Raw genomic sequence first — 728,364 nt, 5'->3', positions numbered from 1 at the left:
CCTTCAGCGCCATGGCCATCGCCTTGATCACCATGTCGTTGACCGACAGCTTGTAGGCGGGCGCCTCACCCTTGTCGGTCTTCTTCACCGGTGCCGCCGCATTGAGCTGCGTGCGCAGCGAAAGCAGCGCGTCGAGCTCGCAGTCGAGCGTCAGGTAGAAATGCGGGATGGTGGTCTTGGCCTCGACCAGGCGCCGCGCGATGGTCTTGCGCATATTGTCGTGCGGGACGAGTTCGTAAGAGCCTTGCTCGAACAGCTTCAGCACCTGATCGTCCGACATTGCCTTTACAGCCGGAGCAGCGGAAGGCGCACCAGCCGGAGCCTTGGCTGCCGGTGCTGCCTTGGCGCCGCCACCGGCGATCGCGGCGTCGACATCGGCCTTCACCACCCGGCCATGCGGACCGGTGCCGGTCACGGCCGACACATCGACCCCCGCCTCCTTGGCGATGCGGCGCGCGAGCGGCGACGCAAAGGTGCGCTCGGCCGATTGGCTGATCTCCCCCCTTGTGGGGGAGATGGCCGGCAGGCCAGAGGGGGGCGCCTCGCTCTTGGCTGCTGGAGGAACAGCGCCCCCCTCTGTCGACTTCGTCGACATCTCCCCCACGGGTGGGGAGATTGGCGCCCTGTCCTGCTTGGCCTCGGCTTTCGCCGGTGCGCCACCGCTTTTCGCGGCAGCGCCCGCATCTTCGCCTTCGGCGGCAAGCACGGCGATCAGCGCGTTGACCTTGACCCCTTCGGTTCCGGCCGGCACGACCAGCTTGGCGACAGTGCCCTCATCGACGGCTTCAACTTCCATCGTCGCCTTGTCGGTCTCGATCTCGGCAATGACATCGCCCGGCGAAACCTTGTCACCTTCCTTGACCAGCCATTTTGACAGATTGCCTTCTTCCATCGTGGGCGACAGGGCCGGCATGGTGATGTTGATAGGCATCGCTCACTCCTGGATGAATTTGAAAAGGCCGCGCATGACGGTCAGCGTGGCGACGATGAACACAGGTGGCAAGACACCGAAATGGTAGCTACCCTTGCCCATCTCGAGCGTCATCATGCTGCCGGTCTGGTCGACCTTTGCGGAAGCAGTTGCCACAATAGCAAGAACCAGCGACGCGGCACCGCTGAGCATCAACAGAACCGCATCGAACTTCCCCGTCATCGATCGCACGAGAAAGGCGACCACGACAGTGGGAACAATGATGGCTGCCAACGTCCAGAAAGACAGCATCCGCATTGCTCCCTAGCGATATGCGACGGCTTTGACGGCCTCGATGACCTCGCCGACATTCGGCAATGCCAGCCTTTCGAGGTTGGCCGCATAGGGCATCGGCACGTCCTTGCCGGCAATGGTGATGACCGGCGCGTCGAGGAAATCGAAGGCGCGTTGCGACACCTGGTTGGCGATATGGTCGCCGACCGAATTCTGCGGGTAGCCTTCTTCGACCACGACCAGCCGGTTGGTCTTCTTGACCGAGGCGATGACGGTGTCGAGATCGAGCGGACGGATGGTCCTGAGGTCGATGATCTCGGCGTCGATGCCCATGCCGCGCAGCTCGGCTTCCGCCTTGACCGCATAGGTCATGCCGATACCGAAGGAGACGATGGTGACATCCTTGCCCGTCTTGTGGATGCGCGCCTTGCCGATCGGCAGCACGAAGTCGTCCAGCTTCGGCACGTCGAAGGACTGGCCGTAGAGGATTTCGTTCTCGAGGAAGATGGTCGGGTTCGGATCGCGGATCGCCGCCTTGAGCAAGCCCTTGGCGTCGGCGGCCGTATACGGCATCACGACTTTCAGGCCTGGAATGTGGCTGTACCAGGCGGCATAGCACTGCGAGTGCTGTGCGGCGACACGGGCGGCCGCGCCGTTCGGCCCACGGAACACGATTGGCGCGCCCATCTGGCCGCCGGACATATAGAGCGTCTTGGCGGCCGAGTTGATGATCTGGTCGATCGCCTGCATGGCGAAGTTGAAGGTCATGAACTCGACGATCGGCTTGAGGCCCGCCATCGCAGCACCGACGCCGACGCCGGCAAAACCATGTTCGGTGATCGGCGTGTCGACGACGCGACGCGGCCCGAATTCCTGCAGCAGGCCCTGCGTGATCTTGTAGGCGCCCTGGTATTCGGCAACTTCCTCGCCCATGACGAAGACATCGCCGTCGCGGCGCATTTCCTCGGCCATGGCGTCGCGTAACGCTTCGCGCACTGTGGTTGAGACCATTTCGGTACCGGCGGGAATATCCGGATCGGCGGCGATTTCCGTTTTCGGTGCGGCCGCGACTGGTGCAGAGGCCGGCTTTGCCACCTCCGCCTTGTCCTCGGCCGGCGCTTCCGCCTTTGCCGGTACTTCCGCCTTGGCGGGAGCCGCCGCGGACTTGCCGACGTCGGCGGCGCTCTCGCCGTCCTGGAGCAGAACGGCGATCGGCGTGTTGACCTTGACGCCTTCGGTGCCGGCGGCGATCAGGATCTTGCCCAGCGTACCTTCGTCGACGGCTTCGACTTCCATCGTCGCCTTGTCGGTCTCGATCTCGGCGATGACGTCACCGGCGACGACCTTGTCGCCCTCGTTCTTCAACCACTTGGAAAGATTGCCCTCTTCCATGGTCGGCGAGAGAGCGGGCATGAGAATTTCGATCGGCATGTCCTGGCCCTCCCTTACAATACGATATCGGTCCAGAGCTCGGACGGATCCGGCTCGGCATCGTTCTGGGCAAATTCGGCGGCGTCGGCGACGATGTCGCGAACCTCCTTGTCGATGGTCTTGAGCTCGTCCTCGGTCGCCCACTTCTTCTCGATCAGCCGCGCCTTGACCTGCTCGATCGGGTCATGCTCGGAGCGCATCTTCTGCACTTCTTCCTTCGACCGGTATTTCGCAGGATCGGACATCGAGTGGCCGCGATAGCGGTAGGTCTGCATTTCGAGGATCAGCGGGCCATTGCCGGCGCGGCACCATTCGGTGGCGAGATCGCCGGCGGCCTTGACCGCGCGCACATCCATGCCGTCGACCTGGATGCCGGGAATCTTGAAGGAAGCGCCACGGTGCGAGAAGTCAGTCTCCGCTGAAGAGCGCGACACCGAGGTGCCCATGGCGTAGCGGTTGTTCTCGATGATGTAGATCACCGGCAGCTTCCACAGCGAGGCCATGTTGAAGCTCTCATAGACCTGGCCCTGGTTGGCTGCGCCGTCGCCGAAATAGGTCAGCGAGACATTGTTGTTGTCGCGGTAGCGGTTGGCGAAGGCCAGACCGGTGCCGAGCGACACCTGCGCGCCGACGATGCCGTGACCGCCATAGAAATGCTTCTCCTTGGAGAACATGTGCATGGAGCCGCCCTTGCCCCTGGACAAGCCGCCGCGGCGTCCGGTCAGCTCAGCCATCACGCCACGCGGCGAAAGCTCCATCGCCAGCATGTGGCCGTGATCGCGATAGGCCGTGATCATCTGGTCGCCGTCGATCAGCGCCATCTTCATGCCGGTGACGACCGCCTCCTGGCCAATGTAGAGGTGGCAGAAGCCGCCGATGAAGCCCATGCCATAGAGCTGGCCGGCCTTTTCCTCAAACCGGCGGATGAGCAGCATGTGCCGGTAGGCGGCAAGCTCTTCGTCCTTGGTGAAGTCAGCAGGCTTGGGTGCTGACAGGCCGGATTTGCCGTCGGATTTCGATTTGGCAGGCGCTTTTCTGGCTGCGGTGGCCATGCATCACTCCCTGTTGGCGTCTCTTTGCGGACACTGGAGCAAGATCAACCTGCTCCGGGGAGATCGCCCTCCCCTTCGATTTATGGGAGGCTAACACGTAGAAAGGCGTTCCGCCATGTCGAAATTGCATAGCTGGCATGCGCCTAAGCGATTAAAATCATTGAAAATATTGCTGATTAACCGAAAACCGGTTACTTCTCCGAAACCGGCAGCATGATGGTGATCTCGTCGGCCTGGGACAGATTAAGCGCTTTACGCGCCTGCTCATCGAGCATGTCCCTCTCCAGCGTGCCATCATGCATGAGCTTGACCCGCCGTTCGAGTTCCATCCTGCGCGCCCTGATCGCCTCGAGCTGACCCTGCAGCGCGACCGTTTCGGCCTCCAGCTTGTATTTGGAATTGATACCGAATTCGCCGTGATAAGCGTGAAAGCCGAAATAGGCCAGGAACACCACGCACAGCGAAGGAATGATCAGCCGCCCGGTATTTCTCTGCTTGTGCTGACGCGTCCACATGACCGATTCCCCGTGGCCGCGAACTCAAACGGCTCGACGCCTTTTTCGCCTGATTGTGCTTAACGGACGGTTACGGGCGGCGGCCCAGCCCAGCCTGAAATGAAAAAGGGCGGGATGTCCCGCCCTTTCGATACCAAAGATGCGCGGCCGGATCAGCTCTTGATCACCGACTTGCCGGCGTAGCGCGCTTGCTTGCCGAGTTCTTCCTCGATGCGGATCAGTTGGTTGTATTTGGCCATGCGGTCGGAGCGCGACAGCGAGCCGGTCTTGATCTGCCCGCAATTGGTGGCGACGGCGAGATCGGCGATGGTCGAATCCTCGGTCTCGCCCGAACGGTGCGACATGACGGCGGTGTAGGCTGCCTTGTGCGCGGTCTCGACCGCGTCGAGCGTCTCGGTCAGCGAGCCGATCTGGTTGACCTTGACCAGGATCGAATTGGCAACGCCCATGCGGATGCCGTCGCGCAACCGCGCCGTGTTGGTGACGAAAAGATCGTCGCCGACAAGCTGCGTCTTCTTGCCGATCAGGTCGGTCAGGTATTTCCAGCCTTCCCAGTCATCTTCGGCAAGGCCGTCCTCGATCGAGATGATCGGGTAATCGGCGGCGAGCTTGGCGAGGTACTTGGCCTGCGCCTTGGGATCGCGTGTCTTCTTCTCACCCTCATAGACGTAGTTGCCGTCCTTGAAGAATTCGGTCGCGGCGCAATCGAGGCCGAGCGCGATCTCTTCGCCCGGCTTGAAACCGGCCTTCTCGATCGATTCCATGATGAAATCGAGCGCCACCGGCGCGCTCTTCAGGTTCGGCGCGAAGCCGCCCTCGTCGCCGACATTGGTGTTGTGGCCGGCATCCTTCAGCTTCTTGCGCAGCGTGTGGAAGACTTCCGAACCCCAGCGCACGCCTTCACGCAGCGTCGGCGCGCCGACCGGCAGGATCATGAATTCCTGGAAGTCGATCGGATTGTCGGCATGCGCGCCACCATTGATGATGTTCATCATCGGCACGGGCAGGATATGCGCCTTTGTGCCGCCGACATAGCGATAGAGCGGCAGGCCGGCGGCATCGGCCGCGGCTTTCGCCACCGCCAGCGAAACGCCCAGAATGGCGTTGGCGCCGAGCCGGCTCTTGTTAGGCGTGCCGTCAAGCTCGATCATGATCTGATCGATATGGATCTGGTTTTCGGCTTCCATGCCGCCGATCGCCTCGAACAGTTCGCCGTTGACCGCTTCGACGGCCTTGAGCACGCCCTTACCGAGGTAGCGGGCGCCGCCGTCGCGCAGTTCGACGGCCTCATGGGCGCCGGTCGAGGCGCCCGACGGTACCGCGGCGCGGCCCATTGAACCGTCTTCGAGAACGACATCGACCTCGACGGTCGGGTTTCCGCGGCTGTCCAGGATTTCACGCCCGACAATATCGATGATGGCGGTCATTGCGATGTCCTCGATTTGATCTGGAGAAAACGTCGCGCCCGTCTTAGCCAAAGCGACGCAAAAGGCAATCGGGCCCTGGCCGAATATTGCCGCCCGCGCGATTCACGAAGCGCAAGTTTCTGTCATCATAAGTCATGCCACAAGGGGCGCATTCCGGGTTAAGGCTGTTGTCGCGCGGGGCGAAACAGGAGGAGTTTCGCCATGTCCGAGTTGAGCGGTATCGTCAGTCTGTTCCTGATCGCGGCGGCGTTCCTGACGTCGTGCGACAATCAGCAGCCACCGCCAAAGGCCATTGCGCCTTTGCCGGCCTTGCACATTAGCGAGTAGCGTTGCCTCGAATCGAAAAGGGGGCCGTCGAAACGGCCCCCTTTTCGGTTGTGGCGTCAGTGCCAGTAGGGCGTAACCTTATAATATTCGTAGGACTCGTCGCGCACGCTCTCGCCATCGGCGCCGGCCAACTCGTTGATCGAATGGGCGGGCGCTGCCTTCAGCTGTTCCTTGGTGAAGGGTACGACATAGCCGCCCTTGTCCTCGTCGTAGTCGAGGCTCGCCCAGGGAATGGCATGGTACTTCTCGGCAATACCGAGAAAGCCGCCAAATCCGATCACCGCGAACATGATGCCGTTCGACGTCTTATCGAGCATGACGTCCTCGATGCTGCCGATGCCGTCGCCTTGGGTATTGTAGACGGTAGTGCCGATCACTCGCGAAGCGGCAATGGCTTCGGTGTGGCCTGTTTGCGTTGTCATTGTTTGCTCCTCGTTGTCGTTAATCTGCACTTTGACAATGAGGCGCGCGGGCGAAAGTTCCCGACTTTTTGGCGGCTGCCCGATCACTCCGCGAGGATGAAAGTCACCTTCATGTTGACGCGATAGGCCGCGATCTTGCCGTCCACGACAACGATCTTCTGATCCTGGATCCAGGCCCCTTCGACATTCTTCAGGGTTTTGGCGGCGCGGGCGATTCCTTGCTCGATGGCGTCCTGAAAGCTCTTCTTCGACGATGAGGTGATTTCGGTGACGCGGGCGACGGACATGGCTTCCTCCTGCCAAAACGCTCATTTGCCTGCCGAGCGTACAACTGGCCCCTGGCAACCACAAGCACGGGCAGAAAGCCTAGGATTAGTGGCCCTTCGCTACCCGGTCCAACGCCATCAGCTTTTCGAGCAGCGCCGGCATATCTTTCAGCGGCACCATGTTCGGACCGTCGGAGGAGGTCGAATTGTCGGGGTCCTGATGAGTCTCGATAAAGACGCCGGCAACGCCGACGGCAACGGCCGCGCGGGCCAGCGTCTCGACAAAGCGGCGCTCCCCGCCAGACGACCCGCCCTGCCCGCCCGGCTGCTGCACCGAATGGGTGGCGTCGAAGATCACCGGCGCGCCGATCTCGGCCATGATAGGCAGAGCGCGCATATCCGACACCAGTGTATTGTAGCCGAAAGAAGCACCGCGCTCGGTGGTCAGCACATTGGCATTGCCGGAACCGGTGATCTTGGCGACCACGTTCTTCATGTCCCAGGGGGCGAGGAACTGTCCTTTCTTCACATTGATGACCTTGCCCGTCCTCGCGGCGGCGACCAGCATGTCGGTCTGGCGCGACAGGAAGGCCGGTATCTGCAGCACATCGACATGCGGTGCAACGATGGCGCACTGCTCCTCCGTGTGAACGTCGGTCAGCACCGGCAGCGAGAATTCCTTTCGCAACTCGTCGAACACGGGAAGTGCGGCGTCCATGCCGGCACCGCGCGTCGCCGACAGCGAGGTGCGGTTGGCCTTGTCGTAGCTGGTCTTGTAGACGAGGCCGATGCCGAGCCTGCCGGTCAGCTCCTTCAGCGCACCGGCCATGTCGAAGGCGTGTTGGCGCGATTCGAACTGGCACGGGCCAGCGATCAGCGCCAAGGGTGCCGCATTGTCGAAGATGACATTGCCGACCGTTACCGAAGAATTGGGCGCCGTCGAATTTGGTGCTTGGGACTTGCTCATTTGGTCTCCCGGAAGATGAAAGCCGCGCCTTGGCCGGCTGCCGGCGGCACGACAATGTCGGTGCCCGCTATATCGTGCTGGATTGAGTTGGCTGCAAGCAGCCTCGCAGCGGCATCGGCGCTTCGGATCGCAAATACCACGGCGGCGAAACGAAGCTCCGTCGCCGGGCCGGTCGGGATGCCAAAGCGCGCGGCGTAAGACGCGGGATCGAGCACACGCAATGTTGCGTTCGGCAAGGCGAACGCGCCGTCCGGACCGCCGGCGGACGGTTCATTGACCGCCACCGCGATCAGCCTGTGCTGTTCGGAGGGCGCACTGCTGATTGCAATCACCTCGACGACCCCATCGACGCCGTTGGGATGAGCCTGCAAGGCCGCGCGGTCCACTTTCGGCGCGTTGATGCGCTGGCAGGCAAAAAGAAAAGCGTCCCTGGCATGATTGGCCGAAGCAAAAGCGAGCTTGAACGAGGCGGTATCGCTTTTGCCAGCCGTGTCGGTGAAGGCTCGCGAGAAGCTCAGCGTGTCTCCCGCCGACAGGCCGGCTTCGACATAGCGTTCATGGTCGTCATCGGCATTGTCAGTGCCAAGAACCACCGCGGAAAATCCCTCGTTACCAAGGCTTTCGCGATAGAGGCGATCGCGCGCAACGAAGACGTTGCCCTCGGCGGCAGCCTCCGTCGCAGCCTGTTCGCTGCCAATCACGAGCGGCTCCAGATAGGTGCCGTCGGCAAGGAACACGCAGCAGTTTTCCGTGCCAAAGGGATGGATGCCGGTCGGAGCGACGACGAAGCCCAGCGCGGTGAGCCGGATCCGCGCGGTGTCGACGGTCTGCGTCGGCAGAACCAGATGATCGAGCGGATGAATGGCTGATGTGGTTGGGGTCATGCAGGCGCGATGTGCATCATTCCGAAGGTCGGTTCAAGACTTGATCGCAATGCCGCCGGCGGCGGCGCATGGTTCGCACAGCACGCTCTATCGGGAAAGTCGCCGCTGCAAACGGCACCTTCTGGAGCAGGCGCCGGATCAGCGTCCGGCCACGACATCGGCCGAATAACGCAGCTCGCGCAATGGTTTGACCTTGCTGGTGGTCCGCGCATAGAGCGGGTGCGCCTTGTAGGCTGCCAGCGCCGCGTCATCGGCGAATTCCGCGTAAACGACGACATCGACTTCATCCGACAGCGGGTCGACCTTGGTGTTCAGCGTGACCTCGAAGAGGCTGCAATGAGGAATGTCGCCGAGCGCCAGCAGCCCGGTACGAACAGCTTCCACATCTTCCTTGCGCCGCGCGCTGAAGAAAACGATATGCCGGATCAATCCCGCCTCCTCGATCTGAATGTCGGGGTCTTTTGTGACGGCGGTCCCTTTGCGTCAACCGGTCATGGCGCCACGCGTCCTTGCGACGCGCCTCGATCGGTGCTGGACCTCGGTTCGCGCGGATCAGGGATGAAGCGCCGGCCTGCCCAGGGACGTCTAGGCCTTGCCGGTGACGTAGCGCACCGCATGGGAAACTTCCCTGACCGCGACGTCGAGATACCGGCCTTGATTGTAGAGACCGTCCCAGATCAGGAAGAACGCGATGGCGGCAATCACGATTACATAACGCATGGCTAAAGCTATCGCACAAGCGATGCGGCTGCCATAGGCGTTTTTGATTTCGGGCCGCAGCGGCCTGACGCAGGGCGGCAGATGCCGGGCGCCGCGTGGCACAGTCCAGCTCTCGGCATGCCTCTTGAAGTTCCCCCTCATGGCGTGGAAGATTGTGGCAGGCATTCACTGGGAAGCGCTGAAGCTCTGCTAAGGGGCGCGCGCTTTCGTTCGAGCCCGCCTGCCGTCGAACCCGCAGCTGCCGGGACCAGGCAACGGTGTTTGAACCCGGCGGATGATCCAAGAGAACCGTGGCTTGGCAATTGCGCCGACAGCACGGAGATCCAGGGGCATGGAATGGCACACGGGGAACATCATGGCATAGCGCCGGGCGACGCGGTCAGGCTCGACGAATTCAATTTCGCCGAGATCGTCAAGGGCCTGCCGGCCAAGGCGCGCATGGTGCTGTCGGCGGCCATGAACCTGCCGCGTGGTTCGCTGAAAGTCAGGATGCCGGACGGCCGTGCCGTCCTCGTCGGCGGCAAGGCGCCAGGCCCCGACGCCGAACTTGTGCTCAAGAACTGGCGTCTGCCGGGCCGCGCCTTTTCCGGCGGCACGATCGGCGTTGCCGAATCCTATATGGACGGCGATTGGGAAAGCCCTGACGTCACCAGCTTCCTCGAACTGTTCGTGGTCAATTCGGCGATCGGCGAACGCGTCGCGGGCGGCGCCAGTTGGCTCATCAACACGGCCCAGCGCATCCGCCACTGGTTCAACGAGAACACACGCAAAGGGTCAAAGCGCAATATCTCGGCGCATTACGATCTCGGCAACGCCTTCTACAAGGAATGGCTCGACCCGAGCATGACCTATTCCTCGGCGCTTTACGCCAATGGCGCCAATGATCTCGAGAGCGCCCAGGCCGCCAAATACCGGGCGCTGGCCAGGGATACGGGCATCGGCGGAAAGGATCACGTGCTGGAGATAGGTTGCGGCTGGGGCGGCTTTGCCGAGTTCGCGGCACGCGAAATCGGCTGCCGGGTTACCGGATTGACCATCAGCCGCGAGCAGCACGATTTCGCCAAGGCACGCATCGCCAAGGCCGGGCTTGCCGACAAGGTCGACATCAAGTTGCAGGATTACCGTGATGAAACCGGGACCTACGATCGCATCGCCTCGATCGAGATGTTCGAGGCGGTCGGCGAGAAATACTGGCCGGTATTCTTCTCCAAGATGAAGGCCTGCCTGAAGCCCGGCGGCACCGCGGGCCTGCAGATCATCACCATCAACGAAGCCGCCTACGACACCTATCGCGCCAGGCCGGATTTCATCCAGCGCTACGTCTTCCCGGGCGGCATGCTGCCGACGCCGTCCATCCTGAAGTCGCTTGGCGCCGCGCACGGCCTTGCCCATTTACGCGAACACGTTTTCCCCGAGGACTATGCCCGCACGCTTGCCGAATGGCGCCAGCGTTTCCGGGGGTCGTGGGAGAAGATCGTGCCGCTCGGCTTCGACGACCGTTTCAAGAAGCTCTGGGAATTCTACCTGCATTATTGCGAGGCCGGTTTCCGCACCAGCTATATCGACGTGCGCCAGGTGGTCTACAAGGCGTAGGCTGGGGACAGCGATCTCATCGACAACACCCGGACATCGACCATCCACGAGGTCCATGCACCCGCGGGGATGAGGCTCTTGACCGTGCCGAGCGATCCGACTGCTCCTCCCTCGCTATGGCGAGGTCATCTTCCGCACGGGGATGCGGCCAAGACCGGCCGCATCCAGCCCTGATAGTCGATCAGAGAAGGATGCGGTATCGGGCGAAACCAGATTCGCCCTCGCCCACCGGCTCGATCTTGAGCGACTTCACATCGGCGATGAAGTCCTTTGCCTTGACGCCTGTCTCGAAGACGACGCTGCTTCCTGGCAGCGGCGCGAACGACCAGTTGCCATCCGCCGACGGGTTGATGGTGGCTTGGCTGACGACGTAGCGGACGATGACGTCGCGGTTGGTGTCCGGCGCTTCGTAGATGATCTTCGAGGCATTGATGTCGGGAAAGTTGCCACCGCCGCCGGCACGGTAGTTGTTGGTCGCAACGACGAATTTCGCTGCTGGATCAATCGGTTTGCCGTCGAATTTCAGGTCGACAATGCGATTGGAACCGGCATTGGCGACGGCGCCCTTGGCATCGTATTTCGGTGGCTGCGACAAATCTATTTTGTAGGTTACGCCATCTATGACGTCGAAATTATAGGATGGGAATTCGGTGTCGATCAGCGGCTGGTCGGCTTTTCCTGCCTCGATTTTCTTGAAGATGCCGGCCGACATCTCCAGCCATTCCTTGACCTGGGCACCCGTGATCTCAACCGCGCGAACCGTGTTCGGATAGAGATAGAGGTCGGCGACGTTCTTGATTGCGACATCGCCCACCGGCACGTCGGTGTAGTAGTCGGCGCCGTTGCGCCCGCCGGCCTTGAAGGGCGCCGCCGCCGATAACATCGGCACGTCCTTCCACTGGGTGCTCTTCAGGATATCCTTGAGATACCAGCTCTGCGCCTGGTTGACGATCTGCACCGAAGGATCATCGGCCACCAGCGCGAAATAGGAATAGAGCGGCGCCGAGGTCTTGCCGACAGGGCGGCGCACATAGGCGAGCGTCGCCTGGTGGTCCTGCTCGAGAGCAGCGATGATGCGCTTGTCGTCGGCGACAGTCGGCTTGTTCTTGTTGTCGACACGCTCGAAGATCGGCCGCGCCTCCGAGGTCGCCGAGACCACTTTCCACTTCGACCCATCGCGTTCCAGCATCAGGTCGATCAGGCCCATATGCGAGCCCCAGAAACCGCCCATGACGGCGGGCTTGCCCTGCAGCGTACCCTTCTGTGTATCAACGCCCTCGAGCCCCTGGAAATCCTTCTTGCCGGGAAAGACCAGGTGCTGGTGGCCGGTGAAGACCGCGTCGATGCCTTCGACGCCGGCGACGAAGAACGAGGCGTTCTCCATCATGTCACCCTGCTTGACGTCGATGCCGGAATGCGAGAGCGCGATGACGATGTCGGCGCCCTCCTCCTTCATCTGCGGCACCCAGGCCTTCGCCGCTTCGACGATGTCGCGCGTCTTGACGTTGCCTTCGAGATTCTTGAGATCCCAGACCATGACCTGCGGCGGTACGAAGCCGATGATGCCGATTTTGATCGGTTGCTCGGTGCCTGAACCGTCCTTGATCTTCTTGTCCAGGATTATGTAGGGCTTGAGGTAGAGCTTGTCGTCGCGCGGATTGGCGGCAAGCTCGGTGCCCCGGATCAGATTGGCGCAGACGAACGGGAAATTGGCGCCGGCCAGTACCTTGTCCAGGAAGGACAGGCCGTAGTTGAACTCGTGGTTGCCAAGTGTCGAACACTCGTAACCGAGCAGGTTCATGCCTTTCATGATCGGATGGAGATCGCCCTCCTTCAGGCCCTTCTCATAGGCAATGTAGTCGCCCATCGGGTTGCCCTGCAAAAGGTCGCCATTGTCGATCAGCATCGAATTGGCGGCTTCCTTGCGCACCGCGTCGATGAGGGACGCCGTGCGCGACAGGCCCATCGTGTCATTGGCTTTGTCGGCGTAATAATCATAGGGCAGCACGTTCACATGGATATCGGTGGTCTCCATGATCCTCAGATGCGCCTGGTTGGCCTGCGCACGGGCGGAGAAGGGATGAAGCATGATCAGCGCCCCTGTGGCGGCGACCCCCGCAAGGAGACCACGGCGAGAGACGGGATGGAGCAGTTGCGACATGTTTTCTCCTTCTTCGACGACCTGACATGCCCCTGCCCCGAAGCGAACTTCGCGCTGAAATCGGCTCAAGTCCACTCAAGAAGTCGCGCGCATCGGCACGCCAATCCATCAGCAACAGATGACGGCCGGATGAAAGGCTCGGTGAAGAAAGTCAGGTCTTGTCGTCGTCGCCCTGGGTAATCAGCCGGGCGCTGCGCTGGCCCGTGACATAGATCCATAGCCAGCTCAGCGAAACGGCAAGCCGGTTGCGGAAACCGATCAGGAAATAGATATGCGCAATGCCCCACAGCCACCAGGCGAGCCAGCCGGTCAGCTTGATCCAGCCGAAATCGATCGCGGCGGCGCGCTTGCCGATCGTCGCCAGATCACCGGCATGCTTGTAGTGGAAAGGCCGCGGCCCCGTGTCGCCGGCAAGCCTGGCCCTGACGGTCGCGGCAACATGGCGGCCCTCCTGCTTGGCGGAAGGCGCCACGCCGGGCACCGGCCGCCCGTCGGGCCGCAGCACAAGGGCGGCGTCGCCGATGACAAAAATCTCCGGGCTGCCGGGCACGCTGAGATCAGGCTCGACCAATACCCTGCCGGCCCGGTCCGCGTTCGCGCCCAGCCATTCAGCGGCGGGCGAAGCGGCAACGCCGGCTGCCCACAGGATCGTGCGGGCCGGCAGAACGGTATCGCCAAAAACCACGCCTTCGGCATCGCAGCGCGTAACGGCCCGGCCAAGCTCGACCACAACACCAAGCCGCTCCAGCGCCTTCACGGCATAATTGGAGAGCTTCGGCGCGAAATTGGCCAGGATGCTGTCGCCGGCCTCGATCAGCACCACGCGCGTCTGGCGCGTGTCGATGTTGCGGAATTCGCCGCGCAGCGTGTCATGCGCCAGTTCGGCAATGGTTCCGGCAAGTTCGACGCCGGTCGGCCCGCCGCCGACGATGGCAATGGTCAGCAGCGCCTGGCGCCTGGCAGGGTCGGGTTCCCGTTCCGCCTGCTCGAAGGCCAGAAGGATGCGGCGCCGAATGGTGGTGGCGTCCTCCAGCGTCTTCAGGCCCGGCGCGAAAGGCTCCCATTCGTCATGGCCGAAATAGGCGTGCCGCGCGCCGGTGGCGAGCACCAGCGTGTCGTAGGCGACGGCGCTGCCATCATCGAGCACAACACGTTTGCCGGTCCGGTCTACTCCTGTGACATTGGCCAGCAGCGTGGTCACATCCTTGCGCTTGCGCAGGAGATGGCGGATCGGCCAGGCCACCTCCGAGGTCGCCAGCGCCGTGGTTGCCACCTGATAGAGCAGCGGCTGGAACAGATGATGGTTGCGCTTGTCGATCATGGTGATGCGCACCGGCGCGCCAGCCAGCGCGCGGGTGAATTCGAGGCCGCCGAACCCGGCGCCGACGACGACGAGATGATGTCTGGCATCGCTCATTTCATCACCCCTGATGGGCAAGATTGCCTGCCCTGGATGTAGGTGTTTTTGTGCAATGCAACAATGGCAGGACAGTGCCCGAGACTCGTCGTTCCATGTCGTGAACGCACATGTTGTATCGTATCGCGAGGTATAGCGTCATCGAACACGAGATGAGGTGAGGCATGACCAACGATCATGAGGACGAAGGACCGGCGCAGTATTCTTCGCCGCCCTGCTTCATGCATGAACTCGATCCCGCGTTCCAGGCACCACTCAGCGACTGGACCGACGTGAGACGCTGGCGAAAGGCCGAGCGTGAACGCCTGATCGCGGCGCGCCTTGCCGTTTCCGCCGATGCCCGAACCGCAATGTCGCGGCGCATCGCGGAAGGCCTCGACACGATCATCGGTGACATAGCGGGCCGGATGGTCAGCCTTTACTGGCCGTTTCGGGGCGAGCCGGATTTACGGCCATGGATGGCGTCTATCAACGAACGCGATGGCCGCACCGCGCTGCCCATCGTCGTCGAAAAGGGTCAACCGTTGATCTTCCGCGCCTACAAACCGGGCGACCGGTTGGAAAAAGGCGTCTGGAACATCCCGATCCCGGCCGAAGGCGATCCGGTACTGCCGGACATCGTCATCTCGCCCATTGTCGGCATCGATCCGGCAAGCTATCGGCTGGGCTATGGCGGCGGCTTCTTCGACCGCACGCTGGCCGCCATGCCGTTCAAGCCGCTGGTCATCGGCGTTGGCTACGAATTGCAGCGCATCGCGACCATCTATCCGCAACCTCACGACATCCCGATGGATCGGATCGTGACGGAGGCGTAAGAGCCTGTTTGGTCCAATGAGACCGGTCGGATTTCTGGTTACCCCGCGCGGAAGCAGCGCAAATGTCACGTGACAAAAATCCGACTTGGTCGATAAATAATCTGATTTTCAAAGCACGGTGCCGCGGAGGATTGCCTAGACATGCGCCCTGGGGAACCAACACTGTCCGGTCGCTCCTCACAGTGGCTGCTTCACGATGGGTGACAAGATGATCGGGCGTACCATGGCGGCTGCCGTTGCAATCGCTGTTTCCTTTTCGCCCGCGCTCGCGCAACGACATCGTTTGCCGAGCGGTTACAAATGGGGCCGTTGCCTGCTTGTTGTTGACGGTCAGACCCGCATATCCGGAAAATGCTCCTATCAAATCGAGAAGGGCGGCGATTTCAATATCCAGGGACCCCGGCAAGTTTTCGCGGGTATCGACTATCCTGACACGCATAGTGGGGCTGGTGAAATGTCCGAGGATTACTGGGCAGCCGTCTACAAGGACGGCGATATTTGGGACGGCTATGGTAACTCGGATATTCGCGCGACTCACGGTGATGAACGTTGGGAAGACCTTCACCGCGAAGGCGCATGCTATATTGGGAAGGACGTCCGGGTGTGCCTTTGGCGTTAAGCCATTTCCGGCTTTAGCCCCATGGCCGTCCGGTCGACGATTTCACGTAAGGCGAAGGACGAATTGATCTTCGTTACATGCGGCATCGCCGACAGCCATTCCTTGTGGATGCGCTCGTAGTCGACGAGATCCTTGGCCGCGATCCGCAGGATATAGTCGTACTCGCCCGACATCAGGTGGCACGACAGCACGTTCGGACAGCGTTTGATCGCCGCCTCGAAATCCGACAGCGTCTTCTCGAACTGGCCGGAGAGGGATATGTGGACGATCGCCGTCATCTGATGGCCAAGGGCCGCATTGGACAACCGGGCGTGGTAGCCGCGGATGGTTCCGGATTTTTCCAGATTATCAAGCCGGCGCGAACAGGCCGATTGCGACAGGCCGACCTTTTCGGCAAGGGCCGCATTCGGCATCCGGCCATCCTTCTGCAATGTCTCCAGAATGGCGATATCAATCCTGTCGAGCGGCATTCTTCGTGAATCCTGCGAATATACTGCTATTTCGCGCAACGATTATCGAAACCCTCCTGTTCGCGCAAGCGCATTCGCAAACACTTGCGAGCCGATTCATGGTTCACTCCGACAATCAGGGAGTGAGCCCAAAAGGGCCCGGATCAGGAGAAGAAAATGCGCGTCGGCTGCCCCAAGGAAATCAAGAACCACGAATACCGTGTCGGCCTTACGCCGGGTTCGGTCCGCGAATATGTGGCCCACGGCCACGAAGTGCTGGTCGAGGCTGGTGCCGGTGCCGGTATCGGCGCCGACGACAACGCCTATCGTGCTGCAGGCGCCACCATCGCCAAGACCGCCGCCGACGTGTTCGCCAAGTCGGACATGATCGTCAAGGTCAAGGAGCCGCAGCCCAATGAGTGGGTGCAATTGCGCGAAGGCCAGATCCTGTACACCTATCTCCACCTGGCCCCGGATCCGGAGCAGACCAAGGGCCTGCTCGCTTCGGGCGTCACGGCGATCGCCTATGAAACCGTGACCGACGATCGTGGCGGGCTGCCGCTGCTGGCGCCGATGTCGGAAGTCGCGGGTCGCCTGTCGATCCAGGCCGGCGCCACGGCGCTGCAGAAGGCCAATGGCGGCCGCGGCGTGCTGCTTGGCGGCGTGCCCGGCGTGCTGCCAGGCAAGGTCACCGTGCTCGGCGGCGGCGTCGTAGGCCTGCATGCGGCCCGCATGGCCGCCGGCCTTGGCGCCGATGTCACCATCATCGACCGCTCGATCCCGCGTCTGCGCCAGCTCGATGACCTCTTCGCCGGCCGGGTCCACACCCGTTACTCGACCGTCGAGGCGCTCGAGGAAGAATGCTTCTCGGCCGACATCGTCGTCGGCGCCGTGCTCATCCCGGGCGCGGCCGCGCCTAAGCTGGTCACCCGTGAAATGCTGTCCGGCATGAAGAAGGGCTCGGTGCTGGTCGATGTCGCCATCGACCAGGGCGGCTGCTTCGAGACCTCTCATGCGACCACCCACGCCGAGCCGACTTACGAAGTCGACGGCGTTATCCACTACTGCGTCGCCAACATGCCAGGCGCTGTGCCGGTCACTTCGGCCCATGCGCTGAACAACGCAACGCTGCATTACGGCCTGCAGCTCGCCGACAAGGGCCTGAAGGCGCTGGTCGACGACCATCATTTGCGCAACGGCCTCAACGTCCACAAAGGCAAGATCACCAACCGCGCGGTCGCCGAAGCGCTCGGCTACGAACTGGTCGAGCCGAAAGCCGTGCTCGCGGCCTGATACACCCAGAAAAAGTCAACTTACACTTTTGCCCGCCGGTTCGCTCCGGCGGGCTTTTTCTTTTGGCAATGATGCTCCAAACCTGCTTCCCAGGGGATCCATCGAAGCGTGTGCCGTAAGGGCACTTAGCCTCCCGCTGTTGCATTTTTGTCATACCTGTATTGGCCGACTCCCTGCTAGGAACACCCCGGGTTTATTCATTAGGGGTACGGGCTATGTTTGTTCGCATTACTGCGAAATCTATTCTTCTCGGCGCGGTTTCTGTCGTGGCTTTGATGTCGGCGGCTCATGCGGCCGACGTCGTGCAGCCGGTAGAGGCATCCGGTTTTAACTGGAGCGGCGTTTATGTCGGCTTCGGCGTAGGCGCCGGAGCCAACGTCCATAAGTTGAGCAGCGATTTTGCTCCCTTGTCATTGAATGGCATTGGCGGTGAAGGCGTTTACGGCGAACTTACCGCTGGCTACGACTACATGGTCTCGCCCCGCTTCCTGCTCGGCGGATTGCTGGACGTCCATGCCGGCGACATCAAAACCAAGCTCGACGCCGGTGGTTTCAACGCCTCGATCCAGGAGACATACGGTTTCGACGCTGGTCTGCGCGTAGGGTATCTGCTTACCCCGAACACGCTGGGCTACGTGCTGGGCGGCTATTCCTGGCAGAAGTACAAGCTTGATTCCAACGCCGGCTTTGGTTTCGATTGGGACCAGAGCGGATATTTCGTCGGTGGTGGTCTCGAAACGGCCATTAACAGCAATTGGACGATCAAGACCGAGTATCGCTATACACGCTTCGGCACCAAGGACGATCTCCTTTCCGAGGCCGGCCTTATCGGGGCTCCGGATGGCCTTCTCAATCTCGATACGTCGCGGCACACATTCCAGGTTGCCGCCAGCTATCGCTTCGGGGCGCAGAACGGTGCCGCCACTTCGTTTGAAACGCCCGCCTATAACTGGTCCGGCTTCTATATCGGTGGCGGTTTGGGCGCGGGTGCGTCGGTGCACCAGATCGAAATCCCACCGCTTGGCGGCGCGAAGTTCAACGGCCTCGGCGGTGAAGGCGTGCTTGGCGAGCTGAATGTCGGCTATGACCACGACTTCGGCAGCTGGGTCGCTGGCATCATGGTGGACGCCCGCTATTCCGGCATGACCTCGAAGCTGGACCTCGGCGGCGGATCGATCAATGTCGATACCGACTACGGTTTCGATGTGCTTGGCCGCGCCGGCATGAAAATGAATGAATCGACCCTCGCCTACGCGCTGGCTGGCTACAGTTGGCAGCATTTCGACTTGAACGCTTCGGACCCGGTCGGCGACATCCTCGATTGGGGCTCCAGCGGTTTCTCTGTTGGTGGTGGTCTGGAAACGGCAATATCCAGCAATGTTACCTTGGGTGTTGAGTATCGCTACTCGCAATTCGCCAAGAAAGATTTCTCATCCGAGGTGGGGCTGCCTGACGACTCCATTACCTCTACGTCGTCCTTCCATACCGTGCGTATCGGCGCGAAGTACAAGTTCAACTAAGCCCTCCAGGCAAACCTACAAAAAGCCCGCCGGCGTTGCCGGCGGGCTTTTTCGTTGCTTGAGATATGGCGCGGTGAAATCTGGGCAACAAAAAAGCGGAGCCAAAGCCCCGCTTCCTCGATATCGAGATTGCCGCCGGTTCATCCGCGGTCGGCCAATCGATCGACAATGGCTTTCTAGCGCGTTCGTGCGACAGCAGTGCGACAGAAGCTTTCTATCGCCAATCCCTGGCCCTCACGCGCGCTCGATCCGGCATTGGTAGCAATTGTTGCGCGCCGAGCGGACATGCACATAGGCAATGTCTTCACGCTCAAACAGGGTTTCCGCCCGCGCTACTATAGCGTCGGTTGGGATGACGCCGCCGCTGCCATAGACAATGCGGTCGTCCTTGCCGTAGCCGCGCACGATATAGTCGGCGCTTTCCAGTATCTCGGGAATGATCTCCGCCTCAACAGCGCGTTCGCATTCCTGCGCGTGCAGGAAGATGGGGCCCGTCTCGGCATAAGGCTGAAGCTGCGGGAACGGCCGGTAGGCCAGGACGAGGTAGTCATCGCCGGCGGCGATGTTCTTCAAACAATGCCGGCAAGGCATGCCGTCACCGTCGGAAACCTGGCGCTCGGGCGTGTTGCCATAGGCGTCTGGCCCACCCCCCTGCAGCGCTTGCACATCTTCGGTCGGCAGAGCTTTGAACTGGATGGTCATCGCATGATCTCCGGTGTGGTTGAGCGGAAATTATGCTTCCCCTTCGATGCTTCCCACCCGATTCCTGCCAAGAGTCGAGGGCCGACCTGCGGTCGGCAAATCGGGCCCGAGACCAAATGGGATAAGCGCCGATATTGCCAGCCGGGACAATATAAGCCGGCTAATCAGTTTGAATCGGCGCCTGCGTTCAGCGGATGAAATCGTCGAAGCGGCGCAATGTCACCCGGCGATTCTGCCAGTTCTCGCTCTGAGTCGGCACCAGCAGGAATTCCTCGCCGTAACCGACAGTCTCCAATGCATAACCGGGCACGCCGAATTCACGCACCAGCGTGCGCTTCAGCGAAGCGGCGCGCTGTTCGGAAAGAACCTGATTCGACTGAAACGATCCGACAGCGTCGGTATGACCCTCGATGAGCACACGCGCGCCGGGGTCGCGACGCAGGATGCGGCGCAGCGCATCGGCGATGTTATCGATCTTGTTATACTGCGAACTGGAAATCGCCGCGGAGCCAAAGGCGAAATTGATCGACTGGATATCGATCGAGCGCGCCATGCGGCGCAGGTCCGGCCGGCGCTTGAATTCACGGATGGTGACGCGCTCGTTCGGCCGCAGCTTGACCCGGGGTGCCGCCTCGAGCTTTCGCTCGATCGTCGCGGCCGAGGGCGTCGTCGCCTGGGCAGCGGCAAGGCTCGGCATGGCAATCGCCGCAATCAGCGCGGCGGCAAGAGTACGTCGGGTCAGCATGTCTTTCTCCTTCGGCCTCGGCCGCATTGGCAATGCGGGCAACATGCCAAAGACAGGCTGAAGCGCCGATGAACGGAAGGTTCAGATTCCGGCTGGAGTTACGGCCGCATGACGCTTGCCGAGCGCTCGGCGAAAGGCAGGGGATGCACGATTTCCTTCTTCTGCGCGACCGGCTTGAAACCAAGCTTCTGGTAGAGCGGCAGGGCTGCGGGGTGGTCGAGCGTGCAGGTCTGCACCGTCACCCTTTTCGGCCCATGCGACCATGCCGCGGCAATCGCCGAGCCAAGGAACCAGCGGCCGATGCCTTGCCCGGTGGCGTGTTCCATCATGCCGAAATAGGCGAGCTCGACTTCCTCAGGCAGATGCGGCTTGAGGTCGAAGAAGCCTGCCGGCGAGCCGTCGAGATAGAGCACCCTGATGTCGCGATCCTCGCGGTGGATTCCGGCCGACAGCTCATCGTCATTCAGCCTCAGAACATTGACCCAGTGCCATTTGCGCCCCACCCGGTCCATCAGGTAGCGGTAGAAATGCAAGGGGATGTCCCTGGTCTTCAGCAGTGCGACCTGGCGGTTGTAGGGCACCGGTGGCGAGGCGGCCGGAGGTGCATGCATTTCGAGAAAAGTCACCGTGACTTCAATGTCCTGCAGCACTCCGTTTTCCATCAATTCATTCCTTGCCGGTAGTGGCTGGGCCGGTCACGACTGGCGTATCGGGCAATCCGCCCCACTCGGTCCATGAGCCGTCATAAAGCCTGTTGTCGGTGTGGCCAACCGTCTCCAGTGCCAGCGTGACCACCGCGGCCGTGACACCGGAGCCGCAGGATGTGACAACGGGCTTCGACAGGTCGATGCCGGCGTCCTCAATCACCTTGCGCAAACGGTCCTTCGGCAGCAGCCTGCCGTTTTCGGAAAGCGCCGAATAGGGGATATTGCGTGCCCCCGGCATGTGGCCGGAGCGGATGCCAACGCGGGGCTCGGGCTCTGAACCGGTAAAGCGCCCTGCCCCACGCGCGTCGGCAATCTGGCTTGCCCCCGTATCGACGATCCGGCGCATGTCGGCTAGGCCGACGACGCGACCAGCGTCGAAATCGGCATGAAAGACACTTGGCGCGATCTTGGTCGGTTCGGCCGTTATCGGCCGGCCGGACGCCTTCCAGCCATCGAAGCCGCCGTCCAGAATATAGGTCTGGAAGACGCCCATGACGCGGAACATCCACCATGCCCGGGGCGCGGAGAAAAAGCCTGGGCCATCATAGACGACGATGGTGTCATCGGCAGAAACGCCCATCGCGCCGACATACTGAGCAAAATGCTGCGGCGATGCGAGCGTATGCGGCAAGGCGGCGTCGGGGTCCGAAACGGCATCCTGGTCCAGGAAACGGGCGCCTGGAATATGGGCTGCATCATACTCGGCGCGCGCGTCGCGTTTTTGCGCCGGCAGATACCAGGAGGCGTCTACGATCGTCAGGCCCGGCTGGCCCAACCGCTCCTGCAGCCAGTCCGCATCGACGGTGAAAGCGCTGTCTTCGGCCATCTTTTCTCCTGCCGCTCTTTGACGGTGTCTGTCTGTTCAATTTACCGGCATCGGGCCGAAGCGGATGCGGAAGCGCCTGTTTTCCCGGCCCTTCTTCTCGATCTTGCCGATGTGGATTTCGCCGATCTCGCCGGTGCTCTTCACATGGGTACCGCCGCAGGGCTGGCTGTCCACCGAGGCGTTCTCACCGATGCAGACGAGACGGATCTTGCCCGTGCCAACAGGCGGTCTGACATTCTTGGATTTTACCAGGCCGGGATTGGCGCCCAATTCCTCGTCGCTGATCAGCCTGGTAAAGATGGGATGATCAGCCTGCACCAGGTCCATCATGCCGGCAGTCACCTCTTCCTTGGTGAAGCTGGCGTCCGGAATGTCGAAATCGACACGGCTGTCGTCCTCGGAGACCGCCGCCCCGGTGATCGGGAATGGACAGACGACTGTCAGCAGATGGCAGGCAGCGTGCATGCGCATCAGCAGGTGCCGGCGCTCCCAGTCGATCTGCAGGTTCACGCGCTCACCGATCCGCAGCATGGCCTGCTCCGGCGCCGGCACATGGATGATCTCGTCCTTGGTCTCGCCGGTGATCGTGGCGGCGATCGCGATGCGGCTGCCATCGGCACGTTCGATATGACCAGTGTCGCCCGGCTGCCCGCCCGAGGTTGCGTAGAAGATCGTCCGGTCGAGAATGATGCCGCCGCGCTCATTGATGGCGACGACCGTGGCTTCAGCCGTCCTGAGATAGGCATCGTCGCGAAACAGCGCTTCCGTCTTGTGCGCCATCATGCAACCTTTTCGAACGGCACCGAGATCTTGCTCTGCAGTTCCATCCAGCCCGGCACCGGCAGATTCTTGTCGCGCAGGAAGTCAGGGTTGAACAATTTCGACTGGTAGCGGGTGCCGTAGTCGCAAAGGATGGTCACGATGGTGTGCCCCGGGCCCAATTCCCTGGCCAGCCGCATCGCGCCGGCAATGTTGATGCCGGTCGAACCGCCGACGCACAGGCCTTCTTCCTGGATCAGGTCGAAGACGATCGGCAACGCGTCCTCATCCTTGATCTGGTAGGAGAAGTCAGGCGTGAAGCCTTCGAGATTGGCGGTGATGCGTCCCTGCCCGATGCCTTCGGTGATCGAACTGCCTTCGGACTTCAGCTCGCCGTTGGTGTAGAAATTGTAGAGCGCGGCGCCAAGAGGGTCGGCGAGCGCAATCTTGACGTTCTTGCTCTTGGCCTTCAATCCGAGCCCGACACCGGCCAGCGTTCCACCCGACCCCACCGCCGAGACAAAACCGTCGACCTTGCCGCCGGTCTGGGTCCAGATTTCCTCGGCCGTGGTGCGGATATGGCCATCTCGGTTGGCGACATTGTCGAACTGGTTGGCCCAGATGGCGCCGTTCGGCTCGCTCCTCGCCATCTGCTCGGCCAGCCGTCCCGACAGTTTCACGTAATTGTTGGGGTTCTTGTAGGGCACGGCCGGCACTTCGATCAGCTCGGCGCCGAGCAGCCGGATCGTATCCTTCTTTTCCTGGCTTTGCGTATCCGGGATGACGATGACGGTGCGGTAGCCGAGCGCCTTGGCGACGAGCGTCAGCCCGATGCCGGTGTTGCCGGCTGTCCCCTCGACGATGACACCGCCCGGCTTCAACAGGCCACGTTGTTCGGCGTCGCGGATGATGAACAGGCCGGCGCGATCCTTGACCGACTGTCCCGGATTCATGAACTCGGCCTTGCCCAGGATCTCGCAGCCGGTTTCCTCGGAAGCTTTGTTGAGGCGGATCAGAGGCGTGTTGCCGATCGCGTCGATCACAGAACGGGGCATTCAGGATTCCTTGTGTACATGCGCCGAAACCCTAGAAACCCAACGCTGCGGTTTCAAGGCAAGAATTCGTCTGGTCCAGTCGCATTTCCGGCCCTGCGGGTGCCGACCTTGCCGCGACCGGGCTCGGTATCACACAGTTCATTTGCACCTGTGGTGGAAAAGCACTCTTTTCATTCGATTTCTTCACCGCTAGAGCAAAGCACCAACAACTCGGCAGGGCGCAGCATGACACTCTATCGGGCCGATCCGAAACACGGCGTCGCCTGGGTCACGGGCGGCAGCAGCGGCATTGGCCGTTCGCTGGCCAGGGACCTGGCGTCACAAGGCTATGCGGTGGCGGTGACAGCGCTGGACGACGATCCGATCGACACGCTCATCGTCGAGACCGCGCAGATGCCGGGCAAGGTCGTGTCCTTTCCCTGCGACGTCACCGACGAGCCGCGCATGGCAAGAACGGTCGCCGCGATCGAGAAGGACCTCGGACCGATCGTGCTCGCCATATTCAATGCTGGAAATTACATCTCGACACCCGGCGAATCCCTCGTCGTCAAGGACTTCCGCCGCTCCTTCGAGGTCAACTATTTCGGCATCATCAATGGGCTGGTGCCTGTCGTCGAGCATATGCGGGTGCGCGCGCGCGGCCATGTCGTTCTGGTCGGCTCGGTGACCGCCTATTTTGGCTGGCCGACCACGGCCGCCTATGGCGGCACCAAGGCCGCCATCAACATCCTGGCCGAGTCGCTGAAGTATGATTTCGACAAGATGAACATCCGCGTTCAGGTGATAAATCCCGGGTTTGTCGATACGCCATTGACCGAAAAGAACATGCTTCCGATGCCGGGCCTGATGCCGGTCGGCCGCGCGACCCGCCGCATGGTGCGGGGCATCAAGTCCGGTGGCTTCGAAGTGACCTTCCCTTACCGGACGAGCTGGCCGCTGAAAATTCTTGGCATGCTGCCAAGGCCCTTATGCCGATGGGTGATCATCCTGACGACCAGCTGGAAGGCACGGCCGCTGCATTACGAGCGCAAACCGCCCAACGAATAGATGCCCACAGGATTGCTGGCATGGCTGCCTGAACGGCCGTTGCCTGTCCATGGCCACCGCCATAGGTTGAATATTGTTGCGTGGAGTCTGCGATGGGGCGACGGATCGTGCTTGCTGTGCTGGGCCTGGTCGCCATCCTTGCACTGACCTTCGTACTGGGTCCACGCGTAGCGATCGACACCACGATCCGCTTCGATCCTTCCGTCATCGGCGACGACCCACAAGCCTATGTGGCAAAAGTGGAGGCCACCGTACCCAATATCCGAGACGGGTTGGAAAAGGAGATCGTCTGGGCCAACCCGATGGTGCATGCCAAGACCCCGCTGTCGATCGTCTACATCCACGGCTTTTCCGCCTCGAAGGGCGAGGTGCGCCCGCTACCTGACGACGTGGCCGACCAGCTCGACGCCAACCTGTTCTACACCCGCCTCACCGGTCATGGCCAAGACGGCGAAGCGATGACGCAAGGCAGCGTCAATGCCTGGATCAACGACTATGAGGAGGCGATCGCCATCGGCCGGGCAATCGGCGACAAGGTGATCGTCATCTCGACGTCGACCGGCGGCTCGCTGGCGGCCTGGGCGGCGACGCAGCCCGGGGCATCCGAGGGTGTGGCGGCCATTGCATTCATCTCGCCCAATTGCGGCGTGACGGCATCCGGCGCCGAGATCCTGACCATGCCCTGGGGCAAGCAGATCGCCGAACTCGTCGCCGGCAAGGAGCGCAGTTTCGTGCCACGCAATGCGCTGCATGAGAAATTGTGGACCACCAGATATCCGATCGCCGCGACGATGCCGATGCAGGCCCTGACCGAGCTTGCCTATGGCGCGCCTATGGAGAAGGCGACCATCCCCGCCCTGTTCATCTTCTCGGATATCGACAAGGTAGTACGGCCCGACCGCACCCGCGAAATCGCCGCGCGCTGGGGCGGCGCGCATGAGCTGGTGCCCATGGAAAGCACCGGCGATCCCGACAATCATGTCATTGCCGGCGACGCGCTGTCGCCATCCACCACGGCGTTCCTGGCGCAACGGATTGCCGTCTGGATCGAAGCGGTGGCGAAATAGGCTTCAAGAAGAAGAGGGCGGCCGAAGCATTGCCTCGGCCGCCCTCTTCTTTGCTATCCGGTCAACCAGCCAACCCCAGGGATTGGAGGCGTCCGTGAGGCCTATCAAGCAGCCCGCGCTGCCGGACGCTTGCCGCCGAAGCGGCGCTTGTTGTTGCCCTTGAAGGGCTTGGCGCCTTCGGGCTTGCGCTCGCCGGCAAAGGCCGGCTTGTCGCCGAAGCGCTTCTTGCCGAAGCCGTTGTTCTGCTTCTTCTCGCCGCCCGGCCGCCGGCCGTCGCGACGGCCGTTACGGTCGCTGCGATCGTTGGCGGGTTCGAAGCGCTCGTTCTTCTCAGCCGGATTGCGTGCCGGATCGGGGCTGCCGAGATGGTCGGCAACAACAGGCAGCTTGGTGCGGATGATCCGCTCGACCTGGCGCAGCTTGCTGTTCTCCGAAGGATCGCAAAGCGTGATCGCGATGCCATCCATGCCGTTGCGGCCGGTGCGGCCGATACGGTGGACGTAGCTTTCCGCCTCATCCGGCAGGTCGAAATTCACGACATGGCTGATGCCGGGCACGTCGATGCCGCGCGCGGCGATGTCGGTCGCGACCAGAATGCGCACCGAGCCGTCACGGAAGTCATTCAGTGCCTTCTGACGGGCATTCTGCGACTTGTTGCCATGGATGACGGCGGCCTTGAAGCCGTCGCGCTCGAGGTCCTTGGTCACCCGGTCCGCACCATGCTTGGTGCGCGAAAAGATGATGACGGACTTCATCGCCGCGTCGGCGAGCATCGTCGACAGAACCTGGCGCTTCTGCTTGGTGCGGGCGAAGACGACGCCCTGCACGATCTCGGCCGCCGCGGTGCTTTGCGGCGAAACTTCAATGCGGACCGGGTTCTTCAAGAGGCCCTTGGCGAGCTCCGCGATCTCGTCCGGCATGGTGGCCGAGAACAGGGCCGTCTGGCGGTCGGGCGCGGTCGCCTTGGCGATGCGTTTGACGTCATTGATGAAGCCCATGTCGAGCATGCGATCGCCCTCATCCAGCACCAGCCATTTGGTGTCCGAGAGGATGAGGTCGCCCTCGCGCACGAGGTCGGTCAAGCGGCCGGGCGTGGCGATGAGGATATCGACGCCGGGAGCAACCTTCTTCACCTGGCTGAAGCGCGAGACGCCACCCAGTACGAGTGCCGTCGAGACATGCGCGCCCTTGGCGAGGATCTTGATCGTGTCCTCGATCTGCACGGCGAGTTCACGGGTCGGCGCCAGGATCAGCGCACGGGTCGTCTTGGCGCGCCGCTTGGTGCCGAGCGCGATGATCTTCGACAGGATCGGCAGCGCGAAGGCCGCGGTCTTGCCGGAGCCGGTCTGCGCGATGCCGAAAATGTCACGGCCCTGCAGCTGCGGCGGGATCGCCTGCATCTGGATCGGCTTCGGTTCGGCGAAGCCGGCATTGTGGGTTGCCTTGAGCAGCGCACCCGTAATTCCCAGCGCCGCGAAACCGGAGAGTTCCGCGGTTTCATTGCCGGGCAAAGTGTTTTCGTTGGTCAAAATAATCTTCTTTCACGCGGCCTCTGGCCGCAAACATCAATGGCGGCAGGGCGCAACCTGCCGTCGGATAAACTGTCATGGAACGACAAGGCGGCGGACAGGATTGTCCGCGCGGCTGCGCTGTCGTGCCCGCAGGCATCATGCCACGGGGCTTTTTCGCCACTTTGTGATGTACCGGAAAGAGGGGCCGATATACCGGAAAGAGGGAAAACAGACGCAACCAGTCTCATTCGTCGAGAAGGCCGGTGAGTCCGGCCCAAGCGCCTATGCCGCTGCATATGGCTGAGTTCGCCCCGAAATGCAAGGGCTCCATGTTGCAGCGCAACAAAAACGGACCAAAAAGCCGACGCTTGCGCTCCCCGTCGGGCATCGTTACCACAAACGCAGCTTCCGTTTTCTGGGGACCGAGCGATGAAGGACGTGCTGAAGGAACTCGAGCGGCGGCGCGACATCGCCCGCATGGGTGGCGGCCAGGCCCGCATCGACGCCCAGCACAAGAAGGGCAAGCTCACCGCGCGCGAACGCATTGAGGTGTTCCTCGACGAAGGCTCGTTCGAGGAGTTCGACATGTATGTCGAGCATCGCTCGACCGATTTTGGCATGGAGAAGACCAAGATCGCAGGCGATGGCGTCGTCACGGGCTGGGGTACGGTCAATGGCCGCCCGGTCTATCTCTTCGCCAAGGATTTCACAGTGTTCGGCGGCTCGCTGTCGGAAGCCCATGCCGAAAAGGTCATCAAGGTGCAGGAGATGGCGCTGCGCAACCGTGCGCCGATCATCGGCCTCTACGATGCCGGCGGGGCGCGCATCCAGGAAGGCGTGGCGGCACTCGGCGGCTATGCCGAAATCTTCCAGCGCAACGTGCTCGCTTCGGGCGTCATACCGCAGATCTCCGTCATCATGGGCCCTTGTGCCGGCGGTGACGTCTATTCGCCGGCCATGACCGATTTCATCTTCATGGTGCGCGACACTTCCTACATGTTCGTCACCGGGCCGGACGTGGTGAAGACCGTGACCAACGAGACGGTGACAGCCGAGAGCCTCGGCGGTGCTTCCGTTCACACGACGAAATCCTCGATCGCCGATGGCGCCTATGACAATGACGTCGAAGCACTCCTGCAGATGCGCCGGCTGATCGACCTGCTACCGGCTTCCAACACATCAGAGATTCCCGAGATCGAATGCTACCAGTCGGTCACCGATCATGACATGTCGCTCGACCGGCTGATCCCCGACAACGCCAACAAGCCCTATGACATCAGGGAATTGATCCTGAAGGTCGCCGACGAGGGCGATTTCTTCGAGATCCAGCAGAGCTTTGCGAAGAATATCGTCACCGGTTTCGGCCGGGTCGAGGGCCGCACGGTCGGCTTTGTCGCCAACCAGCCAATGGTGCTGGCGGGTGTGCTCGATTCCGACGCCAGCCGCAAGGCGGCACGCTTCGTGCGCTTCTGCGACTGTTTTTCAATCCCAATCGTCACCTTCGTCGATGTTCCCGGCTTTCTGCCGGGTACCGCGCAGGAATATGGCGGCCTGATCAAGCATGGCGCCAAGCTGCTCTTCGCCTATGCCGAGGCGACCGTGCCGAAGATCACCGTCATCACCCGCAAGGCCTATGGCGGCGCCTATGACGTGATGGCGTCAAAACATCTGCGCGGCGACATGAACTATGCCTGGCCGACGGCGCAGATCGCGGTGATGGGCGCCAGAGGCGCGGTCGAGATCATCTACCGCAAGGACATCGGCGATGGCGAAAAGATCGCTGCCCATACAAAGGCTTACGAGGATCGCTTCCTGTCGCCTTTCGTGGCCGCCGAGCGCGGCTATGTCGACGAGGTGATCATGCCGCACTCGACCCGCCGCCGTATCGCCCGGGCGCTTCGCATGCTGCGCAACAAGGACATGCAGAACCCCTGGAAGAAGCACGACAACATTCCGCTGTGAACTGGTGTCGCCGGCATCGCGGTTGATCAGCGCCCGTCTCCTGCAGCCACCAGGTCGCGCAGCACCGGCACCAGCGCCAGCGGCAAGTCCTCGGCGATCAGCCCCGGCCCAAACCGACTGCCCGCCTCGGCATGGATCCAGACCGCCGCGCAGGCCGCTTCGAACGCCGGCATGCCTTGGGCAAGCAGTCCGGCCGCGATGCCGGACAACACATCGCCCGACCCCGCTGTGGCAAGCCAGGCCACGCCGTTGGAATTGATCGCCGCCCTGCCATCCGGAGCGGCGATCACCGTATCGGCGCCCTTGTAGACGATGACGGCATTGGCATTCGCGGCAGCCGAGCGTGCCTTGTCCAGCTTCGAGGAGGCATTGTCGTCGGCGATACCAGGAAACAGCCTGGCGAACTCGCCTTCATGCGGTGTCATCACCAGCGCCGGCGCGTCCGGCCCACGGGCGGCTTCGAACAAAACGTCTGGCGCCTCCCGAAAACTCGTGATCGCGTCGGCGTCGAAGACCAGGCCGTCAATTCCGGTGGAGGCGGCCGCTGGCTTGCCCGACGCGAGCAGCGCGAGCGCGAACGCCTTGGTTTCTTCACCGACGCCAAAGCCGGGTCCGAGAACAAAGGCCGATGGCCGACGTTCCCCGACAAATGCCTCAATGTCGGCAGTGTCGTCGGTCCTGCGCAACATGATCGAGGTCAGGTGCGCGGCATTGACCTGCATGGCGTTGCCCGGCGACAGAAGCGTCACCGCCCCTGCCCCGCTTCGGGCGGCGGCAAGCGCCGAGAGCCGCGCCGCGCCGGTAGCGTTGGGTCCACCGGAAAAGACACCGACATGGCCGCGCTTGTATTTGTGCGCGTCGACGACCGGCACCGGCAAACCGCGCAACCAAAGCTCCGGTCCGTTCTCGAATGTCCGGGGCTGGAGCGTTGCGATGATCTGCGCGCCGATGCCGATATCGGCAAGCACGATCTCGCCGCATCGTTCCCGGCCCGGCAGGAGCAGATGGCCGGGCTTCTTGCGCGCGAAGGTCACGGTGAGGTCGGCTGAAAACGATGTGCCGAGCACCTTGCCGCTGTCACCGGAGACGCCGGAAGGCAGGTCGACCGCGACGACCGGCAGATGCAGGTCGCTCACGAGATCGACCGCCCTGGCGGCCTCGCCGGACAACGGCTTGGACAGCCCTGCCCCGTAAAGCGCATCGACCACGATCGAGCCGGGTCCGGCATCAAAGTCCGATAGCGGCTGGGGCCTGACGGAGCATTCCGCGGCGGCGAGTGCCGCGTCGCTATCCGGCCTTGGCGGACCATGCGCCCAGACCGTGGTGGCGACGCCGCTGCCGGCAAGGACTTGGGCAACGACATAACCGTCGCCGCCATTGTTGCCCGGGCCGCACAACACATGGACGTGGGCCGCTGCGGGATAGCGCCTGAGCACTTGCGCCGCGATGGCTTGCCCGGCACGGCGCATCAAGCCAATGCCGTCGGTTGGACCTGCTGCAATAGTCAGCCGATCCGCTTCGCCCATCTCGGCGGAAGTAAGAAGTTCGTGGCTCATGGATTGCCGATCCGCATTCGATCAAGCATTGTCCAGTTTTCGGCTCGACGCAAACGGGGAGGAGTAGCGCTGTCATGGTCACGTCGATCGGCGCAAGGATCGCGGGCACCAAGCTGCCCGCAAGATGAGCACTTTGCCCAGATATTGGGCAGACACGCACAGTGGCGCCGAATAGGCTGTTGTCCTTCATGCCGCTTCCAATGCAGCGAATGACGCGAATTTGCATCTGGGGGTGACATGGCTTTGGAATCGTATGACACCGCTTCAGTTCCCTTCGACTGGCACAGTTCGTGCTTGATGGAGGCGCAAGCGGGGGCTCACAACCCGTTTTTTTGGCAGTGGAGGCCACTTTTTACATGAAAAAGATCGAAGCGATCATCAAGCCATTCAAGCTGGACGAAGTGAAGGAAGCGCTTCAGGAGGCCGGACTGCAAGGCATTACCGTGACCGAAGCCAAGGGTTTCGGGCGCCAGAAGGGCCACACCGAACTCTACCGCGGCGCCGAATATGTCGTCGACTTCCTGCCCAAGGTGAAGATCGAGGTCGTGCTCGGCGACGATGCCGTGGAAGGCGCGATCGAGGCCATCCGCAAGGCGGCCCAGACCGGCCGTATCGGCGACGGCAAGATCTTCGTCTCCAACATCGAGGAAGTCGTGCGCATCCGCACCGGCGAAACCGGCATGGACGCGGTTTGATCCGACTCGGCCATCCTTTAAGAAACGTCATCCATCAAAAAAACGTCAGCACACAGGGATACATGACATGACGACAGCCAAAGACATCATGAAGCAGATCAAGGACAACGACGTGAAATTCGTCGACCTGCGCTTCACCGACCCGAAGGGCAAGCTGCAGCACGTGACGATGGATGTCGTCGAGGTCGAGGAAGACATGTTCGCCGACGGTGTCATGTTCGACGGCTCCTCGATCGCCGGCTGGAAGGCCATCAACGAGTCCGACATGGTGTTGATGCCCGATCCGGACACGGTCCACATGGACCCGTTCTTCGCGCAGTCGACCATGGTTATCCTGTGCGACATCCTCGACCCGGTCTCGGGCGAATCCTACAACCGCGACCCGCGCGGCACGGCCAAGAAGGCCGAGGCCTACATGAAGGCGGAAGGCATCGGCGACACCATCTACGTCGGCCCGGAAGCCGAGTTCTTCGTGTTCGACGACGTCAAGTACAAGGCCGATCCCTACAACACCGGCTTCAAGCTCGATTCGACCGAACTGCCGTCGAACGACGACACCGACTACGAAACCGGCAACCTCGGTCACCGGCCGCGCATCAAGGGCGGCTATTTTCCGGTGCCGCCGATCGATTCGGCGCAGGACATGCGTTCCGAAATGCTGACGGTGCTGGCCGAAATGGGCGTGCGCGTCGAAAAGCATCACCATGAGGTGGCCGCCGCCCAGCACGAACTGGGCATCAAGTTCGACACGCTGGTCCGCAACGCCGACAAGATGCTGATCTACAAGTATGTCGTGCACCAGGTCGCCAACGCCTATGGCAAGACCGCCACCTTCATGCCGAAGCCGATCTTCGGCGACAACGGCTCGGGCATGCACGTCCACCAGTCGATCTGGAAGGGCGGCAAGCCGACCTTCGCCGGCAATGAATATGCCGGTCTGTCGGAGAGCTGCCTGTTCTACATCGGCGGCATCATCAAGCATGCCAAGGCGATCAATGCCTTCACCAACCCGCTGACCAACTCCTACAAGCGTCTGGTGCCTGGCTACGAAGCGCCGGTGCTGCTCGCCTATTCGGCGCGCAACCGCTCGGCCTCCTGCCGCATCCCATTCGGCTCGTCGCCAAAGGCCAAGCGCGTCGAGGTCCGCTTCCCGGATCCGGGCGCGAACCCCTATCTCGCTTTCGCCGCCATGCTGATGGCCGGCCTCGACGGCATCAAGAACAAGATCCATCCGGGACAGCCGATGGACAAGGATCTCTACGACCTGCCGCCGAAGGAGCTGAAGAAGATCCCGACCGTCTGCGGCTCGCTGCGTGAAGCGCTGCAAAGCCTCGACAAGGATCGCGGCTTCCTGAAGGCCGGCGGCGTCTTCGACGACGACCAGATCGATAGCTACATCGAACTGAAAATGGCGGAAGTCATGCGCTTCGAAATGACCCCGCATCCGGTCGAATACGACATGTACTATTCGGTCTAGGATTCCGTTCGGATAGTTGTTTCAAAGCCCTTGAAGGATTCCCCCCCTTCAAGGGCTTTTTGCTGATCCAAAGGGCTCTGTCGATGGATGGCTTGCGGCCAGCCACGCACGATGGTCAACTTGCTTAGGTTTTGAAGGACGGATCGCAGCTGGAGCTGCCGGGCCTCGCGGCGGCCGCCGGCGAAAGACCTCAGGTCACGGGCGGCAGGACCCAGCCAGTGCCCATTCGAGCAAGTAGCCGTAGCCTTTCGAGCGCAATCGAACGCCAGGAGCGAGCGGCGCACTGCCTCAGGCTGCAATGCCCGCTCGTCCGGCGCCCCCGCCAATGCAGTCGTTCACGAAACCCCCGCCCCGTTCGAACAGCATCGCTTGGCGTAACCCATAGCCGTGAATACGCATGCCGCGGCGTCATATGTCAACGCCACGGAGGTATGGCACCGACTGGCGATTTCCTTGCATGAACAGTGGCTTATACAAGGGTTCGTTGGTGTACGGACGAGCCGGAAACAGGCAGTTTTCCGGGCTTTTTCACCAAATACAGAAACGCAAGCCATCGATGAAGGGTATGGCATGCCGGCCAAAAGCCTCCTCATTCGCTGAAGCTGACCCGACCTTTTCAGCCTGACTTTTTTTGGGTGTATTCAAGTCGCAGCTGTTCGATCGGTTTTGATGGACGTTCAGCACCTGTTCCGCCCACTCGCTGTTAACGTGGCATCCCGGAGCGAGTCTCTCCGGAATGGACGGGCCGCCACAAAAAAGAACTCCGGCGAAGGCCGGGGTTCTCGCAAGGACAGAGCGTCGGAGGGTAACGCCTATCCGGCAAGCTCGTCGGGACCGTGCAGGTTCCAGTCCGTTCGCCTGGCCAGGATCAGCAGATAGTAGATTGCCGCCACTGCCATGATCAGCAGCGTCGCGATCAGGCTCGGGCGCCCGAAAGCGGCATCGAGCAGGTTCTGGTAGGCGACATAGACCAGCGCCACAAAGGCAAGGACGGCCGGCACCGGGAACAGCGGCATGCGGTAGTGTCCGCCAGCCGTGGTGCCATTGCGGCGGCCGGCAAACACCGCCACGCACAGAAGCGCGTAGATCACCACCAGCGACGTGCCGCTGACCACCAGCAGCAGATTGAGATCGATGAAGCAGGCGAGCGCAGCCAGCACCGCCACGACGATGGTGGCGATCCAGGGCGATGCGTAGCTGCCATGGACCGAGGCGACGGCGGCGTTGATTGGGCCGAACCAGGTCTTGTCGCGGCCGGAGCTGAACAGCAGCCTGGCGGCCTGCAGGATGATTGCGATGACGGCGTTGAAGATGGCAACGACGATGGCAAGGCTGATCAGAACCGTCAGCGCATGGCCGCCGCGCGCTTCCAGAAAATACTCGATCTTCTGGGGTGCCGCGAGCAGGCCGGGAAGGTCGGGAGACCCCAGCAACACCGCCGTCAGCGGAATGAGTTCGGCCGCGACGGTAATCACCAATGCCCAGAGAACCACCTTGCCGATGTTGCGCCTGGCATCCTGTGTCTCCTCGCCGAAATAGGCGGCCGCGCCATATCCGTTATAGGCAAACAGCGAGACGGCAGTGGAGGCCAGGATGAGGCCGGCCGAGGCCGGAACAAGCGTGTTCGTGGTGGCGTCGAGCAATTGCGGCGAGGTGAACAGGCTGGAGAGCGGCCGCTCGACATGGGCAAAGCCGAGACCGGTCAGGATCAGCAGCGCCAGCATCTCGATGCCGAGGAAAATGCCGGTGACGAAGGCATTGAGCTTGATGCGCATCGCCGCGACCGTGCCGGCCAGCCCGATCGTCACCACGCCGACCCATTGCGGACTGAGGTTGGGGATGAGCACACCGAGATAGGTGCCGACACCAAGCGCGATGACGGCGACGATCAGCACGATCGAGACGAACACCAGCACCAGCGTGACGAAGCCCCAGAAGCGGCCGAGCGTGCGGCCGATCATGGTGTATTCGCCACCGGCCATCGGATAGGCCGATGAGAGCTCGGCATACACGAAGGCCATGAACAGCCCGATGACCGCGGCAATGACGAAACTGAGGAATGAACCGGTGCCGGCCAGCGCGATGACGCCCGGCACGATGATGAACACCGAGGATGCCGGCGTCACTGCCGACAGCACGATCATCAGTGTGCCGAGCGCATTCAGTGCCCGATCCAGTCCCTTGGCGGCGGGCGCGGCCTTGGCAGTTGCCTCTGTCGTTGCTTCGTTTGTAGACATCTTCCTCCCCTTTTTTTAATAAGATAAAAATATTCCTCCGAGGGGAACGTAGCGATGGAGTCAGATATCGTCAATAAATATGGTGCATTGGTGCTTGCGAAATTTCATGAGGCTGTTTTAAACTGAATCAAATTCAGGAAACGAAGATGGGACGACCCAAAACCCAGGCCGATCGTCGCCTCACGCTCGTCGCGGCAGCGGAATCGATGATCGCCAAGCGCGGCCTTGCCGGCGTCACGTTGCGCGACGTCGCCAATGAAGCAGGGATGAGTTCGAGCGCCCTGCTCTACTATTATCCTGGCCTGAAGGACCTGCTGGACGATGTGCAACGCAAGGCCGTCGAGCGGTTCTGCACCATACGCGCGGCGTCGGTTGCCGAGATCGCCGATCCGCGGCTGCGGCTGAAAACGATGATCGAAAGCGGACTGCCGACGGACGCGGACGACCAGCTCTGCCGGCTGCTGCTCGAACTTGGCGCCTATTCGCGCTCGGATGCGAACTACGCGGCCCGCCACATCACTTTGTTCGAGCGGCAGGTGTCGATCTATGTCGGCATACTGGAGGCGGGCGCCGCCACCGGCATCTTTAAACTACGGGCGACCAGCGAGACGATCGCGCGCAGCCTGGTCGTGCTCGAGGATGGCCTGGGGCTGCATCTCGTCAATGTCGTGCCCGCGGTCGATCAACCTTCGGCGATGGCGATCCTGACCAGCTATGCCGAGCTTGCGACGGGCTGCAGCCTTCGCTGAGCCAGAATATCAATCAACGGAGCGGAACCCCAGCATGGACCAACTGCCGACCGATACCACCACGCCAGCCGGCAAGGCCCGCGCCCGGGCGCTCGCCATTCCCTTGCAGGGCACGCCCGGCCCCGCCAATGCCATCACCGATGTCGGAGGCGTCCTGGTCGGCTACTCCACGATCATCAAGGGCGAAGGCAGGCTCTCACTCGGACAGGGACCGGTGCGCACCGGCGTGACGGCGATACTGCCGTTCGGCCATGACGGCGTCGGTGTGGCCTGCGCCGCCGGCTATCACTCCTTCAACGGCAATGGCGAAATGACCGGCGCCTCGTGGATAGAGGAAGCCGGCAGCATCAGCCTGCCGATCCTGATCACCAACACCCATGCGGTCGGCCCCTGTCATCGCGGCATCATCGACTGGGTCGCGCGCCACAAGCCCGACGTCGCCGATCAGTGGCTGCTGCCGGTGGTGGCCGAAACCTGGGATGGCTATCTCAACGATATCAACGGCTCGCATGTCACGGTCGACCATGCGATCGCGGCGATCGACAATGCGACGAGCGGCCACATCGAGGAAGGCTCGGTCGGCGGCGGCACGGGCATGAACTGCTACGCCTTCAAGGGCGGCTCGGGCACGGCTTCAAGGGTCGTCGACTACGGCCATCGCTCCTACACGGTCGGCGTCTTCCTGCAAGCCAATTTCGGCTCGCGCCGTGAACTCACCATTGCCGGCGCGCCGCTCGGCAACGAACTCGCCGACGACAACCCGATGGAGCACTATTTCAGCGGCGGCCCGACGGGCGCCGGCTCCTGCATCGGCATCGTCGCCACCGATGCGCCGCTGCTGCCTGGCCAGTGCAAGGCGCTGGCCAGGCGCGTGCCGCTCGGCCTCGCACGGACAGGCACCACCGGCTCGCATTTCTCCGGCGATATTTTTCTCGCTTTCTCGACCGCCAACCGCGACGCCCTCAACGGCCGCTTCCCGCGGGGACCGGCGACCGAACACAGCTATGGGCACATGGATTTCATCCCGTGGGGTCGCATGGATGATTTCTACGCAGCCGTCGTGCAAGCAGCCGAAGAGGCGGTGCTCAACGCGCTTGTCGCCAACAGCGACATGATCGGCCGCGACGGCAATCGGACCCCCGCCCTGCCGCATGCCAAGGTGGTGACGGCGCTGAACGCGCGTGGGGTCATGGCTGATCGACAATAACGAAGGCCAATCCGGCAAACTGCTTGACAAAAAAAAGCCCGGGCGTTTTCAGCCCGGGCCTTTTCCATAATGAGCATCCGTTCGCGGCGCCGAGTTGCATGCGCCGCAAAGAGGATCAGGCGGCGGCCGAAACCTCTGCGCTGGCCGGCACCGAAGCGATCGTCTTCAGGATCTGCGAGGCGATCTGGTAGGGGTCGCCCTGCGAGTTCGGACGGCGGTCTTCCAGATAGCCCTTGTAGTCGTTCTTGACGAACGAATGCGGGACGCGGATCGACGCGCCGCGATCGGCGATGCCATAGCTGAACCTGTTCCACGGCGCGGTCTCATGCTTGCCGGTCAAACGCTTGTCGTTGTCCGGGCCGTAGACGGCGATGTGGTCCATCAGATTCTTGTCGAAAGCCGCCATCAGCGCTTCGAAATAGGCCTTGCCGCCGACTTCACGCATATAGGCGGTCGAGAAATTGGCATGCATGCCCGAGCCGTTCCAGTCGGTGTCGCCGAGCGGCTTGCAATGGTATTCGATGTCGATGCCGTACTTCTCGGTCAGGCGCTGCATCAGATAGCGGGCCATCCACATCTGGTCGGCGGCCTTTTTGGAACCCTTGCCGAAAATCTGGAATTCCCACTGGCCCTTGGCCACTTCGGCGTTGATGCCTTCGTGGTTGATGCCGGCCGCGAGGCAGAGATCAAGATGTTCCTCGACGATCTGGCGCGCGACGGAGCCGACATTCGAATAGCCGACGCCGGTATAGTACGGACCCTGCGGTGCGGGATAGCCACTCTCGGGGAAGCCGAGCGGACGGCCGTCCTTGTAGAAGAAATACTCCTGCTCGAAGCCGAACCAGGCGCCTTCGTCGTCGAGGATGGTGGCGCGCTTGTTGGATGCATGCGGCGTCACGCCATCGGGCATCATGACTTCGCACATGACGAGCACGCCGTTGGTGCGGGCCGGATCGGGATAGACCGCGACCGGCTTCAGCACGCAGTCGGAGCTATGCCCTTCGGCCTGCTGCGTCGATGACCCGTCGAAGCCCCACAGCGGCAGCTGCTCGAGCGTCGGGAACTCGGCGAATTCCTTGATCTGTGTCTTGCCGCGAAGATTGGGGACCGGGGTGTATCCATCGAGCCAGATATACTCGAGCTTGTATTTGGTCATTCTAGAGCCTCTCGTTGCTTGGACACCGCAAGCAGGCGATGTCGATGCATGGCCGAAACAGGCCGGCCTGCCGATGATTAAAAAGCAATTCGTATGCCACTCGGCCTCCGGCGGGTGCGGCAAAATGGTCATGCCAAGGCTTTGATTTTGCTGAGCCGTCTTAGCAATGCGTGCAGATCGCCCAAGCGGCAATACTGCTTAAATCATAGGCAAATCATGATCTTTTCGTAGGCATATTGCCTAAATGAATCGCAGAACCTATTTTGATGAGAACTGAATCGACGAGCTTCTGAAAAACAAGGGAGACCGGCAATGCAAGTCACGCAATCGCGTCCGTCGGCGAAAATCCTGATGTTCCCGCTGGCAGCGCGCAGGCCTGCCTTAAATTTAGGCGCCAAGGCCAAATTCGCGGCAGAGCTTGCCGCGCTTCGCGGCGAGCACGCCGATTTCGATGGTTGGTACCACGAGGCCGCCGTCGAGGAAGAAAACCCGCAACGGAAAAGCTGAAGCCGCTCCACGTCGATCTCGCATGAAAAAGCCCGGCGCGATCGCTCGCGCCGGGCTTTTCGTTCGTAAGAGCCTATCGACTACTCCTTGGCGTGCAGGTCGGTTCCCAGCGTATCCTTGACGAAGATCATGCCGATGATCAGCGTCATCGCCGCGATGACCACCGGGTACCAAAGGCCATAGTAGATGTCGCCCTTGTAGGCGCTGAGCGCGAACACCGTCGCCGGCAGCAGGCCGCCGAACCAGCCATTGCCGATGTGGTAGGGCAATGACATGCCGGTGTAGCGGATGCGGGTCGGGAACATCTCGACAAGGATCGCCGCGATCGGCCCGTAAACCATGGTCACGAACAGCACCAGGATGAACAGGATACCGATTGTCATCGGCCAGTTCACCGCCGCCGGATCGGCGAACATGGCAAAGGCACCGCCGTCCGGTATGTTGTAGACGGTGACCTCGGGTGCGCCCGCGGCCTCATCGGTGGTCAAGAGCTTGTCCTTGACCGCCTGATCGGTCGGCACCGCTGCCTTCTCGCCGCCGCGGATCGCGGCTGCGTCGAGCTTGAGTTCAGGATTGGCTGCGATGAAGGCATCGAGTTTCTGGTCCGCAACCTTAATTGCCGCACGCTTCAGCGGATAACCGCTGTCCCGCAGGGACATGTTGACGGCCTTGACGAAGACCGCGTCCTTGGCCTTGGCCTGATCGCCGGCCGCGACCGCATCGTAGGACGGCACCGTCTCTGTACCAATCTTGACTGACGCAGCCGTCCCGGCCGCCGCCGTCGACACCACATCATACGGAACCGAGTTCTTGGTCAGGAACGAAGTCGCGATGTCGCAGGATGTCGTGAATTTCGCCGTGCCGACCGGATTGAACTGGAACCTGCAGTCGCCGGGTGCCGCCGTCACCGTTGCCCGGGTGCTCTGCTGTGCCTTGGCGAGCGCCGGATTGGCGGCCCAGGTCAACGCCTTGAAGAGTGGGAAGGTGCAGACGATGGCCAGCGCAAGGCCAGCCATGATGATCGGCTTGCGGCCGATCTTGTCGGAGAGCCAGCCGAACACGACAAAGAAGATCGAGCCTAGCGCCAGCGCGATGGCGATCATGATGTTGACCGACTGCGCGTCAACCTTCAGCACGTTCTGCAGGAAGAACAGCGCGTAGAACTGGCCGTTGTACCAGACGACGGCCTGACCGGCGGTGAGGCCGAGCAGCGCCAGGAGCGCGATCTTGGCGTTCTTCCACTGACCAAAGGCTTCCGAGAGCGGCGCCTTGGAGCCCTTGCCTTCTTCCTTCATCTTCTGGAAGGTCGGGGACTCCGACAGAGACAACCGGATCCAGATCGAGACGGCGAGCAGCAGGAAAGAGACGATGAAAGGAATGCGCCAGCCCCAGGCGGCGTAAGTCTCCTTGCTCAGCGATCCCTGCACGATAAGGATGATGATCAGCGACAGGAACAGGCCTAGCGTCGCGGTCGTCTGGATCCATGAGGTGTAGAAGCCGCGGCGGTCATCGGGCGCGTGCTCGGCGACGTAGGTGGCCGCACCACCATATTCGCCGCCCAGCGCCAAGCCCTGCAGCATGCGCAGGGCGATCAGGATCACCGGAGCCGCGATGCCCAAGGTCGCATAGCCGGGCAGAAGGCCGACCAGGAAGGTCGAGAGACCCATGATCGTCATGGTGACCAGGAATGTGTATTTGCGGCCGACGAGGTCGCCGATGCGACCGAACAGCAGCGCGCCGAACGGGCGCACCAGGAAGCCAGCGGCAAAGGCAAGCAGCGCGAAGATGTTGCGCGTTGCCTCGGGAATGGTCGGGCTGAAAAAGGTCGAGCCGATGAAAGCCGCCAGCGAGCCGTAGAGATAGAAATCGTACCATTCGAAAACGGTGCCGAGCGAGGAAGCGAAGATGACTTTCTTCTCCTCTCGCGTCATGCCGCGGCTCGTTCCGCCGGCGGTCGATGCCATTGCCATTGAGTTATCCTCCCGTGAGACCCAGTCCTCGATGCTGTGCGCCAACGTCCGCGTTCTCCTCGGAACGCGGACTCACAAGACGCAGCCAACACAGGAAAAATGGCAGAAAGCGCCGGGGAAAGGCACCGCGACGATGGGATTATGACTTTCGTATTAGGTGCAGTGCGAAGGCGGAGCGAAGCGCTCAGGCCTGCAGCGCTTCGAGCAGGCTGACGGCGGCCATCATATCTCGTTTGCGCGCGGTGCGGCGCGCGACGGCTTCGGCGTCCTGTCCCCACTGGGCGATCTGCCAGTCTTCGTCGACATGGCCGGCGGCCCAGGCTTCCTCGCCGTCGAGCTCGCCGAAATCGACCGCCAGCGCCAGCAGTGCCGAGCCGGTCAGCGACGTCATGACATGAATGGCGGCAAGGCGCAGCGGTTGGGCGCGCTGCGCCAGATGGCTGCCCAGCACGGCAATGGTCTCGCGCGGCTGCTCGACATGGATGATGCCCTCGGCAAGGTTGAAGCGAACGCCGAGCGAAGCGCGCGCCCAGTCGATGACGGGATCCCACTGCTCGTTCTGCCGCTCGACCAGCCCTTGTGGAGCGTCGGCGCGATAGCAGAGCAGGTCCGACGAGGCGAAACGCAGAATGTCTTCCAGCACCGCCTGCGGATCGCTGGCCACGCCATCGATGGCGGTGTTGACAAGCCGCATCACCGGCATCGTCACCGGATTGATCGTCTCGCCCTGTTCGGCGAACTCGCCTGCAACCAGCGTCGCGGCCGCCTCGGTCGGCAGCGCCAGCAACGCCTTGCCCGGGGTGCGCACCGGCCTGCCGTCGAGTTGCACGGCAAAGCCAGCTTCCACCGGCACGACCGAAACCTCCTTGTAGAAGCGCTTGGGCAGCGGCGTCTTCATCTGGATCTGGGCGCGACGCACCGGATCCGGATCGGAAAGATACTTGCCCGCTTCGAGGTCGTTGAGGATATCGCGCATGAAAATCTCTTTCACACCGGCGTCAGCTTGCGCGCCGGCCGGTTGACGATGATCAGGCCCGCCGCGATGAGACCAAGTGCCAGGAAGATGCGAATGGTCAGCGGCTCATTCAAGAACATCGAGCCGCATAAAACACCGAAAACCGGCGAGAGGAAGGTGAAGCTCGACAGGCCGGAGGCCGGATAGCGGCGCAGCAGCCAGAACCACAGCACGTAGGTGAAGGCGACGATATAGATCGCCTGGAAAAGCAGCGCCAATGTCGGCAGCAAGGCTGGATCGCGAACCGGCGGGCCTGCGAGAGGCATCACCAACACGCCAACGACCGCCGCGCCGGCGAGTTGATAGAGCAGCAGCTTCTCCGCGGTTGCCTCGACCAGTTTCGATCGCTTGACGAGGATGTTGGTCAGAGCCCAGAAAAACCCGGAACCAAGGCTCAGGAGATCGCCGAACAGCATGTCTCCGCTACCGCCAAGCTTGTCGGAAAAAACGGTGACGAGACCCGCAAAGGCCAACAGCAGGCCAAGGAACTTGCGCGTGGTGATCCGTTCGCCGAGCAGCAAGTGGCCGCCGATCAGCATCCAGAACGGCATCGAGTTGACCAGCAGCGTATTGCGGGCAACGGTCGTATGCTCCAGGCCGACATAGAGGCAAAGGAACTCGACGCCGAAAAGCACGCCGACCGCGATGCCGGCCAGCAATGTCCCATCCCTGGCGAACAGCGCGATGCCGCGCCATCGGCACCAGAGGAAAACGCAGAAACCACCAATGACCGAACGCGCGATCGACAGGAAGACCGGGTCGTAGCCGGCATAGGAGATTTTGGCGGCGACGTAGTTCAGCCCCCAGGAAAAGGTCAGGCCGACCATGATGGCGGCGGCGGCCATATCGACAGCGTGGCGCCGATCGAGCGCGTCGGTGGCGCCGCTCACGGTCAATCCTCCGCGCTGGCGTCGTCGAAGCCGATCAGGTTCCAGCTTTGGCGCATGTGCGGCGGCATCGGCGCGGTGACATCGATGACGCCCTTGTCCGGGTGCGGAATAATGATGCGGCGCGCGTGCAGGTGCAGGCGGTTTTGAATGCCGCCGGGAAAATCCCAGTTGGTGTCGGCTTCGAAGTATTTCGGGTCGCCGATGATCGGACAGCCGATATAGGCGGCGTGGACGCGGAGCTGGTGCGTGCGGCCCGTATGAGGCTCCATCTCCAGCCAGGTCATGGTCTGCGCCGCCTGCTCGATGATGCGGTAATAGGACACGGCGTGGTCGGCGCCCTTTTCGCCATGCGCGGCGATGCGCACGCGGTCGCCGTCCGGCGTCGCCTCCTTGATCAGCCAGGTCGAGATCTTGTCCTCGCGCTTGGGCGGCACGCCCTTGACCAGCGCCCAGTAGGTCTTCTTGGTTTCCCGTGCCCGGAACGCCTCGGAGAGCTTCATGGCGGCCAGCCTGGTACGGGCGACGACCAGCACGCCCGACGTATCGCGGTCGAGCCGATGCACCAGCCGCGGCTTCTCGCCCTTCTGGTTGCGCCAGGCTTCCAGCATGTCGTCGACATTGCGCGTGACGCCGGAGCCGCCCTGAACGGCGAGGCCCGCCGGCTTGTTGAAGACGAAGACCTTCGGATCCTCATGGATCAGCATCTTGGCGAGCACATCGGCGTCACCCTGGTTGCGGATCGAGTGGCCTGTGAGCGCGCTCTCGCCCTTCTTGTCCACCTCGAGCGGCGGCACACGCACCATCTGGCCCGGCTCGACACGGGTGTCGGCCTTGACCCGACCGCCATCGACGCGGATCTGGCCGGAGCGCAGCAGCTTCTGCAGATGGCCGAAGCCAAGACCCGGGAAATGGGTCTTGAACCAGCGATCGAGCCGCATGCCCGCCTCGCCGGCCTCCACCGTGATCAGTTCAACGCCTGCCATGTCTTTTTCGCTTATCCGTTTCCCGAGCAGGGCTCTTGGCCTGCGTTTGGCGCGGCAATAGCACTAATGCACGCCGCCCAAAACCATAAAGCACGCCATGGCATGCTTTATGGCAGGCTTCTTGCAAGCCAAAGTCCCAGAAACAGGGCAATGATCGCGCCAATGACGCTTGCAAGCGCGTAACCAAACGCCGGCAACGTGGCGCCCCGCTCCCACAGCGTCGCGAAATCGAGCGAAAAAGCGGAAAAGGTGGTGAAGCCGCCAAGGATGCCGGTGGCGACGAATAGCCTGAGCTCGTTCGATCCGCCGCGGCGCACCAGAACGGCGATGAACAGCCCCATAGCAAAGGAGCCGATGATGTTGATCGCCATCGTGCCCCAGGGATAGTTGGGGCCGACGAGGCGCAGCGCGCCCATACTGGTCAAATGGCGGATGCCGGCACCGATGCCGCCGCCAACGGCAACAAGAAGCAGATTGAACATAGCCGTTACTGCCCCTGAGAGGGCGCCGGCGTCAATCCCTTGGGCTCGGTCAGCGCCAGATCCGCCTGTCGCGGTTCACCAGACAGGTGTTGTCCAGTCCGGATATCTCTTCTTGAATTCGCCGTACAGCGCATTGAGTTCCTGCTGCGTGACTGGACGCATCTGCTCATAGAGATAGCCGGTAACGCCGCCGGACAATTGGTACCGCGCAATGCGCTTGTACGCGGCACCGATGCCTTGCCCGTCAAGAATATATTGGTTCGGAAGCGTGACGCAAATCTGCGCGCCCGGTTGCAGATGAGTAACCGGCGGGTCGGTCACAATCACAAATCTGGATTTCAATGCGTCCGGCCGAAACCGATCACGACTATCCACCTGGCAAATCCAGCCGATATGGGGAACGAGGTCCGGATCCATCCCGAACAACAGCGCGTCGCTCATGACTGCCCCCGAGGCAAAAACCGAAAAGCGATCCTGTGGCCCCATTCTGCCGGCCAGATCATCGATCATGCGCCTGTATTCGGGGAGATTATCGAGATGGAGCGGGAGCGTGGCCTCCCGCGCAAAAAAGAAATCGACCGGAGACAGGAGCTGACGACCTGTCGGGAAAAATGTGCCCAGGAAAGCGAGCCCAGCGGCAACCGCCATGCCTGCGGTCCACCATCGCGATTTCAGCGCCGGCACGGAAACGATCGCGACGATGGCTTGGGCGTATGCAGGGAAAAGCCAAAGGAACATCGGCAGTGAATGATGGGGTTCCGGATCCTGCGTCCGGGTGAAAATCAAAAATGTCAGCAGCGAGGCGATGGCGCAGAACAGGGAGAACCTGTTGCGGCGGGCAATGGAGATGTAAAGCCCGGCAATGATCAGCAGCCAATTCACATAGCTGAGCCGGCTCCCCATTTCACCAAGTTCAGTGCCAAAGGTCGTCTTGTATCCGCTGTAGAGGTCGCCGTAGCTCGTTCCCAGAATTCTGGCGATCAGCGGCAGCTGGAAGTTCAATGCGGTTGCGGTGACAACGAAGATCGCACACAGGCCACCCCCTGCCGCGGCGCGGAATGCCGGAAGGTCCCGATCCCTTGCGATCTGCAGCAGGCCCAGGAACGCCGCGGAAAGGGTAACCCCGATAGCGGCATAGGCGTACCAGCGACGGAGCATGAATGCCAACCATAGACTGGCGCCTACCGATATTCCGCTCACCACCGGTTCGCGGGTCAGGAATTTTGACTTCCACAGGAAATAGGTTGCCGCGGTGAGAGCGAGACAACCGGCAACATCAGGCATTCCACGCAGTGTCGGCGCCCAAAACGGCGTGTAGAGCAAGGCCGCGATCCAAACGGCTGGCCAGCTGCGAGAAGGTGCCTCGGAGACCGCCTCGAGATAACTTATCCTGCCTATGAAAAGAGCCGCTGGAACCAGGTAGACCGAGACTATTCCAGCGACGAAGGAAAGCCTCGAACCACCGAAGACGATGTGAAAGGGCATCAACGGCACCAGGATAGCCACACCATAGTCCTGCGTGGCAATGGAGGTACCCACCTGGCTCAGCCAGTTGAAGGGGCTCTCGACCAGGAGCGCGCCCTGCTGGTTGAACACATTGAAATAAGCAGCGTAGTCCCAATAGTAGACCGGTTCTTCAAGATTTATGTACGCGGCGCTGATGGCAATGCCTAGCATCACGGTGCATATGTAGGTTCCCGCCCAGACTCCGAAGGCTTTGTGCTTTGACACTTGGATCCGCCAAGGAAGGAAGAGACAGAACTGCCGAGGGCAGAATCGAGATACCCTGACGCAGCCGGAGCCGTGCGGGCAAATGCGAATCCTGCGACATAGGTCATATAATGAATTGGCGACGGCCCAAAGAGGCCGAGGTCTGAACCGACGTAACGCTAAAGCTGCCCGTCTTGTCAGAGCATGGCTTGTCAGAGCATTGCCTGGCGGTGCTCAAACCAATGCAGGAGCGCCGGCAGCGGCTCTTGGTTTGACGCAATTCGCGACGGAAAGCCGTCTGCGTTTCCTGGAACTGCCCTAACGCATTCAGGATGCTGCCGGCAGAGCCGGCAGCATCGATGGATCTTCAACTCAGGTGGTTTCGACCTTCTTCGGCTTTGTGGAGCCAATCATCTTCCAGTTCTTGTAGAACATCGAATTGATGCGCTCGACGCTCACCGAGACGATGGCGAGAAGCCCCGCGATGAGGCCCGGGAATGGCGACGGCCTGACAATGTCCATGAACACGCAGTAGCGGCGGCCGTCATATTCGTTGACCGAACGATGCAGCAGCGTGTCGTCGAAAATGTAGAGCGGATTGTCATGCCAGTAGTTCCTGGCGTTGTTGCACTCGACGAAAACCTCCGCCTTTACCGGCAGCAGATTGTAGAGAATGCGCAGGCTGAGCCGCAGCGGCCCGAAATGCCAGGAGGTCGATTCCTTGCCCCTGAAGACCGAAACGGCAATGGTCTTGATGTATTTGAAATCCTTGTTGAATTCAGCGACGTTGTCGATCCGGTGCTTGCCGTACCATTGATAGACATACATGCCACGCCGGCCGGTGCCGAAATTGGCGTCGATGTCGGCGATGATCTCGTCCTTGCGCGCCTTGAAGACATCAAGGACCTCGTTGACCTCACGCTGATAGTCGGCGGGAAACTGCTCCAGCTTCCACACGCCCGGATTTCTGTAGCACAGAAGATCGACCAGCAGGTTGAAGGGTGAGAGCAACCAGGTGAAGAGCCCGTTGCCAAGGAAGTAGCCGCTGAACAGCGCCAGATCCTTCCTGCTGTTGCGCAGTACGTCGATCAGGCCACAGACGATGAAGATCGTCGTCAGCATCGGGATGAAATAGAAGCCAAGGGCGAGAAGCGGGATGGCAATGGCGAATTTGCGAAGGGATTTGCGAAGGGTTTTTGTCATTTTTCCACGCGCGACGCGCGATCCTGTTGCGAATGAGGTGCCCAAATCATGGCAACGGCCACCGCCCGACCGTGCGCCTTGATAAGGTTTTTTGGGTCACCGCACAACGGCCATGGTATCCGGCCGGGCTGGCTGCCTGGTGGAGCATGCCGGGCTGTCAATGCACCGCCGGCAAGCCAAGCTCGTTCCATCTATCCCTGGCCACGGGATCGCCGACCAGAAACTCAAAGCCGATGACGCTTTCGCCGTCCTGCGCGAGTTGGCATTTGAACTTCAGGCCGTACCAGTTTTTACCGCTGCGAAAAGCCGCACCATCGGCGGCGATCGTCGTGCCGGTGATCTTTTCCTCGGCGGTTGCATAGGGCACCACCCGCTCCGGCTGGAAATCCGCGCGCCATTGGCGGATCTGATCCATGGCCTCCAGATTGCAAAGCTGCACCATGCGCTCGTCGGACGCGAAGGTCTCGAGATCGGCGCGGGCCTGCTTGCTGCGCGGATCGGCGAGCGTCTTGGCCGACAGCATCCGCGTCGGGTGAATCATGGCCGGCGCGACGGGAGACCGGGGAGCGCTTGGCGTCGGCGCAGGGGCCGCGGGTATGGGCGCGCCGGGCGCCTCGGCGGGCGGTGAAGGGGGTCTTGTCGAAGCCTCGAACTGCTGTGGCGTCAGGATGGCGACCGACACGCGCTCCTCCTCCTCACGCCGGTTCGGGGGCTTCTGCAGTGGTATCAACATAACCGTGGCGGCGAGCAGCGCGTGCAGGAGAACCGAAGTGGAAATCCCCCAGGGCGAGGCCTCGTTTCGCACCGCCAAGGCCACCGGACTCCGCAAACCGGCTATTCCCGCTCTTTGCGCAGCTTTGCCCAGTAGTCGAGCCGCTTCCTGATATCGCGCTCGAAACCACGTTCGGGCGGATCGTAGAAGGTCTGTCGACCCATTTTTTCGGGAAAATAGTCCTGGCCTGAAAAGGCGTCCGGCTCATCATGGTCGTAACGGTAGCCGGCGCCGTAATCCTCCTCTTTCATCAGCTTGGTCGGCGCGTTGAGGATATGCTTGGGCGGCAGCAGCGAGCCATGTTCCTTCGCGGCCCGCGTGGCTGCCTTGAAGGCCGTATAGACGGCGTTGGATTTCGGCGCGGTGGCGAGATAGACGGTGGCCTCGGCGAAAGCGAGCTCGCCCTCGGGAGAGCCGAGATAGTCATAGGCATCCTTGGCGGCGTTGGCGACGACCAGTGCCTGCGGATCGGCCAGCCCGATGTCCTCCATCGCCATACGCACCAGCCGGCGGCCAAGATAGAGCGGATCCTCGCCGGCATCGAACATGCGCGCCAGATAGTAGAGCGCGGCATCCGGATCCGAGCCGCGCACCGACTTGTGCAGCGCCGAGATCAGATTGTAATGGCCATCCTGGCCCTTGTCGTAGATTGGCGCACGGCGCTGGACGATGCGCTGCAGCCCTTCGGGATCGAATATCTCGCCAGGCTTGGCTGCACGCCAGACTTCCTCGGCCAATGTCAGCGATGCGCGTCCGTCGCCATCGCTCATGCGGATCAGCATCGCCCGCGCCTCGTCATCGAGCGGCAGCGCCCTACCCTCCGTCTCCTCCGCCCTTATCATCAGCTTGGCGATGCTGTCTTCGCCGAGCGAATGAAAGACCATGACCCGCGCGCGCGACAACAAGGCCGCGTTGAGTTCGAAGGATGGGTTTTCGGTGGTGGCGCCGACCAGGACCACCGTCCCGTCCTCCATGACGGGGAGGAAAGAGTCCTGCTGGGCACGGTTGAAGCGGTGAATCTCGTCGACGAAAAGCAGCGTCTGGCGCCCGTTGGCGCGGCGCAGCTTGGCCGCCTCGAACACTTTCTTCAGATCGGCGACGCCGGAAAACACGGCCGATATCTGCTCGAACGCAAGACTGGTTTCGCCGGCAAGCAGCCTTGCCACCGTGGTCTTGCCGGTGCCGGGCGGACCCCAGAAGATCATCGACCCCAGCGAACCGGAACCGATCAGCCGGGTCAGCGCGCCATCGGGACCCGTCAGATGCTCCTGGCCGACGACCTCGCCAAGGTTTTTCGGCCGCAGCCTGTCGGCCAGCGGCCGCCCGGGCGGCACCTTTTCCGGTTCATCGACACTGAACAGATCGGCCATGCACTTCTTTTAGTTTGGAGCGCGATCCTTCAGATCGAACTCAGTAACGCAACACCTGGCGCAGTATCTGCCCGCCGCGCTCGACGGTAAAGCGCCACCAGCGCGTATCCTGCTGGGCTACCTGCGCCAGCGTTGCGGCGGTGTCGATGCTGGTGCCGTTGACCTCGCGCACGACGTCGCCCGGCTGGAAACCGAAATCGGCGGCCGGCGAATCACGGTTGATGTCGATCACCGTCACGCCCTTGAGGTCCGTGCGCAGGCCGAGCTTCTGGGCAAGCCGCGGCGACAGTTCCGAGACCTTGGCGCCCGAGAACGGGCTGCGGCCATGCAGCGTCACCTCCGAGGCTTTCGCACCCTCCGGCGCCCGCTCCAGCGCGATATCCATCGCTGCCTGCTGGCCCTTGGTCAGGATCGCGAAATTCGCCTTGGTGCCGATCGACAGCGTCGCCATGCGATAGTCGAGCGCCTCGATGCTCTCGACCGGCTTGCCATTGATCTGCAGCACGACATCGCCCGGCTTCAGTCCTGCCTTGCCGGCGGGGCCTGCCGCGTCGACGGACGAGACCAGCGCCCCGGTCGGCTTTTCCATGCCGAGCGATTCCGCGATCTGCGGTGTCACTGCTTCGAACTCGGCGCCGATATAGGGCCGTTCGAAGAAATCGAGGCCGGCCTTGGCGGCGTCGGCGAAAGCCCGCACCATGTTGGCTGGGATCGCAAAGCCGATACCGATCGAGCCGCCGCTGCGGCTGTAGATGGCGGTGTTGATGCCGACCAGTTGGCCGCCCATGTTGATCAGCGCGCCGCCGGAATTACCGGGATTGATGGCGGCGTCGGTCTGGATGAAATAGCCCGAGTCCGAGACGCCTATATGGCTGCGCGCAAGGGCGGAAACGATGCCGCTGGTGGTGGTCTGGCCGACGCCGAAGGGATTGCCGATGGCCAGCACCAGGTCGCCGACTTCGAGCGCGTCGGAATCGCCGATGGCGATCACCGGGAACGGCTTGTCGGACTCAATCTTGAGCACGGCAAGGTCGAGCGTTTCGTCCTTCAGCATCACCTTGCTGGCGAATTCACGGCCATCGGCGGTCGCCACCTTGACCTCGTCGGCGTCCTTGATGACGTGGAAATTGGTGACGATGACACCGCTCGGATCAACGAGCACACCCGAGCCCAGGGAAGACTGAGCACGCGGCTGGGCGCGGCCGAAAAACTCCTCGAAGAACGGATCGCCTTCGAAAGGCGATGTCACCTTGGCTGTCTGCGAGGCATAGACATTGACCACGGCCGGCGCGGTCTGCTTGACCAGAGGCGCGAACGACAATTGCACTTCCTCACGACCGAACGGCACGCGCTTGTCCGGGCCTGAAGTGGCATTCTCGCCTTCAACGCCATGCAGCAGGTCGGTCAGCACATCGGAGAGCCCCGGATCGGCGGGCTTGGCGGCGTCCTCGGCCAGCGCCTGCCGGACTGCCGGTGCGGCTGCGAACACCATGAAGGCGCAAAGCAGAACAAGGGACAGTCTTTTGGCGAGCATTCGCGAATCCTCCAAGGCGAGTTCGGGCGCATTGTCCCGACGAATGTGCAAAATGAAAGGCTAAGCCGCTGAAATCCGATTATTTTCGCGCCAATCAATAGTTTTGGGCACGGCTTGGCGCGCACAGAATATGAAAAAGGGGCCCGCAGGCCCCTTTAATTCAATCTGGAAAGACGAAGCCTTATGCGGCCGCGGCTTCGTCCGTGCCTTCCGCCTCAAGGCGGGCGCGGTCGCCGGCGCCCTTGGCGTCGGTGTCGCGGTCGACGAACTCGATGACGGCCATCGCGGCATTGTCGCCGTGACGGAAGCCTGCCTTCATGATGCGCAGATAGCCGCCGTTGCGGGTGGCGTAGCGCGGGGCGATGGTGTCGAACAGGCGCTTGACGACGCCTTCATTGCCGATCTGCGCGATCACCTGGCGGCGGGCGTGCAGGTCGCCGCGCTTGCCGAGCGTGACCAGCTTCTCGACGATCGGACGCAAGTCCTTCGCCTTCGGCAAGGTGGTGACGATCTGCTCGTGCTCGAGCAGCGACACCGCCAGGTTGGCGAACATCGACTTGCGGTGGCTTATGCTGCGGGCGAAGCGGCGGCCTTTGAAACCGTGGCGCATGGCTCTTTTCCTTCTTCAGTTGTTCAAGAGGCCACGGCCTCTGATGGTTTTCCGCATGACCGTCGGACCGAGCGGCTCACGCCGCCGATCCTTGGAGTTCATGCTCAATATTGGTCTTCGTAACGCTTGGCGAGGTCTTCGATGTTTTCCGGCGGCCAGTCCGGCACTTCCATACCGAGGTGCAGGCCCATAGCCGCCAGCACTTCCTTGATCTCGTTCAGTGACTTGCGGCCGAAGTTCGGGGTGCGCAGCATCTCGGCTTCGGTCTTCTGGATGAGATCGCCGATGTAGACGATGTTGTCGTTCTTCAGGCAGTTGGCCGAACGCACCGAAAGCTCGAGTTCGTCGACCTTCTTGAGCAGCGCCGGGTTGAAGGCGAGCTCGGTGACGGCTTCGGCGGCGACTTCCTTCTGCGGCTCGTCGAAGTTGACGAACAGGCCAAGCTGGTCCTGCAGGATGCGGGCGGCGAAAGCCACCGCGTCCTCGCCCGAGATCGAGCCATCGGTCTCGATGGTCATGGTCAGCTTGTCATAGTCGAGAACCTGCCCCTCACGGGTGTTCTCGACCTTGTAGGAGACCTTCTTGACCGGCGAATAGAGGCTGTCGACCGGGATCAGGCCAATCGGCGCGTCCTCGGCGCGATTGCGCTCGGCCGGCACGTAACCCTTGCCGGTGTCGACGGTGAATTCCATGCGGATTTCAGCGCCTTCGTCCAGCGTGCAGATGACGTGGTCGGGGTTGAGGATCTCGACATCGCCAACCGTCTGGATGTCGCCGGCGAGAACCGCACCCGGGCCCTGCTTGCGCACGACCATGCGCTTGGGGCCGTCGCCTTCCATGCGGATGGCGATTTCCTTGATGTTCAAGACGATATCGGTCACGTCCTCGCGCACACCGGCGATGGACGAGAATTCATGCAATACGCCGTCGATCTGCACGGCGGTGACAGCCGCACCGCGCAGCGAAGACAGAAGCACGCGGCGCAGCGCGTTGCCGAGGGTAAGACCAAAGCCACGCTCGAGCGGTTCGGCGACCAGCGTGGTCAGGGTCTTCTTCTTCGACGAGAACTCGATCTTGTTCGGCTTGATCAGTTCCTGCCAATTTTTCTGGATCATGATGCTTTCCTTCCGTTGACCCGCCACCATCCAATCGTGGCGGGCGACCTGGAATACCGTGGAGGAACGCTTTCGTAAGCGTTCGCGCGGCGTTCAATAATGTTAGACGCGGCGCTTCTTGCGCGGGCGGCAGCCATTGTGCGGGATCGGCGTCACATCACGGATCGAGGTGATGGTGAAACCGGCCGCCTGCAGGGCGCGCAGCGCCGATTCACGACCCGAGCCCGGTCCGCAGACCTCGACTTCGAGCATGCGCATGCCGTGTTCCTGGGCCTTCTTGGCAACGTCCTCGGCAGCCATCTGGGCGGCGAACGGGGTCGACTTGCGCGAACCCTTGAAGCCCTGGGCACCGGCCGACGACCAGGCGATCGAATTGCCCTGCGCGTCGGTGATGGTGATCATCGTGTTGTTGAAGGTCGAATTGACGTGGGCAACGCCCGACGAGATGTTCTTGCGTTCGCGGCGGCGAACACGTGCGGCTTCCTTGGCCATGGTAGTCCTTTCAGTTGATCTCTACACCGCCGTAATGCCAGCGGCTCCACCTTACTAAGGGAGTAGGGGAATAGGGCAGTAAGGGAGTAGGGAAAAATGCGACCCGATCGACGGGCATTCCCTACTGCCTTACTCCCCTACTCCCTTATTCCCCTAAAAATTACTTCTTCTTGCCGGCAATCGACTTGGCCGGGCCCTTGCGGGTACGTGCATTGGTATGGGTGCGCTGACCGCGAACCGGCAGCGAGCGGCGGTGACGCAGGCCGCGGTAGCAGCCGAGGTCCATCAGACGCTTGATGTTCATCGACACTTCGCGACGCAGGTCGCCTTCGACCTGGTAATCGCGGTCGATGGTCTCGCGGATCTGCAGCACTTCCGCGTCGGTCAGCTGGTTGACGCGGCGCTCGGCGGGGATGCCGACTTTGTCGACGATCTCCTGGGCGAACTTCTTGCCAATGCCGTGAATGTACTGAAGCGCGATGACGACGCGCTTGTTGGTCGGAATGTTGACGCCGGCTATACGAGCCATGTTCTTCTCTTCTCCATGTGGACCGGACGACCTTAAACAAGGCAGATCCCGGCGCTGTTCAAATTGCCCCGCGTCCGGTGGAGGCCGGCCCTTGCGGGAGTTTCCAGTTCAAAGCGACTGCCTTGCCCTTGCGGACAAGCAAAGTGCGCACCTGATAGGAAGACGGGCCGCCATACCGCAGCGAACCGTCTCCGTCAAGCTTAATCTTTAAATTCCCTTACCGCGCCTTTGCGGCCGCGGCGAGCACGGTCTCGATCTCGGCGGTCACCGCGTCGATACTGGCCATGCCGTCCACAGTCTTGAGCTTGCCCTTGGCATAGTAGTAGCCGGTCAGCGGAGCGGTCTTCTTGTAGTACTCCCGCAGGCGCTCTTCGAACACAGCGGGATTGTCGTCCTTGCGCACCGGCTGGCCGGCGGCCTTGGCATCATCGGCGCGCTTGACGATGCGGCCGACCAAAGCCCTGTCATCGACGACCAGTTCGATAACCGTATCGAGACCAATGCTGCGCTCCGAGAGCATCGATTCAACCGCATCGGCCTGCACAAGCGTACGCGGGTAGCCGTCGAGGATGAACCCCTTGGCGCAGTCGGCCTGATCGATACGTTCTGCGACGATGGCGTTGACGATGGCGTCGGATACCAGTTCTCCAGCATCCATCACCGCCTTGGCGCGCTTGCCGACCTCGGTACCCGCCTGGACGGCGGCACGCAGCATGTCACCCGTCGAGAGCTGGGGAATGCCGTGTTTTTCTACCAGTCTTTGTGCTTGTGTCCCCTTGCCCGCCCCCGGCGGCCCAAGCAAAATCAACCTCATCTGGCTTTCTTCCCCCCGCGCAGCTTCGACTTCTTGATCAGGCCTTCATACTGGTGCGCGATCAGGTGACCCTGAATCTGCGCAACCGTATCGAGCGTGACACTGACCACGATCAGAAGCGATGTGCCACCAAGGTAGAATGGTACGCCAGTCGCCGAGATCAGGAACTCCGGCAGCAGGCACACCAGCACCAGATAGATGGCGCCGACGACGGTGATGCGGGTGAGAACGTAATCGATGTAATCGGCGGTGCGCTCGCCCGGGCGATAGCCCGGGATGAAGCCCGAATGCTTCTTGAGCTGGTCGGCGGTGTCCTTCGGGTTGAAGACAATCGCAGTGTAGAAGAAGGCGAAGAACACGATCATCGCCGCGTAGAATGCCATGTAGAGCGGCTGGCCGTGGCCGAGCGAGGCCAGGATGGTGCTCGCCCAGGCCGGCATGTTGGTCGTCTGCGAAAAGCCGGCGACGGTGGCCGGCAGCAGCAGCAGCGACGACGCGAAGATCGGCGGGATGACGCCCGACGTGTTGAGCTTGAGCGGCAAATGCGAGGTATCGCCCTGGAACATGCGGTTGCCGACCTGGCGCTTCGGATACTGGATCAGCAGGCGGCGCTGGGCGCGCTCGAAAAAGACGATGAGCGCGATCACGACGATGGCCAGCACGATGATCGCCAGGATCAGGCCGGTCGACAGGGCGCCGGTGCGGCCGAGCTCCAGCGTGCCGGAAATGGCGTGCGGAAGACCAGCGACGATGCCGGAGAAAATGATGAGCGAGATACCGTTACCGATGCCGCGCGCGGTGATCTGCTCGCCGAGCCACATCAGGAACATGGTGCCGCCGACAAGCGTGACGACGGTGGAGATGCGGAAGAACATGCCGGGGTCGCTGACGATGCCGTTGCCGTTCTCCAGCCCCACCGAAATGCCGTAGGCCTGCACCAGCGCCAGCAGCACGGTGCCGTAGCGCGTGTACTGGTTGATGACCTTGCGGCCCTGCTCGCCTTCCTTCTTCAGCGCTTCCAGCGAGGGAATGACCGATGTCATCAACTGCATGATGATGGAGGCGGAGATGTAGGGCATGATGCCAAGCGCAAAGATCGCCATGCGCTGCACGGCGCCGCCGGCGAACATGTTGAACATGCCGAGCACGCCCTTGCTCTGCGAGGAGAAGGCCTGGGCGAAGGCATCGGGATTGATGCCGGGAAGCGGGATGTAGGTGCCGAGGCGATAGACGAGCAACGCGCCGATGGTGAACCAGATGCGTTTCTTCAGGTCCTCCGCCTTGGCGAAGGCCGAGAAATTCAGATTCGAGGCTAGTTGTTCAGCAGCCGAAGCCATGCCTGATTCTCCGCTTGGTAACGCTTGATGGCCCGTGAGGTCAGGCGGTGCGTTTCACCGAAGCTCACGAGATAAGCTCCGGGCTGTAAACATGCAAGCGGCCGCGTTGACGCGGCCGCTAAATTGAGCAGATCAAAGCGCGATCGAAAGCAAAAACGGATGCCACTCTTGCCGACCGCGCTTCAAATTGCCGTTACTCGGCAGCTGCCTTTTCCGGCAGCTTGACCGACCCACCGGCCTTTTCGATCTTCTCGATCGCGGCCTTGGAGGCGCCAGCGACGTCGAAGGCGAGCTTGGCCTTGAGTTCGCCATCGGACAGCACGCGCACGCCATCCTTGACGCGACGGATGACGCCGGCGGCGACAAGCGCCTCGGCCGTCACGGTCGCCTTGGCGTCGAGCTTCTTGGCATCGACGGCTTCCTGGATGCGGGCCAGCGAGACGACAACGAAGCTCTTGGCGAAGATGTTGTTGAAGCCACGCTTCGGCAGGCGCCTGTAAAGCGGCATCTGGCCACCCTCGAAGCCGTTGACGGCAACGCCGGAGCGCGCCTTCTGGCCCTTGACGCCGCGACCGGCGGTCTTGCCCGAACCGGAGCCGATACCGCGGCCGAGACGCTTCTTGGAGTGCGTCGCGCCGTCCTTGTCACGCAGATCGTTGAGTTTCATCTTGCTTCTCCTGCGCTTTGGCTCAGCCCTCGTCCACAACGCGGACGAGATGCTGGACGGCGGCGATCATGCCGCGCACGGAGGGCGTATCTTCCAGCGTGCGCTGCTTGTGCATCTTGTTGAGGCCGAGGCCGACCAGCGTCGCGCGCTGTTCCTTCGGGCGGCGGATCGGCGAACCGATCTGCTCAACGGTGATGGTCTTGGTTGCTTTCTTGGCCATGGTCAAAATCCCTGGTCAGATCGACTATTCTTCAGCCGCAACGGCGGTGCCGCGGCGGGCCTGAAGGGTCGAATACTTGATGCCGCGCGCGGCAGCCACATCCTTGGGATGCATCTGGCTCTTCAGCGCGTCGAAGGTGGCGCGAACCATGTTGTAGGGGTTCGACGACCCCATCGACTTGGCGACCACGTCATGCATGCCGAGCGTCTCGAAGACAGCGCGCATCGGGCCGCCGGCGATGATGCCGGTACCCTGCTTGGCGGCGCGCAGCAGCACGCGGCCCGCACCCCAGCGTCCTTCGACGTCGTGATGCAGCGTGCGGCCCGAGCGCAGCGGCACGAAGATCATGTCGCGCTTGGCCGATTCAGTCGCCTTGCGGATGGCTTCCGGCACTTCGCGCGCCTTGCCATGACCGAAGCCGACGCGGCCCTTCTGGTCGCCGACGACGACGAGCGCGGCGAAGCCGAAGCGGCGGCCACCCTTGACGACCTTGGCGACGCGATTGATGTGGACCAGCTTGTCCACCATGCCGTCATCGCGCTCTTCACGCTCGCGGCCGCGGCCGCCTTCCCTACGTTCCTGTGCCATATCCTGTTCCTTGTTCTTTTCCGGAAGCACGGGTTGCTGATTGCCGGCGCCACTTTGGGTCGCCGACGGTGAAAAATCAGAAGCTGAGACCGCCTTCGCGGGCAGCCTCGGCCAGCGCCTTGACGCGGCCGTGATAGATGTACGGGCCACGGTCGAAAACGACTTCCTTGATGCCGGCCTTGGTGGCGCGCTCGGCGATCAGCTTGCCGATTGCGGCGGCGGCGGCGGTATCGGCGCCGGTCTTGAGCGACCCCTTGAGGTCCTTCTCGAGCGTCGAGGCGGCAGCGATGGTGTGGCCCTTGGCGTCATCGATCACCTGAACGTAGATGTTCTTCGACGTGCGGTGCACCGAAAGACGCGGACGTTCGCCGGCGACTTTCTTGATCTGGCGGCGGACGCGTTGCGCACGGCGCTGGATGGCTTCCTTGGTACCCATGATGTCTTCCTTGCCTTCAAAAAACGGGGGCCGCCATATGCGGTAGGCGAAGCGCCTCCCGCGACCGCTCCCCGCGGCGTTACACTTCCGTGGCTTGGTCCTGTCCGAAAAGTCCGCGACTTTTCCAAGCCAAACCGATTACTTCTTCTTGCCTTCCTTGCGGACGATCTTCTCGCCAGCATAACGGACGCCCTTGCCCTTGTAAGGCTCGGGACCACGGTATTCGCGGATCTCCGCGGCAACCTGGCCGACCTGCTGCTTGTCGATGCCGGCCACGGTGATTTCGGTCGGCTTCGGCACGGTGATCGTGATGCCGGCCGGCGTCTCGTAGACGACATCATGGCTGAAGCCAAGAGCCAGCTGCAGGTTCTTACCCTGCAAAGCGGCGCGATAGCCGACGCCGGTGATCTCGAGCTTCTTCTCGAAGCCGTCCTTCACACCCTGCAGGATGTTGACGATCTGCGTGCGCGACATGCCCCACTTGGACCGGGCGGTCTTGGTCTGGTCGCGCGGCTGGACAGCGATCTCGCTGCCTTCCATCTTGACCAGCACTTCGTCGTTCACCACGAACTTCAGCTCGCCCTTGGGGCCCTTCGCCGTCACGGTCTGGCCGTTGACGGTCGCGGTCACGCCCTGCGGCAGCGAAACGGGTTTCTTTCCAATACGAGACATTTTGTTGTCCTCGTCACTTCTCTTGTTTCAGGTCTCTGTCTTCGGAACGATCCGAAGACCGGATTCCAATTTGCGGTGAGCTGCCAGATCAGAAGATCTGGCAGAGGATCTCGCCGCCGACGTTCTGCTCGCGTGCTTCGTGGTCGGCCATCACGCCCTTCGGTGTCGAAAGGATGGCGATGCCGAGGCCGTTGGCGACGTGCGGGATCGACTTGGCCGAAACGTAAACGCGGCGGCCGGGCTTCGAAACGCGGGCGATTTCACGCACGACCGGAGCACCGTCGAAATACTTCAGCTCGATTTCGATCTCGGACTTGCCGTTGTCGAAGTCGGTCTGGCTGTAATCGCGGATATAGCCTTCAGCCTTCAGCACGTCGAGGACGCGGGTGCGCAGACGCGAGGCCGGCGTCGAGACACTCGACTTCTTGCGGCCATAGGCGTTGCGGATGCGGGTCAGCATATCGCCGAGAGGATCGCTCAATGACATGTTATGTCCTCCTTACCAGCTCGACTTGACCAGGCCCGGGATCTGGCCGTTGTTGCCGAGATCCCGAAGCGCGATGCGCGATACTTTGAGCTTGCGATAATAGGCCCGCGGACGGCCGGTGACTTCGCAGCGGTTGCGGATGCGGATCTTGGCCGAGTTGCGCGGCAGGGCAGCAAGCTTCAGCTGAGCGCGGAAGCGCTCTTCCATCGGCTTGGACTGATCCATGATGATCGCCTTCAGCGCAGCGCGCTTGGGACCGTACTGGTCGGCAAGCTTGCGGCGCCTGTTGTTCTTCTCGACTGAGCTGGTCTTTGCCATTTCAGATTTTTCCTTTTCTCGCTGCCGTTACTGGCGGAAGGGGAAGTTGAAAGCCTTGAGCAAAGCCCTGGCTTCGTCGTCCGTCTTCGCAGTCGTACAAACGATGACGTCCATGCCCCAGATCTGATCAACCTTGTCGTAGTTGATCTCCGGGAACACGATGTGCTCCTTGATGCCCATGGCGTAGTTGCCACGGCCATCGAAGCTCTTGGGGTTCAGTCCGCGGAAGTCGCGGACGCGCGGCAGCGCGATGTTCACGAGGCGGTCGAGGAACTCGTACATACGTTCCTTGCGCAGCGTGACCTTGGCGCCGATCGGCATGTTCTCGCGGACCTTGAAGCCAGCGATCGAATTGCGGGCGCGGGTGACGACGGCCTTCTGGCCGGCGATCATCGCCAGATCTTCGGCCGCGACCGAAGGCTTCTTCGAATCTGCGGTCGCTTCGCCGACACCCATGTTCAGCACGATCTTGTCGAGGCGCGGAACCTGCATGTCGTTGTCGTAGCCGAACTGCTCCTGCAGCGCCTTGCGAATGGTCTCGTTGTAGACCTGCTTGAGGCGCGGCGTGTTGTTGGCGGTCGCCTGCTTGGTTTGAGCCTTAGCCATTGATGACTTCTCCCGAGCGCTTGGCGACGCGCACCTTCTTGCCGTCCTTCTGGAAGATGAAACCGACGCGGGTCGGCTTGCCATCCTTCGGGTCGGCCAGCGCGATGTTCGACAGCTGGATCGGCGCTTCCTTGGTAATGATCCCGCCCTCTTGGGACTGGGACTGCTTCTGGTGACGACGGATCATGTTGACGCCGCGCACCAGCGCGGTGTCATCCTTCGGCTGAACCGAAAGGACTTCGCCCGAACGGCCCTTGTCCTTGCCGGCCAGCACGACGACCTTGTCGCCTTTTCTAATCTTTTGCATTGGTCCGGCTCCTTACAGCACTTCAGGCGCGAGCGAGATGATCTTCATGTGGTTCTTGGCGCGAAGTTCGCGCGGAACCGGTCCGAAGATACGCGTGCCGATCGGCTCTTTCTTGTTGTCGACGAGAACGGCCGCGTTCTTGTCGAAACGGATCACGCTGCCGTCCGGGCGGCGGATGTCCTTGGCCGTGCGAACCACGACCGCCTTCATCACATCGCCCTTCTTAACGCGGCCGCGCGGAATGGCTTCCTTGATCGACACCACGATGATGTCGCCCACGGAAGCGTATTTCCGCTTCGAGCCGCCCAGCACCTTGATGCACATGACACGACGCGCGCCGGAATTATCCGCCACGTCGAGGTTTGTTTGCATCTGAATCATGACTGGCCGCCTTCTTCTTTCCTAACGGGACGGGCTCGAAGCCCCTCCCCGGTCTGTCCAAAATTCGTTTGTTTACGCCTGGTCCGAGGACACGACGATCCAGCGCTTATCCTTGGAAATCGGCTTCGATTCCTGGATGAACACCTGATCGCCGACCTTGTGGGCGTTGTTCTCGTCGTGCGCCTTGTACTTCTTGGTCATGCGCACGGTCTTCTTCATCACGGGATGCGTGAAGCGCCGTTCGACCTTGACGACAACCGTCTTCTCGTTCTTGTCGCTGACGACGGTGCCCTGCAGAATGCGCTTTGGCATGGTTTTCGTCCTTAAGCCTTCTTGGCCGCGGACTTTTCCGCAGCGATGGTCTTGATACGCGCAATGTCCTTACGAACCTGCCTCACGCGCGCGGTCTTCTCGAGCTGGCCGGTGGCCTTCTGGAAGCGCAGGTTGAACTGCTCCTTCTTCAGGCTGGCCAGGTCGTCGGTCAGCTGGTCCTGGGTCTTGGTCCGGATATCTTCGGCTTTCATGATCAGCCCGTCCTTATTCTGCGATGCGCTGTACGAAGCGCGTCCTGACCGAGAGCTTGGCCGCGCCGAGACGCAGCGCCTCACGGGCGGTTTCTTCATTGACGCCGTCGATCTCGAACATGATGCGGCCCGGCTTGACGCGCGCCGCCCAGTAGTCGACCGCGCCCTTGCCCTTGCCCATGCGGACTTCGGTCGGCTTCGACGTGACCGGCACGTCCGGGAAAATACGGATCCAGACGCGGCCAGCGCGCTTCATTTCGCGAGTGATCGCGCGGCGGGCCGCCTCGATCTCACGCGCGGTGACGCGGTTCGGCTCAAGCGCCTTCAGCCCGAAACCACCGAAATCCAGGTTGGTGCCGCCCTTTGCGGTACCATGGATACGGCCCTTGAACTGCTTGCGGAACTTTGTGCGCTTTGGCTGCAGCATCGTTCTAACTCCAAATTCCTAAATGTCTCAGGCGTTTTCGCGACGACGACCGCGTTCGCGATCACCACCACCGCCATGCGCGGCATCGCCCTCGGTCGCACGACGCTCCGAAGCCATCGGATCGTGCTCGAGGATCTCGCCCTTGAATACCCAGACCTTGACGCCACAAATGCCGTAAGCCGTATTCGCCTCGGCCGTGCCGTAGTCGACATCGGCGCGCAGCGTATGCAGCGGCACGCGACCTTCACGGTACCATTCCATGCGCGCGATCTCGGCGCCGCCAAGACGGCCGGCGCAGTTGATGCGGATGCCTTCGGCACCGAGGCGCATGGCCGACTGCACGGCACGCTTCATGGCGCGGCGGAACGCGATGCGGCGCTCGAGCTGCTGGGCGATCGACTGGGCGACCAGGGTCGCGTCGATTTCCGGCTTGCGCACTTCGACGATGTTGAGGTGCGTCTCGGACTTCGTCATCTCCATCAGCTTCTTGCGAAGCTTCTCGATGTCGGCGCCCTTCTTGCCAATGATCAGACCCGGGCGCGCGGCATGGATGGTGACGCGGCACTTCTTGTGCGGACGCTCGATCACGACCTTGGAGATCGCGGCCTGCTTGAGCTCCTTCTCAAGATACTTGCGGATCTTGATGTCCTCATGCAGCAGCTTGCCGTACTCGCCGGTGTTCGCGAACCAGCGCGAATCCCAGGTGCGGTTGATGCCGAGGCGAAGACCGATCGGATTGACTTTCTGGCCCATTATGCGGCCTCCCCTTTTTCTTCGACTTCACGAACGACGATCGTGAGGTGCGAGAACGGCTTCTCGATACGGCTGGCGCGACCGCGGCCACGAGCGTGGAACCGCTTCATGACGATCGACTTGCCGACATAGGCTTCCGCCACGATCAGCGCATCGACGTCGAGGTCGTGGTTGTTTTCCGCGTTGGCGATTGCCGATTCCAGCGTCTTCTTGACCGTGCCGGAAATCCGCTTGGCCGAGAATTCGAGATCGGAAAGCGCTGTCGCGACCTTCTTGCCGCGGATCAGCGCGGCAACCAGGTTCAGCTTCTGCGGGCTGATACGGATCGTGCGCAACACGGCGCGCGCTTCGTTGTCAGCAAGCCTGCGCGGAGCTTTGGCCTTGCCCATGATTATTTCCTCTTCGCCTTCTTATCCGCGCCGTGACCGTAATAGGTCCGCGTCGGAGCGAATTCACCGAACTTGTGACCGACCATGTCCTCGTTCACCGCGACGGGAACGTGCTTCTGGCCGTTGTAGACACCGAAGGTGAAGCCGACGAACTGCGGCAGGATGGTGGAGCGACGGCTCCACATCTTGATCACCTCATTGCGACCACCTTCACGAACCTTATCCACCTTCTTGAGAAGGTAGCCGTCGATGAAGGGGCCTTTCCAAATAGAACGAGTCACTTGGCGTTACCTCTTCTTAGCTCTTGCGCTGATGGCGCGAGCGCAGGATGAACTTGTCGGTCGCCTTGTTGGACCGCGTCTTCTTGCCTTTGGTCGGCTTGCCCCACGGGCTGACCGGATGACGGCCACCGGAGGTGCGGCCTTCGCCGCCGCCGTGCGGATGGTCGACCGGGTTCATGGTCACGCCGCGATTGTGCGGACGCTTGCCGCGCCAAACCGTGCGGCCGGCCTTGCCGTCATTGATGTTGCCGTGGTCCGGATTGGACACGGCACCGACGGTGGCCATGCAGGAGCCGTGAACGACACGCTGCTCACCCGAGTTGAGGCGCAGGATCGCCATGCCCTGGTCACGGCCGACCAGCTGGCCGTAACCACCCGCGGAGCGGGCAACCTGGGCGCCCTTGCCCGGCTTCAGCTCGATGTTGTGGACGATGGTGCCAACCGGCATCGAGGCCAGCGGCATCGCGTTGCCCGGCTTCACGTCGACGGCTTCGCCCGCCACGATCTTGTCGCCGGGAGCCAGGCGCTGCGGAGCAATGATGTAGGACAGCTCACCATCATCATACTTGATCAGCGCGATGAAGGCGGTGCGGTTCGGATCGTATTCGATGCGCTCGACCGTGCCGACGACGTCGAACTTGCGGCGCTTGAAGTCGATGATGCGGTACGAACGCTTGTGACCGCCGCCGATGAAGCGGGCCGTGATGCGGCCGTAATTGTTGCGGCCGCCCGACTTGGTCAGGCCTTCGGTCAGGCCCTTGACGGGCTTGCCCTTGTAGAGGCCCGAGCGGTCGACGATGACCAGCTGGCGGGTGCTCGGCGTTATCGGGTTGAATTTCTTAAGTGCCATTGTCCTGTCCTCGCGGCCTTGCTCAGAGACCCGTCGCGACGTCGATCGACTGGCCGTCGGCCAGCGTCACGATCGCCTTCTTGACGTCGCTCTGGCGGCCGATCGTGCCGCGGAAGCGCTTGATCTTGCCCTTGCGGACAAGCGTGTTCACGGCCATCACCTTGACGCCGAACAGCGCTTCGACGGCGGCCTTGATTTCCGGCTTCGACGCCTTCTTGGCGACGTTGAAGACGACCTGGTTCTGCTCGGAGGCCATGGTCGACTTTTCGGTGATCGCCGGCGAGACGATCACGTCGTAGTGACGAAGGTCGGTCATTTAAAGCGCTCCTCGAGAGCCTCGACGGCGGCCTTCGAAAGGACCAGCGTGCCGCGGCGCAGAATGTCGTAGACGTTGATGCCCTGGATGGGCAGCACGTCGATGTTGGGGATGTTGGTGGCTGCCAGCTTGAAGTTCTTGTCAAGCTCGGCGCCGCCAATCACCAGGGCGTTGGTCAGACCCAGCGTCGCGAAATTCGCGATCAGCGCCTTCGTCTTGGCCTCGGTCAGCTTCAGCTCGTCGATGATGATGATCGACGCGCTCTTGGCCTTGGCCGAGAGAGCATGCTTGAGGCCAAGCGCACGAACCTTCTTGGGCAGTTCATGCTCATGGCTGCGAACGACCGGGCCGTGGGCCTTGCCGCCGCCGCGGAACTGCGGAGCGCGTGCCGAGTGGTGACGGGCGCGGCCCGTACCCTTCTGCTTGTACATCTTGGCGCCGGTGCGCGCGATTTCGGCGCGGCCCTTGGCCTTGTGCGTGCCCTGCTGCTTCTTGGCAAGCTGCCAGCGCACGACGCGCTGCAGGATGTCCTCGCGCGGATCAAGGCCGAAAATTCCGTCGGAAAGTTCCACCTTGCCGGCGTCTTTACCGCCGAGCGTTGTGATCTTGAGATCCATTATTCCGCTCCCTCTGTGGCCGGAGCCTCGTTCTTCGCAGCTGCCGCAACAGCACGGATCGCGGCGGGCTTCGGCGCATTGGCCGGCAGCGCCACCTTGGCCGCGTCGCGGACCAGGATCCAGGCGCCCTTCGATCCGGGAACCGCACCGCGGATCAGGATCAGGCCGCGGTCGGCGTCGGTCGAGACGATCTCCACATTCTGCGTGGTGACCCTGGTGTCGCCCATGTGGCCAGCCATGTGCTTGCCCTTGAACACCTTGCCCGGGTCCTGACGCTGGCCGGTCGAACCGTGTGTACGGTGCGATACCGAGTTACCGTGCGTCGCGCGACCACCACCCATGTGGTGACGCTTGATGACGCCCTGGAAACCCTTGCCGATCGTCGTGCCCGTCACATCGACCTTCTGGCCGGCGACAAAGTGCTCGACGGTGATCTCGGCGCCAACATCGATCATGTTGTCGGCGGAGACGCGGAACTCGGCGACCTTCGCCTTAGGCTCGACGGAAGCGGTCGCGAAATGGCCGCGCATCGCCTTCGACGTGTTCTTCACCTTGGCGAGGCCAACGCCGAGCTGAACGGCGGTGTAGCCATTCTTCTCCTGCGTGCGCTGTGCCACGACCTGGCAGTTCTCCATCTGGAGAACGGTGACGGGAACATGTTCCCCCGCATCATTATAGATGCGGGTCATTCCCACCTTCTTTGCAATCACACCTGAACGCATCGGTTCAATTCCTTTAGAGTTCCGGGCCAGGGACACCGCCCCTTACCGCGCTCTCATTCCCTTAGAGCTTGATCTCGACGTCGACGCCGGCGGCCAGATCGAGCTTCATCAAAGCATCGACGGTCTGCGGGGTCGGATCGACGATGTCGAGCAGACGCTTGTGCGTGCGCATCTCGAACTGCTCGCGGCTCTTCTTGTCGACGTGAGGCGACCGGTTGACCGTGAACTTTTCGATCCGCGTCGGCAGCGGAATGGGGCCGCGGACGTTTGCACCGGTGCGCTTGGCCGTCGACACGATTTCCTTCGTCGAGGCGTCGAGCACGCGGTGATCAAACGCCTTCAGGCGGATGCGGATATTCTGTCCGTTCATGCGTCACTTCCTTGTTCTGGCGCGGCGCGGGCAACTCCGGCGCCCGCGACAGATCGGTTTAAGTCCAAATTACTCTTTGATGGTGACGACGATGCCGGCACCGACGGTGCGGCCGCCTTCACGGATGGCGAAGCGCAGCTTCTCTTCCATGGCGATCGGCACGATCAGCTCGACATCGACCGTGATGTTGTCGCCGGGCATCACCATCTCGGTGCCTTCCGGCAGCGACACGATGCCGGTCACGTCGGTCGTGCGGAAGTAGAACTGCGGACGGTAGTTGGTGAAGAACGGCGTGTGACGGCCACCTTCGTCCTTGGTCAGGATGTAGGCTTCGGCCACGAACTTCTTGTGCGGCTTCACCGTGCCCGGCTTGGCCAGAACCTGGCCGCGCTCGACACCTTCACGATCAACGCCGCGCAGCAGCGCGCCGATGTTGTCGCCAGCCTGGCCCTGATCGAGCAGCTTGCGGAACATTTCCACGCCCGTGCAGGTCGTCTTGGTCGTCGGACGGATGCCGATGATTTCCAGTTCCTCGCCGACCTTGACCACGCCGCGCTCGACGCGGCCGGTCACGACCGTGCCACGGCCCGAGATCGAGAACACGTCTTCGATCGGCATCAGGAACGGCTTGTCGAGCGGACGAACCGGCGTCGGGATGTAGGCGTCGACCTGAGCCATCAGCTCGCGGATCGCGTCCTCGCCGATCGTCTTGTTCGAATCTTCGAGTGCGGCAAGCGCCGAACCCTTGACGATCGGAATGTCGTCGCCGGGGAATTCGTTCTTCGACAGCAACTCGCGAACCTCGAGCTCGACCAGTTCGAGCAGCTCGGCGTCGTCGACCTGGTCGACCTTGTTCAGGAATACCACGATCGACGGCACGCCGACCTGACGGGCAAGCAGGATGTGCTCGCGGGTCTGCGGCATCGGGCCGTCGGCGGCAGACACGACCAGGATCGCGCCGTCCATCTGCGCGGCGCCGGTGATCATGTTCTTCACATAATCGGCGTGGCCGGGGCAGTCGACATGCGCGTAGTGGCGGTTCTCGGTCTCGTATTCGACGTGAGCCGTCGAGATCGTGATGCCGCGCGCCTTCTCTTCCGGCGCCGCGTCGATCTGGTCATAGCGCTTGTATTCGCCAAAATACTTGGTGATCGCAGCCGTCAGCGACGTCTTGCCGTGATCGACGTGACCAATCGTGCCGATGTTCACATGAGGCTTAGTGCGCTCGAATTTACCTTTTGCCATGTGATGTCTCCATTTCCTGCTCGCCCATGCGGGCTTTGAATTGCGTTACCGCGGCAGCTCTTTCGAGTTACGCGTATTTCTTCTGGACTTCCTGAGCGACCGCGGTCGGGACCGGCTCATAGTGATCGAACTGCATCGTGTAAGCCGCGCGGCCCTGGCTCATCGAGCGCAGGTTGTCGACGTACTTGAACATGTTGGCGAGCGGCACCATCGCGTTGATGACGACGGCCACGCCGCGCGCTTCCTGGCCCTGGATCTGGCCGCGACGGCCGTTCAGGTCACCGATGACGCTGCCGACGTAGTCTTCCGGCGTCACCACCTCGACCTTCATGATCGGCTCGAGCAACTGCACGCCAAGCTTGGGAGCAGCTTCACGGAAGCACGCACGGGACGCGATTTCGAAGGCCAGGACCGAGGAGTCGACATCATGGTAGGCACCGTCGATGAGCGTCGCCCTGACGCCGATCATCGGGAAGCCGGCGAACGGACCAGCGCCCATGACGCTCTGGATGCCCTTTTCGACGCCCGGAATGTATTCCTTCGGCACCGCGCCGCCGACGATCTTGGACTCGAACACGAAGTCCTCGCTCTCGGAATTCGGCTCGAACACAACCTTGACGCGCGCGAACTGGCCGGTACCGCCGGTCTGCTTCTTGTGCGTGTAGTCCTGCTCGTGCTTGCGGGTGATCGTCTCGCGATAAGCCACCTGCGGCGCGCCGACATTGGCTTCGACCTTGAACTCGCGACGCATGCGGTCGACGATGATGTCGAGGTGCAGTTCGCCCATGCCGGAGATGATGGTCTGGCCGCTTTCCTCGTCGGTCTTGACGCGGAAGGACGGATCCTCGGCAGCCAGGCGGTGAAGCGCGAGGCCCATCTTTTCCTGGTCGTTCTTGGTCTTCGGCTCGATGGCGATCTGGATGACCGGATCGGGGAATTCCATGCGCTCGAGGATGACCGGGTGCAGCGGATCGCACAGCGTGTCGCCGGTGGTGGTGTCCTTGAGGCCGGCCAAGGCGACAATGTCGCCCGCAAAAGCTTCTTCGACGTCGGCGCGCGAATTCGCATGCATCTGCAGCATGCGGCCGATGCGCTCCTTCTTGCCCTTCACGGTGTTGTCGACAGAGACGCCCTTGGTGAGCTTGCCCGAATAGATGCGGGCAAAGGTCAGCGAACCGACGAACGGGTCGTTCATGATCTTGAAGGCGAGCATCGACAGCGGCTCGTTGTCGTCCGCATGACGCTCGATCTCGGCGTCGGTCTTGGCATCGACACCCTTGATGGCCGGAACATCGGCCGGCGACGGCAGGTATTCGACAACGGCGTCGAGCAACGGCTGCACGCCCTTGTTCTTGAAGGCCGAGCCGCAGAACATCGGGTAGAACTTGACCGCGATCGTACCCTTGCGGATCAACGAACGGATCTCGTCATTCGACGGCATCTTGCCTTCGAGGTAGTTTTCCAGCGCCGTCTCGTCCATTTCGACGGCGGCTTCGATCATCTTCTCGCGGTATTCCTCGGCACGCGCCTTGAGGTCGGCCGGGATCTCGACGACGTCCCAGGCAGCGCCCAGCGTCTCGTCGCGCCAGACCAGCGCATTCATCTCGACGAGGTCGACGACACCCTTGAATTCGGTCTCGGCGCCGATCGGCAGCTGCATGACGACAGCCTGCGCACCGAGGCGCGAGCCGATCATCTCGACCGAGCGGTAGAAGTCGGCGCCGATCTTGTCCATCTTGTTGCAGAAGATCATGCGCGGCACGCGATACTTGTCGGCCTGGCGCCAGACGGTTTCCGTCTGCGGCTCGACACCGGCATTGGCATCGAGCAGCGCGATGGCGCCGTCGAGCACGCGCAGCGAACGCTCGACCTCGATGGTGAAGTCGACGTGTCCGGGGGTGTCGATGATGTTGAAGCGGTGCATCTTGCCGTCACGGCCCTTCCAGAAGGTCGTGGTCGCGGCGGACGTGATGGTGATGCCGCGTTCCTGCTCCTGCTCCATCCAGTCCATGGTGGCAGCGCCGTCGTGCACTTCGCCGATCTTGTGCGACTTGCCCGTGTAATAGAGGACGCGCTCGGTGGTCGTCGTCTTGCCGGCGTCGATATGCGCCATGATACCGAAATTGCGGTAGTCTTCGATTTTGTATTCGCGGGCCATCGTAGCTGCCTCTCAGTCCTGTTCGCGCTTTACCAGCGATAGTGCGCGAAAGCGCGGTTGGCTTCAGCCATCTTGTGGGTGTCTTCCCGCTTCTTCACGGCGGTGCCGCGGTTGTTGGCCGCGTCCATCAGCTCGCCGGAGAGGCGGTCGACCATGGTGGTCTCGTTGCGGTTGCGGGCCGCGGCGATCAGCCAGCGGATCGCCAATGCCTGGCGACGCTCGGGACGAACGTCGACCGGAACCTGGTAGGTGGCGCCGCCGACGCGGCGCGAACGCACTTCCACATGCGGCGCGACATTGTCGAGCGCCTGGTGGAAGACGGTGACCGGCTCCTGCTTGGTCTTCGACTGGACCTGGTCCAGCGCGCCGTAGACGATGGTCTCGGCAACCGACTTCTTGCCGTCATACATGACGGCGTTCATGAACTTGGTGACGATCAGATCGCCGAACTTGGGATCCGGGTTGATCTCACGCTTTTCTGCACTGTGACGACGCGACATGGCTTTTGTCTCTCAATCTCGTAGCCCGGCGCGTTCAAGCAGCGCCAAGGCCGGAAAATCTTACTTCGGACGCTTGGCGCCGTACTTCGAACGGCGCTGCTTGCGGTTCTTCACGCCCTGCGTGTCGAGCACGCCGCGGATGATGTGGTAGCGCACGCCCGGAAGATCCTTGACGCGGCCGCCGCGGATCATGACCACGGAGTGTTCCTGAAGGTTGTGACCTTCGCCGGGAATGTAACCGATCACTTCAAAACCATTGGTCAGGCGGATCTTGGCCACCTTGCGCAGCGCCGAGTTCGGCTTCTTCGGCGTCGTCGTATAGACGCGCGTGCAGACGCCCCGCTTCTGCGGGTTCTGCTGCATGGCCGGGACCTTGTTGCGCTTCACCGGCGCAATGCGCGGCTTGCGGATCAGCTGGTTGACGGTAGGCATTAAACCCTCTTGTCTCTCAATTCCGTGTCTCGTGCCGGTCAAGGCTCGCTCAAAGCGTCATTTCCATACGCAAATTCGGGCCACAAACCGCGCCTCGCGGTCTTGCCCGAACAAATCGCAGAGGAAGCGGAAGCCGCTTCGTGCACGCCGGAAATGTCTTTTCGCTCGTAAAACGAACCCTGTTTGAGGCAAACTCCAAAGCGTGTCGCTTCGGAAGGGAGAGCCTCACATCGGTTCTGACTGGGCGGCTTCTACTCGTAAGCCCGCGAACCGTCAACCCCGCAGCGGCAAATATTGCATTGAAGCCGGGGCTTGGCAGCCATGCGAAAACCGCATGTAATTTTCTTTCGCCGTTTGGCAAGGGCGAGGAAGAAAGTGACCGAGTTTTGGCTGTTGCGGGGCCTTGCTTCATGCGAAAAGGCCGCATGAACACTGACAATCCCTCGCCGCGAAGGAATCGGCCCGTGAACGACAATGAAGAACGCCCGGTCACCATCATCACCGGCCGGGTGTGGAAGAAGAAAGGCGGCAAGCCGGAAGGCGTGCATGTCATGCTGGTGGCGCCCGATGACGATTCGGCGGTGCGCCGTGCGCTCGAATCGCTGGCTGCCGAAGGCTACGCCGAGGCCGAACTCGACCAGATCGGCGACATGGAGGGCGAGCCCGACGATGAGCCGCATCTTTCGGCCTTCCAGGGCGCGCTTGAAGGCGAAGTGTCGATCGTGACCTTCGACGTGCCGATCTGATCGCAGCGTGGCGCCCCTCGCCTGCCCAGCGTCATGATGCCGATTCGTTCGAATAGCTGGCATGGCCGACGCTTGCCCGTCATGGCCGATCTGCTAAGAGACGCGCAGACGTCCCAACCCGGCGGAGCCTCATGTCCTCATCCATCTCGCCCATAAGAATCGGCATTGTCGGTGTCGGCAAGATCGTCCGCGACCAGCACCTTCCGGCACTGGCCAAGGATCGAGACTACCAGCTGATCGCAGCGGCCAGCCGGCACGGCAAGGTCGACGGCATCGCGAATTTCCCCGATATAGAGACGATGCTTGGCGCGGTTGCCGAACTCGACGCGGTGTCGCTGTGCATGCCGCCGCAGTTCCGCTATGACGCCGCGCGCAAGGCGCTCGAGGCCGGGAAGCACGTCTTCCTGGAAAAACCGCCGGGTGCCACGGTCAGCGAAGTCGAGGACCTGAAGGCGTTCGCGGCGAAACAAGGCGTCTCCTTGTTCGCAAGCTGGCACTCGCGCTACGCGCCGGCTGTCGAAGCGGCACGGACATTCCTGGCTTCGACCAAAATCAAATCGGCGGCGATCGTCTGGAAGGAAGATGTGCGCCGCTGGCATCCGAACCAGGACTGGATCTGGCAGCCTGGCGGCTTCGGCGTCTTCGATCCCGGCATCAACGCGCTGTCGATTGCAACCTATATCCTGCCGGCCATGTACATCACTTCGGCCGTACTCGATTTTCCGGAGAATCGCGACGCACCGATCGCGGCCCAGGTCGCGTTCCACGCGGCGAACGGATCCGATGTGACCATGGATCTCGACTGGTTGCAGACCGGACCGCAGAGCTGGGACATTTTGGCCGACACGGATGCCGGGCAGATGGTGCTCTCGGGTGGCGGCTCGAAGCTCGCCGTCGACGGCCGTGTCGTCCATGAGGAACCGGAAGCGGAATATCCGATGCTCTACCGGCGATTTGCCGAGATTGTGCATGCCGGCGTATCCGATGTGGACCTTGCACCGCTGCAGCACGTCGCCGACGCCTTCATGCTCGGCAAGCGCAATGTGGTCGAGGCGTTTTTCGACTGAAGATCGCCAGGTGCGCCCTGACGTCAGTCGACAATCGCGATGGCAAAGCCGTCATAGCCCTTGGCGCCCCCGGTCTGGATGGCTGTGCCGTCCAGCCGTTTTTCGCCGCCGATGAAGGAAAACGCCGCGCGGGCGCCTTCGACATTGGCATCGCGGCCATCCTCATCCAGCACGGCGCCGTCACGGATGACGTTGTCGCAGACGATGACCGTCCCGGAGCGTGACAGCCGCAAGGCCCAGGACAGATAGTTCGGGTTGTTCGGCTTGTCGGCATCAATGAAGATCAGATCGAACGGGCCGGCATTCTCATTGCCGAGTGCGGCAAGCGACTGGAGCGCCGGACCGACGCGCAGTTCCACCCGGTCCGCTACCCCTGCCCGCTCGAAATTCGAGCGTGCGACCTTGGCATGATGCGGATCGAGTTCGAGCGTCACGACTTTGCCGTCGGCGGGCAGTCCCCGCGCCATCCAGATGGTCGAATAGCCGCCCAGCGTGCCGATCTCGAGCGCCTTTTTCGCGCCGCCGATGCGCGCCAGCAGCGAGAGCAGTTTTCCTTGCGCCGCCGAGACATCGATCGCCGGCAGGCCATTGTCGCGGTTGGCCGCCAGAACCGCGTCGAGAACGGGATCCGCCTCGAAGAGCGAGGAGACGATGTAGTCGTCGACAGCCGTCCAGGTCTTCGTGCTCATCTGCTTTCCTCCGATCGTTGAAACGAAAAAGCCGCCGGGTTGCCCCGACGGCTTCTGTTGCCTGAGATTTCTTGCCGTCGCGCTTACTGCGCGGCGGTTGTCATGTCGGCGAGCATCGGCTCGGCCACTTCAACACCGGAGGCCTTGCGGCGCTCGTCGATGATGAGTTCGTCGCGCGAGGTGGCAATGCGCCGGATCTGGCTCATCGTGCCGCCGGTACCGGCCGGGATCAACCGGCCGACGATGACGTTTTCCTTCAAGCCCTGCAGCATGTCGGTCTTGCCGGCAACCGCGGCCTCCGTCAGCACCCTGGTCGTCTCCTGGAAGGAGGCGGCCGAGATGAAGGACGGCGTCTGCAGCGAAGCCTTGGTTATGCCCAAGAGCACCGGCTGGCCTTCAGCCGGCTTCTTGCCGTCCTCGACCAGGCGCTCGTTGACCTCTTCCAGTTCGATCACGTCGACGTGGTCGCCCGGGATGTAGGTCGAGTCGCCCTGCGTGGTGATCTCGACCTTCTGCAGCATCTGGCGAACGATCACCTCGATGTGCTTGTCGTTGATCGACACGCCCTGCAGACGGTAGACTTCCTGGATCTCGTTGACGAGGTAGGACGCAAGCGCCTCCACGCCCTTGATCGCCAGGATGTCGTGCGGCGCCGGATTGCCGTCGAGGATGTAGTCGCCCTTCTCGATGACGTCGCCGTCCTGGAGATGGAACGGCTTGCCCTTCGGGATCAGGTATTCGACCGGCTCGAGCGTCGAGTCATGCGGCTCGATAATGATGCGACGCTTGTTCTTGTAGTCGCGGCCGAAGCGGATCGTGCCGTCGATCTCGGCGATGATGGCGTGATCCTTCGGACGACGTGCCTCGAACAGTTCGGCAACACGCGGCAGACCGCCGGTGATGTCCTTGGTCTTGGCGCTTTCCATCGGGATACGCGCCAGCACGTCGCCGGGGCGAACCTGGGCACCCGGCTCGACCGAGAGAATGGCCTCGACCGAGAGCAGGAAGCGGGCATCGCCGCCCTTCGATAGCTTGCCGACCTTGCCCTTGGTGTCCAGGATGGCAATCGCAGGCTTGAGGTCGTTGCCGCGCGGCGTCGAACGCCAGTCGATGACCTCACGCTTGGTGATGCCGGTCGACTCGTCGGCCGTTTCCTGGACGGAAATACCGTCGACCAGATCCTCATACGACACCTTGCCCTCGATTTCAGTGAGGACAGGACGGGTATAGGGATCCCACTCGGCGATACGCTGGCCACGCTTCACCTTGTCGCCATCGTCCACGAAGATGCGCGAACCATAGGTGACACGGTGCGTTGCACGCTCCTTGCCGGCCTCGTCGAGGATCAGCACCGCCATGTTGCGGCCCATGACCATCTGCTGGCCGTCCGAGTTGCGCACCACGTTGCGGTTGCGGATCTCGACCTTGCCCTCATACGAGGCTTCAAGGAACGAAGAGTCCACCACCTGCGCGGTACCGCCCATGTGGAAGGTACGCATGGTGAGCTGCGTACCCGGCTCGCCGATCGACTGCGCCGCGATGACGCCGACGGCTTCGCCCTGGTTGACCGGGGTGCCACGGGCCAGATCGCGTCCGTAGCAGACCGCGCAGACGCCGATCCTGACTTCGCAGGTCAGGGCCGAGCGGATGCGGACCGACTGCACGCCGGCCTTTTCGATCTGTTCCACGTCCCGCTCGTCCATCAGCGTTCCGGCCTTGACCAGGACTTCGCCCGACACCGGATGGGTGATGTCGTCGAGCGATGTACGGCCCAGCACGCGCTGGCCAACCGAAGCGACGACCTGACCGGCATCGACGATCGGCTGCATGGTGAGGCCCTTGTCGGTGCCGCAATCCACGGAGTTGACGATGCAGTCCTGCGCCACGTCGACCAGACGACGGGTGAGGTAACCCGAGTTCGCCGTCTTCAAGGCGGTGTCGGCCAGACCCTTGCGGGCACCGTGGGTCGAGTTGAAGTACTCGAGCACGGTCAGGCCTTCCTTGAAGTTCGAGATGATCGGCGTCTCGATGATTTCACCCGAGGGCTTGGCCATCAGGCCGCGCATGCCGGCAAGCTGGCGCATCTGGGTGGGCGAGCCGCGCGCACCGGAGTGCGACATCATGTAGATCGAGTTCATGGGCTTCTGACGGCCATTGTCCTCGAACTCGACCGCCTTGATGCGGGCCATCATTTCGTCGGCGACCTTTTCCGAGCACTTGGCCCAGGCGTCGACGACCTTGTTGTACTTCTCGCCCTGCGTGATCAGACCGTCATTGTATTGCTGCTCGTACTCCTTGGCCAAAGCCTCGGTGTCCGACACCAGCTTGATCTTGGTGTCCGGGATCAGCATGTCGTCCTTGCCGAACGAGATGCCGGCACGGCACGCATGAGCAAAGCCGAGCGCCATGATGCGATCGCAGAAAATGACCGTCTCCTTCTGACCGCAATGGCGGTAGACGGTGTCGATCATCTTGGAGATGTTCTTCTTGGTCATCTCCTGGTTGGCGGTCTCGTAGGGCACGTTGACGTTCTTCGGCAGAAGTTCGCCGATGATCATGCGGCCAGGCGTGGTGTCATGGATCTTCGACACGACCTTGCCTTCGGCGTCGACCGTGCGGAAGCGACCCTTGATCTTGGCGTGCAAGGTCACGGCCTTGGTCTCGAGCGCGTGCTGGAGCTCGCCCATATCGGCAAACACCATGCCCTCGCCCGGCTCGTTCTGGTTGACGATCGAGAGGTAGTAGAGACCCAGGACCATGTCCTGGGACGGCACGATGATCGGCGCGCCGGAGGCCGGGTGCAGGATGTTGTTGGTCGACATCATCAGCACGCGGGCTTCCAACTGCGCTTCCAGCGACAGCGGCACGTGAACGGCCATCTGGTCGCCGTCGAAGTCGGCGTTGAAGGCCGTGCAGACCAGCGGGTGAAGCTGGATCGCCTTGCCTTCGATCAGGATCGGCTCGAACGCCTGGATGCCGAGGCGGTGCAGCGTCGGCGCGCGGTTCAACAGGACCGGATGCTCGCGGATGACCTCGTCGAGGATATCCCAGACTTCCGGACGCTCCTTCTCGACAAGCTTCTTCGCCTGCTTGACGGTCGAGGAGTAACCCTTGGCGTCGAGGCGGGCATAGATGAAGGGCTTGAACAGTTCGAGCGCCATCTTCTTCGGCAGGCCGCACTGATGCAGCTTGAGCTCCGGACCGGTGACGATGACCGAACGGCCGGAATAGTCGACGCGCTTGCCGAGCAGGTTCTGACGGAACCGGCCCTGCTTGCCCTTGAGCATGTCGGACAGCGACTTCAGCGGACGCTTGTTGGCACCGGTGATGACGCGGCCTCGACGGCCGTTGTCGAACAGCGCATCGACGGCTTCCTGCAGCATGCGCTTTTCATTGCGCACGATGATGCCGGGGGCGCGCAGTTCGATCAGCCGCTTCAGGCGGTTGTTGCGGTTGATCACGCGGCGATAGAGATCGTTCAGGTCGGACGTGGCGAAGCGGCCGCCGTCCAGGGGAACCAGCGGGCGCAGGTCCGGCGGGATCACCGGAACGACCTTCATGATCATCCATTCCGGACGATTGCCGGACTCCATGAAGTTCTCGACGACCTTGAGACGCTTCAGATACTTCTTCTGCTTCAGCTCGGACGTGGTCGAAGCCAGTTCCGAACGCAGGTCGCCTGCGATCTTCTCCAGATCCATGCCGGCCAGAAGGTCATGAATGGCCTCGGCGCCGATCATGGCGGTGAAGGAATCCTCGCCATATTCGTCGACGGCGATCATGTACTCTTCCTCGCTGAGCAGCTGGTGCTCCTTCAGCGCGGTGAGGCCAGGTTCGGTGACGATGTAGTTCTCGAAGTAGAGGACGCGCTCGATGTCCTTAAGGGTCATGTCGAGCAGCGTGCCGATGCGCGAGGGCAGCGACTTCAGGAACCAGATATGGGCGACCGGTGCCGCCAGCTCGATATGGCCCATGCGCTCGCGGCGGACGCGCGACAGCGTGACTTCGACGCCGCACTTCTCGCAGATGACGCCCTTGTACTTCATGCGCTTGTACTTGCCGCACAGGCACTCATAGTCCTTGATCGGGCCAAAAATGCGCGCGCAGAACAGACCGTCACGCTCCGGCTTGAAGGTGCGGTAGTTGATGGTCTCCGGCTTCTTGATCTCGCCGAACGACCAGGACAGAATCTTCTCAGGGCTGGCGAGCGATATCCGGATGGAATCGAACACCTGCGCCGGCGCCTGCGGATTGAAGAGATTCATGACCTCTTGGTTCATGCCGTTCTCCTTTTCGGGGTCCTCGAAAACCCCTTGCATCTAACGCGGGCCAAACGCCCGCTGAGTGGTCGGCCCACCGGCCGAAGAAATCGAAGCATCCGGTCGCGGGAGCCTCTCTCGCGACCGGATGTCTTGTTTACTCGGCCGCGTCGGGCAGCCGGACAGGGTTGTCGTCGAGCTTGGTGTTCTCCAATTCGACATTGAGGCCGAGAGACCGCATTTCCTTGACGAGCACGTTGAAGCTCTCGGGAATGCCTGCCTCGAACGTGTCGTCGCCACGCACGATCGCCTCGTAGACCTTGGTGCGGCCGGCGACGTCGTCCGACTTCACCGTCAGCATTTCCTGCAGCGTGTAGGCGGCGCCGTAGGCTTCCAGCGCCCAGACCTCCATCTCGCCGAAGCGCTGGCCGCCGAACTGCGCCTTGCCGCCCAGCGGCTGCTGGGTGACGAGCGAGTACGGACCGATCGAACGCGCGTGGATCTTGTCGTCCACCAGGTGGTGAAGCTTGAGCATGTAGATATAGCCCATCGTCACCTTGCGATCGAACGGCTCGCCGGTGCGGCCGTCATAGAGCTGCGACTGACCGCTGGTGTGCAGGCCCGCCTGCTCCAGCATGATGTTGATGTCAGCCTCATGCGCGCCGTCGAACACCGGGGTCGCGATGGAGACGCCGCGGCGCATCTGCTCGCTGAGGCGAACGATGCTCTCGTCGTCATACTCGCGGACCGGTTCGTTGCGGTCGTTGGCGGGCATGAAGCTTTCCAACGTCTTGCGCAGCGGCTTGATGTCGCCGGCAGCCTTATACGTGTCGATCAGCTCGCCGATCTTCCTGCCCATGCCGGCACAAGCCCAGCCCAGATGCGTTTCCAGGATCTGGCCGACATTCATGCGGCTCGGCACACCCAACGGGTTGAGCACGATATCGGCATGCGTGCCGTCCTCGAGGAAAGGCATGTCCTCGACCGGAACGATGCGCGACACGACACCCTTGTTGCCGTGACGGCCGGCCATCTTGTCGCCGGGCTGCATCTTGCGCTTCACCGCCACGAAGACCTTGACCATCTTCATGACGCCCGGAGGCATTTCGTCGCCGCGCTGCACCTTCTCGACCTTGTCCATGAAACGCTGTTCGAGCGCCTTCTTGGAATCGTCGTACTGGCCACGCAGGGCTTCCAGTTCGCTCTGGAGCTTTTCGTTCTCCACCGCAAACTGCCACCACTGCGAACGCGGGTACTCGTCGAGCGTGTCCTTGGACAGCGTCGAGCCCTTCTTGAAGCCTTTCGGTCCAGCAATCGCTTCCTTGCCGACGAGAACGTCGGAAAGACGCGCGTAGACGTTGCGGTCCAGGATCGCCTGTTCGTCGTCACGGTCCTTGGCGAGGCGTTCGATCTCCTCGCGCTCGATCGCCATGGCGCGCTCGTCCTTCTCCACACCGTGGCGATTGAACACGCGCACCTCGACGACGGTGCCGAAGGTGCCCGGAGGCATGCGCATGGAAGTGTCGCGCACGTCGGAAGCCTTTTCGCCGAAGATGGCGCGCAGAAGCTTCTCTTCCGGCGTCATCGGGCTTTCACCCTTCGGCGTGATCTTGCCGACCAGGATGTCGCCCGGCTGAACTTCGGCGCCGATATAGACGATGCCGGCTTCGTCGAGGTTCTTCAGCGCTTCTTCCGAGACGTTGGGAATGTCGCGCGTGATTTCCTCGGGACCGAGCTTGGTATCGCGCGCCATGACCTCGAACTCCTCGATGTGGATCGAGGTGAAGACGTCGTCGGCGACGATGCGCTCGGACAAGAGGATGGAGTCCTCGTAGTTGTAGCCGTTCCAAGGCATGAACGCGACCAGCACGTTGCGGCCGAGCGCCAGATCACCGAGTTCGGTCGACGGACCGTCGGCGATGATGTCGCCCTTGTTGACCCGATCACCCATGCGCACCAGCGGACGCTGATTGATGCAGGTGTTCTGGTTCGAACGCTGGAACTTCATCAGCCGGTAGATGTCGACGCCGGACTTGCCCGGGTCGAGATCCTCGGTGGCGCGGATAACGATACGCGTCGCGTCCACCTGGTCGACGATGCCGCCGCGGCGGGCGCCGATGGCGGCGCCCGAGTCACGGGCGACGATCGGCTCCATGCCGGTGCCGACGAACGGCGCTTCGGCGCGCACCAGCGGCACGGCCTGACGCTGCATGTTCGAGCCCATCAGAGCGCGGTTGGCGTCGTCGTTCTCGAGGAACGGGATGAGCGCCGCGGCAACAGACACCATCTGCTTGGGCGACACGTCCATCAGGTCGACGTTTTCGCGCGGCGCCATCATCACTTCGCCGGCGCTGCGGCAAATGACGAACTCGTCGACGAAGCCGCCGTTCTTGTCGAGCTCGGCATTGGCCTGCGCGACATGGTGCTTGGCCTCTTCCATCGCCGAGAGATAGACGACCTCATTGGTCAGCTTGCCGTCGACGATCTTGCGGTAGGGGCTTTCGATGAAGCCGTACTTGTTGACGCGCGCGAAAGTCGCCAGCGAGTTGATCAGACCGATATTCGGGCCTTCCGGCGTCTCGATCGGGCAGATGCGGCCGTAATGCGTCGGGTGCACGTCGCGCACTTCGAAGCCGGCACGCTCGCGGGTCAGACCGCCCGGTCCAAGCGCCGAGAGACGACGCTTGTGGGTGATCTCCGACAGCGGATTGGTCTGGTCCATGAACTGCGACAGCTGCGAGGAACCGAAGAACTCGCGCACGGCGGCGGCCGCCGGCTTGGCGTTGATCAGGTCCTGCGGCATGACGGTGTCGATCTCGATCGAGGACATGCGTTCCTTGATCGCGCGCTCCATGCGAAGCAGGCCGACGCGGTACTGGTTTTCCATCAGCTCGCCGACCGAACGCACGCGGCGGTTGCCGAGATTGTCGATGTCGTCGATCTCGCCCTTGCCGTCACGCAGTTCGACCAGCGTCCTGACCACGGCCAGGATGTCGTCCTTGCGCAGCACGCGCACGGTGTCCTCGGCCTTGAGCTCCAGGCGCATGTTCATCTTGACGCGGCCAACGGCGGACAGGTCGTAGCGCTCGCTGTCGAAGAACAGCGAGTTGAACATGGCTTCGGCGGTCTCAAGCGTCGGCGGCTCGCCCGGGCGCATGACACGGTAGATGTCGAACAGCGCGTCCTGGCGGCTCTCGTTCTTGTCGACGGCGAGCGTATTGCGGATATAGGCGCCGACATTGACATGGTCGATGTCGAGGACCTGGATCTCCTGCTCGCCGGTGCCGAGCAGCACCTTGAGCGTCTTGTCGTCGATCTCGTCGCCGGCCTCGAGGAAAATCTCACCGGTGGCATAATTGACGATGTCCTCGGCCAGGTAGTTGCCGAGCAGATCCTCGTCGGTCGCCTTGATCGCCTTGAGGCCCTTCTCGCCGAGCTGACGCGCCTGGCGGGCGGTGATCTTCTTGCCCGCCTCGACGACGATCTCGCCGGTGTCGGCATCGACCAGGTCGCCGACGGCCTTGAGGCCGCGGAAACGCTCGACGTTGAACGGAATGCGCCAATGGTCGCCGGCGCGCTTGTAGGTGATCTTGTTGTAGAAGGTCGACAGTATCTCCTCGCCGTCCATGCCGAGCGCCATCAGCAGCGACGTCACGGGGATCTTGCGGCGGCGGTCGATGCGGGCGTGGACGACGTCCTTGGAATCGAACTCGATGTCAAGCCACGAGCCACGATAGGGGATGACACGGGCGGCAAACAGAAGCTTGCCCGACGAGTGCGACTTGCCCTTGTCGTGATCGAAGAAGACGCCCGGCGAGCGATGCATCTGCGAGACGATGACGCGCTCGGTGCCATTGACGATGAAGGTGCCGTTCAAGGTCATGAGCGGCATGTCGCCCATGTAGACGTCCTGCTCCTTGATGTCCTTGATCGACTTGGCACCGGTATCCTCGTCGATATCGAACACGATGAGGCGCAGCGTCACCTTCAGCGGCGCGGCATAGGTCAGGTCGCGCTGACGGCATTCGTCAACGTCGAATTTCGGTCCTTCGAACTCGTACTTCACGAACTCCAGCATGGAAGAGCCGGAAAAATCGGAGATCGGGAAGACCGACTTGAAAACAGCCTGCAGCCCTTCGTCGGGACGTCCGCCCTTGGGCTCGTCCACCATCAGGAACTGGTCATAGGATGCCTTCTGAACCTCGATGAGGTTCGGCATCTCCGCAACTTCCGGGATCTTCCCGAAAAACTTGCGTACGCGTCTGCGGCCATTGAAAGTCTGGGTCTGGGCCATCGTCGCTCCTTAGCTCTAAACTCGGGACGAACCTCGCCGCGGCTCGTCTTGCATACTGAGCCACCTGGCCGGCGGCTCTCTGTCTGTTCTCCGGCCGCCTTTTCCAATCACTTGGCGGCTACCGGCTAAAACGGGAGAAAACCCGTTTCCTGAAGGCCGGTTTACGGCCCTCAGGAAAGAGGTTTTCGTACATCTCGCGTCACGCAGCCTCCCTGGTCACCCAAGGGAGTGGCGGACGGCGCGAGGCCGCCCGCCGCTTTTACGCTTACTTCAGGTCGACCTTGGCGCCGGCTGCTTCCAGCTGCGCCTTGAACTTGTCGGCGTCGGCCTTGGAAACGCCTTCCTTGACCGGCTTCGGAGCCGCTTCGACCAGGTCCTTGGCTTCCTTGAGGCCAAGACCGGTGATGGCGCGGACTTCCTTGATGACGTTGATCTTCTGAGCGCCGGCGTCGGTGAGGACGACGTCGAATTCCGTCTTTTCCTCGACAGGGGCAGCAGCAGCGGCAGCGCCGCCAGCAGCGGCAACCGCGACCGGAGCAGCAGCCGAAACGCCCCACTTTTCTTCCAGAAGCTTCGACAGCTCAGCCGCCTCGAGGACGGTCAGCTTCGAAAGGTCGTCTACGATCTTTGCGAGATCAGCCATTGTTGTATTCCTTCGTTAGGTTCGAACGTGTGTTTTTGATAGCGAGGAACGGCCTCATGCCGCCTCGTCCTTCCGGGCGTAAGCGCCGATGACGCGCGCGACCGAGGCCGCTGGCGCATTGACGATCTGGGCGATCCGGGTTGCCGGCGTGGCGATCATGCCAACCAGCCTGGCGCGCAGCTCATCGAGCGACGGAAGTGTGGCGAGTGCCTTCACACCGTCGGCGTTGAGCGAGGTGGTGCCCATTGCGCCGCCGAGAATGACGAGCTTGTCATTCCCCTTGGCGAAATCGGACGCGACCTTCGGCGCCGCAATCGGATCCTCCGAATAGGCGATCAGCGTCTGTCCCTTGAACAGGTCGATGATCGATGCGGAGTCCGTGCCCTGAAGAGCGATTTTGGCGAGACGGTTCTTCGCGACTTTAACGGTGCCACCGGCGGCGCGCATTTTCGACCGAAGGTCGTTCATTTGCGCGACGGTGATACCGGCATAGTGGGCCACGACGACTGAACCTGCGCCCGAAAACGCATCATTCAGGCCCGTGACGAGTTCGCGTTTTTCCGCTCTGTCCACTGCCTATCTCCAGTTGACCCCTGCCCCGTCAATGGGAACATTCCCATTTGCGAGGACAGGCGTCGGGTTGCCTTTTTGCCGGCCGGGCCATCCAGTAACGGATCTCCCGAACGACGCTCGAGGATCCTGCCCCCTTTCGCCACATCGACGGTCAAGCCGGCGATGCGCAGACAAAAGGCAAACACGGTTCGAACCTTTCATTGGAGCTTGTCGCTCCGTTGTCCGGTTTTCACCCGTCTCATGCAGGCCCACATGAATTAAGGCCCTCCTCTTGAATCAAGACTCGGGCCGCCCGCAATCTCGGACAGGATGTCCGGAAGCCTTCCGGCTTCCGGTACCGGGCCCAGGATAAATCCAAGGCCCGGAATTCAGTCACGGATCAGCCTTCGCGAGGCCGATCCAAATGGTCTAATCAGGACGCGGCGAGCGTCGAGACGTCGAGCTTGAGGCCCGGGCCCATCGTCGAGGTGACAGACACCTTCTTGACGTAGTTGCCCTTGGCGCCAGCCGGCTTTGCCTTGGTCACCGCATCGGCGAAGGCACGGATGTTCTCTTCCAGCGCCTTGACGTCGAACGAGACCTTGCCGACGCCGGCATGAACGATGCCGGCCTTCTCGACGCGGAACTCGACCGCGCCACCCTTGGAGGCCTTGACGGCCGCGGCGACATCGGTGGTGACGGTGCCGACCTTCGGGTTCGGCATCATGCCGCGCGGGCCGAGCACCTTACCGAGGCGGCCGACGAGCGGCATCATGTCCGGCGTGGCGATGCAGCGATCGAAATCGATCGTGCCCTTCTGGACGATGTCGACCAGATCCTCGGCACCGACGATGTCGGCGCCGGCGGCCTTGGCCTCTTCAGCCTTGTCACCACGGGCGAACACGGCGACGCGGACCGAGCGGCCGGTACCGTTCGGCAGGTTGACCACGCCGCGGACCATCTGGTCGGCATGACGCGGGTCGACGCCGAGGTTCATGGCGACTTCGACGGTCTCGTCGAACTTGACCGAGGAACGATCCTTGAGCAGCTTCAGCGCGTCAGCGAGCGCGTAAGCCTTGTTGGGATCGATGCCTTCACGGGTCTTCGAAACTCGCTTTGCAATCTTTGCCATGATCTCAGCCCACCACTTCCAGACCCATCGAGCGGGCGGAGCCCTCGACCATACGCATGGCCGCTTCGACGTCGTTCGCGTTCAGATCCTTCATCTTGGCGGTCGCGATTTCGCGAACCTTGTCGCGCGAAACGGTGCCAGCCTTGACCTTGCCCGGCTCCTTCGAGCCCGACTTCAGGTTCGCGGCCTTCTTCAGGAAGTAGCTCACCGGCGGCGTCTTCATGACGAAGGTGAACGACTTGTCCTGGTAATAGGTGATGACGACCGGAACCGGCGATCCCTTTTCCATTTCCTGGGTCTGCGCGTTGAACGCCTTGCAGAACTCCATGATGTTGATGCCGCGCTGACCAAGCGCCGGGCCGATCGGGGGCGACGGCGTAGCCGATCCCGCGGAGACCTGGAGCTTGAGCTGGCCTGCAATTTTCTTAGCCATCTCTTTTCCTGCCTTAGTCTATGCCGGCCCCACTATGGGAAACACCGGCGGTTGCAGTCTGGTGGTGCGGTTCTTGCGGCCGGCTAAAGCCGCCTTCGCCTCCCACCGTTCTCAGGCCACGCGCTTCCGCGCCGCCTCCCCTGACCGCCGAACCGACGCCAGGGATTTCGGATCAGCCCTTTTCGACCTGTCCGAATTCCAGATCGACAGGCACGGCGCGCCCGAAGATCGAAACTTCCACCTTGAGCCGTGCCCGCTCCTCGTCCACTTCCTGGACGAAACCGTTGAACGACGCGAAGGGACCATCCGAAACGCGGATCGCCTCGCCGATCTCGAAGGTGACCGAGGGCTTCGGCCGCTCGACGCCTTCCTGCACCTGGTTCAGGATGCGCTGCGCTTCCGCCTCGGTGATCGGCACCGGCTTGGAGTCCCCGAGGAACCCGGTGACCTTCGGCGTGTTCTTGACCAGCGAGAACACGGCGTCGGTCAGGTTGGCCTTCAGGAGCACATAGCCCGGGAAGAACTTGCGCTCGGCGTCGACCTTGCGGCCGCGACGAACCTCGACGACCTTCTCGGTCGGCACCACGATCTGCTCGATATCGGCAGACAGGCCCTTCTGCTTGGCCTTGTTCTCGATGTCCTCGGCGACCTTCTTCTCGAAGTTCGAATAGGCGTGGACGATGTACCAGCGCGTAGCCATTTTTACGACTTCTCCGTAATCGCCGGACTTAGCGTCCAATGCCCAGAATCTGCTCGACCGCGAGGCCCATGAGCTGATCGGCGGTGAAGAAGAAGATCATCGCGATCACAGCAAAAGCCAGGACCATGACCGTCGAGATCATCGTCTCGCGACGCGACGGCCAAGTCACCTTGGCTGTCTCCGCGCGCACCTGCTGGAGAAAGACGAAAGGATTTGTGGTTTTCGAAGCCATATGCCGCCTGTCTTCAAGACCCGTTGGCCGGGCCCCCTGGATGATCCCGCTGACCGGGACGTGCCGCCTGAGCCCAACCTCGCGCCGAATCAGCGCAATCATTTCGCCCATGCAAATCAGACGCGTAAAGCCGGCTTCCCAGCTTCACGCGTCGCGTGTCTGTTCCATCTACATAAAACCGATTCTTGATCCACGCAAGTGGCAAGTGTCCGCTTTATGACCAAACGCCGCCTCGGAACCATCCAGTCGTTCCGTCCCGGCTATGGCGCCCTTATGCCCCAATCGGGCTAATATGGCAAGCGGGTCGCCGATTTTCAAAGGCAGCCCGCAAAAATCGTTGTGATGCCATCTTGGAAAATGGCACGGGCAGCAGGGCTCGAACCTGCGGTTTTGGAGACCGAATAGCCTTCACTCATCCGATTGTTTTACCAGCAATTTACGACATATCGGCATTCGATGTGCAAAGATTTGTGTAAGAAATCGTCAATCCAAATGCCTGCTACGCGGCGCGTTCAGTAAATCCTGGCGGCACGATCGGTGGGGCGGGAAGTAGAAGGGACACGGCGGGCGCAAGCTTTCCCGACAGCTTGCCCTCAAAGTCCGGCAATGTCGTTGGCATGCCCGATGTGAGCGCCTTCACCACATCATCCAGCGTGGTGAAGATCGTTTGGTCAATGACAAGGGTTGCCTAGGTAACTATTTGAAGAACTTGGCGCACCGCGCCGGATGATGATGAGAGCTACGTCTACGCTATAGCCCTCCTGTAAGCCGATGCGAATTCCGCATGAACGGCTGCCAAATGGCGCTCGCCGGATAGGCCGGGATTGGAACGTGAACGAAAGCTATGTTCTGAAATCAGAGTGTTGCGTCTACAGGCGCGTTACTGCTCCCAAGTCGGCGGCGTCCCGATCTGTTTGCGCAATGCTGTCATGAACGCACCAAGTTTTGCGGATGGCTTGGCGAGTGCCCGCAGTAGATAAATGCCGGTGGGGCGCCTGTTCCAACTCTCGCCGCCAAGGCCAAGGCGGATCAGCGCTCCGCTTCGCACGTCTGGACCAACAACCCAGTCCGCCAATAGGCCAATACCCATGCCTACGAGTGTGGCCAAGCGCATGGCCTCGAAATCGTCCGAGCGAAAAGCAACTCTGTCCAGCGCATCGCTACCCGCAGGGCGGCCCAGCACATCGCTCCAGCCGAGAAGGTCAGCGCCATGCAGTTTGTCGATGAGCGCATGTTTTGAGAGCGAGGCCACGTCCGCAGGCGTCCCTTTGCTGTCCAAATAAGAAGGACTAGCGACCAGAAGCCGCTTCTGGTCGGCGAGTTTGGTGGCGATCAAGCTGCTGTCGGATAATTCGCCGATGCGGATCACGGCATCGAAACGGTCCGCAACAGGATCGGCGAGTTTTTCAGTGAGATCAATTTCTGCCGTGATAGCGGAGTGCTCTGCCATCAACGATCCAAGGGCCGGAATTACATAGCGCCTCCCGAATGTAGGAAAGCAGGCTATCCGCACCACCCCTGCTATTGCGCCATCAAAGGCAGCGATTTCCGCCCGTGTATCGGCCAGCGCATCCAGAAGATGCTGCGCGCGCTCGAACAGCCTTTGACCGGCATCGGTCAGCGCCAAGGCGCGAGTGGAGCGGATGAGGAGCGGTACGCCCAGGCTCTCCTCCATGGCTCCGATCTGACGCATGATGGCGGATGGGGTCACCGCCCGGCGCCGCGCTGCACTGGAGAAGCTGCCGCCGCGGACGACATCGACAAAAATGGCCATCTGCTCGGCGAAACGAGGATCGGTCATTTGTGCGGCCAGCGCAAAACGGTTTGAAAGACAGCGGACATTATCATCGGCGCACCGGCAGCGCATATTTTCTCGCGTCGGGCGGGATGCTTCCGCCCCCAAAACCGAAGGAAAAACACATGGTTGCCGTTCTCGAAGACCGTATTCTGTCGCAGTCTGCCTATAGCGCCGAGATCGATGTGCCGCTAGAGGCTATCGACATCGCCGATTGGCTGTTCACCCTGCCGGAAGCCGAATACCAGCGCTGCTGCGTTCCTGACCATATCGCGGCCGGTGTTACCACGACGGATGATGGTCGCCGCATGTCCATCAATGTCGAGCAAATCGGCTCGGGCCTGGTCGTCCAGCATTATATCGCCGAGGTTGCCGAGAAGAACTATTGCCGGATGAATTCGATCTCCGATGTCTTCACCGCCAATGGCCGCACCCAGGTCAATGTGGTGTGGGAATTGATCGCTGAAGCCATGGACGACGGGCGCACCCGCTACACCAATCGCGTCACTGCGCATCCCACCGATGTGTTCATGGCTTTCCTCGCTGAACATGGCCTCTCCTATGAAGATGCCGCCAAGGCACGCCAAGACGCGGGTGGCGATCACAACAGCCGCGAAACCCCTATGTTTGCCGCCAGCATTGCCCGGCGCGCGCTTGCCAACCGCAAATAAGGTTCAGAGCCATGCGCGCTATCGTCTATGAAGAGTTCGGTGCGGCAGAGGTTCTGCATGTGGCCGAGGTTCCTGTACCCCACATCCGTCCCACCGATCTTTTGGTCAAGGTTGCTGCGGCGGGTGTCAATCGCGCCGATCTCCTGCAGCGCACCGGCTTTTACGGCGCGCAACACTTCGGCGAGAGTCCGCTTCTCGGGTTGGAAGTGGCGGGCGAGGTGATTGCAGTCGGCGATGCCGTAACAGACGTCGAGATTGGCGCGCGGGTGATGGCGATTGTCGGCGGCGGCGGTTACGGCGAGATTGCCCGCGTCGATCGCGCCATGGCGGCGCCCATTCCAGAGAGTATGCCCTTTCACGAAGCGGCGGCGGTGATGGAATCCTTTGTTACCGCCGTCGAGGCGGTTTCAAATCTGGCTCAAATCAACACCGGCCAAAAGGTGCTTGTCCATAGTGCGGCGGGCGGGATCGGCTCGGCTGCTGTACAGGTTGCCCATAGTTCGGGAGCGGTGGTGTATGCCACCGCATCCGCGTCCCGCCACGATGATGTGCTGAGCATTGGCGCAGATGTCGTCATCGATTACCGGACCGGCGATTTCGAAGCCGAGATTGCCGCGCGCACAGGCGGCACAGGAGTGGATGCGGTGATTGATTTTGTTGGCGGCGACTATCTCGCCAAGAATTTGCGCAGCCTGAGGCCGGGCGGGGTACTGGTGCAGGTAGGCATCTTGAACGGCCAGAATGATGCTGTCATTCCGCTCAATCTTGTTCTGCACAATCATCTGCGTCTCGTCGGCACGGTCATGAAGTCACGCACAGCCGCAGAGAAGCGGGCCATGGTCCAACGCTTCGCGGCGCTCGCCTTGCCGCTATTCGCAGCGGGGAGACTGCGTCCCTTGATTGATCACGTATTCCCGCTCGCCGAAGCCGCAGACGCCCACCGCCGGGTGGAAGCGGGCGGCGGCTTCGGCAAGATTGTGCTGACGCTGTGAGCCCCCACAATCTCGCGGCGGAGACCGTGTTCGCTCAGTGACATGAATGCTTCTAACCAACTGAAAAGATTGGTGGGCGGTACAGGATTCGAACCTGTGACCCTACCGTGTGAACGTCGAGCAGTGCCAAATCGGGCTGTCGTTGCGCCGATAGACGTGAACTTTGCCTTCCAGAATCGAGTGTTTTTCCGCCCACCCGCAAGACACTCCCTGCGCGCGTCCAAGTTTGTGCAAGATGTGTACGGCTAGTTTCGGCTTCCTCGCCCAGCAAGGCGATTTGTAAGTGCCTGATTTCCCTTAGAAAATGGCACGGGCAGCAGGGCTCGAACCTACGACCTGCGGTTTTGGAGACCGCCGCTCTACCAACTGAGCTATGCCCGTACACGTGCGCCTCGGCGCAGGCGCTTCCTAAAAGCTTCCGCACGCTCTGTAAAGAGTGGTTTGCAAGCAAACATGCCTTAACCCCTGCGCCAGAAATCGGGATAGTCGACGACCAGCCCCTCGGCATCGATCTCCAGTTCCCGCCTGAAGTCGCTGGCGCGCGATTCATAGAGGTAGCGCCTGCCCTCTTCGAGGCACGTGTAACGCTGCGGGTTGCGCACGACAGTGAGTGCCGGGAAATCGATGAAGGCAGTGGCGATCTCGGCACTCTGCCCGGCCGAAAGCGCCAGGCGCCGGATCGGCAGCGTGTTGGTAAAGGGCGTGACGGTGAGGTCGGGTTCGAGCACGCCCGCCAGCTCGGGCATCGGCACGCCGTCCCTGGTCCAATGACCATCGCCATCGGAGGCCAGGACAAGCGTCCGGCCATCGCCGATCATATCGACCGTGACACTCTTCGCGTGCCAGCCGGCATCGCAGGTAATGCGGTAGCGGACCGCAAATGGCGTCTCGCCCGAGCAGATGACGACAGAATCGGTCAGGAACCGGCCCGCTTGCTCCCCCAGCACAAGATGTTCGAAGCCGGGTCCATCCCACTCGCGCCAGCGCACGATCTTGGCATCTTGCGGCATCAATCATCGACCTCCCTGGCAAGCGGAAGCTATTTTGCGTCCGGCACCCGGTACGGCCCGCCAGGCACTCCCCAGCCCCAGGCGGGCATCGGTTCGGCCTCGGGATCGCAGGTCTCGCCGAGATTGGAATTCATCTTGGCCAGTCGAGACCCCCATTCGACGTAGCCCATGAAGGCGGAACGGAATTCTGGATCGTCCGGCAGGCCGACCTGATCCGCCGCGTCGGCGAGAAGATTGATCCAGCGGCGGCGCTGCTCCTCGGTCAAATGCTTGCCCAGATGATGCATGACCATTTCGCGGTGGCCGCCGAATTCCTCGCTGTAGGTTTTCGGTCCGCCGAAGACCTCACCGATGAAGGCGGCGACATGGGCCGGGTGATCCGGCGACATGTGTTTGAACACCGGGCCAACGACCGGATCCTTTGCCACCTTGTCGTAGAAGGTTTGCGTCAGCCGGTTCAGCGCCTCGCTGCCGCCGGCCCATTCGTAGAGTGTCGGAACGTCCTGGCTCATTCTCGATCCTTCGCCGGCCCCGCAGCCGCGACGATAGCGGAAATCGAGCATGGCTCAACCTGCCTCGATGGGCAGTTTGCCGACGTCGCCGTGCTCTACAGCTTGGCAGGCGCATCAGCCTGTGCATTGGCGGCTGGCAGGCCTTGGCAATTGTCGGGCTTGGCAATGGCCTTGCAAACCGTGGAGCCGGTCAGCGCGTCGACCGATTGCGGTCCCGTTGTCAGTCCAGCCTTCAGCATCGTGTCCGGGTCAAGTTGCCCCTCGGACGAGCGTCGCTCGATCGCCGCGAACAGAGCTGGACCGATCGCCATCTCGTTGAGATACGCCTTGACCACCAGCTTCTGTCCCATCGGATACAGGCTGAGCCGCGCCCGGGGCCCGACAAGCCGTCTGGCACCGCCGGCGACCATGAGCGCACAGGCAGAATCACACTCCACCCCGGCATCGATGGTCAACCCCGCATAGGCTCCCTCCGTGGCCAGGCAATTCCACGCGCCGGGGTCGCAGTCGACGAAATCGGTCCGGGCAACGGCGATGTCGAGCTTTCTTTCATGGATAAGTCGTCCCATTGCGAGAGCGCTGGGCAGGTCGCCACCGCGTGAACTGATGACGACAGGCAGCCGCCGATGGCCAAGCGTGGCCAGCAACTGCCGCAGTTTCCGCGGCGTCTGGTTCGTTATCGCACCTTCCGCCGATATCCATTCCGGACAGTCGGGATTGCACAGCGGGTTGCTGCCGCGAACCACGATGAAGCGCATGTCCCCGCCGGCCTTCGCGGTGTCCGGTTGAACGGGTCCGGCAGTCATGGATTTGTCCGCGGCCGATGGCGTCGTCTTGTTTGCAGGTCCAGCTACCTCCCGGCAGTTCGTGGCCGGCCGGTCCAGCCTGCACAGGCTTGCGGTGGTCAACAGATCTACCGTGTCCCGGCTGGTGACCAGCTTCATCGTCAACATGGCGTCGAGCGGAATCTGACGAATCTCGCTCGCCGGCGTGGCCTTCATGATTTCCAGCACGCCATCGCCTATACCCATTTCCCTCAGGTACACCGAAAGCGTCTTCTCGACAGTACCGCTCATCTCGTAGGTTTTGTAGCTGCCTGCGTTTTTACGGCTGACCACCTTGGTGCTGATGATCTTCTTCTTGCCGTTCACGATCCGGTACGTGGTCCGGTAGAGCAGCCTCTCGCGGTGGAACGTGGTGGTGATCTGGTGGACGCCGAGATAGCCGTAATCTCCAACCACGCGGCGGACACCGCCGGAAAACATCAATGGACAGGCCGAATTGCACATGGCTCCGTCGTCATAGGCCATCCCGAAATAGTCGGCACCCTTGCCCTTGCTGTCCTCGCAGTCGCCCATTGCCGGCTGGCAACCGGAAAAAACCGTCACGCCGACGGCGATATCGAGCTTGTTCTTGCGGATCATCCGGCCCAGGGCCAGTGCCGCATCGACATTACCGCCGGGCGAATTGACGACCACCGGCAATTGCCTTCCCTTGAGCGCCTTGAGCGTGCGCTTGAGGAGCGACGGCGTGTCCGCCGCGATGGTGCCGTCCGCCGATATCCATTCAGGACAGTTGGGTTCGCATCCCGGAGCGTTGCTGCGCACGACAACGAAGCGCATCGGCGGGATTTCGGGAGGCCCATCTTCCGCTTGCGCTGTCACAATAGGCAGCGCCATGGCGACGACGAGGCAAACCAGTGCCCACAACCGCCATGCCTTCCCATCGAAACGGCGCCTTGGAACCACTGTTGGCAAAGCTCCCTTAGTGCAACCTATACTAGTTGCAGCCATGACGCTTGCAACAGCTTTGAGAGGCCCTCGCAATACTTGCGCTGCCAAGCGCACGAAACGAAAAAAGGGCGGCCCCGAGGCCGCCCTTTCCTTGTCGAACCGGCAGCAGCCGGTCTCGATTATTCTTTGATGGTGACGACGATGCCGGCACCGACGGTGCGGCCGCCTTCACGGATGGCGAAGCGCAGCTTCTCTTCCATGGCGATCGGCACGATCAGCTCGACATCGACCGTGATGTTGTCGCCAGGCATCACCATCTCGGTGCCTTCCGGCAGCGACACGATGCCGGTCACGTCGGTCGTGCGGAAGTAGAACTGCGGACGGTAGTTGGTGAAGAACGGCGTGTGACGGCCACCTTCGTCCTTGGTCAGGATGTAGGCTTCGGCCACGAACTTCTTGTGCGGCTTCACCGTGCCCGGCTTGGCCAGAACCTGGCCGCGCTCGACGCCTTCACGGTCGACGCCGCGCAGCAGCGCGCCGATGTTGTCGCCAGCCTGGCCCTGATCGAGCAGCTTGCGGAACATTTCCACGCCCGTGCAGGTCGTCTTGGTCGTCGGACGGATGCCGATGATCTCCAGTTCCTCGCCGACCTTGACCACGCCGCGCTCGACGCGGCCGGTCACGACCGTGCCACGGCCCGAGATCGAGAACACGTCCTCGATCGGCATCAGGAACGGCTTGTCGAGCGGACGAACCGGCGTCGGGATGTAGGCGTCGACCTGAGCCATCAGCTCGCGGATCGCGTCCTCGCCGATCGTCTTGTTCGAATCCTCGAGTGCGGCAAGCGCCGAACCCTTGACGATCGGAATGTCATCGCCGGGGAATTCGTTCTTCGACAGCAGTTCACGAACCTCGAGCTCGACCAGTTCGAGCAGCTCGGCGTCGTCGACCTGATCGACCTTGTTCAGGAACACCACGATCGACGGCACGCCGACCTGACGGGCAAGCAGGATGTGCTCGCGGGTCTGCGGCATCGGGCCGTCGGCGGCCGACACGACCAGGATCGCGCCGTCCATCTGCGCGGCGCCGGTGATCATGTTCTTCACATAGTCGGCGTGGCCGGGGCAGTCGACATGCGCGTAGTGGCGGTTCTCGGTCTCGTATTCGACGTGAGCCGTCGAGATCGTGATGCCGCGCGCCTTCTCTTCCGGCGCCGCGTCGATCTGGTCATAGCGCTTGTATTCGCCAAAATACTTGGTGATCGCAGCCGTCAGCGACGTCTTGCCGTGATCGACGTGACCAATCGTGCCGATGTTCACATGAGGCTTAGTGCGCTCGAATTTACCTTTTGCCATAGTCTCTTTCCTTGGACGGCCTGGACCTTCAGTTCAGTCGAATGCGGGGCGATTAGCGAGAAAGGCCAAAAAACACAAGCGTCTTTTGCCCGGGCGCCATCTCACTCGGCCAGAACCCATGATCCGATTGCGGGGATATGGCACCGATATAGGGACGCGACATTGAAAATGGAATGGGCGAAGGCCGACGGAGCAATGCGGGGTTTCCTGCGGCTTTACATCCCTCACTGTCGGGTTTGTTGGCGGTCCATAGCCCATTGCGGCGACGATCCGCGTCTGATTTCCTGCGCAGATGCATTTCATCCCGACTGCCATTCGCGGCCCGCTGTTCATGATCGTCTCGACCGGGTCGTATCTGGTCAACGACACGATGATGAAGCTCGCCACTGCCGGCTTGCCGTCCTACGAAGTGCTCTTCCTGCGTGGTGCCGCGGCAACGCTGTGGGGCTTTCCGCTGTTGTTTGCGCTCGGCTACGGCAAGCAAGTCCCTCTGATCTTCGACAAGCGGGTGCTGGGAAGGAACCTGCTCGAGTTGGCGGCGATCCTCTGTTACGTCGTCGCGCTCGCCAACATGCAGATCGCCGATTCCACCGCGCTGGGGCAGATCACGCCGCTCCTGATGCTGGTCGGATCCTCGATCCTGTTTGGCGAGCGTATCGGCGGCCAACGCATGGCGCTGATCGGGCTCGGCTTCATCGGCGCGCTGATGGTGGCGCAGCCGACCATGCAAGGCATTTCGGTCTACGCCTTGCTGGCGCTCGGCAACGCGACATTCGCCGCCGCCCGCGATCTGGCCGGCCGCAAGATCACCGCCGAAGTGCCAGGAATGATCGTGGCGATCTCGGCGGTCGTCGTGGTCCTGATCGGCGCCGGCACCGCGCATCTGGTTTCCGAGCGCTGGGTGGCGCCGGAGGCGCATCACCTGCTGCTGATGGCGGGAGCCGGTTTCTTCCTGATCTTCGGCCACTTCTTCATCTTCATGGCCTACCGCGTCGGACCGACCGGAGCGGTAGCGCCGTTCTACTACTGCTTCACGGTCTGGGCCGTCATTTCCGGCCTGCTGGTGTTTGGGCAATTCCCCAATGCACTGGCGGTCTGCGGCATCCTGCTGGTCGTCTGCAGCGGGCTGACCATCGTGTCGCTGGACCAGCGCAAGCGTCGGCTGGCCGTGGTCGCCTGATCCGCGGCGGCACGCCGGCATATGGCTTCCGATGCCGTGAGCGCAGGCAGCACCGACGGCGGATTATCGCAATTCGGGATTCGGCAGAGCTGGTAGTCTGCCGACGCCTAGATGGTCCGCTTGCCCGAGAACTGATGATAGGCCCACAACACCACGACGGCACCCACGACCGCGACGATCAAGCTGTAGATGTTGAGGCCGGTGACGCCCGAAGCACCGAAGGCACTGAAGATCAGGCCGCCGACAATGGCACCGACAATGCCGAGCACGATATCCATGATCATGCCCTGACCGGTCTTGTTGACGATCTTGCTGCCGATGAAGCCGGCGATGACGCCGAGAATGATCCAGCTGATGATACCCATTTTTTTCCTCTCCATCCCCCGCCAACCCGACATTTTCATATGAATGTCAAAACCACAAGCCAGCTTGAAATTCCGCCCGATTGCGCCAATGTTGACGATGGGCAGGGCTTGGCCAGATGGAGGATCCACTATGGGACTTTTTGACAACGCCGTTCCCGGCGGCAACATCACCAAACCGCTGATGATCGCGCTCGGTGCGCTGCTGGTCGGAAAGATGCTGAGCGGCAGAAGCGCCGAACAGCCGGACCAGCCTCAAGCACCCGTGCCGGCCGATCCCACTGCCACCGGAACCGCATCTGGTGACGGCGGCCTGCTCGGCGGACTGGGCGGCCTGCTCGACAAGCTCAAGAATGCCGGCCATGGCAATGTCGCCGACTCGTGGGTCGGCACCGGGCAGAACCAATCGATCAACCCCAATGAGCTGGGCAACGCGATCGGACCGCAAGTCATTCGCGAGATCGCCCAACGGACGGGGCTCGACGAACAGGAGCTGCTCAAGCAACTATCGGCTGCCTTGCCCGGCATCGTCGACAAGCTGACGCCGAACGGCCAGGTGCCGCAGCAGCACCAGGTCGCGTCCGCGTTCAACGGCTAGCGCGGCGCACGCCAATGCCTGAAGCGCTGCGCGCCTGCCGCGCAGTGTTTCGGCTTGCCGACATGTAGCTGGAAATCTGGAGCGGGTAGCGGGAATCGAACCCGCACCAAGAGCTTGGAAGGCTCATGTGATACCATTTCACCATACCCGCGCACGCACGCCCTAGCTATTCGACAAGGTTGCGAAGGTCAAGAAGCTCTCGCGACCCAATCGACATTGCAGGCAAGGCCCGATGGCTGAGGCAAGTCGTAGGCATCGAATGCCTGGCAGACGACCGGCAAGTCAGACCCAGTTCGAGAGAACCGTCTCCATCTCGACCGTCTCCACCTGCTGTGCGAACCGTTGGTGATAAACGGTCAACAGCGCGTCATGCGTGGCATCGGAAGAACTGCACAGCGCGTCCGTAACGAGAACCACGCGATAGCCGAAATCGATCGCTCCGAGCACCGTAGCCAGAACGCACACGTCGGTTTCGCCGCCGGTGATGACCAGCGTGTCGATGTCGCGTTCGTTCAGAAAGGCCCTGAGGTGACCTTCGAACCAGGGCGAGTATATGTGCTTGTCGATGACGGCCGCCGGCGGGCAGTAAGCGGCCAGTGCCGGCAACAAGTCGACCATTTCGGACCCGATATTTTCGATCGCCATCGAGGCCCAGCGCTCATAATAGCGCTTCCATGTGCCAACGCCCTGCCCGGGCTTTTGTGCGGGCAGGAAGCGCGTGAAGACGGTCTCTGGCGCTCGTCTTTCGACCAGCCTCTCGATTTGAGGAAGGACACGGGTGATCCAGGGGGTCGCCCATTGCGACGGCTCGGCAAACAGCCTTTGCATATCCACGCAGACATGCATGCATCGGCGCCCCAACGGACCATATGCCAAGCCCGGCATCGACATGGAAGATAATCCTATTCCATGACATGGGGGGTGTGCTGTTTGTCCTCCATCGGGTCGACATCGATGCGCGCCTTTCGAGGATCGAAAGCGCCATGACCTGCAATGGCCCGCGCTGCAGTATCGGGCGTCTCGTATGTCCACATGAAGTCGTCGGCCGAGCTACCGACAGCATGGACCCGCCAATAGCTCGCGGTTCCCTTGAGCGGTGAGCTGCTTGTGGTGTTGGTCTTTTCGAAAAGGTCGAAATAGATGTCCTCGAAAGGGACAAAGAATGTCGGCTCCTGTCCCTCTTCCCTGAGAACTTTCGCGTGCTCCGTGGCCGCGACCACGGCGTCGGAAAATCGCACCGTCACCGTTCCGGCAAACGGTTCTATGGTCAGTTCGCGAAAGTCGTGTCCTGAAGTTGCGGCTGAAGTTTGCATCCGAATTCTCCCTGGCTATCGTTTCGATCTACCAATGGAGACGAAATGCGCGGTGATGCATCAGGTTCCAGCTTGTGCGATTGAAGCCGAATGGACCGCTGAGCAGCGATTATCAGCTGCCGAAACTGTTGAGAAAGCACATCAACAGCCGCGAAACCTCTTGTGAGGCCTCACGTGTTGGAAGTGCCCGACAGCGTCCAGGACCAACCGTCTGTAGGACGCACAGTGCCCGTTTGCCGCCGCCGTCGCCGGCGGGACGCAGAAGGAGTAACGTGCAGCCGTTCGGCTATGCCACGAACACAGGGACTGATCGACAAGACGGATCAGGTGGGTCGCACCGTGCGGTCGCGAACAGATGACGGTCCTCACCTGAGCCGCCCGGCACGCATCAGAACATGATCCTTTGCCTCAACCAGGCAAGAAACCTGTTGCCGCCAATTGTCGCGCGGACCCGAGCGGCGGCCCACCCCGCTTTCATGGTGGCGCCTACGTGACAATCGCAAACGATGTCGTGCAGTTGCCAGTCATTCAGTTCGAAGAAGCGCTTGGCCTCGCCATAAGTGTCATCCCTTAGACCCGACGCGCGCAGCACCGGGTCTTCGAAGGCAACAGCGATCGCCGACCCTTCGCCGCGTGCCATGGCGCGTACCTCCGGATGCAGATGTTCGGTCCCTCTAAACGCGCCAAGGCATCGCTCGGGATTCTGATCGAGAAGTTCGGCCCATCGCGCGATCCGCTCTTCTCGGGTCATTTCCGAATGTGGCGCCGAGGATTCAATCCTGGCGACGGCCTGCAGTTGGTCGAGTGTCTGGTGTTTCATGGTCAACTCCTGTCGTGAAGGGAGAAGCGCCCACGCCTTCAAGGAAATTATCGCGCGGCTGTGCTTCGACAAGGCGCGAAACCGGAAGAATTCGGCGCCACCGAACGCGACTGACCGGATCCTAAATGCGCTGACAGCGGTCGCTGAAAGGCGCGCATTCTATGAACCTCTGCGGGCCTCTGCTGATAGAGGGCCGGTCTCCCATAGCGACCTAGCACCCCGGCGGGCAGTCCGGAGGTTGCGTTTATCGCATCCTACTTCTTGATAATGTTCCCGTCGCGCAGGTCGAATGCTTCGGTGCCGCGAGCCTGGCGGTAGAAATCGTCCTGCAATTCACCCCATTCGCCGAGGAAGGCACCGCAATTGCTGCAATAAATTGGCGTCGACTCCTTGGCATCGTCGGGAATGTCCATCTGGATCGTCCCGCAAGCCTTGCAATCGAGTTTGTCGTCCAATTGGCGTCCCATTTTCCAATGATCGCGCATTTGGAACCAATTGTCGATTTCGTAGGGAGGCACGATTCCAAACCAGCCGCTCCGGCGGCAAGCGGGCGACTGAAATTGCGCAGCGGCTGCCGTGGTACGGAACCATCGCCCGGCACAAGGGTTGTCCTCGACGTTTCGAAAAAAGCAGGGAATGACGATGCGGATGTTGATGATAGTTGCCGTGCTTTCCGGAGTGGTCGTCACGCAGCCCCTCCATGGGCAAGCCATCAGCCCGCAGGTTCCTCTGCTGACACCCGTTCCTCAGACGACACCCTTGGAGCCCGAGCCGGACCAGATACCGCTGCCCGAGCAAGGGGCTGCCGACCAGAATTTCACCGGTGTTGCCATTGTCGCCGTCGAGGATCTGCCCGCGGAAATCAAAGCGCAGGCGGAAGCCGTGATTACCCAGACAAGTGCGGAAGATCTGCTGCGGCTGCAGAACTCCATCGACGCATCGCCTCAGGCAACAACGGCGCTGAGGGCGAACGGGCTCAACTCTTCACAGGTCGTGGCCGCCAACATCGATGGTGATGGCACGCTGACATTGATCATCCAGACGACAACGTGATCGGCACCCGGGGTGCCGGATTGACCCGAAAAGCGCGATGCACCTTTTCGATCCGATGTTTTTCACGTTTCAGGGCTTCCGGGCCGGCAGTGGTGGAGAGGGTTGGATTCGAACCAACGTAAGCTAAGCTAACGGATTTACAGTCCGTCCCCTTTAACCACTCGGGCACCTCTCCAGTCTGCCGCCGGAGCCATTCACGCCGATCCGGACCCGAGTTGTCTTCTCCGAAATCAGCGAAGCGCCTTATGGCGGCAAGGCCAGTGGGTGTCAACCGCGCAGGAAGGGTTTTTCGATGTTGTTCGCCGGCTGCGGCGACAGGGCATATCCTTGGCGGGAGGAGACGGCTATAGAAGCCGGCCATGAGCAACAATTCCAACACCCCGAAAGACACCCACTACGCCAAGCTCCGCCGCGCCTTTCGCGACGAGAAAAGCGGCGGCGCGCCGGCGTTCAGGCCTCGCCAACCCGTACCACCGGGCGAAAACGCCGGGGATGGCCTGGTGCGCCTTTATGGCCTGCACACTGTGCGAGCCGCGCTCGACAATCCGCGCCGCCGGATCAAAAAAATGCTGGTGACACGCAATGCCGCCGAACGGCTCGAGATCGGTGATCTTGCCGCCCTGCCCTTCAAGGCGGAACTGGTCGAACCCAGGGACATCGACAAGGTCACCGGGTCGGACGCCGTGCATCAGGGCGTGCTGATAGAGGCCGAGCCGCTGAAGCCCAAGCGCCTCGACGCGCTTGGCGACACCAGGCTGGTGCTGGTGCTCGACCAGGTCACCGATCCGCACAATGTCGGCGCCATCCTGCGTTCGGCGGTCGCCTTCGGCGCCGGCGCGCTGATCACCACGGCGCGCCATAGCCCGCAAGAATCGGGCGTGCTGGCGAAATCCGCCTCCGGCGCGCTGGAGCATATCGACCAGATCGAGGTGAAGAACCTCGCCGACGCGCTCGGCCAACTGCACGAGGCCGGCTTCCAGACCATCGGGCTCGATTCGGACGGGCAGGCGGAACTCGAAACCAGCTTTGCCGGCGACAGGATAGCACTGGTACTCGGCGCCGAGGGCAAGGGCCTACGCCAGAAGACGCGCGAGACGGTGACGACACTGGCCCGCCTCGACATGCCCGGCGCCATCCGCTCGCTCAACGTGTCGAACGCCGCGGCGGTGAGCCTTTATGCGGCGCGGGCATTTCTGAAGCGCGGCTGAGCCGCGGCAAGCCGCCTGCCAAAACATCTCGAAACGAGAAACGGGTTCCAGCGACAGCGCTGGAACCCGTTCTTGTGTAGGACAAGAGCTGGCGGCCTGGGAACATTGTGCCGCCCTCTCCCGCCTATGCCGCTTTGCCCTTCACTTCAGCCGCCTCGCCGCCGACCTCGAAATTGGCCATCCGCTCCAGCGCCCTGACCAGCGCCGAGTGATCCTCCTTCGCCCCGCCATTAGCGGCGCAGGAGTTGAACAACTGCTGGGTGGTCGATGTATTGGGCAGCGACACGCCGAGCGCCTTCGCACCCTCCAGCGCCAGGTTGAGATCCTTCTGGTGCAGTTCGATGCGGAAGCCCGGCGCGAAAGTGCGCTTGACCATGCGCTCGCCATGCACTTCGAGAATGCGCGACGCTGCCAGCCCGCCCATCAGCGCTTGCCTGACCTTGGCCGGGTCTGCGCCGGCTTTCGATGCAAAAACAAGCGCTTCGGCGACGGCTTCAATGGTCAGTGCGACGACGATCTGATTGGCGACCTTGGTCGTCTGTCCGACGCCATTCGGCCCGACCAAAGTGATGTTCTTGCCCATTTTCTCGAACACGGGTTTCGCGCGCTCGAAGGTCTTTTCGTCGCCGCCGACCATGATGGTGAGGGATGCGGCCTTGGCGCCGACTTCGCCGCCCGAAACCGGCGCGTCGAGATAGTCGCAGCCGAGTTCGTTGATCTTCTTTGCGAATTCCTTGGTCTCGATCGGCGAGATCGAACTCATGTCGATGACGAGCTTGCCTTCGGAGAGGCCAACGGCAACGCCGTTGTCGCCGAACAGAACGTCGGCCACCTGCGGTGTGTCGGGAACCATGGTGATGATGATGTCGGCCGCCTTGGCCACGGCGGCATGGCCGGTGACAGTCTTCAGCCCCTTGGCGGCAAGATCGGCTGGTGGCTTCGAGCGATGGTCACTGGCGATGACCCTATAGCCGGCATCGAGCAGGTGCCCCGCCATCGGCGCGCCCATGATGCCGAGGCCGATGAAGCCTATGGTTTCCATTGTGGTTCTCCTGAATATCTCGTTCGACTTCGTCGAAAGGCTGGCGCTGCCCCTCATCCGCCTGCCGGCACCTTCTCCCCGTATAGTGACGGGGAGAAGGGAAGCGCTCCGACGCTGGCGATGCCCTCTCCCCGTTCTTCACGGGGAGAGGGCAAGGGTGAGGGCAGCGCCGACGTTGGTAGTTCCCGACGGCTAAGCCGCCGCGCTGCCCTGCCCGGCTAATTCCCGAAACCAGCCCAGCCCGGCGTCCGTACCCGCCTTTGGCTTGTATTCCGCACCCACCCAGCCGGAATAACCAATCCGGTCGATGTGTTCGTAGAGGAACGGAAAATTGATCTCGCCCGTCCCCGGCTCGTGACGGCCGGGATTGTCCGCAAGCTGGATATGCGCGATGCGGGGAAGGTTCGCTTCGATGGTACGGGCGAGATCCCCCTCCATGATCTGCATGTGGTAGATGTCGTATTGCAGGAACAGGTTCTTGGAGCCGATGCGGTCGATCAGCGCTAGCGCCTGGTCGGAATAATTGAGGAAGAAACCCTCGATATCGCGCGTGTTGATCGGTTCGATCAGCAACTTGATGCCGGCCTGCTCCAGTTTCTCCGCCGCGAAGGCAAGGTTTTCGGCGAAGACATTTTCAAGCGTGTCCCGTGCAATGCCCTGCGGCGCAATGCCGGCCAGGCAGTTGACCTGCTTGCAATCCAGCGCCTGCGCATAGGCGATCGCCTTGGCGATGCCCTGGCGGAACTCCGGCACGCGGTCCGGCAGCACGGCGATGCCGCGCTCGCCCTTGGCCCAGTCGCCCGCAGGCAGGTTGAACAGCACTTGGGTCAGGCCGTTCTTATTCAGGCGGGCGGCGACCACCTCGGGCGCATGATCATAAGGGCCGATATATTCGACACCCTTGAAGCCGGCGCGGGCGGCGGCATCGAAGCGGTCGAGGAAATCGTCCTCGCCAAAGAGCATCGACAGATTGGCTGAAAAACGCGGCATTCTTTTTCTCCCTGGAGTATCGGACCCAAAAGTGGAAACCAGTTTTGGGGCAATCCGATGCTCAAACAAAATCAGTCGAGCATCACGATCGCGGTCGGCGCGTCTTCCTGACGTTCGGCAAGGTCCTCGAATTCGGTGATCTTGTCGATCTCGGTGCCCATCGAGATGTTGGTGACGCGTTCGAGAATGAATTCGAGCACGACCGGAACCTGGTGTTCCTTCATCAACCGCTCCGCTTGCTTGAAGGCGCCGGCGAATTCCTCCGGCTTGCGCACCCTGACCGCCTTGCAGCCCATCGCCTCGGCGACGGCGACATGGTCGACGCCGTAGCCGGCCTCCGGATCGTCAGTCCGGTTGATGTTCTCGAAGGCCAGGCTCACCTCATAGTCCATCGAGAAGCCGCGCTGCGCCTGGCGGATCAGGCCAAGATAGGCGTTGTTCACGACGACATGGATGTAGGGCAGCTTGTGCTGCGCGCCGACGGCCAGTTCCTCGATCATGAACTGGAAATCATAGTCGCCCGACAGCGCCACGATGGTGCGGTCGGGATCGGCGGCGCGCACGCCGAGTGCTGCCGGCAGGGTCCAGCCGAGCGGGCCGGCCTGGCCGCAATTGATCCAGTTGCGCGGCTTGTAGACATGCAGGAACTGCGCGCCGGCAATCTGTGACAGGCCGATCGTGGTGACATAGGTGACGTCGCGGCCAAACGCCTTGTTCATCTCCTCGTAGACACGCTGCGGCTTCAGCGGCACCTGGTCGAAATGGGTCTTGCGTTTCATGGTCTTCTTGCGGTCCTGGCATTCCTTGGCCCAGCCCGACCAGTCGCGCAGCTTGCCCGCCGTCTTCCACTCGGTGGCGACGTCGAGCAGGATCTTCAGCGCCGCACCCGCATCCGAGACAACGCCGAGATCCGGCGCGAAGACACGGCCGATCTGCGTTGGCTCGATGTCGACATGGATGAATTTTTTTCCCCTGGTATAGACGTCCACCGAGCCGGTGTGGCGGTTGGCCCAGCGGTTGCCGATGCCGAAGACGAAGTCGGCTTCCAGCATCGTCGCATTACCGTAACGGTGCGAGGTCTGCAGTCCACACATCCCGGCCATCAGCCGGTGGTCGTCGGGGATGGCGCCCCAGCCCATCAGCGTCGGGATGACCGGAACGCCCGCAATCTCGGCAAATTCGATCAACAGGTCGGACGCGTCGGCATTGATGATGCCGCCGCCGGCGACGATCAGCGGCTTCTCAGCCCCATTGAGCATCGCCAGCGCCTTTTCAGCCTGGGCGCGGGTCATCGCCGGCTTGAACGGCGCCAGCAGCTCATAGGCATCGATGTCGAACTCGATCTCGGCCAGCTGGACGTCGACCGGCAGGTCGATCAGCACCGGACCTGGGCGCGACGAGCGCATCAAGTGGAACGCCTTCTGCAGCGCCATCGGCACCAGATAGGGCTCCATCACCGTCACCGCCCATTTGGCGACGGGCGCAGCGATGGCGGCGATGTCGACGGCCTGGAAATCCTCCTTGTTGAGGCGCGCGCGCGGCGCCTGTCCGGTGATGCACAGGATCGGAATGGAATCGGCCGCGGCCGAATAGAGCCCGGTGATCATGTCGGTGCCGGCCGGCCCCGAAGTGCCGATACAAAGACCGATATTGCCCGCCTTGGCGCGGGTATAGCCTTCGGCCATATGCGAGGCGCCCTCGACGTGACGGGCAAGGACATGGCGGATGGTGCCCCTCGCCTTCATCGCGGAATACAGCGGATTGATCGCCGCGCCCGGCACGCCGAAGGCGCAGGAAATGCCTTCCTTTTCGAGAACGAGAACAGCGGCATCGACAGCGCGCATCCTGGCCATTTCCAGCCTCCACGAGATGATTGTTGGATGGCTAAGGATGTCACCGGGCGGGTAATTTTTCAATTTTTCCAGAATATTTTTTCATTTCTAGAAAACAGCTTCTACCAACTGATTTTGTTTCCTTTTCCCTTTTCCAGGATTTGCACCGAAAATTTCATGAAAAACTTTTTCATTGCATCTTGGCAGAAACGGCCGAGAATGCCGACCATGGAAACCAGCGAAAAACGTCAGCGCGGGCGCCCGCGCTCCTTCAACGGTCCAGCCGAAGCTTCCTCGGTGCAATCGCTCGACCGGGCCTTGCGTATCCTGGCCATTGTCGCGGAAGGCAGCGGCCTGTCGCTGAGCGAGATATCGGCGCAAAGCGGGCTCGCCGCCTCCACCGCCTACCGCATGCTGACGACACTCCAGAACCACGGCATGGTCGAGTTCGATACGTCAGACCAGCTCTGGTCGATCGGTGTCGAGACCTACCGCATGGGCGCGGCGTTCCTGCGCCGCCGCAAGCTGGTCGACCGCGCCCGCATCGTCATGCAGGAATTGATGGAGAATACCGGCGAGACCGCCAATCTCGGCGTCGCCGAAGATGACTGCGTGGTCTTCGTCAGCCAGGTCGAGACGCATCAGGCGATCCGCGCCTTCTTCCGGCCCGGCACGCGCAGCCCCTTCCATGCTTCCGGCATCGGCAAGGCGGTGCTGGCGCATCTCGAACCGGAGCGCGTCGGCACCATCCTGCGCAAGGCGGGCCTGCAGCGCTATACGGACAAGACCCTGTCCGACATCTCCGCCCTCGCCCACGATCTGGCTGTTATCAAGCATCGCGGTTGGTCGGTCGACGACGAGGAGCGCCACCCCGGCATGCGTTGCGTCGCCGCCGCCATCTTCAACGAGTATGGCGAACCGATCGGCGGGGTTTCGGTGTCGGGGCCGACCGTGCGGGTGACGCCGGAGCGGCTGGCCGAGATCGGACCGTTGGTGCGCAATGCGGCAACCGAAGTGACGCGGATGATCGGCGGCGTGCAAGCCGGCTGATCAACCCGCGCCGGGCAGCGCGCTTTTGGCCGCTATGTCGAAGAAATCGAGCAGGATCGCCATGCCGACGCCGCAGGCGGTGAAGACGAGGCCGGCCATGAAGATGCGGTTGGCGCGCTCATAGACCCGCCGCTGCAGGGACCTTGTGTCGAGCAGCAGCGACAGTGCCCGCATCTGCAAGGCGATGCCGACCAGGATCGGCAGAACGGCGACAAGGTGGTAGGTCTGCCACGGGATCGGGTTGGCGGCCCAATGGGTTATGAAGCCCAACGAAAATGCCAGCAGGATGCCGACAGTGGTGACCGTGCCGTTGCGGAAAACCGTTTCGATCAGGTCTTCTTTCGGGTCCTGCTCGTCCAAGCCACCCTCCCCTCAGTTGGCACCGGGATAAGACTAGACGCTCCGAAAATCGCTGTATACCGCCGGCCGCATGGGATTTGACCGTCTTGCCGTGGCGCCTGGATGCATGCGAAAGGGCGCGAATGAGGAAACCGGTTCAGCTTTTGCTTGTGACTTCACTTTACGGGTGCGTGGCGGCGGCACCTCGACCCGATGCCGGCGACCAACGCGTCAATCCCATTCCGATCTCGCTGGCGCTGGAGGAGATCATCACGTCCGGTGTCCGCCAACACCTGCCGGATCCGGCCTCCGCCAAGTTCGGGACGATGCTCGCCGGCGAGCGAACGCTGAACGGCCACCGGGAGATTGTGATCTGCGGCACCGTCAGCGCCAAGGCCTCGTCGGGCGTCCATGGCGACAAGCCATTCATCGCCAAGGTCTATCCGGAAGCCGCAAGCAGCTTTGAACTGGTGGCGATAGGCGACGAGACGGAGGCAGCCCGGCTTCAAATTGGCGGCTCCTGCCGCGCGGCCGGTTTGCCGACCCTCGACACCGACACGAAGACGCACCTCTAGAAAAAGACGGTGTTCAAACGACAAAGAGGGGCTGCCTAGCAACCCCTCTTTCCTGTCGTTGGTCCACCTTCCTGTCGTCTGCCTCCCCTCAGAGCCGGCAATAGTGGCTGTAGCCATCATGGCCGATATAGGTGTCGGAATCCGGATCGTAGCTCGCGTAGCGCTCGAAGCAGCGGCGGACGTGCCAGGAACCGCCATCTTCGTCGACATAGACAGTGCGCGGCTGCTGCTGGGCAAGCAGGCTGCCCAGGACGAAACCGCCGACGCCGGCGGCGATGCCGATGCCGAGGTCGTGGTGATGCGAGTGAGCCGCCGAGGGCTGGACGGTGCCGACCAAAGCGGCGGCGGCGACGGTGGTGGCGATGAGGCCGGAAACGAGTGTGCGCTTGAACATGACGATCTCCTTGCTTCGTTGACCGAGGCGATCCATCCGCCTCTTGATCATCTGTCGCCGCGGCATTGAAAAAGGTTCGACGGGGTTTTGATTTTTTTCGAACAAGCAGGAATCCGCTGCCTGAAAAGGCGGCGGCCCTCGCCGGCGTTGATCATCGAGACCCGTGCGCTTCGGCACATTGCGCCAATCGCGTCATCGCCCGTGGCGGCGACAGGAGGCGCCGTATCCATGCAAAAGGGCGGCCGAAGCCGCCCTTTCCTGCACTGGTGTCTTCAATCACGCCGCGAGACTGCGCTCAGTAGATGATGATGTGGTGGCGATGATGATGGTGATGGTGATGGTGGCCATAGACCCACCAGTAATCCGGGTAGTCCGGGTAATCCTGGTAGTAGAGGTAGTCGTCGTAATGATGATGGCGATGCATGCCATGAGCCGACGAAGACTGAACGGTGCTGGCGAGCGCGCCGGTTGCAACGACGATGGCGAGGAGGCCGGAAACGAAACTGCGCTTGAACATGATGATCTCCTGGATCTCTGATCGAGGCGACCATTCGCCTCTGAGGATCAGTCGGCGTTGGGCAGCGAAAGGTTCGACAGGATCAGGAGATTTTTTGTGGCAGTAGGCAGTAGGCAGTAGGCAGTAGGCAGTAGGCAGTAGGCAGTAGGCAGTAGGCAGTAGCGAAACGGCACCATGCGCATCCGAACGATGCAACCCCCATTCCCTATTCCCTATTTTCTCACCCCATGCCGGTGATATGGCGCAGCCAGAAAGCGAGCGCGATGAAGCCGATGATCGTGGTGACGCCGGTCCAGTCGACATTGGCCTTCTTCACGTCACTGATGAGCTTCACCAGCAGCATCCATGCCACGACAACGATAGGGAGAATGATGACAAGCCGTATCATGCGACACTCCGTTCAGCGCATTTGCACCTGCCCCGTTATGTAGGAAGCGCCTTCGCGGATTTCAGCACGCAGGCTCGGAGCATCATCCACCACGGCTGAGGTCCAAAAACGGAGTTTTGTCTTTACTGGCGCAACAAATATGCTAACCGGAGCGCCGTGCCCTTGTAGCTCAGCTGGTAGAGCAGCGGTTTTGTAAACCGAAGGTCGGCGGTTCGATTCCGTCCGGGGGCACCAAAATCAGCTACTTAGTCGCATTTCCACACTCAAAAGGTGCTGGATCAGGCCGTCTTGGGTAACCTCTGGGGTACAAGTGCAATTGTGCAAAGTCGGGTGCAGCAAGGGATAAATTGGAGTTCAGGTGGCTCTGTCGCCACCCATGCTTTGCGGGTTCTCTGCCACATACGCGTCGATCGCCAACCCCATCTCTTCAATTCGAAACGCCTTGACGCAATAGCCTAAGTGTATTGTCACGTCCGTGCGTGCGACCTGAAAATTCGTAGGGACTGGCGCGGGAACTATCTTACCCTCCGCCGTCATCATTGGCCCCGAGTGGAGGACGCCGATCAGGAAGATTTGTGGCTCGGCAATTAGGGCTACGTTGCCCTGACCATCGGGCATCATGCTTTCAAAAAATGCAAAAATAGGTGAGCCGGATGAACCTCCGAAAGCAGCGATATCAATCACGAAATTAGTTTGCCCGAGGTAGTTGGCTCGATAGTGGGTGGCCAGCGTTCCACGTCGCACCACGGGAAGATTGTTTGCTTCGTCCATAATTCCATTTGGAAAGCCGACCATGAGAACGCTGGTTGCAGCGTGCAGGATCGCCTCGACGTGAGATAATGCGAAGTTGTCTTTGGTAAGTTGCAAAAGATGTGGATTTTTGCCGTCCCCTATCAAGCCTTCGATCATTGGATTGAGCGGGATCGCAGCCAAATCGACGTTTTCATCAGGGTGTTCAAAGATTGGCAACTGTCCAGGTTCGACCCGCACCTTGTTGGAAGGCCCGAAAACACGGTTTCCCTGATGATCGATGGCAGCGAAATCGAATTCGATCCACGTTTTTCCGCTCAACACGTGCTTGTTGGAGACAATCAGTGGAACATCTTTCTCATCGACCTTCAGTCGATAGAAGAATCCCGTCCCGGTGTGGACCGCTCTATTGTTTGCTCTGTCTCCTGCACGAATCCGTACGACGGTGTAAGGCAATCCTGCAAGACCATTCCGATCAGAGAGAGCCATTCTTTACCTTCCTAGCGTTCGCAGTGATGGTCGTAGTGCATAGACCAAGTTGGGACGCCACAGCTCGCAACTAGGGTGGCGCATTCATTTCCGTGGCAGCCTGTGAATTTTGCCCGCCACGGTCGCAAATATTGCAAAATCGCGCACGCTCAACCGTGCTAAAAGCTGAAAGCCCTTTTTGCCGTGGCAATTGATGAGCGCTGCGGGTTTCCCAACAGGATGATGCGAGCAGTTTTTGGACGATCCGCGCAATGTTTGCCATTCGCGCAGATCGCCTACGGCGAGGTCGATCCAAGGGGGCACTCACGCTGCCATCAACGATGGCCGTACGCTGGCCCCTGGAGTGGTCGTCCTCTCTATCAGACTACAATATGCGCCCAATAGAGAGACGCCTGTCCCCAGAGCCGTCGCCTTGCCACAGACATGTACCAAAAAGCGGTACCAGTCGTTACGCAGCTTAAGGCGTCGAGAATTCTATCTGACCTTTAACTTGGCATACGACGTTATTCGTATCATTTGTGCAGCGGACCAAGGCAAGGTTCGCGAAAGGCAGCTGCGTCATAGGCTTAAAACCAGTGTCGGAGGTCAGCGAGTTTTCGCAGTAGTTGTTAGTCGCATCGTTTACGATTGGATTTCCCGAGGGATATTCAACCTGGGTCGTAATGCGACAACCCAATTCTTTTTTCGCACCTGTAATAAAAATCGTTCCGGTAACTTTTATCTCAACCGGCCGATCCTTAGGCATTTCAGAGCAAGCGGCCGAAAATAGGTTTCGGGGCATTGCATCAGTAGGTCCAGCTCCCTCCGTGTAAAATGGAACAACGCACTTTACACATTGCCCATCTTTAACCTCAGCGCAACCGCGAATAAAATCCTTTACAACAGGCAAGAATTGCATTCCGCTGGTACTACCGCAGCTAACCCCCTTTTGGTCTGTCGTAATCACTATACGTCCTCCATCGTGTGTCACCCGATGAAATGATACTATTGATGGATTTGCAGATTCTATGTCCATTCCGACATAGTTACGTAGTGGCTTTATTACCTTGTCGTCATAATCTATCGATTTTACTTTCACAATTGTTCTTCCGCTCGCCGCGTTTGGTATGTATAATATATTTACCTCAAGTCTCTCAGGATCTGATGTCTGAGACACAGAGCAATAAAGTCCAGGATGACCGTGGTCATTACAATTTGACCACGCTGAAACGACACTAGAATTTGCTTCAACAACCTTTTCAAAAAATTTATGGCTTTCCGCTTTATGCTCGGAAAGGTAAGTTGCGAGTGATTTGCTATAACTTTCATTATGAGTCTCGCCCTTCTCCCAAGCGCTTGAAAAATCGACTGGTATATCGTCGACCAAAAATGTCAAACCTGCGTTGGCGCTCTGTTTCGCAACAGATTCTTTCGTAGCCATTTCATTTGAATTTAACCAGTTAATGTAGTCAGACTCAAATCTATCATCATGCATTGTTGTGCGATTGCTTATAAGGCCAGATAATATCGCGTTGCAATCACTTTGCGCTAAGGCGGCCCCCGTCAATGCAAACAGGCACGACAAGACATAGAAAAGCAGACGCATGCAATCCTCCCCTCTTTGCTGCAGGATACACAAACATATTGATCGCTCTATTGCTATACACGAAAGTGCGATAAGGGGTGCGAGGTAGGCCGCTACGGGCCTTCGGAATTAGGCCCGTCCGGGTTCTGAGGGGATGGCGTGGGGCTTCCTCCCCCCAGAATAGGCAAGTTTACCCCACGATTCCCCTAACAACGACCGTTTGCAATGATGGCATCGTTGATTATTGAATTCATTGCGGATTAGTTGTCGGCCTACTGAGCTAGCGCCTGTTTGATACTGCAGAATGCGTGCATTTGCAGGCGACCCTTCTATCTGGTGTTTGTGTGAGGATACCCTTGGCGCCGGACTTCCACGAACACCGTCTTGCGTGCGCGGTTGCCCTGCGTAATGTTCAGCCGGGGTAATGGATTTCACAGGGGCTGGGGACATGGCGAACGCCGACATTACACAGATCGACGCGGCAGGTCTCAACCGGGTCCGGGACTTGGCCCTGGTCATCTGGCCAGCGCACTATGCGCCGCTGATTGGCGCCGAGCTGATCCCGCCAATGGTAGCGGACATGTATTCGCTTGACACGCTTGGTGCGGACATCCGCGATCGAGGCCACCTGTACTGGATCGCCTCGGTTGACGGGAAAGACGTTGGCTATGCGTCGGCCTACTTGAAAGACGGACGCCTGTGGATCAAGAAACTCTATCTGCTGCGGTCCGTTCGGGGCATGGGGCTCGGAAAGCGGTTTATCGCGGCGATCAGGAACCATTACGGGAGGCAGCACCCGCAGGCCCTTTACGTAAGCGAACGCAATGAGACAGCTATCGTATTCTACAAGTCGCAAGGCTTTGCAATTGAGAGTTTGGAACCCGTGCAAATGGGCCCGTATCATTTCGAGGACTATGTGATGGTCAGGGCTGGGCAAGATGCCGCCCCTTGACCCTGCAAACGTGCCTTTCAGGCCGTGATCGGTGAGCGTCGCATGCTGCTCGGTGCGAGTGCAATTCCCTATGAAGCACTCGCTGGCTGGGCAGATACGTTCGTCCTGGTGAACGTATTCCGCACCCTGACGGACCTGTAGACATAAGCGACCCAGATGCCTGTCCCAACAAACGAGGCTATCGGCGCCGCCAGCGCATTGCCTGCGAGCACTTGGTTCACCGCAACGCCGAGAATGGAGGCAATCCAGATCGTGTCCAGGACAAAGACGACAGGGATCGCAAGCCACTGAAGCAGAAACAATTGCGGGAAGCGATGGCTTCGCCGCAGCATCGAAACGAGCACTACCAGCTGAAGCGCCAGGAATGCCAGATTAAGAGCAACCTCGCCATACACGGCCAGGGAGCCATTCGGGAGGATCATGAGTTGCTGGTAGCCGTCGGCCGAGCTGGCGAAGTCGGCGAGTGTGCGCAGCGGTGACAATGTCTGACCGATAGCCAGCAGCATCAGCCAGCCGCCGAAGCCCACAAGAGCCTCAGGATTCTGTGACGGCTTCGCGGCTGATCGAACAGCAAAGAAAACAGGCACGCCGATCAACAGCAGCACGATCACCCAATGCCAGATGGAAAACGCCCCCATTTACCCCTCCCTTTTATGCCCCTCTAAGTTGTATCAGATTTCAAACTCAACTCAAGGGCCAAGCTTTGGGTAAGACGACGTGTGACGCCGAAGCGACGACTTCTCCTGCCTGCTCCTGACTCCCTCACACTCCAATCGCCGCCACCAATATCCTGTTCTGCCTGCGTATCGCTGCCCTCAGCTCCGGTATCCTAGCCTCTTCGCGTTTCACGAATTCGATGAACATCATGTTCATGTTGTTGAAGATCAGTTCGCCAAGCGCCGCGCCGTCGATGTCCTGCCGCACCAGGCCAATCTCCTGCAGCCGGGCGATCAGCGCGCGGATCTGTTCGGTGAGCGAGCGGTCGAGGCCGGTGTAAGCCTGGCCGAACGGGCTGTCGGGCAATTGCGTCGAGATCGCCATTGCCTGCCGCCACATCTCCTTGCTGAGATAGTGCAGCGAGTGCTCGATATAGATGCCGATCAGCGTGTCCAGCGCATCGCCGACATTGGCCGGCGGTCGGGCGACCACGCCGCGCCCGGCATTGAGCACCTCGTTGACCTCCAGCGAGACGATGGCGCCGAGGATGTCGCCCTTGTTCTGGTAGTAATTGTAGATGGTGCCGATCGACACTTCGGCCTGCGCGGCGATCGCCTCGATCTTGGCGCCCTCATAGCCGGCCTCGCGGAAAAGTGCCGCCGCAGCCTCGATGATGCGCCTGTGACGGTCCGCCTTTTGCCGTGCCCGCAATCCGCTCATATCAGCCTCTTGCCACAAAAATCGAATTGACTCAATTTTAGAATTGGTTCAATTTTTTGCAAGAAGCCATAAAGGCAAGGGAGAACACTCGATGTCCATCAAATCCGGAAATCCGCTTTCCGTCCTGAAACGCCAGCTGCACGCAGCGTGCGCCGCCACGGCATTGCTGCTTGCGGCGGGCAGCCTTGCCGAGGCCGCCGATCTCAACGCGTTGATCTGGTGCGATCATTCCGATCCGGCGCTGCTGCAGCCCTTCGAGGCCGCCAACAACGTCAAGGTCAACGTCAAGGAATTCGAAGGCACCGGCGCCGGCCTCGCCATTGTCGAGCAGTCGCAGCCGGGCGATTGGGACGTGATGGTGATCGACAGCATCGACGTGCCGCGCGGCGTCGAAAAGGGCCTGTTCGAGCCGCTGCCGGAAGACAAGCTGCCCTTCGCCGACCTCTTCCCGCAGGTGAAGATGGACGGATCGACCGTCGTCGGCGGCAAGCGCTACGGCATCACCGAAAAGTTCGGCTACAACACGATCGGCTTCAACAAGACCAAGGTCGACCCGGCCGACATGCAGTCCTTGGCGTCGCTGAGCAGCGACAAATACAAGGGCAAGGTCGCCATCTACGACTACTATCTTCCCGTGATCGGCATGGCCGCTCTCGCCATCGGCAAGAAGACGGCCGACCTCGGCGAAGCCGATCTGCCCGCCCTCAAGGCAGAGCTTCTCAAGATGAAGGCCAATGCGAAGCTGGTCGGTGAAGTCACCGCCAGCCAGACGGCGCTAGCGACCGGCGAGGTCGACATATTGGTCGGCGGCGGCGAATGGGTGACGGCAGGCCTTGCGAAGGAAAACCCGGCGCTGGACTTCTCCATTCCGAAAGAGGGTGCGGTGCTGTGGTCGCAGTCGCTCGCCATGTTCAAGGATTCCAAGAACAAGGACATGGCGCTGAAATTCATCCAGTACATCATGAGCCCGGAAGGCCAGGCGCGCCTTGCCACGTCGTCCTGCTACTGGGGCATGCCGTCCAACACCAAGGCCACACTGACCGATGACCAAAAGAAGGTCCTGCGCTTCGACGAGCAGCCTGGCTTCCTCGCCCGTGCGCAGGCCTATCCGGCGCCGAATGCCGATCTCGACAAGAAGATGCAGGATATGTGGACCGAAATGCTGCAGGCCAAGTGAGCGACCGCGGCTCATGAACTCGACAGGAAACAGCGGGCGTGCCCTGCCCTGGGCGCTGGTCACGCCGGCACTGGGCTGGACGCTGCTGTTCTTCGTGCTCCCGTTCGTGGCCATGGGGTTTTCGAGCCTCACGTCGCATGAGAACGGCGGCTTCACGCTTGCCAACTACAGCCAGTTCTTCAGCAATCCCTCCTACTGGCAGGCGATGGTGAACTCGCTGCAGGTCACCGCCATCGTCACCGTGGTCTCCGTGCTGCTCGCCTATCCCTTCGCCTGGATCCTGGCCGAACAGGTGCCGGAGCGCTGGCAGCGGCTGGCGCTGATGCTGGCCGTGCTGCCGTTCTGGACCTCCTATGTCGTGCGCTCCTATTCGTGGCTGCTGGTGCTGGCGCAGAACGGCGTCATCAACCGCGCGTTGACCGGTTCTGGCCTGATCAGCGAGCCGCTGCAGCTCGCCAATACGCGCTTGGCCACCGTCACCGGCTTCGTGCATTTCTTCGTCATGCTTTTGACGCTGACCATCTTCGCCAATCTGAAGCAGCTCAGCCCGAGCTACCGCAAGGCCGCCGCCGATCTCGGCGCCGGGCCGGTGCGCACCTTCCTGCATGTCATCCTGCCGCTGACCTTGCCGGGCATCATGGTGGGCGCGTTCCTCACCTTCGTGCTGTGCATCGGCGACTACATCACACCGCAAATCCTCGGCGGCAACAACGAGCTTCTGATGCCGCAGTTGGTGATGATGCAGATCGGCCGTCGCGGCGACTTTCCGCTGGCCTCGGCGCTGTCGATCATCCTGATGGCGGTCGTCACCATTGCCTACCTCGCCTGCGCCCGCTGGCTGAAGATCGAGCGGGCCTGAGCATGCACAGGATTGTCCGCATCGCTTCGTGGATTTACGCGCTTGCCGTCTATGGCTTCATCTTCCTGCCGGTCGTCGTGCTGGTGCTGTTCTCGCTGCAATCGACCTCCTTCCCGATTCCGCCATTCACCGGCCCGTCGCTGCGCTGGTACGAGGCTGTTCTCTCAGATAGGCGGCTGACGTCGGCACTCGTCAATTCGCTGTCGGTCGCGGTGCTTTCCTCGGCCACCGCCGTCACGCTCAGCTTCCTTTCGGCCTGGGGTTTCGCGCGTTTTGTGCTGCCCGGCTCGGGTCTGCTGCGCGGGCTGATCACACTGCCGTTGACGGTGAGCTACCTCATCATCGGCATGGGGCTTTTGGTGCTGTTCAACTGGGCCGGCGTGCCGAAGTCGCTGCTTGCCGCCGGCATCGGCCATGTCGTGATCAACCTGCCGCTGTGTTTTGCCATCATCTACAGCCAGATGGGCGACCACCAGATCAACATCGAGCGCGCCGCACGCGATCTTGGCGCGCCTGAATGGAAGGTGCTGCTGCTGATCAGCGTGCCGGTGATGGCGCCGGCCATTTTCGCCGGCTTCTTCCTGTCGATGACCTTCTCCTGGGATGAGTTCGTTATCTCCTTCCTGCTCACCCGCTTCGACACCACGCTGCCGGTGGAAATCTGGAACCTGCTGCGCTCCGGCCTCAACCCCAAGACCAATGCCGTCGGGTCGCTCGTCTTTGCCGTCTCGATCGTGCTGGTGGTGTTCTTCGAACTGACCTTGCTGCGGAGAAAGCCGGCATGAACGCGCCCCTGGTCGATATCCGCGACGTCTCGCACCGCTTCGGCCAGCATCCCGTGCTGAAAAGCGTCTCGCTGACGATAGAGACCGGCAGCTATACGATCCTGCTCGGACCCTCGGGCTCCGGCAAGACGACGCTGCTCTCCATTCTCGGGGGCTTCGTCAACCCCAGCGAAGGCAAGGTTCTCATCCGCGGCCAGGACTGCACCTTCGTGCCGCCGGCCAAGCGCCCGACGACGACGGTCTTCCAGGATTATGCGCTGTTCCCGCATATGAGCGTCGGCGGCAATGTCGGCTTCGGCCTGCGCATGCAGGGTGTCGACGGCGCGACGCGGGCGGCAAAAGCACGCGAAGCCCTGGCACTGGTGGGGCTGGCCGCCGCCTTCGACAAGAAGCCGCACCATCTTTCCGGCGGCCAGCGCCAGCGCGTCGCATTGGCGCGCGCGCTGGTCATCGAGCCGGCAGTGCTCCTGCTCGATGAGCCGCTCGGCGCGCTCGACCTCAAACTGCGCCGCCAGATGCAGGACGAATTGAAGGCGATCCAGAAGCGCGTCGGCACCGCCTTCATTCATGTCACCCACGACCAGGAAGAAGCGATGGCGCTGGCCGACCATTGCGTGGTGATGAATGACGGCCGCATCGAGGACGAAGGGCCGCCCGAGCGCGTCTATGCCAGGCCGGCGACGCGCTTTTCCGCGACCTTCATGGGCGAGAGCACGATCCTTGCCGGCACGGTCGTGGAGACCGGGGACCGGACGAGCACCGTCGCGACGCCGGTCGGACCGGTGTTGCTGCCCAGTGCGTTGCCGTTGGGGTCGGCGGCCGCATTGGCCATACGGCCTGAGCACCTCGTGCTGGGCACGACTTCGGGTGGCACGAAGCTCGGCAAGGCGGACGTGAGCGACGTCGTCTTCCAGGGCAGTTTCAAGCGCATGCTTGCGACGTCCGTCGAAGAACCCTCCTTGCAGTTCATCGCCAAGCTGCCCGCTACCGCCACTGTCCGGCCGGGCGACACGGTGGCGATTTCGTGCGATACCGACCAGATCATCCTGCTGGCGGATTGAACATGGGCATGCTCGCGGTCATCGACGCACCGGACTGGTACGAGACCATCCGCATGGCCGACGGCATCACGCTGATCCACGAGCCCTGGATCAAGCCGTTCTTCCGCTGCAACATGTGGCATGTGCGCGGCCGCGACCGCGATCTCCTGTTCGACAGTGGTCTCGGCCATTTCAGCCTGCGCACCCATGTGCCCCTGGTGAGCGAGCGCAAGCTGACCTGCGTCGCCAGCCACACGCATTTCGACCATATCGGCTGCCACCATGAATTCCCCGATCGCTGCGTGCATGGGGCTGAAGCGGCAATCCTGGCCGATCCTCGCAACGAATGGACCGCTGCAGGTACCTATGCGACCGACGACATGTTCGACCGCCAGCCAAAAGGCTGGGAAACAGCACGCTACCGCATCCAGCCCGCGCCGGCCGGCCGTCTGCTCGCGCATGGCGACATCATCGATCTCGGCGACCGCGCCTTCGAGGTCGTCCACACGCCAGGCCATTCGCCCGGCGGCATTGCGCTGTACGAGAAGAAGACCGGCATCCTGCTGTCCGGCGACATCATCTATGACGGCCCGCTGATCGATGATGTCTACCACTCGGATATTTCCGACTACATGGCGACACTGCTCGCCATGCGCGATCTCGACGTCTCAGTCGTGCATGGCGGCCATTTCCCGAGCTTCGGAAAGGTGCGCTACCTCCAGTTGATCGACGAATACCTGGCGCGGAAGCGGCAGGCCGGCTGCCATCTGCGGCAGAGCCCTTGAGGGGCGAGTTTACCGCAGCAAGTCGAAATGCCGTGGAAAGGCCTGATGCAGCAGCAGCAGCATGGTCTTGCGCAGCACGTCGGTGTCGCGGCCGGACGGGTTGAGGTGATCCCAGTACCATGCTCCGTGAACGAGGTAATTCAGGCTCTCCGACAGCGTGTGGATGTCGACGCCGCCGTAACCCCCGTCGCGCGCAATCTCGACCAGCAGTTCCCGCGCTTCGGCGGTGTAGGCGAGATCGCTGGGCAGGCCGATTTCATTGTAAATCTGCATGCTCTTGCGGTCGCTGGAGAACACGACAAAGACCGACACCCATTTCGGATGCTGCCGGGCAAAGCGTTGCGCGCAGTCTACTGCTCCCAGCAGCCTTTCGACCGGCGTCAGGCCGGGCGCCCGCACCAGGGCGAGCCACAGCGCGTCATATTGATCGCTGAGATACTGAAGCACTGCCCTGAACAAATTCTCCTTGCTGCGGAAGTGAAAGACCACCAGGGCGTTGGACGAGCCGACATGCTCGGCGATACGCTGCATGGTGACGCTCGCCAGCCCCTCCTCAGCGATGAGCTCGATTGTGGCGTCGAGAATGCGCTGCACGCTGGCTTCGCCGCGCTCGCGGCGGCGGTCCTTGGGCGCGGCGTCATTGGCCGAAGCCCTGCCCTTGGCTGTCGCGACCGTGCGCTTTGCCGTAGCTTTGCGTTGCACCATCTTCGTCAATTTCCCTTGCATCGCCAGATCAAAGCGATGGGCGCGTTCCGGCGCTTGTGTACCATTGCCCCTGTGCCGTTTCATAGGCCATCGCGGCCCGGAAGACATCGGCATCGCTATAGGTGCGGCCGACGATCTGGAAGCCCGTCGGCACGCCGCTTGCCGCCCGCCCCGACGGCATGGAAAGCACCGGACAGCGGCTCATCATGTTGAACGGCGTCGTCATCACCCAGCCCAGCGAAGGGTTCACCTCTCTACCGTTGATCTCGACGGTTCCCGTGGTCTGGTCGAACTCCGCCGGCACCGCGGGAAGCGCGTTCGTCGGGCAGATCAGCACATTGTAGGTCTCCAGCAGCGGACCCAGCGTCTGATACATCCGTGCTGCCACATCCAGTGTCGCGACGAAGTCGGTGGCCTTGGATTTTTGCCCATCCTCGGCAAACCGCCTGGCATAGCTGGTCATGTCGCTGCCGTGCTCGGCAAGCAGTTGCGACAGCGAAGCGCCGAAAAGATGCTCCAGATAGGCCATTCCTGCCTTGAGCACCCCGTCATCCCAGCCGAGATCGACTTCCTCGACCGTTGCCCCAAGCGAGCGGAACACGTCGCAGGCGGCAAGCATGTTGCCGCGGACGTCGGCGTCGACCTCGAAAGAGCCCAGGTCCATCGAGAAGGCAATCTTCCAGCCCTTGATCGGCTGGTAATCGAGCGGCAGCCGCAGCTTCGGGCGAAGCGTGGCGATGTCGAGTGGACTCGGCCCCGCCATGACATTCTGCAGCAGGATCGCATCCCGGACGTTCCGGGCCAGCGGCCCGGTGTGGCAATAGAAATCGAGGTTGAAGGGCGGCTCGTCCGGGTTGCGCCCATAAGGCGGCTTGTAGCCGACGAGACCGCAGGCCGACGCCGGAATACGGATCGATCCGGCAATGTCGGAGCCGGTGGCGATCGACGACGTGCCCGAAGCCAGCGTTGCCGCCGAACCTCCCGACGAGCCACCTGGCGTGAAGTCGCGGTTCCAGGGGTTGCGGGTGACGCCCCACCGCTTCGACCAGGTATAACCGGCGCAGCTGAATTCGGGCGTAGCCGTGCGCGCATGGACGATGCCACCGGCCTTGATGATGCGCTCATTCATCGTCGAGGTGTGGCCGCTTATGGCATCCCTGGACAGCAGCGAGCCATGCGACGTCGGCTTGCCCTTGATATAGCTCTCGTCCTTGATGCCGATCGGCAGGCCCTCGAGCGCGCCGGTCCTGGCGCCCTTGGCGTATCTCGCCTCCGCTTTCGCGGCCAGCTTCATCGCCTCCTCGAAATGCGTGAAGGTGAAGCAGTTGATCGCCGATTTGGTGGCCTCGGCGCGGCGGATGGTGGCCTGCATCAGTTCGACGGGCGAGAGTTTCCTCGCCTTGAACAGCCGCAACGCCTCGCTGGCGGGCATGTAGCAAAGGTCGAGATCGGACATAGAAAATCTCCCGCGATCACGTGATCGCACCTGGCATGAAGGTGGCCGGACCGCGCATCGCGGCCCGGTGGCTCTTTGTTGGGTTTGGCTGGTGGCGCTACTTCTGGAGGTCGGTCCAGATTTTCGTGTAAAGCGCCTGCACATCCGGCGGGCAGGCCGGCATGAACTGGCCCTTGGCGGCGAACTCCGCCGGGATATTCACCTCAGGCGCGTTCTTCATATCGTCGGGCATGAAGGCGTCCGAGCCCTTGATCCCGTTCGAATAGCGGGCGAAAGCCGAAATCATCGCGGCGTTCTTCGGGTCCATGATGAAATTCTGGAAGAGCTTGGCATTGTCGACGTTCTTGGCGTCCTTGAGGACGGCGACATTGTCCATCCAGATCGGAAAGCCTTCCTTGGGGTAGCCATAGACGATCTTGTCGTTCTGCAGCCGTTCGCGCAGCGATATGCCGTTCCAGTTGACGCCGGCGGCGATATCGCCCCTGCCCAGGCCATCGACCGCCGCATAGTCGAGCGAAAGCCATTTCGCCTTCGCCTCGACCAGCTTGTCGTGCACCTTCTTCAGCACCTGCATGTCGTTGGTGCAGTACTGGCCGCCTTCATAGGCGATGGCGAGGAACATGATGTCCCCCATTTCGGGCACGACATTGATCTTGCCGACGAGCTCGGCCGGCGGGTCGAGGAACAGCGCCGACGTGTTGGGGTCCCCGGCATAGACCGACTTGTTCACCGAAATGCCTGTCGTTCCCCACTGCCAGGGAACGGTGTATTTGCGGCCCGGATCAAAAGGAACGTCGACCCACCTGGGATCGACATTCCTGAAATTCTCCATTGCGTTGGGATCGGTTTCCAGCAGCAGGCCTTCGCTGATCCAGATCGGCACGACGCTGGCCGAGGGCACGACGATGTCATAGCCGGAAGCACCCTGGCGGACCTTGGCCAACGCGGTGTCGTTGGAGTCGTAGTCGGTCACGGTGACCTTGATCTTGTAGGTCTCCTCGAACTTCTTGATGAGGTCCGGGCTGGTGTAATTGCCCCAATTATAGATGTTGAGTTCGCCATCGGCGCGGGCAACGCCGGTTACGGCGAACAGCGACAGCCCGACGGCAGCCGCGGTCAGTTTCCAGTTCATGCGAGTTGCTCCCATTGTTGGGACCGGCGGCGGCGTCGCCTCGGGTCCATTCCTGCTGACGAAAGAAAGCCGTATCCGCCGACCGCAACCTCAAGGGTCTGGCGGAACCATCGGCGCACAGCACCTCGACGCACCGGACCTTGCCGGATGACTGCCAAGACATTCCCCTTTGTTTCGTAGCCATTCACCGGCGCATACCGGCTGGCCAACTCTGTTTTCGTTACAAGCGATAATTATAACTAAACGTACAGTCAATATCTTTGTGACGACTTGGCCAGATAGTACATTTTGCGGCAGCGCCAACGTGCAGGTGATGGTGGACGCGACGCCGGCGGAGGTACGAGGCGAACAATGGGGTACAGCAGCGCCGATCACCCAGCGGGGCGGCCGGGGAGCGAAATAAACCGGTCTTGCGCCAGCCGGTGATCTGCCACCTCAGGATAACGGCAGGTGCCTGTCGAGCTCGGCGATACTCGGATGGTGCCGATCGGTCAGCGTATCTGGCGGCCTACAGGGCCCTTTGCGGGCAAGGCATCCCGGCGGCATCACCGCAGCGTGACGCGGTGGGAACCGGTCTGGCGCTCATTTGTTCCGACTGGCGCACCAGTTCAGCGAAGACAAGCGCGAAACTTCCCAACATGACAAAGACGATGATCAGGCGTGCTACCGGCAATGTGTCGGCCTCGTCTGGCTGGCGCATGTCCCGCTGGCATTAGGATCCGCGGGATCTTGCACACAAATCTACCGTACCGCAGCGTCCTTTGCGTCCCGAAGGATAAGGCGGTGCCGCGGGCGCCCCACGCCACCCATGCCGGCTAACATGATCGATCCGGCTTTACGAGGCCTTAAGCCCGACCTTAACGATCACATTCGATCGCGCCACGACATCAACCGCGACCGCCCCGTGCGGCGGCGCTGCCGCGCGTCGCTGCGCGAACTGGCAGAGGGTCTCTTTGCAGACCCGCCCGCCCCATGCTACCCCGGCGCTGGCGCGGCCAGTACCTGCCGGCGCCAATCGGTCGCGATCGGGAAGCCATGAGCACAGCCGCCAACAGCATCGCTTTCGTCTCGTCCGACACAACGGACGCCAAGGCGGCGCTGGAGAGCCTGTCGGCGCGCTACGGTCAATGTTCTGTCGCCGAAGCGACTGTCGTGGTGGCGCTGGGCGGTGACGGCTTCCTGCTGCAGACCTTGCGCGAAACGATGGGTACGGGAAAGAAAGTCTACGGCATGAACCGTGGCACGATCGGCTTCCTGATGAATGAGTATCGGTCCGGCGGGCTCACCGAGCGCATCGCGGCTGCGGTCGCCGAAACGATCCGACCGCTGGAGATGCTGGCAACCACCTCGGACGGCGAACACCTCACGGCGGTGGCGATCAACGAAGTTGCGCTGTGGCGCCAATCCTATCAGACGGCCAAGATCCGCATCAGCGTCGATGACCAGGTACGGTTGGAGGAACTGAGCTGCGACGGCGTCATGATCGCGACGCCGGCCGGATCGACCGCGTACAATCTTTCCGCGCACGGCCCGATCCTGCCGCTCGATGCGCCACTTCTGGCTCTCACGCCGGTCAGCCCGTTTCGTCCGCGACGCTGGCGCGGCGCATTGCTTTCCAACAAGGCGAGCGTGCGCTTCGACATTCTGGAGCCGGAAAAGCGGCCGGTGAACGCTGCCGCCGACCACACGGAGGTCAAGGCGGTGACCTCGGTTACGGTGCGGGAATCGCCGACGGCCACGGCGACTTTGCTGTTCGATCCCAATCACTCCTGGAACGAGCGCATCCTGGCCGAACAGTTCCGTTACTGAGCCGGCACACAGACAAGCGGCCGGATTAAGCATCGCGATTAAGGTTACAACTTCACAATCGCGCCAACCCTGCCCGTTTCTGTTGACAAATCGCGGGCTTGCGCCTAATCGCAATACCAATCTTGCAGGCGCGTGGCGCTTGCCGCGACGAATGACGTTGCGCTTCCCCGAACCAGCCAAAGACAGCAACACTTGTCCTCAGACACGACGATCGCTCAAGAAGCGTTGACCTTTTCAGACCTCGGCCTGTCGCCGAAGGTGCTTTCCGCAGTCACCGATGCCGGCTATACCCAGCCGACCCCGATCCAGGCTGGTGCGATCCCGCACGCCTTGCTCGGCAAGGACGTGCTGGGTATTGCCCAGACCGGCACCGGCAAGACCGCCTCCTTCGTGCTGCCGATGCTGACCCGGCTGGAAAAGGGCCGCGCCCGCGCCCGCATGCCGCGCACGCTGATCCTCGAGCCGACGCGTGAGCTTGCCGCGCAGGTCGAAGAAAACTTCGTCAAATACGGCAAGAACCACAAGCTCAACATCGCATTGTTGATCGGCGGCGTGTCGTTCGACGAGCAGGACAAGAAGCTGGAGCGCGGCGCCGACGTGCTGATCGCGACGCCGGGTCGTTTGCTCGACCACCGCGAGCGCGGCAAATTGCTGCTCAACGGCGTCGAGATCCTCGTCATCGACGAGGCCGACCGCATGCTCGACATGGGCTTCATTCCCGATATCGAACGCATCTGCGAGATGATTCCGTTCACCCGGCAGACGCTGTTCTTCTCGGCGACCATGCCGCCGGAGATCACCAAGCTGACGGAAAAATTCCTGCACGCGCCGGTTCGCGTCGAGGTCTCCAAGGCCGCGTCGGCGGCCACCAACATCATCCAGCGACTGGTCAAATCGGGCTCGAAGCCTTGGGACAAGCGCGAAACGCTGCGCAACCTGATCAAGGCCGAGGATGCGGAGCTGAAGAACGCAATCATCTTCTGCAATCGCAAGATCGAGGTTTCGGAGCTGTTCCGCTCGCTGCTGAAATATGATTTCGACGCCGGCGCACTGCATGGCGACATGGACCAGCGCGCCCGCATGCAGATGCTGGCCAATTTCCGTGACGGCAAGCTGCGTTATCTCGTCGCCTCCGATGTCGCCGCGCGCGGCCTCGACATTCCCGACGTCAGCCATGTCTTCAACTACGACGTGCCTATCCATGCCGAGGACTATGTCCACCGCATCGGCCGCACCGGCCGCGCCGGCCGCTCAGGCAAGTCCTTCACCATCGCGACCAAGTCCGACACCAAATATATCGACGCCATCGAGCGGCTGATCGGCAACAAGATCGAGTGGCATGACGGCGACCTGTCGACAGTGGTTGCCAGCGAAGGCGAGGACGATGCTCCGCGCCGTGGCAAAGGCGCGCCGCGCCGCGCCGGCCGCAAGGACGAGGACCGCAACGACAGGGGCGCGCGCAACAAGGGCGGCGAGCGTCGCGGCAGACGCAGCGAGGAAGATGCCGCGACCGCGGTTGCTCAACCGCAGCCGGATGTGGCCGAGACGGCCGATATTGTCGAACGGCGCGCGCGCAAGGATGCGATCCGCTCGGAAAACACCGAGCGCAAATCGTCCGACCGCAATGAGCCGCGCGCACCTGAGCGCGGTGACACCAGGCCGCAGCGCAGCAACAGCCGCCCTGCCCGCCACCATCAGGAAGACAATGACACCACCGTCGGCTTCGGCGACGACATGCCGGCCTTCATGCGCATCGTCGCCAAGGTCTGACGCCAGCCAGCAAGCCGCCTAGCCGGCTTGCCTTCCTTTTCGCCCTGCAGCCAAGAGCAATCGAGGAAAAGCCGTATGGTGCTTTCCCGTCGTGAATTGCTTGGAAACGAAGCTTTGGGGGGCCAGCGATTCTTTTGGACGCTGGTCCGCTCCAGGTCACATCGGTCCGGGCATCATCTTGGTCGGTTTCTCCAGCATCGGAAACTCGGCCTTGTTGCATTTCACCTTCGGATTCGTCGGGCTGAACATGCCGTTCGGATTGTCGTCGAGCCAGGCGTGAAGATCGTAGTGGACGAACTCCCTTGGAATAAGCGGATAGTGTCCCTCCATCGGACCCATGAAGGTTTGGCCAAACAGCTTCGGCGGCGCCTTGATGTCCGGGGTTAGCGGCACCAGCCATTCCACGCCAACCAGCTTCAGGCCTTTCTTGGTCGGCTCATAGATCAGGACGTTGGGCTTCATCGGGTCGAGTTTCTGGCCGACGCTCGGGACGTTGACGAAATGGATGCCCATGGCGCCCTTCGGATAGTCCATGGAGCCAGGTATCTTTTCGCCGCTGTAGTAGACGCAGCCGACGGTCGACAGATAGAGATCGCGGACGGCGGCGGTGTAGTCCTGATATTTGACAAGCGATTTCTTCAAGGCCTCGATGTCGGCCTTGTTGGCGTCCTCGGCATGAGCCGCAGCGAGGCCCAACCAGGCACCTACAACACTTGTCAAAGCGAGGACGCCGTAGCGTCCAAGGCTGATTGTTCTTGTCATGCATTCCTCCCAGATTTCATGATCTGGCCGTGCAAGACCGAGGCGGAAAGTGCTGATTTCGCGGCCAGTTGTACCGCCTCATCCCCTCTGGAACAGCATCGATGCTATTCCTTTCCATGACCGCGGGAAAGCTATTATTTAGAATTAGCTAATTTTCCAGTACCACACTGAAGGGGGTCGAGTCCGCGCAACAAAAAACGGCCCCATGTGGGGCCGCTTCGCATTTCTTGCCGAACAATCAGGTGAGCGGCGAAAGCTGGATCTCGACGCGTCGGTTCTGGGCCCGGCCTTCGGCCGTGGCATTGGAGGCGACGGGTCGCGTCTTGCCGAAACCGGTGACGGCGAAGCGACGCTGATCGACGCCCTGACCGGACAGGTAGTTGGCGACCGCCAGTGCGCGGCGCTGCGACAGATCGAAATTGTGCTGGTCGCCACCGGTCGAATCGGTGTGGCCGAAAACATCGACCGTGGTCTGCTTGAACTTCTTCAGCACCAGGGCGACGGAATTAAGCACCTGGTAGAAGCCGGGCTTCACCGCGTCCTGGTCGGTGTTGAAGGTGATATCCGATGGCATGTTGAGGATGATCTGGTCGCCGCTGCGCGTAACGCTGACGCCGGTGCCTTCGAGCTGCCGGCGCAGTTCCGCCTCGTTCTGGTCCATCGTGGCGCCGATCGCACCGCCGGCCAGCGCGCCGATGCCGGCGCCGATCAGCGCATTGCGGCGATCATTGCCGCCGGCAAGCAGACCAAGGCTGGCGCCTGCAAGAGCGCCAAGACCGGCGCCCGCGGCGGTGTTGGAAATCTTCTGGTCGCCCGTATACGGATCGGTGGTGGTGCACGCAGTCACGAGCAGAGCCGTCGCCATAACGACGAGCACGGTCTTTTTCATAGAATGGTCCCTCTCCAAGTCACGCCTTACGATGGCGCCAAATCAGCCCTTGGCGCGACTTGTACCATGAAATGCGGCGAAAAACGGAACGGGAAAAGTGGCCGTTGCAGCTTTTCGCCGGAGCCAGTTGCCTGACGAAGCGCCATCACGGGCTACCAGAGATTCTTGCCGTCGATGACCACCACTTCGACCTGGTCGAGATCGAAATCGTCGAACAGCCGCGAGTTGACGCTGATCTTCGGATTGTCGAAGTCCGGCTCGCCGGTCGACCAGTCCGGCGTTTCGGTGAAGGTGCCGCAGCCGCAGGTGGCGCAAAACCCATGCTTTATGGTCTTTGAACCCCATTGGTAGAAGGAAACGTTCTTCTGCGGTGTGATGAGCTTGAACTGCGATGGCGTATAGTAGGCCCAAAGCGAGCCGCGTTTCGAGCAGAACGAACAGGTGCATTGCGTCACCGTTTGCGGCGCCTCCGAGACCTCGAATATCGTCGCCTTGCAGTGGCAGCTTCCCTTGATGGCCATGAAGTCTTCTCCATTGTCCACCGCCCATGCGGCAGGGCAACATAAAGAAGCGCTCCTGGCAACTGCCTGTCAGCATGCTCCATCGCGACTGAGCATCGTCATCGTTCGAAGCGACGATGCACTTGCTTTGTCAGTACGAGCGTGGCGGCACGAACAGGCAGATGGTCTTGCCCGCGTCGAGACCCGCCTGATGCGCGCACCAGTGGAATTCGCCGTCGGGGCTGTCCTTCACGCGCCTGTCGGTCATCGGGACCACCTCCCCTGTCCCGGCGATCACATAGCCTTCGGGTTTCTCCAGCACCTCGCCCGAATGGGTCGTGCGGCAATCGTAGTTTGCACAGCAAGCAAAGGGATAACTCCAGCCCTGCGGCAGGACCGGGCTGGGCTTGGCATCGTGGGCCAAGGCAGGCGCCGTCAGCGCCGCCATCGCAAACAAGGAAAACAGCAGTCGGCCGGCCGGATGAACGGCTTGGGCCGATCTAGACGAGGCAGCAGACATCGAAACATTCCTTTCGAGCATCAAGCGTTGCGCTTGCCCGTTCCCGGAACGTGTCTTCCCAGTGGCCGTATCGTCAGCTCGCAGATATGCCGCGTCCGGCCATAAATGCTTCTGTTACAGCCCGAATGCTGGGCTGATTCCTTGGTCGGCGCAAGAAATTGCTTCGGCTGCGGTGCAGCCGAGCGCCGATAAGTCAGCTCTAAAGGGTGCGCCGGCTTGGTAAACAGAAGGTTGACATCGCCGGGTCTGCAAGATGGCAGTCAACGAATTCCGGGACTGATTGGTTCCGGCTATGCGTCCGGGACGGCTATTGCGGCGGGTCGTCGGCGATGGTGAACCACGGCGCCTTGGAGCCGACTAGATATGCGCCGTCGGCCGAATCGTTGGATCGTCAGCCAGCGTGCCCATGGCGACGTGGACATCGGCGCCGTCGCAGACGAGCGAATAGAGCAACAAGCCGGAACGGCTGCAATGCGTATCATGGCTGCTCTCGTCGCCGAAATGGATCAGCCTGTGGGGCCCTTCGGCAAGGGTGCACTTATCCCGTTCGATCCCCGCCTCAAGATATGCCGGATTCTAGTCCAGATCCGCCACCGCTTCGCCCGCGCCGCCCTCGATGCGTTGCGAAAGCGAGGCTTCCATGAAGTCGTCGAGATCGCCGTCGAGCACGCTCGACGGGCTGGTGCTTTCGACGCCGGTGCGCAGATCCTTGACCAGCTGATAGGGCTGCAGCACGTAGGAACGGATCTGGTGACCCCAGCCGATATCGCTTTTCGAGGCCTCGGTCGCGTTGGCGACCGCTTCGCGCTTCTTCAGCTCTTCCTCGTAGAGGCGCGAGCGCAGCATCTCCCAGGCCTTGGCCTTGTTCTTGTGCTGCGAGCGTTCGGCCTGGCATGCGACGGCAATGCCGGTGGCGATATGGGTGATGCGCACGGCCGAATCGGTGGTGTTGACGTGCTGGCCGCCCGAGCCGGACGAACGATAGGTATCGATGCGCACGTCGGATTCGGAGACGTCGATCTCTATCCTGTCGTCGACGACAGGATAGACCCAGACGCTGGAGAAGGACGTATGGCGGCGCGCATTGCTGTCATAGGGCGAAATACGCACCAGGCGATGGACACCGGATTCGGTCTTCAACCAGCCATAGGCATTGTGCCCTTTGATCAGCAAGGTGGCGGATTTGATGCCCGCCTCTTCGCCGTCATGCACTTCCAGCACCTCGACCTTGAAGCGGCGGCGCTCGGCCCAGCGCGTATACATGCGCAACAGCATCGAGGCCCAGTCCTGGCTTTCGGTACCGCCGGCGCCGGCATGGATTTCGAGATAGGTGTCGTTGGCGTCGGCCTCGCCCGAGAGCAACGTCTCGACCTGGCGGGCCTTGGCCTCGCCCTGCATCGAACGGATCGCGGCCTCAGCCTCGGCGATGACGCCTTCGTCGCCCTCTTCCTCGCCGAGCTCGATCAGGCCGATATTGTCTTCCAGCGCCTGCGTCAGGCCCTTGACCGCCGCGATGCCTTCCTCGAGGCCCTGGCGTTCGCGCATTAGCTTCTGCGCTTCCAGCGGTTCGTTCCAGAGGCTGGCGTCCTCGGCTCGCACGTTCAGGTATTCAAGCCGCTTTATGGCCTGATCCCAGTCAAAGATGCCTCCTCAGCAGGGTTATCGCCTGCCTGATCTCGTCGACAATATTCTGCGTTTCCGCGCGCATGGCCTGATATTTTGTCCTGTTGCTGAATGACGCTTCGGTCGGCGCGATACATAGGGACGGTGCCGCCATGTGTAAAGCGAAATGGGCCAGCCCGAGGCTGACCCATTTGGACGTTTGAATTCGTCAGTAAAGGCCGCCGCCGCCGTCCTGGATGGCCTGGTTGGCCTGCGGCGACAGGGCGCCGCCGGAAGCGTTGGAGCCATCGGCGCCCATGCCGATCACCCAGTAGCTGTCGGCGGGGCCGGTGCCCGGTTTGAAGGCCTCGATGATGGTGCCGGGATCGCCCGAGGATGCGCGCATGCCGGTCTTGCGGTTGATGGCGATCAGGTTCATGCCGTCAGGCACCTTGAAGTCGACATTGGGCGTGCCGTCCAGCGCCACGCGCATGAAATCCTTGAAGATCGGGGCCGCAAGACCACCGCCGGTGGCGCCATGGCCAAGGCCGCGCGGCGTGTCGTAGCCCATGTAGAGGCCGACCACGAGGTTCGGCGTGAAACCGATGAACCAGGCGTCCTTCTCGTCGTTGGTGGTGCCGGTCTTGCCGGCGATGTGGCGGCCAAGCTCGCCGATGGTGGCGCCGGTGCCGCGCTGGACGACACCTTCCATCATCGAGGTGATCTGGTAGGCGGTCATCGGATCGAGCACCTGCTCGGAATTGTCGACCAGTTCCGGCTCCGGCTGGTTCTTCCATTCAGGCGCGTTGCAGCCTTCGCAGCCACGCTCATCCTGCTTGAACACCGTCTTGCCGTAGCGGTCCTGGATGCGATCGATCAGCGACGGTTTGATCGACTTGCCGCCATTGGCCATGATCGAATAGGCCGAAACCATGCGCATGACGGTCGTCTCGCCCGAACCCAGCGCCATCGGCAGATATGGCGCCAGATGATCATAGACGCCGAAGCGCTCGGCATATTCGACGACCAGCTTCATGCCCATGTCATTGGCAAGGCGCACCGTCATCAGGTTGCGCGACTTCTCGATACCTGAGCGCAGCGTTGCCGGACCGGCGACCGTGCCGTCATAGTTCTTCGGCGTCCAGGTGGTGTTGCCGCTCTGGATGGTGATCGGTCCGTCCATGATCACCGAGGCCGGGGTATAGCCATTGTCGAGCGCGGCCGAATAGACGATCGGCTTGAACGAGGAGCCCGGCTGGCGCATGGCCTGGGTGGCGCGGTTGAATTCGGACTGCGAATAAGAGAAACCTCCGACCATGGCCAGCACGCGGCCGGTGTGCGGATCCATCGCGATCAGGCCGCCTTCCACCTCGGGAACCTGGCGCAAGCTGTAGGCATTGTCGGAACCGTCGTTCTTCTGGACGAAGATGACGTCGCCGGGCCTCAGCACGTCGGCCGGCGACTTTGCCTTGACCGTCTTGCCATCGACCAGATGGCGCATGGCGAAACCCATGTCGTCCTTGCTGACGGTGCCTTCGACGCGGTCCTTGACGATGTCGCCCGACGCCTGGCGCGCGGGCTGGAGGCCGATCGACAGGCCGGATGCCGAACTGTCGAGCACGACGGCAAGCGACCACTCGGGAACGTCTTCCAGCCCCTTGACGGCGCCCAATGGCACACCCCAGTCGCCGGAGACGTCGATCGTCTTCACCGGCCCGCGATAGCCGCGCAGAGTATCGTATTTCATCAATCCGTTCTGCATCGCCTTGCGGGCAATGAGCTGGACCTTCGGGTCAAGGGTGGTGCGAATCGACAGCCCGCCCTCATAAAGGGCGTTCTCGCCGTAGCGGGCGATGATCTGCCGACGAACCTCTTCCGTGAAATACTCGCCGGCGAAAAGGTAGGAGCCGGTGCGGCGCGGAGCAACGCCAAGCGGCTCGGCCTTCGCCTTCGCGCCCTCTTCGGGCGTAACGTAACCGTTTTCGACCATCTGGCCGATCACCCAGTTTCGCCGTTCAATTGCCCGGTCGGCGTGCTTGAAGGGATTATAGTTGGCCGGGCCTTTCGGGAGCGATGCCAGATAGGCGGCCTCGGCCACGGTCAGCTCGTTCACCGATTTATCGAAGTAGGTCAGTGCCGCACCGGCAACGCCATAGGCGTTGAAGCCGAAGAAAATCTCATTGAGATAGAGCTCAAGGATACGATCCTTGGAATAGGCCTGCTCGATGCGAAACGAAAGGATGGCTTCCTTGGCCTTGCGCTCCAGGGAGCGCTCGTTGGTGAGCAGGAAGTTCTTGGCAACCTGTTGGGTGATCGTCGAGCCGCCCTGCATGGGGCCACCCGAAACGTAAGTCATCACCGCTCTGCCCAACCCCGTTATGTCGACACCAGGGTGGCTGTAGAAGTTCTTGTCCTCCGCGGACAGGAAGGCAGCCTTGACGCGATCCGGGATGGCCTGGATTGGCAAATACAGGCGCCTTTCTCGTGCATACTCCGCCATCAGCGCGCCATCCGAGGCATGGATACGGGTGGTCACTGGAGGCTCGTACTTGGCCAGCACTTCGTAGTCGGGCAGATCCTTTGCCACATGGCCGATGTAGAGGGCAACGCCCGCCGCGGCCAGGAGGGCCAGCGTCGTGCCGATGCCGAAGAAATAGCCAATGAGACGAATCATACCCGCTCCAGTCCTTGGTTCGGGAATTTCCTAAACGAAGCCGCCTTCCACGCAAGCTTTCGAGCCGGTCCCAATCCGCAATCGAAAACCCATGTCGCCACCATGTGGACAAAATACGGCAGGGCCGCGTTTCGCGGCCGCAAGCCGGAAATAAAAAGCACCGGGTGTTGTCATCCCGCAACGCCGCCTGGTTGCAGGCGCCGCGGGTATCGTCAACCTCCGGTTCCAGGCCCGGCGCGCGCGGAAGCGAACAATGCGACGGCGTTGGTGATACTTTGCGCTGCCTTGCCGCGCCACTCGGTGTCGAGCAGTTGCGCCTCGTCCTTGGCGTTGGAGAGATAGCCGAGCTCGACCAGCACGGACGGCACGTCCGGGGCCTTCAGCACCTTGAACCCGGCCGAACGCTGCGGATTGTTGATAAGGCCGACGCTTGTCGAGAGCTGACCGACCAAAGTATGGGCAAAACTCATCGAGAAAGTGTGCGTCTCGCGCCGGATCAGGTCGATCAGGATGTCGGTCACTTCCTTGTTGTCGTCCTTGATGACCATGCCGGCGAACTGGTCGGACAGATTTTCACGGTCGGCAAGCGCCTGTGCTTCCGGATCGGAAGCCTTGTCGGAGACCGTATAGACAGTGGCGCCGCGGATACCCTTGACGCTGATCGTGTCGGCATGGATCGAAATCAGCAGATCGGCCTCATGCTGGCGGGCGATGCGCACGCGGTCGTCCAGGCGCAGGTATTCATCGGTATCACGGGTCATGAAGACATCGTATCTGCCGACCGCCGCGAGCTTGTCGCGCAGTTCCGTGGCAAAGGCCAGCGTGACGTTCTTCTCGATGGTGCCGTTCAGGCCTTCGGCACCGCCGTCCACGCCGCCATGGCCGGGGTCGATGACGACGGTGAACCGGTGGCCCGGATTGGAGACAGGTCCGGTGCCGACCCGGCCGCCCTTGTCGGTCGAAACCGTGGAACCGGTGGTCAGCGCCTGGTTGGCAAGGGCGGCATCAAATTCACGTTCGGAGGCCGCCGACATGTCGACGGCAATGCGGTAGCCGGTTCCGTTCTCATTCTTGAGCACATCGAGCTTGTCGACGGCGAATGGTCCCTTGCCGGTCAGAATCAGCCGCGCGACGCCCTCGCCGAGTTCGCCCAGCCGCACACCCTTGACCAGGCCACGCGGCTTCAAATCCTTGGCATCTACGGCAAATCGGGTGTTCGCAAGATCGATGACAAGGCGATTGGGCCCGCGCAGCAGGAACCATTTGACGTCAGGCTCGCGATCGAAATCCATGACGATGCGCATCCTGGTGGCATCGCCGGCCATTTTGTAGCCCCTCGCCACAAGCGTCGTGTCGGCGGCGCTGGCAAGCGTGGAAAAGGCAGACGAAAACACCACCAATAACACGAGGCAGAAGACACGGAGACTCTGGCCGCCAACACGACATCCCTTGTCTGTGAAGTCCGCCAGTCCCATCTCTCTTCCAGTCGCTCCCGGTTTGGCGCCCTGCGCCCGTTCATTTCATCGACACGCCGGTCAGGCCGCGAATTCGATTAACGATTGGTATCCAGAGAAGGTTAACCAAGCCTTTTCATGCAAGGTTCGGACCAGGCTTACGCTACGGAACCACTTTTTGCCGGCATCGGAAATCGGGGTTGCCTTCCAACCCGCCAAATCATAAAAGCGATGGTGGATCACTGCAATCCTGGAACCGCCCTCCTCCGCAGCTTCCTGCTACAGGGTCAGATGAAAGGCGGCTCCTTTCGCTTCACGCGAAAAGGCTTCAGGTGATTGCGACGAATTTCGCAGGTGTGCTCCCGTGGCGGGGGAATCGCCTGCGTGAGGAAAACGGCCGGGTTGTTCCCGCGCCGGCTCTGTATGAGCAAACAAGCTGGTCCGGTTTCCGGGCTTTGGTTCAAAAGGTTCTGCTGGTGACGATGGCTTCAAGCGCAATCATGGAAACGTCCGCATCAAACCGCGCCAATATGGCTGCGGGCGGCACCGCCATGACACGCAGGCACCGTCCGGCGGACGTTCAATTATCCGGCACCCACTCTCATCCAGACACACAGCAGCGGGCTTTGCCCCGCCAGCTGCGGCTGACGGCTGCCGGGGGGAAACGAAATAATGCCCAACAAAATGCTGATAGACGCCTCCCACCCGGAGGAAACACGCGTTGTCGTCGTACGCGGTAACCGTATCGAAGAATTCGACTTTGAATCGCAGGACAAGAAGCAGCTCAAAGGAAATATCTACCTCGCCCGCGTAACGCGCGTCGAACCCTCCCTTCAGGCAGCCTTTGTCGAATATGGCGGCAACCGTCACGGTTTTCTCGCCTTCAGTGAAATACACCCCGACTACTACCAGATTCCGGTCGCCGACCGTCAGGCACTGCTGCGCGCGGAAGCGCAGGAGGCCGAGGACGAAGAGAACGAGGACGGCGAAGGCGACGATCGCCAGAGCCGGGATCGCGGGCGGCGCGGTCGCCGGCGCGGCGGCAAGAGCCGCGACCGTGGTGAAAACAGGCGCGATGCCGGCACGGCCGATTCCGGCGAGGCAAACGAGGCCGCCGGCGAGACAGACGAAAACAACGACAATGGCGCGGATGCCGTCGCCGAGGACATGTCCAACGTTTCGGGAACCATGGAACCCGATGCCTCGGAACACGCCGGTGCATCCGAACGTGACGGTGCATCCGAAGCTAACGGGGCATCCGAAGATAACGGGGGTTCTTCCGAACAGGATGAAGGCGAAACCAGCGACGGTGGCCCCAAGTCGATCGCCGCCTCCGTCGAAGGCGACGTGATTTCCGAACCCGTGCCGCAGGCGGAACAGGGCAGCGAAGCCACTTCCGCCGACAATGACCGCGGGATGCTCGAGGAAGTATCCTCTTCCCATCCGGACGATCATGAGATCGAATCGGTTGGCGCCGAGGATGCGCTCGAGGAAGTGCGCAACCGCCGCAAGCCGGTGCGCCGCCAGTACAAGATCCAGGAAGTGATCAAGCGCCGGCAGATCCTGCTGGTGCAGGTCGTCAAGGAAGAGCGCGGCAACAAGGGTGCAGCGCTCACCACCTATCTGTCGCTTGCGGGCCGCTATTCGGTGTTGATGCCGAACACGGCGCGCGGCGGCGGCATTTCGCGCAAGATCACCAGCGCGGTCGACCGCAAGCGCCTCAAGGAGGTCGTCGCCGATCTCGAAGTGCCGCAAGGCATGGGCGTCATCCTGCGGACCGCCGGCGAGAGCCGCACCAAGGCGGAGATCAAGCGCGATTACGAATATCTGATGCGGCTGTGGGAGAACGTGCGCAATCTCACGCTCCAGTCCACCGCCCCTGCCCTCGTCTATGAGGAAGGCAGCCTGATCAAGCGTTCGGTGCGCGATCTCTACAACAAGGATATCGACGAGATCCTGGTTTCCGGCGACGAGGGCTACCGCGAAGCCAAGGACTTCATGCGCATGCTGATGCCGAGCCACGCTAAGGTGGTTCAGCCGTTCCGCGACACGACGCCGATCTTCGTGCGCAACGGCATCGAGGCGCAGCTCGACCGCATGCTGCAGCCGCAAGTGACGCTGAAGAGCGGCGGCTACATCATCATCAACCAGACCGAAGCGCTGGTCGCCATCGACGTCAATTCGGGACGCTCCACCAAGGAGCACTCGATCGAGGACACCGCGCTCCACACCAATCTGGAAGCGGCCGAGGAAGTCGCCCGCCAGCTCCGGCTGCGCGATCTTGCCGGCCTGATCGTCATCGACTTCATCGACATGGAGGAGAACCGCAACAACCGCTCCGTCGAGAAGCGGCTGAAGGATCACCTCAAGAACGACCGCGCCCGCATCCAGGTCGGCCGCATCTCGCATTTCGGCCTGATGGAGATGTCGCGTCAGCGCATCCGCGCCAGCGTGCTGGAATCGACCATGAAGCCATGCCCGCATTGCGGCGGCACCGGCCATGTGCGCTCCGATTCGTCGGTGGCGCTGATGGTGGTAAGGGCGATCGAGGAGTTCCTGCTCAAGGATTCGCGCAGCCACATCACGGTGCGCACGCCGGCCGCGACCGCGCTCTACGTGCTCAACCACAAGCGCGGCACGCTGGTGGAACTGGAAAGTCGCTTCGGCCTGACCGTCACCATCGAGGCCGACGATACGGTTGGTGCCCAGCACTACGCGATCTTCCGCGGCGCGCTGGCCGAAAAGCCGGAAGGTTTCGTCGAGGCGCGCAGCCTGCCGGCCTATGTCGAGCCGGAAGAGCCCGAGGACGAGATCGTCGTCGCCGAGGAGGAGGACGAAGCGCCGGTACAGGCCGAGCAGCCACGGCACGCCCAGCCGGCGCAGCATCAGCAGCCCAGATCCGGCGAGGAAGGCGAAGGCCGCGACCGCAAGCGCCGCAAGCGTCGCAGGCGGCGCGGCGGCAAGGATCGCGACCGCGAGCATGGAGCCCCGACCGACGGCGCGCCCCATTCCACCTCGGAGGACGGCCTCTCTGCGTCGGAAAGCGCAGCGGACCATGACGATGCCGAGCTGGACAACGAAGCTGCGGTCGCCGCAACGGAGACCGTCGAAACGGCGGAAGCATCCGACGATGGCCAAGGCAAGAAGCGCCGGCGCGGCAAGCGCGGCGGCAAGCGCAACCGTCGCGAAGACGGTGAAGGCGAGACGGAGGCGGCAGCCGGCGAAACGACCGAGCCTGCCGAGGCTGACGCTTCGCTAAGCGAGCCTGTGTCGATCGAGCCGGTGGCTGCGGCGGCCGCCGAAGAGCCGGCGGCTACTGTGAGCGACGAGGTGCCTAGCACCGAAAAGCCAAAGAAGCCGCGGCGCGCAGCCAAGCCCAAGAAGGCAGCCGCCGAGGCTGTGGCCGAGGAGCCGACCGCGGAAGCGGCCGTTCAGGCAGCCGCCGCGACGCCAGCCACGGCATCGGACGAGGCAGCGGTCGCCGGGGAGACACCGAAGGCCCGGCCATCACGCCGCAAGGCGGCAGCCGCCGATACACCTGTCGTACCGGTGGTTTCCTCGACCGTCGCCGATGAGCCGGAAGCCAAAGCCGAATCCGAAGAAAAGCCCAAGCGTGCCGGCTGGTGGCAGCGGAAAGGCTTTTTCTAGGCTTTTCAAATTCTTGAATTGATTTTCTGACAAAAAGAATCCCGCGCCGATCGAAACGAACGGCGCGGGATTTTTCATATCCGGCAGGTCGTGATCGCTATGGCGCGAAGATCGACCAGTTCATCATCCTGGCGAGCTTTTCCAGCGCGATCGAACCCAGCTTGGAATTGCCGTTGGCGTTGAGGCCGGGCGACCAGACGGCAAGCGAGGCGACCCCCGGCACGATACCCAATATACCGCCGCCAACGCCGCTCTTGCCGGGAATACCGACGCGGAAGGCGAAATCGCCGGAGCCGTCATAGTGGCCGCAGGTCAGCATCATGGCGCCGATGCGCCGCGCCCGCTCCGCCGACACCACCTGATACCCGGTCGCCGGGTTCTTGCCGCCATTGGCGAGGAAGCGACCGGCCATTGCCAGTTGCCGGCAGCTCATGGCGATGGCGCAATGATGGAAATAGACGCCCAGCGCCAATTCCGGCGCATGATGGAGATTGCCGAAGGATTTCATGTAATTGGCGAGTGCGAAGTTGCGGTAGCCGGTGGCCCGTTCGGAAGCCGCGACCTCGCGGTCGATGATGATGGTCTCGTCGTCGCAGAGGAACTGGATGAAGCGCAGGATCTCGCCGATCGCCTCGCGCGGCTGGTGGCCGGCAAGGAGGATGTCGGAAATGACGATAGCGCCGGCATTGATGAACGGATTGCGCGGAATGCCGTTCTCATGCTCGAGCTGGACAATCGAGTTGAACGGGTTGCCGGACGGCTCGCGCCCGACCCGCTTCCACAGCGCGTCGCCGACATTGCCGAGCGCCAGCGTCAGGGTAAACACCTTCGAGATGCTCTGGATCGAAAAAGCCTGGTCGGCATCGCCAGCCACCAGCACGCCGCCGTCATTGGTGACGGCCGCGATACCGAATTTCTTCGGATCGACCTTGCCCAGTTGGGGAATGTAGGTCGCGACATCGCCGCGATCGGTGCGTTCAGCCATTTCCGCCGCGACTTCCGCCAGCGCCTGTTCGAGCTCCGGCATGGCGCTACCTCAACCAGCGTTCGATGCGCGCCATCGCCTCGACGATGTCGTCGTGGCTGCCGGCATAGGAAAACCGCATCGTGCGGTGGCCCGCCCGGGTGTCGAAGTCACGGCCGGGCGTCGCCGCCACATGCGCCTCGGCCAGCATCTTGCGGGCAAAGGCCATGCTGTCATTGCTGTGCCGGGTGACATCGCAAAAGGCATAGAAGGCGCCATCCATGGGCGCCGCCAGGGGAAAACCCAGCTCCGGCAGGCGCTTCATCAGAAGCTCGCGATTCCAGGCATAGCGCCGCTTCACCGCTTGCAATTCCTCGGTTGCGGCAAAGGCCTCGATCGCCGCGATCTGCGACAGCTCCGGCGGCGAGATGTAGAGGCTCTGGGCGATGCGCTCTACCGGCCGCACGAGGTCTTCCGGCAACACCATCCAGCCGATGCGCCAGCCGGTCATGCAATAGTATTTCGAGAACGAGTTGATCACCGTCACGCTGTTGCTAAAGGCGAGTGCCGTGGTGTCTGGGGCGCCATAGGCCAGCCGATGATAGATCTCATCGGAAATGACGGCGATGCCGAGGGATTCCGCCATGGTGACCAGGGCCGCCAGTTCATCGGGCGGTATGACGGCGCCGGTCGGATTGGCCGGACTTGCAAACAGCACGCCCTTCAGAGGCTTCTCCCGATGCGCGGCCTGCAGATGGCCGGCATGCAAATAAGCCGCGTCGCCGAGCTCGATTTCGACCACGTCGATGCCAAGGGCTGCCATGATGTTGCGATAGGCGGGATAGCCGGGCGCGGCGATGGCGACCCGGTCGCCGGGATCGAACATCGCCAGGAAAGCGAGATTGAAGGCCGCCGACGATCCGGTGGTCACCGCGATCCGGCCAGGGTCGACATCGAGGCCGTAGTGATCCGCGTAATGCCCCGCGATCGCTTTGCGCAGCGGGGCCAGGCCCAAGGTGTCGGTATAGCCGATGCGTCCAACCTCCAGCGCCTTGGCCGCGGCGGCGCGAACCCCGACAGGCGCCGGATCGGATGGCTGGCCGACCGCCATGGAAATCACCGGCACGCCCTGTGCCTTCAGCCGGTTCGCTTCGGCCAGCACATCCATGGCGTGGAACGGCTCGACATTGCCGCGATGGGAGAGCGAAACGACCATTTTTACCCCTGTTGCGAGGATTGAGCGCGCCAGGTCCTGACGCATGCGCCGCACAAATGCCCGATTGATGTGAGGATCACAAGTTGAGGAAGTTTTTCAGGCGCCGACTTTTCATCTTTCGCCCGCTCGTCTACCAGTGGACACATTATGTTGAGCCGACCCAGATCGACGATTGCCCGGGCAGCGCGTGTCTTCGCGACGATCTCGCTTGCCGCCGCGGTTGCAGTGGCCGGTTCGGTGACCGCCTTCGCCCAGGGCGTGCCAGTGGTACGCGACGCCGAGATCGAAGCTCTGGTACGCGATTATGCACGGCCGATCTTCAAGGCGGCCGGGCTGGCGAATGACGGCATCGACATCGTGCTGGTCAATGATTCCAGCTTCAACGCCTTCGTCACCGGGCGCCGGCTGTTCATCAACACCGGCGCGCTGATGACGGCTGAAACACCGAATGAAATCATTGGTGTCATCGCGCACGAAGCCGGGCATATCGCCGGCGGCCACCAGCAGAAACTGCGCGAGCAACTCGAACGCGCCAAGACCATGGCCATCATCGCCACCTTGCTCGGTGCCGGCGCCATGGTCGCCGGCGCGACGACAAACAGCCGCGGCCTTGCCGGGGCCGGCATGGGCGTGGCGGCTGGCGGCGGCGAGATGGCGCAGCGCAGCATCCTCGCCTATCAGCGCACCGAGGAAATCACGGCCGACCGCTCGGCTATCACCTATCTCAATGCCACCGGCCAGTCCGGCATGGGCATGCTGAAGACCTTCCACCGCTTCCAGACCGCGCTGTCGCTGTCAGGCGCGCAGGTCGATCCCTACCGGATCAGCCATCCGATGCCGCAGGACCGCATCGCCAATCTCGAGGTGCTGGTCAAGCAGAGCCCCAATGTCGACAAGCTCGACGCGCCGACGCTGCAGCAGCGCCATGACATGATGCGGGTGAAGATTGCCGTCTACATGGAAGGCCAGGCCGCCGCGGCGCGGCTGATACAAAAGATGCGCGGCGGCATGGCGGCGCTATACGGCGATGCCCAGTCGACCTATCTCTACGGCAACCTCGACGCGGCGCTCGCCAAGACCAACGCCCTGATCAAGGCGCAGCCCAAGAATGCCTACTTCCAGGAACTGCGCGGCGATATATTGATGAAGGCGAACAAGCCTAGGGATGCGGCCGACGCCTACGCCAAGGCTGTCAGCCTCGATCCGGCACGGTCCGGCCTGCTGCCTGTCTCGCTTGGCCAGGCGCTGATGGCGGTCGGCACGCCCGACTCGCTCAAGAAAGCTGTCGTGCAGATCAACAATGGCCTGGGGCGCGACAAGGAAAACTCCACCGGCTATCGTTATCTGGCGCAGGCTTACGGCGAGCTGGGAGACATACCGGGCGCCGAGCTTGCCACCGCCGAAGGCCATTTCTATTCCGGTAACTACAAGGATGCGAAGATCTTCGCCATGCGGGCGCAACAGCAGATGAAGCGCGGCGAGCCGCGCTGGATACGCGCCCAGGACATCATAAACTACAAATCATCAGGCAAGAGCCAGTAAACTCATGAACCCTCCGGCCGTGTGCTGCGACACAGCCAGACCGGAAAACAGGCAGAAGGAACGAGAACGATGAAGAAGGCACTGCTGCTGTGCACCACGGGGGTTGCGGTCGCCCTTGCCATGCTGGCTTTCGGTTTCGTGGCCGGCAATCCGCAGGTTGCGAAGGCCGGAACGGCGCAGCCTGCCCAGACGGCGCAGCCTGCCCAGTCGGCCGTGGCCGATACCAAAATCGACCGCGCCGAGGTCGAGGGAATCATCCGCGACTATCTCCTGAAGAATCCGGAAGTGCTGCTCGAAGTGCAGGACGCACTCGAGGCCAAGCAGAAGGAGGAGCAGCGGCTCGCGGCGCTCGGCGTCATCAAGAACGCCAAGGACCAGATCTTCAACTCCACCTTCGACGGCGTCGTCGGCAACCCGAACGGCAAGGTAACGATCGTCGAGTTCTACGACTACAATTGCGGCTTCTGCAAACGCGCCATCGAGGATATGCGGGCCCTGACCAAGTCAGATCCGGATCTGCGTTTCGTGCTCAAGGAATTCCCGATCCTCGGCCCGGATTCGCAGAAGGCCAGCGTCGTTTCGATGGCGTTCCACCTGATGATGCCGGAGAAGTACGGCGAGTTCCACAATGCGCTGCTCGGCGGCCAGGGGCGCGCCACCGAGGCAACCGCGATCAAGATCGCACTTTCGCTCGGCGCCGACGAGGCGACGCTGCGCGAGAAGATGAAGGACGCGTCGATCCCCGAGGCCTTCTCCAAGACTTACGATCTTGCCAACAAGCTGCAGATCACCGGAACCCCTTCCTACGTCGTCGGCAACGAGGTCGTGTTCGGGGCGCTCGGGCAGGAAGTGCTTGCCGAAAAGATCGAGGCGGCGAAAGCCGCGCTTTGACCGGCGAGTGGTTTTCTTCACGGGCACGTTTCGGCCTGTTGTGGACAGTGAAAGAACGCACTTGCGCTCTTTCCGCGGGCGACTATGCCCGGTATAGAGGCCCAGCGCGCCGGCTTGACGTCGGCGCCGGAAAAGGTCGACTTTTTTGAAAACGGTTTTCGTCCTGAACGGTCCCAATCTCAACGCGCTCGGCAAGCGCGAGCCGGGCATCTATGGCGGCAAGACGCTCGCGGCCATCGCCGACGACTGCAAGCAGGCAGGCAAAGCGCTCGGGATCGAGATCGATTTCCGCCAGTCGAACCATGAAGGCGATCTTGTCGACTGGATCCAGGAAGCCGGCGACAAGGCCGCCGGCATCGTCATCAATCCAGGCGCCTACAGCCATACCTCGATTGCCATCCACGACGCCATCCGCTCGATCGCGCCGCTGCCGGTCGCCGAAGTTCACCTTTCCAACATCCACGCGCGGGAACCGTTCCGCCACGTCTCCATGGTCGCGCCGGTCGCTGTCGGCATGATCTGTGGCTTTGGGCCGCTCGGCTACACGCTGGCGCTGCAAGCGCTGGCCGCACGCCTATGACCGGCCAACAAACAGAAGGCTCGAAAATGTCGATAAAGAAGACCGGTGTTGACCAGCAACTGATCCGCGATCTGGCGGGCATACTGAACGACACCAACCTGACCGAGATCGAGGTTGAACTCGGCGACCTGAAGGTACGGGTGTCACGGCAGGCGCCTACCGTCCATGCGATCGCCGCACCGCAACCGGCCTATGCGCCGGCAGCGGCATCCCAATCTGCCGCCGTGGCTGCCCCGGCCGCGGTCGACGTGTCCAAGAACGCCGTCCCTTCGCCCATGGTCGGTACTGCCTACCTGGCGCCGTCGCCGGACGCCAAGCCGTTCATCGAGGTCGGCCAGAAGGTCAAGGAAGGACAGACGCTCTTGATCATCGAGGCGATGAAGACGATGAACCAGATTCCCTCGCCGCGCGCCGGCACGGTGACGGCGATCCTGTTCGAGGACGCGACGCCGGTCGAATACGGCATGCCGCTTGTCGTGATCGAGTAGAGCGAGCCGGATGTTCCAGAAGATCCTCATCGCCAATCGCGGCGAAATCGCACTTCGGGTGCTGCGCGCCTGCAAGGAACTCGGCATCCAGACGGTGGTGGTGCATTCGACCGCCGATGCCGACGCCATGCATGTGCGGCTGGCCGACGAAAGCGTGTGCATCGGTCCGCCGCCGTCGCGCGACAGCTATCTCAACATCCACCAGATCGTCGCGGCCTGCGAGATCACCGGCGCCGACGCCGTGCATCCGGGCTACGGTTTCCTGTCGGAGAACGCCAAGTTCGCCGACATCCTGGCGGCGCACAACATCACCTTCATCGGTCCGTCCGGCGACCATATCCGCGTCATGGGCGACAAGATCGAGGCCAAGCGCACCGCAAAGCGCCTTGGCATTCCGGTGGTGCCCGGCTCCGACGGTGCGGTGACCGAGGAAAAGGAAGCCAGGCGGATCGCCGCCGAGATCGGCTATCCCGTCATCATCAAGGCGTCGGCCGGCGGCGGCGGACGCGGCATGAAAGTGGCGCATACCGAGGCGGACCTCGAAATCGCCCTGCAGACGGCGCGCTCGGAGGCCGGCGCGGCCTTTGGCGACGACGCGGTCTACATCGAGAAATACCTGGAGAAGCCGCGCCACATCGAGGTGCAGGTGTTCGGCGACGGCTTCGGCGGCGGCGTGCATTTCGGCGAACGCGACTGCTCGCTGCAGCGGCGCCACCAGAAAGTCTGGGAAGAGGCCAATTCGCCGGCGCTCAACGCCGAGGAACGGTCGCGCATCGGCGGCATCTGCGCCAAGGCGATTGCCGATCTCGGCTATTCGGGCGCCGGAACGATCGAGTTCCTGTACGAGAACGGCGAGTTCTATTTCATCGAGATGAACACGCGTCTCCAGGTCGAGCATCCGGTGACGGAAGCGATCACCGGCATCGATCTGGTCCACGAGCAGATCCGCGTCGCTTCCGGCGGCGGCCTTTCGGTCAAGCAGGAAGACATCAAGTTCAACGGCCACGCCATCGAATGCCGCATCAATGCCGAGGATCCGCGCACCTTCACCCCCTCGCCCGGCACGATCACCCATTTTCATACGCCCGGCGGCCTCGGAATCCGCGTCGATTCCGGTGTCTACTCCGGCTACAAGATCCCGCCCTACTATGACAGCCTGATCGGCAAGCTGATCGTGCATGGGCGCAACCGAGTCGAATGCATGATGCGGCTGCGCCGGGCGCTCGACGAATTCGTCGTCGACGGCATCAAGACGACGTTGCCGCTGTTTCGCGATCTCGTCGGCAATGCCGACATCGCCAACGGCGACTACGACATCCATTGGCTGGAAAAATATCTGGCCAAGGGCGAATAGCGCGGGGACGCGATGACCCGTCCATACGCGCCAGGCTATCGCATCCCCACCGACCTTCTGCTCAAGGCATACGCCTCGGGCGTGTTCCCGATGGCCGAAAGTGCTGGTGACCCGGAAGTGTTCTGGGTGCGCCCGGAAAAGCGCGGCATCATTCCGCTCGAGGGCTTTCACACGCCCAAAAGCCTGCAGAAGACGATCCGCAGGCACCCGTTCGACATCCGTTTCGACTTCGACTTCGAGGCGACGATCGACGGCTGCGCCGAAAAGCGCGAGGAGCGCCGCTCGACCTGGATCAACGCGCCGATCCGCGAAGCCTATGTGCAACTGCACCGGATGGGACACTGCCATTCGGTCGAGGCATGGCGGGGGGGGCGTCTGGTCGGCGGGCTCTATGGGGTCTCGCTCGGGCGGGTGTTTTTCGGGGAAAGCATGTTTTCCAAAGAGACGGACGCGTCGAAGATCTGTCTCGTGCATCTCGTCGAGCGCCTGAAGGCACGCGGCTTCGCGCTCCTCGATACGCAGTTCACCACCGAGCACCTCAAGCGCTTTGGCGCTGTCGACGTGCCGCGCGGCAAGTATGAAAAGATGCTGGCCGACGCGCTCAAGGGTGAAGCGATCTTCTTTCCGTAGGGATCAAGCCCTACTTGGGCGCAGCCTCGATCGGCGTCTGCGCATGGAACATCATCTTCCAACCGTTGACGCGGTGGACATAGCCGGTGCTGACCAGTGCGGCGTAGGGTTCGCCATTCTCGCGCGTCGCATGCGCCTCGTAGGTCAGCATGACGATGTCGCTGCCCGGCTCGATTATGCCCTTGAGCTCAATCTCGAGATCGCGCCAGCGGTTGGGCTTGGTCGCGGTCTCGGCCAGATCGGCATTATCCATCGCCTTGGCCATCCGCGGAAACGCCACCAGGCATTCGGTGTCCGCGTTGGCGGCGTAGTAGGCACTGTCACCCGTCCAGAACCCCTTTTCGAGTTCCAACAACTCGGCCTTGTTGGCCATGATCCGCTTGCTGTCCGACATAGCATATCCTCCGGGCACGTCTTGATGCTCCAACGCGCGCCCGCCATGGCGGTTCCAAGAGATCAGTTGGCGGTGGTCGTGTCCGGTTCCGCGGCGTCGTCCGGCTGTGCCGCGTCCGGAGTGACCGGGGGCTTGGGCCTGGCCGAGGCGGGCTTGGTCGCGGCCGGCTTCGAGGCGTCGGCTTTCGCTCCGTCGGCCTTGCCAGCATCAGGCGCCGGTACATCCGACTTCTGCTTGCATTCCTTCAGCCAGACGTCATAGACGGCGTGCTCGACGGCATTGAGGCCAGGGCTTTCGGCAAACATCCAGCCGGTGAAGATGCGGCGGATCTTGCGGTCGAGCGTGATCTCGTCGACCTCGACGAAGGAATCGGTCTTCGGCTCCTCGTTCTCCGGCCGGGAATAGCAGACGCGTGGCGTCACCTGCAGGGCGCCGAATTGCACCGTCTCGTCGATATAGACATCGAAGGTGATGATGCGGCCGGTGATCTTGTCGATACCGGCGAACTCGGCGACCGGGTTGGCAATGCGATCCGATCCCGCTGCCGCTGGCGGCGCCGGGGCGGCAGGTGTGGGTGAAGCCGCAAAGGCGACGGTGCTGACGGCGAGGCTGGCGGCTAGCGTCAGACCGCCTGTCGATATCAGGTTGAAAAAGCTCATGCAGGGGTACCGGTGGTTCGCGCCCAGGTGATTCCATCGATCGCCAAGGCTAGTCGCCGTTTTCTGATCAGCAAGCAGCTAAACACCAATTGTGGCGATAAAGGACCGGCCTGCACCTTACGGTTACAAACCCGCGCCGTTACGACCCCGGCGTCCAGGCGTCGTAGTCGCCGGTGACCTGCGGGCGATGTTGGTTGGTCAGCACCGAGCCCTTCGGGCGATAGGCCGCGGGCGTGCCGGTCAGATTGGGCAGGTGCGGCTTTTGCCAGTCGCGCGGCCGGTAGTCGTCGCTGGGGGGAGCGACATCGACACGATGGTGAATCCAGCCGTGCCAGCCCGGCGGAATGGCCGACGCTTCCGAATAGTTGCGGTAGATGACCCAACGGCGCGTACGGCCTTCCGAATCGATACCGCCTTCATAGTAGACATTGCCGGCCTCGTCCTGGCCGACCCTCTTGCCGTACCGCCAGGTGTGCAGGCGCGTTCCCAGCGTCTGGCTGTTCCACCAGGTGAAAAACTGCGTCAGGAAAGTCTTCATCTCAGAACCCTCGCGCTGGTGGCGCCCGTTTCCTGCTTATGGCGTCAGGCCCTCGGGAAGGCAAGGGTTTTGCCGCGGGAGCGCGCAAATGGCGCGCCAGGGACCCGACACAAGCCTGTGATCCCTGGGCCTGTGATCCCTGGGGTGGCCGGATGCACGCTTGCCAAGCCTTGCCGCTCTTTCTAAAGCTCTGCGCGCCCAGGCGGAAATCCTCTCCGCCTCGGGGGCTAAAGGAGGCGACGATTGGCCACGCAATTGCCGACCACCGACATTCGCATCGGTGCCGACCTGATTCGCCGCCGCAAGGGCGGCACGCCGATCGTCTGCCTCACCGCCTACACCTACCCGATCGCCCGCCTGCTCGATCCCCATGTCGACCTGCTCCTGGTCGGCGACAGCGTCGCCATGGTCCTGCATGGCCATGAGACGACGCTGGGCGCCTCGCTGGAGATGATGATCGCGCACGGCCAAGCCGTGATGCGGGGCTCGGCCAGGGCCTGCGTCGTCGTCGACATGCCGGCCGGCACCTATGAGGATTCAGCCGCGCAAGCCGTGGCCTCGGCGCGGCGCATCGTTGGCGAGACCGGTTGCCAGGCGGTGAAACTCGAGGGAGGCGTCGACATGGCCGCTCAGATCGCGGCGATCGTGGCCGCCGGTATCCCGGTCATGGGCCATATCGGCCTGCAGCCGCAATCGGTCGAGAAAGACGGCGGCTACAAAATCAAGGGCCGGACGGACGAGAATGTTGCCGCCCTGATCGCCGACGCGCTCGCGGTCGAGAAGGCCGGCGCGTTTTCCCTGGTCATTGAAGGAACGATCGAGACGGTCGCCGCGGACATCACCGGCCGCATCGCCATTCCAACCATCGGCATCGGCGCCAGCAGCGAGTGCGACGGCCAGATCCTGGTCATCGACGACATGGTCGGGCTGACCGTCGACCGGGTGCCTAAATTCGTCAAGCAATACGCCGATCTGCGCAGCGTGATCGCGCATGCCGCCGAGCGCTACGCATCGGAGGTACGGGACCGCGAATTCCCCGGCCGTGCCCATGTCTTTTCAAAAACAAATGGCGGGGATGAAGCATGAGCCGGCCCGACGTCGTCGACAGCGTTGCCGAGCTTCGCGCACGCATCCGCGACTGGCGGCGCGATGGGCAGCGCATCGCCTTGGTGCCAACCATGGGCGCATTGCATGACGGGCATCTTTCGCTGATCAAGATCGCCCTCGAAAGAGCCGATCGATGCGTGGTGTCGATCTTCGTCAATCCGACGCAGTTCGCGCCGAGCGAGGATCTCGACAAATACCCGCGCCAGGTGGCCCGCGACCTCGATATGCTGACGATGGCCAAGGCCGATCTCGCCTTCACGCCTGATGTCAACGAGATGTATCCCCCCGGTTTTGCGACGAAAATCTCGGTCGGCGGCCCGTCAGCCGGGCTCGAAACGGACTTTCGACCCACCTTTTTCGATGGCGTCGCCACAGTGGTGGCCAAGCTTCTCCTGCAGGCCGCACCCGACTTCGCCATCTTTGGCGAAAAGGATTATCAGCAGCTTTGCGTCGTCAAGCAGCTTTGCCGCGACCTCGACCTGCCCGTCGAGATCATCGGCGCACCGACCATTCGCGACGCGCATGGCCTCGCCATGTCGTCACGCAACGCCTATCTCGATGAAGCCGAACTCCAGACCGCCCGCCAGTTCAACCTTATCCTGCGCAAGGCGGCAACGGCGCTGGCGGCGGGCGCAGGTCAGGAAGAAACGATCGCCGAAGCAAGCCGAGCCCTGATCGTCGCCGGCTTCCAGAAAGTCGATTATGTCGAGGCCCGAGAAAGCCTGACACTTGCGCCATGGCGGCACGACCGAATGGGCCGCGTCCTCGCCGCCGCCTGGCTGGGAAAAACCAGGCTGATCGACAATGTGGACGTTTCCACCGCCTGATCGGCGTTCGCGCTATCGATTGCTGTTTGCAGTCTCAACGCTGCCGGCGCCAGGCACACAGCGGAAACTCGAATTGCTGATACGCGAACTGTCGCCACCTGCGACCGCGCCGATCCTGGCCTTCACCCGTCCCGCTTGCGGCTCCCCCAGCCTACTCCTCGGTCGGCATATGCAGGTACATTGACTGGATGCCGACCCTGCCGGGGCCGGTGAAGCGGTTGACGATGAAATTCATGTTGGCACCGAAGAAGCCGCTCGACAGCCGGTCGATCTTGGTTTCCATCCTGACCGAGGCATCCTTGAACAGCCAGCCGCCGGGTTCGATGTCGATGGTTTCGCCCGGAGCGAGCGTCTTTTCAAAAACGTTGCCGTAGCCGTGCAGCCAGACGATGCCGTCCCCAGTATCGCCGCGAAACCGGTCGATGAAGAAGCCGCTCTGGCCGAACAGCATTGTCGCCAGGCCGCGTACACGCTCGAACGTGTAGTCGACATTGCCGGTGGCGGCCAGGAACTGGTGCTCGCGCACCTGGATCTCCTCGCCTTGCCGCAGGTGAATCGGCACGATGTGACCGGGTCCGTCGCGGCTGAAGGCGATGACGCCCGCTCCCGACGCCTCGGTGACGAAGATCTGCATGCCGGCCATCATGCGCTTCAGCGCCCCCTTCAGCGATTTCAGGCCGATGGTGATCGTGGAATTTTTCCACAGCAGGATGTGGTGCTCGAAATAGACAGGCATCCGCGTCACGTCGACGGAAAGCACAGGCACCAGTTCGCCCGCTATGTGATAGGTGACGCCGCCAAAGGTTTCGTCCGACACCTCGGTCGGCATCAGTTCCGGCAGGCTTGGCATGGTTCCCCCCAAGCCGTCCCGCGCGCGTCGGTTTATTCCGGCTTCGAGCGGGTCGGCCTGAGCACCTTTGGTGGCGGACATCAGGGCCGTCAAACGAAAACGGAGCCCGGGGCGGGCGCTCGCGCGAAGGTGATCACGCCGCCACGGTGGTCAGGCAGCAAGTACCCGTTCATAGATCAACGCCGGGATGGCCGAACCGGCGGAGCCGCAATTGTCGGTGCGGCCGGCCTGGACGAAGCCATTGGCCCGATAGAAGGCTACGGCGCGGGTGTTCTTCTCTTCCACTTCGAGCCGAATCCCATGGGCTTCCGGAAAACTCTCGATGATTTCGTCGAGCAGCATGCCGCCGATGCCTCGGCCCTGCAGCGCAGGAAGCACATAGAGCTGCCTGAGCATAACCACACCGCCGTCACCGACGGCTTCGGCAAAGGCCATGCCGCCAATGCGCTTGCCGTCATCGGCAACGAGGAACTCGCTGCTCGGCTTGACCAGCCTGGCCTTCAAAGAAGCGACGGAGTGCCATTCATTGGTGATCTCGGTGACCCGTTCGGCGCCGTAGATCGCGTCATAGGTGGCATGCCATGTTTCGACTAGCAACGCCCGGACGGCTGCGAGGTCGCGATCCCCGGCGGTGCGGACGAACATGCCTTTACTCGATGCCCAGCTTGGCCTTGACGAGATCGTTGACGGCCTGCGGATTGGCCTTGCCGCCGGTCGCCTTCATCACCTGGCCGACGAACCAGCCGGCCATGGTCGGCTTGGCGCGTGCCTGCTCAACCTTGTCGGGATTGGCCGCGATCACCTCGTCGACCGCCTTCTCGATGGCGCCGGTGTCGGTGACCTGCTTCATGCCACGGCTTTCGACCAGTTGGCGAGGATCACCACCCTCGCTCCAGACGATCTCGAACAGGTCCTTGGCGATCTTGCCGGAGATGGTGCCTTCCTTGATCAGGTCGATGACCGCACCGAGTTGGTCGGGCGAAACCGGAGCGGATTCAATGTCCTTGCCGGCTTTGTTGAGAGCGCCCAGCAGATCGTTGATGACCCAGTTCGCGGCGAGCTTGCCATCGCGCCCGGCCGCTACCTTCTCGAAATAATCGGCGATCGGCTTTTCCGACACCAGGATCGCTGCGTCGTAGGTCGAGAGGCCGAGCGAGGAGATCAGCCGCGCCTTCTTGTCGTCGGGCAGTTCCGGCAATGCCTTGGCCAGGGCGTCGACATAGGCCTGGTCGAATTCCAGCGGCAGAAGATCCGGATCGGGGAAGTAGCGGTAGTCGTGCGCCTCTTCCTTGGAGCGCATCGAGCGCGTCTCGCCCTTGACGGCATCGAACAGCCGCGTTTCCTGATCGATCTTGCCGCCGTCCTCGAGGATAGCGATCTGCCGGCGCGCCTCGTAGTCGATGGCCTGGCCGATGAAGCGGATCGAATTCATGTTCTTGATTTCGCAGCGGGTGCCGAATTCGCCCCCTGGCCGGCGCACCGAGACGTTGACGTCGGCACGCAGCGAGCCTTCGTCCATGTTGCCGTCGCAGGTGCCGAGATAGCGCATGATGGTGCGCAGCTTGGTCACATAGGCCTTGGCCTCGTCGCCGGAGCGCAGGTCGGGTTTCGACACGATCTCCATCAGCGCCACGCCGGAGCGGTTGAGGTCGACATAGGACATGGTCGGGTGCTGGTCGTGGATCGACTTGCCGGCATCCTGCTCCAGGTGCAGGCGCTCGATGCCAACCTCGATGTCCTCGAACTCGCCCTGGCGGTCGGGACCGACGGAAACGATCACCGTGCCCTCGCCGACGATCGGCTGTTTGAACTGCGAGATCTGGTAGCCCTGCGGCAGGTCCGGATAGAAATAATTCTTCCGGTCGAAGACCGACTTGTGGTTGATCGCCGCCTTCAGGCCCAGGCCGGTGCGGATCGCCTGCTTGACGCATTCCTCGTTGATGACGGGCAGCATGCCGGGCATTGCCGCATCGACTAGGCTGACATTGGCATTGGGCGCAGCCCCGAATGCGGTCGAGGCGCCGGAGAAGAGCTTTGCCTCCGAGATGACCTGAGCGTGAACCTCAAGGCCGATAATGATCTCCCAGTCGCCGGTGGCACCTGATATCAGGCGTTTTGCGTCGGGTGTACGGGTATCGATGATGCTCATGGCCTGCCGTCAAATTCCGGATGATTGCCGAATGCGCTGCACATTCAGCAGGTACAAATCGTACCCGCTTCGCTAGTGCAAACTGCCAGAAGAGACAAGCGCAAAGCCTCGGTATGGCCTTCCCAGCCATTTTCGCCTATAGGACGCTCATCCCAATGGAGAGTGGATGTCCACTTACGCTCAGTCCCGGTAAGGCCCTGACCTCTCGATGAGGCAGGGCAGAAAACCTGAAACCCCGTGCCGCGAAGCTTCGCGGCGGCGGCATTTTTCGTTTTCCCGGAAACTCTTCACATGGATATTTCGCGTACTGAACAGCGCATCCTGCACCTGCTCGCGCAGGGCGGACGCATTGAAATCGAAAAGAACGACAAGAAAAGGATCGCTTCCGTCAAATGCCTGACCCGCGACGGCTGGCATTATCCTGACGTCGATCTCGACCTGTTTCGAAAATTGAAACGCAAGAAGGCGGTTTCGTCGTCGGGCGGCGGGCCCTACCGCATCACAAGGCGCGGGCTCGCACTCGTCCGCTCCGAACTCGACAACAGATAGACCAGGGTTCCGCCGGTCGGCCCTCCGGCCGGCGGCTTCTTTCACAGTTCAGGCGGTGGCGATGTAGGCGCGTATTTCCTCGGCCTCCCGCTCGACGTCCTCGATGCGGCGCTTGACCACGTCGCCGATGGATACGATGCCATCCAGCAGGCCGTCCTTTTCCACCGGCAGATGGCGGAAGCGGCCCCGGGTCATGATCTCCATCACCTCGTTGACGGTGTGGTTCTCATTGCAGATCTTCACCTTCGGCGTCATGGCCGAGCGCACCGCGATGTCGAGCGCGGCGGCTCCTTCCTTGGCGATCACCCGCACGATGTCGCGCTCGGAGAGGATGCCGACGATCTTGCGATCGCCATTGGTGATGACCAGTGCGCCGATCTTGTGTTCTGTCAGGATGCGAATGGCTTCGCTGAGTTTTTCGTTGGGCCCGAGCGTCAGCACGTCATGGCCCTTGCTCTCGAGAATTGCCTTAACTGTCATGGCGTCCTCCTCTACTTTGCCAACCGGTTCCTGACCTGACCGGTTTTCACATAAGAGTGAACATCGTGCGCCGTGATGGGTTGCATTTCAAGTGTGGTCGGGGGCTTCCCATTCAGGCGCTTGCCATCCCCTGTCGAACCAGCGCAGGCCGAAGAAGCCCGCGACAAAGCCGCCTATATGGGCCTCCCAGGCGATCTGGCCGTCCACGCCCGGCGCGAAACCGAGAAGGCCGGTGGCGAGATTGATGATCATCCACATGGCCAGGAAAATGACGACGCCGCGCGAGCGCAACACGATCGCGACCGGCAGCACCGGGCCGGCGAAAGCAGCCTTGCCGGCCGAGCGGTCGGTGTGGAAGCCAAAGCGCGCCGCGGCCCCCATCATGCCCGATATGGCGCCCGATGCACCGACCAGTGGCGCTTCTCCGTATGGATGCATGGCCCAGAAGAGCGCCACCGAGGCCAGTCCGGTGGCAGCAAAGAACGACGCGAAACGGCGCGCGCCGAGGCGATTGGCCAGCGGCGAGCCAAAGGCGGCGAGCCAGACCATGTTGATGGCGATATGGGCAAAGCCGCCATGCATGAAGGCGTAAGTGAAAGGCCGGGTGAAAAGGAACCAGTCGAAGCCGTATTGGCCGGTATAGAGGACCGGAATGAACGCCCCGTCATAGAGCAGCGTCATTTGCTGGGCGTCGTTCAGCACATATTGCTGCAGCAGATAGACGATCGCGCAGATGCCGATCACCGCCAGCACGATCGGCGGCAGGTTGAACACCGGCTCACGCGCCGGCGGCGGCATGGCTTCGGCCGGTTCGGGCTGGGACGGATTTTGCGGTTCATTCATCTGCAATCGCACTCGATGCTGGTTCAGTCCGGGGCCGGTTCGGTCTGGGGCTGGTTCGGTCTGGCCAGCATCTAGATCACCGCCGATGGAACCGCAAATGGCGAATCGTCCCGCTCCGAATCACAGGTGCGAATCAAAAAAGAAGCCGTCCAAGGTTTCCCTTGAACGGCCGGTCGAGCCCCCTGCTCCCCTAAAACTCTTGACTGAAGTGCTGCCGATCGTCGCGAAACGACCGCTTCTGGAGTGGTTTTGGTGTGCCACGCGGCTCGCCAGGCCGCAACGTAAACCACTTGTTAACCTTAACGGCCCCGACCCGTGAACAAGTGTTAACGACGCTGGCACGCTTCCTGCTCCGGAACGCATGTAGGTCATCGGAGGGCGCCCTTCTGTTCACCGATGGGACATCAGACGACAGAATGCGCGGAGCTTTTTAGTATGAACCAAAACGGATCGATCACGCTGTTCCACTATTGGAACCGCCTGCGTGACGGACGCCCCGCTCCGAAGCGATCGGAAGTCGAGCCGGCCGACATCAAGTCGCTGCTGGCCGATACGTTCATCCTGGAAAGGGACACGCGTGGTCAGCCCGTGTTTCGTCTGGCCGGCACCAGGCTCTGCGCCTGCTACGGCCGCGAACTCAAGGGGTTTTCCTTCCCGTCGCTGTGGCGCGAAAAGGATCAGCGGCTGGTTTCGCGGCTGATCCACGGGGTTTTCGACCAGAAATCGGTCGTGCTGATCATTTTCGAGGGCTTCAGCCGCAACGGCCGCTCCAACAAGTTCGAATTGCTCGCCCTGCCGCTCGATGGCGGCATTGAAAATCCGCGCTGCCTCGGCGTGATCAGCGCCGCGGAGAAGCCGTTCTGGCTAGGCGCGGATCCGATCACGGACGCCTTGATCGATTCAATACGCGTCATCGACCCGGAGAAAGAGCTGCTGAACAACCGTCCGGCGATCGACGTTCCCTCGCTCGTTCCCGACGAGATCGGGGCGCCCGACACGATCTCGGCGCTCGGCCGGGCGCGCCGCATCCGCCACCTCGTCGTCTTCGACGGCGGGCGCGAAGATAGTTGATGATCACACAGTCCCGCGGGCCTGTTTTTCCCCTTTGTTAACCCGCTTTGTTGTACTTCTCTGATGAAGTCCCTCGCATTAAGGCGCGGGATGCCAAACGGGGTGTAGGCAGTCATGAGGTCAGCGGCGGTCGACTATGCGCCGTCCCAAGCTGAAAGGCGTAACTTTCAGCGCGTCCGGGTCAAGATATACGGACGTTTCATGCTGGAGGACCGGACCGAGCACCCCTGCCAGGTCGTGGACATGTCGCCTGGCAACGTCGCGCTTCGCACCGACCGCATCGGCATGCCCGGCGAGAAAGTCATCGCCTATATCGATCATATCGGTCGCATCGAAGGTGTCTTGACGCGCACGTTGCCGGACGGCTTCGCAATGACGGTGATTGCGTCCGACCGCAAGAAGGACAAGCTCGCGGCGCAATTGACATGGCTCGCCAACAAGCACGAGCTCGACCTGCCGGAAGACCGCCGACACGAGCGCGTCTCGCCACGCAACCCGACCAGCGTGCTGCAGCTCACCGACGGCCGTCAGTATCAGTGCCGGATCATCGATCTGTCATTGTCCGGCGCCGCGATCGAGATCGAGGTCAAACCGGCGATCGGCGTCCAGGTCATGCTCGGCACGATGCGCGGCCAGATCGTTCGGCATTTCGAAGATGGCGTCGCCATCGAATTCGCCGTCATCCAGCGCCCCGAAACGCTCGATTCCGAGTTCAACACGCCGCGCGCCTGATCAGGCAGCAAAGTACACCTGTCAGGCCGGCCCTCGCGGCCGGCTTTTTGATTCCGGAGTGCGGGATCGATGCGTCCTCGGGGCGACAGGTCGCCATAGTCAGATAGGGCCCGCGCGAGGCCCAATTCGCCGATAAACCAATCCCGCAATCCGAACAATTCAATACTCAAATGATTCAAATTTTATGTTTATTCTACGGGCGTTTTACTTAAAATCTACTCCGTGCTTTTGCGTCAAATAAATCCACATGTGGCAATGTCTCCTTCGAACGGGGAGACTGAATAATGAAAAGAACGAGGGGCAAGCTGTTGCTGGTGGCAATGGCGATGCAGTTTTCCGCCTGGGGATCAGCATATGCCGCGGGACCGGCCTACATGCATACCGGCGGACGCACCACGCAGCCTGTTGGCCACTATGAATTCTGCCAACGCATCCCGGGCGAATGCAACGAAAAGACCCCCAAGGGAGAACCGGTCGACCTGACCCGCAAGCTCTGGGCGTCGATCGTCAGCATCAACAATTCGGTCAACACCCGCGTCAAGCCGCGCACCGACATGGAAAACTACGGTGTCGAGGAATACTGGGCCTACCCGGACAGTGGCTATGGCGATTGCGAGGACTACGCGCTGGAAAAGCGGCGCGAGCTGATGAATGTGGGCGTGCCCGCCGGCGACCTTTTGATGACGGTTGCGCGCCAGCCGAACGGCGACGGCCATGCGGTTCTGACCGTGCGCACCAGCCTCGGCGAGTTCATCCTCGACAATCTGGAAACCAAGGTGCTGTCCTGGACGGACACCGACTACACCTATCTCAAGCGTCAATCGACGGAAAATTCCGGCGTTTGGGTAACGATCAACGACGGCCGTTCCGACGCGGTCGCCAGCGTCCGCTGAGGACGCCAACAAGGTCAGGCGCGTTGCACGGCTGCGACGCGCTCAACGAGAAACCCGGTCGAGTCCCCACCCTCCCCGTCCCCAACGACCGGGTCAAAGGAGCCGGCCCCGTCCCCGGGCCGGCTCCGCCATTTCTGTAGGGAAGATGCTAAACTGACCCGATGACACGTGGCGCATCGCGCCGCCCCCGCCTTTCCACGCACAACAGATCGATGCACAATCGGGCCGTTGGTTTCGTTTCCTGGGTCACATTGATGCTGGAAATCCCGGAAGATCGATGCGAGCGCCATCGCCTATTCAGGGCGATCGACGACGCCTTCAAGGCCGGTGACTTCGACGAACTCGGCAAAGCCTTGGGCGACTCGCCTCGCTGGTTCGACGAGCGCATGCCGTTCGAACTCGGTCTTGGCAATCCGCTGGAATATGCGATCTACTGGAGCCCTCTCGGCTTCGTCGCAACGCTGATCGAAGCCGGATCGAGCCCGAACTACGAAGATCATGCCGGATTTCCCCCGATCATCGCGGCGCTGTCCACCGAACGCGCGGACAAGCTCGACATCATCCGCATCCTCGTCGATCACGGCGCCGATCCCAACATGCGGGGCGTCAACGACTGGACGCCGCTTCACTATGCGGTGGCCATCCGCAGCGTCGAGGCGATCCGCCTGCTTCTCGCCGCCGGCGCCGACCCGACGCTCGAAACCCGTATCGATGACTACACGACGGCCCTTGAGGAGGCCGACAAAGCCGGCTTTGAAGCCGGAGCTTCGTTGCTGCGCGATGCGACGGCCAAGCGACGCTCCAAGGGACGATGAGTTGCAGCGACGAACCGGGCGACACCCATCGCCAAAGCCGGCTTCAGACCTTTTTCAGCCCCGCCTTGAAGCGCCCGGCGTTGGCGACGTAGTGCGCGGCGGAGCCACGCAGCCGCTCGACCGCCGCGTCGTCCAGCACCCTGATCGCCTTTGCCGGTGAACCGACGATCAGCGAATTGTCCGGGAATTCCTTGCCTTCGGTGACCAGGGCGCCGGCGCCGACCAGTGAATTCTTGCCGATCCTGGCGCCGTTCAGCACGATGGCGCCCATGCCGATCAGGCTGTTGTCACCAATCGTGCAGCCATGCAGCATGGCGCGATGGCCGATGGTGCATCCTTCGCCGATGGTCAGCGGAAAGCCGGGATCGGTGTGCATAACCGTGTGTTCCTGCACATTGGTGCCGGCGCCGATGACGATGGGCTCGTTGTCGCCCCTGATGACGACGCCGAACCAGAAGCCGGCATTGCGGCCGATCCTGACGTCGCCAATCAGCGTGGCGTCGGGCGCGATCCAGTTCGAATCCGCATCGGCGAAGCTGGGCTCGGTTCCATCGATCGCATAAAGCGGCATTGTCGGTCTCCGAATCGTCTCAGGCTGGAAACCCTAGGAGACGGACCGCCCAGGAAGCAATGGCGAGCACGACGTTGCCCAGGGCCAGCGACCAGGCAATAGCGGTGCAGCCACATGACAGGAGCGCCACTGTCGAAATGCGGTCCTGGCGCCGCGCATCGAGGGCTTCGTTGACCAGCATGAACGGCCCGGCACCGGCAGTGACAGCCAGCGAGCGCAGCACATGCGAGGGCGACACATAAGGCTCAGCGAAGGCGACCTTGCGACCCGATACCAGTTTCATTGTCGAGCCCGTCAGGCCGCAAACCGTCAGCCCGACGACAAAAGCGAACAGCAGGAGTTCCATCTGGGCCATATTAACCCTCCATTTACCATGAAATCGCACAGTCGTTTCAGGAAGGCTGCAAGAGCCGTGCCGTGCGATGTGTGCCGCCGCGGGGCACCCGGATGGTGATGGACGAGGACCGAGATGAAGCAGGCAGCGATCGCCGACGGCCCAGAACTCACCGTGGTCGATTCCAAGCTGATGAAGCGGGTGTTCTACGCGTTCGCGGCTCTGGCCTTGCTGTCGATAGCCATCAGCCTTGGCGGTAAATGGTTCGGCCGTTCCATTGCCATGGCCGGATACACCGACGACGCGACCGTGCGCGAGGTGGTGATCGGCCACAACATCATCACCGTGCCGGCCAATTTCATCAGGTTCGAGCCAGCCCGGCGCGACGGCATCGCCTCGCGCCTCGACCTCTATCTGCGCTATCCCCAGATGGACGGCTACAGCGAGGCGTCGCGCGATGATTTCAATCACGCCGGAGCCAACAGGAACATCATCTTCCTGTCCTTCGAGCAGCAGATGATGTCGCGCGACATGAGTGGCCGGTTCGCGCCAATCTACAGCGCGTTGATCGTCCAGCCCGGCATTCCAGGGCTTGGCGGCACGACGGTCTATGGGTTCAATGAAAAATCAGGCTACATGAACGAGGTGCTGGTCGTCGGCAAGCGCGCGGGCAAGGACCCCTTCGTGGCCCGCTGCCTCAGCGGTCCTAGCGCCAGCGAATCGCTGGCTCCCTGCGAGCGGGACATCCATGTCGGGGATGATCTCAGCCTTACCTACCGCTTCCCAAGGGAATTCCTCGGCGACTGGCAGACGCTGGACGCGGCGATCACGGCCGAGGCAGGGCTGCTCCTCAAGGCCAGACATTGACCGGCTGAAAGCGGGCCGGCCGCGCTCGACGCGGCCTGCCGTGGCATTGCGGGCTCAGGCCAGGTCGATGTCCAGGATCGCCATCGAGAAATTATAGTCGCCGTCGTCCTCGTCCTTGAAGACGATGCCGAGGAATTCGTCGCCGACATAGACCTCGGCCGAATCTTCCTTGCGTGGCCTTGCCTTGACCTCAAGCTTGGGGTTCTGGAAGACGCGCTTGAAATAGGCGTCCAGCTTTCTGATTTCGTCCGGCTTCAACAGTCTTCTCCGATCATCGGGCTTGCTCGTTTGAACGGCGCTTCTGGCACGTCGACAATGGCGATGTAAAGGCAAGCCGGTCTTATTGCACCGGAAGCGGCAATGCCGCCGGGCAAATCGCAATCATGCGGGCACTGCCAGCAAATCAGATATCGAAACTGATCACGTGATCCATCTTCTGCGACGGCAGAAGCTGGTCCATCTGGCGCGAAGGCTGGTCGCAGCCGGTCTCACCGACCACGCGGGCCGGCACGCCGGCGACCGTCTTGTTGTGCGGCACAGGCGACAGCACCACCGATCCGGCGGCAATCTTGGAGCAATGGCCGATTTCGATGTTACCGAGAATCTTGGCGCCGGCGCCAATCAGCACGCCGTAGCGGATCTTGGGATGGCGGTCGCCGCCGGCCTTGCCAGTACCGCCCAGCGTCACGCCATGCAGGATCGACACGTCGTCCTCGATGACCGCAGTCTCGCCGACGACGAGGCCGGTGGCGTGATCGATAAAGATGCCCTTGCCGATGCGCGCGGCCGGATTGATATCGGTCTGGAAGACAGCGGACGAACGGCTCTGCAGGTAGAGCGCGAAATCCTTGCGCCCGTGGTTCCACAGCCAATGCGCCAGCCGATGGGTCTGGATGGCGTGAAAGCCCTTGAAGTAGAGCACCGGCATGATGAACCGGTCGCAAGCCGGGTCGCGGTCATAATAGGCCTGGATGTCGACGCGCACCGTGGTTGGCCAGTCCTTGTCGTCGGCAAGCATCGACTTGAAGGTCTGGCGGATGAGATCGGAGCCGATATCCTGATGGGCAAGCCGCTCCGCGATCCTGTGAATGACCGCCTCTTCCAGGCTTTCCTGGTTGAGGATCGTCGAATAGAGGAACGCGGCCAGCAGCGGGTCGCGGTTGACCGCTTCCATCGCTTCGTCGCGGATCGAACGCCAGATCGGATCGACCGGCTGCAACGCGCCGTGGCGGGAAATGCTGATGCTGTTCATCGACGTCTTATCCTGCGTCCTGCTAGTCTGCCTGCTTGTCCGGCCGCACATATAAGCCAGATCATAGCACGATTGAACTCAATTTTCCTTAGTGCTGTGTCAAATGGATTTGGTTCGCAGGAATTCAAGCAGCCATGGAAAACGAACCCTTGATCGACGACGCCCTGAAAACCGAGCTTTCTGTCCTCTACCATGCCGCCGGCCGCCATTACCACAACCTCGCCCATATCGAAGCGATGCTAACGCTGGCCGGCGACTATCGAACGCTTCTGGACGACCCCGAAGCCGTCGAAGCGGCGATCTGGTTCCACGACGTCATCTACGACAGCAGAGCCAAGGACAATGAGGCGCAAAGTGCCGCGCTTGCGGAGCAAAAGCTCGCCGGCCGCACCGATGCCGGGCGCCTGAGCCGCGTCAGCGCGATGATCCTCGCCACCGCCACGCACCAGTTGCCGCTGTTCGACGACGCAGCGGCGACGCGCGACGCCAGCCTGTTCCTCGATATGGACCTGTCGATCCTGGGCGCTGACGCAGTTGCGTTCGATGCCTATGAACGGGCGGTTCGCCGTGAATATGGCTGGGTTGAAGAGCCGATGTGGCGTGCTGGCCGCGGCGCGGTGCTTAAGACCTTCCTTGCCCGACCGCATATCTTCCACACGCAGGAGTTCCAGCAGCGCTTCGAGCCGCAGGCAAGGCTGAACATGGCGCGTTCGCTGCAGGCCTTGACCTAGCTTAGTTTCGGAATCCGAGGCGCTCGTCCCAGGAACCGGCGCCTCAAAGCGGATTTTCGGCGTAGAACTCCAGCACCCGCTGCTTGAAGGTCTTGTCCCCGACGGCCAGCATATGGTCGCGGCTCTCGATGTAGAAGGCCCTGGCGTTGGGCATCAGCGCCGCGAGCTCGTCCGGCGATCCACCAATGTCGTCGATGGTACCGACCGCGATCAGCGTCGGCTGTGCGATGCGGGCGATGTCGTCCTCACCAAGCAATTCCCGCGACGTGGCGATGCAGGCGGCAAGCGCCTGGCGGTCGCTGCGGGTCTGGTCGGCGAAGGCGCGAAAAGCGCGGCCGCGCGGATGGGTGGTCGCGGACGGATCCTCGGCAAGAAGGGCGGCGGCGATCGGATCCCAATCGCCGACCCCATCGATCATGCCGATGCCCAGGCCGCCAAAGACCAGCGTCGCCACCTTGTCCGGATCGGACAGCGCCAGGAAGGCCGCGATGCGCGCGCCCATCGAATAGCCCATGACATGGGCCCGCTCGATACCGAGATGATCGAGCAGGGCTGCCGCGTCCGAAGCCATTTTCGCGGGCGTATAATCGGCCTCGTCGTAACTCTTGGATGACGCGCCGTGGCCGCGATTGTCGAAGGCGATGGCGCGATAACCGGCATCGTTGAGCGTCTTGAACCAGCCGGGCGACACCCAGTTGACATAGTGGCTCGAAGCAAAGCCATGAATCATCAGCACCGGATCGCCCGCGCCCGAGGCCGGCTGGCGGTCGAGGAAGGCAAGATCGAACCCGTCATGGGAAAAAAACTGCATGGGAGGTGATCCCCGGCTCAGTCGGAGTCGACGTTCGGAGAATCGCCCTTGTCGGCGGGCGGCATGCCAGGACCCGATGCCGTGCCGATTGCCGGATGGCGCAGCAGATCGCCGTCCGCGATGCCGTCCCTGGCGGCAGTGCCGGCCTTGAGTTCGAGCACGAAGCGGACCGGCTCGCCCGGCGACACGATCGCCTCGGATTGCGGCTCACCCTGCTTGATCGCGCGGATCCTGCCGTCCTGGCCGACAAAGATCAGATCGAGCGCCATCGGCGTGTTCTTCATCCAGAAACTGACGTCGCGCGTCTCGTCGAAGACGAACAGCATGCCATGATTGGCGGCCATGTCCTCGCGAAACATCAGGCCGGCTTCCCGCTCGGCCTCGGTATCGGCGACTTCGATCGAGAAGGAGCGTTTGCCATTCTTGGTCACGGCAACCAGCGGCGCGGGATCAACTGGAAGGATCATCGCCCGGCCATCGGCCGCGCTGGGTACCTGGAAATAGAAGAATGCGGCGGCGGCGACCATGACGGCAGCCACGGCGCACATCACGCCCGCCGTCAGCCCGTTCCTGTGTGTCATATGAAATCCTCGGCCGGTTCGCCCTAGTGCGAGACCGGCAAGGTGCCCATATCGGGGTGAATTTCGGCGGCCATAAGGCCTTTGTCACCGCGGCCGAAACGGACAAGCACGACCTGCCCCGGCCGAAGCTCGGTGATGCCGTAGCGCCGCAAGGTCTCCATATGGACGAAAATGTCCTCGGTCCCCTCGCCGCGCGTCAGGAAGCCAAACCCCTTGGTGCGGTTGAACCATTTGACCAAAGCGCGTTCGAGCCCGCTCTCCGGCGTCACCGCGACATGGGTGCGCTGTTCCTGCATTTCCGCGGGATGGACGGCGGTGGTGACATCCATGGAAAGCACACGGAAGGCCTGCAGCCCGCGCTCGCCTTGCTTCACAAGACAGACCACGCGTGCGCCTTCCAAGGCTGTCTGGAAGCCGTCCCGTCGAAGACATGTCACGTGGAGGAGGATATCGCCCGAAACACCGTCATCGGGAAGGATGAAGCCATAGCCCTTGGCCACATCGAACCACTTGATGGCACCGGCGATTTCGGCCAAGTCGGCGGCGTCGCCGCCTTCGTCGCGCGTCAAGGCGTCGCCAAGGGTATTGGCCCGCCCGGTCAAAGAGGCCTTTTCCCCCATAAGAATGCCCCCTTTATTCAAGAACACCGCAACTGATTCTTGATACCAGATTAACACCGCGGCTTCCGGTGTGTGCAAGAGCTGACGTGCCTTTTTTCACGGTTCATTGCGGGAATACCGGATTTGTTCTTTGCCGGCGCCGCCTGACGCCGGACGATTGCCCTTTGACCGGGCCGACCCTATGTTGCGCCGCAACCCAACAGATCGAGGAAAACACATGCGCTATCTGCACACCATGGTCCGCGTCGCCGATGTCGATGCCTCGCTCGATTTTTACTGCAACAAGCTCGGGCTGAAGGAAGTTCGCCGCTATGAAAACGAGCAGGGCCGCTTCACGCTGATCTTCCTGGCCGCATCCGAGGACGAGCAGAGCGGCATCGCCGACAAGGCGCCGCTGGTCGAACTCACCTACAACTGGGATCCTGAAGACTACAAGGGCGGGCGCAATTTCGGCCACCTTGCCTACGAGGTAGACGACATCTACGCCACCTGCCAGCGACTGATGGACAATGGCGTCACCATCAACCGGCCGCCGCGCGACGGCAACATGGCCTTTATCAGGTCGCCGGACGGCATCTCCATCGAGCTTCTGCAGAAAGGCCCCGCCAAGGCCAAGGCAGAACCGTGGGCGTCGATGGCGAACACCGGAAGCTGGTAATCGATCACCCTTTTGGAGTGACCGGCGGCCACTCCGTGATGTTTCGCTTGGTGGTGCCTATCTATCCGGCTATGGCGCCTGCCGTGAAAAGCGGCGCTACGTCACGAGATTGAGCTTCGGAGAACCCCCTTCATGCCGACCAGCCATGCCAATGTCACCACGGCGCACGCGAGCCGCTATCTGCAGCAGTTGTGCAAACATTGGGCGCACAAGTTTCCCGTCGAGTTCGACCCCAACCACGGCGTCATCGACCTTTCACTCGGCCGCACGATCATGGACGCCGACGGGGCAGCGCTGCACATCACGGTATCGACCGACGAAGCCGCTTCGATCGAGCGGCTCGAAAGCGTCGTTGCCGACCACATCAAGCGCTTTGCGTTCCGCGAAGAACTGGCCTTCGACTGGAAACGCGCCGAGGCGGCGTAGTTCTTTCTGCGTGTCGCCGCCGCGCATTTCCGGCGAGACGCATGGATCAATCGCTATCGGACTTGCGCGCCATCTCCAGCAGCGCCAGCACCGAGCGCCAATTCCGGGCCGTGCCCGGCACTTTCAACGTGCGTGGAATGAGGTTGGCGAACACCGATTTGCCAAGCCCGTCCGGCGCGCTGAGATAAAGGACGTCGCTCTTGACCTCGAAGCGCTCGGGCCCGATGCATTTTTCGGCCAGCCGCGCCACCTCATCGGCGGTCGGCTCACGCTCCAGCGCGTAGGCATGGAGCTTCGTGTGGTCGGCGGCCGCTTCCGGATAGGGATTTTCGCGCACCAGCCGTTCGAACCATCCGAAATCGCGCACCATGATGCGCGAATGGAAACCCCATTTTGCCTCAAAAGCCGCCTCGATTCGCTTGGTCAGCGCCGCCGCGTCGCCCTTGTCGGACCGGAATACGGCATTGCCGCTCTGCACATAGGTGGAGACGGCGGAAAAGCCGAGATCCTCGAAGAACGACCGCAGCTCGGCCATCTTGACGATGCGGTTGCCGCCGACATTGATGCCGGAAAACAGGGCGATGAAGACCTTTCCGCTCATATGATGAAACCCGCCAGTGTTTCGTTGTCGGTGATGTCCTGATACTGGACGCCCTCGGCCTCGAAATTCGCCTTGAGCAGATCGAAATTGCGGCGATCCTTGGTTTCGATGCCGATCAGAACCGAGCCGAAGTTGCGCGCCGACTTCTTCAGATATTCAAAGCGCGCGATGTCGTCATCCGGACCCAGCATTTCGAGGAAGTCGCGCAAAGCGCCCGGCCGCTGCGGGAAGCGGATGATGAAGTACTTCTTCAGGCCTTCGAAGCGCAGCGCCCGTTCCTTGACATCCGGCAACCGCTCGAAATCGAAATTGCCGCCTGACACCACAGCGACAATGGTCTTGCCCCGGATTTCCTTCCTCGAAAAATCCTTCAGCGCATCGATCGCCAACGCGCCGGCGGGTTCCAGGACAACGCCTTCGATGTTGAGCATCTCGATCATGGTCGCGCAGAGCCGGTTTTCCGGGATCAGCCGCACGCTGTCGGCGGCAAACTCCTTGAGATAGCGCAAAGGTTCGCGGCCGATCTCGGCGACCGCCGCGCCGTCGACGAAGTTGTCGACCTTGGCGAGCCTCAGCCGTTTTCCGGCCGCAAGGCTCTCGCGCAGGCTCGGCGCACCGGCCGGCTCGCAGAAGACGAACCGCGCGTCGCGACCCTGATCGGCGAAATAGTGCGTCACCCCGGCAGCCAGACCGCCGCCACCCACCGGAAGCATGACGATGTCGGGCATGCGCCCGCCCGGCATCTGGTCCGCGATTTCATAGGCGACCGTTGCCTGGCCCTCGATGATGTCCTTGTGGTCGAACGGTGGCACCATATGGGCACCGGAGCTTTCGGTGAATTCGAAGGCGGCGCGGTAGCAATCGTCGAAAAAGTCGCCGACCAGCCTGATCTCGACGAAGTCGCCGCCAAACAGCCTGGTCTTGTCGATCTTCTGCTGCGGGGTGGTCACCGGCATGAACACCACGCCCTTCTTGCCGAAATGGCGGCAGACGAAGGCAAAGCCCTGCGCATGGTTGCCTGCGGATGCACAAACAAACAGCTCGGCTTGGTTGCCTTCGCCAAGCGCCTTGCGGAAGAAATTGAACGCGCCACGGATCTTGTAGGACCGCACGGGGCTCAAATCCTCGCGCTTCAACAGCACCCGCGCGCCAGTCTTTTTCGACAGATAGTCATTTTCCTGCAGCGGTGTCTGCGGGAAGATCTGGCGGATCGCGGAGGCGGCGGTGGCGACGCGCGCGGAAAAGCTGGTCATGGCAAGATCATCCCGGATCGCCCGCGGGCGAGTTAGACAATAACCCTATTACACATCCGGAACCCTATTACACATCCAGCTCCGCAAGACCATTGCCCGGTCGAGCCCGTGCCTGCAACGGCGCCTTCCCGAAATGCTTGCAAGCACTTGCGAATGTTTGTTCACGCTTTTTGATCGAGCCTAGCCGGGCATCGTTGGACGCCCGAAGTCGACATCCGGCGGGATGCAGGCCCCTGCCTTCCGCCACGTTGCGGCCTTCCTGCCGCTTTGGCTTTCGCGCAACACTGCGATGACCGTCACGAGGCGCCGACCGCATTTTGGCTGGACATGACTTACTTCCGCCGCACTTCGCCTGCTGGGGAGATATCGCGGAGGGTGGATGGCCCTTTTTGGGCTCGATCGGAATTTTTGACGTGCATTTGAAGACGATTTGCATTCTAGCGCTCGCCTTGCTGGTGGCAGGCTGCGGCGGCCGCAAAACCGAGGAACTGCTCGGCAGCGCGGTCATGTCCGCGCCGGTGACGGAAATCGCGGGCAACCACTCGATCTTCATCGCCACGACGCGCAAGAAATCCGACGATCCCAACAAGGTTTTCGACGGCGAACGCTCGGCGACGCTGAACTACGCCCGCGTCAACGTCACCGTTCCGGGAGTCCACACGACCGGCCAGATCGAGCGTCGCTCACGCGGCAAGTCGGATGATCCGGCCAAATATTTCATGGCTTCCGAGGTCGTCGGCTACGATACCCAACCGAAATTCTCCAGCGCGCTCAACGCCGACATCGCGGCGCGCGGCGGCCGGGTGATGGTCTTCGTCCATGGCTACAACACCGGTTTCGACGACGCCGTCTATCGCCTGACCCAGATCGTGCATGATTCCGGCTATCCCGGGACACCGGTGTTGTTTTCCTGGGCCTCGGGTGCCAAGACCACCGACTATGTCTATGACAAGGAAAGCGCCAGCGCCGCCCGCGACCAGCTCGAAGTGACCCTGCGAATGCTGCAGCAGTCCGGTGCGCGGCGCATCGACATTGTCGCGCATTCGATGGGAACCTGGGTGACCATGGAAACGCTGCGCCAGATGGCCATCAGCGGCGACCGCGACCTCGGCGGCAAGCTTGGCGATGTGGTGCTGGCCTCTCCCGACATCGATGTCGATGTGTTCAAGAGCCAGATGCGCCGCTACGGCAAGCCCGACAAGCCGTTCATCCTGCTGTTGTCGGACGATGACCGGGCGCTCAGGCTCTCCGGCCTGATCGCCGGTTCGCGGCCGCGCGTCGGCGACTACAAGGATGCCGCCGATCTTGCCACCTATGGCGTGACGGTAGTCGATCTCTCAAAGGTCAAGGGCAGCGACAGCTTCAACCATACGAAATTCGCCGACAATCCGGCCCTGGTGAAGATGATCGGCCAGCGGCTGCGCGAGGACGATGGTTTCGCCAGCGATCGGGACGTGACCGACCGCATCAGCCTGCTTGGGCAATAGATGCGGCGCAGCGGATTTCGCCGTGCACCATTGCCGAGCCATCAATCCACTTTGAACTGGACCGCGCCGGCCTCTGGCCTTATCGGAATAGTCAGTGACGTCATGCGTTTGACGTCCCCGCTGCGGGAGCCGACGTGTGACTGTGCGTTTGAAGGGTTTGCTCGTCCTCGCATTTGCGCTCGCCATCGGCGGCTGCGCCGGCCCTACGCATGACCTCCTCAACAAGACCACCATCGCCGCACCGGCTTCGGACATCGCGGCCACGCATGAGATTTTTGTTGCGACGACGCGCCAGAAGGCAACGAAGGATCCGCGGCAGGTGTTCGATAGCGATCGTTCCCTGACCACCAGCTATGCCCGTGTCGACGTCACCGTTCCGAGGAGCCATCAGGTCGGCGCCATCGAGCGGGCCAAGGGGACCGCCAACAGCAATCCGGCCAAGGACTTCACAGCCAAGGATGTCACCTACTATGAAGGCGCGCCGCAATTCGCCAAGGCGGTCGGCGCCGACATCACCATGCGCGGCGACCGCGCGCTGGTCTTCGTGCATGGCTTCAACAATGGTTTCGACGACGGCATCTACCGGCTGACGCAGATCGCCCACGACACGAAATATCCGGGTACCCCGGTGCTGTTCTCATGGGCCTCGAGCGCCAAGACAACAGGGTATCTCTACGACAGGGACAGTGCCAATGCCGCGCGCGACGACCTCGAGGCAACGCTCAGGATGCTTGCCAAGACTCGGGTCAAGAGCATCGACATCATCGCCCATTCAATGGGCACCTGGTTGACGATGGAGGCGCTGCGCCAACTCGCCATCACCGGCGACCGGGATCTCGGCGGCAAGCTCGGCTATGTCATCTTGGCCTCGCCGGACATCGATGTCGACGTGTTCAAGAAGCAGATGATCCGCTACGGCAAACCTACCAAGCCCTTCGCCATCCTGCTTTCAGGCGACGATCGGGCCCTGAAGCTGTCGTCCCTCATTTCTGGCGACAAGCCGCGAGTCGGCGATTACGGCAATGCGGCGGACCTCGCCTCCTATGGCGTGGCCGTGGTCGACCTGACCAAGACGAAGGGCGGCGACGGCGGCCTCAACCACGCCAAATTCGCCGACAACCCGTTCCTGGTGCAATTGCTCGGGAACAGGCTGCGCACGCCGGCCGGCCTGGCCGCGGACGAGGACCCGGCACAGCTTAGCAATATCGGTCAGGGCCTCGGAAAGGTCGTCGGCTCCGCCGCCGAAGTCATCATCACGACGCCGTTCAAGGTGCTGACCATCGCCACCGGCGGGTAGACAGCCAAGAGCGGACGGCTGGCCTCAGACGAACAGATCGACTTTCTGGAACGTCGTCACGTCGATCAGCCCGACGTCGGAAATCCTGAGCTCGGGAATGACCACCAACGCCAGCAGCGAGTGCTGCATGTAGGCGTTGTTGAGGGAGCAGCCCATCTTGCGCATCGCCTCGGTCAGTTTCTCAGCCTTGGCGGCGACGATCTCGGCGCGCTCGTCCGACATCAGCCCGGCGATCGGCATTTCGACCAGTGCCAGTTCCTTGCCTCTGGAGAACAGCACGACGCCGCCGCCGACTTCCCCCAGCCGGTTCACGGCCAGCGCCATGTCCTGCTTGTTGGTGCCAACGCAGATGATGTGATGGGCGTCATGGGCGACGCTGGAGGCCATGGCGCAGTCGGCCATGTAACCGAAACCGGAGACGAAGGCATTGGTGACGCCACCCGTGCCCCTGTGCCGCTCGACCAGCGCGATCTGGCATATGTCGTTGCGGCGATCCATGGCGACCAGCCCATCCTCGACTGGCAGGTCGGCCTCCAGCGCGCGCGTGGGTGCCTGGTTCTCGATGACGCCGATCACCCGCACCCGCACTTCGTTGGCGCCCTTGGGTGCCGCGACATCGAAATCGCCGGCCTTCAGTTTCTTGCCGAGCTTGACGGTGTTCTTCGCCGTCTTCGGATAATCATAGGCCGGAATATCGATGTCGAGCTTGCCGCCCTTGGCCAGCCTGACGCCGCGCGCATAGACCTCGTCAATGCTCATTGCGGTGAGATCGGAGACGATCAGCAGGTCGGCCAACCGCCCCGGCGCGATCGAACCGATCTCACGTTCCAGCTTGAAATGAAGGGCGGTGTTGAGCGTTGCCATCTGGATCGCGGTCACCGGCTTCAACCCCTGTTGGATGGCGTGGCGCACCACCCGGTCCATGTGGCCTTCATGGACCAGCGTGCCGGAATGGCTATCGTCGGTGCACAGGATGAAATTGCGCGGATCGATGCCGCTCTCCGTCACCGCCTTGATCTGCGAGGCAACATCGTACCAGGCCGAGCCCAGCCTGAGCATCGCCTTCATGCCCTGGCGCACGCGGGCGATGGCGTCCTCGGCGCGCGTGCCCTCGTGGTCATCCTCGGGTCCGCCGGCGACATAGCCGTGGAACGGCAGACCAAGATCGCGCGAGGCATAGTGGCCGCCGACCGTCTTGCCAGCCTTGACCGTCGCGGCGATCTCGCCCGACATCACCGGATCGTTGGCGGCGACGCCAGGGAAATTCATCACCTCTCCAAGTCCGATGATGTTTTCCCAGGTCATCGCTTCAGCGACATCGGCGACCGTCAGCTCGGCGCCGGCATGTTCAAGCCCGGGCGCCGAGGGCACACAGGACGGCATCTGCACATGCACGTTGATGGGCATGGCCACCGCCTCGTCATGCATCAGCCGCACGCCCGGCAGGCCCAGCACATTGGCGATCTCGTGCGGATCGATGAACATCGAGGTGGTGCCGTGCGGGATGACGGCGCGGCAGAATTCGGTGACCGTCACCATGCCGCTCTCGACATGCATGTGCGCGTCGCAAAGGCCGGGCACGAGATAGCGTCCGCCTGCGTCGACCACCTTGGTGCCCTGCCCGATCGTGTGGCTGGCATTCGGCCCGCAATAGGCGAAGCGGCCGCCAGATATGGCGATGTCGGTGCCGGCGATGATCTCGCCCGAATGGACGTTCACCCAGCGCCCGTTGCGGATCACGAGATCGGCGGGTTTGCGGCCCATCGCGACATCGACCAGATCGGTCGCCATTTCGGTCCACGGTTTGGGTTTCGTCGCACGGGCGGGCGGCTTCCTGGCCATCAAAGACTCCTGTTTGCCCGACTGTGCCAAGCCGACGGCGTTTTGGCCAGCGAGGAAGCGTGGATTTGCCCGGAGATCGCCGGATCGGCGCCGAAGCCGACCTCAGCTATTCCTCGATCGACGGCACGGTGGAACTCGGCGGGCCCGGAAATGTCGTAGGCGATTGATCGTGTGCTGGTCTACGGCATAGGCGGCGTCGCCCTCGCCGGCGTCGAGACGTCGCAAGATGCGGGCACCGCCTTCTCAGACGCACGCACCACCGTCGGCTGGACCGTCGGTGTCGGCGTCGATTACGCGCCGACCGACAAGTTCTGAGCGTCGCCACCGGCGTTGCCCAACAAGCTGCGCTCAGACCAGTCTTGGCGGAAGTGGGGGGCGGCCGGCGTCCCCAGTGGGCGGGGGAATGGGTTGGGCCTGAGAGGCGCCGGCCATGGCGGATCAAGTCCGCCGCGCAGATATTTACCGATGCCCACGGCGCGGATAATTCCGTGATCGCGCCAGTATCGTTGCGCGATCTCCTCTGGGTTGCGTGTTCAGGCACCGCAGAACACGACTTGACGGGCTGTGTCTGGCATCTGAAAAGGGCTGGGCTGCGGACGTGGCGGAATTGGTAGACGCAAGGGACTTAAAATACGGCTCCGGCAATCCCGATGTGTCCGTAAAGGTCCCGACCAGCTCGGTTTTCCGGTAATTGTCTAATCTCGATAGCCGCTTGCGTACCTCTACGTCCCTGCCCCTCATCGCCCGTCCGGTGCCAATTGCGGTGCCAATTTTTTCCTGCGAGTATCTGCATGAGGCGCATCAGCGGGTTGCGATAGCACCGATGCCGGTGGCGAGGGAAGGGGTTTGGACAAGCAAAGACATAATCCCCAAAGTCATCGCGACAGGGTTTCAGAATTGGCAGACTGTTGCCTGCGCGGCCATACTTGTTGGGTGTCGCCCAGGCGCCCCGCTCCGCGCCTTTTCCGCAAGCCCGCGCTTCTGTTGCCTGCGGCATATGCGCGGCCTTGTCAGTATTTCGATTGCTCCCGGCGTGGCATTTGTCGCATTCTATTTGTTGCGCCTGGTCGTGAGCGCATCGCCCAGGTCGTGCTTGTCGGGATCCTTCAGGTTTTCGCCCGCTGCGTCACGATCTTCAGCCGGATCATCCTTCGCCGGCAAATAACCGCGAGGACGGTTTTCCGGCGGGCCTTCCCAGCGTGGCTTCTGATCGGTGCTGCCGGGAGGGCCATTGTCGCGTGAGGTCATATAATCTCCCTAGATTGTGGAGATCTGGATTGGTCAACCGTGTTTGACTTGCCTGGTCGACGGCCCGCATCTCCTGGAACGGGATGCTGCCCAACCAGCCACCGAGCGAGTTGTTCCAATCGCAGGCCAGATAATCAGCATCCACATTCCGACAACGAGGTATCGACAGGGGAGACTTGCCGCTGCTAGGCCCAGCCGGTCGCGCTCTTGAAGGAACAAGCTAGCCGACGCTAAACTCGACCTCTCGAAGCATGTCGGAGACGGTGATGAACGGTGGAGCAAAAGAGGGCTTGCCCGCCTGCGCCGAACGCTGGGCGCTCGCCCTGACCGAGCGCAGGAGCGTCACCGGGAGCGAGGATGAAGCATCGTTCGGGCCATGGCTTGCCGGCAAACTTCGCCAAGAGACAGCCTTTCGCCATGCGGAAATCTGGACGATCGAGGTCGAGCCCGGAGACGGCCGACACTGCGTGGCGATGCTGCTGCGCGGAGGTGGCCGGGCCACTGTGGTGCTGACGGGACATTACGACACCGTCACGACGCGCGACTATGGCGAGCTTGAGGATCTCGCGACCCGGCCGGGCCTGCTCACGCCTGCGCTCGGCAAGACCCTGGCCACAGCCGAGACGGCCGCCGCCCGACGCGCACGCGTCGATTTTGCCTCCGGAGAGTTTCTCGCCGGACGCGGTCTGCTCGACATGAAGGCGGGCCTTGCCGCGGGATTGGCCGTCTGCACGCAATTCGCGGAGAGCATCAATCCGGCGGGGAACATCTTCTTCCTCGCCGTACCCGATGAAGAGAACAACTCGGCCGGCGCGCGCAGGGCGGCGCAGGCTCTTCCTACCATCGCCGACGAATGCCAACTGGAATTTGCGGCCGCGATCAATCTCGATGCGATCGCGGACGATGGCGACGGCAGTAAGGGGCGAATCATCGCGCTGGGCACTGTGGGCAAGCTGCTGCCGACGGCTTATGTTGTCGGCGTTCCCGCCCATAGCGGTTTTCCGCTGAATGGCTTGAATGCCGCGACGCTGGCTGCCGCGATAGCCACGCGTGTGGAATGGGCGCCGGAGCTGACCGATCAGTCCCGGTCGGAGCCCGGCACGCCGGCGAGCCTGCTCAGCATTCGCGACGGCAAGGCCGGCTATGACGTGACGACACCGGCAAGCGCCTATGCCAGCTTCAATGTACTGAGCTATCGCAGGACACCCGGCGAGGTGTTCGACCGGTTCGAACAGCTTTGCGCACAAGCGGCTTCGACTTGCCTGGGCGCTCTCAAACAGCGGCTCGGCCCGGGTAACGAGCCGGCCGCTATCGACGTAGTCGACAACATTGCCCTATACCGTTACGAGGCTGTCGCTGACCGCCTCGATGGGAAAGCCATATCCAGGGTTGGCGCACTGGGCGCGTCGCTCGCGGCCAGTGAACTTTCGCTACCTGAACAATGCCGGCTTGTCATCGAAGAGGCATGGCGGCTGAGCCGTTTGTCAGGTCCGGCGGTGGTCATAGGCTTTGGCTCCATACCTTACCTGCCAACGAACCTGTCGCAGACCCCCGCAGCCAGAAGGCTGCGCGCGATTGCCGGCGACATTGCCGCCAACGCAGACGGACTCTACGGCTGTACGATTGCTTGCGCCGATTATTTCGCCGGCATCTCCGATATGAGCTTCTTTGGTGAAGCGGCAGAATCCTCGCTCGATGTGGTCGCCCGCAACACGCCTATGTGGAGCGACGGGGTGCGCTGGCCCGCGCACCGAGGCCTTGCCAGTATCCCGACGATCAATATCGGCCCGTGGGGGCGTGATTATCACACGCCGCTCGAACGGCTGCACACTGGGTATGCGTTCAGCGTCCTGCCACGTGTTCTCAGCCAAACCTGCAGGGCCCTGCTCAACGCGGAGTGACGCAGCCCCGCCTCATATCCCTGCGTGGGCAAGGGCACAGGCCGGTTCCCGCCCGAGTTCAGGGCTTGGCTGGCTGCGTGGGCTGGGTGCCTTGCTGATCCCCGCCGGAGCTCGTCTGAGGCGTCGGATTGCTGTCGACTTTCGGATTTTTGTCGACAGGCTGACTGTTCACCGTATCGGTCTTGGACTTGGCCGGATCCGCGTTGTTCTCATTGCACCCAGCCAACGCGAAGAGCGCCGCAATTAGCAGAATCGTTCTCATTTCAAGTCCTCCTGACCTGCTTTCGGCACCACGTCGGACCAACGTCCCGTGCGGTCGAAGCGAACCGACAGGCCCTGTTTCATTGCCTTCCTGGCCAGCATGAGGTCGAGTTCCGCATCATTGACGGGGCTGCGCATGACCGACCGGATGGCATTGCAAGCCAGTTCCGTCGAGACGAAGTCACAGGTTTTGCTTCTGGCGACGACATACTGCTCGATCAGTATATCAACGCGCCTGAGGGCGATGTCTTGCGCATACTGCATCCGCGGCTCCCTTTGCCGCCGAACTGTCGGCCACGAAGGTTGTTCCACCTTGCCCGAGAAAACTTGTCGACCGGGAGCGCGTCGTCGGACGCGGGCAACCGACCACGGAACAATCCTGGCTTGGGATGGTTGGGGGCGGCGGTCAGGAGCGGAGGATATGATGACGGCAACTAAACTCGCGGTGGTAACCGGGGCCTCAAGCGGCATCGGCAAGGAACTTGCCAAGCTCTGCTCGAAGGCCGGTTATAACCTTGTCATCGCGGCCGATGAGCCGGCGATCAAGCAGGCGGCAGAGGCGCTGTCTTCGCACGACGTGGCGGTCGAGGCGCTTGAGGTCGACCTGGCAACCGTGGAGGGCGCCGACAGATTGGTGTCGCGGATCGGAAATCGGGATATCGACCTGCTCTTTCTGAATGCGGGGCGCGGCCTGGGTCACGGCTTCGTCGACCAGGACTGGAACAAGATCCGTCGCATCGTCGACACCAATATCACCGGAACAATTTATCTGGCCCATCAACTGGCCGCGAGGATGGCCAGGCGCGGACGCGGGCGTATTCTGTTTACCGGATCGATCGCCGGCTTCATGCCGGGCACGTTCCAGGCAGTCTACAACGGCACCAAGGCGTTCATCGATTCTTTCGCCATCGCGCTACGGCACGAATTGAAGGACACCGGCGTCACCGTGACGGTGCTGATGCCCGGTGCGACGCAGACGCGGTTCTTCGAACGTGCCGAAATGATGGACACCAAGGTCGGCACCGACGAGAAGGACAATCCGGCCGACGTCGCGCGCGCCGGCTATGACGCGTTGCTGGCGGGCGAGGAACAGGTCATCAGCGGCTGGAGGAACAAGCTCCAGGTGGCAGCCGCCCATGTCACCCCGGCTGGCACCCTGGCTGAACAGCACCGCAAGATGGCCGAACCGGGATCGGCTCCGAAAGGCTGACTTGTCGACGACACGCCGAGGCCGTCGGCCGACACCCGGGCGGCCCCGCATCTTTCCACATCCACCGGCCGACGCGATCGCATCGGCCCTTCCAGCCCAGGGAGCAACATGATGAAAGCCCTCACATGGCACGGCAAAGGCGATATACGCTGCGAACAGGTAGCCGACCCGGCAATCGAGGACGACCGCGACGTTATCATCAAGGTGACGTGTTGCGCCATATGCGGATCGGACCTGCATCTCATGAACGGCTATATGCCGACCATGAAGTCGGGCGACGTGCTCGGCCATGAAACCATGGGTGAAGTGGTCGAAGTCGGCAAGGGCCATTCGAAGTTCAGGAAAGGCGACCGCATCGTGGTGCCTTTCAACATTTCCTGCGGCGAGTGCTGGTTTTGCAAAAGCGGGCTGTTCTCGCTGTGCGACAACTCCAATCCCAATGCCAAGGAGGCGGCCAAGGTGATGGGACAGTCGCCGGCCGGCCTGTTCGGATACTCGCATCTGGTCGGCGGCTACTGGGGTGGCCAAGCCGAGTATCTGCGCGTTCCGTTCGCCGATGTCGGCCCCATCAAAGTGCCCGACGGGTTGGATGACGAGCAAGTGCTGTTCTTGTCCGACATCTTTCCGACCGGCTATATGGCGGCTGAGAATGCCGGCATCGAGCCGGGCGACACGGTGGCGATCTGGGGCTGCGGTCCAGTCGGCCAATTCGCCATCCAAAGCGCATGGATGCTCGGCGCCGGTCGTGTCATCGCCATCGACAAGGTTCCCGAGCGGCTCGCCATGGCCCGCGACCACGGCAGGGCCGAGACGCTCGATTTCAGCAATTCCGACATCTATGACGCCCTGATGGCGATGACCGGCGGTCGTGGCCCGGACCGCTGCATCGATTGCGTCGGTACCGAATCCGATCCGGGCGCCAGCTTCGACGCCATGGTCGACAAAGTGAAGGCAGCCGTCTATCTCGGCACCGACAGACCGCATGTGCTGCGCGAGGCGATCTACTGCTGCCGCAAGGGCGGTACGGTCTCCGTTCCCGGCGTCTATGTCGGACTTCTCGACCATATCCCGTTTGGCGCCGCCATGAACAAGGGGCTCACCTTCCGGATGGGTCAGACACATACGCAGCGCTACCTGGAACCGCTCCTGGCCGAGGTTCAGGAGGGCGAGATCGATCCCTCCTTCGTCATCACCCACAGGGCGGATCTCGACGCCGGTCCCGACCTCTACAAGACCTTCCGCGACAAGCAGGATGGCTGCATCAAGGTGGTAATGCGGCCTCATGGCTGAGACTGAACCAGCCTTTCCACCCAAGAATGACCTGATGCCGCAAAACCCGCCATCCGGTCGCCAAGTGCCAGCGGCTTTCCATCGCGGAGGGGACGAAACCGATACCGACGCCGGAGCCCGCCGGTGGCCCCAAGACCGTCGGCCCCTACCCTATAGTCAACACCACACGACAATCCCGCTGCCAATCGCAACATCGGCCGAAAGCGTCAGGCCGGCGCCACGCCGCGACCGACGGATGAACCGATTGACTGACACTTCCGGCCCCGAGGATACCGATACCTTGGAAGCCATCCCGGGCAACGCCGCCTAACGGCGACGACCTGAAACCCTCTGCCTCGGCCGCGGCGCCGGGCGACGGAACAAGCTGGGACCAAATCCGTTGTGCCGAGGACGGACGGTGTTCAGTGACCAAGCGTTTGACCGAAAGAAAGCCGGTTACGGCGACAGGTTTGGGCTCGGTGTCGACCAGGCGCCTGCAGGCCGCGCAGGATGAACGGTCTTGCCAAACAGGCAACGTCCGTTCTTGATCAAAGAAAGGATAGTGGGGTGCGCAATCTGCGAGGCGTGCGGCTTCTTATCGTCGAGGATGAATGGTTGCTGGCCGACGACCTTGCACGCTATTTCAGCAATATGGGCGCGGTGATTCTGGGCCCGGCGGCCACGCTCGAACAGGCCGCGATACATACGCAGACGGCCGAGGCGGCGATCCTGGATATCGACATCAACGGCCGCCGGGTATCCCCTATCGCAGACCAATTGCTCCGGCGGGGCGTGCCCTTCGTGTTCTTCAGCGGCGTAGGCGATATCACCATTCCTGAGCATCTGCGTTGTGCCAGCAATCTTTGGAAATCCTCCACCAGCAAGGAAGTCTCCAATGCCTTGTTCCCGCCGTTCTCGCGCGACGACGACAAGCCGACCTCTCCCGACGACGTGTTCGCGCTTCTGCCCAAGCTGAGGCTGGCGGCGCGTTTGCTACTCGCAGACGTCAACGCTTCCGATCGACTGGTCGAGAGGACGCTCGAATTGGCGCTCCGCGATATCGACCAAAGGCAGGCCGGGCTCTCCACCGAGGATTGGCTGAACCGCGTCATGCACAATGTAGTCAGTTCCGGCGGTGCCGGCCTTCTGAACTGAGGCTGCAATGCCGCGACGCGCTACCGATCTATCCGTGCGCCGCGGACCGAGGCTGTCGCTCTAATACGGTCACGCTTGACGAATTTTTTGAAGCGGCTGGTCTTACCGGCGCCGGTCTTGGCCCGATGAAGAAACGCCAGATCATGTCCTCGAAGATACGAAAGAACTCTTCCCATTCGATAGCTACGAATGATTCTTCCGGTTCGCCGAAATCGATGCTTAGAACGCCACCTTCTCGCCGGCCGCGCACCCGGCTGGCCTACCTTTCCGCTCCTCTGCCTATTTGCGGATGTCGTCATGTCGATTGTCGTCTGCGCTTCGGACATAGGAGGTCTCCTGTCGATTTCGGTGCCGCCACGTTCTGCCTTCCCCGTGGCGTCGAGGGTGCCTAACACCATCCCGACGGCGGTGTTCCAGGAACAATTGCGACCGGCATCCGTTGGTGGCCATCAGCGATTGAGAGGTCCCGCATGGTTGCGCCACGAGCCGCTTGGAAAGGTTTTTTGAAGGTCGGATCCGTCACCTGTGGCGTGAAGATAATTGGCGCCACCAGCGAGGCCTCCAGGATCCATTTCAAGATACTCAATCGCAAGGACGGGCTGCCGGTCAAAAGTGCCTATGTCGATGAAGCAACCGGGGAGGCCGTTGATGCCGAGGATCAAGTGAAGGGTTTCGAAATCGACACTGACGACTACGTCCGCATCGAGCCTGACGAGATCAAGAAGCTGAAGCTTACCTCAGCCCATACATTGGAGGTCGGCGAATTTGTCGAGTTGGGCGATATCGACACACGCTACCTTGAAAAGCCCTATTACCTGATCCTGCGGACGGCGCGGCGGCCGAGGCCTTTGAAGTGATCCGCAAGGCCATGGAAAAGAAAAGGGTCGCTGCCCGCTCTTGTGTGGTCCTCTATCAGCGCGGTCGTGAAGTCCTGATCCAGCCCTTCGGCAAAGGCATGCTTCTGACCGAGTTGCGCAGCGACAGCGAAGTAATCTCCGAGCAAAGCGTTTTCAAGGAGATCAAGAAAGTCGAATACGATTCCGACCTTACCGAAATCGCCAGCCTGCTTATCGAAAAGAAAGTGACCAGGTTCGATCCCTCGAAATTTGAAGACACTTACGAAGATGCGCTGATCGCGATGATCGAAGCCAAGCGCAAAGGCGAAGCGCCGCCAAAATCCGCTCCCCGGCCAAAGGAGAACGTCGTCAACCTTGCCGAGATATTGCGCAAGAGCCTAGCGCAGGAGGGCAGCGGGTCGCGGAAGGGCAAAGCTACCGCCTCCAAGAAGAGATCGGCCTAGTTGCCACCATCAATCGTAGCCGCGGATGTAGGTCGTTCGCGCATGCCGGACCTCCTTGCAAAGCGGGACGCGTGCCGTCACACTGGACGCGAAGAGATCGACATTCCTCAGAGGCGACGATGCCCCGCTCGAGCCAGACCACCCCTCCCACTGGTATCTTGGTGGATTTGAAAATCGCTTCACTCCTGACCGCGATCGAACAGGAGAAGGTACCCGATCGGTTGATCCGACTTGCCGTCGAATTGCAGAACGCGCTTGTCGAAAAGCGGCGGCGGGAATTGACAAACTGATCCACGGGGAACTCGGCCCTTGGACAATCGCTGGATAATCCCATCAGGGATGATGGTCGGTGCCGAGATCAAGCTGTCCGTCCGACAAATGTGCTCGCCGTTCCACCAGTGTCTTGAGTGACCTTTCGCCGAGTGATTCCAGCACGCCGGCGCGCGCCCGATTGAGCCGGCTTTTGACCGTCCCGATCGCGCAGCCGCATATATCGGCGGCTTCCTCATAACTAAACCCCAGCACTCCGATCAGCATCAGGATCTCACGCTGATGTTCGGGCAGCTGCTGAATGGCACGGTGAACCTCCCTGCTCTGGACGGACCATTCCTGCGTGGCTTCCGAAATCGGGCGTAAGGACGCGCAATCGAGGAGACCGGGCGCCTCCCGGACGGCGGCTTTTATTCGGGTGTAATACGTGTTGCGCATGATGGTGAAGAGCCACGACTTCATGCGTGTTCCGGGTTCGAATTTGTCGGTATTGGCAAGCCCCTTAGTCAGTGTCTCCTGCAAAAGGTCGTCGGCGTCATCGGGGACACGGCAGAAGGTTCGCGCGAAAGCCCGGAGGGCGGGTATAAGATCGACGATGGAATTCTCTTCGTTCGGCTTGTTGACCAACGCATAGCGTCCGGATGACAACGATCCAACTCCCAAACAGTACGAGTGTGAATGCAGCCTAAGCTTAATGCGCGGCTGTTTGGTTCGTTCCGCCACGCCTTAAGCTCCGGCGAATAATGTCCGGGCCGAAGCGTCGGACGACATGGCGTCGCCAGCAGCGCTTTTGGAACAAGGCTGGGTACGGGGAGTTAGGTGCCGTGACCGGCCAGCCGGGGCACAACATCGAACCGGCGAAATGGGCCGAGGCTCCGGGTCGGCGGAGTGCAAATTGCGGTTCTACTCTCGCAGGCATGTGAATGGAGCGCGCCTAGGCGGATTCCATCCGATCCTGACCTACAGACCGGACCTGACTCCATTGATTTCCGGTATCAAGGAACCAACTCGCCGTTCGCCGGTTCGGTCGCCATCCACCGGAGAGACAATTCGGCATGTCCAACGCAGCAGAGATACTCATCGAGACACTGATCGCATGGAATGTGGAGGTGGTGTTCGGCCTTCCGGGAGATGGCATAAACGGCATCATGGAAGCGCTTCGCACAAGGCGCGGAAAAATAAAGTTCATCCAGGTCAGGCATGAGGAATCGGCTGCGTTCATGGCATGCGCCTATGCAAAATGGACCGGAAAGCTGGGCGTCTGCCTGGCCACATCGGGCCCCGGCGGCACACATCTCTTGACCGGGCTCTACGACGCGAAGCTTGACCAGGCGCCAGTCCTGGCAATCACGGGAATGCAGTTTCACGATCTGATCGAGACGTTCACCCAACAGGATGTCGACCTCACACGCGTGTTCAACGACGTTGCGGTCTACAATGTTCAGGTCTCCGACGCCGCCCATATGGAAAACGTCGCCAGTCTCGCGTGCCGCACCGCTTTGGCACGCAAGGGCGTTGCTCATCTTTCGATTGCCAGCGACACCCAGGAACAGGAGAGCGAGCCGACGAAACGCTCCAAGCGCAATCGTCCCGAGCACACGCCGCAAAATATGTTCACAGGCCATATGGTGGCGCAAGACGTCGAGTTGGACAAGGCAGCAGCCGTTCTCAACGAGGCCCCGCGCGTGGCGATCCTGGCCGGCCGTGGTGCGCTGGGGGCGGCAAGCGAACTGGAGCGAACTGCCCAGCTGCTGCAGGCGCCGGTGGCCAAGGCCCTGCTCGGCAAGGCGGTGCTGCCGGACGATCATCCCTACACGACCGGTGGCATCGGCATTCTGGGAACACTGGCATCGCAGGATATGATGGAGAACTGTGACGCCGTGCTGATCGTCGGTTCGACTTTTCCATATATCGAGTACTACCCCAAACCCGGACAGGCCCGGGGCGTCCAGATTGATTGCGACGCGCAACGGATCGGCCTGCGCTTCCCGGTAGAGGCGGGGCTCGTCGGCGATGCGGCCGAGACATTGCGCGCGCTCAACCGGCGGCTGACGCAGAAGCCTTCCAATGAATTTCTGCTGCGGGCGCAGGACAACATGGGCAAGTGGCGCGAAATGATGCGGCAGTCCGAGGACGCGCAGGCCCATCCCGTAAAACCACAATTGGTCGTCCGCGCATTCGGAGAAAGATTGGCCAGCAATACGGTGCTGGCAACCGATTCAGGCCAGAATACCGAACTGGCGGCACGCCATGTCGACTTGCGCGAGGGCCAGGCATTTGGCCTCTCGGGCGCTTTGGCGTCGATGTCCTGCGGGCTAGCCTACGCAATCGCCGCCGGGATCGCATTCCCTGGCCGACCGGTCGCCGCCATCGTCGGTGACGGTGGCCTCGCCATGCAGCTCGGCGAATTCTCCACCGCGGTGCGTTACGGCGTTCCGCTGAAGCTTCTGGTCCTCAAGAACAATATGCTCAACCAGATCGCGTGGGAGCAGATGATGTTTCTCGGCAACCCGCAATTCGGCTGCGAACTGGCGCCGATCGACTTTGCCAAGGCGGCCGAGGCAATGGGCGCAAAGGGGTTGCGCATCGATCGGGCCGACCAGATCGAGGCTGTTCTGGACGAAGCGTTCGCCGTCGACGGCCCGGTGATAGTCGAGGCGCTTGTCGATGCCTATGAACCGATGATGCCGCCCAAGATGCCGTCCCACTATGCCAGGAATTTCCGGAAGGCCCTGCCGCAGACGCCGGGCCACGAACAGATCGAAGAGAATATCGCCCGGGAGCCCGCCAGATCTATGATGGATGTCTGACGGGTGCGGGTCCAACAAGGAGAATCCGCCATTGCGCTTTTTCGCGGCACTTGTGATTTCAGTTCTGTTTCAGCTGTCGCCCAGCCATGCTCAGACTGCGGGGCCGCGGGCAGCGGGCGACTTGTCCCTGCCCTTGGATCCGTTGGATCAGGATGCGCCAGATCAGGGTCAATTCGATTTCAGCAACGGGTTTACGCGGGTCGCCATCATCTCCATTGACGACCTTCCCCCGGACGTCAAGATGCAGGCCGAGCGTATCGTTGCCCAGACCACCGCGGATGACCTGCGAGCCTTGCAGAACTCGATCGACGGGTCCCAGCAGGCAACGGCGGCGCTAACGCAGAATGGGCTGAACTCCTCCCAGGTCATCGCGGCCAACGTCGATGGAGACGGTACGCTTACGCTGGTCATTCAGACCACGACATAGAGATCATCCGGAGTTCGAGCCATGGTCACTTCCCGATGCTCAACCGGCAGATTGGATGGGCCCATCACGGGCTACATGCCGCGATCTGGAACATATAGGCAGTACGAGCGCTGGGGCTTGGCGTCCCCGCCGGGCTTGCATTCGTGAAAATATTCATCGTGCGAGCGTTTGATGCGGTGATCGCTGTAGGGGATCAATTCTCCGGTCGACAGCTGATATCCGTTCCGGGTTTCCTTCACGTCCGAAGCAGGCGCCTGGTAGCAGTCGACACCCGAACAGCAGGAGCTGTCATATTGCCATCCGGCCGGGGCCTGGTGGGCGGCGGCCGGAACGACGTGGAACGCCAGGGCAAGAACCGTAGCCAGCGTGCGCCGGGAACCCTGGCTCGATGTTCCTTGCAGGGGCACCGGCGTTCCTTGATCCTTGGACCTTCTGCTCATTGCCGTTGACCCCTATTGCGTGAGGCCTGATGCACGTCGATCGACCCAAGCTATCCCGGTGGCTTCCGGAGCCCGCTGCCCGGGGGGAGAGGCAGCGAGCCACTGGGGACTGACCGGAGGGGGGAAGGCATCCGGCCGCGTCCCTAACAGCGATCATGGCACAATGTTCCAGCGGTTTCCGGTTTCGGCGGAACGCATCTCAATGTGCCCACAACTGCCGCCGCAGCCACGCAGCGATCCTGTTGCCGGTCAAGATCCTGCGGACCCGCGCAGAAACCCACCCTGCCTGCATGGTGGAGCCGACATGACAGCTGCACACGATATCGTGCAATTGCCAGTCGGAGAGTTCGAAGAAGCGCTTGGCTTCGCCGTAGCTGTCATTGCTCAGGCCGCATGCACGCAACAGCGAATCTTCGAACGCGACCGTGATCGGCGAGCCTGCGGCGCGCGCTTCCTGCCGCACCGAGGCGCGCATGTGTTCGGTGCCGGTAAGCGCGGCGAGGCATCGCGACGGGTTCTCCCCGAGAAGGTCGGCCCAACGTTGCAACCTCTGCGTCCTGGTCATGCGCGGGGCAGGCACCGAGGCGTTTACCTCAGCGATCGCCTGCAATTGATCGAGTGTCTGGTGTTTCATGGCTGGCTCCTGTTGCTCGCTCCAGCATCCTTCGCCGGAATCTCGCGGTAAGGTGCGGTCGTGGAAGCCCGCGCCGTCCTGAGGGAAAGAGGCGCGGGCCGATCTGGTGTTTCCACCGATCTTCCGCAGACACCACGCGGCGGCATCTGAAGCGATCCAGAACTGCCAGCGTCGACCAATGTTCCACGCCCGCGTGTATTATTTGGATGATCTTGCCAAGGACGGCCGGGCCTCCGAACCAATCACCCGCCGGCTGACCCGTCATTGAATTCTGCGGCTCGGACGGCGCATGTCAGGGACGACGCAAGCCGAGGACGAGGCTGGTCAACGTAGCGGTCGCGCAAGCCACTGCAACCAGCGTCACGATCCCGGCGGAGTTGCCTGTACCAAATGGGTCGACGTCTTTCGATGGCAACTCACCTGTCGCAGGCACGTCCCCGTGCGCCAGCGCGCCCAGATCCGATCTGCTGCCGTGCCGAACCGAGTAGGCGCGCGTGAATTCCGCACCGAGAAGAAAAATTTCCGCTGAATAGTAGACCCACAACAATATGACGAGGAGACCGCCGGCGGCTCCGTAGGACGACGCGATGGCGCTGGAGCCGATATACCAGCCAATAAACGATTTTCCGACAGTGAACAGAAAAGCAGTGACGACAGCACCGATGCCGACATCGCGCCATGTCAAGTTTCGATCGGGCAGGATTTTGTAAATCGCGGCGAACATCATCGAGATCAGCACGAACGACGAGACCAGATTGATGGCGGCGAGGATCAGGGCGCCAAACGGCATGTGAGCGTTGATGATATCGCCTAACACCGCGATCGCCGCGCTGGCCGCGAGCGATACGAGCAGCATGAAACCCAGTGCAGCGACCAGGCCCAGACTTGCCGCCCTTGCACGCATAAGGCGCGACAACGAAACACCCTGCGGTTCAACCTTCCATATCGTGTTCAGCGACTGCTGCATCTCGCCAAAGACACCTGAAGCGGTTACGAGCAAGGTGGCGATGCCGATCAGCGCCGCCAAGGTCCCGGACGATTTTCGGGACGCGCTTGCCAGTACGCTCCGCAGGAGGTCTGCGCTTTCCGGCCCCATCAGACCCGACAGTTGGGCAGACAAGGCCACTTGGGCGGCCTCGTGACCGAAAGCAAGGCCGGCGATCGCGACGACGATGAGCAGTATCGGCGCCAGTGACGTCGTGGCGTAGAACGCAATCGCAGCGCCGTGGCTTAGCGCATTGTCGTTGACAAAGCCCACGGCACTTTCGCGCACCAGGTTCCAGGTGTCCGTGATCAGGGGTCGCATGGTCGAGACCGTAAGCCGTGCCTGCAATGGCGTTCACTAGCAATGCGCGCGGACTGCCTATGTTCCCGTTGCCGGCGATGTGGTCACTTCAAATGCGCCTCGCGGCCGATGCCAACATTGCGCTGCTTTCGCATACGGCCAGGCGACAACCGCGTCATCCTCGTCGCTTTCCCTGAATCCGATGCGGTTCGGCTTCGCCTGTCATCTGGGAGAGTTCGGTCATCGGACACAGCAAACGCGGCCGCTTCGGATCGGAGATATCGAGCATATCCCAAGGGATGCGATAGAAGCCATCGCGCCGCCGCAGCCTGAAAAGATCGAGCAATGCCGAGCCGATAGAGAAAGCAGAAAGCCGCTCCAGCGCGGCATAGATGCCAACGTGAAATTCGGTCACCACGAGATCGCCGCCCACCTGTTCGGCGTGTATCTCCTCTATATGGCCTACGCTTTTGCCGCGTAGCGACAGCACGCGCCTGCCGGCAAGATGTTCGAGGTTGACGGTGGTGGTCATGCCTACGCCCCCGGTATGCGACCGATGAAATGATCGCGCAGCCAATCCTGCCAGTCGAAGATCGACGTCTCGCGCCCGTCGATGTCGAACTCGATATCGAGCCCGATATCGCGCACCTTCTTCCAGGAAATCCGGTGCGGCTCGCTATGGCGGTCTCCCCCAAGCCACGCGGCAAGCCGGGCTGCCCAGCGACCGGGCCGTGCGCCGAGGCGACGCGCAAGGGTGATCGAGCCGAGCTCGGCCGCGACAATCCGGGGCGGCTTTCCGGGCCGCAGCTCGGCAACCAGCCCGTCGACCTTGCCGATCTTCACTCCCTTCCGGTCGAGTACTTGTTTGTCGAGGACATCGCGCAGCAAGTTCATCATACGTCTCCGAATATCTGCAGCGGAATCGTCACCACCGCGAGCACGAAGGCGAGCGTGATGATGAAGATGACGGCGGCGTTTGAGACGATGCCGTTGCGGTGCGCGCCGACATAGCGCTCGTCGTTGAGCAGAAAGAGGAATGGAACCACGGTCAGCGGCAGGCTGGCGGCCGTTAGCGCCATCGAGAATATGGTGAGCTTGAGCGGGTCGAGTCCCAGCATGATGGGAATGGCGGCCAGAAACAATGAAACGGTATAGACGGTGCTGAACCCGGGATCGTCACGCGGTTTGAGATCCTCACCCCAATCCCAGCCGAAACCTTGCGCCACCAGATAGGCCTGTTGCAGCCCGACTTCGACCGCCGCGCCGAAGCAGGCAATGCCGAGCGAAGCGACGAACAGCACAAAGCCCCAAAAGCCGAATATCGGTATCAGCATCAATGGCAACTGATGATAATCATCCACCTGCACGATGCCATTCGTTGAAAGCACGAGCGCGGATACGATCAGCACGCTGACCGAGATCGTGCCGCCGAAGGTCATGCCGAGCCAGGCAATCGCCCTGTTGACCCCAAGATAGCTCTTGTCCCATTTGTCCTCGATCGCTCCCGAGGAATAGAACATGAACAGGTATGGCGATATCGAAGCACCAAGAATGCTGACCGCCATGAACCAGTAGTTTGTCGCGTCGTGCGCCGGCAAAGAGGGCACGGCGCCAGCCGCGACCGCCTTCCAATCCGGCTTCAGCATGACCGCGCCGACGACGAAACACAGCGTCACCAGACCGAGGATCGAGACGCCTTTCTCGATCAGGCCGAACGTGCCTTTCCAAAGCATCAGCCATGCCAGCAGGGCAGCCGGCAGTGCCCACCACTGAAAACCGATGCCGGTGGCCAGTTCCAGCGCGATCGAAACGCCGCCGATCTCTGCCGACATCACCAGGAAGTTGACCAGCAAAGTCGCGAGCAAAGGCCACAGGAAAACTTGAAAGCCAAACCTCTCCCGAATTCCGTCGGCAATCGTGTACTGGCTCACAGCGGCAAACCGCCCGGCCATCTCGACGAGAAAAATGATGCAGAGCGTGCCGAGAACCACTGCCCATATCAGGTGGAAACCGAAGGTCGCGCCGGCCTGGGCGGCAGTCGCCATCGACCCCACTTCGAGAAAGCCGCCAACGCTGGTAACGACGCCGAGCGATATTTCCAGAAGCTTCTTCATGGTTTCGGCGCAAAATATCTGGCGTAAGCGGCAGCCAGGGCGCGGGCAGCCGCCTGAGCGTCGTCCTGTGCGTTTCGCACCTCGGAGCGACTGCCGGTTTGCAGCCCCGCTTCGGCCCGCGCGACCGCTTCAGACATCCGGCCCACGGCGGCGGCCAACGCGGCCTGTTCGGCAGGTTCGGCTGATCCGACGGACCGGAGTTGCGACTGGACGTCGGAAAGCGTCTTGCCGACGGATTGCAACGTGCGGACCGCATATCGGGACGGCGCCTCGCCTGCCGCCCAGACATCGAGCGTCATCGCGACCGTCTGGGCCGCCGATGCGGCGGTTCGCGATTGCTGGTCGATCTGATCGGAAGGCGAACATGCGGTGCAAATCGCAAGCGTCAGCAACCACATGGGGCCAAGAGGGCCAGCTTGGCCTTTGCCGTCGATTGCAAGGCATTGGATGCGCCACACGGTAAGCTCCCCGCGCCAGAGACAAGCATCCGGCGTTTTGCCTTGACCTAGCGCGCCGCGACAGTGCGTCAACGGGACCGAAGTCCTGCAGGCCCTCGTATCGGGCCTTGGCAAGTCGGCCTGTAGCCTGAACACCCGTAGCCAAGTCACATGACGGAGGAACAATCGTCGCTGCGGCAAGTTGGATCGTTGCAATACATCGTCAGGTCGCTTGGGCAGGGAAAGAGACGAAAATGACTTCGGAATCGCGTCGCTCGCCACGCAAACCGTATGGCGGACCGGCCGGCGGCTGGGGCTCCGCAAAATCTGTCACAGCAATCACAGTCCAGGAACACGTGCCTCTCAAAGGGCCGAAGCTGCTGGCGGTGCAGAACAAGCCGGAAGGCTATATGTGCGTCAGCTGTGCCTGGGCGAAGCCGGCCAAGACGCACCCGCTCGAGTTCTGTGAGAACGGCGCGAAGGCGACGGCTTGGGAAGTCACGTCGCGGCGCGCCGGCCCAGATTTTTTCGAGAAGCACACTCTGGGCGAACTGGAACGCTGGGCGGACCATGATCTGGAGGAACAGGGGCGGTTGACCCATCCCATGCGCTGGGATGCAGCCACGGACAGGTACCTACCGGTGGCGTGGAGCGAAGCATTCGCCGAGATCGGACGGGAACTGCGTGCGCTCGATCCGCGGCAGGTCGACCTCTACACCTCAGGGCGCGCCTCGCTCGAGACCAGCTACATGTATCAGCTGTTCGCTCGCATGTATGGCAGCAACAATCTGCCCGACAGTTCGAACATGTGCCACGAAAGCTCGTCGGTGGCTCTTCCCGAAAGCATCGGCGCCTCGGTCGGCACGGCGATCCTGTCGGACTTCGAAAACACCGACTGCATATTCTACATCGCCCAGAATGTCGGAACGTCGTCGCCTCGCCTGCTCCACGACCTTCAGGATGCAGTCAATCGCGGCGTAAAGATCGTCACCTTCAACCTGCTTCACGAGCGTGGCCTGGAGCGCTTCGTCAATCCGCAATCGCCCGTCCAGATGCTGACCGGCAAAGAGACGAAGATTTCGTCGGAATACTACCAGGTCAACAATGGCGGCGATATCGCGGCGCTGTTCGGCGTCTGCAAGGCGCTGATCGAGGCCGACGACATTCTAAAGGCCTCCGGCAAAAGCATCGTTGCGGGGGAGGATGGCAAGCCGAAAGATCCCGGCAATGCGGCAATGGTCGCGTTCGCGGCCTCAATGCGCGCAGCCGACAAGAAACACGTGCTCGACCACGATTTCATCAATCAGCACACGACCGGGTTTGAAGAATTCGCTGAGGCGTGCCGTGGTCATCGCTGGGAGGAGCTGGAGCGTGTCTCCGGCCTCAGTCGCGACCAGATGATGCAGGCCGCTGCGACCTATGCCAACGCCGATGCAGTGCTGTCCGTCTATGGCATGGGGCTGACGCAACATCTGATGGGGGTCCAGAACGTCCATATGGTCTGCAATCTTGCCTTGCTGCGCGGCAATATCGGCAAGCCCGGGGCAAATATCTGCGCCGTGCGCGGGCATTCCAACGTGCAGGGCTAGCGCACCGTCGGGATCACGGAAAAGCCGGGTCTCGTCCCATTGGACAAGCTCGCCGAGCTGTATGGCTTCCAACCGCCGCGCTGGACCGGCCGCTCGACGGTGGAGACATGCGAAGCCATCATGAATGGCCAATCCCGTGCTTTCATCAGCCTCGGCGGCAATTTCCTGAAAGCGGTCCCAGATACCGACGCAATGGAACAGGGATGGCGCAAACTGCGCCTGAGCGTTCAGATCGCGACGAAGCTGAACCGTAGCCATGTCGTGCATGGCGAGATCGCCTACCTGCTCCCCTGTCTGGGGCGTATCGAAGTGGACGAACAGGCGACAGGCCCTCAAGCGGTCTCCATGGAAAGCTCCATCGCCCATTTCCATGGGTCGCGCGGCCAAGCTCAACCCGCGAGCACGGAACTCCTTTCGGAACCGGCCATCGTCGCCGGCATCGCCAAGGCCACGCTCGGTGACACCAAGGTTCCATGGGACGCCTGGGTCGGCAACTATGCCGAAATACGGGACGCCATCGAGCGCACCTACCCGGAAACCTTCAAGGACTTCAACAAGCGGCTTTTCAAACCGGGGGGCTTCGCCAGGCCGTTGCCGGCGCGCGAGCGCAAATGGGTGACACAAAGCGGCAAGGCGAATTTCATCACGCCGGAAAGACTTTTTCCGGAGTTGGGGACTGAGCGGAGCGCCGATGTCCTCCATCTCGCGACGCTTCGCTCCAACGACCAGTTCAACACCACGATCTACGGTTACAGCGACCGTTTCCGCGGCATCAGCGGCACGCGCCGGGTCGTGTTCCTGAACCGAAAGGACATTGCGCGTCTGGGGCTCGCCGAGGGCGAGAACGTCGACCTGACGACAGCAATCGACGCGGCGACCGCTCGCGTCGTGACGAACTTGAAGGTCGTCGCCTATGACATCCCGAAGGGTTGCTGCGCGGCCTATTATCCTGAGACGAACCCGCTGTTCCCGCTGGCGCATCACGACCCGAAGTCGAAGACGCCATCCTACAAACTCTTGCCGGTCCGTCTCAGCCGATCGCGCACCGGTCCTGATGGTTGAATTCCAGAGCGGTATCTTTCCACGAGGATCGCTCTATCTCATTGTTTAACGCAATTCCGGGCCGAAACCATTCTAGTCGCTCCTGGGATTGCTCTCGGGCGGAGGGCCGCTTGGCAGAGAAGGTTTCCAGCTCTTCGAAGGCAGTGTTCGCGCTGGCGGGAGTTCTATTCCTTGCCGCTTCCGGGGCGATCCTGGGATGGTTCCGGCAGCCGAGAGAGCTTCGCCTCGACCCACCCCTCTCGGCCAATCTCGACCGCATCAAGCTGATGCCAAACGGCATCAGCGGATCGCCTCCCGAAAGCTATTTCGCAATCGGCAAACCTTATGAATCCGACGCCTGGAACCTCAGCCAGGGCAAGCGGCTTTATGCGTGGTTCGGTTGCGGCTCCTGCCATGGCGACGGCCGCGGCGGCGTCGGTCCCTCCTTCCTCGATGGCTGGTGGCTTTACGGCCCCGAAATGGTCTCGATCGTCGCCTCCATTCGGGACGGCCGCCCGCATGGCATGCCAGCCTTTCGCGACCGGATGACCTCGGAACAGATCTGGCAGCTTGCCGGGTATGTGCAGACGATCGGGTCCTACAAGCCGAAGGTGGCCGCGCCGAGCCGCAACGACGACAGGCAGACCCGCCCGGCCGAGAATCGCGGGCCGGCGAAGATACTCTTCGACGAAGGGCCGGCGGGCGTTCACCCGGATCAGGGGCCGACACCTTGAAGACGCACCGCGCCCTCCCGCTATCCGTCCTTGTCCTCGCGTCGGGCTGCGGCGGCTATCAGTCGGCGCTCGGCGCCAAGGGCGCACCGGCCATCCATGTCGAGCACCTCATCGTCGGCATCGTCGCGGTATGCACGGTCATCTGGATCCTTGTCATGATGATGCTTGTGCTGGCGCTCGTGCGTGCACGCCGCAGCGTTGCGAGCCAAGCGACCGGATCCGAAAAGCCGCTGACCGTGGCGGTATCGGCGGCGATCGCCGCGACCGTTGTCATCATCGCCGGGATGACCATCGCCAGCTTCTACACCACGCGCAACATCGGTCTTCCCGACAGCACCGCCCTGACCATCACCGTGCGAGGACAGCAATGGTGGTGGCAGGTCTTTTATGCCGATTCCCCGGCAGGCCCTGGCTTTCAGACCGCCAATGAAATCCACATACCCGTCGGCAGGGATGTGCGGCTCCGGCTCGAAAGCCCCGACGTGATTCACTCCTTCTGGGTGCCGAGCCTCGCGGGCAAGCAGGACCTTGTCCCCGGTCGGACCAACAGCCTACTGCTCAGGGCTGAAAAGCCGGGCGTCTATCGCGGGCAATGTGCGGAGTTCTGCGGCCTCCAGCACAGCCACATGGCCATCCTGGTCATCGCCGAAACGCAGGCCGCCTTTGAAGGCTGGGCCGCAACCCAACGCCTGGACGCTGCCGGGTCGGCCGATCCCGACATAGCCGCCGGGCAGGCGTCGTTCATGGCAAAACCCTGTGCTGCCTGCCACACGGTCCGCGGCACGCCTGCCGGCGGCACGACCGGGCCTGACCTCACGCATGTTGGCGGCCGGCGGACGATCGCCGCCGGGCTGCTGGAAACCACCCGCGGCTCGCTGGCGGCCTGGATAGCCGATCCGCAGACGCTCAAACCCGGAAACAACATGCCGATGGTTCCGCTGACGAGCATCGAGCTGCGAAATATCTCCGCCTATATGGAGAGCCTTAAATGACGCAGGATGGCGACGGGCTGCGTGACAGTTCAATGGAAGGGTCCGAACTCCACCGTCGCCTCACGGCGATCTGGTCGACGCCGTCCGGGCTGTGGGGCGCGCTGTCCACGGTCGATCACAAGATCATCGGCCGGCGCTACGTCACCACGGCCTTCGTCTTCCTGGCCCTGGGTGGGGTGCTGTCGCTGTTGATACGGCTGCAACTCGCGCAACCCGAAGCCCGCTTCATCGGCCCGGATCGCTACAATCAGATCTTCACGATGCACGGCACGAACATGATGTTCCTCTTTGCCGTGCCCGTCATGCAGGCAATGGCGATCTATCTAGTGCCGTTGATGGTGGGAACGCGCAACATCGCCTTCCCCAGGCTCAACGCGTTCTCCTACTGGGTGTATCTCGCTGGCGGGCTACTGCTCTGGATCGCTTTCGCTGTCGACACCGGTCCCGATGTCGGGTGGTTCGCCTATGTACCCCTCGCCGGCCCGGAGTACGGCGCCGGAAAGCGGGCCGATATCTGGGCGCAGATGATCACCTTCACCGAGGTATCGGCACTCGCCGTGGCCGTCGAAATCGTCGTCACCGTCTTCAAGCAACGCGCCCCGGGCATGTCACTCGACAGGATTCCGCTGTTTGTCTGGTCGATGCTGGTCACGTCGTTTCTCGTCATCATGGCGATGCCAGCGATCATGGTCGCCAGCTCCTCCCTTATCCTGGATCGCCTGGTAGGTACGCATTTCTTCAACCCCGCCGAAGGTGGCGACGTGCTGTTGTGGCAGCACCTGTTCTGGTTCTTCGGCCACCCGGAGGTCTACATCATCTTCCTGCCGGCGGTGGGGATGGTTTCGACGATCGTGGCGACATTCACGAGGCGGCCCGTGTTCGGTTACCTGGGCATGGTCATGGCCCTGATCGCCACCGGCGTCCTGGCGTTCGGGCTATGGGTTCATCACATGTTCGTCGCTGGGCTGCCGCGCCTCGGGGAGAGTTTCTTCACCGCTTCAAGCATGGCCATCGCCGTTCCGGCGGGGCTGCAGATCTTCTGCTGGCTGGCAACGATGTGGGCCGGCCGGCCCGTGTTCAAGACGCCGTTCCTGTTCGTCATCGGCTTCATGGTCATATTCGTCATCGGCGGCCTGACCGGGGTGATGGTGGCCTCCGTTCCCTTCGACACGCAGGTTCACGACACCTATTTCGTCGTCGCCCATTTCCACTATGTGCTGGTCGGCGGCGCGGTGTTTCCGTTGCTGGGCGCGGTCTATTACTGGTTTCCGAAGTTCACCGGGCGAATGATGAGCGAGACGCTTGGCCGCTGGATATTCGGCCTGATCTTCACGGGGTTCAACCTGACTTTTTTCCCCATGCACATTCTTGGCCTGCAAGGCATGCCGCGCCGCATCTACACCTACCAGCCGGAGATGCCCTGGTCCGGTTTGAACCTGTTCATCAGCCTCAGCGCCGTCATCCTCGCATTGGGTTTCCTGCTGTTTTTCGTCGACGCCATACGCAGCGCCAGATCAGGATCCTTGGCGCCAGCCAATCCTTGGGGCGCCAGGACGCTGGAATGGGCAACCTCGTCGCCACCGCCCCCCTACAATTTCGCGCGGCTGCCGGTAGTGGATCGCCTCGATCCCTTGTCCGATGACATCGAAGCTGTGCCGGTCGCCAGCGGACTGCGGGTCGACCGCCGGGAACTGCTGACCAGCAGCGTCGTTCACGCATCGCCGGAAGCGCGTGAGGCATCGCCCGGAGACTCCATCTGGCCGCTATGGGCGGCGCTGGCAAGCACGCTGATGCTGATCTGGTCGATCTTCAGCCCATGGGCCGTCGTATGGGGCTCGATACCGCTGGCGATCACGCTCATTGGCTGGTTCTGGCCGAAAGGCGTGCCGGAGGATGAAGCATGAAGGACAAAGTCGTCATCGATCTCGCCCACCTTCCTCCGCATGGCCTCGGCACGGCGAGCCAGAGTTGGTGGGGGACCCTGGCCTTCATGCTGATCGAAGGCACCGGCTTTGCCTTGGCGATCGTAGTCTATCTCTATCTGATGAGTCTGGCGCCGCAGTGGCCTCTCGATGCCGCACCGCCTGACCTGGTGGCGGGGACGACGCTTACGGTGTTCCTGGTTCTGAGCGTGCTGCCCAACATCCTCGTCAACCGCTGGGCACGCCAACAGGATCTTCGCAAGGTTCGCATCGGGCTGATTGTCATGTCGCTCGTCGGCATTGTGCCGCTTATCTTGCGCGCTTTCGAATTCCCCGCAATGCACATCAAATGGGACCAGAATGCCTACGGCTCGATCGTGTGGGTCATGCTCGGCCTCCACACCACGCATATCCTGACCGATCTGGTCGAGACCCTGGTGCTGACCTGCCTGATGTTTTCACGACACGCCGACAATCCGCGCCGCTTCGGTGACGTCAACGACAATGCGATGTACTGGAACTTCGTGGTCGCGACGTGGTTGCCGATGTATGCCTGCCTTTATTGGGTCCCACGGCTTTGACCAAAACCTGGCTAAGACACATCGGACTTCTGCTTCCCCTCGCGGCCTGGGGGCTCAGCACCCAGCTTGGGCAGGTCACGCCCTATTTGGATTGCCGGCAGAATGTCTCTTGGACCGCGATCTTCTGCGGCCTTCTGATCGTCTTCGCGATCGCAGGCATCGTCGTGTCGCGAGTTGGATTGCAGGGACTGGGAAAAACCGGGCGATTCGTCGTCGATACCGGCTTCCTTATCGCGCTCGCCTTTTTGTTCGCGCTGGCCCTGCAGGGGACGGCCGCAATGGTGCTGGACCCATGCCAACGCTGATCCGCACGTCAATCCTGTTCATGGTCGCCACTCCGGCCATGGCGCATGGCGACGAGACGCATGGTGCTGGAGGGTCCTGGACGTTCGATCCATGGATCGTCATGCCGCTCGCGGTCCTCGCTATACTGTTTGGACTGGGCGTGACAAGGCTGGCGTGGCGAACCAGACGGCCCGGCGCCACGCTGATCAGTGCGCTGCTTTATGCCGGCGGCTTGCTGACGCTCGCCGGCTCGCTGATGTCCCCACTGCACTGGCTGGGGGAACATCTTTTCACCTTCCACATGATCGAGCATGAGGTCGTCATGGCCGTCTCGGCTCCGCTGATCGTCTTCGCGCGGCCGGCCGGAATCCTGCTATGGGGATTGCCCAGGCGCACGCGCCACATGGCTGCTGCGGCAATGCGCTCGCCCCTGCTGCGACGGCCATGGGATTGGTGCACGAGCGCGGCGAATGCGACGATCCTTCACGGCGTGGCCATCTGGGCGTGGCATGTGCCGATCCTGTTCGACACGGCCGTGACAGATGCGACCCTGCACCGTTTCCAGCATCTCAGCTTCCTCGCCACGGCGATACTGTTCTGGTGGGCGATGGTCTGGAGAAGCGACCATGGGGTCGCCGCGTGGCATCTGTTCGTGACCATGATCCACACCAGCGTGCTCGGGGCGTTGATGGCGTTGGCGCCGCGCGTGCTCTACGTCGCGCAGACGCAGACGGCCATGGCGTGGGGACTGACACCCCTGGAAGACCAGCAACTGGCGGGCATGATCATGTGGGTGCCGGCCGGCACCATCTATGCGGGTGTGGCAATGGTCATGCTGGCGCTCTGGATCCGTGGCTCAGGCGACAGGGGGATGCAAAATGCCTGACCATCCTGCCTTTATCTCCGGCCCGGTCGGCTTCATCGCCGTGACCGTTCTTGCTGCGTCGGCCGCGCTTGTCGCGACGAATGTCGTGCGCGACAACAACACCAAGGCGGCCACCGCCAGGATGATGACCGGCGGCAATGCCGACCATGCTCCAGAGATTTTCCGTCGCTACGGTTGCTCGGGTTGCCACACCATCCCCGGCATAGAAGGTGCCGACGGCCAGACCGGCGCGCCGCTGACAGAACTATCGAAGCGCGTATACATTGCCGGCGTGCTGGAAAACCGTCCCGACAATCTCGTCGCCTGGATCGTCTCGCCGAAAACCTTCTCTCCCCGAACGGCAATGCCCGTAACAGGAATCTCGGAGCGAGAAGCCCGCGACCTGGCCGCGTATCTTTACGCTCAATGACACCTACCCGGCGCGCCGGCCTGGCGGATCCTGGTAGTCGTAGACCGGAAAGCAGATCGACCCGCGACGGTGGGGCCTTACGGATGCGGCGTGGCTACGGCCGACAGGGCTTTGATGTAGCGTGCGATCGCCCGACGGTCGCTGTCGGGCAACATGGCGGTGTTCTTCACGACGTCGGCCATGGACGATCCAACCCGGCCGTGATTGGGCGTCTCGCCGGTTTCGAGCATGGTGGCGATGTCATCCTCGGTCCATTCGCGCAGTCTTGCCTGGGTGATGTTGGGAACGAAGCCGGTTCCTTGCGGGTCGACACCGCCCGCAAACCGCGTATCCGGTTTGATCGCACCGAAAACGTTGCGCGCGGAATGACATTCGGCGCAATGAGAGACCGTTTCAACCAGGTAGGCACCCCGGTCATGCACGGGATCTCCAGTGAGGTGGCTGGCGTTCTGTCCTTGGCGAAAAAACATCAGCTTCCATAGCCCGACGGACCGGCGGATGCGGAAAAGAAGCTTCGGGCGGTGCGGCGGCGCGCGCCCGGCCACTTTGGGGAGGGTCCGTAAATAGACGTACAGATCTTTTACATCCCCCACCTTCATCCCGGTAAAACTCGTATAGGGAAATACCGGATAATAATGCTCCCGCGAAGGCGAGACGCCGCCGATCAACGCGTTCGCAAGATCCGCGACCGTCCACGCCCCAATGCCGTCCACTGGATCGGGGGAGATATTGGGCGGCCGAAATGTGCCAAAGGGCGAGGCGAGCGCCAAGCCGCCTCCGAGTTTCAAATCATCGGGTTGCCCGGGAGTTGTATGACAGGAAGCGCAGCCACCCGCAGCGAAGACAAGCTGGCCGCGCGCTGCATCGCCGGCCTCAGAAAACAACGGATCATCAGGCGAATACGGCGCCTGAACTTCGGTCAGATACCACAAAGTGGCCGAAGCGAGCCCCGTGGCCGCCAGAACCGCCACAGCAAGTGTAGGCCAAGAGGGCAGTCGCATTGGGACTTTTCCGCCGTATCCGCGCACGGCCGGATCTGTGCAGGCCGTCAGCGATCAGCTGAAGGGCTCATCAGGGCCGGACTTGCTGGTTTTTCGTGGATCGACGGCGGCAGCCTCCCGCTGCAGGTCAGCGAAGTCGACCGTCGCCACCACCGTGCCATGTTCGTCGCGCGCACGCACGGCCCATCCGAGCGGCGCTTCGCCCCGTGACAGTGCGTCTTGCCACAGGTCCTCGGCGGAGCGTTTGCATTCCTCAGCAGCTGCCTGAACGCTTGGAAACGACAAGCCGGTTACCGCGCGGATCCGGCCCTTTTCCTGGTATTCGAGGGTGTACAGGGACGCCTCCCGGTTGTTGGGCTCGGAGGGTCCGTTTGGGGCGCCGTCCTCGAATTGGGCCGCATGGAGCAGCATGACCTTGGCCCTCGCAATCAACTCGCCGTCGGACAGGGTCGTCGGGGCGTCCAGGGTCACTGCGATCTGTTCGCCTCCCTCGCCCTGGAACTCCACCACCGGAGTGCCGGCATGGTCGACAGTGGTAGCCACGATTTGCATGCGATCCTCCTGCTACATCTGGTCGTTGTAAAGCGTCTTGGTCTTGCCTACCTGCCGGGCCAACTCGCCGAATGACGGGACTCCGGCTTCGTACTGCCCCCGATTGGCCAACAACAAAAGCCGCAGCGGAAAACAGATCGCGTCCCGGTTGGCGGGTGACATATCTTCGTAAACGCGCTCATCGCTGGTTACGGAGGCTTCGGCCTTGCGCAAAGCCACATCGATGTCATCGACCGACAACATGCCGCGATGGACGAGCGCGTTGTTGATTGCCGCGACCGCCATCATTAGGCCTTCGAGTTGGAGGTTCGCCGCGTTCATGTCCGATCCTTGACGTAGGCGCCGGGCTGACGACCCGATTTCGGCGCCTTGGCGTCTTTCGAATGCTCTGAAATGGCCGGCCCAGCGCCGGAGACTTTCTCCGTTGCCGGAGACGGCGTGGGATGGCGGCTCTGCCTTACCGCCGAGCGAGACCCGGGGACCGGAGCGGCTGGGACCTTGTCTGAGGGCATCACGGGACTCCTTGAATTGGCCTATCGAAACTTCCTATGCGAACGGAGGTTCCACCGTCGAAGCGGCAGCATTCTGCGTGTCGGCCGTTACCAAGGCCCGCTAGCGTAGCACGCCGGCCACGATCCCCAACTCGAGAGCCTCCCTGGCGTGGATGTAACAGTTTTTGGTCGCCCGCCGATAAAGCTCATCGGGGCTGAGCGTGCTTCCGGCGACGAGTTCGGTGAAGCCCTCCTTCTCCAATTGCTCCGCTGTCTCGAGCAAAGCCAGCTGCTCGCGAATGATCTGGATGCAAGACTTCATCGGGCCGTTAAGGGTTATGTTCGTCTCCATGCGCCGTTCATGCACAAGCAGAACCGCGTCCTCGGTAAGGAAGCGGCACGGCTTCGGGAAAGCGGCAAACACAGTCACGCCAGCCGAGTAGACATTCGTCTTGCCGACGCAATAAGCATTGCGGCCGCTGTGGCGACGAAAGAGCCGGATCTCATGAGCTATGCGTCGCGCCGCGTCGGCATCGCCGCCATTGGTGTTCAGTTCCATCAGCATGTCCTGGCCACTATCGCGCACGTCTTGGAGGCGCCCAAGGAAGAAGGGCACCGTGCCCTCGTTGATCAGGCCGTTGATGGAAATGTTGGGCTCGAACAACAGCTGCCGTTGGCTCGGGCCCTGGCCCGACGGCATTGCCTCCTCACGTGCGCCCCGCTCGGGTCGCGCGTCTTCATGGATAGTCATGTAGCGTTCCTCGATCGAGCCAATCAGGCCGCTTCTTGCAGGGCCCTTTGATTGACGCCCGCATCACCGAGCTTCGTCAGCGCTTCATCCGTCGCCTTCTCTTCCTTGAGCGTCTGCTCCAAAAGCGGAACCGCATCCTTCAGGCCAAGCAGGCCCGCCCAGGTCACCAAGGTCCCATAGCGGGCGATCTCGTAGTGTTCGACGGCCTGCGCTGCGGCTGTGAGCCCGGCATCGAGGGCCGGCGCATTCTCGAACTCCTCCAGGATCTCCTGCCCTTCCTCAAGAATGCCGTCGATCGCGGGGCAGACCTTGCCTTGGGGTCGCTTGCCGAAAATGTCGAAGACCTGCTGCAGGCGTTCAACCTGGGCCTCGGTTTCATCCCGATGCTTCTCGAAAGCGGCGGTCAGTTCGGCGGACTCCGCGCCCTTTGCCATCTTTTTGAGGGCGGCGAGTATCTTGCGCTCAGCGTAGTAAATGTCCTTCAGGCCGTCGTAAAACAGGTCTTCCAAGCCTTTTCTTTCTGCCATCTCTCTCTCCTGCTCCATTGGGCGTGCCAGGCACGCTGCAATCCAACCACCAGGCTGCCGGTTTGTTCCTCGTCGGCGCCCTCTTTCTCGGCACGTAGCCTTCCGCCTTAAGCTGAGGTGGCTGGCTCACAAGGGGCTATTGGAACCATGATGCCGGGGAGAAGTTCGGCGGCAGGAGGTATCATCATGTTCCCGACCAGAAGAACGCCATCCGAAGATCGAGGCGATGTCCAGGCAGGCAAAACGCATGACAAGACGCCCGGCTTCGACCCCGCGGCAGCGCCCTTAGAAACAGATGCGGAAGCCGCCGACACACCGGGTATCGCTGCTGCGGCTCCCTTGCGCGAGCCGGATTTCAACAACCAGGCTACCTTTGCCAATGCAATGCGACCGGTGGAAAGCGCGCCGCGCCCGCGCCGGAATTGGCCGTTACTTGTCATCGCCGCGGTCGTAGTTGTAGCAGCGGCGATTTTCGGCATCGCCGCATCGATGGGCTGAACGTTCCGCACCGATCAATGTCAGCGGTCATTCTGTCGCCGCTTTCGCTCGGCTTCGATCTCTTCGGGTTCCTTGTCGTCGATCTTGGCTGTCGTGCTGTCCGCCTTCGCAGAGGCGCGCAGCAGCTCGTCGAGCTTAGCATGCAAGGCTTGAGTGTCCCGATGCTCGGCGCGCTGTATGAACAGCGTCATCGCCCAGGTCGCCAGCGTCGCCACACCATGCCAGTCGAGACTGCTGCGTTCGAAAACCAGCCAAAGTCCGGTGTACGCAAAAAACACCAGAAAGGCGTACGGTCGCGACGTCACCGTACCGATCTTGGTAATGGCGCTCCTCACTTGATTGTTTCCCATTGTCATCGATCTCGAACGTCGCGCTACAAAGTCGACGACTCATCAGAGGCAAGGCCGCTTCCGACTTCCGCAACAAGCCTCACCGGAACTTTCAGAGTTGCACCTTGGCATTGTCGCCGACATCGGGCTTGGCCCCGGAAACTGCGGCGAAAACCATTTTCGCGGTGGCCATGACAAGCCCTGGGCTGTCCCACAATTCGCCTTCGTCCGGCGTGACCTTGATAAGCCTAATTTCAGGATCGCTGGCGCTTTCCCACCAGGCCTTGTCGGTCTTTTCCCAGAGCTCCGCGATTTTGCCTCTGTCGTTTGTCACTGCGGCCGACCCCGAGATCGTAACGTATTTGTAGTGGCTGCTGTCGCTCCAGGCCAACGTTACCTTGGGATATTTCGCCAACTGCTTGTTCTTGGCGCTGTCGTCATTGACGAGGAAATAGATGGCGCCCTCTTCCCTCCTGACGCGCGCCGAGAGAGGACGGGCGCGATTGTATTCCCCGTCCCACGTCACAAACATGCAGATGTCGATATCTCTGGCGAGCTCCCAAATCCGGTCCGTGGCCTGGACCGGGGTCAGGTCGCTATCTTGCTCTTGATCGTGGGTCATCAGTTGTCCTTCGGAACAGGGTGATTTGCTACAACTCCGGGAGGGTCTCGGCGTTCCACTTCAATCGCCGAGCGATACCACGCGGACCGGAGCCAACCCGGCCCATTCCATCCGGGAACCCTCATCCCAATCGAGAGTTCTTGTCGGGCGAATTCACCGTTTGAACATGGCGAGAGACGTGCGGCCGAGCATCTTTGGAACGCGATCTGCTATCAGAAAGGCGGTCGCCGCCCGGACAAAGCTTGGTCGCTGGCTCGATAAACTCAAATATCTTGCGGTTGCCATCACTGCGGGTCTGGTCACGCTGGCGGCGATTAACCTGATGCCGAATCCACGGGCGCTGCGCACCATCGTCCCACACGTTTTCGATGCCGAGGATCCCGCATTCGCAAGGAGCATGAGCAGCTATTCAAACGGACAGATGTTCGATGCAAACGCCGTACAGACCCTGGTCAATGGCGACGAGATCTTTCCCGCGATGCTGCGAGCGATCCATGCTGCTCATTCCAGCATCGATATGGAAACCTACATCTACTGGTCGGGAACAGTGGGCTACGACTTCGCCATGGCCTTGGCTGCGAAGGCGCGAGATGGCGTCGAGGTTCGCGTGCTTGTCGACTGGGTCGGCAGCCTGCCCTTCGACGAAGACTTGATCCACGTCATGACCAGCGCCGGAGTGCGGTTTCAGCGTTATCGACCCGTCCATTGGTATACGATGGATCGGGTGAACAATCGAACCCACCGCAAGCTGCTCATAGTCGACGGGAAGATCGCATTTACCGGAGGCGTCGGGATCGCCGACAACTGGCTGGGAGACGCACGCAACCCGAACGAGTGGCGAGACACCCACTATCAGGTAGAAGGACCCGCCGTATCCGCCTTCCAGGCGGCGTTCGCCGAGAACTGGCTCGAGGCGGCAGGCGAAACTTTGCAGGGAGAAAAATTCTACCCGCCTTCTGAACCCGCAGGATCACTCAGCGCTCAATTGATCCTGGCTTCCCAGCCGAATGGTTCGGAAGACATGGAGTTGATGATGTTGGCCGCCATGGCTGCCGCCAAGGATCACCTGCGGATCGGAATGGCCTATTTCGTTCCGGACGACATTGCGATCCTGCAAATCTTGGACGCCAGGAAAAGAGGGGTCGCGGTCGACGTCATCGTGCCCAACTCGCTGACGGATGTCCCTATCGTGCGAAAAGGCTCGCGCTATTTCTGGGGCGAGTTGCTCAAAGCCGGGGTGCGCATCCACGAGTTTCAACCGACAATGTATCACCCCAAGCTATTAATCGTGGATGATGTGTGGGCCAGCTTCGGCTCGGCCAACCTGGACGAGCGGTCACTGCGTCTCAACGACGAGGCCAATCTGAACATTTACGGCAAGGATTTCGCACAGACTCAGATCGATCTGTTCAACCAGGACCTTGGGCGGTCGAGGCAGATCAGTCTTGAAGAGTGGCAAGCGCGGCCGTGGACTGAAAAGGTGACGGATTGGTTGTCGAGCAGACTGCGCTCGCAGCTGTAGCGTCTGTGCAGACAAGCCGCACTAGTATGCCTCTGATCGAACGGGTGAGGCAGTGAACCTATGGCGAAGCATCTCTTCACGCTCAATAGCGCCTCATCAATGGCGATCGCCGGCCTTTGCCGCGATGCCCGTGCCGCAGTTGTAAAGGCTCTGCCTGGCGGCAAGCGGGCGGTGGAAGCCGCAAGAGGAGGCAGCGGATGGGTACGCATCCATTGTTCGCCGAATGGCCACTAACCCCGGCAGCAACTCTCGGATCATAGGTGCGCTGGGGCGCCTTCGAGGATGAAGGATTGTTGCGCCGCCAGCCAAGCACTGGGTCGGCGCGTTCGGATGGCATCTGCCGCACTACAGGGAGTTCCACTGCGCGAGCGGTCTGAACCATTTTGGACGCGGCGAGTTCCCTAACTGGAAACCCGGCTGCCTTCCAAGGATATGCGGATGTTCGAGAACTTCGTGCTCGAAACGATCGGAACGAAGAGTGGGCCGATACGGGTGAGGCATGGCGGATCTGGTCCGCCGCTGCTGCTCCTCCACGGCCATCCTCGCTCTCATATGACGTGGGGCCAAGTCGCGAATCTGCTGGTGGCCGATTTCAACGTCCTGTGCCCTGACCTTCCGGGCTTCGGGCGCTCTTACCAACCGAAGGATGACCCGGCGAGCCGATACTCGTCCAAACGAGCGAAGGCGAAGGCCTTGGTGGAGATGATGGAACGGTTAGGGTACCAGACCTTCGTCGTTGCCGGGCATGACCGTGGCAGTCTGGTCGCATTCAGGATGGCGATGGATCATCCCGACAGGGTGCGGAAGCTGATCACGGTAGACGGACTGCCGGTGCTGGAGCATCTGGAACGCGCCGATTGGACATTCGCCCGCGACTGGTACCACTGGTTCTTTTTCGCGCAGCCTGAAAAGCCCGAACGCGCCATCCTGGCGGGAAGCTCGGCAAGGATGCGCTGGTCTTCTGCACCCCGGATGGCGAAGCAATAGCGCCGTCTCGCGTTTCGGGAGCCTGGCGCGATACTATCGACCGCTTGAGGAAGCCAGCCGCGGAAGGCGCGCCAGCTACCATCGAGCTTCCCAAGGTGCGTTTCCATGACTTGAGACACACCCACGCCTCCGCCCTCATCGCTGGCGGGCTCGACGTGGTTGCAATTAGCCGCCGTCTGGGGCATGCGTCACCCGTCGTCACGCTGTCGGTCTACGCGCACTTGTTCAAGAGATCAGACGAAGGCGCGGCAGCGGCGATAGAAGCTGCGATGAGAACAGGCGCGGAACAGTAAACTGGCCGTCGGTGCCAATCCGGTGCCAAGTGAAAGTAAGTGGCTGGACCGGACCTCGCTTAAGTGCTTGTAATCGCAGCAGGCGGACGTGGCGGAATTGGTAGACGCAAGGGACTTAAAATCCCTCGATCTCTGATCGTACGGGTTCGATTCCCGTCGTCCGCACCACATTGAATATCGAACTGCGCTCCCTTGGCAGGCGCGCCCCTGAATATCAGGCCGGCTCCCCTATCATCTGACCTTCAGCGAGAAATTGCCGTGGATTTGGATGCCCAGTCGCTCGCCTTTTCTCCACCGCACTTCCGCTCGATAAGTCGCACCGTCCAACGGCACGCGCAGCCGGAAGCTAGCTGGCACTTCAACCCCCGCGGCGACACGCAACTCGGCGCCGTGCTCATGCTGATTTCTGACGGCGCAGCCTATTTCGCCATCCTGCGTGATTATGAACGCATCCTTCAAAACCACTTCTCTCAAGTGACTTCGACGCTCAATTGGCGGTTCAGAAGGTTTGTCGGTCATGGTAAGCTGCCTCTAACGAGCGAAACGCTATCAGACTAAAGTCTGCGGTGCAGGACGCAAAGGTCTTACGTTTTTGCTGAAGTTCCGTTGTTGTCCTTTGTACGTTCTTTACATTAGCAAATCGTGAAATATTCGGCTCTATAATCGTCGCCAGGCTTGCCCGAAACTGTGGCGGGGAGAGCCGAACAGACACGGTACGGGAAGGCCTGGTATGTTCGTCGACTTCTACGAAATGCTGGAAATCAGTCCGAATGCCAATTCGGAAACGATAGAACGCATTTTTCGTCATTTTGCCATGCGCTACCATCCCGACAACCAGGTCACCGGTGATGAATCGCGCTTCAGCGATATTCTCGAGGCCCACAACACGCTCAAGGATCCGGTCAAGCGTGCGCAATACGATATTCAGTACAAGGCCCATTTGGACCTGCGGGCCGGACTGACCGACGAGGCGAGCAACACGAAGAACCTCGATCGAGATTCCGTCTTTCAAGCCAAGGTGCTCTCACTGCTTTATGTAAAACGCCGACAGGACGTCAATAATCCTGGCATTGGCGACGATGAGCTCGAACGAATGTCAGGCTGTCCGCGTGAGCACCTCGAGTTTCACCTCTGGTATCTAAAAGCGAAGGGCTGGATAGCCAGAACGGAAAACGGCACGTTCGCCATCACCGTGGAAGGCATCGATCGCGTCAATTCCGAACATCATCGTGAGGCGGCCACCACCCGATTGTTGGATCACGCCGGCTGAATTGGTATCCCGCGGTCTCTGATCAAGCCGAGATCGGGTTCAGCTTCAGATGCTGGATCAGGATGATGGTCTTGGCATCGACAATGCGGCCGTCGGCGATGCCGGCCAGCGCTTCGTCGAGCGGCATTTCCAGGACCTCGATGTCCTCGCCCTCCTCCGGAGCGCCGCCGCCGGCCGAAATGCGGTCGGCAGGCGAATAGCGGGCGACGAAGAACCAGAGCCGCTCGGTGACGCTGCCCGGGCTCATATAGGGCGAAAACAGCCGCTCGATCTTGTTCAACCGGTAACCCAGTTCTTCCTCGGCTTCCTTGCGAATGGCCGTCTCCGGATCGTTTTCGTCCAGCAGCCCGGCACAGGCCTCGATCAGCGGCTCGCGGTGGCCGGTGACATAGGCGGGGTAACGGAACTGGCGCACCAGAAGCACGGTCGAACGCTGGGGGTCGTAGGGCAGGATCACCGCGCCGTCGCCGCGATCATAGGTCTGGCGGACCTGCGTCTCCCATTGCCCGTCACGCCGGCGATAGTCGAGCACGGTCTTCTTCAGGACCGCCCAGTCGTCGGAGAGAACCTCTTCCGAGCGGATACGAATGCGGTCTTCCATCTGACACCTCAATGCTTGCTGGCGGACGCAGGCGTAGCCGCGAACCGGTATAGGCGCAATCGGGCTAGCGATTGGTCCAGCGCGCTTCACCGTCTCGTGTGTGGTATGGAACGATGCCATTGCCTAGATAGCGCATTCCCCTTCCCGGAGTTTTTTTCATGTCGACATCGCTTTTCCAGCCGATCACGCTCGATGGGCTCACCTTCCCCAATCGCATCGCCGTGGCGCCGATGTGCCAGTATTCCGCCGAGGACGGCTCGGCCAGCGACTGGCATCTCTACCACTGGATGAACCTGGCCATGTCCGGCGCCGGCATGGTCACGGTGGAGATGACCGATGTCGAGCGGCGCGGACGCATCAGCCATGGCTGCCTCGGTCTCTATTCCGAGGACAATGAAGCAGCCGCGCGCCGCGCGTTGGACGCGGCCCGGCGCGTGGCCGCGCCCGGCACGAAGTTCGGCACGCAGCTGGCGCATGCCGGCCGCAAGGCCTCGAACCGCAAGCCTTGGGAAGGTGGCGGCCCATTGCAGCCAAACGAGGATCCCTGGCAGACCGTCTCGGCCTCGGCCATCGCCTACGACAACGGCTGGAACGTGCCGCACGCGCTGGAGGACGAGGAAATCCTGCAGCTCATCGAGCGGTTCGCGGAAGCCGCCAGGCGGGCCGAACGTGCCGGCTTCGACTTCATCGAACTGCATGCGGCGCATGGCTATCTGATCTTCCAGTTCCTGTCGCCGCTGTCCAACCAGCGCACTGATCGCTGGGGCGGCTCGCTGGAAAACCGGATGCGTCTTGTCGTCGAGATCGCCAGGGCGGTGAAGAAAGCGGTGCCAAAGTTGATGCTCGGCGCACGGCTGTCGGTGAAGGACTGGGTCGATGGCGGCTTTGACGTCGAGGACGCGATCGAAGTGGCGAAAGCGCTGAAGGCCGAAGGCATCGCCTATCTCTGCTGCTCGAGCGGCGGCAATTCGCCGTTGCAGAAATTGCCCACCGGGCCGGGCTATCAGGTGCATCTGGCGGAAGCCGTGCGCAAGGGCGCCGGCATTCCGACCCGTGCGGTCGGACTGATCGATGACCCGAAACAGGCCGAGGCTGTTATAGCCGAAGGCCGCGCCGATATGGTGGCTCTGGCACGCGCCTTCCTCGCGGATCCGCGGTGGGGATGGCGTGCGGCCGCCACCTTCAGCGAAAAGATCCATCCGGCGCCGCAGCTCGCCCGCTCGGTGACGACGATGGAACATTGGATGAAGGCGGCGGGCTGATCGGCCATTCTCCCGGTACCGGCGTGCTGCCGCTTGTGATCCCGGACGGTTCGCCAACGGCCTGCTTCAATTCTGGCTGCAAAATGTTGCGCTGGGTCAGGCTGCGGCGGGCGCGGCCGCGGCGGGACCGGCTGGGCGAATGCGCGCTGGCTGCGCAACGACTGCGGCTACTGAGACGCCAATACATGGCACCCAGAGGCATGCCCCGGGGCTGATCCGAGGGCGGATCCGGTCCGGGGCAACGCTTGCGTCACGCCGAGATCCAAAGCGCGTCACGGACTTGACGCGACCTTTGGGCGCAGGCCGAAGGCCATTTTTGCAACCAAATTGGCTGCTTTGCGTTGCGGCCATGATGGACAACAAGCCTTTTGAGACGCCCGTCGTGGTCGAGCTTGGCCATGTCGGCAAATATCGCCATATCCGCTCGACCCAGGAGGCGGCGGAGTGCCTGATGACTGTGTGGCCGCTCAATCGCGGACCTCGTCATCGAGATGCCCTCGACACTTGCCTCAAAGTGCTGGAAGGATATCGTTCGACGGCGGAAGCGCGCCGGGCACTGATCGAGGCCGCCAAGGAATCGGAAGTGCTGGTGCCCGACGACCGGCTGCCAGACGACCGGTTGCATTGAGCAGGCGGACCTTTAACTGGAGGTTTTGATGGCGAAGCTGACTTACAAGATCGTCGAGCATGACGGTGGCTGGGCCTACAAGGTCGGCGCGACCTTCTCGGAGACATTTCCCACCCGTCAGGATGCGTTGCGCGCCGCCGAGATCGCTTCGGCCGAACAACAAGTGGCGGGTTCCACCGATGGCATCCAGTATGAGGACGCCGAGGGCAAATGGCATGAGGAACTTGCCGACGGCCGCGACCGGCCTCAGACCGAAATCTCGGATTGATGTCCAGCCAGGCGCCAGCCGCCGACGCCAGGAAAGATGGCGTCCGGCGGCGGGCGACAAGCCCGCGGCTGGCTATTTGCCGCAGTACTGATCGTTGATGTTGCGCTGAGCATTGGCATCGGGGCCTGGAGTGTTTGAGGCACAAGGTCCGGCCGGGCCAGGATTGCCAAGGGTATTCAATCCGGAACCATCGCCGTTGATGCTGCCGGTGGTGCTCTGGTCGACGGCAGAGGAATCATCATTGCCGAACAGCCACCAATTGTGATGGTTGGGATAGGTAGCGTCCGACGACTTGGCCATCGCCGATGTGGCGAGACCGATCGTCAGGACGGATGCTGCGAAAAGTTTTCTGTACATTGAATTACTCCGTATCTTGGCCGCCTTGGGATGCGACACGGGGTAAACCCGGCGATCAGCCGGATGGTTCATTGAAATTGTCGTGAACCCTTGGTGATGCCGCATCTGAAAAAGCACGTCGCGCGATGCGTTTGATGAAGGCAACAACCCGTTCCGGCTCGACGAATTGCGGCATGTGGCCGAGACCGTCGACGGGTTCGAAATCTAGTCCTTCGACCTTTTCCCGCATCGGCTCGCCATGGACAGCCATGCCGATGACGCGATCGGCGCCGCCGAAGAGAATGCCGGCCGGCATGGCGATCTCGCCATAGCGGCGCTCGATGTGGCCGAGATCCTCCTCGACAGCCACGACATCGGTCGATGTCGCATGGTAGTGGCCGGGCCTCAAGCCGAGCCATCCGCCTCCCCCGCTCATATAGTCGCCAGGGACGGCTTGCGGCGCGAAGATGAAGTCCATCGTCGGCCGGGCATATCTGAGGCTTGCTGGTATCGCCACGGTATAGGCCATGAACCACCGCAACAGGCGTGAAGAAATGTACAGCAGGTCAAATCCTTGGCGCGTCCTTGTCTCCAGATGCGTCAAGGGCGCCAGCAATGCGATGCCTGAAATCGCATTGGGATGTTCGACGGCCAGGGTCAACGCGATGGCGCCGCCCAGGGAATGGCCCACCACCAACGGCCTTTCCAGTCGCAGGCTTTCGATGAAGCGCCTGATGATCTCGGCCTGCTCGGGCAAGCGGCCCGTCGCTCCGCTTGCCCGCGTCGAATAGCCCGAGCCCGGACGGTCGAGCGCGATCAGCCGGTAGCCAGGACCGAAACGGCCAAACACGGTGTGCCGGAAATGATGCAGCTGGGCGCCAAGCCCATGCACGAAGACGATCGGCCGTCCCTGCCCGACATCGACATAGTGGATGCGGTTGCCGTCGATCTCGACGAATTTTCCGACCGGCGGCACCAATCTTTCCGCTTTCGCCGCGATCCACAGCGTGGCCAGCAGCAGAGAGGCAAGCACGAGGATCGCCGCCAGAAACGCCGCGCCAAACAGCCAGAGCAGAATCGACATCAGCATTCCTCACCCGGATCCGAGCCGCGCACCTTACCCGCCCGCGATGGCGCCGCAAGGATGGACAAAACAGACCGACTTGGCGAGGCGGTCGTTCACAGCCCGGGTCCGAGAACAATCAGGCTTGTTCCCGTCCAGGCCAGCCAACCACTGCAATCCAGGTGATATCCGTGTATGCCGGGTCGTCCGCCATTTGGGCGGCATTGCCGCCGCTTGTCCGCCGCGCTATTCAGACTACGCGTCTGCCGGAGCCTTCCATGCCTGAAATCGTTACTGCCGCCATGCTGGTCATCGGCGATGAGATTCTGTCCGGTCGCACCAAGGACAAGAACATCGGCCACCTCGCCGATATCATGACGGCGATCGGCATCGACCTGAAAGAGGTGCGCATCGTACCCGACGAGGAGGACGAGATCGTCGCGGCGGTGAACGCCGTGCGCGCGCGCTATACCTATGTGTTCACCACCGGCGGCATCGGTCCGACGCATGACGACATCACGGCCGATTCGATCGCCAAGGCGTTCGGCGTGCCTTGCGAATACGATGCCAAGGCCTACGCCCTGCTGGAGGCGAGCTATGCCGCGCGCGGCATCGAATACACGCAGGCCCGCAAGCGCATGGCGCGAATGCCGCGCGGCGCCGACCTTATCGACAACCCGGTGTCCGTGGCGCCCGGCTTCCGCATCGGCAACGTCCATGTCATGGCCGGCGTGCCGTCGATCTTCCAGGCCATGCTCGACAATGTCGTCCCGACCCTGAGAGCCGGCACCAAAATGCTGTCGGCCACGGTGCACTGCCCGTTCGGCGAGGGCCTTGTCGGCGGGCCATTGGGCGAGATCCAGAAAGCGCATCCGGATACGATCATCGGCTCCTACCCCAAATATGGCGACGGCAAGTTCTGGACTGAACTTGTGGTGCGTGCCCGCAGCGCGGATGCGCTTGAGGCCGCGCGCGCCGACGTCGAGGCCATAGTGGCTGGCTTCGCCGACAAGGCGAACTGATCCGGCCGGGCCGGAACCAAGAACGGGGCTGTAACGTTTCCCTGCCGCGAGGCCGGTCGCTCGCAAGATTGAGGGATCATCATGCGTTTCAAGACCATCGTTGCCATTCTGCAGAATGAACAGGACGCCGAGCGGGTGCTCGACTGCGCCATTCCGCTTGCCAGCCGCTTCGAGAGCCATCTGATCGGCATCCATGCCGAGGCGCTCCCGGTGCCCTACACGTCGGCGACGGGCTTTCCCGATACGGAGTTCCTGCAGGTTTCCGCCGACATGAATCGGGAGCGGGCAGACAAGCTCCAGGCTGTCTTCCTCGGGCGGGTCGAGGATTCCGGCCTCTCCTTCGAATGGCGCAGCCTGGAGAGCTTCTCCGGCGACAGCGCGCTGACCGGCATTTCAAGCGTGCGCGCCGCCGATCTCATCATCGCCGCCCAACGCGAGACCGGCGGCGATCCGAGCGCGGACGTCGATACGCTGGTCTACGATGCCGGCCGGCCGGTCCTGGTCGTGCCGCATGCCGGTCCTCTCGTCACCACCTTCAAACGCGTGCTGCTCGCCTGGAACGGCAGCAAGGAGGCCGCCCGCGCCGCCTTCGATGCCTTGCCCTTCATCATCGAGGCCGAGAAAACCGACATACTGGTCATAGATCCGCCCGATACGCTCGACGAAAGCCCGGAGGCCGCGGGCGCCGAAATCGCGTCGGCCCTGTCGCGCCACGGCGCCACCGTCAGTGTCTCGGTGCAGAAATCGGGCGGGAGTTCGGTCGACGACATGATCCAGAACAGGATCGCGGAGACCGGTGCCGATCTCCTGGTGCTTGGCGCCTACAGCCACTCCTGGCTGCGCCAGCTTCTGTTCGGCGGGGTGACACGCACGGTGCTGCGCACGGCGCAGGTAGCGACTTTCCTGTCGAGATAAGTCCACAGCGATCGCGACCGCTCTCCCTTGCCAAACCCAAGGGTTTCCAGTTAATTCCGCGCGCATTCACCTGTTTTCTCGCACGCGGCCGCCGCGTGCCGTGGAGTGCGCGAAAAATGTCCCTTCCCGAAAAAGCCTTCCCGGTCTCCTGGGACCAGTTCCATCGCGACGCCCGCGCGCTTGCCTGGCGGCTTGCCGGCACCAGCAAAGGCCAGTGGAAGGCTATCGTCTGCATTACGCGCGGTGGCCTGGTCCCGGCGGCGATCATCTCGCGCGAACTCGGCATCCGCATCATCGAGACAGTCTGTGTCGCCTCCTATCACGACTACACCAGCCAGGGACAATTGCAGGTGCTGAAGGAGATAACGCCGGCCTTGCTGGCCGACGATGGCGCCGGCGTGCTGATCATCGACGACCTGACCGACACCGGCAAGACCGCCGGCATCGTGCGGGCAATGATGCCCAAGGCCCATTTCGCGACCGTCTACGCCAAGCCCAAGGGCCGGCCGCTGGTCGATACTTTCGTCACCGAGGTCAGCCAGGACACCTGGATCTATTTTCCCTGGGACATGGGTTTCACCTATCAAAAGCCGATCGCCGACGATCACGCCGGTTGATTCGCGGCAAGCCGTTTTTTCCCCAATCAGGCCGTCGCCGGCGATAATATTTGCTTGCGCAGACTGATCCGCCGACAAGATATCCTGTGAAATCGACCTCTGTTGACGGGAATCAGCCAGCTTGACCAAAGTTTTTACTTTTATTGGTCACAATTAGCCGTAAGATTCGTGAGACGGCAAACGATTCTGGAGGCTTGGGGCTAGCTTCTCCGATGTTGACACGGCCAACCACACACAACCACCTGGCTGAGAGGGTCCGGCGACTCTTTGGTACGGCGCCGTGTCGTCTGCAGGTTGCCGCCCTGCCCTGGCGCGATGCCGGGAACGGCGTCGAGGTCATGCTGATCACCAGCCGCGATACCGGCCGCTGGGTGCTTCCAAAAGGCTGGCCGGAAGCTCGGGAGCCGCTCTGCGAAGCGGCAGCGCGCGAGGCCGCCGAGGAAGCGGGACTGCGCGGAAACATTTCCCACCTCGAAGCCGGCCGCTATTTCTACGCCAAGGTGCTGGCTTCGGGCGAAGAAGTGCCTTGCGAGGTGCTGGTGTATCCGCTGCACGTCGACAAGGTCGCCGACCGCTGGAAGGAAAAGCACTCCCGCATCCGCAAATGGGTCAATTCCAGCGAAGCGGTGCGCATGGTCAATGAACCGGACCTGTGTCAGATCATCGCCTATTTCTGCGCCGACCCACGCAGGTTCTCCTAGGGCGCAGGCCCTCCACCCCGTGCGTGGATCGTAATCATTTCACAACCATGTGATGTATCGCGTGAATGGTTTGCTAATTTTTCTTCGGTAGAAATTGGCCAATCTGGCGCGTTTCATCGATGGCGAACCCTGTAAACCCACTTCAGCAAGAGTCCACCGAGCCCCAGCGCGAGCATCGTCCGCGCGTGCTCAAGGGTGGAACGATCATCACCGGTATCCAGAATTCCGAAGTGAGTTGCATGGTGCGTAACCAGCATGCGGGCGGCGCCGAACTGAAAATACCGCTCGAGGCCCGGGTTCCCGATCATTTCCTTCTCTATGTGCCGCTCGACGGCGTCGCCTATCGCTGCGAGGTCCGCTGGCGCCGCAGCGACCGACTCGGCGTCCAGTTCACCGGAACTGAACCCAAGCCGAAGCTGCATTACGGCTGATCCCTGGCGCACCGGCGTGCCGGGCTTTTTGAGTTCGCGGCACAATATTTCCGCAGTCCGCGTACACGCACCGGGATCGCGCATACCTGCCGGCGGAAAAATGGCCGCCACAGCGGTCAATTCTATCCCCGTTATCCACATGTGTGACACACAAGATGTTGGGGTCACAAAAGCTACGCAAACGAATCCTTGACGGCTCGAAACGAGTCGCCTTTTATAGGCCATGTGCTCCTGTTGAGAGCGCGACCGGAAAGTTCTGAGCCCGGTCTTTTTCCCGGATTATGTGCGTTTTGCCCGCATTTTCGCCTGTTTACGAGGCCGGCGAAAGCGTTGGGATCGTGGGGTGATGGGGCGACGAAAGGGAGAATTGTCGGACTGGAATAAATTGTCTGTTAATACTATATTTAGTGTTTGCAGCTAGGTTCGACGCTAGATAGTGTGAATTTCCCTCGGGTGAGGGAATCGAAAAATTCAGTCTTGAGGGACCCGCGGGGTCGATTGGCAGCTTCGGCAAACGCCCGGCAAGGCGATTTGTCGTGTGCGTGGCCGCGCCCGCGAAGTGGAGATGCCGGCATTGTTCGAAATGCCGGCAAACGGCGGACTGCGCGTTTCGTCTTTTGGGGGCAGAAATCCCCTGATGAAAGCGCTATATATGGACAAAAGGGATCGGACCAATGCGCATCGAGCGTCGTTTCACCAAGCCAGGCCAATCTGCTTATGCGGAGATCGAATTCCGCAAGGCGCTTTCTGAGATCAAGAATCCGGATGGCTCGGTGGTGTTCCGCTTGGACAACATCGATGTGCCGGCGCAGTTCTCCCAGGTCGCCGCGGACATCCTGGCCCAAAAATACTTCCGCAAGGCCGGCGTCCCCGCGCGCCTGAAGAAGGTCGAGGAGAACGACGTCCCCTCCTTTCTGTGGCGCTCCGTCGCCGATGAAGCGGAACTCGCCAAGCTGCCGGAAGCCGAGCGCTATGGTTCCGAGATCGACGCCCGCCAGGTCTTCGACCGGCTGGCCGGCACCTGGACCTATTGGGGCTGGAAGGGCGGCTACTTCAAGGCGTCGGAGGAAGACGCGCGCGCCTTCCGCGACGAGCTTGCCTATATGCTGGCGACGCAGCGCGTCGCGCCGAACTCGCCGCAATGGTTCAACACCGGCCTGCACTGGGCCTATGGCATCGACGGTCCGAGCCAGGGTCACTTCTATGTCGACCCCTTCACCGGCAAGCTGACCAAGTCGAAGTCGTCCTACGAGCATCCGCAGCCGCATGCTTGCTTCATCCAGGGCGTGCAGGATGACCTCGTCAACGAGGGCGGCATCATGGATCTGTGGGTGCGCGAGGCGCGCCTGTTCAAATATGGCTCCGGCACCGGCTCGAACTTCTCGCTGCTGCGCGGCGAAGGCGAAAAGCTGTCCGGCGGCGGCCGCTCGTCCGGCCTGATGAGCTTCCTCAAGATCGGCGACCGCGCCGCTGGCGCCATCAAGTCGGGCGGCACGACGCGCCGAGCGGCGAAAATGGTCATCGTCGACGCCGACCATCCCGATATCGAGGAATTCATCGACTGGAAGGTCAACGAAGAGCAGAAGGTCGCCTCGCTGGTGACCGGTTCCAAGATCGTCAAGAAGCATCTCGAAGCGATCATGAAGGCCTGCGTCAATTGCGAAGGCCATGACGACGACTGCTTCGATCCGACCATCAACACGGCGCTGAAGCGCGAGATCAAGTTGGCCAAGAAGTCGGCGGTGCCGGAAAACTATATCTACCGCGTCATCCAGTTCGCCAAGCAGGGCTACACCTCGATGTCGTTCAAGACCTACGACACTGACTGGGATTCTGACGCCTACCTCACCGTTTCGGGCCAGAACTCCAACAATTCGGTGTCGCTGAAGGACAATTTCCTGCGCGCCGTCGAGACCGACGCCGACTGGCACCTGACCGCCCGCAAGGACGGCAAGGTCTTGAAGACGCTGAAGGCTCGCGACCTCTGGGAAAAGATCGGCTACGCCGCCTGGGCTTCCGCTGATCCCGGCCTGCATTTCAACACGACGATGAACGACTGGCACACCTGCGCCTCCGCCGGTGCGATCCGGGCCTCCAACCCGTGCTCGGAATACATGTTCCTCGACGACACGGCCTGCAACCTCGCCTCGATCAATCTGCTTCCCTACCGCAATGCCGACGGCACGATCGATATCGCTGCCTACGAGCATACCGTGCGGCTGTGGACCATGGTTCTCGAAATCTCGGTGATGATGGCGCAGTTCCCGTCGAAGGAGATCGCCAAGCTCTCCTACGACTACCGCACCCTCGGCCTCGGCTATGCCAATATTGGCGGCCTGCTGATGACCTCGGGCATTCCCTACGACTCCGATGAGGGCCGCGCCATCTGCGCCGCGCTGACCGCGATCATGACCGGCGTCGCCTATTCCACCTCGGCGGAAATGGCTTCCGAGCTCGGCGCCTTCCCGGACTATGACCGCAACGCCCAGAACATGCTGCGCGTCATGCGCAACCATCGCCGCGCCGCCTATGGCGACAAGGACGGCTACGAGAAACTCGCGGTCAATCCAGTGCCTCTCGTGGCGTCGGACCTGAAGCAGCAGGATTTGGCCACCCACGCCAAGGCCGCCTGGGATCGCGCCATCGAACTCGGCGAGGAGCATGGCTACCGCAACGCGCAGGCAACCGTGATCGCGCCCACCGGCACGATCGGCCTGGTCATGGATTGCGACACCACCGGCATCGAGCCCGACTTCGCCCTGGTGAAGTTCAAGAAGCTCGCCGGCGGCGGCTATTTCAAGATCATCAACCGCGCGGTGCCGGAAGCGCTGCGCACGTTGGGCTACTCCGAGAGCCAGATTGCCGAGATCGAGGCCTATGCGGTCGGTCACGGCAATCTCAACCAGGCGCCCGCGATCAACCCCGGCTCGCTCAAGGCCAAGGGTTTTGGCGACGACAAGATCGCGGCGCTCAATGCCGCGCTTAAGTCGGCCTTCGACATCAAGTTCGTCTTCAACCAGTGGACGCTCGGCGCCGACTGGGTGAAGGAGACTTTTGGCTTCACCGACGAGCAGCTCAACGACTTCTCGTTCGAAATGCTGCCGGCGCTGGGTTTCTCCCGGAAGGATATCGAGGCCGCCAACATCCATGTCTGCGGTGCGATGACGCTGGAAGGCGCTCCTTTCCTCAAGGCCGAACACCTCGCCGTATTCGACTGCGCCAGCCCGTGCGGCAAGATCGGCAAGCGCTCGCTTTCGATCAACAGCCACATCCAGATGATGGCGGCGGCACAGCCCTTCATCTCCGGCGCCATCTCCAAGACCATCAACATGCCGAACGACGCGACGGTGGAGGACGCCAAGAGCGCCTACATGCTGTCGTGGAAGCTGGCGCTGAAGGCCAACGCGCTCTACCGCGACGGCTCGAAGCTGTCGCAGCCGCTCAATGCCTCGCTGCTCGCCGATGGCGAGGAGGACGAGGACGATGCGGTCGAGCAGTTGATCCAGGCACCGGCGGCGGCGCGCGCGGCGCAGATCACCGAGCGGATCGTCGAGCGCATCATCGAGCGTGTGTCGCGCGAGCAGGAAAAGCTGCCCGGCCGCCGCAAGGGTTATACGCAGAAGGCCAAGATCGGCGGCAACACCATCTTCCTGCGCACCGGCGAATATGACGATGGCCGTCTCGGCGAGATCTTCATCGACATGAACAAGGAGGGTGCCACGCTGCGTGGCCTTCTCAACAACTTCGCCATCGCGATCTCGCTCGGCCTGCAATATGGCGTGCCGCTCGACGAATATGTGCACGCCTTCACCTTCACCAAGTTCGAGCCGGCCGGCATGGTCATCGGCAACGATGCCATCAAGAGCGCGACATCGATCCTCGACTACGTGTTCCGTGAACTGGCCATCTCCTATCTCGGCCGCAACGATCTCGCCCATGTCGACCAGTCGGACTTCTCCAACACAGCGCTTGGCCGCGGCATCAGCGAAGGCAAGACCGACGCCGTCTCCAAGGGCCTGACCCGCGGCTCGCCGGTGAAGCTGGTGTCGAGGGCAAGCGGCAGCGAGCCGAAGGGCTTTGCCGGCTCCGGCAGCCCTACCCGCTCGGCGCCGACGGCCTTCTCCGGCTCCAACGTGCTGGCGTTGAAGCCGGCGAGCGACGAGGCGATCGCCTACAAGCGCGACTATGAGGAGCGGGCCAAGGAACTGGCCGAGGACATCGCCTTCGAGGAAGCGGCCTCCGATGCCTCGACCGATACCACCGCGGCGCTGTTCACCGACACGGCGGCCCAGGAAGCAGCCGAGGCGAAGAAACTCGCGGCCGACCGCCGCGCCAAGTCATTGCTCCAGGGCTACACCGGCAATTCCTGCTCCGAGTGCCAGAATTTCACCATGGTAAGGAACGGGACTTGCGAGAAGTGCGATACGTGCGGCGCCACGAGCGGGTGCAGCTGAGAACCGAGAGTCGGGCGAAGAATCCTAGGAGACTTTCATGAAGAACGGCAGTCCAGAAAAATTCGGGGCTTTCATTGAACGCACCCGCCGCGAGAAGAGGTGGTCACAAAATCAACTCGGAAAGCTCATTGGCGCAGGCAGTGCGTACATCACCAGTGTGGAAAACGGGGAAATTTGGCCGACAGATCACATTCTGGATCAGCTCGCGGCACTTTTTGGGGTGCCGCATGAGTATCTGATCGCTATGCTCGGCCCGAAGCCGCAAGTAGCCGCCGAGGCCCGTCCACGACCGAAGGCCTAAACCACAGCGCGGCCAGGAGGATACGATGAAGTCCCTGGATCGCTTTAATTCTGAAAAGCTGAGTGAACTCGACATCGCCGAACGTGCCCGCCAATTTAGAGGCTCGTTCGGCATATCGGACAAACTCTACGTTGATATAATTGAAATCCTAGAATTTAAGCTGAAAGAGATTCTACCCGATTTCAAATTGATGATTCGGCGAGATATTGAGCTGGATAAGACCGCATATGCGACGAATGACCCACCGCGCATCTTTGTAAGAGAGACAATCTACGATAGTGCTTGCGATGGAGATCAAGAGTGCCGCAGAATACTTGCGCACGAGTTAGGACACCTGCTTTTGCATGCGCATATAGATGGAGCTAAACAGAAAGATCTTCTGGGCTACACTCCACAACTCACAAACATGAACTCCCTCGAAAGTGTCGAGGATCAGGCCGATATATTCGCGAGAAACTTCTTAGTTCCGCCATTTGTGGCTTTTGAGTACCGCCGAGACATCCACAGACTTTCGCAGCTTACCGGAACTCCTACTAATATCGCTTCGGCAGCGGCTCTAATTTCAAAACGAATTGAAATGCTAAGGATACGGCAGCCGCCAGCAAAAAAGCAGTGATGCTACTGCCGCCATCCGGCGCCCAATCCCTTCCCATTGTAGGAGTAGACAAGAGGCACTCCTGATCGCACTTTGACTGCCGGCGCCTAACCCGCCGGCAACACCCGCAACGTCTGCTCGTCAAACAACGGCTCGTCCTGGCCGATGCGGACGAACAGCACTTTCCGCCCCTCACCCGCCGGCACCTCGAAATACTGGATGCCGTCGGGCATTTCGCCCCAGTCGCCGCAAGGCGGTTCGGGAACCTCGTCGGGGTTGGCGAGCGCCTTCAGCTCTTTCGCATAGGCGGCATTAGGGCTGAATGTGTAGCGTTTGACGCCGACGGGCACGGTGCCCTCGGTGTAGGGCGCCAGCACACAGCGGGCGCTGACGGCCTTGTCGGTCTTTTCCAGCAACAGGCGTAGCACTGCGGCTTCGGCGGTTTCGCCTGACTTGATGTCGAACACCTCGACCAGAGGATCGGCCGCACCGCCATCGCTGTATTTGATGGCAAGTGCGTTGCCGACGAATTCGAAATGGATCTGGCGGAAGCCGAAATCGCAGCGCTGCACCCAGGCGGCCAGCCCGACCGTCTTGTCGGTCATTTTTTCCCAGACGCATTTGTCGATCGGCGGGCGCGACGGCGCGGGCTCATCCGCATGTGCTGCAGCTGATATCGTCGCTGATGCAAACAGCGCGCAGGCCCAAGCGAACGATCTCATGACGCTATTCATCGCTGCATCCCGCCAAAGTGAAGGCGTCCCATGCCGAGCCGTTCCGATTGGCTTTGGCGAAGTCGGCAAATTCGGTGAAAGCAGCGCCGAAATCAGGCAGCAACAGCCCTTTCGGCGCCGGCGTCGCTTCGCGCGAGTTAAGCTGCTCGGCGCCGCCTCCGGTCAAGGCATAGACCTGGCCTATCCATATCCGGCACAGCCCGCTGCCATCCTCCAGCCCCGCCTCGCGGTCGTCGTCGGTGCAGGTGTGGCGGATAGTGCCGAGCGGAAATGAATTCCTGCCATTGGTCCAGGTGATGTCGGCCGGCAGGCTTATATCGGTCTTCGGCACGGTCAGCGAAAACACTTCGGCCGTCAGCGCTGCCGGCTCATTGTGGAGCGGCCGGAATTGCATGACCGCACCCGAACGCGGCTCGCGATAGGTGGCGTGGCTCAACAGACACTCTTTTGCGCTCGCTGCCTGCACGGCGCCGAGCAGAGCCAGGAAGAACAAGGCCGGTTTGCCAGTGATCATTGAATGCCTCGTCATGAAAGCAGGCGCGCCTCAAACGACCAGCCAGGCGGCGGCGCCGAGAAAGCCCAGCGAGCAAACCCACAGCAGCCAGAGCCCGCGCACCCGGCATTCGAGCACCGCCGAGGCGGGATTGGCCGGGTCATAGTGCACGTCGACCTTGCTGCCTTCGGCATAGCGCCTGGCCTGGCCGCTGACGAGGCCGGGCAGCGAGGCCGTCACGCTGACGCCGAAGGTGACACGATCGGCGCTGTAGCGCTGTCCGGCGACGCCATAGCTGTAGACGATGCGCGACCGAAAGACGGTGCGCCAGCGATAGCTGCCATTGGCGCGGATCGTCTGCAGGCCCGACGCATCGATGCGGCCGGCGGCGACCGGCCATTGCACCGCTTGCCTGGCAAGCGCCTTCTGGGCGAAACCCATGCGCAGGACGAACAGGCCCATGAACAACAGCAGCGCCGCCGCCCCGAGATTCTGCGGCTTGGCCAGATGCGGCCTGATCCCCTCCAGGACGCCGCCAACGGAAAACACCAGAACCACTGTGCCGATCACCAGTCCCGCCGACAGCTTGGCCATGAATTTGAAGGCGCCATCGGGAAAGGTGCGCTCGATCACCGCCTTGCTCGGATCGGCCGGATTGTAAAAGACAGTCACCTCGGCGCCGCGCGGAAACTGCGCCAGGGTTTCAGCGACTTCGAAATTTCCCAAATTCTCTTTCACACTGTAACGCGAGCCGCGAAATGTCTTGCCGCCCACCTTGTATTCGAAGGTGATCGCCGGAAAATTGCGGATTTCGGTGGTGTCATTGCTGTCCGGGCCAACGCCCGAGACTCTCACCTCACGCGCCTCGGCGCGCGACGAAATGATCTTTCCCGGCGTCGGCAACCAGTGGCTGAGGGCCTGCACCTCCCGCCATTTCACGAAGGTGATGAACGACAACATGCCGGCGACCGCGCAGGCAAATCCGACAAGCAGAAATTGGAGCTCCACCCTGATCCCCCCGGAGTACAGGAACCGGCACTAGACAGCACCGCGGCGGCAATGTCTCGCTTATTCGCAAAACACCAATGCCGGCGCCTCACGCGCACTGAATTGCTGAAGCGTAATTTGACGACTGAGGCGATCGGCTTAAAAAGGGCCGGGAACTTTCGCGAGGCTGCAAGTCGGGAGACGGACATGAACGACGAAGCCGACGACGACAAGGACATCGTGAACCAGCTTGCCTATGTCAGGGCCGATCCAAGCCAGCACGACACGCTGACGCTTCTGGCCATGATCGACGCGGCGATTTCCGAGATCATGGGGTTGAGGACGGCGCTGCGGCTGAGCGAGGAACGCAACAGCCGCAGCGCTCAGCTGCAATAAGAATCCGAACCAGCGCTTTGATCCGCGTCGGCCATCATCTGCCGGCCCGCGCCGCCCGCCCAGGCGCGCCATCTCCGCTCGTTACCCCGGTGGGATTGCCTTGAACGGACGCATGGCGACGGTCCGGGCATTCGAATCCAGGTCTGTCCATCGCAGCAATGAATGGATCGCGCGCCGCCTCAATGGCTTGGTTGACTCAGATCAAGGCCCTGCCTGCGTTCATCCTGTCTTCTCCGGCAATGGCAATCATCAAACGGAGAACGGACGTGCCCAGCTACGACATCATGGTTATCGCGGCGGTCCTGATCAGCTTCGGCTTATTTTCCGGGATTCTGGCCTTCGCCACGTTCGACGAATCGCGCCGGCACTCGGGCAAGGCGCCCCGCGGCGAAGCTTCCGGCTCGCGCGCCCATTAGTCGCGCTGCCTAGTCCGCGTCAGCCATCATCTGCCGGCCGCCACCGCCGGCCCAGGCGCGCCATTGCCGCTCATCGCCATGGAAGACGTTGAGGTCGATGCGACCGGTCACGCCATGCGACAGGCCGGAGCCGGAATACTGCCAGAACAGCCACTTGCGATCGGGATAGACCTTCGACGGATGCCGGGCCACGGCACGCAGCCAGAAGGGATAGTCCGGGAAGGCGCCCTGAAGGTTGTCGCGATAGAAGTCGGGCGACGTGTAGATGATCGGCCGCTGGCCGTAGTGACGCTCCAGCTTGTCCATGAACACCTGCATCTTCTCCAGCACCTTTTCGCGCGACGGCCGGCGCTGGCAGCTGGAGTCGCCGTTCCACTCGACGTCGATCACCGGCGGCAGCGCACCATCGATCTTCGGCACGTTGCGGATGAACCAGTCGGCCTGTTCGCCAGCGGTACGGCACCAGTAGAAGAAATGATAGGCGCCACGCTTCAGCCCGGCGGCCTGCGCGCCGCGCCAGTTCTTCATAAACATCGGATCGAGATGGTCGCCGCCGTCGGTTGCCTTGATGTAGGCGAAGTTGGCGCCCTGGGCGCGCAGCTTTTCCCAGTTCACGTCGCCCTGCCAGCGCGACACGTCGACACCGTGCACGGCAAGGTGACGGGGCGACGAGCGGCCGAAATTGATCGGCTTGGCATCGCGGAAGCCGTAGCGCGTGACCGGTCCTGCGAGCATGGCCGGTGCCGCCCGCGACAACAGCTTCGGTGGCGACACCAGGGCAGCCTCCTCGATCGGCGGCTCGACACTGTCTGGCAGTTCGGGTGCGGGAAACGCCACCGTCTCTTCCTCCGCCAGGCCAAAGGGGCGAGCGGTGTCGTCCGCGGACGCAACCTCAACCCGTTTGCGCGCCGCGTTTGCCCTGGCCACCGGAACGGACGCGATCGGCGCGCTTGGCCGCACCACCGAACTGGTCGTTTCATTGGATGGCTTCTGCATGTCGAGCGCGTCCATGCCCGACGTCGACGAACAGCCGGCAAGGCACAGCGATGCGATCACGAAACTGATGACGCCTGATAACCGCATCTGGACCTGTACTCAAACACAACAGACCGAAGGCGACGGCCGACGGACAACCAGACCAGTTATGAACGAGAAATTACCAATAAAGTTTGAATCAAGTTTTTTACCATAGCTGTGGCCCCTTTCAGACAGTCGCCGGCGGCGGGCCGGCCAAGCCTTGACAGCGCCATGATGTGGCTGTTGAGAACGGTATGCGGCGTTTGCGCCGGCGTTCCCAAAATTCTTGAAAAGGCGCCGGGCCACGCGGCTGGCTCGTCAACGACAAGCTCGACGAACTCAGAAGCCTGCTCGACAGCGGCAGCTGAGGAACACTTTCAAAAGGAGCTTGCGTGCAGTCGTTCATCGACCAAAGCGTTTGTTTCATCGAGAACCATCAGGCCTGGGCGGGCCTCGTGGTCGGGCTGCTGGCCTTCGGCGAATCGCTGGTGCTGGTCGGCATCCTGTTGCCCGGCACCACGGTGCTGATCATCGTCGGCGGCCTGGTGGGCGCCGGTATCGTCCAACCCCTGCCCGTTCTCCTCGCCGCGATGATCGGTGCGGCGCTCGGCGACACCATCTCCTATTTTCTCGGCAAATGGCTTGGGCGCGGCGTCGTCCACAAATGGCCGCTCAACCGCTATCGCCGCGAGATCGCCAGGGCGCGCCTGTTCTTCCATCGCTACGGTTTCGCCGCGGTTTTCGTCGGCCGCTTTTTCGGCCCGGTCCGCGCCACCGTACCGCTGGTCGCGGGCATGATGGGCATGAACCGACGCCGCTTCCAGATCGCCAACATCCTGTCGGCGATCATCTGGGCGCCGGTCGTGCTGTCGCCTGGTTGGCTGGTGGCGAAAGGGGCCGACAGCCTGCCCGAACTCGACGCGACCAGCCTGTTCGGGCTGGCGGTGATGGCGGCCATAGCGGCGGCGATCATCGTGGCCGTCATTGTCATAAGACTGCGCGGCAGGCGCGATGCCCGGACCTAGGGGGTGGCGCCATGCATCAGCCTCGTTTCCTGAAGACGCCGATCATCGGCCCCAGGTTCCAGTAGTCGTCGTTGCGGCCAATGGCCGGAGCGAGCAGGCTCGATATCGTGCCGTCGAGAAAGAGTGCGTTGTCGCAGCCGAGCGCGTCGCGAAACAGGCGGGCAAAGGCGTGGAATGTCACCGTGCCATTCGAGATGGCAAAGACGGCGACGCCATCCTTTCGCACCCCGACGCCATCGCGGCTCTTGCGCGACGTGCCGTCGGACCGGAATTTCGGGTGAAGCTGGCCGTCGATCACCAGCATCGGCCCTGATTGCGTTGCATAGTCGGTGGCTGGCCGCTGCCTGACGAAGTCCCTGGTCGCCCGCACCGCGGCCTTGCCGCCGCCGATATAGAAGATGCCGTTCGGCTGCAGCGAAAAATTGCCGCTGCCCGATCCCGTCTTCACACCGGCCATTTCCCGGCCGCGCTCGACATAGAGGCCGACCGGCCTGAGGTCGGGGTGATACATGCCCGCATTGATGGCAAACAGCATGGTACGGCCGGCCGCGCGCTGGGCGTTGTCGAGATTGTGCAGCGACTGAAAAGGCTTGCCGCCCTGATCTTTCCAGAACAGTTCGATCGAATACAGTTTTGGATCGACCTCGCAGACGAGAAAGCTGCCGGCCTCGAAGGCGACGTCACGGCACGGCGGCACCGAAGCGAACCACTGGCCGAACGCCATTGTCGTGGCAAGCGCGTGCGGCAACGCGGCCTTGACCAAAGTCAGCAACAAGGGCGCCGAATGCAGGAGTGTCAAAAAATCCATGCGCGTTCCGGATTGTCGGTTCCAACGAGTTGTCGTGGATAGCACCGCTTGCCGGTACGATGAAGGATTTGCTCAGGGGAAGCGTGGACTATGGCCCGGGGACGGCCCGCGACGGCTATTTGACGGCGCTGACCAGCTTCTCTTCGCCGGCGAGAATGGAGACCCAGCGCCCGGTGTTGTCACTCGCCTGTCTTTTCAGATAGCGATACGGCGTCTGGTTCCAGAGACGAACCTTGTCGACAAGATTGTCGAGGATGAAGTCGCCCTTGTCGGTGCGTACCGTCAGCACGGCATGGCCTTCGCCATCCGGCTTGCGAACCACCGTCATCAGGAGATTGGCTATGGCGATGCCCAGGCTGGTGAGCTCACGCCGCTTTTCCAGCGCGTAATCCTCGCAATCGCCGAAGCCATTGTCCGGATAGGCCCACCATTCCTCCTTGCCGTAATTGTCCATGTCGCTCATCGGCTTGACGCGCGTGTTGACCGAAAGGTTTACGGCACTGATCTCCCGCAACAGCTTGCCAGTCATCTGTTCCGGCTCGCTGTCGGGTGAACGGATGGAGCACTCGGCGGCATGGATCTTGCAAAAATCATAGTGGCCGATCGGCTGCGAGGTCGAGCCGCCGATGACCATGGAAGCGGGAGCCGCGTAGGCGGAATTCGCCGCCGAACAGAAAGCAATCAGGGCAATCGCAAGCCCCAGCCCCTTCGCCTTGCGGCGCAAACCCAACGAGGATGCCATGCGGCTCCGCCATCTGTTTTTTGTTAACAGAACGTTAAGGGCGGACATTGCCCGAAGTCAATGAAGGCGTCCGATCACATCTTCGGGCATGGGTTGATGCGCTCCAGGCGGTTGCAGCAGCGCAACACCGCAAGCGTGCCGGTTCGGCCTAGGCTAGCCATCCCATAGCCACGCCGAGCAGCAGGACGACCCCGAGCGCGCCGCGATAGATGACGAAAGGCCAGGCGGAGAAGCGTTCGAGCACGCGCATCAGGCCCCAGATGGCGAAGAAGGCCGATATCGAGGCCACGAGCAGTCCCACGCCCAGAACCGACCATCCATGGGCGTCGAGATGCGCCTTGTGCAGTTCCCACAATTCCTTGAGGCCGGCGAGCGCGATCGCCGGCAGCCCGAGCAGGAACGAGAAACGCGCAGCCTCCGCCCGCTTGAAGCCAAGCCCCAGTGCCGCCGTCAGGGTCGAGCCAGAGCGAGAGACGCCCGGGATAAGCGCGCCAACCTGGGCGACGCCGACAAGGAGCGCGTCGACGAGCGACGCTTCGCCCACGGTGCGCCTGTGGCGGGCGAAAATCTCGGCCAGCGCCAGCAGGACCGCCATGGCGATGCAGGCCCAGCCAATCACGCTCAGACTGCGCAACGGCGAATTGCAGGTGTTGAGGACGCCCGAGAGCGCCACGCCGGCGATGACAATGGGGATCGTCGCCAGCACGATCCACAGCGCCAGACGGAAATGCCGGTCGGCAAAATCGCGGCGCGTGAGGGCATCGAGTGATCCAAACAGGAGATCCCTCACGTCGCCCCAGAAGTAGCTGACCACCGCTGCAAGGGCCGCCAGCTGCATGGCGGCGGAGAAAGCCGAGCCCGGGTCCTGCCAGCCAAGCACAGCCGGCACGATGCGCATATGGGCGGTCGAGGAGATCGGCAGCAGTTCGGTGATGCCTTGCACAAGGCCGAGGAAAGCGACCTTGGCAAATCCAAGGCCGACAAAGCCCGTGTCGACGCCTTGCGTGCAGATATCAGCCATGTCGGTTCCATGCGGGAGGGATCGGACTTGCGAAGGCACGATCGGCGGCGATCAATGCCGGGCAAGCCATACCGCTATGCGGCGCAGAATCAATTTACGGATTTGTAAGCTGGCGGCCCGAACGGGCGTCATAGCGTCGCGTGGCGGCGGACACATTGCAATACGCTTGCGGGCCGCGCCACCCGCATCCAAACCGGCCCACGGGCCGGCCAATGATGTTCATGGAAGATCGCAAGGCTACTCAGGGGCACAGCCACAGTTTCTGGCAGGTCCTGGCGATCACATGCGCCGGCGGGACAACCGGTTCATCGAGGGAAGGCCGGCGAGCCCGCTCAAGCAGCATGCGCACCTGTTCCGGGCGCACACGGTCGCGCTCCATCACAAGCAGGACCATCGGATCGCTCAAAAGCTCGTCCAGGGTGCTGATGCTGTCGTTCATCCGTCGTCTCCTCGAATGCCGGGCCCGCGACGCATAGATAGGGTGACAAAGATGGCCCGCCAATGACGCTTTGCCGGCTATCGCGTGTCTCTTTGGATTAATTTTTGGTCATCCCGGGGCACGTCGTCCTGTTGACGAGAAGGAGGAAGCTAGGCCGGCGGAGCGCCTTCATATTGCGGCAAGCCGTCGTCAAGCATCACCCAGGGCTGTTTCGAGGCGGTCCACATATGCATCTGTGGCCTGAAGAACGACGGGTCGTCCAGCGAACCGGTGGTCACGCCGATGATGCCGGCGGAATCGCGCCGCGAAAACATCGTTGTGCCGCAGTTCGGGCAAAACCCGCGCTTGAGGTCCGGCGAGGTGTTGACCGTGGCCAACCGGCCCTCGACCGTCACATCGTCGATGCGGAACAGAACACGCGCATTGAAGGCCGCGCCGATCGCCTTCTGGCAGAGCCGGCAGTGACAGATGCGCTCGTTGATGGGGTCGGCGTCGGTGCGGTAGCGCACCGCCTTGCACAGGCATCCGCCTTCGTATTTTGCCATCGCCTGAATCCGTTGGTGGAGTGAACAGGCGGCAAGGTAGCGGCGACGCCGATTGGGTCAATTGAAAAGCTTTGATACAAGGTCATCGATTATCGTGATGCGGCAGGACCGTGATGACACCGGACATCGAAACAATCGGCATTGCGGACCTGTTCGGGCCGCCCTCGCCCGCCCGCGACCGCGCCGACGCCAGGATCATGGCTGCCGCGGCAGGCATCGGTTTCCTGGCGGTCCGGGATTTTCCCGGCGATGACTGGCTGACGCCGGAAAAGCGCGCGCGATTGCTGCGTATCTTTGCGCTTCCCGATGCCGGCAAGCAGGAATTGCTGCGCTGGAATTTCGATCACACGAAGAAGAATTTCTACCGCGGCTGGTTTCCGCTGCAGCCGCAAGCCGTTTCCTACAAGGAAGGCATCGACATGGGGCCGGACCTTGCCGATGCGGCGCGAGTCTCGACCTCCGACGATCCCCTGTGCGAGCCGACACCACTACCGGCCGAAAATGCCTTGCCCGGCTGGCGCACCGCCGCGGCCGACTACTACCGCGCGATGGAGACGGTCGGCACCATGCTGATGCGGTCGATCGCACGCGGGCTTGGCCTGCCTGAAACGATCTTCGATGCCTATTTCGCTGGTGGCATCTCGACGCTGCGGCTGATCCGCTATCCCCTGCGCGACGCCAGTGCCGGCGTCGACACAAGCGGGCCGGAGTTTTCGGTGACCCACAAGGGCGAAACGCGCACCATCATCGGCCGCGAACATGCCGATTCAGGCTTCGTCACCTTGCTGGCGCAGGACGGCGTCGAGGGCTTGCAGGCAAAGAACCTCGCCGGCGAATGGATCGACGTGCCTCCAGCCAATGGCACGCTGGCGGTTAATTTCGGCCAGTTGCTGGAGCGCTGGACCGGTGGCCGCGTGCGCGCGACACGGCACCGGGTCATTGCACCCAAAACGACGCGGTTCTCGATCCCGTTCTTCTACGAGCCGCGCGTCGACGCGGAGATATCGCCTCTGCCATTGGACGGCGCCGAGCCCTTCGAGCCTTTCCTCTACGGCGATTATCTCTGGGAATCGGCGACCAACTTCGTCGAGATGGGCGGCATCAAGCATCTGAGACAGCCACGCCGCGCCAGGGCTTCCTAAACAGCACGACGGCCGTCTCGCTGGAGACGGCCGCCAGAGATGGCAGGGTCATTCGGTTTCGCCGACCACCTCGTCCCAGCTCTTCACCTTGGTCTGGCCATCGAGGAAAGGCAGTGCGGCGGCCGTCAGTTCCGGAGCGAAGAAGACGTCGTAGTGGGTGCGGTTGGGCAGGATGGCGAGACGGCTCTGCGACAGGTTCTCACGCATCCAGCCGGCATCCTTCAGGCCGCCACCGAGCATCTGGTAGAACTTGATCTCATGCTCGGGCTTGTACATGTCGCTGTCGCCGTAAGCGAGCATGACGGGCATCTTCAGCTTGGGAACGTCGGCGGAGAAGTCGTAGTTCTGGCGCATGAAATTGCCGAGCGCGTCGAGCAGCTTCGGGAAGTCCTCTGGATGTGGCGCGACGGCGACGTAGGATTTGTACATCGGTGTCTCTTTCATGAACGCCGCGGCGGCGGCACTTACCTGCGCCTGCTGCGGGCGCATCTCGTCATAAAAGCCGTCGGCGGCGTAGCCGGTCGAGACAAGGACCAGCCGGCGCACAACCTCGGGATGCTGGACCGCCATGCGGAAGGCAACGCCGCCGCCCAGCGAATAGCCCATGACGTCGACCTTGTCGTAGCCGAGTGTCTTGACGATACCAGCCATATCATCGCCGATCGCCTCCAGGGTGAATGGCCGGTCGCCAAGCGCGGTGCGGCCGTGCCCCTGCAGGTCGACCCCGATGACGGTACGGTTCTCGGCAAGCTTGGCCAGGATCGGCGCGAACATGTCGATGGAGCCGAGGCCGCCATGCAGCAGAAGCAGCGGCTCACCCTTGCCATAGATAGCGTAATAGTAGTTCACGCCGTTGATCGGCAGCAGGCCGGATTTTTGCGGCTTCGGCAGCGTTTTCGTTTCGGTGGTCATAGCGGGCTTCGTCTCCTCTGCATTGATGGTGCCCGGACAAGCGAGAAACGCCGCGGCCGAAGCAAGAATGGCAAAAACCAGGGTTCTGGACATATCGGTCTCCTCCTGGTCAACCGATGTCAAAGCGTCCTGGCGAGGTCTTCGAGCTGGTCGGTGCATTGCCCCCAACCCGCGTGAAAACCCATCGCCTGGTGCTGCTGCCGGTCGGCGACGCTCCAGTGCCGGACGCGCGCGATGTAGCGGGTCTTGCCCTCGCCTTCGTCCTCGAAGGTCAGCACGCCGGTCATGAACGGTTTTTCCGACGGCTCCCACGCCTGGGTATAGGCATCGGTGAAGATGATCTTCTTGCCGGGAACGACTTCCAGGAAAACCCCGGGATTGGGGAATTCATCGCCGTCAGGACCGGCCATGACGACGAGGCTGTTGCCACCCGTGCGCACGTCCATCTCGGCACGCGGCGTCGTCCACGGCTTTGGCGCGAACCATTGCGTGATCAGGGTCGGGTCGGTCCAGCAGCGATACACGTTCTCGCGCGGTGCATCGATGATGCGGGCGAGAACCAGTTCGCGGTCGTTGGCGGGGGCGATGTCGAGCTTGGTGGCCACTATTTTCTCCTCGGGATTCGGCTTGATCTGGCTTCCGTCCCAAGGACGAGCCAATGCAACGCAACCCGACATGCCAGGTGAAAAATTCTGGAGACTGTGCGTGCTTCGGGCGAAGGCGCGCGTCAGTGGCGCTTGGCTTGCACCAGATAGGCGTCGATCTCTGACTCGCCGAGCCACTTGGCTGCTTCCAGACGATGCAGTCCTTCGACAAGTATGTGCCGCTTGCCATCGTGGCGGACCTGGATCGGCGTCTTCATGCCGTTTTCCAGGATATCCTCGGCGAGATGCCGGACGGTCTCGGGATGCAGCGTCTTCTTGCGTGCGGTGGGCACGTAGATGTCGTCGACCTTGACCTTTTGCACCCTGAGCATGCCTGTCCCCATGGCGGAACTGCCGCCGTCTTTCTGAGATAGTCGGTTTGCTCGGGAGGGCCAAGGGCCCGGCTAAGGAATGTCGACCTACAGGCCATCGCCGGCTCGAAAGCCCTCACCCAAGTCATCCGCCGGTTTGCCTGCAGCCGCGTGTTTCGATAAGGCGTCTCGCGATCCAAACAAAGGCCACGGAACAATTCACATGAGCAAATCCCTCGTCACCTTCGTAGGCGTCGCCCATCCCTGGATGTGCGACGTGATGGGGCACATGAATGTGCGCCATTACGCCGCGATGTTCGACGATGCCAGTTTCCAGCTCCTCGGCCATATCGCCGGACAGGAGGGCGGCCAGGGCTCCCAGAACGGATGGGCCGACGTGCGCACCGAAATCGACTACCGGCATGAAACGAAAGCCGGATCGCTGCTCACCATCCGCTCGCATGTGATCAAGGTCGGTCGCACCTCCATCACCTTCGAACAGGTGATGTCCGGATCGATCGATGGCATCGTCCATGCATCGAGCCGGACGACCAGCGTGCGCTTCGATCTCACCGCCAGGGCCTCGGTGGCGCTGGATGAGCCGATGCGCGACCGCGCCGCGGCCTACCTTGTCGAATAGACCCGCGTCGACCCGTCAATCGCTGTAGATTCGATCCTGCAGGGGCGTTTCGGCGATCAGGGCCTGAATTCCGGACAAAAGCGCCTTCTCGGCCCGATTCATCGCCTTGTCGGGATTGGTCAGCAGGAAGATGTCGATGGCCGGCGGCGCATCGTAAGGCGGCAATCGCCACAGCATACCATCGGCCACGTCGCGCCGCGCGACATGCAGCGGCAGCGGGCCGATGCCGAGCCCTGCCACGATCATGCGCCGCACCTCCTCCAGGCTGGACGACACGCCGACGACATCGGCATTCAGCTTGGCCTCGCTGCGCAGCAACGCCACCGGCCGCAAGGCGTCCGAAATGTGATCGGTCTGGAAGGACACGGACGGCTCGCCCCGCAGATCCGCAAGCGTCAATCCGGTCTTCCCGAACAGCCTGTGCTGCGGGCCACAGAAGAAGCCGAAGAACTCGCGATAAACCATCGTGTAGTCCAGTGCCGGATCGCGCTGGCTGACCAGGCAGATGCCGAAGGAAGCGCGGCGCTCCCGCACCTGCTTGGCCACTTCCGTGCTTGCCGCGACCGAGATGGTGATGGAGCCGCGCGGGTAGTTGCGGTGGAATTCCGCCAGCGCCCGGTCGAACAGCGGCGAGACGACATGGCTGGCGGTCGCGATCATGACGTGGCCGGCGACGTCGTCGCTGATCCCGCGCATCAGCAGCGGCAGTTGCGATATGGTGCCGAACACCTCCACGCTCTGCTCATAGATCAGGCGCCCGACCTCGGTGAGTTCGAAGCGTGTCGCATCACGCTCGACCAGGCGCCGGCCAACGCGATCCTCCAGGCGCCGCAACGCGTTGCTGACGCTGGGTTGCTTGAGGTTCAGGCGCTCGGCTGCCCGGGTGATGCTTTTCACCTCCGCGATGACGACGAATGTGCGCAGCAGGTTCCAGTCGAGGTCCCAGACCAGCCGTTCGGGGCGAGGCAATGCCATTCTTGGTATCTATGCTCCCTATTCCCATTATCTATTTGCGCAATGCTGGAGCAAAGGCAATCATTGACATCAGGAGAGCGCCCCAACGCCTCCCAAGAACAAGCCTTCGCGCTCCATCCAGAGGACAGAAATTCAGATGAACAAGGTATTTTCCGGCATCGCGGTTGCCGCACTGCTGCTTGCTTCGGCCTTCACCGCCGTTTCGGCCAGCGCCGACGATCTCGAAACGATCAAGTCGGCAGGCGAACTGAAGATTTCGATGAGCGGGCAGTATCCCCCCTTCAACTTCGTCAACGACCAGAACGAGGTTGTCGGCTTCGACGCCGACATCGGCAAGGCCATCGCCGATCGCATCGGCGTCGAGGGCACCATCATCACCACCGCCTGGGACGGCATCATCGCCGGCCTGCTCGCAAACAAATACGACACCGTCGTTGGCTCGATGACGATCACGCCTGAGCGCGAGAAAGTCGTCGATTTCGTCGGCCCCTACTATCACGCCGGCCGCGCGGTCTTCGTGAACCAGGATTCCAAGGTGCAGAGCCTCGACGACCTCAAGGGCAAGACCCTTGGCGTGACGCTGGGCGAGACGCACGAGAAATGGGCGCGCGCGCAGGGTGGCTGGGATGTCCGCACCTACAAGGGCTTGCCGGAATTGTTGCTGGAATTGAAGGCGGGCCGTGTCGATGCCATCGTCGTCGACAACATTCCGGTCATGGTCGCCGTCAAGGAAACCGGCGAGAAGGTGCGCAAGCTCGACACGCCTGACATCGAAGGCGGCAGCGTCGCCATCGGCATAGCCATCCGCAAGGACAATCCGGAGCTCAAGGCCGCCATGCAGAAGGCATTGGACGGCATGATGGCAGACGGCACCTACGAGAAGATCTCCAAGCAGTGGGTCGGCACCGACATCCGCTAATCCATCCGGTTTTCAGGCGGCCAGGTCGCCTGAAAACCAAACGACATTCCTGCCGGGACGACCCCATGGATTTCTCCTTGATGAGCCGTGTCTTCCCGTTTTTCGTGGAAGCGGCGCTCGTGACGCTGGAACTGACAGTGCTGGCCCTGGTTCTGGGGCTGGCCGCCGCGGCGCTGGCGGCGGCCGCCCGGATGTCGAGATCGGCGATCCTGAGGGCCGTCGGCACTGTCTATGTCAGCCTGTTTCGCGGCACCCCCTGCCTGATCCAGCTGTTCGTGCTCTATTTCGGCGGACCGCAGATCGGCATCAATCTGGAGCCGTTCACGGCTGGTGTGATCGGCCTTGGCCTCAACATCGGCGCCTATATGGCGGAATCGATCCGGGGCGCGGTGATGGCGGTCGACCGCGGCCAGACGGAGGCTGCCCGCACGATCGGATTCAGCCGTTTGCAGACCTTGCGAAGGGTTGTGCTGCCGCAAGCCGCGAGGCTGATGATCCGCCCGCTCGGTGTCAACACGGTCGCCTTGCTGAAGGGTTCGGCGCTGGTATCCACCGTCTCGGTTGTCGAGTTGACCTACACGGCCCAGCGTTTCATCGGCTCCACCTACAAACCGTTCGAGATTTTCGGCGTCGCGGCCCTGCTTTACATGATCATGGTCTACGCGGTTGCCCGCATCGTCGACATGCTCGACAAGCGCTTTGCCATCATCTGATCGGGGGAGCGTGATGCAAGGTCTCGATTTCAGCGTCGTCGTGCCCTACTGGGACCTTCTTCTGACAGGCGCCTGGTGGACATCGGTGCTGACGGTCTCGGCCGGAGCCCTCAGTTTTGCCTTCGGCATCCTGTTCGCCGTCATCGTCCTCTACCCACCGGCGATGCTGGCCTACCCCGTGCGCGCCTTCATGTGGGTGTTCATGGGTACGCCGCTGTTGCTGCAACTTTTCCTGATCTATTTCGGGCTGGTGCAGATCGGCATCGACATCCCTGCCCTTGCCGCCGGCATCATCGGGCTTGGGCTGCATTTTGCCGTCTACAATGCCGATGTCATTCGCGCGGGCATCGTGGCGGTCGACGTCGGCCAAACGGAAGGCGCGCGCAGCATCGGCTTCGGCAAATGGCAGGCGCTGCGCTACGTCGTCATACCGCAAGCCATCCGCAACACGGCGCCGCCGATCGGCGGCAACCTGATCGCGCTGCTGAAGGAATCCTCCATCGTCTCGGTCATCGGCATCGCGGAGCTCGTTCATTCGGCGCAACTGGCGATCAGCGAAACGTTCCGCCCGTTCGAATTCTACATTACGGCTGCCGTGCTCTACTACATTCTCAACCTTGTGCTCGAGGCGGCCTTGCATCGGTTTGAACGGCATGTGGAGGTTTCCCGATGAGCACGCAGAGGCCAATGGTGGAGGTGCGCGGGGCACGCAAATCCTTCGGCGCCGTCGAGGTTCTCAAGGGTATCGACCTGTCGGTCGAGCGTGGGCAGATCGTGGCGATCATCGGTCCAAGCGGCTCCGGCAAGAGCACGCTGCTGCGCTCGATCAATCATCTCGAGACATTGAACGGTGGCGAAGTCTGGCTGGACGGCGTGCAGGTCAACCAGCCACTGCATGGCCAGGCCTTCGAGCGACACATCAACAAGGTGCGCCAGCAAATGGGCATGGTGTTCCAGCACTTCAATCTGTTCCCACATCTGACGGTGATCGAGAACATCACCATGGGACCGGTGATCCTGAAAGGCATGCCGAAAGCCGATGCCAAGGCGCTCGCGCACGAGCTCCTCTCCAAGGTCGGGCTCGCCGAAAAGATCGACGCCTACCCCTCCCGGCTTTCGGGCGGCCAAAAGCAGCGTGTGGCGATTGCCCGTGCTCTGGCCATGCAGCCCAAGGTGATGCTGTTCGATGAAGCCACTTCGGCGCTCGACCCGGAACTGGTCGACGAGGTCAACGCGGTGATGAAACAGCTTGCCGCCGAACACATGACCATGCTCATCGTAACGCATGAGATGCGCTTTGCCGGCGAGGTCGCCGACCGAGTGCTGTTCATGGATGGCGGGGTGGTTGTCGAGGAAGGCCCGCCAGCAGAGATCTTTCGCGCGCCGCGGAAGGCACGCACGCGCGGCTTCCTCAAGAAATATCTTTCCGCCTGAGCAAGATGATGACCAGATACCCCACGGAATTCCCCGATTTCGGACTGACGGCGGAGCAGCGCCGCCACGCGGTTCGCGGCCACTATTACGAGTGGCCAGGCATGGATGGCGAGCGCGGCGAGATCTGGTGCTACAGCGACCGGTTTTCGTATCGCGCCGGCGAGACGGTTACGCTGCATGTCAGTTCCACAGCTCCGTCATTCAGCATGACCATCACCCGTGACGGCGGCACCGAGACGAAAGTGTTCGAGACATCCGGCATCGCGTCGCGCTGGCAGGTCAGTCCGGACCAATGCTCGGCCGAAGGCTGCGGCTGGGAATCCTCCTTTGAATTCCGTGTGGAAAACGACTGGCCGTCCGGCGCCTATCGCGTGACTCTGACCGCCGACGGGCGCGACGGCAAGCCGATCCAAAGTCACCACATCTTTATCGTCTCGCCCCAACCGGGCAAGAAGCCGGGCCGAGTGCTGCAGGTGGCGGCGACGGGCACCTGGCTCGCATACAACACCTGGGGCGGTTCCAACCATTATCAGGGCATTACCGGGCCCGACCGCGACCAGTACTCGCCCATCGTGTCGACGCAGCGCCCCTGGTGCCGCGGCTTTGCCGTGCTGCCTGCGGACGCGCCGCGCGTGCCGCTGGAAGTCGCGGTGCCGCCGAAGACGGTGCCGCGCTATCCGCACATGGAATGGGCGCTCGCCACCGGCCATTCGAAGAAATACGCCTCGTCGGGCTGGGCCAGCTACGACAGCCATTTTTTTCGCTTTGCCGAACGGGCCGGCTATGATGCCGATCTGACCAGCCAGCACGACCTGCATTTCTCGCCCGAGATTCTCGACGGCTACGACTGCGCGGTCTTCGTCGGCCATGACGAATACTGGACCTGGGAAATGCGCGATGCCGTCGACTTCTATGTCGAGCGCGGCGGCCATGCGGCGCGCTTTGCCGGCAATTTCATGTGGCAAACCCGGCTGGAGGATGAAGGCCGCCGGCAGGTTTGCTACAAATACCGCGCGCGGGCCGAAGACCCCGCCTATCGCGGCGGCGACGTGACACGCGCCACCAATTCCTGGGAAGCGCCCGAAATCGGCAGGCCGGGTGCCGCGACCTTCGGGCTCAACGCCACCCGTGGCCTTTACGCGGGCTGGGGCGGCTGCGCGCCGCGCGGCGTGCGCGGGTTTCCGGTCTACCGGCCAGAGCACTGGGCCTTCGCCGGGACCGGCATCTATTATGGCGACCTGCTGGGCGCCGACAGCCATGTCTATGGCTATGAGGTCGACGGGCTCGATTTCGAGATCCGTGGCGGCCTGCCCTACCCGACCGCGACCAGCGGCGCGCCCGATGGCTTGCAGGTGCTGGCCGTCGGCATGGCCAGCCAGGTCGAGGAAAGCGCGGACATCCCGGTCGAGGACCAGTTCCTCACCGACGAGGATGGCCGCTTCAGCGCCGAGACGCTGTTCGGCGACAGGAGCGACGCCAATCTCGAAAAGGTCAAACGCAGCAATGGCATGATCGTCAATTTTCCACGCGGCAAGGGCGAGGTGTTCCACGCCGGAAGCTGCGAATGGGTCGCCGGCCTGCTAAGACAAGACCCGATGGTCGAACGGGTTACCCAGAATGTCCTCGATCGCTATCTTGGAAAGTCCTGACATGTCGAAAGTCCAGCATGCCGCCGAAACTCGGCGAGAATCGCATCTCTTCTATCTGTCCAGCCTGCGCCGACCGCTCATCGATCGCGCCGAAGGCATCTACATGTGGACGCAGGATGGCCGCCGTTTCATCGACGGATCGAGCGGCCCGATGGTCGCCAATATCGGCCATTCCAACCGCAATGTGCTCGATGCCATGAAGCGGCAGATGGACCGCGCCACCTTCGCCTACCGGCTGCATTTCGAAAACGAGCCAGCGGAAGAACTGGCGCGAGAACTTGCCGGCAAGCTTCCGCAAGGCATGGACCGCATCTTCTTCGTCTCCGGCGGCTCGGAGGCGACGGAATCCTGCATCAAGCTGGCCCGGCAATGGGCCGTCGCCACCGGCCAGGCCGGCCGCTGGAAAGTGATCACCCGCTTTCCTTCCTATCATGGCGGCACGCTGGGTTCGCTTTCGATCACCGGCGACGATGCGCTGGCCGAGACTTTTACGCCGATGATGCGGGTGATGCCGACCGTGCCGGCACCAACCGCCTGGCGCGACCGCGACAATTTCTCGATGGAGCAGCGCGGCGTCCGCTACGCCGACATGCTGGAGGAAAAGATCCTCGCCGAAGGCCCCGAAAGCGTCGTCGCCTTCATCATGGAGCCGATCGGCGGCGCGGCGACCGCCGCGCTGGTGGCGCCCGACAGCTACTATGCGCGCATCCGCGAAATCTGCGACCGCTACGGCATCCTGCTCATCCACGACGAAGTGATGAGCGGTGCGGGCCGCACCGGCAAATTCCTCGGCGGCGACCATTGGAACTGCAAGCCGGACATCGTCGCACTGTCGAAAGGGCTGGGATCGGGCTACGCGCCGCTCGGCGCGCTGGCGGCGCCGATGCGGCTGGTCGAGCCGCTGCTCGCCACCGGCGGCTTCCAGCACGGCCACACCTATGCCGGCAATCCGCTGGCCTGCGCCGCCGGGCTTGCGGTGCTGGGCGAAATGGACCGGCTCGACCTGATCGCCAATGCGGCTGCCATGGGCGATGTGCTGATGGACGGCCTGAAGGCACTTGCGAAACGCTTTCCATTCATTGCCGATGTGCGCGGCAAGGGGCTGCTTACGGGCGCCGAAATGGTCGCCGATCCGGAAACTCTGAAGCCGATCGACCAGCCCAAGAAAGCGACGCAACGGCTGCTCGACCTCGCCTATGAGCGCGGACTGATCATCTACGGCCGCAGGGTCAAGGGCGGCGTCGACGGTGACAATTTCATGGTGGCGCCGCCGATGATCGTCACCAGCGAGCAGGTCGGCGAGATCATCTCCATCATCGGCGACTCGCTCGAAATCCTGGCCGGCGAACTGGACCTGCCGGTCGAAGGCCGAGGGTAGAAGAAATGGCGCCGCGAAAAGTCATCATCACCTGCGCCGTCACCGGTTCGGTGCATACGCCGTCCATGTCGCCCCATCTGCCGGTGACGCCGGACCAGATCGCGGCGGATGCGATCGCGGCCGCCGAGGCCGGGGCCTCGATCCTGCATCTGCATGCCCGCGACCCCAGGGATGGCCGCCCCACCGCCGATCCCGAAGTGTTCATGCAGTTCCTGCCGCGCATCAAGCAGGCGACCGACGCAGTGATCAACATCACCACCGGCGGCTCCTCGCTGATGACATTGGACCAACGGTTGGCGGCACCGCTGCGGGCTGAACCCGAAATGTGTTCGCTCAACATGGGTTCGATGAATTTCGCGCTGTTCCCGATGCTCGACAAGCCAAGGGAATGGCAGCACGAATGGGAGCCGAAGCTACTCGAAGCAACCCGCGACACCATCTTCAAGAACACCTTTGCCGACATGGAAGGCGTGCTCGAGCGGCTTGGCAAAGGCTGCGGCACCCGCTTCGAGTTCGAGTGTTACGATGTCGGCCACCTCTATTCACTGGCGCATTTCCGCGACCGGGGGCTGGTGTCCGGGCCGCTGTTCATCCAGTTCGTACTTGGCATCCTGGGCGGTATCGGCGCCGACCCGGACAATCTCGTCCATATGAAGCGGATCGCCGACAAATTGTTCGGCGACAGCTACCAGTTTTCGGTACTGGCCGCCGGGCGAAGCCAGATGCCGCTGATCTCGATCGCCGCCGCGATGGGCGGAAATGTGCGTGTCGGGCTGGAGGACAGCCTCTACGACGGCCGTCAATTGGCGAAATCCAACGCCGACCAGGTGCGCCGCATCCGTGGCATTCTCGATGGGCTGTCGCTGGAGGTTGCCACACCGGCGGAAGCGCGCGACATGCTGGCGCTCAAGGGCGGCGACCGCGTGGCTTTTTGAGACAAGACCGTGACCAATCCAGCCTCCAACGATGTCCTCCTCCGCCCCGGCACCATCGATGATGTCGAAACCATCCATGCGGCGATCCTGAAACTCGGCACCCATATCGGCGCGCCCGAGGAAATCATCTCGACGGCGGACGATCTCAGAACCTGGGGCTTCGGCGCAAAGCCCGCTTTCTCGACGCTGATCGCCGAAGTGGATGGCGAGTTCGCCGGATTGTGCCTGCATTTCCCGATCTTCTCGACCTGGATGGGGCGGCCTGGCGTCTATGTGCAGGACCTCTATGTCGAAGACCGGTTCCGTGGCCGCAAGATCGGCGAACGCCTGCTGCGCCGCGTGGCGGCGGAATGCCGCAGGGATGGCGGCGTTTATCTGAGGCTGTCCGTCGACACCGACAATGAGGGCGCCAAGGCTTTTTACGAGAGGCTGGGCATTGCCTGGTCGAGCTACGAGCAGACGCAGAAAATCATCGGCGAGGCGTTTTTCGCCTTCGCCGACACGCCGGAAAATGGGGACCAGCCATGAAAGCCTTCTACGCGCAGGAGCAGAAGCGGCACGACCCCAAGGCTTTCCTTTCCAGCGGTGCCGCGCAACCAAATCCTGAAAAACCGGAACGCGTCGAAAGATTATTAGCCGGCGCAAGGTCTGCGGGTTGCACCATCGAAAGACCCGGGAATCATGGGCTCGGCCCGGTCTCCGCCGTGCATACGCCCGAATATCTCGACTTCCTCGAACATATTTTCGAGCGCTGGCAGCGGATCGACGGGGCGTCGGCGGAGGTCATCCCCAATATCCACCCGATCGCCCGCAACGGCTCCTATCCGGCCTCCGCTGTCGGCCAGGCCGGTTATCATATGGCAGACACGGCCTGCCCGATCTCGGGCGAGACATGGCAGAGCGCGCTGTGGAGCGCCTGGAGCGCCGTCGAGGCGGCGGAAACGGTGATGGCAGGCGCTTCCGGCGCCTATGCGCTGTGCCGACCGCCTGGCCATCACGCTTTTGCCGATGTCGCCGGCGGCTTCTGCTTCATCAACAATTCGGCCGTCGCGGCACAGGTGCTGCGTAGACAGGCGGCCCGCGTGGCGATCCTCGATGTCGACCTGCATCACGGCAACGGCACGCAAGGCATCTTCTATGCGCGGTCCGACGTGTTGACCGTCTCGCTGCATGCCGATCCGGTGCGCTTCTACCCGTTCTTCTGGGGCCATGCCGACGAGCGCGGCGAAGGTCCCGGCCTCGGCTACAATTTCAACCTGCCGCTGCCGCGCAAATCCGCGGATGCGGCATTTCTGGAAGCGCTCGGCGTGGCGTTCCAGCGCATCCGCGCCTTCTCTCCCGATGCGCTGGTCGTGGCGTTCGGCCTCGACGCGTTCGAGGGCGATCCGTTCGGCGGGCTTTCGGTGACGACGCCAGGCTTCTCGCGCATCGGCGAGGCGATCGCCGGGCTCGACCTGCCGACGGTCATCGTCCAGGAAGGCGGCTATCTCTGCGACGAACTCGGCGACAATCTCACCGCCTTCCTCACCGGTTTTGGCGGCAAAGCGCGCTGAGAGCTCAAGCCCGCGTCAGGACCGTTGCTGCCTGAGCATGGCAATCACCCGGTGTACGCTTTCCAGCGTCTCGTCGATCTCGGACGCCGTGTTGTAATGCGCGATGCCGATGCGCACGACGCCTTGCTCGGCCGGAATGCCCAGTTGGTGGACGATCTCCCAGGCATAGTTGTGACCCGACCACAGGAAGATGTTTTCGGCATTCATCTGCCGCACGATCGTTTCGGGCACTATGCCGTCCACGGTGAAGGAAACAGTCGGCACGCGATCGCCGAGGCGTTTCGAATCGGTGATGCCATGGATCGTCAGGGCCGGAATATCGGACAGACCATCGATCAACCTTTGCGCCAGCGGGTTTTCATAGGCGATGGAGACTTCGAACGCCTTGGCAATCCTGCGCCTTCTCGATCCGCCCTCGCCGGCACCGAGGTCGGCAAAATAGTCAATTGCGGCGCTGAGGCCGGCCATCAGTTCGATCTGCGGCGTGCCGAGTTCGAAGCGCTCCGGTAGGCCGTTCGAGGAACAGCGACATTTATAGGCCTTCAGGCCTTCGATGACGTCGCGCCGGCCCCACAGGATGCCCATATGCGGGCCGAAGAATTTGTAGGCCGAGCAGATCAGAAAATCGCAGCCGAGTTCCTGCACGTCGATCAGGCCATGCGGCGCGAATTGCACGGCATCGACATAGACCAGCGCTCCGGCCTTTTTTGCAAGTTGGGTCAATGACTTGACCCGGTTGATCGAGCCGGTGAGATTGCTGGCGTAGTTCAACGCCACCAACCGTGTCTTCCCAGACAGCAGACCAGCGAGCTTCGCCTCCTCGACCTGCCAGGTCCTTTCGTCGAACGGCAGCCAGTGCACGACGAGGCCGAGGTCCTCGGCCAGTTGCAGCCAGGGCGACACATTGCCCTCATGGTCCATGCGGGTGAGGATGATCTCGTCGCCTGGCTTCATCGTGCGGCCGAGCGTCCGCGACATGTGATAGGTCAGCGTCGTCATGTTGGCGCCGATGATGATTTCCTGGGGGCTCGCCGCGCCAAGGAAATCGGCCATCGCCTGGTGCGCCTCGTCGACGACCTGCTGTGCCGCGATCGTCGTTTCAAAATAGCCGCCTAGATTGGCGTTGGTCGTCAAAAGGCAGCGCGAGACCGCATCGGCGACGGCCTGAGGCACCTGCGTCCCGGCGGGATTGTCGAGATAGATGCGCCGGCGCCCTTTGTCGGTCAGCGAGAGAGCGGGAAATTTTCCACGCACGGCCTCGATCGAAAATTCCACCATTGTCTCCACCCCTTTGCTGTTGCTCGACAATTCCGCACCCGGCCCGGTCACGGACAGGGATTGCCGACCCGCTGGTGAATGGCGTCCACCGCCTTCTGCATCTCTTCGGTCCAGACGACATCCACCGAGGACAGTGCCATCTCCAGCTGCGAAATGGTTGTCGCGCCGACAATGTTCGATGTGACGAAAGGCCGGCTCGAGACATAGGCATTGGCAAACAGCGCCGGCTCCAGGCCGAAAGAGCGCGCCAGTTCATTGTATTCGAGCTGCGCTTCAGCGGCATTGGGCGTCTCATAGCGCTGACCGCGGTTGAAGAGTTGCGAGCGCGAGCCCTGCGGGCGGGCGCCGTGATCGTACTTGCCGGTCAGATAACCCTGCGCCAGTGGCGAATAGGCAAGCAGCGACACCCCTTCGCGCTCGCAGACCTCGGCGAGGTTCACCTCGAAGGTGCGGTTGACGAGGTTGTAGGCGTTCTGGATCGAGGCGACGCGCGGACCGATCCCTTTGTCGGCCTCGGCGAGGAAGCGCATCACGCCCCACGAACTCTCGTTCGACAGGCCGAAATGGCGGATTTTTCCTGCCTTCACCAGTTCCTCGAATACCGCAAGCGTCTCGGCGATCGGCGTCTCGCCGACTGGCGCGCCGACAGAATCGGCACGCCGCGCCACCGCGCCGACGCGCGTCGGGTTGGCGCCCCATGGGATGTCCCGTTCCGGCCAGTGGATTTGATAAAGGTCGAGATAGTCCGTGCCGAGCTTGGTCAGCGACTTGTCGATGGCATCAAAGATATCGGCCCGCACCAATTGCGAGGGTCGGTCGCCGCGAAACCAGCTGTTGGCGGTTCGGCCGACCACCTTTGAGGCAAGGATCACCTTGTCGCGATTACCCTTGGCCTTCATCCAGCTGCCGATGATCTTCTCGGTCCGCCCTTGCGTCTCCGCCTTGGGCGGGATCGGATAGAGTTCGGCGGTGTCGATGAAATTGACGCCACGCGAGAAGGCCAGGTCCATCTGGGCATGGCCCTCGGCCTCGGTGTTTTGCTGGCCCCAGGTCATCGAACCGAGGCAAATCTGGGTAACAAGAAGATCGGTCCGGCCGAGACGGCGTTTGTGCATGGAATTCTGCTCCGGAGGGAAAAACATGCGCGGCTGCGCGGGAGGAAACCGCATCTTATAGGAAAGCGGAGGCGCTCTCCAAGCCTTGCCAGGCCGACTTTTGCGTGAGCAGAGACGGTTAGCGGCGTGCGGCGGCCAGGGCGCGGCGCTTGGCCTCGTCGATCAGCATGTTGGCCACTTGCATGCGGATCATCGCGCGCTGGCGCAAATGCGGGGCAACCCGGTCAGGATGGTTGGCAAAAGCAAAGCTGCGGCGCATGCGACTGAAATCGGCAACGACCCTGGGCTGATTCAGTCCCAGTTCGACCGCAATCGATTCAGGATCAATTGGCGGCAATTCTTCTTCCGGCTTCGGTTCTTCGCCAGCCAGGGCCAGCCTAGCCTGCTCAAGCAGGGCAGCAAATTCGCTGGCCAGATCAGCACCAGCCTCGCGATATTCCGCGGCGGATACCTTGATGCGGCCGGAATGGAGTTCATCGGCGACCGAAAGATAGTCGAACGGGATGGATGGGCGCGCGCCGGTCTCGTCGCCCTCGATGCCGTCGCCCTTGTCGGAAGCAACGAAGAGGTCGTCGAGCAACGAAGCGAAATCACGCTTGGCGCTGGTAGCGATGTCAGCCTCCCCCTTGCCTGACTGTCTGGACTACAGAGCATAGAACCGGCTCGTTAAAAATACATGCCACTGGTCTTAACGAATTTAGCCGTTGCGAGGATTGCGATCGAGGATCAATGGCTCCTCGACCAAAAGCCGGACTGCACTTTCATGCAGTCCGGAAATCCGCCAGGAGTGGCGAGGAAAAACTGGCCATGTGCCAGCGTCGAAGCCTACGATTGACGCGGCGCAAAAGTTTCATCAGGCCGCAAAAAATTTTTATGAAAATCATTCGGACATGGCAGGCATGCAAATGCTGCACTGCACAATTGTCACGATTCACGTATATTGTATGGCGTGGAGGACCAACCAGGAGCCTGAATCATGGGTTTCTTCACGGAAATGTTCGCCCGGCCGCGCCCGCAGGAACATCAGAGATATCGTGCGGCGCTGGCGCTGCTTCATTCGATGAGCAGCGCCGAGCGTGCCGACATCGGCATCAAGCCCGCCGATTTCCCGCGTATCGCCCGCGAAATGTCCATCCGCTAGGCTGCATCCCGCGAGATGTCCCGGATCGATCCAGGACATCTCGAACCTCACGCCTCAACGCGATCCCAGGAACGTCGCCTTGCCCAACGGCACGCCATTGTGGCGAAGAATGTCGTAAGCGGTGGTGAGGTGGAAATAGAAGTTGGGCATGGCCACATGCAGCAGATACTGCATGCCGCTCAATGTGGTTTCCCGGCCCCCCAGCTTCAACTCGATCATCCTGTCATCCGACCCGTCGATATCGGCGGGCGAAAAAGTCGCCAGATGAGCCAGTGTCTTGGCGATCCTCGCTTCGAGATCGGCAAAGCTCGCCTCATTGTCTTCGTATTTCGGCACTTCGCGGCTGGCTAGCCGTGAGGGTGCTCCCTTGGCATGGTCGGTGGCGATCTGCACCTGTCGGGTCAAAGCGAACATGTCGGGCGCAAGCCGCGCCGTCAAAAACACCTGCGGGTCGATCTTGCGGTCAAGCGCGTTTTGTTCGGCTGCCGCGAGCACATTGGAAAGTGCTTTCAGCCTGGCTGAAAACACGGGCACGGATGCCTCATACATCGATATCGTCACGTCAGATCTCCTGTCCGGCAGGAACGCCGGCGGGAGGACGTAGCGCCCTCAAGCACGATTCTTCAAGGTGCAGCCGCACGGCGTCACCACGTCGCCGCAATCGCCATGGTAGAATCTTCGTTATCGAGCGGAGATTCCCGATGAGACGCGCCCTTCTCGCAGCGACTGCCCTTCTCTCCCTTGCCACGACAGCCCAGACGGCATTGGCCGCCAGCGATACGCCCGAAGCGCCTTACGTCGATGATCGGTCGAGCGCGGATGCGGTCGTCCGCTCGCTCTACAGCGCCATCAACCGGCACGAATTCGCTCGCGCCTGGGGCTATTACGGCGATACAAAGCCGGCAAAGGATTTCGATACGTTCGTCAAAGGCTATGACGGCACCAATACGGTGGAGGTCAAGACCGGTCCGATTTCGGACGAGGGCGCGGCGGGCAGCATCTATTACAATGTCCCGGTCGCCATCCAGGCAACCGACAAGAAGGGCGAAGCGAAGGTCTTCGCCGGCTGCTACACGCTGCGCCAGGTCAACGCCCAGATCCAGGCGCCGCCCTTCCAGCCGATCTTCATCGACAAGGGAGCACTGAAGCCCTCCACCGCCGATTTCGACAATGCGGTACCGCCAAGCTGCGGCGACGGTCCGCCGCCGCCGAAGAAGGATGCCGCACTGGAACAAGCCAAGAACGCCTTCCTGGCGACCTATGGCGACCAGTGCGACAAGCAACTCCTGGCCAATGAGCCGGAGGTCTTTTCGATCAAATACAAGGACAAGAATGCTCAGCCGGGCGACCCGGACAAGGAAACGCGGCTGTTCCATTTCTCCTGCTCGGCCGCCGCATACAATGAAAGCTCGGTCTACTACATGACCGACGAGGTGGACGGCGTCAGGCAATTGCAATTCGCCGAGCCCGAGACCGATATACGCTACGAGAACAATGACAGCGACGGCAAGCTGTTGAGCGTGACGGTGATCGGCTTCCAGACCACAGGGTGGGCGGTCAACTCCGACTATGACCCCAACGCTCACACGATCACCACGTTCAACAAATGGCGCGGCGTCGGCGATGCCTCTGACTCCGGGACATATCTGTTCCGCAACGGCGACTTTTCGCTGGTCCAGTATGACGTCGACGCGTCGTATGACGGCGAGGAAAATCCGCAGACGATTGTCGACTACAACACAGCGCCTTAGTCCAAATGGCGCATCGGGCCTTATGGTGCCTTCGAAAGCATCCAGTTGAGCGTGCCGCGCCAGTCGACCATGCGGATCGGCGTGCCATGCGTGCCGGTCTCGAAGCGGACGAAGCGGGTCGGATAGGTCTTCGACCTGGCTAGGATGGAGCGGAAGAACGCTTCCTGGTTGGCCACGGGAAAGACCACGTCACGGCTGCCCTGGCCGAAGAACACTGGCACGCGACGCTTGAAGGCGGGGCTAGCGAGAAAGCTCTCGTCCCACAGCGATCCGAGCAGCAGCAATCCATTGATGCGCCCGCCCGTATCCTTGCGGGCGGCAAGCTTCCAGCACAGCGCACCGCCCATCGAGCCGCAGGCGACGAAGATTTTCGCGCCCGGGGACTGTTCGGCATAATGGTCGATCAGGGCCGCGACCAGTGCTGCGCCCTTGTCCCCGAAATCAGGAAAATCCGGAGAGATATAGAGCCCGCCATTGCCGGCCATCAGGTTCTTGAGGCGGTTGAAATTGCCGCCGAAGGTGAAGTCGTCGATGCCTTGCTTGCGGCTGCCACCCTGCCCGTGCAGATAGAGCACGATGACGGCGGCCCCTTGCGTCTTGCCGACGGCGACATGCCTGACATCGCCGGCGTCCGTCTTCAGCATCAGATCCTGCTGCGTCTTGCGCACGCCGGTGTCGGCATACTGGGCATGCACGCGCTTTTCCGGCACCTCGTCACGCTGGTTGATATCGCGCATTTCACGGTAGTCGAGGACCGTGTAGGCACCATTTGTGTCGGATGAGAGCGTCGCCGGATAGGCGAAGAGATCGTCCTTGAAGGGGTTTAATTCGAGTGCATTGGCGTGGGCGGCGGAAAACAGGAAAAGCAAGGCCGTGAGGGCAGCGCGGCACGCCCCCCTCTGGCCTGCCGGCCATCTCCCCCTCGAGGGGGGAGATCCGCAGTTTCGATGACGGCGTCCACCTTGCAACTTTGGAGCTTGGCGAAAGCCGAACGCGTGCCCAATCTCCCCCCTTGAGGGGGAGATGGCCGGCAGGCCAGAGGGGGGTAGAAGCGCAAACGCTGGTGAACTGAAAAACATCACTCAGGCATGCGTAATTCGGCTCGGGTTTGTCAATCCTGCAGCACGCCGCCCGCGCCTTCGAGAGCCTCTCGGGTGTCAACGTCGACGGACGCGCCCTCGCCGATCTCGACATCGATGACATCGAGCCCCTCGGCCTCGACCAGATGACGTGCGCCGGTATCACCTTCGAGATGGCCGACGGCCGCGAACAGCGAACGCGGCAGAAGCACCGGATTGCCGCGTTTGCCTTCATGCGAGGCGCGAACCACTGAGTTGCCGCCGGCCTTGCGGAACGCATCGATCAGCCGGTCGAGGTCATCGGATGCGACGCCCGGCATGTCCCCAAGAACGATCATCGCACCCGCGACGTCTTGAGGCAGATAGGCAATTCCGGCCTTCAGGGAGGTCGACAGGCCATCGGCAAAGTCGGGATTGTCGGCGAAGGTGACGTCGAGGCCCGACAGTGCCGCGCGCACCCGCTCGCGCTGATGGCCGGTGACGACGATCGTGCCCGAAGCCTTCGAGGCGAGCGCGCGTTCGGCGGTGCGGCGCACCAGCGGCTGGCCGTCGAACAGCGCCATCAGCTTGTTCGGTCCGCCCATGCGGCTCGACCGGCCCGCCGCCAGAAGCACGATTGCAACCTTGAGCCGGTTTTTCGCCGGCAACGGCTCGCGCGGCTGCGGCCGCGTCGGTATCTCCATCAGCAGGCCGCCGACGCCCATGCCGGCGATGTCGCCGGCCGTAACGTCAAGGCCGGCAATCAACCGGTCGAGCACCCAGTCGAAGCCGTTCTCCTTGGGGCTGCGGGCGCAGCCAGGCGCGCCGATGACGCGCTTGCCGCCGAGTGTGCCGAGCACCAGAAGATTGCCTGGATCGACCGGCATGCCGGCACGGACAACAATCCCCCCGGCCCTCTCGATCGCCGCCGGAACGACATCAGCGAAATCGCTCATGGCGGAAGCGCCGAAGATGACCACCATGTCGTTGTCGCGCGCGAGCGCGATGGCGGCCTCGGCGACAGGGCCGATCTCATGCGGCGTGCGGCGCTCCGCCGTCAGCCTGCCGCCCGAGCGCGCCAGCCGTGCTTCGGTGACGCGCAAGGTCTTGTCGAGCACATTGGGCTTGGTGCCCGGCAGCACCGTCTGGATGACGCCGATACGCACCGGCCGATAGGCGTTGACGGCAAAGATTTCGCCGCCGGCGCAGATCTTCATCACGGCGTCGACCAGCGATGACGCAACCGCGAAGGGAATGATCTTCACCGTCGCAACCATCTGACCCTTCTCGGCCGCCGCATGCTGAGCCAGCGTGGCGATGGTGATGGCCGGATCGACGGCATTGATGGCGTCGATGACAGCGGCCTTGACCGTGAAGATGCCGGCCGCCTTGGCGTGAAGATTGACCCGACCCGTGGCGGCCTGCCTTGCCTCGATGCCGCCAAAGGTCATGCTCTGAGCAATTGTTTGCGCCGCGGCGTCCTCGCCGAGATCGCCGGAAGCCAGCACGGCGGCGACAACCTGCAGGATACCCGCTCCTTTGAGCGTGGAGACATCTTCGGCGCTCAACCTGTGCGCCTTGCGAAACCGCTTTTCGCCGGCGGTGGTGGCATGGGCCAGCACCGCCCCCTCGGCCTGATCGATCGGGATCGGACCGAATTTCACGCCACCGCGCCCTTCGCTTCGAGGCCGCGCGAGCGGAAGGCATGGATGGTCTGCGCGAGAATGGCGACGGCGATCTCGGCGGGGCTTGCCGCCCCAATGTCCAGCCCGATCGGCGCGTGGATACGTGCTATCTGGTCGGCACTCGCGCCCAGCGCCAGCAGGCGCTCGACGCGCTTGGCGTGCGTCTTGCGGCTGCCGAGCGCCCCGACATAGAAACAGTTGGCGTCGAGTGCCGCCTTCAGCGCGAAATCATCGATCTTCGGGTCATGGGTGACGGCGGCGAGCGCGGTGTAAGCGTCGAGCGGCTGGCGCTCCAGCACATCCTGCGGCCAGTCCGCATGCAAGGCGACATCGGGAAAACGGTCTGATGTGGCAAAGGCGGTGCGCGGGTCGATGATCTCCAGCGGATAGCCGGCGATCCGGGCCATCGGCGCAAGCGCCTGGCTGATGTGAACGGCGCCGATCACCACCAGGCGCGGCCGCGGCAGATGCGCATTGAGAAAGAACGTCCGTCCTTCCGCCTCGACGGAGCCGGAAATGCCGGATCGAAACGCCTTGGCGATCGCCACTCCGAGATCGCCGGCGACGTTGTCCCCCTCGCGCACGACACGATCGCGACCATCACCGACATCGGTGACGAGGATCGCCGCGCGGCGGGCGCGCCGCTCGGCATTGAGCATTTTCAGCGCATAGGGATCCATCCGAGGTCAGCCCAATCGCTCAACATAAACCTTGATGCGGCCGCCACAGGACAGGCCCACCTGCCAGGCCGTCTCATCGGCGACACCGAACTCAAGCATCCTGGCCTTGCCGGAGCCGATGACGTCGACCGCCTCGGTCACGACAGCGCCCTCGACGCAGCCGCCCGAAACCGAACCATGGAAATTGCCATCGGCATCGATGACAAGGTGGCTGCCGACCGGACGCGGCGCCGAACCCCAGGTCTCGACCACGGTCGCGATGGCGACATCCTTGCCGTCCTTCATCCAGGCTTCCGCGATGATCAGCGGGTCGCGGGCCTCATCGAGATAAATGCTGTCGCTCATCGTTGCTTCTCTCAGGGTCTGTTTTTTCAAGGAGCCGGGAAACATATGGCTATGCGGCGTGCCTGGCGCCAGCATCCATCCACCGCCGCGGATCGACCGAAAGCGCCGATTTCTTGTCCAGCGAGGCGCAGAGATCGGCGAGCGCGTCGAGATTGTGCACCGAACGGAATTCGTCGACATGCGGCAGCATCGCCTTCACACCGCGGGGCCGCGCCTGAAAACCGTCGAAGCGCAGCAAAGGGTTCAGCCAGATCAGCCGCCGGCAGGATTTGTGCAGCCGCTCCATCTCTTCCGACAAGCCCACGACATCGTCACGCTCCAGCCCGTCGGTGATCAGAAGCACCACGGCGCCCTGCCCCAGCACGCGCCGCGACCATACAAGGTTGAACTCGGCCAGCGTATCGCCGATGCGCGTGCCGCCGGACCAGTCCTTGACCGCCGCCGAACAGTCGGCAAGGGCGGCATCGGGATCGCGGTGGCGCATCTGCCGGGTGAGATTGGTCAGCCGCGTGCCGAAGACAAAGGTATGCACGCGCCGGCGCTTTTCCGTCAGGGCATGCAGGAAATGCAGGAAGATGCGCGTGTACTGGCTCATCGAACCGGAAATGTCGGCCAGCACCACCAGAGGCGGGTGGACTTCGCGGACCGAGCGGAATTTCGGCAGGATCAATTCACCGCCGGTGCGCGCGGCCGCGCGCATCATGGCGCGCGGATCAATGCGGCGGCCGTGCGCATCGGCCTTGAAGCGCCTGGTCCGCACCATGTCCACGGGCAGCCGCAACGCCGCAATCGCCTTCCTGGCGTCGGCCATCTCGGCTGCGTTCATCTGCGCGAAATCCTTGCCCCGCAACAGCTCGTTGCCGGAGAAAGTGAAGCGGGCATCGACCTCGATCTCGGGGATTTCCCGAGGCGGCTGGTTCTTCTGGTGACCCTCGAACATCGCTTGACTGACACGGCTTTCGGCCGCGCGCGGCTTCTGCTTCTCCCTGACGTCAGGCGCCACCGGCGAAAACATCGCCAGCAGCTTCTCGATCAGTTCACGCGATTTCCAGAACAGCCTGAAGGCTTCGTCGAAGATGGCATGATCCTCGTGCCGGGACACCAGCACGGCGTGCAGCGTCCAGTAGAAATCATCGCGCGAGCCGATGCCGGAGACGAGTACCGCCTCGATGGCGTCCTTGACCGAGGCTGGCCCGACCCGCATGCCGGCCTTGCGCAAGGTGCGGGCGAAATAGACGATGTTGTCGGCGATCCGGCCGTCGGCCGTCGCCTCTCTTGGGTCGGGACGCGGCGTGTTCACTCTTGCTACTCCGCCGCCGCGAGCTCGGCCTTGACCTCGTCGAGGATGCGCCGGCCCTCGCCCGCGCCGATGCGGGCAATGTCGTCCTGGTATTTCAGCAACACGCCGATCGTGTCGGACACGGTCTCCGGATCGAGCGCCACCTTGTCGAGTTCGGTCAGCGCCCCGGCCCAGTCGATAGTCTCGGCGACGCCCGGCACCTTGAACAGTTCGATCTGGCGCAGCTTCTGGATGAAGGAGACCACTTCAGCGGAAAGCCGCTGGTTGGCCCGTGGCACCTTGCGGCGCACGATCTCCAGCTCTCGTTCCGCATCGGGATAATCGACCCAGTGGTAGAGGCAGCGCCGCTTCAGCGCGTCGTGGATCTCGCGTGTGCGGTTGGTGGTGATGATGACGATCGGCGGCTCTTCCGCCTTGATGGTGCCGAGTTCAGGCACCGTCACTTGGAAGTCGGAGAGGATTTCGAGCAGGAAGGCTTCGAACGCTTCATCGGTGCGGTCGAGCTCGTCGATCAGGAAGACCGGGGCCGCACCCGTCTTTCCGGTCAGCGCATCGAGCACCGGCCGACGGATCAGGTATTTTTCGGAAAAGACGTTGCGCTCCATGGCGGAGCGCTCGACCTTGCCGGCCGCCTCCTCCATGCGAATCTCGATCATCTGCGCGGCGTAATTCCATTCATAGACGGCCGAGGAGACATCGAGCCCCTCATAGCACTGCAGGCGGATCAGCCGGCGGCCGAGCGCCTCTGCCAACACCTTGGCGATCTCGGTCTTGCCGACGCCGGCCTCGCCCTCGAGGAAAAGCGGCCGTTTCATGCGCAGCGACAGGAAAAGCACCGTTGCCAGCGACCGGTCCGCGACATAGTCCGCACCGGTCAGGAGATCGAGCGTTTCCTCGATCGTCCCCGGCACGGGGCGCGGTTTCAAGTCGCTCATTCCTTCTCCGTAGGTGCGGCCGCCCCACTTTCCAGAACGTGGTAGCCGCGTGCGTGGTAAATCAGCGGCCGCAAATTATCGCCCATACGCAGGCCTGTCACCTTGCCAAAAAGCACACGATGGGTGGCCAGGTCCTTGGTATCGATCAACTCGCAGTCGAACACGGCGAGCGCGCCCTTCAATGTCGGCGCACCAGTGGAAATGACATCCCATTCGCCGAGCGCGAAACGCTCTTCGACCGGCAACCCAGTCATGCCGGAGAATCCAATCGACAGCGGCTCCTGGTGCGAAGCCAGCGTGTTCAGGGCAAATTTGCCGTTCTTCACGAAAAGCTCATTCTTGGCATTTTCACGATTGAGGCATACCAGGATGGTCGGCGGCGTGTCCGACACCGAACAGGCCGCGATCACCGTCGCCCCGCGCTTGCCGGCGGGCCCATCGGTGGTCACCACATGGACGTGACCGGCAAAATGGCTCATCGCGTCGCGATAGGCTTGCGGTCCAATATCGTTCTTCTTCAGCACTGGAAAGTTTCCGTGGCCATTGTTCGCCTGACATATATGGCCAGACATCACATGCCACAAGCGAAGTGCTTGGCCCATATCCCGAATTCGCGTGTTGCACCAAGGCCGGACAGCCTTTAGGTCTTGGCGGGAATTGGTGCCCACGCGACGTCGCGGGCTTGGAGGGACGGTTCGGCAGGATGGGATCCGGGGCAACGATATCCATCGCACTGGCCTGGCTGTTGCTGACCGGTGCCGCTGGCGCACAGACGCTCACGATCGGGGTCGCCGCGCCCCTGTCGGGACCGTCGGCCATCCTCGGCAAGCAGATCGAGGCTGGCGCCGAACTCGCCGCGGAGGCGGACGGCGTCCAGCTCAAGACCGTGGATGACGCCTGCACCGGCGACGGCGGCGCCGCGGCGGCAAGGGAGTTCGCGGCAGCCAAGGTCAATGTCGTGATCGGCTTTCTCTGCACGGAGGCGATCGAAGCGGCGATGCCTATCCTGAAGGACGCCAACATCCCGGTCATCACCGTCGGCGTGCGAACCGAAAGCCTGACCGACCGCCGCGCCAAGACCGGCTGGCCGGTCTATCGCCTCGGGCCGCGCGGCGATGACGAGCGCAACGCCGTCGCCTCTAACCTGACCCGCCTGTGGCGTGATGAATTGTTCGCCATCATCGACGACGGCACCATCTATGGCCGCGAGATCGCCGAGACATTTCGCGCCGCGGCGGAGCAGGCAGCGTTGAAACCGGTCTTCGTCGACACGTTCCGGCCGCAGCTCGACAACCAGATCGGCCTGATCGGACGGCTGAAGAAGGCTGGCGCCACGCATGTCTTTGCCGGCGGCGACGGTGACGACATCGCCATCATGGGGCGCGATGCCGCCCAGCTCCAGGCCGGCATCGTCCTTGCCGGCGGCGAAAACCTGCGCACGCCGCCCGGTGACGTGCCCTATGCATCCGGTACGCTGATGATCGCCCAGCCGGAATGGGCGGATATCGCGAGCCCTAAAGTGCTGGAGAGCTTCGCCGCGCGAAAGATCGTGCCGGACGGCTATACCTTGCCAGGCTATGCCGCAGTTGAGATCGCCAAGGCGGCGGCAGCCTTGTCCGAAAGCTCCGGCAAGCCGCTGACCGACGCACTCACCGGGCATGATTTCACCACGGCGATCGGGCCGGTCCGCTTCGACGCCAAGGGCGACCTCAGCCGGAGCCCCTACCGTGTCTTCCGCTTCGACGGCACCCGCTTCGTGCCCTTGGAAAACAACTGATGTTCCGCACCGGCCCGCGCAATCTCATATCGGACGTTGCCGGCCTGCGCGTCGGCAACACTTCCGATGCCAGGCTGAAGTCCGGCGTGACGACCGTGCTTTGCGACGAGCCGGCGGTGGCGGGTGTCCAGATCCTGGGCGGCGCGCCCGGCACCCGCGAGACGGATTTGCTGGAACCGCACAATTCCGTCGAGACAATCCATGCCGTTGTGCTGTCGGGCGGTTCGGCTTTCGGCCTCGATGCCGCGTCCGGCGTGCAGGCCGCGCTGCGCGAGCGCGGCATCGGCCTCGAGGTGGGCGGCTTCCGGGTGCCGATCGTGCCAGCGGCGATCCTATTCGACCTGCGCAATGGCGGCGACAAGGACTGGGGCCGTTATCCGCCCTATCGCGACCTCGGCTACGAGTCGGTGCAGGCTGCCGCTGCCGATTTCCTGCTTGGCACGGCCGGCGCCGGCACCGGCGCACTGACTTCGGGCCTGAAGGGCGGCCTTGGCTCCGCCTCGACGCTGCTGGACAATGGCATCACCATCGGCGCGCTGGCCGCCGTCAACCCGACCGGCTCTGTAACCGTTGGCCGCACCCGCCATTTCTGGGCGGCGCCCTTCGAAATCGGCGATGAATTCGGCGGGCTCGGCTATCCCTCGCCCATGCCCGAAGACGCCAAGCGGATCTTGCTGAAATACCGCGACAAGGAACACGGGCGGCAGATGGAAACCGGCGGCAACACGACCATCGCCGTCATCGCGACGGACGCGGTCCTCACCAAGGCCGCCGCGAAACGCCTGGCGATTGCGGCGCATGACGGCTTCGTGCGCGCCATCTGGCCGACCCATACGCCGGCCGACGGCGATCTGGTGTTCGCGTTGGCGACCGGCAAGAGCGGGATCGAACTCACCGCCGACGCCGCGGTCGACCTCTACGCCGTGGCCGGCGCGACCATGGCACGCGCCATCAGCCGCGGGGTGTTTGCCGCGACGCCAGCCGATAATGATTTGTTCCCAGTCTGGTCGTCGCGCCTGGGCTAAGGCCTTCGATCAAACCGGATCGGATTTCTCTTCCTCGAACGTCACCGCGACATCGGAATTCGCCGACAGCCAAACCTTCTTGCCATCGACCTCGGCAACCAGGGCCAGGGAAATATAATGATGATGGCCCTTGTGAGCGCCCTCGCCGCTATCGGCCTTGGTCAGCTTGATGCGCTGGCCATCCACCTTGTCGACCGTGCCGATATGCACGCCATCGGCGCCGACGACTTCCATGTGCTCACGAATTTTGCTGGTGTCGGTCATGGTAGCTTCTCCATTGGGGATTGCCGACAATAACAAATGACGAGCGGATTGGATGCATCGGCTTTGGTCCGCACGACGTTTTGATTTCGTCGTGCTAGGGATTGAAACGATCACGGCTGCCGGGGTGAAAACGATGCGAATGCTTTTCCTGTTTGCCGTTTCCCTGGCAGCGCAGCTCGCGGCGTCGATCGCCGCCCAGGCCGGCGATGTCGCGGAACTTGAAATTCTCGGCTTCACCCGGGATGGCAGCGTCTTCGCCTTCGAGGAATACGGCGTCCAGGACGGGTCGGGCTTTCCCTATGCCAACCGCTATTACATCGACACAAGCAGCGACAGCTTTCTCAAGGGCACGCCGATCAGGGTCCGGCTCGACGATGAGAATGCAACGCTCGACGCTGCCCGCGTCCAGGCCCGGCAAAAGGGCGAAGCCATTGTCGGCCAGGCCGAGCTGAATGCCAATCGCGGCATCACCGCCGGTTTCAACCCGGTGACCGAGCTTTCAGCCGATCCGCATCGCATGGCGGTCAATCCGAGGCCGATCTTCTCCCCGGTCGATCAGCCGCTCGAGTTCCGGTTGGACGAGATCGGCATGAACAACACCGAAGGCTGCGACAGCCAGGGCGAGATCAATGGCTTTCGTCTGCTGCGAATCGAGGCGCAGGATGGCGGCACCACCAAATTGCTGCACGAGGACAAGGCGATCCCCAAGAGCCGGGGCTGCCCGAACGGCTACCGCATCGGCGCGGTGCAGACATTCTCAATGGACAGCCTCAGCGCCTATGCGGTTCTGATCGCGGTGCGCCAATATGGTTTCGAGGGGCCGGACTTTCGCTGGATCGCCGTGACCGGCCGCCTGTGACAGGGCTTGTCCGACCCGTCAGGAGCAATCGCGCCCTGCGCCGCCTTCGCGACGCGATGCCGAGACCGCGCGCAGCGCTTCTCGGCGCCCTGCTGTGGGCAGCCGCGATGGGCGCCAGCGCACTCGTCAACCTGTTTCTGGACAATTGGGTGACGCCGGGCAAGATCCGCACAGTGTCGCTGCTGTTCGCCGCAGGCGGCGCCTTGGCGTTTCCGGTTGGCCTGTTCGCGGCGCGGCTGGTCTCGCTCGGAAGAGGCTCCGAGGTCGCCTTCGCCGCGGCATTGGTGTGCCTCGCCGCGGCGACGATTGGCCTGACCGCCGGGCTGTATGCGCTGCAGTACCGGTCCTATTATGCCGAATGGCATGCGCCCGCATTCACCCTCACCTGGGGCTTTCAGCTTGCCTTCACGGTGGCGGTGGCGTCCTACCAGTTCGTGGTGCTGGGCATCCGGCTCTATTTTCCGCTTGGTTTTGTCGCCTTGTTCGCTGCCGGCATCTGGTTTGCGCGGCATCAGCGTTGAGCATTTGGTCCACCTCTGGTAGGAGGCGGGCCAACCTGGAGCGGTTCAGCGTTTGATAGAATCGCCGATCCGCTCTAACTTTTTCTTTTTCGCAATTCCGGACGGAAAACCGCTGCGCACTTTTCCTGGAATTGCTTTAGACAAATCAGGACAGACCGATGATCCCTCGCTACTCCCGGCCGGAAATGGTCGCCATCTGGTCGCCCGAAACCCGGTTTCGCATCTGGTTCGAAATCGAGGCCCATGCCTGCGACGCGCTGGCCGAACTGGGCGTCATCCCCAAGGAAGCGGCCAAAACCATCTGGGAAAAGGGAAGTGCTGCGGAATTCGACGTCGAGAAGATCGACGCGATCGAGCGCGTCACCAAGCATGACGTCATCGCCTTCCTCACCCATCTTGCCGAATTCGTCGGACCCGATGCGCGCTTCATCCATCAGGGCATGACGTCATCTGATGTGCTCGACACCTGCTTTGCGGTGCAACTCACCCGTGCCAGCGACATTCTGCTCGCCGACATCGATGCGTTGCTTGCAGCGCTCAAGCGCCGCGCCTTCGAGCACAAGGACACCGTCACAATCGGCCGCAGCCACGGCATCCATGCCGAGCCGACCACCTTCGGTATCAAGCTGGCGCAGGCCTATGCCGAATTCTCGCGCTGCCGCGAGAGGCTGGTGCACGCGCGCGAAGACATTGCCACCTGTGCGATTTCAGGGGCGGTCGGCACCTTTGCCAACATCGAGCCCTATGTCGAGGAACATGTAGCCCAAAAGCTGGGACTGAAGCCGGAACCGGTATCAACGCAAGTGATCCCGCGCGACCGCCACGCCATGTTCTTCGCCACGCTCGGCGTCATTGCCTCCTCGATCGAGCGGCTGGCGATCGAAGTCCGGCATCTGCAGCGCACCGAAGTGCTGGAAGCGGAAGAGTTTTTTTCGCCGGGCCAGAAGGGCTCGTCGGCGATGCCGCACAAACGCAATCCGGTGCTGACCGAAAACCTCACCGGCCTCGCCCGCATGGTGCGCTCCATGGCGTTGCCGGCGATGGAGAACGTGGCCCTTTGGCACGAACGCGACATTTCGCATTCGTCGGTCGAGCGCATGATCGGCCCGGACGCCACCGTGACGCTCGATTTCGCGCTGTCACGTCTGACCAGCGTCGTCGACAAACTCGTCGTCTATCCCGAGAACATGCTGAACAACATGAACAAGTTCCGAGGACTGGTGCATTCCCAGCGCGTGATGCTGGCGTTGACGCAGGCCGGCCTGTCGCGCGAGGACTCCTACCGGCTGGTGCAGCGCAACGCCATGAAAGTATGGGAACAAGGCGCTGATTTCCTTGAGGAACTTCTGGCCGACAAGGAAGTGACCGCAGCGCTGCCAGAGGCGCAAATCCGCGAGAAATTCGACCTAGGTTATCACACCAAGCACGTCGACACGATTTTCAAGCGTGTGTTCGGGGAGGCGTGAGCTTTCCTTCTCCCCGTTCACGGGGAGAAGGTGCCGGCAGGCGGATGAGGGGCAGCGCCAACTTCGACGGGTAAAGCTACTCATCGCATTGTGTCAGAAGCGATAACCTTGCAACCTCGGCGCCGCCGCTCATTGCCCTGCCGGGCATTTCTCCCCGTAAACGGGGAGAAAGAAGCTGTGTTGACGCCAATCACGCCTTGCCAGGAACAGTCCTGATCACCGTGCCCCAGGGGTCCTCACGGGTCGTTTCACTCGCCACATTGTCCGAGCGCATTTCGACCCAGGCGAGGCCCGAACGAGACGGGTCGCGGCGACCGGCGCCGGCGCTCTGCCAGGCATTGGCGCCGATGTGGTGGTGGTAATGGCCTGACGACAGGAACACCGCCTGGCCGCCATATTTGGCGACCGTGTCGAAGCCGAATTCCTGGTTCCACCAGGCTTCGGCCTCTTCCGGCCTGCCGACGCGGAGGTGGACGTGGCCGACAATGCTGTTTTCCGGCGCGCCCTGCCAGCCCGCATCGCCGGCCGGCACTTCGGCAACGACAGAAGGAATGTTCATCCGCTCGGTCGCCATGGCGATCTTGTCGCCGCTCCATTTCCAGTCCTGCGGGCGGCGATCGGCATAGATCTCGATGCCATTGCCCTCGGGATCGGTCAGATACAGCGCTTCGCTGACCAGATGATCCGAAGCCCCCTCGATGGCGATCTTGTCTGATATGGCGTGGTTGATCCAACGGCCGAGATCGGCGCGGCTTGGCAGCAGGAAAGCCGTGTGGAAGAGGCCGGCGCTGCGCGGATCGTCCGGCTTGGCGGACGCGTCCGGCTCAAGAACCAGCAGCGGACGGTTGGCAGCGCCGAGCGTGATCGCGCCATCGGCACGGCTCAGTTCCTGCAGGCCGACAACCCGGCGGTAATAGGCCGCGAGGCTTTCGGCATCACGCGCCTTCAGCCCGACCCGGGCGACGCTCACCGGCGTGGTGGCGGCAAATGGCAGTTCGCTCATCATTGTCTCCGTTGCGGCGACGTTTCGCGAAGCTCCCAAAGCCAGGAGCCCGCCGCCACCAATCATTGTACGTCGTGTCAGCACCAAAATCCCGGCCCTCCACGGCTGTTTCTTTCCCCACAGAGATCGTCGATCGCCATCGTTCACACAAGACGGCGAAAAGCGAACATGGTGTTCACCATTGCGTGCAAAGAGCGCAGCCATCAACGGTTGCATGAGACAATCGCGCTCGCTATCTCAGCGCCATGAAAGTCAAAGACGCAGATATCCTGATCATTCCCGGATACACCAATTCCGGACCCGAGCATTGGCAGACCCGCTGGCAATCGAAGCTGTCGACCGCGCGCCGTGTGGAGCAGGCCGAATGGTCGAAGCCGGTGCGCGAGGACTGGACGGCGAGCGTCGCCAAGGCGGTCAACGAGGCCGAGAGACCTGTCGTTCTCGTCGCTCACTCACTGGGAGTGGCCGCGGCCGTACAGGCCATTCCGAAATTTCAGAAGCCGGTCGCCGGCGCCTTCTTCGTGGCACCGCCCGACGTCGCCAATGCCAAGATCAAGCCGAGGCATCTGATGACCTTCGGCCCCTATCCGCGCGAGCCGCTGCCATTTCCCTCCATCGTGATCGCCAGCCGCAACGATCCCTTCTGCCCCTTCGATGTCGCCGAGGACATCGCCGGCGCCTGGGGCTCGCTGTTCATCGACGCCGGCGAGACCGGTCATCTCAGCGAGGATTCAGGCTTTGGCCCGTGGCCCGAGGGATCGATGACCTTCGCCAAGTTCCTGACGGACCTGAAGGCTTAGCGTCCGTGGTCGCGCTGCATCAGGCGCCGATGGAATCCTTGATGCCCTTGAGCAGGGTCTTTGCCCCCAGCGAAATCAGCGCATGCTCGGAGCCCGTGGCGAGCAGGCGGTAGCCCATCGACACGACGCGGCCGGCGATAGCGGGTTCGACGACGTAGATCGCCGCATGCTTGCCGGCCTTGCGGGTGCGCTCGGCAACCGAGGCCACTGTCTCCATCATGCTTTCGAGCGTCGAGTTGACTGTCGCGCCGTTCGACCAGGCGATCGAGAAATCCGATGGGCCGAGGAAGATGCCGTCGATGCCGGGGGTATCCAGTATGCCGTCAAGCGCATCGAGCGCCGCGCGCGTCTCGACCATCGCAAAAGCCATGGTGCGCTGATTGGTGTCGCGCAGCCATTCGGCATAGTCGCCCTTGCCATGACGGGGAAAGGCATAGGTCGGGCCCCACGAGCGCTCTCCGAGCGGCGGATATTTCATGGCGGCGGCGAACAGCTTGGCATCGGCCACCGAGTTGACCATCGGGGCAATGACCGCTTCGGCGCCGAAATCGAGGGCACGGCTGGCCATGTCGAAACGGCCAACAGGGATGCGCACCAGCGCTGGCTTGCCCAGGGCCAGTACCGGCGCCAGGCCGCGCAGGACGCTGTCCTCGTGATGGCCGCCATGCTGCATGTCGAGTGTGACGGCATCGAAGTCCTGCCTGGCGAGGATCTCCACGGTCAAGGCGTCCGGCACGCCAGACCAGGCGGTGACCAGCGTTTCATCTGCGGCAAGACGGGACTTCAGGGACATCTAATCTCTTTCCTTATTGACGTCGCCAGTTTCAGCCGGAAACCGCCGCAAAGGCAAAGAAAAACCGCCCGGATCGGCCGGGCGGTCGATTGGTCCAGTAAGAGGCCGATCAGGTATTCCTGATCTGCTCGATCGCCTGCGCCATCAGTTCGTCCATGGTGCGGCGGATCTGATGATCGGACTGCTCCACGCCTGCAGCGTCGAAATCCTTGCGGATCTTGCGGAACACGTCATGGTCGCCGGCTTCCTCGATGTCGGAAACAACAACTTCCTTGGCGTAGGCGTCGGCGTCGGAACCGGATTTTCCGAGCTTTTCGGCGGCCCACAGACCAAGCGCCTTGTTGCGCCGCGCCGAAGCCTTGAACCGAAGCTCCTCGTCGAATGCAAATTTGCGCTCGAAGCCCTCTTCGCGGTCTTTCATGCTGCTCATGGCGTCCCTCCGGGTCAAATCCGATTCGTTGGCAGGTGAATATGTGTGTTGCCGAAGCACAAACCAAAAGGTCGCGGGCCGGTCAATATGCTTCGTCATATGCTGCGCTGCGGCATTTCAGTCCCGAAAGCGGTTGATTCGAAGGATTTGCCGATTGAGCAAACGATGTGATTGGGATAGACCCGGCATTGAACGTCACCGTCGCCGCGCTAATTCAGGCGGACGGACAGGAAGTGGTCCCTTACCGCCTGCCCGCAAATCCAGAGAAAAATTCAAATGAAAAATCGCCGCCGCATTTATGAAGGCAAGGCCAAGATCCTCTATGAGGGACCCGAGCCGGGCACGCTGATCCAGTTCTTCAAGGACGACGCCACCGCGTTCAACAAGAAGAAGCACGAGGTCATCGACGGCAAAGGCGTGCTCAACAACCGCATTTCCGAATACATTTTCAATCATTTGAACCGCATGGGCATTCCGACCCACTTCATCCGCCGGCTCAACATGCGCGAGCAGCTGATCAAGGAAGTCGAGATCATCCCGCTCGAAGTGGTGGTGCGCAATGTCGCCGCCGGTTCGCTGTCCAAGCGCCTCGGCATCGAGGAAGGCACCGTCCTGCCGCGCTCGATCATCGAATTCTACTACAAGGCCGACGCGCTCGACGATCCGATGGTTTCGGAAGAGCACATCACGGCGTTCGGCTGGGCAAGCCCGCAAGAGATCGACGACGTCATGGCGCTTGCCATCCGGGTCAACGATTTCCTCTCCGGCCTGTTCATGGGCGTCGGCATCCAGCTCGTCGACTTCAAGATCGAGTGCGGCCGCCTGTTCGAGGGCGACATGATGCGCATCGTCGTGGCCGACGAGATTTCGCCGGACTCCTGCCGCTTGTGGGACGTGGCGACGCAGGACAAGCTCGACAAGGACCGTTTCCGCCGTGACATGGGCGGCCTCGTCGAGGCCTATCAGGAAGTCGCCCGCCGCCTCGGCATCATGAACGAGAACGAGCCGCCGCGTCCTACCGGCCCGGTGCTGGTCGCCTCGACCGACGGCCTCAAAGGCAAGCCGCACTGATTGCGGCTTGCAACCCGACATTCAGAACAGGAGCATGTCCAGCGTGATCAAGGCCCGCATTACCGTCACCCTCAAGAATGGCGTTCTGGACCCGCAAGGCAAGGCAATCGAACACGCGCTGTCGGGGCTGGGATTCGATGGCGTCGGCGCGGTGCGGCAAGGCAAGGTGTTCGACGTCGAACTGGCGGAAAGCGACAGGGCCAAGGCTGAAGCCGATTTGAAGGCCATGTGCGACAAGCTGCTGGCGAATACGGTGATCGAGAATTATAGTGTGACACTTACCTGAGGTTGTGTCGGAGGCACTATGCCGGAAGTCACGAATGAGTTGATGTACGAGTTGCTGAAGCGCGTGCATCACGAAATTGGTGAGCTTCGTCAGGATGTTTCCGAAACGAAACGGGAATTGAATGTAATGCGAGGTCACATGGTGGCAACGCAAAGTGACATCCACAACATCTATGGCATTCTCGCCCGCCAGGATGATCGACTTGAACGCATAGAACGCCGTCTCGACCTGCGCGATCTTGCCGAAGCACAGAGGCCTTACGAACCAAAATGAAAACAGCCGTCGTCCTCCTGCCTGGCCTCAATCGCGACCGCGACATGATCGCGGCGCTGACCAAGATTTCCGGACAGGCGCCGGCAACCGTCTGGCAGACCGATACCGAAATCCCCGATGTCGATCTGATCGCCATTCCCGGCGGCTTTTCCTTCGGCGACTATCTGCGTTGCGGCGCGATCGCGGCGCGCATGCCGGTGATGCGGGCAGTGGCCGAGAAGGCGGCCAAGGGCGTGATGGTTATCGGTGTCTGCAACGGGTTCCAGATTCTGGTCGAGGCGGGATTGCTGCCGGGTGCGCTGATGCGCAACACCTCGCTGAAATTCGTCTGCCGGCAGGTCAAGCTCGAGATCGCCAACGCCAACACCATGTTCACCCGCCGCTATCAGCCGGGCCAGATCATCCGCTCGCCGGTGGCCCATCATGACGGCAATTACTTCGCCGACGCCGAGACGCTTGCCCGCCTCGAAGGCGAAGGCCAGGTGGTGTTCCGCTATGCCGAAGGCACCAACCCGAACGGCTCGATCAACGACATTGCCGGTATCATCAACGAACAAGGCAATGTGCTCGGCCTGATGCCGCACCCCGAGAACCTGATCGAAGCAGCGCATGGCGGCAGTGACGGCAGGGCGTTGTTCGAAGGCGCCTTGGGCATTGCCGCTTGAAGTTTGCAACCGCAACCTTAAGAATTGCGGCAATTCAAAATCATAGGGTGAGGGAGAGACGGTCATGAAACTCTATTCGCGGCCGTTGTCGCCCTACTCGTCGATCGTGCGCGCACTGGCCTATATCAAGGACGTGCCGCTCAAGATCATCGCGCCGCCGCCGGGTTTTCCGATCCCCGAAGAGTTTCGGGCCATCTCGCCGATGAACCGCATTCCGGTGCTGATCACCGGCTCGGGCGAAACCATCGTCGAATCGGTGGTCATCGCCGAATATCTCGAGGAGCGGTTTCCGGAACCGGCGCTGTTGCCGCCCGATTCCAAGGACCGCGCGCTGGTGCGCATGTTCGCCCGCATCACCGACCTCGACGTGTTGACGCCGACAATGAAGCTTTTCGAGCTGCATTTCATGCCGAAGCGCAACAATGCCGAGATCGAAGCCCAATTCGCCCGTCTCCACCATGGGCTGGCGGCCATCCAGGCGCGGATGGCGCAAGGCCCCTTCGCGCTCGGCAGCGACATCAGCTTTGCCGATGCCTGGCTGACGCCGACGCGGTTCATCTTCAACAATTTCCGCGCCATGACAGGTCGCCACGACCTGCTCGACGCCTATCCCAAATTCGATGCCTATGAGCAGATCGCCTCGCAGCATCCCGCATTGTCCAGGGTATGGGGCGAGATGACAGACGGCCTGAAGATCTTCCTGTCCGAACTCGAGATGGGTGCCGCTTGATCAAGAGCAAGACGGTCGCCTTCGTCGCCGCGGCAGGCTTTGCCCTGGCATCGTGCCAATCGACCCCGAAGAGCACGCCTGTGCCCTCGGGCAAGAGTGCTGCGCTGCTGGCCATGGAACAGGTCGCGATAGCAGCCCACAAATGCTGGATCGCCAGCAAGGATCCGGCCTTCAAGCAGTATCAGATGGCCAATGAGCTGAACTCGTTCAGCGGCACGCCGCGCTTCCTTCTGGTGCCGGCCAAGCACTATGGCGGCAAACCGTTGCTGGTCGTGCAGGCGCAGGGGAATTCAAGCCGTGTCGACGTCTTCGGACCGTTGATGAACGACCCGCTCGGCGGCCGCATCAGTTCTGATATCGCGCGCTGGCAGGCGGGCAATCCGACCTGCGCAGCCACCGCTTGAGCCAGCCATGGGCCGGTTCCTGCAGATCGCGGGATTGGTTGTTGGCCTGATCGCGCTCGTCCTGCAGTTCTCGATCACCATTCCGGCATCGATGGAAGCGGGCCGCGGCCTGCTCGGCTCGATCGTGTTCTATTTCAGCTTCTTCACCATCCTGACCAACATTGGCGCCGTGCTGGTCCACATCTCGCTGTTGTCATCCAGCGGCTATGCCTGGCTGCCTGCCTTTGCCGGCCCCCGGATGCGCGCGTGCGTCGCGGTCTCGATCACCCTGGTCTTCATCGTCTATGCCACGGTACTGGCGCGGCTCTGGCAGCCGCAGGGCCTGTTCCTGCTCTGCGACGTCCTGCTGCACTATGTGACGCCGGTGCTGTTCGTGCTGTGGTGGCTGATATCAGGCGCCGACGGCAGAACGCGATGGAGCGACGTCTCCTGGTGGGTTGTCTATCCCATCGCCTATCTGGTCTATTCGCTGGCGCGGGCGCCGCTGGCGGGCGAGGTGCCCTACCCCTTCCTCGATATCGCCAAGAACGGCGTCGGGAGCGTCACTGTCGCGGCGCTCGCCATCACCGCGCTGTTCCTGGTGATATGCGTCGTCGCCGTTTTCATCGATCACGGTGTCGGGCGCCTCAGGAGAAAAGGCCACCGATAGACCGGTCGCTATTCCCACAGCGGCTTGATGCCCTCGCGGTGGGCGTCGCAGCGCGAGATGCCGATGTCCTTGAGCTGATCGTCGGTCATCTCCAGCAATGCCAGCCGGCCGCGCCGGCGCTCCAGCAGATGGCCGATCCATTTCGCCAGCGACCTGACCACTTGCACAAGCCGGCTGGCGAAGCCGCGCTGCCCGGACGGGCGGGTCGGCTGGCCGAGCAATTCGGTCGCCGAGTGGCGGAATGTTGCGATTGTATCCATTTTCTTTCTGCCAAAATTATCGATTGCACCCTTTTTAGTGCCTCATTGATATGTATTGACTCCCGAAACGGTGCAATATAGAAAATTGTCACCATGACAAATTGGATTCCAGATCTCACGGGTTCAGGTCCGCTGTATCAGCGCCTCGCGGATTCCATCGAGGCGGATATCGACCGGGGAGTGATCGGCGCGGGGGCAAAACTGCCGCCACAGCGCGATCTCGCCTACGACATCGGCGCCACTGTCGGCACGGTCGGGCGGGCCTATCAATTGCTGCGTGAGCGCGGCCTCGTCAGTGGCGAGGTCGGACGGGGGACCTATGTGCTCGGCGAAAACATTGCCATTACAAAGCCAGAGGCGCCCGACGCCAGCGTCGAAGGAACGCGTTATGTCGACGCCCCCAAGGACAAGCTGCGGTTCGACAGCACGGCAGCCCCCGACATTGGCCAGGGCGCCATTGTCGCCGACGTGCTCTCGCGTGCCGCGCAGGACCATCCGCATGAGATTTCGAGCTACACGCGCGATTTTCCTGATCGCTGGTACGAAGCCGGCGCCCGGTGGCTGTCACGAAACTCCTTCCGGCCAACGACCGATACAATCGTCCCCACCCTCGGCACCCATGCCGCGGTGATGGCCGCGATCGCGGCCCTGACCACGCCCGGCGACTATGTCGCCTTCGAGCACCTCACCTACTCGCAAATTTCCCGCAGCGCCGGCCTGATCGGCCGGCGCACCGCGCTGGTGGCATCGGACGATGAAGGCCTCGATCCGGCGGATTTCGAACGCGTCTGCGCACAAAAGCACCCCAAGATGGTCTTTCTGATGCCGACGGCGCAGAATCCGACCCTGGTGACCTTGTCACCGGCGCGCCGCGAGGCCATCGCGCGTGTCGCCCGTGAATACAACGTCATCCTGATCGAGGATGACCTCTACGGCCATCTGACCGACGATCCGACACCGCTGCTTGCCGAATTTGCGCCCGAACGCACCATCATTGCCGGCGGCCTGTCGAAATCGGTCGCCGCCGGTCTGCGTGGCGGCTGGCTGTCCTGCCCGCCCGCCTATCGCCATCGCATCCGCGTCGCCCACAAGATGATGACCGGCGGCATGCCGTTCCTGTTGGCGGAGGTGAATGCCCGGCTGGTGCTTTCCGGCCAGGCCAGCGAAATCCGCAAACGCAGCATCGCGGAGATCGGCGCCCGCATGTCCATTGTGCGCGAAAGCTTGGCAGGCTTCTCATTCAAATCGCACGACAAAGTTCCGTTCGTCTGGCTCACCCTGCCCGATCCCTGGCTTTCCGGCACGTTCAAGAATGCCTGTCTCGAGCACGGCGTGCTGATCGACGACGAGGATGAGTTCAAGGCGGGGCGCTCGGAGCGGGTTTTCCATGGGGTGCGCTTCGGCGTTTCGCAGCCGAGGCGGCGCGAGGATATTGCCGGCGGCGTCGCGGTAATCAGGCGGCTGCTGGACGAGGGCCGCGCGGGCTACGACAGTTTTTCCTGAACCTTTCGCGGCCACCCGCCCTGCTTGCCTCAATATGCCGCCCTGCGAAACCGGGACTTGTCAGCACCGGACCCGGATCAGCCTTCGGCCTTGAAGTTCTTGGCTTCCTTCTCGGCCTTGTCCTTGCCGTGCTTCTCAGCCAATTCCTTGGCCTGCCGGGGCGAAACGTCGGTGGTCTCCGCGATATGGAGGGCCTCCTTGTCCGAGAGGCGATTGTCGTTCTTGCCTTGCTTGGTAGCCATCGTGCTGTCTCCTGGGTGATAGGGACCTAACGGCTGGGACATCATGGCGTTCCCCATTTGACTTTGCAGGGCTGCAATAGCTGGCGGCGTCTTTCGTCGCGTACGAAAGACCCATCGGGGTCATCACCCTGTTGCTTTCTGCCTTTTTCCTCCGCCGACGGGTGTATCGGCCGCAAAGCTTGCGATAAGAGGAGACTCAAAATCCCTGCTCCATGGACATAAATCGCCGCCCATGACCATTTCCAATTCCGTACCGATCACATCAGAGCTCATCGCCGCGCATGGGCTGAAGCCCGACGAATATCAGCGCATCCTCGACCTCGTCGGACGCGAACCGAGCTTTACCGAACTCGGCATCTTCTCGGCGATGTGGAACGAGCACTGCTCCTACAAATCCTCGAAGAAATGGCTGCGCACCTTGCCGACCACAGGTCCGCAGGTCATCCAGGGCCCGGGCGAGAATGCGGGCGTGGTCGACATCGGCGACGGCGACTGCGTCGTCTTCAAGATGGAAAGCCACAATCACCCCTCCTTCATCGAGCCCTATCAGGGTGCGGCGACCGGCGTCGGCGGCATCTTGCGCGATGTCTTCACCATGGGCGCGCGGCCGATCGCGGCGATGAACGCGCTGCGCTTCGGTGCTCCCGACCATCCCAAGACCAGGCATCTCGTCGCCGGCGTGGTTTCGGGCGTCGGCGGCTACGGCAATTCCTTCGGCGTGCCGACGGTTGGCGGCGAGGTCAATTTCGACGCCCGCTACAACGGCAACATCCTGGTCAACGCCTTCGCCGCAGGCCTTGCCAAGACCAATGCCATTTTCCTGTCCGAAGCCAAGGGCGTCGGCCTGCCTGTCGTCTACCTCGGCGCCAAGACCGGCCGCGACGGTGTCGGCGGCGCCACCATGGCGTCGGCCGAGTTCGACGACAAGATCGACGAGAAGCGCCCGACAGTGCAGGTCGGCGACCCCTTCACCGAAAAATGCCTGTTGGAGGCCTGCCTCGAACTGATGGCCTCGGGCGCCGTCATCGCCATCCAGGACATGGGTGCGGCCGGCCTTACCTGTTCTGCCGTCGAAATGGGTGCCAAGGGCGACCTCGGCATCGAGCTCGACCTCGACAAGGTGCCGGTGCGCGAAGAGCGTATGAGCGCCTACGAGATGATGCTGTCGGAAAGTCAGGAACGCATGCTGATGGTGCTGCGTCCCGAAAAGGAAAAGGAAGCCGAGGCGATCTTCCACAAGTGGGGCCTCGACTTCGCCATCGTCGGCAAGACCACCGACGATCTGCGCTTCCGCGTGCGGCACCAGGGCGACGAGGTCGCCGACCTGCCGATCAAGGACCTTGGCGACAAAGCACCGGAATACGATCGTCCGTGGGTCGAGCCGAAGAAGCGGGCGCCGTTTGCCGCCAACGATATCCCGCAGGCCGATCTCGCCGATGCGCTGTTGAAGTTGCTCGGCGGACCGGACCTGTCGTCACGCCGCTGGGTGTGGGAACAGTACGACACGCTGATCCAGGGCAATTCGCTGCAGCTTCCTGGCGGGGATGCCGGCGTGGTGCGGGTCGAGGGCCATCCGACCAAGGCGCTGGCTTTCTCCTCCGACGTGACGCCGCGCTATTGCGAGGCCGACCCTTATGAGGGCGGCAAGCAGGCGGTGGCCGAATGCTGGCGCAACCTGACCGCCACCGGCGCGCTGCCGCTCGCCGCCACCGACAATCTCAATTTCGGCAATCCCGAACGGCCGGAGATCATGGGCCAGCTGGTCGGCGCCGTGAAAGGCATCGGCGATGCCTGCCGGGCGCTCGGCTTCCCGATCGTGTCCGGCAACGTCTCGCTCTACAACGAAACCAACGGCCAGGGCATCCTGCCGACACCGACCATCGGCGGCGTCGGCCTGATATCGGACTGGTCGAAGATGGCGCGGATCGGCTTTGCGGCGGAAGGCCAGATGATCCTGCTGGTCGGCGCGCCGGCTTCCTGGGGCACGCATCTTGGCCAGTCGGCCTATCTCAGGGATATCCACGGCCGCAACGATGGCCCGCCGCCTCCGGTCGATCTCGAGCACGAGAAGCGCGTCGGTGACCATGTGCGTTCGCTGATCGCGTCCGGCATCGTCACGGCGGCACATGACGTCTCAGACGGCGGCATTGCGGTGGCCTTGGCCGAAATGGCGATGGCGTCCGGCATCGGCGCGACCGTTCCCGGGCTTGTCGGCACCGATCCGATCCCGGTCTGGTTCGGCGAAGACCAGGGCCGCTATCTCCTGACGCTGTCGATCGATCCGCATGGCGATGAATGGGATGCTATCCGCAAGCAGCAGGGCGAACTCGGCATCTTCGCGCCGTGGATCGGCTCGACGGGAGGCAACGCGCTGAAGCTCGGCGATGCCAGGGCAATCCCGGTCAGCGATCTGACCGCCGCCCATGAAGGCTGGTTCCCCCGCTTCATGGACCAGGCCAGTTGACGAGAGCATGATCCCGAAAAGTGGAAACCGGTTTTCGGAAGAAGATCCTGCTCAATCATAAGAAACTGGCCGTACGGGCGCTGCTTGCAGTCGTCTTCTGGCCGTCGCTGTTCTTCTTCTGGTGCCTCGGGCCGTTCGTCTTCTTCCTGCTGTCGACGACCTCGAGTGAGGTTTGTACCAGGCTGGAAACACGCGCGGAGTTTCTGGCCGCGGCCAATGATACGCTTCCGATGCTTGTCCTGCAGAACCTCATCTATGGGGTTCCGATCGTCTGCCTGGTGCTCTGGAACCGGCTGCTGCCGGAGCCAACGCGGGCAAGGCACGTCGTCACCTGCATCAAGCTTTTCGCCGTCTCGGCTGTTTTGGGAGCCTTGTGGGAGTATGGGTCTTCGCTTGTCTGCGATGGTTACGGCCAGCCGTTCTTCTCGTCAGCCTGGCAAATGACCAGCTATCTGCCGATTGCCAACCTGGCGGTCAACATCCCGCTCTACGTGCTGGTCTTCAGCCTCGGCCGTGCCTTTTCGATGCGCGAGGACGAGCCGGCGCAGGGACCGGGCGAAACCATCTCCTGAGCACCAACAGAACGGACACTGGACGGAACCGCTTCAATCCGGATTGGAAAGGCTCTAGGCTTGGCCGACTCTCATCGCACGGGCCGCCGCGCCGCCGCCCTCCCGAAACAGGAAATTCTGCAATGGCAATGGACGCGCACGACATCGAAAAACTGATCAAGGACGGCATCCCGGACGCTCGCGTGACGATCCGCGACCTCGCCGGCGATGGCGACCATTACGCGGCCGAAGTGGTGGCCGAGAGCTTTCGGGGAAAAAGCCGCGTTCAGCAGCACCAGATGGTCTATGACGCGCTGAAGGGCAATATGGGTGGCGTACTGCACGCGCTGGCGCTGCAGACCAGCGTTCCCGACTGAGGCATTTCCCGCCGACACGCTTGGCCCAAAACGGCCCATTCTTTGCGCCATTCGGGTGATGGCATGGCTAAAGTCTTGTTTCGGGCAACCTATGGGTTTATTTGAAAGACATGCTTCGAGCCTGACTCCCACGGGCGTGAAAGGATATTCCATGAGCGGTATCAACGACTACATCGACAATGAAGTGAAGGGCAACGACGTCGTCCTTTTCATGAAGGGCACGCCCGGCTTTCCGCAATGCGGGTTTTCCGGCCAGGTCGTCCAGATCCTCGACTATATCGGCGCCGACTACAAAGGCGTGAACGTCCTGGATTCCGCCGAATTGCGCCAGGGCATCAAGGACTATTCCAACTGGCCGACGATCCCGCAGCTCTACGTCAAGGGCGAATTCGTCGGCGGCTGCGATATCATCCGCGAAATGTTCCAGGCTGGCGAATTGCAGACCTTCCTCGTCGAGAAGGGCGTGAGCGTCAAAGGCGCCGCCTGACTTCGGTTTGGGCCATGTCGATATCGACATGCCCCCGACCACCAGGGCTGCCCCACCCCGGCAGTTTTTACATCCCGGATTCCGGGATCAGCACGAGCCAATGCGCCGGCCCGCCGGCGCGTTTTCGTTTGAGAGATCGGACTTGCCGTGGACCAGCAGAAATCAGCGCCGCAAGGGGCAAGCACCTTGCCCGGGGCAAGCCAATTGCCCATTCCGCGCTGGGAGTTCATCGCGCTCTGCGCGGCGCTGATGGCGCTCAATTCGCTGGCTATCGACATCATGCTGCCGGCGCTGCAGCAGATCGGCGCCTCGCTCGGCGTCGAGAATGAAAACCACAGGCAATATGTGGTCACCGCCTACATACTGGGTTTCGGCGGCGGCCAGTTGTTCTTCGGGCCGATCTCGGACCGTTACGGGCGCCGTTCGCCGCTCGTCGCCGGCCTGATCATCTACGTGGCGGCCGCCGCCGCGGCCGCAATCGCGCCGAGCTTCGAGACACTTTTGATATGCCGCGCCGTGCAAGGCATCGGCGCGGCCGCCACGCGCGTGATCGCGGTCTCGATCGTGCGCGATACATTCGACGGCCGGCGTATGGCCGAAGTCATGTCGCTGATCTTCATGGTGTTCATGGCCATTCCGGTCGTGGCGCCAGGCATTGGCCAGTTCATCATGCTGTTCGCGACCTGGCACTGGATCTTCGTCACCATGGCCGTCGGCGCGCTGGTCGTGTCGGCATGGTCGCTGCTGCGCCTGCCCGAGACGCTGCATCCCGAGTATCGCCGGCCACTGACGGTTTCCTCCATTCTCGGAGGCTTCCGCATCGTGCTCACCAACCGCATCGCGCTCTGCTATGCCTTCGCCAGCACGTTCATCTTCGGCGCCATGTTCGGCTTCATCGCCTCGGCGCAGCAGATCTATGTCAACATCTTCAACGTCGGCGAGATGTTTCCCGTCATCTTCGCCGGTGTCGCCGGCGTGCTCGCCTTCTCCAACTATCTCAACTCGCGCCTCGTCGGACGTATCGGCATGCGCCGCCTGTCGCAAGGCGCGCTGCTGCTGTTTCTGGTGATCAGCCTGGCCTGGCTCGTGGTTTCACTGGAAATGAAGATGCCGCTCTGGCTGTTCATCACTTTCTTTGCCGGTGCCATGCTGCCGTTTGGCTGCCTAGGCGCGAATTTCAACGCGTTGGCCATGGAGCCGCTCGGCCAACTGGCCGGCACGGCGTCGTCCATTCTGGGTTTCATGCAGACGTTTCTCGGCGGCATTCTCGGCACGCTGATCGGCCAGGCTTTCAACGGCACGGTGACGCCGCTGGCCGCCGGCTTCTGTAGCGTCTCCGTCGCGGCGCTGCTGATGATCCTGATTGCCGAGCGCGGCAAGATGTTCCAGCCGCAGAACGCACCCGTCTCAGGGCACGTCACCGACCTGCACTGACTTGTCGTTTGCGGGTGGTCAGGATGTACCTTCGAGCGACGCCGTGAAGCGAGGAGAAAGCATCCGCCCCGCGATCGCTCCACCCATGCCATCTGAAAAGGGCAACGGCAAATCGTCGTCGAGCGCCTTGAGGATGGATGCCACGAAGGCCCGGCCGAGCTGGGAATCGGTTCCCAGGTCGGAATAGGTGGCACGAGGCTTGCCGATCAGGGTGCCGTTGCGGCGGAGCGAGAACCGCAGCGTCAAGGACATGCCCGCGGTTCCTGGCGGCGGCCGCCAGCATGCATAGATGGCGTCCGACATCTCCTTGATGGTGTCGATGGGATCGGTGCTACGGCAGGGATGCTCTTGCGAGAGTGCCCCGTTGCAATTCGCAAACAAGGCAAGTGCCGCAAAAACCGCGAACCGACGTTTCATTCGGGAGCCTCCGCCAAACGCACCGATTCAACCCGCACAACCCAACAGTTCAAGCCACAGGAATTGATCCTATTCCGCCCACAATTCGTGGCGCAGGTCCTGCCAGCTGTCCTGGTCCGGTGCGACAAGCAGACCGCCGTCGACATGGGACGGCAGATAGGCGCTGCCGTCGATGCGCGCGGCATGGCCGCCGGCTTCCTGGTGGATCAGCACGCCGGGCAGATGATCCCAGGGCATCAGCTTGTTGTAGACGACAAAATGCGCATGTCCGCTGGCCAGCAAGCGATATTCGTGGGCGGCGCAGCGATAGCCGAATTGCGACAGTGCCTTGGTCTGGTTACGAGCGAGGCGTGAGCGCTCCGGCTCGTCGAGATATTGCCAGGATACCGCGCCCGTCATTTGCGAGATCGGCACGGGCGCCGCTACATGCACTTTCTCCAGGCTGCCATGGGCATGCCTGATATGGCTGCCGGCGCCTTTGGCGGCGATGAGCCAATCCTTGCCGACCGGATCATGGATGATGCCCGCGACCGTCTCGCCCCTGACCACGACCGCCAGCATGACGCCGAACAGCGGCACGCCGGATGCGAAATTGAAGGTGCCGTCCACCGGATCGACGGTGAATGCCAATTCGGCATCGCCCAAGCCATCGAGCAGCGCCGGATTGTCGGAGCAGGCCTCCTCGCCCACGACCATGGCCGACGGATAGCGCTCGCGCAGCCTGGCGGTGATCAGCCGCTCGGCGTTGACATCGGCTTCCGTCACCAGATCGGCGGCGGAAGTCTTCTGCCTGATATCGCCATCGCCCAATCGGCGAAAGCGCGGCATGATTTCAGCGTGGGCTGCCTCGGCCAGAATCCCGGCCAGCCAGTCGATGGCGGTATCGTCAAATGTCATCGGAAATGTCTTGCCTGATCGCGAGGGTTTCATTGAGGGCGGCGAAATCGAACAGCTTTCGGTCGAGCAAATGCGACGGCCTGGTGTTGGACAGGGCGCGGATCATCGTGTCCTTGCGACCAGGCATGCGCTTTTCGATGTCCTCGAGCATCGCCTTCATGGCGTTGCGCTGCAGCCCTTCCTGGCTGCCGCAGAGATCGCAAGGGATGATCGGGAATCGCATCGCGGCGGCGAATTTTTCCAGATCGACCTCGGCGCAGTAGCTCAGCGGCCGCAACACCATGACGTCGCCGTCGTCGTTGAGCAGTTTTGGCGGCATGGCGGCAAGCCGACCACCGTGGAACAGGTTCATGAAGAAGGTTTCGAGGATGTCCTCGCGATGATGGCCGAGCACCAGCGCCGAACAGCCCTCCTCGCGGGCGATCCTGTAGAGATGGCCGCGCCGCAGCCGCGAGCAGAGCGAGCAATAGGTGCTGCCTTCGGGGAGCTTGTCGGTGACGACCGAATAGGTGTCCCGGTATTCTATCCGATGCGCGATGCCGTTGGCGTCGAGATAATCGGGCAGGATATTCTTTGGAAAATTCGGCTGGCCCTGATCGAGATTGCAGGCCAGCAATTCGACCGGCAGCAGCCCGCGCCATTTCATGTCGAGCAGCAAGGCGAGCAGACCGTAAGAATCCTTGCCGCCCGACAGCGCCACCAGCCAGCGCTCGCCGGGCTTCACCATCGAAAAGTCCTCGATCGCCTGGCGGGTCTGCCGCAGCAGCCGCTTGCGCAATTTGTTGAACTCGACCGACGACGGCACCTCGGCGAACAGCGGATGGGAGCCGCCTTCGGCGGCTGGTTCAAGCGTTTCGATGTCTGGCTGCATGTTCATGGCACGGCGGCCCCTGAATGTGACTTCCGCCCGGATTAGCGCATCGGCCGCAAAATCGAAACGGCAAAGCGGATGCCCGAAACAAAAAGGCCGCCTCGAAGGCGGCCTTTCCGATATCGCAGAAAGACGTTCGCTTAGCGCGAATAGAATTCGACGACCAGGTTCGGTTCCATCTGCACGGCGAACGGAACGTCCGCGAGGCCGGGGATGCGCGAGAAGGTCGCGACCATCTTGTTGTGATCGGCTTCGATGTAGTCCGGCACGTCGCGCTCGGCGAGGCCCACCGATTCGAGGACGATGACCAGCTGCTTGGACTTTTCGCGCACTTCGACGACATCGCCCGGCTTGCAGCGGTACGAGCCGATGTTGACGCGCTTGCCGTTGACGTTGACGTGGCCGTGGTTGACGAACTGGCGGGCGGCGAAGATGGTCGGCACGAACTTGGCGCGGTAGACGACCGCGTCCAGACGCGACTCGAGCAGGCCGATCAGGTTCTCGGAGGTGTCGCCCTTGCGGCGATCGGCCTCTTCATAGACCTTGCGGAACTGCTTTTCCGAAACGTCGCCATAGTGACCCTTCAGCTTTTGCTTGGCGCGCAGCTGCAGGCCGAAGTCGGAAAGCTTGCCCTTGCGGCGCTGGCCATGCTGGCCGGGGCCGTATTCACGCTTGTTGACCGGGGACTTCGGGCGGCCCCAGATATTTTCGCCGAGACGGCGGTCGATCTTGTATTTCGCGGATTCGCGCTTGCTCATCGCATTCCCTTTTCAAAACGACACACCCGGCACCTCATGGTCCGGGTGAAGGAAACGCGCCCTCCTCTGGCCTCCGTTTTCGAGACCTGACAGGATTTTCCCACGCAACGCGGCGGAAAACCCACGGGACACGTCAGTTCAAACAAGATCGGAAACAGCTATCGTGACAGATCTTGCGTATACAAAACAAACACCGGACATCGCTGCCCGGCGTTGGCGGCTGATTAAACCGAGATTTAACCGATGTCAAGTTCGTGAGTGGCGCGGCGCGGCGCAAACAGTATAGCGTTCAAGGCGTTGATGCGATGCCGGATGTGGCGGGAGGTTTTGCGCCAGCGGTACCAGGAAGGGACTGGAGCTAGAGAGCCTGATTGCATGAAGAAGTTCCTCCTACCCTGGCAGGTGCCGCGGTGCTTGCAGGGTTGATGGTGCTCGTCCCGGAACCGGCCATGGCGCCATTGGCACGGCCATAGGCAGGTCTGCCGGGTCATCGTCAAAAAGAGAGGTGGTGTGGCGGCATGGTCATCGCAGGCTGATCGTCGAGAGAATACGGCACTGCCACCGCTGGTAGGCTGTTCCGCACAACAATCCCACGGGCAGCGCATGTCGCTGGCCCTTTTTCATTCCAAGGTAGTCGGGCTCGAAGCGCTCAAGCCTAGGATTTTTTCTCCGGTAGACCCTTGCGCTTCGTCTCGGCGAATTCCTCGAGCTGCTTTTCATTCATCGATTCGTACATGCCCTTGGAAGCGCCTTTGAGCTCGCTTTTCTTGGTCTCGCCGCGCTTGGCGGAGAGTGCGGCGCCGGCGGCCTTCTGCTGGGCTTTCGAGGTGGCTGGCATGGCGAGGTCTCCTTTTGCTGTCAGGAGAAACGCCGCGCTTCGGCGGCGGTTCCAGCGCCAATGGCTCATTCCCGATCCGCTCGGCGCCAGCCGGTGGCCGCCCTTGGCGATTTTCGTTGGCAGCCTTCCCGTGTCCGGAACCCCAGTGTAGGACGGCTGAATGAAATCTCTGACCGATCCCTCACAGGCTCTCTCCACTGGCCTGGCGAAAATCCGCACCGAATTGCACGTGCCGGATGGATTTCCGGCTGATGTCGTTGCCGCAGCGGATGCGGCGGCCAAACGTGTGCCCGACCAGCATGCCGATCGAAGGGCGATGCCCTTTGTCACGCTCGACCCGGCTGCCTCCACCGATCTTGATCAAGCATTCTCGATCGAGGCGAGCGGCAGTGATCTTCTGCTGCATTATGCCATTGCCGACGTGGCCTGGTTCGTCGAGGACGGCGACACGGTGGATCTCGAAGCCTGGACGCGGGGCGAGACACTTTACTTGCCGGACGGCAAGGCCGGGCTCTACCCGCCGGTGATTGCCGAGGGTGCGGCAAGCCTGTTGCCTGATGGACCGCGTCCAGCTGTCATCTTCACGGTTCGGGTTGCGCAGGATGGTGCGACGAAGCTGGACGGCGCGGAGCGGGCAATCATTCAAAGCCGCGCCAAGCTCGCCTATGACAGCGTGAAGGCTTCCGACGTTCCGGCCGGCTTTGCCGAAATGGCGCGGCGCATGGCAATGAACGAAAAGCGTCGCGGGGCTTCCCGCGTCGATCCACCCGAGCAGGAGGTGGAAAGGCTCGCCGATGGCACATACCGGCTTTCGTTCAGACCGCTGCTGCAATCCGAGCAGGACAATGCCGCGCTTTCGCTGGCCGCCAACATGGCGATTGCCGATGCCATGCTTGCGCATCACACCGGTTTGTTCCGGGTGATGTCGGGGCCGGATGCGTTCAAGGTTCAAAGACTGCGCAACGCGGCACAGGCTCTCGGACTGTCCTGGCCGGCCTCCACCGGTTTGCGAGACTATCAGCGAACCCTCGATCCCACCGATCCGCGACAAGCAGCGTTGATGCTGGAAATCCGCCATGCAAGCCCCGGCGCGTCCTACCAGCCCTATCAGGACGGCGTTGTCCCCTGGCATGAGGCCATGGCCGCCACCTATGCCCATGCGACAGCGCCACTCAGGCGACTTGCCGATCGCTATGTCGTGCGCTGCGCGCTGGCGATCGCCAACGGCCAGCCCGTGCCCCAGGCTGTCACCGACGCGTTCGCCAGGTTGCCGAAGGCGATGGGACGTGCCGATAGCCGCGCTTCGCTGATCAACCACGCGGCCATCGACCTTGCCGAGGCGGTCATGCTGGAGGGGCGCGAGGGTGAGACGTTCAAAGCCGTCGTCACCGACGTCGTCGACCATGGCGTGCGCGTTCAGCTTGCCGACATGCCTGTCGTTGCAAACGTAAAAGCCTCGGGGCTCAGACAGGGCGAAGATCTGAAGCTAAGGCTGGTCCTGGCTGATCCGGATCAACGCAGCATCGTCTTCGAACCTGTTTGACAGGCAGACGTTGCCCACTGTCTAGCGCACGGTCAGTCCAAAGCCCTGCATCAGGCGGCTGACGGCGAAATCCGCCTTGCCCGAGGTGAACACCGCTATATCGGGTTCGCCTTGCGGCAGCGCTCCATCGATGGGCGGCAGCAGCGAGAGGGCTCGCCGTGCGATCGCTTCGGCCGGATCGATCCAGTCGACCGGCCAGGGCGCGGTCTTGCGCATGCGATTGACCAGAAAGGGATAGTGCGTGCAGGCCAGCACGACGATGTCGGTGCGCATGCCGTCGCGCTCGATGAAGCATGGCGCGATCTCGGCGCGTACGGCCTCCTCGTCGACGAAGCCCTCGCGCATATAGGCTTCGGACAGGCCCGCCAGCCTGTCGCTGCCGACCAGGCGGACATGGCATTTCTGTGCCCATTTGCTGATCAGGTCGCGCGTGTATTGCCGCTTCACCGTGCCTGGCGTCGCCAGCACCGAGACCAGGCCCGAGCGCGTGCGCTCGGCCGCCGGCTTGACCGCAGGCACGGTGCCGACGAAGGGATGGCCAGGAAATCTTTCACGCAGCGCGTCGATCACCAGCGTCGAGGCGGTGTTGCAGGCGATGACCGAAATCGCCGGCGCGAAGCGGTCGAGCAATTTGGCGAACAGCTCCAGTATATGGGTCCGCAGTGCCGGCTCTTCCCAGGCGCCAAAGGGAAAAGCGGCATCGTCGGCGACATAGATGAAGCGCCGGTCGGGCATCAGGACGCGCGCCTCGCGCAGCACGGTGAGCCCGCCGACGCCGGAATCGAACATCAGGATCGGCTGGTCAGTCATTGTCTGTTCCCTTGCCGCCCAGCGGCGGCGTGTCGGTATCGTCGCCATTGGCGTCGGGGAGTTGATCAGCCGCATCCACCTTGCGAGCACGCGCGGCCGCCGCCGGCAATCGCCGGGGATCGTCGCCCGGAGAGCCGTCGCCGCGCGGCATGGCCGGCGAGAACCTGTCCAGCGACGAGATGATGCCGCGCAACACCTTGAGCTCCGGTTCGGCGAAGCCGGGCCGCGTCAGCACGGCGCGCAGATTGTCGACCATTTTCGGTTTCTTCGGCGCCGGTCGGAAATAGCCGCGCGCTTCCAATGCGCCCTCCAGATAAGCGAACAGGCCGTGCAATTCCTCTTTGCTGGCCGGCTTCATGTCCGGGCCGGAGAAATTGGTCTTGGTCTCGTCCTCCAGACCCGACTTCATCCACTCATAGGACATCAGCAGCGCGGCCTGGGCGATGTTGAGCGAAGAGAAATCGGGATCGACCGGAAAGGTGACGATCTCGTCGGCAAGGCCGACCTCGTCATTGTAGAGACCGAAGCGCTCACGGCCGAACAATATGCCGGTGCGCTGCCCCATTCCGTGACGGGCACGGAGCACCCTGCCCGCCTCGACCGGGCCGCGCACGGATTTGAAGCCGTCGCGCTGCCTGGCCGTGGTGGCGAAAACGAAGTTCAGATCGGCAAGCGCCGACGCCAGATCGTCGAACACTTTGACCGCGTCGATGACATGATCGGCGCGGCTGGCGGCGGCACGCGCCTTCTCGCTCGGCCAGCCGTCGCGCGGATTGACCAGGCGCAGCTCGGAAAGTCCGAAATTGGCCATGGCGCGGGCGACCATGCCGATATTCTCGCCGAGCTGCGGCTCGACGAGGATGATCGCCGGGCCGGCGGCTGCGGTGCTGTATGGATCTTTGGCGTCGGGCATGATTGTCAATGAACTGCTGTTTGCGGCATTTCAGCGTCCCCTGCCATATTCGGCCGCGAAAATGAAGCATTCGCAAACGATCGCGGTCATGGCTGACATTCGTGACCGATCGGCGTTTGCGCGGCCAAAAGCGCTTTGATATACGGGCGCATCCCCCGGCTACACGCCACACCGGCATGGCCGTTCCATCAGAAGCAACGAGGCATTCTTTCCATGACGAAGATCAAGGTGGCGAACCCGGTCGTCGAACTCGACGGCGACGAGATGACCCGCATCATCTGGCAGTTCATCAAGGACAAGCTGATCCACCCTTATCTCGACCTCAAGCTCGACTATTACGATCTCGGCGTCGAGCACCGCGACGCCACCAACGACCAGGTGACCATCGATTCGGCCAACGCCATTAAGAAATACGGCGTCGGCGTGAAATGCGCGACGATCACCCCCGACGAGCAGCGCGTCGAGGAGTTCAAGCTGAAGAAGATGTGGAAGTCGCCCAACGGCACCATCCGCAACATTCTCGGCGGCACCATCTTCCGCGAGCCGATCATCATGAAGAACGTGCCGCGCCTGGTGCCCGGCTGGACCAAGCCGATCATCGTCGGCCGCCATGCCTTCGGCGACCAGTACCGCGCCACCGATTTCCGGTTCCCCGGCAAGGGCAAGCTGACGATCAAGTTCGTCGGCGAGGACGGCCAGGTGATCGAGCATGACGTGTTCGACGCGCCCGGCGCCGGTGTGGCCATGGCCATGTACAATCTCGACGAGTCGATCCGCGAATTCGCCCGGGCGTCGCTGAACTACGGCCTGTTGCGCAACTATCCGGTCTACCTGTCGACCAAGAACACCATCCTCAAGGCCTATGACGGCCGCTTCAAGGACATCTTCCAGGAAGTCTACGAGCATGAATTCGAAGCCGAGTTCAAGTCGAAGAAGCTGTGGTACGAGCACCGCCTGATCGACGACATGGTGGCGTCGAGCCTGAAATGGTCGGGCGGCTACGTCTGGGCCTGCAAGAACTATGACGGCGACGTCCAGTCCGACACGGTGGCGCAGGGTTTTGGCTCGCTCGGCCTGATGACCTCGGTGCTGATGACGCCGGACGGCAAGACAGTGGAAGCCGAAGCCGCGCACGGCACCGTCACCCGCCACTACCGCCAGCACCAGAAGGGCGAGGAAACCTCGACCAACTCGATCGCCTCGATCTTCGCCTGGACGCGCGGCCTGGCGCACCGTGCCAAGCTCGACGACAATGCCGAACTGAAGCGCTTTGCCGAGACCCTGGAAAAGGTCTGCATCCAGACCGTCGAAAGCGGCTTCATGACCAAGGACCTGTCGCTCTTGATCGGCCCCGATCAGCCCTGGCTCTCGACCACCGGCTTCCTCGACAAGATCGACGAGAATTTGCAGAAGGCGATGGCGTAAGTACCCGCGGTTCCAAATGCCGAAGGCTCCGAAAGGAGCCTTCGCTTTTTGGGCCGGCGCATGCGAAGGGCTGACAGCATGACCAAGCCAATCCTCTACGGCGCGGACTACAGTGTATATGTGCGCATCGCGCGGATGGCGCTGGAGGAGAAAGGCATCGACTACGAGCTGGTGCCGCTCGATGTCTTCGCCACCGACGGCATTCCCGCCTGGTATCTGGAACATCACCCGTTCGGCCGCATCCCGGCCTTCGAACATGACGGGTTCCGGCTCTTCGAGACGAATGCGATCGCGCGCTATGTCGATGAAGCGTTCGAGGGTCCGGCGCTGCAGCCGGCCGACGCGCGCGGCCGAGCGAGGATGGGCCAGATGACAGGTATGCTCGATGCCTATGGCTACAGGTCGATGGTCTGGGATGTTGCCGTCGAGCGGCTGGAGAAGGAGGCGCCCGACGAGGCGCTGATCGCTGACGGGCTGCGCCAGGCCGAAACGGTGCTCGGGGTGCTGACGTCGCTGAAGGCACAAGGGCCTTGGCTGCTTGGCGACCAGCTGACGCTGGCCGACCTGCATGCGGCGCCGATGATTGGCTATTTCGTCAAGGTCATCGAGGGGCGTGACTTGCTGGCGCGGTTTGCACTGGTCCAGGAGTGGTATGCGCGCGTGGCTGCCCGCCCAAGCTTTGCCCACACCGAAAAGGTTGGTTGACAAGTATCGGGATAACCGCTGGACAGCACCCCTCGGTCCGGCAGGACAGAGGCAGGCGCTGTCCTGCCAGCCTCGGACTAGCTCGTTGGCACGCCTAGCGCCTACCTAAATTCGCTAGGCTGCTTCCAGCGCCGCCTTCACCGCCGCTATCGCATCATTGGCCTTCGAGGCATCCGGACCACCGGCCTGGGCCATGTCGGGGCGGCCGCCGCCGCCCTGCCCGCCCAATGCGGCGGAGGCAACGCGCACCAGGTCGACGGCGCTGAAGCGGCTGACGAGATCATCGGTCACGGCGACCACGACGCTCGCCTTGTTGTCCTCGCCGGCGCCAACGAACACGACGACGCCAGAGCCCAACGAAGTCTTGCCTGCGTCGGCCAGCGGCTTCAGGTCCTTCGGCGAGACCCCTGAAACCGCCTTGCCGAGGAAGCCGACGCCAGCCACGATCTCGTTGGCGGCCGGGGCATCGGCAGGCGACCCGCCGCCCAGCGCCAGCTTCTTGCGCGCTTCGGTCAGGTCCTTCTCGAGCTTCTTGCGCTCTTCGAGCAGCGCTTCGACACGCGCTGGCACATCCGCCGGCGAGATCTTCAGCGTGGCGGCGGCCGCTTTCAGCCGCCGGTCCTGCTCGTCGAGATGTTTGCGCGCGGCTTCGCCGGTCAACGCCTCGATGCGGCGCACGCCAGCGGCGACCGCACCGTCCGAGACGATGCGCACCAGGCCGATATCACCGGTCGCCCTGACATGCGTGCCGCCGCAGAGCTCGACCGAGTAGGGCCGGTTGGCCTTGGCGCCATGGACGCCCGTGCCCATCGACACGACCCGCACCTCATCGCCATACTTCTCGCCGAACAGCGCCATGGCGCCTTCGGCGATGGCGTCGTCGACCGACATCAGGCGCGTGGTCACCGGGCTGTTCTGGACGACGATCTCGTTGGCCATGCGCTCGACCTCTTCGAGCTCCTCGGCTGAAATCGGCTTGTTGTGCGAGATGTCGAAGCGCAGGCGCTCGGGCGCGACCAGCGAGCCTTTTTGCGCGACATGGGTGCCCAGCACCTCGCGCAGCGCCTCATGGATCAGATGTGTCGCGGAGTGATTGGCGCGCAGCCTGGAGCGCCTGGCATGATCGACCTTCAGTTCGACCGCGGCCCCCAACTTGACCGTGCCTCTCGCCACCTTGCCCAGATGCACGAACAGACCATCGGCCTTTTTCTGCGTATCGGAGATCTCGACCGAGAACCCCTCACCCGAGATGACGCCGGTGTCGCCCATCTGGCCGCCGGATTCGCCATAGAACGGGGTCTGGTTGACGACCACGACGACCGCATCGCCCTTGGCGGCGCTGTCGACGGTCTTGCCGTCCTTGACCAGCGCCTGAATGAGGCCTTCGGCCTGCTCGGTTTCGTAGCCGAGGAATTCGGTGGCGCCCGTCTTTTCACGCACGGAGAACCAAACCGTCTCGGTGGCGGCCTCGCCGGACCCGGCCCAGTGCTTGCGCGCCTCCGCCTTTTGCTGCTCCATCGCATTCGTGAACCCGGCAAGATCGACCGAAATGCTGCGCTGCCGCAGCGCGTCCTGCGTCAGGTCGAGCGGGAAGCCATAGGTGTCGTAGAGCTTGAATGCGGTCTCGCCATCCAGCATGTCGCCGGCGCCGAGCTTCTCCGTCGCCTCGGACAGCAGTCCGAGGCCGCGCACCAGCGTCTTGCGGAAGCGGGTCTCCTCGAGTTTCAGGGTCTCGGTAATCATCGTTTCGCCGCGGACCAGTTCCGGATAGGCCTGGCCCATCTCGCGCACCAAGGCCGGCACCAGTTTCCACATCAACGGATCGCGGGCGCCGAGCAGCTGCGCATGGCGCATGGCGCGGCGCATGATGCGGCGCAGCACATAGCCGCGGCCTTCATTCGACGGCAGCACACCGTCGGCAACCAGGAAGGAGGATGAGCGCAGGTGATCGGCAATGACGCGATAGGACGCAACCGTTTCCGCGTCGGGCGCGCGCCCAAGCGCGGAGGACGCCGCATCGATCAAATGACGGAACAGGTCGGTCTCGAAGACGCTTTCCACCCCTTGCAGGATGGATGCCATGCGCTCCAGGCCCATGCCGGTGTCGATCGACGGACGCGGCAGGTCGACGCGCTCCTCTTTCGTCACCTGCTCATACTGCATGAACACCAGGTTCCAGAATTCGAGGAACCGGTCGCCGTCCTCCTCCGGACTGCCGGGCGGGCCGCCCCAGATGTGCTCGCCACGGTCGATGAAGATTTCCGAGCAGGGGCCGCAGGGTCCCGTGTCGCCCATCGCCCAGAAATTGTCCGAGGTCGCGATGCGGATGATGCGATCGTCGGAAAAACCGGCGATCTTCTTCCAGAAGCCGGCCGCCTCATCGTCCGTGTGATAGACGGTGACCAGCAGCTTGTCCTTCTTCAGTCCGAACTCCCTGGTGATGAGGTTCCAGGCAAGCTCGATGGCGCGCTCCTTGAAATAGTCGCCGAAGGAAAAATTGCCGAGCATCTCGAAGAAGGTCAGGTGGCGCGCGGTATAGCCGACATTGTCGAGATCATTGTGCTTGCCGCCGGCGCGAACGCTTTTCTGGGCCGTGGTGGCACGCGAATAGGGCCGCTTCTCCAAACCGGTGAAGACGTTCTTGAACTGCACCATGCCGGCATTGGTGAACATCAAGGTCGGATCGTTGCGCGGCACGAGCGGGCTCGAGGCCACGACCTCGTGGCCTTCCTTGCGGAAATAGTCGAGAAAGGTCGACCGGATCTCGTTCACGCCACTCATGGATACTGCCTTTTCAAGAGAGCCGCCGGCCAGACCGGCGGGAGATGGCTCAGTGTTTTCTAGAAGATGGAGTTGGCCTTTTAGCCGTAGCTCTTGACCCTGTCCAGAAACACGGAATTGGGCCAATTCACGCTTCGCACCGGCATTTGCGCGGGCACGCAAACGAAAACCGCCGGCGCGAAGGCCGGCGGTTTTGAACGCGGTACTAAAGAACTCTGTTACTTAAGCATCGGATAATAGGCTGGATTTATGGCCAAACTCTGGCGCTGCCCTACATCGCGCCGGCTTCGTCCTCAAAACCGTCATCGCCATTGCCCTCTGAACCACCATTCTCGAGGAATTTTTCGGCGATCAGTCCGGCATTCTGCCTGAGCGCCAGTTCTATCTCGCGCGCAGTGTCCGGATTGTCGCGCAGGAACAGTTTCGCATTCTCGCGGCCCTGGCCGAGACGTTGCGAATTGTAGGAGAACCAGGCGCCCGACTTCTCGACCACGCCGGCCTTGACGCCGAGATCGACCAGTTCGCCGGTCTTGGAGACGCCCTCGCCATACATGATGTCGAATTCGACCACCTTGAAGGGCGGCGCCAGCTTGTTCTTGACCACCTTGACGCGGGTCTGGTTGCCGACGACTTCGTCGCGATCCTTGACCGAGCCGATACGGCGGATGTCGAGGCGTACGGAAGCGTAGAATTTCAGCGCGTTGCCGCCGGTCGTCGTTTCGGGCGAGCCGAACATGACGCCGATCTTCATGCGGATCTGGTTGATGAAGATGACCATGGTGTTGGAGCGCGAGATCGATGCGGTGAGCTTGCGCAGCGCCTGGCTCATCAGGCGGGCCTGCAGGCCAGGCAGCGAATCGCCCATCTCGCCCTCGATTTCGGCGCGCGGCGTCAGCGCCGCCACCGAATCGACCACCAGCACATCAATGGCGCCGGAACGCACCAGCGTGTCGCAGATCTCCAGCGCCTGCTCGCCGGTGTCGGGCTGCGAGATCAGCAGGTTTTCAAGATCGACGCCGAGCTTGCGGGCATAGACCGGATCGAGCGCGTGTTCGGCATCGACGAAGGCGCAGATGCCGCCCTTCTTCTGGGCTTCGGCCACGGTATGCAGGGCCAGCGTCGTCTTGCCCGAGCTTTCCGGCCCGTAGATCTCGATGATGCGGCCGCGCGGCAGGCCACCGACGCCGAGCGCGATGTCGAGGCCGAGCGAACCGGTAGGCACCGTTTCGATCTCGACGACCTGCTCGTTGGCGCCGAGCCGCATGATCGAGCCCTTGCCGAAAGCCCGCTCGATTTGCGACAGCGCCGCATCCAGAGCCTTTGATTTGTCCACTGCCTTATCCTCTACCAGCCGCAAAGAATTCTGAGCCATGATACATCACCCCTTGGTCGTCAATGAAGGCCGGACAATCCGTAATCCCTGGCATTTTGTACCTTTTTTGTTCTCATTTGGCAAGGGGTGACAACCAATTGAAAAACAATCGATATCCGGATTTGTTCTTTTTTTGTCTTGCCAAGCCGGTCAGGAACTGGCTCCGCATTGGGCCAGCCGGCCCCGGCATTCCGCCCGGCCGAATCGCCGTCTTGCGTGCGAAGCTCTGTCGCGCACTCCAGCGCTTGTGCGGCTACAACAACAAAGGTCATATCGCCGCCATGGTGAAATCAGCGAAGATACTGGCCGTGGGCGGCGCCCATATCGACCGGCGTGGCCAGGTATCCGGTCCTTACGTGCCGGCCGCCTCCAATCCCGGCACGATGCGCGAGGATGTCGGCGGTGGCGTCTTCAACGCCCTGCGCGGCATGGTGCGGCGCGGCCTCTCCGCGTCCCTGCTTTCGGTGCGCGGCGGCGATGCGGCGGGAGATACGGTTTCACGGGCCATCGCCGAGGCGGGCGTCGCCGATCTGTCGGCGGTGTTTCTCGACCGTACCACGCCGAGCTACACGGCTCTGATCGACCGCGAGGGCGAATTGATCGTCGGCTTTGCCGATATGGCGCTGTACGACCTGGCCTTTCCCAAACAGATCAAGCGTTCCAAGATCCGCCAGGAGGTGGCTGCCGCCGATGCCATCCTGTGCGACGCCAATCTGCCGTCGGCAGCGCTGGAGCGGCTGCTTTTGCTCGCCGCCGGCAAACCGGTTTTCGCCATCGCGATTTCGCCGGCCAAGGTGACGCGGCTGATACCGGTGCTCGACGGGCTGGCCCAGCTCTTCATGAACCGGCGGGAGGCCGTGGTGCTGGCTGGCGTCCATGCAGATGCCGCCGAGCGGGAGATGATCGACGGGTTGCGATGCAGCGGTCTTGCCAGCGGCGTGGTCACGGCAGGCGGTGGCCCTGTGCTGGGTTTCGACAGCACAGGCGCTTTTTCGATCATGCCTCCAGCTCCCAGAAAAGTCGCCGATGTCACCGGCGCCGGCGACGCGCTCGCGGGTGCGACGGTCGCGGCGCTGCTGCGCGGCCTGCCGCTGCGCCAGGCCCTGCGCGAAGGCGTCGCGGCGGCGACGCTGACCATCGAGAGCGCCAACGCGGTGCCCGAATTCTCCGCGGCGAGCTTCGCGGAAGCGCTGGCCCTTGTGCCGGATGCCAGGGAAGTGGCATGAGACCGGCAAATTCATGACGCAGCAAAGCTTGCGCTGTCCTGATGGATGCGCCGCATTCCGGATTGGAGATCAGAAATGACGCCAGAGACCGCCCGCCCTTTCATCGATATCCATGCACCGGTGGCGCAGGCCCTGGCCGCCGGGCGTCCTGTGGTGGCGCTCGAAAGCACCATCATCACCCATGGCATGCCCTATCCCGACAATGGCGCCATGGCGGCCAATGTCGAAAAAATCATCGCTGACGGCGGCGCCGTGCCAGCGACGATCGCCGTGGTCAACGGCCGCATCAAGGTCGGGCTTTCGGACGGCGAACGCGAATCGCTGGCGATGACGGGTGACGCCATGAAGCTGTCGCGCGCCGATCTCGGCTTCGCCGTCGCGCAAGGCCGCACCGGGGGCACCACGGTCGCCGCGACCATGATCGCGGCTGACATGGTCGGGATAAAGGTGTTCGCCACCGGCGGCATTGGCGGCGTGCACAAGGGCGCGGAAAAGAGTTTCGACATCTCGGCCGACCTCGACGAACTGGCGCGCACGCCGGTCATCGTCGTCTCGGCCGGCGCCAAGGCCATTCTGGACATCGAAAAGACGCTGGAAGTGCTGGAGACGCGCGGCGTGCCCGTCGTCGGCCATGGCTGCGAGACGATGCCGGCCTTCTGGTCGCGGCAGTCGCCGTTCCGCGCGCCATTGACCTTGCACAGGCCGGAAGACATCGCGCATTTCTACCAGACGCGCCTGGCTCTGGGACTTAGCGGCGGCTTGCTGGTCGCCAATCCGGTGCCGGAAAACCACGAAATCCCCGCTGAAGAAATGGCCGGCTACATCGAAGCCGCACAAAAGGCCGCCGAAGCCCTTAACGTCACCGGCAAGTCGGTGACGCCGTTCCTGCTGGGAAAAATCCTCGAACTCACGGGCGGCCGCAGCCTGAAGACCAACATCGCGCTGGTCGAGAACAATGCACGGCTGGCGGCGGAGATTGCGAAGGCGCTGTAGGTCAGCGCCGCGAAGATCCCCCTCAGCCGGATTGCCAAGACCGAATTGCCAAGAGAAATTCGGGGCAATCCTACCTCTCCCCGAGGGGAGAGGAGTTGGCGCCGCCGACGTCGACCTCTTCTCCCCTTGGGGAGAAGGTGGCCGCGAAGCGGCCGGATGAGGGGGCGGCCTGGTGCCCTGCCTATATCTACTTTCCCGCCCGTCGTCCGGCCTCGTAAGCCCGCCGCGCCCACACCGTCATCTCGTCGGGATCGTCGAAGGCACTGTCGGGAATGCTCCAGTAGGGCATGGCGACGAGCTTGCCGTGGCGCGTTCCGGTATAGGTCCATTGCCGGCAGCCGGCGGCCTCGAAATCGGGCACGCTCTGCTCGTCGGCTTTCAGCATTAATTCACCGCGAATGACAACGGCGATGATGACATCGTCGAAATAGATGCCCTTGCCGCCGAAGAGTTTGCGGATGCTGACCGGGCCCAGGCCTTCGAAAAGTTCGGCGATGCGTTCATTGTCCATGCCGCGATCATGTCACCGGCATTTGACATTGTCATCGCGCAGCCGAAATCATGCTGACAGGTTGTGAACATTCCGTCGGAGTCGTTTCGTCATGCCGCTTCTGCTCAAAGGATCCTGTCGCTGCAACGCCGTGCGTTTCGAGGTGGAAAGCCACACGCCCGTTCCGTTCATGCTCTGCTACTGCTCGATCTGCCGCAAGCAGCAGGGTGGCGGCGGTTTCGCCATCAATCTCGGCGCCGATTACGCAACGTTGAACATCCGGGGCAAGAGAAATCTTGGCGTCTACCGGGCCGAGATCGAGGACGATGAGCATCCCCGTTGCGAGGTCTCGACCGGCGAACGCAATTTTTGCCGCAAATGCGGGTCGGCGCTCTGGCTCTACGATCCGACCTGGCCGGAACTGGTGCATCCCTTCGCCTCGGCGATCGACAGCGACCTGCCCGTTCCGCCCGAGAAGGTGCATCTGATGCTGAAGTACAAGGCGAACTGGGTCGAGCCTGATGTTGGGCCGAAGGACAAAGTCTTCGACGTCTATCCCGAAGAATCGATCGCCGACTGGCACAAGCGGACAGGCATGTGGGGTGGATTAGCTTCCTTCACCCAGTTTAAGGGGCGAAGGGAAGATCAGGCCGAAGCGCGTGCTTCGGCCAGCGCCTTCAGATCGGCCGGCTTCAGTTCGACGGATTCACCGCAGCCGCAGGCCGAGCTCTGGTTCGGATTGTGGAAGGTGAAGCCGGTGCGCAGCGTCGTCTGCTCGAAATCCATTTCGGTGCCAAACAGGAACAGGGCGGCCTCGGGCGCGACATAGACATTGGCGCCGTCGCGCTCGATGTGGTCGTCCTTGGTGTTGGGCTCGGTCACCAGATCGACCGTGTATTCCATGCCGGCGCAGCCGCCCTTCTTGATGCCAAGGCGAATGCCATGCGCGTTCTCGCGAGTCGCGACGATCTCGCGCACCCGGTCGGCGGCCTTTTCGGTCATCGTAATGACGGCAAAGCGTCCCATGTTTTTCCTTCTCCATTCCATGCAGGTTCAAGGCCTGCCGAATGATTCCTCACCTAAAATGGTGAAGTTTTACCACTGGCGCAAGTGTACCAGGCTCAGCGCTAGTACCAGCCCACCGCGACCTGCGCCTCTTCCGACATGCGGTCGGGCGTCCAGGGCGGATCGAAAGTCATGTTGACCTCGACCCCGGACACGCCTTCGATGGCGCCCACCGCGTTCTCCACCCAGCCGGGCATTTCGCCGGCCACCGGGCAGCCCGGCGCGGTCAGCGTCATGTCGATCTTGACCGAGCGGTCGTCCTCGATGTCGATCTTGTAGACGAGGCCGAGCTCGTAGATGTCGGCCGGGATTTCCGGGTCGTAGACCGTCTTCAGCGCAGAGACGATGTCGTCGGTCAGTCGCGCCAGTTCGTCCGCGGGGATGGCCGAGGCGGAAACGACGCTGTTGCCGGCCGATACGGTCTCTGCGGTGGTGCTCACATCATCCATCGTCGTCACCCGAAAAACTTGCGCGCTTTTTCAAGCGCCTCGGCCAAAGCGTCGACTTCGGCCCTGGTATTATACATGCCGAACGATGCCCTGCATGTGGAGGTTACGCCAAAGCGTTTCAACAGCGGTTGCGCGCAATGGGTGCCTGCGCGGACAGCCACGCCTTGCCTGTCTATCACCATCGAGACGTCATGGGCATGAATACCTTGCAGCTCGAAGGAGATGATGGCGCCCTTGCCAGGCGCATCACCGAAGATGCGCAGCGAATTGATGGCGCGCAGCCGTTCGTGGGCATAGATCTTGAGGTCTTCTTCGTGCGCCGCGATGCGCTCGCGGCCGACAGAGTCCATGTAGTCGAGCGCCGCACCCAGCCCGATCGCCTGCACGATCGGCGGCGTGCCCGCCTCGAAGCGGTGCGGCGGATCGTTGTAGGTGACGATGTCTTCCGTGACCTCCTCGATCATCTCGCCGCCGCCCATGAAGGGCCGCATGCCGGCGAGACTATCCTTCTTGCCATAGAGCACGCCGATGCCCGAGGGGCCGTAGACCTTGTGGCCGGTGAAGACGAAGAAATCGCAATCGAGATCCTGAACGTCCACGGCCATGTGCACGGCGCTCTGGCTGCCGTCGACGAGTACGGGAATGCCGCGCGCATGCGCGATCCGGACAATCTCCTTGATCGGCGTCACCGTGCCAAGCGCATTCGACATCTGCGTGATGGCGACCAGCTTCGTCCTGTCGGTCAGGCGCTTTTCGAATTCCTCGATGTGGAAGACGCCGAGGTCGTCGACCGGCACCCAGACCAGCTTGGCGCCCTGCCGTTCGCGGATGAAATGCCAGGGAACGATGTTGGAATGATGCTCCATGATCGACAGCACGATCTCGTCGCCCTCGCCGATATTGGGCATGCCATAACCATAAGCAACGGTGTTGATCGCCGAGGTCGTGTTCGAGGTAAAGACGATGTTGTCGGTGCTTGGCGCGTTGAGGAAACGGCGCACCGTTTCCCGCGCCTTCTCATAAGCGTCGGTGGCGGCATTGGAGAGGAAATGCAGGCCGCGATGAACGTTGGCGTATTCCTGGGAATAGGCGTGCTGGATCGCATCGAGCACGACCTGCGGCTTCTGTGCCGAGGCGCCGTTGTCGAGATAGACCAGCGGCTTGCCATAGACTTCACGCGACAGGATCGGGAAATCATGGCGGATCGCCTCGACGTCGTAGAAATCTCCGATCTTGCCTGGAGCGTTCATCAGGATCACCCGTGCGTCACAAACCACTCATCAAGCCGCGCTTCCAGCGCCTCGACGATCGCTTCGTCGTCCAGCTCCTCGATCACTTCCGCCACGAAGGCTTTGACGAGCAACCCCCGCGCGCTCTTTTCGTCGACGCCGCGCGCCATCAGGTAGAACAAATGGTCGTGGTCGATCTCCGTGACAGTCGCGCCATGGCCGCAGATGACGTCGTCGGCGAAGATTTCAAGCTCCGGCTTGGTCGAGAACTCGCCATCGTCCGACAAAAGCAGCGTGTTGCAGGCCATCTTGGCGTTGGTCTTCTGCGCATATTGGTGAACGTTGATGCGACCCTGGAACACGCCCCGCGCCTTGCCCGTCACCACATTGCGGATGACCTCCGTCGATGTCGTATGCGGCACGGCATGGTCGAGCACCATGGTGACATCGGTATGGGTGTCGCCGGCCAGAAGATTGATGCCGCGCAGCTTGAAGTCGGCGCCTTCGCCCGTCGTCTTGATCATGATCTCCTGGCGCACCAGCCTGCCGCCGGCGTTCATGACGAACAGCGTCAGTTTCGCATTCTTGCCGATATGGGCCTTGAACTGCGCCAGGTGTGTCGCCGTCTCCGGCTGCTCCTGGACGATCAACCAGGTCACCTCGGCGCCCTCGCCGAGCACGAGCTGGCTGACCGAGCTCGTCAGCGCAGCGCCCTCGCCGGCCTGACGCTCGACGATGACCGCCTTGGCGCCGGCGCCGACACGCACCGGCAAGCGCACATGGGTCTGGCCACCCGCCTGCAGGTTCTGCAGCTCGACCGGCCTTTCCAGTTCGGCGCCATCGGCGATGTCGACGAAAAAGCCGTCGGCGACGAAAGCGGTGTTCAGCGCACCAATGGCATCGTCACTGCCATAGGGGTCGAGCCCCGGCGCGATGCTGCCGTCGGTCAGCTTTTCGGACAGACGCTGGACGCTGACACCCTCGACGTCCGGCGCCTTGGCGCTCGACACGCCGTTCAACAGAGCGAGAACCGTCGAACCGTCGACGATTGGCGCGATGGCTTTCGCTGCGGCGGCCGGATCGAAGTCCGGCACCGCATTCAAAAGCCGGCGCAGATCGGTGTAGTGCCAGGACTCGATGCGACGCGTCGGCAGGCCGTGCTTGATCGCTTCGATGGCGTCGTCGCGCTTCAGCATCACCGCGCCGTCGCCCGGCAGCAGCGACAGCCGGTCGCCGAAGGCGTCGATCAACGCTGTCTCGGCCGGTGTCCGCTGCGGTTGTGTGTGCATATTCATCAGTCTCGCCTGTCTTTTGGAACAAAATGACTTGGCATCTCAAGCGGCTTCGCCGATCACACCGGCATAGCCATTGGCCTCGAGGTCGAGCGCCAGCGACTTGTCGCCCGACTTGATGACCTGGCCCCTGTAGAGCACGTGCACGCTGTCCGGCACGATGTGTTCGAGCAGGCGCTGGTAATGGGTGATGACCAGGAAAGCCCGGTCCGGCGAACGCAGCGCGTTGACGCCATCCGAGACAATCTTCAGCGCGTCGATGTCGAGGCCGGAATCGGTCTCGTCGAGCACGCAGAGTTTCGGCTCCAGGAGCTTCATCTGCAGGATTTCGGCGCGCTTCTTCTCGCCGCCGGAGAAACCGACGTTGAGCGGCCGCTTCAGCATCGCCATGTCCATGCTGAGCGATGCGGCGGCTTCCTTCACGCGCTTCAGGAATTCCGGGATTTTCAGCGGTTCCTCGCCACGCGCCTTGCGCTGCTCGTTCATCGCTACTTTCAGGAATTCCATGGTGGCGACGCCCGGTATCTCCATCGGATACTGGAAGGCGAGGAAGATGCCTGACGTGGCGCGCTCGGCCGGATCCATTTCGAGGATCGACTGGCCGTTGTAGAGGATGTCGCCCTCGGTCACCTCATAGTCCTCGCGGCCGGCGAGGATATAGGACAGGGTCGATTTGCCCGAGCCGTTCGGCCCCATGATGGCGGCAACCTCGCCGGCTTTCACCGTCAGGTTCAAGCCACGGATGATTTCGGTGCCGTCATCGACGATGCGGGCATGCAGGTTCTTGATCTCAAGCATTTTCGTTTCCTGAATATTTGTCTGGGCCGGTCAGCCCACCGAGCCTTCCAGCGAGATGCCGATCAGCTTCTGCGCTTCGACCGCGAATTCCATCGGCAGCTGCTGGATGACGTCCTTGACGAAGCCGTTGACGATCAGTGCGATCGCCTCTTCCTCTGGGATGCCGCGTTGCATGACGTAGAACTTCTGGTCCTCGGAGATCTTCGAGGTCGTCGCTTCGTGCTCGAATTGCGCGGTCGAGTTCTTGGCTTCCATGTAGGGCACGGTGTGCGCGCCGCACTGGTCGCCGATCAGCAGCGAGTCGCAGTTGGTGAAGTTGCGGGCGTTGGTCGCCTTGCGGTGCGCCGAGACCTGGCCGCGATAGGTGTTCTGCGAGAAGCCGGCGGCGATGCCCTTGGAGATGATGCGGCTCGACGTGTTCTTGCCGAGATGGATCATCTTGGTACCGCTATCGACCTGCTGGTAGCCGTTCGAGACGGCGATCGAATAGAACTCGCCCGAGGAATCGTCACCGCGCAGGATGCAGCTCGGGTATTTCCAGGTGATCGCCGAGCCGGTCTCGACCTGCGTCCACGAAATCTTCGAACGGTCGCCACGGCAGTCGCCGCGCTTGGTGACGAAGTTGTAGATGCCGCCCTTGCCTTCGGCATCGCCGGGGTACCAGTTCTGCACCGTCGAATATTTGATCTCGGCATCGTCGAGCGCGACCAGTTCGACCACTGCGGCGTGAAGCTGGTTCTCGTCGCGCTGCGGCGCCGTGCAGCCCTCGAGATAGGAAACGTAAGCCCCCTCCTCGGCGATGATCAGCGTGCGCTCGAACTGGCCGGTGTTCTTCTCGTTCATGCGGAAATAGGTCGACAGCTCCATCGGGCAGCGCACGCCCTTGGGCACGAAGACGAACGAACCGTCGGTGAAGACGGCCGAATTCAGCGTGGCGTAGAAATTGTCGGAGGTCGGCACGACCGAACCGAGATATTTCTGCACCAGCTCCGGATGTTCGCGGATCGCTTCCGAGATCGAGCAGAAGATGACGCCGGCCTGCGCCAGTTCCTTCTTGAAGGTGGTGACGACGGAGACGGAATCGAACACGGCGTCGACGGCGACGCGGCCTGATTTGTAGACGTTGTCGCTGACTTCCTCGAGGTCCGAGGCGTCGGTCTTCTGCACGCCGGCGAGGATTTCCTGCTCCTTCAACGGAATGCCGAGTTTCTCGTAAACCTTCAATATCTCGGGATCGACGTCGCTGAGCGAAGTCGGTCCTGGCGTGCTCTTGGGCGCCGCGTAATAGTAGATGTCCTGGAAATCGATCTTGGGATAGTCGACGCGCGCCCAGGTCGGCTCTTCCAGCGTCAGCCAGCGGCGATAGGCTTCGAGGCGCCATTCCAGCATCCAGGACGGTTCGTCCTTCTTGGCCGAAATGAAACGGATGATGTCTTCGCTCAGGCCCTTGGGAGCTTTGTCGACGGCGATCTCGGTCTGGAATCCGTATTTGTATTGGTCGACGTCGATCTTTCGGACCCGATCGATCGTGTCCTGCACAGCAGGCATATGCGTTCTCCATCCACGCCGGGGTCAAGGCCCGACAGTTTTCAAACTATGGCACCACCAAATGAACGCCCGAGCAGCGTCCGCGGCAGCGTAAGTTCCATATAGTGCGCCTCGACCGGAAATTCACCCGGCCAATATGAAACGCACGGCTCTACCAGGCCGAAGCCCAAATCCGTTTTTCTCAAGCATCGGATTCCGATGCTCCAACCGCTACGCGGCCTTCTCTCTGCCCGCCCTCCGCGCGGCGATGCCTGCCAGCGCGGCGCGGAACAGTTCGATGTCCTCGGCGCCGGTCTCTGCACCGACCGATACGCGCAGGGCGCCAAGGCTGTCACCGTGCCCCATGGCCTTGAGCACATGGCTCGGTCCGACCTTGCCCGACGAGCAGGCGGAGCCGGCGGAAAGCGCCACGCCCGCCAGATCGAAGGCGATCTGGGCGGTTTCGGCTTTGACCCCGGGAATAGCGAAGAATGTCGTGTTGGCAAGCCTTGGTGCGCCGGCTCCGAAGATTTCGACGTCCGGCACCAGGGTCTTGATGATGGTTTCAACCTCGTCGCGACGCTGACGCACGGCACCGATGGTGTTCAGCCCGGCCAGGGTTTCCCGCGCAGCGGCGCCAAAACCGACGATGCCAGGCAGGTTTTCGGTGCCGCCACGGTGGCTCTTTTCCTGGCCGCCACCATTGATCAGCGGCCTCGGCATCATCAGGTCGGCAGCGGCAACGAAGGCGCCAGCGCCCTTGGGGCCGCCGAGCTTGTGCGAGGACAGAACCACATAGTCGGCATATCCAGCCGACATATCGATGGAAACGCGGCCCGCGGCCTGGACCGCGTCGACGACAAGAATGCCGCCCGCCGCCCTGACGATCTCCGCGATGCGATCGATCGGCTGGATAACGCCAGTTTCGTTGTTGGCGGCGTGGATCGCGACCAAGGGCAAGCCATCGGCCTTGTCGTGACCGGCCAACGCCGCCATCAAGGCTTCGAGATTGACGATGCCATCAGCGCCGACACCGATCCGCGTCACCAGGTCTGCCGGGAAGCGTCCGCCATTCAGCAGGCACGGATGGTCGGCCTCGCACACGTAGAGCCGGCTCATGCGAATGGCGCCGCGCCCCATCTGCCAGTCCGGCGTCAGAAGCGTCGATGCGGCCTCGGTCGCGCCCGAAGTGAAGACGACATGTTCGGCCTTGCCGTTGACCAGCGCCGCCACGTCGCGCCTGGCATTGTCGATCAGCCTGCGCGCGGCGCGCCCTTCGGCATGGACCGACGAGGGATTGGCCGCATCAAACGCCGCGACCATGGCCTCGCGCGCCGCGGAAAGCAGCGGCGCACTGGCATTATAGTCGAGATAGGCGCGTATCGCGGCCATTTTCGTCCAGTTCTTCCCGTCAGAAGCCATTCCGCCGACGTATGGCGTTATTTCCTTGAAATTCCAAGGCAAGCCGTCCTATTTACGCGGCTTGCGGCGAGGCGATCGGGCGATTGCGTTTCGGCCACCCAGTTTTGAACAATTCTAAACTAGCTTCTAGGAAGACGCTCGCCCTGCGTCAAGGTCTGTGGAAGCGGAGCCAGAGGAAGAGTGTTCCGGGCGCCGCGCACTTGTATATGTCACGTGGAGTATTTCATGCCTGAGGTCATTTTCACCGGTCCTGCCGGCCGTCTGGAGGGACGCTACCAGCCCTCGAAGGAAAAGAGCGCGCCGATTGCCATCGTGTTGCATCCGCATCCGCAGTTCGGCGGCACGATGAACAACAAGATCGTCTATGACCTCTTCTACATGTTCCAGAAGCGTGACTTCACCACGCTGCGCTTCAATTTCCGCGGCATCGGCCGCAGCCAGGGCGAATTCGACCATGGCACCGGCGAGTTGTCGGACGCAGCGGCGGCGTTGGACTGGGTGCAGTCGCTGCATCCGGATTCCAAGAGCTGCTGGGTGGCCGGCTACTCCTTCGGATCCTGGATCGGCATGCAGCTCCTGATGCGCCGGCCCGAGATCGAAGGCTTCATCTCGATCGCGCCGCAGCCCAACACCTATGATTTCTCGTTCCTGGCGCCCTGCCCGTCCTCGGGCCTGATCATCCATGGCGATGCCGACAAGGTGGCGCCGCCGAAGGACGTGCAAGGCCTGGTCGACAAGCTGCACACGCAAAAGGGCATCACCATCACGCAGAAGACCCTGCCCGGCGCCAACCATTTCTTCGCCAACGACGCCGATGTGCTGATCGAGGAATGCGCCGACTATCTCGATCGCCGGCTGGCCGGTGAATTGTCCGATCCGCGACCGAAGCGGCTGAGGTAAGACATCGGGCGATCCGTATTCGCCGGGCTAAGGGCGGGCGGGCAATGCCCGCCTCCTCGACGTAAGGCTGCCGCGGCGCGGATTATCCGGCACCGACCTATTTTTCCGGGGCAATAAGTCGGAACGATGTTTTGCGGACCGGCAATCCTGAAGGTGCCGGCCGGAAGATGAAGCCGAGCCTGGCAAAGACCAGTCCGCACGCCAGCGCGAAGGCGCAGCCGAGGCCAAAGCCGGCAACGGTGTCGCTCGGATAGTGCGCGCCGACGAAGACCCTGGTCGAGGCGATGCAGGCCGTGACCACCAAAGCGATGTACCAACGCCGCGGAAACAGAAGCAGCAGGATACCGAACACGGCGCCCATCGTCGTGGCATGGCCGGAGGGAAAGCCGGCAAAGCGCGCATCGAAGGCAAAAGGGTGCAGCGCAAGGACGCCAAAATCCTGGAAGTAGAGCGGGCGGGCCCTGCCAATGGCATATTTCAGGACATTGACGGTGAGGCCGGACAGGCCGACGGAGCTCAGCACCAGGAAAGCCAGACAGGTCCAACTGTAGACCAGCATCAGCGCGCGCCGCGAAAGGCTTCGCCAATCCGTCAGGTTGGCCGCGACAAGCAGGAGCGCGGACGGGATGAGATACCAGCCGCCCAGCCCGAACTGCGTGAAGAACTCGGCAAGCCTGGCTACATCGGGGGACCATTGACCATGGGCCACCCCTGCCGGAGTATCGAGACGAACAAAGGCTGCTGCCGTCAGAAAGACCCAGACCAGGCCCCACGGCCACCATGAGATGTTGGGATAGCGAGCGGGGCGAACGGCAAGGCGTCGTCTTGCGAGTTGCAGGGTGTCGCGAAAATTGCCGAAGGATCGGCGTCCTATCCCGAGGAGCGAGCTGGAAACGGGTGGGCGCGATTTCACGAGCATTGGGAACACGACGCCATCATCGAAGTCATTGGCTCACACGATAAAGACCGAGCGACAGTTTGTCTCCCGATGAGTAGTTGAGGCCGTCGACTTCGGCGACGCGGTTGGCCGACTTGCCTTGCACGGACAGCATGCCATTCAATTTCTGTTCGTCACCGATCGGCACCAGGCCCAAGGAGCAAGCAGGATCGGCGAGCAGATGCTCCGCCACGCCACCGACATCGGTCAGCACCGTCTTCGTGCCGACCAGGAATACCAGGCTAGGCTCCTGATAGCGCGCCGAGGCCAGCACGGTCGTGTCGCAAGGTTTGTTGGCGCGCACGGCTTCCTTGATCGCCGGGCTCAGCCAGATCGGCTTCAGGGACGGGGCGATGACACCGAACAGCAAGGCATAGGTGATGCCCGCACAGGCGGCGGTTGCGCCGATACGGGGCAGCGGCACCTGCAACTGCCGTGAGAAGGCGAGGTAGCCGGCGCAAAGCGCTGACGCTGCCGCCGGGATGCTCCACCACGAGAAGCTGTGCGTAAGGTAGATCGGTGCCCCGATACAGACCGCCGCCAGGCCGAGGCTGACCACCACCAGACCGAATGCGGTCGACCACCACAGCCACCGCTGCCAGGGTCTGAGCGGCGCATTGGCGTCCTGCGGCTGCAATGTCAGCAGCCAGCCGATCAGCAGCGCCATGCCGGGATAGGCCGGCAGGACGTAGTGCGGCAGCTTGGTCGGGATGAGTTCGAACACGAGCCAGAACGGAATGTACCATGCCAGGCAAAAGCGCAGCCTGAAATCGTCACGCACCCGATTGAGGGCCTGCAGCCCGGCGCCGACCGCGATCAGGCCGAACGGCCACATGAACAGCGAATAGGTCAACATGTAGAAACCCGGTGGCAGGCCGTGCGATTCCTCGCCCGAAGCGACCTTGTTCAGCATATCCTTGCCAACGGCTTCCTGGAAAAAGGCGCCGCCGCTCTTCCAGCCGATAAAAGCGACCCAGGGCAGCACGATGAGCAATACCAGCGCCACGCCGCGCACGAATTTCAGCTTCAAAAGCCAGCGCCAGTCGCGTTCGAAAGCAATCAGGGCCGCCGCCGTCAGCAGCGACAGGAGCGGAGCCACGGGCCCCTTGATGAGGATCCCCACGCCTTGCGCGAACCAGAATATCCACGGCAGATGGCCCGCCACCGGCTCGTTGCGGCGCGCCGCCAGATAGACCTGCGCCAGCGCGCCCTGCGCGGCCACGCAGCAGGCCAGAAGCATGGCGTCGGTTTTGGCGTCGCGTCCCTCGAAGGCGGTCGCGAAAATCGCCGCCATCATCAGGCCGGCGGCAAGGCCGGCATTGGCGCCGAACATTTTTGTGCCCGTCCAGGCGATGCCCAGAACAGCGAGCGCGATTCCGAGCATCGAGACAAGGCGGTACACCCAGATCGGCGCGGCCGCGCCCTCGCCGCTCAATGCGACAGCTGCCGATTGTAGCCAGTAGATGCCGATCGGCTTCTTGTAGCGTGAGACATCCTGGAAGCGAATGTCGATATAATCGCCAGTTTCGACCATCTGCTTGGTCGCCTGGACAAAACGGGATTCGTCGCGGTCGATCGGCGGAAGGCTCGCCAAGCCGCTGAAACTCATTAGCAAGCTGAACAGAAAGAGGAAGAGGTAGTTTCTGTTCATCGCGGGAGCTTTCCGGATCTGATCTGCGGGACGACCCCGTCGCGGCGTGCGGGCGCTGCCCTTGCGCGGCGCCTCATTACGCCAGCGGCATGAATGAGGCAAGGATTCGCAATTGCCATCCGCGGGCAGCAAGACCAGGTTCCGCCTTTGCTGATCGCGAACTCTTGGTTGGCGCGCGATCCGGCGCAAAACCGGATTCCACTTTTGCTGATGCCACTTGAGTGCTAAACGCGCGCGTTCACATATGCCCGCGACGGACCGGGCGTACGCTTTCGGGAAAGAAAACATGCCTGCCTTCAAATCCGATTTCCTGCGCACGATGAGCGAGCGCGGCTTCATCCACCAGACCTCGGATGATGCCGGCCTCGACGCTATCTTCGCCAAGGAAACCGTGACGGCCTATATCGGCTTCGACGCCACGGCCAAGAGCCTGCATGCCGGCTCGCTGATCCAGATCATGATGCTGCACTGGCTGCAGCAGACCGGACACCGGCCGATCGCGCTGATGGGTGGCGGCACCTCGATGATCGGCGACCCGTCCTTCAAGGACGAGGCGCGCAAACTTTTGACGCCCCAGGACATCGACGACAACCTGGCCGGTATCCGCCGCAACTTCATGCCCTACCTCAAATTCGGCAGCGGTCCGAACGACGCGGTGATGGTCAACAATGCCGACTGGCTGATGGAGATCAACTACGTCAATTTCCTGCGTGATGTCGGTCGGCATTTTTCGGTCAACCGGATGCTCGCTTTCGATTCCGTCAAGTTGCGGCTCGACCGCGAGCAATCGCTGTCGTTCCTTGAATTCAACTACATGATCCTGCAGGCCTATGATTTCGTCGAACTCTACAAGCGCCTTGGCTGCCGTCTGCAGATGGGCGGCTCCGACCAATGGGGCAACATCATCAACGGCATCGATCTCGGCCGCCGCATGGAGGATGCGCAACTCTACGCACTGACCACGCCGCTGCTCACCACCTCGTCCGGCGCCAAGATGGGCAAGTCCGCCTCGGGCGCGGTCTGGCTCGATCCAGAGATGTTGAGCCCCTACGAATTCTGGCAGTACTGGCGCAACACCGAGGATGCCGACGTTGGCCGTTTCCTGAAGCTCTACACCACGCTGCCGCTGGACGAGATCGCACGGCTCGAGCGGCTGGGTGGCTCCGAGATCAACGAGGCGAAGAAGATCCTCGCAACGGAGATCACCGCCCATCTGCACGGCCGCGCGGCCGCCGAACAGGCCAGCGAGACGGCGCGCAAGACCTTCGAGGAAGGCGCTCTCGCCGACACGTTGCCCACGGTCGAGACGGACAGGGCCGCGCTCGAATCCGGCGTCGGCATCCTGTCGCTATTGGTCAGCGCGGGGCTGGCATCGTCCAATGGCGAGGCAAGGCGGCACGTCCAGGGTGGCGCCGTGCGCCTGAACGACCAGCCGGTAAGCGACGACCGTCGACTGGTCACGCTTCAGGATTTGAGTCCGGAAAATGTCGTGAAGCTTTCATTGGGCAGGAAAAAGCACATCCTGGTGCGGCCGGCCTGAGGACCCTCACCGGTACTCGAAGATCGACCTGAATATGCCCGGCGCGATCACCGACAGCGGATTGACGTCGAGCACCGGCTTGTTGGCATTGCCCCTGAGCCGGTAGGTGACGCCGATCAGGCCGCGGTCGCGGCCATTGCCCAGAAGCGCGCCGACGATGGGCAGTTCGCCGAAAATACGGTTGAGGCCGTAGACCGGCATGAAGGTGCCGGTCATGTCCATATTGTTGTTCTGGTCGTAGAGGATGCCCTGGAACGTCGTGCCGATGCGCGGGCCACGCAGCACGCCATTGGTCAGCTTCAGGTAGCCGCTACCCTTGTCGATCTCGGCGTAACCCCGTTCGAACTTCACTCGCGACGTGTCGAGCTTGCCCTTCACCGCCTGGTTGAGGCTGCGGCTATCGCCGGCCGGCGTGGTCGAGACGATGGAGGCGAGTTTGGGTTCGTTGACGACGAAGAAGTTGCTGGTGTCGACCTTGCCCTTCATCGGTCCATCGCTGGCTCCCGACAGGGCCAATGTGATCGCGCCGCCTTCCATGTGCTCATAAATGTTGAGGAACCGCAGGATGGCGCCGGCGTCCGCCGACTGCACGTTGAGCGAGCGTCTGCCGTCGCCGGTGGTGTTGCTGATGGCGATGGCGGCGCCGGAACTCGCCGTCGCGCTCACCTTCAGTCCGTTCACCCTTGAACCGGCCGCACTGTAGTCGAGCTTCAGGTTGGACAGTTGCTCATCGTGGAAACCGGTCAGCTGATTGACATCGGCGCTGACGGAAATGTCGTCTGTTCCCGTCGTCTTCGTTGCGGTGTCCACATCGGACGTAAATTGCTTGATGAGCGAACGAGCGTCGAGCGCATTGCCATTGATGTCGACCGCGTAGCCCTTGCCCGATCGCTTGACCGAAACAGCCACGTCGTCGCCCCTGTTCAAGGTGACCTTGTTGAACTTGGCCGAAGACAAGGCGCCGTTGACCAGCACGATACTGCCGTCGACGGAGAACGTCTTGCCGTCGAGCTCGAAGTCGGACAGCGTCGTGGTGTCGCCGGACTTGGTCATGACGAATGTGGCGCTGGCGGGAACCCCCGCCCCCTTGCTCCAGCCGGCCCAGGGAATGTCCAGCCTGGCGTTGGTCAGGTCGGCCGAGACGTTCTGGTTGCCGTTGCCGCTCTTGTCGATCGCGACCTTCACCGTTCCGCCAAGCAGCGGCGTCAGGCCGGGCATGGCGGCGGCGCGGATCTTGTCGTCGAGCACCAGGGCTACCTTGCGGCTGCGCGCCGGCCCGTCATCGGCCAGCGGCTCGACCAGATCGAGTTCGGCCGGAATGCCATTCAGCGATGCCTTAGCCGAAATGACAGCCTTTTGCGGGTCGACGGTGATCGAGCCATCGGCATTGGTTACGGCCTGTCCCTCGAACGGCTTGGCCAAGGACAGGCCGGTATAGTCGAGCGACACCAGCCAATCGAGCTTCGCGGTATCGACGCCCGACTGCAGCGGAATGTCCGCCTTGACGTGGCCGGTAACGCTGCCGGAAAGATCCTCCGGCAGAAGGCCGACATGGCGCATGGCATTGATCGGTTCATAGGATGCAAGTTCGGCGACAGCGGACGCATCGCCGGCAACGTCGATATCGAGAGCGCCGATGACCGGCGGGCGGTTGGCCGCCTTGACGGTCAATGTCCCGTTGCTGGCCGCAACCACGCGGCCACTGGGCATGAAGACGGTGCCCGAGGACAATGAAATGTCGACGTCGTTGCCGTGGAATCCGACGACGCCCACCGCGTCGCGGATCGGCGGAATGCGGCCGGCCGTGTCGAAGCGCGCCCCCTCGATCTGGAAGCGGCCGAAGACCTCGTCGGCGGAAAGCGGTACCCCATTGCCGAGGCGGTCCGGCACCACCTGGAACTGGAGATTGGCGTCGACCACGCGGCCGCCGAACAAATTGTTCAGCACCCAGAGCCGCGCATTGCGCGCCGAAAACCATGGCCAAAGCTGTTTGACGTGCGAGACCGGCATGTCATGGACGCTGAGCGCCAGATTGATCCCGGGAGCCTTGCCGTCAACGAATTCCACCGTTGAGGTACCAAGCACCTCGCCGGAACCAGAGGACCGAACCGCGATCTGCTCGGCCACCAGTTTACGGCTTTGCGGCTGATAGACGCCAGCAATCCGCGCCAGGAAGATCAATGCGGGTTCAGGCGATTCCGACGGTGCCAAGGTCGAACCGTCGCTGGTCAAATCGTAACGGTACGAGGGTTCCTCACCCGCTACCCCGGTTGCCGGTTTCGGCCCGATCGAGCCGCCGAAATCGAATGAAGACCGGCCGGTTTTCAGCAGCAACCTGTCCACCTGGATCTTGTTGGAGCCGTAGACAAGCGTCGCATTGACATCGGCATCCGCCGGCAGCAGCCCGCGCGCGCCAAGATCGAGCACCGAGCCGGTGGATGAAAGGGCGGCGGCCAGGCGTGATGCGGTGGTGCCTGAGCCTTCCGATCCCGTCAGCTTCAACGCGACGGCACCAAGCTTCCCGGAGCCGGCAGCGGCGGCGCCGGCATCCGCCAGATTGATGCTGGCATCCAGGCTTGTTACCCGGTGCGCCGCGACATCGCGGATGGCGGCGGCGGCAACCGTGACTGTCCTGCCGTCGACATCCGCCTCGGCGGTGAACTTCATGCCCCCCGGCCCCGACTGAACCACGGTGGCGTCGGCGATCTTGACCAGCTTGATCGATCCGGCGTCGGGCAGCACGAACTCGACATTGCTGAGATCGATCCGGCGCATCGAATCTTCCCGCACGGCATCGAGCGCGCGATGGATATTGCCGAACACCGCGTCCGACAGTTTCTCCGGATCGACGAGGCCGTCCTGGTTGCGCAGCGCCGCGGTCCAGTCGCCGCCGGACGGCATCGCCGCCATGACGACACGGGCATCGGAGATCCTGGCACTGGTCAGCCGCACCTCACCCCATAGCAGCGGCACCAGACGCACGCCAAAGCGCACGCGACCGGCATCCGCCATCGGCTTGCCGTCTGATGTCTTCAGGCTGACATCGCTCACCTGGAGGGCGACGAAGCTCGAACTGTCGAGCGTAATGCGCGCGGGCCCGACCGCGACATTGACGTCGACGCCCGCCAGCCTCTCTATGGCGCTCTCCGCCTCGACGCGCAGCCGGTCCGAGCCGATGCCGGAAAGGCCGATGAGATAGACGGTCACCGCGACCAGCAGCATGAACGCGACCAGGCCGGCAAACAGGCGTGAAAGGATGCGAACGCCGCGGCCGATGGCAGCCTGACCGAGAGGCGGGACGCGGCACGCGGACGGCAAAGCCCCCAGGTCGGTGATCTCGTCCCGCCTGAACCTGATCTTCTCGTGCTGCGGTTGCTCCTGATCCACGCAATCTTCCGTTGTACCAATTCGCTCGTGGACGAATCCCCGCTCGACACTATATCGGTGTGGCTTCGCGCGTAACCTCAAACAAGGGCATCGATATGGCCGACCTCGACGTAGGCGATCCCGCGCCGCAATTCGACCTGCCGCGGGACGGTGGCGGATCGCTCAGCCTGGCGGCATCCGCCGGCAAGCCGGTGGTGCTCTATTTCTATCCACAGGACGACACGACAAGCTGCACGCAAGAGGCGATCAGCTTCTCACAGCTGAAGCCGGAATTCGAGAAGGCCGGCGCCGTCGTCATTGGCCTGTCGCCCGACAGCGCCAAGAAACACGACAAGTTCAAGTCGAAATACGATCTCACCATCGATCTTGCCGCCGACGAGGAGCGCAAGGTGATCGAGGCCTACCATCTGTGGGTCGAGAAATCGATGTATGGCCGCAAATACATGGGTGTCGAGCGCGCGACGTTCCTGATCGGACGCGACGGACGGATCGCCAGGATTTGGCGCAAGGTCCGCGTCAAGGGCCATGCCGAGGCCGTGCTGGAAGCCGTTCGCGCGCTCTGAACGTCGCCAAAGCCCACCAAAGCAATCGACAATTATGACGCTACTCGTCAGGGGCCTCAGCCTTCGGCTGCCGCCGCGTCCTCCAGGATTTCGAAGCATGGCTCACTTGATCGGCCAGCGCGGCAAGATGGCCACGCAAGCCGCGCGCGCCCATCATCGACGACAGCGTGACTGATTGCGTGGCGAAGCGCCGCTTGAAATCCTCGCCGCCGCAGAGAAAATCAATCGTGGCAAGGCCACGGTCGAACGACCACTGGATATAGTCCATCATCAGCACCATACCCGGCGAGGCGCGCTCGTATTCGGGATCATAGGTGGTGACGAAAGCCATCATCGTGCCGCGCTGCTCGAAATTGATCGAGACGGCGACGATCTTGTCGTCAAGCTCCAGCACGAAGATGCGCAACAGCCCGAGGTCGGCCAGCACCGAAATAAGCGCGGCGAGAACGGGCGAGCCCTTGTCGAACAGATCCGAGGCGCGACCATGGCGAGCAAGCCAGAGGCGTTTCAACGTCGCGACCCGCTCGAGCACCGGCTCGCGCGGCTCATCCGCATCCAGCAGCCGGAAACGCAATGCACCGCTTTCTTCCATGAACTTGCGGCCACGACGATAGTTCTGCCGGCCCTTCTTGGACAACGTCTCGAACCATTCCGCCCCACGCTGCCAGGAGCCGCCGACACGATAGCTGATTTCAGTGCGGTGGTTGGGCCGAAGCGCCTTGCCATGGGCCGGTTCCAGCAGGGCATGAACACCGGCATCCGGCAGCAGACGGTTGAGATAGATCAGGTCGAAGCCGCCCTGGTCAAAAACATGCTGCCAGAGGCGGGAGATCGCCCGCGGGTCGCTGTCAGGTGCAACCAGCGCGTCGCCATAGTCACTGTGATCCTTCGCTGCCCATTCGAGTATGCGGATGCCGGAGCGCCTGAAGGTCGCGAGCGCTATCACGCCGTCGAGCCGGTCGCCGTTCCAGGCAAGGCCAATCCTGAGCGCGCGCCGTTCCTGATGCGGGGTGGTTCGCCACCAGGCCGCGATCCAGTCCGGGTGCTGGAAGACAAGCCCGCCGGCCCGCTGCCAGAGCGCGCTCCAGGCCGGTGCGATCTCGGCCAGGCGCACCGCCGATGTCACGATTTCGAAGGTGCGTGTCCGCGGGATGGCGAGCACAACGGGAGCGTTCATGGCCGTGTCCCTTCCGAGGATCGCGAGGTGCGTGAGCGTGATTTTCCGGGCCGGATGCGCCTGGCGATATGCCCCCACATCCGCTTCAACGGCATGACGTAAAGGCCGGCGAGCGACTGGTAGTCACGTACATCGCGGTCAACCAGCCCGAACTTGAAGTCCTCGTCGGGCCTCGGCACACACAATGTCCCAAAGAGCCGATCCCAGAACGAGAAGAGCAGCCCGAAGTTCTTGTCGTAGTGGCGCGGATCGGTGCTGTGATGCAACTGGTGCCAATGAGGACACAGGATCAAATTGTTGAGCGGGCCGAACGAGATCTTGAAATGCGTGTGCCTGACGAAATCCATCATCAGGATGTTGCGCATGACATAGACGTTGACGCCAAAAACGGTCAGTTCGACAAGGTTCAGCGAAATCAGCGACCAGATGCCGAAGCAGAGCCCCACGATGAGGCCGTCCCAGGCCCGGTTCATCAACTCGTCGAGCGGATGGACCCGGTCCTTGGTGATCCCGACCATCACCTCGGCCGAGTGATGCACCTTGTGCAGTTCCCAAAGCAGCGGATAGCGATGCTGGGCGACGTGATAGAGATAATAGGAAATGTCGTAGGCAAGCAGCATGCTGACGGTGAAGATCAGCACCGTCACCGGCCCTGCCGGCCCCTCGATCAGAGGCGGCTGGAACTGGAACAGTGTGGAAAACAGCCAGTTGGTCCCGTAGCCCACCGCCGTGACGAAGACGATTCCGGCGGGCAGCATCAGGAAGGGCATCAGGGCCTTCTTCGTGACCCAGAACAGCAGGTCGGCCTTCGCGGACGGATGGGTGATGACCTCATGCGGGATGACGAACTCGAAAAACTCCTTCCAGCTCTTCTCCTCGACCGTGCGCCAATAGGCCACGAGGGCGCTGACAAAGGCCGTCAGCAGCAAAAGCCCGGTCGCCAGCAGACTGGTGCCCGAAATCTTGTCGAGGATCTTGCCAACCAGATCGTCCAGCATTCCTACCGCCACGGTGAATCCCAAATACCAACACGCCTTTACTCGAAAAGCGTCAACTAAATGCAATCGAAGACAGTTAAGAAACCCGAGCCTTGCTCTGCGAGCTACTGGATGCTCCCGACAGAACATGAGTGTTCATCGCCAACGATTCCGCGGCATAGGGTCCGCGTCCTGGAGATTTTCGCGCAACCTCGTGCCCGCGCTGCGTCCATTCGGCGCCGCGCGGCCGATAGGGCAATCCTTTGTTAACCCTAATAATGTGTAATCAAGCTCTCGTGGTGTCGTAAACGAAAGCTTGGTCCCGTGAACGCAACCGGTCAGTCCGCAGTCTTCGGCAGGCGCAAGGAACCACATACGGTCATCATCGCCCGAGGCAACGAGATCAGGCACTTCACGGTCCGCCCCTGGCTGGCGGCATTCATCGGTTCAGCACTCGCCGCCATTGCCATCGGCTACCTCCTGGCCACATCCTATCTCGTGCTGCGCGACGACCTGATCGGCGCCACCACCGCACGCCAGGCGCGGATGCAGCAGGCGTACGAGGACCGCATTTCGGCGCTTCGAGCCCAGGTCGACCGCATCACCAGCAGGCAGCTGCTCGACCAGCAATTGATGGAAACCAAGGTCAGCGAACTGCTTCAGCGCCAGACGCAGCTCAGTCAGCGGCATGGCCGTCTCGGCCCGCTGCTCCAACGCGCCGAAAACGACGCCGGAGCGGTACCCGCCGACGATCCAGCCGCGGCCGCCAAGACGGACAAGCGCGCCGAGGTGACCGGCAGCATCAACCAGCCCGCGCAGACCTACGTGGTTGCCAGCCTGGGCGCCGACCTCGGCACCGCCGACACCAGGCCCTTCTCCTTGTGGTCGACCCGCACCGATCCGCTGCCCAGCGATTCAGCGGCAGATCGTGCCGACAAGCTGTTCGTCTCGATCAACCAGTCGCTGAAATCCATCGAGAATGAGCAGCTCAGCCGCATCAGCACGCTCGCGGACAATGCCTACAAAAGCGCGGATGCCATCCAGCAGGCGCTGCAGGCAGCCGGACTGCCGGTCGACAGTGATTTCGGCAAGAACGAAAGCGATGTCGGCGGACCGTTGATCCCGCTCAACTCGTCGATGATCTTCGACAGCAAGGTCAAGGAGCTGGACGAGGCGCTGGACACGCTCGACCAGCTGAAAAAGGAAGCGCGCCGGCTGCCGCTTGCCAATCCCGCCCCCGGCCACTCCGTCACCAGCCCGTTCGGTGTGCGCACCGATCCCCTTCTCGGCACGGCCGCGCTGCATTCGGGCATGGATTTCAGGGCGCCCATCGGCATGGCGGCGCGGGTGACAGCGCCCGGCGTCGTCACCAAGGCCGGCTGGAATGGCGGCTATGGCCGTATGGTCGAGATCGACCATGGCAATGGTTTTGCCACGCGCTACGGACATCTCAGCGAGATCGACGTGACGGTAGGCGAAAAAGTCGACGCCGGCGCCATCATCGGCAAGACCGGCAGCAGCGGACGCTCGACTGGCCCGCATCTTCACTATGAAGTGCGGCACAATGGCGAGGCGATCGATCCGCTACGCTTTCTGACCGTCGGAAGGAAAGTCGCGCAGTATCTCTGACAAGGGCAACCGCTCGCCCGCCAGCTGAATCCCGAGCCACCGGCCGAGCGACGCCTCTCCCTCACCAGGCAGTCTCCCGCCTCATCGCTGATCCACCGAGGATGAGACACCACGGATCTTCAGTTCCGTCCGCGCTCCGATTATTTTTGAATTCCATTTGACTGAATAAATATTTGATGCGAACCTTACGTCACGTGAGGGCGCAAGGCATGGCATTGCGGGGGACCAATCAGGAGTTCGGGCGGCCGTACAACCGGCGCATCGTGCTGGAGTCCATCCGCCGTCATGGCCCGATCGCACGTAGCGACATCGCCAGGCATGTCGGGCTCACCGTCCAGACCGTGTCGACCATCGTTCGCGAACTGGAGGAACAGGGCTACATCCTGTCCGTACGCGAAGAGCCGAAGGGCCGTGGCCTGCCACCCGCGACGCTGCGCATCAACCCGGAAGGCGGCTATGCCGTCGGCATCCACCTGACGCCGCTTGGAATAGACGCCGCACTGATCAATCTCAGCGGCGACGTTATCGAGAGTTCACGCCGCGAAGCCCCCAACGCGGCGCCTGATCATGCGTTCGACCAGATTGGCGCCATGGTTCGCGACCTGACGGGCAAGCGGCCCGGCGGCCGCGTCATCGGCATCGGCATGGCGCTTCCCGGTCCGTTCGACGTGGACTCCATGAGCTTTGTCGGCCCGACCACGATGACCGGGTGGAAGCACGTGGCGCTGCGTGAACGGCTGACGGCCGCGACGGGATTGCCGGCGTTCTTCGAGAGCGACATGGCCGCCGCCGCGATGGGCGAGAGGCTTTATGGCATCGGAGCCCGCCATTCCGATTATTACTATCTCTATTTCGGCGTTGGGCTCGGCGGCGCCATGATGCATGACGGCAGCGTTCTGCGCGGCGCTTGGGGCAATGCGGGCGAGATCGGCCACATTCCCGTGGTCCCTGATGGCGAGCTTTGCCCCTGCGGCAACCGCGGCTGCCTCGAGCGCTACCTCTCGCTCGAAGCGCGGGGCCGCCGGGCCGGCGGCGACGCCGATTGGGTGGCGCAGGTCGGCCCGATCTTCCGCAATGCCATCGCCATCATCGAGAACCTTTTCGACCCAGAGACGGTCGTGCTCGGCGGCCTGGCGGCGTCGGAGTTGCTCGAACGCCTGGCGGACGCGGCCGAACCGCTGCACAATTCGGTTTCGGCTCGCGCTGATCGCAAGACGCCGCGTGTCATCGTCGCCAGCGGCGGCCAGCATGCCGTGCTGCGCGGCGCGGCGGCACTCGCCGTCTCAGGGGTGTTGTCGCCACGCTTCGGCCAGATGTTCGCCGCCGAACGCGAGCGCGGCCGCGACATCCTTTCGGCCAGGGAGATTGCCGCATGAGCGAACCCCTGCTGGTGCTCGACAACGTGACCAAGAACTATGGCGCGATCGAAGCGCTGAAGGGGATCAGCTTTTCCATCGGCAAGGGCGAGGTGGTGGCGCTGCTCGGCGACAACGGCGCCGGCAAGTCGACGTTGGTCAAGATCATTGCGGGCGGTCTCGAACCGACATCCGGCCGCATGCTGTTCGAGGGCAAGGAGTTCCTGGCCCGTTCGCCGGCGGAAGCCAAGGCGGCCGGCATCGAGACCGTCTACCAGGACCTGTCGCTCTGCACCAATGTCGACGTGGTGGCCAATTTCTTCATGGGCCGCGAGATCACGAGGAAGGTGCTCGGCATTCCCGTGCTCGACGAACGCGCCATGGAGGCTGTCGTCGGCAAGGCGCTGGCCAGCGCCGGTACCCGCATTCCTTCACTGCGCACCAATGTCGAGCACCTCTCGGGCGGCCAGCGCCAGGCCATCGAGCTTAACCGCTTCGTCCACTGGGGCGGCAAACTCGTGCTGCTCGACGAACCGTTCGCCGCACTTGGCGTCGAACAGACGCGGCGCGGTCTCGACATGATCCGCCAAGTGGCGAGCCAGGGTATCGGCGTCGTCATCATAACCCACATCATGCAGCAGGCTTTTCAGGTCGCCGACCGGATCGTGGTGATCCGGCAAGGCGTCGTGGCGGGCGATGTCGCACGCAACAAGACAAGTCCCGATGCGGTGATCAACATGATCACCGGGGAGACGCTTGCCGGTGCCGGACCGGCGGGCTGAGGGACAAAGAGGGGTCCGGCTTAACAGGGAGCCAACGACATGAAGCGAATACTTCTTGCTGTCTTCGGTATCCTGGCACTGGCCTTTGCCACGCTCACGCCGGCATTCGCCCAGTCCAAGGGTATTGTCTACTACTTGGTGCCGACATTGCTCGACGAGTTCCAAACCGGATCGGTGAGCGCGCTGGAGCTGTTCCTGAAACAGACCGGCTACGAGATGAAGACGCTGAACGCCGACAACAAGACCGACGCGCAGCAATCGCAGATGAACGACGTGATCGCGCTGAAGCCGGCGGCGATCATCCTGGCCGCCGTCGATTTCAATGCGCTGAAACCATCGATCGAGGCCGCCCGCGCCGCCGGCATTCCGGTGGTCGAATTCGATCGCCAGATCACGTCGACACCGTCCGATTTCACGTCGGTCGCGGGTACCGTCGAGATCGGCTATGTCGCCGCCGATCAGGCCGAAAAGCTTCTGAAAGCCAAGAACGGCTCGGTGAAGGGCAAGGTCCTTCAGGTGCTTGGCGACCCCGGCGATCCTTACACGCTCGACATCCAGAAGGGTTTTGAAGAGAAGATGAAGGCGTTCCCGGACGTCAAGATCATCTCGCTGCCGGCCATGCAATGGGAGGCCAGCAATGCCGGCACCATCGTTGCCGACCAGATGCTGGCCAATCCCGACATCGACCTGATCTTCAGCCATGCCGCGCACCTGTCGGTCGCCGCCGTCGCTTCGCTAGAGGCCGCCGGCAAGAAGCCGGGCGACGTGATGCTGATGAGCTCGAACGGCGCGCCGGTCGGCCTCGACCTGATCCGCAAGGGCTGGCTCAATGTCGAAGTAGAGCAGCCGCTTTACGCACAGGCCGCGGCCGTCGCCATGTTCATGGACAAGGTCGCGAAGAAGCAAGAGATCAAGCCCGGCGAATACGACGTGCTTGGCCTGAAATCGACCGTCACCAAGGAAGCGTGGGGCCCGAACATCAAGATTCCGGGTGCCGCCATCACCAAGGAGAACGTCGACAACCCGGCCTTCTGGGGCAACCAGAAGCCGCCGACCGATACGGTCAAGTCGGTCGAATAGGCATGTCGCCTGAACGCTCCGGGCCATACCTGGCCCGGAGCCCATCCCTGCCCGCATGAAACGAGACGCAGACAATTCGCTGCGGCCTTGATTGCGCATGCCAACCGGATCGACACATGAACCCTCGCACGCGTCACGCCCTGGAGTTCGTCCTCGACAACCTCGTCTGGTTCATGCTGCTCCTTGTCCTGGTCGTCTTCTCGCTGTTCATCCCGAACTATTTCCAACTCGGCATCTTCGCCAACATCATCGAGGCGTCGAGCGTGCTCGGCGTCATGTCGATCGGCCTGGCGCTGGTCATCATTGCCGGCCACATGGACCTGTCGGTCGAATCCGTCGCCGCACTCAGCGCCATGGCGGTGGGCATCCTGTTTTGCTCCTCGGGCATCGGCCTCGGTGTTCAATTGCACCCGGAATGGCTGATGGTTCCGGTCTCGCTGCTGCTGGCGCTGGCCGTCGGCGGCCTCATCGGCGCCTTCAACGGCTATCTTGTGGTCAAGGTCAAGATGAGCGCCTTCATCATCACGCTCGCCTCCTACATCTGGGTACGCGGCCTCGTGCTGGTCATTTCGGGCGGCCGCTCGGCACAGGATCTGGCACCCGCCATCCGGTGGTTCGGCATCCAGCGCCTGATCGGCCTGCCGCTTACCGCCTGGATCGCGGTGGCCTGTTTCGTGGTCTTCTCGCTGATCATGGCCAAGACGCCGTTCGGCAGGCACTTGGTGATGATCGGCGGCAATGAAACCGCGACCTTCCGCGCCGGCATCCGGGTGAACCGCAACCTGATCATCGCCTTCGTGCTCGCCGGCGCCATCGCAGGGCTCGCCGGCTGGCTGCTGGCGATCCGCACCTCCGGCGCCACCGCCAATCTTGGCGTCGGCCTGCTGTTCAATGCCTTTGCAGCCGTGGTTATCGGCGGCGTCAGCCTGAAGGGCGGCGTCGGCACCTTGCCGGGCGTCTATGCCGGCGTGCTCCTGCTCTCGGCCATCAACACGGCGATCAACCTGATGGGCCTGCCCGCCAATTTCACCCAGGTCATCCACGGCCTGCTGGTTCTGGCCGCGGTGCTGCTCGACGCATTCAAGCAAACCATTCGCCAAAGACTGGCGTGAGAGGGCGTGAGGCGAGGATTGGCATGACAGGACGACTGAAAGACAAGGTAGCGCTGATCATCGGCGCCGCGCGCGGCATCGGCAAGGGCATCGCGCTGCGCTTTGCGGAAGAAGGCGCACGGCTCGTGCTGGCCGACAGCGAGGCGGAGGCGGGGCAAGCAAGTGCGGATGAACTGGGCGTCCCCTTCATCCGCACCGACATCTCGCAAATGAGCGACGCCGAGGCCGCGGTGGCACTTTCGCTGAAACAGCACGGCCGCCTCGACATCATCGTGCAGAATGCCGGCATCTATCCCTGGCAGTTGATCGAAAACACCAGCGCCGACGACTGGGACCGCGTCATGGCCGTCAACCTGCGCGGCACTTTCAATGCCAGCCGCGCCGCCCTCGTGCCGATGAAGGCGCAGCGCTCTGGCCGCATGCTCTACACCTCATCGATCACCGGCCCCCACGTCACCAGCCCTGGCCACGGCCATTATTCGGCGACGAAAGCAGGCATTAACGGCTTCATTCGCGCGGCGGCGCTTGAATTCTCCGGCTACGGCATCACCGTCAACGGCGTCGAACCCGGCAATATCCGCACCGAAGCCATCCAACAGCATCGCGGCGCCGCCTATATCAAGAACATGGAGGATTCGATCCCGCTCGGCCGGCTCGGCAGCCCGCGCGACGTGGCCAACGCCTTCCTGTTCCTGGCCTCGGACGACGCCAGCTACATCACCGGCACCACCATTGTCGTCGACGGCGGGCAATTGCTGCCCGAGGGCAAGGATTTCCGGATGGTGCCGCCGTGAGCGGGCAGCCATACGCCAAGAAGCGTTTGCCTGTTGAGTTGCGATTCGGGCTCCAGCGCTTCAGCGAATTCCAAGCGTCCGGCCGGCTTCATGCCCTTACGGATGGCTGAGAGCAGGCAAGGCTTTTGTCTTGCCGGACAATCTGGCTCCTAAGGTCAGGCTATTCGGGAACCAACCCACGAAAGCCTTCATCGCCGTATTAGAGTTGGGGAGGACGGCAATGCGCGCCAACAGTGCGGCGGCATGAATGCGAGTGGCAAATTGCCGGCTCCACGCTTTTGAATAGCGTTTGCCGACGGCGATGCGCGCCGTGCGGTCCCATTGTTCGAACCTTGCCAATTCGCCAGCGAGAAGCCAGCTGGACTGCAGGGCCATGGAGATGCCTTCAGCGATGATGGGATGAGACTCGCCGGCGATGTTGCCGACCCGAAATATGTCGTCGGCAAATCGTGGGCGCATCCCCGGACGTATGGGACCGGCGGCAAGCCATTCACCTTCGAGGCTGGCGTCGCCGATCGTGGAAACCGCGGCCGGACACGATGCCAGTATGTGCGCGTGAACGGCTTGGGCCGCGGACATCGCACCGCCCTCTTTGCGCAGCCTGGTCAACACGTCGCGGCGTATGCAGCACGACAGCGATATCCTGTCCTGATCCGCCCACACCATGCCACCATAGCCGCCCGGAAACACCAGGAGCGGCATGAGGTCTCGAGCGAGCGACGCTCCCCTGAAATGGGCCTTGAAGCCAAACAGATCGGATGCCGCGCTGCTCTTCTGGAGATTGGTTGGCAACCTGCCCTGCCCCCAGGAGCCATGCGCCGCAATCACCACCTGCCCGCTAAGGCTTGTCTGACCCTCCCTGTTGGCGATCCGGACGATGGCACGATCGCCATTGCTGGCGATCTCCACCGCGCGCCACGGCTGAAAAACGTCGGCTCCGGCATTGCGCGCCGTGTCCAAGAGGATGCCATCCAGAACGTCCCGTCCAAGCGCCCGCCCGAAAGCATTTCCCGCGGCGCGCGGCATGCCCGCTATGATGCCAGGGCCCGACGCGAACAAGCCAACCCGCTTGACTTCCGGCCCTGCCTTGGCACGAACCGCCACGCCCGCCTTCAGACGGTCCAACAGCTCCAGATTGACCGCGGACATGAATTCGCCGCAGACCTTGCGGCGTGGAAACTCGCTTGCTTCGATGATGGCCACAGAACGACCTTGGCCGCGCAAGGCCAATGCTGCCGACGAGCCGCTTGGGCCGGCACCTATGACGATGGCATCGTACATCGCGCAAGTCCTTCCTTGGGGAAAACGCGGAAGGCGTGGGTAAACGGGCCAATTCTGCGCTCTTCACACTGCTGCGCGGAACCGAGAGGCCACAAACCGGAAAGTTCCTTGCCAGCGAAACCTGCGCGGACGCTTGCCGCCGCATCGTGCATGGTGACCTGGTTTGCACCGACAAGGCGCAGGAGCGGGCATGCTTTTAAAGCGACAATGTTTCGGCTCGGCTCGGCGGCGAGGAATACCGGCGCCAGACGGCATAGGGCTTCGAACAGGATCTTTAAGGCGGTGTCGGAAAAATGGTGCAGGAACAGATTGGCCGAGACAACGTCGTAGGCGGCACCCCCGGGTTTTGCGATCCAGTCGAAGATATTGTCGGTAACAGTTTCAACCCGCCAGCCCAGAGCCGCGAAATCGGCGCGCCGCCGGTCGGTGACGAGGTCAACCTGGTCGAGCATGACCAGCTCCACGTCGATCCACTTCGTGGCGAGGCGCCTTGCAACCGAGAGCATGAATGCACCGTCGCCGGACCCGACTTCCAAGATTCTGATCGAACCCTCGCGCACGCTGGCCTTCAGGAGGTTGGACATGATCGCATGTTGAAACATCAGCGAATTTATCCAAATCAGATCACGTCGGGAGCCAATCGCCCTGGGATCGTCGGGAGGCAAATGATCGAGCAGTTCCGGCTGGATAAGACGGCTGTCGAGACCGGTGGCCATGTCAGGCAGTGCCGGCGGTGTGGAACATCATCGTCTCGGCCGTGAGGCCGGGGCCAAATGCCATTGCACAGCCCACGTCATCATCCGTGAACCCGCGAAGCATCCGCTCCAGCACGAACATGACTGTGGCGGAAGACATGTTTCCGTTTTCGCGAAGCACATCGCGCGACGGCAACAGCGCATCGGGAGGAAGATCCAGCGCGCGCTCCACGGCGTCGAGAATGGAACGCCCACCCGGGTGAACAGCCCAAAGGTCGATGTTGGCGGCGATCCTGTTTCCCAAGATGGCGCCGATCCCTTTGCCAAGCGCATTCTGGACTGCAGCAGGAACTTGCCCCGACAGAACCATGTCGAAACCGTCGTCGTGCAAGCTCCAGCTCATCAAGTCGCGGGCGTCGGCGTCCACGATCGCGTGAAAACTGTCCAGGCCGATGCCGAACGGGCGGGAGGTCACCGACGCGGCCGCGCAGCCATCGCCCCAGAGCGAGAAAGACAGCAGTTTTTCGAGATCGGCCGTCTCCTTGAGATGGAGCGTACAGAGTTCGATGCAGACGATCACAACGTGGGCCGAAGGTTCCGACAGGACGATGTGCCGCGCCAGTTTGAGCGCATTGATTGCCGCATAACATCCCATGAAGCCGATGATCGTGCGCTCCACGGTGGTGGGCAGATTGCATCGGGCGATTATGTCCAGATCGATGCCGGGGGCGGAGAAGCCCGTACAGGTGGTGACAATCAGATGCGTGACACCTTTCCTGTCTTCGCCCTCCAGGAGTCGCTCCAATGCTCGCTCGGCCAGCGCGGGCGCGGCAGTGGAATACATTTCCATGCGTTTGGCCGTACCCGGAAACGCACCGCGCTTGAAAACACCCGCCAGGTCGACGCTCAGCCCCTCAGGATCACCAGCGGGTGCGAAGCAGGAATAGCGATGTTCGATGCCGCCCTTGTCGGCCATGCGATTGAAAATTGCGCGGCGGCGGGGATCTGCCAACTGGGAGCCCGCAAATTGAAGGAAGAATTCGTGAACGCCGTGATCAGGGACGGCCGTGGCAATTCGGTTAATGAAAGCTTGAACGGGCATTTTCCCTTGACCTGCAGCCACAAACCCGCGGTCGCGAGCCGAGAGGCCCAGTTGCCCCCGGCGGGAGCTGTAGCTCCACGGCAATGGCTATCTCTATTGAGATAAACGCCCGAGGCCTAAAAAACTTCCTGCGAAAATGCCGCTCACCCGTGAAAAAGCAATGCACCGCCCGCACGAAGGACAACAGGTGAGCTATTGCCCGTTGTCGACGTGGCGATTTCGTGGCGCCCGCAACCGGAAAACATCAACTGGGGGAAAGATATGGTGGGCGATGACGGGCTCGAACCGCCGACATCTTCGGTGTAAACGAAGCGCTCTACCAACTGAGCTAATCGCCCGCTCCGGGCCGGACCTTTAAGCGGTCGGGACTTGCTTCGCAAGGCCAAATGAGCGCGAGGCGCCCTGTTCGCAGGCCGGATTTGCGAACAAAATGCCGGCTGTCAAAAAACCTTCTCCTGTTTGGCGTTATGATGGTTTGGTGCGCTTGACACCCGGTAGCGAACCCCTTATCCAGCGCCCCAACGACGAACACGGCTGACACGTGCTCGTCAATGCGCGGGTGTAGCTCAGTTGGTTAGAGTGCCGGCCTGTCACGCCGGAGGTCGCGGGTTCGAGCCCCGTCACTCGCGCCATTTCTCTCAAGGGACACAAACCCTTGGCTTAGTAGAAATGTCGACGTTGTCTGTCAAAGATGCATGTATGCGGATGTGATCCAGAACCTTTCAAATCTGGGTTCAATCTGCCATGCATGGGCTTGCGGCCATGATCGTGGTGCCGGATGAGATTTGCCTCCTGTCAGCTCGGAACGTCGGCTGCCGGCCTGTTTCGGCTCCTGCGTTGACAGATATCTCCCTTGGCCTGACGTTTGCGCCAGGCAAACCGCTTGGGGCTTGCGCTTCCGCCTAAAAAAACGCTTGATTCTCCTCTGAAATATCCTGGCCTGAGATAATCCGGCTACCATAACCATACAGCCTGAACGACCCGGGAGGACTTACAGTGTCTATCGCCTCAACCACCTCGATGAGCACGGTGTTCACGGCCATAAGCCTTGCTGGCCTTACAATGGTTGCTTCCACCATCTTTCCCGCCACTGCTTCGGCTGCTCGGCTTCAGCGATGTGCAAGGGAGGGCGGCATTTGCCGACTGCCATTTCCGGCTGAAGTGGTTTTTGGCGACGGGGGCCGCACTACATCGCGCTTTATCGACCGTGACGCGGTCCCCTGCTCAACCCGCGTTTTTGGCGACCCTGCGCCCGGCCACGAAAAGACGTGCTATATCGTGTTACGCGGTCGTGGCGAAGCCGATGGCGGTTACGATGAGCCTCGCCGCGAGAGATGGGTGGCCTGTGCCGACGAAGGCGAATTCTGCGATTTCTATGGCCGCAAGGTGGTCAGGTATGGCGCGCGCGGCCGGTTCACGCAGGACGTGTTCCGGGATGGCGTCGAATGCGACAATGAATCCTTCGGCGATCCCGCTCCCGATGCCGGGAAGCGTTGCTATATCAAGCAGTAGCTTCTCGACGCCCATCGAACACGAGACATCGGAGGCCGAACAGTCCGGCCTCCGGGGTGGCCTGCGAGCCCCGTGCAATTGCCTCAGCTCTTGGCCAGCAGCGCCTCGACCTCCTGCACTGTCGGCATAGACGGTGCGGTGCCTGGACGGGTCACGGAAATGCCGGCAACGGCGCAGGCGAAGCGTACCGCCTCCAGAGGCTCCACGCCGCGCGAAAGTGCCGCGGCAAGGCCGCCATTGAACGCATCGCCAGCTCCCGTCGTCTCAACCACAGGCCCCGCGCTGATGGCGGAAACATGCTCGGAGCGATCCTTCGTGTGCAGGAGCGCCCCCTTGTCGCCGAGCGTGACGATGACTGTGCCAACGCCCTTTTCCAGCAGCTTGCCGGCGGCGGCGCGCGCTTCATCGACCGAGGAGACTTTCAGCCCGGTCAATTCCTCGGTTTCGGTCTCGTTCGGTGTTAGATAGTCGCAGAGCGTGTAGACGCGGTCGGGAAGCTTTGCCGCCGGTGCCGGATTGAGAATGGTCGTCACCCCTGCCCCGCGCGCGATCTCCAGCGCCCGCAGCGCGGCGTCGATCGGCTGTTCGAGCTGCGTGACGAAAACACCGGCACCACGGATCAGCTCGGCATTGGCTTCGACATCGTCCGGCGTGATCAGCATGGCGGCGCCGGGACTGACGATGATGGCGTTGTTGCCGCTTCCCTCCTCGACGAAGATGTAGGCGGCACCGGTATAGCTGTCCGGCGTATCGATGGCGGCGCTCTTCACGCCGGCATCCTTCCAGGTCCGCTTGGCCATTTCGGCGAAGGCATCGACCCCGAGCCGGGTCAGGAAGGTGACGTCGGCCCCCAACCTGCCGGCCGCCACCGCCTGGTTCGACCCCTTGCCGCCTGGTCCCAGCTTGAAGGAGTTGCCGAGGATCGTTTCGCCCATGCGCGGCTGGCGCTGCGCCCTGTAGGCCGTATCGGCGACGAAGACACCGAGGATGACGATCGGCTTGCCCGAGGCCATGCCGCTACTCCGCATCCGGCGGCACGACGCCCTTGCGGAAGGCAAAGCAGCCATAGAATCGGCGTTCGCCGGTCTGGATGACGCAATAAGCCTGCTTGGCGCGCTCGTAGAAGGCGTAACGCTCGACCGGCACCATCGGCCAGGATTTGCCCTCGGCGGCATCGATCTCCTTCTGCACTTCTTTTTGCACCGCTGGGATCTCGTCGGATTTGCCGACGATCTCCATGCGGGCGGCCGAGTCGTCGACAAACGTGTCCAACGGGTAAAGCGACAGCACCGCCTTCACCACCTGTGCCGCCGAGGCATCGATGCGCAGCACCCGACCGAGCGCCGTCCGGCGCGCGACCGAATCGGACGGGAAGTTGGTGTCGGCGATGATCAGGTCGTCGCCATGTCCCATCGCCCGCAATGCCTGGAGCACGTCGGCGTTGAGCAACGGATCGATCCCTTTGAGCATGATGGTCCTCGTGAAGTGCGTTTGAGATCAGAGACGCTTGCCGGTCTCGGCGTCGAACAGATGGATATGGTCGAGCCTTGGCCGAAGTTTCAGCGTATCGCCGGGCTTGAAGTCATGGCGTTCGCGAAACAGCGCCACCATCTCGCCGTCACCAAAACGCAGGAAGACCAGGGTTTCCGAGCCGGTCGGCTCGACCACGGAAATCTTCGCCGGCACTCCATCGGGATGGATCTCGAGATGCTCGGGGCGCACGCCATAGACGACGGCGCGCCCCTCCTCGACGGCGTTGTTCGGAGCGACCGGGAACAGCGTCCCGGCGATGTCGACGCCGCCCTTGCGCCCGGTACCCTTGAGCAGATTCATCGACGGCGAGCCGATGAAACCGGCAACGAAAAGGTTCGCCGGCCGGTCAAAAAGCTCCAGCGGCGCGCCGACCTGTTCGATGCGGCCGTCGCGCATGACGACGATCTTGTCGGCCATCGTCATGGCTTCGATCTGGTCGTGCGTGACATAGATGGTGGTGGTCTTCAGCCGCTGGTGCAGTTCCTTGATCTCGGTGCGCATCTGCACGCGCAGCTTTGCGTCGAGGTTCGAAAGCGGCTCGTCGAACAGGAATACCTGCGGGTTGCGCACGATGGCCCGCCCCATGGCGACGCGCTGACGCTGGCCGCCGGAAAGCTGGCGCGGATAGCGCTTCAGATAGGGGCTGAGGTCGAGGATGTCGGCGGCGCGCTTGACCCGCTCGGCCACCACGGCCGGGTCGGTTTTCCGCAGCTTGAGGGCGAAGGCCATGTTCTGCTCGACCGTCTTGTGCGGATAGAGCGCATAGTTCTGGAACACCATGGCGATGTCGCGCTTTGCGGGCGGCAGGTGATTGACGACGCGATCGCCGATGGCGATCGTGCCGCCGGAGACGGTCTCGAGCCCCGCCACCATCCTGAGCAGCGTGGACTTGCCGCAACCGGACGGCCCGACAAGCACGACGAACTGGCCATCGGCAATGTCGACGCTGACTTCGTGCAGAACCTTGACGATTCCAAACGCCTTGGCCACATTGCTGATCGCGACTTGAGCCATCGTTCCCCCATCGGCTCCAACTGGCCGTAGGCGCAGAAGCTAACCAACGCGACCGGTCAGGGCAAGTCGGTCCCGTATAGATAAAAACCCGTCCTCGTTGACACGGCGTTTGGTTGTGAGAATAGTGACGAGCGCCAATCCGAACGCCGGTACTCTATCCGAAAAAACGGAACGCGAGGCGACGCAGGTTGGGGTCCTGGTTTCGCTTCTGAACACGGCCAGCGCCCGGCACGATTGGCACTTCGATTCATGACTAACGTTCTGGGAGGAATAGTCCATGCGAGTAGGTCTTTACGACAAACTGGTCCGTGCCGGCGCGACAAGGCGCGACATATTGAAGGGCGCGGCCTCGATGGCCGCGATCGCGGCCGCATCCGGCGCCGGGCTTGGCGCCCTGACGCGCCCGGCTTCCGCCGCAAGCGAACTGCGCTCGAAAATCCTGCAGATCCCCGGGGTTGGCAAAGGCCAGCCGACCGACGCCGACTTCCAGAAGGTCGGCGAGCTTTGCCTCGAGGCGACCAAGGCCAATGTCAAGGAAGGCGAGTTCGCCGGCGTCGAACTCACCTTCATGGGCCTCAACAACCAGAACCTGCACAATGTGCTGTTCCGTGGTTTCCTGAAGCCATGGGAGACCTATACCGGCGCCAAGATCAGCTGGATCGACCTGGCGCAGGCCGACTACAACGCCCGGCTGCAGCAGTCGATCGCCACCGGCACCGTCGATTTCGACATCATCGAGATGGGCGCACCGTTCGAGGGCGACGTCTGCGGCAAGGGCCTGACTTCGGAAATGCCCGACTGGGTCAAGAAACAGATCGACTTCGACGATCTCGTCAACTACCTCAAGCCACCCGTCGGCACCTGGGATGGCAAGCAGTACCGGGTTACCATCGATGGCGACACGCACAACTTCAACTACCGCACCGACGTGTTTGCCGATGCCGACCTTGCCAAGCAGTGGAAGGATAGCGGGGCGACGAGCGAATGGGGCGTGCCGAAGACCTGGCAAGAGGTTCAGGCCGTGACCAAGTTCCTCAAGGGCAAGAAGTTCAAGGGCCAGGATGTCTATGGCTATCTCGACGCGCCCAAGCCCTGGGGCGGTTTCGGCTTCTACTTCCTCGGCAGCCGCGCCACCGCCTACGCCAAGCATCCCGACGACAAGGCCTGGCTGTTCGACGCCGACACGATGAAGCCGCGCGTCAACAATCCGGCCTGGGTACGCGCCATCCAGGACGTCATCGATGCCCTGCCGTCGGAACCCGCCGACCAGATCAATGCCGATCCGAACACCACCGCCTTCCAGCAGTTCCTGGCCGGCACCGGCTCGATGATCCCCTGGTGGGGCGACGTCGGCTCGAACGTCAAGACCAACGATAGCTCGGTTATCGGCGACGTCACCGGCTTCTCGATCCTGCCGGGCTCCGACGACGTCTACAACTCCAAGACCGGCAAGTGGGAGAAGCTCGCCAGCGGCCCGAACTATTCGCCCAACTGCGCCTATCTCGGCTGGGGCGTCTATGTCATGGCCCGCGTCGATAGCGACGAGAAGAAGAAGAAGGCGGCATGGTCGGCGGCCGCCCATCTCGGCGGCAAGGACCTGTCGATCTGGACGGCGATGTATCCGTCGGGCTTCCAGCCCTATCGCAACTCCCATTTCGACATTCCCGAATGGGTGGCGGCCGGCTACGACGAGGCTTTCATCACCTCGTACCTGAAGTCGGAAGGCGACAGCTACAACCATCCCAACGCGGCAATCGAGCCGCGCATCCCCGGCATCTTCCAGTACTACAGCGCCGCCGAGGATATCCTGGCCAACACCTTCGCCGGCAAGATGAAGGCGCAGGAAGGCGCCGACGCCATCGCAGCCGCCTGGGAGAAGCTCACCGACCAGATCGGCCGTGACAAGCAGGTCAAGCTCTACAAGGCCTCGCTCGGCATGTAAGCTGCCTTTGAACCGTGGTCCGGCGGCAACGCCGGACCACAGCCTTCCCTTCCAAACGGGCGAGATTTGTGGCTGACCAGACTTCGACCGCGACCCGGTGGCCGGCAGACGCCGCCCCCCATGATCTGATCCCGCCAGGCCGCCGGCGTTTGGGCTGGGCGCTGATGGCGATTGCCACGCTCGGCCTGCTGGCAACGATCGTGCTGCAGATCCTCTACAAGACCGAGGTCGATACGATCGGCTTCGAGACATGGCGGCCCGTGGTCTACGCCTATGTGCTGTGGGGCGTGGCGATCGGCATCGGCCAGGTTCTGACACGCGGCGAGGACGGCCAGCGCGCGCTGTTCCTGCTGCCCGCTCTTTTGTTCACCATCGCCATGGTGATCTTCCCGACGCTGTTCGGCTTCTACATCGCGCTCACCGACTGGAACCTCAGCTCCTTTAGCGGTCGCAGGTTCAACGGGCTCGACAATTTCTGGCAGATGCTCGCCGATCCCTACTACCGCAACGCCCTGTTCAACATGGTCCTCTACGTGCTGGCGGTGCTGGTCGAATATGTCGTGGCCTTTGGCCTGGCGCTGCTGCTCAACGCGCAGATTCGTGCCCGAAAATTCTTCCGGGTGGTGTTCCTGATGCCGCTGATGCTGTCGCCCGTTGCGGTCTCGTGGATGATCGGCAAGTCGCTGATGGAATATCGCTTTGGACCGGCGGCGACGCTGGCGCGCCATCTCGGCTGGGAAGACCCGGCCTTCTTCTCGAACCCGATCACCGCCCGCATCTCGATCATGCTGCTGGACGCCTGGACCTTCATTCCATTCATGATGATCATGCTGCTGGCGGGGCTGCAGGCGATGTCGCGCGAGGTGCTGGAGGCGGCACGTGTCGATGGCGCCACGGCCTGGCAGACCTTCTGGCAGGTCACTTTCCCGCTGATGCTGCCGGTGTCGGTAACGGCGGTGATCCTGCGCATCATCTTCAAGCTGAAGCTTGCCGACATCATCATCACGGTCACCTCGGGCGGTCCGGGCGGCGCCACCGATTCGGTGTCGAGCTTCATCTACCGCGAGTACCGAGACCGCTCGAATGTCGGCTACGGCACCATGCTGGCGATGGCCTATCTCGTCATCATCGTAGTGTTCGTGACCTGGCTGTTGAAATTCGCCAGCCGTTTCGTGCGCAATGTGAATTAGGGCAAGATGAGCGTTCAGACCACCGACTACGTCGCATCCGAAATCCGCTCGCCGGCGAGCTTCGTCGCCAGCCGCGTCTTCATTTACGGCGCGCTCGCCTGCTGGGGCTTCATCTGCCTGTTTCCGATTTATTGGACCATCACCACATCGTTCAAGACGGCGGTGGATGTCACCCAGGGCCACCTGATCCCGTTTGTCGACTTCCAGCCGGATTGGAAAGGCTGGCGATCGCTTGGCCTGTCGCCGGACTCGATCTTCCAGACATCGACCGTGCGCGACGAGTTCCTCAAGCGCTTCATGAATTCGGTCATCACCTCGGTTGGGGCGTCGAGCCTGGCGATCATTATCGGCAGCCTCGCCGCCTATGGCCTGACCCGCTATCGCTACCATTTCGCCTGGTTCAAGAACGAGGACATCTCCTTCTTCTTCCTGTCGCAGTTGATCCTGCCGCCGGTGGTGCTGGCCTTGCCGTTCCTGGTGCTCTACCGCGAAGTCGGGCTGCTCGATACGCGTATCGGGCTGATCCTGCTCTACACGCTGATGGTGCTGCCGATCGTCATCTGGATCATGCGTGACCAGTTCAATTCCATCCCCGTCGAGCTGGAGGAAGCAGCCCTCGTCGACGGCCTGTCGATCTGGGGCGCCTTTTTCCGCATCGTCATGCCGATCGCGCTGCCAGGCATGGTGGCAGCCTTCATCCTGGCGATGGTGCTGTGCTGGAACGAGTATTTCTTCGCCGCCCTTTTGACCTCGACGGACGCCAAGACAATCCCGGTCATGGTTGCCAGCCAGACGGGCTCGCAAGGCATCAACTGGTGGTCGATGGCCGCCCTTGCCACCGCCGCCATCGCGCCGCTTGCCGTCATCGGCATCGCGCTGGAGCGCTACCTGATCATGGGCATGACGGCTGGTGCGGTGAAGTAGCGTTTTTTCCTTCTCCCACAGGGGGACAAGGAAGAACCCGCGTTAGCGCCTCAGGATCGCCCTGAGGTGATCCATGATCATGGCGACACCCTTTTGCCCCAACTCCACTGACGCCTCCTTGGCACTCGCCGTATACCAGCCCGTATTGTCCTCGAAACGCGCGGCATCCACCCCCTCCGGACATAGCGCCAGCATCAGCGATGTCTCGCCGATGCCGGCATGGTCGAAAGGATATTTGCCGTTCATCGCGGCCGGCATCAGCGGATGCACCTGCACCCAGTTGAAGAAATTCTCGCCCGCGGCATGTCCGGCATAGTAGTCGGCCATGGTGTCGGAGCCCCACCAGCCCTCGCCGCGCTGCTTCTCGAGAAAGCGGAAGATCGCCTGTCTGCCGGCGGTCTTGAAAGCGAGATCGGTCGGCATGCCGGCAGCGAAATTCTCGGTCTGGTGATGAATGATGGCGTGGATGTTGCGAAAGCCGATACGCAGCAGGCTGTAGAACAGCTCCTCGCCGAACGGCGCCAGTTGATTGCCGCCGACCTGCACCGAGCCGCTGCCTTCCGGCGGCACCACGGCATAGCTCGCCGCGCCATAGTAGAAGGGCGGCAGGATGACGATGTCGCTCTCCTTTTCGAACAGCTCCAGCGTCTTGATGACGGCCAGTGTGTCCATGCCAACAGCCATGTGCTCGCCATGATATTCCAACACGCCGAGCGGCAGTGCGACCGGCCAATTCTGCGCGATCGCCTTGCGGATCTGGTGCGGCAGCATCAGTTCATAGCGCATGATCTATTCCATGTTGGTGTGGCGGGCGCGCATGGCTTCAGGCGAGGCCGCGGTCAATTCCCTGAGTTTCAGCACCATGATCTCGAATAGCAGGAACAACGCACCCTCGAAAACCGAGCCCATCGGCAGCACCGACGTCTTTTGCGATCCCTGGTCGTTGGCCATGGTCTGCGCCGGCACCAGCAACGTCAGATCGGCCAGGCTTGCGGCGCTGCCGCCCGCCTGGGCGGTCACGAGTAGGACGGTCGCGCCTGCCTCACGCGCGATGCGCATCAGGGTGAGTACGGTCGAGGTTTCGCCGGGCCCGGAACTGACAAGGAAGACGTCGCCCTGCCCTACCGGCGGCGTGGTCATGTCGCCGACGGCCGAAACCGGCAGGCCCAGATGATAGAGCCGCATGGCGAAGCCCTTCACCTGCAAGGCCTCGCGGCCGCAGCCATAGACGACGATCTGCCTGGCACCAACCAGCATCCCGCAGGCGGCGTCGATCCGGTCGCCATCGACGCGCGCCAACACCGCGCCAAGCTCGTCGAGCGCGGTCTTGAACATCTGCGAGCCGGAGTTGTTCACGGCGGCGCCACCGCCGTGCCGGCAATCGAAGATGATTGGCAATTCCCGATCACGCTTTTCCCCGGAACAGCTTGATTTCGTTCATGCTAGCAACCGCGAAAATGCGTGTCCAACGCTCAGCGGCGCTTTTGCCGAGCCACGAGCATGATAGTGTCATGTCAGACAAATCAGCAAGGCAAACGGGCAGGATATGAAGACACGGAATTTCGACCGCATCGGCAATGGCGGCATCACCTTCACGGAGTTGGGCTTCGGCACGGCGCCGCTCGGCAATCTTTACCGCGCGGTCTCCGACGAGGACGCCAATGCGACGCTGGAGGCCGCCTGGGCGACCGGCTGCCGCTACTATGACACCGCGCCCCTCTATGGGCTCGGCCTGTCGGAAACGCGCCTTAACCCGTTCCTGCGCTCCAGGAAGCGCGACGACTATGTGCTGTCGAGCAAGGTCGGCCGCATCATGCGCGCCTGCCCGCCCGAGGAGCGCACCGGCATCGGCAAGTTCTTCGACACGCCGTCGCGCAAGGAGGTCTACGATTACAGCTATGACGGTGTCATGCGCTCGTTCGAGGCCTCGCTGGAGCGGCTGGGCGTCGACCGCATCGACATCCTGTTCGTGCACGATGTCGACATCTTCACCCATGGCAGCAAGGAGGCATCCGACCAGCGCATCGATGAGTTCATGCGCTCGGGCTATTATGGCCTGCTCGCCTTGCGCGACCAGGGCGTCATCAAGGCATTCGGCGGCGGCATCAACGAGTGGCAGGTTGCGCAGGCCCTGGCCGAGCGCGGCGATTTCGACCTGTTCCTGCTTGCCGGGCGCTATACGCTGCTGGAACAGGAGGCGCTGACGTCTTTCCTGCCGCTTTGCCAAAAACGCGGCATCGGCATCGTTCTCGGCGGCCCCTACAATTCCGGCATCCTGGCGACCGGACCGAAGCCCGGCGCCTATTACAACTATTCCGAAGCGCCGCAGGATGTCATCGACCAGGTGACGCGCATCGAGGCCGTCTGCAAACGCCACGGTATCAGGCTGATCGAAGCCGCCCTGCAGTTCCCGCTGTTGCACCCTTCGGTGGTTTCAGTCATCCCTGGCGGTCAGCGCCCGGGCGAAGTCGAGAGCAATCGGTCGCTGCTGGATGCGAAAGTCCCCGCAGCGCTCTGGGCCGATCTCAAGCAAGAGGGCCTGATGCGCGCCGACGCCCCGACAGTTTGAGGAGCTTCCGATCGGGAGATACGTGTCCAAAAATGAAAAGCCGGGCAAGCCCGGCTTTTCTGGTTTTTTGAAATAAAACGCGCTTAGTTGACGGCGTCCTTGAGGCCTTTGCCGGCCGAGAACTTCGGCACGGTGCGCGCCGGGATCTTCACTTCGGCGCCGGTCTGGGGGTTGCGGCCGGTGGACGCAGCGCGCTTTGACACGGTGAAATTGCCAAAGCCGACAAGCCGTACATCGCCGCCCTTCTTCAGTTCGCCGGAGATGACAGAAAACACTGCATCGACCGCCGACTGCGCGTCACCCTTCGAAATGCTCGCGGCGTCGGCGACAGCGGACACCAGTTCGTTCTTGTTCATAAAAATTCCCTTCCATGAGAACACCGGAACTTACGACTCATCCGGCAGGAAACGGACTTTAGAAAGAAGCGTTCCCGCAACCAAGTCGAAAAGGCAGGAAAAAAGCGGAAAAAGCCCGGAATTCCGGGGTTTTTCACATGAAAAAGCCGGGCGCGAGGCCCGGCTTTCTGTTTGTGCGCTGCAACCTTAGAAAAAACTAATGCGCAAGCGACTTTCCGGCATCGTCGGCACTATCGGTCGCGGCCGGCGGATTGACCGGTTCGACCCATTCGATCGGCTCCGGCATCCGCACCAGCGCGTGGCGCAACACCTCACCGACGCGTGAAACCGGAATGATTTCCATGCCGTTCTTCACGTTGTCCGGAATCTCCGCCAGGTCCTTGGCGTTGTCTTCCGGGATCAGCACCTTCTTGATGCCGCCGCGCAGTGCGGCGAGCAACTTCTCCTTCAGGCCGCCGATCGGCAAGATGCGGCCGCGAAGCGTTATCTCGCCAGTCATCGCCACATCGGCCCGCACCGGAATACCCGTCAGCACCGACACAATGGCCGTGGCCATGGCCGCGCCCGCGGACGGACCGTCTTTCGGCGTGGCGCCTTCCGGCAAGTGCACGTGGATGTCGCGCTTGTCGAACAGCGGCGGCTCGATACCGAAATCGATGGCGCGCGAACGGACATAGGAGGCCGCCGCCGAAATCGATTCCTTCATCACGTCGCGCAGATTGCCGGTCACCGTCATGCGGCCCTTGCCGGGCATCATGACACCTTCGACCGTCAGCAGCTCGCCGCCGACTTCCGTCCAGGCAAGCCCGGTGACGACACCGACCTGATCGTCAGCCTCGACCTGGCCGAAGCGGTAGCGCTGAACACCGAGATAGTCGGCGAGATTCGCCGCCGTGATGCTCACCGTCTTCTTCTTCGTCTTCAGGATCTCGGTCACCGCCTTGCGCCCGAGCTTCATCAGCTCGCGCTCCAGGCTTCTGACGCCCGCTTCGCGGGTGTAGGTCTGGATGATGGCGCGGATCGCGTCCTCACCGACGGAGAACTCCTTCGGCTGCAGCGCATGATCGCGGATCACCTTCGGCATCAGGTGCCGCTTGGCGATCTCGATCTTCTCGTCCTCGGTGTAGCCGGCGATACGGATGATCTCCATGCGGTCCATCAAGGGCGCAGGGATGTTCAGCGTGTTCGCCGTCGTCACGAACATCACGCTCGACAAGTCGTATTCGACCTCGAGGTAATGGTCCATGAACGTCGAGTTCTGTTCGGGGTCGAGCACCTCGAGCAGCGCCGATGACGGGTCGCCACGGAAGTCCTGGCCCATCTTGTCGATCTCGTCGAGCAGGAAGAGCGGGTTGGACTTCTTTGCCTTCTTCATCGACTGGATGACCTTGCCGGGCATCGAGCCGATATAGGTGCGCCGGTGGCCACGGATCTCGGCCTCGTCACGCACGCCGCCGAGCGCCATGCGGATGAATTCGCGGCCGGTTGCCTTGGCTATCGACTTGCCGAGCGAGGTCTTGCCGACGCCGGGAGGGCCGACGAGGCACAGGATCGGCCCCTTCAGCTTCTTCTGGCGGCTTTGCACGGCAAGGTACTCGACGATGCGGTCCTTGACCTTGTCGAGGCCGAAGTGATCGGTGTCGAGGACGTTCTGCGCGTAGGCCAGGTCCTGCTTGACCTTGGAGTTCTTGCCCCACGGTATCGACAGCAGCCAATCGAGATAGTTGCGCACGACGGTCGATTCAGCCGACATCGGCGACATCGTCCTCAGCTTCTTCAACTCGGCTTCCGCCTTTTCGCGGGCCTCCTTGGAGAGCTTGGTCTTCTTGATGCGCGCCTCGATCTCGGCGGCTTCGTCGCGGCCGTCCTCGCCCTCGCCAAGCTCCTTCTGGATCGCCTTCATCTGCTCGTTGAGGTAGTATTCGCGCTGCGTCTTCTCCATCTGGCGCTTGACGCGCGAGCGGATGCGCTTCTCCACCTGCAGGACGGAGATTTCGGCTTCCATGAAGCCCATCGCCTTTTCCAGCCGCTCCTTGACGGAAAGCGTGGCCAGCATTTCCTGCTTTTCAGGAATCTTGATGGCGAGATGCGAGGCAACCGTGTCGGCGAGCTTGGAATAGTCGTCGATCTGGCTGGCGGCGCCCACCACTTCGGGCGAGATCTTCTTGTTCAGCTTGACGTAGTTCTCGAAGTCGGTGACGACCGAGCGGGCCAGAGCCTCGACCTCGACCTCTTCCTCTTCCGGCTCGACCAGCGCCGTGGCTTTGGCCTCGTGGAAGTCGGGACGGTCGGTGAAGGAGACGATTTTCGCACGCGAGGCGCCCTCGACCAGAACCTTGACGGTGCCGTCGGGCAGCTTCAGCAATTGCAGCACATTGGCGAGCGTGCCGATGTCGAAGATCGCATCGGGCTCGGGATCGTCATCGGCGGCATTCATCTGGGTGGCGAGCAGGATCTGCTTTTCCTGACCCATCACCTCTTCCAGCGCCTTGATCGACTTTTCACGCCCGACAAAGAGCGGAACGATCATGTGCGGGAACACCACGATGTCGCGCAGTGGGAGGACTGCGAAGACGCCGTCGCTGGGAGCCTTGGATATTTTGGCCATTGTCCAACCTTTCATGTCGCGGCCACCATCAGGCCAACCACGAATCTTATATTAACGACCGGGGATCGTTCCGCCTACCACCGTTTGTGACGGGAGTTTTACAGCACAGAAATCGGGCACCTCGGCCTTCTCGTGTTAGGTGGATGCAAGCGGGGCAAAGATCAAGAGTTAACATCGTCCGCAAATCCACTCCATCGCTCAGGCCGTATACCCGTCACAGCAAAACGGCGCCGCAAGGGCGCCGTTCCACAAAAATATAGGGCCAAGTGCCATATCATGCGCTGACATTGCCCTTCTTTTCCTTCTGTTCGGAATAGATGTAGAGCGGCCTGGCGCTGCCGGTCACCACTTCTTCCGAGATCACCACCTCGCGCACGCCTTCGAGCGCGGGCAGTTCGAACATCGTGTCGAGCAGGATCGCTTCCATGATCGAACGCAGGCCGCGCGCGCCGGTCTTGCGCTCGATGGCGCGCTTGGCGATCGCCGAAAGCGCGTTCTCGTGGAAGGTCAGGTCGACATTTTCCATTTCGAACAGGCGCTGATACTGCTTGACCAGCGCGTTCTTCGGCTCGGTCAGGATCTGGATCAATGCCGGCTCGTCAAGATCCTCCAGCGTCGCCAGGACCGGCAGACGACCGACGAACTCCGGAATGAGGCCGAATTTCAACAGATCCTCGGGCTCGACCAGACGGAAAACGTCACCCGTGCGGCGATCCTCCGGCGACGCGACGATGGCGCCAAAACCGATCGAGGTCTTCCTGCCGCGATCCGAGATGATCTTGTCCAGGCCAGCAAAGGCGCCGCCGCAGATGAACAGGATGTTGGCGGTGTCGACCTGCAGGAACTCCTGCTGCGGGTGCTTGCGGCCGCCCTGCGGCGGCACGGAAGCGACGGTGCCTTCCATGATCTTCAACAGCGCCTGCTGAACGCCCTCGCCCGACACGTCGCGGGTGATCGAGGGATTGTCGGACTTGCGCGAAATCTTGTCGATTTCGTCGATGTAGACGATGCCGCGCTGGGCGCGCTCGACATTGTAGTCGGCCGACTGCAACAGCTTGAGGATGATGTTCTCGACGTCCTCGCCGACGTAACCGGCCTCGGTCAGCGTCGTGGCGTCGGCCATGGTGAAGGGCACGTCGATGATGCGGGCCAGCGTCTGCGCCAGCAGCGTCTTGCCGCAGCCGGTCGGGCCAATCAGCAGGATGTTGGACTTGGCCAGTTCGACATCGTTGTTCTTGCCCGCATGCGCGAGGCGCTTGTAGTGGTTGTGCACGGCCACAGACAGCACGCGCTTGGCGTAAGGCTGGCCGATGACGTAGTCGTCGAGAACCTTGAGGATCTCCTGCGGGGTCGGCACGCCCTCGCGCGACTTCACCATCGAGGTCTTGTTCTCCTCGCGGATGATGTCCATGCACAGCTCGACGCACTCGTCGCAGATGAACACCGTTGGGCCGGCGATCAGCTTGCGCACCTCGTGCTGGCTTTTGCCGCAAAACGAGCAATAAAGCGTGTTCTTGGAATCACCGCTGTTGTTGCCGACCTTGCTCATTTTCATGTCCTTTCATGGCCGCCCGCCGATGGTCTGGCTGAAAGGGCGCATACTCTATTTATCGCGGGAATCCGCCGCCGCCAGTCTTCCGGCTCCCCGCAACGTATTCCGTACGAAACACAAATCAGAAAACGTGGCAATGATTCGCAGCTTCCACACGCAAAGCTAAGCCGTCGAAAATCAACATAGCCTTAACGTAGGCAATCCCGACCTCCGAGGGAACAGCCAATTGTGGCCGAAATGACGCAAGACACGCCAAAAGCGCGTGATGGTGCCATCCAACTGCCACCCAGCCTTTATGCCAACGCCCCCTCGGCCGCCTCGCGCGACGAAATGACCTTGTCGATCAGGCCGAAATCCTTGGCCTCGTCGGCGGTCATGAAATGGTCGCGGTCAAGCGTCTTCTCGATCTCGTCATAGCTCTTGCCGGTGTGCTTGACATAGACCTCGTTGAGGCGACGCTTCAGTTTGATGATGTCCTGGGCATGACGCTCGATATCCGACGCCTGGCCCTGGAAGCCGCCGGACGGCTGGTGAACCATGATGCGTGCGTTCGGCGTGGCAAAACGCATGTCCTTGTGGCCCGCGGTCAGGAGCAGCGAGCCCATCGAGGCCGCCTGGCCGATGCACAGCGTCGACACGGCCGGCTTGATGAACTGCATGGTGTCGTAGATCGCCATGCCCGAGGTGACGACGCCACCCGGCGAGTTGATGTAGAGGTTGATTTCCTTTTTCGGGTTCTCGGCTTCGAGGAACAGAAGCTGCGCGCAGACCAGCGTCGCCATGCCGTCCTCGACCGGACCGGTGATGAAAATGATGCGCTCCTTGAGGAGGCGCGAGAAAATGTCGTAGGCCCGCTCGCCGCGATTGGTCTGTTCGACCACCATCGGAACGAGGTTCATGTAGGTTTCGACGGGGTTCTTCATTCGATATCTCTTGTCTCGCGGTGGGATTCCGGCGCCGGACAGGCTGGCAGCTCGGGCAGAATCGGTTCTGGATCGTCAAGATGTAAATAGGATGCCGGCTCATCCTTCTGCAAGGCCGACCCGTCCTAGCCATCTGGGTAAGTCGAATCAAGCTTCCGGGCAAGGATTAGCAGCAGCTGATGCCGCGCCGGCCCGAAATACCGAGCCAGCCCCGACAGGTAGCAGTTTCTTAACCTCGTCGCTTAACGAAATGCGCCGAAACCGCTTTTCTCCGCAACGGCTTCCCCTACAATTCTGCGTTGAACTTTTGCCTGCAGTCAAACGGGGGAGTGCCATGTCTGGGAAAACCGCACGCTTCGCCATTGCCGGACTGACCCTGCTCGGCTCGATTTCGCAAACGGCGGCCGGCGGCCGCGCCGTCGAATGCTACGAGCCCGTCCGCACACCTGACGTCTATGACACGGTCTACGAGGACGTCATGATCAGCCCTCCCGGCCAGCAGGTCGTCGACTATGACCCGCCGATCTATGGCACGCGGGAGCGCGTGGTGATGACCGTGCCGGCCCAGGTTCGGTATGAAGTGGTGCCGGCAATCAACCGGACCGTCTACCACAACGTCAGGGCCGATGGCGGCGGCTATTCCTGGGAATGGCGCGTCATCCATGGCCGCCGCGTGCTGTGCAAGGTCTGGCACAAGGCACGCTACGAACGCGTCGCCGAGACGGTGGTGATCCAGCCCGAACGCACGCGCCGCGTCGTCATTCCGGCGCAATATGACAGCATCGCCGAGGAGGTGCTGGTGCGGCCCGAGCAAAGGCGCGTCATCGATGTTCCCGCTTCCTACCAGACCGTCGCGCGCCGCGTGCTGGTGCGCCAAGGTTCGTCCGGCTGGCGGCGCGTGCATATTCCCAGGCACTGCCAGGACTAGGGTTAGGCCACCTCGGCCCGCAGCCAGGCCTTGAGACCGGCGATATCGCCATCGCCAATGGCTTTGGCAACACGGCGCCCCACTGCCGCGCCGAATTTGTAGCCGTGACCGGAACAGGCAGAGACGATCAGGCACTTGCCGGTCTCATGCGCCAGGAATTTCTCGTCATCGGTGAAGGTGTAGGCGCAGGTGACCACTTCGGTCACCTTGTACTCCTCGATGCGGGCGATCGGCGGCGAAAACAGGTTGCGGATCGCCTCACCCTCGCCCGGCACTGGCTCGCGGTTCCAGTCGGCGTTGCTGGTCGGCACCTTGTGTAGGCCGAACCGAACTTCATGCCGGCGCCCCGGGTGAGCGGGATCATGTAGCCGTCGGTCTTGCCGCCGACATCGAGAATGACGGGCGCAGCCTCCCATGCCGCCTTGAGATCGGCAGGCGGTTCGACATAGGCGAGCGCGGTGCGAAAGGTCCTCAATTCGCCGCCGAGCTCAGGGAATAGCTTCAGCACCCAGGCGCCAGCGGCTACGACGATGCGGTCGGCCTGCATCGTCTCGCCGCTTTCCAGCACGATATGGCCGGCCTCGGCATCGATCTCCGTCACCTTGCTGTGCTCGTAGGCATTGGCTCCGTTGGCACGCAACCATGTGGCCAGCCCGGCTGCTATCTTGCGGCAATGCAGTGCGCCGCCTTCCGTCGAGAAATAGGCATAGCGGAACGAGCCAGCCTCGAAGAACGGCCAGCGCTCGACGGCTGCGTCCGGTTCCAGCAGTTCGAAAGGGAAATTTCCCTCTTCCAGACCCTCACGGTATTCCTCGGCCTCATCGCCGGGCTCGCGCGAAACGCAGACGAAGCCGCGCGCATCGAGGTGGTTCTCGCCGAGATCGGCCCACATCTCGTCCCAGGCCTCATAGGCCTCGGTGATCAGCCGCCCATAGCCGGTTCCCGCGCGATAGGCCCGGCGGATGATGCGGTGATGGTCGCCCGATGCCGCCAGCGGATTGGGGATCGGCCCCTGCTCGACGATCGACACGGTGTGGCCTGCCTTGACCAGCGACCACGCCGTGGAGAGACCCGCGATACCCGCGCCGACAACGATCACATTCATCCGTTCAGACTTTCCGCGACCCTACTGGCTGGCTCAATCAATCGGGCTGCCGCACGCAACATACGGTCTGGAACCGGACTGGCAAGCCGCGCTATGGGTCTGGCATGACCAAACCGACGCTCTCCTATCTGGCCTTTGATCCAGCCACTCGCCGGCTTAGGCTCGACCCGCGCGAGCCGGCCTTCTTCCTGAATCCGTACGAGGCCTACGGCTTCCTGCACGACGCATCGAATGCGTTCTACTGGGAAGAATTCGGCTTCTGGTGCTTTGGCGGCTTCGGCGACGTCAACAAACTGCTGCGCGACCGCCGCTTCGGCCGCCAGAACCCGGCCGGCATTCCCGACAGCCGGGGTGTCGGTCAGGATAGAACCCATCTCAAGGCATTCGACGGCATCGAAGCCAATTCGATGCTGGAACTGGAGCCGCCGGTGCACACGCGGCTGAGGACGTTGGTCAACCGTGCCTTCGTCTCGCGTCAGGTCGAACGGTTGCGGCCGCGTGTCGAAGCGCTCGCCAAGGAATTGATCGACCGTTTCGACCCAGGCAAGGCCGTCGACCTCCTGCCGGCCTTTGCTTCGCCCCTGCCGATCACAATCATCGCCGAAATGCTCGGCGTGCCGGTCGAGATGGGACCGCAACTGCTCGACTGGTCACATCAGATGGTCGCCATGTACATCCATGGCCGCAGCCGCGAGACCGAGCACACGGCCAACCGCGCGGCGGACGAGTTCTCCAACTTCCTGCGCGGCTATGTTGCAGAGCGGCGCAGGAACCCGGGCGACGACCTGCTGTCGCTGCTGATCTCGGCCCAGGAAGACGGCCAAAAACTGTCAGAGGACGAACTGGTCTCCTCGGCCATCCTGCTGCTCAATGCCGGCCATGAAGCAACCGTGCACCAGACCGGCAATGCCGTCTATTCCATCCTGGCGCAAGGCGGCGACCCGCGCCGCTTCTTCACCTCACCGGAAACGACTGCGGCGACGGTCGAGGAATGCCTGCGTTTCGACGCGCCGCTGCACATGTTCATGCGCTATGCCTATGAGGAAATCGAAATCGCGCCCGGCATCGTCGTGCGGCCGGGCCAGACGATCGGGCTTTTGCTCGGCATGGCCAATCATGACCCGCACGCCTTCGCCGAACCCCTTGCCTTCCAGTCCGGCCGACCGGACCAAAAGAACGTGTCGTTCGGTGCCGGCATCCATTTCTGCATCGGCGCACCACTCGCCCGGCTCGAACTGCAGGTTTCGCTGAAGACTTTGTTCGAGCGGTACCCGCTACTGCATCTTGCCGAACAGCCCCGCTTCCGCGACACTTACCACTTCCATGGGCTGGAGGCGCTCTCCGTGCGCTTCTGACCATAGTGGGCTGGGGCTTGCTATGAGATTGTTTTCGAGAGGCGCGATCGCGCTCGCCGTGACGATTCTGCTCGGCTGCATGGCTGGCGCCGTGGCCCAGCAGACGGAGAATATCCCGCAGCAAAACAGTGACGCCATCGCCAGGAAGCTGGCGAGCGTGCTGCTCGAACGCCAGATTGGCGCGAAAGTGCCGGCGGAGAGGTTCGGCGCCTATGAGGTCGATTTCAACCTCGACGGATTTTCCGAGATCTATGTCTATGTGCAGGATCCTGCCTGCGACGGGGTCAAGTGCGGGCTGTTCCTGTTCGTGCTGGAGGGCGACGGCTATCGCGAGGTGCTGGGCGACATTCCGGGCGCCAGGCTGACGGACCCGGCCAAGGTCGGGCTCGGCGCCTTCAAGCGCAAAGGCTTTATCGACCTGCAGCTCAACCAGACGCTGGCCAGTTGGAACGATGAGCGCTATGCCGACAGCTCGACATTTCCCGCTTCTTCGCTCGACGGCACTGCCTTTATCGCGGCCTGCCGGAAAAACAAATCGAGCGAACAGCCCGAAGAGGGTGAGGCTGAACGGGTGACCAGCGAATGCCAGTGCCAGTTCAACCGGTTCGAGACGATCGGCCTTGCACAGGCCGATCTCGACACCTACGCGGCCTCTTTCGGCGAAAGCTTTGTCTATCCGACCGGTGACAGGGAAAAGCCGTGGCAGGCTCTGGTCAAGGACGCGGAGGATGCCGGCACCGGCTGCGACGTCGCCAGCGGCAAGAGCCAGTGGCAGCCGGCCTATTTCAACCATGGCGACCAGCAGCAGCAGCGACTTGACTTCGATGCCTTCCTCGACGCCTGTCCGGTGCAGGATTTCATCCTGACCAACCGCAAGACCGGTTCGCCGGACCGCGCGCTTGGCCTGTGCGGCTGCCTTGCCCGCGAGCTGCCGACGCAGGGCGTCACGCAAACAGGGATGGATCTCCTGACGCAATATTATCGCGACGAGATATCGGACGCGGACATCGATGCGCAGGACAGCGAATTGCTGGCCGCTCACGACAAGGCCTCGGACGCGTGCCTCGCCCAGTTCCCGGCGAAATGATCAAAGCTTGATCACATACTCCTTGCGAGTCGTTTCAAGCACTTCCCAGCTTCCCCTGAAGCCCGGCCGCAGCACGAAGCTGTCGCCGGCCTTGACGGTGCGCGCCTCGCCGCCCTCGTCCGCGATCACCGAGACGCCTGAGAGAATGTGGCAGAACTCCCATTCGTCATAGACGATGCGCCATTTGCCGGGGGTCGATTCCCAGATGCCGGCATAGAGGCCGCCGTCGCGCTCCTCGACATTCCAGGTGCGGAATTTCGGATCGCCGGAGATCAGACGATCCGGCGCGGGCGCACCGGATTCGGGCTCGACGCTTTTGGTGTCGACGGAAAGAAACGCGGTCATATCAGGTCAGACCTTGGCGAGTGCCTGTTCGAGGTCGGCGACGATGTCGGTGACATCCTCGATGCCGATGGACAGCCGCACCGTGTCCGGGCCAGCGCCGGCCTTGACCTTCTGCTCGTCGGAAAGCTGGCGGTGCGTGGTCGATGCCGGGTGAATGACCAGCGACTTGGTGTCGCCGACATTGGCCAGATGCGAGAAGAGTTCGAGTGCCTCGACGAATTTGATGCCCGCCTCGTAGCCGCCCTTGAGGCCGAAGGTGAACACGGCGCCGGAGCCCAGCGGCGAGTATTTCTTCTGCAGCGCATTGTTCTTGTCGCCGGGCAGGCCGGGATAATTCACCCAGGCCACTTTGGGATGGTTGGACAGCCAGCCGGCGACCGTGATCGCGTTGTCGCAGTGGCGCTGCATGCGCAGCGGCAAGGTTTCGAGGCCCGTCAGGATAAGGAAGGCGTTGAACGGCGAGATTGCCGGGCCGAGATCGCGCAGGCCGAGCACGCGGGCGGCGATGGCGAAAGCGAAATTGCCGAAGGTTTCGTGCAGCACAAGGCCGCCATATTCGGGGCGCGGTTCCGACAGCATCGGATACTTGCCCGACTTCGACCAGTCGAAAGTGCCGCCATCGACGATGACGCCGCCGATCGAATTGCCGTGGCCGCCTATGAACTTGGTCAGCGAATGGACGACGATATCCGCGCCGTGCTCGATCGGGCGGATGAGGTAGGGCGAAGCCAGCGTATTGTCGACGATCAATGGCAGGCCGTGCTTGCGGGCGATGTCGCCGATCTTCTCGATATCGACGAAGGTGCCGCCAGGATTGGCCAGGCTCTCGATGAAGATCGCCTTGGTCCTGTCGTCGATCTGGCTTTCGAAGGTCGAGACGTCATTGGTGTCGGCCCAGCGCACCTCCCAGCCATAATTCTTGAAGGCGTGCCCGAACTGGTTGATCGAACCGCCGTAAAGCTTGTTGGCGGCGACGAAATTGTCGCCCGGCTGCATCAGATTGTGGAACACGATCACCTGCGCGGCGTGGCCGGATGCCACAGCAAGGGCAGCCGTGCCGCCTTCGAGTGCGGCGACGCGCTCTTCGAGCACTGCCTGGGTCGGGTTCATGATGCGGGTGTAGATGTTGCCGAAAGCTTTCAGCCCGAACAGCGAAGCGGCGTGGTCGGCATCGTCGAAGACGAAGGAAGTCGTCTGGTAGATCGGCGTGGCGCGCGCGCCGGTGGCCGGATCGGGCTTGGCGCCTGCATGGACGGCGAGCGTGTTGAAACCGGGCGTACGGGTCACTGAAACCTCCCTCAAGAACTTTCTCAAAATTCGCCGGGCATTCTTGGCGAAGCGCGGCCTGGAATGCAAAGAAGAAAATACCTTTCGGCGTGCGATCCGCGATGAACGCGCGGGAAACTCAATCGCTTCCCGGAAAAATTTTTGCGCGCCGGCAGTGGACTGGAATCTCTTGCCAAAAAGCAATCCCGGATCACGTCACTTCTGGCGGACGCCAAAACTCTGGAAGCCCTGGCGCATCAGCGGCTTCTTCGACGACAGCACGCCGGAGTTGACACCGGTCCAGCCGATCTCGCCGGAGAGCTTGCCGTATTCGATCTTGGGGCAGCGGTTCATCACCACCTTGATTCCGGCTGCCTCCGCGCGTGCGGCCGCCTCGTCATGACGCACTCCAAGCTGCATCCAGACGACTTTGGGCAACGGATCGAGCTGCAAGACCTCTTCCACAATGCCCGGCACAGCCGATGGTGCGCGAAAGATGTCGACCATGTCGATCGGCTCTGGAATGTCGACCAGCCTGGCATAGGTCATTCGGCCGAGGATTTCCTTGCCGGCCTGGCCGGGATTGATCGGGAACACCGAAAAACCCTTGGCCAGCAGGTATTTCAACACGAAATAGCTCGGCCTGACGTCATTGGCCGACGCCCCGACCATGGCGATGGTCTTCACCGAATTGAGGATGCCGCCGATATAGGTGTTGTCGTAACTATCGTGATTCATGCCTCGTCCTCATACAACGCCTCAGCGAGAAAACCATCCGGGTCATTGCTGAAATCGCGCAGCATGCGGAAATGGTCCGTATCGCGAAAGTCGGCGGGCTCAAGCCCGAACCTGCTGATGCGGAACAGCCGCGCGCCGGGACAGGCCATCAGCAGCGGCGAGTGCGTCGCCATGATCACTTGCGCGGTGCCCGACTGGTCCATGCGCCGCAGCATCTTGAGCAGTTCGATCTGGCGCGACGGCGAGAGCGCGCTTTCAGGCTCGTCGAGTATGTAGATGCCTTGCCTGCGGCAGCGTTCCTCGAAGAAACGGATAAACCCCTCGCCATGCGACCATGACAAGAAATCCGGCGGCGGCGGCTTGAAAGGGTCTTCCAGCGCCGCCTGGTCGAGGTAGCGGGCGACGGAGTAAAAGGATTCGGCGCGGAAGAACCAGCCGGCGGTGACCTTCGGCAGCCAATGGCCACGGAACGTGTTCGCCAGCGCGGCGCCACTCTTGTCGATGGCGCTGGAATGGTCGACCGGCCGGTAACCCTTGCCGCCGCCGGCCTCGTCGTAACCGGCCAGCGCCCCGATCGCCTCGAGCAAGGTGGATTTGCCGGTGCCGTTCTCGCCAACGATGATGGTGATCGGCGTGGTGAATTCGAGTTCGAAGGCGTGGCCGCGAAACAGCGGCAGGTTCCAGGGGTATTTTTCCCAGTCCGCCACGCGCTCGGGGTCGAGCAAAATGCGCTTGAGATAGGGTGCCTTGAGTCGTGTCAGTTGCTTGCGATGGACCATCAGCCAGGCAGCGAAATCGTGCCGTCTTCGGCGATCGGAAAGGCCGGATTGTGGGCCACTTCCCAGACATGTCCATCGGCATCGGCGAAATAGCCGTACCAGCCGCCCCAGAACGCGCGGCCTGCCGGCTTGACGATCTTGCCGCCGGCCTGTTCAGCCATGGCGAGCACCTCGTCGACTTCGGCATCGGAGCGAGTGTTGTAGGCGAGGTAGACCGCTGACGGCGCCTTGGTGAAGACAATGCCGGAATCCTCCTCGGCGCTGGCGCGCGGGAACAGGCCGAGGATGGCGCCGCCCATCTGGAAGAAGGCGACACCATCGGTGATCCCGGCATGACGTTTCAGGCCCATCGCCTCGTAGAAACGCACCGCGCGATCGAGATCGTCGGTGGCGATGGTGATGATGGAGATGCGCGGTTCCATGCTCCCGTCCTATTCGTCCGTCCATTCCGGCTTGCGCTTGCCGATGAAGGCGCCGATGCCCTCTTCCGCGTCCCGCGCCAGCATGTTCTCGACCATGACGCGGCCGGTATAGGCATAGGCATCCGCCAGCCCCATTTCGGCCTGCGCGTAAAAGGCTTCCTTGCCGGTCTTCACGACCAAGGACGATTTGGACGCAATGGTTTGCGCGTATTTGGTGACAATCTGATTCAGGTACTCACGCGGCACGACGCGGTTGACGAGGCCGAATTCCTTGGCCGTTGCCGCATCGATCGTCTCGCCAGTCAACAGCATCTCCATCGCCTGCTTGCGCGAGACGTTGCGCGACAGCGCCACCATCGGCGTCGAACAGAACAGGCCGATGTTGACGCCCGGCGTGCAGAAGGTCGCTTCGTGCGAGGCGATGGCCAGGTCGCAGCTTGCGACCAGTTGCAGGCCGGCGGCTGTCGCCAGGCCGTCCACCTCGGCGATGACAGGCAGGGGATGGCGCACGATCGTCTCCATCAACGTGGCGCAAGCGGCAAACGTCTCTTCGAAGAAGGCCTTGCCGCGATCGGCGTCGGCGCGCCGCGCGGTCATTTCCTTGAGGTCGTGGCCGGCGCAGAACACCTTGCCGGCTGCCGACAGCACGATGACGCGAACCGCCTTGTCGGCCTTTGCACGCTCGAGTTCTGCCGTCAGCCCCGCCATTACCGCCAGCGACAAGGCGTTAGCGGGTGGATTGGCAAGCGTCAGGCGCAGCACGCCCTTGTCCAGCCTTGTCGTGATCGGGCCCTCTTCGGCGGCAGCAGGCTTGATGGCAAGGATTTCGGCCATGGCTAAGGTCTCCGCGATTCCGGTCGTGCCGGCAGAGTATCTAATATCGGATCGGGTTTCGTCCAACACCCATCGCTTGCGCCAGGGCGATGTATATGTTGCCAGAAACGCCCGCCTGCGCCCATACAAGCATGCGCAGAACGAGAGACCGACATGCCCGCCCAGACCAACCTCAAGCCGGTGCTGACCGCAGTGCAGATCAACGTGTTGATGGAGAGCGTCTTTCCGCAACTCAATGAGAGTTCCGCCGCTTATGAGGCGATCGACGTGTTTCCCGGCGGCTGTATCGTGCGGCTCAATGCCGGCGAGCGGCATTTGCGCCCCGGCGGCACGGTGTCCGGCCCCGCGCTGTTCACGCTGGCCGATATCGGCGGTTATGTCTGCGTGCTCAGCCATGCAGGGCCGGATGCGCTCTCGGTCACCACCAACCTCAACATCAACTTCGTGCGCAAGGCGGAGGCCGGGCCGATCGACGGGCATTGCCGCATCCTGAAGCTAGGAAAGAGCCTGATGGTGTTCGACATCGACATCGTCGCCGGCCCCGATGGACAGACAGTGGCGCATGCGACAGGCACCTATTCGATCCCGCCGAAGCGGGGATAAGCTGCCAGGCCGGTTCGTGCTTTGCGTGGAACGCCCGGCCGACTAGATCGTTCTGCCGCATGCCCGACGTGACAACCTACCTTGCGTTCCTCGCTGCCGTGCTCACCTATCAACTTTCGGGCGTCGGTCCCGACATGATGCTGGTGATCAGCCGCGGCGTGGGGCAAGGCTGGCGCCATGCCCTGTCGACTGCGGCGGGATGTGTATCGGCCGGCGTCGTCCAGATTCCGTTGCTCGCAATGGGACTGGCCTCGCTAGTCACGTCCTCGCCATCTCTCTACTCCATCCTTCAGGTCGTCGGCGCGGTCTATCTGATCGCCATCGGTATCAAATTCCTGTTGGCGCGCCGGCAGGGCGAAGATGGCGGCGTCTTTGCCACCAAGAGCAGCATACCGGCCGCTTTCCGGCAGGGCTTGGTCTGCAACCTCACCAACCCGACGACGCTCGCTTTCATGCTTGCGGTTCTGCCGCAATTCGTTCACCCGTCGGCCGGGTCACCTGCGCTTCAGTTCATCGTTCTCGGCGCGACCATGAAGATGACGGGAATGGTCGTTCTCGGCGCTGTCGCGCTGACCTCCGGCGCGATCGGCGACTGGCTGGCGCGCCGAAGCTCGCTCCTTATTTGGCAGCAAAGGCTGAGCGGAGCCCTGATGGTCGCCATCGGCATCAGGCTCCTCCTTGCCGCCGTGAGCGGGCGGCGGTGAGCGGGATATAAGCTATCAAATCGAGCGTGCTAGTGAGGTAAAATAATACCGTTTCATCTACTCTTTGAAATTAAAAGGTTTTTCCGGATCTTCAATCACCACCGATACTTGACGCACCCACCGCCCTCGCCTATAAGCCCTCACGAAGCAGCGGCCCGCAAAGGCCGCCGTTTTGTTATTGGCTGATGACAAGCGTCTTTCGCCAATCCAAGCAACAAGAAACGCCTTCCCCGTGAAGGTCAAAACCGAGAGCAGAAAACATGACAACCTTTTCGCAGAAGCCTGCGGATGTGGTGAAGAAGTGGATCCTGATCGACGCCGAGGGTCTCGTCGTCGGCCGTCTTGCCACTGTCATCGCCAATCATCTTCGCGGCAAGCACAAGCCGACCTTCACCCCGCATGTCGACGACGGCGACAATGTCATCGTCATCAATGCCGACAAGGTGGTGTTCACCGGCAAGAAGTTCACCGACAAGGTCTATTACTGGCACACCGGCCACCCCGGCGGCATCAAGGAGCGCACCGCGCGCCAGCTGCTCGAGGGCCGTTTCCCCGAGCGTGTCGTCGAGAAGGCCGTTGAGCGCATGGTTCCGCGTGGCCCGCTCGGCCGTCGCCAGATGAAGAACCTGCGCGTCTATGCAGGCGCGGAGCATCCGCATGTCGCCCAGCAGCCAGAAGTCCTCGACGTGGCCAAGCTGAATTCCAAGAACAAGAAGGTCGCATAAGATGGCTGAGCTTTCCTCGCTCGCAGAACTGGGCGCCGCCACCGGGAACACGAACACCCAGGCCGCGGCCCCCGTCCATGTCCAGAAGCTCGACAAGTCGGGCCGCGCCTATGCCACCGGCAAGCGCAAGAACGCCATCGCGCGCGTCTGGGTGAAGCCGGGTTCCGGCAAGATCGTCGTCAACGACAAGGAATTCGCGACCTATTTCGCGCGTCCGGTCCTGCAGATGATCCTCAACCAGCCGATCATCGCGTCCAACCGTTCGGGCCAGTACGACATTGTCGCCACCGTCGTCGGTGGCGGCCTCTCCGGCCAGGCCGGTGCCGTTCGTCACGGCATCTCCAAGGCGCTGACCTACTACGAGCCGGCGCTGCGCGCCGTGCTCAAGAAGGGTGGCTTCCTGACCCGCGACAGCCGCGTCGTCGAGCGCAAGAAGTACGGCAAGGCCAAGGCCCGTCGCTCCTTCCAGTTCTCGAAGCGCTAAGCGTTTCGAATTTCCGATATCAAAGGCCGCTTCCGGGCGGCCTTTGTTTTTCGGGCCGCGGATTTGAGTGATCGACAGGTCGTGGGACAGCGCCCTCCGACCTGGCGGGCAACTGTCACGAGAGGGAGATCGGCAGCTTCAGTCCTAATTGATGCTGGCCGTATGCGCCGGTTCGGCCGGCCGCTTCTCGTCGGCATAGGGCACACGATAACCGTTGGCCGCCAGCCAGGCGATCGCGGCCTTCGGCTCGTCGGTCTGGATGATGGTGGCGCCGCGATCGGCCCAGAAGCCCCAGGCTTCGCGCGGCGAGCTGGCCTGGACCGCCAGTTCGTCGCCGCGGCCGCCGGCCAGGAAGCCGCCCGGCTTGTTGACGATGGCATAGGTGTCGGCCCAAATATGCCAATCGCCCCTCACCGCCTCGGCGCGCATACGCGTGCTAAACAGCGGCCCGCCGGTTTCGGTCAACGTCTCGGCGCCCGCCCGCCAGTTGATCAACTCGATCGCGCCCGGCGCGAAAGCGTGGTCGACCGTCGAGGCGAAGCCGGCATCATGCACGGCGTCATCGGCAATGATCGGCATGAACTGAAAGCCACCGCCTGCCGCGGCCATGGCGGCTTTCACCGTGATGATCCTGTTCTGGTTCCAAAGGTTTTCCTTGACGATGACCTGCGCGGCCATGCCGAGATCGCGAGCCACCGCGATCATGCCCGGGAGGTCGCCGACTTCGAGCTTGTTGTCGAGATTGATGAGGATTCTGTCCCTGGTCGTCATCAGCATTTCGCGCAATGTCGAGACGGTCTCGTTGGTGACGGCATGGGTGCCCTCGATCACCAGCCGGCATCTCTTCAATTCGGCCAGCGTGTAGTTGATGACTTCGCCCTTGCAGGTCGTCGTACGGTCGAGCCAGCTGTCATGCATGACGATGAGCTCGCCGTCCTTCGAGCGCCTGATGTCGACTTCGACGATTTCGGCGCCGATCGCGATCGAACCTTCAACCGCCGCGAGCGAGTTTTCCGCATAGAGCGTCTTGCCGGCCTGCATGCTGCCGGCCCTGTGCGCGGCCACCATGACATGGTCGCGCCACTGGTTGGCATGTTCGAAGCGGTCGAGGATCTGCCTGGCTCGTGTTTCGCCGGCCAAGGCCTGGCCGGCGGAGGCCGCCAGCGCGGTGGAAAGCAGAAGGTTCAGCCAGATCGTCCGCATCGAGAATCGCTCCTTGCCGGATCGAGCCGGGGATAGGCGACCTCGGTGACATCCAGGTGAACGAAGCCGGCTAGCGGTTGGCCGGCGATGCGGGTCAGATGCGTTTCGAGAGCCGGCGGAACCAGGCCATTGCAGGCATTTCGACCAGGCGCCATGTGATCCACGACACGGCGATGGTGGCGGCGAGCATGACGACGATCGCTACAGTCCCTGTCCAGCCGGGCCCAAAGCCTGTCGCGGGCCCGCCACGCAGCACGATGTCGCCAATCAAGCCGAGGCCGAGCTTGCGCTCGACGAGCCCGGCGACGTTGATCAGGCGCGCCTGGACGAAGATGTGGACCATGTAGATCGAATAGGACAGCGCGCCGAGCGTCAGCATGAAGGGCGTCCTGAGCAACGCGCTGATCCAGCCGCCTTCATGGGCGAACAGAAACAACGCCAGGGCGAACACCAGGGGCGCGGCGATGCCGAAATCATTGTCGCCCGCCAGCGAGACAAAAAGAACGATGACGGCCACCATGACGATTTCGGCAAGAGTCCAGCTCACCCGCGGGCCGTTTGTGACCAGGACCTGTCGCGCCCCTGCAATGGAATCATGCTGAAACCAGGCCAGCAGGGCGCCGAGCGAGAAGCCGTAGAGGCAGCGGATGAAGCCGAAATCGTAGGACACATCCATATGATGCGTGGAGAAACCGAGCAGGAACAGCGGCGCGGTGACGGCGGCGGCGACAAACCATATCCAGGCGCGTGCGCCGGCGATGAGGACCACGCCGGCAAACAGGAGATAGGCGAAAAACTCGGCCGAGATGCTCCAGCTTGGCGCATTCCACGTCAACCGATCCTCGAAGCCGACACCTTGCAGCAGAAGGAGATTGGCAGCCAGGCTCTTGAGGTCGAAGCCGCCGGTGAAGGGAGCGGCCCCCGTGCCATGCAATTGCGGCAGCATCAGCCGCAACAATTCGAAGGCGGCAAAGGCGGCAAGCATGACCAGATGCAGCGGATAGATGCGGCCGAAACGGACCAGGGCAAAGCGGGCGACCTCTTCCGGCCGGCCCAGCCGATTGGCATAGCTGGAGGCGATGACGAAGCCGGAAAGGACGAAGAAGAAGTCGACGAAAAGATAGGACGAACCGATAAAGCTGCTCTGCGAGATCACTGATGCGGTCGGGAAATGAAACAGCGCCACCAGCAACGCGCAGATGCCGCGCCACGAATCGAGAACCTGGAAGCGATCGCCGGCGATCGTGCCGGCGTGGGTCGACACCACGGCATCCGACGGATTAAGAAACGCGGTCTGCGTCATGATGATACAAATCCTGTCTTGCCGTGGCGCCCGGGCGGCGCGGTTTCGTCTCCCCAAGCTGTGACTGGCATCTTCCATGCCGGTTCTGTAGTTGTTGCACCCCGATGAAAACGAGGACCCGTAATGGCGACCAAGAACATCGACCATGCCTTCACCGCCCGCTCCAAAACGGGTGGCGCCCTTGAGCCGACCTATTCGGGCGCGCTGTCTTTCATGCGGCGCAAATACACCAAGGACGTGAAGGGCGCGGATGCGGTGGTGTGGGGCATTCCCTTCGACGCCGCCGTCACCAACCGGCCGGGCGCCCGGTTCGGGCCGCAGGCGATCCGCCGCGCCTCGGCGATCCTCGACAACGACCCGCAATACCCGTTTTCGCGCGATCTGTTCGAGCACCTCGCCGTGGTCGATTATGGCGACTGCCTGCTCGACTCGGGCAACCATCAGAAGACGCCCGGCACGATCGAGCGCGAAGCGGCCAAGATCCTGAAATCGGGCGCCTTCCTGCTGACGCTGGGCGGCGACCATTTCGTCACCTGGCCGCTGCTCAAGGCGCATGCCGCCATCCACGGACCGCTGGCCTTGGTGCAGTTCGACGCCCACCAGGACACATGGCCCGATGACGGCAAGCGCATCGACCACGGGTCCTTCGTCGGCCGAGCGGTCAAGGAAGGCATCATCGATCCCGACCGCTCGATCCAGATCGGCATCCGCACCCACGCGCCCGACACGTTCGGCATCAAGATTCTCTATGGCCATGAGATCGAGGAGATGCGCGCCTCCGACATCGCCTACGCCATCGTCGATCGCACCGGCGGCAAGAAGACCTATCTGACCTTCGACATCGACTGCCTCGATCCGGCCTATGCGCCTGGAACCGGCACGCCAGTTTCGGGCGGCCCGTCCTCGGCGAAGATCCTGTCGACGCTGCGTCAGCTCAACCAGGTCGATATCGTCGGCGCCGATGTCGTGGAGGTTGCGCCGGCCTATGATCACGCCGATATAACGGCGATCGCCGGTTCGATGGTGGCCATGCAGTATCTCGGCCTGCTGGCCGAGCGAAAGGCACGGCTCGAGGAGCTGAACAACGGCAACCACAACGGCGCCGCGGTCAATCATGGCAACGGCATATAGTCTTGGTATATCAGGGAATTTGATCAGGCAATGAAACCGAAAATCTTCATCGACGGCGAGCACGGCACCACCGGCCTCCAGATCCGGGCGCTGCTTGCCGAGCGCGGCGATCTGGAGATCATTTCCATTCCGGTCGAGCGTCGCAAGGAAACGACCGCGCGCGCCGAATTCCTCAACGCCGCCGATATCGCCATCCTGTGCCTGCCCGACGATGCAGCCAGGGAAAGCGTCTCGCTGATCACCAACGACACCACCAAGGTGATCGATGCGTCGACCGCGCATCGCGTGGCCGAAGGCTGGGAATATGGCTTCGCCGAACTGGACAAGGAGCAGGCGAGGAAGATCGCCACGGCCAAGCGCGTCGCCAATCCGGGCTGCTGGCCACAGGGACCGATCGCGACGCTCAGGCCACTGGTCACGGCAGGCTTGCTGCCGGCCAATTTCCCGATCGCGGTCAACGGCATTACGGGCTATTCGGGCGGCGGGCGTCCGATGATCGAAGACTATGTCACCAAGGGCGAGGACGCCTCGGAGTTCCTGCCCTATGGCCTGACCCTGCAGCACAAGCACGTGCCGGAATTGAAGGCCTATGCGAAGCTGTCGCATGATCCGATCATGCAGCCGGCGGTGGGCAATTTCGCCCAAGGCATGATCACGGTGGTGCCGTTGCAGCTCGGCGGCCTCGAACGCGTGCCGACGGGTGCCGAACTTCACGCCGCCATTTCGGACCATTTCGCCGCGATCAAGGGCGGTGTGGTCGAGGTGGCGCCCTATGCGCATCTGGAGCGCGTGCCGGACATCGATCCGGAGATCTACAACGGCACCAACCGCATGAGGGTCTATATCTTTGCCAACGACAGCAGAGCCCAGGCGCTGCTGCTGGCGGTCTACGACAATCTCGGCAAGGGCGCCTCGGGCGCGGCCGTCCAGAACATGGACCTGATGCTCGGCCTGTGATGGACGCGCCGGCCTTTCCAGCGCGCTGGCAAGTCAGCGAACCCGAACTCATTGCCGAAACATTCTCGAGCCGCATCTGGAAGGTGCGGCGCGAGGACGGCTCACCGGCGATCGTGAAGGCGCTGAAGCCGTTCGACGACGTTGCCGACGAGTTGCGCGGCGAGCATTTCCTTGCCTGGCGGCGCGGCGAAGGCGGCGATAAGACGACGCAGTCCAACGAATTCTGGATGTGATCGGCCGCGCTCAGCGTCCGACGGCAATCTCGTTGGGCAAGGGATAAGCGCCCTTGGTGCCCCGCCAATGGGCGGCGGCAAAGCCCAGCACAACAAGCGCAAACGCCTGATGGGTCAGCGCCATATGCAGGGGCACCTGCATCAGCAGCGTGCCGATACCGATCGAAGCTTGCACCAATACCAGAACGAACAACAGCGCCGCGCGTCGCGCATGCGTCGAGCCTGGCAGCCGCCGACGCGTGGCGATCATGTGCCAGAGCGCGACGGCGAAGACCGTATAGGCGCCGAGCCGGTGGATGAACTGCACCGTCTTCGGGTTCTCGAAGACGTTGCGCCACGCCGGATCGAGGATGAGCAGATCGCCGGGAACGATCCTGCCGTCCATCAGCGGCCAGGTGTTGTAGCTCATGCCGGCGTCGAGACCGGCCACCAGACCGCCGAGATAAATCTGGATCAGCGCCAGAAGCACGATGAAACCGGCCAATCTCTGCGTCGAGCGATCGGCCGCAGGCTCGGAGTGAGGAGCGAGACCCCGCGCGACAACCATGGTCGCGGTGAAGATCAGGGCCGCCAGCGTCAAGTGCGTGGCGAGCCTGTACTGGCTCACCGACACGCGGTCGACCAGGCCGGAGGCCACCATCCACCAGCCGATGGCCCCCTGCAGCCCGCCGAGAAGCAGAATGCCGACCAGCTTCGGTCCAAGGCCGCGCTCGATGCGGCGCGTCGCCCAGAAGACCAGAAGCGGCAAGGCAAAGACCAGGCCGACACTGCGCGCGAGCAGGCGATGCGCCCATTCCCACCAGAAGATCGACTTGAACGCCTCGATGCTCATGTCCTTGTTGAGCTCTGTGTATTGCGGGATCTGCTGGTAGCGCTGGAATTCCTCCTGCCACTCGGCGTCGTTGAGCGGCGGGATGACGCCATGGATCGGCTGCCATTCGGTGATCGACAGGCCGGATTCGGTCAACCGCGTGGCGCCGCCAACCAGCACCAGCGCGAACAGCACGAGGAGCACGACGTACAGCCAGCCGCGCACGAGTACCCGGTTGTGCAGGTCGCGGTCGCGGGCCTGATAGGGCGCGGCGGCGGTGATGGCGGCCATGGCTATATCCCGGCAGGTTGAATGTCGCGGATTGGTGAACCATCGCACTCCTGCTGGCAAGACCGCGCAGCGCGGCACGCCGTCGCGCCTGATGTGGTAGGTTGCGCGCGTCCCGCGTTCGGCCTAAGCGGTAGCCATCAACGAGGCCAAGCCATGCCCATTCGACTGAAAAAGCTTATCGGAATGTTCCTGCTTTTGGCGCTGGTCATCATCTACGCGCTGGTCGCGTCGATCTTCGCGGTCGCCCGCCTGTCGGAGTCGGGCGCGCTGGTGCAATTCCTGTTCTTCCTGCTTAGCGGTCTGCTCTGGGTGCTGCCGGCGATGGGCATCATCAAATGGCTGATGCTGGAGCCGAGGGCCAAGCGCTGAGCCCAGCCCGGACCGGGCAGTCCGTCAGATCGTGACGAGCATCTTGCCGGCGTTGGCGAGCGGCGTCGTCACGCCCGACAGCATCGTGCGGATATGGTGCAGGCTCTGGTAGCGGCCATTGACCGAAATGCGCGGCAGGGCATGCAGGAAACCGGCATGTTCGGCGCGCAGCACGCCGTGGCGGGTGGTCACGGCGGAAGCATAGCCGGCGTCGCGCGCGAAGCCCACTTCGCGGCAACCGACGGCGCTGGCGTAGCCGTAGGGATAGGCGAAATGGCGGGGTTCCTCGCCAAGCTCAGTTCGCAGCATGTCGTTGACGGCGCCGATCTCGCGCCGCGCATCGGCCTCGGAAAGCCGCTTCAGATTGCTGTGGTTGACCGTATGGGCGCCCATCGTCACCAGCGGATGTGCGGCGACGGTACGGATCTCATCCCAGTTCATCAGCGTGCGCAGGCGTGGGGCGTCCGCGTCGACCCCATTCGAAGCGGCCAGATCGCGCAGCACGCTCCGCAGGTCCTCCTCGCCGACCTCGGTGGTAAAATAGGCATGCAGGCGGGCGATGGCCTGATGTTTCCTGACGGGGGTCGCGCAATCGATCACGGTCGGGCCGTTCGGTGTGGTCAGGGTCAGGCGATCGCAGGCATTGACGATATCCTCGACCACATCCCACCAAAGGTGGGCGGTGCCATCGATCAGCCCTGGAGCGACATAGATGGTGAGCGGCGCGCCATGCTTCTCCAGCACCGGCAAGGCCTCGGTCATGTTGTCGCGATAGGCATCGTCGGCGGTGATGGTGGCGAACCGGCCGCCCTTGCCGCCTGCCTTGATGCGCTCCACGGCTTCGTCCATCGAGACGAAGGCATAGCCGTCCGCTCTCATGTCGGCGATCACGGCATCGAGGAAACTGGGCGCGATGTTGAGGTGCCGGTTGACGCTGTCGGGCTTTTCGGGTGTCGCCGTCACGCGGTGCAGCATCAGGATGGCGCCGATGCCGCCGACAAACGGCCTGGCCAGCGGTGCGAGGCCGGTATAGCGGGCGACGTTGAGCGCCAGTTTCCGGATTGCCTCCCCACCGTCGATCATTCATTCACCTTTTGCGCCTAGGCTATCCAAGCACGGAATACGCCCGAGCGCCCCCCAAATCGGGATCAGTACGCCTTAAGGATTGAGGTATGGTTGACGCAACCGCGTCATTTGATGGCAAGCGGCTCGCGGCGATCCAGGCTTCATCACGCGCACTGCCCGGGCATACCGCGGGGCTGTCGGTTTCAGTTGCCGCCGCCGAAGGACTCGCGGCGTATGCGGCGTTCTGTCGTTCGGCACTCTATGCGCCGGCGCAAAGTGCGGCATGGGTCTTGACCTGGGCCGCCGAGGTCAAGCCCGATCTGCTCATCGCCACGCTCGAACTGGAGGGCAGGCCGGCTTTCGCAGTGGCGCTGGAGGTGGTCAAGCGCGGCCCGTTGCGGGTCGCCCAGTTCATGGGCGGCCGCCACGCCAATGGCAATTTCGCCGCCGCCGAACCGCAATGGCTGGCGAGCGGCGACATCACAGCCATCCGCTCAATGCTCGCGGCGATCGCCGGGTCCCGGCCCGATGTTGATCTCATCGCGCTGGAAAGATTGCTGCCCGATCTCGACGGCATTGCCAATCCGCTGGCATCGCTCGATCATTTCGCCAGCCCCAACCTTTCGTTGGCCGTCGACCTCAGCGGTGGATTCGATGCGCTGCTGCTGCGTGCCAGCGGCAAGCGCAAACGCAAGAAGCATCGTTCGCAGACGCGCAAGTTCGAGGCCGTCGGCAGCCACCGGCGCATCGAGGCGCGCAGCGCCGACGAGGTGGAGAGGCTGCTCGACGCGTTCTTCGAGATGAAGGAACAGCGCTTCCGCAAGATGGGCATTGCCAACGTCTTCGGTGACGACCGGACACGCGCCTTCTTCCGGGGGCTGTTTACGCAAGCGCTTGCCGAGGACAAGCCTTGCTTCGTGCTGCATGGGCTGGAGGTCGCCGGCAAGTTGCGCGCCGTCACCGGATCGAGCCGCTCGGGCCGGCGCCTGATCTGCGAGTTCGGGGCGATCGCCGAGGATGAACTTGCCAACACCAGCCCGGGCGACTTCCTGTTCTTCGACAACATCCAGAACGCCTGCCAGAGCGGGTTCGCGGTCTATGATTTCTCCGTCGGAGACGAGCCCTACAAGCGGCTATGGTGCGATATCGAAACGCAGCATTTCGAGGTCCTGGTTCCGCTGACGCTCAAGGGCCGTGCGCTGGGACAGGCACTTCGCCAGGGCGCGCGGCTGAAGGCCTTTGTCAAGAATAGCCCGACGATCTGGAAGCTAGCCAAGATGCTGCGCCGCAAGGCAGCCGGACAGACGGCCCCCCTTCCCACGGAAGACGAACACTAGACCTCAGAAATTGAGAGCCTCGCGGAGCGCTGGGCCTGCCCTGACGCGCAGATCGAGATCAGCCTCGATGTGGTCGATGTGGTGCAGCATCAAGCGGCTCACCAGCCCGGAGTCGCGGCTTTCCAGCGCACCGACAATACCCGTGTGCTCCGTGTGGCCGCAGGCCGATACGCCAGACCGTCCGTAAAGCGCAATGACAAGCGACGAGCGCGCAACCAGTTCCTCCATGAAGCGCTGCAGGATGGCATTGCCGGCGACCGAGGCGAGCAACAGATGGAAATCGCCGGACGCCTTGATTTCGGAACGCCGCGCCGTCGGACCGCGCTCGGCGATGAAGCGGCCCTCCTCGTCGAGTTGCGCCCTGAAGGCGACAATATCGGCTGATGTGACCCGCTCGCAGGCGGCAGTGGCAATGCCCGGCTCGATCAGCCGGCGCGAGGCGAACACCTGGCGCGCTTCCTCGGGCGATGGATTGGCAACGAAGGCGCCTCGATTGCGCTCGGTTCGCACCAGCCCTTCGAAAGACAGCATCTGCAGCGCCGCGCGAGCGACGGTGCGCGACACGTCGAACAGCGTGCCGACCTCGCCTTCCGACAGCTTGGTGCCCGGCGCCAGCCTCCGGTCGACTATGGCGTCGCGCAGACTGTCGCGAATCGCCTGGGCGCGATCCTGGTTGGCGCTGTCGGCGGCGGAATAGACCTGATCGGTGATGTTCATGGCGATGATGGTTCCCGCCCTCTTCTAACGCGAGTCCTCGCTCGTGCACGAGAGGCAAAGTGAACACGAAGTCGAAAAAGATTGCATACGATTTTTGTGCAGATCGCGCGCGATAGCTCATAATTTGTGCAATGCACAAAGTAGCCTCGAAGGTAGGCAGCCGGCAAGAAGCCTGATTTCTTTAAACGATTCAAACGCTTGGCCCCACATCCCCAGATTGGCACGCATGATGCTTTGGTTAATGCACCAAACGGGGAAGCCTGAATGTCCAAAGCCGCCGAGATCGACATCGTGTCCGTTTCGAAAGTCTATGGAACGACGACCGCCGTCGAGGACATCAGCCTGAAGATACCGGCGGGCACCTATTGCTGCCTGCTCGGCCCTTCCGGCTGCGGCAAGACCTCGACGCTGCGCATGATCGCCGGTCACGAAAGCATCTCGTCAGGCGACGTACGGCTCGGCAACATTGTTGTCACCGACCTGCCGCCGGCAAAACGCGGCACGGCAATGATGTTCCAATCCTACGCCTTGTTCCCGCATCTGGATCTCGTCGACAATGTCGCTTTCAGCCTGAAGATGAAGGGCGTCGACAAGGAACAGCGCCGTGCCAAGGCGCTCGACATGCTGAAGCTGATGCAGATGGAGGCCTATGCGACGCGCCGGCCCGCGCAGCTTTCCGGCGGCCAGCAGCAGCGCGTGGCGCTCGCCCGGGCTTTGATCACCGATCCGGAAGCGCTGCTGCTCGACGAGCCGCTGTCGGCGCTCGACCCGTTCCTGAAGATCCGCATGCGCGCCGAGCTAAAGAAACTGCAGACCTCGCTCGGCATCACCTTCGTCCACGTCACCCACAGCCAGGAGGAGGCCATGGCCTTGGCGGACCTGATCGTGGTGATGAATGAGGGCCGTATCGAACAGGCGGCGCCTCCGCGCGACGTCTTCGAACGGCCGGCCACGGCCTTCGTCGCGCGCTTCATGGGCGACCACAATGTCATGTCCGGCCGGGTCACCGGCGAGCATGACGGCATGGTCGTCTTCGACGTCAATGGCGGCGGCTCGCTCGCCGCCTGCGGTCACGGTCGAGAGCCGGGCGCGCCGATCGATATCGCCATCCGCACCGATCATGTGCGCATCGGCGACGCGCCTGCGCCCGGCCTCGGCTTCACCGGCATCGTTTCCAACGTCGAATATCGCGGCCATTCGGTAAAGTTGTCGGTCAACGGCGCCGGCATCGATGACTTCACGGTGATCGTCGACGATTCGGATTTCTTCGCAAAGCCTGTCGCCGTCGGCGACGCCGTGCCGCTCGCCTGGGACCGGCAGGACGCGGTCGTTCTTGGCCGTCTCAATTGATGACCGCCTTCATTCAACACTCAATGACCAAACCAAAACAAGACAGGGGAATGAACATGACAAAGACGACTGAAACAAAACCGGGAATTTCGCGCCGCTCGCTGCTGAAGACGGGGGCTGCTGCCGTCGGCTTCGCCGCCGGTTCCGGCGTCATCACAGGCTTTCCGACCATCTGGGCGCAGTCCAACATCACGCTACGCCAGTTCGGTACCGGCGTGTCGAACCTCAATGCCATCGCCGACAAGTGCAAGGCCGATCTCGGCATCACGCTGGAGATGACCGCGACCGATTCCGATGCCGCCGCCCAGCGCGCCGTGACCCAGCCCGACAGCTACGACATCGCCGACATCGAATACTGGATCTGCAAGAAGGTGTTCCCGAGCGGCGTGCTGCAGCCGATGGATGTCAGCAAGCTGAAATATTACGACGAACTGGTGCCGCTGTTCAAGACCGGCAAGCTGACGCCCGACAGCGTCATTGCCCAAGGCACGGCGCCGCACACGGTCGGCTTCGTCGAGGCGCAAGACAGCAAGACCTTCGCCAAGGCACCGACCAACTGGTTCACCATGGTGCCGACCATCTACAACGCCGACACGCTGGGCATCCGCCCCGACCTCGTTGGCCGCGACATCACCACCTGGGCCGACATCATGGACCCGGCCTTCAAGGGCAAGACCGCGATCCTCAACATCCCGTCCATCGGCATCATGGACGCTGCGATGATCATGGAAGCTACCGGCAACATCAAATATGCCGACAAGGGTAACATGACCAAGGACGAGATCGACAAGACGATCGACTTCCTGATCAAGGCCAAGCAAGCCGGCCAGTTCCGCGCCTTCTGGAAATCCTTCGACGAGAGCGTCAATCTGATGGCGTCGGGCGAGGTGGTGATCCAATCCATGTGGTCGCCGGCGGTGGCCGCCGTGCGCTCCAAGGGCATTCCCTGCCGCTTCCAGCCGCTCAAGGAAGGCTACCGCTCATGGGGCGGCGGCCTTGGCCTCGCCGCCCATCTCAAGGGCGCCGAGCTCGACGCCGCCTATGAATACATCAACTGGTACACGTCCGGCTGGGTCGGCGGCTATCTCAACCGCCAGGGCTACTACTCGGCCAACATGGTCTCGGCCAAGAAGTTCATGTCCGAGGACGAGTGGGGCTACTGGATCGAAGGCAAGCCGGCCAAGGGCGAGATCAAGGCGCCCGACGGCACCGTCATGGAAAAGGCCGGCGCCGTGCGTGACGGCGGCTCCTTCGAAGAGCGCATGGGCAAGGTCGCCTGCTGGAACTCGGTCATGGACGAGGATCGCTACATGGTGAAGCGCTGGAACGAGTTCATCGCGGCGTAAAGGGAACAAGCGCCCTCCTCTACCCCTTCTCCCTGGCTGGAGAAGGGGAACGCGGCCCGGCCGTATCGCCAAACCCGAGAGCATTGATGACAGTCGCGCTCGAACGCCCCGCAATCGCCGCCGCGAAACCAGCCCGACGACGCCGGTTCTCCATCGGCGCCGTCGCGCCCTATCTGCAGTCGGCACCTCTGGCGCTGATCCTCGGCGCGTTCTTGCTGCTGCCCATCATCATGATCGTCGTCGTGTCGTTCTGGGACTACGACTTCGCCACAATGTACCCGGACTTTCTCACCACCAATTATTCCGACGTTCTCGGCTCCGGGGTCACCTGGAAAACCTATCTCAACACCATCAAATTCGCATTCATCGTCTGGGGGCTGACCCTGTTCATCGGCTTCTGGGTCGCTTATTTCCTCGCCTTCCACATTCGAACGACCGCCATGCAGATGGTGCTGTTCCTGGTCTGCACGGTGCCGTTCCTGACCTCGAACATCATTCGCATGATCTCGTGGATACCAGTGCTCGGCCGCAACGGGCTGATCAACTCGACGCTCGTGCATCTCGGGCTGGTGCCGAAGCCCATCGAATGGCTGCTCTATTCGGAATTCGCGGTCGTGCTGGCCATGGTCCACCTCTACACGCTGTTCATGGTGACGCCGATCTTCAACACGCTGATGCGCATCGACCGTTCGCTGGTCGAGGCCGCGCGCGATGCCGGCGCTTCGGGCTGGCAAGTGCTGTGGAACGTCATCATCCCGCTGGCCAAACCCGGCATGGCGATCGGCACCATCTTCGTCGTCACCCTGGCAATGGCCGATTTCTCCACCGTGCAGGTGATGTCGGGCGGCCAGAGCGCATCCGTCGCGCTGATGATGAAGAACCAGATGTCGCTGCTGCAATATCCAGCCGCCGCCGCCAACGCCGTGGTGCTGCTGGTGCTGGTGCTCTTGATGGTCGCCGGCATCCTGCGCATCGTCGACATCCGCAGGGAACTGTGACGTGAACCACGAAAAACGCACTCTTGAATTCTACGCGCTGGCGGTGTTCTTCGCGCTGTTCGTGCTGTTCCTCTACGGCCCGCTGTCGGCGATCCTGATTCTCTCCTTCCAGGGCGCGACCGGCGGCCTCACCTTTCCGCTCAACGGCGTATCACTGCACTGGTTCGCCAATCTGTTCGAGCGTCAGGCGGTCGGCGATTTCGGCGGCAGCTTCAAGCGCTCGCTGGTTCTCGGCCTTATGGTGATGATCGTCACTGTCGTCGTCTCGCTGCTGGCCGGGCTGGCCTTCCGCCAGAAATTTCGCGGCGCCACCGCTTTGTTCTACCTGGCGGTCGCCAGCCTTGTGGTACCCTCGATCATCATTTCGCTGGGCATCGGCGTCGTCTTTCAGCAGATCGGCTTCCGACCAGCCTGGTATACGTCAGCCTTCGGCGCGCATTTGACCTGGACCTTGCCGTTCGGCGTGCTCATCATGTTCGCCGTCTTCAACCGCTTCTCGCCTGCCTATGAGGAAGCCGCTCGCGACCTTGGCGCCTCGTCCTGGCAGACCTTCGCCCATGTCGTGCTGCCGATGATCGCGCCAAGCCTGATCGGCGTAGGCCTGTTCGGCTTCACGCTGTCCTACGATGAGTTCGCCCGCACACTGATGACCTCGGGAACCTTCAACACACTGCCACTCGAGATCTACGGCATGACCACCAATGTCACCACGCCGGTGCTCTACGCGCTGGGCACGGTGACCACCGTGTTTTCCTTCCTGGTGATCGTCGCAACGTTAGGCGCCATCCTCTATGTCGGCCGCCGCCGGACCAGGGCGTGATCGTGCGGATACTGGTGGTAAATCCCAACACGACGGCGAGCATGACCGAGACGATCGCGGCCGCCGCGCGCAGTGTCGCCGGTGTCTGGACCGAAATCGTCGCCGTCACGTCGTCCATGGGGCCGGCCTCGATCGAAGGTTATTATGACGAGGCACTGGCGGTGCCCGGCCTGCTAATGGAAATCGCCGCCGGCGAACGTGCCGGGGCGCAGGCCGCGATCATTGCCTGCTTCGACGATACCGGGCTTGATGCCGCCAGGGCCATGGCCGCCATTCCCGTCATCGGCATTTGCGAGGCAGCACTCAGCATGGCCTGCTTCATTGCCCAGCGCTTCACTGTCGTAACCACTACCGAACGCTCGCGTGTGCCTGTCGAGGGGTTGGTGCAACGCTATGGCATGTCGGGTCGGGCGCGCGTGCGAGCCGCCGATATTCCGGTGCTGGCACTCGAGGACCCGGCATCGGGGGCAGTCGGCAAGCTGCGCGATGAGATCGCCCGGGCCGTGGAGGAGGATCGCGCCGAGGCCATCGTGCTTGGCTGCGCCGGCATGGCGGATCTTGCCCACAGGTTGCAGAGCGAGTTCGGTCTGCCTGTCGTTGACGGCGTCGGAGCCGCTTTGAAGCAAGCCGAGGCCCTGGTGGCTCTTGGCCTCGCGACATCGAAGCGCGGTGCTTATGCGACCCCGCTCGCCAAACCCTATCGTGGTATGCTGAAATCGTTCTCTCCAGGAGCAGTCGCTGCCGAGTAAGCACCATGAAACCGATCACCCGCCCGCTGTCGCTGGGAGAATTGGCTGACCTCATCGACTGGGCGGCCGCGGAGGGCTGGAACCCTGGCGTTGACGATGCGGCGATGTTTCAGGCAGCGGATCCCATGGGTTTCATCGGCGCCTTTGCCGGCGGCGAAATGGTCGCCGGGATCTCGGCCGTGGCCTATGGGCACGATTTTGGTTTCGTCGGTCTCTACATCTGCCGGCCGGATATGCGCGGCAAGGGTTACGGCAAGGCGGCATGGACCGCGGGCATGAACAGGCTGGCCGGGCGCACCATCGGGCTCGATGGCGTCGAAGAGCAACGAGCCAACTACGAGAGCAAAGGGTTCAGGCCGCTCTACGAGACCATCCGTTACAGCGGGCGCCCTGCGGCCCTGACCATCGGCGCCAAACGGCCTCGCATGGTGACCGCGCAATTGGTGCCCGACATCATGAGATATGACGCGCTCTGCTTTCCCGCCTCCCGCCATTCTTTCCTGCAGCGATGGCTGCTGCCGCCGCACCGCGCGGTGGCAGCGATCGGGCCACGGGGAACGGCCGGCTACGCGGTAGCGCGATCCTGCCGCAGCGGCTTCAAGATCGGCCCGCTCTTCGCCGACGACATGCAGACCGCACTGGGATTGCTCGAAGACCTGGCAGGCGCCTGCGAAGGAGGCGACCTTCACATCGACGTTCCGGCCAGCAAGGTGGACTTCATCGCGGCGCTGGTGGCGGCAGGCTTCTCACCGACCTTCACCACCACGCGCATGTACAAAGGCCCGCCGCCGAGGCTTGACGCCAACAGGATATTCGGCGTGACGACGCTGGAACTGGGATAGGCCAGGCGTGCCTTTGAGCGGCGGCTCTTTCAGGCTGCTGAACGCCGCCCTGGCACCGGATTGCCTGGCGGCTCGTGGCCGAGCGGCGTCACCAGCGTCAGGTCGGGATAGCCGCTCTCGATCAGCTTGACCGCGGCCTGCGTCACCTCGTCGTCGGCCTCCAGCATCGACAGGAACACCTCGGTGGCCTCCCCGCCCAGACGGCTGATGCCTTGCGCATCGGCCGGCCCGCACTCGACCACCACCAGATCATAGGCTGTCGTCAGCGACTGCATGATGATCGGCAGCCGGTCGGCGGCACGCATGGCACGCACCGGATCGGCGGTGCCCACCGGGATGACATGGCAGTCGGAATAGAGGTCGGCATGGATCACGTCGCTGAACTGCGCCTGCGACGCCAGCAGATTGGTGATGCCGGGGAAAAGCCCGCTGTCCAGCATCGGCCGCGAGGCAGCCCCCGAGGCCGTGAGGTCGAGCAGCAGGACGCGCAGGCCGGCATCGGAAACCTCGCGCGCCACCAGGATCGCCGACGCCGCCGCTTCGTCGCCCTCGGGAGAAACGAATATGGCGCGCGCCGCCCCGCTGGCGATCAGCTTCTCGGCGGCCTTCTCGACGTCGATCTCGCCGAGCACGGAGCGCGGTCGCCGAACCTCCACGACGGGTTCAGGCTCGGCCATAGGTTCAGGTTTGGCCACGGGTTCAGGTTTCGCCAAGGATTCAGGCTCGGCGGCAGGCTCCGCTTTGGCGACAGGCTCGACCTCGGCGGCAGGTTGCGGCTGCGCCGGTGTTTGCGCGACCGTTTCGGGCCGTGATGCCTCGGAGGCGCGATTGGCGAATTCGTCGGCGATCGCCGGCTCCAGGCGGTTGGATGGCTCCTGATAAGCGGCTGGCGACATTGCCACCTCGTCGATCGGTTCAAGCCGCGCGCCGCTTGCCGGGCGCATGGCGCGGCCCGAGAAAAGTTCCCGCAGCAGCGTGAACACCGCCGCCAGCAGAAGGGAAGCCGCCGCGGCAGCGCCGACGATCGGCCCGACCTTGGGGAAGTACGGTTCGGAGGGGACCGAGGCCGGCGAGGCGATGCGAGCGTCGACCGGAACATAGTTGCGATCCTGACGCGACGCCGCCTCGCGATAATTGGTCAGGTAAAGTTCGAGTTGCTGGCGCTTGGCGGCGGCATCGCGCTGCAGCGCGTCGAGACCGACCTGCTGTTCGCCGGCCTGTGCCGAAGCAGCCTTGAGCGTGTTGACGTCGGCGACGAGTTGGTTTTCGCGCGACTTGGCGGCATCGGCCTGCATCGCCAGGCCCTTCATGATCTTCTGGGCTTCGCTGCGGATCTGCGCATCGAGATCGGCCAGTTGTGATTTGGCCGCGCGAATACGTGGATGATTGTCGAGCAGCGTCGTCGACAGATCGGCGATGTTAGCGCGCAGTTCGACCTGCCGTTCCCGCAAACGCTGGATCAGATCGGAAGACAGCACTTCCGGCAGTGAATCCAGCGATCCGCCATTTTGCAGTGCCTTGCGCACGCTCTCGGCCGTGCCTTCGGCCGCGGCGCGGTTGGCTCGCACCCGCGACAACTCGGTCGACAACTCGGCCAATTGCTGAGTGGCCAAGGTGGAATTGTTACCGCCCATCAGGAGGTCCGACTGGGCGCGGTAAGCCGCGACCTTGGCTTCGGCATCCCTGACCTGCTTGGACAGGTCGGCGATCTCGGGTGCCAGGAAGTCCGCGGCGGCGGTGTTCGATTCGCTCTTGGCCGCGCCCTGCCCCGCAATATAAGCCGCGGCAATGGCATCCGGGATGGCGGCGGCAAGCTTCGGATCCTCCGAAGAGAACTCGATGGCAATGATGCGAGTCTTTTCAACGCCGTAGACGTTGAGCTTCTCGCGCATTTTCTTCAGCACGCGTTCGTCGGCCGGAACATCCATCGGGTCGTTCTTCAGGCCAAGCAGGATCAGCACACGGCTCAGGGACGACATGTTGATCGTCTCGTCGAACTCAGACAATCGCGACAGGCCGAGTTTCTGGGCGACCTGCTTGAGGATTTCGTTGGACGAAATTATCTGGACCTGGGTGGCAACGCCCTGCTCATCGAGGATCGGCTTGTCGCTGTCCGGGTTGCTGCTGGCGGGCCGCGTATAGACGGATTCTCGCGGGGCGATCTCCACCTGCGTCTGGGCCTTGTAGTGTCGGGTCGCGAACGACGCGGCCGCGAAGGCAAGTCCCGTCACCACGAGAACGAAGACCAGAATCCGCAGCCAGTTCCGCCCCAGGCTGGCGAAGAGCTGCCTGAGATCAACGTCGACGTCTGCGGCCGCGGACTGAACGGACATGCATCCCTACTCCGAAACTGGGTCGGGACGCACCGTAAACAACTATGGTAACTCAGCCGTTAAGATCACGGTAAGCTTCCATTAGGGTTTACTGGCGGGCGATCGAAAAAATCGATAAAATCGCAAAACCTGCCCGTAAGAACGGCTATCGGCGCACTCCTTTACCGGCCATTAACCCTAACAGGATGATAACGGACCCGATCCCAGATGTTTGCTGCGACGCCGCAGCGGCCAGTCGAAGGTACCTGTCCGGTCATGAAAAGCACTGCTTCCCTCTTTCGCGCACTGCTTGCCGTGTCGATGCTCGCGGGCTGCTCCAGCTATCGGCCGACGCCGGCCGCCTTTCACGAGGTCCTCGACCAGCCGTATCGTCTCGGCGCCGGCGACCGTGTTCGCGTCACCGTGTTCGAGCAGGAGGGCCTGACCAATAGCTATAGCGTCGACCAGTCCGGCTACATCTCCTTCCCACTGGTCGGCGCCATTCCGGCACGTGGCCACACCGCGCAGCAGATGGAAAAGGAGATCGCCGACAAACTGCGGCAGGGCTATCTGCGCGACCCCGATGTCTCGGTCGAGATCGATCGTTACCGTCCGATCTTCGTCATGGGCGAAGTGGGCGCCGCCGGCCAGTATTCCTATGTGCCCGGCCTGACTGTGCAGAAGGCCATCGCCATCGCCGGCGGCTTCACGCCACGTGCCAACCAGGAGAGCGTCGACATCACCCGCGACATCAACGGCAAGGTGATAACCGGCCGCGTGGTCACTTCCGATCCGCTGCTGCCGGGAGATACCGTCTACGTCCGCGAACGCCTGTTCTGAACAGACACCTCGTGGCGGGCAAGCTCAGGATCGTCCACTGCTTTCGCTCACCCGTCGGAGGAATTTTCCGGCACGTGCGCGACCTGACGGAAGCGCAGGTCGCCGCCGGCCACATGGTCGGCATCGTTTGCGACTCCACCACCGGCGGCGAACTCGAGGAGCGCCTGTTCGAGCAGATGAAGGGCACGCTGGCGCTCGGCATCCATCGCACGCCAATGCAGCGCCATGTCGGCCCGGGCGACGTGACCTCGGCGCGGCGCACCTACAGGATCATCAAGGAATTGCGGCCGGACGTGCTGCACGGGCACGGCGCCAAGGGTGGCGTCTATGCCCGTCTGTTCGGCTCATTGTTGCGGGTATCAAGGTCTCGCGTAGCCCGCCTCTATTCGCCGCATGGCGGCTCTCTCCACTATGACGAGAACACAGCCACCGGAAAGCTGTTCTTCGCGCTCGAGTATCTCATGGCGCGCTTCACCGACAGCCTGCTGTTCGTCTCCGACTACGAGCGGCGGACCTATCGCAGGAAGGTAGGCGAGCCGCCGATCCCGAACACGCTGGTCTACAATGGACTTCGCGCCACCGAATTCGAGACGGTGACCGCCGGGTCCGATGCGGCTGATTTCCTCTATATCGGCATGATGCGGGACCTCAAGGGCCCAGATATCTTCATCGATGCGCTGGCCGCCGTCGCTTCCCGGCTTGGCCGTGCACCGAGTGCGGTGATGGTCGGCGATGGCGACGACCTGCCCCGCTACCACGAGCAGGTGAAGCGCCTGGGGCTTGAAGGCAATGTCCGCTTCCTGCCGCCTATGCCGGCCCGGGAGGCCTTTATCCTTGCGGCGCTCGTCGTCGTTCCCTCGCGTGCCGAGGCCATGCCCTATACCGTGCTGGAGGCACTTGCCGCGGCAAGACCAATGATTGCGACCTCGGTCGGCGGCATACCGGAGATTTTCGGTTCAGGCTCCCCCGCCCTGATCCGGCCGGATCCGGCCGAACTCGCCGATAAGATGAGCCAGGCACTGGGCGACCTCGCCGCCTATCGCAAATTGATGCCCGATGAATCCACGCTCAGGGCGCGCTTCGGCGCCGACGTCATGGCCGCCGAAATCGAGAAGGCGTATTTCGCGGCGCTGGCAAACTAGTCCCAAGCTCTTCCAAAGCCATGGGTTGTTTCAAGGGTTTCTTAGCTCTCTTTTGCTAATCACCCTGGGGAAGCTTGCGGACTGTTCCATGAACGAGATCGACCCCGCGCACCGCTTTTCATCAGAAGCGGTCCGTAAATTCGACGGCCCTGCCGAAGGCGACAAGCCCGGCGGCATGAACGACGTTGCCCGACAGGTCGCGTCGCAATACCGGCGCGATACAATGTCGCCGATCATGGTCAGCGGCGTGCTGCGCATGGTCGAATTCGCGGTGCTGCTGGTCTCGGGGCTTTGCGTCTATTTCTACTATGTCGGATTCTTCAATTACCTGGCCTGGCAATATCCGCTGACGATCGCCGCCGCGTCGTTCCTCGCCGTGGTGCTGCTCGATGTCACGGATTGCTACCAGGTCGTATCCCTGATGCGGCCGATCGCCAATTTCGGGCGCATCCTGCTGGTCTGGGCCGGGACCTTCGCCCTGATGGCGTTGACGGCATTCGTCATGAAGATGTCGCAAGACTATTCGCGCCTGCTGTTCGGCACCTGGTTCGTCGTTGCCTTTGTCTGCCTCTTCGGCCTCAGGCTGGTGATGTCGAAGCTGATCCGGCGCTGGGCGCGCGATGGCAGCATGGAACGGCGCGCCGTCATCGTCGGTGGCGGCAAGGCGGCGGAAGTGCTCATCCGCTCGGTGGAAAAGCAGCCTTACAATGACATCCGCATCTGCGGCATCTTCGATGACCGCAACGACAAGCGTTCGCCAGCCCTCGTCGCCGGCTATCCCAAGCTCGGCACCATTTCGGAACTGATCGAATTCGCCCGCATCGCCCGCATCGACATGCTGATCGTGTCGTTGCCGCTGACCGCCGAGTCGCGCGTGCTGCAATTGCTGAAGAAACTGTGGGTGCTGCCGGTCGACATCCGGCTGTCGGCGCATTCCAATGCGCTGCAGTTCCGTCCGCGCGCCTATTCCTACATCGGCTCGGTGCCGATGCTCGATATCTTCGACAAGCCGATCAACGATTGGGATTCGGTCGCCAAGCGCGCCTTCGACATCATCTTCAGCCTCATCGGCATCATCGCGTTCTCGCCCTTTATGCTGGCCACCGCCATCGCCATCAAGCTCGACAGCAAGGGACCGGTGCTGTTCAAGCAGAAGCGGCACGGCTTCAACAACGAGGTGATCGAAGTCTACAAATTCCGCTCTATGTACACCGACAGGTCGGACCCGACCGCCAAGCAGACGGTGACCAAGAACGATCCGCGCGTCACCCGTGTCGGCCGCTTCATCCGCAAGACCTCGATCGACGAGCTGCCGCAATTCTTCAACTCGCTGCTCGGCTCGCTCTCGCTCATCGGTCCGCGTCCGCACGCCATAGCAGCGCAGTCGCACAATTTGCTCTACAACGAAGTGGTCGATGGCTATTTCGCGCGCCACAAGGTCAAGCCAGGGGTCACCGGCTGGGCGCAGATCAATGGCTGGCGCGGCGAGATGGACACCAATGAAAAGATCCGCATGCGGACGGAGTATGACCTCTATTACATCGAGAACTGGTCGCTGCTGTTCGATCTGCGGATTCTGTTCCTGACGCCGATCCGGCTGCTCAATACGGAAAACGCCTATTGAGCGCGATCAGCCATGATCTGCCGCGCGCGGCGATCAACGCCAAGCTGATCACGCTGATTTCCTCGAGCGCGGTCGTGCTCGGCATTCTTCTGTCGGGCTTCGTCATCAGCGAGCCGGCGCCTTACGAAATTTACATGGCCGCGCTTATCGCCATCTGGGCCCTGTTCGGCCTGCGGATTTCGCGCGCGGCCATGCCGCTGCTGGTGCTGCTGGTGACCATGAACATCGGCGGCATGATCTCCATGACGCAGATGGCGGACCTCGCCTATACGCCGCTCTATCTCGCCGTGTCGCTGTTTCTCGCCTTCAGCGCGGTGTTCTTCGCATCGGTCACCGCAACGCAGCCGAACCTCTACCGGCTGATCTTCAATGCCTATGTCGTCTCGGCCGTGGCCACGTCGCTGCTTGGCATAGCAGGCTATTTCCACGCCTTCCCCGGCACGGAAATGTTCACCAAATACGACCGCGCCGCCGGTGCCTTCCAGGACCCGAACGTGTTCGGGCCGTTCCTGGTGCTGCCCGGCATCTACCTGCTCTATCTGCTGTTGACCGGACCGGTCACGCGCATGCCGCTGCTGGCCGTGCCGCTGCTGATCATCAGCGCCGGTATTTTCTTCTCGTTCTCGCGCGGCGCCTGGGGCATGTTCGCGGTCTCGGCCATCCTGCTCACCGGCTGCCTGTTCCTGCAGAGCGCCAGCGGCATGTTCCGGCTGCGCGTGGTAATCATGACCATCGCCGCCCTGTCGCTGCTTGCCGTCGCCATCATCGTCATATTGCAATTGCCTGGGGTGGCGGAGATGTTTTCCAGCCGCGCCCACCTCGAACAGAGCTACGACACCGCCCGCCTCGGCCGCTTCGCGCGCTACTCGATCGGTTTCCAGATGGCCATGGAGCACCCGTTCGGCATCGGGCCGCTGGTCTTCGGCACGATCTACGGCGAGGACACACACGACATCTGGCTGAAAATGCTGATGGATTATGGCTGGCTCGGCTTCGTCTCGTTCCTGACGCTGGTCGTCTGGACGATATCGGCCGGATTCCGCATCCTGCTGCGCGACCGGCCGTGGCAGCCCTACCTGCTGTGCGCCTACGTCGCCTTTATCGGCAATATCGGGCTCGGCACCTTCATCGACATCGACCACTGGCGCCACATGTACCTGCTGCTCGGCTTGATCTGGGGCGCCATCGCCCTGGAATACCGCCACCAGCGGCTGTTGAGGCCGGTCTTGCCGGCCTCATTCAAACCAGCGATCGCGGCAAGATAATTATCGCGGAAATCGGTTGACCCGAGCCGGGTTATCACGATACATCGCGACCGGTCCGGAGTGTAGCGCAGCCCGGTAGCGCACTTGACTGGGGGTCAAGGGGTCGTCGGTTCGAATCCGGCCACTCCGACCATTACGAAGCAGGACTTGCCCCCAAAAGTCCGCCCTGCCGCATCACCTAATTCTCGAATTGCCCGTTTTGCCCAGCTCAGCTCCTGATTGGATCCGGCGCTAACCTTGGCACACATCCACCCATTGCGCGCCAGTAAGCTCAACCATGCGCTGCGGTGCAACGCGCACCGCAGCGTTGGTGGCGCCGGCGGCGGGTACCACCTCGACGAATTCACGCAGCGAGACGTCGCAATAGACCGGCAGCGGTGACGGCAGGCCGAACGGACAGACACCGCCCACCGGATGGCTCGTGGCAGCGACAACCTCTTGCGCGTCCAGCATGCGCGGTTTGCCGCCGAACTGGTCCTTGAACTTGCGGTTGTCCAGCCTGGCGATGCCGCTGGTCACGACCAGCATGGTGCGCTCGCCGACGCGAAGGCAGATGGTCTTGGCGATCTGCGCCGGCAACACGCCATGCGCCTCCGCCGCCAGCGTCACCGTCGCCGAACTTGCTTGCGTGACAATGACCTCGATGTCAGGCGCGTGAGCAGCAAAGAAGGCACCAACGGAATCCAGGCTCATATCGAAAAACTCACGGTTCCCGCTGCATGGCAGATGCGATCGGCGCGGATTTGGATGTCGCACCTATAAACACGTGCGATTTGCAGATCGGCAAGCCCGGCCTGCCGGAGAATGCCGGCATCAACAAGAAACCCGCCAAGCGGGCTTGGCGGGTTTCTTGGGCATGCCTGCCGCCGACCTATGCCTGGGGCCGGCCTTGTGCGGCCAGTGTCGGTGCGGAAGCAATGGGAGCGTCCTGGGGCAGACGAAGCGCGGACGCAATACGACGCAGCTTCGCCGGGTCGGCCGTTCGGCCGCTCTCGATGTCCTCGATCTCGTCGACTGAGAGGCCGCAGGTCAGGGAAAGCGCTTCGAGGCTGTATCCGCGCGTTTCCCGCATTGCCCTGAGGGTATTGTAATCGGGCCCGATCTCGTTGGCTAATGGTTCGGAGAGGGCGTGGCTTTTTGCATTGTTGGGCATTGGCAACTCCGTTGGCTGAAAGCGTTTGATCAAAATGGGATGTTGCCTGAGACGAGCAGGAAGATGCCCTCTCGCCGGCGATTTGCCAAGCGCCAAACCGACCGTCACGGGATCGTGAAGCGGAAGCGGATGTCCATGCGGCTGCCTCGTCCTGTCCCGATCAAGTTGTTTTGAACGCGTGAGCGGCTTTTGCCCGGCAGTTTCGCTCCATCCGGTCGTTATCTCGATGTCGCCGGCGTGAAACCATCCCGTTCCAGCCAGCCTTTCCCAAAAGGATACCCCTAATGAACCTCAAGACATCCCTCTTCGTGCTCGGCACGATTTCCATGCTTTCCGGCGTCGGTGTGGCCAGCGCGCAGGCGGCGGACGCATTGCGCGTGCGCGGCACGGTGGTCAGTTTCGAGCCGTCGCTGCTGACCGTGAAAACCCGTCAAGGCGATACTTCCGCGATCAAGCTGAAAGACGGCTGGAAGCTGGCGTTGCCAAAGCGTCTGTAAACGACATCAAGCAGGGCGATTTCCTCGGCATCGCCTCTGTCTCCAAGGCCGACGGCGGCAGCGGCGCGCTGGAAGTGGTGGTCTTTCCGGCTGCCTTGAAAGGCACTGGCGAGGGGGACCGCCCCTGGGACCTTGAGCCGAACAGCCGCATGACCAACGGCACCGTCGCCGACGTCACCGACATAAACGGGCGGGCGGTGACGTTGACCTATGACAATGGTCAGACGAAGAAGATCTCGATACCCGACGGTACGCCCGTCGTCACGTTCGCGCCGGCCGCGGCGGCCGATCTCAAGCCAAGCGCGACGGTTTTCGTTACCGCTCAGCGCGAGGCTGACGGCACGCTGAGTGCCAGCCGCGTCGTGGTGGGAAACAAAGGTGTGGTCCCGCCTATGTAGGCCAAAACGGACGACACGGCTTTCGGCCTGCGCCCTCGCAACGGTGCAGGCCCTCCGGCTTGCCCGGCAACAGTCCAGAAACAAAATTCTACAGTCGGGAAATACTGACGAAAAAATTCAGGAGCGTAATTCCATTCGCGGCGGTCGGGATATCGGCCCGATTGATACCTGCCTGCGAAAGAAGGAAACGATCCAATGAAGAAGTCCCTCCTCTCGGCCCTCGGGCTTGCAGCTGCAATCGCTTTCGCGGTGCCGGTGGTCGGCGCGACGAGAGCGGACGCGGCCCCGATGGCAAAGCATCATCACCATCACCATCACCATCATCGCCACCACCATCGCTATCACCACCATCACCACCACCACCATCATCATCACCACATGAAGAAGATGACAAAGAAGACCTACTAAGCATACCAGACTGCCAGAGAAGACCGGTCTTGGCTTCCTGTTCGAGGCCGGTCTTCTCCGGTCATGCAATGCCTGGCCCGGACGACCCGGGCTAATCCGACTGCCGGATGGCGGCGACGGTCCAGCTGTAGCGACAACAAGCAAGTGCCTTTGATGCGACGCCAAACCGCGATACGGCAAGGGGTACTTCCAACCGGCACGCTGCGCCGGATCAGGCTTCGCCAACAAGGCCAGGGTATCCCCGATGACGGCCAAGGCCGATCTTTCCCGGACAGACCGCATTGTCCTGTCGGTCGCGCGATTGTGGCTGACGCTGCGCCATCCTGTCCTTGTCGTACGATTTGTCATGAAACTGGGCTATCTGCCCAATCCGGCCGCGCCCGTGCGCTATAACGAGCTTTTGCTCTGGCGAAAGATCCTCGATCGCAACCCGCTATTCGTGACGCTGACCGACAAGCTCGCGGCCAAGGCTCATATCCGGGAAACCTGCCGCGATGTCGCCGTGCCAAAGACGCTCTGGTCCGGGCGCGACCCTGCCGACCTTCCACCTGACCTGCTGACCGGAGACGTCGTGGTCAAGGCAAACCATGGCTGCGCCATGAACATTTTTGTCTCCAACGGCGAACCCGATCGCGCCGCCATCGTGCGCAAGGCCAGCCGCTGGCTCAAAAAACGCTACGGCCGGCGCAATGGCGAATGGGCCTATTGGCCTGTCGTACCGGCCGTTTTCGTGGAGGAGCCGCTGGCACTCAGCGGCGGGACGATCGCCACCGACATCAAGGTCCATCTCTGTAGCGGGGTGATATCCCATGTCTGGGTGGAGGATAAGCACGCCAAGCGCTCGCTGCTGTTCGACCGCGACGCCAATCCGTTGCCCGGCCGCGATCCAGACTATCCCGGGGAGGACCAGGCCTTGCCTGTCAATGCGCGGCTCGTCGCCTATGTCCGCCAGGCGATCTCGATCGCGCCCGGCATAGCCGGCGACCTCGATTATATCCGTATCGATTTTCTGGTCACCGACGATCGTCTCTATGCCGGCGAGGTCACCGTCTACTCGGCCGCCGGATATGGCACATGGACAAACCCGGCGATCGCCGGGGAAATCGAACGGCTGTGGCGGCTCGATCAATCCGCATTCTTGCGTCGGAAGCACAAACGGGCCGTACGCCTCTATGCCGACGCGCTTCGTGCCAGATGCCGGAGCGGCACTACAAATCGCTGATATGAATGAGAATGGCGGCCGGCCTGGAAAGGCGAGCCGCCATTTCTCAGGATTCCTTGTCCTGGGGTGGCAGTCAGCGCCGGCTAAACAGCAGGCTGGCGACGAGACCGAGCACGACAAGGCCGACCGCAGCGGCGGCCGCCGGATGGTCGCGTGCCGATTTCTCGATCACCCTGCCCTGTCTGCGGATTGCCGGCATGGCATCTCGCAGGCGCTCCGCAAGATCCGAATATGTATCAAGAGCAGCATCACGGCTGTCTTCATAATAAACGCCACCCCGCTTTGACACTGCCTTGCGCAACGCCGCGAGTTCCCTCGAGAGAGCCGCGACCTGCTTTTCGAGGTCGATGTCCGAAAGGGTCGAAAATGAAGCCATCATGCGTTTCCTTGTCTTGCAGAAGGAAACGTAACGCCTCACCCGACCGCCGGTTCCGGTTTCGAGGCGTCAAAGCACCCGGTGCTGGCGGTCAGCGCACCTGGTCAAGCAGACGCTTGCATTCCAGGAGGTCGAACAGCGCCTCCTGCAGCAGCGCGCGATTGTCACGCGAGAGTTTCGACGCGTCCGGCGCGACCGGACCTTCCTCGTCGCTCTTGCCCAGGCCGAAAAAGCGGCGGCTGGGCTTGACCCTTGGCTGGCCAACCAGTTCGTCATCTCCGCCGCGCGGCTGTGCGGCCGGCGTCAGGGGCACCTGGTCGGCCTGCTTGCGTTGCGAGATCGCCTCGACCGCGGCCATGTCGCCATTGCCGATGGCGACCAGGAAATGATTGCCGTTTTCGCGTAGCAGCTTCTGCACGCCCTTGATGGTGTAGCCCTGGTCATAGAGCATGTGGCGGATGCCCTTGATCAGTTCGACATCCTGCGGCCGGTAGTAGCGGCGGCCGCCGCCGCGCTTCATCGGCTTGATCTGGTTGAAGCGCGTCTCCCAGAAACGCAGCACATGCTGCGGCAGGTCGAGATCTTCCGCGACCTCGCTGATAGTGCGGAAGGCGTCGGGGCTCTTGTCCATGGGCGAAATCCTCACGCTGGAGCGTGGCCCGGAACGGTCTTCAGACGAGATCGCGCCCAACGAGGAGAAGAGCTTGTTCCGCCAGCGCGGAACAGATCATACGCCAGAACACCAATCCGGCCATACCCGCCGAATCGGGCCTTATTTCAGCGGTTTGTGAAGCAATATTCAAGCCCGCCGTCATCGCGGCGCCGGTTTTCAACCGTGCAATGAAGGCTATTTGCCGCCCTTGGCCTTGCTGTTCTGGTGAGAACGCAAGATGCGGCTCTTCAACACGTTGGACGATTTGAAGGTCATCACCCGACGCGGCAGGATCGGAACTTCCTCGCCGGTCTTGGGATTGCGTCCGATGCGCTCATTCTTGGAGCGGACATGAAATGTCGCGAAGGACGACAGCTTCACTGTCTCGCCGCGCACGATCGCTTCACAGATTTCGTCCAGCACGGCCTCGACGAGTTCGGCGGACTCAGTGCGCGACAGGCCGACCTTTCTGTAGACGGCCTCGGCCAGGTCGGCGCGAGTAAGTGTTTTTCCCCCCATGCGACCGTCCCATCAGTTCAAACGTAAAATCGGCACAACAGCGGCAGAGCCTAAGTAATTGATCCGGCAAGGTCAAGGACCGAAACCGGACCGTTCTCCACTTACCAGCGAACCAGAACGGCGCCCCAGGTGAAGCCGCCGCCCATCGCCTCCAGGAGCACCAGGTCACCCTTCTTGATGCGGCCGTCGGCGACGGCCACCGACAGCGCCAGCGGTACGGAGGCAGCCGAGGTGTTACCGTGCAAATCGACGGTCACCACCACCTTTTGCTCTGCTATCCCGAGCTTCTTGGCTGAAGCGTCAATAATCCGTTTATTGGCCTGGTGAGGCACGAACCAGTCAAGGTCTTCGGCGGTAATGCCAGAGGCCGAGAAGGTCGCCTCGATGACATCGGTGATCATGCCGACCGCGTGCTTGAAGACTTCGCGGCCTTCCATGCGCAAATGACCGACCGTTCCCGTCGTCGACGGTCCGCCGTCGACGAAGAGCTTCTCCTTGTGCGCGCCGTCGGAACGCAGGCTGGCCGCCAGCACGCCCCGGTCGGCGATCGTGCCGGCCCCCTCGCCCGCTTCCAGAACCAGCGCACCGGCGCCGTCGCCAAACAGCACGCAGGTCGAGCGATCGCTCCAGTCGAGAATGCGCGAAAAGGTTTCCGAACCGATGACCAGCACGCGCTTTGCCAGGCCGCCGCGGATATAGAGGTCGGCTGTCACCACCGCATAGACGAAGCCGGAGCACACCGCCTGCATGTCAAAGGCAAAACCGTGGTGCATACCGAGCCGGTTCTGGATTTCGACGGCAGTGGCGGGGAAGGTGTTGTTTGGCGTCGAAGTCGCCAGCACGATCAGATCGACGTCGTCCGGGGTCAATCCGGCATCGGCAAGGGCGGCGCGCGCCGCGGCCTCGCCCAGGGAAGCCGTCGTCTCGTCGTCAGCCGCGATATGGCGCTGGCGGATGCCGGTGCGCTGGGCGATCCACTCGTCGGAGGTCTCGACCATGCCTTCAAAATCGGCATTCTTCATGATGCGGCGGGGCAGCGCGGAGCCCGTGCCGCGCACAACTGATCTGATCAAAATTCTTTCCTATTCCTTTGCGTCGGTAACGACGTCGGATTTCCTAGATGTCAGGGCATGCGGGTTGCGCGCATGGAACAGATCGAGGTCGGCCTCGATGCGGTCGAGCAGATTGTTGCGCACCATGTCGTAGCCGAGTTCGATCGCCGCGGCGAAACCATCCGAATCGGCGCCGCCATGGCTTTTGACGACGATGCCGTTCAGCCCCAGGAACACGCCGCCATTGGAGCGGCCGACATCCATCTTCTCGCGCAGGCGGTCGAAGGCGCCCTTGGCGAAGACATAGCCGATCTTGGCCATCAGCGTGCGGCTCATCGCGGCCCGCAGATAGCCGCCTATCTGGCGGGCGGTGCCTTCAGCCGTCTTCAGCGCGATGTTGCCGGCGAAGCCTTCCGTCACCACGACGTCGACCGTCCCCTTGCCGATGTCGTCGCCTTCGACGAAGCCATGGTAGTTCATCGAGGCCATGTTGGCTTCGCGCAACATGCGTCCCGCTTCCTTGACCTCTTCCTGGCCCTTGATCTCTTCCACGCCGACATTGAGCAGGCCGACCGTGGGCCGGGCGATGCCGAATACGGAACGCGCCATGCCGGTGCCGAGAATGGCAAAATCGATGAGTTGGTGCGCATCGGCGCCAATGGTGGCGCCCACATCAAGAACCACGCTTTCGCCACGCAATGTCGGCCACAATGCCGCAATCGCCGGGCGTTCGATGGTGGCCATGGTGCGCAGGCAGAATTTCGACATCGCCATCAGCGCGCCGGTGTTGCCGGCGGAAATGCATGCATCCGCGGCGCCCGATTTGACCGCCTCGACCGCCTTCCACATCGACGATTTCCAGCGGCCGTGGCGCAGCGCCTGGCTCGGTTTGTCGTCCATCCTGACCGCGATCTCGCAGTGGAAGAACTCGCTGACCTCGGCCAATTTGGGGAACTTGGCGAGTTCGGGGCGCACCAGTTCCTCACGTCCGTAGATGACGAAGCGGATGTCGGGACGGCGGGTCGCGACCGTCATGAGCGCTGGAATGACCACGGTTGGTCCGTGATCGCCGCCCATGGCATCGATGGAAATCCTGATCACGCGGTATTCATCTCACGGTTAGGCGGCAAGTCGTTTTAGTGATCGCAAAGGCTCGGCGAAAATAGCGGTTTTAGGCTGTCGCACAACCGACTTTTCCGTCGCGGGCGAGGTTTTCAGGATTTTCCCAGCAAGGATCGCAGTTTTTGCTGAAATTCATTCTCCGCCGATCCGGTGTCGTCACCGGCATCAAGCGACGCGCCGGGCTTGCGCGGATAGGGGTCGATCGCCAATCCGAAGAACTGTTCGGCAAGCGCCCCGACATCGATGGTGTCGCCTGAAAATGTCTCGGGGCTATCGGGCCCATCCGCGTCGAGCAGAATTTCGCCGCCGCCATCGAATCCCTGCCGTCCGAGCTTGGAGTCCTCGGGCAAGAGCAGCGCCTCGACCGGCTCATCGATATGTGCCTGGACGGGGTCGAGCGTGACGATGCAGGCCTGGGTGATGTCTGCCTCGACACGGCCGCTGACCTTGACGCCATTGCGCTTCCACGACGTAACCAGCAGTTCTGCGCGATAGGCTTCGACCGACAGCAGCCCATGCGCCTCGGCGAGCGCGGCGCGCTGTGCGGGGTCGGCCTCGATCACCACGGGCAGCCCCTTCTGCGGCAACCGGGCGACATTGGCGAAAAAGGATACCGGACTTTGCATATCGGCGTGTTTCATCGATCAGCCTCCATTGGCTCCTGGAAATGCCACAGTGCCAGCAACGATCGATTCGCTCGGCTGCGCACTCAGTTGCCGGCTGGCGTCGGCGACATACCCGGCCAAACGCGATGCTTCCGGCCAGGCGCCGGCGTCGGGACGGACATTACGGGCAAGTGCCGCGGTCAGACCATCGTGATCGTTTCGTTCCAGAGCATCATCATAGGCGGCGGTGCGGCCATAGAACATCTTCGCCAGTTTCTTCATACGTTTTGGCACACCGACGTCGCCAATGCCCAGTTCCCGCAGCGAGTGATCGACATCGAGGAAGAACTCGTCGATCAGCACCTGGGCGATCTCCTGGGCCACGCCGTCCTCGCCGCGCAAGCGGTGCTGGACCAGGAACATGTGCAGCGAAAGCATCTCGAAACGGCCGAGCGGCGTGTCCGGCACATTCCAATGGGAATAAAAAGCAGTCTGCCGCGCCGCCGCCACGATTTGTGCGTAAAGCGCGTCGGTGATGGCGCGGTTGGCGTGGCGTTCGCGGCCAAGAAGGCGCTGGAACATGGGGATGGTCTCCGGGGACCGTTTGTTGAATTGGCCTTGTTGCATCGGCAAGCAAGCTGGTTTACCGGTTTTGCGGCCCAGCGCAAGTTGCGGCGATATAATGGAGAATTGTTGTTGCGCGCGCTGAATTTCAAGTCGACCTTCTCGTCCAGGCCCGCCGGCGCGATCTCGCTGCTGGTTGTCATATCGGCGCTCTCGGCATGCCACACCAACAAGATGATCGGTGACCTCAGCCCGAGCGAAACGTTCACGCAAGGGTATGTCTACGACCAGCAGGCCGTCGATTCGGTGCCCGTCGGTTCCAGCCGCGAACAGGTGCTTCTGGCGCTTGGCACGCCATCGACGACGGCGACGTTCGACAACGAGGCGTTTTATTACATTTCGCAAACCCGCAAACGCTATGTCGCCTTCGACAAGCCCAGGCTCGTCGACCAGAAAGTGCTCGCGGTCTATTTCGGTGCGGACGGCCGCGTCACCCAGATCGCCAACTACGGCTTGAAGGACGGCAAGATTTTCGACTTCATTTCGCGCACCACGCCGACCGGCGGCAAGGACCAGAACTTCCTCAGCCAGATCATCAACGGCGCCAGCAAGCTGGCCCCCGGCATTCCCGGCGGCACCCCCTGATCTTTAGATTCCTGCTTCCCTAGAATCCTGCTTCCCTGACTTTGGGGGAACGGAAATGTCTCAGGCGACCGAAAACCCGTGAGAGCGATCTCACGGGTTTTTGTTTGGCCAATGAGGAGCCGGCTCGTCAGGGGTGTGGCAAACCCATATCCAACCGTCCAGGCTTGGGGCTTGGACATGAGCAGTGACGACCGTGCGGTGCCGGATGGCTGGATGACGACGGGGACACCCGAGCGGCAGACAGTGACATCGGACTGGCTTGCCATCGATCCGCCGTCGATCGACGGCGTCAGGATCGAGGAAATCAGGCCGGTCGCAACGTCCAACCCGCGAGGATCGCTCCTCGCGGGTTCTTGATTTCAAGCGTTGAGCTATTTCAAGTTTCCGGGCTCCCGCTCAGCCGTGCGCGAGCACTGCCAGCAGCAGCAAGGCCACGATGTTGGTGATCTTGATCGCCGGGTTGACCGCCGGGCCGGCGGTGTCCTTGTAGGGATCGCCGACGGTGTCGCCGGTCACCGAAGCCTTGTGCGCCTCGGAGCCCTTGAGGTGCTTGACGCCGTCCTTGCCGGTGAAACCGTCCTCGAACGATTTCTTGGCGTTGTCCCAGGCGCCACCGCCCGAGGTCATCGAGATGGCAACGAACAGGCCATTGACAATGACGCCGAGGAGCGAGGCGCCAAGGGCAGCGAAGGCGGACGCCTTCGACCCCGAAATCAACAGCACCCCGAAATAGACGACGAGCGGCGCCAGCACGGGCAGCAGCGACGGGATGATCATCTCGCGGATCGCCGCCTTGGTCAGGAGATCGACCGCGCGGGCATAGTTCGGCTTCGAGGTACCGGCCATGATGCCCGGATCCTCGCGGAACTGCTTGCGCACCTCCTCGACGATGGCGCCAGCCGCGCGGCCGACGGCCGTCATGGCGATGCCGCCGAACAGGTAGGGAATGAGGCCGCCGAAGATCAGGCCGGCGACGACGTAAGGGTTGGAGAGATCGAAGGAGATTTCGCCCATGCCCTGGAAGTAAGGATACTTGTCGCCATTGGCGGCAAAGAACTTCAGGTCGTTCGAATAGGCCGCGAACAGCACCAATGCGCCGAGGCCGGCCGAACCGATGGCGTAGCCCTTGGTCACCGCCTTGGTGGTGTTGCCGACCGCGTCGAGCGCGTCGGTGGAGTGACGCACTTCCTTGGGCAGGCCTGCCATTTCGGCGATGCCGCCGGCATTGTCGGTGACCGGGCCGAAGGCGTCGAGCGCCACGATCATGCCGGCAAGGCCGAGCATGGTGGTGACGGCGATCGCCGTGCCGTAGAGACCGGCAAGCTGGTAGGTCGAGATGATGCCACCGACGATGACGATCGCCGGCAGCGCCGTCGATTCCAGCGAGACCGCGAGGCCCTGGATGACGTTGGTGCCATGTCCGGTCACCGATGCCTGGGCAATCGAGTTGACCGGACGCTTGTTGGTGCCGGTGTAGTATTCGGTGATCACCACGATAAGGCCGGTCACCACGAGGCCGATGAGGCCGCAGATGAACAGGTTCTTGCCGGTGATGACGATGCCGGCGACCGTGCCGACCTCGCCCCAGCCGAGCGTGGCCGAGGTGGCGACGCCGAGACCCACGATCGACAGCAGGCCGGTCACGATCAGGCCCTTGTAGAGCGCGCCCATGATCGAGCCGTTGGAGCCGAGCTTGACGAAGAAGGTGCCGACGATCGAGGTCAGGATGCAGGCGCCGCAGATGGCGAGCGGATAGAGCATCGCCGCACCAAGGATGGCGGTGCCGCCAAAGAAGATGGCGCCCAGCACCATGGTGGCGACAACCGTCACGGCATAGGTCTCGAACAGGTCGGCGGCCATGCCGGCGCAGTCGCCGACATTGTCGCCGACATTGTCGGCGATGGTGGCCGGGTTGCGCGGATCATCCTCCGGAATACCGGCTTCGACCTTGCCGACCAGATCGCCGCCGACATCGGCGCCCTTGGTGAAAATGCCGCCGCCGAGGCGGGCGAAGATCGAGATCAGCGAGGCGCCGAAGCCGAGCGAAACCAGCGAGTCGATTACAATGCGGTCGTTGGGCTGGAGGCCGAGGAACTGGGTAAGGATGAGGTAGTAGATCGAAACGCCAAGCAGGGCCAGGCCAGCCACCAGCATGCCGGTGATGGCGCCCGACTTGAAGGCGATGTCGAGGCCGGCGGCAAGGCTGTTGGAAGCCGCTTGCGCGGTGCGCACATTGGCGCGCACCGAAACATGCATGCCGATGAAGCCGGCGGCGCCCGACAGAACGGCGCCGATCAGGAAGCCGATGGCGGCGGTGATCGACAGCAGCCACCAGGCGAGCACGAGCACGACCACGCCGACGATGGCGATGGTGGTGTACTGGCGCGCCAGGTAGGCCTGCGCGCCTTCGCGAATGGCGGCGGAGATTTCCTGCATGCGCGCGTTGCCCTGATCGGCCGCAAGGACCGAACGTGTCGCCCATATGGCGTAAAGGACAGACAACAAGCCGCAGGCGATGACGGCGGAAATTATGGTCATTGCCGGGTTTTCCTCGATTGTTGGCCCAAAAGAACCCCTCCCTGGGCCGTTGAGACAAAGACGGAATCCCGTGCATGGAATCCCCCTCTTCGCATCGGTGTATGCGAAACAGGGCTGCGAACGTCAAGATATTGTTCGATTTTTGCCCGGCTTTCGCCCAAAAGGTCCAGGCGGGCGAGTGTGGGTCGCGATCGCCCGGCGGTTAGATCGATTGAAATCGATCCCGACCATCGGGCATGGTCAGTCCGCTTCCCTGCCCATGCGCCGCGCCGCGTAGCGCTCGACCGCGGACAGTCCATCATAGATCAGCACGGCAAGCGCCGCGACGATCAGACCGCCCTGCAGGATGAAGGCCAGATTGTTCGACAGCAAGCCGGCGATGATCACTTCGCCGAGCGTCCTGGCGGCCACCGTAGAGCCGATGGTGGCGGTGGCGAGGCTGATCACCACCGACAGCCTGATGCCGCCAAGGATGATCGGCGCGCTGAGCGGCAGTTCGACCTTGGTGAGCCTTTGCCAGCCAGTCATGCCGGCGCCACGCGCCGCCTCGACGACATTGGCCGGCAGCGTCGTCAGCCCGGTCAGCGCGTTCTCGAAGATCGGCAGCAGGCCATAGAGAAACAGCGCGATCAACGTCGGCTTCTCGCCGAAGCCGACGGCCGGCACGGCGAGCGCCAGCACCGCCACCGGCGGAAAGGTCTGGCCGATATTGACCAGGCTGCGCGACAGCGGCAGGAATTCAGCGCCGGCAGGCCGGGTCACCAGGATGGCAAGCGCCACAGCGACGATGGTGGCCGCGACGGTCGCGATCAGCACGGTGCGCAGATGCAGCAGCGTAAGCGTCAGCAGGCTGCCTTGATTGTAGATCGCGGGAGCGTTGTTTTCGGTCAGCGGCTTCAGCAACGGCTCGAACCAACCCGGGCTGGTGATGAAGGCAACGAGCAACACCACCAGTGCAAGCCTGAGCAGCAGAGGCAGCCAGGCTTTCATGCCGGCCTCGCCGCCCGCTTGATCAGGCCATCCACGGTGACGCGACCGAGCGGCTTGCCGTCGGCGCCCTTCACCGGCAGCGCCGGTCTGCCGGACCAGAGAAGTTCCGCGAGCGCGTCACGCTGGCTGGCGTCGCCGGGGATCGCCTCGCCTTCGGCCCCGCCCTGCTCCACGGCGTCGCGCACTCGCCCGAGCGACAGCAGCCTGAATGGCCTTTCGCTGGCGCCAACCAGCGTCTCGACAAAGGCGTTGGCCGGCCTCGCCAGGATCTCCGCCGGCCTTGCATATTGCACGAGCTTGCCGGCATCCATCACCGCGATCCTGTCGCCCATATGCACGGCCTCCTCCATGTCATGGGTGACGAGGATGATGGTGGTGCCGAAGCGCTTCTGGATCGCCAGCAGATCCTCTTGCGCCTTGGTGCGGATGATCGGGTCGAGCGCGCCGAACGGCTCGTCCATCAAAAGCACGTTGGGCTCGGCGGCGAGTGCGCGGGCAACGCCAACGCGCTGCTGCTGACCGCCGGACAGTTCGTGCGGATAGCGCGGCCCGAACTCCTGGGGGTCGAGCTGGTAGAGCGTCATCAGTTCATCCACGCGGGCCTTGATGCGCGCCTTGTCCCAGCCAAGCAGCACCGGCACGGTGGCGATATTCTGCGCCACGGTGCGATGCGGAAACAGGCCGTGGCCCTGGATGGCGTAGCCGATGCTGCGGCGCAGTTCGTAACCGGGCACCGATCGATTGTCGGCGCCGTCGAGCTTGATGACGCCTGACGTCGGTTCGACCAGACGGTTGATCATGCGCAACAGCGTCGTCTTGCCGGAACCCGAGGTACCGACAATGACGGCGATGGTGCGCGGCTCGATGACCATTGAAACGTTGTCGACGACCGTGGTCGCGTCATAGCGCTTGGTGATGCCTTCGATCTCGATCATGCCGTTTCTACCCTGCGCTTGGTGGCGGTCATTTCGATCACCGCATCGAGGATGATGGCGGCGGCAAAGGCGAGCGCCACGGTCGGCACCGCGCCGAGCAGCACCAGATCCATCGCCGTCTGGCCGACGCCCTGGAACACGAACACGCCAAAACCACCGCCGCCGATCAGCGCGGCGATGGTGGCAAGACCGATGTTCTGCACCAGGACAATGCGGATGCCGGTCAGGATCACCGGAAAGGCCAGCGGAAACTCGACACTGAACAGGCGCTGGCGATCGGTCATGCCCATGCCTCGCGCCGCGTCATTGGCGGCACGCGGCACGCCGGCAAGGCCGACCACGGTGTTGGCCACCACCGGCAGCAGCGAATAGAGAAACAGCGCGACGAAGGCGGGGGTCGTGCCGATGCCCCTGATACCGAGCGCGGCGGCGCCCGGCACATGGGTTGCGACCCAGCCGAGCGGCGCGATCAGCAGGCCGAACAGCGCGATCGAAGGGATGGTCTGGATGATGTTCAAGACGTTGAGGACGCCGGCCCGCAGGCTTTCGACGCGGTGGCACAGGATGCCGAGCGGCAGGCCGACGATCACCGCGGCAAGCAGCGAGCCGAGCGCCAGGGTCAAATGTTTGGAGCCTTCGGCCCAAAAGCTGTCGGCGCGGTTGGAATATTCCTTGAGGATCGAGAGGCTGTCCCAGCGTCCCCACATCAGCAGCAAGCCGATGGCTAGCGCCGCAACGACAAGCACGCCAACGCGCGCCGAGGGCGGCAGGTTGAGCCGGGTCAGCACGTCGGCGAGCAAAAGCGTGAAGGCGAAGATGAGAATCCAAAAGCCGGAGGCCGGCGAGATCCGGGCAAAGGTATTGCCGGCCGGAGTGAGGAATGTGCCGGCGACGCCGATGAGCAGGGCCAGCGCGACAAGCGCGACCACGCTGGCGGCAAGGCGCAGCGCCAGCGGCGTCCTCAACAATGCGATGAGCGCCGCGACGATCACGATTGCCAGAAGCAGTGGTCCGGTGGTCGCCGGCAGTGCGTCAAGGATCGAACGCGCCTGCCCGGGGACGATGCGATTGGCGTGGAACGTGGCAAAGGGCGCGGCGAAAGCCGCATAAGCGGCGATCGCCGCGATGACGACGCCGAGCTTGTCGAAGCGGAGGGTCATAAGGTGCGTTGGCGCGAGGCGCCCCCCTCTGGCCTGCCGGCCATCTCCCCCTCAAGGGGGGAGATCGAAAGTCGCGAGGGTCTTCGCCAACCGGTGGAATTGCAGAAAGAAGCGGGACGCAGGAGCCGCCAATCTCCCCCCTCGAGGGGGAGATGTCCGGCAGGACAGAGGGGGGCGCCTCGCACCAGCGTCACTTTCAAGCTGATTACTTCAAGAACCCGTTCTTCTTCAAAAAGTCCTCGGCGACGCCCTTGACCGGCTCGCCGCCAACCTGCACGCGCCCATTGAGCTCCTGGAGGGTGACGAGATCGAGCTTGGCGAAAACCGGCTTCAGCAGCGTCTCGATCTCCGGATGCTCCTTCAGCACGGATTCGCGGATGATCGGCGCCGGCTGGTAGACCGGCTGCACGCCCTTGTCGTCGGTCAACACGACGAGGCCTGACGGTGCGATGCCGCCATCGGTGCCGTAGACCATGGCGGCATTGGCGCCGCTGGTCTGGTTGGCGGCCGCCGCGATGGTCGCGGCCGTGTCGCCACCCGAGAGGGTGATCAGCTGGTCAGGCTTCAGCGTGAAGCCATAGGTGGTCTGGAAGGCCGGAAGGGCTGCCGCCGAATTGACGAACTCGGCGGAGGCGGCCAGCACCACCTTGCCGCCGCCGGCGACATACTTGCCGAAGTCCGAGAGCGTGCCGAGTTTGTTCTCGTCGGTCACTTCCTTGCGCAGGGCGATCGCCCAGGTGTTGTTGGCCGGCGCCGGCGACAGCCAGACGATCTTGTTGGCGTCGTAGTCGAGCTTCTTGGCCGTCTCATAGGCCTTGGCGGCATCCTTCCACACGGGATCATCGGCCTTCTCGAAGAAGAAAGCGGCATTGCCGGTGTATTCGGGATAGATGTCGATCTCGCCGGCGGTGATCGCCTTGCGCACCACCGGCGTGCCGCCCAGCTGGATGCGATCCGTGGTCTTGATGTTGTTGGCGTTGAGAACGAGCTGGATAATGTTGCCAAGCACGCCACCCTCGGTGTCGATCTTCGAGGAGACGACGACCTGAGCGCTCGCGGAAGCCGCCGTGATGGCGAGCGCGATTGCCGCGCTGGCCAGAACCTTGACTGAAAACATTATGAGAATCCCTTGCTGTGAACCGGAATGCGGTGGCCGCATATGAGCATGGCTTCAACGGCCAGTCGGGGCACACGGTTTCATAAGAAAGGGGATCGACGCAATATTTTTGTTCCGTACGCGCCGATGTCGGCCCGGCGGCAACAGCGGGCTGGCGGTCGGCCGCCATCGGGTGGATAATGCCGCGGGGGTGCGGGGGCAAACACGGAGAGCGTGTCATGGCCATACACAAGGTCGGTTATCTCATCGGCAGCCTCGCCCGGGAGTCCATCAACCGCAAGCTCGCGAAGGCACTCGTTCAACTTGCCCCTCCCGAGCTCGAAATGACGGAAATCGGCTTCAAGGATCTGCCGCTCTACAGTTACGACTATGACGCCAATTTCCCACCGGCCGCCCAGGCTTTCAAAAAGGCGATCGCCTCGGTCCAGGCCGTGCTGTTCGTCACCCCGGAGTACAACCGCTCGATCCCCGGCGGACTGAAGAACGCAATCGACTGGGCCAGTCGCCCCTACGGCAAGAATTCATTCGCGCGCAAACCGTCCGCCGTCATCGGAGCATCGCCGGGCGCCATCGCGACCGCTGTCGCGCAACAAAGCCTGCGCAGCGTTTTGAGTTTCTGCAACTCGCCGCAGATGAACGCGCCCGAAGCCTATATCCAGTTCACGCCTGGGCTGATCACGGATGAGGGCGAGGTGACGGTTGAATCCACCGAGGACTTCCTGCGCAACTATATGGCTGAGTTCCACATGTTCATTGCGCGGGTGCTTCAGGTTTTGCCGCCGGACGCATAGCTGTCAGCCGGCCGTAAGCTCTTCATCTTCAGCGCGCCGAGTGCCACGAAGCAAAGCGCGGCGACCGGAAAGATCATCCAGTTGAGCATCGTCCAGCCCCAGGCGTTGTAGACCATACCCGACATCAGCGACGCGCAGGCGACTGAGCCGAACAGGACAAAGTCGTGGAAGCCCTGCACCTTGCCCTTTTCGGAAGGGTGGTAGCTGGCCGCCACCATGGCGGTGGCGCCGATGAAGGCGAAATTCCAGCCGAGGCCGAGCAGGATCAGCGCTGTCCAGAATTGCCACAGCGCCAGGCCCGACAAGGCAACGACGGCACAGCCGATCAGCAACAGCAGGCCGATGGCGACAATGCGCTCGGCGCCGAAGCGATGGATCAGCGAGCCGGTGAAGAAGCTGGGCCCGAACATCGCCATGACGTGCCAGGAGATGCCCAGCGTCGCATCGTCCTCGGACAGGCCACAGCCAACCATGGCGAGCGGCGCGCCGGTCATGACGAAACTCATCAGCGCGTAGCTGCCGACCGCGCAGAAGAGCGCCGCGACGAAACGCGGCTTTGTGACGATTTCGGAAAGGGGTCTGGCATCGCCGTCGGCAACGTCCACCTTGCTCGCGGTCTTTGCCGGCAAGCGCAGGAACGACAGGATGATGGCGCCGACCGCCGCCAGCGGCAGGATCGAGGCGAAAGAGCCGGCAAACATGACAGGCGCGAACAATTCGCGGGTGAAGATGACGATCTGCGGCCCGAGAATGGCGGTGATGATGCCACCGGCGAGCACGAAGGAGATGGCGCGCGCCTTGAACGCCGGCGGCGCGTTGTCGGCCGCGGCAAAACGGAACTGCTGGACGAAGGCGCCGCCGACGCCGATGACGAGCAGCGCGAACGCGAACAGCCAGAAGCTGCCATGGAACAATGCCAGGGTGGCGACCAGCCCGCCGAGCGCTGTGACGACGGTTCCGGTCATGAAGCCGCCGCGCTGCCCCAGCCAACGGATGATGGCCGCAGCCGGCAAGGCACCGAGCGCCACGCCGAGGTTGAAGCCGGTGATGGGCGCCGTCGCCAGGGATTTGTCGGCGCCGAGCAGATATTGCCCGGCCAATGCGCCCATGGAGATGGCGATGGGGGCCGCCGAGCCGATGATCGCCTGCGAGGCGGCGAGGATCAGCGCGGTGCGCCGCGCCTCTTTGCCCGCCTCGACGGCGATGGCGGTCACGAAGCGTCCTTGCCGCGACCCTCGCCACGCACGCGGCGTGACACACGGTCGAGCACGGCATTGACCAGCTTCGGCTCGTCTTCCTCGTAGAAGGCCTTGGCGATATCGACATATTCGGTGACGATGACCGCGACCGGCACGTCATCGCGCTTCATTAGCTCGTAGACGCCCGCACGCAGAATGGCACGCAGCGTGGAATCGAGGCGCGACAGCGGCCAGTCGTCGGTCAGCGCCTGGCGGATGATCGGATCAATGGTCTTCTGGTTCTCGACGACGCCGGTCAGGATGGCGCGAAACCACTGCGCGTCGGCCTCGCGGTAGAGCGCACCGTCGACTTCCTTGCCGAGGCGGAACGCCTCGTACTCGGCGGTGATCTCGAACACGCCACTGCCGGCGACATCCATCTGGTAGAGCGCCTGCACGGCGGCCAGACGGGCAGCACCGCGCTTGTTGGCGTGGCGCACCGCGGGCTGTCCTGGCGAAGCGGGTTCGCTCACGATCGCGCTCCCAATTGTTCCTTCAGCGCGATCATGGTCAGCGCCGCACGCGCGGCAAAGCCACCCTTGTCGCCTTCCGAGCGCTTGGCCCGCGTCCACGCCTGCGCATCGTTCTCGGTGGTCAGGATGCCGTTGCCGATGCAGACCGAGTCCTGCACGGACAGGTCCATGAGCGCACGGCTGGATTCATTGGCGACGATATCGAAATGATAGGTATCGCCGCGGATAATGGTGCCGAGCGCGACAAAACCGTCATAGCCCGTCCCGCCTTCGGCCCTGCCGTCGAGCGCGAAGGTGATCACTGCGGGAATTTCGAGCGAACCAGGAACTGTGACGACGTCATAAGTCGCGCCCGCTTCCTCGAGCGCATTCGTCGCGCCGTCGAGCAGCGCGTCGGCAAGGTCGTCGTGAAAGCGCGCCTCGATGATGAGCAAATGCGCTTTCGCCTTCGGGCGAATGAAGGCTTTGCCGTGTTGGGATATGCCAGCCATAGAAGTCTCCGGGGGTTGCCGGTGACTTAGGCCGAAGCCGGATTGATCGCAAGCGGAAGATTGCTGGGAGGTGGGTCAGGCCTATCGCCTCTTTGGGCAAGGTGTCGAGACCGGGCAGTCCGTACCAAGGCTTTCAGCCCAGGCACGAACGGCTTCGTGATCCACCACACGGCCGGCATTCACATCGGCCAATGCTTCCCGCGTGAGCCGCTCTTGCTCTTTGGAGTTCCCGCTTTCCATCACAGTCACTTCCTCATTTGAACAGCTCTGCGATGTCGGTCATTGGCCGGAAGAACTTCATCGGCTGATCCGGGAATGGCAGAAAACTCTCGCGTTGATAAAAACCGCGTGCATTTTCGTCCTTGGCATCGACCACAATCGCGAACGAAGCAATCTCGCTCCTGACGCAACGGGACAGAGCGTCAGCCAGGAGATATCGGCCGTAGCCCTGCCCCCGATGCCGCCTGTCGACAGCGAGGCGTCCTAGCAACGTGGCCGGAATGAGCGGATAGCGGGGAAGCTTGCGAACGGTTTGGGCAGGCCATTCGCCGATGGCTACGGCGGTTGCGGACAGCGTGTAATACCCGGCCACGGCCCCGTCCGGCAAAACAAGAACAAAGGGTGCCGCGACGTTCTTGCGCGCATCCTGCCCGGCCTGCACCCTGAAATACCGATCGAGCGCCTCTATGCCGCTCTCGAAAGATGTCCTGTCGTGCTGCAGATCAAGCACTTCGACCCGAAGAGCCCCCTCGGCCGAACTGCTCACCTTTAGGTACCGGTGGCTTGACGATAGTGGCGCACCGTCTCACGCAGACGATCATTCACGGGTTGCGGATTGATCAAAGCATCCACGAAGGCGCGACTATCGCGGACGGAAAGATCGAGGCGCTGATGCTCCTCGATCGCTCGGCGGGCTGCTTCCTGGATGCTGGTCAGCACAAAATCCGTCACCGTCCGGCCCTGAAGTGCGGCTGCGTGCTCGATAAGATTTTTCTGATCGGCCGTGAGGCGCGCTTCCAAACGCTCGCTACGGACGCGGCTGCGAGGTGTATTCAAAGCGGGTGAAGTCATCTTCGTCTCCTGGCGACAATGTACGGCCAATGGCCGTAAATTTCAAGATTTATCTCACGCGCAGGCGTGGAACATCAGGGCCGCTCGCCGTCCCTGCTGCGCGACCAAGATCATGATGTCGCTAAACATATCTTCGATGGAACCGTGGTCGCGCCCGGCGTGCCGAAGATCGCTTACCAGTTCCCGGACGGAACCTATGTCGATAGCGCCATGGATGCGCGACATGACCCAACCCAGTGATGGAAATGTTTCGCACGTCTGGATCGTCGTGCCGTGCGTATTTCAGGCAGACATCTTGCGCGAAATACAAGTCGTCGTGCCTCGATATGCTGAGGAAAGCCCGGATCCGCTGATGCACATCACCATACAGCAGGTCCTTGTAAGTCTTCGAACTGACGAGATCCCAAGCTCGTCGTAGATTTGCCGCTCAAAGCCCCTCTTTCGCGGCCTCCGCCAGCCGGGCGGCGTACCGTGCCATGGTGTCGATCTCGAGATTGACGCGGTCGCCTGCCTTGCGCTCGCCCCAGGTGGTGACGGTCAGCGAGTGGTGGATCAACAGCACGTCGAAGCGGGTGCGCTCGACCCTGTTGACGGTGAGCGAGGTGCCGTCGAGCGCGACGGAGCCTTTCGGCGCGATGAATTTAGCCAGATCGCGCGGCGCTTCCAGCGTGAAGCGCACCGCGTCGCCCTCATCCTTGCGCTCGACGATCTCGGCGGTACCGTCGACATGGCCGGAAACGATGTGGCCGCCGAGCTCGTCGCCGATCTTCAGCGCCCGCTCCAGATTGATCCTGGTGCCCGATTTCCAACCCGCCGCCGTCGTCAGCCTGAGCGCCTCCTCCCAGGCCTCGACCTCGAACCAGCGCGCGTTCGACCCGCTGTCGGGCAAGGCAGTGACCGTCAGGCAGACGCCACCGCAGGAAATCGATGCGCCAATGGCGATGGTCTCGGGATCATAGGCGGTGTCGATGCGCAGTCCCACCCCTTCCCGCAGCGGCTTGACGGCGGCCACGGTGCCGATATCGGTGACAATCCCGGTAAACATCGATCGCTATCCCTGAAAATCCCTGATCCATTCGGCGTAGCCGTCTTCGCCGAACCGCATCTCGCGCAGCTTGCGAAAACCTGCCGGGATACGGTCGGCGTCGACAGGCGATGCAATGCCGTCACCGCCGATCGCTTCCGGTCCCTGGAACAGCACGATGCGGTCGACCAGCCCGTCGGCCAGGAAAGCGCTCGCCACCTTGGCGCCGCCCTCGACCAGCACGCTTGCCATGCCGAGCGCCGCCAGATCCTCGAGCAGTTCCGGCAATGCCACGCCGCCCTCATGCGTCTCCGTGCCGATGAAGCGCACGCCGGCGCGCTCGAGCGCCGCCCGGCGCTGCGGATCGGCCTCCAGGCAAGCCGCGACGTAAAGCGGTACGCGATCGACGCCCGACACCAGCTTCGACCCCTCCGGCAGCCTGATCTGGCGGTCGAGGACGATGCGCGCCGGTGAACGGTTCTCCAGCCCGGGCAAACGCACTGTCAGCGCCGGATCATCTTCCAGCGCCGTGCCGATGCCGACCAGAATGGCGTCCGCCTCGGCGCGCATCAGGTAGACTTCGCGGCGCGCCATGTCGCCTGTTATCGCGACCTGGCCGGCGCCTTCCCTGCCGATCTTGCCGTCGCTGGAAAGCGCAATCTTCAGAATCACTTCCGGGCGTTTTTTCAGAGAGCGAATCAAATAGCCCGCCATTTGTTCGGCCGCTTCGCCGGCCAGGACCTTTTCAACCACTTCGACGCCGGCGGCGCGCAGAATGGCATAGCCCTGGCCGGAGACCCGCGGATCGGGATCGCTCGCAGCTCCCACGACGCGCGCAACGCCGGCGTTGACCAGCGCATTGGCGCAAGGCGGCGTGCGGCCGTGATGGGCGCAAGGCTCCAGCGTGACATAGGCGGTGGCGCCGCGCGCGAGTTCGCCGGCCTCCGCCAGCGCCTCGGTCTCGGCGTGCGGCCGGCCACCAATCGCGGTCACGCCGGTACCGACGATCATCGGGCCTGAGCCGTCGTCACGCACGATGATCGTGCCGACGGATGGATTGGTCGAGGTGCGGCCGGCGTGCTTGCGCGACAGCCGCAAGGCCGCGGCCATGAAACGGCGGTCAAGGGCCGCTTGTTCGGCCTCGCTGCGTTGCGGTGCTGCCATGCTCAGCCGGCGTCCTCTTCGCTCTTGTCCTCGTCCCCCTTCAACTCGCCGAGCAGTTCGTGGAAATCCTTGGCCTCACGGAAATTGCGGTAGACCGAGGCGAAGCGCACATAGGCGACATCGTCGAGCGACTTCAGTGCATCCATGACCAGCCGGCCGACCTCACCCGAGGCCACTTCCGTCTCGCCCGAGCTTTCGAGCTGGCGCACGATGCCGGTCACGGCGCGATCGATGCGTTCGGGGTCGACGTTGCGCTTGCGCACCGCGATCTCGACGGAGCGCAACAGCTTGTCGCGGTCGAACGGCACTTTTCGCCCCGATTTCTTGACCACCACGAGATCGCGCAACTGCACGCGCTCGAACGTGGTGAAACGGCCGCCGCAATCGGGGCAGACACGCCGCCGGCGGATCGCCGCGCCGTCCTCGGCGGGACGCGAATCCTTCACCTGCGTATCTTCGGACTGGCAATAGGGACAGCGCATGGAGAGCCTTGGGTTCGCGAATCTGGTGAGGTGAAAGGCTTAGAGCCTTTCCGGTGCGGATTGAAGCAGTTCCGTTTCTTCGATCGCCTGCCGCGCCTCAGAGATAGCGAGGCGCGAGGAAGATTGCCAGCGCGGCAAGCAGCCAGACGGCAATGCCGCCGGCAACAGCCAGGCGATAGTCGACCTTGTCGATGAACAGCCAGCAGGCGCCGAGGAAGGCGAGATAGGCCGGAATCGTCTTCATTCCGGCAAGGCAGGCATCGCGGAACCCGCCCGGATCACCCTTGGCGCCGACGGCGAGCAACGCGATGACGGCAAAGGTCGGCGCCAGCGGCAGGATGCCGGGCAGGACATTGCCCCGCTTGGACGCCCAGACGATCAGGGCCGTCACCAGTCCGCCGACCACGCCTTTCCAGACGATATCCATGAGCAGCGCCTATGCCGATCCGGTCGTCCGCTTCACGGCGCCACATCCTTGGTTGGGAAGCCGCAGGACGTTCCGAGATTGCGGTAGGCCTTGGTGAAGCCGTCCATCGGAATGCTGGCGACAGCCTGCTTGCCGAAGGTCACGTCGAGCGAGGTGGCCTGGCGCATGGCACGCAGCAGCGCGAGACTGGTCTTAGCCTGATTGTCGACCGTCCAGCTGGGGCGGCCGATGACGCCATCGTTGGAGTAGACCGTGGCCGAAACCTTGACACCGGGATCGCCGAAAGTCGCCGCGATCTTCTTGCCGGTTGGCAGGGTCTTGTTGTCGATGGTGATCAAGATCGCCGGATAAGCATCGGGCGGCAGCGCATCGCCGGTCGAGATCGACAGTGTCAGCGTGGCCGAATTGCCGCTCGCATCGAAGAATGCCGTGGAGGCCGCGCAGGTCTTGTGCGCGTCCTGGCCGGTGTCGAGCGTATCGACCATAGTCGTCCAACGGCCGAAAGTGCTGGTGGCGGGCATGTCCGGAGCGGGCTGCGTCTGCGCCAAGGCAGGCCCGCAAGCAGCCAGCCAGCCGAAGGCGCTGAGTGAGGCAAGACAAAAATCGCGCATCATCAATCTCCAGTTCCATGCGTCACCCGATCAGGGGTGACGCACCGCCGGTAGATAAAAGATGACGCTTCGCGCCCGGTCAACCGAGATAAGGATGGTCAACCGAGATAGGGATAGAGCGGGAACCGATCGGTCAATGCAACGACCTTGGCCTTGACCGCCGCTTCGACCGCCGCATTGCCTTCGTCGGAATTGGCGACCTTGAGCCCATCCAGCACCTCGGCGATCAGCTTGCCGATCTCACGGAATTCGGCCTGGCCGAAGCCGCGCGTGGTGCCGGCCGGCGTACCCAGCCGCACGCCCGAAGTGACGAAGGGCTTTTCCGGGTCGAAAGGAATGCCGTTCTTGTTGCAGGTGATGTTGGCGCGGCCAAGGGCCGCCTCGGCGCGCTTGCCGGTGGCGTTCTTGGGCCTGAGGTCAACCAGCATCAGGTGGTTGTCGGTGCCGCCGGAGACGATGTCGAGACCCGTTTCCTTGAGGCTGGAAGCCAGCGCCTTGGCATTGGCGGCGACGCTTTCGGCATAGATCTTGAAGCTCGGCTTCAACGCTTCGCCGAAGGCCACTGCCTTGGCGGCGATGACATGCATCAGCGGGCCGCCCTGCAGGCCGGGGAACACCGCCGAGTTCATCTTCTTGGCGATATCCTCGTCATTGCACAGGATCATGCCGCCACGCGGACCACGCAACGATTTGTGCGTGGTGGTCGTCACCACATGGGCGTGCGGCAAGGGCGAGGGATGCACGCCGCCAGCGACGAGGCCCGCTATGTGCGCCATATCGACCATGAGATAGGCGCCGACGGCGTCCGCGATCTCGCGAAAACGCTTCCAATCCCAGACACGCGAATAGGCGGTGCCGCCGGCCAGGATCAGCTTCGGCTTGGTCTCGTGCGCGGTCTTTTCGATCGCGTCCATGTCGAGCAGGTGGTCGTCCTTGCGCACACCATAGGAGACGACCTTGAACCACTTGCCGCTCATGTTGACGGGCGAGCCGTGGGTCAGATGGCCACCGGAATTAAGGTCGAGGCCCATGAAGGTATCGCCGGGCTGCAGCAGCGCCAGGAACACAGCCTGGTTCATCTGGCTGCCGGAATTCGGCTGGACGTTCGCGAAATTGCAGCCAAACAGCTTTTTGGCGCGCTCAATGGCCAGTTCCTCAGCCACGTCGACGAACTGGCAGCCGCCATAGTAGCGCTTGCCAGGATAGCCCTCGGCATATTTGTTGGTCATGATCGAGCCCTGCGCCTCGAGCACGGCGCGCGAGACGATGTTTTCCGAGGCGATCAGTTCGATCTCGTGGCGCTGGCGACCGAGTTCGTTGCGGATGGCGCCGAAGATCTCCGGATCGGCATCTTCCAAAGTGGTTTCGAAGAAGGATTCGAATTTGTTCGACGCCGCCGCTGCTGTTGCCATGGCCTGAGTTCCCCTGGGGTTGGAAGGGCAAATTCGTGCATGCCGTCGTCCCAAACCACTGGACGGTTCCGGGCGACATGCATTGCGTTCGCCGGGCCATTAACACAGTTGTTTTAGCCTCGCCACGTTTGCGGCGCGAAATTTGCTGGCCGGTTTGCGGCAAACGATCGGGCGGACCGCTATTTCCTGTCCCGCCGCTGCTTCAGCAAGGCCTCGGTCAAGGTGATTTCGGAAAATAGCGCGCGCATCGTGTGATCATTGATCTCTTGGCTCCGGAACATGTCGCGCAGCGCGGAGCGTTCGGCTTCGATGCCCGCCGCCCTGAGTTCCAGCTCCAGCCTGCCGGCCTCGCGGGCCTCGGCGCGGGCCTCGGCGGCCTCGTCGGAAGCCGCGATGCGTCTACGGTAACCTGCCACGATGCTGTCGGCGACGGCGAGCCGGGCCTCGACCGCCTCGCCCTCGCCTTGCTCGTTGGCGATGCTCTCGATCCTGGCGATCGCCGCATTGGCGGCGCCGACGCGCGCGCGGCGCTCCTCCGCGGCGGCCGGATCCTCGCCCGGCTCGACCAGCCCCCGCGCGATCCTGGGCAAGGCAAAGCTGGCAATGACGAGCGAGCAGATGATGACGCCGGCGGCCAGGAAGATCACCACATCGCGTGCCGGAAAGGGCGAGCCATCCTGCAAAGCCAGCGGCAATGACAGGATGCCCGCCAATGTGATGGCGCCGCGCACGCCGGCTACCGAGCCGGCGAGCCGGACGCGAAATCCGAACGGCGAGGCCTCGCGCTTGCCGAGGCGCGCCGCGATCGCCTGGGCGATGTCGCCGACCCAGATCCACAGGAAGCGCAGCCCGATCAGGCAGAGCGTCAGGATCAGCACCGTCGCCACCGGCTCGATCAGCCAATGCCGGCTGGACAATTCCGGCGGAACCTTGCGGATGATGTCGGGAAGCTGCAGGCCGAGCAGAATGAACAGAGCGCCATTGAAGACGAAAGTGAGCGTCGCCCAGAGCGACAGGGTCTGCATGCGCGCCGACACGCCGAGGTGGCGGTACATGCCGGAGACCCCGGTCAGCAGGCCGGCGGTCACCGCCGCCAGGATGCCCGAAGCTCCGACATGCTCGGCGCCGAGATAGGCAACGAAAGGCAGCAGGATCATGACGAGAACCTGCGCCTCGGCCGGCACGCCGCCGATGCGGTTGAGCAGTTGCAGCGTCTTGGCGGCGATGAACAGGGCCGCGAGGCCGGCCAGGATGCCGGCGGCGACGGCATAGAGGAAGCTGAGCGAGGCTCCCGCGAGGGAGAAGCTGCCGGTCAATGCCGCAGCCACCGCAAAGCGGAACATGACCAGGCCCGACGCGTCGTTGAGCAGCGACTCGCCCTCCAATATATGCATCAGTCGGGACGGAACCACATTCCTGTCAACGATCGAGGACACCGCCACGGCGTCGGTCGGCGACAGCACGGCGGCGAGCGCGAAAGCGACGACGAGCGGAATGCTCGGCACCAGCCAGTGCAAAGCATAGCCGAAGCCGACAATGGTGAAGAAGACGAGCCCGATGGCGAGGTCGAGGATCGGTCCGCGCAAACCGATGAGCTCACGTTTGGGCGCCGCGAAGGCGTCACCGAACAGAAGCGGCGGGATGAACACCAGCAGGAAAAGTTCGGGATCGATCTCGACATGCAGGCCTCTGGCCGGCCAGGCAAGGGCCGCGCCGATGGCGATCTGCAGCACCGGCAGCGGCACCCGAACCAGCCGGACGAGCGCGCCGGACAGTGCCACGAAGACGAGCACGACGAGAATGAAGAGAGCGACGTCCATGGCACGATTCCGGCTGTTTGCCGACCATGGCCAATGGCTGGAACTTCGTCCAGCCGGTCGAAGGCTCGATCTGACGGCGTCCGCAACAAAAAAGCCGCTCTGAGAGCGGCTTTTTTTCAAAAGTATCAGCCAGTTAGAGAGAAGACGTGATCTGCAGCTCGCTGGCGCCATCGAGCGCATAGACGTCGTCGCGGAACTGGACGACGCCAGGTCCCGTCGACCATGCCGAGAGATAGAGGAAATGCACCGGCACCGGGTTGGTGACCTGGATCGGTGTGTTCTGACCAGTCTTGATAGCCGCCTCGAAATGCTGGCGATCCCAGCCGGGCGTGTCGCGCAGGATCCAGGTGACGAGATCGCGCACGTTCTGGACGCGCACGCAGCCCGAGGAATCGAAGCGCATCATCTTGCCGAACAGGCTCTGCTGCGGCGTGTCATGCATGTAGACTCCGTCCGGGCTCGGGAAATTGATCTTGACCGAGGCCATGGCGTTTTCCGAACCGGGATCCTGGCGGAAACGGTACTTTTCGGCATCGTCCGTCGACCAGTCGACATTCATCGGATCGACTTCACTGCCATCGGGCGCGAACAGGCGGATGTGGCTGTTCTTGAGATAATCGGGATTCTTCCGCATCAGCGGAATGATGTCCTTGCGCACGATCGAGACCGGTGCGTTCCAGTACGGATTGACGATGATCTCGTTGATCTTGGAATTGACGATCGGCGTCTGGCGATCGATCTTGCCGACGATCGCGGTGTGGCGAAGCACGACGCGGTCGTTCTCGACCGCTTCGATCTGCGCGGCCGGAATGTCGACCAGCACGTAGCGGCTGCCCAGCGTACCGGCCTTCTCCTTCAGGCGCTGCAGATTGGTCTGCAGCTGGCCAAGCCGGATCTGCGCCGACACGTTCATCGCGGCGTAGGTGTATTTGCCCATCGAGCCGTCAGCCGGCAGGCCATGGCGCAACTGGAAGCGCTTGACCGCCGAATCGACATAGGAATCGAAGGCCGTCGAAATGCCGGCACTCTGCGACAGGTCGCCAGCAACCATCAGGCGCTTGCGCAGCGGCACCACGTCCGGATCGTCGACGCCGAGCTGAAGCTTCTTGGTCGCGGGTACGTCCGTCCAGCCGCCCTGCGAGACGATGTTCTGATACTGCGCGACCGCCTGCTCGGTGAAGGCGACGGTCTGCGGGCTGAAGATTGGCAGCGTCGAGGCCACCTTGCCGCCTTCGCTGGCGCGCGCATCGAACTGATCATCCCAGTTGCCGCGGGCCGAGGATTTCAGGATATCCCCGATCACATCCTGCGCATTCGCACGGCCGGCCACCATGGCGGCTGCGAGCGCGGAGGCTCCGGAAAGGAAAAAACGGCGGCTGGTTCTCATGGACGTTCCAGACATTCTTGTAGCGTTCGATCACTTGCTGCGTCGATCATCGCGCGATCTCGCCCGCACTCTAAAATCGGCAATCTTAACAATTAGCCAACCATGGTCCGTATCACATCGGCGACAAAGGCATAGGCGCGACACGGTTGCGGGTGGACGCATGGTCTTCACCACAGCATCACTGCCACTCTCGGTTCCATTGGAATATGGCGGCAACGTGGCCTTGGCCCGTAATTTGCTTTGGCCGGACGCAAGAAAGAAAAGACCGGTGCTTTTCGGCACCGGCCCTGACTGGAGGTCGCTGTTTCGGCCGCGCTTCTGCGGCGCGGCTCGGTTTCCTGGGTGGTCTTACATCCGATAGGCAATCGTGTCGTTCCAAAAGCGGTCGAGGCGCTGCAGGGCGCGGTTCATCTGCTTGAACTCGTCGGTGTTGATACCGCCGACCTGTTCGATCGAGCCGACATGACGCTCATAGAGACCGGCGACCACATCAGCCACTTCATTGCCCTTCGGCGTCAGCGAAACGCGGACCGAACGGCGGTCGATGCGCGAGCGCTGGTGGTTGATGAAGCCGAGATCGACCAGCTTCTTCAGATTGTAGGAGACGTTCGAGCCGAGATAGTAGCCACGCGAACGCAGCTCGCCGGCGGTCAGCTCGGAATTGCCGATGTTGAAGAGCAGCAGCGCCTGGATGGCGTTGATGTCGGAACGGCCGTTGCGGTCGAATTCGTCCTTGATGACATCAAGCAGACGGCGGTGCAGACGCTCGACCAGCTGCAGCGATTCCATGTACAGGGAACGGATAGCCTCGCGGCGATCGTCGGAAACGTTGGCGGTCTTCGCCGCCGGACGCGAATTGATCATTGTCTTTGCCTCTCGTTTGTCGCCCTGGTGATTTTTTGTTTTTCACCTTGATCGCGACACTATCGAATACTCATAAAATTCGACTTAAACGCTAGGGCTAACAAGAGCTTACCGGTAAGAGGTTTCGGAAGAGGCTTAACGAACGGTCACCCGAGCAAGGATGATTAACCTAAAGATTTAGGCAATGACCGCGGGGCCGGATAGAGGCGATCGCCAAGTCGCCAACGCGCACAATGGCTTAGTGCCGTGCCGGCCGTTTCTGCAGGTAGATGACGACGCGAAAGACGATGTAGAGCAGCGCCACGCAGGCATGCGAGACGAGGATCAGGAGACGATGGCCGAAAAGCTCGGGAAAGCCGGCATACATGACCGTCTCGGTGACCGCGCATATGAACCAGATCACCGGCCCCCAGGACGCCAGCATCCACAAGCCGGCCGCGGCGAAGGGAAAGAACACGGCGAGCATCACCGCCGCCACCTGCCAATGCACCGGCATAAGGTCGAAGCGCCACAGCGAGCCCGGATAGAATCCGATCAGCTTGATCCAGTACAGGACGCCGAACATCAGGCAGTAGCCTGCAATGACGCGCTGGAACCAGGCGAAGATCACCTCGACCGCCGAGGGCTGCAGGACGACGCGTCTCGATGTCGCCTCGCTCACAGCCCAAGCTCCCGATCGCCGAGCGGAGCGAAATAGGCCTCGACGTCCGCCTCGGCGACCGCATCGATCTTTGCCGGCCGCCATTGCGGCTTCGAGCCCTTGTCGATGATGGCGGCACGGATGCCTTCGTAGAAATCGTGGCCGGCCAGCATGCGGTTCAGGATGCGGAACTCCATCCTCATGCAATCGTCCATCGACAATGTCTGCCCGGCGCTGATCTGCCGCCAGGCGACGCGAAGGCTGGTCGGCGAGCGCATGCGGATCGTCGCCAGGGTTTTGGCCGCGAACTCGTCCTTGCCGGCGCGATCCAGGCTGTCGATGAGATCCGGCAGCGACGGCTGGGCGAAATGACGGGCGATCGCCTCCAGGATCGGCCTCTCCGTCTCCCGCTTGGCCGGAACAAAAAAACCGCGCAGCACCGATTCCGGATCGCCCGTCAGCGCCAGCCGGTCGAGGAAGCTTGCCTGGTCTTCGGTCTTGATGGTGTGGGTGGCCAGCCCCGACCACAGGGCATCGCCATAGCGGATGCGGTTGCCTGTCAGCGCCAGGTACATGCCGAAGGAACCGCCGAGATCGGGCAGCAGATGACTGGCGCCGACGTCGGGGAAAAAGCCGATGCCGACCTCAGGCATCGCGAACTGCGCATTTTCGGTCATCACCCGATGCGAGCCGTGAAAGGAAATGCCGACTCCGCCGCCCATGACGATGCCGTCGATGAGGGCGACATAGGGTTTCTTGAAACGCGCGATATAGGCGTTGAGCCGATACTCGTCGGCGAAGAACTCGACCGGCGGCTTTCCGGCCCGGCCGGCTTCGTAGATGTGCAGGATGTCGCCTCCAGCCGAAAACGCCCTGCCCTCGGCCTTGACGGCGACGACGTCCACGCCGTCGTCGCGCTCCCAGGAACGCAGGGCCTTGTCCAGCGCCTTGACCATGGGATGGGTGACGGCATTGAGTGCCTGCGGCCGCGTCAGCGTGACGACGCCGGCCCTGCCCATCCTTTCGAAGCGAATTTCGTCGCCTCCACCAAAATCCATCGCCAGAGAATCCTTGTCCCCGCGCCTGCGGGACTGAAGTGCTAAGCGGCGACCAGGGGAACGTCAATTGCCGGGCGCGAAGAGAGGCAGGTCAGTCAGGTCGAATTGCGGCAAGCGCGCTACCATACGAACGGGATCAGCGCCTTGGTCCGCTCGACATAGGTGGGGAACTCATCGGGAAATTGCCGCGCCATAAGCCGGACCTCGGCGCCGACCCGCCACACAAAGATCGCCCCCAGCAGAATGAGCAGAAAGACGAACGGGCCACCGAGCGCGACCGCGGAGCCGATGCCCGCGAGCAGGCCGCCCGTATACATGGGATGGCGCACGTAGCGGTACGGGCCTGACGTCACCAGCTCATGTCCCTGCTTGGCTGAAACGGTCTGGCTCCAGTTACGCCCGAGGCTTTGCCGCGCCCAGACCAGGAAAAGCATGCCGGCAACCGTCATCAGCATGCCGACGCTGCTGACCATCCCGTTCACGGGCGCGAAGTTGACGAAGGCGAAGAATGGCAGACTCGGAAGCAGGAAAGCCGCGATCATGGCCAACATCAGGCCGAAGCTCTGCAGCAAATGCGGCTCCGTATCCCGTTTCACTACGGTCGCTTGGACAGTCAGGTAGACAATGAGCAGTATCCAGGCGGCATAGATGAACCACACGACGGTCATGGCTGCTCCTCGCAATGCCGGCCGCGCCATTCGGTGCAACGCGTTCCGTCTTGGCCGAAGCTGGCGCCCAGTGCTAGAAGATGGCCACCTTCAACCGGACGGCAAGACATGGCCGGACTTTCCCGTCTCGCAACGATCGGCCTGATGGTTATCTGCGTCATGTCTCGCGACGCCGTCGCCGCGACGGTCGACGATCTTTACCAATCGCAGACCATCGTCACCGGCCAGGGTGAAGAAAACCGTCAGCTCGGCTTCAGGACTTGCCTCGACAAGGTCCTCGTCCGTGTTTCGGGCGATCAGCGGCTGCTTGCCAGACGCGAAATGGACGCGCTGCGCGACAAGGCCGGCAGCTTTGTCGACTCGTTCCGGTACCGCGACCGGCTGGAAGGCATTCCGATCCATGACGAGCAAGGCACGCATGACCGGCCGCATGACCTCACCTGCCTCTACAAGCCTGACGTGATCGACAAGGTGCTGGCGTCGCTCGGCAGCAAACCCTGGCTTGGCGAGCGGCCGACGCTCACCGTCTTTCTCACGACCGAACAGGGCGCTCGGCATTTCGCACTGACGGCCGAGGAAAAGCGTGGCGAGACGATGCGCGAATCCTTCGTCAATGCCACCGGTCCAACACTGATGCATGTCGTCTTTCCGAAGGCCGCGCAGCTTGGGGACCTGAGCGAAGAAGCGTTGCGCGCGGCCGACATGGCAAGGCTCGATCGGCTGGCCAAACAGGCCGGTGGCGCCAGAGCGCTCGCCGGCAGCATCGTATGGAGCGACAAGGAATTCGGCTGGATCGCCGATTGGCGGCTGGCCGATCACGGCAAGACCTATCGTTGGCAGGTGCGAGGGGTCAGCTTCGACGAGGCGTTCCGTGTCGCCATCGGAGGCGCGGCGCAGATCCTTTCGGGTAATGGGCAGCCCTGACCCAATAGGCGTGGTGGGACAGCGCTGTGGCAGCTTTGACCCCTGGCACAAACGTGTCGCATTGGTCAGCACCAGGGGCTCGTGGTAAAAGCCGCCGATCCGGAGTTTTGGCCATGAACAAATTCACCCCAGCAAAACCTGCCGGCGCGCGCAGCGTCGACGACGTCACCGGCAGCCGCCGCCTGCGCCGCATGCGCAAGGCCGACTGGTCGCGCAGGCTCGTGCAGGAGAACCGGCTTTCGGTCGACGACCTGATCTGGCCGATCTTCGTCGTCGAGGGCAGAAATGTCCGCGAACCGATCGCCGCCATGCCCGGCGTTTTCCGCCTTTCGGTCGACCTTGCCGTCAAGGAAGCCGAACGCGCTGCCAAGCTCGGCATTCCGGCACTAGCCACTTTCCCAAATGTCGATCTCGGCCTGCGCGACCAGACAGGCTCGCACATCCTCGACCCGGAAAACATCATCAACCGCGCCACCCGCGCGATAAAGGACGCGGTGCCCGAGATCGGCATCATCACCGATGCCGCGCTCGACCCGTTCACCAGCCATGGCCATGACGGCATCCTGCGCGACGGCATCATCGTCAATGACGAAACCGTGGAACAGGTCGCGGCGGCTGCCGTCATCCAGGCGGCGGCCGGTGCCGACATCATCGCGCCTTCGGACATGATGGACGGCCGTATCGGCGCCATCCGCGACGCGCTCGACGCCAACGGTTTTCAGGACGTGGCGATCATGTCCTACGCCACCAAATTCGCCTCGGCCTTCTACGGCCCCTATCGCGAGGCGGTCGGCACCGCCGGCCTGCTCAAGGGCGACAAGAAGACCTACTATATCGACCACGCGAATTCGGACGAGGCGGTGCGCGAGGCCGAACAGGACATCGCCGAGGGCGCCGACATGCTGATGGTCAAGCCCGGCCTGCCCTATCTCGACATCATCCGCCGGCTGAAGGACGAATTCCAGATGCCGACCTTCGCCTACCAGGTGTCGGGCGAATATTCGATGATCAAGGCGGCGGGTGCAAATGGCTGGATCGATGGCGAGAAGGCGATGCTGGAATCGCTGCTCGCCTTCAAGCGTGCCGGCTGCGATGGCATCCTGACCTATTTCGCGCCCGAAGTGGCTGTGATGCTGAAGGGCTAGCCCCGACTTCCCGGGCAATGCCTTTCAGTAGGTGTCACCACTCTTTCGATCGGTCGGCGGTTCCTTCGAATTCCCGCTGACAAAAACCGGCAGCTGCAGCTATGATAGTCGCACGGCCGGAGGCGGCCGGCAGCCCGCACCTCGGACAAAGAGGTATGGCGAACGCCTCCAGAGGATGCTCCCTGACCCGTTTCACCGTCGGGCGAAGGCGTCGGCAATGCGGGCACTGACGAAGGCTTCGCCGTGACCCGAGGAAACGGACATGCTTGCCTATCGCGATGCCAAGACCATGGCGAAAGCCATGCGGGAGGCGCTTGCCGCCCGCGACCTGACGATCAGCCACAGTGACGCCCTGGAGATCGTCGCGCGCCAGTTTGGACTGGCGAGCTGGAATATTCTGTCGGCGAAGATCGAAGCGCCGCCTGCCGGCCAAGACAAGATCGTCTTCGAGCGAACCGCGCCGATCGTTCGCATCTTCGACGTCGCCAAGGCGCACGAATTCTACCTAGGCTTCCTCGGCTTCACCGTGGACTGGGAGCACCGCTATGGGGAAAGTTCCCCTCTCTATACCCAAGTCTCGCGTGGCAACCTTGCACTGCACCTGTCCGAACATGCGGGCGACGCGACGCCTGGCGGCAACATGGTCGTTTATATGACAGGCATCCGCGACTTCCACAAAGAGCTTGCCGGCAAGGAGTACCGCTACATGAATCCCGGCCTGGAGCATGAAGACGGCCGGCTGACGGTGGAGGTCATCGACCCGTTCAGCAACCACATCCGCTTCATGGAACTGACGGGCGAATGAGCTGATATCGCGGCGGCCTGGGCGGCCGTCACTGGCCGTCCGGGCCGATCGCTAAAAACAGTCCCGACATCGCCAGGCGGCAAAGGTCCGGATACATACTTTCGATCCGAAAATACCGCTTGCAATTCGCAATCAGTTTGCTAAAAGAAAACCACTTGCAAATTACAACTGGTTATCGAGGAGGTCTTCATGTCAAAACTTCGTGTCAACGCGTTTACCCTCTCGCTCGACGGCTATGGCGCCGGTCCTGATCAGGATCTGCAAAATCCGCTCGGCATCGGCGGAGGATCCTTGCACAAGTGGTTTGTCGACACCCGCACCTTCCGCAAGATGGTGCTCGGACAAGATGGCGGCACCACCGATACCAACGAGGCGTTCGCGGCGCGCAGCTTCGAGAATGTCGGCGCCTGGATCCTGGGCCGCAACATGTTCGGGCCGATCCGCGGAGAATGGCCTGACGACAAGTGGAAGGGCTGGTGGGGCGACAACCCGCCCTACCATGTGCCGGTTTTCGTGCTGACGCACCACAAGCGGGCGTCTATCACCATGGAAGGGGGCACGAATTTCCATTTCGTCACCGACGGCATCCATTCGGCGCTCGAGCAGGCGAGATCGGCGGCTGGCGGCAAGGACGTGCGGGTCGGCGGCGGCGTCGATATGATCCGCCAATATCTCCAGGAGAGGCTGATCGACGAGATGCACCTGGCGATTTCGCCGGTGCTGCTTGGCCGGGGCGAGAACCTTTTTGCCGGCCTCGACATGCCCAAGCTTGGCTACGCGTGCACCGAGCAGGTGGCGACGGCGCTGGCCACGCACGTGGTTATCAATCGGGCTTAAGCTCGGCGCCGCCCCTCATCCGCCTGCCGGCACCTCCCGTATAGTGACGGGGAGAAGGAAGGGTCACTCAATATTTCTCCGGCACGTAAAGCTCGCGCGGCAGGACCTGGCGTTCGTATTCCGGGTTGAAAACGCGCTCCGGCAGCGTGATCTCCTCGTGCGGCACCTCTTCATATGGCAGCTGCTTGAGCAGATGGTCGATGCAGTTCAGGCGTGCCCGCTTCTTGTCGTTGCCCTCGACTATGTACCAGGGCGCTTCGGGAATGTTGGTGCGGGCGAAGGTTTCTTCCTTGGCCTTGGTGTACTGCTCCCAGCGCACCCGCGACTGTAGGTCCATCGGCGACAGTTTCCACTGCTTCATCGGATCGTGGATGCGCATCAGGAAGCGCATCTGCTGTTCCTCATCGGTGATCGAGAACCAGTATTTGACCACCGTGACGCCGGAGCGCACCAGCATGCGCTCGAACTCCGGCACGTCGTGGAAAAACTCCTCGACCTGATCGGGGCTGGCGAAGCCCATCACCCGCTCGACGCCGGAGCGGTTATACCAGGAGCGGTCGAACAGCACGATCTCGCCGCCTGCGGGCAAATGCGGGACATAGCGCTGGAAATACCATTGCGACTTCTCGCGTTCGGTCGGCGCCGGAAGCGCCACGACGCGACAGATACGCGGATTGAGCCGCTGGGTTATGCGCTTGATGACGCCACCCTTGCCGGCGGAATCGCGGCCCTCGAAAATCACCACCAGTTTCTTCTTGTGATAGGCGACCCAGGATTGCAGCTTGATCAATTCGGACTGCAGGGTGATCAAGTCGCGAAAATACTGCATGCGATCGATCGAAGGCGGATGCGAGTTCTTGTAGATCTTGGCGATCTCCATCGACAGCGCCGGTTCCGACAATTCGAGTTCATAATCTTCGTCGAGCGTGTCGGCGAGTTCAGCTTCAAGCCAGTCCTTGGCAGGGGAATTCTGTCTTAGCTCGGTCATATCAACTGCTCCGCTTGCAAGCCTGTCGGTTCCCTGGGGCGTCCCCAAATTGCTGCCAGCGGCCGGGAATGGAAACACCTGAGCCGACTTCAATATAGGCCGGCGGTGACGGTTTTATTGCAGCCGGGCGCGATTTGCCGCCGGTGCAAATTTCGCGACGCATGATCGATCGGCGTCATCGCATGGCGACAAGCCGACCGAATTGTCCTACAAATCCCCGGTCGCGTTCCAGGCCTGCCCCTTGGCGGCACGCCTCTTCAACAAAATCGTGAGGATCTGACATGGAATACCGCACCCTTGGCCGTTCCGGCCTGAAGGTTTCGACACTGACGCTTGGCACAATGACCTTCGGCGGCGCCGGGCCTTTCGCCGCGGTCGGCAACAGCGATCTCGCCGAAGCAAAGCGGATGATCGACATGTGCATCGACGCCGGCATCAACCTCATCGACACCGCGAATGTCTATTCGAACGGCCTGTCGGAAGAGATCATAGGCGAAGCGCTCGGCGGCAAGCGCAAGAACGACGTGCTGATCGCGTCCAAGGCCCGGATGCGGATCGGCAAGGGCCCGAACGACGAGGGCCTGTCGCGCCATCATCTGATCCGTGAATGCGAGAGAAGCCTGAAGCGATTGAAGACCGATGTCATCGACATCTATTTCGTCCACCAGTGGGACGGCCTCACCCCGCTCGAGGAAACCGTTGCCGCGCTCGACACTTTGGTCAGCCAGGGCAAGGTGCGCTACATCGGCTGCTCCAACTATTCGGGCTGGCAGGTGATGAAGGCGCTTTCCATCAGCGACAGCCGCCACCAGCAACGCTTCGTCACCCAGCAGATCCACTATACGCTGGAAGCGCGCGAGGCCGAGTACGAACTGCTGCCGATCTCGGTCGACCAGGGGCTGGGCGTGCTGGTCTGGAGCCCGCTCGCCGGCGGCCTGCTGTCGGGTAAATACCGCCGCGACAGCCCGACCGCCCGCCAGCTCGCCGGCTGGTCCGAGCCGCCGATCCGCGACGAGGACCGGCTGTGGCGGATCGTCGATGTGCTGGTCGAGATCGGCAGGGATCGTGGTGTTTCGGCGGCACAGGTGGCGCTCGCCTGGCTGCTCGGCCGCCCTGCCGTCTCCTCGCTGGTGATCGGCGCCCGCAATGACGTCCAGCTGAAGGACAATCTCGCGGCCGCCGCCCTGGTGCTAGGCACCGAGGAACGCCAGCGTCTCGACGCCGTAAGCCGGCCGCCCCTGCTCTACCCCTACTGGCATCAGCAACTGACAGCGAAGGATCGCTTCGGCCCCGCCGATCTGGTTCTCGACCGCAGCGATATCTGATCAGCGTCAGGTCGAGAGCGAGGGCTAGCTCTCGATGAACCGCCAGAGTTCGGGATCGGGTTCGATCTGGCCGCCGAGCACGAAATATTTGTAGAGGACGAGCAGGGAGATCGCCTGCTCGTCCCGTTCATTGGAAAATTTGCGGCAGTAGGCATTGGCCGTGGCGATGATGCGCTCCGCCGCGGCCGGATGCCGTTCGAAATAATCTACCTTTTCACGGAGATTGGAGAAGTCCGGGTCGAGCGGCGCATAGTGGACTCCAGCCTCGAGCTGGCTCTCGCCAAACCATGTCTCGTAGGTCGGCGGCGGCATCAGACAGAGCGAGTTGGAGTTCATGATCCATTTGAGGTTGGTCGCCACGTCATTGCCCTCCAACGAGACGATGTAGCGATAGCGCAGGTGCTGGCTGATGCTGAGGAAGGGCTTGCTGTACGCAGCCGGTGCATTGCGCTTGTGCGAACCGACGTCGCAGAACGGCAAGTCGCGCGCGACATCCAGGAACCGTGTCCGGATCGGATTGTTGAGGTCGCCGCGCCAGACCACAGCCGGGCGTTTGTCGGTGAAGACGACGGCGTCGGTGGGCATGTGAAAATGGCGGAACTTATTGAACTTCATGACGACGGCGTTGCCGTTGTCGGCGCGGATCGGCCGGTCCTTGACGAGCGTCGGCAGCTCGGGCACGCCTTTTACGTCGCCGAACTTCAGGTCGATGAGCAGTGACGGATCGAAATAGCGGGCAAATTCCTTCAAGTCGTAATAGTACATGCTCGGTTCAAAAGGCAGCTGGTCGATACGCACGGCATCCGCGCTTGGCGTAAAAGCGTCCTGCAGCTTGTTGTAGTGATTCAGCCGTCGGCGCACGGCCTCATCCGAGAGCCTGGCCTGTTCCAGGCGGCCCGCCAACCGTCGTCGGAAGATCGCCTGGGGTGCGATATCGCGGATCACGTTTCGCGCGTAGTAAAAGACCTTTGCGGTCGTTCGTTTTATGGTGGCCATCGTTCTTTTGATCAGAGATAAACGCGATTAAACAAATGACGGCCGGGACGGTTCCCTCGGCATGATCGCATGATTGGGCCACGCAATCCAGCGCTGCCCGAACACGTGGCAGCCGGCCGAGACGAGGTGCCCGGCAACTAGCCCGTTATGTAGCGCCACACCTCGGCATCAGGTTTGATCTGGCCCGAGAGCACGAAGTATTTGTAGAGCACCAGCAGAGAGATCGCCTGTTCGGTCCGCTCGTCGTCGAATGTCCGGCAATAGGCATTCGCGGCGGCGATGATGCGCTCCGCCTTGGCCGGATTCCGCTCGAAATAGGCCACATGGTCCGCAAGGTTCGAGAAATCCGCCTCGAGCGGCACATAGTGCACATTGGCTTCGAGCTGCCGCTCCGCGAACCATGTCTCATAAGTCGGCGGTGGCATCAGGCAAAGTGACTTCGAGTTCATGATCCATTTGAGGTTGGTCGCTACATCATTGCCTTCGAGCGAGACGATGTAGCGGTAGCGCTGGTGCTGGCTGATGCTGAGAAAAGGCTTGGCGTATTCGGCCGGCGCGTTCGGCTTGTGCGAGCCGGCATCGCAGAACGGCAGGTCGCGCACTGCCTTGAGGAATCTTGTCCTGATCGGGTTGTTGAGATCGCCGCGCCAGACCACGGTCGGCAGCTTGTCGGCGAACGCAATAGCGTCAGCCGGCATCTGGAAGTGACGAAACTTGTCGAGCTTCATGATGACGGCGTTCCGGTCGTCATCGCAGATTGGCCGATCCTTGACGATAGCGGGCACCCTAGGCACGTTCCTGACGTCGCCGAATTCGAGGTCGATGAACAAATCCGGATCGAAATAGCGGGCGAATTCCTTCAGGTCGTAATAGTACATGGTCGGCGTGAACGGCAGCTTGCTGATGCGCTTGGCATTGGCGCTTGGCGCGAAACAATCCTGCAGCTTGTTGTAGTAATTCAGCCTGCGGCGTGCCGCCTCACCGGAAAGCCTCGCCCTTTCGAGCCGGCCGGCCAGCCTTGCGCGAAACAGCGTTTGCGGAGCGACATCGCGCACGACGTTTCTCGCATAATAGAAAACTCTTGCGGCGGTCCGCGAAATTGTGGCCATCGGTCACTTGATCAAAACAAACAGGCAGCTCTCAATTCATTGGCGCCCCGCATTTCCTACATCATTGTGGCGCCCATCTGGCAAGCCCCCGCATCTCTTCCAGCAAGCATCCAGCATTGTCGCTTCAGCTGTTGTGTTTGACGGCTAATGCTCCTAGGCAGGTTCAGGGCCGCAAGGCAGTGATAAAAGGAGCCGATATGGCGCGAGCACCCAACTACGATCAGGAACGCAAGGAGCGTGACCGCCAGAAAGCGGCCAAGAAGGCTGAAAAGCTGGCGGCCAAGGTTGCCGCCCGCGAACGTTCGAAGCCCGAGACCGAGACCGAGACCGAGACCGAAACCGAGGAGTAACGGCATGCGGCCCGCGAATGCGGGCCGTGCCTCAATCCGAATTGTCGGTATCAGCCTATGTCAGGCTGGCGCCTTGTCACTGATGAAAACATCCACCTCCCGCGCCGCGGCGATGAAAGCGCGTCGGGCATTCATCGCCGGCTTGTCGCCGGCGAGTGCGTCGTGGCAGGCCTGCAGCGCCGCACGATGCTTGGCGCTGCGCTTGCCGGGCCAGCTGTTGAGCAGGTAATCGGAAGCTTCCCTTGCCGAACGCAAGAGCTGAGTGCTTCCCGCCGTGACGGACTTGACGGTCACGGGTGTTTCAAACCGATTGTTTTCCATTGCCGCTCTTACGCCATCGGCTTGCTTGAAGCGAGGCCGAAAGTGCGCTTCGCGTCAGATGCGGCCTGTTTTCCGGCGAATGCTGCCCTGCATCGACCGCACTAGGCGGCGACGACGGCAAATCCCCTGGCGCGAAGGCCACGTCGGTCGTTGGCAAGCGACGTCACCAACCGGTTACGGCTGCCGACGATGTGGGCCGACAGCAGCCGCGTGGCTTCATCGGCCTGGCCAAGGCGTGTCGCGGCAAGGATGGCGCGATGTTCGAGCCAGGCACGGCCAAGGGCCGTTTCGTCACGCACTTCCAGCCAGCGGGCGCGCGACAGCCGCGTCATGGCGTCACGAACCGCCCGGAACAGGAATTCGTTGCCGGAGAGCCGCGCCAGCTCGATGTGAAAATCCATGCCGACACGATGCCATTCCTCGCGCGGGGTATTTTCGTCGCAGGAATCGAGCATCGCCTCGATGACATCGATCGCGCTCTTGTCGGCTTGCCCGCACGTCAGCCGCAGCGCGGCGACCTCGACCGCCTCGCGATAGACCGCGATCTGCTCGAGCTCGGCCAGGTTGATGGGCGAGACCGTCCAGCCGCGCCCGTCCCTGCCGACCAGGCCCTCGGTCTCCAGCCGCAGAAGTGCCGCCCTGACCGGCGTGCGCGAGGCGCCGAAACGGCCTTCGATCCAGCGTTCGGTCAGCCGCTCTCCCGGCCCGACCTCGAGAGCCAGGATCATCTCGCGAAGCTGCCGTTCGACATTCTGCATCTGCGACATCGCGCGTCCTTTCCGAAGCCGCATTGACAGCGGCGGGCTTGAAGTTCATGACGGATACCAGATTGGTATCCCAAAATGGTATCCGCAACAAGCGCCGACACCGGGCAGGCAGGACATGACACAGGAAGACACGCGGCAGAGCGGCTACAACATTCACTGGCGGCGCAATCTTGCCGTCTGTTTCGCGGGCTCGTTCAGCACGCTCATCGCCATGACCCTGCTCTTGCCGTTCCTGCCACTCTATGTCGAACAGCTCGGCGCACAGGGTCATGCGGCCATCGTGCAGTGGTCCGGCATCGCCTATGGGGCCACCTTCTTCGCCGCGGCAATGGTCGCGCCGCTGTGGGGACGCCTGGGCGACCGCTACGGCCGCAAGGTGATGCTGGTCCGCGCCTCCTTCGGCATGGCGATCTGCATGTCGCTGACGGGCATGGTCGAGACGGTCTGGCAATTGGTTCTGCTGCGCCTGCTGATCGGCTTCGCCGGCGGCTATTCCTCGGGTTCAACCATATTGGTGGCCATGCAGACGCCGAAGGAGCGCTCCGGCTGGGCGCTTGGCGTCCTGTCGGCGGGTATCACGGCGGGCTCGCTGGTCGGCCCGCTGCTCGGCGGCGTGCTGCCGCCGGTAATCGGCATTCGCGCCACCTTCCTGTTGTCGGGCGGCGTGATCTTCCTCGCCTTCCTGGCGACGACGTTCCTCATCAAGGAGAGCCCGCGCCCAAGGCCGGCCGAGGCCGCGCCGGCGGCAAAGCCGAAAAGCGGCTGGTCTCAGATCCCGGACAAGCGCCCGGTCGTGGCCATGCTGACCACCGGCATGCTGCTCGCCTTCGCCACAATGTCGATCGAGCCGATCATCACCGTCTATGTGCAGCAGCTCATCGAGGACCAGGGCCGGGTGACGCTCGTCGCCGGCGTTGTGATGTCGGCGGCCGCGCTCGGCACCATCCTGTCGGCATCCTGGCTCGGGAAGCTCGCGGACCGGATCGGACACTGGAACGTTGTCGTGGGAGCGCTGGCCGTCTCGGCGCTGCTGCTCATCCCGCAGGCTTTTGTCACCAACAGCTGGCAGCTTATCGGCCTGCGTTTCCTGATGGGCCTGGCGTTGGGCGGTCTCCTGCCCTGCATCACCAGTGTCATCAGGCACAATATCCCCGACGGCGTTGGCGGCAACGTGCTTGGCCTGGCGATCTCGGCGCAGTATGTCGGGCAGGTCGCGGGACCGCTGGCCGGCGGTTTTGTCGGCGGCCATTTCGGCATGCCGTCGGTGTTTCTCGGCACATCGGTGCTGATGGCCCTCGGTGCCGTCTACAACTGGATTGTCCAGTCGCGGCGGACGCGGCATATGGCGCTGGAAGCGGGCAAGCCCTGACGCTTGGCCGACCTGCAAAAAGAAGGAGCACGCCGACCATGAACCTCGCCGATCCAAACGGCAGCCGCCTCCTCGTGCTTGCCGGCGGCCTCGTCGGCGCCGCGGGCGTGGCGCTGTCGGCAGCGGCGGCGCACCGTGGCGGCGCCTTCACCGGCACGGCCGCCTCGTTCCTTCTGATGCATGCGCCGGTGTTTCTCGCCATTGGCCTTGTCGGCGCGAACCGCTGGCTGCGAATGGCCAGCCTGGTCCTGCTCGTCGGTCTCGTGCTTTTCGCGGGCGATCTTCTCGCCCGCGATTTCCTGGGATCGAGACTGTTTCCGATGTCGGCGCCAATCGGCGGCACCTTGCTCATCGTCGGCTGGCTGGCAATAGCAATTTCTGCCCTGGCTCGCCCACGTTCCTGAGATTCAAGCCAGCAGGATCAGCGCCGACGTTCGGGTCGGATCAGCAGATCACGATTGCGCGCGGCCGGCCTCTTCAGACATCTGGACTCTGGCCGCTCGGCGGCGGGCGAGATACCCCAGTAGTTGCGGTAAATGTCTTCGAACAGATGCTGGATGGGGTGCATGTTTTTCTCCTTCCAATTGAATCGATCCAATCGCAAGCACAAAAAGGGCAATGCCGATCAGCTCCGCTTGCGCCCTACGAGGAAGCGCAAGTCGCGAATCCACGGACTGGTTCTGTCGCGGCGCTTCTGGCTGTTTGTCGCCGACCCGATATTCCAGTCGTTGCGGTAGATGTCTTCGAACAGATAGTTGATGGGATGCATCATTCCCTCCGAGGTCAATCAACAGGCTAAATCCGCCAATTTGGATCGATTCAAAGATAGGCCTTTCATTGGCGACGGTCAAGCAATTTGAATCGATCCAACGAAAGTGCTAGATGCGGCCCAAGAACGTGCTAAATGCATGTCAGGAGACCCGCGCAAATGGCGTCACTTACCGCAGGCAATCGACGACCCGTCCGGCTGGCCGATATCGCCAAGGCCGCCGGGGTTTCGCACGGCACCGCGTCCAATGTATTCAGCCGGCCCGAGATCGTGCGCGAGGAAGTTCGCGAACGGGTTCGCGCAGCCGCCGAGGCCATGGGGTATGGCGGCCCCGATCCAAAGGGCCGGCTGCTGCGGGCCGGCAAGGTCAACGCCATTGGCGTTGCCACCGCAGAGCCCCTCTCCTACTTCTTCGACGATCCGTTTGCGCGCGTCATGATGGCGGGCATCTCACAGGCTTGCGATGCAACCGGAGCCGGCATCTCACTGGTCTCGGCCGCCAACAACGAACAGCTTGCCTGGAACATCCAGAGCGCGCTGGTCGACGGCTTCATCGTCTTCTGCATCGAGGGCGGTTCGCGCCTGGTGGAACTGGCACGCGAGCGCAAGCTGCCCTTCGTCGCGCTCGACCTCGATTCCGAGGACGGGTCGGTCGCCGCGATCGGTGTCGACAACATCGCCGGCGCCGGCATGGCGGCCCGCCATCTCACCGATCTTGGACATCGCCGCTTCGCCGTCCTTGCGCTGCCCTTCGCCGACGACAGGACGGGCATTGTTTCGGCCGAACAGGTACGGGCCGCTACCTATGCAGGGACGCGCAACCGCCTCACGGGCTATCTCCGGGAGCTTTCGCGGGTTGGCGTCGATATATCCAAAGTGCCCGTCTACGAGACCGCCAACGACGTGGCGAGCACGAAGGCGGGGCTCGAAACCATCTTCGCCTCCGACGCGCCGCCCACCGCCATCCTTGCCATGTCGGACAGAATGGCCCTGGTGGCGCTCGAATGGCTGAGCGCACGCGGGCTCAACGTGCCCGACGATGTTTCCGTCGTCGGGTTCGACGATGTTCCGGAAGCAGCGGTGTCCAAGCCGCCATTGACCACGATCGCCCAGCCGATTGCCGAGATAGGCCGCCTTGCCGTCAGGGCGATCCTGGAGAGCGATGGGCCGGTCAGCAGGCATCAACTGCCGGTCGAACTGATCGTGCGGGGCTCGTCGGGTCCGCCCCGCGCTTGAACCGCCGCCGAACCGCCTATCGGTTGGCTCTTGCCATGGCGGAGAGGCCCAAAGGCGCACGGACCGGCGCGGGATCCTTTTGGGCCGTGCGGGCCTTGGCCGAGCCGCCGATGGTCGACAGCCATTCGAGATAGAAGGCGAGCGCGAACTGCATGGCGATGCCGGCCGATATCAGCAGGCTGTCATAGACGAACCCGCCTGGATTGATCAGCTTCATCACCTGAGCGACCATTGCGATCACCGTGCCGGCGATGAAGACCGGCAGCGATCGTTTGCCCAGTATCGCCAGCGGATGATCAGGGCTGGTGCGGAACAGGCTGGAGAGCGCCGGCAGAGCGACGACGAGGTAGCTGACCGCCAGGATGTGCAGCAGCCGCGGCAGCGACAGGAAGGTCTTGTCGAAGCCGCCGATCACCACCGGCAGGTTGAACCAGGTTATCTGCCCCCAGAGCGGGCTGTGCACCCAGACCAGCGCCGCCAGCACATAGGCGGCGGCCGCGCCGACCAGCCAGCGGTTGACCGGAATGACACCGCCGCGCCTGACATGCAGCATGGCGACAAGGCCGATGTTGAACAGGAACTGCCAGGACAGCGGGTTGAGGAACCAGAAACCGGGCTCGGGATAATTGGGCGGCGCGATCTGCCAGATTCCTGCAACGAGCCACAACGTGCCGGATGCGACAAGGGCCGCGACGGGCCGGTAGCTGACGAACAGGACAAAGGCCGGCGCCATCAAAAGCAGCGCCGCATAGACCGGCAGGATGTTGTTGTAGCCGAGCTGGTGGCCGAGCGTGACGATGCCGACCAGCACTTGCGGCGGGTTCTTCATCAGCGGCTCGATGTTGATCAGCTTCACCAGTTCCGGCCGCTTGGCAAACACCGCCACGGCGCAGAACAGGGCCATCACCACCATCGTCGTGACGATATGGGCGACATAGAGCACGCCCGCCCGCCGCCACATCTTCAAGGTCGCGAGAAGCCGGCCACCCGGGCGGAACTTCGTGCCGTAGGCGAGCGCGACCGAGATGCCGGAAATCAGCACGAATGCCTCGGCCGCGTCCGAGAAACCGAAATTCTTGTAGGTCAGCGCCTCGAAAGCCGTGCCCGGCACATGGTCGATGAAGATCGTGAGCAGGGCCAGCGCGCGCAGTACATCGATACGCGTGTCGCGTTCGGGGATACGCAAATTGCGATCCGGCAAAACAGGGGTAGTCATCGACAAAAGGCCTCAAAGCTGGTTGTTCATGTCCAGCAATGCGACCCCCGACGCACCGCTTCGATTCCTCCCACCGGAGTGTATCGGCGCAGAAACGGGCTGGAATGCGCCTGGTTCGATCAACTTTCGCGGAGCATGAAAATATTGCGTTTTGAAGCCGGCAAATTGAGCGGAACCTCATATAATCAAAGGGATGCGAGATGACCGGCGACAATGTCGACAGCGGCCCGCTAACGCTGGATCTGACCTTTCCGTATCGCCTCCTCCGCCCCGGCGAAAAGAGCCGTGAATGCCTGTTCCTGCTGCATGGATCGGGCGTCGGCGAGACAAGCATGGTGGCGCTGGCGAGACGCTTGGCGCCCGATGCCGTCCTGATCGCGGTGCGTGGCCGTGTCCCCCAGGAGGACGGTTTTCGCTGGTTCGAGCGAATCACGCCGACCACTTTCGACCAGGAAAGCATCCATTTCGAAACCACCGCCTTCGCGGCCTTCGCAAACGAAGCCGTCGCGCGCCATGGGCTTGATCTCGATCACGCGACATTCCTTGGCTATTCGAACGGCGCCAATCTGGTTTCGAGCCTGATGCTGCTCCATCCCGGCATCGTCCGCAGCGCTGCGCTGTTGAGGCCGATGCCCGTGCTCGACGAGGTCCCGGCGACGGACCTTGCGGGAACGCGAACGCTGATCATTGCCGGAGCCGCCGACGAGACCTACGGGTCTTTCGCGCCGGCGCTGGTGACGCTGCTCAGCCGGCACGGCACCGAGATCGACGCCCGGATTGTTCCATCGGGCCACGAAATCGGCGAGCCGGACGCCGCGATCGTCGGGCGATGGCTGCCGGGATCGGCGTGGACGCGCGCGCCATCGCGATAGGCAATCAGGGCAGGCGGTGCTGCCGATGCCATCAGCCGACGTGATGCTGGCTTTGCTCGCCCAGATGGCGGGAGCCTACCCCCTCCCCATCCGGTTCCAGGCATCCAGCCCGGCGATCTTGTAGGCCTCGGCCAGCGTTGGGTAGTTGAAGGTGTTGTTGACGAAGAAGTCGACCGTGCCGCCGAGATTGATCACCGCCTGGCCGATGTGAATGAGTTCGGTGGCGCCCTCGCCGACGATGTGCGCGCCGAGCAGGCGCCGCGTCTCGATCGAGAACAGCAGCTTCAGGAAGCCGGTGTTGACGCCCATGATGTGGCCGCGCGATGTCTCGCGAAAGCGCGCGACGCCGACCTCATAGGCGGCGCCGCTCTCGCGCACTTGCTCCTCGGACTGGCCGACGGTGGAAATCTCCGGCACCGCGTAGATGCCATAGGGGAACGTCTCCGGCGGCGGCGGCAATGACACGCCGAAGGCATGACAGGCAGCCACCCGGCCCTGCTCCATCGAGGTGGAGGCAAGGCTCGGAAAGCCGATGACGTCGCCGGCGGCGTAGATATTGGGCACGCTGGTCTGAAACGTCTGCGGATCGACCTTGATGCGGCCCCTGGAGTCGGCCTCGATGCCGACCACGTCGAGGCCAAGGCTGCCGACATTGCCGGTGCGGCCGGCGGCATAGAGCACGACCTCGGAGCGGATGGTGCGGCCATCGGCCAGCTCCACCTCGGCGGCTTCCGGCTTGGAGCGGATTTCCTTGACCGCGCTGCCCAGCCTTATGGTCATGCCACGGTCGCGCATCTGGTGGATGAAATCGTCGACGATCTCGCGGTCGACAAAATCGAGGATGGAGTTGCGCGGCTCGACCAGCGTCACCGGTACGTCGAGCGCGGAAAAGATCGTGGCGTATTCGACGCCGATGACGCCGGCGCCGATCACCGTCAGCGTGCGCGGCAGCCGGTCGAGTTCGAGCATCTCGTCGCTGTCGAAGACACGGGTCTTGTCGAAGGGCACGTCGCGCGGCCGATGCGGCCTGGTGCCGACGGCGATCAGCGCATTGGCGAAGCCGACTTCGCTATAGTCGCCATTGTCCGATGTCAGGCTGACCTTGTTGGGGCCGAGAAATTTTACCGCCGCGCGCGCACTTTTGACCGTGTTGCGCATGAACTGGTGTTGCAGCACCTCGACCTCGTGGTCGAGCGTCTTGTGCAGGCGCTCGATCAGGTCGCCGACCGAGATGTCCTGCTTGACCCGGTAGCCGCGTCCATAGAAGCCGCGCTCGCGCCAGCCCGAGAGATTGAGCACCGTTTCGCGCAGCGTTTTCGAGGGAATGGTGCCGGTGTGCACCGAGACGCCGCCAAGACGCCGGCCGCGGTCGACCACCAGCACCGATTTGCCGAGTTTGGCCGATTGCACCGCCGCGCGGCGGCCCGAGGGGCCGCTGCCGATGACCAGCATGTCGTAATCCATATGTCCCCGTCCCTCGGCGCCCATTTTGTTGCGCCGCAACAAGCTAACGCCATCCGCGCCGCGAATTCAACCGATTCGGACTGTCGGCCGTCTGGCTCCGCCGTGCGAGCCGGCGAATGGCCCAATCTTGATTCTGCGGCGAGCCTTCACCATTTCATCATCGAGCGGTCCGCACCCTATGTCGGACCCTGTTACGAGGAAATGACATGAACGCTCGCGTTCTCGACGGCGAAATCATCAACACCCGGCTCGACGATGTCAGGGCTTATGAAGGCGTGCGCACAAGGCGCATCCTGGCCTTCGTGCTCGACTATATCATGGTTGCCCTGCTCACCATTCCGTTCGCCATCCTGGTGTTCTTCCTCGGGCTTTTGACCCTCGGTCTTGGCTGGATGCTGTTCGGCGTCCTGGTGCCGGCAGTCGCCATCCTCTACATCTGGAACACGCTGGGCAGCGCCGACCAGGCCACCACGGGCATGAAGATGATGGGCATCCGCCTCGATCGTCTCGACGGCAGGCCGATCGACGGCCTCACCGCGGTCGTCCATTCCGTATTGTTCTGGGCCGGCAACGTCATCCTGTCGCCGCTGGTCCTGCTGGTGACGCTATTCTCGGACCGCAAGCGCACGCTGCACGATCTTTTGCTCGGCACCGTGGTCAGCCGCACCGGCCGCTAAAAACCGGCCCTCAAGAGAAGTCGCAGCCCCTTGAGCGCAAATGTGAAGGTGTTCAGGCAACCACACCTTCACAATCCTGTTGAATTTTTCGCCGCCCGAGCCAAAGGTAGAGCGATTCGAAGGAGTGTTTCCAAGGCTCGATGACGCAGCATCCGACCCAGTCGCCGCAGTTCTTCCTGACCGCGCCGTCGCCGTGCCCCTACCTCGACGGCCAGTTCGAGCGGAAGGTGTTCACACATCTGGTCGGCGACAAGGCCTCGGAAATGAACGACCTGCTTACGCAAGGCGGCTTCCGGCGCTCGCAGAACATCGCCTACAGGCCAGCCTGCGAAACCTGCCGCGCCTGTGTATCCGTGCGCATCCTGGCCCAGGAGTTCACCGCCAGCCGCAACATGAAGCGCGTGCTGCAGCACAATTCCGATCTCGTCGGCGCGATGCACAATGCCGAGCCCTCAACCGAACAATATTCGCTGTTTCGCGGCTATCTCGATGCCCGCCACCGCCGCGGCGGCATGTCCGACATGACAGTGCTCGACTACGCCATGATGGTCGAGGATACGCATGTCGACACCAAGGTGATCGAATACCGGCGGCGCGGGCCCGATACCTTCATCACCGGCAAGGGTCAGGGCGAACTCATCGCGGTGGCGCTCACCGACAAGATGGCCGACGGCCTGTCGATGGTCTATTCCTATTTCAATCCCGATTTCGAAAGCCGCTCACTCGGCACGTTCATGATCCTCGACCATATCGCCCGTGCCAAGGCGATGGGACTGCCCCATGTCTACCTTGGCTACTGGGTCAATGGTTCGCGCAAGATGAACTATAAGATGCGCTTCATGCCGCAGGAGCATCTCGGCCCGAAAGGCTGGGAGCGCTATACAAACGAAGCGGTCTGACGCTGAGTTTTCCCACGATCCACGCTTAAACTGTTTCAAGGCAGGGGATGCTGGTCTTTCAGCCGCTCGGTTGGAGAGAGTGCGCGCTTGCGCCGATCGGCCACCGCCTGCAATTCAATTGCGAAAGTTCCTGCATGTCCTCTCACCACGATCACCAGAAGGGCCTTTTGATAACCGCCATCGGCGGACTGATACTGACTGTCGACATACCGTTGATCCGCCTTGCGGATGGCGGCGCGTGGACGATCCTTTTGCTGCGCACCGGAACCACTTTCATCGCCGCGATGATCATCTGGTCGGTCTGGCGCGCGCTGAGCCGCAATGCACCGCCGCTCATCCCCGGTTGGGACGGGCTGATCGTGGCGATATGCTATGGGCTGACCTCGATCACCTTCGTCACCGCGGTCTACCACACCTCGACCGCCGATCTGGTGTTCATCCTCGCCTTCAACACCGTGTTCGCGGCGCTTCTGTCGTGGATATTCCTGCGGGAAAAACCGCGGACGGTGACCATCGTGGCCATGCTGGTGATGATCCTCGGCGTGCTGGTCATCGTCGGCGGTTCGGTCGGCACCGGCAAGCTGTTCGGCGACTTCATGGCGCTCTGCTCGGCCTTCTTCATCGCGGTCGCCATCACCATCTCGCGCGCCAGCGGCAAGGATATGGGATTCACCTCGCTCATCGGCGTCCTTCTGCCGCTTGGGCTGGCCGCCTTCATGGTGACAGGCGAAGGCTTCCACGTGAACGCGCCATGGTGGATCATCTTCAACGGCGCCGTCATCATGCCGATCTCGTTCTTCTGCCTCGCCGCCGGGCCGAAGTACATTTCAGGACCGGAAGTGGCGATGTTCTACCTGCTCGAAACGGTGCTGGCGCCGATCTGGGTGTGGATGATCTTCGCCGAGACGCCGACCCGCAACAGCCTGATCGGCGGCGGCATCCTGATCGTCACGCTGGTCGCCCATTCGCTCTGGCAGCTGCATGATGGACGTAAGCGTCGCGGCGACCTTGCGGTGCATCATCCGGCGTAGGGTTCGAGGTCAGGCGCTGGCTTTCTTCGCGGCGCCTGGTTCGGGCAGGACCTCGATCCGCCGACCGGCCTCGATCTCGGCGGCCGATCCGGCCGCCGTCTCATCGGCCAGTTCCACCTCGCGCAGCCACTCGCGCCAGATCGCGACCAGCAGCGCCATCAGGACCGGACCGATGAACAGGCCGAGAAAACCCATGGTCTTGACGCCGCCGATCAGGCCGAAAAAGGTCGGCAGGAAGGGCAGTTTTATCGGTCCGCCGACGAGCTTCGGCCGCAAGGTCTTGTCGACAATGAACAGCTCGACCGTCCCCCATATGAACAGCGCCAGGCCGGCCATCGGCGAGCCGCTGGCCGCGAGGTAGATCGACACCAGCGTGAAGGACAGCGGCGCCCCGCCGGGGATGAGCGCCATCACGCCGGTCAGCGCGCCCAGCGTCACAGGTGACGGCACCCCGGCCAGCCAGTAGGCGACACCCAGCACCAGGCCCTCGCCGATGGCAATCACGGTCATGCCGGTCACGGTCGAGGAAATGGTCGCCGGCACGACGCGCGAGATCCGCTCCCAGCGGGTCGGCAGGATGCGTTCGCCGAGGCGGTCGATCTGGCCGGCGAAATTCTCGCCATCACGATAGGCGAAAAACAGGGCGATCATCATGAACAGCAGCGTCAGAAAGAGGCTGAAAGCGCTGCCGCCGGCGGCGAGCGCGCCTCGGTAGATGCTGCCGATATTCGCGCCGCTGACCAGCTGGATCAGTTCGCCGATGCCGCCGGGATGGCCGAGATTGGTCGTCCACTGCTCGTTGAGCCACTCACCCACGACAGGCATGGTGGCGATCCAGTGCGGCGTCACCGCACCGTGGCGGTTGGTCTCGATCGCCCAGCCGACCCATTCGCGCACCTCGTTGATGGCATAGGTGCCGGCGAGCGCGATCGGTATGACCAGGAAGGCGAGGATGAACAGGATGGCAAATGTGGCGGCGATGGTGCGGTTGCCGCCAACGCCGACCAGCAGGCGACGGTAGAGCGGCCAGCTGGCGAAGGCGATGACGAGCGCCGCCAGCACCGGGAACAGGAAACCGTGGAAGAAATAGACGCCGGCGGCGACGATCAGCACCAACAACCAGCGCGCCGCCGACAGCGGCGGGATGACAGCCGAACGGAGCGGCGTCGACAGCCCGAACAGGCGCTGCTGCCGTTCCGGTTTCTGGATCTTTGCTTCCTTCAAACGCGCTGTTCTCCCCGACCATCCGGTCAGTTATGCGCCGATATAGTGCAGCAATCGTGACGATAGTCCAAACGGTGTTGGTGAAGCTGCCAATCTCCCCCACGAGGGATCGGCAGCTTCAACCGAACTTCCCAGTCCTCGGGAAACCTTTCGGCACCATACGCCCTGCCGATGCCCTCGCGCCGATCCACTCGGCCAGTTCCTCGCGCGACCGGGTGAAAGTACGGTCGGCTGAATCCTGCCAGGAAAGACCGGTCTCCATCGAGAACGGCTTGAGGTCGAGAAGGCCGCCGTCCTTGTATTTCTGCAGCCGCACACCCTTGCCGCGGCCCATCTCCGGAATTTCCGAGAGCGCGAACACCAGCATCTTGCGGTTCTCGCCGACGATAGCGAGATGATCGCCGACGACCGGCACGCAGCGCTTGGCTTCGTCGGGGGCCTTGACGTTCATCACCTGCTTGCCCTTGCGGGTGTTGGCGACCACCTCTTCCTCCGGAACGATGAAGCCGTTGGCGTCGAACGAGGCGAGCAGCAGCTTGCGTTTGGGATCGTGGACGAAGGCGGTGACGATGTCCTGGTCATTGTCCATGTCGACGATGATGCGGATCGGCTCGCCATGGCCACGGCCGCCCGGCAGCCGGTCGGCGCCGATCGTGTAGAACTTGCCGCCGGTGGTGAAGACCAGCACCTTGTCGGTCGTCTGGGCATGGAAGGCGAGCTTGAGGCTGTCGCCCTCCTTGAAGGTCAGCGTCGAGAGATCGGCCAGATGCCCCTTCATCGCCCGCAGCCAGCCCTTTTCCGAAACCACCACGGTGACCGGCTCGCGCTCGATCATGGCGTGGGCGATGTCGGTCAGGTCGTGCTCTGGCGCATCGGCGAACTGGGTGCGGCGCTTGCCGAGCTCGGTCTCCGGGCCGAATTTGTCGCGAACCTGGGTGACTTCCCACTTGATCGTCGACCACTGCTTGGCGTCGGACGCCAGCAGCGCCTCGATCTGCTTCTTCTCGGCGGTCAGCCCATCGAATTCCTTGCGGATCTCGAATTCCTCAAGCTTGCGCAAAGCGCGCAGCCGCATGTTGAGGATCGCTTCGGCCTGGGTGTCGGTGAGCGACCAGCGGGCCATCATGACCTGTTTGGGCTCATCCTCCTCGCGGATGATCTTGATCACCTCATCGATGTTGAGATAGGCGATCAGGTAGCCGGCGAGGATTTCCAACCGCCTCTCGATCTCGCCGAGGCGATGTTTCGAGCGACGGATGAGGACATCGCGGCGGTGATCCAGCCATTCCTGCAGCACGCCTTTCAGCGAGAGCACATTGGGCACCTTGCCGCGCGACAGCACATTCATGTTGAGCGGGAAACGGCTTTCGAGCTCGGTCAGCTTGAACAGCGATTCCATCAGGATGCCTGGGTCGACGGAACGGCTCTTGGGCACCAGCACGACGCGGATGTCCTCGGCGCTTTCGTCCCTGATATCCTCGAGCAGCGGCAGCTTGCGGGCCATCAACAGCTCGGCGACCTTCTCGATCAGCCGGGCCTTCTGCACGCCATAGGGGATTTCGGTGATGACGATGCTCCAGGTGCCCCTGCCCTGGTCTTCCTGGCTCCACTTCGACCGCACGCGAAAGCCGCCGCGGCCGGTCTCGTAGGCTTCGAGGATGGAAGCGCGGCTGTCGACGATGATGCCGCCGGTCGGGAAATCCGGGCCCTGGACGAAATCCATCAGCTTCGCCACCGGCGCATCGCGATGCTCGATCAGGTGCAGCGCGGCGTCGCAAAGCTCGGCCGCGTTGTGCGGCGGGATCGACGTCGCCATGCCGACCGCGATGCCGGACGAGCCGTTGGCCAAGAGATTGGGGAAGGCACCGGGGAGCACGACCGGCTCCTCGTCCTCTTCATTGTAGGTCGGCCGATAGTCGACCGCGTCCTCGGTGATGCCGGCAAGCAATTCGGTCGCCACGTCGGTCATGCGCGCTTCGGTGTAGCGCATGGCGGCCGCGTTATCGCCGTCGATGTTGCCGAAATTGCCCTGGCCGTCGACCAGGGGGTAGCGCATCGAAAAATCCTGCGCCAGCCGCACCAGCGCATCATAGATCGACTGGTCGCCATGCGGGTGGAACTTGCCCATCACCTCGCCGACGATCCGGGCGCATTTGGCAAAACCCTGGTCGGGATTGAGGCGCAGCAGGCGCATGGCGTGCATGATGCGGCGATGGACCGGCTTCAGCCCGTCACGCACGTCCGGCAGCGCCCGGTGCATGATGGTCGACAGCGCATAGGCCAGATAACGCTCTTCCAGCGCCTTCTTCAGATCGACCGGTTCTATATGATCGCCACCGCCATTGTCAGGCGGCAAAAGCCTTTTTCCCATGGGCTGGGACTAGCCGAGCGGGTGATTCGCGGCAAGAGGCGCGCACCCGACCAATCGATTTGCGCTCGTTTCTGCAACAGGAACCCGCACGGTCGAGCTTGCCGTCCAACATCAATCTGTTACATGCCGCATCTATTGCGAAGCACGCTGGCGGCCCGACCTTCATGCCAAATTCACTGCATTCTCCAATAGCGCTCGGATCGGGTTTGCCTTTCACCGCGATTTTCGACCATTGTGCCGGAACACGCCTTTTTCCCGTCCAGTTCGTCACGGAATGGTGATGGCGCAAAGAATTGAAAAACAATTTCAGGACACTCTCAGGGACCTTGCGATGACAATCAAACGCTCAACTCTCCGGAAATTCGCTCTTTCGACTTTCTTGCTCACACTGCCGCTGAATGCGGCCCTTGCCCAGGATGCCGCGGTCGCGGACCGGCTGAAGGCAGCACTCTCCGCACAGGGTGTCGACATCTCCTGGACCGGCGTGACCGGCGACAACACCAGCATGGTGCTGCAGGGCGTGTCGGTGAAACCGGCCGCGGAAAAGGAAGCGCTGGCGATCGGCGACGTCAAGCTCGAGAACGTCACCGAAGCCAATGGCGGCTATGATATCGGCACCGTGTCGACCTCGGCCTTCGAACACAGCAAGGACGGCGTCACCCTCGATCTCAGTCCCTTCGTCATCCACGACATGACGGTACCGGCCGACGGCTCCACCAGCCCGCTTGGTTCGCTGATGATGTACAAATCCGCCGAACTGTCGAACATGACGGTCAAGGTCGCCGACAAGACCGCCTTCTCGATGGACGGCCTTGCCATCGAGATCACGCCGCCCGCCGACGGCAAGGCGATGGAATTCACCGCCAATACCGAGAAGTTCACCGCCGATCTGTCGCTGGTCGACGACCCCAAGTCCAAGGAAGTCATCGACGCGCTGGGCTACCAGAACATCTCGGGCAATCTCGAAATGGCCGGCACCTGGCAGCCATCGGACGGCAAGATGGAACTGTCGAAATACGACATCTCCGTCGAGAACGCCGGCACGCTCGGCATGACCTTCGACCTTGGCGGCTACACGATCGATTTCATCAAGTCGCTGCAGGAAATGCAGAAGAAGATGGCGGCACAGCCCGAAGGTGCCGACAATTCGGCACAAGGCATGGCCATGCTCGGCCTGCTGCAGCAGCTGTCTTTCAACAGCGCCTCGATCCGCTTCGACGACGATTCGCTGACCGGCAAGGTGCTGGACTATGTCGGCAAGCAGCAGGGCATGTCGGCCAAGGACATCGCCAACCAGGCCAAGGCGATCGTGCCGTTCGGCATGGCACAGCTCAACAATCCGGAACTGACGGCTCAGGTGACCGCGGCGGTCAGCAAATATCTCGACGATCCGAAGAGCCTCGAAATCTCGGCCGAGCCGCCGGCATCGGTGCCCTTCGCGCTGATCATGGCGGGCGCCATGTCCAACCCGCTCGATCTGCCGAAGACACTCGGCGTCAGCGTCAAGGCGAACGAGGACTGATTGGAGTTAGCTACCTTCTCCCCGTCATTATACGGGGAGAAGGTGCCGGCAGGCAGATGAGGGGCAGCGCCGCCCCCTGCCAACTGCAATTCGACGCCGATCCGATTGCCTGTCAGAAGGCGTCAACTGCTGAGGCCGTTCGCCAATCGCCTGCGTCCGCGCTGCCCCTCATTGTCCTGCCGGACATTTCTCCCCGTATAGAGACGGGGAGAAACGGCAGTCGCAACGCTGCCGTCAGTCCTTCTTGGTCGGCGCGACGCGTAGCGCCAGTTCGCGAAGCTGCTGCGGAGAGGCTTCCGACGGCGCGCTCATCAACAAATCATAGGCCTGCTGGTTCATCGGGAACATGGTGATTTCGCGCAGGTTCTTGGCACCGACCAGGAGCATGACGACGCGATCGACACCGGCCGCCATGCCGCCATGCGGCGGCGCGCCATACTGGAAGGCGCGATAGAGGCCGCCAAAGCGTTCCTCGACCGTGGCGCGGTCCAACCCGACCGTCTCGAACGCCTTGACCATGGTTTCGGGCAAATGGTTGCGGATACCGCCGCTGGCGATCTCGAAACCGTTGCAGACCATGTCGTACTGGAACGCCTTGATGCCGAGCAGGTCCTCGCCGTTGAGCGCATCGATGCCACCTTGCGGCATGGAGAACGGATTGTGGGCGAAGTCGATCTTCTTCTCCTCCTCATTCCATTCGAAGAACGGGAAGTCGACGATCCAGCACAATTCGAAGCGTTCGCGATCGACAAGATTGAGTTCCTCGCCGGCACGGGTGCGCGCAGCGCCCGCGAAAGAAACGAACTTCTTCGGATCGCCGGCGACGAAGAAGGCGGCGTCGCCGTCGGCAAGGCCGAGCTGCAGGCGGATCGCTTCCGTGCGTTCCTCGCCGATGTTCTTGGCGAGCGGGCCGGCGCCTTCGAGCTTGTCGCCCTCCTTGCGCCAGAAGATGTAGCCCAGCCCCGGCTGGCCCTCGCCTTGCGCCCAGCTATTCATGCGGTCGCAGAAGGCGCGGCTGCCGCCGGTCTTGGCGGGAATGCCCCAAACCTCCGCCTTCGGGTCGTTGGCCAAGATGTTGGCGAATACCTTGAAGCCGGAATCGCGGAAATGATCCGAGACGGCCTGCATCTCGATCGGGTTGCGCAAATCGGGCTTGTCGGAGCCGTATTTGCGCATGGCGACATCATAAGGGATGCGCTGGAACTTCTGCGTTACCGGCTTGCCGTTGGCGAAGGTCTCGAAGACGCCGCGCATCACAGGTTCCATGGTCGACAGCACGTCGTCCTGCTCGACGAAGCTCATTTCGAGGTCGAGTTGGTAGAATTCGCCGGGCAGACGGTCGGCGCGCGGATCCTCGTCGCGGAAGCAGGGCGCGATCTGGAAATAGCGGTCGAAGCCCGACACCATAATCAATTGCTTGTACTGCTGCGGCGCCTGCGGCAGCGCGTAGAAAGTGCCGGGATGGATGCGCGACGGCACCAGGAAGTCGCGCGCACCTTCCGGCGACGACGCAGTGAGGATCGGCGTCGAGAATTCGGTGAAGCCGACCTCGCCCATGCGCTTGCGCATCTCTGCGATGATTTTCGTGCGCGCCACGATGTTCCGATGCAACGTCTCACGGCGCAGATCGAGGAAGCGGTATTTCAGACGGATGTCCTCGGGATAGTCCGGTTCGCCGAACACCGGCAGCGGCAACTCCTTGGCGGCGGACAGCACCTCAATCTCGCGGGCGAAAATCTCGATCTCGCCGGTCGGCAAATTGGCGTTCGTGGTCTCCGGCAGGCGCGCCTTGACCTCGCCGTCGACGCGGATCACCCATTCGCCGCGCACGGTCTCGGCGACCTTGAAGGCAGGCGAATCGGGATCGGCGACGATCTGGGTCAGGCCGTAGTGGTCGCGCAGGTCGATGAAGAGCAGGCCGCCATGGTCGCGCACGCGATGCACCCAGCCCGACAGCCGGACGGAATTGCCGACGTCGCTCTTTCTCAACTGGGCACAGGTATGGCTGCGGTAACGATGCATTGTCATGGATAAAGTCCGGGGTGCTGGGTGGCAGACCGAAGCATTACGGCCCGGCCTCAAAATTTGCGCGAAAAGCGCATGGGAGGCCGGATTTGTCAAGGCAAGCGGTCATACAGGCTCGCGGCTTCGACCGTTCACGCGAAGTGGATTTGGGCGCCCTGACGTTCGAAATCGGCAAGGATGGCAGCGGGCGCGGTCTTCTCGACGACGAGATGGCTGATCGACCCGGCAGCAGCGACGCGGTAGGGCGCCGTGGTGGCCAGCTTGTCATTGGTGACGGCAATGAGGATGCCGGCGCTATTTCCCGCCATGGCCCGCTTCACCTCGGCCTCGGACGAATCGAAGGCGGTCACGCCTCGCGTGGCATCAAGGCCGCAGGATCCCAGGAAAAACAGGTCGGCGCCAAGCTGCGCCACGGCGGCCAGCGTATCGGCGCCGACACAGGTGCCAAGGTCGCGGACATACCTGCCGCCGAGCACGATCAGTTCGACCAAGGGGTGATCCGACAGGACCGAGGCGACGCCAAGCGAATTGGTGGCTACGGTCAGCTCGATGTCGCGCGGGATGGCCCTGGCGATCGCCTCATTGGTCGTGCCGCCATCGATGAACAGGCTTTGTCCAGCGGAGAGCACCGCCACCGCCGCATTTGCCAGACGCGCCTTCTCCTCGATCGCATGACCGCCCCGCTGGCTGATCGTTGCCGCTGCAAAGGGCGCGGAAGCGACCGCACCGCCGTAAACGCGACGGCATTCACCGGCCTTCGCCAGCTCCCTCAGGTCGCGGCGTACGGTGTCTTCCGAAACACCGAAGCGGCTTGCCAGTTCGCCGGCCAGGACACTCCCCTCCGCCGCAAGGCGGTCACGGATGAGCTGGTGCCGTTGATCGGTGAGCATTGCCGAACCCTGTTTTCTTGTTCTGCACGTTCTTGCATGTTTTGCACGCTTATGCAAGAAGTCGACATGTCTGGCTGCTGGACAAGGCAGCCGCCCGTTTTTCATTGAAAGCACCGCGATGAGCTTTGGCCTCAACCTTGCCCCTCAACACCGGGTCTATGCTGGGTTTGCGACCTATTCGTTCGCCATGGGCAACATCTTCCCGCGACTGCCCGACATCAAGCATGCCATGGGCATCGCGGACGGCACGCTGGGGCTCAGCCTGATCGGGACACCGATCGGCACCCTGACCGCACTGACGCTGGCCACGCCCCTCCTGGAGCGCATCGGCTTTCGCCGCGCGCTGCTCACGCTGGTTCCGCTGCTGGCGCTTCTCTACGCCATCGCCGTACATGCGCCGGAACCCGTCGCACTGTTCCTGATGCTGTTTCCCATCGGCCTGATGATCGGCAGCGTCGAAATCATCCTGAATGTCGAAGCCGACAGGACGGAATTCCAACTCAAACGCCGGATCATGAACCGCGCTCATTCGTTCTGGAGCGCGGGCTTCTTCGGTGCCGGACTGTTCGGCGGCGCGATGGCGCATCTTGGCCTGTCGCCGCAACTCCATCTGGCGCTGGTCGTGCCCATAGTGGCTATCTCGATGGCGATTTTTCTCGGCGGCTACGAGCCGGCCCCTGCCCGCTTCGCCGTTACCAGTGACAAGGCGCCCATGTTCGCCCGGCCGACATTGCCGATTCTCGTTCTCGTCGCGGTGACGCTTTCGGCGATGCTGCTGGAAGGCGCCAGCATCGACTGGTCGGCAATCTACATGCGCACCGTGTTCGAATCCGGCCCCTTTGTCGCCGGCTTCACAGTGGCGCTGTTTGCATTCTCGCAGGCGACGACGCGTTTCTTCGCCGACAGCTTCGTCGACCGCCATTCGCCAAGCGGCGTGGCGCGCGTCCTCCTGGCGACGATGGCCGCCGGCGTTTTCCTGGTCTTCTTCTCGCCCGCGCCATTTGTCTCGATGCTCGGCTTCGCGCTTCTGGGCGTTGGCAGCAGCGCCATCTTCCCGCTGGCGATTTCGGCCGCCGCGCAGCGAAACGATCGCCCCGCGGCGATCAACGTAGCGGCATTGTCACAGATCTCCTTCACTGCCTTCCTGCTCGGCCCGCCGCTGCTTGGCTTCGTCTCGGACCATTGGGGCATCCGCTCGGCCTTCGGCATCGGCATCCCATTCATCATACTCAGCCTGCTGACCGTCGGCTCGCTTGGCGCCAGGCGATCTTCTTCCGCCACCTCCGCAAGCGCAGGCTCCAGCGGGACGCGGGAGGAGGCACTGGCGCGGGCCAACGAGGCATAGGCGGCTCGCCTACCCGTCCAACCGGACGCTGGCGCGGCCTGCCCAAGGCAGGTCGCCTTCGCGAGAACGAAGGATTGTCCGCTGGCATTGACGGTCGCTTTGGTTCAAGAAGGGATCACCGATACGTGATCGCCGCTTCATGTCCTCCATCCGCCCGCTGATTCCGCTCCTCCTCGCCGCAGGCATCCTGCTCGGCGGCAATGGGCTGCAGAGCACGCTGATCGCGCTGCGCGGCGCGCAGGAAGGGTTTTCGGCGTCCGACATCGGTCTTATGGGCACCTTCTATTTCGCCGGCTTCCTGCTCGGCTGCCTGGCCATCACCCGCATCATGAAGGCGGTCGGCCATATCAGGGCGTTCTCGGCGCTGGCGGCGATCGCCTCGGTCGGCACCTTGCTCCTGGTACTGGTCCTCGATCCGGTGATGTGGTGCGCGGTGCGCTTTGCCGGCGGCTTCTGTTTCGCCGGATTGTTCACCATCGTCGAAAGCTGGCTGAATTCAGGCGTCACCAACCACGACCGCGCCCGTGTGCTGGCCATCTACCGGATGGTCGATACCGGATCGGTGACATCAGCCCAGTTCCTGATTCCGGTCTTCGGTGCCGGCGGCTTCAGCATCTTCGCCATCATGTCGATCATGATCACGCTGTCGCTGGTGCCGGTCTCGCTTGGCGACCGTTCCAACCCGACGCCGCCGGAAGAGGTCAAGCTCGATCTGGCACGCGTCTGGCGGATTTCGCCGCTTGGCTGCTTCGGCTGCATCGCCGTCGGCGTCACCAACAGCGCGTTTCGCACCTTGTCGCCGGTCTATGCCGAGCAGATCGGCATGTCGGTCGCCGACGTCGTCACTTTCGTCAGCGTCGGCATTTTCGGCGGCGCGATCATCCAGTATCCACTCGGTTATCTCTCCGACCGCTGGGACCGGCGGCGGGTGCTGCTGATGACGACTTGCTGCGCGATGCTTTCGGCACTGGCGCTGGTGTTCATTGCCGGCAGCAATCCGCTGCTCAACTTCATCGCCGTCTTCATCTTCGGCTGTTTCGCCATGCCGCTCTATTCACTGTCGGCGGCGCATTCCAATGATCGCGCGGATGCCGGCGAGTTCGTGCTGATCAATGCAGCCCTGATGCTGTTCTATTCCTTCGGCGCTATTGGTGGCCCTTTCGCGGCCTCGACGGCGATGCAGTATTTCGGGCCAAGCGCGCTGTTTGTCTTCAGTGCCGTGGTCTACGCGGTGTTCATCGCCGTTATCCTCTACCGCATGCAGGCCCGGTCCGGCGTGCCGGCCGGCAAGCGCAGCCGCTTCACCGCGCTGTTGCGCACCTCGACCATTTTCGCGCGGCTGGCCAGGAGAAATAGTGATCCAGACAGTCCGGAAGGGCCGTGACGGTGGCAGCACAGCTTGACGAAAGCCTCCCCGGCTGAAATCTAGGAAGACCCTACTCCTGCCAAAAGCGATTTGATGCACGTCATCACCACCCAGAAAGAACTCGAGACCGTTCTCGCCGCTTTCGAAAAGTCGGATTTCGTCACCGTCGACACCGAATTCATCCGCGAAACGACCTTCTGGCCAATCCTGTGCCTGATCCAGATGGCAGCGCCCGGCGTGACGGCGCTGATCGATCCGCTGTCATCAGACATCGACCTGGCTCCGTTCTTCAAGTTGATGGCCAACGAGGCGGTGGTCAAAGTCTTCCACGCCGCCCGGCAAGACATCGAAATCATCGTCCATCTCGGCGATCTCGTTCCGCACCCGGTGTTCGACACCCAGGTGGCGGCGATGGTCTGCGGCTTCGGAGACAGCGTTTCCTACGATCAACTCGTGCAGCGCATCACGGGGGCGCGGCTCGACAAGTCGTCGCGCTTCACCGACTGGCGCCATCGGCCGCTGTCCGACAAGCAGCTCGACTATGCGCTGGCCGACGTTACCCATCTGATCGAGGTCTATCAGCACCTCAACGCCGAGCTGGCGCGGGAAAACCGCGCTCACTGGCTGAATGAGGAGATGGACGTCCTGACCTCGCGCGAGACCTACGATCCGCACCCCGAGGATGCCTGGAAGCGGCTGAAGATGCGACTGCGCAAACCACAGGAACTGGCGATCGTGCAGACCGTGGCGGCATGGCGCGAACGCGAAGCGCGCGAGCGCGACGTGCCGCGCGGCCGCGTGCTCAAGGACGACGCGATCTACGAGATCGCGCAACAAGGGCCGCGCGATGCGGCGGCCCTTGCCAAACTCCGTACCACGCCAAAGGGCTGGGAACGCTCCTCGACGGCGACCGCACTGCTCGGCGCGGTCAACACGGCGCTCGCCTTGCCCAAGGAGCAGATGCCGAAACTGCCGAAAAACTTCCAGCCGCCCGAAGGCTCGAATGCGGCCGCGGAACTCTTGAAAGTGCTGCTCAGGATCGTCGCCGAAAAACAGGGCGTGGCCTCGAAAGTATTGGCGTCCAGCGACGATATCGATCGCATCGCCGCCGAGGGCGAGGACGCCGATGTGCCGGCACTGCAGGGATGGCGGCGCGCCGTGTTCGGCGAACAGGCGCTGAAGCTGGTGCGCGGTGAGATCGGCATCAAGTTCGACAAGCGCAAGATAGCCGTGTTCGATCTGTAGAAATCGGCCTCTCTTCTTCCGCCTCGGGAGAAGAGCGCCAACGCCGCTTCTGCTCAAACCACCTGGAGCAGGTGAAGAGCGAACCAGATCCAGCCCAACAGGATAATGACCGCACCGAGAAAGAAAGACCGCCTGCGCAGGCGCAGATCGTTGCTGGTCAGGTGAACCCAGGCGTGGAAGTAGCGCGAGGCGACAAAGATCCACATCAGCGCCAGGATCAGGTAATTGACGCCGTTGGTGACGTGCAGCGCCAGGCACAGCACGTAGAAAAGAACCGGCAATTCGAACTGGTTGTTGAGATTGGCGGCGACCGTGACGCTGGACGCCGGCTCGGTCGAACGCACTTTGTATTGGCCGGTCTTGGCTTCGCCTGACTTGACCGCACCGTCTCGGCGACGGCCGAGGACGCAGTAGACGATGTAGATCAGCAGCACATGCGCCAGGACCGGCCAGAAGATGGTGGTCTGGTTCATGAAGTGGCCCCTGCCCTTTTCGGCTTCAATTCTGACGTCTTTGGCCCGCCAGCCAGAAAGCGGCAATGACGATGACCGGGAGGGCGAGAAGCGCGAATTTGGTGACGATCAGCGCCGAGGCGAAAGACAGCGAGTCCGGGTTGGCATAGAGGAAATCGGACAGAAGCCGCGCCACGGCGATATTCTGGACATAGTCGGCGAGCGTGTAGGGCAGCACCAGGACCAAGGCGAAGATCGCCTGCATCTGCCCCGGCAGCACGCGGAAAGCCTTCAAGCGCCGGCCAGTTACCACGATCAGGCTGACTAGCGTCAGCGACAACAGCGCAGGAAACAAAAGATCGAAGGTCAGGTAATGCCAGACCAGGATGATCTCGCTGCCGCGCCGGCCAAGCGCCGTCAGCCAGGCCATGCCTTCGTCGGGCGTGAATCCGAAATAGCGCATGTCGAGCGAGGCCAAGCCCCCGCTCAACTGGCGGAAATAGAAGAACTCCATCCCGGTCATGGCGATGAAAACCGCTGCCGAGAGAAAGCAGAGCGCTCCGACATGGCGCGACAGGCGCAGCACCATGGCGGCCAAGTTGCGCCAAAGCCCGGAAGAATCAGGCTCCGCCGGGATAGTTGGGGCTTTCGCGGGTAATCGTGACGTCATGGGCGTGGCTCTCACGAAGTCCGGCGTTGGATATGCGCACAAAGGTGGCGCGGTCGCGGAAATCGGCAAGGTCGCGGCCACCAACATAACCCATAGCGGCTTTCAGCCCGCCTGCAAGCTGGTGCAGCACGCCAGACACAGGTCCTTTGTAGGGAACCTGCCCTTCAATGCCTTCCGGCACCAGTTTCAGCGTGTCGCGCACCTCGGCCTGGAAGTAGCGATCGGCGGAGCCCCGCGCCATTGCGCCGACCGAGCCCATGCCGCGATAGGCCTTGAAGGAGCGGCCCTGGTGCAGATACACCTCGCCCGGACTTTCGTCGGTCCCGGCAAGCAGCGAGCCGATCATGGCGGCGCTGGCGCCGGCGGCGAGTGCCTTGGCGAGATCGCCGGAATATTTGATACCGCCGTCGGCAATCACCGAGGCGCCGGATTTATGCGCCGTCTCGACCGCCGACATGATGGCCGAAAGCTGGGGAACGCCGACCCCGGCCACGATGCGGGTGGTGCAGATGGAGCCCGGACCGATGCCGACCTTGACGGCGTCGGCGCCGGCGTCGATCAGCGCCTGCGTGCCTTCGGCGGTGGCGACGTTGCCGGCCAGGATGCGCACGGAATTGGAAAGCTTCTTGGCCCGCGTCACCGCGTCCAGCACGCGCTGCGAGTGGCCATGCGCGGTGTCGATCACCAAAAGGTCGACGCCCGCCTCGATAAGACGCTCGGCGCGTTCGAAGCCGTCATCGCCGACGCTGGTGGCGGCCGCGGCGCGCAGTCGCCCCTGCGCATCCTTGGTGGCATGCGGGTTGAGCTGCGACTTCTCGATGTCCTTGACGGTGATCAGCCCAACGCAATTGCCCGCCTTGTCGACCACGACCAGCTTCTCGATGCGGTGCTGGTGCAGGAGCCGCTTGGCCTCGTCCTGGTCGACATTCTCCTTGACCGTGATCAGGTTCTCCCGGGTCATCAATTCGTAGACCTTTTGCGCAGGATCGGAAGCGAAGCGCACGTCGCGGTTGGTCAGGATGCCCACCAGCCGGCCGGTCTTGTGGCCGCCGGCGCCGCCATTCTCGACCACCGGAATGCCCGAGATCGAGTAGGTGCGCATCAGTGACAGCGCGTCGGCGAGCGTGGCGTCGGGACCGATGGTGACCGGGTTCACCACCATGCCGGATTCGAATTTCTTGACCTGCCGCACCTGCTCCGCCTGTTCGGCGGGCGAGAAATTGCGGTGGATGACGCCGATGCCGCCGGCCTGCGCCATGGCGATGGCAAGCCTTGCCTCGGTGACCGTGTCCATCGCCGCCGACAGGATCGGCACGTTGAGGTCGATGTCGCCGGCGATGCGGGTGCGGATGTCGGTCTGGCCGGGCATCACTTCGGAATGACCGGGCTGTAAAAGCACGTCGTCAAAGGTCAGCGCCAGTGCGCCGGTGGACGTTTCGATGATTTTTGCCATAGCCAGCCCTTTGAATGCGAAAAAGCGCTGGACCGGAATGGGCAGCGCCGACTCGTTATTCCCTTTCAGGATTGGCGGTGGCTGGTAACACGTCCCGGGACGGATGAAAAGCCGATCATTGCGTTGCACAACAGGATCACGACGAGCCCGGCAACGCCACCCCTGGTTGCGATCGCACAAAAGTGACAGCAAATTAATGCGACATCGGTGTCCAGCCGTGATACCCGCCCTGCGTGCCGGCAAGGTCGGCAACATCTGGAATCAAGCCCGGACGCGTTTTTGTGAACCGCACCATTCCGCTCATACTGGCGGTCGCTCTTTTCATGGAAAACATGGATTCGACCGTCATCGCGACTTCGCTGCCGGCGATCGCCATCGACATCCATACCAGCCCGATCGCGCTCAAACTGGCGCTGACCGCCTATCTGGTGTCGCTGGCGATCTTCATTCCGATCAGCGGCTGGATGGCCGACCGCTTCGGCGCCAAGAACATCTTTCGTGCGGCGATCGCGGTGTTCATTGCCGGTTCGGTTGCCTGCGCGCTGTCCGGTTCGCTGCCGGCCTTCGTGGTGTCGCGCTTCCTGCAAGGCATTGGCGGCGCCATGATGACCCCGGTCGGGCGCCTGGTGCTGGTGCGCGCCACGCCCAAGAGCGACCTGGTCGCCGCCATGTCCTGGCTGACCGTTCCAGCACTCGTCGGACCGCTGGTCGGTCCGCCGATCGGTGGCTTTATCACCACCTATTTTACGTGGCACTGGATCTTCCTGATCAACGTGCCGATCGGCCTGATCGGCATCTGGCTGGCCACACGCTTCCTGCCGGAAACCGAAGCAACCGAGACGCCGCCGCTCGATGTCATCGGCTTCGTGTTGAGCGGGCTTGCCGCATCCGGCGTCGTGTTCGGCCTGTCGGTGGTCAGCCTGCCTTATCTGCCGCCGGCCACCGGCTTCATCACGGTCGCGGTGGGGCTGCTGTCGGGCGCGCTCTACCTGATGCATGCGCGCCGCGCCAGAAATCCGCTGCTGGCGCTTGAGCTGTTCCGCAACCAGGTGTTCCGCTCGTCGGTGCTTGGCGGCAGCCTGTTTCGCATCGGCATCGGAGCGGTGCCGTTCCTGTTGCCGCTGATGTTCCAGATCGGTTTCGGGCTGACCCCATTCCAGTCCGGCATGATCACCTTCGTCTCCGCGATCGGCGCCATCGGCATGAAATTCGTCACCGCGCTGATCTTCCGCGTGGTCGGCTTCCGCCGCGTGCTGATCGTCGGCTCGCTGGTCGCTGCCGCATCGATCGCCATCTACGGCCTCTTCACCCCCGAAACGCCTTACGCGCTGATGCTGGCCATTTTGCTGGTTGGCGGCTTCATCCGTTCGATGTTCTTCACCGGCGTCAACGCGCTCTCCTATGCCGAGGTTTCGGCCGAGGATACCAGCAAGGCGACGCCGATCACGGCGGTGTTCCAGCAGCTCTCGATCGCGCTCGGCGTGGCGCTCGCCGGCGGTGTTCTGGAAGTCTCGACCTCGATCCATGGCGGCCCGCTGACGCTGGGCGATTTCCATACCGCCTTCTTCATCGTGGCGGCGGTATCGGCGGCGGCGTCGCTGTCGTTCATGCGGCTGGCACCCGATGCCGGCAACGCCGTGTCAGGCCATGGCCGGCTGACGACGCCCAAGACGCTGGAACCGGTGAGATCGCCTGGAGAGTGAAGCGGCCAACTCAGCCGTCTGCGTCCCCCGGCCCTTCGCCATGGCTCCGGGCGCTCGAGCCCTTCGGAACGTCCACTGGACGTTCCGATCCGCCTGACGGCGGACCAGCCTCTCGCCCCTTAAAATCCTTGGCCAAGAGATAAAGCTCCACCGATTCATCGCGCGACGCCGGTGGCTTGACGTGGTGGACGGAGCGGAAATTCTTCTTGAGCATCGAGAGCAGTTCGTTTTCGGCGCCGCCCTGGAAGGTCTTGGCCAGGAAATGGCCGCCGGGCTTCAGGACCGACAGCGCGAAATCGGCCGCCATCTCGCACAGATGCATGGTGCGGATGTGGTCGGTCCGCTTGTGGCCGGTGGTCGGCGCCGCCATGTCGGACAGCACGACATCCGGGTCGCCGCCCAGCGCCTCGGCCAGCTTTTGCGGAGCCTGCGGATCGAGAAAATCCATCAGCAGCACCGGCGCACCGGGCACGGCGTCCATTTCCAGATAATCGATGCCGATGACATGCGGGTTTTCGGCCGTCGATTTCGTGCGCGCGGCCGCGACCTGGCACCAGCCGCCTGGCGCGGCGCCCAGATCGATCACTTTCATGCCAGGCTTCAAGAGATGGTGCTTGTCGTCGATCTCGATCAGCTTGTAGGCCGCGCGCGAGCGATAACCGTCGGCTTTCGAGCGTTGGACATAGGGATCGTTGATGTGACGCTGCAGCCAGCGGCGTGACGATTCCTTCAGACCGCTTTTCTTCTTGATCCGCGTCTTCAGCACGCGAATGCTCGCCGAACCTGGTTTTTCCGGTTTCTTGGTCATTGCCTGATTTCTTGTTTGAGCATGATCATGCCCTAGCACGCCCATCGTTGCGCCAGACGCCGTCATCAGCCATCAGTTCGCTCAATATGCCTTCGCGCAAGCCACGGTCGGCGACGCGCAGCCGCTCCGACGGCCAGACGGCGCGGATCGCTTCGAGGATAGCACAGCCGGCAAGCACCAGATCGGCGCGGTCGGCGCCGATGCAGGGGTTGGCGCAGCGCTGCTGGAAATCCCAGCCGACCAGTCTCTCCACCATGCGGTCGACGCTGTCGCGGTCCATCCACAGGCCGTCGACCCGGCGGCGGTCGTAGCGCTCGAGATCGAGATGGACGCCGGCCAGCGTCGTCACCGTGCCCGAAGTGCCGAGCAGATGGAAATTCGGGCTGGCCTTGAGATGGCTCAGCCGGTCGCGGCCATCGAAAGTCGCCAGCCTGCCGGCGACGTCGTCGACCATGGCGGTGAAGATCTCGCGCGTCACGGTGCGGCCACCGAAGCGTTCCGCCAGTGACACGACGCCGACCGGCAGCGATGTCCATGAGACGATATGGTTGGCAAGGCGCGGCGAGCGGCGACCGCTGAGATCGATCAGCGCGATCTCGGAGGAACCGCCGCCGATGTCGAACAGGACGACGCCTTGCGTGTCGCGCTCGACCAGCGAGCCGCAGCCGGAAACCGCAAGGCGGGCTTCGGTCTGGCGATCGATGATCTCGAGTTTCAGGCCGGCTTCGCGTTCGACGCGATCGAGGAACTCGACGCCGTTTTCGGCGGTGCGGCAGGCTTCGGTGGCGATCAGCCTTGCCTTCCTTATCTTGCGGCCGCGCAATTTGTCACCGCAGACCTTCAGCGCCTCGACCGCGCGGTCCATCGCCGGTTGGCCGAGCCGGCCATTGGCGGTGAGCCCCTCGCCCAGCCTGACGATGCGCGAGAAGGCGTCGATGACGCGGAACTGGCCGTGACGGGTGGGAACGGCGACCAGCAGCCGGCAATTGTTGGTGCCGAGATCCAGCGCCGCGAAAACCGGAAGCTCGTGCACCGGCGGCCTGCGGTTGCCTTGTTCGGGGCGTGGCGCTGGAACGACGGGCGAGATCACCGCAGCGGCAACAGGCTTCAGGTCGACTGCCGCGGTAGCGGCCTTGCCTTGCAGCGGCGATCGATTGTCCTCGGGGCGCACATCGTCGCGCGCAAAAACCTTGCGCCCGCGCCTTCGCTTGCGCCGTTTCTTGGGCTTGCCTTTCTGGGTTGCGTCGCCCGCCTGCCCATTCACGGAGCGAGGCTCCGTCGGGCGGCGTTGCTGCCAACCGGCCGTCCCCGGGCCTGATGACCCCGGAGAAGCGCTGGACGCGCCCACCTCCGGCGCGCCTGCGCCGGTGTCGCGGTCTTCCACTGTCGTTCCTTCCGGCGCCGCGCGAACCGGTGACGGACGCAGCAGGCGCTTTGGCATGTTTCAAGTTGCCGCCAGACTAACAGTGCCGCGCCCGATCACCAAGAGCCGCTTGCCGAATTTTGCCGGCTGGGCGCGCAACCCCGCCTTTTTGCTGCGCTCCGTAATGTACCCGCAAGGCTGGATTGATAACGCGACGCCAGCGGAGACCGCGCCCGTCGAGCCGGTTCCCTCGCCGCTTGGAGGCGTTCTCGCGCCGCGTCCGGTGCAGGCGGGCCTTGCCGGCATCAGGCGCGACAAGTGTTCGCGGTTGAATAGCCGGCTTCAATGAGGCATTTCTGAAATGAATGGGGAATTCGGGGCGCGGTCGGCCTCTCGACAGAAAAGGAAGCGGATACGCAACGCATGACGGTCGGGCAATGAACTGGAAACGCTATTTCTGGCCGGTCGTCGGCATCGGCGCGGTGATTTTCTCGCTGCTCCTGCTCTGGCATGAATTGCGCGGTATCTCGCTCGACGACGTCTGGGACGGGCTGGCGGCCATTCCGGCTCGCGGCTGGATGCTGGCAGGCTTGAGTTCGGTGGTGGCCTATGCCGCGCTCGCCGGTTACGACCACATCGCGCTGCTGCATATCGGCAGGCGCGTCTCCTGGCTGTTCGTGACGCTGTGCTCCTTCACCACCTATGCGCTGTCGCACAATATCGGCGGCTCGGTGTTTTCCGGCGCCGTCATCCGCTACCGCGCCTACGGCACCAGGGGCCTGACCGGCCACGAGGTCGGCGTGTTGGTGGCGGTCTGCTGGATAACCTTCGTGCTGTCGACGATTCTCGCCGCAGGCCTCGTGCTGGTGTTCGAGCCGCAGATTATCGACCGCTTCTCCGGCATCGCCCATCACGGCCTGTCGGAGGCGGCGGGCATTGCGATGCTGGTCCTCGTCGCGGCCTATATATTCGGCAGCTGGCTGCATCTGCGCCCGCTGAAGATCGCCAGCTTCCAGTTGCACTATCCGGCGCTGCCGATCGTCGCCAGGCAGTTGCTGATCGGCCCGATCGAGTTGCTGGCGGCGGCCGCGATCATCTTCTTCGCCCTGCCCGAGATGCACAATCCCGGTTATTTCGTCGTGCTCGGCGTCTTCCTCGTCTCCTTCTCGGTCGCCCAGATATCGCACGCGCCGGGTGGGCTGGGCGTATTTGAGGTGGTGTTCCTGGCCGGGCTTTCCGACATGGACCCGGTCGGCGTGCTGGCCGCGCTGCTGGTGTTCCGGCTGTTTTATCTGATCATCCCGCTGTTTCTGGGCCTGGGCATCGTGCTGTTCTTCGAACGCTCGCAATTCAGCCGCAAGGAGAGCTGAGCCCGGAGTTCTCACGCCGCTGGAAAAAGGTGGCGTTTGAAACCGGTGATAAAAGCTGGCGATTGAACCGCGGAGCAGGCTTGACTATTTTCCGCTGGCGGCTACAAGGCAGCGCTCAAGCGGCTCAGCCGTTCGGCCTGCGTGGTCCATGACCGCGCCTGCTGGGGAATAGGTTAACGGTAGACCCACGGACTCTGACTCCGTTAGTCCTGGTTCGAATCCAGGTTCCCCAGCCAAAAACTCTGCGACAAGAACAATGACTTGCAGGGAAATTTGGCCTGTTTCATTTCGCGTTCCCATGCTCCTTCAGGCTCGCCGCATAAGGCAGCGCCATGCCCACCGATAACCAGTACATTCTCGAAAGCATCCGACAGGGATGCGTGATGCTCTCCGAGGACGAGTTCGTCATCGACAGGCTGGTGAAGTATGTCGGCAACGGGCGGGTCCGGTGGCACGTCGAATTTCGTGGACATCGAATCGAGCTGACGACCGGCCAGCTCAAGAAGCAGCCTACGTTCCGAAGGAAGATGCTCGAACAGGCCAGCGTGCTGCCGCCTCAGCGCACCGGGGCCAACTACAGGCGATGGGCTGTCGATCTGCGGAAGAACGCCATCGAGCTTCCCTGGCGGGACAGACCGGTCGATGCCGGTTTCGCTATCGACAGGCTTGTCAGCCATGGGGGCGACCGCTGGACTGTCGAATACCAAGGCAAGGCAATCAAGTTCACGACGACCAAGCTGCGCAGGCAAACCAGTTTCCGCAAGAGGATGCTGCTCAAGGCCAAGGTGCTGCCGCCCCAGATGGATCCGGTTGCCTACCGGAAGTGGGCGGACTGGTTGATTCAAAACGCCACGGAGGCTGCACCGCAGGCCGGCGATGCCGTGATGACCGAGAAAAGTTGGCTTGACGACCTGCCGGAGCTCGCCGGCTGGCAAAGCGACGCGCCACCCGAAAGCGACTAACGGGCGCCGGTCAGATCGATGGCCTCATTGCGTTTGCCATGCCTACCGGTTCCGGCACACATTCATGGCGAAGAATCTGGCCAGGGCTAGGCTCGCGGCCGAGCAGTTTGAATGAGACCACATGGACCGCTTCAATCTTGGCGCCTACCGCCGCCCCATCTCTACCCGCTCGGCAGAAACCCAGCGCTGGTTCGATATTGGCCTGAACTGGTGCTACGGCTTCAACCACGAAGAAGGCATCAAGTGCTTTGAGAAGGCTCTGGAGACCGATCCGGACTGCCCGATGGTTCATTGGGGCATCGCCTATGCGGCTGGGCCTTTCTACAATCTGACCTGGAAGGAGCATGGCGAGGCCGAGGCTGACAGCGCGACGAAGCGTTGTTTCGAGCACGTCCAGCTCGCGCGCTCCAATGCGGCGTCAGCCAGCGAGGTCGAAAGGCAACTGATCGAGGCACTGGCCTGCCGCTTCCAGAAGCCGCACCGGGTAAGCCCCCAGGAATTCGAGCAGTGGGACGATGCCTATGCCGCTGCGATGCGGCGGGTCCATGAAAACTTTCCCGACGACCATGACGTCATGGCGCTGTTCGTCGAGGCGCTGATGATGCGCACGGTGCGGCGGCTCTGGAACCTCAAGACCGGTGCACCGGCGCCAAATTCAGACGTGATCGAGGCGCTGGAGGTTTGCGAGCGGTCAATCCGGCTCGCAGACGAGGCCGGTATCGCGCAGCACCCGGCGATCGTCCATCTGCACATTCATCTCCTGGAAATGTCCACCATGCCGGAACGCGGCATGCGCTCAGCCGATCTGCTCGGCGAGATGTGCCCCGATGCCGGACACATGAACCACATGCCGGGGCATATCTATGTGCTGTGCGGCGAATATGAAAAAGCCAAGCTTGCCAGCGAAAAGGCGGTTGGGGCCAACGACCTCTATCTCGCCTATGCCGGCGAGCCGACCTACTATCTGCTCGGCTGCTGTCACGATCTGCACCTGATGATGTTCACCTGCATGTTGTCAGGCCAGTACCAGCCGGCACTGTGGGCTGCCGACAAGGTGCGCAGCCTGGTGACGCGTGACGTGGTCGCCATCCAGGACCGGCCCAAACTCACCCAGACCGTGGAAGGCTATCATGCGATGAAATCGCACGTGTTGGTGCGCTTCGGTCGGTGGCAGGAGATCATCGATGAACCAAGGGTCGCCGAGCCCGGCCTCTATGTGCTGACGGCGGCCATGCAGCACTACGCCAGGGGCGTCGCGCATGCGACGTTGAGGCGATTCGCCGAAGCCGAGCGCGAGCGCGAACTGTTTCACCAGGACCTCGAAGGCATTGCACCCGAGCGGCGTTTCCTCAGCAACCCGACCCGCGCCTCGCTCGCCGTCGGTGCCGCCTTGCTCGACGGCGAGCTTGCCTACCATCAGGGCCGGCACGAGGAGGCCTATGGCCATCTCAGGCACGCGGTCGAGCTGGATGACAATCTTTCCTACACCGAGCCGTGGGCGTGGATGCACCCGCCGCGCCATGCGCTTGCGGCGCTGCTTCTCGACCAGGGGCATGCGGCGGAAGCCGAGCAGGTTTATCGCGACGATCTCGGCCTGAGCGCCACGGTGCAGCGCTGTGCCCAGCACCCGGACAATGTCTGGGCGCTGCACGGTCTGGTGGAATGTTTGAGCCGGCGTGGCGAGACCGAAGAACTGCCGGCACTGCAGGCAAGGCTTGCCACGGCGATGGCAAAGGCGGATGTGCCGATCAGCTCGTCCTGCCTGTGCCGGACGAGCGTGCAATCGGCACTCAGCTGTTGTCATTGAGCCTACGCCCTTTCAGGGCAGTTCATTTCCATCATGGAATGCTGAAGGGCACCGAATCCTCAACCGTTCCGTCGATGGCCAAATCAACACGATAGGTGCCCGCCGGCCATCCCGCCGTGGGTTTGGTGAGCTGAGAATCAGCCTGATTGTTCGCTCCGACGTCGAGATCGACCTTGTCGATAGTATAGTTTTCCGGTGCGACGCCGTGGGAATCAACCGAGACCCAGGAAAATGTGATTTTCGATGTGGGCGCGATATCCACCAAGTCAGCCGACACGTAAATCACCGGTGTGTCGACGGGGAAGCTGCTCTGAGGTGTAGCGCCGTCCTTCGTCGCGGAAAGGATGATGTTGGCGAAGCCGGCCGCCTGGGCCGGCATACCGAAGCTGACCGCCGCCAAGGCGGCAATGGCTAGAACTAGAGCTGATTTCAAGATCTATTCCTCGTCGGACTTGGTTGCTGGCCGGCAAATCAGGGGGCGAATCGGCATAAAGGGCGGAAGCCTCAACCCAGCCATTTGTCGTAGTCGGCCACCAGCAGGTGCAGCGGCGGCGTGTCTTCCTCGATATCGGCGAAACGGCCGATCGGCTCACGGAAGACGTTGTCCGTGCGATCGTCATTGACGGTCGATACCTCGCCGATCAGCACGTCCTTGCCCTCCGCCCAGAAGGCGTGCCACACGCCGGGCAAAAGCGTTACGCTCTGGCCCGGGTCGAGCTTCAACAGCCCGCCCGCCGGCAGCCTGTGGATGGTTCCGTCGACAGGCACCGACACCTCGGCCCTGGGGTCGATGCCGCCGTCGCGGTCATGCATGAACAGTTCCAGCACCAGCTTGCCGCCGCCGCGGTTGATGATGTCCTCGGCCTTGATGTTGTGGCGGTGCATCGGCGACATCTGCTCCTTGCGCGAGATCATGATCTTCTCGGCATAGAGCATGCCCATGCCCTTCTTCATGTCCTCGTAGCGGCCGTTGCGAACGGTGAACAGGAACAGGCCGAGATCGTCGAACTTGCCCTGGCCGTAGTCGGTGATGTCCCAGCCGAGCCGTGAGGTGAAAATGGCCGAGGAATCGACCTGGCGCGCCTTCATCTCTTCCGGCGACCAGTAGGCGAAGGGCGGCATGATATAGCCGAACGAGCGGATGAAGGCGTCGGCTTCGCGGATGATGTCGTTGATGGCGGAGCGTTTCATGATCGTGACCCTTCGTGTCGATTTTTCCGACAAATCGCATAGCCGAACGCCGGTGCGGTGTCGATCCATTCTGCCTGTTCGAGCCCTGCGCCCATGGCCCACCGATCGGGTTCGCGTGCGGCGTGACATCGCGTGCTTTCCGGCTCATAACCCCTGCGAATTTTCACAGAGACAACCGATGCCGACCATCCATGATCTCGATACGCCGTCGATCCTGATCGACGTCGCACGCGCTGAAGCCAACATCGCCCGCGCGCAGGCCCATGCCGACAAGAACGGACTGAAGCTCAGGCCGCACATCAAGACCCACAAGCTGCCTTATTGGGCGAAGAAGCAGGTGGCAGCCGGGGCCGTCGGCATCACTTGCCAGAAGATCGGCGAGGCCGAGGTGATGGCCGACGCCGGGCTGACGGATATCTTTCTTCCCTACAACATCCTTGGCCGCGCCAAGCTCGCCCGGCTGAAGGCGCTGCACGGCCGCGTGACGCTGTCGGTGACGGCCGACAGCGCGCAGACGCTGGAAGGGCTCGCCGCGACCTTCACCGATGCCGGGCATCCGCTGTCGGTATTGGTCGAATGCGACACCGGCATGGGGCGCTGCGGCGTGCAGACGGCCAATGAAGCGGTTGCGCTGGCGAGGGTGATCGACAAGGCGGGCGGCCTTGCCTTTGGCGGACTGATGACCTATCCGGCCGCCGGCCGGGCAGTGGAGGCCGAGGCCTGGCTTGCCGACGCCAAACAGGCGCTGGCCGCTTCAGGGCTCGCCTGTGAGCGTGTCTCCAGCGGCGGCACGCCCGATATGTGGCGTTCCGCCGATGCCTCCGTCGTCACCGAATACCGGCCCGGCACCTATATCTATCTCGACCGCTACCAGGTCGCCAAAGGCGTCGGCGGCCTCGACGATTGCGCGCTGACCGTGCTGGCAACCGTGGTCAGCCATCCGACAGCGACGCGCGCGATCCTCGATAGCGGCAGCAAGGCCCTGTCCAGCGATACGCTGGGGCTAAAGGATTTCGGAGAGTTGATGGGCGTCCCGGGGGCGCTGGTGACGGGCTTGAGCGAGGAGCACGGCACGGTCATGCTTTCCGGCGACGGCAAGCTGCGCATTGGCGAGCGCGTGCGCGTGGTGCCGGACCATTGCTGCGTCGTCACCAATTTGTTCAACGAGGTCAACCTGATCGACGGGGAGACGGTGCTGGACACGCTGCCGGTGGCAGCGCGCGGACGGATGGGGTGAATATTTAAGCCGGACGTTCCGCCTGCCGCGCCGCCACCCGCCGCATGGCAATAACCCGTCGGCGCCGGATTTCGGTGCGCATGGCCATCAGATGCAGCGCGAAGAACAGCACGGTGAAGCCGACGGCCATCACCAGCAGCGGCCAGAGCAGGCTGGGATCGATGGTCGGACCACCGAGCCTGAACACCGAAGCCGGCTGGTGCAGTGTGTTCCACCAGTCGACCGAGAATTTGATGATCGGAATGTTGATGAAGCCGACCAGCGTGATGATGGCGGCGGCCCAGGCGGCGCGGCTGGCGTCATCGAGCGCGCGGGTTAACGCGATGATGCCGAGATACATCAGGAACAGCACGAAGACGGAAGTCAGGCGGGCGTCCCAGACCCACCAGGTGCCCCACATCGGCTTGCCCCAGATCGAACCGGTAATCAGCGCCAGCGCGGTGAAGACGGCCCCGATGGGGGCCGCTGACTTCAGTGCGACGTCGGCCAGCGGATGCCGCCAGACCAGTGTGCCCAGCGCAGAGACCGCCATCAGCGTGTAGCACATCATGGCGAGCCAGGCGAAAGGCACGTGGATGTACATGATGCGCACCGTGATGCCTTGCTGGAAATCCTCGGGCGCGGTGAAGCTAATATAGAGGCCACCAGCAAGGACGAGGGCGGCGAGCGCCGCCAGCCACGGCACAAGCTTGTCGGCCAGCCGGACAAACCGCGTCGGATTGGCAAGATCGGTCCAGCCGCTCGGGCGTGAGGTGGTGTCACTCATGCGGCTTTACATAGACCGCCGGCGCGTTTGGAGCAATCAAGCGGCGGTGTCGCAGGTTCTTCCTTCTCCCATTCGGGAGAAGGCAGAACCATCAACTGCTCAGGCGGCCTCGCCCTGCACGGAGCGGCTGAGGCGGCGGACTTCCTCGTCGTTGAGCAGGCCGCCGGCACGCAACAGGCTGGCGAAACGGCCGTTGCGCAGCGACAGTTCGGCAAAGCCACCCATCTCGACCACTTTGCCCTTGTCCATGAACACGACCAGATCGGCGTCGCGGACGGTGGTCAGGCGGTGGGCGATGATGAAGGTAGTGCGGTCGCGGCGCAATTCGTCGATCGCTTCCTTGACGCGGTCCTCGGTCTCGACGTCGAGCGCGCTGGTCGCCTCGTCGAGCACCAGGATCGGCGCATCCTTCAGCACGGCACGGGCAATGGCGATGCGCTGGCGCTCGCCGCCAGACAGCTGGCCGCCACGTTCACCGACCACCGTGTCGTAGCCATTGCTCTTGGCCAGGATGAAATCCTGCGCCGCGGCTGCGGTGGCTGCGGCATGGATCTCGTCGTTGGTCGCATCGGCACGGCCGACCCGGATGTTGTCCTCGATCGAGCGGTTGAGAAGCCCGGCATCCTGGAACACGGTGGCGATCGAATGGCGCAGCGACTTGCGGGTCACGGTGCGGGTATCGATGCCGTCGATCAGGATACGGCCGCTGGACGGCGAGAAGACGCGCTGCAGCAGGTTGATGAGCGTGGTCTTGCCCGCACCCGTCGGCCCGACGATGGCGACGGTCTGGCCGGCCTGGACCTCGAAGGACACGTCGCTGACGCCCTGCCCCGAATTGGCGAACTCGAAGCTGACATCCTCGAAACGGACATGGCCGGTGACGTTGGCCAGGTCGCGCAGGCCGTCCGGCTCGGCGGTATCGGCGGCCGAGTCCTCGAGCTTGTAGAAATCCTCGAGCTTGGCGCGGGCCTCCGAAATCTGGTTCGCGAAAGCCGACATCTGGTCGAGCCGCGAGATCAGCAGCGTGGCGAAGCCGGTGAAAGCGATGACGTCGCCGATGCGCAGCTGGCCGTGGGTGACCAGATAGGCGCCGATCAGAAGCACCACCATCATCGAGATCGTCGACGACAGGCGATTGAGCGCATTGGCGATCGCCCACCAGTCGAGCACCGGGTTCTGCGCGTCGAGCAGGTTCTTGACGTAGCTGCGCAGCGCGTCGGCTTCGTGGCCAAGACGGTTGTAGCTCTGCAGCACGGCGACGTTGCTCACCGAGTCAGTCACGTGCGCGAAAACCTTGTGATAGTGGCGCTCGACGGCGGCCTGGCCTTCCTTCGTGCGCTTCATCACCAGGCGGCCAATGCCGACATAGAGAACGCCGAGGACGAGCAGGACCATCGACATGCGCACGTCCATGCTGAGGGCCGTCGGAACCAGCAGGACGAGCGCAACAGCGGTGGACAAATGCTGGCGCATGAATTCGAGCCAAAGGCTGAACAGCGTCTCGACGGCGCGCAGCAGCGTGTGGAGAGCATTCGAGGTGCCGCGCTGATGATGCCAGGCGAGCGGCATGGTGATGACGCGCTCGAAGGACTGGCAGAGCACTTCGCTGCGCCGGGCGTGCGCGAACCGGTCGGCACCGCGCGCCACCAGCACGAAAGCGAGAACGTTGAAGGCGCCGATGCCGGCCCACACGGCAAGCGTGGAGAAGACCGAGCCTTTCGTGGAAATCGCGTCGATGACCCGGCCGAACAGGATCGGCTCGAGGATCGCGATGGCTGCCAGAGCGACGTTGGCCGCACAGATCAGCGCGACGCGCTTCTTGTCGGCAGCCAGATATCCCAGCGCTCTCCAATAGATCTGCAGAAGTGACACTTCAGCTACTCCGCCAACTCTCTATTGTGCCCAACACCAATATTGTGCACTGCACCATTTCCTGACACGTAACGGTTGATGCGTCGCAAAACAATGCCCGTCTATCGCTTCCGTTCCCATTTAGCGAACAAAAGATGACGACGATACGAAATCTGACGTGATCACCTAACGGTTTGAGATAAAAGGTGAAATGTTAGCCTTGCGGCAAAATCATGGCAGTAGCCGAGCACTGCCACATTTTTAATCACGGCAGGCTGAAGAGGCCCGGTTTCAAGGCGCCCAGCCGGCGCCGCCACGGATCACGCGCAAGTAACGAGGCGCTGCTTCGCGCGTCCCGAAGGACGCGCGATCCGGTGATCCAACCTGTTGATTTTACGCCGGTATCTTGACCACGACCTCGGTCTGGCCACCGGCCTTGGGCTCAAAGGACGCCGATTTTGTCTTCGAACCATTGACTTCGAGCGAGATCGTCTTGGTCTTTTTGTCGCGAATGACCTGCACCTTGATCTCGGCGCCCAGCATCTTGAGTGAAGCCTGATAGCCCTCCCAATGACTGGGCAGCTTCGGCCGGAACGTGATCTGCTTGCCACGCCGTTCGATGCCCAGGATGCCTTCGACCGCGGCCCGGTAAAGCCAGCCCGCCGAGCCGGTGTACCAGGTCCAGCCGCCGCGCCCTCCCTTGTCGTCCCCGGCATAGATGTCGGCCGCCACCACATAGGGTTCGACGCGGTAATGCTCGGTCGAGGCCTCGTCGAAGGCGTGGTTGACCGGGTTCAGCATCGAGAAGCAGCGATAGGCTTCATCGGTCTGTCCCATCTCCGCCAATGCAATGACGAACCAGGTGGCGGCGTGAGTGTACTGGCCGCCATTCTCGCGCACGCCAGGCGGGTAGCTCTTGATGTAGCCGGGATCCTTGTCCGTCTTCGAGAAGGGTGGCGTGAACAGCTTTACGATCTTGAGATGATCGTCGACGAGCAGCTTCGTCGCCTGCTGCATCGCCGTGGTCGACCGCGCCGGGTCGCCCTCGCCCGAAAGCACGCTCCAGGACTGAGCAATGGAGTCGATCTTGCACTCCTGCGATGTGCGTGATCCCAAAGGCGTGCCGTCGTCAAAGCTGCCGCGCCGGTACCATTCGCCGTCCCATGCCGTGCTTTCGAGTGCCCGCTTCAGGGCTTCGGCATGCTTTGCCCAGGCCTGCGCGCGCTTGGTGTCGCCCTCGGTCTTGGCGACCGCGGCGAAGTCGCCCAGCGTCTTCAGCAGGAACCAGCCCAGCCACACGCTCTCGCCCTTGCCATGCTCGCCGACACGGTTCATGCCGTCGTTCCAGTCGCCGCCGAGGATCAGCGGCAGGCCGGCTGGACTGCTGCGCTTGATGGCAAGGTCGAGCGCACGCGCGCAGTGATCGTAGAGCGACACCGTCTTCTTCGAGATTTCCGGAGTGAAGAAGGCGTCGTGCTCGCCTTCACCCAGCGCCTGTCCGTCGAGGAAGGGCAGTTGCTCCTTCAGGATTGTGGCGTCGCCGGTCACCATGAGATAGCGGGCCGTGGCGTGGGCGAGCCACACCACGTCGTCGGAGATCAGGGTGCGTACGCCGGCGCCGGTGCGCGGCAGCCACCAATGTTGCACGTCGCCTTCCGGGAACTGCCGCCGCGCGGCATTGAGGATCTGGTCGCGCGCCAGCGTCGGATCATGCGCCAGCAGGGCGAGTGTGTCCTGCAACTGGTCGCGGAAGCCGAAGGCGCCGCTTGCCTGATAGAAGGCCGAGCGGGCGCGGATGCGGCAGGCAAGGCTCTGATAGGGCAGCCAGTGATTGACCATGGCATCGAGTGCCTTGTCCGGCGTCTCGACCTGGATGGTGTCGAGGAAGGCGCGCCATTCGCGCTCATTGTCGGCCAGGCGCTGGTCGAAATCCTTGCCCCGGTGCTTCTGCACCAGCGCGCTCGCCTGCGCCGGAGACTCGGCGTCGCCGAGCAGCCAGATCAGCGTGACGTCGCCACCAGCGGGGATTTCGATGTCGCGGGCGATCGCCGCGCAAGGATCATCTCCGGCTTCGACGCGACCCGACAGGGCCGAACCGCTCAGCACTGCCTGCGGCAACTCGCTGGACCCGTGCCGGCCGAGGAACTCGGCCCGGTCAGTCGTCACCGAGTGGACACCGGTGTCGGCGGCGAGGAAGGCCACGCGCTCGCTGAAATCGAGCCCGTAGGGATTTTGCGCGAGCAGCGCGCCGGTGGCACCGTCACGGGATGGCACTATGGTTGCCGCGGTGCGCGACCGATGCCCGCCAAGAACCCATTCGGCATAGGCATAGACGCGCAGCCGGGCAGGTACCGGGCCGGAATTCTGGATGCGCAGCCGCGTGATCTTCACCGGATCGATGGGATCGACGACGTGCGTCAAGTCCATCGACAACGGTCCGCGCTTCGAGCGGAAGGTCGAGAAGCCCTGGCCGTGCCAGGCTTCGTAGGTCATCGAGGGATCGCGCACCACCGCGGCGATCGGCGAGAACGCCCTGCCGCTGGCCTGGTCGTAGATATAGATGCCCTCGCCCGGTCGGTTGGAGACCGGGTCGTTCGACCACGGCGTCAACTGGTAGTCACGGCTGTTGCGGCTCCAGGTGAAGGCCGCGCCCTCGGCCGAGGTATGGAAGCCGAACGAGGCGTTGGAGACGACATTGATCCAGGGCTGCGGCGTGGTGCGTCGGCCAGCCAGGCGCACCACATAGTGCCGCCCGTCACCGTCGAAGCCGCCGAAACCGTTCCACTGGCTGAGGCCGGAGCCATCGGCGCTGACATCGGCCACCGCCTGCGAGGCGAATGCATGCATCTGTACGGGCGCAGGAATTTCGCGCGGGCCTGGAAATCCTGCCGGCTGCAGGCCATCGCGCGCCTGCAGTGCGGCCGCCTCGGCTCGTTCGATCTGGTCGAAGATGGTGCCGTTGCGCGTATGCAGCACAACCCGGGCGACGGCGAGCAGCGTCTTGTAGGTGGTCTCCTCCATCAGGTCGCGGCGCACCGCGAAAATGTGCTGGCGGGGTCCGAGTTCCTTGCCGCGCAAGCGGCTGTTTTCGCACAGCGTCTCGACCGCGCGCTGCAGATCCTGGACATAGGACGAGGCCTGCTCGTTGACGACGACGAAGTCGATCATCATGCCACGGGTGCGCATATATTCCTGGAAGCGCAACGCCTGGGCAACGATCTCCAGATCGGCGACGTCGCCGATCCTGACCAGGAAGATCGGGTAATCGCCCGAAATGCTGGTCGGCCACAGGCTCGACTGCTTGCCCAATCCGGAAGCGATGGACTCGGCCGGCAGCCGCAGGAACGGATCGGGATAGATCAGATAGCGCGCCAGTTTCTGCACATTGGCCGCATCGGTCAGGCTGAGGCCCATATGGCGGGTCTGCACCTGGCTGCGCGTCCAGGCAAGCATGGCCTGGCGGGCAAAGCTCTCCTGATGGTCGAGCCGGTTTATGGCCTCCTCCAGCTCGGCGCGGTTGGCCCCGACGACGGTCCAGAAGGTCAGCGATATCTTCTTGTTGGCGGGCACGCGCACCTGACGGCGCAGCGAGGCGATGGGATCGAGCGTGAAGCCGGAATGGCCGCCCAGCCTGGCGCCTGGATCGAAGGCGGCGGCATCGACGATGGTGCGGCCACGGCCGATGAAGGCGCGCCTGTCGGTCTCGGCCTCGGCATCACGAGCCGGCCCCGACGGATCGGTGACGAAATGCACCAGGGCGACATCGGGCTCGCTGGTTTCGCGCTTGCGTCGCGTGGCGAAGATCGCGCCATTGTTGGCGGCGATTTCCGTTTCCACGAACATTTTCGAGAAGGCCGGATGCGCGTTGTCGGAAGCCTCCGATCCCAGAACCAGCTCGGCAAAGGACGTCACTTCGATGTGACGGTCGGATGTGCTCTCATTGTAGAGCGTTATGCGGCGGCCTTCGCCATTGCCTTCGGAAACGACGATGCATTCGACCTCCGAGCGTAGCGTGCCGGCCGATTTGACGAAGCTCGCCTTGTCATCGGAAAACAGGGTCTGCGTCTTTTCCTCGGGCGCGCGCCTTGGCTCCGCCGTTGCCGACCACCAGTCGCCGGTGCTGACGTCACGCAGGAAGATGTATGAGCCTAGACGGTCCTCGACCGGATCCGGCTGCCAGCGGGTCACTGACAGATCGCCCCAGCGGCTGTAGCCGGAGCCGGTCGCGGTCACCATGACCGAATAGCGGCCGTTCGACATCACATTGGTCGAACGCAGCGCCCGCACGGGATCGAGCACAATGCGGGTGTCAGGGCTCTCGGTTTCGGTCTCGTCCTTGGAGCGCTCGTCGGCCTCGGTGCGGACGGTGGCGGTCGGAATGTCGCGCGGCGCCCTCTCCTGCAGCAGCAGTTCGGCTGATTCGATGACTGGATCGCTGTGGAAGCGATCGCGCAGGCGACCTTCGAAAATGGCGTCGGCGACGGCGGCGATCGACATGCCCGAATGGTGGGCATAGTAATTCAGCACGACCGCGTGGTTGGTGCCTTCCGGCACGCGCTGCGGGGTGAAGTCGACCGCATCATAATAGCCATGGCGGCCAAGCGCGCCGATCTCGCGCAGCCGGGCCAGATTCTGCACCGCTTCGCGCGGGTTGAACTGCGCCGCCATGATCGTCGCGTAAGGTGCGATCACCGTGTTCTGGCCAAGGCCGCGCTTCAGCCCCAGCCCCGGCACGCCGAAATTGGTGTACTGATAGGTCAGTTCGCGGTCGCGGGCATTGTAGGCTGCTTCCGAGATCCCCCACGGCACGTTCTTCTGGCGGCCGTACTGCATCTGGCGCTTGATGATCAGCTTGCTGGTCTGGTTGAGGATCGAGCCTTGCGGTTCCTTCATCACCAGCGGCGGCATCAGGTACTCGAACATCGAGCCGGACCACGACATCAGCGCGCCCTGGAAGCCGATCTCGACGATGGGGCGGCCGAGCCTGAACCAGTGCTCGGTCGGCAGATCGCCCTTGGCGATGGCGAACAGGCTGGTCAGCCGCGCCTCGGAGGCGAGAAGGTCGTAGCAGCTTTCGTCGAGCTGATGTTCCTCGACCCGGTAGCCGATCGACAAAAGCTTGCGCTCCGGCCGCATCAGGAAGGCGAACTCCATCTCGAAGGCGAAACGGCGGGTGCGCTCGCGCAAGGTGAGCAGCTTGGCACGCAGAGCCTCGACCGCGTTTTCGTCGCTGTGGGCGTCATGGACGTGCGCCTCGCAGGTGGCTTCGAGCCTTGCCGCCCAGTCGACAATGACGTCACTCTGCGGCGATGCGGCCTCGGTGTGAATGGCGGTGGCGAGCTTGCGGATTTCACCGGCCAGCACCGCCAGGTTGATGGTGCGGATCGAGGCCATTTCCGGCTGTGCCTTGATCGTGTCGACGGCGCGCCGCATGCCGTCGAGGCGATCGACGAGGCGTTGGCGCAATGGGCGCAACTGACGGCGATCGTCAGGCAATTCATCTAGGCTTTCGCTCAGGATGGTCACGGTGTCGAGAATGCCTTCGAAATCACCCTGCAGGTGGACGGAAGGGGCTTCCGCCCATTCGGCGCAGGCCGCCGCCACCGCCACCAGGTGACCGGCGAGATTGCCGCTGTCGACAGCCGAGATATAGAGCGGGTAGAGCGGCTTCAGGGTCGTGGTGTCGTACCAGTTGAAGAGATGGCCGCGGCTGCGCGGCATGCTCTCGATGGTCGTCATGGTGGCATCGATGCGGGTGATGGCATCGGACAGGCTGATCCAGCCGAAATCGCGCGCCGAGACGACCGAGAGCAGGTAGACGCCGACATTGGTCGGCGAGGTGCGGGGCGCCACGACGGGCGCGGGGCTCTCCTGGAAATTGTCCGGCGGCAGATTGTGATGTTCGGCCGTCACGAAGCTCTCGAAATAATGCCACGTGCGCCGCGCCACGGTGCGCAGGGTGTGAATATCGGCCTGCGATATACGCAGCCGATCCTCGGTTTCGGCGGAGCGGCTGATCCAGCTGGCGATCGCCGGCGAGCCGATCCAGAACAAGGCAAAGAAGAAGGCCACGAAGGCACCGGTGGAATCGGCCAGCACCGGAATGGCGAGGCCGACAAAGCCGATGATCACGGCACCATACATCATGCCGTAATAGGAGCCGACATCGTTGTCGCCCGCCTTGTGCGCCTGCGAGGCGGTGCGCCATTCCAGGAGGTTCTGCCGGCTGACGAACAGCCGGTAGAGCGTGCGCACGATGGCGTCGCCCATCATCCAGGCGTTGTGTGCCATCAGTACGATCTTCAGTGCCACCATGGCGGTGCCGAAGGCGACGTCGCGCGCCAGCGCCGAGAAATGGCCGCGCGGCGTCTGGTCGCCGCTCTTGGGCAGGATGGCGTTGACCACGTCGAAGGTCGGCGCCATGAACAGGCTGAGGATCAGCAAGGCCTGCCACTGCGCGGCCTGCGTGAAGGGCAGCAAGGTCCAGCCGGCGATCGCCGCCATCACCCAGAAGATCGGCGTCAGCGAGCGGCGCAGATTGTCGACCATCTTCCAGCGCGACAAGGCCGGAACGCCGGAACGGGGGTTGAAGATGTATCCCAAAAGTTGCCAGTCGCCGCGCGCCCAGCGATGGTGGCGCGAGGCGTCGACCGAGTAGCGGGTCGGGTAGTCCTCGACCAGTTCGACGTCGGTGACGAGTGCGGCGCGCGCCAGAGCGCCTTCGAGCAGATCGTGGCTGAGGATGGTGTTTTCCTCGATGCGGCCCTGCAAGGCGGCCTCGAAGGCATCGACATGATAGAGGCCCTTGCCGGTGAAGGACCCGTCGCTGAAGACGTCCTGATAGAGGTCCGAAACAGCGAAGACGTAAGGATCAAGGCCGCGATTGGCCGAGAACACGCGCTGGAAGAACGAGGCTTCGTCGCCGCTGGTGAGTGAAGCGGTGATACGCGGCTGCAGGATGGTGTAGCCGGCGGTTACGACGCGCCTGGTGGCGTCGAAATGCGGGCGGTTGAGCGGATGGCAAAGCTTGCCGACAAGGCTCGATACGGCATCGCGGGTGGTGCGGGTATCGGCGTCGAGCGTCATCACATGGACGACTTTTTCCGGCAGCGGCACTTCGAGTGGCAGGAAGGTGGTATCGCTGTCGCCGCGCAGCAAGAGGTCGAGCTCGTGCAGCTTGCCGCGCTTGCGTTCCCAGCCCATCCAGCACCCTTGAGCCGCATTGTAGAGCCGGCGGCGGTGCAGGATATAGAAGCGCGGGGCGCCTTCGGAGGGATAGCGTACGTTGAGGCGAGCGATTTCGGCGCGGGCGAAGTCGAGAATCTCAGTGTCCGCCGCATCGATCTCGATCTTGCTGTCGGGCCAATCCGAAAGCAGCGCGAAATGGATCTCGTCCGCCAGATTGGCAAGATAGTGCACTTCGATATTGCGGATGTTTTCCTCGACATCGTCACGCGAGCCGATCAGCGACGGCACGACCACCAGGGTGCGCGCCTCGGGCGGCACGCCGTGCCTGTAGTCGTAACCGATCAGGCGAGTCGGCTTGAGGAACAGCGAGACCACGGTGTTGAAGAAAGCGAGCGCGCCTTCGCTGGCCGGCACGGCAAACAGAGCCAGCATCAGCACGATCGACGGCACCGACAGGCCGAGATTGGAAAGGGCGTTGCCGGACAGGACGAGCAGCAGGGCGGTCAGCGCGAAGACGGGGAGCACGATGCCCAGCCAGCCTGTCTTGGCGAAGGTCCGCTTGACCGTCTGGCTGACCGTAGGCCGGTACTCGATTGCCTTTTCCAGCTCCAGCCGGCGCGGGCCAACGAGATAGAAACCGACATCGGTGTGAGCGGAAGATGCCTGAGCATCAGCTCCTTCAACGCCCTCCGCGACGGTTTCTCCGGCGGCGTGACCGGCCAGTTCGATGGCTTTTTCGGCGACACGGTACTCCGACAGGTTCGAGCGGCGTGCCAGTTCCTCGATCGCGGTGCGGTACTGATCGCGCGAGAAGAAGTCGAGCGCGGCGAAATCGGTGCGCTCGCGCAGCACGGTATCGATGCGGCTGACGCCTTCGAACCACACCGTCCAGTCGACGTCGTTGATGAGGCGCAGACCGCGCACGATGTTGCCGGTGGTCACATTGCCGCTGGACAGCGTCTGGTGCTCGGAAATGATGATTTCCTCGGCATCCGAGCCGGTCTTTTCGAGTTCGCCTTCCAGCCACTCCAGCGCCTTGCCGGCGTTCTGCGATCCGTCACGCAGGCGATAGAGAAGCTGAGTGGCGAAGGTGGTGTCCTGCGCATGCGCGCTGAAGTTGGCGAGAATTGCCTGCCGATCCGGATTGTCGTCGGTCGCAAGCACCTTGTCGGCCACGTCGTTGGCGATCTGGCGCATCTGGCGGGTGCGGTTGACCCTGACCGCCAGGCGGCGGAGGTTCTCGATCAGCACGAAGCGCAGCAGTGACGGCAGGGCCCAGAGTTCGCCGATCTTCAGCGGCTCGACCGACTGAAAACCCTGGACGATGGACTTGAACATGGTCGCCGAGACGGAACTGTCCGAATGCGCGACATAGGTCCAGGCCAGCGCCAATGCGCGCGGCACGGTGCCGCCGTCGGGCAGTTTCAACGTCGGCAATTGCCGGTAGAAGCGGCGCGGCAGGTCGCGTTTGACCTGGAAAATGGTTTCCTCGATCAGGTAGTTGTTGTCGAGCAGCCATTGCGCGGCCGGCGTGATGGTTTCGCCCCTCGCCTGCGCGGCGTTGGTCGACCGGTAGACTTCGAGGATCTTCTTGGCGCTGTCACGGATGCGGGCCTGGAAGTCGAATGGTATCAGTCCGAACAGGTCCGTCAGATCGCCCTTGGCCAGGCTTTCGCCGAGCAGCCGGAGCCGTTCCTCCGGCAGGAATGTCGATCTTATCGGCTCTTCCGTGATGGCTGGGAAGCTCGCGCTTGTCTTCTCGATCTGGGCTGGGTTCGTCTGAATATTCATTGAAAATTCCGTAAGCGGGCACTCAGCGGCATCACCGCCACGGCAATGGCCCTAAAACCGGTTCAAATGCAATCGGTTGCATCAACCCCTATGCCGAAAGTTTGTTTCCGCACCACGACAGGGCGTCATCTTTCGAGCAAACTCAAAGACGAGCGCCCCTCGCTCCCGTCAGGACCGATCGACGGGGAGGATTCGGGCTTTTTCGTGATGCCACCGCCAGCTTACGCTATATTTCGCCGGCGTCGCGATCATGTTTGGAAACAGGCGGTAACCGTTGGCGCCAAACGTGTCAGGCGGCAGCGATTATCCGGATCACGAAAAGGATCGCATCCGGTGCGGGCTGAACCCGCAAGACAGAGGCATCAGGTCCGAGCAGCAGGGCGTCGAGCGGCCCGAGACGAATGGGCGCGGCGCCGGGGAAAATGGCATGGCCCCTGTGACAAAGGATGAGGGTGGGACCGGCCTCGGTCGCGATTTCCACGGGCGTCGAAATCGCCAGACGCTCGACCTGATGCAACATGTGGCCGCGGCGGGTCATGACGTTGAGATCGGTGATCGGGCCGGCGATCAGCGCGGCACGCGTCGGCTGGTCGGCCGGAAAGGAAAATGGCTGGGAAGCCGCTGTCATCCGCTCCGGCGGACGGCCCGCGACATCAAGCACGATCCCCTCGCCCTCCAGCACCGACAGCGTGCGGTCGATGCCGGCAAAGCTGGAGAACGGCCCGCTGCCTTCGACCCGGGCCATCGAGACGCGCCAGTCGAAATCGTCGAGCCCGGCGCCGTCGGGCGAGACGGCGATCTCGGTCGTCGTGCCGCCGCCGTTCTTCCACGGCATGACGCGGTAATCGGCGGCGCGAAGGATGCGCATCACGTCAGCCGCTACCCGAGAATGCCGGGCAGGTTGAGCTGGTGCTCCTTGGCGCATTCGATGGCGATGTCATAGCCGGCATCGGCGTGGCGCATGACGCCGGTCGCCGGGTCGTTCCACAGCACCCGCTCCAGACGTCTTGCCGCGTCAGGCGTGCCGTCGGCGACGATGACCATGCCGGCATGCTGGGAGAAGCCCATGCCGACGCCGCCGCCATGGTGCAGCGACACCCAGGTGGCGCCCGAAGCTGTGTTGAGCAGCGCGTTGAGCAGCGGCCAGTCGGAGACCGCGTCGGAACCGTCCTTCATCGATTCCGTCTCGCGATTTGGCGAAGCGACCGAACCCGAATCGAGGTGATCGCGGCCGATGACGACGGGCGCCTTGAGCTCGCCCTTGGCCACCATCTCGTTGAAGGCAAGACCCAGCCTGTGCCGGTCGCCGAGACCGACCCAGCAGATGCGCGCCGGCAGGCCCTGGAAGGAAATGCGCTCGCGCGCCATGTCGAGCCAATTGTGCAGATGGGTGTTGCCGGGAGTGAGTTCGCGTACCTTGGCGTCGGTCTTGTAGATATCCTCCGGATCGCCGGAGAGTGCAGCCCAACGGAACGGGCCGATACCGCGGCAAAAGAGCGGACGGATGTAGGCCGGCACGAAACCGGGGAAGGCAAAGGCGTTCTCGAAACCTTCGTCCTTGGCGACCTGACGGATGTTGTTGCCGTAGTCGAGCGTCGGCACGCCGGCGTTCCAGAACGCCACCATCGCCTCGACATGCTCGCGCATGGAGGCGCGGGCCGCTTTCTCGACCGCCTTGGGGTCGCTGACACGCTTTTCGCGCCACTCGGCCATCGTCCAGCCCTTCGGCAGATAGCCATTGATGGGGTCGTGCGCCGAGGTCTGGTCGGTGACCATATCAGGGCGGATGCCGCGCTTGAACATTTCGGGCACGATCTCGGCGGCGTTGCCAAACAGGCCAACGGACTTCGCCTCGCCGGCCTTAGTCCAGCGCTCGATCATTTCCATGGCCTCGTCGAGCGTCTCGGCCTTCTCGTCGACATAGCGGGTGCGCAGGCGGAAATCGATCGAATCGGGATTGCATTCGATTGCCAGACAGCAGGCGCCGGCCATGACGGCAGCCAATGGCTGGGCGCCGCCCATGCCGCCAAGGCCGCCGGTCAGGATCCATTTTCCCTTGAGATTGCCGCCATAATGCTGGCGGCCGGCCTCGACGAAGGTTTCGTAGGTGCCCTGCACGATGCCTTGCGTGCCGATATAGATCCAGGAGCCGGCCGTCATCTGGCCGTACATCATCAGGCCCTTCTTATCGAGCTCGTTGAATTTCTCCCAGGTCGCCCAGTGCGGTACCAGGTTGGAGTTGGCGATCAGCACGCGCGGCGCGTCCGGGTGGGTGCGAAACACACCGACCGGCTTGCCGGACTGCACCAGCAGCGTCTCGTCCTGGCCAAGCGTCTTCAGCGACGCAACGATTTGATCGAAATCGTTCCAGGTGCGCGCCGCCCGGCCGATGCCGCCATAGACGACCAGTTCGTTGGGATTCTCGGCGACATCAGGGTCGAGATTGTTCATCAGCATGCGCAGCGGCGCCTCGGTCGTCCAATACCGGGCGTTGAGCTTGTCACCGCGCGGCGCGCGCACTTCGCGGATATTGTGGCGAGGGTTGTTCATCATTGTCCCTTTCGGATGAGGCGGCGCGTCAGCGCCCGGCCCAGTCAATGGCGGTTTGGAGAATCTGCGTCAGCGTGGCACGGATCGGCGCGGCGAACGCGGCATCGTAGGGTACCGGCCAATTGTCCGGCGTGCCCTTCCCTTCGGGCTCGCGCATATAGCCGCGGTTGGAGAGTTCCATCTGCAGCGCATGCACGCCCTGAAGCGGCTGGCCGAAATGGCGCGTGATCCACCCGCCCTTGAAGCGGCCGTTGACGACAAAGGTTTCGCCGGTTTCGGCCATGATCTGGCTGACCGTCGCCTGCAGCATCGGATCGGCGCTCTTGCCGTCATTCGTGCCGAGATTGAACACCGGCAGTCTGCCCTGGAACAGCCGTGGCAGCACCGAGCGGATCGAATGGCAGTCGTAGAGGACAATCTTGCCATGCAAGGCGCGCAACCTGTCGATCTCGGCCCGCAAGGCGGCGTGATAGGGTGCAAAGAACTTCTCGCGGCGCTCGTCGATCTCAGACGGGCCCGGCTCTTCGCCGTCGCGATAGAGCGGATCGCCGTCGAAGGTTTCGGTCGGGCATAGGCCGGTGGTTGCCTGACCGGGGTAGAGCGAGGCGCCGGAAGGATCGCGGTTGACGTCGATGACGGTGCGCGAGATCGCGGTGTGCACGACCGTGGCGCCGAGACCGGCGGCGAAATCATAGAGATTGTCGATCCACCAGTCGCAATCGCGACGACCGAGCCATGGCGACACCAGCCGGTTTTCGAGGCCGGCGAGGTCGATGCCGGTGTGTGGGATCGACACAAGCAGCGGTGCCGTGCCTTGTTTTATTGTCAGCCAGGAAGGTGTCATCGCGCAATCCCCGGCAGCGCCACCGCGCCTGCCGCCTCCACGGCCGCGCCGCTGCGCACCATGGCGATCGCCTTTTCCATGTCAGGGTGGAAGTGCCGGTCGTTGTCGAGATGCGGCACCTCGGCGCGAACCAGCTTGCGCACGGCTTCGAGCGCTGCGCTCGAGGCCAGCGGCTGATGGAAATCGCAGCCTTGGGCGGCGGCCAGCAATTCGATTCCGATCACCGCAGTCGCATTCTCGACCATGCCGATCAGCCGGCGCGCGCCATGCGCGGCCATCGAGACGTGGTCTTCCTGATTGGCCGAGGTCGGGATGGAATCGACGCTTGCGGGATAGGCTTTCTGCTTGTTTTCCGAAACGAGTGCCGCCGCCGTCACCTGCGGGATCATGAAGCCGGAGTTGAGGCCGGGCTTGGGCGTCAGGAAGGCGGGCATGCCCGACAGCGCGGGGTCGACCAGCATGGCGATGCGGCGTTCCGACAGCGAGCCGATCTCGCAGACGGCCAGCGCGATCATGTCGGCGGCGAAAGCGACCGGCTCGGCGTGGAAATTGCCACCGGAGAGTGCCGTGTCGTCCTCGGCGAAGATCAGCGGATTGTCGGTGACGCCATTGGCCTCGGTTTCGAGCGTATCGGCGGCCTTGCGCAGGACATCGATCGCCGCGCCCATGACTTGCGGCTGGCAACGCAAGCAATAGGGATCCTGCACACGCTCGTCGCCGACCCGGTGCGACTCGCGTATGGCGCTGCCGGCCATCAAATTGCGCAGTGCGTCCGCGGTCTCGATCTGGCCGCGATGCTTTCTCAACAGATGAATGCGAGGATCGAAGGGTGCGTCGGAACCCTTTGCCGCGTCGGTCGAGAGCGCGCCGGCGACAAGCGCCGACTGGTAGAGCACTTCGGCCTCGAACAGAGCGGCCAGCGCATAGGCCGTCGAAAACTGCGTGCCATTGAGCAGCGCCAGACCTTCCTTGGCGCCCAATGTCACGGGCTCCAGCCCGTGCGAGACGAAGGCGACCTTGGCCGGAAAACGGCCATGCGGGGTAAAGCATTCGCCGACACCGATCATCACCGCCGTCATGTGCGACAGCGGGGCAAGGTCGCCGGAGGCGCCGACCGAGCCCTGCGCCGGCACTACCGGGATGACGTCGTTGGCGAGCATCGCTTCAAGCAACTCGATGGTTTGCGAGCGCACGCCGGACGCACCCTGCGCGAGGCTTGCAAGTTTCAGCGCCATCATCAGCCGGGCAACGGCGACTGGCATCGGCTCGCCGACGCCCGCGGCATGCGACAGAACGATGTTGCGCTGCAGGGTCTCGAGATCTTCGGCCGGGATGCGCACGCTGGCCAGCTTGCCGAAGCCGGTGTTGATGCCATAGACCGGCTCGCCCTTGGCAACGATCCTGGCAACGGCCTCGGCGCTTGCCTTGATCTTTGGCCGGCAGGCGTCGTCCAGTTTGGGCACGGCGCCACGGTAGATGGCGCGCCAGTCGGCCAGCGTGGCATTGCCGGGCTTCAAGGTCAGTTCGGTCATTGTCCTCTCCAGATGCGTGCATGCAGCGGGTTGAAGCCCATGCGGTAGATGAGTTCGGCGGGGCGCTCGATGTCCCAGATCGCCAGGTCGGCGGATTTTCCAGCCTCCAGCGTGCCGGTCTCGTCGAACAGTCCCAGCGCACGCGCGGCCTCGCGGGTGACGCCGGCGAGACATTCGTCGAGCGTCATGCCGAACAGGGTCGCTGCCATGTTCATGGTCAGAAGCAGCGAGGTCAGCGGCGAGGTGCCGGGATTGTTGTCGGTGGCGACAGCCATTTTCACGCCATGCTGGCGGAAGAGGCCGATCGGCGGCTTCTTGGTCTCGCGGATGAAGTAATAGGCGCCGGGCAGGATCGTCGCCACGGTCCCCGCCTTGGCCATCGCCATGGCGCCCGCCTCGTCGGTGTATTCGAGATGGTCGGCCGAAAGCGCACCATAGCGGGCGGCAAGTTCAGCGCCGTGCAGGTTGGACAACTGGTCGGCGTGGAGTTTGACGGGCAAGCCAGCCGCCTTGGCGACATCGAAGACCCGCGCTATCTGCTCGGGCGAAAAGGCAATGCCTTCACAGAACCCGTCGACGGCATCAGCCAAGCCTTCTGCGGCGACGCCGGGAAGAATCGTTTTGACGACGAGATCGATGAAAGCGTCCTTGTCGCCCTTGGCTTCGGGCGGCAGCGCATGGGCCGCGAGGCATGTGGTGCGGACCGTCACCGGGCGTTCATTGCCCAGCAGTCGCGCGGCGCGCAGCGATTTCTTCTCGTTTTCGAGATCGAGTCCATAGCCCGACTTTATTTCTACGGTGGTGACGCCTTCCGCCATCAGCGCATCGAGGCGCGGCAGCGTCTGGGCGACCAGGTCGCTCTCGCTGGCGGCACGCAAGGATTTGACCGACGAGACGATGCCGCCGCCTGCCCTGGCGACTTCCTCATAGGAGGCGCCGGCCAGCCGCATCTCGAATTCGTTGACACGGTTGCCGGCATGGACGAGATGGGTGTGGCAGTCGATCAGGCCGGGTGTGATCCAGCGGTCTTCGCAATCGATGATCTCGCCTTGGGCAAGCCCCGAGGGCATCTCGGATTCCGGACCGGCATAGACAATGCGGCCATCACGCGCGGCCAGCGCACCATGCTCGACGATACCAAGATCGGCAGAATTTTCAGCCATGGTCGCCAGACGCGCATTGCGCCACAGGCGAAGCCCCCCTGCCCGGCTTTTGCTCTCTACAGCCATCATCTTTTCCGTTTCAATCGGTGGCGATTATGTATATACATATTGAAACGCACTGCAAGTGCCATCATCGCATGCGAGACCGGGAAGTGGAGAGAAAAGTGACCTATATCTTTGCGGAACAGGCGCTTCTCCCCAATGGCTGGAACGACAATGTGCGGATCACTTTCGCCAACGGGCGCATTACCGCCGTGGAGCCAGGGGGCACCGCGTCGGCAGGTGACGAGCGCCATGCCATTCTCCTGCCGGGCATGCCCAATCTGCACAGCCACGCGTTCCAGCGCGGCATGGCCGGGCTTGCCGAGTTGCGCGGTCCCTCCGCCGACAGTTTCTGGAGCTGGCGCGAGGTGATGTACCGCTTCGCGCTGTCGATGACTCCAGACCAGGTCGAGGCGGTGGCGGCGCAGCTCTATGTCGAAATGCTGGAGGCCGGGTTTTCCCGTGTCGGCGAGTTTCACTATCTCCATCATGACCGCGACGGAAAACCTTACGCCAACCCTGCCGAGATGGCCGAGCGCATCGCTGCCGCGGCCGGCGAAACGGGTATCGGCCTGACGCTGCTGCCGGTGTTTTACGCGCATTCCTCCTTCGGTGGTGCCGCGCCAAACGAAGGCCAGAGGCGATTCGTCAACGAAGTGGATGAGTTCGCCCGGCTTGTTGAGAAAAGCCGCGAATCGGTTCGCGCGTTGAATCAAGCTGTCGTCGGCGTCGCCCCGCACAGTCTACGCGCCGCGACGCCGGAGGAACTCACGGCGATTGCAGCGATGACGCCGGACGGGCCGATCCACATCCATGTCGCCGAGCAGGTCAGGGAAGTCGAGGACTGCCTTGCCTGGTCCGGCGCGCGTCCGGTCGAATTTCTGCTTGGGGCTGCCGATGTCGATAAGCGCTGGTGCCTGATCCACGCCACCCATATGACGGACGCCGAAACCATCGGCATGGCCAAAAGCGGCGCCATTGCCGGCCTTTGCCCGATCACGGAGGCCAATCTCGGCGACGGCACCTTTGCCGCGCCCTTGTTCAGGGAGCATGGCGGCCGCTTCGGTGTCGGCTCCGATTCCAACGTGCTGATCGGCCTGCCCGACGAATTGCGCCAGCTCGAATATTCGCAGCGCCTCGCGCACCGCGCCCGCAATGTGCTTGCGGTAGCCGGTGGCTCGACGGGCCGCGCGCTGTTCGATGCAGCGATCGAAGGCGGCAGCGTCGCGCTTGGCGCCGGCGCATCGCAAATCGCGCCTGGTTCATCAGCCGATCTCGTCTCGCTCGACGCCCGCAATCCCTCGCTGGCGGGCAAGACGGGCGATGCGATCCTGGATGCGTGGATCTTCGCCAATGCCGGCAAAGTGGATTGCGTCTGGGTGCACGGGCAAAAGCAGGTCAGCGGCGGCAGGCATGCGAAGCGCGAGGAGATCGCCGAGCGGTTCCGCCAGGTGATGACCGCGCTTTCCCGAAGCTGAAGGCAAGCCGATGAGCCTTGTCGTGACAGAGGATATCGAGAGCGGCGAGAACATCTCGCTGCATCAGCGCATCCTGTCGGACATCAGGGAGAAGATCCTGTCGGGCGCATGGCCGCCAGGCCATCGCATTCCGTTCGAGCATGAACTGACCGCCGAGTATGATTGCTCACGCATGACGGTGAACAAGGCGCTGTCGCAACTCGCCAAGGCAGGGCTGATCGAGCGGCGCCGCCGCTCGGGCAGTTTCGTGCGCCAGCCGCAATCGCAAGCGGCGGTGCTGGAACTGCACGACATCAGGATCGAGGTCGAGGCGCTGGGCCTTCCCTATCGCTACGAGCGGCTGGAACGCGTGCAGCGGCGCAGCAATGCCGGAGACAGGGCGCTGCTTGGGCTCTCGGCCGCCGGCTCGGTCCTGGGGCTTGAAGGGCTGCATTTTGCCGGCGAACGGCCTTTCGCTCTCGAGCAGCGGCTGATCAACCTGTCAGCGGTGGCCGAGGCAGCGGACGAGGCGTTCCTCGAAATCGCGGCGGGGCCGTGGCTGATCGGCCGCGTGCCCTGGAGCGAAGCCGAGCACCGCATCCGCGCCATGGCCGCCGACGATACGATCGCCGATTCACTCGACATCGATACCGGCGCGCCGTGCCTGGTGGTCGAGCGGCGAACATGGAGCGCCGAGCATCCAGTGACGCATGTGCGCTTCATCTATCCGGCGGAAAGCCACACGCTGGTGGCAAGGTTCACGCCGTCGCAGGGGTGAGTGCGCCCTCGCTTTCGTCATCCTAGGGCGAAGCAAGGAGCGAAGTGACGCGCGCAGACCCTAGGATCCATGCCGTGACGCTAAAGCTTTGCAATGTTTACAGAATTCTGCACCGCCGCGTTCCTCGACAAAGGTCACGGCATGGATCCTCGGGTCAAGCCCGAGGATGACGAACATCGGTGGGCTGGAGGGACAGCGCCCCCCTCTGCCTTGCCAGGCATCTCCCCCACGAGGGGGAGATCGGCAGCTGCACTGTCGGCTTAAATCGCAGCCGTAATAATGATCTCGACCAGATATTCGGGGCCGGCAAGCTTTGCCTCGCCGGTGGCGCGGGCGGGCGTGTGGCCCTGCGGTACCCACTTGTCCCATTCGGAATTCATCTCGGCGAAGGTGCCCATGTCGGCCAGCCAGATGATCGCCTGGACGATCTTGGTCTTGTCGGTGCCGGCCTTGGCCAACAACCCATCGATGGTCGCAAGGATGTCGCGGGTCTGCGAGGCGACGTTGCCGCCGGGTTCGCCGACCTGGCCGGCCAGATAGACTGTGTTGCCGTGGATGACGATCTGGCTCATGCGCGGGCCAACATCGATGCGACGAATGCTCATTGCGAGGTTCCTTCCGTTGTGGTCGCGCCTCTTTAGAGTCGCCGTCCGCTTCGAGCAAGGCCGCCTGAACCGAAACCGTTTGAGCCAATCGCTCCATCCAGGGCCAGGCGCGTACACGGCGAGTTGACCACCGCGTCGCAATTCCGCCGGATTGGCTTGTTGACTAATGTAATAACATCACATATCCAAGCCGCCTGCCTGCAGCCGCGTTTGGCCAACGGAACGATATGACCCAGACCTGCCTGACATTCCGTGACCTGACGCTGGGCTACAACAGCCACCCGGCGATCCACCATCTCAATGGCGCGATCCGCAAGGGTTCGCTGACGGCCGTGGTCGGCGCCAATGGTTCCGGCAAGTCGACGCTGATGAAAGGTATCGTTGGGGTGTTGAAGCCGATGGCCGGCGAGGTTATCCGCGCGCCGGGCGTGCGGGCGGCCTACCTGCCGCAGCAATCGGAGCTTGATCGCTCCTTTCCCGCCCGCGTCGTCGACCTGGTCTCGCTCGGCCTGTGGCCGAAGCGCGGCATGCTTGGCCGCTACACCCAGGAAGATCGCGAGGCCGTCAGCCAGGCTTTGATGGCCGTCGGCCTCGGCGGCTTCGAGAAGCGGCCAATCGACACGCTGTCGGGCGGCCAGTTGCAGCGCACGCTGTTTGCCCGCGTGCTGTTGCAGGATGCCGACCTGATCCTGCTCGACGAGCCCTTCAATGCGGTCGACGCCAAGACGGTCGGTGACCTCATTGCCCTGATCAAGCGCTGGCACGGCGAAGAGCGCACCATCATGGTGGTGGTCCATGATCTGGATCTTGTGCGCCAGAATTTTCCCGAAACACTGCTGCTTGCCCGCCAGCCGGTAGCCTGGGGCGAGACCCGGGAGACGCTGAAGCCGGAGAACCTGTTGCGCGCGCGCCGCTTCCACGAAGCCTGGGAAGAGAACGCGCCCTGGTGCGAGCCTGACGAGCACGCTCATGATCATGATCATCATCATGACGGCCACGATCACGACCATCACCATGGCGCCGGACCGAGGGCTGCCTGATGGACGCGCTCTACGGCCTTTTTATCTCGCCATTCGCCGATTTCGGTTTCATGCAGCGGGCGCTTTTCGGCTCGCTGATGCTGTCGCTCGGCGCCTGCCCGATCGGCGTCTTCCTGATGCTGCGGCGCATGAGCCTGTCGGGCGACGCGATGGCGCACGCCATCCTGCCGGGGGCGGCCGCCGGCTTCCTGTTCTACGGCCTCGAAATCCTGCCGATGACCATTGGCGGCCTGATCGCCGGCATCATCGTGGCGCTCGGCGCCGGCGCCGTCTCGCGCTTCACCATTCAGCGCGAGGACGCCTCGATGGCGGCCTTCTACCTGATTTCGCTCGCCATCGGCGTGCTGATGGTGTCGATCCGCGGCTCCAGCGTCGACCTCATGCATGTGCTGTTCGGCACGGTGCTGGCACTCAACAACGAGGCATTGACGCTGATCGGCGGCATCGTCGCGGTGACGCTAGTCAGCCTTGCTATCTTCTGGCGGGCGCTGGTCGCGGAATGCCTGGACCCGCTGTTCCTGCGTTCGGTCAGCCGCATGGGCAGCCCGGTGCATTTCATTTTCCTCGGTCTCGTCGTCCTCAACCTCGTCGGCGGTTTCCAGGCGCTCGGTACCTTACTTTCAGTCGGATTGATGATGCTGCCGGCGGCAGCGGCGCGCTTCTGGACGGCGCGCGTCGAGCCGATGTGCGCGCTGGCCGTGCTGATCGGCTTTGCCTCCTGCATTGCCGGGCTGCTCCTGTCCTATCATGCGTCATTGCCGTCAGGCCCGGCCATCATCCTGTCGGCCGGCGTCGTCTATTTCGCCTCTATCCTGTTTGGCACGCGCGGCATTCTGCGCGCCCGCATCGTCCATCACCGTCACAGAACGGCCTGATCCCCCGCCCCAAAGGAGACCCAACCATGCTGAAATCACTCTGCGCCGCCCTGGCGATGAGCGTTATAACATTAACAGCCTTTGGAGCTTCATCGGCCTTCGCCGAGCCGCTGAAAGTGGTCGCCAGCTTCACGGTCATTGCGGATTTCGCCAAAAATGTCGGCGGCGACCGCGTCGACATCACCACCATTGTCGGGCCGGACGGCGATGCCCATGTCTATGAGCCGAGCCCCGCCGACGCGGTGGCCATGGCCAAGGCCGACATCGTTCTGGTCAACGGCCTGCATTTCGAAGGTTTCCTGCAGCGGCTGGTCGATGCCAGCGCCACCAAGGCCTCCATCATCACCTTGACCAAGGGCGTGACGCCGATCGACTTCAAACCTGAATTCGCCGACGCCGACGCGGCGGAGGGTGCCGGCACCGGCGGCGGCAAGACCGTCACCGATCCGCATGCCTTCCAGTCGATCGCCAACGCCAGGATCTATGTGAAGAACATTGCCGAAGCCTTCTGCGCGGCCGATTCCGAAGGTTGCGTCTCCTACCAGACCAACGCCGCCGCCTACACCAAGAAGCTCGATGCGCTGGAAGGCGAAGTGAAGGCAGCGATCCAGTCGATCCCCGAAGCAAAGCGCGTCGTCATCACCTCGCATGACGCCTTCGGCTATTTCGAGCATGAATACGGCCTGACTTTCCTTGCCCCGCAAGGCATCTCGACCGATTCCGAACCGTCGGCCGCCGATGTCGCCAAGCTGGTCGAGCAGGTGAAGCAGGACAAGGCCGCGGCCATCTTCGTCGAGAACATCACCAACCCGCGCCTGATCGAACAGATCGCCAGCGAGACCGGCATCAAGGTCGGCGGCACGCTCTATTCGGACGCGCTGTCGCAGCCCGATGGCCCCGGCTCGACCTATATCGACATGATGCACAACAACATCCGCCAGATCAAAGGCGCCATTCTCGGCAGCTGAGAAGAGCGTTCTCGAAAGGCGGAGCCAGTCTCCGCCTTTTTTCATTCCCCTCTGGGCAATCCGAGTCAGAATCTTCGCTGGCAACGTCCATCTGCGCTATGATGTCGATCCGCGCGGGACGCGCATGAAGCGCAGATTGAGGCCGGCACTGCCATGACAGATTTCACGCCCTTCCAGTCGCTGCTCGGCGGTGCCCTCATCGGCCTGTCGGCGGTGCTCCTGATGGCGTTGCATGGACGGATTGCCGGGATGACCGGTATCCTAACAGGGGTCATTCCGCCGCTTGCCCCGGATTGGGGCTGGCGAGCCGCGTTTCTCATTGGCGCAGTCGTGGCGCCGCTCCTCTATCGGACTGTTGGCGGACATATTGCCTTCAGCGTGCCGCTGCCAACGCTGTCCCTCGTTGTCGGTGGCTTCGTGGTCGGCATCGGCGTGCATTTCGGCGGTGGCTGTCCGAGCGGGCATGGCATTTGCGGCATTGCGCGCCTGTCGCCACGCTCGATGGCCGCCGTCGCGACCTTCATGGTCACCGCATTAATCACCGTCTTCATCATCCGCCACGTCGTCGGGGGCTAACCATGAACAGGCTCGTTTCGGCATTCCTGATCGGCGGGATTTTCGGCCTCGGCATCGCTGTTTCCGGTATGATAAATCCGGCCAAGGTGCTGAATTTCTTCGACATTGCTGGCACCTGGGACCCCAGCCTGATCTTCGTCATGGGCGGCGGCTTGGCTGTCGCCTTTATCGGTTACCGACTGGTGTTCGGCCGGTACAAGGCCCCGGTGTTCGAAACCGAGTTTGCGCTGCCGACGAAGCGCGTTATCGATCTGGAATTGGTTGGCGGCGCCGCCGTGTTCGGTATCGGATGGGGCATTGCCGGCTTCTGTCCGGGCGGCGCCATTCCGGCGCTGGGCCTCGGCTATTCACAGACGCCGATCTTCGTCGCTTCGGTGATCGCAGGCATCGTCGTGGCGCGTTTTGCCCGGGCGCGCATCGCTCAGCCGGCCACGGCATAGGAATTGGTTGCCGGCCACGTCAGGGAGTGGCAAAACTCCTGCCAAATCAGATTGCGAGGACATCGTCATGGAATACCGCGAAATCAGCGAAGACTATTCGGTCTCGGGCCAGATCCAGCCCGAAGACGTCGCCGCCATCAAGGAAGCCGGCTTCAAGAGCGTCATCTGCAACCGGCCGGATGACGAACAGCCCGGCCAGCCTTCGGCGGACACGCTCAAAGCCACGGTTGAAGCCGCCGGTCTCGCCTTCCGCTACATCCCGGTCATCAGCGGCCAGATCACGCAAGAGAATGTCGAAGACCAGGCCGAGGCGCTGGATGAGCTCGAGGGCCCGGTGTTCGCCTATTGCCGCTCCGGCGCCCGATGCACCAATCTTTACGGGCTGATCCAGCAGTCGAAGGGTTGAAGAGCCAGAGCAACTCCAATGCGGCTGGCCGATTCAGCTCCTTGCACCTCTATCTTTGATGCATCCAAGGTAGAGCAACGCCAGAGACACACTGATGAACGTTCCTCTTGCGGCATCATTGCCCTCGGCAACTAGGTATGCAAGGAGGTTTCCTATTATAAGATATACCAAAGACAACAGCGCATTTCTGAAGGAAATTCTCGCGCCAACTGGCTTTATGTATCCGATCATTACAACAATGGCGGCACAAGGTAGATAGATTTTGGTACAAGGTAGACAGCGATGAAGATCGTTACCAATAGAACGGCAGGTATCGATAGAGACAACAATATGTAGTATCGCGTTGACTTTCTTTCCATGTCGCCTCCTGTATCTACAATCAAATCGGCAGCGCGCCGGTCTCCTTCAGCGTCTCCAGCACGATCGCCGTCTTCACATGCTGCACGGATTCATGCGGCAGGAGCACGCCGTTGACGAACTCGGACAATGATTTGAGGTCGGGCGTCACCACCTTCAGGATATAATCCATCTCGCCGGTCAGCGCATGCGCCTCCTGCACTTCCGGCAGTCGCGCCACCAATTCGCCGAAGCGTCGCGCGTTGTCACGGTTGTGGGTGGCCAAGGTCACCGAGATGACGTTGACCAGTGAGAAGCCGAGCTTGTCGCGGTCGAGTACGGCGCGATACCCCTTGATATAGCCATCCTCCTCCAGCCGCTGGCGGCGGCGCGAGCATTGCGACGCCGACAGGTTCACCCTTTCGGAAAGGTCGTTATTGGTGAGCCGGGCATCGCCCTGCAAAAGAGCCATTATCTTGCGGTCAAACTGATCGATGCGCGTCTCATCCATGGTTTTTTCTCTAATCATGCATGCTTCACGCATGACATCATCATTTCAAGCGTTTGAATGCAAGCACCATGCACAGGCTCCACGCTATCATGGTTTCAAATGGCCCTTTCAGGCCAAACGAGATTTTCGGAGGAATATCATGGGTCCCTTCCCGCACGACGCCCCGCCCGCCACGATCAGCAGGGACAACCCTGCCGGCACCGATGGGTTCGAGTTCGTCGAATTCGCGCATCCCGAGCCGCAGAAGCTGGCCGAGCTGTTCACTCGCATGGGCTATGTGGCGGTGGCCAGGCATCGCACCAAGGACATCACCGTCTGGCGGCAGGGCGACATCAACTATGTCGTCAATGCCGAGCCCGGCTCGCACGCGATGAAGTTCGCCGACAAGCATGGCCCTTGTGCTGCCTCGATGGCCTGGCGGGTGGTCGATGCCAAACATGCTTTCGAGCATGCCGTCTCCAAGGGCGCCACGCCTTATGAAGGCGACGACAAGGCGCTCGACGTGCCTGCCATTGTCGGCATCGGCGGCTCGCTGCTTTATTTCATCGACAGCTACGGCAAGAAAGGCTCGGCCTATGACGCCGAGTTCGAATGGCTCGGCGCGCGCGACCCGCGGCCGCAAGGCGTCGGCTTCTATTTCCTCGACCACCTGACCCACAATGTCTATCGCGGCCAGATGGACAAGTGGTGGGACTTTTATCGCAATCTGTTCGGCTTCAAGCAGATCCATTTCTTCGACATTGACGGCAAGATCACCGGCCTGGTCAGCCGCGCCATCACCTCGCCTTGCGGCAAGATCCGCATCCCGCTCAACGAATCCAAGGACGAGACCAGCCAGATCGCCGAATACCTGAAGAAGTACAATGGCGAAGGCATCCAGCACATCGCGGTTGGCACGGACGAGATCTACGCCGCCACCGACAAGCTCGCCGAGAACGGGCTGAAATTCATGCCCGGCCCGCCCGAGACCTATTACGACATGTCGTATGACCGCGTGAACGGCCATGACGAGCCGATCGAGCGGATGAAGAAGCACGGCATCCTGATCGACGGCGAGGGCGTGGTCGATGGCGGCATGACCAAGATCCTGCTGCAGATCTTTTCGAAGACCGTGATCGGGCCCATCTTCTTCGAGTTCATCCAGCGCAAGGGCGACGAAGGCTTTGGCGAGGGCAATTTCCGCGCTTTGTTCGAGTCGATCGAGCAGGATCAAATCAAGCGCGGCGTGATCAAGGTACAGGCGGCGGAATAGGCCGGTCTAACACAGGAACTCTTGCGGTTCGGTCGATTATGACCTAAATTCTAGTCATAAAGGATCGAGCACATGAATGTTTCCATCGCCGAAGCCAAGGCCAAACTGTCGGAACTTGTCAGCCGCGCGGAAGCAGGTGAGGAGATCGTTCTTACGCGCCACGGCAAGGTGGCGGCGCGCATTGTACCTCCGGCGGTGGCCGAACCTCTGCCGCGTATCGGCGCTTTGAAGGGCAAGATCTGGATTGCGGATGATTTTGACGAACTCGGTCCTGAATGGGACGAGTTCGTAAAATGACGGTCGGCCCCTTCCTCGCCGACACACATATCATCCTCTGGTCAATTTCGGACGACCGACGTCTCAGCGAGCATCACCGCGCCATCCTGGTTTCGGAAGCGTTGGTGTTCGTGAGCGCGGCGAGCGTTTGGGAAATTGCCATCAAACGTTCGATCGGAAAGCTCAACGCGCCGGACGATCTGCCGGCGCTGCTTCCAAGGATGCGATTTCAGCCGCTCACCGTAACCTTACAGCACGCGAACGCCGTTGGTGGCCTACCTCGCCACCATGGTGATCCGTTCGACAGACTGCTGATTGCGCAGGCGCAAGTGGAAAATCTGACCATCCTCACATCCGACCCGCATTTCGCCCATTATGATGTGGCTGTGACATGACTAGCGAAGGACCTGGTCTCACAACCGAAGCCTCTCAACCTCGTCCCGCCTAACCCTGACATCATAATCGAGCAGGAACTCGTCGAGTTGCGGGGGCGCGACGGAGGTGCCGGACAGCATGGCGTGGACCTGGCCGCGATGGTGGATGTCGTGCAGGAAGACGTGCGCCAGGATATTGCCGATCTTTTCCGGGATCATGCCGTCCTCGCGCCGGTCGGTGATGACGCGGCGATCTAGATCGCTTTCCGACAAGCCATCGCAGAAGGCAATCAGCCGCCGGTCGGCCGCGACCTGCGCGGCAAAAAGCTCCTGTGGTTCGTCGAAAGGCACGAAGTCATCATGGGCAGCGGCACCGACGCCGCCCTCTTCGAGAAAGTCCAGATAGAGATAATCGACCGCAAGCACATGGTTGAGCGTGGCCTTGACCGACGGGAAAAAGCTGGTGCGCTCAGCCTCGAACTCGCCGGGCTTCAGAGCAAGCACTGCGCGATAGAGCCGGTCGTTCGACCAGAGATTGTTGCCCGCCATGCGGCGCAGATGATCCAGAAGATTCATCGCTGAAAATCTGTCCTAGCCTCTATCTCGCGTAGTTCTCGACCTTCTGCTCGATGGCACCGAAGATCGAATGCCCGGCCTTGTCCTTCATCTCGATGCGTACCGTGTCGCCGAAGCGCAGGAACGGCGTCTTTGGTTCGCCGCTCGCGAGGGTCTCGATCATGCGCAGTTCGGCGATGCAGGAATAGCCTGCGCCGCCGGCCGACACAGGCTTGCCCGGGCCGCCGTCGAGCTTGTTGGACACCGTACCCGAGCCGATGATGGTGCCTGATACCAGCGGCCTTGTGCGGGCGGCGTGAGCGATCAGTACCGGGAAGTCAAAGGTCATGTCGACACCGGCATTGGCGCGGCCGAACGGCTTGCCGTTGATGTCGGCGAGCAGCGGCAGGCTGACCTTGCCGCCATCCCAGGCGTCGCCCAGTTCGTCCGGCGTCACCGCGACCGGCGAAAAGGCCGAGGACGGTTTCGACTGGAAGAAGCCAAAACCCTTGGCGAGTTCCGGGCCGGTCAGCGCGCGCAGCGTGACATCGTTGACCAGCATGACCAGCCGGATCGCGGCGCGCGCTTCATCGAGGCTGGCGCCCATCGGCACATCGTCGACGATGACGGCAATTTCGGCCTCCATGTCGATGCCGAAGGCTTCGTCGGCCATGCGGATCGGATCGCGCGGCGCAACAAAGGAGTCCGAGCCGCCCTGATAGATCAGCGGATCGGTCCAGAAGCTTGCCGGCATCTCGACGCCGCGCGCTTTGCGCACCAGTTCGACATGGTTCACATAGGCGGAGCCGTCGGCCCATTGATAGGCGCGTGGCAGCGGCGAATGCGCGTCGTGCTCGTGGAAGCGAGCCGCCGGCATCGCACTGTTCTCCAGCGATTCGGCGATTGTCGCGAGATGCGGCGAGATCCTGCGCCAGTCGTCGAGTGCCGCCTGCAGCGTGCGCGCCAAGAACGAGGCGTCTGTGTACTGTGTCAGGTCGCGCGAAACGACAACGAGTTTTCCATCGCGCGTCCCATCCTTCAGTGTGGCAAGCTTCATGCGGTTCCCTCTCCTGAGGCGGCCTTGGCGCCGCTTTGGCTTTTCTTACGCATGATCTTTTTCCGAAAACCGGTTTCCACTTTTCGGGATCATGCTAGCTCCACAACAAGGCCGTCGCGAGCGATCGTCAAGTCGCCGGCCCATGTTTTCCTGACGGCAGCAGTCCAATCGGTCTCGCCAATCTGGGGGTCGTCGGCCGGAATGAGGTGGTTGAGCACCAGTCTCTTCACGCCGCCATCGCTGGCGATGCGGCCTGCCTCTTCGGCAAAGCTGTGGCTGGCGAGCAGGTGTTCCCTGAGCCGCGCGCCATTGCCGGTCCTGGCAACCAGCCGCTCGATCCCCTCCTCCAGCATGGCTTCGTGGACGAGGATATCAGAGCCTTCGGCGAAATCGGCGAGCGGTGGGAAGAAGGCTGTATCGGCCGAAAACACCACGCTCTTGCCGCCATGCTCGAAGCGCAGCGCAAAGCAGTCGGTCACCGGCGGATGGTCGACGCGCAGCGCCGTCACCTTCAGGCCGCGCTGCTCGACCACATGGCCTTCGCCGAATTCTTCGACAGAAACCAGCTCGCGAATATCAGGCCGGCCCTCGTCGACGATGCGGATTTCGATGTCGAATTCCATCGCCTGACAAAAGCGCCGCCAGTAATGGCCGGTGCCGGGCGGGCCGAACAGGCTGACCGGCGTCGCCAATCCGGCCGTCCAGGCGGTGTGGATCAGCGGACCCAGTTCCAGCACATGGTCGGAATGCAGATGCGTGATGAAGATCAGGTCGAGCGCCTTCAGGCTGACACCGGCATCGACAAGGCCGCGCGTGACGCCGAGCCCGCAATCGACGACGATGGCCCGCCCGCCGATCTCGAGCAGCGACGAACTCGGCCACGGCCCGCCCGGCCGTAGCGCAGGGCCGCCTTTGGAGCCCAACAGCACCAGCCGATCCGGCATTGAATTACCGCTCAAGACCAGTCGCCCTCGGGCGTGCCGTTGAAGCGCTTCTTCAGGTCGGCCCAGCAGTCGATATAATTGTCCTGCCGGGTTTCCAGTTCGGCACCGTATCGGGTCAGCATCTGCGGATAGCGGGTCTCGAACATGAAGGCCATGGTGTTGTCGAGCTTGACCGGTCTCAGGTCCGCGCGCGAGGCCTTTTCGAAGCCAGGCGCATCCGGGCCGTGGGCCAGCATCAGATTGTGCAGGCTTATGCCGCCGGGAACGAAGCCTTCCTCCTTGGCATCGTACTGGCCGTGGATCAGACCCATGAACTCGCTCATGATGTTGCGGTGATACCAGGGCGGCCGAAACGTATCTTCCGCCACCAGCCAGCGCGGCGGGAAGATGACGAAATCGATATTGGCCGTGCCCTCCTCGCCGCTCGGCGCGGTCAGCACGGTGAAGATCGATGGATCGGGATGGTCGAACAGCAGCGCGCCGACCGGCGAAAACGTCGCCAGATCATATTTGTAGGGGGCGTAGTTGCCGTGCCAAGCCACCACGTCGAGCGGCGAATGGCCGATCTCGGTGACATGGAAATTGCCGCACCATTTCACGATCAGCCGGCACGGCGTCTCCTTCTCCTCGAACCAGGCGCAGGGCGTCTTGAAGTCGCGTGGGTTGGCCAGGCAATTGGCACCGATGGGGCCGCGATCAGGCAGTGTCAGCTTGGCGCCGTAATTCTCGCATACATAGCCGCGCACTTCGGTGTCGGCCAGTTCGACCTTGAAGACGAGGCCACGTGGCAGCACGGCGATCTCGCCGGGTCGAAGCTCGATGACGCCCATCTCGGTGACCAGCCGCAAGCTGCCCACCTGCGGGACGACCAGCAATTCGCCGTCGGCATTGAAGAAATGATCATCGACCATCGAGCGATTGGCGACATAGACATGGGCGGCCATGCCGGTCTGCCCGAGCACGTCACCGGCCGTGGTGATGCTGCGCATGCCCTGGATGAAATCGGTCGGCTCCTTCGGCATCGGCACCGGATTCCAGCGGTACTGGCCAAGCGCCAGTTCGTGGTCGCCGACATTGGGGGCAGTCTTCCACAGCGGGTAGCCGGCTGCCTTGAAGCGGCCGGTGTGCTTGACACTTGGCCGGATGCGATAGAGCCAGGAACGCTCATTGGTGCCGCGCGGCGCGGTGAAGGGCGAGCCGGAAAGCTGCTCGGCATAGAGGCCGTAGGCCGGCCGCTGCGGCGAGTTTCGCCCCTGCGGCAGCGAACCGGGCAATGTCTCGGTCTCAAAATCGTTGCCGAAGCCCGGCATATAGGAAAAGGCCATCGCTTCCTCCCGGATTGACCAAACTGGTTTCATTTGTAACCATCGAAAATGTAACTATCAATGGCGACGCGAGACATATGCGAGCGCTGAAACATGACGAGCAAAGCGACCGATCCCGAGATCCTGGAGCTGGAAAGTTTCCTGCCTTACCGGCTCTACCGGCTTGCCGATGCGGTCAGCCGGGAATTCTCGAAAATCTACAGCGACCGCCTCGGGCTGACCCGACCGGAATGGCGCACGCTATCGGGCTTGGGACAACGCGGCACGATGACCGCGACGGCGCTTGGCGAGCAATCAGCCATGCACAAGACCAAAGTCTCGCGTGCCGTCGCGGAACTCGAACGGCGGCGCTGGCTGACCCGCGCGCCGGATGAGAGCGACCGGCGCGTCGAGCATCTGACGCTGACCAAAGCGGGCCTTGCCGCATATCGCGAAATGGTGCCGTTGGCGAAGGCGTTCGAGTCACAGTTGCTAGCGCGGCTCGATTTATCGGACCGCTCCCTAATTCTCGCAGCTATCGCGAAACTCGAAGCGCAATTCTGAAATAGCGGGCAAGACCATTTTCATTTTCGCTATACGGTCATAAAGTCGAGGTATTTCTTCCGCTTGGAGAGGTCGTGATGGACCACCTTGATTGGAAGACATTTGTCCCTTGGGCGATCAGCATCGCGACCGTTTTGCTCGGTATCTGGCAATATTCTGACAAACAGGCCCAGGCAAATCGCGAGCCGTTCCTTAAAGAGCAGACCAGGCTGTTGTTTGAAGCCAGTGAAACCGTTTCAACCCTAGCGAATACCACAGATCCGGCTGTCTGGAAGAACGCTCGTTCACGCTTCTGGACTCTCTACTGGGGTCCGTTGAGTTTGGTCGAAGATGTTCGTGTCGAGAATTGCATGGTAAAGTTGGGGGAGATCATACCGCCGACGACGCAGGCTGAAATCCCTGCCCTGCCTTTCGACGACCTTCGGACCGCATCTTACGAATTGGCCCATATCGCCCGCAATCTCATGATCAAGAGTTGGGATGCCAAGCTTGATATGAAGGTCACAAACTCATTCAGCATTTGCAAGATGGGTAGGCGGCCGCTTACCAATCCATCACCACCTTGCCCGAACTGCCGCTGCGCATCGCGTCGAAACCCGACTGGAAATCATCGATACCGATGCGATGCGTGATCAGCCCGGTCACATCGAGCGGGCCTTGCACCAGCGCGATCATCTTGTACCAGGTCTCGAACATCTCGCGTCCATAGATGCCCTTCAGATGCAGCATCTTGAAGATGACCTTGTTCCAGTCGATCTCGAAGCCGGTCGGCGCGATGCCGAGGATGGCGATCTTGCCGCCATTGTTCATGGTGTCGATCATGTCGCGGAAGGCGGGCGCGGCGCCCGACATTTCCAGCCCGACGTCGAACCCCTCGGTCATGCCGAGCGCCGGCATGACGTCGCGCAGTTTTTCCTTCGAGGCGTCGACGACGTGCTGGACGCCGAGCTTCTTCGCCAGCGCCAGCCGCACCGGGTTGATGTCGGTGATGACGACCTTGCGTGCGCCGACGCACTGCGCCACCAACGCCCCCATGATGCCGATCGGCCCCGCGCCGGTGACCAGCACATCCTCGCCTACCAGGTCGAAGGACAATGCGGTGTGGACGGCATTGCCAAGGGGATCGAAGATGGCCGCGATCTCGTCCGGCACGTCGTCGGGGATCGGCACGACATTGTGCTGCGGAATGGCCAGATATTCGCCAAAAGCACCCGGACGGTTGACGCCGACGCCGAGCGTGTTGCGGCACAGATGCCCTCGCCCAGCGCGGCAGTTGCGGCAATGGCCGCAGACGATGTGGCCTTCACCCGAGACGCGCTGGCCGACCTTGTATTCGGTGACCGCCGCGCCGAAATCGGCGACGGTGCCGACGAATTCATGGCCGGTCACCATCGGCACCGGCACCGTCTTCTGCGCCCACTGGTCCCAATTGTAGATGTGGACGTCGGTGCCGCAGATCGCGGTCTTCTTGACTTTGATCAGCACATCGTTGGGGCCGATCTCCGGCACCGGCACCTCTTCCATCCAGATGCCCGGCTCGGCCTTGGCCTTCACCAGCGCCTTCATCATGTTCGACATTCTTTTGTCCCTTGAATCTCTTGATCCGGAATCGCTTTTCGACGCTCAGGAAATCACGCCCAATTCCTTGCCGACGGCACCGAAGGCCTCCACCGCGCGGTCGATGTCGGCGCTGGAATGGGCCGCCGACATCTGGGTGCGGATGCGTGCCTGGCCTTTCGGCACCACCGGGAAAGAGAAGCCGATGACATAGATGCCGCGCTTCAGCATGCGCGCGGCCATCTCCTGCGCCAGCGTCGCATCGCCCAGCATCACCGGTATGATCGGATGATCAGCCCCGGCCAAAGTAAAGCCAAGCTTGCCCATCTCGGACCTGAACCGCGCCGCATTGGCATATAGGCGCTCGCGCAAGGCATCGCCATTGCGGATCAGCTCGAACACCTTGATCGAGGCGCCGGCGATCGCCGGCATCAGCGTATTGGAAAAGAGATAGGGCCGCGAGCGCTGGCGCAGCCAGTCGACCACCTGCCTCTTGCCCGAGGTATACCCACCGGAAGCGCCGCCAAGCGCCTTGCCGAGCGTACCGGTGATGATGTCCACCCTGCCCTCGACGCCGCAATGCTCGGCCGAGCCACGGCCATTCCTGCCAACGAAGCCGACCGCATGGCTGTCATCGACCATGACCATGGCATCGTACTTTTCGGCGAGATCGCAGACGCCCTTCAAATTGGCGATGATGCCGTCCATGGAAAACACCCCATCGGTGGCGATCAGCCGGAAGCGGCAATCCTTCGCTTCCTTCAATCGCGCTTCCAGATCGGCCATGTCGTTGTTGGCGTAGCGGAAGCGTTTGGCCTTCGACAGCCGGACACCATCGATGATCGAGGCGTGGTTGAGCGCGTCGGAAATGATCGCGTCCTCCTCGCCCAGCAGCGTCTCGAACAGGCCGCCATTGGCATCGAAGCAAGAGCCATAAAGGATCGTGTCGTCCAGGCCGAGAAAGGATGAAATCGTCGCCTCGAGCTGCTTGTGCTCCTCCTGCGTGCCGCAGATGAAGCGCACCGACGCCATGCCGTAGCCGTAGCGGTCGAGCGCCTGCGTGGCCGCAGCGCGCAGGTCCGCGCTGTCGGCGAGGCCGAGATAGTTGTTGGCGCAGAAATTCAGCACTTTCTCGCCGCCCACCTCGATTTCGGCCGACTGCATCGAGGAAATCACCCGCTCGGACTTGTAGAGGCCGGCGGATTTCAGCCCTGCAAGCTCACTGTCGATATGGGAGAGAAATGCTGCGGTCATGATCAGGCCTCGTTTGACGTGGGCAGACTGTCGTCCGGCCCGCGCAAAAAATCCATCGCAAAAGCGACCGGATCAGGTGGCCGGGCAGCATCAGGGGGACGCGATGGACATTGCCCAAGCGACCATCCGGCACGCATGGATTGACGAATGCTCAAATGCGGGCCGGCCGCGAAAGAACCCGATAACCATTTCGCGATCTTTCCGCGCCTCCCCCTTGCCGGCCAGCCGTCGACTTCCGGTCCTGTTAACGTTTGCAGTTCAATGGTGCTCATACAGAAATCCGTTGGCGAGAGGGCCGCCCCCGAACATGTCTCAGCAGCCGGTGCAAACCGTTTCAGGCAAGCTCATACTGCTGATCAAGGCTGGCTACTGGCTGGCGCTGCTGATCATTGCCGCCATGGTGGCAGCCTCCTTCGTTTTGCTGCAGCAGACGATGGCCACGCAGCAGCACAACAACACCTTGCTCGACATCGTCGGCACGCAGAAGACATTGTCGCAGCGCATCGTCTTCCTTGCCAGCGCGACAGGCGTCGCCTCGCGCGACAAGCAGCCGGCGCTGGTCAGCGCGCTGAAGCAGGCCACGGCGGAGTTCGAGACGAACTACGATCTGCTGCTCAAGCAGACAGGCGCGGATCCGCAATCGCCTGCCAAGCTCGATCCGAAGTCGATCGAGAGCGTGCTTTTCGCCAAACCCTTCCATCTCGACTATTTCTCGGTTGGCCTGATCGCCAACGGCGATCGTCTGATCTCTGCACTGGAATCGCAGCTCAACCTTGGCGACAATGGCGGCTACAAGGGCGGCGCCGAACGCGTCAACCTCGATGCCTCTGTCGCCAATGCCACGCTGTCGGGCTATGCCGCGCTCGGCCAGCGCATCAGTGCCGACGCCGACGAGCGCTCCGAAAAGTTGCTCACTCTCCACCGCACGCTGTTCTATGCCACCCTCGGCGTCATCCTGCTGGTGGCGCTGTTCATCTTCAGGCCGATGTCCAACGCGATCCTGCGCAAAACGCGTGAATTGGTCGACGCTCGCAATTCGATGGCCTTCATCGCGGTGCATGACGGCCTGACGGGCCTGCACAACCGCACCTTCCTGACCGACCATTTCGAGACGCTGATCAAAGGCGCGCATCGCCGGCGCGAGCGCCTGGCCGTGGTCCAGCTCGACCTCGACCGCTTCAAGCAGATCAACGATACGCTGGGCCACGCCGCCGGTGACTATGTCCTGGTGGTGACGGCACAGCGCATGCGCGATTCCTGCCGGGCGTCGGATCTGTGCGCGCGGCTTGGTGGCGACGAATTCGTGATGATCCTCAACGGAGCCGGCAGCACCGAGGACATCAACATGCTGGCACGGCGCATACTGGTGCACATCAACGAGCCGATCGTGTTCCAGGGCACCACCATTCTTCCGGGCGCCAGCGGCGGCATCGCCGTCTATCCAATCGACGCCGACAATGCGCAAGACCTGCTGGTCCACGCCGATCTGGCGCTTTATTCCGCCAAGAAGATGGGTGGCGGCAACTTCTCGTTCTTCTCCGAGGAACTGCGAAGGGAACTCGACTACCGCAAGCAGCTCGAACACGACATCAAGGTCGCCATTTCCGAAAAAGCGTTCCAAGTCTATTTCCAGCCACAGGTTTCGCTAACCGACGGCACCATCAGCGGCATAGAGGCCCTCGTGCGCTGGAACCATCCCGAGCGCGGCATGATCTCGCCGGGCGAATTCATCCCGGTCGCGGAGAAATGCGGCTTCATGCCGGAGATCGGCCGCATCGTGATCAGCAAGGCGATCAACGAAGCCGCCGAATGGAACCGTGCCGGCATTGCCTTCGGCCGGCTTGCCGTCAACGTCTCGGGCACCGAGTTGCGTGAGCACGATTTCGATGCGTTTCTGTTCGACACGCTGGAGAGAGCCGGGCTGCCGCCGCAGAAACTGTCGCTGGAAATCGTCGAATCCGTCATCCTCGACGACGAGAAGACAGGCATCGCGGCCAAGCTGCGGCACATCCGGGCGGCCGGCGTCCATCTGGAACTCGACGATTTCGGCACCGGCTATGCGTCGCTCAGCCACGTCAATCCCAACGAGATCGACCGGCTCAAGATCGACCGCCGCTTCGTCCAGAACATCCACGAAAATGGCGACAACTCCAAGATCGTGCGCGCCATCACCGAACTTGCACGGGGTTTGGGCATCTCCATCGTCGCCGAGGGCGCCGAAACCGAGGCGGAGCTCGACTCGCTGATGGCGATCGGCTGCGACCAGGTGCAAGGCTATTCCATCGCCTTCCCGATGCCGCATGACAAGGCGCTGGAATGGCTGACCGCCCGCATGCCGAAGAAGGCCAGGCTGACGGTATTGCAGGGAAGCCTGGCGTAGGCGGAGCCGGGCCTGGCTTGACAACCAGCCGATGAAATGGCGGCCTGTCCTGATCGCAAACGGGTAGTGGCCCATGACATTCTTTCGGCTTGCCCTGGCAGCCATGTTGATGTCGGCGTTGCCGGCCCATGGCGCGGATCGCACCATCTACCTCACCTTCGACGACGGTCCTCTGAACGGCACAAGCAACATCCTCGACGTCTTGGAGGCGGCGCAGGTTCCGGCAACGCTGTTCATGGTCGGCATGCATGCCGAGGCCAGTGCGTCCAACAAGACGTTGGTGCGGCGCGCCAAGGCGATGCCGCTGGTGACGATCGGCAACCACAGCTACAGTCACGCCTACAATCACTACCGGCATTTCTATGGCGATACGGAAGGCGTGGTTGCCGACATGCTCATGGCCAATGCCGTTCTGGGCCTGAAGTCCGCGGTGCACGCCCGCCTGCCGGGGCGCGACGTGTTCCGGCTGCCTTCGATGTCGAAGAACGACAATTCGCTTGGGCAAGCGCAAGCCGGGCGCGAAGACCCCGACTATGAGTTCGTCACAGCGTCCGGCTTTTATCTCTATGGATGGGACCACGAGTGGGTGCACAAGGACAGCGGCGAGCCGGTCCAGAGCGTCGATCATCTGGTCAGCGAGATCGATCATTTGTTCGGCTACGGCCACTTTGCCAAGCCCGGCAAGCTGATCCTTTTGATGCATGACCAGATGTTCCAGGACGGCTTTGACGGCAAGACGCAACTGACCAAGCTGATCACCGCACTGAAACTGCGCCACTATGCGTTTGGAACAATCCCGAGCTATGATAACTAAGCCATCAGGTCGGCACTCCTAGCTCTCCACATTCTCCCGCAATACGGCCAGCACCCGCGCAAACTCCGCGAGACGTTCGTCGGGTAGTCCTGTGCGAAGCCGCTTGTCGAAGACAAGTGCTGCTTGCCGCAACGTTTCGAACAGCGCTTCTCCCGCCTCCGTCAACCGGACCAGATGAACCCGGCGGTTGAGGGGATCGCGCTGCCGCGTCAGCAGGCCCTGCGCCTCCATCGCATTGAGATGATGGGTCAGCGTCGCACCCTGGATGCCGATCATGCCGGCAAGTTCGCGTTGATTGGCGAGCTCGCTCGACTTGACCGACAGCAGCGTGAGCCAGACCGGCAATGTGCCGCCTGCTTCAACCAAGGCGGCGTCGAAAGCCTGTGCGACAAGCTTGGCGGTACGGCCAAGGTTCATACCAACCGGCGGGCGTTCAAACGGTGTCATGATCTGACAGTAGAGCAAGCAGTGGGAACGTGAAACTCGGCTTCATGATTGACATCTAACCGTTAGATATCTAACTTTGTCTTATTGATGGCATCGCGGCATGGTTGCGGCGCGCAGGCGGCGGGCGAATGAGAGGAATGCAGTCATGCAATATGTTTATATCGTCGTCATCGGCCTGCACGTCATGGCCGGCGTATTCTGGGCTGGCACGACCATCGCGGTTGCCCGCGATCCGGACATCCGAGCAGAGCGGTTCTTCCGGCCGCAAATGGGCGCGGCCGGTTTGGCTTTTCTGACCGGATTGCTGCTCTGGTATTTCTTTCATGAGGGTGCTTTCGGCTCGATGGAGAAGGTACTGGCGCTCGGCATTTTGACGGCGCTAATCGCCGCCGGTGTGCAAGGCGCGCTTGTGGGCTCCGCCAGCAGGCAGCTCGCTGGCGCCGATGCAGCGACCCAAACGGAGCTGCGCGCGAAAATGACCAGGGGCGAACGCATCGCCGGCGGACTGCTGGTCATCACCGTACTTTGCATGGCGACCGCCAAATTGTTTTAGAATCGCACGGCCGGTGAAAGCCGATCATGCGCGGCGCGCAACGGACCAGAGCGGCAGGTGGCTCTCCTTGCAAAGGCCGTTGCGCGCCACCTGATCGTAATCAAATCCTGATCCCGAACCTGATCCCGTCATAGATGGCGGCGTGGATGTTGCGGGAGGCAACCGCGTCGCCGATGCGCAACAGCACGAAGCCCCCTTCGGGGTTGCGTTGGGGAAAAACGTCGCCTCCATTGACCAGACGTTCGTAGTCGACCGCCCCAGTGTTCTTCGACAACGGCTTCAGCGACAGATACAGATCGTCGAGCGGCAGCGTGCCGTGTTCGACCACAACCTGGTCGACCCTGCGTTCGCCGTGCCAGCCATCGGCAAAGTCCGAAGCGAGTTCAGCGACCAATTGATTGCCCTCGCGCCGCACCGAGCGCAGGCGCGTGTTGATGGTGATGGTGACGCCCTTTTCCTGGAAGGCCCGCATGTACGGAACGTGGTTCATGCCGCCCATTTCGGGGGCGAAGAACCGCTCCGGTGAAACCAGTTCCAGCTTCGAGCCGCTGTTGGCAATCAGTTCGGCCGCGCCCATGCCCTGATGGCCGCCATTGTCGTCAAAGAGAAGAACATTCTCGGCCGGCTTGACGCTGCCGGCCATGATGTCCCAGCTCGACGTGACGAGATTGTCACCGGAGGCCAGCGGCGGGTTCTGCGGCAGTCCGCCGGTGGCGACGACCACCACGTCAGGGGCCAGGGCCAGGACGTCGTCCTTCTCTGCCCATGTGTCGTAGCGGATCTCGACGCCGAGCCGGTCGAGTTCGGCCAGACGCCAGTCGATGATACCGATCAATTCCTTACGGCGCGGGTTCTGGGTCGCCAGACGGACCTGCCCACCCGCTTGTGATGATGCTTCCAGGATCGTTACTTCATGGCCGCGCTCGGCCGCGACCCGCGCCACCTCCAGTCCGCCTGCCCCTGCGCCGACGACCACGACTTTACGCTTGGGCCCTTCCGTCTTGGCGATCACGTGCGGAATATCCGCCTCGCGGCCGGTCGCCGCATTGTGGACGCACAGCGCCTCGCCGCCCTCGTAGATGCGGTCGAGACAATAGGTGGCGCCCACGCAGGGACGGATCTCGTGCTCGCGGCCCTCCATCACCTTCTTGATGATGTGCGGATCGGCGATGTGGGCACGCGTCATGCCGACCATGTCGAGCTTGCCGGTGGCGATCGCGTGGCGCGCGGTGGCGACGTCGGAAATGCGCGCAGCGTGGAAGGTCGGGAATTTCGTCGCCGCCCTCACCTCGCCGGCGAAATCGAGATGCGGCGAAGACCGCATGCCAGTCACCGGGATGACCTTGGTCAGTGCCGCGTCGGTCTCGATCGAGCCACGGATGATGTTGAGGAAATCGACCTTGCCGGAGCCGGCCAGTCGCCTGGCGATCTCGACGCCCTCCTCCTTCGACAGGCCTTTCTCGAAATCCTCGTCGGCGACCATGCGGATGCCGACGACGAATTTGTCGCCAACCGCCGCCCGCACCGCATCGAGCACCATGTTGGTGAAGCGCAACCGGTTGTCGAGCGAACCGCCATACTCGTCGTCGCGATGATTGGTGGCAGGCGACCAGAAGCCGTCCATCAGATGGCCGTAGGATTCGAACTCGATGCCGTCGAGACCGGCTGCCTGGCAGCGCTGGGCGGCCGATGCATAGTCGGCGACGATGCGCTCGATGTCCCACTCCTCTATGGTCTTGGGGAAAGCACGATGCGCCGGCTCGCGCACAGGCGAGGCCGAGAGCACCGGCAGCCAGTCGGCCTTGTTCCAGCCGGTACGGCGGCCGAGATGGGTGATCTGGATCATCACCTTGCAGTCATGCTCGTGGCAGGCGTCAGCGAGTTCGGCCAGCCACGGCACGATGCGGTCGTCATAGACGTGCAGATTGCCGAAGGCGGCCGGACTGTCGCGCGAAACGATGGCCGAGCCGGCGGTCATGGTCAGCGCCATGCCGCCCTTGGCCTTTTCGGCATGGTAGAGCCGATAGCGCTCCTTCGGCATGCCGTCCTCCGAGTAGGCCGGCTCGTGGCTGGTCGACATCACCCGATTCTTCAGCGTCAAATGCTTGAGCTGGTAGGGTTGGAGAAGCGGGTCGTTGCTCGTCATCGTCTTCCTGCCGTTTTAATTTGTGCTAATGAGCGGCAAATCCAAGGAAACCGCTCATGATCGATACCAAAAATCTCGCCCAACTCGGCACGCACGTCGAGACGCCACAGAGTCCCGAAGCTGCGGTCCTGGAAACCGTGCCGTTTCAGCGCGGTGACGGACCGCCGGCGATCGTGCGTTTCACCGTCCCGGAATTCACCTCGCTCTGTCCGGTGACCGGACAGCCGGATTTCGCCCATATCGTCATCGACTACGCACCCGACGCGGCCCTGGTGGAATCGAAGTCGCTCAAGCTGTTCATGACCTCGTTTCGCAACCATGGCGCTTTCCATGAAGACTGCACGGTGATGATCGGCCGTCGCATCGTGGCCGCGACCAAGCCGTTGTGGTTGCGCATAGGCGGCTATTGGTATCCGCGCGGCGGCATTCCGATCGATGTCTTCTGGCAGACCGGCACTCCGCCCGAGGGCGCCTGGCTGCCGGACACCGGCGTCGCCCCCTATCGCGGGCGCGGCTGAGCTGATGTCAGCCATTGCCGGCACCGGTCCGGCAAAGGCTTGTTGCAAGGAAGGGGAGGACAGCATCGCGATAGCGCGGCTGGTCGTAGCGCAGCAGGTCAACGTGACCTGCCCCTTCGAACCAGACCAGTTGAGAGCCGTCGGCAGCATTCCGCAGCGCCAGTACCTGACCGCGATCGATGAAGGGATCGATGCTACCTGCGAGCAGCATCAGCGGCCTGCCGATTTTGCCGAGACGGTCGACCGGCCTGACGTCATCGGCGCTCAACCCGAGGCGAAGCGGCATCTGCGCCAGCAGGACGTCGGCCTGGAAACCGCGCCAGAAGTGGAAAGGCATTCGCCAAGCCGTTGTTTCGCGCAAGGTCGCGTAGAGCTGCTCCAGCACATAGGCATCGGCAGGCGCTTGCGGGGCGGCAAAGACGAGAGCGGCGGCACCAAGCGATGAGCCGACGGCGCCAAGCTTCTGGTCGGGAAACCTTTGCCTGGCGAAGGCCATGATGCGGATCGCATCCTGGCCTTCACTGTAGCCAAAACCTTGAACGGCCCCGCCGCTCTCGCCGTGCCCCGACAGATCGAACAGGATGACGGAATAACCGGCGTCGAGCAGCAATTTTGCCCTTTGCACCAAAGCGAGCCTGTTGGCGCCGCGGCCGTGCAGTAGAACGATCGTACCGCAACTGCCCTTTCGATCGGCCACCCAGCCAACCAGTTCGGGCGCGCCGGGCTGGTCGAGCACGACGCGCTCGACGGGCAAGTCGCCGGGCAGCGCCAAAGCTTGCCAGGGTTCGCGGGCGATCAGCATCGTGCCGATCCGCCAATCGACGACGCAAGCGGCAGCGCCGAGTCCGACTAGCGCTATCGCGAGCAAACCGCCAAGCTTCATTGCCGACCACCCGGAAGCTGACGACGGCTCATTCGCACTGGTACTGGCTGAGCGCCCATTCGCCGGTCACCGACAAAAGGTCCGATATCTTCCATTCGCCGTCGACCTTCTTGAACTTCCATTCAAGGCGGTGCGGGTTGCCGGCGACGACGAAGGCGACGATGACCTTGGCCTGATCGCCATTGATTGATTCGAGCGTCTTCAGGCTCTTGTCGATCTCGGCCTTGTCATAGTCCGCATTGTCGAACGCCATGTTGGGGTCCAGGCACTCGCCCTGCCCGGATTTGCGCAAGGCATCGCTTTTGTCGAGCACGGTTTTCGCCGGGTCGATGAAATGGCCGCGCTGAGCCGGATCGATCTCCAGGCCGACCTGATCGTAGAACGGCCGCACAACCGCTGTCGGCGATCCCGGCTGGATGGGGGTGGCGGGCCCGCTCGGCGGCCATGCGACAGGTGGCGTCGCCGGCTCCGCAGCTCCGCCAGGCGCGGTCGCCGGCGGCGTGCCGCTGTCATCGGGCGCGGTCCCGGCCGGAGCATTTGCCGGCGGCGCGCCTAACAGGCCCTGAGCAGCCGCGCCGTTCAAGCCAGCCGCCAGCAGGCACATGGCCGACAATAACAGGAGCGCGCGACCGGCCATTGCATCACTCCGGATCTTGGCCTGCCATGCATTCGAGCTGGCTCAGCGTCCAGGCGCTGGTCTTCGATGCAATGTCCGATATCTTCCACTTGCCGTCGACCTTCTTCAGCGACCAGTGCATTTCGCGCTGCGAATCGTCTCCTTCCGGCAAGAGACTGAAATTCGCCACCACTTGTGCCGCGTCGCCATCCACCGTCTCGGACAATTTCAAGGTCTTGGAGATGGTCTTCTGGTCGAAATCCTGCGCGTCGAGGCCCGGGTCGAAGTCGATGCAGGCGACCTGGTCCGGATTCTTCTTGGTCGCCTGGTCGTTGAGGTCGAACAGTTTCGTCACCGGCTCGGTGAAGCGATCGCGGTATTGCGCGTCGGCCTCGAACTTGACCTGCGGGACATAGAAGAACTTCACGGCGTCGGACGCCGGACCGGCCAATGCGGCGGCTGGTGCGGCAATCGACAAGACGGCGGCGAGCAGCAGTTTCATGGATTTCCCCGAATGTTTGGCTGCGGAAAGCAATCAATACCACGCATCGTGCATATCGGCTTTTTTGCGGCTCATGAAGCCTTCGGGTGGCTCGTCTACTTGCATAGATCACATCCAACGATCCTTAGTCTCCGAAAGTAGCGATCGGCGCGTTGAGTTGGGAGCGCTCAGGCCTGACGCCGAGCCCTGGGATCTGCGGGACGCGTATATGCCCGTTCTCGATCACGATCGGGTTTACGGGATCGGTATGCCCTTCGATGTATTCCTGCGCGATCCAGGCTCCCTCAAAACGTCTCGGCTCGACGGTAGCGGCGAGGTGCACGCAGGCCGCGGCGATGACGTCTCCGCCCCAGGCGTCGTCGCAACTGTGCGGAAGAGATCGTATCGCACACAGGTCGCGGACCGTGGCCATCTTGGTGAGGCCGCCGAGGCGGGTGACCTTCAATCCGAATCCATCCGCGATACCTGACGAAACTGCCCGCAACACGGCATTCAAATCCTCGGTATTCTCATCGAGATAGATCGGATGTGTAACGCGTCCCTTGAGACCCGCCACTTCCTCCATGGTGTTGCAAGGCTGTTCGAACACGAATGGGATTGCCTGGCAAAGCCGATCGATGTGCAGCGCCGCGGCAGCGGTCAGGCCACGATTGGCGTCGACGGCTATCCGGGCCTTGAAGCCAACGGCCTCCCATACTTTGTGCACGGTGGCGACGTCCTGTTCGAGATCCCGCCCGCCGATCTTGATCTGAAGCCGTGCATATCCGGCGTTGACCTTATCGGCGGCAATACGCGCGGTCTCGTCGGGAGCACCGACGATCGTCGAGTAGTAAGACGGCACACGATCGGTGAGCGCACCACCGAGAAGGGCTGAGACCGGGACGCCCAGCCGCTGGCCGGTGAGGTCGAGGAAAGCTATATCCAAGGCCGCCTTGGCATAGTTGTGCCCGTTCAGCCGCTCGTCCATTCTTTTGGCGAGGCGGCGCATGGACGTTGTATCCTCGCCGACAAGTCCAGGCGCTATTTCGGCAATTGCCGCTCTCGCGCCCAGCGCATGTTGGGGCTGATAAACAGGGCCGATCGGGCACGTCTCACCCCAGCCTGACAGTCCATCCTCGGTGGTCACTTCAACCAGCGTGCTGTCCAAATTCCGCACGCTATCACTGGCCATCCGGTAGGCACCGCCTTTGACAGGCAGAAGCACCTGATAGACTTTGATTGACTGGATACGCATTCAGACATCAGCCCCGTTCATGCCTTGCCTGGTCCGGCGCCTTTCGCGATCATCAAAGACCAAGCGCCACCTTGCGCCCGTCATGAATGGCAAATGCCGCCTGTCTGGAGGCGGTACAATCGCCGATGGAGGTATGCGCAATTCCGCGCCGTTCGAGCTCGATGGACAGGCTGTGCTGCGCCATGCTGGTGGCGGCGAAGACCAAAGCGTCGGCCTCGACCTCCTGCTCGGTCCCGTCGAGCAGCGAAGCAATCCTGGCCATCCTGCCATCCCAGTGCACGATGGCGCTCTCGGTCACGAACCGCACGCGCAGTTTGGCGAGCGCTCGGCGCAGCGGCGCGTCGACGGCCATTCGCTGAAGCTCTTTGCCGACCAGGGCGTCCGGGGTCACAAGCGTCACATCGTGACCGTCCTCGGCGAGTTTCCAGGCGGTGCCGCAGCCTTTCCAATTGCCGCCATCGTCCAGCAACAGAACATTTTTTCCCGGCCTCGCCTCACGAGCCATCACCGCCTCGGCCGAGAGCACCGGGCCACCGCCCGGAATGCTGTCCCACTGCGGCAAGGCCCGCTGGAAAGCGCCGTCTGGCGGCATCGAGCCGGTGGCGATGATGACGTGATCCGCGCCTTCGTGCTCGACATCATCGGCTTCGACATACTGCCCGTAACGGATGTCGACCTGAAGCTGGCCGAGCTGACGCTCGTACCAGCTAATCAGATCCAGAATCTGGGCACGGCGCGGCTGCAGTCCGGCAAGACGGAACTGCCCCCCAAGGCGGTCGGAAGCCTCGGCCAGTGTGACGCGATGACCGCGCTCGGCCGCGGCGCGCGCCGCTTCGAGGCCGGCCGGGCCGCCGCCGACGACCAGCACGCGCTTCGGCTGGGCGGCCGGAGCGAAGCGATCTCCGCCCCACTCCCATTCCCGCCCCGCCGAGGGATTGACGACGCAGCTGATCCAGTAATCGCGGCTGCGCCGGCCCCAGCACATCTGGTTGCAGGACAGGCAGCCGCGAATGTCCTGCGGCCGTCCGGCGGCAGCCTTTGCAGCCAGATGCGGATCGGCGATCTGCCCGCGCACGATGGAAACGAGGTCAGCGCGGCCTTCGCTCAGCACGCTCTCGGCGTTCTCGGGGGTACGGATATGGCTTTCGGCGGTGATCAGCGCGTGGCGCACGGTGGATTTGAGCACCGCCGCAAGATCCGCGCCGAGCTTTTCGGGATAAACAAAGGTCGGCATGATCTTGTAGAAATCGAAGTAGGAACCCGTTCCACAAGTCACATAGTCCATCAAGGCATCGCGGTCGTGGAGGTCGATTATCTCGGCCAGCGCTTCGCGCTTCAGCGCCACTTCGACTTCCGGTTCGTCATTGACCGCAAGACCGATGATGAAATCATCGCCGCATTCCCGGCGAATCCTGGTCATCACCTCACGGCTCACCCGCGTGCGGTTTTCAAGGCTGCCGCCCCACCGGTCGTCGCGGCGGTTCGACCAGGGCGTCCAGAACTGGTCCAGCATCGAATGGTACGCCGCCCAGACCTCGACGCCGTCGAAGCCGGCCTCGCGGCAGCGGCGCGCCGCCTGGACAAAGCCGTCGATCGTTTCCTCAATCTCGGCTTCGGACATCCGATGCGAGCCGTCGGAGTCGTGATAACTCGGCAGGCCGGAAGGCGACCAGCCGGCATGGAACGAGTTGTCCGCGTCCGCGTGCTGACCGACATGATAGAGCTGCTGGATGGCGACGGCGCCGTTGCCGCGGATCGCCTCTGTCACCTTGCGAAAATGCGGGATGACGCGGTCATCGGAAGGGCTGAAGTTGCCGCGTGTCAGCACGGCGGCCCGATGCACGGGCATCGGCTCGACCACGATCATGCCGGCGCCGCCGATGGCGCGTTCCGCGTAATAGCCGACATGCCGCGCGGTCGGCAGCCCCTCCACCGCCATATTGGCGGTGTGGGCTCCGAACACGATCCTGTTGCGCAACGTCTTGCCGCGCAGAGTAGCCGGCGTGAACAACCGGTTGAAGACCCGCCCAGACATGCACCGCTCCTTCAAAGCCTTGGCGGCGGCACCCGGGCGCCAGCGCTCGCAACCCAAGTCGCTCTTTGCCGGAAAGCCGACACCTCGGGGGTGCCGGCTTTGCCACGATCCTTGAAGCTAGGCGTCCAGCCAGACGTTCTGGAGATCCATTTCGAAGGTCTGGTGGACACCGTAGTTCTTCACCTTCTTGTTCGTATGGCTGTAGAGCTTCTGCCAGAACGGCTGGATGATGACGCCGGAGTCCTGCAGGATCTGCTCGACATCCTTCATCACCTCCTTGCGCTTGGCGACATCGATCAGCGAGAGCGCCTGCTTGAGCTTGGCGTCGAAATCGGGATTGGAATAAGCCGATTCGTTCCACGCCTCGCCGGTGCGGTAGCCCAGCGCCAGCACCTGGACGCCCAGCGGGCGCATGTACCAGATGGTCATCGAATAGGGATATTTCGTCCAATCGTTCCAGAAGGTGGAGCCCGGCAGCACGGTGCGCTTGACCTTGATGCCGGCGTCACGCAACTGGCCGGCGATCGCATCGCCGGTGTTCTTCTGCCAGTCGTCCTCGATGGTAATCAGTTCATGCTCGAAGTCGGCCTGACCAGCGTCCGCCATCAGCTTCTTGGCGCCGGCGGCATCGCGCTCCTTCTTGGGGAGCGGATAATATTCAGGATGGATCGGGCTGACATGGTGGTTCTCGCCGACCGTGCCGCGCCCATTATAGCCGAGCTGCAGCACCGCATTGTTGTCGACTGCCATCTGCAGGGCATTGCGAACGCGCTGGTCGTCATAAGGCTTGTGCGTGATGTTGGTGCGGGCAACCAGCGTGGTGGCGGTCGCGACCTCCGATTTCTGCAGCCCCATCTTGTCGAGAATGTCGATGAAGTCGGCGGGCGACTCGAAGTTGAGGTCGATTTCACCGGAATCGAATGCATTGACCGTAGCGTTGAAGTCGGTGCCGTAATCGATGAATTCGATCCCGTCGAGCGGCGCCTCGCCTCCCCACCATTTGCCGTTCTCGCGGCGCTTGACCACCGCCTTCTGGCCGACGTCGTAAGACACCAGCTCAAACGCTCCCGTGCCGATCGGCTTCTTGATCGGATCGGCGCCATCGGCGTCGAAATTGCGGTGCACGACGAGTGCCGGATAATCGGTGAAATTGGGTATCAGCGAAATGTCGGGCTCGCTGAGCTTCAGCTTGACCGTGTTGTCATCGACCTTGGTGATGGCGCCATCCCTGGCCTTGCCGGTCTTGGCATCGATCAGCGCACCGACGCGCGCCGCCATCGAGTTGCCGGCGACGCCCTTCTCGCACCAACGCGTCACATTGTGCACCACGTCATCGGCGTTGAAGGCATCGCCATTGTTCCAGGTGACGCCCTTGCGCACATGCAGCGTGTACTCGGTGGCGTCGTCGTTAATGTCCCAGCTTTCGAGCAACACGGGCTCGAAGGTAAACTGCTTGGTATAGCGCACCAGCGGCTCCAGCCAGGTCCGCGAGATGTTGGCCAGTTCCACCCAGTCGTAAGTGCGCGGATCCTTCTGCGCCTTGACCGACATCGAGACGTGCAGCGTCCCGCCCTTTTTCGGCTCCTCGGCCAAAACCTGTGTCGGCGCGGCAAGGCCGATCATGCCATAGGCAAATGCCGTTGATGCCCCAAGCGCGCTGGCCAGCGCCAGGAATTCGCGCCTGTCGACACGGCCTGCTTGCGCCTCCGCGGCCATCGCTTCGATAGCCTGCGGCACACGATCGCCGTTGCTTTTGAAAATCGTCATGTCCATTCCTCCCTTGTTGTTCCCGTCGGGTCTTTGCCCGTTCCCTCAACTAACGCTGTCGGGCAATTTTTCCTCGCGCCGCGCGATCAGATCCTTGAGACCATCGGCGATGCCCTCATCGAGTTTCGGCTCCTCATAATCGGCGAGCATGTTGCGCGCTTTCTCGCGGCCGCGCGTGTCATGGTCCTTTGCTCCCTCGGCCTTCCACTGTTCGAACGAATTGAAGTCCATGATACTGGGCATGAAGAACGCGGACTCGAAATGGTCGAGCGTGTGCTGGGTGCCGAGGAAATGGCCCTGCGGCCCCACCTCACGGATTGCCGCCATGGCCTCCTTGAAATCGTCGAACGGCAGCCCGCCCGCATATTTGTACCAGCCGACAAGCTGTTCGCAGTCGGTGGCGAATTTTGAATAGCCGCAGGTGAGACCCGCTTCCAGCCATCCTGCCGAGTGCCAGATATAATTGGCGCCGGAGAGAATGGCGGCATGCATCAGCATGTTCGCTTCGTAACCCGCCTGGGCGTCGTTGAGCTTCGAGCCGACATGGAAGCCGGACGTGCGCCACGGCAGTTTGTATTTCCGCGCCAGCGCACCCATCAGATACATCATCTGGGCGGCCTCCGGCGTGCCGCCCATGGGAGCGCCGGTCTTCATGTCGACCGTGACCATGAACTGGCCGTAGATCTGGGGCGAGCCCGGACGGATGAGCTGGGTGAAGGCGACGCCGGCAAGCGCCTCGGCATTGACCTGCGCGACCGCGCCGACGGCGGACGCCGAGGTCGAGGCGCCACAGAGCGCGAAGGGCGCCAGGATCAGCGGCTGGTTGTGGCGCGCATACACCCTCATGGCGTCCAGCATGGTGGCGTCCCAGACCAGCGGCGAATTACAGTTGGTGATGGCCACCAGCACCGGATTGTCGCGGACGAACTCCTCGCCGAACACGATGCCGGCCATCGCCATGGTATCTTCCGCCCGCTCCTTGGAGGTCACGATGCCCATGAACGGCTTGTCGGAATATTTCAGCGCCGAATGGATGATGTGCAGGTGCCGCTTGGGCACGGCAATTTCCATCGGCTCGCAGATGATCGAGCTCGACGAGTGCAGCGCCGGGGCCATGTAGGCGAGCTTGTGGAAATTATTGAGGTCGGCGAGCGTGCCGTAGCGCCTGTTGTTGTCGAGGTCGCGCACATAAGGCGCGCCATACATCGGCACGAAGATCGAATTCTTGCCTCCGACGCGCACGGTGCGCTCGGGATTGCGCGCGTTCAGCGTGAACTCGGAGGGAACCTTGGCGACGAGTTCCATCAGCAGCGCGCGATCGATGCGGACCCGCGTTTCCCGGACGTCGGCGCCGGCCGCCTTCCATAAGGCAATGGCCTCGTCGTCGCGGAATTCGCAGCCGACCTCTTCCAGGATCGAAAGCGACTCCTCATGGATCAGTTCCACCGCCTCGTCCGGAACCATCTGATAGACGGGAATCTGCCGTACCAGGGTCGGAAAGGAGGCAATTGGTGCGCTGCGGAGCGCCTTGCGCCCGAGACGGCCGCCGCCACGGCGGTGGGTCTGTTCGGTCAATTCAGCGGCCGGTGCGTTCATGGAGCCTCCATCCCTTCGATCCTGATCAACTTAGCGAGGGGAAATATAGATGTGACGCTGGAAAATCCTGATCTCTTGTATAAGCTGTGCTTATGCGAAGCCTGCGCCATCTATTGCCCTCCGCCGGCAGACTGATCGTCTTCGAGGCGGCAGGCCGGTTGTCGAGTTTCACTGCCGCCGGGCGCGAGCTCGGCATGACCCAGGCCGCCGTTTCCTATGCGGTGCGCGGGCTGGAAGAACAGCTCGGCGCCCAGCTCTTCCAGCGCCGCCATCGCCAGGTGCTCCTGACGGAGGCCGGCGAGCGCTTCCATGCCGATGTGTCGCTCGGCCTGTCGCATATCCGCAAATCCGCGGAGGACCTTCGCCTGCAGGCGACCGGCGGCCATGTGACTTTAGCTGCCTCGACCGCCTTCGGCTCGTTCTGGATGATGCCGCGCCTGCAGCAGTTCCGCGACGAACTGCCGGGCGTCGATCTGCGCATCCAGACCGCCGATCGCGACCTCGACATCATCGCCGAGGGGATTCCGCTCGGGGTGCGCGGCGGCGTGCCGCGCGACTGGCCGGATTATCATTCGCTGTCGCTCTCGGACGAAGAGATCTTTCCGGTCGCCGGCCCCAGCTATCTGGCGAAATTCGGCAGGCCCGAGACCGTGGAACAACTAGCGACACACCGCCTCATTCATCTGGAGGAGCCATATCGCGAGGCCCCGAACTGGGACGAATGGTTCCAGTCGGCCGGAGCCAGTCTCCGCAATGCCGAGCGTGGCTTGCGCATCAATGATTATGCGATTGTGATCCAGGCCGTCATGGAAGGGCAAGGCATCGCGCTCGGCTGGCGCCACCTTGTCGAGCGGCTGCTGTCGACGGGGCTGCTTGTGCCGGTCACCGACCACGTTATGAAGACAGGCACGGCATTCTACGTCATCTGGCCGAAGAACCGCGAGCTCAGCGACAATGCGCGCAAGGTAAGGGATTGGCTGCTGGCGCAGGCGTGAAGTCGTTTCACCGTTTCGGCCGCAGTTCGCCCTCGCCCGCACGACACGAATCCGCCTATACTATCGTCATGCCCATCCGCCAGCTTTCCGAAACGATGATCAACCAGATCGCCGCCGGCGAAGTCATCGAGCGTCCGGCGAGCGTGGTCAAGGAACTGGTCGAGAACGCGCTCGATGCCGGTGCAAGCAAGGTAGAGGTCGTCACAGCGGGCGGCGGGCTGAACCTGATCCGAGTCACCGATGACGGCTTCGGCATTCCCGAACAGGAACTGGCGCTGGCCATCGCGCGCCATTGCACCTCCAAGCTCGCCGAGGATATCCATGACATCCGTTCGCTCGGCTTTCGCGGCGAAGCATTGCCGTCGATCGGCTCGGTGTCGCGACTGTCGATCCGCTCGCGCACCGCTTCGGGCGACAGCGCCGCCGAGATCGGCATCGACGGCGGCCGCGTCCTGCCGGTCAAGCCGGCGGCCGCCAATCGAGGCACCACGGTCGAGGTGCGCGACCTGTTCTTCGCCACGCCGGCGCGGCTGAAATTCATGAAAGGCGAACGCGCCGAGAGCTCGGCCATCAGCGACATCGTCAAGCGCATCGCCATCGCCTTCCCCACGGTGCGTTTCACGCTGGCCGGATCCGACCGCACGACGCTGGACCTGCCGGCGGCCGAGGACAGCGCGGACGGCAGCCTGCGTCGTGTCGCGCAGGTGATGGGCGCCGACTTTCCCGACAATTCCATTGCCATCGACGCGATGCGCGAAGGCGTGCATCTGACCGGCCATGTGTCGATCCCGTCCTTCACCCGCGCCAACGCGCTGCAGCAATATGCCTATGTCAATGGCAGGCCGGTGCGCGACAAGCTGATCGCCGGCGCCATTCGCGGCGCATTCGCCGATGTCCTGCCGCGCGACCGCCACGCCGTGACCGTGCTGTTTCTTTCGCTCGACCCGGCCATCGTCGACGTCAATGTCCATCCGGCCAAGGCCGATGTCCGCTTCCGTGATCCGGGTCTCGTGCGCGGGCTGATCGTCGGCGCAATCCGGCAGGCGTTGGCCGAGGCCGGCATCCGCTCCGCCACCACGGGTGCAGCCGGCATGATGGCTGCGTTCCGTCCGGGCGCCGCATCTTATGATCACGGTGGCCCGACAAATGGCCATCGCAGCTACGAAGCGGCTTTCCATGCGTCCGGCCCCACGGGCTTCGACCCTTCGCGCTCGCCGCAGCGGCCGCTCGACATGCAATTCGCAGGCGCAGGCTTTGAACGCGGCAACGCAAGAACCGGCGGCTTCGGCGAGAGCGACCAGGCGGCATTCGATGCCGGCCCGCTCGCCAGCGCCGATGCGCGTGCGGGGCAGAATGAGGCAACCGAGACGCTGCTCGGCGCGGTGCTGGGTGCGGCACGCGCCCAGGTGCACGAGAACTACATCGTCGCCCAGACCAGGGATTCACTCGTCATCGTCGACCAGCACGCGGCGCATGAACGGCTGGTTTACGAGGCGCTGAAGAACGCCCTCCACTCGCGGCCGGTGCCCTCGCAGATGCTGCTTCTGCCCGAGATCATCGACCTGCCGGAAGAGGACGCCGAGCGCCTCGCCATGCATTCCGAAACACTCGCCCGCTTCGGCCTCGGCATCGAGCGTTTCGGCCCGGGCGCGGTTGCCGTTCGCGAGACGCCGTCGATGCTGGGCGAAACCAATGTCGGTCAACTGGTGCGCGACCTCGCCGACGAAATCGCCGACAACGATACGGTCGAGACACTCAAGGAACGGCTGGACACGATCGCGGCCACCATGGCCTGCCACGGCTCGGTGCGCTCCGGCCGGCTGCTCAAGGCCGAGGAGATGAACGCGCTGCTGCGCCAGATGGAGGCGACGCCCGGCTCGGGCACCTGCAACCACGGCCGGCCGACCTATATCGAACTCAAGCTGGCGGACATCGAGCGGCTGTTCGGGCGGCGGTGAACCGGTTTCAACGGCCCAGTCCTCACTTGCTCTGCTGATATTTCCTTGTTCGTGAATTGAAGACGTAATCGACCGCGGTTCCGGCGCCGCCGCCTCGAAAATTCACGGAAATAATGTCCTTGCCTCGCTCCACCCATTTCTCGACGTTCATGTAGATGGTCGTCATCAGCATGCCGGCACTGCAAGCGTCGTCATCGGCGAAGGCAATTTCCTGGACAACCTTGCGGCTGCTCTTTTTGATGACCTGCATTTTTTCCATGCAAAGGCCGGCGCTGGTATTCGTGTAAACTCCCGAGAACCTGTCGGTGGCTGTCTGCGCCCAGAACGGAATCTCGACGGTGCCGTCGATCTTTCCCTCGCCGGTGTCATCCAGGCTCGCAATTTTCTTGAGGGTGACGGGATATCTATCCGTGCCCTTGCTCCAGCTTCCTGTCGCAACGCCTTCATTGAGGTCAAGGGAGAACGGGCACCTCGTGGTGTCGACAGGGGGTCTCGGTCCCTGCACCATTATCCGATAAAGCTCCTTATCGTCTGTAATCTCGCACAGTACGAACCTGGTACCGCTGACGATGCCATACAGCGCAATCGGGATTTGCTTCGCGTCGTAGAAGTAGCTTCCATCGACCCTTGGCGCGCTGCCCAAGCTGTCATATGTCTGTATGGAGAAATGGATAGGAGACGACCCGAGGAAACCCTCGTAGTTTTCCACGTGATACCAACCCGCAACGGCTTTTGCGTTGAGCAGCAACAAGCAAACGACCGTTGAGATAAAACGTCTTCCCATCCCAACCTCGCTGCGCTCCGCGATGACAATCCGCCAAGACCACGTGACGGTTGCCTTGCGTTGGGGCGGCCGTCAACTGGCGATGAAATCCGCGGTTCTTGATACGAGTCAGGGAAAGACCGCAACCTTTTGATTTAGCGTTTCAAATTCACCACGATAACGCCGCCGAGCGCCAGCGCGCCGCCGAGGATGCCGAGCAGCGTCGGCACTTCGCCCAGCCAGAAGAAGCCGATCAGCGCCGACATCGGCGAGACCAGGTACAAGAAGTTCGAAGCACGCGCCGCGGGCAGGCGCGACAGCGCGGTCGCCCAGGCCGCATAGGCGATCAGGCTTGGCACGATGCCGAGATAGATGACGGCGCCGAGGCCGGCGGTGTTGGCGACGGCGGCTTGCTGGAGAGCGGCGGGCAGGAAGGGCGCCAGGCAGAGCGCGCCGAGCACCATGTTGGACGCCGCGATGGTCAGCGGATGATGGTGGGCAAACAGCGGCTTCTGGACGATGGTGTTGACGGCCGAGCAGAGTGCCGAGCCGAGCACCAGCAGCGCGCCGGCATTGAAATGCAGGCCATGCCCGTCGGCGATGGCAATGATGCCGATGCCGGCGAAGGAAATGACCGTACCGATCCAGGCTATGCCGGAGAAACGCTCGCCAAGCAGCGCCATCGCCATGATGGCGGTGAAGATAGGGCTGACATTGATGATGAAGCCGGCGGCTCCAGCCGAGACGGTCAGTTCGCCGAAATTGAGCATCGCGGTGTAGAGCGCGACGAAGATGGCGCCGCCGAAGGCGAGGCGCCACAAATCACCGATCCGGGGCAGTGCCGGGCGCTTGACGGCAAGGTAGATCGCCGCCGGCACGGCGGCGATAGCAAAGCGCAGGGCGCCAAGCTCCAGCGGCTGGAAGGTGGCGAGTCCGGCACGGATCGCCGGGAAGGCGGAAGCCCAGCCGATCACCGTCAGCGCCACGGCGATGGCGGCCGTGGTGTCCATCCGCTGTGTCGAATTCAACGTGCCTGTCGTCGTGCTCATCTCTGTGCCCTCGGAATCTTCGAGTTTCGAGAGCAGAAAACGCCTTTCCGGGTCGATTGACAAACGACCAAATCGAGGGTCACCTGTGAGCATGGATCACAGCTCGAACACTATGCTGCCGCTGGAGACATTGCGCGCCTTCGACGCCGCGGCGCGCACGGGAAGCTTTTCGGCCGCCGCCGAAAAGCTCAACCTTACCCATGGCGCCGTCAGCCGGCAGATCGCCAAGCTCGAGGACTGGCTTGGTCTGAAGGTGTTCGAACGTGGCGCGCGCGGCGTGACGCTGACCAACGAAGGCAATCGCCTGCATCTCAGGACCACCGAAGCTTTCGCCCTGATCTCGGTCGATTCGGACCGCTGGGTGGAGCCGCGTGGCACCGCGGTGGTGCGTCTGGCCTCCATTCCATCGGTGAGCGGCCTATGGCTGATGCCGCGCATGGCAACGCTGGAAAACGACCCTACCCGCCTGCGCATCGTGCTCGACGTCGACAACCGTCAGGCCGATCTCGCCGACGAAGGCATCGATCTTTCGGTCCGCTGCGGTCGCGGCCGCATCCCGGGCCGCGTCTCGGTGCAACTGTTCGAGGAACATCTCTTCCCGATCGCCTCGCCAGACCTTGCACGGGAGATCGGCGGTGGTGACCCGGCCCGGCTGCTCAAATTCCCGCTGATCAACGATTCCGACGCGTCGGGCTGGCGTGCCTGGTTCGCCGCGCAGGACGTGGACTACCGGCCGCGCCCGCAGGACCGCCGCTTTGAGGACTACAATCTGGTACTCGATGCAGCAGCCCATGGCCTCGGCATCGCGCTGGCCCGGCCGCCGCTCACCGAGCACCAGATAGAATCGGGGCGCCTCGTCGCCGTCGACGATCGCACCACGCTCAATCCGGTTTCCTACTGGCTGGATCGTCCGGTCGGCCGGCCGCGCGCGGCCGCCGCCGATCTCGCCAGGCGCATTGCCGAACAGGCCGGGCTTGCTTCGGCAAGGCTGGAAGCTTTCCTGCAGGATGACGATTAGGCTCGAAGGCATCCGGCCATCGCCGGCCCGCTTTCAGGACATATGTACTTCAGTGCAATTCCCCAGGGGAAAATGCGTGGCGGCTCCCTGTCGGAAATCGCGTGAACCCTGCCTAACGGAACAGCAAGAGCACGATCATGGTGGTCACGGCCGAGACGATGGCCGTCACGATCGATATGGTCCACAGCGACAACGGAGCTGGCTCGGATCGTGGCGCATGGCCAGCCGGACGGATGGAGGCGCCGCGCGGTTGCGGCGCGTTGGCATTGGCCGCGACCAGGACCGCCGCGGAAGCGACGGCCGGCGAAAATGTGGACAGGGCCGGCGCCAGTTTGGGTGTGCTGTCGGTGGCCGTTGTCTGCGACGGCGCGAAGCCGCGCGAAGCCTGATCGGTATCCGCCCCTGCCCCACCCGCCGAGGCTCGGGCCGGTGCATGGTGGACGGCGTCAGGTTCCATGACGGCCCGGTAAGCATCCTCGATCTCGGAGGACGACAGGCGTTGCGAGGTTTGAGCGGCCGGTCGCGGCAGCGAACTCTGCAGCACCTGGGTGGCGAACTGCGCCGATTGCACCATAGCGGGCGCCGGCGGCTGGACGAGCTCCTTGACCAGCGCCGCGGTCGCCGGATCGGCCTTGGGCGAAGGAACCGGCTGGGGCGTGAGCGCTTCTTTCAGCAAAGACGGCACGCTTGCATTGGCGATGTCCATGGCGCTTCCTGACAACCATTGTGCCATAGGGCAATATTACATGAGCATTGCGCCAAGCTTGACCTTGCCGACGATTTATGGCGATTGAATCCCGATGAACTCAAGTGCCATTGCATGATGAACCGTTTCGAAGGCCCCGGCGGCAAGGAAGCCCGCATCCGCTACCTCGATGGCGATTTCCAGGTCACCAGCCCCGGCTCGTTCGTGCGCTGCGCGGTGACGGGCGAAAACATCCCATTGGACGAGCTGAAATATTGGAGCGTCGCCAGGCAGGAGCCTTATGTGAACGCCACTGCCTCGCTGCGCCGCGAAATCGAGATGCACCCGGAGTTGCGCAAACGGGGCTAGCCTTTCAGCTTGCGCTGCCGCCAGGCATCGAGCGTCTCCTCGATGATGCGTTCGGGCACGTGATCAAGCTCGAACACGGTGTCGATTTCCAGCACGTCAAGACGGTCGAGAAAATCCCGCGGGGCGCCGTGGCGCAACCGGGCGGCGTCCTTGGCGGTGGTGATCAGCCCTAGGCCTTCGGTCCGCGCCGTCGCGGCCAGTTCGGCGAGCTCGTCCTCCGCGTAGAAGTGATGATCCGGAAAGGGCCTGGACAGGATCACTTCGCCGCCGGCCTCGCGCACCGTGTCGAAGAACTTTTCGGGATGACCGATACCGGCAAAGGCCAGAAACCGCTTTCCAGCAAGCCCGGCCTTGCTGCTCGGCTCGGTGTGGGCCTCGAAGATCGGCCGGCCGGCACGCGCTGCCCGGCGGACCACGGCATCGGCAGCGGTGCCCTCGCCCATCTTGAGCAGCCCGCTGGTGAAGACCAGCTGGTCGACGATCTTGGCCCTGAGAGGACCGCCCGGGATGACGCGGCCATTGCCGATCCCGTAACGGGCATCGACGACGACCAGCGCATAATCGATATGGATGCGCGCGCTCTGGAAGCCGTCGTCCATGATCAGGAAATCGCAGCCGTGTTTTTCCAGCAGCAGCCGGGCGCCGGCGGCTCGATTGGGCGTCACCGCCACCGGAGCATGTTCGGCCAGCAGCAGCGGTTCGTCGCCGACATGTCTGGCGCTGTCATGGCTGATATCGACGACATGCGGCTCGGCAAAGGAGCCGCCATGGCCGCGCGACAGGAAACCGGGCTTCAGCTGCATGCGCCTGGCCTGTTGGGCGAGCGCGATCGCCACCGGCGTCTTGCCGGTGCCGCCAACGGTGAAATTGCCGACGCACAAAACCGGCGCGTCGATCTTCTCGCGCCGGGCCCTGCGCATGCCGCGGCCGGCGGCCAGCGCGTAGACGGTCGACAGCGGCGACAGCGCCAGGACCTTCCAGTCCGGCTCTTCCCACCAGAAGGGCGGTGCTTCGGTGGCCACGCTAACGCCCGTTCGCGCCTTTCAGGCGCGCCTTGACCACCAGCGGCTGGATATATGGTTCGAGCGATTTGAGCGTACGTGCCAGTGCGCCGCGCATCTCGTCGACGGTCGCGATCCCCGCCGCCATCATCTCGTGGCGCGCCACTTCGTTGGTCAGGAGGAAATTGACGGCGCCAGCCAGCATGTCGCGGTCGCGCACCAGCTTGGCGCCGCCGCTGTCGAGCAGGCGCTGATAGGCCTCGCGAAAATTCTGCACGTTGCGCCCGGCCAAAACGGCGGTGTCGAGCATGGCCGGCTCGAGCGGATTCTGGCCGCCTTCGGAGGTCAGCGAGCGGCCGACGAAAGCGATTTCGGTCAAGCGGAGGTACAAGCCCATTTCGCCGATCGTATCGCCAAGCAGGATATCCGTGTCGGGTCCGATACGGTCGCCCTTGCTGCGCCGCGCGACCTTCAGCCCCATGCCGGAAATCTGCGCGGCAAGGGCTTCGGCCCGATCGGGGTGACGCGGAACGACGATCGTCAAAAGGCCGTGGTGACGCTTGTGCAGCGTCGCGTGGACTTCCGCCGCGACCACTTCCTCGCCATCATGGGTCGAGATCGCCGCCCAGGTCGGCCGATCGCCGATCTGCCGCTGCAAAATGCCGAGCGCGCGATCGTCGACCGGAGGCGGGTTGGTGTCGACCTTGAGGTTGCCCGACACCGTGACCGGCCGGGCGCCGAGCGCGCGAAACCGCTCGCCGTCGACGTCGGACTGGGCAACGACATGGGCCAGATTCTCGAACAGCGCCTCGGCGATGTTGGCCCGCTTCTTCCACGACGTGAACGAGCGATCGGAGAGCCTGCCATTGACCAGCACCTGCGGCACGTGGCGAGCACCGAGTTCGAGGATGGTCATCGGCCAGATCTCGGATTCGGCGATGATCGCCAGATCCGGTTTCCAGTGATCGAGGAAGCGGCTGACCGCCGGCTTCAGATCGAGCGGCACATATTGGTGGATGATGCGGTCGCCGAGCCGCTCGTCGACGACCTGGGCGGAGGTTACCGTGCCGGTCGTCAGCACGATGTTGACGCCGTAGTCGAGGATGCTTTCGACCAGCGGCACGACGGCCAAGGTCTCGCCGACGCTCGCGGCATGGATCCAGATCACCGGCCCCTCGGGGCGCGGCCGGCCGGCGACGCCGTAGCGCTCGCGGCGGCGGTTGCGGTCTTCCTTGCCGCGCGAAGTGCGCCAGGCGACATAGGGTCCGACCAGCGGATAGGCGGCCGCGCCGGCAAATCGATATGCCGACAGCATGGTGCGGGCCCAGCGGCCGCTCATCGAGGACCGTCCACGAGACGGTAGGCCTCGGCGGTCGCGGCGTTGAGGGCGGCCGTCACTTCCAGGCGCTTGCGTTCCATTTCGGCGTCGTCGGCATCCGCCGCCACGAAGATCGGCGCGCCGATGGTCACGGCGGAGCGGCCGAAGGGCAGGTTGATGGTGGTCTTGTCCCAGCTCTTTTCCAGCACCTTGCGGCGGCTGGTGGCTATGGCGACGGGCAGGAGCGGCCGGCCGGAGAGGCGAGCCAGGAGAACGATGCCGAGCCCTGCATCGCGCGGGGTACCGTGGGGAATGTCTGCGATCATGGCAACGTTCTTGCCTGCGGTGAGCGACTTTTTGAGGGCGATCAGCGCCTTGGCCCCACCCTTGTCCAGATGCCTGGCATTGTCACGCCCACCCGAACCGCGCACCGCCTCGATGCCGAACTTCTCCAGCATCAGCGCGTTGAGTTCGGCATCAGCGCTGCGCGACACCATGGCAACCAGGGGTTTGCGCTTGGGGTAATAGGCCGGTGTCAAAAGATGCTGGCCATGCCACAGAGCAATGATACCCGGCTCGAACTCGGCGTAGGCGCCGCCCGAAAAGCGCGCCGATCCGGCGACCAGGGGGCTGGTCAGGCGAACCAGCCGCACGAACTGCGCGAGCAGGCTGGCAATGGCGTTCTTGACGAATCGAGACTGCGCGAGCGGCTCGCGAATGCGGCGCCAGAAGGCTTTGGTCGTGCGGCTGCCGCCCCTGCCCGTGGGCGCGGCCTCGCTGGCTGGCTGTTTCGCCAGATCATGCTCCATCGAGGTCAACCGGCGGCCTTGCTATCAGGATCCAGCAGGCGGTGCAGATGAACGACGAAATAACGCATATGAGCATTGTCCACGCTGGCTTGCGCCTTGGCTTTCCACGCAGTGTGCGCGGATTGATAGTCGGGATAGACGCCGACGATGTCGAGCGCGTCGAGATCCCTGAACTCGGTACCGCCAAGCTTCTTGAGTTCGCCGCCGAACACCAGATGCAAAAGCTGTTTCTTTCCGTCTTCCGCGGCCATGTCGGTCCTTCACATATCGTGAGTTTGTGACAGGTCTAGACCAAAGCCGCCGACTTTGGAACCTTCGAAAACGCTTTCAGGCATCCAGCCCGGCGATGACATCGACAAGCACCGCCAGCAGGTCCCCGCTGCCGGCGGCGAGCGCGCCGTGGCGGATCACCTCGCCGGCGTAGAGCGGCGCGCGGCCATTCGGGTCGAGCAGTTGACCGCCCGCCTCGCGCAGGATGAGATCGGCGGCTGCGATGTCCCAGTCATGCGCGTTCGGCTTGACGAACGTTGCGTCGAGCGTCCCGTTGGCGATCATCGCCAGGCGGTAGGCGAGCGAGGGGATGTAGGGTGCCCGCTGCAGCCGCTGCTGCCAGGCGGCAGGCACCAGGTCGATCAACTGCTTCAATCCTGAAATTTCAGCCTTGTCCCCAGGCTTGCGCACCGCGATGCGCTTGTCGTTGCGGAAGGCGCCCTGAGCGGGCAGCGCCGAGTAGGTCTCATCCATCGCCGGACATTCGAGCACCCCGGCGAGCGTGCGGCCATTCTCGACGACGGCAACGCTGACGCACCATGTCCGCTGGCCTTCGAGGAAGCCGCGCGTGCCGTCGATCGGGTCGACAACGAAGGTGCGGCGCGCCGAAAGCCGTGCCGGATCGTCGGCCGTCTCTTCCGACAGCCAGCCATAATCCGGCCGTGCCGCAAGCAGCGTCTGGCGCAGATACGCATCGGCGGCATGATCAGCTTCGCTGACCGGCGAGGTGCCGCCCTTCATCCAGACCTGCGGATTGTTGCCGAAGTAGCGCATGGCGATAAGACCGGCCTCGCGGGCGGCGTCACGCAGCAGCGGCAAGTCCTGATCGGCACCGGCAGTGGTCAGGTCATGCTCCGGCAAGGGTCATGCCTTCTATCAGGAGCGTCGGGGCCGCGGTGCCGAAATTGCGGTCGAGGTCATTGGCCGGCACCATGTTGAGGAACATCGTCTTCAGGTTCGAGGCGATGGTGACTTCGGCGACCGGATAGGCGAGCGCGCCATTTTCGATCCAGAAGCCCGAGGCGCCGCGACTGTATTCGCCGGTGAGCATGTCCACGCCTTGGCCGAACACTTCGGTGACGTAGAAGCCGGTCTTGAGCGAGCCGATCAAATCCTCCGGCGAGCGCTCGCCCGCCTCGATGGCAAGGTTCGTCGACGACGGCGAGACGGAGGAGCCGCCGCGCGCGCCGCGACCGTTGGTGACAAGGCCGAGCTCCCGCGCCGCCGACGTCGACAGGAACCAGTGGTTGAGGACACCCTTTTCAATCATCAGGAGCCTCTCGCCCTCGACGCCTTCGCCATCGAATGGACGCGAGGCCTGGCCACGGCGCCGCAACGGCTCGTCGGTGACGGTGATGGCGGCAGCGGCCACCTGCTTGCCCATCATGTCGCGCAGGAACGAGGTTTTTCGCGCAACGGAAGCACCGTTGATGGCGCCGGCGATATGGCCGGCAATGCCGCGCGCGACGCGCGGGTCGAACACCACGTCGACCGGTCCGGTCGCCGCCTTGCGCGCGCCAAGACGACGCACGGCCCGTTCGCCGGCCATGCGGCCGATATCCTCGGGCGCGTCGAGATCGGCAAAATGCTGGCGCGAGGAGAATTCATAGTCGCGCTCCATGCCGGTGCCCTCGCCGGCAATGACGCTGGCCGAGCGCGAAAAGCGCGAGGCGACATACTGGCCGAGAAAACCGTGCGAGGTGGCCAGAACCATCCCGCCCAGCCCGGCGCTGGCATTGCTGCCGGACGAATTGGTCACGCCCTTGACGGCGAGAGCCGCCGCTTCGGCCGCAAGGGCCGCTTCCTTCAACTGGTCGGCCGACACTTCGGTCGCGTCGAACAGGTCCAGGTCGCGCGTCTGCCTGGCGAGCAGCGCAGGGTCGGCAAGACCTTGGTAGGGATCCTCGGGAGACACCTTGGCCATGGCAACGGCACGCTCGGCAAGCGCCTTCGGATCGGACGCGGCGGTGGCCGATACGCTGGCCACACGCTGGCCGACGAAGACCCGCAGCGAAACATCGTCGCCCTCGGATGCTTCGGTGTTTTCGACCTTGCCAAGCCGCACCGAAACACCGGTCGAGCGGCCACGCACCGCGACGGCGTCCGCGGCATCGGCGCCAGCGCGTTTGGCGGCCTCGACCAGGGCCGCGACGCGGTCCGTCAATTTCGCGGCGTCGAGCTTGTCGGTCATGCACTTGATCCTGTTTCTTCAGCCTGTCCGGAAGGCAGGTGCTGCCGCACCATCTATTGTTCCAATGCCGCTTGTGCAATGGCAGAAGGGCAATCAGGATGTCGCGACCAAATCGCCATCGAAGCGCCCGCCAGGAGCGGACGCCGCAGTTTTTGCCTATCTGGAGCCTTCGCCATGACGCCTTTCCATCTTGCCTTTCCGGTTCGTGATCTCGATGAAACGCGAACTTTCTATGGCGAGGTGCTGGGCTGCGCGATCGGCCGCTCGTCGGCGACCTGGGTCGATTTCGACCTTTATGGCCACCAGATGTCGGCGCATCTGCGGCCGCAGGCCGCGCAAGCCGCCAGTGACGGCAAGGTCGACGGCATTTTGGTGCCGATTCCGCATTTCGGCGCCGTGCTCTTAATGGATGACTGGCAGCGCCTGGCGACGCGGCTGGAAGCGCGCGACGACATAGACTGGCTGGAGCGGCCAATGGTCCGCTTCCAGGGCGAGCCCGGCGAACAGGCGACGCTGTTTATTCGCGACCCATCAGGCAACGCCCTGGAATTCAAGGGTTTTCGCTCACTGGAGCAGGTTTTCGCGCATTGAAAAGAGAGCCTGGTAGCGGCTCTCGTTCAAGATGTCGCGACGGGTGTCCAGATAACGTCCTCGATCTTCTGCGCGCCGGTCGCCAGCATCGCCAGGCGGTCGAAGCCGAGCGCGATGCCGCTGGCCTGCGGCATGATGGCAAGGGCAGCCAGGAAATCCTCGTCCAGCGGGTAGCGCTCGCCATAGATGCGCTCCTTCTCGTCCATCTCGATGATAAAGCGCCGGCGCTGCTCGGCCGCGTCGGTCAACTCGCCAAAGCCGTTGGCGAGCTCGACACCGCAGCAATAGAGTTCGAACCGTTCGGCGACGCGTGGATCCCCGGGGCTCGGACGGGCGAGCGCCGCCTCGGCGACCGGATATTCGCACAGGATGGTCGCCCGCCCCTGCCCGAGGAACGGCTCGATCTTTTCCACCATCACGCGGCTGAACAAATCCGCCCAGTTGTCGTCGGGCGCTGTGCGCAGGCCGGCTTGGACCAGCGCGGCATGAAGCGCGTCCCGGTCCGTGCCGCCGTCGACGGCGACCGTGGCCAGCAGATCGATGCCGGCATGGTGGCTGAAGGCGTCCGCCACGGTCAGCCGCTCCGGTTTGGCGAACGGATCGCAATCGCGGCCACGGAAGGAAAAGCGCGTGGCCCCTGCCCGTGTCGCGGCCAGCGCCAGCAGATCGGCGCAGTCGCGCATCAGGCTTTCGTAGGTTTCGCCCACCCGGTACCATTCGAGCATGGTGAATTCGGGATGGTGCAAAGGACCGCGCTCGCGGTTGCGGTAGACCGGACCCAGGCTGAAAATGCGCTGCTCCCCCGCGGCAAGCAGTTTCTTGCAGGCGAATTCCGGCGAGGTGTGGAGATAAAGCGGCGAGCGGACGCCATCCGGCCCTACCGCTTCCGTGGCGAAAGCCGCCAGATGTGCCTCGTTACCGGGCGAGACCTGCAGCGCCGCCGTCTCCACCTCGATGAAGTCGTTACCGGCGAACCAGTCGCGCAAGGCCGCCGTCAGCTTGTTGCGCAGCATAAGGCGCGGGCGGCGATCGGCATGGACATGCGGCGTCCACCAGGGCGACGCGGCGGTCATGAGCGGATTGAAGGCATGGCGGTGCGCCCCATGTCAGTTCGCCCCCCATGCCAGTTCGCCCGCATGCCAGTTCGCCCCATGCCAGTTCGCCCCATGCCAGTTCGCATTGGGGGGCTGGCGGTTCGCGCCAAGATGCGCTAGGCCCCCATCCAGCGCCGCACAAGCCGGCAAACGCCAGTCAACTCTTGCAGGATTTAAAACCGTGGTGAAAGTCATCGCCAGTTCGCTCCGCAAAGGCAATGTCGTCGACAAGGACGGCAAGCTTTATGTGATCCTCTTTGCCGAAAACATTCACCCAGGCAAGGGCACGCCCGTGACCCAGCTCGACATGCGGCGCATCGGCGACGGGGTGAAGGTGTCGGAGCGCTACCGCACCACCGAGCAGGTGGAGCGTGCCTATGTCGAGGAGCGCGAGCACACCTTCCTCTACGCCGACGGCGAAGGCTATCACTTCATGAACCCGGAAACCTACGACCAGGTGGCGGTGACGGAAGCCGTGGTCGGCGACGCAGCCCCCTATCTGCAGGAAGGCATGCCGGTGCAGGTGTCGCAGTTCAACGGCATCGCGATCGCCCTGGTGCTGCCGCAGCGCGCCACCTTCGAAGTGGTCGACACCGAGCCGACGACCAAGGGCCAGACGGCGTCGTCCTCCTACAAGCCGGCCGTGCTTTCCAACGGCGTGCGCACCACCGTGCCGCCGCACATCGCGCCTGGCACCCGCGTGGTGGTGATGACCGCCGACGGGTCCTATGTGGAGCGGGCGAAGGACTGAGGGTAAGCCCTCGGCACTGCTTCACCGCCGAGGCGGCACAAACAACCCTCACGGTCTTGCAGACGTAGTCGCTGATAGCGATCACGCTTTGGCTGCAACCCTTCTTTTTTTCGCTTTGGCGGAGCGCTGTTCAACTGCGGCCTCCACCTCGCGCTTCAGCCGATCCTTGATGTCCGCCGTCTCGTTCATCAAGGCGTCGATCTTCAGGAAATCGAGCACCCGGTATTTGGACACCGCCGGGCGGACCAGTATGTCGGGCTGGCACTGTTTCAGCTTGTTGGCGATGATCGACTGCATCATCAGCTGCGTGGCGCCGAACATCAGGTCGACTGAGGTCGGCTGTTTGCGGTCGGCCTCTTCCGGCGCGCCGACCACGTCGACGCCGATGATGATGTCGGCATCCTTCTCGATCAGGTCGAACGGCACGGGGTTGTAGATGCCGCCGTCGATCAGCAGCCTGCCGTCGCGCGTCACCGGGCGGAAGACGGCGGGAATGGCGGCCGAAGCGGCAAGGGCCGAGTGCAGGTCGCCGTCGTCGAAGACAGCGAGCTTGTGGCCGAAATAGTCCGTCGCCGTCACCTTCAGCGGGATTTTCAATTCGGCGAAGGTTTCAGGAATGGCCTCGGGCAGGAACGCCTTGAGGATGCGCTCGACATTGAACTGGCTGACGCGGATGCCGTTTTGCATGGCCTCGGCGATCGTGCCCGGCCGCGCCCGCCACATGCGGCTCGCCACCTCGGCGCGGCGGCCAAGGATCGAGCGGGCATAGTCGTGGATATCCTTGCCGGTCATGCCGGAGGCCATGCCGGCGCCCATGATGGCGCCGATCGACGAGCCGGCTATCGCCACCGGCTTGATGCCAAGCTCGTCCAGCGCCTCGATGACATGGATATGCGCCAGGCCGCGCGCGCCGCCGCCGCCGAAAGCGATGCCAAAGGTCGGGCTCATCCCTTGCCGGCTCCCGCCAGTGGAGGCCCGACCACCATGATGGTCGGCTCCGCCGTCAGCAGCTTCTTCGCCGCCGCCTTGACCTGATCCAGCGTCACCGCGTTGATGTAACCGCTGCGGCGCTGCATGTAGTCGATGCCGAGATCGTCGAGCTGCAGCTCGACCAGCGTCGCGGCGATGGAACTCGACGAATCCAGATTGTTGATGGCATAGGCACCGATCAGATATTTCTTGGTCGCCGCCAGTTCGGCCTCGGTCGGGCCGTCCTCGGCCAGCCGCTTGACGACGTCGCGCACGATGCCAAGCGTCTCGGCGGCGCGGTCGGAACGCGTTCCGGTGGTGACGATCAGTGCGTCGGCGTGGTCCTGGTTTACCAGCGAGGAATTGACGCTGTAGGCCAGCCCGCGCTTTTCGCGCACCTCTTGGAACAGGCGCGAGGTGAAGGTGCCGCCGCCAAGGATTTCGTTCATCAGCGCGGCCGGGAAGAAATCCGGCGACGTGCGCTTCACGCCGGGCCACGTGAGCTGCAGCGAGGTCTGCGGCAGGTCGTAATTGACCTCGATATGCTGCGCCAGCCTGGGCTCGATATCGCCGACAGGGGCGAGCGCCTGGTTCGGCGGCAGATCGCCGAACACCATGTCCAGCTTCTTCTTCAGCGTCTCGGCGTCGATGGCGCCGACCACGGCGACATGCAGGCCGCCGCGCGCGAATACCGCCTTGTGCAGGGCCTTGAGATCAGCCTGAGTGATGGCGGCGACGCTCTGCCTGGTGCCCTGATCGGAGCGCGAATAGGGGTGGTCGCCATAGACGGCGCGCGCCCATCGGTTCTGCGCCACCGTGTCTGGGTCGTTTTCGTTGGCGATGATGCCGGACAGGACCTGGGCGCGGATGCGGTCGATCGGCGCCTGATCGAAGCGCGGCTCGTTGACCGCCAGCCGCAACAGGTCGAAGGCTTCGTCGCGCTGTTCGGCCAGCATGCGCATGGAGCCGTAGATGCCATCGCGGGTCTCGTCGAAGCTCATCTCGGCGCCGGCATCGTCGAGCCTGATTTGGAAAGCTTCCGAATCGAGAGTGCCGGCGCCTTCGTCGAACAGACCGGTCATCAGATTGGCCAGCCCTTCCTTGCCCGGCGGATCCTGAGTCGAGCCGCCGCCAAAGACGAGGCGGATGGCGACAACCGGCACGGAATAGTCCTCGACCAGCCAGGCCGTGACGCCCTTCGGCGAGGTGACGGACTGGATCTCCATGGCGCGGGCGGCAAGCGCCGGCAGGACCAGGAAGAGGATGGAGAGAAAGAGGGTCGCGAGGGCGTGCAGGGCCTTCCCGTCTCCCCTTGCGGGAGAAGGAAAAGCGCGGAGATGCTCGTTCATCATCATCAATTCCCCGCCTGTTGCTGCGGCAAGAGATAGCCTGACGTCGAGCGGGCCGGCACAAGATAGCGCGCGGCAACGGCCTTGACCTCGTCGGTTGTGACCTTCCGGATGCGATCCGGCCATTGCTGCACGTCCTGGACATTGCCGCCGGTGGCGAGCGTCGAGCCATAGATGTTGGCCATGGAATCCTGCTTGTCGCGGGCAAAGATCATCGACCTGACATAGCGGTCCTTGGCTTTTTCGAGCTCATCCGATGTGACGCCGTCGCTGGCGATGCGCGCCACCTCCGCATCGACCGCGGCTTCGACATCGGCCAGCTTGGCGTCGCCGCGCGGCGCGCCATAGACGGTGAAATTGGTGTCGTCGAGCATGGTGCCCTGGAAGTAAGCGCCGGCGCTGGAAGCGATGCCCTGCTTGACGACAAGCGCCTGGTAAAGCCGGCTGCGGTTGCCGCCGCCGAGAATCTCGGCGAGCAGATCGAGCGCTTCGGCCTGACCCGGCTTAGCGGTGTGATAGGAAGGCACGACCCATTGCGTCGAGAAACTCGGCACGCTGACGCGGGCGTCGGAGAGCGTGACGGTGCGCCTGGTATTCTGCTCCGGTTCGACCGGGCGCACCCGCGGCGGCAGATCCGGCCCGCGGGCCACCTTGCCGTAGGTCTTCTCGGCCAGCGCCTTCACCGTTTCCGGTTCGACGTCGCCGGCCACGATCAGCACGACGTTGTTGGGCCGGTAGTACTTGTTGTAGAAGGCGACGGCGTCGGTGCGGTTCAACTGCTCCATCTCCTGCATCCAGCCGATGACCGGAATGCGATATGGCTGGTTCTGCCACAGTGTGGCATCGACCTCCTCGTCGAGCACGGCCTGCGGATTGTTGTCGATGCGCGAGCGGCGCTCCTCCAGGATCACGTCGCGCTCGGTCTTGATGACGTCGTCGGTGAGGATGAGGTTGCGCATGCGGTCGGCTTCGAAGCTCATCATCAGCTCGAGATCCGACGGCGCCACCGTCTCGTGGAAAGCGGTGTAGTCATAGGAGGTGAAGGCGTTGTTGGAGCCGCCAATGTCGGAGACGGCGCGATCGAACTCGCCGGCCGCGTGATGAGCTGTCGCCTTGAACATCAGATGCTCGAAGAAATGGGCGATGCCGGATTTGCCCGGCGGCTCGTCGGCGCTACCGATCTTGTACCAGACCATATGGGTGACGATCGGCGCGCGGTGATCGGGAATGACGACCACTTCCATACCGTTGTCGAGCAGGAAATCCGTGATCTTGAACTCGGCCGGCAGAGTCTTGGGCGACGCAGAACTGTCGGCCAGGACAGGGCCGGCGATGAACAAGGCCAGCGAGGTCGCCAGCAGCGCCGGCCGCAGCCATTCAGTCCTGGATGTCATCGATGGCTCCGGTTTTCATGCAGCGACGATAGGCAAGGCGCTGACGACAAGCAAAGTGAATTGTTGGTCATCTTGCCGTCAAAGGCGGCGGCAAAGAGGCCACTGCTGAAAGCGGGCCTATTCAGGCAGCCTCGATGAAGCGGATGACGGTCTCGCCATAGTTGCGCTCATCAAGCACGGAAAAGCCCGGGCCTGGCTCGAAGGGAACCGCCGCCGTCTCCTCGACCACGCAGAGCGCGCCGGGGCGCAGCCAGCCGCCATCCTTGGCGGACCGCAGGGCGCGCTCGCCAAGGCCCTTGCCGTAGGGCGGATCGGCAAAGACGAGACCGAACGGCGCCAGCGTGCCCGCCTCGCCAAGGCCGGTTGCATCGCGGCGGAAGATCTTGGTGCGTCCGGTCAGGCCGAAGGCCTCGACATTGTCGCGGATCAGGCCCCGGCCTTCGGCCGATTCCTCGATGAACACGCCATAGGATGCCCCGCGCGACAGGGCTTCCAAACCAAGCGCGCCGGTGCCGGCGAACAGGTCGAGCACGCGCGCGCCCTCCACTTGCCCGGCGAAGCGATGCGCCAGAACGTTGAAGACGGCCTCGCGGGTCCGGTCGGTCGTCGGGCGGATAGCGCTGCTGCGGGGCGTCGCCAGCGGACGCCCGCGAAACTCACCGCCGACGATTCTCATCTTGTGCGGGGACCCTTGGGGCCGCCGCGCGGCCGCTCACCGCCACCGGCGCCTCCTGGACGCTCGCCACGCGGCTTGCCGAATGGCTTCGCACCGCCTGGTTTGTCGGCGGGCTTGCCATATGACGGCTTGAACGAGGCCTTGCGCGCTTTGTTCTCGGCCGCCTTGGCCGCATCGGCCTCCGCCCTGCCCTTGCCGATCGGCCGGGCTCCCGGCGCCATCCAGACATTGGCCTTGCGCTGGCCTGGCGGCTCGATCGGCCGTTGCTCGCGTTCGGATTTCTTGCCGCCGCGAGGCTTGTCACCGAATCCGCCGCGCGGCTTGTCGCCAAAACTTCCACGCGGCTTATCGCCAAAGCCGCCACGCTCCGGTCGCGGACCGCGATCGCCGAAGCTCTTTTCTGCTCTCTCGCCTCTGTCGGGACTCGTCGACAGTTTGCCGAGCGCCTCGTCGCGGCTGCCTTCCCGGCGTTTGCGGTTCTTGATCAGCCCGCCCTCGCCGATCGGCCGTCGCTCGCCGTCTCGCGTAAACTTCGGCCGTTCGGGCTCGGCCTCGCGGACTTCGGTGCGCCGCATGGGCTGGTTGGAAAACGGTTTTGTTATCTCGGCGTCGAAATTGGCGCCGGATTCCTCGACCAGGCGCTCGCCAAGCTGGTCGCGCAGCACTCGGCCCTTGATCTCCAGCACATGACCTTCGGGGAGATCCTCGAGCTGGAACGGGCCGTAGGAGATGCGGATCAGCCGCGTGACGTCGAGGCCGAGCGCGCCGAGGATGTTCTTGACCTCACGGTTCTTGCCCTCGCGCAAGCCGATCGTCAGCCAGGCATTGGAGCCCTGCTCGCGATCGAGGCTGGCTTCGATGGCGCCGTAGAAAACGCCGTCGACGGCAATGCCTTCGCGCAGGCCGGCGAGCGCGCTTTCCTCGACCTTGCCGTGGACGCGCACGCGGTAGCGGCGCAGCCAGCCGGTGGCCGGCAGTTCGAGCACGCGCGACAGGCCGCCATCATTGGTCAGCAGCAGCAGGCCTTCAGTGTTGATATCGAGCCGGCCGATGGTCATCAGCCGCGGCAGCTCGGCCGGCAGCACGTCGAAGACGGTCTTGCGGCCTTCGGGGTCGCGGTTGGTGGTGACGACGCCGGCCGGCTTGTGGAACAGGAACAGGCGCGTGCGTTCGATCGGCGGGATTTCCATGCCGTCGAGATGGATGATGTCATTGGGCATGACGTTGAACGCCGGCGAGGCCAGCACCCGGCCATTGACCTTGACGCGGCCGGCGGCGATCAGTTCCTCGGCATCGCGGCGCGAGGCGAGCCCGGCGCGTGCCAGCCGCTTGGCGATGCGCTCGCCGGCTTCTTCGGTTCCTTCGGCTGGTCGCGGACGTGGCTTGAAACCACCGCCCGATGCACCCTGGGGCCGATCACCGAAATCACGCTTGGGTCTGTCGCCTCCAAAGTCGCGCTTTGGACGGTCAGCAAAATCCCGCTTCGGACGATCTGTGAAATCACGCTTGGGACGGTCAAAGCGCTTTTCGCCGCCGTCGGCCGAAGCAGAAAACGGACGGTCGCCGCGCGGCGCGTAGGGTTTGCGCGGGCCTTCACGCTTCTCATAAGGCTTGCGTTCGCCTTCGGCCGCCATGGGACGGTCGCCACGCGAGGCATAGGGTTTGCGCGGCCCTTCACGCTTCTCATAAGGCTTGCGCTCGCCTTCGGCGGCGATCGGACGCTCGCCGCGCGGGGCATAGGGCTTGCGCGGCCCCTCGCGCTTTTCATAAGGCTTGCGCTCGCCTTCGGCCGCCATCGGACGGTCGCCGCGAGGCGCGTAGGGCTTGCGCGGGCCTTCGCGCTTTTCGTAAGGCTTGCCTTCTGGGCGCGGTCCCTTGCTGAACGGCCTGTCACCGCCCTTGAAGTCCCGCTTCGGCCGGTCCCCATCGGCGGCCATCGGCCGATCGCCACGCGGGGCATAAGGCTTTTTCGTACCAAAGGACGGCTTCCCGCCCTTGCTGGCGTCGCGGCCACGTGCACCTGCCGATTTCGGGCCACTCCTGCCCGGGCCGCCTTTGCGCGGAGATTTCTTGTCGTTGTCGTCCATGTGGCCTTTGTCCGTTTGCGCTGCTACAGCGTGGCACATCCGTTCGGCGCGCAACGAACGCTGTAGCATTTTTGATTTGGCGCATGATCATTCCCGAAAATCGAGTCCGATTTTCGGGTTGATGCGCTCCATAACAGGATCACCGCCGGGTGGCGAGGATATAATGGGAAGACAAACCGCTTGAAGAGGCCGGATTTCATGGCGCTGGCGCTGCAGGAGGCCGAAGCTGCAGCCTTGCGCGGCGAAGTGCCGGTCGGCGCGGTGATCGCCAATGGCGGCACGGTCATTGCCAGTGCCGGGAACCGCACGCGCGAGCTTGCCGACCCGACGGCGCACGCAGAGATGCTGGTGATCCGTGAAGCCTGCGGCAAACTCTCGAGCGAGCGGCTCACCGGCCACGATCTTTATGTGACACTGGAACCTTGCGCCATGTGCGCCGGAGCCATCTCCTTCGCCAGGCTGCGCCGTCTCTATTTCGGCGCCGCCGACGAAAAGGGCGGCGCCGTGGTCAACGGCGTACGCTTCTTCACTTCTTCGACCTGCCATCACACACCCGATATCTATCCGGGCATGGCCGAAACCGAAGCGCGCCTGCTGCTGAAGGATTTTTTCAGGGGGCGTCGAGACTGAGCCAAGGCCGCGCACGACAAGGCGGCGCGACTGTTCTTACAGCGACGGCAACCAGTCGAACCAGCCGCCCTTCTTGCCCTCGGCCTTTGCCTTGAGGCGGCGCTCCTTCTTGTACTCGTCTTCGCCGAGTTCGTTCTGCGGCGCGGCATCGGAGGCGACACGGTAGGGCAATGGCGGCTCGCTGAGATATTTACGCGTGTTGGGGTCGCCCTGCTTGCTTTCGGCAAGGCGGCGCTGGATCTCGGCAGCGCGGCCCTTGTCGGAATCGGCGGGTTTCCACGCCGGCGGGTGGCTGGATCCTGATTCAGCCATCGCCCTTTTCACCGAAGCCGGATCCGTCTGCACGTCGTCGACGATCTCCGCCTGGTAGGCTGGGTCATTCTGGTGCGCGGTGGCGTCGGCGCGCAGGCGCGCGCGGCGCTGCTCGGGCGATTCGGGCCAGCCGGCGTTCGCCGTCTGAATGCTTTCCTGCGGGGCAGGCAGCGCTTCCTTCTGGCCGGGTGCCGGCTTCACCAGAGTGGGACGCGGCTTGTAGTCGATCGGGTCCTTGTGCTTCGGCGCGAAGGAAACGGCGCCTGTCAGATCGCCGGCCAACTGTTCGGCAGCGGTCTTGTCGGTGCCATAGGTCGGAGAGCCCATGCAGCCGGACAAAGCGAGGCCCGATACGACAAGCGGCGCCAACAGCGCAAGGCGCGCGTTATATCTCTCGGTCATGCCAAAAAGTCCCACTCTAGACAGCCTCTCGATCGCACCGGCTTTGTATCCGGTCCCCATCGTGCAAGCACTTGCGACGGAAATCCGGCGACAATTTGTCTTCCGGAGTTTCGCGTGTTTACCTCAACCACTCGTTAAGGGCAACGCGCGGCCAGATCTCCACCGTTCGGCGTGGCATTTGTGCACTTCTTTGATCTGGTGCCTGTCATTTGTCCCAAAACCGCTGCGCACTTTTGGGCGACAGGCACGCGCTTGATCTGGTGCCTGTCGTTTATCCCAAAACCGCTACGCACTTTTGGGCGACAGGCACGCGCTTGATCTGGTGCCTGTCGTTTATCCCAAAACCGCTACGCACTTTTGGGCGACAGGCACTAGAGCCTTCCCAGCGCCTTCAACTCGTGCAGCACGGCGGCATCACGTGCCGAAACATCCGGGAATTCCGGATCCTGCCCGACATCGGCCGTGTAGCGCCAGGAACGCGCGCATTTGACCAGTCCGCGATCCTCCGCTTTCTCGACCACCACGGCGACGCCCTTGACATCGTCGAGGGCAAAGGCGGTTTGCGGCGCGTGGCCATGGGCAATGACCAGATCGCTGGTGATCGCCATTTCAGCCATGTCGACGTCCGATATCGCCGCCTCGAGCGCCGCGTCGTTGATCGTGACCACCGGTACAGCCTCCAGCGAGGAGCCGATCACCTTCTGGGCACGCGCAATCTCGAGCGCGCCGGTGACGACGCGGCGCACCTGCCTGACTTTGCGCCATTTCTCCGCCAGCGCCTCGTTCTTCCAATTCGCAGGGATGTGCGGGAACTGGTCGAGATGTACCGAGACCGCATCGGGATGACGGTCGAGCCAGGCCTCTTCCATGGTGAAGGGCAGCATCGGCGCCAGCCATCTCACCAGGCAGTCGAAGAGATGGCGCACCACCTGGACCGAGGCCTTGCGCTTCACGCTCGACGGGCCATCGCAATAGAGCGCGTCCTTGCGAATATCGAAATAGAAGGCCGACAGCTCGACCACCATGAAATCGAGCAGTGCGCGCGTGATGCGCTTGAACTCGAAGGCGTCGTAGCCCTGGCGCACCACCTCGTCGAGCTCCGCCAACCGGTGCAGCATCAGCCGCTCCAGCTCCGGCATCGTCTCCAGGGGCACGTCCTCACCATCGTCATGGGCGAGCGTACCCAGCATCCAGCGGATGGTGTTGCGCAGCTTGCGATAGGCATCGATGTTGGTCTGCAGCACGTTCTTGCCGAGCCGCTGGTCTTCCCAATAGTCGGTCGTCACCACCCAGAGCCGCAGGATATCGGCGCCGGACTGCTTGATCACATCCTGCGGCACGACCGTGTTGCCGAGCGATTTCGACATCTTGCGGCCATCCTCGTCCATGGTGAAGCCATGGGTGACGACGGTGTCGTAAGGCGCCCTGCCCCTGGTGCCGCAGCTTTCGAGCAGTGAGGAGTGGAACCAGCCGCGATGCTGGTCGGAGCCTTCGAGATAGACATCCGCCGGCCACTTCAGGTCGGGCCGGTCTTCCAGGGTGAAGACATGGGTCGAGCCCGAATCGAACCAGACGTCAAGAATGTCCATCACCTGCCGCCATTTGGAGGCATCGTGATTGCCGAGGAAGCGCTCCTTGGCGCCGGGCGCGAACCAGGCGTCAGCGCCCTCCGCCTCGAAGGCGTCCATGATGCGCTGGTTGACCGCCTCGTCCTTCAGCACGTTGCCGTCCTCGTCGGCGAAGACGGCGATCGGCACGCCCCAGGCGCGCTGGCGCGACAGCACCCAGTCGGGGCGCTCCTCGATCATGGCGCGGATACGGTTCTGGCCGGCGGCCGGGACAAAGCGCGTCTCGTCGATCGCCTTCAGCGCGCGGCTGCGCAACGTGGTGCCATCACCGAGGTCCTTGTCCATGTAGACGAACCATTGCGGCGTGTTGCGGAAGATGACCGGCTTCTTCGAACGCCATGAATGCGGGTAGCTGTGCTTCAGCCGGCCGCGCGCGAACAGCGCGTTGCGCTTGATCAGTTCGTCGATGACCGCCTGGTTGGCGTTGCCCTTCTTGCCGTTGTCGTCGATGACGCGCGCTGGTCCGCCTTCGCGGTCCGGGCCAAAGCCCGGCGCGTCCTTGGTGAAGAAGCCGGCATCGTCGACGGTGAACGGGATCTCGGTGTCGATGCCGCGTTGGCGCAGCGCCGGCGCGGCATCCATCCAGGCATCAAAGTCCTCGCGGCCATGGCCGGGAGCCGTGTGCACGAAGCCCGTGCCGGCATCATCGGTGACATGCTCGCCGGCGATCATCGCAACCGGGAACTCGTAGCCGCCACCGAGGCCCTTGAAGGGATGCGAAAGCACAAGATTTCCAAGCTGTTCTGCGCTGATGCCGTGAAGGCGCTTCAACGTGACCTTGGCCTTGGCCTGGCTTTCCTCGGCCAGGGCATCGGCAAAGATCAGCTTCTCGCCCGGCTGCGGGCCAAACGCATTCTCGGCCGCCGTCACCTCGTAGAGGCCATAGGCGACGCGCGGCGAATAGCTGACGGCGCGGTTGCCAGGGATGGTCCATGGCGTCGTCGTCCAGATGACGACATGGGCATCCAGCAGGTCAAGCGAGTGCCCGCTCAGGTCCGGATCGAGCTCCGCCGGCTGCCCGTCCACAACACTGGCGAGGACGAGATTGGCCACCGGAAACTTCGCCCAGATCGTGTCGGACTCGTAATCCTGGTACTCGATCTCGGCCTCGGCGAGCGCCGTGCGCTCGACGACGCTCCACATCACCGGCTTCGAACCGCGGTAGAGCTGGCCAGACATGGCGAATTTCAGCAATTCGCCGGCGATGCGCGACTCGGCGTGGAAGGCCATGGTCGTGTAAGGGTTCTTGAAGTCGCCGATGACGCCAAGCCGCTGGAACTCGCCACCCTGCACCGAGATCCAGTGCGCGGCGAATTCACGGCATTCCTTGCGGAATTCGTTGACCGGCACCTCATCCTTGTTCTTGCCCTTGGCGCGGTACTGTTCCTCGATCTTCCATTCGATCGGCAGGCCGTGACAATCCCAGCCGGGCACATAATTGGAGTCATAGCCGCGCATCTGGAACGAGCGGGTGATGACATCCTTGAGGATCTTGTTCAGCGCGTGGCCAATGTGGATGTTGCCGTTGGCGTAGGGCGGGCCGTCATGCAGCACGTATTTCGTGCGCCCGGCCGCGCTCTCGCGCAGCTTGCGGTAGAGGTCCATGTCCTGCCAGCGCTTGACAAGCACGGGCTCCTTCTCGGGCAAGCCGGCGCGCATCGGAAACTCCGTCTGCGGCAGGTAAAGGGTCTTGGAATAGTCGATCGTTGATTGGTTTTGGTCGGTCATTGGTCTGCCATGTGCATGCCGGGCCACGTGGCTTGCGGCTTGGAATTTTACTTTATACGCATGCCGTTTTCCCAAACCGGGCCACTTCTGGGCGACATGCCTTGATGATCTGGAAAAGCGCGAGAGGCCGCGCGCAATAGTCCCGGCTGCTCCAACAGCCTTCAGGCTGCCGGGAACACCGGGCTGGTAATTCGTATCGTCGGCGCGCGAAGGCGCGAAAAGCTCGTCATTGCTGGGCTTTTAGCGGAGAAGAGCGCAGGAATAAAGCGTCTCGTTCGATTCACTTACATCTTGAAGTCGAAGCGATAGGTGGTCGACACGCCGACCATGAACTGGTTGCGGTCGCCGCGCTCCTTGACCAGGCTGGAATCGGCCGCCGGACCTTCGAGGCGCGAATATTCGCCAAACAGGCTGGCGGTCATCGGATCGGTCACCTTCCAGGTCACGGCACCGCCGAGGCCGACGGATTTCAGGCCGCCGCCGGGATTGTACTGGCTCAGCCCCGAGGCCACGGCTTCCTGCGCGTTGACGCCATAGTAGGCATCGAAATAGTTCGCCGAGGCAAAAGACACGCGTGGGCCACCCGAAATCCTGACGGTTGGCGTGACGTCGTAGAAAGCATCGGCGGCGATATCAGCGACAAAGCCATTATGGGCACGGATGCCGTGCCGCAATTCGGCACGTGCGCGCATCCAGTCCGTCGGGTAGAATTCGAAGAAGCCGCCGACCTCGCCGCCCCAGCGCACCGGGTCCAGCCCCTTGAGTTCGTCGGCATCGCCGTCGTCACGCGAGAACAGGTACTTGCCGGTCAGGCCCGCGCGGACGCCGCCATCGTCGACGAGCGCCAGCGAAATGTTGTCGTTGCGCGACGTGAAACGCGCCTGGGGACCGGCCTTGCCCAGCGAAATGATGGGCTGGGCGCTCAGCATGTACTTCTTGCCGCCCTCGAAATTGGGCGCCACCATGCCGGTCGCGCCGACTGTCAGATACCAATCGCCGGACAGCCAGCCGAAAGCGCCATCGCCGGCCTCGGCCGCGCCTGACGTAGCCAGCATGACGGTAGCCAAGGCTGCAGAAATCTTCCCGACCGGACTCATGGCCACTCCACTAACGCGATACGGCGACAGCTTTGACGAGGCTTTGGTAAAATTTGATTTAAGGACGAGACAACCGGCTCGCATTGCCTGCACCATCGCGTCCGCGACCGGCTGGACGCGGGTTGGCGCCGAGGGTAACGTCCTTGCATGCTGGCGGCCCTCAATGGAGGCATGGACATGACCTTGCACGGCGATACTCTGAAGAACGCGATCGGCCAGACGCGCGACAAATGGGGATGGTTCGTCGGCCTGGGCGTGGTGCTGCTGATCCTCGGCGGCATCGCCTTCGGCAATCTGTTCATCGCCACGGTGGCTTCCGTCTATGTCATTGGATGGCTGATGCTGGTGGCCGGCATCATCGAGATCATGCATGCTTTCGGGGTCAAGACCTGGGGACGCTTCTTCTACTGGCTGCTCAGCGGACTGCTTTATGCGGTCGCCGGATTCTTCGCTTTCGACAATCCGCTGCTGGCCTCGGCGGTGCTGACCTTCCTGCTGGCCGTCGCGCTCGTCGCTTCCGGCGCGCTGCGGGCCTGGGTCGGCTACAGCCACCGCCCGGAGCGCGGCTGGGGCTGGATTGTCGCGGCGGGTCTCATCAGCGTGCTCGCGGGCCTGATCATCGCCATGGGCTGGCCGGTCAACAGCCTGTGGGTGCTCGGACTGTTCCTGGCGATCGACCTGATCTTCCAGGGCTGGACCTTCATCGCCGTCGGTCTTGCATTGAAGAGGTAGGAACTCGCCTCCCCCATTTCGGGGTCATGCTTCAGAACGCCACCGCGGCGTCCAGGCTGGACAGCGGCTTGACGCCGCCAAGCAGCGCGCGTGCCTCGGCTTCATCGCGCTTCATCTGCGCCACCAGCGCATCGAGCCCGTCGAACTTGATCTCGCTGCGCAGGAAGCCGAAGAACGACACTTCGCAAGTCTCGCCATAGAGATCGCCGGAAAAATCGAAGACGAAGGTTTCCAGGAGCGGTGCGCCATGGTCGTCGACGGTCGGGCGGCGGCCAAAGCTGGCGACGCCGTCGTGCAGCGTGCCGTCGGCGCGCCGGAAGCGGACGGCGTAAATACCTTCCTTGAGCGTGGCTGCCGCCGGAAGCCTCATGTTGGCGGTGGGAAAGCCGAGCGTTCGCCCGAGTTGTTGGCCGCCGACAACCTCGCTTTCCACCGTGAAGCGATAGCCGAGCAGACCGGCGGCCCCGGCCACCTCGCCCTCGCAAAGCAAGGCACGGATGCGGCTCGACGAAACCACCTCGGCGCCTTCGTCGCGAAAGGCGTCGACGAGTGTGACACCGAAGCCATGGCGCTCGCCGGCAGCCATCAGATAGGCCGGCCCGCCCTGGCGGTCCTTGCCGAAATGGAAATCGAATCCGGTCACGGCATGGGTGATGCCCAGCGTCCTCTCCAGCACATCGGTGACGAAGGCTTCCGCCGACAGCGAGGCGAAATCGCGCGTGAAAGGTTGCTCGACGAGCGCGGCAAAGCCCAGCAGCGACAAGAGCCGCGCCTTCATCGGTGGCGGCGTCAGCACGAAAAGCGGCAAATCAGGCTTGAAAACCGTTCGCGGGTGCGGTTCGAAGGTCAGCACCAGGGCCGGCACGCCACGCCGCTTGGCCTCCGCCAATGCCCGTTCGAGAACGGCCTGGTGGCCACGGTGGACGCCATCGAAATTGCCTATCGCAACGACGCCGCCTCGCAGATCGGCGGGCAGCGGCGCGGTTGTCGCAAGATGCTGGAACGCGACCATTGCCACCTACTGCAGCCTTGCGATGACGGCCACCGGACGATAGCCGTGCCGCTCCAGGAAGAGCCCAAGCCTTGCCGGATCCGGCCGGGATGGATCGCCGTAGTCGCGGGCGTGAATGCCGCCGGAGACATAGAGGACGTCGAAACCATTGTCGGCCGCGCCCTTGACGTCGGTCATCATGCCATCGCCGATCGCCAGTATTTGCGAACGCTCAACCGGCTGGCCGAGGATCTCGGCCACCTCCTTCATCGCGACCTCGTAGATCGGCGCATAGGGTTTTCCGGCGATCAGCGTGCGGCCGCCGAGCTGCGCGTAGTCGCGTGCGAGTGCACCGGCGCACCAGATGATCCGTTCGCCGCGTTCAACCATGATATCGGGATTGGCGCAGATGAATGGCAAGTTCCTGGCGCGCAACCGGCGCAGCAGGTCGGTATAATCCTCGGGTTTTTCAACCTCGTCGTCGAACAGCCCGGTGCACACGACGCCGGCGGCCTCGAATTCCTCGACGAGTTCGACATCGAGGCCATCGTAAAGGGTCAAATCGCGGTCGGCGCCGATGTGGAAGACTTTGCGTGGGCCCTCCGCGATCAGGTCGCGGGTCACGTCGCCCGAGGTCACCACACGGTCATAGGCTGACGGCGGAACGCCGATCACGCTCATCTGTGCCACGACATCGGCACTGCGGCGTGGCGAATTGGTGATCAGAACGACAGGAATGCCGGTCGCCCTTGCCGCCGCCAGCGCGGCCGCGGCCGCCGGAAAATGCCACTCGCCATTGTGCACCACGCCCCAGACGTCGCAGAGAATTGCCGAATAGGCTTTCGACACGTCTTCGAGCGAGCCAACGATTTCGGGCGAATCCGCCATGCCGTTTCCTTCAGTATGATCGTTGCGGGTGCGGCGGCCGACGGTTCGCCGCAGCCGGTTCGAATTATCCGAACCGGCCCATGCTGTCACCAGCTTTCACCCGCATCGGCACGAATTGCGGCGCAAGCCGCGGCCTTTGATTGGTTAGCGGTTGGTGAAGCGCCAACCAAGCAATAGAGCGGTTTCCCAAACCCGTCCTTCAGCGTTCTGTGGGAAGCTCGCGCCGACCGAGAATCCGTCGGCGGGGGCCGCTTCAAGACATGCATGAAATCTGGCGTCAGTTCCGCCGCGACAGGCGCGGCAACTATGCTCTTATGACGGTTGTGGCGATGGTGCCGCTGATGGGCGGTCTGGCGCTCGCTGTCGACTTCACGGAAATGAACCGCGAAAAGCAGATGTTGATGAACGCGCTCGACGCTGCCAACTTCGCTACGGCCCGCCGGCTGACGGAAGGTGCGACCGACGACCAGTTGAGAGCCTATGCGCTCGACTTCTTCAACGCCAATTTGAACGATATCGATCCCGCCAGCGCGACGCTCAACGTCATCTTGCCAAGCAACACCAGCGGCGGCGGCCTGCTCACCATGACCGCCCAGCTCAACTACAAACCCTATTTCTACCCCGCCTTCGCCCAATTCGTCGGCAAATCGGCGACCGATGCGAACCAGAGGCTCAGCTTCAACGTCAGCTCGCAGGTGCGGCTGAAGAACACGCTGGAAGTTGCCCTGGTGCTCGACAATTCCGGATCGATGACCACGCTCGGCACGGGCTCGGGGCAAAAGCGCATCGATCTTCTCAAGACTGCTTCCAAGCAGCTGGTCGACACGCTGGCCCAGCAGGCGATCATGATCAAGCAGGTCGACAAGCCGGTGCAATTCGGCCTCGTGCCTTTTGCCGCCTCGGTCAATGTCGGCCCCGGGAATGGCAACGCGTCGTGGATGGACACCGAAGGGTTGTCGCCGGTGTCGAACGAGAATTTCGACTGGTCGACGCTGAACGCCGCCAACAAATACGCCCAGCAAACCAACGGCATCTGGTACAAGCGCGGGACCGGCTGGGGAACCGGGGAAGGCCAGATGCTGACCCGGTTCTCGCTCTACCGCGACATGCAGGTCGTCACCAACCACGAGCGGGTCGTCAACAGCAAACGGGTCGTGTGCGACCAATACAATTCGAACAACACCTGCAAAAGCAGCCACGACGAATATGACTATATCGATTCCTATGGTCCGTTCGCCAGTTGGCAAGGCTGCGTCGAGGCCAGGCCCTACCCCTACAACATCAACGACGCCACGCCGTCCGGTGGCTCGGCCAACACCGGCATCGGCGTCGGCGATCCGGCAACGATGTTCGTGCCCATGTTCGCCCCCGACGAACCGGGCAATCACTGGAAGCTCACCCAGGATCCCGACGAGGCCGCGCCGGCAACCTATGGCGCCGTCAACAGCTGGTGGAACGACGATCCATCGAGCAGCAGCGGCCAATCGCGGCTGCGCAACATGGCCAAGTATTTCCAGCCGCGGCCGATCGATGCGCCGGCGCTGCCCGCCGGGAACGGGCCGAATTACAGCTGCACCACCAACCCGATCACGCCGCTGACCGATGTCAGCGTCGCCGACGGGCTCACCTCGATCAAGGCGGCGATCGACCTGATGCAGCCGAATGGCGGCACCAACGTCCCCGAGGGCATGGCCTGGGGCTGGCGGGTGGTTTCGAGCGGAGAGCCGCTCACGCAAGGGCGCCCAGAAACCGAAAGAGGCAACGACAAGGTGGTGATCGTGCTGACCGACGGCGCCAACACCTATTATACACCTTCCTCGCTGGGCTACTCGGATCCCGCCAATTCGAAATCGACCTATGCGTCCTACGGCTATCTCAACCCCGGTTACAACGGCACTTCGGTCGGCCGCCTGTTCATGGGCACGTCGAGCGCCATCGGTCAGTTGGACTATTCGAACGGCAACTACACCAACGCGCTCAACGAGCAGATGGCCACGCTTTGCAACAACGCCAAGGCAGCCAACATCATGGTGATGACGGTGGCGCTCGACCTGTCGACGACGAAGGCCAGCGACAAGCTGGCGATCGATGCGCTGAAATCCTGCTCGTCGAATTCGCGCTTCCGCAAGGATGCGACGGATCCGAGCAAACCGGCGAAGCTGTTTTGGAATGCGACCGGCGCCAGCCTGGCAAACGATTTCAAGGAAATCGGCAACGAACTGTCGAACCTGCGCGTGGTCGGCTAACCAGGATCGTTCCTGGCGCAACGCCTGGCGGCGTCAAGCCCTTGCAGACGCCCGCCGTGACGGGCACAGATTGACCGCCCGCGCGGTCCCTCATCCATCGCGGCACGCTGGGGAACGAACAATGCCCGACACCGCCAACCATCTCGCCTTCGCGCTGGTCTGCCTCGGCATGGTGCTGACGCCAGGCCCCAACATGATCTACCTGATCTCGCGCTCGCTGTCGCAAGGGCCGAAGGCCGGACTGATCTCGCTTGGCGGCGTTGCGGTCGGCTTCCTGTTCTACGTGCTGTCGGCCGCGTTCGGCATCACGGCGCTGCTGATCGCGGTGCCCTATGCCTATGACGTGTTGCGCTTTGCCGGCGTGCTCTATCTCCTGTGGCTGGCCTGGCAGGCGGTGAAACCCGGCGGGCGCTCGCCGTTCCAGGTGCGCGACCTGCCGAAGGACCGGCCGCGCAAGCTGTTCGCCATGGGATTGATGACCAATCTGCTCAATCCCAAGGTGGCCGTTCTCTATCTGTCGCTGCTGCCGCAGTTCATCAGTCCCGGCAAGGGCCATGTCCTGTCGCAGCTCCTGGTGCTGGGCGCGACGCAGATATCGATCAGCCTCAGCGTCAATGCCATCATCGCGCTGACCGCCGGCTCGATCGCCACCTTCCTCGCCGGACGGCCGCTATGGCTGGTGATCCAGCGCTGGATGATGGGAACCGTGCTGACGGCGTTGGCGCTGAAGATGGCGACCGACGCGCAGCGTTGAGGCCGCCTGGCGTCAATCGCCGAAGGCCTGCTTCAGGAAGGCGTGCACGTCGCTTTCCGATCGATCGGCCGCAGCCGCATTGTACTCGACCCGGTGGCCGTAGGCCTCGACGCCGGTCTTGAACTCCTCGGCGTCGAACGCGTGCCGGGCACCCTCGTAGACGTTTAGCTGCACCGGGCTTCCCTTGTCCCTGCGTTGCGCCACCATCTCCCGGCATTTCTGGGCGGGGCTGAAATCATCAAGCTCTCCAATCAGGATCAATGTCGGCACAGCCATGTTACCGCTCGCCACCGAACAGTTCGGATAGTAGGCGATCGCCACGCTGAATTTGTGCTGCATCAGCCGCTCTGCGCCACGAAGCTGGACCGCCTCGAGCGTTGCGATGCCGCCGGCGGAGAACCCCATCAATGCGATGCGTCGCGGGTCGACAAAACTGGCTTTCGACAGAAACTCCAGGGCGCCGTAGGCGTCATAGACGCGATCGGAGAGCAGGCTGTGACAGGTATCCTTTGTGCCGCGCGTGCCGAAGCTGTCGACAACGAGAACAACATAACCCCAGGAAGACAGCCGCTGCGGCCAAACCTGCCTGTCATTCGCAAGCACACCAGCGCATCCGTGCAGAGCGACTATAGCCGGGAACGGCCCCTCACCCGGAGGGCGTGTCAGATATCCTCGCAGCGGAATGCCGGGAACAGACTTCGTGGTCTCGCCTCTTTCCTGCGCATTGCGCTCCTGAAACGGCGTCGGCTTCACGGCCGCGCTTTCAAATTGCACCATCTCGTCGGCCCAGGCGGGCGCCGCATCGAAGTCGCCGGCAAGACAAAGGCACGCCAGGCCAACTCCTTTGAGCAAATCCAACACTTTGCCCATCGTCAGCCAGGCTTCGGTTTGTCCTTTGACCGCGTTGACCGGGCCGGACACTTGCTCACATCGGACGGCGCGGGGGCCGGATCTGCGCGGGCTCGACCACCTTGCGGTAGAGGTGCCAGGTCGCGTGGCCGAGGATCGGCATGACGACGGCGAGACCGGCAAACAGCGGGATAGAGCCGATCACCAGCAGCACCGCGACAATCAGACCCCAGAGCGCCATCTGCAGCGGATTTGCCATGACCGCCCGGGCCGAGGTCTCAATCGCCGAAACGGCGCCGACGTCACGATCAAGCAAAAGCGGGAAGGCAACGACCGTGGTCGCCAGCACGACCACCGCGAAGACCAGGCCGGCCGCGTTGCCGAGAAGGATCAGTGTCCAGCCCTTCTTGGTCGTCAGCACATCGCGCAGGAAGGCCCCGACCGAAGCCGGCGGCTCGCTGCCAAAAAGGCTGGTGTAGATCGACTGCGCCGTGAACAGCCACAGCAGGAACAGCGCGAACAGCATGATGCCGATGGCCGCTATCGAGGGCAGCGCCGGTGAGCGGCGCACGTCGAGGGCGTGCCGCCAGTTGGTATTCATGCCGAGCTCGCGCCGGCGGCTGATCTCGTAGAGCCCGATCGCGGCGAACGGGCCGACAAGGGCAAAGCCCGACATCAAGGGATAGACGAGTTGGATGGCGTTGGAGCCGGAGGTCCACCGCGTCAGGATCAGGCCGACAACCGGATAGATCAGGCACAGGAACACGTAATGCGAGGGCTTGGCCCAGAAGTCCTCGGCGCCAAGTCTCAATGCGTCCCAGAGGTCTGGCGTGGAAATGCGGCGGACCGCGGGTTGCACATGCATCCCGTGCGCGTCCGCCATGACATGAAAGCCGGCCATAACCTACCTCCGTTTTTCTCGGGGGGCGGTCACCGCCTAGGGTGGCCGCCCGTAGCTGCCACTTCAAGAACGCTGGCATCATATCCGATCTTCCCGGGATTGTCGCCGCGTCTCGTTATGCCTGCTGGGCGGCCTTGGTTTGGCGAACCACCGAGTTCATCTTAGAATCTATGCATTTTAGCTATTGCTTAAATTACTCGTAGAGACCCCAAGGTGTATCACCTGAGCTTTTCAAACCGTGGCGAGGGGCGATGTTCACGTTGAAGGGCTTCTGGTCTTCGGAGCACGGCAATTTTGCCATGGCGACCGCCATAGCGCTGCTGCCGATAATGGCCGTCGTCGCCGGCACCCTCGACCTGACAGGCACGAGCGATGACGCCGCGCAATTGCAGAACTCGCTGGACGCGGCTGGGCTTGCCGTCGGCACGAAGTACCTGCCCAGCATGAGCGCGAGTGATGTCCAAGGGCTTGGGCTGACATTCTTTGCGGCCAATATGAGCGTCGCCGATCAACAGGAATATTCAGACAGCATCTCCGCTTTTTCGGCCACAGCCAGCGGCGACCCGAGCGCCTATTACATCTCGCTTTCGTCAGGCATCAACCGTCCGAGCTTCATCAATGGCGCGGCCCCCTGGCCAGCTCACCGGTCGGCGACGGTCAAGATGCACCCGGGTGCACAGGCCTGCGTGCTGGCGCTCGATCCGCATGCGTCGGCCGCGGCAAGCCTGCAGGGCTCGACCGACGTCGCCATGAGCAATTGCGTGATCGCGGCAAACTCGGACGCGTCCGATGCCGTCAGCAGAGGCGGTTCCGCTCAGGTTTCGGCGGGTTGCGTCTCGACCGTCGGCGGCACTTCCGGGCTTTTACCGCCCAGTGCCAATCTCGCCTGCGGCGCGCCGCTCGAACATCAATATGCGTCCTTCGATCCCCTGGCCGACATCGTGCCTCCTCCCTACACATTCTGCCTGCCGGTCCCGAACGGCAAAACCTACACGCTGTCGCCCGGCACCTATTGCGACAAGACATTGTCGGGAAATATCACGCTCAACCCGGGCGTCTACATTTTGCGCGGCGTGACCTTGAAACCGGGCGGCAACGGCAGCCTGACCGGCCACGGCGTCACCATATTCCTGATGGAGGGCGCACAGATCTACATAAATGCCAATGAAAAGGTGGACCTTTCCCCGGCCACCAGCGGCCCCTACGCAGGCATCACCATTTTCGAGAACCATGGCAACACATCGGCCTTGACGCTGAATGGCGGCGCGAATTCCGTGATCAGCGGGTTCGTCTATGCGCCAGATGCGGCCATTTCCTTTGCCGGCAACTCGGATATGAGCGGTCAGGGCGACTGTCTGAGGCTTGTTGGCCTGACCGTGCAGATGACAGGCAACTCGTCCATCAAAACCGACTGCACGGCCGTGTTCGGAAATCGCGAGATGTATGCCGGCCGCCTCATCACGCTTGTGAAATAAGCGGCTGACCGCCATTCGATTTCAGATTTTCATCACCCTGCCCGGCAAAAGCCATGATCACGACTATCTCAGGCAGGCATGACCACTTCAAGACTCGAAAGCGACCGGATCGCGAACCTGAATAGGCGCACCTGGCTCAAGACGGCCGGCCTCGCGGCCTTGCTCGGGCTGGCCGCCTGCGGCACCGTTTCGCTGCCGACCGGGCAAGGCGCCGGGGTCTCCTCCTCGGCAACCGGCACGCTGGCCAGCCTGCGCGCGACCGCCGGGCTGGGGCCGCTTGTTTCCGACGCACAGCTTGAGCAAGCAGCACTCCAGCAGGCCGGCTACATGGCGCAGCGTGAAAACATGAGCCACACCACCGGCTGGGGCAAGGATTTCGCCTCGCGCATGAAGGACAACGGCGTACACGGCGCCGCGGCCGAGAACATCGCGGCCGGCCGCTTCGACCAACAGAAGCTGTTCGATATCTGGATGCATTCGCAGGGACACCGGCGCAACATACTCGATCCGGACTTCAGCCGCTTCGGGCTTGCCTATGTCCGTGACGGCCGCGACCCCAACCTGCGCTACTGGTCGCTGGTGCTCGGCAGGTAGCAAAGATATCGCCGGCGGACATCCCCTGGCGAGCGGCCGCTCCATCAGTCCATATGGGCGGCTGGCGCGCCGCCGCCGGCCGGTGCCGTTTTCGGCTTGCGCAACAGAAGCACGAACGGGATGGCGGCCAGCGTCATCATCATCAGTATTTTGAAGTCGTTGACGTAGGAGATCATCATCGCCTGGAGATTGACCATGCGATCGACCTGCGACAGCGCCGTCGGGTCGCCGCCGGCGGCCGCCGGCGAGACAGCCCAGAGATTGGGATTGAACGGGTTGATGAAGGCCGAAAGCTCGGCGTGGTTGATCTGCGTGTTGCGCACCAGCAGCACCGTCACGACCGAGACGCCGATCGACGAGCCAAGATTACGCACCAGGCTGAACAACGAGGTTGCATCGGTGCGGTAGCGGGCATCGAGCGTGGCGAAGGCAACAGTCGACAGCGGCACGAACACCATTCCCATGCCCAGGCCCTGGATCACGCCGGAGCTGAGAATCAGCCAGTTGTCCATCTGTGGGGTGAAGCTGGCCATGGTGTAGAGCGACTGCGCGGTCAGGAGGAAGCCGATGACGACCAGAATTCGGGCATCGATCTTGCCCATGATGCGCCCGACGACGAGCATGGAAATCATCGTGCCTACGCCACGCGGCCCGATGACGATGCCGATGGTGACGGTCGGATAACCGAAGATGGTCGACAGCATCGGCGGCAGCAGCGACATAGAAGCCAGGATCAGCACGCCCATGACGAAGATGAATGCAAGCCCGGTGACAAAATTGCGGTCGAGGAAAATCTTCGGATCGATGAAGGGATGTTCCGATGTCACCGTGTGAATGATGAACACCCAGAAACCGGTGATCGAAAGACCAAGCTCGATCCAGATCTCGACCGAGGAAAACCAGTCGACCTCGCCACCGCGATCGAGCATCAGCTGCAACGCGCCGACGCCGAGCGATATCATGGCAAAGCCGAAGAAATCGAAGCTGCGCACCCGCCGGGCAACAGCCGGCAGATAGGCGGCCATGCCAAGGAAGGCGAGGATGCCGACCGGCAGGTTGATGAAGAACACCCAGCGCCAGTTGAAATTCTCGGTCAGCCAGCCGCCGAGGGTGGGGCCGAGGATCGGGCCCAGCATGATGCCGGCGCCCCATATCGCCATCGCCTGGCCGTGGCGCTCCTTGGGGTTGATGTCGAGCAGGAAGGTCTGCGACAGCGGCACGATCGCGGCGCCGAACACACCTTGCATCAGCCGGAAAAGCACGATGGTTTCCAGGCTCCACGCCAGGCCGCACAACATCGAGAAGATGGTGAAGCCGACCACCGCCGCCAGGAACAGCTCCTTGCGGCCAAAGCGATCGGCGAGCCAGCCGGTGACCGGCGTCATGATGGCGGCGGCGACGATGTAGGAGGTCAGCACCCAGTTGATGTTGTCGGGCGAAGCGCCGAGATCGCCGGTCATGGTCGGGAGCGCGACGTTGGCGATCGTGGTGTCGAGCGCCTGCATGACCGTCGCCAGCATGAGCGCCACCGTGATCAGGCCACGATGTGGCACTTCTTTGAACGGTTCAGGCGTGCTCATGGCGAAGAACTTCCAGACAGTAACAGAAACGTGTACAACGGGTTTCCGGGCGGCGAAGCCTTCCGTCGAGAGACCTTCATCGCGGTGGGACGCGATTGTCGATGTGGGGGTTACATCGACCGAATGTCTCCAGCTGAGCGGACGCTGCCGCCCGGAAACTTGAGGACCGACGGGACCGTGTCGAAGATTTCAGACCTTTGGACAGCTGCCATGCGGCTCGCCCAAACACTGATCTCTTCCCACCCCTCCCATCAGACCAATCCTGCAAACTCGCTTCCACCCGCCCGGTCCCTGCGGGCTTCCGCTGTCTTACCGCGCGGGCTCGCCGGCCGTGGCGTGACCGAAGATCGACGGCCAGCCGCGTGCCACGCCGGTGTCGACGGTGACAGAAGCACTCATGCCGGTGCGCAGCGCCATCCTGGCGTCGGGATCGGTCAGTTCCAGGCGGACCGGAATGCGCTGGGTGACCTTGACCCAGTTGCCCGTGGCGTTCTGGGCCGGCAGCAGCGAGAAGTCCGCGCCGGTGCCGGCACCGATGGCCTTGACGGTCGCCTCGAAGGTCCTGCCCGGATAGGTATCGACCACGATCTCCGCCTTCTGACCCGGCTTCATGTTGGTGAGCTGGGTTTCCTTGAAATTGGCGTCGATCCAGGTGTCGCCGGTCTCGACCAGCGCAAACAACGGTGTGCCGGAGCCGACATACTGGCCGACCTTGAAGGATGCGGCTTGATAGACAAGACCATCGGCAGGTGCTCTCACCGTGGTCTGCGCCAGATCATAGGCAGCCTTGTCGCGCGCGGCGAGTGCCGACATCACGGTCGGATGCTTGTCCGTCTCGATATCGGGATTGCCGCCAAGTGCCGCCTTGGCGCTGACGATGCCCTGATCGGCAACGGCAAGCTGCTGCTTGGCCTTGTCGAGATCATTCCTGGCCTCATCCAGCGAAGACTTGGCATTGATCCCTTTCTGGGCAAGATCGGCGGCACGGTCATATTGCGACTGCGCATAGGCAACTTCGCTGCCGGCGGATTTTTCCTGCGCCAACGCCTGGCTGTAGGCGGCGCGTAGTTGCTCGACATTGAGGCGCGCGGCAGCCACCGCTGCGTCGGCCTGCCCAAGCGCGATCCGGTAGGGCTCCGGGTCGATGGCGAACAGGAGATCGCCCTTCTTCACCGTCTGATTGTCCGATATGGCGACCTGGACGATACGACCGGCCGTGTCGGAGGCGATCGACACCTTGGCCTGTTGCAGATTGGCGTTTTCCGTTTCCTGGTAGCGCCCGCCCGTCACCCAGACATAGCCGCCGCCGACGATCAATGCCGCCGGCAAGGCGAACATCAGGAAGAAGCGACCGATGCGGCGCTTCTTCTTCGGCGCCGGGGCCGGCTGCACGGGAGGAGCGACCGCGACGGGAGCGGCGGCCGGCTGGGCAGGCGCTTCCATCTCCACCTTGGGAGCGTTTTCTTCGACCTTGGCTACCGCGTTCATGCTGCCGCACCTTCCGCACTCTTGATCTTTTCGAGCGACGAAGCTTCGCCGTCCGTCAGATTCTGTACGATCACATCCAGCGCCCGGATCAGGACGCGTCGATCTTCGGGCGAAACGCCGCTGAGCGATTCCTCATAGACCTCGCCAGCAAGGCTCTTGACGTCCGCATAGGCCGCGTTCGCCTTCTCGGTCGGGAAGATCATGCGCACGCGCCGGTCGGCCGCGTCGGAGCGGCGTTCGATCCAGCCGCCCTCCTCCATCCGGTCGACCAGGCGTGAGACGCTGATCGGCTCGATTTCGAGCAGTTCGGCGAGCCGCGCCTGCGCTACGCCCGCCTCCTTGGCAACGCGGACCAGAAGCCGCCATTGCGCCGAAGACAGGCCCAGCCCGCTGGCGCGCACCTCAAAGCGCTTGCGCATCAGGCGCTGCACGTCGTGGATCAAAAATCCCAATCTGTCGATGCCATCTGAAACCATAAGCGATAGATATAATAAGCGTGCTTACTATTCAAGATGCCACAGCGCGATGAAAGCCGGCAAAATGCGCATGGCAGGCCTGCAATCCGATCCTGGTTAGCGGCAGATGAACGTGTACCGGTGCGCAACAACGCTCGGAGGGCACGTCTTCACAGGCGGTTTCGGACAACCATGGTGACGACGAAGAACGCGCCGAGCGAGCTGGTGATGATGCCGATCGGCAGTTCCTGCGGCGGCAGCAAGGTTCGGGCCAGGAGATCGCTTGCCAGCAGCAGCACCGCCCCGAACAGCGCACAACTTGTGATCAGGCGCAGATGCAGTGGACCGGCCAGCGGCCGCGACAGATGCGGTATCATCAATCCGACAAAGCCGATCACGCCGGCGACCGAGACGAGGATTGCCGTCGAGAAAGCGGCCACGAGAAATGTCGTCCTGCGCATGCGCGCCACCGGCACGCCTAGACTCTCGGCGGCGCTCTCACCGGCGAGGAAAGCGTCCAGGCTGCGATGGCTCCACAGCCCGTAGGCCGCGATCGTGCCGGCGCCCACCGCCCCCAGCCATACATTGTCCCAGCGCGCCAGCCCGAGCCCGCCCATGGTCCAGAACAGGACCGAATGAGCCGCGCGCTGGTCACCGGCAAAAACCAGATAATTGGTCAAGGCCGTGAACATGAAGGAAACGGCAAGACCGGCGAGGATCAGCCGCTCAGGACCTTGCCCCCTCACCCGCGCCACCAGCAAAAGCACGATGGAGGCGGCGAGGATGCCGCCAGTGAACGCAGCCACGGGCAAGGTCCAGATGCCGAAACTGTCGCCGAACACGGTAATGACGGAAACCGCGCCGGCGGCGGCCCCCGACGACAGGCCGAACAGGGAGGGGTCGGCAAGATCGTTACGGGTCACCGTCTGCAAAAGCGCGCCGACGATGCCCAGCCCGCCGCCGACACAGATCGCCAGGATCGTGCGCGGCAGCCGCAGGTCGACGACGATCTTGCCGACCGGGCCCGATATCTCAGGCTCGTCCAGTCCGACGGCACGGCCAAGGGCGGCGATGACATCGCTCAGAGGTATCAGCGTCGAGCCATAAGCGATCGACAGCAGCGCGAGAGCGACGAGCGCCACCGCGCCCGCCGTCATGGCCCGAGCAAGCCTGCCGTCGGCATGGGCGCGGACGGACTTTGCGTCCACGCCTGTCAGCGTTGCCGTTTTCGATTTTGCGCCATGCGCAATTTCGATCAAACTGGCCGGGCAACGAGGCGCCAGAGTGAAGACGCCACATGCGAGGAGCACATGAACCCGACCGAGAAAGCGCTATGGTTTGTCGAAAGCCATCTGCCGGAGGCTGTTACGCTCGACGACGTCGCCCACAGCAGCGGCGTGTCGCGCTTTCATGTGACGCGCGCCTTCGGCGCCGCCACCGGCCGTTCCGTCATGGGTTACATGCGCTCGCGCCGGCTGACCGAGGCGGCGCGCAGGCTCGCCGGCGGCGCGCCCGACATACTGTGCGTCGCGCTCGACGCCGGCTACAACTCGCATGAGGCTTTCACCCGTGCCTTCCGCGACCAGTTCGGCACCACGCCGGAACTGGTGCGCGCGCAAGGTTCGACCAAGACACTCGATCTCGTGGAGCCTATCCTGATGGACCATTCCCTGCTCACCAGCCTTGAACCACCGCGCTTCGAGACCAGCCGAGCCTTCCTCATCGCCGGCTTCGGCGAGCGCTACAGCTGCGAATCGAGCGCCGGCATTCCGATGCAGTGGCAGCGTTTCAGCCCTTATATCGGCAACATCCCCGGCGAAGTCCCAGGCGTTTTCTACGGTGTCTGCCTCAATGGCGACGATGCCGGCAATTTCGACTATGTCGTCGGCGTCGAGGTGTCGGACTTCTCCGACCTGCCGAAGGAATTCTACCGGGTGCATGTGCCGGCGCGGAAATACGCCGTTTTCACGCATCGCGAGCACATCTCGACCATCCGGCGCACGATCAACACGATCTGGAACAGCTGGCTCCCGGCCTCCGGCCATGAAATCGCCGACGCGCCGGAATTCGAGCGCTATGGGCCCGAATTCGATGCCCGCACCGGTAATGGCGGGCTGGAGATCTGGGTGCCGGTCAAGGCATAGAGGCGCCGCTACAGCTCCAGATCCCAGTTCTGGCCAACCAGATCCTTGCCGAAGGAATGGTGAGGCTCTTCCTCGGTCAGCTTGAAACCGGCCGCCTGGTAGATGTGCCGGGCCGCGGTCAGAATGTCGTTGGTCCACAAAGTCAGCGTCTTGTACCCCCTGGCGCGGGCAAAGCCGATGCATTCCTCGACCAGCCGTTTGCCGATGCCGAGGCCCCGCGCCGACGGTTCGACATAGAGCAGCCGCAGCTTGGCCACCTGATCCGACTTGCGCACGACGAAGACCGAGCCGACGACCTCGCCTTCCCGCTCGGCGATCCAGCCGCGCTCCCATTTCGGATCGAATTTTTTTACGAACTCGCCGAGGATCTCAGCGACCAGCGCCTCATAGGTTTCGTCCCAGCCATAGTCCTGCGCGTAGAGCATGCCCTGGCGGCGCGTGACCCAGCCGATGTCGCCAACCTCTAGCGGCCGCAGGATGTAAGGCACCTTTGGTTCGGGTCTGTCGCCGAGCAGGTCCTGAACGATGCGCATGGCCTTGACCAGCCGATCCTGGTCGACGGGCGCCAGTCGATCGAGCAGCGCTCGCACCTGGTCGTGCGAATCCTGGTTGAGCGGCGCGAAGGCTTCCCTGCCCGCCGGCGTCAGCGCGATCGAGGCGCGGCGCGCGTCCGCTTCGGTGGCTTCGCGCTCGACCAGACCGCGCTCCTCGAATTTTTTGAGCAAACGGCTGACATAGCCAGGGTCGAGGCCGAGATCGCGCACCAGGTCGCTGGCGACGAGCCCGTCGCGATGGGCAAGCTCATAGAGCACCCGCGCCTCGGTAAGCGAAAAGGTGCTTTTCAGCCAACCTTCGTCGAGCACACCGATCTGGCGGGTGTAGAAGCGGTTGAAGGCGCGCACTGCGTCGATGCGTTCCTTGCCGGGGTGGTCGTGGATCGTCATGGCAGTCCTCCTGTCGTGGACAGGATCAATCATTTAGTTGACTTAGTCAATAAAGTCATTGCAACGAGGCGCTTCACAACTTCGTCATTCTAGGAGAAGGAGCGAAGAGGAGCGCAGCCCCTAGAATCACGACATCGCAAATGCAGGCGCCAGTGGCGAACGCCGAAACGTCACCCCATCGGCAGCACCGGCCAGCGGTCGACGATCCTGCCACGGGAAAGCACCGCGATCGGTCCGAGCTGCTGCAGCACGGCTTCGCTCTGCGTCGGCCGCAGGAACGCATGGTCGCCGGGCCTGACAACGGCCTCGGCGGGCAGGCCCATGAATTGCTGGTTGGAGGACAGGCCAAGCAGGCCGTTCGTCGTCATGCCTTCGGGAAACACCGGTTCGGCCATCCATTTGCCGCCATAGAGATAGCAACCCTTGCGCGGAAACCGGCCGAGCGCCTGGAGCAGACGCGAAACCGCCGGCGGGCCGGGCAGCATCGGCTCGACCACTTTCAGGATCGGCGTCGCAATGAAGGCCGCCGGCTGAAAGCCGTCGAGGCCCGGCGTATCGAAATCGCCGGGCAGCACGAAGGCCGAGCCCATCGACACTTCATTGGCAGCGCCGCCATGATGAAGCAGCGCTGTCTTGCTGCCGCCAATGTTCAAGATATGGCGCTGGTCCATGCCGAGGCGCGCCACGAAAGCGGCGGCTCGTTCCGAGGCTTGCGCCAATGCCCTCGCCGGCCCGCCGAACAGGCCGGGTATATGCGGCGCATGCGCTTCATAGGCCATGACGCCTTCGCAGCGCAGCCGCTTGTGGGCCGGCAGCGCCTTCAACGCCTGCGAGAGGGCTTCCGGTTCGGCGAAGCCGCCGCGATGCAGTCCGACATCGATTTCGAAAGCAATGCGCAGCTCGACGCCGAGTTCGTCGGCGAGCGCGCCATATTCCGTCAGCCTCTGCTGTGTATCGATCAGCCAGCATACCCTCGACCCGGCTGCGTTCCCCTTGGAAAGCGCCGCCCTTGCCGCGCCGACCGGCATCGGCTTGCCGTAGAGGAGGTCCGCATCCGGAAACGCGCTCAGCACCGCCTCGCTGATCGGCGGGTGGAAGGTCATGAAGCGGTGGGTACCAAGCGCCTTGCCAATATGGGCAAGCAACGGCAGGCAAGCGAGCGACTTGTCGACCAGCCGCACGGCGAGGCGGGGATCGAGCCTTTGCTTCACCAGGGCGATGTTGCTGTCCAACCGGTCGCGGTCGAGCAGCAGGCAGGGTTGGAAGATGCCCGCCTGCTTCAGCGCATCCGAAAGCGAGGCGAAATAGGCTTTCATTGGTCGATGCCGAAGAGATCGGCGATATAGGGCGAGACGAAACGGTTGTGCGGGTCGATGTCGCGGCGCACCGCAATCGCATCGTCCCAACGCGGATAAAGCTTTTTCAGGTCGGCCGCTTTCAGGCTGTGCATCTTGCCCCAGTGCGGCCTGCCGCCATATCTGCGGAAGATCGGCTCGGCCGCGCGCATGAATGGCAACGGATCGTTCGCCGCGTCGTGGTGGATGGCGATGGAACAGGTGAGCCTCTTGTGGAAGGGCGAGAGCCAGAATTCGTCCGATGCCACCGACCGCACCTCCATCGGGAAATAGACTTCCGGAAAATGCTTCTCGGTCAGTTCGATGATCTCGGCCAGCGCCTTCGGCCCCTCCTCGAAGGGAAGATGATATTCCATTTCGTTGAACCTGGTCTGCCGGTCGCTGGCATAGACGTTGAGCCAGTCCTGCACATAATCCTCGGCCGGCACCTTGGCGACCGCGCCCAGGATCAGCCGGCGGCGCAGCGACGGCAGCCAGGCAAGCCCGGTGCGCAAGCGGCGCAGCGTGCGCAACGAGCCCTCATCATCGTCGGTCGGGCGCGTCGTCGTGGCCTCGGCGCTGAAGTCGCTGGCGATGAACTGCGCGTAACCGGAAAATGGAATGTAATAGAATTCGGCCGAGCGATGGGCGGCCATCATCGTTTCGAAATCGCGCAGCATGTCGCCGATCGGCAGCACCCATTTGCGGCGGCGCAGCCGGTAGGTCGCGATGTTGTTCAGCGTCACTTCGCTCAAGACACCGAAGGCACCGAGCGCGACGCTGATGGCATGGATCGTCTCCTGATCCCCTTCCCGCTTGAACTCGCGGACCTTGCCAAGCCCGTCGACGATCTGAACCGTTTCCAGCTGCGTGTGATACGCACCGAGCGTCGGCCCCGAGCCATGGGTAGCCGTGCCCAGCGCGCCGCCTATCGCCTGGCGGTCGATGTCGCCCATGTTGGGCAGGCCCTGGCCGATGCCTTGCAAAATGTGCATGAGCGAACCAAGCCGCGTCCCTGCCCGCACGCGCGCCTGATGTTTTTTCGCGTCATGCGAGGCCAGCCCTTCCAGCTTCTCCAGCGACAGGATGGTGCCTTGCGACTTCACCAGCGGCGTGAAGGAGTGACCGGCGCCGACGACGCGGACCGGACCGGGCGCGGTGCGAATGAGATCGCCGAGCTCGCCAGCATCGGCCGGGCTGGCAAGCAGCCGCGGCTCGGCGGTGACGAAGCCCGACCAGTTGCTCCAGCTGCTCGACATGCCGCTCACGCAATAGCCCGGCGACGCCGCGCCACGAGTACAAACAGGCCGAGCAGCGCCACGCTGGCGACGGCGCTCGCGGCGGCGAATTCCGGAACCGGGCGAAAATCCTTGCCGTCGATGAGCAACGACGCCGCGACCGGCCCGATCGCCAGGCCGAAAAGCTGGGCGGCCGGCACCAGCAGCACGGCGGTGCGCGTCTCGTCGGCGGTGATCGCCAGCCGGATCTGGTAGGGCACGATGAACAGCAGGATGAAACCCATGACCAGGGCGGCGACCCAGAATGTCGCGAGGCCAGGTCCACCGGCAAGCACGAGCGAGGCGGCAAGCGCGACGATGCCGATCGCGGCGATGGCAAGGCGATAGTCGATGCGCGCCTCGAACACGGTCGCCGTCATCGCGCCCAGCACCTGCGCCGCGAGGCTGGCCGAGACGATCAGCCCGACGGTGCGGCCATCGATGCCGAATTGGGCGCCGAGAGGTTCCAAAAACGCCCAGACCGCGCCGAAGAACATGAAGTAGCAGAAGACCGACAACAGCGCGGTGATAGAGGGACCCGTCAGCACATTGGCGAGGTTCTCGTCCTTCGGCAGGTCGGCATAGTCGGCGGGGACAATGAAGGCGACCACGAACGACGCGACACAGACGACCGCGAGAACGAGGAAGCCGCCCGCCGATCCGGCGGCGGGAATGACATAGAGCGCCAGCAGCAAGGCAAGAGCGCATTGCGCCAGCGTCTGCATGGTGACGAAAAAACCGCCGATGCGTTCGGCGCGCCGCGAACGGGCGATCAGTTCGGTGGCGACCGCGACAAGGCCACCTTCGGCGAGGCCGGCCAGCGCGCGAGCCGCCATCAGCGTGTTGGCGCCGGCGGCATAGGCCGTCCAGACATTGGCCAGCGCCAAGAGCAGCAGCAGGGCCGCACTCTTCCAGCGCATGTTGCGGGCGGAAAGCAGCATCGCGACGATCGCCGAGCCGATCGCGATGGCGATCATCTCGGCGGTGGCGACCAGTGCCAGCTCGTCACCGCTGACATGGCCCTCGGTATAGAGCGCGCCGAGCAGGACGGGCTGCAGGCCGAGGATGAGCAGGCCGACCGACCCGATCCACAAGGCCGAGGCAAGCTGGCCGCCGGTCGGATTGCCGACCAGCCAGTCGCCATCGCCTTGAAGACCGGTGCTTGTCGAAGTCAAAGGCGCCTCCCAACGTCCTTGCCGCGCGGCAGAAAAGCTGACAATCTGTCAGCATTTAAGAAACTGATACTTGATCATATTTTTTGTCAACCGGAATTCGGGAACCCCGGGCGAAAGATCGGTGCATGACGGAAGCAAGTCGAACGGCCACCGAGCCCAGGCGCAGACCCAAGCAGGAGCGCAGCCGCGAACGAATCGACGCCATCCTGTCGACGACGATGCGGCTGATCGGCGAGAAGGGCATCGACGCCGTCACCATGAAGGAGGTCGGCATGCTGGCGGGCGGGCCGATCGCCACCGTCTACCATTACTTTCCCAACAAGTCGGCGATCCTGGCGATGCTCTATGAGCGGTTCTCGGAGGTCAGCCGGGCGCGCTTCGGCGCGATCATCGCCGAAATCCAGGGGCTGGGCGACGTGACCGGCGCCGCGGACCGCCTGCTCAACGACTACTACAGCCGTGTCGCGGCTGACCCGGCCATTCAGGACCTGCAGAATGCCATCCAGGCCGACAAGGCGCTGCAGCATCTCGACATCGCCGAGACGAGACATCAGTCGAAGATATTCTGCGACCACGTCGGTCCGATGCTTCAGGCGGAGCAGCGCGAGGCGTTCGCACGGCTGGTCTTTCTGATCTTCCAGCTTGCCGGCGGCGTCGTGCGCCTGGCCCTGACGCAAGATGAGGAAGAAGGCCGGCGCACGATCGAGGACTACCGGTCGATCATCCACACCCAGTTGCGGGTGTTCTTGTAAGCCCTGATGATCGTCGTGAAGCCACGCCGAATAAGAGGGTGACTGCCGACATGAATGTCAGGACGCCGGTTATGTGAACTCGCGGATGAGGCCTTCGAAGCCGTCGGCAAGATTGGCATTGCCGGCGGCGAGAAAGGCAGAAAGATTGCGGGCGCCGCCGGGTGTCTTGTTGGCGTCAAGCAGCACCGCCCTGCCCTCGTGCATGACAAAGTCGAACTTGCCATAGTCAAAGCCAAGTTCGCGCCTCAGCGCGCGCAGCTCCTCGGGAACCGGAACCGGCTCACGACGGATCGTGTCGTCGCCTTTGACCAGGCTTTGTGGCGAAACATGGCGGGTGCAGCGCTCGCGCTCCCCGCAAAATGTCCAGAAGCGGGCGCCAAAGCCGTCCGGTTCCGGCTCGGGAATGAACTTTTCGACGACGAGATCCCTTCGGTCGAACACCGCAGGCGCAACATCCGAAAGGGACGTACAGACGTGGTAGCCCTCGATAAGCTCGACGCCGGGAAATGGCTCCGGCTTTCCGGCACGTCGCGATCGCCGGTTAAGCGACTGCTCACGCATTCCCAGATTGTTGAGATTGCTCTTGACGATGACCGGCCCTGGCCAGTCGTCATCCCTGCCGATCACGGCGCCGCTGACACGGCGCTTGGAGATGTCGGCTGCCCCGACGTTCAGGCAGAAGGGAAAAGCGCGCGCGTATTCGACATATTCGGGTGGCGTCACGGTCGCATCGACATGCAGCACCGCTATATCGGCCTCCGGCTTCGCCGACGTTCCTGAGAGTATGCGGACGGAATGGCCGCGCCGTTTCAGTTCTTCCAGCAAATCAAAGAGCATGTAGGGACTGTCGCGGCGCAACAGCGGGCCGCGCCGGCGTTCGAACCTGTCGAACTCATGTGTAATAACCGCGATGCGTGTCATGCGCCCCCCGCACTTGGTTTCATTAGCGTCCTCGATTATGCATTTGAATACAATGCCGGCTTGGGGCCAGGGATGACTGATCATTGGAATGCCATTCGAGGGCACTGGAAGTTGCTCGGACCGCCGCTGCGGCCTCCCGCCGAAGCGGTGGAAACCTACCATCGCGAGCTCGACCTTTCGGAGGCGCATGTCGTTCTGCTCGGTGTGACTCCGGAGCTCGCCGGGCTCGGCGCGACCATGATGGCCGTCGACGAATCCTCCGACATGATCGCTGGAATCTGGCCAGGCGACACTGCGTCGCGAAAGGCTGTCAAAGGCGACTGGCTCGACCTGCCGGTTTCCGATGCAAGCGTCGATGCGGTGATCGGCGACGGCTGCCTGTCGGTGCTCGGGCTTTCTACCGCGCGCCGAGCGCTGTTCGCGGCAATCGCCCGCGTGCTGCGCCCTGATGGCCGCGCGGGCCTGCGTCTCTTCGCTGGTCCCGAGACACCGGACGATCCGGCAGCGGTGCAGGCGCTTGCGCTTTCTGGCGGTGTCTCCACTTTCCACGAGCTCAAATGGCGCGTCGCCATGACCGCGACAGGCCGCGCTCCCGACCATGCGATTCCAGTCAGGACGATCGCGGAAAGGTTCGATGCACTCTTCCCTGACCGCCAGGAACTTTCCGCGCGGACGGGCTGGGACCTGCCTGTCATCGCCACCATCGACGTTTACCGGAACTCCACGGCCATCTACAGTTTTGCACCACCAGCGCAGCTCGTGGCCGAGGCGGAAGCATTCTTCAACGACGTCCGCATTGCTCCAACCGGCGGCTACGGGCTCGCCGAGAGATGCCCGCTTCTGGTGCTGCGGTCGCCGAAAGTTTGAGTCTACAGCAGCGTGCACTGAAAGAGACGGAAATTGCAAAACGCCATGCAATACTCCATGTTCGGCCCCGATGAAATCTATCGATTAGAAACACGGTAAGGAAATGAAGATATCTGCGGCGGTGCTGTCGACCCTATTTTGCGCACTCATTTATTCGCCCGCTTCATCTGAAGCTGACGACGGCCCAACGGCTATTCCATTGACGAAACTAGAGTACCCCGGAAATCCACAGAACATTCACATGCTTTATGTGAATATTATTTCCCTAGGAAATCGGAAAATCGATCAGCCGATTTTGTTGGATACAGGGTCTAGTGGTATGACAATCGAGTGTCTATCGGCGCTCCCCGCCGAACTCTGTTCCGAGGACGGCATTAAGATTACAGAAAGTCGGGAGTTCGATGGGATACTTGTCACCACCAAGAAGGTAGTCATGCATTATGGCACCTACGATGAGTATGGAAATGTGGCTTCAGCGCGCGTGACTTTTGGTTCGCCGGTCTCATCGGCTTCCACGGACAGGCGGGTCTCGTTCCTCATTCGCTACAAGCAAGTCAGACGTGACACAGGTGAAATTGTCGGCGGTCCGCTCTGGCCAAAAGGCATTTTTGGCATCTCGCCCATTGGAGGCGATGGGCCAAATCAGATGATCAGGTCGCCGATGGCCGCTGTAAGCGTAGGGACAGTCCTGCACAGAGGTTATTACCTCTCCCCGATCGGCAGCACGTGGAAGCCATGCACAAACGAGCAGGGCAATTGCCCTGAGGTTCGAGCCTTGCACATCGGCGTTCCGGATGACGTAAAGAAGACTTTCAAGATGCAGAAATGGAAACAGGCCAACCCGCGCTACAATTTCCCAACCTTTGAATCCTGCCTCTCATGGAACTCCAAACCCAATTGTCGGCCAACGCTATACGACACAGGGAACTCAACCATTATGGTCCCGACCGACACGTCCAAACCGTATAGGTCATTAGACGCCGGCACGAAGGTTGCGGTGAAAACCGAAGGTCAGGACGATTGGAATTTTACAACCACCTACAAGCCCGAAGTGGAGATTGTACCGGGTCTTGAACATAACATCGTCGGGATACGGTTTTTCGAAAGGAACAGCCTCCTGGTGGATCTAGAAACCCAGGAGATCGGCCTACGCCTTGGGCATTGAACAATCGATGCCCAGCGCTTCCATCGAACTGACCACCATTCTGCCAGATCGCGGCCGATAACCGCCGCATTCTTCGCGACGATGCGGCAAGAGCAAAATTTCGCGCTGACGCCCCTTGCCGCGCGCCTTGACTCTCGAGGGCCACACGCCTATTTCAGCGCCACGTTAGCACTCGCCCTTGGTGAGTGCTAACCACATGTCCGGCTTCGCCGGATGGAGGAACTGTTTCTCACTGTTCTCATCGAGGAAGAAAAAATGGCAAAGTCGAAGTTCCGCCCGCTTCATGACCGCGTGGTCGTTCGCCGGGTCGAATCCGAATCCAAGACCGCCGGCGGGATCATCATCCCGGATACGGCGAAGGAAAAGCCGCAGGAAGGCGAAATCATCGCCGTCGGCTCCGGCGCCCGCGACGAAGCTGGCAAGCTGGTCCCCCTGGACGTCAAGGCCGGCGACCGCATCCTGTTCGGCAAGTGGTCGGGCACCGAAGTCAAGCTCAATGGCGAAGACCTTCTGATCATGAAGGAATCCGACATCATGGGCATCATCGGCTGATTATCGGCCTCACCCTCAACTTGAATTTTCGGGCTCTTTCCGAGCCCCTGCCAGGAGCTAAAACATGGCTGCCAAAGACGTAAAATTCTCCCGCGACGCCCGCGAGCGCATGCTGCGCGGCGTCAACATCCTTGCCGACGCGGTGAAGGTCACGCTCGGCCCCAAGGGCCGCAACGTCGTCATCGACAAGTCGTTCGGCGCCCCGCGCATCACCAAGGACGGCGTCACCGTCGCCAAGGAAATCGAGCTTGAAGACAAGTTCGAGAACATGGGCGCGCAGATGGTCCGCGAAGTTGCTTCGAAGACCAACGACATCGCCGGCGACGGCACCACCACCGCGACCGTTCTGGCGCAGTCGATCGTCCAGGAAGGCCACAAGTCGGTTGCCGCCGGCATGAACCCGATGGACCTGAAGCGCGGCATCGATCTCGCCGTCACCGAAGTGGTCGCCGCTCTCGGCAAGGCCGCCAAGAAGATCAAGACCTCCGAGGAAGTCGCCCAGGTCGGCACGATCTCGGCCAATGGCGACGAGTCGGTCGGCAAGATGATCGCGGAAGCGATGCAGAAGGTCGGCAACGAAGGCGTCATCACGGTCGAGGAAGCCAAGACCGCCGAGACCGAACTGGAAGTCGTCGAAGGCATGCAGTTCGACCGCGGCTACCTCTCGCCCTACTTCGTCACCAACGCCGACAAGATGGTCGCCGAGCTCGAGGACGTCTACATCCTCCTGCACGAGAAGAAGCTCTCCAACCTGCAGGCCATGCTGCCGGTCCTCGAAGCCGTCGTGCAGACTTCGAAGCCGCTGCTCATCATCTCGGAAGACGTCGAAGGCGAGGCCCTGGCCACGCTGGTCGTCAACAAGCTGCGTGGTGGCCTGAAGATCGCCGCCGTCAAGGCGCCGGGCTTCGGTGATCGCCGCAAGGCCATGCTGGAAGACATCGCCATCCTCACCGGTGGCCAGGTCATCTCGGAAGACCTCGGCATCAAGCTCGAGAACGTCGGCCTCAACATGCTCGGCCGCGCCAAGAAGGTGTCGATCTCCAAGGAGAACACCACCATCGTCGACGGCGCCGGCAAGAAGGCCGAGATCCAGGGCCGCGTTGCCCAGATCAAGCAGCAGATCGAAGAGACCACCTCGGACTACGACAAGGAGAAGCTGCAGGAACGTCTGGCGAAGCTCGCCGGCGGCGTTGCCGTGATCCGCGTCGGCGGTGCGACGGAAGTCGAAGTCAAGGAAAAGAAGGACCGCGTCGATGACGCCCTCAACGCGACCCGCGCGGCCGTGGAAGAAGGCATCGTTGCTGGCGGTGGCGTTGCCCTGCTGCGCGCTTCGGCCAACATCAAGTCGACCGGCGCCAACGCCGATCAGGCCGCTGGCATCAACATCGTGCGTCGTGCGCTGCAGGCTCCGGCCCGCCAGATCGCGTCGAACGCTGGTGCGGAAGCTTCGATCGTTGCCGGCAAGATCCTCGAGAACAAGGGCGCGACCTTCGGTTACAACGCCCAGACCGGCGAATATGGCGACATGATCACCATGGGTATCGTCGATCCGGTCAAAGTCGTGCGCACGGCTCTCCAGGACGCGGCCTCGGTCGCCGGCCTGCTCGTCACCACCGAAGCCATGATCGCCGAAGCTCCGAAGAAGGACTCGACTGGCGGCGGCATGCCTGGCGGCATGGGCGGCGGCGGCATGGGCGGCATGGGCGGCATGGACTTCTAAGAAGTCCATAAAGCACGCCCATGAATCCAAGTTGCTCAAGCCCGCTAGCGGGCTTGAGTGGCGGCATGGACTTCTAAGAAGTCCATAAAGCACGCCCATGAATCCAAGTTGCTCAAGCCCCCTAGCGGGCTTGAGTGGCGGCATGGACTTCAATCCAGCCAACTTGGCTTTATGCATACGGAAAGGGCGGCAGAAATGCCGCCCTTTTTCGTTTTGGCAGTTAACTCGGCCGGCACCTGCCTTTCTTAAGCAGCGCTCTCGGCCTGCTGCGCCACCTTGCCGGCGAGCACGGCCTGCTCGATGAGTGCAGCCACTTCGTCGGCCACGGCGTTGAGTGACGAGCGGTCGCGGGTGGCGCGGGCAATCACCATCAGGCCTTCCAGCGACGATTCGACCAGCAGCGCCAAAGCATGCGCGCGGCGCTCGGGCACCCCTGCCCTGACGAAGGCCTGCCGCAGCAGGCCGATCCACTGCTCGAAAGCTGAGCGGCAGATCTCTTCGAGCTCGGGCACGTCGTTCGGCGCATCGAGCACGACGGGCGCGATCGGGCAGCCGAGCGAAAACTCGTTGTCCTCCAGCATGCGGGCGACAGACTGGTAAATGTGGTGGACGGCGACCGCCGGATCGCTTTCCGTCGCCAGTTGGGCGCCCAGCCGCTCGGTCACGTCGGCCACGCTGGCGCGAGTCACCTCGATGACCAGTTGGTCCTTGCCGCCCGGGAAATGGAAATAGAGCGAGCCGCGCGGTGCGCCGCTGGCAGTCAAAATGTCGTTGAGCGAAGTGCCGTGATAGCCGCGCCGCCGCAAAAGCAGTGCCGTCGCCTCGATCATCCGCGTGCGTGTGTCTGTCGCCATGTCAACCTCTGTCAGGAGCGCGCATTATAGGGCTTGCCCCGAATATGACAATCGGTCTACATAATATGTAAATCGGTCTACATATTTGAGAGGCGACGATGCAAAGCTATCGGCTGGAAGGACAGGACGGCGGCCTCGACAGGCTGGCGATGCGCGAGGACGAGGTCGTCCAGCCGGGTCCGCGTCAGATCCTGATGCGGGTACGCGCCACCTCGCTCAATCGCCGCGACACGATGATCCTCAACGGCACCTATCCGCTGACGCCGCGAGCCGGCATCGTGCCGCTGAGCGATGGCGCCGGCGAAGTGGTGGCCGTCGGCGATGCCGTCACCCGCTTTGCCGTCGGCGACCGTGCAACCGGCAGCTATTTCGCCCGCTGGATCGACGGCCGCATCAACGCCGGGCTGATCGACCAGCTCGGCTGCACGCTGGACGGCATGCTCGGTGAATACGCTGTGCTCGACGAGCAATGGGCGGTGCGGCTGCCTGAGCATCTCGACTGGCATGAAGCCGCGACATTCACCTGCGCGGGGCTGACGGCCTGGAGCGCGCTGACGGGCGCGGACGCCCCAAAACCCGGGCAATGGGTGCTGGTTATCGGCTCGGGCGGCGTCGCGCTGTTTGCACTGCAGTTTGCCAAGCTGATGGGCTGCCGCGTGGCGGCCGTCACCTCCCGCGCCGAAAAGTCCGACAGGTTGCGCGCGCTCGGCGCCGATCTCGTCATCGCAACGGCCGAGGCGCCGGATTGGGGCATGAAGCTGCGCGAGGCGACGGGCGGCATCGATTTGACTGTCGAGACCGGCGGGCCTGCGACCTTTATGCAATCGCTGATCGCAAGCTCCCTCTACGGACGCATCGTGCTGCTGACGGTCCAGGACCAGAAGGGCAGATCGGTCGAGATCCCAGCCGCCGTCTACCAGCGCAGTCTTGTCACCATCGGCCGCGTCTTCGTCGGCAGCCGCAGCGGCCTGGAGGCGATGCTTGCCGCCGTCGCGGCGCATCGCTTGAAGCCCGTCATCGACAAGATCTTCCCATTCGCCGAAGCGCGCGAGGCGTATCGGCATTTCATGCAGGGCGACGTGTTCGGCAAGGTCGTCATCGACGGCGCGTGAGCCCCCTATTCACCAACCAGAGGAGAGAAAGCAATGACAGTTCGCGACGCATCGGCCGAATGGCACGGCACGCTCAAGGAGGGATCCGGCCGGCTCAGGCTGGGCAGTGGCGCCTTCGAGGGCGCCTACTCGTTCCCGTCCCGCTTCGAAAACGGTCCGGGCACCAATCCGGAGGAACTGATCGCGGCCGCCCATGCCGGCTGCTTTTCGATGGCGCTCACCGCCGTGCTTGGCCGTGAAGGTCATATCGCAAGCGATATCCACACGATCGCAAAGGTGCATCTGGGCGCCACCGCGGCCGGACCGACGATTACCCGCATCGAGCTTGAGACGGAGGCGAATGTCGCCGGGCTTGCCGCAGCCGACTTCGAGCGGCTCGCGCAGTCGGCCAAGGCTGGATGCCTCGTCTCGCGGGCTCTGGCCGGTGTCGCAGCGATCACGCTGAAGGCGAACCTCGTAACTCACTAAGGACGGAAGGAGAAAATCCAGTGACCCAGGAATTGATCATCGACATCGCCATGGCCAACCGCTCCGGCGAAACGGCTGAAATCATGCGGCGCTATAATGACGTCTTCCAGCGCCACGACCCCTCGGCGCTCGACGAATTGGTGGCGCAGGACTGCGTGATCGAGAACACCACGCCGGCGCCGGACGGCGCACGCCGCGCCGGCAAGGCGGCCTGCGTCGAGCTGTGGTCGGCGATCGCCACCGCGCCCGGCACGCGCTTCGACCTCGAGGAGACTTTCGGGGCGGGCGACCGCGCCACGATCCGCTGGCGCTATTTGATGGCCGACGGCAGTTCGCTGCGCGGCGTCAACCTGATGCGCGTCGCGGACGGGCGCATCATCGAGGCGATGGGTTACGTAAAGGGCTAGCCTGGTCGATCACCTGTCCGCCAGCGCCAGCTTGGCGCCGAGCATGACGAAGGCGCCGGCAAAAGTCCGGCGCATCCAGGTCAGCACCATCGGGCGCGACACGACATGGCTGCGGATCGAGGCCGCGAAGATGCCGTAGCCGACGAAGACCACGAAGGTCAAAAGCATGAAGACCGAGCTGAGCTCAAGCATCTTCGACAGTGCATTGGGCTCGGTGGTGCTGACGAATTGCGGCAGGAAGGCAAAGAAGAAGATCGACAGTTTCGGATTGAGCACGTTGACGAGGATGCCGGTGGCGATCACCTTGCCGGCCGAACGCGGCGCGACATTTTCCTCGACGCTCAGGCCGCCCTTCTCCTTCAGCGTGTTCCAGGCCATGTAGAGCAGATAGGCGACGCCGAGATATTTCAGGGTCTCGAAGGCGACAGCACTGGTGTGCAGCAGCGCCGCAAGGCCGGTGATGGCGGCCGCCATATGCGGAATGATGCCGAGCGTGCAGCCGAAGGCGGCAATGATCGAGGCCCGGGCGCCGCGCGAAAGCCCGGCGCTCAGCGTGTAGAGAACGCCGGTGCCGGGCGAAGCCACGACGATCAGCGACGTCAACAGAAATTCGATGCTCACGATGATCTCCTCCGGCGCCCTGCCCTGACGCAACCTAGCCAGCAAGCCAGGCGTGCACAAGCGACAGTCATTCGCTGCTAAGAGGTAGAAAATCCGAGCGCCCGGCGCGCCATCAGGCACTCGTCATCGCCAGGCATGCAGGCGCGGCAGACATCCGGTCGCAGTTCATAGATGGTGCAAGCGGTCGACTTGCCGACTTCGCCGGACAGGGCCGAACAGCGCACGCCGTCGCAGCGCATGCCCGACAGGTCGGCGGCCACATGTTTTTCCGGGATCCGGTCGAGCTGCGCATCGTCCTCGGTCGAAAAGCGCGGCCATTCGGCCGAATAGGAGCAGCAGGCCCCGCAGCTCTGGCAATCGAAGACAGGAGCTGACGAAGGCGGACTGCTCGCGGCTAGCACGGCAAACGGCCCCGAAGCGGCAAGGTTGCGATCGGCATCCCGAGGCAAGGCGCTACTTCTTCTTGCCCGTCTTGCCCTTCGGTGCGTCGACCGGCGACTTGAACAGATCGGTCGCTGCCTCGTCGGCCTTGGCCGCCTTCGGCGCCGCAACCGGCTTGGCCGGCTTTGCGGTCGAAGCCGGCGCCGCCGGCTGGTCCTTGGCGGAGAATTTTATGGCCATGTCAGTCCTCGTCGGCGAAACGCGATGATGGTGCGCGCGGATTGCGCAAGCGGCCGATCAGGGCCGAAACCGCCGTGATGTTCATCTCCTCGGGCGACCAGTTCCGCGCTTCCGCGATGTGATGCGGCGCCAGCTCACGATGCGTGCTGCCGCTGTAGGCGGCGTCCTGGTAGGTCACCCGCTCCTGGGTCTTTTTGTCCTCGCGGACATATTCGATCAGGTAGTTCGGGGCTTCGGCGCGGCCGCGCACACCGACGCGCACCTGGGCATCGCCATGGGCGCGCTTGCAGCGTTCGAGTTTTTCCAGCACGCGCCGGACATATTCGACCGGCTTGTCCAGGGTTTCGACCATGTCGGCTATGGTCGCATCGGCCGCGATCGGCGTTGGCGGTACGCGCTTGGTGGCCATCAGCGTTTTCCGGCTCGTTTCGGCAGCGCCGCGAGCGCGGCGGCGGCCGCCATCTCGTCGGCCTCCTTCTCCAGCCGCAGTTCGCGCAGGCGCGCGGTCTTGGCTTCCCGTGCTTCGCTGACGGCATCCCGTTCGGAAATGATGCGGTTGAGCGACATCGACTGGGTTTGCGTCTTGCTGAACAGCGACACGGCCGGGTCGACGGCTGGCGAATGGGCGGTCAAGATCTTTCTCCTGTCAGGAGCCTGGTACCGATAGGGCGAGACCGGGTCTTCGGTCGGGACCAGTACAAAGCGATGCGGCAGCGGATTCAGAATGCTGCAGCGTCCCTTAGCACGTTCAGCCCAATGCGCAGCGCATTTTCGGCGGCAACAAGCGTAAAATGAAAAAGGCCAGGCACCGCCTGACCTTCCCTGGGAGCCGCCGCGCATCCAACTGGATGCACAAGCTGGCTCCTGATGGGCAGCACAAACCTTGGAAACTCAGGTTTCCCGTGGCAATGCGCCCGAATTCGCCGTTCACCAGTGCCAGTACATCCGTGGTCACCGGGACGGCTGAATTCTTACTTCACGCCGCCTTCAACTGGTCGGCGGACATCTTGCCCGACTTGTTGTCGCGGACCATCTCGTAGCCGAGCTTCTGGCCCTCGACGATGTCGCGCATGCCGGCGCGTTCCACGGCCGAGATGTGGACAAAAACGTCGGCGGAGCCGTCGTCAGGCTGAATAAAACCAAAACCTTTGGTGGCGTTGAACCACTTAACTGTGCCGGTGCTCATGACGAACCCTTTCCATGGCAAATATTCGTTCGCCGCCGTGCGGATGCACAACGTCGTTTGTCTCGATTTTTGATGTGGGAAGTTCGTCAAAGGCGCGCTCGAAAGCGCGGATAACAAAAGTCAGTCAAACAAATATCGACGAATTTCTTCTACGCGTGTTTCGGACGCCTGTCAAATGTTGCGCCATCGAGCCGAAAATCCGCCAGATGAAAACGTCTCAAGTGGTCGATCCCGATCCCTGGGGAAGGCCGCTTCGCAGATAGGCCCTATTCGTCCGGCCCCGGCTCCGGCCATGTCTCCCTGGCTGCGTCGGCATACCATTGGCGCATGGCCGGCGTTGCCAGAACCGCGTCGACATAAGCCTTGGTGTCGGGCGCCAGATCGCCGCCATAGGTGTCGAAACGGGTGACGACGGACGCGTACATGGCATCGGCCGCGGTGAAATGGCCGAACAGAAACGGGCCGTCCTTGCCGTGTTTCTCACGGCACTCGCGCCACAGCGCCTCGATGCGGGCACGTTGGATCTCGCCCTCGGCGTCGAGCGACTTGTGCCCCTTGGGCCGGCGCAAGTTCATCGGCCAGCCATAGCGGACTTCGCGAAACCCGGAATGCATCTCGGTCGCCGCCGAACGCGCCAGCGCCCGGGCGCCGATATCGGCCGGCCAGAGTTCTTTCTCCGGAAAGAGGTCGGCGAGATATTCAAGGATGGCAAGGGTTTCCCAGACGATCCTTCCCTTGTGATTCAGGACGGGCACCTGACCGGTCGGCGACACTTTCGCCAGGTTGGCCGCGGTTTCCGGCGTGCGCAGCCGCACGAATCCCTCCTCGAATGGTATCTCCAGGTGCCGCATCGCCACCCAGGGCCTGAGCGACCAGGATGAAAAGCACTTGTTGCCGATATAAAGCGTGAATTCCGACATCTGTCCCCCTTTGGCGGTGTTGCTTCTTGCGGAGTGCGCTGGCCGGCACCCTAGCCTGCCGACCCGGCCGCCGAAAGGCACCTGTCTTGCCGACCCAAGCAGCGGCTGCTGGAACCGAAACCGTGCCGGCTCGTTTGCCCAGGCGAACCAGGAGATGCGAAAAATGGTGAACAAGGATCAGGTGGCCGGCGTCGCCAAGCAGGTGAAAGGCTCGATCAAGCAGGCTGCCGGCAAAGCGACCGGCAACAGGCAGACACAGGCCGAAGGGATGGCCGACAAGGCCACCGGCAAGGTGCAGAAGGCCTATGGCGACGTGAAGGACAAGGTCAAGAAATCGTTCTGATCGCTGTGGAAGGGCCGCGTCGAGCGGCCCTTTTCACGTCTTCAGCGATTTGCTGAAGGCGTTGGTGAAAATCACATCGCCATGATCGTCGCTGGCTTCACCCAACACGACGTCCAGACTGTCGTCGGTGACACGCGCCAGAGCGAAGCCACCCATATAGGCCGCTTTCGGCTTGAAGAGATCGAGGCCGTCGCGTTGATAGATCATCGGCACCTCGTGCTGATGACCGTGGAAGATGGCGATAACGTTGTAGCCCTTCAGGGCCGCCAGCAATGCCTGGCGGTCCGCATCGCTCCACCAATGCGACGCTCCCTTGCCTTCGTCGTCAAACGCCCTCCTGGCGGGGTCCCACCGCTCCGTCGAAAAAATATCCCAGCCATAGTGCTGGAACAGGATGACCGGGCGGCCGTCGGCGGCATAGGTCGCCAGGTCCTGCCTGAGCCAAGGCAGGCCGTTGTCGGCGCCATGGCCGGTGTCGCCGGCGAAGCGATGGGTCTGCACCAGATGCAGGCCGCCCCAGTCCCATGAATAGCAGTCGGTGTCGACATCGTAGCTGGTGGCCGGCACCGGCGGCTTGAAGAACACGCCGGCGCGATGATTGACCTCGACATAGTCGCGCATTTCGCGCCGGTACCAGTCGACATGGTGCGGCGGCCCGTTCTGGTCGAGGTCGTGATTGCCGAGGCCGACATAAACCGCAACATGCACGCGGTCGGGGCCCATGCCTTGCTGATAGCGCTGGCTGAACTGCAGGAGTTGGGTGCCTTCGCTGGGCTCGGTGATCTGGCCGCCGCCATCGTCGGTGATGTCACCGCCGACGACAAGGCCGAGCGGCGTGCCGATGCGGCTACCGGCAGGCCGCAGGCCGGTGGCGATGGCGTTGATCTCGGCCGGCCACTCCTTGTCACCGATGGCGTTCAACGCCGCGACGTCGCGCAGCAGCGCCGCGTCCGTCTTGCCTTCCAGCTGGCAATTGGGGCTCAAGCCGCTCGCCATGCGGCAGGCATGGACATCGGCGACGAACAGGAAGGTGGCGTCGACAGGCTGGATGCGCTGCCCGGTCTGACCGAACGCCGGGCGTGAAAGCGCACCGGCCGTGGCAAGACCGGCGGCCTGTAGCAGAAACCCACGGCGCGAGAGCAATATGGAGGAAGGGCGATTCATCATCGGGATTTCAGCATGGAGGGCGGGCGGCAGTAAAGTTCAGTCCTCGCCACGGCGATCGCCGCATGAAAGAGCCGCCATCGAGGTTTTTCGCGACAGCGAGACCGGTCGGCTGGCAATGATCCCGTTTGCCGATCTGCGAAAACTGTTTCCGCTCAAGGCGGGAGCCAAGAGCACGATCGAGTTCGTCGAGCTGTCGCCCAGCAAGCAGCCAAAGGCCACCAAGACACTGACGCTGGCCGTCAAGGGCAAGGAGACGTTCAGCCTGGGCGACTGCAAATACAATGTGCTCGCCGTCGGGGAGACCTTCAAGGACGGAGCCGGAGAGACACTCGGCGCCTTCACGGCACTCTATTCACCCGATCTGCAGGCCGCTCTCGCCCGGCGCTACGATGAAGGCACCAGCGCGGAATCAGTGAACGGCTACGAGACGATCAAGCCTTTGGCCGACTAGATCTAGGAACCGGCTGTCCGCGCTCGCCGCGGCATCGCCGCAAAGCCGGGCTGTAGCCTGCCTCAAATGCCGCCGTACCGCCGCAGCACCCTGCGACGTCGCCTCGCCCCCGGATCGCCCTGCGATGATGCCGCTTGCGCGGCGCTCTCGAACGCCGCAAGGCAATCGCGCAACGGGCTGGCGTCCTGCGCTGCCTTGGCCATCGACATGGCACCGGAATAGGCGGCGACGGCAACCATCGCAAACTGCCGGGGGTCCGTGCCTTGCTCTCTGCCCTCCTGCTGGTCGGCGCTGATCTTGTCGGCGATCGCCTGGCGCCATGCAGCGAAGATGCCGGCAAGCGCAATCCGGAACTCGGGATCGGCGAGCGAGAGCTCATGCGCCAGATTGTTGAGCGGGCAGCCGCGCACGAAACCTTGCCGTTCCAGTTCCGCCGCCACGGCTTCGAACACCTGACGCACGCCATCACGCGCCGAAGCCGCCGCTTGCACCGGGGCGATCCACGTCTCCTCGACCGCCGCCGCCACACGCTCGTCGATGACCGCCAGCGCCAGCGCCTTCTTCGTCGGGAAATGATGATGCAGCGCGCCGGCGCTGACGCCTGCCGCCGCCATCAGGTCGCCGAGGCTGGAAGCATGATAGCCGCGTGCCTGAAACGCGTCTTCGGCGACGTCGAGCACTTTCCGGCGCATGCCCTCAGGGTCGTTGATGCGTTTGCTTCGGGCTCGCCTTGGCCGGATGTTGAGCTCTGCTGACATTCTCGAAGGATAGCATGTTGACAAAACAGGGCAACCGGTCTGTTTATAAACAGGGTGATCAACCTGTTTGGAGAACGCCGGATGAACCCGACCCCGAATGCCACGCCGAAGCCGGTGGCGCTCGCCTCGCCGATCGTCGAATTGCGCCAGTACACGTTGAAGCCCGGCCGGCGCGAAACGTTGATCGAGATCTTCGACACGGAGTTCATCGAAAACCAGGAAGACGCGGGGATGACCATCATCGGCCAATTCCGTGACCTGGACCGCCCCGACATGTTCGTCTGGATGCGCGGCTTCGACAGCATGGATGCCCGCAAGGACGCTCTGGGCGCGTTCTATGACGGCCCTGTATGGGCCGCACACCGCGATGCCGCCAATGCGACGATGATCGATTCCGACGATGTGTTGCTGCTGCGACCGGCGTGGCCGGATGCCGGCTTCGATCTGTCGGGGCTGCGCCGGCCATCGGCGGCCAAAAGCACAAGCGATCGGAATGGGTTGCCCGGTCTGGTTGAGATTTCGATTCATCATTTGCGGCCGGGCACCGGGGCCGATGTCGCCGGGCGCTTCCGGGCGGAGATGGTTGCGCGGCTTGCCCAAACCGGCGCGCGTCTGCTCGGCGCCTTCGTGACGGAGCCGGCCGCAAACACGTTCCCGCGGCTTCCCGTGCGCGCCGGAGAAAACGTCTTCGTCGCCGTTACCGGCTTCCACGACGCCGATGCCCATGCCAACCATAGCCTCGCCGCTTCGTCGGCGTGGCGGGCGCTCATTCAGAGCATGCAAGCCGTCGGCACAAAGCCGGCAGAGACGTTGTGGCTGGTGCCCACGGCCCGATCGCTGTTGAGATGATCAGCGGCCGGTCAACATTTCCGCGATCGCCGAGGCGACAAAGGCCGGGTCCTCCCAGTGCGGATTGTGACCGCAATTTTGCGCCCACACGAGACGGGATCCGGTCAGCGCCTCGGCCAAAGCCTGCTGGTGCGCCTCGCCGAAAAGCGGGTCGCGGGCACCGGCGATGATCAGCGTCCGGACCCGCACCGCCCGTGCCTCGGCTGCCAGGTCGGTCATGCGGACTTCATCGAGAATGCCGCGCCAGCGGGCCGCCGGCATGGCGGAAGCTTCCTTCGCCAGGCCGGCGAGAAACGGCTGCGGTACCGAGGCCCCACATGCATGCCACCAGGCAAAGAACGGATCGGTTGCCGATATCGGGTCGCGCAAGGCCCGGATGCCGGCCGGCAATGGATGGTCCGGCGTGAAGCCGGGCTTCAACGCGCTGGCCAGCACGACCAGGCCACCGATCAGGCCCGGATGCCAAGCGGCCAACGCAATCGCCACCATGCCGCCCAGGGAATGACCGACGACGACAGGCCTTTCCAGCCGCAGGTGCCGGATCAACCCGGCGATGTCCTCGGCGAAATCCGCGACGCGGCAGCCGTCGCCCGCTTGCGAGGCACCATGGCCACGCAAGTCGGGCATGATCAGCCGGCGGCCGGCCAGATGCGGCGCCAGCAGTGAAAAGCTGCGGCTGGTGTCCGTGAAACCATGAATCAGCAACAGCGGCGGCCCGGCGCCGGCGATCTCGACATAGGCGATGTCGAGATCGCCCGTGTGGACCCATTGCTTGCGGGCGGCCCAGGCGTCCTGTTCCACCTCGGCAACGGGCAAGGCGTCCGGCAGTCTCACAGGCCGAGCTTTTCCTTGACGGCGGCAAGACCAGGCTTGCCATCGAAAGTGGTGACACCGGCGAGCCAGGCATCGAGGCGGTTCTTGTTCAGCGTGATCGCCTTCAGCGCCCCGTCCTCCGGCTTCATGCCGTCATTGATGAGGTAGCCCATGCCGACATTCTCGAAGTCGATGTCGAAGACGAGATTTCCGAGGAGCCGCGCCACGTTCGGACATTCCTGCAGGTAGCCCTTGCGGACCTGCGTCGTCACCGTCGCGGCGCCGAAATTCGGGCCGAAGAATTTGTCGCCGCCGGTCAGATACTTGAAGTCGTACATGGTGTTCATGGGATGCGGCGCCCAACCCTGGAAGACGATGAACTGCTTCTCCTTGATCTCGTAGCCGACCTCCGACAGCATGCCGGCTTCGCTGGACTCGACCACGTGCCAGCCATCGAGGCCAAAAGCCGGATCGGCGATGGCATCCATCATCAGCTGGTTGGAGCCGGGCTCGATGCCGTACATCTTCTTGCCGAACTTGTCGGCGAACTTGTGCAGGTCGGAGACGTCCTTGACCCCCGCCTCCCAGACATAGGTCGGTACGGCAAACGTGTATTTGGCGCCGACGAGATTGACGCGCACATTCTCGATCGAGCCGTCCTTCTTGTAAGGCTCGTAGTAGGTGACCATCGCCGGGTCCCAGTAGCCCAGGAACAGGTCGAGATCGCGGTTCTTCATGCCTTCGTAGATGACGTTGATGCCGAGCACCTCGCTCTGTGGCTGATAGCCCAGCGCTTGCAGAAGCACATTGCCCACACCCGTGGTGAAAGCGAGATCGTTCCAGCCGGGCTCGGCCATGCGGACCACGCGGCATTGCTCGGCGTCCACCGCCTGGGCCGCCTGCGAGGCCAGGGCCAGCGCGGCAAGACAGGCTCCGTTTGCAAGGATGCGCAACATTCCGTTCTCCTCATTGCTCAAATTGACCAATCGGTCTTTTTATTGTCCCACTGGTCAATGATTGATCTCGCGGGACGAAAATGTCAACGTGGATTCGTGATGCATGGAACGATCCCGTGAAACTGAAGCGCCTCGGCGACATACGCCGCAAGGAATTGCGGCAGGCGGCCTTCGCGGTTCTGGAGCGCGAAGGCATTGCTGGGGCCACGCTGGAAAAGGTCGCCGCCCAGGCCGGTGCCTCCAAAGGCATCGTGCTGCACTACTTCCGCAACAAGCAGGAACTGTTCGAGCACGCCATGCGCGAGGCCAACGCGGTCCTGGGCGACGCGGTGGTCGCAAGGCTTCGCCAGGCACGGACGTCGATGGAACGCCTGGATGCGGTGATCGAGGGCAATTTCGAGGAGCATCTCTTCCTGCCGCCTCTTTGCCATGCCTGGCTTTCGCTCTGCGCCGAGGTGCCGCGCGATGAAAAGCTGGCGCGCATCCAGAAGGTGATCCACGGGCGCATGCGATCGAACCTGTTGTCCGGCCTGCGCGGCCTCGCCTCACCCAGCGAGGCCGACGACATCGCGCTTGGCGTCACGGCCTTGATCGACGGACTTTGGCTTCGCCTCGGCCTGCAGCCAGGCAGCGTCTCGCGCGAACAGGCGATCCGGCAGGTTAAGAACTATGTCGCCGCGCGGCTGGCCACTCGGGATCGCTCGACCGCCCGCGCGTGAGCAGTCGGCTGCCGAAGTTCATACCCTGGGATAGCCTGATGGCTTGACCCCGTCGCGCACATGCGGTGCGATCCCTCTGTTTGATGCCAAGCACATGGTGAGGTGAGCGATGAGGCTTCACGGCAAGCGGGCGTTGATCACCGGTGGATCGGACGGCATCGGCCTGGCGATCGCCGAGGCATTCCTGCGCGAGGGCGCCGATGTGCTGATCGTCGGCCGCGACGCGGGCAAGCTCGAAGCCGCTCGCCAGAAGCTGACGGCTTCCGGCCCGGTCGGCACCGTTGAGACATTGTCGGCCGATCTCGCCACCAGCCCCGGCATAGCAGCGGCGGTCGAGCACGCGAAAGCTTCCGGCCGGCCGCTCGACGTTCTCGTCAACAATGCCGGTGTTGCCTATCTCGTGCCATTCGAGACCGTCAGCGAGGCGCAGTTCCAGCACTCCTTCGCGCTCAATGTGTCGGCGGCCTTCTTCCTCACACAGGGGCTGCTGCAGCATTTCGGCACCGGCGCATCCGTCATCAACATCTCGTCCTACTTCGCCGACAAGATGATCCCGAAGCGTCCGTCCAGCCTCTACTCCCTGTCCAAGGGCGCGCTGAATTCGCTGACCAAATCGCTCGCCTTCGAACTTGGCCCGCGCGGCATCCGCGTCAACGCCATCGCGCCCGGCACGGTCGACACGGCCATGCGGCGCAAGACCGTCGACAACCTGCCGGTCGAGGCAAAGGCGGAGCTGAAAGCCTATGTCGAGCGCAGCTATCCGCTGGGCCGCATCGGCCGCCCTGACGACCTCGCCGGGATGGCGGTCTATCTTGCCAGCGACGAGGCCGCCTGGACCAGCGGCGCGATCTTTGCCATCGACGGCGGCTATACGGCAGGGTGAGGACAGGCCATCTCCCCCCTTGTGGGGAGATGGCCGGCAGGCCAGAGGGGGGCGCTGTCCCGCCAGCCTTCCGCTCCTGTTCGAAGGTCGCGGAACGGATTGTCGATGCGCAATCCCGGGCCGCCGTGTCCGTTATCTCATCTTCCAGACGCCGCGATCCTTCGCGCCCCCCTCTGCCCTGCCGGGCATCTCCCCCCTCGAGGGGGGAGATTGACCTTTCCTTCAACCGATTTGCATCCGCACCCGCGTCATTCTCCGCTTGAAGCCATTTGTGCAACGCGATACGCCCTTGCGCAAATCGACAGACCGGAGATTTCCCGTGAGCGCTGAAAAGACCAGAACTGAAACCGATACGTTCGGCCCCATCGAGGTTGCCGCCGACCGGTATTGGGGCGCGCAGGCCCAGCGTTCCCTGGGAAACTTCAAGATCGGTTGGGAAAAGCAGCCGGCTTCGATCGTGCGCGCGCTGGGTATCGTCAAGCGGGCGGCGGCGGAAGCCAATATGGAACTCAAGCGGCTCGATCCGGCCATCGGCAAGGCGATCATCGAGGCCGCGCAAGAGGTCATCGACGGCAAGCTCAACGATCATTTCCCGCTGGTGGTCTGGCAGACCGGCTCGGGCACGCAGTCCAACATGAACGCCAACGAGGTGATCTCGAACCGCGCGATCGAAATGCTGGGCGGCGTCATGGGCTCGAAGAAGCCGGTGCACCCGAACGACCACGTCAATATGAGCCAGTCGTCGAACGACACCTACCCGACGGCCATGCACATTGCCTGCGCCGAGCGCATCGTGCACGACCTCTTGCCGGCGCTGAAGCACCTGCACAAGGCGCTCGCCGCCAAGAGCCGGGACTTCAATCACATCATCAAGATCGGCCGCACCCACACGCAGGATGCCACCCCCCTTACCCTCGGCCAGGAATTCTCCGGCTACGCGGCGCAGGTCGCCTCGTCGATCAAGCGCATCGAATTGACGCTGCCCGGCCTGCAGGAACTGGCGCAAGGCGGCACCGCCGTGGGTACAGGCCTCAACGCGCCGGTCGGTTTCGCCGAGCGGGTGGCCGATCGTATCGCCGCCATATCGGGAATCACCTTCGTCACCGCGCCGAACAAGTTCGAAGCGCTCGCCGCCCACGATTCCATGGTTTTCTCGCACGGCGCCATCAATGCGGCGGCCGCGGCACTGTTCAAGATCGCCAACGACATCCGTTTCCTTGGCTCCGGCCCGCGCTCGGGCCTCGGTGAATTGTCGCTGCCGGAAAACGAGCCCGGCTCCTCGATCATGCCGGGCAAGGTCAACCCGACCCAGTGCGAAGCGCTGACGCAGGTCTGCGTGCAGGTGTTCGGCAACAATGCGGCGCTGACATTCGCCGGCAGCCAGGGCCATTTCGAGCTCAACGTCTACAATCCGCTGATGGCCTACAACTTCCTCCAGTCGGTGCAGCTGCTGGCCGACGCTTCGGTCTCCTTCACCGACAATTGCGTCGTCGGCATCGAGGCGCGAGAGGACAACATCAAGGCGGCCCTCGACCGTTCGCTGATGCTGGTGACTGCGCTTGCGCCCACCATCGGCTACGACAACGCGGCCAAGATCGCCAAGACCGCGCACAAGAAAGGCACGACGCTGCGCGAGGAAGCGCTGGCAACCGGACTGGTCAGCGAGGCCGACTATGACCGTCTGGTGCGGCCGGAGGACATGACCCATCCGGGGTAGGTCCCTGCGGACAGGCCCAAGAGGTCGTCATTCCAGGGCGATGCAGGAGCGAAGCTCCGTCGCGAAGACCCTGGAATCCATGCCGCTACTTCAGTCGAAGGGCACAACGGTGTAGATCCTCCACCGCTTGCGACCGTTTTGAGGTCGCGGCATGGATCCTCGGGTCTGCGCGCGTCGCTTCGCTCCTTGCTTCGCCCGTGGATGACGACGTCACGAGCGTCTCGGCTAATCTCCGAAGCAAGTGCTCGCAAACTTCGGAACCGAGGATCCCGTTTTGCGGCAGCACAATTTACTTCTCCAACCCAATCCCGCGACACGATTTTCGCGCGCGGCCGCCAATCCCGAAAACATCCTTCCTGTGAACAATGTGTCGCCGCATAGCCGACTTTGGTGAACAGTCGGCATCGTCTATGTGAGTGGTCATTCAACCCATTCGGAGAGCCACCATGTCCATCAACACTTCCGCCGCCGGCGCCGGCACCGCGTCCAACAGTTCTGTCACCATCCTTCTCGGCCGTATCCTGCTCGCAGTCATTTTCCTGCTTTCCGGATTCGGCAAGCTGTCAGCCATTTCCGGCACCGCCGCCTATTTCGGCGGCCTCGGCCTGCCGGCACCGACGGCGACGGCCGTCATCGTCGGCCTGATCGAGCTGCTTGGCGGCCTTGCCGTCCTCGTCGGTTTCCAGACCAGAATCGCCGCCTGGGTGCTCGCGATCTTCACGATCGCAACCGGGCTGGTCGCCCACACCGGCTGGGCCGACCAGATGCAGATGATCCAGTTCCTCAAGAACCTCGCCATCACCGGCGGCTTCCTGCTGCTGGCCTCCTCGGGTGCCGGCGCCTATTCGATCGACGCCAAGCGCGGCTGACGCCTTCCCCTCCCAAGGACCCGAAACAAGCGGCGCGGAATTTTCCGCGCCGCTTTTTCGTTGTGTGATCACAGGCGTAGACTGCAATGGTCGCCGGTGACCGTGCCGGCAAGGGAGGGTGCCATGGGTCGCAATGCATTGCTTATGGTTTCGCGGCTGCTGTTTGCCGTGCTGTTCGTGCCGTCCGGCTTCCAGGCGCTCGCCAATATTGCTGGGACCACCAGCTATTTCTCCGGTCTTGGCCTGCCGCTGCCGGCGCTCGCCGCCTGGGGCACCGGCCTTTTTGAGCTGATAGCGGGGCTGCTGATCCTCGTTGGGTTCCAGACGCGGATCGTTGCACTGCTGCTGGCCGCCTTCTGCATTGCGGCCGGCTATATCGGCCACCATGGCCAAGGCGCCGGCGATGCGACGCTCGCTTTCCTGCACCAGCAGATGCTGATGAAGGATATCGCGATATCGGGCGGTTTCCTGGCGCTTGCCATGGCTGGCGCCGGCGCATGGTCGGCCGACGGGCGAGGCTTCGGCATAGGCGCCGACGCGACTTGACTATTTAACCGACACGCTCTGGCCACCCTCGACCGCCAGCACCAAACGGCGATTGGTGACGCGCGCCAGTTGCGCCAGCCGGCCGGCCGGCCGCTCGCCGTAGAGATCGGATAGCGAAGCCGGCAGCACCAGCGCCAGCACGCCGTTGGCGCGGCTTTCCCATTTCAGCCTGGGCATGATGCCGGGCATCGCGGCCGTCAGCAGGTAGACGACGCGCATCATCGCCGCCAGCACGCGCGCGCGCTCCAACAGGCGCGGCGGCGCCAGCGCCTTGATTTCGGGCGCCACCAATTCATTGAAGACGCCGTCATGACGGTAGGCGTTGGTCAGCGCCAGGTAGGCGCGGCCGGGATGATCGACGCCGATGAAGGACGCATGCGCGATGATGTTGAGCGACTGCTTGCCGCGATATTCCGGATGAGCGCGCCAGCCGATATCGGCAAGCAGGCAGGCGGCATGGCGATAGCGCGCTTCGTCTTCCGTCTCGTCGATGCCGAAAGCCTTGAAGGCCTTGCCGGTCCATTCGACCAGATCATGCGCGTGGTGGACCGAACGCGAGCGCAAAAGCGCAAGCTCCTCGGCGGCCGAGATCAGCGGATCGGCCTTCTGCTCGGCCGTCTCGAGCAGTGAATAGAGAAAGCCTTCGCGCACGCCCTGCGCCGAAACGACGATCCTGGACGGTTGCATCGCCGTCATGATTTCCTGCAGCACGAGCGCGCCGTATGGCAGCAGCGAGCGGCGGTTCTTGGAGACGCCCTCGATACCCCTCACCTTTTCGACCTCGCCCCTGGCCACCTGCTTGAGGAAGGTTTGGGCACTGTCGGCCGATATCTCGTAGTGGTGCATGACGCCGAGCGGGTAGTTGTTCATCTCCATGTGCAGCCTGGCGAGGTTTCGCCAGGTGCCGCCGACGGCGTAGAAAGTCCTGCCCTGCCCGCCCTTCAAGAGCTTGGCCCGGGCCAGTTCCTGGCGTGCGATCTTCTGCGCCTGGACGAGCGAGTTCTTCGCCATGTCCTGCAGGCGCAGGCCGCCGAGCGGCAGCGTGATGCCGTCGCCGATCGCCTCGCCATCGATGTCGATCAGTTCCAGGCTGCCGCCGCCAAGGTCGCCGGCAATACCGTTGGCCGGATGAAAACCTGAGATGACGCCGAGCGCGGAATAATGCGCTTCCTGGCGGCCGGAGAGCACGCGGATCTCGGTCTTGAGCACCTCCTCGGCGCGATGGATGAAATCGGGACCGTTGATCGCCTCACGGGCGGCGGCGGTTGCCAGCACGTACATGTGTTCGGCACCGGCCTGGTCGGAGAGCGCGCGGAAACGGCGAAACTCCTCCATCGAACGCGCCACCCCTTCGGGGTCGAGCTTCCCTGTCGAGACGATGCCGCGGCCGAGGCCGGCCAGCATCTTTTCGTTGAACAGCACGGTCGGCGAACGCGCCAGCCCCTCATAGACGACAAGACGGATCGAATTGGATCCGATGTCGATGATGGACAGCGGTCGGCGGTCCTGCAGCCGGCCCTGGGAATTGAACAGCATCAGGTGGTGGCGTTCTTCTTGCGGCGCTTGAACTGCGCGATTCGCTTGGGCGCATGCGATTTCAGCGCGTCACCCCGTCCCGACAGGCTCGGATTGGTCATGAAATATTCCTGCGCGTTGAACGGTTCCTCGCCCTCCTCCAGCACCACGCGCCGGGAGGTTCCATCAGCCAATACGTCGAAACTTTGCTGATTGTCCATGATGTTGCCCAGCATGATCTGGCCCAGAATCTGTTCATGCACAGTTGGATTGGTGATCGGCACCATGGTCTCGACGCGGCGGTCGAGATTGCGCGGCATCAGGTCGGCCGAGGAGATGTAGACAATCGCCTCGTCCGAGGGAAGGCCATGGCCGTTGCCGAAGCAATAGATACGGCTGTGCTCGAGGAACCGGCCGACGATCGACTTGACCCTGATGTTCTCCGACAGGCCCGGCACCTGCGGCCGCAGACAGCATATGCCGCGCACGACGAGGTCGATTTCCACACCGGCGCGGCTGGCATCGTAGAGCGCATCGATGATGATGGGGTCGACGAGCGCGTTCATCTTCATCCAGATGCGCGCCGGCCGCCCCTCCAACGCATGGGTGATCTCGGCTGAAATGTGCTGGAGGATGCGGTTCCTCAGCGTGAAGGGCGAGATCGCCAGCCGCATTTCGGCGGTCGGCTCGGCATAGCCGGTGATGAAATTGAACAATTGGGCGACGTCGCGGGCAATCGTCGGATCGGTGGTGAAGAAGGACAGGTCGGTGTAGATGCGTGCCGTCACCGGATGGTAATTGCCGGTGCCGAGATGGACGTAGTTGCGCAGCTTGCCGTCCTCGCGCCGTACCACCAGCGACATCTTGGCATGGGTCTTGAGTTCGAGGAACCCGAACACGACCTGCACGCCGGCACGTTCGAGATCGCGCGCCCAGCGGATGTTGGCTTCCTCGTCGAAACGCGCCTTGAGCTCGACCAGCGCCGTCACCGACTTGCCAGCCTCGGCCGCGTCGACCAGCGCACGCACGATCGGGCTGTCGTTGGAGGTGCGATAGAGCGTCTGCTTGATCGCCACAACTTCGGGGTCGGCCATTGCCTGGCGCAGGAACTGCACCACCACGTCGAACGACTCGTAGGGGTGATGAACGACGATGTCCTTCTCGCGGATGGCGGCAAAACAGTCGCCGCCATGCTCGCGGATACGTTCGGGAAAGCGTGGATTGTAGGGCGTGAACTTCAGGTCGTCGCGGGGAACGGAGACGATCTCGGAGATCTGGCTGAGCGCCAGCGGCCCGGTGAGCACGCTGATGCGGCTCGATGAGACGCCAAGCTCGCCGGCGACGAAATCGCGCAATTCCCCCGGCATCAGCATGTCGAACTCGATGCGGATAACCGAACCGCGGCGGCGACGCTTCAGCGCCGTTTCGAACAGCCGCACAAGGTCTTCCGACTCCTCTTCGACCTCGATATCGCTGTCGCGGATGATGCGGAACGTGCCGGAGCCCTTGACCTCGTAGCCGGGGAACAGCTTGCCGATGTAAAGGCCGACCGCCTCCTCCAGCGGAATGAAGCGGACATGGTTCTTGCGGTCCGGAAGGCGGATAAAGCGCTTCAGCGCCACCGGCAGGCGCAGCAATGCGCTCATCTCCTCGCCATTCTTGCGGTGGCGAAGCTGCAGCGCCATGGAGAAGCCGAGATTGGGAATGAACGGGAACGGATGCGCCGGGTCGATCGACAGCGGGGTGAGCACCGGAAACACCTGGTCCTGGAAATGCTCTTCCAGCCAGACCTTTTCGTCCTTGGTCAGCGCATCGCGGGTGATGCTCTCGATGCCTTCCTTGTTGAGCAGAACCGTGAGTGCCGAAAGGCTCTTCTGCTGGTCTTCCTGCAGCCGCTCGACTTCACGCAGCAATTGTTCGAGCTGCTGTTCGGGGGTGCGTCCGTCCGGGCTCTTCAGCACGATGCCCTCGCGCACCTGGCCGGCAAGGCCGGCGACGCGCACCATGAAGAACTCGTCGAGATTGGCGGCCGAGATCGACAGGAAGCGGACGCGCTCCAGCAGCGGGTGATGGGTGTTCAGCGATTCTTCGAGAACGCGGCGATTGAACTGCAGCCAGGAGAACTCGCGGTTGACGAAACGGTCCGGATTGCCTTCCGGGCTCGCTGCCGTGACGTTGTTGAATTCGCTCTGTACCGGCTTCAATTCGTTCATGATTCCCGCTCTTTCGCCCGCCCTGGCCGGTTAACCGGCTTAACTTATCCTGTGGCAGGCTTTTGCGACAGTTCTCTGACAGGCTTTTGCGACAGTTTGATTTCATCGAACTTGCAAAGAGGCTTGATATGATCCAGATGCAGAGAGACTGCGTTAAGGAGACGACGATGGCAGGCGGTTCCATTCCCCATTTCCAGAACGATGCGGGCCATCCGGCAATCGACATCGGGGTCAAGGAATTCATGTGCACGGGCGCCAACCCGCCTTTCGATCATCCGCATGTGTTTCTCGACATGGGCGACGACAATGAGAAAGTCTGCCCCTACTGCTCGACCCTCTACCGCTATTCGCCGAAGCTGAAGGCGACGGAAACCCTGCCCACGGGCTGCCTCTACATCGACCAGGCCGCCTGAAGCCTTTCGCGGCAAACCGGATGGACGACACGCGCTCCCGGCAAGTCGTCATCGCCGGAGCTGGCATTGCCGGACTGACCGCGGCGGTTGCCTTCGCCGAACGCGGTTATCCCGTGCAGGTGTTCGAGCAGGCGCAGCGCCTTGAAGCGGTCGGCGCGGGCATCCAGCTCTCTCCCAATGCGACACGCATCCTTCGTCAACTCGGCGTGCTCGACCGACTGCTGTCGGCGGTGGTAAGGCCGGAGGCCGTGGTATTGAAGGACGCAAGGACGTTGCGCCAACTGGCGCGCGTGCCGCTAGGGGAAGCCGGCGAGAGCCGCTGGGGCGCGCCCTATCTCGTCGCCCACCGGGCCGATGTGCAGAGCGCGTTGATGGCACGGGTTGCCGAGATACCTGATATCCATCTCACCGTCGGGGCGCGCGTCCAAAGAATTGCGACTGGCAGCCATGGTGTCACGGCGACCGTCGAGATCGGTGGCAATACGGCGGAGGAACAAGGCTCCTTGCTGGTCGGCGCCGATGGCGTCTGGTCGTCGGTGCGCGAGCTTGTCGATGCACAAAGGATGGCATCGCCAAGAAGCCGTTTTTCGGGAGAGTTGGCCTGGCGCACCACCGTCGCGGCAGACAGCAGCGCCGGGCGGGCCTTCGCCGCGATCGGTGCAGCCGATTGCGTCACGACTTTCCTGCATACGGGTTTCCACATGGTCGTCTATCCCGTCAGTAAGGGCGACGCATTCAACCTCGTCGCCTTCACCAAAGGCGAGCGCATTACCGAGGGCTGGTCCGGCCATGCCGATCCCGGCATACTCGCCGCCGCCATGCGCGGCACCGCGCCAGGACTCGTGAAGCTGGTGGAAATAGCCGGCCCGTGGCTGACCTGGCCGCTGCATACCGTCGAACAGAGACAGCCTTGGACAATGCCAGCCGGCATCGCGCTGATCGGCGACGCCGCGCACGCAATGACGCCGTTCGCGGCACAAGGTGCCGCGATGGCGATCGAGGACGCCGCGATGCTCGCCAGCCTGGTCGCCGACTTCCCCGGCGACCTGACGCAAAGCCTCACCATCTGGGAGAAGCTGCGACGACCGCGCATCGAAAAGGTACTGAAACGCGGCGCGCTCAACCGCCTCGCCTGGCACGCCCGGGGACCGGTGGCATTGGCGCGCAATCTGGTCCTGGCGACGCGGCCAGGAGAGAAGCTCGCGGCGGATTTGGATTGGCTTTACGGCTGGGAACAGCAGCAGGTCATCCGTCGCTGAAAGGAGCTGCGGCAAAGCTAATTATACAGCCGCATCGACAACCCAAGCGATGCCGGCAGCGGGTTCCACCAGCCGGTGCGCAGGCCGGCAGTGCGCAGTGCGGCCGCAGCCCAGGTGTTGCAGCCGATCAGCGCGTTGAAACGGCCATTGGCCTCATAAAAACGGTCGAAATTGGAATAGGCGGCATTGTCGATGACGATCGGGCCGCTCGGTCCCTGCTGAAAACTCGCTTCGACAAAGTCGAGCAACGCGGCAAAACGGTCCTCGCCCACGTCGAAGCCGGCGACATCGGGGCGCGGCTCGGAGATATCGCCGGCGACGTCGACATGCATCACCGAAGCATCGAGTGTCAGCGCCTTGAATACCGGCAGCGCCTTCACTTGCGACCATGTCGGCGTTTCCAGGTAGAAGGCGCGCCCGCCCCAGCCGAAGACGAGGTAGCGCACTTCGGGGGCGTCCGAAGGCAGGCCGGCATCGGCAAGAAAACGGAAGCGCCGGCGCACCCCGTCATCCACCGGAATGGCGATGTCGGTGTGGATTGGGTTCTTCAGCACCAATATGCGCCGCGTGCCCTCGCCTGCGGCAGCCGTGGGCCAGAGCGGCCGCGGCACCAGCGTGCCGAGCGACACAGCGAGCACCACTGCGGCAACCAGCATGACCAGCAAACGCAGGAGTTTTTTCATCGGTGCGGCTTCGCGATTCGTCGCGGCTCAATGGAGAAGATCATTATCCGATCGGCCAGACGCAAAAAGCCCGGCCATGGCACGGCCGGGCTTCCCTGATTCCAGTGAAGCGCTCAGTGCAGAATCTGCGACAGGAACAGTTTCGTGCGTTCGTGGCGCGGATGGTCGAAGAACTCGGCCGGCGTGTTCTGCTCGACGATCTGGCCCTGGTCCATGAAGATCACCCGGTTGGCGACTTTCCGCGCAAAACCCATCTCGTGGGTGACGCACAGCATGGTCATGCCCTCTTCGGCCAGCCCCACCATGGTCTCCAGCACTTCCTTGATCATTTCAGGGTCGAGCGCCGAGGTCGGCTCGTCGAACAGCATGATGCGCGGGTTCATGCACAGCGAGCGTGCGATCGCCACGCGCTGCTGCTGGCCGCCGGAAAGCTGGCCCGGATATTTGTTGGCCTGCTCGGGAATCTTGACACGCTTGAGGAAATGCATGGCGATTTCCTCGGCCTGCTTCTTCGGCGTCTTGCGCACCCAGATCGGCGCCAGTGTGCAGTTCTCCAGGATGGTCAGATGCGGGAACAGGTTGAAGTGCTGGAACACCATGCCGACCTCGCGGCGCACCTCGTCGATCTTCTTGAGATCGTTGGTGAGTTCCTTGCCGTCGACGATGATCTTGCCCTTCTGGTGCTCCTCCAGCCGGTTGATGCAGCGGATCATGGTCGATTTGCCCGAGCCGGACGGGCCGCAGATGACGATGCGCTCGCCGCGCATCACTTTCAGGTTGATGTCCTTCAGCACATGGAACTCGCCGTACCATTTGTGCATGGCGACGATGTCGATGGCGACATCGGTGGTGGAAATCTGCATCTTGGCGGCGTTGACCTTGATCTCTTCCGCGCTGACGGCGTTTTCGGTGGCCATGGCTGGGTCCCCTTGTTCTTTTGTTTAGCGTTTGTAGCCGGTGTCGAGTCGGCGTTCCGTGTACATTGAATAGCGCGACATGCCGAAGCAGAACAGCCAGAAGACGAAGGCCGCGAACACAAGACCGGATTTCGCGGTCTGCGCCGTTGCCCAGTTGGCATCGGAGAAGTTCTGCTTGACGATGCCGAGCAGGTCGAACATCGAGATGATGAGGACCAGGCTGGTGTCCTTGAACATGCCGATGAAGGTGTTGACGATGCCGGGAATGACCAGCTTCAGCGCTTGCGGCAACACGATCAAACCCATCTTCTGCCAGTAGCCGAGGCCGAGCGAATCGGCGCCTTCATACTGGCCCTTGGGGATCGCCTGCAGGCCGCCGCGCACGACTTCGGCCATGTAGGCGGCGGCAAACAGCGACACACCGATCAGCGCCCTCAGATATTTGTCGAAGGTGACGCCGGCCGGCAGGAACAGCGGCAGCATGACGCTGACGAAGAACAGCACCGTGATCAGCGGTATGCCGCGCACGGCTTCGATGAAGATGACGCACAGCATCTTGACGATCGGCATCTTCGAGCGCCGGCCGAGCGCCAGCACGGTGCCCAGCGGCAGCGACACGGCGATGCCGACGAAGGACAGGCTCAGCGTGATCAGCAGCCCGCCCCAGCGTGAGGTTTCGACATGCGGCAGGCCGAATATGCCGCCGACCAGAAGGAAGAAGGAAACGATCGGCAGCACCAGGAACAGCAGGATCGCGTTCAACCCCTTGCGCGGCACACGTGGCATCAGCATCGGCACCAGCAGTGCCACGAACAGGATGGCGACCAGGATCGGCCGCCAGCGCTCCTCGACCGGATAGGTGCCGAACATGAACTGGCCGAACTTGGCGTTGACGAAAGCCCAGCAGGCGCCGCTCCAGCCGTCGGGCTGAATACCGCCTTGCGCGACGGTCGCGCAGACCGTGCGGTCCGGCCCGGTCCACTGTGCGTTGATGAACGCCCAGTTGATGACCTGCGGCAGTACCCAGGCGACGATGACGATGCCGAGGATGGTGAGGATGGTGTCGCCGACCGAACCGATCAGGTTCCTGCGCACCCAGGCGACGGGACCGCTGACGCTCGCCGGCGCGGGCTGCGCCAGCGCCATTTCGGTCCGCACCCAGGACATGTCGTGTTCCTGCATGGCTCTACCTCTCCACCAGCGCCATTCTGGAGTTGACCACGTTCATCACGGCCGAGGTCACCAGGCTGAGTATGAGATAGGCGATCATCATGATCAGCACGCCTTCGACCGCTTGTCCGGTCTGGTTCAGAACCGTGCCGGCTGTCGCCGTCAGGTCGGGATAACCGATGGCGATCGCCAGCGAGGAGTTCTTGGTCAGGTTGAGATACTGGCTGGTCAGCGGCGGAATGACGATGCGCATGGCCTGCGGCACCACGACCAGCCGCAGGATCGACCCGGATCGCAGACCAAGCGCTGCCGCCGCCTCGGTCTGGCCCTTGCTGACGCCCCTGATGCCGGCGCGCACGATTTCGGCGATGAAGGCCGCCGTGTAGCAGGATAGCGCCAGATAGAGCGACAGGAATTCCGGTTTGACCTGGAAGCCGCCGGTCAGGTTGAAGGTCGACTGTTTTGGAAGATCAAAGGTCAGCGGAAAGCCGCTCAGCACGTAAGCGAGCAGCGGCAGGCCGACGATCAGCGCGGCGGAAGTCCAGAACACGGGAAATTGCTGGCCTGTCGCCATCTGCCGCTGACGCGCCCTGCGGGCGACGAACCACGACATCGCGATGCCCACGACAAGGGCGACCAGGATCAGCCAGGAGCCGTCGCCCCAGACCGGGCGCGGAAAATAGAAGCCGCGCTGGTTGAGGAAGGAGCCGAAGGGCAGATGATAGGAGTCGCGCGGCGCCGGCAGCACGGCGAGCACGCCGGAATACCAGAAGAAGATGACCAGCAGCGGCGGGATGTTGCGGAAAATCTCGACATAGACCGTGCAGATCTTCTGGATCAGCCAGTTCTGCGACAGGCGACCGATGCCGATGATGAAGCCGATAATGGTGGCGGTGATGATGCCGGCGGCAGCAACGATGATGGTGTTGATCAGGCCGACGACGATGGCGCGGCCATAGGTCGAGTCCGACGTATAGGCGATCGGCGTGTCAGATATGTCGAAGCCGGCGCGCCCCTTGAGGAAGCCGAAGCCCGAGGCGATGTGCAGGCGCTGCAGATTGTCGATGACGTTCTGCACGATCCACCAGATGGAGCCGAACAACAAGACGACGACCAGCGTCTGGAAGAAGAGGCTGCGTATTCTCGGATCATTGACGAAGGAGCCGCGGCTCGGCTCCTCGCGTAGGATTTCCTGCGATGCCATGTCACGTCCCCTGTGAAAGAGAAACCGGAAGGCAGGTGCCTGCCTTCCGGATCACATTTCGATCAGCGGATCGGCGGAGCGTATTGCAGGCCGCCCTTGGTCCACAGCGCGTTGATGCCACGGGCGATCTTCAGCGGGCTGCCCGAACCGACATTGCGGTCGAACATTTCGCCGTAATTGCCGGTGGCCTTGACGATGTTGACGACCCAGTCGTTGGAGACGCCGAGATCGGTGCCGATCTTGGTGTCGGCCTCCTGGCCGAGCACGCGCTTGATCTCCGGGCTGGCGGAGTTCTTCATCTCGTCGACATTGGCCTTGGTGATGCCGAGCTCCTCGGCGTCGAGCAGAGCGAAATAGGTCCACTTGACGATGTGGTACCACTGGTCGTCGCCCTGGCGAACGGCAGGTCCGAGCGGCTCCTTCGAGATGATCTCGGGCAGCACGACGTGATCGGCCGGCGAGCCGAGCGTCAAGCGAATGCCGTAAAGGCCCGACTGGTCGGTGGTGTAGACGTCGCAGCGGCCGGCATCATAGGCGGCGTTGACCTCTTCCAGCTTCTCGAAGACGACCGGATTGTACTCCATCTTGTTCGCCTTGAAGTAGTCGGCGAGGTTGAGCTCGGTGGTCGTGCCGCTCTGCACGCAGACGGCGGCGCCCGAAAGCTGCAGCGCCGAATTGACGCCCGGCAGCTTCTTGGCGTTGATCATGAAACCCTGGCCGTCATAGTAGGTCGTGCCGATGAAATTCAGGCCAAGCGCGGTGTCGCGGTTGATCGTCCAGGTGGTGTTGCGCGACAGGATGTCGACCTCGCCGGACTGCAGCGCGGTGAAGCGCTCCTTGGCGCTGAGCGGCGTGAACTTGACCTTGGTGCCATCACCGAAGACGGCGGCGGCAACCGCGCGGCAGAAATCGGCGTCGATGCCTTGCCAGTCGCCCTTGTCGTCCGGCGCCGAGAAGCCGGCCAGACCGGTCGAGACGCCGCACTGGATGAAGCCCTTCGCCTTGACGGTGTCGAGCGTGCCGGCCGACGCGGCCGACGCCATCAGTCCGAGCGTGGCGACGCCGAGAATGCCGATAGCAATGTGTTTCATAACCCACAGACCCTTTTCTGTTTTTTCAGGCAGTGACCCTGATCTTTTCTCCCGTGTGAACGCAGCTCCCATCCCGGCCCATTCCCGGAACCCCGCGTCGCAAATCGACGCGCCGCCTCCCATTCACGAACAGCATCGAAGGCGATAATTCTCGTGAGGTCAAGGAAAATGACCGAATTGCAACGGGTTTGAAAATCGATTGTCCGAAATGCCTGAATTGCAGACAAACGCGCCCGCGATTTAGTCACAAGCGCGAATTGAATCGGCAAAGCTCATTTGCCGCGGATGTGAGCCGGTTCCGTGAAATCCATTGCCGGCAATACCTGAGTGTTACTGCCTCCAGCACGAAATGCATTGACGTCGCGGAATACCCCCGGCCGGCGATTGCCGGTCAATATTGCTCGTGAACAAAGCCGGTACGCAGGTCAAAGCGCGGGAAAGACGAGCCAGACGCCGATCGCAACCATCAATGCGCCGGAGATGCGCGGGATCAATTGCCCGGCCGGGACCATCTTCTCCAAGAGAACAAGGATGGCGATGCCGGCGATCCACAGGACGTTCATGACACCGCCGACAAACAGCAAGGCCATCAGCGCCCAGCAGCAGCCGAGACAATAGGCGCCGTGGCCGATGCCGAGCCGAAGCGCGCCGGGCGGGGTGGTGCGGAAGCCGCCATGGCTGGCCAGGAATGCGATCGGCGCCTGGCATTGGCGCAGGCAGACGCCCTTGACCGGCGTCCATTGATAGAGGCCGGCGGCGATCAGGACGAGGCCACCGAGGGTCGCACTGTTGGTAGCCATTGCCGGATCAAGCAAGGCGAAATGGGCGAGCACCCATTGCGCGCCGGTGGCCGCGATGCTGAAGACGATCCAGACGATGAGATAGCCGGCAAAAAACCATGCCGTCGACGCGATAGGCTGGCCATCGACCCGTGCCTTGCGGCCGACGCCTGCATAGAGCAGCAACATCGGCGCGATCGAAGGCGTCATCATGCCGACCATCATCACGGCCCACATGGTGAAGATGAAGACGAAATCGGCCGATGCCCAGGTCCTGAAACCCGGCGCCACGGCGGCGCCCATATCCATGCCACCAATATCCGTGTTCGACATGTCCATCCCGGCCATGCCGCCTGCCGCGCCGTCCGCGACGGGGACACCAGGCATGGCCATGTCGGCGGCGAGCCAAAGGACGTAGGTCCAGGCGAGAATGGCAATCACGACGAGCGCGGTCATCACGACCGCGCGGTCGCGCCGCAGCACAGCCTCGAGAGCCGTGTCGCCCATTGGATCAGGTCAATGCACGACGCCGCTCTGCGTGAGATGCAGATTGGCGAAATGGCTGTGCGTGTCGGCCACCTCGAACTTGATCGGGCCGGTCGCCTTGGTCCAGCCACGACCGATCTCGGCGATCGCGTATTCGAAGCCGTGCGGCAGGTCGATGCGCGCCCTGTGCTCGGCACCGGTGACCGGGTTCTTGATCGGCTCGCCATGGCCGTCAGTGACGCCCTTGACATGCAGCCGGCCGGTTCGCGCGTCGACGTCAACCTTGAAATCGATCGCGGCGAAGATCGGATCGTGGAATTTCTCCAGCGTGGTCGAAAAAACCTGGAATATCGTTGCGCCCGGCTCGGTGTCCTGGCCGCCCAATATGCGAAGCAGAGCTTCACGCTGGGCTTCGCTGGCCCTCTCGTCGATAACCACCGCGGCCTCGCCCCTGCCCTGGTGGATCGCGCCGGGCCAACTGAAAATGCCGACGAACCGCAACCCGTCCAGCTTGGTGTCGCCGTGATGGCCGGTCTCGATCTCCATGCCGGCGACCGCCTGGCAGAATCCGTATGTCGGCATGGCGTTGAACTGGCACGGACAGCCATAGGCGCAATTGCAGTTGATGAATTCGCGCGCCTTCATCGTCCATTTGACGTCAGGCATTGCATTCCTCCCTTTGCCGCGCTCGGTGGGCGCGATACCCGGATTGGGGACCAGGAGAGGTAGCCGGCAAAACCATCCGGCAGCATCTGATCGAAGCAATCCGGCGATTAATATTAGGGCTTGATTATATATCTTTCACAGCCGGCTACAATAGGCCGACCGGCCGGCGACCGGGCTTCCGGCAAGGTACGGCCGCCCTGGTCGGTCCGATTCAGATCAACCCCCAGCTGTTTTCCGGACCCGGGAATTGGCATATTCGAAGTCCATTCCTGGCGGACAGTGGGCTGTTGCACGGTCCACGACGCCGCACTATGGCTAGCGCCTTATCAGACAGGGCGACCAAGAATGGCGAAAGACGGCAGCGAGCAGGGTTCCGGCAAGGTGGGCATCAACACCCGGCTTGCCCATTCAGGCAACAACCCGCACGACTATTTCGGCTTCGTCAATCCGCCGGTGGTGCACGCCTCGACCGTGCTGTTCCCCAATGCCGCCGCGATGGCCGCACGCAACCAGAAATACACCTACGGCACGCGCGGAACACCGACGACCGATGCCCTCGCACAGGCGATCGATGCGCTGGAGGGGTCCGCCGGCACGATCGTGGTGCCATCGGGGCTGGCGGCGGTGACCATTCCGCTGCTCGCCTTCGTATCGGCGGGCGACCATCTGCTGATCGTCGATTCCGTTTATCACCCCACGAGAAACTTCGCCGATACGATGCTGAAGCGATTGGGCGTCGAGGTCGAGTATTATGCGCCCCGTATCGGCGCCGGCATCGCGGCCTTGATCAAGCCGAGCACCAAAGTGGTGTTCACCGAATCGCCGGCCTCCAACACATTCGAGGTGCAGGATATCCCGGCGATCGCCAAGGCGGCGCATGCGGCCGGCGCCATCGTGATGATGGACAACACCTGGGCGACACCACTCTATTTCCGGCCGCTCGACCACGGCGTCGACATCTCGATCCACGCGGCGACGAAATATCCGGCCGGCCATTCGGACGTGCTCCTCGGCACGGTCTCGGCCAATGAGGCCTGCTGGAAGCAGCTCTACGAGAGTTTTTGCACGCTTGGCTGCTGTTCGGGACCCGACGATGTCTATCAGGTGCTGCGCGGCCTGCGCACGATGGGCGTGCGGCTCGACCATCATCAGCGCAGCGCGCTTGCCATCGCCTCATGGCTCGAAAGCCAGCCGGGCGTGGCGCGGGTGCTCCACCCTGCCCTTCCCAGCCATCCGGACCACGATCTGTGGAAGCGGGACTTTTGCGGTTCGAGCGGCATCTTTTCGATCGTGCTGGCCGGCGGTGGCCAGCGGGAGCAGCACGCTTTCCTCGACGCATTGCGCATCTTCGGCCTCGGCTATTCCTGGGGCGGCTATGAGAGCCTGGCGGTGCCGGTCTGGCTTGTCGACCGCGTCGTTGCGAAAGGCCCTTATGAAGGTCCGTTGATCCGCTTGCAGATCGGCCTCGAGGATGTCGACGACCTGAAAGCCGACATCATGCGCGGGCTTGCAGCGGCCGCCGCCTGATCTGTCTGGCCGCCCGGAAGAGTTGGCAGACGGCCACAACACACTGACGCTGATGGCAAAGCGCGAGCCGCTCGCAGCATCCCGGCGAGCGGTCTCGCGCAATATTATTCTCCCACGCCGCGACTTTGCGGATTTGTTTGACTTTCAAATCCGCGAGTTCGGCTCCATTGCGTTGGACAGGGCGTCCGCGCCAAATCCATTTCGTCATAAAGCTTGCCATGGCCTTTCGTCTTTTTGTTCCCATCCTCGCCGGCGCGACGCTGCGTGAACGCGTCCTGGCGTGTATCGGCGCCACGATCGGCATTGCCCTGACCGGCGTGATCAGCGGGCTGGCGATGGGCGGCGGCCCGCATGTGGCCCTGCTGGTGGCGCCGATGGGCGCCTCCGCCGTGCTTCTGTTCGCCGTGCCGGCGAGCCCGCTGGCGCAGCCCTGGTCGATCATCGGCGGCAATTCCATATCGGCGCTGGTCGGCGTGACCGTGGCGCATTTCATCCATGATCCGGTGATGGCCTCGGGTCTCGCGGTGGCCTTGGCGATCGCCGCGATGTCGTTCACGCGCTGCCTGCATCCGCCAGGTGGTGCCGCCGCGCTGACGGCGGTGCTCGGCGGGCCGGCCGTCATCAGCGCGGGCTTCCTGTTCCCGTTCGTGCCGGTGGCCTTGAATTCGACCATCCTGGTGGCGCTGGGCTTCCTTTTCCACAAGCTGGCGCGGCGCAACTACCCGCATGTCGCCGCACCGCCCGCAAACAGCCACGGTACCGCCGATCCGCCGGCTCAGCAGCGCGCCGGTTTCCAGCCCGAGGACATCGACGCGGCGCTGACGGCGCTCGACGAGACCTTCGATATCGACCGCGACGACCTCGAACGACTGCTGCGACAGGTCGAATTGCAGGCCATGGTGCGGTCGCACCGGACGCTGCTGTGCGAGGACATCATGTCGCGCGACGTGATTTCGGTGCCCGAACAAGCCACCACCGACGAAGCACGCCAGCAACTGCTCGATCATAATATCCGTACGTTGCCGGTGGTCGATGCGGATGCCCGGCTGGTTGGCGCCGTCGGCCTGCGCGAGCTGACGAAAGCCGTAGAAACGGTGAAGGACGTGATGGCAAAGGCCGGCACCGCCTCGCCCGAGACGCCGGCGATGAGCCTGCTTCCCGTGCTGACCGACGGCCGCAGCCATGCCGTGGTCATCGTCGACGGCGAGCGGCGCATTCTCGGCCTGATCACGCAGACCGACCTGCTGGCGGCGGCCGCCCGCGTGCAGACGGCAGACAAGGGTCTGGCAGCGGCCTAGAATAGCGGACGTGGATCCCACCGATCTGGGAACCTTTTGCCGGCAGGCGCATCCAACGTGCAGTCAAGCGCCTGTTCGAAGAGGCGCCTGTTCGAAGAGGCGTCTGTTCAGGGAGATCCGGTCGCGATGAGCAAGCTCGCAACGCCCGCCACGGTGCCTATGATTGCCGAAAGCCTTTCCGGCGACATGCTGCTCGTCCACCGGGCGCTGGCGCGCGAACCGGATGCCTTTCGCGCCATCATGAAGATACACAACCAGCGGCTCTACCGCATCGCGCGCGGCATTCTGCGCAACGATGCCGAAGCCGAGGATGTCGTCCAGGAGGCCTATGTCAGCGCCTTCGCCAGCCTTGCGGCGTTTCGCGGCGAATCCACGCTTGCCACATGGCTGTCGCGCATCGTCATCAACGAAGCTCTTGGCCGCGTGCGCAAGAAGCGTCGCACAGTTGGGATGCCTGACAACCCGGAAGCGCAAATCATCCGGTTTCCCCTCAATTCCAACGACGATCCGGAGCGGGCGATGGCGCAGCGGCAGATTCTCGCACTTGTCGAACGGGCGACCGACAGTCTGCCCGACATCTACCGCATGGTCTTCGTCGCCCGCGTCATCGAGGGCCTGAGCATGGAGGAAACCGCCGATTTGCTTGGTGTGCGGCCGGAGACCATCAAGACGAGGCTGCACCGGGCCCGTGTCCTGCTGCGCAAGGCGCTGGACAATGAAATCGGTCCGGTGCTGCTCGATGCCTTCCCGTTCGCCGGACGGCGCTGCGAGCGACTGACCCAGGCGGTGATGGGACGGCTGGGTTTCGAATGATGCCGTCCTGATTTTCCGGGAACGTTTCCTCCCGTCGCGCATCCAATGAGCGTCAACTGAAATTTGAGCCCGGCTCCTCCGCGCGGTCGGGCCAAGGAGGATGCCATGTTCACCCGATATACCGTTGCCCTTGCCGCCCTGCTTCTCGTCGGCGCTGCCCCGGTCGCGCAAGCCGCCGACAAGCCGACGGACCCGCAGATCGCCCATATCGCCTATACGGCCGGCGTCATCGACATCGAGGCGGCCAAGCAGGCGATCAAGAAATCAAAGAGCAAGGAGGTGATCGATTTCGCCAAGGACATGGAGCGCGACCACGAAGCGGTGAACAAGCAGGCGCTCGATCTCGTCAAGAAGCTGAAGGTGAAGCCCGAGGACAACGCCACCAGCCAGGCGCTGACCAAGGCCGCGACTGAGGAACGCGCCAAGCTCGCCAAGCTGAAAGGTGCGGCTTTCGACAAGGCCTATATCGAAAACGAGGTGGCCTATCACAAGCAGGTCAACGGCGCGCTCGAAACGCTGCTCATTCCCTCGGCCAGCAATGCCGAGCTGAAGAGCCTGCTCGAGACCGGCCTCAAGATCTTCCAGGGCCATGAGCAGCATGCCGAACACGTCGCCGGCATGCTGAAATGAAAGCGGGCGCCTTGGACCATCTGGCGGGGCTGGCCATGCTGGCGCTGGTACCTACGCTGACAGCGGCGCCGGCAGCGGCGGCAGCCATCCAGGTCACCATCGAGAAGCTCGTCTTTTCGCCGGCCAGCGTCGATGCGAAGGTCGGCGACACGATCGAGTGGGTGAACAAGGACGTGATCGCCCATACGGCTACGGTGAAGGGTGGCTGGGAGGTGATCATCCCGCCGAAGAAGTCGGCAAGCCTGAATTTGAAGGCGGCGGGAACCATCGACTACTTCTGCCGCTTCCACCCCAACATGAAAGGCCGCTTGGTGGTGGCGCCGTGAGACTGAGAGATCGATGGCGAAAAGACCATTTCGCCGTCGATCGGAATATTAGAGCAAATCCAGGAAAAGTGCGTAGCGGTTTTCCGTCCGGAATTGCTCCAGGTCTATCGGCCACGGCTCTCTTTGAAGGTTCGGTGACTTGTGTTGCTCCCGCTAGACGTCAAGGGCCGTGTGGCGGCGAAGGCGTCCTGGTCCGCGTCCCGCGCCGGTCGATCGCCAACGAGGCTCGCCGCGCCTCATCGGGCCGTGTGATATGGGTCCACGAACCGTCGTAGCTCGGCTTGCGCCGCTCGATCCACGCATTCAGCCCTTCACGCAGGTCGGCGGTCGGAGCCATGCGGGCGAATTGCTCCGCCTCAATCAGCAGTCCCTCGGCAATACCCTGGTTGAGGCCCCTCGCCACCGCCGTGAGAATGCCGGTGACGGCCGGTCCGGAATGCCGCAGGATACGCTTGGCCAGATCAAATGCCGCCGGCATCAGTTCGGCATGCGGCACAACCTCGTTGACGAGACCCAGCTCAAGCGCCCGCGGCGGCGGAAACCAGTCGCCCGTCAACAGCAGTTCGAGCGCCCGCTTGCGCCCGGCCAGCCTCGGCAGGCGTTGGGTTCCACCAAAAGTCGGCGGCATTGCAAGGTTGATTTCGGGCTTGGCGAACAGCGCACGGTCACTGGCGATGGCGAGCGGAACGGCCTCGGTGATTTCGCAGCCACCGCCAAAGGCAATGCCGTTGACGGCAGCGATGACCGGTTTGCGGAACGCTTCCAGCCGTGCCGTCAGCCGCTGCCCGCGCATGACGAAGTCGCGCATTGCGATATCGGCGCCAAGCGCCACGCTGGCCGAGAATTCATGGATGTCGCCACCCGCCGAAAACGCCCGCTCCCCTGCTCCGGTGAGGATGACAACCCGGACGCCGTCATCGACTTCAATGTCGTTGAGAACCGCAAGCAGGCGATCGATCAGGGCATAATTCAGTGCATTGAGCTTTTCGGGACGATTGAGGGTGAGGACGGTAACCCCGTCGCGGGTCTCGCTCAGGACAAGATCGGTCATTTGGCTTCCTTCCAGCTTGTTGACGAGTTGGAAGGTTACGTCGTTCGCACCTTGTGTATATTCACTAGTCGGTATACTTAGACCCATGGCCGAAGCACAAAGCCCCACCCGCAAGCGCCTAGTCGATGCCGCAACCAGATTGTTCTACGCGGAAGGAATCGGCCGTGTCAGTGTCGACGCCGTCGCCGAGGAAGCGGGCCTCACCAAGCGGACGCTCTACTACCACTTCAAGAGCAAGGACGACCTCATCGCAGCCTATCTCGACGGCCGCGATCAGCCCAATCTGAAACGGATGGCCGGCTGGTTCGAAGCCGAGCAAGGGGGCGTGGACAGCAAGGTCGAAGCCATCTTCACCAATCTGGCCCGGGCCACGCGCCATCCAAAATGGAAGGGATGCGGCTTCCTGCGCACAGCTGCCGAGCTTGCCTCGATGCCTGGACACCCGGCGGTCAAGGTCGGGGCGCGGCACAAATCCAACTTCGAGACATGGCTGGCCACGGAATTGTCCGGGCACGATATCGAGAGGCCGCAGGCACTGGCCCGCGAGATCGTGCTGCTGATAGAAGGCTGCTTTTCGATCATGCTGATCCATCGCAATCCCGACTACGTCGAAGCCGCCGGACGAGCCGCGGCGACGCTGGTCAGGGCGCGGATGTCGGTCAGTCAGATGCAGGGCTAGGCCCCGAACGCCAGCCACGCCGTACCGGCGGCGAGCGTGATCAGTGTCAGCGGCAGGCCGACCTTGAAGAAGGCACCGAAAGACAACGGTGTACCAGCGGCCTTGGATTGTTCGGCGACGATCAGGTTGGCGACCGAGCCGAGCAAGGTGAAGTTGCCGGCCAGCGTCGAACTCATGGCCACCACCAGCCAGGCGCGCTCGGGGTTTTCCAGGCCGGGTATGAATGGCCTGAGCGCCAGCACGGCAGGAACATTGCTCATGATGTTGGACAACACGGCGGTGAACCCCGACAGCCTCCAGACGTCGTCGAGCCCGATGTTCTTGGCGGAGGCGATCATGTCAGGCGTCAGCAGCGTCTTTTCCGCGCCGGCAACCACCACGAACAGACCCGCGAACATGAACAGCAGCGGTCCGTCGATCTCATGGTAGATGCGCGATGGCTTGATGGCGCGCGTGAGCAGCAGGATGGCGCCGCCGATGAGCGCCGCCTTGGCTACGGGAACACCGGCGAAGAAGGCGATCGCCAGCCCGATGCAGACGACCACGGCCTTCAGCACCTGGCCACGATGCATGCGGCCGCGCGAGATGTGTGGCGCCAGTTCGCCGTTGCGCCTGAATTCGGCGCGATAGACGATCCGCACAATGACGATGACCGCGACAAGGCCGAACAAGGCGACCGGCGCGAGCGCCGCCGAAAAGGCCGGATAGGAAATCCCCGACAGCGCGCCGATGACCATGTTCTGCGGGTTGCCCGTGATGGTGGCGACGCTGCCGCAGTTCGAAGCGGTGGCGGTGGCGATCAGATAGGGGATCGGATTGCGGTTGATGACACGGGTGACGTGGACGACGATCGGCGCCATGACCAGGCAGATGGCGTCGTTGACCAGGAAAGCCGACAGCACGCCGGTCAGGAGCGTCACCATCACCAGGAGCATGAACGGCGCATGCGCGTGCTCGATGGCAATGGCGCCGAGACCGCGAAAGGCACCCGATACTTTCAGATGCGCCACCACGATCATCATGCCGAGCAGAAGCGTGATGGTGTCGAAATTGATGGCGCGATAGGCATCCTCCATGCTGAGCGCGCCGATGGCGATCATCGCTGCGCCGCCAAGCAGCGCAATGCCCGCGCGGTCAAGCCGCAGGCCAGGGATGCGGCCGATGGCGACGCCGGCATAGGTAAGGACCAGGATCAGCAGTGCCGCGCCGCCCATCAATGTCATCGGTAGAAGCCCTGCTCGATCTGCCCGCGCGCCGATGCCGGCCGCCCGCGATTCACGTGATGCCAGCTTTAGCGCGATGTCGGGATTGATGCCAAACGGCTAGGTGGCTTGTTGGCGGAGAATATCCGAAGGCAGATGGCGCGGTGCGGCTAACGCCGATAGAAATCCAGCCGTTCTTGCAACGCCTGCGATGAAAACATCTGCTCGACGGTCAGCCGCGCCTTGCGGCCGACCGTCGCCCGCAGGCCCGGGTCGGCTTTGAGATCCGCCAGGATCCGCGCCGCCTGTTGTGTCGTTTCGAACAGGAAGCCGTTTTCGCCATGTCTGATGTGGTCGACGTAGCCACCATGCGAATGGCAGACCACGGGCAGGCCGCAGGCCATCGCCTCGAACACCACCCGGCCGAACGTCTCCACATGCGAACCGGTGCGATAGTAGAAGACGTCGAGCGTCGGCAGGAACTGTTCGGCGGCGAATTCACCCTGCGGCAGGAGTTCGAGTTGCGGATGCGGCGCGAGCTTGTCCTTGAGCGGCGTGCCGCCCTGAATACGGACCGCGGTGCCATCGCCAAGCAATGCCTCATAGAGCGCCACATCGTCGCGGTGATGCTTGTCCGCCGTGTCGCGGCTCAGCCGCCCCACCGTGAACGGACCGTTTGGCCTTGCCCGTCGTGGCGAGAAGCGCCCGATATCGATCGGCGAGGCATGGACGACGCCTTCGACCTGCAGCACGCGCCTCTGAAATTCGGAGATCAGCACCAGTTCGGCAGCCGGCCAACGCAGCAGGCGCGGCCTGCGTGTCGTCAGGGCGATGAGCTTGGGATGAAAGGTGTTGAAGACATAGATCAGCCGGCGCGGCCGCGGGATCAGGTAGGGCCACATTTTGTTGCGCCAATGCGCGCCAAGAAAGACATAGGTGCCGCCATCCGGCACATTGCGTGTTGCCGGCGAGACGCGGCGTATCGGAAATTCCTGCATCAGGCCTTCGGATACGCGCGACGAGGTTGCCCACAGGCACACCCGTGAGTCGGCGCCCAAGAGCCGGTACAACTCCAGGGTTTCGCGCTCACTGCCGCCAAACTGGTTCTGAAAGCCGTTGAATAGATGGATCATGGTCGCGGTGCTTACTCGGCTCTAGCCGGGCGTCTCGCCATTCAATTGCCTGCACCCAAGGGCCGTGCTGTACCCGCGAATGGCACGATCGAGGGACTAAGAAGCAGGACTATTTCTGGCGATACTCCGTACATTACTGCCCGGAGGAAGCACACGGATAATCAAGCGTCAAGCAAGCGGTGGGTGTCAGCCTACTACGAGGCTGCCGTCAGTGCAGGGTAGCGGCGCTGGCCGGAGACGCCAGGGAGGCTTCCGCCGGATCGAAGCTGACCTGATCGCGTCCATTCGATTTCGCGGCATAAAGCCGTCTGTCGGCGGCCGAGAATATTGCCTCGTAGGTGGTCGGCCCGCTGAAGCTGGTACCGCCTATGCTGACGGAAAGCGGACAGGAGCGGCCGCCCGGGGAAAAGTCCATTTCGCGTATCCGTCGGCGGATGCTTTCGGCAACCAGCCAGGATTGCGAGGGGTCGACACCGGGAAGGAATACGCCGAACTCCTCGCCGCCGATGCGTCCGACGATATCGCCGCCGCGCAGCTGGCCCTTGATCGCCTGCGCGATCAGCTTGAGCGCCTGGTCGCCGCAATCATGGCCGAGGCGGTCGTTGATCGACTTGAAGTGGTCGGCATCGATGATCAGCAGCGCGCCGGAACGGGTCTCTTCCTGCTTGCGGGTCTGCTCGAGATAGGCCTCGACCAGCATAGAGAAGGCGCCGCGGTTCAGCACTGCCGTCAGGCTGTCCGTCGCGGCGATGACACTGAGGTCGCGCTGGGCTATCGCCAGTTGGCGGATCTTCCACATCAGGAAAAACAGAAACGAGCCACCCAGCACCAGGGGCAGCAGAAGGTCGGTCAGCTTCGCGCGCCAGACAGACTCGGGCGAAAGATAGGGGAAATTGAACGAATCGACGAAAAACGCCACGGCAATGAAGAATGCCGTGCCGGCGGCGGTGACGGCGATCACCCTGCCCCAGCTGGTCGGCGACAGGTCCAGCTTCATCCCCTTCACTCCGTTAGCCGTCCCTACTATGACGTGCCAACGCAAACAAAATGATAAGACTTTCCTTTCAATTCGAGATCGGATGGCAGGGAGACGGGATCGGATGGCCGGGGGCGGGCACGATCGCCAACAGGCGGCCGTGCCCCGGTGGTTGAAGGCTCATCGGATTCCTGACAGGGAGAATTCCGAAGTCAGCGGTTGGACGCCTGTCCAGCCGCCTCGACGACGAAGGATGCCGCGATCATGTCGTCGGCATCCAGCCACAAGGAACCGTCGCCGGCCCCCATGATGGCGGCGACCTTGTGAAAGGTTTTCATTTCATGGCCGGAAATTTCGGCATCCTGCATGCGGGCCCTGAGTTCGGCGATGCGCCGCACCAAGGCAGGGGACGTTCCAATCTCACGTTTCGACATGGCCTGGCTTCTCCTCCCCCAACCCATTCTCGTTGTGCCCGCCCTACCCTATTCGCCGGACCGCACATTGCCTTTTCATGAGGCTCCACGAATACAAGGCCCCGAACGCCTGGGCTTGGCCGAGGTTCCAACAGGACAGATCACGAAATAATTCCAGGGCCCCCCGCGCCGGTGGGCCCGAGACTGCCGTTTCAGGCTTCCATTGCACGGCGTCGCGGCACTGGCAGGCAAGGGTGAGGATTGGTTGACCTCGTCAGGTCATGCGGCGTAAGCCTTTGAAATTATGGCGATCCCGACAGGATTCGAACCTGTGACCATCGGCTTAGAAGGCCGGTGCTCTATCCAGCTGAGCTACGGGACCGCTGGCCGGCTCGGGGCCGGTAGATGTTCGCGCTGGGCTAGCCGGTCAATGCGTCCAGGGCGTCCTGCGGTCATAGCGGAAATTCTCCGCATAGGAAATCTGGCGGCGCTTGGGCTCTTTCGGCTCTTCGACGCGGAAGGCAAGCCCTTCCTTTTCGGCGTAGGCGACGGCCTCTTCCTTGGTGCCGAAGGTGAGCCTGATCTGGCTTCTCATGTCTCCCGACGTGGTGTAGCCCATCAGGGGGTCGATCTTCTTGCGCATCTCGGGATCGAATTCCAACACCCAGTGGCCGGTCTTGGCCTTGCCGGACTGCATCGCGGTTTTGGCTGGGCTGAAAATGCGCGCGGACATGGCCACCTCATTGTTGTGCAAGGCGGCATCGCCGCCCTAGGGCCGTCATTACTGCGCATTGGCAGCGGCGGCAAGGTTTTTGCACTTGCCATGTAACACCGAAATGAATAGGCAACAGACCGTTCGGAGTGTAGCGCAGGCTGGTAGCGCATCTGGTTTGGGACCAGAGGGTCGGGAGTTCGAATCTCTCCACTCCGACCATCCCTTCTTATCCCATGCGATCTAGGCGCCCTCGCCGGCGACGAGAGCCGCAATCAAGGCCGCCGTGCTTGTCTTGCCCTTGATTGTCCTCGTTTCGCGCCGGCCAAGGTGCGCGCCTTCATCGACTTCGTGCAATCGCGTCTGGATTGAGCGAGCATCAAGGGCTTTTGGCCAATATTCGGGCTTCATCATTTCAGGCTCGCTTCCCTCGCTATTGCCGGCTTAAACTCCGGCAAAATGGGGGATTTGCGGTGCTTGGGATCGATGCTTGGGTGTCGCTGTTCGGGCCGGCCTATTTTGCCTATGCGGGCGTGACGGTTCCCTTCATGGTGGCGTGGGCGATCGCCTGTGCGGCCTTGGCGATGTGGAACAATCGCGAGAGCCGCGGGCACGCCAGGCTGGCACCAGGCATCGTTGCCTCCCGTTCGTGGGCAGCCAGCACCGGGATTTTTGTGCTGGTCGCGGCCTGCTATATTGCCTCGCATTCAGCCGTCTATCTGTTGGTCCGGCATTTCGTCAGACTTTGGCTGTGATTGGCCGCAAGTGAAAGGCAAGCTCGCCGGGCGAGAACCCCAAGCACCTCATTCCCGGCGAGCCTACAACCTGATTTGGAACGCAATCAGGACCGGGGTCAGCCGGCAAGCTCACGCTGCAAGATGGGTGCCAGCTGTTATTTCCCGAAATGGGACGGCGGTTGCGGAGCGATTGTAACATCGAGGCACTCTAAATCTCGAATTCGCCCTGCCCCTCGTCCATGGCGTTGACGGTTTCGGCCGCCAATGCCCTTGTGATCGCCATCTTGCGCTCCAGCGCGGTGCGATCCAGACGCTCCACCACGCGCATCGCGGTGGCCAGCGAACGCTCGATGCGCCGCACCAGATACTGCACGACATGCGGTTCGACCTCGACCTGCCGGTCGGCGAACAGCTTGGTGATGACGCCGGCGAGCAGGAGATCGTCGGGCTCGTGGATCTCGACGGTCGCCGCCGCCTTCAAACGCGAGGCAAGATCGGGCAGCTTGACGCCCCAGGCCGACGGAAAGCGTCGCGCCGTCAAGAGCAGCGTCGAGCCGGCACCGCGCACGGCATTGATCAAATGGAACAGGCCCTGCTCATCGACCGCGCCGATATCGACATCGTCGATCAGCGCCGGCCGCGCACCGAGATTGGCGATGCTGTCGCCCATGCGCCTGGCGTCGACGGCAAGCGCGTTGGCGCGGGCACGCCAGATCGAGGCCAGGTGCGTTTTGCCCGAACCAGCGGGGCCTGCCAGCACCACCACCGGTGCTGGCCAATCCGGCCAGCGGTCGACCAGCGCGGCCGCCTGGTTGTTGGTGCCGGAGACGACCAGCTCGTCGCGCGAATAACCGGTGCCGTGGCCGAGATCGAGCGGCAGCTGGCGCGGCGGGTCGGTTCGCTGGGCAGTCACTTCAGCGACGCGGTTGCGTGCGGTGGCCGCCGCCGCGATCGGCCGGCAACGGCGGCGCGAGCTCTGTCGCATGGCCCTTGTAGAGCGGCGATTCCAGGTAGCGGGCGATGGCGAAGCGTACCAGAACTGCCACCGCCGCGGATGCTGGAACGGCAATCAAAAGCCCGACAAAACCGAACAGCGCGCCGAAGGCGAACAGCGCGAACATCAGCCACACCGGGTGCAGGCCGACGCTTTTGCCGACCAGCCTGGGCTGCAGGATGTTGCCTTCGATGAACTGGCCGATGAAGAAGACCACGGCAACGGCGACGATCATCGTCCAGTCCGGCCAGAACTGGACGAAGGCAACGCCGACGGCCAGCACCAGCCCGGTCAATGAGCCGACATAGGGGATGAAGGAGATCAGCCCGGCGAACAGGCCGATGAGGATGGCGAAGTTCAGCCCCGTCAGCGTCAAGCCGGTGGCGTACATGGCGCCCAGCACCAGGCAGAGCGTGCCCTGCCCGCGCACGAAGCCGGCAGTGGCGGTGTTGATGTCGCGCGCGATGGCGCGCACCGTCGCGACGTTGTCGCGCGGCACCCAGCTGTCGATGACCGCCACCATGCGGTCCCAGTCGAGCAGCATGTAGAAGGCCACGACCGGCGTCACCACGAACAGGCTGACCACCGAGACCAGCGCCATGCCCGAACTCCACAGCGAGGTAAATACGGTGGTGATCAGGCCAAAGCCGGAAGTCAGCAGCGAATTCAATCCGTCGCGCAAGCCATTGGCGTTGACGCCGAATCTCTGTTCCAGCCATTTCGGGTCGAACGACGTGATCAGGCTCTGCAACCGGGTCAGGTACTCCGGCAGCTTGCCGGCGAAATCGGTCATCTGCGTCGCCAGCACCGGAATGAGGATGACGAAGGCCAGCACCAGCACGATCAGGAAGGTAATGAGGATGACCACCGTCGCCATGAAACGGCTGAGGCCGAGCCGCTGCAGCCGGTCGGCGACCGGATCGAGGAAATAGGCAAGCACCATGCCGGCGACGAAGGGCAGCAGGACGCCGCTGAAGACATAAAGGAAAAGCGCCAGGATCGCGGCACCCGCCAGCCAGAAGAAGATCTGGCGGTAGAAGGTCGACGCCGCCTCTGCCTCCGCCGCCGTCTCGCCGGCCGGAACGTCGACGACCATCTGGTCGTCGACGGTCTTGCCCCGCGTCACCGCTTTGCGGGCAGCCGGCTTGCGGGCAGCCTTGCCGTCGATGGGCTTGTCAGCCCGATTTACCGCCTTCGCCATAGCCGTTCATATGCCTCAGCCAAGCCACGAGATAGGCCGCGGCCGAAGCCACGGTCAAGACCCCGGACAGCAATATGAGGGCGGGCCGCAGAGGGTCGAGGTGCACGGCAAAGGCGAGTTCACCCAGCACGACCGCCGCCAGCACGATCTGTATGGCGGTATTGGCCTTCGACACAAGAAACGGTTTTATCTCGACCGGATGGGCCATCACCGTGGACAACAGAACCGCGCAGACGATCAGCGCGTCGCGTGACACCATGGTGACGACCAGCCAGAGCGGCAATTGCCCGATGAAGCCCATGACGACGAACACCGAAACCAAAAGCAGCTTGTCGGCCATCGGATCGAGATAGGCGCCGAGCGTCGACTGCTGGTCGAAGCGGCGGGCGATGAAGCCGTCGATGCCGTCGGAAACGCCTGCAATAACGAAGCCGGCAAAAGCCCAGTCCCAGCGCGCCTGCAGCATGGCCAGCACCACGGCAGGCACCAGCACAAGGCGCAGGATGGTGATCAGGTTGGGGATGGTCAACGCATTGTCCCGCCGTATTATGCCTGGAGATAGATGAGGGCGGTGAAGGGTCGAGGCAAGGGAGCAGCCTGGGCCGGAGCAAGCGCTGTGTGCGATGCCCCCGTCTATCCACGCTTTTGTCAGCCAAACGGCGCCCGGTTCGGCCGTTATCCTTGCGGACCGAAACCGTTCATGCGAAGAGCCCGCAAACGAGCAGGAACATTGCGATGAGCAAGCGCGAAACCGGCCAGCACAAAACGGGCCAGAACAAAACGGCCAAGCGCAGAAACGGGCTCACTTATGCCGAGGCCGGCGTCGACATCGATGCCGGCAATCTCATGGTGGAGAAGATCAAGCCGCTGGTGCGCTCGACGCGCCGGCCAGGCGCGGATGGCGAGATCGGCGGCTTCGGCGGTCTGTTCGATCTCAAGGCGGCCGGTTTCACCGATCCGGTGCTGGTCGCCGCCAATGACGGCGTCGGCACCAAGCTCAAGATCGCCATCGATGCCGGCAAGCACGACACGATCGGCATCGACCTCGTCGCCATGTGCGTCAACGACATCGTCGTGCAGGGCGCGGAGCCGCTGTTCTTCCTCGACTATTTCGCCACCGGCAAACTCGATCCCGACCAGGGTGCCGCGATCGTCGGCGGCATCGCGCAGGGCTGCCGCCAGGCCGGCTGCGCGCTGGTCGGCGGCGAGACCGCCGAAATGCCCGGCATGTATCACGGCAAGGACTATGATCTCGCCGGCTTTGCCGTTGGGGCCGCTGAACGCGGGCAGCTTTTGCCCACCGACGACATCGTCGAAGGCGATGTGCTGCTCGGGCTAGCCTCCTCCGGCCTGCATTCGAACGGTTTCTCGCTGGTGCGCCGCATCGTCGCCGCGAGCGGCCTGGCGTGGAGCGATCCGGCACCGTTCAACGACGAGGCGACGCTCGCCGAGGCGCTGCTCGAGCCGACCCGCATCTATGTGAAATCTCTCCTCAAGGCGATCCGCAACACACATGGCATCAAGGCGCTCGCCCACATCACCGGCGGCGGCTTCCCGGAAAACATTCCGCGCGTGCTGCCCAAGGATTTCTCGGCCGAGCTTGATCTCGAGGCGATCGACGTGCCGCCGGTGTTCTCGTGGCTGGCCAAGACCGGCGGCGTGGCGCCGGAAGAGATGATGCGCACCTTCAATTGCGGCATCGGCATGATTTTGGCTGTCGCTTCGGGTCAGGCGGCACAGGTCGCTGCCGTGCTGCAGGAAGCCGGCGAGACGGTGACGCCGATCGGCCGCATCGTGCCGCGCCGCGACGCCGGCGTCATCTATCGGGGCTCGATCGGCCTATGAGCACGCAGCGAAAGCGCACCGTCGTCCTGATATCGGGGCGCGGCTCCAACATGACCGCGCTGATCGCGGCCGCCAGCGATCCGGCCTTTCCGGCCGAGATCGTCGGCGTCATCTCCGACAAGGCGGACGCCGCCGGCCTCGGCGTCGCCAAGGCACGCGGCATCGCCACGCAGGTCATTTCCCGAGCCGATCACGGCGGCAAGCAGGCGCATGACGCGGCGATCGACGCGGCACTCACTGGCTTCAATGCAGATATCGTGGCGCTGGCCGGCTATTTGCGCATCCTGACCCCCGGCTTTGTCCAGAGATGGCAGGGCCGCATGATCAACATCCACCCTGCCTTGCTGCCGGCCTTCAAGGGGCTCGATACCCATGCGCGCGCGCTGGCAGCCGGCATCCGCATTCATGGCTGCACGGTGCATTTCGTGACGCCGGAGATGGATGACGGCCCGATCATCGCCCAGGCGGCGGTGCCGGTGATGGTCGGCGACAATGCCGATACGCTGGCAGCGCGCGTGCTGAAGGCCGAGCATCGGCTCTATCCGCTGGCGCTGGGACTGGTGGCCGAAGGCAAGGCACGCATGGAGGCGGGCCGCGCCGTGCTTGCCCACTTCGCCGACGATGCCGAGAACGGCACCTCGGTGGTGATGGCGCCCGACCCGCTGCGTGAGGAAGCCGACCTGGAGCATCTGGCGCGGATCACGCCTTAAGCCGAGAACGCGGCCATGAAACAGCTTCTCCTGCTTCGCCATGCCAAATCGAGCTGGGATGATCCTGATCTCGATGATTTCGACCGGCCGCTCGCGGAACGTGGATTGAAGCCAGCCCGATTGATCGGCCGCGAGCTTGCGGCGCGCGACTGGCTGCCGGATCAGGCGCTGGTGTCGTCGGCGCTACGCACCCGCGACACCTGGCGATTGGTGGCCGCGGAGTTGCCGGTGCATCCACGAGTCGCGTTTGCTCAGCCACTCTACGAAGCTTCGGCTGCGGACATTCTGGACCAAATCCATAAGGCCGACCCGTCGAGCCTTTGCCTTGTGGTGGTTGGCCATAATCCGGGGCTTGAGGACCTGGCAAAACAGCTTGCCGGACCGCGATCGGAGGCGAAGGCGCGCAAGAGGCTTGAGGAAAAGTTGCCGACAGCAGCCCTTGCGCGCTTCGTCTTCGAGGGCGAGTGGTCCGCCCTGTTCTCCGCGCGGCTGACGCATTGCCTGCGCCCGAAGGATTTGAGCTAGAAGCCATGCCAGGCGGATGCGGCGGACAGTCCGCCGCGCCCGAGACATCAGTTGCCCCAGATGCCCTGGCCGGGCTCCGGCCAGTCGATGGCGGGCTTCATCTTGGTGTCGGCAGCCTTGTGGCTGGTCATATTCGTCTTATTGTCGACGGCGCCGGTGACTGCGTGATCCACGCCGGCGACCGGGGCAACCGGCTGGTTGGCAGTGTCGGAGCCATAGTGGTCGCTGCCGGCGAACGCACCTCCCGATGCGATAAGGATAGCGGCGGTAGCGAGAGCAAGCCTGTTCATTTCAATCTCCTGGTTCATCCGTTGGGCGGCGTCTTGGGCGGACGGTTCCGCTGAGGAGAAGACCAGAAGCAGCCTGGTTTTATTCCTGAACGTGAAATGTTTTTTGCCGACTGCGAAGATCGGGCGATGACGCCAATGCCCTGGGCTCATCCAAAAAGACGTCAAGTGGCGTGCCCTTGGGAGGAATTTCGCGTCGCTCGGACAGTTTGGAGGTTTCGCCGGCCACGGCCCAAGCCGCATTTGCCTTGCGTTGCGATCGATACTATCGATCATTTCGGGTCCGATTGGCGAATGGGATCGACGATCGAGCCCGAGCGGCCCGTTGAGACCGAAAGCGGGCGGATGCTGGAACGGCAATAGACATGCGATTGCTGCTTGTGGAGGACAATCGCGAACTGGCGGACTGGCTGGGCAAGACCTTGCGCCAGGCGAACTATGTCGTCGACATCGTCCATGACGGCGAGGATGTCGAGCACGCGCTTGCCGCGGGCGACCACGCGCTTGTCATTCTCGATCTTGCGCTGCCTCGCATGGGCGGACTGGAAGTGCTGCGCATGCTGCGAGCCCGCGGCAACCGGGTGCCGGTGATCGTACTGACCGCCAATGCCAGCCTCGATGGCCGGGTCAAAGGCCTCAACGAAGGCGCCGACGATTATCTGGCTAAGCCCTTCCAGATCGAGGAGCTTGAAGCACGCATCCGCGTGCAACTGCGCCGCGTCAATGACCGGACGGCACCGGTCGTTGCCTGCGGCGACCTCGTCTTCGACACCAACACCAGGCTGTTCTCGCTCGGCGGGGAGGCGCTGGCGCTGACGCCGCGCGAACATGCCGTGCTCGAGCAATTGATGATCAAGGCAGGACGCACCGTGAGCAAGGCCGCACTGTCCGCGGCGATCTATGATTTCGAGACCGACGCCGATCCCAGCGCCATCGAGATCTATGTGCACCGTGTGCGCAAGAAGCTTGAAGGGTCGCGCGTCCAGATCGCCACTTTGCGTGGCCTCGGCTATCTCTTGCGGCACGATGATCTGGTGCCATGAGAATTAACAGTCTTCGGCTGCAACTTCTGGCCTGGGTGGTGTTGCCGCTCGCCGGGCTCGCCACCGTCAATCTGTGGACCAGCCATGGCAATGCCCTGGCGACCGCCGATCTGATCACTGATCGCATGTTGGTCGGTTCGGCACGGATGATTGCCGAGCAGGTCGCAATGACCGACGGAGTGATCAACGCCACGGTGCCGCCGGCAGCGCTCGAGATGTTCGACACCGGCGACCGCGACAGGGTCTACTACGGTGTCGAAGCCGCCGGAGGGCGGCTGTTGACAGGCTATCCCGGGCTACCCAAGACGCCTGGACGCCCCAGCATCGAAGCGACCTATCGCGACCAGACGCTGCGGCTGCTGACATTTACGCACGCGGTGGTCGGCGCCGGCGGCGACTCGCCGATATCGGTCACCGTCGGCGTCACGCTTTTCGGCCACGACGCGATGGTGCGGCATCTCTGGTTCAGCGCCTTCACCCAGCAACTGGCGCTGGTGGCGATTGCCGGCGTCTTCGTGCTGCTCGGCCTGCGGCGAGGATTGACGCCGCTCATCCGGCTGCGCGACGCAGTGCGCTCACCGAAACGCAGCGAACTCGACCCCATCGAAGTCGCCGGTGCGCAGAGCGAAATCCGGCCGCTGGTCGATGCGCTCAATGCCTATATGGAACGGGTGCGGGCGCAGATGGCGGCGCAGCGCCGTTTCATCGCCAATGCCGCGCATCAGTTGCGCACGCCGCTGGCGCTGTTGTCGACGCAAGCGAGCTACGCGCTGCGCGAAAACGCTGTGGATGCGCGCAAGGAAGCGCTTGTCGCCCTGCAGGCAAGCTCCGCCCGGCTGGCGAGGCTGGCCGAACAGCTCTTGACCTTGTCGCGCGCGGAACCGGGCAGCCGGCGACCGCGCGCCGATCGCATCGACCTGACGCAAGCCGCGCGCCAAGTGCTGGAAACGCACGCGCCCAGGGCCATTGATCGCAACGTCGATCTTGGCCTCGATGAGACTGGCGCCGTACCGGTCATCGGGGACGGCACGATGCTGCGGGAGATGATCGTCAATCTCGTCGACAACGCCCTGCGCTACACACCGGCAGGCGGCACCGTCACCGTCAAGCTCGCCGCCGCCGGTGGCGAGGCCGTGCTGACGGTTACCGACGACGGGCCAGGCATACCCGCCGACGAGCGCGACCATGTCTTCGAGCGCTTCTATCGGCTCACCGGCGCGACCGACGAAGGCAGCGGCCTCGGGCTCGCCATCGTGCGCGAGGTGGTCGAAAATGCCAGCGGTCGCATCACCCTTGCGGATGGCGCGACCGGCGGCCTGGTCGTCGAGGTGCGCCTGCCGTTGGCCGGCGGCTAGGGGTCCTTGCCCCGCTCCGATCTGCTTACTGCGTCTCGTGCAGCGGCTGCGGACGCCATTTCGCCAGCCGGTTCTCGACCATTGTCATCAGATATTCCGCGCCCAGCGCCACGACCATGATGATGACGATCGCGGCATACATGCCGGCGGCGTCGAAGGAGCCCTTGGCGATGTTGATCAAGAGCCCGATACCATAGCGTGAGCCGACGAACTCGCCGACGATGGCGCCGATGATGGCGAAGCCGAAGCTGACGTGCAGGCTGGCGAAGATCCAGCTCATCGCCGACGGCACGATCACCGAGCGGGTCAGCTGCCAGTCGGAGGCGCCGAGGATACGGGCATTGGCGATCATCGCCCGGTCGGCCTCGCGCACGCCCTGGAAGGCGTTATGGAAGACGACGAAGAACACCATGATGAAGGCCAGCGCCACTTTCGAAGCAAGGCCAAGGCCGAGGATCATGATGAAGATCGGCGCCAGCACCACGCGAGGGATGGAGTTGATGACCTTGATGTAGATGGAAAAGATGTCGGCGGCCATGCGGTTGCGGCCAAGCGCGACGCCGATGATGATGCCGGCAACCGAGCCTGTGACGAAGCCGAGGACGGATTCCTCCATCGTGACGTAGAGATGGTACCAGAGCGGCCCTTCGGACGTGCCTTCCGTCGTCCACTCATAGAGCCTCTGCGCGATCGCGCTTGGCGTGGCGTAGAAGAACGGATCGATCCAGGCCTTGCGCCCGGCGACTTCCCAAGCGGCGAGGAAGACGATGAGGATGGCATACCGCCAGAAGATCACCGTGCGGCGACGATGCTGCGCGGCCTTGGCGGCGGCGGCCTCTATTTCGGCGTCCGAAGTTCCCGGCCTGAAACTTCCTGCCCTGATGTCGATGGTGGCATCGGTCATTGTGTCCTCCCTCACGCGGCAGCGCGGGCATAGCTGGTCTCGACCTCTTCCTTGAGATCGGCCCAGATGGTGCGCGAATAGTCGATGAAGCTTTGCTCGTAACGGATGTCGGCGACGACGCGAGGGCGCGGCAGGTCGATGGTGTAGACCGACTTCACCGTCGCCGGCCCGGCGGTCAGCACATAGACTTTGTCGGCCAGCGCTATTGCTTCCTCCAGGTCGTGGGTGACGAAAACGACCGAAGCCCTGGCTTCGGACCACAGACGCAGCAGTTCCTCGTGCATGAGAACACGTGTCTGCACGTCGAGCGCGGAGAACGGCTCGTCCATCAGCAGAATCTCGGGGCCATTGATGAAGGTCTGCGCCAACGCGACGCGCTTGCGCATGCCGCCGGAGAGCTGGTGCGGATAGTGATGCTCGAAGCGCGCCAAGCCGACGCGCGCCAGCCAGTCGCGCGCCGCGGCCGTCGCTTCTGCCTTGGCCCTGCCACGGAAGAGCGGCCCGGCCATGACGTTCTCGATCACCGTGCGCCATGGAAACAGCGCGTCACTTTGAAAGACGAAGCCGATGCGGGAATCGATGCCCTTGACGGGTGCACCCATGACCCGGACCTCGCCCGCGCTTGGGCTCGCCAATCCGGTGACGAGGTTGAGGGTGGTGGACTTCCCGCAGCCGGTCGGGCCGACGACGGCGACGAATTCACCCCGCTCGACGGTCATGGTGAAATCACGGATCGCGGTCAGCGACTTGCCGGTGGGTGACAGGAAGCGGCGGCTGACATTGATCAGCTCAATTGCCGGTGCGCTTTTCTCTTGTGCCATGCTGGGCTAACTCCTCGAACGAAGAACCGCCGTCGGCCAGGGCCTCCGGACGTGAAAACCAGACGATTGCCGGCACGAGGCGGTGCATCGCGCCGGCAGACGGGTTTACTTCGCGTTCTTGACGAATTCCGTCGTGTAGGTCTTCGACAGGTCGATCTGCTTGCCTTGCAGGTCCTTCTTGAAGGCCGACAGCACAGTCAGCACCGTCTCGGGGCCGCCCTCGGGCATTACGCCGTCGGCGGTGAACATCGCCTTGCCGGCATCGAGGGCCTTCACATAGCCCTCCTTGTCGCCGACATAGTAGTCCTTCGGCATCTTGTCGGCGATTTCGGCGCCGCTATGGGTATTGATGAATTTCTGCGTCTTGACGAAAGCATTGGCCAGCTTCTGCACCACATCCTTGTGGGCCTCGACCCAGTCTGTCTGCATGTAGAGTGACGCGGCCGGGTATGTGCCGCCGAGCGCGGCTTTTGTGCCTTCCATCGTACGCATGTCGATAAGGACTTTGGCCTCACCCGTCTTGAGTAGCCGGGTGATGGTCGGCTCGGTCGTCATACCCGCCTGGATCTTGTCCTGTTGCATCGCGGCGATGAATGTATCGCCGGCACCGACGGGGATTGAGGTGAATTCACCCAGCTTCAAGCCGTTCTTCACGGCGAGGTATTCCGTCAGGAAGTTTGTCGAGGAGCCGAGGCCGGTGACACCAAGGTTCATGCCCTTGAAATCGGCCGGCGACTTGATTTCGGGATGCTTCGTCGAAACCAGTTCGACCTCGCCGGGCGCCTGGCTGAACTGGACAATGGACTCGACGAATTTGCCTTTGGCCTGGAGGTCGATGCTATGGTCATAGAAGCCGACAACGCCTTGCACGGCGCCGGCCAGCATCTCGTTTTCGGCATCGACGCCGGCCGGTTCGTTCAGCAACTCGACGTCAAGACCCTCGTCCTTGAAGTAGCCCAGGGCTTCGGTGAGCTTGGCGGGCAGATAGATCTGCTTTTCGTAGCCACCCACCATGATGGAAATCTTTTCGTCGGCCGCCGATGCCGCCGTGGCACCCGTGGCGGTGATGGCAAGCGTCAAGGCAACGGTGCGCAACGCACACTTCGAGATGAAACCGGTCACAAAACTTCCTCCATTTGGGCGACGCGCTGTGAAGCCGCGCCGCATTCCTCCCTCGCCGACCGTCGCGGGCCGGACATGCGGTGACACCGCAAAACCGTCATGACATGCCCAAGCTTTCAGCTGGCTTTCAGTCGCGGGGAAAAAAAATCGTTCGCAGCGTCACGCCCGAGCGCTCTGCCCCAGGACGTCGCGCATGTCGTATTCGCCGGGAGTGCGGCCCGCCACCCAGAGAGCGGCGGCGATGGCGCCACGCGCGAACATGACGCGGTCGCCGGCCACATGCGACACGGTGACGGTCTCGCCCTCGGCGCAGAAGGAGACGCTGTGCTCGCCGACGATGCTGCCGCCGCGCGCCACCGCGAAGCCGATCTCGCCCACCGGCCGCGCGCCGGTGGCGCCATCGCGGACGCGCCTTGCCACCATGTCCAGTTCGACGCCGCGCCCGCCGGCAACGGCTTGCCCCAGCATCAGCGCCGTGCCCGAGGGCGCATCGATCTTGTGGCGATGATGCGCCTCGAAAATCTCGGCATCCCAGTCTTGCGGAGCGAGTGCCCTCGCCGCCTGCTCGACCAATCCGACCAGCATGTTCAGGCCGAGCGAAAAGCTGCCGGAGCGGACTATCGCGATGTTTTTGGCGGCATCGGCAATAATGGCCGCTTCGGCCGCATCGAAACCGGTCGAGCCAATCACCAAGGCTGGCCCGCCGCGTTGCGCACAGAAACTGGCCAGATCGGCGGAGGCAGCCGGCGTGGTGAAGTCGATGACCACATCGGCCATGGCAAGCGCTTCCTCGCGGCTCACCAGCCCATCACCGACACTGCCTGGGCGGTGAAAGCGGGCGGCAAGCGCCAGACGCGCATCGGCCCGCACCGCATCCGCCATCTGGCGTCCCATGCGGCCGAGAGCGCCCGATATGGCGATCCTGATCGGCGGCTGCGACATCGGCTCCTGCTATTTCCACATGCCGCGCATGCGCGCGCCGATGTCGACGCGCACCTCCGGCCGGGGTGCCCTGCCCTGCGCCGCTTGCGCGGCCGGCCACGAAAGCTGCTGGAACGCGGCAAGGATGGAGGCCGGGATGAAACGGGTGCGCGAGGCATAGAGATGACGGTCGCCACGCGCCGCCTGCCCGTGCGGAAAGAAGCGCTGCGGCATGATCAGGTTGAGGCTGTCCTTGGCTCGTGTCATCGCCACGTAGAGCAGCCGGCGCTCTTCCTCGATGTCCTCCTTGGTGCCGACGCCGAGATCGGCCGGAATGCAGCCATCGACCGTGTTCAGCACGAAGACGTTCTTCCACTCCTGGCCCTTGGCCGAGTGGATGGTGGACAGGATCAGATAGTCCTCGTCGCGATGCGGTGGCCCGGCCTGGTCGCTGGTCGCGTCCGGCGGATCGAGGGTCAGCTCGGTCAGGAAGCGTTCGCGCGAAGCATAGCCCGACCCGATTTGCTCCAGTTGCAGCAGATCCGCCCGGCGCGTGGTCGCATCCTCGTGGATGCGCTCCAGATGCGGTTCGTACCAAAGCCTGATCTGTTCGAGATCGGCTGGCCATTTGGCGCCGGCACGCAAGCCGGAATAGAGCGAGACGAATCCCGGCCAGTCGTCGGCGGCGCGCTGCGGTGGACGCCAGCCGGCCAGGCCCATCGCCTCGTCCAGCGCCGACGTCATGGCCTCGACGATCTGCGCGGCGGCGGAAGGACCGATGCCTGGCAAGAGCTGCAGCACGCGAAAGCCGGCGACACGGTCGCGTGGGTTTTCGGCAAAGCGCAGCACCGCCAGCACGTCCTTGACGTGGGCGGCATCGAGGAATTTCAGGCCACCGAACTTGACGAAAGGAATGTTGCGCCGCGTCAGTTCGATCTCCAGCGGTCCGCTGTGGTGCGAGGCGCGAAACAGCACCGCCTGTGACTTCAGCGCGGTGCCGGCCTCACGCTCCGCCAGGATGGTGTCGCAGACGAAGTTCGCCTGCTCGACCTCGTCACGCACGGTCACAAGTCTTGGCTTGTCGGTGGATTTGCGTTCCGACCACAGGTTCTTGGTGAAGCGCTCGGAAGCTTCGCCGATGACCGCATTGGCGGCGGCCAGAATGGTCTCGGTCGAGCGGTAATTGCGCTCCAGCATCACCACGTCGGCGGTCTGCGCGAACTGCCGGGGAAAGTCGAGGATGTTGCGCACCTCGGCGGCGCGGAACGAATAGATCGACTGCGCGTCGTCGCCAACGACCGTCAGCCCGGCGCCGTCGGGTTTCAACGCAAGCAGGATCGACGCCTGCAGCCGATTGGTGTCCTGGTATTCGTCGACCAGCACATGATCGAAACGCCCGCCCAGATGCGTGGCGATCTCAGGCTCGGCCGTCATCTGCGCCCAGTAGAGCAGCAGATCGTCGTAATCGAGCACGTTCTGCGCCTGCTTGGCCTCGACGTAACTGGCAAACAGCTGCTTGAGCTGCTCTGCCCAGCCGGCGCACCAGGGGAAGGCAGACCCCAGCACCTCACCGAGCGGGGCCTGCGCGTTGACGGCGCGCGAATAGATGGCAAGGCAGGTGCCTTTGGTTGGAAAGCGCGCTTCCGTCCTGGAGAAACCGAGTTCGTGGCGCACGAGATTCATCAGATCGGCGGAATCCTCGCGATCATGGATTGTGAAGGCCGGATCGAGGCCGATCTCCAATGCATAATCGCGCAACAGCCGCGCACCGATGCCATGAAAAGTGCCCGCCCAGGTGAGCGCATCCGTGATCACCGCGGCGTCGCGACCGAGCACTTCGCCGGCGATGCGCTCGACGCGTCTCGCCATTTCGGATGCGGCGCGCCGCGAAAACGTCATCAGCAGGATGCGGCGCGGGTCGGCCCCCTTGACGATCAGATGGGCGACGCGGTGCGCCAGCGTATTGGTCTTGCCGGAGCCAGCCCCGGCAATGACCAGCAGCGGGCCTGCAATCTTGCCGTCGCCATGTTCGACGGCCTGGCGCTGGGCATCATTCAGCCGGGCGAGATAGGCCGGCTGGACGGTCGAGTCGAAAAAGGTCGAATCATGGGCGGCGAGGTTCATCGCCCATCAAGCATCGTTTCCGCTTTGTTCGCAACAGAGAAGCGGCTCCGCCAATTCGGCGAGCAATACGATCAGCGTTTCGGGTCAACGCCCATCGCCGCCGATTGCCGGCGCAGCGCTTCGCGGTCGTTTGCAGGCGCCGGCAGCAGGAGCGGATCGACAGTGTCGGGGACCTCGTCGATCATCTTGCGGGCGAGACGGTAAGTGACAAAGGCCAGCGTGCCGACCAGAAGCAAACGGATCATGTGGGCGGTCCTCCTTCTCTGGATCAACTGGAGGCCGGGCCTTTTGTTCCCTCGGCGCAATCGCCGCAACCAAACCGGCGCCGCCTCGTTCTGACTTGGAGGAGGTAGCGATGAAAAAGCTAGGACTGATCCTCGCGCTCGTCGCCTTGGCGCTCACGGCCTGTGACAACAAACTGCCGCCGACAAAGGCGACTGGAGGGGACCAAGGTCTCGCAATTCCTGCCGCGAACAATGGCATTGCCAGGCAGTGAATGGTGGCCCGCACCCGACAATTGCGGGGTCGTCATCAACGCATTGCCGCGATGCATTCCTCGAGGCGGTCGAGGCGGAACTTGGCATTGCGCAGTTCGTGGCCTGCGTCCTGGCGCAATTGTCGTGTCTGGGCCGAGGCAGCGGTCAAGTTTTGTTCGAGTTCAGCGATACGCGCGCGCACTCGCCGCGCTTCGTCCTGACGCAACGCCTTTATCCAGCTCCGCCCGCGCATCCATGGCTCCCCCAGCACCCAAAGCGTGGAGTCTTGGCAGCAAAACGCTAACTTCCGCCAAGCGCCAGCATTCTAAATTTAACGAAAGCTAATTTAGCGCGCAGGGGAGAAGGCCGGCGCCGCTTGGGAGGTAATCTGATAGCGCCGGCCAGGCGGATATCAGGTCCGCCGCATGAAGCACGCTAGCTGAGTCTTGCCGCAGCGTCATGCGAGATCAAGGATATCGGCCTTTTCCGGGCGTTTTCCCCCGGTAAAATGCCGGAAAAGCCCGCCCGTGGGTTCAAGTCCCAAGCCGCTGTCTGGCGATGGCGACATGGAAATCGACGCCGAACAACAGCCCGTCATCGTTGAAGTCGTAGCTGGAATTGTGAAGCGGCGCCGAACCCTCGCCGTTGCCGAGGAAGACGAAGCAGCCCGGCACGTGGTCGAGGAAGCGGGCGAAATCCTCCGACGCCGTCATCGGTTCGCGGGCGACCGCGATATTGCCAGGCTCGAAAACCGTCGTGGCGGCGGCGAAGGCCGCATCGACCAGTTCGGCATCGTTGCGCAAAGGCACGAATTCCCTGGTGTAGTTGACCTCGGCGGCAACATTGTACGTGGCAGCGATGCCTTCGGCGATGATGCGCATCTGGCGCTCGATCTCGGCGCTGACCTCGGGACGGAAGCTGCGCGCGTCGCCAAGGACGCGGGCAAAGCCCGGCAGTGCGTTGCGGGTGCCGTCGGTGATCAGCTCGGTCACCGAAACCACGGCGATGTCGGCCGGGCTCAGCCGGCGCGAGACGATGGTCTGAAGACTGGTGACCAGCGCACAGGCGGCGACCAGCGTTTCCTGACCCGAATGCGGCCGGGCCGCGTGGCCGCCCAACCCCTTGAGCACGATCTCGAAGATATCCTCGGCCGACATGACCGGACCGGCGCGGGTTTCGAAATGCCCGACGGGCAGGCCAGGCATGTTGTGTAGGCCAAAGACCTCGTCGAAGGGAAAGCGGTGCATCAGGCCATCGTCGAGCATCGCCAACGCGCCTTTTCCCCATTCCTCCGCCGGCTGGAAGATGAAGCGCACGGTGCCGTCGAAACCGCCCTCCCCGGCCAGAAGCTTGGCCGCACCAAGCAGCATCGCCGTGTGGCCGTCATGGCCGCAGGCATGCATGAGACCGGGATTGCCGGAGCGGTGTGGCGCGGTCGATTGCTCTGATATGCGCAGCGCATCCATGTCGGCCCTGAGCGCGATGGCACGGTTGCCGTTGCCGCGCTGCAACGTGCCGACGACGCCTGTGCCGCCGATACCCTCGGCGACATCGTCCAGGCCGAATTCGCGCAGCTTGGCCGCGACGGAGGCCGCGGTGCGTTTCTCCTCGAAGCCGAATTCGGGGTGCGCGTGCAGATCGCGCCGCCACCCGGTCATCTCCAGCTTCAGCGCGTCACGGTCGATTTCAGCCATTGCCTGATATCTCCTGATCCGCAAGGCGGGCGACGACATCAAGCAGGATGTTGGCGCCGGCGACAAGCTCGGCATCGTCCGTATGTTCGCGCGGATTGTGGCTGATGCCGCTGGCGCTCGGCACGAAAATCATCGCCGCGGGCGCAAGGCGCGCTATCATCTGCGCATCATGGCCGGCGCCTGACGTCATGCGCTTCGAGACCAATCCGCGGTTGCTGGCGGCAGCCTCGATCAGTTCGACGATGCGGCTATCGAAAATCACCGGCTCGAAGCGGGCCAGCCGCTCGACCGAGACCGTGACGCCATCGGCGGCCGCGAGGTCCTCGAGAAATGCGGCAAGTGCCGCCTCCTCCGCCTGCAGGCGGTGCTCGAAAGGGTCGCGCTGGTCGACGGTGAAGACGGCGCGCGAGGGAATGACATTGATGGCGTTTGGCTCGAAACGCATCGTCCCGACGGTTGCAACGGTCGGCGTGTTCGAGGCTTTGGCGCGGTCGTGCAGGAACGTGACGACACGCGCAGCCGCATGGCCGGCATCATTGCGCATCCACATCGGCGTGGTGCCGGCATGGTTGGCGATGCCATCTATGGTGATGCGCTGCCAGGAGATGCCTTGCAGGTTTTCCACGGCGCCGATCGGCACGCCTTCGCGTTCCAGCACCGGGCCCTGCTCTATATGCAGTTCGAGATAGACATGCGGTTTGAGGAAGCCGGGCTCCTCGTCGCCGGCATAGCCGATGCGGGCCAGCTCCTCCCCCAGCACGCTGCCGTCGGTGCCGACGGCGGCCAGCGCCGCCGCGATATCGACGCCGCCGGCATGGACCAGTGAACCCATCATGTCGGGGGAATAGCGAACCCCTTCCTCGTTGGTGAAGGCGGCGACCGCGAGCGGGCGCGACGGGACATAGCCTGACCCCTTCAGCGTCTCGATGACCTCCAGGCCGGCCAGTACACCGTAGCAGCCGTCATAAATGCCGGCATCGATGACGGTGTCGATATGCGAGCCGACGAGGATTGGCGCCTGCCCGGCGTTCTCAGGTACCTGCCAGATGCCGAAGATGTTGCCCATGCGATCGATGGCGATTTCGAGCCCGGCCTCGCGCAGCCAGCCGACGAAGCGGTCGCGACCCAGCCGGTCGGCATCGGAGGCGGCCAGCCGCACCAGCCTGCCCTCGCCATCACGGCCGATGCCGCCGAGTTCGCGGATGCGGCCAAGCAGTCTTTGTCCGTCGATCGAGATCATGGCGTTGCTCCTGAAAGCATCTTGCCGGCAAGCACATCCGCCGGGTTCATGCCGACGAGCTCGGCATAGCGGCGGGGGTCGGTCGCGGCTTCGGTGTTGATGACCAGCACGCGCGAAGTGGCGTCGAGGCCAAGCTCGGCCTTGTGACCGGCCATCGCCCGGATCAGTCCGGCAAGACCGACCCCTCCGCTTTCACCGGCAACGATGGCCGGATCGTTGCCGGACGGCCTTGCCAGCCGCCGCATCACGGCGACGGCGTCGTCCTCGTCGACGGTCATGAAGGCATCGGCGACGCGTGCCAGCACGCGCCAGGCGACCGGCGAGGCCTCGTAGCATTCGAGCATCGCCATGACCGTCGCCTCGCCATGCGCGATCTTGACCGGGTGCCCGGCTTTGGCGGCGCCGAAGACGCAGGCGGCGCGCGCAGGTTCCACCACCGTGAAAACAGGCCTGGCTTCTCCGAGCACGATGGCGAGATGGCCGGCGATCGCCGCCGCGATGCCGCCGACGCCTGCCTGCACGAAGACATGCGTCGGCGGGTCGGAGAGCTGGCGCAGCGCTTCGCGCACGATCGCCGTGTAGCCCTGCATGACAAGCCCCGGAATGCGTTCGTAGCCCGGCCATGAGGTATCGGAAACCACCGTCCAGCCTTTCTCGGCGGCGATGCGCGCCGCCTGCCTGACCGAATCGTCATAATTGCCGTCGACGCGGATCATCTCGGCCCCGTAGCGGGCGATGGCCGCGACGCGTTCGTCGCTGACGCCGGCATGGACGAAGATCGCCGCCTTGGCACCGACGAGCTCGGCGCCCTGCGCGACGGAGCGGCCGTGATTGCCGTCGGTGGCGCAAGCAACCGTCATGGTCGCCGCGACCGACCGAACTTCGGGCCGATCGAGATCGCCGACATCGACGGAGCGGCCCAGACGCTTGCTGGCTTCTTCCAGGACCAGACGGAAGACCGCATAGGCGCCGCCCAGCGCCTTGAAGCTGCCGAGGCCGAGCCGAAAGCCCTCATCCTTGACGTGCAAGGCCGCGAGACCGAGCTCGCCCCCCAGCGCCGGCAACGCGTGCAGCGGCGTTGCCAGGTGATTGTCACGGCGGGCAAGGAAACGCTCGACGGTGTCCGCTCCGGCGATGCCGAGGGTTTCGGCATCGGCCGCGCCCAGGGGCCGGCGGTGCAAGGCATTGTTATTGGGCAGGAACATTGGCGGTCTCCTCGGCGTCGTCCGAGAGAAGATATTGCAGGACATGCGCAAAAGGCGCTGTAATTCGGCTCTCAAAATGCAAGTTTGTTTCGTCAGGATACGCCAATGCCGCAGTCGCCGGTCTCCCTCGACAGCTTCGATCTCGCCATCCTTGCCATCCTGCAGCGGGACAATACGACGCCGCAACGGCTGATCGGCGAGGCGGTGAACCTGTCGGCGCCGGCCGTGCAGCGCCGCATCAAGCGCATGGAACAGACCGGTGTCATTGCCGGCAACGTCGCCGTGGTGGAGCCGGCTGCCGTCGGCCAGCCCATCACCATCTTCGTCGAGGTCGAATTGGAGAGCGAACGCACCGAACTGATCGATGCGGCCAAGCGGCAATTCTCGGCAGAGCCGCACGTGCAGCAATGCTATTATGTCACCGGCGAAGCCGACTTCATCCTCGTCATCACCGTGGCCGACATGGGCGCCTATGAGGCGCTGACGCGAAAACTGTTCTTCGGCAGCAACAATGTGCGGAAGTTCCGCACCTTCGTCGCCATGGACCGCGTCAAGGTCGGGTTGACGGTGCCCTTGCCTGGATGAGCCCGTGGCACCCTTGCCACGTTTCTGACATTCTCAGGATCGCGAATTGGCGGTGGAGGCGCGCATGGACGAAACCACGAAGGTCGCGATCATCGGTGCCGGGCCAGCGGGCCTGGCGGTTGCCGCGTGCCTGCGGCAAGCCGGGGTGGATTTTGTCATCCTCGAAAAGGAGCAGCAGGCCGCGCCGGCCTGGCGGCGTCACTATGATCGCGTGCATCTGCATACGACCAAACGCTACTCGTCGCTGCCCTTCGTCCCCTTCCCCAAGGATTATCCGCGCTATGTGCCCCGCCATCTCGTGGTCGAGTATCTCGATGCCTATGCGAAGCGTTTCGACCTCGAGCCCCGCTTCGGCGAAACCGTGCGGGCGATCACCCGGGAGGGCCGCGGCTGGCGGGTGGAATCGACGTCGGGCGCCTTACGCGCCTGGCATGCGGTGATCGCGTCTGGCTACAATGCCGAGCCCTTGCTGCCAAAATTTACCGGCATCGACGCCTTCAAGGGCAAGACGCTGCACAGCGCGGACTACCGCAACGCTACGCCTTTTGCCGGCCAGTCGGTGCTGGTCGTCGGCATGGGCAACACCGGTGCCGAGATTGCGCTCGATCTGGCGGAAGGCGGTGCCCGGCCGACGATCTCGGTGCGCGACGGCGTTCACATCGTGCCGCGCGAACTGTTCGGCGTGCCGATCCAAATGGTCGGCATGGCGACGCGGCTCGGGCCGCGGCGCATCAATGACGCCCTGTTCCCCCTCATTCTCGACCTTGTGCTGGGCAGGCTGGAGAAATTTGGGCTCAGACGGCCGAAGCAGGGATTGCTGCAACAGATCGCCCTTGCGTCGCGCATTCCGGTGATCGATGTCGGCACGATCGGCAAGATCCGCGAAGGCGCGATCAAGGTGGCGCCCGACATCGCCGAAATCTCGGAACGCGGTGCCCGTTTTGTCGATGGCGGCCACGGCGAATTCGACGCCATCCTCTTCGCCACCGGCTACCGGGCGGGCTATGCCAGGTTGCTCGAACCCGGCATCGAGCCAGGCCCCAGCGGCGTCAATGCCCGCGCTTCGGATCTCGGCCTCTATCTGGTCGGCTTCCACAATGCGGTCACCGGGCTGCTGCGCGAAATCGGCATCGAAGCCCAGGCGGTCGCCGACGACATCCGCCAGCGGCAAAACAGGAAAGAGGCGACCGAGACCCTGCCGGTGTGAAGCCGCGCCGCGTTCTCAATCCGCAGGCGATGTCCTGAGCATCATGCCGGCGATCTCCTTCGCCAGTTTGGCGGCGACAAGCGCCGTCACGTTGGAGAGGTCCTGGCTTGGATTGTATTCAACGATATCAGCGGCAACGATCGGCTGGTTGATGCCTTGAATCAGGTTGATGACCTGCCGTGTCGACAGGCCGCCGGGCTCGCGGTGGGAGACGCCCGGCGCAAAGGCCGGATCGAGCCCGTCGAGATCCATCGAGATATAGACCGGCGTCCCGAGATCGAGCTGAATGCTTTCGCTGAAATGCGCGGCCTCCACCACCTCGACGCCAAAGCGCTTGAACTGATCGCGGTGATGACCGTTCACGGTGCGCAGGCCGATCTGGATCAGCCGGTCGGCAAGCCGTTCCTCCATGATGCGTGCGAAGGGCGAAGTGTGCGAACGCGGATTGTCATCGTAGGCATGATAGATGTCTGGGTGGGCATCGATATGCACGATCGTCAGGCTTGGATGGCGACGGCGTACAGCGCGCAGCACCGGCCAGGAGATGGCGTGATCGCCGCCCAGGCTGATCAGCGGATGGCCCGCGTCCAGTGCGCGGCCGACTTCGCTTTCGATCCGCTGCCAGGGATCGCCCGGTTGGGTGAAGTCGATATCGCCATGATCGACGAAGCGGTCGCTCAGGTCGAAGCCGGTCTCGCTCCATGAGGAGTAAGCATCGCTGGTGAGTTCGCGCCTGATCAGCGGTGGCGCCTTGGCCGCACCCTGGAGGTAGGATGAATTCCCGTCATGCGGTATTCCCAGAAGCGAAATCGCGCCTGCCATCGACACTCTCCCATTGCGACGGACGAATGCCTCTATAGAGACGGGAGCTGGCATTCGCGACCGCTGGTGTTTGGGCCAGAGGTGAATCCGGATCAGGAAAATCTGCGGGGCTAGGCGCTCAGCTCCTGCGCCCGGCGCAACCACACCTTGTTGTCGTGGAAGGCCGCGCCGCCATAGGGCGCGGGGGCATCGGCGCCGGTCAGCACGTTGATGCCTTCGCCGCGCTCATGCGCGCTGTTCGGCCAGATGCCCTCGGCGATCACGACGCCACGCTTGATGCCGTCGAACAATCTGGCATGTAGCACCACCTCGCCGCGCATGTTGCCGACCTCGACCCGGTCGCCGTCGGCAAGTTCGAGAGCCGCCGCATCGTCGGGATGCAGCAGGAGTTCGGGGCGGCCTTCCTTCGCCCTTGAAACCGGTGTCTCGGAAAAGGTCGAGTTGAGGAAGTTGCGCGCCGGCGAGGTCGTCAGGCGGAACGGATGCGCTTCGTCGGCCACTTCGATCAGGTCGACATGATCGGGAAATTCCGGCAATCGCGCCACCGGGCCGAACAGGCCCATGCTCTTCGGCGGCCGGTTGGGAGCCGCCTGCCCGGTCCAGTCGGCGCGGAAGCGGAATTTGCCGTCCGCATGGCCGAAGCCCCGGATGAAATGCGCGGTTTCGAAATCCGGCTGCAGGTCGACCCACTTCTCTTCCTTCAAGGAATCGAAGCTGCCCAGCCCGCGCTTGCCGAGGATGATGTCGATATGCTGCTGCTCGGTGAGGCCAAAGCCCGGCCGATCGGCGACGCCGAGGCGCTGGGCCAGCTGCTCGATGACGAAATGGTTGGTGCGCGGCCCTTCCGGCGGCTCGATCAGCTTGGGGCCGAGCGTGATATGCTGGTTGCCGCCGCCCTTGTAGATGTCGTCATGCTCGACGAACATCGTCGCCGGCAGCACGACATCGGCCAGCTTGGCCGTGTCGGTCATGAACTGCTCGTGCACGCAGGTGAACAAATCGTCGCGCAAAAATCCCTGCTTCACCAGCCGCTGCTCGGGCGCGACATTCACCGGATTGGTGTTCTGGATGAGCATGGCCGTCACCGGCGGTCCGCCGTAGAGCGCGTCGCTGGCGCCGGTCAGCACCGGGCCGATGCGCGAGTGATCGAGATAGCGGATCGAGGGATCGCGCATTCTTGAGCCTTCCAGCACATCCTGATTGAGCTTGAAGATGCCGGAATTGGAATGGAAGGCGCCGCCGCCCTCATACTGCCAGGCGCCGGTGACCGCGGCGATGCATGACGCCGCATGCATGTTGACCGCGCCGTTGCGCTGGCGCGCAAAGCCGTAGCCGAGCCGGAAATAAGTCTTTTTCGTCGTGCCGACGAGCCGGGCGAAGGCCTCGATCTCGGCGACCGTCAAACCGGTGATATCAGCCGCCCACTCCGGCGTGCGGGTGCGCAGATGCGCTTCAAGGCCCAGAGGGTCGTCGGTGTATCTTTCGAGATAGGCGCGGTCGGCCAGGCTTTCTCTGAACAGGACATGCATGACAGCACAAGCCAGCGCGCCGTCGGTGCCGGGCTTCAGCACCAGGCCCATGTCGGCCTGTTTCATGGTGGCGTTTTCATAGACGTCGATGACGACGATTTTCGCGCCGCGTTCCTTGCGCGCCTTGATGGCGTGGGTCATGACATTGACCTGCGTGACCACCGCATTGGTGCCCCAGATCACGACGCAATCGGATTTGGCCATTTCTCGCGGATCGGGACCGCGCAAGGCGCCCGCCCCCATCATCCAGCCGGTCCAGGCGAGATTGGTGCAGATCGAGCCGAAGAAGCCCGAGTACTTCTTCACATGCCGCAGCCGGTCGATGCCGTCGCGCTGCACCAGCCCCATCGTGCCTGCGTAATAGTAAGGCCAGACCGTCTCCGATCCGTACTTCTCCTCGGCCGCGATGAAATTCTCGGCAACGAGGTCGAGTGCGGCTTCCCAGCTTGCCTCCTGCCAGACGCCCCCGCCCTTGGCGCCCTTGCGCACCAGCGGCTTCAGCAAACGGTCGGGATGATGGACGCGGTCGGCATAGCGGGCGACCTTGGCGCAGACGACCCCGGCCGTATAGGTATTGGACTTGGCGCCATGGACGCGGCCGATGCGGTTGCCGTCAAGCAGTTCGACCTCAAGCGCGCAGGTCGACGGGCAATCATGCGGACAGGCCGAATGGCCAATGCGGAGCTTCGCGTGCTGGTTCATGCCATTTGTCTAGCGGGTTTTGACGGTGGCGTGTAGGGCCAGATGATTAGCCAATCTCCCCCCTTGTGGGGGAGATGTCCGGCAGGACAGAGGGGGGCGCGAAGGATCGCGGCCTATCGAGCCCAATCAATGTGCCACCGAAGTTGGCGATGGTGATTGCAAAGAGACCGGCAGGTTGGCGGGACAGCGCCCCCCTCTGCCCTGCCGGGCATCTCCCCCACGAGGGGGGAGATTAGCTCTACTCCGCCGTCCCTTCCTCATATTCCGCCGACATGGTCAGCCATTTTTCCTCATGGCCGGCCAGCGTCTGGGCAAGCTGCGAGCGTTCCTTGGCGAGCCTGGTCGCAGTCGACGGATCCTTCTCGTAGACCGCCGGGTCGGACAGTTCGTCCTCGATACCGTCGATGCGCTTGCGGATACGGTCCATCAGCGCCTCGGTGGCGCGGATTTCCTTGGCCAGCGGCTCGAAGGCGGCGCGGCGTGCTGCCGCGTCGCGGCGGCGATCGGCTTTTGATGCCTTGTCGGCCTCGCGCTTGCCGCGGCGGTCGCCGGAGACGCCGGTCACCAGCGTCTTGTAGTCCTCGAGGTCGCCGTCATAGGGATTGACCGCACCATCCTTGACCAGCCACAGCCGGTCAGCCGTCGCCTCGAGCAGATGGCGGTCGTGCGAGATCAGGATGACGGCGCCGGGAAATTCATTCAGCGCATGGATCAGCGATTCGCGGCTGTCGATGTCGAGGTGGTTGGTCGGCTCGTCGAGGATGAACAGGTTCGGACCCTCGAAGGCCGACAGGCCCATCAGAAGGCGCGCCTTCTCGCCACCGGACAGATCCTTGGCGGGCGTGTTCATCTTCTCGGTGGTGAGACCGAACTGGGCGACGCGGCCGCGCACCTTGGATTCCGGCGCCTCCGGCATCAGCCGGCGGACATGCTCATAGGCATTCTCCTCGGGGCGCAGATCGTCGAGCTGGTGCTGGGCGAAGATCGCCACCTTCAGCCCGGGCGCCACCGTCATGGTGCCGGTTTCCTGCTTCAGGCGACCCGACAGCAATTTGGCGAAGGTCGACTTGCCGTTGCCGTTGGCGCCGAGCAGCGCGATGCGGTCGTCGGCGTCGATGCGCAGCGTCATCTTCTTCAGGATCGGCTGGCCCTCGGTATAACCGACATTGACGTTGTTCAGCGCAACGATCGGCGAGGCCACCGTCTTCACAGGTTCGGGGAAAGAGAACGGCCGCACCGTGTCGTTGACGATGGCCGAGATCGGCTTCATCTTTTCCAACGCCTTGATGCGCGACTGCGCCTGTCTTGCCTTGGAGGCCTTTGCGCGAAACCGCTCGACGAAGGATTCCATATGCTTGCGGGCGGCTTCCTGCTTGACCCGGCCCTTTTCCTGCAACTCCTTCTGCTCGGTGTACTGGCGCTCGAACTGGTCGTAACCGCCGCGCCAGAAGGTCAGCTTCTTCTGGTCGAGATGAACGATCGAGTTGACGGCGCGGTTGAGCAGATCGCGATCGTGCGAAATCAGGAGCACGGTGTGCGGATACTTTGAGACGTAGTTTTCCAGCCACAGCGTGCCTTCGAGGTCGAGATAATTGGTCGGCTCGTCGAGCAGCAGGAGATCCGGCTCGGAAAACAGTACGGCGGCCAACGCCACGCGCATACGCCAGCCGCCGGAGAAGGACGAGGCCGGACGCCGCTGCGCGGCGTCGTCGAAGCCGAGGCCGGCGAGGATGGTGGCCGCGCGCGACTCGGCCGAATGAGCATCGATGTCGGCCAGCCGCATGTGGATGTCTGCGATGCGGTGTGGATCGGTCGCCGTCTTTTCCTCTTCGAGCAGCGCCGTGCGTTCGAGATCGGCCTTGAGCACGATCTCGATCAGCGGGTCCTCGGTTCCAGGCGCTTCCTGCGCCACCTGGCCGATGCGCGTATTCTTCGGCAGGCTGATCGAGCCTGTCTCGGAGGGAAAATCGCCTGTTATGGCCTTGAACAGCGTCGTCTTGCCGGTGCCGTTGCGGCCGACGAGACCGGCCTTGGTGCCGGCCGGCAAGGTGAGCGAGGCGTGGTCGAGAAGCAAGCGCCCCGCCATGCGGAGTGAAAGGTCATTGATGATAAGCATGGCCGCGCTTTTGCACTGGACATCAACGCTTCGCAAGACCTTGCGGGCCAGTTGGCCGCACAAGGCCTGGAAACGGCGCGCACAATGCGCCGCCAGAGCAGGCGATCAGTGACCTGCGATACCGGCCAGAAAGGCCTCAGGCAGTGGCCTTGCCACGCTTTGTCGCCTTGGCCACGACCGCCGGCGCAGCGACCGGCTTGCGGCCAAGTCCCGTCGATTTCGCCAGCGCCGACCGGGTCGCCGAGTAATTCGGCGCGACCATCGGATAGTCCGGCGGCAAGCCCCATTTGGCCCGATAGTCATCCGGGCTCAAACCGTAGTCCGTCCTGAGGTGTCGCTTGAGCGACTTGAACTTCTTTCCGTCCTCCAGGCAGATGATGTAGTCGGGAAACACCGACTTTTTCGGATTTACGGCCGGAACAAGGCTCGGGCTTTCCACGACGGCCGCACCAGCCAGCTTTCGGACCGAGGCGCTGACGCTGGCAATCAGGTCAGGCAGGCCGGAAGCCGGAAGCGGATTGTTGCCTACATAGGCCGAGACAATATCGGCGGTCAGCTCGATAACGGTCTTATCCTCGATATTTGACAATTCTTTCACCCTATCTGCGACAAAGTCATCTACCCCAGTAAAGACTTTTGTCGATGTATCTCTTTAACCGCGCCCCCCAACGGGCCGCCAAATCCCAAAACGAATCAAGACTTGACATCAACTACTTTTATGAGAAATCGACGTCGTGCAAATTAGAAAATCTAATACTTGGAGGTGGCAGACTTGGTTGGGCGGCTGTCGGCCAATATCTCAAGAATACGCTTCCAGCGGGCACAACGCCCGAAATCCTTCTGTTCAATCGCCTTTTCGGCCTTCATTGCGGCGTAAAGCGGTGCCTCGGCGCCAAATTCCTTGATCAGCCAATGCGCTTCCTGCCTGGCGAGACGTTCATTGTCATCAAACATAGTCTTGCGCCTCCGAACGCTCCAGACCGACCGCGACACAACTGCCGATCACGAGAATGGCTCCGGCAATGGCGGTGGTCGTCAGCCGTTCGCCGGACAACGTCAACAGCAGCGTCGAAGCAATCGGCGTGAGATAGGCGACGACAGCCACCTTGCCGCTGCCTCCGAGCTTCAAGGCGCGTGACCAGAAGTAATAACCCAGCCCCATCGGGCCAGCGCCGAGATAAAGCCCGAGGACCAGATCCACTCCGGTGGGCCAGGCGACGCCTTCGCGAGCGGACCATATAAGCGTCAAGGCGACGCCGACCAGCGACGAGGGCAGCAACAGGCGGTCCGGCGACGTGGCGAGCCGCCCCACCATCACCGAATAGAAAGCCATGCACAGCGCGGACCCGAATGCGGCCGAATAGCCGGCGAGATCACCCTGGAACCAGGTGCGGTCACGCCCTCCCGAAATCACCAGCGCGACGCCGACGAAGCCAAGGGCCGCGGCAATGCCCAGCAAGGCCGGACGCCGGGGATTGTCGAAAGCGATCACTGCCGCGGCAACCATCAAGGGCCAGGTGTAGGCCACGAGATTGGCTTCGATCACCGGCATCGAGGCAAAGGCGATATATTGCAGCACCATGGTGCCGACCAGACCGATAAAGCCGACCGCGAGCGGCACCAGCGCGGTGCTTGCCGTGGCCGTCGCGGCTTTCTCGCGGCTCATCGACCGGATGACCGCGAAGACCAGGGCGGCCCCTACAAATTGCAGGAACTGCACCTGCGACACCGGGTGACTGGCCAGCAGGGACTTGCCGACCAGCGCATTTGTCGACCACAACGCCACCGCCCCGGCAGCGAAGACCAGCGCGGATATCGAGCCCGATCCATGCAGAAGGAATCGGCATAGGCCCCTATCTCTGCGTTCGACCATGATCCCGTCCGAAAACCGGTCTCCACTTTTCGGGATCATGGGTCGCTACCATGACTCCCTGGCTCCACCCGGAACCGGCGCTTCGGCGGGGGCCGGCGTCGGATGTTCGGCCTCGAACCGGCGATAGGCCGGCAGCTGGTTTTGCCACACATCTTCGGCCAGCTCGTTGACCCACTCGCGGTCGTGATCGTTGTCGGCGGCAAGGTAGAACATCCTGTTGTCGTCGACATAGGGCTTGGCCACGGAGCGCTGGTTGAGCACCAGCGTGACGCGCTCGCCGAACTGGATCGGCGCCGTGCGATGCAGGACGCCGAGGAACTGCCCGAGCGTCGCATAGTTCATCTTGTGATCGATGCGCATGATGCGGTTGCGCGGAATCTCGCGGCCGGATTCGAGGATGGCGCGGCCGGTCTCGGAATCGTCGCAATAGATTTCGAGATGGCCGCCGACCAGCGGATCGCTGATCGACAGCGGAATGAGCTCAGTGACCGGAACGCCGTCGCAATGCCATTCGACGGCGCCATCCCTGGGATTCATGAAGGTAACTGTCGAACCGACGATCGACAGCGGATAGGGCTCCAGCTTCGTGCCCGTCATGTCGGACAGCCGTTCCAAGCGCAACTTGTCGTTCAGCAACTCCTTGATTTCGGGAATGAAACGGTCCGCGCCTGTGATGAAGGTCAGATCGAGGTGCTTGTGCACGGCATGGCTGGCCTTGAGCTTCAGGGCGGCCTCCTCGATCGCGGCAAGCAGAGCCGGATCATAGCCATGCCGATACTGCGCAACGCCGAAGCTCGACACTTTCCAGGCGGTTTCGTGGCCGATAATGGCCTCGCGGCTCATCGCATAGCGCAGTTCGGGTACGGTATGTGCGTTCATTGTACTTCTCCAAGTGGGGGGCAAACACTTGGTTAACAGTCGATTAAATTAGCCCCCCCTGTAAAATTAGGAATGCTAGTGCTACCCTAAGCCCAGCTTAAGGTCGAAAGCCGTGCGTCTGCTCAGTCAGGTCAACCTCAATTCGCTGAAAATCGTGGAGAGTGCTGCGAGGCACGGGAATTTCACGCGTGCCGGCGAAGAGCAGTTCATCACCGCTTCGGCGGTCAGCCAGCGCGTCAAGAGCCTGGAGGACCAGTTGCGCTTCAAGATTTTCCAGCGCGGCGGCAATGCGGTGTCGCTGACACCGGAGGGCGAAACCTATGTCTCGCGCGTTCGTGAGGCGCTGGAGCGGATTGTCGCCGCCAGCATGGAAGCGACCGGGCAATCACAGGAACATGTGCTGAAGATATCGGTGCTGCCAACATTTGCCGCGCGCTGGCTGTTTCCGCGCCTGCCGCTGTTCCAGCAGCAACACCCCGATATCGTGATGCGGGTTTCGACCTCGTACGCGACGCACGAGTTCACGACTTCCGAATTCGATCTCGAAATCCGCTACGGCGACGGCCACTTCAACGGGCTGCCATCCGACTTGTTGTTTCAGGAAGACCTGACACCGGTGTGCAGCCGCAAATTGTTCCACGAGGTTCTCGGCGACAAGCCGGTGTCAAAGGTGACACCGGACGACCTCAAGCACTTCACGCTGCTGCATTCCGACACCTGCACGCAGAACTGGCAATCCTGGCTTGGTTTCGCCGGCGCCAGTTTTGTGCTCAGCGAGACCAAGAGCATCTATTTCGACTCGTGCATGATGTCCTACGAGGCGGCCAATGCCGGAATGGGTTTTGCCGTTGCCAACCGCGCCTATATGGCCAGCGATATCCGCGCCGAGAGGCTGGTCGCTCCCTTTGCCGTACATCATCCGAATACGGCCGGTTGGTACTTCGTCTCGCCGCACAAGGGCCTTGCCGCACGCAAGATGCTGCTGTTCAAGCAATGGGTGATGGCGGAAGCGGCCATGACGCAACGCCAGCTGGACAACGAAATTGCGGGCTTGGCTTCAGAAGCTGTCTGAAAGTCGGATCGGTCCTCATTTGTCGCTCGATGACTGCAGGCAAGAGAAACAGGGATCATCGATTAATGGGCGGCGTCCAATCCAGGCAACCCGCCTTGGTCGGCGATATCGTTGAACTCAGCCCCCTGCAGCCAGAGCATTCCGCAGCGCTTTTGAGTGCAGCCGCAGATGGCGAGCTATGGAACTTGAAGGCCACCGTGGTTCCAGGGCCAGACGCGATCGATGATTATATTGCCAATGCCCTGGCTGGACGACAGGCCGGGACTGTCATGCCATACGCAATCGTCCTCCGCGCCACGGGCTTGATTTGCGGTAGTACGCGGTTCTGGAAAATCGACCGCGCGAACAGAAAATTGGAGATTGGGCACACGTGGCTCGGCAGTTCGGTCCAGCGATCGGGGGTTAATACCGAGGCTAAATATCTTCTCCTGATTCAGGCATTTGAGGTCATGAACTGTGTCCGCGTGCAATTCACCACCGACGAACTCAACGACGCGTCGAGAGCGGCCATTTTGAGAATAGGAGCAAAACAGGAAGGAATCGTTCGCAATGAACGGATCATGCCGGACGGCCGGAAACGCAATTCCGTCCGGTTCAGCATTATTGATTCCGAGTGGCCGGACGTAAAAGCCATGCTACGGCAAAAAATGCGGCGATAGTCCGCGCCAAACGCTCGCCCCGAATTCAAAACGAAAACCATGTGGATCAGGCGAAAGCCCTTCCCTCCTCGGTGCGCTGGAAATGCGCCAGATCGAGCGGCACGGAGGGGCGGCCCAGAACTGTCAGGATCATATGCGCCTGGCCGCGGTGATGGGTCTGGTGGTTGAAGACATGAGCCAGCGCCGGCGCCAGGCGCTGCGAGACGGTGCGCATATCCGAAACGGTCATATAGGTGAAGCGACCCGACAGCGCTTTGTCGTCCAGGCCGCCGAGCCAGTCGATCATCCGCCGGTCCTCCGCCTCGCGCGCGGTTCTCAAGACGGGCAAGGCCCGGTGCAATATGGCGTCCAATGTCGTCGGCGCGATGCCTTCGCCGGTGAAGCGCTTCATCCAGATGCGATCGGCGGCGAGCAGGTGGTTGAGCGTGCCCATCAGCGAACCGAAGAAAGCGCCGACGTCGCGATTGAATTCCTCATCGTTCAGATCGTCGGCGGCATCATAGATGCGGCCATTGGCCCATTGATTGTAGGCCGCAAACATCATGAAGTGCTGTTTCATCTTTTCTCCCGCCGCGCCCGTTTCGGGTTTCGGGGCGATACCTAGACCGCGAAGGGGCCGACGCCAATGACCATTCTGCTTTACGACCTGGTCGGACATGACGAGAGCCGCCCGTTCAGTCCGCATTGCTGGAAGGCAACGATGGCGCTGGCCCACAAGGGACTTGATATCTCGACCGCGCCGACGCGTTTTCTCGAAGTGCCGGCCATTGAAGGCGGTGTCTCAAAAACCGTTCCGGTCATCCGCGATGGCGACAAGGTCGTCATCGATTCCTTCGCCATCGCGCTCTATCTCGATGAGACCTATCCGGATCGCCCGACGCTGTTTGGCGGCGAAGGCGGCAAGGCGATGGCGCGCTTCATCGAACGCTGGTCGCAATTGACCATCCACCCTTATGTTACCACCGCGGCGCTCGTTGACCTTCATGCCATGCAAGACGAAGAGAACGCCTCGTATTTCCGCCAGAGCCGGGAGCAGCGCTTCGGCAAGCGGCTGGAGGACGTCGCCGCCGCACGCGACGCCGGCCTGGCAACCTTCCGGGCAGCGCTGGAGCCGCTGCGCTCCATGTTGAGCTACCAGCCTTTCATCGGCGGCGCCTCGCCGCTGTTTGCCGACTATATCGTCTTCGGCGCGCTGCAATGGGCACGCATCGCCACGCCTTACAAATTGCTCGACGACAGCGACGTGGTGGCGCAATGGTTCACCCGCTGCCTCGATCTGCATGGCGGGCTCGGACGAACGGTTGCGGCGGCGGCGTGACGGCCGCAAGCGCGCGCCCTGCCCGCAAGGCAAGCGCCGTCAAACTGTCGCGAAAATCGGCGGCGGAACAGCTGGCCTTACTTGGCCGCCTTCTTTGGCTTGCTGGCTTTCGCGGCGGCCTTTTCCTTGGGAGCGGCTTTTGCCTTGCCGGCGCCAGATGCCTTCCTGGCTGGCTTCTTGGCCGCCAACCCCGCGTCCTCCCGATCGATGTCGGCGGCCGCCTGTTGCCAATGGCGCTCGTGGTGACCGGCCGGTTGGCCTTCTTCCTGCCAGATCTGATGGGCGCGGTTGCGAATGCGCTCCTGACGATCGTCTGTCATGGTCATATTGTCTCCATGCGGGCCGACTTCAGCGCGGCGCCGACCGGACGACTATAGCAAGCAAACCGTTGCTTTACAGCCGTCTGATCCAGCCTGCCCGCAGCGACCAGCCACGGAAGCGCTGGCCGTTCGACGCTCGCTGTCGCTCCGGGCGTTCGTCGCTCGCAAAGCCAAGCAATTGCCTTTCCGCTCGCCGCGCGGACCCGCTCCTCACCCTCTTGGCAATAAGCCGGGCGGCTTGTATAGAGCCCGCCACTCTCAATTCAAATTCAGACAAGGACGACCCATGGCGCTCGAACGCACCTTCTCCATGATCAAGCCCGACGCAACGCGGCGCAACCTCACCGGCGCCATCACCAAGATGCTCGAAGACGCCGGTCTGCGCGTCATCGCCTCGCGCCGCGTTTGGATGAGCCGCCGCGAGGCGGAAGGCTTCTACGCCGTCCACAAGGAGCGGCCGTTCTTCGGCGAGCTGGTGGAATCCATGTCCTCGGGCCCGACCATCGTGCAGGTCCTTGAAGGCGAGAGCGCCATTACCAAGAACCGCGACGTGATGGGCGCCACCAACCCGGCCAACGCCGCCGAAGGTACCATCCGCAAGGTGCATGCGCTGTCGATCGGCGAGAACTCGGTGCACGGCTCCGACGCGCCGGAAACCGCCGCGCAGGAAATCAAGTACTGGTTCTCGGACACCGAAATCGTCGGCTGAGCCGACGGCATCAAATCCGATCTGGAAGGCCGGCGTTCAGCCGGCCTTTTTTCTGGAGTGCAATCAGCTCGCGGCGCTGAAGCGCAGGATTTCGCGCCCGTCCTTGTCTGAGATGGTGAGCTTGCCGGCATCGACCTTGTATGATGCCGCCTTGGCCAACGCATCGAACAGGGCTTTTTCCTCGGCCATCACATCGGGCGCGCAAGCTTTGTAAGTCGAACCGATATCGCCGATCCCGATCGCCTGGCCGTCGACCTTCGCCGTGGCAAAATAGGTGTTGCAGGGACCGCTGCCACCGGCCTTGCCGGCCTCGCTGACCCTGAAGGTCGCCTGCGGCGCGGTGATGGCGCCAATGCCATCGACATAATCGACCACCCAGAGCTGATCAAAGATGGAAGCCGCCGTTTCCTTGCTGGGCGTAACCATCTTCAGCATGATGGTCTGCGGCGCGTCGGTCAGCGGATCGAACTGATGGCGCACATCGGAGATGAACATCAGCCTTCCGTCCGCGGTGATCCGGGCCTGCAGCGCGTAGGTCATTTGCGGCCGGATGACGGAGGAGTCGAATTTTATCTCGAAGCTGATCGGCACCTGTCCGGCGGGCTTGATCTTCTGTTGCCCGATGATCTTGGCCGGCGCCTCGGCCAACGAGACGTCGGCGAGCTCGACCGAAAGCACGGCGCTGGGCGGCAACGCTATGCGCTCGCGATAGATCACTTCCCCCCTCACCGCCTTTTCCGCGGCAACGGACAGCTCCGGCACCGCCAGGATACCGACGACCAGCGGCACCAAGCCAAAGACGAAGAATTCGGCGATCCTGTCCAGCATGACCGTATCCCTTGCCCAAATCAGTCACGTGACCAGTTGGCAGAAGGATTGCGGTCGTTCCGTGACGCCTGCACGGTATTATTCGGACGGCGGTCGCTTCCAGCGCCGGGCTGCCTGGGCGTCGGTTTCCTTAGCCTCGACCCAGCCCCCCTCGGAGCCGTCGGTGCGATGTTCCTTCTTCCAGAAGGGGGCACGCGACTTGAGGTAGTCCATGAGGAAGTCCGCCGCCTCGAATGCCGCCTGGCGGTGCGCCGAAGCGGCCACCACCAGGACGATGTTGTCCCCCGGCGCGATCTTGCCATGGCGATGTATGACGGTGAGGCCTTGCAGCGGCCAGCGCTCGGTGGCTTCGGCAGCGATACGCCCGATCTCGGCTTCAGCCATGCCGGGATAGTGCTCGAGTTCGAGTGCCGAGAGCGCGCCCTGCTCATCGCGGCACAGGCCGGAGAAGGTGACCACCGCGCCAATGTCGGCGCGGCCTTGCGTCAGCCCGGCGATCTCGGCGGCAACGTCGAAATCCTGGCGCTGGATGCGCACGGTCGGCACCAGGACGGCCGACATGATGTCAGCCTCCGGTCATCGGCGGGAACAGCGCGATCTCGCGTGCACCCGATATCTTCTCGCGATGGTCGACATGTTCCTGGTTGATGGCGACGCGGATCACATCGGGATATTGCAGCGCGTGTTGGTAACCTTCGCCGCGCGATTGCAGCCAGCGCAAGAGGTCGGCGACCGTCTCGATGCCGGCGGGCAATTCGACATCTTCTTCCGATGTGCCGATACGTTCGCGAACCCAGGCGAAATAGATGAGACGGGTCGTCATCTCACTCGTCCATGATGTGCTTGAGGCCGGCGCGGAAATAGTCGTAGCCGGTGTAGAGCGTCACGAGGGCCGCGATCCACAGCAGCACCAGGCCGGTCTGCGTGGTCAGCGGAAAGATCTTGTCACCGGCCGGTCCCGCCAGGAGGAAGGCGATGGCGACCATCTGGATGGTGGTCTTCCACTTGGCAAGCTGCGTCACTGGCACCGAGACCTTGAGTGCCGCCAGATATTCGCGCAGGCCCGAGACCAGGATTTCGCGACACAGGATGATGATCGCCGCCCACAGCGACCAGCCGGCGATCCCGGCGTGACGGTCGGTGTCAGCCGCAAGCAGCAAGAGGCACGTGGCGACCAGCAGCTTGTCGGCGATCGGATCGAGCATCTTGCCGATGTTGGAGGTCTGCTGCCAGGCACGCGCAAAATAGCCGTCGAAATAATCGGTGACGGACGCCAGCAGGAAAATGACCAGCGCCGACCAGCGAGCGAAGTCGCTCGATTTCAGATGGCCCTCCAGAAAAAAGCACAGCACGACCAGCGGCACCGCGATGATGCGGGCGTAGGTCAACATGTTAGGCAGGTTAAACGCGCGCTGGGCCATGTCTGGTGGACTCTTTCTGCCTGCGTACTCAAATCAGAAGCGGATGTAGGGGGTCAACAGGCCAGATTCGACTGGCCAGATGAAAGTGGCGATTTTTTCAACTCTCGTGGAAGTGGTTGTAGACCAGTTTCGCCACCTGTTCGGAGATGCCGTCGACCTTCCTCAGATCCTCCACCGCGGCCCGGCTGACCGCCTTGGCGGTGCCGAAATGCAAGAGAAGCGCGCGCTTGCGGCCGGGACCGATGCCGACGATTTCGTCGAGCGGGCTCTTGACCATTTCCTTCTTGCGGCGGGCCCGGTGCGAACCGATGGCGAAACGGTGGACCTCGTCGCGCAGGCGTTGGACGAAATAGAGCACGGGATCGCGCACGGGCAGCGAAAACGAGTCTCTGCCCTTGACGAAGAAGCGCTCGCGGCCTGCATCGCGGTCCTGCCCCTTGGCGATGCCGATGGCGACGACGCGGTCCTCGATGCCGAGATCGGAAAGGATCTTGCGCACCGCCGTCATCTGGCCCTGGCCACCGTCGATCAGGATGACGTCGGGCCAGGCAGGGAAGCTTCCGGAGATATCGTCTTCGATATCGTCGCCCGCCTCGACTGCCGCTGCCTCGCCCCCTGCCGCATCGTCGGCAAGGACAACATCGCCATGCTCCTTGAGCAATCGCGAAAATCGCCGCTCCATCACTTCGCGCATCATACCGAAATCGTCGCCCGGCGTGATCTCCGTCGAGCGTATGTTGAATTTCCGGTACTGGTTCTTCACAAAGCCTTCCGGCCCCGCGACGACCATGGCGCCGACGGCGTTGGTGCCCATGATGTGCGAGTTGTCGTAGATCTCGATGCGCACCGGCGGCTTTGACAGGCCGAAGGTCTCGGCGAAACCGGCAAGCAGCCGCGCTTGCGTCGAGGTCTCGGCCAGCCGGCGGCCAAGCGCCTCACGCGCATTCTGCAAGGCGTTTTCGGTCAGGTCCTTTTTCTCGCCGCGCTGCGGCACCGAGATCGTCACCTTGCGGCCGGCGCGGGTCGAGAGCGCCTCGGCCAGCAGTTCCTGGTCCTCGACGGTCTGCGACAAGAGGATGGCACGCGGTGTCGGCTTGTCGTCATAGAACTGCGCCAGGAACGAGCCCAGCACTTCCGATCCCTCCAGCGCCGGATCGGCCTTTGGGAAATAGGCGCGGTTGCCCCAGTTCTGGCCGGTGCGGAAGAAGAACACCTGGATGCAGACCTGGCCGCCTTCCTGGTGGATGGCGAACACATCGGCCTCGTCGACGGTCGCCGGGTTGATGCCCTGATGGCTCTGCACGTGCGACAAGGCCGCCAGCCGGTCGCGATAGATGGCGGCTCGCTCGAAATCGAGGTCTTGCGAAGCCTGCTGCATGGCAGCCGAAATCTCGGTCTTCACCTTCTGGCTGCGGCCGGACAAAAAATCCTTCGCTTCGTCGACAAGCTCGGCATAACCCTCATGCGAGATTTCGCCGGTGCACGGACCGGCGCAGCGCTTGATCTGGTAGAGCAGGCATGGCCGCGTGCGGTTCTCATAGAAGGAATTGGTGCAGCTTCTGAGCAGAAAGGCGCGCTGCAGCGAATTGATGGTGCGGCCAACGGCACCGGCCGAGGCAAAGGGGCCGAAATAGTCGCCCTTGCGCGACCGCGCGCCGCGATGCTTGTAGATGCCGGGCGAGACATGGTCGCCGGTCAAAAGGATATACGGAAACGACTTGTCGTCCCGCATCAGCACATTGAATCGCGGCCGCAAACGCTTGATGAGATTGGCTTCGAGCAGCAGCGCCTCGATCTCGGTGCGGGTGACGACGAACTCCATCGTCGACGTCTCGCGCACCATGCGGCCGATGCGGTTGGTGTGGAATCTGCCTTGCGCGTAGTTGGTGACACGCTTCTTCAGGCTGCGCGCCTTGCCGACATAAAGCACGTCGCCGGCGGCGTTCATCATCCGGTAGACGCCGGGCGCATTGGGCAGCCGCTTGACCAGCGTCTGGATCACCTCGGCACCCACCATGCCTTCGGCATCGCCGGCATGCGGCGTCCAGTCGATTGCCGTGAACGCCACATCCGGGCCGACCGGTTCGACGATCTCCTCGATCGCCTCATCCTCGAGGTCGATTTCAGGAGGCAAATCATCGGCGCCGCCACGCGGCTTGCTCTTGTGGTCTAAGGGACTCATTCCTTCATGCCTGTCACATCCGGCGCCCAATAGGACACGCCCGAACTACTCGCCGTTTCAAATCTTTACAGCGACCGAACCGGTTTCTCCGGGACTAATTCCTGGGCTTTCCTTCACGGGTTTATCACAGCCTCCCTTCCGGGACACCGCCGCCAGATCGTCATGCGTGACCTGGGCATATTTCACCGTGGTGTCAATGCTGGAGTGGCGGGACAGTCCTTGGAACGACTGTAGGTTGCCTCTCCCGGCGACAGCAGCATTGACCCGATACCGCAAATTAATGACCGAGTTAAACCACCTCGGACGAACCGAGCGGTTGGCCAGCGCTCCTCCCCTAGGTCCAACTATCCAGGCATGGGGCAGCCGACTACGATGCCCAAGTGATAGATACTTCAACTTACTCACGAGGGAAATGTTATGCGAAAGTTCATGACGCTCATCGCGGTCACGTCGGTAGCTCTTTCGTCTGCGATGGCTGCCTATGCCCAGACAGAGAATCCCCTCCCAAAGGCCAGCGATGTCCTGGTCAAATATGGAGACGTCCAAGGCTGGACAGTTTACACCAATCAAACCCGCGGCGATTGCTTGCTCGTCCACTCGGACGGCCCAAGTTCGGTTCAAATGGGTGTTACCGCGAATCGGGAAGTCGGGTATCTTGGCGTGTTCACGACGGTGGATATCGGCCTCCAGAACGGGAAGCAGTCGGATATCTTCGTTTCTATCGACGGCCATCTCTACAAGGGAGTGGCCACCACCACGAACGGAATACTCAAGGGCGGATATTCTGGCGGCTACATCTTGACCGACGACCCGAAATTCAAGCGTGACGTGGCGAAGAGATATAAAATGATCGTGTTTCCTGAGACCAAGGGAGCCTTTGTCGTCGATCTGAAGGGGACTTACAAAGCAATGGCAATGGCGCGCAAGTGCCTCAAGCATTGACCGCCGGCCCAGCAATGTTCCACCCATCTCGGCCATTGGCTGCTACTGGCTGACTGGACTTTTGAAGCCGGAACCAGCGTATGACGCCTGAGAGCCGGATGTTGACGCGTCCGGTTCAGGGGCAGTCGGGCGTGGGGACACCTGTGACCCCTTCCGTCCAACCGCATATTACGCGGCACCGTGCTTGGGCAAGTGCCGACATTGGCGGCATGCCGGAGCCGCTCAGCGCTGCAGGTCGGGAGTGCTGCCGAACAGCCCCGGGGAGCGCCATCGTCAGAGACTTTTTCCAGAAGCCACAATCGTCGGGACAGCCCGGTTGTGCTTTTAGCCGATCAAATTAGACCCCAACAAGGATTTCGACTGCTATTCCGCCATGCCTGTCACATCGGGCGTCTGCCATGCAAGATGCTGGCCGCCATCGAGCGCGATCATCTGGCCGGTGACCGAGCGCGTCTCCCACAGATAGCGGATGGTGGCGCCGAATTCCGGCAATTCCGGGCCGCGCTTCAGAATCAGGCCGGCGACCTGCGCGTCAAAATCCGAATCGTCCTGGCGCGCGTTCTTCAGCGTCGGGCCCGGCCCGATCGCATTGACGCGGATGCGGGGCCCGAGCGCCTGTGCCAACATCTGCGTCTGGGTCCACAATGCCGATTTCGACAACGCATAGGAAAAATAGCGCGGCGTCGGCCGCCAGACGCGCTGGTCGATGATGTTGACGATCAGCCCCTCCCGCCCCTCCGGCAAGGAACGGGCGAAGGTCTGCGCCAACAGCGCCGGCGTCTTCACATGAATGGCGAAGTGGCGGTCCCAGGCGTGCCAGTCGAAATCTTCCACTGAATCGTCGACGAAGAGCGAAGCATTGTTGACCAGCAGCGAGATCGGGCCCAGCGCGGCTTCCGCCTGGCCGACGAGCTCGCTGACGGCGTCCATGTCGGTCAGATCAGCCGCAACCACGGCGGCGCGGCCGCCCGACCGGTTAATCCCCTCGGCCAGCGCATCCGCCTCATCGTGCGAGCGGTTGGAGTGGATGGCGACCGCAAAACCATGGCTGGCGAGGTCCTCGACGATCGCCTTGCCGATCCGTTTCGCTCCACCGGTCACCAGCGCCACGGCAGTGGCTTTGCTCATCTGTTGTCAATCCTCAATTTCGGCCCGAAAACGCGACGCCGGCGAAATATGGCCCGGCATGCGTTAAATGGTGTTCGCACCTGGGGCAGCATTGTGGCGAAGTGCCCGTTCGGCATGCCGAGCCCTCTTGGACTCGGAACCGCCGGACAGCAATATAGGACGCTGGACTCCTTGCACCAAGCGGTGTGCAGCGCAGCATAAACTGGCTGCTGACATTTCGCTGTTGCGAAGATGCAACGTCAAGGTTCTGCCTCATTCGTGCCGGGGAATGACCCAAGTTCAGGTTCGGTTCAGCCGCATTTTGACGCGACATTTGGAACCGACGAACGCCAGACCCGTTTCACCCCCCGGACGGGTTGATGGCGATCGTGAGAAACAAGCCTGTGTCCTGTGGCTTAAGGAGTAAAGAACAATGCAAGCCAATCTCAAATTCGCACGGCCGCTGGCTGTCGCAATCGGGCTCTTCGCCCTCGGTGGTACCGCTTATGCAGCGGACGTCGTTCAGGAAGAGCCGCCGGCACCCGCTCCGGTTGCCGAACTTCCGGTCGCTTCGTGGGCCGGCCCTTATGCCGGTATCAACCTCGGCTACGGCTTCAGCGGCAAGACCAAGGAAAAGGATCTTGGGTTCTCGACCGACACCAAGGGTTTCGACGGCAGTGTCTTCGGCGGCTACCAATGGCAGCAGGAGAACTTCGTGTACGGCGGTGAAGCCGAACTCGGCTACAACGGCGTCAAGGGTGACGACAATGGTATCCACTCCAAGGGTGGCTTCGAAGGTTCGCTGCGTGCCCGTCTGGGCTATGCCGTGACCCCGGAAATCCTGCTCTACGGCACCGGCGGTCTCGCCGGCAGAAGCCTGAAAGTGGAAGATTCCGACCTCCTCGCCAGCGACACCGCTACGATGATCGGCTGGACCGCCGGCGTCGGCACCGACATCAAGCTGACCGACAACGTGTTCGGCCGCGTCGAGTATCGCTACACCGACTTCGGCTCGAAGAGCTTCGACGGTATCGGCAAAGTCAAGGCGACGGACAACCGCGTCACCTTCGGCCTCGGTATGAAGTTCTAAGTCCATCCAAGCCACGACACGAAAAAGCCGGGCCTCGCGCCCGGCTTTTTTATTGCGGGTCGTTTTTAGGCGGGAACCGCCGACTTCAGCTCCGGGAATTTTTCGTCGAAGCGTGCAGCCCAGCGGGTCAACCGGCCGCGGCCCTTTTCCCATTTCCCGGCGAAGCGCAAAGAGAGATAGCCAAGGCAGGCACGCAACGCCATCTGACCGGCCGTGATCTTCTTCGGCAGTTTTGGCGGATTGGCATTGAGCAAATCGAGTGCGGCGGTGATCTTCGCCCACTGGCGGTCAAGCCAGGGTTGATAAACCATTTCGTCGGGCCGGGTGCGGCGCTCATAGACCATCGACAGCGCGCAATCGCAGATACCGTCGGCCAGCGCCTCCAGCACTTCCGCTTCCAGACGCTTGTCGGGATTGCGTGGAAACAACGCGTTCTTCGAAATCCGGTTGAGGTGCTGGGTGATGGCTCGGCTGTCGTGAACAGAACGGCCATCATCGAGCACCAGCACCGGGATCTTGCCGAGCGGATTGGCGCCGATCAGTTCGGCCGGCCTGTCCTCGGTCTTGACCGGCACCTCATCGATGGCGATCCCGGCATAGGCCGCGGCCATCCTTACCTTGGAGCTGTAGGGAGAGGTGGACGCGTAGAGCAGCTTCGGCATGATCGGTTTCCTGTTTGCGGACATCCAGTGTCGACCGCAGGGCTGTTGCGATCAATTGCCAGAGTGCAAAAAAACAGCAGCCAGAAACCGGCCGCGGTTTCCGTCCTGGCATCACCACAAGCCTGAAAGCAGCAGCCTGGAAAGCATCAGCAGGCACGACGGCAAGCCGCTGGAATTCGAACCTGCATTCACACTTCACAGGCGCCCATACTTCAGAGGCGCCAGAAGCCGTGCCGTGACCTTCGCCAACCACGGCAGGAGCGAAAGAGTGGGGCGAGCGAGGCAGCCAACCGGCGCCTCGCTTTGCTTGCCCCTCGGCCCGTTACCGACGCTCAGCCCCGAAGGCTGAACCCGCTGCCGAATATGCTCCTACACAGAACGTCAGAGCGTCCTTGCCGTGTCCCGAAGGACACGTGACGCCCCAACGCTCCGTCTACTTCTTGGCCGGAGCCTTCGCTTTCGCAGGCGCTGCCTTTGCCTTCGGGGCGGCGGCTTTCTTCACCGCCGGCTTGGTTGCGGCTGCTGCTGCTTTCATGGCTGGCCTTGCCGCGGCCTTCGCGGCGGGCTTCGCCGCAGCCTTGGCGGGTGCTGCCTTCTTGGCCGCGGGCTTTGCCGCCGCCTTCGCCGCGGGCTTTGCAGCCGCTTTCGCCGCGGGCTTTGCCGCCGCCTTGGCCGCTGGCTTCTTCGCCGGTGCCGCCTTCGCTGCCGGCTTTGCCGCTGCCTTGGCGGGCGCTGCCTTCTTCACTGCCGGCTTCGCAGCAGCCTTGGCGGGCGCCGGCTTCTTGGCCGGTGCTGCTTTCGCTGCGGGCTTTGCCGCCGCCTTCGCAGGCGCTGCTTTCTTCACTGCCGTAGCGGCCTTCGCCGCGACTGCTTTTGCGGGTGCTTTCTTTGCCGGAGTCTTGGATGCCGGCGCTTTAGATGACTGCTTAGCCATGTCATGCCCCTTCACGTTATGCCGATGGCCGTGAATGACCCCGGCGCGCAATGCATATCTGACTCGCGTCTCGCTAGCCAGCGAAGCAATGGTATGATTTTCTCACCTTAAATTTTGGTTGCGATCGCCACACAATCACACTCATCACCGGAAAAATCCGCGGTTGATCTTCCGACATCGCCAGCAATTCGACATCGGCATTCGCGATGCGAGCTCGCCATCAAGCTCCGAAGATTAGCGAGCAACTTCACGCACGATCTTTGGTCGTGAAGATCATGACTTGCCGTTTCATCGAGGCGATCATCTTTTGCAAGAGAGCGGTCCGTGCGGATCACGAGCGCGATGCGACGCCCGATCTGAAGATCACCTTGTCAAGCATGTTTCGAGCAGCAGCTTTCTGATTGACAGAATACTCTGTATAACAGAGTATTCTGTCACGGAGTCCGATCGCGCCTTCGATTTCGGTCATACAAAGGCAAGTGACACCCGCTGGCAGGGATTGCCGAGTCACACGGCGACAGGCCAAGGCTTTGCCGCATTGGAGCCATTGATGAGCGCCGACGACATTATCCACCAGAGTACGCGTCTCAGGATCATGGCCGTCCTGAACACGCTGGAAAGGCGCGAGGCCTTGGAGTTCACCCAGTTGAAAGCCATGATCGAAGCCACCGACGGCAATCTCGGGGCACATCTCGACACACTGGCCAGAGCTGGCTATGTCGACATTGAAAAACTTTTTGTCGGGCGTCGGCCGCAGACACGGGTCAGCGCCACGACGGCAGGACGGCGGGCCTTTCGCGGTCACATCGCCTTTCTTCGCAAGATCATCGATCAGGCCGAGGCACAACGCAGGAAATAGCCCAGCGACGAAGCGAACATCGGCACGTGGCGACGACCGCGACGCCGGCGCCGCGCGGTTCACCCGTCGCACGATCCTGGGTGTTCGCAGCAGACTACGAGCGCGGCCGGCGAGAACGACGTGCCCGCCGATCACCACAATTTCGACAGCCAGGATCACCGCGATCAGGATGCCGAGATGCGCTGATGCGAGCGAGGTTCCGACGACGTTCGGCAGCAGCGCCACATAGAACAACGGCGTTTTCGGATTGCCGAGATTGAGTGCGACACCCGTGGCGAAGATCGACAACAGCCCCCCGCCCGGAGACAGGTTTCAGCTCCGGTACCACCGGCGCGGCGGTCCAGAGCCTGATGGTGGCAAGGTCCATGGAGGCTCCCGAAAGTGACTTGTTGCTCTCGGGTTTCCGGCCTAGCCGAACCGGCCGTTGCCGGCATCAGAATAATCAGGATCGTCTCGACAATTGTCGATGGCAGCGGCATCGCAGCGTTTGTCGGCGAGCGTGAGCGTCGTCATCACGGCTGGAAGCCGAGACAAATGGCGCCGAGCGCGACGAGGGCGCAGGCGCCGACCCGCCGGGGCGTCAGCGTCTCGCCGAGAAACAGCCGACCGATGAAGGCCGCGAAGACGACGCTGGTCTCGCGGATCGCGGTGATCGGACCGGCAGGACCGAGTGCGAAGGCCGCCACCACGACGCCATAGGCCAAAAGCGCGAACAGGCCGCCGCCCAGCGCCTTCCACGTTTCCGGTGCCCGAGCATCGACGGCGAGCCTGCCGCGAAAAGCTACGAAGGTCGACGGCAGCAACAGGCCATAGGCCAGCAGGACCCAGGCGGTGTAGGCGCCGACATTGCCCGCCGCACGAACGCCAATCGCGTCGACCATCGCATAGGCGGCGATAATCGCCCCCGTTGCCAGGCGCGAAAAAGGATCGGAAAAGGAAGAAACGCGTTCAGCGCAAGACGCGGCAACGGCCGTTATAGACCATCCATCGATCGAAGCCCGAGACGCAGAACTCGACATTGTCGCCGATCGAGGCAAAGCCCTGGCCTTCCTCGATCAGATAGAAGATCGACCGATCCCGGCCATCCGACAGGCTGACGGTTGCCCGGCAATAGTGACGGCCGATCGGCCATTCCTCGCTCGCTTGCTCGTAGCGGTGCTGGCGAATGTCGCGAAAATCGGTGATAGCGACGTCGGGCAGATGCGGCACGTGATGCACCTGATAAGAGAACCGATCCGTGATCTTGCTCAGCACCCATGATTCGCCGCAGACGCTGCCATCGTCTTCAGTATAGACGGCGAGGTCAGCCGCCTTGACCGCCTGGGTGATCCCGAGAGGCGCGGCAAGCGGCGTGCAGAGCGAAATCAGGGCAGCAAGTGCGGATTTGGCGAAGCGAGTCATGGCAGCCTCTCAAGGTCGAATGCACGCACTGTGCGGATTCGCTTGACGGCGGTCAAGCGGTTGCCGAAACAATGGTTTCCAGAAACCGGTGCCGGACAGTTGCTGCAAGCAGCAATGCACTGGCGGCGGCGAAGTTCCCCAGAAGGCGGATCGTGCGGTCGTAACGAGCGCGGCGGTCGAAGGCGGCTATCCCGGCGGCGGGACCTGCTCGCCGGCCAGCCATTCCATCGACCAGTGCGCCGGTTTTGCCAGCGCAAGCAATCTGTGCAACGCCGGCAATACGGTTCTCAACTCACCTTCCAGCGTGAAGGGCGGATTGACCACCACCATGCCGGTGCCATCGAGGCTGGGTTCCGACGAGGCCGGCCTGATCTCGAATTCTATGTCGAGGATTTTCGGGATGCCGGATTGCTTCAGCGCTTTCCTGAAGGCGATCACCGCCCTACGGTCCTTGATCGGATACCAGAGCGCGTAGATGCCGCTGGGCCAGCGCTTGTGCGCCTTCACCAGCCCGTCGACGAGGCGGCCGAACTCACCCTCTTCCTCGAAGGGCGGATCGATGAGCACCAGGCCGCGCTTTTCCTTCGGCGGCAGGTGCGCTCCGAGTGCAAGCCAGCCGTCAATCTCCATCACCCTTGTCTGGAAATCGCCGGCGAACTCCGTCTTCAGCTTCGCGGCGTCTTTCGGGTGCAGTTCGATCGCCGACAACCGGTCCTGCTTGCGCAGGAGATTGCGCGCGAGCAACGGCGAGCCTGGATATTTCTTCACGCCGCCCTCGGGATTGAGTGAGCGCACCGCCGCCAGATAGGGCGCCAGCAGCGCCGCCGCCTTCGCGTCGAACGAGGTATCGATCAGCCTGCCGATGCCGCCCTGCCACTCACCGGTCTTTTGCGCTTCGAGTGACGACAGGTCGTAGCGGCCAATGCCGGCATGGGTGTCAACGACACGAAACGCCTTGTCCTTCTGCTTCAGATATTCGAGCAGGCGCGTCAGCACGACATGCTTGACGACATCGGCAAAATTGCCGGCGTGGTAGGCGTGGCGGTAGTTCACGTGGGACCCCTGCCCCAGCGTGGAGGCGGCTGCGAGTTCGGATTTTCCGGTCGTCCGCCACCGGAACGCAAGGACAGCAGGAAGCCGATCAAGCCGACCGCCATCAGCGAGAAGCCTATCGGCCGCGAGCGGCCGTCGATTTCCCCGACGCCGGAGCGCAAGACAAGGTCGACCGCTCGCATCGGTATGTCGTCGGCGTCGCCCGGGCCGACGGTGAAGACGTAGGCGCCAGGGTTGACAGTGGCAATCAGGCCAGCTTCGTCGCGAAAGATCTTGTCGGGCAGTTGCGGGCTGGCCTGGCGCGGATTGTCCACGTGGTTGAACTGCAGCGTCGAGGCAAGCACCGTGCGGCCATTGGTGGCCGCGGTCAGCGTCAACACCGTGCGCTGCTGCGAAACGATGCGTTCGGCCCTTGCCGTCAGGTCCACCAGCACCCGCACCGGCGCATCTCGACCTTTGAGCGATACGGTCAACGGCCTGAACCGGCCTTGCTCATAGACCCGCCAGGTGCCGATTTCGCGACCGGAGAAATTCGTCATCGCCCAGGGGTAGATGAGACCGATGCCGGTGCCGGCCAACAGGATCAGGACAAACAGAAAGCGCATTCAGGCGGTCACCTTGCAATCAAACCTTGCCGGACGGCTGGCTTGCATTCGCACCGTCGCGCAGGCGCTCCATTTCGTCCAGCACCATGTCGAGGCCGAGTTCGAATGTCTTGTCGAATTCGGCGGCACCAAAAAAGCGCCCGGCTGCCATGACATTTGGATAGTCCCTGGCCAATTGCTCGTCGCTGACCGTGTTCACCGCGGACGGGCCTCTGGAATAGCCCGCATTCTCGTCCAGCACCGCGCCCATCAGATAGTATCCGACGGTGCGGAACAGCCGCGCGCTGAGTTCAGTGTCGAAGCCGCCGTCCTTGAACAAGCCGATAATGCCGTTCAACCAGGCAAGGCAAGTCGGCGAGTTCATCCGATAGGTAACGATGAAACTGGAATAGGCGGGATGGTCGCGGCCGATGCGGCGAAAATCCTCAATGGCGATGCGCATTCTTTGCCGCCAGGGAAGGCTGGCGTCGGGGATTTCGAGCGCACCGATCAGCCGGTCGACCAGCGCTTCGTGCAGATGCGCCACTGAGGGAAAGTGATGGTAGATGCTCATCGCCTCGCAGCCGAGCGCAGCGGCGAGCTTGCGCATCGAAAAGCCGGAAAGCCCCTCCCTCTCGATCACCTCGAAAGCCGCGTCCTCGATCATTTCGCGGGACAGACGCCCGCGTGCTCTCTTTTTCTTGATTGATTGATCCATTAGCGCTGGCCTGACAGCTTACAGTGTAAGGTTCATTTTCACGATCACCTTACATCGTAAGGCTAGCAAAGGCCAGAGGAGAAACCATGTCGTACCATCGCATCGTCAAATCCATACAGTCTTCGTCCCATCGTGCTTTCCTGTTCGCCGCCGCCTGCGTGCTGTCGCTCGGCACCGGGCTGGCCCGTGCCGACGACTATGATGCCACCCTCAAGGACATACAGTCGACCATGGGCGGTGTACCGAGCTTTGTGAAACAGTTTCCCAAAACCGGTCTGCCCGGTGCCTGGGCCGAGGTCAAGGCCATCGAACTCAGCGACAAGACGGCGCTGCCGCCCAAGGTCAAGTCGCTGATCTCCCTAGCCGTGGCGGCACAGATCCCTTGCACCTACTGCATCTGGTCGGACACGCAGGACGCCAAGCGCGCCGGCGCAACCGACGAGGAGATCCAGGAAGCCGTGGCGATGGCGGCGCTGACCCGCCACTGGAGCACAATCTTCAACGGCATGCAGGTCGATTTCGATACATTCAAGAAGGAAATGGGCGGGCAGTAAGCCCGCTGGCAAGCCTGGCCTGCTTCAAGAGAGATCCATCACACTCGACAAAAGGGCTGGGATGGCCCGCAGCGAAGCGGGCCATCGTCAGCCTCGGCCATTTTACGGCTCGCACACCAGTGCTGCGTTCAACCCGAATGCGTGATCGCGCAATAGACAAGAGCCTGCCTAAGCCCTCAAATGCCATTGCCGAGATAGCCGGCATTCCACTATAAATTCGACGCGCCTGAAAGGGGAATGTCGCCTCGCATCTTTACGGATGAGGGACCTCGAATGCACAGAGATCACGGGCGGCCCGACGAAAAGAAATCGGGATTAAACCTTATTCCCGCGGGCCGATTTTGCCTTCTAATTTTGACTGTTGGTCTGCCCTGCGCCACTGCCAGCTGCGATGCGGATTCCATTCACAAAGCGATACTGGCAAGGTTTTCACAACCGAATGTTTACGTCTGCAGCCCGAGCGGATTTGGGCAACAATCTCATTGCAACCTGAAGATTTGAATCGTTCTGAACCTTCTTCATTCGGGTAGTTCTCCGGGGCTGCGCATCCCAGTGCCTCACGAGGGCACTTCCCGGCATTCCTCGATATCAAGCTTTTTGATGGCGCGCCCGAGAACAGCTCGCCGTGGCATGTGGAATCTCTTCGCGGTCGAGCCAATATGCTGATTCAAAATGAGGAACCGCGCCCACGGCCACCTGCACGCGACTAGCGGGCGTGCCGCCTCATGATTAACCATTGGCAAACACAATTGGTTAAGAAATCGCTAATTTAGTTGACTGGAATTTCCACAGGTATATTTTCAATTCGTTGGGATGTGCAATTTGGGCGAGCAATCGGCGATGATGGCACCAAGCGCGTGATCGCGATCTCGGGGCGCATGGACTGCTGAACGGCAGCATAGAAGCCGCGCGGCAGTGGCTCCGCAAACTCAGAAAATGACAAGCGCGCATCAATGATGGCGATCCGCGGATGCGGAGGATTGCCGCGTTTCAAGAACGTGGCCGGGCAGTGCTTTGCCCCGGCCCGACGGGTAGTGTTGCGGTGCGTAGGAGGACTGAATGAGTAAGGTCGTAAAGGTTCTGAAACTTGGTTCCAGGAACGACCAAGAGGGCAACGGCAAGGGCCACAACCGAAGCCGGGCTCTGGTCGCCGGGGGCGCTGGCTTCCTGGGATCGCACCTGTGCGAACGTCTTTTGCAGGACGGATACGACGTCGTCGCGGTGGACAATTTCCATACCGGCAAAAGATACAATCTCAATGCGCTGCTGCACGATCCGAGATTCAGCTGCATCGAGCACGACATCGTCGATCCATTGACCTTGGACCTCCGGTTCGACGAGATCTACAATCTCGCCTGCCCCGCTTCTCCGCCACACTACCAGGCAGATCCGATCCATACCTTCAAGACGAGCGTGCTTGGCGCGCTGAACCTGTTGGAACTGGCGCGTCGCAACAACGCCAAGATATTCCAGGCCTCCACGTCCGAGGTCTACGGCGATCCCTTCGTGCACCCGCAACCCGAAAGCTATTTCGGCAATGTCAACACGCACGGACCGCGGTCCTGCTATGATGAAGGCAAACGCTCGGCCGAAACCCTGTTCTTCGACTATTCGAGGACATATGGCCTCGATATTCGCGTTGCCCGCATCTTCAACACCTACGGCCGCCGCATGCAGCCCGACGACGGGCGCGTCGTCTCGAACTTCATCGTCCAGGCGTTGCGCGGCGAAGACCTGACCGTCTATGGCAGCGGCTTGCAGACCCGTTCCTTCTGCTACGCCGACGACCTGATCGAGGGCTTCATGCGGCTGATGAACGCGCCGAGTGCCCCTACCCACCCGGTCAACCTCGGCAATCCCGGCGAATTCACCATCATGGAACTCGCGACGCTGGTCGTGGGCTACACCAATTCCAGATCAAAGATCGTGCATCGGCCACTGCCGATCGACGATCCCAGGCAGCGCAAGCCGGACATTTCCTTCGCCAGGAACAATCTCGGTTGGGAGCCGAGGATCAATTTGGCCCAGGGGCTCGCGCATACCGTCGACTATTTCGACACCCTGCTCTACGGAAGGCGGCTGGCCAAGGGCGCCGCGGCGGCTTCATGACCGGGAAAGCAATCCTGGTAACAGGGGGAGCCGGCTTTATTGGCAGCCACACCTGCAAACTGCTTGCCGCCGCCGGTTACCTGCCCGTGGCCTTCGACAATCTATCCCGCGGCAACGAGAAGTCCGTCGCCTGGGGGCCGCTTGTCGTCGGCGATATCCGGGACCGTGCCGCAATGCAGGCGGCTATCGCCACGTACCAGCCGACCGCTGTCATCCACTTCGCGGCGCTGGCCTATGTCGGCGAGTCCGTCCAGCAGCCGGCCGAATACTATTCGACCAATGTGGCGGGCACCATCGCCGTGCTCGATGCCGCACGCGCGCACGCCATTGAAAACATCATTTTCTCCAGCAGTTGCGCCACCTACGGCGTGCCGGAAGCATTGCCCGTTCGCGAGAGTTCGTCGCAAAATCCGATCAGCCCTTATGGCCGTACCAAGCTGATGGGCGAACAGATCATCGGCGACTATGCGTCCGCATACGGAATGAAGTTTGCCATCCTGCGCTACTTCAACGCCTGTGGGGCCGATCCCGACGGGGAACTCGGCGAGTGGCATACGCCGGAAACGCATCTGGTTCCCAGGGTTCTGATGGCGGCGTCAGGCATCATCGATGAAATCGAGGTCTTCGGCACCGACTATGAGACGCCGGACGGGACTTGCGTGCGCGACTACATCCATGTCAGCGACCTGGCTCGCGCCCACCTGAAAGCTCTCCAACACCTGGAAGGCGGAGGACAAAGCCTAGCGGTCAACCTCGGCACCGGACAAGGCGTATCCATCAGGGAGATTGTCCAGGCGGTCAGCCGGGTGACGTCAAGACCGGTCCCGGCCGTCTTCAGGGCCCGGCGCCCGGGGGACCCGGCCGAACTCTATGCCGATCCGAGCAAGGCGCGCGCGCATCTTGGCTTTGTGCCTGAGCTTTCCGACATCGACACGATCGTCAGGACGGCCGCCCCATTCTTCGGGCTGCGGACGAAACCGGAGACACTGCCGCCAAGCAAGGCGGCAGCATCTGCCCGATAGATCACAGAGAGCGGGCTCGGCAACTGGCGCGCTGGCCAAATCCGCTGGGACTGCAGACATAGGGCGAACCGCCCGAGAACGTAGCGCCATCGACGGGATCGAAAGCGACCTTCACAGGTCCCAACGTCGGGGTTGTAACCGGCGGCGGTGCAAAAGCGTAAGTTCTTTCAGTGGTCCGTGTGGTGCTTGTCATCAGGACCTGGGGCTCGGCCCTGAGCGACTGCACAACATATCCACCTTGGAATGGCTGGACTGGAGGCCTGCTCTGGACCGGGTGCACGGCTGGCGTGATGATGACGGAACCGGTATTGGTCGCATCCATGACCTGACACCCTGCAACCAGGGAGGTCACCGCCACCACAACAATAGAGAGGGCTTTCTTGCTTGGGCGAAATACGCCCGCTGCGGAATTGTTCGCCATGTGTCCCTTGCCTTTGAGTAAAGCCAGGACGCGTTGCGACGCCTGCGCCGCCTCACGTCGTTTCAGTGACCACTCGCACATCACACAAGAATATTAGACATCACTAATTATTAAATTTCATGAAAGCCGTATGGTGGTGTACCCACCGTCTCGTCGTTCTGTCAGAGAGGAATCGAATGCGACCATTTGGCGGTCGGTGCGACGGCAATTCCTGCCGGACTGCTCCGCGCTTTTATAAGCGATTCGCAAGCTTCTTCACAGGCCCGGCAAAAGCAGCCTGCCTGACTCCGACACGCCGCACACGCCGTCACCGATGCCATATGGGGACGCGCCAACGGAGCCAGGAACGGCGTTTCCCGTCATGCCGTGGGCCCAGCCTGGCCAGCCTTAATTCTTGGAATCGACCAACTTACGGGCCTCTTCAAACTGAGCGGCCTTGGTATCACCAGGTTCGAATTTTCGGTGTTCGTCGGAGGGATCCTCGGGAGTTCGTTTGAAACTGTACCATTCCCCGTCCGGATCCTTGCGCTGCTCGATGGTTCCATCCTTGATCTGATGGCTATAGCAGGTACGCTGCTGTTTGCCCTTGTAGCTCTTGGATCGCCAGGCGACATCCATGCACATCTTGCCGTCCTTGGTCACCAGCCACCTGCCCTCGGCGACAGAGGCTGAATCCTGCCCCGACGTCCAGGCCTCGAGGCGTCGATTGCCCCGTGCGAAATAGGCCGCTCCGTTTTTCCACACCCATGTGCGATCGGCATACAGAAGCTGCAACTCATAGGGGGTTGGCACAGTGGCACTGTCCGCTTTTGCAGGTGCGCCGTCTTTGGCGGCGGCCGCGTGGGTCGCTCCCGCGAGGGCCACCTGACCGCAGAAGGCGAAGAGAAACAGCAGCGGCGTGAAACTTGCAGTCCGACGAGGTTCGTTGTGTGGCCGATGGTCGACGCCAAGCGGCGGCAAGCTGGTCGGAGCTATCGGTACAATCGGCGTTGGCATGTCTGTATTGTGGCCCAAGGCAGCGCTGTCGGCGCGACAGGCCTGAGAACTATTTAACAGCCGCGGGAGCTGCGATGTCAACTTTCGCGACGCCCGCTTTCGCCAAAATTAAGGATTGCGTCGTATACTCCTTCACCTTTGACAATCGCGTGTAAAAGCAACATCCGCAGACGTCAGAGAGGATGCGGTTTCAAATGGGCGCCGACCCGGAACTAAATCAGGCCGAGGTTCAGCAATACCCGCGGCAGCCGACTGCTTGGGGCTCGGCTGCTCGCAATTACCTGAACCTCGACACGGCTATCTTGCTGGGGATCCTGTTCATCGCGATCGTGTTCAGGTTCCACAACATAACCTTGCCGCTGGTCGACGTCTTCAGCTGGCGCGAGACAAGCACAGCAATGATGGCCGACAATTTTCAACAGCGTAGCTGGAATATCTTCTTCCCTGAGGTCAGTTGGACCGGGCCCGGGCCGAGTTATCAGGGCCGCGAGTTCCAGATCGTCAGCTATCTGACCGCCCTGCTCTACCAACTCTTCGGCTGGCACGACTGGTTTGGCCGCATGGTTGCGGCCTTCTTCGGTCTGGTCACGGTGTTTTCTCTGCACAGGTTGACGGCGCTATGCTGGGGCGAAACGCATGCCCATGCGGCGGCGCTTGCCTATGCGCTGATGCCGGCGGCGATCATGATCGACAGCTCGTTTCTTCCAGATCCGTCGATGTTGGCCCTGGTGACAACAGGCGTCTGGCTTTTCGCGAGGTACTGGGCCGGCGGCAGCAGCTGGCTTTTGCCGGTTGCCACCGTCAGTTTCTCGCTCGGCGTGCTGGCGAAACCGCCGGGGCTCGCCGCCGGCGCCGTCATTTTCTACCTGATGGTTTGCTGGATTGTCGAGAAGAAGCGAAAGCAGGCGACCAGGGTGTTCCTGTCAGGGCTTTTGAGCCTGGCCATCATCGCCGCATATTTCAGCTGGGCGATCTATCTCGGCCGAACCTATCCGCCATTTCATGTCGCGGGCAGCGGTTATATCTGGGATTCCGGTTTCTGGACATTCTTCAAGGAGAGCTTCTACTTCAAATCGGTGTGGAACACCTCGGTTTGGTGGTTCTACGGCTATCCGTTCATGGTGCTGATCGCGGTGGGCTTCTGGATGCCGCCCCCCGCCGAAAACCAGAAACAACGTACACTTTCGGCCATTCCTTATGTTTGGCTGGTGGCGGCCATGGCCGTCTATCTGGCGGCGGCGCGCGAGATCACCAGCAATCCCTGGAATTACCACATCTTCCATGTCCCGTTGGCGATGTTCTGCGGCCGAGGAGCACTGGTCCTGGCAACTCTGCCATGGGGCAACGCTCCGTCGCCGGCCATGGTCCTGCGCTCGATCTGTATCGTGGCCGTGACGCTGGTGTGGTCGACCTTTCCCCTCGTCAAGACAATGAAGAAGCCGGTTGCCATCAATGGCAAGCTGCTCGGCGAGGAACTGGCGAGATTGGCACAACCGGGTGACCTCGTCGTCGCAATAGCGCCCGAGGTCGGCGATCCAGTGGCTGTCTACTACAGCAGGGCGCGCGGCTGGGTGTTCCCGCCCGGCGGCGGCGATGTCGAATGGTCGAAATTCGTCGCGGACGACGACACCGCGATCGCGCAGCTCGAGGAGTTGCGCGCGCAAGGCGCAGATCTGTTCGGCGCGGCCAAGAACGCCGCCGACAAGCAAGACCTGCTGTTCGTCGAGCATCATAACGGGGTCATCGACTATCTGGACAAGACCGGAACCAAGCTTGTGGATTCCGATGATTTGCTGGTCTATAGGATCACCCGCCCTTGAGAGCCGCGACGGTCGGGGGCCGTGGGTTTTGGACATGCTCCCAGCAGTCGACGGCTCCGCATTTCGTCCGCGGGAGTTCGGCAAGGCGGTGGGCCAGGCGCCGAGTCCGGTTGACGCCATGGGCATCCGGGCACCACGCATTGCCGCCGCCCGGACGAGGCGGCGAAAACCAGCGGAGAATTGGTTGAAAAGAGCAATCTCGATAGTCGCGACGCTGGCCCTGCTGGTCTGGCTCACCAGCGACTCGCGCTGGAGGACGGTCGGCGACGCCTTCGACCGCGTCACGCCCGGGACGCTCGCGGTGGCGACGCTCGCTTTTTTCGTCACCTATGTCTTGCGAACGCTGCGCGTCTGCGACGAGTTCCGCGACGAGGTGCAAGGCCGTTTCGGCGCCTGCCTGCGCGTTATCCTGATCCACAACGCGATGATCAACGTCGTCCCTTTCCGCGGCGGCGAGACGGCTTTTCCCCTGCTCCTGCGCCAGATCTTCGGCGTACCGCTCATGCGCGCCAGCGCCTCGCTGCTGTGGTTCCGGCTGCAGGATGCCTTCGTCGTCGGCGTGCTGGCGTTGGCGGTTTGGCCAGGCCTGCATCCGGCGATCAGGGTCGCGGGCGTGGCCGTCCTGGTCGCGGTGGCATGGTACCTGCCGCGCTGGGCGCGCGCGCCGCATGACTGGGCCGGGCGCGGCAAGATCGTGGCCAAGCTCGGCTTGCTTCGCGACATCTTCACCGAGGCGACGGGGCGCTCGCGCTACGGCTGGTGGTGGACGATCGCCAACTGGTCGCTGAAGCTCGCCGTGCAGGGATGGCTGCTGGCGCTGATACTTGGCACATCGTTCACCACCGCCTTTCCAGGCGTCGTCGGCGCCGAAGGCGCCGCGATATTGCCGGTGCAAGGCGTCGCCGGTTTCGGCACCTACGAAGCGGCGGCGGCGGCGGCGCTGCTGACTTCCGGAATTGCGATGAAGAGCGGCTTGCAGGCGGCGCTGGCATTGCACCTCTTCATCCTGTGCTCAGCTGTCGTCACGGGCGCGATTGCCTGGCTGTTTCCCTCGAAATCGACGCTGCCGGGGAACCCGGCCGCCGGATCTGCAAGGAAGCCATCCCTATGACCGTATTACCTATCCCTGCTTCGGGACTGCCCGACGGCGCGGTGATGCCGGACCATACGCTGTCCATCGTCGTGCCCATGTATAACGAGGCCGAAAACGTCGAGCCGCTGCTGGCGCGGATTCACCAGGCCATGGAACATTATGGCCAGCCATGGGAGGTCGTGCTGGTCGATGACGGCAGCACCGACGCGACCGTGAGCGAGATCAGGCGCCTGGCGGCGCAATACGGCCCGCATGTGCATTCGGTCGAGCTGGTGCGCAACTACAAGCAGACCGCCGCCATGCAGGCCGGCATAGACGCGGCACGCGGCGACGTCATCGCCACGATCGACGGCGACCTGCAGAACGATCCCTACGACATTCCGCGCATGGTCTACCGCTTGCTGAGCGAGGATCTCGACCTGGTGGTCGGCTGGCGCAAGGATCGCCAGGAAGGGTTTTTTATGCGCCGGCTCCCCTCGCGCATCGCCAACGCGTTGATCGCGCGTGTCACCGGCGTGCGCCTCAAGGATTATGGCTGCAGCCTCAAGGTCTATCGCGGCACCGTCATCCGCAGCGTCAAGCTCTATGGCGAGATGCACCGCTTCATCCCGGCATGGCTGGCCACGGTGACGACCCCACGACGCATCGCACAAGAGGTGGTGACGCATCACGCCCGCATTCACGGTCAGTCCAAATACGGGATTTCGCGCACCTTCAGGGTCGTGCTCGATCTGGTGTTCATGTATTTTTTCATGCGCTATCGCACCCGGCCCGGTCATTTCTTCGGTGGTATCGGCATCGTGCTCGGCGCGCTGGGTTCGCTGATCCTTGCCTATCTGCTTTGTCTGAAGGTGTTTTTCGAGGAAGCCATCGGAACACGGCCGATGCTGTTCACCGGCTTCTTCCTGCTGATCGCCGGGGTGCAGATGGTGACGTCGGGCGTGCTGGCGGAAATGCTGGCACGCGTCTATCACGAAGCGAACGGATCGTCGGCCTACGTCGCGCGGCCGCGGTCGGCGCCGGAAGACAATGATAGCGGCTGGCACCGCCCCGCCCGTTTGTCGTGACGTGATCGGAATACCGGACAGGGATTTCGGTTTCAGGCGGAAAGTGCCGATCGAGGGACAGAATGGCAGCGTCCGCCGATTGCCATCGCCAGGAATGGCGACCGCGGGCAAGAGATCAGGCGCAATCCCTCGCCAACCTCTTGCCCTCGGCTCGCGCCCCCCGCGAGGAACGGAGCGGCGGCTGCATAAGTCAAATCACGCCGCCACTTCCAGGTCTGACGCCCTAGAACGGTTCACAGTTTCAAAGAGGACGCCGAACCAATCCATCTCTTTGTTCCAGGCAGTTTCGCAAGGGCAAGCGCTACGCGCTTGTCCCGGGAAAACCGTTACACACTGTTCCCGTAATTGCTTCAGTACCGCGAACGGCAGCTGGCGCGCTGGCCAAAGCCGCTCGGGCCGCAAATCCAGGGAGAGTGACCGAGCAACGGCCCGCTATTGCCCAAACTGTAGGAAACCTTCACGGGCGCCGTCTTGCCGATCCGCTGCGGCCGGACGAAAGCCGCATAGGCCTCCTCTCTCGTGCGTGTCACGCTGGTGATCCGCGTGAGCGATTTGCGATCGACCAGATGCAACCGTTTCTTCTGGACGTAGTGAGCCTTCTGGCCAAGCATATGAGCCTCCGGCCTGGTGCTGATCGAGCCGGTCTTGGTCGCATCCATACTCTGACAACCGGACACCATCGAGATCAATGCAACAGCTGCGAATGCACAGGCATATTTCTTGCCGATCCTTGGCCAATTTCCAATATATGTTTTCATCGACGTCCCCTGCAAAAACATAAGCCACTGGAGCGCGGGGATATATTGTCGGTTATTTTGTGTTCCGCGCCACGCTAGCAGCCTCACGCCGCTCGCATCATGATCTTATATTAGGGGATACTTATTAAGAATCGCGCAAGCGACATGATGAGCGCGGTCTGTCCGCACTCGATCGGATATTATTAAAACTGAATCTATTGAGACTGCGCCGGGGTTGCGCGGACGGCCGCCGGCTCACAAGGCGAATGTTCCGGGAAGCGTTGTCGCGCGCGCCTCTTCAACGTCAGCGCGGCGTTTCCCAACCCGGATCGAAGTAGAAATTGCGGGCACCGATATTACCCTGGCCGGCGCCGGAAATCACATAGGCTATGCGCACGATGCGCAAGCCGCCGGCGCCCTGCTGCAATCCGTAGACGCCTTCCATGCCGCGATCGTAGAAGCCCACGGCCGGCACGGCGAGCGCCAGCACGGCGAGCGAGGCCTGCAAGGTCATCTTCGCGGCATTGGCGCGCAACGGGATCTTGTTCTCGATGACGTGTCTTGAAACGATCACCACCACCAAAAGCCCATAGAGGAATGCATTGAACGCCGCGAACCAGAAAAAGCCGGTCGCGTCGAAAGGGTGCTCAATTATCAACACGGGCAGTGCCGCGCCGATGGCCAGCGCCACATAGGGAACGAAGGCGCGGACCGGCAACAGGCTTTTGGGACCGCTGCCCTTGGGGGTGACACGGAAATCGACGAAGGATTTGGTCAGATAATCGCGCAGCGACGATAGCGTGCCGGCCAGTACCCAAGGCCAGCGTGCGAAGAAAAGAAACAGCGTGCCTTCCCAGCTTATCGTCTTGGCCGTCAGCGGCCGAGAGAGGCCGAATGCCTTCAGCATCATGACCAGGCCCACCAGAGCAACGGCGTTGGGCAGATAGTGAAGAAGGAAGTCGGCATACATGACGTTGGCGAAGTTGCGCCCGGTGAAGAGCGCATACATCGGCATGACGTACATCAGCAATGCGAAGATGGCGAACAGTGGATACCAGAGCTGGCAGAACAGGAACTGAAACTTCAGCCTCCAGGGCAATTTGGGAAAATATGTGGGCGAGTATTCGAGCAGGATCGTCATCAGGCTGCGCGACCACTGGAATTCCTGGGTGACGAGATCGGCAAAGGTCTGCGGGCCGTCGCCATGGGCGATGGCGTCGAGCGCATGCACGCCGCGCCACCCGGCGGCGTTGATCAGCATCGAGGTGGAGTGATCCTCGGCCAACTCCGGACCGAGACCGCCCGCCTGCCTCAGCGCCTTGGTTCGAACGGCATAGTGCGAGCCGATGCAAAGCGGCGCGCCGCCACCGGTATGGCCGGACTGCAAGGGCCCGTGAAACATCCCTTCTGGAAACAGCCGGCCACGCGCTGCCCAGCTTTCGGCGGCGTTGTTGTCGCAGATGCTCGGCGCCGAGACATAGCCGACCGCCGGATCGGCGAAAGGATAAAGGATTTCCCTGAGATAGGTTGGCGTCGGCCTGTGATCGGCATCCATCTGGGCGACGAAATCGTAGCGCTCATAACCGTAGTGGTCATAGAAGAACGCCAGGTTGCCCTCCTTGCAACGGGTGCGGCGCGGCCAAGTCTTGCGGTGGTAGTCTTCCCTTCCGCGCCGCGTCGAAATGAACACGCCGTGGGCATCGCACCAGCGAACCGTCTCCTCGGACGGGTCCTCGTCGGCCAGCCAGGTGTCATGCGGATAGTCCTGCGTAAGCATTGCTTCCAAGGTGCGCGCAACCACGGCGAACGGTTCGGACGGCGCCTTGGTCACCACCATGGCGACCCGCGAGCGCTTCGGGATGCTGGCAAGCTTGGATGGCTTCCTCGAAGCGTGCACGTTGAGCAGAAAATACATCGGCATCAAGGTCAGCCAGGCCAGCACCAGCGTCGCAAAGATGTATGACCCGAGGTATCCGATATGGTCCGGCTTCAGCCACCAGATCCAGAAAAAGCCGAGAGTGACGAACCAGGAAGCCAGGCCGAGCCGCAGGATCCACTGCCGGACCGGAGACAATATGGGCACCAGGAAAGGAACCTGCGCCGCGGCGTTGGCGTGCATCCTCCCACGCGGCCGGGTCGGCCTGGTCTTGGGACTGATGATCCCTGCGTCCGCGGAAACACTCATACAACTACCGCCGCCACTCCGAGCATCAGCCGAACGACGGCCGACACGCTTTTCAGGTCGGCTTCAGAATCCCTCCACATCTCATTAGAGTCAACTAAATTAACCGATCCTTAACTAGCTTTCTTGAGAACTGGTTAACCTAACGCCTTTGAATCGCAGCAAGTATTCCGCCGAAGAGTCGCCGTCGACCCATGCCGGAATGATGAACCGCACCTTTTTTGCGCTTTGGAGAATTCGCCGGGGTCAAGGCGATCTGGAGGCTGCACCGCCGGGCAGCGTTAACCATGTTGCGAGCGCCAAGGTTAACCGATCGTTAATTGTTCTTGACTCTTGGTCCGGTCCGGCTCTTAAATTAGTCAGGGATGATATATCGGAATATTGACGCGAATTTGTGAGTATCGCGGCGAACTTTCTCTCTGAAGCTCCTCAGTGTCGGCGCCTTGAGAGATAATTTGGGTGGCCCCTTGCACAGGTTGGCACACCCGCCAATGGTCGCTCCGAAATCCCGCAGATTCCGCCAATAGACCCGATCGGTGTTGGGTAGTCGTGTCGATCAGGCATCGATGCGGCGGGCGAAGCCTTGGCTTCCATGGGAAGCTAAGGCCATAGGAGGTCAACGATGAAACACTCCGCAGCAAATGTACTTGTAGTCGCGCTGGCTTTGGGCGGAAGTGCCGCGTTTCCTTCCGCGGGAGGCGCCGGTTCCGCCCCCGCGACAGACCCCGTCCAGACGAGCAGCGCCGCGTCGGCATTCGGCTCGTACGATCCGTATGGCGATTTCACCAATGACAAGACCGCCAGCATCGAGGAACTGTTCCTGCCTTGGGAAGATGTCGATCTATCGACGCTGCCTCTGGCAGACACCTATGCCCAGGAGCGCGGTCGCTCGCTGTTGATCACGATCGAGCCGTGGACCTGGTCGAAGGACTGGCGCATCACGCCGCCCGAACTGCGTGACGGCATATTGGGCGGCAGGTATGATGCCAATATGCAGGCGATCTGTGGCCTGGTGGGACAGATGAAAAGCCCGGTAACCATTCGCTGGGCGCAGGAAATGGAAGACAAGAACGGCCGCTTCACCTGGGCCAACTGGGCTCCCAAGGACTGGATCTCAGCTTACAAGCGCGAAGTCGATATCTGCCGCAAGGCGGCCCCCGCGGCCAAATACATGTGGTCGCCCAAAGGTGAAGAAGGCCTGGAAAAATACTACCCCGGTGACGACTATGTCGACGTGATCGGCCTGTCGGTGTTCGGCCTGCAGAAAAAGGACAATGACGAGGCCGGTCGCGACCGTACGTTCGCCGAGATGCTGAAACCCGGCTATGACCGCGTGGCGGGTTTCAACAAGCCGATCGTGGTGGCGGAACTCGGCTATGTCGGCAAGCAGGACTATGTTTCGAAGTGGCAGGACGATTCCCGCAAGTCCTATGCGGAGTTCCCGGCGCTCACGTCCGTTGTCTACTTCAACCAGAAAGAAGTGTGGCCGTGGCTGGGGGGCTATGGTCTGCCCGATTGGAGGGTGACCCAGCACGTCCTGCCGTAGACGCATCGTTCGATGCGTCCCGACACGATCGGGATGGATCTCCATCTTTCTTGTTTGATTGGCATCCATGCCGGACCAGTGTTTCGGCATGATGGTTGAGGCGTGGCGTGAATCAGTCTGTGGAGTAGTTCCGTGAAACGAGTGCTGGGTAATTGTGTCGGAGCGGCGTTCGCCTGCTCCGTTCTTGTTCTTGCCTTACAGGTCCCTGCGACAGCCGAGACAGCGACCAAAATCGCCGAGCAGGCGCAAAAGGGCGCCGTGGTGCCCGACGAAGGCGTCTACCAAATCTATCAGAACCATTCGTGGATGTGGGGCAATCACGGGGCCGCGTTCTTTGCCGTCAGGCAGCGGCAATTCAACGCCTGGTCGACCGAAAAGGGCCAGCCGGGCTATGGCGACGGGACATGGTTCATCCCCGGCGGCGGCAAGTTGTGCTACCGCGCGCAATGGCACGGCGCCTGGGGCGTGAAGGGCTCCATGACCTGCTTCGAGCATCGCCAGACCGGCAAGGCGATCTACAAGCGCAAATCGCCTGATGGCGAATGGTACGTTTTCAGGAGCCCGCATCGGAACCGCTCGGACGAGTTCATGAAATTGAAATACGGCGACTACGTCACCAGGAAACAGAACCGAATCAAGGCAAGACTCTAGAACTGTCATCCGCGACGCTGGGCTGGAGATGCTCATCGTTTCGGGGAAACGCCGAACGGCTCCAGCCCTTGGTTCTTACGCACCTCCCTATGGAGTGCGCTACGCGCTTTCCCTGGATAGGTGCACAGTTTTCCTGGAATTGCTCTAAACTAGGCCTTGCGTTCCCAGCGGCGGTCTGACGTCTGCTGCCAGTAGGTCACGGCGTGGCCCGCGTCCTTCATCGTCTTCCAATGCGCCCGGGCCATCTCGACCTGGGCCGCGTCATGGCCATCGAACAGGAAAACCGCACGCTCGTAACCGCCGAGGTCGGGCGGGGCGGCGCCGTCGACCAGGAACCTGATTTTGGCCTCGTTGGGGTTGCCGGCGCCGGTGGTCAGCAGGATTGGCTGTTCAGTTGGGTAGGCTTCGCGATCGGTCGCGTGCGCCAGGAAGGAATCATCGCGGAAAGTCCACAGATGCTGGTCGAGCGCGTCTCGCCGTTCCTCGGTGCCGGTCTGCACCACGGCGCGCCAGCCGCGATCGACGCTGCGCTCGAGCAGCCCCGGAAGCGCATCCTCCAGGGTCGATTCGGTCAGATGGTAGAACAGCACATCGGCCATGGATCGACGTCAGCTTTCGTAGTGATCACGCACCAGCCGGTCCAGCAGCCGTACGCCGAAACCCGAACCCCACGACTGGTTGATCTCGTTCAATGGCGAGCCCATCGCGGTACCGGCAATGTCGAGATGTGCCCAGGGCGTGTCCTTGACGAAGCGCTGCAGGAACTGCGCGGCGATGATCGCGCCGCCGTAGCGGCCACCGATGTTCTTCATGTCGGCATTCTTGGAATCGATCAGCTTGTCGTATTCGGCGCCGAGCGGCATGCGCCACAGCCGTTCCTGCGTTGACTGTCCGGCCGCGGTCAGCCTTTGCGCCAGTTCGTCGTTGTTGGAGAACAGGCCCGCATAATGCAGGCCGAGCGCAACCATGATGGCGCCGGTCAGCGTCGCCAGGTTGACCATGAATTTCGGCTGGAAGCGGTCGTTGCAGTACCACAGCGCGTCGGCCAGGACGAGGCGCCCCTCCGCGTCGGTGTTGAGCACCTCGATGGTCTGTCCCGACATCGAGGTGACGATGTCGCCCGGGCGCTGCGCATAACCGTCGACCGCGTTTTCGACAAGACCGATGATGCCGACGACATTGGCCTTGGCTTTGCGCGCGGCGAGCGCGTGCATCAACCCGGTCACGGCGGCAGCGCCACCCATGTCGCCCTTCATGTCCTCCATGCCGGACGCCGGCTTGATCGAATTGCCGCCGGTGTCGAACGTAACGCCCTTGCCGACGAAGGCGACCGGGCTGTCCTTGGGCTTGCCGCCGTTCCATTGCATGACCGCCATACGGGCGCCACGCGGCGAGCCCTGCGCGACACCGAGCAGCGAGCCCATGCCGAGCTTCTTCATCTCCTTTTCGGCCAGGATCTCGACCTTGACGCCAAGCGCCTCGAGTTCCTTGGCGCGGGCGGCGAATTCGACTGGTCCCAGCACGTTTGCCGGTTCGTTGACCAGATCGCGCGCCAGAAGCACACCGTCGATCACCGCCTCGGCATCGGCGAAGGCTTTCTTGGCGCCCACCGGATCGGCGGTATGGATGGTCACCTTGACCGGCTTTTTCGGATCGGCCTTGCCGCTGCCCTGGCCGTCGTCCTTATCCTTCCTGGTCTTGTACTTGTCGAAGGAATAGCCGCGCAAGAGAATGCCGGCCGCAAGGTTCGCGGCGTCCTTGCCATCGGGCGAGGCACCGGCCAGGTCGAGCACCACGGCCACGTCGGTTGCCTTGCGCAGCGATGCCGCAATGGTGCCGCCGAGCTTCAGCCAGGCATACTCGTCGAGCCCCGACACCCTGCCTGCGCCGACCGCGACCAACCTGTCGAGCGATGTTGCCTCCGGCGCCAGGATTTCGACAGCGCCGGCGAACTTGCCGGTAAATTCGGCGACCGGGAAAGCCCGATCCAGCGTCTTGCCCGGATCGTAAGCCCTGGCCATATCGCTCAGGCCACCGTCATCCGCCGACAGCACGAAGACCGTGCCCTTTCTGTTCGCCGCCGTCTGGGGCGCGGCGAATTTTGCAAAGGCGATCGACGGTCTCGGGTTCATCATGTCCTGCTTTCGGGGATTGCGCGATGATGCGCGAAGCGGTTTGAAGCGATCCGCGACATTTGGTCGTTTTCCGGCATTTGGCAAGACTTTGCCAAAATGGCTACCCATATGAGACATGGAATCGATGGCGATTCGTCGCGGAACGGCTCCGCTTCATGCCGCAACCTGTTGTTAACCATCGATGTTCGTCCTTTCTTATCCATTGCCGCCGACACTCCGGCCTACTGCGGCACGCGACGTGGGACGGGAACCGGATCGCCTGCCTAATGCAGCCCAACGGAGCCAGTTGTGCGGGCGTCGCCGGACAGCTACCCTTAGCGTGGTGGCATGATGCCGTTCGAGAAAATCGAGTAAAGCCTTCATGAAGGTCGTTGAACGCTACATCATGCGCCGCACTTTCGTGGTCTTCCTGGCAGCACTGGTCTGGACGCTGGCCATCGTGTGGACGACGCAGGTGTTGGCCAAGATCAACCTGGTCACCGACAGCGGTCAGTCAGCTTTGACCTTCTTCGAGGTCGCGTCCCTTATTCTCCCCTCCATCGTTCCGATCGTCGTGCCTTTCGCGCTCGTGGTGGCGGTCGCCCAGACGCTCAGTGTGATGAATTCGGATTCGGAACTCGCGGTGGTCAATGCATCGGGAGCCTCACGATGGACCATCGTGCGGCCGATCATGCTGCTGGCGCTGGCCGCCAGCGTCTTTTCGTTCGCCGTGGACAACGGCATCGACCCCTATGCACGACAGAAGAACCGCGCCCTGGTGGCGGAGTCGCGCGCCGACCTTTTGTCGCTGATCATCCAGGAAGGCACCTTCCGCAAGATCGAGGACGGACTGTTCCTGCAGATTGGCGAGCGGCTTCCCGACAACCGGCTGGGTGGCATCTTCGTCGCCGATTCGCGCGAGGAAGGCGTCAATCTCGTCTATTATGCCAAGACCGGCAGCATCATCGAACGCGGCGGCGAAAAGGTGCTGATGATGAATGATGGCGTCATCCATCGCAAAACGCTGACGGGCGACCTCAGTGTCATCCGGTTCACGTCCTATGCCTTCGACATGTCGGCCTTCATGTCGGCGGCCAACCAGGTGACGCTCCTGCCAAAGGACCAGACCACCCAATACCTGCTCAATCCAAGTCCTAACGACAAGAATTACCAGCAAAGTCCCCAGGAGTACCGGGCCGAGGTCGACCAGCGGTTTTCGGAATGGACCTACTCCATGGTTTTTGCGCTGATCGCGCTCGCGGTGGCGGGAGACGCGCGTTCGCATCGCGAGGCGCGCGTCAATCCGCTGATCACCGCCATCGCGATATCGCTGTTCGTGCGCTGGCTGGGTTTCTTCGCCGCCAGCAAGGCCGATGAGGTCCCGCAATATGCCTACATGGTCTATGGCGTGCCGATCGTGGCTTCCGCGGTGGCGATCTGGTTCATCGTATCGAACCGGACCATGGAACTGCCGGTTGCCTGGGCGGACTGGATGACAAACCTGGCCAGCCGAATCGGTGATGGCTGGAATGCCCTCAAATTGCGTCTCTCCAGGCGCGACACCTCAGGCCAGGGGGTCGGCTGATGGGCTGGACTCTGGGTCGATATTTCTTCTTCCGCTACGTGGCGATCACGATCTGGTTCTTCCTCGGCCTTCTGGCACTGGTATTCCTTATCGATTTCACCGAACTGTCCGGCCGCACCACCGGCCTGCCAGGGTTCACCTATGGCACGGCGATGGCCATTTCCGGCCTTCGAATGCCCATGATCATGCTGCAGACGGTGCCGTTTGTCGGCTTGTTCTCGGCGATGGCGACGCTGGTTTCGCTCAACCGGCGGTACGAACTTGTCATCGCGCGGTCCGCGGGCGTTTCCGCCTGGCAGTTCCTTTTGCCGTGCTGCATCGGCGCACTGCTGTTCGGCGCCGTCTCGGTCGGAATCATCAACCCGCTCGCCGCGCACGCCTTCTCCTTGTCCGAACAGATCGAGACGCAGCTGCGCTCCGGCAAATCCAACACGGTTTCGGCCGACGCCGCTCCCTGGATTCGCCAGAAAACCAGTTCCGGCGATACTATCATCGGCGCGCGGGCCATCCTCGACCAGGGTCTGGAGATGGCCGACGCGGTCTTTTTCATCCTCGACCAGCAAGGCAATATCGTCGAGCGCAAGGATGCGGCGCGTGCTTACCTGCGCGACGGTTATTGGGAATTGCAGGATGTGAAGATCTTCAGGAACGGCACCATCCAGCCCGTCGCGAACGATCGTGTGCCGACCAATCTGAAGCCGGAATTCGTGCAGGAGCGGCTGGCACGCCCGGAGACAATTCCCTTCTATGACCTGCCCGGAAAAATCGAGGTTGCCCGTTCCTTCGGCCTCAAGGCAAATGCCTTTGCCATGCAGTTTGATTCGCTGGTGGCGTTGCCGTTTCTCCTCGTCGCCATGACGCTGATTGCGGCAACAGTTTCAATGCGATTTGCGCGAATGGGGCAGTCGGCAACGATGATTCTGGGTGGCGTCGTTGCCGGGTTTCTGCTTTATGTCGTTTCGGTGCTGGTGAAGGCGTTCGGCGTGGCGGGGTTCGTGCCGACTGCCATAGCCGCCTGGGTGCCGGTCGTGGTAGCTATGTTCTTCGGGGTGACTTTCCTGCTATACAAGGAAGACGGCTAGTGAGGGAGGCGTTTTTGCCCAGCGACAGGCAGGCCCGTTTGGCGCGCCTCTATGCGGCGAGCGCCTTGGCGTGCCTGGTCGCCTGCGGCGTCCCGCTGCCGGCGTTCGCGCAGGATGTCGGCAACATGGCGACCACGGTTCCGTCCGGCTCGCAGATGCTGCTCGCCGCCGACACGCTGGAATACAACAACGACAACCAGACGGTGACCGCCATCGGCGGCGTGCAGATCGACTATGGCGGCAACCGCCTCGTCGCCCAGAAGGTCGTGTACAACCGCAACACCAAGCGAATGGTTGCCAGCGGCAATGTCGAGATCGTCAACAGCGACGGCACCAAGATCAATTCGCAGCACATCGACATCACCGACGATTTCGCAGACGGCTTCGTCAACGCGCTGCGCGTTGAAACCGTCGACAAGGCCTATTTCGCCGCCGAAAGCGCCGAACGCATGGGCGGCGTGCTGACCACCTTCCACAATGGTGTCTACACTGCCTGCGAACCATGCGAAGACAAGCCCGACAAGGCGCCGACATGGCGCGTCAAAGCCAGAAAGATCATCTGGAACGGCGAGAAGAAGACGGTTCGCTTCGAGAACGCGAATTTCGAGTTCTTCGGGTTTCCGCTGGCCTACTTGCCGGCGTTCGAGATCGCCGACCCGACGGTGAAGCGCAAGAGCGGCTTCCTGATCCCCAGTATCGGCTACAACAGTCACTTGGGGTACAGCGTCAAGATCCCCTACTATTTCGCCCTTTCGCCGACATATGACCTGACGGTGACCGGAAGCGGCTACACCAAGCAGGGCTTCCTCGGCGAAGCCGAATGGCGCCAGCGCTTCAACAATGGCGAATACACTTTCAAGATCGCCGGCATTCAGCAGCAGGATCCGGACGCCTTCATCGACGGCGCGGCATTCCCCTCGACCGCTGGTCACAATATCGATTCCGGCGCGGTGGGCGATCCGAACAAGTTCCGCGGCATGATGGGCACGCAGGGGCAGTTCGCGATCAACGAACGCTGGAATTTCGGCTGGGACGTGTTGCTGCAGACCGACAAGAACTTCTCCAACACCTACAACATCGCCAAGTACAATGCCTACGTTCACCAGTCGTCCGTCTACCTGACCGGCCTTAATGACCGTAATTATTTCGACGTGCGCGCCATGCATTTCGAGGTCCAGGAAGATACGCCCAACGAAAATGCCGCGGCGCGAAGCGGCCAGCAGCCTTGGGTGCTGCCCTCGCTCGACTATGCCTATATCCCCGACACATCGGTCGCCGGCGGCCAGTTGTCGTTCAACGTAAATACGCGAGTCATTCGCCGCGAAGATCTTGACGAAGCTTTCAACACGCCATACGATTCTGCCACGCCGGCACAGCGTGTCCGTGGCATAGAGGGCGAGTCTGGCAGACTCACCACCGAAGCCGAATGGAAGCGGACATTCGTTACCGATGATGGGCTGGTATTGACACCACTGCTGGCATTCCAGGGCGATGTTGACTACGTCCGCGCGTCATCGGCTTCGCTCGCGGCCATTCAGGAGATGGCCGCCAACCCTGACATACATACCAGCGAAGACATGCGCTCGTCCTTCGCACGCTACATGGCGACCGCCGGGCTCGAGATGAGCTGGCCGCTGTTGTTCTCGCTGGCCAGCGGGTCGAGCCACGTTGTCGAGCCGATGGCTCAGGTGTTCCTGCGCCCGAACGAACAGTATGTCGGCGGCCTCTCCATTCCGAACGAAGACGCTCAAAGCATGGTTTTCGATGCAACCACGCTGTTCGAACGCGACAAGTTCTCCGGTTACGACCGCATCGAGGGCGGCTCGCGTGCCAATGTCGGCCTGCGCTATTCCGGCTCCTACATCAACGGCTGGGGCACCAATGCGATCTTCGGCCAGTCCTATCAGATTGGCGGCGAAAACTCCTTTGCGGCACCCGATCTGGTCAATGTCGGCGCAAATTCAGGGCTTGAGACGACCAAGTCCGACTATGTCGGCCTGTTTGGCATAACCAGCCCCAATGGCTTCGCGGCCTCCGTCAGCGGCCGTTTCGACGAACAGAGCTTCGAGATCCGCCGCGCCGAGCTGAAAGCTGCTTATTCCGGCCTGCCGGTGTCGTTGAGCGCCAAGTATGCCTTCATCCAGGCCCAGCCGCTCTATGGGTTCACGACCGACCGTCACGAGGTCACGCTCGGCGCATCGACACATCTTGCCGAGAACTGGCGCGTGTTCGGAACAGGAACCTACGATTTGCAGGAGGGCCTGCTGGTCAAGGACGGGGTGGGCTTCGCCTACAACGATTCCTGCTTCACCTATCTGATGACGTACGCGCAGTCGCGTGACCTGAACACCAGGGAAGTGACGCAGAGCATCGGATTCAACCTGTCGTTCCGCACCCTCGGCGACTTCGGCTCGTCGACCAACGCAATCGACACCATCCAATAAGCGGCGACATCGTTTCGCCGCATAGGGCTGGCACGGATTCGCGTATCCGGAAGGGGACGGAATTGGGCGGAGCCGGAATAGAATTGGGATGCCAACGATGAGGAAATACCTCTTTTCAGCAGGGTTCGCGTTGCTTGTGGCGGCGACATCCCTGTCGATGACCGTGATGACGCCGCCGGCTTTCGCCAGCGAGATCAAATACGTCGTCAACGACATAGCAATCACCAGTGGTGACATCGCCCATCGTGCCGCCTTCCTGAAGCTGCAACACAAGAAGGGCGACGCTGCCCAGGAAATGATCGACCAGACGCTGCGCCTCGCCGAGGCCAGACGGCTTGGCATCCGTATCAGCGATGCCCAGGTTGAGGCCGCCTATCAGCGCTTTGCCACCAACAACAAGATGCAGCTCGGCCAGCTCGACGGCGTCATGGAAAAATCCGGCGTCAGCAAGGACCATTTCAAGGAGTTCATTCGTGCCCAGATGGCATGGAACCAAGCCTTGAGCGCGCGTTACCGCTCCGGTGAAGGTGGCAGCGTGACCGAACAGGACGCGGTGCGGCGCATGCTTGACAAGGGCGGCGCCAAGCCGAGCGCCATGGAATACATGCTGCAGCAGGTCATCTTCGTCGTGCCAGCGGCCGAACGCAGCGCGACACTGGCCAAGCGCAAGCGCGAGGCCGATGCCATGCGTGCCCGCTTCAACGGCTGCAACACGACACGCGAGTTCGCCAAGGGCCTGATCGACGTCACCGTTCGCGACCTCGGCCGGATTCTGGCGCCGCAACTACCGCCGGACTGGGCCGAGCAGATCAAGGCGACCAAGGTCGGTGGCGCCACCGTCACGCGCGAGACCGAACGCGGCGTCGAATTCATCGGCATCTGCTCGTCGCGCGAAGTGTCCGACGACAAGACGGCACAGATGGTATTCCAGAGCGAAGGCTCCAACGACAAGGCCGCCGACGATCTCAGCAAGAAATATGTTGACGAGCTGAAGGCTAAAGCCCGCATCGTCAAGCGCTGACGTGGGCCGCGCGATGACCGCGCTGGCGTTGAGCGTCGGCGATCCGTCCGGTATCGGCCCTGAAATCGCCATCGCCGCCTTCCTTGCGCGGGACGCCGTCGGCTTGCCCCCCTTCTACCTTCTGGCCGACCCGGCCGTGGTCGCGGCGCGCGCGCGCCACCTTGGCGTTTCGCTGCCTGTCCAGGAAGTGACGCCGGTGCAGGCGATCGAGGTCTTTGGCCGCGCCTTGCCGATCGTTCCCCTGACGGAGCGCTTCATCGACAGCCCCGGCCGGCCAGACCCCGCCAACGCAGCCGGCACCATCGAAGCGATCGACCGCGCGGTCGAGGCCTGCCTTGCCGGCGAGGCGGCCGCCGTGGTGACTTGCCCGATCGCCAAGAAGCCGCTCTATGATGCCGGCTTCCGTTTTCCCGGCCACACCGAATATCTGGCGCATCTGGCGGCTCGGCACAGCGGCGTCGAGGCGATGCCGGTGATGATGCTGGCAGGCCCGGACTTACGCACGGTTCCCGTAACCATCCACATCGCCCTGGCCGACGTGCCGAAGGCCCTGAGCACCGAATTGATCGTCGCGACCGCACGCATCACCGCGGCCGACCTTGCCGGCCGCTTCGGCATCGCCAGGCCTCGGCTCGCCATTGCCGGCCTCAATCCGCATGCCGGCGAAGGCGGCTCCATGGGCATGGAAGACGAGCATATCGTGCGCCCAGCGGTCGACACCCTGCGCGCTGAAGGCATCGATGCTTTCGGGCCCTTGCCCGCCGACACGCTGTTCCATGCCCGGGCGCGGGCAGGCTACGACGCCGCACTGTGCATGTATCACGACCAGGCGTTGATCCCGGCCAAGACGCTGGCCTTCGACGAAGCTGTCAACGTCACGCTGGGCCTGCCCTTCATCCGCACCTCCCCCGACCACGGCACCGCCTTCGACATCGCCGGCAAGGGCGTGGCGCGGCCGGACAGCCTGATAGCGGCGCTGAAGCTCGCCAGGAAGCTCGCCGACATCGACGCGAAGGCCGTCGCCGCATGAGTGCTTCCGCTTCCGGTCTTCGCGCATGAGCATCGATGGGCTGCCACCACTGCGCGACGTCATCGAGCGCCATGGGCTGCAGGCGAAAAAGGCTCTCGGCCAGAACTTCCTGCTCGATCTCAATCTGACCGGCAAGATCGCACGCAGCGCCGGCGACCTGGCAAATGCCACGGTGATCGAGGTCGGGCCCGGGCCTGGAGGGCTGACAAGGGCGCTGCTATCGAACGGCGCCCGCCGGGTCGTTGCCATCGAGCGCGACGAACGCTGCCTGGCTGCGCTTGCCGAAGTCTCCGCTCATTACCCCGGTCGGCTGGAGGTGATTTCGGGCGACGCGCTGAAGACCGACTTCGCGGCACTCGCCTCGGAGGCCGACCACGGTCCGGTCCGGATCGTGGCCAACCTGCCTTACAATATCGGCACGGAACTGCTGGTCCGATGGCTGACGGTCCCAAACTGGCCGCCCTACTACGCCTCGATGACGCTGATGTTCCAGCGTGAGGTCGCCCAGCGCATCGTGGCGGCACCCGACAGCGATGCCTATGGCAGGCTGGGCGTGCTCGCCGGCTGGCGCACGCAGGCCAGGATCGCCTTCGACGTCCCGCCTCAGGCCTTCACGCCGCCACCCAAGGTCACCTCTTCGGTGGTGCACCTGGAGCCGCGCACGACACCCCTGCCCGCCGATGTGAAGAAACTCGGCCGAGTCACGGAAGCCGCCTTCGGCCAACGCCGGAAGATGCTGCGCCAGAGCGTGAAAAGCCTCGGCGGCGAGGCCTTGCTCGAACGAGCGGGGATCGACCCGACGCGCAGGGCGGAAACACTCAGCGTCGAGGAGTTCGTGCGGCTGACCAATGCGGTCTAACTCCGCTCTCTCCGTTCACGGGGAGACGATGCCGGCAGGCAGATGAAGGGCAGTGCGAAGTTGCGAAGGTATGGTGCTGCCCCTCGTCCGGTCCTTCGGGCCACCTTCTCCCCGTTGACGGGAAGAAGGAAAGGGCGATCACACCGTTTTCTCGTCCAGCAATCCCGACACGAAATCGAAGAGACCCGGCCGGCGGTCGCGCCGCAGCCGCTCGGCAACGACGATGCCGCGCACTTCGGCGAAGGCACGGTCGAGATCGTCGTTGACGATGACGAAGTCATATTCCTTCCAGTGCTCGATCTCGTTGCGGGCGTTCTTCAGCCGCGTCTCGATCACCGCTTCCTGGTCCTCGGCGCGGCGCTTCAGCCGCGCCTTCAATTCTTTCATCGACGGAGGCAGGATGAAGATCGAGACGATGTCAGCGCGCATCTTCTCCTTGAGCTGCTGAGCGCCCTGCCAGTCAATGTCGAACAGCATGTCGCGGCCCTGCGCCAGCGCCAGTTCGGCCGGCTCGCGCGGTGTCGCGTAGCAATTGCCGTGCACCTCCGCCCATTCGAGGAGCGCGTCGGAATCGCGCAACCGCTCGAATTCGCGCATCGTGCGGAAGTGGTAGTGAACGCCCTCGATTTCCGAACCCCGGCGCGGCCTTGTGGTAACCGAGACCGACAGTTCAAGGCTTGAATCGCTCTCCAGAAGGTTGCGCGCGATCGTCGACTTGCCGGCCCCCGATGGAGACGACAGGACGAGCATCAACCCCCGGCGGCGGATGCGGGACCCCAAATCCCTGGGAACCATCGGTTCCTTGGCAACCATCGGCTACTCCAGATTCTGGACCTGTTCACGAAACTGGTCGACCACGGCCTTCAACTCCAGCCCAATCGCTGTGACTGTCGCGGCGTTCGACTTGGAGCACAGCGTATTTGATTCGCGGTTAAATTCCTGTGCCAGAAAATCGAGCTTGCGGCCGACCGCGCCGCCGCCCTCAAGCAAGGCCCGGCCAGACGCGACATGCGTTTTCAGCCGGTCGATCTCTTCGCGAATATCGGCCTTGGTGGCAAGGAACGCCGCCTCCATGTGCAGCCGGCTTGCATCCAGATTGGCGGATGCGTCCATCAGCAGCCTGACCTGCTCGGCGATGCGTTCGCGGATCACCGCCGCATCGCGTGACGGGTCAGCTTCCGCGCGCAGGGTCAGCGTCTCGATAGTATCGACATGGCCGGACAAAAGCACGGCCAGTGCTGCGCCCTCACCGTGCCTGGCCTGTTCCAGGCCGTTCAGCGCCACGTCGAGCGCGGCCATGATGGCGGCGTCGAGTGCGGTCCGCGCCTCTTCGGTCTCGATGGTTTCAGGTACGTCGAGCACACCACGCAGCGACAGCAATCCGTCAGCCGTCGCGGGCGCGACGCCGAACTGCTCCTGCAGCCGCTTGGCCAGGCCGGCAAGATCCTTCAGAAACGCCTCGTTGACGATAGGTTGCGCCTGCGTGCCGGCGGCGCGGCCGATGGTCAGCGTCGCCTGGAAATTGCCGCGGGCGAAACGCTTCTGCAGCGTTTGCCTGACCACAGGTTCCAGCCGCTCGAATCCTTGGGGCAGCCGCAGTCGCACCTCGACGCTCTTGCCATTGACGGATTTGACTTCCCAGGCAATGGAGGTGCCGTCGTGCTCGGCGACGGCCCGCGCGAAACCGGTCATACTCTGCAAATTCATGTCGCCCGCACATCCCTGGCGCCTCACCCTGAAACCGGTTTTCCGGTAGGGCAAGCGCGGCTTAAAATGACTACGCCGCGAACGCGTCGAAATCGGACGCCTGGCGTTCTCTCAAATGTCAGGCCGCCGCCTTCCAGGCAACGCCTTTCTTCACATTACTGGGCCGCGCCCGCATCACCGCCGGCATCGCCATTGTCGCCGCCGCTGGCATCGCTGTCGTCGGCTGGCTTGTCTGCTGCAGGCTTGTCGGCACTGCCGCTGGTACCGGCGGCAGCGGCGGCCTTGGCTGCGTCATCGGCCTGCTTCTTCTGCAGCGCGCGATAGCGGGCGACGTTTTCATTGTGCTCGTCCAGGGTCGCGGCAAAGACGTGGCCGCCCGTGCCGTCGGCGACGAAATAGAGATCGTCGGTCTTCGACGGATTGGCCACGGCTTCGAGGGCCGCGCGGCCGGGATTGGCGATGGGTGTCGGCGGCAAGCCGCTGATCACATAGGTGTTGTAAGGCGTCTGCTTCTGGATGTCGGACTGGTAGATCGGACGGTCCGCCGGCTTGCCCTTGCCGCCAAACAGACCGTAGATGATGGTCGGATCGGACTGCAGGCGCATGCCCTTGGCCAACCGGTTCAGGAAGACGGCGGCCACGCGTGAGCGTTCATCGCCCTTGCCGGTTTCCTTCTCGACGATCGAGGCCAGGGTGACAAAGTCCTCGACGCTGGCCAGGGGCAGATCCGGCGCGCGCCGCTGCCACACCTCATCGACCAGTTTCTTCTGATCGGCGAGCAGCTTGTCGACCATCTGCTGGCGCGTTGCGCCACGCGTGAAGCGCAGCGTGTCGGTGGCAAGACTACCCTCGGGGGGCGTCTTCGACGGCATATCGCCGCTCAGGGCGGGTTCGTCGGCGATGCGCTGCAAAGCCTGCTCGACCGTCAGCCCTTCGGGAATAGTCAGCGAGTACATCACCGACTTGCCACTCTTGAGGAGTTCCATGATGTCGCGCATGGACGCCCTGGGCTTGATCTCGTATTCACCGGCCTTGAGCGCGGAATCGTTGCCGAAGGCACGCACGCCGAGGCGGAACACGCGGGCGTCGCTGATTAGTCCGCGGCGCTCAAGCTGGTCGGCGATATCCTGGACGCCGGTGTTGGGCTTGACGAGGAAGGTGTCGCCATTGGCGGAAGGGCCGGGTTCGGTAAACTCCTGCTTGCCGAAATAGAGGGCCACGCCTGCCGCCAGAACCATCAGCATCACCGAGGAGATGACGAAGTTCATGAACACGACGATCTGGCTGCGCGAAGCGCGCGACCGTTTCGGCGGCGGCGTTCCAGCCTCCGGCCGCAGCGCCTCGCTTGCCGTCTTCGGCACGATCGGCCCGGTATTCGCCGGCCTTTGCCCGAATTCTCCGTTGCCTGACGGATTTGTGTTCATTTCGCCCTACCGTTCGATCTCTCAACGAATCCCCTGCGGCAGAGTAGGGGCGAATATGGCAAAATTGACGGCACGCCAAAGCACCGCCCGGCAGCTCGGTCAGCCATTATAACGCTGGAAGACCAGCGAGGCGTTGGTGCCGCCGAAGCCGAAGGAATTGGACAGTGCCACGTCGATCTGGCGCGGGCGCGGCTTGTTCGGCACCAGGTCGATCGCGGTTTCGCGCTCGGGATTGTCGAGGTTGATGGTCGCCGGTGCGATATTGTCACGGATGGCGAGGATCGAAAAGATCGCTTCGGCGGCACCGGCCGCGCCCAGCAAATGGCCGATCGACGACTTGGTCGACGACATCGAAATCTTGGAAGCCGCATTGCCGACCAGCCGCTCGACAGCGCCGAGTTCGATCGTATCGGCCATGGTCGAGGTGCCGTGCGCATTGATGTAGTCGACATCGGCCGGCGTAAGCTTTGCCCGCTTCAGCGCCGCGGTCATGCAACGGAAAGCTCCGTCGCCATCTTCGGCCGGCGCGGTGATGTGATAGGCGTCGCCGGTCAGACCGTAGCCGGTCACCTCGGCATAGATCTTGGCGCCGCGCGCCTTGGCATGCTCGAGCTCTTCCAGAACCACGACACCGGCCCCCTCGCCCATGACGAAGCCGTCGCGGTCGCGGTCGTAGGGCCGCGAGGCGGTTTGCGGGGTGTCGTTGCGCTCGGTCGAGAGTGCCCGGCAGGCCGCGAAGCCGGCGAGCGAAAGTCGGGTCACCGGCGATTCGGCGCCGCCGGCCAGCATGATGTCGGCATCGCCGAAGATGATCAGCCGGGCGGCGTCGCCAATGGCGTGCGCGCCGGTCGAGCAAGCGGTGACGACAGCGTGGTTGGGGCCTTTCAATCCGTGCCGGATCGAAACCTGGCCCGACACGAGATTGATGATGTTTCCGGGAATGAAGAATGGGCTGATGCGGCGCGGGCCGCGTTCCTTCAGGATGATCGCGTTCTCGGCGATGCCCTCGAGACCGCCGATGCCGGAGCCGATCAGCACACCGGTGGCGCAACGCTCTTCTTCGGTGGAAGGCTGCCAGCCGGAATCCTTCAGCGCTTCATCGGCGGCCGCGATCCCGTACAGGATGAAGTCGCCGATCTTGCGAAGTTCCTTCGGCTCGAGAATGGCTTCGGGATTGAGCGTACCGTTGGAGCCGTCGCCACGCGGAATGACGTGGGCGATCTTGCAGGCAAGATCGTCCACTTCGAACTCGGTGACGCGCTTGGCAGCGCTGCGGCCGGTCAGCAGTTGCTTCCAGCCGTGCTCGAAGCCCATGCCGAACGGCGAAACCAGGCCAAGGCCCGTGACGACGACACGCCTCATCGCAGGTCCTCCCCGGTGACGACTGCGGAAAGCGTCAGGCCGAAGCCTTGTCGATGTACTTCACCGCATCGCCAACGGTCAGAATGGTCTCTGCTGCGTCGTCGGGGATCTCGACGCCGAATTCTTCTTCGAACGCCATGACGAGTTCAACCGTGTCGAGGCTGTCAGCGCCCAGATCATCGATGAAGCTCGCCTGCTCCGTCACTTTGTCGGCATCGACGCCAAGGTGCTCGATGACGATCTTCTTGACGCGCTCTGCGGTGTCACTCATTTGGGGCATCCTCGTCTTTTGTTTGTCTGTCTTCGTTAGCGGGCGGAATGCCGCTAATCAAGCTGAAAGATGGTCCTGCCGGAAACGCAACGGCCACGGACCGGTTTTTGCCCGAACCGCCGGGTTGCGGGCCGCATTACACGAAAAATTGCCGAGGTCCAAGCCGAAATGGTGGGTTTTCACAGCGCGGCGATGTTGCTGCCGGAGCTCGCTCAGATCATCGCCATGCCGCCATTCACGTGGATGGTTTGCCCGGTTACGTAGGCGGCCTCGTTCGAAGCCAGATAAGCAACGGCGGACGCCACTTCGGCACTGGTGCCCATGCGCTTCGTCGGGATCGCCGTCATGATCGCCTCTTTCTGCTTCTCGTTGAGCTTGTCGGTCATCGCCGATTCGATGAAGCCCGGAGCGACGCAGTTGACGGTGATGTTGCGGGTGGCGATTTCCTGCGCCAGCGATTTGGACAAGCCGATCATGCCGGCCTTGGAGGCGCAGTAGTTCGCCTGGCCGGGATTGCCGGTCACGCCGACCACCGATGTGATGTTGATGATGCGGCCATGGCGGCGGCGCATCATCGGGTGGGTCAGTTCACGGGTCAGCCGGAAAACGGCGGTGAGATTGACCTCCAGCACCGTATCCCAGTCGGCGTCCGACATGCGCACGAACAGGCCGTCCTTGGTGATGCCGGCATTGTTGACCAGGATATCGACGCCCTCGAGATCGGCCTCCGCCTTCTGGCCGAGTGTCTTGACCTCGTCACGGTTCGACAGGTTGGCCGGGAACAGCTTGACCCGATCGCCCAGTTCGGAGGCCAGCGTTTCCAGTTTCTCGACGCGCGTGCCGTGCAGGCCGACGATCGCGCCCTGCGCATGCAGCACCCTGGCGATCGCCTCGCCGATGCCCCCCGATGCGCCGGTGACAAGCGCCTTGCGGCCGGTCAATTCGAACATTTTTGTCTCCAGGTTGAGAAGAGGGCGCCCCTTATAGGGATGGTCTCAAATGGCGCTTTATGCAAGCGCCGCAAGTGCCGCCTCGACCTCGGCCGAGGAACCGACGGACGCGGTGGCGATATCGCGGTTGATGCGGCGAGCCAGTCCCGAAAGCACCTTGCCGGCACCGATCTCGTAAAGCGTGGTGATGCCGTTGGCGCCGAACCATTCCACCGTTTCGCGCCAGCGCACGCGACCGGTCACCTGCTCGACCAAGCGCCCGGCGATCTCGTCGGGATCGGTCGACGGCTGCACCGATACGTTGGACACGACGGGAACGACTGGCGCGGTCTTTGCCACGCCGGCAAGCGCCTCGCGCATGACGTTGCCCGCCGGCGCCATCAGCGCCGAATGGAAGGGCGCCGACACCTGCAGCATCAGCGCACGCTTGGCGCCCTTATCGGTGCACAGTTTCGCTGCCAGCTCGACCGCGACCTTTGCACCTGAGATGACCAGCTGGCCGCCGCCATTGTCGTTGGCGATCTGGCAAATCGAGCCCTTAGCGGCCTCGGCGCAGGCATCTTCGACATCGGCCTGCTCCAACCCGATGATCGCCGCCATGGCGCCCTCGCCGGCCGGCACCGCCACCTGCATGGCGTTACCGCGAATGCGCAGCAGACGAGCGGCATCGGCGACGGAAACGAAGCCGGCGGCGGCGAGTGCCGAATATTCGCCCAGCGAATGGCCGGCGACATAGGCGACCTGGTCCTTCAGCGAGAAACCGCGCGCTTCCAGCGCCCTGATCGCCGCCAGCGATACCGCCATCAGGGCCGGCTGCGCGTTGGCCGTCAGCGTCAAGGTCTCTTCGGGACCTTCCCAGATCAGCTTCGACAGGTTTTCGCCGAGCGCATCATCGACTTCCTGGAAGACCCTGCGCGCTTCGGGAAAGGCATCGGCGAGGTCCTTGCCCATGCCGACAGCCTGGCTGCCCTGTCCTGGAAAGGTAAATGCGACGGCCATGCGAGGGCTCCCCAGACTGGTTCTGCTTGCGTGATACTACGAATTTTCCCTGCCTGTGACGCAAGGCAGGCCGCCAAGTCAAGCCACTTCAGCCCATGCCGAGGGCCGTATCCTTGAGCGAGTGCCTGTTCCGAAAGGGCTTTTTGGCGATCACACCTGATGAAAACCGCTCACGAATCGTTTGCTGGCTCTTCTTATTTCCGTCACAGGCGCTAGCTTTGCGTGACAATTATATGACAATCGAATGACGTGGGTTGTCTTTGGGTGGGAAGTTAAAGTGGCAAAGAGTTCGAAACGTGCCGGCAACGCCGCGCCGCAATTCCTGGAAGACGATCCGTCCACCGGCTATCTGCCGGGCCGGAGATGGCCGGTCGTCCGCTACGGGCTGATCAGCCTGGCGATCTCGGCCGTCATGGTGTTCGCCATCGAACTGATCGTGCGCGGTGATGTCGCCGGCACCGTTTCCTTCTTCCTGCAGCCGTTCAAGCCGGGCTGGACCACCATCGTCGTGTTCGCGCTGGTCCTGATCGGCCTCGATGCCGTGCTCGGCCGCAGTCATCAAAGCCTGATGATCGTCGCGCCGCTGACCCTATCGCTGGCCTTTGTCGGCCACCAGAAGTCGCATTATCTCGGCGACCCGCTCTATCCGACGGACTTCCTTTACGCCCGACAGATCTTCGCGCTGTTGCCGCTGCTGGTGCGCGAGCGGCCAATGACCGCGCTCGCCATGGTCGCGGGCATCGTGGTCGGCCTGTCCCTGCTCGTCTACGGCTGGCGTCTTTGGCGCCGCAAGGTTCCAGCCCTCAGCCACAAGGGCCGCCTCGCCCGGCTGACGCTGGCGGTGCCGCTGCTCGCCTTCTTCGTCTCAATCATGGACTACGCCACCTTCTCGTGGACCAGGGACCGGCTGCAGATCATCCCGATCATGTGGGACCAGAAGGAAAACTACGCCTCCAACGGCTTTGCGCTCGCCTTCGCGCTCAACGTGCCGATGGCGCACGTCTCTGCCCCGCCGGGCTATTCCGACAAGGCAATCGCGGCGATCGACAGGCCCGATGTGAGCGCCTCGGTGCCGGCCCAGAAGCCAGACATCATCATCGTCATGAGCGAATCCTTCTGGGATTCGACCAAGCTGCCCGGCGTCACCATCACGCCCGATCCGATCCCCAATGTGCGGTCGCTCCGCTCGGGCTCGATGTTCTCGCCCGAATTCGGCGGCATGACCGCCAATATCGAATTCGAAGCGCTGACCGGGTTCTCGAACGCCTTCCTGCCGGCCGGCAGCATCCCCTACCAGCAATATGTACGCACCCCGACGCCGTCGATGGCGACCTTCCTGAAGAGCGAAGGCTATAGGGCACGCGCCATCCATCCAGGCACCAACTGGTTCTGGAATCGCGGCGCCGTCTATGCCGATTTCGGCTTCAACGACTTCAAATCGGAAGAAACGCTGCCGCCCATGGAAAAGCGCGGACCGCTGGCATCCGACGCCGCGATGACCGACGAGATCATCCGCGAAGCCGACGCCAGCGACGACCCCGTCTTCTTCTTCGCGGTCAGCCTGCAGAACCATGGCCCGTATGAGCCGAACCGTTATTCGAACCCGACCCACTCGGTGCAGGCGCCGATCAGCCAGTGGGCGCGTGACTCGCTGCTCTCCTACGCCGAGGGTTCAGCCGACGCGGACCGCGGCCTCGAGCGGCTGATCGAATGGGCCAAGACGCGCGAGCGGCCAACGATTGTCGCCTTTTTCGGTGACCACCTGCCGCCGCTCGGGCCGGTCTATGTCGAGACCGGCTTCCTGAAGGACAACGTCGCGCCCCGCAAGGAACCGACGCCGGAGGCCGCTCTCGAACATCACGCGACTCCGCTGATCATCTGGTCGAACCGTTCGGGCCCGGTCGAGAATCTGGGGACGGTGAGTCCTGCGTTCCTGCCCTATCATATCCTCACCGCCGCGGGCATCACCCACCCCTACTACACCGGCTTCCTGGGCGAGATGCGGGAGCGCTATCGCGTTGTCGACCGCAACCTGCTGCTCACGCCGGCCGGCGCGGCCACGGCCGACTGGTCGCGTCAGAAAGAGATCGACCCGGCGATCCGCGACTTCCGGCTGATCCAGTACGACATGATGTTCGGCAAGCGCCATGCCGCGCCCGACTTCTTCCCCGAGACGGTCGACAAGGTTGTCGCCCACACGAGTTGAGGTCTGGACCCCCCGGATGTATCGCGCGCTCTCGGCATCGGGCGCTCAATTCGTCAGTTGCAGCTTCGAGAACTTGTTGGCGATCTGCTGAAAAACATTCGGCAGCTTGGCCGGATCGTTGACGGCATAATAATCGCTCGGATCGGAAGCGCAGGCGCTGTAAAGCGTGCGGTTGGCAGCGGTGTCGGACTGCAGCACCATCGTGTAGATCTGCACGCCCTGGTTCTTCAACTGCGTGCAGACGCTCTTCGTCCAGCCGTCGACATTGCGGGCCGCCGTCGTCTGATTGTCCGACCCGAAGCGGCCACCCGCCAGATAGCCGTAGGATGTGTAGTCGGACTTCGTCGATTGCTGGCTGGCGCCGTAGACGACGTTCTCACCGTCGGTGAGCAGGAGTACGATCTTGCTGACGCCAGGCGTCTTGAATGGCGCGCCGCCGGTATAGGGCGCGCCGGGCGAGAGCACCCGCATGCCCCAGGACAGCCCCTCCGAGACGTTGGTGCCGGAGCCGTTCCATTCCGTCATCTGGCTCGCCGCCTTACGCAATTTGTCGAAATCGTCGGTCAGGGGAACGACGGGGGTCGGGCAGGAACGGTTGGGACCAACGGTGACGGGAGTTCCTGTCTCGGTGATAAGTTCCTTGGCCGGCGCCACATATTTGGCAACCTGTTCCTTGGTGGCTTTGTCGGGATCGCTGTCGAGGCCGCTGAAGTCGATGCCGAGCCGGTTGTCGCCTTTCTGTTTGTCTAGCTTGACCGTGTCGCTGGCGTCGCTGAGATAGGAATTGTTGTAGTACTTTGCCTCATTGCCATAGGAACTGGACGGCATCTGCGCATCTCCCGGATCATCCGGCGCAAAATAGGGAACGAACAGCGTGTCGGGCTTAGCCGGGTCGGGCGGCGTGTCGGAAATGTTGTAGGCGCCGGCCCGCGCCTCCACGCAGCCCTTCCATCCCGTGTCGTTCCATCCGGGCTCGGCCCATCCGGTGTCCTTGAGCTGCCTGAACAGGGCCATGTGGTTCGGGCGCTTGCCGTCGATGACGGGGAAATTGATACCGTTGGTCGAGGATTTGCCGTCCATGTCGATCCAGGACGGATCGAACCCGTCGCCATTGACGTTCACGGCCGTGACGAAGGGAACCAGCGAGGCACGGACCTGGCGCGTCGGCGACTTTGTCGATTCGAGCGTATCCAGCAACGACTTCGTCGCCGTCCTCAGAGCCGTCATGCGGGCGCCAGCCATCGAGCCGGTATTGTCCAGAACCAGCACGACTTCGAGCTGGTTATTGGACTCGGCCGCCGAGGCATCGACCACGATGTGCTTGCTCTGGCCAAACAGGAAAGCGAAGTTCAGATTGACGTCGGCCGAGGCGACCGCCTTGGTCTTGATGAAATTGACGCCCCTGTCGACGGTCAGGGTCGCCTGCGCGTTGACGAGTTCGCCATGGCCAGCGATGTTGGCCTGGAAATAGCGGTCGAAAGCATCGGTGCGGGTCATGTCGAGATCGCCAAGATGCGAGGAGGCAAGGTTTGCCGCATCGATCGCGTTCTGCAGGTTGCTCTTCGCCCGCATCATGGTCGAGACATCGGTCGCGAAGGCCACTGCCGACAGAATGGCGGGTAGCCCCAATCCCATGAGAAGCGCGAAATTGCCGCTCTTCGAGCGCCAGAACCTGTTGAGAAGCATCCTTACCCCCGAAAATGCTTGCCGCTTGTCATGCACGGCTGTCCGGGCTTTTGCACCTTTCATAATGAATCGACCGTTGACGGCGGCGGGCAACCCTGCGCAACCTGACATTGTGGTTAAGGTCCGGTTGCCGGGGAAAATCGCCGGGCCTTGCTGGCGCCGCGGCTTGATTTTCTGGTGGTTGCGACATCGGGGACGCCGCTTGCCCTTGCCTTATCGGTGGATTGCTATATAGACGCCGCCAATCTGCCGGTCCCAGCTGGGGGCTGAACGGAGGGCCGGAGGTTTTTTCGAGAACCTTCGTGTGAAGCCAGAAGCGCTTCCGCCTCCCGTGTCTCCGCTCTCGACCGTCTCGTCATGCTCCTTTCTTCCCGCGCCTTTCGAGGCACATGCGGGTCAGAGAAGTTGCAGAGGCTTTTGCCGCCGGGAACCGGGAGAGAAACGAAGAAAGGCACTGAACCATAATGGCTCTTTACGAACATGTGTTTCTTGCCCGGCAGGACCTCTCGCAGCAGCAGGTCGATGCGCTTGTCGAACAGTACAAGGGCGTCATCGCAGCAAATGGCGGGTCCGTCGGCCGGGTCGAGAACTGGGGACTGAAGTCCCTCACCTACCGGGTCAACAAGAACCGGAAGGCATACTACACGCTGATGGACCTCACCTGCCCGCCGGCAGCGCTCAACGAGATGGAGCGCCAGATGGGTCTGTCCGAGGACGTGCTGCGTTTCCTGACCATCAAGGTCGAGGCGCATGAGGAAGGCCCATCGGCCATGATGCAGAAGCGCGAAGAGCGCTCCGAGCGCGGTGGCTTCGGCGATCGCGACCGTGGCGATCGTCCGGCGCGCAGCTTCGGCGACCGCGGCGATCGTGGCCCGCGTTCGTTCGGCGATCGCGAAGGCGGCGACCGTGGTCCGCGCCGTCCGCGCGAAGGTTTTGAAGGGGGTGCAGAATAATGGTCGACATCAATCAGATCCCGACCCGGCGCCCTTTCCATCGCCGCCGCAAGACCTGCCCGTTCTCCGGCGCCAACGCACCGAAGATCGACTACAAGGACGTGCGCCTGCTGCAGCGCTACATTTCCGAGCGCGGCAAGATCGTGCCGTCGCGCATCACCGCCGTCAGCCAGAAGAAGCAGCGCGAGCTCGCCAAGGCGATCAAGCGTGCCCGTTTCCTCGGCCTGCTGCCCTACGTGGTTCGCTAATTCTTCCGAACGGGCGGTTCGCCGCCCGTTCCTGTCGCCGGCCATGACGGGCATGACCGGATAGCCATCAAATCCCGAGTTGAGGTCAATAACCTCTAACTGCCGCGACAGGCAGGACAGCGACACCGGCGGCAACGCCCTTTTGCTTCCTGACCTGTTCCAGAGAATTCGGCGTCGGCCTCGTGGACGGACGCCCAACCAAAAGGAACATAGCCATGGACGTCATTCTTCTCGAACGCGTTTCCCGCCTCGGCCAGATGGGCGATACCGTCAAGGTCAAGGACGGTTTTGCCCGCAATTTCCTGCTGCCGCAGGGCAAGGCGCTGCGCGCCAACGAAGCCAACAAGAAGAAGTTCGAGGGCCAGCGCGCCCAACTCGAAGCCCGCAACCTTGAACGCAAGTCGGAAGCGGCCCAGGTCGCCGAAAAGCTTGACGGCAAGAGCTTCATCGCGGTGCGTTCGGCCGGCGAGACCGGCCAGCTCTACGGTTCGGTGTCGACCCGCGACATCGCCGACCTGCTGACCGCGGAGGGCTTCACGGTCAACCGCAACCAGATCCAGCTCAACCAGCCGATCAAGACCATCGGCCTCACCAATGTGGCGATCGCACTGCATCCGGAAGTCGAAGTCACCATCACGCTCAACATCGCCCGCACGGCCGACGAGGCCGAACGCCAGGCCAAGGGCGAGACGCTGACCACCGCCGAAGCCATTTACGGCGACGACATCAACGACAATGCGCGGCCGGAAAACTTCTTCGATCCGAATGCCGAGTTCGAAGGCGGCGAAGACAACGCCTGATCGCACAGGTCCTCGGACCACCGCTCTCCAGCCATTCTGGACCAATGCCCGGGCCTCTCGCCCGGGCATTTTTGTGCCAAAAGGAACTTTTCGAAACCCTATATATTGATGCAGAGTAGGACAGCCTGTCTGACCGTGAGGGGACATTGGACATGAATATTCTGTTGAAGCGCGTTCTCGACCGCCTGGTGCGCACGGGCAATCTGAAGGTAACCGGGCCGAAGGGTTCGACATTCATCTTCGGCGACGGCAGCGGCGAGCCGGTGCATATGCACATCAAGACCCGCCATGCCGAGCGCGCCATCTCCTTCGATCCGATGCTGGCGGTGCCTGAATCCTATATGGACGGCGAGTTGGACATTCTTGAAGGCGGCGTGCTTGGGCTGATGCGCATTGCCTTCCAGAACATGGGCAGCGGCGGCATCGACGCGACCTGGTCGAAAGCCATCGAGGGCCTGCGCCACGCCTTCCGCCGCCTGCAACAGATCAACACCGCCTCGCGCTCGCGCCGCAACGTGCAGCGGCACTACGACCTGTCAGGTGAACTCTACCGGCTCTTCCTCGATGAGGACATGCAGTATTCCTGCGCCTATTTCGAGCAACCGGACATGACGCTGGAAGAGGCGCAGGCAGCCAAGAAGCGCCATATCGCCGCCAAGCTCCGGCTGAAGGCGGGGCAGACGGTGCTCGACATCGGCTCCGGCTGGGGCGGGCTCGGCCTCTATCTCGCCAAGGCTTTCGACGTCGACGTGCAGGGTGTGACGCTGTCGACCGAACAGCATGGCGTCGCCACGGACCGGGCGCATGCGCAAGGGCTGGAAAACCACGTCCATTTCGAACTGAAGGATTATCGCGAGCTCAACGAACGCTTCGACCGCATCGTCTCGGTCGGCATGTTCGAGCATGTCGGCGTCAACCATTACCGAACCTTCTTCGACAAGGCGGCAACATTGCTGAAGCCTGATGGTGTCATGCTTCTGCACACGATCGGCCGCTCCGGCGTGCCGTGGGCGACCAGCGCCTTCATCCGCAAGTATATTTTCCCGGGTGGCTATATTCCGGCGATGTCCGAGGTGCTGCCGGCGATCGAAAAGTCCGGCCTCGTGGTCACCGACGTCGAAATCCTGCGGCTCCACTATGCCGACACGCTGAAGCACTGGGGCCAGCGCTTCGCCGCCAACCGCGACAAGGCCAAGGCGATCTATGACGAACGCTTCTGCCGCATGTGGGAGTTCTATCTGGCCGCCTCGGAGGCTGCCTTCCGTTGGCAGGACCTGGTGATTTTCCAGTTCCAGATCACCAAGAAGAACGACACGTTGCCGATGACGCGCGACTACATGGCCAAATGCGAAAAGGCACTGGAAATGCGCGACATGGGTCGCCGCGAGGCGGCTCCAGTCGAGAAGCCCGTCAAGCCGGCCCGGCGCCGCAAGGTGGCGGAATAGGAACGGCGCTGCAGGACGCATTATTGGCGCTTGCCATTGCAGGCTCCTGCCCCGAAAAAGGCCTCGTGAATCGTCGCGAGGCCTTTTTCATGACCTATCTCCTCTATGCCGCCGCAGCGCTGGCCGAGATCGCCGGCTGTTTTTCGGTATGGGCCTGGTGGCGGCTGGAAAAATCGCCTTTGTGGCTGGCGCCGGGCTTTGTCTCGCTGCTTGTCTTCGCCTGGCTCCTGGCACTGGTCGACACCAATGCAGCAGGGCGAGCCTATGCCGCTTACGGCGGCATCTACATCGTAGCCTCGCTGGCCTGGCTCTGGCTGGTTGAAGGCGTGCGGCCCGACCGCTGGGATCTTGGCGGTGCGGCACTCTGCGTGGCAGGTGCCTCGATCATCCTACTCGTGCCGCGAGGAGCATAGCGTGGAGTTGCCGGCCCCTCTTCGACAGGCTGTCGATCGCATTTTGGAAAAGGTGCCGTTGCCGGACCTGAAGCAGGCGGCAAAGACGCTCTCCGACCGTTACCGCGCCGAACTGCGCGACGGCCGCCTGCACATGGCGCAGGACATGGCGGTCAGGGCCTATCTGGCGACGCGGCTGCCGGCGACCTATGCCGCGGTCCGCGCCAGCCTCGATGCGCTCGCCGAAGCCCGGCCGGATTTCACGCCGAAAACCTTGCTCGATGTCGGCGCCGGCCCTGGTACGGTGCTTTGGGCCACCAGCGACCTCTGGCCTGAACTGGAACTGGCCACGTTGCTGGAGGCGAGTGCCGCGGTGCGCAAAATCGGCGAGACACTTGCCGCCGATGCGATCGCGGCCCGGACCATCTGGCAGGCCGGCGATGTCACGACAGACCTTGCCGACCTCCAGCCCGCGGACCTCGTCACATGCGCCTATGTGCTGGACGAGATCGTGTCAGCATCCCTGGCCAAAATGATCGACCGGCTATGGCACCTCACGACCGACACGCTGCTGATTATCGAGCCGGGCACGCCGGCGGGCTGGCAGCGAATTCTGGCGGTGCGCCAGCAATTGATCGCCGCCGGCGCGCATGTGCTGGCGCCTTGTCCGCACGAAGCGCCCTGCCCGCTCAACCCGCCCGACTGGTGCCATTTTTCCCGCCGCGTCGCCCGCTCGCGCCTGCACCGGCTGGCCAAGGACGCCGATGTGCCATGGGAGGACGAGAAATTCATCTATGTCGCCGCTTCGCGCCAGCCGGCTGTCTCCCGCGCCGCACGGGTGATCGCGCCGCCGAAGTCAGGGTCCGGCAAGGTGTCGCTGAAACTCTGCGAAGCAGACGGCAGCGCCGGCGAAAAGCTCTTCACCAAACGCGACGGCGACGCCTTCAAGGTGGCGCGGCGGCTGGACTGGGGCGATGCGCTGGCACGAGGATGAAACGAACGCGACGGCTCCGCGATCCGGTGCCAATCGCTCCACTTTCCTGTTTTGTTCTCCTTCGAGAAACGCTAAACTCGCAACTCTCGATTCGAGTCAATTGCGATTCTTTCCACGGAAAAATTTTGGCTGTGAATCGCGAGTATCAAAGCCGCTTCGACACGGGCTGTTGCAGATAAGTCAGCACCGACTTGTCCAGTTCTGATATCGAAAGGGCGGGATCGAAATTGGGGACATCATGGCAGAGGCAGCGCGAAAATTCGGCGTGGCGGAGCAACCGCTCTATCGTGAATCGCCCAACAACATCGAGGCCGAGCAGGCGCTGCTTGGCGCCATCCTGGTCAACAACGATGCCTTCTACCGGGTGTCCGATTTCCTGAAGTCCGGTCATTTCCATGAACCCCTGCACCGCAAGATCTTCGACGTCGCGGCCGAATTGATCCGCATGGGTAAGGCGGCGACGCCGATCACGCTGAAGACCTTCCTGCCGGCCGACGAAAAGGTCGGCGACATGACGGTGGCGCAATATGTCGTGCGGCTGGCGGTGGAAGCCGTCACCGTCGTCAACGCCACCGATTACGGCCGCGCCATCTATGACCTGGCGACGCGCCGGGCGCTGATCACGGTCGGCGAGGACATGGTCAACATCGCCTATGACGCACCTGTCGACATGTCGCCTTCCGAACAGATCGAGGACGCCGAGCGCCGCCTGTTCGAACTGGCTGAAACCGGGCGCTATGACGGCGGCTTCGAGAGCTTCACCGACGCGGTCAAGACCGCGGTCGACATGGCCAACGCCGCCTATATGCGCGACGGCGGTCTGTCGGGCCTCGCCACCGGCATGCGCGATCTCGACCGCCGCATGGGCGGCCTGCAGCCCTCCGACCTGATCGTGCTTGCCGGCCGTCCGGGCATGGGCAAGACATCGCTCGCCACCAACATCGCCTTCAACGTCGCCGAGGCCTATGTGCCGGCACAACAAGCCGACGGCTCGTTCAAGGCGGCCAATGGCGGTGTCGTCGGGTTCTTCTCGCTCGAAATGTCGTCCGAACAGCTCGCGACCCGTATCATTTCCGAACAGACGGAAATCTCTTCCTCGAAGATCCGCCGCGGCGAAATCAGCGAAATGGATTTCGAAAAGCTGGTCGCCTGTTCGCAGACCATGCAGAAGATCCCGCTGTTCATCGACCAGACCGGTGGTATTTCCATTGCTCAGTTGTCTGCCCGCGCGCGCCGCCTGAAGCGCCAGCGTGGCCTCGACCTGATCGTCATCGACTATATCCAGCTGATGCAGGGCTCATCCGCCAAGTCCTCGCAGAACCGCGTGCAGGAAATCACCGAGATCACCACGGGCCTGAAAGCGCTGGCCAAGGAACTGACCGTGCCGATTATCGCGCTGTCGCAGCTCTCGCGTCAGGTCGAAAGCCGCGACGACAAGCGCCCGCAGCTCTCCGACCTGCGCGAATCCGGTTCGATCGAGCAGGACGCCGACGTCGTCATCTTCGTCTACCGCGAGGAGTATTACCTCAAGAACCGCGAGCCGAAGCTCGGCACCGAGGAATACGTCAAGTGGGAAAACGAGATGAACGAGATGCGCGGCAAGGCCGAGGTGATCGTGGCCAAGCAGCGCCATGGACCGACCGGCACGGTCACGCTCGCCTTCCACGGCGAATTCACCCGCTTCTCTGATTTGGCCGAAGAGCACCACATCGCGGAGAGGTTCGAGTAGCCGTTTGACCGCGACCTCAACAACAACGGGTCTCGGCGCTCTACGACGCCCCCCTCTGTCCGGAACCCGCAACCGGGCGGGAAGGTAAAAGCGTGGCTAAATCCCGCGTCCAGTTCATCTGCCAGAATTGCGGCTCGGTGCATCAGCGCTGGGCGGGCAAATGCGATGCCTGCGGCGAGTGGAACACGCTGGTCGAGGAAGGCAGGTCGGGCGGCATCGGCTCGGGGCCTGCCAACACGCGCAATGCCCGCAAGGGCCGCGCGGTGGTGCTGACCACGCTTTCCGGTGACATCGAGGACGCGCCGCGCATCATATCAGGCATCGGCGAACTCGACCGCGCCACCGGTGGCGGTTTCGTCCGGGGCTCTGCACTGCTGGTCGGCGGCGATCCCGGTATCGGCAAATCGACGCTGCTCACCCAGGCCGCGGCCGCTCTTGCCTCCAAGGGCCACCGCATCGTCTATGTTTCGGGCGAAGAGGCGGTTGCCCAGATCAGGCTGCGCGCGCAGAGGCTCGGCGTCGCGTCGGCGCCCGTGGAACTGGCGGCCGAGACCAATGTCGAGGATATCCTCGCCACGATCGCCGACGGCAAGCGGCCGGATCTGGTCATCCTCGATTCGATCCAGACGCTGTGGACCGACCTAGCCGACTCGGCGCCGGGCACGGTCACCCAGGTGCGGGCTGCCGCCCAGGCAATGATCCGCTACGCCAAATCCACGGGTGCCGCGATCGTGCTGGTCGGCCATGTCACCAAGGAAGGCCAGATCGCCGGTCCGCGCGTGGTCGAGCACATGGTCGACGGCGTGCTCTATTTCGAGGGCGAAGGCGGCCACCACTTCCGCATCCTGCGCACGGTGAAGAACCGCTTCGGACCGACCGATGAGATCGGCGTCTTCGAAATGTCGGACAAGGGTCTGCGCGAGGTCTCCAACCCGTCCGAACTTTTTCTCGGCGAACGGCACGCGAAATCGCCGGGAGCAGCGGTTTTCGCCGGCATGGAAGGCACCAGGCCCGTTCTGGTCGAGATCCAGGCGCTGGTCGCGCCCTCCTCGCTCGGCACGCCGCGCCGGGCGGTGGTCGGCTGGGACGGGGCTCGGTTGTCGATGGTGCTGGCGGTGCTGGAGGCGCATTGCGGTGTCCGTTTCGGCCAGCATGACGTCTATCTCAACGTCGCCGGCGGCTACCGCATCAGCGAGCCGGCGGCCGATCTTGCGGTCGCCGCGGCACTGGTTTCCTCGCTCACCGGTCTTGCCCTTCCCGCCGATTGCGTCTATTTCGGCGAAATCAGCCTTTCGGGCGCGGTGAGGCCGGTTGCGCATGCGCAGCAGCGCCTCAAGGAAGCCGAAAAACTGGGTTTTGGTAGCGCGGTTCTGCCCTTGGGCAGCGAGGAACTTGCTGGAGGGATCGGGGCCGGCGCTTTCCAACCCACCGAGCTTGCCGACCTCGTGGCGCGTATAGCCGGCTCACGGCGAAGCCGTGCCGACGATGAAGAGTGACGCGGCTCATCCGGTGGTGAGCAAGACAGAGTGGGGCGAAAGACATGCCGATTACGCTGCTTGACGGAATTCTCGTCGGCTTCACCCTGGTCTCGGCGATGCTCGCCATGGTTCGCGGTTTTTCGCGCGAAGTGCTCTCGGTGGTGTCCTGGGCGGCGGCGGCGGCGGCCGCCTTCTTCTTCTACAAGCCGGTCCTGCCCTACCTGAAGCCCTATATCGACAATGAGAAGATCGCCATGGCCGCTGCCGCCGGCGTCGTCTTCATCATCGCGCTGATCGTGGTCTCGGTCATCACCATGAAGCTCGCCGACTGGATCATCGATTCGCGCATCGGCGCGCTCGACCGCACGCTCGGCTTCCTCTACGGCGCCGCGCGCGGCGTCCTGGTCGTCGCGGTGGCGCTGCTGTTCTTCAACTGGCTGGCCGGCGCCAAGGCCCCGGCCTGGGTCACGGAAGCCAAGTCGCGGCCGCTGCTGGAACAGATCGGCGCCAAGCTGGAAAGCCTGCTGCCGGAGGATCCGGAAAACGCCATCCTCAAGAAGCTCAATCCGAATCAGCCGGCCGCCGAGACGCCCGCCGCGCCCGACGCACCGGCGGCGGATGCCCCAGCCGGCGGCGACGACGCCAATGCGCCAGCGCCCGACGACAACGACGCCGGTCCCGCCGACAACACGGCCAAGCCGGCGCCAGCGCCGGCGAACTGAGGTCCGAACGGGACGTCTGGCGATCGATCCATGTGAACGATCGCATGCAGTGCGTTGCTTTCGACGCGCGACCGCCTTATATGGCGATTTTAGCGGAGCTTAAGATGGCAGACGCAGACGACGTGCTTTCCGCCGAGGCTGACGATCATTTCCATGACGAATGCGGCGTCTTCGGCATCTTTGGCCGGCAGGATGCGGCGGCCATCGTCACGCTCGGCCTGCATGCGCTGCAGCATCGTGGCCAGGAAGCGGCCGGCATCGTTTCCTACGACGGCACCCAGTTCCATGTCGAACGCCACGTCGGACTGATCGGCGACACCTTCACCAAGCAGCGCGTCATCGACAGCCTGCAGGGCAACCGCGCCATTGGCCACACGCGCTACGCCACGACAGGCGGCGCCGGCATGCGCAACATCCAGCCCTTCTTCGCCGAGTTGGCCGATGGCGGCTTCGCCGTCGCCCATAACGGCAACCTCACCAACGCCATGACCGTGCAGCGCGCGCTGCAGAAGCAGGGCGCGATCTTCTCCTCCACCTCCGACACCGAGACGCTTTTGCATCTGGTCGCGACCAGCAAGGAGCGCGATCTCAACTCGCGCTTCATCGACGCGGTGCGCCAGGTAGAGGGCGCCTTCTCGCTGGTGGCGATGACGGCCAAGAAGATGATCGGTTGCCGCGATCCGCTCGGCATCCGCCCGCTGGTGCTCGGCGATCTCGACGGCGCCTGGATCCTGGCCTCCGAGACCTGCGCGCTCGACATCATCGGCGCCCGTTTCGTGCGTGATCTGAAGCCCGGCGAGATGGTCGTCGTCACCTCGAAGGGCATCGAGAGCCTGTTCCCGTTCGAACCGCAGAAGACCCGCTTCTGCATTTTCGAATATGTCTATTTCGCCCGGCCCGACTCTTCGGTCGAGGGCCGCAATGTCTATGAGGTGCGCAAGCGCATCGGCGCCGAACTGGCGCAGGAAAACCCGGTCGAGGCCGACATCGTCGTGCCGGTGCCGGACTCGGGCACGCCGGCGGCGATCGGCTTCAGCCAGGCGGCAGGCATTCCCTTTGAGCTTGGCATCATCCGCAACCATTATGTCGGCCGCACCTTCATTCAGCCCGGCGATTCGATCCGCCACATGGGCGTCAAGCTCAAGCACAACGCCAACCGCCGCATGATCGAGGGCAAGCGCGTGGTGCTGGTCGACGATTCCATCGTGCGCGGCACCACCAGCCAGAAGATCGTGCAGATGGTGCGTGACGCCGGCGCCAGGGAAGTGCACATGCGCATTGCCTCGCCGCCGACCAGCGCGTCGTGCTTCTACGGTGTCGACACGCCGGAGAAGTCGAAGCTGCTGGCTTCGCGCATGTCGGTGGAAGAGATGGCCGAGTTCATCCGCGTCGATTCACTCGGCTTCCTCTCGATCAACGGGCTCTACCGCGCCGTCGGCGAGGCCAGCCGCAACGACGAACAGCCGCAGTTCTGCGATGCGTGCTTCACCGGCCAGTACCCGACCCGCCTGCTCGACTTCGAAGGCCACGACAATGTGCGCACGCTGTCGCTGCTGGCGACAAGCGGGGCGTAGGATTGCCGGACCGTCACCAGCTTAGAGCGGTTCAACGTTTGATAGAATCGCCGAACCGCTCTAACTCTTTGTTTTTACGCAATTCCGGACGGAAAACCGTTACACACTTTTCCTGGAATTGCTCTAGCCAGAGTTCCGGAAGCATCGCATGACCCTCGACCTTACCGGCCGCGTTGCGGTCGTCACCGGCGCCTCGCGCGGCATCGGCTATTTCATCGCCAGGGAATTGGCGGCGGCCGGTGCGCATGTCATCGCGGTTGCCCGCACCGTCGGAGGGCTGGAAGAACTCGACGACCAGATCAAGGCGGCTGGCGGCCAGGCGACGCTGGTCCCGCTCGATCTCGCCGACATGGCCGGCATCGACCGGTTGGGGGGCGCCATCAACGAGCGCTGGGGCAAGCTCGACATTCTCGTAGCCAATGCCGGCGTGCTCGGCGTCATCTCGCCGATCGGCCATGTCGAGGCCAAGACCTTCGAAAAGGTGATGACCATCAACGTCACCTCGACCTGGCGGCTGATCCGCTCCGTCGACCCGCTGCTGCGGCTCTCGGACGCCGGCCGGGCGATTATCCTGTCTTCCAATGCCGCGCATTCCGCGCGCGCGTTCTGGGCGCCTTACGCGGCATCGAAGGCGGCGGTCGAAACAATGATGCGTTCCTGGGCGCATGAGACGCAAAGCCTGCCGCTGCGCGTCAACGCCGCCGACCCCGGCGCCACGCGCACCGCGATGCGCGCGCAAGCCGTACCCGGTGAGGATCCCGAGACGCTGCCGCACCCCTCCGAGATCGCCAAACGCATCGTGCCGCTGGCCAGCCCGGACCTCAAAGAGACCGGCCTGATCTTCCAGGCCAAGCACAACCGCTTCGTCACCTATCGGCAACCGGAATAAAACTCGGGTTCGAAACGGATTAAAAGAGCCTTCGGCTACGTTCTCCTGACGTAGGACATTCGAAACCGGAGGACCGACATGCGCAGATTCGTTATCGTTGCCGCCGCTCTCACCGCCGCCCTTGGGGCTACAGTCGGTGTGGCTGTTTCCCAAGATACCAAAATGAGCTTCTTCGTCACCAGTGTCGGCTCCGGCAAGGGCGCCGATCTCGGTGGCCTGAAGGGCGCGGACGCCCATTGCGCATCGCTTGCCGAAGCCGCCGGCGTCACCGGCAAGAGCTGGCACGCTTATCTCTCGACCAGCGCCGAGGATGCGCGCGACCGCATCGGCAAGGGGCCTTGGTTCAACGCCAAGGGCGCCAAGATCGCCGATGATGTCGCCTCCCTGCACAGCGACGCCAACGGCATCACCAAGCAGACCGCGCTGAATGAGAAGGGTGAGACGGTCAACGGTCGCGGCGATACTCCCAACCGGCACGATATGCTGACGGGATCCAAGCCTGACGGCACCCGGATCGCCGACCAGACCTGCGGCGACTGGACGATGAGCGGCGCCGAAGGGGCGGCCATGATGGGCCATCACGACCGCACCGGTCTCGACGATTCGGCGGCGGCAAAGTCATGGAATTCCTCGCACGCCTCTCGTGGCGGCTGCAGCCAGGAGGCGCTGAAAGGCACAGGTGGCGACGGCCTGTTCTATTGTTTTGCGACCGACTGAACCGTGGCGTCGGCAACAGGCCAGTCCGAAAATCCGCCGGATGATCACGCGGCTGTGATCTAAGGGAGAAGGGCGCGCGGCGGTCATGCTTTCGTCATTTCGGAGGAGTTGTTAGGATCGGAAGACTCCCACACCAAGCGCCCTGCTGGGGCAGAACAAGGAAAACTCCATGGCTACGACCGCAGCATTGGTCTGGTATCTGGTAATCGCCGGCCCACAGGGCGGCATGGTTGTGCTGCCCAGCACCTTCGACAAACGCGAACAGTGCGCCGCCGCCATCACCGAGTATCAGAAGCAGCCGACACCCGCGGGCTGGTCCGTGCAGTGCGTGCCGAGCGCCTCGCCCTTCACCGACGAAGGCGACGCCGAAGAGCCGGCAGCTCAGTAAGCATCAGGTATCACTAGAGCAATTCCAGGAAAAGTGTGCAGCGGTTTTCCCGGAAGAAGCGCGTAGCGCTTCCCCTTGGGAATTGCGTAAAAACAAGAAGTTAGAGCGGGTCAGAGATTCTATCAAACTCTGAACCGCTCTAGGCCCGCTGCCGCGGGCCTTGTGATTCATCTCCGCGCGCTCACCGTCAGCTCCGGCTTCTGGTTGATGGTCTGGAACACCACGCAATAGCGCTCGGTCAGCTTCAGCAGCGAATCGATCCGCTCCTGCGGCTCGTCCGTGTCGAGATCGAAACTGAGCCGGATGGCGCGAAAACCGACCGGCGCATCCTTGGCGACACCGAGTGTGCCACGAAAATCAAGGTCGCCTTCGGCTTCAACGGTCGCGGCGCCGAGCTTGAACTCGAGCGCCGTCGCCACCGCCTTCAGCGTCACCCCGGCGCAGGCCACCAGCGCCTCGAGGAGCATGTCGCCGGAGCACAGCTCGAGCCCCGAGCCGCCTGTCGCCGGATGAAGGCCAGCGACGGCAATCGCCCTGCCGGTGTCGACCTTGCAGGCGACCGACTGTTCGTCGATCGAACCCTTCGCTCTCAGCGTGATCAGTGCTTGCGCGGCGTCGTTACGGTAGGCCTGCTTCAGCGGCGCCTGCATGGCCTTGAGTTCGGTCGCGTCCATTTTCGTTCCTTTCGAACGGCTTTCTGTCTTGATAGCACGGTCGTACGGAAGTGTGAGCCAATCCGAGCGACGATCCAAGCTGTCAGGAACCGGTGTCGAGGGGATAGCAGTGGGCTCGCCTTCGTCTATTCCCTTTGACTTCATTCGCCTCGGCCATACCTATGCGGGAGTCGTTCCCGCGGAGGCCTCATGCGTTCCAAGCTGAAACTCGTCTCCCTTGTCCTCGTCATGCTTGCCGGCTTCGCGCGGCCCCTCTTGGCTGAAACGCCAGAGCGGCCAGCGCCCGAGGGTGGTGTGCTGTCGCTGCTGCCCTCACCCGAGATCAGCGACCATTCGATCACCATTGCCGGGCACAGTCTGCGGTACCAGGCAAAGGCCGGCACGCTTCCGCTGCTCTCCGGCAAGGGCGAGGTCACGGCGGAGATTTTCTATGTTGCCTATACGCTGAAACCGCGTGAGGGCACGGCGACGGAAGCACCGCGGCCAATCACCTTCGCGTTCAATGGCGGCCCGGGCGCCGCTTCAGCCTATCTGCATCTCGGCGCGCTCGGACCGCGCATAGTGGCGACCGGAGCCGACGGGGAATTCCTCCCCTCGCCGCAGAAGCTCATCGACAATCCCGACAGCTGGCTCGACATGACCGACCTCGTCTTCGTTGATCCGGTGGGAACCGGCTACAGTCGCGAGGCGCCTGGCCAGGATACGCACGACTTCTGGGGCGTCAGGCAGGACGCCAGTTCTATCGGTGCGTTTATCCGGCTCTATCTTGCCCAAAACAGCCGCATGGGATCCCCGCTGTTCCTCGCCGGTGAGAGCTATGGCGGGTTCCGGGCGGCACTGCTTGCCAGGACGCTGCAGGAAGATATCGGCATCAGCCCAAGCGGCATCGTGCTGATCTCGCCGGCGCTGGAATTCACCCTGGTGCAGCCCGACGAATTCGAGCCGCTGCATTGGGCTCTCGAACTACCCTCGCTCGCCGCGGTTCGCCTGCGTAGTGAAGGTTTCAACGGCGATGCACTGCGGGAAAAGCTCGCCGATATCGAGCATTATGCACTTGGCGAGTACCTCACCGCGCTCGCCAGTGGGCTGGAGCAAGGCGGGCGGCTGGCCAGCGATCGCGTAGCGGAGATCACCGGCCTGCCACTCGACCTCGTTCACCGCAACTTCGCCCGCGTCCCGACCTCGCTCTTCGCAAGGGAGTTTGGCCGTGCCACGGGCAAGGTGCTCAGCCCCTATGACGGTATGATCGCGACGGCGGACATAGCGCCTCAGAGCGCCCGGATCGCCGGTCCCGATCCGGTGCTGGACCGCAGTGTGCCGGCGCTGACCTCGGCCTTTGTCGGCTACGCTCGCGACGAGCTGAACTTTCGCACCGATGTTAGCTACCGCTTACTGAACGACGATATCAGCCACAACTGGGACTATGGGACGAGCGCCTCGCGCCAAGGCTATGCTGGCGTGATGGACGATTTGCAGCGGGCACGCTCCTTGAATCCCGCGCTGGGCGTCGTCATCGTCAACGGCTACACCGATCTCGTCACTCCCTACCTGGCGTCGCGTTATCTGGTCAGCCAGATTCCATCGCTCGCCGGCGCCAGGCCGATCCGCCTCGACGTCGTTGAAGGTGGACACATGATGTATTTCAAGCCGGACGGCCGACACGCGCTGAAAGAGGCCGCTTCGGAACTTTACCAGGCGACGCAATAAACAATAGAGACCCCGCAATTTCGGGCAACCTAGGCCCGGGGCCAATGGTGCTGGCCCCAGCCGAACGCAGGCCAGGGGACTGGCGCAGTGATCAAGCTATCCCAAATGGGACATTGACGAACAAGGCCCCAAAACCTTCTGATCCGGGAAAGTTTCGTCGTTCCATTTTCCGGCAGTCCCACAATGTCACATACGCTCTCGACCACACCGAGACAGGATGGGTTTCGCGCTCCCGGCGAATTCGAACCCAAATCAGGCTGCTGGCTGATCTGGCCGGAGCGGCCGGACACCTGGCGCCAGGGCGCCAAGCCCGCCCAGAAGCTGTTCGCCGACGTCGCCGCCGCGATCGCGCAAAGCGAACCCGTGACCGTGGCGGCATCCAGCCGCCAATGGCGGAACGCCAGAGCGCGCTTGCCCGCCGAGGTGCGCGTCGTGGAGATGTCCACCAACGATTCCTGGCTGCGCGACAGCGGCCCCAATTTCGTCGTCAACGACCAAGGCGGCGTGCGCGGCGTCGATTGGATCTTCAACGCATATGGCGGGTTTGACGGCGGCCTCTACTCGCCTTGGGATCTCGATGACCTTGCCGCACAAAAAGTGCTCGAGATCGAGAGGATGGACCGCTACCGCGCGCCGCTGATCGCCGAGGGCGGCGGCCTGCAATGCGATGGCCAGGGAACGCTGATGACGACCGAGCAATGCCTGCTCAATCGAAATCGCAACGCCCAACTCGGCAAAGCCGAGGTGGAGAGCCGGCTTGGCGACTATCTCGGCGTCGACGACATCATCTGGCTGCCGCGTGGCTTTGCTTTCGACGAGACGGATGGTCATGTCGACGATCTCTGTTGCTTCGTTCGTCCGGGCGTCGTGGCGCTGAGCTGGACCGACGAGCGGAGCGACCCGCAATATGAGATCGTGCGCGAAGCCGAAGAGGTGCTGCGTTCGGCCCGTGACGCGCGTGGCCGCAGCCTGGAGGTTCATCGGCTGCACCATCCCCTGCCGATCGAAATGACGGCCGAGGAAAGCGAGGGCTTGGACCGGGTCGATTCGACCTGGGCGCGGCCAACAGGCAACCGGATCGCGGCGAGTTACATCAACTATTATCCGGGCAACAGCGTCGTGGTCGTGCCGGAGTTCGGCTGCGATCTCGACCGGAAGGCAAAGCAACAGCTGGCCACGCTGTTCCCCGACCACAAGATCGTGGGCATCGAGAACTCCCGCGAAATTCTGCTCGGCGGCGGCAATGTCGCCTGTATCACCTTACCCGTTTATGCGCCGCAGCGGCGTTGAGCGGCAAGCGTGCCGAAAGTGAAATTGGAACGGTGCGCCGCATCGGCCGCACCCGCGAAAGGAGGACACCCATGCGCTCCCTGCTCATCCCAATCCTGAGCGCCGCGCTTGCCTGCGGCATCTGCTTCGGCGGCGCCCGGGCGGACGACGAGAAGGTCGTCAACGTCTACAACTGGTCCGACTATATCGCGCCGGACACGGCTGAGAAGTTCGAGAAGGAGACAGGTATCAAGGTCCGCTACGATGTCTATGACGGCAACGAGGTCCTTGAGACGAAACTGCTCACCGGCGGCTCGGGGTATGACGTGGTGTATCCCTCGGCCTTTCCGTTTCTGAAGAACCAGGTGAAGGCGGGCGCTTTCCTGCCACTCGACGGATCGAAGCTTTCAAACCACTCGAAAATCGATCCGCAAGCCTTGTCGCTGATCGCGGGCGCGGATCCGCAGAACCTGCACGCAGTGCCTTACATGGCCGTCACGGACGGCATCGGCTACAATGTCGCTGCCATCAAGCAACGGATGCCGGACGCGCCGACAGATTCGTTCGCCATGGTCTTCGACGTCGACGTCGTCAAGAAATTCTCCGATTGCGGCGTCGCCATGATCGATGCCCCGGCGGAGATCATTCCGATGGCCATGAACTATCTCCATATCGACCCCAGGTCGACCAGTCCGGACGACCTCGCCAAGGTTGAAGAACTGATGGGCAAGGTGCGGCCTTATATCCGTTACTTCCACTCGTCGAAATACATCAACGACCTGGCGAATGGCGACATCTGTGTCGTGCTGGGCTGGTCGGGCGACATATTGCAGGCGAAGACCCGTGCGGCGGAATCCGCGAAGAAGCTTGAGATTGCCTATTCCATTCCCAGGGAAGGCACGCTGATAAACTTCGATACGATGGCGGTGCCGAAGGATGCGCCGCATCCGGAGAATGCCCGGGCCTGGATCGATTTCAACTTGCGGCCCGACATAGCGGCGGCCAATTCCAGCTATGTTTCCTATGCCAATGCGATCCCGGAATCCCTGCCGCTGATGGATCAGGCCGTCGCCAAGGATCCCGGCGTTTTCCCACCCGATGACGTAAAGGCCAAGCTGTTCGTGGTCGAGAACAACGACGCAAAGCTGCTGCGCCTGCAGAACCGCATGTGGACACGCGTCGTGACGGGACAGTGAAGCTGGCAAAACGACACCGTCAGGTGCGCGGAGCCTCCCAGCCGGCGGCCAGCAACTCGACCTGGGAGTGCACACCGAGCTTGCGGTAGACCTGCTTGATGTGGTTGCGCACGGTGCCGGGTGAAATCGACAGGTTTCGCGCAATCGTCTTGGCGCTGCCGCCCTCGATCAGCAGCCGCGCGATCTGCCTTTCCCGGGCGCTCAGTTGCGACCCCGCGGCTTCGAGTGCGGACCCCTTGTCCCGAAGGCGGCACAAATGAAGCAGCCTTTGCAGAATGAGCTTCGTCGCGCTGCTCGCCGCGCCGGCCACGGCCAGATCATGCTCGCCAAAACGCGGTGCGCCGTTGCGGCGCAGAAAGGTCACATAGCCGGCCGTCAGTCCGTCGAGATTGAAGACGCCCGTTATTTCATCGAAGCTGCCGGAGGGCCCGTAGAATTCGCGATAATAGGGCGTGCGCTGGAAATCGCCGTGGCTGAGAGCCGACAAGGGCAGCAGGAAATCCTGTCTGGTGCTGGCGAACCTCTGAAAGAAGGGATCCTGGCGATAGATGCGCGCATCATAGTCGCGGTTCCAGCGATCGGGTCCGGCATCGTCGATGGTCAGGGACGTTATATCGCGACGATAGAAGCCAACATAGACACGATCCGAGCCAAGCAGCACGCCTGCCGCCGCGCTGAAGCGGGCCGACAAGTCTTCGGGCGTTGCCGCCAGGGCCGCGGCGGCCACGCCACCGCTCCAGCGTTCAAGCCGGTCGAGAGAAAAATTCGACTGCATCCGCGCCCAGACTAACGCAAGCCCCGCCAACTTCAAGCTGGCGGGGAACCGTGACGCCACCGGTGAAATCAGTCGGTGGCTGCTTCCGCAGCTCACCGCCCCATCGACGGCTTGGAATCACGCCTTGGCCTGCGACCTCACATGGGCGATGTAGCCGCGCACGTCGCCGGCAGGGCCGGCATAGGCCTTGCCGAGCTTCTTCTCCATCGCCGCCATGTATTCCTTCGCCCATTTGGGCAGGGCGTAGTCGATGACGGCGAGGAATTCGAGGGTCGCCGCCAGGCGGATGTCGGCGATCGACGGGTTCTTGCCACCGATGAACGGCTTGCCGTCGCGGAAGAAGGAATGGAAGACCTCGAGCGGTTCGGCAATGGCGGCGACCGCCGCCTTCTGTGCCTCCGATTTCCTGTCCGGATGGGCGTCGCTGTGACCGACCTCGCCGGCATATTGCGGGAAGCCGAGCGCGGGATAGGTGGCGCGCGCCACATAGGGATAGAGCGTGCCGATCAGATAGAACATGGCGCTGTCTATCATTGCCCGCTTGGCTGGCGCCTTGGGGTAGAATTTCTCCAACCCATGCTTGTTGGAAAGATATTGCATGATGGCACAGCTCTCCCAAAGCACGCCGCGCGGCAGGCCCTTGTCCTCGATCATCGGCGTCAGATGGGCCGGATTGCGCGCCATGTATTCCGGCGAGCGCGTGAGCCCCCACGCATCGGTCTCCGCATGGTCGAGCCCGGCGGCGCGGGCAAAGACGCGAACGGTCATGTTGTTGACGCTCGGCTTCAGCATGCTGATGGTCAGCGCCGGTTTCTTTGCCGGTTTCGCCTTGGCCTTGGCCACCGTCTTGCCGGCGGCTGCCCTTGACGCCGTCTTGGCCGCTGGTTTGGCGGCTGCTTTTGCCGCTGGTTTGGCGGCGGCTTTTGCCGCCGGTTTTGACGCTGGTTTGCCCACCGGCTTGCTTGCGCTCTTCGTCATTGCCTTTGCCACATATTCCTCCCTTGCCTGTTCAGCGCTCAATATGGATTTTTGGGTGCCCGGTCGGCCGACAATGTCGCGCGCGCGCGTTCCACCAGAGCCTGGATGGCGTCAGCCAGATGCACTTCGGCGATGTTGTAGTCGCCACGCGCGACGCGAAGCCTGTGCGCCTCCATCAGCACGTCGGCATGGGTGAAGCCCGCAGGCGGCTCGAAACGATAGGAGGCAAGCTCGATCAGCAGGCCGAGCGGGTCCTCGAAATAGATCGAATCCATGAAGCCGCGATCCTTGACGCCGCTGTGCTTGATGGCGCGCTCGTCGAGCCGGGCGACCGCCTGCAGGAAGGTGACCCGCGACACCGAAAAGGCGATGTGATGAACGCAGCCCGGGTCGGTTGGGGTGCGGCGCTTCACGGCCGCGCGGGTCTCGTCGGTGAAGATGGTGATCAGCCGGCCGTCGCCCGGATCGAAATACAGATGGCTTTCGGTCGGCTTGTCGAGGTTGGGCTGCTCGAAGATGAAAGGCATGCCCAGCACACCTTCCCAGAAATCGATCGAGGTCTGACGGCCGGCACCGACCAGCGTGATGTGATGGACGCCTTGCGACTGCAGTTTCCGCATCGGCCTTCTCCCCCGAAATATCCGCTCTGACATAGGCGGCCCGTCAGGCCGCGCCTGCGCATGCTACATCTGGCATGAGCTGAGCGCCAATTCGCTGTTCGTTCCCCGGCGTTCCGCGCGCCGCCCTTCTCAGGCTTTATGCGACGATGCTAAACCAATCAGCCGGGCCGCGCCAGAAGCCGCATCCGGGAGAGGCTGTATTTCGCGCCGCCGCCCCCTGCCCCAAAGGCAAGCGCGGTGCTGGAGCAGCGTCGTGCCGGATTTCGCCCGTATAGCTGGCAGAGCGGAGCCGACAGGGGCCGGAGCCGCCCTCACACAAGCAGGCGCATGCCTTATGGCCGATATCGCCATTCTCGATACACGCGAAAGAGTTCTCGCCGGCATCTTTTTGACCGGCGCCGCCTACTTGCTGTTTTCGACGCAGGATGCCTCGATCAAGCTGCTGGTTGCCGGCATGAGCGTCTGGCAGATCATGTTCTTTCGCAGCATCACAATTCTTGGTGCCTGCGCGGCCATCGGCGGGCGGCGGCTGTTTACCGATACCGTGCGCTCGCCGATTGTGTTGCCAATGCTGGTGCGCAGCGCCTTCACGCTTGCCGCCTGGCTTTGCTATTACAATGCCGCCCGCAGCCTGCAACTCGCCGAACTGACCACCGTCTATTACGCGGCCCCGATCATCGTGACCGTGCTTTCGGTGGTCCTGCTCGGCGAAAAGGTGCCTATTTTGCGCTGGCTGGCGGTTCTGATCGGCTTTGCCGGTGTCTTTGTCGCCTGCGATCCCGGCCATCTCGGCCTTTCGGTACCCGTGTTGCTGGTGCTGACGGCGGCCTTCCTGTGGGGCATCGCCATCGTGCTGCTGCGCAAGACGGCCCTTGCCGAGCGCTCGATGATCCAGCTCCTCCTCAACAATTTCAACTTCCTGGTGTTTTCGGCGGTGCCGGCTTTGTTGTGGTGGCATACGCCGGACCCGACACAATTGCTGCTTCTTGCCAGCGTCGGCGCACTCGGCGGCCTGGCGCAATATCTTCTCTTCGAAGGCATGAAGCGGACGCCGGCATCGATCCTGGCGCCCCTCGAATACACCTCCCTGATGTGGGCGTTCGCGCTCGGCTTCGCGATCTGGGGCGACGTGCCACGCCGCGAGGTTTTTCTGGGTGCTGCCCTTATCGTCGCCGCCGGCCTGCTGATCGTCGGCGGCGAGCATTTTCGCAAGAGGCTCTGATGGTCAATGTTGCTGACGCTACGATGTCAGGATGGAGTGGCGTAGTCTCGCGGCATGACTGATGTGACAGCCACCACCGACACTATCGCCGAGCGCACGCTGGGCATCATCCTCGTGTCATCCTCGGCGGCTGTATTCGGGCTGACCGGTGTGCTGACCAAGTCGATCCATGCCGATCCGCTGACGATCACCTGCTGGCGCGGCTTTGTCGGCGCGATCCTGATCAGCCTTTACGTGCTGTGGCGCCGCCACCGTGCCGGCAACCGCGAACCGCTGCGGCTTGGCTGGCGCGGCTGGCTGCTGGCGGTGGAAGGCGCGCTGGCCAGCATCGCCTTCATTTCGGCGTTCAAGTTCACTTTCGTCGCCAATGTCGCGGTGATCTACGCGACCTCGCCCTTCATTGCCGCCGTGCTGGCCTGGATGCTGGTGCGCGAGCCGTTCCGCCTGCAGACCATGGTGGCGGCGGCCGTGTCGCTGTGCGGGGTTGCCATCATGGTGTGGTCGGGTTTCGGTACCGGCAATCTGTTCGGCGACGGACTGGCGCTGCTGATGACGGCCGGCAGCGCGCTCTACATGATCATGGTGCGCGCGTTCCGCGACACGCCGGCGGTGTGGGCCGGCGCGGTCTCCGCCTTCCTGTTGTTCATACTCGGCTGGTTCGTCACCGATCCCCTGGCGGTCTCGGCAAGGGACGCGGTTCTGCTTGCCACGTTCGGCGCATCCTTCGCGCTGGCTTCGATCCTGTGGACAGAAGGCTCGCGGCTCATCCCGGCGCCTGAATCCGGCCTGCTCGGCTCGGCGGAAGTGCCGTTCGCGATCCTGTTTGCATTTCTGTTCCTGGCCGAAATACCCCCGGTGGCGAGCTTGGTCGGCGGCGCGATCGTGCTCTGTGCCGTCTTTGCCCACGCCGGCCGCGACTGGCTGATGGCACGTTCGCAACGCCCGGTCTCAAATATTTCCTAAAAAAAAATTTCAAAGTCACGGAACCATCGCCGTGCTCAGACATTATTGGTGCGACGGGCCACCCCCCAAGTCCCCCCAAACCCCTCGGCCCGTCCCACTCCCAAGCCGACCGCAAGGTCGGCTTTTTCTTTGCCAAAAGGCTGTGACGGAATGCGGCCTTTTGGAAATCAACCGGAGAGAGCCAGGTTGTCACCCAGCAGCGCCGCCAGATCGCCCGCGGACGCATCGGCGCCGGCGCGCAGCCGGATCGCGAACTCAGCCATCGGCACCTGCGGCAGGCCAAGCTCGCGCGGTGCTTCGACAATGCCGGAATGGGCAAAGCGGGGGGTTCGCAAGGTCAGCGCCACGCCGGCATTCACCGCAGTGCGCAGTCCGGCAAGGCTGGCGCTGCCGGCGGCGATGCGATAGCGGCGGCCTGCGGCATCGAGCGCGGCGAGTGCCGCTTCGCGGAACCCGCAATAGGGATCAAGTAGCGCCAACGGCAATTCTTCCTGCCGCGAGGCCAGCCCCTTGCTCGAACACAGCCATATCATCGGCTCGCGCAGCACGCCGACCTCATCCGGCACCGCGGTCTGGCGCATGACGATCGCCAGATCGAGGCTGCCGGCCTGCAGCGCCTGCGCCAGTTCGGCGGAGCGGCCGACCCGCAGTTCGATCCTGACGCGCGGATGGCTGGAAGCGAAGGCTCGCAGCAGGTCCGGCAGGCCGCTATCGGCGAAATCCTGTGTCGTGCCTATGGCGACGCGCCCGGCAGCGCGTGCGCCTTTCAGCGCCAGCCACGCCTCGCGATGCACGGCAAGAATGCGCCTGGCATGGTCGACGAGGTCCTCGCCTGCCGGCGTCAGGCCGCGCCCCCTGCCCTGAGGCGCCAGAAGCGGCTCGCCGACGATCTCCTCCAGCCGCTGCATCTGGGCCGTCACCGCCGACGGCGACCGGCCGACATTAGCGGCTGCCTGCGCCAGCGAACCGCTGTCGACGAACGCAAGGAAGGTTCTGAGCAGGTCGGGATCGAGCGTTTCCATAATTCGATATTATCGAATCTTTGATTGAAAACAATTCGATTTTTTTGATTCCAAGATGATGGCATGGTCTCTCTAACGGCGACCGACGCCGCTAGAAACCAAGGAGAAGAAAAATGCCCATCATCAATGTCAGCGTCACCGGCAAGCCAGATGCCACCCTGTCCGCCAGCATCGCCAGGGAAGTAACCGAGATCACCGCCACGCATCTGCGCAAGGATCCGACTATCACCGCGGTGGCCGTGTCCTATCTCGATCCGCAGCACTGGTTCGCCGGCGGCAAGTCGCTCGCCGAGCACGGCACCAACACGTTCTGGCTCGACATCAAGGTGGTCGACGGCACCAACACCAAGCTCGAACTGGAAGCCTATCTCAAGGCGATCTTCGAAGCCTTTGGTCGCCTGCTTGGCGGCGTGCACCAGGAAAGCTATGCTTTCGTGCACGAGGTCCCGGCAGCCGCCTATGGCTATGGCGGCAAGACGCAGGAGTTCCGTTTCATCAGCGGGCGGCTGAAGGCGGCGTGAGGCCTTCCGCATTGACCTTGCGTCGACTTCCGCTAGGCTCTGCCCTCGAAGCGGCCTCACAAGAGCCGCGATGACAGAACCGTTGGGAGAGACGCGGCATGATCCTGACACTGGCGCTGCTTGCGGGCCTGGTCGTGGCATGGCTGCTGATCGGGGCGGTGGAGAAATTCCGCCTCGACCTGCGTTTCACGCAGGCGCTGCTCTACGTGCCGTTCAAACTCGCCTACCGGATCAGCGACAATCGCATCAGGGTCGCCCGCAAGGCGCAGGTGCCGGTCATCTATGTCATCTCGCACCAGTCGCGCTTCGAGCCGGCACTGATGCTTTCGCTGCTGCCGGACGACACGCTGCATATACTCGACGAGGTCTCGGCGCGCTCGCCATGGCTCGAGCCCTGGCGCGAACTCGGCCGCACCATTGCTTTCAACGCCGAACATGTCTTCGTCAGCCGCCGGCTGGTGCGCGTGCTGAAGGGCAAGGGCCGGCTGGCCGTCTATCTGCCCGATGCGGTCGAGCCCGACGTCAAGACGTTTCGGCTGTTTCGCGCCGTCACCCGCATCGCCATGCAGGCCGATGCCCGCATCGTGCCGATCTTTGTCGCCGGTGCACGCAGCTTGCCGGTCTCGCTGACGCCGGCGGACAAGGCACCGCGTCGCTGGTTTCCACGGCTGGCGATCAGTGTCCTGGAGCCAATGACGGTCGCCGAACTGGTGGCGCGCAACCCGGACCAGGCCTCGAACACCAATGCGCTGTTCGACCGTGTCGCCGAGGCCCGGCTTTTCGGCACCGACCTCGACCGCGGCCTGTTCCTGGCCATGCGCGACGCCGCCGACCGCGTCGGCGCCTCGCACACCATCATCGAAGATGTCATCTCGGGGGCCTTGAGCTACCGCAAGATGTTCATCGGCGCACGGGTGCTGGGCAGGCGCTTCGAGGCGGTGACGGCGCCGGGCGAAGCGGTGGGGGTGATGCTGCCCAACGCCAATGGCGTCGTGCTGTCGCTCGTCGGCCTTCTCTCGGCGGGCCGGGTGGCGGCGATGATCAACTACACGGCCGGGCCGGCAAGCGTCACCGCGGCGATCCGCACGGCCGTCATCCGCACCGTTGTCTCTTCGCGTGCCTTTGTCGAGAAGGCCGATCTCGCCGATATCGTCGCCGCGGCCGAAACGGGCGGCGCCCGGCTGCTGTGGCTGGAAGATTTGCGGACCAGCGTCACCACGCTGGACAAGCTTGCCGCCGCCTTGCTGTGGCGCCTGCCACTGCAACGGCAGGACGCGGCCAGGCCGGGCGTAACCCTCTTCACCTCGGGTTCGGAAGGCACGCCGAAGGCGGTCGTTCTGTCGCAAAAGAACCTTCTCGCCAATGCCATGCAGGCCGAGGCGCGGATCACCATTTCGCCGGCGGACATCCTGCTCAACGTGCTGCCGGTGTTCCATTCCTTCGGCCTGACGGGTGGCACCATCCTGCCGCTGGTCACCGGGGTAAAACTGTTCCTCTATCCCTCGCCCCTCCACTACAAGATCATCCCCGAGATCGCACGCAAGGTGAAACCGACCATCATGTTCGGCACCGACACGTTTCTCGCCAACTATGCGCGCACTGCCAAGGACGGGGATTTTTCCAGCCTGCGCTTCGTCGTTGCCGGCGCCGAGGCGGTGAAGCCAGACACCCGCCGCACCTATCGTGAACGCTTCCAGGCCGAGATCATCGAGGGCTTCGGGCTGACCGAGGCAGCGCCCGTGGTTGCCGTCAACACCGCGATCCACGGCCGAGACGGCACGGTCGGGCGGTTGCTGCCGGCCATCCGCATGAAGCTGGAGCCGGTCGAAGGCATCAATGATGCCGGCCAGTTGTGGCTCGACGGGCCGAACATGATGATGGGCTACATGACCGCGGACCGCCCCGGCGAACTGCAGCCGCTGACCGGCTGGCACGACACGGGCGACATCGTCGCCGTTGACCGCGAAGGCTTCATCACCATTCGTGGCCGCGCCAAGCGCTTCGCCAAGATTGCGGGCGAGATGGTGTCGCTGGGCGCGGTGGAGATGCTGGTGCAGTCGCTGTGGCCGGAAGAACACCATGCGGCGGTGGCGGTGCCGGACAAGAGGCGGGGCGAGCGCATCGTGCTGGTCACCACCGCAGACGAAGCAAGCGCCGAGGAGCTGCGGCAGTTCGGCAAAAAGGCCGGTGCGGCCGAACTGATGGTGCCCAACGACATCGTCAAGGTCGAGGAAATCCCGGTGCTCGGTTCGGGCAAGACCGACTATGTATCGACCAGGAAACTGGCGATCGACCGGCTGGGGCTTGGCGTGGCGGCTTAGTTGCCACCTACGCCCCCTTTCGAGGCCCGCTGTCGTCTTCGCATGACCAAGGACCGCGCCATCCTGCCGCAGCGATTCAGATGGACAAATCTAAGGTGAGAGAGTATTCACTCACTAAGGCAGGCTGAGCATGCATATTTCTGCCAGCGCGACATGACACCTCCTTTGCACGGCGAGGAGATCCAGCATGGCAAAGATCCTCGTCACCGGCGGCACCGGGCATCTCGGACACGATCTCGTGCCGGCACTGACCGCGTCCGGGCACACTGTCAGGTTGCTGGCCAGGGAAGCGAGGCTGGACCGCGCCGTCGAATGGGCGGTCGAATGGGCGCTTGGCGACCTCGCAACGGGCGAAGGCATTGATGATGCCCTTGGCGGCGTCGATACGGTCATCCATGCCGCAACGTTGTCGCCGATCGCCAGGCGCGGTATGCGGCCGATCGATTTCTTCTCCAGTCCGTCGGATGTCGACGTCGAAGGCACGCGGCGGCTGCTTGCCGCATCGCAGCGCGCCAATGTCTCGCATTTCATCTTCGTGTCGATCGTCGGCCTCGACTTCAGCACCCTGCCCTATAGCCGCGTGAAGCTGGCGGGCGAGCAGCTTGTGCGAGAGTCGCCACTTTCGTGGCCGGTCATCCGCGCGACGCCATTCTTTTACCTTCTGGCGCAGATGCTGGCCGGGCTGAGATGGCTGCCGGTCTGGCTGCTGCCGACTTCGCCCTCAAATCCTGTCGATACACGCGATGTCGCCAGATATCTGGCCCAGGCTGTCAGCGACGGGGAACGCGGTGTCCGCCCGCAGATCGGCGGACCCGAGGTGATGCCGTTCTCGACATTCGCTCGACAATACCGGGATGTGCTCGGGCTCCGGCGCCTCATTCTGCCGTTTCCGGTGAGTCGAAAGATAAGCCTTGCCTTGGGCCTGGTCGAAACCAGCGAACGGCTGGGAGAAAGAACATGGAAGGCATGGCTTTCCGAGCAGGGTGGATGCGCGCCGTGAGCGATCCTACGATTTCGCGCGAGAATGGTACTGTCGGGCGCCGAATCTCCACCACCAGGATCGAGTGACAGGAATAGCCATGAAGCCGCCATCCGCCGGACGCGAGCGCATTTTACGCGAAGCCATTCGCCTGTTCGCCGAGCGCGGATATGACCGGACCAGCGTTCCCGAAATTCAGGAAGCCGCCGGCCTGTCGCGTGGCTCGGGTGCGCTCTACAAGCACTTTCCCTCAAAGGAGGCGCTGCTTGCCGCGGCAATCGACCGGTTTGTTGGAACGGCGCGGGAAGGACGCGCCGAGCTTGGCGAACAGGTGCTTCCTGTCGATCAGGGGGCGCGGCGGATCGTGGAGAGCATGCTGGAAAAACTCGGCGCGAATCGCGACGTGCTCAGAATCCTGTGGCGCGATCTTGAGCCCTTTCCGGAATTGAAAGCCTCGGCGCGTGGCGAGATCATGCAGAGCACGTACCACGCAGTCGCCGAATGGTTGCGGGAGCGCCAGCGCCAGGGCGAACTGCGTCCCCATGACAGCGACGCGGTCTCCGCCGTCATCGTCGGCAGCGTCGCCATGTTCCGCGTCTTCGAAGCGATCTGGGCCGAGCGCTCGATCGAGGTCAGCGACGAACGCTTCGCGTCCGCCTGGACCGATTTGTTGGTCCGTGGTCTGCGACCCTAACCTATATCCGAAGGCGGCACCTTCTCGCCTTCCAGCCTGGCGCGCTTGGAGTAGGCACGCACGGAAAACGGCAGGAAGATCAGATAGCCCGCGACCGATGCCGTCAGCGTGTACCAGGGATAGGTCATCAGCAGGAGGATATAGAGCACGACGGCGAGGATGACCGGCAGCACCCTGTCGCCAGGGATCTTGACGCTCTTGCCGGAATAGACCGGCAACCGGCTGACCAGCAGGAAGGCGACCAGGATGGTGAAGCCGGTGGCGACGAAGGCGGCCGGCCGGCTGGGCTCCGCCCCAAGGCGCAGGAAATAGAGATAGAGCGGCAGCATCACCAGCACGGCGCCAGCAGGCGCCGGCACACCGACGAAATATTCACTCTGCCATATCGGGCGCTCGGCCTTCTCGTCGTCGAGCACGTTGAAGCGCGCCAGCCGCAAACCACAGGCGATCGCGAACAAAAGTGCCGCGATCCAGCCCGGCGAGCCGGCACGGTCGAGCAGGAAGGCATAAAGCACCAGCGCTGGCGCGACACCGAAATTGACGATGTCGGCCAGCGAATCCATCTGCGCGCCGAATTTGGAGGTGGCTTTCAGCATTCGTGCCAGGCGACCGTCGATGCCGTCGAGGAAGGCGGCAAGCAGCACCATGACAACGGCGGTTTCAAAGCGGTTTTCGAAGGCAAAGCGGATGCCGGACAGGCCGGCGCAGATGGCAAGCACGGTGACGAGGTTGGGCAGCACCATGCGCATCGGGATCTCGCGGATGCGGGGACCGCCGCTGGCATGGGCCTCGAATTTTTTATACTGCGTGCCCACCGGTCAGGAAATCCGTACGAGGGGCGTGCCGGCGATGCCGCCGAATTCGGCCAGCACCGTTTCGCCGCCGACGGCCGTCTGGCCGACGGCAACGCGCGGCGTGGCGGTCAAAGGCAGGAACACGTCGACACGCGAGCCGAAACGGATCAGGCCGAAACGCTCGCCGGTGCCGATCGAAGCGCCGGCCTCGGTCCAGCAGACAATGCGGCGCGCCACCAGGCCGGCGATCTGGACTGCCGCCACCGTACCGTTGGGGCTCTCGATGACCAGCCCATTGCGCTCGTTTTCGGTGCTCGCTTTATCCAGTTCGGCATTGAGGAACTTTCCAGGGCGATGCTCGATCTTGGCGATGCGGCCGCGCACCGGAGAGCGGTTCACGTGGCAGGAAAAGACGTTCATGAACACGGAGATGCGGGTCATCTCGACATTGCCGAGGCCAAGCTCGCGCGGTGGCACGGCAGGCCCCACCGCCGAAATGATGCCGTCGGCGGGGCTTACCACCAGGCGATCGTCGACAGGCGTGACGCGCTCGGGATCGCGGAAGAAATAGACGCACCAGGCGGTCAGGATCAGGCCGACCCAGAACAGGATCGAGGAGAAATAGCCGAGGAACAGCGTCGCCGCGCCAAAGGCCGCGATGAAGGGATAGCCTTCGCGATGGATCGGTACGAACGCGTTCTTGACCGTGTCGACAAGGCTCATGGGCTGGGGGCGGTCCCTGTTTCAGGTCCGGCCTCAATAGCGGAAACACCCCCTGCCCGCAACGCGACAATCGGCGGCGCGAGTTTGTCGCCAGCTTTCGCCGCGATGGCGACCCGTGCTGGTCGTCGAGCAGAGCGGCACCGGCAAGTGGCATCGCTCAGCGCCGCCACGCCGATGAAGTGTTCTTCTCGAGTAAGCAATGGCAGCTGAAGGGCCTGCTCGGATCCACCACGAACAATTTATTCGCCAGCTGCCGCGGTGAGGTCAAAATACTCCTGAAGCTCATTTCGATGAACCTCCGCAAGACTTTCTTCGTGGTCGCCGCGGAGCAGCACGCCACGATCCGGGTACGACTGGAAGAGAAAAGCGTGACCACCAGCCATCACCACCCAATTCACAACCGGCCCCTCCGCACGCTGAACGACCGAATTCGCCGAAACGATAGCCTTGGTCGGATCGACCCCAATCTTTCGCAACAGAAGATCGACGGCAACCGGCGCATGATACTCCTCCGCTAGCTCAATCACTTTTGCTACCATTTGCCCGTCCGCGTACCCGAGCCTGCGGCCAACGCGCGGCGCGCCGGCTGTGAATAGGTTTTCACCGGGGCGAATAATCGCTGGTGCCTCTGGAGGTATGCACTCATAAAATGCTGCGTGGCTGCCCGTTGCAACGCACAGGCGAGGCTCATTCGAATTGGTCCGGAGTTGAAAAACCAATTGCTTCTCGCCATCGACATCCAGCATCCTGGCCATGCCCAGCAACAATCTGACCTCCGGCGGCGTTGCATTGGCGCAAGCGAGACTGACTCCCACGTTCCGAGCGCTGATCATCTGACCGACCAGCTCGGCGATCGATTGATGGAGGAGCCGAGGTTCACGACGAGGATTGGCCATTGCCAACTGAAGTATGGCCTCATCGAAGGTCTCGTCTTCGACAACTCGCAGGTCAGGCCAGGACACGATCCAGCGCGCCAACAGCTCGATCATTGGTGAAGCTTCGTCGGCGTCGTAGAACGCATGGTCAAGTGTATCGAGAAAATCGTCGCGGCCGCCCTCGAAGCCAGTCTGTTCTTCGGCCTCGTCAGGGTGATCGGCGACCCAGGTGGACATCTTTTCGAGAGCCGCCAATTGCCCTTTTGCGCCAATGGCCGTCAGAGCCGCGCGGGCGTTTGCAACCATAGCGTCGAACTCCTCGCCGGCATTATGGATGAATTGACTATGGCCACCGTTCTTTACCTCCGCCGAATACAAATCAGCATGGGAGACCTGCATCGCCTTCGGGTTAATCTCCCATTTACGGTAAAGCCCCTCGGAAACCATGCTTTGGATGAACTTCTCAACAGCGAAGACGACTTCGAAAGGTTCTTCGTTCGCCTCATCTACGATCGACCGGGGCACGATCACCGGCAACAAGAACCGGGGTCTCGATGCATGCCTCGCTGCTGGAGACTGGACACCAGACGAAGCCTGGGCGATTCTCTTGGATATTCTGGAGAAAAAGCCAAACATTCAAAAATCCCTAAGTGCTAGGAAAAACTTCCCACGGGTTATTGTGACGAAACAATATCGGCAGCACAATGGGATATAGGAATTCAAACCTGAGCTATCGGGACCTCAAAGTGAGGGGCAGCGTTCCGGCCAACGAAAATGCTGACGCTGAAGTCGGGACACCCATCCCCCGCCCGTCCTTGATGAGACGACGCCGTCTTGCAAGCCGTCGTCCAACAAGGAGTTCCTCGCTATGCAGAACCACGCTCTTCACCCGCTTCCCCAGCGTCTCATTGCCACCGGTCTCGCCTTCGGCGAATCGCCGCGCTGGCATGACGGACGCCTGTGGGTCTGCAACTGGGGCACCGGCGAGATCATCGCTGTGGACGAAGGCGGCAAGAGCGAGGTCATGCTCACCATCCCGGCCGTGCTGCCCTACTCCATCGACTGGCTGCCGGATGGCCGGCTGCTGGTGATCGCGGGCCGCGAAGGCCTGCTGTTGCGGCAGGAAGCCGATGGCTCGCTCGTCACCCATGCCGATCTGCGAGCCCTCTCCAAAAGCCCATGGAACGAGATCGTCGTCGATGGACGCGGCAACATCTATGTCAATGGCGGCGGGCCGGCGCCGGCTGCCGGCGAGCATTTCGGCCCCGGCACCATCGTGCTGATCACGCCGGAGGGCACGATCGGCCAAGTGGCTGACAGCATCGCCTTCGCCAATGGCATGGCGGTGACGCCCGACAACAAGACGCTGATCATCGCCGAATCCCATGCCAGCCGGCTCACCGGTTTCGACATCGCCGCCGACGGCACTATGTCCAATCGGCGCGTCTGGGCCGCGCTAGACGGATATCCCGATGGCATCTGCCTCGATGCCGAAGGGGCGGCCTGGTACGCCGACGTGCCCAACAAACACTGCGTGCGGGTGCGCGAAGGCGGCGACGTCTTGCAGACCGTCACCGCCGATCGCGGCTGCTTTGCCTGCATGCTGGGCGGTGCGGACAGGAAAACGCTATTCATCACCGCCGCCGAATGGCGCGGCTTCGAGCACATGGTCAGCGATGCCCGCACCGGCCAAGTGCTCGGCATTAAAGCGCCGGCACCCGGTGTCGGCTGGCCGGGCTAGAGCCCAGGAACCCGCTGATAGTTGGCGATGTCGGCCCTGACGCCGAGCCGGGCGAGCGTCTCCTGCGGGTTGAAGGCAACGCGTTCTTGCGCCGCCTTGACGATCGGCACGACCTTGTCGACGGCCGCCTGGCTTTCCCATTCGACGATCGTCACCAGATTGAATTCACCTGGCCCCGAAAATTGCTCTAGCAGGAAATCCTGCACGAAACCCTGCTGCTGGCGCAGCAATTCGTGTGTCGTCCTGACCTTGCTAAGGATCTCCTCGCGCGCGGCGGCGGGTACGACGAACTTGTCGACCCTGAACACGCTGCTGCCGTTAACGTTCTGATTCGTAACGCTCATATCCATTTGTCTCGTCCTCGAGGATGCTGTTTCGCGGCTCTCGAGCGACGGTCTACAATCTCAACTTAAGTTGAGGTCAAGCAGGATTCTCGATTGATTTGTGGAAAGGCCCAGACAGCGGCGCCTGCTCCGAAAGAAACCGGAGATGACCGCGGGACAGCCCCCCTCTGCCTTGCCGGGCATCTCCCCCACAAGGGGGGAGATTGGCACTCCACCGACTACGACACTTCCGACGTGCGCCTGCGCACGACGACACCCAGTTCGTCGCTTTCGCGGGCAATGCGCAGCCGCTCCTCGGCCTCGGTCGCCTCGCGCTGGCGGTCCCACATCGAGGCGTAGAGGCCGTGCTTTCGCATCAGCTCGACATGGGTGCCGCGCTCGGCGATCTGGCCATCCTTGAGCACGATGATCTCGTCGGCCGAAATCACCGTCGACAGGCGGTGGGCGATGACGATGGTGGTGCGGCCTTTGCTGACCAGGTCGAGCGCGGCCTGGATCTCCTGTTCGGTGTGGCTGTCGAGCGCCGAAGTGGCTTCGTCGAGCATCAGGATGGGCGGCGCCTTCAGGATGGTGCGCGCGATCGCCACGCGTTGCTTCTCGCCACCGGAAAGTTTCAGCCCGCGCTCGCCGACCATCGACTTGTAGCCGTCCGGCAGCTTCTCGATGAACGGTCCGATCTGGGCGAGTTCGGCGGCCTTGCGCACCTCCTCCTCGCCGGCGCTGACACGGCCGTAGCGGATGTTGTAGGCGATGGTGTCGTTGAACAGCACCGTGTCCTGCGGCACCATGCCGAGCACCGCGCGCAGGCTGTCCTGCGTCACATCCCTCACATCCTGGCCATCGATCAGCACCTGGCCACCCTGCACGTCGTAGAAGCGGAACAGCAGCCGCGAGATGGTCGACTTGCCCGCCCCCGACGGCCCGACAATGGCAACGGTCTTGCCGGCCGGCACCTCGAAGGAGACGCCCTTCAGGATCTTGCGGTTCGGATCGTAGGAGAAGTGGACGTCGCGGAACTCGACCTTGCCGGCGCTCACGGCCAGCGGCTTGGCGTTGGGCTTGTCGACGATCTCCTGCGGCACGTCGAGCAGATCGAACATGTGCTCGATGTCGGTCAACCCTTGCCGGATCTCGCGATAGATGAAGCCGATGAAGTTGAGCGGCACGGAAAGCTGCACCAGCATGGCATTGATGAAAACGAAATCGCCGACGCTCTGGGTGCCGGCCTGCACCTCCAGCGCCGACATGCACATGACGACGACCGTGCCGACGCCGAAGATGAAGCCCTGGCCGAAGTTCAGCCAGCCGAGCGAGGTCCAGGTCTTGGTGGCGGCGATCTCGTAACGCGCCATCGAGCGGTCGAAGCGCTCGGCCTCCATGCGCTCATTGGTGAAATACTTGACCGTCTCGAAATTGAGCAGCGAGTCGATCGCCTTGGTGTTGGCGTCGGTGTCGCTGTCGTTCATGTCGCGGCGGATCGAGATGCGCCAGTCGCTCGCCTTGACCGTGAACCAGACGTAGAGGCAGACGGTGATCGCCACCACGGCCACGTATTTCCAGCCATAGGTGAAACCGAATATGCCGGCGGTCAGCGCGAATTCGAGGATCGTCGGCGCCGTGTTCAGCATGATGAAGCGCACGATCGTCTCGATGCCCTTGGTGCCCCGCTCGATGATGCGCGACAGGCCGCCGGTGCGGCGCTCCAGGTGAAAACGCAGCGACAGCTGATGCATGTGCACGAAGGTGCGGAAGGCGAGCTGACGCACCGCATGCTGGCCGACCCGGGCAAAGAGAGCGTCGCGCAGCTGGTTGAAGCCGAGCTGGACAAGCCTCAGCACATTATAGGCAATGACCAGCATCACCGGGGCGAGCATGAACGACGGCAGCGGCGGGGGCGATTTGAAGCCTCCCGCCAGCGCATCGGTTGCCCATTTGAAGAAATAGGGACCGGCGACCAGCGTCACCTTGGCCACGACCAGCAACAGCGTCGCCCAGGTCACCCGCGCCCTAAGGTCGGCGCGGTCGGCCGGCCACATATAGGGCCAGAGGTTACGCAATGTCGTGAGTGTCGAGGTGTCGGCGGAGACGGTTTTTTCGGCCACTTTTCTTGCCTTTTGGGTGAGAGGATCAGCGGCCGGAGCAGCAGGAATTGATGAGCGCGCCGAGCGACGCCGATACGTCGGCAAGTGCCGCGCGATCGACGGCATAGCGCGATCGTTGACGATCGGGCTCGAAGCGGACAAGGCCGGCCTCGACCAATATTTTCAGATGCTGGGAGATGGTCGACTGCGCCAGATCGAAATGGTCGACAACCTCACGGCAGCAGCAGGAATTGCTGGCGGACAGATGCCTCAGTATCTCGATCCGCGCCGGATGCGCAAGCGCTGCGAACCGCGCCGCGACAAGGCGGCTGTCCGGCATGCAGCCAGGCGCCGCCGAGGCGGCGTGGTCTGATACGGGGATGTATTCTGTCATCGTTCATCGGCGATAGACGATGAGCGATGACAGGGCAAGCTAGGCCGATGGGTAGATCGCCGGAATTGCCGATCTCTCGCTATTGCGTCTTCGCCGGTGCAGTGGTCGCCTGCTCGCCCATCGCCTTGAGGTCGGCGGCTTCACCTTCCTTCGACTTTTCCGGGACTTTGAATACCTGCCCCGGCCAGATGCGGTTCGGATTCCTGATCTGGTCCTGGTTGGCGAGGTATATGGTGGAGTAGCGCACGCCGTGACCATAGACGCGCCTTGAAATCCGCCACAGCGTATCGTTACGCCGAATGACGACCGCGCCGTCGGCATGTTCGAGCTTGGGCGACACGACTTCGGGCACGTCGCTTGGCGGCGTGGCTGCCGCGACAACGGCCGGTGCCGGGGCCTCTGCGGCTGGTGCGGACTCCGCCGGAGCAGCAGCGGCAACAGCAGGCGCCGCAGCGGCTGGTGCCTCCGCGGCAGCAGGCGCAGCGGGCTTGGTCTCTGCCGGCTTGGTCTCGGCCGGCTTGGTCCCGGCTGGGGCAACGGCGGCGACCGCCTCGCCCGGCTCGCGCTCGAAGGGTACGGCGGCGCGAGCCACCACCTTCACGCCGTCGGCATCGAGGCCGTCGACATGGATGGTATAGCTGCCGACCGGAATGTCGCGCGTCGCCTCGACCAGAAAATGGCCGTCCGGCGACGTCTGTGCGTCGCCGAGCAGAATGTCGTTGGCATAGGCGCGCACCTTGCGGCCCGGATCGGCGAGGCCGGCGACAAAAATCTTGTTGCCGTCGATTTCGACCGCCTCGACGACGATCTTGGGTTCAGCCACAGCCGGCGCGGCCGGTGCCGCCGGAGCGGGTTGTGCCTCAACCACGGCTGGCGCGGTCGGCGCCGGCGCGGCGGGCGCTGGAGCGACCGTCGCGGGCGCTTCAGCAGCTTGGTCGCCGGTTGCCGGCGCCGGCTTTGTCTCGGGTGTCGGAACCGTCAACAGTTCGGCCGGCTTGCCCGGCTCCTCGACCATGGCCAGCACCTGGCCAGCCGCATTCGCGGGCACCGAGACCACGGCAGTCTGCGCCGAGGCGGTCACGACCGTGCCGACGGTCGAACGCAGCGCGATCGTATAGTCGCCGGGCTTCAGCGGATCGTCGAGCACGATGACAAAGGCGCCATCGGGACCAGCCACCGTCGAGCCGATCACCGTTGAGCCGTTGAGGATTTCGACCTTCGAGTTGGGCACCGCCTTGCCGGCAACGACGATCGAGCCGTTGCTCTCGACGCGCACGACGTCGAAAGTCGGCGCGATCGGACCCGCCGTCGCGGGCGCCGCAGGCGCCGCCGCATCGGTTGCGGGTGCTGCCGGGGCTGTCGCCTGGGGTGCCGCGGCCGGAGCGGCCGGCACCGCCGGAGCCGGCAGCCGCCCTTCCGTGCCGGGGTCGGCGGGTTTCGGCGCCGCGGGCGGCGTCAAGGCCGCCACTTGCGCCGGCGGCGCGGGATGAAGATACGGGTCGAGCGCGCCCGATACATAGGCGGTTCCCGCCGCCGCGACGGTCCCACCCGCCGCGAACAGGAACGCCTTCAATGGATTAATTGCCATATTTCCCTACCCCTTAGCCACCTAACGCCGGTCTAGCGTGTTTTGCCAAAGCCGACAAGAAAAAGCCCGCCCTTGTCAGCCTTTGGGCTTGACCAGGCTTCCAGACCCAATCACCAATCATCCGTATGAACACGATTCGATCCGTCTGCGTCTATTGCGGCTCGTCTCCGGGCCGCGATGAAATCTATGTCAAGGCCGGCCATCTGCTTGGACGCTCAATTGCCAAGGCAGGGCTGCGGCTGGTCTATGGCGGCGGCACCAAAGGCATCATGGGCGCTGTCGCCGAAGGCGCGCTCAAGGCCGGCGGCAAGGTGACCGGCATCATTCCGCGCTTCCTCATCAACAGGGAAGCCACCGAAACCGCGCTTGACCGGCTCGACGAGTTGTTGATCACCGACAACATGCACGAGCGCAAACATAAGATGTTCGAGAAATCCGACGCCTTTGTGGCGCTGCCCGGCGGCATAGGCACAGTCGAGGAAATCGTCGAGATCATGACCTGGGCGCAGCTCGGCCATCACCGCAAGCCGATCGTCTTCGGCAATGTCAACGGATTCTGGGACCCGATGACGGCGTTGCTTGATCACATGGCTGGGGAAGGCTTCATTCACACCGCTCAGCGTGTGAAGCCGCTGGTCGTCAACGACCCCGAGGCCATCGTCGCCGCCATCATGGTGGCCGGGTCGTCGGTCGACGCACCGACGGAAGGCGTCCAGTCGGTGATCGACAAGATGTAGAGCTAGGGGGCAGTACGTTTGCATTGCCCGAGCGCACGCTTTTCCCCTACTCCCTACTCCCCTCCCTCCGAGCAGCCTCCCGCAGATCGGCGATAACCGCGCGCCGGTCCTGCCGTCGCCAGGCGAGATGAATGGAAACCATGCGCCCGAACCACGGCATGTCGCGGAACAGGATCGAGGGCGGCGCGGCAGTGCGCAGGCTTGCCTGCACGGTGGCGAGACCAAGGCCAGCGCTGACAAGGCCGAGCGAGGTCAGCGGGTCGGCCGTTTCATAAGCGATATCGGGTACGAAGCCAGCCTCGGCGCAAGCGGCGAGGAACTGGCCACGATTGGTGTCGTCGGGCTGGCGCACCACGGTGATCCAGACGCGGCCGTCGAGATGGTGCGGCTGGATATCAGCCACATCGGCCAGCGGATCGTCTTCGGGAATGGCCAGCACCAGCGGCTCGTGGCGCAGCGGCGTGCTGGCGATATCGGGATCGTCGGCAGCCGCGGGAGAATACACCAGACCAAGATCGAGCGAGCGCTGCCGAAGCCCCTCCATCTGCGCCGCCGAGCGCAGGCTTCTCAGCTGCAGGTGAAAATCCGGCCGGTCGCGGCGGAACTGGCGCAGCATGCCGGCGACAAGCCCGGCATGAACCGCACCCTCGACATAGCCGATGGCAAGGCGCCCGGTGGAACCGCTGGCCAGGTTGCGGCCAAGCTCCTCCAACCGGCTCGCATTCGACAACAAGGCACGGGCCTCGGTCAGGAAGGCGCGGCCCTCGGCATTGAGATGAACGCGCTGCTTTGCCCGCTCGAACAGGGCGACGCCAAGCTGTTGCTCCAGCTGCATGATCTGCCGGCTGAGCGGCGATTGCGAGATATGCAGCAATTCGGCGGCTCGACCGACATTGCCGGTTTCGGCGACGGTGACGAAATATCTGATCTGGCGCAGGTCGAACATTTTTGCTCCTCGAAACCCAAGTCCTCTCAGGTCTCAACTTTAGCCTAATCAGTCTTGGACAGTCTGACCATGCGGCGCGATATCTCCTGCCATCAACCACTGACAACAGGAGATCGAAATGCAATTCCTTGCCCTTCTCACCCGCAACACGGAAAAGTTCACCGACGCGGATTTCGCACCCGTTCTGCCTGACGAGGCCGAACAGCGCCGCACCCTCTATGCGGAAGGCTCCGTGCGCCAGATCTGGAATCGCGGCGACATTCCCGGCAGCGGCATGATGTTCGAAGCCGGCAGCGACGCCGATGTGCGCGGCCATCTCGCCACTCTGCCGCTGGTCAAGGCCGGCATGATGGATATTGCCGCGATCGTGCCGCTCAACCCCTATCCGGGGTTCGGGCCGAAGCGCTGAGGCTGACGGCCGCGACAACCGAGGCCGCCAGCCGGGCGCCAAGGCGACAAAGCGCCTTGCATGTCATCAAGTCACGCGGCACGCTGGTGCTGCCGCTTGCCGAGGCCAGACGGGCCTTCGCGCTGGCGGGCGACAGATCGCGACCGATAAAGGTGCAAATTGCATTCGACTGACTATCTCGGCCGCCTGTTCGGCCTCGAAGGCAAGCATGCCTTCATAACCGGCGCCAGCCGCGGCCTGGGCCTGGCCTTCGCGGAAGCGCTTGCGAGCGCCGGCGCTCGCGTCACGATCGGCGGCCGCAAGGCCGACGATCTGAAAGTGGCCGCAGACAGGCTGCGCGCCGCGGGCCATTCGATCGCGGAAGCGGTCATCGACGTGACCGACACACAGTCGGTCGACAAGGCGGTCGCGGCAGCGGAAACGGGCACCGGACCGATCGACATCCTGGTCAACAATGCGGGCATCCAGCGCCGGGCGCCGCTGGAAAGCTTTAGCGACGCCGACTGGGACGCGCTGATGGCCACCAACCTGGACGGCGTGTTCAAGGTGAGCCGGGCCGTCGTAAAGGGCATGATCGCTCGCCAAAGGGGAGCGATCATCAACGTCTCCTCGGTGCAGAGCGTGCTCGCGCGCCCTTCGATCGCGCCTTACGCGGCGAGCAAGGGCGCCATCACCATGCTGACCAGGTCGATGGCCGGCGAATGGGGCCAGCACGGCGTGCGCGTCAACGCAATCGCGCCGGGCTATTTCAGGACCGAGCTCAACGCCGCGCTGGTCGCCGACGAGAAATTCTCCGCCTGGCTGACGGGCCGCACGCCGATGCGGCGCTGGGGCGAGGTGCAGGAGCTTGCTGGAGCCGCCGTGTTCCTGGCTTCCGACGCCGCCAGTTTCGTGAGCGGACAGACACTGCTGGTGGATGGCGGGATCACCAGCGTCCTGTAGGAACGCGCGCCGTCACGAAACAGTCACACTAAATCGGGGATGCCATGCTAGAAATCGGACCTGGCCGCCCCCCGCGACCCCGACCGCATCAGAGACCGGCGAAGCCGCCATGAATATCGCCCTCCCCGCCGAAGGCACCGACCTGTCGCCTTACCTGCCAGATGAGCACGGGCTGTTCTTCATCTACCACTTTACCGCCGAGGGCGCGCGCACCAGGGATGCCGCCGCCGCGCACTGGACATGGCGCAGCTACCAGCTTTCCGACATGCGCGCCCGCCACGAGATCGGCGCCGATAAGGCCTTGCCGGCGCCGGTGCGCGAAGCCTTCCTGGGCGCCAGCCATGGCTGCCATATCGACCTCGAGGATGACTGGCTCTACGGCGATCTGCCGGACCTGCGCCATGATTATTCGGCGGAAGCCGGCGGGCTTGGTCATTTCCGCTTCGCCCTCAACGACACGATGCTGGTCGGCGCCCGCAAGCAACCGCTGCAATCGGTCGACAACATCCGCAAGGCGATCGAGAACGGATCGCGCAAGTTCCGCTCGCCGGCCGAGCTGATCGAGGCTGTCGTCGGGCAGTCGTTCGACGGCATGGCGACGGAACTGGCGTCACTCAGCGACAGTCTCGACGGCATCGAGGACCGTATCGTCTGCGACGCATGGCACAATGAGCGGCAGGCGCTGGTCGATGCGCGCCGGCACCTGGTGGTCATCCACCGGCAGATGGCGACGCTGACAAATCTGTTTCGCCACCTCGACCATTCGCACCGCAACGACCTGCCGGATTCGATCAACGACATGGCAGCGCGGCTTTCGCACCGCGCCCAGACGCTGCACTATGACGGCGAGCAATTGCAGGCGCGCACGCGGTTGCTGCAGGACGAGCTGATGGCCAAGCTGACGACGCAGTCGAACCGGCTGCTCTATGTGCTCTCGGTGATGACGGCGGTGCTGTTGCCGATGACCATCATCTCGGGCCTGTTTGGCATGAATGTCGGCGGCCTGCCGCTGGTCAACACCCCATTGGGCTTCTGGGTGGTCACCGCCGTATCGCTGCTGATCGCGGGCGCGACCTATCTTTTCGTCAGACGGCTCGGACAGATGTAGCCCGGCGCGCCGTCGCCAGCATGGACCAGGAATAGATCGCAAGCGCCGCCCAGATCAGGGCAAAGGCGATAGCCTGCGTTGTGCCGAACGGCTCGTCGAAGATCAGCACGGCAATCAGAAACACCATGGTCGGCGCTATGTACTGCATGATGCCGATGGTCGAGAGGCGCAGCAGCTTGGCGCCGAAGGCGAACAGCAGCAGCGGCACGGCGGTCACCGGCCCGCAGCCGATGAGCAGCGCGGTGTCGGTGCCATTGCTGGAGACGAAATGGTCCTGTCCGGTGGCGATCAGGAAGACGATGTAGCCCAGCGCCGGCACCGACAGCAAAAGCACTTCGAGCAGGAAACCCTGGCTGGGGCCGATCGGCAGCGTCTTGCGGAAGAAGCCGTAGGCGGCGAAGGAAAACGCCAACGCCAGCGACACCCAGGGCAGCTTGCCGCCATCGATCGTCAGTACGGCGACGGCAACCGCGGCAAGCGCCACCGCCGCGATCTGCAGCCGGTCGAGCCGTTCGCCAAGCAGCAGCGCGCCGACCACGACGTTGACCAGCGGGTTGATGTAATAGCCGAGGGCTGTCTCGACGGTGCGGTCGACGGCGATCGCCCAGACGTAAATGCCCCAGTTTACCGAAATCAACGCCGCCGTCAGCGCCGCCATGGCGATGGTACGGGGCGAGCGGATCGCCGCCTTGAAATCGGCCGTGCGGCCGGCCCAGACCAGGACCGCCGCGGCAATCGGCAGCGACCAGACGATGCGATGTGCAATGACCTCGGCAAGCGGCAGATGCGCCACCGCCTTCATGTAGAAGGGCAGCAACCCCCACAAGAGATAAGCGCCCAGCGCCAGCAAGAAGCCGCGGCGGGCTTTTGAATCTGTATCGGAGGCAATTGCTTCAGCGGCCATGGCCCAACGCTATGGCCCAGTAACCTTGGCAAGACCATCGCAAAGTTCTGATGGATCAATGGACTTTCGCTGATGGTTCAACTTACTCCGCAGCCACCAGCCCCGCCATCTCGCGGTTCTTCATCAGCTTGTAGATGATTGAATCCATCAGCGCCTGGAACGATGCGTCAATAATGTTTTCGGAGACACCGACCGTCCACCAGCGGGCGCCGGTGCCGTCATGCGATTCGATGAGCACGCGGGTGATGGCCTCGGTGCCGCCATTGAGGATACGCACCTTGAAGTCGGCGAGTTCGAGATCGGCGATCTCGTTCTGGTATCTGCCGAGATCCTTGCGGAGCGCGATGTCGAGCGCGTTGACCGGGCCATGGCCCTCGGCCACCGACATCTTCTCCTCGCCCTCGACCAGCACCTTGACCACCGCTTCCGATACCGTCTTCAACTGTCCGTTGGCATCGAAGCGGCGCTCGATCATGCAGCGGAACGAGGTGACGTGGAAGAACTCGGGCAGGCCATGCAGCATCTTGCGCGCCAGGAGTTCGAAGGAGGCGTCGGCGCCCTCATAGGCATAGCCCGACGCCTCACGCTCCTTGACCACGGATATCAGGGCGTCGAGCCGGTGATCGTCCTTCGGCACATCGATGCCGCGCCGCTTCAACTCGGCGAGGAAATTGGCCTTGCCGCCCTGGTCAGAGACCATGACGCGGCGACGGTTGCCCACGGATTCCGGCGGCACGTGCTCATAAGTCGCCGGCTCCTTGGCAAGCGCGGAAGCATGAATGCCGGCCTTGGTGGCAAAGGCGGACGAGCCGACATAGGGGGCCTGCGCTTCCGGGGCACGGTTCAACAATTCGTCGAAGGCGCGGGACAGCCTTGAGATGCCGGTCAGCGATTCGGCTGAAATTCCAGTCTCGAAGCGGTCGGCGAAAGCCGGCTTCAGCGCCAGCGTCGGCACGATGGAGATCAGATTGGCGTTGCCGCAGCGCTCGCCAATGCCGTTCAGCGTGCCCTGGATCTGACGCACGCCGGCTTCGACGGCGGCAAGGGAATTGGCCACCGCCTGGCCGGTGTCGTCATGGGCGTGGATGCCGAGATGCTGGCCCGGGATGCCCGCGGCGATGACCTTTTCAACGATTGCCCGCACTTCGGAGGGCTGCGTGCCGCCATTGGTGTCGCAAAGCACCACCCAGCGCGCGCCGGCATCATAAGCTGTCTTCGCGCAGGCAAGCGCATAGTCCGGGTTGGCCTTGAAGCCGTCGAAGAAATGCTCGCAATCGACCATTGCTTCCTTGTCCGAAGCGACTGATGTCTCGACGGACACCTTTATGCACTCGAGGTTCTCCTCGTTGGTGCAACCGAGCGCGACGCGAACATGGTAATCCCAGCTCTTGGCGACGAAGCAGATGGCGTCCGATTTCGACTGGACGAGTGCCGCCAGTCCCGGATCGTTGGAGGCGGAGACCCCAGCCCGCTTGGTCATGCCGAAAGCGACGAATTTGGCGCGTGCCGTGCGCTTTTGCTGAAAGAAGGCGGTATCGGTCGGGTTGGCGCCGGGATAGCCACCTTCGACATAGTCGAAGCCGAACTCGTCGAGCAGTTTGGCAATCGCGATCTTGTCCTCGACCGAAAAGTCGATGCCCGGCGTCTGCTGGCCATCGCGCAGTGTGGTGTCGAAGAGATAGAGGCGTTGTTTTGTCATGGCCATAGCTCGAAAAGTCGTAGCAGAGCGCAGTCAGGCACTGTCATTTACCTGCATATTTGTCCGTCGCGCGGATCAGCTGATCGAGGATGCCCGGCTCCGAATAGGCATGGCCGGCACCCTCGATCAGATGAAAGTCCGCCTTGGGCCAGGCCTTGTGCAGCGCCCAGGCGTAGCGCGCCGGGCACGGCATGTCGTAGCGGCCATGGACGATGGTGCCCGGAATGTCCTTGAGCTTTCCGGCATCGCGCAGCAACTGCCCCTCCTCCAGCCACCCGGCGTGGACGAAATAGTGGTTCTCGATGCGGGCAAAGGCGACGGCGTAGTCGTCCTCGCCAAAGGGACCGCTGGTTTCAGGCTCCGGCAGCAGGGTGATCGTCTCGCCTTCCCAGAGGCTCCAGGCGCGGGCGGCCTCGATCCGCATCTTGCGGTCGGAGCCGACCAGCCGCTTGCGGTAGGCGCCCATCATGTCGCCGCGCTCGGCCTCGGGAATCGGCGCCAGGAAACGTTCCCACTTGTCGGGGAACATCTCTGAGACGCCGAACTGATAATACCATTCAAGCTCAGCGCGGGTCAGCGTATAGATGCCGCGCACCACCAGTTCGCTGACGCGATCAGGGTGTGTCTCGGCGTAGGCGAGCGCCAGTGTCGAGCCCCAGGAACCGCCGAACACGAGCCATCTATCGAAGCCGGCCATTTCGCGCAGGCGTTCGATGTCGGCAACGAGATGCCAGGTCGTGTTGGCCTCCAGCGAGGCATTCGGCGTCGACTTGCCGCAGCCGCGCTGATCGAACAGGATGACATCGTAAAGCTTGGGGTCGAACAGCCGCCGGTGTTTTGGCGAAATGGTGCCGCCCGGCCCGCCATGCAGGAACACCGCCGGCTTGGCGCCCTTGGTGCCCGACCGCTCCCAATAGACCTGATGGCCATTACCGACGTCGAGCATGCCCGAGTCGAACGGTTCGATTTCCGGATAGAGGGTGCGCAAGCTCATAGTTTCAGGCCCTGTTGCGGCCAATTGGCCGTTTCGTGATCGGGATGTTGGAAGGAGATGATCTGCTCCTGTCGCGCGTAATAGTCTGGATCCTGGTGGACGGGTTGCTCGAAGATCGTCTCCACCCAAGGCAGCCGTGCCGCATAGTTGACCTGGATCCGCGGCGCCAGATCGGAGCGGTCGTCGAAGGCGCCGATGGCGATCTCGAGCCCGCCGGGCTGCCGGTAGGTCAGCGGCGTGCCGCACCGGGCGCAGAAGCCGCGATCGATGTTGACCGACGACTGGAAATAGCTGGGCTCCTCACGGGTCCATTCGACACCATCCTTGGGCACCGTCACCAGCGCGCCGAAGAAGGAACCGAACTGTTTCTGGCACATCCGGCAATGGCAGATGGATGGGCGTCCCAGCGCGCCCTTGATGCGGAAGCGCACGGCGCCGCATTGGCAGCCGCCGGTTCGGACTGTCTCGGTCATGGTCTTTCCTCCGGCGGCCATTGGTCGGTGTCGTGGTCGGGATGCTGATAGGAGATGAGCTCGGCGAGATAGGGGGCCGAGCCCATATCCGCCATCGTGTCCTCGCCCGGCAATCGCGGAATGGAATCCACGTAGGGCAGTTTCGCCTCCGTGCCCCATTGGATGGTCGGCGCGATACCAGCCGGATCGTCGAAGGCGGCGATCGCCAGCGCCATGCCGTCGGGCGCCTCGAAGGTCAGCGGCGTGCCGCATTCGGCGCAGAAGCCACGCCAGGCCGCATTGGAGGACCGGAACCGCTTGGGCTCGCCGCGCGTCCAATCGACCTTGGCGCCGCGCACCGAGACGAGCGGCAGGTAGAAATTGCCGCTCGCCTTCTGGCACATGCGGCAGTGGCAGACCGAGGCGTCACCAAGCGCGCCTTCGACGCGAAAGCGCACCGCGCCGCACTGGCAGCCGCCCGTATAGACCGGCCGATTGTCGAGGCTCATCGACTTTCACTCCGATCCATGGGCTCACTCCGGATCATGGCAGACCGCCTCGACATTGTTGCCGTCGGGATCGAAGACGAAGGCGCCGTAGTAGTTGGGGTGATAGTGCGGGCGCAGGCCCGGTCCGCCATTGTCCTTGCCGCCGGCTGCAAGGGCGGCGGCATGGAAGGCGTCGACCTCGGCGCGGCTGCGCGCGGTGAAGGCGACGTGCTGGTGATCTCGGGGCTTTTCGCTGGCCGCGCTCAGCCAGAACACTGGCCGGTCGCGGCCATAACCGCCGACCCTGGCGCCACCGGTGTATTCCTGCGGCACCATGTAAAGCAGCGAGGCACCCAGCGGCGCCATCGCCTTGTCGTAGAAGGCTTTTGAATTGTCGAAATCAGACACGGTGATGCCGAGATGGTCGATCATGGAACGAGTTCCTCCGTTGCCGGTTCGCTCGCCGGCATTTCAGCATCGGCCAGGCCGGCCTCGATGACGATGTGCTGGCAGACATTGTCGATATCGCGGATCACGTCGTCGTTCCAGAAGCGCAGCAGCCTTGGCGGGCTGCCGGCACCTTGGACTGTCGAGATCAGCTCTCTACGGCCCGCCAACCTCTCCACTCCGGCCATAACAGCAACCACTCTCACCGCTTGATCTCCCAAGTCGTCATGCGCTCGCCGGTGACCGGGTCCTTGCCGTCCTTCAGCTGCACTCCCTTGGCCAGCAGTTCATCGCGGATGCGGTCGGCCTCGGCCCAGTTCTTCGCGGCGATGAACTGCAGGCGCCTGGCGATGGCCTGAGCGATCGCGACCTCGTCGACCTTAGCCGCGCCGACGTCGAAACCGAGGAATGCGAGCGAGGTTTTCAAGGAAGCCGCAGCGCCATTTTCGCCAACGCCGCTGAATTCGGCCGCCTCGCCTGCAAGCTGGGTCAGTTGCTGGAAGGCCGCATAGGTCGCGAGGTCATCCGACAGCGCCTCCACCACCTCCACCGGCAACCGACTTCCCGCGGCCGGCGCCAGATCCGCCGCGCGTTTCCATTTGCGCAGCGTGTTTTCCGCCTCCTCCAGCTTGCGCACGGAAAAGTCGATCGGTTCGCGATAATGCGTCATCAGCATCGCCAGCCGCAGCACGTCGCCCGGCCATTTGCGACCACCAAAAGTGTCGGTCTCCAGCAATTCGTGGATCGAGTAGAAATTACCGAGGCTCTTCGACATCTTCTGGCCCTCGACCTGCAGGAAGCCGTTGTGCATCCACACATTGGCCATGACCGACGTGCCGTGGGCGCAGCGCGACTGGGCGATCTCGTTCTCATGGTGCGGGAAGATCAGATCAAGGCCGCCGCCATGGATGTCGAAGACCTCGCCGAGATAGGCAGCCGACATGGCCGAGCATTCGATATGCCAGCCGGGCCGGCCCCTGCCCCACGGACTTTGCCAGCCCGGCTCTTCGGCCGAAGACAGTTTCCACAGCACGAAATCGCCGGGGTTTTTCTTGTGCGCGTCGACGGCGATGCGGGCGCCGGCCTGCTGCTCGTCGAGATTGCGTTTCGACAATTGCCCATAGTCCGGCATCGACGCCGTATCGAACAGAACTTCGCCCGCCGCGACATAGGCATGGCCGCGTCCGATCAGGCTTTGAATCAAGGTGATCATGTCCGCCTTGCCGTCGGCGCGGGGCTCGACGAATTCGGTGGCGCGCGGCTCGACCGTCGGCTCCAGGCAGCCAAGCGTGGCGACGTCCCTGTGGAACTGGTCGGCGGTTTTTTCGGTAACCCGCCGGATCGCTTCGTTGAGCGACAGTGTGCCGGCTGATATCTCGCCGCCGAAATCGCGCAACGCGCGCGCGTTGATCTTGTCGTCGACGTCGGTGATGTTGCGCACATAGGTGACGTGCGTCTCGCCATAGAGATGGCGCAGCAGACGGAACAGCACGTCGAAGACGATGACCGGCCTGGCGTTGCCGATATGGGCGAAGTCGTAGACGGTCGGGCCGCAGACATACATGCGCACATTTCGCGGATCGATCGGCACGAAGTCCTCTTTCGCGCGCGTCAGCGTGTTGTAGAGGCGCAGGCCCTGCGATGCGTCAGACATTCCAAGCCTTCCCGGTTTCAGAACTTCTTGTCTGGATGGAGCCAGCCCCGCGCCGAGGCGCAAATCAGACTCCAGCCTGCTGGCCGGGGCGTTTGTCCAATCTGGGGAAGATGAGGCGAAAACGTCCGGACCAGCGCGAGGCTAGCCAATAATGCAAATGCCACAAATGGCGAAAGACGTTTTCATGGGCGGCTTTATCGCCCCGACCAGTGTTGCCGTCAAGTCGCTGATCCCGGGAAAAACATCGCGAGGGCTGGCAAACGCATCGCCCGATTACACGGAATCAGCCAATGAAACATTTTATTAAACATGTCGGCACAGTCATGAAACATTCGCCGGCTAGATCAGCAAGCGTCACGATTTGGTCGGATTCGGCGACCAAGTCGCATACACGAAAACGTTATCTGGGAAGAGAAACATGTCTCGAAGCAAGCAGGAAGCCAATCGCGCCAAGCAACCGGCGCTGGCCAACCACTATCGTGCGATCGGTCCGGCAGCCATCGTCGCCGCCCTTCTTCACACCGCCAAGAAGAAGAAGCCGGCGCAGAAGATCGTATCGCCCCGCGCCGCCTGAAGCGGCGCCCCGGCCGACACCGAGGGCGCGAACAAGCGCCCTGGACAATAAAGACCCCCGACTGGCTTCGCTAGAACAGCGTCATCTGACTGTCGTCCGCGCCGGGTTTCTGGCGCCTGACTTTCTCGGGTTCCGGCCCGATCTCGCCCCTCTTTTGAATCTCCGGTCCGGTGTTGGCGACCTTGTTGACGAGGCCGGAAACAGGAATCGCCTCGAAGAAATCGGGCTGCGCCGGCCGCAGCAGATCGGCGACATCGCGCGGTTCGAGCGTGCGGCAATCCAGCCAGCGGGCAAAGTCGGAGACATCGACCACCACCGGCATGCGGTCATGGATATGGCCGATGTCGGCGTTGGCGTTGACGGTCAGGATGGCGCCGGTGTCCATCTCCGAGCCGCCCGGCTCGGCATAGGTTTCGATCAGGCCGGCAAAGGCAACCAACCCGCCATGCCGCGGCCGAATCCAGTAGGGTTGCCCCTTCTTGCCTCCGGTCTGCCGCCACTCGTAAAAGCCGGATGCCGGCACCAGCGCGCGGCGATGGCGCATGGCGGCCTTGAACGAGGCCTTTTCGATTGCGCCTTCCGAGCGCGCGTTGAACAGCAGCGGAAACTCCCTGGTGTCCTTGACCCAGGCGGGAATGAGCCCCCAGCGCACCAGCATCGGCTGCCGATCCGGCAGGTTGGAGCCTGCAGCCCGCGGCACGCCAGCAGTCGCCATCAGGACCGGCTGCGTCGGCGCGATGTTGTAGCGGGCCGGGAAATCCTCGAGCTCGGCAAGGCCCAGGAAGGCGGCGGTCCGGTCCGGCGTGGCGGTCAAGGCAAAACGTCCGCACATGATGGAGCCTTTCGAATGGTTCGGCTCCGAAAGTGGCTATGGAACCGGTGTTGCGCAACCGGTAATGCTTCCTCTTACCGGGCGGTCCACAACAGACCGGCCCGCGAATGAGCCCGATCATGAACGAAGCACGAAAGACACTTCCCGCCGTCTCGGTCGCCGTCGTGCGGGGGGACAGCATACTCCTCGTGAAACGGGCAAGGCCGCCTTCGCAAGGGCTCTACGCCTTTCCCGGCGGCAAGGTCGAAGGCGACGAGACGCTGGAGGATGCGGCACGGCGTGAACTGATGGAAGAGACCGGCTTGCGCGCCACCGGCTTGCGGCCGCTTCGGGAAATCCACATCGACGGCAGGGACGACAGCCACCCAGTCGACTATCTGCTCACGGTATTCGGCGGCGCCTATGCCGGTGGCGAGGCCGTGGCCAGCGACGACGCCGAGACAGCCGCCTTCTATACACTCAAGGAGATGACCCTGCTGCCGCTTGTCGGCTCGGTATTCGCGGTCGCAGAGGAACTCCTCGGTCCCCTTCAGACCCACTGAGCCGGCACTGAAAATCGCCTTGCAGGCGACAAATTGTTTCGTCACAAGGCTTATGTTGTCTCGCCAGCCATGACGGCTTAAGCCGTTCGACAGACGATAACGGCCTAAGCCGTCGGGCAGAGAAGATTTATGAACCGTCCGTCAATACTCCTCGCCATTTGCCTTGCTGTCAGCGCGGCTGTCCCGGCGCGGCCTGCCTTCAGTGCCGAGTCGCCGTTCGAGCCGGGGCTGATGCGGCTGGCGGAAGTTCTGGGGTCACTGCATTTCCTGCGCAATCTGTGCGGGGAGAAAGGCGACCAGTGGCGGGACGAGATGGAAAAACTGCTCGATTCGGAAAACCCTGACCCGGAACGCCGCGCCCGCTTCATCGCCAGCTTCAACCGCGGCTATCGTTCCTTCGGCGGCACCTACACCCAGTGCACCGCTTCGGCCACTGAAGCCATCAGCCGTTATATGAAGGAAGGTGAGACGCTGTCGCGCGACATCGCCTCGCGTTATGGCAACTGAGCATCCATCAACAGATATCAGGCCCGTCGCGACCGATGATCGCCATATCCGGCTTGTGCCTGTCCAAGTCTTGGTGCAATCCTGATGTTGCACTTCTGCAACAGCGTTAATCAAACGTTACCACGCGAATGCGGAATTAACTCAAACTGAAGGTTTTCGCCCCGCAGGCCGGCCTAATCGGCTAAGTTTGATCCGGGTTGAAACGCAGCTTCGCCAAACACAGTCGGCCCCTGTAACAGACGATCTAAAAAATGTCGTATTTACAGATACTTACTTGGAGCTGCCTATGAATGGAACAGATCAAGCCTGATCCACACTGATGGGTTGCCGCTTGAAAGGGTGGACATCGCTTATGGAACATGCTGCCAACGACATCGACGCGCTGGTCAGGGAAGAGAAGCGCCTGACGGCGGTTGAGAGCCACAGCGAAGCCTGGGCGGAAGGTCTTTCGGCCGGCATCGAGCCCGAGATCATTGCCGAGGCGGCACTCGAAACGGCATTCGGCGAAATGCTGCGCGCCAATGGCGAGACCTCGGCCCTTGCCCTGCTGGACCGTATGCGTGAAAAAGTGATTGCTGGCGCCTTCGAACCCGAGCGGCTGCGGCACTGAACCGATATCAGGTTCTTTGACGATTGGATGCCGATCGGGCACCATGCCCGGAGCAGGGAGATACGGGCAGTGAATTTTCCGATGTCAGGCAGGCCGAAGGGCCTTGTCCTCTACATCCGCCTCGCTGCTTGCTGTGGCGCGATTGCCTTGGCGACGTGCCTGGCCAGCAGCCCTGCCTATGCACTGAGCGAGATCAAAAACGAAGAACTCCCCTCGCCGGTCACACCGTCGACGGATGGCGATAGTTCAACGCCCGGAAGCACAGTTCCCATGCCTGACCCGGTGGGGACATCGCCTTCGAGCAGCCAACCGGCCGCTCCCGACGCCGCGGAGCCTGACACTCCATCGGATGGCGGCAGCAACAGGCCGCGTGTCGATCCCGAGGCGCCCCTGCCGGAAGTCGTCTACGACCTCGGCAAGCTGCCCGAGCCGGTGCGGCGCATGCATGACCTGATCATCGAAGCCTGCAAGAGCGGCGACATCGAGAAGCTCAGGCCCTTGATCGGCAAGGGCGACAGCATGACCCAACTGTCGCTTGCCGATATCGATGGCGACGCCATCGCCTTCCTCAACGGGCTGTCGGGCGACCCTGACGGCCAGGAGATCCTGGCTATTCTGGAGGAGGTGCTCTCCGCCGGCTACGTCCGTGTCGATGCGGGCACGCCACAGGAACTCTATGTCTGGCCGTATTTCTTCGCGCTGCCGCTCGACAAACTCGACGCCAAGCAGCGGGTCGAGCTGTTCAAGATCGTCACGGCCGGCGATTTCGACGACATGAAACAGTTCGGCGCCTACATCTTCTATCGCGTCGGCATCACACCCGCCGGACAATGGACCTTCTTCGTGGCCGGCGATTGAAGCCATCGCCTGCCTGGTTGCGCCAGGATGCAAGCATCGTAGACGATGTTGCTATTTGAGCGGGCTGGCAGGTTCTTCGCTGATGTCAGCATCAGGCCAAATGCGAATGCTCTCATTTCGAAGAGCCGAAATGGCGCCGCAAGCCATGTCAGCCTCCATCTGTAGGATCTCGGCTGCGTAATTCAATTCTTCCGCATCCCGAAGCTTGTTAACCACCCAAACAACCTTGCGCTGGATATCCTGTCCATATGCAGCCTGGGCCTTGGCTACAGCGTCGCTCGGGATCTCCCGGTAGGCGCTGATCAACATCCCCAGATCAATAGCATCGCGATAGCCGACAGCACGGTCTTGGCATCGATCGGCATTCGCCAATAACTTCTCGGCGAACATGTCCGAGGGGGTCAAAGAAGGTACATTTAGATCGTCGTCGAAACGACCTTGCAATGGGATGCGGGCTTCACGAACGATTTCAAACTTGATCAATTGCCCCCTCAACTTTACCACGGTCCTCAGGCCATACTGATCAATCCGAAAATCCCGTACAGCTTCGACTGGTTCAGGAAAGAATGCCCTTACACCGCGTTCGACTGCTGACATTCGCAATTGGCGATAGCCGTCGACGTCCGCGCACAGAAAATCGACGTCCAACGACCGCCTATACTCGCCCAATTTCAACACAATCGCCGTCCCGCCACCGAACCAGCATTGGGCTGCGGTCAGGAAATCGCGGTCCATAAGCGCGAGGGCTTCAGCGATAATCCTGTGTTCCGGCTTTCTGAATTCCTTCATGGCTTCCGCTCGCGAAATGTCCGGTTTTGAGGTTGCAAATGCGAGGCGAAAACCAGCACAGGAGGACAATTCAGCCGGCAGTCAGAAGGATACCGTGACCGAATTCGCTGGCGAGATTCTGGATAAGCAATTTCTCGCGCGTCGTAAGCCGTGTCTGATCGACAAAGCGCCAATTGCGCTCGTACAACGCAAATGCTTCGTTGGCCGGGATCAGTCGCGCGGCATCGCGATTCCACAAGAGCGCTTGCAGCTCTGGAAACTCGGCGGGGTCAATCATAGGCGCGCTATGTGCCTGCATAATGCCTTGAACATAGTGTGGAACGCTTAAAAAACAAAGACGTGACGCACAGCCACTGGTTGCCTAACCAGGCAGCGCCTCGGAGAACTCCACCGCCCTGCCCTGGCCTGGCGTGGCGATTTCGCCTTCCCACATGACGCGCTGACCGCGGATGACGGTGCCGACCGGCCAGCCGGTCACCTGCTTGCCGTCATAGGGTGTCCAGCCGGCTTTCGAGCCGGCCTGCGCGTTGGTGATGGTCTCGCGCCGCTTCATGTCGACGATGGTGAAGTCGGCGTCGTAGCCGGCGGCGATGCGGCCTTTCCGGGCCATGCCGAAGATGCGCTGCGGGCCATGACTGGAGAGATCGACAAAGCGCTGCAGGGTCAGCCGGCCGGCATTGATGTGGTCGAGCATGATCGGCACCAGCGTCTGCACGCCGGTCATGCCCGAGGGTGAAGCCGGATAGGATTTTGCCTTCTCGGCCAATGTGTGCGGCGCGTGGTCGGAGCCGAGCACGTCGACAATGCCCTGCGCAATGCCATGCCAGACGCCGTCGCGATGGCGCTTGTCGCGCACCGGCGGGTTCATCTGGATCAGCGTGCCGAGGCGCGCATAGTCGTCGGCGCTCAGCGTCAGATGGTGCGGTGTGGCCTCGCAGGTCGCGACATCCTTGTGTTGTTCGAGGAACAGTATTTCCTCGGCGGTCGAGATGTGCAGGACGTGGATGCGGGCGCGGACGTCGCGCGCGATGCGGACCAGCCTTTCGGTGCAGCGCAAGGCGGCGATCTCGTCACGCCAGACCGGATGCGATGACGGGTCGCCCTCGATGCGCTCGCCCAGGCGCTCGCGCAGGCGGAACTCGTCCTCCGAATGAAAAGCGGCGCGGCGGCGGGTGTTTCGCAGGATCGAGGCGACACCTTCATCGTCCTCGACCAGCAGGTCGCCGGTGGACGAGCCCATGAAGACCTTTATTCCAGCGGCCCCCGGCAAACGTTCGAGGTCGCCGACGTCCCTGGCGTTGTCGCGGGTACCGCCAACCCAGTAAGCAAAATCGCAATGCATGCGGCCGCTGCCGCGCCGGACCTTGTCGGCAAGCGTTGCCTCGCTGGTGGTCAGCGGGTTGGTGTTGGGCATTTCGAACACGGCGGTGACACCGCCCAGCACCGCCGCGCGCGAACCCGTTTCCAGGTCTTCCTTGTGCTCCAGTCCCGGCTCGCGGAAATGCACCTGGCTGTCGACGACGCCGGGCAGGATATGCAGGCCCCGGCAGTCGATCGTCTCGCCAGCCGAGGCCTGACGCAGATCGCCGATCGCGGCGATGCGCCCCGCCTTCACGCCGACGTCGCGCAGTCCCTCGCCGTCATGATTGACCACTGTGCCGCCTGTCAGGATGAGGTCGTAGGTCATGGTGATGCTCTCTTGCGGGGGGAGTGTCAGCGGCTTACGTAATGGCCAACCGTTTTGCAAGATCAGGCTTTTATCCGCCCCATGCCCTTTGCCCTGCTGAAAGACCGCGCGCTCATCACCGTCTCCGGCCCGGATGCCGAGCACTTTCTGCAGAACATCCTGACCACCGATCTCGATGCGCTTGGCAATGGTGAGGCCAAGCCTGGTGCGTTGTTGACGCCGCAGGGCAAGATCCTGTTCGACTTCCTGATCTCGCGGGCCGGCGAAAACGCCTTCCGCATCGAATGCCGTGCCGACGTTTCAGACGATTTCATTCGCCGGCTGATGCTCTACAAGCTTCGCGCCAAGGTCGAGATTGCCAAGTCGGAACAAACGCTTGTCACCGTCGCGTGGGGAAAGGAATCAATCGCCTCAGAAAGTGATTCAACCGCGGTCGCCGACAGGCGCTTTGGCGACGAAGGCGTCACGCGCTTCTATGCCGGCACCGCGGATACCGGCGACATCGCCGCGTGGCAGGCCTTTCGCATCGCCCACGGCATTGCCGAGAGCGGACCCGACTATGCACTCGGCGATGCGTTCCCGCATGACGTGCTGCTCGACGAGATGGGCGGTGTCGGCTTCAAGAAGGGCTGCTATGTCGGCCAGGAGGTGGTCTCGCGCATGCAGCATCGGGGCACGGCCAGGCGGCGCGTGCTGATTGTCGAGGCCGGGCTTCCCCTGCCCCCCGTCGGCACCGAACTGACTGTCGAGGGGCGGTCGGTTGGCACGCTCGGCTCAAGTGCCGGCACATCAGGGCTCGCCATTGCCCGCATAGACAGGGTCAAGGCGGCGTTGGACGTTGGCCAACCGATTCTGGCGGCCGATGCGCCGGTGACGCTCACCATTCCTGCCTGGGCCAAATTCAGTTTCCCGCAGGAAGCCGTCAGCACGGAGGAAACCTGATGGCGGCGGACCGCGCCGGCGCGCCACCACGCGCCTGGCAGCGCATGCTGTCAGGCCGCAGGCTCGACCTGCTCGACCCCTCGCCGCTCGACATCGAGATCTCGGACATTGCGCATGGGCTTGCCCGCGTTGCCCGCTGGAATGGCCAGACCCGCGGCGAGCACGCCTTTTCCGTCGCCCAGCATTCGCTGCTGGTCGAGGCGCTGTTCAACGAACTGGTGCCCCAGGCTTCGGCCGACGACCAGTTGGCGGCGCTGCTGCACGACGCCCCCGAATATGTCATCGGCGACATGATCTCGCCATTCAAGTCGGTGATGGGCGGCAGCTACAAGGATTGCGAATTGCGCCTGCAGCGCGCCATCCATCTGCGTTTCTCGCTGCCTCCCGAACCGGCCGCCGTCCTGCGCAAGGAGATCAAGCGCGCCGACCAGATCGCCGCCTATTTCGAGGCAACGCTGCTCGCCGGCTTTTCGAGCGCCGAGGCGACGGAGTTCTTCGGCCGCCCGCGCGGTTTTTCCGCGGAGCGCTTCGACTTCGCGCCACGCTCGGTGACCTCGGCGCAGAATGCCTTCCTGAAGCGGTTTTCGGCGATCGAGACGTCAAGACATCACGTTGCGACATCCGCGCTAGGGTAGAAAACGCTAAATTAACCGGAAGCGTCAACAGTGTGGTGTTCGATCAAGCACCGCAGGGGCGCCTCATGCCCGTCGTGGATGTCAAGGATGGTTCGGTCGTCCCGGAACGGGCGGCCGGAGGCGTGGAACACTCTCGCCGCATGCAAGATGAGCTGCGCGAGCAGAACGAACGCTTTTCAGCCGCTGTCGAAAACATGTCGCATGGCCTATGCATGTTCGACGCCGATGAACGCATGATCATCTGCAACCGCAACTACATCGACATCTTCCACCTCGATGCCAAGGTGATGCGGCCAGGCATCCGCTTCATCGACATCCTGCGCCATAGCGTCGACCTCGGCGTCGCCTCGCAAAGCGCCGATGAGCTCTACGCCATCCGCAAGCCCTATATCGACCAGGCGAAACCTTCGGCCTACGAAGAAGTCCTGTCGGACGGCCGCATCATCCTTATCTCGCACCGGCCGCTGGCTTCGGGCGGCTGGGTCTCGATCTACGAGGACATCACCGAACAGCGGCGCGCCGAGCAGGATCTCAAGGAGCAGCATCGCCGCTTCGACGCCGCGCTCGCCAACATGTCGCAAGGCCTGCTGATGTACGACGCCGACGGCAAGATGATCGTGCGCAACGGGCGTTTTCTGGAACTGTACAATGTCACGGCGGCCGACTTCCCGCTTGGAACGACGCACCGCGACGCCCTCGAACGATTGCTGGAACTCGGCATCTACACGAAGATCGACGTCGACAGCGAAGTCGCCAAGACCGAAGCCTGCCGGCGGGCGGGAAAAATGCATTCGACGTATCGCCATCTCGCCGACGGCAGGACGATTCTGGTCGTGCGCCAGCCGATGAGTGGCGGCGGTTGGGTGGCGACGTTCGACGACGTCACGGAACGCCGTTTGGCCGAAGAGCGCATGACCCATCTTGCGCATCACGACACGCTGACTGGGCTGCCGAACCGATCGATGTTTCGCGAACGGCTCGACCATGCGTTGGAGGATGTGGCCGCTACGCCGCTCGCGATCTTCTCGCTCGACCTCGACCGTTTCAAGGCTGTGAACGACACCTGGGGACACCCTGCCGGTGACTGGCTGTTGAAGAGAGTGGCCGAAAGACTGCAGCGTTGCCTGCGCGACGATGCGGACATGATCGCCCGTTTCGGCGGCGATGAGTTCGTCGTCATCCAATCCAACTCCGTGGGCATTGCCGATGCCGAGAAACTGGCGAAGCGCATCGTCGAGGCAATCGCAAAACCATTTCGCGACAAGAGCCGCGAGATGCATGTCGGCGTCAGCCTGGGCATCGCCGTTTTCCCCGCCGATGGCCGTGACGCCGACACGCTGCTGAAGAACGCCGACACGGCGCTCTATCGGGCGAAGAGCGAAGGGCGAAACCTCTATCGCTTCTTCGAACCTGGAATGGACGCCGCCGTGCAGGCCCGGCGGGCGCTTGAAGTCGACCTGGAGACCGCGCTGCCGCGCCAGGAGTTCGATCTCGATTTCCAGCCCATCATGAACATCGCCTCGGGCGAGATCATCGGCGCGGAGGCCTTGATGCGCTGGCATTCGCCGGCGCGCGGCAAGGTGGTGCCGGACGACTTCATTCCCGTCGCCGAAGAGACAGGGCTGATCGTGCCGCTTGGCGAGTGGGCGCTGAGGAAAGCCTGCGCGACGGCGGCTAGCTGGCCGCCGGGTTTGCGCATTGCGGTCAATGTCTCGGCGGTGCAGCTCAAAAGCAGCGGGTTTGCCCGCGCCGTCATCTCGGCGCTGGCTTTTTCCGGCGTCCCGGCCGGACAGTTGGAACTGGAAATCACCGAAACCGTACTGATGGACGAGAGCAAGGCCGTGCTGAAAACGCTGCGCCAGTTGCGTGAGCTCGGTATCCGCATCGCGCTGGACGATTTCGGGACCGGCTATTCCTCGCTCGGCTACCTCAGGCGTTTTCCGGTCGACAAGATCAAGATCGACCGATCATTCATTCGCGACATGGGCAATCGCGACACGGCGGCGATCGTTCGCTCTATCATCGGTCTCGGCACCGAACTTGGCATCGTCGTCACCGCCGAGGGCGTCGAAACCGAGAGGCAACTCGACATGCTGCGCGACAACGGTTGTGTCGAGGCGCAAGGCTATCTGATCGGCGTGCCGTCGAAGGCGGCTGACATCCAGCATCTGTTGAAAGCGCGTGCGCCGCGCAGCCAGACCGGCTAACGCATCGGCGCAAGGTCAGCGCAGCGTCTCCAGGTATTTCTCGTGGAAGCTGACATAGCCGGGCTCGACCACCTTCAGGTGCCGCTCGATCAGCGCGTGAAACCGCGGCAATTGATGAAACGGCACGCCGGGATAGGCATGATGCTCGGCATGGAACGGCATGTTCCAGGCCAGCTTGCGCACCGCCCAATTGGTCAGCGTCGTCCTGGTGTTTTCCAGCATGTTCGCGACGAACGGGCAGCGGCCGTGCTCGGCCAGCAGATAAAGCCGCAGGAATGGCTGTCCGAGCAGAGCCGGCAAGATCCAGACATAGAACAGCACCGTTGCCTCGAACCAGATGGCAAGCGCCAGGACCACGACATAGAACCCGATCATCGCACGTGCCTCGGCGCGCACTTTGGGCAGGCCCTTTGGCGGCACATAGCTATCGTGGCAGTCCCCACGCGCATTGGTGTACAGCGTCTTGAAATGCCCCCACCACACCGGCAGGCCCGAGACGTGGACAATGTATTGCCGCAAGGTCTCAGGCTTCGGGAAGGCAAGCTCGGGATCGTTTTCCGGATCCTGCGTGTACCGGTGGTGAGCGAAGTGGAAGTAGCGGAACCAGTCGGCGGGCAGCCCGATGGCCAGGCTGCACAGCCGCGCCACGCCGTCATTCAGCCGCTGCGTATTGAAAGCCGTGCGGTGAACCGACTCGTGCAGCAGCGTGAACAGGAACACGATCAGGATGCCTTGCGGCAGCATCAGCAATGGCCAGAACGGCACCTCGGCCGCGATCAGCGATCCAATGATGACAATCGCACCCAAGTGAGCGCCGAGCTGGAACAGGCCCGCGACATCGGATTTGGCCGTCAGGCGATTGCGCTCTTCTGTCGTCAGTGACGCGATGATGTCGCGATGGTCCATCGGCCTCGATCCAGGCTGGAGATTGATGAAGACCACTCTAGTCCGCAAAAAAGCTTTCCAAAAACGACGATTCCTGCGATTTGGATAAGCTAAGCTTATCTATCTGGCGATCATGGTCACATCCCCATCCCTGAAAGGGCTCCAGGCTTTCGAAGCCGCCGCACGTACGGGCAGCTTTGCCGCGGCGGCGGAAGAACTTTCGGTCTCGGCTGCCGCCGTCAGCCAGCTTATCCGCACCTTGGAGGAGCAGATGGGCCGCAAGCTGTTTCAGCGGATCAACCGGCGCGTTGTCCTCACCGAGGCGGGCGTGGAAATGTTGCCGCGGCTGACCGTGGCTTTCCAGGAGATCGGCAGCGTCTCGCGCGAACTGGGCGGCGATGCATTCCGCCCGCGTCTGGTCGTATCGGTGCCGCCATCCATGGCCATGGGCTGGCTTTCGCAGCGTCTGGCCGGCTTCGTCGCAAGCCATGGCGCCGCCGACATATCGGTGCGGGGCGATGACGACCCGGTGCCGTTCGACCGCGAACTGATCGACATCAGGCTCTCCTACGGTCCGCACTATCGCGAACATCCGACCGAGGATATTGCCAGGGACGCGGTCTATCCGGTCTGCGCGCCAAAGCTTGCCGGCATGATCAAGGCAGGCGGCGAGCCGCTCGCCGGGCTGCCGCTGATCCACACGGATTGGGGACCGACCGGCGCTTCGTTTCCGTCCTGGCGCAACTGGTTCGAGGCGACGAATGCCCAATCTGGCCGGGCATTGCGGCGCGGCCTGTCGGCCAATTCGTCGCGCGCGGCCCTCGACCTCGCGATTTCGGGGTTGGGCGTGGCGCTGGCGCAAGGGATTTACTGTGCCGAGGCGGTGGAGGACGGCAGGCTGGTGCGGCCCGCCGCGAGCGCAATCGCCCTGCGACAGCCCTACTGCCTGACTGTCCCGGAGCGAAGCGCAAGGCGCGATGTCGTGGCCGCGTTCCGCGCTTGGCTGATCGATGAATGCCGGCGCGCCGTGGACTCCCCGGCGCTGCGCTGACCCAGGAGGGCGATGGCTAGAGGTGCCCGCTCAAGGCCACCACCATGTCCTTGTTGGTCGCCACGGGCACGATCTCGAACTCGACCAGATCAGCCCATTCGATGACCCATCGCTGCAGGAGCGTGACATCATCGGCCTCCACCAGCAGGAAACAGCGGCTCATATCGGCCGCGATCCAGCTATGATGCACGACAAGCTCCTCCGGCTTCAGGCGGCCCCGGTCGCGGAACCGGCGATAGATTTCCTTGCGGTCGCAGCCGGTGAAATCCTCGATGACGATGAACAGCATCTCTGCCCTCGGTTGATTACCGCCCCGGCCTGTCCAGCCGCTCCAGGAACCACTGCGTCAACCGCACCCAGACTTCGTCCTTCTCGCCGGAATCCTCCCAGCCATGGTCGAGGTTGGGGTTGTCGTTGACCTCGATGACGAAGACGCCGTCCTTGGTCTCCTTGAGGTCGACACCGTAGAGGCCGTCGCCGATGCAGCGCGCCGCCTTCACCGCCGTCTCGACGACATGAGACGGCGTCTCCTTCAGCGTGAAGGTCTTGATGCCGCCCTGGTCGGGCTTGCCATTGGCCTTGTGGTTGACGATCTGCCAATGCTTCTTGGCCATCAGATAGTGCACGGCAAACAGCGGCTGGCCGCCGAGCACGCCGACGCGCCAGTCATATTCGGTCGGGATGAATTTCTGCGCGATCAGAAGATCGGAATCCTCGAGCCATTCGGTGGCAAGCGTCTTCAGTTCCTCGAAATTGGCGCATTTCTTGACACCGCGCGAGAACGACGAATCCGGGATCTTCAACACCAGGGGAAAACCCAGCGTCTGCGCCGCGAGTTCGAGATCAGAGGCGCCGGCGATCATCACCGTGGGCGGCACCGGCACTTTGTTGTAGGCCATCAGTTCGTTGAGATAGACCTTGTTGGTGCAGCGGATCATCGACAGCGGGTCGTCGATGACAGGCATGCCTTCCTGCTGGGCGCGGCGGGCGAAACGATAGGTGTGATTGGAAATCGAGGTGGTCTCGCGGATGAACAGCGCGTCGTAATTCGCGAGCTTGGCGAGATCCTTCCTGGTGATGGGCTCGATTTCGACCCCCATCTTTTCGGCGATCTTGGCCCAGTAGCGCAGCGAGGAGATTTCCGACGGCGGCAATTCCTCATGCGGATCGACCAGCGTGGCGAAGGTGTAGCGCGCCGGCGTCCGGCCCTTGGTGTCGCGCCACTCTCGGTTGGTGTAGGTCTCCAGGCACTGGATGAAGCTTTTTTCCTCGTCCTCGGTCATCCGCGCCAGCGGGTGGAAGCCGATCTTGCGGATCGAGGCCCATTCGGCGCTGTCCTTGATGTGGACTTCGAGCGCCGGCGCCCGGAACCAGTCGAACAACAGCTTGGCAAAACGGTCCCAGACCTTGGACGGGCCGATGCCGAAGAAGATACAGACCTTCGCCGGAAATACGCCGCCGAGGTCCTTGCGGCATTTGTTGAGCGCCAGTTCCAGTTCCGGCAAGGCGTGCTCGTAGAGCTTGCGCTCCGACAGGTCGATCATCGTCTCGACGGTCGGGATGACCTTGTGGCCGCGCGAACTCGCCAGCAGCGACGCGTAATAGCCGCGGCTCTGGTAGCCGTAATTGTTCGACAGGTTGATGACCTTCGGCCGCTGGCCGCGGAACAGCGAGGGATGCGCGAGATAGTCGCGATTGGTGATGATCTTGTGCGGTGTCGCCACCTGGTCGAGATCGCTTTGCCTGCCGGTAAGAATGACCCAGGTCATTATCTCTTTCCCAAAGTGATGGCGGCACGCAGTCCGTCGCGGCCGAACTGCGCCATGTTCATGAAGATGCCGTAAGGCACGGGAATGTTGGCGGCATCAAGGATGGTTTCCTGCCTTTCATCCTCGACCCACGGATCGTGGATCAGAATATGGTCGCCATCATCGCCGATGGCCAGCACCCAATGCGGCACCTTCTTGCCGAACATCAGGAAGCCGCTGATCAGCACCAGCACGAGTTTGCCCCCGGCGAGAGCCGCCCTGATATCGTCGATGGTGAACGGACGGTAATTCACCGGGATACCGTAAAGTTCCGCTCGGCGGCGAAAGTCGACCTGGGCCAATTCCATGATCCGGCGCTTGTCCTCGCTACGCACCGATTGCAGGAACAACGCGCCGTAGAAGGAAACAAAGATTTCCGCCGCGAGCCCGCTTTCATACCCCGAGACAGCCAGACCGAATGGTTCGCAGCCGCCCGGCCCGGACATCATGAAGACGGTCGTCGCCTCGCGCCAGAGTCGGATTTCCATCACCGGGTCGGGTACGAAGCCACGATCGAAATTGGCCATGGCCATCATCAGGCAGCATGGACCGCAGGTGAACTCGCAGGTCTGCTGATAGAATGGCACCCTGGTGGCGACCGGAAGGTCGCCGCGCAGGGTCTTTTCATAGCGCAGCGCCGTCGCGCCGTCCTCGTAGTAACCCGGCTCCCGGCCAATCTTGCGGTATCCGCCCTGCTCGTAGATGCGGATGGCACGGCCATTGTCCTCGCGCACTTCGAGACGCAGCATCATGCGGCCGTGTTCGAAGGCTGCCTCTTCGGCCGCGGACAGCAATTGGCGGCCTATGCCGAGCCCGCCGAAAAACGGTCCGACGGCTATGGAATAGAGCCGTGCCACGCCGCTGCCCTTGCGAAAAAGCACGATCGCGTAACCGCCGACGCGGCCATCGATTTCGGCGACCAGCGTCTCGGCGGTCTCGCGCTCGATGAACTGGCGGAAGGAGCGGCGGGAAATGCGGTCGCTCGAGAAGACAGCTTTCTCGATGGCGGCGAGGTCATCGACGTCAGACGCGCGGGCCGTGCGGATCTCGGCAGGCATGCGGCTTGAGAAAACCTCGATTGCGTTGCGGAAACGGCCCCAGTCAAAGCGTCGCAAACACCGGCCGAAGCGCCGGTATTCATCAAGCGCTATCGCTCCTTGATTAGGGCCGAATTGTGACAGTTTCCGCGGCGGCAGGGAAGCTGACAAGCTTTGAACGGAATCGCTGTTTCAAGCCGAGATCGCCGCCGGCTCAACTGGCGAGACCGGCCAGAAGCTGCCCATACGCACTCTTGGCCACGGCCGCCAATTGCTCGCGCGGCAGCGAACCGACGACGGCACAGCCATAGCCCTTGTCCAGCCAATAGACGGCCTGCGGACCGTCCTGAGCCGAAGCGTAGGTACCCTTGGCATTCTCCGTCGATTCCGCCGTCACGAAGAGGGATATGCGCTCGCCCTTGTCGTCTTCGTAGAGCAGCATTGCCGCCTTGCCTTCACCGGCCGGCAGCAACCGGCCACCAACCAGTTGGAACCCGTTCGCGCTCAGATCCGGCGCCACCAGCTTCAGGCCGACCCGGTTGGACAGCCAGGTCTGCAAATGATCCTTGTCGCTGGCCGGCACTTCCACCGCATGCAGCTTCTCGGCGGCATAGATGACATGGGCGGCGATCGCCTGTTCGGCGAGCCGATCCTCCGCCGGATCCTCCTGCCCGAGGCCACCGATGCCTGCAAAGTAGCCGCCAAATCCGCCCGTGGTCAGAAGCACCGCCGCGGCGGCGGCAAGCCACCAGCGCGAGCGTGGCACCGCTGCCTTAACAGGCGCTTCGCCGAGCACCACCTTGCGCAAGCGCGCGGGAACAGGCTCATCCAGCACGCCGGCAAAGGCGGCACGCAATGCCTCGCGGTCGGCGGTGAAGCGGACGCTCCTCGCCCTCATCTCCGGATTGGCATCGAGCCAGGCATCATAGGCGGCACGCTCATCGGCCGGCAGTTCGCCGTCGAGCGCCATGTGGATGTCCCGTTCGGAAAAATCGCGGCGGATCATTTCTCGACGATCCTTATGGCGCGGCGGCGCGCTGTGTCGTCCAGCAACCCCCGCAGTTCCTCACGCCCACGCGCGATGCGCGACATCAGCGTGCCCGCGGGCACACCCAGAATGTTGGCGGCTTCGGCATAGGAAAATCCCTCGATGGCGACCATGACCAGGGCCGCGCGGCGATCGGGGCTGATCGCCTGCAATGCGTTGATGATCTCGCGCGAAGCAATGCCCTCCAACTGTTCGGGCGGCTGGGCAACCGCCTCGCCCGCCTCCAGCGGCAGCATCGCCGCTTCGCCGCGGCGGTTCACCTTGCGCATCTGGTCGATGAACAAATGATGCATGATCGTAAACAGCCACCTCCTGGGGCTTTCTCCTGTCTGCCAGTTGTCGAGCCGCAACAGTGCGCGCTCGAGGCAGTCCTGAACGAGGTCGTCGGCAGAATCACGGTCGCGCAGAAGCGAGCGTGCGTAGCGGCGCAGGCGCGGTATTTCGCCAAGGATTGCTGCCTTCTTTTCGTCCATGACCGCTGGTTCTGAGGTCGCCCTTGTTGATTCCGATTGAACGCGCCTTCCCGGCACGGCGCAAGCGGCCAGCGCGAAGCGGTCCGCCGCTCCGGTCACCCAAGCAACGAGATAACGCTGGCTGCTGCCGGTTTATTCCCGACCGGCAAGAAAACCCAATGATTCGCGGGCGATTAGCCTTTTTCCTTCGCCGCCCGCGTCAAAAGCCGCTGATAGAACAGGCCGATGCCGATCAGCACCGCGCCAAGGCCGATGAAGGATAGCGCCCTGAGCACACCTTCCAGTTCGGACATGTCGAACAGAAAGACCTTGAGCACGGCGACCGCGATCAGCCCGGCCGAAGCAATACGCAGCACCTGCGATTTCAGCCAGACGCCAGCCGTCAGCAGCGCCACGCCGATCACCAGCCAGAGTGCCGAATAGGTGTAGGTCTCCAACTGGCCAAGGCCGCTCCACAAGCCAATGAACTCGCCCTTGAACAGGCGCCTCACCGAGAGCGTGGCATAGGCGAAGGCAAGCAGCGCCGCCACCAGCGCCAGCATGGCCGAATACCATTTCGGCCGCTTGCCCCTGCTATAGAGCGCCAGGCCGCCAGCGGCGACGGCCGGCAGGAGATAGGCCAGGAACAAAAGATTGAAAACCGGGATCCGACCGGTCGATTCGTCGGTGAACAACGGATTGAGCACCAGGAAATGCTGGATGACGACGAAGGCGACTGAGACCACGCCCACCGCCATCGAACCATAGCGCAGCACCGAGCTTGGCGAGCGCCGGTCGATGGCGATCAGGATGGCACCAGCGCCGATGGCGATCAGCGTGTAGATCGCCTGTTCGGCAAGCGTCGGCGCATCGCTGTTGATGACGCCGCCATGCATGGCGTGGCGCACCAGCATGGCGAGCGTGAGCAGCGTAAACAGCGCCGCCGCGGCCTCCATGGCGAGGCGCGGTCGGCCATTGGTGGTGTGGGCGAGTTGCCAGGCCGCGAAGCCGAAGGCGAGCGCCGGCACGCCATAGCCCGGAAGCAACCAGTTGAAGACCGGTGTCGTTGACAAGAACCCGGCGCCGACAATCGTCGGGTCGAAGGCGACGCGGCCAAGCACCGCGATGACGGCGGCGATTGAAATCCAGCCGAGCACAGGATAAGAGCGCCGGCGCGTGGCGAGCGCCGGCATGATCGCCGCGGCGCCGAGCAGGATGGTGGTCCAGCCGGAACCAAAAGCCATATGCAGCATCAGGAGGCCGGCGACTGCTGCGCCGCCCAGGGCAAAGGACACTGCGGCACCGCCCTCGAGCGGTGGTTCCTCGG

The 728,364-nt window shown here is 62.7% G+C and carries 753 protein-coding genes, 11 tRNA genes and 8 pseudogenes (1 of these 772 cut by a window edge); 321 read left to right on the top strand and 451 right to left on the bottom strand.

What is annotated here, in order from left to right:
* The 6 genes from EN861_RS16045 to eno all read right to left on the bottom strand — a co-directional run.
* Window positions 1-931 (bottom strand): biotin/lipoyl-containing protein (locus EN861_RS16045; RefSeq protein ID WP_135867755.1); only part of this gene is annotated, 931 nt, incomplete at its 3' end.
* Between the two features lie 3 nt (window positions 932-934).
* On the bottom strand, window positions 935-1,222 hold the full coding sequence (locus tag EN861_RS16040; RefSeq protein WP_127280532.1) for a hypothetical protein: 288 nt from the start codon (window positions 1,220-1,222) through the stop codon (window positions 935-937).
* A 12-nt stretch (window positions 1,223-1,234) separates the two neighbouring features.
* Window positions 1,235-2,635 (bottom strand): pyruvate dehydrogenase complex E1 component subunit beta, encoded by a 1,401-nt coding sequence (locus tag EN861_RS16035; protein ID WP_127869334.1) that lies wholly within the window; start codon window positions 2,633-2,635, stop codon window positions 1,235-1,237.
* Between the two features lie 14 nt (window positions 2,636-2,649).
* Window positions 2,650-3,687: a pyruvate dehydrogenase (acetyl-transferring) E1 component subunit alpha gene (pdhA, locus tag EN861_RS16030; RefSeq protein WP_127869335.1), complete on the bottom strand. Its 1,038-nt coding sequence runs from the start codon at window positions 3,685-3,687 to the stop codon at window positions 2,650-2,652.
* 191 nt (window positions 3,688-3,878) lie between these two features.
* Window positions 3,879-4,202, bottom strand: coding sequence for a septum formation initiator family protein (locus EN861_RS16025; RefSeq protein WP_127280535.1), 324 nt, complete (start codon window positions 4,200-4,202; stop codon window positions 3,879-3,881).
* Between the two features lie 152 nt (window positions 4,203-4,354).
* Window positions 4,355-5,629 carry a phosphopyruvate hydratase gene (gene eno, locus EN861_RS16020; RefSeq protein WP_135867754.1) on the bottom strand — a complete coding sequence of 425 codons (1,275 nt, stop codon included), beginning with the start codon at window positions 5,627-5,629 and terminating at the stop codon, window positions 4,355-4,357.
* A 201-nt stretch (window positions 5,630-5,830) separates the two neighbouring features.
* Between eno and EN861_RS36650 the strand changes: the two genes are divergently transcribed.
* Window positions 5,831-5,956, top strand: coding sequence for a hypothetical protein (locus tag EN861_RS36650; RefSeq protein WP_127281032.1), 126 nt, complete (start codon window positions 5,831-5,833; stop codon window positions 5,954-5,956).
* 56 nt (window positions 5,957-6,012) lie between these two features.
* Here the strand turns inward: EN861_RS36650 and EN861_RS16010 are convergent, their stop codons facing one another.
* The 6 genes from EN861_RS16010 to EN861_RS36645 all read right to left on the bottom strand — a co-directional run bounded on the left by EN861_RS16010 (window position 6,013) and on the right by EN861_RS36645 (window position 9,215).
* On the bottom strand, window positions 6,013-6,378 hold the full coding sequence (locus tag EN861_RS16010) for a PRC-barrel domain-containing protein (protein ID WP_127281031.1): 366 nt from the start codon (window positions 6,376-6,378) through the stop codon (window positions 6,013-6,015).
* Window positions 6,379-6,461: 83 nt separating this feature from the next.
* Complete coding sequence (locus tag EN861_RS16005; protein ID WP_127281030.1) at window positions 6,462-6,665, bottom strand: dodecin family protein; 204 nt, start codon at window positions 6,663-6,665, stop codon at window positions 6,462-6,464.
* An 85-nt stretch (window positions 6,666-6,750) separates the two neighbouring features.
* A complete protein-coding gene (gene kdsA, locus EN861_RS16000) occupies window positions 6,751-7,611 on the bottom strand; it encodes a 3-deoxy-8-phosphooctulonate synthase (protein ID WP_127869339.1) in 861 nt (286 codons plus the stop codon).
* Window positions 7,608-8,495 (bottom strand): VOC family protein, encoded by an 888-nt coding sequence (locus EN861_RS15995; protein WP_135867753.1) that lies wholly within the window; start codon window positions 8,493-8,495, stop codon window positions 7,608-7,610. Before EN861_RS15995 ends, kdsA begins: the two co-directional genes overlap by 4 nt.
* Before the next feature lie 138 nt (window positions 8,496-8,633).
* A complete protein-coding gene (locus EN861_RS15990; protein ID WP_127280091.1) occupies window positions 8,634-8,924 on the bottom strand; it encodes a Dabb family protein in 291 nt (96 codons plus the stop codon).
* A gap of 156 nt (window positions 8,925-9,080) precedes the next feature.
* Window positions 9,081-9,215 (bottom strand): hypothetical protein, encoded by a 135-nt coding sequence (locus EN861_RS36645; protein ID WP_272482999.1) that lies wholly within the window; start codon window positions 9,213-9,215, stop codon window positions 9,081-9,083.
* Window positions 9,216-9,258: 43 nt separating this feature from the next.
* Between EN861_RS36645 and EN861_RS36835 the strand changes: the two genes are divergently transcribed.
* Window positions 9,259-9,408, top strand: a complete 150-nt coding sequence (locus EN861_RS36835; RefSeq protein WP_335930800.1) for a DUF1365 family protein — start codon at window positions 9,259-9,261, stop codon at window positions 9,406-9,408.
* 143 nt (window positions 9,409-9,551) lie between these two features.
* Window positions 9,552-10,808: a cyclopropane-fatty-acyl-phospholipid synthase family protein gene (locus tag EN861_RS15985; RefSeq protein WP_127280092.1), complete on the top strand. Its 1,257-nt coding sequence runs from the start codon at window positions 9,552-9,554 to the stop codon at window positions 10,806-10,808.
* A gap of 181 nt (window positions 10,809-10,989) precedes the next feature.
* Here the strand turns inward: EN861_RS15985 and EN861_RS15980 are convergent, their stop codons facing one another.
* Both EN861_RS15980 and EN861_RS15975 read right to left on the bottom strand, forming a co-directional pair.
* Window positions 10,990-12,969, bottom strand: a complete 1,980-nt coding sequence (locus EN861_RS15980) for a bifunctional 2',3'-cyclic-nucleotide 2'-phosphodiesterase/3'-nucleotidase (RefSeq protein ID WP_135867752.1) — start codon at window positions 12,967-12,969, stop codon at window positions 10,990-10,992.
* Window positions 12,970-13,120: 151 nt separating this feature from the next.
* Window positions 13,121-14,386, bottom strand: a complete 1,266-nt coding sequence (locus EN861_RS15975) for an NAD(P)/FAD-dependent oxidoreductase (RefSeq protein WP_135867751.1) — start codon at window positions 14,384-14,386, stop codon at window positions 13,121-13,123.
* A 164-nt stretch (window positions 14,387-14,550) separates the two neighbouring features.
* Here EN861_RS15975 and EN861_RS15970 point away from each other — a divergent pair, with 164 nt between their 5' ends.
* Together EN861_RS15970 and EN861_RS15965 are read left to right on the top strand one after the other, a co-directional pair.
* Window positions 14,551-15,201: a 5-formyltetrahydrofolate cyclo-ligase gene (locus tag EN861_RS15970; RefSeq protein WP_127280883.1), complete on the top strand. Its 651-nt coding sequence runs from the start codon at window positions 14,551-14,553 to the stop codon at window positions 15,199-15,201.
* Between the two features lie 196 nt (window positions 15,202-15,397).
* Window positions 15,398-15,820: a hypothetical protein gene (locus EN861_RS15965; RefSeq protein WP_127280884.1), complete on the top strand. Its 423-nt coding sequence runs from the start codon at window positions 15,398-15,400 to the stop codon at window positions 15,818-15,820.
* Here the strand turns inward: EN861_RS15965 and EN861_RS15960 are convergent.
* The gene (locus EN861_RS15960; RefSeq protein WP_015317948.1) at window positions 15,817-16,290 is read right to left on the bottom strand and encodes an Lrp/AsnC family transcriptional regulator; all 474 of its coding nucleotides are present in this window, start codon (window positions 16,288-16,290) and stop codon (window positions 15,817-15,819) included. The genes EN861_RS15965 and EN861_RS15960 overlap by 4 nt on opposite strands.
* Window positions 16,291-16,446: 156 nt before the next feature.
* Between EN861_RS15960 and ald the strand changes: the two genes are divergently transcribed.
* Both ald and EN861_RS15950 read left to right on the top strand, forming a co-directional pair.
* Window positions 16,447-17,562 carry an alanine dehydrogenase gene (gene ald / locus EN861_RS15955; protein ID WP_019858003.1) on the top strand — a complete coding sequence of 372 codons (1,116 nt, stop codon included), beginning with the start codon at window positions 16,447-16,449 and terminating at the stop codon, window positions 17,560-17,562.
* Between the two features lie 215 nt (window positions 17,563-17,777).
* Window positions 17,778-19,082: an outer membrane beta-barrel protein gene (locus EN861_RS15950; RefSeq protein WP_127869344.1), complete on the top strand. Its 1,305-nt coding sequence runs from the start codon at window positions 17,778-17,780 to the stop codon at window positions 19,080-19,082.
* Between the two features lie 234 nt (window positions 19,083-19,316).
* Here EN861_RS15950 and EN861_RS15945 read toward each other — a convergent pair whose 3' ends face one another.
* The 6 genes from EN861_RS15945 to EN861_RS15920 form a co-directional block, all read right to left on the bottom strand.
* The gene (locus EN861_RS15945) at window positions 19,317-19,784 is read right to left on the bottom strand and encodes a DUF1203 domain-containing protein (protein ID WP_127869345.1); all 468 of its coding nucleotides are present in this window, start codon (window positions 19,782-19,784) and stop codon (window positions 19,317-19,319) included.
* A 187-nt stretch (window positions 19,785-19,971) separates the two neighbouring features.
* Window positions 19,972-20,529, bottom strand: coding sequence for an OmpA family protein (locus EN861_RS15940; protein WP_127869346.1), 558 nt, complete (start codon window positions 20,527-20,529; stop codon window positions 19,972-19,974).
* A gap of 98 nt (window positions 20,530-20,627) precedes the next feature.
* Complete coding sequence (locus tag EN861_RS15935; RefSeq protein WP_127280900.1) at window positions 20,628-21,191, bottom strand: GNAT family N-acetyltransferase; 564 nt, start codon at window positions 21,189-21,191, stop codon at window positions 20,628-20,630.
* 4 nt (window positions 21,192-21,195) lie between these two features.
* On the bottom strand, window positions 21,196-22,062 hold the full coding sequence (gene sseA, locus EN861_RS15930) for a 3-mercaptopyruvate sulfurtransferase (protein WP_127280901.1): 867 nt from the start codon (window positions 22,060-22,062) through the stop codon (window positions 21,196-21,198).
* 36 nt (window positions 22,063-22,098) lie between these two features.
* The gene (locus EN861_RS15925) at window positions 22,099-22,842 is read right to left on the bottom strand and encodes an alanyl-tRNA editing protein (RefSeq protein ID WP_135867750.1); all 744 of its coding nucleotides are present in this window, start codon (window positions 22,840-22,842) and stop codon (window positions 22,099-22,101) included.
* The gene (locus tag EN861_RS15920; protein ID WP_135867749.1) at window positions 22,842-23,876 is read right to left on the bottom strand and encodes a cysteine synthase A; all 1,035 of its coding nucleotides are present in this window, start codon (window positions 23,874-23,876) and stop codon (window positions 22,842-22,844) included. Before EN861_RS15920 ends, EN861_RS15925 begins: the two co-directional genes overlap by 1 nt.
* Before the next feature lie 225 nt (window positions 23,877-24,101).
* Here EN861_RS15920 and EN861_RS15915 point away from each other — a divergent pair, with 225 nt between their 5' ends.
* Both EN861_RS15915 and EN861_RS15910 read left to right on the top strand, forming a co-directional pair.
* Entirely contained in the window at window positions 24,102-24,923 is an 822-nt protein-coding gene (locus EN861_RS15915) for an SDR family oxidoreductase (protein ID WP_127280474.1), read from the top strand.
* A 92-nt stretch (window positions 24,924-25,015) separates the two neighbouring features.
* Window positions 25,016-25,990 carry an alpha/beta fold hydrolase gene (locus EN861_RS15910; RefSeq protein ID WP_135867748.1) on the top strand — a complete coding sequence of 325 codons (975 nt, stop codon included), beginning with the start codon at window positions 25,016-25,018 and terminating at the stop codon, window positions 25,988-25,990.
* Between the two features lie 104 nt (window positions 25,991-26,094).
* On the opposite strand, the gene EN861_RS15905 is transcribed toward EN861_RS15910, so the two are convergent.
* Window positions 26,095-27,519 carry a DEAD/DEAH box helicase gene (locus EN861_RS15905; protein ID WP_135867747.1) on the bottom strand — a complete coding sequence of 475 codons (1,425 nt, stop codon included), beginning with the start codon at window positions 27,517-27,519 and terminating at the stop codon, window positions 26,095-26,097.
* 411 nt (window positions 27,520-27,930) lie between these two features.
* Here EN861_RS15905 and EN861_RS15900 point away from each other — a divergent pair, with 411 nt between their 5' ends.
* A complete protein-coding gene (locus EN861_RS15900) occupies window positions 27,931-29,463 on the top strand; it encodes an acyl-CoA carboxylase subunit beta (protein ID WP_127869351.1) in 1,533 nt (510 codons plus the stop codon).
* A 26-nt stretch (window positions 29,464-29,489) separates the two neighbouring features.
* Here EN861_RS15900 and EN861_RS15895 read toward each other — a convergent pair whose 3' ends face one another.
* Window positions 29,490-31,019 carry an NAD(P)H-hydrate dehydratase gene (locus tag EN861_RS15895; RefSeq protein WP_135867746.1) on the bottom strand — a complete coding sequence of 510 codons (1,530 nt, stop codon included), beginning with the start codon at window positions 31,017-31,019 and terminating at the stop codon, window positions 29,490-29,492.
* Between the two features lie 356 nt (window positions 31,020-31,375).
* Here EN861_RS15895 and EN861_RS15890 point away from each other — a divergent pair, with 356 nt between their 5' ends.
* Window positions 31,376-31,714 (top strand): P-II family nitrogen regulator, encoded by a 339-nt coding sequence (locus EN861_RS15890; RefSeq protein WP_006205430.1) that lies wholly within the window; start codon window positions 31,376-31,378, stop codon window positions 31,712-31,714.
* 67 nt (window positions 31,715-31,781) lie between these two features.
* Window positions 31,782-33,191: a type I glutamate--ammonia ligase gene (gene glnA / locus EN861_RS15885; RefSeq protein ID WP_127279623.1), complete on the top strand. Its 1,410-nt coding sequence runs from the start codon at window positions 31,782-31,784 to the stop codon at window positions 33,189-33,191.
* A gap of 812 nt (window positions 33,192-34,003) precedes the next feature.
* Here glnA and EN861_RS15880 read toward each other — a convergent pair.
* Window positions 34,004-35,428 (bottom strand): APC family permease, encoded by a 1,425-nt coding sequence (locus EN861_RS15880; RefSeq protein WP_135867745.1) that lies wholly within the window; start codon window positions 35,426-35,428, stop codon window positions 34,004-34,006.
* A gap of 146 nt (window positions 35,429-35,574) precedes the next feature.
* On the opposite strand from EN861_RS15880, the gene EN861_RS15875 reads away from it, so the two are divergent.
* On the top strand, window positions 35,575-36,177 hold the full coding sequence (locus EN861_RS15875; RefSeq protein WP_135867744.1) for a TetR/AcrR family transcriptional regulator: 603 nt from the start codon (window positions 35,575-35,577) through the stop codon (window positions 36,175-36,177).
* Window positions 36,178-36,211: 34 nt separating this feature from the next.
* Window positions 36,212-37,384 (top strand): P1 family peptidase, encoded by a 1,173-nt coding sequence (locus EN861_RS15870; RefSeq protein ID WP_135867743.1) that lies wholly within the window; start codon window positions 36,212-36,214, stop codon window positions 37,382-37,384.
* A 115-nt stretch (window positions 37,385-37,499) separates the two neighbouring features.
* Here the strand turns inward: EN861_RS15870 and EN861_RS15865 are convergent, their stop codons facing one another.
* Window positions 37,500-38,540 carry a glutamine synthetase beta-grasp domain-containing protein gene (locus EN861_RS15865; RefSeq protein ID WP_127280110.1) on the bottom strand — a complete coding sequence of 347 codons (1,041 nt, stop codon included), beginning with the start codon at window positions 38,538-38,540 and terminating at the stop codon, window positions 37,500-37,502.
* A gap of 312 nt (window positions 38,541-38,852) precedes the next feature.
* On the opposite strand from EN861_RS15865, the gene EN861_RS15860 reads away from it, so the two are divergent.
* Window positions 38,853-39,047: a DUF2735 domain-containing protein gene (locus EN861_RS15860; protein WP_127280109.1), complete on the top strand. Its 195-nt coding sequence runs from the start codon at window positions 38,853-38,855 to the stop codon at window positions 39,045-39,047.
* A gap of 80 nt (window positions 39,048-39,127) precedes the next feature.
* Here the strand turns inward: EN861_RS15860 and EN861_RS15855 are convergent, their stop codons facing one another.
* The 41 genes from EN861_RS15855 to rpsL all read right to left on the bottom strand — a co-directional run bounded on the left by EN861_RS15855 (window position 39,128) and on the right by rpsL (window position 70,139).
* Complete coding sequence (locus EN861_RS15855) at window positions 39,128-41,017, bottom strand: MFS transporter (RefSeq protein WP_127280108.1); 1,890 nt, start codon at window positions 41,015-41,017, stop codon at window positions 39,128-39,130.
* Window positions 41,018-41,201: 184 nt separating this feature from the next.
* Window positions 41,202-41,993 (bottom strand): ATP12 family chaperone protein, encoded by a 792-nt coding sequence (locus EN861_RS15850; RefSeq protein WP_135867742.1) that lies wholly within the window; start codon window positions 41,991-41,993, stop codon window positions 41,202-41,204.
* 11 nt (window positions 41,994-42,004) lie between these two features.
* Entirely contained in the window at window positions 42,005-42,877 is an 873-nt protein-coding gene (locus EN861_RS15845; protein WP_189343651.1) for a DMT family transporter, read from the bottom strand.
* A 47-nt stretch (window positions 42,878-42,924) separates the two neighbouring features.
* The gene (locus EN861_RS15840) at window positions 42,925-43,905 is read right to left on the bottom strand and encodes an RluA family pseudouridine synthase (RefSeq protein ID WP_135867740.1); all 981 of its coding nucleotides are present in this window, start codon (window positions 43,903-43,905) and stop codon (window positions 42,925-42,927) included.
* A 107-nt stretch (window positions 43,906-44,012) separates the two neighbouring features.
* Window positions 44,013-44,387 carry a fluoride efflux transporter CrcB gene (crcB, locus tag EN861_RS15835; RefSeq protein ID WP_135867739.1) on the bottom strand — a complete coding sequence of 125 codons (375 nt, stop codon included), beginning with the start codon at window positions 44,385-44,387 and terminating at the stop codon, window positions 44,013-44,015.
* A gap of 75 nt (window positions 44,388-44,462) precedes the next feature.
* Window positions 44,463-46,118 (bottom strand): hypothetical protein, encoded by a 1,656-nt coding sequence (locus EN861_RS15830; protein WP_135867738.1) that lies wholly within the window; start codon window positions 46,116-46,118, stop codon window positions 44,463-44,465.
* 351 nt (window positions 46,119-46,469) lie between these two features.
* Window positions 46,470-47,300 carry an aspartyl/asparaginyl beta-hydroxylase domain-containing protein gene (locus tag EN861_RS15825; RefSeq protein WP_127869363.1) on the bottom strand — a complete coding sequence of 277 codons (831 nt, stop codon included), beginning with the start codon at window positions 47,298-47,300 and terminating at the stop codon, window positions 46,470-46,472.
* A gap of 157 nt (window positions 47,301-47,457) precedes the next feature.
* Complete coding sequence (locus EN861_RS36295; RefSeq protein ID WP_245512037.1) at window positions 47,458-48,105, bottom strand: DUF930 domain-containing protein; 648 nt, start codon at window positions 48,103-48,105, stop codon at window positions 47,458-47,460.
* Window positions 48,106-48,134: 29 nt separating this feature from the next.
* Window positions 48,135-49,442 (bottom strand): replication-associated recombination protein A, encoded by a 1,308-nt coding sequence (locus EN861_RS15815; protein ID WP_127279756.1) that lies wholly within the window; start codon window positions 49,440-49,442, stop codon window positions 48,135-48,137.
* Window positions 49,443-49,482: 40 nt separating this feature from the next.
* Complete coding sequence (locus tag EN861_RS15810) at window positions 49,483-50,976, bottom strand: DegQ family serine endoprotease (protein ID WP_135867737.1); 1,494 nt, start codon at window positions 50,974-50,976, stop codon at window positions 49,483-49,485.
* 181 nt (window positions 50,977-51,157) lie between these two features.
* Complete coding sequence (gene rplQ, locus EN861_RS15805) at window positions 51,158-51,586, bottom strand: 50S ribosomal protein L17 (protein ID WP_127279754.1); 429 nt, start codon at window positions 51,584-51,586, stop codon at window positions 51,158-51,160.
* Window positions 51,587-51,690: 104 nt separating this feature from the next.
* Window positions 51,691-52,701: a DNA-directed RNA polymerase subunit alpha gene (locus EN861_RS15800; protein WP_006205443.1), complete on the bottom strand. Its 1,011-nt coding sequence runs from the start codon at window positions 52,699-52,701 to the stop codon at window positions 51,691-51,693.
* A 102-nt stretch (window positions 52,702-52,803) separates the two neighbouring features.
* The gene (gene rpsK / locus EN861_RS15795; protein WP_006205444.1) at window positions 52,804-53,193 is read right to left on the bottom strand and encodes a 30S ribosomal protein S11; all 390 of its coding nucleotides are present in this window, start codon (window positions 53,191-53,193) and stop codon (window positions 52,804-52,806) included.
* 160 nt (window positions 53,194-53,353) lie between these two features.
* Entirely contained in the window at window positions 53,354-53,722 is a 369-nt protein-coding gene (gene rpsM / locus EN861_RS15790; RefSeq protein ID WP_006205445.1) for a 30S ribosomal protein S13, read from the bottom strand.
* A 217-nt stretch (window positions 53,723-53,939) separates the two neighbouring features.
* Complete coding sequence (locus EN861_RS15785) at window positions 53,940-54,536, bottom strand: adenylate kinase (RefSeq protein WP_127281107.1); 597 nt, start codon at window positions 54,534-54,536, stop codon at window positions 53,940-53,942.
* Window positions 54,533-55,873, bottom strand: a complete 1,341-nt coding sequence (gene secY / locus EN861_RS15780) for a preprotein translocase subunit SecY (RefSeq protein ID WP_015317976.1) — start codon at window positions 55,871-55,873, stop codon at window positions 54,533-54,535. Before secY ends, EN861_RS15785 begins: the two co-directional genes overlap by 4 nt.
* Window positions 55,874-56,066: 193 nt before the next feature.
* Window positions 56,067-56,540: a 50S ribosomal protein L15 gene (rplO, locus tag EN861_RS15775; RefSeq protein ID WP_095775807.1), complete on the bottom strand. Its 474-nt coding sequence runs from the start codon at window positions 56,538-56,540 to the stop codon at window positions 56,067-56,069.
* Window positions 56,541-56,562: 22 nt separating this feature from the next.
* Entirely contained in the window at window positions 56,563-56,760 is a 198-nt protein-coding gene (gene rpmD, locus EN861_RS15770) for a 50S ribosomal protein L30 (protein ID WP_006205449.1), read from the bottom strand.
* Window positions 56,761-56,784: 24 nt separating this feature from the next.
* A complete protein-coding gene (gene rpsE, locus EN861_RS15765) occupies window positions 56,785-57,348 on the bottom strand; it encodes a 30S ribosomal protein S5 (RefSeq protein ID WP_032933400.1) in 564 nt (187 codons plus the stop codon).
* A gap of 76 nt (window positions 57,349-57,424) precedes the next feature.
* Window positions 57,425-57,784 (bottom strand): 50S ribosomal protein L18, encoded by a 360-nt coding sequence (gene rplR, locus EN861_RS15760; RefSeq protein ID WP_027145576.1) that lies wholly within the window; start codon window positions 57,782-57,784, stop codon window positions 57,425-57,427.
* Window positions 57,785-57,922: 138 nt separating this feature from the next.
* Complete coding sequence (gene rplF / locus EN861_RS15755; RefSeq protein ID WP_013895694.1) at window positions 57,923-58,456, bottom strand: 50S ribosomal protein L6; 534 nt, start codon at window positions 58,454-58,456, stop codon at window positions 57,923-57,925.
* Between the two features lie 88 nt (window positions 58,457-58,544).
* A complete protein-coding gene (gene rpsH, locus EN861_RS15750; protein ID WP_006205453.1) occupies window positions 58,545-58,943 on the bottom strand; it encodes a 30S ribosomal protein S8 in 399 nt (132 codons plus the stop codon).
* Window positions 58,944-58,955: 12 nt separating this feature from the next.
* Window positions 58,956-59,261, bottom strand: a complete 306-nt coding sequence (gene rpsN, locus EN861_RS15745; protein WP_010909282.1) for a 30S ribosomal protein S14 — start codon at window positions 59,259-59,261, stop codon at window positions 58,956-58,958.
* A 27-nt stretch (window positions 59,262-59,288) separates the two neighbouring features.
* Window positions 59,289-59,867, bottom strand: a complete 579-nt coding sequence (gene rplE / locus EN861_RS15740) for a 50S ribosomal protein L5 (protein ID WP_127278265.1) — start codon at window positions 59,865-59,867, stop codon at window positions 59,289-59,291.
* Window positions 59,860-60,174: a 50S ribosomal protein L24 gene (rplX, locus tag EN861_RS15735; RefSeq protein ID WP_006205456.1), complete on the bottom strand. Its 315-nt coding sequence runs from the start codon at window positions 60,172-60,174 to the stop codon at window positions 59,860-59,862. Before rplX ends, rplE begins: the two co-directional genes overlap by 8 nt.
* A gap of 12 nt (window positions 60,175-60,186) precedes the next feature.
* Window positions 60,187-60,555, bottom strand: coding sequence for a 50S ribosomal protein L14 (rplN, locus tag EN861_RS15730; RefSeq protein ID WP_006205457.1), 369 nt, complete (start codon window positions 60,553-60,555; stop codon window positions 60,187-60,189).
* 72 nt (window positions 60,556-60,627) lie between these two features.
* Window positions 60,628-60,867, bottom strand: a complete 240-nt coding sequence (gene rpsQ / locus EN861_RS15725; protein WP_010909280.1) for a 30S ribosomal protein S17 — start codon at window positions 60,865-60,867, stop codon at window positions 60,628-60,630.
* An 11-nt stretch (window positions 60,868-60,878) separates the two neighbouring features.
* Complete coding sequence (gene rpmC / locus EN861_RS15720; RefSeq protein WP_006205459.1) at window positions 60,879-61,079, bottom strand: 50S ribosomal protein L29; 201 nt, start codon at window positions 61,077-61,079, stop codon at window positions 60,879-60,881.
* Between the two features lie 13 nt (window positions 61,080-61,092).
* Window positions 61,093-61,506, bottom strand: coding sequence for a 50S ribosomal protein L16 (gene rplP / locus EN861_RS15715; RefSeq protein WP_006205460.1), 414 nt, complete (start codon window positions 61,504-61,506; stop codon window positions 61,093-61,095).
* 27 nt (window positions 61,507-61,533) lie between these two features.
* Window positions 61,534-62,259, bottom strand: a complete 726-nt coding sequence (gene rpsC, locus EN861_RS15710; protein WP_013895697.1) for a 30S ribosomal protein S3 — start codon at window positions 62,257-62,259, stop codon at window positions 61,534-61,536.
* A complete protein-coding gene (gene rplV / locus EN861_RS15705; protein ID WP_006205462.1) occupies window positions 62,259-62,648 on the bottom strand; it encodes a 50S ribosomal protein L22 in 390 nt (129 codons plus the stop codon). The genes rpsC and rplV overlap by 1 nt, the downstream gene beginning before the upstream one ends.
* A gap of 2 nt (window positions 62,649-62,650) precedes the next feature.
* Window positions 62,651-62,929, bottom strand: a complete 279-nt coding sequence (gene rpsS, locus EN861_RS15700; RefSeq protein WP_027044977.1) for a 30S ribosomal protein S19 — start codon at window positions 62,927-62,929, stop codon at window positions 62,651-62,653.
* Between the two features lie 16 nt (window positions 62,930-62,945).
* On the bottom strand, window positions 62,946-63,779 hold the full coding sequence (gene rplB, locus EN861_RS15695; RefSeq protein ID WP_127278266.1) for a 50S ribosomal protein L2: 834 nt from the start codon (window positions 63,777-63,779) through the stop codon (window positions 62,946-62,948).
* Window positions 63,780-63,801: 22 nt separating this feature from the next.
* Window positions 63,802-64,095, bottom strand: coding sequence for a 50S ribosomal protein L23 (locus EN861_RS15690; protein WP_010909275.1), 294 nt, complete (start codon window positions 64,093-64,095; stop codon window positions 63,802-63,804).
* Window positions 64,092-64,712, bottom strand: a complete 621-nt coding sequence (gene rplD, locus EN861_RS15685; RefSeq protein ID WP_015317984.1) for a 50S ribosomal protein L4 — start codon at window positions 64,710-64,712, stop codon at window positions 64,092-64,094. The genes EN861_RS15690 and rplD overlap by 4 nt, the downstream gene beginning before the upstream one ends.
* Complete coding sequence (gene rplC, locus EN861_RS15680; RefSeq protein WP_023757978.1) at window positions 64,712-65,434, bottom strand: 50S ribosomal protein L3; 723 nt, start codon at window positions 65,432-65,434, stop codon at window positions 64,712-64,714. Before rplC ends, rplD begins: the two co-directional genes overlap by 1 nt.
* A 61-nt stretch (window positions 65,435-65,495) precedes the next feature.
* A complete protein-coding gene (rpsJ, locus tag EN861_RS15675; protein ID WP_010909272.1) occupies window positions 65,496-65,804 on the bottom strand; it encodes a 30S ribosomal protein S10 in 309 nt (102 codons plus the stop codon).
* A 69-nt stretch (window positions 65,805-65,873) separates the two neighbouring features.
* Window positions 65,874-67,049, bottom strand: coding sequence for an elongation factor Tu (tuf, locus tag EN861_RS15670; protein ID WP_127869375.1), 1,176 nt, complete (start codon window positions 67,047-67,049; stop codon window positions 65,874-65,876).
* A 67-nt stretch (window positions 67,050-67,116) separates the two neighbouring features.
* The gene (gene fusA, locus EN861_RS15665; protein ID WP_127869367.1) at window positions 67,117-69,207 is read right to left on the bottom strand and encodes an elongation factor G; all 2,091 of its coding nucleotides are present in this window, start codon (window positions 69,205-69,207) and stop codon (window positions 67,117-67,119) included.
* A 29-nt stretch (window positions 69,208-69,236) separates the two neighbouring features.
* Complete coding sequence (gene rpsG / locus EN861_RS15660; protein WP_008875664.1) at window positions 69,237-69,707, bottom strand: 30S ribosomal protein S7; 471 nt, start codon at window positions 69,705-69,707, stop codon at window positions 69,237-69,239.
* Window positions 69,708-69,767: 60 nt separating this feature from the next.
* Window positions 69,768-70,139, bottom strand: coding sequence for a 30S ribosomal protein S12 (rpsL, locus tag EN861_RS15655; RefSeq protein WP_006333356.1), 372 nt, complete (start codon window positions 70,137-70,139; stop codon window positions 69,768-69,770).
* Between the two features lie 464 nt (window positions 70,140-70,603).
* Between rpsL and EN861_RS15650 the strand changes: the two genes are divergently transcribed.
* Both EN861_RS15650 and EN861_RS15645 read left to right on the top strand, forming a co-directional pair.
* Window positions 70,604-70,885 carry a transcriptional regulator gene (locus tag EN861_RS15650; protein ID WP_127277968.1) on the top strand — a complete coding sequence of 94 codons (282 nt, stop codon included), beginning with the start codon at window positions 70,604-70,606 and terminating at the stop codon, window positions 70,883-70,885.
* Between the two features lie 143 nt (window positions 70,886-71,028).
* Complete coding sequence (locus EN861_RS15645) at window positions 71,029-71,952, top strand: Gfo/Idh/MocA family oxidoreductase (protein WP_189343650.1); 924 nt, start codon at window positions 71,029-71,031, stop codon at window positions 71,950-71,952.
* A 23-nt stretch (window positions 71,953-71,975) separates the two neighbouring features.
* Here EN861_RS15645 and EN861_RS15640 read toward each other — a convergent pair whose 3' ends face one another.
* The 10 genes from EN861_RS15640 to EN861_RS15595 form a co-directional block, all read right to left on the bottom strand.
* Window positions 71,976-72,641, bottom strand: a complete 666-nt coding sequence (locus EN861_RS15640; RefSeq protein ID WP_127277966.1) for an O-methyltransferase — start codon at window positions 72,639-72,641, stop codon at window positions 71,976-71,978.
* Window positions 72,642-72,724: 83 nt separating this feature from the next.
* Window positions 72,725-76,921, bottom strand: a complete 4,197-nt coding sequence (gene rpoC / locus EN861_RS15635) for a DNA-directed RNA polymerase subunit beta' (RefSeq protein ID WP_127277965.1) — start codon at window positions 76,919-76,921, stop codon at window positions 72,725-72,727.
* Window positions 76,922-77,057: 136 nt separating this feature from the next.
* The gene (gene rpoB, locus EN861_RS15630; protein WP_135867795.1) at window positions 77,058-81,194 is read right to left on the bottom strand and encodes a DNA-directed RNA polymerase subunit beta; all 4,137 of its coding nucleotides are present in this window, start codon (window positions 81,192-81,194) and stop codon (window positions 77,058-77,060) included.
* A gap of 265 nt (window positions 81,195-81,459) precedes the next feature.
* Window positions 81,460-81,837 carry a 50S ribosomal protein L7/L12 gene (gene rplL / locus EN861_RS15625; protein ID WP_006202136.1) on the bottom strand — a complete coding sequence of 126 codons (378 nt, stop codon included), beginning with the start codon at window positions 81,835-81,837 and terminating at the stop codon, window positions 81,460-81,462.
* Window positions 81,838-81,891: 54 nt separating this feature from the next.
* Window positions 81,892-82,410: a 50S ribosomal protein L10 gene (gene rplJ / locus EN861_RS15620; RefSeq protein WP_027146631.1), complete on the bottom strand. Its 519-nt coding sequence runs from the start codon at window positions 82,408-82,410 to the stop codon at window positions 81,892-81,894.
* A gap of 412 nt (window positions 82,411-82,822) precedes the next feature.
* Window positions 82,823-83,521: a 50S ribosomal protein L1 gene (gene rplA, locus EN861_RS15615; RefSeq protein WP_127279517.1), complete on the bottom strand. Its 699-nt coding sequence runs from the start codon at window positions 83,519-83,521 to the stop codon at window positions 82,823-82,825.
* A gap of 4 nt (window positions 83,522-83,525) precedes the next feature.
* Window positions 83,526-83,954, bottom strand: a complete 429-nt coding sequence (gene rplK / locus EN861_RS15610) for a 50S ribosomal protein L11 (protein ID WP_010909262.1) — start codon at window positions 83,952-83,954, stop codon at window positions 83,526-83,528.
* A gap of 172 nt (window positions 83,955-84,126) precedes the next feature.
* The gene (nusG, locus tag EN861_RS15605; RefSeq protein ID WP_015317996.1) at window positions 84,127-84,654 is read right to left on the bottom strand and encodes a transcription termination/antitermination protein NusG; all 528 of its coding nucleotides are present in this window, start codon (window positions 84,652-84,654) and stop codon (window positions 84,127-84,129) included.
* A gap of 28 nt (window positions 84,655-84,682) precedes the next feature.
* On the bottom strand, window positions 84,683-84,886 hold the full coding sequence (secE, locus tag EN861_RS15600; RefSeq protein WP_013531408.1) for a preprotein translocase subunit SecE: 204 nt from the start codon (window positions 84,884-84,886) through the stop codon (window positions 84,683-84,685).
* Window positions 84,887-85,766: 880 nt separating this feature from the next.
* Window positions 85,767-86,687 (bottom strand): LysR family transcriptional regulator, encoded by a 921-nt coding sequence (locus EN861_RS15595; RefSeq protein WP_135867794.1) that lies wholly within the window; start codon window positions 86,685-86,687, stop codon window positions 85,767-85,769.
* Window positions 86,688-86,806: 119 nt separating this feature from the next.
* On the opposite strand from EN861_RS15595, the gene EN861_RS15590 reads away from it, so the two are divergent.
* Both EN861_RS15590 and EN861_RS15585 read left to right on the top strand, forming a co-directional pair.
* Window positions 86,807-87,352, top strand: coding sequence for a hypothetical protein (locus EN861_RS15590; RefSeq protein WP_127279519.1), 546 nt, complete (start codon window positions 86,807-86,809; stop codon window positions 87,350-87,352).
* An 11-nt stretch (window positions 87,353-87,363) separates the two neighbouring features.
* Window positions 87,364-88,344: an NAD(P)H-quinone oxidoreductase gene (locus EN861_RS15585; RefSeq protein WP_135867793.1), complete on the top strand. Its 981-nt coding sequence runs from the start codon at window positions 87,364-87,366 to the stop codon at window positions 88,342-88,344.
* Between the two features lie 305 nt (window positions 88,345-88,649).
* On the opposite strand, the gene EN861_RS15580 is transcribed toward EN861_RS15585, so the two are convergent.
* The 5 genes from EN861_RS15580 to tuf (EN861_RS15560) form a co-directional block, all read right to left on the bottom strand.
* Window positions 88,650-88,725 (bottom strand) — tRNA-Trp (locus tag EN861_RS15580).
* Window positions 88,726-88,802: 77 nt separating this feature from the next.
* A complete protein-coding gene (locus EN861_RS15575; protein WP_127280486.1) occupies window positions 88,803-89,354 on the bottom strand; it encodes a putative glycolipid-binding domain-containing protein in 552 nt (183 codons plus the stop codon).
* A gap of 29 nt (window positions 89,355-89,383) precedes the next feature.
* Window positions 89,384-89,866, bottom strand: coding sequence for a group II truncated hemoglobin (locus EN861_RS15570; protein ID WP_127280487.1), 483 nt, complete (start codon window positions 89,864-89,866; stop codon window positions 89,384-89,386).
* A gap of 95 nt (window positions 89,867-89,961) precedes the next feature.
* Window positions 89,962-91,614: a hypothetical protein gene (locus EN861_RS15565; protein WP_135867796.1), complete on the bottom strand. Its 1,653-nt coding sequence runs from the start codon at window positions 91,612-91,614 to the stop codon at window positions 89,962-89,964.
* A 164-nt stretch (window positions 91,615-91,778) separates the two neighbouring features.
* Window positions 91,779-92,954, bottom strand: coding sequence for an elongation factor Tu (tuf, locus tag EN861_RS15560; RefSeq protein ID WP_127869375.1), 1,176 nt, complete (start codon window positions 92,952-92,954; stop codon window positions 91,779-91,781).
* A gap of 292 nt (window positions 92,955-93,246) precedes the next feature.
* Between tuf (EN861_RS15560) and EN861_RS15555 the strand changes: the two genes are divergently transcribed.
* Window positions 93,247-94,134: a DMT family transporter gene (locus EN861_RS15555; protein ID WP_127869376.1), complete on the top strand. Its 888-nt coding sequence runs from the start codon at window positions 93,247-93,249 to the stop codon at window positions 94,132-94,134.
* A 107-nt stretch (window positions 94,135-94,241) separates the two neighbouring features.
* Here the strand turns inward: EN861_RS15555 and EN861_RS15550 are convergent, their stop codons facing one another.
* Window positions 94,242-94,499, bottom strand: coding sequence for a GlsB/YeaQ/YmgE family stress response membrane protein (locus EN861_RS15550; RefSeq protein WP_127279958.1), 258 nt, complete (start codon window positions 94,497-94,499; stop codon window positions 94,242-94,244).
* A gap of 130 nt (window positions 94,500-94,629) precedes the next feature.
* On the opposite strand from EN861_RS15550, the gene EN861_RS15545 reads away from it, so the two are divergent.
* Window positions 94,630-95,094 (top strand): YidB family protein, encoded by a 465-nt coding sequence (locus tag EN861_RS15545; RefSeq protein WP_135864264.1) that lies wholly within the window; start codon window positions 94,630-94,632, stop codon window positions 95,092-95,094.
* A 77-nt stretch (window positions 95,095-95,171) separates the two neighbouring features.
* On the opposite strand, the gene EN861_RS15540 is transcribed toward EN861_RS15545, so the two are convergent.
* The 5 genes from EN861_RS15540 to EN861_RS35455 all read right to left on the bottom strand — a co-directional run bounded on the left by EN861_RS15540 (window position 95,172) and on the right by EN861_RS35455 (window position 97,916).
* Window positions 95,172-95,245: transfer RNA gene (locus EN861_RS15540), tRNA-Gly, on the bottom strand.
* Window positions 95,246-95,376: 131 nt separating this feature from the next.
* Window positions 95,377-95,985, bottom strand: a complete 609-nt coding sequence (locus EN861_RS15535; protein ID WP_135864262.1) for an isochorismatase family cysteine hydrolase — start codon at window positions 95,983-95,985, stop codon at window positions 95,377-95,379.
* A gap of 11 nt (window positions 95,986-95,996) precedes the next feature.
* Window positions 95,997-96,407 (bottom strand): DUF427 domain-containing protein, encoded by a 411-nt coding sequence (locus EN861_RS15530; RefSeq protein ID WP_135864258.1) that lies wholly within the window; start codon window positions 96,405-96,407, stop codon window positions 95,997-95,999.
* A gap of 388 nt (window positions 96,408-96,795) precedes the next feature.
* Window positions 96,796-97,227: a hypothetical protein gene (locus EN861_RS15525; RefSeq protein WP_127869715.1), complete on the bottom strand. Its 432-nt coding sequence runs from the start codon at window positions 97,225-97,227 to the stop codon at window positions 96,796-96,798.
* Between the two features lie 254 nt (window positions 97,228-97,481).
* On the bottom strand, window positions 97,482-97,916 hold the full coding sequence (locus EN861_RS35455) for a hypothetical protein (protein ID WP_167531185.1): 435 nt from the start codon (window positions 97,914-97,916) through the stop codon (window positions 97,482-97,484).
* Between the two features lie 70 nt (window positions 97,917-97,986).
* Between EN861_RS35455 and EN861_RS15515 the strand changes: the two genes are divergently transcribed.
* The gene (locus EN861_RS15515; protein WP_245512036.1) at window positions 97,987-98,280 is read left to right on the top strand and encodes a hypothetical protein; all 294 of its coding nucleotides are present in this window, start codon (window positions 97,987-97,989) and stop codon (window positions 98,278-98,280) included.
* Window positions 98,281-98,370: 90 nt separating this feature from the next.
* Here EN861_RS15515 and EN861_RS15510 read toward each other — a convergent pair.
* Window positions 98,371-98,455, bottom strand: a tRNA-Tyr gene (locus tag EN861_RS15510).
* Window positions 98,456-98,639: 184 nt separating this feature from the next.
* Between EN861_RS15510 and EN861_RS15505 the strand changes: the two genes are divergently transcribed.
* The gene (locus EN861_RS15505) at window positions 98,640-99,488 is read left to right on the top strand and encodes an RNA methyltransferase (RefSeq protein WP_135864256.1); all 849 of its coding nucleotides are present in this window, start codon (window positions 98,640-98,642) and stop codon (window positions 99,486-99,488) included.
* Between the two features lie 124 nt (window positions 99,489-99,612).
* Here the strand turns inward: EN861_RS15505 and EN861_RS15500 are convergent, their stop codons facing one another.
* From EN861_RS15500 to gcl, 3 genes are all read right to left on the bottom strand, one after another.
* A complete protein-coding gene (locus EN861_RS15500) occupies window positions 99,613-100,587 on the bottom strand; it encodes a 2-hydroxy-3-oxopropionate reductase (RefSeq protein WP_127280218.1) in 975 nt (324 codons plus the stop codon).
* A 135-nt stretch (window positions 100,588-100,722) separates the two neighbouring features.
* Window positions 100,723-101,520: a hydroxypyruvate isomerase gene (hyi, locus tag EN861_RS15490; RefSeq protein WP_135864251.1), complete on the bottom strand. Its 798-nt coding sequence runs from the start codon at window positions 101,518-101,520 to the stop codon at window positions 100,723-100,725.
* A gap of 71 nt (window positions 101,521-101,591) precedes the next feature.
* Window positions 101,592-103,373 (bottom strand): glyoxylate carboligase, encoded by a 1,782-nt coding sequence (gcl, locus tag EN861_RS15485; protein ID WP_135864249.1) that lies wholly within the window; start codon window positions 103,371-103,373, stop codon window positions 101,592-101,594.
* Window positions 103,374-103,580: 207 nt separating this feature from the next.
* On the opposite strand from gcl, the gene bhcR reads away from it, so the two are divergent.
* Complete coding sequence (gene bhcR, locus EN861_RS15480) at window positions 103,581-104,402, top strand: HTH-type transcriptional regulator BhcR (RefSeq protein ID WP_135864246.1); 822 nt, start codon at window positions 103,581-103,583, stop codon at window positions 104,400-104,402.
* Here bhcR and EN861_RS15475 read toward each other — a convergent pair whose 3' ends face one another.
* Window positions 104,403-104,762, bottom strand: a complete 360-nt coding sequence (locus tag EN861_RS15475) for a hypothetical protein (RefSeq protein WP_127279644.1) — start codon at window positions 104,760-104,762, stop codon at window positions 104,403-104,405.
* A 122-nt stretch (window positions 104,763-104,884) separates the two neighbouring features.
* On the opposite strand from EN861_RS15475, the gene EN861_RS15470 reads away from it, so the two are divergent.
* Complete coding sequence (locus EN861_RS15470) at window positions 104,885-105,316, top strand: hypothetical protein (protein WP_127279643.1); 432 nt, start codon at window positions 104,885-104,887, stop codon at window positions 105,314-105,316.
* A gap of 88 nt (window positions 105,317-105,404) precedes the next feature.
* Here the strand turns inward: EN861_RS15470 and EN861_RS15465 are convergent, their stop codons facing one another.
* From EN861_RS15465 to EN861_RS15455, 3 genes are all read right to left on the bottom strand, one after another.
* Complete coding sequence (locus tag EN861_RS15465) at window positions 105,405-105,710, bottom strand: BA14K family protein (protein WP_127279642.1); 306 nt, start codon at window positions 105,708-105,710, stop codon at window positions 105,405-105,407.
* A 295-nt stretch (window positions 105,711-106,005) separates the two neighbouring features.
* Window positions 106,006-106,227, bottom strand: a complete 222-nt coding sequence (locus tag EN861_RS15460; RefSeq protein WP_127279641.1) for a hypothetical protein — start codon at window positions 106,225-106,227, stop codon at window positions 106,006-106,008.
* 220 nt (window positions 106,228-106,447) lie between these two features.
* Window positions 106,448-106,615: a hypothetical protein gene (locus EN861_RS15455; RefSeq protein ID WP_127279640.1), complete on the bottom strand. Its 168-nt coding sequence runs from the start codon at window positions 106,613-106,615 to the stop codon at window positions 106,448-106,450.
* A gap of 158 nt (window positions 106,616-106,773) precedes the next feature.
* Here EN861_RS15455 and EN861_RS15450 point away from each other — a divergent pair.
* Window positions 106,774-106,849: transfer RNA gene (locus tag EN861_RS15450), tRNA-Thr, on the top strand.
* A 120-nt stretch (window positions 106,850-106,969) separates the two neighbouring features.
* Here the strand turns inward: EN861_RS15450 and EN861_RS15445 are convergent.
* Window positions 106,970-107,854 carry a serine protease gene (locus EN861_RS15445; RefSeq protein ID WP_127869387.1) on the bottom strand — a complete coding sequence of 295 codons (885 nt, stop codon included), beginning with the start codon at window positions 107,852-107,854 and terminating at the stop codon, window positions 106,970-106,972.
* Between the two features lie 457 nt (window positions 107,855-108,311).
* Window positions 108,312-109,439 carry a hypothetical protein gene (locus tag EN861_RS15440; protein WP_127869388.1) on the bottom strand — a complete coding sequence of 376 codons (1,128 nt, stop codon included), beginning with the start codon at window positions 109,437-109,439 and terminating at the stop codon, window positions 108,312-108,314.
* Between the two features lie 427 nt (window positions 109,440-109,866).
* On the opposite strand from EN861_RS15440, the gene EN861_RS15435 reads away from it, so the two are divergent.
* Window positions 109,867-110,370: a GNAT family N-acetyltransferase gene (locus EN861_RS15435; RefSeq protein WP_167531228.1), complete on the top strand. Its 504-nt coding sequence runs from the start codon at window positions 109,867-109,869 to the stop codon at window positions 110,368-110,370.
* A gap of 68 nt (window positions 110,371-110,438) precedes the next feature.
* Here EN861_RS15435 and EN861_RS15430 read toward each other — a convergent pair whose 3' ends face one another.
* Together EN861_RS15430 and EN861_RS15425 are read right to left on the bottom strand one after the other, a co-directional pair.
* On the bottom strand, window positions 110,439-111,008 hold the full coding sequence (locus EN861_RS15430) for a DUF2569 family protein (RefSeq protein ID WP_127869390.1): 570 nt from the start codon (window positions 111,006-111,008) through the stop codon (window positions 110,439-110,441).
* Between the two features lie 124 nt (window positions 111,009-111,132).
* Window positions 111,133-111,747 (bottom strand): TetR/AcrR family transcriptional regulator, encoded by a 615-nt coding sequence (locus EN861_RS15425; protein ID WP_127869391.1) that lies wholly within the window; start codon window positions 111,745-111,747, stop codon window positions 111,133-111,135.
* Between the two features lie 91 nt (window positions 111,748-111,838).
* Here EN861_RS15425 and EN861_RS15420 point away from each other — a divergent pair, with 91 nt between their 5' ends.
* The 5 genes from EN861_RS15420 to EN861_RS15400 are packed head-to-tail and all read left to right on the top strand — an operon-like array spanning window position 111,839 to window position 116,393.
* Window positions 111,839-112,924 (top strand): spermidine/putrescine ABC transporter substrate-binding protein, encoded by a 1,086-nt coding sequence (locus tag EN861_RS15420; RefSeq protein WP_135864244.1) that lies wholly within the window; start codon window positions 111,839-111,841, stop codon window positions 112,922-112,924.
* A gap of 13 nt (window positions 112,925-112,937) precedes the next feature.
* Window positions 112,938-113,783, top strand: coding sequence for an ABC transporter permease (locus EN861_RS15415; protein ID WP_135864242.1), 846 nt, complete (start codon window positions 112,938-112,940; stop codon window positions 113,781-113,783).
* A 2-nt stretch (window positions 113,784-113,785) separates the two neighbouring features.
* A complete protein-coding gene (locus EN861_RS15410; RefSeq protein ID WP_127280418.1) occupies window positions 113,786-114,568 on the top strand; it encodes an ABC transporter permease in 783 nt (260 codons plus the stop codon).
* Complete coding sequence (locus EN861_RS15405; RefSeq protein WP_127280419.1) at window positions 114,565-115,629, top strand: ABC transporter ATP-binding protein; 1,065 nt, start codon at window positions 114,565-114,567, stop codon at window positions 115,627-115,629. The genes EN861_RS15410 and EN861_RS15405 overlap by 4 nt, the downstream gene beginning before the upstream one ends.
* 2 nt (window positions 115,630-115,631) lie before the next feature.
* Window positions 115,632-116,393 (top strand): MBL fold metallo-hydrolase, encoded by a 762-nt coding sequence (locus EN861_RS15400; protein WP_127280420.1) that lies wholly within the window; start codon window positions 115,632-115,634, stop codon window positions 116,391-116,393.
* 9 nt (window positions 116,394-116,402) lie between these two features.
* On the opposite strand, the gene EN861_RS15395 is transcribed toward EN861_RS15400, so the two are convergent.
* From EN861_RS15395 to EN861_RS15385, 3 genes are all read right to left on the bottom strand, one after another.
* Window positions 116,403-117,098, bottom strand: coding sequence for a TetR/AcrR family transcriptional regulator (locus tag EN861_RS15395; protein ID WP_127280421.1), 696 nt, complete (start codon window positions 117,096-117,098; stop codon window positions 116,403-116,405).
* Window positions 117,099-117,126: 28 nt separating this feature from the next.
* Window positions 117,127-118,554 carry an amidase gene (locus tag EN861_RS15390; protein ID WP_127869397.1) on the bottom strand — a complete coding sequence of 476 codons (1,428 nt, stop codon included), beginning with the start codon at window positions 118,552-118,554 and terminating at the stop codon, window positions 117,127-117,129.
* A 97-nt stretch (window positions 118,555-118,651) separates the two neighbouring features.
* Window positions 118,652-119,686 carry an extracellular solute-binding protein gene (locus EN861_RS15385; RefSeq protein WP_127281143.1) on the bottom strand — a complete coding sequence of 345 codons (1,035 nt, stop codon included), beginning with the start codon at window positions 119,684-119,686 and terminating at the stop codon, window positions 118,652-118,654.
* 1,035 nt (window positions 119,687-120,721) lie between these two features.
* On the opposite strand from EN861_RS15385, the gene EN861_RS15375 reads away from it, so the two are divergent.
* Both EN861_RS15375 and EN861_RS15370 read left to right on the top strand, forming a co-directional pair.
* Window positions 120,722-121,495 (top strand): NAD kinase, encoded by a 774-nt coding sequence (locus EN861_RS15375; RefSeq protein ID WP_127280995.1) that lies wholly within the window; start codon window positions 120,722-120,724, stop codon window positions 121,493-121,495.
* A gap of 192 nt (window positions 121,496-121,687) precedes the next feature.
* Entirely contained in the window at window positions 121,688-123,265 is a 1,578-nt protein-coding gene (locus EN861_RS15370) for a DEAD/DEAH box helicase (protein WP_189343638.1), read from the top strand.
* Between the two features lie 156 nt (window positions 123,266-123,421).
* Here the strand turns inward: EN861_RS15370 and EN861_RS15365 are convergent, their stop codons facing one another.
* The 7 genes from EN861_RS15365 to EN861_RS15335 form a co-directional block, all read right to left on the bottom strand.
* On the bottom strand, window positions 123,422-124,027 hold the full coding sequence (locus tag EN861_RS15365) for a hypothetical protein (RefSeq protein WP_135864240.1): 606 nt from the start codon (window positions 124,025-124,027) through the stop codon (window positions 123,422-123,424).
* A 238-nt stretch (window positions 124,028-124,265) separates the two neighbouring features.
* Entirely contained in the window at window positions 124,266-124,916 is a 651-nt protein-coding gene (locus tag EN861_RS15360) for an OmpA family protein (RefSeq protein WP_015318025.1), read from the bottom strand.
* A 152-nt stretch (window positions 124,917-125,068) separates the two neighbouring features.
* On the bottom strand, window positions 125,069-125,437 hold the full coding sequence (locus EN861_RS15355) for a GFA family protein (protein WP_127279144.1): 369 nt from the start codon (window positions 125,435-125,437) through the stop codon (window positions 125,069-125,071).
* 130 nt (window positions 125,438-125,567) lie between these two features.
* The gene (locus tag EN861_RS15350) at window positions 125,568-125,936 is read right to left on the bottom strand and encodes a hypothetical protein (protein ID WP_127279145.1); all 369 of its coding nucleotides are present in this window, start codon (window positions 125,934-125,936) and stop codon (window positions 125,568-125,570) included.
* Between the two features lie 576 nt (window positions 125,937-126,512).
* A protein-coding gene (prfB, locus tag EN861_RS15345) for a peptide chain release factor 2 (protein ID WP_127279146.1) occupies window positions 126,513-127,644 on the bottom strand; the annotation gives its coding sequence in 2 pieces (ribosomal slippage) (window positions 126,513-127,577 and window positions 127,579-127,644; 1,131 coding nt in all).
* Window positions 127,645-127,767: 123 nt separating this feature from the next.
* Window positions 127,768-130,212: a penicillin-binding protein 1A gene (locus EN861_RS15340; protein WP_135864238.1), complete on the bottom strand. Its 2,445-nt coding sequence runs from the start codon at window positions 130,210-130,212 to the stop codon at window positions 127,768-127,770.
* Window positions 130,213-130,424: 212 nt separating this feature from the next.
* Entirely contained in the window at window positions 130,425-131,687 is a 1,263-nt protein-coding gene (locus tag EN861_RS15335) for an N-acetylmuramoyl-L-alanine amidase (protein ID WP_135864236.1), read from the bottom strand.
* A 651-nt stretch (window positions 131,688-132,338) separates the two neighbouring features.
* On the opposite strand from EN861_RS15335, the gene EN861_RS15330 reads away from it, so the two are divergent.
* On the top strand, window positions 132,339-135,314 hold the full coding sequence (locus EN861_RS15330) for a ribonuclease E/G (protein WP_135864234.1): 2,976 nt from the start codon (window positions 132,339-132,341) through the stop codon (window positions 135,312-135,314).
* Between the two features lie 97 nt (window positions 135,315-135,411).
* Here the strand turns inward: EN861_RS15330 and EN861_RS15325 are convergent, their stop codons facing one another.
* Window positions 135,412-136,341, bottom strand: a complete 930-nt coding sequence (locus EN861_RS15325) for a glutaminase (protein ID WP_127279912.1) — start codon at window positions 136,339-136,341, stop codon at window positions 135,412-135,414.
* Window positions 136,342-136,345: 4 nt separating this feature from the next.
* Window positions 136,346-137,494 (bottom strand): aminotransferase class I/II-fold pyridoxal phosphate-dependent enzyme, encoded by a 1,149-nt coding sequence (locus tag EN861_RS15320; protein ID WP_135864232.1) that lies wholly within the window; start codon window positions 137,492-137,494, stop codon window positions 136,346-136,348.
* 147 nt (window positions 137,495-137,641) lie between these two features.
* Here EN861_RS15320 and EN861_RS15315 point away from each other — a divergent pair, with 147 nt between their 5' ends.
* The 6 genes from EN861_RS15315 (at window position 137,642) to aat (ending at window position 142,979) form a co-directional block, all read left to right on the top strand.
* Window positions 137,642-139,036 carry a M48 family metalloprotease gene (locus tag EN861_RS15315; protein ID WP_127279914.1) on the top strand — a complete coding sequence of 465 codons (1,395 nt, stop codon included), beginning with the start codon at window positions 137,642-137,644 and terminating at the stop codon, window positions 139,034-139,036.
* 69 nt (window positions 139,037-139,105) lie between these two features.
* Window positions 139,106-139,927: a DsbA family protein gene (locus EN861_RS15310; RefSeq protein WP_135864230.1), complete on the top strand. Its 822-nt coding sequence runs from the start codon at window positions 139,106-139,108 to the stop codon at window positions 139,925-139,927.
* Between the two features lie 145 nt (window positions 139,928-140,072).
* Window positions 140,073-140,507 (top strand): type II 3-dehydroquinate dehydratase, encoded by a 435-nt coding sequence (gene aroQ, locus EN861_RS15305; protein WP_127279916.1) that lies wholly within the window; start codon window positions 140,073-140,075, stop codon window positions 140,505-140,507.
* A gap of 26 nt (window positions 140,508-140,533) precedes the next feature.
* Window positions 140,534-140,995, top strand: coding sequence for an acetyl-CoA carboxylase biotin carboxyl carrier protein (gene accB / locus EN861_RS15300; protein WP_127279917.1), 462 nt, complete (start codon window positions 140,534-140,536; stop codon window positions 140,993-140,995).
* A gap of 10 nt (window positions 140,996-141,005) precedes the next feature.
* Complete coding sequence (accC, locus tag EN861_RS15295) at window positions 141,006-142,349, top strand: acetyl-CoA carboxylase biotin carboxylase subunit (RefSeq protein WP_127280307.1); 1,344 nt, start codon at window positions 141,006-141,008, stop codon at window positions 142,347-142,349.
* A gap of 12 nt (window positions 142,350-142,361) precedes the next feature.
* Entirely contained in the window at window positions 142,362-142,979 is a 618-nt protein-coding gene (gene aat, locus EN861_RS15290) for a leucyl/phenylalanyl-tRNA--protein transferase (RefSeq protein ID WP_135864227.1), read from the top strand.
* A 10-nt stretch (window positions 142,980-142,989) separates the two neighbouring features.
* On the opposite strand, the gene EN861_RS15285 is transcribed toward aat, so the two are convergent.
* The 3 genes from EN861_RS15285 to EN861_RS15275 form a co-directional block, all read right to left on the bottom strand.
* On the bottom strand, window positions 142,990-143,373 hold the full coding sequence (locus tag EN861_RS15285) for a hypothetical protein (RefSeq protein ID WP_135864226.1): 384 nt from the start codon (window positions 143,371-143,373) through the stop codon (window positions 142,990-142,992).
* Window positions 143,374-143,435: 62 nt separating this feature from the next.
* Entirely contained in the window at window positions 143,436-144,032 is a 597-nt protein-coding gene (locus tag EN861_RS15280) for a DUF2155 domain-containing protein (protein ID WP_127280304.1), read from the bottom strand.
* Window positions 144,033-144,171: 139 nt separating this feature from the next.
* On the bottom strand, window positions 144,172-144,570 hold the full coding sequence (locus EN861_RS15275; protein ID WP_127280305.1) for an NADH:ubiquinone oxidoreductase subunit NDUFA12: 399 nt from the start codon (window positions 144,568-144,570) through the stop codon (window positions 144,172-144,174).
* A 243-nt stretch (window positions 144,571-144,813) separates the two neighbouring features.
* Here EN861_RS15275 and panB point away from each other — a divergent pair, with 243 nt between their 5' ends.
* Both panB and panC read left to right on the top strand, forming a co-directional pair.
* Window positions 144,814-145,656: a 3-methyl-2-oxobutanoate hydroxymethyltransferase gene (gene panB / locus EN861_RS15270; RefSeq protein WP_127869413.1), complete on the top strand. Its 843-nt coding sequence runs from the start codon at window positions 144,814-144,816 to the stop codon at window positions 145,654-145,656.
* The gene (gene panC, locus EN861_RS15265) at window positions 145,653-146,504 is read left to right on the top strand and encodes a pantoate--beta-alanine ligase (RefSeq protein ID WP_127869414.1); all 852 of its coding nucleotides are present in this window, start codon (window positions 145,653-145,655) and stop codon (window positions 146,502-146,504) included. Before panB ends, panC begins: the two co-directional genes overlap by 4 nt.
* A 151-nt stretch (window positions 146,505-146,655) precedes the next feature.
* On the opposite strand, the gene EN861_RS15260 is transcribed toward panC, so the two are convergent.
* From EN861_RS15260 to gatB, 3 genes are all read right to left on the bottom strand, one after another.
* Complete coding sequence (locus tag EN861_RS15260; RefSeq protein WP_127869718.1) at window positions 146,656-147,354, bottom strand: AIM24 family protein; 699 nt, start codon at window positions 147,352-147,354, stop codon at window positions 146,656-146,658.
* Between the two features lie 150 nt (window positions 147,355-147,504).
* Entirely contained in the window at window positions 147,505-147,999 is a 495-nt protein-coding gene (locus EN861_RS15255; RefSeq protein WP_135864224.1) for a GNAT family N-acetyltransferase, read from the bottom strand.
* A 4-nt stretch (window positions 148,000-148,003) separates the two neighbouring features.
* Window positions 148,004-149,503: an Asp-tRNA(Asn)/Glu-tRNA(Gln) amidotransferase subunit GatB gene (gene gatB / locus EN861_RS15250; RefSeq protein ID WP_135864222.1), complete on the bottom strand. Its 1,500-nt coding sequence runs from the start codon at window positions 149,501-149,503 to the stop codon at window positions 148,004-148,006.
* A gap of 291 nt (window positions 149,504-149,794) precedes the next feature.
* On the opposite strand from gatB, the gene EN861_RS15240 reads away from it, so the two are divergent.
* The gene (locus EN861_RS15240; RefSeq protein WP_127280952.1) at window positions 149,795-150,052 is read left to right on the top strand and encodes a YjhX family toxin; all 258 of its coding nucleotides are present in this window, start codon (window positions 149,795-149,797) and stop codon (window positions 150,050-150,052) included.
* Window positions 150,053-150,100: 48 nt separating this feature from the next.
* Here the strand turns inward: EN861_RS15240 and EN861_RS15235 are convergent, their stop codons facing one another.
* Both EN861_RS15235 and EN861_RS15230 read right to left on the bottom strand, forming a co-directional pair.
* Window positions 150,101-150,532 (bottom strand): CBS domain-containing protein, encoded by a 432-nt coding sequence (locus tag EN861_RS15235; RefSeq protein ID WP_127280953.1) that lies wholly within the window; start codon window positions 150,530-150,532, stop codon window positions 150,101-150,103.
* 87 nt (window positions 150,533-150,619) lie between these two features.
* Window positions 150,620-151,375: a rhomboid family intramembrane serine protease gene (locus EN861_RS15230; RefSeq protein WP_135864220.1), complete on the bottom strand. Its 756-nt coding sequence runs from the start codon at window positions 151,373-151,375 to the stop codon at window positions 150,620-150,622.
* Window positions 151,376-151,810: 435 nt separating this feature from the next.
* On the opposite strand from EN861_RS15230, the gene EN861_RS15225 reads away from it, so the two are divergent.
* From EN861_RS15225 to EN861_RS15210, 4 genes are all read left to right on the top strand, one after another.
* Window positions 151,811-152,446: a PAS domain-containing protein gene (locus tag EN861_RS15225; RefSeq protein WP_127869418.1), complete on the top strand. Its 636-nt coding sequence runs from the start codon at window positions 151,811-151,813 to the stop codon at window positions 152,444-152,446.
* Between the two features lie 114 nt (window positions 152,447-152,560).
* Window positions 152,561-153,178, top strand: a complete 618-nt coding sequence (locus EN861_RS15220; protein WP_127281204.1) for a PilZ domain-containing protein — start codon at window positions 152,561-152,563, stop codon at window positions 153,176-153,178.
* Between the two features lie 284 nt (window positions 153,179-153,462).
* On the top strand, window positions 153,463-154,071 hold the full coding sequence (locus tag EN861_RS15215; RefSeq protein WP_127869419.1) for a transglutaminase-like cysteine peptidase: 609 nt from the start codon (window positions 153,463-153,465) through the stop codon (window positions 154,069-154,071).
* 254 nt (window positions 154,072-154,325) lie between these two features.
* The gene (locus EN861_RS15210; protein WP_189343637.1) at window positions 154,326-154,886 is read left to right on the top strand and encodes an ankyrin repeat domain-containing protein; all 561 of its coding nucleotides are present in this window, start codon (window positions 154,326-154,328) and stop codon (window positions 154,884-154,886) included.
* 43 nt (window positions 154,887-154,929) lie between these two features.
* Here the strand turns inward: EN861_RS15210 and EN861_RS15205 are convergent, their stop codons facing one another.
* Both EN861_RS15205 and EN861_RS15200 read right to left on the bottom strand, forming a co-directional pair.
* Window positions 154,930-155,457 (bottom strand): gamma carbonic anhydrase family protein, encoded by a 528-nt coding sequence (locus EN861_RS15205; protein ID WP_135864217.1) that lies wholly within the window; start codon window positions 155,455-155,457, stop codon window positions 154,930-154,932.
* Window positions 155,458-155,476: 19 nt separating this feature from the next.
* Window positions 155,477-155,812 carry a hypothetical protein gene (locus EN861_RS15200; protein ID WP_135864213.1) on the bottom strand — a complete coding sequence of 112 codons (336 nt, stop codon included), beginning with the start codon at window positions 155,810-155,812 and terminating at the stop codon, window positions 155,477-155,479.
* Between the two features lie 114 nt (window positions 155,813-155,926).
* Between EN861_RS15200 and EN861_RS15195 the strand changes: the two genes are divergently transcribed.
* Complete coding sequence (locus tag EN861_RS15195) at window positions 155,927-156,658, top strand: hypothetical protein (protein WP_127869423.1); 732 nt, start codon at window positions 155,927-155,929, stop codon at window positions 156,656-156,658.
* A 54-nt stretch (window positions 156,659-156,712) separates the two neighbouring features.
* Here the strand turns inward: EN861_RS15195 and EN861_RS15190 are convergent, their stop codons facing one another.
* Together EN861_RS15190 and cysE are read right to left on the bottom strand one after the other, a co-directional pair.
* On the bottom strand, window positions 156,713-156,916 hold the full coding sequence (locus EN861_RS15190) for a DUF3126 family protein (protein ID WP_006200852.1): 204 nt from the start codon (window positions 156,914-156,916) through the stop codon (window positions 156,713-156,715).
* A 145-nt stretch (window positions 156,917-157,061) separates the two neighbouring features.
* A complete protein-coding gene (cysE, locus tag EN861_RS15185) occupies window positions 157,062-157,910 on the bottom strand; it encodes a serine O-acetyltransferase (protein ID WP_127280041.1) in 849 nt (282 codons plus the stop codon).
* A 134-nt stretch (window positions 157,911-158,044) separates the two neighbouring features.
* Here cysE and EN861_RS15180 point away from each other — a divergent pair, with 134 nt between their 5' ends.
* Window positions 158,045-158,641: a hypothetical protein gene (locus EN861_RS15180; protein WP_135864211.1), complete on the top strand. Its 597-nt coding sequence runs from the start codon at window positions 158,045-158,047 to the stop codon at window positions 158,639-158,641.
* Between the two features lie 43 nt (window positions 158,642-158,684).
* Here EN861_RS15180 and EN861_RS15175 read toward each other — a convergent pair whose 3' ends face one another.
* Genes EN861_RS15175 through EN861_RS15165 form a run of 3 tightly spaced genes read right to left on the bottom strand, consistent with a single transcriptional unit; the run spans window position 158,685 to window position 160,653 of the window.
* A complete protein-coding gene (locus EN861_RS15175; RefSeq protein ID WP_135864210.1) occupies window positions 158,685-159,452 on the bottom strand; it encodes an alpha/beta hydrolase in 768 nt (255 codons plus the stop codon).
* A gap of 17 nt (window positions 159,453-159,469) precedes the next feature.
* Window positions 159,470-160,033 (bottom strand): DUF192 domain-containing protein, encoded by a 564-nt coding sequence (locus EN861_RS15170; RefSeq protein WP_135864208.1) that lies wholly within the window; start codon window positions 160,031-160,033, stop codon window positions 159,470-159,472.
* 23 nt (window positions 160,034-160,056) lie between these two features.
* A complete protein-coding gene (locus EN861_RS15165; protein ID WP_127869719.1) occupies window positions 160,057-160,653 on the bottom strand; it encodes a cold-shock protein in 597 nt (198 codons plus the stop codon).
* A 217-nt stretch (window positions 160,654-160,870) separates the two neighbouring features.
* Between EN861_RS15165 and gloA the strand changes: the two genes are divergently transcribed.
* Both gloA and EN861_RS15155 read left to right on the top strand, forming a co-directional pair.
* A complete protein-coding gene (gene gloA / locus EN861_RS15160; RefSeq protein ID WP_127280045.1) occupies window positions 160,871-161,311 on the top strand; it encodes a lactoylglutathione lyase in 441 nt (146 codons plus the stop codon).
* Between the two features lie 132 nt (window positions 161,312-161,443).
* On the top strand, window positions 161,444-161,737 hold the full coding sequence (locus tag EN861_RS15155; protein ID WP_135864204.1) for a DUF2218 domain-containing protein: 294 nt from the start codon (window positions 161,444-161,446) through the stop codon (window positions 161,735-161,737).
* 46 nt (window positions 161,738-161,783) lie between these two features.
* Here EN861_RS15155 and EN861_RS15150 read toward each other — a convergent pair whose 3' ends face one another.
* Entirely contained in the window at window positions 161,784-162,338 is a 555-nt protein-coding gene (locus EN861_RS15150) for a DUF1697 domain-containing protein (protein WP_135864203.1), read from the bottom strand.
* Window positions 162,335-163,591, bottom strand: coding sequence for a threonine ammonia-lyase IlvA (ilvA, locus tag EN861_RS15145; protein ID WP_135864200.1), 1,257 nt, complete (start codon window positions 163,589-163,591; stop codon window positions 162,335-162,337). The genes EN861_RS15150 and ilvA overlap by 4 nt, the downstream gene beginning before the upstream one ends.
* A gap of 413 nt (window positions 163,592-164,004) precedes the next feature.
* Between ilvA and EN861_RS15140 the strand changes: the two genes are divergently transcribed.
* Both EN861_RS15140 and EN861_RS15135 read left to right on the top strand, forming a co-directional pair.
* A complete protein-coding gene (locus EN861_RS15140) occupies window positions 164,005-165,078 on the top strand; it encodes an alpha/beta hydrolase (RefSeq protein ID WP_127869430.1) in 1,074 nt (357 codons plus the stop codon).
* 136 nt (window positions 165,079-165,214) lie between these two features.
* Window positions 165,215-166,375: an alpha/beta hydrolase gene (locus tag EN861_RS15135; RefSeq protein ID WP_127869431.1), complete on the top strand. Its 1,161-nt coding sequence runs from the start codon at window positions 165,215-165,217 to the stop codon at window positions 166,373-166,375.
* A gap of 24 nt (window positions 166,376-166,399) precedes the next feature.
* Here the strand turns inward: EN861_RS15135 and ade are convergent, their stop codons facing one another.
* The gene (ade, locus tag EN861_RS15130) at window positions 166,400-168,217 is read right to left on the bottom strand and encodes an adenine deaminase (protein WP_135864198.1); all 1,818 of its coding nucleotides are present in this window, start codon (window positions 168,215-168,217) and stop codon (window positions 166,400-166,402) included.
* A gap of 171 nt (window positions 168,218-168,388) precedes the next feature.
* Between ade and EN861_RS36290 the strand changes: the two genes are divergently transcribed.
* The gene (locus EN861_RS36290) at window positions 168,389-168,532 is read left to right on the top strand and encodes a hypothetical protein (RefSeq protein WP_245512035.1); all 144 of its coding nucleotides are present in this window, start codon (window positions 168,389-168,391) and stop codon (window positions 168,530-168,532) included.
* A gap of 735 nt (window positions 168,533-169,267) precedes the next feature.
* Here the strand turns inward: EN861_RS36290 and EN861_RS15120 are convergent.
* Window positions 169,268-169,465 (bottom strand): hypothetical protein, encoded by a 198-nt coding sequence (locus EN861_RS15120; RefSeq protein ID WP_127280503.1) that lies wholly within the window; start codon window positions 169,463-169,465, stop codon window positions 169,268-169,270.
* A 266-nt stretch (window positions 169,466-169,731) separates the two neighbouring features.
* Here EN861_RS15120 and EN861_RS15115 point away from each other — a divergent pair, with 266 nt between their 5' ends.
* Complete coding sequence (locus EN861_RS15115; protein WP_189343636.1) at window positions 169,732-171,366, top strand: M20/M25/M40 family metallo-hydrolase; 1,635 nt, start codon at window positions 169,732-169,734, stop codon at window positions 171,364-171,366.
* Window positions 171,367-171,424: 58 nt separating this feature from the next.
* On the opposite strand, the gene EN861_RS15110 is transcribed toward EN861_RS15115, so the two are convergent.
* Both EN861_RS15110 and EN861_RS15105 read right to left on the bottom strand, forming a co-directional pair.
* Complete coding sequence (locus tag EN861_RS15110) at window positions 171,425-171,628, bottom strand: hypothetical protein (protein WP_127280505.1); 204 nt, start codon at window positions 171,626-171,628, stop codon at window positions 171,425-171,427.
* Window positions 171,625-171,891: a hypothetical protein gene (locus EN861_RS15105; protein ID WP_127280506.1), complete on the bottom strand. Its 267-nt coding sequence runs from the start codon at window positions 171,889-171,891 to the stop codon at window positions 171,625-171,627. Before EN861_RS15105 ends, EN861_RS15110 begins: the two co-directional genes overlap by 4 nt.
* 160 nt (window positions 171,892-172,051) lie before the next feature.
* On the opposite strand from EN861_RS15105, the gene EN861_RS15100 reads away from it, so the two are divergent.
* The 3 genes from EN861_RS15100 to EN861_RS15090 all read left to right on the top strand — a co-directional run bounded on the left by EN861_RS15100 (window position 172,052) and on the right by EN861_RS15090 (window position 175,261).
* Window positions 172,052-172,837, top strand: a complete 786-nt coding sequence (locus EN861_RS15100; RefSeq protein WP_135864196.1) for an SDR family NAD(P)-dependent oxidoreductase — start codon at window positions 172,052-172,054, stop codon at window positions 172,835-172,837.
* Window positions 172,838-172,948: 111 nt separating this feature from the next.
* Window positions 172,949-174,127, top strand: coding sequence for a zinc-dependent alcohol dehydrogenase (locus EN861_RS15095; RefSeq protein ID WP_135864194.1), 1,179 nt, complete (start codon window positions 172,949-172,951; stop codon window positions 174,125-174,127).
* A 489-nt stretch (window positions 174,128-174,616) separates the two neighbouring features.
* On the top strand, window positions 174,617-175,261 hold the full coding sequence (locus tag EN861_RS15090; protein ID WP_127869435.1) for a response regulator: 645 nt from the start codon (window positions 174,617-174,619) through the stop codon (window positions 175,259-175,261).
* Window positions 175,262-175,281: 20 nt separating this feature from the next.
* Here the strand turns inward: EN861_RS15090 and EN861_RS36285 are convergent.
* Window positions 175,282-175,552: pseudogene (locus EN861_RS36285) on the bottom strand (hypothetical protein).
* A gap of 212 nt (window positions 175,553-175,764) precedes the next feature.
* Between EN861_RS36285 and EN861_RS36830 the strand changes: the two are divergent.
* Both EN861_RS36830 and EN861_RS36825 read left to right on the top strand, forming a co-directional pair.
* Window positions 175,765-176,118, top strand: a complete 354-nt coding sequence (locus tag EN861_RS36830) for a Ku protein (RefSeq protein WP_348630905.1) — start codon at window positions 175,765-175,767, stop codon at window positions 176,116-176,118.
* A complete protein-coding gene (locus EN861_RS36825; RefSeq protein ID WP_348630904.1) occupies window positions 176,115-176,561 on the top strand; it encodes a hypothetical protein in 447 nt (148 codons plus the stop codon). Before EN861_RS36830 ends, EN861_RS36825 begins: the two co-directional genes overlap by 4 nt.
* Before the next feature lie 333 nt (window positions 176,562-176,894).
* Here the strand turns inward: EN861_RS36825 and EN861_RS15075 are convergent, their stop codons facing one another.
* Window positions 176,895-177,479 (bottom strand): sigma-70 family RNA polymerase sigma factor, encoded by a 585-nt coding sequence (locus EN861_RS15075; protein WP_335930831.1) that lies wholly within the window; start codon window positions 177,477-177,479, stop codon window positions 176,895-176,897.
* A 407-nt stretch (window positions 177,480-177,886) separates the two neighbouring features.
* On the opposite strand from EN861_RS15075, the gene EN861_RS15070 reads away from it, so the two are divergent.
* Both EN861_RS15070 and EN861_RS15065 read left to right on the top strand, forming a co-directional pair.
* Window positions 177,887-179,641, top strand: coding sequence for a thiamine pyrophosphate-dependent enzyme (locus EN861_RS15070; RefSeq protein WP_127869436.1), 1,755 nt, complete (start codon window positions 177,887-177,889; stop codon window positions 179,639-179,641).
* Between the two features lie 31 nt (window positions 179,642-179,672).
* On the top strand, window positions 179,673-180,068 hold the full coding sequence (locus tag EN861_RS15065) for a hypothetical protein (RefSeq protein ID WP_127280194.1): 396 nt from the start codon (window positions 179,673-179,675) through the stop codon (window positions 180,066-180,068).
* A 71-nt stretch (window positions 180,069-180,139) separates the two neighbouring features.
* Here EN861_RS15065 and EN861_RS15060 read toward each other — a convergent pair whose 3' ends face one another.
* The 7 genes from EN861_RS15060 to EN861_RS15030 form a co-directional block, all read right to left on the bottom strand.
* A complete protein-coding gene (locus EN861_RS15060; protein ID WP_127869437.1) occupies window positions 180,140-180,508 on the bottom strand; it encodes a hypothetical protein in 369 nt (122 codons plus the stop codon).
* Between the two features lie 199 nt (window positions 180,509-180,707).
* Complete coding sequence (locus EN861_RS15055) at window positions 180,708-181,142, bottom strand: hypothetical protein (RefSeq protein ID WP_127280192.1); 435 nt, start codon at window positions 181,140-181,142, stop codon at window positions 180,708-180,710.
* 292 nt (window positions 181,143-181,434) lie between these two features.
* Complete coding sequence (locus EN861_RS15050; protein WP_127280191.1) at window positions 181,435-182,448, bottom strand: YihY/virulence factor BrkB family protein; 1,014 nt, start codon at window positions 182,446-182,448, stop codon at window positions 181,435-181,437.
* Between the two features lie 154 nt (window positions 182,449-182,602).
* Window positions 182,603-182,959: a hypothetical protein gene (locus tag EN861_RS15045; protein WP_127869438.1), complete on the bottom strand. Its 357-nt coding sequence runs from the start codon at window positions 182,957-182,959 to the stop codon at window positions 182,603-182,605.
* 2 nt (window positions 182,960-182,961) lie between these two features.
* The gene (locus tag EN861_RS15040) at window positions 182,962-183,321 is read right to left on the bottom strand and encodes a hypothetical protein (RefSeq protein ID WP_127869439.1); all 360 of its coding nucleotides are present in this window, start codon (window positions 183,319-183,321) and stop codon (window positions 182,962-182,964) included.
* Entirely contained in the window at window positions 183,321-184,541 is a 1,221-nt protein-coding gene (locus EN861_RS15035) for a divalent metal cation transporter (protein WP_135864192.1), read from the bottom strand. The genes EN861_RS15040 and EN861_RS15035 overlap by 1 nt, the downstream gene beginning before the upstream one ends.
* Complete coding sequence (locus EN861_RS15030; protein ID WP_245512034.1) at window positions 184,538-184,999, bottom strand: hypothetical protein; 462 nt, start codon at window positions 184,997-184,999, stop codon at window positions 184,538-184,540. The genes EN861_RS15035 and EN861_RS15030 overlap by 4 nt, the downstream gene beginning before the upstream one ends.
* A gap of 233 nt (window positions 185,000-185,232) precedes the next feature.
* Here EN861_RS15030 and EN861_RS15025 point away from each other — a divergent pair.
* The 8 genes and pseudogenes from EN861_RS15025 (at window position 185,233) to EN861_RS14990 (ending at window position 193,417) form a co-directional block, all read left to right on the top strand.
* Window positions 185,233-187,629, top strand: a pseudogene (locus EN861_RS15025) (FdhF/YdeP family oxidoreductase).
* Between the two features lie 152 nt (window positions 187,630-187,781).
* Window positions 187,782-188,342, top strand: a complete 561-nt coding sequence (locus EN861_RS15020) for a cytochrome c (protein WP_135864299.1) — start codon at window positions 187,782-187,784, stop codon at window positions 188,340-188,342.
* A complete protein-coding gene (coxB, locus tag EN861_RS15015) occupies window positions 188,339-189,334 on the top strand; it encodes a cytochrome c oxidase subunit II (protein WP_135864190.1) in 996 nt (331 codons plus the stop codon). Before EN861_RS15020 ends, coxB begins: the two co-directional genes overlap by 4 nt.
* A 32-nt stretch (window positions 189,335-189,366) precedes the next feature.
* Window positions 189,367-191,238 carry a cytochrome c oxidase subunit I gene (gene ctaD, locus EN861_RS15010; protein ID WP_245464465.1) on the top strand — a complete coding sequence of 624 codons (1,872 nt, stop codon included), beginning with the start codon at window positions 189,367-189,369 and terminating at the stop codon, window positions 191,236-191,238.
* Window positions 191,235-191,837 carry a cytochrome c oxidase subunit 3 gene (locus EN861_RS15005; protein ID WP_127279971.1) on the top strand — a complete coding sequence of 201 codons (603 nt, stop codon included), beginning with the start codon at window positions 191,235-191,237 and terminating at the stop codon, window positions 191,835-191,837. Before ctaD ends, EN861_RS15005 begins: the two co-directional genes overlap by 4 nt.
* Window positions 191,834-192,142, top strand: a complete 309-nt coding sequence (locus EN861_RS15000) for a hypothetical protein (RefSeq protein ID WP_127279972.1) — start codon at window positions 191,834-191,836, stop codon at window positions 192,140-192,142. The genes EN861_RS15005 and EN861_RS15000 overlap by 4 nt, the downstream gene beginning before the upstream one ends.
* Entirely contained in the window at window positions 192,130-193,008 is an 879-nt protein-coding gene (locus tag EN861_RS14995) for a cytochrome c oxidase assembly protein (protein WP_127279973.1), read from the top strand. Before EN861_RS15000 ends, EN861_RS14995 begins: the two co-directional genes overlap by 13 nt.
* On the top strand, window positions 193,001-193,417 hold the full coding sequence (locus EN861_RS14990; protein ID WP_127279974.1) for a c-type cytochrome: 417 nt from the start codon (window positions 193,001-193,003) through the stop codon (window positions 193,415-193,417). Before EN861_RS14995 ends, EN861_RS14990 begins: the two co-directional genes overlap by 8 nt.
* A 77-nt stretch (window positions 193,418-193,494) precedes the next feature.
* Here EN861_RS14990 and EN861_RS14985 read toward each other — a convergent pair whose 3' ends face one another.
* The 5 genes from EN861_RS14985 to EN861_RS14960 form a co-directional block, all read right to left on the bottom strand.
* Window positions 193,495-194,418, bottom strand: a complete 924-nt coding sequence (locus EN861_RS14985) for a cytochrome c (RefSeq protein WP_135864188.1) — start codon at window positions 194,416-194,418, stop codon at window positions 193,495-193,497.
* Window positions 194,419-194,472: 54 nt separating this feature from the next.
* Complete coding sequence (locus tag EN861_RS14980; RefSeq protein ID WP_127280078.1) at window positions 194,473-194,970, bottom strand: hypothetical protein; 498 nt, start codon at window positions 194,968-194,970, stop codon at window positions 194,473-194,475.
* A gap of 12 nt (window positions 194,971-194,982) precedes the next feature.
* The gene (locus tag EN861_RS14975; RefSeq protein ID WP_135864186.1) at window positions 194,983-195,291 is read right to left on the bottom strand and encodes a hypothetical protein; all 309 of its coding nucleotides are present in this window, start codon (window positions 195,289-195,291) and stop codon (window positions 194,983-194,985) included.
* Window positions 195,292-195,582: 291 nt separating this feature from the next.
* Entirely contained in the window at window positions 195,583-196,125 is a 543-nt protein-coding gene (locus tag EN861_RS14965; RefSeq protein WP_189343635.1) for an ATP-dependent Clp protease proteolytic subunit, read from the bottom strand.
* 110 nt (window positions 196,126-196,235) lie between these two features.
* Window positions 196,236-196,739, bottom strand: coding sequence for a ferritin-like domain-containing protein (locus EN861_RS14960; RefSeq protein WP_189343634.1), 504 nt, complete (start codon window positions 196,737-196,739; stop codon window positions 196,236-196,238).
* A 186-nt stretch (window positions 196,740-196,925) separates the two neighbouring features.
* Here EN861_RS14960 and EN861_RS14955 point away from each other — a divergent pair, with 186 nt between their 5' ends.
* Window positions 196,926-197,237: a hypothetical protein gene (locus EN861_RS14955; RefSeq protein WP_127280082.1), complete on the top strand. Its 312-nt coding sequence runs from the start codon at window positions 196,926-196,928 to the stop codon at window positions 197,235-197,237.
* Between the two features lie 20 nt (window positions 197,238-197,257).
* On the opposite strand, the gene EN861_RS14950 is transcribed toward EN861_RS14955, so the two are convergent.
* Window positions 197,258-197,593 (bottom strand): low affinity iron permease family protein, encoded by a 336-nt coding sequence (locus EN861_RS14950; protein WP_335930830.1) that lies wholly within the window; start codon window positions 197,591-197,593, stop codon window positions 197,258-197,260.
* A gap of 85 nt (window positions 197,594-197,678) precedes the next feature.
* The gene (locus EN861_RS14945; protein ID WP_127280084.1) at window positions 197,679-198,188 is read right to left on the bottom strand and encodes a pyridoxamine 5'-phosphate oxidase family protein; all 510 of its coding nucleotides are present in this window, start codon (window positions 198,186-198,188) and stop codon (window positions 197,679-197,681) included.
* A 178-nt stretch (window positions 198,189-198,366) separates the two neighbouring features.
* Between EN861_RS14945 and EN861_RS14940 the strand changes: the two genes are divergently transcribed.
* From EN861_RS14940 to EN861_RS14925, 4 genes and pseudogenes are all read left to right on the top strand, one after another.
* Window positions 198,367-199,710: a phospholipase D-like domain-containing protein gene (locus EN861_RS14940; RefSeq protein WP_245512033.1), complete on the top strand. Its 1,344-nt coding sequence runs from the start codon at window positions 198,367-198,369 to the stop codon at window positions 199,708-199,710.
* 438 nt (window positions 199,711-200,148) lie between these two features.
* Window positions 200,149-200,691 (top strand): annotated as a pseudogene (locus EN861_RS14935) (alpha/beta fold hydrolase); the annotation flags it as partial.
* On the top strand, window positions 200,664-200,990 hold the full coding sequence (locus EN861_RS14930) for a tyrosine-type recombinase/integrase (protein WP_127280347.1): 327 nt from the start codon (window positions 200,664-200,666) through the stop codon (window positions 200,988-200,990). The pseudogene EN861_RS14935 and the gene EN861_RS14930, both read left to right, overlap by 28 nt.
* 82 nt (window positions 200,991-201,072) lie before the next feature.
* Window positions 201,073-201,158 (top strand) — tRNA-Leu (locus EN861_RS14925).
* Between the two features lie 63 nt (window positions 201,159-201,221).
* Here EN861_RS14925 and EN861_RS14920 read toward each other — a convergent pair.
* Window positions 201,222-201,509: a PilZ domain-containing protein gene (locus EN861_RS14920; RefSeq protein ID WP_127280346.1), complete on the bottom strand. Its 288-nt coding sequence runs from the start codon at window positions 201,507-201,509 to the stop codon at window positions 201,222-201,224.
* A gap of 211 nt (window positions 201,510-201,720) precedes the next feature.
* Here EN861_RS14920 and EN861_RS14915 point away from each other — a divergent pair, with 211 nt between their 5' ends.
* Window positions 201,721-202,260, top strand: coding sequence for a J domain-containing protein (locus EN861_RS14915; RefSeq protein ID WP_127280345.1), 540 nt, complete (start codon window positions 201,721-201,723; stop codon window positions 202,258-202,260).
* A gap of 22 nt (window positions 202,261-202,282) precedes the next feature.
* Here the strand turns inward: EN861_RS14915 and EN861_RS14910 are convergent, their stop codons facing one another.
* The gene (locus tag EN861_RS14910; RefSeq protein ID WP_127280344.1) at window positions 202,283-202,861 is read right to left on the bottom strand and encodes an NUDIX domain-containing protein; all 579 of its coding nucleotides are present in this window, start codon (window positions 202,859-202,861) and stop codon (window positions 202,283-202,285) included.
* 158 nt (window positions 202,862-203,019) lie between these two features.
* Between EN861_RS14910 and EN861_RS14905 the strand changes: the two genes are divergently transcribed.
* From EN861_RS14905 to EN861_RS14895, 3 genes are all read left to right on the top strand, one after another.
* Window positions 203,020-204,123, top strand: coding sequence for an NADH:flavin oxidoreductase/NADH oxidase (locus tag EN861_RS14905; protein ID WP_135864183.1), 1,104 nt, complete (start codon window positions 203,020-203,022; stop codon window positions 204,121-204,123).
* 349 nt (window positions 204,124-204,472) lie between these two features.
* Window positions 204,473-204,751: a DUF982 domain-containing protein gene (locus EN861_RS14900; protein ID WP_127280167.1), complete on the top strand. Its 279-nt coding sequence runs from the start codon at window positions 204,473-204,475 to the stop codon at window positions 204,749-204,751.
* Window positions 204,752-204,779: 28 nt separating this feature from the next.
* Window positions 204,780-205,019 (top strand): DUF2188 domain-containing protein, encoded by a 240-nt coding sequence (locus EN861_RS14895; protein ID WP_127280166.1) that lies wholly within the window; start codon window positions 204,780-204,782, stop codon window positions 205,017-205,019.
* Window positions 205,020-205,091: 72 nt separating this feature from the next.
* Here EN861_RS14895 and EN861_RS14890 read toward each other — a convergent pair whose 3' ends face one another.
* On the bottom strand, window positions 205,092-205,448 hold the full coding sequence (locus EN861_RS14890) for a hypothetical protein (RefSeq protein WP_245512032.1): 357 nt from the start codon (window positions 205,446-205,448) through the stop codon (window positions 205,092-205,094).
* Window positions 205,432-206,439, bottom strand: a complete 1,008-nt coding sequence (locus tag EN861_RS14885) for an alpha/beta hydrolase (protein ID WP_245464480.1) — start codon at window positions 206,437-206,439, stop codon at window positions 205,432-205,434. Before EN861_RS14885 ends, EN861_RS14890 begins: the two co-directional genes overlap by 17 nt.
* A 257-nt stretch (window positions 206,440-206,696) precedes the next feature.
* Between EN861_RS14885 and EN861_RS14880 the strand changes: the two genes are divergently transcribed.
* The 8 genes from EN861_RS14880 to EN861_RS14845 all read left to right on the top strand — a co-directional run bounded on the left by EN861_RS14880 (window position 206,697) and on the right by EN861_RS14845 (window position 215,475).
* Complete coding sequence (locus EN861_RS14880) at window positions 206,697-207,440, top strand: competence/damage-inducible protein A (protein ID WP_127280164.1); 744 nt, start codon at window positions 206,697-206,699, stop codon at window positions 207,438-207,440.
* A gap of 81 nt (window positions 207,441-207,521) precedes the next feature.
* A complete protein-coding gene (locus EN861_RS14875; RefSeq protein ID WP_127280163.1) occupies window positions 207,522-208,355 on the top strand; it encodes a universal stress protein in 834 nt (277 codons plus the stop codon).
* A gap of 116 nt (window positions 208,356-208,471) precedes the next feature.
* On the top strand, window positions 208,472-208,972 hold the full coding sequence (gene gpt / locus EN861_RS14870; protein WP_127280162.1) for a xanthine phosphoribosyltransferase: 501 nt from the start codon (window positions 208,472-208,474) through the stop codon (window positions 208,970-208,972).
* A gap of 212 nt (window positions 208,973-209,184) precedes the next feature.
* On the top strand, window positions 209,185-209,673 hold the full coding sequence (locus EN861_RS14865; RefSeq protein WP_127869515.1) for an NUDIX hydrolase: 489 nt from the start codon (window positions 209,185-209,187) through the stop codon (window positions 209,671-209,673).
* 119 nt (window positions 209,674-209,792) lie between these two features.
* Window positions 209,793-210,104, top strand: a complete 312-nt coding sequence (locus EN861_RS14860) for a PilZ domain-containing protein (protein ID WP_127276099.1) — start codon at window positions 209,793-209,795, stop codon at window positions 210,102-210,104.
* A gap of 674 nt (window positions 210,105-210,778) precedes the next feature.
* A complete protein-coding gene (locus EN861_RS14855; RefSeq protein WP_127276100.1) occupies window positions 210,779-214,558 on the top strand; it encodes a vitamin B12-dependent ribonucleotide reductase in 3,780 nt (1,259 codons plus the stop codon).
* Window positions 214,559-214,595: 37 nt separating this feature from the next.
* The gene (locus EN861_RS14850; protein WP_127276101.1) at window positions 214,596-214,859 is read left to right on the top strand and encodes a helix-turn-helix transcriptional regulator; all 264 of its coding nucleotides are present in this window, start codon (window positions 214,596-214,598) and stop codon (window positions 214,857-214,859) included.
* 25 nt (window positions 214,860-214,884) lie between these two features.
* On the top strand, window positions 214,885-215,475 hold the full coding sequence (locus EN861_RS14845; protein ID WP_127276102.1) for an ImmA/IrrE family metallo-endopeptidase: 591 nt from the start codon (window positions 214,885-214,887) through the stop codon (window positions 215,473-215,475).
* Window positions 215,476-215,561: 86 nt separating this feature from the next.
* Here the strand turns inward: EN861_RS14845 and EN861_RS14840 are convergent, their stop codons facing one another.
* The 3 genes from EN861_RS14840 to EN861_RS14830 form a co-directional block, all read right to left on the bottom strand.
* Window positions 215,562-216,059 carry a hypothetical protein gene (locus EN861_RS14840; protein ID WP_245464270.1) on the bottom strand — a complete coding sequence of 166 codons (498 nt, stop codon included), beginning with the start codon at window positions 216,057-216,059 and terminating at the stop codon, window positions 215,562-215,564.
* 121 nt (window positions 216,060-216,180) lie between these two features.
* Window positions 216,181-216,702, bottom strand: coding sequence for a hypothetical protein (locus EN861_RS14835; protein WP_127276104.1), 522 nt, complete (start codon window positions 216,700-216,702; stop codon window positions 216,181-216,183).
* Window positions 216,703-216,732: 30 nt separating this feature from the next.
* Window positions 216,733-217,689, bottom strand: a complete 957-nt coding sequence (locus EN861_RS14830; RefSeq protein ID WP_245464271.1) for a DUF3592 domain-containing protein — start codon at window positions 217,687-217,689, stop codon at window positions 216,733-216,735.
* 186 nt (window positions 217,690-217,875) lie between these two features.
* Here EN861_RS14830 and EN861_RS14825 point away from each other — a divergent pair, with 186 nt between their 5' ends.
* Entirely contained in the window at window positions 217,876-218,064 is a 189-nt protein-coding gene (locus EN861_RS14825; RefSeq protein WP_127276106.1) for a hypothetical protein, read from the top strand.
* A gap of 182 nt (window positions 218,065-218,246) precedes the next feature.
* Window positions 218,247-218,480, top strand: coding sequence for a hypothetical protein (locus EN861_RS14820; protein WP_210235185.1), 234 nt, complete (start codon window positions 218,247-218,249; stop codon window positions 218,478-218,480).
* A 9-nt stretch (window positions 218,481-218,489) separates the two neighbouring features.
* On the opposite strand, the gene EN861_RS14815 is transcribed toward EN861_RS14820, so the two are convergent.
* Entirely contained in the window at window positions 218,490-219,563 is a 1,074-nt protein-coding gene (locus EN861_RS14815; RefSeq protein WP_135864179.1) for a GH25 family lysozyme, read from the bottom strand.
* Window positions 219,564-219,889: 326 nt separating this feature from the next.
* Here EN861_RS14815 and EN861_RS14810 point away from each other — a divergent pair, with 326 nt between their 5' ends.
* Window positions 219,890-220,522 carry a DedA family protein gene (locus EN861_RS14810; protein WP_127276110.1) on the top strand — a complete coding sequence of 211 codons (633 nt, stop codon included), beginning with the start codon at window positions 219,890-219,892 and terminating at the stop codon, window positions 220,520-220,522.
* A 16-nt stretch (window positions 220,523-220,538) separates the two neighbouring features.
* Here EN861_RS14810 and EN861_RS14805 read toward each other — a convergent pair whose 3' ends face one another.
* The 5 genes from EN861_RS14805 to EN861_RS14785 form a co-directional block, all read right to left on the bottom strand.
* On the bottom strand, window positions 220,539-221,330 hold the full coding sequence (locus EN861_RS14805) for a phosphodiester glycosidase family protein (RefSeq protein ID WP_127276112.1): 792 nt from the start codon (window positions 221,328-221,330) through the stop codon (window positions 220,539-220,541).
* Between the two features lie 115 nt (window positions 221,331-221,445).
* Entirely contained in the window at window positions 221,446-222,072 is a 627-nt protein-coding gene (locus tag EN861_RS14800; protein WP_127276114.1) for a transglutaminase-like cysteine peptidase, read from the bottom strand.
* 148 nt (window positions 222,073-222,220) lie between these two features.
* A complete protein-coding gene (locus tag EN861_RS14795; RefSeq protein WP_127276116.1) occupies window positions 222,221-223,093 on the bottom strand; it encodes an undecaprenyl-diphosphate phosphatase in 873 nt (290 codons plus the stop codon).
* A gap of 241 nt (window positions 223,094-223,334) precedes the next feature.
* Window positions 223,335-223,532: a hypothetical protein gene (locus EN861_RS14790; RefSeq protein WP_127276118.1), complete on the bottom strand. Its 198-nt coding sequence runs from the start codon at window positions 223,530-223,532 to the stop codon at window positions 223,335-223,337.
* 149 nt (window positions 223,533-223,681) lie between these two features.
* On the bottom strand, window positions 223,682-224,077 hold the full coding sequence (locus EN861_RS14785) for a GFA family protein (protein WP_127276120.1): 396 nt from the start codon (window positions 224,075-224,077) through the stop codon (window positions 223,682-223,684).
* A 113-nt stretch (window positions 224,078-224,190) separates the two neighbouring features.
* Between EN861_RS14785 and EN861_RS14780 the strand changes: the two genes are divergently transcribed.
* On the top strand, window positions 224,191-225,219 hold the full coding sequence (locus tag EN861_RS14780) for a 2OG-Fe(II) oxygenase family protein (RefSeq protein ID WP_135864177.1): 1,029 nt from the start codon (window positions 224,191-224,193) through the stop codon (window positions 225,217-225,219).
* Between the two features lie 48 nt (window positions 225,220-225,267).
* On the opposite strand, the gene EN861_RS14775 is transcribed toward EN861_RS14780, so the two are convergent.
* The 3 genes from EN861_RS14775 to EN861_RS14765 all read right to left on the bottom strand — a co-directional run bounded on the left by EN861_RS14775 (window position 225,268) and on the right by EN861_RS14765 (window position 227,107).
* On the bottom strand, window positions 225,268-226,224 hold the full coding sequence (locus EN861_RS14775) for an alpha/beta hydrolase (RefSeq protein WP_127276125.1): 957 nt from the start codon (window positions 226,222-226,224) through the stop codon (window positions 225,268-225,270).
* Between the two features lie 26 nt (window positions 226,225-226,250).
* On the bottom strand, window positions 226,251-226,736 hold the full coding sequence (locus EN861_RS14770; RefSeq protein ID WP_127276127.1) for an SRPBCC family protein: 486 nt from the start codon (window positions 226,734-226,736) through the stop codon (window positions 226,251-226,253).
* A gap of 122 nt (window positions 226,737-226,858) precedes the next feature.
* Window positions 226,859-227,107 carry a ParB N-terminal domain-containing protein gene (locus EN861_RS14765; protein WP_127276129.1) on the bottom strand — a complete coding sequence of 83 codons (249 nt, stop codon included), beginning with the start codon at window positions 227,105-227,107 and terminating at the stop codon, window positions 226,859-226,861.
* 202 nt (window positions 227,108-227,309) lie between these two features.
* Here EN861_RS14765 and EN861_RS14760 point away from each other — a divergent pair, with 202 nt between their 5' ends.
* Complete coding sequence (locus tag EN861_RS14760; RefSeq protein WP_127276131.1) at window positions 227,310-227,726, top strand: thioesterase family protein; 417 nt, start codon at window positions 227,310-227,312, stop codon at window positions 227,724-227,726.
* A gap of 15 nt (window positions 227,727-227,741) precedes the next feature.
* Here the strand turns inward: EN861_RS14760 and EN861_RS14755 are convergent, their stop codons facing one another.
* Window positions 227,742-228,701, bottom strand: coding sequence for a LysR family transcriptional regulator (locus EN861_RS14755; RefSeq protein WP_135864175.1), 960 nt, complete (start codon window positions 228,699-228,701; stop codon window positions 227,742-227,744).
* 136 nt (window positions 228,702-228,837) lie between these two features.
* Here EN861_RS14755 and EN861_RS14750 point away from each other — a divergent pair, with 136 nt between their 5' ends.
* The 9 genes from EN861_RS14750 to EN861_RS14710 all read left to right on the top strand — a co-directional run bounded on the left by EN861_RS14750 (window position 228,838) and on the right by EN861_RS14710 (window position 237,282).
* A complete protein-coding gene (locus EN861_RS14750) occupies window positions 228,838-229,620 on the top strand; it encodes an ABC transporter substrate-binding protein (RefSeq protein WP_135864173.1) in 783 nt (260 codons plus the stop codon).
* 65 nt (window positions 229,621-229,685) lie between these two features.
* Window positions 229,686-230,333, top strand: a complete 648-nt coding sequence (locus tag EN861_RS14745; RefSeq protein WP_135864171.1) for an amino acid ABC transporter permease — start codon at window positions 229,686-229,688, stop codon at window positions 230,331-230,333.
* Between the two features lie 13 nt (window positions 230,334-230,346).
* Window positions 230,347-231,006 carry an amino acid ABC transporter permease gene (locus EN861_RS14740; RefSeq protein WP_127279713.1) on the top strand — a complete coding sequence of 220 codons (660 nt, stop codon included), beginning with the start codon at window positions 230,347-230,349 and terminating at the stop codon, window positions 231,004-231,006.
* Window positions 231,003-231,767, top strand: a complete 765-nt coding sequence (locus EN861_RS14735; RefSeq protein WP_127279712.1) for an amino acid ABC transporter ATP-binding protein — start codon at window positions 231,003-231,005, stop codon at window positions 231,765-231,767. The genes EN861_RS14740 and EN861_RS14735 overlap by 4 nt, the downstream gene beginning before the upstream one ends.
* A gap of 8 nt (window positions 231,768-231,775) precedes the next feature.
* Complete coding sequence (locus tag EN861_RS14730; protein ID WP_127279711.1) at window positions 231,776-233,416, top strand: N,N-dimethylformamidase beta subunit family domain-containing protein; 1,641 nt, start codon at window positions 231,776-231,778, stop codon at window positions 233,414-233,416.
* A gap of 1 nt (window position 233,417) precedes the next feature.
* A complete protein-coding gene (locus EN861_RS14725) occupies window positions 233,418-234,794 on the top strand; it encodes an aspartate aminotransferase family protein (RefSeq protein WP_127869536.1) in 1,377 nt (458 codons plus the stop codon).
* Window positions 234,795-234,799: 5 nt separating this feature from the next.
* On the top strand, window positions 234,800-235,729 hold the full coding sequence (locus EN861_RS14720; protein ID WP_127280115.1) for a 3-keto-5-aminohexanoate cleavage protein: 930 nt from the start codon (window positions 234,800-234,802) through the stop codon (window positions 235,727-235,729).
* Between the two features lie 9 nt (window positions 235,730-235,738).
* The gene (locus EN861_RS14715; protein ID WP_127280114.1) at window positions 235,739-236,257 is read left to right on the top strand and encodes a GNAT family N-acetyltransferase; all 519 of its coding nucleotides are present in this window, start codon (window positions 235,739-235,741) and stop codon (window positions 236,255-236,257) included.
* A complete protein-coding gene (locus EN861_RS14710; protein WP_135864169.1) occupies window positions 236,254-237,282 on the top strand; it encodes a histone deacetylase family protein in 1,029 nt (342 codons plus the stop codon). Before EN861_RS14715 ends, EN861_RS14710 begins: the two co-directional genes overlap by 4 nt.
* A gap of 15 nt (window positions 237,283-237,297) precedes the next feature.
* Here EN861_RS14710 and EN861_RS14705 read toward each other — a convergent pair whose 3' ends face one another.
* The 3 genes from EN861_RS14705 to EN861_RS14695 form a co-directional block, all read right to left on the bottom strand.
* Entirely contained in the window at window positions 237,298-238,560 is a 1,263-nt protein-coding gene (locus EN861_RS14705) for a cysteine desulfurase-like protein (RefSeq protein WP_189343633.1), read from the bottom strand.
* A gap of 47 nt (window positions 238,561-238,607) precedes the next feature.
* On the bottom strand, window positions 238,608-239,675 hold the full coding sequence (locus EN861_RS14700) for an aldo/keto reductase (protein WP_135864166.1): 1,068 nt from the start codon (window positions 239,673-239,675) through the stop codon (window positions 238,608-238,610).
* Between the two features lie 118 nt (window positions 239,676-239,793).
* Window positions 239,794-240,255 carry a hypothetical protein gene (locus EN861_RS14695; RefSeq protein ID WP_135864164.1) on the bottom strand — a complete coding sequence of 154 codons (462 nt, stop codon included), beginning with the start codon at window positions 240,253-240,255 and terminating at the stop codon, window positions 239,794-239,796.
* A 396-nt stretch (window positions 240,256-240,651) separates the two neighbouring features.
* Between EN861_RS14695 and EN861_RS14690 the strand changes: the two genes are divergently transcribed.
* Window positions 240,652-240,816 (top strand): hypothetical protein, encoded by a 165-nt coding sequence (locus EN861_RS14690; RefSeq protein ID WP_127280965.1) that lies wholly within the window; start codon window positions 240,652-240,654, stop codon window positions 240,814-240,816.
* Between the two features lie 54 nt (window positions 240,817-240,870).
* Here EN861_RS14690 and EN861_RS14685 read toward each other — a convergent pair whose 3' ends face one another.
* A complete protein-coding gene (locus tag EN861_RS14685; protein ID WP_127280966.1) occupies window positions 240,871-241,377 on the bottom strand; it encodes a DUF1993 family protein in 507 nt (168 codons plus the stop codon).
* A gap of 140 nt (window positions 241,378-241,517) precedes the next feature.
* Between EN861_RS14685 and EN861_RS14680 the strand changes: the two genes are divergently transcribed.
* Window positions 241,518-242,567 (top strand): DUF1176 domain-containing protein, encoded by a 1,050-nt coding sequence (locus EN861_RS14680; RefSeq protein ID WP_135864162.1) that lies wholly within the window; start codon window positions 241,518-241,520, stop codon window positions 242,565-242,567.
* Window positions 242,568-242,587: 20 nt separating this feature from the next.
* Here EN861_RS14680 and EN861_RS14675 read toward each other — a convergent pair whose 3' ends face one another.
* The 7 genes from EN861_RS14675 to EN861_RS14640 form a co-directional block, all read right to left on the bottom strand.
* Entirely contained in the window at window positions 242,588-243,436 is an 849-nt protein-coding gene (locus tag EN861_RS14675) for an alpha/beta fold hydrolase (RefSeq protein ID WP_135864160.1), read from the bottom strand.
* A gap of 242 nt (window positions 243,437-243,678) precedes the next feature.
* Window positions 243,679-245,289, bottom strand: coding sequence for a molybdopterin-binding/glycosyltransferase family 2 protein (locus tag EN861_RS14665; protein WP_135864158.1), 1,611 nt, complete (start codon window positions 245,287-245,289; stop codon window positions 243,679-243,681).
* A complete protein-coding gene (locus tag EN861_RS14660) occupies window positions 245,286-245,990 on the bottom strand; it encodes an XdhC family protein (protein WP_135864156.1) in 705 nt (234 codons plus the stop codon). The genes EN861_RS14665 and EN861_RS14660 overlap by 4 nt, the downstream gene beginning before the upstream one ends.
* Window positions 245,991-245,996: 6 nt before the next feature.
* Window positions 245,997-246,335, bottom strand: a complete 339-nt coding sequence (locus EN861_RS14655) for an XdhC family protein (protein ID WP_127280086.1) — start codon at window positions 246,333-246,335, stop codon at window positions 245,997-245,999.
* A gap of 49 nt (window positions 246,336-246,384) precedes the next feature.
* Complete coding sequence (locus EN861_RS14650) at window positions 246,385-247,635, bottom strand: VWA domain-containing protein (protein ID WP_135864154.1); 1,251 nt, start codon at window positions 247,633-247,635, stop codon at window positions 246,385-246,387.
* 5 nt (window positions 247,636-247,640) lie between these two features.
* A complete protein-coding gene (locus tag EN861_RS14645; protein WP_135864152.1) occupies window positions 247,641-248,570 on the bottom strand; it encodes a MoxR family ATPase in 930 nt (309 codons plus the stop codon).
* Window positions 248,567-249,094 carry a flavin reductase gene (locus tag EN861_RS14640; protein ID WP_135864150.1) on the bottom strand — a complete coding sequence of 176 codons (528 nt, stop codon included), beginning with the start codon at window positions 249,092-249,094 and terminating at the stop codon, window positions 248,567-248,569. Before EN861_RS14640 ends, EN861_RS14645 begins: the two co-directional genes overlap by 4 nt.
* 179 nt (window positions 249,095-249,273) lie before the next feature.
* On the opposite strand from EN861_RS14640, the gene EN861_RS14635 reads away from it, so the two are divergent.
* Window positions 249,274-250,347, top strand: a complete 1,074-nt coding sequence (locus tag EN861_RS14635; RefSeq protein WP_135864148.1) for an ABC transporter substrate-binding protein — start codon at window positions 249,274-249,276, stop codon at window positions 250,345-250,347.
* Window positions 250,347-251,372: a P1 family peptidase gene (locus EN861_RS14630; RefSeq protein WP_135864146.1), complete on the top strand. Its 1,026-nt coding sequence runs from the start codon at window positions 250,347-250,349 to the stop codon at window positions 251,370-251,372. Before EN861_RS14635 ends, EN861_RS14630 begins: the two co-directional genes overlap by 1 nt.
* Before the next feature lie 9 nt (window positions 251,373-251,381).
* Here EN861_RS14630 and EN861_RS14625 read toward each other — a convergent pair whose 3' ends face one another.
* Window positions 251,382-251,636: a DUF2171 domain-containing protein gene (locus EN861_RS14625; protein ID WP_023773164.1), complete on the bottom strand. Its 255-nt coding sequence runs from the start codon at window positions 251,634-251,636 to the stop codon at window positions 251,382-251,384.
* 133 nt (window positions 251,637-251,769) lie between these two features.
* Between EN861_RS14625 and EN861_RS14620 the strand changes: the two genes are divergently transcribed.
* From EN861_RS14620 to purB, 3 genes are all read left to right on the top strand, one after another.
* Entirely contained in the window at window positions 251,770-252,495 is a 726-nt protein-coding gene (locus EN861_RS14620; protein WP_127279376.1) for a DUF2259 domain-containing protein, read from the top strand.
* 56 nt (window positions 252,496-252,551) lie between these two features.
* Window positions 252,552-253,016: a hypothetical protein gene (locus EN861_RS14615; RefSeq protein ID WP_167531217.1), complete on the top strand. Its 465-nt coding sequence runs from the start codon at window positions 252,552-252,554 to the stop codon at window positions 253,014-253,016.
* 158 nt (window positions 253,017-253,174) lie between these two features.
* The gene (gene purB, locus EN861_RS14610; protein ID WP_127279377.1) at window positions 253,175-254,482 is read left to right on the top strand and encodes an adenylosuccinate lyase; all 1,308 of its coding nucleotides are present in this window, start codon (window positions 253,175-253,177) and stop codon (window positions 254,480-254,482) included.
* A 190-nt stretch (window positions 254,483-254,672) separates the two neighbouring features.
* Here the strand turns inward: purB and EN861_RS14605 are convergent, their stop codons facing one another.
* A complete protein-coding gene (locus tag EN861_RS14605; RefSeq protein WP_127280661.1) occupies window positions 254,673-255,485 on the bottom strand; it encodes a VOC family protein in 813 nt (270 codons plus the stop codon).
* A 245-nt stretch (window positions 255,486-255,730) separates the two neighbouring features.
* Here EN861_RS14605 and EN861_RS14600 point away from each other — a divergent pair, with 245 nt between their 5' ends.
* Window positions 255,731-256,285, top strand: coding sequence for an alpha/beta hydrolase (locus EN861_RS14600; protein WP_127280660.1), 555 nt, complete (start codon window positions 255,731-255,733; stop codon window positions 256,283-256,285).
* 19 nt (window positions 256,286-256,304) lie between these two features.
* Here the strand turns inward: EN861_RS14600 and EN861_RS14595 are convergent, their stop codons facing one another.
* Window positions 256,305-257,078, bottom strand: coding sequence for an HpcH/HpaI aldolase/citrate lyase family protein (locus tag EN861_RS14595; protein ID WP_127280659.1), 774 nt, complete (start codon window positions 257,076-257,078; stop codon window positions 256,305-256,307).
* Window positions 257,079-257,187: 109 nt separating this feature from the next.
* Window positions 257,188-257,508 (bottom strand): DUF1476 domain-containing protein, encoded by a 321-nt coding sequence (locus tag EN861_RS14590; protein ID WP_127280658.1) that lies wholly within the window; start codon window positions 257,506-257,508, stop codon window positions 257,188-257,190.
* Window positions 257,509-257,784: 276 nt separating this feature from the next.
* Between EN861_RS14590 and purC the strand changes: the two genes are divergently transcribed.
* The 7 genes from purC to EN861_RS14555 all read left to right on the top strand — a co-directional run bounded on the left by purC (window position 257,785) and on the right by EN861_RS14555 (window position 261,586).
* Window positions 257,785-258,579 (top strand): phosphoribosylaminoimidazolesuccinocarboxamide synthase, encoded by a 795-nt coding sequence (purC, locus tag EN861_RS14585; protein ID WP_013532127.1) that lies wholly within the window; start codon window positions 257,785-257,787, stop codon window positions 258,577-258,579.
* Between the two features lie 43 nt (window positions 258,580-258,622).
* Complete coding sequence (gene purS / locus EN861_RS14580) at window positions 258,623-258,865, top strand: phosphoribosylformylglycinamidine synthase subunit PurS (protein WP_127280770.1); 243 nt, start codon at window positions 258,623-258,625, stop codon at window positions 258,863-258,865.
* 18 nt (window positions 258,866-258,883) lie between these two features.
* Window positions 258,884-259,138 carry a hypothetical protein gene (locus EN861_RS14575; RefSeq protein WP_127280765.1) on the top strand — a complete coding sequence of 85 codons (255 nt, stop codon included), beginning with the start codon at window positions 258,884-258,886 and terminating at the stop codon, window positions 259,136-259,138.
* Window positions 259,135-259,803 (top strand): phosphoribosylformylglycinamidine synthase subunit PurQ, encoded by a 669-nt coding sequence (gene purQ, locus EN861_RS14570; protein WP_127280766.1) that lies wholly within the window; start codon window positions 259,135-259,137, stop codon window positions 259,801-259,803. Before EN861_RS14575 ends, purQ begins: the two co-directional genes overlap by 4 nt.
* A gap of 64 nt (window positions 259,804-259,867) precedes the next feature.
* Entirely contained in the window at window positions 259,868-260,533 is a 666-nt protein-coding gene (locus EN861_RS14565) for a glutathione S-transferase family protein (RefSeq protein WP_127280767.1), read from the top strand.
* Window positions 260,530-260,937, top strand: coding sequence for a hypothetical protein (locus EN861_RS14560; RefSeq protein WP_127280768.1), 408 nt, complete (start codon window positions 260,530-260,532; stop codon window positions 260,935-260,937). The genes EN861_RS14565 and EN861_RS14560 overlap by 4 nt, the downstream gene beginning before the upstream one ends.
* A 7-nt stretch (window positions 260,938-260,944) precedes the next feature.
* Window positions 260,945-261,586, top strand: a complete 642-nt coding sequence (locus EN861_RS14555) for a Pr6Pr family membrane protein (RefSeq protein WP_127869554.1) — start codon at window positions 260,945-260,947, stop codon at window positions 261,584-261,586.
* A gap of 8 nt (window positions 261,587-261,594) precedes the next feature.
* On the opposite strand, the gene EN861_RS14550 is transcribed toward EN861_RS14555, so the two are convergent.
* Complete coding sequence (locus EN861_RS14550; RefSeq protein ID WP_127279750.1) at window positions 261,595-261,846, bottom strand: DUF1127 domain-containing protein; 252 nt, start codon at window positions 261,844-261,846, stop codon at window positions 261,595-261,597.
* Between the two features lie 93 nt (window positions 261,847-261,939).
* Between EN861_RS14550 and EN861_RS14545 the strand changes: the two genes are divergently transcribed.
* On the top strand, window positions 261,940-263,349 hold the full coding sequence (locus EN861_RS14545) for a PLP-dependent aminotransferase family protein (RefSeq protein WP_127279751.1): 1,410 nt from the start codon (window positions 261,940-261,942) through the stop codon (window positions 263,347-263,349).
* A gap of 77 nt (window positions 263,350-263,426) precedes the next feature.
* On the opposite strand, the gene EN861_RS35450 is transcribed toward EN861_RS14545, so the two are convergent.
* On the bottom strand, window positions 263,427-263,591 hold the full coding sequence (locus EN861_RS35450) for a hypothetical protein (protein ID WP_167531216.1): 165 nt from the start codon (window positions 263,589-263,591) through the stop codon (window positions 263,427-263,429).
* A gap of 232 nt (window positions 263,592-263,823) precedes the next feature.
* Between EN861_RS35450 and purL the strand changes: the two genes are divergently transcribed.
* The 5 genes from purL to EN861_RS14520 all read left to right on the top strand — a co-directional run bounded on the left by purL (window position 263,824) and on the right by EN861_RS14520 (window position 268,904).
* Complete coding sequence (gene purL / locus EN861_RS14540) at window positions 263,824-266,055, top strand: phosphoribosylformylglycinamidine synthase subunit PurL (protein WP_127869555.1); 2,232 nt, start codon at window positions 263,824-263,826, stop codon at window positions 266,053-266,055.
* A gap of 20 nt (window positions 266,056-266,075) precedes the next feature.
* Window positions 266,076-266,627 carry a hypothetical protein gene (locus EN861_RS14535; protein ID WP_245464455.1) on the top strand — a complete coding sequence of 184 codons (552 nt, stop codon included), beginning with the start codon at window positions 266,076-266,078 and terminating at the stop codon, window positions 266,625-266,627.
* 122 nt (window positions 266,628-266,749) lie between these two features.
* Complete coding sequence (locus EN861_RS14530; RefSeq protein WP_015318146.1) at window positions 266,750-266,983, top strand: BolA family transcriptional regulator; 234 nt, start codon at window positions 266,750-266,752, stop codon at window positions 266,981-266,983.
* A 151-nt stretch (window positions 266,984-267,134) separates the two neighbouring features.
* Window positions 267,135-267,470, top strand: coding sequence for a Grx4 family monothiol glutaredoxin (gene grxD, locus EN861_RS14525; RefSeq protein WP_013895877.1), 336 nt, complete (start codon window positions 267,135-267,137; stop codon window positions 267,468-267,470).
* Window positions 267,471-267,680: 210 nt separating this feature from the next.
* A complete protein-coding gene (locus EN861_RS14520) occupies window positions 267,681-268,904 on the top strand; it encodes a multidrug effflux MFS transporter (RefSeq protein WP_189343646.1) in 1,224 nt (407 codons plus the stop codon).
* 18 nt (window positions 268,905-268,922) lie between these two features.
* Here EN861_RS14520 and EN861_RS14515 read toward each other — a convergent pair whose 3' ends face one another.
* The 5 genes from EN861_RS14515 to EN861_RS14495 all read right to left on the bottom strand — a co-directional run bounded on the left by EN861_RS14515 (window position 268,923) and on the right by EN861_RS14495 (window position 272,685).
* Window positions 268,923-269,321 (bottom strand): cell envelope integrity protein TolA, encoded by a 399-nt coding sequence (locus EN861_RS14515; protein ID WP_127869556.1) that lies wholly within the window; start codon window positions 269,319-269,321, stop codon window positions 268,923-268,925.
* Between the two features lie 69 nt (window positions 269,322-269,390).
* Window positions 269,391-270,218 carry an inositol monophosphatase family protein gene (locus EN861_RS14510; protein ID WP_127281100.1) on the bottom strand — a complete coding sequence of 276 codons (828 nt, stop codon included), beginning with the start codon at window positions 270,216-270,218 and terminating at the stop codon, window positions 269,391-269,393.
* Window positions 270,208-271,095, bottom strand: a complete 888-nt coding sequence (ttcA, locus tag EN861_RS14505) for a tRNA 2-thiocytidine(32) synthetase TtcA (RefSeq protein ID WP_127869557.1) — start codon at window positions 271,093-271,095, stop codon at window positions 270,208-270,210. The genes EN861_RS14510 and ttcA overlap by 11 nt, the downstream gene beginning before the upstream one ends.
* A gap of 134 nt (window positions 271,096-271,229) precedes the next feature.
* Window positions 271,230-271,847 (bottom strand): 30S ribosomal protein S4, encoded by a 618-nt coding sequence (gene rpsD / locus EN861_RS14500; protein WP_013895883.1) that lies wholly within the window; start codon window positions 271,845-271,847, stop codon window positions 271,230-271,232.
* Window positions 271,848-272,502: 655 nt separating this feature from the next.
* Complete coding sequence (locus EN861_RS14495; protein ID WP_015318153.1) at window positions 272,503-272,685, bottom strand: DUF3008 family protein; 183 nt, start codon at window positions 272,683-272,685, stop codon at window positions 272,503-272,505.
* Window positions 272,686-272,845: 160 nt separating this feature from the next.
* Between EN861_RS14495 and EN861_RS14490 the strand changes: the two genes are divergently transcribed.
* The gene (locus EN861_RS14490; protein ID WP_127279223.1) at window positions 272,846-274,228 is read left to right on the top strand and encodes an RNB domain-containing ribonuclease; all 1,383 of its coding nucleotides are present in this window, start codon (window positions 272,846-272,848) and stop codon (window positions 274,226-274,228) included.
* A gap of 21 nt (window positions 274,229-274,249) precedes the next feature.
* On the opposite strand, the gene murI is transcribed toward EN861_RS14490, so the two are convergent.
* Both murI and EN861_RS14480 read right to left on the bottom strand, forming a co-directional pair.
* Window positions 274,250-275,038: a glutamate racemase gene (murI, locus tag EN861_RS14485; protein ID WP_127279224.1), complete on the bottom strand. Its 789-nt coding sequence runs from the start codon at window positions 275,036-275,038 to the stop codon at window positions 274,250-274,252.
* On the bottom strand, window positions 275,031-275,951 hold the full coding sequence (locus EN861_RS14480) for an RNA methyltransferase (protein ID WP_135864144.1): 921 nt from the start codon (window positions 275,949-275,951) through the stop codon (window positions 275,031-275,033). The genes murI and EN861_RS14480 overlap by 8 nt, the downstream gene beginning before the upstream one ends.
* Here EN861_RS14480 and EN861_RS35445 point away from each other — a divergent pair.
* The 3 genes from EN861_RS35445 to EN861_RS14470 all read left to right on the top strand — a co-directional run bounded on the left by EN861_RS35445 (window position 275,950) and on the right by EN861_RS14470 (window position 278,081).
* A complete protein-coding gene (locus EN861_RS35445) occupies window positions 275,950-276,090 on the top strand; it encodes a hypothetical protein (RefSeq protein ID WP_189343632.1) in 141 nt (46 codons plus the stop codon). The genes EN861_RS14480 and EN861_RS35445 overlap by 2 nt on opposite strands.
* 74 nt (window positions 276,091-276,164) lie before the next feature.
* Window positions 276,165-277,376 carry an NADP-dependent isocitrate dehydrogenase gene (locus EN861_RS14475; RefSeq protein ID WP_127279226.1) on the top strand — a complete coding sequence of 404 codons (1,212 nt, stop codon included), beginning with the start codon at window positions 276,165-276,167 and terminating at the stop codon, window positions 277,374-277,376.
* Between the two features lie 78 nt (window positions 277,377-277,454).
* Window positions 277,455-278,081, top strand: coding sequence for a glutathione S-transferase family protein (locus EN861_RS14470; RefSeq protein WP_127279227.1), 627 nt, complete (start codon window positions 277,455-277,457; stop codon window positions 278,079-278,081).
* Between the two features lie 114 nt (window positions 278,082-278,195).
* On the opposite strand, the gene alaS is transcribed toward EN861_RS14470, so the two are convergent.
* The 3 genes from alaS to EN861_RS14455 all read right to left on the bottom strand — a co-directional run bounded on the left by alaS (window position 278,196) and on the right by EN861_RS14455 (window position 282,506).
* Entirely contained in the window at window positions 278,196-280,862 is a 2,667-nt protein-coding gene (alaS, locus tag EN861_RS14465; RefSeq protein ID WP_135864141.1) for an alanine--tRNA ligase, read from the bottom strand.
* A 271-nt stretch (window positions 280,863-281,133) separates the two neighbouring features.
* The gene (gene recA / locus EN861_RS14460; RefSeq protein ID WP_013895892.1) at window positions 281,134-282,234 is read right to left on the bottom strand and encodes a recombinase RecA; all 1,101 of its coding nucleotides are present in this window, start codon (window positions 282,232-282,234) and stop codon (window positions 281,134-281,136) included.
* A gap of 20 nt (window positions 282,235-282,254) precedes the next feature.
* Window positions 282,255-282,506, bottom strand: coding sequence for a hypothetical protein (locus EN861_RS14455; protein ID WP_127278942.1), 252 nt, complete (start codon window positions 282,504-282,506; stop codon window positions 282,255-282,257).
* A 9-nt stretch (window positions 282,507-282,515) separates the two neighbouring features.
* Here EN861_RS14455 and EN861_RS14450 point away from each other — a divergent pair, with 9 nt between their 5' ends.
* Window positions 282,516-283,460: a carbohydrate kinase family protein gene (locus EN861_RS14450; protein ID WP_127278941.1), complete on the top strand. Its 945-nt coding sequence runs from the start codon at window positions 282,516-282,518 to the stop codon at window positions 283,458-283,460.
* A gap of 75 nt (window positions 283,461-283,535) precedes the next feature.
* On the top strand, window positions 283,536-284,453 hold the full coding sequence (locus EN861_RS14445; protein WP_135864139.1) for a pseudouridine-5'-phosphate glycosidase: 918 nt from the start codon (window positions 283,536-283,538) through the stop codon (window positions 284,451-284,453).
* Window positions 284,454-284,640: 187 nt separating this feature from the next.
* On the opposite strand, the gene EN861_RS14440 is transcribed toward EN861_RS14445, so the two are convergent.
* Window positions 284,641-284,964, bottom strand: coding sequence for a TfoX/Sxy family protein (locus EN861_RS14440; protein ID WP_127278939.1), 324 nt, complete (start codon window positions 284,962-284,964; stop codon window positions 284,641-284,643).
* 91 nt (window positions 284,965-285,055) lie between these two features.
* On the opposite strand from EN861_RS14440, the pseudogene EN861_RS14435 reads away from it, so the two are divergent.
* A pseudogene (locus tag EN861_RS14435) lies at window positions 285,056-285,544 on the top strand (GFA family protein); the annotation flags it as partial.
* Between the two features lie 44 nt (window positions 285,545-285,588).
* Here the strand turns inward: EN861_RS14435 and sufA are convergent.
* The 7 genes from sufA to EN861_RS14400 all read right to left on the bottom strand — a co-directional run bounded on the left by sufA (window position 285,589) and on the right by EN861_RS14400 (window position 292,695).
* Window positions 285,589-285,969 (bottom strand): Fe-S cluster assembly scaffold SufA, encoded by a 381-nt coding sequence (gene sufA / locus EN861_RS14430; protein WP_135864137.1) that lies wholly within the window; start codon window positions 285,967-285,969, stop codon window positions 285,589-285,591.
* 101 nt (window positions 285,970-286,070) lie between these two features.
* The gene (locus EN861_RS14425; RefSeq protein ID WP_127278937.1) at window positions 286,071-286,457 is read right to left on the bottom strand and encodes an SUF system Fe-S cluster assembly protein; all 387 of its coding nucleotides are present in this window, start codon (window positions 286,455-286,457) and stop codon (window positions 286,071-286,073) included.
* Window positions 286,458-286,462: 5 nt separating this feature from the next.
* Window positions 286,463-287,707, bottom strand: a complete 1,245-nt coding sequence (locus EN861_RS14420; RefSeq protein WP_135864136.1) for a cysteine desulfurase — start codon at window positions 287,705-287,707, stop codon at window positions 286,463-286,465.
* Window positions 287,708-287,712: 5 nt separating this feature from the next.
* Entirely contained in the window at window positions 287,713-288,981 is a 1,269-nt protein-coding gene (gene sufD / locus EN861_RS14415) for a Fe-S cluster assembly protein SufD (protein ID WP_127869567.1), read from the bottom strand.
* Between the two features lie 39 nt (window positions 288,982-289,020).
* A complete protein-coding gene (gene sufC / locus EN861_RS14410; protein WP_127279011.1) occupies window positions 289,021-289,776 on the bottom strand; it encodes a Fe-S cluster assembly ATPase SufC in 756 nt (251 codons plus the stop codon).
* 30 nt (window positions 289,777-289,806) lie between these two features.
* Window positions 289,807-291,324 (bottom strand): Fe-S cluster assembly protein SufB, encoded by a 1,518-nt coding sequence (sufB, locus tag EN861_RS14405; RefSeq protein ID WP_127279010.1) that lies wholly within the window; start codon window positions 291,322-291,324, stop codon window positions 289,807-289,809.
* Window positions 291,325-291,534: 210 nt separating this feature from the next.
* Window positions 291,535-292,695, bottom strand: a complete 1,161-nt coding sequence (locus EN861_RS14400) for a cysteine desulfurase family protein (protein ID WP_135864133.1) — start codon at window positions 292,693-292,695, stop codon at window positions 291,535-291,537.
* A 255-nt stretch (window positions 292,696-292,950) separates the two neighbouring features.
* Between EN861_RS14400 and EN861_RS14395 the strand changes: the two genes are divergently transcribed.
* On the top strand, window positions 292,951-293,625 hold the full coding sequence (locus tag EN861_RS14395) for an alpha/beta hydrolase (RefSeq protein ID WP_027028091.1): 675 nt from the start codon (window positions 292,951-292,953) through the stop codon (window positions 293,623-293,625).
* A gap of 97 nt (window positions 293,626-293,722) precedes the next feature.
* Here EN861_RS14395 and EN861_RS14390 read toward each other — a convergent pair whose 3' ends face one another.
* Together EN861_RS14390 and EN861_RS14385 are read right to left on the bottom strand one after the other, a co-directional pair.
* A complete protein-coding gene (locus EN861_RS14390; protein ID WP_245512031.1) occupies window positions 293,723-294,334 on the bottom strand; it encodes a phosphatase PAP2 family protein in 612 nt (203 codons plus the stop codon).
* A gap of 235 nt (window positions 294,335-294,569) precedes the next feature.
* Entirely contained in the window at window positions 294,570-296,213 is a 1,644-nt protein-coding gene (locus tag EN861_RS14385; RefSeq protein WP_135864291.1) for a glycosyltransferase family 39 protein, read from the bottom strand.
* 286 nt (window positions 296,214-296,499) lie between these two features.
* On the opposite strand from EN861_RS14385, the gene tyrS reads away from it, so the two are divergent.
* Window positions 296,500-297,753 carry a tyrosine--tRNA ligase gene (gene tyrS, locus EN861_RS14380; protein ID WP_135864129.1) on the top strand — a complete coding sequence of 418 codons (1,254 nt, stop codon included), beginning with the start codon at window positions 296,500-296,502 and terminating at the stop codon, window positions 297,751-297,753.
* 6 nt (window positions 297,754-297,759) lie between these two features.
* Here the strand turns inward: tyrS and EN861_RS14375 are convergent, their stop codons facing one another.
* Entirely contained in the window at window positions 297,760-301,140 is a 3,381-nt protein-coding gene (locus EN861_RS14375; protein WP_135864127.1) for a DUF3971 domain-containing protein, read from the bottom strand.
* A gap of 95 nt (window positions 301,141-301,235) precedes the next feature.
* Between EN861_RS14375 and EN861_RS14370 the strand changes: the two genes are divergently transcribed.
* Window positions 301,236-301,703: a peroxiredoxin gene (locus tag EN861_RS14370; protein ID WP_127869574.1), complete on the top strand. Its 468-nt coding sequence runs from the start codon at window positions 301,236-301,238 to the stop codon at window positions 301,701-301,703.
* Between the two features lie 40 nt (window positions 301,704-301,743).
* Here the strand turns inward: EN861_RS14370 and EN861_RS14365 are convergent, their stop codons facing one another.
* The gene (locus EN861_RS14365) at window positions 301,744-302,880 is read right to left on the bottom strand and encodes a GNAT family N-acetyltransferase (protein ID WP_135864125.1); all 1,137 of its coding nucleotides are present in this window, start codon (window positions 302,878-302,880) and stop codon (window positions 301,744-301,746) included.
* Window positions 302,877-303,878: a sterol desaturase family protein gene (locus EN861_RS14360; RefSeq protein WP_127280699.1), complete on the bottom strand. Its 1,002-nt coding sequence runs from the start codon at window positions 303,876-303,878 to the stop codon at window positions 302,877-302,879. The genes EN861_RS14365 and EN861_RS14360 overlap by 4 nt, the downstream gene beginning before the upstream one ends.
* Window positions 303,879-304,181: 303 nt before the next feature.
* Here EN861_RS14360 and EN861_RS14355 point away from each other — a divergent pair, with 303 nt between their 5' ends.
* The 6 genes from EN861_RS14355 (at window position 304,182) to EN861_RS14330 (ending at window position 310,609) form a co-directional block, all read left to right on the top strand.
* Complete coding sequence (locus tag EN861_RS14355) at window positions 304,182-305,486, top strand: M23 family metallopeptidase (protein ID WP_135864123.1); 1,305 nt, start codon at window positions 304,182-304,184, stop codon at window positions 305,484-305,486.
* A 209-nt stretch (window positions 305,487-305,695) separates the two neighbouring features.
* The gene (locus tag EN861_RS14350; RefSeq protein ID WP_135864121.1) at window positions 305,696-306,862 is read left to right on the top strand and encodes an ROK family transcriptional regulator; all 1,167 of its coding nucleotides are present in this window, start codon (window positions 305,696-305,698) and stop codon (window positions 306,860-306,862) included.
* Window positions 306,859-307,623, top strand: a complete 765-nt coding sequence (locus tag EN861_RS14345) for an ATP-binding cassette domain-containing protein (RefSeq protein WP_135864119.1) — start codon at window positions 306,859-306,861, stop codon at window positions 307,621-307,623. The genes EN861_RS14350 and EN861_RS14345 overlap by 4 nt, the downstream gene beginning before the upstream one ends.
* Window positions 307,624-307,662: 39 nt before the next feature.
* Window positions 307,663-308,703: a sugar ABC transporter substrate-binding protein gene (locus EN861_RS14340; RefSeq protein WP_135864116.1), complete on the top strand. Its 1,041-nt coding sequence runs from the start codon at window positions 307,663-307,665 to the stop codon at window positions 308,701-308,703.
* A gap of 116 nt (window positions 308,704-308,819) precedes the next feature.
* A complete protein-coding gene (locus EN861_RS14335; RefSeq protein ID WP_135864114.1) occupies window positions 308,820-309,815 on the top strand; it encodes an ABC transporter permease in 996 nt (331 codons plus the stop codon).
* 23 nt (window positions 309,816-309,838) lie between these two features.
* Window positions 309,839-310,609 carry an SDR family NAD(P)-dependent oxidoreductase gene (locus EN861_RS14330; protein WP_127278873.1) on the top strand — a complete coding sequence of 257 codons (771 nt, stop codon included), beginning with the start codon at window positions 309,839-309,841 and terminating at the stop codon, window positions 310,607-310,609.
* Window positions 310,610-310,705: 96 nt separating this feature from the next.
* Here the strand turns inward: EN861_RS14330 and EN861_RS14325 are convergent, their stop codons facing one another.
* The 4 genes from EN861_RS14325 to EN861_RS14310 form a co-directional block, all read right to left on the bottom strand.
* Window positions 310,706-311,890, bottom strand: a complete 1,185-nt coding sequence (locus tag EN861_RS14325) for an FAD-dependent monooxygenase (protein ID WP_135864112.1) — start codon at window positions 311,888-311,890, stop codon at window positions 310,706-310,708.
* Window positions 311,869-312,606 carry a methyltransferase domain-containing protein gene (locus EN861_RS14320; RefSeq protein ID WP_127278875.1) on the bottom strand — a complete coding sequence of 246 codons (738 nt, stop codon included), beginning with the start codon at window positions 312,604-312,606 and terminating at the stop codon, window positions 311,869-311,871. The genes EN861_RS14325 and EN861_RS14320 overlap by 22 nt, the downstream gene beginning before the upstream one ends.
* Before the next feature lies 1 nt (window position 312,607).
* Entirely contained in the window at window positions 312,608-313,687 is a 1,080-nt protein-coding gene (locus tag EN861_RS14315) for a type III polyketide synthase (RefSeq protein ID WP_135864110.1), read from the bottom strand.
* A gap of 262 nt (window positions 313,688-313,949) precedes the next feature.
* Window positions 313,950-314,025 (bottom strand) — tRNA-Val (locus EN861_RS14310).
* A gap of 217 nt (window positions 314,026-314,242) precedes the next feature.
* Here EN861_RS14310 and EN861_RS14305 point away from each other — a divergent pair.
* Window positions 314,243-314,319: transfer RNA gene (locus tag EN861_RS14305), tRNA-Asp, on the top strand.
* Window positions 314,320-315,025: 706 nt separating this feature from the next.
* On the top strand, window positions 315,026-315,199 hold the full coding sequence (locus EN861_RS36820; RefSeq protein WP_348629813.1) for a hypothetical protein: 174 nt from the start codon (window positions 315,026-315,028) through the stop codon (window positions 315,197-315,199).
* A gap of 83 nt (window positions 315,200-315,282) precedes the next feature.
* Here the strand turns inward: EN861_RS36820 and rbsK are convergent, their stop codons facing one another.
* The 3 genes from rbsK to ugpC are packed head-to-tail and all read right to left on the bottom strand — an operon-like array spanning window position 315,283 to window position 317,746.
* The gene (rbsK, locus tag EN861_RS14295; protein WP_127869584.1) at window positions 315,283-316,212 is read right to left on the bottom strand and encodes a ribokinase; all 930 of its coding nucleotides are present in this window, start codon (window positions 316,210-316,212) and stop codon (window positions 315,283-315,285) included.
* Between the two features lie 4 nt (window positions 316,213-316,216).
* Complete coding sequence (locus EN861_RS14290; RefSeq protein WP_127869585.1) at window positions 316,217-316,669, bottom strand: RbsD/FucU family protein; 453 nt, start codon at window positions 316,667-316,669, stop codon at window positions 316,217-316,219.
* 27 nt (window positions 316,670-316,696) lie between these two features.
* Window positions 316,697-317,746 (bottom strand): sn-glycerol-3-phosphate ABC transporter ATP-binding protein UgpC, encoded by a 1,050-nt coding sequence (gene ugpC, locus EN861_RS14285; protein WP_127869586.1) that lies wholly within the window; start codon window positions 317,744-317,746, stop codon window positions 316,697-316,699.
* A gap of 277 nt (window positions 317,747-318,023) precedes the next feature.
* On the opposite strand from ugpC, the gene EN861_RS14280 reads away from it, so the two are divergent.
* The 3 genes from EN861_RS14280 (at window position 318,024) to EN861_RS14270 (ending at window position 321,802) form a co-directional block, all read left to right on the top strand.
* Window positions 318,024-319,688 (top strand): sugar ABC transporter substrate-binding protein, encoded by a 1,665-nt coding sequence (locus EN861_RS14280; protein WP_135864108.1) that lies wholly within the window; start codon window positions 318,024-318,026, stop codon window positions 319,686-319,688.
* Between the two features lie 68 nt (window positions 319,689-319,756).
* Window positions 319,757-320,878 (top strand): sugar ABC transporter permease, encoded by a 1,122-nt coding sequence (locus tag EN861_RS14275; RefSeq protein ID WP_127869588.1) that lies wholly within the window; start codon window positions 319,757-319,759, stop codon window positions 320,876-320,878.
* A 6-nt stretch (window positions 320,879-320,884) separates the two neighbouring features.
* Window positions 320,885-321,802 (top strand): carbohydrate ABC transporter permease, encoded by a 918-nt coding sequence (locus EN861_RS14270; RefSeq protein WP_027143632.1) that lies wholly within the window; start codon window positions 320,885-320,887, stop codon window positions 321,800-321,802.
* Between the two features lie 42 nt (window positions 321,803-321,844).
* Here the strand turns inward: EN861_RS14270 and EN861_RS14265 are convergent, their stop codons facing one another.
* Together EN861_RS14265 and EN861_RS14260 are read right to left on the bottom strand one after the other, a co-directional pair.
* Window positions 321,845-322,588, bottom strand: coding sequence for a creatininase family protein (locus EN861_RS14265; protein WP_135864106.1), 744 nt, complete (start codon window positions 322,586-322,588; stop codon window positions 321,845-321,847).
* A 3-nt stretch (window positions 322,589-322,591) separates the two neighbouring features.
* Complete coding sequence (locus EN861_RS14260; protein ID WP_245511616.1) at window positions 322,592-323,158, bottom strand: SIS domain-containing protein; 567 nt, start codon at window positions 323,156-323,158, stop codon at window positions 322,592-322,594.
* 190 nt (window positions 323,159-323,348) lie between these two features.
* Here EN861_RS14260 and EN861_RS14255 point away from each other — a divergent pair, with 190 nt between their 5' ends.
* Complete coding sequence (locus EN861_RS14255) at window positions 323,349-324,371, top strand: aldo/keto reductase (protein ID WP_127869590.1); 1,023 nt, start codon at window positions 323,349-323,351, stop codon at window positions 324,369-324,371.
* A gap of 83 nt (window positions 324,372-324,454) precedes the next feature.
* Here EN861_RS14255 and EN861_RS14250 read toward each other — a convergent pair whose 3' ends face one another.
* The 4 genes from EN861_RS14250 to clpP form a co-directional block, all read right to left on the bottom strand.
* On the bottom strand, window positions 324,455-324,727 hold the full coding sequence (locus EN861_RS14250) for an HU family DNA-binding protein (protein ID WP_015318196.1): 273 nt from the start codon (window positions 324,725-324,727) through the stop codon (window positions 324,455-324,457).
* Window positions 324,728-324,923: 196 nt separating this feature from the next.
* Window positions 324,924-327,335, bottom strand: a complete 2,412-nt coding sequence (gene lon / locus EN861_RS14245) for an endopeptidase La (protein WP_127869591.1) — start codon at window positions 327,333-327,335, stop codon at window positions 324,924-324,926.
* Window positions 327,336-327,609: 274 nt separating this feature from the next.
* On the bottom strand, window positions 327,610-328,884 hold the full coding sequence (gene clpX / locus EN861_RS14240; protein WP_023759839.1) for an ATP-dependent Clp protease ATP-binding subunit ClpX: 1,275 nt from the start codon (window positions 328,882-328,884) through the stop codon (window positions 327,610-327,612).
* A 296-nt stretch (window positions 328,885-329,180) separates the two neighbouring features.
* Complete coding sequence (gene clpP / locus EN861_RS14235) at window positions 329,181-329,810, bottom strand: ATP-dependent Clp endopeptidase proteolytic subunit ClpP (RefSeq protein ID WP_027028064.1); 630 nt, start codon at window positions 329,808-329,810, stop codon at window positions 329,181-329,183.
* Between the two features lie 334 nt (window positions 329,811-330,144).
* On the opposite strand from clpP, the gene EN861_RS14230 reads away from it, so the two are divergent.
* Window positions 330,145-330,738: a hypothetical protein gene (locus tag EN861_RS14230; protein WP_135864104.1), complete on the top strand. Its 594-nt coding sequence runs from the start codon at window positions 330,145-330,147 to the stop codon at window positions 330,736-330,738.
* 2 nt (window positions 330,739-330,740) lie between these two features.
* On the opposite strand, the gene EN861_RS36280 is transcribed toward EN861_RS14230, so the two are convergent.
* A complete protein-coding gene (locus EN861_RS36280; protein ID WP_245512030.1) occupies window positions 330,741-330,944 on the bottom strand; it encodes a hypothetical protein in 204 nt (67 codons plus the stop codon).
* Window positions 330,941-331,843 (bottom strand): FAD-dependent oxidoreductase, encoded by a 903-nt coding sequence (locus EN861_RS14225; RefSeq protein WP_245512029.1) that lies wholly within the window; start codon window positions 331,841-331,843, stop codon window positions 330,941-330,943. Before EN861_RS14225 ends, EN861_RS36280 begins: the two co-directional genes overlap by 4 nt.
* A 104-nt stretch (window positions 331,844-331,947) precedes the next feature.
* Here EN861_RS14225 and EN861_RS14220 point away from each other — a divergent pair, with 104 nt between their 5' ends.
* Window positions 331,948-333,198, top strand: a complete 1,251-nt coding sequence (locus tag EN861_RS14220; protein ID WP_135864102.1) for a cytochrome P450 — start codon at window positions 331,948-331,950, stop codon at window positions 333,196-333,198.
* Between the two features lie 22 nt (window positions 333,199-333,220).
* Complete coding sequence (locus EN861_RS14215) at window positions 333,221-334,285, top strand: hypothetical protein (RefSeq protein ID WP_135864100.1); 1,065 nt, start codon at window positions 333,221-333,223, stop codon at window positions 334,283-334,285.
* On the opposite strand, the gene EN861_RS14210 is transcribed toward EN861_RS14215, so the two are convergent.
* The 6 genes from EN861_RS14210 to EN861_RS14185 all read right to left on the bottom strand — a co-directional run bounded on the left by EN861_RS14210 (window position 334,286) and on the right by EN861_RS14185 (window position 338,669).
* Window positions 334,286-334,630 (bottom strand): cupin domain-containing protein, encoded by a 345-nt coding sequence (locus tag EN861_RS14210; protein ID WP_135864098.1) that lies wholly within the window; start codon window positions 334,628-334,630, stop codon window positions 334,286-334,288.
* Window positions 334,631-334,636: 6 nt separating this feature from the next.
* Window positions 334,637-335,917: an O-acetylhomoserine aminocarboxypropyltransferase gene (locus EN861_RS14205; protein ID WP_135864096.1), complete on the bottom strand. Its 1,281-nt coding sequence runs from the start codon at window positions 335,915-335,917 to the stop codon at window positions 334,637-334,639.
* A 195-nt stretch (window positions 335,918-336,112) separates the two neighbouring features.
* A complete protein-coding gene (locus EN861_RS14200; protein WP_135864094.1) occupies window positions 336,113-336,634 on the bottom strand; it encodes a CoA-binding protein in 522 nt (173 codons plus the stop codon).
* On the bottom strand, window positions 336,631-337,413 hold the full coding sequence (locus EN861_RS14195; RefSeq protein WP_135864092.1) for an AAA family ATPase: 783 nt from the start codon (window positions 337,411-337,413) through the stop codon (window positions 336,631-336,633). Before EN861_RS14195 ends, EN861_RS14200 begins: the two co-directional genes overlap by 4 nt.
* Window positions 337,413-337,835: a VOC family protein gene (locus EN861_RS14190; RefSeq protein ID WP_127869729.1), complete on the bottom strand. Its 423-nt coding sequence runs from the start codon at window positions 337,833-337,835 to the stop codon at window positions 337,413-337,415. The genes EN861_RS14195 and EN861_RS14190 overlap by 1 nt, the downstream gene beginning before the upstream one ends.
* Before the next feature lie 9 nt (window positions 337,836-337,844).
* A complete protein-coding gene (locus EN861_RS14185; protein WP_135864090.1) occupies window positions 337,845-338,669 on the bottom strand; it encodes an enoyl-CoA hydratase in 825 nt (274 codons plus the stop codon).
* 153 nt (window positions 338,670-338,822) lie between these two features.
* Between EN861_RS14185 and EN861_RS14180 the strand changes: the two genes are divergently transcribed.
* The 4 genes from EN861_RS14180 to rpsI all read left to right on the top strand — a co-directional run bounded on the left by EN861_RS14180 (window position 338,823) and on the right by rpsI (window position 341,185).
* Window positions 338,823-339,272, top strand: a complete 450-nt coding sequence (locus EN861_RS14180; protein ID WP_135864088.1) for a PaaI family thioesterase — start codon at window positions 338,823-338,825, stop codon at window positions 339,270-339,272.
* Window positions 339,273-339,331: 59 nt separating this feature from the next.
* On the top strand, window positions 339,332-339,976 hold the full coding sequence (locus EN861_RS14175) for a LysE family translocator (protein WP_135864085.1): 645 nt from the start codon (window positions 339,332-339,334) through the stop codon (window positions 339,974-339,976).
* 260 nt (window positions 339,977-340,236) lie between these two features.
* On the top strand, window positions 340,237-340,701 hold the full coding sequence (gene rplM / locus EN861_RS14170; protein ID WP_010915638.1) for a 50S ribosomal protein L13: 465 nt from the start codon (window positions 340,237-340,239) through the stop codon (window positions 340,699-340,701).
* Window position 340,702: 1 nt separating this feature from the next.
* Complete coding sequence (rpsI, locus tag EN861_RS14165) at window positions 340,703-341,185, top strand: 30S ribosomal protein S9 (protein WP_010915637.1); 483 nt, start codon at window positions 340,703-340,705, stop codon at window positions 341,183-341,185.
* Between the two features lie 144 nt (window positions 341,186-341,329).
* Here rpsI and EN861_RS14160 read toward each other — a convergent pair whose 3' ends face one another.
* Both EN861_RS14160 and EN861_RS14155 read right to left on the bottom strand, forming a co-directional pair.
* Complete coding sequence (locus EN861_RS14160) at window positions 341,330-342,388, bottom strand: glycerophosphodiester phosphodiesterase family protein (RefSeq protein ID WP_135864083.1); 1,059 nt, start codon at window positions 342,386-342,388, stop codon at window positions 341,330-341,332.
* Window positions 342,389-342,482: 94 nt separating this feature from the next.
* On the bottom strand, window positions 342,483-343,691 hold the full coding sequence (locus EN861_RS14155; RefSeq protein WP_135864081.1) for an acyltransferase: 1,209 nt from the start codon (window positions 343,689-343,691) through the stop codon (window positions 342,483-342,485).
* A 123-nt stretch (window positions 343,692-343,814) separates the two neighbouring features.
* Here EN861_RS14155 and speB (EN861_RS14150) point away from each other — a divergent pair, with 123 nt between their 5' ends.
* From speB (EN861_RS14150) to EN861_RS14140, 3 genes and pseudogenes are all read left to right on the top strand, one after another.
* Complete coding sequence (speB, locus tag EN861_RS14150; RefSeq protein WP_127279129.1) at window positions 343,815-344,822, top strand: agmatinase; 1,008 nt, start codon at window positions 343,815-343,817, stop codon at window positions 344,820-344,822.
* A 30-nt stretch (window positions 344,823-344,852) separates the two neighbouring features.
* Window positions 344,853-345,779, top strand: coding sequence for an N-acetyl-gamma-glutamyl-phosphate reductase (argC, locus tag EN861_RS14145; RefSeq protein WP_135864079.1), 927 nt, complete (start codon window positions 344,853-344,855; stop codon window positions 345,777-345,779).
* Window positions 345,776-345,973 (top strand): annotated as a pseudogene (locus EN861_RS14140) (aminoglycoside phosphotransferase family protein); the annotation flags it as partial. The gene argC and the pseudogene EN861_RS14140, both read left to right, overlap by 4 nt.
* A 49-nt stretch (window positions 345,974-346,022) precedes the next feature.
* Here EN861_RS14140 and EN861_RS14135 read toward each other — a convergent pair.
* Window positions 346,023-347,114: a COX15/CtaA family protein gene (locus EN861_RS14135; RefSeq protein WP_135864077.1), complete on the bottom strand. Its 1,092-nt coding sequence runs from the start codon at window positions 347,112-347,114 to the stop codon at window positions 346,023-346,025.
* 153 nt (window positions 347,115-347,267) lie between these two features.
* On the opposite strand from EN861_RS14135, the gene EN861_RS14130 reads away from it, so the two are divergent.
* Window positions 347,268-347,483 carry a DUF2842 domain-containing protein gene (locus EN861_RS14130; RefSeq protein WP_027143610.1) on the top strand — a complete coding sequence of 72 codons (216 nt, stop codon included), beginning with the start codon at window positions 347,268-347,270 and terminating at the stop codon, window positions 347,481-347,483.
* A gap of 24 nt (window positions 347,484-347,507) precedes the next feature.
* Here EN861_RS14130 and EN861_RS14125 read toward each other — a convergent pair whose 3' ends face one another.
* Window positions 347,508-348,566 carry a polysaccharide deacetylase family protein gene (locus EN861_RS14125; RefSeq protein ID WP_127279126.1) on the bottom strand — a complete coding sequence of 353 codons (1,059 nt, stop codon included), beginning with the start codon at window positions 348,564-348,566 and terminating at the stop codon, window positions 347,508-347,510.
* Window positions 348,567-348,655: 89 nt separating this feature from the next.
* On the opposite strand from EN861_RS14125, the gene EN861_RS14120 reads away from it, so the two are divergent.
* On the top strand, window positions 348,656-349,885 hold the full coding sequence (locus tag EN861_RS14120; protein WP_135864075.1) for a GNAT family N-acetyltransferase: 1,230 nt from the start codon (window positions 348,656-348,658) through the stop codon (window positions 349,883-349,885).
* A gap of 3 nt (window positions 349,886-349,888) precedes the next feature.
* Here the strand turns inward: EN861_RS14120 and EN861_RS14115 are convergent, their stop codons facing one another.
* Complete coding sequence (locus EN861_RS14115) at window positions 349,889-350,602, bottom strand: GntR family transcriptional regulator (protein WP_127869609.1); 714 nt, start codon at window positions 350,600-350,602, stop codon at window positions 349,889-349,891.
* Window positions 350,603-350,866: 264 nt separating this feature from the next.
* Here EN861_RS14115 and EN861_RS14110 point away from each other — a divergent pair, with 264 nt between their 5' ends.
* The 6 genes from EN861_RS14110 to EN861_RS14085 all read left to right on the top strand — a co-directional run bounded on the left by EN861_RS14110 (window position 350,867) and on the right by EN861_RS14085 (window position 356,707).
* Complete coding sequence (locus EN861_RS14110; protein ID WP_127869610.1) at window positions 350,867-351,952, top strand: ABC transporter ATP-binding protein; 1,086 nt, start codon at window positions 350,867-350,869, stop codon at window positions 351,950-351,952.
* A 56-nt stretch (window positions 351,953-352,008) separates the two neighbouring features.
* Window positions 352,009-353,298: a PotD/PotF family extracellular solute-binding protein gene (locus EN861_RS14105; protein ID WP_135864073.1), complete on the top strand. Its 1,290-nt coding sequence runs from the start codon at window positions 352,009-352,011 to the stop codon at window positions 353,296-353,298.
* 86 nt (window positions 353,299-353,384) lie between these two features.
* Window positions 353,385-354,296 carry an ABC transporter permease gene (locus EN861_RS14100; protein WP_135864071.1) on the top strand — a complete coding sequence of 304 codons (912 nt, stop codon included), beginning with the start codon at window positions 353,385-353,387 and terminating at the stop codon, window positions 354,294-354,296.
* 1 nt (window position 354,297) lies between these two features.
* Window positions 354,298-355,116, top strand: a complete 819-nt coding sequence (locus tag EN861_RS14095) for an ABC transporter permease (protein ID WP_135864069.1) — start codon at window positions 354,298-354,300, stop codon at window positions 355,114-355,116.
* Window positions 355,117-355,118: 2 nt separating this feature from the next.
* Window positions 355,119-355,865 (top strand): aspartate/glutamate racemase family protein, encoded by a 747-nt coding sequence (locus EN861_RS14090; RefSeq protein ID WP_189343645.1) that lies wholly within the window; start codon window positions 355,119-355,121, stop codon window positions 355,863-355,865.
* Window positions 355,866-355,870: 5 nt separating this feature from the next.
* Window positions 355,871-356,707, top strand: a complete 837-nt coding sequence (locus tag EN861_RS14085) for a GNAT family N-acetyltransferase (RefSeq protein WP_135864065.1) — start codon at window positions 355,871-355,873, stop codon at window positions 356,705-356,707.
* Between the two features lie 29 nt (window positions 356,708-356,736).
* On the opposite strand, the gene EN861_RS14080 is transcribed toward EN861_RS14085, so the two are convergent.
* Window positions 356,737-359,040, bottom strand: coding sequence for a Wzz/FepE/Etk N-terminal domain-containing protein (locus tag EN861_RS14080; protein ID WP_127869614.1), 2,304 nt, complete (start codon window positions 359,038-359,040; stop codon window positions 356,737-356,739).
* 255 nt (window positions 359,041-359,295) lie between these two features.
* Between EN861_RS14080 and EN861_RS14075 the strand changes: the two genes are divergently transcribed.
* The 5 genes from EN861_RS14075 to EN861_RS14055 all read left to right on the top strand — a co-directional run bounded on the left by EN861_RS14075 (window position 359,296) and on the right by EN861_RS14055 (window position 364,023).
* Complete coding sequence (locus EN861_RS14075; protein WP_127279587.1) at window positions 359,296-359,859, top strand: polysaccharide biosynthesis/export family protein; 564 nt, start codon at window positions 359,296-359,298, stop codon at window positions 359,857-359,859.
* A gap of 11 nt (window positions 359,860-359,870) precedes the next feature.
* Window positions 359,871-361,001, top strand: a complete 1,131-nt coding sequence (locus tag EN861_RS14070) for a glycosyltransferase (RefSeq protein WP_135864063.1) — start codon at window positions 359,871-359,873, stop codon at window positions 360,999-361,001.
* Between the two features lie 88 nt (window positions 361,002-361,089).
* Window positions 361,090-362,625, top strand: a complete 1,536-nt coding sequence (locus tag EN861_RS14065) for an undecaprenyl-phosphate glucose phosphotransferase (RefSeq protein ID WP_135864061.1) — start codon at window positions 361,090-361,092, stop codon at window positions 362,623-362,625.
* Window positions 362,622-363,890, top strand: coding sequence for an O-antigen ligase family protein (locus EN861_RS14060; protein ID WP_135864059.1), 1,269 nt, complete (start codon window positions 362,622-362,624; stop codon window positions 363,888-363,890). The genes EN861_RS14065 and EN861_RS14060 overlap by 4 nt, the downstream gene beginning before the upstream one ends.
* Window positions 363,891-363,946: 56 nt before the next feature.
* Window positions 363,947-364,023 (top strand) — tRNA-Pro (locus tag EN861_RS14055).
* Window positions 364,024-364,121: 98 nt separating this feature from the next.
* Here the strand turns inward: EN861_RS14055 and EN861_RS14050 are convergent.
* Complete coding sequence (locus EN861_RS14050; protein ID WP_127869618.1) at window positions 364,122-364,583, bottom strand: YbaK/EbsC family protein; 462 nt, start codon at window positions 364,581-364,583, stop codon at window positions 364,122-364,124.
* Window positions 364,584-364,761: 178 nt separating this feature from the next.
* Window positions 364,762-365,043 carry a helix-turn-helix transcriptional regulator gene (locus EN861_RS14045; RefSeq protein ID WP_127281021.1) on the bottom strand — a complete coding sequence of 94 codons (282 nt, stop codon included), beginning with the start codon at window positions 365,041-365,043 and terminating at the stop codon, window positions 364,762-364,764.
* 284 nt (window positions 365,044-365,327) lie between these two features.
* Here EN861_RS14045 and EN861_RS14040 point away from each other — a divergent pair.
* From EN861_RS14040 to EN861_RS14030, 3 genes and pseudogenes are all read left to right on the top strand, one after another.
* Window positions 365,328-365,938 (top strand): annotated as a pseudogene (locus EN861_RS14040) (hypothetical protein).
* 195 nt (window positions 365,939-366,133) lie between these two features.
* Window positions 366,134-366,346: a hypothetical protein gene (locus EN861_RS14035; RefSeq protein WP_135864057.1), complete on the top strand. Its 213-nt coding sequence runs from the start codon at window positions 366,134-366,136 to the stop codon at window positions 366,344-366,346.
* Between the two features lie 244 nt (window positions 366,347-366,590).
* Window positions 366,591-367,568 carry an ATP-grasp fold amidoligase family protein gene (locus EN861_RS14030; RefSeq protein ID WP_135864055.1) on the top strand — a complete coding sequence of 326 codons (978 nt, stop codon included), beginning with the start codon at window positions 366,591-366,593 and terminating at the stop codon, window positions 367,566-367,568.
* A 73-nt stretch (window positions 367,569-367,641) separates the two neighbouring features.
* Here EN861_RS14030 and EN861_RS14025 read toward each other — a convergent pair whose 3' ends face one another.
* Window positions 367,642-367,944, bottom strand: a complete 303-nt coding sequence (locus EN861_RS14025) for a hypothetical protein (protein WP_135864052.1) — start codon at window positions 367,942-367,944, stop codon at window positions 367,642-367,644.
* Between the two features lie 91 nt (window positions 367,945-368,035).
* Window positions 368,036-368,575 (bottom strand): MerR family transcriptional regulator, encoded by a 540-nt coding sequence (locus tag EN861_RS14020; protein WP_127280880.1) that lies wholly within the window; start codon window positions 368,573-368,575, stop codon window positions 368,036-368,038.
* Here EN861_RS14020 and EN861_RS35440 point away from each other — a divergent pair.
* Complete coding sequence (locus tag EN861_RS35440) at window positions 368,574-368,735, top strand: hypothetical protein (protein WP_189343631.1); 162 nt, start codon at window positions 368,574-368,576, stop codon at window positions 368,733-368,735. The two genes, EN861_RS14020 and EN861_RS35440, sit on opposite strands and share 2 nt — an antisense overlap.
* 56 nt (window positions 368,736-368,791) lie before the next feature.
* Here EN861_RS35440 and EN861_RS14015 read toward each other — a convergent pair whose 3' ends face one another.
* The 5 genes from EN861_RS14015 to EN861_RS13995 all read right to left on the bottom strand — a co-directional run bounded on the left by EN861_RS14015 (window position 368,792) and on the right by EN861_RS13995 (window position 372,476).
* Window positions 368,792-369,115: an integration host factor subunit alpha gene (locus EN861_RS14015; protein WP_006201891.1), complete on the bottom strand. Its 324-nt coding sequence runs from the start codon at window positions 369,113-369,115 to the stop codon at window positions 368,792-368,794.
* A 101-nt stretch (window positions 369,116-369,216) separates the two neighbouring features.
* Window positions 369,217-370,188, bottom strand: coding sequence for a beta-ketoacyl-ACP synthase III (locus EN861_RS14010; protein ID WP_135864050.1), 972 nt, complete (start codon window positions 370,186-370,188; stop codon window positions 369,217-369,219).
* Between the two features lie 9 nt (window positions 370,189-370,197).
* Entirely contained in the window at window positions 370,198-371,268 is a 1,071-nt protein-coding gene (plsX, locus tag EN861_RS14005) for a phosphate acyltransferase PlsX (RefSeq protein WP_127869623.1), read from the bottom strand.
* Between the two features lie 113 nt (window positions 371,269-371,381).
* Window positions 371,382-371,930 (bottom strand): DUF177 domain-containing protein, encoded by a 549-nt coding sequence (locus EN861_RS14000; RefSeq protein ID WP_135864048.1) that lies wholly within the window; start codon window positions 371,928-371,930, stop codon window positions 371,382-371,384.
* A gap of 3 nt (window positions 371,931-371,933) precedes the next feature.
* On the bottom strand, window positions 371,934-372,476 hold the full coding sequence (locus EN861_RS13995; protein ID WP_135864046.1) for a ubiquinol-cytochrome C chaperone family protein: 543 nt from the start codon (window positions 372,474-372,476) through the stop codon (window positions 371,934-371,936).
* 114 nt (window positions 372,477-372,590) lie between these two features.
* On the opposite strand from EN861_RS13995, the gene EN861_RS13990 reads away from it, so the two are divergent.
* Complete coding sequence (locus tag EN861_RS13990; protein WP_135864044.1) at window positions 372,591-373,103, top strand: outer membrane protein assembly factor BamE; 513 nt, start codon at window positions 372,591-372,593, stop codon at window positions 373,101-373,103.
* Window positions 373,104-373,280: 177 nt separating this feature from the next.
* Window positions 373,281-373,460 (top strand): hypothetical protein, encoded by a 180-nt coding sequence (locus EN861_RS13985; protein WP_245512028.1) that lies wholly within the window; start codon window positions 373,281-373,283, stop codon window positions 373,458-373,460.
* 39 nt (window positions 373,461-373,499) lie between these two features.
* Here EN861_RS13985 and EN861_RS13980 read toward each other — a convergent pair whose 3' ends face one another.
* The 5 genes from EN861_RS13980 to EN861_RS13955 all read right to left on the bottom strand — a co-directional run bounded on the left by EN861_RS13980 (window position 373,500) and on the right by EN861_RS13955 (window position 379,843).
* Window positions 373,500-375,641 (bottom strand): sodium-translocating pyrophosphatase, encoded by a 2,142-nt coding sequence (locus EN861_RS13980; RefSeq protein WP_135864041.1) that lies wholly within the window; start codon window positions 375,639-375,641, stop codon window positions 373,500-373,502.
* Window positions 375,642-375,881: 240 nt separating this feature from the next.
* A complete protein-coding gene (locus EN861_RS13975; RefSeq protein ID WP_127279858.1) occupies window positions 375,882-376,631 on the bottom strand; it encodes an ABC transporter permease in 750 nt (249 codons plus the stop codon).
* Window positions 376,628-377,566 carry an ABC transporter ATP-binding protein gene (locus EN861_RS13970; RefSeq protein WP_127279857.1) on the bottom strand — a complete coding sequence of 313 codons (939 nt, stop codon included), beginning with the start codon at window positions 377,564-377,566 and terminating at the stop codon, window positions 376,628-376,630. The genes EN861_RS13975 and EN861_RS13970 overlap by 4 nt, the downstream gene beginning before the upstream one ends.
* Window positions 377,563-378,726 carry an ABC transporter permease gene (locus EN861_RS13965; protein ID WP_135864039.1) on the bottom strand — a complete coding sequence of 388 codons (1,164 nt, stop codon included), beginning with the start codon at window positions 378,724-378,726 and terminating at the stop codon, window positions 377,563-377,565. The genes EN861_RS13970 and EN861_RS13965 overlap by 4 nt, the downstream gene beginning before the upstream one ends.
* A gap of 205 nt (window positions 378,727-378,931) precedes the next feature.
* Window positions 378,932-379,843, bottom strand: a complete 912-nt coding sequence (locus tag EN861_RS13955) for an ABC transporter substrate-binding protein (RefSeq protein WP_135864037.1) — start codon at window positions 379,841-379,843, stop codon at window positions 378,932-378,934.
* 218 nt (window positions 379,844-380,061) lie between these two features.
* On the opposite strand from EN861_RS13955, the gene EN861_RS13950 reads away from it, so the two are divergent.
* A complete protein-coding gene (locus EN861_RS13950; protein ID WP_135864035.1) occupies window positions 380,062-380,634 on the top strand; it encodes an NADPH-dependent FMN reductase in 573 nt (190 codons plus the stop codon).
* Here the strand turns inward: EN861_RS13950 and EN861_RS13945 are convergent.
* From EN861_RS13945 to EN861_RS13925, 5 genes are all read right to left on the bottom strand, one after another.
* Window positions 380,610-381,848: an MFS transporter gene (locus EN861_RS13945; protein ID WP_135864032.1), complete on the bottom strand. Its 1,239-nt coding sequence runs from the start codon at window positions 381,846-381,848 to the stop codon at window positions 380,610-380,612. The two genes, EN861_RS13950 and EN861_RS13945, sit on opposite strands and share 25 nt — an antisense overlap.
* Window positions 381,845-382,345 (bottom strand): transcription antitermination factor NusB, encoded by a 501-nt coding sequence (gene nusB / locus EN861_RS13940; protein WP_127281214.1) that lies wholly within the window; start codon window positions 382,343-382,345, stop codon window positions 381,845-381,847. Before nusB ends, EN861_RS13945 begins: the two co-directional genes overlap by 4 nt.
* Complete coding sequence (gene ribH, locus EN861_RS13935) at window positions 382,342-382,836, bottom strand: 6,7-dimethyl-8-ribityllumazine synthase (protein WP_127281215.1); 495 nt, start codon at window positions 382,834-382,836, stop codon at window positions 382,342-382,344. The genes nusB and ribH overlap by 4 nt, the downstream gene beginning before the upstream one ends.
* Window positions 382,837-383,089: 253 nt before the next feature.
* Window positions 383,090-383,602, bottom strand: a complete 513-nt coding sequence (locus tag EN861_RS13930; RefSeq protein WP_135864030.1) for a GNAT family N-acetyltransferase — start codon at window positions 383,600-383,602, stop codon at window positions 383,090-383,092.
* 2 nt (window positions 383,603-383,604) lie between these two features.
* Window positions 383,605-383,907, bottom strand: a complete 303-nt coding sequence (locus tag EN861_RS13925; protein ID WP_127281067.1) for a DUF1778 domain-containing protein — start codon at window positions 383,905-383,907, stop codon at window positions 383,605-383,607.
* Window positions 383,908-383,973: 66 nt separating this feature from the next.
* On the opposite strand from EN861_RS13925, the gene EN861_RS35435 reads away from it, so the two are divergent.
* Window positions 383,974-384,147, top strand: coding sequence for a hypothetical protein (locus tag EN861_RS35435; protein ID WP_189343630.1), 174 nt, complete (start codon window positions 383,974-383,976; stop codon window positions 384,145-384,147).
* 187 nt (window positions 384,148-384,334) lie between these two features.
* Here the strand turns inward: EN861_RS35435 and EN861_RS13920 are convergent, their stop codons facing one another.
* The 12 genes from EN861_RS13920 to EN861_RS13865 all read right to left on the bottom strand — a co-directional run bounded on the left by EN861_RS13920 (window position 384,335) and on the right by EN861_RS13865 (window position 395,455).
* Window positions 384,335-384,952: a riboflavin synthase gene (locus tag EN861_RS13920; RefSeq protein WP_135864028.1), complete on the bottom strand. Its 618-nt coding sequence runs from the start codon at window positions 384,950-384,952 to the stop codon at window positions 384,335-384,337.
* 6 nt (window positions 384,953-384,958) lie between these two features.
* The gene (gene ribD / locus EN861_RS13915; RefSeq protein WP_135864026.1) at window positions 384,959-386,095 is read right to left on the bottom strand and encodes a bifunctional diaminohydroxyphosphoribosylaminopyrimidine deaminase/5-amino-6-(5-phosphoribosylamino)uracil reductase RibD; all 1,137 of its coding nucleotides are present in this window, start codon (window positions 386,093-386,095) and stop codon (window positions 384,959-384,961) included.
* 2 nt (window positions 386,096-386,097) lie between these two features.
* Window positions 386,098-386,577, bottom strand: a complete 480-nt coding sequence (gene nrdR / locus EN861_RS13910; RefSeq protein ID WP_127281280.1) for a transcriptional regulator NrdR — start codon at window positions 386,575-386,577, stop codon at window positions 386,098-386,100.
* 97 nt (window positions 386,578-386,674) lie between these two features.
* Window positions 386,675-387,004, bottom strand: a complete 330-nt coding sequence (locus EN861_RS13905) for a GlpM family protein (RefSeq protein ID WP_127281281.1) — start codon at window positions 387,002-387,004, stop codon at window positions 386,675-386,677.
* A 32-nt stretch (window positions 387,005-387,036) separates the two neighbouring features.
* A complete protein-coding gene (locus EN861_RS13900; RefSeq protein ID WP_135864024.1) occupies window positions 387,037-387,615 on the bottom strand; it encodes a hypothetical protein in 579 nt (192 codons plus the stop codon).
* 98 nt (window positions 387,616-387,713) lie between these two features.
* Window positions 387,714-389,027: a serine hydroxymethyltransferase gene (glyA, locus tag EN861_RS13895; RefSeq protein ID WP_135864020.1), complete on the bottom strand. Its 1,314-nt coding sequence runs from the start codon at window positions 389,025-389,027 to the stop codon at window positions 387,714-387,716.
* 179 nt (window positions 389,028-389,206) lie between these two features.
* On the bottom strand, window positions 389,207-390,847 hold the full coding sequence (locus EN861_RS13890) for a Na+/H+ antiporter (RefSeq protein WP_127279283.1): 1,641 nt from the start codon (window positions 390,845-390,847) through the stop codon (window positions 389,207-389,209).
* A 133-nt stretch (window positions 390,848-390,980) separates the two neighbouring features.
* Complete coding sequence (locus EN861_RS13885; RefSeq protein ID WP_127279282.1) at window positions 390,981-392,234, bottom strand: L,D-transpeptidase family protein; 1,254 nt, start codon at window positions 392,232-392,234, stop codon at window positions 390,981-390,983.
* A gap of 348 nt (window positions 392,235-392,582) precedes the next feature.
* Entirely contained in the window at window positions 392,583-393,098 is a 516-nt protein-coding gene (locus EN861_RS13880; RefSeq protein ID WP_013896002.1) for a winged helix DNA-binding protein, read from the bottom strand.
* 238 nt (window positions 393,099-393,336) lie between these two features.
* A complete protein-coding gene (locus tag EN861_RS13875) occupies window positions 393,337-393,759 on the bottom strand; it encodes a DUF6163 family protein (RefSeq protein ID WP_127279281.1) in 423 nt (140 codons plus the stop codon).
* Complete coding sequence (locus tag EN861_RS13870) at window positions 393,756-394,796, bottom strand: enoyl-CoA hydratase/isomerase family protein (protein WP_127279280.1); 1,041 nt, start codon at window positions 394,794-394,796, stop codon at window positions 393,756-393,758. Before EN861_RS13870 ends, EN861_RS13875 begins: the two co-directional genes overlap by 4 nt.
* A gap of 119 nt (window positions 394,797-394,915) precedes the next feature.
* On the bottom strand, window positions 394,916-395,455 hold the full coding sequence (locus EN861_RS13865) for an isoprenylcysteine carboxylmethyltransferase family protein (protein ID WP_210235184.1): 540 nt from the start codon (window positions 395,453-395,455) through the stop codon (window positions 394,916-394,918).
* A gap of 117 nt (window positions 395,456-395,572) precedes the next feature.
* Here EN861_RS13865 and EN861_RS13860 point away from each other — a divergent pair, with 117 nt between their 5' ends.
* The 4 genes from EN861_RS13860 to EN861_RS13845 all read left to right on the top strand — a co-directional run bounded on the left by EN861_RS13860 (window position 395,573) and on the right by EN861_RS13845 (window position 399,175).
* Window positions 395,573-396,388 carry a DUF2066 domain-containing protein gene (locus EN861_RS13860; protein ID WP_135864018.1) on the top strand — a complete coding sequence of 272 codons (816 nt, stop codon included), beginning with the start codon at window positions 395,573-395,575 and terminating at the stop codon, window positions 396,386-396,388.
* 113 nt (window positions 396,389-396,501) lie between these two features.
* A complete protein-coding gene (hemB, locus tag EN861_RS13855) occupies window positions 396,502-397,533 on the top strand; it encodes a porphobilinogen synthase (protein WP_127280910.1) in 1,032 nt (343 codons plus the stop codon).
* 262 nt (window positions 397,534-397,795) lie between these two features.
* Complete coding sequence (locus tag EN861_RS13850) at window positions 397,796-398,338, top strand: glyoxalase superfamily protein (protein WP_135864016.1); 543 nt, start codon at window positions 397,796-397,798, stop codon at window positions 398,336-398,338.
* A gap of 189 nt (window positions 398,339-398,527) precedes the next feature.
* Window positions 398,528-399,175, top strand: coding sequence for a dihydrofolate reductase family protein (locus EN861_RS13845; protein ID WP_135864013.1), 648 nt, complete (start codon window positions 398,528-398,530; stop codon window positions 399,173-399,175).
* Window positions 399,176-399,242: 67 nt separating this feature from the next.
* Here EN861_RS13845 and ppk2 read toward each other — a convergent pair whose 3' ends face one another.
* Window positions 399,243-400,163 carry a polyphosphate kinase 2 gene (ppk2, locus tag EN861_RS13840; RefSeq protein ID WP_127280737.1) on the bottom strand — a complete coding sequence of 307 codons (921 nt, stop codon included), beginning with the start codon at window positions 400,161-400,163 and terminating at the stop codon, window positions 399,243-399,245.
* A 281-nt stretch (window positions 400,164-400,444) separates the two neighbouring features.
* Between ppk2 and EN861_RS13835 the strand changes: the two genes are divergently transcribed.
* Window positions 400,445-401,488, top strand: a complete 1,044-nt coding sequence (locus EN861_RS13835) for an aldo/keto reductase (RefSeq protein ID WP_135864011.1) — start codon at window positions 400,445-400,447, stop codon at window positions 401,486-401,488.
* A gap of 24 nt (window positions 401,489-401,512) precedes the next feature.
* On the opposite strand, the gene EN861_RS13830 is transcribed toward EN861_RS13835, so the two are convergent.
* The gene (locus tag EN861_RS13830) at window positions 401,513-402,484 is read right to left on the bottom strand and encodes a glycosyl transferase family 90 (protein ID WP_135864009.1); all 972 of its coding nucleotides are present in this window, start codon (window positions 402,482-402,484) and stop codon (window positions 401,513-401,515) included.
* A gap of 137 nt (window positions 402,485-402,621) precedes the next feature.
* Window positions 402,622-403,593 (bottom strand): glycosyl transferase family 90, encoded by a 972-nt coding sequence (locus EN861_RS13825; protein ID WP_135864007.1) that lies wholly within the window; start codon window positions 403,591-403,593, stop codon window positions 402,622-402,624.
* 197 nt (window positions 403,594-403,790) lie between these two features.
* Between EN861_RS13825 and EN861_RS13820 the strand changes: the two genes are divergently transcribed.
* A complete protein-coding gene (locus EN861_RS13820; protein WP_135864005.1) occupies window positions 403,791-403,943 on the top strand; it encodes a hypothetical protein in 153 nt (50 codons plus the stop codon).
* A gap of 60 nt (window positions 403,944-404,003) precedes the next feature.
* Here the strand turns inward: EN861_RS13820 and EN861_RS13815 are convergent, their stop codons facing one another.
* Both EN861_RS13815 and EN861_RS13810 read right to left on the bottom strand, forming a co-directional pair.
* Window positions 404,004-404,264, bottom strand: a complete 261-nt coding sequence (locus EN861_RS13815) for a DUF982 domain-containing protein (RefSeq protein WP_027146689.1) — start codon at window positions 404,262-404,264, stop codon at window positions 404,004-404,006.
* A gap of 101 nt (window positions 404,265-404,365) precedes the next feature.
* Entirely contained in the window at window positions 404,366-405,031 is a 666-nt protein-coding gene (locus EN861_RS13810) for a GntR family transcriptional regulator (protein WP_135864003.1), read from the bottom strand.
* Between the two features lie 115 nt (window positions 405,032-405,146).
* Here EN861_RS13810 and EN861_RS13805 point away from each other — a divergent pair, with 115 nt between their 5' ends.
* The gene (locus EN861_RS13805) at window positions 405,147-406,400 is read left to right on the top strand and encodes an MFS transporter (protein WP_135864001.1); all 1,254 of its coding nucleotides are present in this window, start codon (window positions 405,147-405,149) and stop codon (window positions 406,398-406,400) included.
* A gap of 38 nt (window positions 406,401-406,438) precedes the next feature.
* The gene (locus tag EN861_RS13800; RefSeq protein WP_135863999.1) at window positions 406,439-406,804 is read left to right on the top strand and encodes a DUF423 domain-containing protein; all 366 of its coding nucleotides are present in this window, start codon (window positions 406,439-406,441) and stop codon (window positions 406,802-406,804) included.
* 17 nt (window positions 406,805-406,821) lie between these two features.
* On the opposite strand, the gene EN861_RS35430 is transcribed toward EN861_RS13800, so the two are convergent.
* Together EN861_RS35430 and EN861_RS35425 are read right to left on the bottom strand one after the other, a co-directional pair.
* Complete coding sequence (locus tag EN861_RS35430; RefSeq protein WP_189343629.1) at window positions 406,822-406,968, bottom strand: hypothetical protein; 147 nt, start codon at window positions 406,966-406,968, stop codon at window positions 406,822-406,824.
* A gap of 57 nt (window positions 406,969-407,025) precedes the next feature.
* Window positions 407,026-407,169 carry a hypothetical protein gene (locus EN861_RS35425; RefSeq protein WP_189343628.1) on the bottom strand — a complete coding sequence of 48 codons (144 nt, stop codon included), beginning with the start codon at window positions 407,167-407,169 and terminating at the stop codon, window positions 407,026-407,028.
* A 159-nt stretch (window positions 407,170-407,328) separates the two neighbouring features.
* Between EN861_RS35425 and EN861_RS13795 the strand changes: the two genes are divergently transcribed.
* Window positions 407,329-408,405, top strand: a complete 1,077-nt coding sequence (locus EN861_RS13795; protein ID WP_135863997.1) for a substrate-binding domain-containing protein — start codon at window positions 407,329-407,331, stop codon at window positions 408,403-408,405.
* A gap of 16 nt (window positions 408,406-408,421) precedes the next feature.
* Here the strand turns inward: EN861_RS13795 and EN861_RS13790 are convergent, their stop codons facing one another.
* On the bottom strand, window positions 408,422-409,621 hold the full coding sequence (locus tag EN861_RS13790; protein WP_135863994.1) for an OpgC family protein: 1,200 nt from the start codon (window positions 409,619-409,621) through the stop codon (window positions 408,422-408,424).
* Between the two features lie 200 nt (window positions 409,622-409,821).
* Between EN861_RS13790 and EN861_RS13785 the strand changes: the two genes are divergently transcribed.
* Complete coding sequence (locus EN861_RS13785; RefSeq protein WP_135863992.1) at window positions 409,822-410,493, top strand: alpha/beta hydrolase; 672 nt, start codon at window positions 409,822-409,824, stop codon at window positions 410,491-410,493.
* Window positions 410,494-410,568: 75 nt separating this feature from the next.
* On the opposite strand, the gene sthA is transcribed toward EN861_RS13785, so the two are convergent.
* Entirely contained in the window at window positions 410,569-411,957 is a 1,389-nt protein-coding gene (gene sthA, locus EN861_RS13780; protein ID WP_127869649.1) for a Si-specific NAD(P)(+) transhydrogenase, read from the bottom strand.
* Window positions 411,958-412,163: 206 nt separating this feature from the next.
* Here sthA and EN861_RS13775 point away from each other — a divergent pair, with 206 nt between their 5' ends.
* The 3 genes from EN861_RS13775 to EN861_RS13765 all read left to right on the top strand — a co-directional run bounded on the left by EN861_RS13775 (window position 412,164) and on the right by EN861_RS13765 (window position 414,564).
* Window positions 412,164-412,634 carry an RDD family protein gene (locus EN861_RS13775; RefSeq protein ID WP_127280407.1) on the top strand — a complete coding sequence of 157 codons (471 nt, stop codon included), beginning with the start codon at window positions 412,164-412,166 and terminating at the stop codon, window positions 412,632-412,634.
* Between the two features lie 140 nt (window positions 412,635-412,774).
* Window positions 412,775-413,533, top strand: coding sequence for an arginyltransferase (locus EN861_RS13770; protein ID WP_015318275.1), 759 nt, complete (start codon window positions 412,775-412,777; stop codon window positions 413,531-413,533).
* 134 nt (window positions 413,534-413,667) lie between these two features.
* The gene (locus EN861_RS13765; RefSeq protein WP_135863990.1) at window positions 413,668-414,564 is read left to right on the top strand and encodes a DMT family transporter; all 897 of its coding nucleotides are present in this window, start codon (window positions 413,668-413,670) and stop codon (window positions 414,562-414,564) included.
* Window positions 414,565-414,573: 9 nt separating this feature from the next.
* Here EN861_RS13765 and EN861_RS13760 read toward each other — a convergent pair whose 3' ends face one another.
* Window positions 414,574-415,788: an AI-2E family transporter gene (locus EN861_RS13760; RefSeq protein ID WP_127869651.1), complete on the bottom strand. Its 1,215-nt coding sequence runs from the start codon at window positions 415,786-415,788 to the stop codon at window positions 414,574-414,576.
* A 118-nt stretch (window positions 415,789-415,906) separates the two neighbouring features.
* Complete coding sequence (parC, locus tag EN861_RS13755) at window positions 415,907-418,159, bottom strand: DNA topoisomerase IV subunit A (RefSeq protein WP_135863988.1); 2,253 nt, start codon at window positions 418,157-418,159, stop codon at window positions 415,907-415,909.
* A gap of 331 nt (window positions 418,160-418,490) precedes the next feature.
* Between parC and EN861_RS13750 the strand changes: the two genes are divergently transcribed.
* Window positions 418,491-419,681, top strand: a complete 1,191-nt coding sequence (locus EN861_RS13750; protein ID WP_127279453.1) for a hypothetical protein — start codon at window positions 418,491-418,493, stop codon at window positions 419,679-419,681.
* 234 nt (window positions 419,682-419,915) lie between these two features.
* Here the strand turns inward: EN861_RS13750 and aspS are convergent, their stop codons facing one another.
* A complete protein-coding gene (gene aspS, locus EN861_RS13745) occupies window positions 419,916-421,703 on the bottom strand; it encodes an aspartate--tRNA ligase (RefSeq protein WP_167531238.1) in 1,788 nt (595 codons plus the stop codon).
* A gap of 134 nt (window positions 421,704-421,837) precedes the next feature.
* Window positions 421,838-422,596, bottom strand: a complete 759-nt coding sequence (locus EN861_RS13740; protein ID WP_135863986.1) for a DeoR/GlpR family DNA-binding transcription regulator — start codon at window positions 422,594-422,596, stop codon at window positions 421,838-421,840.
* Window positions 422,597-422,714: 118 nt separating this feature from the next.
* On the opposite strand from EN861_RS13740, the gene EN861_RS13735 reads away from it, so the two are divergent.
* From EN861_RS13735 to rnd, 3 genes are all read left to right on the top strand, one after another.
* Entirely contained in the window at window positions 422,715-423,941 is a 1,227-nt protein-coding gene (locus EN861_RS13735; RefSeq protein ID WP_135863984.1) for an MFS transporter, read from the top strand.
* Between the two features lie 139 nt (window positions 423,942-424,080).
* A complete protein-coding gene (locus EN861_RS13730) occupies window positions 424,081-425,325 on the top strand; it encodes an MFS transporter (protein ID WP_135863982.1) in 1,245 nt (414 codons plus the stop codon).
* A gap of 75 nt (window positions 425,326-425,400) precedes the next feature.
* Complete coding sequence (gene rnd, locus EN861_RS13725) at window positions 425,401-426,552, top strand: ribonuclease D (protein WP_127279863.1); 1,152 nt, start codon at window positions 425,401-425,403, stop codon at window positions 426,550-426,552.
* Window positions 426,553-426,605: 53 nt separating this feature from the next.
* Here rnd and EN861_RS13720 read toward each other — a convergent pair whose 3' ends face one another.
* Genes EN861_RS13720 through guaB form a run of 3 tightly spaced genes read right to left on the bottom strand, consistent with a single transcriptional unit; the run spans window position 426,606 to window position 429,127 of the window.
* On the bottom strand, window positions 426,606-427,025 hold the full coding sequence (locus tag EN861_RS13720) for an MAPEG family protein (protein ID WP_135863980.1): 420 nt from the start codon (window positions 427,023-427,025) through the stop codon (window positions 426,606-426,608).
* A gap of 25 nt (window positions 427,026-427,050) precedes the next feature.
* Entirely contained in the window at window positions 427,051-427,593 is a 543-nt protein-coding gene (locus EN861_RS13715; RefSeq protein ID WP_167531211.1) for a hypothetical protein, read from the bottom strand.
* A 31-nt stretch (window positions 427,594-427,624) separates the two neighbouring features.
* Window positions 427,625-429,127 carry an IMP dehydrogenase gene (guaB, locus tag EN861_RS13710; RefSeq protein WP_127279866.1) on the bottom strand — a complete coding sequence of 501 codons (1,503 nt, stop codon included), beginning with the start codon at window positions 429,125-429,127 and terminating at the stop codon, window positions 427,625-427,627.
* 281 nt (window positions 429,128-429,408) lie between these two features.
* On the opposite strand from guaB, the gene EN861_RS13705 reads away from it, so the two are divergent.
* The gene (locus tag EN861_RS13705) at window positions 429,409-430,830 is read left to right on the top strand and encodes an MFS transporter (RefSeq protein WP_135863978.1); all 1,422 of its coding nucleotides are present in this window, start codon (window positions 429,409-429,411) and stop codon (window positions 430,828-430,830) included.
* Window positions 430,831-430,840: 10 nt separating this feature from the next.
* On the opposite strand, the gene EN861_RS13700 is transcribed toward EN861_RS13705, so the two are convergent.
* Together EN861_RS13700 and EN861_RS13695 are read right to left on the bottom strand one after the other, a co-directional pair.
* Window positions 430,841-431,638 carry an RlmE family RNA methyltransferase gene (locus EN861_RS13700; protein WP_135863976.1) on the bottom strand — a complete coding sequence of 266 codons (798 nt, stop codon included), beginning with the start codon at window positions 431,636-431,638 and terminating at the stop codon, window positions 430,841-430,843.
* 25 nt (window positions 431,639-431,663) lie between these two features.
* On the bottom strand, window positions 431,664-433,022 hold the full coding sequence (locus tag EN861_RS13695) for a Ppx/GppA phosphatase family protein (protein ID WP_135863974.1): 1,359 nt from the start codon (window positions 433,020-433,022) through the stop codon (window positions 431,664-431,666).
* 55 nt (window positions 433,023-433,077) lie between these two features.
* Between EN861_RS13695 and EN861_RS13690 the strand changes: the two genes are divergently transcribed.
* The 5 genes from EN861_RS13690 to EN861_RS13670 all read left to right on the top strand — a co-directional run bounded on the left by EN861_RS13690 (window position 433,078) and on the right by EN861_RS13670 (window position 437,140).
* On the top strand, window positions 433,078-433,350 hold the full coding sequence (locus tag EN861_RS13690; RefSeq protein WP_135863973.1) for a hypothetical protein: 273 nt from the start codon (window positions 433,078-433,080) through the stop codon (window positions 433,348-433,350).
* Between the two features lie 88 nt (window positions 433,351-433,438).
* On the top strand, window positions 433,439-434,371 hold the full coding sequence (locus EN861_RS13685) for a lysylphosphatidylglycerol synthase domain-containing protein (RefSeq protein WP_127869660.1): 933 nt from the start codon (window positions 433,439-433,441) through the stop codon (window positions 434,369-434,371).
* A gap of 162 nt (window positions 434,372-434,533) precedes the next feature.
* Window positions 434,534-434,607: transfer RNA gene (locus tag EN861_RS13680), tRNA-Gln, on the top strand.
* Window positions 434,608-434,703: 96 nt separating this feature from the next.
* On the top strand, window positions 434,704-435,333 hold the full coding sequence (locus EN861_RS13675; RefSeq protein ID WP_135863970.1) for a hypothetical protein: 630 nt from the start codon (window positions 434,704-434,706) through the stop codon (window positions 435,331-435,333).
* 121 nt (window positions 435,334-435,454) lie between these two features.
* Window positions 435,455-437,140, top strand: coding sequence for a hypothetical protein (locus EN861_RS13670; RefSeq protein ID WP_135863965.1), 1,686 nt, complete (start codon window positions 435,455-435,457; stop codon window positions 437,138-437,140).
* A gap of 31 nt (window positions 437,141-437,171) precedes the next feature.
* Here EN861_RS13670 and EN861_RS13665 read toward each other — a convergent pair whose 3' ends face one another.
* Complete coding sequence (locus tag EN861_RS13665; protein WP_127278656.1) at window positions 437,172-437,573, bottom strand: hypothetical protein; 402 nt, start codon at window positions 437,571-437,573, stop codon at window positions 437,172-437,174.
* Between the two features lie 71 nt (window positions 437,574-437,644).
* On the bottom strand, window positions 437,645-438,331 hold the full coding sequence (locus EN861_RS13660; protein WP_127278655.1) for a D-lyxose/D-mannose family sugar isomerase: 687 nt from the start codon (window positions 438,329-438,331) through the stop codon (window positions 437,645-437,647).
* A 178-nt stretch (window positions 438,332-438,509) separates the two neighbouring features.
* Between EN861_RS13660 and EN861_RS13655 the strand changes: the two genes are divergently transcribed.
* Window positions 438,510-439,568, top strand: a complete 1,059-nt coding sequence (locus tag EN861_RS13655) for a D-TA family PLP-dependent enzyme (protein ID WP_127869663.1) — start codon at window positions 438,510-438,512, stop codon at window positions 439,566-439,568.
* 4 nt (window positions 439,569-439,572) lie between these two features.
* On the opposite strand, the gene EN861_RS13650 is transcribed toward EN861_RS13655, so the two are convergent.
* The 8 genes from EN861_RS13650 to hutI form a co-directional block, all read right to left on the bottom strand.
* Window positions 439,573-440,334, bottom strand: a complete 762-nt coding sequence (locus EN861_RS13650) for a heme ABC transporter permease (RefSeq protein WP_135863963.1) — start codon at window positions 440,332-440,334, stop codon at window positions 439,573-439,575.
* Window positions 440,335-440,433: 99 nt separating this feature from the next.
* Entirely contained in the window at window positions 440,434-442,206 is a 1,773-nt protein-coding gene (locus EN861_RS13645; RefSeq protein WP_127278652.1) for a glucan ABC transporter ATP-binding protein/ permease, read from the bottom strand.
* 372 nt (window positions 442,207-442,578) lie between these two features.
* Window positions 442,579-451,164 carry a glucoamylase family protein gene (locus EN861_RS13640; protein WP_135863961.1) on the bottom strand — a complete coding sequence of 2,862 codons (8,586 nt, stop codon included), beginning with the start codon at window positions 451,162-451,164 and terminating at the stop codon, window positions 442,579-442,581.
* Window positions 451,165-451,453: 289 nt separating this feature from the next.
* Window positions 451,454-452,032: a HutD family protein gene (locus tag EN861_RS13635; RefSeq protein WP_127280373.1), complete on the bottom strand. Its 579-nt coding sequence runs from the start codon at window positions 452,030-452,032 to the stop codon at window positions 451,454-451,456.
* Between the two features lie 11 nt (window positions 452,033-452,043).
* The gene (gene hutU / locus EN861_RS13630) at window positions 452,044-453,714 is read right to left on the bottom strand and encodes a urocanate hydratase (RefSeq protein WP_127280374.1); all 1,671 of its coding nucleotides are present in this window, start codon (window positions 453,712-453,714) and stop codon (window positions 452,044-452,046) included.
* Window positions 453,715-453,742: 28 nt separating this feature from the next.
* Window positions 453,743-454,558 carry an N-formylglutamate deformylase gene (gene hutG, locus EN861_RS13625; RefSeq protein WP_127869666.1) on the bottom strand — a complete coding sequence of 272 codons (816 nt, stop codon included), beginning with the start codon at window positions 454,556-454,558 and terminating at the stop codon, window positions 453,743-453,745.
* The gene (gene hutH / locus EN861_RS13620) at window positions 454,555-456,090 is read right to left on the bottom strand and encodes a histidine ammonia-lyase (protein WP_127280648.1); all 1,536 of its coding nucleotides are present in this window, start codon (window positions 456,088-456,090) and stop codon (window positions 454,555-454,557) included. Before hutH ends, hutG begins: the two co-directional genes overlap by 4 nt.
* Complete coding sequence (gene hutI / locus EN861_RS13615) at window positions 456,087-457,319, bottom strand: imidazolonepropionase (protein WP_135863960.1); 1,233 nt, start codon at window positions 457,317-457,319, stop codon at window positions 456,087-456,089. The genes hutH and hutI overlap by 4 nt, the downstream gene beginning before the upstream one ends.
* Window positions 457,320-457,417: 98 nt before the next feature.
* On the opposite strand from hutI, the gene EN861_RS13610 reads away from it, so the two are divergent.
* A complete protein-coding gene (locus tag EN861_RS13610) occupies window positions 457,418-458,773 on the top strand; it encodes a formimidoylglutamate deiminase (RefSeq protein ID WP_135863958.1) in 1,356 nt (451 codons plus the stop codon).
* Between the two features lie 10 nt (window positions 458,774-458,783).
* On the top strand, window positions 458,784-459,530 hold the full coding sequence (hutC, locus tag EN861_RS13605) for a histidine utilization repressor (protein ID WP_127869668.1): 747 nt from the start codon (window positions 458,784-458,786) through the stop codon (window positions 459,528-459,530).
* 260 nt (window positions 459,531-459,790) lie between these two features.
* On the opposite strand, the gene EN861_RS13600 is transcribed toward hutC, so the two are convergent.
* The gene (locus tag EN861_RS13600; protein WP_127281273.1) at window positions 459,791-460,135 is read right to left on the bottom strand and encodes a RidA family protein; all 345 of its coding nucleotides are present in this window, start codon (window positions 460,133-460,135) and stop codon (window positions 459,791-459,793) included.
* A gap of 227 nt (window positions 460,136-460,362) precedes the next feature.
* Here EN861_RS13600 and aztA point away from each other — a divergent pair, with 227 nt between their 5' ends.
* From aztA to EN861_RS13570, 6 genes are all read left to right on the top strand, one after another.
* Window positions 460,363-461,175 carry a zinc ABC transporter ATP-binding protein AztA gene (gene aztA / locus EN861_RS13595; RefSeq protein WP_127869669.1) on the top strand — a complete coding sequence of 271 codons (813 nt, stop codon included), beginning with the start codon at window positions 460,363-460,365 and terminating at the stop codon, window positions 461,173-461,175.
* Window positions 461,175-462,050 (top strand): zinc ABC transporter permease AztB, encoded by an 876-nt coding sequence (gene aztB / locus EN861_RS13590; RefSeq protein ID WP_135863956.1) that lies wholly within the window; start codon window positions 461,175-461,177, stop codon window positions 462,048-462,050. The genes aztA and aztB overlap by 1 nt, the downstream gene beginning before the upstream one ends.
* A 26-nt stretch (window positions 462,051-462,076) precedes the next feature.
* Entirely contained in the window at window positions 462,077-463,018 is a 942-nt protein-coding gene (gene aztC, locus EN861_RS13585; protein WP_135863954.1) for a zinc ABC transporter substrate-binding protein AztC, read from the top strand.
* 153 nt (window positions 463,019-463,171) lie between these two features.
* Window positions 463,172-463,594 (top strand): YeeE/YedE family protein, encoded by a 423-nt coding sequence (locus EN861_RS13580; protein WP_127279828.1) that lies wholly within the window; start codon window positions 463,172-463,174, stop codon window positions 463,592-463,594.
* A gap of 2 nt (window positions 463,595-463,596) precedes the next feature.
* The gene (locus EN861_RS13575; protein WP_127279827.1) at window positions 463,597-464,034 is read left to right on the top strand and encodes a DUF6691 family protein; all 438 of its coding nucleotides are present in this window, start codon (window positions 463,597-463,599) and stop codon (window positions 464,032-464,034) included.
* 67 nt (window positions 464,035-464,101) lie between these two features.
* Entirely contained in the window at window positions 464,102-464,440 is a 339-nt protein-coding gene (locus EN861_RS13570) for a TIGR01244 family sulfur transferase (RefSeq protein ID WP_135863951.1), read from the top strand.
* A 379-nt stretch (window positions 464,441-464,819) separates the two neighbouring features.
* Here the strand turns inward: EN861_RS13570 and EN861_RS13565 are convergent, their stop codons facing one another.
* Window positions 464,820-465,287 carry an Lrp/AsnC family transcriptional regulator gene (locus EN861_RS13565; protein ID WP_032933331.1) on the bottom strand — a complete coding sequence of 156 codons (468 nt, stop codon included), beginning with the start codon at window positions 465,285-465,287 and terminating at the stop codon, window positions 464,820-464,822.
* 139 nt (window positions 465,288-465,426) lie between these two features.
* On the opposite strand from EN861_RS13565, the gene hppD reads away from it, so the two are divergent.
* The 3 genes from hppD (at window position 465,427) to EN861_RS13550 (ending at window position 467,210) form a co-directional block, all read left to right on the top strand.
* On the top strand, window positions 465,427-466,539 hold the full coding sequence (gene hppD / locus EN861_RS13560; protein WP_135863949.1) for a 4-hydroxyphenylpyruvate dioxygenase: 1,113 nt from the start codon (window positions 465,427-465,429) through the stop codon (window positions 466,537-466,539).
* 72 nt (window positions 466,540-466,611) lie between these two features.
* On the top strand, window positions 466,612-466,836 hold the full coding sequence (locus EN861_RS13555) for a type II toxin-antitoxin system prevent-host-death family antitoxin (protein ID WP_127869671.1): 225 nt from the start codon (window positions 466,612-466,614) through the stop codon (window positions 466,834-466,836).
* Complete coding sequence (locus EN861_RS13550; protein ID WP_135863947.1) at window positions 466,833-467,210, top strand: type II toxin-antitoxin system VapC family toxin; 378 nt, start codon at window positions 466,833-466,835, stop codon at window positions 467,208-467,210. Before EN861_RS13555 ends, EN861_RS13550 begins: the two co-directional genes overlap by 4 nt.
* 18 nt (window positions 467,211-467,228) lie before the next feature.
* Here the strand turns inward: EN861_RS13550 and EN861_RS13545 are convergent, their stop codons facing one another.
* From EN861_RS13545 to hmgA, 4 genes are all read right to left on the bottom strand, one after another.
* Entirely contained in the window at window positions 467,229-467,765 is a 537-nt protein-coding gene (locus EN861_RS13545) for a DinB family protein (protein WP_127869672.1), read from the bottom strand.
* A 22-nt stretch (window positions 467,766-467,787) separates the two neighbouring features.
* Window positions 467,788-468,801: a fumarylacetoacetate hydrolase family protein gene (locus tag EN861_RS13540; protein ID WP_135863945.1), complete on the bottom strand. Its 1,014-nt coding sequence runs from the start codon at window positions 468,799-468,801 to the stop codon at window positions 467,788-467,790.
* A gap of 89 nt (window positions 468,802-468,890) precedes the next feature.
* Entirely contained in the window at window positions 468,891-469,745 is an 855-nt protein-coding gene (locus EN861_RS13535; protein WP_189343644.1) for an MBL fold metallo-hydrolase, read from the bottom strand.
* An 11-nt stretch (window positions 469,746-469,756) separates the two neighbouring features.
* On the bottom strand, window positions 469,757-471,070 hold the full coding sequence (gene hmgA / locus EN861_RS13530) for a homogentisate 1,2-dioxygenase (protein WP_135863939.1): 1,314 nt from the start codon (window positions 471,068-471,070) through the stop codon (window positions 469,757-469,759).
* Window positions 471,071-471,163: 93 nt separating this feature from the next.
* On the opposite strand from hmgA, the gene EN861_RS13525 reads away from it, so the two are divergent.
* Both EN861_RS13525 and EN861_RS35835 read left to right on the top strand, forming a co-directional pair.
* On the top strand, window positions 471,164-471,613 hold the full coding sequence (locus EN861_RS13525) for a MarR family transcriptional regulator (RefSeq protein ID WP_127869676.1): 450 nt from the start codon (window positions 471,164-471,166) through the stop codon (window positions 471,611-471,613).
* 77 nt (window positions 471,614-471,690) lie between these two features.
* Entirely contained in the window at window positions 471,691-472,245 is a 555-nt protein-coding gene (locus EN861_RS35835) for a hypothetical protein (protein ID WP_145972050.1), read from the top strand.
* Here EN861_RS35835 and tdh read toward each other — a convergent pair.
* From tdh to EN861_RS13510, 3 genes are read right to left on the bottom strand one after another with little or no spacing between them, the layout of a single operon-like run.
* Complete coding sequence (gene tdh / locus EN861_RS13520; protein ID WP_127869678.1) at window positions 472,157-473,191, bottom strand: L-threonine 3-dehydrogenase; 1,035 nt, start codon at window positions 473,189-473,191, stop codon at window positions 472,157-472,159. The genes EN861_RS35835 and tdh overlap by 89 nt on opposite strands.
* 45 nt (window positions 473,192-473,236) lie before the next feature.
* A complete protein-coding gene (locus EN861_RS13515) occupies window positions 473,237-474,424 on the bottom strand; it encodes a glycine C-acetyltransferase (protein ID WP_135863937.1) in 1,188 nt (395 codons plus the stop codon).
* 2 nt (window positions 474,425-474,426) lie between these two features.
* On the bottom strand, window positions 474,427-474,696 hold the full coding sequence (locus EN861_RS13510; RefSeq protein WP_127280017.1) for a hypothetical protein: 270 nt from the start codon (window positions 474,694-474,696) through the stop codon (window positions 474,427-474,429).
* 35 nt (window positions 474,697-474,731) lie between these two features.
* Between EN861_RS13510 and EN861_RS13505 the strand changes: the two genes are divergently transcribed.
* Both EN861_RS13505 and EN861_RS13500 read left to right on the top strand, forming a co-directional pair.
* Window positions 474,732-476,804: an EAL domain-containing protein gene (locus tag EN861_RS13505; protein ID WP_127869680.1), complete on the top strand. Its 2,073-nt coding sequence runs from the start codon at window positions 474,732-474,734 to the stop codon at window positions 476,802-476,804.
* 73 nt (window positions 476,805-476,877) lie between these two features.
* Window positions 476,878-477,618 carry a polysaccharide deacetylase family protein gene (locus EN861_RS13500; RefSeq protein WP_135863934.1) on the top strand — a complete coding sequence of 247 codons (741 nt, stop codon included), beginning with the start codon at window positions 476,878-476,880 and terminating at the stop codon, window positions 477,616-477,618.
* 18 nt (window positions 477,619-477,636) lie between these two features.
* On the opposite strand, the gene EN861_RS13495 is transcribed toward EN861_RS13500, so the two are convergent.
* Complete coding sequence (locus EN861_RS13495; RefSeq protein WP_245512027.1) at window positions 477,637-477,963, bottom strand: MarR family transcriptional regulator; 327 nt, start codon at window positions 477,961-477,963, stop codon at window positions 477,637-477,639.
* 247 nt (window positions 477,964-478,210) lie between these two features.
* On the opposite strand from EN861_RS13495, the gene EN861_RS13490 reads away from it, so the two are divergent.
* Entirely contained in the window at window positions 478,211-478,618 is a 408-nt protein-coding gene (locus EN861_RS13490) for a hypothetical protein (RefSeq protein ID WP_127280021.1), read from the top strand.
* A gap of 100 nt (window positions 478,619-478,718) precedes the next feature.
* Here EN861_RS13490 and EN861_RS13485 read toward each other — a convergent pair whose 3' ends face one another.
* The gene (locus tag EN861_RS13485; RefSeq protein WP_127869682.1) at window positions 478,719-480,764 is read right to left on the bottom strand and encodes an NADH:flavin oxidoreductase; all 2,046 of its coding nucleotides are present in this window, start codon (window positions 480,762-480,764) and stop codon (window positions 478,719-478,721) included.
* Window positions 480,765-480,820: 56 nt separating this feature from the next.
* On the opposite strand from EN861_RS13485, the gene queF reads away from it, so the two are divergent.
* On the top strand, window positions 480,821-481,282 hold the full coding sequence (queF, locus tag EN861_RS13480) for a preQ(1) synthase (protein ID WP_135863929.1): 462 nt from the start codon (window positions 480,821-480,823) through the stop codon (window positions 481,280-481,282).
* A 7-nt stretch (window positions 481,283-481,289) separates the two neighbouring features.
* On the opposite strand, the gene EN861_RS13475 is transcribed toward queF, so the two are convergent.
* The 7 genes from EN861_RS13475 to EN861_RS13445 form a co-directional block, all read right to left on the bottom strand.
* On the bottom strand, window positions 481,290-482,165 hold the full coding sequence (locus tag EN861_RS13475; RefSeq protein ID WP_127869684.1) for an alpha/beta fold hydrolase: 876 nt from the start codon (window positions 482,163-482,165) through the stop codon (window positions 481,290-481,292).
* A gap of 28 nt (window positions 482,166-482,193) precedes the next feature.
* Window positions 482,194-482,802, bottom strand: a complete 609-nt coding sequence (locus EN861_RS13470) for a hypothetical protein (RefSeq protein ID WP_127280282.1) — start codon at window positions 482,800-482,802, stop codon at window positions 482,194-482,196.
* A gap of 4 nt (window positions 482,803-482,806) precedes the next feature.
* Window positions 482,807-483,283, bottom strand: coding sequence for a DUF3828 domain-containing protein (locus tag EN861_RS13465; protein WP_127280283.1), 477 nt, complete (start codon window positions 483,281-483,283; stop codon window positions 482,807-482,809).
* 124 nt (window positions 483,284-483,407) lie between these two features.
* Window positions 483,408-484,517, bottom strand: coding sequence for a mandelate racemase/muconate lactonizing enzyme family protein (locus EN861_RS13460; protein WP_127869685.1), 1,110 nt, complete (start codon window positions 484,515-484,517; stop codon window positions 483,408-483,410).
* Window positions 484,518-484,569: 52 nt separating this feature from the next.
* Window positions 484,570-486,552: an FAD-dependent oxidoreductase gene (locus EN861_RS13455; RefSeq protein ID WP_127869686.1), complete on the bottom strand. Its 1,983-nt coding sequence runs from the start codon at window positions 486,550-486,552 to the stop codon at window positions 484,570-484,572.
* A gap of 117 nt (window positions 486,553-486,669) precedes the next feature.
* Complete coding sequence (locus tag EN861_RS13450; protein WP_127278233.1) at window positions 486,670-488,319, bottom strand: ABC transporter substrate-binding protein; 1,650 nt, start codon at window positions 488,317-488,319, stop codon at window positions 486,670-486,672.
* Window positions 488,320-488,364: 45 nt separating this feature from the next.
* On the bottom strand, window positions 488,365-489,915 hold the full coding sequence (locus tag EN861_RS13445; protein ID WP_127278232.1) for a trimethylamine methyltransferase family protein: 1,551 nt from the start codon (window positions 489,913-489,915) through the stop codon (window positions 488,365-488,367).
* 92 nt (window positions 489,916-490,007) lie between these two features.
* Between EN861_RS13445 and EN861_RS13440 the strand changes: the two genes are divergently transcribed.
* Entirely contained in the window at window positions 490,008-490,910 is a 903-nt protein-coding gene (locus tag EN861_RS13440) for a LysR substrate-binding domain-containing protein (protein ID WP_135863927.1), read from the top strand.
* A 68-nt stretch (window positions 490,911-490,978) separates the two neighbouring features.
* Window positions 490,979-492,868 carry a DNA mismatch repair endonuclease MutL gene (gene mutL / locus EN861_RS13435; protein ID WP_127278230.1) on the top strand — a complete coding sequence of 630 codons (1,890 nt, stop codon included), beginning with the start codon at window positions 490,979-490,981 and terminating at the stop codon, window positions 492,866-492,868.
* A gap of 22 nt (window positions 492,869-492,890) precedes the next feature.
* Here the strand turns inward: mutL and EN861_RS13430 are convergent, their stop codons facing one another.
* Both EN861_RS13430 and EN861_RS13420 read right to left on the bottom strand, forming a co-directional pair.
* Window positions 492,891-493,652, bottom strand: a complete 762-nt coding sequence (locus tag EN861_RS13430; RefSeq protein WP_127869687.1) for a hypothetical protein — start codon at window positions 493,650-493,652, stop codon at window positions 492,891-492,893.
* A 134-nt stretch (window positions 493,653-493,786) separates the two neighbouring features.
* On the bottom strand, window positions 493,787-494,680 hold the full coding sequence (locus tag EN861_RS13420; RefSeq protein WP_127869688.1) for a DMT family transporter: 894 nt from the start codon (window positions 494,678-494,680) through the stop codon (window positions 493,787-493,789).
* 91 nt (window positions 494,681-494,771) lie between these two features.
* On the opposite strand from EN861_RS13420, the gene EN861_RS13415 reads away from it, so the two are divergent.
* Window positions 494,772-495,698 carry a LysR substrate-binding domain-containing protein gene (locus EN861_RS13415; RefSeq protein ID WP_127278227.1) on the top strand — a complete coding sequence of 309 codons (927 nt, stop codon included), beginning with the start codon at window positions 494,772-494,774 and terminating at the stop codon, window positions 495,696-495,698.
* A gap of 112 nt (window positions 495,699-495,810) precedes the next feature.
* Here the strand turns inward: EN861_RS13415 and EN861_RS13410 are convergent, their stop codons facing one another.
* Window positions 495,811-496,404: a hypothetical protein gene (locus EN861_RS13410; RefSeq protein WP_127278226.1), complete on the bottom strand. Its 594-nt coding sequence runs from the start codon at window positions 496,402-496,404 to the stop codon at window positions 495,811-495,813.
* A 114-nt stretch (window positions 496,405-496,518) separates the two neighbouring features.
* Here EN861_RS13410 and EN861_RS13405 point away from each other — a divergent pair, with 114 nt between their 5' ends.
* Window positions 496,519-496,752 (top strand): DUF2093 domain-containing protein, encoded by a 234-nt coding sequence (locus tag EN861_RS13405; RefSeq protein ID WP_127278225.1) that lies wholly within the window; start codon window positions 496,519-496,521, stop codon window positions 496,750-496,752.
* Here EN861_RS13405 and lpxK read toward each other — a convergent pair.
* The 6 genes from lpxK to EN861_RS13375 form a co-directional block, all read right to left on the bottom strand.
* On the bottom strand, window positions 496,749-497,774 hold the full coding sequence (lpxK, locus tag EN861_RS13400; RefSeq protein ID WP_127869689.1) for a tetraacyldisaccharide 4'-kinase: 1,026 nt from the start codon (window positions 497,772-497,774) through the stop codon (window positions 496,749-496,751). The genes EN861_RS13405 and lpxK overlap by 4 nt on opposite strands.
* A 1-nt stretch (window position 497,775) precedes the next feature.
* Window positions 497,776-499,092, bottom strand: coding sequence for a lipid IV(A) 3-deoxy-D-manno-octulosonic acid transferase (gene waaA, locus EN861_RS13395; RefSeq protein WP_127869690.1), 1,317 nt, complete (start codon window positions 499,090-499,092; stop codon window positions 497,776-497,778).
* Window positions 499,089-499,880 carry a lysophospholipid acyltransferase family protein gene (locus tag EN861_RS13390; protein WP_127280825.1) on the bottom strand — a complete coding sequence of 264 codons (792 nt, stop codon included), beginning with the start codon at window positions 499,878-499,880 and terminating at the stop codon, window positions 499,089-499,091. Before EN861_RS13390 ends, waaA begins: the two co-directional genes overlap by 4 nt.
* Window positions 499,881-499,885: 5 nt before the next feature.
* On the bottom strand, window positions 499,886-500,131 hold the full coding sequence (locus tag EN861_RS13385; protein ID WP_015318348.1) for a DUF4170 domain-containing protein: 246 nt from the start codon (window positions 500,129-500,131) through the stop codon (window positions 499,886-499,888).
* 76 nt (window positions 500,132-500,207) lie between these two features.
* The gene (locus EN861_RS13380) at window positions 500,208-501,011 is read right to left on the bottom strand and encodes a 3'(2'),5'-bisphosphate nucleotidase CysQ (RefSeq protein ID WP_127280826.1); all 804 of its coding nucleotides are present in this window, start codon (window positions 501,009-501,011) and stop codon (window positions 500,208-500,210) included.
* Window positions 500,998-502,341, bottom strand: coding sequence for a TldD/PmbA family protein (locus EN861_RS13375; protein WP_127869691.1), 1,344 nt, complete (start codon window positions 502,339-502,341; stop codon window positions 500,998-501,000). Before EN861_RS13375 ends, EN861_RS13380 begins: the two co-directional genes overlap by 14 nt.
* Before the next feature lie 174 nt (window positions 502,342-502,515).
* Between EN861_RS13375 and EN861_RS13370 the strand changes: the two genes are divergently transcribed.
* Window positions 502,516-502,932 carry a VOC family protein gene (locus EN861_RS13370; protein WP_127276730.1) on the top strand — a complete coding sequence of 139 codons (417 nt, stop codon included), beginning with the start codon at window positions 502,516-502,518 and terminating at the stop codon, window positions 502,930-502,932.
* A 26-nt stretch (window positions 502,933-502,958) separates the two neighbouring features.
* On the opposite strand, the gene epmA is transcribed toward EN861_RS13370, so the two are convergent.
* A complete protein-coding gene (epmA, locus tag EN861_RS13365) occupies window positions 502,959-504,005 on the bottom strand; it encodes an EF-P lysine aminoacylase EpmA (protein WP_135863920.1) in 1,047 nt (348 codons plus the stop codon).
* A 202-nt stretch (window positions 504,006-504,207) separates the two neighbouring features.
* Here epmA and efp point away from each other — a divergent pair, with 202 nt between their 5' ends.
* A complete protein-coding gene (gene efp / locus EN861_RS13360) occupies window positions 504,208-504,777 on the top strand; it encodes an elongation factor P (RefSeq protein ID WP_127276735.1) in 570 nt (189 codons plus the stop codon).
* Between the two features lie 81 nt (window positions 504,778-504,858).
* Here efp and EN861_RS13355 read toward each other — a convergent pair whose 3' ends face one another.
* From EN861_RS13355 to EN861_RS13335, 5 genes are all read right to left on the bottom strand, one after another.
* Window positions 504,859-505,725, bottom strand: a complete 867-nt coding sequence (locus EN861_RS13355) for a patatin-like phospholipase family protein (RefSeq protein WP_135863918.1) — start codon at window positions 505,723-505,725, stop codon at window positions 504,859-504,861.
* A complete protein-coding gene (locus EN861_RS13350) occupies window positions 505,722-507,098 on the bottom strand; it encodes a pitrilysin family protein (RefSeq protein WP_135863916.1) in 1,377 nt (458 codons plus the stop codon). Before EN861_RS13350 ends, EN861_RS13355 begins: the two co-directional genes overlap by 4 nt.
* A gap of 2 nt (window positions 507,099-507,100) precedes the next feature.
* Window positions 507,101-508,489, bottom strand: a complete 1,389-nt coding sequence (locus EN861_RS13345; RefSeq protein ID WP_135863914.1) for a pitrilysin family protein — start codon at window positions 508,487-508,489, stop codon at window positions 507,101-507,103.
* 121 nt (window positions 508,490-508,610) lie between these two features.
* The gene (rsmD, locus tag EN861_RS13340) at window positions 508,611-509,165 is read right to left on the bottom strand and encodes a 16S rRNA (guanine(966)-N(2))-methyltransferase RsmD (RefSeq protein ID WP_127276744.1); all 555 of its coding nucleotides are present in this window, start codon (window positions 509,163-509,165) and stop codon (window positions 508,611-508,613) included.
* On the bottom strand, window positions 509,162-511,252 hold the full coding sequence (locus tag EN861_RS13335) for a pseudouridine synthase (RefSeq protein WP_135863912.1): 2,091 nt from the start codon (window positions 511,250-511,252) through the stop codon (window positions 509,162-509,164). The genes rsmD and EN861_RS13335 overlap by 4 nt, the downstream gene beginning before the upstream one ends.
* 180 nt (window positions 511,253-511,432) lie before the next feature.
* On the opposite strand from EN861_RS13335, the gene EN861_RS13330 reads away from it, so the two are divergent.
* Window positions 511,433-511,882: a nucleoside deaminase gene (locus EN861_RS13330; protein ID WP_135863910.1), complete on the top strand. Its 450-nt coding sequence runs from the start codon at window positions 511,433-511,435 to the stop codon at window positions 511,880-511,882.
* A gap of 36 nt (window positions 511,883-511,918) precedes the next feature.
* On the opposite strand, the gene EN861_RS13325 is transcribed toward EN861_RS13330, so the two are convergent.
* The 3 genes from EN861_RS13325 to EN861_RS13315 all read right to left on the bottom strand — a co-directional run bounded on the left by EN861_RS13325 (window position 511,919) and on the right by EN861_RS13315 (window position 517,049).
* Window positions 511,919-512,596: a hypothetical protein gene (locus EN861_RS13325; RefSeq protein ID WP_127276750.1), complete on the bottom strand. Its 678-nt coding sequence runs from the start codon at window positions 512,594-512,596 to the stop codon at window positions 511,919-511,921.
* 371 nt (window positions 512,597-512,967) lie between these two features.
* Window positions 512,968-515,952: an isoleucine--tRNA ligase gene (ileS, locus tag EN861_RS13320; RefSeq protein WP_135863907.1), complete on the bottom strand. Its 2,985-nt coding sequence runs from the start codon at window positions 515,950-515,952 to the stop codon at window positions 512,968-512,970.
* Between the two features lie 284 nt (window positions 515,953-516,236).
* Window positions 516,237-517,049 (bottom strand): MipA/OmpV family protein, encoded by an 813-nt coding sequence (locus EN861_RS13315; protein ID WP_135863905.1) that lies wholly within the window; start codon window positions 517,047-517,049, stop codon window positions 516,237-516,239.
* Window positions 517,050-517,226: 177 nt separating this feature from the next.
* Between EN861_RS13315 and EN861_RS13310 the strand changes: the two genes are divergently transcribed.
* Window positions 517,227-517,781, top strand: coding sequence for an HdeD family acid-resistance protein (locus tag EN861_RS13310; protein WP_135863903.1), 555 nt, complete (start codon window positions 517,227-517,229; stop codon window positions 517,779-517,781).
* A 31-nt stretch (window positions 517,782-517,812) separates the two neighbouring features.
* On the opposite strand, the gene EN861_RS13305 is transcribed toward EN861_RS13310, so the two are convergent.
* Window positions 517,813-518,793, bottom strand: a complete 981-nt coding sequence (locus EN861_RS13305) for a bifunctional riboflavin kinase/FAD synthetase (protein ID WP_135864288.1) — start codon at window positions 518,791-518,793, stop codon at window positions 517,813-517,815.
* 6 nt (window positions 518,794-518,799) lie between these two features.
* Entirely contained in the window at window positions 518,800-519,660 is an 861-nt protein-coding gene (locus EN861_RS13300) for a TIGR01459 family HAD-type hydrolase (RefSeq protein ID WP_127869697.1), read from the bottom strand.
* Window positions 519,661-519,920: 260 nt separating this feature from the next.
* Between EN861_RS13300 and EN861_RS13295 the strand changes: the two genes are divergently transcribed.
* Window positions 519,921-521,906, top strand: coding sequence for a TadE/TadG family type IV pilus assembly protein (locus EN861_RS13295; protein ID WP_189343627.1), 1,986 nt, complete (start codon window positions 519,921-519,923; stop codon window positions 521,904-521,906).
* Between the two features lie 121 nt (window positions 521,907-522,027).
* The gene (locus tag EN861_RS13290; protein WP_127278888.1) at window positions 522,028-522,660 is read left to right on the top strand and encodes a LysE family translocator; all 633 of its coding nucleotides are present in this window, start codon (window positions 522,028-522,030) and stop codon (window positions 522,658-522,660) included.
* Between the two features lie 12 nt (window positions 522,661-522,672).
* Here the strand turns inward: EN861_RS13290 and EN861_RS13285 are convergent, their stop codons facing one another.
* Entirely contained in the window at window positions 522,673-523,581 is a 909-nt protein-coding gene (locus EN861_RS13285) for a dienelactone hydrolase family protein (protein ID WP_245512026.1), read from the bottom strand.
* Between the two features lie 4 nt (window positions 523,582-523,585).
* Window positions 523,586-524,410, bottom strand: a complete 825-nt coding sequence (locus EN861_RS13280; protein WP_127278889.1) for a DUF2189 domain-containing protein — start codon at window positions 524,408-524,410, stop codon at window positions 523,586-523,588.
* 251 nt (window positions 524,411-524,661) lie between these two features.
* Here EN861_RS13280 and EN861_RS13275 point away from each other — a divergent pair, with 251 nt between their 5' ends.
* The gene (locus tag EN861_RS13275; RefSeq protein WP_135863901.1) at window positions 524,662-525,885 is read left to right on the top strand and encodes a TadE/TadG family type IV pilus assembly protein; all 1,224 of its coding nucleotides are present in this window, start codon (window positions 524,662-524,664) and stop codon (window positions 525,883-525,885) included.
* Between the two features lie 78 nt (window positions 525,886-525,963).
* On the top strand, window positions 525,964-526,479 hold the full coding sequence (locus tag EN861_RS13270; RefSeq protein WP_127869699.1) for a CAP domain-containing protein: 516 nt from the start codon (window positions 525,964-525,966) through the stop codon (window positions 526,477-526,479).
* 44 nt (window positions 526,480-526,523) lie between these two features.
* On the opposite strand, the gene EN861_RS13265 is transcribed toward EN861_RS13270, so the two are convergent.
* From EN861_RS13265 to EN861_RS13250, 4 genes are all read right to left on the bottom strand, one after another.
* On the bottom strand, window positions 526,524-528,059 hold the full coding sequence (locus EN861_RS13265; RefSeq protein WP_127278892.1) for a DHA2 family efflux MFS transporter permease subunit: 1,536 nt from the start codon (window positions 528,057-528,059) through the stop codon (window positions 526,524-526,526).
* 309 nt (window positions 528,060-528,368) lie between these two features.
* Window positions 528,369-529,547, bottom strand: coding sequence for an HlyD family secretion protein (locus EN861_RS13260; protein WP_135863899.1), 1,179 nt, complete (start codon window positions 529,545-529,547; stop codon window positions 528,369-528,371).
* Window positions 529,544-530,023 carry a MarR family transcriptional regulator gene (locus EN861_RS13255; RefSeq protein WP_135863897.1) on the bottom strand — a complete coding sequence of 160 codons (480 nt, stop codon included), beginning with the start codon at window positions 530,021-530,023 and terminating at the stop codon, window positions 529,544-529,546. The genes EN861_RS13260 and EN861_RS13255 overlap by 4 nt, the downstream gene beginning before the upstream one ends.
* Window positions 530,024-530,172: 149 nt before the next feature.
* Complete coding sequence (locus EN861_RS13250; protein WP_135864282.1) at window positions 530,173-531,159, bottom strand: iron ABC transporter permease; 987 nt, start codon at window positions 531,157-531,159, stop codon at window positions 530,173-530,175.
* A 153-nt stretch (window positions 531,160-531,312) separates the two neighbouring features.
* Here EN861_RS13250 and EN861_RS13245 point away from each other — a divergent pair, with 153 nt between their 5' ends.
* Window positions 531,313-532,146 (top strand): AraC family transcriptional regulator, encoded by an 834-nt coding sequence (locus EN861_RS13245; RefSeq protein ID WP_135863895.1) that lies wholly within the window; start codon window positions 531,313-531,315, stop codon window positions 532,144-532,146.
* An 8-nt stretch (window positions 532,147-532,154) separates the two neighbouring features.
* On the opposite strand, the gene EN861_RS13240 is transcribed toward EN861_RS13245, so the two are convergent.
* The 4 genes from EN861_RS13240 to EN861_RS13225 all read right to left on the bottom strand — a co-directional run bounded on the left by EN861_RS13240 (window position 532,155) and on the right by EN861_RS13225 (window position 536,876).
* Complete coding sequence (locus EN861_RS13240; protein ID WP_127869705.1) at window positions 532,155-533,090, bottom strand: helix-turn-helix domain-containing GNAT family N-acetyltransferase; 936 nt, start codon at window positions 533,088-533,090, stop codon at window positions 532,155-532,157.
* A 170-nt stretch (window positions 533,091-533,260) separates the two neighbouring features.
* Window positions 533,261-534,406 (bottom strand): DSD1 family PLP-dependent enzyme, encoded by a 1,146-nt coding sequence (locus tag EN861_RS13235; protein ID WP_127279705.1) that lies wholly within the window; start codon window positions 534,404-534,406, stop codon window positions 533,261-533,263.
* Window positions 534,403-535,683: a D-arabinono-1,4-lactone oxidase gene (locus EN861_RS13230; protein WP_135863892.1), complete on the bottom strand. Its 1,281-nt coding sequence runs from the start codon at window positions 535,681-535,683 to the stop codon at window positions 534,403-534,405. Before EN861_RS13230 ends, EN861_RS13235 begins: the two co-directional genes overlap by 4 nt.
* A gap of 5 nt (window positions 535,684-535,688) precedes the next feature.
* A complete protein-coding gene (locus tag EN861_RS13225; protein ID WP_135863890.1) occupies window positions 535,689-536,876 on the bottom strand; it encodes an MFS transporter in 1,188 nt (395 codons plus the stop codon).
* Window positions 536,877-537,001: 125 nt separating this feature from the next.
* Between EN861_RS13225 and EN861_RS13220 the strand changes: the two genes are divergently transcribed.
* A complete protein-coding gene (locus EN861_RS13220) occupies window positions 537,002-537,628 on the top strand; it encodes a TetR/AcrR family transcriptional regulator (protein WP_127280207.1) in 627 nt (208 codons plus the stop codon).
* Window positions 537,629-537,697: 69 nt separating this feature from the next.
* On the opposite strand, the gene EN861_RS13215 is transcribed toward EN861_RS13220, so the two are convergent.
* Window positions 537,698-538,465 (bottom strand): hypothetical protein, encoded by a 768-nt coding sequence (locus EN861_RS13215; RefSeq protein WP_245512025.1) that lies wholly within the window; start codon window positions 538,463-538,465, stop codon window positions 537,698-537,700.
* Between EN861_RS13215 and EN861_RS13210 the strand changes: the two genes are divergently transcribed.
* The 4 genes from EN861_RS13210 to groL all read left to right on the top strand — a co-directional run bounded on the left by EN861_RS13210 (window position 538,424) and on the right by groL (window position 542,853).
* Window positions 538,424-539,416 (top strand): class I SAM-dependent methyltransferase, encoded by a 993-nt coding sequence (locus EN861_RS13210; RefSeq protein WP_245464485.1) that lies wholly within the window; start codon window positions 538,424-538,426, stop codon window positions 539,414-539,416. The two genes, EN861_RS13215 and EN861_RS13210, sit on opposite strands and share 42 nt — an antisense overlap.
* A gap of 103 nt (window positions 539,417-539,519) precedes the next feature.
* A complete protein-coding gene (locus EN861_RS13205; protein ID WP_135863886.1) occupies window positions 539,520-540,581 on the top strand; it encodes a hypothetical protein in 1,062 nt (353 codons plus the stop codon).
* A 255-nt stretch (window positions 540,582-540,836) separates the two neighbouring features.
* The gene (gene groES / locus EN861_RS13200; RefSeq protein ID WP_006203049.1) at window positions 540,837-541,133 is read left to right on the top strand and encodes a co-chaperone GroES; all 297 of its coding nucleotides are present in this window, start codon (window positions 540,837-540,839) and stop codon (window positions 541,131-541,133) included.
* Between the two features lie 64 nt (window positions 541,134-541,197).
* Entirely contained in the window at window positions 541,198-542,853 is a 1,656-nt protein-coding gene (gene groL / locus EN861_RS13195) for a chaperonin GroEL (RefSeq protein ID WP_135863885.1), read from the top strand.
* Window positions 542,854-543,098: 245 nt separating this feature from the next.
* Here the strand turns inward: groL and EN861_RS13190 are convergent, their stop codons facing one another.
* Window positions 543,099-543,707, bottom strand: a complete 609-nt coding sequence (locus EN861_RS13190) for a TetR/AcrR family transcriptional regulator (protein WP_127871504.1) — start codon at window positions 543,705-543,707, stop codon at window positions 543,099-543,101.
* Window positions 543,708-543,805: 98 nt separating this feature from the next.
* Between EN861_RS13190 and EN861_RS13185 the strand changes: the two genes are divergently transcribed.
* The 3 genes from EN861_RS13185 to EN861_RS13175 are packed head-to-tail and all read left to right on the top strand — an operon-like array spanning window position 543,806 to window position 545,694.
* The gene (locus EN861_RS13185) at window positions 543,806-544,819 is read left to right on the top strand and encodes an NAD(P)-dependent alcohol dehydrogenase (RefSeq protein ID WP_135863883.1); all 1,014 of its coding nucleotides are present in this window, start codon (window positions 543,806-543,808) and stop codon (window positions 544,817-544,819) included.
* Between the two features lie 33 nt (window positions 544,820-544,852).
* Window positions 544,853-545,287, top strand: a complete 435-nt coding sequence (locus tag EN861_RS13180) for an OsmC family protein (RefSeq protein WP_135863881.1) — start codon at window positions 544,853-544,855, stop codon at window positions 545,285-545,287.
* 20 nt (window positions 545,288-545,307) lie between these two features.
* Entirely contained in the window at window positions 545,308-545,694 is a 387-nt protein-coding gene (locus EN861_RS13175; RefSeq protein ID WP_135863879.1) for a nuclear transport factor 2 family protein, read from the top strand.
* A 9-nt stretch (window positions 545,695-545,703) separates the two neighbouring features.
* Here EN861_RS13175 and EN861_RS13170 read toward each other — a convergent pair whose 3' ends face one another.
* The 7 genes from EN861_RS13170 to EN861_RS13140 form a co-directional block, all read right to left on the bottom strand.
* Window positions 545,704-546,315, bottom strand: coding sequence for a LysE family translocator (locus tag EN861_RS13170; protein ID WP_135863877.1), 612 nt, complete (start codon window positions 546,313-546,315; stop codon window positions 545,704-545,706).
* A 77-nt stretch (window positions 546,316-546,392) separates the two neighbouring features.
* On the bottom strand, window positions 546,393-546,716 hold the full coding sequence (locus EN861_RS13165; protein WP_189343643.1) for a YkgJ family cysteine cluster protein: 324 nt from the start codon (window positions 546,714-546,716) through the stop codon (window positions 546,393-546,395).
* A gap of 52 nt (window positions 546,717-546,768) precedes the next feature.
* Window positions 546,769-546,936, bottom strand: a complete 168-nt coding sequence (locus EN861_RS13160; protein WP_135863872.1) for a hypothetical protein — start codon at window positions 546,934-546,936, stop codon at window positions 546,769-546,771.
* A gap of 1 nt (window position 546,937) precedes the next feature.
* Window positions 546,938-547,345 carry a hypothetical protein gene (locus EN861_RS13155; protein WP_056562978.1) on the bottom strand — a complete coding sequence of 136 codons (408 nt, stop codon included), beginning with the start codon at window positions 547,343-547,345 and terminating at the stop codon, window positions 546,938-546,940.
* Window positions 547,345-547,569, bottom strand: coding sequence for a hypothetical protein (locus EN861_RS13150; RefSeq protein WP_135863869.1), 225 nt, complete (start codon window positions 547,567-547,569; stop codon window positions 547,345-547,347). The genes EN861_RS13155 and EN861_RS13150 overlap by 1 nt, the downstream gene beginning before the upstream one ends.
* A 343-nt stretch (window positions 547,570-547,912) precedes the next feature.
* The gene (locus EN861_RS13145) at window positions 547,913-548,122 is read right to left on the bottom strand and encodes a cold-shock protein (RefSeq protein WP_010915421.1); all 210 of its coding nucleotides are present in this window, start codon (window positions 548,120-548,122) and stop codon (window positions 547,913-547,915) included.
* A gap of 266 nt (window positions 548,123-548,388) precedes the next feature.
* A complete protein-coding gene (locus EN861_RS13140; RefSeq protein WP_135863866.1) occupies window positions 548,389-549,042 on the bottom strand; it encodes a glutathione S-transferase family protein in 654 nt (217 codons plus the stop codon).
* A 154-nt stretch (window positions 549,043-549,196) separates the two neighbouring features.
* Between EN861_RS13140 and EN861_RS13135 the strand changes: the two genes are divergently transcribed.
* Window positions 549,197-549,385 carry a CsbD family protein gene (locus EN861_RS13135; protein ID WP_189343626.1) on the top strand — a complete coding sequence of 63 codons (189 nt, stop codon included), beginning with the start codon at window positions 549,197-549,199 and terminating at the stop codon, window positions 549,383-549,385.
* Between the two features lie 33 nt (window positions 549,386-549,418).
* On the opposite strand, the gene EN861_RS13130 is transcribed toward EN861_RS13135, so the two are convergent.
* Entirely contained in the window at window positions 549,419-550,552 is a 1,134-nt protein-coding gene (locus EN861_RS13130; protein ID WP_135863862.1) for a metallophosphoesterase, read from the bottom strand.
* A gap of 115 nt (window positions 550,553-550,667) precedes the next feature.
* Here EN861_RS13130 and EN861_RS13125 point away from each other — a divergent pair, with 115 nt between their 5' ends.
* Complete coding sequence (locus EN861_RS13125) at window positions 550,668-551,003, top strand: hypothetical protein (protein WP_245512024.1); 336 nt, start codon at window positions 550,668-550,670, stop codon at window positions 551,001-551,003.
* 62 nt (window positions 551,004-551,065) lie between these two features.
* On the opposite strand, the gene EN861_RS13120 is transcribed toward EN861_RS13125, so the two are convergent.
* On the bottom strand, window positions 551,066-551,695 hold the full coding sequence (locus EN861_RS13120; RefSeq protein ID WP_189343625.1) for a TetR/AcrR family transcriptional regulator: 630 nt from the start codon (window positions 551,693-551,695) through the stop codon (window positions 551,066-551,068).
* A 180-nt stretch (window positions 551,696-551,875) separates the two neighbouring features.
* On the opposite strand from EN861_RS13120, the gene EN861_RS13115 reads away from it, so the two are divergent.
* A complete protein-coding gene (locus EN861_RS13115; protein ID WP_348630903.1) occupies window positions 551,876-552,610 on the top strand; it encodes an NIPSNAP family protein in 735 nt (244 codons plus the stop codon).
* On the opposite strand, the gene EN861_RS13110 is transcribed toward EN861_RS13115, so the two are convergent.
* The gene (locus EN861_RS13110; protein WP_127871493.1) at window positions 552,611-553,444 is read right to left on the bottom strand and encodes an alpha/beta hydrolase; all 834 of its coding nucleotides are present in this window, start codon (window positions 553,442-553,444) and stop codon (window positions 552,611-552,613) included.
* Window positions 553,441-554,379, bottom strand: coding sequence for a choline ABC transporter substrate-binding protein (choX, locus tag EN861_RS13105; protein WP_127871492.1), 939 nt, complete (start codon window positions 554,377-554,379; stop codon window positions 553,441-553,443). Before choX ends, EN861_RS13110 begins: the two co-directional genes overlap by 4 nt.
* A gap of 80 nt (window positions 554,380-554,459) precedes the next feature.
* Between choX and betI the strand changes: the two genes are divergently transcribed.
* The 5 genes from betI (at window position 554,460) to EN861_RS13080 (ending at window position 559,113) form a co-directional block, all read left to right on the top strand.
* Window positions 554,460-555,098 (top strand): transcriptional regulator BetI, encoded by a 639-nt coding sequence (gene betI / locus EN861_RS13100; protein WP_135863855.1) that lies wholly within the window; start codon window positions 554,460-554,462, stop codon window positions 555,096-555,098.
* A gap of 109 nt (window positions 555,099-555,207) precedes the next feature.
* On the top strand, window positions 555,208-555,981 hold the full coding sequence (locus tag EN861_RS13095; RefSeq protein ID WP_127871490.1) for an SDR family oxidoreductase: 774 nt from the start codon (window positions 555,208-555,210) through the stop codon (window positions 555,979-555,981).
* Window positions 555,982-556,300: 319 nt separating this feature from the next.
* The gene (gene fumC, locus EN861_RS13090) at window positions 556,301-557,698 is read left to right on the top strand and encodes a class II fumarate hydratase (protein ID WP_135863853.1); all 1,398 of its coding nucleotides are present in this window, start codon (window positions 556,301-556,303) and stop codon (window positions 557,696-557,698) included.
* A gap of 446 nt (window positions 557,699-558,144) precedes the next feature.
* Window positions 558,145-558,567, top strand: coding sequence for a DoxX family protein (locus tag EN861_RS13085; protein ID WP_135863851.1), 423 nt, complete (start codon window positions 558,145-558,147; stop codon window positions 558,565-558,567).
* A gap of 123 nt (window positions 558,568-558,690) precedes the next feature.
* On the top strand, window positions 558,691-559,113 hold the full coding sequence (locus tag EN861_RS13080; protein ID WP_135863849.1) for a DoxX family protein: 423 nt from the start codon (window positions 558,691-558,693) through the stop codon (window positions 559,111-559,113).
* Here the strand turns inward: EN861_RS13080 and ppx are convergent, their stop codons facing one another.
* Both ppx and EN861_RS13070 read right to left on the bottom strand, forming a co-directional pair.
* Window positions 559,114-560,649 carry an exopolyphosphatase gene (gene ppx, locus EN861_RS13075; protein WP_135863846.1) on the bottom strand — a complete coding sequence of 512 codons (1,536 nt, stop codon included), beginning with the start codon at window positions 560,647-560,649 and terminating at the stop codon, window positions 559,114-559,116.
* Window positions 560,649-562,841 (bottom strand): RNA degradosome polyphosphate kinase, encoded by a 2,193-nt coding sequence (locus tag EN861_RS13070; protein ID WP_127277326.1) that lies wholly within the window; start codon window positions 562,839-562,841, stop codon window positions 560,649-560,651. Before EN861_RS13070 ends, ppx begins: the two co-directional genes overlap by 1 nt.
* 167 nt (window positions 562,842-563,008) lie before the next feature.
* Between EN861_RS13070 and EN861_RS13065 the strand changes: the two genes are divergently transcribed.
* Window positions 563,009-563,254 (top strand): zinc-finger domain-containing protein, encoded by a 246-nt coding sequence (locus tag EN861_RS13065; protein ID WP_127871484.1) that lies wholly within the window; start codon window positions 563,009-563,011, stop codon window positions 563,252-563,254.
* A gap of 20 nt (window positions 563,255-563,274) precedes the next feature.
* Complete coding sequence (locus EN861_RS13060) at window positions 563,275-564,513, top strand: FAD-dependent monooxygenase (protein ID WP_135863844.1); 1,239 nt, start codon at window positions 563,275-563,277, stop codon at window positions 564,511-564,513.
* A 17-nt stretch (window positions 564,514-564,530) separates the two neighbouring features.
* Here the strand turns inward: EN861_RS13060 and EN861_RS13055 are convergent, their stop codons facing one another.
* The 7 genes from EN861_RS13055 to EN861_RS13025 all read right to left on the bottom strand — a co-directional run bounded on the left by EN861_RS13055 (window position 564,531) and on the right by EN861_RS13025 (window position 571,509).
* Entirely contained in the window at window positions 564,531-565,196 is a 666-nt protein-coding gene (locus EN861_RS13055; RefSeq protein ID WP_135863842.1) for a TIGR02117 family protein, read from the bottom strand.
* Between the two features lie 113 nt (window positions 565,197-565,309).
* Entirely contained in the window at window positions 565,310-566,113 is an 804-nt protein-coding gene (locus EN861_RS13050; RefSeq protein WP_127277334.1) for an amino acid ABC transporter ATP-binding protein, read from the bottom strand.
* A 24-nt stretch (window positions 566,114-566,137) separates the two neighbouring features.
* Window positions 566,138-567,295 carry an amino acid ABC transporter permease gene (locus EN861_RS13045; RefSeq protein WP_127277336.1) on the bottom strand — a complete coding sequence of 386 codons (1,158 nt, stop codon included), beginning with the start codon at window positions 567,293-567,295 and terminating at the stop codon, window positions 566,138-566,140.
* A 4-nt stretch (window positions 567,296-567,299) separates the two neighbouring features.
* Entirely contained in the window at window positions 567,300-568,487 is a 1,188-nt protein-coding gene (locus EN861_RS13040) for an amino acid ABC transporter permease (protein ID WP_135863840.1), read from the bottom strand.
* Between the two features lie 62 nt (window positions 568,488-568,549).
* On the bottom strand, window positions 568,550-569,578 hold the full coding sequence (locus tag EN861_RS13035) for an amino acid ABC transporter substrate-binding protein (protein ID WP_127871480.1): 1,029 nt from the start codon (window positions 569,576-569,578) through the stop codon (window positions 568,550-568,552).
* A 425-nt stretch (window positions 569,579-570,003) separates the two neighbouring features.
* A complete protein-coding gene (locus tag EN861_RS13030) occupies window positions 570,004-570,864 on the bottom strand; it encodes a DUF2182 domain-containing protein (RefSeq protein ID WP_127281049.1) in 861 nt (286 codons plus the stop codon).
* Between the two features lie 9 nt (window positions 570,865-570,873).
* Window positions 570,874-571,509 (bottom strand): DUF1326 domain-containing protein, encoded by a 636-nt coding sequence (locus EN861_RS13025; protein ID WP_127871479.1) that lies wholly within the window; start codon window positions 571,507-571,509, stop codon window positions 570,874-570,876.
* Between the two features lie 345 nt (window positions 571,510-571,854).
* On the opposite strand from EN861_RS13025, the gene EN861_RS13020 reads away from it, so the two are divergent.
* The 5 genes from EN861_RS13020 to EN861_RS13000 all read left to right on the top strand — a co-directional run bounded on the left by EN861_RS13020 (window position 571,855) and on the right by EN861_RS13000 (window position 576,103).
* Window positions 571,855-573,036, top strand: coding sequence for a cystathionine beta-lyase (locus EN861_RS13020; protein ID WP_135863838.1), 1,182 nt, complete (start codon window positions 571,855-571,857; stop codon window positions 573,034-573,036).
* A 218-nt stretch (window positions 573,037-573,254) separates the two neighbouring features.
* The gene (locus EN861_RS13015) at window positions 573,255-574,334 is read left to right on the top strand and encodes an HPP family protein (RefSeq protein ID WP_135863836.1); all 1,080 of its coding nucleotides are present in this window, start codon (window positions 573,255-573,257) and stop codon (window positions 574,332-574,334) included.
* A 126-nt stretch (window positions 574,335-574,460) separates the two neighbouring features.
* The gene (locus tag EN861_RS13010) at window positions 574,461-575,147 is read left to right on the top strand and encodes an RNA polymerase sigma factor (protein WP_189343624.1); all 687 of its coding nucleotides are present in this window, start codon (window positions 574,461-574,463) and stop codon (window positions 575,145-575,147) included.
* Window positions 575,148-575,252: 105 nt separating this feature from the next.
* On the top strand, window positions 575,253-575,777 hold the full coding sequence (locus EN861_RS13005) for a DUF4142 domain-containing protein (RefSeq protein WP_135863834.1): 525 nt from the start codon (window positions 575,253-575,255) through the stop codon (window positions 575,775-575,777).
* The gene (locus EN861_RS13000; RefSeq protein ID WP_189343623.1) at window positions 575,774-576,103 is read left to right on the top strand and encodes a cupredoxin family copper-binding protein; all 330 of its coding nucleotides are present in this window, start codon (window positions 575,774-575,776) and stop codon (window positions 576,101-576,103) included. The genes EN861_RS13005 and EN861_RS13000 overlap by 4 nt, the downstream gene beginning before the upstream one ends.
* A 160-nt stretch (window positions 576,104-576,263) precedes the next feature.
* Here the strand turns inward: EN861_RS13000 and EN861_RS12995 are convergent, their stop codons facing one another.
* On the bottom strand, window positions 576,264-577,154 hold the full coding sequence (locus tag EN861_RS12995) for a crotonase/enoyl-CoA hydratase family protein (RefSeq protein ID WP_135863832.1): 891 nt from the start codon (window positions 577,152-577,154) through the stop codon (window positions 576,264-576,266).
* Window positions 577,155-577,239: 85 nt separating this feature from the next.
* On the opposite strand from EN861_RS12995, the gene EN861_RS12990 reads away from it, so the two are divergent.
* The gene (locus tag EN861_RS12990) at window positions 577,240-577,833 is read left to right on the top strand and encodes a TetR/AcrR family transcriptional regulator (RefSeq protein WP_135863830.1); all 594 of its coding nucleotides are present in this window, start codon (window positions 577,240-577,242) and stop codon (window positions 577,831-577,833) included.
* Here EN861_RS12990 and EN861_RS12985 read toward each other — a convergent pair.
* The 6 genes from EN861_RS12985 to EN861_RS12960 all read right to left on the bottom strand — a co-directional run bounded on the left by EN861_RS12985 (window position 577,830) and on the right by EN861_RS12960 (window position 582,290).
* Entirely contained in the window at window positions 577,830-579,056 is a 1,227-nt protein-coding gene (locus EN861_RS12985; protein WP_127276647.1) for an anion transporter, read from the bottom strand. The two genes, EN861_RS12990 and EN861_RS12985, sit on opposite strands and share 4 nt — an antisense overlap.
* 149 nt (window positions 579,057-579,205) lie before the next feature.
* A complete protein-coding gene (locus EN861_RS12980; protein ID WP_127276645.1) occupies window positions 579,206-580,168 on the bottom strand; it encodes a glycosyltransferase family 4 protein in 963 nt (320 codons plus the stop codon).
* 208 nt (window positions 580,169-580,376) lie between these two features.
* Entirely contained in the window at window positions 580,377-581,165 is a 789-nt protein-coding gene (locus EN861_RS12975; protein WP_127276643.1) for a GGDEF domain-containing protein, read from the bottom strand.
* A gap of 191 nt (window positions 581,166-581,356) precedes the next feature.
* Window positions 581,357-581,578: a hypothetical protein gene (locus EN861_RS12970; protein WP_127276641.1), complete on the bottom strand. Its 222-nt coding sequence runs from the start codon at window positions 581,576-581,578 to the stop codon at window positions 581,357-581,359.
* 284 nt (window positions 581,579-581,862) lie between these two features.
* A tRNA-Arg gene (locus tag EN861_RS12965) sits at window positions 581,863-581,939 on the bottom strand.
* 45 nt (window positions 581,940-581,984) lie between these two features.
* Window positions 581,985-582,290 carry an ETC complex I subunit gene (locus EN861_RS12960; protein ID WP_127276639.1) on the bottom strand — a complete coding sequence of 102 codons (306 nt, stop codon included), beginning with the start codon at window positions 582,288-582,290 and terminating at the stop codon, window positions 581,985-581,987.
* 124 nt (window positions 582,291-582,414) lie between these two features.
* Here EN861_RS12960 and EN861_RS12955 point away from each other — a divergent pair.
* Together EN861_RS12955 and EN861_RS12950 are read left to right on the top strand one after the other, a co-directional pair.
* Window positions 582,415-582,491, top strand: a tRNA-Pro gene (locus tag EN861_RS12955).
* Window positions 582,492-582,637: 146 nt separating this feature from the next.
* Entirely contained in the window at window positions 582,638-583,024 is a 387-nt protein-coding gene (locus tag EN861_RS12950; protein ID WP_245464286.1) for a hypothetical protein, read from the top strand.
* A 190-nt stretch (window positions 583,025-583,214) separates the two neighbouring features.
* Here EN861_RS12950 and hdaA read toward each other — a convergent pair whose 3' ends face one another.
* From hdaA to EN861_RS12935, 3 genes are all read right to left on the bottom strand, one after another.
* Window positions 583,215-583,919 (bottom strand): DnaA regulatory inactivator HdaA, encoded by a 705-nt coding sequence (hdaA, locus tag EN861_RS12945; protein ID WP_127276636.1) that lies wholly within the window; start codon window positions 583,917-583,919, stop codon window positions 583,215-583,217.
* Between the two features lies 1 nt (window position 583,920).
* Window positions 583,921-585,096 (bottom strand): AI-2E family transporter, encoded by a 1,176-nt coding sequence (locus EN861_RS12940; RefSeq protein WP_127276654.1) that lies wholly within the window; start codon window positions 585,094-585,096, stop codon window positions 583,921-583,923.
* A 79-nt stretch (window positions 585,097-585,175) separates the two neighbouring features.
* Entirely contained in the window at window positions 585,176-585,730 is a 555-nt protein-coding gene (locus EN861_RS12935) for a CDP-alcohol phosphatidyltransferase family protein (protein WP_127276634.1), read from the bottom strand.
* A 206-nt stretch (window positions 585,731-585,936) separates the two neighbouring features.
* Here EN861_RS12935 and purM point away from each other — a divergent pair, with 206 nt between their 5' ends.
* The 3 genes from purM to EN861_RS12920 are packed head-to-tail and all read left to right on the top strand — an operon-like array spanning window position 585,937 to window position 588,281.
* The gene (purM, locus tag EN861_RS12930; protein ID WP_135863828.1) at window positions 585,937-587,046 is read left to right on the top strand and encodes a phosphoribosylformylglycinamidine cyclo-ligase; all 1,110 of its coding nucleotides are present in this window, start codon (window positions 585,937-585,939) and stop codon (window positions 587,044-587,046) included.
* Complete coding sequence (gene purN / locus EN861_RS12925) at window positions 587,043-587,756, top strand: phosphoribosylglycinamide formyltransferase (protein WP_135863826.1); 714 nt, start codon at window positions 587,043-587,045, stop codon at window positions 587,754-587,756. The genes purM and purN overlap by 4 nt, the downstream gene beginning before the upstream one ends.
* A 15-nt stretch (window positions 587,757-587,771) precedes the next feature.
* Entirely contained in the window at window positions 587,772-588,281 is a 510-nt protein-coding gene (locus tag EN861_RS12920; protein WP_135863824.1) for a histidine phosphatase family protein, read from the top strand.
* A gap of 47 nt (window positions 588,282-588,328) precedes the next feature.
* Here the strand turns inward: EN861_RS12920 and EN861_RS12915 are convergent, their stop codons facing one another.
* Complete coding sequence (locus EN861_RS12915) at window positions 588,329-588,571, bottom strand: DUF680 domain-containing protein (protein ID WP_135863822.1); 243 nt, start codon at window positions 588,569-588,571, stop codon at window positions 588,329-588,331.
* Window positions 588,572-588,933: 362 nt separating this feature from the next.
* Between EN861_RS12915 and EN861_RS12910 the strand changes: the two genes are divergently transcribed.
* Together EN861_RS12910 and EN861_RS12905 are read left to right on the top strand one after the other, a co-directional pair.
* Window positions 588,934-589,611 (top strand): response regulator, encoded by a 678-nt coding sequence (locus EN861_RS12910; RefSeq protein ID WP_135863820.1) that lies wholly within the window; start codon window positions 588,934-588,936, stop codon window positions 589,609-589,611.
* Entirely contained in the window at window positions 589,608-590,966 is a 1,359-nt protein-coding gene (locus EN861_RS12905) for a sensor histidine kinase (protein ID WP_135863818.1), read from the top strand. Before EN861_RS12910 ends, EN861_RS12905 begins: the two co-directional genes overlap by 4 nt.
* Window positions 590,967-590,991: 25 nt before the next feature.
* On the opposite strand, the gene EN861_RS12900 is transcribed toward EN861_RS12905, so the two are convergent.
* The 10 genes from EN861_RS12900 to EN861_RS12860 all read right to left on the bottom strand — a co-directional run bounded on the left by EN861_RS12900 (window position 590,992) and on the right by EN861_RS12860 (window position 601,473).
* Window positions 590,992-591,870, bottom strand: a complete 879-nt coding sequence (locus EN861_RS12900) for an ABC transporter permease (RefSeq protein WP_127276617.1) — start codon at window positions 591,868-591,870, stop codon at window positions 590,992-590,994.
* 11 nt (window positions 591,871-591,881) lie between these two features.
* The gene (locus EN861_RS12895; RefSeq protein WP_127871470.1) at window positions 591,882-592,691 is read right to left on the bottom strand and encodes an ABC transporter ATP-binding protein; all 810 of its coding nucleotides are present in this window, start codon (window positions 592,689-592,691) and stop codon (window positions 591,882-591,884) included.
* A gap of 105 nt (window positions 592,692-592,796) precedes the next feature.
* Window positions 592,797-593,813: an ABC transporter substrate-binding protein gene (locus EN861_RS12890; protein WP_127280273.1), complete on the bottom strand. Its 1,017-nt coding sequence runs from the start codon at window positions 593,811-593,813 to the stop codon at window positions 592,797-592,799.
* Window positions 593,814-593,972: 159 nt separating this feature from the next.
* Complete coding sequence (gene dapB / locus EN861_RS12885) at window positions 593,973-594,755, bottom strand: 4-hydroxy-tetrahydrodipicolinate reductase (protein WP_127280272.1); 783 nt, start codon at window positions 594,753-594,755, stop codon at window positions 593,973-593,975.
* Window positions 594,756-594,764: 9 nt separating this feature from the next.
* Window positions 594,765-596,858, bottom strand: a complete 2,094-nt coding sequence (locus tag EN861_RS12880; protein ID WP_127280271.1) for an ATP-dependent helicase — start codon at window positions 596,856-596,858, stop codon at window positions 594,765-594,767.
* A gap of 71 nt (window positions 596,859-596,929) precedes the next feature.
* Window positions 596,930-597,103 carry a hypothetical protein gene (locus EN861_RS35415; RefSeq protein ID WP_167531203.1) on the bottom strand — a complete coding sequence of 58 codons (174 nt, stop codon included), beginning with the start codon at window positions 597,101-597,103 and terminating at the stop codon, window positions 596,930-596,932.
* Window positions 597,104-597,389: 286 nt separating this feature from the next.
* Window positions 597,390-597,587 (bottom strand): hypothetical protein, encoded by a 198-nt coding sequence (locus EN861_RS12875; protein ID WP_127871467.1) that lies wholly within the window; start codon window positions 597,585-597,587, stop codon window positions 597,390-597,392.
* 280 nt (window positions 597,588-597,867) lie between these two features.
* Complete coding sequence (locus EN861_RS12870) at window positions 597,868-599,028, bottom strand: M20 aminoacylase family protein (protein WP_135863816.1); 1,161 nt, start codon at window positions 599,026-599,028, stop codon at window positions 597,868-597,870.
* Window positions 599,021-600,268, bottom strand: a complete 1,248-nt coding sequence (locus EN861_RS12865; RefSeq protein ID WP_127280576.1) for a Zn-dependent hydrolase — start codon at window positions 600,266-600,268, stop codon at window positions 599,021-599,023. Before EN861_RS12865 ends, EN861_RS12870 begins: the two co-directional genes overlap by 8 nt.
* Entirely contained in the window at window positions 600,265-601,473 is a 1,209-nt protein-coding gene (locus tag EN861_RS12860) for a diaminopropionate ammonia-lyase (protein WP_135863814.1), read from the bottom strand. The genes EN861_RS12865 and EN861_RS12860 overlap by 4 nt, the downstream gene beginning before the upstream one ends.
* Before the next feature lie 105 nt (window positions 601,474-601,578).
* Between EN861_RS12860 and EN861_RS12855 the strand changes: the two genes are divergently transcribed.
* Together EN861_RS12855 and EN861_RS12850 are read left to right on the top strand one after the other, a co-directional pair.
* Complete coding sequence (locus EN861_RS12855) at window positions 601,579-602,058, top strand: Lrp/AsnC family transcriptional regulator (RefSeq protein WP_127280719.1); 480 nt, start codon at window positions 601,579-601,581, stop codon at window positions 602,056-602,058.
* Window positions 602,059-602,122: 64 nt separating this feature from the next.
* On the top strand, window positions 602,123-603,265 hold the full coding sequence (locus tag EN861_RS12850) for an NAD(P)/FAD-dependent oxidoreductase (RefSeq protein ID WP_127280718.1): 1,143 nt from the start codon (window positions 602,123-602,125) through the stop codon (window positions 603,263-603,265).
* Window positions 603,266-603,280: 15 nt separating this feature from the next.
* Here the strand turns inward: EN861_RS12850 and speB (EN861_RS12845) are convergent, their stop codons facing one another.
* The 7 genes from speB (EN861_RS12845) to EN861_RS35410 form a co-directional block, all read right to left on the bottom strand.
* Window positions 603,281-604,087 carry an agmatinase gene (gene speB / locus EN861_RS12845; protein WP_127280717.1) on the bottom strand — a complete coding sequence of 269 codons (807 nt, stop codon included), beginning with the start codon at window positions 604,085-604,087 and terminating at the stop codon, window positions 603,281-603,283.
* A 110-nt stretch (window positions 604,088-604,197) separates the two neighbouring features.
* Window positions 604,198-606,318 carry a molybdopterin oxidoreductase family protein gene (locus tag EN861_RS12840; RefSeq protein WP_135863812.1) on the bottom strand — a complete coding sequence of 707 codons (2,121 nt, stop codon included), beginning with the start codon at window positions 606,316-606,318 and terminating at the stop codon, window positions 604,198-604,200.
* Window positions 606,319-606,556: 238 nt separating this feature from the next.
* A complete protein-coding gene (locus EN861_RS12835) occupies window positions 606,557-608,434 on the bottom strand; it encodes an ABC-F family ATP-binding cassette domain-containing protein (protein WP_127280518.1) in 1,878 nt (625 codons plus the stop codon).
* Between the two features lie 136 nt (window positions 608,435-608,570).
* A complete protein-coding gene (locus EN861_RS12830; RefSeq protein WP_127871458.1) occupies window positions 608,571-609,023 on the bottom strand; it encodes a MucR family transcriptional regulator in 453 nt (150 codons plus the stop codon).
* A gap of 161 nt (window positions 609,024-609,184) precedes the next feature.
* Complete coding sequence (locus tag EN861_RS12825; RefSeq protein ID WP_127871457.1) at window positions 609,185-609,388, bottom strand: hypothetical protein; 204 nt, start codon at window positions 609,386-609,388, stop codon at window positions 609,185-609,187.
* Entirely contained in the window at window positions 609,381-610,307 is a 927-nt protein-coding gene (locus EN861_RS12820) for a DMT family transporter (RefSeq protein WP_127279520.1), read from the bottom strand. The genes EN861_RS12825 and EN861_RS12820 overlap by 8 nt, the downstream gene beginning before the upstream one ends.
* 45 nt (window positions 610,308-610,352) lie before the next feature.
* Window positions 610,353-611,186: a hypothetical protein gene (locus EN861_RS35410; protein WP_189343622.1), complete on the bottom strand. Its 834-nt coding sequence runs from the start codon at window positions 611,184-611,186 to the stop codon at window positions 610,353-610,355.
* A gap of 112 nt (window positions 611,187-611,298) precedes the next feature.
* Here EN861_RS35410 and EN861_RS12805 point away from each other — a divergent pair, with 112 nt between their 5' ends.
* Both EN861_RS12805 and EN861_RS12800 read left to right on the top strand, forming a co-directional pair.
* Window positions 611,299-612,258, top strand: a complete 960-nt coding sequence (locus EN861_RS12805) for a LysR substrate-binding domain-containing protein (protein ID WP_127279521.1) — start codon at window positions 611,299-611,301, stop codon at window positions 612,256-612,258.
* A 95-nt stretch (window positions 612,259-612,353) separates the two neighbouring features.
* Window positions 612,354-612,917 (top strand): GNAT family protein, encoded by a 564-nt coding sequence (locus EN861_RS12800; protein ID WP_245512023.1) that lies wholly within the window; start codon window positions 612,354-612,356, stop codon window positions 612,915-612,917.
* Window positions 612,918-612,963: 46 nt separating this feature from the next.
* Here EN861_RS12800 and EN861_RS12795 read toward each other — a convergent pair whose 3' ends face one another.
* Window positions 612,964-613,476 carry a DinB family protein gene (locus tag EN861_RS12795; protein WP_127279523.1) on the bottom strand — a complete coding sequence of 171 codons (513 nt, stop codon included), beginning with the start codon at window positions 613,474-613,476 and terminating at the stop codon, window positions 612,964-612,966.
* Window positions 613,477-613,542: 66 nt separating this feature from the next.
* Between EN861_RS12795 and EN861_RS12790 the strand changes: the two genes are divergently transcribed.
* Entirely contained in the window at window positions 613,543-614,235 is a 693-nt protein-coding gene (locus EN861_RS12790) for a glutathione S-transferase family protein (RefSeq protein WP_127279524.1), read from the top strand.
* A gap of 77 nt (window positions 614,236-614,312) precedes the next feature.
* On the opposite strand, the gene EN861_RS12785 is transcribed toward EN861_RS12790, so the two are convergent.
* Window positions 614,313-614,561, bottom strand: a complete 249-nt coding sequence (locus EN861_RS12785; protein WP_135863810.1) for a DUF2934 domain-containing protein — start codon at window positions 614,559-614,561, stop codon at window positions 614,313-614,315.
* 280 nt (window positions 614,562-614,841) lie between these two features.
* Here EN861_RS12785 and ndk point away from each other — a divergent pair, with 280 nt between their 5' ends.
* Window positions 614,842-615,264: a nucleoside-diphosphate kinase gene (gene ndk, locus EN861_RS12780; RefSeq protein ID WP_127279526.1), complete on the top strand. Its 423-nt coding sequence runs from the start codon at window positions 614,842-614,844 to the stop codon at window positions 615,262-615,264.
* Window positions 615,265-615,327: 63 nt separating this feature from the next.
* Here the strand turns inward: ndk and EN861_RS12775 are convergent, their stop codons facing one another.
* From EN861_RS12775 to uvrC, 5 genes are all read right to left on the bottom strand, one after another.
* Entirely contained in the window at window positions 615,328-616,092 is a 765-nt protein-coding gene (locus EN861_RS12775) for a YbaY family lipoprotein (RefSeq protein WP_135863807.1), read from the bottom strand.
* A gap of 78 nt (window positions 616,093-616,170) precedes the next feature.
* Entirely contained in the window at window positions 616,171-616,653 is a 483-nt protein-coding gene (locus EN861_RS12770) for a molybdenum cofactor biosynthesis protein MoaE (protein WP_127281087.1), read from the bottom strand.
* A 4-nt stretch (window positions 616,654-616,657) separates the two neighbouring features.
* The gene (gene moaD, locus EN861_RS12765) at window positions 616,658-616,915 is read right to left on the bottom strand and encodes a molybdopterin converting factor subunit 1 (RefSeq protein ID WP_127281088.1); all 258 of its coding nucleotides are present in this window, start codon (window positions 616,913-616,915) and stop codon (window positions 616,658-616,660) included.
* 1 nt (window position 616,916) lies between these two features.
* Window positions 616,917-617,513 (bottom strand): CDP-diacylglycerol--glycerol-3-phosphate 3-phosphatidyltransferase, encoded by a 597-nt coding sequence (pgsA, locus tag EN861_RS12760; protein WP_010915213.1) that lies wholly within the window; start codon window positions 617,511-617,513, stop codon window positions 616,917-616,919.
* 97 nt (window positions 617,514-617,610) lie between these two features.
* Complete coding sequence (uvrC, locus tag EN861_RS12755; protein ID WP_135863805.1) at window positions 617,611-619,695, bottom strand: excinuclease ABC subunit UvrC; 2,085 nt, start codon at window positions 619,693-619,695, stop codon at window positions 617,611-617,613.
* Between the two features lie 417 nt (window positions 619,696-620,112).
* Between uvrC and EN861_RS12750 the strand changes: the two genes are divergently transcribed.
* A complete protein-coding gene (locus EN861_RS12750; protein ID WP_127280667.1) occupies window positions 620,113-620,637 on the top strand; it encodes a hypothetical protein in 525 nt (174 codons plus the stop codon).
* A gap of 363 nt (window positions 620,638-621,000) precedes the next feature.
* On the opposite strand, the gene EN861_RS12745 is transcribed toward EN861_RS12750, so the two are convergent.
* Window positions 621,001-621,765 carry an SDR family oxidoreductase gene (locus EN861_RS12745; RefSeq protein ID WP_135863803.1) on the bottom strand — a complete coding sequence of 255 codons (765 nt, stop codon included), beginning with the start codon at window positions 621,763-621,765 and terminating at the stop codon, window positions 621,001-621,003.
* A gap of 412 nt (window positions 621,766-622,177) precedes the next feature.
* Between EN861_RS12745 and EN861_RS12740 the strand changes: the two genes are divergently transcribed.
* Window positions 622,178-622,834: an outer membrane protein gene (locus EN861_RS12740; RefSeq protein WP_127280635.1), complete on the top strand. Its 657-nt coding sequence runs from the start codon at window positions 622,178-622,180 to the stop codon at window positions 622,832-622,834.
* A 65-nt stretch (window positions 622,835-622,899) separates the two neighbouring features.
* Here the strand turns inward: EN861_RS12740 and EN861_RS12735 are convergent, their stop codons facing one another.
* Entirely contained in the window at window positions 622,900-623,496 is a 597-nt protein-coding gene (locus EN861_RS12735) for a glutathione S-transferase (protein WP_127871450.1), read from the bottom strand.
* 433 nt (window positions 623,497-623,929) lie between these two features.
* Window positions 623,930-624,340, bottom strand: coding sequence for a hypothetical protein (locus tag EN861_RS12730; protein WP_189343621.1), 411 nt, complete (start codon window positions 624,338-624,340; stop codon window positions 623,930-623,932).
* Between the two features lie 640 nt (window positions 624,341-624,980).
* On the opposite strand from EN861_RS12730, the gene EN861_RS12725 reads away from it, so the two are divergent.
* Window positions 624,981-625,289, top strand: coding sequence for a transcriptional regulator (locus tag EN861_RS12725; protein ID WP_127280633.1), 309 nt, complete (start codon window positions 624,981-624,983; stop codon window positions 625,287-625,289).
* Here EN861_RS12725 and EN861_RS36815 read toward each other — a convergent pair.
* The 6 genes and pseudogenes from EN861_RS36815 to EN861_RS12695 form a co-directional block, all read right to left on the bottom strand.
* Window positions 625,255-625,641 (bottom strand): annotated as a pseudogene (locus EN861_RS36815) (LysE family transporter); the annotation flags it as partial. The gene EN861_RS12725 and the pseudogene EN861_RS36815 overlap by 35 nt on opposite strands.
* A 160-nt stretch (window positions 625,642-625,801) precedes the next feature.
* Window positions 625,802-626,203 (bottom strand): annotated as a pseudogene (locus EN861_RS12715) (EamA family transporter); the annotation flags it as partial.
* Window positions 626,204-626,237: 34 nt separating this feature from the next.
* Entirely contained in the window at window positions 626,238-626,690 is a 453-nt protein-coding gene (locus tag EN861_RS12710; RefSeq protein ID WP_127871448.1) for a hypothetical protein, read from the bottom strand.
* Between the two features lie 186 nt (window positions 626,691-626,876).
* Window positions 626,877-627,743 (bottom strand): 23S rRNA (adenine(2030)-N(6))-methyltransferase RlmJ, encoded by an 867-nt coding sequence (locus EN861_RS12705; protein ID WP_127279838.1) that lies wholly within the window; start codon window positions 627,741-627,743, stop codon window positions 626,877-626,879.
* Window positions 627,740-628,348, bottom strand: a complete 609-nt coding sequence (locus EN861_RS12700; protein WP_127279837.1) for a hypothetical protein — start codon at window positions 628,346-628,348, stop codon at window positions 627,740-627,742. Before EN861_RS12700 ends, EN861_RS12705 begins: the two co-directional genes overlap by 4 nt.
* Window positions 628,349-628,367: 19 nt before the next feature.
* Entirely contained in the window at window positions 628,368-629,045 is a 678-nt protein-coding gene (locus EN861_RS12695) for a TetR/AcrR family transcriptional regulator (RefSeq protein ID WP_127279836.1), read from the bottom strand.
* Window positions 629,046-629,131: 86 nt separating this feature from the next.
* On the opposite strand from EN861_RS12695, the gene EN861_RS12690 reads away from it, so the two are divergent.
* Window positions 629,132-629,599 carry a carboxymuconolactone decarboxylase family protein gene (locus EN861_RS12690; protein ID WP_127279835.1) on the top strand — a complete coding sequence of 156 codons (468 nt, stop codon included), beginning with the start codon at window positions 629,132-629,134 and terminating at the stop codon, window positions 629,597-629,599.
* A gap of 769 nt (window positions 629,600-630,368) precedes the next feature.
* On the opposite strand, the gene EN861_RS12685 is transcribed toward EN861_RS12690, so the two are convergent.
* Entirely contained in the window at window positions 630,369-630,593 is a 225-nt protein-coding gene (locus tag EN861_RS12685; protein WP_127279834.1) for a hypothetical protein, read from the bottom strand.
* A 65-nt stretch (window positions 630,594-630,658) separates the two neighbouring features.
* Here EN861_RS12685 and EN861_RS12680 point away from each other — a divergent pair, with 65 nt between their 5' ends.
* Both EN861_RS12680 and galE read left to right on the top strand, forming a co-directional pair.
* The gene (locus EN861_RS12680; RefSeq protein WP_127279833.1) at window positions 630,659-631,708 is read left to right on the top strand and encodes a UDP-glucuronic acid decarboxylase family protein; all 1,050 of its coding nucleotides are present in this window, start codon (window positions 630,659-630,661) and stop codon (window positions 631,706-631,708) included.
* On the top strand, window positions 631,705-632,730 hold the full coding sequence (galE, locus tag EN861_RS12675; protein WP_127871446.1) for a UDP-glucose 4-epimerase GalE: 1,026 nt from the start codon (window positions 631,705-631,707) through the stop codon (window positions 632,728-632,730). The genes EN861_RS12680 and galE overlap by 4 nt, the downstream gene beginning before the upstream one ends.
* Window positions 632,731-633,538: 808 nt before the next feature.
* Here galE and EN861_RS12665 read toward each other — a convergent pair.
* Window positions 633,539-634,147: a DUF995 domain-containing protein gene (locus tag EN861_RS12665; RefSeq protein ID WP_189343620.1), complete on the bottom strand. Its 609-nt coding sequence runs from the start codon at window positions 634,145-634,147 to the stop codon at window positions 633,539-633,541.
* A gap of 194 nt (window positions 634,148-634,341) precedes the next feature.
* Here EN861_RS12665 and EN861_RS12660 point away from each other — a divergent pair, with 194 nt between their 5' ends.
* The 3 genes from EN861_RS12660 to EN861_RS12650 all read left to right on the top strand — a co-directional run bounded on the left by EN861_RS12660 (window position 634,342) and on the right by EN861_RS12650 (window position 638,127).
* Window positions 634,342-635,967 carry a glycosyltransferase family 39 protein gene (locus tag EN861_RS12660; RefSeq protein WP_127280528.1) on the top strand — a complete coding sequence of 542 codons (1,626 nt, stop codon included), beginning with the start codon at window positions 634,342-634,344 and terminating at the stop codon, window positions 635,965-635,967.
* A gap of 184 nt (window positions 635,968-636,151) precedes the next feature.
* Complete coding sequence (locus tag EN861_RS12655; RefSeq protein ID WP_135863801.1) at window positions 636,152-637,078, top strand: lysylphosphatidylglycerol synthase domain-containing protein; 927 nt, start codon at window positions 636,152-636,154, stop codon at window positions 637,076-637,078.
* A 44-nt stretch (window positions 637,079-637,122) separates the two neighbouring features.
* Window positions 637,123-638,127 carry a glycosyltransferase family 2 protein gene (locus tag EN861_RS12650; protein ID WP_210212407.1) on the top strand — a complete coding sequence of 335 codons (1,005 nt, stop codon included), beginning with the start codon at window positions 637,123-637,125 and terminating at the stop codon, window positions 638,125-638,127.
* Window positions 638,128-638,477: 350 nt separating this feature from the next.
* On the opposite strand, the gene EN861_RS36270 is transcribed toward EN861_RS12650, so the two are convergent.
* Window positions 638,478-638,738: a hypothetical protein gene (locus tag EN861_RS36270; RefSeq protein WP_245464269.1), complete on the bottom strand. Its 261-nt coding sequence runs from the start codon at window positions 638,736-638,738 to the stop codon at window positions 638,478-638,480.
* 430 nt (window positions 638,739-639,168) lie between these two features.
* Complete coding sequence (locus tag EN861_RS12640) at window positions 639,169-641,049, bottom strand: cellulose synthase catalytic subunit (protein ID WP_127276084.1); 1,881 nt, start codon at window positions 641,047-641,049, stop codon at window positions 639,169-639,171.
* Between the two features lie 619 nt (window positions 641,050-641,668).
* Between EN861_RS12640 and EN861_RS12635 the strand changes: the two genes are divergently transcribed.
* Both EN861_RS12635 and EN861_RS12630 read left to right on the top strand, forming a co-directional pair.
* Complete coding sequence (locus EN861_RS12635) at window positions 641,669-642,592, top strand: glycoside hydrolase family 26 protein (RefSeq protein ID WP_127276083.1); 924 nt, start codon at window positions 641,669-641,671, stop codon at window positions 642,590-642,592.
* Window positions 642,593-642,724: 132 nt separating this feature from the next.
* On the top strand, window positions 642,725-643,243 hold the full coding sequence (locus EN861_RS12630; protein WP_135863798.1) for a DUF995 domain-containing protein: 519 nt from the start codon (window positions 642,725-642,727) through the stop codon (window positions 643,241-643,243).
* A gap of 149 nt (window positions 643,244-643,392) precedes the next feature.
* Here EN861_RS12630 and EN861_RS12625 read toward each other — a convergent pair whose 3' ends face one another.
* Complete coding sequence (locus EN861_RS12625) at window positions 643,393-643,842, bottom strand: DNA polymerase III subunit chi (RefSeq protein ID WP_127276081.1); 450 nt, start codon at window positions 643,840-643,842, stop codon at window positions 643,393-643,395.
* Between the two features lie 9 nt (window positions 643,843-643,851).
* Entirely contained in the window at window positions 643,852-645,375 is a 1,524-nt protein-coding gene (locus EN861_RS12620) for a leucyl aminopeptidase (protein ID WP_127276080.1), read from the bottom strand.
* A 364-nt stretch (window positions 645,376-645,739) separates the two neighbouring features.
* Between EN861_RS12620 and lptF the strand changes: the two genes are divergently transcribed.
* From lptF to rsmA, 6 genes are all read left to right on the top strand, one after another.
* A complete protein-coding gene (gene lptF / locus EN861_RS12615) occupies window positions 645,740-646,942 on the top strand; it encodes an LPS export ABC transporter permease LptF (RefSeq protein WP_127276079.1) in 1,203 nt (400 codons plus the stop codon).
* Window positions 646,939-648,024 carry an LPS export ABC transporter permease LptG gene (gene lptG, locus EN861_RS12610; protein WP_189343640.1) on the top strand — a complete coding sequence of 362 codons (1,086 nt, stop codon included), beginning with the start codon at window positions 646,939-646,941 and terminating at the stop codon, window positions 648,022-648,024. Before lptF ends, lptG begins: the two co-directional genes overlap by 4 nt.
* On the top strand, window positions 648,024-650,468 hold the full coding sequence (locus tag EN861_RS12605) for an LPS-assembly protein LptD (RefSeq protein ID WP_189343619.1): 2,445 nt from the start codon (window positions 648,024-648,026) through the stop codon (window positions 650,466-650,468). Before lptG ends, EN861_RS12605 begins: the two co-directional genes overlap by 1 nt.
* A gap of 88 nt (window positions 650,469-650,556) precedes the next feature.
* Window positions 650,557-651,489 carry a peptidylprolyl isomerase gene (locus EN861_RS12600; protein ID WP_167531199.1) on the top strand — a complete coding sequence of 311 codons (933 nt, stop codon included), beginning with the start codon at window positions 650,557-650,559 and terminating at the stop codon, window positions 651,487-651,489.
* Window positions 651,490-651,502: 13 nt separating this feature from the next.
* The gene (pdxA, locus tag EN861_RS12595; protein WP_189343618.1) at window positions 651,503-652,519 is read left to right on the top strand and encodes a 4-hydroxythreonine-4-phosphate dehydrogenase PdxA; all 1,017 of its coding nucleotides are present in this window, start codon (window positions 651,503-651,505) and stop codon (window positions 652,517-652,519) included.
* A 25-nt stretch (window positions 652,520-652,544) separates the two neighbouring features.
* Window positions 652,545-653,378: a 16S rRNA (adenine(1518)-N(6)/adenine(1519)-N(6))-dimethyltransferase RsmA gene (rsmA, locus tag EN861_RS12590; protein WP_127276074.1), complete on the top strand. Its 834-nt coding sequence runs from the start codon at window positions 652,545-652,547 to the stop codon at window positions 653,376-653,378.
* Between the two features lie 138 nt (window positions 653,379-653,516).
* On the opposite strand, the gene gmk is transcribed toward rsmA, so the two are convergent.
* The 7 genes from gmk to fabD form a co-directional block, all read right to left on the bottom strand.
* Complete coding sequence (gene gmk, locus EN861_RS12585; RefSeq protein WP_027053294.1) at window positions 653,517-654,173, bottom strand: guanylate kinase; 657 nt, start codon at window positions 654,171-654,173, stop codon at window positions 653,517-653,519.
* Window positions 654,174-654,194: 21 nt separating this feature from the next.
* Window positions 654,195-655,085, bottom strand: coding sequence for a YicC/YloC family endoribonuclease (locus EN861_RS12580; protein ID WP_127276073.1), 891 nt, complete (start codon window positions 655,083-655,085; stop codon window positions 654,195-654,197).
* Between the two features lie 155 nt (window positions 655,086-655,240).
* A complete protein-coding gene (gene mltG / locus EN861_RS12575) occupies window positions 655,241-656,509 on the bottom strand; it encodes an endolytic transglycosylase MltG (RefSeq protein WP_127871435.1) in 1,269 nt (422 codons plus the stop codon).
* A gap of 99 nt (window positions 656,510-656,608) precedes the next feature.
* Window positions 656,609-657,871 carry a beta-ketoacyl-ACP synthase II gene (gene fabF / locus EN861_RS12570; RefSeq protein WP_127871434.1) on the bottom strand — a complete coding sequence of 421 codons (1,263 nt, stop codon included), beginning with the start codon at window positions 657,869-657,871 and terminating at the stop codon, window positions 656,609-656,611.
* A 34-nt stretch (window positions 657,872-657,905) separates the two neighbouring features.
* The gene (locus EN861_RS12565; protein WP_006203723.1) at window positions 657,906-658,142 is read right to left on the bottom strand and encodes an acyl carrier protein; all 237 of its coding nucleotides are present in this window, start codon (window positions 658,140-658,142) and stop codon (window positions 657,906-657,908) included.
* A 212-nt stretch (window positions 658,143-658,354) separates the two neighbouring features.
* Window positions 658,355-659,092, bottom strand: coding sequence for a 3-oxoacyl-[acyl-carrier-protein] reductase (fabG, locus tag EN861_RS12560; RefSeq protein WP_127280775.1), 738 nt, complete (start codon window positions 659,090-659,092; stop codon window positions 658,355-658,357).
* 57 nt (window positions 659,093-659,149) lie between these two features.
* A complete protein-coding gene (gene fabD, locus EN861_RS12555; RefSeq protein ID WP_127280774.1) occupies window positions 659,150-660,091 on the bottom strand; it encodes an ACP S-malonyltransferase in 942 nt (313 codons plus the stop codon).
* Window positions 660,092-660,335: 244 nt separating this feature from the next.
* Between fabD and EN861_RS12550 the strand changes: the two genes are divergently transcribed.
* Window positions 660,336-662,297 carry an LTA synthase family protein gene (locus EN861_RS12550; RefSeq protein WP_127871431.1) on the top strand — a complete coding sequence of 654 codons (1,962 nt, stop codon included), beginning with the start codon at window positions 660,336-660,338 and terminating at the stop codon, window positions 662,295-662,297.
* Between the two features lie 45 nt (window positions 662,298-662,342).
* Here EN861_RS12550 and EN861_RS12545 read toward each other — a convergent pair whose 3' ends face one another.
* Window positions 662,343-663,983 (bottom strand): pilus assembly protein, encoded by a 1,641-nt coding sequence (locus EN861_RS12545; RefSeq protein ID WP_127280759.1) that lies wholly within the window; start codon window positions 663,981-663,983, stop codon window positions 662,343-662,345.
* 464 nt (window positions 663,984-664,447) lie between these two features.
* Between EN861_RS12545 and rpsF the strand changes: the two genes are divergently transcribed.
* The 13 genes from rpsF (at window position 664,448) to EN861_RS12480 (ending at window position 676,312) form a co-directional block, all read left to right on the top strand.
* Complete coding sequence (rpsF, locus tag EN861_RS12540) at window positions 664,448-664,936, top strand: 30S ribosomal protein S6 (RefSeq protein ID WP_027144123.1); 489 nt, start codon at window positions 664,448-664,450, stop codon at window positions 664,934-664,936.
* Window positions 664,936-665,184, top strand: a complete 249-nt coding sequence (gene rpsR / locus EN861_RS12535; protein WP_006203718.1) for a 30S ribosomal protein S18 — start codon at window positions 664,936-664,938, stop codon at window positions 665,182-665,184. The genes rpsF and rpsR overlap by 1 nt, the downstream gene beginning before the upstream one ends.
* 215 nt (window positions 665,185-665,399) lie before the next feature.
* Window positions 665,400-665,984: a 50S ribosomal protein L9 gene (gene rplI, locus EN861_RS12530; protein WP_127871428.1), complete on the top strand. Its 585-nt coding sequence runs from the start codon at window positions 665,400-665,402 to the stop codon at window positions 665,982-665,984.
* A gap of 152 nt (window positions 665,985-666,136) precedes the next feature.
* Entirely contained in the window at window positions 666,137-667,429 is a 1,293-nt protein-coding gene (locus tag EN861_RS12525) for a cyclopropane-fatty-acyl-phospholipid synthase family protein (protein ID WP_127280225.1), read from the top strand.
* A gap of 89 nt (window positions 667,430-667,518) precedes the next feature.
* Window positions 667,519-667,842, top strand: a complete 324-nt coding sequence (locus EN861_RS12520; RefSeq protein ID WP_127280224.1) for a YnfA family protein — start codon at window positions 667,519-667,521, stop codon at window positions 667,840-667,842.
* A gap of 1 nt (window position 667,843) precedes the next feature.
* The gene (locus tag EN861_RS12515) at window positions 667,844-668,815 is read left to right on the top strand and encodes a small ribosomal subunit Rsm22 family protein (RefSeq protein WP_135863796.1); all 972 of its coding nucleotides are present in this window, start codon (window positions 667,844-667,846) and stop codon (window positions 668,813-668,815) included.
* A 238-nt stretch (window positions 668,816-669,053) separates the two neighbouring features.
* Window positions 669,054-670,544: a replicative DNA helicase gene (locus EN861_RS12510; protein WP_127871426.1), complete on the top strand. Its 1,491-nt coding sequence runs from the start codon at window positions 669,054-669,056 to the stop codon at window positions 670,542-670,544.
* 92 nt (window positions 670,545-670,636) lie between these two features.
* The gene (radA, locus tag EN861_RS12505) at window positions 670,637-672,040 is read left to right on the top strand and encodes a DNA repair protein RadA (protein WP_135863794.1); all 1,404 of its coding nucleotides are present in this window, start codon (window positions 670,637-670,639) and stop codon (window positions 672,038-672,040) included.
* Between the two features lie 44 nt (window positions 672,041-672,084).
* Complete coding sequence (locus tag EN861_RS12500) at window positions 672,085-672,744, top strand: CvpA family protein (protein WP_127278760.1); 660 nt, start codon at window positions 672,085-672,087, stop codon at window positions 672,742-672,744.
* A gap of 104 nt (window positions 672,745-672,848) precedes the next feature.
* Entirely contained in the window at window positions 672,849-674,318 is a 1,470-nt protein-coding gene (purF, locus tag EN861_RS12495) for an amidophosphoribosyltransferase (protein WP_127278759.1), read from the top strand.
* Window positions 674,319-674,466: 148 nt separating this feature from the next.
* On the top strand, window positions 674,467-675,207 hold the full coding sequence (locus EN861_RS12490; protein WP_127278758.1) for an SDR family NAD(P)-dependent oxidoreductase: 741 nt from the start codon (window positions 674,467-674,469) through the stop codon (window positions 675,205-675,207).
* Between the two features lie 78 nt (window positions 675,208-675,285).
* A complete protein-coding gene (locus EN861_RS12485) occupies window positions 675,286-675,924 on the top strand; it encodes a hypothetical protein (RefSeq protein ID WP_135863792.1) in 639 nt (212 codons plus the stop codon).
* A gap of 169 nt (window positions 675,925-676,093) precedes the next feature.
* Window positions 676,094-676,312 (top strand): hypothetical protein, encoded by a 219-nt coding sequence (locus EN861_RS12480; RefSeq protein ID WP_127278756.1) that lies wholly within the window; start codon window positions 676,094-676,096, stop codon window positions 676,310-676,312.
* A gap of 167 nt (window positions 676,313-676,479) precedes the next feature.
* On the opposite strand, the gene EN861_RS12475 is transcribed toward EN861_RS12480, so the two are convergent.
* A complete protein-coding gene (locus tag EN861_RS12475) occupies window positions 676,480-676,986 on the bottom strand; it encodes an OsmC family protein (RefSeq protein WP_127278755.1) in 507 nt (168 codons plus the stop codon).
* Between the two features lie 189 nt (window positions 676,987-677,175).
* On the opposite strand from EN861_RS12475, the gene EN861_RS12470 reads away from it, so the two are divergent.
* The 3 genes from EN861_RS12470 to EN861_RS12460 all read left to right on the top strand — a co-directional run bounded on the left by EN861_RS12470 (window position 677,176) and on the right by EN861_RS12460 (window position 681,158).
* Window positions 677,176-678,693, top strand: a complete 1,518-nt coding sequence (locus EN861_RS12470) for a peptidase S10 (RefSeq protein ID WP_135863790.1) — start codon at window positions 677,176-677,178, stop codon at window positions 678,691-678,693.
* 183 nt (window positions 678,694-678,876) lie between these two features.
* Complete coding sequence (gene aguA / locus EN861_RS12465) at window positions 678,877-679,983, top strand: agmatine deiminase (protein WP_135863788.1); 1,107 nt, start codon at window positions 678,877-678,879, stop codon at window positions 679,981-679,983.
* 71 nt (window positions 679,984-680,054) lie between these two features.
* The gene (locus tag EN861_RS12460; protein WP_127871420.1) at window positions 680,055-681,158 is read left to right on the top strand and encodes a polyamine ABC transporter substrate-binding protein; all 1,104 of its coding nucleotides are present in this window, start codon (window positions 680,055-680,057) and stop codon (window positions 681,156-681,158) included.
* Between the two features lie 19 nt (window positions 681,159-681,177).
* Here EN861_RS12460 and EN861_RS12455 read toward each other — a convergent pair whose 3' ends face one another.
* From EN861_RS12455 to EN861_RS12445, 3 genes are all read right to left on the bottom strand, one after another.
* Window positions 681,178-681,885, bottom strand: coding sequence for a LuxR C-terminal-related transcriptional regulator (locus tag EN861_RS12455; RefSeq protein WP_245512021.1), 708 nt, complete (start codon window positions 681,883-681,885; stop codon window positions 681,178-681,180).
* 165 nt (window positions 681,886-682,050) lie between these two features.
* Window positions 682,051-682,911 carry a glutathione S-transferase family protein gene (locus EN861_RS12450; RefSeq protein ID WP_245511628.1) on the bottom strand — a complete coding sequence of 287 codons (861 nt, stop codon included), beginning with the start codon at window positions 682,909-682,911 and terminating at the stop codon, window positions 682,051-682,053.
* 38 nt (window positions 682,912-682,949) lie between these two features.
* Complete coding sequence (locus tag EN861_RS12445; protein WP_135863783.1) at window positions 682,950-683,531, bottom strand: VOC family protein; 582 nt, start codon at window positions 683,529-683,531, stop codon at window positions 682,950-682,952.
* 334 nt (window positions 683,532-683,865) lie between these two features.
* On the opposite strand from EN861_RS12445, the gene EN861_RS12440 reads away from it, so the two are divergent.
* Window positions 683,866-684,753, top strand: coding sequence for a DMT family transporter (locus EN861_RS12440; protein WP_135863781.1), 888 nt, complete (start codon window positions 683,866-683,868; stop codon window positions 684,751-684,753).
* 54 nt (window positions 684,754-684,807) lie between these two features.
* Window positions 684,808-685,716 (top strand): DMT family transporter, encoded by a 909-nt coding sequence (locus EN861_RS12435; RefSeq protein ID WP_135863776.1) that lies wholly within the window; start codon window positions 684,808-684,810, stop codon window positions 685,714-685,716.
* 167 nt (window positions 685,717-685,883) lie between these two features.
* Here the strand turns inward: EN861_RS12435 and EN861_RS12430 are convergent, their stop codons facing one another.
* Entirely contained in the window at window positions 685,884-686,738 is an 855-nt protein-coding gene (locus EN861_RS12430) for a LysR substrate-binding domain-containing protein (RefSeq protein ID WP_127278709.1), read from the bottom strand.
* Window positions 686,739-686,851: 113 nt separating this feature from the next.
* On the opposite strand from EN861_RS12430, the gene EN861_RS12425 reads away from it, so the two are divergent.
* From EN861_RS12425 to EN861_RS12410, 4 genes are all read left to right on the top strand, one after another.
* Complete coding sequence (locus EN861_RS12425) at window positions 686,852-687,259, top strand: 4-oxalocrotonate tautomerase family protein (protein ID WP_127278710.1); 408 nt, start codon at window positions 686,852-686,854, stop codon at window positions 687,257-687,259.
* Between the two features lie 98 nt (window positions 687,260-687,357).
* Window positions 687,358-689,580, top strand: coding sequence for an AMP-binding protein (locus tag EN861_RS12420; RefSeq protein WP_127278711.1), 2,223 nt, complete (start codon window positions 687,358-687,360; stop codon window positions 689,578-689,580).
* A 187-nt stretch (window positions 689,581-689,767) separates the two neighbouring features.
* Window positions 689,768-690,580: an NAD(P)H-binding protein gene (locus EN861_RS12415; protein WP_135863774.1), complete on the top strand. Its 813-nt coding sequence runs from the start codon at window positions 689,768-689,770 to the stop codon at window positions 690,578-690,580.
* Entirely contained in the window at window positions 690,564-691,253 is a 690-nt protein-coding gene (locus tag EN861_RS12410) for a TetR/AcrR family transcriptional regulator (RefSeq protein ID WP_135928191.1), read from the top strand. The genes EN861_RS12415 and EN861_RS12410 overlap by 17 nt, the downstream gene beginning before the upstream one ends.
* Here the strand turns inward: EN861_RS12410 and pssA are convergent.
* The 3 genes from pssA to EN861_RS12395 all read right to left on the bottom strand — a co-directional run bounded on the left by pssA (window position 691,250) and on the right by EN861_RS12395 (window position 694,176).
* Complete coding sequence (gene pssA, locus EN861_RS12405; RefSeq protein WP_245464392.1) at window positions 691,250-691,996, bottom strand: CDP-diacylglycerol--serine O-phosphatidyltransferase; 747 nt, start codon at window positions 691,994-691,996, stop codon at window positions 691,250-691,252. The two genes, EN861_RS12410 and pssA, sit on opposite strands and share 4 nt — an antisense overlap.
* Before the next feature lie 75 nt (window positions 691,997-692,071).
* The gene (locus EN861_RS12400; protein ID WP_127278715.1) at window positions 692,072-692,770 is read right to left on the bottom strand and encodes a phosphatidylserine decarboxylase; all 699 of its coding nucleotides are present in this window, start codon (window positions 692,768-692,770) and stop codon (window positions 692,072-692,074) included.
* A 239-nt stretch (window positions 692,771-693,009) separates the two neighbouring features.
* Window positions 693,010-694,176, bottom strand: coding sequence for a DUF4375 domain-containing protein (locus tag EN861_RS12395; RefSeq protein ID WP_245511633.1), 1,167 nt, complete (start codon window positions 694,174-694,176; stop codon window positions 693,010-693,012).
* Between the two features lie 337 nt (window positions 694,177-694,513).
* Between EN861_RS12395 and EN861_RS12390 the strand changes: the two genes are divergently transcribed.
* Entirely contained in the window at window positions 694,514-695,386 is an 873-nt protein-coding gene (locus tag EN861_RS12390) for an SMP-30/gluconolactonase/LRE family protein (protein ID WP_127871410.1), read from the top strand.
* On the opposite strand, the gene EN861_RS12385 is transcribed toward EN861_RS12390, so the two are convergent.
* From EN861_RS12385 to EN861_RS12370, 4 genes are all read right to left on the bottom strand, one after another.
* A complete protein-coding gene (locus EN861_RS12385) occupies window positions 695,383-695,730 on the bottom strand; it encodes an antibiotic biosynthesis monooxygenase (protein ID WP_127280728.1) in 348 nt (115 codons plus the stop codon). The two genes, EN861_RS12390 and EN861_RS12385, sit on opposite strands and share 4 nt — an antisense overlap.
* A 218-nt stretch (window positions 695,731-695,948) precedes the next feature.
* Entirely contained in the window at window positions 695,949-697,832 is a 1,884-nt protein-coding gene (locus tag EN861_RS12380) for an ABC transporter ATP-binding protein/permease (RefSeq protein ID WP_135863772.1), read from the bottom strand.
* Between the two features lie 25 nt (window positions 697,833-697,857).
* Window positions 697,858-698,151, bottom strand: a complete 294-nt coding sequence (locus EN861_RS12375; protein ID WP_127280730.1) for a metalloregulator ArsR/SmtB family transcription factor — start codon at window positions 698,149-698,151, stop codon at window positions 697,858-697,860.
* Window positions 698,152-698,284: 133 nt separating this feature from the next.
* Window positions 698,285-699,793, bottom strand: coding sequence for a LysM peptidoglycan-binding domain-containing protein (locus EN861_RS12370; RefSeq protein ID WP_135863770.1), 1,509 nt, complete (start codon window positions 699,791-699,793; stop codon window positions 698,285-698,287).
* A 125-nt stretch (window positions 699,794-699,918) separates the two neighbouring features.
* Between EN861_RS12370 and EN861_RS12365 the strand changes: the two genes are divergently transcribed.
* On the top strand, window positions 699,919-700,530 hold the full coding sequence (locus EN861_RS12365) for a TIGR00730 family Rossman fold protein (RefSeq protein ID WP_127281002.1): 612 nt from the start codon (window positions 699,919-699,921) through the stop codon (window positions 700,528-700,530).
* 46 nt (window positions 700,531-700,576) lie between these two features.
* On the opposite strand, the gene EN861_RS12360 is transcribed toward EN861_RS12365, so the two are convergent.
* Window positions 700,577-701,476 carry a LysR substrate-binding domain-containing protein gene (locus tag EN861_RS12360; protein ID WP_135863768.1) on the bottom strand — a complete coding sequence of 300 codons (900 nt, stop codon included), beginning with the start codon at window positions 701,474-701,476 and terminating at the stop codon, window positions 700,577-700,579.
* A 118-nt stretch (window positions 701,477-701,594) separates the two neighbouring features.
* Between EN861_RS12360 and EN861_RS12355 the strand changes: the two genes are divergently transcribed.
* From EN861_RS12355 to EN861_RS12345, 3 genes are all read left to right on the top strand, one after another.
* Complete coding sequence (locus tag EN861_RS12355; protein WP_127281229.1) at window positions 701,595-701,885, top strand: muconolactone Delta-isomerase family protein; 291 nt, start codon at window positions 701,595-701,597, stop codon at window positions 701,883-701,885.
* Window positions 701,886-702,044: 159 nt separating this feature from the next.
* Complete coding sequence (locus EN861_RS12350; protein ID WP_127871406.1) at window positions 702,045-702,827, top strand: glucose 1-dehydrogenase; 783 nt, start codon at window positions 702,045-702,047, stop codon at window positions 702,825-702,827.
* A 109-nt stretch (window positions 702,828-702,936) separates the two neighbouring features.
* Entirely contained in the window at window positions 702,937-703,935 is a 999-nt protein-coding gene (locus tag EN861_RS12345) for a transporter (protein WP_127281220.1), read from the top strand.
* Here the strand turns inward: EN861_RS12345 and rarD are convergent.
* The 8 genes from rarD to cysS all read right to left on the bottom strand — a co-directional run bounded on the left by rarD (window position 703,913) and on the right by cysS (window position 710,573).
* Entirely contained in the window at window positions 703,913-704,839 is a 927-nt protein-coding gene (gene rarD, locus EN861_RS12340; protein ID WP_127871405.1) for an EamA family transporter RarD, read from the bottom strand. The genes EN861_RS12345 and rarD overlap by 23 nt on opposite strands.
* Before the next feature lie 82 nt (window positions 704,840-704,921).
* On the bottom strand, window positions 704,922-706,544 hold the full coding sequence (gene cimA, locus EN861_RS12335) for a citramalate synthase (protein ID WP_189343617.1): 1,623 nt from the start codon (window positions 706,542-706,544) through the stop codon (window positions 704,922-704,924).
* Window positions 706,545-706,581: 37 nt separating this feature from the next.
* A complete protein-coding gene (pip, locus tag EN861_RS12330; RefSeq protein ID WP_135863764.1) occupies window positions 706,582-707,532 on the bottom strand; it encodes a prolyl aminopeptidase in 951 nt (316 codons plus the stop codon).
* The gene (locus tag EN861_RS12325) at window positions 707,529-708,005 is read right to left on the bottom strand and encodes a GFA family protein (RefSeq protein ID WP_127280640.1); all 477 of its coding nucleotides are present in this window, start codon (window positions 708,003-708,005) and stop codon (window positions 707,529-707,531) included. Before EN861_RS12325 ends, pip begins: the two co-directional genes overlap by 4 nt.
* Window positions 708,002-708,493 carry a GFA family protein gene (locus tag EN861_RS12320; protein ID WP_127871402.1) on the bottom strand — a complete coding sequence of 164 codons (492 nt, stop codon included), beginning with the start codon at window positions 708,491-708,493 and terminating at the stop codon, window positions 708,002-708,004. Before EN861_RS12320 ends, EN861_RS12325 begins: the two co-directional genes overlap by 4 nt.
* 24 nt (window positions 708,494-708,517) lie before the next feature.
* Complete coding sequence (locus EN861_RS12315) at window positions 708,518-708,904, bottom strand: VOC family protein (protein WP_135863762.1); 387 nt, start codon at window positions 708,902-708,904, stop codon at window positions 708,518-708,520.
* Window positions 708,901-709,089, bottom strand: coding sequence for a hypothetical protein (locus tag EN861_RS12310; protein WP_135863760.1), 189 nt, complete (start codon window positions 709,087-709,089; stop codon window positions 708,901-708,903). The genes EN861_RS12315 and EN861_RS12310 overlap by 4 nt, the downstream gene beginning before the upstream one ends.
* A 32-nt stretch (window positions 709,090-709,121) precedes the next feature.
* Window positions 709,122-710,573, bottom strand: a complete 1,452-nt coding sequence (cysS, locus tag EN861_RS12305; protein ID WP_135863758.1) for a cysteine--tRNA ligase — start codon at window positions 710,571-710,573, stop codon at window positions 709,122-709,124.
* 418 nt (window positions 710,574-710,991) lie between these two features.
* Here cysS and EN861_RS12300 point away from each other — a divergent pair, with 418 nt between their 5' ends.
* The gene (locus tag EN861_RS12300; RefSeq protein ID WP_127278312.1) at window positions 710,992-711,147 is read left to right on the top strand and encodes a hypothetical protein; all 156 of its coding nucleotides are present in this window, start codon (window positions 710,992-710,994) and stop codon (window positions 711,145-711,147) included.
* 70 nt (window positions 711,148-711,217) lie between these two features.
* Here the strand turns inward: EN861_RS12300 and EN861_RS12295 are convergent, their stop codons facing one another.
* On the bottom strand, window positions 711,218-711,979 hold the full coding sequence (locus tag EN861_RS12295; RefSeq protein WP_135863755.1) for an SOS response-associated peptidase: 762 nt from the start codon (window positions 711,977-711,979) through the stop codon (window positions 711,218-711,220).
* A 119-nt stretch (window positions 711,980-712,098) separates the two neighbouring features.
* Here EN861_RS12295 and EN861_RS12290 point away from each other — a divergent pair, with 119 nt between their 5' ends.
* From EN861_RS12290 to EN861_RS12275, 4 genes are all read left to right on the top strand, one after another.
* Window positions 712,099-712,521 (top strand): NUDIX hydrolase, encoded by a 423-nt coding sequence (locus EN861_RS12290; protein ID WP_135863754.1) that lies wholly within the window; start codon window positions 712,099-712,101, stop codon window positions 712,519-712,521.
* A gap of 129 nt (window positions 712,522-712,650) precedes the next feature.
* The gene (locus EN861_RS12285; protein WP_127278315.1) at window positions 712,651-713,028 is read left to right on the top strand and encodes a TIGR02301 family protein; all 378 of its coding nucleotides are present in this window, start codon (window positions 712,651-712,653) and stop codon (window positions 713,026-713,028) included.
* A 352-nt stretch (window positions 713,029-713,380) separates the two neighbouring features.
* A complete protein-coding gene (locus EN861_RS12280; RefSeq protein WP_015318556.1) occupies window positions 713,381-713,638 on the top strand; it encodes a hypothetical protein in 258 nt (85 codons plus the stop codon).
* Window positions 713,639-713,707: 69 nt separating this feature from the next.
* Entirely contained in the window at window positions 713,708-714,496 is a 789-nt protein-coding gene (locus tag EN861_RS12275; RefSeq protein WP_189343616.1) for a hypothetical protein, read from the top strand.
* Window positions 714,497-714,547: 51 nt separating this feature from the next.
* Here EN861_RS12275 and EN861_RS12270 read toward each other — a convergent pair whose 3' ends face one another.
* The 3 genes from EN861_RS12270 to EN861_RS12260 form a co-directional block, all read right to left on the bottom strand.
* Window positions 714,548-715,285: a nucleotidyl transferase AbiEii/AbiGii toxin family protein gene (locus tag EN861_RS12270; RefSeq protein ID WP_127278317.1), complete on the bottom strand. Its 738-nt coding sequence runs from the start codon at window positions 715,283-715,285 to the stop codon at window positions 714,548-714,550.
* A gap of 70 nt (window positions 715,286-715,355) precedes the next feature.
* Window positions 715,356-715,562 (bottom strand): hypothetical protein, encoded by a 207-nt coding sequence (locus EN861_RS12265; RefSeq protein WP_245511629.1) that lies wholly within the window; start codon window positions 715,560-715,562, stop codon window positions 715,356-715,358.
* Between the two features lie 84 nt (window positions 715,563-715,646).
* Window positions 715,647-716,978 carry a dihydroorotase gene (locus tag EN861_RS12260; protein ID WP_189343639.1) on the bottom strand — a complete coding sequence of 444 codons (1,332 nt, stop codon included), beginning with the start codon at window positions 716,976-716,978 and terminating at the stop codon, window positions 715,647-715,649.
* Window positions 716,979-717,053: 75 nt separating this feature from the next.
* Between EN861_RS12260 and EN861_RS12255 the strand changes: the two genes are divergently transcribed.
* The 3 genes from EN861_RS12255 (at window position 717,054) to EN861_RS12245 (ending at window position 720,756) form a co-directional block, all read left to right on the top strand.
* Window positions 717,054-717,914 (top strand): folate-binding protein YgfZ, encoded by an 861-nt coding sequence (locus EN861_RS12255; RefSeq protein ID WP_135863750.1) that lies wholly within the window; start codon window positions 717,054-717,056, stop codon window positions 717,912-717,914.
* Window positions 717,914-718,549: an HD family hydrolase gene (locus EN861_RS12250; protein WP_127871392.1), complete on the top strand. Its 636-nt coding sequence runs from the start codon at window positions 717,914-717,916 to the stop codon at window positions 718,547-718,549. The genes EN861_RS12255 and EN861_RS12250 overlap by 1 nt, the downstream gene beginning before the upstream one ends.
* Before the next feature lie 65 nt (window positions 718,550-718,614).
* Complete coding sequence (locus EN861_RS12245) at window positions 718,615-720,756, top strand: EAL domain-containing protein (protein WP_135863748.1); 2,142 nt, start codon at window positions 718,615-718,617, stop codon at window positions 720,754-720,756.
* A 15-nt stretch (window positions 720,757-720,771) separates the two neighbouring features.
* On the opposite strand, the gene EN861_RS12240 is transcribed toward EN861_RS12245, so the two are convergent.
* Window positions 720,772-721,662, bottom strand: a complete 891-nt coding sequence (locus EN861_RS12240; RefSeq protein WP_135863746.1) for a fatty acid desaturase family protein — start codon at window positions 721,660-721,662, stop codon at window positions 720,772-720,774.
* Between the two features lie 112 nt (window positions 721,663-721,774).
* On the opposite strand from EN861_RS12240, the gene EN861_RS12235 reads away from it, so the two are divergent.
* Window positions 721,775-722,692, top strand: a complete 918-nt coding sequence (locus tag EN861_RS12235; protein ID WP_135863744.1) for a LysR substrate-binding domain-containing protein — start codon at window positions 721,775-721,777, stop codon at window positions 722,690-722,692.
* A gap of 16 nt (window positions 722,693-722,708) precedes the next feature.
* Here EN861_RS12235 and EN861_RS12230 read toward each other — a convergent pair whose 3' ends face one another.
* The 6 genes from EN861_RS12230 to EN861_RS12205 all read right to left on the bottom strand — a co-directional run.
* Window positions 722,709-722,981, bottom strand: a complete 273-nt coding sequence (locus EN861_RS12230) for a DUF3303 family protein (RefSeq protein ID WP_127871388.1) — start codon at window positions 722,979-722,981, stop codon at window positions 722,709-722,711.
* Between the two features lie 16 nt (window positions 722,982-722,997).
* A complete protein-coding gene (locus tag EN861_RS12225; RefSeq protein WP_127280355.1) occupies window positions 722,998-724,461 on the bottom strand; it encodes a RimK family protein in 1,464 nt (487 codons plus the stop codon).
* Complete coding sequence (locus EN861_RS12220) at window positions 724,461-725,558, bottom strand: peptidase C39 family protein (protein ID WP_127871387.1); 1,098 nt, start codon at window positions 725,556-725,558, stop codon at window positions 724,461-724,463. The genes EN861_RS12225 and EN861_RS12220 overlap by 1 nt, the downstream gene beginning before the upstream one ends.
* Before the next feature lie 193 nt (window positions 725,559-725,751).
* Window positions 725,752-726,543: an anti-sigma factor gene (locus EN861_RS12215; protein WP_127276229.1), complete on the bottom strand. Its 792-nt coding sequence runs from the start codon at window positions 726,541-726,543 to the stop codon at window positions 725,752-725,754.
* Complete coding sequence (locus tag EN861_RS12210) at window positions 726,540-727,058, bottom strand: RNA polymerase sigma factor (protein ID WP_127276227.1); 519 nt, start codon at window positions 727,056-727,058, stop codon at window positions 726,540-726,542. The genes EN861_RS12215 and EN861_RS12210 overlap by 4 nt, the downstream gene beginning before the upstream one ends.
* Window positions 727,059-727,231: 173 nt before the next feature.
* On the bottom strand, window positions 727,232-728,364 hold the final stretch of the coding sequence (locus EN861_RS12205; RefSeq protein ID WP_135863741.1) for a DUF2339 domain-containing protein. 1,606 nt of this gene lie beyond the right edge of the window; only the last 1,133 of its 2,739 coding nucleotides appear in the window; the start codon falls outside the window, past its right edge — the gene reads right to left on this strand; the stop codon is at window positions 727,232-727,234.

It is taken from the genome of Mesorhizobium sp. M8A.F.Ca.ET.218.01.1.1 (genome assembly GCF_004791165.1).
In the GTDB taxonomy this organism is placed as follows: Bacteria; Pseudomonadota; Alphaproteobacteria; order Rhizobiales; family Rhizobiaceae; genus Mesorhizobium.
This window is presented reverse-complemented; position numbering and strand designations above follow the sequence as displayed.

Coding starts and splice junctions, on each gene's coding strand:
- EN861_RS16040 (WP_127280532.1), bottom strand. CDS start 1,222: ATGCTGTCTTTCTGGACGTTGGCAGCCATCATTGTTCCCACTGTCGTG.
- EN861_RS16035 (WP_127869334.1), bottom strand. CDS start 2,635: ATGCCGATCGAAATTCTCATGCCCGCTCTCTCGCCGACCATGGAAGAG.
- pdhA (WP_127869335.1), bottom strand. CDS start 3,687: ATGGCCACCGCAGCCAGAAAAGCGCCTGCCAAATCGAAATCCGACGGC.
- EN861_RS16025 (WP_127280535.1), bottom strand. CDS start 4,202: ATGTGGACGCGTCAGCACAAGCAGAGAAATACCGGGCGGCTGATCATT.
- eno (WP_135867754.1), bottom strand. CDS start 5,629: ATGACCGCCATCATCGATATTGTCGGGCGTGAAATCCTGGACAGCCGC.
- EN861_RS36650 (WP_127281032.1), top strand. CDS start 5,831: ATGTCCGAGTTGAGCGGTATCGTCAGTCTGTTCCTGATCGCGGCGGCG.
- EN861_RS16010 (WP_127281031.1), bottom strand. CDS start 6,378: ATGACAACGCAAACAGGCCACACCGAAGCCATTGCCGCTTCGCGAGTG.
- EN861_RS16005 (WP_127281030.1), bottom strand. CDS start 6,665: ATGTCCGTCGCCCGCGTCACCGAAATCACCTCATCGTCGAAGAAGAGC.
- kdsA (WP_127869339.1), bottom strand. CDS start 7,611: ATGAGCAAGTCCCAAGCACCAAATTCGACGGCGCCCAATTCTTCGGTA.
- EN861_RS15995 (WP_135867753.1), bottom strand. CDS start 8,495: ATGACCCCAACCACATCAGCCATTCATCCGCTCGATCATCTGGTTCTG.
- EN861_RS36645 (WP_272482999.1), bottom strand. CDS start 9,215: ATGCGTTATGTAATCGTGATTGCCGCCATCGCGTTCTTCCTGATCTGG.
- EN861_RS15985 (WP_127280092.1), top strand. CDS start 9,552: ATGGCACACGGGGAACATCATGGCATAGCGCCGGGCGACGCGGTCAGG.
- EN861_RS15980 (WP_135867752.1), bottom strand. CDS start 12,969: ATGTCGCAACTGCTCCATCCCGTCTCTCGCCGTGGTCTCCTTGCGGGG.
- EN861_RS15975 (WP_135867751.1), bottom strand. CDS start 14,386: ATGAGCGATGCCAGACATCATCTCGTCGTCGTCGGCGCCGGGTTCGGC.
- EN861_RS15970 (WP_127280883.1), top strand. CDS start 14,551: ATGACCAACGATCATGAGGACGAAGGACCGGCGCAGTATTCTTCGCCG.
- EN861_RS15965 (WP_127280884.1), top strand. CDS start 15,398: ATGGGTGACAAGATGATCGGGCGTACCATGGCGGCTGCCGTTGCAATC.
- EN861_RS15960 (WP_015317948.1), bottom strand. CDS start 16,290: ATGCCGCTCGACAGGATTGATATCGCCATTCTGGAGACATTGCAGAAG.
- ald (WP_019858003.1), top strand. CDS start 16,447: ATGCGCGTCGGCTGCCCCAAGGAAATCAAGAACCACGAATACCGTGTC.
- EN861_RS15950 (WP_127869344.1), top strand. CDS start 17,778: ATGTTTGTTCGCATTACTGCGAAATCTATTCTTCTCGGCGCGGTTTCT.
- EN861_RS15945 (WP_127869345.1), bottom strand. CDS start 19,784: ATGACCATCCAGTTCAAAGCTCTGCCGACCGAAGATGTGCAAGCGCTG.
- EN861_RS15940 (WP_127869346.1), bottom strand. CDS start 20,529: ATGCTGACCCGACGTACTCTTGCCGCCGCGCTGATTGCGGCGATTGCC.
- EN861_RS15935 (WP_127280900.1), bottom strand. CDS start 21,191: ATGGAAAACGGAGTGCTGCAGGACATTGAAGTCACGGTGACTTTTCTC.
- sseA (WP_127280901.1), bottom strand. CDS start 22,062: ATGGCCGAAGACAGCGCTTTCACCGTCGATGCGGACTGGCTGCAGGAG.
- EN861_RS15925 (WP_135867750.1), bottom strand. CDS start 22,842: ATGGCGCACAAGACGGAAGCGCTGTTTCGCGACGATGCCTATCTCAGG.
- EN861_RS15920 (WP_135867749.1), bottom strand. CDS start 23,876: ATGCCCCGTTCTGTGATCGACGCGATCGGCAACACGCCTCTGATCCGC.
- EN861_RS15915 (WP_127280474.1), top strand. CDS start 24,102: ATGACACTCTATCGGGCCGATCCGAAACACGGCGTCGCCTGGGTCACG.
- EN861_RS15910 (WP_135867748.1), top strand. CDS start 25,016: ATGGGGCGACGGATCGTGCTTGCTGTGCTGGGCCTGGTCGCCATCCTT.
- EN861_RS15900 (WP_127869351.1), top strand. CDS start 27,931: ATGAAGGACGTGCTGAAGGAACTCGAGCGGCGGCGCGACATCGCCCGC.
- EN861_RS15895 (WP_135867746.1), bottom strand. CDS start 31,019: ATGAGCCACGAACTTCTTACTTCCGCCGAGATGGGCGAAGCGGATCGG.
- EN861_RS15890 (WP_006205430.1), top strand. CDS start 31,376: ATGAAAAAGATCGAAGCGATCATCAAGCCATTCAAGCTGGACGAAGTG.
- glnA (WP_127279623.1), top strand. CDS start 31,782: ATGACGACAGCCAAAGACATCATGAAGCAGATCAAGGACAACGACGTG.
- EN861_RS15880 (WP_135867745.1), bottom strand. CDS start 35,428: ATGTCTACAAACGAAGCAACGACAGAGGCAACTGCCAAGGCCGCGCCC.
- EN861_RS15875 (WP_135867744.1), top strand. CDS start 35,575: ATGGGACGACCCAAAACCCAGGCCGATCGTCGCCTCACGCTCGTCGCG.
- EN861_RS15870 (WP_135867743.1), top strand. CDS start 36,212: ATGGACCAACTGCCGACCGATACCACCACGCCAGCCGGCAAGGCCCGC.
- EN861_RS15865 (WP_127280110.1), bottom strand. CDS start 38,540: ATGACCAAATACAAGCTCGAGTATATCTGGCTCGATGGATACACCCCG.
- EN861_RS15860 (WP_127280109.1), top strand. CDS start 38,853: ATGCAAGTCACGCAATCGCGTCCGTCGGCGAAAATCCTGATGTTCCCG.
- EN861_RS15855 (WP_127280108.1), bottom strand. CDS start 41,017: ATGGCAATGGCATCGACCGCCGGCGGAACGAGCCGCGGCATGACGCGA.
- EN861_RS15850 (WP_135867742.1), bottom strand. CDS start 41,993: ATGCGCGATATCCTCAACGACCTCGAAGCGGGCAAGTATCTTTCCGAT.
- EN861_RS15845 (WP_189343651.1), bottom strand. CDS start 42,877: ATGGCCGCCGCCGCCATCATGGTCGGCCTGACCTTTTCCTGGGGGCTG.
- EN861_RS15840 (WP_135867740.1), bottom strand. CDS start 43,905: ATGGCAGGCGTTGAACTGATCACGGTGGAGGCCGGCGAGGCGGGCATG.
- crcB (WP_135867739.1), bottom strand. CDS start 44,387: ATGTTCAATCTGCTTCTTGTTGCCGTTGGCGGCGGCATCGGTGCCGGC.
- EN861_RS15825 (WP_127869363.1), bottom strand. CDS start 47,300: ATGACAAAAACCCTTCGCAAATCCCTTCGCAAATTCGCCATTGCCATC.
- EN861_RS15815 (WP_127279756.1), bottom strand. CDS start 49,442: ATGGCCGATCTGTTCAGTGTCGATGAACCGGAAAAGGTGCCGCCCGGG.
- EN861_RS15810 (WP_135867737.1), bottom strand. CDS start 50,976: ATGCTCGCCAAAAGACTGTCCCTTGTTCTGCTTTGCGCCTTCATGGTG.
- rplQ (WP_127279754.1), bottom strand. CDS start 51,586: ATGCGCCACGGTTTCAAAGGCCGCCGCTTCGCCCGCAGCATAAGCCAC.
- EN861_RS15800 (WP_006205443.1), bottom strand. CDS start 52,701: ATGATCCAGAAAAATTGGCAGGAACTGATCAAGCCGAACAAGATCGAG.
- rpsK (WP_006205444.1), bottom strand. CDS start 53,193: ATGGCCAAGGAAGCCGCACGTGTTCGCCGCCGCGAACGCAAGAACATC.
- rpsM (WP_006205445.1), bottom strand. CDS start 53,722: ATGGCTCGTATAGCCGGCGTCAACATTCCGACCAACAAGCGCGTCGTC.
- EN861_RS15785 (WP_127281107.1), bottom strand. CDS start 54,536: ATGAGGTTGATTTTGCTTGGGCCGCCGGGGGCGGGCAAGGGGACACAA.
- secY (WP_015317976.1), bottom strand. CDS start 55,873: ATGGCTTCGGCTGCTGAACAACTAGCCTCGAATCTGAATTTCTCGGCC.
- rplO (WP_095775807.1), bottom strand. CDS start 56,540: ATGAAACTCAACGATCTGCGTGACAAGGACGGCGCGACGCACTCCAAG.
- rpmD (WP_006205449.1), bottom strand. CDS start 56,760: ATGGCCAAGAAAGCAACCAAGACCATCACCGTTGAGCAGATCGGTTCG.
- rpsE (WP_032933400.1), bottom strand. CDS start 57,348: ATGGCACAGGAACGTAGGGAAGGCGGCCGCGGCCGCGAGCGTGAAGAG.
- rplR (WP_027145576.1), bottom strand. CDS start 57,784: ATGGGTACCAAGGAAGCCATCCAGCGCCGTGCGCAACGCGTCCGCCGC.
- rplF (WP_013895694.1), bottom strand. CDS start 58,456: ATGTCTCGTATTGGAAAGAAACCCGTTTCGCTGCCGCAGGGCGTGACC.
- rpsH (WP_006205453.1), bottom strand. CDS start 58,943: ATGTCATTGAGCGATCCTCTCGGCGATATGCTGACCCGCATCCGCAAC.
- rpsN (WP_010909282.1), bottom strand. CDS start 59,261: ATGGCAAAGACCAGCTCAGTCGAGAAGAACAACAGGCGCCGCAAGCTT.
- rplE (WP_127278265.1), bottom strand. CDS start 59,867: ATGGCTAAGGCTCAAACCAAGCAGGCGACCGCCAACAACACGCCGCGC.
- rplX (WP_006205456.1), bottom strand. CDS start 60,174: ATGCAAAAGATTAGAAAAGGCGACAAGGTCGTCGTGCTGGCCGGCAAG.
- rplN (WP_006205457.1), bottom strand. CDS start 60,555: ATGATTCAGATGCAAACAAACCTCGACGTGGCGGATAATTCCGGCGCG.
- rpsQ (WP_010909280.1), bottom strand. CDS start 60,867: ATGCCAAAGCGCATTCTGCAGGGCACCGTCGTCAGCGACAAGAACGAG.
- rpmC (WP_006205459.1), bottom strand. CDS start 61,079: ATGAAAGCCGAAGATATCCGGACCAAGACCCAGGACCAGCTGACCGAC.
- rplP (WP_006205460.1), bottom strand. CDS start 61,506: ATGCTGCAGCCAAAGCGCACAAAGTTCCGCAAGCAGTTCAAGGGCCGT.
- rpsC (WP_013895697.1), bottom strand. CDS start 62,259: ATGGGCCAGAAAGTCAATCCGATCGGTCTTCGCCTCGGCATCAACCGC.
- rplV (WP_006205462.1), bottom strand. CDS start 62,648: ATGGGCAAGGCCAAAGCTCCGCGCAGGCTTGCTGACAACGAAGCGCGC.
- rplB (WP_127278266.1), bottom strand. CDS start 63,779: ATGGCACTTAAGAAATTCAACCCGATAACGCCGAGCACCCGCCAGCTG.
- EN861_RS15690 (WP_010909275.1), bottom strand. CDS start 64,095: ATGACCGACCTTCGTCACTACGACGTGATCGTCTCGCCGGCGATCACC.
- rplD (WP_015317984.1), bottom strand. CDS start 64,712: ATGGATCTCAAGATCACAACGCTCGGCGGTAAAGACGCCGGCAAGGTG.
- rplC (WP_023757978.1), bottom strand. CDS start 65,434: ATGCGTTCAGGTGTGATTGCAAAGAAGGTGGGAATGACCCGCATCTAT.
- rpsJ (WP_010909272.1), bottom strand. CDS start 65,804: ATGAACGGACAGAATATCCGCATCCGCCTGAAGGCGTTTGATCACCGC.
- tuf (WP_127869375.1), bottom strand. CDS start 67,049: ATGGCAAAAGGTAAATTCGAGCGCACTAAGCCTCATGTGAACATCGGC.
- fusA (WP_127869367.1), bottom strand. CDS start 69,207: ATGGCCCGCGAATACAAAATCGAAGACTACCGCAATTTCGGTATCATG.
- rpsG (WP_008875664.1), bottom strand. CDS start 69,707: ATGTCGCGTCGTCACAGTGCAGAAAAGCGTGAGATCAACCCGGATCCC.
- rpsL (WP_006333356.1), bottom strand. CDS start 70,139: ATGCCTACCGTCAACCAGCTGATCCGCAAGCCGCGCATTGCGCCGGTG.
- EN861_RS15640 (WP_127277966.1), bottom strand. CDS start 72,641: ATGAGCACGAAGACCTGGACGGCTGTCGACGACTACATCGTCTCCTCG.
- rpoC (WP_127277965.1), bottom strand. CDS start 76,921: ATGAACCAAGAGGTCATGAATCTCTTCAATCCGCAGGCGCCGGCGCAG.
- rpoB (WP_135867795.1), bottom strand. CDS start 81,194: ATGGCCCAGACCCAGACTTTCAATGGCCGCAGACGCGTACGCAAGTTT.
- rplL (WP_006202136.1), bottom strand. CDS start 81,837: ATGGCTGATCTCGCAAAGATCGTAGACGACCTTTCGAAGCTGACCGTC.
- rplA (WP_127279517.1), bottom strand. CDS start 83,521: ATGGCAAAGATTGCAAAGCGAGTTTCGAAGACCCGTGAAGGCATCGAT.
- rplK (WP_010909262.1), bottom strand. CDS start 83,954: ATGGCTAAGAAAATTGCAGGCCAGCTCAAGCTCCAGGTCTCCGCGGGA.
- nusG (WP_015317996.1), bottom strand. CDS start 84,654: ATGGCTACGCGCTGGTACATCGTCCACGCCTATTCGAACTTCGAGAAG.
- secE (WP_013531408.1), bottom strand. CDS start 84,886: ATGGCTTCGAAAACCACAAATCCTTTCGTCTTTCTCCAGCAGGTGCGC.
- EN861_RS15595 (WP_135867794.1), bottom strand. CDS start 86,687: ATGACCGATCCTCGTTTCGCCGAGCAGATGGCCATTTTTGTCGATGTC.
- EN861_RS15590 (WP_127279519.1), top strand. CDS start 86,807: ATGGTTGCCGTTCTCGAAGACCGTATTCTGTCGCAGTCTGCCTATAGC.
- EN861_RS15585 (WP_135867793.1), top strand. CDS start 87,364: ATGCGCGCTATCGTCTATGAAGAGTTCGGTGCGGCAGAGGTTCTGCAT.
- EN861_RS15575 (WP_127280486.1), bottom strand. CDS start 89,354: ATGCCGCAAGATGCCAAGATCGTGCGCTGGCGCGAGTGGGATGGACCC.
- EN861_RS15570 (WP_127280487.1), bottom strand. CDS start 89,866: ATGAGCCAGGACGTTCCGACACTCTACGAATGGGCCGGCGGCAGCGAG.
- tuf (WP_127869375.1), bottom strand. CDS start 92,954: ATGGCAAAAGGTAAATTCGAGCGCACTAAGCCTCATGTGAACATCGGC.
- EN861_RS15555 (WP_127869376.1), top strand. CDS start 93,247: ATGCATTTCATCCCGACTGCCATTCGCGGCCCGCTGTTCATGATCGTC.
- EN861_RS15550 (WP_127279958.1), bottom strand. CDS start 94,499: ATGGGTATCATCAGCTGGATCATTCTCGGCGTCATCGCCGGCTTCATC.
- EN861_RS15545 (WP_135864264.1), top strand. CDS start 94,630: ATGGGACTTTTTGACAACGCCGTTCCCGGCGGCAACATCACCAAACCG.
- EN861_RS15535 (WP_135864262.1), bottom strand. CDS start 95,985: ATGTCGATGCCGGGCTTGGCATATGGTCCGTTGGGGCGCCGATGCATG.
- EN861_RS15530 (WP_135864258.1), bottom strand. CDS start 96,407: ATGCAAACTTCAGCCGCAACTTCAGGACACGACTTTCGCGAACTGACC.
- EN861_RS15525 (WP_127869715.1), bottom strand. CDS start 97,227: ATGAAACACCAGACACTCGACCAACTGCAGGCCGTCGCCAGGATTGAA.
- EN861_RS15505 (WP_135864256.1), top strand. CDS start 98,640: ATGAGCAACAATTCCAACACCCCGAAAGACACCCACTACGCCAAGCTC.
- EN861_RS15500 (WP_127280218.1), bottom strand. CDS start 100,587: ATGAGGGGCAGCGCCAGCCTTTCGACGAAGTCGAACGAGATATTCAGG.
- hyi (WP_135864251.1), bottom strand. CDS start 101,520: ATGCCGCGTTTTTCAGCCAATCTGTCGATGCTCTTTGGCGAGGACGAT.
- gcl (WP_135864249.1), bottom strand. CDS start 103,373: ATGGCCAGGATGCGCGCTGTCGATGCCGCTGTTCTCGTTCTCGAAAAG.
- bhcR (WP_135864246.1), top strand. CDS start 103,581: ATGGAAACCAGCGAAAAACGTCAGCGCGGGCGCCCGCGCTCCTTCAAC.
- EN861_RS15470 (WP_127279643.1), top strand. CDS start 104,885: ATGAGGAAACCGGTTCAGCTTTTGCTTGTGACTTCACTTTACGGGTGC.
- EN861_RS15465 (WP_127279642.1), bottom strand. CDS start 105,710: ATGTTCAAGCGCACACTCGTTTCCGGCCTCATCGCCACCACCGTCGCC.
- EN861_RS15460 (WP_127279641.1), bottom strand. CDS start 106,227: ATGTTCAAGCGCAGTTTCGTTTCCGGCCTCCTCGCCATCGTCGTTGCA.
- EN861_RS15455 (WP_127279640.1), bottom strand. CDS start 106,615: ATGATACGGCTTGTCATCATTCTCCCTATCGTTGTCGTGGCATGGATG.
- EN861_RS15445 (WP_127869387.1), bottom strand. CDS start 107,854: ATGGCTCTCTCTGATCGGAATGGTCTTGCAGGATTGCCTTACACCGTC.
- EN861_RS15440 (WP_127869388.1), bottom strand. CDS start 109,439: ATGCGTCTGCTTTTCTATGTCTTGTCGTGCCTGTTTGCATTGACGGGG.
- EN861_RS15435 (WP_167531228.1), top strand. CDS start 109,867: ATGGCGAACGCCGACATTACACAGATCGACGCGGCAGGTCTCAACCGG.
- EN861_RS15430 (WP_127869390.1), bottom strand. CDS start 111,008: ATGGGGGCGTTTTCCATCTGGCATTGGGTGATCGTGCTGCTGTTGATC.
- EN861_RS15425 (WP_127869391.1), bottom strand. CDS start 111,747: ATGAGCGGATTGCGGGCACGGCAAAAGGCGGACCGTCACAGGCGCATC.
- EN861_RS15420 (WP_135864244.1), top strand. CDS start 111,839: ATGTCCATCAAATCCGGAAATCCGCTTTCCGTCCTGAAACGCCAGCTG.
- EN861_RS15415 (WP_135864242.1), top strand. CDS start 112,938: ATGAACTCGACAGGAAACAGCGGGCGTGCCCTGCCCTGGGCGCTGGTC.
- EN861_RS15410 (WP_127280418.1), top strand. CDS start 113,786: ATGCACAGGATTGTCCGCATCGCTTCGTGGATTTACGCGCTTGCCGTC.
- EN861_RS15405 (WP_127280419.1), top strand. CDS start 114,565: ATGAACGCGCCCCTGGTCGATATCCGCGACGTCTCGCACCGCTTCGGC.
- EN861_RS15400 (WP_127280420.1), top strand. CDS start 115,632: ATGGGCATGCTCGCGGTCATCGACGCACCGGACTGGTACGAGACCATC.
- EN861_RS15395 (WP_127280421.1), bottom strand. CDS start 117,098: ATGGTGCAACGCAAAGCTACGGCAAAGCGCACGGTCGCGACAGCCAAG.
- EN861_RS15390 (WP_127869397.1), bottom strand. CDS start 118,554: ATGTCCGATCTCGACCTTTGCTACATGCCCGCCAGCGAGGCGTTGCGG.
- EN861_RS15385 (WP_127281143.1), bottom strand. CDS start 119,686: ATGAACTGGAAACTGACCGCGGCTGCCGTCGGGCTGTCGCTGTTCGCC.
- EN861_RS15375 (WP_127280995.1), top strand. CDS start 120,722: ATGAGCACAGCCGCCAACAGCATCGCTTTCGTCTCGTCCGACACAACG.
- EN861_RS15365 (WP_135864240.1), bottom strand. CDS start 124,027: ATGACAAGAACAATCAGCCTTGGACGCTACGGCGTCCTCGCTTTGACA.
- EN861_RS15360 (WP_015318025.1), bottom strand. CDS start 124,916: ATGAAAAAGACCGTGCTCGTCGTTATGGCGACGGCTCTGCTCGTGACT.
- EN861_RS15355 (WP_127279144.1), bottom strand. CDS start 125,437: ATGGCCATCAAGGGAAGCTGCCACTGCAAGGCGACGATATTCGAGGTC.
- EN861_RS15350 (WP_127279145.1), bottom strand. CDS start 125,936: ATGTCTGCTGCCTCGTCTAGATCGGCCCAAGCCGTTCATCCGGCCGGC.
- EN861_RS15340 (WP_135864238.1), bottom strand. CDS start 130,212: ATGATTCGTCTCATTGGCTATTTCTTCGGCATCGGCACGACGCTGGCC.
- EN861_RS15335 (WP_135864236.1), bottom strand. CDS start 131,687: ATGGGACTGGCGGACTTCACAGACAAGGGATGTCGTGTTGGCGGCCAG.
- EN861_RS15330 (WP_135864234.1), top strand. CDS start 132,339: ATGCCCAACAAAATGCTGATAGACGCCTCCCACCCGGAGGAAACACGC.
- EN861_RS15325 (WP_127279912.1), bottom strand. CDS start 136,341: ATGCCGGAGCTCGAACAGGCGCTGGCGGAAGTCGCGGCGGAAATGGCT.
- EN861_RS15320 (WP_135864232.1), bottom strand. CDS start 137,494: ATGGTCGTTTCGCTCTCCCATCGCGGCAATGTCGAGCCGTTCCACGCC.
- EN861_RS15315 (WP_127279914.1), top strand. CDS start 137,642: ATGTTGAGCCGACCCAGATCGACGATTGCCCGGGCAGCGCGTGTCTTC.
- EN861_RS15310 (WP_135864230.1), top strand. CDS start 139,106: ATGAAGAAGGCACTGCTGCTGTGCACCACGGGGGTTGCGGTCGCCCTT.
- accB (WP_127279917.1), top strand. CDS start 140,534: ATGTCGATAAAGAAGACCGGTGTTGACCAGCAACTGATCCGCGATCTG.
- accC (WP_127280307.1), top strand. CDS start 141,006: ATGTTCCAGAAGATCCTCATCGCCAATCGCGGCGAAATCGCACTTCGG.
- aat (WP_135864227.1), top strand. CDS start 142,362: ATGACCCGTCCATACGCGCCAGGCTATCGCATCCCCACCGACCTTCTG.
- EN861_RS15285 (WP_135864226.1), bottom strand. CDS start 143,373: ATGTCGGACAGCAAGCGGATCATGGCCAACAAGGCCGAGTTGTTGGAA.
- EN861_RS15280 (WP_127280304.1), bottom strand. CDS start 144,032: ATGAGCTTTTTCAACCTGATATCGACAGGCGGTCTGACGCTAGCCGCC.
- EN861_RS15275 (WP_127280305.1), bottom strand. CDS start 144,570: ATGAAGACTTTCCTGACGCAGTTTTTCACCTGGTGGAACAGCCAGACG.
- panC (WP_127869414.1), top strand. CDS start 145,653: ATGAGCCGGCCCGACGTCGTCGACAGCGTTGCCGAGCTTCGCGCACGC.
- EN861_RS15260 (WP_127869718.1), bottom strand. CDS start 147,354: ATGCCAAGCCTGCCGGAACTGATGCCGACCGAGGTGTCGGACGAAACC.
- EN861_RS15255 (WP_135864224.1), bottom strand. CDS start 147,999: ATGTTCGTCCGCACCGCCGGGGATCGCGACCTCGCAGCCGTCCGGGCG.
- gatB (WP_135864222.1), bottom strand. CDS start 149,503: ATGAGCATCATCGATACCCGTACACCCGACGCAAAACGCCTGATATCA.
- EN861_RS15240 (WP_127280952.1), top strand. CDS start 149,795: ATGGATATTTCGCGTACTGAACAGCGCATCCTGCACCTGCTCGCGCAG.
- EN861_RS15235 (WP_127280953.1), bottom strand. CDS start 150,532: ATGACAGTTAAGGCAATTCTCGAGAGCAAGGGCCATGACGTGCTGACG.
- EN861_RS15230 (WP_135864220.1), bottom strand. CDS start 151,375: ATGAATGAACCGCAAAATCCGTCCCAGCCCGAACCGGCCGAAGCCATG.
- EN861_RS15225 (WP_127869418.1), top strand. CDS start 151,811: ATGAACCAAAACGGATCGATCACGCTGTTCCACTATTGGAACCGCCTG.
- EN861_RS15220 (WP_127281204.1), top strand. CDS start 152,561: ATGAGGTCAGCGGCGGTCGACTATGCGCCGTCCCAAGCTGAAAGGCGT.
- EN861_RS15215 (WP_127869419.1), top strand. CDS start 153,463: ATGAAAAGAACGAGGGGCAAGCTGTTGCTGGTGGCAATGGCGATGCAG.
- EN861_RS15210 (WP_189343637.1), top strand. CDS start 154,326: ATGCTGGAAATCCCGGAAGATCGATGCGAGCGCCATCGCCTATTCAGG.
- EN861_RS15205 (WP_135864217.1), bottom strand. CDS start 155,457: ATGCCGCTTTATGCGATCGATGGAACCGAGCCCAGCTTCGCCGATGCG.
- EN861_RS15200 (WP_135864213.1), bottom strand. CDS start 155,812: ATGGCCCAGATGGAACTCCTGCTGTTCGCTTTTGTCGTCGGGCTGACG.
- EN861_RS15195 (WP_127869423.1), top strand. CDS start 155,927: ATGAAGCAGGCAGCGATCGCCGACGGCCCAGAACTCACCGTGGTCGAT.
- cysE (WP_127280041.1), bottom strand. CDS start 157,910: ATGAACAGCATCAGCATTTCCCGCCACGGCGCGTTGCAGCCGGTCGAT.
- EN861_RS15180 (WP_135864211.1), top strand. CDS start 158,045: ATGGAAAACGAACCCTTGATCGACGACGCCCTGAAAACCGAGCTTTCT.
- EN861_RS15175 (WP_135864210.1), bottom strand. CDS start 159,452: ATGCAGTTTTTTTCCCATGACGGGTTCGATCTTGCCTTCCTCGACCGC.
- EN861_RS15170 (WP_135864208.1), bottom strand. CDS start 160,033: ATGACACACAGGAACGGGCTGACGGCGGGCGTGATGTGCGCCGTGGCT.
- EN861_RS15165 (WP_127869719.1), bottom strand. CDS start 160,653: ATGGGGGAAAAGGCCTCTTTGACCGGGCGGGCCAATACCCTTGGCGAC.
- gloA (WP_127280045.1), top strand. CDS start 160,871: ATGCGCTATCTGCACACCATGGTCCGCGTCGCCGATGTCGATGCCTCG.
- EN861_RS15155 (WP_135864204.1), top strand. CDS start 161,444: ATGCCGACCAGCCATGCCAATGTCACCACGGCGCACGCGAGCCGCTAT.
- EN861_RS15150 (WP_135864203.1), bottom strand. CDS start 162,338: ATGAGCGGAAAGGTCTTCATCGCCCTGTTTTCCGGCATCAATGTCGGC.
- ilvA (WP_135864200.1), bottom strand. CDS start 163,591: ATGACCAGCTTTTCCGCGCGCGTCGCCACCGCCGCCTCCGCGATCCGC.
- ade (WP_135864198.1), bottom strand. CDS start 168,217: ATGGCCAGGAAGCCGCCCGCCCGTGCGACGAAACCCAAACCGTGGACC.
- EN861_RS15120 (WP_127280503.1), bottom strand. CDS start 169,465: ATGACCTCACGCGACAATGGCCCTCCCGGCAGCACCGATCAGAAGCCA.
- EN861_RS15115 (WP_189343636.1), top strand. CDS start 169,732: ATGAACGGTGGAGCAAAAGAGGGCTTGCCCGCCTGCGCCGAACGCTGG.
- EN861_RS15110 (WP_127280505.1), bottom strand. CDS start 171,628: ATGAGAACGATTCTGCTAATTGCGGCGCTCTTCGCGTTGGCTGGGTGC.
- EN861_RS15105 (WP_127280506.1), bottom strand. CDS start 171,891: ATGCAGTATGCGCAAGACATCGCCCTCAGGCGCGTTGATATACTGATC.
- EN861_RS15100 (WP_135864196.1), top strand. CDS start 172,052: ATGACGGCAACTAAACTCGCGGTGGTAACCGGGGCCTCAAGCGGCATC.
- EN861_RS15095 (WP_135864194.1), top strand. CDS start 172,949: ATGAAAGCCCTCACATGGCACGGCAAAGGCGATATACGCTGCGAACAG.
- EN861_RS15090 (WP_127869435.1), top strand. CDS start 174,617: ATGAACGGTCTTGCCAAACAGGCAACGTCCGTTCTTGATCAAAGAAAG.
- EN861_RS15070 (WP_127869436.1), top strand. CDS start 177,887: ATGTCCAACGCAGCAGAGATACTCATCGAGACACTGATCGCATGGAAT.
- EN861_RS15060 (WP_127869437.1), bottom strand. CDS start 180,508: ATGAGCAGAAGGTCCAAGGATCAAGGAACGCCGGTGCCCCTGCAAGGA.
- EN861_RS15055 (WP_127280192.1), bottom strand. CDS start 181,142: ATGAAACACCAGACACTCGATCAATTGCAGGCGATCGCTGAGGTAAAC.
- EN861_RS15050 (WP_127280191.1), bottom strand. CDS start 182,448: ATGCGACCCCTGATCACGGACACCTGGAACCTGGTGCGCGAAAGTGCC.
- EN861_RS15045 (WP_127869438.1), bottom strand. CDS start 182,959: ATGACCACCACCGTCAACCTCGAACATCTTGCCGGCAGGCGCGTGCTG.
- EN861_RS15040 (WP_127869439.1), bottom strand. CDS start 183,321: ATGAACTTGCTGCGCGATGTCCTCGACAAACAAGTACTCGACCGGAAG.
- EN861_RS15035 (WP_135864192.1), bottom strand. CDS start 184,541: ATGAAGAAGCTTCTGGAAATATCGCTCGGCGTCGTTACCAGCGTTGGC.
- ctaD (WP_245464465.1), top strand. CDS start 189,367: ATGGAAGGGTCCGAACTCCACCGTCGCCTCACGGCGATCTGGTCGACG.
- EN861_RS15005 (WP_127279971.1), top strand. CDS start 191,235: ATGAAGGACAAAGTCGTCATCGATCTCGCCCACCTTCCTCCGCATGGC.
- EN861_RS14995 (WP_127279973.1), top strand. CDS start 192,130: ATGCCAACGCTGATCCGCACGTCAATCCTGTTCATGGTCGCCACTCCG.
- EN861_RS14990 (WP_127279974.1), top strand. CDS start 193,001: ATGCCTGACCATCCTGCCTTTATCTCCGGCCCGGTCGGCTTCATCGCC.
- EN861_RS14985 (WP_135864188.1), bottom strand. CDS start 194,418: ATGCGACTGCCCTCTTGGCCTACACTTGCTGTGGCGGTTCTGGCGGCC.
- EN861_RS14980 (WP_127280078.1), bottom strand. CDS start 194,970: ATGCAAATCGTGGCTACCACTGTCGACCATGCCGGCACTCCGGTGGTG.
- EN861_RS14975 (WP_135864186.1), bottom strand. CDS start 195,291: ATGAACGCGGCGAACCTCCAACTCGAAGGCCTAATGATGGCGGTCGCG.
- EN861_RS14960 (WP_189343634.1), bottom strand. CDS start 196,739: ATGGCAGAAAGAAAAGGCTTGGAAGACCTGTTTTACGACGGCCTGAAG.
- EN861_RS14955 (WP_127280082.1), top strand. CDS start 196,926: ATGTTCCCGACCAGAAGAACGCCATCCGAAGATCGAGGCGATGTCCAG.
- EN861_RS14950 (WP_335930830.1), bottom strand. CDS start 197,593: ATGACAATGGGAAACAATCAAGTGAGGAGCGCCATTACCAAGATCGGT.
- EN861_RS14945 (WP_127280084.1), bottom strand. CDS start 198,188: ATGACCCACGATCAAGAGCAAGATAGCGACCTGACCCCGGTCCAGGCC.
- EN861_RS14920 (WP_127280346.1), bottom strand. CDS start 201,509: ATGACCGACAAACCTTCTGAACCGCCAATTGAGCGTCGAAGTCACTTG.
- EN861_RS14915 (WP_127280345.1), top strand. CDS start 201,721: ATGTTCGTCGACTTCTACGAAATGCTGGAAATCAGTCCGAATGCCAAT.
- EN861_RS14910 (WP_127280344.1), bottom strand. CDS start 202,861: ATGGAAGACCGCATTCGTATCCGCTCGGAAGAGGTTCTCTCCGACGAC.
- EN861_RS14905 (WP_135864183.1), top strand. CDS start 203,020: ATGTCGACATCGCTTTTCCAGCCGATCACGCTCGATGGGCTCACCTTC.
- EN861_RS14900 (WP_127280167.1), top strand. CDS start 204,473: ATGATGGACAACAAGCCTTTTGAGACGCCCGTCGTGGTCGAGCTTGGC.
- EN861_RS14895 (WP_127280166.1), top strand. CDS start 204,780: ATGGCGAAGCTGACTTACAAGATCGTCGAGCATGACGGTGGCTGGGCC.
- EN861_RS14890 (WP_245512032.1), bottom strand. CDS start 205,448: ATGAACCATCCGGCTGATCGCCGGGTTTACCCCGTGTCGCATCCCAAG.
- EN861_RS14885 (WP_245464480.1), bottom strand. CDS start 206,439: ATGTCGATTCTGCTCTGGCTGTTTGGCGCGGCGTTTCTGGCGGCGATC.
- EN861_RS14880 (WP_127280164.1), top strand. CDS start 206,697: ATGCCTGAAATCGTTACTGCCGCCATGCTGGTCATCGGCGATGAGATT.
- EN861_RS14875 (WP_127280163.1), top strand. CDS start 207,522: ATGCGTTTCAAGACCATCGTTGCCATTCTGCAGAATGAACAGGACGCC.
- gpt (WP_127280162.1), top strand. CDS start 208,472: ATGTCCCTTCCCGAAAAAGCCTTCCCGGTCTCCTGGGACCAGTTCCAT.
- EN861_RS14865 (WP_127869515.1), top strand. CDS start 209,185: ATGTTGACACGGCCAACCACACACAACCACCTGGCTGAGAGGGTCCGG.
- EN861_RS14860 (WP_127276099.1), top strand. CDS start 209,793: ATGGCGAACCCTGTAAACCCACTTCAGCAAGAGTCCACCGAGCCCCAG.
- EN861_RS14855 (WP_127276100.1), top strand. CDS start 210,779: ATGCGCATCGAGCGTCGTTTCACCAAGCCAGGCCAATCTGCTTATGCG.
- EN861_RS14850 (WP_127276101.1), top strand. CDS start 214,596: ATGAAGAACGGCAGTCCAGAAAAATTCGGGGCTTTCATTGAACGCACC.
- EN861_RS14845 (WP_127276102.1), top strand. CDS start 214,885: ATGAAGTCCCTGGATCGCTTTAATTCTGAAAAGCTGAGTGAACTCGAC.
- EN861_RS14840 (WP_245464270.1), bottom strand. CDS start 216,059: ATGACCGACAAGACGGTCGGGCTGGCCGCCTGGGTGCAGCGCTGCGAT.
- EN861_RS14835 (WP_127276104.1), bottom strand. CDS start 216,702: ATGATCACTGGCAAACCGGCCTTGTTCTTCCTGGCTCTGCTCGGCGCC.
- EN861_RS14825 (WP_127276106.1), top strand. CDS start 217,876: ATGAACGACGAAGCCGACGACGACAAGGACATCGTGAACCAGCTTGCC.
- EN861_RS14820 (WP_210235185.1), top strand. CDS start 218,247: ATGGCTTGGTTGACTCAGATCAAGGCCCTGCCTGCGTTCATCCTGTCT.
- EN861_RS14815 (WP_135864179.1), bottom strand. CDS start 219,563: ATGCGGTTATCAGGCGTCATCAGTTTCGTGATCGCATCGCTGTGCCTT.
- EN861_RS14805 (WP_127276112.1), bottom strand. CDS start 221,330: ATGGATTTTTTGACACTCCTGCATTCGGCGCCCTTGTTGCTGACTTTG.
- EN861_RS14800 (WP_127276114.1), bottom strand. CDS start 222,072: ATGGCATCCTCGTTGGGTTTGCGCCGCAAGGCGAAGGGGCTGGGGCTT.
- EN861_RS14795 (WP_127276116.1), bottom strand. CDS start 223,093: ATGGCTGATATCTGCACGCAAGGCGTCGACACGGGCTTTGTCGGCCTT.
- EN861_RS14790 (WP_127276118.1), bottom strand. CDS start 223,532: ATGAACGACAGCATCAGCACCCTGGACGAGCTTTTGAGCGATCCGATG.
- EN861_RS14785 (WP_127276120.1), bottom strand. CDS start 224,077: ATGGCAAAATACGAAGGCGGATGCCTGTGCAAGGCGGTGCGCTACCGC.
- EN861_RS14780 (WP_135864177.1), top strand. CDS start 224,191: ATGACACCGGACATCGAAACAATCGGCATTGCGGACCTGTTCGGGCCG.
- EN861_RS14775 (WP_127276125.1), bottom strand. CDS start 226,224: ATGTCCAGAACCCTGGTTTTTGCCATTCTTGCTTCGGCCGCGGCGTTT.
- EN861_RS14765 (WP_127276129.1), bottom strand. CDS start 227,107: ATGCTCAGGGTGCAAAAGGTCAAGGTCGACGACATCTACGTGCCCACC.
- EN861_RS14760 (WP_127276131.1), top strand. CDS start 227,310: ATGAGCAAATCCCTCGTCACCTTCGTAGGCGTCGCCCATCCCTGGATG.
- EN861_RS14755 (WP_135864175.1), bottom strand. CDS start 228,701: ATGGCATTGCCTCGCCCCGAACGGCTGGTCTGGGACCTCGACTGGAAC.
- EN861_RS14750 (WP_135864173.1), top strand. CDS start 228,838: ATGAACAAGGTATTTTCCGGCATCGCGGTTGCCGCACTGCTGCTTGCT.
- EN861_RS14745 (WP_135864171.1), top strand. CDS start 229,686: ATGGATTTCTCCTTGATGAGCCGTGTCTTCCCGTTTTTCGTGGAAGCG.
- EN861_RS14740 (WP_127279713.1), top strand. CDS start 230,347: ATGCAAGGTCTCGATTTCAGCGTCGTCGTGCCCTACTGGGACCTTCTT.
- EN861_RS14735 (WP_127279712.1), top strand. CDS start 231,003: ATGAGCACGCAGAGGCCAATGGTGGAGGTGCGCGGGGCACGCAAATCC.
- EN861_RS14730 (WP_127279711.1), top strand. CDS start 231,776: ATGACCAGATACCCCACGGAATTCCCCGATTTCGGACTGACGGCGGAG.
- EN861_RS14725 (WP_127869536.1), top strand. CDS start 233,418: ATGTCGAAAGTCCAGCATGCCGCCGAAACTCGGCGAGAATCGCATCTC.
- EN861_RS14720 (WP_127280115.1), top strand. CDS start 234,800: ATGGCGCCGCGAAAAGTCATCATCACCTGCGCCGTCACCGGTTCGGTG.
- EN861_RS14710 (WP_135864169.1), top strand. CDS start 236,254: ATGAAAGCCTTCTACGCGCAGGAGCAGAAGCGGCACGACCCCAAGGCT.
- EN861_RS14705 (WP_189343633.1), bottom strand. CDS start 238,560: ATGGTGGAATTTTCGATCGAGGCCGTGCGTGGAAAATTTCCCGCTCTC.
- EN861_RS14700 (WP_135864166.1), bottom strand. CDS start 239,675: ATGCACAAACGCCGTCTCGGCCGGACCGATCTTCTTGTTACCCAGATT.
- EN861_RS14690 (WP_127280965.1), top strand. CDS start 240,652: ATGGGTTTCTTCACGGAAATGTTCGCCCGGCCGCGCCCGCAGGAACAT.
- EN861_RS14680 (WP_135864162.1), top strand. CDS start 241,518: ATGAGACGCGCCCTTCTCGCAGCGACTGCCCTTCTCTCCCTTGCCACG.
- EN861_RS14660 (WP_135864156.1), bottom strand. CDS start 245,990: ATGGATCCCTATGCGCTGAAAATGCTCAATGCCGAGCGGCGCGCCCGC.
- EN861_RS14655 (WP_127280086.1), bottom strand. CDS start 246,335: ATGAGCGACAGCATTTATCTCGATGAGGCCCGCGACCCGCTGATCATC.
- EN861_RS14645 (WP_135864152.1), bottom strand. CDS start 248,570: ATGAGCGACTTGAAACCGCGCCCCGTGCCGGGGACGATCGAGGAAACG.
- EN861_RS14635 (WP_135864148.1), top strand. CDS start 249,274: ATGGGATCCGGGGCAACGATATCCATCGCACTGGCCTGGCTGTTGCTG.
- EN861_RS14630 (WP_135864146.1), top strand. CDS start 250,347: ATGTTCCGCACCGGCCCGCGCAATCTCATATCGGACGTTGCCGGCCTG.
- EN861_RS14625 (WP_023773164.1), bottom strand. CDS start 251,636: ATGACCGACACCAGCAAAATTCGTGAGCACATGGAAGTCGTCGGCGCC.
- EN861_RS14620 (WP_127279376.1), top strand. CDS start 251,770: ATGCGAATGCTTTTCCTGTTTGCCGTTTCCCTGGCAGCGCAGCTCGCG.
- EN861_RS14615 (WP_167531217.1), top strand. CDS start 252,552: ATGCCGAGACCGCGCGCAGCGCTTCTCGGCGCCCTGCTGTGGGCAGCC.
- purB (WP_127279377.1), top strand. CDS start 253,175: ATGATCCCTCGCTACTCCCGGCCGGAAATGGTCGCCATCTGGTCGCCC.
- EN861_RS14605 (WP_127280661.1), bottom strand. CDS start 255,485: ATGAGCGAACTGCCATTTGCCGCCACCACGCCGGTGAGCGTCGCCCGG.
- EN861_RS14600 (WP_127280660.1), top strand. CDS start 255,731: ATGAAAGTCAAAGACGCAGATATCCTGATCATTCCCGGATACACCAAT.
- EN861_RS14595 (WP_127280659.1), bottom strand. CDS start 257,078: ATGTCCCTGAAGTCCCGTCTTGCCGCAGATGAAACGCTGGTCACCGCC.
- EN861_RS14590 (WP_127280658.1), bottom strand. CDS start 257,508: ATGAGCAGCATGAAAGACCGCGAAGAGGGCTTCGAGCGCAAATTTGCA.
- purC (WP_013532127.1), top strand. CDS start 257,785: ATGAAAAATCGCCGCCGCATTTATGAAGGCAAGGCCAAGATCCTCTAT.
- EN861_RS14575 (WP_127280765.1), top strand. CDS start 258,884: ATGCCGGAAGTCACGAATGAGTTGATGTACGAGTTGCTGAAGCGCGTG.
- purQ (WP_127280766.1), top strand. CDS start 259,135: ATGAAAACAGCCGTCGTCCTCCTGCCTGGCCTCAATCGCGACCGCGAC.
- EN861_RS14565 (WP_127280767.1), top strand. CDS start 259,868: ATGAAACTCTATTCGCGGCCGTTGTCGCCCTACTCGTCGATCGTGCGC.
- EN861_RS14555 (WP_127869554.1), top strand. CDS start 260,945: ATGGGCCGGTTCCTGCAGATCGCGGGATTGGTTGTTGGCCTGATCGCG.
- EN861_RS14550 (WP_127279750.1), bottom strand. CDS start 261,846: ATGGATACAATCGCAACATTCCGCCACTCGGCGACCGAATTGCTCGGC.
- EN861_RS14545 (WP_127279751.1), top strand. CDS start 261,940: ATGACAAATTGGATTCCAGATCTCACGGGTTCAGGTCCGCTGTATCAG.
- EN861_RS35450 (WP_167531216.1), bottom strand. CDS start 263,591: ATGGCTACCAAGCAAGGCAAGAACGACAATCGCCTCTCGGACAAGGAG.
- purL (WP_127869555.1), top strand. CDS start 263,824: ATGACCATTTCCAATTCCGTACCGATCACATCAGAGCTCATCGCCGCG.
- EN861_RS14530 (WP_015318146.1), top strand. CDS start 266,750: ATGGCAATGGACGCGCACGACATCGAAAAACTGATCAAGGACGGCATC.
- grxD (WP_013895877.1), top strand. CDS start 267,135: ATGAGCGGTATCAACGACTACATCGACAATGAAGTGAAGGGCAACGAC.
- EN861_RS14515 (WP_127869556.1), bottom strand. CDS start 269,321: ATGAAACGTCGGTTCGCGGTTTTTGCGGCACTTGCCTTGTTTGCGAAT.
- EN861_RS14510 (WP_127281100.1), bottom strand. CDS start 270,218: ATGACATTTGACGATACCGCCATCGACTGGCTGGCCGGGATTCTGGCC.
- ttcA (WP_127869557.1), bottom strand. CDS start 271,095: ATGAACATGCAGCCAGACATCGAAACGCTTGAACCAGCCGCCGAAGGC.
- rpsD (WP_013895883.1), bottom strand. CDS start 271,847: ATGAGCAAGCGCGAATCCGCGAAATACAAGATCGACCGCCGTCTCGGC.
- EN861_RS14495 (WP_015318153.1), bottom strand. CDS start 272,685: ATGCCAGCCACCTCGAAAGCCCAGCAGAAGGCCGCCGGCGCCGCACTC.
- EN861_RS14490 (WP_127279223.1), top strand. CDS start 272,846: ATGAAATCTCTGACCGATCCCTCACAGGCTCTCTCCACTGGCCTGGCG.
- murI (WP_127279224.1), bottom strand. CDS start 275,038: ATGACTGACCAGCCGATCCTGATGTTCGATTCCGGCGTCGGCGGGCTC.
- EN861_RS35445 (WP_189343632.1), top strand. CDS start 275,950: ATGATTGTCAATGAACTGCTGTTTGCGGCATTTCAGCGTCCCCTGCCA.
- EN861_RS14480 (WP_135864144.1), bottom strand. CDS start 275,951: ATGCCCGACGCCAAAGATCCATACAGCACCGCAGCCGCCGGCCCGGCG.
- EN861_RS14475 (WP_127279226.1), top strand. CDS start 276,165: ATGACGAAGATCAAGGTGGCGAACCCGGTCGTCGAACTCGACGGCGAC.
- EN861_RS14470 (WP_127279227.1), top strand. CDS start 277,455: ATGACCAAGCCAATCCTCTACGGCGCGGACTACAGTGTATATGTGCGC.
- alaS (WP_135864141.1), bottom strand. CDS start 280,862: ATGAGTGGCGTGAACGAGATCCGGTCGACCTTTCTCGACTATTTCCGC.
- recA (WP_013895892.1), bottom strand. CDS start 282,234: ATGGCTCAGAATTCTTTGCGGCTGGTAGAGGATAAGGCAGTGGACAAA.
- EN861_RS14455 (WP_127278942.1), bottom strand. CDS start 282,506: ATGACCTTTGTTGTTGTAGCCGCACAAGCGCTGGAGTGCGCGACAGAG.
- EN861_RS14450 (WP_127278941.1), top strand. CDS start 282,516: ATGGTGAAATCAGCGAAGATACTGGCCGTGGGCGGCGCCCATATCGAC.
- EN861_RS14445 (WP_135864139.1), top strand. CDS start 283,536: ATGACGCCAGAGACCGCCCGCCCTTTCATCGATATCCATGCACCGGTG.
- EN861_RS14440 (WP_127278939.1), bottom strand. CDS start 284,964: ATGGACAATGAACGCATCGCCGAACTTTTCGAAGGCCTGGGCCCGGTC.
- sufA (WP_135864137.1), bottom strand. CDS start 285,969: ATGGGACGCTTTGCCGTCATTACGATGACCGAAAAGGCCGCCGACCGG.
- EN861_RS14425 (WP_127278937.1), bottom strand. CDS start 286,457: ATGGATGATGTGAGCACCACCGCAGAGACCGTATCGGCCGGCAACAGC.
- EN861_RS14420 (WP_135864136.1), bottom strand. CDS start 287,707: ATGAACGCTCCAGGCAAGATCGGAGATTTCTACGACGTCGAGGCGATC.
- sufD (WP_127869567.1), bottom strand. CDS start 288,981: ATGAATATGCACACACAACCGCAGCGGACACCGGCCGAGACAGCGTTG.
- sufC (WP_127279011.1), bottom strand. CDS start 289,776: ATGCTTGAGATCAAGAACCTGCATGCCCGCATCGTCGATGACGGCACC.
- sufB (WP_127279010.1), bottom strand. CDS start 291,324: ATGCCTGCTGTGCAGGACACGATCGATCGGGTCCGAAAGATCGACGTC.
- EN861_RS14400 (WP_135864133.1), bottom strand. CDS start 292,695: ATGGCCGCGATACGCGCCTATCTCGACTATAATGCCAGTGCGCCGCTG.
- EN861_RS14395 (WP_027028091.1), top strand. CDS start 292,951: ATGCCTGAGGTCATTTTCACCGGTCCTGCCGGCCGTCTGGAGGGACGC.
- EN861_RS14385 (WP_135864291.1), bottom strand. CDS start 296,213: ATGAACAGAAACTACCTCTTCCTCTTTCTGTTCAGCTTGCTAATGAGT.
- tyrS (WP_135864129.1), top strand. CDS start 296,500: ATGCCTGCCTTCAAATCCGATTTCCTGCGCACGATGAGCGAGCGCGGC.
- EN861_RS14370 (WP_127869574.1), top strand. CDS start 301,236: ATGGCCGACCTCGACGTAGGCGATCCCGCGCCGCAATTCGACCTGCCG.
- EN861_RS14365 (WP_135864125.1), bottom strand. CDS start 302,880: ATGAACGCTCCCGTTGTGCTCGCCATCCCGCGGACACGCACCTTCGAA.
- EN861_RS14360 (WP_127280699.1), bottom strand. CDS start 303,878: ATGCTGGACGATCTGGTTGGCAAGATCCTCGACAAGATTTCGGGCACC.
- EN861_RS14350 (WP_135864121.1), top strand. CDS start 305,696: ATGGCATTGCGGGGGACCAATCAGGAGTTCGGGCGGCCGTACAACCGG.
- EN861_RS14345 (WP_135864119.1), top strand. CDS start 306,859: ATGAGCGAACCCCTGCTGGTGCTCGACAACGTGACCAAGAACTATGGC.
- EN861_RS14340 (WP_135864116.1), top strand. CDS start 307,663: ATGAAGCGAATACTTCTTGCTGTCTTCGGTATCCTGGCACTGGCCTTT.
- EN861_RS14335 (WP_135864114.1), top strand. CDS start 308,820: ATGAACCCTCGCACGCGTCACGCCCTGGAGTTCGTCCTCGACAACCTC.
- EN861_RS14330 (WP_127278873.1), top strand. CDS start 309,839: ATGACAGGACGACTGAAAGACAAGGTAGCGCTGATCATCGGCGCCGCG.
- EN861_RS14325 (WP_135864112.1), bottom strand. CDS start 311,890: ATGTACGATGCCATCGTCATAGGTGCCGGCCCAAGCGGCTCGTCGGCA.
- EN861_RS14320 (WP_127278875.1), bottom strand. CDS start 312,606: ATGGCCACCGGTCTCGACAGCCGTCTTATCCAGCCGGAACTGCTCGAT.
- EN861_RS14315 (WP_135864110.1), bottom strand. CDS start 313,687: ATGCCCGTTCAAGCTTTCATTAACCGAATTGCCACGGCCGTCCCTGAT.
- rbsK (WP_127869584.1), bottom strand. CDS start 316,212: ATGGCCTCGGGCAAGCCGATCGTCATCCTCGGTGTCTTCGTCGCCGAT.
- EN861_RS14290 (WP_127869585.1), bottom strand. CDS start 316,669: ATGCTCAAAGGGATCGATCCGTTGCTCAACGCCGACGTGCTCCAGGCA.
- ugpC (WP_127869586.1), bottom strand. CDS start 317,746: ATGGCTCAAGTCGCGATCAGCAATGTGGCCAAGGCGTTTGGAATCGTC.
- EN861_RS14280 (WP_135864108.1), top strand. CDS start 318,024: ATGCGAGTAGGTCTTTACGACAAACTGGTCCGTGCCGGCGCGACAAGG.
- EN861_RS14270 (WP_027143632.1), top strand. CDS start 320,885: ATGAGCGTTCAGACCACCGACTACGTCGCATCCGAAATCCGCTCGCCG.
- EN861_RS14265 (WP_135864106.1), bottom strand. CDS start 322,588: ATGCGCTATGAACTGATGCTGCCGCACCAGATCCGCAAGGCGATCGCG.
- EN861_RS14255 (WP_127869590.1), top strand. CDS start 323,349: ATGAAGACACGGAATTTCGACCGCATCGGCAATGGCGGCATCACCTTC.
- EN861_RS14250 (WP_015318196.1), bottom strand. CDS start 324,727: ATGAACAAGAACGAACTGGTGTCCGCTGTCGCCGACGCCGCGAGCATT.
- lon (WP_127869591.1), bottom strand. CDS start 327,335: ATGGCCAAAATATCCAAGGCTCCCAGCGACGGCGTCTTCGCAGTCCTC.
- clpX (WP_023759839.1), bottom strand. CDS start 328,884: ATGAGCAAGGTCGGCAACAACAGCGGTGATTCCAAGAACACGCTTTAT.
- clpP (WP_027028064.1), bottom strand. CDS start 329,810: ATGAAGAACCCCGTCGAAACCTACATGAACCTCGTTCCGATGGTGGTC.
- EN861_RS14230 (WP_135864104.1), top strand. CDS start 330,145: ATGTCTGGGAAAACCGCACGCTTCGCCATTGCCGGACTGACCCTGCTC.
- EN861_RS14225 (WP_245512029.1), bottom strand. CDS start 331,843: ATGAATGTGATCGTTGTCGGCGCGGGTATCGCGGGTCTCTCCACGGCG.
- EN861_RS14220 (WP_135864102.1), top strand. CDS start 331,948: ATGACCAAACCGACGCTCTCCTATCTGGCCTTTGATCCAGCCACTCGC.
- EN861_RS14215 (WP_135864100.1), top strand. CDS start 333,221: ATGAGATTGTTTTCGAGAGGCGCGATCGCGCTCGCCGTGACGATTCTG.
- EN861_RS14210 (WP_135864098.1), bottom strand. CDS start 334,630: ATGACCGCGTTTCTTTCCGTCGACACCAAAAGCGTCGAGCCCGAATCC.
- EN861_RS14200 (WP_135864094.1), bottom strand. CDS start 336,634: ATGAATCACGATAGTTACGACAACACCTATATCGGCGGCATCCTCAAT.
- EN861_RS14195 (WP_135864092.1), bottom strand. CDS start 337,413: ATGGTCCATCGCAAGCAACTGACACGACTCAAGGCACCCTATCTCAAG.
- EN861_RS14190 (WP_127869729.1), bottom strand. CDS start 337,835: ATGGAACCGCGCATCTCCATCATCACCATCGCCACCGACGATCTCGAT.
- EN861_RS14185 (WP_135864090.1), bottom strand. CDS start 338,669: ATGGCCGAAATCCTTGCCATCAAGCCTGCTGCCGCCGAAGAGGGCCCG.
- EN861_RS14180 (WP_135864088.1), top strand. CDS start 338,823: ATGCCCGCCCAGACCAACCTCAAGCCGGTGCTGACCGCAGTGCAGATC.
- EN861_RS14175 (WP_135864085.1), top strand. CDS start 339,332: ATGCCCGACGTGACAACCTACCTTGCGTTCCTCGCTGCCGTGCTCACC.
- rplM (WP_010915638.1), top strand. CDS start 340,237: ATGACAACCTTTTCGCAGAAGCCTGCGGATGTGGTGAAGAAGTGGATC.
- rpsI (WP_010915637.1), top strand. CDS start 340,703: ATGGCTGAGCTTTCCTCGCTCGCAGAACTGGGCGCCGCCACCGGGAAC.
- EN861_RS14160 (WP_135864083.1), bottom strand. CDS start 342,388: ATGCGGACGATCTGGCTGAACCTTCTGCTTTCCACCGCGCTGGCGGCC.
- EN861_RS14155 (WP_135864081.1), bottom strand. CDS start 343,691: ATGACGCAGACCGCGTTTCTTAATCCGTCGGATGCCGTGGTGTCGACC.
- speB (WP_127279129.1), top strand. CDS start 343,815: ATGGCGACCAAGAACATCGACCATGCCTTCACCGCCCGCTCCAAAACG.
- argC (WP_135864079.1), top strand. CDS start 344,853: ATGAAACCGAAAATCTTCATCGACGGCGAGCACGGCACCACCGGCCTC.
- EN861_RS14135 (WP_135864077.1), bottom strand. CDS start 347,114: ATGGCCGCCATCACCGCCGCCGCGCCCTATCAGGCCCGCGACCGCGAC.
- EN861_RS14130 (WP_027143610.1), top strand. CDS start 347,268: ATGCCCATTCGACTGAAAAAGCTTATCGGAATGTTCCTGCTTTTGGCG.
- EN861_RS14125 (WP_127279126.1), bottom strand. CDS start 348,566: ATGATCGACGGTGGGGAGGCAATCCGGAAACTGGCGCTCAACGTCGCC.
- EN861_RS14120 (WP_135864075.1), top strand. CDS start 348,656: ATGGTTGACGCAACCGCGTCATTTGATGGCAAGCGGCTCGCGGCGATC.
- EN861_RS14115 (WP_127869609.1), bottom strand. CDS start 350,602: ATGAACATCACCGATCAGGTCTATTCCGCCGCCGACAGCGCCAACCAG.
- EN861_RS14110 (WP_127869610.1), top strand. CDS start 350,867: ATGTCCAAAGCCGCCGAGATCGACATCGTGTCCGTTTCGAAAGTCTAT.
- EN861_RS14105 (WP_135864073.1), top strand. CDS start 352,009: ATGACAAAGACGACTGAAACAAAACCGGGAATTTCGCGCCGCTCGCTG.
- EN861_RS14100 (WP_135864071.1), top strand. CDS start 353,385: ATGACAGTCGCGCTCGAACGCCCCGCAATCGCCGCCGCGAAACCAGCC.
- EN861_RS14085 (WP_135864065.1), top strand. CDS start 355,871: ATGAAACCGATCACCCGCCCGCTGTCGCTGGGAGAATTGGCTGACCTC.
- EN861_RS14080 (WP_127869614.1), bottom strand. CDS start 359,040: ATGTCCGTTCAGTCCGCGGCCGCAGACGTCGACGTTGATCTCAGGCAG.
- EN861_RS14075 (WP_127279587.1), top strand. CDS start 359,296: ATGAAAAGCACTGCTTCCCTCTTTCGCGCACTGCTTGCCGTGTCGATG.
- EN861_RS14065 (WP_135864061.1), top strand. CDS start 361,090: ATGAACGAGATCGACCCCGCGCACCGCTTTTCATCAGAAGCGGTCCGT.
- EN861_RS14050 (WP_127869618.1), bottom strand. CDS start 364,583: ATGAGCCTGGATTCCGTTGGTGCCTTCTTTGCTGCTCACGCGCCTGAC.
- EN861_RS14045 (WP_127281021.1), bottom strand. CDS start 365,043: ATGCCCAACAATGCAAAAAGCCACGCCCTCTCCGAACCATTAGCCAAC.
- EN861_RS14035 (WP_135864057.1), top strand. CDS start 366,134: ATGAAGAAGTCCCTCCTCTCGGCCCTCGGGCTTGCAGCTGCAATCGCT.
- EN861_RS14030 (WP_135864055.1), top strand. CDS start 366,591: ATGACGGCCAAGGCCGATCTTTCCCGGACAGACCGCATTGTCCTGTCG.
- EN861_RS14025 (WP_135864052.1), bottom strand. CDS start 367,944: ATGGCTTCATTTTCGACCCTTTCGGACATCGACCTCGAAAAGCAGGTC.
- EN861_RS35440 (WP_189343631.1), top strand. CDS start 368,574: ATGGGCGAAATCCTCACGCTGGAGCGTGGCCCGGAACGGTCTTCAGAC.
- EN861_RS14020 (WP_127280880.1), bottom strand. CDS start 368,575: ATGGACAAGAGCCCCGACGCCTTCCGCACTATCAGCGAGGTCGCGGAA.
- EN861_RS14015 (WP_006201891.1), bottom strand. CDS start 369,115: ATGGGGGGAAAAACACTTACTCGCGCCGACCTGGCCGAGGCCGTCTAC.
- EN861_RS14000 (WP_135864048.1), bottom strand. CDS start 371,930: ATGAAACACGCCGATATGCAAAGTCCGGTATCCTTTTTCGCCAATGTC.
- EN861_RS13995 (WP_135864046.1), bottom strand. CDS start 372,476: ATGTTCCAGCGCCTTCTTGGCCGCGAACGCCACGCCAACCGCGCCATC.
- EN861_RS13985 (WP_245512028.1), top strand. CDS start 373,281: ATGAGCAGTGACGACCGTGCGGTGCCGGATGGCTGGATGACGACGGGG.
- EN861_RS13980 (WP_135864041.1), bottom strand. CDS start 375,641: ATGACCATAATTTCCGCCGTCATCGCCTGCGGCTTGTTGTCTGTCCTT.
- EN861_RS13975 (WP_127279858.1), bottom strand. CDS start 376,631: ATGAAAGCCTGGCTGCCTCTGCTGCTCAGGCTTGCACTGGTGGTGTTG.
- EN861_RS13970 (WP_127279857.1), bottom strand. CDS start 377,566: ATGATCGAGATCGAAGGCATCACCAAGCGCTATGACGCGACCACGGTC.
- EN861_RS13965 (WP_135864039.1), bottom strand. CDS start 378,726: ATGACCCTCCGCTTCGACAAGCTCGGCGTCGTCATCGCGGCGATCGCC.
- EN861_RS13955 (WP_135864037.1), bottom strand. CDS start 379,843: ATGTTTTCAGTCAAGGTTCTGGCCAGCGCGGCAATCGCGCTCGCCATC.
- EN861_RS13950 (WP_135864035.1), top strand. CDS start 380,062: ATGGCCATACACAAGGTCGGTTATCTCATCGGCAGCCTCGCCCGGGAG.
- ribH (WP_127281215.1), bottom strand. CDS start 382,836: ATGGCTGGCATATCCCAACACGGCAAAGCCTTCATTCGCCCGAAGGCG.
- EN861_RS13925 (WP_127281067.1), bottom strand. CDS start 383,907: ATGACTTCACCCGCTTTGAATACACCTCGCAGCCGCGTCCGTAGCGAG.
- EN861_RS13920 (WP_135864028.1), bottom strand. CDS start 384,952: ATGTTTACCGGGATTGTCACCGATATCGGCACCGTGGCCGCCGTCAAG.
- ribD (WP_135864026.1), bottom strand. CDS start 386,095: ATGGCAGCACCGCAACGCAGCGAGGCCGAACAAGCGGCCCTTGACCGC.
- nrdR (WP_127281280.1), bottom strand. CDS start 386,577: ATGCGCTGTCCCTATTGCCAGTCCGAAGATACGCAGGTGAAGGATTCG.
- EN861_RS13905 (WP_127281281.1), bottom strand. CDS start 387,004: ATGGATATCGTCTGGAAAGGCGTGGTCGGCGGACTGGTGACGGCCCTG.
- EN861_RS13900 (WP_135864024.1), bottom strand. CDS start 387,615: ATGCGCGATTTTTGTCTTGCCTCACTCAGCGCCTTCGGCTGGCTGGCT.
- glyA (WP_135864020.1), bottom strand. CDS start 389,027: ATGGCAACAGCAGCGGCGGCGTCGAACAAATTCGAATCCTTCTTCGAA.
- EN861_RS13890 (WP_127279283.1), bottom strand. CDS start 390,847: ATGGACGTCGCTCTCTTCATTCTCGTCGTGCTCGTCTTCGTGGCACTG.
- EN861_RS13885 (WP_127279282.1), bottom strand. CDS start 392,234: ATGAGAACCAGCCGCCGTTTTTTCCTTTCCGGAGCCTCCGCGCTCGCA.
- EN861_RS13880 (WP_013896002.1), bottom strand. CDS start 393,098: ATGATCAATTCGCGTCCGGCGGCGAAGACCGCCAACGTTTCCGACGAT.
- EN861_RS13870 (WP_127279280.1), bottom strand. CDS start 394,796: ATGGATTTTGGTGGAGGCGACGAAATTCGCTTCGAAAGGATGGGCAGG.
- EN861_RS13860 (WP_135864018.1), top strand. CDS start 395,573: ATGGCCGGACTTTCCCGTCTCGCAACGATCGGCCTGATGGTTATCTGC.
- hemB (WP_127280910.1), top strand. CDS start 396,502: ATGAACAAATTCACCCCAGCAAAACCTGCCGGCGCGCGCAGCGTCGAC.
- EN861_RS13850 (WP_135864016.1), top strand. CDS start 397,796: ATGCTTGCCTATCGCGATGCCAAGACCATGGCGAAAGCCATGCGGGAG.
- EN861_RS13845 (WP_135864013.1), top strand. CDS start 398,528: ATGTCAAAACTTCGTGTCAACGCGTTTACCCTCTCGCTCGACGGCTAT.
- ppk2 (WP_127280737.1), bottom strand. CDS start 400,163: ATGACCGAGCTAAGACAGAATTCCCCTGCCAAGGACTGGCTTGAAGCT.
- EN861_RS13835 (WP_135864011.1), top strand. CDS start 400,445: ATGGAATACCGCACCCTTGGCCGTTCCGGCCTGAAGGTTTCGACACTG.
- EN861_RS13830 (WP_135864009.1), bottom strand. CDS start 402,484: ATGGCCACCATAAAACGAACGACCGCAAAGGTCTTTTACTACGCGCGA.
- EN861_RS13825 (WP_135864007.1), bottom strand. CDS start 403,593: ATGGCCACAATTTCGCGGACCGCCGCAAGAGTTTTCTATTATGCGAGA.
- EN861_RS13820 (WP_135864005.1), top strand. CDS start 403,791: ATGGCGCGAGCACCCAACTACGATCAGGAACGCAAGGAGCGTGACCGC.
- EN861_RS13815 (WP_027146689.1), bottom strand. CDS start 404,264: ATGGAAAACAATCGGTTTGAAACACCCGTGACCGTCAAGTCCGTCACG.
- EN861_RS13810 (WP_135864003.1), bottom strand. CDS start 405,031: ATGTCGCAGATGCAGAATGTCGAACGGCAGCTTCGCGAGATGATCCTG.
- EN861_RS13805 (WP_135864001.1), top strand. CDS start 405,147: ATGACACAGGAAGACACGCGGCAGAGCGGCTACAACATTCACTGGCGG.
- EN861_RS13800 (WP_135863999.1), top strand. CDS start 406,439: ATGAACCTCGCCGATCCAAACGGCAGCCGCCTCCTCGTGCTTGCCGGC.
- EN861_RS35430 (WP_189343629.1), bottom strand. CDS start 406,968: ATGCACCCCATCCAGCATCTGTTCGAAGACATTTACCGCAACTACTGG.
- EN861_RS35425 (WP_189343628.1), bottom strand. CDS start 407,169: ATGCATCCCATCAACTATCTGTTCGAAGACATCTACCGCAACGACTGG.
- EN861_RS13795 (WP_135863997.1), top strand. CDS start 407,329: ATGGCGTCACTTACCGCAGGCAATCGACGACCCGTCCGGCTGGCCGAT.
- EN861_RS13790 (WP_135863994.1), bottom strand. CDS start 409,621: ATGACTACCCCTGTTTTGCCGGATCGCAATTTGCGTATCCCCGAACGC.
- EN861_RS13785 (WP_135863992.1), top strand. CDS start 409,822: ATGACCGGCGACAATGTCGACAGCGGCCCGCTAACGCTGGATCTGACC.
- sthA (WP_127869649.1), bottom strand. CDS start 411,957: ATGGATTACGACATGCTGGTCATCGGCAGCGGCCCCTCGGGCCGCCGC.
- EN861_RS13775 (WP_127280407.1), top strand. CDS start 412,164: ATGAACGCTCGCGTTCTCGACGGCGAAATCATCAACACCCGGCTCGAC.
- EN861_RS13770 (WP_015318275.1), top strand. CDS start 412,775: ATGACGCAGCATCCGACCCAGTCGCCGCAGTTCTTCCTGACCGCGCCG.
- EN861_RS13765 (WP_135863990.1), top strand. CDS start 413,668: ATGTCCTCTCACCACGATCACCAGAAGGGCCTTTTGATAACCGCCATC.
- parC (WP_135863988.1), bottom strand. CDS start 418,159: ATGGGAAAAAGGCTTTTGCCGCCTGACAATGGCGGTGGCGATCATATA.
- EN861_RS13750 (WP_127279453.1), top strand. CDS start 418,491: ATGACAATCAAACGCTCAACTCTCCGGAAATTCGCTCTTTCGACTTTC.
- aspS (WP_167531238.1), bottom strand. CDS start 421,703: ATGCATCGTTACCGCAGCCATACCTGTGCCCAGTTGAGAAAGAGCGAC.
- EN861_RS13740 (WP_135863986.1), bottom strand. CDS start 422,596: ATGCTCACCGATCAACGGCACCAGCTCATCCGTGACCGCCTTGCGGCG.
- EN861_RS13735 (WP_135863984.1), top strand. CDS start 422,715: ATGAGCTTTGGCCTCAACCTTGCCCCTCAACACCGGGTCTATGCTGGG.
- EN861_RS13730 (WP_135863982.1), top strand. CDS start 424,081: ATGTCCTCCATCCGCCCGCTGATTCCGCTCCTCCTCGCCGCAGGCATC.
- rnd (WP_127279863.1), top strand. CDS start 425,401: ATGCACGTCATCACCACCCAGAAAGAACTCGAGACCGTTCTCGCCGCT.
- EN861_RS13720 (WP_135863980.1), bottom strand. CDS start 427,025: ATGAACCAGACCACCATCTTCTGGCCGGTCCTGGCGCATGTGCTGCTG.
- EN861_RS13715 (WP_167531211.1), bottom strand. CDS start 427,593: ATGGTGCTGCGCCTGTCGCGCCATGTCGGAGCGCTCTGCTTTCTCTCG.
- guaB (WP_127279866.1), bottom strand. CDS start 429,127: ATGGCAAAAATCATCGAAACGTCCACCGGCGCACTGGCGCTGACCTTT.
- EN861_RS13700 (WP_135863976.1), bottom strand. CDS start 431,638: ATGACCAAGAAACCGGAAAAACCAGGTTCGGCGAGCATTCGCGTGCTG.
- EN861_RS13690 (WP_135863973.1), top strand. CDS start 433,078: ATGTTTCAAGTTGCCGCCAGACTAACAGTGCCGCGCCCGATCACCAAG.
- EN861_RS13685 (WP_127869660.1), top strand. CDS start 433,439: ATGAACTGGAAACGCTATTTCTGGCCGGTCGTCGGCATCGGCGCGGTG.
- EN861_RS13675 (WP_135863970.1), top strand. CDS start 434,704: ATGCCCACCGATAACCAGTACATTCTCGAAAGCATCCGACAGGGATGC.
- EN861_RS13670 (WP_135863965.1), top strand. CDS start 435,455: ATGGACCGCTTCAATCTTGGCGCCTACCGCCGCCCCATCTCTACCCGC.
- EN861_RS13660 (WP_127278655.1), bottom strand. CDS start 438,331: ATGAAACGCTCCGCCATCAACGACATCATCCGCGAAGCCGACGCCTTC.
- EN861_RS13655 (WP_127869663.1), top strand. CDS start 438,510: ATGCCGACCATCCATGATCTCGATACGCCGTCGATCCTGATCGACGTC.
- EN861_RS13650 (WP_135863963.1), bottom strand. CDS start 440,334: ATGAGTGACACCACCTCACGCCCGAGCGGCTGGACCGATCTTGCCAAT.
- EN861_RS13640 (WP_135863961.1), bottom strand. CDS start 451,164: ATGAATATTCAGACGAACCCAGCCCAGATCGAGAAGACAAGCGCGAGC.
- EN861_RS13635 (WP_127280373.1), bottom strand. CDS start 452,032: ATGCGCATCCTTCGCGCCGCCGATTACCGCGTCATGCCGTGGAAGAAC.
- hutU (WP_127280374.1), bottom strand. CDS start 453,714: ATGAACAACCCTCGCCACAATATCCGCGAAGTGCGCGCGCCGCGCGGT.
- hutG (WP_127869666.1), bottom strand. CDS start 454,558: ATGACACCTTCCTGGCTGACAATAAAACAAGGCACGGCACCGCTGCTT.
- hutH (WP_127280648.1), bottom strand. CDS start 456,090: ATGACCGAACTGACCTTGAAGCCCGGCAATGCCACGCTGGCCGACTGG.
- hutI (WP_135863960.1), bottom strand. CDS start 457,319: ATGGCTGTAGAGAGCAAAAGCCGGGCAGGGGGGCTTCGCCTGTGGCGC.
- hutC (WP_127869668.1), top strand. CDS start 458,784: ATGAGCCTTGTCGTGACAGAGGATATCGAGAGCGGCGAGAACATCTCG.
- EN861_RS13600 (WP_127281273.1), bottom strand. CDS start 460,135: ATGAGCATTCGTCGCATCGATGTTGGCCCGCGCATGAGCCAGATCGTC.
- aztA (WP_127869669.1), top strand. CDS start 460,363: ATGACCCAGACCTGCCTGACATTCCGTGACCTGACGCTGGGCTACAAC.
- aztB (WP_135863956.1), top strand. CDS start 461,175: ATGGACGCGCTCTACGGCCTTTTTATCTCGCCATTCGCCGATTTCGGT.
- aztC (WP_135863954.1), top strand. CDS start 462,077: ATGCTGAAATCACTCTGCGCCGCCCTGGCGATGAGCGTTATAACATTA.
- EN861_RS13580 (WP_127279828.1), top strand. CDS start 463,172: ATGACAGATTTCACGCCCTTCCAGTCGCTGCTCGGCGGTGCCCTCATC.
- EN861_RS13575 (WP_127279827.1), top strand. CDS start 463,597: ATGAACAGGCTCGTTTCGGCATTCCTGATCGGCGGGATTTTCGGCCTC.
- EN861_RS13570 (WP_135863951.1), top strand. CDS start 464,102: ATGGAATACCGCGAAATCAGCGAAGACTATTCGGTCTCGGGCCAGATC.
- EN861_RS13565 (WP_032933331.1), bottom strand. CDS start 465,287: ATGGATGAGACGCGCATCGATCAGTTTGACCGCAAGATAATGGCTCTT.
- hppD (WP_135863949.1), top strand. CDS start 465,427: ATGGGTCCCTTCCCGCACGACGCCCCGCCCGCCACGATCAGCAGGGAC.
- EN861_RS13555 (WP_127869671.1), top strand. CDS start 466,612: ATGAATGTTTCCATCGCCGAAGCCAAGGCCAAACTGTCGGAACTTGTC.
- EN861_RS13550 (WP_135863947.1), top strand. CDS start 466,833: ATGACGGTCGGCCCCTTCCTCGCCGACACACATATCATCCTCTGGTCA.
- EN861_RS13545 (WP_127869672.1), bottom strand. CDS start 467,765: ATGAATCTTCTGGATCATCTGCGCCGCATGGCGGGCAACAATCTCTGG.
- EN861_RS13540 (WP_135863945.1), bottom strand. CDS start 468,801: ATGAAGCTTGCCACACTGAAGGATGGGACGCGCGATGGAAAACTCGTT.
- EN861_RS13535 (WP_189343644.1), bottom strand. CDS start 469,745: ATGCCGGATCGGCTGGTGCTGTTGGGCTCCAAAGGCGGCCCTGCGCTA.
- hmgA (WP_135863939.1), bottom strand. CDS start 471,070: ATGGCCTTTTCCTATATGCCGGGCTTCGGCAACGATTTTGAGACCGAG.
- EN861_RS13525 (WP_127869676.1), top strand. CDS start 471,164: ATGACGAGCAAAGCGACCGATCCCGAGATCCTGGAGCTGGAAAGTTTC.
- EN861_RS35835 (WP_145972050.1), top strand. CDS start 471,691: ATGGACCACCTTGATTGGAAGACATTTGTCCCTTGGGCGATCAGCATC.
- tdh (WP_127869678.1), bottom strand. CDS start 473,191: ATGTCGAACATGATGAAGGCGCTGGTGAAGGCCAAGGCCGAGCCGGGC.
- EN861_RS13515 (WP_135863937.1), bottom strand. CDS start 474,424: ATGACCGCAGCATTTCTCTCCCATATCGACAGTGAGCTTGCAGGGCTG.
- EN861_RS13510 (WP_127280017.1), bottom strand. CDS start 474,696: ATGAGCACCATTGAACTGCAAACGTTAACAGGACCGGAAGTCGACGGC.
- EN861_RS13505 (WP_127869680.1), top strand. CDS start 474,732: ATGTCTCAGCAGCCGGTGCAAACCGTTTCAGGCAAGCTCATACTGCTG.
- EN861_RS13500 (WP_135863934.1), top strand. CDS start 476,878: ATGACATTCTTTCGGCTTGCCCTGGCAGCCATGTTGATGTCGGCGTTG.
- EN861_RS13490 (WP_127280021.1), top strand. CDS start 478,211: ATGCAATATGTTTATATCGTCGTCATCGGCCTGCACGTCATGGCCGGC.
- EN861_RS13485 (WP_127869682.1), bottom strand. CDS start 480,764: ATGACGAGCAACGACCCGCTTCTCCAACCCTACCAGCTCAAGCATTTG.
- queF (WP_135863929.1), top strand. CDS start 480,821: ATGATCGATACCAAAAATCTCGCCCAACTCGGCACGCACGTCGAGACG.
- EN861_RS13475 (WP_127869684.1), bottom strand. CDS start 482,165: ATGAAGCTTGGCGGTTTGCTCGCGATAGCGCTAGTCGGACTCGGCGCT.
- EN861_RS13470 (WP_127280282.1), bottom strand. CDS start 482,802: ATGGCCGGTCGCGCGCTCCTGTTATTGTCGGCCATGTGCCTGCTGGCG.
- EN861_RS13465 (WP_127280283.1), bottom strand. CDS start 483,283: ATGAAACTGCTGCTCGCCGCCGTCTTGTCGATTGCCGCACCAGCCGCC.
- EN861_RS13460 (WP_127869685.1), bottom strand. CDS start 484,517: ATGCGTATCCAGTCAATCAAAGTCTATCAGGTGCTTCTGCCTGTCAAA.
- EN861_RS13455 (WP_127869686.1), bottom strand. CDS start 486,552: ATGTCTGGGCGGGTCTTCAACCGGTTGTTCACGCCGGCTACTCTGCGC.
- EN861_RS13450 (WP_127278233.1), bottom strand. CDS start 488,319: ATGACGATTTTCAAAAGCAACGGCGATCGTGTGCCGCAGGCTATCGAA.
- EN861_RS13445 (WP_127278232.1), bottom strand. CDS start 489,915: ATGAACGCACCGGCCGCTGAATTGACCGAACAGACCCACCGCCGTGGC.
- EN861_RS13440 (WP_135863927.1), top strand. CDS start 490,008: ATGCGAAGCCTGCGCCATCTATTGCCCTCCGCCGGCAGACTGATCGTC.
- mutL (WP_127278230.1), top strand. CDS start 490,979: ATGCCCATCCGCCAGCTTTCCGAAACGATGATCAACCAGATCGCCGCC.
- EN861_RS13430 (WP_127869687.1), bottom strand. CDS start 493,652: ATGGGAAGACGTTTTATCTCAACGGTCGTTTGCTTGTTGCTGCTCAAC.
- EN861_RS13420 (WP_127869688.1), bottom strand. CDS start 494,680: ATGAGCACGACGACAGGCACGTTGAATTCGACACAGCGGATGGACACC.
- EN861_RS13415 (WP_127278227.1), top strand. CDS start 494,772: ATGGATCACAGCTCGAACACTATGCTGCCGCTGGAGACATTGCGCGCC.
- EN861_RS13410 (WP_127278226.1), bottom strand. CDS start 496,404: ATGGACATCGCCAATGCAAGCGTGCCGTCTTTGCTGAAAGAAGCGCTC.
- EN861_RS13405 (WP_127278225.1), top strand. CDS start 496,519: ATGATGAACCGTTTCGAAGGCCCCGGCGGCAAGGAAGCCCGCATCCGC.
- waaA (WP_127869690.1), bottom strand. CDS start 499,092: ATGAGCGGCCGCTGGGCCCGCACCATGCTGTCGGCATATCGATTTGCC.
- EN861_RS13390 (WP_127280825.1), bottom strand. CDS start 499,880: ATGGAGCATGATCTGGCGAAACAGCCAGCCAGCGAGGCCGCGCCCACG.
- EN861_RS13385 (WP_015318348.1), bottom strand. CDS start 500,131: ATGGCCGCGGAAGACGGAAAGAAACAGCTTTTGCATCTGGTGTTCGGC.
- EN861_RS13375 (WP_127869691.1), bottom strand. CDS start 502,341: ATGACCGACAAGCTCGACGCCGCGAAATTGACGGACCGCGTCGCGGCC.
- EN861_RS13370 (WP_127276730.1), top strand. CDS start 502,516: ATGACGCCTTTCCATCTTGCCTTTCCGGTTCGTGATCTCGATGAAACG.
- epmA (WP_135863920.1), bottom strand. CDS start 504,005: ATGACCGCCGCGTCGCCCTGGTGGACGCCGCATGTCCATGCCGATCGC.
- EN861_RS13355 (WP_135863918.1), bottom strand. CDS start 505,725: ATGAGCCCGACCTTTGGCATCGCTTTCGGCGGCGGCGGCGCGCGCGGC.
- EN861_RS13350 (WP_135863916.1), bottom strand. CDS start 507,098: ATGATGAACGAGCATCTCCGCGCTTTTCCTTCTCCCGCAAGGGGAGAC.
- EN861_RS13345 (WP_135863914.1), bottom strand. CDS start 508,489: ATGACATCCAGGACTGAATGGCTGCGGCCGGCGCTGCTGGCGACCTCG.
- rsmD (WP_127276744.1), bottom strand. CDS start 509,165: ATGAGAATCGTCGGCGGTGAGTTTCGCGGGCGTCCGCTGGCGACGCCC.
- EN861_RS13335 (WP_135863912.1), bottom strand. CDS start 511,252: ATGGACGACAACGACAAGAAATCTCCGCGCAAAGGCGGCCCGGGCAGG.
- EN861_RS13325 (WP_127276750.1), bottom strand. CDS start 512,596: ATGACCGAGAGATATAACGCGCGCCTTGCGCTGTTGGCGCCGCTTGTC.
- ileS (WP_135863907.1), bottom strand. CDS start 515,952: ATGACCGACCAAAACCAATCAACGATCGACTATTCCAAGACCCTTTAC.
- EN861_RS13315 (WP_135863905.1), bottom strand. CDS start 517,049: ATGAGTCCGGTCGGGAAGATTTCTGCAGCCTTGGCTACCGTCATGCTG.
- EN861_RS13310 (WP_135863903.1), top strand. CDS start 517,227: ATGACCTTGCACGGCGATACTCTGAAGAACGCGATCGGCCAGACGCGC.
- EN861_RS13305 (WP_135864288.1), bottom strand. CDS start 518,793: ATGGTCGCGTTCCAGCATCTTGCGACAACCGCGCCGCTGCCCGCCGAT.
- EN861_RS13300 (WP_127869697.1), bottom strand. CDS start 519,660: ATGGCGGATTCGCCCGAAATCGTTGGCTCGCTCGAAGACGTGTCGAAA.
- EN861_RS13295 (WP_189343627.1), top strand. CDS start 519,921: ATGCATGAAATCTGGCGTCAGTTCCGCCGCGACAGGCGCGGCAACTAT.
- EN861_RS13290 (WP_127278888.1), top strand. CDS start 522,028: ATGCCCGACACCGCCAACCATCTCGCCTTCGCGCTGGTCTGCCTCGGC.
- EN861_RS13280 (WP_127278889.1), bottom strand. CDS start 524,410: ATGGCCGGCTTTCATGTCATGGCGGACGCGCACGGGATGCATGTGCAA.
- EN861_RS13275 (WP_135863901.1), top strand. CDS start 524,662: ATGTTCACGTTGAAGGGCTTCTGGTCTTCGGAGCACGGCAATTTTGCC.
- EN861_RS13270 (WP_127869699.1), top strand. CDS start 525,964: ATGACCACTTCAAGACTCGAAAGCGACCGGATCGCGAACCTGAATAGG.
- EN861_RS13265 (WP_127278892.1), bottom strand. CDS start 528,059: ATGAGCACGCCTGAACCGTTCAAAGAAGTGCCACATCGTGGCCTGATC.
- EN861_RS13260 (WP_135863899.1), bottom strand. CDS start 529,547: ATGAACGCGGTAGCCAAGGTCGAAGAAAACGCTCCCAAGGTGGAGATG.
- EN861_RS13255 (WP_135863897.1), bottom strand. CDS start 530,023: ATGGTTTCAGATGGCATCGACAGATTGGGATTTTTGATCCACGACGTG.
- EN861_RS13250 (WP_135864282.1), bottom strand. CDS start 531,159: ATGACGGCGGGCGCGGTGGCGCTCGTCGCTCTCGCGCTGCTGTCGATC.
- EN861_RS13245 (WP_135863895.1), top strand. CDS start 531,313: ATGAACCCGACCGAGAAAGCGCTATGGTTTGTCGAAAGCCATCTGCCG.
- EN861_RS13240 (WP_127869705.1), bottom strand. CDS start 533,090: ATGACGATCCACGACCACCCCGGCAAGGAACGCATCGACGCAGTGCGC.
- EN861_RS13235 (WP_127279705.1), bottom strand. CDS start 534,406: ATGAAAGCCTATTTCGCCTCGCTTTCGGATGCGCTGAAGCAGGCGGGC.
- EN861_RS13230 (WP_135863892.1), bottom strand. CDS start 535,683: ATGTCGAGCAGCTGGAGCAACTGGTCGGGCTTCGTCACCGCCGAGCCG.
- EN861_RS13220 (WP_127280207.1), top strand. CDS start 537,002: ATGACGGAAGCAAGTCGAACGGCCACCGAGCCCAGGCGCAGACCCAAG.
- EN861_RS13210 (WP_245464485.1), top strand. CDS start 538,424: ATGGCCGCGCCGTTTCAGTTCTTCCAGCAAATCAAAGAGCATGTAGGG.
- EN861_RS13215 (WP_245512025.1), bottom strand. CDS start 538,465: ATGCTCTTTGATTTGCTGGAAGAACTGAAACGGCGCGGCCATTCCGTC.
- EN861_RS13205 (WP_135863886.1), top strand. CDS start 539,520: ATGAAGATATCTGCGGCGGTGCTGTCGACCCTATTTTGCGCACTCATT.
- groES (WP_006203049.1), top strand. CDS start 540,837: ATGGCAAAGTCGAAGTTCCGCCCGCTTCATGACCGCGTGGTCGTTCGC.
- groL (WP_135863885.1), top strand. CDS start 541,198: ATGGCTGCCAAAGACGTAAAATTCTCCCGCGACGCCCGCGAGCGCATG.
- EN861_RS13190 (WP_127871504.1), bottom strand. CDS start 543,707: ATGGCGACAGACACACGCACGCGGATGATCGAGGCGACGGCACTGCTT.
- EN861_RS13185 (WP_135863883.1), top strand. CDS start 543,806: ATGCAAAGCTATCGGCTGGAAGGACAGGACGGCGGCCTCGACAGGCTG.
- EN861_RS13180 (WP_135863881.1), top strand. CDS start 544,853: ATGACAGTTCGCGACGCATCGGCCGAATGGCACGGCACGCTCAAGGAG.
- EN861_RS13160 (WP_135863872.1), bottom strand. CDS start 546,936: ATGGCCATAAAATTCTCCGCCAAGGACCAGCCGGCGGCGCCGGCTTCG.
- EN861_RS13155 (WP_056562978.1), bottom strand. CDS start 547,345: ATGGCCACCAAGCGCGTACCGCCAACGCCGATCGCGGCCGATGCGACC.
- EN861_RS13145 (WP_010915421.1), bottom strand. CDS start 548,122: ATGAGCACCGGCACAGTTAAGTGGTTCAACGCCACCAAAGGTTTTGGT.
- EN861_RS13140 (WP_135863866.1), bottom strand. CDS start 549,042: ATGTCGGAATTCACGCTTTATATCGGCAACAAGTGCTTTTCATCCTGG.
- EN861_RS13135 (WP_189343626.1), top strand. CDS start 549,197: ATGCGAAAAATGGTGAACAAGGATCAGGTGGCCGGCGTCGCCAAGCAG.
- EN861_RS13130 (WP_135863862.1), bottom strand. CDS start 550,552: ATGATGAATCGCCCTTCCTCCATATTGCTCTCGCGCCGTGGGTTTCTG.
- EN861_RS13125 (WP_245512024.1), top strand. CDS start 550,668: ATGATCCCGTTTGCCGATCTGCGAAAACTGTTTCCGCTCAAGGCGGGA.
- EN861_RS13120 (WP_189343625.1), bottom strand. CDS start 551,695: ATGCGCCGGAAAGTGCTCGACGTCGCCGAAGACGCGTTTCAGGCACGC.
- choX (WP_127871492.1), bottom strand. CDS start 554,379: ATGTTGCGCATCCTTGCAAACGGAGCCTGTCTTGCCGCGCTGGCCCTG.
- betI (WP_135863855.1), top strand. CDS start 554,460: ATGTCAACGTGGATTCGTGATGCATGGAACGATCCCGTGAAACTGAAG.
- EN861_RS13095 (WP_127871490.1), top strand. CDS start 555,208: ATGAGGCTTCACGGCAAGCGGGCGTTGATCACCGGTGGATCGGACGGC.
- EN861_RS13085 (WP_135863851.1), top strand. CDS start 558,145: ATGTCCATCAACACTTCCGCCGCCGGCGCCGGCACCGCGTCCAACAGT.
- EN861_RS13080 (WP_135863849.1), top strand. CDS start 558,691: ATGGGTCGCAATGCATTGCTTATGGTTTCGCGGCTGCTGTTTGCCGTG.
- ppx (WP_135863846.1), bottom strand. CDS start 560,649: ATGCTGTTCAATTCCCAGGGCCGGCTGCAGGACCGCCGACCGCTGTCC.
- EN861_RS13070 (WP_127277326.1), bottom strand. CDS start 562,841: ATGAACGAATTGAAGCCGGTACAGAGCGAATTCAACAACGTCACGGCA.
- EN861_RS13065 (WP_127871484.1), top strand. CDS start 563,009: ATGGCAGGCGGTTCCATTCCCCATTTCCAGAACGATGCGGGCCATCCG.
- EN861_RS13060 (WP_135863844.1), top strand. CDS start 563,275: ATGGACGACACGCGCTCCCGGCAAGTCGTCATCGCCGGAGCTGGCATT.
- EN861_RS13055 (WP_135863842.1), bottom strand. CDS start 565,196: ATGAAAAAACTCCTGCGTTTGCTGGTCATGCTGGTTGCCGCAGTGGTG.
- EN861_RS13050 (WP_127277334.1), bottom strand. CDS start 566,113: ATGGCCACCGAAAACGCCGTCAGCGCGGAAGAGATCAAGGTCAACGCC.
- EN861_RS13045 (WP_127277336.1), bottom strand. CDS start 567,295: ATGCAGGAACACGACATGTCCTGGGTGCGGACCGAAATGGCGCTGGCG.
- EN861_RS13040 (WP_135863840.1), bottom strand. CDS start 568,487: ATGGCATCGCAGGAAATCCTACGCGAGGAGCCGAGCCGCGGCTCCTTC.
- EN861_RS13035 (WP_127871480.1), bottom strand. CDS start 569,578: ATGAAACACATTGCTATCGGCATTCTCGGCGTCGCCACGCTCGGACTG.
- EN861_RS13030 (WP_127281049.1), bottom strand. CDS start 570,864: ATGGGCGACACGGCTCTCGAGGCTGTGCTGCGGCGCGACCGCGCGGTC.
- EN861_RS13025 (WP_127871479.1), bottom strand. CDS start 571,509: ATGCCTGACGTCAAATGGACGATGAAGGCGCGCGAATTCATCAACTGC.
- EN861_RS13020 (WP_135863838.1), top strand. CDS start 571,855: ATGGCGAAAGACGGCAGCGAGCAGGGTTCCGGCAAGGTGGGCATCAAC.
- EN861_RS13015 (WP_135863836.1), top strand. CDS start 573,255: ATGGCCTTTCGTCTTTTTGTTCCCATCCTCGCCGGCGCGACGCTGCGT.
- EN861_RS13010 (WP_189343624.1), top strand. CDS start 574,461: ATGAGCAAGCTCGCAACGCCCGCCACGGTGCCTATGATTGCCGAAAGC.
- EN861_RS13005 (WP_135863834.1), top strand. CDS start 575,253: ATGTTCACCCGATATACCGTTGCCCTTGCCGCCCTGCTTCTCGTCGGC.
- EN861_RS13000 (WP_189343623.1), top strand. CDS start 575,774: ATGAAAGCGGGCGCCTTGGACCATCTGGCGGGGCTGGCCATGCTGGCG.
- EN861_RS12995 (WP_135863832.1), bottom strand. CDS start 577,154: ATGACCGATCTTGTCCTGAGCGAGACCCGCGACGGGGTTACCGTCCTC.
- EN861_RS12990 (WP_135863830.1), top strand. CDS start 577,240: ATGGCCGAAGCACAAAGCCCCACCCGCAAGCGCCTAGTCGATGCCGCA.
- EN861_RS12985 (WP_127276647.1), bottom strand. CDS start 579,056: ATGACATTGATGGGCGGCGCGGCACTGCTGATCCTGGTCCTTACCTAT.
- EN861_RS12980 (WP_127276645.1), bottom strand. CDS start 580,168: ATGATCCATCTATTCAACGGCTTTCAGAACCAGTTTGGCGGCAGTGAG.
- EN861_RS12975 (WP_127276643.1), bottom strand. CDS start 581,165: ATGAAGCTGGACCTGTCGCCGACCAGCTGGGGCAGGGTGATCGCCGTC.
- EN861_RS12970 (WP_127276641.1), bottom strand. CDS start 581,578: ATGTCGAAACGTGAGATTGGAACGTCCCCTGCCTTGGTGCGGCGCATC.
- EN861_RS12960 (WP_127276639.1), bottom strand. CDS start 582,290: ATGTCCGCGCGCATTTTCAGCCCAGCCAAAACCGCGATGCAGTCCGGC.
- EN861_RS12940 (WP_127276654.1), bottom strand. CDS start 585,096: ATGGTCGTCGACGTTCCGGCCGGCGAGACGGCGGCGGAGGCAGAGGCG.
- purM (WP_135863828.1), top strand. CDS start 585,937: ATGAGCAAGCGCGAAACCGGCCAGCACAAAACGGGCCAGAACAAAACG.
- purN (WP_135863826.1), top strand. CDS start 587,043: ATGAGCACGCAGCGAAAGCGCACCGTCGTCCTGATATCGGGGCGCGGC.
- EN861_RS12920 (WP_135863824.1), top strand. CDS start 587,772: ATGAAACAGCTTCTCCTGCTTCGCCATGCCAAATCGAGCTGGGATGAT.
- EN861_RS12915 (WP_135863822.1), bottom strand. CDS start 588,571: ATGAACAGGCTTGCTCTCGCTACCGCCGCTATCCTTATCGCATCGGGA.
- EN861_RS12910 (WP_135863820.1), top strand. CDS start 588,934: ATGCGATTGCTGCTTGTGGAGGACAATCGCGAACTGGCGGACTGGCTG.
- EN861_RS12905 (WP_135863818.1), top strand. CDS start 589,608: ATGAGAATTAACAGTCTTCGGCTGCAACTTCTGGCCTGGGTGGTGTTG.
- EN861_RS12900 (WP_127276617.1), bottom strand. CDS start 591,870: ATGACCGATGCCACCATCGACATCAGGGCAGGAAGTTTCAGGCCGGGA.
- EN861_RS12895 (WP_127871470.1), bottom strand. CDS start 592,691: ATGGCACAAGAGAAAAGCGCACCGGCAATTGAGCTGATCAATGTCAGC.
- dapB (WP_127280272.1), bottom strand. CDS start 594,755: ATGTCGCAGCCGCCGATCAGGATCGCCATATCGGGCGCTCTCGGCCGC.
- EN861_RS12880 (WP_127280271.1), bottom strand. CDS start 596,858: ATGAACCTCGCCGCCCATGATTCGACCTTTTTCGACTCGACCGTCCAG.
- EN861_RS35415 (WP_167531203.1), bottom strand. CDS start 597,103: ATGATCCGTTTGCTTCTGGTCGGCACGCTGGCCTTTGTCACTTACCGT.
- EN861_RS12875 (WP_127871467.1), bottom strand. CDS start 597,587: ATGCGCGGGCGGAGCTGGATAAAGGCGTTGCGTCAGGACGAAGCGCGG.
- EN861_RS12870 (WP_135863816.1), bottom strand. CDS start 599,028: ATGGCTGAAATCGACCGTGACGCGCTGAAGCTGGAGATGACCGGGTGG.
- EN861_RS12865 (WP_127280576.1), bottom strand. CDS start 600,268: ATGATCTCGATCGACGGACAAAGACTGCTTGGCCGCATCCGCGAACTC.
- EN861_RS12860 (WP_135863814.1), bottom strand. CDS start 601,473: ATGTTCCTGCCCAATAACAATGCCTTGCACCGCCGGCCCCTGGGCGCG.
- EN861_RS12855 (WP_127280719.1), top strand. CDS start 601,579: ATGCCGCAGTCGCCGGTCTCCCTCGACAGCTTCGATCTCGCCATCCTT.
- EN861_RS12850 (WP_127280718.1), top strand. CDS start 602,123: ATGGACGAAACCACGAAGGTCGCGATCATCGGTGCCGGGCCAGCGGGC.
- speB (WP_127280717.1), bottom strand. CDS start 604,087: ATGGCAGGCGCGATTTCGCTTCTGGGAATACCGCATGACGGGAATTCA.
- EN861_RS12840 (WP_135863812.1), bottom strand. CDS start 606,318: ATGAACCAGCACGCGAAGCTCCGCATTGGCCATTCGGCCTGTCCGCAT.
- EN861_RS12835 (WP_127280518.1), bottom strand. CDS start 608,434: ATGCTTATCATCAATGACCTTTCACTCCGCATGGCGGGGCGCTTGCTT.
- EN861_RS12825 (WP_127871457.1), bottom strand. CDS start 609,388: ATGTTTGATGACAATGAACGTCTCGCCAGGCAGGAAGCGCATTGGCTG.
- EN861_RS12820 (WP_127279520.1), bottom strand. CDS start 610,307: ATGGTCGAACGCAGAGATAGGGGCCTATGCCGATTCCTTCTGCATGGA.
- EN861_RS35410 (WP_189343622.1), bottom strand. CDS start 611,186: ATGAACGCACATACCGTACCCGAACTGCGCTATGCGATGAGCCGCGAG.
- EN861_RS12795 (WP_127279523.1), bottom strand. CDS start 613,476: ATGAAACAGCACTTCATGATGTTTGCGGCCTACAATCAATGGGCCAAT.
- EN861_RS12790 (WP_127279524.1), top strand. CDS start 613,543: ATGACCATTCTGCTTTACGACCTGGTCGGACATGACGAGAGCCGCCCG.
- EN861_RS12785 (WP_135863810.1), bottom strand. CDS start 614,561: ATGACCATGACAGACGATCGTCAGGAGCGCATTCGCAACCGCGCCCAT.
- ndk (WP_127279526.1), top strand. CDS start 614,842: ATGGCGCTCGAACGCACCTTCTCCATGATCAAGCCCGACGCAACGCGG.
- EN861_RS12775 (WP_135863807.1), bottom strand. CDS start 616,092: ATGCTGGACAGGATCGCCGAATTCTTCGTCTTTGGCTTGGTGCCGCTG.
- EN861_RS12770 (WP_127281087.1), bottom strand. CDS start 616,653: ATGTCGGCCGTCCTGGTGCCGACCGTGCGCATCCAGCGCCAGGATTTC.
- moaD (WP_127281088.1), bottom strand. CDS start 616,915: ATGACGACCCGTCTCATCTATTTCGCCTGGGTTCGCGAACGTATCGGC.
- pgsA (WP_010915213.1), bottom strand. CDS start 617,513: ATGGCCCAGCGCGCGTTTAACCTGCCTAACATGTTGACCTACGCCCGC.
- uvrC (WP_135863805.1), bottom strand. CDS start 619,695: ATGAGTCCCTTAGACCACAAGAGCAAGCCGCGTGGCGGCGCCGATGAT.
- EN861_RS12750 (WP_127280667.1), top strand. CDS start 620,113: ATGCGAAAGTTCATGACGCTCATCGCGGTCACGTCGGTAGCTCTTTCG.
- EN861_RS12745 (WP_135863803.1), bottom strand. CDS start 621,765: ATGAGCAAAGCCACTGCCGTGGCGCTGGTGACCGGTGGAGCGAAACGG.
- EN861_RS12740 (WP_127280635.1), top strand. CDS start 622,178: ATGCAAGCCAATCTCAAATTCGCACGGCCGCTGGCTGTCGCAATCGGG.
- EN861_RS12735 (WP_127871450.1), bottom strand. CDS start 623,496: ATGCCGAAGCTGCTCTACGCGTCCACCTCTCCCTACAGCTCCAAGGTA.
- EN861_RS12725 (WP_127280633.1), top strand. CDS start 624,981: ATGAGCGCCGACGACATTATCCACCAGAGTACGCGTCTCAGGATCATG.
- EN861_RS12710 (WP_127871448.1), bottom strand. CDS start 626,690: ATGACTCGCTTCGCCAAATCCGCACTTGCTGCCCTGATTTCGCTCTGC.
- EN861_RS12700 (WP_127279837.1), bottom strand. CDS start 628,348: ATGCGCTTTCTGTTTGTCCTGATCCTGTTGGCCGGCACCGGCATCGGT.
- EN861_RS12695 (WP_127279836.1), bottom strand. CDS start 629,045: ATGGATCAATCAATCAAGAAAAAGAGAGCACGCGGGCGTCTGTCCCGC.
- EN861_RS12690 (WP_127279835.1), top strand. CDS start 629,132: ATGTCGTACCATCGCATCGTCAAATCCATACAGTCTTCGTCCCATCGT.
- EN861_RS12680 (WP_127279833.1), top strand. CDS start 630,659: ATGAGTAAGGTCGTAAAGGTTCTGAAACTTGGTTCCAGGAACGACCAA.
- galE (WP_127871446.1), top strand. CDS start 631,705: ATGACCGGGAAAGCAATCCTGGTAACAGGGGGAGCCGGCTTTATTGGC.
- EN861_RS12665 (WP_189343620.1), bottom strand. CDS start 634,147: ATGCCAACGCCGATTGTACCGATAGCTCCGACCAGCTTGCCGCCGCTT.
- EN861_RS12660 (WP_127280528.1), top strand. CDS start 634,342: ATGGGCGCCGACCCGGAACTAAATCAGGCCGAGGTTCAGCAATACCCG.
- EN861_RS12650 (WP_210212407.1), top strand. CDS start 637,123: ATGCCGGACCATACGCTGTCCATCGTCGTGCCCATGTATAACGAGGCC.
- EN861_RS36270 (WP_245464269.1), bottom strand. CDS start 638,738: ATGCTTGGCCAGAAGGCTCACTACGTCCAGAAGAAACGGTTGCATCTG.
- EN861_RS12640 (WP_127276084.1), bottom strand. CDS start 641,049: ATGAGTGTTTCCGCGGACGCAGGGATCATCAGTCCCAAGACCAGGCCG.
- EN861_RS12635 (WP_127276083.1), top strand. CDS start 641,669: ATGAAACACTCCGCAGCAAATGTACTTGTAGTCGCGCTGGCTTTGGGC.
- EN861_RS12625 (WP_127276081.1), bottom strand. CDS start 643,842: ATGGCCGATGTGCTGTTCTACCATCTGACCGAATCGACCCTGGAGGAT.
- EN861_RS12620 (WP_127276080.1), bottom strand. CDS start 645,375: ATGAACCCGAGACCGTCGATCGCCTTTGCAAAATTCGCCGCGCCCCAG.
- lptF (WP_127276079.1), top strand. CDS start 645,740: ATGAAGGTCGTTGAACGCTACATCATGCGCCGCACTTTCGTGGTCTTC.
- EN861_RS12600 (WP_167531199.1), top strand. CDS start 650,557: ATGCCAACGATGAGGAAATACCTCTTTTCAGCAGGGTTCGCGTTGCTT.
- pdxA (WP_189343618.1), top strand. CDS start 651,503: ATGACCGCGCTGGCGTTGAGCGTCGGCGATCCGTCCGGTATCGGCCCT.
- rsmA (WP_127276074.1), top strand. CDS start 652,545: ATGAGCATCGATGGGCTGCCACCACTGCGCGACGTCATCGAGCGCCAT.
- gmk (WP_027053294.1), bottom strand. CDS start 654,173: ATGGTTCCCAGGGATTTGGGGTCCCGCATCCGCCGCCGGGGGTTGATG.
- EN861_RS12580 (WP_127276073.1), bottom strand. CDS start 655,085: ATGAATTTGCAGAGTATGACCGGTTTCGCGCGGGCCGTCGCCGAGCAC.
- mltG (WP_127871435.1), bottom strand. CDS start 656,509: ATGAACACAAATCCGTCAGGCAACGGAGAATTCGGGCAAAGGCCGGCG.
- fabF (WP_127871434.1), bottom strand. CDS start 657,871: ATGAGGCGTGTCGTCGTCACGGGCCTTGGCCTGGTTTCGCCGTTCGGC.
- EN861_RS12565 (WP_006203723.1), bottom strand. CDS start 658,142: ATGAGTGACACCGCAGAGCGCGTCAAGAAGATCGTCATCGAGCACCTT.
- fabG (WP_127280775.1), bottom strand. CDS start 659,092: ATGTTCGAATTGACCGGCCGCAAGGCGCTTGTCACCGGCGCATCGGGG.
- fabD (WP_127280774.1), bottom strand. CDS start 660,091: ATGGCCGTCGCATTTACCTTTCCAGGACAGGGCAGCCAGGCTGTCGGC.
- EN861_RS12550 (WP_127871431.1), top strand. CDS start 660,336: ATGACGTGGGTTGTCTTTGGGTGGGAAGTTAAAGTGGCAAAGAGTTCG.
- EN861_RS12545 (WP_127280759.1), bottom strand. CDS start 663,983: ATGCTTCTCAACAGGTTCTGGCGCTCGAAGAGCGGCAATTTCGCGCTT.
- rpsF (WP_027144123.1), top strand. CDS start 664,448: ATGGCTCTTTACGAACATGTGTTTCTTGCCCGGCAGGACCTCTCGCAG.
- rpsR (WP_006203718.1), top strand. CDS start 664,936: ATGGTCGACATCAATCAGATCCCGACCCGGCGCCCTTTCCATCGCCGC.
- rplI (WP_127871428.1), top strand. CDS start 665,400: ATGGACGTCATTCTTCTCGAACGCGTTTCCCGCCTCGGCCAGATGGGC.
- EN861_RS12525 (WP_127280225.1), top strand. CDS start 666,137: ATGAATATTCTGTTGAAGCGCGTTCTCGACCGCCTGGTGCGCACGGGC.
- EN861_RS12520 (WP_127280224.1), top strand. CDS start 667,519: ATGACCTATCTCCTCTATGCCGCCGCAGCGCTGGCCGAGATCGCCGGC.
- EN861_RS12510 (WP_127871426.1), top strand. CDS start 669,054: ATGGCAGAGGCAGCGCGAAAATTCGGCGTGGCGGAGCAACCGCTCTAT.
- EN861_RS12500 (WP_127278760.1), top strand. CDS start 672,085: ATGCCGATTACGCTGCTTGACGGAATTCTCGTCGGCTTCACCCTGGTC.
- purF (WP_127278759.1), top strand. CDS start 672,849: ATGGCAGACGCAGACGACGTGCTTTCCGCCGAGGCTGACGATCATTTC.
- EN861_RS12490 (WP_127278758.1), top strand. CDS start 674,467: ATGACCCTCGACCTTACCGGCCGCGTTGCGGTCGTCACCGGCGCCTCG.
- EN861_RS12485 (WP_135863792.1), top strand. CDS start 675,286: ATGCGCAGATTCGTTATCGTTGCCGCCGCTCTCACCGCCGCCCTTGGG.
- EN861_RS12480 (WP_127278756.1), top strand. CDS start 676,094: ATGGCTACGACCGCAGCATTGGTCTGGTATCTGGTAATCGCCGGCCCA.
- EN861_RS12475 (WP_127278755.1), bottom strand. CDS start 676,986: ATGGACGCGACCGAACTCAAGGCCATGCAGGCGCCGCTGAAGCAGGCC.
- EN861_RS12470 (WP_135863790.1), top strand. CDS start 677,176: ATGCGTTCCAAGCTGAAACTCGTCTCCCTTGTCCTCGTCATGCTTGCC.
- aguA (WP_135863788.1), top strand. CDS start 678,877: ATGTCACATACGCTCTCGACCACACCGAGACAGGATGGGTTTCGCGCT.
- EN861_RS12460 (WP_127871420.1), top strand. CDS start 680,055: ATGCGCTCCCTGCTCATCCCAATCCTGAGCGCCGCGCTTGCCTGCGGC.
- EN861_RS12450 (WP_245511628.1), bottom strand. CDS start 682,911: ATGACGAAGAGCGCAAGCAAGCCGGTGGGCAAACCAGCGTCAAAACCG.
- EN861_RS12445 (WP_135863783.1), bottom strand. CDS start 683,531: ATGCGGAAACTGCAGTCGCAAGGCGTCCATCACATCACGCTGGTCGGT.
- EN861_RS12440 (WP_135863781.1), top strand. CDS start 683,866: ATGGCCGATATCGCCATTCTCGATACACGCGAAAGAGTTCTCGCCGGC.
- EN861_RS12435 (WP_135863776.1), top strand. CDS start 684,808: ATGACTGATGTGACAGCCACCACCGACACTATCGCCGAGCGCACGCTG.
- EN861_RS12430 (WP_127278709.1), bottom strand. CDS start 686,738: ATGGAAACGCTCGATCCCGACCTGCTCAGAACCTTCCTTGCGTTCGTC.
- EN861_RS12425 (WP_127278710.1), top strand. CDS start 686,852: ATGCCCATCATCAATGTCAGCGTCACCGGCAAGCCAGATGCCACCCTG.
- EN861_RS12420 (WP_127278711.1), top strand. CDS start 687,358: ATGATCCTGACACTGGCGCTGCTTGCGGGCCTGGTCGTGGCATGGCTG.
- EN861_RS12415 (WP_135863774.1), top strand. CDS start 689,768: ATGGCAAAGATCCTCGTCACCGGCGGCACCGGGCATCTCGGACACGAT.
- pssA (WP_245464392.1), bottom strand. CDS start 691,996: ATGGTGCTGCCCAACCTCGTCACCGTGCTTGCCATCTGCGCCGGCCTG.
- EN861_RS12400 (WP_127278715.1), bottom strand. CDS start 692,770: ATGAGCCTTGTCGACACGGTCAAGAACGCGTTCGTACCGATCCATCGC.
- EN861_RS12390 (WP_127871410.1), top strand. CDS start 694,514: ATGCAGAACCACGCTCTTCACCCGCTTCCCCAGCGTCTCATTGCCACC.
- EN861_RS12385 (WP_127280728.1), bottom strand. CDS start 695,730: ATGAGCGTTACGAATCAGAACGTTAACGGCAGCAGCGTGTTCAGGGTC.
- EN861_RS12375 (WP_127280730.1), bottom strand. CDS start 698,151: ATGCCGGACAGCCGCCTTGTCGCGGCGCGGTTCGCAGCGCTTGCGCAT.
- EN861_RS12370 (WP_135863770.1), bottom strand. CDS start 699,793: ATGGCAATTAATCCATTGAAGGCGTTCCTGTTCGCGGCGGGTGGGACC.
- EN861_RS12365 (WP_127281002.1), top strand. CDS start 699,919: ATGAACACGATTCGATCCGTCTGCGTCTATTGCGGCTCGTCTCCGGGC.
- EN861_RS12360 (WP_135863768.1), bottom strand. CDS start 701,476: ATGTTCGACCTGCGCCAGATCAGATATTTCGTCACCGTCGCCGAAACC.
- EN861_RS12355 (WP_127281229.1), top strand. CDS start 701,595: ATGCAATTCCTTGCCCTTCTCACCCGCAACACGGAAAAGTTCACCGAC.
- EN861_RS12345 (WP_127281220.1), top strand. CDS start 702,937: ATGAATATCGCCCTCCCCGCCGAAGGCACCGACCTGTCGCCTTACCTG.
- rarD (WP_127871405.1), bottom strand. CDS start 704,839: ATGGCCGCTGAAGCAATTGCCTCCGATACAGATTCAAAAGCCCGCCGC.
- cimA (WP_189343617.1), bottom strand. CDS start 706,544: ATGGCCATGACAAAACAACGCCTCTATCTCTTCGACACCACACTGCGC.
- pip (WP_135863764.1), bottom strand. CDS start 707,532: ATGAGCTTGCGCACCCTCTATCCGGAAATCGAACCGTTCGACTCGGGC.
- EN861_RS12325 (WP_127280640.1), bottom strand. CDS start 708,005: ATGACCGAGACAGTCCGAACCGGCGGCTGCCAATGCGGCGCCGTGCGC.
- EN861_RS12320 (WP_127871402.1), bottom strand. CDS start 708,493: ATGAGCCTCGACAATCGGCCGGTCTATACGGGCGGCTGCCAGTGCGGC.
- EN861_RS12315 (WP_135863762.1), bottom strand. CDS start 708,904: ATGATCGACCATCTCGGCATCACCGTGTCTGATTTCGACAATTCAAAA.
- cysS (WP_135863758.1), bottom strand. CDS start 710,573: ATGTCTGACGCATCGCAGGGCCTGCGCCTCTACAACACGCTGACGCGC.
- EN861_RS12300 (WP_127278312.1), top strand. CDS start 710,992: ATGTCTCGAAGCAAGCAGGAAGCCAATCGCGCCAAGCAACCGGCGCTG.
- EN861_RS12295 (WP_135863755.1), bottom strand. CDS start 711,979: ATGTGCGGACGTTTTGCCTTGACCGCCACGCCGGACCGGACCGCCGCC.
- EN861_RS12290 (WP_135863754.1), top strand. CDS start 712,099: ATGAACGAAGCACGAAAGACACTTCCCGCCGTCTCGGTCGCCGTCGTG.
- EN861_RS12285 (WP_127278315.1), top strand. CDS start 712,651: ATGAACCGTCCGTCAATACTCCTCGCCATTTGCCTTGCTGTCAGCGCG.
- EN861_RS12280 (WP_015318556.1), top strand. CDS start 713,381: ATGGAACATGCTGCCAACGACATCGACGCGCTGGTCAGGGAAGAGAAG.
- EN861_RS12270 (WP_127278317.1), bottom strand. CDS start 715,285: ATGAAGGAATTCAGAAAGCCGGAACACAGGATTATCGCTGAAGCCCTC.
- EN861_RS12265 (WP_245511629.1), bottom strand. CDS start 715,562: ATGATTGACCCCGCCGAGTTTCCAGAGCTGCAAGCGCTCTTGTGGAAT.
- EN861_RS12255 (WP_135863750.1), top strand. CDS start 717,054: ATGCCCTTTGCCCTGCTGAAAGACCGCGCGCTCATCACCGTCTCCGGC.
- EN861_RS12250 (WP_127871392.1), top strand. CDS start 717,914: ATGGCGGCGGACCGCGCCGGCGCGCCACCACGCGCCTGGCAGCGCATG.
- EN861_RS12245 (WP_135863748.1), top strand. CDS start 718,615: ATGCCCGTCGTGGATGTCAAGGATGGTTCGGTCGTCCCGGAACGGGCG.
- EN861_RS12240 (WP_135863746.1), bottom strand. CDS start 721,662: ATGGACCATCGCGACATCATCGCGTCACTGACGACAGAAGAGCGCAAT.
- EN861_RS12235 (WP_135863744.1), top strand. CDS start 721,775: ATGGTCACATCCCCATCCCTGAAAGGGCTCCAGGCTTTCGAAGCCGCC.
- EN861_RS12230 (WP_127871388.1), bottom strand. CDS start 722,981: ATGCTGTTCATCGTCATCGAGGATTTCACCGGCTGCGACCGCAAGGAA.
- EN861_RS12225 (WP_127280355.1), bottom strand. CDS start 724,461: ATGACCTGGGTCATTCTTACCGGCAGGCAAAGCGATCTCGACCAGGTG.
- EN861_RS12220 (WP_127871387.1), bottom strand. CDS start 725,558: ATGCCTGCCGAGATCCGCACGGCCCGCGCGTCTGACGTCGATGACCTC.
- EN861_RS12215 (WP_127276229.1), bottom strand. CDS start 726,543: ATGATCCGCCGCGATTTTTCCGAACGGGACATCCACATGGCGCTCGAC.
- EN861_RS12210 (WP_127276227.1), bottom strand. CDS start 727,058: ATGGACGAAAAGAAGGCAGCAATCCTTGGCGAAATACCGCGCCTGCGC.